Origin of the sequence: Candidatus Nitrosocosmicus oleophilus, from assembly GCF_000802205.1 — an archaeon.
Taxonomy (GTDB): Archaea; Thermoproteota; Nitrososphaeria; order Nitrososphaerales; family Nitrososphaeraceae; genus Nitrosocosmicus; species Nitrosocosmicus oleophilus.
Genome location: NZ_CP012850.1, coordinates 1,326,443 through 2,249,188 on the forward strand (window position 1 = coordinate 1,326,443; position 922,746 = coordinate 2,249,188).

Here is a 922,746-nt window from a genome sequence, read left to right on the forward strand (position 1 = left end):
TTATCTAACCTATTTTCTATCAAATGGATGTCCTATATTAAATTTAGTTTTTTACTTTTTTGCGCGAAATTAAATAATCACCTATAGTTGTAGTCAGTTATCAAGGCCAAAATTTTTTCTATTACCTGCGAAAGCATTTTCTTTCCTTCTGTGGCATTGGCCTTAAAGGGATCTCCCCATATACCATTTTTAGTAAATTTCATAAACCCTGCCGGATTGTTAATCGACATGTTTGTACCTAATTTGTATAATGATCCGACCTCTTGACCTTTTGCATCCAATCCCGCCTTCGCAAGATCCATATTAACAAGATTTGGATGAATGGCCATCATGATCGAAGTTTCTACTTCTCCTGCATGATCAAATCCAGTTTCAAGCATTTGCCAGTAGTTAATAAAGTAGAAAAAGTCTGAATTTATAGCATATTTTGATGATAAATTCTGCCCGACATATTGCAAAAGGCCAATATTTCCGTGATGCCCATTGATAACATACATGCGTTTGATACCGTGTACTGATAGGGACTGGCAAATACAGGAAATAAGATCTACTAATATGTTATAGTCTATTGAGATATTAAAGAGGGGTTCATGCTCATAAGATACGCCATAGAAAAGAGAAGGAAGCAAGAATGCTTCAGATTTAGTTGACACAATATTCGAAATATGTTCTACAATAAGGGTATCTGTCGAAAATGGTAAATGATCTCCGTGTTGTTCTATGGAACCAAGAGGCAAAATGGCCGACTCAAAATTGAAATCTTTTATCAAGCTGGAAAATTTGTTTTGACTTATGTTCTTGATTTCCATTATTAATTTAATTAGGATCGTCGCGCTGAGCTATAAAACATATTTGATTATTTATAGCTGACTTTGCCCCAGTAGACCTCCAATTTATCCTCCAAAAACAGCTTTACTGCTTCAAGCAGTGCAAGAGCTTCAGCAATTTGACCTTTTATCTTGATAGATTCCAATGTGTCTTCTGTTAAGACCTTAAATGATTCTTGAATAATTATAGGACCTTGATCAAGATCTTCTGTCACAAAGTGTGCGGTACATCCAATTATTTTGGCGCCTCTTTCATAAGCTTGTACATAAGCAAAAGCTCCAGGAAAAGCAGGCAACAAAGATGGATGAATGTTGATGATTCTGTTTGGATAACGCCATACAAAATTGGGTGTTAATATCCTCATATACCTTGCTAAGACGATAAGGTCAATATCGAAATTTTCAACAAGTTGTAAAATTTCACTTTCAGCAACACTTTGTTCCAAATGGTTTACAAAATGAAATGGTATCGAAAAGGAATCTGCAATTGATTTTAGCTTTTCATCGGAGCCGATTATCAAAGAGATATTGCAATTTATTTCTCCAGAGGCACGAGAATTTAGAATTTTCAACAAGCAATGGTCTTCCCTGCTTACTAGGATTGCCACGTTCTTGATTTTGTTTTCTTCATGGAAGTGTACTTTTACTTCCATGGCGAGTTTGCTGCCCAACTCATCCAATTCCTTTTGCATTTTTGATTTATCAATTGGTGGAAATGACGCCTCAAGATGCATCCCAAAGAGTCCTTTTACTACATTCTGGTTTATCTTTTCAATGTTTCCACCGTTTCTGAATATGTAATTTGTTATATCTGCAACTATTCCTTCTTTGTCTTTACCTACTATAGTAACTTCAACATATGTTTTAGCATTTTTTGAATCTGTAATATTTGTACCGGTATCTCCCATTTATGATGATGGATATTGATTATCAGAGATAAATATGATGCACCTACGCACATACATATATGTAAGGATAAAGGTTCCTATTACAAATAAAACAGACTGTTCAAATTTTATGCTTTCCTGTCCGTCTTGACTATATTTTTCCTTGTTTACTTGTTTACTTGTTTACTTGTTTACTTGTTTACTTGTTTACTTGTTTACTTGTTTACTTGTTTACTTGTTTACTTGTTTACTTGTTTACTTGCACCTCAAAACTCAAATGATCAAAATAAAGTGGAGAATGTGTGCGGAAGAATCCACGCATATCATAACACATCAGCGGTTTGCTTATCCATTATCGAATCAGTCGATAGATTCAGGATTCGCTTTGACAATAAATATAACAGTTTTTTATTTAGTAAAAATTTGATATAAGATAGTAGTATATTTATTTTAAGAACTATACATATTATACACATTACCTAAACTTATGATGTTTACATTAAACAATAAAAAACCACATATTTTAGCTGTGGTTGCAGTGGTGACTTTTGCTCTATTTTTAAGTCCCACTTTAGCTGTGAATGACGTTATGGCTAAAGACAAGAAAAATAAAGGAAATGATTCAGATCAAGACATCGATCAAGGTCAATCTTCACGACAAAATGCACAATGTGTCTCTGGTGAAGATGTGATAGCATCTTGTAATAATTTGAGCGTTCAAGACCAGGACAACGATGGAAATAACGCAGCAGGACAACAAAATGGAAAAGGTAAAGGAAATGATTCAGATCAAGACATCGGACAAGATCAAGAAAGCAAACAAAATAGTCAGTGTGTAGCAGGTGGTAGTATTGCCGCATCTTGTAATAATTTGAGCGTTCAAGACCAGGACAACGATGGAAATAACGCAGCAGGACAACAAAATGGCGGAGATAACAAGAAAGGTAAAGGAAATGATGGAGATCAAGGCATTGATCAAGATCAAGATAACAAACAAAATGCACAATGTGTTTCTGGTGAAGAGGCGATCGTATCTTGTAACCAATTGAGCTTCCAAGAACAAGTCAACAGCGGAAATAATGCACTAGGTCAAGACTAACCTCTTCCTTCAATTTTTTTCTTTTCATTATTTGATGTAATAGTTTTAATCTTTTTTCTTTTATTCTAGAGGGTTATCGGATTATATCATTAATTTTACCATAAACCAATTGATATTACGTTAACCAATTGATCCCTTGGTCTACTCTCTATCTCTAGTTCAAAGATATTCCTAAATCTAAAAAATTTATTTGAAATTATCTAAGCAAATGTCTGTATACTTTTACAAAAGATCAATTTAATTTATTAAAAGGTTGACTTTATTATTAATTATAAATGGGTAGTAGAAAGAGAAAAACTGCAAGACCAGTACGAAAAACAAAGTCTACTGAAGGACGATGTCCAAAATGTAAGACCATAGTAAGATTCAATGTTTCTGGCCAAGTTGGCAGCGAGATCTACGAATGCATAGGTTGTACTACAAAGTATAAAATTGATGAGCTGTAATTAGAAATAGAACAGTTTGTTGACCGAATACCTAAGGTTATGTCACGGGAATGTTTTTTTATTGCAAAATTTTTAGGTATTCAGTGTCTAATAGAATAGAATATACCGATAAAGTCTATTTATATAGCAGCGGGATGCCTGCAGAATTGATAGATAAAAGTAAAGAAAAATTAAATGAACATGGAGTTAATCTAAATGATTTAATAGTAATTGAATCTCCTGAAAATGTTCCTGAAGGTGCAATTATGATAACTCTCTGGCCACACTATTTGTCTGTGGCAAAAGTAAAGAGAGTCAGAGAAGGGTCTATCTATGCACCTCAATTATTTAATATAGATTTGTAGGTTTACATACATATCATGTTCTTAACCTTTTTTTGTAAAAGAGACAAGCATAAGGAATGTCCTGGTAATTGGCCCATGGATGAGACTTGCGGTCCTGCCGAAGATTGCTCCTTTGACATGAAAATGGAAAGATGCGAATGTGAATGTCATAGTACAAATACAATTAGCTCAAATAAAGTAGATATTAAGAATAAAGTCTAGTATCTGCTTGACTCCAAGTAGTGGTCGAGACAAGATTATGGGATTAACAGTTTTGTGGCAGATTAGCCTCAGGACCCATTGAACAACTCTTGTTCATGATGCTTCATGTCGAATAAAGTCTTAATTTTTTTCTCAGTATTAGAAAAAAAACAAGAAATAATAATGCTTTTTAAAGCTATATAATTACAACTGTATTAACGATGGAAAATAAATATACTAATCATCCAAGTAAATCTGTTTATCATGACAGGTGTGTCGCATTTTTGAATATTTCTGAAAAGATTCGCTATGTTGGAATAATAAACAGATTTGGCAGAACATTATCAGGCAAGCTGCGAAAGAATGTGAAGCCATTGTTATCTCCCGAAAAGGCTAGAGATGAACGCTTTATCGAATCTATGAGACAACAGCTTCGAAATTCCTTTGAGTCATCGATTGGAAAAACTGTTTTCTCTATTACAAAAAATGAATTTGTTACTTTGGTATTGGTTCCGTCCAAAACCAATGACGGCGTTCTCTATTATGTAACTGTAGACAAGGACGTTTCGCTAGACGAAGCCAATGATATCATAAACAAAATAATTGAAATAGATGGTTAAAAAGAAAAAAGATAAGTCTTTACTAATCTAATTAGTTAAAATTTATTCTACTTCTCATTTCTTTATCTTTTATAATAGCCGGATGATTTGTATCTACCAGTATTACTTCAAACCAAGAATACATTCCGTCTTGATAAAGTAAATATGATCCCATGACCCTTAAATTGAGGTATTTTTCATTGACACGTCTTTCGGCTACTCTTTTCATGCTAATACTTTGTTTGATATGCACTACACCAATGTGTTTTGGTCTCCTGCCTGAAACAGGACGTTGTTTTCTCATTCCGCCTCTGCCAACACGAATTCTTACCACAATTATGCCTTGTTTAGCCTTGTAACCCAGTGCTCTAGCTCTATCTATACGACTTGGGTGTTCTATCTTGTGTATTGTAGGTTCTCTTCTCCATACATACGCTTTATTCTTTATTTCTGGAGATCTAGTTTTCAACATTGTCTTCCATGTTTCCGCAATATGGCTGTACATGTTTTTGCTTTGTTTTTACCCATTAATATTTTATTTGGGTAAAAAACAATTGAGAAAAACGATCTTGGTTAAATAAAAAACTCAAATAATATTGGAAAAATTAGAACAAAAAACAGACTAGCAGAGGCAGAGAGCGCTGCTTAACGTCTGTGCATTCTTTCTGGTTTTTTCTGTCCTGGTTGAATCCTTTTTTCAAATCTTTTTACAAAATTATTCTTATTCCTAACTTTAGATGAAGGGCTAGTTCTTTCACGTGCTTGTATTTTGGGAGTTTGACCTCTAACCTTTCCAGCTTTAGTTAATGATCCGTGAGTCGGCATGAGCTATTAATATTGAAACTCATATTTATTATATGCATTTTGAAATTAGAATATTATAGGCAACAATTACCCGCATAGAAAAATTCATGGCAATCAAATACTAAATCACTATTATTTAAATTGAAGAATCTCATAATTTGATTTGCAAGTAATGTCAGTATTGAAACTCGAATACGCGGAAGAAATCCAAAGACTAAAGAAAGAAAAGAACGCAATAATTTTGGCTCATAACTACCAAATTTCTGAAGTTCAAGATATATCTGACTTTATTGGAGATTCTCTTAAATTATCTAGATTAGCTGGGGAAACAGATGCTTCAATTATTGTATTTTGTGGTGTCCATTTCATGGCTGAAACAGCTTCAATAATAAGTCCAAACAAGAAAGTCTTGATACCTGATTTAGAAGCTGGATGTTCACTTGCTTCTTCTATTAATCCACAAGAACTCTTAAAATGGAAAGGTGAAAACCCGGATGCTATGGTTGTAAGCTATGTGAATACATCTGCAGAGATAAAAGCTTTGTCGGATTATTGTTGCACCTCCTCAAATGCAGTAAAGGTAGTACAGAGTATTCCAAAACATACTCCAATCCTGTTCTTGCCCGACATGTTTTTGGGAGCTTATGTTGCAGAAGTGACCAAAAGGGATAATATCCAGATATGGCCAGGTGAATGCCATGTACATGCTGGTATTACTGATAAAGATATCAACCTGATGTTAAAAAAATATTCAAAAGCAGAATTTTTAGTCCACCCTGAATGTAGCTGTACTTCCTCAACACTATACCACGTATCTAAAGGGGATATAAATAGAGATTGTAAAATATTATCTACAGAAGGGATGATGAAAGAGGCTAGCTCGTCAAAAAACGATCAATTCCTAATAGCCACAGAAGTAGGAATACTTCATAGGATGCAGGTAGAAAATCCATTTAAAGAATTTATCCCTGTAAAAAAAGATGCAATATGTAAATATATGAAAAAAATAACCGTAGAAAAAGTATACAATTCACTTCTTAATGATGTTCATGAGGTTAAAGTTCCTGAAAAAATAGCAAAAAGAGCCATAATACCGATAGAAAGAATGCTGGCAATCTCTTGACCTGGTTCTAGGGGGATATGAATCAATCCTGGATTTAATCCAGTGCAAAAAAAAAAACAATACATGTCCAAGATATAAATAATCTTTGGATATTTTGAAAGGTTTAGTCAAGTAATCAATAAAGATATTCTCCATGAAAAAATTCCACTAGGTCATCTTTGTTTAGATTGTATGGTTTATAGTGAGAACAAAGTTCAGAGTGGTAAAAGGGTTCTCATAAATTACTCGTAGTATTTGTAAAAAAAATAGCTAAATACTAGGATAAAAGAGTAAAAAAGTAATTGCAACTTCCATCAGCATGTCTGCTTATTGCAATATTTTTTCAGCTTGTGGAGTTGGTCTTGGTTGTGGTTGTGGTTGTGGTTGTGGTTATTAACGAAACACTGTCTGAATTTTCGTTAACAACATAGATATCGCCATTGCTTGGGTTGTACTTTATGTCGACTGGATTGTCTCCTACATCAACGGTTTGAAGCACCTTGTCAGTGTCGCTGTCTATTACTATGACTTTGCCAGTTCCATCGGAGTTAGAAATTGAGGTACCATACATGTTACCATTGCTCGGATTATATACTAGGTTGTGAATATTATCTCCTCCATCAATAGTCCGTATGACCTTGTTGGTGCTGTTGTCTATTACAAAGACGTTACCACTTCCATCAGAGTCAGAAACAGAGGTACCATACATATCACCATTGCTCGGGTTGTATTTTAAAGCATCAGGACTGGTATCGGAACCGCTACCTACTTGTATTATATGAATGACCTTGTTGGTGTTGCTGTCTATTACGGATATGTCGCCGGATCCACTATTGGACACATACATGTTACCATTGCTCGGGTTGTATTCAACAAAACTTGGACTTTTTCCTACACCTATAGTATGGATCAGCTTATTTGTAGCATTGTCTATTACTAGGACCTTACTATTTACATCTGTATCTGTATCTGAGTTCGGATCAGATACCGCATACATGTTACCATTGTTAGGATTATATTCTAGAAAAGTTGGGCCATGAGGTATGCGCAAAGTGTGAATGACCTTGTTGGTATTGCTATCTACTACTAATACCTCTCCTAAGTTGCCTATATACATGTTACCATTGCTTGGATTATATTTTAGAAATTGAGGGCTATCTCCAGCATCAATAGTGTGAATGACCTTGTTGGTATTGCTATCTATTACTAAAATCTGATCCAAGTTACTAGCGTACATGTTACCATTACTCGGATTATATTCTAAAACATTAGGACTGCCGTTTACTTGTATTGTGTGAATGACCTTGTTGGTGTTGTTATCTATTACGGATATATCACCTGTATAAAAATTAGAAACATACATGTTACCATTACTCGGGTTGTATTCTACATTCTGTGGGTGCTCTCCTACATTGATAGGAATCACTGTAAATTGCGCCCATACCTCCTCGGTATTCAAAAGAGCAGGAGTCAAAGTAATAATTGAGATCACCAAAACAAAGAGATAGCCAAAATGATATCTAGAAATTGTATTTCTGTTCGTCAACTTTTTTTGTCTTTCAAGATATAATGTATACAGATTGATAAATTTTATTATACCTATTTATGAATTTTCTGTTCTTTGTATAGACCTTGCAAGCTTTGGGGATCCTATACGCAAGTTTATACAACTTCAAAAGTACACATAGTATTACACGGGAATTTCTAGACTGAAATCTATGGCTTGAACTGAATGAGTTAATGATCCAATAGAGATAACATCTGGTTTAGCAATGGCATAATCATAAATATTATCCAAATTTATGCCCCCAGAAACTTCAATAATGATTTTATCGCGTAAACCTAGTTTCCTGATTTTATCTAATGAGTCTTTGACATCTTCTGGTTTAAAATTGTCTAGCATTACTATGTCGGCCCCTGATTTTATCGCTTCAACTATGCCGCCAAAATCATTTACCTCGCATTCTATTTTTCTTTTATCTCCATACACAGACTTTGCCTTCTCAATCGCTTTTTTCACAGATCCAACAACTGCGATATGATTATCCTTTATTAATATCAGTTGATCAAGTCTTACTCTGTGGGAGATCCCACCCCCGATGACTACGGCCTTTTTATCAAAATACCTTAATCCAGGAACAGTTTTTCTTGTTGAAGAAATTCTTACAGTTTTCGACAATTCCCCTAATTTTTCAATAAAATGGTTGGTATGGGTAGATATTCCGCTCATGCGCATCAAAAGATTGAGTGCAGTCCTTTCTCCTTTTAAAATCGATCTGGATGATCCTTCTACTGCTAGGACATCCATCCCTTTTGCAATTTTTGATCCGTCTTCAACTAACAGGGTTGCTTCGCAGCCGCAAATATCAAAAATAATTTTTGCTTCTGAAAGTCCGCTAACTATTATGTTATTTCCGGTATTCTTACAAACTATAGTTCCTTTGGAGGTGGCATCCTCTGGAATCAGTAAATTACTTGTAATGTCTCCAGTGCCAATATCCTCATTTAAAAAACCGGCCAGTGTGGCTCTTTTTTCTACCTCTGACTGGAATGGATAACTAAATTCCTCATGATCCTCATCGTGCTTCTCCTCTGGCCCTTGTCCATTCCTTCGATTTAAATGAGTTGAGTTTGAATTATAAAAATTGTTATAATTTTTCAATTCAAAAAATTTATGTAACTTTTAAAGCATATTTATGAGGAACAGTTATTTCCAATGTAGCTGCGACCTTTGATTTTTCTGGATGAAGTATCAACATTATTCCAAACCAGTCTTTGGATAATTCAGTAGACTTACAAACCGGACACATTTTCCCGGTGGTTAGTGCCTTACATTTCTTACAGGCGTATTCTCTTGCCAACACTATCACTACTCGGTATAATTTTTATCTCTTGTCTTTTTTTGCAGCTCTTGCTTGTGGACTTTCTGCGTTCTTATCTTTGCTGTTGGGATTTTCACCACTAGTCCCCCCTTGGGCACGTCGTATCTCTTTTTCAACCCATTCTAATGCACCTAGAAATGGTTGTCTACATGTGATTCCTATCTTACCCATTGATGCACTCTTTCCTAAGCTAATTGCTGTGATTCTCGCACGTATTTTAGAGCTTATTCGTAAAGTTTTTTCAGATTGATTTGATAATATCAAACCTTGTTTAACATCACTTTTTAAATAATCATCTGTGATCTGAGATAAGTGTAAAAGAGCGTCAGTTGGACCTATTCTAACAAATGCACCAAAATCGGTGATTTCTACTACCTCGCCCTCTACGACCTCGTGAAGTTTGGGATAAAACGTTAATGCTGTAAAATTTACTTTGTGATATGTAGCCCCATCCCCAGCAATAACCTTGCCTACAGCGTTAGTTTCTGCATCTATAATCAAAATAACATAACCTAAATCTGAACTGACCATACTTTCATACTTTTCCTTTAGGATACCAATTGCAGTTAATTTTAGAGAGTTAGTTAGCTTACTAGGTGGAATTCTTACTACATCGGACATATGTGCTATAGCAAACATAATAAAGATAAAAGATATCCAGAACTATCAGTTTATGAACTTTATGTTTAATTTTGATTAATTATGTGAGACGACCTATCCTTACTTACTGTTTTGTCTATTTTCATTCTTGCTTTTGAGAATGAATGATTTAAATAGAATAATGACTCGATTTTTATATCGTCATGGTTACTGTAGATAAAGTCATTAGTGCCTTAAAAACTGTTAAAGATCCTGAATTACACAAAGATATAGTTTCTATGGGTATGATAAAAGATATTACCATTAATGAAGATAAACTTGCTTTTACATTGGAATTAACAACACCTGCCTGTCCATTTAATAGCGAAATTGAACAAGATGTGCGAAATACCATATCAAATTTGGGAATCAAAGATTTGGAACTTAAAGTCACGGCTAGAGTCATGGAGGGCAGGACAATAACTATGGATCAGATTTTGCCTGGAGTAAAAAACATAATAGCAGTAGCGAGTGGGAAAGGGGGAGTAGGAAAAACCACTGTTTCGGTGAATTTGGCACTAGCCCTTGCAAAGTCGGGTGCTAGAGTTGGTATATTGGATGCAGATGTTTATGGGCCCAGTGTACCTTTAATGTTGGGACTAAAAGAAGTCCCAGAGGTTTTAGAAGGTAAAATTCAACCTCCCATTACTGAAAATGTTAAAGTAATGTCTATGGGATTCTTTTATGAACAGTCTCAGCAAGCAGGGATATACCGTGGACCTATTATTGCAGGCATAGTAAAACAGTTCATAACAGACGTAAACTGGGGTGAGCTTGATTATCTTATTATAGATTTACCACCTGGTACTGGTGATGCTCCCCTTACAATGGCACAAACGATACCAATTACTGGAATCCTTATTGTGACAACCCCTCAAGAGGTTGCAATGAATGTAGCGGTTAAATCAATTGGTATGTTCAACAAACTAAACATACCAATAATAGGCGTGATAGAAAATATGAGCTATCTAAAGTGTCCTAATTGTGATGACAAAATACATATTTTTGGAGAAGGAGGAGGAATCAAGATTAGCGAACAGTTCAAAGTTCCTTTTATAGGCGAAATACCTTTGACAACCCAAATTATGAAAGGAAGTGATAGTGGAGTATCTGTTATAATTTCTGAACCTACGTCTGAATATGCGCAGGCTTTTAATAAAATCTCAAAAATAACCGCTGGAAGAATAAGCGTTATTGCCTCTGAATTAATGGACCAAGAAAAAGAACAAGAAAAAGAGCAACAAAAAGAACAAGAAAAAGAGCAACAAAAATCATAGAGTTCTGGTTCTTTTAATAATTCTTTGAGCCAAATCTATAAAGATAAAAAAACTTTAAGAATTTTAAAAGGGAAACAAGAATTTGAAAATCGATCCATCCCAATTGAATCTTTTGAAGGAGCCCTTTGGCGTGCTAATTAAGGATGAGAACATTAATAAAGAATCTTTAGACCGAGAAATTGAAAGCGCACACAAGATAATAACAGTAGGAGATACTACTACTGAAAAATTAGTGCGTCTAGGTTATGTCCCCGACATCTCGGTTGTGGATGGAAAAGAAAAAAGGATAAAAAAAGATAGGATATTTGAATATTCCGCTGACGAAATTTTACATTTTGAGAATAAACCAGGAGAACTTGATGAACATATAATTACACAAATACAACAATTAACTCAAAGCAAATTAAAAGACAAAATAAAATTCATTATTGAAGGCGAGGAAGATTTGGTTGCACTTCCGTTTCTAATGTTTTCGCCAGACAATTGGGTTATTTGTTATGGACAACCACAACCATATCACGGTATGGTAATAGTACATGTGAACGAGGATTCTAGAAGACGGGCCAAGTTAATATTTAATAAAGTCTTTAACATTGAGTTCAATAATCCAGGGTATGATGATACGGTGGCTGTATGAAAATACAATAAAAGAGATGATTTGATTTTACCATTTACTGACCCTGAATTTGCTTTTTGTTTTTTTATTTTCTCTAGGTTTGTACTTTTCTCCAACTTAATAATGACCTAGACCTTTTTCTTTACCTTCTTATCAGCAATCGCATCCGCAACCATCTCTGCTATTATCAAAGGTACCTATGCCATATTTCTTCATGCATGCATTGCAAACACTCTCAGATTCGTTAATTGTGGCAATATTACAAAACGAACATACTTTCGTCATATGTGTACTCTATGGAGATCAAAAATAAATCCTTATCTAAAATTGAAATTTTCCTCTTTTATCGATGTATATATTCTAGACGTGAACCACGTAGTTACTTATGCGCGGTTCAAGAAAAGTTTGTATATGGATCCTGTCTCGTCACTGATATAGTTCCAGTTTTCAGGATTGATATCTACAACAGAGAAATATTCTTGTTCCTCTTTTGATAGTACATCATAAATCAACTGGCCTACTACTATATGGTTAACCTTGGCAAAAGTGGTCATTTTGGTTGCAATACTTATGGTGTACCCTAGAATATCGTAAGACGGTTCCTTATTTGATATCAATTCGCTAGTTTTTTGAATAGTTTTATATTCATACTGTGTTAAGTCGTTTACATTATCTACATATGGATAGTATTTTACAATTACATTTTCACCGTAATCAATACCAATTCTAACGCCGATCTCTGGATAATCATATTGACTAAATACCGGATTGAATCCTTGATTGATAACCTTAATCATGGTACGGGCGCAATTTATTGCATTAATACAAAGGGTATACAAATGGTCAGAGCTAACATTAAAAAAACCAATTATTCCATCGCCAATGTACTTTAGAACATATCCTCCATATAGGCGGATAATCTTGGTCATCTCCTGACTAAAAGTTTGGATTATTTTAGACACCCTTTCTATTGGGAGGTTCATTGACATTTTCGTAGACCCTACTATATCGATATTTAGAATTATCAGTTTGATTTTTTCATTATAATAACTGCTGAGAACTTTCTGTGTTTCTTCAAAAGGAGCTGTAAAAATGGGATCTGAGCGTAAAGCCTTCCACATACTTGATTGGGAAGAGGAAATAATTTTTTGGATATCTATGAGAGCATCTACGTAAAAAACAGAGGCATTATCCACCAAATTGTTGCCTATCAGCCTGCTATTTTCATGATCTTTTTTTTCAATTAAGTTCTTGATGACATTATCAACTTCTTCTAAATCTACATCTAACTGCAATGCGATTATTTCTGGAGGAATTCCTGATTCGAAGAGATTTACAATCGTTTGGTGTTGCTCATATTTGGCAATTTTCCTTATTGTTTGATCCTTTTCTAAATTGTTCTCATCTGATTGCGAAATTCTCTTTTCACCTACAATGATATCAAATCATGGTTAAAAATCTATAGTAGATTATCATTTATAATTTTTGCCAATATCGTATCTATCAACCCAAAAATTGAGTCTAGAATTTTTTGGTTGTATCAAAAAATCAACTTCTGCCTGACTTTAGTCAATATTTTTCCCCTTTCTGTCGGACTTTTTTGCAGTTTGGTATATGACATCTTCTCTATTGCTATCGCCATAGCCATAACCATAATTATCATTACTACCACCTAGTCTTTTGAGGGCTGTTAGAATTTCTCTCTCAATTTTATCTATTTCTGGGTTTGTATTTTTTTCATAGGGGGAATCAGTATGATCAATGTTTTTGGAATCTATGGATACCTTGCTGTCATCCACAAAGTCCGCTATTGTGTCCTTAGCTGCAGTATCACTACGTTTGTTGTTTGTCGATATTTCTGAAAATGAATTATTATTAGAAAGAGGGTTTGACCCTGTGGTCATAATCGGAGGTACTGATTCTGGCTGGGAAATAGACGAAGTTTCTATTGTTGGTATAGGATTAGTTTCCGAATCTTTTGATTTGATCGCATATGTATTTGCAGTCTGTCCTGTTTCTGATATTCTAGCGTCCCTTGAATTTTGGCCATATAGAATGGTATCTTTTAACAGACTTTGAGAAACAGATTCCTCATGAGTGGTAACCCCGGTTCGACGAAAAGTCGAAGGATCAAGAGAAGACCTCGGGTATTTGAATTTATCCTCATTAGCGGAAATTACCAAAACTTGGTTGTATAGATAGGATAATTTTGATTCTACTCTATCCAATTTTTCATCTATTTTTTCATTTAAATCAATATTTTTATACTGAATTTTTCTTATTTTAAGGTAAATAGTCAATATTATTAGTGAAATAACAATTGTTTGAACAAAAATTGCAACTATCATTAAATCAGAGGTACTTTCAAAACCAAACATTTCAATAAGAAATGGTAATTTTTTTCTCGCTTTTAAGTCTAATTATTCAATTAACTGTAGGGAAAGGTGTTGATGAGTTGGGTCGATCCAATCCACAGTGTTTTTGTCCTTTCATTATGCGCAGAGAATGCCATCTTAAAAGAACATCGAAAGAGGATGACCATGGTGGAAATGGTGGAGTAAGAAAGCAAGCAAGACCTATGCATTCCATCGAATTGAATCTGTATTTCGAATAAGGTAGGAAATTCGTTTAATAACACTTTTTGTATCATCCCCACAACCATAACGAGAATAAAAATTGTTTCCAATGTAACAGGCTTTGGAGAATTTCTGATCCACTAATTGCACATTCTCGTATCTTATGAGGCCTAAGTTAATTCCTATCAGGTCCATGATTACTTGTACCAGACCTTTCCTTGATGCGTATGCTCTATCTCTTTTCACATACCAAAACATCCTGGTTGGATCGTTGGGATAATTACTAAATACCAATTCTTTTAGTTCGGTAGATCTTTCAATATCAAAGTGTCCCAAAATTTCTATCTTTTTTTTCGATAGCTGGTAAATGACATTGGCAAATTTGGAGCAAGACGAGCAATAATTATCATAAATTAAAACCGGAAAATGAAACTTATCGTTTTCTTTTTCCATGTTTATTATTGCACATCCTGACTTTTATTTTATTAACTAACAAGAAAATTTGAAAATGCTGTCAAAACACTCCAGAATATGTCGAAAAATACAAAAGCGACAAATATGTACTTCCATTCGTCATTTCAAAGCTCTGGGAAATGAAAATTCAGCCTATTATTCAGAATGAAATTGCCTCTGTATTCGAGGTTTGATACCGATGCCTTAATGAATTAATAGGATAAACCAAGGCGGGTTTGCAAAACATGCTTGTCCCAGGCGCATCAAATCCTCGTCTCTGGTCCTGGCCTATCTGAGTGGCCGTCATTCTGCCGTCACTTACCCATCATTCTGCCGTCACTTACCCATCATTCTGCCGTCACTTACCCGTCATTTAGGTCAACTCTTATTTTATGAGGGATTTGCAGGTTGATTTCTTTATATATAAACTTTTTGTATATAATATATTTGTATAAACATGGTCAAAAGAATTCCTCGATCAATCAGGGTCGAGGTACTAAAACAATGGCTAGAAGGGGTCTCCCGGGACCAAATTGCCAAAAATAACGACATTGCCTTCGGGACTGTATCCAACATACTTTTAGAGATAAAAGAAAACGTTATTCCAGACATTGATTTGCTTAGGGAAATAGCTTCAGCATTAAAGAGGGAGGATTTGGAATTAAAGCAGTTCGCTCGTGCTATGAGATTAAATAAGTTACTAGACAACCTGGGAATGACAGAAGAGCAAATTGAAAATTTTTTGGAACATTTAAATGTATTCTTTTACAGGAACGATGTTGGAGACATCAAGAATTTTCTGATGCAACTCGAGTCAGTTTCTGATATGGTTAGGAATCTTGATCTTTCCATTTATGATATCGAAGAATATATCATTGATAAGCAGGCCGAACTATATTCGTTAATACTTGATATAGTTCAAATCAAAAAAAATATTGAAGAGGAGAAAGCTGAATTCGTTAGGGTTGTAAAGAATACTGAAAGATATCGAGCGGCACGTATGTTTGGAGGATGAGCTTCTAGCCAAGTCTAGTTTTGTGATGCTTGGATTACAGATTCAATTGTTAATAATGAACTTGCATTAATCTGAAATGACAATTGGAATAAGATCTATGATTTTCAAAAATTTACTCTTTATGACTGATCAGGGGTTGTAATATCGATTTTGACCCCAGAGAAGGGATAAGTGAGGGTGTTGCTAATCAGTCTTGATAACTGTAAAAAGAATAATGTGATTTCTGCAAATTTATAATGTGAGTATCCAGATATCAGAAGAAAATATTTAAATTGAAAAAAACATTTCAGGGTAATGTGTGGAAGATTTTAATTCCAAAAAAAATCGCATATGGCGAAAATGCCGCAAAGGAATTTGATTACCCTGAAAATGCATTAATAATAACAACAACAGAGCCCAAGATTTATGAAAAATGGATAGAGTATATGGGAATAAAAAATTATCACATTTATGATAAAGTTACTCCTGATCCAGCTGTTGAAACAATTGAAACCATAAAAAATGAGTTTGATGGAAAAAATGTATCTTGTTACATAGGGTTAGGCGGTGGTAGCTCGCTTGATGTGTGTAAATACTTGAGCAAAATGACTGGTGTCCCAAAAATTCTAATACCTACTACATTTGGAACTGGTGCCGAAATGACTACTTACGCTGTAATCAGTTTTGATCACAAAAAGAAACTATTGCAGGATGAGGCTTTCTTGGCCGACGCCGCTATTATCGATCCATACTTTTTGCCTGGGACTCCATTTAATATCATGCGTAATTCTGCATGTGATGCTGCAGCACAGGCTTCTGAGGGATATGATAGCAAGTTGGCAAATCCTCTAACAAAACTATTTTGTAAGGAGGCATTTGATATTCTGGAAGACGCTATAATCAACGACAAGCCCGACTTATTGCCTTATGGGGCAATGCTTTCAGGAATAGGTTTCGGCAACTCATCAACTACCCTTGGGCACGCCTTATCTTACGTTTTTTCCAATGAGGGAGTGCCACACGGATATTCTTTATCTTCATGCACAACCGTAGCACACAAGTTTAACAATTCTATCTATTCTGATAGATTCAAGAAAATATGTCAAAAACTAAAATTTGAGCCCTTAAAGCTTAATCAACCTCTGGATGCCGCAGCGGATGTTATCATGCCTGATAGGGGGCATTTAGATAACAATCCGAAAGAAGTTACAAAACAGGACATTATAAAATGTCTAGATGAGATTGTAAATAGTAATCCACTTGCTTAAAAACTCTATTTTTTTGTTTTTGCTAGGAAAAACTATAAATTCATATTAATTATTTATCAAGTTATCTTATGACTACCATTAGTAAGAGTATGGATATTGCTGCTCCATTGAGCGAAGTTTTCACTTATTTTGCAAGGCCTGAACATATGGCAGATCAATTTCCAGAAAATATGGGTCTAAACGTAATTCCATTAGAAGTTAAAAACGGGTTTGGAGTAGGTACAATTTTTAGAATTAGCGGTGATTTTGATGGCAAAAAATTGGAATGGGATTGTGAAACAATTGATTACATTCCACATAAAAAAATAGTCGCAAAAATGATTGAGGGGCCATTTAAACACTGGCAGATTACTGTTGATTTTGATGAATTAGGAGAGAAAAAAACAAAGACAACATTGACAGTAGAGTATGATATGCCCATGGGACCTCTTGGAGGCCTAATTGATAAGGTTAAACTAAAGAAAATAGCTGAAAGGGGTATGGAAAATGGCTTGTACAGAGTTAAAGCATTGTTGGAGGGCACAGGTTCTATTCCGGTCTATATCACTCTAGAAGCCTATAGAAAGGTATTAAAGGAGAAAGAGAGGCTGAAATGCTCAGTTTCTGAGGCAATTGTTGATATAATCAATCAAAATCAACAACAAGCTACAGCCGCCAAACCAATACCATAATTTTTGAATCCATTATATAATAAAACAGATAATTTCCTTAGCTTAGTTTAAATAGTGTTCAGTTAATTTCATTTAAACGTAGGGTTCGTAGCTCAGCCAGGTAGAGCGTCTGGCTCTTAACCAGATCGAAAGAGGTTAAAATGTCGTGGGTCCGAATCCCACCGAACCCGCTACCATTTATAGTAACTATAACGATAACAATACATTAGATCGATTCTTAAGAAATGAGGATTATACATAATCGGCTAGTTGGTAGTTCAAAACAATTCTTGGATCATTTGACTTGTCGCTGTTAATTTGTATAGGTATATGAAGATGCACTTAGGTTTTGTTACTATTGCTGCTGATGTTGGCTTAGAAAAACTACTTGTTTTCTTCGGTTAACATAATTGATAAGATCAAAGTCACGTTGTGGATTTTCGTATACTTTGAAATTGGATTCGCGTGTTGGAACTTTGATACAATATTTGACCATATTTCATAATAGTGAATGTATTGAACTACATAAGTACAATTTTCAAGTTTGATGATCCTTCGCAGGAGATTATTATTGATACAGGTTCTGAAAAGTATTGGATAGGTGCAGATAAAGTTTCTTCCTACTGGAGACACAAAGAAGGATTTAGTAAGGAATAATTCTATTTATTTTTATCCAATTTTTCTTAATAACTGCTATACGATGTTATAAAAGAATATTGTAAGGTCGACCTAGTCAGCCTAGGTCTCTAATCCCATGAATTTTCGGCATCACCATGACCCATCATATTACCTTGACCCATCATGCCCATCTCTGGACCCATCATATTACCTTGACCCATCATGCCCATCTCTGGACCCATCATATTACCTTGACCCATCATGCCCATCTCTGGACCCATCATATTACCTTGACCCATCATGCCACCTTTACCGCCGTGGACTAACATCATCAATTTCATAAATGATGTTTTCTCGTCCTTCAACAAATTGCCGTTACCTGGATCGACTAAGACCTTGTGTGGTGTTCCACTAGAGTCAAGTACAATCACTGTATAAACTATGTAATGTTTTTCTGGATGTAAGAATGCAGCTATTGTAGTAGCGTTATCGCCAACTGCTCCTCGAGCGGTTGTGATCGCATCATTGATATCTACCTTAATCATGGATTTGAATGCATTAATTATTGGCTGAAAAATAGATATAGAGCTCGTTAAGTTGTTATCCTGTTGTTTAGCCTCATAGGATCCCATAGACATATCGTCATTCATTGGCATCCCAATAGGGTTGTGAGATGTCTGACCATTTGTCGTATTACTTGAAGTTTGTGCATAGACGCCTGCTATTGTGGAAAAAAGTAAAAGTAAACTAAACAGCGCAGCGAATGGCGCTACAAATAATGAATTATTCTGATTCATTAAGACTAAATACAAATAAAAGTATATAAATATACAAAAATGTCCATAATATAACTAAAATTAGATACCTTTTTCAATTTTCCAGCGACTGTATTGCAGGCATTTTGATCATAGTAATTACTTGACTCTTCAGAAAACTAAATTTATATCTTAACCATGAAATGATTAGTTACGGCCTGCATATTATAACAAAGTTTCAAGTAAACTGTAATAGGATTAAAATCTGATTGATTTAAAAATAAGGATAACAAAGGAATATGATTTAATTGAATTATTCTCCTTTAAAGGATTTTTCTGATGAACCTATTTTATCGGAATAAACATTCCTGTAATCTCTCCAATCGATATTTGAATATGAACAAGGTACTGTAAGTAACAGCAAAAAATATCCGATATTCCTTTTTGATCGAGTAACTACAATGTAGGTTCCCATCTATCTCTAGTGGGATTTTTAGTCTAAGTCATGGCTGATGGCAATTACTATCTGAATGAACTTATCAAACCCATGTGGAATTTCACACGATTTCCACCGAACCCGCTACCTAATGTAGTAACGAAATTACTTACAACAGTGCTCTAAAATAATTAATAATCATTCAAAATTAGTATATTACAAGGTTTTTTCTAAATCACAATGTATTGAATAAAGACAAAAGAATCATACAGTGAATATCCCAAAGAATGGATTAAGACATAGAATGAGTAAAGTTTGGGATAAAATATATGAATCCGATAGCGCATTTTTTGGTGATGAACCTAGCCATTTTGCAACCCTTTGTTTAAGAGAAATGAAAACAAATAATGTAAAAAAATTGTTAGAATTAGGTGCAGGTCAAGGTAGAGATTCAATATTTTTCGCCTCAAATGGGATTCAGGTCGCGGCATTAGATTATTCAAACGCTGGGATTGAAATAATACTCAATAAGACAAAAAAAGAAAAAAAAGGATTGCAAGTTAATTCAAAAACGTTTGATATAAGGAATGCACTTCCATTTCCAAATAATTATTTTGATGCAGTATACTCTCATATGTTCCTTAATATGAAGTTCTCACAGGATGAACTCAATTTTATTATTTCAGAAATAAGAAGAGTATTAAAAGATGGAGGGTTTAACTTTTTTTCAGTCAGAAATAATCATGACAATTTTTACAGGAAGGGGATGGAAATTGAAAAAGGTATTTATGATATAAACGGTTTTGAAATTCGTTTCTTTACGGAAAAGGATATTCAGGATTTACTCGGAGGACATTTTCAATTACTTTGGATAAAGGAAATGTCTGAAGATCCAGTTACCCTTTATCTAATATGTTATAAGAAGAATCTCTAATGAGGAATAATTTTCACAAAGGAATCTATCAGGGTACTAGTCAATTTCCAGTTATCTTGTAATGCTTTTCCACATCATTGGCTATTGTTAATAATAGGATAACAGAATGGTTGAATAAATTCAAATTTGTTTCACATACCACCGAACCCGCATAGTATACGGGTCTATATACGGGTTATTCGTTAATATATTCGTCATAAGGATATGAATCTTGATGATTTTCGTATTAACTTGAGGTTTAGTGGATGCCAGTAAAATTAGAAACCACACTAAGTATTAAAAATAAAATATTGAATGGGGTACACAAAAGCCATAGATTGTTCATTTTCTTGTAGGTAACTTGTAGGAGTAATTGACTTTCTACCTTTCAATATTGGTATTATCATAGGCGGTTGCAAGGGCCTGACTATTTCGCAGATCCCCTTGATTTAGATTTTGACTTGGACTTCCAACCACAGATGGCAATGTAGCAATTTGTGATTGATTAGTTAGAACACTGCCTGGAGGAACCAATGTGTTGTCGGGGATTTCAACTCCTGTTATGATACTGCCGACCCTGATGACCACGTTGTTACCTATCTTTGAATCAAGCACAGCACTCTTGACTCCGATTAACGTATTGTTTCCAATCCACACTGGCCCATGGATAAGCGAGTCATGTGCCAAGCTCACATTTCCACTGAGGTATATTGCATATCCCTCATCAAATCGTGTGTCATTGCCTAGTAGTCTATCTCCTTCTTGTGAAAACCTTTTGTTATCAACATTGGTACCGTCTCTAACAGCATCAAGAGCATGTAGAATTACTCCATCCTGAATGTTTGAATAATCACCAATGTGAATCGGAATGCCTTCATCCGCTCTACAAACAGCAGTGGGGGCTACTAATACCTTCTTTCCAATTGAACAATCGCCGATTATTATTGCAAATGGATGTATGTATGCCGTATCATCTATTCTGGGGGATGTAACATTTTCAACGACAAATGTATTTACATTAGACATTATGTTTGGCCATTGTTTAGATATTATCGATGTATCGTTAATAGTATCTTGACCCATGGCGAAAGGATTTTGATATCCTAAACTAATAGTTAATACCAGAATCAAAGATAATGTCATTACTACGACAGAGTATGTAGCACAGCTATTTTTCATTAGATTTGTTATAGATTGCAAAATATAAACAATTACCTTATGTAGTATAAGGAAAATGGTATTTAATAATTAATTTTAACCTATGCGTTTAATTTTTTGTAATTTTAATACATATCTACTAGCCCCGAGCCGCGCTGAGCGCGGCGTTATAATATCCAATACCTGTCTGGACTGCAGGTCAATTACTATCTTTTATCTGCATGAAATGTGAAGACTTTGGTTCGCAAAAGACGACTGAATTAGTAGATTTGCTGTCGTCCTAAACATAGAATGATTTACAGGTAGTAGTAATCTTGGCAACAATATTATTGTGATGTTAAGTATGTGAACCATATTCAGGAGTTGAACAGGGTTGCCAGTTTAACATATTTTTTTGATTAGTCAATACTATTCTGCCCCGCTTTCTGAGCGGCCCAATGTCATTTCACCTACCAAATTTATTCATATATTTGAGGATCTTCTTTATCTGGGTTCATATTTTCTTCATAAAGAATCAAAGCCGCATAATTCTCAACATCATTTTGACTATTGGCGATAAACTTAACATCAATCAACCTTCTTACTTCTTCCTTTTTTAGAAATTCATTGATATTTTTTTCAAGGTCTGACAGCTGCTGGTTATGATAGATCTTTACTCTTGTCATATTCATAGTTATGTACGATTGGTTTTAACATGTTCATATAAACCAAAAATTGAATTACAATCGTTGTTGAAATTGTTCAATGCATCTGAATACCTTAGTTAAACCGCATATATCGTATTGAAGCGTTTTCACTGAGCCACTTTATTCATTCGTTACATAATCATTATTATTTTAAGAGTAAACATATTGAAAGATTTATGATTTGATATGTGTGTGGTTTTAAGTTAATTTATAGTCACACGCCGTCCTCAAGGGCGGCGTTATACTATTGACATAGAAATTGGCCACTTTGGCATCTCAAATTCAGATCATCTTAGGTATCAGCCGCTCCTAGGGGACAGCCTATCAGTGTAAGGAACCCGAGCTTTTAATTACCCTAAAATCTCCAATATTCAAATGAATAGTATAAATAAAAATTCAAGTATTCATCTATTTTTAGCAATAGTTGGTACACTGGGATTGTTAATTCCCGCATCTTACTCATTGAATAATGAGGTTAATGCTCAACTAAATATATCCAGTAGTGATGATGGCGGCAATCTCCAGCCAAATATTAGTGCAGAAAGCATTTTCAACACAAAGACAATGACTTTGGGTAATAATATAAAAAACCTTGTTATCCTTATTCCTAATGAAGGTCATCATGCTGCTGGCGAAGATAGTGAAGCAAGGTTTTTGGACCAACATTTTGTAGCCGAAAATGCAGTAGTTAACACAGGTACTACCGTTCAATGGTTTAACGGCGATGCAGGTCATGAACGCACTATAGATGTTAAAGATGATACTGGTAATAGTGTATTTAATACCGGAGAAATCGTTGATAGTCAAGCATCTACTCCATTTACTTTTAGTAATCCAGGTGTGTATAACTATGAAGCAGAAGGTGACCCAGGTGTAACAATGACAGGTTCCGTAACAGTTGGAAATATTCAATCATCAGTAACACCGTCTAGCGCATCTACCTCAAATTCAAATTCAAGTGGTATTGATACCGTAGGAATTTTAATGGTTCCAACACAAAATATTGATGATTATATTCAACAAATAACTAGTGCAGGAATTACAGTCGATAATACCTATGACTTTAAAGACCTGAGAGGTGGGCAAGAAGGAACAGGAGATATACAAACATTAATTGTATGGACTACAGGTGGCAAAGATTTAATCCAAACACTTTCATTCTTAAGCGGGCTCTCATCTGATTTGCCATATAGTTGATAACAAACTATTTTTTATTTTATTGATGACATCTAAGTTGAATTAAAAACCGATTTAAGCTATCTTACTGAAAAGTTTTATCTGCATACCAAGAAAGGTAACAAGGACAAAAATTTACTCCAAGATATTAAATAATAAGATACATCATATTTTGGGTGCAAAGTATCTTAAATACAGATTTGTTATCTTTAATCAATTATTCTATCAATTTCCTTACCAAGCCTAGATTGACAATATTATATTACATCTAGAGAAGTATTTTTCAACTCTTCCAGATGTAAACATCAAGCCTAAATGATGCATTATAAATTAAATTGTATTGTTTATAAAATATAACTAATTAATTAGGTGTAAATGCTTTGAATCGCTAGTCATTACGCTCCATCTAAGTGTAGAATGGAATTTACTAAAATGAATTATTGTATATTTTATCGGATTCACATAACGAGTTAAATTTTAACGGTAATATATCAAAATAGTTTCAACTTTTTATGTTACGCCGCCCTCAAGGCGGCGTTACTATTCATATAAAAACAAATTATAGCTGTTGGATTATGCCATGTTTAACTAACAAACTATACAATTCGGGTTGTTCTTTTTTCAAGGCTTCTTTTGAAGATGGTAAGAATGATTTGACATTCTTTAATCGAATATTAGATTCTCTTTGAGGACTATCTTCTAATTATCATTGTGAGTGGCTACTATGACAACATGCTTCTTGTTGTCATAACGGAGGTACGGACTAGTGCCCATCAGTAACAGGAGACTGAATTAATGTTTTATTTTGCTATCGCATTCTTATCTGTAATGGCAACAGACACAGCTTTTTCTATCATCCGTTGAGCATTCTCAAGTATAGGTGTTGACTGGTGCGCTAACAACAATTTTTCAACCTTGAGATTCAAAAGTCTCCTTGCAGATACAATGGAAGTTTCCCAATCCTTTGTTACTGCAGATGGAGGAACAAATAGTCCGTCAGTATTTAAAATAGAATTAAAAAGAACATCTCCACCAATGAGAATTCGACGTTCTCGGTCATACAGGGATATATGACCTGGAGTATGTCCAGGTGTATGGATAACTTGCAGGGTGTTTGCTATCATGTCGCCATCTTTCAAAAGTTCATTAGTGACAATTGGGCCGATGTTTATGTTTCCAAATTTTTTTGTTACTTTATCAATACTAGTTCCCATCAACTTCAAAACATGTTCAAAGGCATCCTTATCAGGTGGACCATTATATTGCAGTTCATGTGACAAGTATGTGGACTCTATCCAATGTGAATAAATTTTGGCACCCGTCTTTCTCTTTACTTCATTGGCGGCCTCAATATGGTCCGGATGCAAATGTGTTAGAACAATGCGATTTATGTCTTTGATATCAATACCTGCATTCGACAAATAGGACTCAAACGTTGGAATACTACAAGTAAAACATGTGTCTATAAGGGTATAGTCTCTTGGACCCTCTTCAATAAGATATGACACCATACCTACAGTTGGTATCGGATGGTCCAATCCGTCTATTGAATGCACCTTTGCCACAATCTCTACCATGTAATATTATAGTTCGCTCCTAGCAATAAGGATTTTGTTGATTAGACCAAAGTCATTACAATTACGCATATTACCTCATGATTGGAGTAATAGAAGTAGTTCGTGTGTATAGGTGATAACGTTTGGGTCAGAAAGGTTAGTTTTTGACGCTCCGTCTCTAATTCCTTAAATGCATGCCCCTAACATTACATCACATGTTTAGATACCTTGACGCTCCTGATGACTCTTTTTTGCAAAAGGACAATGACTATAATAGATTACTGAAGAAGTTGCGTAATTTTACAGAATATTTATCATCTGAGGACAAGGAATTATTGTTAAAAATGATTAATGAAGTTTATTATAAATATCATAGATCCATCTTAATGAACTCGGAAAGTGACACCGAACTAATGCTTTCAACGTTGATAGGGTTATTGACAAAACAGAATTTAGAAATTGAAAGATTAAGGAAGTAACATTCTCTTATGTTACATTCCTTCCAGCAGTAAAAAGGGTTCACTACTCGTTGTGCCAACTGGATGACTTTCATGCGCCGCCTTACCGGGGCCTGCTGCCATGTCATTATCTTATTAAGTCAGGCTAGATGATATTTCACGCCGTCCGATAAAGGTGGCGGCGTTGGACCACGCCTTGGTATCTATAATGTCAAATGGGATATTATCAAACATGATTCTTATGTGATTATTAACATAGCAGAGGCCGCTGTAAGTAGTATAGTTCCAGACAAGTTTATTGGAGATGCCAAGCCGATGGTAGTGGGTAATATTTGTCCTCATGATGGTTATGTAGAGTTCACAGTGTGGCGGTGGGGGGATTTTCCTTATCTTGACTTTTGGACAGATATTCTTGTATTTAATTCCTACGACCCAAGATAGGATAGGCAAAGGTTTCCATCCATTTTTGCCTCTGTAAATACTATTGACGATAACTAATGGGAAAATGATAAATAATTTACATTTTAGGAATTTCATTTATTATATTGAGTCAGAAACTAGTTTTTGTTCTATTGATTCATATTAAACTGTCAATCATATGATAACGGCAAATTAATTTTTTGTTGGATAAAATATATATTTTTGAAACTATTTATTGGTATCCAAATTAATGGCACGCACAACTCAGTAACTATAGTATATCAACATGTAAGCCACAAATATTAGAGTTAATTTCTATTGGCACATGTTATCAATGAAATCGACGTCCGCCCTGTTTGACTAAACATCATCAGTTTGGGCTCAAGATCGGAATATTCACAGATCTGTGACTTTCCATCGAACCCGATGAAAATAATAATTACTACAAACATATGACTAGTCTGGATATATTGTTTTAATAATTTGTTATATGTGTCAAAAGAAATGTATGAAGATCATAGAATAAAGTGTTCGTCTTGTGGGAGATTATTTCACTCAAAGGAAAATGAGATAATTTGTGAAGAGTGCTATAAAGAACTTGAAAATATAAAATAATTATCTTCAATTTTACAGTCATTTTTGATAATATAATTTTATGGATATATGTGATTTCAGATTACAAACTAGTGTGAAATTTCACACTCGTCCCACCGAACCAGCTACCCTTTCTAGTAACGATATTAGATATTTTATGCAGGTTTTGACATACAGATAGTTATCATATTTCGGATATTGATAATCAAAATGATAAGTGATTATTGACTTGGTCATTAGTCCCATTCAAATAAAAATCTCTGGATATTACGCCACAATCCTGCTCAGTAGTTTGTCCTGGAATTACACATCAATATCCGGAATGTGAAAGGGGTAAGTCGAAATCACATCCTTAAATCTGATGCATAGTTGATGTTAAATTAGTATACCTTTTTTAAAAGTCTAATGAATAATAAAAATCATAATCGATACCATATAGACCCACTTCCTTGAAAGATTCTTTAGCGCCAACTCTGATGTAATTAGAGTTTAAGCCTTTGACAAATCACACACTTTGCCATTGACTAAATCTTATCTTTTAAAGATCAAAGGATTGACAATAACTAAAAATGAAAGATTTAATTCATTGACGTGTCAACAGTGCAGTTTCTCCCTAATAATCTTTGGTTGATCCAAGCCACCGAATTTGGTCAGTATATCGCAATAGCTATTATTATCATTCTGGTCCCTGAAAGAAACTTCATATGTAGCAGTGACGGTGCTACCTGAAGAGGGTATATGACACGTAACCTTTAATGGTCCCTGATTTGGTGCACCGCTGCAAGTATTTTTCCCACTGATGGGATTACTAAAACTAAAAGATACCGGTCCAACATCCTGTCCATTTAATCTTGCAACCTTTGCAAAAACGGTACCTTGTTCCAGACCACCAAATAAACCTGTGCTATCTGTTCTCCAAAGCACTGCAGCTCCATTCAAAATTTCAGTTGGCAATTGAGTAAACTTTCCAGAGGCCATATTCCAAGTTACTTGAGTGAAGAATGTCCCTGGTGGAGCAAAAGCTTGACCTATGATTACGGCATTTGCTTCTTGAGATAATGCTGGAATCACAAATACCATCACCATGAGAACAAACACAACTGAGAAAACCGCCAATTGTGTAGTTTTAGTCTGCAGAATTTCTTCCATATACGCCTTAGTCATATTTTGATACTCCAAATTCTTTATATAACAATGTCTGTGAAGTATACTTCAAGATATTACTGGTTCATCATACTTGTCCACATTTGGATGTGAAAACTTGAAATATTCGGAGGTAAAATACAGTTTAGACTTCAAACTAATATTTTAGCAAATTCTATCATTTAGCAAAACCATAGACTCATGTGGATATCCTCATGATTTCCACCGAACCTGCATAGTATACGGAATTTAATCCCCAAAATCATTTTGTTGGTAGAGAACAAATCACCAAAAATCTTTCCTCAAATATCAAATTTGTATCTGTCATGATAGATAGTCTATTATTTGATTGTAGAAAAGATGATGTAATTAATGAAGAAAATACAATTCGGATAATGACCCCAAATGTAATATAGAGGGTTAATTGACACTGCCACTAAATTAAGTAACTATTTACTTACTGATTTCCCAAGTAATTTTATACAAAATCTAGATAATTAGATGGGTTCTTTTTATATTCGATTTGACAATTAAATATGCTGTCAATAGAATCCTAAATAAAGAATATATTAATACATCTACATTTTATTCTCATGTTTTACCTTATCGAATAATTAAAGCCATTTATCCATCGCATAAAATAGACACAGTTAGAATTTATGATGGAAAACATTCATTACAATTAGATCCAACAGATGCCTTGAATTTGGCATGGTATAGAATTTATGAACCATTTGAAACTCAAACGATGTTAAACTCTATTGATGAAGGCGATACGGTCCTTGACTTGGGCGCATTTATTGGATATTATTCAGTCCAATTCAGTTATAAAGTAGGTCCGAAGGGGAGTGTCTACTCGGTTGAAGCAAGTCCTAATAACTTTGATATATTGAAAGAGAATACAAGGAAATATGACAATATTCATATAGAAAATAGAGCAGTTGCAAAGGAACATAATTCTACAGTTTCAATCTACGAATGCAATTCTAATAATGGAATGAATAGAATTTATCCATCTAAATACAGCAGCTCTAAAACAAGTAATCAAAAGGTGAAAACTATGAGACTAGATTCATACTTTGCAGGTAGACAGCCAATTAATTTCATAAAGATGGATTTGGAAGGCTCTGAATTCGGAGCATTAGAAGGAATGGAGGAGATATTTCAAAACAACAAAGGGGTAAAGTTAATGATGGAATTTCACCCGGATAGCATCAAAGAATATGGAAAAAACCCTAGAGATTTGATTGAATTATTATATTCATACGGTCTTAAACCATATCATCTAAACAAGAAAACAAAACAAAAGGAACTAATCAAATTAACTATTACTTCAACGGGTTCAAATATAGACGATTTTGTTGAATATTCAAATAACGAAACAACAAATTTGATTTGTGAATAATTAAACTACAAAATAAATTCAAATGTGGGTTATATGGCATGATTTAAATGCAAAACACCTTTTAAAAGGCCTTTGGAGATGTCGAAGGTATGATACTCTCTATATTGCCTTAAAAATACATTGTAACTACAGTGCCATTCACTAATTGTAACTAATTGTAACTAATTGTAACTAATTGATAAATAAATACAAAAACTCATATGCGTAAGTTTCTGTATTATAATAATAATCGCCATCCAATTCAAAGTTTAGAACAGATTACTCACAGATCTGTAACTCTTTCCACCGAATCCGCAACAATATTGGTCTTTTTATTCCACCCAGTTCATTATATTAGTATACATCATCATGAGCGACCGCGACCCCAACAAACAACCCGAGAACCTTGAATTACAAGCTAGACAAATTGCCATGATACTAGACAAATGACCATAACTAAAACCCAACAAATAGAGCTAACCAGAAAAATTTTTAAAATACTTGGGGGTGAAAAGAACGTATATAATTTACACTTTTACTGGAATAAGGGCGACGGGTTAGAGTTTTACACTGGTAGTATATCAAAGGTTCAAAAGAAACAAATCAAAAAATTGTTTGATAGAAATAGATTCTACATATTGGTAGAGAATTCAAAACCTAACCCATTAGAATTATATCATCCTAACAATGGTTTACACTTTTGGATATACGAAAAGCCCACGTATAAAAACCCCCCAACATCATGAGCCTTAACATACAAGCGCCACATCTTTTAACACTTCATTATATTATAGACCCACCATCTCTGTCTTTTATCTTTTCTAAGGAAAAAGAATCTGCGTAAATCAATTTCTAACCTAAATAATGTGTATTTATCAACAAATAATAATTTTGTTATGTATTCCTTCTGTAATAAAACTAAATCCTACTTTACCTGATGTTAAAACAAATTCTTATTCGACTTAAACTAATACCTAGAGATTTTGGATTTATCTAAATCATTAATGGTTTCAATAATATTGGAGAAAGATTTTAATTTTAAATCTCAACCGAACCCTTATACCATACGGAACTTAATCCCCCCGAACCCGATACTATTTATAGTATCGATGTGGGGCTGTATAAGATGTAGGGAAATTCCTAATCTTCATCTTATAAAACAAATCTTTTTCTGTTTTCATATTCACAATTGAGATCCTATGATTAACGATCCTTGACTGTTGAGGGTAAAGTTGGGGCCAGGTACGCAGCGAGTGCCTTGAAGATGTCGGTGGCGATGCTCGTGCCCTCCGTGGCGTTCGGGCCGTGCGTGTTGTCGATCACGATCGAGAGCTGCTGCGACGGCAGGTACGCGGCAATCCCCTCGTATCCGTTGAAGACCGGGTTCTGCAACACCCACCCATTGCCGACGGCGACCCCAAGTCCGTAGCCGATCTGCCCAGGCGCACCCGGCAGGCCCTTCGACAGATCCTCGACCTGCTCGCTCGCTGACTCCTTCGAGAGCAGCTTCCCTGTGCCGACCGCCTTGATGAGCGTGGTCATGTCGCGCAGCGTCGACGTCATGATGAGTCCGTCGCCAAGGCCCCACGACGGGCTCCATCCCGTCGACTCCTCGTAGACACCGCGCTCCGACGTGTACGCGTGGAGTGCGGGTGAAGGGATGGCCGGGAGCTTCGTGATATTCGTTTCGGTGAGCCCGAGCGGACCGAGGAACTTCTGCTGCAAGAGCTCGGTGATCGACTTCCCGGTGATCTTCTCGACAACGTTGCCGAGGATGATGAAGTTGGAGTGCGCGTAGTGGAAGCATGCGCCCGGGTCGCAGACGATTGGCTGCGCGAACGCATACTGCAGCAGCTCATCGTCCGTCCAGTGGCGGAACGGCTCCGCGAGCTGCGCCGCCTGGAAGGGCGGGTTCTCCTGGATGTAGTCGGGGTAGCCGGAGGTGACGCTCGAGAGCATCCGCAGCGTCACCTTGTCGGCGTTGGGGTACTGCGGGAACCACTTCGACAGGGTGTCGTCGAGGCTGAGCTTGCCCTGCTCCTGCAGCTGCAGCACCAGAGTCGTGAGCATGGGGATCGCCATCGAGCCGGGACGGAACTTCATGTCCGGCGTCGCCGGCACTCCCTCCTGGGAATCCCCGAGACCAGTCTTGACGACGGTGCCGTTGTCGACGTCGACGCGCAGGAGCACCCCCTTGGCGTCCTCCTTCTGTATGACGCCCTGGGTGATCGAGATGATCTGCTTCGACACCTCGGCCTTGCTCGTGCACGTGCCGCCGATGTTGATCTGGTTCGACGAGCACTTCGAGTTGGTCGTCGTTGTATTGATACCCATAGTAGAATTCGCAAGCGTATTGTTTACTGCAGACATGTTCACAACTTGTCCCATTGCTGTAGTTGGAACGAGTATGAACGCTGCCAGCACTAAGCCTAAGCAAAAGGGTTTCATTTATAGATACTCCAGTTTCGTCACGAACATACCCACGGCTTTCATTGAACTAACACTAAATTGATTCACTTCAAGTTCTTTAGGAATCCCACCAATTACAACAGATCGATCCGTGGGTTCAATGACCGTTCCATTATTATCTTTTGTAGAAGAAGGATTCCACACAAAATTACCTCCACCACCATCTCCTATGGAGGTATGACCTTTTACAATAGCTGTCACATTTAATTTAAATGAATCTTGATTTATTTTTCCACTTATAGCACGTAATTCACTTATGCTATCTACTGTTATTACGGACCCGATCATATTTTCAAATATGTAGATTAATATTTAAATTTGGTGTTAATAGACAAAATCAAGAATTAACGGAAAATGACTATCAATAACGGGTCTAAACTGCTAAAACTAGCTAATTCATGGAGCAATTTCTGCATTGAGTTTATATTAAAATATCCATTCAAGAACTTATCCATGCTTGGAAGATTCGAAAGTCACTGATGAATATTAAGATATTAACTGGTGCATAAGATAGAAAGATTTGTGAATCATTTATGGATATAGAAATGCACCTGTAATCCAAACTTCAGAAATGTCGTGTTTTATGAAGATATAAAATTTTTATAGAAATTAGGACATTCTTTCTTACGGTTATCGATCTATCACGCATATTTTGTTTGTATCCATATTAACTTTGCGTTAGGATTGGGCCATTTAAATAGTCAAATTTGTTATTAGTCCCATTGAGACCGTATTAAAAATTTATTACTTCTTATTACAAATAGATTACAAACTGATTATGATATCAAAATAAAAAAATCCTTAAACCCATGTGGATATCCTCAAGAGTTCCACCGAACCCTTATACCATACGGAACTTAATCCCCCCGAACCCGCTACCCGCTACCTAATATAGTAACGATTTATCATATAATCTAGTTAAAGTAATTCTAAACTGTCGACATATTAAAAAACATTATAAAAAAATCGGCTGATTGCAAAGAAAACCTTACCATTATCTCCTCTTAAACGTATTTATAGTATTCTGAGAATCACTATCTGAATAAAATTGGCTAATAAACCCATTTTCCTGATCGCCACTCTATTTGCATTAATAACTTCCATGGCCACTGCTGCGTTATTATCTTATTCGATGGATCTAGAAAATACAGTTTATGGTTCTGCTATTCCTAAACAAGGTGAAGAATCCACAGGTGAAGAATCCACAGGTGAAGAATCCACAGGTGAAGAATCCACAGGTGAAGTACAAAACAATTCGAGTATCTCAGACAATTCATCTATAGGAAATAAGTTACCTGTAGTCAACAGCAATTCGACATTAATAACCATAGGTTGTACGCTTGGGTATGGATACGACCCCAATAGCCCTAACCCTATTTGTGTACCACTTGATGGAAGCGAAAAACCAGGAGTTATCACCTGTTCAGCTTTAGGTTGCCCTTATAATCCACCTAATCCAAATGCTAACCAACCTATAGGAAGTGGTAATAGTCTAACCAAGTAGTAGCAATCAAACTACTGTTTTAGTAAGCTCTTTTTTGATGATCAATAGGCCTACTTAAAGCAATACTCACGGATTGTCATATTATTTATTATAAAAATAGTGATAAAATCGAGTCAAAAATGTTGACGAAATTCAACAAACAAGACCTGGATTCTTTAGGATGGATATAAAATTTACACTCGTTCCTTTTAGATAACTGGATTAATATTTATCTTACTTTTGATTTATTTAACTTTATAATTTTATCCCAAATCCTACCAACTTGTATGCATATAGAATCAAGCCTTGTTGTAATTCTTAAAACTATTATTATTCTTAGTCAAATAGTAAGTCAAACTTGACCTTTTAAAAAGCTCCGCGTCGGAGAGAAGAATTATAGAGTATCCAATCAGAGATTGTTAAAAGAATTTATCTCCCAATTCGGGCACTTGATGCTTGAAGCAGTATAAATTAATCTTGTAATACACCTTGCAATTTCTGAGATTATAAGGTTTTAAGAATGTTACAATTTAAGATAAATGCTCAAATACTTCTTCCTTAGATATTACTTATCATTGAATAATTTTAAAAATTTGCAAAATTACTCAAAATCAATCTCTGCAGTGGTCGTTTCTGCAATGATTCTTTCAATAATCATATCAATATCAATACCGAATGGATATGCTGCACCAAAGGATCCTCGGAATGATGAAAACGCGAAGTGTAGCACGGTATATGATAAGAAAGAAAAAAAGAACAAAGAAACTTGTTGCTGGAGAGAAATGGTGCCTGGTAAAATATTAGGAAACACATATTGTCAAACATGTGATAGCTACTCAAATAATTGTGGAGATAAAGTACTTCAAAACCGTCTTGCAGAGCAAACTAAACCGTTGGATCCCCTCATAAATAATGATATAGTAACAGAGAATCCAACTACATTAGAACCGTCTTCTCCAACATCCAGCTCAGGGATGATTGTAACAGAGCCTTTGCAACAAATGGAAACTAACGATGATAGCAACAAGGTAGACGGGGGCTTATCAGAAGATTCACAATCAAACTCTGATGATGTAAGTGACACAGATACCCAGCAAGAAAGTGATGTTTCAGAGAACTCTGAAGAATTTACAAATTCAAATTCAAAGGACACCGGAGCGGTCGATAATGAGGCTCCTCAATAGTTGGAATACCGCAATAAAAAAAGATTCATTTTTCTTTAATCCTATTTTTGAAAATTTGTTGATTATTCATTTATTTAATGATATTTTTCCTTTCTTCAACATATACGTTGATACAGAACTTCATATGGTCAATAATCTCAATAAGCGAACCTCATTCTCAACTAGTAATTTCTCCTTTATCAATTGAAATAAAATCTATATATTAATCCTTATTATATGAAAGATCCTTTGCAATTTCACAGCATTAGATAATCTATAAACGGTAGCCAAAAAATTGGAATCCATATATGGGACTGATACCATCCTAAAGTTTAAGAAGATAGTTTGATTTGTCTACTGTTTTTGTAAACCAGGTGAATACTAATTTAGCAATTAAAACGGTATACCCACCTTTTCTCATGTTACATTATCGTCTTTGAATATAGTATCCTATGCCAATATGCATATTGCGATTCAAACGGATTAACTCGGTTATCAAACCCCTGTGGATATCCTCATGATTTCCACCGAATCCGCAACAATATTGGTCTTTTTATTCCACCCATCGTATTATATTAGTATAATAAATGACGGAATCTGTCTATGAAGCCAATCATTCTGGTCTAGAGTCTGAGCAAAATTCCCATCTAAATACCAATAGAAGCCCCTATCTACCTTCTTGTACGCTCTAAAATCTTCCGAAGCGAAGAGACAATATCCTGCAAGATTAAAGAAATTTTTTGATTATACTGGAATTAAAATCGATTCTATGACTATTTTTGAGTCAAAAGACAGGTATAAAAATTGACGATAGTGAAAATATAAAAATCAATGGAAACGGTATAATCAAGAATTTTCAAAATGGCTTATTGACTAATTCTGATAATCAAATCAATATTTCTTCGATAAATCTTCAGAATAATGAAATGGGCGTATTTCTGACAGAGTCAAGAAATTTCATTATTCAGGATTCATACTTCAAATTCAATGATGTGTCAATTGCGCTACATACCGACTTCAATATTGAATTAGTCAATAACACCTTGGATTCCGATCATCTTGCAGGTATAACTTTAGTAGGTACAAGCGAATCCACGATTTCAGGGAATAAGGTAAAAGGATCGGTTAATGGCATTTTTTTGGATGGACATAGCAATAGTAACCTAATTGATAGCAATGTAACCTAATTGATAGCAATAGTGCATTTGACAATAGAAGGGTAGATTTGAATAACGGAAATGGCCTTTCAACAGAAATAAACGAAAATGAGTTTATAGGTAACAAATGTGATACTTCTGTCCCCAATGGCCTGTGCATCAATAAATAATATAGGATTCCATATTCTTAGACCTTTCATATAATTTTCCAACCCCATTTAGTTTTTATCGAAATAATGTTTAAAAAGTTGGATTAGAGTTATTCTTGGATTCTATTTAGGAACATGCGGTAATTCTTAACTCATATGTTCAAATACAATTTATCAATACGTTTCGTATCTGAATAAATGATTATCATTCTGGAAATCAAATATTGGACAGTAAAAGTTTTTAGCAATACAGTTGTTTGAACTATGACCATGAATACCAAACTTAATGCCATCTTCACTTTGTCAGTGCTGATGTCTTTCTTTTCAGGGTTGATTGCATCAAATGTTCCAATCAACCAAGATGTCTTGGCTCAAGGATTGAATACCCATAATACCGGACCCCTAAACGTAAATGTTCAGGTTTCTAACACAGGGAATGCCGAATTGATAGGATCCATACATGTTATCTCCGATATCACAGGTGTTTCTAAAAACGCTAATGGTATTATTTTCCCCTCTGGGCAAACGGTCATCAAAACATTTGATTTTAATCAAACTGAAATTCCAAACGGTGCAGACTTTAACGTAGAGATAGTATATGGAGACGACTTTTCTAAAATAGCACATGGTGTCAATAACCAAACAGATATGCCAGTCTTTTTCAATATTAAAATACCATGACGGCCATTTTCTTCTTTTTCTAAAAAGAAACGATAAAATCCTTTAATCTAAAATTGGAAAATAACTGCAGAAAATAAAAGAATATATTCGCCAGATGGATAGAACTAATTTAGAGAATTATTCAATTTAGGCTATTAACAAAATAATGTTTTATTAGTAAGATAAGTATAATGTTTCTGTATATTTTTTGAATCTACCTTCACCAGTGGGGATACCGGTTGGCTTCGTAAAGATCTTATCTATACTGTTTATCATTGTCTTATTTAATCATCCTTGTCAAGCCTTTTCTTTAATTGCAAATACGTCAGTTGTCAAGAATAATTATTGGATAAGTGAACGAGATAATTTGAACATAAGTCTTAGACTTGAACCGCAAGTGCCAATTATCGATCAAGTTACTAGACTAACCTTTGAGTTAAGAAACCTTAATGATTCTACACTAGTTAATAATCTAAATACAAAGGTTACTCTAACAGATCATGATGGGAGATTGTATAAGTTCGAAAATAAATCAATTCCCATATCTGGGGGTCACTTTTCAGTTGATTATATTTTTCCAGATGATGGCGAACATAGAATAATTTTGCAGATATATAAGAATACTACCCCGTTTACTGTAAGTTCATTTGATTTGGCAATACCTCATTCGGTAGCCCCATCTGAAAATGAAAAATTATTAAATCCATTTATTGACTTTTTTGATTCCCTTTTCTAGAAAATTGATTGACATTGTTAGTATAGGATAACTTTGCCAATTGAATAATTTATTAAACAAGTAAAACTGTCGTTTGAATATCTGAAAACTAACACTTGATTTAAGGCATCTTTTAGTATGTAGACTACATTCAATCTTGAATTGTATCCACACGGGCCCGGACCTTATGTGAATAAAGCGTTAGATGATTATGATGAGTGATAGAATCGAGTCATAATTCTTTCACATACTACCTGGCCACCTGACTTCTTCCGGCATTCTGAAAACGGACAAAAAGAGTAGACCTATCTTATTCAAAATCATCTTTCCTACTGCTATTTCGCCATTTTCCTGCTCTACTCTGCTTGATACCCCAAGAGGCCCAAGTGGCCGCCATTACAGCGATGAATCCTAAGAAGATCACAACTACTATTGCAACGTTCTGATAAATAGTGTAATCTTCTGCATAAAAGAATAACCAGATAATTACTCCTATTATGGAAGCGAAAAAGGTGAGAATAGATATGGTAACCCTCCACCCCATGCCGTCATCAGAGAGTGAATTGGACATCTTTACTTCCACTTACATATATGTGCAAAATTAATAAGGTTTTTCACATTGCTTATGGTTGCTCTATATATGGGCCCAGACAAATTTTAGTCCAAATACCATGAGGACGCTATTGCACTTAATTACATATCCTCTGAAAAAACACATTTCGAATACAAATTAAAATAGTCAAAATAATGCACAATTGTTACTGTATTTAGAGCAGTAATTCACACAACTTGCTATTCTTATACTGTAAAGTATATTGAATTTTGATGGTGGGAGTTCGTTCTTTAATATAATAAATATATTTTTCAGATTATAAAAAACCATCATATTTGGATATAATAGTATTGTACAACTTTGTAAAAAGGTGTAATTTACCTCTTGAGTATAGATATTAGTAAAAATCAAGACTTAATTGTCAATAATACTTTGGATTATCAATGGTTTGTGAAGATCATGAGGTAGTTGCAGAATTTAATATAGTCCAATTAGGAAAACATTATTCAAGTGATCAATTACCTCCAAGCATGAGAGACGAACTAGCCATTGCTACCTATGCTATTAAAAAAGTTAAAGGAATCAATGTTTTGGGAACGGGCATGAGCATTCATATGAAAGCCAAATCAATTCAAGATATTTTAAAAGCAATAGAGTATACCCATCTATCTCTTATGGATATAGGAATATCACGAATAATTTCATCAATACATATAGACGAAAGATATGATAAATCACAAGCGGTAGAAGAGAGATAGTTGATTCAGTATAAGAAAAGTTACAAATTATACAACATAAGACTATAGTGCTGTCGATAGAAAGGTCTCCATTATCTTGGAGCGTATAGTGGGCGAATTGATAAATTATCCCATACCAACATTCTCTGATTGTTCATATCCTAATTTCTGACTGCTGCTAGATGAATCCTATCAAAGCGTGAGAGTGAAGAGTAGTAGAAATAAAAGAATGATAGTTTGAATTATAGTTTTAATTTATTGTGATTTGCAATTTCCTATTACTTTAATATGCTTACTAAACTTATCCGCATCTCTCCATCCAGACTTAATCATAAGGCGATCCGAGATGGTGGTTTCAAAATATATCTGACTTTATTTTATTCAAAAGGAAGATTCCATTGATTTTATGATAATCGCAAGGTAAGTAGTATAAGGCATTAATGTGTATTTTATATAATGACTTTAACATCTGTTATTAATATAAAAAGTATATGTATCTGCGCTTTTTTAGCAATTTCGGTGGTATCCGTTCTTAGTTTTGGAAGTAATACTAAGGATAATTTGATTTCCATATATGCACAAGAGGTTACTTCTAATGTTACTACAAATTATTCTAATATTCCTTCGGCAGAATCTGTCCATACAACTGAGATATTGAAACTACCTGCTAACGTAGACACCTTTGTAATGCTAATTGTAAACGAGGCACATGAAAGTTGGAAAGAGGAACAACATAAATTAATTACAGATAAGAACGCATATTTTATTCCGACAAATCTTGTTATCTACGAAGGTACAAAGTTAATATTCTTGGATGCCGATGCACCTTGGGATACATCTCATCCACATGATTTAGAATTAGTCAATGTTAATAATAGAGAAAATAGCGGTGCTTCATCATTTTCAACTGGTACCTTAGATTATACAAATACTTCAGAACCTTTTACACTTCCTGTTGGGAATTATTCAATAACTGATAAGGACTATGAAATAAAAGGAGGAACAATTAACGTGCTTGAAAACAATCAAGGAAATAGTAATATCAGTGGGAACAACAAACTAATTGTTGGAGGATTTTATACTCCTACAAATCAAGTCAAAGACACAAAGGACAATGATGGTAACTCTCATCCTGGTTCTTTAGCATATTATAGACAAGCGTTTAATGAAAATGGAATTGAAATATTAAGCGAATATAACTTATTCTAAATGTGATTATTGTCCGGAAGGATATTGGCCTGATAACAAAAGCGGAAATCATACTTTAATCATGTTTAGTTCTGAACGACCACTGGAGCAGACTTTAGAAATCTTAAAAACTTTTGTAAAAGAGAATGTGTACATATAATCATATTTCTATCATGTATTGAGACACAATGGCAAATGTATATCGACATATTCGTCGTCATGGGTAAATGACAGCCATTAGAATCCACCTTTAAGGACCGATATCGTTCTGAAGCCTACCGGGCCCCATGTAATCTTTTCTCTTATTAGCAAAGGATCAATATGTTTCCTTGAAATAAGATTTTATTTAATTAATAGTTCCCATGTACCTCATGGACTCGAACCCCACTGAATCTAGAATGGGTTGTTGACATTTTGTTATAATTGACTAATTTAATACTTTTTATTAATACAGAATAAATATCATGCAGCTATGTAAAACTCAACTGTAAAGATTATCAATCAATACCTATTAAAGAACAAACAAATGAATTTATTATCATTTGGAGAAATCCTTACCCTGTGTCTGAAGAGATCTCTAAAATAATGGTCGGTATAGATGGGTCTGAAGCTTCAATCAAAGCCGTAAGAAAGGTTTTAGACATGGCAAAAAAATACAGCGCAGAAGTTATTGCAATTCATATTTCATTGATTCCATATTATTTAAGACGGTTGCCTCAAAGTGGATGGGAAGAACTACGCGCTTATGATGATGAGCAGATGAAAATATGGTTAAAGAATATTATGATAGAGGCCAATGAAAAGAATATTCATTTTAAGGCATTGGTAAAAGAGACTACATCATCAATTGTGAATGAAATTATTAGAAGTGCCGATGCAGAAAATATTGACTTGATTGTTTTAGGTAGTACTGGTAAGTCAAGGCTTGATAGAATGTTGGTCGGTAGCGTAGCCCAAGGCGTGATGACCAATGCAAAGTGTTCTGTTTTAGTAGTAAGATAATTTCAAGTCCAACTGGAATTAAAAAAAAATAAACGCTTCTAATAAAAGATCAAATAGTTTTAGGAACTTGATTTGTTGTATTTTTTATCTACAGGTTCTATGTGTCTAGCACTAGCATCTACCGTTCTCTTTCTATCAATAAAATTATTTCATCATAGATAAATTCATATGACATTTTCTAAATTATTAAGAAAAGATGACCTTAATTTGTCTACATTATGCTAGGGACATCCCAACTGACATAAAAATAAAAGTAAATAATTCCTTATTCGTAAATAATTTAAGATCCCAGTATTAGACTCATTATATTTTCGAGGCTATTGCCTATTCTGCCTGGAATTAGAGAGGTCCAAATTATTTTTTGACCTTTGTCTGTAAATATATCTTCCCAAAATTTTGGGTCTTGAGAATTTGAATGAATAAAAATCCCATAATTACTATTTGTAGTTGAAAGATAACTTCTCATCTGGTGTAAATTGGGTGTTAGGTTTTTTGGCGAATAATAACTATTTTTTGCGTCCAAGACAAAACAAGTTCCATCATTTTTCTCTATTACGATATCCGGATTATCTTCGAGAAATTTGTCTTTGTATTTCCAAGGCGTCGCATAGGTAGCCTGATAAGTTATCCTTAGAGTTATCCAATGTGATAAATGTCACTAAGCCTTTTGATGCTCTAATCTGTTTTAATTTGACATTTTTTTTCTTTGAAATTTCATAAAGGATCTTGGTGAATACCCAACATTCATACAAGTCATTGGTATTATCTAGATTCATAAAGTGATAATATAGTACATCTTTTGCTATCTCTTTTTCATTATACGTTAGCCAAATAAAATATTTCCAATAATAAAATAGTTTTATTATGTTTGCAAACTTTTTAGGTATTTTTTGGTTATAGAGTCTAGTTAGAGTAAGTTGCAATAATTCATTTAACTTATAGGTCGATTCAATCGCACTGGGAACGATTTGTTCTATTATTCTAGTTGCAAGGATTTTTGATACATACATCTGTATAGTCATTAATTCGTGAATTGTAAGATTGAGTCGGTTGGACTCAACTAGTCCCTCCAATTTGATATATTTAGTGCAGTAAAAAACGATAGACAATAATATGATGACGAAAAATATTCTCGGGAGTATTGAAATTCTTATGTATTTCAGAACAGATAATACTATGGTCACCTATTCTTTGTCGCATAGTAATTGTTTTTCTGATGATCAATAGGTCTACTTAAAGCAATACTCACAGATTGTCATATTATTTTTTATTAAAATAGTGATAAAATCGAGTCAAATTTGTTTCACATACCACCGAACCAGATACTAATGATAGTAACGATATACTATGTACTCAGTTTAGTTTCTCTTCCAACCAGTTATCATAGATCCAATTTCCAGATAAGTTTCTTAAAATTCTTTGAGATTTGAGGTTTACAAGAGTTATTTTATATTGAACGTACCCATCGGCAGTCATTTGATTCAACATATTAGTCAAACTGGATGAATTGCAAAGTGTGATTGGAATCCAACATTATTTTACTATTAGGTTATAAATTGACTGAGTTGCAAAGTTCATGTTACTAGCAACGGTTAGATCTCCAGCTTGACCTCCGAATTTTATCTCGTGTTTGCCGGCGCTCAATGGATTAATAAAAATCCAGTAACCTTCCGCAATGGAAGAAGTCGTTTGAGGACTAACTCCCATTATGTTATTCGCAGGCAACGTAATGTTGTATAATTGAGACTGAGCTCTGTAGTCTGCTAAATTTTCCATCTTTTTTCCATCAATTGTAAGATCCGTGCTGATTGCTCTATCGATATTTGCCTTCGCACAGGTTTTAAGCTCCTCTTCAGTCTTTCCATCGCCACCTGCGATAGAGCATTCAGTGTTTAAAAGAGGGAAGAATAAAGACGTATTTGACGGAATCGTACACTCTCTTGTTATTGACCCGCCAAATGTACCTACCAAAAACCACACAGAGCCGACTTGTTTCACTGCACATTTTGCCCCTGTTTCATCATACAACGGGTTTTCATCTTGCGGGATTGAATACACCCATTGCCACCATTTAGAGGCCCATTCGCCATAAGATGATCCTTGCGGATTTGTATCCGGTGCTGCTATTTGTTCAACTAACTGGGCGGATACCATCGGGTAGCAACTACAGACTATTATAGAACCTATGAGGATTAAACTGATTTTTGGAGAAGAGATAATTTTCATAATCGATATCTTTATTACAATATGAACATAAAGTATTTTTGTGTTTTGCCCAACCAAACGCAAAGGACAGAATTTGGATTTGAGTCATCACCCATTTTCAAACAGAAATAAATCTAGAGGATCATATAGGAGTTAGAGACTTACCTATGATGCTAGTGCTATCTTATCTTAAAGAGAAAATTTATGTTCTTTTTGTCGTCATGGTTTTAGCAATGATCCTGGATCTCTTTTTTGGGAGGATTTCTGAATTAGTAGGAAAACAGTATTATTTTAGCTGGGGAATCATGTTTTTTCTTTTTATTTCGATATTAGCCATAGCCGGGCAGTATCTTATCCTGCAATTTGTAAAAAAAAATATCTCAACATTAGAACAAACAAAGGTATTGCGATTCAAGAGAATTCATACTCTGGTAACGATTGTACAGATTTTTTTGACTACTGTTTTCATCTTCCTTACTTTTCAGTTAATATATTATAATCACTACAATACAATACTTATTATCATTACTGTTACCACTGGATATGCAATGGCCATTGCAATATTCGGATTTGTTGCCTTTAGTTTATTTCTTTGGTATAATCAGTATAGAAATAACATCATTGTATTACTTTATGCAGTAGCGATTTCCATAATTTGTGTAAATTCGATATCATCCGTCATCTATTTAGATAAGGCATTGCTTGAAAGACCTCCAGAAATTTGGAATAGGTCGTATAATAATTTTGAACAGTTCGTTCCGGGCTCCATAAATTACTACCTGAATAATTTCTACACCTATTCATTGATATTGTCTTTCGTATCGATCTGGATAAGCACTTTTTATATGTTACGTCATTTTATGGATAGAATTGGCAGAACTAAGTTTTTAATACTAATAACCGTACCATTAATTTATTTCTTGAGTCAATTTTTTACTTTGTCTTTCAATTTTATCAAGCCAATGATCTTATCTGATCCTTTTTTTTATAGTATTCTTTTTACTCAAATATTCACGGTTAGTAAATTGATTGGAGGGATTTTATTTGGAATTGCGTTCTGGACAATCATAAAAACTATTCCCAAGTCTTATTCTATAAGAAATTATTTGATAATTTCAGCCTTCGGTATGACTTTTATTTTTGTTATAGGAGAAACTTCGATCATCCAGGCACCATATCCGCCTTTTGGAATTGCTACTATTTCATTTGTCGGTTTGACAAGTTATCTTGTTTTCATTGGGATATATTTTTCGGCCATTTCTATAACTTTCGATACACAATTGAGAGAGGAGATAAGAAAACACATTGAGGGACAATTCTCATTGTTGGATAGCATTGGGACAGCTAAAAGAAACCTAGAAATTCAAAAAACAACCTTGAAAGTCGTAGAAAAACAAGCTAAATTGTTAGAAGAAGAAGTAGGGCTCAAAGTAACGGATAATGAATTATCGGAATATATGGAAGAAGTTATGAAAGAACTTAAACAATATAAGGCAAGCCAAAAGGGTTGATACCTCAAATACAATTGTAGAGTTTTGTCGAGTTGATTTTCCTTGAGCGATGACTCTTATAGCCATTTCAAATTATTGACCCTGGGTAATTTAGGTGTAGGGTCACTTGATCTTTATCAGACTAATATTATGTATTGCTTGTACTTGAAACTATAAAAAGAAAAACAAACGATTTTGCCAATCACTCTTATACATCCGAGAACATGGCAATTTCTTGGTTAAGGACTTGGATTTATACGAAAGTACCTAAACATTTGGTAATACAATGCGAAACGACTAATACCTTCTGCGCGTGTTACGGTTAAAATCAGTTTTATTTCATTAATTTGAACGTGGATTAACGGTTTATAATTCTGTTGTAGGACTCACAATTTATTTTTTTATGTTCATGTTTCTAAATTAATGAAATATTCTATAAACCCATATGGATATCCTCATGATTTCCAACGAACTAGATACCAATGTTAGCAACGATATCCTAGAACTTTTTCATCTCCGTCCACCATTCCATTTAGGGAATTTAGGATACTAGTCGTTAGAATCCGTTCATCTCGTGGACTTAATTCTTCCATGTATTAATTTAGAAAATCATAAATTAGATAAGGCTTGCGCTAGGTTGAGTTTGAAAAATCTGAAAACTCCCACCTACGAGTATTGTCTAGGTCTATATTGGAGCATTACAAGGCTTTTTATGATTTCATTAGATCATAATTCATAGAAATTAGATTGGATAGACTGGCTGCAATACTATCGGATTTTGATGGAACTCTATGTCCTACCTCTGGTATAAAATACAATGACAATAGTTCCGATTTTATTCCACGCTCAATTGAAGAAATACTCTGTGAGATTTCTTTAACTATCCCAATAGGCATTATAACAAGTAAAGACTTTGATTTCATTTATCCAAAAACTAGAAAATTTGCAAAAATATTGTCTTGTATTTTAGGATTAGAAACCTTTGTTTTGAATGATAAAGAACGAACCAATTATAATGAAAATATTCTAAATGAAAATAATAAAGTATCTACGGAAGATATCGCTATTAAAGATAGGATTTCACTTTTTGACCATGAAATGCTATCAATCAATTCTCATATGTTAAATGAAATTACCGCCTATCTTGAAAATAACTATCACACGATGAATGTTGAAAAGAAGTTTCTAAAGGGTGAAGAAAATCTCCTAGGCGGAATTACGGTGGATTGGAGACATAATTCTAATTGGATGGTCAATAAAGAGAAATATAAAGAGATTGTCAAAGAATCAGTATATAATATATTAAATAGGACTCAACAAAAAGAGGAAGGCAATAGATCCAAAGAAAAATCAAGTTCTCTTACTCAACATCTTTTTATCCAAGAATATTCTACTCATCCTTTCATTGATGTTTATGTTACCAAATTAAACAAGGGCAGTGCATTTGACTCCGTTGTTTCCAAACTATATGAAATATTAAATATCAAGGGCAAAATAATATACCTGGGTGATTCTGAAAACGATAACCCTGCATTTAAAAAAGCGAATATTTCAATTGGAGTGAATTCAGACAATAGACTAAACCCTACCTTGGATTGCACCTATTCTATAAAGTTTGAGAATTTATCTATTTTCTTAAGAAGACTGGTTGATAATGACTTTGATTTCTCGGAATCATTGTTAAATTTTTGAATGTCAGAGATGAGAAAAGGTAAAGTATGATATGAAAACTATTAACAATCGTGAAAGGGATAGAGTTTGTTTTATTGGCAGCCGGAGCAATTCTAGGTGCTTATATTAGATACAAAATTACGTCCTTTCCATTAATACTAGGAATAATAGGTTCAAATGTATTGATTGTAAATATCGTGGGTAGTTTTATCCTGGGTATTTTCTCTGTTTTATTGGTTAACTGGAACCTAGATCAACGATATTCTTTTCTAATCGCTATTGGATTCTGTGGTTCTCTCACTACTATGTCTTCATTTGCCTTAGAAAATATTGTAATGATAGAAAATAAACAAATTCTAAATATGATGATTAATACAATAGCCAATGTGGGCTTATCCTTTTTGGCATTATATGGTGGCAGAATCTTAATAATTCAATTATTACAATAATAATTTTAGAATAATGACTCTGAAACAAATGATCTGCTTAAACATCCGCATAAAGAAAAATGACAATGTAAATGGAAAAAGACTGGAGAAAACTATTATTGAATTTTTGATGAAGGCGAACGTTTTAGGGGCTATAGTATGGCTAGGTGTTGACGGATTTGGAAGAAGAGGCAAGTCAACAGTTCATTTGGAGGGTTTAATGATAAATCAACCTATGATGATAGAAACAATAGATGAGGAAGAAAAGATACAACCATTGTTATTACCTTTAAAACAATTGATAGGTGATAACGGCTTTATTACTATTCATAGAGTACAGGTAGTCTAATTGTTATTCTTAATGGTCAAAATTGAAGGCAAGCGCTAAACAAATAAACTAATGGATACTATTCAATTTGAAATTGCCTTCTATAATATATTATTTGGGTTAAAAAATAGGGTCAAATTTGTTTCACATACCACCGAACCTGCATAGTATACGGAACTTAATCCCACCGCAGCCATTATGAATAGATTTTCAGTATGGATGTTGAGATTATCTTCTTTCGTTTAATTTATAATTTCAGATCTTCTTTTCATGCAAATAGAATAGGCTATAAAATTAATGAAATAAAACATAAGGAATTGATAATTGTTGTCAAAAAGAGCAGAAAAACTGTTTTTTATAGCTTAGTTGTCATCTCCTCCACTGTCATCTTCTTATAGTATCTCATCCGTTTCTTCTATCGACAAATTCTTACTAGTGTCATCATCTTGCCAGTCTATTGAGTCATATTTAGGATCATTATTTGGATCGCTTTGAGGTTCGACGAGACTAGTGGTAATTGTAATACGACGCTCGCGGTTACCATTATTATCATTATCGTTCGCTCCGGCTTGTTCTCCTGTTATTTGAATCGTATGCTGATCAAAATCATTGTCATTCCATCAAATACTGAATTAATATCTTTCAGTATCATCTTCTGGAGTATCACTTGTAATCAGAATATCAAAACCTGCTTTGCCTCAAGAGGGGATAGAGGAGGGTTGAGTTACACCAGAAGCCGAACCAAGGAAGCCGTGCTTAACACATTCCAATTTTCTTTATAGCAGTCGTATCATTTTATAGTCATAGTATTTTGCAGTTTTAATTTATCTAAATAAAAAATTTACAAGTCTATAAGTTAAGACAAAAATAGTGATTGCAAAGCCTTTATCATTTCGGGATTCCTGTTGGTCAGAATATATTTAATACCTGCAGGCTTATTGTTGTCACTAATATCAATAAATACTGAATCTCCAAGAGAAATAGTACTTACTATTTTCTGATCAGTCAGTTTAACATATAATGTATTATTCTCAATATCATATTCAACTACTGAATCTATAATTCTAAAACCCCCTTCCTATCTGTTCTTAATATTGTTATTATTTCCATCGTACTGCTGTAATTATTAAATAGTAGAATCAAGTATTTAGGTTCTTATTAACACGGGATAATAAACTGTAGAATGAATTTATATCAGTTACAGAAATGAGCTATAAAATTAAACAAAAATTAAATTATATTTTACTGTTTATACAAAATTAAGTATCGTGGTTCCAAAGCCTCCAAGGGTCCGGCACTTAATTGCAAAATTAGTTCATTCTTAACTTATCGATAATAGTCAGTTTACTTGCAGTTTATATTATACGCAAATAGCAAAACCGGAGGCTCGGAGCCACTAGAACGTGTTTTACCTGTTTTACGTAAACCAAGAGTAACATTTTTGAATCTATTTTTTTTTTGGATCGACTACAATTTCTCTGTGAACCTTGGATTCCTATAGATGCTTACTACCATTAAAATCACCGATTATAATTTTATTCATAATTTGATCCATTTGAAAATCGAAGGTCATCCTTTCTATATCTGGAATTATTTAATCAATTTAACTTTACCATTTACGCTGGAATATCTTATATAGAACCAATATCTGTATTTTGAAATTTGAATTATAATGATTTTATTATATGTGCTTTGTCGCCTAACTCAACATATTTAGCTGGAATGAACAGATTGATTATTTGTGATAGACTGGCCCTCTTACAATCGCTCATTAGTTCAACGCGGTGAGATCCTCTTCTCGTATGATTTCCTTGATGGTTGGGGTTCAGAGATAGAGAATATGAATATAAACAAAAAGGGTAAACCATTTGTATTTCCAGATTCTTTCATCTTGGCCATTGGTTACATTCGCTATTTATTTCACCTACCATACAGACAAACCCAAGGTATAATTAAGGCCACAGGAAAAAGGTTACCTGCTAATCCACCAAGTTATGGTCACATCTGTAAACGAATCAACAAGCTAAACATCGATATTAAAAGAGACAAGATGGATGACGATGATGACCTAATAATATCAATAGACAGTACAGGTATCAAGATTACTAACAGAGGTCAGTGGATGGATGAGAAATGGAATACACAAAATAGAAAAGGATATCTCAAGATCCACGTTGCTGTAGACATAAAGACCAGGAAAATCATTGCTTTGGAAGTGACAGATGAGAAGGTACATGATGGGAAAATGCTAAAGAAACTAGTCAATCATGTTTTGGATTCGAGAGAACCAAACACTGTAAAGATAAAATCGGTACTAGCTGATGGAGCCTATGATTCAAATCCAAACTTTGTGTATCTTGAGGACAAAAAGATCAATCCAGGTATAAAGGTAAGAAGGAACTCTATTGTTTCTCCTAAAAACAATAGGTTAAGGAACAACGAAGTAAAGTTACAAGCAAAGGATCTGTTGAAATGGAAGACAAAAAGAAAATACGGACAGAGATGGATATCTGAAACTGTGTTCTCAGCTATAAAGAGAATGTTTGGTGAATACACATCAGCAAACAGGTTTCAAAACATGGTAAAGGAGATCATGATAAAAGTATCATTGTATAACATTTTTAGAAGAATATAACATGATGATCATGATGATAACCGGAGAATAAGGAATTATGCAACAAAGCATATTATATGCATTAAATATTTAAAGAAACTGTGAGATATTATGCATTAGTGTCAAAATTATTAAAACACGATACATTTATCTTATTTGTCATTTGCCTTTTGATGGTTACATTGAATTTTCAGTTTAATCAAGTTAGTTTTGGACAGACTCAAGATGCACTGAATCAAAATAGCATAGTAGAATTAACAGCTGAAAGAGTAGGGAAATATGTATGGAAAAGTAATGAACTTGGATTTAATCCATTATTGAATCTCAAATCAAATGAAAATTATACATTTTTAATTACCAGTATTCAAAATGACACTGCAGAACATCAATTAAAGATAGAGCCAAGAGAGGGGGGAGAGCATTTGGCAGAAAGTGAAGTAATAGAACATGGTTCATCCTCACAATTTGCATTTAATACCGGAATTCCACAAGTACTAAAATATTATTGCGAATATCATCCTCGGAGCATGACTGGAATGATTAATGTTACTTCTGTAATATGAGAGGGATGGAATTTAACCAATCTGTGACAAACCGAAACGACTATTCTGGGTTCATGGACATTTATCCATCTAATAAATCGAAATCCCACGTCTTTCATTATCGACTCTTATCCTAACCTTGTAATATGGAATCGAACGGTTTTGGATTATGTGATAATTTTGATTAATTGGGTAATGATATTATTTCCTGCACCAGGAAACCTCTTTTTCTACACAGGTGGATGTCCTCATGATTTCCGCCGAACCCTTATACCATAGGGGACTTAATCCCACCGAACCAGCTACCAATTATAGTAACGGTATAATATATTATTGAGATAAAAAAATGATAAAAAAACTCAATTTTTGATACATTCAGAATTTTTTTACTTCGAACTATCCTTTAAAAAATGACTTTCTATGTAATGTCCGGACAACGGCTTTATATATAATGTCATGGCAATGGCAACTATGAATCGAATTAATATTTCATTAATATTTTTAATAATGATTTCTATGGTTTCGCCGACTTCAGCAATCATATATGCTAGTGGGTCTACTGATAATAGCGAGGGGACATCAGATACTGGGTCTACTGATGATAACAGCGACTCATCATCAGATACTGGATCTAGCGAGGATAATAGTAACTCACCACCGACTGACTTACTTCCCCCTAACGTCGACTCAACATCATCAGCAACGTCTACAGATGATAATGGTGATTCATCAGCAACGTCTACAGATGATAATGGTGATTCATCAGCAACGTCTACAGAGAATAATACCACTTTACCGAGTGAATCTCCTTTGGGTAACAATACTGCTAATGTGCAAGGGGAGGATTTGGTCAACATCATCCTGACCTTGCACAACCAAGAGCGTGCTGCCGTTGGGGTTCCACCGCTTACATGGAGTGACTCACTAGCCGCCCATGCACAGCCTTGGGCCGATAAAGTATATGAGACAAGTGATTCGTCCCATTCGAGTGGGGTTGCTGACTTTGGTAATTATGGTGAGAACATGGCATGGGGAGGAGGTCCGTCATTTGCAACTCCAACCTGGTTAGCTCAGACGTGGGCTAACGAAAAGAGTAATTATGTACCGGGTACTCCCGCGTCCGATAGCACTGGTCATTACACCCAGATGGTTGACAAGCAATCAACCGAGGTTGGTTGCGGGTTTACCAGTGGACCCGCTGGTCAATATGCTGAATATGGTGGAACGAATGTATTGGTTTGTCAATACACTCCTCCTGGTAACTGGAATAACCAACCACCATATTAGAATGGTCTCTCCTGTAACGGTAAATATCTATCCTTCACCCTGAACCAAGGTCCCATACAGAGTTACTCTAAGCAATATCATCAATGGTATAGAGGAAAACCCCCTACTTATTTTAGTGCCTAAATTAGTAAAGTTTGAGAATATTTAATACTACATAAGCTACGTATTCGAATCATTGAACTTTTGAACCCATGTGGAATTTCAGACGATTTCCACCGAACTAGATACCAATTATAGTGATAATCTATCTAATGATTATTAATGTTCCGCAGTTATTATTTGAATCTACCGAGATACCGTCTCCACCTCCACCTCCGCCAGGCCCAAATGTATTAGGTTGATTGGGTGTTTGACTTGAGGAATTCTTTGTAATTATACAACTACCGTCTCCACCTCCACCTCCACCTCCGCCAGCCCCAAATGTATTAGGTTGATTGGGTGTTTGACTTGAGGAAATGTTAGGTTGTCCCACAACAAAAGAATCAAACCCTATTGCTCCCAAACCTAATACTGAAGTAACAAATATCATCGTGATTGATAGTTGTTTAACCATTGAAAACGATTTAACATTCAAAGATATAACTATTCGACGTTTAATTAAAGGAATCTTAAAATTGAAATTTCGGAATAATGGATACTCTACGGACCTTACACGTCGCCCTCCGTCTCTGTTTAGTGCAGAAACCCCCTGTTTAGATACATATTAAAATAATATTGATTATTTCTATCTCTTTTGATATTCTCATGACTATCAACCGAACCATTATACCATAGGGGACTTAATCCCACCGAACAAGATACCAATTATAGTAACGAAATAAGTTATAATCAAGTAAATTTGTGTACTAAATTCATGTTTTTGAAAAGGAAACAAGCGGGTTTGTGTCCAGTTGCTATGGATATTTGTCATCATTTCTTTGACTGCAATAAATAATAGTCATGGCAGGACATAATGGAGATAAAGACCATTTCCAAGGAGATTAACAAATTATGATTTCTTTTATTAATGATTATTCTCATTTCAAACGCCAAAAAGATACCCAATACTAAGAAAAACAATCCTTTTGAGCTCACTTTGAGCTCATTATGAGAGTATAAGATAATAACATACTTTTACTCTCTTTATCTAGTAATGAAAATACTTCCGCATGTTATGAGAAATATTAATGAATTTAACATACCCGCTGGAAATTCCCATGGCTATGAAATATTGTATTTTGGTGTAAATCTCATACTTATGTTTAAGTATAGGCTTTCTTTTGACATAAAAGTACAGAATTCAGCTAAGGAAATAGAAATTCTAATCCTTGGCAGAAATGATATTCCAGCATGGAAAGAAAATAAGGATAATTCTGAAATTAAACCATATTATAACAAGAATGGTCTGAAAATTAATGATGTATTTAAACCTACTATAAGCGATGCATATGCATTTGTAATAAATAATCGAAAGTCTTCCATTAGTCATGAAGTAAAAACTGTTGAGGTTATTTTGACTCATAATTGGAAGCAGGAGGTCAAGGAGTCTCAATTGAAAGAACATATCAAAACACAAGGCTAGGATTTTTTGGATAAACAATTACTAGGATTTATGAAATCCATAATCCTACTGGTATGGAAATTTCATACTTGTCCCACCGAACCCCTATACCATATGGGGCTTAATCCCACGGAATCAAATACATATGTTTAGTAACGAAGTTTAATACGGTTAGAGATAAAGTAATTCTAAACTGTCGATATAATTAGAATGGTATAAAAAAATTTTGACCAAAAAAAAGACTAATTATTATTACTTACAGCTGCCCTTGGCCCACCCGACTTTATATCCACTGGCATATTCTCCACTTCCTGGACTGTATTTCTTGCAATGGTCGTGGTCATACCAGCCATCCTTGCACCCCTGGTTCCATGACCCCGAATCGGTGCGGTCTTCACACCAATGTGAAGCTGCGTTAACAGATTGAGTTGTTAAAAGAGATGGTAACAATGCCATTGAGACGAATGCCAGTACAACAGTCAATAATCCTATTTTATTGTTCAATTCAAATTTCATTAAATAAAGTAATATAAAAGTATTTTAATGAAAATAAATGCTTAGAAATCCAATCGAGAACATGATTATTAGTATTCTCTATTTGATAAAGACTTTTAACTAATCCTTCCAAGCTATTGTCAATTGATGTATGTAAAATTATGAAAACTCTAGCAAAAATTGAAGGATTTCATTCATTATTGAATTATATTCCTCCGGTACTAAACCATTGAAGATCTCATTTTAACATTATGAGGTATCAAAATACAAATGATGTCTCTAAAGCAAGTAATTATTAAATTCTGATAGGTTTGCAGATTCATGTGGATATCCTCATGATATTAACCAACCAAAAAGACATAATTTTATTGTTGTTTAGATTCTAATCTTAAAAATCAACGTCCACTAGTTCATTGTGAATATTTCATCTTTACTGAATAGACCAATAGTAGTATTTTACTGCGTTACCCTACTCTACTTTTACTTCACCAACCATTGAAGGGTGATAAATGCAATAGTACTGGTATTCACCGGAATCATCAAATTTAAAGCTGAAATATTGGTTGGGTATTATTGCACCTGAATCAAAGACTTCTCCTGCATCCTTGTCATTATCTTGTCCTGAGGTTACTGTATGGGATATAGTATCGCCGTTATACCATGTAATTGTTTGACCTTTTTCTATTGAAATAGGATTAGGAGAGTAGGAACTATCACCATTTATTCCTACTATGACTGCCGGAACAGAATTGTCATTCTGAGGATTGATTTGATCATTATTATACAACAGTTCCTGTTGATTTTGATCATTAGTTGTGGTATTTACATTAGGGGTGTTGCCACTGGTTGTTATATTACCAGAAGAAGGCAAGATTCTAAATAGAGAACCAGTATAACTTAAAACATACAGGTATCCATCTGGACCTGTTTGTAGGTCTGTTATACCGCCAAAACCTTGACCAAATACTATGGGTTGATTTTCTTTGGGGTCGTTAACTTCTCTATCTGCAAGTGGTCCTGTATTTTCTGCATATCCATTATCAAAGGATAGGTCATTTCGTGCTTCATTAAGAACAAATCGATACAAAAGACCATTATTTATGTCGCCTACAAACATGTTATTCTGATATCCTGTTCCTAACTTACTGGAATTCAAGAATTCCAATGCTGTAACGCCTATTGGTGTAACCCAAGAGAATTTTGGCTCAGAATATGATCCTTTCCCAAAATATACCAAGTCATCAGGTGTTGCTCCAGTAACCATAAAATCATTCTTTGAAAATCCTTGAATCAATGACCAACCGCTATTAAAGCCGGGATAGACTAAATTGATTTCATCGCCCGCCGTCGGACCATTCTCAGTATCCCATAGATTACTGGTCACGGGATCAAAGTCCATACCAAAACTGTTGCGAATACCCATTGCATAGTACAAATTAAGAGGGGATTCATCGCCAAATATGACATCGCCCTTTACGATATCGCCATCCTGAGTAACTCTGAGTACACCGCCAAGTCCATTTGGCTCTGGACCATCTTCAATATTCTGTGCTTGGGTCCTATGTCCTCCCACTTCTCCTACTATGTAGTAGACGTTATTATCCGGACCAATTCGGATTTTGCCTCCATTGTGCTCTCCTCTACCATTATCTGGAATTGCAGTAAGATCTAGTAGCAGAGTAGGATTTTCCAGTTGCCCGTCAACGTATTCATAACGATATAATCTATTACCTGATGGGTCAACATTGTCTTCAAAATCGCTACCATCTGCATCGTTGCCTGATTCAGTATAAGATAGGAAAACATAGATTTTTCCATCTGGTTGTTTTGCTAAAGCAATACCTAGTAAACCTCTTTCTATGTCAGTAGCCACAGATACATCAATTGCTGGAGTATCCTGTATCTGACCATCTATAACATGCATTACCTTCCCGGTTTCTTTTTCAGTGACCAGAATATCGTTAGGTCCTAAAAATGCCATACTCGTAGGCTTTTCTAATCCGTCGGTTACTTTTTCCACCTTGAGCACTTTATCTTTTACAGTGGGTCCATTGGGCGCTACAGGAGCTTTAGCATATGCTCCATAGGATAAATTAATCGTAGAATAATTTGAATAAAATAATAAAAATATGCAAAGAGCAGATAAAATAAGGGGCAGATTAGTTGGTTTCTCCATCAATTACCGATTAACCACCCTTTTTTATTTAATCTATCTATGCTCGTAGTGTGTGTATTGACTTTTGAATCTTGTACAATCCAGCAAAGGACAATGCAATAGCCACACTTTGCAGAATTTTTGAAATCACGTCTAGTTTTCCAACATAGAGTTCTACACCTACAATTGGCACACCCACTGTTCTTGAAGCGGCATACGTTATTATCAAAGCAACTGAAACAACTATAGCTGCTATGTATGGCGATTTTTTCATAAACCTTGTTTTTATCAACCATAAAACAAGACCCAAATAGATTAAACCTGAAGTAATGAATAGCGTAATTTCAACCTGCTTTTCAGTAGTTTCATCATGGATACCAAAGTTTAGTAATTCCACCCAATCGGTATACTCACCATATGCAACAAGAAAATAAACTATTCCTGTGGCTACAAGAATGCCACATAAAGCATAAACTATCAATAAATTTCTATTCATTTTTATCACAAATTATTTTTTGCTAGTACCAAACAAAAAAATAAGATTAGGCTAAACCTTTCTTTGCTTCTTCAGCATGAGTTAACGCTCCGTTTGTATCATTATCTTTTAAGGCTTTTAGTGAAGCCTCGATGTGTTTTTCTGCACCGCTTACATTTGGTTTGTCCTCTAAACCTGATTCAGCTTGCAACAATGATTTCTTTGCGCCCTCATTGTCACCACTCTTTATCATTAAGATACCAGAATCAATCAATTTTATTAGTCCGCTATTTGGACCACCAGAGGTACTTGTTTGATTTGTAGCATTTGTTGTGTTGGTTTGTCCATAAGATATAACGCTATTTGAAATTAAAAGCAGCGGTACAATGGCCAGAATTGAAAATAAGGCAACCCTCCTATAGTTTTGTAATATGTTAGTCATTTAGGGACATCTATTATTTTAGGAATAATAAACTACTTATCATTCCCAGTGATTGAGAATGGTCAAGAAGGTTAATTATAAGCCGAATTTGGATCTTCATAGTATTTAAACCCCTGCCATAATTGAACTATTTTATAGTGATTTTCTTTATTCATAACCTTGCAAATAATTTTATTATTCTTATACGTCATTTGAATTTCATCGATCGAAAAAGTAAAAAATGATTCATCCGTTTCAGGTTTTGTGAACTTTTTTTGGTTTTTTATTATGTTAAACTGTTCTAACTTGTTTACCTTTCTACATGTTAGAGATAAGGGTAGACCTAGTTTGGATGCAATACGTTGAGTACTGTATTCTTTTCCATCAAGCAGTTTCAAAATGGTAAGACTGGATTTATATGTTAAAATGGATAAAACGTCTTCTGGAGATAGTGATGCAGTTTGCGAACATTCAACTCTTCAACACGGCTATTATTACCAATACAAAACCACATATTTCTGCTATTTCTTCAACCATATCTTTGATTTTTTCATCTGACAAACCCAATGAGTCGCCAATTATTGTGTCACCTATTGTTATCAAGGTAAAACCAACTGCGAGAAATATCATCGGAACATATCTACTTCTTTTATAGGCTCGAATAGCAAAATAGACTAGTACGAGCCCTAATACTATGTGAATCAGTACTATCAGATTCAATACTTCCATGACTTTACTGTTAGATGGAAAATATGATTATGATTTAAATGTTATACTAAATAATGAACGCAGTTTTTCTATGTAGGAATATTAAAAATTATCACTGTAACTAATAGTAATGTTTAACGTGATGCTTATCGGTATCATCTCAGAATTGTATATCTCTTGATTTAGCCATCACATGTATTTCCTCTCAGATCACATCTGACTTCTGTCTAATTATTTGTTACTCCTTAAACCTTATAATCAGGCCAGTAAGGAAACCAGTTAACATCTTTTGCATCCAGACAAGCGGTTATACTTATCTGGATTTAAGCCTCAAAGCCTAAATGATGAAAATATTTATCATATCATTAGTCTTACGGATTTGCAAAATAAGCTCCGTTTACCTCTATACTTCTAAAATTGATCACGACCTTTTTATGTTGATGCTGTTTTTTTTAGTAAAATGATTTCGTTAATGCTTTGTCCAGCCCTCTTAATAATATATTATATATCTGTCTACAGTTCTCATTGACCGAGAATAGTCAAACCTTTTATCTAGTATCAATCAATTGAAATTATTGTTAGTACTGTGAAGAAATCAAATCTTAATCTATTTTATTTGCTAGGTGGAACGATGGGATTATTGTTCCTTCTGTCGTCATTTACAAACAATATATCAGCTCAGCAAAATTTAACAGGCAACAGTAATGGTACTCCTATTAGTTTACAGCCGGACATAAATGCTGAAAATATGTTCAATACCAAAACAATGACCATGGGTAACAATGTAAAAACTTTAGTCATCCTCATTCCCGATGAAGGTCATCATGCTGCCGGTGAAAAAAATGAAGCTCGCTTTTTAGATCAGCATTTTATTCCAGACAATGTGGCTATTAACACAGGAACTACTTTACTCTGGTTTAATGGTGACGTAGGTCATGATCGAACGATTGATGTCAAGGATAACAAAGGAAATTCCGTATTTAATACGGGAAAAATTATCGATAGCCAACCTTCCCAGTCATTCACCTTTAATACTCCAGGAGAGTTCAACTATGAAGCAGAAGGTGACCCAGGTGTGACTATGAACGGTACTATTATGGTTGGAAACATAGGATCTCCAGTCGCTCCTTCTAGTTCGGCTGCTATTACTATAAACTCAAACCTAAGCATCATTGACACTGTAGGATTACTAATGGTACCGACACAAGATATTGACAGTTATATTCAACAGATAACAGATGCTGGAATAACGGTAGATAATACATATGACTTTAAAGATTTGAGAGGAGGTCAAAAAGGCACAGGAGATACACAAACGCTTATCGTTTGGACAACTTTAAACAAAGACTTGAATGAGACACTTTCATCATTAAGTGGACTCTCGGCAAGTTTGCCTTATAGTTAGATTCTTATCTATTTTTATGCTCAACTTATCCCTAATCATTTACAATTAGACTCGTACTTCATCTCCGTAATTTTATGCTGAGACATACTTTCGTTAAACTTTTAATAGATATTTTCAATTCAAATTGATAGTTTCTATCTCCATGGAATATCCTAAATATCCATGCGATTAGATTTACTTGTGAATTTTTATACAACAATTAACCTAACAAATTGTGAAACAAAAACTAAGGAAGGCCGTATCATTCATAATAGCACTAACCGCTCTCACCGGGGTTACATCCTTTACCACAATTCATGTATATGCTCATGGTAGTCATTCAGAGGCTGATTCCACCTCCATTGCTGCAGTTGTAATGATGACTACTGATTCTCAGGAAATGCTGTATTCAGCCCTATGAAAACTACTATTAAACAAGGTGAAGAATTGCTAGTTTTGAATAATTTGACAGAAAAACACAAGTTTACAAATGGTAATGATACTGTAGATTCAATGGATGGCAAGATATTTTCAGTTGACATATCTCCAGGGAGTTTTTCAGAATACTTGGCTTCAAATATTTCGCCTGGTAATTATTCATTCTATTCCAAAAACGATCCCAATTTGAAAGGTGAATTAGTAATACTGCCTCCATAGGCAATTTCTTATTTTTTTCTTTGTTACAATAAATTCAACACTACAATCAATTGAATTTTATAATGCTGATAAAAGATAAATGACAGACATTTAGACTTGAGAATCTAAGGATTGATAATTTATTGAAAAGCACTTCTCTATCTGGTAAACATTAGATAAGACAATAGATTTACTTCCAATAATATGACTACCATCATTACAAACATTAATTCAAATATGAATAAAAATGTTGTAAATACTCTAGAACTATAGATCGAAAATAATCTATATTCCATATATTGACCAATGGAAAGATTATTAATTATAGTACGCATTATCAATGAGAACAATCTACATTCTATCAATAATTCATCTTCTAAAAAGGTTAAATCAAAGTAAAAATAAGAAAATTTTGAATAATTGCAAAGAATATGTTGGATGATTTCGTGCTAAATAAGGATACTGTGATTTGGATTTATCACAAGGGTAGACTATCTCTATCACTTAGTAAAAGATATCCAATACCCATATTTGCAATTATCGGATTATTGTTTGGGGTAATCACTCATTATGGATTTAATAATGCAGAATTGGGACATTTGATTTGGTTCATCGTATTGGTAATAGGAGGATTACCAATAATATTTGAAACGATAAAAGGACTCGTGAATGGTCGTTTTGTTTCTGACATTGTTGCAACGCTTGCAATAATCACTGCCATAGTGACAAATGAAGCATTTCCTGGTGTAATTATTGTTATAATGCAATCTGGAGGAAAGGCTTTGGAAGATTATGCCTTTAGAAAGGCAACAAACTCCCTTGACGAATTAATGGCAAGATCGCCTAAGATAGCACACAAGAAAATCAATGATCAAAATATAGAAGACATTGATGTCGAGAATATTATAATCGGAGATCATTTAATAATACGACCTGGAGATCTTGTTCCCGTTGATGGCATTATTATTTCAGGTAATGCAGAAATCGATGAATCTTCTATTACTGGTGAGCCCTTGTCTAAAATTAGACAAAGTGGAGAAGAAGTATTTAGTGGAACTATTAACATAGGTAACGTCTTTGAAATAAAAGCAATACGCGTTAGCGAAGAAAGTCAATATTCAAAGATAGTAAAACTCGTAAAAAACGCACGAGAAGAGAAACCGCCCATACAAAGAATCGCAGACAAATATGCTTTATTGTTTACACCAATCACACTAGCTATGTGCGGTTTGGGGTGGATTTTAACTCAAAATCCTCAAACTATTCTAGCAGTACTTGTAGTAGCAACTCCATGTCCTCTCATATTTGCAACACCCGTTGCCATAATAAGTGGAATAAACAAGGCGTCAAAACAAAGTATAATAGTAAAGAGCGGTGCAGCCATTGAAAATATAGAACGGGCACAGGTAGTCGTATTTGACAAAACAGGTACTATAACGTATGGAGTTCCTATTGTAGAAGATGTTATATTGTCCAATAACTTTGGAATAAACAATAAGGGCAAAAAGATAGGATTTACTGCAGATGATATTTTATTTAAATCTGCTTCTTTAGAACAAATGTCTTCTCATCCATCTGCACAAGCCATAACCAACGCAGGAAGGAAAAAATTCCATAATTTACCGTTACCCGTAAACTTCTGTGAAGAATCTGGTCTAGGAGTTAAAGGTTTTATTAATGGAGAACATGTGATGGTTGGATCTCCATCTTTTATTCAATCCCAATCCAATATGACTCATACGAGTAATCTTCCAAATCTGAATGATGATCTCTTAAAAACTATTTCATATTGGCAAAACAATGGAAAGATGGTAATACTTGTAAATATCGATGGAACAAATTTGGGCTTAATAATGCTTAGTGATAAGATCAGGGAAGGGGTTGTCACTATGATCCAAAGTTTGAAAAAATCCGGCATAAAAAAAACCATTATGCTTACTGGAGACAGCTTGATTAATGCAAAATCCATAGCAAACCAAGTTGTTGTGGATGAATTCAAGTATGATCTACTACCAGAGGATAAAGTTAACGAAGTAAAAAAATTAAATGAAAAATATAAAAGTGTTATAATGGTGGGAGATGGAATTAATGATGCTCCTGCTTTAACAACTGCGACTGTGGGCATTGCAATGGGAGCCAAAGGTACGGCTATTTCTGCAGAAGCAGCAGATGTAGTTTTATTAGTCGACGATATAACCAGAGTATCGGATATAATACGAATTAGTAAACGGACAATACACATAGTAAAACAAAGTATTCTCGTTGGAATGGGATTAAGTTTTCTTTTAATGGTTTTTGCTAGTTTTGGATTAATTCCACCCTCAGTAGGCGCTTTGCTTCAGGAAGCATTAGATATTGGTGTAATATTGAATGCTCTAAGAGCCAGATAACATGTCAAATATATCGCTATGATTGCTTATTATAGGTCAAGTTTGTAATTAAATTTCTTTGCTAAATTATGCTTATAATTTGAATCATCACTTTCATTTGTTGTAAAGATATTCTTATATTATAATTTCTGATAAACAGAAAAAGTGAGTCAAAAAGGAGTAAAGCCTGATAGAAAGAACAATGTATTACATGAAGGACAAGACAGAATTCTAAGATGATTATATTTTCTGCAGACTAGAAAATTGTAACCTATGGCATGTATGGGATAGGTTGAATCTATTCACTGAATACCACACCTAGAAGTTAGGAACAGATAGTTGAACATAGCAATAAACTTATTATTGTTCTCTACTTCTGTAATTGCATTAATGCTCTGTGTAGATTTTGAATATAAATTAGATTCTTTGGTGTGTTTGCTGAAAAGAAAAAGATTTGCTAAAACAAAGAAAATCTATTTGATCTGGATAATACAATTAAGCAGTCAGAGTAAGTAAATAGAAGTTCAATTCTAATTTGAGTCCAATTGGCTCAATTATTCATATTTATTTAACCTGTGAATAGGATATATATATGAAAGTGAAAAATCTATTATTATCGATCATTTTAGCCACGTTTATCGCAGGATTTAGTCTATTTGAATCCTCAAACACTAATGCGCAAAATAACACTACAGCATTGCCATTGTCAAATTCCACCTCAAATTCAAATAGTGAGGAAAAATCATACATCTTGATTTTTGAACAACGAAATATAGGAAACATTGACAACTCTACAAAAATTGTGTCATCAATTGTAGGCCATAATATTGTAAAGATAGCAGAAGAATTTGTTGAAGAGATCAGCTTAGCCCCGTCTCAGCAATTAGAACAACAGGTAGAAGAAATAATCTACAATGGTACAAATGGTTTACCATGTAATACGTCGTTGACAACTCAAGAAGGTGAAAGTGTTTCTGTTGAGTGTATTTCATCTGAAAATGTTGTTATATGGTATATTCATTTATAACTATAATTGAGCTGTTGATAGGAATATTTTGACAACTGTTCAATTATTAAAATTCAAAATTATTTTTTTATAAAATCAAATCAAATCCTAATTTCAAAGCGATTACACCCCAATTAAAAATCAAACATTTTGGTTGAAAAAACTGATAAAATTTGTTTCACATCTCACCGAACCCTTATACCATACGGGACTTAATCCCACCGCACCGGCTACTAATTATAGTAACGATATAGGAAGATGTAAGATGTAGGATAATTCTTAATTTTCATCTTTTTAAAATAAATCTCTTTTGGAATCTGTTATGTTATATTCTTTTTTGCACAGGAGTCACAGTATTTTTCTATAATGCTGGCTCCTTCTACAGCGAATATTGCTTCCTGAGTAGCCGTATTACCGCAAATTACACAGGGTTTTGTATTTCCGCCAACATCAACAAATGCCCTTATCGACGAAAATTTCTTTTCCATTCTATGTCCATCTTATTATTATTATGTAATTACACTTATAGTATCTGTTTGCTTTATGCGAGCCAAATTTATATAAAACATACTTAGCAAAATGAATGTTTTATGCTCATTGGTGAATTTAATTTATTTTCCCTGCAGTAGTTGTACTCTAAATAAAATACGTATTCTAATCATTGAACTTTTGAACCCATGTGAATATCCTCATGATTTCCACCAAAGCCGATACCTATTGTAGTAACGATATTGATATATAAAAATTATAACAATTGAGTAATATAATTGAAAAAGAGATGGCTTGTCATGGATTAGATATAAATCTTAGTCATGTTTCAGAATTTTTTAATCATTTCACCAATTGTGGTCATGTTTTGTCAATTTTAGGCATTAAAAACCGTTTAATACCAGTGTTTATATAGTATGGTACCTAATAGATAGTATGTCAAAGAAAACAGAAACCAACCAAAATTATTCAAATAATAACAATGATTTCCAAGAATCCGTTAACCAATCATTTGATGAAACTAAAGACAATATCAAAAAATCAATAGACGAATCAAGAAAACAGATTCCAAGAATTAATGACAGTGTAAATAGTTATCAAGAGCAATCACTACAAACTGCAAAAGAGATTTCAGAACAATATCTTGATTCTCAAAAAGAAGTTGTCAATTCACTCCAATCAGCATGGAGGCCATATAATGAGATATACACCGGATTAGTCACCAACTATTATTCTCCTAATGCAGCAGTTAATGCATATACAAGATTTGTCAGTAACGTTGCAGACAACACCGTATCAGCCATCAGACTTTCAAACAACGTTATTTTCTCAACCCTTGATGCATGGAAACCATTACTACAACAAGCAAAGGACGTTTCAAGACACATATCAAACACAGGAGTAAACACAGCAAGAGTATTTGAACAAAATTCAAGACAATTTGCAGCAGAAGTTCAAGATGTAGCAGCAGCCAGTTCAAACGTAAACACATCTACCAACACTACCACAAAGTCCACAACTCATTAACAGCGAAATAAGAAAAACCAAAGACTAGAAAAAATTTAACTCATTGGTTTTTCCTTTTAGAGCTAAATAAACTCAAAATTTTTAAATTAATCAATACTAAAATTAAATTCAGTTTTCTGACCTTTGTCTTTTTTATCCATGTAAGAAATTTATCTAAAAAAACAAACCCATTTTCAAAAGGTAACTCATGAGGATATCCTCATGATTTCCAGCGAACCAGCTACATATATAGTAACAATACGTTAAGCCCGTCAAATATTTTTTGATGTTATCGCGACAGCCCCTATTTGAAAGTGTTCTTCTATTCCTTCTTCCTCTGTAATCATTGTATATTTCATTGATTCAGGTGGTAAAGAAACCAATCCGTCATAGACTTTTTTGGTTGCCCTTTTTTATCTTCCTAATTTATTGTCGTGTTGTTTGTACCTATTTTACATTCAGACTGCTTTTTTTAATGATATAAATACATTCTGGAGAACATTAATACAAAAATACACATAGGTATTATAATCGTGGAACAAGTGTGTCCATATTTGGTGGAGAATTGGGTATTCGCTCTGACCATGTTATTCGCTGGACACTCTCCATTTGTGTGATACCATCTAAGACATCAGAGAGATCGCTGCTCAGCTTATATACTACACCGACTAGAATATGTGAATCACCAATATGGTTTTCAATTGAGGTGATTCCTTTAAGTTTAGATATTGCCTTAACAGTTTCGTTTGAGTTACCTTTCATTTTAAATACATGAATGAGTCCGGTTCTATACCCAATCTTTTCATAATCAACATGAAATTTGGATACTAATACTCTTTTTTGGATCAAATTTCTTAGACGTCTCTGAACAGTTGAAAGGGATATCCCCAACTTTGTTGACATTTGCCTGTTGTTCTTGATAGCAGGGTTTGAGATCATCAATTCGATAAGTTTTAGATCGGTTTCGTCAATTACAATAAATGATCCAATCTTCGACATTTACTGAACCTTGCTGATACATAGTTCAGTTATTCGCGGCCCTAGCTCTTTGAATTTAAATGGCTTTTCAATTACATCCGAGATAAAGGCTTCTCGGTAAACCTCGTCCTTAAACGACTCGTCAGTACAAAATGCAGTTATTAGAAGAATATTCACAGTATCATTGTATTCCCTAATCTTTTTAGCAAGCTGTATTCCATCAAGATTAGGCATTTTCCAATCCGTAATTACTAAAGAGTATTTATCATAATTTTGGCGGTAATGTTCAAAGGCTGACAGGGGATCGGTGAAAGAAACAGAATTAAAACCAGACCTCTCAAGAAATATTCTATAAAGATTTGCTAGTTCCTCCTCATCGTCCACTACCATCACAGATGGTCGTGTGGACATACTTGATAAAGGATACCAAAGCATATAAACATTCAAACGTAAAAGCATCTATGTCACAAATTATGACCTAATTTCTCAAAAATATCTATTTTGTCACAAACTAGAGTCAAATTTTTCATTATTTTTACAGAATTATGTCATAGGCTTTGAGTCCATGCTGTCCCTAGTATTTCTATTTATATTTGCAAGGGATCTCTAGATATAGTAAGATTAGCTGAATTGCTAGAATAGGCCAAGATTTGCTTTTGGTCTAAACAAAGTGTGAGTCACTATTGTAGGATTCATCGCAACTAAATTATTCTAATGGTAACAATATGAATGCTAATGAGAATGAAGATAAGGTTGTCCATCAGAACTCGTCATCTTGTTTTTTCTTAATAACGAGGGAGCCGTGGTCTTTGAGAGGTCCATAAAGTCAGACAAAGCTGCATATATCATCAAAAATGACAACATGATGTTTGATAATGATCCTTTAACCTCTTTCTTATATGCACTCAAATAATCTGAAGCTAAAAGACAATATCCTGCTAGTTTGATGAAATTTTTTGATTATTTGGAAGATAATACTGTTGTATATCCAAAAAATAAAAATGACGTAAAGATTAAACTGGAAAAGCAAGCCAGATTTTTTGTTAGACGATTCTAAACCGTTAGTGATCAATAGAAAGACTTGGCATTGGATGTCTCATTTTAAGGATGGAATGTATCACTTGAATGTCATTGTATTTTAGGAAACAAGTCATATACCATAAGATTTATTTCTAAATCAAATGAGCATACAAAACACCTGCCAATATCGTAACCAATGATAAATTCCTCTGAATTTATATATTCTTTAGGATCCGACTTAACAGGCAATTCCGATTTACAAGGTAAGAATATCAAAGGTGATTTTATAGAATTTAATGATTCTAGTCTTCGGTTCAAGATGGACTACCCTGTCGTATGGATAATTAAGAGAGAACTTAATGGAAAGAACGTTGTATATTTTCAAAGTCTACTTCCATTGACATAATTGCCAAATTCATCATTTCTGTGGTTGATCTAGTCGTTAAAATTTCACATTCAAATGATACTCCCGCTGAAATAAGGAGAAAATTATTCAAGGATCTTCGCATTAAAGGAGAGATATCCACTACTTTGGATGGTCTTCCAGCATCTCAAATTGAATTCAAGGTAAATGGAATCAATTATTTATAGATAATTTGTATGAATTCTTCACGAGCGTATCTTCTCTCGTATTTGGCATTTCCAGAATACCATATTGAAAACTTTATGACGACAGAACAAATGATTTGTTCATTCGAGTTCTTGTAAGATCTATATTCAGAGCTAATTGAGTAAGATCCTAAACCAGATTAGTTAACGTAAAGCACTAAAATTCATAATTCAATTCGTTTTTTTATATAATTATAGATCGCATTAATTCTTGGATCCACACTTAGATAGAATGCATATATCACTTATTGAACAATATTATTTCCACAATGATACAGAATATTGCGTCATTTGGATTTGCATGATTGAATATTCTGCATTAATTTGAGATTGGTAATGATTAACCACAATGATTATAGAATATTGAATTTGGAATACTGTTCTTCTACACCGTCCTTAAAGGTGGCGTTACAACAATTTGTCCAAAATTTTTTTATCTTCTTCTCAAGTTCAAAAGCTTGTCAATTAACATCCGAGCCTCATTAGTAACTAAATATGACGCTATCCATCTTCTTATGTGCATAGTCTGACCTCCTCTACTCCACATAGAGAATGTGCAAGTAAATTTGCCCACTCATTTCCCTTTTTGTCGCATTAATCTATTTATCATTAATCTTTTTCCCTCAATTACTGTGACTTGAAGTATGAAGCATCTGAGCGATATGATTTAAACTCGGTCCATTCCATATCAAGGACTAGATTATTATTAACTTCCCTGGCTTTTGATATTGGGACATCAAATCTTTGATCATAATCACCAAATATAGTTATCTCGGTATCTGTTATTCCCATCATAAAGCCTACAAAGTCTTCATTCAATAAACTTACTTTTTTGTTAAAAAGAGAACTAGGAAATTTATCTATAGCAGATTCGCCTGTTTCATTGTTAAATATTTCCTCTTCATTACTTAATTTTGTAGATACTAAAATATCATTTCTATCTAACAAGTACCTTCTTAATTCGTCATTGCCGGTTAATTGCATTGTTTAATTATCAATTACCTTATTGAATTTTTGAATCAAGACTTCAGAAATTTTAATACTTACTAAAATATCCACTTGTTTATTTGACATTTTTCTTAGCTGCAATAGCCTTATGGAGAGAATGTATAGACATCATTATACGATTAGAATTTTTTTCGCTTGTCATATCATATATATACATTTAGTATCTATTAAATATGTCACGAAGCATTTCGCTAATAGTTTGCTCTATTCGTTACTATAAATCGAAATATAGAGATTTCAACTGGTTCTAAATGATAATACACACACAAATATTAGTCAGGCTACTAAAAATGGAAATTATACGAATAGGCATGATTATAACAAGCATTAGAATGCAAATATTCATTTAGAAACAATTTATTTAGGATAAATACATTTGTCGATGCTGATCACATTTATTAAATTCGAGAATTGATTGAAAATAAATGAAGACGGAAAATTTGACATTATATATCAAGGGTCTTGAAAAAATTGGTAATAATGAAGAAAGATTTACTGCATCTTTCTCGTCCATTGGTTCGTCAGATCATGAAGATCCTAAGAATTTAAATCAGGTTATAGGTGTGATTCAGAACGATTTGATTGATACTATTATCATTGATCCTTTGCGAGTCTCGGGTAAATCACTTGGTATCATACTAAATGTGTTATCCCAAAGGAACTATCAACTTAAGAAAGTCGAAAGTAAACAAATAAAATCAGATAGAACACTAATCGATGCAACTCTGGATAACCCATCAGCATTATTTGATCATAAAATAAAATTAGGGAATCAAGATGAACAGTTTTTTTAGTAATGTTTGGTATCATCATCCAACATGAATAAAGATCATACACAAGATGGCATTTGAGCACTTCCTCCCAACCCACTGAACCATGTATCTGAAAATAAACGATATGATGGTAGTCCCATAATTCGAGTTTAATCGATGACTATACTAACTATCAAAAGCGATAAAATGTCAACTATTTAGTGAAAACAAAAACTAAATTTTTTTAATCTTGTTATATAGACAGTATGGTGCAATTTCCTTCAACCAAATTGATCCATTAAGAATAGAATCTTAAAGAACCTGATTGTATTTATGTAACTGTTTTTGTTATTTTCATGGGATTCTTTGATATTCTGGTGTCTATACATCGCTAATTGGGTTATAATTACGGAGATGACTCCACATTTTTTTATGTTTGGATTTATTTGTTTAGCAAGCGCAGCAAATACTATCCTCCTATCGGTGAAATTGCATTATAATCGATAAAACTTACAACCGATTCTATAATTGTTCAAGAAAAGCATTCCTAATTTGTCGCGATCATGAAAAGGATATATCAACAAAGAGAAAATCTAGACAAATAATTCAATATCCATCAATAATTTAAGGTCTATTCACGTATTAAATTATACTTTTATAAAAGATTGTAGACATTGATGCAAGCCAATAAAGGTCTTGAGATGGCATAGCAGATCTAAATACCAAGACCCAATACCTACAAATAGCAAATTGTGAATGCTGACTACTTTTGTTTTTAATTAATTGATATGAATCAGTCGACGATTTGTTTAGATTTTTATTTCTTAATAGGCACCAACTAGCTAACATTGATTACTAGTTGATTTTAGAATATGATACCGCCATCGCTAAACTCCTTAGATAATATACTAAATGGACTTTCCAAAATAAATTGCCAGTAGAGAAAATATGAATGTCATAAGCAATTACTAACAAATGTAGTCCTAACTTATTCGACAGTTGATAACTAGTTATTGCTATATGCTTCTAAGATTTGATTAAATGTAGATGACCACTTCTTTTTATTAGAATTCATGAAGTACTTGATCTAATTCTTTATCGAAGATGATTAATGACAATTTTATGATTCTATAGAAGGAATCATTCAAAATTTATGATATAATAGTGATTAAATCGCATTAATAACGAGATATTGGTTGATAACCTTAATAGATTCAATAGAGGTATATAGTTATGACATTTATTAAATATTTAATCGAGGTGTAATGAGTTTGGTTTCTCCTTATTTAGGGTATGAAAACAAAGAGACCATTGATACTTTGGTCATATATGAAGAACAAAATGGGAGAAATAATATACATTTTTCTGAGATTAAAACAACTCCCAGAAATCTGTTAACGGATCTAACAATTAAAAAAATGTCAAGAAAGAATCTAGCAAAAAGAAATGGTCTGTCATATGTTGATGCTGAAATTAATGCACGATATCGTCCCACAAACATTGACCATGGCTTACCAAGCAAGTACCCTAATTCATTGTTCAGCAAAGGTGTCAAAATATTAAATGAAGACTTTGTAGGCTTTATAATGAAGGAAACCACGGATAAGATCGTTGTATTTGGGAATTATGTACAAAGATATGATATTCCAAAATCAAAAACATATGAAGTTGGAGATAATATCATCCTAAACATGAATATCAAAGAATTTGAATCTTATGAAGTGGATAATTATGCTTCCTTACCAAAATAGTAAAATGTTGTATACAAACAATTTTGAAAACCTGACAAAAAATGATGATGATTCAATCATTTTGGTATATCTGACAATTAGCACCCTTACCGAAAGACAAGTATTTGAATCCTTGTTCTTTAATTGAAGATATCCAAATAAATTGATCGTCTCTACCTCGATAGAATAAATCTATAGATTTCTGTAACTACCACTCTTTCCTTTTATAAGCATCAAATTACTGATTAAATTCAATATGGATTAGATAATTCATTATTGATTGTGTCTAAAGATATGTACATTGGAGCCCCTGTATTGTCACCTATACCTCTAGAAGAATTTGAAACGAATCCATTCGGAGAATTAAAGACACTCCACATTAGTTAATGTGATACAATTTTCTTGTGGTGAATGTCGTCAACAATTGGATTGATTCCTGTATAATCCATTTTTTTTAGATCCAATCGAGGATGGATAGAGTAACACAATATCTGTAAAGGTATTATAATAATGAGAATTTATATAATGAAAAGATTGGCCATGAGAGGCTGGTCTATATCTGGTGAGGATAGACTGATAGAACAAATCTATTGAAAAATCATATAAAGATCTCTAAGATTTCTGCCCATCAGAAGGAAGATGGCTTTCAGTAAATTTTTTCCACATGATAAATACCAAGTCTGTTGCATCTGCCAATTTATGGATTTCATGGATAAGTTTATTTCTTGAGAATCCATCGAAGTAAATGAAATTAGCTAGATTAATGGATTCTAATTTCTCAAAACTAGGATATATTTCCGTCGAAACTTCCATTTGCATTAGATGGACTTTTAACTCATTCAAGAATTTGGATTTATTGGGAGATAATTCATAGATGATTTTAATGTCTGGAGGTAGTGGGAGAGTATTTTGAATAGTTATCCGGTCTACTGATTTTTCTAACCCTAAATAAATTTCCTTCCCGCTGGAGAGAATTATTTTATAAGCCAATTGAAAATTGGCATCGCTAAATTCAGAAAGTTTCCATTTTTCTGCTATTAACCATTCACGAATTTTACTAAACTACTTCCTCCCGAGTAAACAATATCCATCAATGTTTATGAAAATACGATATAAATTTTCATGTCATCATTATCGTCTGGCCATTTAAGGGAATTTGGAATCTCAAACTATTGATAGGCAATTATTCTGGGATTATTCCTTGTCATACTATCTATTCTGGTATGGGAAGTAAATAGACTGATACACTATATGCGTGTATTCCGTTAGGCATTCTAGCTACTCTTGGAAATAGCGATGCTTCACCAGATCTTGAATGACAAATACATTTCGAAATTGGGTTGTCTTCAAGTCTATGTATTCTTATACTAACTGCCCTATTTTATACATCTCCGTGTTATTCATTTACAATTAGCAATTCGATAAAAGATCACAAAAACCGATACTTGTTTTAGGAAATACATTAAATCAAAGAGTGCGTGGACAGTATGTTAAAGCATTTCCTGTTGTTCCTTAGAGACGTACACCAGCAGAATACCAATTTCCATGAGTTGCTTCTGTAAACAATACTATAACTTCTTCTTTACTTACGTTTAATATTTTAACTACATCCGCCGTAATTGCTTCTGCCAATCTGTCTTTTTCTCTTTGACTTTTCCCACTATACATTTGTACACTAACTATAGGCATGATAATCATTCATTACGGACACTATTAAGATTTCAACAAAATAGATTCTTAATTAGTTATCACCGGTAGAATATTCTTATAGTTAATCATATTTTGAAACCATAACCCAACTTCCTGTAGTTTTATCTAGTTGAAAATCGCTCTTTAATAACTTTATTATGAAATCCTACCAACCTAGGTAGGTTACAAATCAAACAAAAACTGTAAAATATTAAGCCTCTAAACATTGAGAATCTGTGATTATTATGGAAAAGCAGGGAAAGGGAAACAATAACACCAACAACAATGAATAGCGAAACATGAACTATCCCAATCAGTTTAGATCGATTATGCATTGGTGACAACAAAACTCACCTATCGCTTGGAGCGAAATGTGTGATGAATATATTACTTATGTTACATCCATGACTGAAATATACCAAGAATACATTAAACGCTCAGAAAAAATGAGAGTTGTATAGAGAATTGGTCTTAAATACTGAAATAATGAGTGACCTGTATGAGTCTGTTAAGAGTACCGAATGACTGACCAATCATTGGTTAAATAAATTTCCTAATTCTCCATCTTCAAAGGAACAAAGAAAAGAAAAACAGGTTAATAGACTAAAAGATAAAAAATGACTATGATTAGAAATTATTTACAAGTAAACTTGAAAATATATACGTTATCCTCATGATTTTACCAAACCCCTACAATGAGAAACTTAATCCCCCGTACCATCTTTTTTATTGTATCCGAGGAGGTATGCAATGACAAGGTCATTACTCATACGAGTAGCTTTATCGTAACTTAGAACTCCTCTCATTCTCGGAGAGAATAAAACTCAAAATTACCGGTTAACTTATATCAACTTTGTTAACAACATATAGATATGCCAATAGATCCAGAATTTCCAAAAAATCACAAAGCAGTAGGAAAACATTCAACTTCAGATGGAGATTATACTCATCTGGTTTGGGGTCCAGGAAGGGCAGATGCAGAATCCTCTACCAACAAGGATGTTCAAGATGCATACAAATCAAGAGGAGAAGAATATGTCCCCTTGGGGGTACATGGAACTTTTGTAGCGGTAGACTGGGATTCTTGTATTTCTGACGGAGCATGTATAGAGGCTTGTCCTGTTCAAGTATATCAGTGGTATAGATCAGAACAGGATGTTCCCGCAATAGAAATGGTGAATGCAATAAGTGAAGGGACCGGAGATGATAATAATAGAGAAGGCAGAAGAGATTATACTGACAAACCAGATCCCATCAGGGAAAAAGCGTGTATTTGGTGTATGGCATGTGTAACAGTGTGTCCTACTCAATCAATTAAGGTCGACGAGGGTAATTTATCAGTTCATGAAGAAATATTAAAATCATTTGATTAAACACTGAGATAATAATTCTAAGTTATATCGACTATGAAAAAGTCTTTTTTATTATAAGCCATGAAAATTTTTCACGCGTTACTGTCTCTTAATGATAATTTAGTGGAAGAGAACAACAGTTATTGATGATAATTCAATTAGTATAACTTCATGGCATGGCTGAAACTGTGTAAGGAAACTATATTAAATAAATCACTGAGTCTATTCTATCCTTTTACCTTTCTCAATTTATCCAAATCAACTAATCCTTAATTCATCAATCATAAATCAGATTACCTCAAAAAAATCATAACATATCTTGATCTATCTAGATTTTATCCTCTTACAAAGTGTCTATTTCATTTGATGTCGTGTAAATAGGAGATCAGATGTTAGATTCGCAGTAACTGCAATATCGCTTGTCTTTCTTCTTTTGGTTTTGACAAGGATTTGTTCAATAATTTTGTTATCATGTTGAATATGCTGTTTTGCTGTTTTTTTTGGATTCTGATCTTTTTTATATTGTTCTACATTACAATTTCAGATTTTCTTGGCAATATCATGTTTACTTAATTTCCATTACAGTACTACCGATGCGATCTGTATTTTGCTGTTTTAGAGGAATTTTAATAACAAAGAGATTTCTACTATAGGCATGATTGCAGAAATAGTTTCTGTTACGTTGATTGATTTATTTTCCCTTTTAAATATTTTCGGAGACGATCTATTAAGATCCACTATTGCTCTATTTGTTGTAATCAATCCAATCGGTACTATCCCCTTATTTGCAAGCATTACTCAAAAAATGCAAAAAAAAGAACGGAATACGGTACTAAAAACAACCGTTATTACTGCAGGTGCTTTATTGATGATCTTTGCAGCTGTAGGAACACAAATTCTGTCAATCTTTGGGATTACTATTTCTAGCTTTATGATTGCAGGCGGAATATTGCTATTTGTAGTCTCAATAGAATTGTTAACACATGGTGGTTGGAGTTTTGGTGGAACTGTTTCTGATGAATCGGGAGTAGTTCCATTGGCATTTCCTTTGTTGGCAGGGCCCGGCGCCATTACTGCTGTAATACTTTCCTATCAGACTGCGGGATTGGTCGTAACGATGCTATCAATCGTGATTGTGATAGGAATCACCTATCTTGTATTTTATTTAACTGGGACAATCTACAAAATACTGGGTAGGAGGGGTTCTCTAATCGTTACTAGGATATTTGCAGTTCTAGTTGCAGCAATCGCTGTCCAATATATAGTAGACGGTTTAAAAACAATTTAAACTCAATAAATAAAAGTTATTGAATTGATAAGGTTATTGACAACGAGGTTTGTTAAGTAATTAGAGAATAGTAGATCGAATCGAGGATTTAGAGGCATATTTGTTTGTGTGTTTGTATTTTGAATTCTTATAGCCCGTTTTATCTTTTCTAATTATCCCATAGAATAAAACAAACTTTCGATAAAATCAAATGATGGGGATGATAAAAGAATGGAAAAAAGAATGATTGACCAATGCCGATAAGTATTTTCAATCATTTCATTTAAATTTGGGTCATATCATATAGTAAATGGGTCGTCTTACAGAACGATATCATTACTAGAACTACCAAATTCGCTACTAATTGATAGTAACGAAATAAGTTATAATCAAGTAAATTTGTGTACTAAATTCATGTTTTTGAAAAGGAAACAAGCGGGTTTGTGTCCAGTTGCTATGGATATTTGTCATCATTTCTTTGACTGCAATAAATAATAGTCATGGCAGGACATAATGGAGATAAAGACCATTTCCAAGGAGATTAACAAATTATGATTTCTTTTATTAATGATTATTCTCATTTCAAACGCCAAAAAGATACCCAATACTAAGAAAAACAATCCTTTTGAGCTCACTTTGAGCTCATTATGAGAGTATAAGATAATAACATACTTTTACTCTCTTTATCTAGTAATGAAAATACTTCCGCATGTTATGAGAAATATTAATGAATTTAACATACCCGCTGGAAATTCCCATGGCTATGAAATATTGTATTTTGGTGTAAATCTCATACTTATGTTTAAGTATAGGCTTTCTTTTGACATAAAAGTACAGAATTCAGCTAAGGAAATAGAAATTCTAATCCTTGGCAGAAATGATATTCCAGCATGGAAAGAAAATAAGGATAATTCTGAAATTAAACCATATTATAACAAGAATGGTCTGAAAATTAATGATGTATTTAAACCTACTATAAGCGATGCATATGCATTTGTAATAAATAATCGAAAGTCTTCCATTAGTCATGAAGTAAAAACTGTTGAGGTTATTTTGACTCATAATTGGAAGCAGGAGGTCAAGGAGTCTCAATTGAAAGAACATATCAAAACACAAGGCTAGGATTTTTTGGATAAACAATTGATGAAGACTACCTTTCCAATATGAAAAATCGCAAACTAAAGCATATCCGGAACTGGTTGAATATGTTTATCAATAGCACTATAAGGAGATGATCCGTGCTAAAGTTAACATCCTGAACTTTTGGATAAATGAATAAATGGATAAATACTCTCGTAACATCTCTTGTCCTATGTCAAACCATAACCTTACATTTCTAGCAATATTTGGAGTTCTGTTATTAGTTGCAGCAGCCGTATCATCATCTCTACTACTAATGCCTGCTGCGAAGATTGTATCAGCCACTACAACGCCTTCTGGAGCAAATGAAACTGATAGCAGCAACAATATGACTGGAGCAACGTTCCTGTTTATCCAGAGTGCTCAATCCGGCTCTTTATCCGAAGTAAATGCTACAACTTCTACACTAGAGTTAAACGATGTATCTAATAAGACAATAATGTTTTCAGACAGACCTGACAGAATAGTATCAGCTACTAACACAACCGATTTTATCGGCAATTGGAGTATAGGGACAAACAGTTTTGATATAGATCCACCTAATGCCGTCCTAGTTTTAGATGATGAACAACAGAAACAAGAGTTAGCCGTGATTGAACTCTTTAATCCAGTGTATGATTCTGAAGCAAACACATTAAGATATGATATAGTTTCAGAAAATGGAACATCTATTGATGGTCTACCAGGTGAATTCGGACAATACACTTTGGTGATTGACAATGCTGGCGGAGATAGCAACACCGCCACTACAGAGGGCGATAGCAACACCCCCCATGCTGGCGGAGATAGCAACACCGCCACTACAGAGGGCGATAGCAACACCCCCCATGCTGGCGGAGATAGCAACACCGCCACTACAGAGGGCGATAGCAACACCGCCACCGCCCGCGGGAACTAAGTCTAAATGAAGCTGTCGGTTGCAGCTTCGAATTCTGTTACATTTAACCTTGGCGACATGGATTAATCCGTAGTATTAGTGACAATGTAGTGAGTACGTTAGCAGAGGAAAGTTAATGGTAATATCTAGGCAGGATGATAGAGAGCATCGTCGCTTGCGATATTCAATAGTTAATGCATATCATTACATCAGGGCCCTGCAATAATGCCGTCGAACCCGCAGACTCATGAGGATATCCTCATGATTTCTACCGAACCCGCTACTAATTATAGAAACGAAATAATTAGAGTCACTGTTCGATCAAGAATCTATCTTAATTAATTTTACTCTGGTACTGAATTTATTATCTTAGTGATGATGAGGAAGGTGAGAAACCAGAGGATGATCGATCAGAGGATGATGAAGGTGGGAAGTGGCCACTTTGTAATCCAAATCTATTTAAATCACTATATTTCACAGAACCTATTTGAATAGGATGATGAAGTCGTTATTACCTTTAACTTTGTTGATAGTCTCCACTGTAGGCGTTTTATCCCATTTTGACACCGATTTATTTGCACAGATTCCTGTCATTACAACCTGTGATCCTAATGCTCAAACACTTAAGAAAGGTAACACAGGTGAGATTGTTGTTACACTACAAAATCTATTAGTAGAAAAAGGGTATATAGATAGAGGTTATGTAGATGGAGATTTTGGACCCGGTACAGATACAGCAGTTAAACAATTTCAAACAGATAATAGTTTGACTGCGGATGGAATCGTTGGTCCTACTACATGGCAAGTATTATGTTCAACCGCAGTACCACTTTCTGATGAAACACCAGAAATGATTAGATGTCTTGATGGTAGTGAAGGTACTTCATGTCCGACAGAAACTTCTCCGCATCATCAGCCAAGTGTTAATAGACAGATTACCGTACCTTTGGATACAGCCGATTCAATTTATAGCGCTAATAAAACTGTGTTTTTGGGTTCAAAAAATATATCATTAACTCCTTATCTAGTGACAGAGGAACATTCCTCTGACCACGGAATCCTAAAAGGTGTAGGGAATGTTACTAATAATCAGACTTATATAAGCACTCACCTATCAGATGAATTAATCCAGAGTACAGGTAATGGAACAATCAAGACTCGGGATGGAGAAAGTATTGCTTGGATTACTTCTGCTATAGGCAGACCGGCTGATGATGGTAATTGGGTTTTCCATGAAATAATATTATTCAACAATACGCAAAGCCAATCATTGGCTCTTCTAAATAATAGCATCGGTTTAGTCAAGTCTACTGTTGGCAATGAACCAGATTACATCTGGCTTCTAGAGTAGAGATCTTTTTCGTTGTCTAGCTTGATTATATCTATTGATAATCCGTCTCGTGGAGAGATATCCGCACTCTCCCTTCGGATTCGAAGTCTCCAATCCATATTGCATTAATTAAAGTAAAACAAATCAAATTAAGCAAACCCTTATACCATACGGGACTTAATCCCACCGAACCAGCACCCTATTTTAGTAACAATATTTCCAGTTCTATATTCGTGACCATGATCGGATTAGTTGGCTTTCTTGTAACCGCATCCGGTTCATTAGCATATGGACAATCGCATATCCCACATGTATTTGATCCCGTTGATCCAATTGATATGAAAAGAATGACATCAGGAATTATGTCATCCATCCAATACAAACAAGGGGTTTTAGCTATACCAATAAAGTGTACTACATCAGCTGAAATAATTGATTCAATAGTAAATATGGCAATTCTGAGCAGTGGAACTAACAGTAATACTCATACCAATACAACGAAGGCTGTTAAAGAATTGACAACAGGGCAGGTTGGCATAAGTGACAACATGACCGGACAAGTATTCGATGATGCCATGAATACAATAGTTTGTATTCCTTATATGACAAATGAAATGAGTAATATGGGATTAGCACAAGATAATGTCACAAATATGCAAAATGGAACGTTTATACCGTAACAAACTGATCAATTGACTAATCGATCCACCCAACCTTAATTTTATCTTCAATACTACAAACATCAATATTAAAACTTTTAGCAATAATGGGCTCCTATCTATGATTAGATAGTACATGTATCCTAATATTGTTAATCTGACATGATTGAACCCTTATACCATACGGGATTTAATCCCTCGGAACATGTTTTGAGGTAATCCAAAGATGACGCGGTCAAAAAAATTTGTGCCGCAAGATATATGTCAAACAACAGAATAGCAAATCATGCAAGCAAAATGTCAGACATATATCTGAATGAGGTCACTTCCGTAATATGTAGGAATATAAAACCCGGGCATGAGAAAGATTACGACAATTGGCTTAAGCGTTATTTGGCACTTCAGAGGAGCGCGCCGGGATATCGTAGCATTACAATAATCATTCCTGGTGGGGGTAAATCATCTTATCGATATATAATCCGCAAATTTGATAACAAAGCGGATATGGAAAAATGGGACAATTCTAAAGAAACATTAAAACTAATAGACGAAGCAAACAAATACTCTACCCGGCATTACGAGACATCAACCGGTTTGGAAACTTGGTTTACACTTCCAGGTTTGAAAACCCTTAGCCAATCTCCACCACCAAAATGGAAAATGGCTATTGTTATCTTCTTTGCAGCCTATGTTATTAGCATTGCGTCACGAAATCTCTTGAGTCCATTTATCGGAGAATGGTCCCTCTTTGCAAACACTGCAATTTTTAGTGCAATACTGGTAGTTTTGCTTACCTATTTTGCACTGCCTATTTTGAGTCGTGTGTTCAGACGTTGGTTATATCCCGGAAACATCTAGCATCAAAAAGTGATGAGTAAACTTGCTTTATTTGACGAAACGAAACATGATCAATGTAGATAAACATTTGCAATATCTTCTAATTAGACCATACGATACTAGTTCAACAAGTATTATTTGAAAAACATTGGAATGCTATATGGCCTTACAACCTTATACAAGAACTAATTAATTCATTTAAATAGTAATTGTGGTTCAAATTTGTTTCACATACCATCGAAGAACTTCACAAATTTCTAAAAATCGTTTATTTGAGGATTATGCCTCGCAGTATGACTATTACTAAATCCTTGGATCCACTAATGACAATTGTTAAACACCAGTTCTATTTATGTCGGACGAAAAAAGGCATGATATGTAAAAAATATTTCTCACGGGCATTAATAGGTCATCAAGATAGATTACTGTCAAAAAATCATATATTTTAAAAACATATCGGTAGTTTAATAACTCACATCCTTGGAAGCACCAATCAAATATTCATAGATTTTTTTATTAGAATTTTCAATTTTAATTCAAAATTTTTATTAATTTGTTAAATCTAATATTTAAAATTCAAAAAATTTTAATATGATGTTATTGTGAAATTTTTAATGAAAACTAAACTCATTGCCACAATCGTAATAATTACAATAATGGCCGGCTTTGTGTCTCTTGTCACTCAAATATCGCAAGAGGCCTCTGCTACTGCTATTTTTTGTCCTAACAAAGGTTCGAAACAACAGGGTGCTGCAGTATGCAGCGATGGGGACTGCAAGAGAATATTTACACCGAGTGGAAAAATAAATACAAATGGTAAATGCTAGAGCTCAATTAAAAAAAACTCATATAATGATTAATCATTATATGAACAATCACTTTTTATTGCATTACGAGACTAATCCCATTGAAATGGATTAATTGTTGTTATAATTGGTATTCATATCTTTTGTGTTATTATCTTGGAAGATTATAATTCTGTTCTTTAATCCTCAATAGTTCGCATGAAATAAACTAATCAGTAAAATAGTTGCAACGTTTTCTAATCTTGACGATAGGGTGATTGGAAGCGAAAAAAGTTCAATGCATTACCCACTGAGAATTTAAATTCCAATAATGAATGACCGGGTCCCTCCTCTAAAGATTTTCCAAGTCTTTAGACACTGACACCATTGAAAATAAATATCATAAAAATTATCAGTTTACGCACAAAAAAATCCAATTTTTACATCAAATTTGTATTACATACATTTCGGTTAATTCCCAATTCTTTTGATTTTCTGATATTTTTGACTGTGGCTTTTGTAGGTCCCAAAGAAACCGCTATAAGCCCTGGTCTATAAAAAAGATGAATTGTCCATTCACATACCATAATGTCTAACAAGAACATTTTTCACTTTGATATATTTTGTAATAGCATTTCTTTTTGTTTATCGTTTTCCATTATACTATTATTGGTTATTGCATAATTGCTGGATGATACAACAGAATTGCCATTATTTGGTTGAATTAACAGAACTGCCCAATTGTTGGAAAGAGCTTTGACTGGATAGTACGAGACTAGCATTTCCGTGCCGTTAACTATTTCTTTAACGGTGCCTGACTTCCCATTAATGGCATTTTTGAATCCCTGCAAATTGGCAAATGATTCGTTTCGGTTAGATGATTGTATGTCTGAGTCAGCAACCACCTTGCCAAGATTGTCAACATATACAATGCGTTCATTATTGGTCAGATTCAATGATTGAAGGCTTTTGTTAAATTCACTCATATCCAAGCCACCAGCCCATATTCCTGTTAATGAACCTTTTACCTCTGAATAGATAGGTACTGCCATCACGGCCTGATTCTGGCCAGAGGATGCAGATACTATTACATTACCCAGGAAAGTATCATTATTAGTTATCACTCCCTTGTAGTAATCCCTGAACGCAAAATTAGATTTGGAGAGATTCTGCTGAAGAGCATATGGTTCCTCAATATATATATCACCATTCGGCATCAAAAAGAACACCAACTGAAACTCTCCATATTTTTCCAAAATGTCTTTTGCTACTTGTCTTTTAGGGATATCCGCGTTTTGGGGGATTCCTTTTTGCTGTCCTATTGTTTCCTCAAGCATGTTTACAGAGGTTACATTTTTAACTTCTGGCAACATACCAGTGAGTTCAAGTATTGCCGCAGCTTTTTCAAGTCGGTTCTCCATGTTTTGTGCTAAAAGTTTAACATAATTATGGGCTTGATATGCATTGTTTTCAAAAATTGTTGTGTTATTGTTATTTCCATTCATTGCAGGAGGAATCTGTGCACTAGAAGGTGTTTGTGTTCCTAAAGATATTGCTAAAATGAGTAAAGTCAAACCCGTGATTCCATAGATTACTTTTTTAGTTACAATGTTTTTGTTTTGCATAGATGATCTCCTATACACAAGGACGATGTTATAGAAAGGTCTTTCTTTTACATGAAGGCTGATTTAATTATATATCCCATGTAACCCATAAAGCGTTTTGTCTTTATCTGGATATTGGTTGATTATTTGACTACTATGAATTGTAATTGATTAAATAAAATACCTATTTTAAATTAAATGGATTTCCATTTACAGGGAGTTGGCGATGAAGGCTTAACCGAATACCGTTATGGTTGCTCTATCCGATTCACTTTTTAATAAATCCTCATTTCTAACATCCAATTCAAAAACAAAATGGGCATTCCTTATATAATGTGGCCTTAAACTGTTATTGATGAATGATCGATTCTTCAGCCTTTACCTATACTTGCAATAGTGTTATTATCTTCATTATTGATTCCTACTGATTCTCTACATACAGCATATTCAAAGAATCTGACCAATCCTACGGATGATGCAATAAGGGGTTCCATTACTAGCACCAATAACAATGGCACCTCAGCCGATCCAGCATGAATACTGGGTGGCGCATTCAAGTTCTCTAACATCAATTCAACTACAGTGTCACCTGCATTCAACTCAACATTTTACATTGCTTTGTCGCCTAACTCAACATATTTAGCTGGAATGAACAGATTGATTATTTGTGATAGACTGGCCCTCTTACAATCGCTCATTAGTTCAACGCGGTGAGATCCTCTTCTCGTATGATTTCCTTGATGGTTGGGGTTCAGAGATAGAGAATATGAATATAAACAAAAAGGGTAAACCATTTGTATTTCCAGATTCTTTCATCTTGGCCATTGGTTACATTCGCTATTTATTTCACCTACCATACAGACAAACCCAAGGTATAATTAAGGCCACAGGAAAAAGGTTACCTGCTAATCCACCAAGTTATGGTCACATCTGTAAACGAATCAACAAGCTAAACATCGATATTAAAAGAGACAAGATGGATGACGATGATGACCTAATAATATCAATAGACAGTACAGGTATCAAGATTACTAACAGAGGTCAGTGGATGGATGAGAAATGGAATACACAAAATAGAAAAGGATATCTCAAGATCCACGTTGCTGTAGACATAAAGACCAGGAAAATCATTGCTTTGGAAGTGACAGATGAGAAGGTACATGATGGGAAAATGCTAAAGAAACTAGTCAATCATGTTTTGGATTCGAGAGAACCAAACACTGTAAAGATAAAATCGGTACTAGCTGATGGAGCCTATGATTCAAATCCAAACTTTGTGTATCTTGAGGACAAAAAGATCAATCCAGGTATAAAGGTAAGAAGGAACTCTATTGTTTCTCCTAAAAACAATAGGTTAAGGAACAACGAAGTAAAGTTACAAGCAAAGGATCTGTTGAAATGGAAGACAAAAAGAAAATACGGACAGAGATGGATATCTGAAACTGTGTTCTCAGCTATAAAGAGAATGTTTGGTGAATACACATCAGCAAACAGGTTTCAAAACATGGTAAAGGGGATCATGATAAAAGTATCATTGTATAACATTTTTAGAAGAATATAACATGATGATCATGATGATAACCGGAGAATAAGGAATTATGCAACAAAGCATTTTACATGGTAAAAGTTGACGGTACTGCAAACCATACTCATTCGATTTATGATTTTAAATTAGCCGGGCAACCAGCAGTAGACAACACCATTAACTCCACATTGTATAATGACACATCAACTGTGACTATGAGAGAAGGACTGGCAAAGAATGTTCCAACGGAAATTAATATTTTGGGTGACTATGCAATTAGTATAAAATTGGATGGGTCTGTAATAGATAACCATTTTGGAAGCGAGCCAATATTTGGCACTCAGCATAAGAAATTGTGCCTATCCGCTATTTACTATTTAGACACATTTGATCTGTGTTGAACAGTCTTCCTAGTACCAATAGAATCTTTGATCCAACGCGATTTTGTTTTCTTTTCCTTTATTTTTTAAAACCACTTTTAATCAAATAAAACTTAACCCGAAAGACGGCTTTTCATAATGCAATACGAATATGAGAGGTTTCTGCAGTTTTAGGGATTAGTATTTTGTCCTTCCGTGGAACAGACATAAAACATGATATGGTGCATCATTATAGATTAATCAAAAATTACTTGATACACATGATTTCTTGAATGAAATATCAACTATATTAAAGCGTAGAGAAAAGATTTGAGTATTGATCAACGGGCTAGATGGCGATTTTGCTAACAAACTTAACTTTATTAACAATATAAAGTTTGGTGATACGATTGATTACAAGGAGTCTATCCAACTAAATGGTTAGATGAGTTAATGGTTTTATGCGATGGTAAGTTAGTTTTTCAAATTACTCCTGATGGCCATTCCAATCATACTGCGTATTAGTCTACGGAAGATTCTGATAGTGCAGTTCAACGGATCCTATTTGAAAGTATTGAAATGAAGTTAAGTGTCTGGAAATCACAAATAATTAAAGTTATTTGTTTTTAGATTACTCATAGATCTGTTAATATTTCAATCGAACCCGCACAGTATACGGGGCTTATTCTATGTGGTCTAGTCCTTTGGAAAGTAGTAACCTGTGTGTCATTAGGCAAAATTAGTCTTGAGGATTAAAGGGTCGATTTTTATTTATATATTGATAACCGCCCCCTAATCCATTTAATTCATCTCTAGGATTGGTTAAGGACATTAACCGCCTAATAGATATCAAGATAAATCTTGAGGGGAAACCAAAATTCTCAACCAAAAGAGAAACCAATTAGTAAATAACAGAAGGAGTATGAATCAATATAGATTGTTATTACAAGATGTTAAAAGATAAATCAAACTTTTGTCGGATTGATATTTATCTCAGTACACAAATGAATTCATAGTTGAATGATAGCAAAGATGCGGTCAAAGAGATTTGGAGTTTAGGAGATTGGAGAAGCAGGGGTCAATTTATTCCACCAGTATCAGCCAGTTTGACAAGACTTGCAAATTTACAAGCAAGCGATTCCGTTCTAGATGTAGCCTGCGGATTTGGTAACACTGCGATAACTGCTAGGATGCTGGGCGCAAAAGTAACTGGGATTGATATTACTCCAAAGCTTTTAACATTGGCTAAAGAAGAAGAAAAAATTGCTGGAATTAGTGGAATAGAATGGAAAGAAGGCGATGCAGAAAACCTTCCATATGAAGATGAATCCTTTGATGTTGTATTGTCAACCTTTGGTCATATTTTTGCGCCAAATCAAGAATTAGCAGGCAAGGAAATGATTCGAGTATTAAAGAAAGGCGGTCGTTTGGGTTTTACAAGTTGGCCACCTGAATTAGCTGTAGGAAAACTGTCTGAAGTTGTTTCTAAATATAACCCGTTACCTCATAATGAAGCATTTTCACCTTATAATTGGGGAGTGCCAGAAAAGATAAAGCAACTTTTGCCAGGCACTATTGACATATTCTTTGAAAGAGGTACTATTAATGTTCCAATTTTAAGTCCCAACCACTACTGGCAAGATACGATTACCAAAGCTGGCTTTATGATTCAAGTTATAAACACCTTAAAGAAACAACAAGATTATGGGAGAATTGAATTATTTAGAAAAGACTACATCAAGACTTTGAAACAATACATTACGGATAATATATTGAGAATGGGGTACCTAATTACAGTAGCAACTAAATGATATTTCTTTCCTTCATAGTATATGGTTGGCTAAATAATGCTATATAACGCAATACCTTATACTGTCAACATAGGTTAGAACATATCTTACTTTGCATCGTTCAGGCTTGATACTTCACCTAAGTTGGTCTGAAAAGGCTAGTCGGGGTGAAATTATTCATAAATTGACTCATTTTTTCCCATTCTCATTTGATATTGTCTCATCTATTGCCCTTTTTAACAAGGAAAGTTTTATTGGTTTTTGCTGTATTCTATCAATTCATTTTTCACATTAATCCCAAATTTTCCTCCGAAAGAGCAGTCATTAATAAAATGACCATTAAATTAGTTGAAAATGGAAAATGGAAATCTCAAGACACGATTTATTTAGTGTACAGTGATAGTTATCAAGAGACTCGCTGAAGAGGTTTAGAATCAATCATTCGCCAACTATATCAAATATGCACTGGAGATAAGAATTCAAGCAGACTTAGACGATTTTGTAACTATATGAGAATCATTTGAGTCTGCTGAGAAATTGATGGAGTGGATTTAAGGAAAATACTGAGATACAGTATGATCATTTTTAAAACAGCAATCTACAATAATTTATTTGAAGAAGAGGGGAATCAAAGAGAATGGTGACAGAGAAGAAACACTATGAAAATATAGAATTAGGCATAACATTTGATTATCCATCAAATTGGGTCGAGATAACTGACGAGAGCATAAAGAATTCTGGTGCAGATGTGTTGATGCACAGCGATTCGGTAATTTTTGGGTTTAAAAGAGTGAATGTAAAAATAAACTCCGAGGGTCCAATTGAAATGGCTATTGAAAAAGTATTAAAGGATACAATTTACTTAGGAGAGACAGTACTCGAAGAATCAAAGTTAGATAAATATCCTATTAGAAATGGCCGCTCGGGAACTGTAATCGTAAAGCGATGGTACGATGATGAAAATATAGTTATACATGAAAGAACGTTTATCATAAATGACAAAAAAGATCTTTGTTTTATAACCTTATTTGAACAGGATCAACAAAATACCAAAAGCATAGATTCTGTGAATGTTCAGAATCAAGTAGAAGAAATATTTGAATCGTTTAGGTTTTTGTAGCAATTCACTAGAAATAGTTATTTGATAAATTCAAATGAGATTGAAAAAGATGCAGCATTCCCAAACTCCAATCCATCTGATGTTCTTCAATTTTATAACATAAAAGGTTGCATTAATTGATTTATTTGTTTTACTAGTAAAATAATTATTGATTTGGTTAATTACTTGAGTCAAATTTGTTTCACAGACCACCTAATAAGATACTATTTATAGTAACTATCTTGGAAGGGTTAAGATATAGGGTAATTCTTAAATTTCATCTTTTTAAAACAAATGTTTTTCTGTTTTCGTCTTCAAAACCGAGATCCTAGGAATAGTGACCCTTGCTTATTTTGACAGTAAAGGTCAGATAAACGATCTTTGGAATCTGTTATGGTATATTCTTTTTTGCGCAGGAGTCACAGTATTTTTCTAAAATGGTAGCTCCATCTGCAGTGAATATTACTTCTTGAGTAGCTGTGTTACTGCAACTTACACAGTATTTTGTCTTTCCGCTAACATCAACGTATGCCCTTATTGACGAAAATTTCTTATAAGAAGAGGGCAAAGACATTATCATAGGATTAGAATTATTTTCACTTGTCATATGCTATATATACATTTCGCATCTATTAAGTATGTCATGACGCATATCGTTGATGGGCCACTCTAATCGTTACTACGAACGTAAATACAGAGGTTTCAACTGGTTCTAAACAATAATGCACAAATATTAATCAGCATAATAATAAAAATGGAAATCATATTACTTTTTGGACAACTATTTCTAAATACCTAGTCAATTGAATAAGATCTACCTATTAGAATCAACGCGATACCAAATAGATGACGTTTTGAAACTTGTTTCATTGTGAGTTACGTGAGAGCACATCATGAATTTTATTCTAAAGTGAGAATCGGTACAAAAGAGTATGAATCTTTTGAGACTAGCAGGAATCTGAGAATAGAAGAGATTGAAATATCAAACTTGGAAATAACGGACAGACTAGTTTTATACTAAAAGAAAATAACAAGTGAGAAAAGATAAAGATAAAGATAAAGATATAGTTTCTAAATGTAGTACCCAATATTATAAGGTATGCTATGCATGTACATTCAGAGAAAATTTTGGATTCATTGTTAAAAAATACCCTAAAACGTCCCATTCCCTATCTCATTGGTGGTACCATAACTGGAACATTTATTGCATATTATTATGGTTTTCTATTTTCCATAATAGTAAATACCATTATTTGGTTTGTAATATCAACCACTGTAAACAAATACTACTGGCATTACACTGGTTTTAGAGCTAAGAGGAGTCTTATTTCTATCTACCTCCTACATAGAAAAGATACAAAAACTAAATCAATAATTTAAATGGTTACAGCAGCATGGAGGAAAACTCCCATGTGATATCGACCAATAGTATTACTAATTCTATTCCTGACAAATTAGGAGTCAATAATCTAACTAATATTAAAAGTCCTTTTAAATAATGTTAGGATGAGCCGAAGGTATCAGATCTTCAATAGGGAAAAAAATGGTCATAGTTGACTGTGCACAACTACAGAAAGTAACCGATCCACCTTAATTAGATCTAAATGTACTAATACAAAGTCGCAGTATTGATTCTCCGAGTGAAAATTCTAAATGATTCCGCAGACTTGAAGTCTCTTCCTCATCAAGGGGGATAGTTTTTACTACTTTCTCATATATTTGAAATTATTTTTAATATTAAGTTTGCAATATTATGGAATTAATCAACAATTTTTAAATATCTCGTAACTATTATCCATAATTATGAATATATGCAATAAGCCTAAATTTTTAGTTAATTCCAAAGACAAAATAATTAATGGTAAAAGAAGAAAAAGTTCAAAAAGCTATAATCTGCTAAATCCTTGTATCAGAATCTTCTATGAGACCAAGCATACATCCAAAAGACTTGAGAATATTTTGAAAAAGAAGTTAAACCAAAAGGACAATACCCATGTAATGCAAAAAATAATCAAGTTAGATTTTACTACAAATGAAATAACAAATATTAACTTGTTAAAATTAGATGAATAATAAGATAACTTTGTATATTAAGACCATAGTTATGCTTGCTTTTATCATGTTTGGAGTGTTTGTCATTTTCTCTTCTAGTATATATCCAATAAGTGCCGACAATACGAAAAAATTAGAAAAATCAATATCAGCACCCTCACAAAACCATCCCGCATCAGAATTTGAAAAAAAACTGAAAATAGCTTTCCTGACGGATGGCTTATTTAGTGATGCAGGGTGGGGAGCATTCGGATACAACGCAGCACAGGCATTAGAGGGAAAATATTCCTATATGGTTGATTATAAAGAGAACGTACCAATTCCAAAAATAGAAGAAACATTAAGAGATTATGCCAATTCAGGCTATGACATAATAATATCTCATGGCTTTGAGTGGGGAAAACCCGCAGTTAAGGTAGGTAAAGATTATCCCGAAACAAAGTTTGTAATTTTTACAGGACTTGTTAACTCTAGTAATGTGGCTTCTATCTATCCGATGCAACAAGAAGGAACATATGTATTGGGCGCACTCGCAGCAACAATGTCAAAAACAGGGATAATCGGTTTTGTGGGTGGAGAAAGGTATCCTAACCTGATTAATATTTATGAAGGATATAAACAAGGCGCACAGGATGTTAATCCTGCCGTGAAGATACTTGTTACTTATTTAGATGATTGGGATAATTCCACCAAAGGAAAAAAAGCGGCCATTTCTCAAATAGACAGGGGGGCAGATTTTTTATTACAAGTGGCTGATACCTCTGGCCACGGTGTTATTGAAGCTGCTAAAGAAAGAGGAATATACGCCTTTGGTGCAATCTCTGACCAAAATAAACTAGCTCCTAATACTGTACTTACATCCTTTGTATTAGATGCCGAAAAGGCCTTTGATCGAATTATTACTCTAGTTAAAACCAGTAATTTCAGTGGGCAAATATTTAAACCGGGGCTAGAAGCAGAAAAGGGTGCATCAGGGGATGGAATTGTGTATATAGCACCATTCCATAGCCTTGAACATACGGTTTCAGATAATGTTAAGTTAAGGCTTGAAAAGTTAAAAGAAGATATCATCAACGGTAATATCAAAGTACCTGAGAGATATTCAAATAACATTGGAAACTATCTTAATAACACGGGGTAAGTTCTTTGACAAATATCTTTTTTTTAATCCTTCTAAAAACATTCAAACAGTGAAGCAAATTGGGGAAGGGTTTTCTATTTGTCAGAAGAAAAAAAATAGCTATTGTTTCGATTATACTCTTAATTGCTGGATCTTATTCTTTATTATTCTTCCAACAAAATATTTCGGAACAAAATATTAGAGACAGCCTTTTTCTAGCACATAAAAATAATCAGATCGAAATTACAAAAGCTCTGTCAGAGCATGTTAGTGCCGATCTTCAATTGGTAGCAGCGATTCTTCAAGGATTATCTGATTCTATTTATTTACAACAGGGAGAATTATATGGTGACAGAGTTGGTAACCTAGTGGGAGAACGATTTAATCAAATTAACAACATTACTAAAATCGATGGGCTTTTTGTTGCAGATAACAATAACATAATAACGCATAACAAGGTATCAGAAGGACAAAGAAGTTTTGTCAACATAGATATTTCACTCCGAGATTACGTTAATGAAACAAGGAGTACTTTAAATCCTGTATTTTCAAATGGCTTTAAAGGTATTGATGGCACTCATAAAATAGCATTAACCTCTCCAATAATAAATAGAGACAATGGAGAATATATCGGAATGGTTGGAGTAGAAATACCATCTGTAGATTTCTTTGCACGATATGGAAATGTATATAACATCGATTCAAGATTTTTGGTATCTTATGATCGAGATTCAAATTATATATCCACTCCTAGAACAAACTTTTTAGGCATGAGCTTGTTTAGTGATGAAGTTCAACGCTTTTTCAATCATAACGATATCCAAAACAAATATTATCAAGATGTTTTTAATGGTCGACTATTTGGCGGTTTTGCAGTATATGATTTTGGAACCGGAGAAAGATTAAATACTGGACATCCTGTTTCTGTTGATGGAAAATCCAAATATTTTGTTTTCTTAATTACACCAACTGCATCGGTTTACTCTGATATTGATAAAACTTTACTTGAAGAGAGATCAAAGTTTTACATGCTGATTGCGGGAATCACTACTGCAATTGTAATTTTGGTTCTATTTTTGATAAAATTGAATAGTATATTGAATGAACAAATCAATAGAAGAACAAAAGATTTAGAAGAGTCGAACAAGCGTCTTAACATAGCCAACGAACAACTTAATATTAATGACACAATGCAGAAAGAATTTATCAATATAGCTGCCCACGAGTTGAGGACACCTACACAGGCGATCTCAGGGAATCTGGAATTAATCAAAATGACTTATATTCCTTCTATTTTCGAAACGTCGTTAATAGGCCGTGTTGACATCAGAAAAGAATTAGAGAGACTAGCCAAAGATGAAGATAGGTTGCATGATTTTGCATATGGACTTGTATCAACTTATAGAAACGCACAAAGACTTGAGAAATTGGTTAACGATATTTTGGATACTTCACGAATAGAAGGTAATCGCCTGGAGTTGCATAAAGAATCCTTCGATATGAACGAAGAAATACAAAATGTAATTAAAGATATTCACAATAGAAATAGTCTTAGTTCACTTCATGGTAACTCTTCTGATCCAATTGATATAGTTTTTGAACCACAAGAATATCCAGTTATCGTTTCTGCAGATAAAGTAAGGATTTTTGAAGCTCTTTCAAATCTAATAAATAATGCAATAAAATTTTCAAATAACAAACCAATCACTATCTCAGCTAAAAGGCTTCAAAAAAATGAAATTGGTTCTATAAAAAGTAATCATAGTGCTGAATCAATGGACCGCGAGAATATAAGAGATAATACCGATGAAGAGGTGGTGATGGTATCAATTAAGGATAGTGGAATAGGCATAGACTCTGAAATTTTACCAAGGTTGTTTACAAAGTTTGCTACGAAATCATATCAAGGAACTGGACTAGGATTGTATATAGTGAAAAATATAATTGAAACACACGGAGGACAGATATGGGCTGAAAATAATAAAGATGGAAAAGGGGCTACATTCTACTTCACATTGCCGTTAACGAAATGATCATAATATGCCTTATTGCCAATTTTCTATATCTATCGTTTTTATTTTATTTCATTTAGATGTATTATGGAAACCAAACAAACAAACCCATGTGGATGTCCTCATGATTTGCATCGAATCAACTACTAATCATAGTAATCAATTTTATTTAAAATCGCGACCTACCAAAACTCGCTATCAAACAATATTTTGTATTTCTAAATTTATTGATCCTGCTACAACAGTATTCTATAACGTTTAGTATGTCTATTGTAGATATTAAAATGGACTTTGCTAACTACCACCAAACAAATAACTTGTAATACTGAAGTTAAACTAATGAATTGAGATGTCTATGTATCATTTAACATCATTTTTTCTATCGTACTGGTAGCAAAAGGCCTATTTTGCATTGTGGCGCCTTGTTAATTTTGTTAGATAAAGAGGATTCATACGTCCAGTAATTTGTTTTACTATTCGCATAGAAAAATGAATCAACGGAAATGCGACATCTTTTACAACGATTACAGGACATCTAACCTGATATATTAAAAGATTAGCAAATTTTGATTTGGACAGCAGACTATATTTTCCTAAACTTGACTCTGTAATAATCAAATCAGGATTATACACAAGAACAGATTCTAACAAGAGCTTTCCAAATTGCATGGCATCTTTCTCAATCTCCCCAGAAACATAAATTTCATTAAAATCAACTCCAGCCTGTTTGAAATATTCCTTTCGTGCTAAATAATCCGATTTGTATTCCTTCCTTTCTGCAGTATTATTGAATTCAGTTTTTTTCTCATTAATCATTTTAGTATTTCTGTTTAGCGCTACAACAATAAGGTTAAAGTTTCCACTATTTGCAAAATAATCAGTTACTCGTAATATTTCGTTAGAGTTGTCTCCATCATCATAAAGAATTACCATGTTTTTTCTAATACCTAAAGATTGTTGGATTTTATAGAATTCTTCCCGCTCTACAGCAAGTAAGGCATCATCCCTACGTGCTCGGATTGCCAAGTAATCGCACGTTATTAAATTTTGTAATTTATTACTGGCTCTAATATATTCATAGTCACCTATCAATAAATTGATTTTTTGTTCTGCTATTGTGGATAATATTGCTTCAGTGGTATCATGAGAAACTCTTAAGAGGAAATGGTAAACAACATTTTCTTTATTAAGCAAATCTCTTAATGGCTCAAATGCGTTTCTCGCTGAGTCAATAAATGCCACTCCTGCGGACAGTGGAGTCTGATGAGGAATAGTTATTGTTCTTACAATATTAATTTCTGCATCTTTTTCTCGAGCTATCCTAATTGCATATTTAATTAATCTGTCAGGGTCATCAGCAGTATAGGGTATTAAAATTCTAAAATCCTTTCTTGAAAGATTACCTTCAGTTGTAACGATTGGACAATAATTCGCTATCTCTTTGGTAAAAGTCAATATCCTATAGACTGCAAAACCAACTAAAGCCCACAAGACAGTAATTAACCAACTAAAAGGAGCTATAACTAAAAGATAAAGTGCTAATCCCATCATTAATACAATGCCAGTTACAGGTATGATTGGGAAAAATGGAGTTCTAAATCCGTAGTCTAGTGTGTTGTCATACATTCTACGTATTTTAATAACTGAGGCATTTACCTGTGTGAACAAAAGTAGAAAAATTACAGCAGAAGCTTGAGCTATGGCTTCAAGTGGCAGTGCATAAGCCATTATCGCCATTATCAATGTTGATAAAAGAACAGCCATGAACGGCGTTTTGAATTTTGGATGTATCTCACTTAATTTATGGGGTAAATTATAGTGCCTCCCCATAGCAAAAGCAACTCGAGCAGAAGAAAATGTTGTAGCATTCAAAGCGGCTAATGTAGAAACTATGCCGCCAATTAAAACGACAAAAAATCCATACGGCATAAATAGTTCTGCGGCCTTTGAGATTCCCAATTCCCCATTTAATCCTATGAACTGCCAAGCGGGTGCAGCATCAGGAAAAATTGCACCAATAGAAACGAAAGCAACAAGACAATACATCAAAACTACAAGAGCAAGGGAAATGAAAATTGCCCTTGGAATATTTCTTTTGGGATTCTTAACTTCTTCGCCCGACTGAACGATAACTTCGTAGCCTTCAAAAGCAATAAATGTCAAACCCATCGCAGCGGCCAAGCCGCCTAGGCCCATTGGCATAAAATCAGAAAAATTAGCAGGCCAGCTAGGATTATTGGCCATTGTCCACAAACCCGCGACTATGATAGAAACAATTGCTACTAATTGAAACATCGTTACGACTGTTCCAATTTTACCTGTTTCCGAAGTTCCCCTAATATTCACAAATGCAAATATCGCCACAGCAATAACTGCAAATAATTTATCAATAGGAATAATTCCAAATAGACTATCTATAGAAAGTATACCGGTTGATTGTAAGAAACTTGCAAAGAAAGAACCAAAGCCAACAGCATACAAACTCCCAGCGATTATGTGAGCAAGCCAAGACATCCATCCACTAAAAAAAGCATTGGGCCTGGGAAGGCCTTCTCGAACCCACAGGTAACCTCCTCCAGCTTCAGGTAATGCAGAGCCTAACTCGGCATAACCCATAGCAGTAAAAAGGGTAATAATGGCGTTTATGATAAAGGCAATAATTACTGCGCTTCCGGCTAAACCAATAGCAGGGCCAGTTAACACAAAAATGGCACCTCCAATCATGGCGGCTATTCCAACCATGACAATATCTAATAGATTTAGAGAACGAACTAGATTATGCTGGTGTGGGTGGATTGGGGTGAAAGAATGGTTGTCTTTGGTAGACATAAATTTTAATCAGACCCTAAACATCTAGGATATGGGATAATTCTCATTGAATTATAACATCAAAATACTTGTTGGAAAATATATACTTATTTATACCAAGATATTATTCATCTAATGAAAATGATGGCCTTGATTTCAGATATTAAAGAGTCTTATATGAAGATAAAAAATGATAATGTAATCTGTTATTCTATACCAGTCGGAGGTATTTGGTCTCCTTTGGAAATGATAAATTAATAGACAATTGCTATCTACGATATTAATTGGGAATATAGTATTACATGTTGTCAGATTACTCAAAGATCTGTGAGTGTTTCCACCGAACCCGCATAGTATCCAGATATTAATCCCCATGCATGTATCCGCCAACGTCAAAACATTTGGAAAGATCTTGAACTATAAAAAACTATTACAAACGTGATATTTTTAACATAATAATCACTGGGTTTCTTACACAATATTGTCTACTTTTGATTTTTGTATATATCAAACAGATATTAAATACCAAAGTTGCGGAAAAATTTAACATTTATTCGCAGCAACCATAAATCTAATCAAATCATAATATAATATAATGAAATCAATTCAAATCAGCAAGTACGGTGGTAGCGACGTTGTCGACATAAATAATGATGCCCCTATACCAAGAGTGTCTACCGACAAGGTTCTTGTTGAGGTAAAGGCATCCGGGGTTAATCCGGTTGACTGGAAAATTCGTGAAGGATACTTTCAACAAATGGTTCCACTTCAATTCCCAGCTACATTAGGAACGGACTTTTCAGGCGTTATCAAAGAATTAGAACAGAATGTGTCAACTAATTTCAACATAGGTGATGAAGTCTACGGACAAGCTTCTCTATTATCTGGCGGTTCAGGGTCTTTTGCTGAATTGGCTTTGACCAATATTAAAAGTATAGCGGTTAAACCTAAAACTTTGAATCATATAGAAGCCTCTAGTTTGCCACTTGTTGGTGCTAGCACCTGGCAGGGGCTTGTCGATAACATTGGATTATCAAAAAATCAAAAAATCCTAATACACGGAGGAGCGGGAGGTATTGGTACAATAGCAATACAGCTCGCAAAGCATTTGGGAGCTTATGTGGGAACAACTGTAAAGTCAGAAGATAAGGAGTTTGTTAAACAGTTAGGCGCAGACGAGATAGTTGACTATACGACACAAAATTTCGATGATATTCTACATGACTATGATGCAGCATTTGATACTGTGGGCGGTGAGACCTACAAGAAATCCTTTAAAGTATTAAAAAATAATGGAACTATTGTTTCCATGTTAGAGCAACCAGATTCGAATTTGATGAATCAATATGGAGTCAAAGCGATATTTCAATTTACTGAAACAACGAGTGAACGATTGACTAAATTGGTACAATGGATAGACCAAAATAATGTCAAAGTAAATGTTGAAAAGACATTTCCATTATCTGAAACTGCCAAAGCTCTAGATTACCAAAAAGATAACCATCCTAGAGGAAAAGTGGTCATTACAATATGATATAATGTGATCAAAAAACTACACCTTAGTTTGCAAATATCCTATAGAATGTTTTGAACTTGTATGAAATTTCACACCCTTCCCACCGAACACGCTACCTATTATAGTAACGATATAGATATATAAAAATTATAACAATTGTGTAATATAATTGAAAAAGAGCTAGTTTGTCATTGATTAGATATATATCTTAGTCATGTATCAGCATTTATTAATCATTTCACCAATTGTGGTCGTATTTTGCCAATTTTAGACTTTAAAAACCATTTGATACCGGTGTTTATATAGTATGGTACCTAATAGATAGTATGTCAAAGAAAACAGAAACTAACCAACATTATTCAACTAATACCAATGATTTCCAAGAATCAGTTAACCAATCATTTGATGAAACTAAAGACAATATCAAAAAATCAATAGATGAATCAAAAAAACAGATTCCAAGAATTAATGACATTGTAAATAGCTATCAGGAGCAATCACTACAAACTACTAAAGAGATTTCAGAAGAATATATTGATTCTCAAAAACAAGTTGTTAATTCACTCCAATCAGTATGGAGGCCATATAATGAGATATACACTGGATTAGTCACCAACTTCTTTTCTCCTGAGGCAGCAGTTAGTGCATATACAAGATTTGTCAGTAACGTTGCAGACAACACCGTATCCACCATAAGGCTTTCGAACAACGTTATTTTCTCAACCCTTGATACATGGAAACCATTACTACAACAAACAAAAGACGTTTCAAGACACATTTCAAACATGGGAGTAAACACAGCAAGAGTATTTGAACAAAATTCAAGACAATTAGCAGCAGAAGTTAAAGATGCAGCAGCAGCTAGTTCAAACGTAAATGCATCTACCAACACTACCACAAAGTCCACAAATCATTAACAATGAAATAAGAAAAACCAAAAACTAGAAAAAATTTAGCTCATTGGTTTTTCCTTTTAAAGTTAAACAAACTCAAAATTTTTAAATTAATCAATACTAAAATTAAATTCAGTTTTCTGACCTTTGTCTTTTTTATCTATGTAAGAAACTTATCTAAAAAAACAAACTTATTTTTGGGCTTGACTCATGTGAATATCATCATGATTTCCACCGAACTAGCTATCATATATAGTAACGCTATATGGGATAAACATGATTTTCTCCTAAATACACTTACACCTGAATCTAATGGTGAAAGAAACCAGTTACTCGTCTATGCAAGGATAAAAAGAGCGAAAAGAAAAAACGTAACAAAGGCTACAATCATGTGATAAGTTTCTTGGGTTCGACATATTTGTTTAAGGGGCATAATACCACTATGAAAACTATGATGATTGTAGCGGAAAGAAGTAGACGGATCGAATAACTTTGATTTACTCGTTTAACTTTTTACCAATTGCTATAATTTCCTTTTTTCCGTTGCATTTGATAGAAAAATAAACATAATTTAAAATACTTTTGATATGGATCTTACTTTTTCTTAATTCTTGATATTCTCTGTCGTGAGAATGATCAACATGTTAAAAGAAGAATATGGAAAGGACAAATAAGAAAATAAACAAGAGTGAAAACTTTAAACACTTGAATGACTTGTTAATAATTATAGCAAGCCGGTTGTTTTCGTTCTTATTAAAATCAATCATTTTGATATAGATTTGAATTACACGGTCTTCAAATTCTTTCTCGTCCTTATTCTCAAATTTTGATATTGAGAGATTATCAAGTTCACCAGTGGGGGAGTCAATAAACTTGTTAATATCCACTATATTTGGAAATGAGGTCGGTTTTATGAGATTTATTGCATACCGTATTGACATCATTCCAAAAAAAATAACTGATAGTAGAAAAAATATTTGAACAACATCAAGACTTCTGTCGCTAATCAATACCAAGCCAAAGAATATCGGGATTATTATCCCGCTTGTCAAGATTAATTTAGACGCGTTATCTTCAAGACTTTTCTTAATATCCCAATCCATTTCATGTGCTTTAATCAGATAGTGCAATAACTGATTCATATTATAATATTATACATGGTAACAATGTCTTATTTATCTATTTATTTTTGTGGTTAGAATTACGGGTTTTACTTGTAGACCCACACTCCTATCCCAAACTGTCTTCCTTGCTTTTAGAATGTATTATATCCTTTAATTTAATTGGATTCTAATAAATCGTATTATATTTCCGGGAGCGGGAATCCATTCAATGCTATGGAACCTCTAGATTCATCCTCATCCATTAGCATCTAAATAGTTTTTTCCAATTCTCCAAAGGCTTCAAAGTGTGCAATATTATAGAATAGTTGTTTGAATGCTTCATCTATATTTTATCTATAACTTTGTTTTCAAATGGCAAAAAAGCAGGAACATGACCATTATAATTACAGCTGCAGTATGATCTTCAATCCATCGTCACAAATCAAAATTGGTGTTTTAAGAAGCTGGAACCCCAATTTCATTTTTTCTTCGCAACGGTCCCCTACTTCAGTGAGTATTATGGTGAGTCTACTTAACCGTTACGTTTACGCATTAATGTTTTACATATCGCCAAATCCAATTCGATACTATACACAGTAACGAGATAAGATATAATCAAGTAATCTTGTACATTATATTTATACTTTTGAATAGGAAATGAGTTGGCTAATGTCATGACATTTGACATAAATACTAACTAGATTATTTGTATTTCATCACCGGCTACTTTCAATATACTACACTACTATCCTGATTTGCATACTGTCCTTGGTGTATGGGTGAGTCAGAATAAGTTCCTCCAAGATCAGATTGTCCTCCTATATCATTTCCGAAATTCTCCTGAACTTGAATATTTATATTGTTACCCGAACCTTTAATACCATTTATTGGTAAAGACGTTTCGCCAATCACAAACACGGCGTCTAAACCAGCGCTAGCCACATACATGTTTCCATTGCCCTCACTAAAGGCTATTCCAGATGGAAATATCCCAACTGGTATGATATCAACCACCACATTATTTTGGTCGATGATAGGGACAGAGCTTGAAGCTTCGTTTGTCACATACATGTAGTTGTTTTTTGGGTTGTATTTGCTTTGTCGCCTAACTCAACATATTTAGCTGGAATGAACAGATTGATTATTTGTGATAGACTGGCCCTCTTACAATCGCTCATTAGTTCAACGCGGTGAGATCCTCTTCTCGTATGATTTCCTTGATGGTTGGGGTTCAGAGATAGAGAATATGAATATAAACAAAAAGGGTAAACCATTTGTATTTCCAGATTCTTTCATCTTGGCCATTGGTTACATTCGCTATTTATTTCACCTACCATACAGACAAACCCAAGGTATAATTAAGGCCACAGGAAAAAGGTTACCTGCTAATCCACCAAGTTATGGTCACATCTGTAAACGAATCAACAAGCTAAACATCGATATTAAAAGAGACAAGATGGATGACGATGATGACCTAATAATATCAATAGACAGTACAGGTATCAAGATTACTAACAGAGGTCAGTGGATGGATGAGAAATGGAATACACAAAATAGAAAAGGATATCTCAAGATCCACGTTGCTGTAGACATAAAGACCAGGAAAATCATTGCTTTGGAAGTGACAGATGAGAAGGTACATGATGGGAAAATGCTAAAGAAACTAGTCAATCATGTTTTGGATTCGAGAGAACCAAACACTGTAAAGATAAAATCGGTACTAGCTGATGGAGCCTATGATTCAAATCCAAACTTTGTGTATCTTGAGGACAAAAAGATCAATCCAGGTATAAAGGTAAGAAGGAACTCTATTGTTTCTCCTAAAAACAATAGGTTAAGGAACAACGAAGTAAAGTTACAAGCAAAGGATCTGTTGAAATGGAAGACAAAAAGAAAATACGGACAGAGATGGATATCTGAAACTGTGTTCTCAGCTATAAAGAGAATGTTTGGTGAATACACATCAGCAAACAGGTTTCAAAACATGGTAAAGGAGATCATGATAAAAGTATCATTGTATAACATTTTTAGAAGAATATAACATGATGATCATGATGATAACCGGAGAATAAGGAATTATGCAACAAAGCAGTTGTATTCAATAAAAAATGGGCTAAATCCTACCACTATCGTATCAACCACGACGTTATCTTCATTTAAAACTAATACAGATTCTGAGCTAAAAAGTGTTACATACATGTTGTTATAGCTAGGGTTGTACTCTACTCCACTCGGCAAACCCCTGACCACTATCGTATCAACCACAACATTGTTTTCATCTGAAACCGACAAGCTTCTTGAAATAAAGTTTGTTACGTACATGTTACCATTGCCTTCGTTATGTGCTACACCAATTGGACCATTGCCAACTGGTATGGTATCAACCACCACATTACTATCATCTATTACAGACACTGTATCTGAAAAGAGATTTGTTACGTACATGTTACCGTTATCCGCATTATATGCTATACCAAAAGGACTATCCCCAACTGGTATGGTATCAACCACCACATTGTTTTCATTTATAACAGAGACTGTGTTTGAACCATGATTTGCTACATACACATTGTTATAGCTAGGGTTGTACGCTACTCCAACAGGATTATCTTCTACAGGTATAATGGATATTACTCTTTCTTGAGCAAATACCTTGTAAATGTCTGAAATTGGAATTATCATTACTCCCACCAGTAGAATCATCAGTATATAGTGGGTTTTTTTTTGATGAACAAGAGAATGAATGTCTTACCTTATTCACAAATCTTTACTTTCAAATAACAATATAACAAAGATTATTAATTATACCTCTAGAAATTTCTGTTTTAGGAAACTTGGCTTTATTTGATTATCCATCTACTCGGGATAGTTATTTTCTCTATCTACTTACCCGTATTTCATCTACTTACAATCATGTCACTTACCAATTTATATACTTACTTTTCTATAGTAACTATTACAAAGTGATTTATTGATGACAGGAAATCAATGTGATTCAAATTGCGAATTTCATTATGGAAGAGAAGGAAGAGGGTCATCCTACCATGGCTATAACAAGTATTCAGATATTTATGAATGCAATAGTTGTGGATGTGAAACTATGCATCATGGTAGCAGCGGTAGTTGTTCAGGCTGCAACGTTGATCCAATTGAAGGTGCAAAAAAATTATTGGAAAGCGCCTTCTTTGAAGCTTTAAAAGAAGTTCATGTAGAAAAGATAAAGAAAATAATTGAAAGAGATTGGGGAAGTAATATAGACAAAGCGACTGAATTAGCGGTTAGAACAATTGAAAAACAATGGCAAACATCCTTATCCACTTCATCTCCAAGTAAGGAATTCTATGAAGAACTAAAAAAGATAATGACATCAGGCAATAAATAAATATTAAAGGGTTCACACAATGAATCAAACATAATATTTTTTTTGATATTTAAAACATTATTTTGATTAAGGATTTGATTTGGCATGGATTAATGAAGTATCTCATCGCTCGATCCACATTCCACTATGGTTCATAAACACATGAAATCAATTTCGGGATAATAATATAGATAATACATTTCAGATTACAAATATTTTAAAAAATATTGCAAACTAGTGCGAAATTTCATACTCGTCTCACCGAACCTGCATCGGATATGTAATGAATCTTTAATAAGGGCCAAAGGGAATGGCAGCAATCAGAAGTCTGATGTGGAGCCCTCTAATAATGAACAATTTTTTAGATTATAGTTTAGGAGATCAATCACCATATGTCGCATTTCGAGTATTGACTGGAGTAGCATCCCCCTAATACTAGAAAGTACAATATGTTTTCCTTCTTAGTAGCTGTGCATGTTAGAACTTAATTTCCTTAAAGCTTAAATTCTAAATTAACATTGCTTTAATTGGAGAATTTGAACCAATGTCTCTAACCTATGAGAAGTTAATCCATAACCTCTTCTCATGGGAAATTTCAAAGAATATTAAACGATAAGGTCTTACAGGGAGGCTTATCCTATCATACAAATTAGTAACATAACAAACGTATTTGATATGACCTGACCCTTATACTATGCGGGATCTAATCCCACCTAACCAACATAGCATAACAATTCTTTTAAACAAGTTTTACAAACAGATAAATAAAAAAATGATAAATTTACTCATTTTATCATTTTGGAAACTTCTACCTAACTTCTTAGAATACGTTTTTTCTTCCTCCAAAGCCTCTGAGTCTCCTGATGTGCATGGCAGTTTTTGCCTCCTTCAATACATCATTTACGTATTCTTTCATCGACTCGAGAGATTCCTCTATTTCCTTTCTTCTTTTTTCAGCCTCAAATAGTTCTCTCGTTTTTTTTTCAACTTCTTTGATGAGAGTGTTGTTCCACTTAGCTAGAAGTATTATCAATACTACTACGGCAGCAAAGGTTGAAGTAAATAAGGTTATCATCTTTATATTCTCGTCGGAAATTACGTGTCGAATTTGTGAGTGAATTTGGTCCGTCGGTGTTACAATCTGTATAAAAAATTCAGGTCTATCTCCGATGATGATAGGAGATTGAGTAGTCAGTCTTTCTCCTCTTCCATAGTCATAAATAGCGTAGCCCGAGTTGCCCATCAAGAGAGCGTGCGTAAGATTGTTCAATATTGTATTGCGATTTATAAAATCCTGTACATAGTCCCCAAAATAGTTCTGCCCCATCAATTTCTTGTCCGCACCATTGGCTAAGATGGTCCCAGATCGATCAAAAGCGACCAGAAATTGTCTGTCCCCGAGTTCCACATTTCCATATTTTGCAAAAAAGGGCTCGGTGGGAATAGCGGCTCCTACCATTCCTATATATTCGTTCGATTCTCTATTGACTATCGGATATGTTATGAATTCCCTATAGATACCCTGTCTTTCAAATCCGCCAGATAGTGTTAGACTGAGGTTGGTCTTGGTGTCTTTGACCCAGTTTCTTAGCGAGAAGTCTTGTCCCAGGAAGGTTTCAGTTCCTCTAGGTGCTAAGCTCATGCGTACTACTCCGTCCTTGTCAATCACAAAGAGCCGATTTACAATATCGCTGTAGCCGAAGTACTTTTCTTTTAGTAACGTTTCTGGTTCTGTTCCCATTAAATCACCTTCTTGAAAGTATTTAGATGTAGCTAATCCATCTAACATAGTAATTACAAGATTAAGATCTGACTGGATATGATTGGAAATGCTCTTTGTGGACTCAAGTTGCCTCTCCTTCTCCTCCTCAATGAACCTGTCTCTAACCGATTCCTCAGTGATGCTCTGATTGTAGATAAGTAATCCTACGGATAGAGATAAAATCAAGATTACTGATATTATACCAATTTTCTTAACTTTGTCCAATCAGACCCACTATTATTACCATCCTAGTTCTTATTAACCAGTTCTGAGATAAGTGCGAATTTGAATTTAGGCTTATATATTTGGCTATGTATGTCACTATAAGATTGCTAAGATCCGCGCTTATTACCGCTATAGGGGTACTAGCAGTTTCCATTTTAGCGAATTATTCATTAAGTTTTGGAAGTAATTTACAACAGATAGATAACTCGTCGAACAAAGAGAATGTCACACTTTCCGCAATCCTTGAAGACCAAGGCGATCCAGCAAGGTGGAATTCGCTGATTGGACCAGCTCTGGATAGGCTTAGAGAGGGACATCCTGATATTACCATCAACATCGACTACAGAACTTTTCCTTATAATGAAACAAGAGAGAAGTTATTGTCGACTCTTTCGGACCACATCCCAATTGATCTTATTACGCTTGACCAGATCTGGCTTGGAGAGTTTGCTGAGGACCGATTAATTGCGGATCTTACAAACTACACACAAACCTGGGGTCGTCAGAAAGATTGGTATGAAGTAAATTGGGATGGCGGTGCAGTAGATAAGAATATCTATGGCATATGGGCATGGACTGATGTAAGAGGAATTTGGTACTGGAAGGATTTACTAGACGAGGCCTCTGTTGATCCTAACTCACTAAAGACATGGGACGGATATATCGCTGCGGCAAAGCAATTAAATTCAGTGCTTCGGCCTAAAGGGATAGAAGGGGTTCATCTTACAGGAGCTGGGCATTCCCCGGATCTATGGTATCCATATCTTTGGATGCTCGGTGGAAATATCTTGCAGGAGAGAGAAGGACATCCCACAAAAGGTACTTACTGGTTTCCTGCTTTTAACAATAGCGAAGGAGTAAGGGCGATGAAGTTTATAAAGGATCAGGTGGATGCGGGCATAAAACCTCAAAAGAATCATTTCTGGGGAGAGGAGTTTCTTGATCGAAAATTTGCTGTAATGATAGAGGCCCTACAGCATCACATACCTATAACGACTGCCGACAGCCGAACTGCATTTGAAGAGAGGGTCGGATTTATACCCATGTTTCCTGTTCCACATGAAGACAATCAGACTTCTACCTTAATGGGAGGTTGGTTGTTCAGTATACCTTCAACTTCAACTCACAAGGATCTCGCATGGGAGCTTATTACAATTATGCTAGAACCAGATATTCTTGGTCCGTATCTCGTAAACCATGCAAATTTGCCGACTCAGATCCAAATTGGCGAGGGTCCTTTTTCGGAAGAACCAATGAGGGTTATACCATATTATAATGATTTGATTTCAATGATTCCCTCTGGTCATGAGAGACCCAACATCAGGGAGTATCCTCAGATAGCTGAGTTTGTGAAGGAGGCACTAGATAGCGTTCTCTATAAGGGGGCGGACCCTAAACGATCTCTAGATGATGCTGCCTCTGCTTCTGCAAAAGTGCTTGGTTGGTTGTAATTCACGAATATCAATTATATCAAATGATGTTCACTAAACATATTTTACTGGTATTATCGACTTTAGAAATGAGAAATTTATTACTTTTCCGTTTTACGGTAGTATTTGTTTGTCTCAGTTTTATCTACATCATTGAATCTATAAATGATATTTAAGAAAGGAAGTATTAAAAACATAAAAGTGCCCGCTGGGTTTTATTCTATTTACAATTATTAAAAGAAATAATCTATGTAATTAATAACGCTATAGAAACTGTATGTATAATAGGTAGCTATTCAAATAATGTGTTGGATGCCGTTAAAGTAGGCAAAGACCATGAGATATTATTTACAATCCTACAAACAAATATGTCTATAATATTGCTAATAAAGAGGGAGGGATATATCTGTATCAAGTCCGTTGGATATAATATCAAATCCAGATTTAGATGACATATTAAAATCTACTTTCAAAAAGAATCTTCGTTGATCCTGTAATCTTGGATTGTAAAAAAATAAGTAATATTCGATTAAAAGAGTGGATGTATTGTAATGGATATATGCTATTCTTAAAATCGTGTTTTGTTTCATCGAAATTCTCATGTTTCTACTCCATAGAATGAATTACTATGTAATACTTAATCTACTTTTACTTCACCAACCATTGAAGGGTGATAAATGCAATAGTACTGGTATTCACCGGAATCATCAAATTTAAAGCTGAAATATTGGTTGGATATTATTGCACCTGAATCAAAGACTTCTCCTGCATCCTTGTCATTATCTTGTCCTGAGGTTACTGTATGGGATATAGTATCGCCGTTATACCATGTAATTGTTTGACCTTTTTCTATTGAAATAGGATTAGGAGAGTAGGAACTATCACCATTTATTCCTACTATGACTGCAGGAACAGAATTGTCATTCTGAGAATTGATTTGATCATTATTGTCCAACTGTTCTTGTTGCTGACCTTTAGTTGTTGTACCGATGGAGGCTGTGCTAGTCCAATTTGTTATATTACCAGAAGAAGGCAAGATTCTAAATAGAGAACCAGTATAACTTAAAACATACAGGTATCCATCTGGACCTGTTTGTAGGTCTGTTATACCGCCAAAACCTTGACCAAATACTATGGGTTGATTTTCTTTGGGGTCGTTAACTTCTCTATCTGCAAGTGGTCCTGTATTTTCTGCATATCCATTATCAAAGGATAGGTCATTTCGTGCTTCATTAAGAACAAATCGATACAAAAGACCATTATTTATGTCGCCTACAAACATGTTATTCTGATATCCTGTTCCTAACTTACTGGAATTCAAGAATTCCAATGCTGTAACGCCTATTGGTGTAACCCAAGAGAATTTTGGCTCAGAATATGATCCTTTCCCAAAATATACCAAGTCATCAGGTGTTGCTCCAGTAACCATAAAATCATTCTTTGAAAATCCTTGAATCAATGACCAACCGCTATTAAAGCCGGGATAGACTAAATTGATTTCATCGCCCGCCGTCGGACCATTCTCAGTATCCCATAGATTACTGGTCACGGGATCAAAGTCCATACCAAAACTGTTGCGAATACCCATTGCATAGTACAAATTAAGAGGGGATTCATCGCCAAATATGACATCGCCCTTTACGATATCGCCATCCTGAGTAACTCTGAGTACACCGCCAAGTCCATTTGGCTCTGGACCATCTTCAATATTCTGTGCTTGGGTCCTATGTCCTCCCACTTCTCCTACTATGTAGTAGACGTTATTATCCGGACCAATTCGGATTTTGCCTCCATTGTGCTCTCCTCTACCATTATCTGGAATTGCAGTAAGATCTAGTAGCAGAGTAGGATTTTCCAGTTGCCCGTCAACGTATTCATAACGATATAATCTATTACCTGATGGGTCAACATTGTCTTCAAAATCGCTACCATCTGCATCGTTGCCTGATTCAGTATAAGATAGGAAAACATAGATTTTTCCATCTGGTTGTTTTGCTAAAGCAATACCTAGTAAACCTCTTTCTATGTCAGTAGCCACAGATACATCAATTGCTGGAGTATCCTGTATCTGACCATCTATAACATGCATTACCTTCCCGGTTTCTTTTTCAGTGACCAGAATATCGTTAGGTCCTAAAAATGCCATACTCGTAGGCTTTTCTAATCCGTCGGTTACTTTTTCCACCTTGAGCACTTTATCTTTTACAGTGGGTCCATTGGGCGCTACAGGAGCTTTAGCATATGCTCCATAGGATAAATTAATCGTAGAATAATTTGAATAAAATAATAAAAATATGCAAAGAGCAGATAAAACAAATAATTTACTACTTGTTTTTTTTAGCAATGACTACTGATCATGAATTGGCGTATTAAAGAGTATTTATGAATTTCCTAGTATATCTGCCACTACTTAAAATTTTTGTATCTTGCGTATTGAATCAAAATGACCTAAGTATAATATTTGAGTTATAGTAAAATATCATTAAATAGATAATTAATATTTGATTCTTAAAACTTCAAGTATCCCTTTTCTAAACAAAATGCAAACTGAGATTGATAAAAATAATGTCCATAGACTTGCCACGGTAAATTCTGAATACTCTATCATTTTCTATCCAATATACTAGTATCGCTATATACTTTATTGTCACGTTTAGAGTCATTCACATTAAATCAAACATAATTTAAGGTTTAGAACCTCCAATTAAGGAAATTTATGAAGAACTAAAAAAGATAATGACATCAGGCAATAAATAAATATTAAAGGGTTCACAAAATGAGCCAAACATAATATATTTTTTGACAAATTTAATGCATTTAAGCTAGTGTTATTTATTCTTAATAACATAAAACTCGATATTTTTTTGAACTTTACTATTTTAAAAAGACCTAGTTATTATCTGAGTTGGAATAAAAGATTAAAGATTTTTTTCTTTTAGCCAGGTAGATTCAATGTGGTAAAACTTATAGAGTCAGTATTAATATCGCGAGTATTATGCGTAATGAACTTGTTTAGACATGTTATCTCAGTGACCATGAAAAAATTATTTCGAAAATTACATTCCATTGTATTTTTTCGGTAGTAACACTTTCTAGAACTTAAGTAGTTAGTGCAGATAAACTCTGTAAATTTATAGTTAACTTTACAGAGGCTGCGTTAGACATTGATATTTCAGATTGTAATTTCAGGTAATGCAAGCCGGGCTAAGCGAACACTGTGCCTCAACTTCTGCTTGAGAGCTACCGAATTGTCCGGTAAGATTACTACTGGTATTATTCTGAGCATCGGCCGTTGGGGTAACAGAGATGGCTGGAATTGTTAATACAAGAATAGTCAAAGCCATTATGCAGAGGCCTGTGATCTTTTTAATATTCATACTTACAACCAATGAAAGGATCGATTTAAGGGTATTGGGTATTTTGTGAATATATTCATTTCAAAACACCCCTGAATATTCTTCCTGTTGTGGGTCTAGTAAGAAGGCTATTGTATCAAAGAATAGACAATGGCAGAGTTTGTAAAGAACTTTAAGAATGATATGACAAAGGATAGTCAGCATCTGCGTAACCCAAATGATTTTACATTAAGTATTGTATTGTGGAGATCCTAGACATTTTACGGATTGCCTTGAATAGTGCATTTTACAGGATCTCATTGTAGAGGAATTGATAAAAACGTTACAAATTGTATATCGTAGAGCCGATGATACTCATGACGCCAAAATGGGGACTACGGATTAGTAGTCCTTCAACTCAAAGGCAATAGAGTTTCTGAATGACAGTCAGGCAGTCTGTTACTCGTTGGTCAGCATCATCTTTTCAGGAATGATATGGTTTGTAATATTAGGTGATCTAGCGTTTCATCCATAACATGAACCGATTTGATCCAAACAAGATAGCGACCCTTTCTATGGATTTAGATCGGCATCATAAAGAGAGCGAATTCTAATACTCAAAGGTTTTGAATTCTTAGAATTATGGATTCATCTTAGTATAAGAAACATAATAGAAAATTCAATTCTCAATTAAATGATTAGGATTAGAATAGTTATCCGACAAGATACCCTCAAATCAGGCACCAATCTTGTAACTATTACTCTACGGAATATGGCTTTATATGGCAGAAAAAACTCATCAGACCCACGTGGATATCCTCATGATTTCTACAGAATCCGCTACTTATTTGTAGTAATGATTTATGTAAAATAATGTTTTGGAACTAGAAATCAAAGGTTTTCTTAATAATCTGACCAGTAATAAATTCTTATTTTTATGAAAATGGCAGGGTTTATCAATAATATCGACATAGAATTGACGAAATGAAAACATGTGAGATTTGTGGTGGTACAGTATCCTCTGGAACTACCGGCATTGTATGTTCCGCTTGTACTAGTATTAGAGAATTCACAACAGCTTCAAAAGGCTCTCTTCCTGAACATATATGTGGTTGTATTAATACAGATAGAAAGAATTGTCCTTTGTGTAAGAAACCATGTCATCATGATACATCCTTAAACCCTAAGATATTAATTTCACCAATGTAATATGAAGGGGAAGTAATTGATATGCAATTTATTTTATTTTACAAAAGAATATGGGAGATTCAATTATCAGTTACGAGATATTCTGAATGTTAAATGCGTTCAAAAAAATTACAAAACATCTTTTCAAACTCTGATAGGATGCTATGGTTTACCCTAAATTCTATACCTTAAAGTATCCACATATTATGTGAGAGCGTTAATAATAAAATAAATATAAAAAACCTAAAGTGAAGAGTTTGATAATCTAATATTTTGGCCCTGATTCTTGACCCTAACGTCTCTAGGATTTCGCTATCATTCAACTCCCCATGAAAATGGTTATATTCCAAAAGTAATGAACATAATAATTGTAGAAATAGACATTATAACAAAGGTGGTCCAACCAATAATATTTGTAAGACGTCCATTTGTGTTTTCCTTAAGAATCTCTTTATCATTAGATAGTTTCATAACTACAAAAATAATGGGCACTGATACAACTCCATTAATAACTGAGGCATATATTAGTGCTGTAATGGGGTTAATACCAAGAAAATTCATACCTAAACCGATTATTCCACATATGATTATAACTAAATAAAACGCCTTTGCCTGTCCAAACTTTTGACTTAACCCTTGTTTCCAACCGAAAGTATCCGATAATCCATATGCAGTAGAAGTGGCCAGTACAGGTATAGATAAAAGACCAGTTCCAATAATACCTATCGCAAAAATTGATTTGGCAATTTCTCCAGAGTTAGGGAAAGACTGTACCAGAGGTTCGAGTGATTTTGCGGCTTGTTCGGCACTTTGTATTTCTGTAATACCATTGTCATGGAGACTTCCTGCTGTAGTAACAATTATTGCCCATGTGATCAAATGTGCAAAACCAATTCCAACCATGGTATCTGTTCCCATTGATTTTATTTCTTTTTTTGAAACCTTGGGTTTTCCTTTACCTATTTCCTTTATCTTGTGGTGTACAACTTCTTCTTCAGCTTCTTCAGAAGCTTGCCAAAAAAACAAGTAAGGAGAAATAGTGGTTCCAAGAATAGCTACAAGCATGGTTGCAAAGTCAGCGGTGAATTCAACATGGGGAACTATAGTAGCGATTAAAATTTGATACCAATTACCTCCTACAATCAATGCTGTTACTATATATGTTAAAAGTGAAAGAGTCAAATATTTTAATATTTTAATATATCTTTTATAAGGTATCATAATAATTGCAATTATAATAAATGCAGTAAAAAATATGCTAAAAATATTCAAAGATATTTGAGGGAACATAAGGCTAGCCGATGCAGCCATTGCACCAATGTCAGCTCCAACATTTATTGTATTTGCAACTAAAAGGAGAGAAATGAGGGGTAAGACAATTTTTCTAGAATACTTTTTTTTGATGATTGTTCCAAGGCCACTCCCAGTTAACAAACCGATTCTAGCACATATTTCTTGAATTACTATTATCAAAGGAATTAGATAAATCACTGTCCATAGCATTCCCAGTCCAAACTTTGCTCCAGCCTGAGCAAATGTTGCAATACTTGATGGATCGTCATCGGCTGTCCCTGTAATTAAGCCAGGTCCCAAAGACTTGAGAAAGGACTTTATTGACATTTCCTCTGAATTGCTATATTTACGAGTAATATATAAGAATAGAAAAAAAGGTGAACTGACTTGTTTATGTAGTCATAGAGAAACTCTTAACCTACAGTATGTTAGTACGTCAGAATAATGTAAATAAATCTTAATTAATACCATAGCTTTGATAACTCATCAAATTAAAATTGAGATTGAAAAGCAATAGAAGGAAGTGTAAATTATCAAGAAATTAAGTAGATGGTAAACTCCATTTTATCCTTACCAAATCTATTTAGTACGGAAATTTTATTTTCTCCACACAGCTAAATTGCACATATAAGAAACTAATTCTAAAATAGGATTCTTAACAATGTCAATGTCCAAATAATTTATTTCATCACTGATTATCTCTGTCAATTATCTATAGTTGCAAGAAAATCTGATGTTGTTTTAGTTTGTGAGGTTACTAATATTGGAGTGTTAATGTTTCTCTGCCGAAAATTTCAGTTGTAATTATAGCGAACAATAGTATCTAATACCTACTTTCCTTGCGAAGTAAATGAAGAATTAGAATGTATAGGATGTTTAATGTAATTGAATTTCCTAATCTTCTGCTGTCCTCTCATTTACCAAAAGATGTCTTACTAACGACTAACTATGTTTTTCCTAGCATTATTTTTGGTTTTAGCTTGTTGGTTATCATTATTGTATTACGTGCATTCATAGGATGGTAGTCAAAAATGTACCTATCAGTAACATAAAAAATCTTTATCATACATGTCATTCTTTTCACAACTATAAAAAAAGTAACGGGGCTTTTTCTCACCATAAATACTTGCCTACATATCATAAATGAACCAAAGCATCTACCGGCTGAATTGATAAAACCCCAATCTTTCTGTCACTCTTATCATTCAGATGTTTAATTTTTTCTACTAAATCCTCTAACACACTAGCTTCTGCTATTGTTACTACAGTTTTTCTATCTGATGGAATTATTCTATTCTGACCACCTGATTTCCCAGCCCTTAGTGTTTGTTTAGATTTTCCTAGGCCTTGGGAATTGTATAAAGTTGCTTCAAGTTTCAATTCGTCTAATACAAGTATTACGTCGTTTACTTGTCCCGGGCTTACATAGATTTCTATTTTCTTTAGTCCAGACAACACTTTTATTTCATTTCCCTCTGATTTTGAAATTTCAAAAGGAAGTGTATTTTCGTTCATTAAAGTGATCTAAGCTATTATTATTTAAACTTCAGTAAAATACAATCTATCTAGCAGAAATGGACTACAATGGTTCTGTTAACAGTTGTGTAAATGGTAAGATACATCCATCCATCTGTAAAATGATTATATACTTGTTTAGGTATGATACCGCAACACATTTAGCTAACAATCCCGGATTATCAATACTATGAGGGATACATTCTATCAGAACTATTCCCAAATGAATTAGTCTTTATTCTATATTGTAACCCATGATACTCGATCTTTTTCTTTAGGATTAATGATTTCATTTTGTCTAGTTCGATTTGCAAAGTTCGTAATTCTTTTTTCTTTTGTTCAACATAATCATAGACTTGGTGAATAGAAATTCCAAGTCCCGATGCGAATCTATGAATTTCATGCACTTTTTTAACAAAATCCGAAAAAGTCTTGTTTGTTTTGAAGGAATGAATATCTATATCCGTGAGTAATCTTTCCATCTCTATCTCTGAAGATCCCATTTGTTCTAAAAAATTTTTTACCCTGATACCTGATGCCACGTCATTTAGACTCAAGCCTTCTTGTTTTATCATTACATCAACTGCTCTTAACACATCTATGTCTGGAATTTTGGATTTAAAAGACTCGATAATTCTAAATACACTACCATAATCTATTCCATTACATGTAGCGATCATATTAATCGGTATGCCAAAAAGCCAACTGTCAAGCACCTTGTTTTTAATTCCACTTGGTGTTCTTTTTCCCAAATTTATTGCGTACTTGTATATATACTTTACTGTATATAAATAAAATAAATATCTCAAAAAGTTTGTCGGGTAACTATGCATAAACTCTGAAGGGATGAGATTTTGACAGGTTTGGATGAGAGATAAAATGCGGTTTGAGGGGATTCTGATTGGGTTTGGATTTGGACAAGTAGAATAGAGATGTAGGGGATTCTGATTGGTTTAGGTCATGTAAACAAATCGATGCTTCCTTCCTGTAAACTGATCATGATTGCTTTGAATCTATGTTTTTTGGTATAATAGCATGTCCAGTCAGATACTACTTTACCTATTTCTGACTCATCTTCAAAAGTGATTTTCGTGGCCTGTCTGTCTGTGGACCCATAACTAAGGAGACAATATCCTGCAAGATCGATGAAATTTTTTGATCATGTTGTAATTAGAATTGATTCGGTGACAGTCCTATAGTCAAAAGAATAAATAAACAAACAACCGATCATTTTTCTAGAAACCGCCCTAAGAAATAAAAATGGGCACTGAATTCTATTCTGGCTTTTATGGAATATCTGAAATCAAGACAACGAGAAGGCGAAATCACTCCAGGGACCACAATGAATTACTATGGATCCATATAACTATTCTGGGAAATGAATGATCTAGATTTATGAAGGAAAAAAATAGGATTGGTCACTTTACACTATGTCATTGGTTCATCCACTCTGCCGCCACTTTGTCCCAGAATGCATAGGGCCCAGGATAAGGGTGGATTAATAATGTTTAACTATTTTACAGTATTAATGAAATAAATATGATTTATCTACTAATATGAATAGATTTTTTAAACCATTTCGATATCTTCAAATACAAAAAATATATTATTGCATAAATGAGCTGTATTGAAGAATTAGAAAAAAAATATATGGAATTTGAAAGTCTAATGAAAACCTGTCTTCCCAAGGTGGATACTCAGCTAATTGTGGACATGCTTCACCGTTTGGCTGGAGACAGAAACCCTATGTATACACTAGAAATCTTCCTCAATAAAAAACCAGTGCTTGAGGAGATAAGAAATAAGATAGCCACTGATTTACAAGTTGAGCCCGCATTTTTTGACGGAGGAACACATGTAGTAATTGCACATAGAATTGATCTAAAAATGCTTGAATACTTTTCTTCAGATGAGAATGTTTACCGGATTCGAGGAACATATACAGGACATGGACAAGGTGCTTCCATCGGTCCAGTATTTGAAAGAGATGATCCAGAGGAAACATGGGATGATTATGACAAAGCGCATTCCCAAAAAGATAAAACATAATTTGGTAGAATTCCGGGGAAAAATGCGCTTACCGCAGGTGCAAGCTTTCAATTAGATATATTTTAGTTTATATCCCCTAATCATCTGCGACAAATCTAAAGAAGGTATCCCTCACAATAATCCTAGATGGTAAGCTAAAGGTGCAGTGCTATAGAATCTTAACAATCACAATTAGTTTACAGATGAATATAGATATTATTTTAGATAGTTGTCAAAATAACAGTCCAAATTGTAGTAAACTGCATTAAGTAAAATGAATCAACGTCAACATTTTTAAACTTAATGAACTTCCGTTAAAAGTCGACACTAAGGTATCAATAGTCCTCAAAACCGAATATTTTCAACTATTAGTGATTCTAAGAATGAAATAATTCAGTCTCAGGTAATCATAATTATTATAGATAGTGGATATGTTTTAGCTATTGAATCAAAATATATTTCCTTTGACTCTAATGATAATTTTAATGACGAAAATAGTGACACATGAATTGCAATTTATTCTAATATCAAATATACCGTAATGTCTTGTGATTCTATTTTTGAAACACTTTGGACTAAAGGTGAGATAAAGAAAGGACAATATTAGAATAGGAATTAAAGTACGAAACAAATTTAATTTTCCTTCCCCTTAAAACTAATAGATAAGAGTAAAGTCAACCGAACCCTAATACCATACGGAACTTAATCCTACTGAAGTAGATACCGATTCATAGTAACACTTTATATAACAGGATACTGCGTTTTACTCTGAATCCTTTGCATTTTGAATAGGGTGGGAAAATTTACTTCTGATTCAGCAACATCTTTTTTTATCAAACCCTTTGATACAACATTGGTAAATTGGGTTACAGATTGGTCTCAAAAGATACTTTTGTCAGAGTAAAAGTAATCTAATTGTCTCCCAATAATATTTGTTGAATTTGCCTAAACCTGGAAGTTTATGGCGCTATCTAAGCCTATAGTATCTTTCGATGTTAGTGGTATCATTCCAACTACTTTGACTATGTCTGAACCTAAGTATGTAACATATGTATCCTCATCAGTTGGATTGTGCCTCAATCATACTGGATGACTCTCAGCCATATGGTTATTTTGACCATCCTGTGCAAATATGCTGATCAAATAGGAGGTTAGGAGAACCAGGTACCTATTTTAGTTCCTAAATTAGTAAAGTTTGAGAATATTTAATAATGCATAAACTACGCATTCTAATCGTTGAACTTTTGAACAGATGGGGATAACCTCTTGATTTCCCCAGAACCCCGTAGTATACGTGTCTATATACTAGTTATTTTTTATTATACTCGCCATCAGAACCTGAATTTTGCCAATATTAGTAACAACAGGGGGTCTTGGCTATTCCAGTAATATTGGAGACCACTAGACAATATCATGAAATATCTAAAATAAAGAATTCAAAGACTTAATTAATTATCGATAATAGTGTTAAATATATTTACAAAAATAACTCTTTTATAGGAAATTTTTTTGTATTTATTTGTAAGTTTTTCAAATTTAGCAATAATAAATATGGTTTTTACAAAAGTTTATTAATATATTTTAGCCTGATTGTACATGGGAAATGTTGTAACTCCTTTAATTATATCTTGCTTTGTAATTCTTGTCTATATAGCATCAGTATTAACATACAGCATTGTATTTATTGGTTGAAAAAATCCATTCGATCAATCTTTGCAATTAGATTCTGAACGATATAACCAGATGGCTACAGGAATTAATTGTATATATCAAACTGATGTTGGTAAATCTACCCAAACCGTTTTGCTTAATGGAATGAATTTTAGTCAAAATCAATTTTTATTATTCTATGATACTACACCATTTGCAAGTAAAGGCCATGTAGCAGTGACTTTCCCATGTAATGAAGAAGATCCTTCTAAACCATCATTTCAGATTCTGTCAGGTAGGGCTCCTGACCTGTTTACAGTACCATTAGGATATATTCAGAATATTTCATCAGTACCATCAATGTGTGTATTTCACGGTCAATTTGGATTCGGAGATCCGATTACAGATTTGGCACTAAAATATGTTGGTGAAGGAAGCATAGCCCTCAAGGGTCCATACTCTGTTGTGGTATCCGGATTGGAATCCTTTATTCCAAAAGAAAAATCATTCGAAGAATTACAACATGCTCAATTAGCAACTAACCAATAATAACTGCCATTTCCTCTCATTTATCAAAAAATCAGAGTTTATCATTTATGACTATTCTTATTTTTTTATCTTCAAATTCCAACCAATCGTCTGATAACCTGTTTTCAAAAGTTGATTGGCAATACCTACGTCATATATAGCAAGGTATACAAGAAAGCTATTGTTAAATCCTCTACGGGATCTAAAAAACTTGGATTACTATGACCTTTCTTAACCCTAAATTTATCTTCTATGAATGTTGTTTGCATCAAATAATTATGATTCCTATACAAATCTCAATTAAGAAATCTATTTCTGATAGCTATTCGAGTTCTATTGATAAACACCAGATTCTGTTATTCTATCTTATTCATGGATGGAAAACTACTTTAACACAAGATTTTGTACATAATTATTACTTATTTATGAATACAAGTCTATTTTTGTGCCCGATTGATGTCTGGATGGTCCTCATTTAGATCCAAAAACCATTTACTTGTTATCCTGTATGTTGGATATTATTGACAGAACTGACTCCTATCACCATAGGGAACTTAATCCCACCGAATCAGCTACCTATTCATAGTAACTGTATGAAATATTACATTGATATTGGCACAGGTGACTAACATAATTTTGTACAGACAAATTCAATCAAAATCGTAAATTTTCTGGCGGTCTTCTTTTCTCAAGAGCTATCATAGCCAGTAGGTATTTTGTTTTAACCTACAATCTATGAGATTTGATAAATGCGTAAAATATTTTATTAAATCGCTATCTTAAGAATTACTGTATTATCTGTCATCTCTGCTTCTGCATTTTTTAGGTCAAACTGTCTAAATACAAGTTGCATCTGTGTTTTAAAGTAGAGCGAAAAATTTTTTCCCAAATCAAATTGGATTACATATACATCCATACCATTGGATATATCATATCTAAAGTTATAACCCGAAGAGTCGAGCCATGAACGAAGTGCACTCATAAATGACGAGAAAGTATTAGAGGTTCCAAGCATATTGGAAATATCTTTTAGGTGATGGTTACAAAACTCTTCTGTTATTTGTATTACCTGTTCTTCGGTAAGGTGATTCATAGATTCGGCTAGTAGGACTTTAGAGAAATAACCTAAACCAGCTTTTTTAGCAGGTTTATGCCATTGTATATATGATTTTATTATTTGGTTTACCAAAGTATTAACACTTTCCATTTTTTGATCAGCTTCCGATCTTAATTCATCTAAAATAGGTTTTTCAATTCTAAAAGTTATACTCTCACTTTTTATGTTGCCTTTGACATCTTTTTTAACTTTAGGCATTCTTCATTGTAATGATAACAACACTTGCACTTAAATAATTGCATAAAACTTATTTAAATTATTTTGAGAAATCTATTGTAAAATATTCCCAAAAAATTAAATATATGATCAATATTTTAATATATTATGCCTATTATGAATTGCAAAAACAGTCAAAATCCTAAACCCCGTTACAAGGTGATATTTGGTGCAAGAATTATCAAGAATTAATCTGATTGGACATCAATCTAAGGACGAATTTGAAAATAAAATCGGAAAAATGATTGGACTCGAAAATGCTGCAATTAAGACACTGAAAACGATTGCAACCCTCAATAGAAAGGACCTAAAAACAAATATGAAGAAAAACGCTGATATGAAAGCCCGTTCGAAATTTAATAGAATAAAGACCAAAAAACTTTCTAAAGTGTTTGACAATATTGGGAATAGCGAAATTAACCAAAGCATGGTTGAGGAAATAGCAATGGAGACTGAACAAAAGGCCCTTGCAACTTTACATTACTACCTATTGGATACAAATATCAATGAGCAGGATTGCGATGCTTATAGATCATCAAAATTCCTTTGTCTTTCTCAAGAAGGAAACTCTATAGAGCATACTTGTTGTTATTTTTATTGAATTAACTTGCAATTATCAATCTAGGAGAAATGTTGCTGTTAACCGCTAAAAATATTATGTTGTTAAAACACACAATTTGAGACCGGCAAAGAGCAGTCAATTTCAAATATCTCAGAATTATAGATGTTTTGTGTTCAAATCGTTACTCCCGTTAAATTCAAATGGACCATTCGAACTGTTCTTTATTGAAGTAATAGATTTCAAATTGAGATGGGCCAAGTAGTGTAAGTTTTTCCTTTATCGACAAAATATTGAAATCATACAGTAGGCCATAACATGATATCAAAAAAAATTACAGGATAATTCTGGTCATCTGTCCACTTTATCCACCGATAGTTCCGTTCGTCGCCAATTTCAAAATTGGTCCAAAAGTTTGACCGCTATCTGTGCTTATCCTAGCTACTGGCTCAGCCTCTCCACCTCCAGGTATAGTCATCATTGTCATCGGTAGTGTAGATTGTGTTCCTGTTGTGTCGGTCTGATTTCTCCATTCCCACCATGTGACGATTACTACATTATCTCCAACAGCAGCCAACTCTGCATCTATGGAATCGGAATCAGTGCTGTTGCTGAGGTTTATCTTATCTCCGAATGTCACCCCACCGTCTGCTGAAGCCCTAAACATTACTTCATCATTACCCGTTCTGTTAGTCCACCAAACAATGTAAACGTTCTCACCCGAATCTGATGAAGCTATGGGCGCATTTCTCATTGGATCGGTAACCCAAACTCTGCCATTTACAACTCCTGGTGTTTCGAAAGACAAAGCTATACTCGTTATCAATACCGCTGTCACGACTGTGATAATGACCCCTGTAATAATATGAGTTCTTATATTGAATACTCAATAAATTGTAGTATAAAAATAAACTACTCAATAGCCGATCTCAATGGGTGCTCCAAACGGATCCACCGGGTCATCATGACTATCCATATAGCAAACTTAGTTACATCGATTTGTTTTTCTTGGTTCATGAATTGAAAGCGAAAGAAATAGATGGCAAGCAGAAGCGACTATAGAGAAAATGGTTGTTTTCCAATCAATATTTTTATACAAAGTTTATAAAAGTAATATGTAAATATCTTAAGATATCATTCATTTTTGAATTACACACCACCTAACCAACTACCTATTTACAGTAACAATATAAGATTCAATCGTGTTGATGCTTCCTTTAGGTAGATTATTTTATTTTGTATGTTACTCAGCAAAAAGAATATGTGATTGTTTCCTTTGGCTATCTATCTCAAGCAGTTAGAATTTTTAGGACACTACATTGCTTCACTGCTATCCTGTTCAGTTGAGTTTCCTTCTATTGAGAGACAGTCATGATGAGTTTTCTCCGAAACTAGATTGTGTTCCAGCGCTATTTCTAGTTTTTAATGATTACCATTTAGAAATAATTGGAAAAAGTATTCTATATCGCTTAGTTACCATCTCCACCACTGTCATCTCCACCACTGTCATCTCCACCACTGTCATCTCCACCACTGTCATCTCCACCACTGTCATCTCCACCACTGTCATCTCCACCACTGTCATCTGCTATCTCTCCTCCTGTCAAACTCGCAAAATAGTCTATTGAGTTTACATCCTTCCATTTGATGGTAAATTCATAACTCTCAGGATTATTATTAATGATTTCAACTTCTGGTTGTATAGTGAACACCGATCTATCCCCGGAGTTGATAGTGGTATGATCAAGGCGACCTTTTTCGGAACCTATAATTCCACTATCATTATAAAAAACTGCAGATATTTCGACTGATTTTGCAGTGTCTGTTCCATTATTTAAAATCTCACCAACAATTTCATTGGCAAATCCTATGCTATTGTAATTTTGACTTGGTAATACCATGTCATACTTTTTCTTGTTTTCCTGACTGAAAGCATCAGAATGAAGATTGATTCCTAAAACCAATATTGTTATCATCACAAATGATAACCCGAAAATTTCGTTAATTGACATTGCTTTCATTATGGGTCATTAATAGGGAGCTTACAAATAAAACTTTTATTGTATATTTTTCTGTTCTATAATACTGCTCGCTCACATATGGTAAAAATCAAAATTTCTCTGTTCATCTCTTAGGATAGATTAGTTCGTATGATTTACCATAAAGCAGCGCAGGGAAAGAAAAGTAACCAGATCAACAAACCATTTAGTTCTTAAATTTGATTGGATTGTTTTTATACAAATAGAGTGATAAGATGGAGTCAAATCTGTTTCACATATTACAGAACTCGTTTGTAGAAGGGACTTGGTCCACAATTGTGAGAAGTGTTACTAATAATTAAGCGTCATCTCACAAATAGAGACTACTAAATAGCTAACCAGATAAAACAGACTGAATATAGAATTTAATATCAAATAATTTGTCTGTTGCACTATTAATGCAAAGTAAAGAATATGATTAGATCATTTTTTTGAATTATCACTCAAAATATCTTTGAATTATCCTTGAACCAATAATAAATATCTGTCATTTGTTTGTACTGTCGAACAAACAGCTTTCCTAACCTTGAACCCCAAATTGGGATAATTGTAAACATGTTGATATATTTCCTGTCACAGATTTTGAAAAGTAAGTATTTTATCCTGTGTGATCATAATAGTACAATACCATGCTACATCCTTGGTAAAGATATGACAGAACTCCAATAATTCTGATTTTAAAAAACTAAGTGTTATCTCATACCAGTATGTTAAAGTGGCGATTTGAAGTAATTTTTGCATGTCGGGTTTATGATTAAAGCTCAAAAGGATAGGAAATTTTATAATATAGGCTTAGATGAATAATGTATGTCAAATAATAGATTTGCTTATGTTTTATATCTGATGCCGTTATTTGTAACAACTGTTCTTCTAATCCTTCCAATTCAGACACAAGCACAAACTACATCAGCTGAAGGTTCATGCTTTCCTGTTGAACCCGGTGCGGTGACAGAGATGTGTACAGAAGGCCCAGAAAGTGGTTATCAGGAGACAAACGCAACATCGATTAAAAAGGGGACTACTAGCACATCTGGAGTTTCATGCTTTCCTGTTGAACCCGGTGCGGTGACAGAGATGTGTACAGAAGGCCCAGAAAGTGGTTATCAGGAGACAAACTCAACATAGGTTAGAGACTAGCCAAACATGTTTCGATTTAATTTTGTACAAGGACTAATCGATAGATAAATCCTGAAGCATTAATTATTATAGGTTGTTTGAATTTTTTTTAGAAATTTGAAATTATGAGATATAATGTTTCAACATTTTTCACTGCTATTTGAAAGCCTAAACCAGATATTCCAGTTACAAACTCTTAATTTTAGGATGTCATCAGACTGAGCTATATACAGGATTAATATCCTCAATTCATACAAATTACATATTCATAAATTTAAGTCCTGACTTCCAAGCAAAACAAACTCAGGCTATTCTCATACGCAAGAAGCAGTTATCTACTCAATGGAATATTTATACAAATGGTTTGTATATACTAAATTTTCAATCGTAGAAGGTAACCAATCAGATGATTCGAAGTTTGTCTTTGGTAGATATATATTAATAGCCCATGACTGGCAGCAGTCTTAATCATGATTCATTTTTAACATTCATTCATACCCATAGGGGGGATAATTATTATCCAATTTTATTTCAAGAGTTCTTTTGATGTCTAGGTTATTAAAATATCATTTTAGCTTATCATAATCGAATCATTTGAACCAAATGATTATTAAGAATATTATTTGATTGTTAACTGGATACATTATTTCTTACTAATTTCATAAAAAAAAGAAAATATTTACTCTTTTGAACGGCTTATTATTTAAATTTCTAAGAACCCTTCCAGCATTATGTCGAAGATTTTAGATCGTATCATACTTTTTGTTACCTACTTGTGTGATCCAGGGTTTATGATATCTCTTATGATTCAGATTCAGATTCCGAAAAATTTTGAATTGGTTTATTCAAGTTTTGAGGTGCCTCTACTAGATCTGCAGGTTGATCATCATTTGATTTTGGAGGTACTTCTTTGCAATTGTATTTTTGGTCATTTTGAAAGTCTACATCACATTCTAGGCATTTTAAAGTGTCATTTGCACTATCACAACATGTCTCTTTATTTTTATCATTGTCATAAGTACAATCAAAACGGGGTTTTTCACCCGGAAATGCAGCAAATATCTCAGATTGGACTAAGGCACTTGACAAAAGTATAACCACAATACCTATTACACCCAAAGTCACAAATATTTTTGAATTTAAATAATTTAGTTTATTCATAAAATGACTTATAAAGCAAAAATATAAACATTTGTCAAATACAACGTCGAATGAATGGGAGTGGAAATTCAAGATAATCCTTTAGCAGTATTTTGATAATGCTGCTACTATGATAACTTGCTGTCCATAAAACAAAAAGTATTGATATGTGTAGATTATTTTATACCTTGGTCATACGTTCTCGAAGGTAACTGTTGATTTTCATTAAACTCTAGGAAGTGGCAATCTGAAGAAATACAGTACATTATCCATTAGAACCATTTATTAGGAATCTAATTGATTAAAAAACACAAATAGTCTAAAGGTATAAGTTCTAAGGAAGATCTATTCTCAAATTGTCTCATGAGAATGAAAGCAAATAAAATAATCTAATCATTTTACTTGCTGTTCAAAATGTAACTTACATCTATCTTCAATAATTATTGATATCCAATTATTATTTGATTAGTACCTAATAAGGAATCATTAAAGTATTCTACTCTACATTTTCTCTTCTGTAAATACTAGTTCATATAATATTCTCTCTACCTTAGCCACACTCGCAAGATCGTTCATTTGTATTATTGCTCTTGGATCGTTAAGCATTTTTTCAATTGCATCTTTATTTTCCCATTGTACATAACTCATTACCTTTTTTCCATCTAAACTTTTGTGAATTCTTGTTGAAATGAAACCATCATGTTTACTTAGTATTTGTTTAGAAGCATCCTCAAGCATATCAGCTACTTTTTGCTGCTTGTAAGGATCATCAACCACAAAGTTGTTTATTAATATGATATTATTTTTTTCCATAAATTTAGTATGTATATTATTGGTCTTTAAGCTAATCCATCAAGAGATAGTTAAATATTGATAAATAATAGGACAAGACATATTGGCGTTTGCATCCCCTTATCTATTATGAAAAATCGTCCTACTTATACATAATAATAAACTTATGCCAAGTTAAAGACTAACAATTTGAAGTGAAGAAATAATATCACAACAATCCCAAAAACCTATTCAATTTACGCAATTTCATTATCCTTCAAGCTACTTTTACTTCATGAATGGTCATAAAGCCATTGTCCCTGTTGTTCTTTTTTAGGAAATCAATAATGGTTCAATATCTTTTTCTCTCTCATCTATTGTTCAATCATCAACATGGGTTGATTCATCATAAATCCTTGTAAATGCACACTAGATCCACCTTATCTCGGCACATGATCTAAGTGGATGACTATGCTCTTTACTTATGATTGAACCTATTAAAAATGGAGATGCTACAAATAATGATACGGCAATCGTAAATATGATCGGATCTGAATTCACATAAGCTTATTCAATCATCTTGGAAAATTTTATTTGTTAATGGAATAGGCCCTACTTTATTATTCTTAATTTTTTGTTCACAATGACGTTCATTCAATTTTATCTTACGGATGTTAGATGCATTTCATATTTCTAAATTTTGATATTTGAATTGTTTGTTCCTCATTTCTAAAAGCCCCTTCCATTACTATTTCACTTAATTCTTTCCTATGGTTAGGAAACTCTTTTTCCTGTAGATTAGGTGGTAGATTCTCTCGAGGTCCTTTAATACCGATAGCAATCATTGCCATTATGTTAAAGTTAGAAGGTATTCTTAGTTGTTCTCTTGCCTTTTCATAATCAAAGCCTTGCATTCCATGTGTACCAATTCCACGGGTACTCGCTTCTAATGCTAAATTCTCCCATGCCGCCCCTGCATCAAACTGATGAGTAATTGAAGGTTTTTCATTGTGTTCAAAATTCTTTCGAGATATGACTACAACTAATACGGCAGCATCTTTTGCCCAGACTTTATTTCCTTCTAACAATAGGTTAAAGAAAACATTCCAACTAGAAGTATCCTTTTTAGCATAAAGAAATCTCCAAGGTTGATTGTTGTAAGAAGAAGGTGCCCATCTAGCAGCTTCAAAGAGACTCATCAATGTTTCATCATTTATTATCTCTCCTGTCATTGATCTAGGTGACCATCTATCAACAAAAATAGGGTTTATTTTATTTTGAGGAAGACGACCATTTTCAACTTTTTTGTTAACCACTAACGATTTTAAAGAATATAATATTTAACAACTGCTTTGTCGCCTAACTCAACATATTTAGCTGGAATGAACAGATTGATTATTTGTGATAGACTGGCCCTCTTACAATCGCTCATTAGTTCAACGCGGTGAGATCCTCTTCTCGTATGATTTCCTTGATGGTTGGGGTTCAGAGATAGAGAATATGAATATAAACAAAAAGGGTAAACCATTTGTATTTCCAGATTCTTTCATCTTGGCCATTGGTTACATTCGCTATTTATTTCACCTACCATACAGACAAACCCAAGGTATAATTAAGGCCACAGGAAAAAGGTTACCTGCTAATCCACCAAGTTATGGTCACATCTGTAAACGAATCAACAAGCTAAACATCGATATTAAAAGAGACAAGATGGATGACGATGATGACCTAATAATATCAATAGACAGTACAGGTATCAAGATTACTAACAGAGGTCAGTAGATGGATGAGAAATGGAATACACAAAATAGAAAAGGATATCTCAAGATCCACGTTGCTGTAGACATAAAGACCAGGAAAATCATTGCTTTGGAAGTGACAGATGAGAAGGTACATGATGGGAAAATGCTAAAGAAACTAGTCAATCATGTTTTGGATTCGAGAGAACCAAACACTGTAAAGATAAAATCGGTACTAGCTGATGGAGCCTATGATTCAAATCCAAACTTTGTGTATCTTGAGGACAAAAAGATCAATCCAGGTATAAAGGTAAGAAGGAACTCTATTGTTTCTCCTAAAAACAATAGGTTAAGGAACAACGAAGTAAAGTTACAAGCAAAGGATCTGTTGAAATGGAAGACAAAAAGAAAATACGGACAGAGATGGATATCTGAAACTGTGTTCTCAGCTATAAAGAGAATGTTTGGTGAATACACATCAGCAAACAGGTTTCAAAACATGGTAAAGGAGATCATGATAAAAGTATCATTGTATAACATTTTTAGAAGAATATAACATGATGATCATGATGATAACCGGAGAATAAGGAATTATGCAACAAAGCATTTAACAACAACAAATTTTGTTGTAAAGAAGGACAGTTTGATTCGATAATCATGATTTACAAATTGATGCGAACCACAAGAAATACTCCTTTTATACCTATTACATATTCAAATTAAATGGATGAACCAGAAATTGAGCAGAAGAGTTCGAGTACCTCTTATCAATAGACTAAAAGTTGTTAAAAGCAAATTTGCGCATTGGGTCAATATTAGTTTGGGTTGAAATCTCTTATACCTAGTTATATTATTCCATTAGTAATATGATATCGTTACTTTTCTAATGATGCACTTGACTTGAGTGTATTGGATATCTTTTCTGCGTGAAAAGCATCTGTCAGAGCTACTTCTGTATTAACATCTCTTATGGTTTGATCCGCAAATGATGTTGCAAATTGAATCACGCCTGACTCACCTAACACAAATCCTTTTTGAATAGTTGATGTTTTCAAAAGGGTTCCTTCAGGATTATACACTTTCATGACCCCATCCATATGGGTGTTTACTAGTGCAGGATCATTTGTTTTATAATCTGCAAGAACTTTTAGTTGGTTATTATCACTATTTGTCAATGGGGCAAATTTTATAGAGTTTAGTTGAATTGTTATCTTATCCTGTGAGTTTGAGGTATCATTCCGTTGTTGGGCCTGTGGGAATTGTGCATATACATCGTTATTAATCCCAAAATTCTCGTTATTAATGACGACAGATAGCGAAATTATCAATGTAATTGTAATAATGACGGTCGCTATTTTTGAGTTAGTAGTGAATGCTAACCTTCCGCATTTATAGTATGTAGTATGTATGTTTCTTGGTAACACATTTGTTATATCTTTTATATTTACAGGCATTAACTAAAGAGTGATACCATATTATATAACTAATAATGCAAATATTTAATTAAACATGATTAGATTAAAAAGAGGATGTCCTGTTTTCTCTCATTTTCTTCTCTTATAGTATTATGGTTTAAAATAATCAATAATCAATTAAAAAAGCGTAATTGTACTGTTGCTTAGATTTCAATCTTAAAAATATCCTATTTTATCTCATTTAAACAAATAATAACAAAATTACAACTGCTCTGTATTAAGAACTAAGGACCAAGGATTACTAGAAATAAGGAATTAGAAAGGTGTCAAGATAAATATGACTAGAAATTTCTTGTTTTTAAAAGTAGAAAAGATGTAGATATTGTTTTTAGATCAAATCCAACAGCCTTATCACAATAAAGTCATTATCATGGAGATACTTCATTTCCGCCTTGAATAGTTCAATGCTTGTAGTGTAAAAGCCACTCTCCTTATCAATATCATGGTATATTAATACAGGTATAGATCGTATCTCATTACCTTTATTGTATTTATTCTGGCTTTCAACAACCTGGATAAACTTTTGTAGCATCTGGCTATCGTCATATCCTTTTGCTTCTCTATCCGCATCATGGCTCCAACCAATAATTGAATATCTGCCATCCTTATTGATGTCATTACCCAAAGAAGAACAACTTATCTTATTCATCATTGTGTATGAACTACCTATTTGACATTGAAGGAATTCCAGTGGATCGTTACCCGTTCTTGCCAAATCATAGTGTTTGGAAACCTCCTTCAGTATAAAAGGATCATCCGATCCTCCATTTTTTGGATATGTGAATACTCTGACCTCTTTGACGCCATTATCCAATAGACATTCTTTTGACTCGCTTATTTCGTATTCTGAGACGTTATTGGGTACATCTTCCAGTTTAATATGATTCATAGAATGAGAGCCTATATCATATCCTTCTTTTTCTAACTGCACTATGTCATTCCAGTTTAATTCATCACTCTTTGAAACATTATTACATATAATAGCAAAAGTTGCAGTATAGTTGTATCCGTCAAGTATTGGTTTTGCATTAGTTATTTGCCCCTTCTTTCCATCATCAAATGTAATAATGGCTAGTTTTTTTTCATCTCTTTCAGGTGCGTTCTCGGGCGTATTTATTGCTGCTTGATTGCTTTTATTGTCTAGAGTGCCATTTGCGTTTAGAACTATACTTTTATCCAACGTATTATCGAATAAGGAATTAATACCAATTGGAATTAAGAATAGAAGTATTACCGTTATCAACATATTTCTAAAAACTATCAATCCACTTTAGAATTATTAATTTACCTTATAAGTTCATCTTTTAGTAGTGAGAAACAATGAAACAGGGTATCAAATCACCCACTTTTCTTTAGAAATAAATGGACAACTAGAAATATTGCTCTAGTATTAAGATGAACTTTGAAAAAATTTTTTAAAATATGGCTAATTTAGAAAGTTATAGATTATCAAGGATTGTACTATGATCTAGAATAGAATCTTATTCCAATGACATAGAAAATCATTTTTGATTATAACACCCTATTCAATTGTAATTATTTCTGAAAAGGTCATACTTTACATTTGATACTTTTGGACACTCTTTCCCCAAATAACAAACCAATCGAGAATGATATGATATATATCACAAGAAAATTAAAGTTATTGTGAATACTTTATCCTTTATTAAATTGTCTTATTAACGACTAATGATGTTTTTCTTAGCATTACGAGTTAACATTTAACGTTATAGTAATAAAGATAATAAATAAAACTGACACCATAATAAATTCTCTAATTTGCTTTAACTCCAGGCAAGTTTTCAAAAGAACTTTGAACTGCTTCCATATCATTTGCTACACTGTGACTCAACTCCACATCGTCTATCACCTTTTGATTACAAACTAATTGTATTGTAGTATTACTAGGTACTGGATTTTTGTCAATTTGCTGAGTATAACAATTGTTAAAGACCAACGATGTCAAGCCTTGATCTGTAGGATCAGCGTAGTTTGGAACTAATAGTGGCTCTCCGTAAGCGATTGAATAAGCAGAAAAGAGGAATACAAAACATGCTATGAATATGAGTTGATAGTTTCTTATTTCTCTATTCATTTGATAGTGGTTTTTTCTTAAAAAGTTATTAATCTTTAGATCCGGAAATCGTAGAGTACGGAAGATCAACCGATGATGATTTCAATGCTTTTATGACTTTTAATCACATGATGAAGCAAGGTATTACAACTCTGTGTAGTGCTGAAACTTCAAGTAAGTGCACTAAGGTGACCATCCCTATTATTCATAAATCAAGACATAATTCAATTATTAGGATGATTAAAGATGATACTCTCGTATTAAAAAACCAAAGGATAAGTTGAGTATGGTTTAGGACATCTAACTCATTCTATCCTGTGTCTGATAAAGTAATATGAAAATATACCAAAAAATCTGAATGTTCTAACGATTTAACTATGGTAAGACTATTGTATATCAAATGATTATCGGTAGTTTGGAAAGGTATGTCTGTGTCGTCAAATCTATTTGTTTCTAATGTTGAGACGTTATCTCTGTACGGATCTACTAATTACGTAATCGTAATATGGTTTTATCTATCACGTTCCAAACCTCTTCTTGCTAATCACCTTTACAAGACTAACTATCTTGGCAAAATCATTCTATCTTGAGTGTAAGATCACTGTATTCGACTATTTTCCTCTCAACCTGGACGTATATAATCTCCAACAGTTCCAAGCCAGCCGGCTCAATGAAATATTTTTTTTCGATCCCGTTATACGATATGAACGAACTATTTAACAAATAGTAAATGTATTCTCTCAGAACCAATTCGGATGTTAGGACCACCCTCTGTAGGCACCGATCAATTTCAGAGAATGATGAACCATCAATGCATGTCAGTAATATTGGTTCTATAATAACTACCTTGAGGTAAACTGGATCAGGATTATTATTATTATTATTTGTGCATTCGTGATTCATTATGGTATTTACCACATTTTGTCTCATCTACACAATAGTGTTATTTGATATTTCATTGGTCCCTTGTGAATCATCGCTTTCTTCGATTCCTTCTGTAGCATTGGTTAAGGTGTTGTTATAGACTTTATTTCCGATAGAGTTATGATATAGATAGATTCCTTGACTCTCACAATTACTGATGTCATTATCATAAACTTCGTTGTTTGGCGATTGAGATAAGAATATACACTTTTCCTCGTCGTGAACATCGTTATTTCTAGCAACAGAATCAGACATATTTCTACTAAACATGATTCCAGACCCTGCACTGTTATATACTTCATTACCTTCGATTGTAATATTGTAACAATCAAGTGAGCATATTATGCCCATTGCACCATGGTCATGCACTGTGTTGTTCCTGATAATCATATCATGAGTTGCAGTATGGGGGTCAAAACCATACATAAAGTTATCATGAACATTATTATCTTCTAAAACTACACCACCTACACCAACGGAATAAAATCCAAACCGGTCATGGTGAATCTCATTATTCTTTACTATACTTGTTCCATTGTTTCCGTAGTAACTAATACCAGAACAACCGCTACCGCATTCATAACCTAGATAAGCAATTTCAGAATTGGTAATATTCATTGTTCCAGAAGTTTCATCTTCTGTTTTTATGTAAGGTCTTGGTATAGCATCGATACCGGTATGCTCAAATTCTCTGCTAGGGAGTATGTCAACTTCAAACTTTATAACATCATTGTTCTTAGGATCCCATGAAGTAATTTTTACCGAATCTATAATTAAATTACCAAAAACCGTAATAGAGTTCACAATATCTCGGTCACCATCACCGTTCTTATCTCCAGCTAATATCTTGAGCCATTTGGTATCACTCGAATTAATCACAAGTGTTGAATCTTTTTCGACTATTATGGTTGCATCTAATATCCAAGTACTTTGATTGGAATTATTTTCTCTATTTAGAATCTCTTGATTTTGAATACTATTGTATATATCGGTAAGAGTTGTAGGATGTGAGCAGGACACAGTAATCGTGTTTTTACCATTTTCCTCGTCAGTATTATAACCAATACAGTCAGTATTACTACTTTTATCACTACTATCACTATTTTGATCAGGCTCCTGAGCGAACGACGCGATATTTATTAAACCAAGTCCGCTGAATGTTAATATGATAACGAAAACCGATACAAAACACGTTGCTGAAATGAAACTCGCTAGCCGTTTCAATTTATCTGATTGATGATTATTCTACCCGATTATAAGATTTATCTTTACAATTTTTTAAAAATGACAATCTTGAAAAATATTGAGAATTATTTTCAATACTCAAAATAATTTCAAACGATTTTATATAAAATGGATTAGTCCGTACTTATTTATTGACCATACCCAATTCTGTATCTTTATTTATGGCAATAAAAGTACAAGGTTTTAGGCATCCAAACACGCAAATAGTCTGGTGCCTAGATAACATTAGTAATCGATAAATTTTCTAACCAATGAGTTTCTACTCCAATTAATGAACTAAATCCTTGTTCTAACGACATTACTCCAGATATACTAAAGATGAGTGTGGTCACAACAGGAGACTAAAAAAACTGTCCTTTTCTATGCCCAAAAGGGTGTTATCAGAAACTCGCTTTTTGTTAGTTCTAACTCCTATCAAAAATAATACTTGATTAAAAGTGTCTGCGAATGAATGATAAGTCTATGCCCGCATTGAAGTAATACCGGTTAGGGTTGCAGCTACAAGCTTGGACATTGCAATTCCTAAATTTCCCAATAAAACGGCATAAATTACTCTTTTTGAACCTCCACCTCCACCTATCATTAATATTTACAAATAATCCTTAACTTGGATTTGATACATGCTGTTAAAATATTAATGCAAAAACCTGGACTTTTTGATTTTTCCTTCTTCTTTATTAGCAGCACAGAGTGTAAATCAAAAACTAAAATAAAATTAACTGCCAGCGTTAACTACAAACAAAAATTTTTACCAGGAATTCAAACACCAGCAACTATTCTAAACTACTGATGGACAAATTTAAGAATCTAACCAGTTTTTTCAATCTCTTTTTTTAGTAATTATTATTAGTGTTAACATCATACTAAGAATCGTAAGCGTTTTTAACTTATCAAAAAATAAATAATAAAATTGAGGTTTATTTTTCTGCTTAAAGCAACACAATTGATAATATACTTTGATATCTATTAATACATGACTCATGAGTTTGGTAATAACGGTATGTCTATTGGTAATAGTTGGGCTCATGACCGTATACGGTTTATCAGTATCAGATTTAGTTTTTTGCGTTGACAAAACTTTTTATGATGATGAAGAAAAATCAATGACATCCCTTCTTAAAGGACCGACCATGAAACACATGACAGACAAGACTCTTGTAGAAATAGTAAAAAGCTTTAAGAATTCTTCAGGATTTTACAAAATTAATGGAACTTTAGAAAATGAGGATTCGATTATACTTACAGATATTAAGGTGATAAAATATTACAAGATTCCTTCGGTAAATGATACAACGTTATTATGCTATGAGGAAAGTGGTGTTAGGTGCGAATATAAGTCAATTAATCAATTACATTCAGATAGTTTTTTATTAAACATTCCTGATCCAAACATGAATGCTAAATAATGGTATTATATTCTCATACAGTAAAATAGAGTTACATCGAGAAGTAACATGCATTTATGCGTAGTTCTAAGATGGTTTTTGGTTTAAAACCTAGGACTAATTAATAATATAGGAGTTGAGCGAAATTAGTGCTACCAATAACATTTGAGATATAAGGATAAATAGTAAAACAATAAGATGAAACAAGATTATATCATATAACTTTATTCCTCTTAATCCTAAATCGATAAAGTCAACTTCATTTGGTAGGCACTTGACCACAAAATGGGCTCATGATGAGCATGCTTTATGAATTATTCAATCAATCAATTGATGAAATGAAAATAAATAAAATCACAATTGATTGCAATTAATTACAACAAAAACGTGGACATTATTAGGTGCCGATATTCAATCATTCTTATGAATTTTCGAAATATCAATTCACAACAAAATACTCATCAAATGACGAAACTAGCATCAATATTTTCAATTCTTTTTGTTTCCATGTTTTCTATGGCAATCATTTCGGCAGAGGATAAAACGGTAGTAAATGTGAAATCAAAACCAAGAGCACAAGTGGAAGCGATTGAATCATCATCGACAATGGGATCTGAAGTCGATTCAAAGGATCTTACAACCAAGTCACATGAATCTTTGAATGAATATGAAATCACAAAGCAGTCAGGAACAGGTTCTTTTGTATCAAACTATATCAATGCATGGAAACTGAGCAAAGCAAGTTCGGTATTTCAAATAACTTTATAAATTAATAATAAATTACAAAATCTTAAAACTAGCTCGTTGATCACATAAAAGTTTGGTTAATTTGCTTGCAAATTAAGACATTGATAAATAAATTTTCTTTTTCAAAATTTGTTTATACATAATTCTTTCAGAGATTAATGGATTTGAATGCGAAATGAATTTAACATGAAATCATAATTATATTGTCTGATTACAATAGGTTTATTAATTTAGCACAAACATTCAAGTTATGAGATTTTTCCCCAAAACCGTCATTGTAGTTACAGGGATATGCCTTTTAATGATAACTCACTCTTCTCTTGTCTTTGAGGTCTTAGGTCAGCCTAATGCTATTAACATTAGTGATTATGACTTGGAATTTACCCCGCATACTTTGCAAAACAGCACTATAGCGGGTGACAATAATACATCTCATTCTGATGCCAACTGACAAGAAAGTTCTTGAAATTTATGGCGGCTCAAGAATGGCAACGATATGCTGTGCAATTATCCTCTATCATGCTCGAATAGTCTTATTTTTCTAGCAGATATATCATTCTTAAGTTTAGAACTTTGATTAGAGATGCCTTCATCAAATTACTAAAAAAGGGACGGTCAATCAAGATTGTCGGATTATGAAAATAGTGTCTGAACTAGTATATAACGTATATGTTCAATGTCTAAATGATTTCAACATAGTCTTTTGGTATGTTGATGTCAACTATTTTTAGAATAACTTAAATAGTCATGAATTCAAAAAATAGACTTTATCTCCTATTTACCTACTTATTAATTTCATTGTATAAAACTAGTTAACAATGTAATTATGAATTTTGTATGACCTCATATATTTACATTAATTTTATCTTGAATGTGAAGGCCCTGACAAACTTTGTGATATTGCAGTTGATGCTTCAGCAAAATTTCTCAAACACAGATAAGTCGAATATTTATGGAGTAGATTTTTTCTATTCAGGATTACATTTTCCAAGGATTGATGAAAGTAATTGTATTAGCTGCATTCTCTTACCCAGCAATAAATTTGATCAAGTTAATGATTATCTCACTATGATTGACAACCTTTTGGATCAATTAGATATGATGATTAATAAACTAAAATAAGAATTGCCAAATGCTTTGTCGCCTAACTCAACATATTTAGCTGGAATGAACAGATTGATTATTTGTGATAGACTGGCCCTCTTACAATCGCTCATTAGTTCAACGCGGTGAGATCCTCTTCTCGTATGATTTCCTTGATGGTTGGGGTTCAGAGATAGAGAATATGAATATAAACAAAAAGGGTAAACCATTTGTATTTCCAGATTCTTTCATCTTGGCCATTGGTTACATTCGCTATTTATTTCACCTACCATACAGACAAACCCAAGGTATAATTAAGGCCACAGGAAAAAGGTTACCTGCTAATCCACCAAGTTATGGTCACATCTGTAAACGAATCAACAAGCTAAACATCGATATTAAAAGAGACAAGATGGATGACGATGATGACCTAATAATATCAATAGACAGTACAGGTATCAAGATTACTAACAGAGGTCAGTGGATGGATGAGAAATGGAATACACAAAATAGAAAAGGATATCTCAAGATCCACGTTGCTGTAGACATAAAGACCAGGAAAATCATTGCTTTGGAAGTGACAGATGAGAAGGTACATGATGGGAAAATGCTAAAGAAACTAGTCAATCATGTTTTGGATTCGAGAGAACCAAACACTGTAAAGATAAAATCGGTACTAGCTGATGGAGCCTATGATTCAAATCCAAACTTTGTGTATCTTGAGGACAAAAAGATCAATCCAGGTATAAAGGTAAGAAGGAACTCTATTGTTTCTCCTAAAAACAATAGGTTAAGGAACAACGAAGTAAAGTTACAAGCAAAGGATCTGTTGAAATGGAAGACAAAAAGAAAATACGGACAGAGATGGATATCTGAAACTGTGTTCTCAGCTATAAAGAGAATGTTTGGTGAATACACATCAGCAAACAGGTTTCAAAACATGGTAAAGGAGATCATGATAAAAGTATCATTGTATAACATTTTTAGAAGAATATAACATGATGATCATGATGATAACCGGAGAATAAGGAATTATGCAACAAAGCATTGCCAAATAAAGAATAAGAAAGAAGTTTGTTCAGTATTTAAACCGGTTTTAGAAACAATTAGAAGGACGATGTATCATCTGGTGGGTTCACTGATGATAACGCCGGATCACCCTATTGTATCTGCGGAGAGTGACAATTCGAGAATACACAAGGGGTGGGTTCCAATAGTATTCTAACCGTGCACAACCAAGAGCATGCTGAATTGGGAGTTACAACGCTCACCTGGAGCAATACACACGCTGCTGATGCTCTGACCTGGGCTGATCATCTGGTTACTCTCCAAGTGATCGGTGGTTCAAATGCTCACGATCCTAACCAAACTCCAACACGGGTGAAAACTTCGGAGTAAGAAGGTATAATGTAATGAACCATGCAACCCCAGATCAGATGCAGAAAATGTGGCTCCGGGAAAAGAACAAACATGACGGCACATTACCGCCAAGGTCTGGACATTATGGACAGATGGTTTCTCCGGTCACGACCGAGGTTGGTTGCGCTACCACAAGTACACTCGGTGGTCCTTTCGCTCAATCTGGCGGAACAGACGGTTGAGTGTGCCGCTATACTCCGCGGGCATAGTCATGACCTGCGTGAATTGAGCCTGTAGGCATGTAACTTCCATTATGGCCAAAAATTTCATTTTGATCTTTATAAAGGAAGTTATCATATTATGATATGCAAATTACTGTAAGGATTAATGGAGTAGATCCAAAGATCTCTGAGTTGGGAGAAGAAGGAAACTCTGAACGAATCTTTGAAGTAAAGAAGCAGAATATCATATCAAATACATCTTGTTCTATATTTTCAAAAAATGAACACGATCAAAATGCCTCTCATGTACTTGTGGATGTTGGCAATGGAGTTATCTCAAGCATCGAGCGAGGATTCCCTAGTCTTAGAGATGGAACATCATATTTATCAGACTCCCACCTTCCAAATGCACTTTTGATAACTCATTCACATGATGATCATATTGCAGAACTTCCATCTTTAATAGAAAAAATTACTAATAGTTCCAAGAATTTACAAATTTTCTGCACAGAACAATGCTATGAACAAATTGTTCAAAAGTTTCCTCACCTCTCATCCATTATTTCATCAAATTCAACTTCTGTAATAAATAATAATACTATTTCCGTGAATGTAATATATCCAAATAATAACTTTAAAGTTGATAATCTTTCAATAACTCCTATTTTGGCAGACCATGGCAGTAATACCCCTGCTGGTTCGGTCATTTATGTAGTAGATATAGATAATATAAAAATAGTATTTGGATGGGATTTTCTTTCTCTTGTAGGCGTAGATGAAAATATACTCTGGAATCCTGATCTTCTTATACTGGGTACTAATAGTTATAATCCGCATCCAGAAACAGGAATGATCTCTGTTTCCGATGCATACTCATTAATAAGACAATGGAATGCTAAAGAAAGCTATATAGTACATTATAGTGGGTTAGCAGATCTTGTAGATGCTAAAAATCAATGGTTTAGAGGACCAACAAAACCTATGACCTCAGAAGAACTACAAAAAGTAGTAGACTCTAGTGGTCCTATATCAGGTGCAGAAAATCTTTATTCTTTTAAAATAACCGTAGCCAAGGAAGGAATGTTGTGGCACTCAAAAACGCAATTTGAAGAACCTTTGGAAAAATATAATGGTAGTGATAAAATAGGAAACGAACTTTTAATTGAAGGTCTTGAAAAATATGTGTTGAAATTTGAACATAATTCTATAGAAGATAATTTAAGAATCATGGTTGAGGATCGCATCAATAGACGTGATTTATCCTTCGTTAGGCCACACAAAGATAGTAATAATGATAATATAGTTTATGCCGAGGCAGTGAAAGGGGGAATGAGGACTTGTGGTCCAGAATTGAGAATGGAGGTACTCAATACAATTCCACAATCCGCACAATCACGGGAAGATTCTGCTGTTGTTAGAATGCATGCCTACAAAGGCAAAAAGGATGTTTACAAAAACGATATACGAATCAATAATTTAGATGCGGTAAGGTTGAAAAGATATCTTCAAGAAAATTTAACATAACATCTACGTGCTTAATCTATTGATATGACATAATCGGAGTTTTTCCTTTTTATATATGTCTTTAGATGGGAAAGTTCTTTTAGGTTAGAGCAAAATAGGATTTGAGAAAATATTGTTACTGTGTAATGGAGAAGACAGATAAATCATGTTTGTACCAAACTAGATATGTATTATAGTCACGCAATCAGATAGGATTAAGTTAGATTGTTTATTAAACACCTAGACTTTTGGAAGAAAAAAAGTAGGTTTACGTCCTGATATTGGGCACTGACCTATACTACGCATAGTTTGTATTTCAACAACTACTTCCTTTAGGACACTACGTTACTATCCTCTTCTGCTGATTGACCTTGATAAATTGGAGATTCGGAATACCTATTTCCATCACTTGACTGTCAACATACGTTATTCCCTGAGGTAAGTAAGCCTTCTAATATAGGGATTGGTGAAATAATTCCTATAACCCTGACCGTGTATGAAGGTGAATTTGACACATTCATATTACCACAGCCGGCGTAAAAGGTCATTCCAGCTGGAACGCTTCCGGCTGCAATGGTATCTATCACAACATTCTTTTTATCTATGACAGTGATTGTGGCTGAAAATGCGTTTGTTACATACATATTATTATAACTACCTGGGTTGAACGTTACTCTAGCTGGGCTGTCTCTTCCTTTTATGGTATCTATAGCTCCATCTTTTTGGGCAAAGGCTTTAGATATTCCAGTCGAATCAGTATAAATTACAAACTATAACGAAATTATAAGCACACGCCTAGACCAATGTTATCAAGGAATTTGATTGGTAAGATGAACTTACATATATAGAAAATTAGTTTATAACAACCGATTATCAATCAATTTGTTTATTAATCTAATCTTCTCTCAAAATGCTTAGAAATGATGCATTATATTTCCAGAAAGTCTGAGAATTATTGTTATTGAAATTATGATAATAGGTCTCAGATAATTAATCGTGATGTATAATAAAGGTGTTCTTAGTATTTTAGGAAGAGTATATTTGAATACTAAATTGTTTATAGGAACATCTGCAATCATCTTGTTATATGGACTCACCACTGTCTCTACAGACACTTTATTAAGCTCAGCAACCCCAAATTTGGATCAAACCAAAGTTAATTCGTATAATGAGCCAATCAATAATCATCTTTTAAGCTTGAATGTACTAACTAATAGTCTAGAAAACAGACTTTATGGAGTAGCTTCTATATTGGAATTTGCAAGCAACCTACCGGAAATGAAAAGTGTGCCTAATGTGAGCTTGTTGAATACTACTCTGGAAACCCTCCATGGAATTCCACAAGACTCAGATTTACAAAAAAGAAACATTGCACAGGAAATCTTATCCCACTATCATGAAATTGCTGGAATAGCATTCATTATGCCTAATGGTGATACCTACTTCATGGAACCTTATGCCTTGCAAAGCAATCAGACTAAAAATAATCTTGCTTACAGAGACTACTTTAAAGGATCTATTGCTACTAACGACACCTATCTTGGAGACATAATTACTTCCACATCTTCGGGCGTTAAACGTGCTATTGTAGCAGTACCCGTATTTACCGAAAAGAATAACGGAGTTTTAACAGGGGTTTTGGTTGGATCTATAGAATTAGGCCTTTTGAACAAAGAACTTCAATCATTAGATTTATCTCAAGGTCAACGAATTGTATATGTTGACTCCAACGATACTAAGTTAGCAGATTCTGATAGGAGACTTTTTACAAATAGTAGTGAAACATTTTCTAATCTAAAGAGTTTCCAGAATGCCAATGAAGGAAAGTTCGGTTCCATTGTGGAGAAAGTAGGCCAAGATAACATGCTAGTAACATACTATCCAATGGAGGCGCTCCAAAATAGGTGGATAGTACTTTGGATACAGCCCATTAGTTAGCAATATGGGCTACAATAGTAACAAGTTTTTGACTGAACAAATAGATCCAATCGGGTGCTCTTTTACATCATCCTTACTACGGACGATTCATTAATACATCTCTCTATAATCAAATAATAATTTAACAACGGATATTAATTGTGCCCAATGTAGTACTACGCTAAAGTCATTGACTATTGGAAATGAAATCTTATATACCAAATAAAAGAAAATTCCCAAGTTGTCAATCCAATACCCACAATGACTCCGATAAGTTAAACCCGTTGTGAAACCTAAGTGAATGTCCTTTTGATTTCCGTCAAAGCCCCCAACCATATTAGTCTCTTTATTCTCCTCGCTGCATTACATTGGTAGAATAAATGCGGAATCTGTTTATGACTTGAATCACTACATACAGAACTAGAGTAAAAAATGGATTCAATTAATAGGTCTACTCTACTGACTTCGTTTCATTATTCCAAATCTTGAGAATCAATAATATTTAGATCAAGAATAACAAGATGACAGCATGTCTCTTTCCGAAGCATTTACAAACCAACACATGAAAAAATGGATTGAGGGCTGGAATACCCATGATATAAAAACAGTATTGTCTATGTATTCGGAAAATATGAATTCTCCAGTCCCAAAATCAAAATTGTATTTCCAGATCGTAATGTATCTAAAATAAAAAACAAAAAAGACACGAGGAAGTATTGGTCATACGCGTTAAAATAGTATAACTTTCCCAGCCTAAAGTTAGGTTAAGGAAGTAATAGCGAATAATGATAAGATTATCTTAGAATATTACGCTACCTTGGATGACAAGCACAAAACTTCTGTTATTGAGAAGTTTGAGCTTAATAACGGATTGATAGCAAAATCAGATGTGTTTTATGGTGTAGAAGAAATGATTTGACAATACTGTTAGCTGATTCTTGATGTTTTCTTCCACGACATAAATTCTTTGACTCTTGTGCAATTTATCCATTGTCAAATTCGTTTCAATATTTTTGCCAAACCAATACTCCAAGAAATCACATAGAAATCCACAAATGAGAATTAGCGTCGTGATGATCAATTGAAAACATCAATCCCAATATACAAAGTCTCATCAAATTTATATCTGGGTAGGTCGATCATCGTTGCAACTGGCCCGACTGTAAGCCCGTTTGGTAATCCTAGACTTGCTGACAGGGCATTAATTTGGAAATATCATTTATTACGCTCTCTATTTTGTTATGGAGATAATGCAATAAAGCATCATATGAATCTCTTTTTCTATTTGCGACTTTAGTAATAATTGGTAGTCTATTCACTCTGCCTTATGTTTTTTTGATGCTGACCTTTTCTAACCCACTAATTACAATTGTTTTGGTAAGAGGCAGATATGTATTGCAGAGTGTTCTGACACCTTCTAGTTTAAGGTCGATGCTGGATGCAAAGACCAAGTCACTGGATTGTCAAAATAGTAAATCAAGTCTAATTAGTGAAGGTATGAGTCCTATCAAACACATTTCTCTAATATTCTTCCTAATCGTTTATTGGCAGGGTATTATTTGTAAAATCAACTAGGGAGAAATATTGTCTATTATAGTAATACCATCATTAGTTTTCATAATGCTTCTATCTAATATTCTAGTGAATATAGATCTTGTCTCAGCTGATACATTAGTCGCTAGTATAGATGTTGGAGATCACCCTTTGCTATTCGAATATGATCCTAATAGTGGAAAGGTCGATATATCGAGTCGTGATTCTAATGCTCTGAATTCTACTGTTGCGCCGTGGGGTTGCACGCCTGAATTAACAAAGGGCTGCATTGATATGACAAATGCTTCTAGCACTTATCTTAGTATTGCTATAGGTGCCGTAGTTGGTGCGTTCATAAGCTGGTTGGTATACGCCTTACAGAAAAAGTCTACTATTAAACAGGAAGAAAACCTCAAGAGGCTAAAAGAGTTAGATGAAAGACATGACACCATCTTAGAATTAATACAACAATTCCAAAAACATCAAGAAAAACTTCTTGATCAAATACTCAGTTTGGATAAGAAAATTGACGCTGCAGTTGAAAAGAAAGGGAGTACCACATGATATCATGCGATCAATTTCCATCTTAATCTGATACAGTGAGTTATTCGAGAATCACTCATCAAATTATGATGTGTATTTATTGAAAGAACAGTTGATAAATAAATTGTTATAGAAAATTAAGAATAGCCTACAAGAACGTTATAGGTTTTCCTCTACATCACCACCAGTTTCTGATCACCGCACATCTTCAATACGAAGCACAGAAACATATACCATGACTTGGACACCTTATCCAAATGGTGTCTGCCCCAGAATGTTGCCCGGAGGGCTGTAGCGGCACACTAGAAAGTCCATTCCACCGGCGCTGGAGAACCCGCAGCCGACCTCATGGGTGTTCTGCCATACCATCGCAGTATAATGACCAATACCTGGCCCAGAACGTTGGCCGTCGTCATACTTCGACTTTTCGTCGGCCCACAATTGGGCTAGTTCCACAGGAGAATTGAGGCCAGCGACCCCCGAAGCAATGTTCTCGTTTTTAGCACCGTGGGGAGTAGCATCGCATCGTTGGTCATCGCATACAAGCCCAAGTGTCGTCAAATGATTAGCCCAACTCTGGGAGTCGGTCGCGAGGCTGTTGCTCCAAGTCAGTGGCTGAACTCCAACGGCTGCGCGCTCTTGGTTATGGATATTTAGCATGGTATTTTCGAGATCTGTCTTTGATTGGGCTTGTGAGATCTGCACCATATACGATAACACTGTCAAAAATATCGTAATATACAAAATTAATGCTAATCCTTTAGGTACTTTTTTATACATAATTTATAACTAATCGATTTTGATAGTTTCTTATTTATTTTTCGATCAGGTCATGTATAATGAAGAAATTTTGCAGAGGATCCCAATTGTTATTTTAGTTACGATATAAGAAATAAATGAAATCATACTCAAGTATTAAAATCTAAGAAATACCCACGAAATCTAAATATTTTGGTGAACGTCGTTCTTAGAATAACTGAGCTTAGCCCGTGTAATTTTGCTTCTCACTACACTTTAAATTGGCCACGCGGAGGTAATTCCTGAAGGGCCCAAGCGTTGCCATCCGGATCATTAAAATAAATGAACTTTCCCCAGACTTGTATATCGACATCTGTAACATTCACTCCACGCTTTTTAAGTTCATCATGAGCGGCCTGAGCATCCTTGACTACCATCTGTAAACCCTTAATGCTACCAGGTTTCATGCTGTCTGCAATACCAATCCCAAAGCAAATTGAACATGCAGAACCCGGTGGTGTCATTTGAATAAAACGTAGATTCTCGTTCACCGTATGGTCATGGTCTAAATTAAAACCTACTTTATCTTTATAAAAATCACGTGCACGATCCACGTCTGTTACCGGAATTGCAACCAATTCAAGTTTCATTTCCATCAGATAATCCCACCAGTGCTATAGGTAAACAAGACAATATTTAAAAACGAGTGTTTGGTCTGATAAGTATCTAGATAGATATCCATTAATACCTATTATAAATCCATGAATAAAAAGATAGGGCGGAATTGATTGTCACAGAAGTAATCATCTTCTACGCATGCTGATCTCTTTAAGTCTATTTGCGATATAACTGAGATTTCGAAACCTTATATCGAAAATACTATCCACAACATCTTTTGCTCCCAAATCATTCCGCAAGGTCAGCCCTGACTATTAGTCACGGGTCTAAATCTCCTTTCAACTAAGATAGTCGGCATTGATGCTATAGGAATTTAATATATTCAAATCATGAATCCGTCAAGACAGCTAAAGGTTATTGATTCATTGAAATTATTTTGGTATTCCCATGATAGCAATGTTCTTATCTAAATTCATTTCTGATAGTATATTTTTTTCACGTAACACCTCTCAACCAACAACAGAATAAAAAGGAGATTCAAATGATATAAGAAATGAAGGGTGGTCAAAGAATAATAGAAATAAATCCCACATTTTAAGAATTAATGAGCCAAGATGGTAGCCATCATCAAATATAAGCAAAAAGATTTTCGACCATATATCTGCCTATATTACACTCTTCTTAACAGTATCTAATGAGAATCTTAATTCTCATTAATACCCTGGAAATAATTAATGTGATGCTCAAAGCATATCTATCAAGATTCATATTATTATCTATTCTCATAGTCGGATCAATTATGATTCTATTTGTATCATCATCTACAAAACGTATTTTCGCAAGTTACTGAATCCTCATCTAAGAGTACTACGTTTATTAATTCCAATACTACAGGATTAGAACTGCTAAATGATACAAATATAAAACTTTTAGACAGCCTTGGGCTCGCCACGGTTTACCAACCACTGGAAAGAGAAATTGTAAAAATAATGGATATTGCCTATCAATCGATGAATTTAACTAATTCTTTTGGGACATTTCCTTTATCAAATCTCACTGCCGATATGCAACAAAAGTATCGCGGGATACCGAGCGATCAGGATATAGACAAAAGAAATGAAGCCAAAAGTCTTCTTGAAGCCAATCCCTACTTATCATTCATCGGAATGACTTTTCCGAATGGAGATACTTATTTTAGTGAACCTTACTATCCGTCTCACGCAAATAGTTCTGCTTACAATTACGGGTATAGAGATCACATTATAGGTGCATTAGAATCTAAACATCCATATTTTAACAACGTTATCACTGCAGCTTCAACTGGTAAACCGCTAGTTGTACTAGCTAGTCCCATTTTTTCAGGAGAGACAGTGAATAATACTATGATAGGATTACTAGCACTAGGATTCAACTTGAAGCAATTTGATAATTTGATAAAATCAGAATCCTTAGATCTGAATGATACTAGGCTATTACTTATGGATAATAACGGTACTGAAATATCTGATTCAGAATTTAATACAAGTAAACTAGAAACATTCAAGGGCCTTCAGAGCATTGATAAAGCCAGAAGCGGCCCAGTAGGATCCATTGTGGAATTCATTAATGGCAGAAATATTTCTGTTTCTTATGCGCCAATTGACATAACTCAATCTAAATGGATATTGCTATCCATCACGCCTAACTAATAAATTATCAGAAAATTTAGTAGTTCTTATGACTTTTGGCTATTAGGACTAAATCATTATACCAATGATCATTCTCATTAACTGTATTCAAACTCATGTGGATATCCACATAATTTCCATCGAAGCCTGCATCAAACCTTAATAAATCTCTAATAAACATGGTAAAGCCTTATTTACATGTGAAATAATTTGCAATATGTAGGAAGTTAATCACAGGATTTGCAAACTATGAAAAAAACCTTTTCAATATTTGGTCCTTGTAGTTTTACTTTTGCTATGCTACTGTTATTTTTTTATATGCCTTCCACTTATTTTCCCACTACTTTTGCCTTGTCGCCTGCTTTTGAACCCCAGGCTATCAATGATCAGAGAAATGATTGGATTCAAACTTTTGGCAATGAAAGTATCAATCTAAAATCCAATTATAGCGATCTATTGGAGATAGATTATCTTAGCGATGGAAAAACTTTGAAAGCCACACTTTGGTTAGGATCAGATTCGGAAAATGCTTCCATATATAACCAATCTTCAAAAAGGATTAGTTATGGTATGCTTATTAAAATCGCTAGTTATAACATAAACACTGGATTTAGTGGAGCAGATTACAATTATTATATTGAATGGGTTAACGGAAAATGGAATGAATACCTTTATCAATTATCCTCAACGGGCAGTCAAATACTTTCATATTCTAAAACAAATTATACCGAATTCTTTGGTGGTCCCACAATAGGACCAGGATATGTTAAACTTAATTTGAATCTGAGCTATATTGAAAATCCGAGTGAATATGGCATATTATTCTACACTACGGATTCTTTTAATAACAATGAAGTTAGTGATTTTACAGATTGGGTCGGGGTTCCTCCATCTGCTATGACTATGGTAACATCTCCAAAGGACATTGTGGTTACACAAGGGGAACAACTACTAGTTCCTGCTAATATCTTATCAACATTCTCTAACAATGTTACCGACATCACTTTTAATAAAGCCAGCAATGATGACGGCTCCGAGTTTAACTCTAGTGGTTTATATGCATCTATTGAAAGAATCCAACCTTCATTATTTAAGATAAATGTATCTCCACAAACACCCCTAGGTTTCTATACTATTCCTTTTTCAGCTTCATTATTCATAGATACAACGATTGAATCTAAGGAGTCTGCACCTTCTTATAATGAGAGTGGAATTATGAAATCTGGTCTTCAAACATCCAAAAAATATCCCACATTTGGCTATGTAACTAATCCATCAATGAATTTGACAATTACTGTGACGCCTCCGATTAGTTTTGATGAACAGTTTAAAGAGTTCTGGAGCGTATATGGCCAACCCATAAGTATTATTGCGGGAGGATTTGCAGGCGGCTTTGCCTCACTAGTCTTTGCAAAATTTAGAAAAACAGATAAACAATCTAAAGATACTAAGAGTTAAATAAACTTGCGTAATGAGAGTTGAAGACTGTGTTCGTATCAATTGATGATGCTAGTCTCCTCTTATTGGACCTTCTAAAATATCAAAAATTAAGTGAGTCTTTAGTTATTGCTAATATGATTTTATGCTTTAACTTTGATAAATAAGAATTTGAAACAGATGCCTACTTGAGACTATTTGAAGATATCAAAGTTGAGTTACAGTATCAGATCAAATCTGTTTTACATAACACCAAAACCCATCTCTATTTGAGTAACTATTTGAATAAGAATCTGAGGCAATACAATTCTTAATCGTTAATCTCTAATAAATAAAATAAGGGTAAGTATTTATCCTCATGTCATAGTTATTTGAAATTATAATTTGTTCTCCGTTTTTCATTATTCGCAATGCAAGGGCACAACACTTTTATCCTGAATTGTCAACTGTGCCTGTAAGATATTTTAATTAGGGTAAGAATGCCACAAATCATTAAGGAGTAACAGTACTTTTAGATACTTCGGTAAAGTTCATTTTGCCTTGATAGGATCAACATGCTGAATTCTCTCATCTTACTACAACATTGAGTATTACAAGTTATCTGCTCTTATGACTAAAAGAAAATTCTGTAAATACCTATACTAGTAACCAGATTTCTGTCCTCCTCTGTGTTCAAGAAAGTCGAGAATTTAAGTAATATATCTATGCTAACAAAGCAATGATCGAGATCACACTGAAGCAGATCTAACAATTACTTTTAATTGCTTGATATGGATGTAAAAGTTATGGTTACATCTAAACCTCAGAATATTGTATTTGTTCATGGTTCATGTCACGGGGGCTGGTGTTGGAAGAAAATATTACCCTATTTTGATTCTAATGAATTCAATATCTATTCACCAACCCTTACCGGGTTAGGTGAAAGAAGCCACCTTGCAAATGAAACGACTGATCTCTATACCCATATAGAAGACATTTTACAAGTATTCAAGTATGAAGATCTTTTTGATGTGATTCTAGTGGGCCATAGTTATGCAGGAATGGTAATAAGTGGAGTTGCAGAAATGATTCCTGACAAAATTAAACTATTGATATATCTCGATGCTTATATTCCTCAAGATGGAAAAACAGCTTTTGATCTTGTTCCTGGACTATTGGATCTATACAAAGGAAGAATTATGCAGGATCAAGATAAACCTTGGCTTGTAAGGTCTTATACACCTGTTGAATTTGGTCTCTCAGACAAAAAGGACATTGAATGGGTGGAACCAAAACTCGTTCCTATGCCATGGCATACACATACCCAACCTCTTGTAGTTCATAACAAACAAACAATGAAAATCCCAAAGGCATTCATTACTTCAGCGGAGTTCGGAGAAGGCATGTTTCAAAGACAAAATGAGGAAGAAAAGTGCAAATGGGATTGTTATGAACTCAAAAGGGGTCACGATGTTATGATCACAGCTCCAGAAGAACTGTCAAGGATAATATTGAACATAGTATCTAAAGAAAAATAGGCAATTCTAGCGGTTATATTCAAATTTCATTTTTTTACTCCAGACAACTCTGTCTGGTCTTTATCAGGTCGTAAATTGTTTCATATTTGACGGTGTTGTCGATTTTTCTACTAGTAAGTAAAACTAGATCCTAAAACTAGGTATGCAAACGGTCATACGCTACTTTTATTTTACCTGAATCGATATTCGATCCATCTAATATGTATTCAAGTTGAGAGATAGTCTCACCTGGTACGAAATTTTAGTATCTACAAAAACCTAAGAATTTGTGGATACATAAATACTACGATTGAAGATTAGCTCAAATTTGTTTCACATACTCCCAAACCCGTATCAGATCTGCAACAAATCTTCATATAACCTATCGACAATGAGAGTTTTCGTAATTTGTTTGTTCTGCACACATCTCTAATTGAACCTTTTCTTATACTACATTATATTCTAGTTAAAGATCAAATCAAAAATCATTCCGCAACCATTGAAGCATGCAGTTTTCCTTTAGTATTCACTTTTTGCCGAAAACAATTAATGCGATTTTTCAGATGCAGCATTGGCTAGCAAGGATTAATTTACCGATGCGATTGAGTCCATGAAAGGTATAATGAAATGAGATGCGAGAACCCCGTCATGAATCAGATTCTCGATGCTTATAAACCAATTTGGTCGCTAAAACATGCCATATCTCTAATGGGCTGGGACTTTGAGACATACATGCCTGGAGGAGGAACAGAGGAAAGAGGAGTGGCAGATTCTCAGCTTAGCATGTTGCACAAGGATCTACTGCTAAATAAAGATTTTATCGGGCTTGTTGAGTCAGCAAAGAAGCAGGGTAGCCTTGATGACTTAGAGAGGGGCGTTGTAAGAGTTCTTGATAGGGAAATAACTAAGCAGATCAAGATACCCAAAGAATTGACTGAAGCAGAGTCTTTGGTGAGGATAAGGGGAAACATGGCATGGAGGGAAGCGAGGACCAAGTCTGATTTTAAGCTATATGAACCTCACTTGAAGGAAATGATCGAAATAAAAAAACAAATTATTGCAAAGAGAGGTTATGAAAAACATCCGTATGATGCACTTTTGGATACATTCGAAGAACAGCTTACTGTCAATGACTTGGATAAAATATTTGGTGAATTGACCCCTCGTATTCAAAAACTTGTAAAAAAACTCGTAGATTCAAACAGCCCGTTCTGCAAAGAGAACAAACTTGTAAAATCAAAGTATGATATTACAAAAGTGGATGAACTCAATCGTGATATTTTGACTCTTCTACAATACGACATGAAACGATTCAGAATGGATGTTTCCACTCACCCTTTCACTGAGACTATGGGCCTCAACGATATCAGAATAACTACTCGCTATGAAGGAACTGATTTCAAAAAGTCAATATTCAGTACCATTCACGAAGCAGGTCATGCCCTATATAACCTACAATGTGATCAGTCGTTGTCCTTTACTCCTATTGAAGGCGGGTCTTCGCTTGGACTCCATGAATCTCAGTCAAGGTTTTGGGAGAACATTGTGTGCAGAAGTTTACCCTTTGTTCAATTGATAGGTCCATTGATTAGAAAACAAGTAAATTTTGCAAACCAAACCACAAATGATGAATTGTACCTTTATTTTAACAATGTCAAGGCTGATTTCATACGGGTTGATGCCGATGAAGTGACTTACAATTTACATATAGCAATAAGATATGAGATCGAAAAAAAAATATTTGGAGATGAGCTAGGTGTCTCCGAGATTCCTGAATTCTGGAACGATAGAATGGAACAGCTGCTTGGGGTGAGACCAACAACAGATTCACAGGGAATGTTGCAAGATACACATTGGAGCAGTGGCCTCTTTGGTTATTTCCCAACCTATACTCTAGGAAACTTGGTTTCAGCGATCATTGCTTCAAAGATGCGCAAAGATGTGGAAAATTATGAGGAAGATATCAAGAGGGGTAATTTTAATCCCATCAGAAAATGGCTAAAATTGAAAATACACCAATATGGATCTGCTTATGCCCCCAAAGTGCTTCTTGATAGGAGCCTGAATGAAGGCTATAACCCGGATTACTTTGTTAACTACCTTGAGACTAAATATCTTGGCTCCTAAACCCATACCTGTTCGATTAGATCTAAATCTTGATTCTTGCAATCCTAACGGAAATTTCTCACCTATGATACTAAGATTTGAAGAACAATTGAATTTTAAAATAGAAAAACTATTAGTCCCTGCACCCTGCAGTACTTTATTCCAACGAACAGACACATTGTTTGGGTAACGATAGTGTTTAAGAGTTGGAGCCAAATTTAAGTAACTTCATCATCAAGAAAAGTGTCAAAATCCAATTTAACAAAATCAAACATTTTTCCCGAATTTTTTAATAAAGCAGCAATGGTGATAATTCTTGAAAGTTATCTATAACTTAAATCCATTTGGGCCGTAGGTTCTTTAGTTAGTTCTTTTATCTAAATGCATCAAACATATTCATTCCATCCAACTGTTCTTAATGAAGTATGCCATCATGCTAATAAAGATCATGATTATATAGCTGCATGTTTTATGATGAAACATAAAATTGAGAAAAATAATAATACCGATGATATTTCTTGCGATTTTGATTCTAGGTTTCAATGATTTAGATGTGAGGGCTCAAGAAAGTAACTCTACAATAGTGTTGAACCCTGGTGCAACTAACAGCGACAGCCAGAATCCTATCTCGTCAGCCAATGTTACTGTTCCCGCAGGAACTAATGTTACTTGGGTCAATAAAGACTCTTCTCCTCACATGTTAGTCTCTGGATCCCCAGAAGAAGGTCCAGATAACATATTTTATGGCGACTTCTTTGGTACAAATGAAAATTATACTGTAACCTTTGATAAACCAGGATTGTATTCTTACTATGATCCGGCATGGAGTCATATTAGGGGAGAAATAACTGTAGAGAATCCTGAATTTTCCCCCAATCTAGGATCGAGCCTGAATACATCCAGTCTAGGCGGTATTAAGGAAAACCTCGTACCAGATTCTAATACAAATGTTGATGTAACTAATTCTGATGGGAATAGGACAAACACGGAGAATGATTCATTCTCAATCCCGACCTCGTCTTTTCTATCATCATTTCCTAGCTCTGCCACAAATGATACAAGTGATCAATCTTTCCCACCATCCTCGTTAGCCTCTGATCAGGCCCTTTCAGACATATTCAATAAGGTAGGTCCCTTGCTGGGCCTTTTGATGAGTGGGGCTAATTCTTCCTCCTCCTCCTCTTCACCCCTCTCCTCTTTCTCGCAATCAAACGAATCCTTTGGTGCAGGTAGCTTTGATAACCAATCCTCATTTCCGTCTTCCACCATCCAATCCGCAAGCCCTGATCAGGCCCTTTCAGACATATTCAATAAGGTAGGTCCCTTGCTGGGCCTTTTGATGAGTGGAGGTGGTTTGCCCTCTTCTTCCTCCTCTTCACCCCTCTCCTCTTTCTCGCAATCAAACGAATCCTTTGGTGCAGGTAGCTTTGATAACCAATCCTCATTTCCGTCTTCCACCATCCAATCCGCAAGCCCTGATCAGGCCCTTTCAGACATATTCAATAAGGTAGGTCCCTTGCTGGGCCTTTTGATGAGTGGGGCTAATTCTTCCTCTTCTTCCTCTTCTTCACCCCTCTCCTCTTTCTCGCAATCAGATGGAGTGTTTGGACAAGGGTTGATGGATACTGCCAATTTCAGTAACAGTGAATCTGGAGATGTACTGTTATCGGATCAAAACTCTAGTTCACTTCTAAATGATACTTTTACTTTACAAAATAAATCCATCACTTTATTAGATGAAGAAAGGGTAGCAGTTCAGAAAGAATTGATAAATATTCTTAAGAAGGCCTATAGTGTTGGAGCTGAATTACCAGAACTCCCTTCATTTTTAGATGAGGGTGACAATGCCACCATTTTCATCAAAGTTAACGTCATTAACCCAATTGATAAGATAGCAAATGCGTCAGATTTTCCAATCAAAATAAATTATGAATATGGGGATGGTATACCATCAGTGAGCTACACTTACGCCAATGATGCTGGGCGGATCGAAGCCGTACCTGCAAGTATTTATGCAATACTTGCGGATCCATCTCAGACTAGTGATCAGGGCAAAGATACCTTCTTGAATTCTTATACGACTTCATACTCGAAAGGGTGCTCTGGTCATATAGACTATTCAGAAACCCAAGACTGCGTAATTACCAAAAAATATACTGATATGACAAACAATATCAATATAACTTCAGGAAGTTAATCAAGCAGAGATAGATCCCATGTTCTTATTTTTTTTGCCACATCTTTGACCTTTTAGAAATGGGGATAAATTTTGTAATGTTATTTCAAACGCAAATAACAATTTTCGTATAAAATCTCTAGTTCGTTACTTGTAAAAGAATAATAAGAAAAAAGTTTAATGAATTAGATCACTTGATTATCATACCTTAGAGCCTTCAATAACCCCAATCATACTAGATTTGGGGTATCGAGTTTGAATATGTTTCCATCCGGATTGGGCTAAAATTGATTTATACTCTTCCATCGTTCTTTCTCTTCCGGTTGTAGCACACATCATATGAATATCGAATAATTTGGAAAAATGTGATGTAATTGGGTCAGGTACTATATGTTCAACAATCAATATTTTGGATTTGTCAGATGCAGACTTGTGAATTTTTGAAAGTATTTTTATACACTCGTCATCATTCCAATCATGGAGGATCATCTTCATTATATATAGATCTGCTGAGGGGACGTGTTCAAACATGTTTCCTTTAATATATTTACAACGATCCTGTAACCCCATTTTATTAGGCCATGATGAGTCTTGATTGTTGACGACAGGTTCCAATTCTAAAATCGTTCCATTGAGGTGATTATATTTTGATAGCAAATGACTTAAAAGATGTCCTTGACCACCACCAATTTCACAAATATTAGAAATATTGGAAAAGTCATATCCGGCTAGTGCCTCTATTACCATGGCAGTATGCATTGCCGAATAACTGCTCATTGCATAATTGAAGATTTTAGAATATTCTGAATTATTGCCTGCATATTCAAAAATGTTATTTCCATATTCGGAATTAAATGCATTTTGTTGTCCATCTTTAATTATTCTTGATAAATGTTTCCATATTTGGTAATGTTCTGGTCCTTCCTCTAAAAGCAGAACTCCTTGAAGAGTGTGAGGATGATCTTTCCTTAGTAGTTCTCCTAAAGTGGTGATTGAGAATCTATGGCCGTCCTTATCTTCCTTTAAAAAACCCAAAGATGCTATTGATCTAAGAATACGATATGCCATTGGCTCGTTCAGATTCAAATCCTGTGCAATTTGACCTGTTTCTTTAGGATTTGTTGATAAGTAATCAAATATGCCCAATTTGGCTCCTGTATATAGTATTTGGCTTTTCCATCTACCAAAAATGATATCCATTGTTTTATCAAATTCAGACATATGCTTATTCTATCAAACTTTTTATTATATGTTAATCAAAAATGATGAATTTCATCCAATTGCATTTCTGCTATCCAAGCCATTTTTTCATTTCTTTAACTTCGGCACAGAAAATATAGGATTATATTCTGTTGAGATGAGCCATATGATTAATTATCTGATTATCAACGAAAAATTAGGCGGTCAGTCAACCTTCAAATGTTTTATTAATCTCGAAGTCCAGGGCAAATATCTAATAGCCTTGGTTCAAATATATCTCCTATCTCCTATTTATCCAATATTGTTTCGTCAACTATAATTATCTCCAATGCCACATAAGAAATGTACCTGTGCCATTTTTGTCGACTTGATCCTTATAGATCCCTACCGAATTACTCAGAAAAGAGAGTTCACCTGTACCACCATCATCAAAAATTGCTATTCCGTTGCTATCAAAACTACCATCTGGGTTGTAATTACCAATCGCATAAAAGTTATACGTTGCTATATCTCTATTCTCAGTAACATACTTTGATTTTCCTTGGATATAGGATGTGTCATTATTTCTGAAGGTTTCACTGCCATTTCCCTGGGCAGTTATGTTTACTGTATCGTTAATTATTCCCTCGCCTGTAAAATCTGCGGAAATACTACTGTTTGCAGTTTCTGGTTCCTCTGGCGTAGTCTCATAGTGTTGTACAAGAAATGGCTTGCCCAAATTTACAACTTGAGAGGGATTGGTGTTATCAAGAGCCTGGGTGTATTGAGAGATCGTAGCCAAAGAAGAGAGTTACCAATCCAACAATTAATGTTAAAACATAAATGTTTATCATGATAAATTTCATTTCGATCTCTTTGATATCATTTGATTAATAAGTTTGTGTAATATTTCATGAACGAATTTTGATGATGATATGGATCATGATTTTGTAAATATTACTTACTTTATGGTTTGATGATCCTTTTGACATAGATACTAATCATGGTGACCCCACCTAAATTGCTCGGTCATCAAACTCCTATAAAAACCGTGATTTCCACCTAATCCGCATAACCTAGGCCTCTATATACTAGACAATCTTTACAATAATCGTTAAAAAAATAATGAATATTGATGATTTTCTTTTTAACTTGAAATTATGTATACCCATAAAGTTTGATCATATAGGAAATATTGACCTGGTGAATAACCATCTTCATAAAAACTGATTAAATCCTGTACAGCTTAGTCGAGTTGCAATTAGGCCAATAACTGTAAAATATTAGAGCTCTGAATAATGAGTATCTGTGATTATTATGGAACATCAAGGAAATGGAAAAAACCCCAACAAGAACGATTTAATGCCAAACATGAATTATCCTAATCAATTTAGATCGATTATGGATTGGTGGCAGCAAAACTCACCTATCGCTTGGAGCGAAATGTATACTGAATATATTACTTATGTTACATCCATGACTGAAATATACAAAGAATACATTAAACGCTCAGAAAAAATGACGGAGTTGTATAGAGAATTGGCAGTAAATACCGAAAAAATGACTGACCTGTATAAAGAGTCAGTTAAGAGTACCGAAAGACTGACCAATCATTGGTTAAATAAATTTCCTAATCCTCCATCTTCAAAAGAACAAAGAAAAGAAAAACAAATTAATAAACTAAAAACTAAAAAATAAAAAATGACTATTATTAGAAATTATTCACAAACAAACTTGAAAATATTATGCATTTTCCACATAATTTTATCAGAATAAGATCTCTATTTTAAGGACATTGAGCTAATAAAGTAGAGTGAAATTTCTTTCACATATCGCTCAACCCTCTCTACCTATTAGTAACCACATTCCAAATTGAAATTATCTTAAATTAGGTCAACTAGTAACTCTTTTGTTTTGAAAGCAACTTATGAGAAAGGGAATTGTCAAAAATGCATAGTAGTCCGTGATCAAATTGACAAAAATCAAGTCTTTTAGATAACTTTTTGTCCATTGGAAACAAATAATACCTTGTTACAAATTGATATACTCATACTATAAACCAATATTGAAACTGTTGCTAATCCAAAAAAACCGTACGTAAATTCTCATCCAATGAATCTAAAATATCCATATCTTTTTGATTGATGTGGAAATCAAACACCTGACTATTTTCTAAGATTCTTTCCTCATGGTTAGATTTTGGAATTACAACCAAGTCATGTTGTAAACTCCAACGTACAAGTATTTGTGCAGGAGTTTTTTCATAAGCCATTGCAATTCTAACTATACTAGGATCATCTAGTCTTTTGCCCCTTGTTAATGGACTATAAGCTTCCGGATGAATTGAATTGCTCTTGCAGAACAGTAACAGATCTTTCTGATACAAAAATGGATGAAATTCCACTTGATTAATGGCAGGTACGACATCGGAGCTTTGTATCGTTTCTCTCAAGTCATTGATAGAATAGTTACTTACTCCAATTGCATTCACTTTTCCATTTCTTAATAGCTTAATCAGAGCCTTCCACGTTTCATTAGTCTTTCCCTGAATTGGCCAATGTATGAGGTAGAGATCCACATAAGATAGTCCAAGTCGTTTAAGGCTAGATTCAAATGCCTCCAGAGTTGAATCATAGCCTTGGTCGCTGTTCCAGACCTTTGTAGTGATAAAAATGTCTTCTCTTTTTACATCACTATCCTTCAATGCCTTACCAACATCTGATTCATTACCATATATCATAGCGGTATCAATGTGCTTATAGCCAATTTTCAATGCATATTTGACTGCTTTGACGGTTGATTTTCCAGAGGGTACTTGATAAACACCTAGTCCAAGCCTTGGGATTTGAATCCCATTATTTAATTTAGCCGTTGAATTCAAGGTAAATGACATACAAAAAGTACATCTTTAGATCCGACTTAACTCTATCTATAACAGTCTACCATGATTACTGAATTTACCTACTAGCTCTTCTAACACTGGGGAAATCTAATACCTGCCAATCCCTTAAGCCCGGTGGAAGTTAATTTTCCCTATCAATCATTAAATCTCTTCAAAATTTTCATTTTAATACCATTTTTTGGCCTGAGTGTTACTAGTGGGTGTAGTTTTATATTTGCTATATCTTTTTCTTCAAGTGTAATCTTCCAATTATTGATAATATTCGCTAGCACTATAATACCTTCAATCCAAGCTAACGGTTCTCCTATGCATGATCTGGGACCACCACCAAACGGAAAATAGCTAAATCGTGGCATTGATGCTCTAAATTTTAATGACCATCTTTCAGGATCAAACTTTTCAGGATCTGAAAAGTACCTGACATCATGATGCATTAGATACTGACTCATAATAATAACTGAGCCAGAAGGTACTGAATACTTTTCATTTAGATTATAATTCTGGATAGTCTGACGACCTATAGCCCAAGAAGGGGGGTAGAGTCTCATTGACTCCATCAAAACTTTTTCTGTAAATTTTAGTCGTGATAAATCTTTAACGGTGATAATTTTTCTGTTGTTCTTATCGTCTTCTTTCTCTTTAGGTATAGCGTCAATTTCAGCTAGAATTTTAGATTCAATCTTAGGATGACATGATAAAAGATATAAAGTCCATGTCAGAGCATTAGCAGTCGTCTCATGCCCTGCTAAAAATATCGTCATTACTTCATCCCTAATCTGTTTATCAGTCATTTTTGAAATCTCTTTGGTTTGTTCTTCATCTTTATCAGATAATAATTGTTCATTATGATCCGTCATTCTTTTGTCTGTTGAATCGATAAGAACAGAAAGTATGTCTAATTCGTTTTGATATTTTTGAAAATTATTATGTTCACTTAATTGAGTATCATTGGCTTTAGATCTACCTATTTTCTTGTTTTCTTTAACAGGTGATTTTTGACGTTGAAGATCAATTTTACTATAAATTATATTATCTAGTTGTTTTAGAGCATCCTTGTATTCCAAGGTTAGAGGAATTGGGAGTCTTTCAATAAACCTTAAGAATGGAAGTCTAAGTTTGTTAATATACTCAATAATTAGTGTTATCTGATCACTAATTTTATCGATCTCATTTAATGTTATAGCATTATTTCCAAATAGTAATTTACTAATTATGGAGAGTGTTAACTTGGTCATTTCTTTATGAATATCTACAATTGTCCCATCTCTCCAATTTGTATCTGTATATTCTATACAATGTTCTGTTATTATATTTCCATAAATCGTTATCTTGTCTTTGGTAAATGCTTGCTGGACCCTTCTCCTCTGTTTCGAATGACTTTCCCCTTCATTTGTTATTAATCCATTACCAATCACTCGTTTTGCTAACTTCAAACCTGGACTTTTAACAAAATATTGATTATGTTTTACCAGAATATTCTCAATTAGATAAGGGTCATTTATGAGATATACATGTAACTTTGGTCCAAATTTAAAATGAGAAATATCGCCGTAACTTTCGAAAATTTCTTTCAATATCGGTAAAGGATTTGATATGAACTTGAAAGCCAAACTGTAAGGAAATATCTCGCGCGGTCCTGGTGGATACACGTGATTTCTATCTTTATTAATATTTGATTTCACTTTCATGAATTCTATCAATGTTCCAACGTGCCAAAGTATAATTATTTTTGCGTGATTTAGATATCCATTAGTAATTATTCAAATGATTGATAACTTTTGGCCTCATGCATCCAACATTCATTTTTTAGAGGATTTGTATTCTCCTAGTTAAGAAAATGTCTCAATAGTCATCTTTAAATCATCTTTATCTTTACTCAATTCACGTACTCCGCTATCCCTTTCGACACTAGTAGCACTGCATCCATACCTTATCAATTAAAGATATTTTTCACATTCTCCTCAGCTTTAATGTGCATGTTCGGGAGGATTATTACTATGAATGTTCAAAGTTCCTGTACCATTATTATATATATAAAACGATGCCACCGGTCCAGGATAAACCTCATCATTTACAGTTATTGGCGTATATTTGCTAATTCCTTGATATAGTTGACCACTACTGTCTTTGGTAATGTTAGTTATACTGAAAACTCGACTTATTTCTTCCATGTCTTGTGAATTACTTTTTTGTAAATCAGACATACTAAATGAAAATGATGGAAAAATACTGATATTTGAAATGGTCACTTTGTTATTTTCTGAGTTGATCAACGGATGTTGGTCTACCCTATGTTTTCCATTTTCATTCACTAGAACCGTTACACTTCCGTCTTCAGGAATGTATCGGTCTCCAGTAGAACTATAACCTCCAGGATCCTTGATTGTTTGCATGGTAATAGATAGGTAGGGTTTGGTTGCTGTATTTCCATGAGGAAGTTTGGTTGCTTGTTCATCCAAAGGTATTGTCGTATTTCGTTGTTGCGAATATGATTTGTGAATAATAGTGACACCACCGTGCATCACACAAACAATTGTTAGAAATATTGAGACAAAACAAATGCATAATGAACTATTAAAGGTTCTTTCCATTGTTAATATGATGATTACTCAGTAAAATACTTTAAAGGTCATTTATTAATATAATGATCAAATATTTTGATAACATAGCCGATTATGTTAATAAAAATGACTTTCAACAAATGTTATGTGCATTGCAGTTGAAGCATATTTTTCTATCATCAATTTTATTTTTTCTCTACCATATTGAATTGACTCTTTTAAATAGTCTCACGATTTCTATATTACCTGCTTTAGAATACGCAATACACGGTAGATATGGAGTCAGTCAATATCGCGATGTTAAACTATGAGGTAAACCCATAAAGGTTTTCAGGGACAGGTTATTGTTTTACACCCACAATACATATAGCTTCATTATCTAAAACTACGGAACCTGTATTATTTTTGACATATTTTGTTGCTTCTTCTGTAACTGCTTCCCATATCTTCTCTTTGCGATCTATAGTTTGATCATTTAACATTTTAAGAACCGGTGCGGCTATATCTTTAGTAAAATTTGTGTATTCTAGAGCAGAATCGAATTCAAAGCCTATATTAATCCGTTCAATTTCGATAACTTTGAATCCACACCTTACAAAAGACTCATTAAGAATATTTTCATCAGATAGACTGAATGGTCCCGGTGTTCCAAGCGGAGGGGGCGACGAAATATTAAGTTCCTTTCTTACAGTATTCATAGCCAGGGCAAGTTGAGGAACTTTCTCTGATGTTGCCCAAACACTAGCCGCAAAACGTCCTCCATTAACCAATGATTTATTGATATTAACTAGTCCTGAGTCGAGATCATCTAAAAACATTAATCCCAATCTACATAATGCAGAGTCAAAACGTAATTCGGGTAAGTCGATCGTTGCTGCATCTCCTTCTTTAAAGTCAATTATTCCTTCCAAGTGCTCTGCGATGGCCCTATTTCTCGCTATTGATAACATTTGTGATGATATGTCCGTAGCCAATACATGACCACTGGTGCCTACGCGTTTAGCTACAGTAATTGCAGGTTCTCCTATACCAGTCGCTATATCAAGAACTTTATTACCTGGTTTTATTTTTGCCAATTCTATTAGTCTGTCACTCATTTTATAAGCACCCTTTTCAAATGTCCTAAACCACTTTTGCCACCCTGCGGCTACGCTTTCCCAATCTTGACGTTGATCTTGTCTTAAATGACCAGCACCTGAATTAGGCATATTGTCTTAATCTATCATTCATATTATTATTTCTTAACTGCGATGACCATTAAAGATCAGTGTGACCTCAAAAAAACCATAAAACTACGTTTGAGACGGGCGAAATTGAAACAATTCTTTAACTTCTAATGAATACTCTGTTGGATCATGATAAGGTTTTGACAGCAGGAGGCGACCAATTTTTTAAGACTGCATTTTTTTATAGGGGAAGAGAAAATGATGAAATTGCAATTGTTGATAGACATAATTAGAGAACTAGATCAAGACTTTAAGAAAAACAAGAACAGATTTTTACTGGGATCCAAGATTTAACAGATGCCTCTCAGCGTACATCATCTCATTGTAATATCTCATTTGGATGGGTATACCTTAACCCAAAACCTTGTATTCTCCTTGATAGAATACATTTAGATACAAACAAATCTTTTGTTTACAAAAATAATGTACGGGATCGACCAGCAGAAATATCTGAGATCTGCTGAATTTAACCACAAATTGCACTCAGATCCACAACTGGAAAATGTTCTAGTAGGATATGTTTTATGATAAATCAAAAAATATGTAATGATCCAACGGAAACTTATGACACATAAAATGTTCAAATATTTCTTTGATTTTTTAAAACCATACATCGAAGAAACCGTCTTTGAATAAAAACCTGGGGCTAATGACAAAGTACCTCATTTTGTTTTAATTTAAACCTATCCAGATCTTATGCAAAAGAAAAACATGTCGACTGACACTATTTACTGTGATTGTTGCGAGTTTGAAAAAAAATAGAAAAGCTCACAGAATTGGAACACATGAATCATTCCTGAACGAAAAGAATTGATATAGTACCTCTATTTGAAGGGACAATTTTAGAAAGAAGACTGGAATACAAAAATGAAAATATATGCAAAATTTCTACTTAAATTAATAATTCTATACATGACTTTATATACCTATATTCGTAATAAGTGCTGAATGAGTAGCATTATTAATGTAAATGCTCTGTCTTTAGTTATAGTTTCAATATCATTCATTTTGCTTTTAGGTCCAACTTCAATGACCATGAATGTATTAGCTACAACCAATACAGCTAACCAAGGCATAGGCCAATCACAATCTGCAATCCAACTTGGTGTTTGTGTATCGGGGAACGGCACCCTTTTTTCGTGTAACAACGCAAATACTCAAAACCAAGCAAATAGTGGAAGCAATGCTTTAGCACAACAAGGTGGCAGTGGTAGTGGTGGCAATTCAGCCAACCAAGGAATTGGACAATCACAAAGCTCAAACCAAGGTAGTGGTGTAGCCTCTGGTGGCAATACAACTGATTCTGGAAACAACTCCAATAATCAAAGCCAAACTAACACCGGAAACAACGCAGCAGCACAAAGTGGTGGCAGTGGTAGTGGTGGCAATTCAGCCAACCAAGGAATTGGACAATCACAAACTTCCAACCAAGGTAGTGGTGTAGCCTCTGGTGGCAACACTGCAGGTTCAGGAAACAACGCAAACACTCAGACTCAAAACAACACTGGGAGTAACGCTGTAGGACAACAAGGTGGCAGTGGTGGTGGTGCCAACTCAGCCAACCAAGGAATTGGACAATCACAAACTTCCAACCAAGGTAGTGGTGTAGCCTCTGGTGGCAATACAACTGATTCTGGAAACAACTCCAATACTCAAAGTCAAACTAACACCGGAAACAACGCAGCAGCTCAGCAAGGTGGCAGTGGTAGTGGTGGCAATTCAGCCAACCAAGGAATTGGACAATCACAAACTTCCAACCAAGGTAGTGGTGTAGCCTCTGGTGGCAACACTGCAGGTTCAGGAAACAACGCAAACACTCAGACTCAAAACAACACTGGGAGTAACGCTGTAGGACAACAAGGTGGCAGTGGTAGTGGTGGCAATTCAGCCAACCAAGGAATTGGACAATCACAAACCTCAAACCAAAACGCACAATGTGTTGCTGGTGGAAATACCGCAAATTCATGTAACAACACAAATACTCAAAACCAAGCCAATAGCGGAAATAACGCAGCTGCTCAAAGTGGCGGCAGTGGTAGTGGTGGCAATTCAGCCAACCAAGGAATTGGACAATCACAAACCTCCAATCAAAATGCACAATGTGTAGGTGGCAGTAACGTAGCTGATTCATGTAATAATACAAGCACTCAAAACCAAGCAAATAGTGGCAGTAACGCTGTAGGACAACAAGGTGGCAGTGGTAGTGGTGGCAATTCAGCCAACCAAGGAATTGGACAATCACAAACCTCAAACCAAAACGCACAATGTGTAGCAGGCGGCTCGTTAAGCAATTCATGTAGCAACAAAAATACTCAAAGTCAAACTAACACCGGAAATAACGCAGCTGCTCAAAGTGGCGGCAGTGGTAGTGGTGGCAATTCAGCCAACCAAGGAATTGGACAATCACAAACTTCCAACCAAAACGCACAATGTGTTTCTGGTAAAGACCTTATAGTATCTTGTGACAATGAAAACTTCCAAAAACAAGTAAACAGTGGAAGCAATGCTTTAGCACAACAAGGTGGCAGTGGTGGTGGTGCCAACTCAGCCAACCAAGGAATTGGACAATCACAAGCCTCCAACCAAGGTAGCAGTGTAGTCTCTGGTCCCAGCACTGTTGATTCTGGAAACAACGCAAACTCACAAAGCCAAGACAACAGTGGAAACAATGCAGCAGCACAAGAAGGAGGTAGCGGTGATAGCGGTGATAGCGGTGATAGCGGTGATAGCGGTGATAGCGGTGATAGCGGTGATAGCGGTGATAGCGGTGATAGCGGTGATAGCGGTGATAGCGGTGATAGCGGTGACGATGGAGGAAGTTCATCTGACTGAGGCCTCTTTTTTTATTTGAATTCATCAACTGAGTCATTTCTTTGTGACCCTAGTCTAATACCTCCTTATTGATTCAAAACAATAAAATTCTCTATTAGAATAAATTAAAATTCTCTATTAGAATAAATTACTTGTCATATAGTATAGAGAAATATCGCAGTACCAAGTGTCTAAACTGTGATATTGGTAATTTCACTTATACAATGTAATTACCATGAGTAACATAACAAAAAACTATAAGGTTGGACTTTTTGCAATGTTTATTGCAGCTGCCCTAATTGGATCCGTAGTAGCATTTGGCGATAACATGGCATATGCAGGCGGAAAACACAAAAAATCAAATGATGCAGAGCAAGCAATTGAACAAGATCAAGAGAACGAGCAAAATGCACAATGTGTATCTGGAGTATTTACAATAGCAGGATGCAACAACTTAGGCTTTATGTTCCAAACCAACGAAGGTAACTTAGCCTTAGGTCAAAGATAGACCTCTTTTTTTTCTTTAAACATTTATTTAAATAATTTCTTAACTGAATACCTTAAAATTAGTAAGCACCTGTGCAGATAATTCTCATTGATGGGACCTACATTAGTCAAATTAAATCTTGGTCTATTGAGAAATATGTCTTCGATAAATAATTTGTATTGTAAAGGTTTCAAAATAATTCTCGAGTATCAAAATCTTAATAATTAGGTTTCGAATTCTTTTTTTCCAGAATCGATCTCAGATTTGATTTTGTTAAGTACATCAACTATTCTTATTTTTTTACATATTGGATCTTTAAATGCCACATGATCGGGGATAGAAATATGATATATATCAGTAAATTTGATTATTTATTAAAAATTTAAAATTGGCATAAAATTTCATCTTTGTCCTACCAAATATGTTAATCAAAAAATAGGGCGAGATTCAACCGTCAAATTTGCTTCCCACCAAAGATTTGACTCTGGTGAATTTCCTTGTGATTTCCAATATGCTTACATTAGATCTATAGCGAATCTTTTTTCATCTAATTACAATTTAGTCGTAAGTACACCAATTTGCTAATATTCAATTTTATTGACATGATCCATTAAGAAGTTACTGTTGCCATTTTATTTGTCATTAGGAGAATTACGGTATAAAGTCACTTTGTTCTAGATACTAGGTAGGGTCTTTGTATAAGAAAATAATGGTATGCTACAGAATAAACAGTATTTCTCTCATATTTAGAAACCAACCGTCAAATGACAGTAGGACATAATATAAAATCTATAATTAAAGGAGGGTAACAACTACCCTTGTGTAAGTTCATTAACTTTGAGTGTTTTTGTTGCTGATGCTGAAATATGAGTTTCGTCTCCAGCAAAGTATGCTTGAAGTGCATATTCTCCTGGGCCCAATCGGACCTGTAAACTATATTTACCCATTTCATTTGTTATAACATCGTTACTATTTTCATCTATACCTGTAATTATTACGGTAGCTCCACTTATACCGGAGTCCCCGCATTTCAGCTCACCCAACAAATTTACAGGGAGGGTACCATCAGAACCGACAGTTCCTGTTCTTGGAAATGAAGCTAAACTTAAAGTTGGTTGACAGTCAACCATTTGAGCTGATACCGGATTGCTTGACAACGATGCCATTACAATTATTGAGAATGTCAGGAAACCAGCAATAGCTACAATCATGGTCATTTTGTTAAAGTTATTCATAATTTACATGAAATTACGTCAATTAATATTTAAGCTTTCTAACATATCGAGTGGCCCTGTCAACTTACCGTGATCCTTTAGTTTGAAATGTCCTATGTCTATTAAGAACGCTAGAAGAGGTGTACATCAGAGTATGTAGCATATCGTATACTTCAGTTTGTTAACGCTTTTCAGGATTGTCACTGAGGAAGGCCACGGAAATACTGTCTTGATAAGTTAGTAGAAACCATGTTACTTTTGCTAATATGGATTATCTCTTTTATATCTTGATTAAATGTCAATAAATCGAGGATATTGCTAACACATGGATTATAACAGTAGGGGGCTGGCTATCCAAATTTTATCTTGTATCATTTTTGTATCGGACTTAACGAGCCTGTAAATTGAATCGGGTTTTGTAAATCTTGCAATTCAATAGTAGTACGGATGAAATTTGTTTCAACCATTAATGAACGAGAGATTCAATTTGGTAACGATATTAATACCGGTTAATGCATAAAACTGTAGATGGAATTATCCAAATTGATATTATCTCCCTTTTTTCCGGCTTGATGTGTTGTTAAATACTAAATTATTCTAATTAAGCAAGAAACCTAGTGAAGTACAATGGTTGAGGTTATACAGGGTTTAGTCAGAGCTGTTATAAATATACATAAAAATAATTAATGAGATCCTTGAATACTAACGACCAAAAGTACATGAACTAAGTAGTTTTTTAATATACCATTAATTAAAAGAAGATGTATGAATCATGATACTAAATTAAATGAAAATAACCTTATTACAAATACCAATGACAATAATTATTATAAACGCCAATTAGTGGAAACTTATGTTGATGCTTTTGCTTCTTCGATCAAATTTTATTCTAGAGTTTATGGCGCGTTTATTGAGGCCTTTTCTGTGCCATTTACTGATGCGAGAGAAGATCTAAAAGAAATAAAAAAGGAAGCTATAGTTGGTAATGCCTTGATGTTTACTAGCTATGATAAACAACAAGAAATCTACGATATATCTGAAAAAATAATACTTTCTAAAATACGTAATAAATTTGATACAAACTTTAGAGATAAAGCATTTGTGGCATCTCTTTCAGAATTTATTAAAAGCTATTGCGACATTGCGAAAATTACAGGAGCTGGATTGATATATCAATACTTCTCCAATGTAAACTCCTTTTGGAACAATGAATTTATCGAGCCTTTGAGAGATGTAATATATAGAACCCCATGTCACAAGATCCACTCTGAAAACAAATATTCTCTGTTTCATTATGATTTGCCTCAAGAAAATAATCATAGACAAAAAAATGATGAACATGAGATTGTCAAAAAGGGGATGTCAAGTACAAAACTAGCATCTGGTGGATTTACTACTCCTGTTTCTACACCTCTACTGATTATCTATGCGTTTATTAACAGAAATTACATTCTCGACCTTCTTCCCGATTCGAGTATCGTTAGAAATTTTCAAAAACAAGGCTTTGATGTCTATACTACAGATTGGGGAACTCCAAGTGCATATGATAAGGAACTAACTGTGGGGCATTATGTGAACCACTATCTTACCGACGCAATAGATCACATATTGGAGCATTCAAATTCTGAAAAGGTTTCATTATTGGGTTATTGTTGGGGAGGTGACCTGGCTCTTATGTTGGCAGCACTACATCCTGAAAAAATAAAGAACATAGTGACTTTTGCAACACCAGGTGATTTTAGTGTTGATAATAATCTCTTAAGCGTGTGGACAAAAAGCATAAACGCCAATTCTATTGTAGATACATTCGGTAATACTCCTAGTTGGTTTATTAATAGTTCATTTTTGCTCAGGAGCCCAATAGATTTTCTGCACAAATATCCTCACTTTTTCTTTGAGGGAAAACCTAAAGACATAGATTCCCTGATCCAATTCTTCGCTACAGAGACTTGGCTTTATGATAGTCCTCCTATAATAGGTGAGATATACAAGCAATTTGTAAATGACTGTTACAAGAAAAATCTGCTAATAAAAAATGAAATGATAATAGGGAAAAATGATAAGATTGATTTGAGTAAAATTAAACAACCTTACTTAAATGTAATTGCGAAGAGGGATGATTTGGTTGATCCCTCATCAAGTAGGGCGATTAATAATGCAATAGGAAGTGTAGACAAATCAACCATAGAATTCAATTCAGGTCATGTTGGTGCTTGTATAAGTTCTAGAGCACATGAACAGTTGTGGCCTAAGGTAGGCGACTGGTTAAAAAGCAGATAATGACAAACAATTACCATTTTCTTAGTTCCTGCTTGCGATAAACTTAGAGATTTCAATTCAAGGGGATATTTTAGCATATTTTAGAATTATTGCTATCCCTATTCAATGCATTATAACTTGTTCTACAAAACAGTCAAAAAGCAGTTATATATATTATCATTTATTGTTATTGATATGCAATTTATAATATTATCTATTATAATACTATTTGGCGCAGGTGTTTTATTACAAAATGACAAAGAGGTACTGAGTCAGCCTTATCAAATTGTAAATGAAATTGCGGATCACAACCTCAATAAGTTAGTAACGAATTCTTTAAATTTATCCGCTCCAGTATATCAGGCATACTCTGGGATCTTCCTGGGAACTAAAAATTTATCATCCGGCCCTTCTTTAATAAGTGAAGATCATGCAATTGAAAAAGCAGTTCTGAAAAACGTAGGCAATGTAACCAATAATATGACCTTTATAAATACTCATTTACCAGATGGTACAATTCAGAGCGCAGCCAAGGGGGTGATTACATCTGAAGATGGACAAAGCATTAGTTGGATTTCCTCAGACATTGGAATTATTAATGACCAAGGTGAGTTGTTCCATGGAATTGTCCAATTTGAAATTACAAATAGTTCAAGTTTCTCATTTCTAAATAATGCTACAGGTATAGACACACAGACTCCAGACATTAAGAGGACAATTTGGTTAGTTGAGAAGTAAAATAAAGCGGAGTGGAGGATGAATACATTAGTAAATGTTAATTGGAATGGCCTTTAGACCCATGGATATCATATGATGTCATCTCTATTGGAATGATTGTTTGTTTTAAGGCTGTGGGATCCGTATATAATGGGGAGAGGTTTTTGACAAAATAATATCAAAATTTGTTTTACATCCCATCGAGCACGTATCTATTTAGGTCTGTTAGGGAACTGTATCTAAGAATATATAAAGTTCCTAAAATCTCACAAAAAAATAATAGCTCATTTGTCAGAAAGTAAAAAAAAATTATGTCGTAAAATCACTCGCAATATCCAATTACCCTTTGTTTATGAAATTGTATCTCTATATGCCATTTATTCGAACTGCATTACCAGGTGTGCAAGAGGTATCAAGGAAATGCTTTCTATGACATTCATAATTCATAAGAACATTTGAACACATTGAAAACTGGATAATAGGATTCCGGTTTATTTACATATAGGTTTCAAGAAATTCCCAACGAATCACATTAATGTCAGGGATTTTTGTAACTAGTGCAATAGCTCTAGCATTCATATCTCTTATTCTGGGTAATATTGTTCCAGTTTATTCGATTGAAACCCCTGCCAAACATGGTTCCCACATACCAATAACAGAATCAACCAAATTCTGACATAGAAAAGTATGGCTTCTCAGTCAATAATTTATCTAAATCATATACAGAACAAATCATAACATCATGCTACGATAATGATGATCACTGTCCTAGGATGGCTCTAGATGAGCTCAATAAAACAACAGGTGTGCAAACTGTTTTAGGAACTTTTTCGGATCTTATTAGGCTTTATGATGAAAACAATTACTCTTGTCATCATGAGGGTCATCATCTTGGGATGCGGTTGTATGATTATACAAGCAATTTGGAAGAGGCACTCAATCATGCTACAATACTCTGTGGAGGTTCAGTATACCATGGAATCTTTCAAAGCTTTTTTGGTGGAGAGCAATTTGTTCATAATACAGATAAAAATCAGATCGTGATTACACAGCTTTGCACTATGGGCCAAGAAAACGTCACCTAGTTACATGAACGAGACTGTATTCATGGAACAGGACATGGTTTAGTGAAATTATACAATTTCAACACTACAGATGCTGTTGATCGTTGTAATGAGTTTATACCACTATGGGCACAGAGCGCATGCTCAAGAGGTGTATTTATGGAGAACATCGATTATTTCTTAGAAACCGGCAAAGGTAATTTTGACAAAAATGACATTTATTATCCTTGCAACAGGACCGTTGAAAATTTTGCACCTCAGTGCTATTACTATTACCCAGAGTATAATTCGGAAAGAAATAATTTCACTCTAGGATACAATCTTACAGACATATTTGCTCAATGCGATAATATATCTCTAGGCAAATTTGTCAAATATTGCTATCAAGGTATTGGAAGGATGTTAGCACCATTTGCATATACAAATCCGGAACCATCAATTGCGGCTTGTGATTTTGGAAATCAGACTACCTATCATAATGATTGTTTGATAGGAATCCTGAAAACAATACTAAAGTCAGATGCAAAGACAGATGTTGGAGTCCAGTTCTGCAGTCTCTCAAAAGAAGATTTTAAAGCGACGCGTTACGAAATAGTAGGAATGTGGATTAAAACATTCCTATATCCTGACAAACAAGAATTAGAAAGCGAATGTGCTAAGGCACCTGATGTTAATTATGTTATCAAATGCATAAATGCAAATCCCAAGACTAGCTTAATTCTTCCTATGTTTGAACCAGTATAATTGATAGTAAACGACAATGCAGGCGACGGCTGACAACTTTGTTAGTGTGGATACGTTTGTGATTGCTCAAACCTTTGTTTCACTAGGAATTCAATTCTCAATACCAATGAGATATTTTAGTAAGATTGTAATCAAATCAATAATAAAAGTGATAATTTATGATATTATAAAAAATTATTTAAATATCCATACAATCGTCTTTAGATATGGGAAGGTTGGATATACAGTACATATTCTTTTATCTGATTTATCCTCTTAACGATCCCATGGTAAATCCTTTTATCATTTGTCTTTGGAAAGCCACGATGAGAATAATCACTGGCAATAGCGCTATAGTGATCCCTGCAGCCAGGTATCCCCATTCGATCCTGTACAAAGAGATGAATTGATATAAAGCCACCTGAAATAGAGTGGAATTTGGAGAATTTGCAAGTACTATCGGTAGAACAAATTCGTTCCAGGAAAAAATAAAAGAAAAAATCGACGCAACTGCGAAGCCGGGCATAGATAGTGGAATTGTAATTCTTCTCAATACCCCTATCCTTGAACAACCATCGATTAGTGCAGATTCTTCTAATTCTTTTGGTATAGTTTCAAAATAGTTTTTTAATAATATCACGTTTAACGGAATAATGAGTATTTGAAAGGTTAGAATCAGAGAAACGAGGGAATTAAGTAGTCCTAGATTTGCAAGAATACTATATAGAGGTATTATGTTTATTACTACCGGTATCATAAATAAACCCAGTATAAGAGAAAACAATATCCTTTTAGCTTTAAACTCAAATCGAGCCAGAGCGTACCCAGCTAAAGCACATATAGTAACATTTAGAATCATACTCCCAAAGCTAACAATTAAGCTATTGTATAGACTTTTTACAATGGTCGAATCTGTAAAGACAAAAGCATAATTTTCAAGAGTAACATGTTCTGGAATCAATTTTGGAGGAAAACTCATAGTTTCATCATTCGGTTTTAAAGACGTAGTAAAAACCCAAATCAATGGAAATAAAGTGAGCCCAATGAACGTAAATATCGCAATGTAAACAAAGGATTTTTCAATCTTTTCAATTGTATGACTGGAAAGTTTACCCAAGTTGTATATTATCCTCTCCGTTTCAATGCAATGATATAGATAAAAGCAACTACTATGTTGATTGATAACAATATTATTCCTGAGGCCGAACCTTTAGACAACAGTCCAAATTCAAATGCCTGCCTATACATGTATAGCGATGCGGGAGTACTTGCAAATAATGGATTACCTCCAGTCATTATTAAGGGTATTTCAAAAAAATTTATCGACCAGATAGTGATCAATATGATGTCAATTATTATGAATGATCTTATCATGGGAAGCGTTAGATAGAAAAACGACTTGATTTTAGAAGCGCCATCTACCTTAGCAGATTCATAAATAGATGGATTTATTGATAATAATCCTGCAGTGAGGAATAAGATAGTAAATGGTGTTCCATACCAGACATTTGCTATGATAATTGACCATACAACTATCTTGGGATCGGACAGCCATGCAATGGACGAAAATCCCAGATACTCTAAAATGTAGTTTATAATCCCAAAACTGTTATCAAAAATGAATTTGAATGAAAAAGCAGCAATCAATCCAGATGTAATCCAGGGGATCATGATTAAAGCGATCAAAATTTGTTTTCCTTTAATATTTTGATTCAGCAGAGATGCAATAACTAAACCAATCAAAAACTGAAATACCACAGATCCTCCGACAAATATTATTGAAATTTTAATGGAAGTATGAAAATTTGGATCATTTAAAACTTGTATAAAATTATCAAGCCATACAAATTCCCATTCTTTTAAGATTGTAGTTATCGAAACTCCATGCGTGGAGATATAAATATTCCAAGCGAATGGAAACAATAGAAATACGCACAAAATTGAAATGGCAGGTAATAGATAAAGATAGGGCTCATATCTTGCTATAGAATGCATTTGTATGAAAAAAAATAGGTGGATTTAGAATTTGTTACCAGCCTAGTATTTCAGCGGTCTTTTTGGCAGCATCATCCAGAGCTTGTTTAGGTGCTTTTATGTTGAAATAGACTTCATCGATAGCCTGTTTCAAGTTCTCAGCTATTTGAGGGTATTCTGGGATGTTTGGTCTACTATGAGCCTCCGGAATCATAGATATAAGCTTAGAGTAATAGGGTATAGTACTATTTAGTTGGGATGAATAGTTACCCTCGCCTATTGGTTTTTGAGTTGGAAGATAGCCTTCTTGTAGTAACATGGGGGTTAAAATCTCAGGATCCACCATTAGAGTCAGCAACTCCCATGCCAAATCCTTGTTCGGAGATGATTGAGGGATACTCAATATCCATCCACCCATCATTGTGGTGGTATTAACGTTTGAAGAAGGAGTAGGGAACAACGGAAGCATTCCAATCCTTTCATCCAGTGAGGTCCATTCATTTTTAGGGAAAGTACCTAACAACCATGATCCTTCTAGCATGACTGCAAACTTTTTATCTGCAAATTCCTGTCCCCAAAAGTGGTTAGGTTGAGGAGAAATACCTGCGTCTACTTGTTGTTTTAAGAATTCCAATGCCTTTACCCCCTCAGAGCTGTTGAATACTGGATACCAGTACGAACCCTTAGTAGGATGATTGTCTCTTTGTTCAAGGATTTGACCGCCTAGCATCCATAAATATGGATACCACATATCAGGAGAATGAGCAGCTCCAACTAGATGTACTCCCTGTATTCCACGGTCTTTTAAAAAATCATTTAACTTCTTGGCTGATTCGATATACCCATTCCATGTAGTCAAATTCTCTGGATCAACCCCTGCTTCTTTGAGAAGATCTTTCCAATACCACATTGCTCGAACATCAGTCCAAGACCAAATACCATAGGTTTTATTTTCATATTTTCCTCCTTCCCAATTGGTTGGATACCATTCATTTGCTCTTCCCCAATCGTTTGCTTTATCAGTAATATCGGTAAGAAAACCGCCCTGTGCAAATTCTCCAAGCCAAATTTGATCAACAGATATCAAATCTAAGGGAGTTTGTCCTGCCATAGAGGTCAAGATCTGTGTTCTGGTTGCGTCATATGGCAATACACGATAATCAACCTTAATGTCTAATTCTGGATGGTTTTGCTTTAATTTGTCCAATGCCTTTTCAAATAGAATATCCCATCTTTCCTTAGGTTCTGCTACAATCGCTGTAAGTGTAACTTGTTTTTGGGCCTGCCCATACACCTCCAGGTAATTGTTTTGTAGAAAAAAAGTTACAAAGACTAATAAAACTAGTATAGAAATTGAATGCACATATATTTTCATTAGCCTTATAAGTACCTCAACTTTTTTAAGTATTACTCAATTTCTAAGACTCATCTTATCAACCGACCTCAAAGTTTGATATTGCCTCCCCTGTATTTCTGAGTCGGATTATATCATATTAGGAAAACTGCTTTTGATGTTTCAGTCTATTCTAGTTCCTTCGTCGTCAAAAAAATGCATCTTTGAATATTCAATACCTATTTCTATTTTATCGCCCACATGAAAAGGATTCAAAATTTTATTGATAGTAACCAGTAAACTATCTGATCCAATTTTTACTTCAACTGTTATGTCATCGCCAAGCATTTCAATAAAGACAACAATTCCATCCAACCTGATTCCAGTAAAAACGTCCGTTTCCTTGATAATAATTACATCTCTTGGTCTTATCCCAACAATGAATTTTGTAGTTAGCTTTTTTTCAAGTAGTGTTTTATCAACAGGCTGGATAATGATTGGCTGTGAGAACAAAAATAAGGATTTATCTTTGATAGACCCATTGATCAAATTCATCTGAGGATTACCAATAAATTGTCCAACAAATGTATTCGTAGGGTGATGATAGACTTCCGTAGGAGTTCCAATCTGCTGGATATTACCATTTTTCATGATAGCTATTCTGTCTGCCATACTCATGGCTTCAACTTGGTCATGTGTAATATACAGAGTAGTTATTCCAATTTTCTTTTGTAGTTTTTTTATCTCAGTTCTCATGTGCGTTCGAAGCTTTGCATCCAAATTGCTTAGCGGTTCATCCATAAGAAATAGTTTGGGTTCTCTTACCAAAGCTCTACCAAGTGCAACTCTTTGCATTTGTCCACCACTCAATTCCTTTGGTTTTCTGTCAAGGAGATCTTTTATTCCTAATAGCTCAGCCATTTTGATGACCTTTTCTTCTATATCAGATTTGGATTTCTTTCTCATTTTTAGTGGAAATGCAATGTTATCATGAATAGACATATGTGGATACAATGCATAGTTTTGAAAAACCATTGCTACGTCTCTATCCTTTGGAGATAATTCATTTACCTTTTTATTTCCCAAATAAATTTGTCCATTTGAGGGATCTATTAACCCTGCGATGCACCTAATAGCCGTAGTCTTCCCACAACCTGATGGCCCCAACAACACCATCAATTCACCTGACTTTATATAGATACTAAATTTATCTAATGCTGTCGTCTCTCCGTACTTTTTAGTAAGGTTTTCTATTTTGAGATCGACCATGTCTTATTTATCCTTGTGTATATCACAATTTACCCTACATAAAGAATTACATGGGAAAAAACATGATAAAGGACTTGTTTCCTTTGTATATACACGTCATATATAACTAATAAAACAAGAAAAACCCTATAAAGCCAGTCCTTATATCTCATGATTTTCATCGAATTAGATACATACTTTAGTAATCACTGCCATGTTACATTGTTTGGGCTCATGATATCATCTTTCAAATATTTCATAGATTTGAAAACAAATACTTTTACGTTAAATTAATTACCGAATTAATTATTATTCATAATTTTTTTTCTGTCTATGATACCCTGATGTTTGTACTTGTTGAATAACCATAAACATGCTAAAGAGAAAAATTCAAAACACCCAGTGATTTGAAGAGGTAGAATTCATCTTAAAAAATCGCTAGAGATTCATCTCTACTTTATTGTTCTTATTTTCACATTACAGTGTTTTTTCTTTGTTGTACTCTTCGCCCAGGTCTTTGTCAGTATCTTTGACTTTATTAACAACGGCTTTTGTTCCAGCCTTTACCTTATCAACTGCTTCATCTAGAATACTTTCAGATTCATCCTGAGGCCTTTCGTTTTTATTATAATCGTCTGTTATATCCACAAGGTTTTCACCCCGATTCTCTACCTTTTTGTTATTCTGATTTTCAGACATTTCACAATAGATTGTATAACACAGTATAAATAATCAATACAATTGTTATCTATTTTCTCAGATCATTTGTATTCCAGCTATCCATCCAAACCTTGAAGAAATTGGTAACCCTGATTTGTAAAATAGTACTAAACTATGTCATCTATTTAATGGGTGTACATCAAAAAAAGTTCTATGAGCAAATACTCACAACCGTTCCTATTTGAAAGGGACAATAAAACAGGTATATTTATGCTAAGGTAGCTGATTTTGCCTTACTTGCTGATTGGGAATTATCCCTTCGGATCTTTTATATCGATAATTATTTAAAATAATAAGTTCAAATTCACGCTATTTTACTAATCACATTTCACACTTGTCTATACCTGCGGATTTCATTGATTGAATTTAATTGTAACCTAACGAGCGGTTATCACGATAAAAGAGACTCATCTCAGACCGAGTGATCGATTTGTATTTGATCTTACATGTAATAAATAAAAGAAAATTAAATATGATAGTTAGGTTTGTTTTTCTATTTTTGTTAATAGTATATCAGATTTAGTTATGGGCTTGAGCCATTAACTACGTCTTGAATCCCTTCTAACACATTTCCTGTAGCATTGGAGAGGGCTTCTCCTGTTTCATTCACTGCCTTTCCTAATCCTTCAGTTACATTGCCTGCAGCTTCACCGGTTTCATTCACTGCACCTTGTGCGTATTCTCCAGTTTCATTAGCGTCTTCAGTGACATTTTGTGCAAAGGCGTTGACACCTGCAGTTCCAACTAAAAGAGTTAGAGCACCAATTATAGTGAACAATATATTATTATTCATTGATTAAGACTGATTAACATACCATTTAAGCTTTACATATTTAGAACGCACATTTTAGATGGAAATTTTTTGATCAACTATGTTTGCGTTAAACCCTTCTAACCGTCTATCAAATCGATTATCCTGTAAATAATAATTTTGCACAAATTGAACTATCCTATTCTTATGGATTCCGTGTTGATATTTGAATAGTAATATGTCCAATACTATATCCACCGATCTCACTTCATTTTTAATATTTAGAAGTTAAGATATAAGGAAATGTAAATTTCTATATAAAATTTAAAAATGTTTGTAATACTTTGGTGAACTTTCGGGATACTGATACATCAATCCATGTCCTGCATCCTTAATTTGTATAATCGATATCAAAGGGATTTTTTCAACCAGTGAAAAAGCAGCTTTAGGTGTAGTAATTATGTCCTCTGTACCGATCAAAACTAAAGTTGGCTGAGTAATCAATGAAGGTGAACTGTAAATTCCATCCCATCCAACAATTGCTTGTGCTTGTTTTTGCGTAGTTTCAATAGATACAGTGCTCTTGAGAAGAGGAAATTGATTTATAAAGTTAGGATTGTCCAGGAGCCATGGAGAAGGAAAAAAAACGAAAGTATTTGTCTGGCTTGTTCTTCAGGAGTGCCAGAAACTCCTCCCAATGTTTGCATTAATTCCGCACTTGAAGGAACAGCTTTGTCTCCACCAGGTCCTGAGCCATACAGTACAAGACTATTAACTTTATCTGGATATGAGAGGGCCATTTCCGTTGCGATATATGCACCCATTGACCACCCGATAACATTTGCTTTCTCTATATCAATTGAATTTAGCAAAACTGCAGCGTCCTTGGCTAGCTGCTTAATTGAGTAGTCTTTGGTCCCGGTTGAAGAGTTACCCGTACCCCTATTATTGTAAATTATAACGCTACTATTAGACTGAGCAAGCTCGTTTAGCATTTTAGGCGGCCACATGTCCATAGTTATTCGTAGTCCAGCAATGAAAAGGAGGGGAGTATTCTCATTACTACCGTTAATGTTCTTGGACTTGAGAATTTTGTATTCTATTTCTATATCATCTACTGTGGACTTTTTTATAGGAAAACTGTCTATTATTTCCCTCGCTTGAGATTCATTAGACAAGTCTTTGTCCTCCAAATATTGTATATATGTTGTGTAAAATCATAGATAATATAGAAAGTAACACAAATTTTAGTGAAAATAGTATACTCTTGTTAGTTTTATTAATTATTTGATTCAATGTAAGCATAGTGCTGTGAGTATAAGAACATTATGGGGTTGCTTATCTCCATTCAGATAAAGTGATCGTCTCTAACCAGCAAGAGAACGAACCAAAGATCTCCATTCTTTATTTTGCACTTTTTCATATTTTGTTGTTTCCTAGGGATTGTAAACGATGGAATGATTGTAGCCCTAATACATCTCATACAGAATACAAGCCATTAATTAGAGTCGATGTTCTCATAATGTAGCATTTTGTCTATATCTAAATATCTAATCGCAATTTTTTTCAGTATCCGAGAGAATGCATAATTGAAATTTAAAGTCTTGAAAAATACTAAATAAATGGTAACATATAATTCAAATACTTTATTATTTGTATATTACATACATATGCATCAAGCCTTCGTGTAAAATGATATTAAAACTTTCATCAGCTAAGTGGTATTGCCTCTTTCTTTCTAAACTCTAATTCATTGATACCATCTGGTGTAATTTGGTAATTTTCCCCATCTTCAGAATGTATAAGACTTTGAGCAATCAAATCTTCGATTGCCTGATCTAGTAAGGGAAACATACTATTGTCTATGGAATCCATTAATTCTCCAATACTAGTTGAAGAATTTTCAGGGTCTAACTTTGTTGATAATTTCTCTAAGACAAACCCCTCAACATTGTGAAGAGAGTTTGCCTCATCATTAGAACTGGATGTTTTATCCATGATCATAAGTGCGTGCTACGCTTAAATTCTTATCTTTGTTGTTTGAGTAAGATATTATGATCAAGAAGAATAATAGGCTAAAATAAGATATACATCTCGTTTAAGAAGATCACGGTATGATTTCTATCAATGAAATATTATTAGTAATAATGTAGATGTAATGTGGCGCTTAATATCTCAAATTAAACCAAAACAGTTTTTAACCACATTCTAGAAATTCGTTGAATATTCCTGATCAAATTCCAATAATAATTCTTGTCATTAAGCTTGGGTTTAGACAAATAATATATATTGTTAAACTCTCCCTGCCCATTACGATAAAAGCACTTTTAAAAGGGTCCTACCAATGATGAAGAAAAAATTGGTAGAATCTTAATCTTCATTCAAAATAATAAAAGGAAATTTGTACATGGTCGCTCTATTTGTATACTATAGTCTTTAATAACAAGGGAAAATTGTACAAAAAGACTTGGATTTTTTTTGATTTTTTACAGATCAAAAGAAAAGCAGCAGAACGAAAAAAAACAGAGAATTTGTCAATTTCTCGATTAAAGTGGGAGATATATGGACTCTAACGCTGTTTTAAAATTATGCGGAATCCTCTCTCTATGGGTATCAAAAAAGATAGAACAGGATTTACGATTAAAAACTAACTATCTGTGCCCCATATTCGTCTGAGTTTTCTTATCGCATTTGCTTGGTCTTACGCTGAATCAATACATGTGTATATCTTGTCGTTAAATTGATGAATTTTCGTTCTAACCTATATATGAAACCTGACATTCGGAGAAAAAAATGCAATTTTGCCAGTGATTTAGGTCAGATTTTTTGTAGTTTCAACTAAGGCTTATATTGTAGTAGAATCCATAATACGGCATCTTGAATTGATATTTTGTAACTTTTTTATTATTAGAAATTTATTAACCTATTAATTTACATGGAGTAAAGAAGATTCATGAGCAATCGTCAGATGATTCCTACTACGCAAAAATGATTCTTATGTCAACCATTTTCTATATTAATGGACCCTGTAATCAGTGTTACAAAACTTATTTGTCATTTGTTAGTTATTATTTTCATTATTGTCTAAAGTGGGTTCTGTTTTTCTGTATCCAAATATTGTTATTTTTCAAAACCATCCTTACAAAGCTGCCTTGATTAATTTAAGAATGGTGTATTCGTGATAACTGTTCTGACCTCTAACAACCTCTTTCGTAAAGTCATGATATTTATATTCGCAGCAGTAGCAATTTTTGCCTGTGATATCTTCTGTCTATGCTTTCTGCAGGTAATATAAAGAATGGCTGCAGCCAAGGATAGTGAATTTTTCCCTGAGAATAGGCTTTCATTTTGAATTGCCAATAGCATATCAATAGACTCTCTTACTGTTCTCTCATGGATGTTAGCAACATCAGCAATTTTCCGAATAAAAATCGAAGGCTTAAATTGGACTTGGATTATTTTCAACTCTCTTATAAGGAGCCTATAGCATCTTCCAGCAAAGATCTCGTTTGCTTCTACTATTTGCGAAATTTCTGTCAACGTTCGGGGAATACTGGAACTTTTACATACTACATAAACACATGCAACTATCAATTCCTTGATAGACCTTCCTTTTATCAGTCCCCGATCAAGAGCCTTTTTGTAATACAAAAGTGCTTCCTCTATACAGGCTGAGGTTAAGGACAATTTGTCTTTTATCCGGTCTAACAGATCTAAAACTATTTTTAGATTTCTCTTTCTATTGGAACAACTTACTATTTTATGAAGGAATTCGATCTTATTGTGTTCCTTTCTGCTAGAAAAGCTTTTCGGGCTTTTAGTACTATAATCTGCAATAGCAGTTGACATTCCATTGACATTTAGGATTATGGAACGTGGAGATCCCGTATTAGTATCACTTTTATATTTACAAAAATTGATATCTAATTCCGTATCATATAGTTTGTCCTGGACGACTATACCACAGAGCTTACAGATCTTTTCACCATTCTCATAGTCATAAATAACAGAATGTTGATGCGACTGAATCTGTGATTGTAAATCTCTAACATTTTTAACAAATAAAATATTAGACAATATCTACCTTTAAGCAATATTCTATAACTAGTGGTTGTTTACAAATTTGAGATTTAATGCTCATCAATTACAAATGGATACGGATAGTTACATGTGCTATCCAGCGATTATTTGGATGTCTTTAGTGGCCCAAAAGGATCATTTAGCATCTCCAGGTAAGGTAGCTCATTATAATATTGTACAATCTGCCTGTGCCATAGGTATAGTACCTGTCTCAAGGTGGCATTCTATCCGTACTTAATGATTGTAACTTTAGTCACTTCTATCTTTCAGAAGAATAAACGTTATTCTCCCAAAATTGGTCTTGAATCAACATTCTCTAAATCAACCATTGGTGACCACTCGAAGAAGGAATAGTTAAGATCCTAGTACGGATAATAATTTATCCCTTGTCATAGGTTTAAATTTAGTTACCTTTTTTGTGATATTCAATCTAGCGGTAAGCTGGATGGAGAGGTAGCACCCTTACCTTCATCATAATTATTTTGCGCCCATATCTGTCCGCCGTGTGCATCAATGATGCTCTGCAATATACAGCCCTAACCCAGTGTCCCGATCTGATTTAGTGGTAAATTTTGTAACTAGTCGTGGGAGAATATCTGAACCTATACCTTTACCTCTGTCTCTTACGGATACCACTACCATCATCTTCATAATATCTTCATCCTTGTTTTCCGGCTTTGTTATATTGCCTTCTTTGTGCTGATGTCGAAGATGTATATGTGTTTCCCCATTATCACATGTAACTGTATCTTGTGTTTCTTTGCTTACCGAGGTCAATCAATGATGTCATACTTGATAAATATTATGGTATGTCTATTTAAATTATGATAATTAATATTGGTCATGAGTAACAACAATATTGACTGGAACGATGTTATTAAAAAAGAGGCAAGAGGTATAAACGACGCTGACCTCGGAGAAGTACAGGAAATTCGACTGGATAATGTTATTACTAAAGCTGGTGTAGTGGACAAAGAAGTATATTCAATTCCTAAAAACCTAGTCGATAGATATGATGGACATAATTTGTGGTTTAGGGTAACAAAGGAAGACGCTGAGAACATCTACAAGATAAAAGATTAGATAATAAATAAATTACAGTTTCTTCTTTGGGTAATTAAAAAATATTATTGGAAGATAAATTAATTATCCATTGTAGGGATTTGAAATGTATTAATTTTCGATTTCACATCTTTATATTTAAACAAAACTTACACCTAACTTATTTTCTCTTGCGTGACTGTTTGTCATATGATGATCGTAGGGGAAATTGGAATCGAATTGGTCCATGTGACATGATCGTATAAAATTTCATAATGTAGTTATTGAGAAGATAATAAAGTAACAAAACTCAGTCAAATTTATTTCAGATTTCACCGAACTCGATAACTATTCTGGAAACCATACAGATACAGTAAAATACAAATTCTTGATATTCAAATTGTATTGAAAAAAATGGGAAGTTATAGGTTAAGAGTTTAGTAACTAGTTTGCTTTTATTGTATTAGCCATGCAGTCTCCTAGTTGTGGGTTGAGATTACTAGGTAACTTTATCCATCCTTCAGGACAATCCCTTTCTTTCTGTTTGAATATTGTTGCATCAACTTCACTAATAGTTATAAAAGTACTCATCATCAGGGCCAATGCAACTACTATTGCTATCGAGGCAACTACTATTCTTTTGTTTTTGTTCTTGTTTTTGAGAGTTGTTATTCTCATATAATTCAAACATACAAATAATTATATTGAAATTGCTAACTAATTGCAATACTCTAATACTCTAGCAACATTAGAAAATGATTTAGATATTTCTAACAAGAAAGATTACTGGGGATCAAAATTAGATTCTACATGCATTTCTTTATCTACATACATATATGTAGTCTGATATTTGGTAAATGTAAGTGGTTAGTTCTTTTGCATAGTTAAATCATTAATAAATTTATAAAGGAATATTCAGCTTAATCGTAATCTTTATTGACAAATCAATAATTGTATTTATCATATTTGGCTACGCAGAATACAAATTCTATAAAACTTTAAATGAATAACAAATATGATTTAATTATTTGATATGGATATCAAACCACAGAATGTATTAGATTATCACGGTGACAACGCCATATTTATGGTTTGGAATTTGAAGAAAGATCTAGACGTCAAAGATTGTTTTAAGAGGATTAGTAAACTTGTTATTAATCTTAATAATTCAGCAGATAACCGCTTTCCTGATTCCGGGGCAAGCTGCGTAATGGGGATCGGATATGATGCGTGGCTTCGACTAAATCTCCCTGCTCCACTTCCTAAAGAATTAGAGAACTTTATGCCTATTGTAGGTGAAAAGCACACGGCGGTTGCTTCCAAAGGAGATTTGCATTTTCATATCAGAGGTATTGGTAGCAGTATGTGTTATGATATGGCACATGCATTATCCGACGTTCTGGGAACGGTGGCTTCAAGCACAGAAGAAATCCATGGTTTCAGATATTGGGACGCTCGTTCCATTTTAGGTTTTGTTGATGGTACAGAAAATCCTCATGAACAGGAACGGGCAATCTTTGGTTTGGTTGGGAATGATGATCCTGTCTATAAAGGGGGAAGTTATCTTTTTGTTCAAAAATACATTCACGACTTGAATGCATTTGAAAAATTATCTACTGAGGAACAGGAAAGGGTAATTGGCAGGTATAAAATGAACGATATCGAAATGCCAGATAATATTAAACCCTCAAATTCTCATATTGCTTTGACCAATGTTGGCGACGAATTCAAGATTATTCGAGATAACATGCCTTTTGGGAACATATCCACCAATGAAATGGGCACATATTTTATCGCATATGCCAGCACATTCAGCACTGTAAAGAAAATGCTTAACAATATGTTTATTGGTTCTCCAAAAGGAAATCATGATAGGTTATTGGATTTCAGCACACCTAAAACAGGGACTCTATTTTTTGTTCCAACATTCGATATGTTAGATGACTTTTCATCGAGTTAAATCATAGTTTTTAGTCCCAAGACTTTGTTTTAACTTGAGTTCAATAAATGATAGAGAAATTGGTATGGTGATATGTATTTGGGTTTTTTTTAAGTGAATTAAGGATATAAACAATCTTTTCTTGTAGAGTCTTTTTGTTTGTTTATTGATTATGTAATTCTACAAACTTTTGTCATTTTTCTAGTACACCAATAATGGTGGGATTGTCATTTGATGAGAATATGTAAATACATGTCCACATCTTTGACTCAACCGAATAGGATCTGATAGCAACCATTACCATATTAGCTCCCTGAAAGGCGACATACTAGAATATCATAGTGGGAATTTGGAAATCGATCCTGCCACGCTTATCATATTCATCAGTACTCTTAGAACAGCATGAGAAAATGAAGGGCATAGTGGATAAGAAACCAACTAACCCAGATAATTTTTTAGTTTGCTGCATCGCTGCTATCTCTTCAGTTTTGACAGGAGACTGTTGTCCCACTTCAGTTGGGTTTCTCGACCCACTTGGATCTCCACTCTGGTGGTTCGAATGGATCTCCAAAGTAGAGTGTTTCATGTGCGATTTTTTCATCAATGAACTCCATGATGCAGGCTACATTAACTGGACGTCCATCATAAGTAATAATATATTCAGTTACCCATAGAGTTCCTTCTCCACGTGTTCTCAGGACCTTAAATCCAAGTTTAGCAGGATAATGTTTTCTGAGTTCGTATAAGTTTTTTTTACCAGAGATTCGTTCGCCAGACTGAGGAAATTCAACTATGACGTCGTCACGATAAATCTCGTGTGACTTGTCTATATCTATACCTGTGAACTCCCAGTGGCGATCCAGTGCTGTACGTATTTCTAGATTGCCCAATCTACTCTTAAATTATTTGAAAAGCCTAGATTATTAGGTTTCTCATCCATTCCAAACGCCGATGAAGAATGGAAAATTCGACCTAGTGTTGGAAGTAGCGAGCATTTAGTCCTGCCTTTGAGGTAGCGTCTCTTTAAGTAAGCATCGTCTAAAAATCATAAGAATCATATGTGTACCTAAATTATTCTACCCTCACCGAAATAGTTATTGCACTTTGTGTCTCTCTTCTGTTTTACAAACGACCTGCTAACCATTATTGTTATTACATATCACCATATTTTTGAAATGAGAGTTCCCATAGCCTTGGCTGTTAAATCCAGAAGAATGTAAACCCAAACCATTATCATAAATATCTAACCAGTTTGTTCATACTGGTGATTTGATACGTTTTATTTTTTCGATTAAATCAAACTAAATTGGTGTTGCTCTATGCTGTCATAAAATTGATTTCAGCAAATATAATTAAAAATTATACTCTGATTCATCATATTTAGATACCTGTCCACAGCTAGGACAACTTTCAAGATTTGAGAAATGTCTATGAAAATGATGTTCTTCCAATCGATATATGTTAGAAATATGATTAAAATCACACTGTTTGCATTTTATCCTAAGTGTCATAATACATATGAGAAGGCATAGTACTTTAGTCTTTTTTGTGAGAAGACTTTTGAGAATTGTTTCTCCAGGTTTTCTGATTTAACATTTAGAAAAACACCTCATAAACTCATTTGATATTAATTATTATTTTGGGATCTTACAAGGGGTGACTCGTGTTAGAGTCTAATATTAAATAAAACTATCGAGGTTATTGAAATCGACTAATTCATTATGAGGAATTCATAGATCTGTAAATCCTCCTAGCGAACACGATCTTAATTTGGATTTTTATTTGTATCTCTCAAATATAATGGGGTAGATGAGAATATACGGAGCCTTTAGGTTGGTTTTCCAAGTTTGTTAGTTACATAATTAGGGTTTTAGCTTCAAGATTTCCTTTTCTTATCTCATTTCTTAACGCATGTTTTACTATCCATTGAGTGTCAGCATTTTGAGACTCTGACCATTTTTTTAATACCTCAAATCCAATGTTATAGTTATCTTTTAGAATATCGTTGAGGTTATTGGCTACCGATTTCTTGACAAACAATGATTCGTCCTGTTTTAGATTCTCGAGTATGGGTAGGATTGGTTTCGGATCTAAGATAAATTGGTCCATCTTTTTTGCCCATGGAAGTCTTGGTCTGATACCTTCAGAAGATAACCTTCTTACATGAACGTTTTTACTTTGTGACCATTTAAACATTAACGATGTCATTTTTTCTGGATATTTTACAAGAAAAGGACGTACTGCATATTCTCCAGTATGTCGTTGTGTTATTTGATAGATTGCATTAGTTGATATCTCAAATTCGTCAGTACCATACTTTTCTATAAGAAATGCTAATGGCATGATCCAGTAACCATCTCTAAACATTCCAGTCTCATTTTGATTCGGAGGTCCAAGAATGCTCATAATTAGATTTACCGCTTCTTTGTAATCCATGGGAAGAAATTCATGTAATGTGTCAGCAATTACCTCAACACGACCCTTTAGTTCCAAATTTGTTATCTTTTTATCCACTGTATCGATAAATTTTTGTTTTTGAAACTTTGGATATTTTTTGTAAACTTTATCTGCAAGAAGTTTCGCTAGGTCTCTACCATAGTAAGATTTTAATTTAGTATATTCTGTCATATATTTTCATTTCGCCTTTCTAGTTGAATTCCCATTTTCCATAACCAATAACACAATTTATGAGTATTGCGAAAATGACGACAAATTTGCTTCATATAGAATCTCAGATGCCACTATTTATGATAATGAGGTTAGCACAAGTTAAGACAAGAATGGCGATAAATGGTTCACGATTCTCTGACCTGAATCAAAAAAAGAAGAAAGTGGTAGTCAGTTTAGGCAGAGTTAAGAACTTATCAAAAAAGAGATCACGATAAACTTAAAGATAGATACCCACTTTATTGTTTAAATTATCCTTTAATGTTCAAGATATCCTTGATATTGTAGAAAATTAGCAATATATTTAAATACATCTGATATACTAATGAAACAGTTTAATATTATATGAAATTCATGGGAGATTATATTCTCAATTGAGAATTCACACAATATGAAGTTAAACTCAGAAAAGTTTGAAATAGCACATTCTCGATTAAAGTCATTATTTTTTATTCTTATTGTTGCTTCTATTCCTATTATTACACCTCTGATTACAGAGCCGATGCCGTCTATGGTGTCTGCGTTTGAAGCACCTTTACAACAAAACTACCCGGGCTATAGTGGGATACAACAGACACAGTTTGAGTTAACGCCAGGAGCGGCGCAATTTACCCTAGCAAGCACCAGTACAGAACCAGGTCCTAGAATTAATCAAGCTGATAAACCTGTCAATCTAGTGAATCCTTCTGAGACTAACTCTCCTCAATCCTCTTCCCCATCCACCTCCACCTCCTCTCCCTCCTCTACTGCACCTAAATTTTTTAATATCAAAATTGGTAACCAAGTATTTCCTATATCATATACTATAGAGGGAGGCCAGCTAACAAACATAACTGTCATACCGGCTAGTTCCACTTTACTAGTAGACTTGGATACAACTGGAAACTCCTTTGGTGGCAAGTTGACAATTAATCTTCCAAGGAGTGTTATTGACGCTATAAATCCTACAAACAAAGGAGATATACCCTTTCTTGTTTTTGACGATGGACGCCCAATAACTCAATCAGTCCTGGAGCAGGGCCAGAACCAACAAACAAGGCCTCTAACTTTGATGTTTGACGGGGGGCCAAGTAAGATACAGATTAAGGGAACAAAGACTGTTGTGTTACCATCGTCGTCAACTACCTCAGGAGCCACGCCAGGTTCGATCGGAAAATCACCCTCCCTAACATCTTCCTCCTCTTCCTCCTCATCGTCAGGTAATCCCGCCGCTAAAAACCCAGGTGGAGGTGGAAAAGCAGGTGGTGGATCTGGCGGTACTGGATCTGGTGGTGGATCTGGCGGTGCATCTGGTGGAACTGGAACCAATCCGGGAACAGGAAGCAAAGGCACAGGCACTGGTGGTGGAACTGGAACAGGCACTGGTGGTGGAACTGGAACAGGCACTGGTGGTGGAACTGGAACAGGCACTGGTGGTGGAACTGGAACAGGCACTGGTGGTGGAACTGGAACAGGCACTGGTGGTGGAACTGGAACAGGCACTGGTGGTGGAACTGGAACAGGCACTGGTGGTGGAACTGGAACAGGAACTAACCCCAACTCTAATGATAAACTCGTTATAGCAGATAAGGACAAAGATCATATTGGTGATAACACGGATAATTGTCCAGATACTTCAAACCCAAATCAACAAGACACAAACAAGGATGGAATAGGTGACGCATGCCAGTCCCCAGATGTAGATGGCGATGGAATAGGTAATGCGGTTGACAATTGCAAATTTGACCCAGACATTACTCAGAAAGACACGGATGGTGACAAGATAGGTGACGCATGTGATCCTGACACTGTCGATACTGATAAAGACAATATTATAGATTCAAAGGATAATTGTCCTCAAAATCCAAACCCTGCTCAGAAAGACACGGATGGTGACAAGATAGGTGACGCATGTGATCCTGACACTGTCGATACTGATCATGATGGTATATTGGATGCTAAAGACAATTGTGCGGAAAATGTAAATCCTGGTCAAAAAGACACTGATGGCGATAAGATAGGAGATGAGTGCGATCCCGATGTTGCTGATACAGATAGAGACGGTATATTGAATACAAAGGACAACTGTCCAACAGCGAAAAACCTTACTCAAAAGGATACTGACGGTGATGGAATAGGTGATGAATGCGATAAGAGTACATTTGATCCTAATGGAGATAAGGACAAGGACAGCATACTTGATACTACAGATAACTGTGTTTTTGACCGCAACAAAGACCAGAAAGACACAGATGGCGATAAAATAGGTGACGCATGTGATTCAGATGCATTAGATTTTGATAGAGAGGGTATACTGGATTCAAAGGACAACTGTCCTTTTGAAACCAACGCATATCAAAAAGACTCTGATGGTGACGGTCTAGGCGACGCGTGCGACAAGGAAGTTGATACAGAAGAAGATAAAGATGGCGTTCTTGTTCCAAATGACAATTGCCCAACTACCTCAAATCCCGACCAAAAAGACTCTGACGGTGACGGTCTGGGCGACGCTTGTGATATTGATTCGCGAGATGGTGACAAAGATGGAATAGTTGATGCTAAGGACAATTGTAGTTCTAGAAAGAACACTGACCAAAAAGACTCTGATGGTGACGGTCTAGGCGACGCGTGCGACAAGGAAGTTGATACAGAAGAAGATAAAGATGGCGTTCTTGTTCCAAATGACAATTGCCCAACTACCTCAAATCCCGACCAAAAAGACTCTGACGGTGACGGTCTGGGCGACGCTTGTGATATTGATTCGCGAGATGGTGACAAAGATGGAATAGTTGATGCTAAGGACAATTGTAGTTCTAGAAAGAACACTGACCAAAAAGACTCTGATGGTGACGGTCTGGGCGATGTATGCGATCCTGATGTACAAGATCTAGATAAAGACGGCATAGCAGATTCAAAGGACAATTGTAAATTTCAATCAAATCCCGACCAAAAAGACTCTAATAAAGACGGAGAAGGAGATATTTGTGATAACGATAATCTTGACGTTGATAAAGACGGCACAGTTAATTCAAAGGACAATTGTACGGGAGTCTTAAACCCAGACCAAAATGACTCTGATGGTGACGGTCTGGGCGACGCTTGCGATAACGATAATAGTGATTTCGATAAAGACGGCATCTTTGATTCAAAGGACAATTGTTTCGAAAAACCTAACTCTGATCAGAAGGACTGACGGTAATGGCATAGGGGATGCATGCGAGAAGGATTCAACCGACTTTGATAAAGATGGCATAGCAGATTCAAAGGACAATTGTGAATTTACATCAAACCCAGACCAGAAAGATACTGATAATGACAAGATTGGCGATGCCTGCGATAAAACAGTTGGTAGCCAATTTGCTGGAACAACAGGACTAAAGGATTCTGATAAAGATGGTAAACTTGACAACGAAGACAACTGTCCTTCTACTGCCAATGCTGATCAAAAAGATACAGATGGTGATGGACAAGGCGATGTATGTCAAACTCTTCCTTCAACTTCACAACCTTCATCTGCAGGAACAACAACAACTACTACCCCACCTGCAGGATCCACATCTACATCAACAGAAGGAATGGTTGACAAAGACGCAGACGGAGTAGACGACTCCAAAGACAACTGTTTCCAACCCAACTCCGACCAAAAAGACTCTGATGGTGACGGAATAGGTGACGTATGCGACCTTACAGCAAATGGTCCTGTAACCGGAACAACATCTTCAACTACAACCTCTACTACAACACCTCCAACCACAACAACCACCACTCCACCATCTACATCAACAGAAGGAATGGTTGACAAAGACGCAGACGGAGTAGACGACTCCAAAGACAACTGTTTCCAACCCAACTCCGACCAAAAAGACTCTGATGGTGACGGAATAGGTGACGTATGCGACCTTACAGCAAATGGTCCTGTAACCGGAACAACAACTCCTGGTACAACTACAGGGGTCCCACCTGCATCATTACTCCTACCATATTTTGAAACAGATTTGGATAAAGGCGAAACACTTTCCTCAATTAATAATCCCGTTTGTCAATCTAATCCCACCGATCCTGCTTGTCAGTCACCAACTACAGGAACACCCCCAGCAACTCTGGCCTCTACGGAAGAACAGACTAATGATTCGGATGGTGACGGAGTATTAGACAATGATGATAACTGTACATCCTATGCCAACTCAGACCAATCAGATTATGATGGTGACGGAATAGGTGATGCCTGTGATAACGAAGATAATAGTGTTAACGAATCTGAGCAGCCATTTGCAGAAGAAGGAGAGAACATGGAAAGCACTAACACAGAGCAATCAGTAGGTGAAGGAGGAAATGAAGAGGATGGTAGCAGCAGTGATGGTGGCAGTGCCGGTGGCGGCGGCAATGGTTAAGGCCCATGATGGACTAGCCAATTCACAAAGAGAAAATAAAACAAGACTTACTGATCTGCAGATACTCACTCTAGAGATATTTTTTGTCTGAAGCAACCAACCTGCAGTTTACCATGGTGGACTCAATTAGGTATCCTCATGATTTCCGCTGAGTTAGTTCTATTTCAGTAATCTTGGGTGATAAAAATGGACCATCTAGTTTCCCATATCATCAATCCAGTTTCTATGAGTCTTTTATTCTATGAATGGTTATATTCGTATAATAATTGTTGTGTTTTTAAATGTAAATGATCTAATATTTGTAAGAATGTTCCGTTTGACCCAAATTTATTTCAATAAGATTCAAAGGTCATACCTTGTCGGTCAATTTGTAATATTATTCATTTGCAAATTCTGCATAAAATTTTTTGGAATTATTGTTTATCTTTGATATTTTGTCTCATCTAATCTACTAATCTCTGCAAATAAGGCTATAATTGATATAACTTAGTAGATCTGGGTACTATCAGCGTAACTTCAAATGCAGTGCGCAATTTGAAAATGCATATATGGATAAGAAAAGTTCTATAAAATTAATTTGTATAAATTTAATATAATTTGATCGAGTATTTATATAATAGTAAATTTAACTTTACATGCATATGAATAAATTAAATTTATTCCTTATTATGAGCATAGGCGCAGTATTTGCCACAGCATCGATTTTTGGATCAACCATGACAACTGCTTTTGCACAAGGAAATGACACAGGTGAAGTTCAGGTAGGACCACCATTGGTATTTACAGCAGAAAATGCAACATTGGCTGGCAATGCGACCAATGCTACTACAGCAGCAGCAGGTGATTCGGTTGTAGGCCAAACACCCCAAGTTGATGCTACTCAAAACCAAGCAACCTCTGATGGTGAAACCTCTGATGGTGAAACCTCTGATGGTGAAACCTCTGATGGTGAAACCTCTGATGGTGAAACCTCTGATAATGGAAACGACGGCTCTGATAATGGAAACGACGGCTCTGATAATGGAAACGACGGCTCTGATAATGGAAACGACGGCTCTGATAACGAAGACGAAAGCAATAACTAAAACAAGTTAACCAAATTTTTTCCTCCTTTTTTTTTGTTTAATATTTTAGCTGACTTTTGTTAACCCATAATTGATTAAAATACCATAGAATAATTATACTCGGCAAACGCCCAAAGTCTATTAAATTCGGTCTATAGTAATCAAATGCTCTTTTAGTAGGGCAAAATGGAACGGGAACTTTAAGACTTGTTCTACTTTACTATCTCATTAGGTATTGAAATCATATCTTTACTAATTTTAGATTTAACGATACCTGTTTTGTCTAATAGAAATTAGTTATCAATTCTTTGTGCCAACTTACTATTTTATAAATAAACTAGTCCAATTAATTATTATGCAAAGCGTTCGTATCGCAAGCGATTTTAATTAATAAATAAGAAATACTTTATGATCATAACACTTTCAATTTCTTTAGATTCTTTTAAAAAAAGAAAAATGATTGAGACTTGCGCCTCTCACTATACCAATGCTCATCTTGCTTGGGGTAACTGCATCTGAGGTCTTGATTCAGAGTGAAAGGGAGGTAATCATTGTGGAAGTATCGTGTCAGGAACGATGTTCTCCTAATTCGGTGATTGCCCCAAGAAGTTGCCCGGTGGGCTGTAGCGGCATACCAGAATGTCAAAAGGATGACCAGAGCCACTGGCGATCCCACAACCGACTTCTTGCGTGTTCTTCCATATCATCTGCGTGTAATGACCGGTCGGATACCAATTCTCCGCTGTCAAAACGCCGCCATGCCAATCCTTCTTTTCATCGACCCATAGAGACTGTCCCTCTCCTGGAGCGGACACCCCCAAGGACGGATTAAAGCCTGCAATATTCTCACCCACACCACTAGGCCTATTGGGGTCGTGGGCAAACTCGCCTGTCGTAGCAAGATTCTGAGCCCAAGTCTGTGCGCCGGAGGCTAGATCGTTGCTCCACACAAGTGGCGGAACTCCAACGGCAGCACGCTCATCGTTGTGCACAGTCAGAATGCTGTTGACCAGATCCCCTCCTTGCACATTTCCAGTATTGTTACTCAAAGTAGATTCACTTGATAAAGTGGGATTATTTTCCGTAAAGGTTGTTGTTACATCAGCGTTACCATCAGTAGAGCCACTACCATCTGATGAGGAGCCGTCATCACTAGTATCAGTAGACCCATTATCTGATGAGGAGCCGTCATCACTAGTATCAGTAGACCCGCCGGATGCTTCATCACTACCCTGTGTAGACCCGCTAGCATACATGATTGCTGAAGCAGGTAATATCATTGAAATCATCATTAAAAATATCAATGAAATAGTTATTCTATTCATAGTTGCCAATGAATTACCATATATATAAAGACATCGTTATGATTCTTTAAAGAGAATTTAGAGTATTGAGAACAAGATCATTAATTTCATGATTTTAAGCTCTTGAAAGAAAAACAAATTGACATGGTAACTGCTGTGGGTATTGAGAGTGATGATGCATACTACGTATAATCTATAAAGGCATTAGTAACTGGTCTAGGACGTCCATGTTTCGAGTTTCCATGACAACATATTGTTTCGCTTTATATGCCAGAAGAATTTTCAAAGGCCGTAAGGAGTACAACAAAGAGAAGGGATTAGAAATTTAAGATACTAGTTTATTTGATGAGATTATATCGCTACTATAATTAGGTATCGAATTTGGGGGTGAGATAAATTTGGCTTTATTTTTTTAAGAATTGAATTAGGTAATAGTTATCGGCCCAGAAGATATTTTATGGTTACAAAAAAAGATACCTTGGCATATAGTACCTATATGTCAATATTTTGCCTTGTGAATATTATTATTTGACTTCTGTAAATCTTCTGATCTATACGTTTATTGATCTAGCAAATTTTCGCCTCGTAAAATCATCCAAAAAACTAGGTAATTAATTATTACTCAAAAGTTTTGTATCTCAAGGTATGTTCGTTGAATGTATAAGAATATCGATTATTCAATACGGTTTTTTGAATACTTCAAACTCTCCTAAAAAATAAAAGATGATTAGGACTCTACCACAGCCTTCTCATTATCTTATTGCTATATTTCCTAGAACAACTCTATCTGCGGCCGGTTCAGAGTGAAGGGCGAGCACTTACGGCGATAGGGAGGAGATTCCTCTAAAATGGTGGTTGGCCATTGAAGTTGCCAGGGGGACTATATTGACAAACCAATACATTCGTTCCACCATATTGAGCGTATTCACCACCGGGTCCACTAGCTAACGCACAACCAACCTCAGTTGAACGCTGGTCAACCATCTGAGTGTAGTGACTATTGCCGGGTGTGCCTGGTACATAGCTATTCTTTTCGTCGACCCAAGACTGCTGCAGGACGTCCACAGTTGCGTAATCCGGACCTCCTCCACTTGCCAAGTTCTCACCAAAACCTGTGCCAGTCGAATGGACCAAACTGCCTGTTGAAAGCAAATTATCGGCCCAATTCTGTGCACTGGCGGCGATGCTGTCGCTCCAAGTCAGCGGTGCAACTCCAACTGCAGCGCGTTCTTGGTTGTGGGTATTTAAGATGGTATTTTGTAAATCCCCTTGTGCATACGATAATTGAAGAACTGCTGACGGTACTGCTAGAGTTGCCGTCATAATCAAGATCATAGTAATTTTTACTGATACTTTATTATACATGATTTGTATCAGTATTAGAAACAATTTAGTTTATTAATGAATCGATTTATTTAAATACTAGTGTCTGAATGAGAAATTTTTGATTTGTCGTTCATAATTGCTATTTTTGATTATTCTTTTCAACAAATCTATCAAATTATTATGGTAAAAGACCAGAACTTTTTTTTCAATTATCAGGACTCAAAAGGGATGTATTCCGTGACAAGGGTATTAACAATAATAGCAAAGGATAGAATGGTTTCCTGTTTTAGACCATTTAGATAATATTTCGCGTGGTCAATTCTGTTATTACTAATCAAGGTCGAAATATTCTTATGTAAAACAGGTGCTATTCTAAGCGAGGGTTATCATCACGATTTCTTCACTGCTTCCAACTTTTGATTCACAAAAGTTTCGCTAAAATGATAATCCGCCAAATTCGAAAACCTAAATTTAAATGAGGATTTTTCATATAACTGCCCCAACAAGTATTAGGACTGTCCAAAAGTAATATGCAATGCGCATATCAATGAAGGAAAACAATTGTCGATAATAGAAATATAAGATGAGTAAGAACTGATTCATTTTTTATATCCCATATTTCCTTATGAGTAAGAGTTTAGTCATCAATTATTCTTTGTCGTCTACATCCATGTTATCGTCACTAGTGTTCTTGCCATCGTCAAAACGAGTGCCTATATTGCAAATACACTTGGGAAAGAAACATTGCTTATTTGGTGGTTAGTCGAAAGTGGGATGCGGGTAATAAAAACAAGAATACTAAAATTATCCACGTAGTGAGAAAGTGAGGGCAATATATATGATTAAAAATTCGATGATATACAACCAATAAATATCAATTACTAAGATTCTATTATCATGAGTCTCAAATTCGGAAGCCTGCCCTAGTATTTTGTGAATAATTTGTTACTTTGTGAGATACTGTTTTAAAGTATCTAGGCGAATTGAAATTATTAAAATCAGTATGGAAAATACAAAAATGCCATCGGAAAATGACGCTATTTGCTCTAGTTTTATCAGACGTCTAATCAATCTATAAAAACACAAGCACCTAAAGCAGTATCATTAATAGGTAATTTAATTACGTATTTGGTATATCTTGGAGAGAGTGAATGGATTTTGTTACTACATTAGTCACAATCTACTAACCTTCTAACTCACTACATTTCACAAATATTACTACTAATTCACTTTTTTGGTTTGCATTTGAAAGGTTTCACCTAACCAGTCAAATATTCTTTGATTGACAAGTCCAGTCGCACCTGTTTGACAGTGTTCCTCTCCACCTTCCTCCTCAGTAAATACTATATACTTTTTGGACGATGATGGAACCGACACGAGTCCATCGTAAACCTTTTTTGGCTGCCCCGGAAATGAATCGTCTTTCTCACCCTCTAATACGAGAGTAGGGCATGTAATTTTTTTTAAAGTATCCTTGACTGAATATTTCTTTGCTCCTGTTATAAGTTCATAGGGAGAGTTTGCCCCGGTGGTCCACATCCCATGTTTCATGTTAAATTTTATGTTAGAATCTGATTGCATTAATTCATTTAATGTTTTATTTACAAATTCTACATCGCCTCTATCTATTGCATCTAGCATTTGTGAAGGAAAGCTTGCAGTGACGCCCTCATAACCGTCATATACTCCATCATAAAGAACCATCGCAGCAAAACGATGCTCAAAGGAGACAGCTCTGGCAGCCAATAGTGCTCCCATACTAATCCCCATTAGGGCTATTTTTTCTGGATCGATATCATATTCACTTTTTTTTGATAATGCAAAATCTAATACAGGAGTGACGACTTTTTCCCAGTCATACCTGAAAGGTAGTTTATGTTTAACAATTACGTTACCTTGGCCAGGACCTTCAAATGTTAGACAGTTATACCCTCTGTCTAATGAGGGTGCTGCTCCAAAAAAATAAAGCTCCTCCAATGTGGAATCAAATCCGCCATGCACCACAAGTGTTGGGTAAGAGGAACTTGTAGCAATTGATATATTATGGTTATCATTTTCAAGACCATTTTCTCGTTGGTCAGCTAGATTACTCTCTTTCCCAAATTCGCTTTTATAGTGATTGTTGTGATTTCTTGGTGCATGATAGAAATATCCAGGCAAGAGTATTCCTTCATAGGGTATCTCAATCGGTTCAACAAAAAAGGGAAATAGGGAAATAGCCTTCCTAAAACTTTCCTTACTCAGATCTATGGCGGAGGGCAATCTTTGATCTTTTGAGTCAACTAGGAAGAACGCTGCTGTACGGTAATAGTTTGTCGCTCTAAGATATGCCTCTCTGGCACTGGTCGCATGACCGTTAGTTGCACTATCCTCGGCATAAGACTGAACTCTTTTTGCTGTCTTTATCCATTCTTCATACCAACTTTCAAAATCCCCTTCTTTAATGCGATAAGCAGTAGATAGACATTCTCCGATGTCAGCTCCTTTGTAATATGTATCGGCAAGGGTTCTCAACAATAAAGCCGAAAAAGTGGGATCTCTGAACACAATTTTCATTCTGACTCATGGTTACATGTCTCCTACCCATTTTTATGTATTCCTTTGAAATCGGTTTAGCACATAATCAGAGATATTGGATATAATGATCCTGAATTTCCATACGCAATACCTTATAAATGACAATACTCTAGATACGTTACAATGAAACAAGATCGCAATAAATTTGTGAAAATACCGAGTACCAAGTTTGTAGTTGCAGTTACATTGTGTTTTAGTCTTTTAGTTATCATAACTGTAACAAATATGATGTCGCCATCATCTATCAAATTTCCAACTTTTGCATTAGCACAAGGGCAACAAAATTTTACCGCAAACCTTACCGGACAGGATGTGGTTCCACCATCAAATTCTAAAGCTTCTGGTACTTCTGAGTTTACTCTTAATAGCGATGGAATGAGCATGAATTACGAAGTTTACGTTAAGGATATAGATGGTGTCACGCTTGCTCAAATATATCAAGGTCAAGAAGATGGAAATGGTCCCGCTTTATCAACGCTCATACGATTCAAAGATATAACGCCCAGTGGTCCAGTGAATGGACTATTAACACAAGGAATGATAACAGCCGATAATCTTCAAGGACCACTAATTGGAAAACAAGTCTCTGATCTGGCTGAACTTATGGAAAATAACAATACATACGTAGAAATCCAGACCACAGAGAATCCTAATGGAGAAATTAGAGGACAAATAGGAAAATAATATAATTGACTGTGCATATCGGTCGTGCTCCAAGCGGACCGATATGATTGATTGGTTTCTGATGATATCATACGAATTTTGATAAATAACAAGTGTTGCCTAGTCAAATATTGAAACGTTACGCCTAGTACAATACCAACAAAATTTGTTATCTAACTAAACGTGTTATGAAATATGTAAAAAGTTCAGTTGAAATATTTGAATTCAGCCGACCAGTTATATTTAAAAGAAAAGAAATACAATTAAAGAATACTAATTTAGTTAAAAATTTACTTCGATATACTACCCTTATCCATACTGATATCCTCACTATCCCAGTCAACTGTGCTAGTTATTTGAATAGGACTACAAAGACTGAATTAATAGTAATATGTTCAAACTTTATAGAACTAGAATTACATTAATAAATGATTACTAGAAAACATTCAGATATCATTTATTTAAAGTTCTGAAAAGCTAACCATTGAGTAGTGACGATTTAAAAAAGGACGAATCAACTGAGGAAGTATTAATTGTAAAAAAAACACTTGCTCAAGAATTTTTTCATTTTCTAAAAACATTTGGCATAATTGGGTTAGCAATAGCTTTTGTTATAGGTCAGGCTGCTTCTGGGCTAGTGACTTCCTTCGTAGATGACATCATAAATCCACTTATTGGATTATTTATACCTGCAGGAAATCTCGATGCAGTGTCTATACAGGTACCAAATATATCAGGTGGGACTACAGAGTTTAGAATTGGACATCTTATATCCAGTATTATTGACTTTGCGATAATCGCTCTGGTGGTATTTCTTGCATATAAACAACTATTGCGATTCAAACTGGTTGATGATAAAGATATACCCGTGAAAAAATAATCTCTTATATCTTTTCTTGATTTCCTGTATTCTTAATTTGATTAATACAACTATCAATCTGATTCTCGCCATTTTCATTTTACAATGCTTTAGTTTATCTAGCCCAACATACATCAGGTATTAATCTAGGTGACAAAAGTGAATTAATTATGTCCTTGGATGTAATTTGATGACGGTCAGATTAATTAACTGTTTGTAGGATCTGACGCTGAAACAACTGGGAATCTTTTTATACTCATAAAGAAAATAATTACAAAGCAGATGGACTACTATTATCGTATTACGTTAATTGTGTTAGTCTCTATTGCAGTAACAGGCTTAATTGCAATTCCATTTGGGAATCCCAAGTTTATTGATAGGGCAATTATTTTGGAATTAACATTTATTGCACTATCTGTTCTGATATGGAAAGGGTACCATAAGGCACTGTATGCGTGTATCCCATTAGCTGCATTAATTATTATTGGCAATAGCCTTGCTCCACCCCATGTTAATTTGATGATGACTTTTTCTAAACCACTAAATGCAATTGTTCTGATTTTGGGGGGATATGTATTACAAATTGTTCTTATATATAGCAGCTTGAGGGCGATACTGAATATAAGGTCAAAGAGATTGACCACCTCTGCATAAGTTTATTTGATTTGTCATGCAGGTTTACAATGATTTTATAAACTAACTTTTATGGGTATTTATCTTATGGAAGTTTCAATTGGAACATAAAGGAAGTCAATCCAATGAGTATTTCCCATTCCTAAAAATGGATTACTGACAGATCTATAAACCTTCGGCTGAATCACACTGGGTCAGATGAACTGGAGACTACTTAAAGTTTCTAACAGGGTCTGAAATCCATTCAAAGAGATCTTCCAGAACCTTTTTTTCTACTGGTCCTCCGACATTGGTAACCCATTGCGAGGATGGATAAAATAGATGTCCAAGGTTTGGATATGTAATCAATGCATGATCAGGATGTCTAAGTTCTGCAAGTTTTTGTTGTAATAGCAATGCTTGTTGTATAGGTGTGTCTGAATCATTCTCTCCCTGAAGAATCAAAATAGAAACATTAGATGGAACTTTGCTTATGATATATAAGTTAGATTCCAAAGCGAATTGTGAATTAAGCCAAATAGGACAGGGGCCAGTTAAGCCGTCGCATTTTTCACCTGGGATCACAGACGAAAAAGAGTTGAGTTTGTCTATTTGCATTGGTTTGAGCTCATCTTTTATACTTATTAGAGTATCGTTATTCTTATCATATTGGCGACCCATCTGTTCCCCTGTTGCTCCTGTTCCATTTGCCAATGGAAGATTTTGAGCAAGAACTGAGGTAAGGTTTCCAACTAGGGAACTGAAAACATGATCCTCAGAAGCCTCTTTTAATGAAATCAAACCATTATGGTCATGATCTAAAACCTGTTGAGCGTACAGCACAGGGACCATCACCTGGTCGTGCCCTATTTCTTTCAAATTTTGGGCTAAGGTGCCCATAAGTACAATTGCACCCACTTTATCTGAATTGTTGATTGCTATTCTTGGTACAATTGTAGTACCCTCACTATGTCCAATCAAAACCACTTTGCTAGGGTCAACTTCTGGTTGATTTAGGAGGATATCCAATGCTTTCTGAGCATCTTGTGCTAGATCATCAAATGTTGTGTTTCCCCATACATTGTCATCTAAAATTGTCGCATTCGCACCTATACCTCTCTTGTCATATTGCAAAACTGCGAAACCTCTTTCTGAAAGAAATTCAGCTATATCGTAGAATGGCCTAGCAGATGGGTAAACTAAAGAGCCTGTGCTGTTGTCTATACGAATGTAACCACCTGTTTCATTCATATCTGTCCTCCCAGAGCCCGGTACTAAAAGAACAGCAGGGTATGGACCGTCACCAATAACTGGTAGATTTAATCTTGCATTAGTCTCTAATCCATTACCCAAATCTATTATCATATTTCTATATTTTGTTGTCTGTAGTTCTGATTGACCATTAATTGTGAGAGCTAGACTACTAGACAAGAAACATAAAGTTACAGCAGAAAACATTATTGATACCAAATTTAATGACAAGACATATGTAATTATTGGAGCTATGATTTAAGCATTATTTGGATGCCTTATTAAAAGTGGTATTTATGCCCTACACTCTGGTTATGGTTCACTAACTATGTAGTAGATCATATTAAATGAGCATCGCTACAATTTGAAAAAACCAGATGTATTTGCAGGATTAACAACAACAAGTATACTGGACAAAATGTAAGTTAGCGGCAGTTTTAAATGGTGTATCGTCCTGCAATGATGCATATTTTGACTTTGAAGAAACATCATCACGGTTTTATCACCATCGTTTAGGACAAACAAGTGACAAGGAATAAAGAAGGGTAGAATTAAACTTAATTTCACCTATATTATAGGTGGATACTTTGATACCACACTAATGACCGATTACCCGATGAAAGAAAAAGAAAATATAAAGATTCAATATGTAAATTTCTTCTTCATGACTTCATTAAGGTAGAACAGAATCAATAAGGTGATTCACGCCGATCTAACCAAAATATACGAAAAACGATCTATTAAAGATAAAATATCTATAAACATTGAGAGCGATACTTAATTTGTATTCAATGCTTAATGTAAGACCCATTGCTATAATGAATACCATGAAACTTACGAACATTTTCTTTGTTAGGTGGAACCTGTTCGTTTATCTTGATATTCTAAATCATAGTTATTTGATTCAACCTTGATAATAAGGTCAGCATAATCTGATACCAAACTCTCCCGTTGTGAATAAATACTATATAATAGGTCCCAACCGTTCGCCTCAATCAAATACACTTTTCTGATTCGATTGTAAGATATGAATGAATTATTTATCAAATGATGCATGTATTTTCTCAAAACTGCTTTTGAAGTAGGAATTATTCTAGGAATATGAAATTCAATCTCTGAGAATGAGGACCCTTTTATGCAGGCTAACAAAATTGATTCTGTAATTGCAACATTTAGATAAATCGGGTTTATGTCTTCATTGATGGGTTCCCGATTCATCTAATCTTTGTCACCTTTTATCTCGTAAATAGGAAATGTTGAATAATCGTCCATTCTAAATGGTCTCAAATCCTTTGAATTCATAGGGATTGTAATTAAAAAACATTTAGGAATTGTTGGCATTAAAGATTGATTAGTGATAATTTTTGTTGCGATACTATTGATATGGATAAATGCTACCTTAGTACTCTCAGAGTAGATTTCTAATAAATCAAAACATAACTCCTTGGCAGTTGTATGGCGATAAACAATGTTCTCCAATCCAAAAATTTGCGGTTAAACTGGGTATGATTTAGAAATGCTATCTTTATATGTTTTGTAATAGAGTTGAGTAATGCAAAGTCATGGTGAATAATAAAATTTTTCTATCGATTCTACAAGGTTAATCCAATAATTGTTAGACACAAATACGGGGATTTTAAAAAATCGTGACGAAAGCAAATTCAGGCTAATCTAAAAATAAAACATATAGTCATTTGTAACTTAATAACAATATTACTAAATTCAAATGTATAAACAAGAGAACAATAAAAAAAAGGATTAGTTGTTTATTTGTCCTAAGGCATTATTGCCTCTATTGAATTGATCTTGGAAGTTAAAGTTATTACCTGATAAGAATGTACTTTCACCGGAAACTACTTGGCTATTTTGTTTCGATTTTTGAGATTGTGCGATTATTTGCTTTGCTTTGTTACTCTTCTTTGCTAGTGCATCATCTGAGATTGCTAATGGGGCTAAGACCAAAGCAAGTGCGAGAACAACTGCTGTTGATAACAGTAATGTTTTACTTGTGTTCATACTTGTAAATTTTATTCTCAAAATTCGATATATATTGGATATTATAGAATTTCATATGAACAAGTTTCAGTTAGTTTGAACAGAAAAATGTTCTAATATCCTATAAATATTGAATGATCTACTTACCAATGCTATAGCCGAACTATATAATTGAATGAAAATTGAACTATGTATTGCTTTGGTTATATATAGTCTCGAAAAGGCATTTGTTAGTGTCTCCAAGTTAGCTTTTACAATATTTGAATAAAAAATTATTAGCTATATAAATAATATTAAATAACAATTAGTAATGACTGATAACATTGTTGATGACGCTGCAAAGAAGATGAAAAACGCAGCTCAAGACGCTGAAGCAAAGGCAGAAACAGCCCAAGATCATGCAGAGGGGAAGCCTAGTTCAGAGACTTTGAACAAGGCCAAAGTAAAGATAAAAGACGCATTAGATTAGAAAATTGTTTGGACACCTAAACAATATTTTTTTTACCAAATATTTAGAATCCTTGTCATCAATTTTTAGCGCATCCCCTGTTCTGAATCTTGATATTTCATAAAATCTCTGAGTATGTTGCTTACTTTATTATTCTTTATTGTAATTGATAATACAAAATCATTGTAAACCTGTCTGATATCGTATCCGAATCAATCCTTTTTCTATTCATAATAAACACACGCCTAGAACAAAAAAAGAGTGAAGAAAGACTCAAACAATATGGGGAGAATCATACAATCTATTGCCGTGCCGCCCTGTTATCAGGATCCCATTAACAAAGTCAATCAAATCTCAAAGAATAATAATGATAATGGCCGCTGCAATAATAACATCAATAACAAGAAAATACCGCATAAACCGCATAAACTGGTTATTTCATTTCTGGGCTATAAACATGATGTACCTTGGGAGTAAAATAAGTCAAAGATTCATCACCTTAAGATGTTTGGGGTAATGAATAATTCGATTTTAACCCCTTTGTATTATTTAATAACATATCTTAACGCAAAATTAGAAATCGAAACATTAGGAATGGTACAAAGTTGCATACTGCTAAGAAAAAATATAGTAGGCTAGATGAATTTTTTTATATTTACCGAATGTATCTAAAATTAATAACATAGAAAGAATTTCTGTCGTGAAATAAAAAGGTAAAGGTGAGTTATATTTACCGTCCAGAATGAGCTTCCAACCATGAATACAAATCCTTCAAAACATATTCAGGTATGGGTCCACTTTCTGTTGTCCATCGACTTGAAGGATAGAAATGATGTCCTAGGTCTGGATAAGTTATCAGAATGTGGATCAGGGTGATTCAATTCAGATAACTTTTGTTCTAGAAGAAATGCTAGTTGAACCCGACTTCCTGGATCGTTTTGTCCATGGAGAATTAGAATGTCAGTAGATGAGGATACATTATCTAAGATACTTAAGGTTGAACTTAAATTAACAATCGAACCTAAATAAATGGGACAGGGTCCTGCCATGGGATTTTCGTATTTTGTTCCTTCAAATGACTTTTCCATTCTCTTCTCAAGAACCGGTTTAAATTCGGTAAGGATATTTACATATCGATCTTTACTAATATTGGATACCGATTTTGAAAGTTCAGTACTGGTATTATCTGTGATAGTCGGAGAGAGAATTAAACTGGTATTTCCGCCAACCATACTTTGGAATATTTGATCTTGTAATACTTCCTGCAACGAAAAAGATCCATTATGATTCTTATCTAATACTATCTTAGCGTATTCAACTGGGAATCCAACAAACCCATAGTATATCTGATCCCTTGGGTTCTCAATTCTTGGAGCCATAAGGATAATGTTGTCAAATTTAGTAGTTGGATTATCTGCCGCAAGTCTTGTAACAATTTCACCTCCCTCACTATGTCCAATTAAGCTTATCTTAGTGCTATTAACTTCGGGTTGTTGCATTAGCACATTTACAGCTTTCTTTGCATCTTGCTTTGGATCATTGTATGTTAATTTTCCCCATAAATTATTGTTAATAATTGTGTTATTTTCGCCTATACCCCTCTTATCGTATTTAAGAACGACAAACCCCCTTTCTGATAAAAATTGTCCAATTTGCCAAAATAGTTTAGCGTTCTCGCCTGCAGTGTAGTTCATATCCGCTGGTCCTCCCCCAGGAACAAGGAGAACGGCCGGATTTGGTCCTTTACCTATTGCGGGATAAGATAGCTGAGCATTTGTGAAGATTCCATTGTCAAGATCCAGAGTTAGATTTCTATTTTTCACAACTTGAAGATCTGATTGAGCTCAGATGTTTGAAAACAGAGGCTCATTAAACGATAATGAACATATAGATAAAATCAATAACATACCAAAAAATGTCCATAAAACTATGAGAGTTGATAACATAAACTTTTTCAGAATCACTAACAATAGCAATAATCACTTGTATATAAGTAGATAGGATTCTAGCGACAATCTCTTGGTATTTTCTCAATAAGGTGGATCTTTTTATTCTCTTTCATTAAAGTTGTATTCTTTGAATTTCAGCTTAATTGAAATAGAATTTCCTGTCATCATGAAATCTTGTTGATTCGTACTAGTAATGCTTATTGCAATGCAACGCAGTTTGTATTGTCCAGCTTTACTTTTTTTTATTATCTGAAATAATCTCTGAATCTTACTAAACTAAAATCTTTTTCTACTTCTAAACTGCGATGGCTACGAAACGGTGTATTTCTTTTTCTTTTCCAAGCTTCTGCCTTATCATGTCTCATGCGCCCCGTTTACAAATGAGGATCTGCTGAAACTAAGAAAAAAATATCACCAGACATATTGCTACCTCAATGAAAATATATTCAGTTTTCAAAAATTTCTAATAACTTAAAGACTTGATATGTAGAGTACCAGAACCATATGGTGCGTACACATTCTAATACCAGAGCTAGTTACAAGAAAAAAGCCGTTTAAGAAGTATTATTGATTTAATGTTTCTGGCGGCTCGATAACTACATTGCCCTGTACAATGACTAAATATATGGGATCACCATGGAGATCAAATTTTGATGTTTTAGACACCTTTGTTACCATTGGCTGTACTTTAATATTTGCTCCATCATCGGTAATGTATTCATTCCAATCCTGAGTTATTATAGTATAACGAACATCATGTGTTATCGATTGTTGCAATTCGGATGGAGAATAAACTTTGGCATCTGGTTGACCTCTCTCATTTGATAATACCACAATTATATTTTGAACATCAATTTTGTAATCAGAATTTTTTTTCCGAATTTTAGTGGCAATTAATTTAATCTTTAATATCGAGCTATCCGATAAATTGTATCTACTCCAGTCTTCTTTTAAAACAGTAAAGTCCAATGGAGGTCTTAAGAAACTGTCCATTTAATTTTATGCTCATTTGGTTGTTATTAAATTCAGTGCTATACCGGATTATTTGAGATATTGTTGGATATTTCCATCAAAAGTAAGATTATCAAGTTTTGTTTTTACCCCGTTATTTTGATTCTTCTATACAATTTATTTTGATTTAGTTTGCTGAGGGAAAGCCAATTTATTAAGATGGACTGATTAGTAGTTTCAACCTAGATGTCTTTAATTGCTATTGGCAGATTTATTTCCGTATGTGATACCAAAAATAGGTATACTTCAATAAGATTTAAATTAAAGAATTCTCTGAATCCGAGGAACATTACAAAAGAAAAAGACTTGAAAATTTGATCATTCTATGTTGTTCATCAAATCTAATGAGGTATTTGACATTTAGATGGACAGGTTGGTAAGTTTGTATGGGTCCATATTGGAGTTAAGACCATTAGATATGGATTTTGAAAAGTTAGTTAATAAGATAAAAAAGTCACTAATGACTAACTATTAGATTACCGCCCATAGGAATTTTCATGATTTTTAGGGTAGGGAAATGGTGCAGTCACCATTAATTTCTTGTTTAACTATTAATCCCTGATGTTCGAGTGAGTCAATCATTTGAATTAATGGTATTACTCCTAATCTATTACTATATCGTTTTTTGAGACTATTGAAAGTTATGTGATCTGTATGGAGTGTCAGATCCGTTATCATGGATAGAAATGATTGCGAATACTTCTCCAAATCATTTCTTGATAAAATCCCAAAGGTTTCTGGGGACACCCTATAGTGTTCTGAAACTCTATATATCCCATCATAGCTGATGTTTATTTCGTCTTTTTCAATCCAACCCGTCAATTTCTCTTGAACAAGAATAGGTAGGATGTTATCCTTAAACGCTATCTCTGTAATAGGAAAATCAGTATCATCGTCTTCAAATTCCATCCAAACTTTCATAAATTTGACTTTTTTTCGGACATCGCCGTTGACTGTTTCAGCTAACTTTTTAAGGAAACTAAAAACTTGGAATTGTTCCGCATAATCAAGTTCTGAAACCTTCATTATTTAAAATTCCTTGAATATCATTACTTTTAAAGATGAGTGATATGATGCTTGGGCTAGAAATATCCCCTCTACCATTAAGGCCCTAGTAACTGTTGTCGGCCAAATTTTCCTTTGAAATTCTAGATCCGGTTCTGCAAGTCTGTTACCTAAGGCTACGCCACCTATGAAACCCATTATTGCGACAAGCGGCACTATGACATTAAGAAGATTTCCATTACAAATTGCAAGTCCAAGAAGAACAGTATTACCTGTTAACACAGATGCGAAAACATTGAGTTCTATGAAACTTATAGCATCCATGAACCCTGACATAGATGCATGAGCAACTAACCGTATATTTCGCAAATACAAAGTTTGGGTTTTAGCATAAGGGACATCTGCTGGCAACTTAGATGAATTCTTTGCAGGTATCTTATCTGAAGGGTTATTCATTATCGACTTTGATAATATTAAGTACTGAGATAAAAGAATTAAGAACGCTAGTCTATTCCTTTTCAAAGATAGATATCAAACTATCATTTGATATCTATCTTTGAATCACTAATTTTCAAAACAAAAACCGCTTACCTAACCTATGGAGGTATCTCAGGATTACTACGGACCTTGCTAAATATTGTGAAATCTTTTTTAGCAGGATAAATTCTTAAGCAAACGATTATCTTAATTCACCATTATTGTTTGGACAAGAATGATCAAGTGATGGATTGCAGCTCCTAAAATTGTAAGGTAATTTTAAAGATAGTGAGAAGATTTACTATACTGATGAACTAAATTCATATTTTGACTAGGCCGCCCTGCTGATATAAACAATCCACTCTTTCAATCATATATTGGACTATTCTAGCCATTTCACTCTGTCGATTTGAAGAATCTAAGTAGAAAACAAGCTAGGTTAGAATTCGTGCAGCTGTTCGACACTAGAATCAAACACATATCCGTCTGACTATATTATATTATTTAATAAATCTATGTTATTTTTATGAATTTTATAATAAATAAATATTTTATTCATATTGTCATAAGATAGTGATACGTTTATTTACTTTTTTGGATAAATATGAATAACCTAGAAAATAGAAATAAGGCTACATTCATGTCATAAATAATGCCGCAGTAAGAACTATGGCAACGAAGGGTACGTCGCAAACTACTTTCTATCGTTGAAGCTATGGTTCCCTGCGAAAATTTATGGAAAACATGAGGTTAGGCAGAACAAGATGATGATGGCGCGGTCACAAGTCTAATGACGCCTTTTTACTATTTTCTAGGATTGTATAAAGAATCACAATAGATAGGCTATTTGTACTTTATATTTGTAGCATGAAATGTATGGTAAATATAGAGAATGAATACCGATACGAGTGAAATAGAACGTCATTATCCTCTGACTCCTGATTTGATAATACATAGGATAATCAATGGTATGTGGCAAGTCGCAGGAGGACACGGGTATATCGATCAGGAGTCGGCAATTGAAGACATGATAAAATATCATGAAGCTGGATTCACAAGTTGGGATCTTGCAGATATCTATGGCCCTGCGGAAGATTTTGTTGGACAGTTCCGCAGGAGATTGTCAGAGATAAAAGGAGGGGGAGAACTCGATAGAATTCAGGCATTGACAAAATGGGTACCGCATCCAGGAAGAATAGAATATTCTAACGTTAAAGAAAATATTCAAAAATCACTCTCAAGAATGCGGGTTGACTCTCTTGATTTGCTTCAATTTCATTGGTGGGATTATAATAATCCGTATTATATGGATGCTCTCAAATATCTGTCAGACCTACGTGATGAAGGACTAATCAAGCATATAGGCCTTACAAATTTTGATACCGAACGTATGCAAATCATGATGGATTCAGGATTGCAAATTGTATCAAACCAAATTCAATATTCGATCATAGATCGTAGACCTGAGGTAAAAATGGTACAATTTTGCAACGAACATAATATCAAGCTACTAGCCTACGGAAGCCTGTGCGGAGGGCTGTTGTCAGAACGATATCTTGGAAAAATACAAGAACCATCTGCTTTTGATCTAGATACATTGAGCCTGAAAAAATACAAGAAGATGATAGATACATGGGGCGGATGGGGTTTATTTCAGAAACTTTTATCCACCTTGAACGAAGTATCACAAAAACACAATGTGAGTATTGCTAATGTAGCAACTCGATATATCCTGCAGAAACCTGCAGTGGCCGGTGCCATTATCGGTGTTAGGCTTGGGATATCTGATCATAGAAATAGTAATGCTCAGGTATTCAACTTCAGTTTGGACAAGTCTGACATTGATATTATAGATACCGTATGCACAAAGTCAAATAACCTATCTGACATGGTAGGAGATTGTGGTGACGAGTATAGATATCCATTTTAGAGAATCCTGTTCCTCTCAATCATTATAGACCTATTAGCCATTTGAGAATAGAATACTGGGAACACTGATTTAATTTAAGTACCAGATTATCAATAATGATAAATGGGCGGGGAGGGGATTTTTTTTAATTGATTAGATTTTTAATCCTATTTTATTATGTCAAATAGATATTATAATGGATATTGGATATTAAGATATCAGCCGGTTTCACTTTCTTATTGAAAATCAAAAACAATGGGAAAAAATATGATTAATAAATGATATTCGCATAGTAGTCTTTATCCTTCGTACCTGTGATAAACCTTGGTTATTATGTACCATGTCCCATCAAGTTTTATGAGCGTGTGAAAGTCTGTATAATTTGCTCCAACAGCGTCATTCTCCATGTCGACACGCAATATTGCTGTGGTTGGTGTAATAGATAGCACGTCGATTCGAGTCTTGATGTTTGGGGCAGGGCCGTTTTTTTCAACAAAGTCATAGAAATTCTTGATCGGCCCATGGAGTAACTTGTCATCGTCGAACCCGGATATCGTGGCATCCCTGTGGAAGGCCTGGGTAAGTATAGGAACGCTGCCGACGCGCAACCCTTCTACGTATAAAGCAACAGTAACGAGTGCATCCTCATATTCTTGAGTAGACACATTTTTTATATTCTTTGACATTGGAATTCTTTTTCAGTGAAAATAAAGTATTTTCCGTAATAAAACTTACTATATATATAGTAAGAAATGAGAACGCGAGAAAATAGTAGATTAGTTGATTACGATGCACAAGGTGGTCCGCCGAGAATACTCAAATAATAAAGTCTTTGATTGTGTTGAATATTATTAAATAGGACGACTTACTATATTATTCATATTCCAAGATCAAAAAAATGATGATAGCAATAAGTCAGGCGAAGCATATGCGCAATCCAATAGAAAAGGGAAATATGCAACTTCCACTGAAAATCGTAGATTAGTATGGGAATATATAATCTGGCCCCTAATTTTAAAAATTAACAGAAATTATTTTACTCCAAATGAATACCACATAATCAGAGACAAAGTTTCGAAAGAAAAAAAAATTCCTACATCAAAGGTATCCGGAGGACTGGTATCACTATTGCTTAAAGGAATTATAACTCAAGACAAGAAATACTATTCAATCCATTACAAATTAATTCCCTATATGAGAATAAAATCAAAACTGGATTACGGAACTGTTTTAAGGGAAACTTGTTCTAAAAAATAAGTATAAATAGTATTGTATTGATGATTCTCCAAACCTTGCAAATAATCCTTGCTCCTTCTCGTTCTCCTTTTCTGTTTGTTCATTAATCCATAGTCGTCATAACAAACTGGTAATCCGTTCACTTTGAGAAAAGGCCAGAGCTTGGTTGTCTTAAAATAAAGATGATTTTGTAAACACGGTTTATCCATTCTCGGCTGACATAATAACTACTGCACGTGATTTTATACCATTTTTCTATCTTACTACAAACCCCAAGTTTCATTCTACGTTATTCGAAATGAAAAGATATGGCGAAACTAAAGATCATTTAAACAAGTATATAGTTTTCACTTGATAACATTTTTTCACAATAATCTATAGGAAAAATCTTTTTATAGATTTATAGTGATAATAATATGATTGAATATGGTCATGGTGGGTAATTATATTCAAAAATATATACCTAAAAGAACTGAGATAGCCCTGTCCCCCAATAAAGACAAAATTAGTCAGCAATTACCTTCTTGCTGTATACCTAATTGTCATTCTTATCCCTTATCGAGGTGCACCAAGTGTTCAAGCTATTGCTGCTATGCGCATGTGTACGGTCACGATCATTCAATAGAGAATTTTGAAATACTTAAATAATTTCACCTTAATTTTATTACAAAAATACTTCATTTATTGATCAAAAAAAGATAGATAGAGATAAAAGATCTATAACAAACAATCTACAAGAATCAGGGTTTGTATAGCTACCGGTTGGGGTATCTATGAACATAGAAAAGGACATAATTTTATATCTTTTCTATAATTCTAGGATTCATTGGTTTTGAGTCCTAATTGTAAATATTTTGAGTATATTTAACTTGGGAATGTTTTCTGTTCTGTTGGTCCACTAGATTTTAGACCAGATGTCTCCTTTCTACTAAATATTGGATATTGCGCTCTTCTAATCAGTATGGGTAAATGTTTTTTGTCGAAGGGAAAAACCGGCAGCACTTTTGGAAAGTTTCAATGACAAACCAATCCATGATGTTTGAAATTATAGATGAGGGGAGAAAAAAAGATAGAACCTTTGATATAGACTCAAACCGATAACAGAATATATGACCATATCACTATTCATCTTTTTAGGTGTTATTACATTTATAGATCTGAATTTAAATATCTTGGTATGCAATGCAAAGTGCAAATGGCAAAAGACCCAGTTTGTAGTATGAACGTGGATGAAAAGACTGCAAAAACATGTATCGAAAATTGGCGGAAACAAGATATATTTATGTTCTTCTACATGCAAACAACAATTCGATAAGAATCCTTCAAAATATGGATATTGATACAAATCATGGATAAACAATTCTAAGACTAGTCAATTTCGGATATACCGTCATATTTTCTTTTTATCGATTCTATTCTGCCTCGATATTTTTCAGCATATCCTGATTTGCATGATATACAACAGAAGAATCGTTCAATATCTGCGAATTTTAGAATCTTAGGTTTACCATAGACAGGTCCATCACAGAAATCACAAGTAACGCTTATTGTTAGGCCACTTTCAATTTTTTTCTGAATTTCGCCTATCTCTTTTTTTAGTATCTTGTTCTGCGTTTTGTAACCGATGTTCTTTTTTCTTTTCACATTTTCATCAAGGTCCTGCAATTGGATGAAATTCTTTTCTTTTGACTCTACCTTATCAAAGTCAAAAATTGGTAGGATCCCCTTGATAAAACCTATGTTAACCAATCTTTCATAACGTGACTTTACGGTTGGAGTTGTTATTCTCGTCTCCCTTGATATCTTTCTAAATGACTTTCTGCCGTCCTCTAGTAGTGACCTTATGATAGATACATCAATTTCATCAAGGCTAAGTGGCATATGAAGTTGTCAATTTACTTGCTTTGTAATAATATTCTTTACATTTGTAAAAAGTAATAGCCGAAAATGTTATTAGATTTACTCAGTATTGTGGTACTCTAACAAATTTGTATCCTGATTCTTCTAATCTTTCTTTAATGTCGTGTTGAGTTATTTCCAAGGGATCAAATTCTACGATCACTGTATCTGTTATATTGTTAATATTTATTTTTTTGATTCCTTTTTTATCTTTTAATTGCTTTTCCACAATAGGTTTGCATGTAGTACAATACATTCCGACAACTTTAAAGTAGACTTTTTCCATAATATGTCAATAATTCTTTTCTTGTAATTTATTTAATTGATAGCGCTGTTAAAAAGGATGTAGACAGAGGGTCTTAGACCCAGGCATTAAAAAAGATGTAACCAAAATAAACTAATTTTACATTTGTAAAGCCTTGTTGTTATATATCTATTAATCACTACTCATTGTATGGCAAAGGACCCCATATGTGGAATGTTTGTTGAAGAAAATGAAAGTTCCATTCATCATACTAAAGACGGAATATCCTACTATTTTTGCTCGTCTCAATGTTTAGACGAATTTCTTGAACCCGAGAAGGCCCTCAAAAAATTAAAAATACATGTCCTAATAAGCATAGTATTAACCATCCCAATCGTATTGTTTAGCTTACCACATATGATTCCACAATTGGAACACCTCTATCCAATGGAAATGATGGAATATATCAATTACATACTTTTGGCTTTGGCTACTCCAATACAATTTTGGATTGGTTGGCGTTTTTACAGAGGATTCTGGGATGGTATCAAATCAAAAGCGTCAAATATGGATACGTTAATTGCTATCGGAACAACAGCCGCTTATATTTACAGCGCCATAGTTACCATCTTTCCTGGATACTTCCCTTTTACAGCGGTATACTTTGAAACAAGTGCAATCATAATTACTCTTATCCTGATAGGAAGGCTGCTTGAAACTAAGACAAAAGAAAAAGCATCAGGTGCGGTTAGAAAGCTTTTAGATCTAAAACCTAGGACTGCACATGTATTGAGACCTGAAATCAGAGAAAAAAATACTGCAGGTTCCGATGCTAATAAGAATAGTAATAATCCTTTGGATGGTTCTAGACTAAAGCTAGTTTCAAAAGAATTTAGAGAACTTGAAATTCCAGTGGAAGAAATCATACAAGGCGACTTGATGATCATACGCCCAGGAGAAAGGGTTCCCACTGATGGAATGATAGTAGACGGTTCATCTTCGATAGATGAATCTGCGATAACAGGTGAAAGTATACCTGTTGACAAAGTAAAAGGCGACGAAGTAATTGGGGCAACAATTAACAAAAATGGCCTCTTAAAAGTCAAAGCAACTAAGATTGGTCAAGATACAGTATTATCTCAAATCATAACCCTGGTAGAAGAGGCCAAAACAGGTAAATCCAAACTTGAAAGAATGGTGGACCAGGTAGCAAAATATTTTGTTCCGGCTATTGTAATAATAGCAATCGGGGTATTCCTTGGTTGGTATTTTATTGGGAATGCGGGATTAACTTATTCCGTACTAGCATTTGTTTCTGTCATGATAATAGCATGTCCATGTGCTTTAGGATTGGCGACGCCAGCAGCATTAATGATGGGTGCCGCAAAGGGAGCTGAAAATGGTATTTTGTATAAAGGCGGCGAGCATATAGAAATAGCAAGTAAAGTCAATTTAGTGGTATTTGATAAAACTGGAACATTAACAGAAGGAAAACCATCTGTTACTGACATAGTAACATTTGATAATATAGATGACAACGAGTTGTTAAGACTAGCAGCGATAGGAGAATCAGGGTCTGAGCACCCTTTGGCCAAAGCTGTTATCACAAAAGCCAACGAAAAAGGAATTCATGCAGTTTCGCCTGATTCATTTGAAGCGGTAGCAGGTCATGGTCTTATAGCTAAATACTCTGATCATGACATAACGGTAGGAAATAGAAAGATAATGCTTGACAATGATATTTCAATTCCTGAAAACATTGAAAAAAGACTTTCGGAATTGGAAAAAGATGGTAAAACAACAGTACTAGTCTCACTAGACAATCATTTGTATGGATTAATTGCAATATCTGATACCATAAAGGAAGGTGCCAAAGAAGCGATTCTTGATCTAAAAAACTTGGGAGTTGAATCAATAATGCTCACTGGAGATAATGAACGGACAGCAAAGGCTGTCGCTTCCAGAATTGGTATTACCCGAGTAATATCTCAGGTGTTGCCACATCAAAAAGAAGAGATCGTAAGCAGTATACAGACAAAAGAAAAAAGAGTTGTAGCAATGGTAGGTGACGGAATTAATGATGCTCCAGCTTTAGCCCGAGCAGATTTGGGAATTGCAATAGGGTCCGGAACAGATATTGCCAAAGAAACTGGTGGTATAATATTAATTAGCAACAATATTGGAGACGTTGTAACCGCATTAGAATTAGGAAAGAAAACTGTCTCAAAAATAAAGCAGAATTTGTTCTGGGCTTTTGCTTATAATACGGGGTTAATACCTGTAGCAGCAGGTGCATTGGTTCCTATTTTGGGACTATCAGTATTTGGGTGGCTCCCAATTCTTGCTGGATTGGCAATGGCCATGAGCTCTGTCACTGTTGTTACTAATTCTCTTTTTTTGGGAAGATATAAACCAAGAACAATAAATAGACCAAAAACAAAATCAGTTTAGATGACCATTATATTATTCTTTTTTATTTATAGGATTTAAAAACAAGCATTCTTGACTTATCTGGATCTGGAGTTTAAGCCGTTGTAGACCTTTATCGGCTACTAAACCTTTAACCCTTCATATCTTTTAGTTCTCAACTTGATTATATGAAAAAAATTTGATTATACAACCCTCATCTACAGATGATATAATCCCTTTTTTAGCATATCAGTCAATTATCAATATTGGATTATACAATAATACGATAGATACTTTCTTCTATCCATACCTTGATGTCATTATTGTCAATCCTTGCATTGTCAATCCTTGCATTGTCAATATTCATCGCATGGATGATACCTTTTAGTTAGAGTCTTGATAAATCTAATAACTTTTCAGGTTAAATAAAATCTATTGAAAGCTTAAATTTGAATTCTAAAAAGTAATGTGAAATAAGTGAACAACAAAAAAAAAAAGGATTAGTTGTTTATTTGTCCTAATGCATTATTTCCTGTGTTAGCTTGGAATTGGAAGTTCAAGTTATTGCCAGAGAGTACAGAGCTTCCACCAGAAACTACTTGACTATTCTGTTTTGATTTTTGAGATTGGCTAATGATTTGTTTTGCTTTGTTACTCTTTTTTGCCAATGCATCTTCTGAAATTGCCAATGGGGCTAGGACCAAGGCAAGTGCGAGAACAACAGCTGTTGATACTAGTAATGTTTTATTTGTGTTCATACTTGTAAACTATAACATGATAATTCAACTTATATTAGATATTTTAGATATTTCTATGAATCTTTAGAGGTAAAATTAAACAGAATTAATTTCTAGGTTACGGTCTAGAGGTCTGGTAAGCATATAATAAAAGTACAGGGAATATTTTTTTGGAAATAGATTTAATCTAATTAATAGTCTTTATTTGTCACTCTACAGGTGTTTTTCATTTACCCGTTTTCTATCAATTTATATTTGACTAATTTTTTTTCAAATATCTAAAATCTTGTCCGATAATTTTATCAATTCTCCCAATTTTAGATTGATTTATGATCAATCGCATATAGCATATCCAAATCCAATCCCATTACGCAGGCTATCCACCAATGAGATGCAGAACCTAAACTAATGAATCTGTTTCGTAATTAAATTAACTGTATAGTATCGGAATTTCTAAAGATATTTGGATTGATGATGGTATATACTCATTGAGAACACTCGAATTACAGACCTTTTTTATGTAGCCCTCTGCTGATCTCTATTCTCTTAAAGTGTTAGTGGTACAAGTATAGATAGGATATTCTGATTGTTAATATTGTTGTTGTTGGTTTTGTTAGTAGTATATAGTATTTGAAGTTCAAAAAAGAAGAGATTAACGAAAAAAGCTCTCCCAAAGAGTATAGTAGTTGGGGGGAGATAGGACTACTAATTCAGATTGTTGCAGCTAAAATAAAGACTTCGAACAAAAAGTATGACATAATATTAGGAATAACAAATGGAGGAATCATCCCAGCAAGGCTAATGGCCCAAGAACTAGACATTGATCATATACAGTTCATACCCGTTAGAAATAAGAAACTACATATCGAAGAAATGCCTCAATTAACGACCGATAAAAAGTATCTTGTAGTGGATGAAATATACGATACTGGTCAGACATTTTCTAAAGTCAAACATGCAATAAAAGATTTTGATTGTGATTACGCATTTCTTATGAGAAGATTCAACGAAACTAATCGGAATGAAACAGACGATGAAATAACCTTTATCGGAAAAATATTAAACCATGACAAATGGGTCGTCTTTCCATGGGAACTAAAATCATTACCATAGGATAGAATTTTGCTTGGAAATTTTTGATTGTTGAATCAAATTAAATGTGTGCTCGACATGTCCATAAAACTATAAAAATGCTTTGTTGCATAATTCCTTATTCTCCGGTTATCATCATGATCATCATGTTATATTCTTCTAAAAATGTTATACAATGATACTTTTATCATGATCTCCTTTACCATGTTTTGAAACCTGTTTGCTGATGTGTATTCACCAAACATTCTCTTTATAGCTGAGAACACAGTTTCAGATATCCATCTCTGTCCGTATTTTCTTTTTGTCTTCCATTTCAACAGATCCTTTGCTTGTAACTTTACTTCGTTGTTCCTTAACCTATTGTTTTTAGGAGAAACAATAGAGTTCCTTCTTACCTTTATACCTGGATTGATCTTTTTGTCCTCAAGATACACAAAGTTTGGATTTGAATCATAGGCTCCATCAGCTAGTACCGATTTTATCTTTACAGTGTTTGGTTCTCTCGAATCCAAAACATGATTGACTAGTTTCTTTAGCATTTTCCCATCATGTACCTTCTCATCTGTCACTTCCAAAGCAATGATTTTCCTGGTCTTTATGTCTACAGCAACGTGGATCTTGAGATATCCTTTTCTATTTTGTGTATTCCATTTCTCATCCATCCACTGACCTCTGTTAGTAATCTTGATACCTGTACTGTCTATTGATATTATTAGGTCATCATCGTCATCCATCTTGTCTCTTTTAATATCGATGTTTAGCTTGTTGATTCGTTTACAGATGTGACCATAACTTGGTGGATTAGCAGGTAACCTTTTTCCTGTGGCCTTAATTATACCTTGGGTTTGTCTGTATGGTAGGTGAAATAAATAGCGAATGTAACCAATGGCCAAGATGAAAGAATCTGGAAATACAAATGGTTTACCCTTTTTGTTTATATTCATATTCTCTATCTCTGAACCCCAACCATCAAGGAAATCATACGAGAAGAGGATCTCACCGCGTTGAACTAATGAGCGATTGTAAGAGGGCCAGTCTATCACAAATAATCAATCTGTTCATTCCAGCTAAATATGTTGAGTTAGGCGACAAAGCATATAAAAACCATAATACTCTAAGAAACCAAGATATATGATTCAAAAGTATGAATACAGTCATTTGCACTAAATACAATTTGTGTTTCCAAATCATATATTCGATTTAGTAACGATTGATGTTTACTTGACTTTGACTGGAACGTCAAAAAATAGATGAATAATTCGAGAAGATCAAGTATAATAAATATGTTGACTATATGGGGAGTATAATGAGTAGTAGAGATTTTAACCCATTTGACTGGTATAGAAATTTCTTTGGAAGGCACACAAACAAGAATAGAGGGGGATTCTTCGATGATTACTTTGCTGGATTTGAAGAGATGCAAGAGGAGATGGAGAGAATATTTAAACAATTTAATAATATTCAATCCAATGCACCAAAGGAATTGGTAAGAGAATATCAAGCACCAGATGGTACAAAAGTAAGAGAAGTTGGGCCAATAGTTTATGGATATTCGATGACAATTGGACCTGACGGAAAGCCGCATATAAGACAATTTGGAAACGTTAAGAATTTGGCCGGAGGATCAAACAAGCAAGAAATTAATATCACTGGTTTGGCCGCAGGACCAACATTAACGGCTGAGAGAGAACCTCTGGCAGATCTAAATACTACCGAAAAGGAAATCAAAGTCATAGTAGAAATGCCAGGTATAAAAAAAGAGGATATTAAAATAAATGCGACTGAAGGTATGGTGGAAATTGCAACTACAGGTTCTCAAAGAAAATATCATAAAACTGTTGAAATTCCCTTAGAAGCTGATATAGATTCAGCTAGATCTAACTATACTAATGGTATATTAGAAGTCGTTTTCAATAAAAAAGAAAATGTAAAACCAAAAGGTAAGGAGGTAAAGGTAGAATAACGCTGAATAATACAACTTGTTTAATACTATACTATTAAGTAGTTAGCCATCTTTCCTGTTGTTTACCTCTCTTCCTTTTCATACCATTTTATTATTATCATTAAATAGTATTTTTAAATATGGATCTTTACCAACCCCCTATCTAGGAAGCAGATAAATATTACTCCTAGAGATGAAGAATAAGATCTACGTGCACCTTGTATCATCTTTTCTCTATTCCCATCTCTAGTTAAAACACCATCTACTCATTTCTTAAACTTCTTATTCCTTTTTTGATGATTCTCTGTATTTTATTTCTAGGGACTTTATAGTATTAAATATCGGTCATCCAGGAACAGATGATAGTTACGAGTCCAATAACGATGATAAAGTTAAGAGTATCTTTAATGGTCTGATTTAGACTTCACTAATACAATTGATAATGATTAGAAATTTTAACATAATAAATTAATCCAGTTTGATCAATTATGTATGATAGAAAAGAATGACTACTAATGAGGAAACCTCTCACGGCTAAACCTGTTACATATTCTTCCAGTCATGGTACAATCTAACTTTCAAGAGGCAAGAAACACTAGACTAGTGTAGGTTATTAAACTATTATCACTAAATAATGATAGGTGTTACTAAATTCCCCTTGAGACAGATATTAATGAAATGCTTGTGGAAAGCGCATCAAATACTATATCTGAATCAGAGTATGGGACTCATGCATTAGTTATTTACGAGAATTTAGAGACACTAAGAGAATTTTACTCGCAATATATAAAAAAAAGAATTGAAGAGAAAAATGAATTTATTCAACTAGCATCGTTTTACGAAACTGAAGATTCTGTCAGAAAAACTCTGTCGGCAGGACATGTATCAATAGATGTCGATAAGTGGGAGAAGACTGAAAATTCATTGATGATTATGGATTCTTTAAAGAAATATTTAGGTAATGAATCTCAACAATCTGAAAATAATTCTGATAAGGATTTAGTAGGATACGCCAAAGAGAAGGGAAAAGCGGGTGTATCATTCTTGGGAGATATGGGCCCTTTTCGTTATGAGCACCGCATACAGGATCTCCTAGCATACGAATCATCTCTACCTACTAGATACGATATCGATTTAAAGAGATTATGCCTATACCATCAAAAGGACTTTAATACACTTTCAAAGGAGCAAAAGCAAAAGTTATTAAGTCACCATGCATTTGCTATAAAAATATGATACTTTTAGACGGGCTTTTTCAAATCTTTCAGGCTAATTTTGATCAAAATTAGCATATAAGTAAATAACCTACATGGTATCATTTTTTCCAAGCATCATTTATCATCTCCCGGAGATCAGGAAAACGAATTGGTTTTTGAATTATCCTATCAATTCTTGCAATCTTAAAGTTCTCATGATCTTTCAAATCTTTGGCATCAAAAGCAGTCATTAAAAAAATCTTTATTTCATTATTAATCTCTCTAATGTTCTTTGCAAGGTCTATACCATTTATGTCTGGCATTCTCATGTCCGTAATTATCAAGGAATGTTTACCAGAAGTTTCCCTAAAATATTCAAGTGCCATTATAGGATCAGTGAAAGAGATTGCATTGAATCCTTCTTTTTTCAAAAATTCTTTGAAAAGATCTGCAAGTTCTATTTCATCGTCCACTATAATGATAGACTTATCAGATGACGATGACAATTAGTGCTGATTTTTTTCTAAATTATTTAAATTTATCCATAAAATTATAGACCCTAAGGAATTGTACTACTTTGTAAGCCCGTTCTCATGGTTCAAGTGAGTGATCAATCTAATTCTTTATCGTAATTCAGTGTTGTTTGTCGCTTTATGACATCATAATGAGTGAAGGGGTCAAATCCTTTTGGTGTACGGGTTGTACTGAGATCCCATTTTTTGGGTCATCTGCGTCGTAATTATTATGAAGAGTTGGTGGGCTGCATAAATGTAAAGTATTGATTTACAATAGAAATCTTATAAAAAAAGTACCATAATCTATTTAAATAATTTATGAGATTTCAGATCTGCGACATCATTTACTTCCTCAAAGGTCTGGTGCGTTGGAGTGCCAGACCTTGTGAGTAGCTGAAATTTTTATCTTTTGTATTAGAACCCGCTCTCAATTTAAAGCGATAGCATGTCCATTCTCTTAACAAAATTGTTAGTATCGTTTTTGACTACAAATGGTGCTCGGATACTAATTTACTGAAATTTGAATCAACGGCGTCGTCAAATTCTATGTGTGAAAGCCAAAAGGGTTTTTCAAAGTAAATCAAAAAATGGGTTGATATTTAGTCCGCCTAAATTTATCGCAACAAGACAGGTCGGGCATTTACTTGAATACGGAACATAACATAAGGCTTAACTCGGCGATCCTTCCCATTGTTATAACGAGCTTGACGATGCAATTGATTAGCGGTAACATAGAGATATCCATCTGTAGCTAGTGAAAGGGTATCGGGCCATAGGAGGCGTGAATCATATGCCAATGTTTCCCATATCTTGTCAGAATGTCTAAGACGAAGAATGGCATTATGCTCATAGTTAGTTGAGTAGATATTACCAGAGGCATCTGATTCAAGACCATCCGATGCACCACCCCTGTCACCATGATCTTTTATGGTAGCAACAACATCCGATTCTGGTGTATCACGATTAATAAGGGCATCTATATCTACACTGTATAACTTACGACTCCCAAGTGGACAGTAGTATAAACGAGACCCATCAGAGCTAATTGCGATGCCGTCAGCGCCCATGCTGGCTCCATGTTTCACCGACCCATTTTGTTGTTCTTCTAGGAATGGCTTACCTTCTACTAGAGGAAGAAAGGCTTGCAGATCCTCCGGTTTGGTCGATTTGTGATCATTAAGTCGACGCCAGCTTTCACCAGATCCAAGGTCAACCACAATAAATCCATTCGATCCCTTTTGAGATGAATCTGTGATGAAGGCCATACCCTCATCGCCTCTTCGTAAGTCGAATCGAATATCGTTTAGATAGGTTGTAGGTAATGCCACTGTTTGGGAAAACAAAATCTTTTTAGTTACTTTGTTTGTTTCCAAATCAACACAAATCAACTTTGGCCCTCCGTATTTTGTGGGTTGAAATAAGGGGCTACCAGTGTCAAGAATCCATAACCTGTCACGAGGGTCAACAACAACAGACTGTACTGATACTAAAGTTGAAGCTTGATCATCTTCATTTGTTTTGTTTAATGACTCATCCGGATAAGCAACCATGTTCCCATCTTTAAGTATTTCAGCAACAGAGTATTTGACATCGTCACCCCACTTTGGAAAGTTTACAAATATTCTACCCTTATGGGATACTGTCACTCCTGTTGGCATAGCATCATTAAAAAAAGCTACGGTTTCTAATGCTCCTACTGGATCAGCAGATGGCAACTTGTGTAGATGAGTATTTTTTGGATTATTTGACATACTATGATATCAAAAACATAGCTCATATACTTGAGATCTCTTTCGTTGCCTTTAAGCGCGGCGCCTCTTACATTGTATTCACATAATACATATCTCTCTTACAATACCTGCCGAATATGAGATCAATCTTTTCGGTAAATTTCACTCAACAATTGACTCTATCTTTATAATTATAGAATTGAGATCAAGGCATAAATCTCTGTTAGAGTAATATAATTTCAATGAATAAATATTCATTTATCTTTTTAACAGTAATAACTACAGCCTTATTATCAACTGGTAGCGTCGTAACAAATGCTTTTTCTAGTACATCAGCTAGTGTATCTTATTGTCCCCCAATATGCTTAGATGAAGTACAACAGCATGTAAACGATGCAAAAGATGCACTAAACGATGGAAAACTCGTTGAAGCAGCATCTGAATTAGATATAGTTAGTAGTCTATTAGACCAACTAGACGATATGACTAGTAAATCAGAGTAATATTAGACTAATACTCTGGTTAGGATATATTTCTGAAACCGATCTAAATTATTTTATCCATAAGATAATAGTTCACTACCTTCATACTCCCCATGGTAACTGCTTACTAAATTAATTAGGGTATTAGCGGTAGAATAAAGCATCTGAATGGGTCAAACGGCTATTCTGTTTGAAAACCATGATTGTCATCTATGACTCGTACGATGGGCAAGGGTCTTGTTTACATGTCAGACGTCATGGTTTGGGTAGTTACTAGAACAATGACATTTAAACTGCCCGATATTCTATTGTTGTTTTTCCTCTTTAAAATGAGGTAACACTTTTTTGCAGAATTGTTGTACAAAATCAAGTTCATCAGGACTAGTGCTGTGTATATAAATCTGGGTGAAACCACATTTAAAATATTCTTCAAGTGGTTTTATCAAATCTTCCACAGACGTTACTATTAGGGTTGACTTTTCTAGCTCTTCGTCTGATACTTCTTCTAGTGCTTTTTGCTGTAATTTTCTTGGATCATTAATGGCAGTATCAAATACATTCCTTATTTCGCTTGCTCTCCAAAAATTTATGGATTTGAATGCCTCATCGTAATCCTCGGAATAGGATATTCTGGGTTTGCTTATTTTTTCAAGTTTATTTGGATCTTTACCTGCGGCAACAGCGGCCTCATCGAATTTATCAAATACTTCTTTTGAATTATTAGGCTTTGATACCGTGATCAATCCATCTGTAAGAGTAGCAGCAGCTGCAGTAGCCTTGGGTCCTGAGGCAGCCATATACAAAGGAATTGGATATGAAGGAAGTGAATAGAGTTTAGCCGATTTTGTCTTGAAATATTGACCATTATAGTTCAAAAATCCATCTTTGTCGATAAACTTCTTGTCCGATGTAAAACTAGTTTCCCTATTTGATTGAGGTTGTCGCTCTTTTTCCCAGAGAATCTTTATAATTTCAATGGCTTCTATCGTCCTTTCCAATCTAGTTCTTGAGGAGGGCCATTCAAATCCAACGGAAACTTCATTCATGGCTTCTCCTGAACCTAATCCCAAGCTAATTCTGCGTGGATATAATATGGCAAGAGATGCAAATGCTTGCGCTATTATTGCAGGATTGTACCTATAAATCGGAGAAGTGACTCCAGTAACAAATCGCATCTTCTTTGTTCTTTCTGCAGCTGCTGCAAGCCATATCCAGGTAAAATTTCCAAATCCTCCGTCATTCCACCAAGGGTGAAAATGATCACTAGTCATAGTTGAAGTAAAGCCGCCTTTCTCTGCTTCAATTGTGAACTTGATTAAATCTTGCATAGAATATTGTTCTTGGGAGGCCCAATACCCAACTGTCCTCATGTCTTGTTATTTCTACTAAAGTATTTATTCCATATACCTACATTAAGCGATGTAATTTCAGAATTAAACAATCTCATTGAAAAGTTTACTATTGTTTGGAATAGGTAGGATGCCAGAATTTGTAGAGTTGTTTGTTAATGATGAAGATTGGTTGGAAATGTTGAGACCATAGGTCAACGGAAAGAACAAATGAGACCAAATCTACACCTTTCCAGCAGAGTCTTGTCAATCGAACGAAATCATTATCTATATACGGGAAAAATTGATGATTTACAATTAGTAGCCAATCCATGAGGACAAATAGATCACATAATAAAACTAATAACCAATGAATCAACCGCAAATCAGAATAATATCTGTCATAATAGTTCATTTTCAACACAAATATTAAAAACTTAATCTTTGTTGGTTAGTAAAATTCCAAAGTAATTGTATTTGGAAATCTTCGACCACTATAATTATGCCGGTTCTATGACAATATTTGTTATACAATTAGACATCTTCTTCTGGCTGGTATACTTTGTATGATTCCATTAGGTCAATTACAAAAGTACCAAAACTATTACATGTTGCAAATTTGCACATTTTCAATTTTCCATTGGTAAGCATAATTCTTCCAGCCAGAAATGAAGAAAATTATATCGAAGAATGTCTAAAAAGTCTACTAAGTCAGGATTATCTAACTATGAAATAATTGCTATTAATGATTCATCTTCAGATGATACAGGAAGAGTAATCAAAAAGTATAGTTTTAGTCATAGTAAAGTAACCTATGTTGAAAATCCTCCATTACCACAGGGATGGACAGGTAAGAATTGGGCGTGTTACCAAGGCTACTTTATGCTGGTCGCTTTTATCTAATCATTAGTTAAATCAAAACAAGGGCATGTGATCAGCTGGAGAGATAGGAAATATTCACTCAGAATAAAAAACAAAAACAAATATCAATAGTGGATGATTTTGAAATGTTACGTATTCTACATATTGCATGTCTAACTGATTATTTTTCTATTTGTTTTAGAATTACGAAATAAAAAAAGTCAAAGAATAATCTGGCTACTAGGAGTTTGATATCTATTTTGATTCACAAAGTTGGACAAGAAACAAATGTATCTTTATTATCTTTTCCAGTTTCATGATAATTCTTTACAATTCATTTTCCATTCTCGGTAAAATATTCTCATTTATCCTAGGCCTTTTTGTTCAAATCATTAAAAAAGCCCACATTCGAAATTATAAAGTCATTCCATATTTTGTTGAAAGCCATAGCACTTTCTATGTAAGTGCTAATCATCCCTGAATACATGTCTGGTATTTTTTTAAAGAATTCTTGGTTGTTCCACAATTGCTTCTGGAAATTTTCAAAGTATTGAGCGTATACTGATTGAAATGAATTTATAGCCTGTTTTTGATATTCAAGATAGTTATCTGCTAGCGCGTTGGTGACTTTAACTGTTTGTTCCTGTGTATCAGTAATAGCCTGAGTATAGCGGGGAACTTGATTCCTTGCTTCTTCTGTACTTGTCTCCATGGTTCTTTTAGAATCTGCTGATGCGTTGATGACAGCTTGGGCGGATTCTTCTTCATTATAATCCTCAACAAATGATTGTAAATTGTTGTTATTGTTTGGATTGATGGATTTATCGTTGTAATCTGTATTCTTACCTGGAATAATTTCTTCAATTATATCAGGAGATTCTGCGTCATTCTTATCATTATTAGCCATGTAGTAAAACATTTTAATTAACAAGTTATAAAAGACTAATAGATACCAATTCTGTTCAAAAAACAATTTTTCAATTCTTATTATGAGGCATTTTTATTTTAGTCGTAATCCTCATTGATATTGATCCAAGTCAATATTTCTTGAGATCCATTTCATGCATATTTCAAGAATTAATTAACTTTATTGTAGAAACAGGTGAGGATGAAAAAAATGCAGTTATATAACATAAGAAGGTATGGTGGATAAAACATGGACTATATTGACAATGTAGCGATCTTGGATGAAGATCTTATTTCACTTGAACTTGAAATCTCTACAGTAAATGCACATAATGCTGGCTCCGGTGATCTTCATTATGTTAATATTGTCTTCTCCGACGGTACACGCCTTTATGAGCCTTTTAATCTTAAGCTATATAATGAGATCGGATTATCTGAAATACCGATTAGTATTGGAACTTTGCCCCCTCGTGGAAAGACAAAGAGGTTTGCCCTCCCCGTCCCACCTGCACTTAACCGCAAACTAATTGATATTTCCGAGGTATTCCTTCGCAAGGATGGTACTGATGGATGGTTTGTAGGTAGCATACTTTTGTTTGCTAATGGCCACTCAATGCCCTTAATTGGAAATAGTAACGCTAATCAATTCCTTGACAACGATAATGCTGTACTGATGCTTCGAGATTGGTCTACAGGGTCATTCTGTGTCGCCCCAGCCTCCAATGCTAAAGATCCTCTACCACGATCTGGGTATCGGGTCCTGGGTCCTGTGGTGGGCCAAGTCTCAGACACTTCTGCAGTTATACTTTATCGCGTGGATCGAGTGGGCTACTATCGCTTTCGAGCATTTGATACTATTACCAATCTCAAGGTTCATGATGAAACTCAAAAATTAGAGCCCACTTATCGATTCAATCTAACCGGTCTTCTACCGAATCGGCGTTATGAATTTAACCTCAGTTTTTTGCGCGCTGGTTTTGAAACTCCAGTGCCTGATGGCTCGGGCTCAATTCTTACATATCCTCCTGAAGGGTCTCATGGGCAATTTACCTTTGCATTTGGTTCTTGTGTTAAATCTAAAAAGCAGATAGCACAGGGATCATGGACAGCCATTAAAGCATTAACGGAATCATCGGCAAGTGGTATCAGCCCTGTGCGCTTGTTTGTTCATCTTGGTGATACGTTCTATTTTTATGATCACGTGACTGAGGAGATACCCCGCAATGTAGAATCAATGCATGCTGCTCATGTCTCAATGCGACGCCATTTAGAATTTCTCGATATGGCTAAAGTGGTACCATCTTGCGGAATCTGGGACGATCATGACTTTGCTGGAAACGACAAAGATAGTAAAGCTATTAACAGCGAGTTACGTATGCAGGCTGTATGGACTTGGTTACAGTACTGGGGAAATCAACCCATTTCCCTCGAAGAAATTGGTAAAACAGGACTAACTACCAGGATCTCTTATGGACTAGTTGATATTTATTTACTTGATGGCCGCTTTAGGCGTGATAAGGACAGAGGCATATTCTTTGGTAATGACATAATTGATAAAGTACTTGATACGATCAATAAACGTGGAACCATAGATCCGCGGGTTGTAATACTAGGTACTGGTATCAGCTGGAATCATCATGCAGAAGATGGAGAGGGTTACGGTCAAAGTAAATACGATGATGAGCGAGAGAGACTGTATAGAGAATTGGCAATTCGGATGGGTAAGACCATTAATGGTCTTTTGTTTATCTCAGGCGACATTCATATCAATGAAATCTATCATATTGATCTGGGAGGAGGTCGTATGGCCCCAGAATTTGTCTCATCGCCGCTTACACGGAACACTGGTCTTAGGGGGCCACGTGACATTCAAGGTGAGCGCGTCGCTAGTTTCTCTTCAAAGGAGAAACGAGGTTTTGCCACCTTGACAATTGATACGCTAAAAGGTACTAGAGATAAATGGAGGGCGACCATTCGTTATTTTCAAGAGGCTACTGGTGCCCAGTATGAGAGGCGTTCATATACTCTGTCTAATGGTCAATTCAATCCTGACCCGGTTTAAATCATTAGCTCAACATAGATGCGACATGATCACCAAAAAATTTCTTTCTCTACATTTGAATTTATTAATCAAATGATTTTGTAACATGACATGTTACAAATCTAGTTCGCAACATCGTTACATATTAGAATGTTAATAAAAATATGGGACATCTTTACTGATATGGCTCAGGCTCTGGATTTGGTTCTGGAGATGGTTCAGGGACAGGCTCTGGATTAGGTTGTGGTTGTGGTTGTGGTTCTGGAGTAGGATAAGGCTCAGGAGCTGGCGGTGGCGGTTCGGACAATTTCCTGGATAAGATGGAACCAACAAATTCACTGATTAAGAAGTTTTCCATCATTTTATCAATAGTAGCTGATATTTTTGCTTTATGACACGCTATGAAATGAATCTTTTTTACGAGCTACTAGTAGCCGGTGTCACGTTGATAGAACTGGAGTTGGATTGTGATTATCTTGATATATTTCCAAATGTGTTACTCATCGAATTTTCAGCCCCGTCTGCACTGTTATTTCTTGGCAGGGTCAAATCTTCGCTATCATTAGTATCAGTAAATGATAAATGTTTATTATCTGATGATCTGTTATCAAATAAAACTCCAAGGCCACTGCTAGCATATGCTTGCATTGAAGACCCTGCTGCAGTTAACACTATTATAGCCAAGACAAGAATTTTAAGCATGCTGTATATAGTACATCAATCATTAAATAGTTCATATTTCTATCCGCAAACTATGGTATTTGATTAGGCCTTTCATTTTATACTTTAACATTATGACAGCTACTGCAATAATGGTCGGCATTCGATATTCTGTAGATACCATATATCACAACGATTAAGAGGATCCACAAGAATGAAATATTATTCATTCCTATTGTACGGCCGCGCTTGAGGACAGCCCGGCCCGATGAATAACGACCTAAACGATTAAGCGTAAACCAAAACTAAAAAGAATGAATACTACTCTATGTAGGTATATACGTAATTGCAATTTATTAACCTGATTTAACAAAAACCTTCCAGTAGAAATAATATTGTGCTTCACCTCCTTGTGGACCATGAGTTTTGTCATGTTCATCCCTATCTATTTGTGGTCCTATAGATGCCCGTGCACCTCCCGCTCTAGAGCCTCTAATATATTCAATATCATGCATATTACTTAGGTAAGAAAGAGTTTTGAAGTTAACTCTGTGCTCTACGGCCGCATGACCGCCATATTTTTGTCTTTATGAAAAGCAGGTACGATGCCCGAGTCGCGAATAATTGATTCCCTAAAATTATTTTCATTAAAACCATCTACCAATTTTAATTGAAGATTGTACCCAGGATATTCATCTTCTTTGGTCATCAAGCAATTCAATGATCAATTTTTTGTCTACCTTAGGCAGACAATTTGCCATTGCCTCTTCAAATTCTCGAAACTTATTTTTTATATTATCGGTACAATGGAAAATAAGAATAATACTTTAAATAATAAAGACATTTTCAACCCTTACATAGTAAATCCGAACCAAGAAAATAGTAGTCTCAAAGAAATAACTATTCTTGATATAACTGTCAACGTAAAGATCTTTTGTCATCTATTTTGATGACAATACCAGAAAAAGTATTCTAAAAACTGATAAATTCAAGGACAATACTTGAAATTTTTATTCAGTAATTTTTGATTTATTTCGTGAAGACCAAAAGGTTTGTTTAGAATTTTTCCATTCTATGTAATCTTTCAGTACGTTCTTATGGTCAAAACCAAAATCCTCTTTATCAATATCTTTGATATCCACCCATTTAATCGAGGAAGCACCATCGCCTGCTATAGGTTCTTTGTTTTGACTATTTGGAGAGATCTTTCCTATAAACACTGTGGACATAATATGACCTCTGGGGTCTCTATTAGGATCAGAATATACTCCCAATATATGATCCAAGTCTACTTCTACAGATGTTTCCTCCATTACTTCACGTATAGCTGCCTCTTCTACTGTTTCTCCTATTTTAATGAAGCCACCTGGAAATACCATTTTACCTTCAAAGGGCTCTTTGACTCTTTTAATAAATAACACTCGAGAATTATTATCAATTATCGTGTCAACAGTAGGAATAGGGTTCTTATATTCATCTTGTTTTGACATATCCATTAAAAATTATACAACAAACAACTTAAACATCGCACTTGGATTCTCATTATCCAATATTTTTATCCACCAATTAAACCTTGAACATCTTACTCAGTTGAACAAGTATTTAGAAAAAGTTGTTCATAAAGTGATATGATTTCCATTTTTATTATATTGATTAATATTTGTGTACTATCATTTAGAACCAGTTGAAAAGATTAAATTTCGATTAATAGTAACGATTAGAGCAATCTATCAGCGATATTCATCATGACACACTTAACAGATAAAAAAGGTATATTTATAAAATGACAAGGGAAAATAAATCTAATCCTATGATAATGTCTTTGCAATCTCCTTATAAGAAATTTTCGTCAATAGGGGCATACGTTGATGTTAGCGGAAAGACAAAATACTGTGTAAGTTGCAGTAACACAGCTGCTCAAGAAGTAATATTCACTGCAGATGGATCTACCATTTTAGAAAAATACTGTGACTCCTGCGCAAAAAAGAATATACCATAATAGATTCCAAAAGATCGTTTATCTGATCTTCACTGTCAAAATAAGCAAGGCTCACTATTCCTAGGATCTCACTTGTGAAGATGAAAACAGAAAAACATTTGTTTTAAAGAGATGAAATTTAAGAATTACCCCACTCCTTATACGGTCCTATATCGTTACTAAATTAGGTAGCACATTCTGTTGTATGTGAAACAAATTTGGCTCTAACCCTATTTTTTTTAAATGTAAATGGAATTTATGATCCTAGTTCTAAAATAATAGTACAATGATCTTGGATCATCTTTCAAGCATGATGAAGATAATCTGGAGAGGCCGTTTGATTCTAAACGGAGAAACTCTTATTGTTCCATGATTACAATTCCTTGGAATATTGGAAATACTGGAAATAATAATGATGCTTCTAGTATGGGCAATCATCTCAACAATTAGTGTTGCCATTCTCATTCAAGGAATGTTTGAAAGAAAGTAGGATTTCCAAAAATAATATTGGTACCTTGAGAATCTAAATTTGATGTAAAATATAGTAGGTGATACAGTTGTCCTTTATTGTCACAAATTTATTGAAAAAATTGTTCAAGGAGCAGATAGATCCACGTCATCAAGTTTCATTTTCATAGCACTGACATATTAGTAAATAATCATTTCTCCTCCGATATCCACGATCTATAGAACAAAGAATACATAAACGGTTACTATGATTATTAGCGCATAACATTTGACAATTAAATATTAATTTATCAAGATTTAGGGAATTGAAATTCAAACATTCATTTCCCCCGTCTCTGGATCTCCTATATTTGGAACTTTAAAACTAGACCTGAAAAACAGTGAAAATTAGAGTATTGTAAGAATGAGAATTAAGATAGAAATGAGGTAGTATATGCCATCATTACATACCTCACTCCTATTTAATGACGCTTTAAGACTCCTTCAAATAGTTGCTTGAAGTAGATTGATGTGTATAATATAGTATATAATGATAATAAATCGATAAAAATGAGGAAAAATCAGATGCATGCGAGGCTAGAGATAACAGCATCCTATTTCCTCATTAATGAAGTTGTTTCGTTACTCTTTAACTGGTGCTAGAGTAACCTCGTATGTATAAGATACTATTTAACGATAATAAAAATATCTGGAAATGGGAGGAATAAGATAATGGGGAGCATGAAATTAGCATCTTATCCTCCTCATTCCATGACTTGACAAATTACCTTTGTAAGTATATCTAGGCCAAAGAATGTGAATAATATAGTATTTAACGATAATAAAAATAGATAGGAGGAGAGGAGACGAGATTAATTATGTTAAAAAAAATGAATGTTCCTTGCGGTATTAAGTTCTAATACAGTTTAGTGGTCGTCGATTTACGCTTGATGCGAGTTTGAGTTTGATTCATTGGCAAAATAATCTAGTAATATACGTACAAGTCTAATTCTGGTAAATGAGAAATATCTTGCCAAGCAAGTCTAAATACATCGATTGAGTCACCTAAAAAATCTGTTTTGTTGTATGTAAAGCATTGAATTATTTGAAAATCAATTGTTTCTTTGATAATCTATCATAAGATACCAAAACAAGGATGAATGTATTGGTATTAATTATGACCAATAAGGTTGTTCATAATCATATGATATTTATGGATTGTTTATGACATCATATATCTTTGTTAGAATATCTACAAATTTCTTTCTGTCAGGACTAGAATTGGTAAATACAATTTCAGTAAATCCAATATTTACATATTGTTGTAGTTTTTTGATTCCTTCTTCCAAATCAGATATAACAAATAATTTTTTTTGCAAAGAATCATCGTCAATAACCTGACCATTTTCTTCAATCTTGGATAATGTACATCAACATCAAAGAATGCTTTAATCATAGATCCTCTCCAAAATCTAATTGATTCTAATGCCTTTTGTTTATTTTCATCATATGAAGCAGGAATAAATAATATCCTTTCTAGTTTCTCATAGTCTTTTCCTGCCTTAATAGATCCTTTTTTTACGGCAGGGATCAAAATATCTTTAATTTTTATCTATGTCCAATTCATTAGTTACAAATCCATTTCCCTCCTCGCCGGCTAATTGAGCAGATTGTATGCCCAGACCAGCGATATATATCGGAATTGGGTAAGGGGGTTTAGTATATAAATTGGAATCTTTGATTGAATAAAATTCTCCACTAAAAGTAACCCCATCTTGTGACCATAATTTTTTTATTAACTTAATGGATTCTCTTAAACGTCTAAATTTTTCTATGTTAGGTGGCCAAATATTTCCAGAAGGTACTTCATTTAATGCTTCTCCTCTCCCTAGTCCTAAAAAAACTCTTTTTGGAAACATATAAGCCAAAGTAGCAATACTTGTGCTACTATCGCAGGATGATATCTTAGGATAGGAGCTGTTACCCCAGTACCGATAACCAATTTGGTTGTCTTTGCTAAGGCAGCTCCCATCCATGGCCATGCAGCCCCTCCGGAAGCTCCTGTATCCCACCAAGGCATATAATGATCACTGGTCCCACAACGTTCTATCCCCTTCTTGTCCAAATATATCACATCATCTAACAAATCAATAGGATTAATTTGTTCATGAGCTGCTTGAATACTTAATCTTGTTTTAACCTCTGCTGATTTTGACACAGATATTCTGGTATATCATATTTTATTAGGTTAACAAGGCTAGTTGAGTAGATATACACATGATGCCTTCTCCGGTTTAGACTCCTAATAACTAACAAGAAAATTTTTAATTCGAATTTCTTAGTTATTCTTTATTTAAATTAACTATTATTATCAAAATAAATGCTAATCTACTAATCAAAACCATGTTACTAGATTGCCTATTTAATATATATTCCTTAATGTGATGCATGACACATGTAGCAAAAATAACAGAAATAGTAGGCTCATCGGGCAAGAGTTGGGAGGATGCTGTTCAGGTAGCATTAACTGAAGCGACAAAAACAATTCGCGGTATAACTGGAATTGAGTTAACCGATATGACAGCTAGAGTAGATCCAAATACGGGAAAAATATCTGAATATCATTCTACTGTAAAGATAGCCTTCGGGGTAGAACATTCCTAAGAAGGCGATTTCCAAACTCTACCCATTTCCCTAATTTTTGAACATCAACACTTGAACTATTGCACTAGGATCTTCTTTTGAGAAATTGGCAACTTATTACTATTCTAGTTAAATCGAATATTTGTTAAATCAAATTCTTATAATCATAGTCGGGGGTTTAAAATTCATAAATTCTTTTTCCTTAGTACCGATCGATTCTGTTCAGGTAGTTTTTCTCTCCAATACGTACAATAAGTGTTCTATGAGCGCAGGATTTACATTTTTTTAGTTTAATTTTTTCCACATCAAATATTGTCCACCCCTTTTAGCTTGTTTGGTAATGTAGTTAATTCACAATCCGAGATCCTTGATCGTTGAAATTTCCATAATTCAATTGGAATCAGTTCGACGCTTTTTAAACCAATTGCACTAAGTATTATTGTACAATAAATAATACGTTCTTTTATTTATCTATTTGATCTTAATTTTTCAAAGTAATGCGTGTCCCTTGAGGCACAAAACTATCCATAATTAACCAAATATATTCTATGTATGTAAAAATATCTTACAAAGAATCAATAGAATTTATCCTGAAAAAATTGTTTTCATTCAAAGATCATAATCCATTGAAAAAATGAAAAATGAAATCTACTAATCCATTAGACAGATTTACCATGAATAGTTTCATACCTGTCTGAAAGCTTGGTCCTAAACTCAAACTCAAATCGTAGGATATTTTCTTATCAATATCCTGTAAACTCTTCAATCTTTATCCTATCTTTTGGGATTTCCAATTCTTTCTCTAGTAATGATTGCATCGATTTTAACATATCTGGAGGGCCACAAATATAGAATATTGCTTCGTTTAAAGTATTAGTGTCAACATGTTTTAAAATCATTTTTTTATCTATTCTGCCTTTTTCTCCATTCCATTCCTCTTCTGTGCCGAAATTGTTATTCCCCTCGGATTTATCATCACTAAGAGTATAGACTATCTTCATGTTTTCATTTAAAGCCGTCCAATCATCAAACTCTTTCTTAAAGAGTATGTTTTGTTGATTCTTGTTTGAGTCAAACATTATTATTTTTAATGGTAGTTGTTTTTCTGTCGCGTAATTTAACATACTTCTAAACGGAGTCACTCCTATACCCCCGGACAGAAATATCAAAGGTTTTGAATAATCCGCTGGTAAAATAAATTCGCCCTCTGGAGCACTGACGTCAATCTTATCTCCCTCTTCTAAGTTTGACAGTCTCTGTTTGTATGGGGAGTCTCTTATTTTGGTGCTTAACATTATAAAATTCTCTGCTGGTGATGAAGAGATAGTAAAATGCCTAGTTGAGTCATTTGGGTCACCATGTACATCATCTAAGTTAAAATAGGCATATTGACCTGCAGTATATTCAAACAAGGATGGCGTTTTGTTTACCTCTAATTTATCAAGTTCCTGATTAAACCTAAAAGATATGACATCGGTCCCCTCGATTTTTATTTTTTCAAATAATACAAGTCGAAAATCAAAAGATGGATTCATTATTTTTTTTCTTCTCCTTGTTAGTATGCTATCAACATTATATTTTAACTTCATAAGATGTAATTGCTGATCTCATAATGATTATAGACATTGTTATACGGGCAGTTTGTGAAAATCAGATCATAGCGCCGCCCTCTATGGGATACCGTTGAATATAGAGGTCAACCATACGGCAGAGCTGTTGTTGCTATGTTAACCATAACCTAATGCAATTATAATTTCATATAGCACCGGTACCATTCTTCAAACCTTCCATCTTATCTACTAATAATGTTGACAGAAGTAGTAAATTAGTTGAGATCTTATTTAATTATCATCCATAAAACAAGGATTTAAAAGTTACATAAAACTATTATCATTATCGATAATGAGAATCGTATTGTAGTTTATTAAATATGGCCTATTTAAGGTATGTTTTACATCTATGCTCATGAGTGCATCTTCTGATTTTACATCTACACAAAAGATACCACAAGACGCAACTAAACTTAATAAACTGACAAAGGCTTGTTCAGGATATATGGAGTTGATTAATTTTAAAAATTCCGATACACATACAGGTTATTTCTGTTATAACTGTATATATTTCATTAAACCAAACCATTGTGCGATTGTTACTGACGAAGGGCAGGATATTAATGGGAACGTGTCAAACGAAATAGCACCACATGGTATATGCTCTGTGTGGACACCGAATGCAAAGGAGATCAAATAGAATTCAGATAAGAGTATTATTGAAAATGCAAACTTAAGGGAATCACCTCGATTGAAAACGATATTGGTGAATCACATATTCTAGTCAGTGTAGTATATAAGTTGAGCAGCGATCTCTCTGATATCATAGATGGTATCACACAAATGGAGGGGTTACAGGGAATAACATGCTCAGAACGAATACCTACTTCTCCACCTAATATGTACACACTTGTTCCACAATTATAGTACCTAGGTGTATTATTGTATTAATGTTCTAAAGAATGTATTCACATCTTTAGGAAAAAGAAATCTGAAGATAAAAAGGAGGTATAGAAGAATACTTTCAAGCAGGTGCTGTCGCTATAAAATATCAAAAAAATAGAATTGGACTGACGTAATATTGAAGTAAGTTTCTTATCTTTTAAGATAATTTCTCCTTTTAAATCCAAGAAATCTGATTCGAAGTAAACTAAATTGACTAGTACTATTTTGACCAAACATAATATGCAATCTATTTTAGAAATTAGTGTATGAATACTTTTTATTTGTATATCTGATTAGAAACTAATTTTTCTTTTTTACTAATCCTGTAGCCAGGCCTATATCATATACATCCTGATATTCTGATTTTTGATTCAAATTATTTTGTATAGCCTCCAATACATCATTGATTCTATTTCCCATCGCCGGTGATTTTTTGTTCACATGATCTTTTATCTCATCCGTCGTAGCTGGAAATTGGAGTCCCTCCAATAGATTTGCCATCTTGGATAATGTTTCTCTATCTGTGGCTTCATTATCAGACGGGGTATTTGTTTTATCACCTTGTCTCAAATATGTAGAAAATTCCCCAGTTTTGGCTGGATCGGTATAATTTATGTCGCTATTGGATTCTGACATATTAATAATTATCGATCAAAGTAGTTAAACATAACAAATTCAAAGATCTTTCTTTTTTTTAACTCAATTAATTAGGCAATTTCATCTTCAAAAACTAAAGTGAATAATAAAAATAATTGGACCTTTTAGAATTGTATGTCACACATTTTTCATTTTATTGAATTTACCGTAACTGTATATTCCCTTTTTATCCGTGTGAGGTGTAGCACACGATGTTTTGTATTCTCTCCCTTGAAAAAGCAGTTCCTTTGCTACTGGACATCTGTCGCGCCAGCAATATATAACCTTTTTTAGCATGAAACCAGTTCTCAATATCTGGTATATTGAATATATGCTTGTGTTCGTTAGATTTTCATCAATTTATGACCGACGAAATAAAATAATTAAAAAAGTTGTCCAAAAAAAACCACCATCACTAGTTACTAAACAGATCAGTTTGTCTCTACGTCATCACGTAGTACCCTTTTACAGTATACAATACCTTAGTAGGAAGGCCTTCGGAAGGGGTTGACAACCCTCTTTACTTCTTTATGTTCGCATTCCAAAGTTGTTCTCTCTCTCCAGTAAGAAGTTATAGAAACTATGTTATTTTATCCTCATCCTCATCAGACAAATCATTAAAAATTTTGTATGATGTTTGAATACAGACAAGAATTTTTACCATTGAGTGAGAATACCTTTATCTAAGATCTTCCAAGATCAACTTGTCTATTTTTCCTCTTGCTGATTCCTTCAAAACTTGTAACGCCAATCCAATAGATATCCCTCCCATTATCATGCTGCCTATGCCGATCGATAGTTCAGGAAATATAAATCCTATACTTGTGAACATTACTGTGCTAGATATTAAACCCACTGTTATTAATTTTTTGTTCATATCTCTAACAAAATAGATTTAATATATAAACTAGTGCTAAAATAACAAAATAGTGCTAACTTTTCGTATTTTATGGTCCATGTCTTATGGGTTTGATGTATAATTTTTCAGTGATAGGAAGTCAGTCCAACAAGTAAAAATTAGTCAGCATTTAATAATTAGTATTAACTGAAACTGAATATTGTGCTAAACAATTAATTGTATACACAATCGGGCGCCGCCCTTAAAGGCGAGATTAATAATAACCATTAATTAGCAACACCTGGGAACCAAACTATCCAAACTATCCAAACTCTAATGTGTTGTGTTTTAGCAAATATCTGTTGTACCATTAATAATAGATTAACCAAACTTATTCCTATGTTGCCATTTCTTGTAAAAATGAAACACGATGGATAAACTCTATAACAAAGTGATTATTATCCTAGTCGTAGTAATTACAATCACAAACAATGGTACCTTTAATTTTAGCATTGATATATTGATTAATACAAATTAGAATAGATATTTAAGAAATATTTAAGAAATATAACACATTTAATTTAGGTATGTCTCAAGGTGAATGGTTTACTACTTACCTCCAGTATGAAAATCTAAGGGATTTATTAAATGTAGTACTTTATACGTCGCAGTCTTTTATGGCTATAACACCGATGCTCTATTGTATAAGATATAAAGAGAAAGAAATCTTATTTGTCCACACAGGGATAGTTGGAGGAGTCGTTGCTCACTATTTTATCTCGGAAGAAAAACCTTCTACAAAGTTTATTGAATTAAATAAAATGACATCAAATTACAAATTTACAAATGCCATTGGAGACAATAGTCAGTCTATCTACATTCCCATTGTAAATCTAGTTCGTTCTACTTTAGCATTTCCACTAACTGATATTAACATGTAAATTTGAAACTGCTAAAATTAAATTATTGAAATTAACAAATAGGATGGTTAGAATCCATGAGTAATCCCTTAAGACAATATGTTTGCATTACTGAACCGATACCAGTGATCGGTACTAATATATTTTTTAATTCTTGTTGTGAGCCAAAGTTCTGTCCGCATTTATCACATGAAAATGTTGTCTCGTTATTAGTAAAACTTTCGTCTGAATTTTTTCCGCTATCTACTTCGAATTTGTTTATATTATGTACTGGACTACAAATCATATTAAAACCTAATTTCTAAAAAGTTCGAGCTCTTTGGGAAAGAAGTCAAACTAAAATAGTAATTTGAAACAGTTAAGAAAGTTAGGAAATACGAGAGTCAAATAGCTCTGAAAGTTTTGGTCCCACAAGATTAATAGAGTTATATCCATCAACCAAAATAACTGCTCCTTTTCCCTCTAGACTTTTAAGTTCATTTCTTAACCCTTCAAGAGTAAATGATTTTTCTTCTGAGGAAGGGTTACATACATGCTCGTATAATTCATCAATCGACCATGTCGCCTTTTCAGGCATCTCTACTGAACAGAGCTTGTATAGTTCATAAGCAATATTATTTTTTAAAGTAGAATTCATAATTTTTATATCCTATTATTTGGAAATTGATTCTTTTCTCTGTTAACAAACTTCACGATGATGGATCAGTTAATGTTCTGCGTCTATTAGGACGTTATCGTCTTTGTTTTTATTTTTGTGTCCATCACCGTATTTTTGTGTCCCACCTTCATCAATTAACCTTTGTCTTTCTATATAACTAGTAGGAATAGACTTGTTGTCTTTGTTTTTTTTTCCTCTTGCATTAGCGTATATGTAAATTTATACCATATTATTTAACAGTAGATAAATTATATTTGGAACAAAAAAAGTATAATACATTACTGATATTATTTCAAAAAAGGCAGGTAACGTTTTTTGCTCTCATAAATCAGTATTAAAGATAGATCGATCATGATTAAATAAACTATAATAGATTATGATTTGATTAATCCCGCATAATATCATCATACATGTTCCAACATTATCATTACTGCCTATCTATCAATCAAAATGAAGAATGATAAAAATCAGTTCAAATGGATTGGATTAACATGCATGCTACCGCGGTGTAGTATTCTATTGTTGTTATGCTAATGACTAGAGGAGTTTGTAGTAGACGTATTTATGTTTGAATTGGATCCATCTTTAACATTTGCTGCTAATTGTCTTGAATTTTGTTCAAATACCCTTGCAGCGTTTACTCCAGTGTTTGACACGTGTCTTGAAACATCTTTTGCTTGTTGTAGTAATGGCTTCCATGCATCAAGGGTTGAGAAAATTACGTTGTTTGATAATCTAATTGTTGACACCGTGTTGTCTGCAACATTACTTACAAATCTTGTGTATGCATTAACTGCTGCATCAGGAGAAAAGAAGTTAGTGACTAATCCAGTGTATATCTCATTGTAAGGTCTCCATGCTGATTGGAGTGAATTAACGACTTCTTTTTGAGAATCAAGATATTCTTCTGAAATCTCTTTTGCGGTTTGTAGTGATTGCTCTTGATAACTATTTACACTGTCATTGATTCGTGGAATCTGTTTTTTTGATTCATCTATTGATTTTTTGATATTGTCTTTAGTTTCATCAAATGATTGGTTAACGGATTCTTGGAAATCATTGTTATTGTTATTATTTTGTTGATTGGTATTATTCGAATTATTTTGGTTTGTTTCTGTTTTCTTTGACATAGTTTCTATTGGTGACCGAGGTATATAAACATGGGTATCTAATGGTTTTTAATACCAAATATTGACAGAATAGTCCTATTATTGGATCCCTTAGTGAACCTCAAAGGAATAATACGGCCTAATTTTACCCAAAGCCATTGAAGTCAACATCAAGGGTATTGAATTGACCTCTTTCACGCTTGGGTTCAAGCCAAAAATGTAATAACCTTGTAAATGTTTATTTAACAAAAGATCTGGCCGTGCATGTATAATTTGATCTGTTGTCAAAGTTCCCCTATCAATTAGCCTTGGATTTATTACACATATTAAAGATAATGGTCAACAGTATTTTTGAAAGTAAAACAATATCACATCGGGTATTGATCTATGGCTTTTTGTGTTAAATACACCAGTTTTATATTTCCTGGACTGATAAATATTAATTCATTTTTGAGCAGATGGTCTATTACAGATTGGCGTATCTGTTTATTTGATTTACCAAATTTACTCTCACAAGAGCTGTGATTTATAAAATGTCCTTGATCATAGGAAAAGAGAAAAGGTATTGGACTCCTTAAATCACCATTTGTTTTTTCTACCAGCAGGTTGACGATTCTATTGGCCAGGCGGGTAATATTTTTAGAAATATCTGAATCCATGTTATATTAGTATAATATCCTTTATATCTTAGACAACATTCCATACTAAACTGATTTCGAAAATAACAATTTTACCCTGGTGCTTGTTATACTATCTTATTATTCCCCCATGAATTTGTTATTTGGTGTATTTGACTTTTATGACTAAAACGAAACTTGATTCTGCAAATCAGTAGTTGCCTTACGAAAGGCAGCTCTTCATCATTTACGTACGTAAATTCGTGCTACATAATACAGTGTGCATTTGATTTTACTTTGTGGGGTTATGATCCGAGATTAAATAAAATATATCATTGACTAAACTAATGGTAGCAAGTAAAAAGATATTTTATGTTCACGCCAGACTGTATCCCACCGGGTTGAATTAGATCTATTTAATAAGATTTCCAAAATTATTTGGTCTATTTTTTTAATTAGTCAGAAATGGGATTATTAATATCATTACTTTGTCATATGATAGTAGTCTTCTTTGATATTGTTGTAACCAGATGCACTATTTGATTTGGTATTTATATCCTTTTTTGTGTAGAAGGTATTTCGAAATGAGACGCATTTCATCCTTAAAACCCGTGTAGTGCCAATAGTATTTGTTAACAACGGTCGAAATTACGAACCAGAGTATGCTATTTACTATAATAGAGAATAGAAATCCATAATAATATGCAATAAATGTTCCAGTTATTGTACCGCCTATGAGATAAGGAATTTGACGTTTTAATGTATTTTTTAATAAGGAATCCATAATTTTGGCTACAAGTATATGTATAGCATACTTTATATAACATGATACTATATTTTAGAAACTTTTACTCTAGATGATAGGTGGTTCATATACAACATACTAGATCATGTGCACATTACAAGCTATAAATCTAAATTTAGATCTACCTCAAAGGGGTAAGAGTGAAATCTTACATCAAGGTATAATTCCATTTTATTTGATTGTATGTATAATTTGTTAATTCATTTTAGGATACAACGCATCTTAATGAGTATAGTTCTGGTCGCTGTGGCTATACCCAATTTGGCTAATTTTCAAGGATCAAATTATGTCGCAGTATGATGTGAAACATGAACTTGCTATAGCGAAGATACTGCCTCATTATCTAGTCCATAAAGGGATGTGAAAGAAATATAACTTTATGAATATTCATCATTATCTATTAGAAAATTTGCAATATTATGATATTATGTTAAAAACACATTCTCATGTTTCCATCATAAATATTGCAACAATCTGTGTCTCTAAGGAAATTGATAACATGCAATACAACCCTAAAGAACTGAATTAACTCTTTTGAATCACCTGACCCTTAAAAATCAACAATGTAATCACTAGTCCTAATATTATTCCAAATATGATATGTGCAATAAAACCAAACCCGTAAATGGGAATGAGATTTTGTTCAACAGTTTGGCGATCTTCAAAATTACTTTGGGTGGGATTAGATTGGTTCATTAAATCAAAGAGATTTGGTAGAACCATACCCAAAGTAGTGGGAATAAACAAAACTATGAAAATGATTATCGAATAAATGACTCCTTCTGTTATTCCTCTTTTAAGATTTATGGTTGCAAGTTTCTTCACTGTAGATACTATAATGGCAAATATTACACCTGCAATTGCCCCAGTAAGCAAATGCATTACAATACCCAATGTCAAATTAAGATAATAATTATCATTGATATTGCTTATTGCCATACCTCTGGCTATGGACAAGTCATCCAGAGGAAGCCCCATCATACTTGTAGTAAGAAAAAGAAATGGATACATGGCTATGCTTGCAATGATTCCTCCTAATGCTCCAAACAAAACTATTTTGACCGCTTTTTGATTTGTCATATAAATATCGCTTCACTCTAAATGTGCATAAAGGTATATGAAATAGTCATAAATAAGAGAAACAAATAAAGACTATGTAATTTTATTGTCATCCCAAAGAAAGATCGGAGAATCATGAACTAAGATTTATCCTTGACTTCATGTGAGAATTATTGTAATTTATAACACACTAACATAGAGGGGTGAACTAGTTATTGTGAAGAGTAACGTTGTATTGACCATTATCATTTCTTAACCGCATTTGATATCGTTGAGAGCTTTCCATAGCAACTATCGCTTTACCTATAAGGATCTAATTGATTTCGATTTTATAAATTGGTATATTATGATATCCATTTGGTGCGTTTGACTATATTTATTACGTTTAGATCTTTTTTTTGATGGTGGATACGAGCGACAAATAGAAGGTGTCGATAGGCGATACAATATCATATGGTGATACACTTGTTTTTTAATAACAATTGTGGCCTTGTCAAATCAATTTCCTGACGGTCAAACGCATAATCTCATCCAAATAAGATCATTTCTAAACTGTTAGAATTGAGACCGCAGGCAACCACAATATTCCAAAAAGAAAACCAAGCGGTTGATATAGTTCAGCAAGCGAAGTTGATAAGACAAAATTGTTAACGCTTCAAAATATATTTTACAAAAAGCAAACTGCCTTACTAATTACTTTATAAATTCTGGAACTATAAATTGTTTGTAGTACATGATATACCGTGAATAATTATAAAGCAGGTAGCGGAAAAAATTCAGACGAAAGTTTTACTAATAACGAGACAACATTTTCATGTGATAAATGCGGACAGAACTTTGGCTCACAACAAGAATTAAAAAAACATGGTACAAGCGCACACCAATTACTCTGATTTCATATGCAAATCATTTTTGTCTGCATCTTGAATAATTCATTATCAATCTGCAGATACCCGACTGAAAGTTTTCTTTAGTCCATTCTCAAGGTGATATGTTGTATCCTATTAAATGAAACATTAACCTCGGTTTATAGAATTATATTTAATTAACTTAATAATGGAACAAAGACAACATTACAGTCTAAACTTCAACAAACGAACATAGTGTATTGGTTTCTTTCAATTTCAGTTGCAATTCTGAATATTCTGAATTCTCGAGAAGAGATAGAACGACCCTTACGTATTGCATTAGCACACTATTTAGTTAATTTTGGCACTAGGAGACAATATTTACTATCGTTAAATACTTTATTATACATCATTTTCATCTATGGTTCATTATCTTAAGGAAAGATTAAACCGGTCTAGAAATGTATCTGCAAAAATAGAAGTTACTAAGGGCTGTATTATTGCATTTGTTTTGGCTATAACATTCAGTAGCATAGAAATGTTAAATCCGAATATTATTCAGGCACAAGTAACTATGTATAAGTGTTCACCTGATATGGGAACAAATGTGTCAATGGTAAATTGTCTGACTAATTCCACTTCCGATACTTATAATAATTCAATGGTTGCTGAAATGAGGCAAAACCAAACTGAGGAAATGGATCAAGAAGCAATGAATGGGACTAGTCAAACAGCAACTCAAGGAATGAAAGATGCAATGAATGAAACTGGCGAAGCACTATCAAATGTTACTGGTGGCGTGATGGAAGGAATTAAGGACTTAGTTAATGGCTCAAGCTAATAATATAAATATGATACTGGAATAGCCAATGTAACTATCCTATTTTTATTACGAAACTTTAAATAAGATAATAATCAATCTGTCAAAGTTTCGTATAAGGCTATTCAAATTTTTTTTTGTGATTACAGTTACTATTTTTGCAAGCAAATTAAAATACAAGACTTCGTATGGCCTCTATATCGCATACTTTAGCATTTTCACATCAAGTTGCTTAGTGGTACATACTTATCCTATTAACGAAAGGAGCGGTTCACGAAATTCTGAATTAGAATATTGTATTAACAATCCACTTTCAGAATTCAAAGTTTATCTGTAATCGTCTCGAATTGTAATATATGAGTGAGGTAACTAAACCCGAAAATGATTCATCGGAAAATGACAAGTTAAATAAAGAACTCTTAAAACCCGTAACGAAATCTGATTCTAAGATAGAAGATGAATTAAAGGAGTTAGAAGTGGAGAATTCCGGAGGGGGCAAGGATGGAGGAGGAGGTTGAAATAGTCTTTTTTATGATGAATTATTTATGGCTCTAATCATGATGTTTAAAGTGGTTATGGATTACAACTAGTGTGAAATTTCATACTTCCCACCTATTGTTCTACTGTAATATTTAGAAGTCTGTATAGTGTAATTCACGAAAATTGTAATTGTTAGATTAATCCTAAGTTACTGTCTGACTCATTAGAATTATTTCCTTGCATGTTCGTTCCGTTAAGCATTTCACCTAATGTTACACTGGGATTATTACGAGAAGTTAAATTTGAAGAGTTCTCTATGGACGATTGTGCTGTAACCACATGAAGACTCCCGGTATTAAAAAATACCACGGTGATAAGAATTCCGACAAATATTAACAGGATAGATCTAGTCATGCAATAATTATGTTAATAAAATATAAATAACTCCACACTTTTGAATTATTATATTCTGGCGAGCCATTGAAATGTTTTCTTGAATTTCAAAGACGTATTTCTCCAGAACTGCAGAATAATACACAATTACTCACAAATCTGCAATTTAATATCTATGTTGAGACTTATAGATTGAATTTTAATTCATTGATAACCTCAATAAAGTATTTAGAAAGATTAAATTGGAATTCTTTTTTCAATGGGTGTTGTGTTATCTTCTCTATATGAATTTGATGTATGTTCAAAACCACAATGTTTAGATTTTACTAAAGATCAATAATATGTTTCTGACTAGAGAATATTTCAATATCTTTAATCGAAGGACTAAAAAATAGCTTTCAGTATCCCAAATCGTTTAGTAGCTTCTATTTATGTCATCATAACCAATAATTAGGGACGATGTCAAATTCAAAAACTGTAGTTATACAAGAAAATAAAAAAAATTTAGAGAAAAAACTAGGTGAGGTCTTAGGCCTTGAAAGAGCTGCACAAAAAGCAGTCGATGAATTAATTTCAATGAAGTTAATAAAATCAGATTCTAAAGACGAAGCAAAGGATATCCAAAAAGAAGCAACATCACATGAAGAGCAAATCCAAGAAGTACTGTTGGAGCTTTCCGAAGATAAAAATATTAAATTAGATGTTCAGCAAGTAGAGCAGACAGCAGAGGAAACCGAACAAAAGGTCACTCAAATAATGAAAACATATTTAGGAAAAGAACCCGATACATCTGAAGCACTCGAATTTCTCTGTCTGGCCGAAGGTGGAGAAGTAACTCATTATGAGGTTTTAAATTCCATTAGCACTAATTTTGATAACAAAAAATTATCTTCTACTGTAAAATCTATCCTAAAAGAAGAACAAGATCACCTAAAAAGATGTTTAGCCTTAGCAAAAGAGGAAGTATCATCTAAATAAATTGCTGCCTGATCCAGTAGACTGGATCGGGAAATGTTATTTTATTTTATCTGGACTTGATATTAATCTTATTAGCCAGTCTCTTGCCCGTTCTATAGTAATATACTTGTTATAGGAAGATGGTTTCTACAAAGAAAACTTATTTGAACTAATACTAACACAGATGCTTGATCCTGAAATTAATTAAATCACTATTGCTGGATATTAAATACTATACTATATTATGGTCATACATGAGAGATTTAAACATCAAATCAGAACTGCTTAACGAACATTTTCACAAATTATCCGTAAAATTCGTTCTAATAATTGTAGTATCAGGATTTTTAGGGGTATCGTCCTTTGATTTGACACAAATTGATATAACTGCACAGACTATTCAAGAAAAATGCACTCCGGATATGGGAACAAACATATCAAAGTCTAACTGTTTGTCAAACATTCCCACCAATCCAGTATATAATGTTCCAAATACCGATAATGTGAGACCGCCGTCTTAAATACACCCCTCTACTCCAATTATTCCACCTCTGATACCATTACATTTCTGAGGAATCTGTAACATGTTAAACAACTTATCACCCTGATCGTATTATTTTTCTTGGGATCCTCATAGACTACATACTGCTTTGTCGCCTAACTCAACATATTTAGCTGGAATGAACAGATTGATTATTTGTGATAGACTGGCCCTCTTACAATCGCTCATTAGTTCAACGCGGTGAGATCCTCTTCTCGTATGATTTCCTTGATGGTTGGGGTTCAGAGATAGAGAATATGAATATAAACAAAAAGGGTAAACCATTTGTATTTCCAGATTCTTTCATCTTGGCCATTGGTTACATTCGCTATTTATTTCACCTACCATACAGACAAACCCAAGGTATAATTAAGGCCACAGGAAAAAGGTTACCTGCTAATCCACCAAGTTATGGTCACATCTGTAAACGAATCAACAAGCTAAACATCGATATTAAAAGAGACAAGATGGATGACGATGATGACCTAATAATATCAATAGACAGTACAGGTATCAAGATTACTACCAGAGGTCAGTGGATGGATGAGAAATGGAATACACAAAATAGAAAAGGATATCTCAAGATCCACGTTGCTGTAGACATAAAGACCAGGAAAATCATTGCTTTGGAAGTGACAGATGAGAAGGTACATGATGGGAAAATGCTAAAGAAACTAGTCAATCATGTTTTGGATTCGAGAGAACCAAACACTGTAAAGATAAAATCGGTACTAGCTGATGGAGCCTATGATTCAAATCCAAACTTTGTGTATCTTGAGGACAAAAAGATCAATCCAGGTATAAAGGTAAGAAGGAACTCTATTGTTTCTCCTAAAAACAATAGGTTAAGGAACAACGAAGTAAAGTTACAAGCAAAGGATCTGTTGAAATGGAAGACAAAAAGAAAATACGGACAGAGATGGATATCTGAAACTGTGTTCTCAGCTATAAAGAGAATGTTTGGTGAATACACATCAGCAAACAGGTTTCAAAACATGGTAAAGGAGATCATGATAAAAGTATCATTGTATAACATTTTTAGAAGAATATAACATGATGATCATGATGATAACCGGAGAATAAGGAATTATGCAACAAAGCACTACATACCTTAAAAAAATATTCCGATTAATATTGAGGATTATATAGTTTTGTATACTCTGTAGAGTATGTGGGGAATAACCATGCTATTAATTCGGCTAGCAGACTACATACAAGGGCGTAAGGATAAAAGGACTTGCACAATATGTAACTACGTTGCTACCAATGAGAAAGATTTAGATAAACACGTACATCAATTACATGCTGATGTTATTTAATTTTAGCTAGTACATGTAGTATACCGCCCCACAACTGCAATCAATGATCCTTTATCATTTGTACATTGCTTGCCGGCGATTTAGCTAAAGCATAGGTCAGAGTGTGAAAACAGCATTAGTATTCTTTTAGACTTTGACCCTTAACTATAGACAATCAAAAATCACTATTATATGATATATTTTCTATATTGATCGTTACTTAAATGAATGAAATGGCAAAATGTACAAAATGTGGAATGGATTTTTAAATATATGAGTAGCATTTGCGGAAGAAAATTACTTGAAAAATGCTCAGTCGAAGGGCTCCACAACTGAAAAAAGATGCTCTAATTGTGCTCTAATTGTGGTAATATTGCTACATATGGCCTAAAAGAATTAGTGCGGGATAATAAATAATTTTTAACTTATCTCAAACAGCCGAGGTTAGAGAAAAATTCAATTATCTTGTCCTAATTATTACAAATGTCTAAAGTAAAAGATAGTCCCCATTATGGTACTATAAAAACGATTACAGGGCGCATTATCAGATGTTACCTGCCCATGGCATCTTGATATCCTTCTTTGATTAACCTGTCTATAGTTTCAGATGTAAAGTCAGCAAGTTTTCCTGAAACACTATTATCATCATCTTTGCGTTGTATTTGAACTATTTTAGTTATTTTAAAAGTATTCTTAAGTATATCGATATTCCTTTTAGCTTCTTCGGTAAGAAATCGTCTGGGCGTATATTCATCTAATATTCTATCAATTTTCTCCCCTAGTAATTCATCATTCTGTCCAAGAGCTATCAACTTTTCAATTAAATTAACATAGTCTGCATGGAGGCCATCTATTTTTGGGTCATATGCTTTACCAAGTTTTATATCAATATGCCTACCTTTGACTCCATCAAAATCTTGTGGGACCTTGTTTTCAACAGAATTACTACTGTTTTGTTTAGGGTCTAACAAATTCACAATATATATTTCCAAATCAGGAATTCTTTGGATCGGTTGTTGCTCTGGCGATTTACTTCTGTAATTATCCATCTCTGTACGCATTAGTTTTACTCGAAACGAATTTTCAAGATTTTGAGAACCTATTTTTTTTTCCCAAAATCTCTGATGTGCATATACCACTTCTTTAATTGGAGTATTACTTAAGAGTCCTCCATCCCAGAACTTACGTTGCTCTACATCTTCATAAGCATAGGCTTCAGGTACGGTTGAACTTGCTATAAGATGTTTGATGTCTATACCCTTGTCGTAATGTACGGTTATGGACTTTCCTAAATGAGAATCACCATATTCTGATTCTCTTTTTCCTTGCTCATTCTCATAGCTGTCAAATGTAACTGTGGTTCCTTCGGCAACGTCAACACTCACAACAAGTAATCTTGGTTCTCCTTTTTCAAAGCTTGTGGCGATAGGAAATCTACCAAACTTCTCTATGCTATTTCTTAATGGTTGGTTATCATATACAAGCCATTGGTTTTGAGAATCACAAAATTTATTATCTTGTTTTGGAGGATAAATGGGTTTGAATACTTTTTCCACACCTGTTTTAGAAAATTCTTTTACTGAATAGTATCTTCGTGCAGATTCTTCTGATGCTATTGAGGGATTTCCTTTTTCGTGCTCTATTTTCCATTGTTTTGACGCCTCTTTTATGTTTGGCGTAGAAGTTGACAAATACTTCCAAAATTTCTCAAGCTTTTCTGAAGCACCATCCCACGTTTTATTTTCAACAAAATAACTGACAAGGATGGCACCATTGATGGCTCCAATCGAGGTTCCTGCAATAATGTCAAATAATGGAACATCTTTTTTATTACTAACATCTTGAATTTCTTTGATTTTTTCATAGAGGCTTTTAAAAACACCGACTTGGTAAGCACCTAAAGCTCCACCCCCTTGCAAAACTAATGCTCTTTGAACTCGAGGAATATGATATTTGTTTAAGTTTGACATGAATAACCTCTACCTAATGACAGATTCTAATGGACTCAAAATTACCGGGTTTGTTATTATCTTTACTGGCTATGGAAGAGTAATAATCTATATTATCTTTTTCTGTGTGATTATCAGCTCTGTTAGTGATATTTATTTTAGATTTATTCTTTCTTATACGGCCCATATATTTTAGAATAAGTTGAAACTCTTCTTTAAATCCAGTATAGTTCCAATAGTGTTTGTTAACAAGAGTCGAGATAACAAACCAACTAATACTATTTACTATGATAGTAAATAAAAACCCATAATAATAAGCCATTATTGACCCAGTTATTGTACCTCCTATAAGGTAAGGCATTTGACGTTTTAAAACTGATTTTAATAAATTATCCAAAACAACTTCTACTCATTGTTTATTGTATAACATAGTATATAGACAGGTACAAGATAATTGATACTCTAGTTAGGTTATACTATAATCTAGATATAATCTATATTATCATTGTTAGTAATACTGGTAAAAATATTTACATTACAACATACTACGTGTTCAGACTTATAGATCAGGTTAGTTAGATAATTTTTTGTAATTGAGTAATAATGTTTTTTAGTTCACAGGCCTAAATATAGAATGCATCATTTAGGCTTGATGTTTACATCTGGAGGAGTTGAAACATCACACAATTCTACACTACAACAGGCCGTTTCCAAGTGGAAGGGCCATAATGACCATACACGGCCTCCCGTTGATCGCATATCCTAAAGGTGCATCCAGTGCTTTGACTAAAACATCACCTATGTTTGACAGTAGAAGATTAAAATTGGTAGGGTTAACGAGATCCTTTATCATACCTCTACACTTGATAGATAATTACATTTCAAGTTATTAATATCTATTAGATTCATTATACATTAATTAGCACCTGGGAGTTCCTATAAGGGTAATCCCCTAGGAGGAAGTTCTATTTGCCTTTACCATTTAAAGTAAAATAGATAATCCCAATATATTACTGTGTTAATCATTCTTGCAGTCTGTTTTATTTCGTGGACATAAATTATCTTATTGTGAGACAGATTCGTCAGAAAATGAAAGGGAGTCAGTATATTTTGAGTTTAAGAGGATAGAATAAAAAGAGCCTACAATATTGATATATAAAGATCTAACAGTAAAATCATTAAGAATTATTTAGATCACTATAAGTTAAACCTATAATGAAAGGGATTCTTTTAGTGTGCGGTGCCAAATACTTTTTTTATTCTTGTCATGAGTTAAAAGTCAGTCCACATTCTTCATTCTAGAATAATGCCTTAGCATTTGTCGATCTCTAATCTGAATACTTTTCACTACTATATTGCAAAACTTGATGATTTTCTTAATTGTGGAATGTTAAATACTTTATTATCTAATTTAGAGTATGAGCAATATCACTAATTCAAGTAATTTTAACTGGAAAGACAATAGCATTGAATGGAAAGACATTATTAAAAAAGAAGCAAGAGGATATGTGAAAGGGGATGATCTGGGTGAGGTACAAGAAATCGGACAAGACTTTGTTGTAACAGAAAGAGGTCGAGTCAAAAAAAACAAATTTTATCTACCTAAACCCTTAGTTGCAGGCTACGATGGAGAAGTTCTTTGGTTTAACATAACAGAACAAGAAGCTGAAGACAATTTCAAAAAAGATGAACCACCACCGACCGGTGAGTATTCAAGATACGAGTCAGCATCTGTAACAGAACAGCCAGATACCCAAACGTATGGTAAGTCGGCATCTTCGATAGATCTTCAAAAGTATATTCCCCTTATTCAGAAAAGACAAATAGACGGCGTTGGGACTGATGCTTCCTATACTAAGTCTCAAGCAGGCATACGGGATTGGGACAATATCCTCAAAAAAGGTGCAAGAACAGCAGATGACACGGCAGTAGGAATTGTCACGGCAGTAAATGATGAAAATGTAATAATAACTTCTGATGGTGCTAGAGATGAATTTAGCATACCAAAAAACGAAATTCAAAGTTATAATGGACAAGAGATAGTTCTGAATATGACTTACGATAGAATGGACCAGTTTAAGGTAAAAGTTCCAAGATAGTGAGGAACTACAAAAACCATCATTTTTGTTGCACTGGCTATAATACTTTTTTTGTATATCATAATCTAGGTTAATTATTTGATAGACTTGAATGATTCAGATCATGTGACAATAAATTCAATTTCCTCTTTATTTGATTTAGTAAAGTTTACAAATATAGATTTATCATGTTGTGCTTTAAGGTGAATTTAGGATCCTAAAAACTATGTTTAGTATCAATAAATATAAATGGACACTATTTTAAAAGCGACCCTAAAACGTCAAATGCCATTTTTGATCGGAGGCACAATAACTGGTATTATAATGAAATATTATTACGGTTTCCTGTTTGCTATAGTAGTAAATAGTATTATTTGGTTTATTATTTCGGTGATTGTCAATAAGTACTATTGGCATTATACTGGTTTTAGAGACGAACTATTTCTTTTTAGAAAATATGTAACTGATAGAAACAAAACTAACACCAGATGACTGATTTAAGTTTAGTATTATATGTCAAATGAACACTAGTACGTTTTATATTTTATATTTTATATTTTACATCTTATTAGTTTATTGTTTATCATCCAGTATGCAAAGCCCTCACTGTACAATTACATTTCAGCCTCAAATGGAAAAAAGATGGCGATGGAACAAAAAAACAAGAATCCATTTGACATTTATCATCAATTCTGTCCAGGATGCCATAGACTCATCATAGGTGTTTATGAATACTCTGACGAAATTCCAGCACCAACAGAGAAAGAGGTATTGGATTAACTGATTATTTTAAAATTCTAATAGTTATTTTTATGCACTGTCTTTCAATTATAAACCTATTCACTCCCATATGGTGTCCATAATCAAACGTATGTCATATATTTTGGATGAAAATAATGCTAGTCTGACTCTGCTGTATTTGAATAATCTTGCCAATTCATAGGACTATTAGACTTAAAATGGAACGTTGCTATGTTATTGGTTATTAATCTTGGTAAATTAAATAAATCAGTAATGGCAAAAGAATCAGGCATAGCGAAATCGATTGGAGATCAGAAAGAACAAGATATACAATTTGCGGATACAATACTGATAAACTTTTTATCGACGGGCAATAAAAAATCAAAGATTGAGGCTGGTTATAGAGAACGACATCGAAAACAACAGAATATGGGCTATGCAAAACAACAAGAATCATGTGACAAGTGTAAATTTAATCTCCCAGCGGAGCAGCTCTGTCATATTGTGGAGGGACAGGTAAATAACAAGGAAGGAATATCAAAATTTTTTTCCCCCAAGGGACACGGAATGTTACCAGGTGATATTCTTTGGCACTATGTTAATCAAAAGGGTGAAAAATTAGATAATAAAATAGGCCGGGTGATAAATGAAGCTACAGAGGGATTTCAATGCAAAGATTGTAAATATTATCTGACATCCCATGAATGTTTATTGCTAAAAGGTAGGCTGGAACCCGAGATGAGTTGTGCTTTTATTGTAAAAATTGGAAATGGAATTAAACTGTAGGTTTACTCGTTTAAGTATGAGGGCACATATTTATAACATATTAAAATGATTTGGTATTGATATGCATTCCTGGAATGATGAACATGTGCTATCCGATGCTAGTTCGTTAAATACTTTTATCGATAGTACACATTGATATGTTTTTATCAGTAAAAAGAATACCTCATCCAATACCTCCAGCAGATAAGCCTGATCCAAAAGCTGCTCAAGCCTTACAGGAAGGCTTAGGAGGTCAGTTCGGAGAGATGCGTACAATGATGCAATACTTCTTTCAAAATATGAATTTCAGAGGAGATGCTAAACCTTATCAAGATTTACTAAGAAGTATAGCTACTGAAGAGATGGGACATGTTGAACAAATAACAAATACTATAAACATTCTTTTGGAAGGAGCTTCGACTAACACAAATAATCCAAATGAACTTCCTTTATCAGTAGCATTGGAATCGCCAAACATTCACCACTTTTTAGTTGCAGCTCAAAGTGCTCGCCCTGTAGACGCAGCTGGAAATCCTTGGTCTGCTTCTTATGTATATGATAGTGGAAATCTTGTGCTTAACATGTTGTATAATTTGATGCTTGAGGCTACAGGAAGATTACAAAAGTGTCGATTGTATGAAATGTGTGATAATAAAGCTTTTAGATCAACAGTCTCCTATTTAATCGTAAGAGATTTAGTTCACGAAAAGGTTTTTGCTAAAGCATTGGAAACTCTTGGAGTAGATTGGGGCAAGTCATTACCTGTTCCAAGAATAGATACATCTAAGATGCCAGAAGTTAGAGATTTAGAAAACAAGAATTTGCATAATCAGATGTGGACATTTACAAATAAGGGAGAAAAATCTCTATTAGAAAAAATATTCAAGGGTGATTCACCATTTGATGATGGTGGTACTCTTGAGGTAATAGAGGGATTCCCTGCAGGTGTCGAAATACCTAGCATGCCAGAAGCTCCTCAGGAATTTTCTCCAGGGTTGGATGCAGCTCTAATGAAATTGGCAAAGAAATTATAAGAATCAGTAAATAAGGGGAAAGCATTCAATTTCATTAATGTCACAAATTACGCTCCTTATTACAATATTTTGAAAAAATAATTTTTAGAAATTCATATTTTATGGCCAGTTCTTATTTGCTGGAATTAGATTCCTGTTGAAGGAGGATATTATTACTAGGTTATACATTATGAAATGGTTGTAGTGTTTTAATGTCAAATATTATTGTGGTCACTAAATACTTTTATGATATACTTTATTATATATGGATGAATACGAGAACTTTAAAACAGCTGATATCGTGGCTGAGGCCCTCATCGATTGGGGTGTAGAGGTTGTCTTCGGGTTGCCGGGTGATGGTATCAATGGTTTTATTGAGGCACTTAGACAGAGACAAGATAAAATAAAGTTTGTTTTGGTAAGGCATGAAGAATCTGCAGCGTTTATGGCTTGCGCTTATGCTAAATATACAAAAAAGTTAGGAGTATGTGTTGCTACATCCGGGCCAGGTGCCATCCATCTTTTAAATGGACTCTATGATGCCAAACTTGACAGCGCTCCTGTCTTGGCCATTACTGGTTCAACTTATTCTGATCTCATAGGCTCAAACTATCAACAAGATGTCAATCTTTTGCAGTTGTTTTCTGATGTAGCTATATATAATAACATGATAAATTCGCCAGAACATGCCGAAATGGCAGTAGATATTGCATGCAGAAATGCTTTAGGCCGTAAAAGTGTGAGTCATTTGACCATTCCCATAGATGTTCAGGAGCAAAAACTAAAAGGCAAATATTCACCCCATAAGGTAAAAGGCCATACGTCAGACATCTTTAATCATGATGTTATTCCAAGTCCAGAATTACTAAGAAAGGCCGCAAATATCCTTAATGAGGGAAAGAAGATTGTGATCTTGGTTGGACAAGGAGCTTTAGATGCAGGCAACGAGGTTACTGCTATTTCTGAACGGCTAGGCGCCCCAGTAGTCAAAGCCCTTTTAGGCAAGGCTGTAATTTCAGATTATAGCCCATACAGTCTTGGAGGTATCGGTATGTTAGGAACGAGTCCTGCAAGTGACGCAATGAATGAAGCAGATACGATATTAATGATAGGAACCTCTTTTCCTTATATTGATTATCTTCCAAAGCCAGGTCAAGCAAAAGGAATTCAAATTGACATTGTACCAGAGAGAATTGGATTGCGATATCCGGTGGATATAGGGTTAGTTGGAGACGCCAAACAAACCCTGAGTTGTATGATTCCTATGTTAAACAAAAGACAGAATAAAAAAGAAAATGAATTTTTAGTATCAAAAAAAAAACAATGAAAAAATGGGATAGCCTTTTAAAAGAACAAGGCAGCCGTACTGACAAGCCGATTAAACCCCAAGTCATAGCCACAGCCGTTTCCAATGAATTGGATGATGACGCGATAATATCTGTAGATAGCGGAACTAATACGATTTGGGCGGCACGCTATATCTTTGTTCATGATAAAATGAAATTTTCATTATCTGGTACCCTTGCAACAATGGGATGCGGGTTGCCGTATGCAATATCAGCCAAAGTAGCGTTTCCTGACCGACAATCAGTAGCTTTCGTCGGGGATGGGGGTTTTACTATGTTAATGGGGGAGTTTGCTACAGCAGTTCAATATGATTTGCCAATCAAGGTTGTAATAATAAAAAACAATACTTTGGGAATGATAAGATGGGAACAAATGGCTTTTCTGGGAAATCCAGAATATGCTGTAGAATTTACACCTATCAATTTCGCAAAGTTTGCTGACGAATGTGGTGGAAAAGGTTATTCTATTACAGAGCCCGAAGATGTAGGACCAATAATTCATCAAGCTATGAAGGAAAAAAAACCTACAATTATAGAAGCACACGTAGATCCATTTGATCCTCCCATGCCTCCAAAAGTAGAACCTGAGTTTGTAAAGAATATTGCGGAATCATTTGCAAGGGGACAACCCTATGCCTCTAGGATTGGGCTAACACTCTATAGAAATCAGATCCACGAAAGATTAAGAGGTCTCCATCATCACAATTCATTAAAAAATCATGATCACAAGCGTTCTTATAATGAAGATAAAAAGTGAATTCTCTACTCTTATGTCTTAATCAAGTCGTTTATAATTCGGATATGACTCCTATTCCGTGTAGGTTGAATGCCATGCCATATGACAGTAGGGTTCCAAAACCTATAAAAAATATAATTGTTTACTCTAGAGAAGCAAGTTCACAAAAATCAAACTACAGAATGCGAACCCTATATCATCAAACATGGAAATTCATAAAGGGTTAATTATTGTGAAGTGTTTGCAACGTTTCAATGCTTAATTAGCATTGATAAATTGACTCCTCATTGAAGAGTGTTACTTGTTCTAATTGTTATTCAATTCTCTAGATTATCTTTGTAGAAGAAATTCTTGCTGATCTATCGTAAGATGTGACTAATAAGAAACAAGGTAAGGCAAACTCCGAAATTATAAATATTATGATCGACAATAGAGCTATTTACACATTCCTCGATATTGAACTCTATGGAGAATAGATTCCAACAAGATGTATTCTATTTCAAAATCTCCCTTTTCCTAACCCAATTCTAGGTTGGTTCATCAATTCATCTTTAAAACTAGAATAAAAAATAAAAGTAATTGTGGTGATTGCATTGAATTTTCTGTCGTCGTTTTTTTATTATTATGAATTTATCATCATTAAATTATTCTCTTTTTATCAATATGAAATGAGGGATATTAGATATTATTGCAGGATGCGATGTTTTGTATTCCCATCCTTGTAAAAGCAGTTTCTTTGCTTCTTGGACATCCGTCACAGCAGTAATATCTACAACTTTTTTTCGTAGGAAAGTAGTTCTCTTTGTCTCTGGTGTATTGAATTTATGCTTGTGTTCGTTACCATTTTCATCAACTGGCTTTCAAATGGTTTTTTGTGTGATTGGATCCTCAACCCATATTTTGGAATGTGATACACTGTTCTTAAAAACCAGCGCTTTTACATATAGTACATTCTCGCATCTTTTTTTGATAAAGCGGGATTGATGCATCCGCTTGATTTAATAAATTGGACATTTTGGGTATAATCAGATCGCCTTTTGTATTTATAAATTTATGATGAAGTCCATGTCCATCTTAGTGCCAATTTTTTTAATTTTTAAGTTTTCTCCTATCATTTTGATATGGGCATGGATCAAACAGTAATATTTTGGGCATGCATAGATACGTCCATATTAACATAAGGCATTGGTTAGACTTTAATCAATATGTCACCTGTTTCCTATGAGAACAGCTTTTGCTAAACCATACTCGTATTCACTTAATAAATTAGAGTGACAACTTTTACTGTGTCCAAGACTATCTGAATATTCTAATGATTCTACACTGGATATTGGGACCATGCCATCATTAGGTTTTGGAAGACTGTCATATCCACCTTGTTGGATAGGTGCCAATAGATCGCAGTTTCCAGCATCAGGATTCCATTCACCTGCAATAGTATAATATTTTGTATTTGGATTCTCTTTTACTTTTGTAACTTGAGCCCCTGGTTTTAGATCGTATATTGCAGGTGCACATACATCATTATTTACTGCTAATGGAGATCCCGCATTAGGAGTTCCTATCATTATTAAATTAGCCACATCCTGAGTACTATTTCCCAAATACATCCTAGCATCTAAACCGCCTTTGCTATGACCAACTATATTGACTTTATTTTGACCAGTTTGATCTTTGACATTAGCAATTTGACTGGATAATTCTTTCGCATGTTCGGCAGCTGAACCACATTTATCATCGGATTGGGTAAAAGTTATGGGGAAAACTGGAATATTGTCTTTTTTTAACAAATCTTCCCACTTTTTCCATGTGGATGCATCTGATAAATAACCATGTATCAAGAGAACAGGTAATGGTTTAGTTGCATTACTATTTGTAGAAGTGGGGGTAGCTGAAACTTCAAAATAAATTTGTTGAAGTGATATAAAACAAACAAACAAACCTAAAGCAACTAAAATAAAAGAGGCCACAACTATAATTTTATCATTGTTTTTAATCTTCAAATCAGTACCAATTGTATATAATAGCTTAAATAACACACATTATAAGCTCCCTGAGTACTAGGAAAAATTCAAGATATATCTGTTGTACATCGATTTGCTTCTTATCATTTTATACTTGGTTACGTTACGTTAACGCCCAGTTTACAAACCATGTTATCTTATAAAGATGCATCTTTACAGATTATTTGTTTAATCTATTGTAAATATCATCAATTGAATGAATCCCTCCAAATGATAGTCTATAGTATTACAATCAGAGAATAAAATACTGTCTATTGCTTTATCACTACTCTTGTTTATGGGGATCTATGTTATCGCATTTCCCATAGAACAGTACAGTAACGTCAAAGCACAAACACAATCTAAAAACACTACCACTTCTCCTCCTTCTATTACACCTATGAACGCTACTCAACTAAATGCTGCTTCCGCTAATGTTTCAAAACCGGTTGATGGTTATGGCAGCCCTCCCACTGGTCCATTAACGGCTGTACGGCACGTGTTTGTCGATCCTACTCTCCGAGTATATCATTTTTGTAAACTTGATGATAAAATCATGATGGTGTGTCAACTATATGACAGCAGTTCTCCAAATGCAACATTAATTGGAGTAGAGTATATGATCGATTCTAAAACATATCAAGCATTACCGGATAGAGAAAAAGCAAACTGGCATTATCATAAAGATGAGCTTTCTCCAGACAGAGCAAATCAAAAGTCCCCATTACTAAATGATTTACAACAAAAAGAATGGCTAGTGAAATTATCAGAGTCATATGGGAAGGTTATACTGAACTGGAATCCTCTTGATACATTACCTGTTTTCCCATCACAAATTGAACAAATACAACATCCTTTAATGGTTAATCAAACAGTCAATAATAATACTGAAAAATATGTTGGAAGCTTTAACCAAACATTAGACTACTGATCTATGGTATGGGATATTGATAACGAACAAACTAAGTCAAATAGTCTATCCAATCCTGTTCTAAATTAGCATGCCTGCGATACATATGAACCTTCAGATCAAATCATCCTGACCAAAGTAAAAAAAATACTTACATCTAGGAATTACAATCATCCTTCATTTTGGTTACCATAAAATGAAAAGATAGAGTATAGAATCAAACGAGAAAAAATGTAGTTAATAAAAAATCGGATCTCTAGTAGAGTTATTTAAATTTTTATACATAAGAAATTCCAATGCCAAATAAAAAAGAAAACATAGAAAATTTACAAAAGAAATTGGGTGAAGTTTTAGGTTTAGAACGAGCAGCTCAAAAAGCAGTGGATGAGCTAATATCGATGAAATTATTAAAGTCTAATTCGAAGGATGAATCTAGGGAAATCCAAGAAGAGGCAAGTAATCATGAGGAAAAAATCCAAGAAGTTGCAAGTATCTTCTCTGAAGATAAAGATGTGCAATTGGACATAAACAAAGTAGAAGAGTCTGCCAAAGAAACAGAGGAAAAAGCAACTAACATTATGAAAATATATCTTGGAGAGAAACCGGATACGTCAGAAGCTTTAGAATTCCTATGTTTAGCTGAAGGTGGTGAGGTAGCTCATTATGAAGTTTTACAGACTATTTGTTCAAACTTTGATAATAAAAAAGCATTATCAACAGTAAAATCTATACTAAAAGAAGAGCAAAGACATCTTACTCGATGTATTGATATGGCGAAATCGGTAGTTTCATAATGAAATACTTTGAAGATCTTTCATCAGAAAATTCCTATTTTATATGTCTGAGATAACGTGATTCTGTCTTTTACTTTGAAGTCCTGGAAACAATTAAGGAAAGAGGGATGAAATTAGAACATGCGATTAAAAATATATGAATTTGACCCTAGACCTAACGATCAAAGTCCATTCACCCTTCTCTTAACCAAGGGAACCAAGGTGCTCGGATACAATTTCAGTATAGATCAACATGATACGCTAGTTTGCACCGAAGATGATTCTATAAGTGAAAAAGAAAAAAGAACTTTTCAATGGATCATGGATGGCGACATAATAGAGAATCTAGAAAATTATAAGTATCTGGGAACACGGAATGGTCATCGCTATTTATCTGAAATTGCTGGAAAAGAGGTGGAGTAATCATGACAATACACTTTCTTCCCTTTCCTTAATGAAGATCCATTGTTTATGTTTAAAGAATAGCAGTAACAGTAAGACAATAACCCCCATAGTTAAAATAACAATGACAAAACCTGACGGTATATTATTTAGATGTGATAAATCCAGTCCATTCATTCTATAAATACCCACTATCAATGTCAATGGCAATAATATCACACTAAAAATAGTCAAAATTCTCATAGTATCGCTTAATTGTAGGGAAACGTTTGCAATATACAAATCTCGTGTTGAATTTATGGTATCTCTATATGATTCTATTAGTTCAATTAGCTGATTTATGTCATCGTAAGCCATACGTAAATATTTAATTTCATCCTTATCTGCTTGAGTATGTGAAAGAAAATTCATTATATCGTGTGTATACCAAAAATGCCTCCTTAAAATAATAATTTGCTTTGCCACAGTATCTAAATAACTGAACATGCTTTTTGAAGGCTTTTTATACAAAAACTTTTGCTCAAGATCAGTAATAGTATGTTCTATTGAAGTTAACAGATGTTCATATTTTCCTATAACCTCGCTAATTATTGTATAATATAAAGCATCGATATTTGGATCTTTTAATTTTTTGTTTTTCGGTTCAAATATATGTTTTATAGGACTTATCAAATCAACATTGGGAGAATGGATAGTTATTAGCCAATCTTTTTCCTATAAACATGTAGAGTCCCTCAATAGTTAATTGTTTGAGGGTTTTGTATTGAATGTCCAAAATTATGGTAAAAAGATAATTATCTAAAATACGTGACTGGGGTCTTTTTACTTTCTGCTTTATAAGATTGATTGCATTAATATCCCAGGTTAAACTCTTTCTGAATATCAAGCAATTCCACATTGGTTGGATCAACTATATCAATCCACAATCTAAAACCCTTTGCAAGTTCAACTTTGCTATCATTTTCTTTTAGACCTGTGGAATTATAACAAATAGTTTTTTTGGTGGTACTTGCTTGCAATGACAGTTTGATTAGTGGTGGAATTAAAAATACTTTAGCTAAAATGATTAACTTCATTCTTAAGGTAGAATAATCTGAAAGTTTGTGGCAACTTTGATCTTATCAAGAGATCCAAAGAATAGGTTTCGGTGCTCTTACTGCATTTGGTTCTGACTTAAAACCTTATTATGATTTACCAATAATAAGGCCAATAATATATTATATTTAGCAATTTGAAGATCATAATGATAATTTGACTTTTGTTATTGCTACCTACTGGATATTTTAATTCTATCGGGTAAAATGTCTCTTTACTTGTGGGCCTATTATAGTATGTTGTTCATAAGAAAATCTTTTAATAATGGGTGAAATAATTGATAAAGTCAAGGAAAAATCAAAAGATGTAAAAGATGCAATTGTGGACTCTACGAAAGATGTTGCAGACAACGCAAAGGATACTTTAGACCAAACCGAAAACATATCGGTAAATTCAACTGATAAAGAATAGGAAGAAGGAATTGCTGCGACAAACAAGAATAGAAAAAGTGATCCCTTAACAGAGTATTCAGATTAGGAACCCATGACTCCTGCTAAATTACTTACAGGAGAACCTACGGCAGTCGAGACCCAAGCGATCAGAAAATTACTTCAGAAGGTCAGACAGGTACGAATACTGAACAGGTACGAATACTGAACAGGCAAGCGAAATGTACCGAAAACGGGGAATGACTAAGATAGAAAAGAATTAATCAAGATGAAGCAAATAGTTACTAAGGACAAATATCTAGAATTTACTTTCATGAATAACCTTAGTCACCTGGTCTCCCTTTTTGGAATGGCAAAATATTAAGGATAATTGGGATCTCATTTATTAACAAGTATCACGAAACCAGCAGTTTTACGGATGGATAATGGATTGTATCATTTCAGATGAAATATTTCTATGGAAAATTGATTAAAACAGTAGAATTCTTTTATAGTCTTAGATTCTTCGAAGCCAATCACTCAATATCGGAACTACATACTTACAATTTGCTTTAATCAAATAATTAGCCTGCTTCTAATTAACAATACAAATAATCACGGAAGTTATAGAGGGATTCCGGGTCTGTTTTTTTCTATTGCTTCACTGTCATACTTAATCTCTTCTTTTGTTATTTCTTCTGCTATTGTTTTAGTTTCAGTTCTCGGTTTTTTCTTTACTATTACTTCCTCTCTAACAAAGGATTTTTTTGTAATTACAGGCTCTTCTTTCTTGATTGGAATCAAAAATTCTTTCTTTGAATACATTGAATCTTCGCTCTCGGCTTCCTGAGGGGGTTCTTGATTGGAAGTATCATTCTTGTTTGAATTAATATTTGTTCCTTTGTCAAATGAATTATCATTCATTATGATATCTCTTCTTTCAATTGTTACATTTTCATGCATTAACTCGATCTCTACATTCTTACTTTCCCTTATAGGTTCTTTTGTAATTTTTATATTATCTTCAGTAATGTTCTTGGTTACATTTAGATCTTGACTTATCAATGGGATTGACATTTCTTCTCTCCTTATCTTATCCGGTGATCCTGAGGAAGAACTATCATTAAAGACACTTCCCCCAATCTTTTGTTCATAAGTTTGGAGATCTGACTCATTTAGCGAGAAGTTTAGGAAAACTCCATTAAAGTGTTTCACAGAAGTTTTCGGTAGATGGTATATTTTCTTATTAAACATACCCACTTCGGTAACGATATAGTCGCCTGATATTACTTTAATCGTACCAAAGTCTATGCCATTCTCACCTAGTGCTTCCTTTCCTATAACTTCATCCCATTTGATCTCATTGTTATTTTCAGATGACATATACATGATACTTATTTAACAAATTATATATGGTTGATAGGATTTTATTTCCACGTATCTATTTCTCTTGTATTGCACAACCATTTCGATACTTTCGAAATTTTTTTTAGAAAGGTGGATAAATTATTTATCTTTACTTTTTAGGTTCAAAAAATAAGTATTATTTAATTTTGTAACTTTAAATCTTTTTTAATACTGTCATTAACAAACACTTTGCATTTTTCAATTGAAATGCTACTACAAATGGCTATCCTATTAAATTACTTTTGTGCAGATAATTAATTTTATTTTGATCCGAATGAGTATGAATGATGAAATCCTTCTAGGAACAATATTAGATAAAAGAGCAAATAAACAAAAAACTAATTTTTTTATAGAGAAAAGAAAAGCAATGGAAAAAAGTAAGGATATTGAAGGTAATTACTCCATCAAAGAAAACAAAATGATAGGTGACTCTGTGGTATCCTGGCAATAGGAATTAATTGCCGACCACATAAATATGGACGTTACACAAGTCAAAACCTTCAAAACAGATCAGACTTCAATGTCTATCTCCTCATTTAAGGCTATCAACCTACGATTCACATTAGTTGAAACCTCTTGTTTTCTAGTTTAATGTCTGCTCCTCTTTTACTCTTGTAGGTTCGATATCGTTTGATTTCATGTGCTCTTGAATCAATTCCTCTGTTATTGTCTTTTTTTCAAACAAAGTTTCTTTCTTTACTACTACTTCTCCTTTAACTCGAGATCTTTTCACTATAAGGGGTTCTTCTCTTTCAAGCGTCATGCTTATTTCCATAGTTTCATCCTGTCTTCTCCACTCCTCTTTCTCCTCGTTTTTCTCTATTTGAGTAACCGATAAATCACCATCTGATTCATAAGAAATGGGCTCATCTTTCTTTCTAACAGTATTTTCCTTAAAAGGCCTTTTTGTTATTGTTAATTTATCATATATTAACTCAATCTCTACTTTGTTAGTTTCCTTAATTGGTTCTTTTATTATCTGCATATTCTCCTCTATCGTCTTTTTAGTTACTTCTAAATTCTCATCAATCAGTGGAATAATTGTCTGTACCTCTTGTGACATGTCTGATGCTTTAAAAGATGAGTATCCTTCGAATAAATTATCCTCTATTTGTTCGTAACTTTTTAGATCAGATTCATTGATCTTCAATTTCAAAATTTCTCCATCAAAACTTTCTATTGATGAAACTGGGAGATGATATTTTTTCTTATCTATTAAACCTCTTTGGGTGACAACAAATGTATTCCCTATCTCTATAACTTTTCCTAAATCGAGTCCGTCAATTCCTATAACTTCTTTCTTTATGACCCCGTCAAGATTAATATTCTTAGACTTTATTGATTCATCCTTACCAGACACAAATTTTTTTGTATAACATAATATTTAATCATGTTCTATATATTAGGTAAATTCTTCCTTCTTGCCATCAGGATATTTGACAGTAACTTTTTCCTTTCTAACTTCTACGTTAACGTGACGCTTTTCAACAATTCGAGATTTTTTAATTGTTATTTCTCCAAGCTTTACCATTTTTTTATCTATTATTACTTGTTCTCCCCAAATAGGAATAATTTGTTCCTCTTCTTCAAAGCTATTATTGTTATTGATATTGTCAGAAAGTTGGATCTGACTATTAACTGTACTATCTTCAGAATTAGACAGTAATGGCTTTTTTTCACTCTGACTAGACTCCTTCTCAGTAGGAAGCAATGTTGTTTTTGTTGTATCTTCATCCTTTTGTAGCTGTATGTCCAAATCATTTGGGTAATGGCGATTATATCCACTCCTTCTCTTATCGTGTTGATTCGCATCTACTTCAGTTTGGTTAGGATTAAACACTTCTGAAATTTTTTCCTTAACTTTTGAATAAATCTCAACTAATTCATTGTGACTGTAAGAGTCAAATTCTTTTCCATTTATGAACATCTCCTCATAATTTATAGGGACTTCAATTTTTTTTGTTGATTTTATCCACCTTTTTTCCAAATATAGTTTCGTCTCTGTAACCTCTTTCGTAACCTCAAATTCTTCCGCATGGATCGGAATTCTTTCTACAATTACTTCTTTTAGTTGCGAATTAATGTCCCGGGAAGGAAGACTATCTTTAATCGGGGTAATTATATTGTCATGCGGGACTATAGAATTGTTATTCATAAATAATATATATTATTAATATTTATAATAGTGTGCAAAATACTTTGAGTATTACTTTTGATTCTTGTATTCATCCATTTAGATCATGCATACATACTAATATTGAATTATTTTGAACAGGCATTCATTAATAACTCACTTATAACAGATACCGTTCATAGTTTAGGTAAGGTAGTTGTGTTTTTTACTATGCTTATTAACGATGATATATACTTTATTTATTGATTAAAATTAAAGAAGTTAACACTGACCAAGTAAAAAAAGGAATAGGTAAGATTGAGGTCAGGCTGGAAAATAGAGAGGTAGTCACGTTTGAAAGTTATCCCGTTGTGGTTAACTCGAAAGACCTGAAATACATTCATTATGAAATACAAAAAAAGCAAGATGATCTTAAAGATCGTGGTAATGAGAAACATGGGATAATTGACAAGGCAAAACAGAAAGCTTTAGAACTTAAGGATACCGTTGCAGACACCGCTAAAGAGTTATCAAGTCCACAAAAGAATGAATAATATGTTATATACTAGTTTCCTTCGACTTAGTCATATATTTACTAAATAGATAAAAACTACGAAGACCTCTCGTGCCTCTACCCGATGGAAATCACTATAAACATCACTTCGCTCATTAGAGCCAAGTGTGCAGTCAAGATGCAAAAGAACACTCATAACATCTTGCCGAGATTGGAAAAAGAAATAATGGTTATTCACGGGATAAAAAAAATAATGCCAATACCCCGTTATCCTATTTATTTTCAGTGAATCTCATTGGATATTATGGCCACCTAAAAGGTATGTATTAGCCATTCATTTTTAATAATTTTTATAACAATTACAACTGAACATGAAAAGATCATAGGTTAATAATTATTAATACAAATCCCCCGTACGAGATTTAGCTAGTCAAATAATAAGATTTGGTTTAGCAATTATTTCATTTAGTATCGATATTTAATATGACCTTCCTGCAGTTCAAACAATCATATAATAAATTTATCACCACTAAAAGAATTGGGCCAAAAATATGACATTATAAACCATGTTAAATAAAACCCCATACCAGTCTAGGAGCAATAGACATTTTCTGACAGGAGAACAGATCATGAAAAAAGTAATAGAGACTACTTCAGTCCGTCTGGTCTTTTTTTGATGCGTAGATAGAGGAATAAATTTCCTCACACCGAATCTTCTCCCTTATTACGCATTTATAAATGATTAAACAGACGTTTGAAGATTTATTCATGCGAAGTTTACTTGCCTTTTTCTCAGGCCTGTTCTTGATACTATACCTTCATTTTTTGAAAAATCCAAGTGTTTTACAACTTTGTCTTGAGAATGTTAAGTTTATGATAATGATTGTATCTTTTATCTTATACCTATGATAGGTAATGCTCATCTTTTCTTTTTTTACGAGGAGCTGGAACCTTTGCTTTGTTAATATCTGAAGTAACTGGGACTATACGGGAATCTTCGGTGTTAATTGACTACAAGATTTAGAAGTATTAAGACTTTCCACCTGAGGTTAATTTAGAATATCATCTCTATGTTCTCAAGGACACTCGCAGCATAGTAAAAACGAATATGTTTCAATTTGGAAAAAGTATGGACGAATCTTTATTATTTTGTTTCTTAAATATTTTTACAATTTATTAAAAAAAATGATGAACCAAGAACTATCAATATAGATCTTGTATTATTACTCTATTTTTTTATTGGTTATTGTGGAGTGAAAGGGTTGTTGAAGAGATAGATTATGAATTTGTCATATTGCCCATTTCAATTGTAGTTTGGTTAAATGGCACTGTGGTCTTATTGGCGATAGTGGTCATAGCAGGCCCCGTGGGTTGAATTAGTGTTTTATTTTCAAGATTTGATAAATTTCCAGGTTGCTGTGTCAATGTTTGGTTTCCGAGTGGTTGAATTTGGGATTGATCTATCGGCTTTGTTGTTTGATTAACAGTAACTGTCGTTTGTTCGGCTGGTATGGTAGTCTGATTTGCTATTGTTGTTTGTGGCTTTTCTGTAATAGTTGCCATTGTCTCGTTTTGAGAAGTTGCATTTGTTTGATTTTGATTTTGAGCGTATACTGTTCCAGTGTATGCCAAAGTAAAAAGCAAAGCGGCAGTGCACACCAGAATGATGAAAGTGTTTTTCATTAGTACAATTTAGATTCTATACTTTAAATAGATCTTATCAAACCTTTCCCTCATATTCTACCCTGCTATCCGTATTATGACTTTAATGCCTAAATCCGAATTTTAGTAACGAGGGATTCGAAATAAGAATTTGGTAAAAGACTGAAATAAAAAAATGTCATTATGAAAGCCAGAATTGGAAAAAAGAGAAATGTGAATAATTTATTCGATTGGCTGGAATAAAAACTGCGTATCTGACAGAAATATCACGCCTGGAAATAAATGTCTAGATTAGTTTCATAATAATAGAAAAAATGATAATCCAAAATATGGTGACATTTTAGATGATATTGACATTTGAATTTCACCCGCCCATTTACTCGATTATGTGGTTATAGTTGTGTTGTTGTTATTTTGGTCTCTGTTTATCATGTCCTATTGGTTGGACAAATCAGAACATCGGTAAAAAATTCATCCTTTTATGACTTTGGTTCCCAAACCCCTATTATGTTTTGTTGAGGGTCCTTCAATATAGCAAAGTACCCCTCTGAGACCTGCTGCTTATCCAAAACAATTTCGGCTCCAGCAGTTTTTGCTTTACCGACACACTCGTCTAATGAATTAACTTCCACATACATTGTAGGTTTTTGTTCCGCATTACGTCTTTTTAGTATGGCTCCTTTTATTCCAGCGTTTTCCACGTACCAGTAGTCAGAAGTGTCATTACCTTTTTCAAATTCCCAATTAAAAATTGATGAATAAAATCCTTTTAATTGTTCAATATTGTCTGATGGTAATTCAAAATAGTTGATTGTGTTTAAGGAATTGTTTGACATTTTGGATCTCAATAAGGTGACTAACTTGATTCTAGCTTTTGTTTTACTGTTTGTGCTGCTTGCTGTATTCCTTGTCTAATTTTATTTTCTGCTTGACTTCCAGTCAGGAAGTTAGCAATCTTTCCTGTTGTTGGTAATTCGTAGTTTATAGTATGATTTACTGTCGTAGTGTTACCACCATTACTTTGAAAATCTTGTATACTTTCCCAGCTTTGAAACGGACCTTCTGTTTGTCTAGTGACAAGTCTTTTATTTTGTTCTTTTTGAGCAACTTCGAGGATCATTTCATCTTTTTTGCCCATATATTCTCCTTTTACTTTCATTTCAGAACCTTCTTCAGTTTTTTGCCCTGAAAGATTTTCTGATTCTTTAACTATATCACGTGGCAATGAATCCTTAATATTGTCAGGATTTGTATAAAACTCAAAAACCTGTTCTACAGGTGCTTGGATGTCGACATTTGTTGTTATTGTCGTCATTAAAAATCTTTTGAAGGCAAACCTTATATTCAACCAAACCTTGCAAAATGATAGTTAGCACTAGTAAAGAACCATATTCACAATTTTCAAAAGTCAAAATCATTAATCATCTTCTTTGCAGTATGCCGATGGGTGTATCCTATACAAATCGATATCACCTATAATAATAACGAATATTATGGTCGTATAAATTGTTATTTTGTAATAATAACTTACTAGTGTAGACAAACTATGACTATTACCATGGATAGTAATATTGTATCTATCTATATAAACAATGTTATATAACTTAGTTTATGAGTTCAACTATTAATTGGAATGACGCAATAAAAAAAGAAGCCAGAGGTTCGAATGATGAGGATTTTGGTGAGGTTCAAGATTTTTCAAATGGTTATGTTTTTGTACAAAAAGGTATTATCAATAAAGAAAAATTCTTCATACCTCAAGAAAAGGTTGAAAGTTTTGATGGCGATATAGTTCGTTTTAGTATTTCTGCAGAAGAAGCAGCAAGCAAATATCAGGGTGAAGTCTTTCTAGAACCATCTCAGAGTATGGAAGAGCAAACGTCACATTCAGAAGTAAAAGATGAAGTGACAGTACCACTCACTGAAGAAAGATTAGACGTAAACAAAAGAGTTGAGGAAAGCCATACTACTATTACAAAGGAACCAGTTACAGAAACAAAAACTATCGAAGTGCCAGTAACACATGAAGAAGTGTCAATCGAACGAAGGCAACCAACCGGAGACACATCGACCACACAAGAACCAATTACTTCAAGAGAAGATATCGAAATACCCTTAAAGAGTGAAGAAGTAGAAGTTTCAAAGACTCCTTATGTAAAAGAGGAAGTGGTGATAAAGAAAAAACCAGTAACAGAAACCAGACAAGTTACAGAAGAGATCACATCTGAGCAAGTTAATACAGCAAGTATGTAGTATGCAAGAATAGTGAGATTTGATATAGGTATTTCTAAAATACCTAAAAATTTTAGAAACGATTATTCTATTTTGTAATCATCCTTAGTATTATACAAATTAATATAATAAATAATGCAACTTATACTATTATATAGTATCATAATCATTTGACCACAACTACAGAAAATGTAATCTGTACAAACTAGTGGTTATTACAAGCATACAGATGCTCAATGAATTGTAAAAAGGAAATGATGACGTGGCTATTAATAATGTATTCTAAGAATTCAGTCACGCATATTCTCCTTTTAATATAGAAAGTAAGAAAATGAATATTTTTCTAGATTCATTTTATATTGGTGATAAATATATGCCTGAATTAATTAGCGGTTAAAAATAATATAACTATCAGATGCATTCTAAGTCTTTACTATAATTAGTAATTATATTTCTAATCTTAATTTTTCTGACTAAATAAATGAATATATTTTGCAATTAAATTTATTATTCCGTATGAAAGAAGTGATGCAATGAGTGATGAAATAGTAGCCGCTTCAACAGCCGAATAATCCAATTTTAATAATTGTATTATAAGAAAAAACCTCGTTAGGTTATTAACAATATCAAATACGGAGCTAGCAAAAATCATTTTAATTAGAATCTTTCTTAAGGCATGAAAATTGATTTTTCCACTATATATCTTTGTGTATTTTTGTTTGTTGTCTAGGTGAAAAAGAATCGAAAATACTATTTTATACGTCAGAAATCCTGTAATAACAGTCAATGCAGAATTAAGCACATAATTAAGGGAATATTGAGCAGAAAAGTGTGCAATAATTACACTTGACAGAAAGCCTATCGTACCTGAAATGAGTAGATTTTTATTTAAAGAAATAATGTAGTAATATTTTTGATAGGACTGCTGGAGGAACTCACTTATTTTATGCGTTATTGCCGTCACAGTATGTGTCTTGAATTGTTTAATATGTTATTTAACCATCAACAATTCACACTTCTGGATATTACTACTAAAAATAAGAGAAAAATAATTTACTAAATTATAAATTCGGGCGTTATTCTCTAGGATAAAAAATATGTTCAAAGTTGAGGACGACATGCAGGCATGCGATAAGTTGCCAAATTTACAATGTCTTCAGATATTAAATGTATACGGCTATATTCTACATTTGATATTCAGATATCACGAGCGTTCAGCCGAGACTTTTCCACAGAATGACTAGAATACCGAATTATTCGAAAAATTGAATAATTTAATCTAGGGTTAGTCACCTGCAGACGACAGATGTTGCTATAAATGATTTACACAGTTTATTACAAATACCATGAATCAGTAAGTAAAATAGGGAGTGGGGGTAAACTTATTTTTTTGATGTAATAGGCGTTATTGATAATATAAATTAAAAAATTAAATAAATTCAGCGGGCAGCTCCAAATGTAAAGTTTAGGATTAGTTACATAAGAGGTTGTTCAGGAGACTGGTTCAAATGTTACTCAAATATAAGCGTAGCCTGCTTATCGAAAAAAAGTTTAATATTTAGACTATAATATTTTTAGTATGGGTTCAGATCCAGGTACTGATATACCCCAAGCCCAAGGGTTAGATAAGGAAAACGTGGGCCAACATAGTATAGATGATAAAAAACCAGGCGGAGAACAGTGCAGTATTTGTGGATTAGTTGCACGCAATAATATTGAACTAGACGAACATATCAAACATGCTCATAGCCAGAGAGATCCTAACAATTCAGATGATGTGTATTCAGACGAACAAAAAATAGATCCATTCGTGAAAACTGAAGATTAGTTTTTTGAATGGCAATTTTAAATAAGAAAAGTAATAGAGACGTGATCATAAATCCAGGTTTAAAGAGTTTTAGCCATCAACATCACCCAATGATTCTTTTTTACAAACCATCAAAGACGGTGAATAGAAAACGATCATAGTCAAAATATTATTTGATTCATCATTATCCCGTTTTTGTAACCACTTTAAAACTATTTTGTAAATTAAAAAAAGGAATAGATGTTGAGATCCAACTTTTTAAGAGGATCACGAGTTCCTATCTTTTGATATGAATAGTGCGAGAATTCCCTTGTTTTCTGGATCAATAGCGAAGTGATTAAATCAACAGGTGCAGCACAGACCTTTCGAATATGAACCTCGTAGATTGATTCAATTTTTTATATAGTATCTGACCCGTTTCAAAGTGCATTAAGAGTGTCATTTCTTGACGCCTCGTTATATGATTAACAATTCAGGCATTGTAATATTATATGGCGATAATTGTATGTCATTACATTTTCTGCTATAACAAATCCACAGCAGCCACAAATATGTGATTCCAGTTCGACCCCTTTGACTATCTTATTCTTATCAACACCGCTAAAGATAATTCTTTTCTCTGCGTTAGATGGTGATATGACCTGAAGTTTAATTATTTTAGTCTTTTGACATTTATTTGCAGGAACAGATAAAGTGTACTCTTTTTTCTTATAACAAAAGTAATTAAATAATCTGGCTTCATCATAAGTACGTCAATTTGAATTTTTACAGTTGGATACTGACTTTTACCATCATCTCTATCGAATCATATGACGACACTCCCGTCAAGACTGGTTTACATAATATTTCTAAAATTTTTAATCTCTATTGTTTCAAAATCTGTCCAAATATTATAGCCTGTAAAAATAAATACTTGAAAGTGTAGATGTGGAATATAGGTATACCCCGTCATTCCAACTTTGGATATCTCTTCACCGACATGAACCACTTGATTTAATTTGACCTTGGAGCTTTTGTAATCAAGGTGGTCATATCTGGAATATTCTCCATTTGAATGTTTGATAGTAATAAAATTAGTGTAAAACCAATATGATGCATCAGGTCCTCCAACGTTAGAGTCATCCTTGAGGTGACTAACTACACCGTCTGCTGCCGCAAGAACGGGTGTACCTATAGGAGCGATAAAATCCACTGCATTTCGAAGCTTACCAACATGAGCAGGAGAAGATCTATCTATCCTTTGTAACAATTCTCTTGGGATGGGTAATGCGTATATGTTTTTTGTTCTCATATAAAAAAAATATTCACTTTATGTTGATCATAATTTAATAAACTATAATAAGACCATCTCTACATCATGTAGGCATATTAGATATTTGACGATTGGACTATCTGACTATTCTTTCCGGTATCCGATTCTACTACTTTTTATATTTTTGTTTATTTTGTTAAATTACTACCATGTAGTGAGAATGTTTTCTTGACAGGTTCATAAATATAAAAGGGATGTTAAATGTATTAGATCAGTGTCAAGAATATCATCCAAATCAAAATCCCCTTTTGATATATTTGGAGATTTTAGGAAACTGGAATTGATATCCTCTGAGCACAAATTATTAATAACTTCTTTTCCTGGTTTTAATAGAATAAATAAAGATGAAATAAAACCCAGATACATTCTTGAAGTAACTAAAGAAAACATTGACTATTGCAAGAATTTAATGAAGGTACTTGATCTTCGTCATTTAGACAACCTTCAAGGGAACTTTCTACTCTATAAAAACAAGTATTGGTTTCTTTATAGCGCCAATAATTCCCACCCAAAGGGTAATAAAGAGAAAATAGAAAGGAACAAAAATATGGATCTCTTACTTGGTAACAATTCCACTCCGGAATTTGTAGACCAACAACAAAAATTCTTTGATACAATTTGGGATAATTCCATCCCTGCATCTGTTAAAGTTAAAGAATTAGAAAATTCCGAAAAAGGATTATCCAATTTTGATAATATCCTCAACAGCAATTTTCGCGATGAGGTTTTTGACCCACGAAGTAACAGTAATATTGATGATTTGAAGAATACAGTGAGGATAATTAGACATAAACAGCAAAGTGAACATTTATTATTGTCTAGTGTTTATAATGCAAGTTCTGAGGTTCTTTTAACTACTAGTTCGGTTAAATATTTAGAACATCTCTGCAAAATAGGCCTAGTAGCAAGTTTAAGACATGCCATAGGTCAAAAAGCAAGAATAATCCTTCTTTATTCTGATTATAAAAACAAGGAAATATTTGATAAAGATATCTTGAATTTAATCTCTGATATTAAAGATCATGTTAAACTTGAACATATCACAGGTACCGTGGGTAACGTATTGATTGTTGATAGTTCTAAAATACTATTGTTAAATGGTGAAGGAAAAGAAGAAGATGATAAAGATGAGGTAGAAGCATCAGCTGAACTCAAGAACAGCGATATTTGCGGAGTCTATAGCAATAATAAATCAATTGTAAACAACTATGGGGCATTATTCGATACTCTTTTGAATGAAAAGGAAGTCCTTGGATATGTAGCTAAGGTAAAGGACCAACTTGAAATTTCCAATAAGGAGTTGATAGAGTCTAATAAAAAATTAAAGATAAACTCAGAGTTACAGTTAGAGTTTATCAATTTGGCTGCTCATGAGCTTAGAACACCCACTCAAGCTATCGTAGGATATATTGATATGATTGAAAATTATCCTGATGACAGCAGTGATAATCAGAATTATCTAAAGTCTATTATGAGAAATGCAAACAGGTTGGTAAGATTAGTAGATGATTTGTTAGATGTTGCACGAATAGAATCACGCACGATGATCTTAGCTAAGGAGATAACAAATCTGGAACATTTAGTTAATACAATTGTTCAAGATTTTAGAGTTGATTTAGAAAGTAAAAAGCGGATAGAAGATAATAAGAACGATAATAACAATCGTGATGATGATGAAGTTGAGCATCGTAAGAAGAAGAACTTAGAAATTATTTCGACTTTAGATTTAGATCAAGTAAACAACAAGACAGGATTTGATGTAATGATAGACCGAAGTAAAATAAGTCAAGCCCTATCAAACATTATTGGTAATTCCTTAAACTCTATCTACAGAAATAAGAAAAATAGTGATATTGACAGTAATTATGTTAGTATAATTATATCAAAGAGTATGAACCACGAGAACAAGAAAAGAGACGATGACCGTATTCCTAAAGAAAACAAAAAAATGAAATATTAGTGACCATTAAAGATACTGGTAAAGGCATAGATTCTGAAATTCTTCCAAGACTGTTTACAAAATTTGCCACTAACAGATATTCAGGAACAGGGCTGGGATTGTATATTACTAAAGCTATTATCGAAGCTCATGGAGGGAGAATCTGGGCAGAAAACAATCAGAATGAAAGGGGTGCTACTTTTAGATTTACACTACCACTAGTACGAACAGGAAATTGAACCCATTCATTTTTATGTGTTAAAGTCTGGATGTGTATCCTATTCCTTTTTTTCAAACAATTTTTTTGCCTCAAGTATTTTTTCTTCAAAGTTGGTGCTAATGACAAAATTCGGTTCGATTCCCATCTTTTCATAAAGTATGCGAAGGATTCTTCTCTGAATGACTCTTGTCCCCCCATCTATAGTAGCTATTAAAGCATTAGTAAGCTCATGAGGATTATTGTAAGTATCTGTCAGCCGGATAGAGTATTTTTCTTGGACATGAATTTTAATAATTCTGGCAATATGTGGTCCCATCACAGATAGAGCTTCATTCACAGATTCTCCATATATTTTTACAAAATCTTTTTCTCTTTGCAAATGGATTCAATCCTTATTTTAGAATGGTTGTAGTCTCTTAATTTCCGGTTTATACATGTTTGATAGCCCCTGCATATCATGTTGGAATCATTTATCGTAGTTGTCATATTCTGCACTCTTCCTCTACTTTCTAGCAATACCTGAGAAAATTCCGGTATAGTCGTCCCCAATAGGACCCACTATTTCCAAGCCCTTGTCTTTTGTAATTACAAACTCTAGTATGGCCCCATCCTGATGTGACATGCTTACTTTTAAAATCATCATTATGCGTTTCATACGTCCATATAATTCTACAAATCTAAGCAGGATTACATTATTAAAAAGAGGGGATAAATTCAGCTCAGTAACCTGGAAAATATTTTTCTGAGCCCCAAGTAGAGTAACGAGCGTTGTAACCTGATATCTGCGCACAAGACTAGAAATACGCTCTGTTATGTCATGCAAATCATCTTTATACCTATGTTCATAGATTGAGAGGCCGTCTATAACAAGTCTTTTTGGTTTCTTTGTCTTGATATTCTCTTCTAGACTTGCGATAAAAGCATCAGGGTTATAATCGACATGATTATACGATAGAATAGATAATCTAGCACTTTGTTCTCCTTCTCTATCTCCTAGAACAACTCCTTTTTTGTCTTCCTCTTGACTTTGCACATTTGACACCAGATCATTCATATTATAACCAAATCCTTTACCCATTCTTTTTATTTCTCCTTCAGAATCTTCTAGTGAACAAAATATTCCAGATTCATTGTGTTTTCTTACACCTTCTGCAATAAATTGAAAAGCAAACGTGGATTTTCCAGAACCACTGGCTCCTATAATTGCAGATAATGTACCTTCAACAAGCCCTTTCCCATCAATTTTCTCATCAAGGTTAACAATTCCACTTGAAACTCTTTTCTCTGAAGTAGGAAAGTCCATTTCTATTCGCTGTTTCGGATACAATGTCAACCCCTTGCTAGTAATGCTGCATACATGTTTTTCTCTATTAATGGCAGTTCCTCTCATCTTTAACACCTTGAGAAAAATTGGAGATGCATTATCTGGTCCGTGTTCTAGTTTTATAACCGCATCAGCTACAGATTCTTCTATACCATTGCCTAAATCGTTACTTCCGTATGGGATTTCTGAAATAATTAAAGTAGTAATTCCCTCTGCTCTCATAATTTTCCCCAAAAATACTTGTACTGTAATTCTAGATTCAATTCGATTTGTAAATGACATGGATAGAGCTGAAAATGAATCAAGTACTATTCGTTTAGCATTAATCGACCTTATAGCAGCCAAGATTTCCTCAAAAGCATCTTGTATCCCATCATTGGCAAGGGAGACAAAATCGAGATAACTAAAGCTTGCTTGATCTTCAAATTTTTGAAAATCCATTCCTAACTTCTTAGAGGTAGCATAAAATTGTGATTTTGATTCACTAAAGGAGATATAAACACCAGGTTCGTCTGGTTCGGAAGTTAAACCATTGTATAGAAATTGTGATCCAAGTATAGTTTTACCAGTGCCTGAATTACCTGCAACCATTATGGTGAATCCCCTAGGTATTCCGCCCTCTACTAGAGAATCAAGATTTGGAACCCCTGTTGATATTCTCTGATCCAAATCCAAAATTAATCTACGGCTTATTGATAATGATGATATATAAATTTATAATATCATTAGTATATCGATAAGAAGAATTGAAATTAATCATATAAGTTTAGTTATTCGTGTAAATTGGATAAGTCTCACAAAGGCTCGGGTCCGGTGGACTTCAGTACGATATCGTTCCTATACCTGGTTTCTATTGAAAGCTGTAGATGTTTCTCTAAAAATAAGAAAAATTAGTTAAATCATACCTTATTTTGACGCACATCATAAAAATATTCTTATACTTTTATTTGTGATTAAGGTGATATTTCTTAATTTATATGGACATTTTTCATTTGATTTATTTCTAAATTTGTTTATTCAAAATCCAGTATTTGAGCATGCAAAACAACATGAGTAAATGAGAAAATATCATTGATATCAAGAAAATTTTTATGGTATCGAGAATAACTGATATTTTGATTTATTTATAAACATACAACCAAAATATAATTTATTTATGTATTCAAAAAAAAAAGAAAAATATGACATGTTACTATCTTAAATGGGCGAGAATAATTTAATACTAAAATTTATTCATCTATTGCAATTCCATGACCGACGGATTTCTGTATTTTATTTAAAGGGATTTCAAAGGGCTCTGTCAACTTATCGTCAGATATTTGCACTAATTAGCGTTGTAAAAAAGCGTCAGATAACTTGTATAATAAATAAATTATAATATGAATTATTGAATTGTATTTGGAAGTACAAATATTATTAGTAGTGTTCCTAGCGAAGAACTAAAGTATAAGATGTATTGGGGAGATGAACATCTGAAAAAATTCCCTTCGCATAGGAATTATACACCGATGAAAAAGTGATTAGTTAGTATCTATTCCAATTCTGGAAATACCTCGCTGGTTTATACCAATAAAGCCGATTATCTCGATTACATTTAGAGCATTTGACATTCATTCTTACGTTATTATACCAATCAAACCAATTACCAACAGTTCTAATTTTCCTGTTTGCTTCTATATGCACTACATCAGGTGTTCTAGTTTGAATATTACTACCACAATGGACGCAACCAAACTCGAATGAAGTAGACATGATCAATATTTCTTATTCATATATCTAAGGATTTCTTACGATCGCGTCTAATCATTAGCCATGAGAAGATGCTAAGAACTACTTCTCGTAGGTGAGAGACACTGTTGAAATTCTCAAATAAAGCAATGTTGATCTAGAATGTAATCTTTAGGGGAATAAAGTTCTAACATAAATAATTCTTAAGAAGGAGAACGTATTATACACTCAGAGTATCGTGGGGGAAATTAGTCCTCGTAATATTCTGAGGATGATATAAAGTCCAAAACCAGCATCTAAAAACAAAGCACTTTCCAAATTAGTTCGGCGACTAATTCTTCGAGGGGATGAGTGATTGACAGTTGACGTCCATACCTGCTATGGAATGATGAGTCCAACATCATCATTCTTTACTTTATAGAACTACATTATTCTTTTTATTAGTAACGAAATTTATTTATTGGGGAAGTTATTTTTTATCAAATTAATATGATTGTCTTTATCTTCTAACTCAATTTCATCCCCATCTTACATGTTCAACATGTCCATTAGAGGCTTGCAGATCTACCACTACTCTTAATACTTCAGAGTACAGGAGACCTCCAGTTCGCTTAATGTATCAGAGAATTAGGTGAAGATAGAAACGCCGCCTTTATGGTATAGTGAGATACAACTAGAATAGATATCTAAGAAATATTACACATTTTAGTTCAGGTCAGTCTCAAGGCGGATGGCTACTACTTACCTCCAACATGAAAATCTAATAGATTTATTAAATTTAGTACTTTACACATCGCCGCCTTTTATGGCTATAACACTGATGCTGTATTGTATAGGATCTCAGAGAAAGAAACTCTAGATAGATAGAGTTGCCGGGAGGTTTTTATCTAACTCTAGTAATATTGTAGGTTGATCAGTATGAGCTGATTAGCGATGTATGAACCCACTGGTTGGTATTAAAAACCATTTGATACCTGCATTTATATTGTACATATACTATAATAATATGATGTCCAAAAATGACAAAATAGAAAATAATGACCAAAATTCATCTTTAGATAACAATAATGTCAATATTCAAGAAAGTATTTTTCAAAGTAACCAAAGATTGTATAATAGAATTGTAGAACAAAACACCGCATCAATCGAACAATCTTTCGATGAGTCAAAACAAAGGATAGATGAAAGTATAAGAGAAGCAAGAAATCAGATTCCACGTTATACTGAAACTGTCAATCAACTTCAAGAACAAACACTTCAGGCTACTAAGAATATTGCAGAAAGCTACCTTGAATATCAAAAACAAACGATCGATTCTCTTCAGTCAATATCTACACCATGTCTATACAATGTAAATTCCCAATTATTGAATAATCAAGAATACTTTAGAAGAATACCAGAAATATACTCAAAAATAGTAAATAATTTTGCAGAAAATACTATATCTATGAGTAGAATTTTTAATGATATGGCATTTAGTAATATTGAATTATTCAAAAATGTAATCGATAACACAAAGAAACAATCCAAACATCTTGCGGAAATAGGAAAAAGAAATATATCAGCATATGAGAGAATCGAAAGAGAAAACAACGATGTATTATTATCAACTCAAAAATATCATCAGTCTAAAAATCAAACGAGAAAGATAAATTAATACTTTCTTCTCTATTTCTGTCAATATTTCATTTATAGTTTATAGAAAACCTACTAGATCTCGAGAAATTGGATAAAGCGATTATCAAAGTCTGCTATCCATTTGGGGATTACTATATGATATCCACTGAATAGAGATCGAATTTAATCAAAATAGACATTCATTATAGTGGAACAAAATAATAGACTCTCAATAATGAATACACTTTCATAATAAGAGATGTATAATTAAAGTTAAAATATAAAAAAAATTAGCCCGAATCTCCGTCTTCGCCATCATCAGATGATGAGGATGGTGATACAGCTGGAGCTGGAACTACTACTACTTGTTTTCCACTTGCGTTGATCAATGCGTTTTGAATCTGAACTAGATTATCTTGTGCTGCACTAGTGTTATCATCGTTTAAAGCTAAGATTGCTGCATTTGTGTAATTAAGCAATTTTTCATTCATTTCTGGGTCTTGTTGCTTAGATTGATTAGTTTGTGACTGAGTTTGATTTGCTTGAGCTAATTGTTGTTGTGCTTGATCTTTTTGTTGCTGAGCTTGTTGCATTTGTTGATCGGCCTGCTGTAATTGTTGTTGAGCTTGTTCTGTAGAATTTTGTCCGCTTGTTTGATTGGTCTGATTTGTCTGTCCTATTATTTGTCCATAGATATTGGAGCTTCCCGTATTTAGTAATAATACCAAGCTAATGGCTAGTATTACTGGGACGCTAACATTCATGAAAGTCTTCATTGTAATATCCTATGAAACAAAGTTTTTATAGTGTGATTGGTGCGAGAATAACCTTATTTTAGACAATTTTCTAGGATGCTATACTCTATTAGTAAAATCATTAAATGAATAATTTCATTACTATAAATAAAATTTTAATCATTAATGTAGTCTTAGCGATTTCTTTACTACTCCCCGTAAGTCCAACTTCAACTACCATGAATACATTACTACAACTAACACGCTAATCAAGGCACAGGTCGATCCCAGTCATCTAAACAAAATGTTTGGCTCGGGACCTTTTGTTTCTTGTAATAATTTGCATGCACAAAGTAAAAGTAAACAAAACAGGGCATTAATCTATTGGCCCAAAGTGGAGGTAGTGATAAAGGTAAAAGACTGGTGACAATACAACTAGTTCAGGGGACAATGTAAACACACAAAGTAAAAATAATACCTATAGTACCGCTGTCGGCCAACAATAACATATTTTTTTCTTAAGTCGCTGTAGCCTACCATTATTCACTTAGAGTGATTGCACTAATAATGAAAACCGATAATATGCGTAGGATGAGTAGAGTCAGTTGTGTAGATTAAGGACATTAATTACTTGTAGAGAACAATCCGTCGTCAAGGTTGATGAATGGTTTTTCTGGATGATCTCCTTTTTGGTTTGTGAATTGTTGACAACTTTCTGCTGTATTAAAACCGGATTCTAGAGGCAAGAAAGGGGAAGAAGTAACGCATACAGAATATGGGGCACCATCCTTAAATAAACCAGCTGGGGTTTGAATCGGCTCCATCTCATATGTATTGATACCATCGTTTACCAAAGATTGCATATTTTCAAAAGGCGTATCGGAAGTAGGAACGATGCAGAATGCTTCTGGATCATTTACCGAATCAAGTGTGACGGTCCCTTCGTATACACAATAACTGAAAGTCCCTTCTACATCCTCACTCCATTGAACGCTAGGGGTGATCTCAAGACCTTCTCCAGATTGGGCATTAACAAAAGAATTAAGAGCGATAGTATTCATAAATAATATAGATACTAACGATATAACACAAACCAATAAGAAAATTTTATTCATTAATATAAAGTTATTAACAAAATATTTAAAAACTGAACATTCTAGTCAATAATATCTAGATAGAAAAAGAAGATCTAGTCTTTAGTAATAACAAGATAGATGAAAATGCCTTGCCATTCATAAAATAGAATTAAGAAGATCGACTGATATTACCAAAACACGAACCATGCAAGGCAACTGATTGTACATGTATATAAACTATTATTGACATTACTTTTTGAAGATATGCTCGGAACTCTTTGGACAATAATTTTGATTATAATAGCAATTATCGTAATAGTAGTATTACTACGGTTTCTTTTTGGAATATTAGTTATAGCTCCTGTGGGGATGGAATTCGTTAAACCTGGCACAACTACTGATATAGCGTTGTCAATAGTTAATAGCATCTAGTTAGTTGGTGAAATAGCATATGCTCCCTGAACACGTATTGTAGAGTGCTACGTTGATCAAAGTGTATGTCATACCATAATAATTTTTCTACTTGATATTAATTTCTTTATCCTTAAATAGGTATCATTCTTTTAATCATCTTTTTCCTTCGCATCATGGTGAACGAATTCAAATAGTGTTAGAACAATATTGATCACAGAAAGAATGGAAAAAAATTCACGTATTCTTACCGCCTAGCAATATCTTTTTTAATGGTTACACTTGTGAACTTTCTACTAACAACATGTTTTATTTATTCTGCTTTAATCGACTGCTGATGAAGAGCGAAAAGAAATAACCGTAACAGTTTCCAAATGTCCTCTTATACGATGTTAACTAGAAGTTTTGAGTGTTCTTTTTAACCATGCCTACTTATTCTCAAGAAATCCAGTAGAGAAATGTATTATTCGAGCTTAACTTGGCGGGCTTGATAATACATAAACAGATTAATTCGTAGGATTTAGTTTTCTACTATTTCTCGATGTTCGTTAAAAAAATGTATAAGCAAATTTCTGGAGAATCCATCTATATTCAACTTATCATCGTCAAAAGAGATTAAGCCGTGACCTATAACCCAATTCATATCCTCCGTAAAACGTTCAAAGGTTAACATATTATGATTTAGTGTTGGGTTATCAAATAGATTTTCATATAATTGTTCCATTGTCCAGAGTGTTTTATTAGAATCGTAAATACCCTGTAAGTGCCTGCATAAAACGAGTATCTCTTTTGTTGGTGTGTTACCCTCAAGACTCATGTTTATTTCTTTATTCACAGTTCAAAGATTTTCTTATTCTATGATATGTTTAATTACTAAAAAAAATATTAACCCTTCGATAATATCTAATCTTTTATCTTGTAGATGTTCTCAGCGTCTTCCTTTGTTACCCTAAACCACAAATTATGCCCATCATATCTATCGACTAGGTTTTTAGGAATTGAATATACTTCTTTGTCCACTACACCAGCTTTAGTAATAACATTATCCAGTCGAATTTCCTGTACTTCTCCGAGGTCAGCGTCGTTTATACCTCTTGCCTCTTTTTTAATAACATCGTTCCAGTCAATATTGTTGTTACTCATGACCAATATTAATTATCATAATTTAAATAGATATACCGTAATTTTCATAAAGTATGAGATAAAGATGTCCTTGGTAAATGATTAAAGACAAGAAAGAGTCACAAGAGAAAAGTATACGGTCTTTCGTATTGAGGTTATAAGCGCTGATGAACCCCTAAGATTAGCACATGAAGGTGGATTGCTTCATAATGCCATTGCCAGTCATTATTTCTTAATAACGTGGAGCTTAGATTCGTAATACGGAGTAAATCCTTTGTTGTCCCATTACTTGCACCGTTAACTCTTCTCCAATAGTAAACCTCAGCAAGAAACAAGCCTTGTGCATAAATTGCCGAATCAGAAATATTTTTATATTTTTATTTATATTTTATTGGTCAACATGAACAGAAATGTTCCCGATAATTTGTCTAATCAGATAACAAAGGCAAATAAACCAACAACATCAACTCATGTCAATAAAAAAGCCATATCATGTCACCGGCTGTATTGTTTATCTAAAGTGGTTTGCAGATGTACAGAGTGCTCGTTCTATTATTGTTATGAACATGTCCAAACACATCCGCATCCAAGAGAAAAACTTGAGATTATAGAGGACACAATAAGCAATTAATAAGGATGTTGTCTTCTCTCCATCCAGTCTACTAGTATCCATTTTTTTCCTATTTATTATGACAGTTAATTGTTCGTATTTCTCTTGCAATTCTCCCTCACTTCTCATTTCAAAGCTATTGGTTTATTGTTGGAAAGTTGGGAAAATTATATTGTTGATCGATATTCACATTATAAATCAACTTACTTATGAGTAGTTGAAATTGTCTCTTATAGTTTATTTCTGAAAATCGTTTAACAGAATCACTAATCCTCTGTCTTTCCTCATCAGCCACGTCTAGTGCGGATGCTACTACTTGAGATGCTTGTTCTAACGAATCATATTGATAAATTGTTGGGACGAACTCTGTTTGTCCTCCAGTAATAGGTACAACAGCAATCAAACCAGCACTCATTGCCTCTACTATGGAAATTCCAAAATGTTCTCCCTCTCGTGAATGGAAATATACTTTACTTTTCTTCATTATCCCGATTAACTCCTCAGAGCTAGTGACAAATTCAAAGAAAAAGCAAAGGATGTAAAGGACGCAGTTCTAGATGCTACAAAAGACGTTGAAGAAGAGACCAAGATTACCACAGATCCATCGTCAAAAGCATCGTCGTCAAATTCTAGTGATAGAGAATACGAAGAAGGTACTGCTGGAACAAATAGGAATAGGCAAAGTGATCCCTTAACAGAGTATTCAGATAAAGAACCAAATACTCCTGCTAAGATTAACGCAGGCGAACCAACAGCAGTCAAAAGAGACCCAAGCGATCAGAAGATTACATCAGAAGGTCAAAGTGGGACAAGTACCGCTGAAGCACAAGAAGAATATCGTAAATGTGAGATGACAAAGGTGGATTCGCATAGTCATTCCCATGAGTATTCGTCATGCTAATATGGTCATTAATCCGCACCGATCAAAAATTATTCTGAAAATAAAGCAAGATGTTCTTTTAATTTTTATAATCTTTTAACAATTACACTGAAAGTCCGATTTTCTCTAAATTATTTATCTTAGACCTAAACGAAAAAATCACACACTATTAAAATTATTTTATATTTTCAAGTTCTTTGGAACATTCATTACAGACGGTCTCATCTTCTTTTGAAGTAAATAATTTGCCACAGGATGAACATTTTATTGTATGTTCTTTATACAATCCTTTCTAACATTTGCAACAAATTATTAAAACAATTACTATCTTGTATTTGTCCTTATTCTATCTCAAATCGCTAGTGAAAAGAATAGGCGAAAATTATCTTAACTGCTTCCCTGGACAAGCAATAGAGGAGTGGAAACAGTACCTACATGAAGTTAGTTTACCATGAGAAAAGATAAAAGGTCGCACTGGTTCATTGATGGCATAAGAAATTAATAAATTATGAATATTTTTCGTGGCGTTAACCAAACTCCTAAAGCTTTGATTACAATATTAAGACGTAAATCTAAATGGATTTTTTGAACTTCACAATAATCAACGATGTTTTATTAGGAAATAAGTCAAGTTAATTTTCTAACACATTTACCTCAGGATCTCGATTACCTTTTTGGCTGCTAGAAAAGCAGATGCAGGATTCTGTCCAGTTATTATCCTTCCGTCACTAACTACAAAAGGTTTAAAGTTTTCACTTTTTTCAAAATTGCTTCCCACTTCTTTGAGACGATCTTCCAAAGAAAAAGGAACAGTCTTTTCTAGTTTTACAGTTTCTTCCTCATCATTTGTAAAACCAGTTACTCTTTTGTTTTTTAGTATAGAATTTCCATTTTTGTCTTTCGCCTGCAATAGTCCAGCTGGTCCATGACAAACGGCAGAAATAACTTTATCATCGTTGTAAAAATCTTCTACTATTTTCTTTAAATCTTTGTCTTCAGATAAATCCCACATTGGTCCATGGCCACCAGGTAGAAATAAGGTATCATAGTCACCAGAATAAATATCAGATAGAAGTTTGGTATTTTCTAATTTCTCTTTGGCATCTTTGTCATTTTGAAGGCGCTTAGTATATTCAGTTTGATTTTCAGGTTGTAAACTCTTTGGATCAACAGGTGGTTTTCCACCATTTGGGGATGCGATTGTAACTTCATATTCATTGTCTGTAAATTCATAGTAAGGACTAGCAAATTCTTCAAGCCAATATCCGGTTTTATGTCCGCTGTTTCCTAATTGATCATGAGAGGGTAAAACAAAAAGGACCTTTTTCATATCTTTTGATCTCCAACAAACTATAAAATGCTCATGGTAAAATAGTAATAGTTTAGCTAACTTAATTTAATGTCTCTAATTAAGGATTATTTAGATTCTAGATATTTTTATCAATTTAGCTTGTAATTTTATTATTTTCTTCAACAGTGTATGACTGAGACAAAGTCCTGTAATACTTGATACTGACGCGAAATCAATCCAGAGATTAGATTAAAATCATGAATGTGCTTGCAAAGAAATCTTTTATCATATGATTGTTCAAACGGTAATTCACGATTTTATTTTACGCTGCCAAATGTATAGGAATTCCTAATATGCGTATGCTCCGTCAGCAGGCCTACATTGATTACACAGAGTAGTTTTTTCACCTTTATCGTTCTTTGTTATGCTCATTACCTCTACATTTTCCATACCACATTCATCACATCTACCTTTCATAATCATTCATAATCATGAAACTTTAAAAGACCAATCTATCCTAGCCAAATACTCTATCCACGTTGATACCTTTATTTCTTGTCTAAATAATTATTAATATGATTACGCCTTTAACTCATCATCTTGGGTTTCTAAAATACTATTGGCATCATCCTCTGAGCCTACTTCTGAAGCAGAATTTTGTTGGTTTTCCAAAGATGTAGATGATTGTTCAACCTTTGATAATTTTTTCTTACTTGATCTCTTTGCAGTCTCTATTTTTTCATCTATCCTCTGTTGTTCAGGCATAACCTGTCTAGTTGATCAAATATTATAAAGCCTAACCAGATTTGAGCTAGTATTATTGATTCACCACCAGAATCACAGAGTATGGTTAGTTTTGATATGCTGACTTAAGGATGGATCATCATGTCTTAACGCTATATTCAAAATTGAACTTCCTCTAAAGTTATTGAAGAATAGTAGGATTGGAATAACAGAATTAATTTATTACGCATAACTTGTGCACTGAATATGATGGGTGACACATGGTTTTTGACAATAGTTCTTATCTATAGGAACTCGTAATAAATTTGACTAAATACGTGGATTCAACGCAACATTCTTCTGCTGCTTTGATGAATTCCCAAAGAACCTTCTGATATTACAATGCATATTGCCTATGTTATTATCTATACAATGATATCTGCAGAATGAGCCTTAGTACTGTTATTGTTTTGTTGTTGAGCCAGCTGGGAGTCTTATCCTCATGATTTAATATCATTGAATCATTTGGATTTCCATAGGACCGAATTCTATAGACCATACTTTGGGTTAGTATACGTGAGTTTATTCATTAATCCTCTATCTCAAAATTTATTGTGATTAAATACTTTTATTATACAATATCATTTGCTGACACACACAACCACAAAAAGTAAAACCATTGGGAATTTTCCCTACCGATGAGGTATTAGGTCATTACTGAATTTATGTTTGTGGCCTATTTGTATGCCTCATTTCTAGTATTCATATCTGAAATCAATGATGCATTTTTTTGTCATGCAAATAATCTTATTCATCCTATTAAAATTTTAACTATTTTTTGCGATCTTTTAATAAAAATAATCAAAAAAACGCAAATAGATTGAGCATATGAGATCCCGATAGACAATGTAACAATACTGGGATTTTTTGATTGTAGTCAACCTTGCGATTCATTTAGATTTAGCAGGACAAGATAATTGTTAACCCCATATCATAATAGTGTAAATTAATTCCAAGATTTTATGACGTTTTGGAATTGAATCAATTGAGTTAATTACTAACTCATCATGTACAGAAGAATTGAAGATGACCATCAAATATAATAGTTGACCATATGTATTAGTCAATTTGCAATTCTCAATTTTAGTAGAAGGATTGAAAGATAAAAACATAAGTCTAGTGTAATCAGATCATTGCAGCATCCTAAAAAAAAAATTAATCTGGCCATGTCAGTTCTCGACTTGGTAATGGTAAATACTGGCGGTTCTCCAAGTCAGTCAATGCGAAATAGTTTGGATTTAGCTCGACATGTGGAACGCTGGGGATATAACCGATATTGGTTAGCAGAACATCATAATATCAAAGGCATTGCTAGTGCGGCTACTTCGGTGCTAATCGGATTTATTGCAGGAGGTACATCCACCATTCGAGTTGGCTCCGGCGGGATAATGCTTCCAAACCACAGCCCACTTGTCATAGCCGAACAATTCGGAACACTAGAGAGTTTGTACCCTGGCAGGATTGAGCTAGGTTTAGGACGTGCCCCGGGAACTGATAGACTGACTGCTATGGCCTTGAGACGTGGTGGTCTTGATGAATCAGAGGAAGATTTTCCTAATAGCGTAGAGGAATTGATGAGCTATTTGACACCCCAAACCACTGGTACAGATGTAAGGGCTACACCCGGAGAGGGATTGAACATACCTATCTGGCTTCTTGGTTCTAGTATTTTTAGTGCTCAACTAGCTGCAGAATGGGGTTTACCATTTGCCTTTGCTAGCCATTTTGCTCCTGCACACTTGGAATCTGCTATAAACATTTATCGAGAACGGTTCCAACCTTCTAAAACCCTACAAGAACCTTATATCATGGCTGCTGTTAATGTGTTTGCAGCTGATACCGATGAGGAAGCAAACCGTCTATTCACTTCCGTACAACTGATGGCGTTAGGAATGATTAGAAGAAATCATGGACTGCTGCAACCCCCCGTAAGTAATATGGATGACTTATGGGATCAGCTTGAAAAATATGCAGTGGGAGAACGGCTCAAATATTCTTTTGTCGGTGGCCCTGCCAAGATTAAAAATGGCTTGGAATCCTTTTTGAATCAAACCCAGGTAGATGAAATCATGGGTGTTTCCCATATTTATGACCATACTGCGAGACTGCGCTCTTTTGAGATTTTATCTTTAATCTGACAATAGCAAACCATCATAGACTACATTATCCAAAGACTGTAGAACAAAATATCCATCTACCTCCTTACCACTATTTGTCACATACATCTTGACGTTTTATTTATTTTTAACACATTAGCTTCGATATTGGTTATCTTGTGTAACAAGGATAACCCAACCTATTGCCCTAGCGATAATACCTTGTTGACGTTGTGGTAGAGTCACGATGTTTATAAAACCGGAAACATAACAACCAAGCATTACAACAGCAATCTAAAATGTACCGCAAATTGCTTAGCATTGAAGCTATTACCTTACATTACTTCGTTTATCCATCAACAACCACCTGCTTTTTTTTAACTTTTATGGATGTTCTCCATGTGATCACCATGTTATGCAGGATCAAATCGCGCTAACTGTTTCCTCTATGTTATCCATGATTGTGATATTTTATGTCTTGGGTCTAAATCGGGATTGAATTATTTTTGTTACTAATTCTAAGTATTATAAACTAGGATCTTCAAGCATGATAACTCATTATTACTTTCTAAATCATTGGAAAACAGGAACCGTATTTCTATGAATATTGATCTAAAAATCTTGTCAGTTTTAGACAATCTTTTTATAATTACTAATTCATCACCAGTACATGGAAAAAATTTCTAATATCGGCAAACAATATAGAAAAACTGTTTCTCTGTTAACTTTTTTTGTAATATGGACTTCTATTTTTTCTGTGATTATGTCGATTAACGCTGGAGATTTTACTTCTAATTTATTCCAAGCAGTTTATGCTCAAAATAATCAAACAGAAGCCGAAGACGTTCAAAAAGAGTCATTAGTGAAAGATGAATCATTGCAAAAACAAGACACGAACAATAATGATAATAAACTTCAACCCCGGGTAATTACCAATCCTGGACCTCAGAACTGTGGAATAAATCCCAATGCACCGCCATGCTGTACACCTGGAGAGGATAAAGGATGTATCGGCGAAGTACCTCAGAACTGTGGAATAAATCCCAATGCACCGCCATGCTGTACACCTGGAGAGGATAAAGGATGTATCGGCGAAGTACCTCAGAACTGTGGAATAAATCCCAATGCACCGCCATGCTGTACACCTGGAGAGGATAAAGGATGTATCGGCGAAGTACCTCAGAACTGTGGAATAAATCCCAATGCACCGCCATGCTGTACACCTGGAGAGGATAAAGGATGTATCGGCGAAGTACCTCAGAACTGTGGAATAAATCCCAATGCACCGCCATGCTGTACACCTGGAGAGGATAAAGGATGTATCGGCGAAGTACCTCAGAACTGTGGAATAAATCCCAATGCACCGCCATGCTGTACACCTGGAGAGGATAAAGGATGTATCGGTAATGATAATAATGTAAGTATATTGCAATTAGGGATAAATCCACAAAATCTAAAAACAGGAGACGAATTTAAGGTACAGGCGAACGTGATAAATAATCTGGATGTCCCAATAAAATACACTGGATCTCAATGTGGAGGCTCACCATTAGATATCCAATTTGACAAAAATGTAAATATAAACTACGCAATGGCATGCCAGGCAATATCTACAGATACACTAGGTACTCATGAAACAGCAACCGTGCAGGGTAAAGGATATGAAATATTAACGGCAGAAAACCGTGGTAACGTGAATGCACGGGTCACCTTCCACTATGGAATAGAAGGAGACAACAGTAATCAGAAACAAGTAACAGAATCATTTTCATTCGATATAACAAGCTAAGGGCCAACATTTATCACATTTCATCTTTCCTCAAAATCTTTATCAAACAACTTTCTCTTATTTTTCTCCAAATGCACCTTTTCACCTAACTGCTAAATCTATATAGAGGCCTTCTTCATAGTTTCCACCAATCATCTTTATATTTTAGTATATGAACTGGTAAGTTTTTTATCCTCGCTCGTTTCTAGCCGCACATAAGCTTAATAGTTGATCTCATCCTATTATCTGACAAAGCTATGAAAAAGTCAATATTGTCGATTACCATATTTGTCTTTTTATTTATCTTATTTTCATTTAGTTATTCATCGTCTACTATTTTTTTGTCATACGGTGCGTATTTCAAAGCCCCAGTATCACCCTTTGGTCCAGTTATAAATGACCCTAACCTCATGGTCGAAAAAGTCAACGACAAACCCTTAAACATAACTACTTCCTTAGCCTTCTTGGGACCTAACGATATACTTGTAACTGAAAAAGAGACGGGGAAAGTAATTAGAGTAATTGATGGACAGGTAAAAGAGAATGTTCCTCTTCTAGACGTTGAAGTGGCTACTGGAATGGAGAGAGGGTTGTTGGGATTGACTTTATCAAAAAGTATGAACGACACCACGACGTATGTTTTTTTATATTACACAGAATCAGGAAGTGGAAAAGATGGCGATGATGTTATTGCAGGTGTGGAACCTGTGGGTAACAGATTGTACAAATATGAATATCATGACGGAAAATTGATAAATCCCACCCTCCTTTTAGACCTACCTGCTACCCCTGTAAACAATAAAGGTGAACACAATGGGGGCAAGGTGATAATTGGCCCAGATAACAACATTTACACTGTAATCGGAGATGTAGGTGCTCACAGAACACAATCTCAAAATGTTGCTAAAGGCTCTGCTGCTGATGGTACAAGCGGCATAATAAGAATAACTCCAACCGGTGAATCTGCCGGAGAGCCTATTTTTGGAGCTGAGGGTCCATTAAAGTACTATTATGCAATGGGTATCCGCAACAGCTTTGGTATAGACTTTGACCCTCTAACAGGGATCTTATGGGCGACCGAAAACGGACCAGCCGCTGGGGACGAAATAAATATGGTTGAACCTGGATTTAACAGTGGGTGGGCTCAAATCCAAGGATTTGTTGATAGTGATGTTCTCAATCGAGGTAAATCTGTCAAGGATTTGTTAATCTTAGGAGATGCCAAATACAGTGACCCGGAATTTTCTTGGAATACTACTGTTGGAGTAACTGATGCCAAATTTTTCTCATCTGACAAATTAGGAAAAGAGTATGAAAACAACCTCTTTGTGGGTGATATTAATAATGGCTATATCTACCGATTCACTCTAAACTCAGAAAGAAATTCAATCGAAATAAACAATAGTTCCTATGACGGAAATTTGGAAACTTTGGCTGATAAAGAGGTAAATAATCCAAAAGAGGTTATTCCCCTCATATTTGGTAGTGGTTTTGGAGGCATTACAGATTTAGAGGTTGGACCAGATGGTTATCTATATGTTTTGACTTATTTCGGAGAAATTTATAGAATCATTCCAAAATTAAACCTTATCAATTCAGATAACATATTACATACAAGTAAGTTACCACCACCTCTAACCCAATCCACCACCTCTATTTCTAATTCAACCCTAGTACAAATAAAAGGCATTGAGGGTAACAAGTCTTACAATCCTAATCCAGTCATGGTCAAAGAAGGTCAACAAATTCTGTGGGTAAACGGTGATGCAATTTCTCATACGGTAACCTCAAATTCTCCTGAAAATGAATCTAGAAGTGACTCCGGAAAGTTGTTTGACTCTACTGCAATATTGCCGGGGCATTCCTATAGTAAGGCCTTTGATATCCCTGGCACTTACTCGTATTATTGTTTCTACCATCCTAATATGATTGGAAAAGTATTAGTAGAGTCTAAGTGACCGTTTAGTTTCGATGAACTAATAAATAAAATCCAAAAAAATGGTTACCATTGTAATATCTACTCGTATTATATCCTGTTGTTTATTAGCAATATCTATCGAATTTCCAATCATGGATCCAGTTTTAAAACTCTGTTCTCATGACTTTGGATCAATATCTAATTATGATTTAGCACTTGTCTAGTGGAAGTTATTTTCAAAATCTTATCCCGTGCAATTTACATATACCATTTGTTACCACCGGTATATAATTGGTACTTGCATTGAGAAATTAGTAACGTGCCTTTGACTAAAATTCTTGTGTTGATTGACTGATATTTTTTTATCACCTAATTACAAAAGGACTTAGTTCGGGAATTGATAGTAAGGAAAAATCTATGATAAAAACTAAAACAATAATAGAAAATTTTACAAACCAGAAATAATAAGGTATAACGATTAGAATAATGTCAAATTATGGCTAAGTTGTCTTTTTAGTTTTTTTAGGAGTACTTATCATACTAAATCTAAATCATCAAACAAAATTTAGAAATATTTTGTTATAGTTCATTCAATATGCCTGACTCCGTCTGAGATACGTTTACTTTCACCTCAAAACAATCTTTTATTATAATTATAATGTGGTTTATTATACTACTTTTAATGAAATGTTCTATATGGTTTGTTTGTAATCATTGTCTATTAAATGGTATCTAAGAAAGTTACACCAAAGGATGATAAGAAAGGATTAGCATCTGCTGATCAAGAAACAAAAAAGAAGGTCGCAAGTAAAGGCGGAAAGGCAAAAGCCAAGGCCACTAGCACAAAAGCCACTAGCACAAAAGCCACTAGCACAAAAGCCACTAGCACAAAAGCCAAGGCCACTAGCACAAAAGCCACTACTCCTAAGAAGACCAGTGGCAGTGCTAAGAAAAAATAATATCTGATTTATAACCACTTATTTTTAGTAATTTTTATTTCTTTTTTAATTGTGTAATCATTTGAAATAATCACATGATTGAATAGTAAAACTGTGTTTTTTGAAAAATCCATTTTTGCAAGTAAGTATATTTCTTGATTTTAAATTATGCTGATTAGTCTGTAAACAACTGTTTAAGTGATTCGTATCTTTTTATATATTCAATTCCTTTTGGAGATATCGTATAATGGGGAACGTCTGTATACTCGCTATTTAATATGAGATTCTTATTGGTAACTGGCTTTATGAATTGATTAGATAATAAAGATGTTAGAGTGTGTTTATTTGTTGAAATTCTATATTTAGTCAACGGGATGGGCTGGTTTTTTAAATAAAGTAGGGCATCGTATACGCAATCATAATGGGTCCTGTAGCCTTTTGCTTTTACCTTTGATTCTGATCTTTGACTTCGAATTACCGCTGCCATGCCTGCTTATAACATCATAAGATAAACACAAATCTTAATACATCCATCGATTAAAAATACCCAACTTTTATTATAGGTAGATAAGGTAGTAAAATCATTGATAAAATAGTCAACATGTCTAAGAATAATATTATCAAAGTAAACCAGGACTTTCCAAATGATATTTCATAATTTATTTTCAGTGTTATTTATAGATAGTAACTTTAAAAAGTATGATTACCAGGAGAACTTGCGGGAGTTGATTGTATCATACACCATTGGAATGATGACTTCATAATATTAATACCGCAGCACTAACTACCGTTGTCCACATGCCATCTTTATTTCCAGCAGCAGACTGGGTAAAATTTTGTGTTTTGTATATCTTTCCTGAAAGTTTCCATTGTTCTTCATTCTGATCCCATGTAAGTGTAGGATCGGTGGGGAGTCCAATTGTAGTTGCAAGCATTTCCATGGCCAAATCCTCTGCATAATCTCCAGCCTTTGAAGCTGTTTCTCCAGTTGAATGGTGTTCTGACAAATACCCATATTGAGCATCATCCGCTGGTCTAGCTAACCCAATGGAAGCAGCAATTAGTCTGTTTGGCTCATTCGTAGCTGATCTAGCCATTACCGTAAAAACAATTTGTCCTGGTTTCAGATATTTTCTTCCTTCTTCCTTATTTACTATCTTGCACTGTGGTGGTTTGATACTAGATACGGATACCAGATTCAGATCGCTTATTGAAGCATCACGTAAGGCAAGTTCAAAGCTAGTGAGATAATCTTTGTGGGTGCCTCTACCCTTAGTAAAAAACATAATTTTCGGAATATAAGCCATAGGATCTGACAAGGGTATTTTCTTGCATAGTTCATTTTCTCCGTCCATCTCTACACAAGTTGTGTAAAGGATAGGTTAAAAACATGATTTTTGAAGTGACCGATTGGTCAATTGATTTAGCGTTTCTAAAATGTATGTATTTTTTGCCTAAGAAATACCATGATTTGCCAATTACAGATGTAGTCGAGATCCAAGAAATTGTTACACTGCAATATAAATTCGGTTTTTAGACTAGAACGGGCCCTGAATTGGTGATCCTTTAAGAAACCCGGTATGATGATATTTTTATATCGGCTTGATCATCTTTGACTTTGTATTTTGTCTGTAATGAATTTTCTTATGCAATTATCACTGCATTCATATACAACATTAGGGGAAATATGATATCTTTTCTCTTCTCAATTATCATTACTTTTACCAATCACCTTAGACATTGAGAAATAGAACCGAATACCTTTCCTAGGATTTTTGTCGAGAGTCTGAATTTGATAATTTACACGCCTGATATTCGTACATTTCTATATCAATGACAATAAATGCTAATTTTTCTAAGATAACACCAAGCAAGAGTAATGTATCAATTACTACTACCACTAATAAGCTTAAAATATACAGTAATGAATTTTGATTTAGTGGCAAAAGTCATAGCATTTCATTCATACAAGGGAGGAACAGGTAAAACCACTCTAGCAGTAAATCTTTCTGCAAACCTGGCCTCAAAGGGATACAATGTTTTGCTTGTTGATATGGATGTCTATGCTCCAAGCTTGTACGTTTACTTTAATATTCAACCCAAGAAATGGATTAATGATTACTTAAATGATAAAATTGCCTTTTGTGATTCTGTTTATGATTTTTCTCATCTAATGAAAGAATTTAATCCAAATACGCAGACCGAAGACAAAGGTGGCTCCTTTCATGCTGTTTTTTCTAACCCTTCAAAGAAAGAAATAACTGATTTAGATTCAGTCATGAGGAAGGACTCATCAAAGTCTCACATGCTTAAAAAGATGTTATATTTAAAAGAAACAAGTATTACTGTAACTGACTATGATTATATCATTTTGGATACGAGTCCTGGTATTCGATATTGGTCAATTAATTCATTGGCCATTTCGGATACTATCTTTTTGTCATTAAAGATGGATAATATAGACGTAGAGGGCACTAAGCATATGGCTTTGGATGTGTATGGTTCTTTCACAAGCTATGGAACTAGATCCTACTTGTTGTTAAATCGAGTTGCAGGCTATTGCGAACCGCCTTTAACCATGGAATCAGGCAACCCTATTTCTAATGAAAATACTTCCTCATTTAAATCCCTGCTACTTGAACAAAATGAAACAATTAAGAATTTAGAAAAGCTAATAAAAATGAATGTTATTTCGATGATTCCTTGTTATTGTGATATGCAATTTGAAAGACAGGAGTATTTAACTGTCTTAAGAAATCCAAATCATCCTTTTTCAAAGAAAGTCGATGAATTATCAAATAAAATGGGCTAGTCTATATCGACTTTGATTGTTAAGGATGTTTAATCCTCAAAAAACATAACCTCTTTAATAGAAAAAAAGAAATATCTACATAACATAATAATCTAGAATGAAACATTTCCCAGGTAGTGACATCATAGGTAGAAACTTGAAACCACCCGATCTTGGGGTGTACCTAATTTCTGGACCAAAACTATCGGGAAAATTACATTATTGCAATAATTTTATTTTGAATGGCTTAACAGACGGTGTTTTTTGTATTTGTATCAGCTCTTCATTCATTGAAAAACAATATAAGAGTATTTTCTTTTCTGGATTGGAAGACCTGTGTCTTAATTTGAAGGTATTAAATCCATATACATTGAAAGGAGACGATAGAGTAGGGTTTGAAAATAGTCACGCGCTAACACATCTTTTTGAAGAAGTCAGACAATTGATTGACTCCAACTCAAATCGACCTGTTTACTTTGTGTTAAGTTCATTGACTAACTTTCTAGAAAATTTTAGCGATCAAGATGTAACCAAATTTGTTACTAGTTTAGTCTTTCTGCTCAAAAACCATGAGGTAAATTCAATATTTACTATTGATAACGCAGACCCAACTTCATCCATATTTGTTAACAAGATAGCACATCTTTTTGACGGACTGTTTGAAACTAAATTACCTTCAGATTCTTCCCAGTTACAAAGATACATAAAACTAGTATCCATGTTTGGGAATAATAATCTTAAATCAGATTGGATAAATTATACGCTAGACGATAACAATATCATTACTTCTATTAGTAATCAAAGCAGATTAATCTGTAATTTATGTAAGGAACAAATTAATGAATCTCCTGTATTCTATCAAGAACTTTCTTTTCATCAGGAGCATTTACCCGTATATATGAAATTATTTAATTTTTATGGAAATTCGAAAATTGCAGAATTTGGTTCGTCTGGAATTTTATATACTAATTTCTTTTTTATTGATATCGTTGGATTGTCAGATCCTTCCTTATCAGTTAAGAATCAAATAGAAAAGATCCAGATACTAAATAATTTGATCAATTCATGTAATTCTTATAAAAAGGACCGCGAAAAAAAGATCCTTCCTACTGGCGACGGCATGGCGATTGGATTCTTGACTGACCCTAAACTGCCTGTAGAATTAAGCTTGGAACTTCACAAAAAACTGGGAATACATAATTCAAATTCGCCAAACCAATCAATAATACAAGTACGTATTGGAATTGGTTCGGGCCATGTTTTTATTGTCAATGACTTAAATGACAATCAAAATTTATGGGGTCCAGGCATAATACTTGCTAGAAGAGTTATGGATTTAGGAGATCAAGGCCACATATTGATCGAGGGGAGTTTTGCTGTTAACCTGTTTAATATTGACAGTGAATTAAAGAAAGACATACATTATCTTGGCAATTACTTTATAAAACATAACCAAAAAATTGATGTTTATTCCCTGCACAATCAATATGCGGGCAACGTAGAAATTCCGCAAAAATTTTTAGACTTACATAAATCCATTTGATACATTCTATATGATCAACGATTAATCTAGACTATAAAATGATGATTAACCAATTTCATTATTATGGAGTTCATTTGCTATTGCTGGTTTTATTTTATGCTAACCAAGTTTAGTAATACTATTTCTTCTTAAAACTCTGGCTATAGTCCATCACAATTATTGACGATCATCCAATTTTAATTGCTCAATTGTACCAATATTTGCATAACTTAAGAATATTCGCTATATCTTTTTGTAAGGGGAGGGTATTAACAGCTTATTAGGGTATGTTAATCATTTTTGAGAATGTTTTTATATCTTTATCCAGTAAAAAGCCCGTATGGCTGTTTTTCTCGATGTTCATAAAGTGCCATTTAAAGAAGAGAATCTCCAAGAGCTTGTCAATGCTCCTGCAGATGAATACGGAGTTACACATGTCAACTTATTTTATAACATGGAAGCGGGTGTATGTTTTTGTTTATTAAACGCTCCTGATAAAGAGGCAGTCATAAAGCATCATGATAAGGTTAATATAGAATGCGAATGGATCACAGAAGTTAGCATGGCAACAGGTAATGAATCTCTAAAATATGGTAGCCGCTGAGTATATTGGAAGCCAAAAACTTAACTCAGATAAAATTCATTGTATTGCAGTAAATCTCACCCTGTGAAAAGAACGGAACTCGGTAATTTACAATTTATTACCATTATTATATGGAGAATCAAAAGAGCAAAGATAATCTTATATCTGTTGGTTGATTAATAACCTAAAGTTATCAGAAATGCCCCATGATATTGGCATACAGGAAGTCAATGTAAATCATACTCTTGAGGAAGCCCTAAACCTAATATCTAAAATATTTTCCAATACTCAGCGATATTTAGAAATAATTGTAAGTCAAGATTGGTTATGCCATTTAGTGGAGAATCCATCAATTTTTACACTTATGAAGAAATTGAAATCCCGCAGTATTGATGCTAAGATCGTAGTCGAAATAAGCAAGATGAATGTTAATTGTTCGAAGCGACTAATGAAGTATTCTGATATAAAACATTCACAAGGATTAGTAGGTTGCAGCTTTAGGAATGAACAATCATACTGTTCCTGTCATATCTCAGAAAATAAATTGATTGATCCGGGGCAGGAGATAGAATCGTTCGAGAAATTGACCCATTTTTTCTATGTTGATAACGTGCATTTTGTCAGACAACAAGAAATTTTATTTAAACCTTTATGGCGGGAATCCATCTCAGCAAGGGAAAAAATAACTGAAATTGAAAAAGGGGTAATGGAAGTCATATTAAACCACAAATCCCAATCAGAAATGGACGTCGATTCAAATAAAATACTTTTTCGCATAATGGAATCTTGCGTAGATCAAATACTAATATTAATTCCCACAACTGATCTCTTTTGGAGTTTTTATTGTAGCAAAATGTTTGATTCAATTTCAAAGATGTTGGTCAAAGATGTGACAGTGAAGATACTAATTCATTTAGAAGAGGGACAAACGACTTTAAAAGACGAAATACGACATAAACTCAAGGAATTCTCTCGGGATTTGGATATTAATACTAATTTTTTCTCAAAAAAAATTCCCCAATCTCATTTATCACTAATAGTAGATAACGTTGTTCTAATAGATATTGATTACAGCAGAGAAAAATCTATTCTTTCTATTGACCCTATAAATCCCGTAGTGTCCTTTTCCATTAATGATACTCGAGTATCATCCTCATCGTCAGTTTTTGATATATTGTGGATACAATCTGATTTTGAAAGACAAAAAAAGATAAAACAAACATATTTTGATATTTTTAAAGGATTCAATATGAAAAGCGAAAATTATAGTAGGGATTGGAATTTTAAAAAGAAGGACAGTAAGTAATTTTACATCCATTCCCTCATTCTCTCTGAAATAAAAAAAGCTTTGCTCAAGTCAATCAATCGATTTGGCCCATTGAATTGATTCTAGAATAGATAAATATTTATAATTAGTAACTATATATGTTAGGTTTATTCACCATTAGTATTCTATAGTTTCATTGATTCTATTATTATTCATTATGTATCATGGTATCGAAATAAATCAGAAAGCATCACAAAAAAATGAACTGTATTTTTATTCCATCTTGATCGTAAACATAAAATGATGATTCCTGGCGATATTCTAATTCTAGTAGGTTTTCATCAATAGATATACCATTACTAAGGAGTTGGTTTTTCAATGAGTTTTTCTCTTTATTATCATCAGGTATTTGTATTGCAAAATGGTCTAGCCCTACGTTGTTCAAGTTATTTGCACTATTAGGTAGGATATTTGTCCCAATCCAACTATTTGTAGCAACGTGATGATGATATCTATCTGCGGCAAAAAAATTGGCCCCAGGGTAGGATGCAGTATGGTAAAGACCAATCATATCTTGATAAAACTTCTTGGCTTTAGGAAGGTTTGATACGTGTAAATGAACGTGACCTATCGACGTTTTTTTGGGAAAACCCTTCCACGTTCCATAACTTTCACTATTTAGCAAATTTTTGACATCTAATGGTTCTGTAACCATGTGTATTTTGTTTTGGCCAGTCCAGATCCATTCAGATGGGTGCCTATCGTGGTAAACCTCGATTCCATTATTATCAGGGTCGTGGAGATATAGAGACTCTGAGACCGCGTGGTCAGCCATACCCTCATAGTATTGTGGTCTGAGATTTTCCTGAATGTGTTGCAGAAATGACGCTAAAAATTTTCTTTCAGGCAGTAATATAGCAAAATGATAAAGTCCCGCCTCTCTTTTTATTATGCTGGGATTACTTGTTATATTACTATCAACGCTATCTATCTGACTTAAGACCAGCAGCGATGAAACCCCGTCTTGTCCAGGTTCGTATGTGCCAAGATATGATGTGTTATTCTCTGAACTTTTTTGTACCATCCTAAATCCTAAAATGGATTCGTAAAAATCTATGGAATTCTGTAAGTTGGAGACTTTTAGATGCACATGATCTATCTTTAAAGACGGATTAGCGATAAACCTATTATCTTTCTTATTACTATTATTACTATTATTATGATCCACGTGTATATTTCGCCTCTGATCTATTTAATACCAAATGTCAGTTCAAAAGATCAAACTAAAAAAATAACTAGATATTAAGACTGAAATAGTATGTTATATTATTTTGGATAGTAACCTTCTTTTCCTGTGTTTATTTGCTGAAATCAATTTGAAATTGGGCTCTATGCATTTGGTTATGTATGTTAAACGGGATATACTTGATAAAGCCCATAATAACTCAAGAATTGTCTTTTTAAACTCTCCTAAAAAGTAACGACATATATTCTGTCGAAAACCTTACTAAGGTTGATAGTGATATCTCTTATACAGGAAAGTAATTATGAATCAACTCTTTTCCTATAATCAGTTCTCATCAAGCGGTTTCATATTTTTATATTTGGAAAAAAGCGTAAAAACCTACCCTATGATTTTCCATTAATTGTGTTGTCTTCTGCGCTGTATTGTTAACTTGACTCAGTTCGAAAGTGTACCTCCTGACAATTTTGATGTATTTATGGGCATAACAGGAATGACTATTTCTAGACCAATCGATTCTTTCAGTAGTATCTTCTTTAATTTGACCGTCAATGAATCATTATGAGTCAAAGATAGAATCATTATGAGTCAAAGATAGCCTTATCAGTAACATTGAAAATTTGCCTGGTCATAGTATACAAAAAGATACCAAGGATTGACTGCTCATCAATAGGTTATCGTGAGTGTAAAAAAAATTAAGATTTTTCGTGCAGTTTCGAGCACAAATAAATCATTTAGATTTATGAAGCTTGAAGCAATGTTACAAAGTTAAGGTGTACGGCTTGTTTCTAACATTCCTCCTTCCATTACATTCTCTCTTTCTGAAGCTGATGGCATTTCTAGACCAAGTTCCCCATATCCTTCAGCAAGTTTTTCATTCACATGGACTACTGCAGTATTGATGTTCTCATAGGCGCTGCCCACTCTTTCTGGAAGAGCATCTGCTTCTTCCTGGGTTGTAATAACACTACCAGGAGGGACAAATTTGTCGTCTGCAACTTCTACTCCACCTGTTATAGTGCTAGAAACTCCAACTGCTACATCATTTCCTAGTTTTGCATCAAATACCAAGCTTTCCATTCCAACAAATGTGTTATTTCCTACATAGGCGGGTCCATGTATCAAAACACCATGTGCTAAGCTTACATTTTCACCGACATACACAGAATACCCGTCATCAAACCTTGTGTCATTCCCCAACAAACGGTCTCCATTACTTGCAAATCTTCTATCATCTAGGTTGTTGTCATCTACTGTAGTTTCCAACCCATGGATTACAACACCATCTTGCATGTTAGAAAATGGTCCGATATAGAGTGGTGTTCCCTCATCACCCCTGCATACTGCAGTGGGTGCAACTAGGACATTTTGTCCTATGTAACAATTTCCAATAACTACTGCGAATGGATGGATGAATGCAGATCCTTGTATAGACGGAGAAGTTACATTAGAATTAAAGTCGGTTATAACATTTTCGTGAATATTTGGCCATTGCTGACTACTGTTTGGAGCAACTTGTTCACCTTGTTGCGGTTGTGATACATTCCCTTGTCCATAACTTTGAGGTATTATTGTCATCAAGATAGCGATACCTGCTATCGCAATTATTCCAGTTAATAATTGGTAGTTTTTTCTATCCATTGCTAATTCCTTGACGTATCATATTTAACGGCCAGAGTGAAATGTTATTGATCCTTTGTCTAAATTTTTTCTAAAAATAGGATTTCTAAACATACGCTGATGGAGGCAGTATGTTTTAAGGTACAAAGTTAGTTTCCCCTTGTAAGGCAAAAATGAAACTAGACAAAAAGCACTCTGAAATTATAAAAGGACCATTAAGTAACATAAGTGGATGAAAAATTCAAGAATGATTTTCATATTTACTTGTTGTCTTGATGTCTATCAGAATTAGTCTTAATTGATCATATAAAATCTCTCAATTTACTAAAACTTGTATTCATATTAGTTTGGTAATTCAGACAAAAAAAGAATAGGTTTGTTTACTGCTTGAGAATCTGCAAGAAATTAATTTGCTCTTACTTTGTACTGCTTAATTGTCCCCTTATTTCACCATCTGGATGTTGAACTGTGTGAACGTTAACATAAGTACTATTACCCTTAATTGCAGTTATTAAATCAGAGATTGCTTTTCCTTGTAAAGGTCCCTCCAAATTAATTGCCGCTAGAGTACCGTTTATGGTAAGCCCATTCTGATTTGGATTCTGTGTAGGATCGAATGTGAATAGAGTCACTGCAATTGGTCCGTTTTCTCCTAGAATTCCACTATGGATATGGGCGGCGGTTACATTCTGGATATTAGAAGCATTAACGTTGAAGTCTAATGTATCATTGTTAGGGAGAATCGGGGTAAATCTTGCATCTCCTGTTGCTTGAGTATCTACTGCTGGAACTTCCTCTTGACCAGTAAGGTTAGCAACAAAATCGTGGTTTGCGTATGCTGTTGACGTACTTGAAATTGCCGATACTGCAAATACACTTCCTAGTGCTAGCGCAATTGCTAGAAATAACATTCTGTTATTTTTGATTGTCATCCACTTAATGTCAATAATGTGATATATAACCACTTTGTTGGACTTCTCAGTTTTCTAGAAATCCTCATGACACAAATTATCACAGGATATATGGGATAATTTGAGCAATAATTATCAAATGACTGTGATTGGATAATTTTAATTCCAACTGAAAGACTTTCATATTTTTCCAAGGGTAGATGACATGCTTTGTAATTCTATATTATTGTCGAATTTTGATTTTATGATCCATGATCAATTTCTTTTCAAAGCCAAAACAAGCTATTTCAATATCAAAATCTCTGCAGATTATAAATGTGGTAATAATGGTCTGCAATTGTTAATTGATATTTGTTGACCATGGAATTTTGTAAATCAGTATATCTAGATGACCTTAACTTTAGTAAGGACTGTTCTCATAGAAACTGGATGAAGAGGTAGCGTGGTTATCAATCTCATATTAGGATGATGTTGCATTATCTATACTTTGTCGCTTGAGTTCTTGATAACTGGCCATTTTTCCTTACGTAGTGAATCCATCACAGTGTGATTCAGATTGAGATGAGCCTGAACGAGTTCTTTGGGAGTCAAAGCCATCCACTGATTTAGTGAAATATCTTGGAAACGAGAACTTTTAAACATCTCCAGAAACCGCAATGGTTTATCACCAATATTTTCAATGTAGTGTCCCATCGCAAATGGGACATATCCAACATCCCCTGCTTGGTAGTCGAAGGTCCGTGCTTTTCCTTCTGATGCAAATACTCCCATTCTGGCATATCCCTCAATATAGTATTGCCATTCATCAGTGTTCGGATGCCAATGCATCTCTCGCATCCCGCCTGGTTTGACCTCCACAAGTCCTGCCGCAATGTTGGTTGCTACGGGAAAATTAGACGAATCTACCATACGAACCGTCCCACCACTGGTCTCCAACGGCTTTTGATTCAGGAAATGATAGCTAAAAGATCTTTGTCCTTGATTACTGAGAATCTTATCAGCAGCTAACGGCCCTGGAATCTCGGTAGGAAACATATAATACTTGTGATCAAGTTCGTGCATCGGAATATTGGCAAATTCGATAACTGGCAAGCCAAAATTCTTTGCCAGTACTTCTTTGGGAGTATGGGCAAACCAATCGGTAATGAGGAACGTTGAATCTTCAGAAAAGTTACCATCATCAAAAACGAGAAGAAACTCACAGCCTCCTTCTAATCCTTGGATCGAATGAGGAATACCTGGAGGAAAATACCATAGATCTCCAGTACTCACATCGTCTAGAAAGTTACATCCGTCTTGGTCTACTGCGCTGATTCGTGCTTGTCCGTTGAGCATATAAGCCCATTCCGCCTCCTTGTGCCAGTGTAATTCGCGTACTCCACCGGCATTTAACCGCATGTTAACCCCAGCGAGTGTAGTAGCTATGGGTAACTCTCGGGCTGTTACTTGTCGTGTCCATCCACCCTTCTGGAGTCGATTGTGTGCCAAAGCAAATGAAAACTTCATGTTTGGTAACGTACCTGAGTCAGTGCTAGGAGGTGTAAGAATGTCAGGGTTCTGGCGGTCTAATTCTTTATTGCGTGGACCAGGATCAGTACCGCCTGCATCATGTCCAATGGGTTTTGGTATGGATCTTTCTGAGACCATTTCATAACACTACTACTTGATTGCAGATAATAACGGTGGTACTATTTATCCCATTTTTGAATGACATTGAACTACTAAAGATGTTCCGATCTTGTTTTACCTTATTCGTTCTACAATATTTCCAAATATCTGCCACCTTTTGCATCATATAGGTAAACCCTAACTAAGGAATGATTTATACTTAATGGAAGATTTGATGTGGTCAAACATCAAAATAATACTGTCAAGCCCAATCTAATATTTTGAAAATTACAATTCAAAGGGCAAAAGATTTTTCAAAATTGTGTTGGCCTATTTAATTCATATTTCCTGAAGCTGTCAAAATGGCATTATAGTGTATGTCATAAGAATCAACTAATAGTAACGAGATAAATTGAAAATAAAATATTTTTCCTAATTGTTCTTTTGAAGTTTCCTATAAATAATCTAAGTTTATCAATGCCCATTGTTTTTGTGCCATATCAATTACTTCCACACGTGATTACTCTAGGAGGAAAGGGTGAATATTTGTCGAATATGTTCTATATTCTTGATCTTTCTGGTAGAATTTGATTATATACTTTTGCATTATTTTGTAATGTGTATGGATATGCATAGTACACAACCAAAGATACATTTGAAATCTACTGATAAAAAATGTTGTGAATATCGAACAAAATAGGACAAAGGGATCTTATAAAGGTAGAAGTATTCGAATAGATTATTCTTTTAAATGGTGGATGGGAATTTGTAGGATAAATTAAGAAAGGATGACCTCCGCAATTAATCTAATGAGTGACGTATATGCAATTTCAGCAATAACTTTAATCATAAAAGACATGAAAAGGTCTTGTAACTTTTATTCTAAAATACCTGGTTTTAGATTGATTTATGGCGGATCTCTCGATGATGCATTTACTACTTTTCAGATTGGAAAACGCAAGTCACCTATGTATTTGAATCTAGAACTTGAAACCTCTGAAAGTAGTACTCGTCTTAGTAATTACAAACCTAGATTTTTTGGTAGAATAATTTTTTATACTACCGATGTAGACAAATTATATTCGTATTTTATCAGTAATTCATCTCTTTCAGGTTTAATGTTGCTTGTTCACGAACCGGTGGATGCCCCTTGGGGTGAAAGATATTTCTATGTAAGAGAACCAGATGGGTATGAACTTTCATTCGCTCACCCTCTGAAAAGAAAATCTGTCCAGCAGAATTAAGGTGATCTGTAGTATTAATGATTCGAAATTGTGATTGTTAATAAGCGGGATTCCATATTGGGTCCATGTTGGTAGTCTGGTTATTTATATTGTTTGGAGAATGTTTTTCGGTATCGAAGCAAAAAAATATCCCCCTATAATTTGAAACCAAAAACTAACTTTAATGTTTGAATTAGTGATCAACTCTGGCCTCAAAATACAAAATATTGTCGTCCATAATTTTAGGAAAATGAATGATATATTACAATATTTTCTTCAAAACGTTACGTTTTTTATAGTATGATAAAAATGTAAAGAGAGTATGTATGCTTTTAGATCAATACTATTGGGTTGTGTACTTGCAACCATGGCTTTCATCTCTGGATTGACAGGTCTCTCACCACAAATAAATGCTAATACGCCAACAACGGCCGAGCTTCCTGCAACCATTGGAAATGGATCAGCCTCTGATTTGGGATTAACAAATAGTACAGTGCCAGCAGAAAATACTACAACAGTAGCTCCAGTGTCTCCTCTATGAAATTTTTGATACGGGTTTCATTCCCTAATTCACTTGGCAACGAAATGGTAAATGATCCAAGCTTTCTAAAAAAAATAGAAGAATATATAAGAAATACAAGATCAGAATCGGCATTTTTTACACTTTATGATGGAGAAAGAACCGCAATGTTTGTAATGGATATATCCTCCCCTGGTCAAATGTATGATGCTTGTGAACCATTGTTATTGCTAGGTGGAAAAGTTCACCGTGAGATGATAATGACCCTTGATGATATAAGAAAAGGCTAGTAACTTTTCTTAGTCCATTTAACTATTTATCATTCTTTTAATAAATATTCGCTCCTCTTAAAAGCTAGATTGGGTTGTATTGAAGCCTTCATTACCTGCTCGATATGTGATAATCTGTTCCTTGGATATGATCATTATTTGAAAAAAAGGAATTTGGAGATCGTTTTATTCTATGCTCAGCACAAGCATTTTAGAGTTGATGATTTAAGAATGAGAAGTAAACAAGAGTTTTCTAATTATTGTAATGACCATAGCAGCACCACTTTTTCTGATTGCATTAGATCCTAATCTATCTCATTCATTGCAAGCACACGCACAAATAAACAACACTGATAATATTATTTCTAGTAAATATTATATCAGATATAGCCAATAAAGTTATATCTGAACAGCCGGTTGTCCTTAGGGGAATTATATCGTCTGAAGATTTTAATAATGTAACTTTGAAAACAGGGTAAGATCCTCCAGGTGCGGCGATACTGCCTAATAGGGACGACGGAATTATAAATACGGGTATAGTAACGTTTATCGCAACTAAACCAGGGGAAGTGGGTATTAGCCATAGGCTATATATTGACAATAACACTTTTTCTAAGATTGATACAGATAGATTTGGAGCATTGTATTCACGATATCAAAATGATACAGGAGAACGCAGAACCCCAGGTGACTTGGGTACCCCTTCAGTTATCGTGCCAGATTATAGTCTGCGCCTCCATATTTCTCTGCATCCATTCCTTTCATAGGTGATTCAGTATGACTGAGAACTGTGCAGGTAAACCTATTATCGCAGTAAATAGTTCGATCTAAAGGAGTTGCCGACCTGTAAACTGCTATGATAAATTAATTCCTACAAATATGAACCTCAAAAGGTTTTTTCTAATAATTGCCCTTTGCGACTTGTTTTTGGATTGTGGGCAAAACAAGGAGGGTTATTCTCGCTTGGAAAAATAATCTTAATTTGAAGATTATGGTCACTTTCTTACTCTAGTTTTCTGATTTCATCATTTGCAACTTTGATCATATTCTCCTTTTCTTGGTTTAATTCGTCATCGGTCAAGTTAATGGCAGATATTATTGTAGGATTGGCTCCATTAGGAGGGTCATCAGTAAAAATGATTACGTGTGTAGATGTCTTTAATATTTCAATTACTGATTCATCATCCGGTGGTAGGTTCAATTCAAGATCTTTTACTGGAACCACAGATCCAAGATCGTCAATATCTAGTAAAGTAACATTTATCTTGTGTTCTACCTGGCTAATTTTGTTAATCTTAACTAGCACTAACATGTTACATCACCATCTTTAATACATTTTTCGACTAAAGAGAGGTAGGATACGTAAGAATCATAAAAATGTTGTATGTAGAGAATAGATATAACTTGTAGATGATTTTTTAAACACCTGTTCTACACACTTTTCACCATTTTCTGTAGGGACAAAAAAATAAGAATTAATATTTATATATGTTATGAACTTCCTAGATAAATCGAATCAATAAGGATAACGAAAACATCAGAATAACCGGTTGCATTTTATCATATCAATCATAAAAATATTTGAAATCACCAAATTCGCTGGGGTGTGTTCATAAACATTAGATATCAATTTTTTTATCATAGGTATCTTTGAGATTAAAAAAATACTTACCAAACTTGTAACCCTGTAATATTTCCGCAAATTTGGACTAATTACATAGTGTAAGAAAACTTTATATAATGTAATGTATATTACATATATTAGGTGTATATGACATATGAGTAATAAAGATATAATACCAAGCGATTGGATTAGCAGATTCTTTGAGACAGATTTAGGAAAAGGTAGAGCAAGAGGGTTAGAATTGTTCAATAGAGAAGTATTCAGCGATTTTGACGATATTCATAAGGAAATGAACAGAATGTTTGATGTATTCAACGATATCTCTAATAATGCCCCAAAAGAGCTTGTAAGGGAATATGAAACAAAGGAAGGTGGGAAAGTTAGAGAAGTAGGGCCAATCGTATACGGATATTCGATGACTATCGGACCCGACGGCAAACCTCACGTAAGGGAATTTGGAAATGTCAAATCTTTGAATAACAATGCTGTAAAAAAAATAGGAACAAAACCAGATACTGTCTCCCAAATATCCGCAGAAAGGGAGCCATTAGTTGATGTGAATATGACGGATAAAGAGGTCAAAGTAGTGGTCGAAATGCCCGGTATTAGAAAAGAAGACATAAAAATAAAAGCATATGACTCGCAAGTTGAGGTTACATCATCAAAGGATGCCCAAAGAAAATATCATAAGAATATAGAACTTCCAGAGCTAGCAGAAGTTGAGACCGCAAGGTCAGCATATAACAATGGCATACTGGAAATAACCTTCGACAAAAAGAAAGTTACTAAACCTGCAGGTAAGGAAATTAAAATAGAGTAGAATCTAAATCTCACTCTAGGCATTCATTAATTTTTTTTAAATCTTTTAAAATAGCAATCACATTTTAGTTTTGTTTTGTTTGGAATTATTTGATAATATCAACATTTTGTATAAAGACTTGTATTTATTTACTGTAATAGACAATTAGACCGACCTGAATCGCAAGGATATAGAACTACCAATCCTTTATTTTTTCTAAATAACCTTTCAGCCTCGTTTGGATTCCATCTTAATTAAAGAATGTCCATGAGATGGCTTTTATAGTGCATCAGAATATAATAAGGAACTGGTACATTCAATAAATGGATACGCTGGAATTTGATATTTCCGAGATGAATGCACCTCTTAGATATAATTTATTAATTTCTCTAGTAACTCCCAGACCTATTGCCTTCATTTCAACCTTGAGTGATAAAGGAATCCCAAATGCTGCTCCTTTTTCATTTTTTAATTTGATGGGTAATGACCCCCCAATTGTGGCCATAGGTATTGGAAAAGATGAAACTCGAAAGAATGACTTGAAAGATTCTGGATATAATATCCAAAAAACAAAGGAGTTTGTAATCAATATTGTAAACGAGAGTATTTTGGAGCAAGTGAACATTACATCAGTTGATTTTCCACCAGAAGTCGACGAATCCGAAATTGCCGGGCTAACTAAGTTGCCATCTATAAAGGTGAAACCTCCAAGGATTGCAGAGTCACCTGCTAACCTAGAATGCCGCCTAGCCGGTACAATAGAAATTGGAAACACTCGTATAATATTAGGGGAAATTATCTACTTGCATATAAAGAAAGAATTTTTAGATCATGAAAATCAAACGATTCATACCGATTTAATTTCACCAGTCGGGAGGATGCACAAAAACGGTGTTTATACTCGAACTACTGATTTGTTTAATTTACCTCGCCTATCTTTTAAAGAATGGGAAGCACAGGAAAGAAATAACGATAAGATGTGAAAAGAAATATTTTCGAAATACATCACATTATTGCCATAATTAGTGATTTCAAAGTATTGATTCATTTTCTTACGGTTTGAGATTTCGCCTTCTAAAGCTAACGGTAAACCTAGATCATTCAACATTGGATCACCATTTAATCGGTGATAAATAAGGTCGTCCAAGGAAAATATTTACGTTATTCCATTACCATGAAATACCTAATGGGCGGCGTCGAGCATTGGAGAAGTTATTACTACTTTGTATCACATTTGCCAGATTCTATAGACTATTGGATTGAGCGACTTAAAGATATAGAAAATAAGTTTTTGTGATTTGTAAAGCTGATTTGACGATGGACGCAGTCTTTCTATCAAATATTCGGCTGGATTGGGGATAGATTGGAACTAGAGCTCAAGACACCAGAATCATGTTTCCTTGAAATAATCTCCTATCTACTTCTAGTAAAGAGAATGAAATCTATTAGGTAATTATATTATTCGTTAATATATCAATCAAATTCTATAAAGTAAAAGTATCGTCATAGCAACGAGCGTATGAATTAAGCTTGTTGTTGGAATTTGATACTTCAAAAAGTGAAGATAATTATTTCCTAATATGGATTTAAACAAATCCACATAATTTGCATCCAGATGAGCGTATTTCATCTCACCTGGATGTAAGCATCAAGCCTAAATGATGCATATCATGATGATACTTCATGAATATTAAATATTTGTATGACCTTTATTTGGGCAATGCTCTAGTAAATTAATCAAATCTATTGAAAGCAAATGAATGAATTATTTCGGATTAAAATAGAAATCAAAATAAACTATATCTTACCGAGTCAAGTTATCTTATTGTCAATAAAAATTAATTTTACTAAAAAATAAATTAATTAACTGGATCTCCAGTTGCAGTTATGTTAGTAGTTGCCAATCTATTATGATTAACGACCTCAAACAAGTTAAAAGTATGCTTTTCATTTGGCTTTAGTACGAAAGATGGCTGAGTAACATATTCATTGAATTTGCCCAAACTTTTTCCATCCTTATCAAAGAATTCGCCAGTGATTTCAATATCGTGCAATTCAATCGTGTTGTTATTCCTTACTGCTCCGTCCACTTCGACCATACCTTGTGAAGTCTTAGAGGTAACCAGATCCTCTACAGGAATAAACAACTTTCCAGATTGTTGGTTGTTGTTATTCTGATTATCAACAGTACCATTTACCTGTCCTCTTGCACTATTTTTAAATTCATTAAAAGGGTCCGCAAATGAGGCAACCATTAACAATGAAAAGATGACCGTAATTTCTTTTAGCATTATGAATTAATAGACGGCGTTCCATAATAAATTTTCTTATTAAATGATCGTAATTCATGTATAATCAAATTAATATAGTTACGTATGTGATAGTTTATACCATCGATTAATGGAATTCTAAATTAAATGATTTGATTGGATAATTGAAGGTAAAAAAGAAAAAATTGAGTACTCTTGAATATTCGACTGGAATTCATAAAAAATAACAGACAACTTTGGAACCCTTGATTGACTAATTCCTGTTATTACTGATGCAGCTTCCAGCATATATATCTGTAAAGAAAGGGTTTGAGTTAATACAGACAATGACTCGAATTCTTAATACCGGATTTAGGTATGTACTTGAGGTTAGGCATTCTGCATGGTTTGAGGATGAGATATATGATTTTCCAAAAGAGCAAACCGTGTCGGTACCTAATATGGAGTTTAAGAGATGATTTAACTCCTCTCATAGTAATAGCGGCCGATCAAATTCATCAGATTTATTGGAGATAGAAGCATAAATGAAATAGATTTTGGTAGAGATGTAAAGGATCGAAAGATAGAAATGCTCGAATTAACGAGAAATTTCAAGAAAATACAAAATGCTGATACTAAAATCAAGATGCATTGATAGCTTTCAATAATCACTTTGCGGGATTTGGTCCTCATTCTGTAAATGATTTCTTGAAGATCTTGAAATAGAGAAGAAATCTTGGAAGAGCAAACTAGCTAGTCGACATCAAGGAAAATCAAATAATGATGATGGTAGCTACCAATCATGTTTGTCAAGTAATAGCAAATTTCATTATTAATTTTAAATTCTGAAGTAATTTATTGCATTCTAGTATACTTGAAATAACTGAGATATGTCATTTAGAATTTCTTTGATTAATACTCGACTATTCATCCAGATTGTTATATATTTCAACTTACCCTTTATGATATATTGCCTTTAACCCGACTCAAACAACTACCCCTTCACGTAACTAGAGGAAAACATCGAGCGAAACTATTAGTATGATTTTACAATAATCATAGCGTATTAGATAGATATTTCCTTGCTTTTTCTAATATCTTTTTTTCATTTTCTGATAAAGGCTGATTGTTTATTAATTCTTTGAATTGTAGTGAATTTACGATTGCCTTTCCACCATAGTGATTATTAAAATAAACAAAAATCGTTTCAACATTTTCCTTTATTCTGTTGATCTTGTTTACCCATGGAATAAGTTCCTCTTCAGAATAAAGATAATCATACCAGTAATGATCTCTAGTTGTATTCCTTCCATGGAGTCTAACTACTGCCAATTTATTAGATGCCAAATTATTTTCATTTGATAAAAATCCCAGATTCTCTTGCGCAGGAGAATCAGTCAAGACGGATGCTATACCAAAGTGATGGAGTAATTCTAGTACACCCTCCGTATTCCATGAATTATGCCTGAATTCTAGGGCAATATTATCATGATTTTTAAGATCAGATCGATTTCTCAGAGCAACCAAAAACTCCTCTAATCTATTGTACTCATTAATGGTATAGCTAGGTGGGAGTTGGATTATTATCGATCCTAATTTCCTATTAATTTCAAGTGGTGATATTTTTTTTAAAAATTCATTCAAATCAGTTACTACATTCTTGTTAATATCTAATCTCTTTTCATGTGTAATTATTTCGGGAACTTTGACTGATATTTTGAATTCATTAGGAGTTGCATTTGCCATTCCCATAAATAACCTTTCATTCATGTGTTTATAGAATCTCTTGTAGAAAGTAGCATCCATCTCGACTGTATTAAAGAACTGAGAATAATAACTCAATTTTCTCGTTTTATTATCTGGGTAAAATACGTTTAACCACCCACCCTTATCTGGTATATCACCATAGTTCCATCCAGAACATCCTAGATAAAATTGAGAACACATGATTAGATTGGATAGGATTCCTCAATAATTAAGAAAATCGGTTCCTTATTCTTTCATGCAGATGGGTTAATTAAAATCTAGACGAGTGGTTTTTTAAAGTTTTAATCACTTTAATGTGTATTTGTCATTATGAAGATAGGTATACTAGGCTCAGGTGAAGTAGGTCGAAGACTCGCGGATGGCTGTATAGATCTTGGCCACCACGTTATGATCGGGACAAGAAATCCTGAAAAAGAAGAAATACAGAAATGGATAGACAACCCCAAACATAAGGAAACTGCTTTTGTTGGATCCTTTGCTGAAGCGGCATCTTTTGGTGAATTAATTGTCCTTTCTACTTTATGGAGGGGCACTGAGAACGCAATTAATATGGCTATTTCATCTAATTTTAATAATAAAATAGTCGTTGATACAACAAATCCATTGGAATTTGCTAAAGATTCACCACCAAAGTTATCGCTCGGGTATGATAAATCTGCAGGTGAGGTAATTCAATCCTTACTACCAAATTCAAAAGTTGTAAAAGCCTTTAACATTGTAGGTAATCCCCATATGATTCATCCAGACTTCCCAGGGGGTCCACCAACCATGTTTATTTGTGGCAATTTTAAGGACGCCAAGGACATAATCATTGAAGAATTATTAACTCCATTTGGTTGGGATACAATAGACATTGGGGGAATTGAACAATCTAGATTGTTAGAACCCCTTGCGATGTTATGGATAACTTATTACATTCAAACCGGTCTGGGAAACCATGCATTCAAGCTGCTAAAAAAATAATAATTTCCTTTTGAACATTTGTACATTTTCGGTATTTTGACTACTTATCATACTGCCATCACATGATTATCGTTTATTAAAAAATCGTCTAATGACATATATCATGAGTATTCCAATCGTTTCCATATTATAGATCGATATTACTCGCTATAAACATAGAAATATTATGGATAAACAAAACAACAAACTAAAAATTCTTTATTTAAAAATGAGCATAGTTCATTCTGTACTCTATTCAAAGAATTCATTTACCCCTTATATCTATACCAATATTGATATTCAAATGGTCGTCGCGTTAGTCCAAAGAAAATCTATGGTTCTTGCCGTGAGCGCCTTAACTTTTCTTAAACTTCTAATTACAAATAATAAGTGATTATTTTTACTCTTGGAACTTATCTGAGATTCCGCCATGATGACTACTAATAGAGAATACCCAACCAAATATTGTCAACGAAAATAATGACTCACCTTTACCGTCCTAACAATCTGTTGATATTATCTATTAATTTGTTGATATTCTCCACATGGGTTCCTTCCCAGTATACTTTTGAACATTTTGAACATTCATAAATTGCATTTATTTTTTCATAAACTTTCTTTGGAATTGGGTTAGATAACCTTGTCTTGTCAAGTTTTTTAATATTGCCGTTACAAATTGTACATCGGGTATTTAGATTCGGAACCGGATTGATATGTTTGATATCACATCTCTCTAATATGAAAACCAAATTTTTGACTTCATCTTCATCCGGGAGTAGCAATCCCTTCGTGCTCGATTTTGAGACTCTTAAATATAGCCCTCTGTCCCTAGTTACCAATAACATATGTTCATGATAACTTCTCTCGATGAGAAAAGCATCACTAGCGTCTAACCAGAATTCTGTGTCAAATCCCATTATTCTTAATTTCTTTGCAATATTTCCTCCCATACAATCAACAATAAATTTTGGCCGATTCACATTAAATATAGTAGGTGTCTGTTACTTTTAGATATTCTATGAATCAAAATGTGAATCTAAATTCTAATCACTATGGTGGAAAACCACGAGCATTTATCTCTCCTTTTTCTATGATTGTTCTGTTCTCTATTGAATCGGAGTCCTGAATTTGCTGCCTTACTTTATCTTGATTTGGACGTTCCTATTGACATTTTAGTCAAATCATTCTTAAGGTCATTTCTCTTCTCACTAGCCATTAATTGTGACTTGCAGAGGGAGAATAGGCCGAAAATATTTGATTAAATAAGAATTATCAAAGAATTAGGATTTCCAAATCAACATTCGAGGTTTTAGGAAATTTTAACCATAAAAGTAAGATTATAAGGGTTGATATTTAATTATTTTAGAATGTCTGGTAATGATGATATTCGAAATAATCTATCAAAGTATGAGAAATTCAAGGGCGGAGAACCTGAGAAAGTAATGCTATACCATAAGCTCAAACTAGAAAACCTGAAGATAATAAGTGATAAGACAAACTATTTGGATATGGACACAGCCAAGATTCCGATTGTAGATTTTGTATGTGATATATGTAATCTTCCAATGGAGAATCAGCAACATCCATCCAAAGTAGATCTCGTTTGCATAAATTGTAATCAGACATATCCATAGTACTCTCACTTTTGTTTTTTATCATTGTAATTAACTTTGAAATATCAAGATTTAGTTTGAGACAAATCCCGAATTTAGTTTCTGATTGCTAATATTATTATGTTTTTGATTTCATACTAAATGAGACATTCTTGAATGGATGTGAGTCAAACTCTCGACTAAAAGATTTCATGAAGCAGCATTCCAGTACATTTTAGGGAATAATTGAAAGTTACATAAGAGATCGAAATGACGTTTTTGAAAAACTCATGCCTGGGTTTTTTTAGGATAACCTCCTTCTATTTTAACATAATTAAACCCATTCAAAACCAATCAAACATAATATTTTTGTCAATCAGTTTTCTATATGGTTGACGATGTCCTGTGTATTCCGACATTTCTACAAGTAATACTGACTTTACAAAATTCAAAAAGTTAAAAGATAATTTTAGTTGGTTTTATTCAAATTATGATATGCTTGAAAAGGATATTCGTAATCAGTACGTAGCGGTTAAAGATAGAAAACACATTGAAAATGATGTCAGCCTTGAGGCTATTATAAAAAGACTCAATTTGAAAAACTACGACGATTCAATTGCTATAGAGTTTATAAATTCTAAAAGTTGATATTATCAACCAATTGCTTGTTTGCAGTACATTTTCCACCCTTCTCTGTTTTGATTGGCCAGCAGTAGCGTTATTATTAATAAGAACTCATAATTAGTGAAACATGTTATTTAGGGTTCAAATCTAGGAGGCTTACTTTTAAAAATATTTTATATATTTGGAATTATCAATGTTGATTTGATGGTAAGATATGTAAAAAAAGAGGGAAAAGGACCTATGGAAGTGAAGGTTGGCAATGATAGTAAATGGATTTGCATGTGTGGATTAAGTCAAAACCAGCCGTTTTGTGATGGTGCACATAAAAAAACACTAAATGAGGAGGATGGAAAAGTCTACAAGTACAACACTGACGGTACTAGGACTGAGATACAAATTTGAATGAGTAATCTATTTTCTGTTATAATTCATTTTTTTAAGTTAAAACAATAGAATTGATGCTTTTTTTCATTCTGGAGAGATCTTCTATGGTTGCATTAATTTCAATTAATAGCCCTTTATCTAATAATGAATGAATAGACATGACCTTATCAAAACTCATCTAATTTAGATACTGAAATCATAAACCAATACGAACTTGTGAATAAATTAGGTAGATGGTAATATAGTTATGTACACATTAAACTATACAATGGAATCCGATTATAAGTTTAGGTACGTGAATGATTACATCACAAATTTACTAGATGGAAACATTACACTTCAGTATGAAGACACAGATTTGAAGAGTGTAAAAAAACCAATCGAATATCTAGACAAAATTGAAAAATGGCTAGAGTTTAGAAATAGAGTTAGAGATGAGGATCCAGATGAATTTGCCAAAATTACAGGCGAATTATTTACCCATCTATTAGCTATCCGATTGGGTGGTGTAATAGTAGATCACACCTGCGAATACTGTGACATGGCTGGGAACGAAGAGATCTCAGATCCCGAACCACTATCGCCGTCGACTTCAATTCAAGAATCAAATAAGGACGAGTTCTAAATCTTGACCTTACTTATTCTGTCTGAAATAGTTCTCTAAAGTCACTACCTCTCCATAAAAATTCAATAATTATTCCTGTGATGTTTATCTAATAAATAGACAATTCGTTAGGTCTGTTAATTCATCATTATGGCTTAAAAAACAAAAGATTCTAATTTAACAATTTTTATTGAGATATGCGGAAGGTTTCTTTATGAACCTGCTAATAGAAGCGGCTTCAAGAAGTTTAGAAAAAGCATACAATCCTTACTCTGGGTTATCTGTAGGTTGTGCGTTAAAAACTTCTTCTGGCAAAATCTATGATGGAGTCAACATTGAAAATTCAGTATTTGGACTGACCATGTGTGCTGAAAGGGTTGCAGTATTTAAGGCTGTTTCGGAAGGGAACGTCGATATAGAGCAAATTGCACTAGTGGCTTCTACAGGAAAGCCAGTCTATCCCTGCGGCGCCTGCAGACAAGTCTTATTTGAATTCAATCCCAATACAAAAATACATTTGAGTAATGGAAAAACGCTTGTTTTAATGGAAATTCTCCCTTTTGCATTTTCGAGGGATGCTTTAAGTTAAATTGGATACTTTCGTTGATCTCTTCTCTCCTAGGCACGCTTTTTTATTTAAAGAGTAACACATACTGTTACTTATAGTCGGTTGAGAAACTTTTTTATAACATGATATCGAGATTTTCAACAGTAAGATACGTATCGTTACCCTTTTTAGAAATGCTATTATACATAAGTAAAGTAGCTATACTAATTGTAACATTACCGGATGTATGCCTTGTTATAACATTAGACTAAGTTACTTTTTACATTCCTTAAAAGCCAAAGCATCGTATTCAAGAGAAAATATCACATGAATTTCGGATTCTATCTATTTCCAATGTTTATTAAATCTTAAAATTAATACCTTCTAATACTGATTGATGAGGACAAGAAAAGAGAAAATAATCATGTTGACCCATTCTGCTAATAATAGATAGATTATTACTTCAATGCCTGCACTTATCTTGACCGAACAGCTGAAATTCAAGGTGTCTTGCACAATAATAACTATATGTCCTGCTCCTATTGTTGGTGATCACTACTTGAAAAAGATATTAGTGTAGAAAGCAAGACAAACATACAAAGTCATTATGGTTATTCGAAAATGTTTCCTGGTACTTTTTTTTATTGACTGCATATTTCCGTTTAACAACATTTCAAGTGAAATTAAATATTATTCTGTTTTGGAGCTATCTGTTATTTACTATTATTTAATACTGTTACGGCAGTTGGTACAACATTATTAATTTCTAGACTTTGATTCTAATTATCAAGCAGTTTTTGATCGCCTTAGTGATAAGTAACCAAACATATATACTTAATTTCAGTTACTATTGTTTGCAGAATGTCTAATATTGGCAATAGTGGGGTGGCGCTTGTAACAGGTAGTTCAACCGGTATTGGATATGAGACATGTTTGGCACTAGCCCGCAACTGTTTTGTGACATGTGCTACAATGAGGGATAATAAAAAATCTGGCGATTTGGAGAAAATCGCAAGGAAGGAAAATCTACGAATTAAAATATTTGAGATGGATGTAGACAAAGACAATTCTGTTTGTAGTGCTGTTGAACAGATAACTACGGAATTCGGTAAAATAAATATTCTTGTAAATAATGCTGGATATGGTCTTTTTGGAGCCTTTGAAGACTTTTCAATGCATGAAATAAAGAATCAATTTGAAACTAATGTTTTCGGTGTGATCAGAGTAATTCGTGAAGTACTTCCAACAATGAGGCAGCAAAAAAGTGGAATTATTGTTAATATTAGTTCCATTTCCGGACTGGCTGGAGTTCCTACCCAATCTGCCTACTGTGCTACAAAATTTGCGGTTGAGGGGTTGACTGAGGCTCTTTCATTCGAGCTAGAGTCCTTCGGAATCAAATTAATTTTAGTTGAGCCTGGTATAATAAATACAGAATTCGTTAAGGATCTAGTTGTACCTTCAAATAAATATGGGATAGATAAGAATATGGAACTTGTAAATTCATACTATGAAAGCGAAAAGAAAAAATCTTTGTCCATATATAGCAACATGGTGGACAAGTTCTTGTCCTTTTATTATAATGCTATGAGCCATGCTCCTCATCCATCTCTCGTAGCTGACGAAATAATTCAAGCAATTGTTAATTCTTCCAAGAGTGAAAATGAAGCAACTCCAATAAGAATTGCCGTTGGAAAGGATTCCAAAGAATATTCGAAACTCAAAAAGGAGTTATCTGATAAAGACTTTCACGAATTATTGAGAAAGAACTTATTGAGATGAGTAGCATTCGGTGGTAGGGAAATTATTTAATGATATATATCTGTATTTTTTTTATACTTGATTGCTAAAATGTTAAATGCCTCGCACAGATATCCTAACTTGGTTTCAATAAGAAAACACCAAATTTAGTCAGAGCATCGATTTTTATGTTCAACAATTAATATCGAACTGTTACTTTTTTTGCTTGGAATCAATCAAATGATTTGCCAGTAAGACTGTTAAAAAATTTTCTCAACTTGCCGAATAAGTAAAAAAAACAGACTCTATCTATAATTCTATTTGCTTAGACCAGTCCAAGATATCACTGCTATCTTGCCATTCTTATACGACCACTCAAAATCGCCATGCTAGATATGAAATACGGATATGAAATATTCTCCAATGAGTGCTATTTCATTATGGTAGATATCAGTATTACCCAAAGCAATTCGGTAGAAAAAGACTTGATCTTCAAAGTTTAACCTTGATATATAGAGTCAATTAAAATAGGGCCCTTAACAAATATCATACATGCAGAATAATTGATAAAAGATGATCTGTGTGTCGTTATAGACACTGTTCATATTGACGTTTCAGAATATCTCTGATTCCTTCGTTTAGTCGGCAAAGGTCAATTTTACCAGTTTAGTAACGAGTAAATCCGAATTCGACTACTTGTCTTGACATTAAGACAAACTTGCTTTCACGAGTTAAGAAACCCGTCGCAACTTTACCTATGCTTATAGAGGATGTCATCAATTTATGATTTATAAATATCAATTTGCAATCTAGAGATATGATTATGCCAATGGCAAATGACGATAATAATAGTAATAACAAGAATAGTTTAGTGATAAAACCAACTGAGTTAAAGAGAAAGATGGACAAAGGCGATGATATTTTTATTTTAGATGTCAGAAGTAGATACGAACATGATCTGTGGACTATTTCCTATGATAATTATCCGGATTCGCTTGTAATCCCAGTAGATACACTAGCTTCTAATGAATCTCTAAAACAGATTCCAAAGAATAAAGAAGTAATCACGTTTTGTGCTCATGGGCAAAGGTCATCTATGGCAGCAAGAACTCTGGCATCTTTGGGTTATAATGTTAGAACTGTTGAAGGCGGGATGGTTGGATGGAGTAGGCTATATGATGTTGCTGAAGTAAATTTAGATTCAAACATAACATTGAAAATTTGGCAGGTAAGACGCATCTCAAAGGGGTGCATGAGCTATGTTATTGCATCCACAAAAGATAAGAAAGCAACAATTATTGATGCAACATGCGATATTGATACTGTTATCAACACCCTGCTTCAAGAAAATGAACTTACACTTAGCAGAGTACTTGATACTCATATGCATGCAGATCACCTTTCAGGCTCAATCAGAGTTGCTAGAAAATATCGATCAGAGGTAGCAATTAGTGGGTTTGAAAACTACGACACACACCAGGTATCATCTGAAAAGGATCCAAAATATAGACTAATTTCAGCAGGACAAAAATTTGAATTAGGAGATGGATTTTATTTAGAGGCGATTCACACCCCCGGACATACAGATGGCAGCATGAGTTTCTTGTTGAAAATAAATAATGATACTAGAAATAGGAACAGCAACATACAGAAAAATAGTGCTGATGATTTTGCCAGAAATAATGATAATAATGGGAATCCAGATTATTACCTTTTTACAGGTGATACCATTTTTGTAAATGGGGTAGGGAGACCGGATCTTCGTAGTAAATCACAGGAGTATACCAATAAACTTTTCCACACTTACAATCGTGTGATTTTTGATTTGCCTGATAAAACAATCATACTTCCAGCTCACTACAGCTCCGGTTTTGAACATGAAAAGCCCGTGCTAGATTCACTGGGATCAATTAAACAAAAACTGGCATCCATACTCGATTCTAAAGAAAAATTCATCGACTTTGTAACTTCAAATATCCCACCTCATCCTATGAATTATGAAAAAATAGTCTACTTGAACAAGAACTTGACCTCGTGTGATATGGTAAATCAAACAGATCTAGACTCTGGCCCAAATTCTTGCGGTATCAGGGCATAGGGGTTTAATCATCTGGGTTGGTAATGACTGTTACCTCATATTCATATAGACTCATGCGTTTTAGTTACATGCTTAGTCGATAAATCAAATGACTTTTTTGACATTTATCAAATAATTTGTATGATTTTTGTTCTTAATTTAACGTCTCATCAAGAAGAAATAGCAGTAACACATTTTACCAAATCTAAAGATCCGTCTCATTTAATTTTTAGTCACTAGACCAAATCGATTAAGGCATTCTCTTATTGTTCGACAATGAACATCATTTATCTTTATGAAAAGAATGTGTCAGTATTAGTAATAATTTGTTTAGGATATGGTCAGCATTAGAATATACCAACCATGAATATTTAACCAACACCTAACTATGTTGGCTAACTGACATATTATTTACATATACAAAATCTCCATGATATACCAAAACAGGGTCATTAGAAGGAAAATCTTAAGAGAAAGGAATATGTATTCTATTTGTGACCACAACTGAGCCTTTAAGGCAAAATGTTCAAAAATTGGCTGAAACTTTTAACGATCCTCAAAATAGAGAAACGGCTTATTTTGACTTTTATGATGATTCTCTAATAATACACGGTTTCCCTCCTAATTTACCAGGTAATAAAGAAGGTTTTAAGCAATTTATCTATATGCTTTGGAACGCGTTCCCAGATATAAGAATCATATTTGATGACATTATTATCGAGGAAAATAAGGTTGTTTGCAGATACGTTTTATTTGGAACTCATAGGGGAAAGTTTTTGGAGATATCTCCAACCAATAAGACTTTTAGAGTGAATGGAATGACAATATTTTACTTTAAGGATAGAAAATGTGTTCAGCGTTGGAACCTGGTAGATATGATATCTTTAATGGAACAGTTAAAGCCATAGACGCCCAAACTTGATACCTGTCAAATTACTAGGAATGTTGTTGAAAAGTCAATCATAACGTTCAAGGGATTTGTCTGTTTAATTTTTTCAAATTAGTTCGCGATTTCTGTCATGGTCTGTTGATGGACTGTAGGTCTTTAAATCTCATTTAATATCATTCTGATGAGTTTAGATTAAGTAGAAACATTTGATTGACATTCTACTGTTATGTTGTTAAATATATTTTTGCATTTTAATTACGATGATTCTTGAGCGGATCGTTCCTCTATGACCTGAAGAAAGTTCATAAAGAACTGATCTAAATTTTCTTGATAAAAAATATTCTAAAAATGAAACTATTGTCCTTCCATGCATATCAGCTGTAAAAATGGTTATCATCTCTGGTTTTAGTTCATTAACGAACTTCAATAATTCTTCGATCTTAAATGAGCCTGAATGTATATTATTGCCCCTAAAGTGATGACTCAACACCATGTACTCTTGAGCCTTGGTTTGATTTGAGCTGGGAGCTGCCGAAACTATGGTTATTCCGTCATTCATTTAAGTGTACATCATTTATTAACATGATTCAAATAAATTTGTTAATAAGAATTACTTTTGGTGTTTGATTGAGTATGTATCAACAAAGAATTTGGAAATCTAAGTTACCTGGTGGTTTTGCTAGTCAATGTTGTCTGGCTGAGTGAGCGAACTATCGACTATATCTATACTTTACACTCCTACCTTATCGCTCTCATTCTTTAATCCATATAATCATCGTTTACAAAATATGGATGCATATCCCCTAAACAAATAGGTAGAACAAAAAGATCGACCAGCAATTTCGTTTTCGGATTAATTTGCCAGAAGACTGATCATCCATAGGGATAATACTATCGGTACCAATAGAAGGATAAATATATGTTCATAAACATAATATTATCAATCTTGAATTAATTATCTGACAATAAGTCGATGCATGCACACATAGATAAAGGGGGTAGGAAGTACGCTATTTCCAGAATTGAGGGACAACCTCTAATACAAAATATTTCTAATCATGGATAGTGTATATGAAGGGGCAATAACTAAATCAAATGATTTTTGTTATTTTGTGAACTAACATATATTAACCTTATTTTATGCTTTATTAACTATGTTATCTAATTTAGAGTATATAGGGGTGATATTGTGTCAATTGACTATTTGCATTACGTAGCATCTTATAAGAAAGATATAAAAAATCCGCATAGTAACAGTGATAAACATATATCGTTACCAAGGAGAGCACATGTACTTACGCATTCTACAAACAATAAGAACCTGACAAAGATTCATCCCGGCCCTTATGTAAAGAAAAATAAGAAATACCGAGTGCTGTTAGCTGAATCAAACTCTGGTGTCCGGGCAGTGATCAAACTATATTTAGAATCTTTAAATTTTGATTACATCACTGCGGATAGGGGTGATGAAGCTTTACGTCTCTTTTCTGATACCGTTGCCAATAGGAGAAAAAATTATGATGTTGTATTACTGGATTCCCATTTAGATGGGCTTTCTGGATTAGAAGTCGCAATCGAGATTCATAAACAGTGTCCATACCAAAGAATTATGATCATGAGCGCTTCTCCGAGAGAACACCTGCCTAATAAATTACTAAAGTCGGCCAAAATTCACGAGAGCGACATTTTTACAAGACCATTTAGACTTGCAGAATTGATTTGTTCAATAGAGCCAATACGCTAACTTCGAATTATTTACAATTAGTGTTTAAAGTGATTTTTCTTAATTACTCATTTGGTTTTCCACTTTATTAGTACCCAATTTCCTTGCGGGAAGAGGTTTTGACACTACCTTTATTTTATTTGTAGTATTGATATATTCCTGATTCATAGGAAACAAAAAAATACCTTTACTTATTTTAGATTTTTATGTTATGAAATCGGCATAGGATAACCTAACATATGTCCTAGAAAGACCCTACTAATTTGCTGTATTATACCAATTTACTATCATCAAAAACGTTCTTCCTCTAATACTATATATGAATTACCGGAATTCAGAATAGACCATTTAATCTTATCTTCCGTATCGGTTGTTTTTTGAACCTTAATAGAAATGATTTTATCACAACATAAGAACCTGCAATGTTTGGATTAAAAGAATCCATGTTAACATGGATACTATAAGAATCAGACTAGAAGGGTTAGGGTCACAATTTGAGTCCATTTATCTACGCAACAAACTCTTGTTTATGATTAGGCCAATTCCAATTGGTAGGGGTTTACATATCCACTAATTTCGGATATATTAGCGATCTCCCTATTTTTCGCCCGATTATCCAATAGGTTGGAAAAATAATGAATTATCTAATTGAGATGCCTTAAAATGTTATAAGCAATGAATTCACGAAAATCTAACGGAGTTGAGAAATGGGTGATTTTTTCTGATATTGAAAAAGCAGGAGAATTGGCAGACCAAGTAGCACTGCAATTAAGAAATTCCAATGGCAATCTCAGAGTAGTCTATTATAAACTTGAAGAAATTTTGATTAATTACAGGAAAAATAACGTTGATGTAGATTTAATTATGCCGGCTATCTATGAAGTTGATTTTGAATTTAACAAGACGAGTCCTGATGGTAGATCTGTATGGATAGCATATGCAGACGCGTTACATGAAGAGTTGTGTAATACAAATGGCAGTCTTCACAAAAAAGTAAAATTTGAAAACAACATAAAGGGTGCATCCCTAGTCAATCACATAATTGACCAACTAAATTTACCACCGAGTTCAGCTCTGTTGATAGGTCCAATAGCTGCAAGTATTTTGGGGCTCGGAGTAACGGCATTTTGCAAACATGAAAATAAAAATTGTGACTGATCGGCTTAAATCACCATAGCACAAGCCAATTTCGACCAAATACAATAACATGACTGATCACACCAAAACTATTGGTTTGATCACTGCCACTCTTAAAGGGACAATAATTGATTCTATCATTTGCATACTAATTAGTATTGTTTGTCGGACTAATATTACTATGTAAAAATATCATGCAAATAATGGTCTTCACTTTCCGGAAAGAAAAAATATAAAGAAATGTTAATTAAAAATATACTTTATAGTAGATTTCAAAACATCTGGGCTGGTATCATATTTCATAGCATTCCTCCATTTGTTTTAATATCCTGCAGCCAGCTATTTTTCATATTATTAAATTCAATGCATCTTTTAGCCATTTTCTGCCCGGTAAATCATTATGATTCGGTCTGAAGAACAGGTCTGACTCTCCTCTGGGTACTCGTGGGTGGAGAGCATTAGTGGGTATAAAAATAGGTTCGCTAGTCCCTCCGTAATAAAAAATGATGTAGGTATCAAAAGTGATAGAGCAAATTAATTATAACGTGCTATCACAAAATAAAACATTGCGTTTAGCAGATTATGGTAAAACCTTTGTTATCTTACCCATATTACTCGTGTCTTCAGTAATCTTGGGGATCTTATCTTTTAACTATTTTACTCAAACAGCAAATCAAATTCAGGAACTAGCATTGGATGATTTGCAAACAAATTCAGAGATTGAAGTCTACAGCATTTCAAACATCCTTCAAAATTCTATATATTTTGTAAATTCAAATTTGGAAAGAATTGTTAATTCCCCATCGATCACAAACTGGAATATTACTGGAATTCAAAGATTACTTGACCTAGCCCTGAACTCTACTAACTATGTAGCGGATGGATATTATCTATTAGATCGCAATGGGACGTTAGTAACCTTTACCGGTATAAATAAAGAACAATATGCACCTTTCAAAGGTATCAATCTAAGCCACAGAGATTATTTTCAAATTCCAAAACTGAATGGAACCCTTTATACAAGCACTGTGATTGAATCCAACGACAGCGTACCAAGAATCTATATTTCATTCCCGATTACTAGGAGTAATAATACCGAGTTACTCGATCCTGCTGTAGATCTACAACAATCCAGAAGCAATTCTACCTCTTTCAAAGGGGTGGTAGTGGCTTCGATAGCAGCAAAAACCCTTGGGAATTTCCTTGAAAGTCAATTGCATCCAAAATTTAATGGCGAAATAGGGTTTCTTGACCGAGATGGTACCATAATATATTCACCAAATCAAACCTTTATAGGTAAAGATTATTTTGGACCCGAATTTCAATCTTTCATGAAAACTTCTCTAAAGGATAATGAGGAGAGATTTAATAACATCATACATAAAGCGCTTGCTGCTGAAAGTGGTGTAGATGAATTCAGCTTTGAGAATTCTACCACCACAATAGCTTACCAGGCAGTGTTAGTTCCAGGCAGCCAGGGACAGGAGAACAGAATTGGTACTTTGTTTATAACTATTCCACATACTCTTGCTGGAGATGTAATAGGTTTGATTAATGCACAAAATCTGGTTAATTTTACGATAATCCTAGGAATTGCCTCAATAGCAATCATAGTGACAATTATCTTGCTACGCTGGAACCAAATTTTAAAGAATGTGGTGGATGTGAAGACCTCTCAATTAACAGATTCGATTGCAAAATTAGAAAAAGCCAACGAAGACTTGCAATCACATGACAAATTACAAAAAGAATTTATCAACGTTGCTGCGCATGAACTCCGGACTCCAACTCAGGCAATATCGGGAAATTTGGAATTAGTTGAGATGACATATCTTCCATCGATGCTACAAGAAACATCCATAAATCAAGATGAAATCGCTAGAGAATTTCGAGATTTGGTCGAAAACAAAGAAAAGTTGGTCGAATTTAGAAAGGCCCTTATTTCCACGTATAGGAATTCACAAAGACTTGAGAAATTAGTGAATGATATTCTAGATACTTCAAGAATTGAAGGTAATAGATTAGAGTTGCATAAAGAATTTTTTAATCTAAATGAGAAAATCGAAAATGTAATCAAAGATATAAGCAACAAATCCAGTAACTATAGAGAGCCAAATAATCCCAATAATCCGATAAAGATAGTATTTGAACCTCAACAAAGTCCAATTAACGTATTTGCTGATAAGCTAAGAATTTTTGAGGTTCTCTCAAATCTGTTAAATAATGCAATAAAATTTTCAAATGGTAACCCAATTATTATTTCAGCTATTAAGTCAAAGAAAAATAAGGGGATTTCCCCTGGGTTTGATAAGGAAAAGGTAGAAGTTCCATATGATCAAGATGTGGAAATAGTGATAGTATCTGTCATAGATAGAGGGAAGGGCATTGACAGGGAAATTTTGCCTCGGTTATTTACAAAATTTGCAACAAAGTCAACCCAAGGCACAGGACTAGGTTTGTACATAGCCAAAAATATAATCGAAGCACACGGCGGACAGATATGGGCTCAAGATAATGCTGATGGGAATGGTGCCACGTTCTCATTTAGTTTACCTTTAGATCTATAAAGCTTTTGAATGCAAATGACAACTACCACAACCTCTTTAAATATGATGTTTGGTTGTTGCGTAGTTTATGGTGAGGTTTTTATTTATACATTTTATGATGCCAAAATCTTTTGATTTTCATAATTAATGTATTGCGATATATGCTTCATAAAATTACTGCTGAAAGTTGATATGATCGAAGAAGAGCGTCATATACACAGATACTTACTATGATGTCAAGATTTTGCTATATCCTTTCCAGATGTATTCATATACCTTCCATCCACATTCTTTGGGACAATAGATTGAAAGTGTTTTCAAGATCTCCTTCTTTCCTGCACTAGATTATCACAAATCCAATTCCATTTACGAGAATATTTCTTCGTACCATACATTCGTAGGACGATGTCTACCAATTTCCGGGATTTTGTTTGAAGTACAAACGGGTTGTCTTTGTTCTTATTTTCACTGTGATTTTCTAATCTGCAAAAGGCGGTCGTTTGATTTCTAGTCTATCATTGCGACTATCTGCTTATTCTTAGTTGAATATTTATGTCGTACATGGTCCAGGATACAGATCTCTACTACTTTGCAACTACAGATTCAATGTGTCGTTTGCCAGATGATCGCAGGCTTCCAGAATTGATCAAGGTAATAATATCAAGATATTCAGATTTTATCGATCCTAGTTGATATTAGTAGTGTGCACATATAGTAGGACCTTACTTACTATGATTTCAGTATGACCACCTGGCGGTGTAGAGGAATTTACGAGTTTTTTTGAGATTCTGATTCTCAAGCGAGTGACTTTTTTCTAAAATAGCATGATATGTCGCCGTAATTTTTCACCAATCAATAGAGAATATCTATTTATCCTTTATGATGCAAGACATGATGCGTGCTAATCATCTGTGGTTTAGATAAGCCATATCATTTTTGATACGGCTTGAGTCACTGTAATGATATTAATGGTATCATTAGAAGTCTTATAAGCAAATTGTTTGGATAAACGATCAGCTATAAAATATGCAACTTAACTCAAATATTAATTCATACCAATAAAATAACAGGATTTTATCAAAAGATGAAAAGAAAAAAAGAGTAATTGAGCTTTACCTAGAAGGTGTACCTTATAATCAAATTGCCAAGATTGTAAGAATCAGTATTAGAGACATTTCTTCAATCATTAACGAATACCTAGGAATTCAAAAAACTAATTCAGAAAAATCAAATAGGTCAAACGCATTTCTCATGTTTAAGGAAATAAACCTTTAGTAGATGTAGTCATAGAATTGGATATCCTTCCAAGTGAGGCTGAGCAAATACATGCAGACTTTGTGAGACTTGAAGGTAGAGATTTTGTCAATAATAATTTTGCTCAGGTCGAAAAAGATATCCCAGGTTTTGTAAAGTATCATAATGTAATGAAAAAATATGACCATCCTGAAAAACATAAGATCAAACTTATAGTTGATAATAATTTTGTACTAGAAAAACAAAAGGAAGAATATTTTAAAATAAAAATTAACACTGAAAAATTATCAGATATCAAATATCAATTGGAAATTGATATTCAAAAAATGAAAACTCAATATGAGTTCTACATGAGTCAGAATAGCAACATGAATTAGGGTTCAATAGAACACTTAACTTTTCGTAAATCCGTCCAGCCCGAAAAGGTTAATCGTGACATTTATCGGATTAAGTTCCCCTGCTCCTATATAACCACTAGAAGTTTGATCGGTTTTCTAAAAAGGCATCAAATTTTCAAAATAAATGATAATAATGCTATCTCATCAAAAATTTAATCTAATCACTGTGAATAATTCCTTTGATCTTCTCTTTCATTTCATCAGTTATATCTTCTTCTTTCATATTGTGATGACTCTTGGCATGCTCTATACCATTATTCAAAACTTCTTCTTCTGTTTCACCTTTTACGACATAATCACAATCAAATCCAGCTTCTCTACAACTAATCGTTTTCATAAGTTATCTTCGGGCTTGTTTCCTATAAATAATTTTTGTACCCTATCCGGGTTTCCGTTGGCTCAAAAGTATTTTGGTCTAAACCTAGTTCACAATTAAGTTAATTGTATTTTGACTAATTGTTTTCGAATTTGTCTCATTATTGTATATATGGGCATTTACCTAAATAATTAATTTCAAGTTGTTTTCGATCGCACTGTGAAAGTCACCATGACTCAGACCACTCTTTTGATCAGCTTTTTCTACTGGTTTTATCTAATTATTACTATTGTTGTAGAGTTAGGTTCACTTGTGGTACACTAGTTTTGACCTGAGAGTTTGCTTGGAATTGAGGTAATTCTGTGAATCCCCATGGTTTTAGCCCTATCAATCCGTTATTATTGAAAATTACGTTCGGGAAAACTTTCAGGAAAGTGTTATAATCTCTAACGCCGTCATTATAATAAGTTCTTGCAACCGTTATTCTATTCTCGGTTCCTGCTAATTCGTCCATTAATCTAGTCACGACCTGATCTGATTTCAAGGAAGGGTATGCCTCATAAGTTAATACAATCCTACCAAGCGCACTTTCAATCAAATTGCTTATCTGATTTTTTTGAGAGATATCACTGCTTGGAGTGGACATCCATTGTGTTCTTAAGTTGGTTATTTCATTGAGAGTTTGCTGCTCAAATTGCATGTATCCCTTTACAGATTGAACCAAGTTAGGTATTAAGTCATAGCGTCTTTGCAATTGTGTATCAGTATCTGCTGCCAACCTCTTTACATTTTCATTTTTTGCCAAGGCTGTATTAAATCCCGAATAGTAGGTAACAATGATTATAACAATGATGGTCACAATAGCTATTACTATACCTAAAGATACTGCTATACTCTTGCTTACCACACTATTTTCCTCTGTTGTCTAAAATGACATGACTCTGCTATAAATAAACATTATCGTCCAGCGCCACCACCACCAGAGTGACCTCCACCACCGCTGCTGCCTCCACCGCTAAATCCACTTCCACTTCCACTTCCACTTCCACTCAACCCACTCCCACTACTTCCTCCGTACCACCCTGCTCCTCCGTAACTCCCCCATCTTCTCCAGTTTCGTCCGCCTCTTCTAAAGGATAGAAGTAAGACACCCAAAAAAATTATTACAATGATTATTATTCCAAAATAATCTATTTGAGACTGTTGTTGAGGTTCGTTTGTCAATTCATAGTTCGGATCATTGTTAGAATATCCAATATATTGTCCCAACGAAACTACAGTGTCTAAGAACCCCTGATCGAGTAAGGTACTATTCCCATTTTTAGTATAGAGAGCCTTTGCGGGCACCAGGTAGGTGTCCAATATTTCTCCTGCAATTCCATCTGTAATGTTGCCTTCGAGTCCTCTACCAACTTCAATTCGCATGGAACCCCCAGACAAGTCAGGATTAGAGGAAAATAATAATAGTATCCCATTGTCCTTCCCAGTCTTACCAATTCCCTTTATTCCGTCAAGATTTAATTCATTGAATATGTAATTTGAAAGAGTATCTCTATCTTGAATTTCTTGACCGTCTTTTGTAATACCGTGTCCAAAAAAAACCGGGAATAGTATAGACAATAATTTCAACTGTAGTCGAGTCATCCAATTGACGAAGATAATTGTCCAACAAATTCTCATACTGCTCATTTATGACTCCAGCTCTATCGTAGACATAATGCGTACGAGATCCGATGGGAGATGCTTCGCTTTGCATTGTTTGCAATGGCGATTCTATTGTTAATGAGATAAAAATAATAATAGACGCAAAGACCACATATTTGGATAAGTGGTTACCACTAGTCATTCTGTTTAAAAATGCTAAACCAAACGGATTTCTTTTCAAAGAGATCTCTATTGATATTTGGTGGAATTAATCTGTTAAGAAAGTAAAAAACTAAACAAAGGGCTTAATTACTAAAGAATTTAACAAAGGTGCATGATCGAACTTGATACAAAATTTACTGCTTTGATCGTATTTCTCATATAAAACTACTTGAAGAATTCACAAAATTTTTCTTTGGTTATCGATGTTAGTTAATAGTCATCAACATGAAATATGATTTATCAGTATTTGTAGAATCAGGACTCGCTGTGTTATTGATATTTAAGGTGGTAGCGAAAGTAATGCTGTTGTTCAGACCCTGCCTACCCTTTTTTTGAACCAGATTCACCGCTGTTAATGCATCAGTGGTAGAATCAACTGCATTTCTTAGATTTTCACTTTTTAGCTCATTTATTGTATTAAATGCATATTATGCCTTGACTAATCATAAAGTTCATAAAAACAGAAGAACAATATTTCATGCTCATCTGATGACGTACCGGTTCTCTAGTTTTTGAAATAGTCGTGATGATAGGCTCTGAATCTGATAGTTTAGTAACCACTTGAAAATGACATCCACTATAACAGTCATTTAAGATTCGATGATTCCATCTCTAATACAACCTTGTCTACTAGTTTTTTGTTTCTTTCTAAATAGGTAGGTGATTCTATATCTATCCAATCTGTTCCATTAAGAAACACATCGTAACAATAGATACTATTATTATCACTAATTCTTATTTTAGATAAAATATCTGAAGATAGATCAAAACTTTTTCCGTCCTTCTCATTTGATTTTATTCTTAAAAAATTCATTATTCTATTGTTGAAAAGATAAATTCCTGATGCTTCTGGGTATTCAAGCTTGACAATTGGTTTTTCACTAAATTCCTTAATTAGGTAGGTATTTTTTGTACATTTCTTGTCCAGGATCAGCCTGCCTGTTTCCTCTTTACGGTGCGATCTGGATATTATTATTCCTATTAGTCCATCATCCGATTCGGAATTGATTTTAATATAATCCTTAACAAGACTGTTTATATCCACAGCACACAAGTTGTCAGCATACCATACCATGAAGAAAGATTCTTTCTCCAATTTTTTCATACACTCTAGGAGTGCACCACCAGTCCCCTTTTTTCTATCTTCAATAAAAATGATTTTCTTGCCAATAATCGCTTCCTTACCATCTAGATAATTAATGATTTGTTTTCCGTATGAGTCAAATTCACAAACTATAATGATTTCAGTAACATGAGAGGATTTAGAAATATATCTTATTATGTAGTCAATCAAGGGCTTTCCATTAATCGGAATTAACGCCTTTGGACTATAATCGCTGTATGGTCTTGCTCTAGAGCCTACGCCACCTGCCAGTAATACTATCTTCATCTAATCTAATTCTATTCATGAATTTATAAAATAGTATCTGAAAAAATGCTGAAAGTGAAATAAATACACCAAATCTTATTGCTATCCATGATTAATCTGGTCGATCATTAATATTTTGTCCTCTTTTTTGATCCTTTTGGCTCAATAAAGTCATTTGGCTGGAGAATAGGCCCTAAAAAATCAGTTATGGATATGTCATTCTCAAAGAACATTCTCCTGGGTAAAAAATTTGTACTAGGTTTAATAACTTTAATTTATATTGTTAATTCATGCTTGAAAAACAAATCAATGAAATGAAAGAGAATATAGATATTGGGATCGAAGCAGAAAACAGGAAAGAAGTTGTAGGTATTCTTAATATCTTGTTAGCAGATGAATACCTGCTATTTACAAAAACACGTAATTACCACTGGAATGTAGTAGGTAAGGACTTTAAAGAGCGTCATGAATTTTTTCAGCAACAATATGAAAAATTAGATGTAATGATAGACGAAATAGCTGAACGAACAAGACAATTGGGTGGAGCCACAGTCGCTACAATGAATGAATTTATGCGTATAACCAATCTGAAGGAAAAGCCTGGTGAATATCCATCTGATTTGAAAATGATATCAAATTTATTAACCGATCATGAGAGTACCATAAAATACCTCAGAAAAAGTGCCGATAAATGTGATCAGGAATACAATGACATGGGGACTAATGATTTTTTGATAGGCCTAATGGAAACCCATGAAAAAATGGCTTGGATGTTAAGAACCCATTTAGACTAGAAGGTCATAATTAGGTCATATCTATAAGAAACTAAAAAGTATCTAGTCTCCTTTCTATTAATTTTGTCCAATAGGTGTTCAAAAGATACCATTGTGAAATACTTCAAAACCCTCTTTCCAAAGAAGATACTTAATCATAAATGAATGACATCAATAATTGAATCCTATCTAAATAGTTTGAGAATAATAATATCCAAATGACTTGTTGGGTTTGATATCATCATTACTTCCATCAATATCCGCCAGGTAATATCTTAGCACAATGGACAAAATAATATTCTATACAACTATGCTATTTTCTTGAATCAGTAAATTATCGAGAACTTTAGATAGTTTGAATAGTAACTGTACTTAACCTTTAGAGTATCATCCTGCGCGGGCTTATTCTATGTGACTTTTATTCAAGTATGCGCTTGCAGATCTTCTAACTGATCTATATGGGTAATCCTTTATTATTTTATATCTAAAGTTTCCTTATGAATTGGATAAATAATAATTACTTTGAGATAGTCGATTTTCATTCGACGTCCAAAACTCGTTCCTTTTCATATGAATGGTCAGTTGAAGAAAGAGGGTGGTTAAAGCTGTGAATATTGTAGAAATCCCTTTCATAGTGGAAGCTAAAACCATGGGTAACCTACAGACAAAAAATGTCATATTATTTTAGTGAATCGACTCACAGTCTTTATCTAGATAAAGAAGCTATAATGTTGGCCCAAGTACACGCTTGTGAGAGACTTTTGGATTTATCTAGAGATCAAACAGACACCGCAGTTCTTGAAAAAGAAATTTCTAAATTAATATTAGCCATCGAAATGATGAAAAGTTAAGTATTCTTTTGATCTTTGGATCACGATGACAGATGACAAAGTACAACTTTTCACCACTAAATTTACTTATTCAAAAGATTAGATCACGATTCCTACAAAAACTCAATTCCAAGATGGTTACAATAATGAGATTTACTTTTCTGCGAAAATTTTCGATTTTCGCTATTTGATGATCTAATATGCAATATCAACTATTTTCAATGATCGGTACCCATCATTGATCTGAAAATTATACAGACAAACTAAAATAATGTAGATGCATAAATCCCATGATAGGTACAACATGGATACAAAATGGAAGATCATAAATGGTGTGGCCGTAGCAATTTTCATAGCAGCCGTGTTTTATTGGCTTGCGAATTCTTGAAAAATTTCAGAATAGTATATCACTGAATTGTCTATATCATTTTATTAATGTCATTAGGTGCAGAAATATGGATGCAATGAACAATCTCTTAATCGGATATTTAAATGTAAATGGCCAACTTTTGCAGTCTTGGACTTAGAGTACTAATCTGACTTGATGTATTCTATGCTCTTTAACTATCTCCAGCTCCCAAGATTGTTAATGGAAGTGTAATTCCAAATCTCAGGTAAAGTCATCCAGTTCGTAGACGGCTTGTAAAATCAACAACAACCTTTCGATCATAAAGGTCTCAAAAATTCAATATGTTATTCCAATATTTCATGAACTTGATTCACATCCAAGGATTGATTTGAAGAACAAAAATAAATTTTAAGCTGAATACAGTTGTATAATTTTTTCTACGCGATTCCTTGGCTATTTGATTACATGCGAAATATTCCATACCTTGTCCCACGATACATCCTGAAATGAATCCTTCGTTATATGCTCTATCATTGGCTCCACATTGACTATATGCAGTTTGGTTGTACTGTTTATTTTGGTCTCCATTATATCCAAACCTTTAACATGCTTCAGTCAATGGGTCTCTTTTATTTTCGTCATCGTCACTGCTGGTATATATAACCATTGCATCGGTAATACCCATAGTTCCAATTATACCTAGGATTGCTATGATCGTTTAAATCCTTGACATGAGTTAGTTTCCTCTCCAATTATTTTCTGAAAATTGACTAATACAATTAAATTTGTCATCATGGTTCCTATTACGAATAGCTAGTCAAGCATTTCTATCTGGTACGGTCCGAAGGTGTAGTTAGTTTCAAAATAGTCCCAAGTCTTTACATGTGCTTACTACATTATAGGTACATGTCCTATTTTTGATTGACGCAAGGTGTGATGATAGTCTTCAAAATATGATTCATGAAATTCTTAATACAATAATATGACCTCTATTCCAAACCTTAGGTCCTAGACTGTTCTGTTCATATAATCAATACACTATAATGTGTCCTACTATCTTTTTTGGTTTGATTCTCAATTAATGAAGGGATACAAGATCAACAACATTTGTGGTCATCCTACAATACAATAATACTATTTTACAATCCCTATGCTATTGATTGCTAGGCATTATGATTTATGATTTATAGCTGGGGCTGAATACCATCAAAGTCATTACACTTTTAGCGGTATCAGGATCATTGAGTCAAAACTTAATAATTAGAAAATTAACTAAGGATTGATGCAATCTTCTAATTCGGTTGTCCGGAATAGAAAGGTGGTAATGATTTGTGAAGACGAACAGGAATTACTTGACCTTTACTCCAGGGTGTTGGGATTGAAATATGATGTCATAAAGGTTTGTTCAGGAGCTGAATGCATACATGAATACCTAGAGAAAAAGGCAAAAGGATCACCAGTCGATCTCCTTTTCCTAGATTACAAATTAGGTGATATGTTAGGTGATGATGTAGCGAAGAAGATAAAGAAAATGAATGGAATTAAGATAATTCTAATTTCCGCGTATAATTTGGATGAACCAACTAAAAATGAACTTATTGAAAATAAATACATCGAAAAATATCTACAAAAACCGATTCGAATGAAACAAATAATTCAGGTAGCAGCGGAAGCGATCTGAAATAGTTAAAAAAATCTTATTTCTATCTATTAACAAATTGCCTTTAGATTAAAGACAAGCTTTGAGAGTTTTCTAATATTAGATATCGTTTTGAGATAATGGATATTCCAAATGACGGCTAACTGTATCAGGTTAAGGTCTAGTAAGGTTTTGTTAATATCAAGTATTTCATCATAGTTCATTGTGGCCGATCTTCAGCTCATACTTATCGATATTATGACTATCTGTTTTGCGATATTAAACGCCTTCCCTCAGCAAACGAAAACATGAGAGATCACTAATCTGATGACTTGTCTAGTTCACTCTCATCACGATTCTGCGTCTCTGATGGTTGATGATATTAGGATTGGGAAAGCCGATATTGTCTTGATCTTGGTTAATTATGCTTCTATGGGTTGGAATATTTGTCTATTGTTCATGGTAGTAAAATATTCTAAAAGCCATCAAAAGTATCTGCGATTTTGGTATATTAACTTCGATCACTGGGATGATTGAGAGGACTCGTTCTCAAAACTAATCGAACAGTCACATCTATGATTTCATTTAGGTCAGCTTGTGTGGATTTTTACAGGAAGGGTGAAAATTACTTGATGGTTAGTAACGGAATTATCAGTAAAAACAGCCCTGCCGAGTACTTTGCATATAATGTAAAGATGAGTTAATGAAGGGAAAATATTGTGAGCAGGTGTTCCATTTTTATAGAGTACCATCCAATTCTGTGTTCTTGTAAAAAGAATAATTCTAAAAAGATTGGACTAAATCGCCTACTAAAGATATCCTATAATAAAAAGAGCCATAGCAGCTGCCATAGCAGCACCCCAAACTAATTTATTCCAATCAAAAATCTTTTGTCCATCTAAGACTCCCATAGGTATAAGATTAAACATGGCGATCCAACCATTAAACGAGGCACCAACTGCAAAGTAAGGATTATAGGAATTGTAAGTCAAAGTTAAAATCAAAAATGAAAAACCCATGGCCAAATTAGTAAGCGGTCCAATAAGAGCAACTCTGCCAAATTTGGAGCGATCATTTAGTCTGATCATCACTGCTCCAGGAGCTATGAACTTGAATGGCATAATTGGGAGAGCCGAAATTGCCGTCAGAATCAGACCATAGATTTCTGCTCTAAATTCTGCCCAGCTACCATAATATTGGGCCAGGAACTTATGAGCTAATTCATGAACTAGAAACGCACTTGTAAAAATTGCAAGGAATTGCCAGGAGAAATATCTATAATTATTCAGTGAAAGTCCAACACAAATTACTAGCGCAGTAGCTAGTGAGAGATGAATGAGTTCAGTCTTTGAAGTTTTTATACTCAATAAATTACCTATCGATCTTAAACCTGGGTGAGTGGATTTCTTATGCTGTTTGTCATTAAAGAGCGTATCTTGCTTTCGCTTATTGTATGAATACAAAAAAGCACATGAATGCTGTATTGGATTTCTATGATTGCTACAAAAGTATTCTTTACAATAATTACATCGAAAGGGAAAACCATCCAACAATCCACAGGTATAACACTGAATAGGATTTTCTTTTCTTTCCGTAGTCATATTGAATAATTAATGGATTCCAATGAGCATGAAATAGAAACCAAATATCCAGACCTAGTCAATAGTACCCTATCGCCATAATTAAGACACAATGGGAAATCTAGTTCGTTCCTGCTTAGATAATTGGACCTCACAATCCTCATATAATATATTAGTAGGTTCAATTATATCAAATTACCTTAAAAATTACAATCAGATTCGTTTTGGATAACATATCGATGACCGCCATTTGGCCAAACTGAGTTTTTTTTACTATTGTTCGTATATATTTGGAATTCATAGAACGTCAATTTGAGTTCTTGATTTTGAGGAAATTTCAAAATAGTTAATTATTTGATATTTGTTGGACATAGATTTCAATTTCAACAAAGCAGCATAATTACATCCTATCACTGGGAAAACACCAGGGACATGTTATGAGTATCTACGGTACCTTCCGCTGTTTTATTTGATGAGCTACTTTCATTGATTGTGGTCATCGGTAAATCTGGTGTTGGATCTTGTGCTTGCAAACTCGGAATTACAGGTATTACAAAAAGAATCAAGGATGCTGAGACTGTATAGATAAAGAATACACATAATTTATTCATTTCCCCGTTACATTAGTCTCAAAGTATTTAACAGCCATCAAAAATATTTACTTACATTAAGACTATTTGAAGTTGCCATTGTAATATAAGAATTAGACAACTCCCTCTTTTGAAATTCCTCTGCATTTTTGTTTGGTTTTATTCATTAGGTGCAAAACGAATTTTCCATAATATTTCCCAAACACAATAGAGCTTGATCAGATGTGATAAATGAAAAATTAGTAGAGATATCACGGGTGTTACCCCTCTAACAACCTGTACTTTTTATGAAATCCAATCAATTACCTGCACTCAATGCTTCGAACTCGTTAAATGAGTTAAATTTATTGAATCACAAAACAAAAAACAAATTAATCGCAATTCAAATAATCCAGGTAGGACGATCGGGATCACTTGGATAACAATGTCTAAATAAATTGGAGAATCTTATCCCAATTAGTTAAGAATATGCTAAAAACCTAACCTATTGAATCAAATTTGGAGAATGATTTCCACAAATACCAAGTAGCGATACTTCTATAAGGTTTCCATCTAGAAAATACTTCCAACATATATTGATGAGTAGGTAGTTCAGATAAATTATATAATTTTTGGATTGCCTTTTTTACTCCCAAATCACCCAAGGGAATTACATCTTCTCGTTGCAGGCAAAAGATAAGAAACATTTCTGCAGTCAATCTTCCAATACCCTTTACTTTAACCAATTCAGCTATGGCTTCTTCATCTTGCGGATCGGGTAATCCTTGAATATTTAATTCACCGGAGAGGATCTTCGTCGACAAATTCTTAATATATTCTATTTTCTTAAATGACAGTCCTATCGTAAATCTCAAGACAGTATTTGAAGTAGAAATAATCTGCTCTGGGGTTGGTAAATTATCGCCATAGTCCTGCAGAAATCTGAAGTATATCGCTTTTGCAGCACTACCTGCAAGCTGCTGATAAATTATGGATTTTAACAAAGATTCAAACAGATTATCGTGGATCTGAATTGAATGATTTCCTATAGATTTGATTAGGCTTCCAAGTAAAACGTCTTGCTTTGAAAGTAATTCTAATGGATCCTGATCCGGCATTCCTACACTAGGAATACTTCTGATCACGTTTAAAGAGTTACTTTTTTACCAACTTTCGTTCAATTCAGGACAAACAATATTTTAGTCTCTTCATAGTAGTAGCTGGCGACCAAATTTGGATCGTATAATTTTGTTGAATCGGAATCCTCACTAGGCTCTTTTTTTTCTATGCCGTACCAGATATTAGGAACTTAAATGTTTGAACATAGGAGAGCTTTATTAGTAAGATGGGTGGGAACAAAAATTATTAATGAATATGTTTTTTTATCCCTCACTATCCTACAACTAACAAATACTTAATAGATAAATCAAAATCAAGAATAAAAAAACATCATCAGATCCCCACAACATAAATCGTTTCATAAAATTCTTACTGCCATTGTTATTATCTTATAATCCAGAACAATCGATTTTTTGTTCCTATACAACCATCTAGAAATTAATAGATTTGAGCATCATAAACGGGTCTAAATTGATTGCGCAAACTATTCGTTCCTTTGGACCCATCGGTTGATAACGTTATGAAGGTAATGTAAGGTGATCTAAACTTTTCACTTTTTTATTTCAGTAAGCATAATCTGCAACACTTTTCATGGCGATAGCATCATAAGAAACTAATAACCGTACGTTCAAAAGAAGACAAATGTATCCATTTAGAGAAATTTTATCCAAGTAAAACTTCTATGAGAAAAGTTCTACAAGCAGATGGTGACTATTTGTATGGTAGCAGGAAAATAAGTAATACTTGTGCCACATCTCTTGTTATTTTTATTGGCGATTTGTATTCAATTTTAGAAAAAGTCATTCCTTCTAGGGTTGATTCAACAATTAATAGGGTCCAAAATTTTCTATTCCATGATAAACCAAGAGTAATACCAAAAGATTACATTGATGATATCTGACTGAATGTATATAAGACTAAGGTCATGCTGCAAATAGAAAAGAATCGAGGCATTTCTGATTCTGTGGTAGACTGTGAACTAGATTGAATGAATGAATAGTTTAGCAGGTCTGCAAATACGATTGTATTAAATATTAATTCGACTACTTTATGTAATTGTAACATAAGAATACATTACTATCTTGTTGTATTACCAACCACTGCAATCCAAATTCCGTCTCATCTAATACTGAAGGTGCTTTACTAAGATCCATGAAGGGGGCAAATTTCTTTTTCATGGGAGTTAGTCAAATGCCTACAGATAATCCATAAATTATCTTCGAGCTTATTTGGGGTAACCGAATCCGGATTAAAGGTCAATGCTTTCGCAATTTATATTGGAAGTTCCACTACGATAAATTATTCTAATTTCTATGATTGACTAGGTCCTCATCATTTAGCATGCGGGTCAGTGGATTCGATATTAATAAATTGCAAATTCTTAATAACAATATTGATAATATAGTTTCTATGAAATATAATAAATTTTTTTCAATTCTGTTTATCTCGATGATGGCGACAATTTTTGGCAGCATCTTAACAAACCCAGGTGTAAATACTCCTTCTTACGCAACATCTTCTTTAGGAGAATCAATTCAGCAAAGCCAACAAGATCTTCAATCGACCATAAATAACCAAGTCCAACAATCGATTACAGATACCATTAACAACATAAGCGGTAGTAATGATTCAACTGCTAACTCCATTACAAACAATCAAACACAAAATTCTGGTTCCTCAAATGACATGATCAAGGGAGGTATTACGAGCTTGCAAAATGATCCATCGGATAATGCTACCACTTGGATATTGGGCGGTGTATATAGGATGGAAAACCTTAGTTCAGAAGCTCCAACATTTAATGCATCTTTTTATATGGTAAAAACAGATGGTAATTCTTCTCATTCTCATGACATCTATGACCTGGTCTTGAACACTCCAATAATTGATAATACAACAAGTAATTCGACACATCTTAATGGTACGACAACTGTGACCATGAAAGACGGACCGATAACTGATGTACCTACAAATATTACCATACTAGGTGACAAAGCTATTAATATTTGGATAGACCCATCTAAAGTCAATAATCATTTTGGCGATTCGCCAATTTATGGAACCCAGGAGTTGAAATGTGTCGATAAACCTGCACTTTGTAAATGAGTTGATAGCGGTCAAAATGCCGCAACTCGACACTAGATTGTACAATACTACATAGAGAGAACCTAAGGACTATTGGATGTCCAAACATAGATCGAGATTAAAGATAACTATGAACTCATTTTATAACCAAACCTTCTTTTAGATTCTTATTTTTTCATAATGGAGAAATATAGTCAAAGTATGTGTCAATACCAAAAAATACAATAGTTCTAATATGACAAGCTCTATTTATCGCATATTCTTAATCGCTTCGGCACGAATAAGGACAATTTTGTAGTTTTAACTGTATCCATTTCTGTTCGATGGGGATGAGTATATCTTAATGTTTACAAATTAACCTTTGATGGGGTGAGGTTATTCTCCCAATACATTATATACTAAATTAACTATTGTATATCGATTTGAATTGGATTTTCCTAATTATGTTAATGGTTTGGAAACAATCAATAATCAAAAACTCTCCTGGGTTTACCTGGAAAGACCTACCCGGGAAAAAATGGATATAGTATCCAAAAATTTTCCTATTCATGAGCTGAATATCGAAGACTGTTTATCGAAGAATCAACTCCCTAAAATCGATCGATATGACGATCATATATTCGTCATACTTCAGTTTCCAGCTTCTCTCAGAGGAAGAGCTGCCCCCAACTTTACTCAACTCTCCATGTTTATAGGAAAGGATTATCTAATTTCAATTACCCAGGGAGATCTTTATCCATTGAATGATCTATTTAGAACTTGTAATAGCGGCGACCAGAAAATCAGGAATAATTTCATGGGAGGATCTCCAGGATATCTATTACATTCAATTTTAGACGCACTTGTTGATAATCTACTTCACATATTAATGAAAATTATTGGAAACTTAGACGACATTGAAGATGAAGTATTTGATGATAAAGTGGCAAATGCGAAGGAAATATCTATCCTCAGAAGGGAAATTACTACACTTCGTAGAATAGTCTTACCGTTAAAACGAATCATGTTAGAAATCACTTCCAGAGATGTTAAGAGATTCTCCAGTAGCGCAGCCGAGGAAGATCTAATTGATTATTTTGATGATATTAATGATCATATATCAAAGGTATTAGAGGCCCTTGATGAGTCAAAAGAAACAATTGAAATTTACAAAGATACCGATAACATGTTGAATTCGGAAAAAACAAACAAGATCCTCAGCTTTCTAACAATATTGTTCACGCTATCAATTCCAATTACTGTGGCAGGCACTTTTTATGGTATGAACATTGTAATACCTGGCAGCGTCAATGAGGGGGGTACAATTATCGATTACTTTCCACTCATTTTGACCGCATCGCTTTCGTCACTGGCTGCAGGAGTTATGGTGTTATACTTCAGAAAACTAGGCTGGTTCAATTCATAGGATTATGTTGGGGTGTGTCATTTCATTAACATCAATTTTGAGTCGATCTGAACCAAATCATTTCAGAAGTTATCCGATGTAGTAGAGGTAAACCGGGACTTCTCTTTTCTACTTCCACACTTGCATAATCCAACTAATTACTTAATTATTCTAATTCATTCTCTTTTGATTTCATGATTACAGAATAGAGATATTTTACACATTCAGTGGCAGAAAACAAAGTGCAATAATTGTGAATGTGTTTTAGCGGTTGAATTCAATTTCACTTGAGTAAATCGTTTTACAATCAACTAAGTAATAAAGCCTATTTGACCTAGTGGCATGTATTTTACTATTGCTATTTCTTGTTCCGATAAAGGAGAATTCTTGAACAGGAATATATCTCAAATGGTAAAGTAAACAATACCACTAATGTATACGATCCGATCAAAAATGATCCCTCAATATCATGTTATTTATAACTTTCAATATTAGGCAGTCCTTGTTTGTAATAAATTGTAAAGTTTTGACCTTGAGAATAAGGACAATTTTCGACTGACCTGGGTATACCGTCTGAAGCCTCGACTACGCAGGTACCATTCTGTTTTATCTTGACTACCACAAGCTCTTGAATACTTGGGCTAAAAAGTTGCTGTAAGGATCCACCCAGCAAGATGAAAACTAAAACTACCCCTGCAATTATAAATAAAATAGCTAACATTTTTGGTGAAAGATCAAAATCCATTTTTTTATTCCCAATATACTAAAATTCCGCCTTGTTATAATGCTATGTTTTTGTTTCTTATTGAAATCTAATTGGATCCTACAAATCCGATATGATATCTTTATATGATATCGATACCAAAATCGTTTATTTTACTAATTTTGTAGTCCCAGAAAGATTGTGGTATGAAGCTTAGACGCTTACATTTATGGTAATTATTTCTGAGGAAACAGTTAACAATATTAGTCAAAATTAGATTTTGACAACTTATCATTACATCATGTGTTATCCAACAATTTTCGTATAACGCAAATTGCTTTAAAAGTTAATGTATTCTAACCAACTAGATATCACCTAGTTACATAACAACTTAATAACCGTTCATGTCATTAATATCGAGAATTGGTAGGCAAAATAAACACCATTCGCCACAACGACTTTTTCTTCTCGATATGGATTGTCTTACTTTGCACGATGTAATGTCAGAACCGCGATGATTGATCTTTCTCCATCACCATTCTTAAAGAATCCTTAAAAGATATCCTGATTTTAGATATTCATAGAAAAAAGAATTGATGTCTCCTTATTTTTTATTCATACCAATCAGATTAACATAGTCATAGTTTGTGATCCCATTCTGACTAGAGCGTTACTGCAGTGATTTTCATCATCTATGATCTTGTGTCACTTATCAATTTTCTAATAGTCTCAATTTTCGAGCAAAAGAAATAATGATTCAATAAATCTCTTGAGATAGTTGACTAATAATTTATTTCCATGGGATAATCAATAACCCGCATAAAACAGTTAGATTCATAGGCTTGTACTTAGAATTGAGATTATTTCAACTAAGGATCAAGGATGTAATTTATGAATGAAAAAAATACTCAAAAAGCTGCATGGATTGCCCTTGCGATTCTCAGTTGCCTGGCACTAATAGCTATGTACGGAGAGACCATGCTAATTCCCGCGATCCCCTATTTAATAAATGACTTTGAAATCTCCTATAATACCTCATCATGGATTTTGACAGCCTATTTAGTTGCTGGGGCAGTAATGACTCCAATTATAGGTAAACTTTCGGATATCTATGGGAAAAAAAAAATATTGCTGACTCTAATAGTGATATATTCTGTGGGTAGTTTGTTGGGCGGATTGTCTAGTGATATCTTTATGATGATAATATCGAGGATAATTCAAGGCACTGGCCTAGCGATGTTTCCTGTTGCCTTCGCAATTATTAGAGAGAAATTTTCCAATGCAAATCTCGCTATCGGTCAAGGAATTTTTACAGCTGTTTTTTCAGCAGGTGCCGTAATCGGTCTTGGATTAGGGGCCACCATTGTCGAACATTTTAGTTGGCATATGACATTTCTCTCAATCGTACCTTTAATGGTAATATTACTAGTGGTGGTACTAAGGTGGGTTCGAATTGATTCGGAAAAATTCCTTTCGAAAATACGAGGTAGTATAGATATAAGCGGAACCTTGGCATTGATAAGTATAGTTTCAACATTCCTTGTGGGATTGACCTTACTACCGAATTCTATTTCTGATCCAAACAACAATTATTTGTTTTTAACCCTATCTCTCTTGATGATTTCGGTAGCCCTTTTACCGATCTTCTTTTTCACACAGAGACGGGCTCAATATCCTATTATGGATCTTAATCTTATGAAGGATTCGGTTCTCCTACCTGTCAATATATTAATAATGACCATTGGTATTGCATTTTTCATAATATATCAAACTTTGCCAATCTTGATACAAAGTCCTATCCCCGTAGGATTTGGAGGAGGTCCGGTAGCCACTGCAGGTGTTCAGCTTCCTTTTATGATTCTGTCATTCTTAATTTCTGTCTTATCAGGATTGCTAATTTCCAGAATAGGTAACATAAAACCGACTTTGATTGGAAGTATTCTAAGTACTTTGGGATTCTTTCTGCTCTACATCTATCACCCAACGGAGCTGATGATATCATTAGAACTCTGTATCATCGCTATAGGATTGGCTTTCGCAGAAATTGGTGCTTTTAATATATCATTGGTGTCTGCACCGGTAAGCAAAAGCGGCTCTGCATTAGGAATCACTATGTTGTTATTTTTGATTGGAATGTCATTAGGGCCAGCGATTTCTGGTATCTATTTAGAGAGCTTTAGATCCACCATTGACGATACCAATGAGTCATTTCCAGCCGAAGTCGCGTACGATTTGATCTTTTTAACCGCCCTATTGATCTCAATCTTGTCTGTAATACTTACTCTATTCATAACCAAAAAACTAGTAAGTAAAGCAACCTAGTTTACTGGACTAACCCTGCTTGATCCAACTAATTAGGATTGAAAATACTGGAATAGTAGTGTTCTTATTTTTCACTAGTAATGATATCTTGATGGCCTAATAAGTCAAGTATTATGATAGAAATTTGAATACTAATAATGTTACTATCATAGATTGCATAATTTGATGAATATCGTATAAACATTTTTAGAATCTTGAATGACCCTTTTGAGAAACCAATGTATCTTGATTATACTAGATCATTAAATAAGATAAAACGTATATTAGTTCCCTCGAATAATTAGAAATTGCCTCTTGAAAAGAGAACTCAATGATATTTTTAAAGCATATATTGTACAATTAATTATAGACAAGAAAACAGAAAAGGCGATAGAAAGTTTAAGTCAATTTTATGAAATTAGGCCCCCAGATATCGTTGTAGGTACGATCAAAGGAAAGAGAAGGACCGTATATGCAGTTTACGTTCATAGAGAAAGTAGAATTTATTGCATAAATTCGGAAATTTTTTACAATCCCTTCATAATAATGCATGAATTCTATCATCATTTGCGTACTACCGCTGGAGTTCATAAGGGTTCAGAAAAACATGCCAATATGTATGCTAGGGACTTTATTGATGCATATAAAACTATTATTAACGTTGGGCAAAAGCATGAGGATGCGTAGCCAATTTCAATGCTTTTATGAAAAATTAATTAAAAACTTCCCAAACTACCTTCTATCTTAAATTAATACATTGTTGTTATCTGCTTGTTAATTTGGAATACATTACTCCTTTTTTAGGATTGATAATTGACACCTCCTTTTCAATAATTCATAAAAACTAGAAATAATTAATTAAAGTAAGTAACTGACTTTTTTGTATGTTATATTCCTTGAAACACCAATCCTTCAGGGCTCATCCGCTCATGCCTTTGATCTTTTTCCTTTATCAGATGATTTTATTCTAACAATTTTTAACCCACTTCTTTGATGGCATACCATATTTATTGCCTTTATGACTTACTGATTGTTATGAATCAAAAGATTATTGATCGTTAACGTTTAATCATAACTTAATTGTTGAATCCATTGCGTCTGCTTGAGAGCTTTGATTATGATATCTAAATTTTAATTGGAAATATCCAAAATATTATGATAATCTTCGATATCTTTTTGCACTTGATGAATTCTTATTGGATCTAGATGATGGATATTCCATTACCAAATGACCATGACTATAGGGGATATGTTTTCAGTCATTAGAAAACCGCTCTTTTCACAAATGACCTATTAGAGTTTAATGACTTCAATAATCGTTTTCTTTCATTAGGTTTGAAGACTAAATGGTTGGTTGTTAATCAATTAGATTCAAGTTTGATGATTGTAACTAGTTTCATACATATGAAATACTATTTATTAAAGCCTTTAGGTTCCTGTGTTGGTCACACACTATTTACGATGATTATTTTTCGTGAACAAGTCTAGGTGATTCTCTGCGCATGCAATAGAAGTCATTAATTTCTTACTGAACCATCTAAATTCGATACTTTGTCAGTCAGAAAATCTATGTAATTTTAAACAAATAAGATTTGGTGATGCTGCAAAAATGATTTCACTCAAACTATTCATCTAATAATGGTAGCGTATGGCAGATATGCTTTATCTGTGGTAATATTATTGATTTAAGCTTAGTAGGTAAAGGACATCCTATTTATTTGCTACAATTTGGCATCTGTGTGTAATTTAAGGGATCCAACCACTCTCATGTTTTATTAATAAGACTAGATGATTTACAAGAGTCAATTCATGCGATTGGGTAGATGACTAATCTTTGGGTAAATATTGTCTGATAATGGTACTGAAATTGTAGCGAAATACAGCTAAGTTAGAACTATGATTTTCTTGGGGCTATTTGATTGAATTTTTTGTCATCGTATCATTCTTACTATAAAAAATATTGTACATTTTTTTAAGTAATGAGTTATCAAACTCCTTTATTATATAATGCTATTACTTCTTGAATGATAAAGATTTTATCATTGAGTGTGCTACTAATATTGATAGTACTAATTATAAGTGGACCGACTTCACAAACGGTTTTTTATCAAAGCGTTACTGCCCAAGGATCAAATAGTTACGAAAGTAGTAGCTCCAATTTTGATATTAATAGCATATTTAATGGCCTTCAAAACAGTTTTCTAAATCCAATAAATGGATTGAATTCCCACAAAGCTCCAGTTCAAGGATCAAATAGTTACGAAAGTAGTAGCTCCAATTTTGATATTAATAGCATATTTAATGGCCTTCAAAACAGTTTTACCGATCCACTGGGTCAAGTTGACATAACTTTTCCTCCTAAACTCTCTGACTCTATGACTCCTGTAAATCAACCAAGCTCCACCGACTCTATGACTCCTGTAAATCAACCAAGCTCCACCGACTCTATGACTCCTGTAAATCAACCAAGCTCCACCGACTCTATGACTCCTGTAAATCAACCAAGCTCCACCGACTCTATGACTCCTGTAAATCAACCAAGCTCCACCGACTCTATGACTCCTGTAAATCAACCAAGCTCCACCGACTCTATGACTCCTGTAAATCAACCAAGCTCCACCGACTCTATGACTCCTGTAAATCAACCAAGCTCCACCGACTCTATGACTCCTGTAAATCAACCAAGCTCCACCGACTCTATGACTCCTGTAAATCAACCAAGCTCCACCGACTCTATGACTCCTGTAAATCAACCAAGCTCCACCGACTCTATGACTCCTGTAAATCAACCAAGCTCCACCGACTCCATAGCACCTCAGAGCGATAAATCCAAGGACGAATCAAGCTCCACGGACAAACCCTCTACAACAGAAGAATCAAGCTCCACCGACTCCATAGCACCTCAGAGCGATAAATCCAAGGACGAATCAAGCTCCACGGACAAACCCTCTACAACAGAAGAACCAAGCTCCACGGACAAACCCTCTACAACAGAAGAATCAAGCTCCACCGACTCCATAGCACCTCAGAGCGATAAATCCAAGGACGAATCAAGCTCCACGGACAAACCCTCTACAACAGAAGAATCAAGCTCCACCGACTCCATAGCACCTCAGAGCGATAAATCCAAGGACGAATCAAGCTCCACGGACAAACCCTCTACAACAGAAGAATCAAGCTCCACCGACTCCATAGCACCTCAGAGCGATAAATCCAAGGACGAATCAAGCTCCACGGACAAACCCTCTACAACAGAAGAATCAAGCTCCACCGACTCCATAGCACCTCAGAGCGATAAATCCAAGGACGAATCAAGCTCCACGGACAAACCCTCTACAACAGAAGAATCAAGCTCCACCGACTCCATAGCACCTCAGAGCGATAAATCCAAGGACGAATCAAGCTCCACGGACAAACCCTCTACAACAGAAGAATCAAGCTCCACCGACTCCATAGCACCTCAGAGCGATAAATCCAAGGACGAATCAAGCTCCACGGACAAACCCTCTACAACAGAAGAATCAAGCTCCACCGACTCCATAGCACCTCAGAGCGATAAATCCAAGGACGAATCAAGCTCCACGGACAAACCCTCTACAACAGAAGAATCAAGCTCCACCGACTCCATAGCACCTCAGAGCGATAAATCCAAGGACGAATCAAGCTCCACGGACAAACCCTCGAATGCGGCCATTGAGAAACCCGTGGGGATTACCAAGGTGATATCTCCTACCAATACAAATCCTTCAATTGAAAGCTAAATTCTTATATCAGCAGGTCATGATATCCTAAAATTTCAATTTTTTCTCTTCCATCAATTGAGTTAAGACCTTCAACGAAAAGAAGATCCAAAATATTGTCAAGTCCCACTTTTTTTAAGGATTGAATGATTAGTACAAACTGCCGATAGCCAAATTATCAAGTGGTAGTCTTATGAATGCACATTTTTCTAAAGTCTTTTTTGTTTACCCTGTCATCATAATTCATTTTATAAACGTGTAAGACTTGAGCCTTGCAACTAGGTAATGACATGGCATGGGTTGATAAGAATTTTGATATCTTTTTGATAAGTTAGGCTAAATGACTTTCTAATTGTAAGAGCACAGCTATCCTTCAAATGGGTACTAGACTGATGTTTAATAAAGACCACCAAGTTTAGAGAATATGTCTAAAAATGATCAGCAGGGCCAGTGTGAGCATATTGTTCAGGCCGATTTGAAAAGGTCAGGGAATACCCAGGGTTGCGAAGAATGTGAAAAAACCGGTTCCGAATGGGTGCATTTGAGACTTTGTCTGACATGTGGTCATGTAGGTTGTTGCGACGCTTCGAGAAATAAACACGGAACAAAGCACTTTAAGGATACTATGCATCCTGTAATTAAATCATATGAACCGGGAGAATCATGGAAGTGGTGCTTTGTAGATGAAATATTTGCAGAATGAACTTTTCAATAAAAGGCAGACTAGTTGATATAACTCGATAACTTGTTCAAAATTCAACAGTAAAGTCTAATCAAATGATGACTTATTCATTTACAAATAAGCCTCCTCCATAAACCAACCTTTAACTACAAGTGTATTTTTAGAGAAAAGAGTAACCTTCTTGATCTTGTTATCGAGATTGAGCATTTGGGTGTAGACAATTTATGAAAGTTTTATATAAAATTCGAAAAACTTCAAAAATACCTTCTAAAAATATCTTTAAACAAGTAACGAATAGAATTCTCAAGGTCTTAAAATGAGTAATCTTTACGATTAATTAACTCATAATATTATTCGCATCTTATAAACAATACATAGAAATATTATAATAAAAAAATTCTCCGTAACTAGATTAAGGTGACCAATCCATTTTTCTCTCAGTCCATTACAAACACACAATAGAGTATTATTATTACCTGCAATTTATCCAAATCCTGCTCCTCTCTCTAATCATGCATTAGCATAAGGCTTGTATCGCTTATATATGCCTCTATTACTGTAGTTTTGACCACATAAGATTTACTCAGTTTTGCTTGTTACGTAACACCGTTAATCAGGTTCTGCTGATTTTGATTCGTTTGGAGACTTTGACTCCGAATTGACATTATTATTTCTATCAGCCAACTTTAATCCTAACTTTATCAAATACGGCGCCAAGAATGTAGAAATTAAGGTTATAGTTCCAATAATAGGTAATATAAAAGAACTCACTACTCCAATGTCTATTCCTCCCTTCGCTACAATTAGGGACATCTCTCCACCTCGTGATGCTGAAAGATCGATACCGGTCTGTATCGCAGTGATTTTACTAAATCCTTGATACCTTGAAGTCAAGAAAACAATAGCGAATTTTACGACTGAGGTAACGCCCACTAGTATTAGTGCGGGAATTATGAATACGGGAATCAAATTGATGTCCATTAATGCTCCTACGGAAACGAAAAATAAAGCTACAAACATATCTCTGATGGGTGTCGTTAGGATGCTTGTAACAGCGTGAGATTTTGATTCAGCTATTAATACACCTGCAAAAAAAGCCCCAACCGCTACTGAAATCCCAAGTAAGTTTGAAACATATGCAAAGCCAAAGGCAAGACCAAGCACAGCCACTACCAAAACGTCACTCTGATTTGTCCTAGCAACAAAATCAACTAAGCGTGGAATTGTTCTCGAACCTATAATCAAAACTCCAGCAATAAATGCTATCGTTATACCTATAGGGATTAGGATTTCCACTATGGATATATTTCCCGTTACGGTGGTGGAATGTAACAAGGCAAATATAGATAGTATTATTATGTCTTCAATTATTAGAATTCCCAGAGTAAGGTATGAAGCCTCTTCTCTTAGGATCTTTAATTCTTCTAAAACCTTCATTATTACCACTGTGCTAGAAACCGATAATGCAACTGCCATAAACAGGCTATCATAAAACGACATATTCAGTGCCTGACCCACAAAAAACCCTGCAATCATTGTTCCAGTTTGTTCAGCTAAAGTGATGATCGTAGCCCTTTTACCAATCTTCCTTAAATTTCTAATAGGGAATTCCATTCCGACTGTAAAGAGCAGCAAAATTATTCCAATTTCTGCAAATAAATTTAAGACTTCTACATTACTGATGAAACTGAAAGGAGGGGTATGTGGGCCAATTATTATGCCAGCTCCTATGTATCCCAAAATAAGTGGCTGCTTCAATTTATATGAAATAATCGTCATTACTGCTGCGATTATCATTATTGTCGCAAAATCTTGTAAAATTTGAGTTATTTCTATAGCCACATTAAAAATTAATATATATATTATATAAATAATTGTAATTGTTTATTCGATTTTATATTGAATGATCCTTGCTAACTAGAATGTGAAAATCGAAATCTGATAATAATACAGAGTCTTATTTCAAATCAAAATTATTTTGAAATTGTATCAACAAATTGTTTCACAGAAGTATATGATACAACCTCATTTATTGTAACTTTATTCCTGGTTAAAGGATCTTTTCGCCTTCCGCGGTTATTTTATAATGGTCGACATTATTTGCGCTAACAAAAAAATAGAAATCTCTCTCATACCCTGGTTTAAATGTTGACGAAGGAGGAGTTATGAATCTACTAGTTTCTGAGACCGTGGTATTTTTGTGATCAAATAATTCCACAAGAACCTTTACATCTCTCACATCGAAAGTCGAATTATTTATGGCAGTGCCTTTAACAGATATTAATCCTGTTGGGCTCTCTCCTACTTCAATTTCTTTAAGTTCAAGATTAACTATTGTGCTAGATAGTGAATATATCATTCCTTGTTCTTGGGAGTTTATTTGATTCGCTGTTAGATCTAATAGAAATATGAAGACTAATAGAACGCTTGGTATTAATATGAAGGATTTTCTTATTATATTCACCCTTTTTCCTCTCCCTACTTAATATTTCATACCGTAACCTAGATATGAATTGTTCTTCGGAAGGTAAAGGTACTTTAACTTGACAAAAATTTATAGATTTTGCTCTTGAATCTAAGATTAAGCTAATTGCGCAGTAACAGCATCATAAGATTGTGAAAAATACTACAAAGATAATTGAAAATGAATGTCTTGATTTATTCAATAAATGAGCAATTATCTTGACGTAGTAAGTAAATGTCTGAATTGAATTTTCATATTTTATAAAGACATCGTTATACAGAATAGATCCTAAGAATTGTACTTAATTTGCTCTGTTTCCATCTTCTACTTCAATAATTTGGTCGTCTGGATATTTGACCACCTTAATATTACAATGCTTGCACTCGTAGTATTGAATGTCGTGCCTATGACTAATAGATCCATTAAGCCAGATCATCATATTTCCACATCTTAAACAAGACATAGTCATAAACATGTGTGACAAATCTGTGATATTAAATTCTTTTGATCACTTATAAATTTAGATAAAAAATCAATTAGAAAAAAGTTTGCAGGTCATAAACCCATCAACTTTCCTCAACCGGAATTTACACAATCATTTATATAATAAAGACAAATGGTAAAATTATGAGTTTGTACCCCGAGCTTAGAGTTATGAACAATGACAGTGTACCAAAACTAGCAATTGGTATCTTAGCCGTCATAGCAATTTTTAGTATTTATATAGTAGGATATGACCAAGGACAGCTTTTTAGTTTGGTGCAAGGAAGCGAAGCTTTTGACACAATGTGGCTTCATGAATTTACTCATGATATTAGACATGCTGCAGGTTTTCCATGTCACTAGAATCATCAAATCTTTTCTTTTTAGCCTGATATTCTTAAAGATAAACAATATTTCACATTTTTTAATCCATTCATTAGAATCACCTCTGAATAAAATCATTTTCCATTAAATACAGTAAATCATGACATTGTCTTTTAATCAGAATTTCTAAGTTGTAAAATTTATATTAAAATTGTATATGATAGAGATCGTAGCCATGGGTAAAAAAATAAATGTCGCAATTGCCGGCGTAGGAAATTGCGCTTCTGCTCTCGTTCAAGGAATTCATTATTATAATTCTAATTCTTCGTCTAAGGATTCTGTCGGTCTTACTTCCTTTGACCTTGGTGGCTATGAGCCAGGTGATATTAATTTTGTTGCTGCGTTTGATATTGCAGAAGCAAAAGTAGGAAAGGACTTGTCTGAAGCTGTCCTCTCACCACCAAATAATGCCATTCAAATTGTTGATGTTCCCCATACTGGAATTAAAGTTCAAAAAGGTAACGTGCTAGATGGAGCAGGAAGGCATTTTTCCGAGGTAGTAAAGCTTTCTGATAAGACACATGTCGAGGTTTACGATGTACTTAGAGAAACACATACTGATATCTTGATTAATTATTTGCCTGTGGGTAGTAGAGAGGCTAGCAGATATTACGCAGAAAAATGCCTAGAAGCAGGTGTTTGTTTCATTAATGCAATCCCTGTTTTCATATCGTCAGATTCTAATTGGCAAAAACGCTTCGTTGAAAAAAATGTTCCATGTGCAGGAGATGATGTAATGAGCCAATTGGGAGCTACTGTAGTTCACAAGACCTTGGCTAAGTTGTGGGTGGACAGAGGAGTATTGATAGATGAGACATATCAATTGAATATTGGCGGGGACATGGATTTTTACAATATGCTAGATGAAGAACGATTGGAAGACAAGCGAGTTAGCAAGACTTCAGCTGTACAGGCTATGATACCATATGACGTGCCGATGCGGATAGGTCCATCTGATTACGTTAATTTTCTTCATAACGATAAGGTTTGCTATATTTACATGAAAGGTAGATTTTTTGGAAAGGTGCCATTAGAATTAGATGTGAAACTCCGTGTCCCGGATGCCTATAACAGTTCAGGTGTGATGATTGATGCAATTAGAGGCGCGAAAATCGCACTTGATAGAAATATTTCTGGACCATTAGAAAGTATCTCTGCATATTGTTTTAAACACCCTCCAGTCCAAATGTCATACTCAAACGCCAAATCAAATTTCATTGATTTCATTGACGGAAAGAAGGAACGATAGACTGAATTTGGTTTATTTTCAGCAGGCCAAAACCCATCATTGATTTTCAAACTTATTTTAGCATATATGTTGGTTTTGCCAAATCAGTAATATCTATCCAACATTTAGCTATCTTGTCTAGGCAGGAAATACTGTTTATCATTGCAATAGAATACTTATCGTTAATCACGATCTCCTTATCAGATGTTATATGCTTTTTTAATTCAGAAATTAATTCTTTAAATTCTTCATAGTTTTCATTTACCTTAAATGCCTTATCCCTGCTTGTACTTGTAAAAGCTTCGATGGAATAGTGCTGCATTTCTTCCAATGAATACCCGGTTTTTCTAATCAAGTCGGCAATCTGTTTTTTTTCCCTAAGTTCAGATAGGTAGGATACCAATTCTGCTATTAAATCTCCTGCATTTTCAAGATAATTGGCTGCTATTCTATAGTCAAGCATATCGATATTGCTTAAATTCAGGTTGCTCGCAAGTTTCTTGTTCATAATAGCTGTTCTTATTACTCTGACGAGAAGGAAATATTGTCTGTCTATTTCATCATCTCTACTGTCAATTTTTTTCTTTAGATCTCTTCCAAAGCCTTCACTAAGGGAACGAATCGTTTCCTTGAACATACCTGTTATGATCGAGTTCATCATACTCAATATTTTTTCAATGTTTAAGGTTTTAGCATCAATTAGGAATTGAAGATGTATGTTATAGCTATTCTCATCAACAATTTCTAGTCCAATCAATTTTCTGGTGGCCTTCTTTATTGTTTCACTGTCTTCAAATGATATCTGATTCTTCGAATGAATGTTTATCCTATTATATCCCAGCAGGTAAGCACCAAAAATTTTATTTAAGAGTATTTTGATTACCTTATCTTTGATTTCTACCTGTTCAATTATGTCATTTTGTGATTGTTGGTTACTATCCTCCTGCCCATACTCAAATTCTATTTTTATTTCTTCTTCTTGGTAATCATTATAAATTGAAACGGTGTTGTCAATATTAGTTTCTACAGTTAGGTTGTTTCCCTTGCCTAGGGAATTCTTCTTAATCCAGTCATTTGGAAGCGATATAAGAATACTACTTCCAATTTGCTGTAATATTCGAGTATATATTGTCATAATTTATATATATGAATATAAATAAATTATACTATATTTTTATATTTACTTTTGATGTTTATGGAGTGTAGTGGTTTTAGTTACTCAAGTGCCTGTGGCAGTGGCAAAGGCGTATAGTCCTGGTCACATTACTGGCTTCTTTTCCACACCGGACCCGCATATTTCCACGACAGATCCAAAATTTCTTGGATCGATGGGTGCTGGTTTTAGTATTAATAAAGGAATTACATCTACTGTTAAAGTATTTTCTTCGAATGAAAAGAACTACGAAATAAGACTAAACGGGATCCCTAATTTTGAGCTAAAGGTATCAAATTTTGTCGTGGCCTCTTACATGCAGTTAATCCGGGAGCCTGTTTATCTTTCAATTGAACATGAATCTGAATTACCTATTGGGTATGGGTTGGGGTCCAGTGGTTCGGCCGCGCTAAGTCTTTCTTATGCACTTAATGAGGCGTTAAAAACTAACTTAACCAAAGTCCAAGCAGCACAAATAGCACACAACGGTGATATAGCTTGCAGAACTGGGCTGGGAACAGTCATATCGGAATTTACTGGTGGTTTTGAGCTGAGATTGAAGGTTGGCGGACCGGGCATTGGTCAAGTTATTAAGTCTGAATTGTCAACAGACTGGTGTGTTATCGTTTTATGTCTTGAACCCATTAAAACAGAACTATGGCTTGATAAGTCCGTTACGAATGAGAATAAACATTCCTTGAATCTTTTGGGTAGAAAAATGGTGCATGATTTGTATCAAAATCAAAATGTAGGATCATTTCTCGAAATGTCTTATCAATTTGCTCGTGAATATCATTTGGATGAGGGCAAATGTCAAAACCCAATAAACCTTTTGCAGGCGGAGGGCATTAAGGCTAGCGTGGCACTCTTTGGACATACTTTGTTTACTCTAACCGAACGAGATAAGGTACGTAGAATTGTGAAGTTATTAGAACAATTTAAGGGACAATTACTTGTCTGTGGCGTTGATAATTTGGGCGCCAGACTGATTAGAAGAAATGACTAAGCATGGAGAGGAAAATAGAATTACATGAGAGTCATCCAAGATATTTATCGTTGTTAGCCAGAGAAAAACTGGTTACAGGTTTCAAACGAGGTTTAGTGGCATCAGAGGGTCTAATCGCACATGGAAGAGGGGAATGCTTTGACTATTTAATTGGGGAATGTACCATCGAATCCGCAAAAGCTGCCGTAAATGCTGCTTCCGCCACATTATTACTTGCCAGATACCCAGTAATATCTATAAATGGTAACGTAACAGCGTTATGCGTAGACCAGGTATGCCAGTTAAATCGATCACTAGAAAACTCAGCTGTTGAAATAAATCTTTTTTACTATACAAAAGAGAGGGAAAGGTTGATATCAGAAGAATTCAAAAAATATGGATTACTAAAAATATTTGGTATTGACCCAAAAAATCTTGTAAGCATCCCGGAACTAGAGAGCAACAGAAGATTTGTTGACAGGAATGGCATATCTAAAGCTGACGTTGTGTTTGTACCTCTAGAGGATGGTGATAGAACCATAGCCTTAAAACGAATGAATAAGAAAGTTATCACAGTAGATCTGAATCCACTTTCAAGAACAGCATTGTCATCGGATATAACAATTGTCGATAATATTGTTAGGGTAATTCCACAACTTATCGAATGCATAAAATATCATAAAAAACATTCTAGTGAAAATGACTTGAAGGAGCTTATAGAGGGTTTTGATAATATGGATGGCCTAAAAAAGGCTCTTGAAGTAATGAAATCTAAACAGGTTCCCATTCAATAAAAATGAACACGGTATCAATTTTACAGGGTTTTTCAGACTTTTACATTGGGAGTTATGACTTATTCTGATTCCAAACATTAGCGATTTACAACAAAAAAAGAAAAAATGTGAAAAAATCACCGTAGTAACTGCATATGATTACACAACTTCAAAAATATGTGATGAATCCGGAGTTGATATATTACTTGTTGGTGACAGTGCTGGTATGGTTATGCTGGGCTACCCAAGTACAATTTCTGTTACTATGGAAGAAATGATGGTCTATTGTAGAGGTGTTATTAATGGATCAAAGAACGCTTTAATCATTGCCGATATGCCATTTGGGTCCTACCAATTTGATCAGTCATTGGCTTGTCTAAATGCTACAAAATTTATTAAACTAGGTTGTCACGCTGTAAAACTCGAAGGTGGTGTTGAAGTTGTTCCTCTTATAAAGAAACTTACAGAATACGGAATCCCAGTTATGGGGCATATTGGATTAAAGCCTCAGACTTCATTACTATGGGAGGGATACAGGGTGCAAGGGAGGACTACTGATTCCGCAATCTCATTACACCAACAAGCAAAAGAATTAGAAAAGGCCGGAGCTTTTAGTTTAGTACTAGAACTAGTCACAAGCCAAGTAGCTGAACAAATCTCAAAATCTCTCACTATTCCAACGATTGGGATAGGTTCAGGTAGCGGATGTGATGGTCAAGTTTTGGTATTTCATGATCTTGTTGGATCCTTTAATAACTTCAAACCAAAATTTGTAAGACGATATTTGGAATCTTTTCCTCTAATATTGGGTGCGATGAAAAATTATGTTTCAGATGTAAAAAATGGTAAATTTCCCGATGAAGATCATTCATTTTTTATTAAAGAAGAAGAATTATTAAAATTCAATAAATATCTTAATACAAAAGCGAATATTCGCAAGTTGAACCCAGAATGATTAGGATCGATTTAAAATGGTAGAAGATAAATCACTTAGTAGAAAATCCGTTGATAGTAACGACGATGATAACTATGGTTTACATCCATCAAAGGATATCAAATGCACCCTAGGAAATGAATTGTTTGGAAAAAGAGTTGTAATTTGTGTAACCGCTAGTGTAGCTTGTTACAAGACGATTGACTTGATCAGATTAATGATGAGACATGGTGCTGAAGTATTTGTGGTAATCTCAAAAGCAGTTGAAAAATTCATGAATAGGGAATATTTTTTGTGGGCCAGTGGGAATTCTGTTATATCAGAACTTTCTGGAAAATTAGAACATGTAAGAATAGCTAATTTCAAAACATCTGATTTGATAGTAGTATATCCGTGTACAGCTAATACAATAGGCAAATTTGCAAATGGGATTGACGATACATCAGTAACTTCAGTGTTATCGATAGCACTTGGAGCTCGAATTCCTATAATAATCGCCCCTGCGATGCATGATGCTATGTACCAAAACATAATCATTAAACAAAATATACAATATTTAGAAAAAATTGGGATAGTGTTTGTGAATCCGATCCTTGAAGAGGATAAAGCCAAAGTAGCAACCGTTGAATCCGTTTATTTGCAAAGTGTTGATCTAGTCAGGAATCAAATTTCAAATATCGCGAAGAATAATGTTATCCCAGACGATCATTTAGACTGGTTTTTCTGTAAATATTCAATTAAAAATTCGATACCATTAGGTAAAGAACAAATGCGATCATTTATGAAAAATAAAAAGATTTTGATATCTACAGGCAGTACCGTTGAACACATAGATCCGATTCGTGTCATTTCTAATACTAGTTCCGGTAAAATGGGTTATTTTCTGCTAAAGGAGGCTATTGACTTGGGATTAGATGTTACTCTTGTTAAGGGATTAACAATGATTGATTTGGAATACTCTAAATTGAAGGACCAGTTCGATTTTAAGATAATCGATGTTAGAACAAGTCAACAAATGCTGGATAGTGTAATGGGGGAGTTAGCTTCAAAACCTTATGACATAACCATACTTGCTGCAGCAGTTTCCGATTTCAAACCAGAATTTTCTTCGAGTAGTAAAATCGCTACCGACTGCGATTCCCTTGTACTTAAACTTGTGCCAACTAGCAAAATCGTTAATCAAGTCAAATACGTCCAAAGTAAAACATTCTTAGTTGGTTTTAAAGCTGAATACCACGTTTCAGATCGAATTCTATTGGAAAGATCATATCGGAAACTTCTAGATTCTGATGCCGATATGGTAGTCGCCAATGACGTGGGCACTGAAGGTGCATTTATTGGCTCAGATTCCAATAAGATCGTTATTGTGGATAAATACAAGAATTATTACGATTTTCCCATTCAAAATAAAGAATCTGTTGCAGAAAACATTCTAAAATTAATATACGTAAATTTATCTAAACAAAGAAATGATGACTCCTAGGTTAGAGTCTAATACCAAATAAGCACGGTCTAATAATATCTATACATTTGGAGTTAATCCTTCTGTTTAATACAAATAAAATTATATAAAGAGGTCAAAAGTAACACAATCATTTGTCATTAAGTAAGTTATTGAGTCGTCAGAATGATATTTTAGTTATGCCCGGTGTGTACGATGCTTTGACTGCCAAGATTGCTGAGCAAGTAGGTTTCGAGGCCATTTTTCAAACAGGATACGGAACATCGGCATCTTTGTTAGCATTGCCCGATTTTGGATTCTTAAGCATTACCGAAACTGTTGAAAATGCACGAAGGATAACTAGGGCAGTTGATATACCATTAATTGTAGATGTAGATACTGGATACGGTAACCCATTGACCGTATCTAAATTAGTAAATGATTTACAACGAATAGGGGCTTCGGGGATCTTTCTTGAAGATCAAGTTTGGCCAAAAAGGTGTGGCCATATGATGGGTAAGGAAGTTATCGATTCTCAGGAATACATCCAAAAACTAAGGTCTGCTATTGACGCTAAGAAACAAAACTCAGATTTCATAATAGTGGCCAGAACTGATGCTATGGCCCCACTGGGGATTGAAGAGGCTATAAAAAGGGGAAAATTATATAGAGAAATTGGTGCTGACGTCGTTTTTGTTGAGGCTCCGCGCTCTCTCGAAGATATGAAAAAAATCGCAGATCAAATTGATGGTCCATTAGTAGCTAACATGATAGAGGAAGGCATGACACCTAATTTGACCTCGGCCGAACTTTTAGAATTGGGCTACAAAATTGCTCTGTTTCCGCTTTCTGGATTATATTCCTCCGCCTTTGCGATATTTGAAACGTTTAAGACTTTGAAAGAGACTGGTACTACAAAGACGCTGAAAGATAAAATGATGAAGTTTAAGGAATTTAATAAGCTAGTTAGCTTAGATAAATACATGACCATGGAAAACAAATATGTTTGATCTTATTTCAATAGCCTAAACTTGACTATTGTTGAATTCATATCTTGTTTTTGCTATTCTAATAGTTTTTGGCATTGGCTGTTTAATTGGGATAATTCCAGTAATCCAAAACTTTCCATTTCCTGTAGGCTATGATTCTATAAATTATTACTTGCCTGCCTTATATGATCTAAATTCTAATCCAGTAATCGGGGGAACATTATTTCCAGTTTATGTATTTTTAGTATATTCCTTTCATTTGGTCTCTTTCTCCGATCTATACCTTGCCTTTAACGTTGTAAACATTGTATTATATGGATCTCTCAGCATTACTACGTTCCTTTTGTTTACCGCTGTACTTAGACAATCAGTTAATAAAAGTATATTGTTTACCATTTTTGTTATACTACAGCTAAGTGCCCTGCGAATGGCATGGGATCTACATAGAGATATTTTAGCTCTTGTTTGTCTTAACCTTAGTTTAGTTACCCTGAATCATTTCAGGTCAAATCATTTCAACAAATCCGCAGTCCTACAATACGTTACTATTAGCGTCCTTTATCTGGCTACACTATTTTCTGATAGAATGATGGGAGTTTTATTAATCATATCATCAATCTTCTTCTCTATTAGATTCAAACTCCTTCTTCTAATTACTATTAATTTATTATTACTAACATTGTTTCTAACTTACTTCTTTTTGTTAGATGATATTACTTTTGTTTCTGTTGGGTTGAATCCTGTAGATACATTAGTGAATCCTGTATACAACAAAAATAGTCTTTCTCCTTACGATTTACTTGTTTTGCAACTTTCACTATATGGGATCCTCATTCCATTTTTCATTGTAGGTTTTCTTAAAAAGTCAAATTCGTTAATCCTCAAGATTCCCACTCTTGTGACAATTTTACTATCATTTAGTTGGCTCCTCATCCCTAATCATAGTTATTTGGTACCTGAGCGTTGGATTATTCTTTCAGGATTTTTTGTTTCCATCTTCAGCATATATGGGTTCTTCCTTGTCGCTGATAGATTAGTAAATTCAAAACTTAGAAACTTGGTTTCGGTCTTATTTGTTTCATCTTTTATGGCTTATGGAATTTTGTTTATAGTTCTTCCTTATGGAATTGTTTTTACCATCCCTTCTATATTTCAAACCCAAACTGGATTGACAATCCCGCTTTCTATGTCTTTTAATTCACTAGAGATATTCAAGAATCAAGACTTGGTGAATTCTATAGATTGGATTAATACCCATACTAGGAATAATGCAGAAATTATTGGAACCATGCATTGGCGAGGTTGGTTTCATTTGTTCTTAGAAAAACCCCGTCAGTATATTTTTTCTGAGACTGTATCGTTACCGAGTAATTATTCTAAAATTGACAAAAATGGTACTACCTTGGACGATAACCTTAAAACCAAAATAGATCTTAAGTGTGGCAAAGCGGAGGATGACACAAACACTAACTCCATTTCTGAAAATGAAAGAAATATTTACTTGATTGATTCTAAATCGGCTTACTATGATAATTATTCATCTTACCCGATAGTTTATGATTCAGAATATATTCTTATTTATGAACTTCCTGATTTAATTTGTGGGCGATCTCTGTTTAATTAATGATTTGATTTTATCTACTTGGGTCTTCCTGGTAAATTTTCTTATATCATCTGGGTACATGCTGTCATATCCTTCAATCTTCGGTTTATAAGATATGTAATGATACAACATATACAAGGCTCCAGCCCTTCCTATGGGTTTACTGGTACCAAAATATAGGAAAAATCTCCCAAATGCGAATAATGGATGATAACCTAGGGTTCTCATGCTAGCACCAAATTCATAGAAATGATGATTCTGCCCAAGGGGTCGAGTGTGCTCAAATTTTGCTTCTTTTAGAATAGTTTCTTTATAACCATTTTTTCTTGAAGCGATTAAAACAGCAGATTCGTATCCCATTTTTTCAGGGTATTGAGCATATTCTTTATAAAAAAAGGAGTTCCTGACAAATCTACCTGCTCCACGAGGAGTTTTATAGCTACCGTCATCAATATTCCCAGATACGATAGCATAATCTGTGTTATTATCCATAAATTCAATTATTTTTTCAGCGTAATCGTTATAATATATGGTATCATCTGTACCTATCATATGATAATCTGTATCCTCCAACATTTTTTCAGCTTTTAGAGCCAAAGCTTTGTTCCAGTTTTTGACAATTCTAGAAATATCATATCCCAGATCAGGATTACTGATTATAAATAAATTATGGATTTCATCAGATAACCTTTTTAAAATTTCTCCAGTATTATCCTTAGAGCCGTCATCTATTACAATTATATATGAAGGTTTAATTGTTTGGTCAGATAGTGATTTTATGGCTTTTTCAATGTCGTTTTCAGAATTCCTACATGTTACAATTGTAAAATAAGTTCCCATAGCTTAAGATGACCATGGTACATATACCAATCACTGAGCATATAAGTTTTAAATTCATCAAGAAATTGCTTTGGTTAACTTCTCTGGCCTGGCTAATAAGAATATATGCAATTGATGAAATATTTGGATGATAAACTCGCAACAAAATCCCAATTATACTAATAAATAACAAATTCGTTACAAAAATCATTAATAAGTCTTAATTATGTAGGCCGTAAGAAATCAATAGGAATTTTTAGGCCAGGACCTAGGTAGATTTATCTAATTTCTTATACTCCATACTCTATTTGCATTATGTCTAGACAAATGGTTTATAATTTGATTTTGGTATACTCTGTTGTAAATTGCGAATTCTACATGTAGAAGATGCAGCAGCAGTAGCATGTATACTGGCTAAATACCAAAATCAAATCCCGGGGTGTGAATCACGAGTTATTAAATTTGATAAGTATGACAAATTTGGATTTTACGAATTTTACCGGGAATATGTGACTCGGGTACCTTCTGAAGAACAATTTCTGAACTATGTTTTGGAAGAAGCCAAATCCGTTGATGTAATTCACGTTCATAGCAGAGTAGAACTTATTCCCAAACTTCGAGAAACATTTGGGAAATCAAAAAAAATAGTGTTACACTATCATGGTACTGATATTAGGGGAATAAATAAACAAAAACTCCCTCATCGATCTAGACAGTCTGATGCGGCTATAAGATTAATATTTATGTATAGGCGAGCGAAAGGCATAGTTTTATTAAAAAAAAGAATACATCCTAAAGCTCAATCACTATCGGATTTAATAGTAGTTTCTACTCAGGATTTGCTTCCGCACATAACTGCGAAGGAAGGTATTAGAAAAATATATCTTCCAAATCCAATTGATTCCGATCTCTTTAATCAGAATGATCCAAGGTCTATTGAAGATGGTAACAACTCTAATGGGAAAGCCGTTACCATGGATACTGAGGTTACCAACATACCTTGGATACTTGAACACCTGAGAAAACATAATTTAAATCTTGACGTCGAAGTTTATAATCGAATAAAAAACCCCTTAAAATATTCCGAGTTGCCATCTTTCTTACGACGGTATAAGACATATGTCGATATCAAGTATGTAAATGGTAAGATCATACCTGCTTTAAGTAAAACTGGTTTGGAGGCATTGGCATGCGGTCTTGATGTGTTGGATTTTGACCTAAGATTTAGACATGGTTTGCCATCTGAACATTGTCCATTAAATGTGATTTCAAAGCTTTCTAAGGAATACATTCTATTAAAATGAGTTATTCATAGTTATTGTTATCTTTCATATTACTGTATTTTGTTCTCCTAAAATGGTATAGTCTCTGGTTAAATGTAAGATATGTAATCATACTACTATGCGTCTATTCAATGTAGGAGAGAAAGCATAATATCCACACTATATTCATGCTTGTTCTTTGCGTTTTAATCTCTAGCAACAAGTATCTTGAAATGGTGATTTTGAACATAATGGGTTTAGAGCATTTATTTATATTATCTTTTATCGAAATATTCAAAGTTGAAGATTTTGCATTTATCTACCGAGGGACTGCCAGATTGGAGGATTGAAAAATCTGCGTTAACAGCTTTGAATAAAGGACATGAGGTAGTATTTGCTGGATCTAAAAGCCCATTCATATATAACAGAAATACTTTTTCTAAAATCTATGAAGTTATTTGGACTGCGAAAGCCAGATATGGGTTTCCTTATTATTGGCATATGGTCAAAAAGCAAATATATCAAATTATTAAAGAAGTCCTGCCCGACATAGTTCATGCCCATAATATCTTTTCTGCTAAGATGATGCTTGAGTTTGATATACCATTCGTATATGATGATCATGAGTTTTGGTCTAGACATTCTCAATTGTTACTGGAAATGGATAAACTAAATGAAATCCAGGCTGAGAAAGTAAGCCTAAACGAAACCATAAGGGGGGTGCGAAGAAGAGTGAAAAGGAAAATAATAAACCGTCATGTCAATCGCTTATGGGCTAAATGGGAAAGAGAATTGGTTTCATCTGTTCCTACAATAACTGTATCCAATGAAATAGCAAACAAATTGAGAGTAATAGGCAACAGTAACAAAATATTTGTTGTACATAATTTTCCAATGAAGTTTGAAGTAGGCGGTTTAGGTAATCCCCGCCAACACGACCAGTTGTCAAGCGTTTATGCAGGATCAGATGGACACAATAAAAAGAAATATCCTAGTAGGAACATAGATGGATTAACAGATATATTTACTAATAATAATGTTGGAGATCTTACAATCATTGGTTGGAACGGAGAATTTTCTGAAAAAATCAAATATACTGGTTTCCTAGATAGAAACGATATGTATGAAGTAATGTCAAATAATTCGATTGGATTGATACCATTTAAGAAGCATTGGTCCCATGAGTATATTAATCCAAATAAGGCGTATGAATATGCTCATGCAGGCCTTCTTGTAATGTGTACAAACTCATTTAAAGAAATAAAGTCTGTCCTAAAGGAGCATTGTGTAACCTTCGATGATTATGAGGAGATGAAGGAAGAATTATTATATTTCAAAAATAATATGGATGAATTGTATTATAAGAGAATTAATTTGTTCGAATATGCACGTAATAATTTGATCTGGGAACTTAATGAAAAACAAATCTTGGAAGCGTACAAAATTTGCTAGTACTTAAGACTAAGTTGTTTTGTTATGGTCACAGCTGAAAACGTTTTACTTGGTCTAATTTATTTTTCATCTTTTCATATTTGAACTGTAAATTTGATCATCATTATTACTTTACAATGGATTTTTGAGTGAATTTTAGTAACCAAAATAAATATATCTTGGGAATGAAGTAGGTAGGCATGTCATATATTCCGAATGAATACTGGACACAGCGGGGAAAAGACTATAAGAAGAATTTCAAATATGACGATAAATTTGAATTACAGGAGCAAATTTTGATCGAGTACTTGAAAAAATATTCATTTGATTCTGTATTGGAAGTTGGGTGCGGGTTTGGTAGGATAACAAAATTATTACTTAACAATTTTCCAGGAATCAAAGAATACTTTGCATTCGATCTCTCTGCACATCAAGTTGAAAACGCCAAATTAAACATCAATGGGGTGAAAAATAATGAGATTGTCCAATTCGCGGTATCGGATATACAATCACTTCAAATAACCAAGAAATATGATTTGGTAATTGCTTCAGAAGTACTAATGCATGTTCTCCCTTCTGAAATCGAGCAGATTATTCAAAAGTTAGTAGGTTTTTCAACAAAGTATGTTTGTAATATAGATTGGTTCGAAGAAAAAATTCCTAAAAAGGCCGAATCGTTTAATTTTATACATCAATATGAAAGGATTTATAATGATTTACCCTCGATCAAAAGAGTAGATCGCATTCCAATACTCAAAAAGAAGGGGTTCTTGTCCAAGGTTGATGTAAAGCAGTCTATCTTTTTCTCAGAATTAGGGGATTGATGAATTTTAGTAACAATGATTTCTTGTACCAAGATTCCTATCTCTAAACCTGATCATAATCATTCTAGAAATATCATGTTATTCTAAATAATATTTATTCACATTAGTTATGGCATTTTCTATGGCATGATTTTTTCTAACATATTCGTATCCCTCATTGCTTAATCTATTGATCTCATCATCATCTTCCATCAACCTTATCACATCCTCTTTCAAAGTCTCTCTGGTGGTCCTGTAAATTGGGGGCCTGTACTTTTCATACAAATGATCCGATACATAGGCAAGTACAGGTTTCCTTAAAGCCATACCTTCAAGTTCAAATTTTCCAAACCAACCTACATTGGACATTATTTTTCCAATTACGATATCTGAGCTTTGGATCATTTGTAAAGTTTGGGTATGCGAAAAATTTAGTATTTCGACTATTTCATATCTATTCTCCTTTCTTAGTTCATTTAAACCCGTAGAATAATTCTCAGAGGTTTTTGAGGAATGAATTCTGTAATAAGGATAATGTGCAATGCGTTTTTTCCGTTTACTGCTTGTAGTAGGCTGTACATTGTTTAAGTTAATGTTCTTGTTTAATTCGTCGAAATCAATTGGGTTTGGTAACCATTTTCCATTTGGTGCGTAATCTAATAGATCAGGGGTAGAAACTAGGCAAAAATCCGTATCCTTCTTTCCCCGAATATCATCTCCATGGTAGTGCTTCAGATACGTTTTACCTTTATTTCTCCCTTCCAAACTTCTCTTCAGAGAACCATAGGGATAATGATAATGCCAAATGTCATATTCACTTTGTAATTTTCTAAATAGCCTCCATCTAGCTAACGGGGAATTGTAATTTATCATAGTACCACCGAATTGATTTAAAATTAGCTTGTTAAAAATAAATACATCTACTTGATGACCTTGTTTTTTTTGGAATGCAGATAATATTGAGGCTATTCCTGAAATATTATTTATGTGGGCTATTTTCATATAACAAAATCAAATTAATTAGCACCCATAAATAGGAATCTTCTTGCATTGTAAGGATGACAATTAAAATCTTATAATGCCCTTCTCAATCATGAGGGACGAGAAACCTGGGATGATTCCTAGGCATTGAAGTCTTATCTTCTCTCGATTAAATAGTAGTGTTTGTAGATTTTGTTAGTATTGTTTAATTCCGACAGCACCAATGAAAATTCATGATGCTAGTATACCTTTGCGAACTAAATCCTCCTACTCTTATCCTACAATGACAATGGTGGATATTAGACATGATTCTAATGAAATGAGAAATGAGCCCAAAAACAAAATTAGATGCCTAGCGAATTTAAAGTCATTCCTGTTCATTCCTGTTTGTCACGTAATAGCTATTTTGATAAGAAAACCTTAATCTTAAGCAATTCATTAAATTTATTAAATTAATTATGTATATGCAATCCAAATATGTCCCTGGTTCTTAATGATATTAATATAGTGAATTTCTTAACCCTAAGGTATGATCCTACATTTACTAATTTACACGCTCCTCTGAAAAGTGACTATTTTGTCGAAAAAGAAATCGGAAACCTTGATTCGGAAATAGAGAATATTGTACGGGTGGACCTCGAATCAAAATTGTCGCAAAAAAAGGTCTCAAAGGTTTCCCTAGCCTTAAGCGGTGGAATAGATTCAAGATTTACAATTGCGATGATCAGGAAACATTTCCCTGAAATATACATTGATTCTATATGCGTTGGGTTTGGGGACGACGACGACGAGATTTCAGAAGCAAGAAAGGTTGCTCAACAATATGATTCTGATTTCCACGAACTAATTGTCGATAATGCATTGAGGGATCTTCCAAAGTTGATATCCATAACAGGAATGCCTAAATGGAATTTGTATCAATTCTATTTTTTAGATCAAGCTACTAAATACTCGAGAGTATTTTTTTCCGGAGATGGCGGTGATGAAATATTTGGGGGTTATATTTTCCGTTATAAAAAATTTTTACAAGAAGTAGAAAAAATCAAAAACCCTTCATGGTTAGATAAATCCAAAATCTATCTATCATGCCACAACCGTGATTGGGTTCCAAACCAAGAAGACATATTTAATAAGAACGTAGGGTTTTCATGGTTTCAAATCTATGAAAATTTTAGACCTTATTTTGACAACCACCTCTACCCTTTAAATCAACTATTCCTTGCGGATTTCAATGGAAAATTGTTACATGATTGGATCCCAACAAATGATAATTTTGGAAAACATTTCGGCCTGGAAATTAATTCTCTATTCTTAAATCCTAGGATGATAACCTTGGCTGCAAGCCTGCCATGGCATGTTAAATATGATTATTCTCAAAATATAGGAAAACTTCCGTTATTATCTTTATTAAATAAGGGTTCTGGTTCAAGTAAATTTGAAGGATTCAAAAAAGGGTTTTCATTGAATCTATTGAATTTGTGGAAAAATTATGGCAGAGAAATCGTATTATTATATCTTAATGAAAATTCTGATTCGGTCAAGAATAACATCATTAATCTCAAATGGATAGAAGATTCAATAAGACTAGTTGATAGTACAAATCATTCTGATATGAAAATTCGGTATGTAAGCAAATTATTATCCATATTATCTTTTGAGATTTGGTATCGACTATTTGTATCATCTACATTAAAAGCAAACATACGATTATGATTCCTCATATTTTAGACCATAGGTAATTAATAGTGAATACTCGATAACCTGTTCGTTTTGGTGGATCATATAGTAATAACCCTTGATACAAATCCATCATTCTATTGTTGTCTATCTTAACATCATGAGATAGACAAGAAATACTCAATTTCAAGGGAATTACATATTCTTATTTTATTCAATGGACTGAGCCTTTGAATCGATTTGAATAATAAATCTAAATTAGAGACCTTTTCAATATGTCCTATGAAACTAAAGATATCGCGAGGCTTTTTAAGGCGACGATGGTTAGATTTTAGAAACGGACATAGTATTTATCTGGCGTTTTTTCTTACTTTTATTAACTTTATCTTAATCGCATACAACTTTTTAATAAAGCAATTACCATTCGGAATCGGTGATTACATGACACTTCCAATGTTCATACTGTTGTTCGCTTTGATCTACGTTCCTACCGCCATTACCCTAGGTGTTTGGCATCGAAAGCATCAATATTCTGTTGAAAATGAAGCATTGCTAAGACAAAATTGGATGTGGGCTTGGATTAGCCAATACCAAATTAGATTGATTAAGGGTAAAACAAGTCCAAAGGAAGATGAATATATCATAAATTATCTAAACGAAATATTGGTAAGAACAAACAAGAAGGATTTGATAGGACAAGGTGATGACATACCTGAACTACCAAAAGAAAAGAAGCATGAGGATGACAAATAATTAAGTCCCAAATTTTTAAAGGGCATTTACCAATCTCCTCATTTTTTCAAAGTCGACTTCAAACCCAAACCTCTTTTCATCCTTCTTCATGTTCTTGTACATACTCAATAGCAAATTAAAATGCTTAACAGTACTTAATTTCCCGTCCATTTTGAGCCTTACAATTCGGTAAACATCATAGTAATAGTTGAACTTCTTTAGAATTTTTTCTCTGTATCGTTTATGGTCAAACTTCACCTTATTGTTTTTGTTTTCCTCCATAACCTGCAAAAATATTTCACAACTTAACAATGATGGGATGATGCCTTCACCCAGCATCGGGAAGACCGTGCCTATAGATTCTCCTACTCCTATAATCTTTCCGTCGTAAAAAGGTTCCATCAGTTTAGGCGGTGAAAGTCGTATGGGTCTGCCTATTTTTTTGATGATTCGCGCATCCGGGTGAGTTTCTAAGAATTCTTTTACCCCGTGATATTTCCTGTCAATATCACCTGCCCCCATAAAACCAGAGCCCTTACTTAAAGGGAAGTACCAAAAGTACCCCCTCGCACCCTTATATCCTACAACTTGGAATTCATCGATATCTTGAATGTTCTCAACCAGATACTCATACGCGGGAATCACAAAATCTTCTTGAGGTTTAGGCAGAAATTTCCTATGGAAACCTGTACAATCTAAAATATAATCATATTTATCACTTGGAAATGTCTTTTTATCACAATTAACTCCATATTCTACTGTGATACCCGCGAGCAAATCGCTCTCCCATTGTTTCTTATTGTAGGTAACCAAGCCATCTAAATCGAGAAACTCCTCCTTTTGATTTGGTAATCCCATTCTTAGTCTTTTCCCTACATGAAAAACATAATTATCAAAATCGAGCCCTGCCTTTTTAGAAAAATACTCTAACATATGCCTTGACGCTCCCCATGCACATACCGGCCAGTGCATTTCTTTCTTATTTGATTCAAAGATAGTTATTTCGTGGCCAATTTTATGTAACATTCCGCCCAGATAACTTCCGGCTACGCCGGCTCCAATCACAGCTATCTTCAATTGATATGGTTAGGCTCGTAACAATATTAATATTTGTATACTTTTGGATGAAATATGTACTCGGGTGATTGATTATATATAACGATTTATTACAAAAAAAGTTCTTAATAATCTGATTATTAATTATTTATATCTGATAGAAAGTAATCTTGAGTTACGTAAAAACAACAGTTTCCCATATATATTATACAATTGATTGTTTGTTTGAATGAATAACAAAATATATCTCATGGCGGCATTAATTGCATTTGCATCTGTTGGTGCTTTGTTAATACAACCAACTGTAGCATCAGCACAAAGCAGCATGATAGACAATATTTTGAACAGTGCTCTCCCCTCCTCTAATACTAATGATAATAATCAACCATCACAAGAAAATGGCAGCAGCAGCAGCAGCAGCGCAGTCCCATTAAGCACCAGCTTATCTTGTGGTCAAGTTATTAAACAAAGTGTAAAACTGACAGCCAACCTTGATTGCAAGACTGATGGCATTATTGTAGGAGCTGACGGCATTACAATCGATTTGAATGGATTTACATTAAGTGGTCCAGGAGAAAAGAGTTCTAAGGTTGGAATCATGTTTGCAGACAACGATGGTGTAACTGTTCAAGGTCCAGGAACAATTAAGAGCTTCCAAGCAGGCGCATTGTTCTCCGGTGGAGAAGACAACAAAATTTCAAGAGTCACATTCACAGAAAATGAAATCGCAGTATTTGAAACAGGATCAAAGAACGTAGCAATTGAAGACAATCTAATGTTCGGAAACAGCATTGGTGTAGCAGCTCACTCCTCATCAGGCTCAAAGTTGACCACAAACCTATTCAAATCAAATGACTTGGCAGGTGTAACACTGGTTAACTCCGCAAACAATGAGCTATCAATGAATACAATCCAAGGGTCTGTTAATGGTATATTCCTAGATGGTCAAAGCACAAAGAACAACGTAAATTCAAATAACGTATTGCAGAACCGTGGTGTAGATTTGAATAACGGTAACGGTCTACCAACAAACATTAATGACAATGTGTTCGGTGACAATAACTGTAATACATCTGTCCCAGACGGTCTATGTTTGGGTAGATAAACCTCCATTTTTCTTTTGAAAAGCACAAATCCTAAATCTTCATTTTAATTTTCAATTTAAAATTCGATCAATATTTTAGCAATATATTTATTTTATCACAGATTAACAGACTTGTTATGAATATTAACACTCCCCTTGACAGACTGACTCTTGTTTCCATATCATTTATGATCATCCCAATCTTTATTCTGGCATATTCGAGTCCCCAATGGACTTCAGAAATTTACATATATGGCCAAGAAACTAATTCTTCTAACAATGATGAATTTTTATTAAATATCAATCAAACTTATTTGTCTTTAATTCCTCTAATGATTGAGGAAGTTCAAAACACCAATGCTAGTGATATCCCTATCAAACAAATAATGGAGGCAACTCCTTCCAATGCAACAGCCCTCCAAGATATTGTCAAAAATAATTCTAATAAAGCAGCTCAAAACAAAGACAATGCTACTTTAAACAACAGCAATTCCTCTAGACCTCAGGATCTCATTCCAGTCGTTGTTAATATGACTCAAAACACCAATGCTAGTGATATCCCTATCAAAAATATAATTAATACTGTTCCTTCCAATGCAACAGCCCTCCAAGATATTGTCAAAAATAATTCTAATAAAGCAGCTCAAAACAAAGACAATGCTACTTTAAACAACAGCAATTCCTCTAGACCTCAGGATCTCATTCCAGTCGTTGTTAATATGACTCAAAACACCAATGCTAGTGATATCCCTATCAAAAATATAATTAATACTGTTCCTTCCAATGCAACAGCCCTCCAAGATATTGTCAAAAATAATTCTAATAAAGCAGCTCAAAACAAAGACAATGCTACTTTAAACAACAGCAATTCCTCTAGACCTCAGGATCTCATTCCAGTCGTTGTTAATATGACTCAAAACACCAATGCTAGTGAATTGGGATTCATGCGAATTATTAATGCATTGCCAGGATACGATAACTCTGAATCCAATAGTGAGAATTTCCTAAAATAATCTTACGTATGAGAATTTGAGATAATGACATAATAATATTATTATATTCATCCTTTTTCCGAATTGTCCACGTAGGCATCCATAATCCGATACCTTATATATTTGTCATCAAGGGAAAATTTTGGCGGGTGTGGGTCATTGGTTTCAGCCTTGCAAATAGGACATTTATCTTTCAACGTATATTGCTTGCACAATCTACAAATTCGAATCCGGTGCTTCATTGCTATTCAAGAAGTTAAATATTTGTATGGGTTTTCTTTGATTCTTCCCTAGTGAATCTAAAAGTTCCGGCATTTTTTTCTATATTAGTCTTTATTTTTTCTATAGCATGATTCAATGCTTTCTCGGCAATTTTGAAATTTTCTGCTGTGACTGTGATTCTGTATTTTGGGGCACCTATGTACGTAATGTCTATTTTAGAATTATTTTTGGATCCATCTACAGATCCTAAAATATTCTTTATTGTGTCGATCCCATCTCCCTTTCTTACAGTAATATCCAGTACTGCCCTAACTTCAATATGAGGAATCTGAATCTTCTTACTTTCTAGTTCTATTGCTTCAATCACTTCTGGTTTTAGATCAAGAGTAGATAATACTTCAGGTCCCTTGATGGCTACAGTTTCAAAAGCATCATAGATAAAATCATATTTCTGACTTATTTTTTCTTCAATCTCTTTAATACTACTTTGATCATAGCCAAGATTAGTCTTTATAACATCCATAAAATTTGCACCCTTTTCATCTTTTTTTACCTCCATGACTTTCGCTTTCTTTTCTTCGCCGGTAACCTGCTTTAGTGAAAGATCTACTTCTGACCTTGTGGGGTTAACTCTGATTACCTTGAGGACTGTTTTCTGCTTAGCCTTTACATACCGCTCTATATTTCTGATCCAGCCAGTAGCAATTTCTGAAATATGTAAAAACGCAGTAAGATTGTCATATTCGTCAAGGGTTACATAAGCTCCATGACCCGTAACTTCTTTGACTGTAACTATAACTATTTCTCCCAAATCGGGGAGTTTTTTGGTTTCTGAAATACTCACTATGTTTAAACCAATTTGTTAGATTAATTAATTTTGCTTTTATGAACCTCTAATAATCTATACCTTTTTTTGCCTTTACACCTTTTTTATACGGATGTTTGATTTCCCTCATTTCCGTAACCAGATCAGCAATCTGAAATATTTTGTCCGTCAACAGATTCCCAGTCAATATTACGGTTACCTCAGGCGGTTTTGAAGCTAAGAGTGAAATAATTTCTCCTTCTTCAATTAGCCCAAGCTTCAAAGCATAATTAATTTCGTCTAGTATAACAATGCTGTATTTTCCAGAGTCTATTTTCTCCTTAGCAATTGCCAAAGCATTTTTTGATGACTCTACATGCTCTATGAAATCATGATCATCATCAATTATACCCACAAATCCTTTTCCTGTTATTACTAATTCAAAATTTGGTTTTAGTCTATTTGAACTATATATTTCTCCGTAATTCCACTCTCCCTTTATGAATTGAATCATACAGACATTCAATTCGTATCCAATAGCTCTTAATGCTACACCTAAAGCTGCGGTGGTTTTACCTTTTCCATTGCCATAATACACAATAATTAATCCTTTGTCCACAGTCATCTCCCATATTGCTGATTCAAGTTTACTAGATCTCTCTATTTATTATGTTCATCCAACGCAAATAATAGCCAATGGGCCACAGTTTGGCAGGCTGTCCTATGTGTTTCACCATACTAATAATTAAGCTATTTTCAATTCATGTATTCTCATTTTGTACGTGGGTCAGTCATAGGCTTGAAGAATCAAATTCAAAAAGATTGACCGATCGCAATTAGTTTAAATTAACTCGACAGCTTTTAGTTTATATAACTATAGCCTATGTTCCAGTTAAGCCCAAATGAGATTAAATTTATAATAGAAAATGAGGTTTGTAGGTTAGCAACTTCTTTTAGAGATAAACCTCACGTAGTACCAGTTTCATACATCTACAAGGACAATTTTTTTTATGTTTCAACTGATTACAATACAAAAAAATTATTTAACATAGGGAAGAATCCTAAAGTCAGCTTGACTGTAGATATTTACAAACCAAGTTTGAATAAGGGGATCACCGTAAACGGCATAGTAAGAATAATTGAAAATGGTCAATTATACGACAGAATTTACCTGCTTTATTATGACAAGTTTGAGTGGGTTAGAAGTAATCCATGGAAAGAAGGGGAATCTCCTTTTTTAGAAATAAAACCATGTACTAAGGCTAGTTGGGGAATCAACTAATTTGAACATCAAATTTCAATTGGAACAAGCAGCCGGTGTAGTCTGTAAAGTTATGTATCCCATCCCTATTTCTTCGTTTAGTGGGAGAGGTACAGAGATTGCGGTTTGTACGCTTTCGAGTATAGCCCTTTTGAAGAAGATTTCTAACGATGATATTATGGATAAGCTTTTAATTATAGGCCGTTTATTTTCTGAAAACAAAGGAATCGATCAGCTAATTCATTATTGTACAACATCCCACACTATGAAATATTTGATTTTATGCGGAAAGGATACTAACGGTCATTACCCGGGGGATGCGTTGATTAATTTAATGCAATTTGGATTGGATGACCATCACAAAATAATAGGAACTAGGGCCCCATATCCATTCATTAGATGCCATCCAAACTTAGTTAACAAATTTAGGCAACAAATAAAACTTGTAGATATGCGCGGATGTCATAATTTGAATAAAATAATTGAGACTGTTAACAGTCTCAATTGATTTTCTTACTATAAAGCAGTTGGTTCGGTTCTACCTCTTGGGTTTTTTTGTCTTTAGTAATTGCTACAGAGCCCATACTCCCTTTTTTCTCTCTACTTTGGATATATTCTCTATAGTCCTCATCAATCTCCACGGCTGCTTGAAGTATCTTGCTTCTTATTGTGTTAGATGAATTGATAAACATCTTTGTATCTTTTGGAAGACAGTGACCTCCTATTCCATCTCTTGGTTCTAGTACTTCTACATTCCATTTTGTATTGAGTGATTCACGTAATTCTGAAAAACTAATGCTATTAGACTTACAATAAAGATAAAGCTCTTCTGCAAATGCTATTTGAAGATATCTATGAGCATTTTCTACTATTTTTGTTAGTTCTGCTACTTCAACTGATGATACTGGGTGCATTGGAATTGATAGAGTTTTTAGCCCTGTGGTTCTTGCCATTGATGTTGTTGTTGAGGGAATGGTTACACGACCATGATTTGTTGATTGTTGTTGTTGAAAATGTACATGGTTATTTGAATTGGTGGTAGCGTTTGTATTGCTGTTGTCTATTAGAGATGTTTCTGATAATTTATCATTAGCTGTTTCTGTTGTTTGAGGCACTACCTCACGTCCATCATAAAAGTTAAGACCATGTTGCAAACAGCAGTTGCTTACACCACCTACAATACGTAATTGATTAACACCGTGAACTTCTTCTTCTAATGCATACCATCTATGTGGTGCATGTACAACATGTAGTCTATGGTCTACTTTTTCAAATACTCTTTTTGATGTACCCTTTGGTATAGTACTTTCAATTGATATTAATGCACCTGCTTTAGCTTCTCTAGATATCTTTTCAACAACAGACATCAAACCATCTACTTGTGGTGTAAACATATCGTCTGGTCTATGTGTAGATACGCAAATAATTAGTACGTCAAAATCACCAAAGTTGGTTGCTTGTTTTATTCCATAATTGGCTTCAGCTGACTGCATGGTTTTTTGATTTATATCATATCCAAAAGTATCAAAACCATGTTCTTTAACATACTTTGCAACTGGAAGACCAAGCTGGCCAAGTCCTATAATAACTACTTTGTTGTAGTTGTTTTTATAATTATAATTATACATTGTTTTGGTTTCTTCTTTCAACTACTGTAAAAGAATACATAATGATTTCTTATGATTCTATCATTCTTTAAATCTATTACTTTTTACTATAATAATTTCCACTATGTTTTAAATCCAATAGCGTTAAGATCTGTCCAAGTTAATTATTAGTCTTGAATCGATTAGAAGTTTGGGATGAATAAATTCACATTCGATCGTATTTTGGTTTCTTTTTTTGATATTTGCTTTGATATGAACATACCTTATGACATCGTGATAAAAAAGTTCATAGTTTAGACTTTCAAAACTATTTTCCTCAAATTTCTCAATTAAGGTACTTGTAAAAACTATGGTAATATTTTTGACAATTGCAATCATAGCTATTTCTCTAATAAATCTTCTTACCTCTTGTCTAATGTCTTTATTCTGATTGTAAAGAAACAAGGGCATCATATCATCAAAAATTATGCAATCTATCTCTAATACCTTAATTTTCTTCAAAAGAAGGACTAGTTTATCTGCTTCATAGATTCTTTGATACGTTATCTTCTTCAAATATTTTTTTAGTTCCTCATCGTTAGCGTTTGCTATTTTTAGAAGATATTCTTTAATTAATTCGGGTCGAAAATTTCCCGATCCATCGAGATATAATGTCTTCTTATTTCTTATGCTATTTAATGAGCATATCAAATAAACCAAGTGGGTTCTTCCAGCACCTTTCTTACCAACCAACTCGATCAAAGTGCCTTTTTGGGCCAATCTGAGCAGGAGGCTATCTAATTTTGTTACTTCTGAATCTATGAGGTTAGATATTCTTTCATGGATAAAAATATTGATTTGTTAGGCATCATATCGTAGAGGAAGCTTTTTATTGTAGCCTAGGGTCTTTTCACAATTGAATAACAATATGGCCGCATCACCTTCACAACAACCTACTAAGAGACCATTAAATGTTTTACAGCGTTCTTTGAACAGAAAAGTTGCTGTAAGGTTAAAAAGCGAAATCGAATATAGAGGCAAAATGTCGAATGTAGATTCTTATATGAATCTTATTCTAGTTGATGCAGAAGAATTTGATGGATCTGATCTGTTAGCAAATTATGGTAAAGTCGTTATAAGAGGTAATAACGTGCTTTTCATTAAGTTAGAGAAAGAATTCTAATAATTAGTACAATTTCCGAATTCTTGATTAATGATAATAATGCAACCACGAAAATATATATTTACATCTGAAAGTGTAACAGAAGGACATCCTGATAAGATATGCGATAGAATTTCTGATTCTATTCTTGATTCATTTCTGAGTAATGATCCTGATGCTAGGGTAGCAGTAGAAACCATGACTACTACTGGAGTCGTCATAGTAGCAGGGGAGGTAACTTCTACACATAGGATGGATGTCCAGGATATTGTAAGAAATGAAATAAACGATATTGGTTATAATAAACCTGAATTTGGATTTGATGGAAATACTTGTTCGGTCTTAGTTTCACTTCATGAACAAAGCCCAGATATTTCTATTGGAGTTACATCAAATGAATTGAGAGAGCAGGGAGCAGGTGACCAAGGGCTCATGTTTGGGTTTGCGATAAACGAAACTCCGGAGTTTATGCCTTTGCCAATAATGCTTGCTCATAATTTATCATTGCGCTTGTCCGAAGTAAGGAAGAAAAAAGAATTGGATTGGGTTAGACCAGACGGAAAATCACAAGTTTCAATTTTGTATGAGGATAACAAACCAAAGTCGATTGATACTATTGTGTTGTCAACCCAGCATTCTCCTGAAATCTCTCAAGAACAAATTAATGAGGAAATTACTAAATTTGTAATAAGTCCCGTTTGCTCAGATTGGATTACTTCTGAAACGAAGGTATTTGTCAATCCTACAGGTAGATTTGTAATTGGGGGACCTCCCGGCGATACGGGATTGACAGGAAGAAAAATCATAGCTGATACCTATGGAGGGATGGGAAGGCATGGGGGAGGAGCCTTCTCAGGCAAAGACCCAACCAAAGTTGATAGATCTGCATGCTACATGGCCAGATACATATCTAAAAATATCGTGGCAGCAGAATTGGCTACTAAATGTGAAGTTCAAATTGCTTATGCAATAGGTGTAGCAAAACCCGTGTCAATTATGGTTGATACGTTTAAGACATCAAAGGTAGACGAAGAAAAAATAGAGGCTAAGGTTAAAGAACTATTCGATACTAGCCCAGCTGGGATCATTAGAACCCTTAATCTGAAAAGACCAATTTATAAAAAAACATCTGCATATGGACATTTTGGGCGAAGAGATGTTGACTTTAGTTGGGAAAAAACAGATAAAGCAGAGGCTTTGAAAAACCTACGTGTCAATTAAATAATCATAAGGATTTTTTTGATATGTTTGCATGGTAAGTATAATCGATGAATGGTTTTGAGCGAGTCGGATGAGAAAATTTCTAATGATTTGTCTATCGCGGAAAGTGAACAGGATCTTCCTTCAGAAGTTAGAGAGAAAAAACTAAGAGGCCAACTTAAAACTGGTTATACGACCGGAACCTCAGCTGCTGCTGCGTCCAAATCTGCACTTATTACATTCTTAACTGGAAAGAGTGTTGAAAAAGTACAGGTTACACTCCCAAAAGGTAAGGTGGTCCAACTCAAAGTTGCATGGACTAGAATGAATGAAAAGTCGATTACCTCTGCAGTGATTAAGGATGCTGGAGATGATCCTGATGTAACTCATGGTGCTGAAATTTGCTCGACCGTTGAATCTACGAGCAATAAGGGTGAAGTGAAAATCATTGGAGGAGCTGGGGTGGGTAAAGTCACCAAACCAGGCCTTGGATTGTTATTAGGAGATGCTGCAATAAATCCAATACCGATGAAAATGATAACCGAAGCTATACATGAAGTATTGAATCTTTACCCAGAAGTAATTAAAAAACAAGGCTTGAAAGTAATAATCTCTGTTCCAGGTGGGGAAGAAATAGCAAAAAAAACTGACAACCCTAGACTAGGTATACTTGGTGGGATTTCAATTCTGGGGACTACTGGCATAGTACTCCCATATTCAACTGCTTCCTTTGCTGCCGCAATAAGGCAGAGTTTGGATGTTGGAATAGCACTAAAAGCAGACACTTTTATTCTTACTACAGGAGGCAGAAGTGAGGATTTTTGTAAAGGCCTGTTCGGGGATACATACGTTGATCATTGTTATGTTCAAATGGGCGACTTTGCAGGTTATAGTGTAAAGCAATGCCATGACAAGAGAGTTAAAAGAGTGTTTATCGCGGGGTTCATCGGAAAATTAACAAAAATAGCAATGGGTGTCAAACAAACACATGTAAGAGGATCTCATGTTAATATGGAATTTATGGCAAAACTAGCAGAGACAGTCGGTGCTTCTGAAGAAGTTCTGAAACTAATCCTAGACGCCAATACTGCACGGCATGTTTCGGAAATAATTGACGCTCACAATATTAAAGGGTTTTATGATCTCATATGTAGCAATGCTGCTAGCCAGCTAAGCAACTATTCAAAAAACGAGTTATCTATAGAAGTCATTATGTTTGACTTTAAAGGATACGTCATTGGTAGATTCCCAAAGAATTAAAAGCACTAGTTTTCTGAAACAATATATTTAATCATGATATTTAAAATCCGTAAAAACAAAGTGGTGAAAAACTCTTGATTCATCACATTTCATATTTTCCCAAAGACTACATCTCTAACTTAAGTCCAGGTATGCTTTTTGTTCCAATAGACGTTATACACCATAATTTCAAATCCCAAGACGCAAACTTATAATAAAATAGTTAGTATAATAAAGTGGTAAAGTATAGGAGATTTATTTTAAGAATTGAATGAGGATATAAACAAAAAGAATATCGCTATTGTTGCTATAACTAAAAAAGGCATTGAAATCGCCAAGCGAATTCGAAATGCATTGAGCGAATCGGAAATCCAGGTACCAGAAAAATTTAGGGACTCGGATCCATCGATAATTTACTTCTCAGAATCCGTAACGAACCGGATAGAGCCTCTCTTTTATAAATACCATTCGTTAATTTGTATATTTTCATTAGGAGCAGTAATAAGGCTAATCTCGCCTCATCTAAAAGACAAAAAACATGATCCGGCTGTAATTGTAATAGATGATACTGCAAAATTTGTTATAAGCACACTGTCTGGGCATTTAGGTGGGGCCAACGAATTAACGCTCAAAGTGTCTGAGATCTTACATTCAATTCCAGTAATTACTACCGCAGCTGATGTGAACAAGACCATTGCGATCGATCTATTGGGAAAAAAATTCGGTTGGGTTATAGATAATTTTGAAAATGTAACAAAGGTCAGCGCCATGATGGTTAATGAAGAAAAAATTGGAGTTTATCAAGATACCGGAGAAAAGAATTGGTGGAACATGGATCAACTACCCAAGAATGTCGAGCTGGTCCCAATCATTACAGATTTGCTATCTGAAGAGTATAAGGGCTCCATAATTATTACGGATAAGATGGTTTCAAACAGATCATTGACTGCTAAATCAGTAGTATATAGACCAAAATCACTTTATGTAGGTATAGGGTTGCATTGGAATACCTCCAAGCAAACAATCCAACAGGGTATAATAAGAGTTCTTGAAGAAAATGGGTTGAGTACAAATAGTATAAAAGCGATTACATCCCTGGATAAAGGCAAACACGTAGTTGGATTAGATGAATATTGCACTGAAAATAATTTTCCTTTGCTCCTCTTTTCAAAAACTGAATTAAATAAGGTAGTAGTTCCAAACCCATCTGATTTGGTTGGAAAATATGAAGGAACCTCAAGCGTTTCCGAGGCCGCCTCATTAGCATCGTCGAAGGGTATTTTAATAGTACCTAAACAAAAATTTCCACCAGATTTGACTGTCGCAATAAGCAGGGAGAATTTTCAATGAAAAAAGCATTGTTAATTATAGATCGAGGAAGCAAAATGAAGGAAGTTCAGGAGGAGTTGCATGATACTTGTGATTTGATTAAGAATAAAACCGACTATTCTTACGTTGATTATTGCTTTCTCGAAGTTATTCCACCTTACATTGATGAAGGAATTAGAAAATGTATTGAGCAAGGCGTCGATTCCATAACTATTGTTCCCTACTTCTTATACCCTGGAATGAAACTTAAAGATGCTGTTACCAAAACTGCCTATATTATACACCAAGAAAATAAGAAAATGGTAATAACAAAACCATTGTCTTATCAACCTGTAATATCTGAAATAGTACTAAAACGAGTAAACTCACTGATCTTCGAAAAGGGAATCGATAGAGATAAAACGGACTTGTGCTTATTATTAATCGGCCATGGCAGTAGCGATAAACGTGCTAGAGAAGCTTTCCTATATACTGTTAGTAGCTTGAAAAAAACATATAAGGATGTTAAATTTTGTTTCCTCGAATTAGAACCACCAAATATTGAAGAAGGTATAAGGGAATGTTTAACTTCTAATCCCAATACAATAGTGGTAGTTCCATACTTTTTACATAAGGGGATCCATATACAAAAGGACATCTTGGTTGATTTAGCTAAGGCACAGGAAAAATATAGTTTTAAGAGCGTGTTCATATCTGGACATATTGGAGTAGACCCTTCAGTAATAGATCTGGTAATCACATTAGCTAAGGAGGCTGAAGTTAAGAGTGGAGTTTTCTGACGCTAAAACTGGCGATTACAGCATAGGTAATCCTCAATCTCGAGACATGTCAACTAGGGCTTTTGGAATTGAGAAACAGAGCTTTGACATAATAGAATCCGAGATCGGTAACCATGGTTATGTTGACAATGAATGGGCTGTGGTAAGACGAGTTATCCACGCTACAGCTGACTTTGATTTTGCAAGGAAAGACAGAATTATTTTCCATAAAAAAGCAATAGAATCTGCTTTCTTAGCTTTTGCAAAGAAATCTTTTGTCGTAACCGACGTTGAGATGGTATTACATGGAATAAATAAGAAATCATTATTGGATCTAAATTTGACTGGCATTTGTCTTATAAATGATCCTCAATTAAAAGAGATGTCAAAAAAATCCAACAAAACCAGATCTGAGCTTGCAATGCAGAAGGCTGCTGACAGGATAAACGGCGGTATTGTCGTCATCGGGAACGCGCCAACCGCGCTTTATGAATTACTTTCAATGATCGAGGAAAAAAAAACTTTACCATTACTCGTGATTGGAATCCCAGTTGGATTCGTTTCAGCCGTTGAATCTAAAATTGATTTGTCAAAAGTAGAAGTTCCTTATATTACAAATATAGGAAGAAAGGGTGGTAGTTCCGCAGCCTCATCTATTATTAATTCGCTGATGCTGTTGTATTTAACAAAAAGATCTAGATCTCAGACTAAGACATAATGATTATGTCAATTTTAGTTTAGACCTTTAAACCTTTAAATCGAAATTTGGTACTTGTCAATATCATAAAGTCTATTTGTATTATTTTCTTGAATACCGAACACAGCGTTCTACAAACCTATCTGAGAAAGTTGAATTCATAAAATGTGTATGCATATAAGATGCTATGCAGTCATGAACATAGAAACCGTCTCTCCCATCCATTATGCCTTTCCCCTTTTTTAAATCATAAATCAAATCTAGATCGTTCTTATTAATAACTACATTTGAATAATGAAATTCATGACCTCTCACCTTTCGTGTCCTTCCGAGATAAGTTTGATCATTATTTAATAAAGCCTCTGTATAACCTAGGGTAACTTTACCCGTCATCAATGTATCTGCATCAAATAATCCCACCATTTTGTACTTCTTCTTGTTGTTTTTATAGCCTGAAATTGTCTTTGTTAAGTACATTAATCCTCCGCATTCAGCATAAATTGGTATGTCCTTCTGTGCCAAATCCAAGATTGACCTCCGCATGCTAGAATTGTTTTGTAGTTTATCTGCAATTACTTCTGGAAATCCGCCACCTAATATTATACCTGTTGTATCTTCTGAGATACCAATATCATCTAGAGGACTGAAAAACTCTATTTTAGCCCTCTTGTGTAACATGTCCAGGTTATCTTGGTAGTAAAAATTAAAAGACTTATCTAATGCAACTAATATCTTTACTTTTGAATTATGTAACTTTTTAGATTCTTGATGTCTGGATTTTCTTTTTACCAAGTCCATTGAAAACTTTTCAAATTTTGATTTATCTAGATAATTTATTTTCTTAGCTATCTGAATAATCATTTCAAAATCCAGATGTTCAGCAACAATCTTGGAATTGTCTACGATACTGTTCTGTAATGTGGCACTTAGTTCCATGCGTGGAATCAAGCCTAGATGTCTTTCATAATAGATTAGTTTCTTATCATTAAATATTTTTCCTACAATAGGTATCTTAATTTTTGATTCAAACGCCTCAACAATATATCTCAAATGTCTTTCACTTGCAATGTTATTTAAGATCACTCCTGCAATCCTTATCTTGCGTTCAAATTTAATAAACCCCAGGGTAATTGCAGCTAATGATCGGGCTGCTTTTTTTGCATCCACAACTAAAAGAATCGGAAGGTCTAGGATCCTTGATACATGTGCAGTGCTTGCAAAATTGTTCTTCCCCGACATCCCGTCATATAACCCCATTACGCCTTCTAAAACCGTAATATCAGAGTCTATAGAATTTTTCAAATATGATTCCTTTAATCCGTTTATCCCCATTAGCCATACATCAAGATTTCTTGATCGGCGTTTTGAAATCATGTTGTGATAAGATGGATCAATATAATCGGGTCCAATCTTGAATGGCTGAACCTTATATCCTTTTTTCAAAAGCCCTTGAATTACAGCTGTTGATATTGTAGTTTTTCCAACCCCGCTACTGATTCCTGCTATAACAATTCCAGGGGTTTTCATGATAGGACGTTGTCATTAACTACTTAAAAATATTATTTCCACCAAGTTTTTTCGGTTTTCTAACTTGTATTAATAATATTCATTTAATAGGCGATGAGTACTTTTAAATGATTATTTATTCTGGTTAAAGTCATGTTACTTACGGGTTTAACATTTTTCTTCTTAAATATCTGTTATATGTTAAACCAAATCTATGTGATTCATCTCTTATGTGTTGCAAAATTTTTAAGGATTTCTTGTTTCTTGGAATTAGGATAGGCATGGCAGATGACGGAGTGTGGACTTCTTCATTCTCTTTGGCTAGAGAAATGCAGTCGATTTCTCCTATGCCTAACTTCTTCAATGTTGCAATTGCCGTGTTTAAGTGGCCTTTCCCACCATCAATTACAATCAAGTCGGGAAATCTATCAGTTCGTTTGTCCTCTGGAACATCTTCGCCAAATTTGTCGGATGAATATCTTCTCCTTATAATCTCTTCCATCATTAAAAAGTCATTTTGGTATGATACCTTTTTTATCTTGAATTTTCTATACCCTTGCTTTTCTGGGATACCATTCATGAATCGGGTACAAGCTCCCACAGCAAAATCATTTCCGAAGTTTGAAATATCAAAACAATCTATAATGTATGGTAATCTTTTCAATCCTAGTAATTTCTGCAGATCATCAAGTGCAGGTTCATGATTCTTTTCAATATATGTTAATAGATTGTTTAGTATCAGTTGCATGATATTAAACTTGTTTATATCATTGGATTTATATTGATGTTCCTCTAACAAGTAATTGGAATCTAGAGGAATTATTTTAACTTCTGCCCCCGTCATCTTGTACAAGACTTTTTGTAAATTTATTTCTTCTCCGATACTTTTACTAAGGTAGATGACATTTGGTACTTTCGCACTAGAATGATAGTATTGGCAAATAAAATTTTCTATCGAATTATCCCCTAACATATCAAACTGGTATTTTTTCATGTCATTGATGATCCCATTCTTGCTCACTAGTGTCATTACATGCATATTATTTTGGTTTTCATCTTCCAAGAATCCAATATATTCCTCAGATTTGTAACCTTCGATAGAATTATTTTCCATTTTTTGATGGTGTAACAAATTTTGCAGTCTGGTAAGAGTATCTCTGATAAAAATAGCTCTTTCATAATCTCGGTTATCAGAAGCAATCTTCATTTCTGTCTCAAGTTTTTTGTTAAAATTACCTAGGGCTTCGTTGTCATCTAATATTTTTTTTAAGGATACTATATTTTCCTTGTATTGCTCCTCGCTAATTTTATTAATACATGGTGCATCACAGTTTCCAATATGATACTCTAAACATTCTTTTTTAGGTAGTTTTGTACAGATTCTGATCTTAAACATTTTCCTCAGTAAACCGACAGACAGGTATCTCGAACTCCCTTTTACAAATGGACCTATTATCTCGCCTTTTGTACCTGTAAAATGTCCGTTTCTGTTTCTCCTTGTTACTAGTAACCTTGGAAATGTTTCATCTGTAATTTTCAGGTATGTGTATCTCTGTTGATCTTTGAGTTCAATATTAAAAATTGGTCTATGTTTTTTGATCAAATTTGATTCCAACAGGTATGCTTCAATTTCGTTATCTGTGATAATGTAATCTATGCTTTTGATTTTAGTTACAAGTACTCTAGTTTTCCAATTATTATCCTGCAAATTCTGAATGTTTTTGGAAAAATAACTTTTGATTCTTCTATCGAGATATTTTGCTTTGCCAATATAAATAATGTTTCCATTTTCATCCTTCATTATGTATACACCGGGATTATGCGGGTAAGGATATTTGATATGGTTGATCTCTTTTGATTTCAATTTAATTTTTTTTACCCTTGAAAAAGAACAATCCTTTCCTCCAATACCATATATCCATTCACCTGTTTTTCTTTACGACCAATTCTTTCTCACTTAATGTTCTCATCTTTTCCTTTAGATACTGTCCGGTGTAACTCGAGTTATTCTCTGAAATCTCTTCAGGAGTACCAGTTGCTATGATTTGTCCTCCTTTATTTCCGCCCTCAGGACCCAAATCGATAATCCAGTCAGCGGAGGCGATGATATCAAGATTATGTTCAATTACAATGATCGTATTTCCAAGTTCTCTTAACCTAAACAGTATTTTTAATAATTTCTTTACATCTGCAAAATGTAATCCTGTGGTAGGCTCATCCAAAATGTACATCGTGTTACCTGAATCCCTTTTTGATAGTTCGGTTGCTAATTTTATCCTTTGTGCTTCCCCTCCTGAAAGTGTAGTAGCAGCTTGACCTAGATGTAAATAACCCAAACCTACCTCATCCAACAGCTTTAACTTGTTTCGTATAGGGGTATTGTTTTTAAAGAACTCTAGCGCTTCTTCCACAGTCATATTTAGAACATCTGATATGTTTTTTCCTTTATATTTGACTGCCAAAGTTTCACTATTATATCGGCATCCTTTACATTGATCACATGTAATATATACATCGGGCAAGAATTGCATTTCTATTTTTCTAACCCCAGCTCCATCACACATATCGCATCTGCCTCCAGGCACATTGAATGAAAATCTACCCATCTTATATCCTCGCTCTTTTGATAATTGTGTTCTTGAAAACAAATCTCTTATGAAGGTAAAAGCATTTACATATGTAACAGCATTAGACCGTGGGGTTCTACCAATTGGAGATTGATCTATCCCTATAACTTTGTCAATCTGTTCTGTCCCCACAATACTCTGGTGCTTTCCGATTCTTGATTTGGATTTATAAAAATGATTGGTTAAATAGTTAAATAATATATCATTAACGAGTGTAGATTTACCAGATCCAGAAACACCTGTGACTACCGTAATTACACCTAATGGAAAAATGGGATTAATATCTTTAAGATTGTTCTCATTTGCACCAAAAACTTTGATAAATCGGTCTCCGATATTTTTGCGTTGAAGAGTTTCATTTACCACCGTTCTTCCAATTAAATAATCTGCGGTAAGAGAATCCTTACTTCTTAATATATCGTGAAGTTCTCCTTGCGCGACGACCTGTCCACCGTGTATTCCTGCCCTTGGGCCAATATCAACGATCCAGTCAGCATTTTTAATGACCTCCTCGTCATGCTCTACAACAATAACAGTGTTTCCAATTTCTCTCAATTTGAAGAGGGTGTTTATCAATAGCTTATTATCTCTTTGATGCAGTCCAATAGTTGGTTCGTCTAATACATATAGTACACCGGTCAAATTAGTTCCGATCTGGGTAGCTAATCTGATTCTTTGTGATTCGCCACCTGAGAGTGTACCTGCATTCCTATTCAGGTTCAAATAATTCAAACCAACATTTGATAGAAACTTTAACCTGCTATTTATCTCTTTTAATATTTGTTTTGAAATTATTAAATCATTATTATCGAGAGTAATGTTACTAAAGAATTCAATAGTTTTTTCTACAGGAAGGTTACAAATGTCCATAATCGATTTTCCACCTATCCTAACAGAGAGTACTTCTTTTTTCAACCTTTGACCACTGCATAGTTCACAGGGTTTTTCAATCATAAATTTTCTAATTTCTTCGCGTTTTGATTCCGAATCAGTTTCATTGAATATTCTTTGTAGATTGGAAATTACTCCTTCAAACCTACCCGAATACTCCCATGAACTATCACTCGACCTTGATGTATAATTATACTTTATCTTTGAATCTGTTCCATTTAGGATAACATTAATTTGTTCTTTGGTCATTCTGTCAATTGGAGTATTGAGGTTAAAACCGAATCTTTTACCCACGTCCTTTAGCATTGAGGTCCTAAAACTTGCAAAATGGCCCGCTGACCATGGTTTAATTGCACCATCTAAGATCGTTTTGGTCTTGTCGGGTATGATCAAGTCAACATCAAACTCTGTTTCAACTCCCAATCCATGGCAACTTGGGCAAGCGCCAAATGGAGAATTGAAGGAAAAAAATCTAGGTTCCATTTCTCCAATACTTATATTACAGAGAGGACATGAATTTCTTTGAGAAAATAAATATTCTTTCCCGTTGATCAAAGCCATGACGATACCGCCACCTTTTTCAATTGCGTTTTGTACTGCTTCGAAAACTCTATCTTTTTCTTCCAATGTTTTGTTATTCGATATTCTGTCGATAACAATCTCAATTGAATGCCTTAAATGTTTCTCCTTTGCCGAAATGATATCTAATTGCTTGCTATTAGCAATATCTATTATTTCCTTATCTACTCTGATCCGAGAATAGCCTTGTTCCTTTAGAGCTTCCATGGTCTTCTCGTATGTCCCTTTTTTTTCTCTAACAATAGGAGCCAAAACTAATAACATTCCATCAGGGATGTTACTATTAGTAAGATCAAGTATTGACGTAACTATCGACTCTACGGATTGGTAGGATATTTCTGTTCCGCATTTGGGACAATAAGGGATCCCAATTTTTGAAAACAACAATCTAAGGTAGTCATAAATCTCGGTAATTGTTCCAACGGTCGAGCGTGGATTTTTGTTGGTTGTTTTCTGTTGAATTGCTATTGCTGGCGACAGCCCATCGATCACATCTACATCAGGTTTGTCCATGATTTGCAAGAACTGTCTTGCATATGCCGATAGTGATTCTACGTATCTCCTCTGTCCCTCAGCGAAAATGGTATCAAACGCTAAGGTAGATTTCCCAGAACCGGACAAGCCTGTAATAACTACTAATTTATTCTTTGGAATTTCTAAGTTAAGATTTTTTAGATTGTGTTCCTTTGCTCCCTTAATTACAATTTTATTTTCCATTTTGGCTTAACTAGATTTCAGTTTTAACAAAATTTCATTTACCTTTTTGAGATGTTGTCTGTGTTCAATTGCTTTTTCAAACTCCAATTCCTCTGCAAATTTGTTCATCTGAGTCTCTATTTTGGTCGATAACTCTATTAAATCATTTCTAGTCATTGCTTTCAAATTAACCTCCAAGTTTGAGATATTTGAATTCTTTTGAGGGATCGGTTTTGTGATACTTTTAGGCTCAATTTTGTTTTCTAGATTAAATTCAATCTGTTTTTTGCGCCTTCTATTAGTTTCTATTACAGCTTCCTTTATGGATTTGGTCACCGAATTTGAATACATGATTACCTTCCCATCAATGTTCCTAGCAGCCCTTCCAAAGGTTTGAATAAGACTAGTATAATTTCTTAAGAACCCTTCTTTGTCAGCATCCAAAATAGCCACAAGCGAAACTTCAGGCAAGTCTAATCCTTCTCTTAACAGATTTATCCCAACTAACACATCAAACTCTCCTATCCTAAGCTGTCTAAGTAATTCAGTCCGTTCCAGCCCACTAATTTCCGAATGAATATACCTTACCTTAATCCCGTTTCTAGAGAGGTAGTCTGCCATATCTTCGGCCATCTTCTTAGTCAATGTCGTCACTAACGTTCTCTGCTTCTTTGAGACCCTTTCTTGAATCTGATAGATTAGATCTGAAATCTGACCTTGGGTTTTTTTTATTTCTATTTGAGGATCGACTAATCCTGTTGGCCTAACTAATTGCTCAACAAGATTATCATGGTTATTTATCTCATATTTTCCGGGCGTTGCGGATACATATATTACATGATTAAGATATTTTTCAAACTCTTCAAACTTTAGAGGTCGGTTATCAAATGCACTTGGTAATCGGAACCCATAATCTATCAATGTTTTTTTCCTTGAATAATCTCCTTTGTACATTCCCATAATTTGAGGTAAAGTTACATGAGATTCATCTATGACTAACAGGAAATCTTTATCAAAAAAATCTAATAGACAATAAGCCGGTTGACCCCTCTTTCTCCCATCAAAGTGCCTTGAATAATTCTCTATTCCGCTGCAATATCCTAGTTCCGATAGCATTTCGAGATCATAATTTGTCCTAGATAGCAACCTTTGCCTTTCAAGTTCGGAGGGCAATTTGGGGTACCATTCTTCCAATTCTTTCTTTATTGATACGAGTGCCCTTTTCTGACTATCTTGATCTACAATATAGTGTTTGGCAGGAAAAATGATTATCGAATCTAATTCTTTTTTTATATCTTTAGTCAGTTTATCGATCATTGTAATTTTTTCTATATGATGTCCGAAAAGACTAATCCTTATTATATCATCAGAATATCCTGGAATAATATCTATTATGTCTCCTTTGGTACTAAAAGATCCGCTTGTCAAATTCATATCATTTCTTTCATATCTTATTTTTATTAAATTCCTGATAATACTTCTTCTATCTATCTCCATCTCCTTCTTAAGTGTAAGAGATTGCTCTCTCCATTCATGGGGTGAACCCAATGAATAGATACATGAAACAGTGGCGATGATAATTGTCGGTTCCCCTGACAATAACATTGATGTTGATTCGAGACGCATTTGTTCGATTTTTTCATTTATTTCAGTATCCTTTTCTATATAGGTATCAGTTTGAGGCAAATAACTTTCTGGTTGGTAATAATCATAAAAGCTCACAAAGTACCCTACATTGTTATTTGGGAAAAATTCCTTAAACTCAGTATATAGTTGAGCGGACAAAGTTTTGTTGTGTGATATTACCAATGTATTTTTATTGTATTTGGCTATTACATTGGCAACTGTATACGTTTTACCACTGCCAGTAACTCCTAGAAGTATCTGTCTTTTTTTCTTTTTTTCTAATCCATCTATCAATCCTCTAATTGCATTTGGCTGATCTCCACTGGGCACTAGATTGTTTGATAATTGAAAATTGCCCAAGACTTACTACCTCAAATATAACTCATAAACCATGTCACTTACCAATAAGAATCTGTTAAACAATTTTATCTAAATCTATATATTCTAGCGGCTAGATAATATTTTGCATTCTCATAACTTAAGAAAATTTTGACAAGGCATGAACTGGAGAAATCTTGGAACCTTTGTAAGCCGGATACAGTCCAGAAAAAATACTCAAAACTATAACGGTTATACCAATTTTTGATATTTCTATGATATTAAAAACTGGATAAATATCTAGGGGTAGATTGAGAAAGTAAAGAAAGCCACTAAGAAGAATGTGAGAACCTAAAAACCCAAATACAATTCCTACCATTGCTCCAATTATCCCCAGAAATACAGATTCCATTAAGAACATTCCAAGTATAACACGATTTGTTCCACCTAATGCCTTAATTATCCCGATTTCCCTGGTTCTTTCGACTACTGAGGTGTAAATGGTGATGATTATCCCAATGGAGCCTACTATCAGAGAAAATATAGCAATACTTGAAATAAATGTGCTAATTCCAATGATGAATTTAGTCAGACTTTTTATAATTTCAAGTGAATTAAGAATGGTTACCTGATTATTAAAGTACTTTTGAACAACTTTTACAATGTTGTCTACTTTGTCAATATTGTCATATGTTAAAAATAACAGATCATAGTCATCTGATTTTTCCAGAATTTCTTTTCCTTTTTGAACGTCAATGAAGATGGAGTTGTCTAGGAGAGGATTTCCTGTGGAGTTTATTATTCCTAATACTGCAAAAGTGCTATTAATAGATAAGTCTGATTTGCCGCTAGTAAGCCCTTTTAAATTACTTAATGTTACCTCATTTTTATTATCTATGAATTGGTTCCTTTCTTGGTTTTCTGCAGCGTTGTTGATTATTTGATCAGAAGTATTCATGAATATTTTTTCACTTATTTTCTGAGGGATTACGACATAATTTTGAGATGCTAAATCTAGACCATCAAGTCCTTTGTTTAAATCAGGGATTATGTTAGTCAAGTTATTAAAGTCTACGGCCAAAACATTAGTTACTTGGGAATGATTTTGATAATTTAACATTACTACACCCTGAAAAGCCGGATTTATCATTTGAACGCCGGGAATCTCATTCAAGTATTGCATGGCTTTATCATCAAAAGGGATATTTTTTCCAACCAAGGTCATGTTTTGGTCGAAAAGCACTTGCAGTTTATTTCGTATGCCATCTATACTTGACCCTTGTATTTTATCAGTATTTGATATAACTATCTGATTAGGAAGAATTTTCTTAAAATTTTGTTCTACAAAGTATATTAAACCTTGAGATAGGCTATTAAGAGAAACTAATAATCCGCAACCCATTATGATCATAAGGATAGTAAGAGCATTCCTTGTTTTTCTCTCCTTAATGGAGCTGTATGTCAGGAATAGAATCTCTTTAAAATCCATGTCGTCTAGTCATGAGGAGTTGGACTCTTAGTTATATAATGTTTTTAAATATGAATTGAATACCAACTGTTAATTTGGGTCATACTAACCAAATTCTTTGCATAAAGAATATTTCCATCGAGACTTTAGGCAACATGAAAAGTTATTTTTTATCAGACGGATTCAAGGTCAAAGAAATCCTTGCCACCACAAAGGCAATAAGATCTCAAAACTTACCAGAATACGATGCGGTTTTTATTCTTGGTGGACCAATGTCCGTTAATGATAACCTTGATTATCTCCTAGAAGAAAAAAAATTAATCCATTCTTCTTTCGATCTGGGGATCCCGATTTTTGGAATTTGCCTTGGTTCACAACTAATCGCTTCTAGCTGTGGAGGAAATGTATACCCAGGACCAAAAAAAGAGATCGGGTGGGGCGAAGTACGAATAACAAGTAAAGGCCAATCGAGTATATTTGATAGTATACGAGGAAATGAAATCCGGGTGTTCCACTGGCATGGTGATACGTTTACCTTGCCCAATGAAGCCGAAATTTTGTCTGAATCGGACTTATATATCCAAGCATTTAGATTCAAAAATGCCATTGGGATTCAGTTTCATTTGGAGGTAACAAAAAATATGATTCAAAATTGGATTCGCAAGTATCATAAAGAGTTGAAAAATGAAAATCTAAGTAGCGATGGACTTGTTAAAGATATCGATAGAAACGTATCGGAGGTGCAAAAGTTATCAAAGATAGTATATACTAATTTTAAGTCTATGATTGAATAGTTACACGTTAGTTGTCTTGTCAGCTCAGCGGGGGTCACCCGACAATTGTGCAAATACGACGCTACTTAGATTTTTCCCACCAATTCGACAATTTTTTTCCAATAGGATATACTCACTATGAATCTAAACCCCTATTGAATCAAACTAGATATGGGTTGAATCCATATTTATTTGGCTTCATAGATAATATTAAACGGCGTTTGAGTAGCACGTCTGAATTTTGTAAATCCTGCCTCGAGAGCCAAATTCCTAACCATATTTTCACCTGCCTGTGCACCAAGGGCAATTCCTTTATCTGCAAGGGAATTGGGGACACAAATTATGGAAGAGGCTGCGTAGTATATCCTTCCTACCATGTTCAGGTTGTCTTCTATTTTGTCATTGGCCATAGGTTCTACTATCATACACGATCCATCGGGTTTTAGGGACTGTTTAGCAAATTTCAAGGCTCCTAGAGGGTCTCCCATGTCATGAAGACAATCAAAAAAAGTCACAAAGTCGTAGTCGTTACCAATGGGTTCATTTGCAGAAACTTGTGAAAATTTTACGTTTTTGTCTAACTTTTCGTTTTTGGCATTAGCAGTTGCAGCCTCAATAGAAGGTAGGTGGTTATCAAATCCAAAGAATCGAGAATTTGGATATTGTTGTGCCATTATGGTTGTTGATATACCATACCCACAACCTATGTCTGCAACTTTCCCCCCTTTTCTCAGTATCTGTTCGATTCCATCAAGAGCGGGGATCCAGAATTGAACTAGGTTACTCATATAATTAGGCCTGAAAAATTTTGCAGTCCCTTCATAAAGATCGTGATGATGATCACCCCATCTCAGTCCCTCCCCAGTTTGAAAAATTTTTACAAACTTATCTTCATCTTTAAATATGGATCTTAAAACTTGGTAACCACCAAGGAGATATGCTGGACTATTTTCATCTGCCAAGACCATCGCATTCTCTGCTGACAAAGTAAATTTCTTATTTTCGGGATCATAAGTTAGATATCCTGCTGCTGCCTGACTTGCGAGCCATTCTCTGATATAACGTTCCGCTGTGTTCGTATTATGAGCTAACTCCTCTGACGTCATGGGTCCAAATCGACTTAGGGCCTTATAAAGACCAAGTCTGTCACCTAGAATAATCATCATGGATCCTAAACTGCAGCCTAGATCGCTGATTGCCTGAGTTACAAATTCTTCTAGTTTTTTGCTATCAAAAGCATTTGAACTGTTTGAATTCATATCCATATTATATGACTTTAAGATATTAATTTTTCAGGAAAATAATAATAAATTCCCTGTTCTGAAATAACCTTGTTAATTAAGTCCTGTTGCCGGTCCTAACATAGACTTTGCGTTATGTTATTTTGGCCACACATCATATTGATTGGGGAAAAATTGTGTTGTAGATTTCACCAGTATTATTTCTTAACTACATGAAAAACTATTTCGGATTGTTTTCTTATCAACATTTGTTCATTCATCAGCTCGATCTTAATGTGTAGATTATGTTGTTCATTTGACGTTTTTTAACTTCCGGTGGTATATTAAACCTGACATTCAGTGGAAAAAATGCAATTTCAATATACATTCAACAAATTTTTTTTCTTGTTTTAATAATGCATATATCGTAGTAGTATCCGAAATAACGGAATAGATTATTTTGATTTATTTTTATTTTTTATATTATTATTAATTTATCATACAACTTATTGACATGGAGAAATAAAAACTCACGAGCAATTGTTATATGATTCCGACTTGGCAAAACATTAATTATAATGATAACCACATTCTAAGAATTCCTAAGATCGATTAAAATGTTATTTCAAACAGCGGGGTCAGGGCTTGGCTTGAGTACAAATTATGATGGATTAGATGATCTTACATACGTCGATCCCAACAGAGATGCCAAAGGCGAATTCGATAGTGAAAGTGAAAATGGACCTAGTAGTTCAATCGATTCAGACATTATTGATCAAGACAAGATTACTAGCGGAGGTCTTTTTTTAACTATAGACAAAAGATCTGAGGTACCAAACAAAATAAAATAACTCATATTTTTATTGGAATTTTGGAAAGTAATGTCGATATAACTATTCAAACTTTCATGAAAGTTCTACTATAATTGACAAGGATATTGCGAAGGGGTGACCGATTATGATGTAGATCTAGTTTATCAAATTAGAGTGAAGTGCCAGGAAAGTCACCGCCGTAGGACATATTTTTCCGCGAGAATTTGTTTATAGACCTGAGGGGCCTTCGGAGGGATTTGAACCCTCCTCAAGCGGTTTCCGTATTCTTTAAGAAACTAAGTGAAATCCACAGCCGCCTATACTAACCAGGCTATACTACGAAGGCCACTAATTGAATCAAAATTTTATATTGATTATTAATATATAATTGTTTTAACTTTACATACATAGCAAAAATTTGTCTTAAACTTCTGCTACTGTATAAAACTTATATTTCTATATTCATCCACTAAAGGGATGAGCTGTTCTGGTGAAATATATTCTCACAGCAATACTGATGCTGATCTTATCCAAATTACACCTGCTGCTAAACAAAAATTAAAGAAGGCCAAATATGGAGTATTTAATCATTCAGCCGTAGAATTATGTCATTGGACAAAAAAATCTTTTTCTGATGGCGGGTCATGCTATAAGCACAAATTTTATGGAATATCTACTCATAGATGCATGGAAATGACTCCTACAGCTCTAAATTGTGAGAATCGTTGCATTTATTGTTGGAGACCGACCGAATTTTACGATACAATGGAAATGCCAGCCCATTTGGTTGATGATCCAGAAATAATTGTTCAAAACCTTTTAGAAGAACGACGAAAATTGGTCGTTGGATATTATGGGAAGACCGGAGTTAACTTCTCTAAATTAGATGAATCTCTTTTCCCAGAACATTACGCAGTTTCTCTTTCAGGGGAACCGACTATGTATCCTAAATTGCCTGAGCTAATAAAATACTTGTCCAGACTCAAGGCCACAAAGTCTATATTTTTGGTGACTAACGGACAAGAACCTGAAATGTTGTATCGACTAGCCAATGAAAATGCTTTACCAACTCAAATCTACTTGTCCACCAACGCATCAAACAAGAATCTGTTCTATAAAATAAATGGACCAAGGCATAGAAATGCATGGGAGAGATGGCTTCAGAGTCTTGATTTTATTTCCCAAGTTAATACCCGCACGGTCTTACGGTTTACTTTAATTCGAAATTTCAACGATAATCCTATATTTCTTGAGGATTTTGCTAAATTAGTTGAAATAGGAAATCCACATTTTATTGAATTGAAATCATACATGCATATCGGAATGTCTACAAATAGACTAGAAGAATCAAATATGTTAGAGATGGATGAGGTGAGGGCGTTTTCCAGTGGATTAAAAACCCATTTGGATGATTACTCTATAATGGATGAGAGTATAGTATCTAGAATTGTTGTTTTGCAGAACAAAGCTAGATTTATTTCAAGATGGATAGATTCTTATCCGCAGTAAAAGACTTATGCTCATTTTAGCCTTGAGATTGATACCATTTTAGAAACCTATCTAAAGCAACCTTTCTATGCGATATTTGATTCTTTGTTTTCATATCCATTTGGCCGAATGTCAAGTCAGAATTTTCAGGTATGAAAATCGGATCAAAACCCCAACCTCCGGTTGTAAGTTCAAATCCTATTTTACCTTTTATTTCACCGGTAAATAATTCGATTTTATTACCATCATGGAATGCAATTATCGACTTGAAACTCGCGTTTCTATTTACCTTATTGCCTAGCAGGTCTAGAATACCTACGTTTCCAATTGTTTTATTTACATATGAAGAATAAACACCAGGAAAATCTTTTAGGGCTTCTATGAAAAGACCGTCATCTTCGACAAATATTTCTTTTTTATTGATCCTAAATGCTTGCAGGACTTTATTTTCTGCTACTTCCAACAAACTATCGGATTGTATTTCTTTCAATTCCATCATTCTGAAAGTGACCTCAAATGAATTCTTCCTGGCTGAAACCAAGTGGTTTATTTCATTGTATTTATTAATATTGCTGCTAGCAAAATCCATATCATTCTTTAATGTACTGTTTAATTTGATTTTACTGGACTATTTGTCCTTTCAATTATCAAATTATTTAAGACAAAATATTAAATTTATATGCTGTTTTGCGATAAATTTAACTGTTTTTGAATATTGAGAATTTTCTACTAATGTTGGCTTGGCTGGGAGGGCTCATCTTGGCAAGCTGGGTTTTATCATACGGTGCAGAACATTTGTCTACAAGATTTGGAGCTAAATTTGTCGGTAGAACCTTGCTAAGTGTTGCAACAACGCTTCCAGAAATAGCAATTGTCATTTATGCGGCATCAGTAGGCCTCTATGAAGTTGCAATAGGTGCAGGGCTTGGAAGTAATATTTTGATGATGACTCTCGGTCTAGCATTAATGTTAATAATTGCAACTACTAGGTTATCAAAAGCACCGATTAAAAGAATTGATGTGAGCACATTCAAAATTGATAAAGTGTTCCTATTGGTCTCTGCTTTAGTCAGTGCAATTCTCTTGCTTGACGGATATAATTTCATAGATGGATTCGTTTTTGTTGGAATGTTCGTAGCTTATGTATTGATAGCGTATATAGAGATGAAGAGAGAACAAAAGATCAGTGAACCAGCCGTTGTAAAGACCATAGAAGGTAAATCAGTTGCTACTCCGGTTCATATTTTAACAAACAAGAATGATATGACAAAAGCTATTTTGGCTTTCGTAGCAGGAACCATTGGTATTTTGGTAGCTGCTGGTCCATTTATTGATTCTCTTCAGACCTTTTCTGAAGATATTGGAGTATCCACTATTGTTTTAGCAGTCATAATCAGTCCTATTGCAGGAGAAATGCCAGAAAAAATTTCTATGATGATATTAGCCAGGAAGGGGGCTGCAGGGACTGCAATCGCTATAGCAAATGTCCTTGGGTCCAAAATACTAAATAATTCTCTACTATTGGGTGTGGCAATCATAGCTGCCATGTATCATGGTGGGTTCTTTACTACCATTCCTAACAGTGAGCTATTGTGGTTTCAGATGATGCTAGCTACATCAATTACTGTTGTAGCGTTGATTCCGTTGTTTAAAAAATACATCGGCATCCGCGTCGGGATATTTCTTGTGGGGCTTTATATACTTAGCATAGTGATCCAATTTTTTGCTCCTGTAGAGATCAAACCACATTAACTTTTTTTCAAAATTAATTTATCTACGTATTATTTTCAATAATCTCAGGTTAATATCAAAAATGTAGTAAAAAATTCGATATGATTGAGATATAATTTATGAATTGTTAATTTTTCTATAAAAATATTATATGTAAATTTTAAAAACAACCCCATACTAATACTTTCTAATGAATTTTATTAAATATGCAGTAGGGATGTTCGTTTTTGCAGGAATTATCTCTTTAATAGCCGGTAGTGGTGGAAATTATTTCACCCAATCAGTAAATGCTCAATCTTTAGGGGAACAAGTTGGCAATAGTATAGGAGGAGCATTGGATCAAGCTGGTGAGGCAGCTGGTAATGTAACAGAGACCTTAAGTAGTGCAGCAAACGAAACTGGTGAGGCAGCTGGAAATGCAACAGAAGGCGCAAGCCAAGCAGCAAACAACACCGCAAGTGAAGTTGGACAAGCAGCAGACAATGCAACAGAAGGCGCAAGCCAAGCAGCAAACAACACCGCAAGTGAAGTTGGACAAGCAGCAGACAATGCAACAAGCGGAAACAGTACAAATGCAACAGAATCCAAGAATCCATTGGAAATGTTAATGAATTTGTTCAAAGGAAATAAGTAGGAATCTATCCTTAACTCTTTTTTATACTTTCATTTTTGATTTGTAAAACATTTTTTAAGATAAAACAATTGCTATCTAATAACATGAAAGTGACGATACATTATTAATTTAAGAACAAAATGACTAATTCCGTTATGATACAGGTCAAGCATAAGGTATTGAGGCCTTTTTCAAATAAATGCTATAGATTTTATATTATTTTATTCTTTTTGTAAGTAGAGTCTGAGATATCTGCTTTCTCGAAAATAAGTAAAAAATTGGTCTAAAGATTTGATCGAACAAGTTATTTATTGTGGTTCATTCCATTTTACCTTATGGAACTGGTTTATGATTATCCTTTATATCGTCCACCATCTGAATCACAATCTTTGATTTTTCAAGTTACACTAGGATGTTCATTCAACAAATGCTCGTTTTGTAATATGTATAGAACAAAAGAGTATTCCGAAAGATCTAGTGACGAAATCGATAGAGAAATTGATTTGATGGCTAGTTATTTTCCAGATACCAAACGGATCTTTTTGGCAGACGGTGACGCGCTAAATTTGGAAACAACTAAACTGATTCATATTCTCTCAAAGATACGAAAAGAATTCAAAAACTTAGAGAGGATATCTAGCTACTCGATGCCTAAGAATTTACTGGAAAAATCATACGATGAATTGGAATCCTTAAAAAAAGCAGGGTTGGATATGGTTTATCTGGGCATAGAAAGCGGCAATAATACGGTACTTAAAAAGGTAACAAAAGGAGCAACATCTAAGATGATAGTAGACAGTTGTAAAAAAGCTAAAGACACCGGATTCATTCTGTCATGTATGATAATACTGGGCTTGGGTGGTAAGAATTATTCCAAGGTTCATGCAGAAGATACATCCAAAGTAATAAACGAGATAGAACCAGATTATATAGGAGCATTAACTCTTTATATGGAACCTGATATCGAGCAAGAGTTTTATACAAAATTCAAAGAACCTTTCATTCCACTTGATGATCTAGGTGTATTGGATGAATTGAACAATTTGATCAACGGTATCACTGTTACTGGTAACGTTATTTTTAGAGCAAATCATGCGTCTAATGTATACTCCATAGGCGGCACTCTCCCTAAAAACAAAACAGATATTTTACAGAAAATTGGATACTTAAAAGAGCATCCAGAATTGCTGAAACCAAAGATGCTGAGAAGATTCTAAATAAAAGAGTAACTCTGAGTAACTCATGTTATGATATTTCTTGACTTTATGTGTTGATTCCAAAGCAAAAAATCCCCATATTCATTTCTTGTGAGAACCACTGCAATTTTCCCTTCATGGACTTTGAGTAGCAAGATAGGGAGTTAAACCTATCGCAGAAATGGTGATGACAAAGCCGGTTAAATTTTATTTTCGAACATGGTCGGGCGGAGATTTATCTCCCAATGATTATGTCAAGATGCTGCTTTCATTTGGTAGATGTGAGTCGGTTACTATAATCATATTAAGATAGTTCTTGGCCCCTTTAAATCAGTTTATTATATCAAGGTGTATGATGCTGAACCTTTTGTGTTTGTTTTTAATTAGATCGATTGGGTCAGTTCGTCGCAGGGTCATCATTGTAATACTCAGACTGGAGCAGCTAATTACTTCATCCCCAAATACATCTCTTTTCTGTTGGTATTTAGTCATCTTTATTCGTTTTTATTACTTTCCTGAAAATCAATTCATAGAATAATCAACTCTTTGTCAAAGGAATTAAGATTAAGCGAATCAAAATGTTGTCCAATTTGTCCTTTCTTCTTTTTAGTTATGCATAAACTATCTTCAATTCTTACACCGAATTTATTTTCCAAGTATATACCAGGCTCTATGGTTATGGTCATATTTTCTTGGATATGACTAGTTATTTTGGGTCTTATCCAAGGGGATTCATGTACCTCTAATCCAATGCCGTGACCAGTCGAGTGAATAAAATATTCTCCATAACCTTCCTTCTGAATTGTATCTCTGCAGCTCGCATCAACCAATGCGAAATTATCAGTTTCTGATAATCGTCTGATTCCGTTTTCCTGAGAAGTTTTTACTATTTCATAAACACTTTTCATCTTATTTGATATCCTTCCTATTCCAAAGGTTCTGGTCGCATCAGAAACATAATGATCATAACTTAAAGTAATGTCTATTACAATAAATTCATCCTTTCTAATTATCCTTCTGGATGTCTCAGCATGTGGAAATGACGATTGGGACCCACTTGCAATTATTAACGGGTTAGAGGTAAATTCATAAAAAGGAAATTTGGCACCCATCTTCATGGCTTCATATACAAGTATGGCCTGAATTTCCTCCTCGGTCCTATTTACTCTAATTTCATTGGTAGCAACTTCAAAAAGTTTATCAATTATTTTGGATGCTTTCCTTATCTTGTCAATTTCTTGTGCATCTTTTATTTCCCTTAGTTTTTCGACTGGGTTATAATCGACTACAAGATCCTTTTTGCCTATTTTTTTGCCAAGTTCTTTGACGATATGATAATTACTATTACTATAGTAAACTACAGATTTAACATTCAATTGATTAAATAAAGAATCAGTTAAGGATTTGCCTCTTTCTGACGAAACAATATCACAATCCTTGGACGTTCTTAAAGCGCGTGAATACTCTAGTTTCGGGACTATTAATTTTGAAAAAGTTTCTGATATGACCAAAATACCTTCCCCCCAAAAACCCGTAAGATAGAATATGTCTTCGGGCTTATCAAGAACCATAGCCACGTTAGTAGTATTCTTTTGGTTTTCTCTCCTAGTATTCATGAGATCGATTAGTTTCTTTCGTCTATTCTGAAACTGATTCAAATGCCTCTCCTCATATAAGACCAAAACAAATGAATTACTTATAAATAACGGGTAGGCTCCCTCTAATTTTGAAAGTTGCCATGGAATATCTAGTAATGTTGCCAGGACCGACAAATGTTCCCAACAGAGTAATGAATGCTATGTTAGCTCCCATAATTAATCATAGAAGTGAAGATTTTAGAATATTGTATAGATCGATCATAGAAAAAACCCAAAGACTATTTCAGACACAAGGTGACATTGTATTATTATCTTCCTCTGGAACTGGTGCAGTAGAGGCATCAGTAGTAAACCTAATAAAAAAAGGTGATAAGGTGGTAATACCAGTAAATGGTGAATTTAGTACAAGATTAGCAGATCTGATAGATAGCTGGGGAGGGCAATCTATAAGGATCGAATCGCCATTCGGTGAGAATCCCCCATTCGAAAAATTCGAAGAAGTTTTTGACAAACATAAGGATATCAAAGCATTGTATGCAGTTTACAATGAAACTTCAACAGGAACGACAATTAGGTATATGGACAAGTTAGGTGACTTGTGCTCCAGAAATGATTGTTTCTTTATCGCAGATTCAGTATCTATATTAGGTGGGGATGAATTACCAGTGGATAAATGGAATATCGATTTATGTCTCACAGCGTCTCAAAAGGCTATAGCTGCTCCTCCCGGAGTTTCCCCAATCTCTATAAGTTCAAAGGCTAAGAAGTACATACAAGAGAATTCTGCACCGATTCTCTATTTTAACCTCAAGAGATATTTTAAATATTATCAGGAACATTATGAAACACCTTTTACACCTGCATTACCTTTGTGTTATGCTTATGATGAAGCCCTTAATCTAATATTTGAGGAGGGATTAGCAAATAGAATTGAACGACACAGAAGGTGTGCGGATGCCTTCTACGAAGGTTTGGGAGCAATGGGATTGACTCCTTACGCGAAACCCGATGCACGCAGCAATGTCGTTATCGCTGTCAATTATTTGCCTGGAGTAGACGACAAGAAATTTAGGGATCTCTTGTCTAATGAATTTAAGATCCTAATCGCAGGAGGGTTTGGGAACCTTAAGGGTAAAGTTTTCAGAATCGGATCAATGGGAGAAGTTAACAAATATCATGTAGTGAGGACATTGTCTGCCATAGAGTCTGCATTGAGAATGATGAACATCGAGGTACCATCCGGGGCCATAAACAAAGCTATTACAAAATTATAAAACAATCCTTTTTGTTTTATTGTCAAACTTAATATAGGGAAAATTAATAGCGAATTTTATGACATTGGAAAAAGGTTCACTTATTCTACTTGATTATACTGCTAAGATTAAAGATACTAATGAGATTTTTGAGACAACTAGAGAGGATGATGTTAAAAATAACCCCGACTATGATCCAAATAAGAAATATGAACCGCGTTTATTGGGTGTAGGAGAAGGCTGGGTATTAAAAGGCTTGGACGAAGCCTTACTAGAGTCTAGTATCGATACCCCGCTAAATATTGAAATTCCTCCTGCAAAGGCATTTGGGGAACGAGATCCATCTAAAGTCCGCATGATCCCGTTACTCAAACTCGGTGAAAAAGCAAATGAAGTAAGTATTGGAGATGTAATAGAATTAGATGATAGAATCGGAATCATCCGTTTTATTGGATCTGGACGGGTTCAAGTTGATTTTAACCACAAGTATGCAGGAAGGACTCTTGTATATTCCGCAAATATTGTAAAAAAACTGGAAGATGACAGTGAAAAAATTTCGAACCTGATTAGGCGACGGTTGCCCATAGACCTGACAGATGTTAAATATGAAAATAAAGATTCTGAACTAGAAATATCTCTCCCTGAAAATACATTCTTGATAGAGGGTATTCAAATTATCAAAAGAGGAATATCCACCGATATTTTCAAATTTATACCTTCCTTAAAATCCATAGTATTTTTGGAGAAATACACTAATTCCGTTTCAACCGTTGAGAAACCCTCGGAAACAGAAAATATTGATTCTACTTTGGAAAACGATACTAGTAATGATAAGGATGATAAGGATATAAAAGAAAATACAGAGATCGATGACAAATCCACAGAGGTCGGTACTAAATCTAAAAAGGAAAAATCCTAACTTTATTATTGTCATTTATCCGAAGTTTAGATCGTTTTTCAATCTAAAATCCCTAATTCATCTAGAATGTCTTGATATTTTGACGAACTAATATCAAGCCTGTTCAAGATGGTGTACCTTTCAGGTCGGATTTTCTTTGCAAGCAATAAAGCTTCTACTATTTGATCTTTATCTACATTTATTCCCTTAGAAGTTGTGGGAGCACCAATTCTTTTCAGGGAGTCTTTAATCTCCAACCAATCTAGATTATGCAATCTGGCCATAATAATAGTTCCAATTCCTACCCTTTCACCATGTAATCCACATTTGTTTTCAGTAATGTATTCTAGTGCATGGCTGAAGAGATGCTCTGACCCTGAACATGGCCTACTGCTTCCGGCTATACCGGCCGCTACTCCAGAACTTATTAATCCTTCAACTATAGTCCTTGTTAATTGAGCAGTAATTTCGTTTTTAATAATTTTCTTAGAAATATCTATAACCATTCTAGATCCTAATTGGGCCAACTTTGCTGCATATTCGCCATAGTACTCGTTATTATGATCTCTCGCTAGTTCCCAGTCCTTTATGGCGGTTGTCTTTGCTATTAAATCTCCGCACCCACTGGCAATTAGTCTATAGGGGGCGTTTGAAATAACATCTAAATCTCCTATTATCTCAATAGGCGTATCCGCCTTAATAGAATAAGGTCTATCATTTCCCTTAAGCGAAACAAAAGGACTAGATATTCCATCATGTGAGGCTGACGTGGGAATACTTACAAATGAGACTCTCAACCTTGTGGCTATCATTTTTCCTAGATCTATACATCTGCCTCCTCCCAAACCTACAATGAGGGAGATGTTTCGATCATTTAGTAGACTCGTAACCGAGTCGACTTGTTGGAATGATGCTTCTTTTGCAATTACCCATTCAAATTGGAGATTACTTTCGGATAAGCTCTCTTCTATAATCCCTGCTATCTTGTTTTTAACATTTTTACCACTTATGATTGCAATTTTATTAATACTCTGCTCACTGTTTTTGATGAACTCTCCCGAATTCTTTAAAATACTGTTCCCTATTATTACCTTCCTAGGTAACTGCATTACATGAGTCAAGCGCTAACTCATTTATTCATAAATAATTGAGAAAATTTGTGAAAAAAACTAGAAAAGTTTTTTAAGGTTATTCTTCAGGTTTAGCTTCTACCAAATCTGCTGTAGCATAACCTCTTCCTACTCGAGTAATCTTAACTTTGACTTTGTCTCCTACTTTCGTATTCGGAACGAAAATTACTAATCCTTGAATCCTTCCTACACCTGCATCCCCTCTTTTACTCATCGATTCTATATCTATCTCGTGTTCTTCTCCTGCATTTACTGGGGATGGCTTAAAAAATCTGTTGTAGCTACCGCCTCCATTGCCATTGCTGCCTCCATTGCCATTGCTCCTATTATTGGGGTATCTTCTTTGACTATTGTCACCCTGTGAAATTTGTTCTATTCCTGATGGTTGTGATTCACTGTTTTCCAAACTATATCAGTACACTACTATAATATTATTGGATATTTCAACTTTGATATTTTGAGATCACAGAAATAGGTAAATTATGTTAAAATACTTTTTTATTTATTAAAATACAGTATGCAAACCTCATTGCAAATTGAAGGGTTGATCAAAGAGTTCATGGATGTGAGAAATACGACCTTGGAATTATTTTCTCCTCTGGATATTGAGGATGCAGTGATGCAGTCGAGCGATTTTGGAAGCCCACCTAATTGGCACATAGCACATGTAACTTGGTTTTTTCACAAGATTTTAGAGAAATACTCTAAAAGCTATAACAACTATGATGACGATTTTAACCTCTCCTATTTGAATTCCTATTATCAGAAATACGGGTCAATTCTCAAGAAAAGTGACAGAGGGAGATATCCTAGACCCACTGTAATGCAAACTATCAAGTATAGAAAGGAAATAGAGAAACTATTTGTAGACTTTATAAAATTGAGGACCAAAGATCCAAAAGACTATACAGATGGGTTAATCTTGGATATCTATACCGCAATTAATCACGAAAGACAACATCAGGAGTTGATGATTTATGATTTTCAGTACTACTATAATCGATTTCTTGACGATTCTGATAACTATGTGCCAAGAAAGGCTAATGTCCCTCTTGTCTTGGAACAAGTTCCAAAGGAAATGATACACATTGACAGCGGTATATTCTTACTGGGCTACAACGGTAAAGAATTTTGTTATGATAATGAGTTACCAGAAAACAAAGTATATTTGAATAAATATAAGATTGATAACAAATTAGTTACAAACAGGGAATTCATAGAATTTGTTGAAGCAGGAGGATATCAAAATTACCGATATTGGTTGGCAGATGGCTGGGAGATGGTATTGTCTGAAAATTGGGACTCGCCACTTTATTGGGTATTTGACAAAGACGATAACAAATGGAAAAAAAAGGATTTTCGAGGTACTCAGGAAATTAGAATAGATGAACCAATCGTAAACTTGAGCTATTATGAAGCTGACGCTTTTTGTAAATGGGCTAAAAAGAGGTTGCCAACAGAAGCCGAATGGGAAAAAGCTGCTTCATGGGATAGCAAATCTAATTCCAAAACAATTTATCCTTGGGGTAATACCCCAATGACAAATGAGCACGCCAATCTGCTAGATTCTTACATATGGCATCCGGCTGAAGCAGGTTGTTACCCAAAGGGTAAGAGTCACTGCGGGTGCTATCAAATGCTCGGGGACGTTTGGGAATGGACTTCGTCTGAATATGTGTTGTATCCAGGCTTTCAATCCAGATTTGAGGAGTATACAGACAAATGGGCAATTAATCAAAAGGTACTTCGTGGAGGGAGCTTTGCTACTCCAAAAGAGCAAATACGAAGTAGCTACAGAAACTATTTCAAGCCTCATGAGCGGATACTTTTTTCAGGTTTTAGATGTGCATCTGACGCATAAATTCTCAATTGAGAAAATTGGGACATGTTGTCAACCTGAGATATTTAATTTTACTTTCTTTAGAATAGAAAAATCTTGGCCTTCTAAACCTATCATCAAAGAATAGTTTCCTGGGGGTACATATTGCGTCCCACCTAGAGTGACATTAACCCTCCCTAGATATGATGTTTCATTTTCTATTAAATCCTGAGATTTAATTTCTAAAATTTCAGGATAAAAAGAAACACGCATACCCATTAGGTCTCCATTAGGTACAAATGTCCCTGCGATTATTGGCTTAAAGAAGAATGTGTCGTTGTGGGTTAATGGTGGTATGTGTTTTTGAAAATCTAAAATTGGGTCACTTTTGTTTACGGTTATTTCAATATTTTCGATACTATTGTTACTGTTGCGCAGGCTTATTACTTTAGGACTAATGGACAAAGATATGGGGATACCTTTATCTAAATCAATAAAACCTATCTTATTTTCTGATTGTTCTGTAAACCAGATACGTGGTCCAATGTCCGCCGAAGCATTGGAGGACTCTGCTGATACGTCAAATTGCAATACATTAGAATAGCCGCATTGCTTGCTACTATTAACTGGATCACATACGGAAAAATGAATATTTTGTGTTGGGATCCAATATTCTATCAAGGTATCTTTGTCTGGGACAAATCTTGCAATTTTATTTCCGACGTGCTCATTAGTCCAAATCGAATTATCATTGGTGGTCTTTATCCAATAGGGTAAGGTATTTTTGAATAAATTCACAGATTTGTTTGAAATGTCATAATAATCAATTCCAATGATTCTTGATGAAAGTGGTGATGTTACAACATGTTCTATATTTGTACTTGTCAAGTTTTTTGAGTTATCTGGTGGAGATATTTTGTAAAAAGAACTAGTAGCGTGGTCTGTTATCCAGACTTTACCGTGGGAATCCACTGCTATGCCAGTTGGAGATTTAATGCTGGTAGGTAATTCAAAAATATCAAATTTATTATCCGTTATGTTGTACCTGATTAAGACACCTTTTTTTTCAAACGCTAGAGCTGTAATCCAAATTATTTTGTTTTCCTTATCAATTGCCAACGATCCCAACCCTACTTCGTAGTTTGGAATAGTTTGAAATGCATTCTTAAGCGGAATTGGTATTTCTTCCAGTCCTTGTGAGGTTCCATTTGTCATCTTATCAATTTGACCGTGCCACAAAGAGAGAGATCTTATTCCTACAAAATACATACTATTATTATTTTCAAATCCCAATGATATTGGATAAGAGGTAGAAAAAAACTCTGATCTAAAGGGGATGGGGTAATTATAGAATTTCTTTTCTATTTTGTCAAATTTCCATAACGAATTTAATTTTTCATCCGTGAACCAGAGACTATTCATCGTATTATCTAGTTTTACGTCCCAACTCCAAGAATTGCCCGCAGGAAGATCTCTTGAATACCAGAAAGGTATTCTGTAGGATTCAAATGTCAGTTTAGTCGGATCAAATCCAAATAAAGTTCCATTCCTAGTGGAAATAAACCATACCTTATTCTCTGCATTATCATATGTAATGGCTATGGGGATACTACATGTCTCTGGGACCTGAAATTCTGTTACGAAATAGTTGGAATTTGGTGTACTTTCTATTCCACAATTCCACTTCTCATATTCCAAAATTTGATTGGTCACTTGTTGGTCCATAGTAGATGCTAATGCGTTAGGATAAGCAATGATCATTGAAAAACCAACAATTGACAGTAGGATAATTGAAAGGATTACAACAATCATCTTTTTAATCCTAGTATCGTACCCTATACTTGGGATCTGAGACATGAAATTTCTTCATTTATATTTTCTATAATGTTTATTAATTTGTTTGTGAGGTCGGGGCAATTTCTCAGTTCGTAATTTTTAGCAGCTGCAAGACTTTCAGGTAATCAAAGAATAATTTTTGTTAGATAAACGGAGATTGGAAAGCGATGCTTGAGTTTTAATTCATTGAAAAAAGCGCTAAAGTGAATCTTAGTCCGAAATATGAGTTAGTATAACTTATATTTTGGATTCAAGGATTGCCTGCATATGGCAAAAGGTTCCAGACGAGGGGGCAGGGTACGTGATAAATGGAGAGATAAACAATGGATTATAGTAAATGCTCCGCCCGCATTTGACAGAGTCCCTCTAAATTATATCCCAATTTCCGATGTTAGCAATGCAAAAGGAAGGGTAATTGAAAATACATTGTATGATGTGCTAAAGCAAGATCCAACCCAACATCAAACTAAGATTTTTGTTCAGATTGATAAAATTAATTCTGGAATGGCTTCAACAATATTTAAAGGACATGAATATGCTAAAGAGTTTCTACGAAGTCTCATCCGACGAGGAAGTTCTATGATAAATTATGTTGATGAATACACCACGTCAGATGGTTATGTTTTTAGGGTATCTGCCACAGCCTTTAGTCAACGAAGAATAAATTCCGCAAAAAAACATGAAATCCGACTGTCTATGGCCAAATTACTTGCTGAAAAAATTCCTATACTCTCTCTTGATGAATTTGTAAAAGAAGTGACTATGGGAAAAATGAGTTCTGAAATGATGGATGTTGCAAAGAAAATTGCCATTATCCGTCATGTGGGTGTAAAGAAAACTAAGCTTCTCTCCTCTCCTCTAGCGGGTAATGAGGATAATGCCAATTCTGAAGTTTCTACAGAAGCCAATTCTGAAGTTTCTACAGAAGCCAATTCTGAAGTTTCTACAGAAGCCAATTCTGAAGTTTCTACAGAAGCCAATTCTGAAGTTTCTACAGAAGAGGATGTTGTAACTTCATCCAAAGAAGAATTAGGCAAAGAAGCAGGTACTTAGTATACCTTCATTTTTGAATTGTTTTCATCCTTAGATATCTCTATTTTAGTTCATGCAACGGAGGATGAAAACAAGATATTAAATCATATTTTAGAAAATTTTAGACTCCCTACCAATGTAGTGACAATTGATTGTGTAAAAACTGAGGGGCATTGGAAGAATCCAATAATGCGGTTAATTGTATCAACATCATCCGATATCGAACGGCTCTATACAGACCTTTGTAATCAGTTAAGAATTAACTATGGATCTGAGGACCTTGATAAATATTTGAAAAACAACCTTGATGAAAGAGGCTCTTTATATATTCGTCTAGACAAACAAAAACTTTGTGCAAGGACTATTTTACTTTCTGATACAGATGCTGTTAGAATGATTTTCAAAAAGAAAGGAAAATTTGAAAAATAGACTGATTACTGTTGGCCAAAAATAGAAATATTATAGACCTCTCAATTGGTTTTTCTTTAACTCAAGAAACACTATCGTTCATAAAAAAATTTTTTTCCATAGATGTAATGGGAATCTACTACAGTAGCGCGCTAAGTACAGACAAGGATTCTATAGTGTTGAGGATAGAAAATACCAAACAAGATATCACTACCATCAAACAGAACTATTTTTATCTGTATTATCAAGATTTCAAAGAAAATCTTGATAATATATATAGCAATACAGATATCTTTACAATAAATGATTTTTTTAATCCTAAAAATCTTTTGAGGAAATTAACAGGCAAGAATATTGGATTTGAATTTATGGTCTCAAAATTAAGATACTTATCTACATCGCAAGTAGGTAGATGGTTTTCATATATGAAATATTTTTATGGTCTCTGTAAAAGATACGGGCATCAATTAATAGTATCCAGTGGCGCAAAAAATATCTTTGAACTCACTTCTTCACGAGTAATTAACTCTATCCTTGATAGATTGGAGGTTTCTTCTACCGAATATTGGGCAGACCTAAACCAATGGTTATCGCGTAAAAAAAGGGGTATGATTTATGACTCTCTCTAAAAAAAAATATCGTTATGTTGGCATTTTCCTATCTGATCGCTTATCTTTAAATAAATCTACGATTATAGAAGAAATTTCTGGAAGATACTTGGGATTATTTGGATCAATTGATTATAATAAAGCCCACATCCGAATTATCAAGATAAATGATACTCCTAATACAATTGTCATATTAAAATGCCGATTGGAGTCTTTGACTAATACCTTGATATCTCTGAGCCTTATTAATTTGGAATTGATGGTTGTCTCTATATCAGGTACGCTAAAGCAACTCAAGAAAAAAATATTGATATTCTTGAGCTATGTTTCTGAGAATCAAGAAGGTCTGACGTCTAACTTCAGAGACAGCTAAGTATAAAGATGTCAGTAAGCAACCATATACAATTCGAAAAATAATGTCCAAATTAACTTCAATGAAATCAACATCGGAAGAAAAAAAAGAACTGTTCAACCATGATGCAAAGGATACAAGTGATAAGGTAAAAACTAAGGCAGTAGCGTTATTATCGGGAGGTCTAGACAGCCACTTGGCAGTTAGGATGATGAAGGAACAAGGTATTGAGGTAGAGGCAGTTGCAATTAAGACGCCATTCTGCGATTTTGATTGTGGGAAGGGGTGTGGACACAAGGTTCTGGAAGTTGCCTCTGAACTTGATATAAAGTTAAAAACAGTTTACTTAGGTAAGGAATATCTCACCATGCTAAAGAATCCTAAACATGGGTATGGTTCTGGGATGAATCCTTGCATAGACTGTCGGATGATGATGTACGATGAAGCTAAGAAACATATGGACGAGATTGGAGCCGATTTTATCATTACGGGTGAAGTCCTACATCAGAGGCCAATGAGTCAAAATTCAAACGCTCTGTCTATCATTGAAAAAGGCACCGAAACAGAAGGTAAGGTACTTAGACCTTTATCCGCACGGTTGTTGCCATTAACCAATCCGGAAAATAATGGATTGATAAATCGTTCAATGCTTGGAGCGATACGAGGACGTTCCAGAAAGGGCCAACTAGATTTAGCCGATAAATATGGAATCGCAGATCCACCCAATTCTGCCGGCGGATGTCTTTTAACGGATCCTCAATTTTCAAAAAGAGTTAAAGATTTATACAAATTTTCAGTTTTGGAGCCAAGTATCAATGATGTAGAACTCTTGAAAATAGGCAGGCATTTTAGACTGAATTCCTTCTCAAAACTAATTGTAGGGCGCAACCATGCGGAGAATGAGATGATTAAATCCTTGTGCAATGATACTGATTATATAGTACAGCCTGTGACTATCCCAGGTCCAACTTCTATATTGAGACTAAATGTTCGTCCAGATCTACGAAAGCATAAGAGCCTATTGCAATTAACTATACAAATTACGTTGCGTTATTCTGACACTGAGGCGGAATCTGAATACGAAGTTTCAGTAATTAATAAGGGAAAAAAATTAGTTAGGACAGTTTCATCTATGCCATGTACAGAAAATATAGTAGAAGGTTACAGAATTTGAATGTGCTGTTACATATTGCCTTTGGAATCTTTCAATCTTCTTATTAATCGAGTAAGTATTTCACTAATTATATAACTGATAATATGCAAACAAAGAAAATTGGGGAAAGGCCCATTTATTTAAAGACTTTTACGCTTCGTAATTCAAAGGATATTATTGAAATTAAAAGAGATATTGAAAAAAATATGATAATTATAATCAGAATAACACCGTTAGCACAGAGAGATGTTGAAGAGCTGAAGATGGTCGTAGAAGATCTGTATAAATCCGTTACAATCTTGGGGGGAGATATTGCAAGGCTGGGTGAAGAACGTATCATAATCACGCCTCCCGAGGTAAAAATATGGCAGAGCAGTCAAGATGCATCATAATACCCAGGTCTAACAAATATGTTACATTACAAAAATTTTATGGCTTCTTGATTTTGTAAGTACTGTGTGGAAATGTTATGAACTTTACTAGAATAACCAGAAAAGTTTTGGACTTTGGATTTCTCGCCGTGATTTACAAGTATTTTTCTGAGTTTTGGTCTAAGTCTAGAAATATATGCATTTAGTTGATTAAAATCGGAATGCGAATTAAATGTGTACATTGTTTCAATAGTGCATTTTATCTCAAAGTCCTCGTCATTTAAAGAAAATTTTCTTTGCCCATCTACAATCTCTTTCCCTAAAGTCACACCAGTTGGTTTAGTTGTGAAAATTATTAGATTGCCTGGATCAGCGGATACCTTTTTTAAGTAATCATTTGAGTAGATGCAACTAAACATTGAAGAAGGATAAATGATGATCCCCGGGTCCAATTCTTGCGTATTTATGTCTGAAATTGATGTAATATTTCTTGACCGGAAGGGATTATAATCATTTGAGATAATAGATTGTTGTAACTCTCGATTTAAGAATTCGAAGTTGAATTCGTGTATAGAATTAATTTCGGTTACCAACTTATCAATATATAGTTTGCATTTCTTTATTTTTTTCTGTTTTATGAGCATATCCAACGTAATTAGTAATTCTTGAGATGTTCCAATCAACTGAGAGGGCATCAAAACCAATTTTTGATTTCTGATTACCTTATTGATTTCTTCTATTAATCTTTCTTGCGCATCTTCTCGAGATAAATATGAGTCTTCTCTTCCACCGTTTGTTCCTTCAATTAGTAGTGTTTCTACTCTGGGGTAATTCCATACTGCATTTTCCAGATATGAACTTTTTCCAAATTTTATATCACCAGTATACACAAAATTGTGGTCCCCATTACCTAAATGGAGATGAAACGAGGCAGAACCAAGAACATGTCCAGCATTGTAAAATGTGACCTTGATATCAGGAGCAACGTCCGTAACGATATTGTAATTAAGATGAATTAGGTGCGAAAAAATCTTTTCAAATTCCTTGTCTGTATAATGTGCATCCGATCCATAACGTTTGATATATTCTCTATACAGAACATACATTAGGTATGAAGTGGGCTCTGTACAATACACAGGACCATCGTAACCGTACTTGAATAACATAGGCAAAAATCCCGTATGGTCAAAATGGGCATGTGTTAATAAAACAGCGTCAATTTCAGAGAGCTTGATTCCGGTAGAGTCAAATCGTGGAAACCTAGACAAAGGATCTTTCGTATATAAGTTCATACCACAGTCCAACAAAACGTTACTTTCATTGGTGCTTAATATCATAGAGGATCTTCCAATTTCTGCAAATCCTCCCAGGGAGGTTAAATTGGCTTCAATATTTGGATCCAGCTTTTCCCGAAATATTTTTTCACCTATTCTCTTGTAAAACTGAATGCGATATTCTGAAGCATTCCTGATAATCTTGTTAATATTCTTGATTGTGACCATGCTTTTTGGGGTCTTATTAAAAGATATTTTCCAACCAGATTCTAGTATGATATTGTTTGCGATCTTTTCATCCTTCATTATTTCAGATATTTTTCTTACAAATATGGTGGCTTCTCCTAACGCAGGATCAAACAATATGTCAGTTATCCCTGATTCCTGAGGAACATGCTTTTCAGCTACCTTTTGAACTTCTCTCTCGTCAATTCTGATGGATTCGTCTATCCTTAATACTATTCGTTTTTTTATTTGGCCAACTATGTTAGACAGGATTTTGTTATTCTCGAGCAAAAACTGAGGTTTGTTAGTGTGAAGTGCGATCCTAGGCCCTTCATATTCTATTTTCGTAAGAGAACATTCTTTAGGAAGATTCTGCAAAATTGTTGCCATTACCGATTGACTCTCTTGCAAGTTTTGGCTCGATTCAAAGGACCTCGAGTACATTTGAATCACAGTTTTTGATTAAAACCAAATAGTAAAACAATTAACAAGGAACTTTTGAATATAAAAACCTATTTCTTTATATTTCTATTGATGTTGAACGTATTTATAAGATGATTTCCAATATCTAATAGTTCAAACTATGGCAGATTCTTTTGACAATTTGGTTTTTTCATCATCAATTATTATATTTGTAGTCGCTTTGATTTGCATATTTGCTTATGAGTTTATCTTTAGGAGTCAAGGCAATATTGTAGAAAAAATAAATAAAAAGGGTTCTAAACTTAAGCAAAACCAACAGCCTGATAGAGTTGAAAAGTAGTTACGCTCAGTTAGAACAACATATATTAAACAAATTTTCAAAAGAATCCTTTGCAAAATTAACTTCCATCCAGGACCAGTCATATAGAGTTTTGGCACGAAGGCGGGATTCTCTATTGGTAGCTCCTACAGGTTCGGGAAAAACTGAATCTGCGATAATTCCTGTAATTACTATGTTGGCTGATGACAAAGGTGAGGCATCAGCGGATGGGGACGGTATAAGGTGTTTGTATGTTACACCACAACGCTCACTCAATAACGATGTTTTCAGAAGAATTATAAAGTATGCTACTTCCGAAAATCTAAAAGTCGAAATAAGGCATGGTGACACGTCATATACCAAGCGTAAAAAAATCTATCAAAATCCGCCTGACATATTGATAACAACTCCAGAATCCTTGTCAATTATTTTAGTTAATGAAAAGATGGGTCATTTGTTGAAGACTGTAAGATGGATTATCATCGATGAAATTCACGAGATAATATCATCCAAACGAGGGTCATACCTATCATTATGCCTGGAACGCCTAACTTTTTTTTCTACTTGTTTTTGTAGAATCGGTATTTCAGCTACTGTTGGAAATCATTCTGAGGCAGCTCGTTTTTTGGTAGGTAGAAATAAAAAATGTGCAATATTAGTAGACAAGACACTTAGAAAATATGATATTGAACTTAAGCATATAGATGGTTCAATCAAAGAAGTTTCTACATATATTTTAGACCACGTGTCTAAAACTCATTCAGACTCTTCTGTTTTGTTATTTACCAATACTCGGGATGAATCTGAATTTATGGGTACTGTGTTGAAAAATCATTGTAATTTACAAGTTCAGGTACACCATGGTTCGCTATCAAGAGACGCTCGAGAAGAAACTGAAAAATTTTTGAGGGCTGGTACCCCTGGAATTGTCGTATGTACGTCTTCCCTTGAATTAGGTATAGATATCGGATCGATTGATCTTGTAATACATTACGGATCCCCAAGACAAGTTTCAAAATTAATACAAAGGATTGGACGTAGTAGGCATACTCGGAGATCATCAGCTAAGGGGTTGATAATTACAAATAACTATGATGATTTTTTAGAATCATTGAGCATAATCCAAAGAGTTAGAAAAGGATCCATTGAAGATCAATTTCCACATGATTGCCCACTTGATGTGTTGGCACATAATATTGTCGGAATGACATTGCAAACTAGAGAAAAGTTGAATTTGGAAAAACTATATGGGATCTTTTCCTCTGCTCACTTGTTCAGATCTTTATCATTTTTTGATTTCATGGATTGCATAAACATACTTCTAAATAGCTTTCTTATCCGATTAGACATGGAAAAAAAACATATTACGAGAACTGGAAAGTCTTATAGATACTATTATGAAAATGTTTCTACAATACCACACATTGTGAAATTCGATGTAATTGATTCGATATCAAAAAAGAGAATTGGTACATTGGATCAACAATTTGTGGGAGATTACGGTGAAAAAGGTAATGTCTTTGTATTAAAAGGCTCACAGTGGAGAATACTAGTAATAGATGAGGGAAAATTTCAAGTTCACGTTGAACCGCTAAGCGGTGCTCCAATCAATGTCCCATATTGGGTAGGGGAGATGATACCGGTTGATTATGAAACTGCTATGATTGTAGGCAAATTAAGAAAAAAAATTAGGGAAGGACATTCTAAAAAAATTGATATTAGCTCCTGTAATACGGATCCAAAAATAATAGCCAATATGTCTAGAAATATGAAATCGTTGGATGTAATTCCGGATTCATCAAATCTAGTCTTTGAGACAATACCTACCGAAAGTATTATAGTAATCCACAGTACCCTTGGCTCAAAAATCAATAACACCTTAGGTTCATTATTATCTACATTTCTTTCATCAAAGACCGGTTACATAATTGAAACCCGATCGGATCCATATAGAATATTATTAAGTTCTACAAGTATTAGATTGAGACAGAATCATGTTTTCTCTTTGTTTGATGATGAATTTGATGTGGAATCGGTACTAATAGCTTCTTTTAGTGGCACATATAACATCAATTGGAAAGTGTGGGGTGTAGCAAAGCGATTTGGAATCATAAAAAAAGAATCCATTTACGATAAGAGGATGGCACGAATGCTTTACGATAGATATTATAAGACTTCTCTTAGTAAGGAATCAATTAGAGAATTAATTCACGATAAGTATGATATAAAAAAGACATCACAGATAATTAAGGACATAAAATCTGGAACCATCAATTTGCACTGGGTAGACACCCGTGAATTTTCCGGACTCGCCCAACCGATATTGTCACGTTCTAAGAAATCAATTTCGGCCCCACTTGGCATAGAAAATGGGGTATTGGAATTAGTAAAGGAACGTTTGACCACAACAAAACATAAGCTAATTTGCATGAGATGTGGTAAATGGGAAAGGATATTTGAAACCAAGGATATCCCGATAAAAGTGGGTTGTCCATTCTGCAAATCCAGATTGGTTTCGGCTACTTTTTGGAAGGATGACAATCTTGGTATTATCATAGGTAGGAAAATTACAGGCGCTCCGCTCTCAAAAGATGAAGAACATAAGTTTGATAGAGCCTGGAAAATAGCTTCTTTAATAAATAATTTTGGTAAAATGGCCGTTTTTGTGTTATCGGGTCATGGGATAGGAGCTGATACTTGTGCTAGGATCTTACGTAACTATACTGATGATGAGAACTTGTTGAAAACAATCTATGAAGCTGAAAAACAATATGTAATGACTAGAGGATTTTGGGACAATTGATAAATTGTGTCCTTTTCTAAAATCATTATGTAATTATTATCCAACTTGCCTGCCTTAACTTATTTTCATAATATTTGAATAAGGTTTGAGGGATAACTCGATATTACCTTCTTTGCCACTTGCAGCATTTACCGCTAGAATTCTTACTCTTTCACCTATCTTGAGATCACTTACTAAACCACTATTCTCTCTCCAACCAACTAGTCTAATTTCTCCAGTGTCGTCACCCACTATGGTATCAGCTACTGACACGGTTTCTCCACTCTTGGTGTTTACTTCCATCTTATTTGGATTCTGAAGAACTATGACCTCGACTACATATGGCTTGTTCAGGCTATCTACATCCATTATTTTGCTTTCAAACTGTCCAGTTTTGGGTATATTTTTGTCCTCCTTCAAGATCTGTAAGTATGAATCTTGATCAGTTATTTCGATAGTATTTCCGAGAACCCTACTAGGGTAACATTCGATTATGTCATCAGTTTCGACTTGAACATCAAATAATTTAGTATCTATTAATAACAAATATGACTTACTATCTTTGTCAATTGCCATACAATGCGTTTTCCTCTCTGTTGGATCGAGCCTTGCAGAGATAATCCTCAATGTATAGCTCTCCACAGGATCTATTTGTTCCACAAATTCAAATCCCGTCCCCTCGTCACCGTGTATTTCTAAATCACCGTTACTAAAATTAGGGTTACCTATTTTTGTCTTTACACCAATCAATTTAATTTTTGAGCCAGCCATTAAAGACTTTGGTATCTTCTCATCATTAATATTCCAAATAATAGATCTGACCTTTCTTGTGTTGCTATCATTTGACAACTCCATGTGTAATGATTTTGCACGTTCTCCTCTACTATTTGTGAATGAAGATATTCTCGGATCTGAAGTGATTCTTCCAGAAATAACCATGTTTTCCTTTGGAATATCAAGATCATCGATCGTTTGAGTTATATCAGAGAGTAAAGGAATTTCATATTTTCTATCTTCTAGAACTATTTCAATTGACCCATTGCCGCTCAAGTTGATAATGGGTTTATTATCCATCCCAGCTTTGACTTGTCCCTTTGAAACTTTAATCAAATCTCCCAACTTTAAGTCAAGCTGTTCAGGGAGATCTACAAAATCATCCCAGAGCTTTATTTTGATATTTGAGTCCTTATCGTAAATATGGATAATTCTATTCTTTGATTCCTGGTTTGAATCCCTTTTTAGAAAAGTTTTGATTGGATTAATGGTCATGATTCTACCGACGGTAGTTACATCTCTGGCTCCTACGAATATATCTTTGAGGCTATATTCTGAATTTGGATTTTTTTCCAGGGAAATACCTAAATCTGCGGCGACTAGGAACAAAGCTCCTTGGTCTGTCAAATATCCTGCACCTACATTGGTCTTTTTTTCTTCAATCATTGTCTTTAATTTCTCAAAATTTAGATCCTGTTTTTCTTCCAATATTATTTCAATCATTTTATTATAGTCCAGTGCCAATTATGATGATCTAATTCACATTAGATATTTTAATTTAAAAAAATTTTCGTAGTATGTTAACTGATACGTATGTATATAATTCTTATCTTAAATTCAAGCTTCATGTGAATTTGTTAGAATTTGCTTATCTAATAATATGAATTTGTTAAAAAACCAATTTGACAGATGAATATTGAGGAATTTGAAACGATAAAGTTGATTATTTTATGAATCATAAGAGGTATTTCTGCGCAACCGGTTATGGACTAATAAATATTCCTAGATAGGAATGTAGAGTAAGTTCTAGGTTTGTGCAATTATTTTTTAAAAATATTAATATCCAAAGGGAAAATCCGCTGATTGATAGGCAACATTTAGTGATTTAATGTAACATAATTTCAGTCCCTTGCTCAATCAAGTAAAATAGCTATATTAAGAGCATCGGGACATATCTTTGATTTTTCAACTATAATAGTTTCTGAGTGTTAAAGGCACATAATGTTGTTATCATTGTACTAGATACACTGCCAAAGTACGCAAATTGGCCCGTGTTTCTATTTACTCGATTTAACCTTACTCTTGCGATACTTCAGATATACAACAACTATAATTATACCGAGAAAGATTGAAATACTAGGTACCAAGAAAGAGGGGTTTTGATCGCCACCTGGGATATCATTAGATTTAGAAATACCAAACCCGGACTGATTTTGACTGGTCATGTTATTAAGTTCCGTACCGATGATTTTGATTACTCTAGCATCTTTTCCAAATTCTATTATTAATTTTCTAATATCATTATCTAAAGTATATTCTCCAGATGATGTATTGCTCCCTACACTGGGAGATGTTATATTTGAATTATTCTTGTCAATTATCTCCTGATATTTTGCTGGTTGGTTATTGACAAGTACTGTAAAGTTCTTATCTTCATCGTATATCCTCGAATCTATTATGTTTCGAGGCAGATCAATTGATAGTTCGCCATTTTCGTTATACGATATAATATCAAGAATTAAAGTCTTGATTTTTGAATTTGATTCTAATTGGAGATCATTTAGGCTTCCGCCTTTTAGCTGGACGCTTGTGTAATGAATTTTATTATTAACTATTATGGGAATAATTTGTCGTAATATCTTGTCTAACCCGGACTGATTTTGACTGGTCATGTTATTAAGTTCCGTACCGATGATTTTGATTACTCTAGCATCTTTTCCAAATTCTATTATTAATTTTCTAATATCATTATCTAAAGTATATTCTCCAGATGATGTATTGCTCCCTACACTGGGAGATGTTATATTTGAATTATTCTTGTCAATTATCTCCTGATATTTTGCTGGTTGGTTATTGACAAGTACTGTAAAGTTCTTATCTTCATCGTATATCCTCGAATCTATTATGTTTCGAGGCAGATCAATTTCTAGAATACCTGACTTGTTTTGACTTGGGGTCAATACAAGAATGATGGTCCTTTGATCATTATCATAAAGAATGTTATTAATTCTGTCTCCTGCATTAGAGATTGATAATGCATTCAAAATGCTACCAGTTTTGACCTGATAATAAATATAGTTCTTGAAAGATTGATAACCATATTGATTTCCATTCATGATGTTTCCAAAGATTTGGTCATGATTGTTAGAAGTGCCAGTAGTAGTGTTATTTCCATTATTCACACTAGCCAATGCATCTCCAAAATCAAAGTTAATTGAACTAAATATTCCTACTAATATTGACATCGTGAGTAGGCCTATTCCAATCAACACCGAACTTCCACACTTCCACAATAGTTTAGTATAGATTCAGTCATATGATATAAGAATTCTGCAGAGTGATTTACTATAGCAGTCAAAGTGCGTTATTCATTGTCGCTATTATTGATAACGGTGTGATGTACGAGGTATATTTTTTTCAGATAGACTATTATGAAATTGTTATTTGAATAGCAACATCGCAATTTCATTTCTAACAACGAGATACAATTGAATTTCGGGATTATTTTACCATCTTTTGTATATCCTGATGGAATATTATATATATTCGATTACAGCTTTATTCGATACTTGACATTTATTTTGTTATTATGTGATTCAGTAATTGGTATGGAGGATTTGTACATTGTCAGCTGAAAAGAAAGAAATAAGAATAGTTGATCATATTTACCAGCCTAAACATGAAATTCTAACAAAAGATGAAGCTGAACTTGTTTTTAAGAAATTCAATTCTAAACCTAGTCAATTTCCTTATATGATGTCTTCTGATAAAGGCATCCAAGGGTTAGAAGCTCAACCAGGTGATGTTATTAAAATAACCCGAAAGAGTTCTACTGCAGGTGAAAGTGTATATTACCGATATGTAGTAGAAGGTTGATCTAGGGAATGACAGTCAGTATTAGCAACAATTCTATAGATATGTGGCCTATAATAAACGATATTTTAAGACGAGAGGGAGTCGCAAGACAACATCTTAATTCTTACAATGAATTCATTGAAAGGGGGCTTCAAAGCATAATTGACGAAGTTAATGAGATAGAAATCGAAACGGCTGAATATCCATATAAGATTAAGTTGGGAAAAATTAAAATGCAGCAACCTAGAATCATGGAGTTAGACGGTTCGATTACACACGTGGCTCCAGTTGAAGCTAGGCTACGCAACTTAACTTATGCATCTCCGATTATGTTGGAATGCAGCATAGTTGAAGAGGGCAAAACATTGGAATCCAGATTTATACATATTGGTGATATGCCGGTAATGGTGAAGTCAAACGCTTGTATGCTTCATAATTATTCTGAATCAAAATTAGTCGATGTAGGGGAAGACCCAAAGGATCCTGGTGGATATTTCATCATAAACGGTTCAGAAAGGGTAATAGTTGGATTGGAGGATCTTTCGTATAATAAGATCATCGTTGATATCGAGGAAACATCAGGTACCATGTTATACAAGGCAAAAGTATATTCTTCGATTGTTGGATATCGTGCAAAACTAGAGTTGATAATGAGGCCTGATGGTTCCATTGTTTCAAAGATTCCAGGCTCTCCAGTTGATATCCCACTTATCATATTAGTACGTGCTTTGGGCTTGGAGTCTGATAAAGATATTGCAAATGCAGTTTCCTTGAATGATACTATCCAAGACGAGCTGGAACCCTCTTTTGAAAAATCTGGCGAAGTTGCAACCAGCAGAGATGCCATAATCTACATAAGCAAAAGAATCGCACCAGGCATGCTAGAGGAGTTTCAAATAAAACGAGCGGAAACATTATTGGACTGGGGACTATTGCCTCATCTTGGTAAGAATCCTGATAACCGATACGAAAAGGCATTATTCCTAGGCGAATCAGCATGCAAGTTGGTTGAATTAAACCTTAATTGGATAGAACCAGATGATAAGGATCATTATGGGAATAAAGTCATAAAATTCGCAGGTCAGATGCTAGCAGACTTGTTCAGGACCGCTTTTAGGAATTTAATTAGAGACATGAAGTATCAATTAGAAAGATCTGGTCAGAAGCGAGGAATCAACGCAGTTGCAGCTGCTGTCAGACCTGGAATTATCTCTGACAAATTAAATAATGCTATAGCTACAGGAAATTGGGGTAGAGGTAGGGTAGGTGTTACCCAACTTCTGGATCGAACAAATTATATGTCCACAGTTAGCCACTTAAGAAGAATCCAGTCACCACTAAGCCGAAGCCAACCCAATTTTGAGGCTAGGGATTTACATGCAACTCATTTTGGGCGTATATGTCCATCCGAAACTCCAGAAGGTTCAAATTGTGGTTTGGTTAAAAACTTGGCACTATCTGCAGTAATATCAGTCAGCGTCTTGTCTTCAGATGTAATTGAAAAGTTATACGAATTGGGTGTCCAAAATGTAAACGAGACAAATGATGATTTAAAACAGAAAGGTGCTAGGATATTTGTCGATGGTCGGTTAATTGGATACATAGAGGATGGTCGTAATTTATCAAATAGGTTGCGCACTATGAGGCGTTCTGGCAGAATGCACCCCCACATGGGAATCTATTTCTATTCTTCCTTAAATGACAATGCAACAAAAAGGTTGTATATCAGCTGTAACTCGGGCAGGGTTTTGCGACCACTAGCAATTGTGAAAGATGGGAATATACTACTGACAAAGGAAGTTATCGAAAAAATTTCAAAGAAATTTTTATCATGGACTGATCTTTTATACATGGGGATTATAGAACTGGTAGATGCCAATGAGGAAGAAAATTGTTATATTGCAAGTGAATTAAGAAACATAACAAACGATCACACTCATGTTGAGATTTTTTTGTCTTCGATTTTGGGTGTAGGTGCCTCTATTATTCCATACCCAGAACATAATCAATCACCTAGAAATACATACGAGAGTGCGATGGCAAAACAAAGTTTGGGGTTTTCAACTCCATTAATGAATGCAAGTACATATGTGAGACAACATTTCATGTTATATCCGCAGATGCCTGTTGTAAGTACTAAAGCAATAAACTTATTGGGATTAGATGAACGGCCAACAGGTCAAAATTGTGTGGTAGCGGTTTTGCCATTTGAAGGGTACAATATTGAAGATGCTGTGGTATTTAGTAAATCATCTGTAGATAGAGGGTTAGCGCGTACTTTTTTCTACCGTGTTTATGAGGCTGAAGCTAAACAATATCCTGGTGGAATGAAAGATACTTTTGAGATCCCATCTTCTGAAGCCAACATTCGGGGTTATCGTGGTGAAAAATCTTATCGTTTGTTAGAACAAGATGGTGCGATAATGCATGAATCAGTAGTTAATGGTGGTGATATTTTGATTGGCCGAACCTCTCCACCCAGATTCATGGAGGAATACAAAGAGTTTGAAGTAAAGGGTCCATATCGACGCGATACATCAATCGGTGTTAGACCATCGGAAAACGGTGTGGTCGATACTGTTATCATGACGCAGTCAGTAGAAGGAGGTAAGATGTATAAGATTCGAGTCAGGGATATGCGAATTCCTGAGATAGGGGATAAATTTGCCTCGCGTCATGGTCAAAAAGGAGTTGTTGGAATGCTTGTAAACCAAGAGGACTTACCATATACGGAAGATGGCGTAGTCCCAGATGTAATGATCAACCCTCACGCTTTTCCTTCTAGAATGACTGTTGGGATGTTCATGGAATCATTGGGTGGTAAAGCTGCTTCTTTGAGAGGCAAAATTGTTGACGGTTCTGCATTTTTGGGAGAAAAGTTGAATGATATTAAGGATGTAATGGAGTCATACGGATTCAAGCATAGTGGAAAGGAAGTAATGTATGACGGGAGGACTGGAAAGAGATTCCCTGTTGACGTATATGTTGGAGTAGTATATTACCAAAAACTACATCATATGGTAGCCGATAAGATCCATAGCAGGGCTAGAGGTCAAGTTCAAATGTTAACAAAGCAACCCACAGAAGGTAGAGCACGCGGAGGTGGGTTGAGGTTTGGAGAAATGGAAAGAGACTGTTTAATCGCTTATGGCGCGTCTATGATGCTAAAGGATAGATTGTTAGAAGAATCTGACAAGGCAGAGATAAACGTGTGCGAGAGATGTGGTTTGCTATCATATTTTGATACGAAACAAAGAAAATATGTATGTAGGGTCTGCGGTGACAAGGCAAAAATTTCCAGTGTCATAATTGCATATGCCTTTAAATTGTTATTGCAAGAAATGATGAGTTTAAATGTCGCTCCACGCTTATTGGTAAAGGAGAAGGTTTAATCTTTTTGTTTTTGTACAATGGAGGTCTTTTTGAATGAATGATGAATCTGTAAAGATATTAGATGGTATTAGATTTAGCATATGGTCGCCTGTCGAGGTAAGGAAGTTTAGTGTTACTGAGGTGACCGCACCCGAAACTTACGATGAAGATGGAATGCCTGTTCAAGGGGGATTAATGGACAACAGACTGGGAACGCTGGAGCCTGGTCAAAAATGTGCTACCTGCGGAAATACATCTGCTAGATGTCCTGGGCATTTTGGTCATATTGAACTTGCCGAACCCGTTCTACACATCGCCTTTATCGATGATATTCATAAACTGCTTTTGATTACTTGCAGATCGTGTAATCGTATTAAACTTAGTAACGAAGATTTAGAAAAATACAAAAATTTACGCGATAGCAAGGCCGCTTATGCCGTAATTACTCTTGAAAACGTTAAAGATGAGATAATTGAGAAAGCAAAGAAAGTTAAAGTTTGTCCACATTGCCAAAAAGAACAATATGATCTCATTTTTACAAAACCTACAATCTTTGTTGAAAAAACTGATGTAGGGGAGAATAGGTTATTACCCATTACCATTAGGGAGAGGCTGTTAAATGTTTCAAATGATGACTTGATACTATTAGGATATGACCCAAAGACTGCTCGACCAGAATGGTTCATTCTCCAAGTATTGCCCGTACCACCAGTAACAGTTAGACCCTCTATTATTCTAGAAACAGGTATCCGATCAGAGGACGACTTGACTCACAAACTAGTGGATATAATCCGAGTAAACCAGAGACTCAAAGAGAGCAAAGAAGCTGGAACACCACCTTTAATTGTTCAAGATTTGGTAGATTTATTACAGTATCATGTTACGACTTACTTTGACAATGAAGTTTCGGGCATTCCTCAGGCCCATCACAGGTCTGGAAGACCATTAAAAACCATAACCCAAAGGCTAAAGGGTAAAGAGGGTCGATTTAGAGGATCACTATCAGGCAAGCGCGTTGATTTTTCAAGCAGAACCGTAATTTCGCCTGATCCAAATCTTACCATATCAGACGTGGGTGTACCAAGTGATGTCGCAAAAAAGCTCACAATACCAGAAACTGTTTCTACATGGAATATTGATAAACTGAAAAGTCTTGTTCTAAATGGGCCTAACAATTATCCCGGAGCTAATTACATTATTCGGCCGGACGGAGTAAAAATAAGATTGGACTATGTCACGGATAGAGCTGCTATTGCTGATTCAATAATGAATGGCTATACTGTGGAGCGACACCTGATGAATGGGGATGTTGTAATATTTAATCGACAACCATCTTTGCACAGGATGTCTATTATGGCTCACAATGTAAGAGTACTTCCATATCGTACTTTTAGGCTTCATCCGGCGGTATGTCCACCTTATAACGCAGACTTTGATGGTGACGAGATGAATTTACACGTACCACAAAGCCAGGAGGCAAGGGCTGAGGCGGCCTTGTTAATGCGTGTTCAGGACCAGTTGATATCACCAAGATATGGAGGACCCATTATCGGTGGTATACGTGATTTCATAACTGGAGCATTCTTATTAACAAAAGATGAAACCATACTAACTGCTGATGAAATAGCTAATTTTGCATATTTGGGTGGATTTAGTGGACCTTTACCTAAGCCTCATTTAGAGAAAGACGGAAAGGCATTTTTTACTGGCAAACAGTTATTTTCACTTTTCTTACCAAAGGATTTCAACTTTGTAATCACTTCAAAATGGAATAAAGCTTCAAAGTTGCAAGGGAAGGATGTAGTCATTAAAAACGGTCAATTGATCTCAGGTGTAATCGATAAAGCTTCAATAGGCGCAGAAGAACCTGATAGCGTACTTCACCGAATTGCAAAAGACTATGGTAACGACGAGGCAAAAAAATTCCTTGACGCTATACTTGTTATGTTAAAGACCTACATTACTCACAAGGGATTTAGTTATGGGTACTCTGATTTGTGGCTGAGTGACGAAACTCGAAAAGAGATTCAAGATGTAATTCAAAAAACTTACAATAAAATCGACGAATTGATCAAACAATATCATGATGGTACATTACCTTTAACCAGAGGTTTATCCCCAGAGGAGGCCTTGGAGCTATATGTTGTTAATGAACTCTCAAGAGCAAGAGACAGAGCCGGAAAAATTGCCGACCGATCGTTTCCTGATGACAACTCTGGCGTAATCATGGCTTCAACCGGGGCAAGAGGTTCAACTTTAAATATTGGACAGATGACTGCAGCTTTGGGTCAACAATCAATCCGTGGAAAAAGGATTATCAAAGGGTACAGGAACAGAGCGTTACCACATTTTAGGCCCGGTGACCAAAATCCAGATTCTAAGGGTTTTGTTAAATCCAATTATAGAGATGGACTTAATCCAATCGAATTTTTCTTTCATGCCATGGGAGGAAGAGAAGGTCTAGTTGATACCGCAGTTCGTACTCAACAATCAGGATATATGCAGCGTAGACTCATAAATGCTTTAGAACATCTCAAAATTGAATATGATTTAACTGTTCGTGACCCACATGGAAATATCATTCAATATGTTTATGGGGATGATGGGATTGATCCAGCCAAAAGCGATCACGGTGATGCCGTAAATATCACTAGGCTGGTAGAGAGTGAATCCGTTATTGATGAAGGAGTTAAAACCAGCGAGTCTGAAGTGAAGGATTTGTTGCTAAAATTCAAGGAGAAGATGAATCCTAAGTTGACTCAGGAAATTGAAGCAGCATTGTTATCCTATCCACTGAGCAAGACTGGGATTAAGAAAGTAGTGCACAAAATAATGGATTTGTTCGAAAAAGCCATGATAGAGCCAGGAGAAGCAGCGGGAGTTGTTACAGCTCAGTCTATTGGTGAACCAGGTACACAGATGACCCTGAGAACTTTTCATTTTGCAGGAGTAAAAGAAAGAAATGTAACGCTAGGCCTACCAAGGCTTATTGAGCTAGTAGATGCAAGAAAGAAACCCGTTACTCCTACTATGGATATTTATCTTGACGATGAACACAAATTATCCAGGGAAAAAGCCCTGGAAGTTGCAAAAAGGATTATTTTTACGCGGATATCCGATCTAGTAAACAAAGTGGATACTGATTACAGTGGAAATTTGTCATTTTTCTTTTCTGAAAAGAAGATAGCCGACAGAGGAACGTCTATACAAGAAATCCATGAAGTGTTGAAAAGTTCTAAGAAGAGATACGAAGTTACCATAAATGAAGATATTCTAGTCATAAAAGTTTCCCTATCCCAAGAACCAGATGCTCAAACTTTACTAACATTACGTAATAAATTATTGAACGCGCGTGTTAAGGGAGTCCCTGATATCGAAAGAGTAACAATTGTAAAACAAAATGATGAATGGGTGATTCAGACAGCTGGATCAAATTTGGCGAAAGTGGTACTAGTAGAAGGAATAGATGTATCAAGAATCACCACAAACAATGTGTTCGAAATATGGCAAACTCTTGGGATTGAAGCCGCAAGAACTGCACTAGTCAAAGAAGTCACTAATACTTTGGAGGAACAGGGTTTGGAAGTTGATATCCGACATATTATGTTAGTAGCAGATTTAATGACATCAAAGGGATACTTACAACAAATTGGCCGTCACGGTATAGCAGGGACAAAGACTTCAGTATTAGCAAGGGCAGCTTTTGAAATTACTGTCCCTACAATCGCTAGAGCTGCACTAGAGGGGCAAGTGGAACCGTTAAAAGGAGTTACTGAAAATGTAATAGTCGGAGCAACTGTACCAGTTGGCACTGGAATGATTGATCTATATATGAGTGTCAAGGAATAGAGAATTATATGAATGAAAAGAAATTGGCAAAAATCCTGAAGGAAGGTGTAAAAAATAACAAAATAAAAACCGGGTATAAAGAAGTATCGCAGTACATCAAAGGCACAAAGTTAATAGTACTTTCAAAGACCTTGACCCCCGAAAAAGAAGAAAAAATAAAGAAGTCTGCTGAAGAAAGCGCTATTTCTGTGATATCATATCCCGGAAATGCCGTTCTACTTGGAAGGCTTTGCAGCTTATCATATGGAGCCAGTGTGGTTTCATTAAAAAATGTCTCTGATGATGATGTTAAAGAGTTAATGAGTAGCTAATTATCTCTTATAATAGAAATTCTGGTAAAAAAAATACGGCGGTTCCATATTTTATTATTATTCACATACCCTAAATTTCAATCTTAAAATAGACTTAAATTGGGATAACTTTGAGAGAGTTATTTATACTTGGATGAATTATTCTTTTGTTATTGGGTGCACATTAAATGAGTGAAAAAATTAAGTTATCTCCAGATGAATTTCGATTATTATCATTATTTCAGACTGTCACTGCCGCTGATGCCAGGGACTGCATAATTGATGAAAAAATGGAACGTGTAATTTTTGTTGTAAATAAAGGACAAATGGGAATGGCAATAGGCAAGGGGGGATCCAATATTAAGCAGCTACAAAACGTGATTAATAAGAAAATAGAGTTGGTTGAACATTCTGAGAATCCAACTGATTTTGTCAAGAATATATTCAATTCAAATATTATTCAAGAAATTCGCATAAACGATCGTATGGATGGAACCAAAATAGCCCTAGTGGTCGCAGACGCAAAGAAAAAGGGACTAGTCGTAGGTAAGGATGGAAGGAATGTAGACAAAGCGCGGCTTCTTGCGAAGAGATATTTTAATATTACAAACGTCCTGGTCATTAGTCCGGAACAATTAATTAAAAGTGAAAAGATGTGATATTTATTGAGTAAATCACCGTTAGGATTATTCTCGGGTAGAGTTTTGAAAACCAAACGAAAACGCTCCCGATGGTCAAACAAGTATTATAAACGTAGAATGTTGATGTTGGATAAGAAGGCTAATCCGTTGGAGGGTGCTCCACAGGCCAGAGGTATTGTTTTAGAGAAGGTTGGTATTGAATCAAAACAGCCTAATTCTGCAGTCCGAAAATGTGTACGGGTCCAATTAATAAAAAATGGAAAATCAATTACTGCCTTTTTACCAAGAGATGGTGCATTAAACTTCGTAGATGAACATGATGAAGTAGTCTTAGAAGGGATAGGAGGCTCAATGGGAGGAGCAATGGGTGATATACCAGGGGTTAGATGGCAAGTATTCAAAGTTAATGGTGTATCCCTTAATCAATTAGTAAGAGGAAAGAAGGAGAAACCAAGGCGATAACAATGAGTGGAAAAGAACAAGTAAATATGCTTCTGTTTAACAAGTGGGATACAAGAGATATTGAAATTGTCGATGAAGGGCTGAAAAACGTAATCCATTTACATCCCTCAATGACAATACCTGTAACCTTTGGACGTCATGAGCATCAACGATTGAAAAAAGCAGAGGTCAATATTATTGAACGACTGGTCAACAAACTTATGCATTTTGGAAAAAGATATGCCAAAAATACTGGACGAATGGGTGGTAAAAAGACAAAGGTTATGAACGTAGTAAAAACTGCACTTGAAATCATATCCATAGAAACCGGTAAGAATCCTGTAGAATTACTTATAAGGGCGATAGAAAATGCCGCTCCAAATGAAGATACTACCAGAATAGTTTATGGTGGTGTGGTGTATCATGTTTCAGTTGATGTTTCACCTTTAAGAAGGGTAGATCTAGCTTTGCGATTCGTTGCCGAAGGAGTACGCGAGTCGACCTATTCTTCACCTCAAGCCATGGAAGAGGTACTTGCCAGAGAAATAATGTTGGCTTCTGAGAACGACATGAACAGTTATGCGATAAAAAAGAAAAATGAGCAGGAAAGGATTGCAATGTCATCTAGATGATTACAAACTATCAATTTTTATCATTTATTTAGTGACATTCAATGAGTGGAAAGGATGACTATATTTTTAAGAAACAGAATTTATTGACGACCCAATCCGGTAGAAAAATTTTTAAAAGTGGTTTGATCAGGGACAAAAAATATAATTCATTTAAATTTTATCTTGATAAATCAAAAAAAGAGTATGATGGCTTTGTACAAAGATACAGAGATGGGATATATGCATTAATAAAGTCCGATTCTTCTCCAATGCAGACACACAGGGATTTTATAAAAGAGATTGGTGGTACTCCCGAATTAGAGATTACCCCTAAAGAACTTGAATCGCTAAAGTTAAAGTTAGAAGATCCAGCCAATTTATTTGACAGGATAAATAGAATACTTAATTCTAATTTTATAAAAATGACTTTTCCCGTATTCTATGCTCTTTTTGACGGCTATGCCGAGAGTATTGGCTTAAATGATTACAAAATGAGAGACAATGTGATAGATGGACACCTCATTGCCATTGATTTGAGCGAGCCTATGGATAGGATTTTAGATAAAGATGAAGACCTTGAATATCTTGAAGACTACAAATTCATTAATCCATACATACTATTATTGGCAAAGCAAAAGATAAGTGCTACAGCACCTGAGGTACTAGAAGAATTTCAATCCGGTTTTGATGATGCCCTGTTAGGTCAACAAATTGATTATGAATTGAAAACCAAAAAGCTTGAACTCACTTACGATAATTTAGAACGAAGTTACAAGAAATACCGATCTGTGCTTGGAACTGCCGGTAGAAATATGAGTCTTAATCAGAGGCCTTTGTCAGAAATTTATTATATAGGCATGGCAAAAGCTGCAGAGTGCGTTGGATGCGGAAATGAGATCCAAGATGCAATTATTACTAAGGGAATCAAGTCACCATCGTGGCCTCTTTTTTATTCAAACCTTACTCATGATGTAAAATTAGGGTTCAGGTTGACTTTGGAAAAGAGTAAGTCATATTTATCTGAGGCATCATTAGCTTTAGAAATGCTGGATAATGATATGAAGATCAAACCCTTCCTCGAATTTTTGTTCTTAACAGTTAGTCATTATAACGAATTCTGGTATAGAGAGCTTGTAACTAAAAGAGCAGATCTTCTTAATACATTTCAGAAAGAACTAGATAAAAAATAGCTTTTAGTTTAATGAGAAGGATTGTAAGAAATAATGTGGGTAGAAAAATATCGAATAAGTGAATTTGACAATTTTTTTGGGAATGAAAAATCACGACTTCTAGTAATAAACTGGTTAAGAAACTGGATTAAGGGCGCAAAACCTCTTCTAATTGTAGGTCCTCCAGGGACTGGAAAGACTTCGTTTGTAAAGTCATTGGCTAAATTACTAGATTTAGATTTGATCGAACTTAATGCCAGTGACCTCCGTAACAAGATTAACCTAGAGATTATCATCAATCCAATACTACTAAACAAAAGTATTTTTGGAAAGCAGATGTTGTTGTTCTTAGATGAGGTAGATGGCATCTCTGGGAGGGATGACTATGGTGGAATGCCGTTCTTGTCAAACATATTAAAGAATGCTGATGTTCCGATCATTATGGCCTCAAATTCAAAGAGTTACAAAATGAAAGACTTAATAAAAAATAGCAAGCTTGTTGAATTTAGACCCTTGTCGTCATTTGCAAGTTATATGTTGCTCCAAAATGTCATGAGGCGGGAGAGAAAGAATTTAAAAAGTTCGGAGCAGTTTAAGATTATTAGTCAATGTCGTGGCGATGCCAGGACCCTTTTGAATACTTTGCAAGCAAAGCTGGAAGGAGAAGTTAATTCCGATGGTAACACCGGTACTGAATCGTCAATAGAAGAGTGTATTAACAACTTTTTTTCTCTAACTGACATTTCACAAGCAAAAAAGTTGTTGATAACATCCTCAATTCGTTATACAACGCCAAAATACGGCTATACCTCGGAAGAACGTAGCAAAGATTTCTTAAATGCTTTGTATACTAGCATTGTTAGCAGTGAGAGAAAGTTGAAATCAGATGATTTGGCTAATTTACTAGAAAAGCTTTCGGAGATTGATTTATTTGTAGACAGGATTTATGAAAAACGGAATTGGAGCTTACTCAGATACGCAAACGACTTGTTCCTCAACAAATTATTTAGGATTAGTAGAGATAAGGCAATAGAATATAATCAATATTCTGTTCCATTCTCGGCGATGGGTCCAATATTTATGAGGGGGCAATCATTAAGACCTCTTAGAACGGAACTGTCAAAGATTTTTCACACAAGCGTATCTAAAATTGGTCTTTTCTATTATTCCAACTTCATTATGATAATGAAAAATCTAGCGATTAAAGATCTTGGTTTCGATAATCCTGACAACTTAAAGTTTAATGAACTCATTAACAAGGAAATTGAAAAACAATCAAGCAAAACAAAACTTTAAACAATGGATCTCGTTCTCATACGTAAATAGATTCTACTATGGATAAGGCTCCATTACTATCCCGTGATTGGATAAAGATGACTATGAAATATCCAGGGTTTTGCTTAATTTGTAAACAGAAGATCAACTCAGCAGAAGTAGGTTATTGGTCAAGGGCAGCTAAGTCCATCCTTCATGAGAATTGTTATAATCTTTCTGAACTTCATGATAACAAGAATCAGGATTTATTAAACAACAAAACGGACCAGAGCAAAAATAAAGAGGACAACCTGTTAGCCAACTTTATTACACAACGACAAAATAAGGAAAAATGTTTCATTTGCGGTAGTCAGGTAGACTTTCGTGATACTCTGATACTGGCCCTTCTAAAACTTGAAAGAAATATCGGTACTTTAGAAACATTCTTTTGTTCCGAGTGTTTATCTATCTCAGACCTTAATGTATTTGAAGAATACAAACATGCCTTTTCAAAAAATCTATAATCCTGTTAGTATAACCTAGTTAACACTTTAAAAAGATTAAAATGTATAATCCTATACGATATGATGTAGTGATATATGTTGTCAAGTGAATATGAATATAATGTTAGTAAGCTCTTGGCAGAAAAAGTAAGAAGATTACAAGAATTGCAAAATTCAGATAAATCCTCTAACTATGAAAAGGATTTCTTAAGAATGGAAATCGAAACCCTTGAATCCTTATATGAAAATTATAACCTTGGTTTGAATTATTTTAGAAGGGCTAAGGGAGGCAGGAATGGGTTACGTGAACTTCGAGAAAAGGACTAAATAAATCCGCTTGGTTCAAAAGATGAATCAGCAATTATTCATAACAAAATCTATATTTAATACGGTTAAGGATTAAAAACATAATATATGCGTGAGGAAAAACTAAAACAATATTATGACCGAAAACACAGTGCTGAAGCAGGTGGAGGTCCAGATAAAGTTGAAGCTCAGCATTCGAAGGGGAAGCTAACTGCGAGAGAGCGCATAAATCTTTTATTAGATCCAAATACGTTTACGGAAATTGACAAATTTGTAACTCATAGAGGTGATGACCCTGAAGTAAAAAAATATTATGGTGATGGTTTGATTACTGGTTTTGGCACTATTAGCGGTAGACAAGTGTTTATCTACGTATATGATTTTACTGTTTTGGGTGGTTCGTTAGGAGAAATGGCTGGAAAAAAGGTATCTAAAGTAATGACACTCGCACTGAAGGTGGGATGTCCAATTATTGGTATACTTGATTCAGGCGGGGCAAGGATCCAAGAGGGTGTATCAAGTCTAGATGGGTATGGTGATATTTTTCTCAAGAATGCTCTTGCTTCGGGTGTTATCCCTCAAATAACTGCCAGTATTGGACCGTGTGCTGGTGGAGCTGTGTATTCTCCTGCTATGACAGATTTTGTCATAATGGTTGATAATGTAGGACAAATGTTTGTGACAGGACCGGAAGTTGTAAAAGAAGTTCTGAGTCAAGAAGTTACATTTGAGGATTTGGGAGGTGCTAGGACTCATGCTACAAAATCAGGAGTTGCACATTTCGTGGCGAAGGACGAGGTTGATTGTATGGATAAAATTAAAACATTGCTCTCTTACCTTCCTCAAAATAATAAAGAGGAACCAGAAATTTTAGCAGCTGATGTTGACGACCCTAACCGTTTAGATACTAATTTGATAAGTGTATTGCCGGACAATCCATATCAGTCTTACGATATGAAGGAAATCATTACTTCTATTGTTGATAGTGGTAATTTCTTCGAAGTTCACGAACTATTTGCGGAAAACATAGTGGTTGGATTTGCAAGGATGGGCGGTAGATCTGTAGGTATCATTGCAAATCAGCCTTTATTTTTAGCTGGTGCATTAGACATACACTCTTCTAATAAAGCTGCAAGATTTGTTAGATTTTGTGATTCGTTTAATATTCCCATAATTACGCTTGTAGATACTCCTGGATATTTACCAGGAGCTGATCAAGAACACAATGGGATTATCAGACATGGGAGTAAGCTTTTATTCGCATATTGCGAGGCGACTGTTCCAAAAATTACGTGTATTATCGGTAAAGCATATGGAGGAGCTTATATTGCGATGGGAAGTAAGAATCTTGGTACCGATTTGAACATTGCATGGCCAACAGCTGAAATCGCAGTACTAGGACCGGAAGCAGCAATCACTATTATACATAGGAAAAGTCTAAAAGATTCTTCTGATGCAGCAAGCAAAAAGAAAAGTTTGGCAAAAGAGTATCGAAACAAGTTTGCAAACCCATACATAGCTGCCGAAAGAGGAACAATTGACTCTGTCGTTGATCCCATGGAGACCAGACCATTAATCATAAGCGCTCTCAATGCCCTTTCTAGCAAAAAAGAGAATAGACCATGGAAAAAGCATGGGAATATTAATTTGTAAATAGGTGATTGGATGTCAAAACAAATAAGTAGTATATTGATTGCAAACCGCGGAGAGATTGCCCTAAGAATCATTAGGGCCTGTAAGGAGCTGGAAATAAAGTCAGTTTCAGTATATTCTGATGAAGATAAGACTTCTATCCACGTTAAAAGGGCTGATGAGGCGTATCATATTGGACCCGCGGCTCCTGCTCAAAGCTATTTGAACATGAGCCGCATTATGGAAGTTGCTACAAAAGCAGGGGTGGATGCGATCCATCCAGGATATGGATTTCTTTCAGAAAATGAGACTTTTGCTGAATTATGTGAGAAGAACAATATTATTTTCATCGGGCCTAAGAGTCTAGCTATGGAACTGACCGGAGATAAAATGAAGTGTAAACGCATAATGAAACAGGCTGAAGTTCCCACAGTTCCGGGTAGTGAAGGAGTTATTGATGACGTTGATAAAGCAGTGGAAATTGCAAACGAAGCCGGATACCCTGTTTTACTAAAATCAGCGTACGGTGGGGGGGGACGCGGTATCAGACTTGCAAAGGACGAAAAAGAGTTGAGGCAAGAATTTGAAATGGCCTCTGCAGAGTCGAAAGCTGCGTTCGGCAAGGCTGCTCTATTTGTGGAAAAGTTCTTGGAGAAAATTCGCCACATAGAATTTCAATTGGTAAGGGATTCACACGGTAACACCAGACATTTGTTTGAGCGGGAATGTTCCATTCAAAGAAGGCATCAAAAATTAATTGAGATGTCTCCTTCACCTATAATGACCGCCGAAAAGAGAAATGAAATTGGAGAAATAGCAAAGAGAGCTGCTGATGCAGTTGACTATCTTAATGCAGGAACAGCTGAATTTCTGTGCGATCCACAAGGTAATTATTATTTTATAGAGATTAATTCTAGGTTACAGGTTGAACATCCTGTAACCGAGCTTGTTACGGGTCTTGATTTGGTAAAGTTGCAAATATCAATTGCAAATGGCGAACCAATCCCCTTTAAGCAACAGGATCTAACGTTTAATGGTGCTGCAATGGAATGTCGTATTAATGCGGAAGATCCATTCTATGATTTTGCACCCTCAGTAGGTAAAGTACCTTATTGCAATTTACCATATGGTCCAGGCATACGTGTGGATACTTATTTGTACCCTGGATGCACTGTCTCAGGTTTTTATGACTCTTTAACCGCCAAGCTAATATCTTGGGGATCATCATTTGATGAATCGCGTCGAAGGATGAGAAATGCTTTGGATGAGTTCATAATTGAGGGAATAAATACTACTATCCCATTGTACAAAACCATAATGAATGATGAACACTTTATTAAGGGTGATTTGTCAACAGATTACCTTGATAGGTATTCTATCATAGAGAAAATGAGAAAAGAATTAAAAACCAGGAATTCTGATAGGCAAAAAAGACTTTTACCTGCAGTAGCATCTGCGATCATCCAAACTGAAAATGTGAAACGTCACTCAAAGAGAGATCACTCTGTTCAGAATAACTGGAAATTTGGTGGAGTTGCTTGAAATAGAATGGAAATAAAGGTTGATGATATACAAGAAGAATTTGAAGGTAAAGTTATAGGTTTTGATAAGGATAGTAATTTAGTTGTCCAAATTAATGGATCAGATCATCTTATAAAAGTATTAGATATGAAATCGGATAAATTTGAATTCTTGTTTGATAATGCTTTTCATGAAATCAAGATTCTTGAAGTCACAAGCACAGAATTAAAGATATTGTTAGATGGGCAATCAATGGCTCTCAAGAAACATGCAAAACTAACTGAAATAATAGAAAAATCAAGAGCCAATTCAGGAGGTGTCGCCTCCATGAATACGATCTCCAGTCAGATACCTGGAAGGGTAATATCAATATCGGTAAATAAGGGTGATGCTGTCAAACAGGGGGATAACATCGTAGTTTTGGAATCCATGAAAATGCAAGTTGCCATAAAATCACCTAGAGATGGGACAGTAAGAGATCTCAAAGTTAAAGAAGGTCAGAGTATTTCAAGAAATGATGTTGTAGCAATTCTTGATTGATTTAGCAATAAATTGCCAATCATTGCTGCAAAAGATCAGTCATTTAAACAACTAAAAGAAAATCAGAGTTTCACGAGATTATGGTCTTGATTTCTTCATAGTTTGGTTCTAGGAGCGGATTATCTGATACCCATTTATATATTATCTTATCGTTGTTATTGTCCACAATGAATATAGATCTTTTAGCTACTTTGAAATCTCTTAATTTACCTAAACTAGGCATTACAACATTGTACTTTTCGATCACTTCTCTATTATAGTCACTCAGAACTGGAAAGTTTAGGTTATGGTGCTCAGCAAAAACTTTATTTGCAAAAGGACTGTCTACCGATATACCCAAGATACTTATGTTTTCTTTTTTCAAACTACTAAGGGTATCTCTAAAATTACACATCTCCACCGTACAAACTGGAGAACCTGCGGCAGGGAAGAACGCCAAGATTGTCAATCCTTCTTTATTGTCCGATAATCTATGAACTTCCTGATTCGTGTCTAAGAGCTCAAAATCTGGCGCCTTATCGCCTACATTCATATTCTTACTAGTAGTCTCACTATTCAAATTGTTTTTCTGGTTCGAAGCCATATTATGATAATATGCGATCAGCATTAAAAAGAATCTTTCTATATTACCCTCAGAATTTTCTTCAAGGTATACCTATTATTATGAATGCTAGATAATGGTGTAGTAGTTAACCTTTGCTTCACGCAAAACTATTCCCGTTTATTTTTCTAAATTCTTTAATTAGGTTTTTTAAAGCGTCAATAGCAATTTTCAACTCCTCTTGAGTGTTTTGGTAACCTATGGAAAACCTTATTGAACCACTAATTTGATCATACGTCAGTCCTAAAGCTTTTAGAACATGAGATGCTTTTTGTTTTTTGTTTGAAGAACAAGCAGAACCAGTAGAAGCCTCAATACCATATTCATCTAGTTTTATCAACAAGTCTTCTCCATTTATTCCAGAAAAAGAAAAGTTAACATTGTTGAAAATTCGATTCTCCATTGATCCATTTAGTACAGAGCCTGGTATTTCATTAATTATTCTATCTATCATGTACTTTTGAAGTCCCTTAATCTTAATTTGGACGGATGCGAGCTTCTCCTTCCAAATTTCACATGCTTTGCCAAATCCAACAATGGCAATTACATTCTCTGTTCCTGATCTTAGATTCATTTCTTGTCCGCCGCCAAATATTATCGGCTTTATGTGTATTCCTTGTTTTATGAACAGTGCTCCAATTCCTTTTGGTCCGTTTATCTTATGGGATGAAATCGTCATCATGTCTATTTTCAGGTCATTAACATTTATCGGAATCTTCCCAAGAGCTTGAACGGCGTCTGAATGAAAAATAGTTTCATTATTTTTTGCTTTTGCGATTTCAACCATATCTCTGATGGGTTGTATAGTTCCTATTTCGTTATTTGCTAGCATAATACTAATCAAACCGGTTTTTGTTGATACCATTTCCCTAAAAATATCTAAATCAATTGATCCATCTTTCTCTATAGGTACATAATCTATCTCAAATCCCATGTCCTTCTCTATGAATTTGATAGTCTCTATTATGGAATCATGTTCTATCTTGGAAATCAATATTCTTTTACAAGTCGGTTTTAAATTACAGATCAGTCTTGCACTTCCAATCAGGGCTAAGTTATTAGATTCAGTACCTCCAGAGGTAAAATAAATTTCGTTAGATCTAGAGCCGATTAATTTGGATATCTGTCTCCTAGCCTTAGAAACGGCGAGATTAGATTTTCTACCCAAACCGTGAAGTGATGAAGGATTACCATAAAAATCGGTTAAAAATGGTAACATTTCATTTATTACACTAATGTCAATCGGAGAGGAAGATGCATTATCCAAATAAATGGGTTCCTTGGTTTTAGTAAGACTATTTTTTGACATATTTATCTATTGTTATTATCTCATCCTCATTGAGTTTTCCGATTTCTTTTTTTCCATATCCTTCTAGATCTAACGTTACATGTTTAAAGCCTAATTCTCTAATCTCAAATACTATTTTGTCAATTTTGTCTAGGTTGCATAACTTGCTGATTTCACTCCTCTCAATCTCAATTCTCGCTATTGTGTCATGATCCCTTACTCTTACTTGTCTAACACCAGACAATTTTTTTATTATCATCTCACATCTTTCAATGCGTCTTAATTTGACCGAATTAATTTCCGTTCCATGAGGAACACGTGACGCTAAGCATGAATTCGAAGGTTTATCATGAACAGACAAATTGTTAATCTTAGCAAAGTGGCGGACTTCTTTCTTACCCAATCCAATATCTAATAGAGGACTCTTAATTCCCATAGAATGTAATGCGATCATACCTGGCCTATCATCATCTACATCATCAAGGTTGGTACCATCTACAATTAGTGAGATGTTTTTCTCCTTTGCCACCTTCAGTAAATTGATGGCCAACTCATTTCTGCAGTGAAAACAACGAAGGCTGTCGTTCTTGGTGAAATTCGGATTATCTAATTCGTTATATTCTAACAAATGATGAATTACATCAATCTCTTTGGCCACTTTTTTAGCTGTTTCTAATTCTTCATTTGCCAAAGTCTGATAATTTGCTGTGATCGCTAGAACATTTTCTTTTCCTAGTGCTTGCCTTGCTGCGAGAGTCACTAATGCGCTATCTACTCCTCCAGACAGGGCGACTATAACCTTACAATTTCTGGATTTAAACCAGTTAATTAGTAAGGGATATCTGCTTTGTTTTGAATCTTCCATACGTTTAGTTGAATTGGTCGACATCCTAGATCAGCTATATGTCGTATAGATTCCTTTGAAATATTAAATTATTGACTGTTTCCATTGTCTTCTTAAAAGGGAGACCTAGCTTGTTTGCAATTTCTCTTATATTTTCAAACTCTGGTTTTACGTTAACTATTCTTCCTTGCTGATCCTTTGATATTTTTACACTTATGACATATTCATGGTTTTCTATTATGATGGGGAGCATTATGCTAAACCGCTCTAGTTTATATCTTTCATTAATTGTTTTTCTAATCCCTAGTGTTCCTGTCTCATTGAATATTAATTCGATGATCCTTTTTTCAATGTCCTCAGAGCAAATAACCTTCAGAATATGTACTGGTCTGTTCTTCTTTGTTATTCCGCTAACCAATGTAACATCCTTTACTCCTACATCCTGTTTTGATATCTTTTCTACCAAATCACCTATCATCTCACCGGTCATGTCATCAATATTTGTCTCAAGAACCGATACTGTGTCTGATTGAATGGAGTTATGAATATTTGATTTTCCAATAGAAATTCTCAATATATTAGGGATGCCCTCAAATTTCTTAAATCCAGTACCATAGCCTATTTTATGAGGTATAAATTCAGGATACGTACTAATAATTCTAGGATTCAATCCAGCCAAGATGGCGGCTCCAGTAGGAGTGGTTATTTCAGAGTGGATTGGACCCCCAGTTATTGGTATCTCCAAAAGCTTAAAAATTTCCAACACCGCGTTAGTAGGATTTGGAATCGTCCCGTGTGAGAATTGGGTTATTCCACCACCAACGGCAACTTTGGTAGAATAAAAAGTTGTATTAAAGAAAAGATCCAAATCATCTAGAGCAGTTGCACTGCCAATTATGTCTGCAGCTGTGTCGATGCTAGAGGACTCGTGAAGATGTAGGTCTCCAACTTCTTTATTATGAATTCTTGATTCTATTCTAATTATGGTTTTTATCGTCTCCATTGCAAATTTTTTTGCCGTATCGGAAAGATTAGTAACGTTGCAGCAATTTGCCAGAATTCTTAACATCTCGGAAGCATTTCGTTCTAGTGAATTCTCTTCAATCTCAAAATGAAATTTAGTTGCTCTTATCCCATTTGATTCAGAATTTATGAATTCTACCTTTTTTATTCTGGTATTGGAAAATAGTTTCTCTATCATCTTTATGTTATTTATGATTCTATTCTTATCGGCACCACAATCCACCAAAGCAGATAAGAACATATCCCCTGAAATTCCTGCGACCTGTGAGTCAATTACAACTATCTTTCTCAACTATATTTTTATTATATGGCTCCTCTATAATGGGTTTTAAGGTCCAGATCAAATGTCAATGGGTAATGCTCTGTTAGTACATCCGTATGAATATTAGATCTGAATTTTAGAAAGAATTTAAAACTATAAATAAAAAAAATAATGTCACATTTGTATGACAATATCTATAATTGGTTCTGGTAGAGTAGGGGCCTCAGTCGCCTTAAATTGCGGTATAAGAGAATTAGATCCTCAAATAAATCTGATTGACATAATCGAGGGATTGCCACAGGGGGAAGCAATGGATATCAATCATCAATTGTCTGAACAAGGTATAGATAGTTTTGTCCAGGGCACCAATGACTTTAGTATTTTGAGGGATTCGGAGATAGTAATTTTAGTTGCAGGGATCGGGCGTAAACCTGGAATGACGAGAATGGATCTCCTAAAGACGAATGCTTCTATTGTTAAGGATGTTTCAACAAAAATAGCTCAACATCGTCAAACATGCAAATTAATTATAGTAACCAATCCTTTGGATCCTATGACATATCTTGCACTAAAGACTACCAAATTTCCTAAGAATAATATAATGGGAATGGGAGGAATGCTGGACTTGTCAAGATTCTCTAGCTTCATCAATGAATATACTCGTTTGTCCCGAACTTCAATTTCAGCAATGGTGATTAGTGAACATGGAGAAAGAATGTTACCTTTAATTAGATTTTCTTCGATTTCTGGAATACCTTTAAGTCATTTCATAGATGAAAGGCAATCAAAAGAAATCTATGAAAAAACCAAACAAGTGGCTGCGGAAGTCATCAAATACAAAGGTGCTACAGTATATGCACCAGGTAATGCGGTGGCAACTATGGTTGAATCCATAGTAAAAGACAAAAGAACTGTTATTCCATTATCTACATATCTTGATGGTGAATATGGAGTAAGTGATGTGTGTATAGGGGTTCCTGCAGTCCTTGGGAAAAACGGAGTAGAAAATATTATCGAATTGCCCCTTAACGAATTTGAACACCAAGAATTCACAAACGGAGTTAAAAATGTAAAAGAGGCAATCTCTCTTCTGCCGCTTTAACTTGTTTGCATGGTTTATGGATCTAAGAAATATTCTATTAGACTATTACAATAACAAGAAAAGCCTTGATGAAGTGATCAAATCTATTTCACTTTTTTCTGTTGAATACATCGAGAATGATGTAGCTCAAATTGATATTAACCGCGATTTTAGAAAATCTATTCCAGAGATTATTCTGGCGTCAAGCAAAAAATCTAGCGAATTAGTGATCATTATTAATCGAATCCTCGAGAAGAAAGGCTATGTCCTTGTGAGTAAAATTAAGCCTTTGGTAGTAGGCAAGTTAGAAGATTATTATGGCAAAAAGGGTCTTATAGTAGACAGAAGCCGCAATGGAACTTCATTATTAATCTATGACTCGATATCTTCTCTTCCTGTAAGTAGAGGTGGTAAAGTGGGAATCATCTGTGCTGGGACTTCTGATGTGGGGATTGCTGAAGAGGCACGCTTGGCAACTTTGGCAATGGGTTGCACGTCTTATCTTGCTTATGATGTGGGAATAGCTGGGATTCACAGATTGCTCAATTCATTGAAGCAAATGATGTCAAGTGATATTGATGTGATAGTAGCAGTTGCCGGAATGGAGGGGGCACTTCCAGCTGTAGTAACCTCTTTGGTATCAGTTCCGGTAATAGGAGTGCCTTGTTCTGTTGGATATGGTTATGGGGATAATGGTACAGGTGCTTTGGCGTCTATGCTTCAGACCTGTTCATTTGGTCTTTCTGTTGTAAATATAGACAACGGAATAGGGGGAGGCATTTTTGCAAGTATAATCGCTAACAAGGGCCGGTAGAGAGTAAAAATACATTCATGATGTCTATGCAAAATGTATTTTAACCTTAGAATTTTTTGAGTCATTTGTAAGGTTTTTGATGTTGACAGCAGGTAAATTATTTGTTAAAACCTTTCGTATTTTCGATACGAGGAAAGATGACAATTTAACTAATGTTCAACTAATTGCCATGATGCAGACATGTGAAGATCTAATGGACTTTCCTTCCGATTGGGTTATCAGCATTTCAAAACTTTAACAGGATCTTCAAGTAACCATTTGCGAAAACTTAGGTTCACTGCTTTGTATAATCATACTTTTTTTCATGACTGAAAGTTTAACGATGATTAGAGTTGGAATCCAAATTGTACCAGGGCTTTTGGACTTGGTATAAAGTCTATCCTTCAAAACAAACTCAAAATGATTCAAATATTTTGGTTGATTGGCGGATTTAAAATGAATCTTATTTCAAGTTTGATGATAGGTGTGATCACTTAATTGGTCAGCATTATTTATTTTGTCTACTGTTTTAAAACGTTTATAAGAGATTTAAGAGAGTTTTTTTGATTGTTAGTATAAAGGAGAAGAGGTAATGAATGTCTTACATTAAAACGCTTAAAAGAATAAGAAATAATAAAACAAATTATAGAAAAAGAAAGGCTGTGTTAATTAGCAAAAGAAATTTCATAACGGTAAGAATAAGTAATCAAAATATTCACTGTCAATTAATCAAACCGGCAATAAAAGGTGATATCGTCCTCTCGTTTTCCAGTAGTAAGGAACTGACTAAATTTGAGTGGAAAGGCTCTACCAACAATTTATCAGCTTGTTATCTGGTCGGATTGATGCTTGGAAAAAAAATGCTTGCCAAAAAAATTGATTCTGCAATTTTATATACCGGTCAAGCATCATTCACAAGCAAGATAGCAGCTTGTCTTAAAGGCATTGCTGCTGCTGGGGTCAATATTCCATTATCTGAAGAAACTTTGCCTGATGAGAATCGAATAAATGGTTCACACATATCTCAATATGCCACCATTCTGAAGGAGGATAAAAATAAATATGAGAAACAATTTTCTGGGTTATTTAGTAAGAACATTAATCCAGAAGAATATCCAAAACATTTTGAAGAAGTGAAAACACGAATTTCTGCTGGAAATTTCAATTAAGGTGAAACTATGACCACGAAAGTATTCACCGAAAGAATAATAAACAAAAAAATAATTGATTTTGATAAGGTACTGATGTGTTGAGAATGAAAGTTATTATGATTAATAGATTGCTAATGCCTTATGGATCGGGTGTAATTAATGAGTAGGATGTCTAGACCTAGTGAACCTGAAGTAGAATGGAAGCCAAGAACTGCACTAGGTATTATGGTAGCCAATGGGAAAATAAACTCCATGGAGCAAATTTTTGAAAATGGTATGAGGATTCAAGAATCTGAGATTGTGAAACACCTTTTACCTGATATCAAGACTCAAGTAGTAAGTGTTGAAATAGTACAAAAACAAACCGATGCAGGCGAACTCACTAGATTTAATGCTCTTGTGGCAATAGGCAATGAGTCTGGGTGGTTTGGAATTGGAAAAGGTAAAGCCTCACAAATGAGGAATGCTATCGACAAGGCCACCAATGCTTCTTACCTAAACGTCATCCCAGTAAAATTGGGATGTGGAAGTTGGGAATGTCGATGTCACCAAGCTCATTCAGTACCATTTAAGGTACAGGGTAGAGGTGGCAGTGTAACGATTGAATTGATCCCTGGCCCTCGTGGATTAGGTATAGTGGCCGGTGAGAATATCAGAAACTTGTTGAAATTAGCAGGATTAAAGGACTGCTGGAGTAGGTCATTTGGATCTACCAACACAATGTCGTCTACCGCAAAAGCAATTTTTAGTGCATTGAGAAGTACGTTTATCACAGGATAGGAATTGAAATGGTGTATTTAGTAGTTAGAATGAAAGGGACTGTTAACATTCCCAATTGGGCAAATGTAACACTTGAAGGTTTACATCTTAACAAGAAATTTCGAGCAACCCTGATTCCAGAAAATGACCAAACGTTAGGTATGCTCAGGAAAATAAAAGAAATAGTTTCTTGGACATCTGTTGAGGAAAACTTTATCAGAGAATTTATCGAACAAAAAGGCCGTGCATCATCATCTAAGCTGTTATCCAACCAAAGGCATGAGGAATCTGGAAAAACATCCAATCCTGACATTGATAAGGTTGTCTCTGATATCTCTAAGAATGAAACATATCTTTCAAAATTAGATGGAATAAAACCATGGTTTGCGTTGAATCCTCCTAGAGGCGGATTTAAGAAAAAATCAAAGCTTTTGCACTCTCAAAACGGAATATTGGGGGAGAATAAAGATTTGTTAGAAATCGTAAAGAGGATGATGTAGATAATGAATAATAATTGTTTGTCTGATAGCAAAGAATTGCAAACTTTAATATTTACACCCAAAGTTGCTTATCCACTAAGGGAAAATTGGTGATAACTGATGGCTACTCGACTAAGAAAAAGTAGAAAACAACGTGGAAGTCGCTTCTGCGGATGGGGCCAAATTGGTCAACATAGAGCTTCGGGCAGTAGAGGAGGCGTTGGAGGCGCTGGAAAGCACAAACACTTCTTCATAAGAACAATTAAAGAGGAACCAAATCACTTTGGGCATGAGCAATTTCATGCATTAAGACCAAGTGATTCTTTAAAATGGATAAATCTTAGAGACCTGAATGAATTGGTAAAATATTCAGAAACTAGTGAAGATGGTAAGGTCATACTTGATCTAGAAAAGTTAGGGTATGACAAGATCTTAGGTGGCGGAGCTATAAACTCTGCCCTTACAGTTCGGGTAAAAAGAATCTCAGACTCTGCCAAAAACAAAATCACAGCAGCTGGAGGAGAGGTGCTAATTTTAGATGAGCTCAGTACAGAATGATGGTATATTTAGAACAATCGTAAAGACAATCTCCCCTGTTATCCCTCAAGTTGAGAAACCTAAAAAGAAAATTACTCTAACTAATAAACTAATATGGACGGGTATTGCAATGCTTATATACCTAGTAATGGGGCAGGTTCCATTATTTGGAGTAAATGTTGATCCTGCCGCCGATCCATTGGCATTTGCCAGAGTAATCTTTGCTGCCCAACAGAGAACCTTGTTGGAGCTTGGTATTGGTCCTATTGTTACTGCTGGATTGTTAATGCAGTTATTGAAAGGTTCGGATATTTTAAAACTAAACTTCAAGGATCCCAATGATAGATCCCTTTTTACATCTGCTACAAAAATAGTAACAATAATTGTAATCGTTGCAGAAACACTACTGTATGGTGTAAGTGTATATGGCGGTGCCACTCCATCGGGCTACCATCTGGCCGTATTAATAGCGCAGTTGATGGCCGCGTCCATCGTGGTCATGTACTTGGATGAACTGGTTCAGAAGGGATGGGGACTTGGCTCTGGGATCAGTATATTCATCATGGCCGGGGTGGCACAAGGGATAATGTGGAGTATGTTTAATCCCTTACCGGTACCAGGTGGCACTGAGCCTAGTGGCTTGATACCCTTCATGATCACAAGCGGAATGGAGGGTAATATAGGAGACGCTGTACTCCGTTCGTCACCACCTGCACCTGTTCCAAATATGCCCAGTCTCTTTGGATTTGGGATGACCGCGGGGATATTGCTGCTATTGGTATACGTACAGGGTATACATGTGGACATACCAATAGTGTCGACGCGGTACCGTGGGTTTACAGCGACGTATCCAATCAAACTGCTTTATACGTCAAACATCCCTGTGATTTTGGCGTCTGCGCTGTTGGCGAACGCGCTTTTCATAGGGCAAATGCTCTGGGTAAATTACAATCCCAACAACGATAATCCTGCCTTCAACTACATAGCGCAATATGATGCACAATCTCAGAAGCCGACTGGAGGTCTATTCTATTACATAACTGCACCTAGATCCTTTGAGGCTGTCGTAGCGGATCCCGTCAGAGCGGTTGTATATGTACTGTTCTTGACCACTATTGTTACCATCTTTGGCCGGCTTTGGGTAGAGCTAGGTGGACTCTCTGCGAAGGCAGCGGCAAAGAACCTATTGGATGCGGATGTCCAAGTACCTGGGTTTAGACGGTCGGAAAGTTCGGTGGAATCCCTACTGAACAGATATATCCCGTCTGTGACAATAATAGGAGGAGTAATAATCGGGTTATTGGCTTCGGTATCAGATTTATTCAACGTTTTCGGAACTGGAATAGGTTTGTTACTGATGGTAGATATACTTGTGAACTACTATAACTTGTTGGTCAGAGAACAAGTCGATGTTCATATGCCAAAATTGGCTTCCTTGTTAGGACGCACTTAGAGAATCAAGTCACATGATAATGATTTCAAATCAAAATCATTATCATACCATTTATTTTCAAATTTTAATACAATGCACTTTATTCAAACTGGTATTGTCAATTATAAAGCTAAAAATAAAGGATTTATTTTCTAAATAGAATTATATGACTAAACGCGTTATGATAGTTGGTATTCCAGGTGTAGGAAAATCTACTGTTATAACAAATGTATTTAATTTACTCTCTCAAGAGGGTATCGACACAAAAATCGCCGAATTTGGAAAGATTATGTTCGAACAAGCAAAACTCTTATCGATAAACAATCGCGACCAGCTGAGGAAGTTATCGATCGAACAGCAAAGGTCTTTACAAGAAATGACTGCGAACTATATTAATTCGCTAGGTAATGATGTTGTAATTATCGACACTCACTTATTTATCAGGACTGAACAAGGCTATTATCCGGGTATTCCGCTAAAACTATTAACCATAATAAATCCGTCCCACTTGATTCTAATCACAGCAAAATCCGAAGAGATTCATAAAAGAAGGACTGATGATAATAGCCGACAGAGAGACTTGATTTCCATTGACCGTATTAGCGATGATTTAAGACTATCTGAGAGTATGATATCTTCAAGTTCGATAATATCCGGTTGCCCTTTCTATATTATACAAAATAATACAGATGAGATTGAAAAGGCTACTGATGATATTCGTAAGGTCATATTAGGCAAATGATAGAAGAAAAATCATTGATAGCTTTATATATACATAGGTCACTATTGACCAAAATCTAGTTCTAGTGTTAAAAATGGGATCGAATCAAATTAAGGATATTAAGAAAGGTGAAGACCATGCGGATCGCAGGATGAGTATTGTAATTTCTGGATGGCCCGCCGTAGGAAAGACTACGATTGCTGAAAATCTAGCAAAGGATTTTAATCTAAAACTGTGGAACGGTGGAGACATATTAAAGATGATGGCCTATGAACGTGGCTACTCATCATCACTCAATCATGATTGGTGGGATACAGAAGAGGCAGCTAGATTTATGAATGAGCGTAACAATAATCCAAACTTTGACAGAGAGGTGGATGATCGTTTGATAGAGCTTGTCAAAGAGGGAAACGTCGTCATTACTAGTTATACGTTACCATGGATCTCAGACGCAACAATAAATTTTTGGCTGCAGGGTTCTGTAGATAATAGATCAAAACGGATGTCAATGAGAGACAAAATAGATATCAATATAGCCAAGAAAATAGTACAACGACGCGATGTTGAAAATAAGTTAATTTACCAAAAACTTTATCAGTTCGAATTTGGGGAAAAGCTTGATGTATTCGACTTTGCCATGAATACTGATATATTGTCATTAGAATCTTTAATTATTATTTCAAAAAACATAGTAGAGAATGTAATAAGTTCATCTTGAATAGCATGGAATTTAAAGGTAACGAAAATTCATGGAATTTAACCTCCCTCAATTAAATAAACTAGTAAAAATAAATGATGGGACGTCCGATGAGAAATTTGGATACTATCCTAATAATAGACCTATTGCACAATTATTAAGTTATGGTCTGATTTTGTTGGATAAACCACCAGGCACTACAAGTCACGAAATTGTTTCATACGTTAAGAAAATACTTGGATTGGAAAAAGCTGGTCATAGCGGTACTTTGGATCCAGGGACAACCGGATTACTACCTATCGGTTTAGATGAAGGAACAAAAATAGTTCCAGTACTACTCATGGGGCCAAAGGAATATGTTGCCCTGGCTAGACTTCATAGCCACGTTTCCAGTGAAAAACTGGTTCAAGTATTGAAGGAATTTACTGGTCCTATCTATCAAAAGCCACCCCAAAGATCTTCTGTAAAACGTCAAACGCGTATTAGGACTATTTACGAATTGGAATTAGAAGATCAATTTGATCGATTGTTATTGTTAAGAACATTATGTGAGTCTGGAACATACATTCGTAAGCTGATATATGATATAGGAGAAGTTCTTGAAGTTGGTGCCTCAATGATAGAGTTACGGAGGACTAAGGTTTGCAATTTTGTAGATGAAACCGACTTTGTTAGACTACATGATCTGGTAGATGCATTTCAGTTGCATAAAGAATCTGGCAATGAAGAGAAACTTCGAAGAATAATACTTCCAATTGAAATGGCTATGACTCATATTCCAGCAATAACTATTAGAGATACTGCAATTGATGCTCTATGCCATGGCGCACAGTTAGCGCTTCCAGGCATAGTGTCTATTCCTCAAAATCTAAAAAAGGGCGATTTAGTAGGTATCTATTCACTAAAAGGAGAAATCGTTGGACTGGGTATTTCTGTATTAGACTTTGATGAATTTCTTAGTAAAAAGAAGGGGATTTGCTTCCAAATAAAGAGGATCGTTATGAAACCAAACACGTATCCCAAATTTTGGTCAACATCCGACACTAATGCGAGCTCAACCACCTCTAATGACACAAGTAGTGATGAATCGATCTTCACTTAATTTTGAATTTCTGACCTGACTATAGCCTGTGATTGTCAAGCAATTTTAGCCTAGGCACATCGGTCAGAATCTATATATTTTTAAATAGTCTCTCCGAATCCTGGATTTGTTTTATCTAGCATTGATATCTTTCTTGCGAGATTTTCCATAGTACCGGGCAGATGACAATTACACATGCATTCATCACATTCTATGTGTTTTAAATTCTTGCAAGAGTTTGAAAGTTGTAATTTTTCCATATACCTATCTTTTGATAACGTGTTCTAAATTTAATTGTTTAATCCATAGAAAATTTTATTTAATTTTGATGTGTTATATCACTAAGTACAATTTGGTGGTGAAATTTGGTAATAAGGATCTGGCTAAATATCCTTTCTTAAAAGAAGCATTTTCGTATATCACTAAATATGATTTTAAACTCGAGGATCTGAATAATAGAGATTATCTCCATCTCATAGAGAAGGCTAATAAAAAAATAGAGCAATATTTGTTTTTTGGAAGGAATGAATATCAAATTAATTACAGCAAAACACATGAAACGATAGTACAGGAAGAGGTTATCTTATTCCTTATCTCATTGTTATTTGTCAAATCTATTTCAATCGACGCAGTGACTAAAAAATTTGCTTTATTGGAATCAATGAGATTTGAAAAGTATCTTATTTCTGATTTGAATACATCGAACCGAGATGACAAAACTATCAAACTGATACTTTACAAGATTTTTGAGGATTTATTTAATACTAAAATCTTGTTAGAAGAAAATGTTTATAACTTTTACAAAATCCGAATATCTGATTATTTGGATCACCCAATTGCATTCCAGGAGAAAGAATGGAATCTAGTTAATAGAACTATTCACAATGGATTTGTGTATTTGGACGGAAATGAAATAGTAAGGTTATTCAGAAATGAACTTTATTTACTAATAATTGACAGGATCAAGAAGATGAATATTGACAAGGTCCCAGATACCATAATGGCGATTTCAAAATCTATCAAAATTCAGTGGGAACAAATGCACCCGTTACCCAATCCCACTGTTTATAAAGCGGTTACTCCTCCTTGCATTCAGCATATATATGATCAAATCCGTAAAGGTGAGAATTTGCCACATCCTGCAAGATTGCTTTTGGGCACATTTCTAATTTATTCCAATAAGACTCTGGAGGAGATGTTAGAACTTTTCAAACGATTACCCGATTTCGATGAAAAAATTACAAGATATCAATTGGAACATCTTGCAGGAAAAAAAGGTGGTTCTAAAAAATATTATGTTCCCTCTTGTGAAAAGATCAAACTAGAAAATTTATGCTATGAGACAAAAGTATGTCATGGAATTAGCAATCCTATTCAGCTTGTAAGAAAGAAATCGAAAATCTAGAATGTCAGATGCGCTATCTTTTGATTCAAATGATTCCATCAAAAAGGACAAGAATAAACCCAAATACCAAAATGCCGAGCCGGACGATAAGAACAAGAATTGGCTTGAAGAAATATTTAGGAGATATTACTTTTATCATTACTCACAACTTGAAGTGGGTGAGTTGATAAATGAACATGAATTTGGATTTAGACTTTTTGACGGAAAAATCCATAGACATTTATCCTTTAACGATAAGAAAGAGTTGTACGCATATATTATAAAATTTTCTCCTTCCGACATCTTTATTTCCTCTGCCAGGTATCAAAATCCGAAGGCGGAAATCGATCAAAAAGGTTGGAATGGGTCTGACCTTATATTTGATATTGATGGAAAGGATCTTCATTTAGAGTGTGCTCAAAGTCATAACTTAGTTTTATGTAAGGATTGTAACCTTATTTCTAAAGGCATCGTCTCCACATGTGAAGGCTGCAAAAGTAGTCGATTGCAAATTATCGATATGCCGTGCACCAGGTGTATCAAATCTTTAAACGGGGAAGTCAAAAAGATAACAGAGATACTTTGTGATGATTTTGGCATTGATAAAGAATATATATTTGTATACTTTTCGGGTAACAACGGATATCACATTCACGTTGTCGATAAGATTTTTTATGGTGCATCTGCTCAGAAAAGAAACGCTTTTGCACAATATTTGATGTGCAAAGGTTATATGATTGAGAATTTGGGTATTAGAAAAAACACCGAAGGCGTACTTATTCCGATGCAAAATAAGATTCTATATAACCAGGGCTGGAGGAAAAGAATTTTTGAATCCATGCATTTACCCATTCAGAATCATAGGATTGATGATAAGTTTGTCAAGAAATACCATCGCATGCAGGATGTAAATAGTAACAATATAAGTGACATTATTAGTACTCATATTTTTGACCTATCTGCAAAAATCGATCCTAATGTCACTATGGACATTCATCGAATATTCAGACTCGCCGGCTCCATTAACAGTAAGAGTGGGTTGATCAAAGCTTTTTGCAAAGACTTGGATTCATTCAATCCATTTGCGGATGCATGCTTAATCGGAGATTCTAGCGTTGAAATAGAATCTAAATTAAATGTCAAAATATCGTTGAAAGGTAAGCAATTTAGCATAAAAACTGGAACAAATAGTCTTCCAGAGTACGCAGCTGCTTATGTGGTTTGTAAAGGCATTGGAGATATTCAATAATAGGCAGAGTATTAAATCTTAAAGCACATGTTATGAGTGATGGACCAAGGATCAGACGTTGAACCTCCTGAAGAATACTGGGTCATTGCATTTTTTAAATCATATTCAAAAAATAAAACATATTACAGGCAATTCATGGCTGCTGGCTTTTATGAAGCTTTTGATACTGTGATGACTTTTTCTGAAAAAACATCTTGCCAAATTCTATGGTACAAAGAGAAACGAAAGTGTGATTCAAAATTCACAAAACTAGGCATACCTTTATTGGAGAGCTTTTGTACTTTTTGCAATAAAGAATTTAATAATATTGAGCCAATAAAGTGTAATTATGAAAAAAATGATTTCAGTTGCAAGTCTGAATTTTGTTCTCTAGATTGTAAGCAGGAACATTTTTACTTTAAACACATTAGATGACTATTTTGATTTTTTTTATGATCGGGTTGCTTTTCTTACAATTTCTAAGTATCTATTGACCATATCCGGATCAATTACCCCTTGAACCACAGAGGGAACGCCAGATTCCAAAACTATATCCATTGCTACTGCACTGTATGGGATATCAAATTCCTCAATCTCTTGTGAATCTTGAGTTTCATAAATTTGTTCATCGATTTTTCCAATCATCTTGAATGCCAAAATCTTGTCAATCTTACGCATACCGGATCCTCCCCCCCTGCCTCCAGCTGATCCGCTCGATTCTTTAACCATCAAAACAAATATTGTATTTTCTCTCCTATTACTATCATCTGTGATGTTCAAATTAATTTCCTGAGATGAAACTATTAATTTCCGCCTTGGATTTTGCAGTATGGGTGATATTTTAAAGATCATGCGATTAAGAGAATGCATTGTCATAAAAATATTTATTGTATCTTTTATGCTGGTAGAAATAAATAATGAATAGAAATGTAATTTATCAATTATGGCTAAGCCTAACGACGGGAAATATCTTACTACAATCGCTTGGGAAAATGATGGTGTGAAATTGATTGACCAAACTAAATTACCTGAATCGCTAGAGTACATAATCTGTAAGAACCATCTGGACATCGCTGATGCAATAAAGAAGTTGGCAATCCGGGGCGCACCTGCTATTGGCGTTGCTGCTGCTATGGGGCTGGCCCTATGTGCTAACAATAGCACCTGCAGTAATAAGGTCAAGATGATGGAAGAGTTAGAACTTGCCTACGATGTTTTGCTCAAAACCAGACCCACTGCGATTAACCTAAAATGGGGATTAGACAGAGTATTTGAGGAAGCAAAGAAATACGATGAAGTGGACGATATCAGGAAACATGTAATTCTTCAAGCAATCAAAATGTCTCATGATGATGTTACAACCAACAAGCTGTTGGGGAGATTTGGCTCAGATTTGATCAATGATGGGGAAGTAGTAATGACTCATTGTAACGCTGGAGCATTGGCTACTGTTTCATATGGAACAGCCCTAGGTGTAATAAGGTCAGTAATGGAGTCAGGGAAAAAGATCAGTGTTATTGCAACAGAGACCCGGCCTGTAATGCAAGGATCAAGACTTACTGCATTTGAGCTTGTACATGATGGTATCGACGTTAGTTTAATTCCAGATACCGCGGTTGGTTATCTAATGGCAAATAAGATGATTGATAAAGTGGTGGTGGGAGCTGATCGAATACTAAAATCGGGCCATGTTTTTAATAAGATAGGTACTTATCAGGTGGCTTTACTTGCAAAAGCTCATAATATCCCGTTTTATGTTGCCGCACCATTGTCAACTTTTGATATGCATAATAACGAAGAAGATATCGTTATTGAAGAGCGTTCCGTCGATGAAGTAGTAAGAATAGGCGAAAAAAGAATAGCACCAACAGGGGTAAGGATTTTTAATCCTGCTTTTGATGTAACCTCTCCAGAGCTGATTGCTGGGATAATCACGGAGAAGGGTGTGATATATCCACCATTTGAATCAAACCTGAAGCCACTGTTTGAGTCGACAAATAATAAGGTCTGACCTTAAAGGACCAATCAAAAAAATTTAAAAAGCGGTTGACTACACATTGAATAGTGCATACAGAGCAAATAACTAAGGACAGGGTCTTTTCTGAATTAAGAAAATGTATGGATCCAGAAATTCCAGTTAATGTAGTAGATCTTGGTTTGATTTATAATGTGGATGTTTCTGAAAAAAATAATATTGATATTAAAATGACTATGACTACTCGTGGGTGTCCCTTGCACGATACTTTAGTGAGTGACGTAAAAAAATATGTTAATACCATAGAGGGTGTTGGGGATATTAATGTACAAATAGTGTGGGATCCTCCCTGGTCTATTGAAAAAATGAATCCAGCGGTTAGGGATAAACTCGGATTCGGCAAACCAACATTGAGATTTAAGATTGACTACGAAAAGTATATGCCCATGAAGGCCGGCCAAGTGACTAAACAGGAGGATGGATCATTAGCATTGGTCAATGAAAAAGGCCAAGGATTCATGGTAAATGAAAATATCATCGAGTTTTGGGAAAATTGTACTGGAGATAAAACCATAAACCAATTAGCTGACAATTTCTCAGAAAAATTAAGTCTCCCACGACAACAGGTAGAACAGGAGGTAGTTCAGTTAATTCAGCAACTGATGGAAGCAGAGTTGTTAATGGCTACTAATGAGAACTAATGAGAACTAATAAGGTTAAGTTAGGTAGGTAGGTAGGTCTAACCATCTCAGTCTGCTCAAGGCATGATGAGGCTTTAATTTAGTATCAATTCGGTTCTTTATTGCGAGTTTCTTTCAATTTCAATGAGATTAAATTTCTTAAATCATCGTCTACCATGTCTTCCGAATTTATGTTCAATGATTTGGCAATAATTTCTAGTTTTTCCCGTTCAGATGATATCGGCCCTTGAATCTGTGGTCCTTTGTAAACGTGGTCATCGTCAGTCATTGAAGTATCTGAAACAAACATATTTTTTTGATCCATAATTTTCCCCTTGGCTTTTTCGTATTCGCCTACAAATTTACCCATAGTTTTAGAAATACTTCCAATCTTCTTTGGAAATATGAAAATAATTATGACAATAAAAATGATAAACCATTCAGAACCTGCGATATTTAACGCATAGCTTGGAAAAAACATTGCCTAATATAATTGGGCAAAAGCAGTAATTTTTCTTTTACTAGTGTAATAATTTCCAAAAGAACTTGTCTTAGACTCGAGCGTTTCTTAGGGGAAAAATGAGCATATTTGTCAAAATATAATAACAAGATGATAAAATATTCAAATTGTGAAATCAGGCGGAAACAAGGATAAGCCTAATAATCCTTTACAAGGCGATGTAATCTTAGAACCTTTCGACACTCTAATTAGAAAATTCAAATCAGGTGAATACATCGTATCAGTTTACGGCTTAGGTCATGTGGGAGCGCCAATTGCTTCTGCTTGGTTGAGGTCAGGTGTGACTGTAATCGGCGTTGATAAATCAGCAAAAGTCTTAGAAAATGCTCGCAAAGGGTTAACACATATTCCGGAACCAATGGTTAATGAAACTTTTACCAATGGCTTAAACAATAACAAATTTTTGGTTTATGATGACCCAATTCAAGCATCCCGTACTTCAAAATTGAAGATGATATGCGTTCCTGTCTTAATAAGAAAAAACAAAGCTGATTTGGATGCTGTAAAAGAGGTGACCTTGGCGATAGGAACTGGTTTGAAGAGAAACGACATCGTGTCTGTACACCCATCAATCCCACCTGGAACTACTGAAAAGTTTTTGATACCTATTTTAGAGAAATCAAGTGGAATGAGAGCTGCATCGGATTTCTTTGTGATTTATAATCCTGAAAGAATTTACGAAGGTCGTGCCATTTTTGACATCGAAGAGGGTCATCCTGGAATAGTGTCTTCCAATGATAATTATAGCCTAGATCTTGCGGAAAAATTGTTTGGTCTTATCTATAAGAAAGGATTAGTAAAAATCTTGGGAATTAAAACCGCTGAAGCGGAAAAGTTATTTGAAGGTGTCTACAGGGATGTGAATATAGCTCTAGCAAATGAGCTTGCACGGTTAAGTGATAGATTAAATATTGATTTTTGGCAAGCCAAGAAGGCAGCCAACTCACAGAATTTCTGTCATATCCATGATCCAGGGATTGGGGTAGGCGGTGCATGTATCCCAATCTATCCTCAATTCATTCTTGATGTTGCGATAAAAAATAAGATAAATTGTAGAATTACTAAAACAGCCAGAACAATTAACAATGATATGCCTTCGTACTCTTTAACCAACGCATTAAAAATGCTTCCAAGAAAGGTAATGAGGAAATCAAAAGTAACAATTTTAGGTCTTGCCTTTCGTGGAGGAGTTTCTGATACAAGACTTTCACCTACTTACGATATCCTAAAAGAATTGACCAGATTAAAAATTAAGGACGTTATAGTTCATGATCCGCTGGTAAAACAAGACAATCTAATTTTAAAATATAAAAATGTAGAACTAGTGAATAATTTGGATTATGCTGTTACCAATCGCGATCTAATAGTCTTGGCCACCAATCATCAAGAATATTTGAAGCTTAATGCCTCCATAATCGGTCAAACTCCCATTTACGATGGTAGAGGTTTGCTTAACCCCGACGAATTTGAAAAAAAACTTTATAGAGGAATAGGGAGACCAATTCAGCCATGATTCGTGACTCTGCGGCAATTTGATATCTGATAACATTTTTATTTATTTTCATAACCAACAATCTAATGGTCAAGACACAGTCTTCACAAAAACTGATAGCTGGATCTCAGGCACCTGATTTCTCACTAAAAGGGGTTGACAGTAAAAAATACTCTTTAAATGATATTAATTCGCGTGCCCTTTTGATAGTGTTTATTTGTAATCATTGTCCTTACGTTAAAGCAAGAATAAGTGATTTGATTTCATTGCAAGCTAAATTTGATAGCTCTGATCTACAGATAATTGGAATAAATAGTAACGACCCAAGTTATGATGGAGAGGGATTTGATAACATGGTGAAATTTGCTCGAGAATATTCTCTCAATTTCCCATATCTTATTGATGAAACCCAAATGGTGGCCAAAAATTTTGGAGCAGTGTGTACCCCAGATCCATTTTTATTTGATGAATCTAAGAAACTTGCTTTTCATGGTAAAATAAATGACGCCATAGAACCTAGCTCTAATGCCACAGTCAACATTATGGAAAACAATATTCAAAAAATTCTGGATGGAAAGAAATCTAGCATCGAAAAGGATTTTGATCCTTCGATTGGTTGTTCAATCAAATGGAGTAGCTAGAACGTTAAAAATAAAAATTTAAAGGGAAAAGCCTTTTTTTTATAATCAGTTAAGTAATTATAAAATGTGAATTCAATAAATCTATGGTAAAAATATCAATAGAGAGTGTTGATAATGTAAATATTTTTGAAGGATTATTTGTCATCGGACTGGATGAAAGTAATAAAGATCTAAATTACCTCAAGAAAAATACTAAATTGATGGATGCTTTGAATACTCACAAATTCATCCATGAGGGACATTTAGAAAATATAGGAAAATTTGGAAAAAATATAATTCTTTACATGAATGATGATGATAAGATAATAAAGATCATGTTATTAGGTATTGGAGATGGTAAAAAACTCAATGAAGATAAATTTAGACAACTTGGTGGAATAATCTCCCTTAAATCAAAGGAGTTAAATTTTCACAATGTTATAATATCTAATTTCTATTCGAGTCCTACCAATGTGGAATCAATAATCGAGGGCTTAGTCTTGTCATTGTACGAATTTAATAAATTTAAGGAAGATAGAGCAGATAAATCTCCACCAACCTTTTATGAAAATTATTCTGTGAGCATTATCACCACAGACGATTCTAATCTTAAGAATGAGATTGAAATTGGCAAGATAGTAAATATATGTGAAGCAGTCTTTTATGCCAGAGACTTAGCAAATTCTCCACCAAATGTGATAGATCCAAATGCTTTAGCGAATTCCGCAAAAACTCTAGAAAAAATGAAAAACATTCATGTTGACATATTAAATCAAAATCAAATAAAGGACTTGGGTATGAATGGCATTATCTCGGTTGGAAAAGGAAGTGAAAATGAACCTAAGTTGATCATAGTAGAATACAATAATTCAACCGCATCCAAAGGCAAACCAATAGTTCTTGTGGGAAAAGCAGTAACGTTTGATACTGGCGGTATATCGATCAAACCCAGCGACAGGATGGATGAAATGAAATTCGATAAGAGCGGGGGTTGTACAGTTTTAGGCATAATGAAGGCATTGGGAAATTTGGACGTCCCAATCAATGTGGTAGCGATTATCCCGGCAGTAGAAAATATGCCTTCGGGATCTTCGTACAGACCAGGGGATATTATTAGAATGTACAATGGTAAGACTGTCGAAGTTTTGAACACGGATGCTGAGGGCAGGTTGATCTTGGCTGATGCACTGGCTTATGGTATTGCCAAATATTCTCCAAAATATATTCTTGATTTTGCTACATTAACAGGTGCATGCATAATTGCCCTTGGAACAAACATAGCAGGAATTATAGGGAATGACGATAAATTGGTTAGTAAATTAGTATCACTATCCCGTATTACTGGTGAGAAGATCTGGCAATTGCCATTATCAGAGGAGTTTTCAGATCTAATAAAGAGTAATGTTGCTACTATTAAGAACATTGGGGGCAGAACTGGTGGGACGATTACAGCTGCAGCATTTTTGTCACATTTTGTAAGTGATGTTCCATGGGCTCATTTTGATATCGCTGGAACTGCGTGGACTCAAGATGGAACTGCAGATAAGAGTTATAATCCTAAAGGCTCTACTGGATTTGGAATTCGTACTATTGTAAAATTCCTCGAAGAGAATCAAGACCAGTAACATATTTCTATTTTTGTCATGATTTCTATTGTAATTGTTTTACTCTGGGTGAAAATGATTAAATTAAAGGTGCCAGCACTGCTGTTTCCCAACGGCTCACGCACGTCAGTATCCAGCAGCGACATCAGGTTTGACTTCCGGGTTCGGAATGGGACCGGGTCGGGCCCTAACGCTATGGCCGGCTATCTTTTATTATGTTTCCATCAATTTAATCCTTCCTATGTGTTCTACCTGTGAATCAAGAATTCCAAAACCTAGGTGGCATAATAAATTTATGAATCAGGTATATTACATATGTGATTACTGACCCAGTTTTTAAGAATGGGGATAACAATCATTACTTAGCATATCAAATTATACAATTTTCATTATAGATTTGCAAACAACAATATCTGTATGAGGATGTTTCCCAATGTAAGAAACCTATGAGATATTTAAGACATTGTTTATTTACAACCGTGATAGTTTCATTATATGCAAGGCTTGTAGTTTTGCTAAGTGAAAGATTGGTGGATAGTCAGCTGGAGGATAAAGACCCTGGTGTACACACTATGATTGTAAGAACCTGCATGTAGCAAATTTATTGCATCAATTTTGATAGAAATTCATTGATTTCTGCTTATATTATAATCTCTTTGGTCTTTGGTAGTTTGTTTAATTCTTCTAGTTAAAGACAATATTTGCTTTCAAGATTAACAAAATATTTTAGATGCTGCCTTTTGACTATTTTCCTCACTCTAATTCACGATTTATATAAAAGATTTGTGAATATTATACTAAGCAATTGGATAAACATGGAAATTTGACTCATAGAGTTGCTGTTTTAGACCAGGAATTGTGCCAACCAAGAAAGTGTGGTCTTGAGTGCATCATCTATTGTCCTGTAAACAAGACTGGTGGGGAATGTATTATTCAAAGGCCAGATGATGGGAAGGCTGTTATTTCTGAGGAATTGTGTACTGGATGTACTATTTGTATTAAAAAGTGTCCTTTTGATGCTATTGTAATAGTAAATCTGGCTCAGGAAATTGGTGTAGACAAAATACATCAATATGGAGTCAATAGCTTTAGGTTATATAAAATTCCTATACCAAAGGAAGGGACTGTAACAGGTATTGTGGGTAGGAACGGTATGGGAAAGTCTACAATAATAAATCTGCTTTCAGGAAATATAAAACCTAATTTTGGTAACTATGATAAGGAATTAGGTTGGGATGAAATTTTAACAAAGTTATCAAACATCGAGCTTCGGAAACACTTTGAGAAAATTCAATCCAAATCATTACGTACATCAATAAAACCTCAGCTTGTATATCTAATTCCTAAGGTTTTCAAAGGTACAGTATCTGAATTACTGAAAAAATATGATGAGCGGGGGGTTTCGGATTTATTGATAGAAGAGTTAAGTCTAAAATATTCCCTGGATAGGGACCTTTCTACCCTAAGTGGTGGAGAATTACAAAGGGTAGCAGTTGCCGTTGCTGCTGCCAAGGATGCAGAATATTACTTTTTTGATGAACCTTCTTCTTTTAATGATATTTATCAGCGATTGGCTGTGGGACGGGTTATTAATAATTTGGCTAAAGAGGGTAAAACTGTAATGATTGTAGAACATGATATGTCTTTACTTGATTACTTATCAGATAACATCTACATCACTTATGGAGAACCTGGTGCCTATGGTATCGTATCGTCACTTCAAAGCACTAAAGTTGGCATAAATAATTTCTTAGAAGGGTATATTCCTACTGAAAATGTTAGGTTCAGAGATAAAGCGTATAAATTTGATATATCCAGTATTACCGAGACTGTTCTCTCATCTTCACCTATAGTGGAATATACTGCTCTAACGAAAACCCTTGGTCAATTCTCTCTGACTGTTGATAAGGGGGAAATTCATGAAGGGGAGGTAGTTGGAATTGTTGGGGCAAATGCCTTGGGTAAGACTACCTTTATGCGAATGCTGGCTGGCATTGAAAAAATTGATAAAGGTAGCCTCGACACTACCGTAAGAATATCCTACAAACCTCAATATCTCAACCAAGATATAGATGGCGATGTTCGTTCGCTAATCTATTCTACAAACGGTGGGCCATTCGAAGGCACTACGGTAGAAGAGCATGTCTTTTCTCCACTAGGAATCAAAAAGTTGTATGACAAATCCATAAAGGGGCTCAGTGGGGGTGAATTGCAAAAGGTGGCTATATCACTATCCCTGATAAGGCCGGCTGATGTGTACGCGCTAGATGAACCCTCTGCATTTCTCGATATTGAAGATAGAATAACATTTGCGAAATTCATACAAAGATTTACTAAATCAAATGGCAAGTCTGCACTAATTATAGACCATGACATTCAATTAATAGATCTGGTTTCGGATAGGTTGGTTATGTTTGAAGGCATCCCTGGTATAAATGGGACCGGCACGTCTCCCACTACCAAGGAAATTGGGATGAACAATTTTCTTCAATCCCTTTCGATTTCATTTAGAAGAGATGAGACAACTGGTAGACCTAGAGTTAACAAAGATAGCAGCAGGCTGGACAGACAGCAAAAAACAGATGGTAATTACTACTACTTGAAAAACAAATAGGTCTACTAGTTGTAATTCTAGATGAGTAAATTTTTAAAAAAACTTCTCAAAGGGGTATTGGCAGAAGAAGACCTCGAAAAAGTTTATTCTTCATTTGATATGATAGGCGATATAGCCATCATCAAAATACCCGATTCTTTATTAACAAAAAAAAATATCATTGGAGAAGTCATACTTGAAAGTATAAAAAACCTAAAAACCGTTTTTTTACAGAGGTCTTCAGTTTCTGGTGAATACAGGCTACGAGGGCTAGAAGTTATTGCTGGAAATGAGAAATACGTTACTTACTATCGGGAGTATGGTTGCAAATTTTTAGTTAATGTAGCCACTACATATTTCTCACCTAGATTGTCCACCGAACGACTCCGAATTTCAAACTTGGTTTCTCCTGGAGAAATAGTAGTAAATATGTTTGCAGGAGTCGGAACATTTTCAGTAATAATGGCAAAAAAGCATCAAATCAAGGTTTATAATATTGATTCTAACTTGGATGCTTATATCTTGAGCATTATGAATTCAAGAATAAACAGATTAACGGATCGCATCTTTTCAATACATGGAGATTCTCAGTATGTACTAAGTTCAAACAGCTTCAAAAACCGCATTGATAGAGTGCTACTTCCATTACCTGAAAGGGCTCATGAGTTTGTAGATGTTTCCATAAATTGCCTAAGACCCACTGGAGGGCGTTTACATTTCTTCTCGCATATAAAAAGTGATACCAAAGCTGGGGTTGTCCCAACTTCTGAGGCCCATATTCACAACCTCTTCTCAAAGTACGATTTTGAAATAGAACATACCCAAATAGTTAGAGATGTAGCTCCACGACTCTATCAAACAGTTACGGACCTTTTTATTTCCAAATGAACCGATTTATTTAGCAAGGGAATCTTACTTTGCATTAGTATTTTTTTCATTGACTGTAAGTGTAACCCCAATCCACCCTACTATAAAGAATATTACGCCTACTATCACAACAATAGTTAACTTTAGTAATAAAATACCCAAATCCGTTGCAAAGAGAGTATAAGTATAAGCAGCGAAAAAAGAGATTGCTATCAAGATTAATACGATGCCCTTGATTCTTTCGATTCCATTCATAGTTTTCTCATTCTAAAACTCTTGTATTTAAACTATCGAATTGTTAATAAATTAAAAGTTTGGCATACTATTTGTTTGTATAGACCAACCGAGGCTTTTCAATTGTTCTGACGTAGTTCTCCTCTAACTTGTGTAAGAATTGTTCTCTGGTTAAATTGTGATTATTAAGAAAGGCAGCAATGGATGTACCGCCCGCACCCGCACCTTCCTTTACAAAACCTTCCGAATAAGATCTTAATCCTTTTTTAGTTGAATTTTCTAAAAGGAGATCGATGTAGAAAATAGGTACTTCATCTGAAATGGTATTCATCAATCCCAAAATATCTGATTTTTTATCATTAATTATGTAAGAAGTTGTTCCAATACAGATGTTATCTCTTAAACTTACATTTAATGATTTTAATAAAGCTAGAATACAACACATTTGAGTTCCTCCTGCTAAGATAATTTTATGCTTACGGGAAATGATTTCTTCAGCTAACCCTACAATTGTGGGCATTAGGGGATCGCCAAAATTTGCTATAGCCCTAAAGGGGTCGTTTGAACAATCTCCAGATCTCATTTTTGATCTCAGGAGAGCTTTCTCTACTACCATGTTTTTCAATTCATTAGGGTTGTCAGGCATGCTACTGCTGACCTTGTTATATCCATCAAATCCCAGAGCCTGCATGACACCCAAAGCGGTTGTTGTACCACCCGGAATACTTTCTCCTATAATTATAGTTTCATTTATTTTGGTCAATTCCTTCCCAAGCAATTTGCCCATATCATAGTTTTTTATTACATTGTCTATTTCTAGAGCCGGCTCTTGAAGAATGTTCTTGCCAGAATCTGAATCAATATTAACATAAGGTAAAATGGGTTTGATTTTGGACCCCGAGTCAACTATTGATATTGGGATATTTGATAAATCAAGTGCAGTTTTTGAAATTATTGCAGGCGTTGGTTTTCCATCCGGTGTCGCGGGAATTGTATCAATGCATTTACATTTACCATAATAAATATACTCTGCATCAGCAGCGGGTGTATATTTCAATAGTTCTGTATTAGCTCCTGCAACTGTTAGCCCGGGAATAGTAGATGTCTCCGTGTAGGATATTGCCAAAATAAAAGAAGTTCTATTTGATTTAAAAGACAATAAATCATTACTGCCTCCTTTAGAAGGGAGACTTTGGATAACGTCAGTAATCAACAAAATTCTGTCAAAGTCTATTAATAATAACCTTTGCTGGTTGGAAGCCCGCCTAAAGGAAGAGAAGGAATACAAAATGGTAGTTGTTTATGCCATTAAACGGTTCTCCAACCACGCATTGTCTTTTGCATTCCATAAGGAAGGTTGGGTAGGACACTGCAGAAGCGGCAGTTGAAACAAGAGCCGCAGCTGCTAATGGAGCAAAATGGAGTGAATGGGAAGGTGGGAGTGAAAGGGAGGAGAGTGGGAAGGTGAGTTATGAGTTGATGTTGTTGATGTTGTTGAGGAAGATAATAAAAATGATGATGAGGCAGAGGGTGGGGTTTCTGTCCTTACGATCTCATGAATTTAAGGAACTCGCCCTCATTCTTGAACTTGAAAACAAAATTAGATTCAAATTCTTTTTGTAATGTTGACGTTTTACTTGAACCATAATGATGACCGGGCAGGATTGTCAAATTTCCATCCAAGTTTACTAGTTTACCATATATTGAGTCAAACATTTCGTGTGGATTACCTCCGGGTAGATCAAGTCTTCCACAACTACCCACGAAAACGGTATCTCCTGTAAGCATGACTTTGTCATCAATTATTAGACAAATACTATCCTTAGAGTGTCCCGGAGTGTGGATTATTTTGATTTTTGAATCACCGAATTCAATAATTTCTCCATCATCTACCTCAATGTCTTTCTCTAATGGTGATGACTTATGCTGTATCACCTTTGCACCTGTGGTACTCTTTACTTTTTCATTACCAAATATGTGATCAAAATGTGAATGTGTGTTTAGTATATACCTATTACTGAGTGAATTATTTTTCAAATATTCAAAGATAATTTCCAAGTTCCAGGAGGGATCTACGATTATCGAATCCTTATTTTTTTCATCCACGATGACGTAAGTGAAATTTGCCATGTCTCCTACCAGAAATTGCTCTATCTTCAAGCTCTGTCACACTACCCCTTTTTCTGTCTCAAATGGAATACCAATCTTTTTAACTATTAACCTTCCAACGTTCTCCGGATTCTTGAGTAAACCATGTTTTGGTCGATGAAAAGTTATCGTGGCGTCTGCACTAATCGCTTTATCAATAATTTTTCCACTGTCTGGATCTAATCCTGAAGGGATATCAACTGCCAAAATAAAAGTAGTTCCTTTGTTATCATTTATTGTTTCTATGATTTTTGAATAGGGTTCTTTTATTTCTCCTTTAATTCCTGTTCCAAAAATCCCATCCAAAATAATATTTGCCTTTTTGATCTCATCTTCAATTTCAGCGATATTGTTTGAGTCTAAAATAAGTCTTCTAATAGAACCCATTTTGCTTATGATTTGCCAATTTAGAATGGATTCTTCGGTTTTAAAGTCCTCAGGGGAACATAAGATGATCACTGATAAGTTGATTTTATTTTTAGCTTTATTTCGTGCTAGAATGTATCCTGATAGATGACGTATTGCAACCATCGAATCACCACCGTTATTACCCTTCCCACAAACGGCTACAATAGAATTCTCTAGTATGTTTTCTTTGAATTCATCAATCAAGAAATCTGCAATTCTAGATCCAGCATTTTCCATCATCAAAGTTTTCTTCATAGAATAAATGGATTCTCCGTTGTTTTCTATCTCGTACATTTGACCCGAAGATATCGACTCATATCCTTTCTCTATAGCATGATTGCTTTTCATATCCATAAATTTACTTATCTTAAAGACTGTATTAATAAATTTTTTACAAAAAAATGAATGACAGTCTTTTACTGATATGAGTGTAATCTCTTTTCTTCATGAGTTTTTATTTTCTTATCAAGGGAGTCTTTATGATTTTTTGTGATATGTATTTTATGACATTCATCATGAAGGATCCCTATTTCGCAGAATTCACATGATGTTACAAATTCTAAATCTTTGAAATCATTCTTGCAAAAACTGCATTTTTCATTGGGTAATGACTCAGTTGACAATGGTTTTAGCCATCCTTCTCTCCATAAGACGTTGACCAATAAACAAATGATAATCTAATCCCTTAAATATCTGTTATACATTAAAAGGCATCAAATAATTTTTTAACTTAACTTTCTTTATTTTAGAATTATATATTGCATAAGTATCCCCGTTGTAATTACATTTGATGATTGGAAATATTGTAGGTTTTTTCTTAAATCTTACTATTTTGTAGTATTCTTTAGTTTTTCTTGGTAGGTATTTTATTTCCCCCTTAACTATTAGTCTTTGTTTTCTCATAAACTTAAAAGCCAAAATTATATATCTTTCTTGGTAAGCCTCAAACATTTCTGTAATGAGATAACATCTGTAAATTTGATCTTGGGGAACATAAATGCTATTGCTTGTAGCGGTTTTTGCCTCGATTGATAATAATATGGAATCTGGGTTATTTACTGCTACAATGTCAGGTAAGCCCGTACTCGATCCTCCCAATCTTCGCGCAATCCATTCTCCAGAATTTAGTTGCTTTACCAAACGATACTCAAAATTATAACCTCTGCTTCTGCGAATATTGGTCATCCATCTCAACGTTTGATTTAGATGCCATAAATTTTTTTTTATACACTCATAGCAACTATTTATAACGAGCCGCGAAACTCTAATTATGACTTTTGATATTGATTCTGCCAAATTACAGGATTCGCTGAATGAGTTTTCTTCTTATCTAAAACAAGTGGAATCAAGTAGGGAGAAACTAATAAAGGAAAATAGGGAGATTATTGCTTTGAGTAGCAAGGCTATTATATTGCTGCACAGCGGAAAAACTGTTGAAGCAACTGAATTAATTAATGATGCTTTTTCTTTGCTTTCTGAACTCAAAAAATATGTTATTTCTGATTTAGAACGTTATTTGTGGCCTGCGGAACAAGAATACGTTGAAGCTGCTATTTTAAAAGAGATTGTTGAAAGGAAGGAGCATTTTAGCGGACATGTCGAGCTGCAGGTTTCATTAAACGCATATGTTACAGGACTGCTAGACTGCATAGGTGAAATCAAGCGTATGATCTATGATAATCTTAGGAAGGATGATTTTGAATCAGCATTGTCTTTATTTACTATAATGCAATCCCTTTATGATTTAATATACCCATTTTCTTTCTACGACAATATTGTTTCTGGGGTCAGAAAGAAACTAGATGTTGGCAAGAGGATAATTGATGACGTTCGTATCTCCATAACCGAGGAATACAGGCGAAAGAGCTTTCTTGATCGGATTGACCAAGTGTCCCTAGTTAGATGATGTGCTTATTTGGTTCTGATAAATACCTAAAGGCACGGAGCATTCTTTTTTGGTGCTTAATTCAAAATATAGAGCTTAGGTGAATTTGGCAAAAGCTTCAGATAGATGCCCATTAAGCTTTTTAGACCATTCGGGGAATCCTTCTGATGTATCGGGATAGTTTCTATAATGCTTGACCAGCTCCTCATTCATTTGAGAAGTAAATTTCAAGTCCTCTGCAAGTTTCTTGTTTAGTGCTCCTCTTATCATCATACCTAATTTGCTAACAGTGCTAAATTCTGGATGTTCTCCATTAGTTATCTTATCAATGTCCATTTTTGACAAAAAGTGCTTCATTCCATAATTGATCTGCTCGTTGGTGAGTTGTTGGAGCATTCTTCTGAATACTTCTAGACCTGCGGTCTTATAGCCATATTCGTTAATGAAATTCTTATTGTATTTCCAAAGCCCATTTTCTGAAACGTCTCCTGATTCTATTGCTTCAACTATATCTTTTCCAGCTATTGTGGCTGCAATTATTGCAGGTCCTATGCCACCAGCATCCAGCGGCTTTGGCATCCATGCCGAGTCCCCAACCATGATATACCCATTGGCAACCATGCAATCGTTCTGTCTCCTTACAGATACCTGCCATGTGCCCCATTCATTGCCTAGGTCCTCCTCTCCTATTGATAACCTTGGATTTGATATAACTGGATTAACACTGACATAATCGTCTATTAACTTCTTCAAATCCCTCTTTTTTCCAATTTCCTTGTTTGCTTTGTCAAACAGCTTTTGTTGAACACCCAAACCAATATTCACTTTATTTTCTCCTTTCGGAAACACCCATCCATAACCCCCGGGAGCCAAATTTTGATCCAGGTGAATTATACAATATTCTGGGTCAAAAAACGTCTTGTCTTCATTACCTTTTTTATCAAAATCGTAAATATATCTGCCAGTAGATTCTAGATCATTCCTATCTATCCTTCTTTGTATGTGTGAATTAATAGGCAGATTTGTTCGTAGTACTGAAGTAACACCAGTGCAATCAACTACTACTTTAGCAGTTTTCTTAAATATTTCCTTAGTTTTTGTATTTTCGCCTTCAACACCTACAATAAAGTTATTCTCAGTTGTTAGTTGTCTAATCATGATATTGCTAGCTATTTCAACGCCCATTTTGGTTGCCTCACTAACTTGCTTTTGAGGTAACCGTTTTCGATTTAAAATATATCCTTCTCCATCAAATGACACTCGGGTTTCGTGATCCGGTGAAAAGGCTACTACTCCCTTCACTGGATGTTCGATTTCTGGGTAACCCCATGATATTTTAATTCTATCGGTCATGTAATCAACAGTGTTTTTGCCAACTGCATCACCACAAATCCAACCAGAAATGGTTTTCCTTCCTTGAATGTCGATGGAGTTCCTATCTAGTACTAAAACCTTCATTCTTTGTTTAGAATAGTAAGCTGCAGATGAGGCTACTATTAGTCCAGCTAACCCTCCACCTGCTACTATGATGTCATAATCTGTTTTTGACAGGCTCATCTTTTCCTGATATTTGGTACAGGCAAGGATAATTAAAGCTATGTTGTCAATAACTGCTGTCAAAATTGTCCTTCCAGGTCTAGAATGATCGATAAGCACAAAATGCATATTATGAGCGGGAATTGATATCAAAAAACCGCCATTTTAGGCATGAAACATTTCCTTATCTGAAAAGCATTAAAAATAACCGACCCTGTTACAATTGGAGAATATCACACCAAAAAAAGGGAAATTATAGTGATTTAAAATCTGTTTTCAAATAGACGAGTAAAAAGTGACAAAATTTATATATAAAGTTATTTCTGGCTTTTAGTTGGTTTGCCTTATTATTATTTCTGGCCGAATTTGAGTAAAATGCTAATTTGGTTTTTTGTTTCAGAAAGTATTGGTAACATAGACAAATGTTGTATGACGATTGCTACAAAAGAGCTATCTGGCAATAAATGAGTCCTTATTATATTTGTATGAGATGACTTTAAGTATCTAAAAGCTCAAGTATCATGGGTAGATTATTAATAGAGTGACGACAGAAATCGATCAATTTTTTCGAAATATCAAGTGTGATCACTGTAATAAAATAATCGAAAAAAAGGTAAAGTATTATTTTGATCAACCAAATGTTGTTTTGCTATCAGTTGATGTGTGTACCGATTGTAGCTACCGCATAAGTTTGAAATAACTCTGGATCGGCGTATCTAAACATATAGCAAATAACATAAGTTTTCCGATTCATACATTCTTTACTTTACCTGGGATTTTAGAATATTCTGTATACTTTTCTAATTTCACTATTTCCGTCCTTATTATTAATTCATAGCAATAATAGACTCTGGATGGATGGGTGGATGGGCTATGAATGAATGAATGAATCAGGATCCTCGCCCTTAATTTGATTACATCTCATGATACAAGAAAAACCGTTTCTAAAAACAGGTTATATCTGTTATTGCTCTTGATTAGGATAAATGATCACCGCAAGTTAATCTTAACCAAGAAACGTATTTCTTAATTCTGTACAATTATTGCATAAGTTGGTTTAAGATTCAAAGTATGTCAATACTTATGGAAACCCGATGATTACACAAAAATATAAAACGAGTTAGTCCCTTAACTATATTATAAAAAATTGGAGCGAGAAATAGACACCATAAAACCTAACCAAAAAAGAACAAAAATGGAGTGTATTAGGTGTGGTTCGATAATGGGGGAAATTACAGTATGTCATCTAAAATGCCTAAACTGTGGCGCCGAATTGACTTGTTCAGATAAAGGAAATTTTTGGTAACCACCATTTAAGCATTATATATCCATTAGAAATCTAAGATACTGGAATTAGGATAACTAAATCTACACAATTTATCATTTATCCTCAAATGTTCTATCTGAATTTGGCATTAAACAGTAACTTGTTGCCAATTTCATTCTCGTGAGCATGTATTGCTTCTTGTAATTGCATCTACATAGGTATTCTTCTCTAAGCTCCCAAGTAACAACCTCTTAATCACCTAAATACCTAATCGCCTCTCTCGAACACAGCTTCTGATCCCGAATCTCTAAATCAGTTAGAATAAATTCTAGATTTCTTAACAATGAATGTGAATAAGAAAAATCTTTACAATTCAAGTGAAAAAAAAGTTAATCCTTATTATTTTGATGGCGAAGTAACAATTAGAGAAATCTATAACGAATCTAGTAGTAATGATCAGGAAGTATATTTTGTAGAATTTTCTAGAGGCGCATTGACCACAATTCATTTCCATGAGACCGAACAATTCCTAGTCCCTTTGTACGGAAATGGCGTAATAGGCGAAATCGATATTAACACATCCGGTTCCTTGTTGGAATTTACTTTTGAGAATCTGATCATAAAATCACTCAATGTTGGCGAAATTGTATCGATTAAACCAAACATTCTACATTTTCATGGCGCTTGTCCCGGTCAAAATTTTTCACATATGGCATTTAGAAAGATGTATGAAACTGTACCAGGTCCTGAAATGACAGAACAAGTTCATACACAAACTATCTGGGGTTATGAAATGATATCTAAAGCACTAGGCTCTGAAGATCGATCTCAAATATTAAGTGAATTGAATCGAATTTCTGAAAAAATTCGCGATGCTGTTACTACATGGGCAAAGGACAATAATCTCTGAGCCAATAAAACATAATAAAAAGTGTAGCCTGGATCAAAAAATATGATGATTAATTACTTTGGTTTTCGTTAATTGAAAGACTGTCCTCTAGATCATTTGCTGGATTGCTGATGGTTGTATCGTTATCTAAAACTGCAGTGTCATTTCCTTCTATTACTTCAAAATCTCCGACTGTTTCGGTGTTGTTAGGATACATTTCAGTTGTATTTTGTGCAAATGCATTACCCAAGCTAAAGCTCACCAGAATGGCTGCAAAAGCAAAAACTGCGATAATGCCTGTCTTATTTTCCATTAGATAAAAAAGTATTAATGTATTATAAAAGTATATTGAAGGTTAATATCATATTTCAAACTGGCCTTATCACTAAATGAATACGGAAGTAACTGGATTGATTCTTGTATTATTTTGTAAGGTTGTTAAGCCATCCTAATTTCCTGAAATAGTAAAGCATTATGATTACCGATCCAACTGAAAAACACACGGTAACGATTAAGGGCATAAAATCTATTAGGCTGTAGCTATAATTCGTACTTCCTGGGATATTAATATTCATTCCATAAAATGTTCCGACTACTGTTACTGGAATTGATAACGTAAATAAGATTGTCAAGAAACTCAATATCTTGTTAGTTTTCTCACTGCTTAACATATGATCTGTATCTTTGTAAATCTCGATGGTTTCCTTTGACTCGTCTAACGCTTCGAGTACCTTGGAAACATGATCATTTATATCATTAAAATACGAAATAAGGTCTTCTTCTTCTACGTCGGTAGAGAATTTTCTTACGTCCCTTGAAATAACTTCAAGCATAATTCTCTTTAGAGGCAGTACTATTCGCCGAAGAGTGGTTATTTCTCGCCTCAGCATGGAAATTTCTTTTGCGACAGCCACCTTGTCATCAAAAACTGCATCCTCAATATCATCCAAGTTGCCGATCACCTTCATCAATATGTGAAGCAAATCATCCACCAGAGCGTCCAATATAGAATGTAAGAGATATCCTGGGGAATTTCCCATTATGTTTTGTTTGTTCTTTCCATTATCCATTTTGCAAGCCTGAAATAGTTCAGAAAGTGGCCTCAAGTCACCGTGCTGAATGGATATTAGAAAGTCTTTTCCAATGAATAACGAGAGTTGACTAAATCCGGGTGAAGTCTTTTGCTTCTGGGTCGTCGGGAATTGTAAGATAATAAAAACATGATCCTCGTACCTATCTATTTTAGGTAATTGATTTTTGGACAAACAATCTTCTATGTTTAACTCATGGAGAGAATACTCCTTGGAAACCAAATCCATTTTTTCCCTTGTAGGCTGTTCGATATACACCCATTCCAATCCTCTACTACCCAGTGAATCCAACCCTTGAAATCGATTAGATAACTTCATCCTACATAACCTTTGTTAGTCTCAATTAACTTCAATAACTCCCTACTAATTAATCTACTACGGACCAAATCTCTACTTCTTAAATATATAACTACTTTCTAGGTGGAAAGTCCTTCAAATTATCTGACTTACACCTGTGGCAATTCATTGACTCCGATGAGGAGAGGTAATTAATATAATAACAGTTTGAACATTGTTTTCGTACAAACCTGGATTTTAAGATGATTTTACCAGTATCTTTTTTGACGATCAAAACATTCCTATCATGGAGATCATATATAACAGTATTAAATAATTTGGTTATTTCTTCCACTTTCCAATCCCTATATTTGAGGTAGTTTTCTTTCATATAACTGCAGATTTCGTTATTATCAAATATGCTCTCAAAATCCTCACCATTTCTATTGTTTACCCGAAAGAAATAATCTCGCAAATACCATTCAAATTCAAATGACAGAATTTCAGTATTCAAGTTCTTTTTTAATAAATACCATTATTTTTTAATTCTTTCGGTTTGAATGTTCAAAGTAATAATGACTTTTTATTTGATCAACCGGTTGATGGATTATAGAGTTCATGAAGTTGAAGGCAAATCTGCAACTTGCATGGAAATTAGCTTCTTTAATCTCGGCAGATTGTAACCCAAATGAGCAGAAATAGGTATAATATGATCTATGTTTTCAGTTACATTCAACTCGTTCATCTTGTTCATTATTTCATTATTTTTTACCATGTCTATCTTGTTTAAGACTAGTATGCATTTTTGAAATGGAATTTGCAATTTTGATAAGATTTCTAGTGAACTCATCAATTTTTTCTTTATAATTGGAACATCGTCGGTAAAATCAATTATCAATAAGATCACGTTAGCATAATTCAGTTCAGATAGCGTAGACTTGAATGCTTCGATCATGTATGGTGGTAGCTTACTAATGAACCCAATTGTATCTGATACAAGAACTTTCCTTCCTTCAATCTGCGAAGAACGAGTAAATGTTGTCAATGTTGTAAACAGCTTCGTACTGGTCTCCTTATTCTCGTTGGTAAGGATGTTAAACAATGATGTTTTACCAGCAGAAGTATAGCCAGTTAACGATATCAATGGAATGCTGCTTGAGAGTCTTTGGATCCTGTGGAGGGCCCTTTTTCTCTCCTCAGCTTGTAGTTTTTTCTTTAACAACGTGGTTCTCCTTTTAATATCTAAAATGTGCACGTCTGCATCGTATTTTCCTAAGCCATAAAATCCGGGCTGCTCACCTAGCTTTGCCAGCCTTGCCTTCTCTTTTACTCTGACAATATCATATTTTAGCTGCGCTAACTTTACTTGAATCTTTGATTCATTTGTTACTGCTCTATTTAGGAAAATTTCTAGAATCAGTTTTTCCCTATCCACAATTTCTATCTTGCACAATCTTGCAAGATTGTATTGTTGACTTGGTTTTAGAATTTCATCATATATGATTACGTCAGGTTTCAATGCCGCAACTCTCTCCTTGATCTCTTCTGCCTTGCCCTTTCCGACACCGAATCTAGAACGGGTAATGTTTTTCTGGCTAATCACTTCTAGGATAGAATATCCAACTGATTCAGCAAGGCCTCTCGCCTCGGATAGGGCAAATTGGTTTGGATATGTGATTAATATCGCTTTCCTACCCTCTGAATACATTAATTTTAAATTTTCTATTCAAAGTATCCAATTTAAACCATCGACTCATTTGACCACCATCACTCTGGGGTTTTGATAATAAATATTTGGTAAAGTTAAATAATTTGTCTTAAATATTATATATTGTTTGCAACTAGCATTAAGGAGAGTTAACGGCTATATAATCCGAAGATGTGCTTATGAAGATTTAAATTCGGTAATCAGCATTAATTTAAAGACTCTTCCGGAACACTATACCGAGTATTTTTTCGAGTCTCTTTTACGCGAAATTCCAGAAGCATTTATCATTGCTGAAATTAATAATGTGGTGGTAGGCTATATAATGTGCAAATTAGAATTTGGTTTCTCGAATTTTAGGAAACTCGGGTTCGTGAAAAAGGGCCATGTCGTATCAATAGCATTGTTGCAAGAGCACAGAGGAAAAAGTATAGGTGAGGCATTGATGATGGAAGGAATTAACGGGGTATCAACAAGAAAGGGTGACGAAATATATCTAGAAGTTCGTACTAGTAACGGTCCTGCAATCTCATTATACCAAAAACTTGGATTTCAAATCAAATCCGTATTGAAATCTTATTATAGAGATGGGGAAGATGCCAACTTGATGGCTTTGGAAATAGCGTAAAACAAACAAATTCAAAGATTATCTTTGTGCCAAAATATGAATTAAATATCTGATATTTTGCTATATCAGTATGAATATCTTTGAGCCCTCCACCTTATTGGCTATTTTCCCATATGTTTTCATCTCTGCTTTTCCAATATTTGGGATAATATTGGTTACATATTGGTTGGTAAAGGACTGGAGATTAAAAATCAAAAAAAATTGATTTAAAAGTAGTTTTTGGTTTCAACTTCCTTTATCATCATAATACCGTTAATTGGTATAGGGATTGAATTTCTTGTCATTTTATGCACTGCCTATGATCGATGGATTTTTTATCTTACCACGTAAAATGGAAGTCTCAACATCATATTTGTACCACGCCCTTTAGAACCATTACTATGGTTCATCTTAGAAAAACCACGTGCAGATCAGAGTCAAAATCTTGTGTTAAAGGATGTCAGGATAAACGCGCAATGAAAAAACTACTTGTCTATACTTTTAATTTCAAATTTTGTTCTTTGGAGAAAAAAAATTCTATCAAAACCAACTGATAAGATTCTTCTATTGTAGACAATAAACGATTATTATTTAACCAATGAGTACATTTTTTTTTATCCTGTATTTAATCTAACTAGACTATTAGGGTCATTGAAATCAGTTTGCTGATAAAGGGGAGAGAAAGGGGTAAAACAAAGTATCGGGACAAGTGTCAAATCTTTTACTTAATTGTAAAGAGTTGTATAGGCAAGTATCAAACCAAAAATAAGCTTAGTTACTACAGTTCATATAAAAGATTGAATGAATATTTGGCAGACTTGATACGTTTGAATATGCTACTCTTTGACGAAAAAAAGCAAAGATTCATAGCGACTCCCAAGGGAAATGATTTTGTACGAAAATATGATAATATTATAGAGTACATCCCATCTTTCAAAACAGATTATGAGATCTAGTTACAACCATTAGTGAAGGTGGACATCCTCTTTATTTAATACCAAACCTGTTCAAATATTCTATTTATAAAGGTCAATCTGAAGGCCACTATCATTCATTCACGTAATTAAAGCTCATAGCCCCATCCTTCATATTCTATAAGGTTATTGTATTTCTCTATAACGATTCTATTAGTTTTATTGACTGACTGGTCAGTAATACTTATATGATCATGTTTGCTAGATAGATATATGGAACCAATCCTTTCTGCTTCTACCAATGCTTTTAAGTTTTCCATGATTGTGCTGATATTTGCATCCATTGGTTCCATAATGCAAATAAGTGGAGGCAATTGGGATGTAACCTCACATTTATTGCTAACCCCGGAATCGTTTTTTACACCTTCTCATGCCCTACTTTACACCGGGATAGGTATTTTGTCACTTTCTTCTATCATTGGTGGGATCCTTATGCTAAAATATAGAGAATTAAAGAAGAGCGGTTTAGCACTATCATTCAAATTACTTATTATCGGATCAATAATATCAATAATATCTGGCCCAAGCGATTTTATTTGGCACCAAACTTTCGGAGTAGATGGATTTTTGAGTCCGACGCATCTGATGCTAATTACAGGAATGCTGATTAATACTTTAGCTGTAGCAATCGGACTGGTTCGATTAAATACATTTGTCAAGAGCGGTATCTTTTCTCAACTTGGGAGGATTTTTGCCGTTATATCCTTAATCGCATTATGGCTAATTTTGATATCCTATGTTTACATGTTTGCTCTGCCAATTTCTGATGGTGAATTATTTAACTTTAATCTGAACCCAATAGCAGAATCGTTAATAGCATTGGTATTCTTACCCTTGATTAATTCAGGAATGTTCCTGTTTGTGTTAAAGAAAACTCGCACTTTCGGATTCGCTAGCGCTGTAGCTACAGGTGTTATCTTATTAACAGCATTTACTAGTATACTTCCGTCTCAAGCGCTTTCGAATTTTCTCCCTTTTTACCTTTTAGCGATTATTCCATTTGTATTAGTTGACATGCTAATTTATGGCAAATTACCAATAGGCAATAATAGAAAAATCAGCAATAAACAAAAATTCGCAATAGCTGGTGCTATTTCTGGTTCGCTTTTTTATGTAATAGGGTATCCTCTTCTTCCTCTGGCCCTTTCAAGTTACTTGATGCCTGTGAATTTGGAAGAGACAGGATTTGTAACAATTGTTGACATAATTCCAAGCTTTGTTAATTCTTTACACTTGGTATTGCCAATAACCATTATTATTGGTGCTATCATAGGAGTTTTGTCTGCCAGGATTTACGAAAGAATCGATGGTTTTAAGGAAAAAAATTCAAAATCTGATAAAGTGATTTATGAATAATGTGTGCAAAGGTTACTTTACAACACAAGGTAGAAATTCAAGATCGTATAATCGCTGCTGCACTAGTATCTTTTTCTAAAAAAGGATACGATAAAACAAGAATGGATGATATAGCGCTAGAGTCTAAGGTGGGCAAGGGTACAATCTACATCTATTTTAAAAGCAAAGAGGATCTTTTCTATGCATTATGTGAAAAGAACTTGATTGAACTAAGAAAACAGCTATTTTCATTATTTGTTACCAGCAATAAAAACGATGAATTAAATAATCAAAAACTGATTTCCGATACGAAGGGATACTACAATAACTTTAGTCATTTCGAAAATAGTTACATAATTTTTCTAGAAATTCTGTCAAAATCGACCCGAGATGAAAAATTAAAATCAGCAATGTATTCTCAACACAAGAAGGTGACCGAGATTATGAAAGGATATATCCTAAGTTACCTCAAAGGTGACGAGAAAGCAATTATTCCGGATGATCGTGACATTGATTGCATTGTTATGAGTTTAATTGCAGTTTACAACGGACTAATGATAAACAGACTACTTGGAGTAGAAGAGGAAGCAAACAAAAAGACATGGGTTGACATCGTTAGCAGAATTCTTGGGACCACCATGACTACCATGACTACCATGACTACCCCGAAGGTAGAATAGCATATCTGTGGTAAGTCTTTTGTTTGTACTTTGTTCCCTATACTAATTTCTCTTCACTACTCTAAAAATAATGCTTTTAGGTATTTGTTCGGCATCTTAATCATGTATGGCTTGTGATAATAACACTAAATGGGATATCATTAAAATAAAAAACTTGTTCAAGTGATGGGTTGTTGGAAATCTAAATTCATATTGCTTACAATTATTCTATCGGAATAAACATCTCTTCTTGAATTAATTGGGAATATTGTTAATTGTTTGAGATAAGATCATGAAGTGTTCCATCTATATCTTTTTAACGAAGAATGTATATTACTGCGAACAAGGTTCTTATAAAAGCATATTTGCTGACAAGCCAAGATAGGTGTCTACTTATTACTTTCTATATTGACATTGATTCTATGATACCTGTAAGGATCCTTCCACTCAGTCATTGATATTTCGATCGTCATAATTAACTTCAGATTTAGGTTCTAGTGCGGGTTAGCATAAAAGAAAAGTAAAATAAAGGCTGTTAAGTAAAAAATGTCCTTTGGACATTATGGCTTTATTTCTCGCAAGCCATCAGGATAAATGATATTGAGAAAGAATCATAACAAAAACAATCGCCTATTTCGCCTTTTTATTCCCTATAGGGTTTATAGTATGAATGAAAGATCGTGTTCTCAGAGATTGACGAGGTTCGTTAAACATAAAATTGTAAATTTAGATATTTTTTGTTTTTTCTAGTAGACACTAAATGGTAGTTTGAGGCTTAACATTTAGCTAATTAGTATTAGTTCCTTCTAGTGGGAATTTAAGTAAGTTCAATATCGTACCAATTAGACAATTTGAAATAAATTTTGACCATGGTGACAAATACAGTCGGTAAAGATTTGACAAGAAGGTTTCCTAAAAGGACCAAAAATCTTTCAATTCATATTTCAACAGAAAAATCTCTACGCGAGCCTATTTTATTAATCCTATCTTTTTATAAAAAAATGGTTTAAAGTTAATTGTTTACATATTCAATTGCAATTGATTCATCACAGTTTGATAAATTCAATCTCTTTATCAATATTTCAAGGTTGCAATCATTATCTATTTGGTTTTTATCTTTAACTGCAACATACTGATTGCCATAGTCTCTCCTCAATCCATCATAATTTGAATAAAACCATTCAAAATTGTCTCTTAATTTTTCAAACTTTCTGAATGCCTCATCATTTAAAGAAGATTCAAGACTCATCTTTCATGACTAACAATTAAATAGTAAATTCTTTCATAAAAATGTTATGATATTTTTTATTGGTAACCTTGTAGCTTCCCAAGTAAACAATTATTGCGGCAAAAATCAGCTAGCTAGTTTGAAAATTACAGCTTTAATACCATTGAAACGCGGTCTAAGGATGGGAATTCAGGTTACGATTACCTGTGCATTTTGACTACGATAACTTGGATTATCCTAAACAATATTTGATGGTCGCAAAAAAGACTTTTATAAATATGTTAAACAATAAATCCTCTTGAATATCCTTTTGAGAACCTTTTGATGCCTATCACTTAATTAGAAAAACATTTTTGCCGATTTCCACATAGATTTGCGATTATTTGATGTACCCCAGATAGTTATGTTCTGATGACAGGAAAATTAGTAATTTCAGATGTAATGTTATTATTAGAATGGAGATTATCTTGATTCATTGAAGGGATTCCTATCTGTAGAAAGATTAGAAGGCCTGAGTGATTCTGTTCTTTTGGTCGCTTTAACGATACTAGCGTATAATCTTATCCCTCCTACCTTAATAAATGGTCAGGCCGATCCAACGGAAGTTGACAGTTTCTTTGATAATCTTTTTGGTATGGTGTCAAGTTTTTTTGTAATTTTTGTATTCTGGATACTATATATGAAGATACTTGATCATCTCACTGTACCAGATGACGTTGTAATACTTACATCCTTATTATTCTTTATACTTATACTAGTAACACCCGTATTTACACTGGCACAGGTACAGTATGAAAGTACTTCATCAGTAATTTTTCTTTCTATACTAATGATTATTACTGACTTTATCTTAGTTTTCATATGGAAATATATACACAAGAAACCATTGAGCGTTGACCGTGGACAAAGAGAAGTAAAAAGCATTCATAATATATTTCTTGTAATACCCACTCTATACACTCTTTCCATCCTATTGGCATTTTATAATATCAAACTTTCGATAATATTTCCTGTTGTGATGATTCCAGCCTTATTATTAATGAACATTCTCTTTCGGAAGAATGATAGCGGATATGGTTAAGACCGTTTTCAGGGTATGAATTTACAATTCCGATATTATCATATTATGTTCGATAAATTGGGCCGATAAGTCCATAACATGTTTTAAAGATCTTTGTAAAGAATTGCAAATAGGAGAATAATGGACAATTAGGCGCAGCATCATAAACGGGGATTGATGTACTCCTATATTAGAAATAACCAATTCAGTCCAAATAACAAAGTGCAAGTACTTTAGAAAATTATCCTGATGTTTTGTTTTTTAATGAAATCATAAGGGGAAAGGGTAGTCACGAAATAAATGAAAAATATTATGAATATGACAGTGATTTATTCGAGAAGTTGATATCCTCTTTATGTGTTTTAAGAATATTACTCCCTTTTGATTCAACCTTTTAGTCACCATGTTAATTGTCAACACTGCTACCATTCATTTAAGAACACATCAAAAAGGGGATTGATACTTTGATTTATAGTAATTTAATACCCGATCTATTTAATTATCTACGCCCTCCAAAGCCACCGTGTTCACCCCCACCGAATTGAGGTGAAAAGCCTCCGCCATTCTGTGGTGAAAAGCCTCCGCCATTCTGTGGTGAAAAGCCTCCGCCATGATGTTCATGTGTAACTCCAGCATGATGAACATACGTACCACTGCCACTTGGTTGAACATGGTTACCATTACTGTATATAGTATAGTGAGCATGAGTACCGCTAGAGTGATTATCATAAGCGGCCCTGCTATCTCCCCTGTCATCATGAATCACCTTGTTACCATTATCATCATAATGGAATTTCTGGTTATGATTGTTATTTACATAATAGTACTTGTGACCATCATTGTCGTACCAGTAGTGGTGACCTTGAGCATTGGTATAATAATTATTACCATTTTCATCCTTGTAATAATTATTACCATTTTCATCCTTGTAATAATTATTACCATTTTCATCCTTGTAGTAGGAATTCCCACTTTCATCAGTGTAATAATAGTTGTCACCTCCATCGGAGTTGTCATTATCTTCATCGTAGTAAATTGGTTGACCATAATAATCATAATCATCCACAATGGTCTCATTGACAACGTTTGGCACTGTAGCATTTTGTCCCAAAACACTTGTTTCTGTAGCATTTTGTCCCAAAACACTTGTTTCTGTAGCATTTTGTCCCAAAACACTTGTTTCTGTAGCATTTTGTCCCAAAACACTTGTTTCTGTAGCATTTTGTCCCAAAACACTTGTTTCTAATCCCAACATAGGTACTGTTACAAGAAAAATTGCAACAATGCATGAAACTCCAAACCGGTTACCCAAAATAGATCTTTTATCACTCATCACCGTCTTATGCTACAAATTATATATAAAGATATTGAGACGCAATTCACAGAGAACAGAAACGGTTTTTAACCTCAAAAAATCATCTTATTCCACTAAATTCTATTGATACACCTGATCCCCGATGGTGGAGTTATATGTTAGAAATCTTCATTTGATATTATTGAAACAAATTATATGAAGAGAATCAACACTATCATCTCTAGTAGAAGAATAAGGAGAGGACAAGAAGAATTAAACCATAATATTATTAAATGGTAACATTGAATTTATTTATATATCTCATGGTCGAACGCTTTCTGCTATCATAAACTAATAACAGGTAATTGACAAGCAGTTTGTTGATACCCATCATAGTTAAAATATAGAACAATTTTGCTAAACAGGCTATTTAAGTTGATTTAGAATAGATGTTTACTAGAGGAACATTATATATTCGTTCCTTTGTTGGATATACTCAATGATTCGATACAACCACAGAAGGGTGCTTGTATACTTGTTATTTTTAGTTTATTGAAAAAGCTTCAAATGAATCTTAAGATTGAACATGTTCTTCCGTGTGTACTGGGCTCTATGACGCACCTCAACGTCACTTCTGCCAAATTCAACACTTTACTGAATATATTAGCAGTTCAAAAACAAAAACCATCATCCTGATGATTTCCGTATCACTATGGGTTTCTGCTGTACATTTCTCAACCCAAATAAAAGTAGGTAAAGTAATTCTGCACAATAGCGGGATTTACCATCGGTTTAACCAAAGTCAACATCACTAAGATCCATGGTATTTTTATATCCACTTTCCTTCAAGTGCGTAATCGTCCTGAGTGAAAAATCATATATCTTATTTGATATCGTATTCTCATCATTTTTGCGGTTTATTCGAACAACTTTATCTATTTCAAATTGTCCTACTAACATGTCCGAATATTTTCTAGGTTTGATTGTCATACCGTGGTTCATTGAATTTTTGTTTAACAAATTATTTATGACATCATCTTTTGCACCAGCGTCTTTTGCGATCTTGATCAATTCCCTTGCAAGATCCACATAGTCTGATACTAGTAACAAAGCTTGTTGCTCTCGGCTTGTTCTGTCCGAATAAGTTATATCATTGCTTCTGTTTATTACACCATCATGATCCCAAGGAATTGTCTCTTGTTCAACTGGGTGAACATTCACGATTCCTATGCCTAGCTTTGGAACTGTGTCCCTTAACCCCTTTACTTTTAGCCAATAAAGCCGGTGCAGTATAACAAGCTGCGTTAATGGAGTGTTACTCATTATTCCTCCATCCCAAAAGTAGCGCAAATTCTTCTCATATTTAGCGGTATGGCCATCATAACTTTCTACTTCTAAGCGAGTGTAACTATAATTGATAGGCACCGAAGCGCTTGCAATAACATGATCTGACGTAATCCCGTCGTTATACCTTATAACATGTTCATGTCCAACTTCTTTTCCATTGTGGGTAATATATTTTCCATACTCGGATTTCCTTGAACCATCTTCCGTTTCGTAACTATCAAATGTTACAGCAGCTCCTTCTGCCACGTCAACACTCACAAGGATGAGTCTTGGTTGGGGCAATGATGATTTCTCATCGTAACTTGTTGCGATAGGAAATTTTGCAAATCTCTCTAAACTTCTCTTTAATGGCTCACTGTCAAAGCGATACCATATATTTTGAGGATCAAAATATTTAGTATCAAGTAGTGGGAATAAAGGTGAGAAGACTGTGGGTACACCTGTAATCGCGAATTGTTTTGATGAATAATATCTTCTTGCGGCTTCACCGGAGGCAAAACCCGGGTGAATGTGGTCATGCAAGTAATCCCACCAAGCCGTAAAACCCGGAATGTGGTCTAATGGAGATTCCTTTGACAAATACTCCCAGAACTCATTTAGTCTTTCTGAAGATCCCTCCCATGTCTTATTCTCTGTTACATAACTTACAATTATTGCAGCATTAATCGCACCTATCGAGGTTCCAGCGACAATATCTAAAAATGGTCTACCTTTTTCTCCTTTTTCTATATCTGTTTTGGTAACCTTTTCATATAGTGCTTGGTAGGCACCTGCTTCATAGGCGCCAAGAGAGCCTCCACCCTGTAAGACCAATGCTCTTTGGTTATTCTGAAATTTTCCCATATAATCTGAATTTGGGAAGGACATTATTATGTTCAACTATTTTTGATCGATTTTGAGATAGTCTGTGGAAATATCATGTCTTTTAGCATCGAGGATTATGGAAAGTTTCATGTATCATGGGGTAATTGTTAGGGCATTCTAGTCTACAGGTGAAATTTCTCTATATCTATAACCAAGAAAATTGTCGATGAAATAATTTATTCAGGTATACTAAAGGAAAAAATAGGTGTAATTCAATGGTTGTAACATCTCGTTATTTTACACGTGAGAATAAGATGGATATAAGTTATAATCGATAAGGTACTTTTAATGACCATAATTGGAGATGTTTACAGATGGATATATGGTAGACTATTACTAAAGCCATCAAATTTTTCATGGATTATACCTGGTCGACTGGCCTGTTCTGGCCTAATCAAGACTCACAAGGAATTTGAATGGGTTGCAAAACAGGGAGTTAGAAGCATTATAACTATCAGAGAAATTCCTTTACCACGAAAATATTTCAAAACTTCAAAAAAGGAAAAAAACGAGAAGGGTAACATAGTCATGGACTATCTGCACATAAAAGTTGATGACCATGATGCTCCTGATCTTGATGTTCTAATCAAAACAATTGATTATTTGGATGAGCATATTGAACAAGGCAAACCAGTTCTAATTCATTGTAATGGGGGCCACGGAAGGACAGGAGTTCTAGTAACTGGATACTTAATGAAAAAGGAAAAAATCCCCATGGAGACAGCTTTGAAAAAAGTCAAACAGTTACGTAAAAGGATCCCTCATAAATATAGACAACAAGAAGTCTTGAAACAATATGGGGCTTATCTTAAAGATAAAAACTATCTCGTGTAAACGTAGTAGCGTATCATGTGATTGTTCTTTTAGATGCTACAAATATGATGAGAACTTTGCCATCATTTTTTGTCCATATCATTAGAAAAGTAGGGGAGGCAACGAAATAAGACTAAAATCAATCTCAAGAATTGGGCACTGCCATCTCGATAATCAATAATCTTCATACACTTTTTGAGATTGTTTGAACCAAGACTTACCGTTTGGTTATCCAGTCATCTCAACAACATCCAATTTAATTCCGCAAAAAGGGCAAAACCTTATCTGTTCAACAATTGGTTTTGGACTATCTTCAAAATAGTAGAAAAGTTTTCCCATAACCTCAATCACTCTTGGATTTTCATCAATTTGTAATTCTTGTTCCAAAAACCCTTTAAAACCTTCACAACAAAACATCTGTTTGTTCTCTGCAACCGGCGTGACCCCTACCGTCTTTCTCTCATTTACACCGCAATTTTCACAACTAATCAAATATACTTGCTCTTTTTTATCAAGCCATAAATAGGCCTTGTCATAACCACACTTGTCACATGTGACAAGCCTGTCTGAATAAAACTCATAATCATCCATGACTTCCCAATTATTGTAATGACTTCATGGTTAATAGCCTTGACCAATACTCTAGCAAATTGTCTTCGTCAACAATCTTGAATCTGGATATCTGGATCATTCGTTATTAAATTATGTAAATTTTAGAAGATTGGAAATAATTGGCAATATTTTGATATTTATCCAGCCTCCAATGAAATATGAGTTACAGGTCAGTTTGTCAACAATACATTGGTGCTCATCGTAATCTGTACTGTTGCATTAATATCGGGGCCTGCTAGGACTTTCGTGTTTGCAGCACCACCAAGTAATGGTTTTTAAAATGCCAGTGATTGTAGTGATAAGCTAGTAGGAAGCAAACTGCAGACCACCTGTTGTTGGAGACACGCTACTGAGATTTTTTCACCAAATACCGGTAGATGTCAAACATGTGAGAATCGCGATGGCACATACTCAAATTGCACTGAAGTATTTGTTCCTCGCAATTCTGATTCAACAATTCCAGGAAATACTGGTAGTGGAGTAGTATTGAGTAACGATGAGGGATCAAGTGAATCAGAAAACACTAACACCAAGAATATTGGAGATAATGTTCTTAATGATGGTATCTCTAACGGTTCAAATGAATCATTGGGTATTGATCCAGATAAGGTTGTTGGAAGGTGCTTTAATCAATATGATAGCAAGCAAATATGTTTCTATGAAAAAGTTCTCCACAATTTTACAACTTAGGTGCCTTTTGACTAAAGAAGGAAGTCGCATACTTTCGAAATTATTTCAAATGTTTTAATGACGGAGATGAAATATTTAGTTGTCCATAGTCAATGATCTGTATGGGCACAGGAAAGAATTGACTGTTTGAAAAGTGGCCCAATCCATAACATATGAAAATACCAGACTCCTTTAGCTAGAGTTAATGGATAAAGTCTAACAGATTAACATCATCTTTGATTTTTTTATCTGAAGACTCTTTAATCCTGTTTATCAGTTTTTGATTCTGCAAGACAAGACTAAAAAGGAAAAGAACAGAAATAGAGTTTTCTGAAACTTTGTCTATTAGCATTTTAGCCACCCCTTCATCCAAACTATGGCAGCAATCTGTTAACATTCTTAGTAAATGTTCTCTATCGTCTCTATGAACAGAATATAGTAGGCCGCTCCACCTTTCGCAAGTTTTATCAAACAACATTTTCGCTAGGGGTTTCTCTCTTTCCAACTCTGCTATTTTCCGCTCTATTGAATCTTCGCTTAACTTGTTCTCACTGTTCAAATTCAATAGTGTTTTAAAATTATGGAACAAAGCACCCATCATAATAGGCTCTATTGGCAGTGGTCTGTTGGCATTAGATAGATATTGTGTATATAACTTTGCATTTTCAAATATGGTGTTAAATGCTTCTTTATCATTCTTAGTTAATAGTTCTATCTTAAATTCAGACCAGTTCAACTTCTCAATCTCAATTAAGTGTCTAAACGAAGGAATACTTCGACCCATTTGATTTGCATATGTCATACTATGATTTATCTATTACGCAGTGTAAATATGCGTATATGATAATTGTTTAACTTTCCAATCAACCGAGCCACCTCTAAACCCTTCTTGTATCACCATTTAGATTAGCAAGATTTGTCAAATAAGCCTCTACATACGAAAAAGCCTGATTCTCGATCTCCCATGAACTGGGAATACCATGATATCAAATTATGATTTCAAAAGCAAAGATTCTATATCTTCGAGGTCTAAAATAGGCTTCAAATTCAAATGAAAGAAAGTCAAAATGCTTAATCATATAGAGAAATTGGAATATTTATATTCAATACTTTGTGACATCAAATGCAAATAAAATAGATCTGATCTTGTATTATTCCAATATATTCGTGGCATTCGCAGAATCTAATCAAATTGGCAGGAAAAAAATGGGGTGAACGAGGAGTGATTGCAGAAACTATTTGTAGAGAAAACTAGGAGCGTTTATCTTGCCACTGGGAAAAACCAAGATATGATGATCAATTAAAAGGTAGGTTAGATGTTAATATCGTGGATCGTTTAGAGAGAAAAACACCAGTCATGCTGTTTCAAACAAAACATTTGATTTTTCAGAAACTACAATTAGACAGCTAATACAAGATGGATACAAAGAGGCTAAGGAACAGATGTATGGGGTTTTATAAAGGGTCAATACAGAACTCCGGTAAGATATTTTGTACTTTAAGGATATCGATCACTAGGATAGAATAGAATTCAACTTGTCTAAAATTGTTTGAGCTTTTAACCCTTTTCACTCTCTTTTGCGGTCGATTTTACTCGTCCATATGCTTTTGCAAAATCTGTGTCCTGGCTACTTTTACAAGAGGGTAGAGCTGTACTTTCATAAAGATCGATATGGACGGAGTGGGATATGCGCCAAGAATGACTTGGAATTATCATAACTTACTGATGGTTCGGGATTGATCTCTAGTTGCCAGTCTGTTTAATTATCAAGAGGTCAGCTAAATAAGAAAGAAAGAAAAGGAAAAATTTGTGACTTTTGTTTAGCCTGATTAAAAAAAGAGAGGATGTATAGATCTAATAGTTAAGTGTGGGGCCCAAAGAATTGAGCTCTGTAGTAATACATAAACTCAGTTGGTCATTCTGCAATATGGTAAAGCCCGGTTTGGCTTCTGTCAATAGAATATTAACTTGGTCCAAAACCAACTGTCTGTCATATCGAGTCATATTTTGATTCATCAATAGATCCCAAACCCCATCCATGTCTTTTACTGGTTGGCTACTTTCTGCTGCTGCTGTGTTTATTAATGCTATATCATTGTTAGTTGGTATTAGGGAGTTAAAGTTTTGCACACTTTTTGTATAGTTTTCAGTCTGGGCAGTTCCTGAGACAGTTTCTTCAATCTTTTTAAAGCAGTCTACTATGTCAGTTTGATTTTGGCTATTTGAGTGTGAGTGTGTGGGACAAGTAGCTTGTGTTACATTTGAACCAAAGCAGATATTTGGGTCATATGGGTTAGACTGTGGGCTTTGAGCAGTAACATATTGCTCCAAATGAAGTGTTACTGCTGCCGCTAGTCCGGCTATGGCAAAGGAAAGTACAGCAAACAATGCCAGCACTTTTCCTTTTTGGGACATTTTTGTATTAAACATTTTCCTATTTTCCAAATCACATCTTCACCTATTTAACGATATTAAGCAATCCCATCATGCCAAAGTCTCCATGGAACATCAGGTGGCAGTGATAGACAGTTTTTCCTACGAAATCATCAAATGGGATTCTAATTACTACTTCTGATTCTATTGGAAGATCAACAGTGTCTTGGCGTCCGTGAGCGTCATATGGTTTTCCGTTAATAGACATTACCTGAAAATCATTTACATGAATATGGAATGGATGAAGATACATCGTTGAGTTGTTATCCAGGTTAACTAACTTCCACTCCTCTACAGTTCCAAGTTTTGCTGTAATGTCGACTCTATTTGGATCAAATGTCTTATTATTAATATAGTACTTCCAATCTCGGTCGTTTGATGAGAAGTTAAGGACCCTATGTTCAGCGACGGTAGCATTACTGAGGTCTCGGTTTGGAATCAAGGCTGTTCCTAATATATCTGAAGCAGATGTTCCATTTGTTTGATTACCTTGTTGTATATTTATGGTTGCGATGTGTCTATCATATGGCGCAGTAAACATGTTATTAGCTGAAACTAATTCAACTGGTCCGCTACCATTGGCAGTTACCAATACGTCATATCTCTTTCCTGAAGACATGAAAAGAGTATCATTTTTCCACACACTCCAAACTGGACTTCCATCTTCTGCTATAATGTAGAACATGTTGCCAGGCAGTTGTACTGTGAGTTCGTTTTCAGGACCAATATTTGCAAGACGCCAAAGCTGGGTTTCACCTGGTTTAATGTTGATAGTAGGATTAACATCCCCATTAACAGTTAGGCGTTCATGCATTGTCATTGTATTACTCAATTTATAGGTCTTAGCAAAAAGTTGGTCAAATGGAAAATCTTTCATGGCAAAGGTATGTTGTGTTACATTTTGCAAGGACTCTGGCAGTAGCTTTTCTAACCCTTCAACAATAAACATCCCAGATAGGCCGGATGCAACTTGTGCATAAGAGAGTTTATGCAAATGTGAATGATACCATAAAGTTCCTGGGTCATGATCTTTAGGAATATCGAGAACATAATGCTGTGTCGCACCTGGAGGAACATCAAGAAGTACGTTGTCTGATACATTTGCAGGAGATACATGAAGTCCATGATAATGAAGATTAGTAGACTCATTGAGATTATTTACCAGATCAATTTCAACCCTATCTCCTGGATAGACGTGGAATGTGGGTCCTAGAAGCGAACCATTATAGACCATTGCAGTGGTTGTCTGGTTATCAACTTTACCTATCTTGTATTCTGCAACAATTGTAGTGTTTAAGACTCCATCTTTACTCCATACATCTACAGGCTTTGAAAAGTTCATCCCAGCCAGAGGCGAAGTTTTATTTTGGGCAAAAGCCGTTTGACTTGATTGATCAAACGCAAACATTGCCAATGCAAACATCGAGATTGTAAGGGTACAAAGTAAGGTACAGGCCTTGATTTGTGGTCTAATGTGTAGGATCAATGGATTGATATCTCCTCCATCAATTGACCATTCCAAACAATTCCTGGTAGGTTAAAAAACACCTTAAATTTATTATTAATATTATATTTTAGAGTGCTCATAGTCATGAGTAACGCAATCTTGTAGCAATCGCTATATAAGGTTTGTGTTATTTTGCAAATATTTGACGATAGATACAAAATGCCCGAGTATATTCTAATTATATATATTATTTGAAAAGTCTATCATTATGACGTTATTGTTACAACTATCAAACAAAATATTTTCACTGTGAAGAACCAGCTAGCGGCCAGTAGACTGGTTTTCACAATCCTATATGAGAGTGTTGGCTGCTAATATTCTATTTCAAAAGCCACATATAGAAATCCCCGCCCCCGTCGGCATCAATCTTGACCTTATAAAGTGCAACTGAATTCTCTAAGAATGCTAGTTTTCCAGTAGCATTTTCATCAAAAACTGCCACACCATTACTTTCGTAAGATTTATCTGGACCATATTGGCCTATTGCTTGGAAGTTATAACTTGCATCATCCATATTGTGAGTCGTTATGGTGTAGTTACCTTGGAGATAAACTGTGTTGTTATTTCTCAAAGTTTCGGTGTTGTTTCCTATCGAATCAACTTTTAAAGTTCCATTGATAAGTCCATCGTTTGTATGATTCACGTAAAGATTTGGTTCCGATTCGGATTTTGGTGAGCTAACATTATGCTGATAGTGCTGCATATAAAAGGGAGTACCTAAATCAAGAGTTTCTGACAGGTCACTTAATGATCCAGTATCATTGACAGCAAATGCATTTGGAACAAAAAATCCTGTTTGACTTGATTGATCAAACGCAAACATTGCCAATGCAAACATCGAGATTGTAAGGGTACAAAGTAAGGTACAGGCCTTGATTTGTGGTCTAATGTGTAGGATCAATGGATTGATATCTCCTCCATCAATTGACCATTCCAAACAATTCCTGGTAGGTTAAAAAACACCTTAAATTTATTATTAATATTATATTCTTTAGTGCTCATAGTCATGAGTAACGCAATCTTGTAGCAATCGCTATATAAGGTTTGTGTTATTTTGCAAATATTTGACGATAGATACAAAATGCCCGAGTATATTCTAATTATGAACAGAATAATCGGAAAATTCCTGAACTATGAGGAGTTACTCTCAGGACATTAAGATAAGAAATGTTTCACAGTGAAGTGCACGACAGTGGTATGCAGGAAATTCGATATATATGATAATACTTTCATCTGAGGTGGATTCAAGTAATTTGAGTAGAGCATAATGGGATATGGCACAAAAATGGCATCGAACTTTGTAATATGAATGATCTAACCTGCTTATCCACATCAAAGGAATGTATTATGCCTAGGAGAGTCCGGAGGATTGTGATTCAAAAAATGAATAAAATCCTTCATGCTTCGAGAATGTTCATTTGTAAATTTATTATCAAATTCTCTGTGTGAAATGATTCGGTGAGAAAGTCCCATAATGTAAAGTATTTGATTCATTCGCAATCTCTGAATGTATATGAGAGTACTACAATATCGCCAGCTATGTGACACCCAACGTATTCGTTGTACCTACGATACTAAAAGTATAGAATAAACATGCTTTTCAATATTGCAAGACACTTACCACATATTTAGTAATTGGGCGTAACGTAATAATCTGTTTTAAGAGAGGTTCTTATTTTTGTTCTCTTTTGCTTTTCAAATGATCCACAAGAAATGTTGCAAAGGCACCTACTGCCCCAGCGACTATTAGCGCAATTGCGTCACCCCATATATCCCAAAAGCCGATAAATGTTTCACTTACAGTTAGGGGTGGGAGTACAGTAATGGTCAAGTTAGCTTTACTAGTTATGTATCCAGTTGTAGGATATTCCTTAGATATTTGAAACTCGGGATCTGAACCTCCGGTTACTGTATCATTAAACATAGGCAATTTTGATGATGTGGTTTGTATCGACATTGAAGCTAAAATTGGTATATCATAAACGCCTACTGGTGTTTGTGGAGATGCTTGTACCCTAAATAATGGGGGATGAACTCTTTCGGCAGATACATTTAAGCCATCAAAACTGTAAGATGGGTCGTTATCAAATGTTATACTAGTAACATTATCAGAGAGGGGTGTTTCAAATTCAGCAGGAACCAACTCCTCCTCTCCCTGTCTGATAACTGAATCCTTTGGATCTGTCATGATGTTTATAATACCAGGCGGTACAGCGATCCAATTTGTAAAATCCCTAACTTCATTTGATTTGAAGGATTCTGCCGTATAAAAAGACAAACCATAATTGCTTGGAGAATGTATGGCATCTAGATCCAGTCGAAGGTTCACGTGTCCCGGACCTATAGTAGAACCACCAAAGGGTAAAGTGTAATTTTCCTTAGAGTAAACTAGCGCACGGGAACCTGTGGAAGACAATTGGTAAAGATATTCGCTCCATTTTCATTCCTTTGCTTCGACAAAAAAATCGTAGTTCGCTCCATTATAGCCTGAATTCTCAGGCAGTGCAACAATAGCAATAAGCATACCATACCTCATACTTTTATCAGGCTGACTAAATACCGACCCATTTTCGGAATTTGATGCTAACCAAAAGGTAGTATTCAAATTCTTTCCATCACTAACGTAATTTACTGCCAGTATGTTTGCATAATCAGACCCTAATTGAGTACTGGCATTACCATACGTTTGAATAAAATCATTCTTCTGATAAATAATTTCCTTGTCAGAGATTAAAGATTTATCAAAAGAAGGTGATACAGCAAAAGCCTGGGAACATAAAGTGAAGAGAATAATGAATGTCATAAAAAATACTGATGATAACAATACATCTTTAAATACAGTAACCGAGGAAATCAAAATCAGAAAACGTTTTTTCATAGTTTGGAAAACCTGCAAGTATATTCCTATGTTTTAAAATTTGAACACATGTAATTAAGCCTTTACTACGCTGTAAATTAACTAAATAAAGACAGAGTTATTTCTGTCAGATAAGTTAGAAACGATCTCAGGAAGACTTTTATTTTTTTGCCTTTTCTTTGATACACACAAGGCTCAAGGTTTGTAATATTCTGTTAGTTTATCTTAGTGCCCTGTGAATGCTTAACTCGCCAACAAACTATTGTCGAGCACGCGGTATCTAAACTTCAGAAAGTAAATGAGATATCCAAGTACCAACTAAGAAATTGGAAAAGATTTAAGCTTTGAACCAACAAAATCCATATCTTGTTGCAAGTTAGAATTGGTGAGTAATTGTGATTGTGATTTAATAATCGATATCGCTGTCATGATTTAAATCAAATATTAGATCCTAGATACAATGTCATTACTGTGAAAAAAGATCTTAATATTACTATTTAATCTCTTTTGGGAATAGTAATCACATTAATCTCAAGGTAATTTTCACACATATATTCTATATTTGCTCAATCCGGTAATACTTTTGGTCGAGGTGGAGGAGGAGACATTGGAGCTCAGGGTTCACAAGGTGAAAGACGTCTCTTGGAAGGGGTTGTCCTAGAATGAGCAAATTACGCACTGCACCTTTTTTGGCAGGAATTTTACCAGTTAATCCAACCAGCGATGCACATGGAGTCTGTACACCAAAATTTAGCACACCAAAATCATTTTTTTAAAATCTATTAGTTTGGTTATCAGACGCTATGAACGCAATTAGCAACCTTGGCAAGTTAATACAGGAAGTGATTTGGTTTGAACATAGCTTCAAGGATCACCTTATTGCATCAACTGGTCGACCATTTTCTCATCCATTGTAGCAAGTTGATAATTGATTCAACAAGATCTTGACCTTTAGGAGTTAGCCGATATTCTACTCTGGGAGGGATCTCATTAAAAGATTGCCTGTTTAAGATACCGCTTTTTTCTAATTCCTTTAATCGAATAGTGAGAGTTTTACTGCTGAAACCCTTCATTGACTTTCTAAATGTTAAGTATCTGACTGGGTCATTTGAACAGCAAAGGGGAATCAATATTTCTAGCGTCCCCCTTTTAGTGATTATCTTTCTTAATTCAGATGTTTCTTTCATTAGATTTTCCACATCATAACCATAGAAATTACAAGAATTATTTTCCTTGAGTATTGGTAATTTACCTGATTCTAATGCAGTTTTATTCTGTCTTATTCCTTTAGTTTCCATGACTTCACTTACTTTACCATTTTACTCTTGCCAATTTAAATAGTTTCTTTAGTAAACCTATATCTATGGATAAACAATTACAGTTAAAGGAAAAGATTAAAGAACAATATGGAAATATTGCACTAGACGGAAATTCTAATTCTTGTTGTATGCCCTCTAGCGACTGCTGCGGTACATCAGGAATTATCTTTTCTCCTTTTACTTCATCAAAAGAAGTTGGGTATGAGTCTGACAAGTTAAACTCTATACCGGAATCATCAGTATTGGGAGTAGGATGTGGAAATCCCACAAGATTTGCTGATTTAAAAGAAGGTAATATCGTTGTTGATTTAGGCTCAGGGGCAGGTATTGATGTTTTTCTGGCTGCTAATATTGTAAAAGAAAGTGGGAGGGTCATTGGAATAGACATGACTGAAAACATGCTTTACAAGGCTAGAGAAAATGCAGAAAAACATGGCTACAAAAATGTTGAATTTAGACAAGGAGATATTGAACAAAGAATACCAGTTGAGGATAATTCTGTTGATGTGGTTATTAGCAACTGTGTTATTAATCTGACAACCAACAAGGAAAATACATTCAAAGAAATTCACAGAATTCTTAAATCAGAAGGAAAAGGAAGAATGATTATATCAGATCTGGTTACATCTAGGGAAATGGATCTCGATTCTATTAATACTGATAATTGGTGCAGTTGTATTGATGGTGCATTAACCAAAAAAAACTACATTGATAGTATTGCAAAAGCTGGATTTACCCGCATTGAGATACTAGATGAGAAATTATACATGGAGTTGGATGAAGATAAAGACAAAGTAAATCAACAAAAGAGACAAATTACTAGTATTTCCGTCAAGGCCGTTAAAGTATAAGATTAGATGGGGAGAAAAGTGATTTGGATGAAATTTTCATTTGGCAAAAAAGATCATAATGATGCAAAAAAAACCGTCCTGTTTGTATGTGTTCAAAACGCTGGAAGAAGTCAGATGGCAGAAGGTTTCTTCAGAAAATATGCTCAAAAAGACTACGCACCGGTTAGTGCAGGTACAGTTCCTACTTCTCAAATTAATCCGATTGCAGTTGAGGTTATGAAAGAAGTTGGAATAGACATCAGAAGTCAAAAGCCTAAAGATTTAACTGAAGATATGATGCGAAATTCAACAATCATAGTCAATATGGGGTGTATGGACGATAAGTACTGTCCTGCATTATTTTTGCCAAAAGTTATAGACTGGGGTATTGAAGATCCTAAAGACAAACCAATAGAGAAAGTGAGAGAAATAAGAGATGAAATTGAAAAAAGGGTTTCAGAAATAATTGAGTCTACCAAAGACAATAAAATTCCAATTTAAGGGAACTCTATTTAGTTCAGTTAATTAGACATCCAAGTAACTATTGAAAAATCATGTCAAAGGAATCGACTTTTGAGTCTGCAGTTGGCAAACTTTCCACCAATCAAAAGAGGTTTATCGCTGAAGTCATAGGTACGTTTATTGCTGTTGTTTTAGCTACGGGTTCAGTAGTTATTGATGCAAAGTTAAATGGCATTCTTGGCTTACCATTTATCGCATTTGCTCCTGTTGTAGGTGTTGCAATAGCTGTATACCTTTTTGGAAAAATCTCGATGGCTCATTTTAATCCTGCTGTATCTGTTGGATTTTTGATTACAAAGCATATTACAGGAAAGCTATTCGCTTTGTACTTGTTAGCAGAAATTGTAGGTGCTTTTTTAGCAAGTCTTTTTGTAAGTATTGTAGTAGGTAGGGAAGCAAACCTAGGAGCTAATGCACCTAATTATTCATATCCTTTACCTTTGATATTTGGAATTGAAGTTTTAGCATCAGCTCTTTTGATGGCGGTGATATTGACAGTAGTTTATACAAAAGGCCTGAAAGGATTTGGAGGTATAGTCATCGGAGGTATCGTTGGATTGGATATCTTATTCTTGGCTGTCATATCTGGGGCATCAATGAATCCTGCCCGTTCATTAGCTCCAGCAGTGTTATCGGGAGTATGGACAAATCTATGGTTGTACTGGACAGCAACGTTTGTTGGTACCTCATTGATCGCTTTGATATATAAAAAGAAGTTTGAATGAATGACAAATATTGATCTGTTGGTTACGTCCTGATTCTTGTACAAATTGAATTGAGGCTCTATCTAGGAATTTTATCATCATGAATTAACATGGCATCAATTTTGACTCTTAATACTTGCAAAGCTACTTTTTCCAGAGAAATCCTCTCATTGGTAAACTCACCACTATCTTGATAGATTTACCCCCTGTAGGAAATCCCTTATACGCTTTTTACCATTATGCTTCTTGGAGAAATCTCTATTATTACAGAATTTTTTATTTCATTTACGATTCGGTGTTAGGAAAAGAGGGAGGGAATCGTGGAACCCGGGTATGACTAGAATCCTTATATTTATTAATTACATAAATGATTAAATGAATTTTTTGCAAAAATTCAGATTCACTATCATATTTAAAATCGCCTCCTAGTTCAATTAAATCATTTATAGGATTGGTAAAGGATTTTAATTGTACAAGAAAAATTAAAAAACCCTAGAGGAGAAAATGTCATCGTTAAACCATACAACAATTCAATTGTTAAATAGCAAAAGAAGAATGAATCCGTTTAGTTACTAAATACATATCAGACGTTGAAATATCTATCGTATCAAATCGTCAAAATTAGAAATAATTCCTATTTTTTAATTCCCCAAGGGCTATCTATAACACGGAGCCAGGTGTTATCAGTTTGTTTTCGAAGTACGTCTATTGCTGTTCCACCTAGGTTGATTGGAGTTCCATCAGGACCTGAAGCTTTGTAATTCCAATCCCTAAAAGCAAGTACTATGTCACCTGCATGGATAACTTTTATTATAAAACTTTCCGATTTTCCATCCATATCCATATAACCTTTTATTTTTTCTCCAATTTTCTCCCTTCCATTGATACTTTCTCCTGATTCATCAATAAAACTAGCTTCTGGTTCATATAGGGAAATAAAAGAGTCCACGTCCTTACTGTTAATGCATTCCGTAACACGGTTTAGTAATTCCTCTGGTGTATTATTAGCCATTTAAATAGTCATTCACCTACCTCCATTAATCCTTTAAGTATTTAGTTTTGCCAGAATTGAATTCTAAATATAATAGCTATTGTTAATTATGACTTTTAGATTTAATAGTATTTAATTAAAGTAGTTTTGACTGTCTGGATTTGTTTGGTTCTAAACCCTTCCTGGTTTTGACTTCGTATCATCAATAAATATGGCCTCTATTCTAGCCTTTAGTATTCTGAGGTTTTCTTCATCTATAGCAAATCCTTCGTTGTATATCTCTCCATTATCTTGGTATATCTCTTTACCAATAGAAAATAGCCCTTTGTATTCTGGCAGTCCTTTATACTTGAATAAATTTCGGACGTAAAGTGATAATGCTTTAGACTGTAGTCTTGGTTGCATGTTTATATTTTGATTCGGCCGCTACATAGAAAAAAAATAATTAACTCTAGCAAGAACCCTACCTGGATTGACGCAATCATTCGATGTGTCATATGAGGGCCTATATGTCCTCTAATCCGAAGCCGGTTTTCACAATTGTGAAAATGAATTTATCATTTGTTCATAGACTCTATGTTTTAGATTATATAGAAGTTAAGAGTAACATATTCTTTTGAATATCGTCTTAAAGGACTAATTAATCTTATAAACACGATTAGGTTGATTATGGATCCATAACAACGATTAGTTGCTGGGGATTATGGGTCATTGTTAATTACATTGACCTATTATTGTTTAAAAATGGGCAATAAGATTTTTGATTTACATACGCTAGAGGTTAAGCTATTTAATAAAGCCGCTGAAACGGCAATGAATATTTCGAATAATAATTTTGATTGGAAAAGAGATATCCGATATACTACATACAATAGGCTTTCTTCTGTTATTCGTTTTGCAAAGCTATCCGTGATATTCAGAGATCAATGTTTAGAGAAAGACGATTGGTGGAATCCTAACTACGACATTTATTTTTCATATCTGGATCCATATGATGACAGCAACGTTTACGATAAAGCAACAATGAGATTTTTACGCCGTCAAACAATATCCAATGATTTTATCAAGACTATGATCGTAGGATTATATGCATCATCCTTCTCAATTTTGGATAGTCGGGTCAGGGTATTTTATAACTATTTACTAAATCCCTCTGAAAAGGGAGAATTAATAGAGGGTAACATTAGTAAACTTATTGAAAAAATATTAGATTTCTTGAATTTAAACTCCAAGAGTGGGTGTATCGAATTGTTTCGTAATGTCAGAAATACTATACACAATAATGGAGTATATACTCAAGATGATGATACTGTCGATTGCGGTGGAATATCATACAAATTTGAGAAAGGAAATCCACCAAATTATGGTGATTCTTTAGACCTATTGATACTTACAATATTGCCTGAAGTTGTAGAAATATTGGATAAGATAATCTCTCGGTTGTTGGTTGAAAGGATCATTGTAGACCCCTTCGCGACAGAAAATTAGTAAATAGGATAGCTACATAGAATAGCTTTACTATTATATGATAACTATAATAATATGTTAAGGGGATTCTCAAATTTCTTCATCCAGATCGAATCCATAATAGTAAATTTCCGGTCATCTAGGTAGATATTTTTATCTATGGCATGGCGAAATAGCCTTTGTATGCTCCTAGACCATTATGCTTACTGTATAAATCAACAAGTATCCGAAACTCTTTCTTCGGGTGTCCAAGAACGCGTATGTTAGTGTCATAAACAATGATATATTACAAATTGCTAGTGGATCTGAACCAATTACTTCATATAATCAAATTAGAAAAAGATTCGGAGACTATTTTGTATCGATGAATATGTACTATTGTCGCAAAGTCTTTGCTACCTTCCTAAGGAACGAAGGGATTGAACCAGAGATAATTGATCTGCTTCAAGGGCGTATTCCTAACTCCGTATTTGTCAGACACTATTACCGACCAGATCCCTCAAATTTTGATATGATTAGAGAGAAGTTAAGGAAATTGCATAATTTGATTGATGCATAGTATGACAATGATGATATTGGTCAGATATCAGACCTTTTTCGAGTGCAGTTAAAGAAGTATTTAGATATCATTTGTCAATGTGTATCTATAAAAATCACTTTGTTTATGTAACAATGACAATTCTTTAATATCAAATTACAAAACTTCATTTCATGGAACAGAAATCTGTATTTGATAATGCCAAAGCTGAAGCATTTGCTGGAAAGTTGTTGGAGATCCTAAATGGTGGCTGTCTCTCACTTTTGATAAGTATTGGCCATAAAACAGGACTATTTGATACATTATCCGGATTACAGAATCCGAGTACATCAGAGGAAATAGCAAAAAAAGCAAATCTCAATGAAAGATATGTTCGAGAATGGTTAGGTGGGATGGTAGTAGGCGGCATTGTTGAATATTTTCCTAACGAAAAAACATACCAATTACCTCAAGAACATTCGGCGTTTACTACAAGAGCTGCGGGAATTGATAACTTGGCTCTTTTTTCTCAGTATGTTTCTTTAATGGGCTTGGTGGAAGACAAGATTGTAAATTGCTTTAGAAATGGGGGAGGAGTTCCTTATTCAGAGTATCCAGATTTTCAATCTCTCCAAGCGGAAGAAACTTCTAGAGTATTTGATTTCAGATTGATAGATCAAATATTACCTTTGGCAGGTAAAGATATGATTGACAAGCTTCGCAGTGGTGCATTTGTACTGGAAGTAGGTTGTGGGCGCGGCCATGCGTTAAACCTTATGGCAAAAGCATACCCTAATAGCAAGTTCTTCGGATATGACTTTTCAGAGGAAGGAGTGGAAGCTGGAATAAAAGAGTCTAAAGAAATGAATCTCACAAATGTTGAATTTGAAGTTAAAGATGTCAACACTCTAACTGATACTAACAAATATGACCTAGCCATGGCCTTTGATACTATTCACGATCAAGCTCATCCTACAACAGTATTATCAAAAATTTATGAAGCCTTAAAACTTGATGGAACCTTTCTAATGCAAGATATTGCTGCTTCCAGTAATATTGAAGAAAACATTCAAAATCCATTGGCCCCCACCCTTTACACGTTCTCAACAATGCACTGTATGACTGTATCGTTGGCTCAAGACGGAGATGGCTTGGGTACAGTTTGGGGGCGACAAATGGCAGAACAAAAGTTAAGAGAGGTCGGCTTTTCAGGACCAATTGATGTAAAACAGATTGAAGGAGATATTTTGAATTACTACTATGTGGTCAAAAAGACCTGAGGACACAAGACTTTAATCGATTAGCGAGAATGTAGTACGATTACGGGATTTAATTCATAAGGCCTTATGACTCCAGCGACGCTATTTTTTAATCGCTAGATCAATATATTGTCAGGTTCGATGCTAAAATAATTTGAACAAAAGAACGAAAATCCTTTTCTATTACCTTGGCGAAAGATTTGCATGAATTATGAAGAAACTGTAAAGGAGATTGAGGATACATTTGGAATAATACCTGGGTTCATGAAGGATGCTCCACAAGATATTCTTATCCAAATGTGGCCATTGTTTAAGAAATACCAGATGGGAGAATCTATAATTCCTCAAAAGTACAGGGAAATGATGATGTTGGCAGCCGCAGCGGCAACTAAATGTCCGTATTGTCAAACATATCATAAGGAAGTCTGCAAGATGCTGGGCGCCACTGACGAGGAATTAAATGAGCTAGCTGCAATTATCGGAATGACATCATTTTGGAGTAACGTATTACATGTCCAAAACTATGACTATAACAAATTTGTGCAGGAGCTAAAGCAAATGGGAGAACACGTTTCGAAAAAAGGTAATCCTTGACATCTATTGAAATAGTGACTATTAATATATGGCGCTAGTGACAGGAATGACAGTAATCTCGAGCCCCTTCCCATTCATTTACCATTCATAGTTCGAAGGGAGGAAGGGAGTGTTCTTCCATTAAATGCTAAAGTTATTCATGAAATGGAAGGTTTGTTTTTCTATATAAGTTAGGTTGTTCTAACAGAGGAGATAATACTATCAATGGACACAAAATACCGTAAAAGAGGAAGTATTACCCTAACATTCATTTCAAAAAAATTGCTTCATCATACTGATAAACTCGTCATCTGACATTTTTCTTTTGGCTTCCATCCATTGTTCAACGTCTTTACCTGCAACATATCGTAATTTGTGGTCTGGACTAGTAATTGCCTCAAGTATAACTTCAGCCACATATTGTGGTGTTGAACCGTTGGCAATCATCTTCTTTACGTTAGATTCCATTGCTTTCATTAATGGAGCGTAAGGAGAATTAGGATCCTGAGATTTCTTTGCAATTTTAGAAGCATGATGAAAGTCAGTATCAATCACACCTGGTTCTATTATCACTGTTCTTATACCAAATTGTTCTAACTCATATGACATTGATTCACTTAAACCCTCGACTGCAAATTTTGTACTCACATAAGCAGAGCCGGTAGGGTAACCAAACCTTCCTACACCAGAGCTTATGTTAACAACCACACCTGATCTTTGTCTTCTCATAATTGGCAAAACAGCCTGAGTCGTTATTATAAGTCCGTACACATTCGTTTCATACTGTTCCTTTATTTCATCAATAGTAAGGTCTTCAAAGGCACCAGATAACGCATAACCAGCGTTGTTAACCAATATATCTATTCGGCCAGCTTCGTCATAGACATTTTGAACTGCATTTTTTATCGAATAATCATCGGTAACATCAAGTTGAACAAAGTGCATGTCAAGTTTTTCTTTCTCTGCAATGGATTTTATTTCTGAACTTTTTTGCAAGTCCCTCATCGATGCATAGGTTTTAAAGTTATTTCTTGCAAGTAAAAGTGCAGTTTCACGGCCTATTCCAGCTGAGCCTCCAGTGATAATTACTACCTTTGAATCTGATGATGATGACATGCTAATATGTAATTAAAAGATTTGATGTTTTATTTCTTTACCTGCCTGTAGAGTAAAATAAGTCTAAATCAAAATATAATATGCTTTATAGACAATTCCAATTTTAATATAGATCTGTAAAACAGATTTAAAAATACATACAAATTAAAAAAGTATTCATATAATTGAAAATGGGAACTGTCGTGTTTCCTGCCGTATTTAAAATGACGTTGGCTATAATAATGACTATTTTATCAGTTGTTGATTTAGACCTATCTTTTATTTAATTTTTATATAAATCATCTTGCCCTGTTAAAATAAATTAATTCAAATAGCCTAAATAATTCACCTCTTGACAAATAGAGTGGACCATCTTTGACTATGAATCAGATATTTGCAACAAGAGGAATTCGCGGCAAAAAAAACATGGAACTAAGAGAATAGAGTGATCATCATTCATCATTCATCATAACTTCCTCGGTCGGGGTTTTAATAGATGAAGTATTTTCATACGTAAACCCAACCTGATGGCAGATTTAATTTCTCATCGTAAGTAGGGTATTTCGGATTCTTTGGATCATAATTCGGCTTAAATATTAAAATATTTAGTATTCCTAAGAATTGTTTAAGTATAATAATTACTCTCGGTATTTTGGCTACAATTGACTAGATATTGATACGCAAAGATTATTTGACTCATACCTCGTCGCATGGTATTGCATTTGCTTGTTAATTTCTTATAATGCTTATAATTTATTTAGGGCTATTATTGAACCAAAATTTTTTTAAATATTAATCGTACTTTATTCAAAGCTAATGCCCAGTGAATATACAAGGCGACAGTTTACTAGTTGGTTTAAGGAAACTTACCCTCAAGAATATTATTTTTTTAATAAAATTGAATCTAATCTTGGCAAATTATATTCCAATGATTATCTGGTTCTTAATGACGGTGAATTCGCAGAGATCTCAATACAAATTCGAAAACTTGAAGGCGACAAATACCACTTAGCCACTAATCAATATGGAGCGATTTTCCTTGGTTCATTATTCAAAACGATTTTGGAAGAATTCAATAGCAACATGGAGTCTATAGTCTCAAAGAAGATAAAAGATGAATTTGAAAGTAAACTCGCCATCAAGTGTTCAAATTGCGAAAACTTGAATTTATCGGGATCAAGGTATTGCAATAATTGCGGAACAGGTTTGGATGATGTCAGCACTAACCACAGAAAATCAGAACGCTAATAATATCGACCTAATTTTTCAATATCTCGTTAAGAGAATTCATCTTGCGGCTCTGATAGATATAATACGAATATCTGTTCAAGTAACGTATCTGAATAGAGGTAAAGGAGACTAACACAAATATCAAATTCTATCAGAAGATGCTTTTTAATTCAAGGTATATGACCACAATAGAAAAGCAGCCTGAATAGACTGAGATTTTTGATTGCGCCTATTATTCAAAGATCCAGTGCAATCTCGCTCACTATTTTACTCGCTCCTTTCCTAACAACCACGTCATATACAAAACACTTATTTCCGATCCCTGTGAATAATCAAGTACTTTTTATCAAATAGAAAAGATTAACTTCGAATTCTATAAAATTTATAAGCACATATACTAATGAACAATTAATGAATAACAAGATTTTCAAGAACACCTCTTTTTGCATCCTTTTGAGTGCATTCGCGATGTTAATTTTTACTTCCATTATATCTGGTTCGCATATGATGGTATTCCACAGTTCGTATGCACAAGTAGGGAGTATGTCTACTCTTCAGAATACTCCTGCAACTTTTGCTGTAAGCATAATCCCAGGCGCAGCTCAGAAAGACAGTGCATATCACTATTTCCCGCCTGCGATTAATGTACCTATTGGAACTACTGTCGCCTGGTTTAACAATGATTTTGGTCAGCCTCACACAGTTACAAGCGGGGAACCAGACTCATCTCATACTGGATCCGTCTTTAACTCGGGAATAATGCCAGCCACAGCCAATTCATTCTTTCAATATACTTTTGACAAGCCTGGAAATTATGTCTATCATTGTATAATTCATCCTTGGAGGACCGCAATAGTAACTGCTAATGATGCTTATGAGAAAGGTCATTATTTACAAATGTCCTCGGGAGTTGGATCGGTGCTTAACCTTACGAAGGACTTTAGAACATTGCTTAATTTTGAACCTTTAACCGTTGCGCTTGACAAGACTACCCCATTAACATATAACATCACGATACAAAATAAAGATCAAAATAGCACCGAATTCACAGAAACATTTGTTACTTCTGGGGAATCTCTACCTCTTGAATTAATACAGAGCAATGAAAACCAAACTAGCGTTTATGGTCCTGACTTTAGCAGTACTGGAGCTTACCATGTCAACGCACCTTTTCTTAAAGGTGAGCAAAACTACATCATAAGAGCAGAATTGACCGCAATAGATTCGCAAACTCCTGAAACTCCTTTAGTCGATGAGTTTACCTTCCGAACAGTTGAGTAATAAACCCACGAATAGCCCATTTTATTTTTTTGTGCTGGTAAATTGATTGATTAGTCTTTATGGATCTTTGTTTGACCAAGCCAGGTAGTTTGTGCTAGACTTATAATGTATTCAAGGCGAACTAAATTAACTAGAGTGTTTGGCTACGGTTTTAATCCCAGTTAATCGTAATTTCATTACCACACATAGTATCATTTAGTCTGGGCGCGTGGGGGATTGTCCCCTATGGTGGTGGGGTTCTAATACATTGCTGTTGTTTCACTAGACATCAGAAAGCGGTGACCCAGTTGACATCAATTCGATATCGTATCTTTATATGCATTGGCTCAAATAACAGAACGATAATGGTGCAAAAGCAGCGAAATGAAACTGAGGATATAATCAGACTCAAGCATTATGAAAAGTTAAATAATGATTTAGAATTGGAAACATCATGGAAAAATCGGTAATAATTGTATTGTTTATTGTACTTTTGATTGCAGTATTACCCACTAACGCCTTGTTTGCATCTAAAGGAAATAAGAGTCTTGTAAATCAAGATATGGTTAGTGCGGATTCTAATAATTCTAGTATAGTTTACGATTCGAATTCAAGCCCATTTAATATTTCCTATGCTGACTGGACTGAAAAGTGGTGGCAATGGACGTATTCCATACCTTGGAACAAGAATCCATCATATGATGATACTGGAGAGCACTGCGATGAAAATCAAAATGGTCCAGTATGGTTTTTGACTCAAGCATTTGAACATCCAGTTGAACGTACTTGTAACATACCTCAAAATACTGCGTTGCTAATTACAATATTAAATTCTGAATGTTCTTATGCGGAGTTTAAAGAACTGAAAACTGAAGAAGAACTAAGAGAATGTGCCAAAAATATACAGGATTTTGTTACTGGAGCAAAAGCTTCCCTAAATAATATCACTATACCTAATATAGATGAGTATCGTATTCAAACAGATTTGTTTAACTTTACATTGCCTCAAGATAACATATTGAATTTAACTGCTCAGACAACACAAGCCGTAGCGGATGGAAATTGGCTTTTTCTAAAGCCACTGCCTCCAGGTAACTACGAGTTGAAGGTAAAAGGAGAAATAGATTCTAAAGCATCTGCAAATGAAACAGGTGGTAATGAATACAATGGACCAATTGGTTGGAATCAAACTACTATATATAATTTATTGGTAAATTAACAGATTTCTACTTTAATTTAACCCTGCTTCTACATCTTATATGTTCTTTTAACATCGATGCAATGGTAAATTTAAATATCCTTTAATGGTAATAGTCCTACTCCGATGGGATTAAGTTCCCTGTGGTAATAGGGTTCTAATGCAAATACAGATTTTCCTAAGACAAGAGGATTGTAAAGGATTTGAGGGTATTGAAATTAAGTCAAGTTCACAGCGTTCTTAGAGCATATTTCATCCCCATCAATAATCACATTGATATTAATTAACGATAAGATTTATTGAAATCAAATATAACCAATAATATCAAAGATCTGCACGTCACTGGTATGAGAAAGAAAAATATCTGACACTAAAAGTATTAGCTTTGTGGGAAAAACTTGGCTAGATATGCAATTTTAGTATTGAATATGTTAAATGACTTTATTGAAGGTAGTTTAAAATATGAAAGGGCATTAGAGATTATTCCAAATATTCGCACTTTGTTAGATATAGCCAGGAATAATCAAATTCCTATTTTTTATTGTGTAGATGAACACCTTCCGACTGACAGTTATGAATTAGAGCTATAGGCACCACATGCAATGAAAGGTACAATTGGACAACAAATTAATGATGAATTGAAACCACAAAAAAATGACACAGTTATTACAAAAAGAACGTATAGTGCATTTGATCGAACTAACTTGGATAGATATTTAGCCAGAGTATATGATGGAAAAGGTGCAGACTCAATAATAATTACAGGAGTACACACAGACATTTGCGGAAAACATACATCATACGACGCTTTTACAAGAGGTTTGAAAATCATAATAGCAGAGGATGGAGTACAAGCCTTTTCAGAAGCAGATCATATATCCGGTCTTGAATATATTAAAAAAATTTATGGCGCTGATATAAAAAAAATAGACAAGATTATCGAACTTCTCGTTGCCAATAAACTATAACTAAATCAGTATAACAAAAGAAGACGTGTAAAGTCATTATATGGATCAGAACTATAAATTATTCGAATTTCAGTTAACTACATTAAGTGCCAATTTAAAAGATGTTTCAATATTTGAAGTTATAAAAAGTATTTAATTTATTACTCTAACTAATACAGTTCTCATCTATTTTAACAGATCACCTTTTAACAATGTATGAAATTCATTATCAGTTAGTTCTTTTTTAAGCCTCGAGTATTTTTTTGAATCGTTTCCAACTGTCATTCTTAAGATAGGGCTAGAAGTATTCGATTCATCAGAGACTATTCCAATACTAGTGATTATTTCGTCCGCAACAACCCTCGGATGAGGAGCTTTACTCATGGCATTGAAGTAAAATGTCAAGAATCTTTGCATGGTGTCATTGTAGAAGGATAATGAAGTACCCTTCTTATCATCGCCAAACTGGTTAATCTGAATCCCTTTTTTATCTACGCCATATTTATTTGACGGCAAAACTAAATCTTGTGCAAATTCGGTATTTATTACTCCAGGTTCAATTAATACCATTTTGATTCCAAATGGTTCTAATTCGTAAGATAAAGCTTCACTCATTCCATCTACTGCAAACTTTGTAGCAGAATAAACAGATTGAGAAGGTATTCCAGCCAATCCCGACATAGAACTAACATTAATTATTATACCACTTTTTTGTTGCCTCATGGTTGGAAGAACATTTTGAATTACTCTCATGATACCAAAAACATTCGTCTCAAATTGCTTTCTAATTTCATCCATTGTAAAGTCCTCCATTGCTCCAAACAAACCATAGCCAGCGTTATTAACTAGGATGTCAAGTCGACCATATTCATTTACTATTTTTGTTATTGCTTTATCTACCGAATCATTATCATCAACATTCATTTCGAATAAATTTATTGGGATATTTTCTTTCCGTGCTATACTTTCTATTTCAACCGACTTTTTTAAATCTCTTATGGTTGCACAAGTTAGGAAACCATTTCGAGCAAGTGCTAAAGATGTCTCAAGGCCTATGCCTGTTGAGCTTCCGGTCACTACTGCTACTTTTTTGTATTCGCCAGACATAACATAAAACATGAGATGGAACAGGACTAAAATGTTTTATTATATGTGTAGTCGCTGTTAACTTAGGCGTTTATCATCTCCTTGTTATGATAATCTGCAAATAAGATTTAACCAATTCCGTACGTGTTTTAGTTTACAATTTTTTACATTACAAGGAAAGTAGTCATCAAAGCTTTCAGTCCTGTCTTTGATATACTGTATAGTTCTTTCGATAAGGCTTTTCTCTAGAGGAGAATGAATATGATACCTATATCGGTATTTTAAATAGGATTCTAGTATGAAATTAGAGAATAGCATTTCTTAAAAACTTTGTTAAGTTCCTATTCATCAAGATTTAGATCACTTTTCTTCGGAAGCATATTAATGGATCGGGCCCGGTGGGCTTCAGGACGAATTCGGTCCTATAGTGTGGGTTCTGCAGATAAATGACTCACCGAGAATACTATTCATTTAAGTTAATTTAAGATAGTATTATTCTACGCTCCTCTCATTGCTATTTGGCAGGTCCATTACACTACCTTTATTTGGCTTGTCTGGCTGTTCTAGAACTCTATCATCTTGTATAGGTGCCGAAGGACCTCTTGGTGAAGGTGTATCAATATAGGCTTCAGTGCAACTGCTTGGTGGAACTGTGTTTAAGCACGTTTGACACCAATTGATGGTTTTTCCAGGATTCAGTATATCGGGCTCATCCCAGCAACACGTAATATATACATCTTCCTTACCATCAGGGGGCATCATTAATAGAGCATTCATTTTTGCTACCAAAATTTGGATCTGGTGGTAGAGCAAATACCACAGGCGCGCTAAAAGCCAAACATATCAAAACAGATGCTAAAGCAATATCGCTTTTGGCTTTCATTAGGATAAAAACTCTCTTTTAATCCTAATTTCTAGACTATAATTATGATGAATAAGTTTTTCACGTACTTGGCTATAATTGATTGTATACATAAATCTCGATAAATGTCAGAAATATTTGAGAATGTCTAACTAATTCTAAGAATTTTAGACTAACTACAACATCTAACTAATTCTAAAATTTTTTAACTAACAAAACAATAACCTAACTTGAAATCATTAGACTAGTTAAAGACAACTGGCCCGGTGGTATGTGAAACAAATTTGACTCGATTTTATCACTATTTTATAATAAATAACATGACAATTCGTGAGTATTGCTTTAAGTAGACCTATTGATCATCAAAAAAACAAAAAAGAGATTTAGTAAAACAGTAGTTTGATTGCTACTACTTAGTTAGACTATTACCACTTCCTATAGGTTGGTTAGCATTTGGGTTAGGTGGATTATAAGGACAACCTAAAGCTGAACAGGTGATAACTCCTTCTGGTTTTTCGCTTCCATCAAGTGGTACACAAATAGGGTTAGGGCTATTGGGGTCGTATCCATACCCAGGCGTACAACCTATGGTTATTAATGTCGAATTGCTGTTGACTACAGGTAACTTATTTCCTATAATTGAATTGTCTGAGATACTCGAATTGTTTTGTACTTCACCTGTGGATTCTTCACCTGTGGATTCTTCACCTGTGGATTCTTCACCTGTGGATTCTTCACCTGTGGATTCTTCACCTGTGGATTCTTCACCTGTGGATTCTTCACCTTGTTGAGGAATAGCAGAACCATAAACTGTATTTTCAATATCCATCGAATAAGAAGATAATAACGCGACAGTGACCATGGAAGTTATTAATGCAAATAGCATGGCGATTAGGAAAATGGGTTTATTAGCCAATTTTATTCAGATATTGATTCTCAGAGTATTATAAATACGTTTAAGCGTAAATAATGATAAGGTTTTCTTTGTTATCAACTGAATTTTTTTATAATCTTTTTTAATAATATCGACAGTTTAGAATTACTATATCTCTAATTTTAAAATTAAGTTGTTACTAAATTAAATCGGCAGCGCAGTCGGATTATGTGACCTAGGATATAAGGGATCGATAAATGTCATGAGACCATCGTCAACTACCGATTAGAACTTTGGAATTATCTAAATTTGAAGGGGAGACTTGCTATCTAATGCATTGTTAGACTTGTCCATTGACCAGGTACCGGATTCGTCGTCATTATTGTCCATGGAGCCACCATCATCTGAATCGTCGTTGTTACCTGATGATGATGATGATGAGGAGGGGCCACCATCATCGCCATCCTGTGGTGACCCGCTAGCATACATGATGGCTGAAGTAGGTAACACAAACAATAAAGTTACTATCAAAACTAATAGCAAATTAGTTATTCTATACATGTTTCTCTTATAGGGCACATACATAAAAAGACATTGCCATGTGTGATTAGTCAAAGTGAATGATTGTGAACGAGAAAAAGTCTATTCTCATTAACACATCATATGCTGACACTTTTTATTTTTGCTTTCTGAATATTGATATCTTCATATTTCTGATTTATTCAAAGTATTTGCAGATGATGACTTTATAGTGATTATAATGATTGGGAGTCTTCTAGTTTGTTTGTCATATGATCCATGAAATGGGGTGTGTATATGACAAACTGAAGTTAATGCACTGTCTCAATTACTTGGTCAATACTACCACCATCAGAAGATGCCATAGGTTTTAGTAACAATATTAACATCCAGGTTCAAGGAAACTCGGGTAATAACGTAGGTGGCCTATCAGGCGGTAATAATGTATTGTATTCGGCTTGACCCATATTCCAAGAACAGTCAATTATACAGAATAGTACTTTTGAATCCTAAAGATAGCGATCGCAAATTATACAAGATAAGTGGATTATCCATATCAATGAAAAAAACCGACTCTTTTCTTTTCTAAAGTGAATAGTTACGAGACAGGCTGACTTGATTATATCAGATAGTTACTATAAATAGGTAGCTGGTTCGGTGGAAATCATGATGATATCCACATGAGTTGAATGTATCACAAAATTAAATTATCCCACATGGAAATACGGATACCAAATTTGGAATGTTAATGTTTTCTCTTTGATATCTCGAGGAAAAAATATACTATTGCAATGATTTCAAATCTACCCGCAATCATATTAAAAATAAGAGATATTTGAGAAATATTACTCATAGTTGGAGAGGTTATCCCTGTGGTAATCCCAGTTGTTGTCAATGCAGAAACCGATTCAAAAAGCGAATTCAAAAAGCCCTTTTGCTCAACAACCCATAATATAATCGCGGTGGCAAAAGATACAACAATAAATAAAGCTATAATTAGTAGGGCCTCTCTAAATGTTTTTTCTTCCTTTATCTTTTCAGATTTTGACTCATACTTGTTATGGGCTTGATTATTATACCGCGATGAAACTCCAGAGATGGACTTTGTCGAATCATCTGCGATAAATCTTTTTTTTGTTATTTTCTGCACAATTTGGAGAATTCTTCCTACCTTAATACCGCCAGCCATCGAAAAAGCCGTACCACCAATTAACATTATTATTATCAATAAAATCTTGCCTTCATCTGATAACACAGACATTTCAATAAACTGAAAGCCAGTGTTAGTAGAGGCGCTTATGACCTGAAACATGGCAAACATCGGCTTCGATGAAAAGTCTGTAGATGCAATCAAAAAGTAAAAAACAACAATTGAAATGGCGGTGATGGCCAAAAATGTGTAAATTTCAGGTCGCATCTTTGTTGTGTGCATTTCTTTACTAAAAATAGCGTAGTGAAATGCGAATGGAAGAGCAGAGATAATCATTGCGGACATGAGAATAAACATCTGGGCAGTGTCCTGAATGTTGAGCGCGGTGGAACTTGGAACGAAACCTCCTCCAGTGATGGCACTAAATATTAGCGAAAGGTTGTAGATAGTGCTCTCATACCCAAATAAATAGAGCAGAGTGGTCAACAATACCGTATATATCGTGAATATGACGGCTATTGTCAAAAGCAACTGCTTTAGTCTTAGGGCCACTCCACCAATCATACTCTTCATGTGGGCAAGTTTTTTCTCAGGGTAAAAGAAGGCCATAATTAGGTAAACGAAACTTAAGCCCCCAATCCACTGGGTAAAAGAGCGATAAAAGTCAAAGCTTTTTGGCAAGTCTTCAGGATGCATAATCTCACTAAGGCCCGTTGTGGTAAACCCCGATGCACTTTCAAAGAAGCTCTTAACAACTAGAGAAAAAGGATCAAGGTTCTTGTAAAATGGGTTGACATACATATATGGTATACTTCCAAAAAAACTCAAAAGGATAAAACTTGAAACCATTAGAACTGATGCCTGCCGCAGATTCATTGGTGTTTTTTCACCATACGCGTTTAATACAAAACCCGTTACAAACATGAATGTGATGCACAAAAATATACCAGCCGCGGATTCTAGCTCTCCCATCGCGATTGCGAGCATGGCCGGGCCAATAAACAAAAGACCCGCAAACTGCAGTATAAAACCAAGGTTGCCCCATATCGGTTTATAATGTTCCCTAATTACTACTCTATATGGTCTAAATGTTTTCTCCAATACAGAAGTCCTAATAGCGTGAGCAAGGCCTTCCTGGGTCACAATACCCAAGATATGTATGTTATCAGTGACTGGGATTCTTTTTATTACATTTAACCTCATAAGCTCAAGGGCTTGTCTTGCATTAGCCCTTGCAGATATTGTTATGATGGGTGAAGACATAATACTCTTTAAAGAAACCTGGTCTGAATCTTCGCCTTTCATAACAATTTTGTCTAAAATATCGCTGTCGGTAATAATACCGACATATTCATCTTTTTTATTCTTGACAATGATTGTTTCAGCTTTTTTATCATGCATCAGTTTGACAGCGGAAGCTGCGTCTGTTTCTTCATCCAATATAACAAGCTGATGATGCATGTATGAGATGACGGAGCGATCGAGGGGTTCTGTGACCATTATTGTTTCAGATTAAAGATCGACTTTATTCAGCGATGTTTAAACTTTACTTGTTGTATGGTGATAATGATGCAGGCAAGCAATGACAAACTCACGTTTATTTACTAGATGTAAATGATTTATTTTGGGCTGTGACTGAATATCACTAATGACTATTTGATTCTTGTTTTCTTAGGTACAATATTTGTTGCCTCTTTTTTGGAATCAAGGACCAGAATTCCATATACTATGATGTTGGTGGGATTGGGAATTATAATCAGCCTTGCAACTTTGCTCGTTAATGGATTTGACCAAATAAAAATTGACTCTAACTTAATAATAAATTTTGTAATTCCTCCACTCATTTTTGAAGCAATGATGAGAATCGACTACAAAGACTTTACGAGGGTAAAGATTTCTGTTCTCTTGCTATCTACCATAGGAGTGGCCATCACAACTATTGTTGTGGGATTATTATTAATGTACTTTCTACATCTACCGTTCCAATTGGCATTCTTATTTGCAGCATTAATTTCGCCTACAGATGCTGCCATAGTCATCAAGACTTTTAAAATGATAAAGGTACCTCGATTGCTTTCAACAATTGTTGAAATGGAGTCTTCTTTTAATGATGCGACAGGTATAATTATTTTTACAGCAGTTGCTGGAATAGTGTTTGGTGCAGTGCCGACATTTACCAATGACGCCATTGGAGATTTTTTTGCAACGGGTATCAATGAAAAAACACAAATGAACTTGGATATATTGCGTGAAATTGGCCTATTTCTTCTAGTGTCCCTTGGGGGAGTAGCAGTTGGTTTGGCAATCGCAATAATAACTAACAGGCTTCACAGTCTGATGAATAATCCTTTTTCAGAGATATCATTAACTATAACTACAGTATTCGGTTCAGCAATGGTTGCAAATGCTTTTGGACTTTCGGGTTTAATTGCTGTTGCAACGGCTGGGCTTTATTTCGGTAATGTAACTATGAGAAAGGAATCCTCGATGAGCAAAGAAGTAAGAGACACGGTATCTAACTTTTGGGATATTGCAGCTTTTTTTGCCAACTCTTTGGCTTTTCTTTACCTTGGAGTAACCATGAACATAGTAAGCATTGGCCAGGAAATGCCCCTTATAATCCTGGTTTTTGTGGTGGTGTTAATAGGTAGGGCATTGTTTACATATCCCATTCTTGCATTGGTAAACAAATTTACTACGGAAAGTGTTCCTTTGTTTTGGCAAAACATTATAATGATTGGAGGGATGAGGGGAGCGATATCTGTAGCCTTAGTAACGTCTCTTCCACAAAGTGAAATGAAAACCAGTCTTGAAACAATAACTTTTGGAGTTGTATTACTATCCTTGGTTATACAGTATATCGTCTTGTCAAAATACATTAAGCGAGTAAATGCAAAGTTTGACGATAGTATCAAAGTATAAAGTAACAAAAAAGTATAGAACCAATAGAAAAGGTCTAAAATAAATCATTTCCTTTAATCTAAATGAAATATTATTTCTCAGAATACAGCGATATTCTCTTTTTTTTTAGAACTAAAACAATTATACGTAATTCATTGTAATTCGGATACTTTATTCCTAAAGTAGTAAAATGTAATATTAGATAAATGTAATTTTAATGGCTTTCATATAAGACAGTAGTCATCCATTATTAAGTTGTAAAACATATTTTTGGAAACAAGATTATCACATATCGAGAGAATTTCGAATCAAACTATATCATTATTAAACTATTATATACAAAAAAACGAGGTGGGGTGTTGGTTTTATCACAACTCAAAATGCTATAATGCCCATGCATCCAGAAGATGAAGCAAAGACCATATCAGAATATGATTATGGTTTACATTGTTTGGTTATCTACTCTGATTTATCTATGTTAAGGCAATTTTACTCACATTATATACCTAAACAAATCAAGCACAAAAAAAAATTTATTCAAATCATGCCTTTCTATGAAACAGAAGAATCTGTTAGACAAGTTCTCTATGAAGGATACAAAAGATTTAACACTGATAAAATTAGAGAAGGAGAGGTAGAAGAGAAAAAATATTGTAAATTTAACAAGAAGAGAAAATTTATCTAACCCAGAGATAATCAAGGAAATACATCAGGAAATAGTATTAACTTTTCAAATAAAATCTAAGTGGGAAATTCAGAGAAACGCTAATCTGTCTAAATATGATGTAATCACTGTTTGGGTAAAATGCAAGAATTGTTCTCAAATTTATCCAATTCCGATAGAAATCGAGAAAGAAAAATTAGATCAGATGGAATGTTACCATTGTAAAAATAATACTATGGAGTTTTATAATTTTGAACAAGAAATGAACAAATTGTTTCGAAATAGATATCTAGATAGGTATTAATTACGAACTTTATCTGATGGAAATGCACACTCCTTCCACCGGTGCTCTAGATATATTTATTTCATGTAGATATCTATCTAACTTGAGGATACTTGTTCAATGAAATTCATATTGCACGTAGAAAAATTGCTTGCCTTCCATTGTAAGAGCCTACCCATCTATGAGATGGATCTTCATCTGATGGTTTACGTGGGGAATTTAGATACCTTTAATGTTGAATTCCGTCTGTTCTACTAAAATATAATCACAAACTAACTTTGTATTGATCGGATTGATTTTTGCTAACCTCTTTAATGCAGTATTGAAATAAGGTCGTGACAAAGATTTAGTTATTAGTTTAATATTTCTATCGAGATCTAAATCACTATAAAAATCAGGGGTGTTATTCCCTATCAAATTACTATCCCCCAGATTAGCCAAGAATAATTAAAATTTTCAAACTTGGTATATAACATTTGATGAAGAACCCACATTTAAGGCGCCGGGAGAGGGATTTGAACCCTCGAGGCCCTCACGGGCCACAAGCTATATAGTTTCCTAATTTCCAGGCTTGCGCCCTTCCAGGCTAGGCGACCCCGGCTTTTGATTAGATGATAATTGTCCTCTTTTTATGTATATCTAATATTAATTTATTTTTTAAAACTAGCTCATTTCTATCCTGTCGATCATACGGCCGGACAGCAAATCAAATTTATATATCTTTGAATGGCCCGTGCTAGCTTTATGATCTTGAACATCGGAATAAAATAGAAAATTTTGATTACATTGAGTACATACCCAAACAATATTTAGATCTTTGTCATTCATCTCTTTGTCTAAGCATACGATTCAAACATACGATATAAGCAGTTTGAAAACAAATAATGTTAATTTATTTTGATTATTCTTTAGTAAAAATAACTCCAATTATTATAACGAGAAAGTGTAAATAACTATTTTAATACAGCGCTGTTTAGATTGTTTATTACATGATATTTCTATGTATTAATCAAACTCTCTTGACATCGTTAATAAACGGTTGCCATAATTCATAAAGTACTTTTTTTGGATAAGTTTATAGTTGGTTAATTTCCCAGGATTGTTCTTTTTCAAACCGTGAAAAACACAGAAAATGTCCGTCCTGAATTAGTAATTGATCAACTTTTATACTCTGTGATACAAAAACAAATCCAATCATTACTAAACGATATAATCATTCCTTCATTAAAACATGTGTTAAGAATAATTTATTGCAAATCTATTTTATTCAATTATTCATGATCTTGTAAAAGTCACTAGGGATACATGTGTAGAGGATTTAAGGAACATGTATTTGAATTCTCCTGAACTTTCCAACACCAAAAAAAGTAGAAGCCAAATACGTCATAAAGGACTAGAACCCTAAAATCGACTTTGGTATTCTGTCTTTCAAACAAAAGGATTTCCCCGAATCTAGATAGATAACTTCAAAGGATTTATTCTATATTCTTTTAGCAGAAAAAATAACAATACGTCATAAATATCAAATAAATTAATTTAGTACGCTAGAAATAGCATACTTTTAGATGAACGTATTTCATCGGACATTATAAGAGTATGAATAGGGTTAACGAACCAATTGTGGCGTTGCTTCCTCATGTGTTCTTACCCCTAGGATTATGTCCGCAATTAGGTTATAGCGAGTATAGCTGCGTTAGAAGTTATTCTTGATTTAGACTTGTCATAATTATAAATTTATCCTTCACGATAATCGTATCATCAGTCTAGTACAACTTAGAATGTGGTTTTTTTAATTTCCAATATGTGATAATTCTGAATCGACTCTCACTTTATAGTTTATTTGTCCACTAATCATGAAGTTTAACGTGGGGCTGTAAATGATCAACTTATAAATTTAATACTTACAAGATTATCCACATTGGTCTTAAAATTAGGAGTACATGTGTCTATTAGTGGCGGTATTTCAAATTCAGTTGATAACGCTATGAAAATTGGCTGTACCGCATTTCAGGTATTTACCAGAAGTCCAAGACAATGGAAGACTAAAGAATTGACTTCACATGAAACCGAGATCTTTAAAGAAAAATTAGGCAACAGCCCCATTGATCCTGAATCCGTTGTTGTACATATGCCATACTTGCCTAATCTTTCGGCACCTACAAGTGAAATGTATGAAAAATCAATATCAGTATTGACAGATGAAATAACAAGGTGTAATTTGTTGGGTATTCCTCACTTAGTTATACATCTGGGGAGTCATCTAGGTCATGGACCAAAAAATGGGATAAACCAACTTGTAAAAGCTTGTACTAAATCATTATATGCTTACAACGATCTAGGTCAATCAAGGAACAAAGTTAAAATCTTATTGGAAAATAGTGCAGGGCAAAAAAATAGTATTGGAAGTCAGATCGGTGAAATGCAAAGCATATTCGATATCCTTGGGAAAAAAGATTATGGTTTGTGTATAGACACATGTCATTTATTTGCCGCGGGGTATGATTTATCTACTGAAAGTGGTGTATCAGCCCTTGTTGACAATATAGATAGTCATCTTGGCTTGGCAAACATAAAAATAATTCATTTAAACGACTCAAAAGGAGAATTAGGATCGAACCTTGATAGGCACTATCACATTGGTTTAGGAAAAATTGGAGAAAACGGTATTAGATGTTTGGTAAATTACAAGAAACTAAGCCACGTTCCAATTATTATGGAAACTCCTATTGACTCTGTTAGAAATGATATTGATAACATCGAATTCGTAAGAAATGTTCTATGCAAGTGATCACCATTGACAATCATGATTGCCTTACTTTTGTTCTTACACTATTAAGAAAAAGTAGGCAATAAATGATGACTCTACTTTGTTAAATATGATATCAAATTATCACTTTGTTTGATTAAATTAAATAGTTCGAGGTAATTCAAAGATGACAAACGATCAATAGGTTGTGAATTTTTGGATTATTTATCAGCTAAATCTCATTCTTATTCGATTCGGAGTTGCAATCGATCTCTAGATTTCTAATAAAGCTTTATTTTTGGAATAGATCCTATGTTGTTTAATATTGTAATTATCGATACAATTTTGGATTGCAATATAAAAATATTACATAATTGGTGCGAAGAAAACATAGTTTAAATACTATGATACCGCTACTATTTATACCAGACCCATTAACAAGCTCCACTGAAAAAGGTAGTAAAGGCAAAGTGTATTGGTATGCATACTAGGTAAATCCAGTTGTGCTAATGTTCATGCCTTGTAAGAAATGATCAACCATTTAAGGAACTGTTACCCTTTGAAAGGCCTTTATTACCTTTCCTAAATAATATTGGGTGAATGCCCCATTACAAAATTAGCTAGAAAATTTCCAAATAATTTTTCCCTACCCAATCTCAAGCTATTTCTTTATTGTGATTTTACTGGTTCTATTCTCAACTCAGTTGATGGGGATTTTCACATTTCTTAATCAAAAATTACTCCTAGAGTAGAAGAAAGATGTCCAGCTTCGCCTATCCTGTATTAATATGGGGTTTAGGTATTAAGGCAGTTTATGCTCTTTATTATTAAACTTATTAATCAAGATGGTTTACCATATTTGTGATTCGAATAAGGGAGGGAAAACCTGACACGGACCAATCTGAGAAAGTTTTTCTTACACTTGACAATCAGAAAGAAATAGCTTACGATTCTTATCCTGTTGTTATTAGACCACCTGATATGGACCATATAATTTACAAGGCATCTGTTCTGGAAAAACAAATGAGGCACCGGTAGTGATTTCACTTGGTGGTTTCTAAAAGATGTATATACCATTTATGTCATCATAGGATAGGGTAGATGCATGGTCTCTCAATCTTATGAGAATAAATTCGGAATAAAATTATCGGATGATCAACGAATCAGCAATCTTGATAGCAATGGGTTGATCAAAACTGAAGAGTTGGTTCAAAAAATTCCATTATACAACGAAAAGCTTGACGTTACCAAAAGAAGTGAGAATGGGAATTTGAAAATTGAAAAGAAGTGGATTACGGTTAAGAAGGAAATTGAGATTCCTCTAAAATATGAGGAGATTTTCATTAACGACAAAGTTTTCGATTCTTATAGCGATAAGGAGAAAGGTGAAATCTTCTTTCATATAAAAAGCAAGATATCTGACGCATTTTTACGAGAAAAGACCGATGAGAAGGACATCAAACAACCTGAACCAACTGGTAGCGAGGTAGAGATTGTTTGTTGGGATCCAGAAGGATTTGAATCGAATAAGAATGTGGTAAGTGAGATACCGATTTCACTTTCATATGTTACAATAGCCGACCAAACCGGTATCCAACAGGCCGACCAAACCGGTATCCAACAGGCCGACCAAACCGGTATCCAACAGGCCGACCAAACCGGTATCCAACAGGCCGACCAAACCGGTATCCAACAGGCCGACCAAACCGGTATCCAACAGGCCGACCAAACCGGTATCCAACAGGCCGACCAAACCGGTATCCAACAGGCCGACCAAACCGGTATCCAACAGGCCGACCAAACCGGTATCCAACAGGCCGACCAAACCGGTATCCAACAGGCCGACCAAACCGGTATCCAACAGGCCGACCAAACCGGTATCCAACAGGCCGACCAAACCGGTATCCAACAGGCCGACCAAACCGGTATCCAACAGGCCGACCAAACCGATACTCAAGAAACCTTCGAACTCTGGGGTGAAGAAATTATTATCGACAAGAAAATGGTTAAGCTAGCCGAGATTGTTATCAAGAAATATCAAGTCAATGAAAAACGAAAAATCGATGTTGAGGTTAATCGAGAAAAACTTACTTTAAAATTTCCTGGTAATTTCAAGGAAGAAATTTCTTGATTCAGAAGTATTGTATTGGTAATGGATAAATCTTAATCCATATTATTTTATATATCTTGTTATCAATATAATTTGTGCGTGTTAGTAACAATAAGGATAATATAGATTGGAAAAATGTTATTAAAAAAGAAGTAATTGGCACCGACGGTTTAGATTTGGGAGAAGTGGTAGAAATTGGCGATAATTTCATTGTCATACAGAAGGGGCTATTTAACAAGAAAAGGTACGTAATACCAAATTCAACCGCTGAAAGTTTTGATGGGGATATACTCCGCGTTAAAGTAAACGAAAAAGAGTTATTGGGATACGAGGAAACTAACGACCCTGCCTTCAAGGATTATTCTAAATTTAAATCATCAGATATGTCTAAAGAAATGGAAACCAGAATTCCAGTTATAGGCGAAAATCTACAGGTTTCAAAAAAAGTTGTCGAGGATAAGGTTGATATCATAAAAGAACCTGTTAAAGAAACAAAAACCGTTGAGATAGATTTGACTTATGAAAAAGTTACCATTGAACGTATACCCATTAACAATGAAGAAACAGGAATAGAAAAATCTTCTGACCAAACCCAAGGGTTAGGAGGATCAGATGTTGAAAAGCCAGTATCTTCTCAAACCCCTCCTAGTCAAACCCTTGCTGACCAAACCCAAGGGTTAGGAGGTTCAGATGTTGAAAAGCCAGTATCTTCTCAAACCCCTCCTAGTCAAACCCTTGCTGACCAAACCCAAGGGTTAGGAGGTTCAGATGTTGAAAAGCCAGTATCTTCTCAAACCCCTCCAAGTCAAACCCCTCCAAGTCAAACCCCTCCTGGTCAAACCCCTCCTGGTCAAACCCTTACCTACCAAACCCAAGGGTTAGGAGGTTCAGATATTGAAAGGCCAGTATCTTCGAGAACTCAAATTTCAATTCCGCTGAAAAGAGAGGTCCCGGTAATAATCAAGAATCCATATGTTCGCGAAGAGGTAGTTATAAGAAAAAAACCAGTGAAGGAAACCAAAATAATTACTTCAGACGTGACTAACGAAGAAGTTACGTTTGAGGACAAATCAAAATACGATGAGACGTGAAAATTAGATAAAACATTTTTATTGAGATAAGGCGTCCGAGTTTTTCAAGATTTGATCTTGATTAAAACTGTGTTAATTAGAACCTGTGGGAGCCAACGTGTCAGACACTCCTAGGACTGAAAAGTAATCATACCTTCCGCTGATTAAGAGTATTATCCGCTTTTATTGTTAACTTTCGTTTTGATATGATTTCATACCGTGTCTTAATTACTCAATATCATTAAAATCTCATTATTGAATAATTTTTAGTGTAATATGCCTTATTTTGTATTACTTTTTTCATGAAAAAATTGCTAATAAAACATTTTTTTCCCACAAATAGATTTAAGGATCTGAATTTTCATATATGATTAATTATCGATGAATACATATGATGAAATAATACAGCTAGCGCTAGAACGAGGATTTTATTTTCCAAGTAGTGAATTATATTCTGATGCAAATGCTGGATTTTGGGAGTACGGACCCAATGGCGTAAGAATGAAAAATAAATTCTTAGACTTATGGAGAAGAGAATTGGTTAGGAGAGACAACATGCTTGAGATAGATGGATCACAAATAATGAGCAAAAATGTATTCATGGCTTCAGGGCACTTGACCAATTTTACCGACCCAATAGTCAAATGTAAAAAATGTTCTAGCTCCTTTAGGGCAGACAAACTAATACAAGAAGTGGCAAAAATAGATGTGCCTGAAAGGATGGAAAATGAAGGCGTTGACGATTTAATTCTACAAAACAATATTAAATGTCCACTTTGTAAAGGAGAAATTTCTAAATCTGAAAGATTCAATATGATGTTTAAGATAGAGATTGGACCAAATCGAGATGAGGCATACCTTAGACCCGAGACATGTCAATCCATTTTTGTCGATTTCTCTAGATTATTTAAAGTTAGCAGAGGAAAGTTACCTTTAGGTATAGCACAAGTAGGCAAGAGTTTTAGGAATGAAATATCACCAAGACAGGGACTTCTGCGTCTAAGAGAATTTTATCAGGCTGAGATTGAGATATTTTGCAATCCAGCTAAACTAAATGACTTGAATAAGTATGATGAAATAAAGAACACTCTTTTGAGGTTTTATGATACTCGTATAGTAGAACTGTCCGTAGAAGAAGCACTGGAGCAAGAGATCCTGCCAAATAAGTTAGTTGGGTATTATTTAGCATTGCTTGTTGAATTCTTTGATAAGACTGGAATAGACAAGAAGAGGACTCGACTCAGACGTTTGTCAGATCAAGAGAAGGCGTTCTACTCTACTGTTGCGTTTGATTTCGAAGTGGATACATCGATCGGATGGTTAGAACTAGTTGCCTGCAACTATCGCTCCGATTATGACCTAAAGTCACATTCGGCTACGAGCAAAACTAATCTTGAAGTAATGGATGAGGATACTAAAGTATTACCGCATGTATTTGAACTCTCATTGGGAGTGGATCGGTGTATTTACTCCATACTAGAGCATTCGTACTTCATAGATAGGCAAAATGACGACCGAGTTGTCTTGAAACTAAAACCATATCTTTCCCCCATTCACGCAGGTATACTTCCATTAATAAAAAAACAAGAGTTTAAGGATAAGGCTTCTAAACTCTTATCCAATATTAGGCGGGATTTTGATGTTTTCTACGATGAATCTGGCTCAATCGGGCGTCGTTATCGTCGTCTTGAAGAAATCGGAACCCCTTTCGCCTTTACGATCGATCATCAAACCCTCGCAGATGACACCATTACCGTTAGATTCCGTGATTCTATGAATCAGGAGCGAATCAAAATAGATGAGGTACACTCGTTTCTGTCCAAACAAATATTATTTTAACCTGGTTTGAAATGATTGCGCATCGCTTACCAGTATGCGCTGTCTGTTTCATCTATGTGATTTTTCTGTAAGCTTTTATCTTTCCCGACTTCCAAATCTTCTTTAACTTTTTTTTCCTTCATGTATTCTATATAGTACAAGATCAGTGACTCTTCCTTAAAGATCCCTTCGGCTGCTATAACTGAGGGGGTCTTTGTAGTTGGTAACTCTCCACAGCAACTATCCTCAAATTTCTTAATATGATATTTTACAAAATCTATTTCATTATCCTCGAATAGTTCTACAATCTTTTGTGATTGGGGTGAATCATCAATTAGTATGATAGGCTTTCTGGCTCTCATTTAAATCCCTTGTATTATCATCATAAGAGAACAATCAAATTAATATTTTATTGATTACGTTTTAGCAAATATTTATCTCTACTTTGGACCTTTTCAAAACGGTAATAGTAAACTAAAAATAATTTCAATACATATAATAAATTAAAACACTCTTGAAAACGCTTTTAATAAACAATTTTTCACCTTTCATAGGAAACATTGTAGAACTATTGAATGAGCTTGAGAATAGTTTTGAATGTTACGATTGTAATCAAATTCACGCTCTTGATACACATTTAGATCTGCTACAGAGATTTGATAACGTCATCTTGTCAGGCCGTCAACAAAATTCCTCACTTATTAATAAGATTAATTCTCGTATTGTAAAAGGGTGTTTAGTATTGGATAAACCATTGTTGGGAATTTGTTATGGGGGGCAGATTCTAGGCCTGACTCTGGGGTGCACATTAAGAAAGATTCAAAAAATTAAGGATACAATCGATATTGATCTAATAGAACCTACACCTATACTTGACGGTTATAAATCGGTTAAGATGTATGAGAGCCACAATTTCTGTATTTCAACCTTGTCAGATGATTTTAGGCTGTTAGGAACTTCTTCTCATTGCGATAATGAATTATTCTGCCTCAACAAGAAACCATTATTTGGAACACAATTTCATCCCGAAAAGAGTGGCAAACCCGGAAGAGACCTTATGGAGAACTTTCTTAATATACATTAGAACTACCAAATGAAATTTCTCAATAAAGATACTTGTTAGCATTATGATTTTTATTTACTATCTAGTATACTTACGCTGTGTATAAGAATGAAAAAGACAATAATATAGAGATAACACTTCCCCTTGTTAATAAAAATGAAGATAACGTTGTCTTTCCGCTCGTAATAAATGTTTTAACAAAATTCTGGGGTGAAATAACGCCAGATGAAGAAATATCTCAGAGAACTACACTTTACCCTAATCATAAAGGTACAATTTTTATAGAGGGCTTAGAAATTATTGAGAAGAAATTCAATTTATTATCCAAAGTATATCGTGGCTCTTTAGATGATTTGAAGAAACGACTTGGTCAAGGAATCCCTCTAATCGTTATCCTACCTGGGATAAATGAGACTATTCAATTTGCTACTATTGTGACTGGCTATGATCCTGAGGAAAAACGATTAATAACTTATGTTCCTGAACCAGATTCTTTTGGAGCAATTCCAGAAGAAAGATTTCTTAGCGAATGGGCTCAGGAGGATTTTTTGACCTTGATGATATACCCAGAAGATGCCAAAGATATATTAAAAAACAGTTTATTTATGTTTGATAAAACTAATCGAATTTCTCTAGAAGCCGAAAGACTAAAAATCCAAGGTAAAGCCAAAGATGCCTTAGAGTTGCTTACAAAGACACTTGCCAGTAACGAGGAAGAGAAAGACAATCCACAATTGCTGCTGATGATTGCAGGAATTCTTAACGAGCAAGATGATGAAAAATGCGTAGAACTTTATGAAAAGATTATAGAATTAAATCCAAAATTTTACCTGGCACATAGAGGATTAGGTAATTATTACCTTAAGAAGAAGAATTATTCAAAATCTAAACAGTATTATCTAAATGCGATAGATATCAGTCCATCAAGATACGGACCAATTTACAAGAATCTGGGTATTACATACTTAAATCTTGGTAATGATGTCTCTGCAAAAGAATCGTTTAAGGAATATCTTCAACGTGTCCCCAATGCTTCTGATGAAAAAAATATTCTCGAGTTCATAAATTCATAAATGTTACTCTAAAAAATGAACGTTATTGTGATCAGCCTACGTTGCATGACTTTGAAATGAGTAACATGAATTCTCCATTGTCTACAGAGAATAGTCGTGCTATTGTGATGGAACCTACGATAAAGTCTATTTCATTCTTGAAATTCTTAAAAAAATCAGCCAACGATTTGCTAAAATCAAATGAATATAAACCAAAGTCTATCAAAACGGAAGGATTCTACGTGATAATATTCTTACGTGATGATTCACAACTAGTTCAAGCTACCGAGTTATTGCGAAAGATTTCTGGTGTATCTTATGTTTTCATAGCAGCCGTTTTAAAGCTTGAATACGATACTTTATCTAGGAGCATTTTATCAATCGCAACCAAGTTAGTTATGAATGGTGAAAAATACTTGATCAAGATAGAAACTTCAAAACTGACCAAGTCCAAAGATGACGAATTTACATATTTTAAACATGATCTAGAGTTTTTTATTCAAACTGAATTATCTAGCCAGGTAAAAGGTCTTATTCCGGTACAAGATGAATCTCATGCCGATAAAATTTTGTATATACTCATCGGTAACGATATTGCGTTAATAAGCTTATTGGTGCTTAAAGGTTCTGATTGCATCCCGTTTAATTTCTTACAAACTGATGTTGCATGCCCAATTTATGATGATTGTTCTCTGCTGTCGCTAGTACAGGTTTTAGATTCAGGATATATGCCCATGCCAGTTCTTTTCTTTGACAATCAACTTGACTTGATACAAAAAATAAGAAAATTTGATGAAATAATTAGAAATTATCCAATTGAGTTTGTAACATTTTATTTGATCTCTATGCAAGATACACAGCAGTCGTCGGTCCGACCTACAAATAGGGCGTCTAGGGGGCATCATATCTCAAAGGAAAAAGGTAACCCGATTCAAAGCTTGATTTATGAGCAAGTTATTATCCAGATCTTACTCCGTAATGATTTTGATTCCTTTTTTGTAAGCTTTCCATTTGTTCCTTTTATTCATCCTAACTGGTTTATTCAAAAAAACATTAAACTGTTCAATCAATCAAAAAAAATACTTCTCACGCCTCTTCTTTTTGGTTGTCCTCCACAAGCATTTGAGAAGAACCTGACAAAATTAGTTGGCTTAAACTCTACTATCAATCAAGGCATTCTTATCCGAAATTATCTAGATGACAGTGAACCAAAGGATTTTGCAGAGGCTACAGATAGGTATACAAAATCAATTAACACCGGTGACTTTGAGAAATTTTCATTAAACGTACGAAAGAACGATATCTTTGACATTTTGGATTCCGTCTAGTTTGTTACTTAATTTCATCAGATCTGACATTTTATCTCTATAAGAATTATCATAAATCAAATCGTTTACCGCATCGATAAGCATGGTCTGATTCATTTTTTTAGAATCAATTGCCTTGCCTATACCAAGTCTCTCAATCTTGGAAGAATTTGACATTTGTTCTCCGTGGCTTTGAATAGGAATGGAGATAATCGGTTTTCCGTATTGAATGGCTTGTGATATAGCTGTGTGTCCTCCACGCATAATTATGACATCCGATAGAAAATAAATTTCGTCTTTGTACGGGCACCACTCAAAATACCACATATTACTAGATATTTTTGTGGGGATCGTATTGCCGTTTGACTTTCCTTCGGAGAATACAAATTGAACAGATGGTAGATTCTTAAAAACATCTATGAGCTTCTTTATTATAGGTATCCTGGTGCCTGTAGGACCACTTATGTGGACAAAAATGAGTGGTTTTGTACTGTCAATTTGTAGGACCTCTTTTGCCTTTGAAAGACTAATTTCAGTAATTTTAGCCCTTGGGGTTATGAACCCAACATAGTCTAATTTAGACTTGATTGATTTTACGGAATTTATTGTACTCTCTGAAATGGTGTATGGTGGAGGTAAGTCTGGTATTAGAATTCTGTCTGACATGTTCCACATGCCTCCCATAAGCTCACCATTGCAAGTTTCAAAAAATCTAACGGCTTTGAACTCTTGTAGTCTGGGAGTTAGTAGAAGCTTAACTTGATTGATTACCAAGATATTTGGTAGATTCAATATTCTCGCGGCTATGAGGGGAGATAACCGGGAATCAGATATTATGATCTGGGGTTTGAAATTCTTCAAGTATTTTATTTCTTTGTTTATTTGAACAGGTAAATTGACTAGCCATTGAGGTATCTTATTTATATTACTCATAACTGAAAATTCGCCATCTTTTCCCCACATAAATTCCACTGGAGGAACTTTTTCACACTCATATCCTTGGCTTTCAACGTAATTGCGGGCTTCTCCAAATGAAGAAAATCGCATTTCAATGCCGGGCCTTTTTATATTTTCGGCTAAGATTAATAGTCTGCTGGCGTGACCCAAACCCACGCCATATGGTGCCAAATAAACCCTTTGCATCATAAACACGATTTTTGAAGGGACTAAAAAGTGTTCAGTTAGACCATCCAGCCCGCGAGCCAAATGCTTCCATGACCGTGAATAAGATTTCTAAAATTGATCTTGGATGTACAATTATTGCTTTCTAAACTAGAGCAACGTAATTTTACTGATGATCCAGTAAAATTATGGGGGATCATTCGTTAATTTTTTGACCGTTTGTTTTGATTTTAGAGATTTCAGGAATCATCCAGATAAATTTTGTATGAATGCAGTTATTCGATTGATCTGTCTCACATTGCAACTCTCCATTTACATAAAACACATCAACTAGTATTTTTTTCTTGACGTCTTTTAGAGTTATTCTGTTTCCTTGATAGGAATCTACCGATAAAGAAGGAGCAACCCTTGCCAGGAACTCCTCTTTCTCCAAATATCCTTGTAAAAATTCATTTACATATTCCTTAATATTTAGGCGTTTTTGAATTGCTCTCTGTTTCATCTTCTCATAATTCTCTACAAAGATCTCCACCGTGACCACGCTTCTTCCTCCTCTCTTAACGGGCATCAATAACAATAGCATGTGCTCCCGTTTAATAATTTCTATTAACATGTAAAAGCATAATAGAAGATATGTTTATATATTATAACATATTATAACATGTTATAATATGTTAATGAAATTGATATTTTTGGTGCATCTGACATTTTCTCTGCAAGGAGATAAAACAAGGAAAACAAAGCTCATTAGGGATTCTGCCGGTCATACTAAAAGGAAGAAAAAACTACATAGGCTCAAGAATGATGGATTAAACAAATTATCTAGAAACCTATCATGGAGGTTAAGATTATTAGGATTCTTACCACAGGTCATAACCTTCTACGGACTCACAAAATTTGATACATTGGTTCTGTTTAAAGCTCTTCTGTTTGTACTGAAAAAGTTACTCCTATTATCAAAGCTAGTTATTTGTAGAATGTTAGATAGGCTTTTGAGTGATGATATTAATGGAGATTGATATCAAACCTTTCTTGAGTAGACCACGTTGACAATTTTCTGGACATCTCACGACTTGTGCCTATTTCACTAATAAGCCACTTCGATTTCTATTGCCAAATGCCTGAGTTAACAATCTTGAGAGATATATAGATATAATCAATAGGAATAGGTCATGGCTTGTTGCACTGCTGTTAACTAAATTTATCATGGGCTAATTGAATAGCATTCAAAATTACGTAATCCTTTAAGCAATTGTTTAAAATATTAACAGGATTTGTACCTTTGTATTAAATTATTATCAACAATCTTGAATTATTTAGGATTCATACAAGTGGATAACCCCATTTTACTACAATCTAATTGTAGGTGCCCGATCTTATTTGTTTGACGAATTTGACTATGCTTTATAAAGAGAATTGGTTATATGTCAGATATATATTGGAAAATTATGACAGTGTGTGTATACCTGTGTATATTTTTTTGTATACATGGTGTCGCTTTTTTGTATCCAATTTAAATAGTCGAGTCTAAGGTAGATACAACCCTTCCTCTATACCATATAGATTGTCAAAAACCTTTAAAAGGATCTTTGAAACTGCACAATTCATCATTCTTCGTCTGCGAGCATAGTTTCACAATACTCACTCTATGAGGGAGTAGTGCCAACAAGGCCTTGACCAGGTGATTGAGGTCCAGACCCTGATAGCCAGAATCATTAGCAGGCGCTTAATTTTGTTTTTCTGGTCCTACCTTTCTATTTAGATCAGCTTTTTATCTTCCGCAATGAAAAACCATTGTATCGATTTTCCTCACGACAACATTATGGTTGCTGATCCTCTACTTATTTGACAGATTAATAGGTTGATTAAAAATCAGGACTATTTGCTTTTTGATAATGATGATTTATGTAAACACACCATAAATTATCTTCTTATCTATCTACTAGATTGAGTAGAGGGTAATTTGAGGTACGGACTGAAGAGGCTAATAGTGAATCATTGAATCTACTAATGTGATGAAAATTTGGAATTACTCATTAGTCTAAAAAATAGATAAGATCTAAAAGAATAGATGCCTAAAATAGCACTGGCTGTCTTCCAAACATTTAATTGGTATGAGCGTAAAAAATTAAAAGTGATTTACCTTGACTAATCACTATTAGTCAGATTCTTCAGCATAAATCAATTTCATTTCATCGAAAGTGAGTTTTTCTCCGCTGGACATTTTCTTCATAGCGACCTCCTTTAACGAATTCCATAATTCTTGATTTTCTCTGTTCTTGCGCATCTTGTCTTGAGGTATTTCGTGCCTGATCTTTCTTTCTGGACTATAACGTCTTTGTCTCTCCGAAGAATGCTGTAACCTATTTCTCTTAAACTCTATAGCATTAAGTTGGGTATCTACCATTTCTATCTTAGCCCCGGCTTCTCTTACTCTGTGAATCACACCCCGTCTTTCCTCATAAAGTTCTTCTCTTCTGTTCAACAACTCATCCAAACTTGCCTTTATTTTACCAATTCCCTTTCCTACATCTGCTTTTTGGTCAAATATTTCATTCATTTTTCCTTTAATATCGTCAAACTTTGTTGCCAGTGATTTGTAAGTGTCTTCTTTCTTATGAATAACTTTTAGTGCATGTAACCTAGTAGCTATCTCTTTTGATTTTAAGACCAGACGCCTTTCTTCATCCTTTGATAATTTCTTTGTTTGAATATCTCTCTCTATTTGTTCTAGTGCTTTTGTCAAATTTGATAGATTATACCTGTCTCTTCTTGACCTTGGACCTCCGCCGCCGCCGCCGCTAGATGCTTTGGTATCCAGAGTTCTCATCCTTTTTCTTTCTTCAATCAAGTTGCTCTTTAACTCTGTAAATTTTGCATAATCTGCATCCTTTACTTCATTAATTTGTTTTAGTTTTAGTCTCTCAGCTTCTAACTTTACTCTTTCTTCGTCAATAATCTTCTTTGTCTCTTCAATACTTTCGTTAATTTTCTCTATCTGGGTTTCCCCTAGTTTTTGCTCTTCTATTAATGATTTTTTGAAATCTAACAGAGTTTTTTGATTTGAATCTATTGAATTTTCCGATCTATTGTCTTTTTTTGTCGTAGATCCTGATGCTGCAGCAGAAGGAGCTGTAGCTGGATTTCCACTGTTCTGTTCTTGAACCACGCCGCTTACAACCTGTTAATATATGGAAAGATATATTTTTTCTGATTTCGTTTCGGTTAACTGATTTTCAATTGAACGAAGGGATATGATTTCAAAGTCCAAATTCGAGATTATTTACTAATAAATCAGTTCTAAAGGCAATGGTACCTCAAATGTCCTGGTGACAATTGATCCTTATGATTATTGAGACACTAGAAATCATATCAACTTGATCTCAATATTATCCTGATTTACTAATGATGATAAACAAATTTCAGGTGATTGTGAATTTCTTGCAAACATATATTTATATTCTATCTTGTGGATTAATAGGTGAGTAATAATGGATGATTTTGATAAAGATTTTCCAGGATTTGATTGGAAAAATACTCCCGCTTATAAACATCCAGGAGGAAAAGACTGTCCTTGTCCAAAGCATGAGTATATTCGAGAGCAAATTAATGTTGCCAAGACTTTAAATACAAATAGCAAAAATGTAGATACTGATAAAAAACCTACTTCAAATGTTACCCTTAAATTTTGCCCTGATCATTATAATGTTTATTTCAAGGAGGTAATTCCCGCTATGCCTTTAAAATACAGAATAATTACCAAGATTGCACTAAAATTGGGAGCTGTTGTGATCCAACAAATTCCATATATGATGTCGGATAAGTGCTTTTACTGCAAATTTGGTTCAGGCGGATTTGATAAAAAGGTGGAATTACCACCAATTTAGCCTTATTTGATGTCTGATTTTTTTAATAGATTTTTTGCTAGGTTATAATAATTAGATACTAACACGAGAGCAGCAATATTTCTTACTATCACCGATAGATAAGGCAGTTTATCAGTTGAATCGTTTTTATATCCATCCAAAAAGGATTTTTCTATAATTTTATATTTTTCGTTATCTAAGTCCAATAGACTAGCCAAGAAAATACCAATGTCGACGCTTTTCGTATATTCTGTAGCGTGGTTTTGTATCAAACCCAAGTCGGTTCGTATTATTTCTAAATCCTTGACTAAATAGTTCTGAGCCTTATTATCAATAAAGCATGATCCACTATTATGCAGATTTCTGGTTATTGTGCCAACTTTGTAAACAATTTCCAAGTTATTGCTCTTTTGCAAAAATCTATAAAGATTGCCCCCATCGATATATTCTTCGATGATGACGTCCTTGTTGATTTCTATTAACCTAGGTGTTTGAATTCCCAGATCCTTTAATTTCTGTCTACTAAATGAACCTTCATTTTCTAGAATTGATTTTCCAGTCTTCAAAGGAGCTGTAGGATGCAATAGCACAATTGAAATAAATGTAAAGACGAAAACTAAGAGATATTCGTTAATAGTCTTGACCGTTTTATTTCTTTTGATTACAACCATTTTACCATCAATTTTTGAAAGTGCAATATCTCTCTGCCAATTCACAAAATGCAAAATAATTAGTTCTCTATACTAAAGGTAGTCTATTTTAAATACTTTTAAGCATCAGCATGAAAGTAGGACAGTTAGTATTAAAAAACCTGATTCCCATTAGTCAAACCGTAGATTTCATCCGACAATGATTTGGACATTTACAAATGTTATTATACAAAACTTAATAGACGGTGTACTATAAAATATTCCTGTGTTTACGTACACTAACTTTTTTAGAATTTTAAGCATTTTTGTAATTGCTGGAGCATTACTATCTCTAACAGGCACAAATGCACAGGCACTATCGGGATCTATTACTGATTATAAATTTGGTTATGGTCCTATTGCAAGCATAAATAATGACTGGATCTTGGCAGGTCATTGGATGGGTTATCATAATCCATCAAACCTTACTGACTCAGGTTTTCATTCAACATTTGATATGGTAATGAAAAATGGATCAGCTCCTCATATGCATCAGATATCTAATGCAACCATTAGCGATGTGAAAATGGATGGAAATAATACAGTCATTCAAGGCCTTGTAACAATAACAATGAAAGATGGACCTGTGGTAGATGTACCAACTACTTGGACAATTTCTAATAATAATACACTTGCCATCAAATTGGACCCTTCAATGATTAACAATCACTTTGGTGAATCCCCAATTTATGGACTCGTACTAACACCTGAGAAGGAGATGAACATAATGAATAAAATGATGGAGGATTCAAAATTCATGGATCAATGGATTCCATTGATGATGCAAAATATGATGAGTACACTGAATATGAATGGCGAAAATATGTCTGCAATGCCTCAAATAATGGACCCCTCAGCTTCAAATAGTTCTATGGGAATGAACATGAGTAATAACATGGTGATTCAATAGACTGAATTTGTTGGCTAGAAGACTAACTAATTCTCTTATTTTTATCTAAATTACATTTTTCAATTTCAAAAGATTTTATGTTAATCAGAGTGTACAAAGATGTTGATATGTTAATCGCTACCCTTGTATTTGTTACCTGCCTATGCATAAGCCTGAGGGGAGACTAGTCAGACAATTGTTGTTAGTATAATGATTATTGTTAATATTTATCGGGAGATTATTTGCGTTGTTAATATCCAGTACGTTATTAAATACATTGTTAAAGTCCACATAATTTAGGGAACTTTGTGTATCAAGGAAAATTCCATTCGTTGTGTTCAATATGTTATTCCCATTTATCAAATTGTTTGCAGAATTGATTAAGGTGACTCCTGACAGCTTATTTTGGCTTAGTTGATTGAATTTAATATCTGCACCTTCTGAAGAATGCAGGGCTACTCCAATGGTGTTTTTATTTATCATGTTATTGGTTATTTCGGAGTTTTGAGACCCAGTTACATAAAATGCAACCTTGTTGTTGTTTGTATTTATATCGTGTACGAACACATCATTACTTCCAGAAAGGTAAATACCCGATTGGAAACCTGTGACTATACCATTTCCTGAAATTGTTACATTATGCTGTCCAGCGATCATTATTCCGACCTTGTTGCTGTCAAGTCCTGGACCTTTTAATGAGAATCCATTCATATCTATGTTGGTATTATTTGCCCCAACTATCAGTCCATCGCCTTTACAAATCAAATTTGAAATTAATTTCACGTTACCCTGTACATTTTGACCACAAGCAGGATGTATTTCCACGATAGATTGTTGCTGACCTCCGGACGATTGACTAGCTCCTTCTTGATTTGCTTGGGGAATTTCAGATGTTTCTTCATTGGTTTGTTCATCTTTTAGCGATACATTGCTTGCTTGTTCTTGTTCTATCTGATTTTGACTCTCATCGTTAGTATTGCTTTTAGAATTTCCCGTGTTTTGACTTGTAATAATATTTCTGTCAGGGTCAAGTTGTGGCAGCTTGACATCGGCAGAATCATTAACCGTAGAACTAAATACCATATTATTTGTTGACAAGGGGGATTGAAACAGGATAGAGAAGAAAAGAATTGTCAATGACGAATTTAATAATAAATTCTTACAGCTTGGCATAACTACTTTCATCACAGATAAAATTCTACACGGTGTATATTATATCAATTTTACCTTTATCCTATTTTAATAATGCTCTATTCAAAGCGTGAACTGAAGAACGATAAACCCTAGCGACGACGGGTGAAAGTTTACTTGATAGTTCTATCCTTCATGCCAGGCGCCATTTTTACGTAATGTCTCTTGGGGTTGACCTCATAGCAAATCTAACAAACCAAATAATTTTTCAGATTAGATATTGTATAACGGTAACAAAGGCAGAAAAACGACAGACTCCTATCTTGGTTTATTATCAATTTTTTCTAGGTTAAGTTTACGTCATCATTTTTTCAAAAACCGATTATCTATTCTGATAATTCTCTTCTAGCTCAAAATACTTTTTTTTCAAACTCTCATATTCAGTGGGTTGTATGTCTGGAGCATTCATATACAAGTAATTTTTCACAGATTGATTGTTCCTAAGATTTTTCCAGTTTGAAAGGAATTTCTTTATAAAATCATCAATAACCTCCTTGTTGGTTAATCCAGTTGAATCAATTTTAAGACTCTCATTGATAAAACATATCTCTTCTTTATTGTCGCCGCTTATGTATTCGATAGGGATAGGTTTAAATTTTTTTCCTTCGACCTTATTTGGAATTATTACTGCGATGTAAGGTTTTTTTTCAAATTCTAATCTCTTTTTTTCACCCATTATGCATATTAGTGCATAAAAATTAAAAATTAATTGGAACAAAAAAAATAATAGACAATTTATGCAAGTTTTGCCGTTTGATTCATACCGTTTTCCGATATTAGTGAAAACTATTTCAGAAATTCATCAACGGAAATGACTCTCATCTCAACAAATATTAATGCGTCACAAAAATTAATGTAAATAGTAGGGGCCGATCGTCTAGCCTGGTAGGATACGGCATTGGCATTGCCGAGGTCGTGGGTTCGAATCCCACTCGGTCCATATCATTTCTGTATGGATTTATGGTTCCTTCTCCATTACAATGGTATCCTCAATGCAGATATCACCAATTGAAAATCAGCAAAATTTTCACGTACATATAGATCCATATTCAAAGTTTATGTAGTCTTAAATACTTGCACGTGATGATAATGCCAATTGTCTGCAACTGCTGATCCCGGATCTCCTCCTACAGAACAAATATCATTTAATGCGTGGAAAACGCTTTTATTATTGGCCAGTACTATTGTGATGTTTCTCTTTCTCAATACTGCCATGGCACCGGCTATTCCGGTTATAGCTGAGGATTTTCAAATTTCCGAAGCTCTTTCATCCTGGGTGATGACAGCATACATGGTGTCAGGAGCTGTTATGACAGTGGTAATGGGAAGGTTGTCAGACCTTGTTGGAGCCAAGAAAATGCTAATGATTATGATGACATGTTTTACTGTAGGAACTATCTTGGCACCATTTGCTAATGACATATCAACCCTCATTGCCATTAGAGCACTTCAGGGAATAGCAATAGCTAGTACTCCGATTTCAACTAAATTAATAAGAGACCAGTTCCCTAAGAGCAAATTTCCAATCGGCATGAGTATATATCTTGCCGCCTATTCTGGTGGCATGGCGCTAGGGGCCGTGTTAGGACCCGTAGTAGCTGCAAACGCAGGTTGGCAGGCTAATTTCTACTTCTGCGCTCCTATTGCAGTAGTTTTGTTACTTGCATGCTGGAAGTTCATTCACGTCGATGAAAGTAAGAAGATACACGAGCATGATCATGTTGACACAGCTTCAAATGATATTCCTACTAAGGCTCAGAAGCAGACTGGAAAACAACGTATAGACTTTATAGGTATTATAACTATGGCTGTGACACTCGTCAGTTTTCTCATAGCAATAACATATAGTGGATCAATGGCCACTAATCCAATAGCGTTTGTAGTTCCTCTCGCCATAGGTGCTATCTTTCTTATGCTTTTCCTAATTGTGGAAAAGCGAGTAAAATATCCGTTGGTTAACTTGAAATTAGTTTTTCATCCAGTTATTTTTGTTGGAAACATCACAATGTTAATGTTCGGTATTTTACAGTATTTCGTTATTACAGGCATACCGGCGTTGGGATCTGCTCCTTCCCCATCAGGGTTAGGTCTAGAACCAGAAAATGTGGGATTTCTACAGTTGGCTTTTGGTCTATCAATGATGATCTTTGGGCCAATTTTCGGGTTGATTATAGCAAAAAGAAGAGGACTCAATACGAAGTTATTGGTACCTGGTATTGTAATTGCCGCTGTTTCATTTTTGTTGCTTTTGTTATTCCATTCCTCATCACAAGCTATTAATGGTGCACTCTTCATATTTGGTATCGCTGGAGCACTATTACCAACCACATTTATTAACACGATTATAGCATTTTCACCTAAAGAATTTACTGGAATTTCCTCAGCTGTTACTAATATGATGAGAATTGTAGGAGGTGCAATAGGTCCAGTGATCACAACTGTAATTCTAACATCTGTTACGGTCTCTATTACCGTTGATAATGTTGAGGGAAGTTATCCAAGTCCAGTTGCATTTAACATTGTCTTTGGGATTGGGCTTGTAATGGCAATTGTATCTGTGGTCCTAGCTCTCAGGATGAAACACCTTGCTACTAAGATGACGCCGTTAACAACCAAAGACATCACGTGAAGTCTCTGGAGTCTCACAACAATCTCCAATGCCATTAAAGATTCAGATAGCTAATAGGCGTGTTACAAACTTTAGGCGTACACCAACTTCCTGTTTAAGATGAAGAGATAGTTCTTGTAAATCGTTCTTTACCAGATATTCCCGATACCATCATCTCTATTCCGCTTATTAGAAATGCAATAGAGATCATAATAGCGAATAGAACCAACCCAAAAGACACTGGTTGTGCTATCACCAGAATAGACACTGTAACACAGAGAACTCCTACGCCTATACTAAAAGCTCTCGACGAACCTAAAGACTTGAATGTTATACCCTGTATTATCCTCGCAATACCATTTATGAGTAAGGCGATTGCAGCCAAAACAACTAAAACCGCTGATGTGAATACGGGGAATTGCATAAGTACAACAGAAAAGGCTATCACCAGCAGACCAATTCCAATATTAGCGTAGCGTGATCCTTTGGAAGATGTAGGCATAGCAATCCCAACAGCTATCCTTTCAATTCCGATGATCAGCAAAACCACCGAAAGAATCAAAATAATTGTCAATATTGCAGGACCAATGTATGCTAAAATAACGAGGGATAACAATATGCATATTCCGCCTAATACGATCTGAAGCATTCTAAGCCAAGGCTGAGACTCGGAAGTTTGCAATATATTAACTGTTTTTAGGCGACCTTTATAAGGTTACACTTAGTTGTTCAATATATGGTTTGATGCAAAAATAACAAAATTGCATAAGCAAAATGGGAATAAAAATTGTAAAGATGATTGTATCTTTAATGACTCCACGTTCTTCTAATGTGATCTCCAAGGCTAGACTAATGAATTATGCAGCACAAGACAACACTTTCTAATGGAAGTCTTTATGTAACGTGCTCTTGAAGCCCGCGCTTGATGCAGTCGCCGGCGACCACTGCAACATCAACCTCTGAGGACTGGGTTGTCATGGAAACCCCTTTGCGCTCAACCAGTTACTGCACTGGGCAACTATCCGCTATGTCATAATATTCATTACAATTCTTCCAGAGCAGTGTATCTGAATTTACAACAACGTAAGCGGGTACGACGTGTGTCTAACAAAGATGGTTCCTTTAAAATTGACGAATATAAATATGGATACGTTGTAAGCATTAAGAAGATGGACTGCTCTAGGATTTCAAACTAAGTTTTGTTAATTTCTCATATCGAGTATTCGTTTATCGTAATATTCTGGTAGAGGTTATTAGTAAAGGATAGAGAAGTATGTGATATAGAGCGATTAAAATTGCATTCGTGTATCATCTAAGTAAATTACCATTAGAGAGATTTATATTTCAGGTATTTCTGAAGAGTTGGAGTAGATGGGGGATGGTTCCTTCAGATTAAATTCTTGTTATTCTTAATCACCTTCGCAAATTTTTTCATTAATCTACTAACCTATCAAAATCTACTTTTTTAACCAAAAAATATATCAAATCTAAGAAAAATTGTGAAATTCTGGTTGAATTAAAGATTAATCAAAAAAGGGCTTATAGTTCGAGAGCTGTTATCACCTACTTTCCTATTGTTGCATTTAGAATGAAAATAGTTATCTCGTTTGGATGTGATACATGACGTATGGTAAGACTGACGTAGTGATAGAGGGGTTATATTCATTCGTTCTGCATACGTCTGTTGAACATCTGGGGAATCATTGATCGGACTCAGATATCTGATACTGTGTTGGTATTTCTTTCAAGATGTGGGGGCTGATTCCTAAATATCTTTGATTTGACCCCATTGCAAGAATGGTTAGAATTATCAAAATAATTTAAACATGGACATCGAAATTTATCAAACAGCACAAAAAAAAGAGTGGTGAGAACGTACCACCATTATGAGGTTGTTTGAAGTAGTGGATTGGTCAGTGTAGATATGGCAATATTGTATTGTTGAGTGGTGGCATCAGACCAATTTGTTGTAACAAGGTCATTCTGTCGTAAAAGATCTTACCTGCCTTTACCTTTCCTGCGCTGTCCCAGTCAAGAACTTCAACTGCATCAAGTTAGAATTTGTTACCAGTAGCAGGAGTGCCTTCATAAGACTGATCATTTGTGCCATATATGGTAACCTTTGAGAAGGTTTGGTCGCCGGATAGGTAATACTGGTAGTTGGCTATCTTTGCATCACTAGACATATTTGATGGCTTGGTAACTCCTCTGGTGTTATCAGGATTTGGCCTGTTGCTTGATCTGCATATTGAATTTTAGGTATTATGTATGGTAATACTGCAGATAAGTCTAGCTCACTCCATTTCTAATGTAACCAATTATGACGTTGTCTGAGATCGTCTGATGGGGCTGCTGTTGGGCCCGGAGGTAGAGTCTCAGGTGGAGCTGATGCCATACGTGTTGGTACTGGGGTATCAGGGACTGTCCGGTTGGCCTTACCAAGTTGATCTAGGAAACCCAACCTATCATAATATATATCCCCACCAATGACTCTCTCACTATCATCCCATAGGATGAACTCGGCAAGTGGTACTTCAAACGTGTTGCCGGTAGCCGGGCCGACAATTGAAACGTCGTTTGTGGCATTCATTATACCATTCATTAGAATCATATCGTTGGTATTTTCTTTGATGTATTGACGGTCTACCAACTTTGCATCGCTAGAGAAATTCCAAACAGAACTTGCATAGGTTTTCATCTGTGGTATGGTGTAGACATGATGTCCCGTAGGATGATCTACATAGTAGAATATTGACTCAAAGAACGGAAGAAACGCGGAAATATTCTGGGCATTCTACAATTCGTGTGACCAATTGTAAATTCCAATAAGACTACCTGGGGCCTCCATATCTGTTACGTTAGGCATATAGGTAGTAGGCGGAGAGGTTGTTGCGTAAACTGTCATAGTTTGCAATAATAATAAACTTGCAATGACTGTACTAACAATAACTTTGGATAAGATCATGAGTAGTTGACAATAGCCATTGTATATAAAGGGACCTAAAGGAATCTATATTAAAATCATCTCCAAAAATATACAAACCTCATATTTACTAATATTCTCAGCTTGACAACCTAATCCATTTGAACCTGATCCTGTTCTACGGAACTAAATAAATGACTAGTGAATCGGCGTTCTATACCAAACTTTCCATGATTTACTTTGATCTGAGCCGTGCGATTTGACTTATTCTTTTTTTATAAGATCGAGGCTACTGATTTGGGCGCCCTTAAAAGCAGTTTTAAGCAAGATAAACACCATTTTGACTCTTTTTGGCCTAACGGATACAGGTCAAGGAAACCAAAGATTGAGGCTTCTCATTAAAACTTTTTTCTAAAATAGGAGGCTTTAAGACAAGTTATAGAACCGATATCGACACTCCTCCCTCCGGTCCCGTACCTAGAATAATCATTTAGTTCCAGGTCACTTTTACAGTGAAATATTTCTTTTTTTAACGCCCGGATTGTAATACTTGTCATAATTCTGGGATTTTCCAAAGATTCTGGTCATGATTTAACATTTACTTTGGTCTTTTGTATCTATGGTCAAAAAATGGCAAAATCACACAACCGTTATATATCCATTACTATAAATGAGTATTAGTAATGAGACAGATTAGAAAAACCTACTTTATTCATAAACAGAACAATGTAGAATTTGAACTTATAAGAAATAATTCGGAAATATCAAAACAAGGTGGATGTAATTAAATGATCCACCGAATAGGATCCTCCGTTAATACCTTTGGATTGTTATCCACCTTTTCCATCTCCATGTTTGTTTTGATAATGATGTTTGCATTTGATCATTCGAATCTTAATGCTTTCGCTCAAAATCAATCCTTGCCTTTTTCTGATATTTATAGCGACCAAGTGTTAGGAAAAATAAATGATAAAGATCATTTGGCTGAAATGAACTTTTCAAAGCCTGTAGACGTATACAGTAAAGACGGAGTTTTGAAAACTACACTGGTTGCAGATTATAAGATAGGTAAAGTGGACAACAAGACAACCACTGCAATGGTATACAATGGTTCTCTCGTGGGGCCCGCTTTCCATGTTTATCCTGGAGACAGAGTGGAGATTGATTTGGTAAACAATCTCAGAGAGTCTACCAACCTCCATTTCCATGGACTTCATGTGTCTCCTGGAAATACATCTGATAATATATTTCTGGATGTTCAGCCTGGCAAAACGCTGCACTATATTCTAGATATTCCAAAAGATCATGAACCGGGCACGAATTGGTATCATTCACATTTGCATATGCTTTCTTATGGACAAGTTTCGGGAGGCCTGTCTGGGTTGTTCATTATTGAAGGTTTAGAAGAGTTATTGCCAGAGCCATTACAGAATATCACACATCAAACCATTGCCATAAAGGATTTTCCATTTGACAATCTATGGGTAACTACGCATGATTTGAGTAACACAATGTCAGGCCATGAAAGCCTAACCGTTAACGGGGAAGTCAATCCTACCATCAACATTACATCAGGCGAGACCCAGTTATGGCGCCTGGCCAACATCGGTTCTGAGAATGAATATATAATTAAACTCCCAGGCAATACATTCCATGTTATCGCAGAAGATGGAAGCCCGGTTTGGGAGGTGTGGAATAATGATAGTCTTTTCTTTCCCTCTGGTAAACGGTTTGATGTATTGGTGACTGCCAACGGTAGCGGGTTTCTTCCATTAGGAGTTCCTCCTAACCCCTTTACTGCACCGTATGATTCACATGTTGCGACTGTGAATATACAAGGTAACCAAACCAATGAAAAACCTGCCGATATCCTTCCAACAAGCTTAATTCCAAGGAGTGACCTCAGTAATGCCACCATCGCTGAACATAGAGTCCTTAATTTCTCATCAAACGATAGAGATTATATCTACAAGATAAATAACAAAACATTTGATGTCAACAGAACAGACTTTAAACCTAAACTTGGAACTGTAGAGGAGTGGAAGTTAGTAAACCTTGATAAAATCTCATCTGGCAACATTCATCCGTTTCATATTCATATAAATGATTTTCAGGTAATGTCAGTTAATGGTCAGCCTTATAACGCACACGGATTACAAGATACAGTTATGATTCCAACTGAAGGCGATGTGGTCATTCGAATCCCATTTGATGATTTTGTGGGAAAATCTGTCTTTCACTGCCACCTGATGTTTCATGGAGACTTTGGCATGATGGGGATCTTTGAGGTCGTTAAATAGGTGATGATGTGATTTGGAGATAAGTAAAATGTTAAAGACAGATATATCCCAAAAAGGAAAAACAGTGGCTTTGTTCGTAATGCTAGTCTTCGCCATAGCTGGACTCACAGCAGTAACATCTCTTTCAAATTCGTCTGTGGCAGCACAAGGCCCAGTAAATCTTTCAGATCCGTCTGTGGTAGCGGAATTATCTGGATTGAACAAACATCCCAATTTAACCCCCGGTAATGTTTCAAAATCGTCTGTGGAAGCACAAACCCAAGATTCCGACCCAAATGATTGTTTCAGGACAAACAATAACTTAGATACTTGTCCTATGCATTCACACTTCAAAGGCCTCAGTAACTCCACAACGGATTGTTTCAAGATAGTTGGAGAAGGGAAGGTAAGCACCGGCGATGCTCAAAACTACACAAACAGTGTACAGAGCTTTTTCTCCTTACTAGCTGCAAACAATAAACTAACATCAATAAATGAAAATATAGCTGAAGGCAGCGGTCCAATTACTAATATGAAGGGTATATGGGATTTAATGGGAAATGAGGTCATGACTCGAAATGACAGACAAATGGTATTGGACGAAATTGATAGCATCTTGGCAGCCGCCCAACCCGGGTTTACCCAAATACAACAGGATGGGCTAAATTTCTGTTTCACAGATGAAACCGATGCTTTAGGCGCTTCACCTAACTATTAGGTCCATAATCTTTTTCTTTAGGCAAGAAAATAGTCTGTAAGATTATCCCTTTTCATTTATTCATTTTTGTTTAGCAAACCTCTAGACACTTAGAGAGACTGACCACAGAACTTTCCTGAACTATTAATATACCTTATAATTCCATGTCATTTTTGCCGCGAATCCCACTCGGTCCATAATAGTAACAATACTGAAATACGGTAGTTTCAATATTAATACTAAAAAAGAACAGTAAATAGATAGTCTCGGATAATCTGGCAAACTTAGACTTTGTATGATGCTAGTCCCCATCGTCTTGACCTTTTTCTTTGAAGGAATACTCCTTTTTTTACCCAATTTTTAAGTTAAATTACTTAGATTTTTGTAATTTTTTTAAATACATATCTAATAAACAATGAATTTTTTAATCTATGGGAAAAAGTATAAAAGGATTGTAGTCGGTATTTAATTATTAATTTGACTGGTGCTGACCTTGATTCTTCCTTGGTAAGATCCTCTAATCATATCCTAGCTATATATCTTAATAGTGGAGAGAAATTAGATGCTGCATTCAGATTCTTACACGATGGGCTCTTGAATAATGAAGCCGTTTTGTTGATAACTGACGAGATAACAAAGGAGGATGCAATTACACGCATGGAAAAGGATTACGCCGGGTTCGATGTCTTAGATCTATTAGAGAGGGGGGTAATTTCCATAAAATCAACTGGTCAATGTCATCTTATAGATGATTATTTTGATGGTAACAGGACTCAGATCAAATGGAAAAAGGATGCGGTAGGATCACTATTAAATAGTTTCTTTATAGAAAATTCATCAAGAAAAGGAAAAGTTAGTGGACTGAGGGCATTTGGCGACACCAAATCTTTCTTTAATAAGGATAAAAGATCAAGCAATGAAAAGACTCCTTTTAGTTTTATTGATAATCTTGTAGAATATGAATGCTCTTTGAAAAAGCGTTTTCCGTTTCCATTGAAAGTTATTTGTGCATATGAGGAAGCAGACATAGTTCAGCTTAGCAATCTGGAATTTAAATCACTCTTAAAACATCATGGAGTATTTCATAAAGATAGTATCAAGGAACTCGCTTACCCTTTACAAAATGCGCATATCATGTTATTATATAATAATCAACAGGACTTGAATGATGCCTACATCACATATATCAATGAAGGTTTGGCTCAAGGTCAGCTATGTGTTTTTGCCTCTGTTCTTCTACAAAACAATGATTTCTTAAAAGATATTTCCTCGAGAATAATAAATTTTGAAGAAAATGTACAGAATGAGAATCTGATGCTGGTCGATATGGCCAAATACTACATTCAAGCGATGATGGATAACCTACAGGAGTTTGACAATCTTAAGAATAAGTTGATGGATAAAGTTAGAAACGATATAAAGAGAAATGATAAACATGTTCGACTTATCGATGATTGCAGTGAGTTTCTCTTCAAAAACAAACACTTTGAAGAATGTATTAACTTAGAAAATTGGATACACCAAAAACGATTTGAAGGTTCGGTCCTTTGCCCTTATTCAAAATCTTTGTTTGATCAGTTTCCTTATTGCTATTATCTTTTTAGGGTTTTCCACAGCGATGATATAGTTATTGATTCACGTGGTAATTTTCTCCTTGACTATGTAAGGAATTCTGAGCATCAATCTAAACTTATTTCCTATATGATGAAAAGAATGGATATCTTTAATGTGGGGTTGAATGGAGAGTGAGTACGCCAACACAGGATCCAAAAAAATACCCATTTAATGAAAATAAAGTCGAGCATGACATAAAAATAACCAATTTATACGCTGCAAATAAGAAAAAGATCAGTATCCTTGTCTTTGATACGGATCCTGATATTCAATATCTTTACCAAGAATATATGAAGGTCATATCACCTCATGTTTCATGTACTATTGCAGACGATATTGAGAAAATGATTTTTGGTAATGATAGTTTAAATGTCAACAAATTCAACCCTCCTCAAAAATCTAACTTCGACACTATCATTGTTGATGTTAATGTTGGTGACTATGATATAATTAGAGCTGTCAAGAAAATACTTCAGAATATACCTAAACAAAAAATAGTCTTTACAACAACGGCAGACCTTCATATAATAAAAAATGAAATGATTTGTCAAGGTTTAGTATCTGGTGTAGTTATACTACGAAAGCCATTTAGTTTTTCAGATTTACTCGCAGTTATATCTCCTACTAAGGACAAATTTGCTAAACTGAAATTGACAGACCATGTCTTGGCTTCTTATAACTCTATGCAGGAAGAATTAACGGATGCGGTAGATTTCATTAAGAAAGGCGTTGATTCAGACGAATTAAATCTGCTTTTGATAAGAAATGATATGGACATTGAAAATACTATTTGTACCTTACGATCAAAAGGATTATCAAACGTTGATACTTTGATAGAAGATGAATCTCTTATTATTATTAGGAATTCAAAGTGGTATATTCCAGATGGCAGAGTCGACGTACCTAGAATAATGAATCAGTGGGATGCTTTAGTAAACCGATCAATACAGCAAAAGAAAATAGGCCTAAGGGCATTTTGTATGATGGATTGTTTTTTCGAAAATGGGTTTTCATCAGAGCTTGTAGATTATGAGTGTAATTTGCCTTCACAATTTCAGATACCTATTATTCCGTTATGTGCATATCGACAGATGGATTTAGACTGTTTAACGGAGAAAGATAAAAAGAGATTGATTGAATGTCATAATCATATGATCATTTGCGAATAAAATTTACCATTAATTTTAAAGTGTTACAATATTACTATGGATGAAAACATTTACTGTATCAAAGGATACTGTCTTGTTTTTCATAATTATATCTGCTTTGTCGCCTAACTCAACATATTTAGCTGGAATGAACAGATTGATTATTTGTGATAGACTGGCCCTCTTACAATCGCTCATTAGTTCAACGCGGTGAGATCCTCTTCTCGTATGATTTCCTTGATGGTTGGGGTTCAGAGATAGAGAATATGAATATAAACAAAAAGGGTAAACCATTTGTATTTCCAGATTCTTTCATCTTGGCCATTGGTTACATTCGCTATTTATTTCACCTACCATACAGACAAACCCAAGGTATAATTAAGGCCACAGGAAAAAGGTTACCTGCTAATCCACCAAGTTATGGTCACATCTGTAAACGAATCAACAAGCTAAACATCGATATTAAAAGAGACAAGATGGATGACGATGATGACCTAATAATATCAATAGACAGTACAGGTATCAAGATTACTACCAGAGGTCAGTGGATGGATGAGAAATGGAATACACAAAATAGAAAAGGATATCTCAAGATCCACGTTGCTGTAGACATAAAGACCAGGAAAATCATTGCTTTGGAAGTGACAGATGAGAAGGTACATGATGGGAAAATGCTAAAGAAACTAGTCAATCATGTTTTGGATTCGAGAGAACCAAACACTGTAAAGATAAAATCGGTACTAGCTGATGGAGCCTATGATTCAAATCCAAACTTTGTGTATCTTGAGGACAAAAAGATCAATCCAGGTATAAAGGTAAGAAGGAACTCTATTGTTTCTCCTAAAAACAATAGGTTAAGGAACAACGAAGTAAAGTTACAAGCAAAGGATCTGTTGAAATGGAAGACAAAAAGAAAATACGGACAGAGATGGATATCTGAAACTGTGTTCTCAGCTATAAAGAGAATGTTTGGTGAATACACATCAGCAAACAGGTTTCAAAACATGGTAAAGGAGATCATGATAAAAGTATCATTGTATAACATTTTTAGAAGAATATAACATGATGATCATGATGATAACCGGAGAATAAGGAATTATGCAACAAAGCAATTATATCGGTAAATTCCTCCAAAGTACGTGGTTTACGGTCTAACTAAGAAATTATTTGCAGTTCGGTCTACCTAGGAAATATTTTTTGACTCAATCCTTTTACCATGGATTATTCTATTATGTAACTAAAGTACTGTTCTTTAGGTTTTAAATTGATAATAGACTTTTACTATCTGGCTATACCTTGGTATATGTAAAAATATTCCTATAGGAGAAATTAAAATACAAGAAACTAGTCTTGGGAATATTTAGTTAAGAGTGAACGTTTCTGTAATTGTCCTAAGTACGGAACGCCAGAAATATTAGATATTCAATCAAATGATCTGAAGTAAGATACATGTAGGCAGGATATTTGGAAATTCCTAAATACAATATAAGAAAAAAGCGATTTTGAAACGGGTAAAACAATAACCTACAGGGATGAGTTAAACCGCATGTTGGACTTACAAAAGTAATAAGGATTCAAAATCATAATGATGATTATGAGGATGGTTTATCTTGCAAGGTGCAGACGTTAACAATAAGACAATTAAGGGTCTATAAGAAAGGGAAACAGAGGATTCATAATGCTTGTTGGACAGAATGGGGGAAGGTTTATAGACCACCCACCCATCTTTTTGGATTTGCTTATTGATATGGAAAACGTAGACGATTTAAATCCCATAATTCAATACAGATTTCAATAGGTTGAGAACCCATAATAGATGCGTAATCTATCCTGTCATTAATATACTTAAAGCACAACAAATCTTACCGGAGTTCTGTTTGGACCCTTTGTGTAACCCCTTTCATCTGCTCCTTAGCCTCTTTGTACCCATCTTGTATTAACTGTCTTATTGTGGTTTCGGAAAAATCAAATGTCTTGTTTGAAACAGTATGGCTATCGTTTTTTCTCTCTAGACGAACGACGAAATCAACATCTACCCTACCCTTCAGTAAATCCTCGTATTTTAGTTTTTTTCCAGTTGCAAGATAAACGCCCTTAGTTTTCTCTGCAAAGAGAAGCTTTAGTTCCTCATCGCTTACTCCTTTTTTTTCTGCTAATTTGATTAGAGATTCTGCGAACGCCGCAAAATCAGAGAGGAGAATTGCGATATTTTCATCAAACAATGTTCTGTCGTGATAGATAATGTCATTCTTTCTGTCAACAACCCCATCATAGTCGGTGGGAAGATATTCTTGTTTTGCTGGATGAAGATTTATTATACCATATCTAAGCGTGGGAATTCCATATTCTAATTTCTTCACCTTGTACCAATATTCCCTATGAGAAACTATCGTCTGCCTTAATGGTGTATTAGCTAAAAGCCCACCATCCCAAAAAGAGTGCAAGCTAATATTATTGTTTTTTAAGGCGGATTTTCCGTCGTTTTCAGGATCTATAATGTCGTCACGTCCCTCGAATATCAACGGACGAGTTTCAACGCTGATCTTAGTGTAATCATAATTTACAGGCACTGAACAGCTAGCCAGTACAAAGTCTGATGTAATGCCGTCATTATATCTTATGATATGTTCAAACCCTTCATTTTCTGGATTCTTTTCCGAACCTCCATATTTCAGTCTACCGTATCTACCATATTCGGATTTTCTTGTTCCATCTTCCTTTTCATAACTATCAAAGATTACCGGAGATCCCTCTTGAACATCCACAGCAACCAGCAAGAGCCTTGGTTCTCCATTCTCAAGGCTCGTGGAAATAGGAAATTTGGCAAACTTTTCGAGGCTCTCTCTTAACGGCTTATTATCATAGGTATACCATGTATTTGAAGGGTCAAAAAATCGATTGTCATGTATAGGCTTGTTGGGAACAAACACTTTAGGAACACCATTAAAAATAAATTGCTTTGTGCTAAAATATCTTCTAGCGGACTCACCTGATGCGACTCGACTATTCACCTTATGCCAAGAATCCCAATAGTCTACAAAATTTGGAATATTATCTACCCAGGATCGCGTAGAAAGATACTCCCAAAATTCAACTAACCTTTCACCAGATCCTTCCCATGTTTTATTTTCCTTTACATAGCTTACCAAAATCGCAGCGTTTATCGAACCTATCGAAGTTCCAGATACGATATGAAAATGTGGTTCGTTTTCCCTACCTTCAATTTTAAATAATTTTGACAGAGACTCCTTGATGGCAGTATAAACTCCAGCTTCGTATGCTCCAAGTGAACCTCCCCCCTGAAATATCAGTGCTCTATTGACATTGGACTTCACAGATCGTGATGTGGGCTAGTCTGTTATAATGATTATCCCCCATGCATGATTCCAGTATCAACCCTAATATTGAAATCAGTAACTTGGATCAACTTTATGAATTGCAATCTGAATAACCCATAACTATATCTTGTGAAAAATTATATGATATCCTTGTTGAATATGGATATTGAAGCTCGGCAAAAAGCTAAGCCCAACCCATGGAAGGCTGAGAATACCATCATAATTTTAAGTGGAATATCATTGGAGGATGGATGGACAAATTATTATTTTGGGGTGATATGATTTTAGTATGAGGGACTATAGACTAAGATGAAAATGAGATTAGTAAAGATTAATGGGATATCCCTAGTTAATTAGACGTAACATTCCATGAGCTTAAATGAAATTGGCCTGAAGTGTATTTCTTTTATCAGCACTATGCCATGACGAAATTATTGCAATATATAATAACCAAAGTTTAGATACATTCATAATTCAAATCTCTATCTTTATGATTTGAACAAAAAAGCAAACTTGAAATTTGAAGGTTGTTTCTTGTTGATTCAACCTGATTGCGATTAGATTTAGTGACTTCTAAATATAGGTAATGGGTAAGGGTCTACAGGCTGGAGATACAATTTCTCTATAATAATCCTTGTTTATCTCACCTTACTGTTATACTTCCGGTCATCCAAGGATGCAGTATGCAGAGATAGTTGTAAGTTCCAGGTTTCTCAAATGTTACTGTAAATGTGTTTCCTGCACCTGGAAATTGTTGCTCCATGCCTTTTGGAAGGAACCACCCTGAATTGACATATTTTTCGGTACCGTCCATGGTATAGTTTGCATTGGGGTTCATGAATTCAACATTCCCGGAGGAGTCAATTGCAACTGGGTTGAATGTTCTTGCATTTACGGCAATCACTGTATTGGTTCCATTTTGACCTGGTATTATTATTGGCTCGTTATTGGAGTTTGGGGGTAGAGCTGCAAATGTTGTGACATTTGAAACGGCTAAGGGGGAAACTACTCCTGCCATTGTGCTGTTATCCATTACAAATGTTACTGTATGCGGTTCGCCTACATCTGTGGGATTATACCAATTCACGGTTTGACCTACATTCACTTCGACCTTTTCAGGTATAAACATGGTATATGGGGCACTATAGTTGCCTCCACCAGCTGCAATCTCAATTATGTTCTTTTCTTGTTGTTGTTGTTGCTGTGAGGTTGCAAACACATAGACATCGTTGCCCCATGATTCAGTTCCATATAAAAGCGATAGAGATGAAATGAGTACCATTGAAGTCATGATCCCAAATCCTACTGTAAAGATAGGTAAAGATGATTTATTGGTCATAGTAATATTTTTGATGCTATTGTATCGCTTATTTAATTTTTATTTTTTCAGACCTTTTTGTTGGAGAATGGTAAATCCAATGTTATGATTGATGATATAAGCCTGATTCCATTACTCTGGTTAAAAGTCGTAATTTCATTCTAACAAGGTCTAAAGATAATTCAATTCCAGATCTGCTTTACCCGATATCTTGTCATGCTTACTATTGAAAAAGTACTCTTAAAATTTTTGTAGACCTGATAAGTAAGGAACTACGATTGGTAAGGAAATATGATACCAATGTACAGCTGAAATTATCAATTGATCTCACACTCACGACTAAAAATTTTCTAATACCGAATTAACTAGCAGAGTTAGGAGGATTAAATTTAACCGTGAGGTTTATTTCATGTACTAAACTCGTTCCCTTTTAACGTTAATTTCAAATTCCAAGTTCGTAAGTAATAAAACTAAAAAATGATTACAGAATTTTTTTAGTTCTAGCTAGATGTACTATCAATCAATTTAATAACGTTTGATCTAGCAAGGGACAAGGAATAATTTGATGTCCGACTATGCTATTTAATTTCAAGTATAAGGTTTAGAAATCCAAAAAATAGATCTAATGAAGGTCTTACAAAGACCAACACCAGATCAAATTAGAGTTTGCCTAAAAAATCAGAATCAAGGATAATCTGAGAGGTACTTAATACTGATCAAGTCATGAATTGGCTTATCGGGTGTCAAATCGGGTGGAAATATCTTGCCACAAAATATACCAAAGATATGATCTCTGAAAATGAAAATGCATCCGTTGTTGAGGTATGGATATTTACCCAACATTTGGATTGTTTGACATTATTGCTTTGGCTTGGTTTGCTCTGATTCTGCTCCCATTTTGATTGCGGTTCGCCTCATCATTATACAGAGGACTATGGTAACAAATGAAAGGATTGCACCGGTCAAGAATACCAAGTTAAAGGCCATTGCACTAGGCGTTGGATCAGTTGTACCTGGGAGATCCGAAGCAGGGACAATAAAAAGGGATAAGAATACGCCTGAGATCACAGGGCCAATTGCTCCACCTATAATTCTCATGGTTGCGTTTGTTGCAGAAACCATTCCTGTTGACTCCTTTGGTGTAAAACTTAGCATTATGTTTGGTACGAGTGTGATAAAGATTCCTCCCAATGCGAAGCCTAGAAGAACAATTGCTGTTTGCAAGGGTGTATCGTGAAAAGCGAGTAGAGCAAACATTCCGATCGTAAGGATTATGGCTCCTGGTACGATAAATCTAAGATTACCACGTTTGACTGCCATAAAACCCACTATAGGGCCAAGAACTACGAATAACAAAGCCTGTGGCAATTGTAGCAATCCAACACTAGCTGTACTCATTCCTAATCCATACGGTTCGGGTGTTTGACCTAAAGTAGGAATTGTAGTGAAAATCAAGTACTGAATAATTCCCAGCATTAGAAAAGTCATATTGGCGATCAAGACGATCTTACCAAACGCTAACTTTAGGTTAACAAGGGGGATCTTACTTCTCTTTTCAATTATCAAGAATGCTGCAAGTGAAGCTACAGCTAATACCAAAAATGTCCAGAACTTTGTAGCTCCCTCTGCCCCCATCCCTAAGAATGTAAAAGTCAGCATGAAGGATGAAATAGTTAGAACAAGGGTAATCAGTCCTGGTATGTCTACTAGTTCTGTAAATTTTTGTTTCTTGACTTTGCCATTTGAAGCTCCATTTGCATTATTACTAACTGTAGGAGTTCCAATATTGGGGATAAATTTCCAAAGTAGGAACAATAAGATTAGGGAGAACGGAATAGCAGAAAGAAATACTCCTTCCCAACCTCCAATAGCAACAACTACAGCTCCTAATACCAGCCCAACTGCACTACCGCCTTGATACATAGATAAGATTACGCCCTGAGCCATGGGTATTTTCTTTACTCCAAAAACTTCTCTTGCGATTCTTATACTGACTGGTACAAGCGCTACAGCTATCCCTTGTAATATTCTAAGCGCAATGAGGGAATAGAACTCTTGAGCTAGAGGAGCAAGCATTACCCCAACCGTATAACATATAAAAACTATAAGTAGCATTTTTTTGGCACCATAGAGGTCGGCCAGCCTTCCAATTACAATAGTTACGGCAGCTCCTGAAACAAGATAGGCAGTAAGTGTCCAAGTGACTAAACTATAATCTACATTAAATTCTGTAGCCATCGAGGGTAAGGCAGGGGTTAAAGATGTATGAACATACAATACTAAAACTATGCTAAATCCCATTGTCCATAAAATCAAGTTTGGATGTTTATATTTGGTGTTACCACTGTCAACATCCTTGGTATCGCCTACTTTGGCCATTAATAAAATTTACATGCTTGGTCGTGTATATAAATATTGGTTCAGGGATTCAGATGGTAATTAAAAGAAATCCAAGTCTTTTCGAATCATCCATATCCAAAAAGTATCTTAATTGAAAGGACCTTTGTAATGTGAGATACTCTGACTTAAGTGTCTTTCATCTCTTAAATTGCAGAGAAGTATTTGAAAAATTATCTATTATTATCGGTATACTCCCACTTTATTTGCCAATAATTATCCAAATTCTAGTAACGTTAGCTAGCACTTTGCAAATCAAGGACAAGAGTCCTGGATACCTCAAGGTAATATGATCTTAAAGGGGTATTTAACATGGTATGCTTATTTGGATCAACCCGTTTTAATCTAGATCCAAGTATTTTGAAAGTATATATGCAGAACAAGACTTCTTTGATACCAAATCAATATTAGTTTCAAAAGCTAGGAATTTCCGTCTGTTGTTGCATCCACATTTAACTTTGATTTTCTTAAATATCTACTCAACAGTATTGGATTTACAAGTAGATTAACTAGGATTAGGGAAAACACCAAAGTAACAAAAAGAGCCTTGTATTCATAGTCAGTTGGGAGAGAAAGCACTAAAGCCACACATATTCCGCCTCTCAATCCCCCATATATGAGAACTTTTTGCCATTTAGTAGGTATTCTAACGTGTGCTATACGCAATAATGCGTCTCCTCCAAGAACCAGGACTACTCTTGCCAGTATTACTATACCAATTGGGGCAAGGGTGATAAGAATCCATGACCAGATATCAGTTAGGTGTAAATAATAAATCGCCATGGATACTCCCATTAGATAGAATAAAAGTGCATTTAGCATAAAAGCCAGGTAATCCCAATACAAGTGAAATGATTGCATCATTTCTGAAAGTAGATCCTTATGTGTTTTTATCAAAACCAAAGCAAGAAAAACTATTGTTACTACACCTGAGACGTGCAAAAAGTGATCCGCTATTACATATCCTCCAATGACCATTGCTATTGACAATGTAAAACTTACAAATTCAGTTCCTTTCCAACGATTCAGCACTTTACCACCTGCATACCCTATAGCGCTCCCAAGGATAACAGAACCAACCATGGACCAAACGAAAGAAATGGATGTATTTACAAATGAGAAAGCAAGACTTGAAAATACGATACCAGATATGACACTAAAAGAAATCAAGGAGGTGGCATCATTCAAAAGTGATTCCCACTCTATAAGTACATTAAGTCTGTAAGGAATGGGAAACTTCTTAAAGATTGTTGACACAGCTACAGGATCGGTGGATGCAACTATGGCTCCAAAGAGTAATGCATGGATAAGCGGAATACCAAAAATTACACTAATACCTATTCCTATCAGGAACAATGTAATGATCACCCCAGCTACAGCATAAAATCCAATTGGGATTATTTCTTTTCTAAGATCCTGCAATTTCAAACTTCTGGCAGATTCAAAAACCAAAAGTGGAATGAAAATTAACAAAATGATTTCCGGTAGGCTGTGTTCAACAAAACTATAAATCTCTTGCGTCTCAGCAAGATCTTGTGGTGCTGCAATTATGATCAGCCCAGCTATCATCATGATGGTTACCCATGGAATAATAAAATTCCGAGTATAATAATAAACAACGCTAGCTATTAGCAAATAACCAGATACTATGAGAAGATAATTAATGAAAACATCAACCATTAAGATCCAGTATAATAACTTAGTGTTAATATGTATTTTATAATGCTTACACCACATGAATAATTTTTTATTTACTGTTACATGACTCTGAAAATTTGCTTGACAACAGCAAGATAGACTCCGTATACAAAAACTCTGGAAGCAACCCTTTTTAGTATGAATGTACCTCACAAAGGTATCTTGATTTTTTTTTGGTCATATTGGTCTGCTATCTAGTGTTAAAAACTAATTTGTAGGAATTGACTGTGCACCAGAGGTTATGTAAAATTTAAACTCATCCAAGTTTGATCTTATAGGGGTCTTGAATCCTATTTTAAATCACTGGGCTTTTAATTTGCCTCATATCAGTGATTATTCCATGGAGGGTTTGGGGAAAATATCAAGAAAAACTCTTTTTTATAGCCTTAGTAGAGTGAATATATACGGAGACTTATCTGCTCCTTTGAATTGACCATATCATTTGTCATTTTGATTCTCTTTTATTATGTCAAATCTTAAGAGATGAAGTGAATATGTACTCACCAACATATAGTGAGATTGTAATCCTCAGACTGCGGGGTATGGAAATTAAGAATAATAATATCTCTCAATTGTTTCTTGTATCAAATTGATATGTTCTCCTGCCAGAAAATCTTGAAGCAATTAGGAGTTTTCATGTATCATAAGTCTAAACAAGAACTAATTCTCAAGTTGGAGAGTTCATAATTTAGCTGGTCTAAATTCTTGTTCCATAGTCATATTCATTTGGGCTATCTATTCGAGTCTGGGTACAAGTATCTAGGGTGGTGATGTGAACATAGGATCTTACCCTTAGATTAGACAAATTAAACCATGACGATCTAATATTAACCATAATGTGTAACTTTCCTCAGTCATGAAGGAGGTGACCTGATTGTATCATGTCTGACCTTTACTCCCATCAATATATATGAAGCCGTTATTGGGATTATAAGTAAAAACGCGACAACAAGTAATGGATCATTTAGTTGTCCCGCAATCAACTGTGTTACAATGAATCTTACTAATATTACCGTAACTGGAACAATTAGGGAAAAATATGCAAGCAGATAAAGGCGCTTTGTAAAAAGGGAAAGCTTGTGCTCTTGCCCTATGTATAAACCAAATATCACAAAAGCCAATCCTGTCATAAATACAATTATGGTAATGTAAAGTGCAAAGGTACTCCCACGTCTTGACTGTTCTAAAAGCTCTATAATTCTATCGAGCTGCGCTGCAGTTTGATTAGCTGTTTTATCTGATGCACTAGGATTTTCAGACGATTGGGCAAGAATTACTGGAGTTAAAAAGAAAGTTGGAGCTAGTACCAATAATATTAGCGGAAGGAAATAAATAGATAATATTAGCAGCCTTTGTACCACAAAAGGATTTGTAACTAGTCTTTATTAAGTGGTATCTAGTGAGGAGCAAGATATTTTTGGATATTCAATTCCTTATTGCCAAAAGCAAGATACTTCCATGATCATAACAAAAAATGATATTGCGTTACATATCAATAGATAAAAAGTACAAACTCCACTTTGGCTTAGAGGTTCACAATTAAATCAGCTTTATGTCTATTGTACAACCATGTTTTGACAATGCTTAGATATGTTGAATAATTATGTATTTTTTACAAAGAAAAAGATTATTTAGGAGGTTCAGGCACCACTGCCTCCACTAGACCCATCTTCATTGCGGGTGTAAGTGCATCAAATACTGTCCATACTTCTTTGATTTTATTACCATCAAAATGAAAAATCTCCATACCATAGGTATCAAACTTCTCATGACTGGCTGGGATTCCCATGAATTCTCCTTCCTGTGTTGCTGCTACAATCCATCTAATAACGACCTTGTTTTCTTCTGCAAATGAATCTTGGATCTTGAATTTTATATCGGGCCATGTTTCTCTTGTTTCCTTAATAGATTGTTTAAAATCGATAATCCCAGTAACATATTCTCCACCATGCCAAATTATGTCTTCAGTAAATAATTCATCAATTTCGTTCAATTCTCCTTTATTGCAGACATTTTCTATAAATCTCGTGACAGCATTCAAATTGTCGGTTTCAGACATATCGTTGTTTTAATACATGTTGCATTTAAGGTTTCTGTTTAGCAGTACATTGAGTAATTATTCAGAAACAAATGTAGAAAATACTTCTACCTAAACCTGACGACGATGTAAAGCTAAAAGATAAAAAAATCTTTTACACTCATTTGCTCTATTTTTTGAATGCTTTTTACTCTGCCCTCTTTGATAAATAATTTTACAAGCGCTAAAGTAAGCTTGTATTCTCGTTGCACAAATTAGCTAGATTTGAACCTCATTTTACCTTACCAAAATACTTGCTGACATAATCTAACCTGGTTTAGTAAAAGTTTGTTTTAACCGGTCAAATTCGCTGATTGCATCGTCATAACCACGCTGTAGCAACAAATCTATCGTCTTTTTTGAAAAATCGAATATCTTATTTGAAATGGTGTGTTCATCATTTTTGCGGTTTACTCGAATAAGCTCATCTATTTGAAATCTTCCTGCAAGAAGATCTGAATATTTCTTAAGTCTTGGAAAAAAACTAGGATTTGCTGTCTTTTCATCTAAAAGCTGATCGATAATCTCTTTCTTTACTCCGTTCTCTGTTGATACTTTGATTAATCTCCTAACTAAATTTACGTAATCTGATATTATTAATAATGTTTGTTCTTCTTGGGAGCTCCGATCAGAAAATGTAATATCATTATTTCTGTTGATGGCTGCATCCCTATCCTGTGGAATTTCATCTTGTCTTGTTGGGTGTAGATTAACAATACAAACACCCAATCTTGGTACATTTTCTTTCAGTCCTCTGGTTTTGTACCAGTACCATCTATGTTTTAATACTAATTGCATTAATGGCGTATTTGTCATAAGGCCTCCATCCCAGAAATATCGAATATCTTTTCTGGGTTTATTTTGAGGTGAAGAAGATGTCAATCCAGTGTGATTATCTTCTACGAGGATTTTGCAATAATCAAAATTTACAGGAAATGACCCACTAGCAATGACATGATCAGCAGTAATTCCATCATCATATCTTATTGTATACTTAAAAACTGGTTCTTTTTCATCTCTCATTAAAAATTCCCCATATTCAGATTTTCTTGAACCGTCCTCAGTCGCATGACTATCAAACGTTACCGGAATTCCTTCAGCAACATCAACCGCAACAAGTAGTAGCCTAGGTTGATCGGCCTCTTCCGATGTAGCTATGGGAAATTTCACAAATCGCTCCAGGCTCTTTTTTAATGGTTCGTTACTATATCTATACCACACGTTATCTGAATCAAAGAACTTATGATCATAGGTAGGGGTATGAAGATAAAAAGCATTGGGTACTCCATAAAGGGCAAATTCCTTTGCTGAGTAATATCTCCGGGCAGCTTCGGAAGTAGCAGTATTCTTATTGAACTTGTGGAAATAATCCCACCACATTTCAAAGAACGGATTTTTATCTACTTTTGATTCTTTAGAAAGATAATGCCAAAATTCTATGAGCCGTTCTGCTGACCCCTCATAGGTTTGATTTTCTATAACATAACTTACCAATACTGCAGAATTTATCGCACCAATTGATGTCCCTGCAACAATATCAAATGTGGATTTTTTCTCATTCCCGTGATCTCTATCCCACTTGGACAAGAATTCATAAATGCCTCTGTATGCCCCAGCTTCATAAGCACCCAACGAACCCCCACCCTGAAGTACCAATGCTCTCTCTTTTGTTGGAATAGTATTGATTTTATTACTCATATGATCTATCTTGAATATGATATCCTTTGGATTAAACTTTTAGACATTAAAGTAACCTTCAAATCCTCATAACTGACCGATTTCAATATGAAACCTCATTTAATTTCTACATTATGGTGACAGGGGAAGCCTAATGTAAAAAATTGTAGGGTTTGCACATGACCGCATGGGGATATTCAAACAACAAGGGAGCACGTTTGTTTTGAACATAATATGAATATCTACAAATCTATAAATTGATGACTGTACTATTTATGGTAACTAAATATCTTGGCGAGTTTCCAAACCAACAATGGTTGGCAGGATATGAAACTTAAAATCATTTATTATCACAAATTGCAAAGCGATGATAAATTTAATACGAGCGTACCTAAGGAATTGGTGCATATCAAAATACTCAAGAATTAATTTAAAGCGGTTATTTTGACATAATAATTTTTTTTTACCAAAGTCTATTCGTGGTCTGAGTGAAGAAAAAAAGATGTAATGCTACTATCGGTTTAAAAAAGATAATTATATCATTTAAAATTAAATGTCGTAAAGGTGACATTATTGGCCATTTCGCTTATCTTTTTAGGCAAATTTTTCATATCCAGTTGATCAATTTTTCCTTTTGCAACTATCAGGTAATTAAACTGAAGGTCGTTTGATGGTTGCCAATACAAAAGCTGATTATCTTTATCCCATTTTATCTCATTACTAGAGGTGGCCCAGACTGTGAACTCTGGGGTATAATGAGTATCAAACGGTATAAAAATGACAGTTGGCTTTTCGGAAACAACTTTCCCTTTTAGAACAATGGCTGCATATTTTGAATCAACGTCAAAAAATAAAGCGTATGGCTTTGCCGAACTCCTCATTGGGTATGGACGTGCCACTACGTCCATATTCCGTGGTCTTCTTTCTGGTCCAAGGAGTGAGTAATTTTCTAGGTTCCAATTATCTTTTAACTCTTCGGTATTATACAGATCATAATTCCAAATTGTTGAATTTAGCAAGAGCGCGTCTATTTGATCATATTGTAGATTCAGATACTCTCTGACTTGTTCTCCTTCTTGAAACGCTCCAAATTCTGTTAGAAAAGGAATAAATCCTCTTTCGATAGCAGCATTGTGTAGCTGTCTAAACATTTCAGGAAATTGTTTCTTGTACGTGTATATACTTTCAGGAATCGGTACAAAAGAGCTAGCAACTGCCATCGGATCATAAAAATGAAACGACAAGACACCGTTAGAATCAAAATTAGAAATCGATGATGGATCTTTGGGAAGATATGTAAGCAATTTCATTTCTACTGTCTTCTTATCAGCCATCACCTTTTTTATAAAATTCATGTTAAATGATTGTTTAATCTCAAGTGGTGCTGCCCCATAGGCCATAGGCGATCCTTCCGCAGGGAAAGTCCAGTCTACCCGAGGTTCAATAAATATAAAGAGATTCTGGTCAACTTTTCCGATGTTAGAATTTACATCTCGATAAAAGTCCATAAGATACTTTTGCTCAAATTCTTCTTTTGGTATCAGCCCTGGATGGGGTTCATTAAAAGGCTCGACTCCTAATATAGCGGGGTGGGTATTTCCGTTGTTTAACCACTGTAAATGCTTGACAGTTAGTTCAATTGTCTTTTCTAGGTGCGTACGTACTGGGTAATGTACTAAACCTTCATCTTTGTTTGTCAAGTCATTTTCCCAAAAGGATTTGAAAGTATGTTTTAGGGATTTATTTGTCATGTACTTTATTTGCCATTTCTTGTCAGGGGGTGGTGGGATCTGAGTCAGCGCTGGTTTGGGATGTTCTTCATCTACCGCTATTGTCCAGTCAGGAAACCCATCTCCTCCATATATCTCGTTTGCAACGTCTTGATGAAAATCAAGGATAACGTAGATATTTCTTTTATAAAGCTCTTTTATTATTCTATTTAAGAATGACAGATATTCTTTACCTTCTTCGGAGAGGTCATTTAGGTCTGAATTTGGCTTGGACTCTAATGCTTTCCACGATACAAGAAGACGTGCTACATTAAAACCACTAGTCTTTAGAAGGTCCAGTCCAGGCTTGACCGAATGAATTTCATCATCTAAATCTAGCTTTGATAATTCCTTTACCTCAAGCGGCGAAATGGGAAGGTATGGTGGCAGTTTACTCCGGCCTCCAAAATTTACTCCCCGAAATATGGTGTACCTTCCATGCTCATCTCTAAACCATGAGCCATCTTTCCAAAATCCCTTAACGTCCTTTGGTAAAGGCATGACACTCTCATTGTCGCTAGCCTCTTTTGTAACTAAATTGTCAGAATTAGTCTGAGACTTAGCTGCCTGCTTTCTAGATCTAATTCCAGCCAAAATTACTTGTATGCCACTTACTGCCAGTGCTATTGCCGTCATTATGAGAAGAAGTGCTAACCCAAATTTTTCAGAAACTATTACCAAAATAGATAGGGAAGTTATTAATATTCCCAAAAGCATGGCTTCATAATCATAACCCTCTTCTTTTTTCTTCTTTAGACTTTTTACTATCCTTATAGCCCCATTGGCAAGTAAGCCAAACCCAAGAAATAATATTAGGTATTTAGTCGCGAATTCTGGAAAGAAAAAACCTGAGCCAATGTAGATGATAAGCCCAAGACCAATGCCAATATTGATTAACCGAGATCTTTTCTTGACACCCTTGGAGGTCAAACCGCTTATCAGCCTTTCTGCCCCGAGCATCATAAGACCTATCCCAGCCAAGAATAGCCAGATATATGCGCCCGCCGCAGTGTGGGTTCCATAAAACACAACTACTCCTGAAAGGATCAAACAAATGGTCCCTACAATAATCTGGAAAATCCAAAAGAATGAATGTCTTAAAGCGGGTGTCGGTCGGTGCATTTAGAAGGGGAGTACAATGTATCATAAATAGTTTTAGAACAATCATGGATTCTGATCAAAGTAGCGAGATAAATCTCAGGTGTATTATTTTTCATATTCTTAAAAGAAACAGACTGGCTTCAGAACATAGAGTTTGGGTCGAATTTGTAGATGATACGTTATATTTAGTAACACATCAAAGGCCGTATCTCCATCTTATAAGCTAGGTCACATATCAAATGTGAAAATTTACAGTGTTACAAATCCAAGAAGAAGATTAAAAAGGAAACATAATTTCAATTCAGATTTGAAAAGATTACTCACAATCAAATCTAATAGCTAGCCCACTAAATCTTGATGACCGAATCTGTGATATTTCATATCCCTCATTGACAATTTCAAATCTCAGTGAATTACTAATTCCTTTTGGTTATAGCCACTAAAGTATCATGAAGATCTCTCTGAATACATGGTTGGAACATCCAATTAATTGGATCGAAATCTTGTGATCTTCCGATAATTTAACATATCGAATACATCATTTTCGTAAAAAAATTATATTCGTCCAACTAATATGATATTAATTTTTGACCGTTCTAGCTTAATTCTTTAATAATTTCCTTTTTGATACATTGACCTATTGAAAATGATTATTCTAAAGTAAATGTCTTGTTGTGCAAGAAAAAGTAATTGAAATATCTTACATATACTTAATACCTGATTTCTAGACTGATAAAAAAGAGGGTGGACGTTAAGATAATCCAAACATTAAGGGATCTTATCAAATTTGATACCTAATATGCTTTTGTCCAATAGAACTACAACCTAGTCTTTGATTAGTGGATTGTTTTTCAATTCTACTGGAAATTTTGACTAATTTGTGATTCACAATTTTTGATGTATACTAATCTTTATTATTTATAAAACTTTATATTTCCAGCAACCTATTACTACCAAGTAGTATTATGAAGTATTTGAATACATATGCAATAAATGCATTTCATATCCAACAATGCTGGGTTCTAATGTCTGGCATTCCAAAGTTTAGTTCCAACCTTTCTCAAATGGGGGTTTCCATTTGAATATTGATAAATCACCTGGCTGGATACGTATGGCCCAGATCGGTCTGGGAGCAGTTATCTTAATCCTGTCTATACTGGTCTTGCTCAATCCAATTATGGGAGGTATCTCAGTAATCTTCATCTTAGCACTTTTATTGTTCTTTGCCGGAATCGAAAAAGTCGTTTCTGGTATCATTGGAAGGGGAAGGGCTCGCTTAGCCAGCATAGGGTTAGGGATTATCGTAATCGTCATTTCCCTGTTAGCTATGACATACCCACAAGGAGCAACCGCTATCATAGTAATATTGCTTGGTATTGCACTGCTAGTTGATGGTATATCAAGAATATTTCACGCATTCCAGGGCAGAAAAGAAACTGGAAAGTCAAATATATTTGGCATTGGTGTAGGTGTTCTAGAAATAATCTTTGCAATTGCAGTGATTGTTTACCCGAATATTGGGATCGCCCTAGCAGGAATCTTGATAGGTATAGCTCTACTTATAACAAGCATCCAAATAATCGCAGCTGGGCTTACTGGTCATTCCAGAAGGAGAAATACATTGACAAAGTAGCAGGGATATTTTTATACCCCAAAATGTTTTTTCCATTTTTTTAAGACTATTGCCTAGTTTGATCCATTCTATTGGTAGAAGATCGATTTCGCTTTTTCAAAAATACATCTAAATATTACTATTCTTACTTACATTATGATAGTTACTTTTTTCCTTTGATTGACTAGAACCCAAGGGGGGAAATAACCATCTTTGGTAATCAACCAAATATCATAAAACACCAGCGAATATACGAGTATGATAATTTGTACCCACACCGATAGCTGTGAATCAACCATTTGACTAATTGATAAACTTGATTGCTTTGTTCACTGATAACAAGAAAAGCAAAGGTATTACGTAATTAAGGAAATCCTTTTTTATATGATAATGTGGTGGATTGATTGGGGCCACAAATTAAAAATTCGAATGTTAGTATTATGACTAGGTTGATGCGAATTTTATTGTAGAAAATTCAATATATGGGTATGAAAATATATACTACCATACTGACTTAAAACCAAAGCAGATATTTCTTTAATACATTGTCATATGGATCAAACCTACCGTGGCAGAGTATCAGTAAGAAAAAGTAGAGTGTATTTGTAGGAGTGAGCATCGGATTTTCTGAATTAATGGAATTTGCATTGTTTGCAAATGAGGTTAATATTGCAGATTAGGTTTTATTAATTTTATCCGTATTTTGGAGGATAAAGATACTAGGATCAGTTATATTTTTTTATGTCTGATTTTAAAAGTATTTGTGTTGGATCCTGGTGAAGGCAGCTTAGCGGAACTTATAACACATCTAATGGAGTATGTTGTTCTTGCGCTAGAAGTGGTAATCGCGATATTTATCATAGTGATCGTTTCCCGAACATTATTTGACCTATTCAAAAAATATGTTACAGGATTTGGAAAGAAGCAAGTATTGCAACAGCAGCAATTGTATAACAGTCAAATAGTAACACGAATGCTAAGGGGGTTACTGTATTCATTGGATTTCTTAATAGCTGTAGATATCTTAAAAACCATTATGACTCCATCACAAAGCGAACTCTTGTACTTTTTGGCTATAGTGGTGATAAGAATACTACTCAGCTGGGCAATGTCAAAAGAATTAGAAAAAAGTGATCCAGTAAATTACAATACTGATTAATTAGAATTCAACCGTGTCTATTAATAATAGGCCTAAATGATCAATAACATAAACATGGTCAATTTGCAAAATTTTGACCTGATGCGAACACTTTCAAATTCAATATTTGTTGAATCAGCTAATGATGCCAGTTTTAATCAAGATTTGAAGCTGAGATACCTTGAATGAGCATCACACACATAAAAATTTAAAGACAAATATCGAAAACTTTATCCAAATAAACACTTTTCAAATATCTCCATTTCCACAGAAAATTGTATCAAAATTGAGATTTCATTACAGGAATACTGTAAAAGCAATAGTTATAAAATAAAAAAATTAAACGATTTTTCTGCTATATGACAATTCGCAGATCAATTTGACTACCCTAAAGTCAGGATTGTACTATATTCTAAATCCGCTTTTCAATGATCACATTACATTTGTGATAGCAATTGCATCTTCATCTTTGCAAACTCTTCGTCAGTCAACAAACCTTTTTGATGAAGATCTCCAAGTTTTTGAATCTTTTCGGTCACATCCCCTTGGGAACTAGATGATTGTACATTTTGAGTCTGTTGTGATTGTTGTGCTCTCAATCTATCTATTTCGGCTTGTTGTGCTTGTGCTTGTTGCTGTGCTAACTGTTGTTGTTGTTGCATTGCCATGTCTGCTTGTTGTTGTTGTTGTTGCATTGCGGCTTGACTTCTGCTATTAGCTGCAGCTCTTCCAACTGCAAATGCTGCCCATCTTCCTCTCATATCTATATCAAAGTGTTCGTAACTAAAATAGTTATCTGGATATTCTAATTCATTCCTTTGGATAATATCTTGTTGAAACTCCAAGGATTACGATATTTGTATTGAAATTATTTTTGCCTATCTTTATGAGAATCTTAACATCCAAAATTTCTCGTTTTTTTGAAGATGTCTTTGATGGTGTATGATTACTTGTAAAGAGGCAGTATATACATTTCTAGATAGTAATGAAATATAAGAGAAAATCATAGGTGGGATATAGCGTTGGTCTTTAACCAATCACTATTTTTATGCACTAATTATTTTCTTACCAGATCTTGATTTTGATGAATTAATTTATTCAGCGTTATGCTTCATGTCTCCTATCGTGTACCCAAATATAAATTCCAATTATCATGGCCAACAGCCCATTAATCAAAAGTACAATACCCGAGACTATGGCAAAGAACAATATTCCTGCATCAATCATTAATTTTTGTTTAATATTTTGAGTAGACACATCTTCGGTATCAGTGGATGTATTCAGGAAAGCATTAACACTAGCAGTAACCCTGTCAGCTAATCTATCAGGAATTTTGGCTGAAGCATTAATTCTATCAGTTACCTTGCCTGCTAATTTTTCAGTAGCCTTGTCTGCTAATCCTTTGGCTGATATATCGGGGAAATTTTCGATCATTAAAATAGCTTTATATGCTGATAATCCAAATATAATCGCGCTTGATACAAGAATGATTATACCTGCTAGCAGTATTTTATTGCCACGTTGCATTTACATTAGTTAGTAAAAGGTGTTAATAAACAATGTATATAAAAAGGAAAATTATTAGTGTTGCAAATTCAAATTGTGGTTTTATGAGGTACCTAGACGGGGAAACTCAAAAGCCAGAATTGGTTAAATCCTGTAATTAGTTATTCTAAATACCCCAAAAGATGGGTCTAATGATAATCCAGGTTTCTAAAGCCCTTTTCCAATGCTGGTGTTATAGTGCTTGAATCTAGCGTTATCCTTAAAACCTAAACTCGGTTTCATCATGATGTTAGAGAAACTCCAACGCCGTGAAAACCTGAACTTAGCTGGTTAAATTTTGCTTTAGTTCATTGAACTTTTGTGCAAGCATTGATAGGTCGCCAGCATATTTTTCCTTCAGTCCTTGAGTTGTATTTGCAACGCCTGCTTCTTCAAGGGCTTGATTGTATGCATCCGATACTGCTGCAACTACTTTGGCTGCAACTATCTTTTGTAATTCTTGAGAAATATCTGAGCTGTTAGACACTGTTAGAGATGTAATGTTAATTCCATTATTTCCAACTATCTCTTTAAATTTTGATATAACCTTATCCAGATTATCGGTAGGTTCTTGAACTGAAGTTGAGTTTACCCCTTGGGCAAATACTTTGTTAGTGTATAATCCATCACTATTCAATAGTACCACTGAGACTGCAAAAACAAGTATACCAAGAGCAATCCCGATTCCTTCTTTTTTATAAATGATTTTCATGATTTGACTTATAGAAACAAGTATAAAGGTTTAATTCTTATTCACGCCAAAAAAACATCCATACAATTAATTCATACAGACTTACCTTATTTATGCGAGTCAATTAGAATGATTGCGAAATATTGAATAGATTACATATTATCGTTGAAAATATTATTTTCAACTCTAAAATTCAATTGGATTGAATTGAACTAAAGATTTAGAATTTCAAAGGCAAGAGTTCTTCTATCTTTATATATTAGATCTATTTAATAAACCGTAATGTTATCTCTAAAAATATCTATCGTTTTTACATCTTTGATAGTTTTAATAGGATCAGTATACGTATCTAATGCTTACAGTCAGGTAAGTGACTCAAGTGGCATTATTGTTGGGCGAGAGGGAAGTGTCTTTGGATTAGTTGATATTGATTCTGATGGCCACTCGTTAAACATTGCTGGGGTTGCAAATTATATCCCACCAACTGACAAAGTATTTGAAGTTTGGCTATATGATGGAAACTATCGTGCATCAGGATATCCATTAAGTGTTGGGATGATAAAGGCTGATGGATCTTTTAGTATGGAATCCACCCAGGTTTATCCATACACATACACTGACTTATTTGTGACCATGGAACCCAAAGATGATAAAGATCCAAAGCCATCCTATTCCAACCAAGTAGGCATTTACGTCTTACCAGCACCATTTGGACAATAATTTCTTTTTTTTCTATCTTTTTGAGTAGACATTTTTTTTCAGTTTATCAGGCCCTAGTATCCTACGTTTTGAATTTTTGATTACTCAGCCTGCTTTAGAGTAGAAGGGTAGAAAGATAAAATTCTCTAGACTGAAAATAGACACCAAAAAATAGCCTGAATGCACCATTTGGATATATTCACTAATGTTAAAAGCAAAACAAGATTACATGAATTTTTCGACGTCGAAAAATTTGAGTGATTCTTATGGCATTTTATATTTCAATTTTTGATTAAATCTTTTTTGCTCTCTTATCATGATGTCTATTTGATTATTTATCAGATTCTTGTGATGCATTAGTGTCTCATAGATGATCCAGTTATCGTCGACTTCTTCAATAATCGTTCCAATTCTATTTTGAGTAATCTTAAGAGTTGTAAGAATTTTGTCAAAACACCTGTTTATTTTTAAATCTCTATTTTCTTTTGAATCCATTAGTGAATTATACTCAAGGCTTTCAGTAGCATCAGCGATAGATAGTGCATTTGCAAGTTTCCTAACTTCTTTTACTGTCAAATCCTTGTTTACTATTTCGATAGCCATTTCATGTCGAGTTGCATGATTCTTTACATAAACTAATTCTTCGGCCACACTCGGGCTTATTTTAGATTTTGAAATCTCATCAACTATCTCTACTGCTAATTCTAAGAGTGAAAGCCTTTTTGATACATATGATGGACTTTTGGAGATCTTATGGGCTAGTTCGGATACGCCTCCCCATCCAAAATCGGTGATATAGACTTTGAACGCTCTTGCTTCTTCTATAGGATTGAGATTTTTTCTTTGAATATTTTCAGCCAAGGATATTTCAAAACTGTCTTTATCGTCTACCTCTATCACATGACAGGGTATTTTTTTCCATCTCAGTTTCTTGCAAGCAAGGTATCGACGGATTCCAGAAATGATTTCAAACTGGCTTTCTTTGATTCTTATAATAATTGGGTGTAGCAAACCATGTTGTAAGATTGATAGGGCTAATTCATCTGTTGACTCCTTCCCCCTTTCATGAATCGTGTAATTGGGTAAAATCAAATTACTAATCTCAACTTCCTCCACTATTCCTTTCATCATAGGGCTAGCAGAGAAATTTTTCATCATATTTTATCCAGTCATCTGAGGTATTTAACGGTTTAATAAAATTTTCACATTTAGACAAATTAAGTTATAAAATTTCCACTTAATTTCAAATTAGACCAAATATATGGATGCCCGTACTATGCTTAAATCTGACTGGAGCAGTTCTTCGTTGGGCCTATTTAAGGAAATCCTTTGAAAAAATCATCAGAAACTTACAAAAAATCAAAAAAGTAGGGCATATGCCTATCTATAAAAATGAATTGAAGAATTTGTGAATAGCACAGACAGGACTGACTATAATTTTTTCATAAAGTACTCTTCAACCCTGAATTGATAAAGATAATTTCTGTTACCAGTTTAATTATTTTACTATTTGTGATTTAAGTCCATGGAGTTCTTTTGAGTAAGTACATCTTTATTTTCCTACCTGAAGTCTGTATTTTGAAGTAACCTCTTTGTTTATTATGTATCCTATATTGGGTAATATTTAAAACAAAAAGAAGTTTATCGAAAGTCTGTATATATGATAGTTAGGTAACGTTTTTCTATAATAAGCTCTACTGATTTCGAAGAATAGATCCTCTTAAATATTTTGTTTCAGGAATATGTTTAGTACTTATTTCACATCGGATACTTTTTGTCAGTACATCTATGAGATCTGATTTAGAGATAAGTGGATTTAATGACAAGTGTAACCACCTTGCCTGTGACCTCAACATATGGGATCGGATAAGTTGAGAATCCAGATGATAAAATAGCAACCAACTCATCTGAAGAAAAGCATGGAGTGCTGAGCTCCGAACTATTCAATCTTATCACATTTTTATGGATGAAAAGAATTTACGAATTTATCTGTTTTTTTAGTAAGAGATATGTGGAGAATAGCGTAATCTAAAGTACATCGCAAATTATACCTTTTCAAATCTTAAAAGGCGTAGTAAGTCCTAAAAAAAGTTTTCGATCGCTCAAAATTCTATAATGAGTCCTCTACTATCTTACTTGAGGGATTAAAATTTGTTTTATCAATCTCAAAATTTGTGAAACATTACCAGAATTGGATTTCCAAATAACTCAGATAGAAAATTGGTTTCATCTATTGTTTCTAAATTTGTCTCGAGTCCCCGAATTTATTGAAAGGACCTAGTGATTTTACAAAAAATTTTGTTTGTGCATCATTTACTATGCATCGGTATATTTACTGTGCTAATGTTGACTCAAAAAATGTACCTTTTTTAGGAGCATTAGTCAGATGATATTCTTGCTTGCTTTTTCGAACCTTATTTCCCATAAAAATATGCTTTACGGGCCAGTTTTAGGATTTTTCGGTATAGGTGTCTCTGTTACTAACATTCTAGTCATTTGTTAACTTCGATAAAATGTTGCTGACCCCTTTACTCTTACCTAATTTTTCTTCAGCCAAATGTTTGTTATTTTTAGCCTGAACATTTTTAGGATCCAACTTTAACGCCTTGTCATACCATTCTATAGCCTCATTGTACTTACCTAGGTTAAACAGGGATGCGCCTTTATTGAATGTGGCATTAACATGTTCCGGATATATTTTTAACGCCTTGTCATACCATTCTATAGCCTCATTGTATTTACCTAGTTCGTCAAGAGCTGAGCCCTTGTTGTTTAAAGCGTTTACATGTTTAGGATCTATCGCTAACGCCTTGTCATACCACTCCATAGCCTCATTGTATTTACCTAATTCGTCTAATGCTACACCCTTGTTGTTTAAAACATTAGCATTTTGTGGTTTTAGCTTTAGTGCCTCATCAAAGTACTCTATAGCCTTACTGTGTCTTCCTAAAGTATAATACACCCATCCTTTGTTATTTAGAGCGTTTACATGTCTAGGATCTATTTTTAACGCCTTGTCATACCAGTCTATAGCCTCAATGTACTTTCCGAGACTTTGTAAGGCCCTGCCCTTGTTATTTAAAGAATCAGGATCATTGGGTTCCAACTTTAACGCCTTGTCATACCACTCTATAGCCTCACTGTACCTACCAAGGCTGTAGAATGCTGCGCCCTTGTTGTTTAGAGATATTGTATATGTTGATTTTATCTCCAAAGCCTTGTCATACCATTCTATAGCCTCGATGTATTTACCTAGCTCATCATATGCCGCACCCTTGTTATTCAGAGCGTTAACATTTTTAGGATCTATTTTTAACGACTTGTCATACCACTCTATAGCCTCACTATACTTTCCGAGACTATGTAGGGCCCTGCCCTTGTTATTTAGAGCGTTAGCATTTTTAGGATCTACATCTAAAGCTTTGTCATACCACTCTATAGCTTCTATGTATCTACCTAATTTATCAAATGCCGCACCCTTATTGTTTAAAGCGTTTACATTCTTAGGATCTACCTCCAAAGCCTTGTCATACCACTCTATAGCTTCATTATATCGTCCGAGACTATATCGAGCCTTTCCTTGGTTGTTTAAGGAAATCGCATCATCTGGTTCTATTTTTAACGCCTCATCATACCACTCTATAGCCTCATCATATCTTCCTAAAGTATAGTAAACCCAACCCTTGTTGTTTAAAGCATTTGCATGGTTAGGATATATTTTTAGTGTCCTGTCAAAGTACTCTATTGCATCACTATATCTTTCATGCTTATAAAGTCCAGTACCTTTGTTATTCAAAGCGTTTACATAATTAGGATTTACCTGCAATGCCCGGTCAAAGTACTCTATTGCATCACCGTATCTTTCAAGGGTATAGAGTACTTCACCTTTGTTATTTAGTGCGTTTACATGGTTGGGATGTATTTTAAGCGCCTTGTCATACCAGTCTATTGCTTCACTGTATCTTCCTACCTTATTCAATGTAAATGCCTTATTGAGTATCGCCTCAAAATAACGGACATCAATGTGTAGAATCCTGTCGTAGCATTCAAGGGCGTAATCATACTTGCCCAGATAGAAATATTGGTTACCCATTAATATTAAATGCTTTAGCTCGAGGTCGTGTTTTGAAATTTGTAATTCCCCTATCTTAATATCGATTATCCTGGTTTTGCATTCGGCCTCAATTTTTTCGACTTCATCTAATATGTCTTGACATGGTTTGACCAACGCAATAGAAGAGTCCTGTAATTCTTGAGCCTTATTTTCATTTTTTTGATAGTTATCCGCTAATAATTGGTACAACAGGTTAGATTTATGGGATAATCTTTGAAATAGATCTAAAACCTTTACTGAAGCATCTCCTTTGTCATCAAAAATAATTGTGTTTTCAACTATTGTATAATTTAGCGATTGATTATCGAAAGTTGCTGTTCCAGAAGAAGGAGTATTATTTATATCATTTATAGATTCTGAGGAGGAGATATTACCTGCTTCATTTGTGCTGTTCTGATCATTAGAAGGTCTCAGATCGATTCCACAGCCGGGGCATATGGTCTCATTATCCGATTCAAGAGAATAACCACATTGATGACAGAATGACATTAATATCCTTATGGTCTCTCTATATAAAAGATAATTGCAAAAGTTTACTATTAAAAATTCAGAATTAGAGCTCCTAAAATGAAAATACAAGAAAAAAGCTTCTAAATTAGTTACACAATGGATCACAGCATCGACAAGATCAGACAGCTTTACATTAACCGTAAATCCAACTAATTCACCTTCGGCCTTCCAATGTACTTACTAGAGTTTACTTGTACACTACCATTGGCCTTGTAATGGTTGATAAGAATTTGTTTCATTATTATAAATTAGATCAACTTGGTCACAAACACGATTTTTTGAACCTATCAATATTTGAAAAAACTTTGTACATCAAATAAATGACATTCATTGTTTCAGTTTAAAAGTCTTCAAAAAGTGTTCTAATACAATCAAATGAATGTTAACCACCAATTACAAAAACCCAAAAGCATTCAAAAATCAAAATCATCTGAATCTAATTTATTAACCATCCAAGTGAAACAAGGGAGTGACAGGCGGAGGTGAATCAAAGAAGGCAGTCTATGCTGCATTATTTGGTAATTTGGCAATTGCCATTTCGAAGCTCTTTGCAGCGTTATTTACTGGCAGTACATCTATGTGGGCTGAAACCTACCATTCATTCTCAGATACCTTCAATCAGGTACTACTTTTGGTGGGTGTGAAGACAAGCAAGAGGGAGGCAAATGAAAAGTATCCTTTTGGATTTGGCAAGGAACAATTTTTTTGGTCGTTTGTTGTAGCCATACTTATTTTTGGTATATCAGGAGTGTTATCTTTGGAACATGGGATAAGTTATTTTTTAAGCGATCACGCTACTCATGAGGTAAAAGATTACATAGTAAATTATGTGATTTTGGCAATAGCTCTAGTATTTGAAGTCTATTCGCTTAGGGTAGCATTTAGAATATTTAGCAAGATGATAGAAGATAGGGGTGAAAAATTAACTCTACCCGTATTGTTTGCGGAACTGAAAGAAAATAAAGATACTATTATCATAACAGTACTTGTAGAAGATTCCGCTGCTCTTTTGGGAATATTGATCGCTATAGTAGCGTTGGCCCTTTCTGAAATTACTGGAAATCTTGCTTATGATGCAATAGGTTCTCTCCTGATTGGAGTAGTATTAATGGGTTTTGCTTTATTTTTGGCCAGGGAGAACCGAGGCATGCTTATTGGTGAAGCAATGTCTAAAGGAGATCTAAAAAAGATAAATAACGTAATTTCTAGCATCCCTGAAGTTGAAAAAATAAAATCAATACGGACTATGCACCTTGCGGCCGAAGATGTTCTGATAGCAATTGAAGTTAGTTTGATTGAGAATTTAAGTACCGATGCGATCGAATCTATCATTGATAATATTGAAAATAAAATCAAAGAGGCCATACCCTATACTGACCGTTCAAAAATATACGTTGAGCTATCGCAATAGAATAAATAAAAATCTGTACTTTAACTTGAATCGGGACATATTCCCATCTGAACCAAAATATACTTGTCCCAATTAATTGGTAACAAAAAATTATGAAATCACTATATTTTAGTTGCTAAATAAACAATGTGCCCTCGGTATCATGTGTATACTTTTCGTGCGGAATTATCGACAATTTTCTTTTAGGTATATTCTATCAGCTAACCAGTATATTGTTAAAGTGTTAATTAACAATCTCACAATATATTTTGACCGGATTACCTTATTTAGATCAAATAGATGGGAAATCTCTGAGTGGATTAAACGATAAGAAAGCTAGTGAATTTTTGAGTTTGTATTGAGTATTGCTCAAATATCGTTCACATGAGATTCATAACCAATTATATGGAAATTTTTTATAAGAAGACAGATTATTAGAAAAGTTAAGCCACTCCAAGCGATTGAATTAATGGGATATAACATATGGAACCCTTGATTGAATACTCTGTCAATAAATTAACTGAAAATTAATTAGAATAATCATTTTTTCTTTATGATACACCCCATGTAACAAATAACTATTCTATTCTTAATGTTTGAATTGTATCATCTAGAATTGGTTGGAATTTAGATAGATACGCCTCATTTACGATCTTATCTGAAGAATATTCGCTAGACAACACTAATTGTAGAACATAAATTTTGGTCAAAGTATCAAATTTGTAAGACTTTGTTATTTCATTGTGACCAAAGTCAATACCTCCTGGGACAGGCTCTTTATCTGCTGTCAAGCATTTCATCGTTGAGATTTGAAATTGCTTACCATTTATTGTGGAGGTCGAATTTGGATTTAGCTCTGTACACTTTGTAGAAAGAGATGATGGTCCAGAATCAGCGAACGCTTCACTTTGTCGTTCCTTGAGATCCTCTTTATCTTGTACTACCAAATTAATTATAGGAAGGGTATCATTGTTTGAGAGAGAATTTAGGTCAGTAAAAAACTCTTGTGTTGTGGAAGGAAGTATGGTAAGGATAATGCCATTATCGCCATTCATGCTATCTGTTGCATACCAGCCTGTTGGAATCTCAAATTCCGATATACCATATTTGGGATTTGTATATTTTCCACTAAGATCTTGTCTAAAGTCTGGGGTGCCTGAACCATTACTAGCCGTGTTGTTAGAATTGCTTCCGACATTTGGATTGGCAAAAGAATTTTTAGAAAAAGATTCTTCGTCCTGGTTATTAGTTGAAATAATTTCTGGCTGATAGAAATTTTCTTGTTCTATTTGAGAAATTGAATTCGTAGAGTCATATTGTGCAAAGGTAGCGATACTTTCAACATCGTATCCAATAGAAATGATCACGAAAATTCCAATCAACATTAAAAAAGTATAATAAAATTTGATTGATATCTTATGTGAAACTTCAATGTCTATTGCCATTGGATTGTTTAAAACATTCAAATATATATGAATGTCTGCAAAACTAATGACCTTTAGTGATAAAACCTGGATTCATAGATTTACTGCATTAAGGGATCAATAATTCCGGGTTTGTAAAATACTTCAATGGGCCGGAAATAAATAAAATTATTACAAGCAAGACAAAACCGGTGTTGACTGCGTTGATAAAGACTTAAAGTCCAGACAAATACTTGTAAAATCTTGCATTCATTGCATGATACTGAGCCTTGAAAAGATCATTATTATCAAGGGCGTGATTCACTTGGTCAATTTCATGTCTCAGATTATTTAAATTCTTTTCTTTCATTTTGTCCATATTTTGTTTAAATTCAGAAGAAACCTTATCATTGACTTTACGCATTGTTTCTTCATAACTTTTATTTAAATCGTCCAAATTGTTATTGCTTGCCATGGTGATCATGAATATGTCAATTATAAAAAGCATTTTCTCATCCCAACATAATTAATATTTTATCAAAATTGTATCTTATTGTCATTTTTTGGCTTATATTGGCATATTTACTGAATGGTATTAAATCATTAATGTACCCTATAAAGTAACTCATTCTTTTGTCAATAATTTTTATGCCAGGCAATCTATTCTTTAAAAAAAGATATGCTATCGATATTTTCAACTCTCGAGCTGGCTCCTTAATGTTAATATTGCTTGTTAAGAATTATATACAGTTTAATAATTAGGTAACAGTTAAGAGGACCAAAGATACTAGTGTCTTTTCGTTGAATACCAAAGCAATAATTTTTTCATTTTTCTCTAATCTAGTAGTGGTCATACTCATTTGATGATAATTTCAAAATAAATAGAAAATGTTATAAAATAGGTTTGAATCAATAATGTGTGACAATAAAAAAACAGGCCTCGAAGAAAAATGAGAAGGTGGCAATTAACCGCAAATTTGGACAAATTATCATAATACCGTTAGGGGCAATACTACTTATTTCCGCTCTCCTCGTTATTCCATTAGGCCAAGATCATAACGCATATTCCCAATCTTTCAACACTAGTTCCACAGTGAATTCAGCAAGTTCTGGAGTCGACCTATTAAATATTCATCCCACACCATCAAATGTAAAAACGGGCAACACTTTTGAACTATTGGCAACAGTAATTAACAATTCCACAGGGTCAATAATGTTACCTGCTGGGGTTTGCGATTCACCGTTAACAGCGTTCTTTATGGCAAATGTGGTTATAAGACCGGATCAATTCCAAGGTTGTACCGCTCCTTCATCCCCATTTGAATTAAAGCAGGGAGAAAAGGTTACGGTTGCCGGTCCAGTTCCTGGAACATTATACCAAGCAATCAAAGCCGGGAAAACTCCAGCGACTGCCACTGTATATTACCTAACAGAGAATATGCAGCCCAGTAACGTTACAAAACCATTTGTATTTACCATTAGTTAGAGCCAAGATGACACTACTATGATATAAGATGGCTAAAGATCGTTCCTTTCTAAAGTATATATGTGGTGGGATTTCATAGAATAGTCAAATTGAAGTTTCGGATGTCCACTATTTTGGACTCTTAATGTAAAGAAAATCTCTAAGGCACTCGGGTAAGTATCTGTCGTTATGGCAGATCTCATTCATTTTAAATATAAGGAATCTGCATTTTATTACTCTTCATTTTTTATGTCTTCCCTATTTTTATTTTAAAGCACATTTAGAGTTCGTTTTTTCTTTTGAGCCTTTGGTATCTTTGACTTGTAAAACCATGAGGTGCCTTCTTAAGTGGTATGATCTTGACATGTAATCCAGATTCTTTACCCTCATCTTGCGACATAGCGTACAGAATGTTTCTTTTATCATCAGAAATCAACCTGAGGATTGTATACCTCGTGATGATATCCAAAATGGTTAGATAAAGGTGTTTTGGTGTCTAATTGAAAAGTATGGGTTTACACAACTGTCGGTAAATGTCCTAAGACATGGGAAGTGTTGGGAGATATTGCATATGCAATTGCGCCAAAGTATTTCATTTGTCTTAATTCAGATTTAGTTGCCTAAAAGATTTGTATGTTGTAAGATTTCTTAATGTGCGGATTACTCGTTGTTTGTCTGTTTTTAACTCCTCCCCTAACATGCTGAATTCTAGTACTGCAACATGGTTCATTCGGTCATATCTGCCGTTAGCGGAATTCAGAAGTTGCGTTTGATCGTGTTGGACTTGTGGTGAAATGCGCCAGGATAAGTATAGTATACGTCGGCAAAGATCTCGTCTTGGCCTCCCCAGTCCTCGTTCAAGTTCGCACCGATAGCACTATCAGTGAAGAATACCGTCCCATCTGGGCCTACAACGCCGCCTCCACTAGGTGCACTGATAAAATCTTCATGCCCTAGGTCTTCGCCCCGTAAACGCCAATACACAGTCTGATTTGGTATGAAGCCAGAACCCCTAACTTCCACCTTGTAGACCCCGGGAGACCCTCCAATCGGAGTAATGGAAAGCTCTACTACTTCTGCCATAATGTTACCTCCTTTATAAATTCCATTTTTCTGTCATAAATGTTCTTACTCAATGAACTGTGAAAACGGACGATAGAATATAAGTTTATATTAACAGCGAAGAACTTTTACAGGACACGGATATTTTTTAGTTGATTTCTGACTAATATGGGAATTAGGTAACCGCTTATTAAAATAGAGTTTAGTTTAGTTTAGTCCTGCTGTTTCATAACCTCATAATTTTCTTGCGCGGAAGGCATAAACTCTTCAATTTTCATAGTTTTGATCTTGTACTTTCATTCGTTTTGGGCAGGAACATTCCGAGGTAATCGGATCTAAATCTATTTTCAAGAATTTACTTTATAGAATCTTTCTGACGTAAATCGTTTATTTTTCAAAAATGGAGTTACATGTCTGGTTATTTTTAGCTTAACCAATTGTCAAAATATTTGAAATTTGATCCAAGGTATTGATTTGAAAAGTATTTGTTATTTGACATACATGGGTAGCTGTACTTTCATTTTCTTTGTTGAACTTGTTCTGTAACCAAAATTCATCATTCATGTTCATTTAAGGTAGTATCTTATTTTTGCAATTCGATCAAGTTTAAATCCTATCTCCATTCATTTTTCTTAAGTTCATAATCATAATGATAGTAGTTAGGTAATGAGTCAAATGAAAGAGGTTATTATCCAGGTCTTATCTTCACCACTTTCTTGGTTTCGGAATTTCAATTTAGTTCCCATATTTTGGGAGAATTGCCAAATACTATTTGAAACGTCTTCCCTTTGTTTGTAATCGACTATTTCCACATAAAAAATTTGAGACCGTCTTATTAATATAATAGTTCTGCGTATAATACTTATTCAGCAACAAATGAATATGAAATTGCAAGATTTTATATGCTTTCTTTACAATAACAAAATGATAAATGTACCCAATCTATTGAAAGACGATGAAAACGGCTTCATAAATCGACTAAAATTACAGAAATATGTATTTTTAGCGCAAACCTCTTTACAAAATGACTTTGGCTATGAGTATAATATTTATAGAAATGGTCCATATTCGCCAGACTTGACAAATTATTGTTATGAAGGATTAGATCTTGATAGGATATCTTCTGACACAAACGAGAAGAAGTGGACTAATTACTCGGCCTTTACCGACAGATTTTTGACCCTGTTTAAAGACAAGGAACCCGAGTGGTTGGAGGTAGCATCAACTCTAGTAGACAGCACTAATTATTGTGAAGATGAACAAGAATCTCTAAACAAGGTCTACGCAATTAAATCGATGTATAGTAGAGAATACATTGATAATATTTGGAATGAATTAAAGGACAAAAGTCTAGTTCATTACGAATCTGGTCTCAAATCAAAAAACTTTCTATCCATATTCTGATTATTATTTATCTGTATAGCAGGTTTATTACTATAGGATTTTGAATCGATTATCAAAGTACACCGCTTAAGAACATCGACCCTATTCTCTTCTTATGTGATTATAAATAGCATTAATAGTATTAAATAGATCTTATGCTTGGAAATATGCTATAATTATTTTTTTAAACAAGTGGTCACCTTAGACCTTATTTATCATATTTGTACATCCGGCCACCTTTGTTAGTTTCAAATCTAAAATCTATAGCGTAATCCTATTGATTGTCAATTGCTGGAAAACAATACCTTGAGTAATAAAGTAGCGTTGAGGAATGTCATTATGGGTTTAAGAATACCTAGGTGGGTCTGTGCAATGGATATGTAAATTATTCTATCTTATTTTTTCGTATAAATTCTCTTAAGGCATTTGACTCTTCCTTATATGCTTTAATTGTGTAAACTTTTCCATCCGGGCATTTTACCGATACCCTTACTATAGTGGTTTCAATGTCTGAAGCATACACTGGTGGTTCAACCTTTTCTATTTTGCAGCCTGCATCAAGTAATTTCTTTAATTCGGAAATACTCTTAAATTCTGACAAGAGAAATCAATTATTAGTATTAGTTACTAGTTCATAAAAAGGATTTAGGATGCCATGATTCTATCCATCAATACAGGCAGGTTGTGATCGTAGTAATTTGCGATGGTTACTAAAAGGAATCAAATCCTCCGGTATCCATCCCTCCAACGTCCATATCGCTATAATCACCTGTATCGCCTGTATCAGAAGCCGCTCCTGAATCTTCAGCACCTGATCCTCCTGATTCAGATGCTTGTGCTTCACTCTGAACATTTTCAGCTGGATTCATTGACATTCCCATAAAAGACATCATAGAAGTAAACATTACTGCATTTATCAATCCAGAAAATAACATCATCGGCATCCACATCCTGTTATCGTTCATATAACTTTGCATTTGACCTCTGTTACCAGTTTCATAGAGTTGTTGAAGATATTTGGATTTGTTGACTAGTTCTTGTTTTTTTGATTCTAGTATTTTGAATCCTGTGTCAGCAACATAAACTTCAATTTTCTTATTACCAAAAAAGCCTTTTTTTGTCTGTTTAATGACTAGTTTTTGGGTTTGTAGATCATTTATGATCAATTCTACCTCATCTTTAGATAACTTTGTAACCTTGGCAATGTCTTCTATCTTTTTCATACCTCTAGAGATTGCGTCTAATACCATGAAATGATTGGGACTTTCATTAAAATTATTATTTGATGACATGTATGTGTATAACTAGGAAATTATTTAAGTTTTGAATGAGCAATAGGTAATTTCTCAAGATACTGACAAATCAATTCATTTGTCAAATTAGAATATAAGGAATCTAAAGTAGTAACTTTATGTATTTTCTACATTGAAACTCGGTACATTTGTAGTTTTGTTACCCAAGCGAGGTTCTATCGGGTTTTGGGATGTAGCTTCGAGCATTATTTGATATGACTCAAAAGAAAAGCATACTGGTTTTATCTATTTGAACAAATTCATAGCAAAGCCCAAAATGTATTGAATCATTCTTCTGTTTAGGCCTCCTTTTTTTGTCATTTCTATGCCACAAAAAAAAGGGGTAGGCAATGGGTGATCTTTTCTCAAATCCGATCATTGTAGTATTTACATTTATTTTCAAATACAGTAGTCTTTGAACTCAGGTTTTAATTTATCAAAAAATAAACATGGCAACCTGACAAAGTTCCAACCTGTACAAAATAAATTAAAGCTCAGATGAGTTTTTGTGATGCCCTACAAGAAATAGAGATTGAGAACTGCTCCTGCTAACAATGATTGAAGTATACAAGAGTTTTGTAACGTCTGACTTTCTTTTTAATAATGAGGTTACCAATCAATTTCCAACTGCCACTTCACAAAGTAAGTTACCTCAAAATGCAATATGTTAACCCCGAAGGGGAATGATCGTTTATTAAATACTTGTAAGATTTCACGGCCAGTAAAAGCACTGGTTACGAGTGATTGGGGCAATATAAATTTCATTTTTTACAATGTATGTTAATAAATTACCTATTCTTGTTAGATAAGGTTAATTGTAAATTAATAGCCATAATAAAAAAGCGTAATTTTGTTATTTGATATTATTCTGGTAGAAGGATTTAGTATCATGTATCTAAGCTATAATATAGTTAATTCTAACTAAATAGAATGATTATATTGAGTAACATAACAAGAATACATAAGAAAAGAATTGTATTTGCAACACTTTTGGCTGTTTCTATGATTACCGCGCTTGCTACATTTGATCATAAAATGGTTCAAGCAACTAGTGAGAAAAACGAAAATGCAGGACAGCAAGTTGATAAGCAAGGCCAATGGGTTAGTCAAGGAGCACAATGTGTATCTGGAGAGGCTGTTTTGTTTTCATGTAACAATGTTGGAATACAATCGCAAGATCAACACGGTCACCTGGCTGCAGGTCAACAGTGACCTTTTTTTTAATACTATTTCATCCTTGATAAAGTGTTCTAACATCATGAAAGGTTTTTGATTCTAATACTGAGTTGTTAGTAATTCAATGTCTTGATTTATTCAAAATTGATCTAGCTGATGTTCCTTGAATCATAATTTATCTTTCGATCATCAAAGCAAATAGCAGAAACATCGAAAATGTGAACTAAATCAGCAAATTCTTATCTTCTTTAGTGTGGTTTAATACTTTGTAGTGGATCCATTTATTTCAAGGGGCAATCGCTTCTGGTATACTAGATGTAGTAAAAATACCTTATAATCTCTTTTAGGACGATGGGCTTATCTTATGTAAGGAATTACTTTAACAGTTATGATTTAGTAACGAACAGTGTCATATATCATCTTCATAAGCTATGCATAACAATATTTGCCTTCCGCATGTTACTTAAGATGGTTCTAATCCATTATATAAAAAAATTTGTTTTTTGGTCGATATAAATAAAAAATCGTATTTGAATTATCATTCTAGAATGAATCAAATCCCCCCGTATCCATTCCACCATCAGCACCCATATCGCTGAACCCGCCAGTATCGCCCGTGTCCGAAGCACCCGTGTCCGAAGCACCCGTATCCGATGCTGCCCCTGAATCTTCAGCACCTGATCCTCCTGATTCATCCACCTGACCCTCAGTCTGAGCACTTTCGGCTGGATTCATAGCCATTCCCATAAAAGCCATCATAGATCCAAACATTACCATGCTCATTATGCCCGAAAACAGCATCATCGGCATCCACATCCTGTTATCGTCCATATAACTTTGCATTTGACCTCTGTTACCAGTTTCATAGAGTTGTTGAAGTCGCTGTGATTTATGTGATAATTCCTGTTTTTTTGAATCCAACAATTTCAGGCCCGTTTCTGAAATATGAAACTCCGTTTTCTTATTACCAAAAAACCCCTTCTTGACAACCGCGTTTATTAATTTCTGATTTCTTAAGTCATTTATGATCAATTCTACTTCATCTTTAGATAACTTTGTAACCTTGGCAATGCTGTCTATCTTTTTCATACCCCTAGAGATTGCGTCTAATACCATGAAATGATTGGGACTTTCATTAAAATTATTATTTGAAGACATACTTATTTATGGACAGATAATTATTTAAACTATAGATGCTTTTGTGTGTGCATGCTGTAAATATGATGATGAAAATTTAAAGAAATAATATCATATTACCTGTGTGAGGCTGGACTAGTTTCATTGGTATTGTTCGAACCTAGACTTAATGTCATATTCCCTCCTAGTAACGATTCAAGAGTTGGTTGTGTTTGATTACTGTCAAGAGGTTGTGCCAGTGCTGGGATCATAACCCCACTTATCGCAGTGATGGATACTAAAAGACCGATTAAAGCAATAAGATTAAAAATCTTCATATAAATAAGAGGGAAATGTAGTATAAAAGTATTGTTATTGAATCCATTTTTCTTGCAATACCATCTTGTAATGAAAAATAGATGAATAGATACGGCCATTCATATTAGACACTAACCCTTTGAAGCCTCATGCTTACAACTGATCTTTATTATCATAAATATTGAAAGTTCTGTCTGCTCCTATCTCATCTGTTGATGACTTGTGTTTGCAAATAATTGCATTTGAAGCTTAAAGTTTAATTCTCATCAGCTGAGCTTGTTTTGTATTGGGTTGTAAAGGACTATGCATAAGATACGATAGAGTAGGCGGAGGAAAAGAATCTGTTTATGCTTTGGGATATAAGCGGTGCTCAGGATGCAGTTTATATATTAAATTTAGTGGTACGCGCTGTCCATGTTGTAATTACCCTTTGCGAACTAAAAAAAGAAATTAATAAGCCAAGTTCAAATTTAAACAAACAAAGGATATTATTATATTACCAGGAAAAATTCTATTGGATGCATGACATTGGTAATCCAAGTTCGGGCGAATCCAAAAAAACTGCTACCATGACATTTAGGATTGATGAAAACGTCTTAAATGTGCTGAGAACAGAATCGGATAGGGGTCAAATAACCTTAAACAGTCTGGTAAATCAGCTCCTCAAACGCTATGTTGATTGGGATATGTTCGAACCTAAAGTTGGCATGATACCAATAGCAAAACCAATTGTTGTTGAATTATTTAAAAAGATGAGTAAAGAGGAAATCACGAACATGGCTGTAAATATCGGTAAGGACGTAGTTCATGATATCGCATTATTTATGAAGAATCGGATGGACCTTGAATCATTTCTTTCTTGGTTTGAGACAAGAATGGCTAGTTCATTGACTGAAACTAATCACACGTTGCAAGATGGTTATCAAGTCTACGTATTAAAGCATGAACTCGGTGAAAATTGGTCATTATATCATAAAATCATATTAGAATTAATGTTTAATGAAATATTCAATATGAAAGTAGATATTACGATAAGCAGTACAACAATCAGGTTCAAGTATAGAAGTTGAATTCCAAAAACAGATAATCCTTTTGATGTCGATTTATGCTACTCATAAAGATTTCTTCACCTTACAAATTTATATTATGTCGTTTATAGAAAGATCTTGGTTACACTTATCTAAGGATTTTAGAGAAAAAAGGCAAATATTAAACCAGCATTAGCTTCCAGTAATGACATGATGACATTGGAGGTGGACCTAAAGTTTGTGATATTCATATAAGGTTATTCTACTTCATAAAAAATGTGCAACTAGATCTTGGAATTGCCTTCCAATTTCTTTTTGTTTAGTGTATCATTATTACTTATCAAGGCTACGTTACTAAATTACAAAATAATATTCTATAACTTTTTTACTATATAATTTTCTATAAATGTCTTTATATAGTTTTTTATGTAGTATAATTAGATGAATAACAGATCATTAGCAAATAAAGCTATAATTACAACAACAGCGCTCGCAATCTCATTCATTCTTTTGATGGGACCTACATCGATGACACTGGGTGTTTTCGCACAAGGCAACTCACTTAATCAAGGAATCGGACAATCACAGGCTTCAACCCAACTAGGAATTTGTGTATCAGGCGATGGGACTTTAATTTCATGTAATAACCTTAGCGTGCAAAACCAAGAAAATGAAGGTAACAATGCAGCAGCACAAAGTGGAGGAAGTGGTGATGATGACGATGACGGCGGCAACAGCGCCAACCAAGGAATCGGCCAATCACAAGAATCAGAACAAAGTGCATTATGTGTTTCTGGAGAAGGGACATTCATATCTTGTAACAACTTGAACTTCCAAAACCAAGAAAATAGTGGAAGCAATGCACTATTACAAAGTGGAGGAAATGGTGGTGATGATGACGATTATAACGGCGGCAACAGCGCCAACCAAGGAATCGGCCAATCACAATCATCCAGTCAAAAAAGTGGAGTAGTCTCTGGTGACGATTCAGTATTATCAGGTAACAACATAAACGTACAAAACCAAGAAAATAGTGGAAACAATGCAGCAGCACAAAGTGGAGGAAGTGGTGATGATGACGGTGACGATAACGGCGGCAACAGCGCCAACCAAGGAATCGGCCAATCACAAGACTCTGATCAAAAAAGTGGAGTAGTCTCTGGTGACGATTCAGAAGGATCAGGGAACAACATAAACGTACAAAACCAAGAAAATGAAGGTAACAATGCAGCAGGACAACAAGATTAGACTAAAATAAACTTCGTTTTTTATTCTTTCATTTTTTTTGAATTTTTCACCGTATATTACAAATCATAATTTCATACCTTCTTTATACAATTTCTTGTACAATTAGAAAGTGGAGGTATCATCTATGTGGAAATCCGATTGAAATGTTACTAATTAGTTAAACAATATTTGCTTATTAAAAAGTTGGTCCGATAGATCTCTAAATGTAGGACTGCATCCTGATGTCCTATTGTTATTATCAAATTGAAAAAAAGGCTGTGATGGTAATGTGTTCAAATAGAATAGCTAAATTCCCATCAAGTCTGGTGAAAACTCATGATTTTTTGCTCAGTTTTCAGTCAAATTGATAATCAATTTTAAAAAAAAGAGGTGTTCTTTTGTCTTGTTTTCATCTACTCTGTGAATTGTTTATACTGTGTTGTGAAGCATTTGTATATGATGGTTTTGCTAAAATACTTAAAGAATTTTGAATTACAAATGGCTAGCATTAAGTAATACAACTATCGGCACCCTAATGGCGTCTCTTGATAGAAATATCGTCATAATCGCTCTTCCATCAATTGCTAACGAATTGCACACTTCACTGATTACACTTGTCTGGATAGCAATTGGGTACTGGGTAGTAACGGCTTCAATGTTATTGACATTTGGAAGACTTGCTGATATGTTTGGGCGAGTCAAATTGTATAATCTCGGATTTGCATTATTTACGATCGGATCTGGACTTTGTTGTGTATCTCAAACCGGAGAACAATTAATTGTTTTTCGAATTATCCAAGCACTTGGGGCCGCTTTCATTTTTTCAAACAGCTCTGCCATTTTATCGGACTCATTTCCAGAATCTGAGAGAGGAAAAGCTTTGGGAATAAATCAAATATCCATTGTCGTGGGGTCGGTCATGGGTTTAGTGATTGGTGGGGCTTTAACCTCATATTTTGGATGGAGGTCTATATTCTGGATTAATATTCCGATTGGAATTTTTGCTACAGTATGGGCATTCTCAAAACTAAAAGAATTGGGAACGATAAAAAAGGAAAAAATTGATTGGCTCGGAAATTTGTTATTTGCTGGGGGATTAATTTCCATCTTACTCGGAATAACATTTGGGTCTTTTCATCTATTAAACATATTCGAAATAACTCTGTTTATACTGGTAGGAATCTCCTTGTTGGTACTATTTTACAAGAATGAGAAAAAAGTTAGTTTTCCAATGATGGATCTTAGCTTATTCAAACTTAGACTATTTACTAGTAGTAATATTGCGATTTTTTTTAACTCTCTTGCTCGTGGAGCCTTTACCTTCGTGATGGTGTTTTTTCTTCAAGGTCCAACAATGCTTTTAAACCCATTGGAATCGGGTATTTATTTAATTCCAGTCTCTCTAGCATTGGCCATAGTAGCTCCGATAACTGGTTGGTTTTATGATAAATACAGGTCTCAGATTATCTCTCAGACTGGATTGATAATATCTGCGATAGGTTTTATCTTACTGGCTACCCTGGGGTCAAGGATTTCATATGCAGATGCTATACTGCCACTAGCACTCATAGGAGCAGGATTGGGAATATTTACATCGCCTAACAGAGCCACCATAATGAACTCTGTACCACCCAACAGGAGAGGGGTTGCTGCCGGTATCAGCACTACCTTGGTTATGGCTGGAAGCGCATTTAGTATCGGGTTGGTTTTTTTGATATTCTCTGCTTTATTACCAGCCGAAGTAGTCGTTGTGCTCTTCTCAGGATCGACAAACAGCACTCATCAAGATTCAATTCAATTCAATGACGCCGACCTTGATAGATTTATTTTATCTATTCACGGGATATTCATTATTTCTGCTGTTTTGATGGTAATTTCAGTTTTGATTCAGCGCAAAATGAAATGAGCGGATTTTGAATCGAGCCTTTCTTTTGTAATATTGGGTTTGGAAAGGAAATGAACAAATACAATCGTTCTCCTTTTTTTTAGTAGGGGTTTTGTAGAAAATTGGTCATTAGATTTAACTATACTATTTATATTAGACGACTTCCATTAATCTTACTAGTGATAAAAAAATTATCATCGATAACAAATGAGCATTCGCTAGTATATTTGTTAAATCCATTATGCTTTTCTGATGTACTGGGTATCAGCCTCCGGTTATCATTAAAGGAGGGGTTTTCTAAATAATACCATTTGATTATGAGAATGAAAACATAATCATAAATGCAGTTGAAAAAGTTAACAAAGATGTAGTAAATATAGCCAGCGTAAGAATGGTCAAGGATCAATTATTAAGAATTTTTCCAGTAGAAGGGGTAGGCTCTGGAGTAATAATAGACAAGAAGGGGTACATATTGACAAATAATCATGTCATTGAGAAGGCAAACAAGTTAAAAGTTACAACCACAGATGGAAACGTTTATGACGGAACCGTGGTTGGAACAGACAGTATTACTGATTTAGCTATAATAAAGATCGAATCCAAAGACGCATTATCTTATGCCGAACTAGGTAATTCGGATGAATTGAAAATAGGACAAATAGTAATTGCGATTGGAAATCCCTTTGGGTTGGATGGGGGTCCATCTGTTACCGCGGGAATCATAAGCTCATTAAGCAGAAAATTACAATTTGAACGAGGTATCATGGAACTTGTTCAAACTGATGCATCGATCAACCCTGGTAATTCAGGGGGGCCACTCATAAATACCAGAGGGCAGGTAATTGGCATAAATACTGCAAAAATGCCTTATGCGCAAGGTATAGGATTTGCAGTGCCAATAAATGTTGCAAAGTTGATAATAAATGATCTAATTGTTAATGGACGCGTTACCAATAGACCATGGATAGGCATATCCACAATAAAGATTACAAGTGAATTAGCACATTCTTATGGACTACCGACCAACCAGGGATCTTTAATTGCAGAGGTACAAAGTGATGGTCCAGCCTACATTGCTGATCTGCGTAAAGGAGATATCATAGAATCAGTGGATGGAATTAAGATAACTGATCCATATCAGATTTCTAATCATATACGAAAGAGGAACATTAAAGACCGAATATTTATTCAAATCAATAGATATGGAAAAAAAATGAATAAGGAAATCCAATTGATGCCTCATCCCACGAATTTTAATTAAGTAATTCCTAGAGTAGCATTTTCTAGCTTGACTTTAATAAGAAAAGAACATTTCTTTTTTTGGATACATACATACCCATAATTTTGATCTATTCTTTAGACGAATTTGTGCGGTACGTTACTGATATGAGTATCTTATTCAGATAAAATTGCAAAATTAGTGTGGACTCCAAAATTTTCTCTAAAATAGAACACAAAATTTTTCTTGTTTATTACTGGTCTATGGTATCTTGTAAACCGTGTTCCAAGTCTTCTGAGAATGCTATTTGAGAAAGTGGTTTTCTCTGCCTGGGTTTTGTATTCTTGATTTTTAATTTTTCTGGTAAGCTATCATTAGTACCTTGGTAACCTATCGCGATCATAATTCCGACTTCAAATTCATCAGGTATTTTAAATACCTCTTTAGCCAAAGATACATTAAATCCGCCCATCTCATGCATAATTAAACCTTGGTTAAAACTTTCTAAGAACATATTTTCATTCGCGGCTCCCAGGTCATGAAAATAAAGTCTATTTGGGTCTTGACTTTCTGTATAGGACTTTTTTGTGATGGCACAAATCAAAATAGGTGCTTGTTTTGCAAAGGAATTTGATTCTAGAAGGACAGACTGGGCCTCAGATAATTTACTGGGATTATTGCTAGTAAAAACAATATAACGCCAAGGTTGTTCGTTTCTGGATGATGGTGTCCATCTCGCTGCCTCTAATATCGAAAAAAGCTTTGTTTTTTCCACCTTTCTGGTCGAAAATGCACGAGCACTCCATCTTTTTCTTAAAAGATCATGAATAGGATAGTCGTTTACCGCATGATTGTCTATGACGCTCTTCTCCAAATTCGATCAATAAGTAAATCCATGAATAACTAATTAAAGTTCTTGATGGCTCCACTAATTTGAAAAATCCTGTGATTGGACCCTGATAAACCCAACACCACATTATTCAGTATCATTTTCTTGAAATTGTGGATTTCCTTCTCTTATTGTTTGTTAATTTCCTTACTTGTTGTCCATCTACTTCAATTTCTTGATCGGCTTGTTGGTTTCTTATGTTCAATTTTGCAACACGGGGGGTGGCCATGGCAAATTGAACGTGAAAACAAGTAGATGACTGACAGAGTGAGCACCGCAATTTTTCTTCATTAAAATGGATTTCCGTAACCTTATTTTCTTTAGAGTCTTTAATGTAGAGAGTATCCCTAGTGCAACCCTCCTCTGACAAGAAAGGGGCATAGTGTTTCAAAAATTCATCCTTTTCTAGTATCTCATGTAGTAACTCGTTTACAAATCCTCCAAAGTGTTCATTAATATAGGGATTTCTCTCTCTTTCCCTCTTCCATTTACTTCTTAACTCTTTTACAATGTTAACTCTTAAAGTAATTAATTCAGCAGAATTTGATCTAGGCATCTTTCTTTCTAGTCATTTTACATTATAGTGATATATAACTTTAATAATCAATGAAGTACAGCAAATATAGTACGTTATGCAGCGTAAAATGAGTTGATTTTATTCCTATTTCCTTATGTTCTATTCTCCGAACAGATGATATTAAATACCTAGTGATTCTTTTGTTAATAATGCATATTAAGCTCGTTATTTTTGCTATACTCCTTCCTTCATCTTTATTGCTATTATTGATGGGAACAACGAATTTTCAACAAGGTTATGTCGAAGCACAAACAAATTCGACCCAAGTATTCACCTCACCAAATCATACATTCAGTCTAAATTATCCTTTAGACTGGGAAATAGCCCCAAGAAATTCAACTTTCCCATATTATGGAGAGACTACAGCCTTAGTCCTTCGACCAATAATGAACGAGACTGTCACTCCATTAAATGAAATATTTTTTAGCATTTCTGTTAGCGATGTAAAAAGGTTGCTAGAAGACAATAAGTCGTTACCAGCAGAGTTCCTAGACAAGTTAGTCGCTGATAAGATAAGTTCTTTTGAAGATCCATCATCGATTTATGGAAACTTGAATGTCAAGCTACTCGGAAATAATTACACCAGACTTGGTGATCACCCTGCCAAAGAGTTGACCTTTCTTACCCAAAATCTTGGAACATTCGAAGTGGATACATATACAATCTATAATGACCAATTGTATCACGTCAATTTCATGGGTCCACAGTCAAAGGTGTCCCAACTGTACGAAGAGTTTCAACAAATCAAAGATTCATTTAGATTCTTGCCAAAGGATTTTGTCTCTGAGTAAGTTAAGATCGAATGATTAGCTACTCATATTCTTTATCATATTGTGAAAATCTTCATCTGACATCTTATTTTTTATTTCCATAATTTGTTCAACATCTTTGCCTGCAAGATATCTCAACTTTGGATTGCTGTCGTTTATAGCATCTAATACAACCCTAGCAACATATTCAGGGCTTTCGCTATTCTCAATTAACTTTTTCATCCCTTCATCCATATTATTCATAAATTGAAAATATGGTGAATTAGGGTCTTTGGATTTTTGTGCCAGTACTGCAGCCTTAATGAAGTTGGTTTTGATTATCCCGGGCTCTACAAGTATAGTTTTAATCCCAAATGGCTCAAGCTCATAAGACATGGATTCAGTCAATCCCTCTACGGCAAATTTTGAACTTGCATAGGCTGAACTAGTTGCGATACCAAAACGGCCTAAACCAGAGCTTATGTTGACAATTATCCCAGATCCATGATTTCTCATTATTGGTAACACTGCCTGTGTAGCTCTTATCAATCCAAAAAAATTTGTGTCAAATTGTAACTTTATTTCATCTATCAAAAGATCTTCGAGAGCTCCACTCAATCCATATCCTGCATTGTTAATCAGAATGTCTATATTATGAGATTCATTTACTATAGTTTCGATAGCCTGCTTAACTGACATATCGTCTGTAACATCAAGTTGAACACATCTCAAGGGAATTTTCTCTTTGTCTGCAATAGATGTCAGCATTGAACTTTTATGTAAATCCCTCATCGTTGCATATGTTGTCAATCCGTTTCTTGCTAGCATCAAAGATATTTCAAAACCTATTCCACTCGAACTTCCAGTCACAATTGCAACTCTCTTCTCATTCATGGTTTTATTTAAAAATCCCAAATTAATAAATTATTCAAAAGCAAAGAGGTTGACTCAAGTCAAATTTCTTATCTTGTTTAACTTCTGTATAGTGTTCTTTTGGTCATACTGATGGAAATGTCTAATATTAGGAAAAAGTCTTATCCAATATTCCTAATAGACAGCTCTTTACGTCACCAAGCCTCAAAAATACTCTGAACAAAGAGCCAATTTATTGAGGTTTTTGTGTCAAGATTTACTCCACAGATATGAGTTTTCAGAATTCCTTTATCTCTACCTCATTACCAATTGATCAAAGAAATAAAGATTCTTAAATTAACCAAAAAGATGGAATATTTAGAACGTATCTAGTCAAAGGTACATAATCAACAAAATTAATACGGAGTCATAGGTTGTGAATCTATCAGTTGCAGAATCTATTAAGATAAATATTCGATCATTTAATTGTTACTATTGTAAGGGACTGTTATGATGACCGATGACAGTGTCTTCTTTGATAATGATACAACAATGACAACGAGAATCCAGACAAATCTTTGATTTTGTGTGATTACAGATAGAACACATACATATCTTGGCCGGATCTGTTTTTGTCCTCATCTTTTGGAATGAAGGGTAACGGCTATACAACGTCATTAAGATTCCTAATATGATTACAACAGAGCCAGGGAGAAAGGTTCTACCTACCATAAGAAGTATGCCTAGCCCCATCATGATTATGCTTCCAATCATTAAAACATTCATGAATTACTCATGCTCCCATATTGTCCCATTAATTATCACACAGTTCTTATTAATTAGTAATCTCATTCTCATTCTCAGGATTCACTTTCTTTTTTCTAATTTTCCTGACTTTTTCAAGAATCTGTGCTAACTGTTCTTCAGAAATTTTTGATATCCTTGAGTCACATTCAATACCTTCTGCATCCAAAACGTGTTCAGTAATATCAACAATCTCGTTCTTATGTGCTATTTCCTCTTCTGTTAACAGGTTCAAACTTGCAAATCTGAAAAAGGCGAAATCGCTCATGAAATAATACTATGTGTAGTACTAGTTATATTTATGGACTCTATGATGCCTCCTTCAGTTCACTATACCCCACAATTGATATTAGACGGTCTAGTCCATTTCCCAGAAACCCCTTTGGGTTAAACCCTATAGCATACTATTAGCAGGCTAGATACCAATATCCAATTCTTATTGCCAAAATGGACCTTAAAGAACAGCTTTGATTTTATCCAAAACAGTAGACATTGCAATTGCCACCCCGTAATGCAATCAGATCTCTTCTGAACGCCTTTAAATCAATCTATTTTGTCTTTTTGGTTGTAATACCTTAAGGATTAGGTGTGAATCAATTTCATGGTTTGAAATTCATCCAAACTAAAATATGCTTGAGAGCAATATGGTTAAAGTAGAAATTAGTCATGAGTTTTCTGTAGTTTCATAATGTTTATTTATTGCGAGAATTCCAACTTAGATGGTGAACGGGATAAGGTGGCTGATAAAATTAAATGTTATCATATTTTAGTAAAGAAACAAAGTGAAGCATTGTTGATATTAGAGAAATTGAAAAAAGGGGAAGGATTTTCAAATCTGGCTAAGGAATTTTCTATTGACAAAGGGAGTGGCAAGAAAGGAGGAGACCTAGGTTTCTTTGGAAAAGGGATGATGGTCAAACCCTTTGAAGAAGCAGCATTCAAGTTAAAAAAAGGAGAAGTTACCGCTGAGCCTGTAAAGACAGAATTCGGATATCATATAATAAAACGATCTGGATAATAGTAAAATAATATTTGGCTTGAGTCTAGATGGATTGAGATTGAATAATTTTAAACAAGCTAACAAGTCTTTGAAATTGTAAATAACTACTCAAATAATGTTATATTCCTGCAAGCAGGTGAAATTGACTAATTATCAACAAGCTTGTCTTGCCAATTAAAGTTTCTTTTTTTATCGTTTCTTCTGCAATGGCAAGAAAATAGTTAAGAGGTTTCATTTTATCTAATTGGTTGTTGGATCCCAAATGATCCAAGAGGGTTATCGATCATACGGCTTAATTATATTTTAGATTCAGACCCTGGATACAGTCCATACGTCATGCTCAAGCTGACATTCAAATTTCTATCAAAAAAATATTATTTGCATTATGACAGCAGTCCTGTCTGAATAACAATTTTACACGGGAACACGAGTACACTTGCTATCCAGCAGGGATCATAATGCAAACACGATTTATAACACTACAGGTAATATAAACTGAAATATCGTTGAAAGATTAGGAGCAGATTTCAACAGATTTGCGATGATTAAACCATGAAACATGAACGCTTCAATATGGGCGGATCTTTACAATATTGACAGGGGCAAATGAAATGCTAATCATAAAATCAGAGGATTATCAATTCCTATAACTTACGTACAAATATCGAGATTCTATTTAACTCTAGGAAAAGAAAGCCCTGGGACAGGATTCATGTTTCTGATATACTCTCTGGTTCGCGCTTACTTAAAGCATTATATGCTCACACCGCTAAAGACTACGAATTAACTGTTGAAGATATCGACTATTTTGTGAGAGGTGAACCTTCTGAATATATACTAGTGGGGCTTGCAGACATTGGTATAAGTCAAAATGAATTCTCGTTTGAAGGTAATCTTATCGCAAGACTTGACCTAATGACAGGAGTCCAATCTCAAAAGACAGAGTATCAAGACATGGTTTCAACAAATAAAGGTAAATAGGCCGAATTTATCGTTGAATTTAATATACAATGAGCTTTGAGAAATTAAAACCAGATAGCAAGCGATTCAAATCCTATCTTCGTCAATTACTGTATTATTAGGTCATTTATGGATATGATACAGGGATACTTCGTATTCGTTGTGCAATTTACCAAAGAATGGTTTGGATAATAAGGGACAGTCATGGAGACTATTATGTTTGTCCAAGAACAAAAAATCAAGATGGTGAGAGGTTTGACAGAGATCGAATCGTGAACAGTGATATTAGAAAATGGATCTCCTATCCGTGATTTTTTAATAGAAGAAATTCGAAGCAAGATTTCATTACTACAATCTGCCTTCGATGCCATTAACGACGCTCTCTTGCCCAAGGTGGCCGAAGAATGGAAATGTATCAAATGCTCATTTAAACATATTTGTAAACCCTCAAGTGTAATCAGGCAGGATTCAGAGATAGCCGTCTTACATGAAAAAGGGTTGGTAATAACAATAGAATCCCCTTAGCTCAATTACCATTTAAGGGTAGATATTAGTCAACAAAATAATTGTCAGCCGATTTATGTGCAATGAGCACTTCTAAATATGGTTTTATTTTAGTCACATATTCAGACTTGCTATATAAGCAAATTTCCGAAATCAAATTAATTTGCCTTGATACCTGACATTCTAATAGATTCTCTTAAATGCCCATACCAATCTTCCATTTGTACCTGTAAAGTTAAATTGGTATTTTGGGAAATAGATTTTCTCGGCCAACGACTTTGTTGTCTTAAATAAAACCAGCTTGATTTGTTTATCCTTGTTTATTGTTTGGGCCAGGCCGCTACAGAATAGCATTATGTATTTACCAATCCCAAAACACCTGTATCGTTGATCAATACCTATTTTCTTTATTAAAAGTGCGCAAGTTGGTTCTTGGTAATCTTTTTCGCTGTTCCCTTTATCATCGCATCGAGGAATCGATTCAGATTGTTCAGCATACAACCGTGTCAGATCAATAGAAAAAAAACCGATCCAATCATCAAAGTACTTTATCACATATTTTACTTCATTAGTGTCAGATTTACCGCTAAAGATGCAATTCTCAAAATATTCTTGAACTGATAGCGGGTCCTCACCATTTGTTTGTCTGAAATCTATTTTTGGAAGTTGATGTCTCTTGGGATTAAAAACCTTAAATTTTAATCCGTTTGGATTAAATTGAGTCGTCTGTGTCATGTCTATGCTTCTCATAAAACTCGATAGCTTCAGTTAAGAATTCTTGCTCTTTGGGATTAATTTGATTTTTCAAATATTCATTAATTTGATGGTATTCATCGCATTCCAGGAAAATATCAGAACGTAAATTAAACAATTTTGACATGATTATATATCGATAAAGCACTATTAAAATATCGTTAGTCAACGTTTATTGTCTCTAATTTTTAGTGATTTGATACAAGCAGGTTAAGATGGTATTCTATCATCAAAATATTGCAATATTATTCCATTATCCCTAGAATCAATATTGCCTCTCTGATTTCTTAGCAAAGTATTATTTTATCTTTTAAAGTTATATCGATCTTAGCCAATGTCTATTAAATCTGAAAAAATATAGTCTCAATGCAATTGGGACTCATATCTTTTTTGTTCCTCATCCATTTTTTGTCCTGATTTAGGCCCACTTTGAAGATTCGATTTTCGTTTGACATTGTGTTTAAAAACCATGGTGAAAAATAATCTATGTACTATGAGTCAACATCAACCCGATATTAATGAGCCACTTGTCAAAAATCTTTTAGAAGACAAAAACCTAGCGTTTGTTTCTACCTTAATGAAAGATGGATCTCCTCAAATAACTCCTACCTGGATCGATATCCAAGGCAATGAAATCCTGATTAATACTGCTATAGGTAGAGTAAAACAAAAGAATGTAACTAGGGATCCAAGGATAGCGGTATCAATAGCAGATCGCAATAATCCTTATCATATGGTAACCTTGAGAGGACAAGTGATTGACCAGATTACAGGCGAATTGGCTGACAGTCACATCGATAAAATGGCAAAAAAATATCTAAACAAGGACAAATATCCCTTCAGAGCACCAGGTGAAAAAAGAGTCATTTTAAAGGTAAAACCTACACGAGTGGCGTACATATAAAATCCGTTCAAAATCTGCACAGAAAAGAACAGAAAAAGTTAAAATGGATTCGATCAAAAGAGGAACAGCTACGCTGATTTTTAACACGTCAAATTCAAGTATTAGGCTTACAAATCAACAGCCTTTGAAGCAGATGCGAGATATTCAGAATTATTTACAATGAGTGCCACGAATTTGTCCGCCTAGAATATTAAGGACAATTTGGAAATGTTTGATTTTCTGTCCATACCTAATTTCATGTCATAGGTCTTAATTGCCAAAATTTTTGTTATTTTTTACATTTTTCCTTGTCTCCTAATTATCACAAATGCTCTATCGTTCTTTGAGAAAATCAAAAATGTTAGATAGGTAACATATCTACAACATATAGAATACGTCTGATGCATGGGTTGGATAGGCATACAGGATGGGATCATTGAGATCTTTGACGGTCAGCCCTAGTCTGATAGCTATAGAAAATATGTTTATGACCTCCTCTGCATGAGGTCCAATCAAATGCGCACCCAAAATTCTGTCGCTCCCTTGCTCAATTAAGATCTTGAATCCAGAATGAGTTTCACCTAAACGTCTAGAAGAAGACCATTTAGAAGTGTTCTCATGATTGGTCCTAAATTGTAGTCCTTGTTCTTTTGCATCTTTTTCTGTTAATCCTACCGTAGCAAGGGGTGGGATGGTAAAAACAACACTTGGGAGTCCGGCATAATTAGACTTAATACTGTTTCCCTTTAGAATATTAGTTGATACAATATTTCCTTCATAGGTTGCTACCGGCGTTAACGGCGTACCTCCACTCGATGCAGCATCTCCGGCTGCATAAACAATAGGATTAGAAACACTTTGGAGATATTCATTAACCTTTATCCCTTTGGAGGTGTGTTCAATGTAAGCTGCCTTCAGATCAAGTTCTTCAATATTTGGCACTCTACCAGCACCATGTACTACCAGATCAACTTCCAGTGTTTTTGGCAATTTGTAGTCTGTTGGGGAATTTGCTACTGAAGAATAGTGTACGACTAATTTACCTTTTCTTTCTGCTGAAGGAGAAGTTATTTTATCTATTTTCTCAACCTTGGTTTCCAATCGGACATCTATACCAATATTTTTGCTCTTCTGCACCAGTAGACTAACGAGGTCGGAGTCAAAGTGCTCTAAGGGTTGTTTTCCACGATGAAAAATTGTGATCTTTTTGACACCGGAGCGAGCTGCAATGTGTGCAAACTCAAAAGATATGTACCCGCCACCAATGAATGCAATATTATCAGGTAGTCTATAACTTTCAAGATCCAAAAATTGATCACTTGTGATTACATTCTCTAAACCTGGGAAACCTAAATTAACGGGACTTGCTCCAGTTGCTATTAAGATGTATTTTCCTTTTATAATATCATTACCTGTATCTTCATCCGTCTCATTGAATCTTACTTTAATTGCATCTTTATCAATAAATTTGGCTTTTCCATGAATAGGGACAATTCCAGCTTTGACGTAACTGTCTTCCCTTTGTTTTGGAAAAGGCTCAGTAAACGTTCTCTTAAAGTTTATCAAGTCACGCCAATTCAAATGAACTTTATCTATATCGCTTATGCTTTTGTTTTCAAGTCTATGATTTGCATCAATTGTTTTTGCTGCCTCAACAAGAACTTTTTTAGGCTCACAACCACGCAAAGCACAAGTACCACCAAATGGTTTGGAATCTATAATGGCAACTTTTAGTCCCTTAGAGCGGCAATTTGTTGCTACGGTAGTGCCTGCTGTTCCTGTTCCTATTACAACTAAATCATATGTGGTTCTATTGTCCAATTATTACTCAATCCTAAATAAATCAAAAAAAGCAAACTCCTTTAAAAGTTTGAGGTTTGACCGATGTTGCTACTCATGTTATCAATTTGCATCACCTGAGTTGATATGCAATTTTTCTTTTGGATTTAATAGAACCTCTATCATTGAATTTTTATCAAATAATCATATCATATTATGGTGTGTTATCCAGACTCCGATACTTTAGCTGAACCTTTCCTTGCCATAATCCTAAGAAGATCGAAGAGAATTGAAAAGATTGTTCCAAGCACTCCATTACATGTTAGAATGGGTTAATAGCAAAAACCCTGTCCAATTTGGATTAGTAGGACCCAATAATTATGTAAATATGAAAAAATAAAGTCCTTTTGATATATGGTTTCCTAACCTATCATTATTACCTTTACAAAAGTGACAGGAATACCATTCTGCAAAAAATGGAGAAAAGGAACAACAAAAGTGCAACAGTGGATTCTATAGCGTCAAAAACTTTTGAAATAAAATCTGAAATCAAAAAGTTATTAATTTTTTTTGGCTTCCTTCTGGCAATTATTGTCCTTATCCACCAAATGGACGTGATCTGGCTTCATATGTGTTATGCATGGTTGAATATGAAGCCTATAAAACACCCTGCAAAAGTTTTTATCTACTAATGATAAGATCATGTTATCAGGTCATACTATTCCTTATTTAGGCACATACAAAAGGAAATTATTAAGATTAATTTTACTACGATTATATTTTATTTAATTTTGTTTATATCTGTGGGTGCCTTCTCAGCCACCTCTAATCATAAATCAGTCAATGCATTATCTTCTCCTTCATTTGAATTGCAGGAAATGATAAACGAAAATCATGATTGGTTTCAAACTTATGGTAATAGCGATCTTAATTTAAAAAACAACTACACCGACATATTAGCTGTAAATTATCTTAGCGACGGTGAAACCCTAAATGCCACTCTTTGGTTGAACGCCGGCATTAGTAATTATACGGACTTTAGCTACAAAAAACCCCTTAACAAAGTGAGTTATGGAATGCTTATAGATGCTGATTCTAATTCCGAGACAGGATATAGAGGGGCAGATTATGATTTCTATGTGGAATTAACGGGTGGTCATCTAAGTGCCTATATATACCAACTTTCATCAACAGGCGGTTACAAATTGATCGGGTCAAATACAAATTTTACGGAAGTTTATGATGAGTCTGGTGCATACCTGGGTTCTGTTGACTTTACATTAGATCTAGATACGATAAATAATCCTGGCAATTATAATCTACTATTCTATTCTGCAGAGTCATTAGGGTCTAACGAAGTGAGACAATTTACGAATTGGGTTAGTATTCCGCCACCTACATTACAGGTAACAACATCTCCAGAGGATATTTCGATCAGACAGGGAGAAAATATGATGGTTCCTGCTAGAATAAAATCTAGCACTGGATTTTCAAACGACGTGGTTAACATTACTCTATCAGGAGATAAAAATAGTGAATATGCCATAGCCTCTGGGTTTAACTCTAGTGAAATAGTTGTAAATGTAGAAAGAATTCAACCTCCATTGTTTAAAATTGATATTCCTAAAGAGACTCCATTGGGCATTTACTCGATTCCCTTGATTGTTACTATAAGAGAACCTTCTGAGGCCGTAATAACAAAACCAATAAGCGTGGATTCGTATGGGGGAAAGGTGGACCCAGAAGTTGAAATCTCGAAGAAGTATCCTACTGTAGGTTATTTGACTAAACCAATAAACTTGACCGTCACTGTAATAGCTCCAAAGACCATTAACGATCATTTTAAGGAGTTTTGGGGGACATATGGGTCATTTATAGGGATTTTTGCCGGCGCTTTCATAGGTGCTTTTGCTAAGGTGTTGTTTGACAAAAGAAAAAAAGAAAGTTAGATCGTTATGAGCATTATCTATACTTTATTTTCTTCTATTATGTATGAAATGGAGATACAGGTTCTACTTACCGATTTGTCTTAAAGAAAAATGAGAAATGGGAGAATTTGTGCAATAGCGATCGAATACTCCCTAATTACAAAATGATTCCTAGAAAGTTCGGGTTCTACGTAAGTAACAGATGGGTCCATTCCAAACCTACTTTTTTAGTTTGTTTAATAAATTCTCCTTTACGTTGGGCCATTCTTCTTTAATAATACTATAACAGGCCGTATCTCTTATCCTCCCATTTCTCATTATCTTATGATTACGTAAGATCCCATCTTGTTTTCCACCAATTCTTTCGATTGCTTTTCTTGATACTTGATTTAGAACATCAGTTCTTATTTCTACTGCGATGCAGTGTAGCTTTTCAAATGCATATTGCAGCATCAAAAATTTGGCCTCAGTATTTACGGAAGACCTGCGATAAGATTTTGCAATCCAAGTGTGGCCTATTTCTACCCTATAATTTTGGTGATCAATATTAAAAAATCGGGTTGTCCCCACTATGATTTTCAAATCCTTGTCGACTATAATGAATGGCAAACTACTATTATCATGTTTAATCATATTCTGCAAATAAATGGACATTTCTTCAATGCTGGGAAATGATGTGAATGGGTTTTTCCAAATTTCTCCGTCAGCAGCTGCACTACATAAACCATTCAAATCATCAGGCGTGGGCGGGCGGAGTACTATATGACTGTACTCCATAGTTATTTCATGGATTTCAAGCATATATCAAACAAGATGAGTAATCCATCACTGCTTAATTAAATCGGAGGTTTTTAACCTTATGATCTATTTCATAACAATTATCTCTCTGTAGGTCTTGTATTGTAAGTTAGTAACATCAGATATTTGATGAATCGCAAAGTCTGAAGAACGTCTAACTCACTTGGGCTATTCAGAGTATTTTATGACCATGTCGTGAATTTTTTGGGCGAAAACGAGGTTTTATTTTGAATGATATCGATGTGTCCGTATAGAAAGGTTATGAATCTCAATCGAAATGAAGATATGAAACCAATAATGAATTTTATGATATTGGTCTATGATAGGTAGAAGGTTGATTCTCGAATTGCTATTTCTTATATGAATCTTCATAGAGTGCGCGGATAGATACATGCTATGGATATTGTGTGTGTGCTAATTTGGCCATGTCTTAGTATATCTGGACTCTGAAAAAGGACTCTGGTAGTGTATCTTTGTAAAGAGACTTAGTGACGGAATAAAGCGTTCAAGATTTTTTGTTTGCGGACTTAATCCTACTAGATCTTTCATTTATCATTAACAGTGCTGTATCGCGCCTCTATCTAACAAATACATCCAATTATTTTCGTAGGCTGAACAAAATCCATAGAAACAGTATTATATTTATTACTTTACAGTCTACGTAATTGGGATAGAGAAGAGTGACGATAGAGCTATCAGTGGGTGCAATAATAAGATATCAATCTGTTGAATTCAATAGAGATCATTCAGAATTTCTACTGTTAAGAAATAAACGTGGATTTTGGGGATTTCCTCAAGGCCACAAAGAAAGAGGGGAAAATGAAATTCAGACATTACAGAGAGAAGTACAGGAAGAAACCGGAATTATTGATCTAGACATACACCAGTACATCGGCAAGATTCAGTACAAATATTTTAGAGCTGATGGAATTCGATCAGAGAAGGAAGTTAAATTTTATTTTGCAACTACTCCAGTTAGAGAAGTTGTCATATCAAACGAGCACGAAGGTTTCAAATGGACAACATATCAAGATGCGCTTTCTCTTTTAGATCACCGTCAACTGAAATCCATAATACTAAAAGGTAGAAGACGAGGCCTTTATTGATGGACTTATTTACAAAGTTGCAGTCCTACTCTGCATACTCTAAATGCTATGAAAATAATTTTATACCTACGTTTTATTAATAGAAGCGGATATAGATTAAAAAATGGTTGCTGGAAAAAGAATTGTGCTAACTGCCGATCGTAGTTTGATGACCAACTATAGAGGTAATTTTCTTTATGGGTTCATTGCATGTGGGCCATACGAACTTGTTCCTGAATTTGTTTTTGATAAACTTTTTTGCCCAAGTGTTGAAACTGATAAGAATACTGGCGAAATCAAAGTTGCCCAATGTGGCTTACGTCGTATCGAAAGTGCACTAATTCGAGAATACGATAAAAGTGAGGTATTTCTAGCCCATCCGGAAATGTTAGAAAAATGTATTGGACCACAAACCAAAGTTGTAGGAATAAATGTCATGGACCCGTTAGGAATGGCTCCGGTTACCACGACGATGTCACCTGAAAAATTATCTTATGTGGCAATGAAATTTAAAAAAATGTGCGCTTCAATCATTCAATTAAAAAAGAAATATGATTTTAAAGTTGTTGTTGGAGGTAATGGGTCTTGGGAATTAGCCAAACCTGAAAGGATGAAAATTCACGGAATTGATACCGTAGTTATAGGTGAGGCAGATGAGTTAGCATTGGATTTGTTCCATGACTTAGAAGCTGGGGACGCACCCGAACTCCTTCATACATTTGTGCGCAATATAGAAAATATTCCCGTTATCCGTGGACCCACTATCAACTCATTAATTGAAGCGATGAGAGGTTGTGGACGCGGTTGTGATTTTTGTGACGTCAATAAAAGATCTAAAAAAGACATTCCATTAGAGAGATTGCAAGAAGAAGCTAAAATAAACATAAAATATGGTTTCGATTCAATCTGGCTGCAGTCCGATGAGATGTTACTTTATGGTTGCGATAACAAAGATTTTGTTCCAAACCAAGATGCGATTCTAGGAGTCTGGAAGGGTCTCAAATCGATAGGAGCCAATTTCGTCGGTACTACACACATGACTTTGTCCGCCGTTGCTTCATCACCAGATCTGATAAAAAATATATCGCAGGTTAATGATATGGAAAACAATGGTCGCTGGCTTGCAACCAACCTCGGAGTTGAAACTGTTGCCCCGCGAATGGTAAAAAAACACCTTGGAGTAAAAACGAGACCTTTCCAACCAGAAGAATGGGGATCAGTTGTAAGAGAGGGATGCAAAATACTCAATCAGAATCATTGGTTTCCAGCATTAACATTAATAATTGGATGGCCTGATGAAACACCCGATGAGACTCAATATACTATTGATTTGATCCAGGATTTCAGACAAATGAATATGAGGGGATTGGTCGCTCCATTGTTGTATCAGGATTTCTCTGAGAAAAATTCAATGCACTTTGGAAATTTAAACGAATCACAATTTGCACTCTTTTGGACATGTTGGCAACATAATCTTAGGGTAATAAGCGATATTATACCCATAATTATTCGTAACAAATCTTACGGACCTGCGATGAAGGTATTCATGGCAATGCTTATAAAATTTGGAACATGGGCCATCATGAGATATTTACGTGGGCTTTCTAAAGGCTTATTTGAAGGCAGACCTGCTGAAGATATTGTTGCAAAGTATGTGAGACCGCGTTCTGTCACCGCTCCCATGCCTCCAAAATTATGAAAAAGTACGAGTTTATTTTACAACTATAATCTTATGCTTCGATCATAGCTAGGGTTTTAATGAAAAATATGAGTAGTGGTTAATAGAATTGAACCGAGAGGGGGCACCAAGTCTATTGTGATGAGCTAATTTGATTTAGGGCTGCATCAGCAATGGTGTCTCTCTTAGGTGTAATGACGATAAAATAGTTCTTATCAGCTCTTTCCATGACATTGACCAATTTGTGTTTTTTTACCGATATATCAAATTCGTACATTCCATGCTCAAGATTCCCTTTTGTATAAATCATGAGTAATGTTTCTCCCGATAAAGGGGTAATCGGGACCATCGAAAAAACGTATCCCTTGTAAGAACTAATTGGTAGGATTTGTTTCATATAGGGGGCCACAGAAACCAAATATATTAAAACATCTTCGATGGTTTCGAACTCTTCAAATTCAAATTTCATTTAAATTAACTATCTGAAAGTAGGTTAAATAAACTTTATAAAAAAGTTTATCCATATGATTCGAATTTGACGTCAAATGTGCCATCCTTTCTCTTGTTCCTTTCAGTTACAAAACCCTTTGGTACTAGGGAATCCAAAACACCATCTACGGTGCCCTGCCACCCGCACACATAGAATGATGTATTTTGCGGCGTGATTTTCTCACCCACGAGTTCTTCCAACGGTGATTTATCCTTTCCTGGCTTGGGGCGTAGGAATGTTTCTACTCTGCCCTTATGTCCGTTCCATGATCTATTGAACCATTCCTGGGGTCTGCTGATACTTGCCCGATATCTAAAGTTCCATTCATTACTTCCACTTTCTAAACTCTGTTCTTCCAGCTCGGTTAATAACTCCCTATAACTCAGCTCATCGACATAGCTAGCTCCGTGAAGTACTACGATTTGCCTCTTAGTCCCCTTTGATTTCAGGTGCAGCGAGTATGATATAAAAGGGGCTAAACCAGTTCCACCTCCAATCAAGACTAATCTCCTATCATCTGGACTGCCATCGGGCATTTTTTCATTAATTGTAAAAATACCCGTAGGCTTTACCCAATTAATCTCATCACCTTCCCTCTTATCAAATAACTGAGTTGTGAGCCTTCCGGGCAGTGGTTTTTTAACCCATCGTACCACAAGCTCAAAGTGTTTTTTTTGTTCTGGAGGTGAGGCGATTGAATATGCTCTCCTTATTATCTTACCTTCATTAGGAACATTCAAACCCAAGGTAACAAACTGACCTGGTTTAAAGTCTGGGACTTGGCCCTCGTTTGGTTTAATATGAAATATCGCAAGGTCTTCCTTTAAAACCCTGATATATGAAACTGTTGCCTTATTGTCTACTACCATAATATTCTCTGTTTTGAGCCAAGTTAGTTAAATATTTTGTTCTAATTATTTTTAAAGCAATATTGCCTTCTCTTCCGATTTAGTGATTATGATGCCCAAAATGATTTTGTTATGACAACATTTGAATCAGATTGAATTTTGTAGTTTACGAACCAATGAAATTCCGTCTAACGCATACCCAAGCAGAGTTAGTTGAACTTTTTAATTATATTATAGTAAGGAGAACCTTTGTGCCTCTCAATGCATTTTTGACAAATGGATTTATCGCCGTATTTCTTGTGACAAGGGCAATCGCAAATCAAATTCATGTTGGATGCCAAATAATACTGTATGAGGGTTTGATGAAACATATAAATCGTTTTATATTATTTATGCGAAAGCATAAAAATCAAAAATGACGGATATAACACCTCGATAGTATTTTATACTTATTTCTTGACAATTCTTTTATTCAAAAGTAATAGACACGGTATAAAAATTAGATTGATGGGCTACTCGATCTCTTTTTTTATTAAGGAGCCTATCAGAATTACTATATAGTATAAGTACTTTTTGAATATGACCGAAAGTTTGACCGAATCTATGCGCTCGTTTATTTCAAAGTCTGTTATTTCTCCAGCGTCCTGTAAGAAATTTTTGGCTTCTGATGGTATATCGTCTAACAATCTGTTGCTCAAGGATCAAACAGGAAAAGTATTACTTAATTGCAAGAATGTTAATGCCTTAAAAGACAAAATAGACGGGATAGGTATTTCTTTTGCCATAACTAAGAATCTAGATGAGTATCAGTTTCTGCTATGCAATTACATTCCCGTTCTGCCTGATCACGATGTCTTCAAGCTAAAATTTCAAAAAATGCGCTTACTAATTACTATGTTCATAAATAAATTGGTCGATGTCCTACTTCAACCTAATATAAGGGCCAAAGACTTGATTGACTTGAACAAACACGGCAATGCTATACTGTTAGAGGTTTCTGAATTAACGCATGAATACCGTGAAAGGGATAAAGACGACACGGTCAAATACGTTCTTAATCAGAAAAACATCGATACAATAAATCTCAATATGGATTATTTCACAAAATTTAACACTACTGAAATCCAAATTAATAAGATCCTGTTGTCTATTTATGGATATGAGACAGATGAACCAGCCGTTGAGTGAACTCGTCATAAATCTTTAAAAAATTCAAGAACTTCCTTGCTGTGACCTCTTGGTTTAACACTCGAATATATTTTGGCAATTCTTCCGCTTTGATCAATCAAAAAAGTTGACCTATTAACTCCATAGTATTCCTTTCCCATGAATTTTTTGAGCCCGTACACCCCGTAAGCCTTTGAAATTTCATTGTTGGGATCAGATGCAAGCATATAAGGGATATTCATCTTTTCTCTGAATTTTGTATGAGAATCGTTAGAATCCGAACTGATTCCAATTATTTCGATCCCCTGTTGTTCAAATAAAGCATTATCTCGAGTAAATTCCTCGGCCTCTATGGTACAACCAGGTGTAAAATCCTTTGGATAAAAGTAAATAACTATCTTTTTGTGCCCTAACATGTTTGAGAGTTTGAATTTATTACCCTTTGAATCCTGATACTCAAAGTCGAAAGGTTTGTCACCCTCTTTAACTTGGATTTCATAGTCTTTTTGATTTGTCATATTGTACTGTTAGCACACTAAAAAATACATGTTTGTTTTCATTCTGGCTCTTTGTTAACCATGCATCTCAACCTTGTGCTTATCATGGTATATGTTTTTGTTTATTAACCAAATACAAACGTGTAAAAATAGAAATTATCAGTCTTTGGCAATATTTCTAGGGTATGGATTTCAGGACTAGGAGTCTTGACTATATTCATCATATGTGGCCATGTGATTTCAAAAAAACTCGATCTACTATCTTTTTTTCCATGATAGCCTATTTGTTTATCAGTTAAGTATTTGCCATCTAACTTCATATCAGCTATTGCAGGCTTATCATCGGTGCTACCAACAATCACGTTTACATTTGATGCCATATTGTACTTGAAGATTATTGCGGGGTGAATTTCTTTGTTGTCAAATGATGCTACTATACCCTCTTTATCCCATCTCCACTTGCCCCTTAAATATACGGTATTATCCATCACTGTTTGGGGCTCGGTAAATACATTATATTCATTAATTTTAGCTTTTTGATTATTTCCAAACCTTCTGATACGTGAGTACCCTACACAGATCTCAGGGGCCATGCCGTCAAAATGCATTCCGTATATCTTAGTCACTTCATTTTGTTCCTTATTGTTCTGTTGTTCTTTGTCATTTTGAGTGAGATCATTGTCTAGTTCTGATTTTCCGTCTTTCTTGTCCTGCAGCAACTCTGGATCAGAGAATGGGAGATCAAGTAAATCGGTCAAGGCTTCTTCAAAATCATCAAAGGTTCCATACCCAGGATGTTCGTACCTAACAAACCCATCCCTATCTATTAATATGTGCTTGGGCCAGTACGAATTCCCATATGCTTCCCAAGTCTTGTTGTTGTTATCATATCCGGTTACATCCTCATCCACTCCAAACTCCTTTAGTGCCCTTCCGATATTAGCGATATTTTTGGCAAACTCATATTCAGCCGAATGAATCCCAAATACCACCAAACCCTTATCCGCATATTTCTCCTTAATCTTTTTTATTGTTGGAATGGTTCTTAAGCAAAAAATGCAAGTATATGTCCAAAAATCTAAAAGTACTACCTTACCTTTTAGGTCCTTTATGCTATGCATTGCGTTATCGTTCCAATTCTTGATGTCTTTGAACTCTGGCGCTAATACGGCAGGTATAATATTCATCTAAAGACTATTTTATCCAATGTAATTTATGTCTGTTTTCTAGTCATTACGCTATTTTTTTAAAGTCATATCAAATGCGGGAGATGGGATTTGAACCCACGAACCCCTGAGGGATAAGGCCCTCAACCTTACGCCTTTGGCCAAGCTGGGCGACTCCCGCTTTTGACTTTTTATTATTTGAGGGATAATTTGAATATTCCCACTGAGATAGTCATGCTATTTGAATGATTTTTATTATGGAGATCATTTTTTTATATCATGCTTGTTCCAGTAAGATGCTTTACATGTGGAAAACTGATAGCTAATATATATAATGAATATTTAACCCAATTAAAACAAGGAGAAGAACCAAATAAGGTTATGGATTCTTTGAAAATTACACGATACTGTTGTAGAAGAATGTTCGTTTCTAGCGTAGAGACTATATATCAGGTCATTCCCTATTATGAAGCTTTGAGGAAACGACGGGCGGAGATACAATCTGAAATGGAATGATAAAGATTGCCTAAAATCACTTTAATTGAGGAAAGGCTAGTTTTCAATAGCCGAGGAGATAAAACGATCGAAATCGATGTACTATCTGACAACAAATATCGAGGTCGGGCCTGTGCTCCATCGGGTGCTAGTGTTGGTATGTATGAGGCACAAAGCTTTGTCAAAAATGATCCGGAATTAACCCTTGAAAATTTTAGAAATTTAAAGAGTAAGTTTATTGATGTTGACAGCGCAGACCTGAAAAGTCTGCATGATGCAATTAAAACACTGGATCCTTCTGATAATTATTCAAATATTGGGGGTGCGGTGGCTTACGCTCTTACTTTAGCAAGCGTAGATTCGGCTGCAAAAGCCATGAATGTTCCATTCTACAAAGTCTTGAACCCCAAATTGGATAAGATTAGTTTCCCGTACCCTTTAGGAAATGTCCTAGGGGGAGGTGCTCATGCTGGGCCGGGAACCCCAGACTTGCAGGAGTTCTTGATTTGTCCTGTAAAGTCACAATCGATCATCGAAGCAATATCTTTGAATTCGAGTATTCATAAAGAAGTAAAAAAAAGTATCGAAAAAATCGATAGTAGATTTACTTATGGAAAAGGAGACGAAGGAGGATGGGCACCTTCTATTGTAAATGATCGTGCCATTGAGTTAGTGGAAAACGCAATTATCAGCTGTGGTTATGATCCAAAAAAGGAGATTAGAATGGGCATAGACTTTGCAAGCTCCTCATTATGGGATAATAATAAGAAGGTATATGACTACAAGCGTGAGGGCGTCACAAGAACAACAGAGGAGCAGATAGAGTACGTTAACAGATTGATCCGTGACTACAACCTCATATATGCCGAAGATCCATTACATGAAGAGGATTTTGAGAATATGTCAATCGTAACTCAAGGTAATCCTAGGTGTCTTGTTACAGGCGATGACTTGCTGGTTACTAATACAAATAGAGCAAAAGTTGCTGCTAAAAAAAAGGCATGTTCTGGAGCAATTCTGAAGGTAAATCAAGCAGGTACTTTATATGATGCAATGTTATTTGCGGAAGAATGCAACAACAATAACATCAAAATCATTACTTCTCATAGATCGGGTGAATCAGTTGACAGTCATATTTCTCATATTTCTATCGCTACAAATTCACTAATGATAAAAACTGGTGTTGTAGGGGGAGAAAGAATTTCCAAATTAAATGAATTATTAAGAGTTTCAGAGTATGGTTTAATAGAAGGAATGGCTAAATGGAGCAATATATCATGAATATGAATACTGATGAATTGGATTCTCCTAATAATTCTGATAATGAACAATTAGATAAAACTGTTAATGATGCTACCCCTAAAACTGAGGAAGAAGATTCAAACAATACCACTGGCATCGCAGATGAATCTCCTGAAGATTACGGGAATTCCGAACAAATTGAACAAACTAGTATAAGCGATGAGGATTCGAACAGTTCGTCAGATATGGTAGAACAATCAGAATCATTGGAGGATCCTAATAACTTAGAGAAAATGATATTGTCAACTGGGATCAGGGTTGGAACCCCAATCAAAACTAAATTTATGACATCATTCATAACTCGTGCTAATCCAGAAGGATTGTATATCCTAGATATTAGTAAAACGCTGGCCCGAATTGACGTTGCAGCCAAATTTATAGGTAGAACGAATATCGCAAATGTTGCAGTAACATCTGCAAGGGAGTACGGGAAAACACCAATAGAAAAATTTTGTGAATTAACAGGTGCTCGTGGTATATTTGGGAGATTTATGCCTGGTACATTTACGAATCCTTCGTTACCAAAATATCTGGAGCCCGAAATAGTAATAGTCACAGATCCGCAGGCTGACGAGCAGGCAGTATTGGAAGCAACAAGAGCTGGGGTCCCTGTAATCGCATTATCAAATAGTGACAATATTACCTCTAAAGTTGATCTTGTAATTCCATCAAATAATAGGGGTAGAAAAGCACTAGCTACTGTTTATTGGCTCTTAACAAAAGAAGTCCTCAAAAAGCAAGGAAAGATAAAATCTGATTCTGAGATGCCATTGACAATAGATGATTTCGAGGCTAAACTGGTTGAAGAATTGATTTAATTAAATATTGACACGTGAACATAACTTTAGTGGAGTTTTTTATCCTAAAGATTATGGGCAATTAAATGCTTCAATTCAGAGCTTTTTTTCGCTTTTGAATTCCTCTTCTGTAGATAGCAAATTCTTACAAATGGTAAATGAATACATTCGAGATAAGAAAATTCTGAGTTTCATAGTCCCACATGGTTCTTACGATTACTCTGGATATGTGTCTGCGTTCACTTATTACCTGATAGACAAGATAGAATGCCAAAATTTCATAATACTATCATCCGATCATCGTGGAACGAGTCCAGGCATCTCCGTGTTGGAGCAAGGTACTTGGAATACTCCTTTGGGGCCAGCACAAATCAACAAGACCATGGCACATAATTTGATAAAGAAAAGTGATGCCGGTTTTGTAGAAATAGATTCTTTATCATTTGAAATTGATTACACAATTGAAACACAGCTACCATTTATCCAAGTGCTAAAGAAGGATAATTTCACATTCTTGCCTATACTTCAAAGAAAACAGGACAAAAAGACATGCGTACAGTTGGCAAAGGTATTGGCAAGCATCATACCCCAAGATGAAAAAGTTATACTATTATCTAGCACTAACTTTACTCACTATCTAGGTTATGAGGAATGCTATGCTATTGATAAGAAACTGATATCGGAGATTTCGAAGATGGACCTCGACTCATTTTATGATAACTTAAAGAACTATTTTCGATATGTTTGTGGATATGGCTGTGTAGCTACTGCTATAGAATTTTCAAAATTATTCGGAAATCTTGATGTTATTTTGTTAAAACATCTAACAAGTGGTGATATTGATGACAAAAAGGATTCAGTCGTGGGTTATTCGTCGATTCTGATACTTTAGAGGGCTTGAGGATGAGTATGAGGATAAGCAGAAGGAGGGGAGTTTGATTGAATTCAAATACTACCACTTTTGGACGCCAAATAGAAGCAATAGCACCAGGGAAGGTGATCCTCTTTGGAGAGCACTTTGTGGTTTATGGATATCCATCTTTAATCGCGTCAATAGATAAGTTATTCAAGGTAAAAGTAGATTTCTCTCCATCTACAACCGATGAAATCAAAATTGAATCAAATCTAGGTTTTAGAGCCACTATTAAAAACTCGGTGCTATACTTTCCAGTTGGTCAAGATAGTGTGCATAATGAAATTATCAAAAAGCTTTATGGGGTTATCCAATATCTTGTCACACAGATAAACCTTGATTATAGATCAAAGTATAGTATTATGATTAGTTTAGATTCTGAAATTCCACTAGGAGGAGGACTTGGATCTTCTTCAGCTTTTTGTGTTGCATTAACAGGTGCTCTTTACCATTATTTAGATAACATGGTCAACAAGGATAAGGTTTGTTATGAGTCTATTAACGCGGAGAAGGTACTCAATAGGGATACTTCGGGAGCAGATTGTAGTATTTGCACATTTGGAGGGTTGGGTCATTTCGACAAATTAAATGGTTTTAAAAGGATCTCAATAGATTTTAGTGATTATCGGTTTCTGATAATCGATAGTGGGGTTTCCCATGATACATTTTCTATGGTTAAGAAGGTAGCCAAAATCAGAAATAACTTTCCTAATGATTTTGATAACTTATGTAATAAGTATGGAGATATTTATAATCAAGCCCTCAATTTCCTTGAGCAAAAAAAGGTTGGTGATATCGGTGTACTCTTAAATAGAAATCACGAATTGTTAGTCAGTCTTTCGTTGTCTAATCCAATACTAGATAAGATAATTAATATTTGTAATTCAGGGGGTTCATTGGGAACAAAAATTACTGGGTCTGGGGGTGGCGGCTCTGTCTTGTCTCTCCTACATAAGGATGATATTTCAGTTATCAAAAATATCTTGAAAAGATTAGATTTGTTAAATCTAAAATATTTTTTTGCAAAAATTGATCAAGAGGGGCTGAGGATCGTTTGTGATGACTAGATACCATAGCACATTTGTCGATAGAATCTATATCCTAAAACATTTTATTTAATCACATAATTAATAATATCTTGAGATTTCACTAGTGTAATACGTCTTGATATCTAGTAATTTAATAATCATAAAGTTAGGCGGATCCGTAGTTACATTCAAAGAAAAACCTTTAACCCCAAACTACGAGGGGATCGATAATATATTAAAAGTAATAGGTGAGATAAAGAAAAATTTTAAGATTATTATTGTACATGGTGGCGGCTCTTTTGGTCACTTTTGGTCTGTAAAATATGATATGCATACCAAGTCATACCCATATTCCGATCAAGGTGTATCTGTGGTCCATGAATCTATGATAAAACTAAATCATATAATTATCAAAAAATTCATAGAATCCAATCTTAAACCTTATTCGATCCAACCATCCGCATTCGTATTTAACGGTGCAGCGGACCCTACTAGGATACATAATATCCTTGATATGACCACTGGGAATGAGCTTATACCAATTACGTTTGGAGATGTGATACATACCTCTGGAAATAATTTTTCAATTCTTTCTGGGGATACAATAATGTCCATGTTGTGCACAGAATTACATCCACAGTTTTCTATTTTCACCACTAATGTAGATGGATTATACGACGATATGAGTAAAGGGGAAATAGTTAGGGAGATTCGAGTGGGCAAAACAGATATCAACAATATTTTCTTGAAAGGTGAGACAGAAAAAGAAAACCCTGAGACTTCTTTTGATGTTACAGGAGGCATGAAACGAAAGATAACTGAATCTATTCAAATTGCAAAATCAGGTACTTCAACATATTTAATCAATGGTTTCCATCCAGAAAGGATTTTAGATATAATTCATGATCGTAAATACATTGGCACATGTATAAGAATGGGGTCTGGGAGTTAACAATAAAATGAAATATTCAAGTCTAGGAGGGAATTAGGTATGACCGAAGAAAATCCTTCCATCTCAGAGAAACAAATTGAATTGATAAAGAAAAGGAAGAAAGAAGGAATAGACATTCCTTTAAAAGAAGAGGTTCAGGGCAAGGAAAATACAACCCTTTTGGAGGATGTTTATTTGGTCCATAATGCACTACCTGAAATTGATTTCGAGAATATAAGGTTAAATACAGTTTTCCTTGGTAGGAACTTTTCTGCTCCAATTATCATTGACTCTATGACTGGTGGTACTGATGAAGCACTAGTCATAAACAAGAGACTAGGCCAAATAGCTGAGAAATACGGATTGGCAATGGGGCTTGGAAGCCAGAGGGCTGGACTAAAAAGTGACAAACTTGTTAAGAGTTATGCTGTTGCTCGGACCGTTGCCCCAAATGCTTTTTTGATTGCAAACATAGGTGGAGCCCAACTTGCTGAAGGATTGTCAATAGATGACGTCAAAAAAATCATAAAAATGATTGATGCTGATGCATTGGCCATACACTTAAACCCACTTCAAGAACTAATTCAGCCAGAGGGGGAACCACATTTTAAGGGCGTTCTACAAAAAATAACTACTCTAGTACAAGAAATAGATATTCCTGTCATAGTCAAAGAAGTAGGCTCTGGAGTTTCTCCTGAGGTTGCCCTCAAACTTCAAGGTGCTGGGGTAAAGGCCATTAACGTGGCAGGATCTGGAGGTACGAGCTGGGCCGGAATTGAAAAAATAAGAGCGGATAATGTCAACAGTTACATAAAATCTAATTTGGGTAATCTTTTTTGGGACTGGGGTATTCCAACTGCTCTATGCGTATTATTGGCTTCAAGATCAATAGAAATCCCCGTGATTGCTTCAGGCGGACTCCGCAATGGCCTAGAAATTGCCAAGTGCTTGATGCTTGGAGCTAAAATGTGTGCAATGGCATTTCCTTTTTTAAGGAAGGCCGCAGAATCTGAATATGAGTTAGACCAATTTACGCAGCTGATATTGGCACAGCTGAGAGGCACGATGTTCTTACTAGGGTCACCTGATATTGATTCCTTGGTGAATACAAGATATATATTGAAAGATAAATTAGCAAGTATGTTGAATAGTTATGAGTTCAGAGGACATAAAAACTGAAATCAATTTTGTTGCTTCTAAAATAAATCAATTTATTCTCAATAATATTTCCGGTGAGCCTTTTGGTTTGTATACGGCCTCCCTGCATTACATTAAGAGCGGGGGGAAGAGGCTGAGACCTTTTATGACCATTAAATCAAGCGAACTTCTAAATGGGAGTCTAGAATCTTCACTTCCAGCTGCCACCTCTGTGGAATTGGTTCATAATTTTACATTAGTTCACGACGACATAATGGATAATGATAACGTTAGGCATAATGTAACAACAGTACATCGACAATTTGGAATTCCTTTGGCAATTTTAGCAGGAGATGTCCTTTTTTCAAAAGCATTTCAAGTAATATCTATTTATGGAAAGAAGGTTGGACTCAATCAATCTGTCCTTTTAAGGATGGTTGATTTGCTATCAACCTCGTGTATAGATGTTTGCGAAGGACAGGCTTTGGATATACAAATGGCTCAAGACGATGAATTTTCATCTACAGATTTATACATCAAAATGATTGAAAAAAAAACCGCCGCACTATTTAGAGTCTCATGCGAATTAGGTACTCTATCCTCACCCGACTTTACCGAAAAAGACTTGGAAAATATGTCTGGCTACGGGAAAAAAATCGGCATTGCATTTCAACTCATTGATGATCTAATTGGAATTCATGGCGATTCCAAAGTAACTGGCAAATTTGTAGGAAATGATATACGAGAGGGAAAAAAAACTCTACCCATTTTATTAGCTTTTCAGAATTTGAAATCTACAGATAAGGATTTATTAAGACACCTGTTTGGAAGTAAGAATGCGAAAGATTCTGAAATTGCAGAGATGGTAAATAAGATTGCTGAAATTAGGGTAGATAGGGAAGTTCGTGACATTGCAAACAGTTATGCTAAGGAAGCATTCGAGACATTGAAAAGTTATGACCGATCTCCTGCATTAATTTCGTTAGAAAATTCTGCAAAATACATTGTAGAGCGGAGTTTATAGTTCAAAATGATTACTGATCAGAAATTTGTCAACACTGTTAAATTAATAGCTTTGAAAAATGCGCTGGAGTTTAACAACACGATAAGAATCGACGTTGTAATTTCAAAGATTTTTTCAATTTCTAAAGAAATGGGAGCAAGTATTAACATAAAAGATTTGGTTCCAGAAATAAAAGAAATTACTAGTGAACTAGGATCTCTGCCAGTTAATGAAAAAAAGACTCTATACGACTCTATAACTTTGGAAAATAATCATTATTTAAAGGACCACAAAGATGATACGGGAACAACCAATAATATCCAAAAGGATCTGGAAAACAAAAAGAAATCAACCTCGGCCGGTAATGATATCGAATTTGAACTCCCAAATCTGGAAGGGGCTGTCCAAGGTAAAGTAATAACAAGATTTCCTCCTGAGCCAAATGGCTACCCTCATATAGGTCATGCTAAAGCTGCGGTAATTGATGAAGAATATGCTAGAAAATATGGGGGAAAGCTGATTTTGCGATATGATGATACTAACCCTCAAAAAGAAAAAATTGAATATTACAGTGCTATAAAAGATGGTCTCGATTGGCTTCAAGTAAAGCCAGATGAGATAAAGAATACATCTGATGATATTGTTAAAATTTATGAATATGGTAAGGAGCTAATTAGAAAAAATTTTGCATATGTTTGCTCGTGTTCACCAGAAGTTATAAAGCGTAACCGCCTAAATGCGATTGCGTGTAAATGTACGAATAATTCGATCGAAAATACCTTGTCAGAATTTGAAAATATGATCTCAGGAAAATACAACCAAAACCAAGCAATCCTGAGGTACAGAGGAGATATGACCAGTCTAAATACCGCGATGCGGGATCCGACTCTTTTTAGGGTTATAAAAGATGGTCATCACCCTAAGGTTGGTTCCAAATATTCGTTATGGCCCACTTATGATTTTGCTGCTCCTATAGAAGATAGCCTGGACGGCGTTACTCATGCATTTAGGACTAAAGAATACGAATTACGAAATGAATTATATTTTTCCATATTGGATAATTTATCTTTAAGGAAACCAAGGCTGATTGAATTCTCTAGGTTGGAATTTGAAGGGATTCCAGTTTCCAAAAGAAAAATTACACCCTTAATTGAACAGGGGATAATAAAGAATTGGGATGATCCTAGATTGCCTACACTGATGGGATTAAGGAGACGTGGTATCCTACCAGAAGCTATAAGAAAATTCGTTCTGTCACTCAGTATTACACTGTCAGAAACGAAACCCTCAATGGAAATACTGGAATCATTCAATAGGAAAATGCTGGACTCCAAAGCCCAAAGGCTCTTTTTTGTCAAGAGTCCAGTCATAGTGAACATAGATGGTCTTAATGTCGATACAGTTGAGATTAGAAATCATCCTACTCTTGATATGGGCAAAAGAAAGGTGCGGGTAGGAAATATAATTTATATATCTAACGATGATGCAATTAAACTAAAAATCGGAGATACATTAAGATTAATGGACTTATGCAACATAGAAATCTTGTCAATTGAAAAAAATCTCATTAAGGATGAAACCAACGAAAATGAGCCTAATATTGTTATTAATGCAAAAAATAAGGGAAATGAAATTTCTCATCATATGCCAAAGATTCAGTGGGTTTCTAAATCCAACTCCCAAAATTATAAGATTTTGAGACCATTACCCCTATACAATGGGGACAATTACAATGAAAATAATTTGATAGTGGATTGCGGATTATCTGAATCCTATATATCAAAACTTGAGCTAGGAACTGTCATTCAATTTGTTAGATATGGATTTTGTAAGATTGATGATAAATCTACTGCAATATTTACACATAGGTGAACTAAAAAAATGAAAATAGCAAGGATTAGGTTGAAAAATTCAGTAGAAACATATGGAATTGTCTCTGAAGATGGTACGAAAATAATTACCAAGGAACAGATACAGGAAAAGACTGGAGTCCCTATCCCACCTCGAATCAAAGAATTCTTGTTTGGTGGTTGGCTGGAAGAAGTAAATTCTGTTGGAGCTAACCTTACTTTTGATTTACCATTAAACGAAGTTGATCTGTTGGCCCCACTTCCAAATCCACCTAAAATTATTTGTTTAGCTTTTAATTACTACGATCATGCTCGGGATGCAGGATTGACTCCTTCTGAAGAACCTGTGATATTCTTAAAACCAAGAACAGCATTAAATTCACCTCATGGAAATGTCATCTCCCCTTCGTATGTAAAGCGACTAGATTATGAAGCCGAAATAGCCGTCATTATTGGAAAACAAGTCAAAAAAGTTTCTGAAGAAAACTCTCTAGATGCTGTATTTGGTTACATGATATTCCATGATGTTTCTGCTCGAGATATCCAGTTTAGAGATAAACAATTCACACGAGGAAAAAGCATTGATACATTTGCTCCATGTGGTCCTTGGATAACTACTAGGGATGAAATTCAAGATCCTCAAAAACTACGCATTACAACCAAAGTAAATGGTGAAATAAGGCAAAATTCGTCAAGTAGTAATATGGTTATCCCAATTAGGAAAATAATATCTTCTTTGAGTGAACTTATAACAATCGAACCTGGGGACATCATTTCTACAGGTACTCCAGCCGGAGTAGCCATGTCAATGAAAGAACCTAGGTATTTGAAACATGATGACACGGTAGAGATTACTATAGAGGGATTGGGAACGATCAGGAATCGGATCTTGTTTAATTAGTATTAGTATAGATAATAGCTGATTTTATGGATGATATGCGACGCAATCTGGTGTGATTATGTGTCGCTATAGCCCGTTGCATTAGGATCTAAGGTTTTTTGTGTAAAGCCCTTTTTAATTCATTTTCCAATAACTGGCAATATTGTTTGTAGGTTTCTACCAATTGTTCTCTGATATTTGCTAATTGCATTGACTGGTTGAGAGTTTGTACGCAACTCTCAAGTGTTCTCTCAGAAGCGAATAGTTCCATATCCAGTTTAAATTTCTTTACTAGATCTCTCTGCTCATCACTGATTTCTTCAATTGACCTGATAATTGACTCAATATTATCATTTAATCGCCCTGTCTCCATTTGGTCATCCTCATTGGGGTTTTTTCGCAAGAATATCAAACTAAACACTGGTTGTGCGCATATTTGTTATTTATTTGTTAGAATGTCGGCCTCAAGAAGCAATTAGCGATAAAATCAAGAGTCCTTTGGTACTTTTAGAGTTATACAAAAGAGGTTCTAGCTGAGCGCAAACTTATAATGCTTGCTATACACTGAGCCCTATGCTAATATTATTGGAATACCTGCATTTTAGGGATAACGACCCACTGGTTGATTTCCGATGATGGAAGAAACACGTTGTATGGTCTGGTAAAAGATAAGGAGGGCAATGATTCTGGAAACTCTGCCAGGAGCAGTATCAAACAGATATTTTTGGTACTGGATAACGTATCAATACACAAGTCAAACAAGGTAAAAGAAAAGATAGCCAAATACCATCCAAGAATACAATTAGTAATTCTTCCAACAAGATCTCCTGAACTAAATCTGATAGGGTAGGATGGTTATGTTTAGCAGACAGGCAATAAACAATTCTACATTTGAAGATGATTCAGAAATAGGCAATGTCGTATTTCTGACTGGACATGCTTTTATACCAAAGCATAGATTCAAAGCTACCATAATCGGTTTACAGGTAGAAAGCATCAATTTGTTTACATGACCTAAACACCATCAGAATCTCCTCCATCTCTATTCTACTAGTCCAAACACCATCAGAATCCTCTCAAACCATAATTTATCTCTCATCCAAACCTGTCAGAATCTCATCCCTTCAGAGTCCATGCATAGTTACCCGACAAACTTTATGGAAAAGAGTTTATTTTCTTTATAAGTAGAATTCCATATGAAAAAATGTAATAAATGTGGGAAAAAGAATACCAAGCGAAATTAAAAACAAGGTCCTTGACAGTTGGCTTTTTGACATACCGAGTAATATGATCGCTACCTGTAATGGAATAGGTATGGTAGTGTATTTAGAATTTTTGAGTCTTTTAAATCCAAAATTCCAGACATAGATGTGTTAAGAGCAGTTGCTGTAATGATAAAACAAGAAGGCTTGAGTCTAAATGACGTGGCAACAGTGCCTGGTTTTCCAATTTTTGGGTCCTGCTAACTTGAGTGTCTGACCATCGACAATGTAGAATTAATTCTGTATATTACGGACAGACTCTGCCTAACTGCCGCAATTTGAGTACACTTTCTGACCCCATTTTTCCAAATTCCTTGTTGCATGCTCTTTAAGTGAAAAAGAGGAAGAAAATTTCGTCAAGTTAACAGTGCTCATTTTCGATGATGCTCGCAAACATAACTTAGTAATATAAAAGCAGCCTAGAAATTTATTCGATACCAGCATAGTCAAATATGTCGACATTATTGTAAAGTCGCATAGAACAACCAAGTTATGACAATTTATTAACAACCAAGAGATCTTAAGAAATACTACCTAAGACAGGGAAATGTGTATAATACCCCTCTGAGACAAAGTAATTTAGTTATTGAAATTTGACATAGCTATTGTAGGAGGAGGACCAGCAGGATTGTCTGCTGCATATTCTGCATCTAAACATGGTGCTAAGGTAATCCTCATTGAAAAGGATCCTTCGTTTGGACATAATGTTAGGACCAGCGGTGTCACTTGGATAAAGGAGATTGAAAAATTCGAAATCTCAAGGGAATACTATAATCCTATCAAGAATTTTTCCTTTGTCTCTCCAACCAATCAAATTATGATTTCTGGCAATTTTAATTCTGCATGTGTTCTGGATGTCAGAAAGACCTATCAATATTTAGCATCTAGAGCAGCCAGCGAAGGTAGTACTTTGCTGGTAAAAAGTCAAGTCATTGACGTTAAGAAAAATTTACAGGGACATTCAAGTATTTTGAAAGTCAACTCTCCCAGTGGGCCATTGGATGTGGAGGCAACTTTAATTATAGATGCATCGGGCTTTACCAGTTTTGTATCCCGGAAATTAGGCTACGTTGAATCGTGGAAAAGATACGGCATAGGTGCAGAATATGAGTGCTATTGTGATAATGTGGATAACGAAACTTTATGCCTAATGGTCGGGCAGATTTATTCTGAGGCTGGTTATGCATGGGTTTTTCCATTATCTAAAAATCGCCTACGAATAGGAGTAGGCATTGGGAAACCAAATTCAAGCACCGATCCACTTGTTAAATTAAACCAAATCATGAAAAATCGCTTACCTCCATTAGATACCCTAGGAAAAATTCAGCCCTTGGAGCTTCATTACGGTATGATTCCAAATGAAGGATTGCGTACAACCAGTGTTTTCGATGGCTTAATCATGGTTGGAGATACTGTGGGTCAGGCAAATCCGTTAGTACTGGAAGGAATAAGATATGCTATAGAATTTGGACGTTTGGCTGGGAGGGTAGGAGCCGAATCATTGCAATATAATTCATCTAGAGATTCACTATTGCCTTATGAAGTAGCAAACAAGAATCTCCTCGAAAAGAAAATAAAATCAGCATTAAAAGTTCAGTCAAGGTGGCTTGGTTTATCTGACTCCGAATGGCATAAAGAAATTGAAATAATAAAGGAATTATCAATAGATGAGTTTTTGGATTTTATCAAGTCAGATTTTACTTATAGCAAAATGGCTAAATTGGCTTTCAACCATCCTAAAATGATGGTTAAGCAATTGTTTAACCTAGTATTAAAAAAATAGGTTCTTTTGAGAATATCAAATAAGAAGATATAAATATCTTAAATTGTCAGCCACATTTAATTTGGCAGGAGAAACCGCTACACAATTTCTTCCAATATTATATTTATTTGGATTTGGAATTTTAGCTGGGGTACCCGCAATAATCATGTCTCGGTTGTTTATGACTAGAAGGAGGTATAATCCAGTAAAATTCCTTCCAATGGAATGTGGTCAAGTCCCTTCAGGCGAAGGACGATCTCATTTCATGATGCAGTATTATTCTTATATCCTGATGTTTGTCGTCTTCGATGTAATGTCTATTTTTCTGTACGCGTGGGGTGTTACCTTTTTTTCAATCCCTAAGGAAGCGACTTTGCCGATGATAGGATTTCTGGGTGTGATGTTTGCTGCGATGGGGTACGCATTATTTTTGGCAGGGAGAAAAGGAATTTGGTAGTCATATTAAACCCAATAGATATTAATAACTTGGATTGTAATTATCTAACAAGTGTAGAGGTATGATAAAGGATCTCGTTAACCCTACCAATTTTAATCTTCTAGTGTCAAACATAGGTGATGTTTTGGTCAAAGCTTTGGATGCACCTTTAGGATATGTAATTAACTGGGGTCGCGTCTGGTCATTATGGCCCGTTCACTTGGAAACGGCTTGTTGTAGTGTAGAATTCGGCGCTGTTTCAAGTCCGCGCTATGACGCCGAACGATTTGGGATACTGGAAGCTTTTGGTTCATTAAGACAATGTGATCTAATAGTAGTTCAGGGTACCGTAACTAGGAAAATGGCACCTAGGCTTAGGATGGTTTATGATCAGATGCCAGAGCCAAAATATGTTATCGCCATGGGAGCTTGTGCAATAACAGGTGGTCTATATCTGGATTCATACAATGTTTTGCCTGGGATTGATAGCATTGTGCCAGTAGATGTTTATGTTCCAGGATGTCCTCCTAGACCTGAAACGTTAATTCAAGGTACCATGTTGTTGCAAGAAAAAATCAAAAGGTCGAAAGTTAAATAATGGAAAAAAACAATACCGAAAATAATCAAACGAACCTGATCGAGGTAAAAGAAGAAAAGAGTAATTTACTATCTAGTAGTCTTATTAATTCTATTACTACTAATTTTGGAGATCAAGTTAAACTCGTATATAAAAAAGAAAACAGATCCAAGATATTGGTGAGTCCAGAAAATCTTGTAGAAACAGCATTATATTTAAGAAATAATCATGGATTTGATCATGCTGAATCAGCTTCGGGCACTGACTATCCAGCTGACAATCAAATTGAAATTAATTATCATTTAGGTTCGTATAGCAATACCGATTATTATCCCTACATTTTAGTGCTATCAACTAGAGTTGATCGAACCGATCCTAAATCAAACAGCTTGATAAATATATTTCCGAGTGTTGAATACCATGAACGTGAAACATATGAAATGCTGGGTGTGTTTTTTTTGGGACATCCACGTAATGAACGCTTTATTTTACCCGAAGATTGGGCAGATATGCCACCTCTCAGAAAGGATTTTCGCATAAAGGGGAGATGATAGTGGAATGAGCAGTCTGCAAGAAAAAATCGACGAGGCAAAGAAATTATCACTTCAAATAACAAAGGAAACTGAAGATGATAGATTGATGACTCTGAGTGTTGGTCCACAGCATCCAGGGTCCGGCCATTTCAGATTTACTATTAAGGTTGATGGAGACTATATCGTATTCGTAGATCCTGACCCTGGATATGTTCACAGGGGACATGAAAAGATGTGCGAATATCGAAATCACTTTCAAAATATACCTCATTTGGAGCGTCCCGTGATTCATGATTCTTGTAACATTACTTATGCATACAGTTTGGCCGTGGAGGATCTTGTGGGCATTACCGTTCCTAGAAGGGGTCAATTTATTAGGGCACTTGCATCTGAACTTAGTAGACTTTCATATACATTGTATTGGTTAGCAATTTATGGAATATTTCTAGGACATTCTACGATGTTCATGTGGCCTGCTGGAGATAGAGAATTACTTATCGATCTATTGGAGCGTTTAAGTGGTGCAAGAGTAACTAATGCATTCAATATTCCAGGTGGAGTCAGAAATGATATTCCTTATAATTTTAAAGAAAAATGTCTAGCCCAGGTCAATTATTTTGAGACTAGGCTCAAAGAATATGAGGATATTTTTTATAACAATCCTTTGCTAAGACAGAGGACTGAGGGTGTTGGAATATTGACTAAAGAAGATGCGATCAAACTGGGGGTAACTGGATCTGTCTTGAGGGCATCAGGAGTACCATTTGATGTTAGGAAAGTGGAACCTTATGACGTCTATGATGAAATTGAATTTAAGGTTCAATACATGAAAACATGTGACTCTTTTGCTAGAGCTTATGTACCTGTACTTGATATGAGAGAGTCATGTCACATTATTAGACAATTGTTAGATAAGATGCCGGATTCAGGAGATGTAAGAGAAAAACTGCAATTTAATATTAAAAGCTCCCCGGGCGAAACGTACAAACGGGTGGAATCAGGAAGAGGCGCGTTGGGATATCACGTAGTGAGTGATGGGACACCCAGACCATATAGAGTAAAGGCATCGGTAGGTTCCTTTAGGAATTTACTCGCTTTACCTTTCTTGTTAACTGGTTCGAAATTAGGGGATATGCCTGCAATATATTGGTCTTTGAATTATTGGCCGGTGGAGGCTGACAGATAATGGCTTCTCTGACTCCAGATTTTAGATTCGGGAATTTCGTAGCTAGTATTGTTTGGGTTTTATTTGTAGTCTTAGCTTTAGTTACCGTACTTATTCTCCCAATAATCTTTTTTACTCTATTCTATATTCCTCTGCCCGTAGTTGACGGGCAAGTCTTGACACCGTACCTGTTCTTCTCGATGATGGTCGATCCGTCTAGGACACTTCCTATTCTTCAATTTTTTATGCATACGACTCTCTTTAAGGCAGCAGTTTTTCCGGGCTTTGTATTTGCAGCTCTGATAGCAGCGGTCACGATATTTGTAGAGCGGAAATTGCTGGCTAAGATGCAGCTACGTGTAGGGCCACTATATGCTGGCAAAGTTGAAGGTATATTCCAATTACTGGCTGATGGACTGAAGCTTCTGACCAAGGAGATTATAGTACCATCGGGAGCTGATAAGCCCATATTCTGGTTAGCTCCAATAATGTTCGTAGCTACTGCAGCTGCGGTAGTTGCACTGATTCCGGTAGCTCCAGGTTGGGTAGTCGCTGATGTTGACGTAGGGCTAATCGCTGTCTTTGCAATACTCGGCTTTTTCCCGTTGATTGCGTTATTATTTTCATGGGCAAGTAACAGTAAATACCCGTTCATTGGTGGACTGAGGGCCCTCCATCAAATGATTGCCTTTGAAATACCATTTTTCTTGTCGGCATTGCCGGTCGTTTTACTATCATCGTCTCTTAATCTCACCGAGATTGCGAGATCGCAGTATATGATCTGGAATATATTTTTGCTGCCGATTAACGCTTTTGTTTTCTTTATATCTTCTCTGGCTGAATTAGAAAGGATTCCATTTGATTTGCCCGAGGCTGAAAGTGAAATAGTTGCAGGCTGGTTAACTGAGACTACTGGGATGATTTATGGACTCATCCAGCTTGGTAGTTATTTGAAACTATACGCCCTTGCAGGTTTGTTTGTAATTCTCTTTTTAGGTGGATGGTATGGACCACAAATATTTCCTCCTGAATTAATTCCTGGAGCTCATGAATCTAACTTACCATTGTTGCAAATGCTAGCCTTAGATGGAGTATACAATGCTATTACGGTAAACAGCGTATTCTGGTTTTTGATAAAAACAATTTTCATCATCTTTCTGATGTTAGTTATTAGAGGTATCAATCCGAGAATTAGAATTGATATTTTACTTCACACAGGATGGTACAAGCTAATAGTTTTAACATTCATAAATCTGTTTGTTGTTTTGATGTTGATTTACGGTGGAATTATTGGACCGGAGGGAGTGATTTCGATAAGGTGAACACTGCAACAGGATTCATAAAAGCGCTGGAGTCTGGAACTAAGCATTTAGTTTTAAAAAGATTTACATTTCGTTATCCCCAGGAAAAGTTGAAATTTGTGGGTGACGGGTACCAATTTGACCCTAAGAAAGGAGTCGGGATTGCGGGGACCAGAGGTAGACATATTTTATTTCATGACAAATGTACCGGTTGTCAACTTTGCGCTATAGCTTGCGAGGGGATAGCAGAAGCAATCACTATGGTAAAAGTCGATGAACAGTGGAAGCAAAATAAGAAATCCATAATGCCTCAAATAGATTATGGAAAATGTGTTTTCTGTGGTTTGTGTGTCGATGCGTGCCCCTTTTATGCTTTATATATGACAAATGACTATGAGTTGTCTTCTTTCACCAAATCTCATTTGATATACACACCGTCCCAGTTGGCTGTAAAACCAAAATATGATGGCGAGGTCGAAATAAAAATAGGCTCACGAGGTGCATATCATGGTAGATAGTATTTTCATAGGTCTATCTGTTATCACCATTGGATCAGCTATCTTATCTCTTGAAAGCCGCGAGTTATTGTACGGAGGTATAGCATTGGCAGTTTCGATGCTTGGGATCGCAGGCTACTTCATCATTTTAGACGCACCATTTGTTGCAATGTTCCAAATCGCAGTATACGTAGGTGCAGTTGCGGTTCTTATCATATTTACAGTAATGCTAGTACGGGCTCCAAATACTATAACCAAAAAAGAAACCAGGAAAAGAAAGATAGCTGGTATTCTGCTTGGGCTGGCCTTCCTTATTTTAGCTGGATCCATATTAGGAAACTCTGCTGCAACCCAGCTGAAATTTAATGATACGGTTCCAATATTTGATGTACAGGCAATAGGAAAAGAATTATTAACGTACTACTCACCGGTATTGTTAGTATTGGCATTAACGCTGGCTGCAGCTGTAATAGGCGCTCTGGCCTTGGCACGCAGAGAGGATATTGAGGAAAGAAATGAACCAACCAACTGATTTTCTATATATAGCTGTAATCCTCATATCTATTGGAATTTATGGATTAGTTGTAAAAAGAAATGCACTGCGGTTGATATTTTCTATTGAGTTAATTGCAAATGCTGTAAATCTGGTACTTATTGCATTTTCAAGAATGCTGCCTAGTCCTCAGGGACAAGTCTTTGTACTATTCTCAATAGCAATATCTGCAGCAGAGGTTGCAGTAGGCTTGGGAATTATTATCATAGCATATAGGTTCTACAAAGATATAGATATTACTGAATATAAGAACCTAAAGAATTAATTTTACTCAACAACTATTTTTTTGAAAATTCAACCGTATAATATATAAAGGAAGTCAATGTCGTTGAGGTAGGGGTATTCGGAGCAAGAGATGTAGATGGTGGATTCTTCCTATTATCTTATGGTGGCAACATTTATGCCCTTGATATTATCTCCGGTAGTGTATTTTTTGGGAAAACGAAAGGGAATAAACATTACAACGTGGTTGACTTTTGGAACTTTAGCTATCTCAACTGTGCTAGTGATTATTCCATGTATAGGTCTCGGTTCTGGAGGATCGTATCAAGAAGTCTTTGATTGGAGTCAATTAGGTCATTTCGGGTTAAAATTAGATGGTTTGAGCATTCCTTTTGCTATTACGATTTATTTGTTATCAACTATTATTGTGATTTATTCAAAGCCATATATGATCAGAAAAATTCTTCTTCAGTATGAACAGCTAAAGAGTTCCTCTAATCTGGAAATGAATGATGCTGAAAGCGAATTGTATTCTAATAAGGACGGGAAATCTTTCTCTTCTTTGGTCTTATCGACCGATCAAAAGTCCTATCTAAATAGTCAGCTGGGCCTGTATTATTCTCTTTATCTTGTGTTTGCAATGGGTATGCTTGGTACTGTTTTGGCTACCAATTTGTTTGAATTTTATGTATTTTTTGAACTGATGTTAGTTCCTTCATTCTTTTTGATTGCATTTTTTGGATACGGAAACAAAAAAAGAACTTCATTAATGTTCTTTTTCTGGGCCCATGTCGGCGCCGTTATCTTATTGTTGGGATTAATGGCAATGGGATTTCTGACTGGTGGATTTGATTATGATACAGTTAGGGCAAACGCATCCCAAATTCCACAAGCATGGATTGCTGTAATTGTTGCGGCGCTTATTATTGGATTTGGTGTAAAACTAGCTGCTTTTCTTGTCCACGTTTGGTTACCAGATACATACACTGACGCACCCACTCCAATTTCAGTGCTAATATCATCAGCAATGACTGGAATAGGAGCCTATGGTTTGATTAGAATATGGATTGAACTGTTATCAGGTCCTGGAAACTATACTGATTATAGTATTTACATAACCATTTGGGGAGTTGCTACAATGATATATGGAGGTGCCATGGCTCTAATGCAAAAAGATATCAAAAGAGTTTTGGCATATTCTAGCATAAGTTCAATGGGGTATCTTCTTTTTGGTATAGGCTCAGAAAGTGTCCTTGGCCTTAGTGGTGCAATCTTTATGTATGTTACCCATGCTTTAGGTAAGGGTCTGTTGTTCATGATGGCAGGTTCAGTTATCTTGCAAACAGGAACAAGAAATATGGATAAATTAGGTGGATTGGGAGGAAAAATGCCGTATACTGCTGTATTTGCAATGATCGGTGGATTAACTATCATAGGTGTACCAATAACAAGTGGTTTTATGTCTGAGTGGGTCCTCTTTAATGGAGCCTTACAAGATGCGGTAGTTAACTGGAGCGCTGTAAAGGCTGTCTCATTTGCTTTGGCTATTACTACCACGATATTGACCTCTGCTTATATATTGTGGATGTACAAAAGAATCTTCTATGGCATTACTCCAGAAACATTAAAAAACGTACGTGATTCGAGTAAGTATGTTTTAGTAACCATGGGAATTTTGGCTTCATTAACGTTGGTTCTGGGATTATATCCCGATTTATTTTATAAACCCATTATAGGGTATGTTGAAAGTTTGTATCCTGATTCCGATGTGCTTATACCAGTAAAGATCACCCCTGGAACAGGACAAGTAAATGATGAACCTACAAACACTACGCAGGCTAGTAATGTTGCTTTTTCAGGCGGAACTGACTACCCGAGGACATATCCTTTAGCTAAAAGCCAAGTGGATCATCCAACCACTTTTTAGGTGAATAGCGGTGGTTGAAGTTATAGGTTTTGAAGGAATAGGTGTAAATGCATGGTTAATCTGGATGACTCCATTTATAGGAGCTGCACTAATTCCAATTCTAAGAAAAAAGAGTGAAAAAATCAAAGGCTACGTTGCTGTCGCTTTTTCAGTTATTAGTGCCCTTTTGGCTTTGAGTATACTTCCATTAGGCTTATCAAATGGCGAGATTCATAGCCAAATTCCTTGGTTTTCTGCCCTAAATATAGACGCAGGTGTATTAGCTGATCCCCTTGCCATAATCATGAGTAATTTGGTTGCTTGGATTTCGGTGGCAATTTTTGTTTATTCTGTTTCCTATATGCACGGACAAAAATCACTTATAAGATATTGGTTCTTTATGTTGTTTTTCATCGGATCGATGCAACTAATTGTGTTATCTGACAATTTGTTGATGGTATTTTTCGGCTGGGAAGGTGTGGGACTTGCATCTTATGCCCTAATAGGATTTTGGTATACCGATAGAAAGAAAGATTATGTTGGCAGAGAGGGACATACTGCTTGGGGAATACCTCAGTGGACATCACCAACACATGCGGGGATAAAAGCATTCTTACTTAACAGGGCAGGGGATGTCATGATGCTGTCTGGAATGTTTATGATCTTTATGTATTCTGGTACTTTTGGCTTTAGAGAGTTGTTAGCCGATCAAACTTGGGCTCATGTGATGATGCAACAAAATCTGTTGGTGCCGGCGGCGGTTTTAATATTTGGCGGAGCCATTGGCAAATCAGCTCAGTTTCCACTGAATGAATGGTTATTGGAGGCTATGACAGGACCTACATCTGTATCTGCTCTTATTCATGCAGCTACAATGGTAAAGGCAGGAGTATTTCTTGTTGCTAGGATAGGTCCTCTATTTTTTGCCCTATCTGTATTTAATATGAATCAGTTCTTTGAAATTGTTACCTGGGTTGGAGCGATAACTGCTTTGTTGCTAGCTACTCAAGCGATAGTCAATCCTGAAATAAAAAAAGTCCTGGCTTATTCTACCGGGTCTCAGATTGGATACATGATGATGGCTTTGGGAATTGCAGGGCTATCAACAAACTTTGTTGATGGATATACTGCAGGATTCTTTCATCTAATTAGCCATGCACTGTTTAAAGCTTCATTGTTCATGGCGGCGGGTGCAATATTACATACCGTACATTCTAGATTCATGAACGATATGGGCGGGCTAAAAAAGAATATGAGAAAAACCTATATTTTCTTCTTGTTGGCGAGCTTGTCTTTAGCTAGTGCTCCTTTAATCACGCTTGGTTTCTGGAGTAAAGACGCAATTTTTGCTTCCATTCTTGAATCTAACTATGAATTCTCATCTTACGTCTTCTTGATTGCTGTTACAGTGGCTATCATGACATCCTTTTACACCTTCAGGATGGTCGGCCTTGTATTTTTCGGAAAACCCAGCCAAAATGTTGTCAATATCGAAAACAAAGGTCATCGTATACGTGAAGTGGATAAGATGATGTGGCTGCCATTTGCCGCTTTAGCAATAGCATCAATTGGATTCGGTGTTGTGGGCTTTGCATTTGAGGGTCAACTACATGATATCTTTTCAACCTATCTTGCAAGTTACTTTGGAATTAATGAGGGTGGAGTGGTACCATTAGGAGGAACAGAAGCCGTACAGAGCTCACCCGAATTAGCCGAATCAGGCGCAGCTACTGTTGAAGGGTCAAAACAAGATGCTTTAGAACTCAATCCACTTGCTGTTGTTTCCTCAGTAGCAGCATTTGGTGTAGGCGGATTTCTAGGATACTTGTTTTACATCAAGAGAATCGGGGACCCGGAGAAAATCAGCGACAACGTCGTCTCCAAGGCATTATGGAAGTTCCTATACAACCGATGGTATCTTAATTCAATCCTTTATTGGATAGGCGTAGTGATACCATTGGCGGCCTACAGACGAATTTATAAGTATTTTGAAAACATCTTAATGTATGGAATTAATCCTTCCGTTCAACAATCAATGGTGATGATGTCAAAAGTGGCAAAGGTAGTGCAAACAGGTAACGTACAGACTTATCTTTATGTATTTGCAGCTGGTATAATTATAATTACCATGCTGTTATTGAGTTAAGGAGAGAATGAGTAACGATGATTGATATAATGTCTACCCCTGCTTTAGTAACCATCATCTTGGGGAGCGTAGCTCTGTTAATTCCAATAATAGATGCCTTAAATAAAGAGCGAGGCTCAAAGAATAAAGTTTATAGTGCAATAGCCTTCGGAGCTCTAGCCCTGGCTCTTATTGTTGTGATATACAGGATATTTTCCGGGGAGAATCTTCCCGCGATGTCCTTAGCAAACAGTGGAGCCATAGGGGACGATATTTTTGGTGCATTCTTTTCTATTGCGTTTCTTATAGTTTCCATTATGGTTACCGTTTCTTCATGGAGTTACATGAAAAAACGAAGCAATCATGCTGCATACTATTCTTTGATATTATTATCAAGCATTGGTATGATCCTCATAGGCTATTCAACTGATTTTGTAATGTTACTAGTTGCTTGGGAACTAATGTCTATCCCTACCTATGCATTGGCTGCTTTTAATAAAAAAGATCCAATATCAAACGAGGCTTCAATCAAATACTTTTTGTTTGGAGCTTTATCGTCGGCAATCATTGTTTTAGCAATGGGAATTGTATATGGATTAACTGGCACTACAAACATTTACGATTCTATTGTTGCAATGTCGCATTTGAACGCAGATTTGGTCCCGTTTGCGTTGCTGGCAGTAGGACTTTTTATTGCTGGATTTGGATTCAAAATGGGACTAGTTCCATTTCACATGTGGTTGCCTGATACATATTCTGGGGCTCCAACTACGATTGCTACCCTTCTTGCTGCTGGAACAAAAAAAGCTGGATTTGCGGCTGCCATCAGGGTCATAGTTATCGGTATGATAGCGCTTAATGTCCACTGGACATTTACCCTTGCAATAATAGCCATTTTTACTATGACGCTCGGAAATCTGGGAGCTCTGACTCAAAAAAGTATACCAAGAATCCTTGCGTACTCCAGTATTGCTCAGGCCGGGTATATTCTGATCGGACTTGCAGTTGCTCCATACTCTGACTATGGTTTAGATGCCTCTTTGTTACAAATCATGAATCATGCAGTAATGAAATCTGCTGCATTTATTGCAGCGGCAGGTGTAATTATAACTCTGGCGGCGTATACAATCGAAAAGTATAAAGGACTAGGATATAGGATGCCTATCACAGCCTTTGTGTTTGCAATATCGCTGCTTGCACTTGCCGGAGTCCCTCCACTGAGTGGTTTTTGGGGTAAATATTTGATATTCGGAGCTGCTATAGATAGTGGTCAAGTAGTATGGTGGGGACCTTATCTTGCAATAGCTGGTATTCTAAACAGTGCATTATCTTTGGGGTATTACGCTTGGATCATAAGGAAAATGTACATGGAAGAGGGCGAAAATAGGGTAAGACAGAAGGAACCAAAACCGATAGTTGCTGTATTGTTATTTGCATTAGGATTCATGATCATCTTTGGTATCTGGTACGGACCATTACTTGACTTAGCGTCAATGGCTGTACCTAATGATTTGATTCATCTGTTAGGTGCAAACTAACATCTCTATTTTTCTATCCCTATCATTTTCTATTCTAGACCATATTTACTCTCTCCCTGATCCCTAATCTTGAATTCTCCCAAAATCCAGATTTTATTATGTTACACTCTCTGGAACTGTTAATATAGGCAGAATTTCTTGAATTATCAAACTCGATTTAAATATTGATTAGAGTACAATTTCTAATAAAAATCTAGTTACCATTGGTAGAAAAAATACTTTAAAGACTCAATTATCGATATGATTAAGAACTCAAATGCTAATCTCCAGGGTACGTTGGAGTATTGGTTTTTAAGCTATAATTAGTCTTTTTTTAAGCTAGGTTGGAAAAAATTTATCTATTCCCTGATCTTGAGTGTTGACTATTTTTGCAAGTTTTTGGATGTCTTCAAAGAAGATTTCTTTTAATTTGTTATTGTATATAGTAGCCGCTGGATGATATGTTATGAAGTATCTCAATGGTGGGCGATTAACTATTTGCCCCCTATACGGTGTCATGTGTTTTAGTCCAAGTAGTGACTTTAACGCTGTAGCACCTAATATACAAATGATTTTGGGTGAAATTATATCAATTTCTTTTTTAAGATATTCTCTAGTGCATATTCCAATTTCTTCATCTGTCGGAACCCTATTGCTAGGAGGCCTGCATTTGACTACATTAGTGATGTAAATTTCTTTTCTTTCTATTCGTGCGTTGATTAGTGCTTGATCAAGAATTTTGCCCGCACTCCCCACAAAGGGACTACCGGTTTCATCTTCGTTTTTCCCTGGAGCTTCGCCTATCACTATTATTTTTTTGCTAATATTGCCATTACCTGGAACTGCATTCTTCCTTGTTAATGACAGTCCGCACAAGACACAACGGATGATGTCATTCTTTATTGATTCTAATGATTCATTCTGAGAACTCAAGGTGGGAAAAAGTATTTAAGAAGAAGGAATTTTTCTAGAATCAATACTTTGATTCAGTTACTGATTCAGAGGATAATCCGCCAGTGCTATTTTGAGTATCTTCTCCCGGAGATGAGGAATTAACTATCAAGTTTGCAGGACTCGATGTAGAGTTTGTAATTGCTGCACTTACTGATTCAGAGGATAATCCACCAGTGCTATTAGTTATGTTGGTATTGTTAGATTGAGCAAACACCGGCGGTAGTCCAATGATTAATATCGGCAAAATAAGAATAACCAATCTAGAATTTTTCATATCATTTTCTATAATTTTGTAATATAAAATAATTTCGTAAGATTTGTTTAGGACCATGTAAATTCTAAACCACTCAAACATCATATAAAATCCACTATCTTTTTTGATAAACTTGTGTAGTCATTAGAATATTTTTTCTGTTTATCGCAATTGGAAATATTTATCATATTTGCATCAAACAAATAAACGAAACCAGCCAATCTGTAGATCGATTCCCTTCATAGATAGGATTATGCGACTATAAATGTAGGTATGGGTTAAAATAGTAATACAAAGAATTAACTTGTGGTCTGTGAATATTAAAAAACAATATGACTTTGATCTGATATATTTTGTGATAATTTTAGGTTTTAACGACCAATTTAATCAATATTTTATATCCTAAAGTTTAAAACATGTATATCCATGCTTATCATATCGTTAACTTAGTGATTATTACATTAGAAACGATAAAATGAAGGTCACGCATTATAATAAGAACTAAAATGTGGTGGAAAAAAACAAATTGAATCAAAAATTAATTAATTCGTATTTATCAGTATTATGTCCTTTATGTAGTAAGCACACTAATATGATTACCGATCAGAATTCTGGTGAATTGATTTGTACTGCCTGTGGAAGTGTCATAATTGATAATACTGAAACAACAAGGTCTGGATGGACTTCTTCAAACATTCAGGAATTGGATTTCAGGGACCGAACCGGAGCACCAACTTCTCTGGCCAAATACGATCGTGGACTCTCTACTGTTATAGGTAAGATAGATAAAGATGCATCTGGCCGTCAAATTGACCTAGCAATGAAAAGTAGAGTAGGTCGCTGGAGAACTTGGGATGCTAGATCACAAACAAACGATTCTTCAAAGAGGAATCTTCAATCTGCGTTTATTCAGTTGTACACGCTGAAAGACCTACTGGGTTTGCCCGAATCAGCAATAGAAAAAATTGCTTATCTATATAGGAAAATACAGGAACGGAAATTAATTAAAGGAAGGACGATAAAGGGTGCCTTGGCTGTCGCTTCTTACATTGCATGCAGAGAATTAGGGATTCCAAGAACCCTAAAGGAAATTGCAAGAATCTCTAATCTCAAGGAAAAAGAAATAGCAAGAATTTACAGGAAGGTAATGTTTGAACTAGATCTCAAAATCCCTCAAGTCGACGCACTGAAAGAAATCATCAAGATAGGAAATATTTGCGGTATTTCGGAGAGATCGAAAAGACGTGCGATAAAAATGATGATGACTGTAATGAAAACAGAGATTTCTGCAGGGAAAAATCCGAGGGGTTTAGCTGGGGCTGTTCTTTACCTGTCATGTAAGGAATACGATGAGGAAATTACTCAAAACAAGATTGCAGAGATTGCAGGAGTAACTGAAGTTACTTTAAGGCATGACTTGGACATAATATCAGAGCTGATTAAGACTTTCCCAAGTAAAACGAATACCTAACTATATCTAGTCTTTTTTTACAAATCTGTAATCTCTTCCATAATCAATAAAATTATAAAATTTTTCTTCTGATACTTTATTTAATACCGTAATCTTGTCATGATTATCTAGTATTATTCTTATTGAGAGTAAACCCGCATAGATTTTTTCGTCTTGAAAGATAAATATGGAATTGAGTAACATGTGTAGAATTTCTAAGACAAATAGGTACTTTTTAAAATAAATAATTTTCAGATAAACTACCATATTCTTCATGTTACAACCGGGGACATTTGATGGTTTATTATTTCTTTGATTTTTTAAACTACTAGATCAAAATCAAATCATTTCTTGAGTAGTGTTTTTTATCAAAAGATAGGGGAGCTATTATCAGCCAATTCCGTGTTTGGCCTTTCTCCCCTACCACAATAATGAACCGGTGAACGGAATAGAAACCCGGAACATCCTTTTGTATATTATGATGTCTAACATTTTATTTAACCTATATGTAATTTTAACAAACTGGGGTTTAGCTTCGTGCACATTGGGGGAATATATTCTATCTCTAGAAATCCAATTATCAGGGACATATCATCTAATATTGGTTTTGAAGTAGTTACCATCGAAAGATGTATCTCCTATTTATTGATTATGTTCTACAATATATTCAAGTAAATTAAAAGAGATATAGATTAAATAGGGAACTATTGTTAGATCAAAACATCACTTTTAGAACAACAAAACGATAAAGTCATTTTATTCAATAGCGTTGTAATCATTACTTAAAAAATGTTGTATGAAGTAATTTAGACTTAAGTCCATAGTTATACTCTTGGAAATAAAACTATCTGTTCCGCGAATCAATCTTGAATGGGGATGATTTTCATTCCCCTCAAACGCATTATATGATTGTGCTACGGAAGGATCTAAACTCCATTGTGAGACTAGCTATACGAACCAAACAGTTCTTAATTTGTTTGTAAATTAGATATCTTGTCTTATTTGTCTCCTAAGGTATTATATTGAGGCAGTCCATTGACCAATTCTTTCGCATTTAGGGCACTGTCTTCTTTTAATAAATTGCTCTACGGTTTCGTTATTTTCTGGTTCAATTATAATCTGTTCCCCACAATAACATTTCATCATCTCAAGCATATACATAGCCAAGCTTCCTTAGTATTATAGGTTTATTTCAAGATTATCATCTTTTAGATTAAAAATATAAGTGATATACTACATAGACACCAAGTAATAAAGAGGTTGTAGGAATATGAACCAACTACTCTAACAATCCGAGATCATCATATTTTGAAGACGATGCAATAATTTGACAACTTAGGAAACCATATGTATTCCTGAATCGGCTTATGCCATTTTGGATTTAAAATGCATGTTTTGTAATAATGCGTGAATCACGATAGGGTTAATAAAGTAATTATATATCTTATTATATTTTGTTGATCTTCTATATATGAACAGCAGATTGTCAAACGAATATAATGAAAATCTCGAGGAATCTCAAGAGAACCAAAAAAATTGGTTCTGCAGAGAAAGATCCAAAAACAACTGGTCCGTCTGAAAACCTTCGAGAAGAAGCACTCGAAGAAACCGATGCAGAAAATACAGATAAGGAACCAGCTTAATCTTTTTTTTCTTAAAACACTACGATATTATTCTTCCCTATCGATAATTGGCAAATATAACCTTGAATTGTAAAGTAGCGATACCAATATAAATTGCTTCATTGAATGACCTTTCTCAATAGATAAAACTACGTTGATTGACGAGGCTTTAATATACTTTATTTGTCAAGAACATAACTTGACTAGATGAACTGTGGATTTAAACCGGGATTTGATAGCCGGACTAAATTCTCTAAAATGTTATTTGTTATTTGTTATTCGGTTCAAGTAATATAATAGTATGAATTTTCAATTGGAGACCGATGGCGCAAATTTGCTATGTTTTTTATTTATTATGCAGTTACAATGCAAAATCGTGATACTATTACATGTATCAAATATAAACAGTGCAAGGTCAAATGTTCAAACAAGAAAGGTTAAACACAACAGATTTAAATTAACCGCTTATGCTCTTTTTAAAGATAAGAAATTTTTAACTTAGACTTGAATAAGATTAAAGAGGCACAGGAGCTACTAACAAGATATGACATCAGAAGGACAGATCTGATAAAATCTGCAACGTTTTCCAAGTTAAATGGTAACAATGTATATCTGAAACTTGAATGCCTTCAGAAAACAGGGTCCTTTAAAGTTAGAGGAGCGATGGTAAAAATTCATAACTTGTCAGATGATTTAAAAAAGAATGGGGTAATAGCCGCTTCGGCAGGAAATCATGCTCAAGCAGTTGCTTTTGCTTCTAAAATTCACGATATTCCATGTACTATTGTTATGCCCAAAAATGCATCCCCTAGTAAAATTGTTGCTACAAAGTCATATGACGCCAAAGTAATTTTGGAGGGAGACAGTTATGATGAGTCTGCTAGTTACGTCAAAGATTTTGCAGAAAAGGAAAATAAAACTATTATTCCTGCTTTTGAAGATTCAGACATAATTTCGGGTCAGGGAACAATTGGATTGGAAATTATGGAAGAATTAGAAGAAGTAGATGAGGTGTATGTTCCTATAGGAGGAGGTGGTTTGATTGCTGGAATATCGATTGCGATAAAGTCAATCAACCAGAAAGTCAAAATTATTGGTGTTGAATCTACTGCCTTTCCGACTATGAAAAAATCAATTACTGCAAATAAGATAACAAAGGCAAAAGAAGGCTATACAATTGCTGATGGGATATCTATCAAAACTCCTGGTAAACTTACTTTTGAAATTGTAAAAAAGCACGTTGATAGTATTGTATTGATAAATGATAATGAAATCGTAAAGACGATGTTTTTATTGATGGAACGATCAAAAATCGTATCGGAACCTGCTGGCGCAGCTGCTCTTGCATACCTTAATTCAAAGAAGAAAAGTAAGGAACAAGGTAAGAATTTGGTCTCCATCATTTCTGGTGGAAATGTAGACATGTATCTATTGGGACAAATTGTTGCAAAAGGGTTGATGCAAACAGGCAGATTATTGAAAATATTTGTAGATCTTAACGACAAACCTGGAGCCTTGAAAAAAATTGTTGACGAAATATCAAAGGCTAGTGTGAATATCGTCGAAGTAGAACATGATCGGCTTAGTTCAAATGTTCCTGCTGGTACTGCAGGTGTATACTTGAGCTTAGAGTTAGAGAACAAAAACCAAGCCAATACACTATTAGATTTATTTAGGAAAGAAAAAATAAATTTTGAAATAGTACACTAGAGCTAATCATCCTGCACTTGTTACGCTTACTTTGTCTACTCAAAAAAAGAAAATATTAGACGCACCTAAATTAATACCGTTCCTCCATCTATGACAATGGTATTTCCAGTAGCATAGGAGAAATTATCATCGGCGAGGCTTGCAGCAATACTTGCGACTTCGCTAGCTTTACCCCATCTTTTCATCGGTGATCCCAGAGCGGCCTTTATAATTATTTGTTCTGTCACTGAATCTAGTGTAGCGGGTGTAGCAATATTACCTAAAGCAAGGGTATAGGCTCTGATACCAAATCTGCTATATTCCTTGGCGATGCATTTTGTCAATGTTATATTTCCCGATTTGGCAATGGAATATGGAAAACCCCCCACACGACCGGAAATAGCCGGGGTTGAGGAAATATTGATAATTACTCCACCACCCTCTCTACCTCCTATTATGTTACTACCATGATTCATATTTGATGAATTTTGCATCATAATTGGTAGGACAGCCCGGCAAAGTCTCATCGAGCCAAACAAATCTACCTCAATTATCTTTTCCAACTCCTCATCCGATCCCTCATGTATTTGCTTGTTCCATATTTTAGCGTCATATGCATACCCCGCATTATTTATCAGGATGTCAATTTTCTGATATCTGTTTAAAACGGCTTTGATAAATGTTTCTACACTTGATCCATCAGTGATATCTACTTCGAGGGCTAGAGTTGTACCTTTTAACCTTGTAGCAGCTGCCTTCGATTGGCCTAAATTACGAGAACAAACTATGACTATAGCCCCTCTCTGAAAATTCCTTTGCTATTTCAAAACCAATCCCTTTACTCGAACCAGTAACTATGACTACTCTATCTAAAAGTGACATTCCATTACTATTAGCAAATATAATATTTATATTCGATACCCTACCAGTTTCTCAAATAACAAAAACCATAGTCTCTGATAAATAAGAATAAAGTCTATTAAAATAAAACGACTTCAGAATAAAAACAATCATGTTCAATTATACGGTTTTACTACAATCCATTGTGAACCTTTGTTTTAGGGAGGCAATGATGAGCTTGTAGTCTAGAATCCAAAGAAATAAGATTTGGGAAGATCTTTCAACCAACTAATCTTTTGAAGGGGACTCGATATCTGAATTATTAAATATGTCCTCTTTGTTAAAAATCCATTCTTTACGCTTAAAAAAAATCAATAACAAAATCGAAATTAATGCCATAGTGACTAGCACGACGAACATACCTTGTGGGATATCACCTAATTTTGTCAAGTCCAATCCGTTCATTCCATATATTCCTGTTAAAAGTGTCAATGGTAAGAGTATTACACTAAAAACGGTTAGAATTCGCATTGTATCGTTAAGTTGTAACGATATATTCGCAATGTATAGATCTCGCGTTGAATTTATTGTGTCTCTATACGATTCTACTAATTCTATAAGTTGCCCTATGTCATCATATGCTATTTGTAGATACTTTATATCACTATCTTGGTCTTGCATGTGTGTTAGAAAATTTATGACGTCTCTTGTATACCAAAAATGCCTCCTTATTATGATGGTTTGCTTTGCCACCATATCCAAATAACTAAGCGTATTTTTAGAAGGTTTTTTGTATAAGGATTTTTGTTCAAAATCTGTAATAGTAAGCTCAATTGAAGTTAATAGTTGTTCATACCTTGATATTATTTCATCTATAAGAGTATAGTAAAGTGCACTAATATTTGATGTTAACAATTTTTGGTTCTTCTTTTCAAGGGTATCTTTGATGGTTGAAAATATATTAACTTCAGATGAATGCAGAGTAATTATCCAATTCTGACCGACATAAATATAGATGCCCTCTATTAGCAATTGTTTGATGGTCTTAAATCGAATATCTAAAATAATGCTAAAGATGTAATTATCAAGCATTCTTATTTGAGGCCTTTTGGTTTTTTGACCAATCAGTCTTATACTGTCTTCATCTAGATCATATTCTTTTGCAATAGATTGAAGATCATCGGCCGAAGGATCACTAATATCGATCCATAATTTGTTTGATTGTAGATCTGATTCCCCTTCCTGCTCAGTTCTTATTCCATTAGAATTATAGTATATTTGTTGCTTAGTTTTCAATTAATTAGTTTCTGATTATAAAGGGATATAAACATCTGATATTAGTATGTCGTCTCTTTATTTGATTCTGCGAACTTAATGATTAATTATTACTCAAAGATACATTTTTCAGTCATAATTATCAAAAGAAGTCGAAATTCTTTATTATTAGATATTGGTCATTCACTTTATTATTATTTACTGAGGCTCTAATAGATGTAATGTCAAAACAATGTTCCTTTTAGAATAAAATAGGTTACTTTGCAAGCTGGAGTGTTTTCACAAGAGACATCCCAAAAACGTACCACCACAAGGAAAGAGGATTTCAAAGATCATATCGCTTACGATCCGAATAAAGGCTGGATCAGAAACCCCGTGTGTTAGGTAGCACTAGAGCCAAAAAACAGCCAGATTCTAATAGTATTACTATTAGAAGAAAGGAAAAAGTTTGTAGGAAGAAAGTTCACACATTTGTATTCATATCCTACTATAACGTTACTTGTGTTGAACTTGTGAAAAGGATATTGCTTTGGTGGTACTCCCGGGATATAAACCTCGAAGAAAAAAAAGTAAATACCAAATTTCAAATCCCAATGTCATTAATAATTAATAAAATCTAAATAGCTGGAACAGTCACTATTATCTATTTATAGTTTTTGGCATAACAAACTATCAGTGAACAAAATAAATTTTATCATGATGTTATGTTTAGGGATAGGGATAGGGGTTATCGCATCAACTGATTTAATGATGACATTTGTGTTAGCACAACAGAACATGTCAATGGAAATGCCTAATGCTCCAAATGGAATGAAGAATATGTCGATGTCATTAAACGATTTAAGAAATACAACTATCGGTATGGACAATACACCTTTTAGTTAAGAGATCTGTATATAGTAAACGTAGTCTCACAATTAGGTACAATTGTATTAGTTAGTTCATGAATGCATTCTCAGTTTGTTAATATTCGTTACTACTACAAAAAGATAGATTAGGTAGATGGTGTTCGATTTTTAACAAATAAATATTACTTAATGCATTAGCCCATAACGCAGAATTTTGTGCCTTTTTAGATATTTCTATTAAATTTTACTTGAAAATTACAGTTGCTCTCCTTTAAATTGCATCTTAGAATGATCTAGAATTTTTGCTTTGTTGCATAATTCCTTATTCTCCGGTTATCATCATGATCATCATGTTATATTCTTCTAAAAATGTTATACAATGATACTTTTATCATGATCTCCTTTACCATGTTTTGAAACCTGTTTGCTGATGTGTATTCACCAAACATTCTCTTTATAGCTGAGAACACAGTTTCAGATATCCATCTCTGTCCGTATTTTCTTTTTGTCTTCCATTTCAACAGATCCTTTGCTTGTAACTTTACTTCGTTGTTCCTTAACCTATTGTTTTTAGGAGAAACAATAGAGTTCCTTCTTACCTTTATACCTGGATTGATCTTTTTGTCCTCAAGATACACAAAGTTTGGATTTGAATCATAGGCTCCATCAGCTAGTACCGATTTTATCTTTACAGTGTTTGGTTCTCTCGAATCCAAAACATGATTGACTAGTTTCTTTAGCATTTTCCCATCATGTACCTTCTCATCTGTCACTTCCAAAGCAATGATTTTCCTGGTCTTTATGTCTACAGCAACGTGGATCTTGAGATATCCTTTTCTATTTTGTGTATTCCATTTCTCATCCATCTACTGACCTCTGTTAGTAATCTTGATACCTGTACTGTCTATTGATATTATTAGGTCATCATCGTCATCCATCTTGTCTCTTTTAATATCGATGTTTAGCTTGTTGATTCGTTTACAGATGTGACCATAACTTGGTGGATTAGCAGGTAACCTTTTTCCTGTGGCCTTAATTATACCTTGGGTTTGTCTGTATGGTAGGTGAAATAAATAGCGAATGTAACCAATGGCCAAGATGAAAGAATCTGGAAATACAAATGGTTTACCCTTTTTGTTTATATTCATATTCTCTATCTCTGAACCCCAACCATCAAGGAAATCATACGAGAAGAGGATCTCACCGCGTTGAACTAATGAGCGATTGTAAGAGGGCCAGTCTATCACAAATAATCAATCTGTTCATTCCAGCTAAATATGTTGAGTTAGGCGACAAAGCAAGAATTTTCATAAACGTTAAATTTCTGATTTGAGGGATATCTGATTACCGAATAAACATAGTAATACAAATCAATTCATTTTCGCATACTCCATCAAAAAAAGGGAAATTAATACCTAATTGCATCTTTGGACTTAATTCAAAAATACTACTAGGAGGTTAATTGAATTTATCCAACCGCTTTGATCAGAAATGAGATTATCTTGAAATATAGTCTTGAAATATAGTCTTGAAATATAGTAATAAAAAAACCGTCTAATCCAAAACCAACCGATTAAATAAGAATCAGGATGAGAAGGGAATTCTACTTGGTTGCATATTCCCTCATTTCAGAGATCATTGAATGATTATAAATATCCGATGTGGAATTGGTCAGGCAGTTTACCATTGATACATTTATACCCATATCTGGAGTACATTTGTACATCGTCGTTTGTGCTTCAACTGGATTCTGATGCGAAAGTTCGATGATACTAAATGTTAGGAATACAAAAAATAGCATCAGACCTAATTTACAAATTGGAGGATTCGTCAATACAATTATTGGAAAAGGCCCATCCTCTTGATTTCTACCCTTAAATATAAGATGCATAACAAACTATGTTAATTAGGACAGATTCATTGACAAATCTAACGAGCCGTCAAGGTGTGATCTTGATATACACAACTCGAACTAATTTGAAACTTGTGTCTATTTTGAACAGTCATATCAGGGGGAACAGATAAAGTTCGATATGTAAACCCGTTGGCAGTTGGATGACATGGTTGGTATGAAGGACAGAAAATATTTACTCTTGCATTTAACTAAGAAACTATTTGCAAAGAATCGATTCAACAAATATAGACAAGATTTATCTGATATAGTGTAACTATTCAAAAAAATTGGTCCTAGGACATATCGAATCAATGAGTTGCCTTTGCTTAAAAAGAATCTTTCTTGTTTTGGATTTTTATAGTGCACACATAAATATAGATTACATTTGTCCTGTACAAACCTATCTTTCTCAATTTATTTATCGGAATACTTTTCTTTCAAATTTTTAATAAATTGATGGTAATCCTCCTTGGACATTTCTACCCCCAAAAGTTTCTCAAGGATTTTCTCTTTTCTTTCTTCACCTATTCTGTCTTGAGGAAAAGCCACGGCAAACAAAATCATCAGGCCACCAATCTGCCTTGACAATTACAAGAATTCAGATTGCCAGTTCTCCATAGTTTGCCTAATGAATTAATTCCAAAAAAGATTCATAGCAACCGGTTGATCATGTTCATTCTGTTCTGATACAAATTGATTAAATGTAGTAATTCCCTGTATTAGCCATGTTACGGCAAGAAACATATTAGTAACATACAGATAGCCTCGCTTTTTGAATTCTCTCATGTAAAATAATTATCAACTTTATTAAAATACCATATTATGAAAATTTATATAGACGCGATAATTCCTTTTTTAAAAATACTTAATTGGATTAATATATCAATTGAACAACAAAAAAATCAAAAAAAATCATTGACATACAAAAAGTATTTATGATTGTCCCTCTGGAGTCTATCGTTATCTCAATCCTAAAGCATCCTTCAAATCTATCTCATGATCTTGTTCTTGAGCAATAATTCCTCTTAATACTTCTGATAAAGCATATTCACCTGCTTCCTCAGCCTGTCGGATTCTTTCCCTATAGTTTCTGATGGTTTCTTGTTCTGCACGAAGGTCAATTTCCAACATTTCTTTTGGATTTTCAGAAGGTTTTGCTTCTTCACTCTTCATTGTGGGAGTCCCACCCAAATAATCGATTTGTTTTGCAACCTTCAATGCATGTTCTAATTCATCAGATGCATGCTTCTCTAATTGTTCTGCAATATTTCCATATTCTGCACCCTTTAGGGTAGAACTAAATACTACGTACTGAATAATTGCTTTGTATTCTCTGGCTAGATCCTGATTTAATCCGTTAATAATTGACTCTTTTCCTGGAGATGGAATATTTTCGCTATTCACGAATCACTATGGATTACAAATAATATAAACATCATATGACTCAAAAGTAAATAATATGACCTTTTTATTTTTTCTGCATTATTTGAATGGATTTTCTATATCTAAATGGAGGAGTCAATGACTGAATTTAAAGTTACTTAATGGCGTGGATAAGCAACCTGGCCGTTATATTTTATTTGTTTTTATCTAATAAAAAGCAAAATCCGCAAACAAGGTTTATAAAAAAATAAGGCTAAACAATTCAATTTAGCTAAATTTAGGATCATACAGTTTGTAGACCGTCATAATTTTCTCCATTTATTCACATTGTTCATATGAAGATGAGTCATTTTTAAAAGTTATCCAAAAATACCATTTTCAGTCTTAGGATTTTCGAGACCATCAGAATTAAGACTATTAAACATGAATTGAATATGTCCCTTTCTAACCCCTTGGTGGTTGGATAAAAAGAAATCTCCGTCGTATGCATACTTAGTGTCAATGGCAATAGTAACATATATGCTAGACGAAATGTATGACCTTTTCTGACTCCTAACGTTCATGTTTTGTCTTTAATAGTATATAATCGACCTCCATCACTTTTTCGAGTCAAAAATCAACGATAGTGCGACATATTATCAATTATCTGATCTTGTATAGTTAAATTTTCAGTTCTTTGAATAAATCGATATGATTGTACATGCTCTTACTAATTTTCGTGGGGGTGACTGTAACAATCAGAAGCAGATGCAGATATCAGAGAGGATTAATAAATCAATAACTCTTAGATTAATGCGATCTTAATACCAAACAATGTAACCGTACTAATCATTCGTTCCTCTTGACTTCTAGTCAAGCTAAATAGCCTTATTAAAATAATTGATTTTTTGGTTTCACAAATGGTAAATTTTTAAGATGAATTTCTGGGTGATCTTCGTTTGGAATATTTTAAAGTAGTTCTGTAGATCTGGAGTGAATTTCTATACTAGTTTAATCATAGCATAAATTTTATCTGTCAAAGAGGAAGGAATAAGATTAATCAGTCTATAAAGCTGAACTAATATCTTAATAGTATATATTAAATCTAGATGAATGATCCAGTGTAAAAATTAATGGTAGGTGGAGGTTCGAAAAGAGCAGTATACGCTGCTTTATTTGGAAACTTGGGAATTGCAATATCCAAGCTTATTGCTGCACTCCTAACTGGTAGTACTTCCATGTGGGCAGAGACCTATCATTCATTCTCAGACACTTTTAATCAAGTATTGTTATTGATAGGAATTAGAACTAGTAAAAAGCAAGTTTCTGAAAAACATCCTTTTGGACATGGAAAAGAACAGTTTTTTTGGTCTTTTGTTGTAGCCACGCTTATCTTTGGTATATCTGGAGTAATGTCATTAGAGCAAGGATTTAGTTCATTATTTGGCGGAGTACCTCACCAGTTAGAAAATTTATCGATTACTTATGTAATTTTGGCAATATCATTTGTTTTTGAAGCAAATGCTCTCCGAATAGCATTTGGAATATTCAAGAAAGGAATAGAAGAGAGAGGTGAAAAATTGAATTTTTCCACAGTTATCATAGAATTCAAAGAAAGTAAGGATACATCTGTCTTGACGGTTATGGTGGAAGATTCGGCAGCCATCTTAGGTATAATTATTGCTGGTACAGCCGTATATCTTTCAGATATCACCGGAAATACCGCATACGATGCAATAGGCTCTCTCTTAATTGGAGTAGTGTTAATGATTTTTGCATTCTTTTTGGCTAGAGAAAACAAGGATTTGCTTATAGGAGAAGCAATGTCTAGAAGAGATTATACGGCTATCTACAAGGTAGTTTCGAAAATTCCTCAAGTAAACAAAATAATTTCAGTTCGAACTATGCATTTTGCGCCTGAGGATGTACTCATAGCACTAGAGGTAAGTTTGGTCGATGATTTGAATACGGATGCGATTGAATTAGTAATTGATGATATCGAAAATAAAGTTAAACAAGTAATTCCTTATGCCATATCTTCAAAGATATATGTGGAAGTCGAAAGAGCCAAGTAATGTACGCAAAGATGGAGATATAGTGGATAATTTTGATCAAAGTATAAGGAAAAGAACAAAAAGATTCGACATTCTTATTTTCGCTATTAGTTTACGGACCCTTATTATTATGCTCTATTTACTTTGATTTAGTAACAAATATTAAATGATTTGGAAACTCGGCTGGTGAAATTATGAATTGTAAATCATAACCTTCATAAAAGATTGGAATTAGTGAAGCAAATCAGATGGAGATATCAAAATAGATTAAAAATTATGGCCAATCTTAAAATTATCTTAGAATGGTTAAATCTGAAGTATCGTTGGCTAGTCGGAATCGTGTGACGGCTGTTCCTGAAATTTCAATACCTTGTCGATGACTTGTTTAATTAATATATTAAATTCGCAATTAATCTTTCAATCTAAAAAACCGAGACAGATACTTTCTAAAATACTATATTATTTAAGTATAGTTAAACGCATAAAATTTAATACCGGTTGATTTCTAAAATTGACACATGTTATTCAAATTTTGAGCATACGTACATAGGTTTTTACTTCCATGGAATATTCAACACATCCAAAAATAACAGAGAATCGATCCAACTAAAGATTAGAAATAAAGTGATTAATTGAATATGATATAAGTAATAGTTGAACTAGCAAAAAATCTGACCTAAATTATGTCGAATTGTATTTTGTTCTCCGAGTGTTAGGTTTTACATATAGGAAATAACGAAAAATCGTTTTCTATCATCGTAAAAATATTTATGTTTAGCATAAACAATTCATTATAGAATTGAAGCCACAATTATCAGAAAGAAAAAAAATAAAAAGTAACTGTTTGGATCACTTTAACGAACCTTGATCGTTAGTACTCTGATAGATTAACACAGAAATAATTGCTTTCTAAATAATTCATTGCGTTATTTACAACACGATAGTTCTTCTTGAGCTGGCCGTATCGTCATATTTGAAGAATTGCATAGTTTAATACTTCTTAGCCCCCAGGACTGAAAATGCAATAAGTATCATAAAATCTATTTAATCAGTCCAAATTCAAATCGCGCTATAAGTTGCAGGATCAATCAATTGTGTGAGACATACAATTGAAGTGCCAACTTGAATCATCGAGCAAAATGCTATGTATTTTATACTATCTTTTACACAGTTAAAGTAGTAAATGGACGGAAGAGATGATTTTCTTAAGGCAACAAATGATTTAGTTGACCAAGAATCATTTTCGTCCCAACCGTCAGATAGGCGAAATGACGAAGTAGGAATAGAAGAACAACAAGAAAAGAAAACGATAGCAACTAGAATTGTTTATGGCGAAGAGATAGTACTAATAGCTGAAAAATTTGTTAGGACCTGTAAAAGGGATCTCAATATATGTATTAATAAAAACATGCCCTCTGTAATTGTCAATTTCCCTGCAATTACAAGATTTTATGAAGTATTGCACCGAAACTCCGTAAAGATAAGAATAGTTACAGAAATAACTTCAGACAACTTGGGATATTGGAATCAGAACAACTACAAATATGGAATTGAAATAAAACATTTATCAGACATCAACGGTAACTTTGCAATCTCTGATGATAGCGAGTATCTTGCATCGACAGTAATACATGAAAGTAAACCGCTATCAGAAATGATACACAGCAACGTAAAAGAGATTGTAGAGCAAAATAAATTGGTATTTGAAACCTTTTGGAAAAACGCAATACCCGTAGAACAGAAGATAAAAGAAATCGAAAGGAGAAGATTACCAATTCAAACCTACCTCATAGAGGATAGTGCTGAAGCTCTTGCTTATGCACAAAATTTTATTGAGAACGCTGATACAGGTTTTTCAAATTCAACGTCTATAGGGTATTTCAAATTACTTGCACAAAACCAAACTCTTCTTCAAGCATATTTGAATCACCTTTCAAAGAATAAAGAAGGAAAAGTAAAAGGCGGTATACGTTGGGTTACTTATATAGACAACAAAAAGGACGATTTAAAATTAATAAAAAAATTTCTTGATATGAATATTGAAATAAAACATGTCAGAAGCCTGCCACCGTTGTACTTCTCAGTGTCGCGTAAACAATGTGTTACCACTATAGAAGATTTAAAAAATGGAGAGATGTTTCAGAGAATTGTTCATAGCTCGGAGCCACTTTACATAACGCATTATCAGAAAGTATTTGATGAACTGTGGGAAACAGGTATAGATGCTAGAGAAAGAATAAGACAGGTAGAAACTGGTGCTACCGTACAGGCTACAAGAATCATTGAAAATCCGTTAATAACAAAACAATACTTTATAGATTTGGTACGATATGCGAAAGAAGAAATTCTGATACTCTTCCCTTCATTAAACGCAGTAAAAAGAGAAGTTACAATGGGTATTATTGATTTACTGAAAAAAAGGATCACTGAAAATATTCGAATTAGAATTCTATCTCCTGTAAACGAAAATATCAGAGAATTATTATTTTCAAAGAATATAAAAGGCAAATATGAATTTAAGGAAAACATTCTTAGTAGAGAGATTAGAAAGCAGGAGAATTTGATATCTACAATTGTAATCGTAGATCGAAAATATGTCTTAGCCACAGAACTAAAGGATGATTCTCAAGAATTATTTGAAGAGGCTATAGGAGTCTCAACATATTCAACAAGTAAGCCTACTGTCTTATCCTACATATCAATATTTGAAAGCCTCTGGGATCAAACGGAAATGTTTGATAATCTGAAATTAGCCAATGAAAAACTTATACAGAGTGAACAATTAGAAAGAGAATTCATTAACACAGCAGCTCATGAGCTAAGAACCCCCACCCAAGCCGTGATGGGATATGCGGAATTATACAAGGAAGTATTTGACAACCTGTTAGAAAATACAAAAGTGACATCCGATGATGAATTAAGAAGGATTATTAATCATCTCAAAGAACACTTTGATGCTATATCTCGAAATTCCAATAGATTAGACGAATTAATAAATAATCTATTGGATGTAGCAAGAATTGAGTCAAATAGAATAAACAGTTTACAGATACGTAAAGAAAATTTAGACATAGTTAAGGTAATAAATGATATAATTAACACAGAACTTGAACAAAAAATCAAAAATAAGAATATTGAAATTAACTTTATAAAAGAATACATCAATGAGCATTGTTGGACATATGCCGATAAATCAAGACTAAATCAGATAACTAATAACATAGTGGGTAATGCAATAAATTTTACAGGTCAAAATGGTAAGATTGACATCATAATCACAGAAAATGTATGTCATATGAATAAATTAGATGTAGAAAATAAGAATACTATTGTAGATAATATGAGAGGTAACAATGAATTGAACATAGAAGGGAATAAATTAAGGGAACAAATCCTTGTTGGTATATCTGATAATGGTAAAGGAATTTCCCCACATATCATGCCTAAATTATTTGAAAAATTTATTACAAGTTCTGACACAGGAACAGGTCTTGGACTATACATTACTCGGAATTTAATTGAAGCCATGGGTGGTCGAATATGGGCATTTAACAATAATGACGGAATAGGTTCTACGTTTGTATTTAGTTTACCTAAGGCAGATACAAAATAATAATTAGAAATAAAAAGACTTACTAAGATATTCGATTATTCCTATTTATATTGTTTTTATCTTAAAACTTTTTTCTTGGCAAATGATGTAATATCCAAGTACTTAAGCCCCCATACTGTCTCTACGATAAAATGAAATCCTAATTTGTTATTCTTTCTTGAGATATTTTCTTAGAGGCATTCTGTTTTTCTAATATGTTTTCGTAAATCAAATAATGTTGTCTTGCAATAGTATTCCAATCGAGATTCCGTTTAAATTCCTTGACATTAGTTTCAAATTTTTTATAGTTTTTTTCGAGTTTAACAAATGCTTTCTGAAAAGAATAAGGTGTTCTACTGGATACTATGCCTAGACCAAATTGTGTAAACTCCTTGAAAAAATCTAAGTTTGAAGAGATAAAGGGCTTCCCGTGACCTAAACCATCAAACATTATACCAGATCCAGAAGATACCTTATAGGGTAGGAATGTGGCATCACTCGAAATGAATAGTAGTGACAATTCTTCCTCTGTAAGATATTGTTTGCCTAAGTTAATAATTTGATCATTAATTTTGCTATTCTTTAGATCTAAGTCAGCACCTTCTGTATTGTAAAAGTTTTTTGAGTAATTAACAACTAATTTCCAGTTCAGTGGCATCCTCATATTCTTTATTATGTCCCATCCCTTTGTAGATGTAAAGAAGCCTTGCGCCAAAGCCAATCTACCCGTTTGAGGTAATCCTAATTTTTTCCTTGCCTCTTTCTGTGTTGTGTCAATAGTTGTTGGCCAAGGAGTAGAACCATGATATACAATGTTAGTTCCGGGGATCAAAGATTTCATATGATTAGAAAAAACTATTCCGTACGCACTTTTCGACATTATTTGTTTGTTAATTCGATGCAATGATGAGTAATTGATTAGTTGCTTCCAATATTTGTATAATAAATTCAGCCTCATCCAATCCTTGCTGTTACCATTCTTTGTATCTATTAGCTGCATCCATTGTTTGAAACACATGGATGTATGAAACGTAGTAACAATTGGAACAGTACATTTATCATAAAATTTATCTAGTCCAGTATTTGTTAGGAAAGGCAATAATGGGTTTAAATTAAACCCATATAGTCCATGTTCATGTTGAATATGTACTATATCCGGCTTGTACTCTTGTGTTATACTTTGTAATATTTCTGAATTTTGTTTATTAAATGGTGATATGCCATGGTAATCTCCTGTTCCGTGAAGATCCGATACAACTCTAACTTCTAAGTTAATTAACCGTAAAGACTTAACTAAGTTATATGTGAAGCGACCAACACCGCCATGCATTGGAGGGTATTCAGTGCTTACCATCATAATTTTCAAATTTGGATGCAAAATTTAACGCGATAGATATTGTATATAATAGTTAAAATATATCTAGGATTGTCATTTTCCAACGATTTTACAGTATTACAATCATTGTATTGCAAGCATCAAATCATAGATATCGTTATAAACCTGGCTCTATGAATATCATTTTTGTGAAAACTATTAAATAGTCATAAACAACGTTACTTATTTTTCTGAATATAGTATTTGATTGTTTATCAAAAAATATTATTGAGAAAGAAATACATAACCATGGCCGATTAGTTTACAGACTGCGCCTATGTAAAAAGACGAGATGCTTTTATTTTTAACATACAGTTTTACCTTATAGACTTATCCATATTTCTTAATAATCTATAATAGATTATTAAATAGTAAAAGTTATGCAAAACTATGATGATGATATGACCAAAGAAATAGAGAGAGATGCAAAAACAACTGCTGACGAAGCAAAAGAAACACTTGACGAAGCAGGAGATAAAATTAAAGCGGAAGCAATAGCTGTCGGAAACAATTTAAAAGATCCCGATAGAGATTTAGACACGGAATATGACAAGGAAAAGATAAAGAAAGATTTTACATAATTGCATACTTTTTCCTCCGTAGTTAAATCGCTTTTTTTACTAATTACTAAGCCATTCGTCTATATCATATACAAAAATATTTCGATTCAACAATGAAAATGTGCGTTTCCTCTGGTTAGATGATCAACATCGCTGCGTTTCAACAATTAAAGCAGTCACAATACCAACCTAACCATAGAGCCCACTAAAGAATATTTGAGTTTTAAGAATGGAATTCGAAATACTCCGTTAATTAAATCAGAATTCTATTGGTCAGGTTGCCATCAAAAGGCCCCAATTGGTGGTCATAACCTCTATATCCCAATTCATCACAAAATTATTTCTATCGAACGGAATTGGCAGCCAGCCTTTTTGTCTAAACATAATCAGGTTCTTTAATATGTGATCTATTTATAGTTTGCACAATAAATTTGTACAATGTCAAAAACAAACATGTCGCTATTTGGAATAGTTCTAGCAACTATATTTTCAATGACTCTAGCATTACAACCGGTCAATGCCGAACCCCTGACTATGGATATTAATAAAGCTAAAGATCCGGGTCCTGGATTTGGTACTGATAAATTAGGTACACTTACCGTTGATGCTAAAAACAATACCTTAGATGTTTCTGCAAATCTAACTGTTACTCCGAAACAAGACAAGGTTTTTGAAGGTTGGTTAGTTGATGGCGATGGTTCCAATTATAAATTGAGTTTGGGTGTAGTAGATGGAAACAATTTAAAGTTTTCTGAGAATATGGTCAACCCTTACACATATACACAATTTATCATAACTGAGGAGCCAATCAGTGATGCCGATCCAAATGCTGCCGGAACATTCGGGGGAGCTGAATTACAGCCTCCTTTCGGACAATAATCTCTTTTTTTTCTTTTAGAAACTATTAATTAACCTGTCCACAGCAAGGCACTTTAACGATTGTATGTCGTATCTTGCTGAATGTTGACGATGAAACAACTACTCGTATATCCTTGTATTAATAAATCGAACAAACCACAGAATATTGCGTAAACTATTGTAGATGACATAACTTAGTATTTGAAAATTTGACTAGAATTTTTTGAGAAATAAAGATATAAGCGATCCTTTGATGAGTGTTGTTCTATTCATGGTAATTTTATTGATACCTTATCTACGCTAGTAAGATCATCAATGATCAATGAATCGATATCATATATTGAGTTAATGAATTATTGTTTATTTTATATATCAAGAGAAATATTGGAGTCGAATACCCCGGTTTTTTAAGTTATGGTCATCTCGCTAGATTAATAATAAGAACTTATAACAGCTCCATAATTTTCTGTATAACTAGCCGCTCAGAGTCCCGTTATTTGTTGCTATTTTATCTGCACCGGGGATTTCAGACCATATTGCAGGATCTACTAGATTAATAATGTTTAGTATACCTATGAACATCATAAATAAGATTATGGATATGAAACCCATTTTAGAGAATAATATTCCATTCTTGTCATCATTATTAAGATAATTAAAGCAAGCTAATGAAAATATTATTACGATTACTACTGCAATGGTTACAAACAATGAACGATTGGGAAATTCGACTGGAGAGAACGATGAAATTGTAAGTAGTATCAAGAATCCACCAATGATAGTGGCATTGATCATTAGCGAATCTTTTGGATTAATATTCAAGTAGACATGACCTTTGGAGAGTCTCATACAACATTCCATCTAAATACCGAGAAATTTGTATATCAGTTTTGTATAATGATAAAATGATAGGCAAATATTTATCGGAAGTTAATGATTAAAAGCTGCATCGATGTTTACTCAATATCATTTCTTCATAAAAGCAACAGTAGAAAGGAGTTACGCAGATACGGCTGTTTTTGCCATACCAACACACTGAGAGAGATGCCTTTGTTCTTCTTTTAGGATGGATTTTACCGAACTTTGTGCCTTTTTATTGTCGAAGTTTGAGCAAATGGCTTGGAGGACCTCATAATGTGCTACCTCCCCTCCTTCTGCCAAACATAAGAATTCTAATGCTTCTGAGGTATCAGGTTTCTCTCCTAGGTATACTTTCATAATTTTGGCTGCTTTCTCCTCCGTTTCTTTGGCAGATTCTTCTACTTTGGCTATATCCAGTCTTACTTCTTTGTCTTCAGAAAAAATACGAGCAACTTCTTGAATTTTTTCCTCATGAGTGCTTGCTTCTCCTTGAATTTCCTTTGCTTCATTTTTGGTCACAGATTTTAATAATTTCATTTCTATCAATTCGTCCACTGCTTTTTGAGCTGCTCTCTCTAAGCCTAATACTTCACCCAATTCTTTTGCAAGTTTTCTATATTTTCTTTTTTATTTGGCACTTGTAACATATATGCATAATAACATAAATAACTCGGTAAAAGGTCAAGCATTCAATCTATTTAGTTAATGAATTATTGTTTACATTTTGTACGTTTCCTGGTTTCAAAATTTGGAACGAAATTAAGTATCACAAATTATCTCGGTAAACTCATACAAGCAGTTTTGAATCATAATTGATTTGTATCTTAATCTTACGGGAGCTAAATAATAGAAAAATAAATGTTATAGTTAGGTTTCTTTTTCTATTTTTGTTAATAGTATCAAAAAAGGTAACTAGGTTGAGCCATTAACTACACGTTTAGTCCCTTATACTAGATTTCTAGCAGCATTTGGAAGGCTTGGTTGGTTTCATTCAGTGCCTTTCCTAATCATTCAGTTACATAGTTCGTGGCTTCGCCTGTTTCATTTATTGCACTTTGTATGAATTCTCCTTTTTATTATTCATCTTAAGTGACATTTTATACAAAGGGTTTGACGCCGACAGTTCCATCTAAAAAAGTTAGAACTTTAACTAGATGAACTATATAATATGATTCATTCATTAAAACATTAACAGACCATCTAAGATTTTTACACTTTTAAAGCAAAATTGAGATAGGATTTAATTCATCGATCATATACGAAATAAATCTTTCCAATCTTATATAATATTTGATTGTTCTGTTGACAATAATGTTCCATAGATCAGACTTAAATCTTTGTAAATTTCGGACCTATATTTGGATAATGAATGCACATATTACTAAACTTAACGACTACTCAGATCTGGAATATCAAGTGAGTGGTATGATCTATATAGTTCCTAACTATAGTTTGAATATTATTTTTGTTGCATCCTGTTCTTTGTTATCAAAAATCTCATAAGCTTTCGGGGCTTCATCAAGCTTCATCGTATGACTTATTATCTTTGTAGTATCTATTATGCCAGTTTCAATTAAATGTAGTAATTGTTCATTGTATTTCTTGACGGGACATTGGCCCATTTTTATGGAGAGTTCTTTGTTCCACATCTGTCCAATAGGAAATTTGTCATAGGCTCAGGAGTAAGCTCATGGAACTGATACCGTGGAGAATTTTCTCGCACTTTGATACATCCACTCAAACACTTGTATCGGATTAACAGGTTCATAAACAGGGTTTGAAACTGTTGAGTGATCATGGATGCCGCTGGAAGAACCTTTATTAATCGATCCGGGTGTATGTCCAACAGCTTCAAACCCGACCGCATCAATGCACAGCACTCCCTTTCCTTTAGATTCTGTATGCAGTATTTCAACTGGATTGTCCTTATCAAAATTTATTATCTCAGCTCCTAGATCCTTTGTTTTTGAGAGGCGCTCATCAAGATGATCAATTGAAAATACTCGGGCAGCACCCCTTAGAAATGAACTCATAACCGCAGAATAACCTACAGGTCCGGCCCCAAAAACAGCTACATCATCACCCGGTTGTACATTTGCCATGTCGGCTCCAAAATACCCAGTTGGAAGTATATCGCTAAGAAATAATACTTGTTCATCTTTGGATATGCTATCAGGGACTTTGAGCGATGCAATAGTGTTTGCGAATGGAACCCTAACGTACTCAGCTTGGCCTCCATCATAGCCACCTAACAACTGAGTATAACCAAAGGCAGCTCCCACTTCTTCTTTAGGGTTTGATCTGTCACATTGGGACCAAAAACCCCGAGTACAAAACCATCACTGACCACAACTAATATTAAACGGGATTACAACTCTGTCTCCTTCTTTAATCTCATACACGGCCGGACCGACTTCCTAACTACTCCCATAAATTCGTGACCCAAAGTTTGTCCTGGTTCCATTCCTGGAGTCACTCCATGATAAAGATGTAAATCAGAGCCACAAATCGCGGAAGATGTTACCCTCAATATTATGTCTTCCCTATCTGTTATTCGAGGTTTGGGTTTGTCATCGATTCGGATATCCTTAGTGCCATGATATACTAGTGATTTCACATTTCAAAAAGATTAACATAATATAAATTCGTAATTGATCTGGATATAATTTATTTGTGTTAAGCATATAAAAAGATAATATCACCGGTTTAATGACAGTCTATGGTAGTTTCAGAACATCTGTTGGAATAGAATCGGGCTTTGTGATTGCGACGTTAATCATTCAATATTAGTCGGCTGACAAGTCAGTTAAATCTATCTGTAATTTTTTTTATTGCATAGATTGATACAAAATTAAGCCAATACGAAATATTTCAATAATCCTTCTGGCATCAGTTGATCCCACTTCATCACCCAGCGATGAATCAATAACATGGAATAACTTTGAAACTTAATTTCTAATCTTAGTGGGACAAACCTTCTTAGAACTAGTGGAATAAAAGAATTCATAAGCCTCGATCTGCATTTTCATTTCACTGTTTAAAAAGTCGTCATTTCTTATCAATCAAAATGTTAGTTCTGAAACGTCCCATTATGGATTTAGTGGATTTAACCTTTTCAAAATAATAATCGGACCATAATATCACGATTTGTTAAAAAACGGTGAAATTTACGCTTAATCTTTTATATAATAAATATTATGAAAGGGATAATAATGCTGTAAAAATAGTTAATTTCCGTTCCATGGCTTTGTTGCACGCAAAAAATTGTAACTTACAACCATAAGTAAAATGCGGCTCATTATCGCAATTTTGAGAAACTCGAATTTGGCTGAGATGTTATGGATTGAATCTGACATTAAATAAATACAATTTGATTCAAACATACTTGAATTTTAGAACTGACTTTTGAAATTTCAGAGATATATTATTTCTAATTATCTAGAATAAAATGCTAGTCATTTCTCAACAAGTTTCTAACGAATCTAACAAATATTTTTTGGATTATTTTTCAAATGTCATTCGCTGGAATTTATGTGACTTTTTTTATTTTCGTGCTATTTGGTTACTTTGGAGGACGGTATCATAATAATATCAAATAGCATTTTCAATTTTGATATCAAATTTATTGTGTAATGTGGTGAGTCAATAATTGGTTTGTACTTTGCTACTTAACGGGACCACGTTCATCTGGATAAATGTTTTAGATTTAGAGATTAAGCTTAGATTCGGATTAGTTCCCTTTGTTTTTCACAGGCTACCTTTTTGCTACGAATCTGAGAATGTACATCTGCATAGCTCTAACAACACCATAACTACTCTTAGGCAGATTTATGGATTCGAAGAGAAGTAATATCAATAAATTTACTATATACATATCCTACGGAGAGTTTCTTTATAGGGACTATACAATTTTTAAGAGCAGCATATTTTCTGTTTAAAGATGCTCAAAAAAAGATAGTGGTCAGACCTTTTCGTTGGACCAATCTAAAAGATACTTGATTCAATACGAAATATTCAAGTGATATTCGCCTCTTTCCTTCATATCATAATAAAATAGAAATGTGAATATCAAGAAACAGTCCTTTTCTGTCAGATATGAGATCCAAGGTGCATTAATAGCTGCGTCAGGAATGCCAATGTGACTGCATAAGTTGTCAATCCCTCTTGGAAAACAACTAATAAACCTGGACCTAATTTGTACTAGATATTAATAACCTTTTTTGTATAATGTGAAGATATGAGTTTAGTTGGAGGAATAATTGTTTTGATAATAGGAATCATATTGTATGCAATAGCCGGAATGTTACCGCCCGTTGCTACAAGAATTGCCAGGATTCTGGGAATTGTTTTGGCAATCATAGGTGTAATCCTAATTGTACTTGCAGCTGTAGGAGTTGCATTTGGCATGACCATACCTATGTAACCTTTTTTAAATCAATTACATTCAATGATTTATTGGTTCAAATTTTCATTTTCTCGTGTAATCATGTAATCACCTACACCATGGTCATAGAAGTAGCTCCTGGAATAGAGGGCTTGATCCTATTAGTGTAACGATACTCGATTATAGAACATAGAAACATCTAGTCTAAGAATTTATTGTTTCTTTGAGCCGAAAACATGAATATATCTCATGATGATATTTATGATGACATATGATAATACTGAAGCGACTATAGAAGAAATTGTTGTCGCTTCTACTGCTGTATATTCCCATTTTAGAAGCTGAATCATGAGAATGAATCTTGTAATATTATTTACAATATCAAAAACAGAACTAGCAAACAGCATTTTGATCAGAATTTGTTTAAATTTTTGGAAATTTAGTTTTCCAGTCAATCTCCTTGTATATTTTTGTTTGTTGTCTATGTGAAAGAGAATCGCAAAAACTGTTTTGTAAGTGAGATATCCAGCTATGACTGTCAATGCTGAATTTAATACAAAATCGACGGAATATTCAGCAGAAATGTGTGCAACGACTATACTAACCAGGAACCCGATTATCCCTGAAACTAATAAATTCTTGTTTAAGGAAAAGGTATTGTAATATTTCAGATAAGTATCTTTGAGGAACCTATTAATTTTATCAACTCTCCATTTCACTTATTATCAAACGTATGTAAAATAATATATAAGGACATAGAATAATTATTTCATCAGTATAGATTGATTGCACCTTTTTTTAACATCATTAAATAGTAAACCCGCAATTTTTTTGGTATGAAGAAAATAGTATTCTGTACTCGGTATTGAACCTTAATCTGGTTAGATACTGTTATCAAAATGCCCGTTCTTGATAGCGCACTGAAATTAATATTTTCTTTCCATTACCTTAGGAATTGTAGAATATTGGCCGTTCTTTTACTTAATAAATGCCACTCTTTTGCCTCGGGTAATAAACCAGAACACACCATTATCAGAAAATTCATAAATATACTCAAATTTAAAAGGACTCATCAGTGATACGGGCGATATTGTTGGGCTTGTGGTGACACGAGATATTATTTTCTACTCCGTATAATTCTATTGCATGTTGTATAAGAACACATCTTGGTTGATTCTGAGATAAACCTAAATCTTTGCTTTGTTGCATAATTCCTTATTCTCCGGTTATCATCATGATCATCATGTTATATTCTTCTAAAAATGTTATACAATGATACTTTTATCATGATCTCCTTTACCATGTTTTGAAACCTGTTTGCTGATGTGTATTCACCAAACATTCTCTTTATAGCTGAGAACACAGTTTCAGATATCCATCTCTGTCCGTATTTTCTTTTTGTCTTCCATTTCAACAGATCCTTTGCTTGTAACTTTACTTCGTTGTTCCTTAACCTATTGTTTTTAGGAGAAACAATAGAGTTCCTTCTTACCTTTATACCTGGATTGATCTTTTTGTCCTCAAGATACACAAAGTTTGGATTTGAATCATAGGCTCCATCAGCTAGTACCGATTTTATCTTTACAGTGTTTGGTTCTCTCGAATCCAAAACATGATTGACTAGTTTCTTTAGCATTTTCCCATCATGTACCTTCTCATCTGTCACTTCCAAAGCAATGATTTTCCTGGTCTTTATGTCTACAGCAACGTGGATCTTGAGATATCCTTTTCTATTTTGTGTATTCCATTTCTCATCCATCCACTGACCTCTGTTAGTAATCTTGATACCTGTACTGTCTATTGATATTATTAGGTCATCATCGTCATCCATCTTGTCTCTTTTAATATCGATGTTTAGCTTGTTGATTCGTTTACAGATGTGACCATAACTTGGTGGATTAGCAGGTAACCTTTTTCCTGTGGCCTTAATTATACCTTGGGTTTGTCTGTATGGTAGGTGAAATAAATAGCGAATGTAACCAATGGCCAAGATGAAAGAATCTGGAAATACAAATGGTTTACCCTTTTTGTTTATATTCATATTCTCTATCTCTGAACCCCAACCATCAAGGAAATCATACGAGAAGAGGATCTCACCGCGTTGAACTAATGAGCGATTGTAAGAGGGCCAGTCTATCACAAATAATCAATCTGTTCATTCCAGCTAAATATGTTGAGTTAGGCGACAAAGCATAAATCTTAATAAAAAAATAGCAGAAAAATAAAAAAGGTATATCACTCCGGCCAAAAAAATTAGATAACCTAACTGCTTATTTATAATAAATTAGAAAATGTATTATGACCAAAAATTCAAAAGGGTTTAAAGTACAAAAACTAAAAAATTCTATAAAATTTTACTTACCTCGAAAGGAGGGATATCTTGAAGTTGTAAAAAAGTTATCAAACGAGTTTGAAGGGATGACTCTAATAGAATTTGATGGATATTTTGAAAATAAAATCGAACCCACTAAATATGTTCGGGTAGAAGTACATAAGAATAAGCTAACCGAGAAGGACTTGATAAAACAGGCAAACGATCTCAGAAAAATTTTAAAGCAAAAAAGTATCGCTATAGAGATAAACAATGAAATGATTTTGGTGGAGGCTGATAATGGGTGATCTTCTTAAACATCCAGTCCTTTTGAGTGGTTAGTCCGGTATTATTTACTCCCAATCCAATTAATATGTAAAGTCAGTTTTGTGCATATACTTACCTTAACTTGACTATTTACATTCTTTATCATTTATCATCATGTTCGCTATGATAAATTATTACGATAATGGTCAATAAATCTAAATAATTCTCGATATTTTACAAGTTAATTGATCTAAATAGTAGTTGAAAAAGGTTCTTATGTTGTAGTACGTATTTCTATCTGGGTATTTCTTGAGATCATCACAAAAAAAGGAGGATCATGAAAGAATAAAATAATTATGTTACTTTAGTTTAAATTTGCATCTTGGGATTGGCAACTCATGTTTGTGTCTATTGCTCTTTATCCACTCAATAACGATACTAACGTCTTTCTGATCCACGCCTATTATTTCAGGGAAAGAGGAATTTTTCAATGTCTTGTCAAAATTTATTTGACTTAGAATTTTATCAATGGTTTCATAAGATAATCCGATTTCGCCTTCGGCTGTCTGTCCCTTCCATAACCTTGCACTACTTTGTTTTTCAATAATATGCTGTGGAACCTCCATGTATCTGGCAATTTTTCTAACCTCTGTTTTATAGAGATCTGCAATTGGAAAAATATCAGCTCCTCCATCTCCGTATTTTGTAAAGTAACCAAGTTGCAATTCACTTTTGTCAGCAGTTCCCACCACTATGCCTCCACTAGCAGCAGCATAGTAGTACAGAATTGCCATCCTTAGCCTGACTAGGAAGTTGGCTCTTGCTAGCTTATTTCGGGGGAAGTTCTTTATTATATGATGTTTACCCTTACCGATATCAATCAACTCATAACCAATTTCCAATTTTTTTGAAATTTCTAAGCCATGTTTTACGTCAACCTTTGGAGTAACAGAATAGTCCGGGAGTAACAGACCTAAAACCTTTTCAGGTCCCAATGCTTGTGCTGAGAGATATGCTGTAACGGTCGAATCTATTCCGCCGCTAATCCCAATTACAACACATTTAGCGTTTCTTGAACTAGTCTCTTTGGTTAAGAATCTTGAGATTTTTTTTATTACTTTTCTTTCATCCAAGTTTCCTCATACCGCTTCTAAATGCAACATGTTGCATATGACTCAAAGGGTAAATATCTTTCATAATTTAAGTTAATAGCTCGAAAACCAAATCAAAAATTGCACAATGGTAATTGTGTTCATGTTCAAAGCACATATTCTCAATAATTGAATAATTTAAGTTTTCCTTGACTTTGCACAATCTACTACGCAGATTTTATCAATAAAATTTCATAATGGATGGACAATTGTTTTATCTTTGATACCTTATAACAGTCCAAGCCTTGTTTACGTGTTTGATTTTCTAAGATGTCACAAATTAAGAAACATTAAAAGGTCAGACAGAAGTTTAACAACCTCTTTTAAAACAAAAAATATGAGTTGCAGGGGCAATCATTTGATAACTGTCCCCATGTGAATAAAATATGGACTACCTATCAATAAATCAATAGATACTTATTATACTACGCACCAGTCGGGTTTCTAAGTATTATATGGTAATTATCATCTTCTAATAATAGTTCTAGAATCACGCTTCTTCACATGTAGTGGGATATGAAAACTTCTCTAAAAATTCTTGTTCGTAATTCACGTCATATTGTCTGAACATCACGACAGCACCAATCAATTAGAAATTTTGCCGCTGATTGAGTATCTTCATACACATTTTTAGTTGCAAAATCATTATCATTTAGGACACGAAAATCTGAGAGTTCTAGTGGGGTATTATTCAGTGTAACAATGTACTCAATATTGGCCTTTACAGCTGATTCAACGCCTAGAGGCGCATTTTCGACAACTAATGCTTCAGAAGGATTCAATTTGAGTTTAGATAACGCCATGATAAACGGCTGAGGATTCGGTTTGCCTTCTTCTAGATCCTCGCTAGATATGATTAGGTCAAATTTGGAAAGGTTGTTTTGTTCTAACAGCGACTCGACCTCTTTCCTAGATGCTCCACTTACTACTGCTGTTAAACAATTCTTACAATTGAGCGATTCAATTAATTCTTTTACCCCCGGAAAAGCTCCTGCTCTTTGAAGCTCTTCAAATAATCCTTTTTTCCGGTTACTAATATTTTCTACAAGTTTCTCATCAGGCGATTCGAGATTACTTCGTTTGAAAATTTCCCGTATTAGTAAGGGGCCAGGCATTCCCTCAAGTAAAAACACATTTCTTTTGTCTATATCAATTTTAACGATTTCTCTAAATGCCTTTTGAAAAGCTTCTGCATGAAATGGCATCGCATCTATGAGTACGCCATCCATGTCAAACAAAATTCCTTTCAACTTTGATTAACAAGTCACTTTTCAACAATATAAAGTGTGATAATAGATTCTCCTCTGATTCTGCCATTTCGGAACAGAAAAAGCACTACTCGTAAAAGAGGATCGTATAAAGTTTGTTGAATAAATATTTTCCCAATAACATACTAAGATTTGACATTTGTCTTAATATAAGTAGATATAATTCCAGTTAACATATGATGATAAAAAAATGAAAGAAATATGTTTCATCATTGCAATAAATAGACTGTTTACCAACATCAGTAACATAGTAAATAGTAAATAGATATATCATGATTAGTTCAAGGTGGACTTGAGTCATATATGAACCAAATATCCATTAAATCAAAGATTGAATTATAACCCTTGAAATAATCGCAATATCAAAATATTAACGCACCATAATTAATCCCTCTGCAATACATTTTCGATGATTTCTTTTAAGGCTGAAATCTTGACTGGTTTTTGCACTATGTCGTCTATCTTGGCGATCTTATAAGTCTCACTTATCATTAGATCCTCAACCATAAATGCTGTTATCAAAATGATCTTAATTTTTTCATTAATTTTTCTGATTTCAGCAGCAAGATCTAGTCCTGACATCTCTGGCATCCTTAGATCAGTAAGTATTAGTGAAAATTCCTTCGTACCTTGTTTAAAGAATTCAAGTGCCATAATTGGATCAGTGAAAGTGATAGGCTCATAACCCATTCTTTCTAGAAATGCTTTAAATAATGAAGCCAGTTCCTTTTCGTCTTCAACCACCATTACAGACGCAGGTTCCGACATATCGAATACTTTAGTGCATGCGTGAATATTTAACCGTTTTCAATACTAATTTTAACCAATACATTACATCAATTGACGCAAATTGCATTAAATGTACTATACACTGAAATGTTCTTTAATTCTAAAAGGATCAAATATTTGTCTTAATTATGGACCTTCTAATTTTTACTTGACTACAATTTTGACATACAGTAAATATGTTGAGAATATATCAAGTTCGGATAAAGTTACTCCAAATATAAAAGAATTTCACTAGTTGTAATCTTTTCTGTTAGCTTTTTACGTTCTATCTTAAATAATAAATTTACTCCCGCGTTGCTGGTATAAAACGAGTGATTAGTACCATTATAATTTATCAATCTATATTCAATGAGGTAAAAGAGATATTTTTTTATTAATTCTTCAGAGATAGGTAACAATCTTTGAATTTTCCAATAAATATGCTGGATCGGAGTACCTTTCACACACATTAGCAAAATAGGCTGAAATATAACGGCCTGCATAACTAAAATGTTTTGAGTTTTCTCTTCATCCTTAATAAGTTTCATTACAATATCCCGCCGATTTCACTCATATTATTCAGACCAATCTTTGTCCTCAGAATAATGGAACTATAATTAAAAGGAACTTTAACGGTGTTCAAACCTAAACATTTGTTTAAGGTCTTGCATCTCCGATCCGTTTCCCCTACAAACTCTAGATGCATTTTAGACAAATTGATTTCATCTAAACTGATCTTGACCATGTTTGAAAATTTTAGCGCAACATTCTATATAAGGAGTGATCCGTCTAGTTTCCTAGTGACTACTTTGCTATGCACATAGAAATTAGACCACACAAGCTGTCTTTGAAAATAATCGACCGACTTTTCACATTTTGTCAATTAAGTATACATGTCAATTCCATTAACAAGTAACAAAACAAAGTATCATAGCAAAACTAATCTGTAACGTAGTCTGAATTCGGACAAGTCTGGTTTGTTTTGTAACTTAGTCTATGAAGTAAAAATGATTTTGCTTGTATTATACATAACGTAGGGACGGGTCATCTAATCGAGGCGTCACCATTTTGTTAATATACAAATATACAAATCCGAATAGTTTAATGATTCGATGAACCTTTCACAGTATGTCGCACTCAATGTTATTTTAGCTTTCGGGGTTAATATCTCCAATAAGTTTTGAGGATTCAATTACACTTACAACTTGTAAATCATCGCTACCTGAAATAATTTTCGACAAAGTAGGTTTTGCCTCCTTCCCCAATATCATTGCCTCCTTTCCTCTTCGCATTAATACTAAAGTCATGTTATTTTCTGTCAATGTATGTGCAAAATTCTTGGCTAAATCTAACTGCTGTTGGAAAGAAGATTCTTTATCAGTCATGGAGTGAATGAATTCCTTAGCACCATCCAGTTTATCTAATATTTTATTTACCGAACTTTCGTTTTCCTTGCCATTTGGCAAACCTTTATCCTCGTGACTATCGCTGATACCTCCTTTAAGGAAATCAAACAAATCAGGTTCTATTATGTCGATATTGATCCTATTTGCATTGTTTCCTGAGGTTGCAACAATATCTATAGCTGATTTGTCCTGGATCTCAATATGTAATTTTCCACTCTTTATCGCTTTAACCGATTTTACTAACTTATCAATCAATGAATTACTAGACTTCTCCATTTTTTTGTGTTCAATGTTTGTCAATCCAACCAAATCTCAATTATTTATTGGGAAGCCTCCAAAGGCCAGGTTGTCATAGGGTTCAGATTCATTATTATCATCGGTTGACATCATTGTTACTATCATAACCTTGAATATTCTCTTCTATCGTGGTCTCATTACCTTTTGTCTCTTTAACGCTACCTTTGTTTTTCTTGTGAACTTCGGCGGAAATTCTAATTGAACCGTTCACAGTAAGGTTGCCACTGCAAATCTGACACCCTTCATGACCTTCAGCTTTAGGCATCTCTATTTTGAGGTTATCAAATGAATATGTAATAACTGCACCCTTTCCAGTTAACTTTTCAACTAATTGTTCTAAAATGGGCACACCCTCTTCGGATATTTTATGGGTTATCTTATTTAGATTATTATTTAATTGATTCATTCTGTATACGGTTATATTATAACATGAAACGTTATAAATCGTATATGTTTTGTTTTCTATTATCTAGGTTTATCTTCATGCATTTTCTTCCCCTATCAGGGAATAAGTCTATATCAACAAGTCGCATAGATGATAAGGTTGCTCCATGGAACTTTATACAGAATTAACATTTGGGCTTTGATATACGGTTCTAATTTAACAATTAATCCTCATCTTTCATACTCCGCGATACTTATCTGGAAAGTCCCAAGGGTTAACCAGAGAAACAGAGAACTTTAAATTGATATGATGGATTATTTTAATAGTTGATCCCTGAACATTGCTCTTTTGTATCAGACGGCCTTGCATGCCGTCTTCCTCCTGAATTTATTATTGAAGTAGAAGATAAAACTGACCACAACGGTAAATTTATGATAGGAGTGACCTGTTCAGATCACAGGGCTTTATTAGAAGATAGGTTTCATTTACTGCAAAAAAAGAATGTTATTCCTTCGGGTAAGATAAGTTTGACGAACATACGAATAATCCATACGGATTGTGTTAAGGGCAACCGAGAAGATGAGGAAGAGGTTCGGATCAAGAGACTAGATGTATAGCTGGTAGAGATATTATCTTAGTAGTAATGCCTTGGCTTGACGACCTTTCAACACGTCAATAATATTAGAAGCAGCAATTACTGACATTTTGTTTCGCGTTTCAATGCTTGCGCTACCTATATGTGGTAATAGAACTACATTTTGCATTTTGATTAGCGGATTGTTACTCTTGATTGGTTCATCTTCAAAGACATCTAAGCCGGCTCCTGCGATCAACCTCTCCTTTAAACCACGAATCAAATCACGCTCATTAATAATTTTGCCCCTTGAAATATTTATTATAAAAGTATTCCTTTTCATCATTTTTATCTTATCATAATCTATTAAATGATAACTATCTTTATTGAGGGTACAACTAATTACAACATAATCTGATTCTGAGACAAGTTTTTGTAAATTGCAATATTCTAACTTGTCAGACGATTTATTTCTATTAAAATCATTCTGATCAAAATTCCTTTTTGTAAATAATATTTTCATTCCAAATCCTGTTGCCCGTCTACAAATTGCGCTGCCTATTTTTCCCAAGCCAATGACTCCTAGAGTTTTATGATGCAAATCACTCCCAATCATAAGGTCTGGATTCCAGCCATATTTCCATTTACCTTTTCTGAGGTAGTTGTCAGCTGCAACCATTCTTCTTCCAAGACAAAGCATGAGCCCAATTGCTAAATCAGCAGTAGTATCAGTAAGGATGTCTCCGGTATAACCTACCCTTATTCCTCTCCTCTTAGCTTCTGATATATCGATGTGTTCATATCCTGTACTGAATGTGCTAATTACCTTGAGTGATGGACCAGCAGCTTCCATGATTTGTTTATCAATCTTATCGTTAAGAAAACACAAAATCGCATTTACACCCTTCACTTTCTTTAATAATTCCGGATACTGAAGAGGAGCATTTCTTCGATTTATGATTAAGTCACAATGAGGCTCTAAGATGTTTAAACCTGCTTCTGGAATCGGTCTCGTTACCAACACAATCGGTCTAATTTTCTTTGACAAATGTTGTCTATTGAGCTTCCGTTATATTATTTGTTAATTTTGTAGGAATGATTTATTCAAAAATTTATGTCTGCAGCATTGTTGGAGCAAAAGGTTATGGTTTATGTAATGATGACCATCTTTTCAATCTCTAAATTGAATCAAGTGTACTTTTCTAGACCATCAAGATTCTATATTCGTCACTACAAGTGCATGGGGACATGATAATCCACCAGCTCAATATCGCATATTATTTTAAGTAATACAAATGAATTGTTTTGTATATTTAAGGCTCTGAACGCTACTTGATATTTTTAAAGAAAGTCCGTTGAGGCCCAACAAAAGATAGGGAATGTAGTTGCGATCTTAAATATATAAAAGTAAAAGCAGCAACCGTATGTTTATTTTTACAAGTATATTTTTATAGACTACTGATTATTAGAATTCATGCAAGACCATTCTACGAATGTGCAGGAGAATGGAATTAGTAACCGTAAGAAGGTTGGAATCCGAAAAAAGACTGAGTATGAGGATGAAGATGATCAAGATAATTTAGAGTCCTTGATGATTGAAAAAAATTCTAAAGAATCATCAGAAACCTTATTTGCAAACATAGTGGGGTATGATGATGTTAAGAAAATTTTTAATTATGCATTTAATTCATCGTTACCAGTTCATATATTGCTTGTAGGTCCTCCTGGTTCTGCTAAGACGCTATTTTTGATGGAATGTATGAAACTTTCTCGTTCCTATTTTACGTTGGGTAGTCATAGCACGAAAGCAGGAATGTTAGATTACTTATTCAATAACAGACCAAAAAATCTAATCGTCGATGAAATTGAATATATGGCAATAAAGGATCAGGCAGCACTTCTTAGCTTGATGGAAACAGGAATATTAAGCGAAACTAAATATGAAAAAACTCGTAATTCGATCATGAGGACATGGGTTTTTGCATCTTGTAATGATGAAAAAAAACTTCTAACCCCACTCTTGTCGCGCTTCTTTGTACTTTATTTTAAGAAATATGACTATCCTACTTTTGAGAAGATAGCAAACCACATTTTAGCAAGTGAGTGTAATATGGATTTTGAAGTCTCAACTCTGATTGCGAGATTGGTTTGGAATAAACTGAAATCTAGGGATATAAGAGATTGTATCAAAATAGGTCGAATTTGTAATAATAAAGAAGATGTTTACACGATAATAAAGACCCTTATTAGGTATGATAGTACAAACGCTGGTAACAGTAAAAATATTTAGTTGCAAGTAAAAGCGACATATAATTGAATTTCATGGCCCGGTTTTTCCTTTTACAAACAAAGTAGAATAATCTAGTGTTCCATTTTTGAGTAAAGAACATGAAAAATTGAAAATTTTTATCTGTGGTCCAACCTTGTATGAAAAAAGCCACTTGGGGCATGCCCGAATTTTTATTTTTTTTAACTTTTTGATCAATTATTACAAATTTCTGGGAAAATCTCCAATTGCTGTAGTACAACTGACTGATGTCGATCCCAAAATATTTGCCAGAATCAAGGCAGATGCAGGTGCTAGTGGTAATCTCTCACTTGAAAATATAACAAAGAATTATCTTACCCAATTGATCAAAGACTTACAAAAATTACAAGTTATCAACAATTTCACATTCACCAGAGTATCTAGTTTCCAAGTTCAAATGTTAAACCAAATAATAAACTTGCTTGAACTTAAGAAAGCTTACTCCTATGGGGGTAATATTTATCTTAAAATAGACCCAGATACTCAGAGTCCTTTTGGTTTTACAACCAAACAATTGGATAACATGCCAATTGATATCGCGCCAGGTAAACAGGATCAAAAAGACATTATGCTTTGGAATGCTGAGAATTTCTATGATTTATCTATGAGGGGCGACGAACGCTTCGAATTCTATTTTAGGAATTTAGTTAGCGGGATTCCTGGATGGCATTTTCAAGATTATCAAATAATTAAGTCTGTTTTTAATCTTGACTATGACATACACGGGGGGGCAGACGAACTAGTTTATCCTCACCATGAATTCATTTATAGAATTTCTCATCAAATCCAAAAGATTAACCATCAAAATGAAAAAAAACCAAAATGGATTCACATAGGTATTTTGAAAATCAAATCTGAAAAGATGTCTAATTCTAGAGGTAATACTATTACTATAAGCGATTTCCTTAACAAATATTCTCCAAATTCTTTAAAGATACTTTTTCTAAGCGAATGTTACGACAAAGACTTTAGTCTTAATAAAAGGAAATTGTCGGATGCTGTTCTTGTAGATAATGAAATTTCATCATTTTTCATGTTGGAAAATGTCAAGAACGGAAAATCTACGGAAACATTAAATGATTCTGAGTCACAAAAATTTTCCGAGTTTTTGAGAATAATTAATAATAATTATGACACCAAATCCGCGATCAACTACATAAGAAAGTGTATAAGAGATCTAGAAAATGCTAATTATGTAAAGAAGATGACTGATTTACTTGGATTGCGATATTATTGATATCTTAAAATCAAATGAAATTGAATTTTGCAAGAGTTGGAGTAATAAGACAATTACCCTTACCGACTCTTTTCAAATCTTAGCCTATCGAGCGTTAAAAGGCGACTATTTCCTCAACAGGGTCATTCTACTTCAGGGGATTGAGGAGTCTAAAAGGGGAGAAGAGCTTATTTTATCAATCGTATCACAACTTAAAGAAATTTCCAAAGTACAAGAAATAGATGTTTACATCCATATCGATGATAACCTTTCATTTATTAAATCAATCCTTGAGAAGAACGGCTTTAGAAGTATCGATAAATTGACAGGATTGATCAATGTAGTTAGAGACCAAAAATACTTTTCAAAGAATGATTATGAAAAACAAGAACAGGTCGTTGATATCGAATCTTGTAAGGTGGTCAGCTCCGTCGAAGAATTCGATGATTGGCTAGATATTTATTTAAATTCATTTGGAATCGACATACAAAAAAGAACCACTATTCGAACTAGTCTCCAAAAAGAGAATTTTAGTCAAAGTAAACTAATTTTGTATGAACAAGAACTCGATGATAAAAAAAATAACCATAATAGTTTAAGAGCTTTGGGCTGTTGCTTGCTTTTCCCTTCAAATGGTGTCTTAGGTCTGTACTGCTTAGGTACCGATAAAAAGTTCCGAAATACTGGTATTGCTTCAAGCATTATAGACTTCGCAATATCTTATGCTAATACGAAAGGATATGATTTTCTAGGCCTTCAAGCTTTGCATAGCGATAATACAACAGGATTTTATCAAAGACGAGGTTTCAAAAAAGTTTACATCAAAACTATCTTTTCTCTTTCTATCAGTTAGATTTAATATATCATTTGGTCCACTTATTTAAAATCTATTGACATTTCTTGAAGGTATACAGGGGGATCTAATTTTTCCTATATTCGTATATGAGGACGAGCAGGCTTACAAGCAAAGCTTAGATTCTGGATACATGAATAATTCAAAAGTATTTTCGAAAAATTTGGTCAATAGGTTTGAGGAGTTGGCTCAACTTAAAATATCAAACATGTTGCTATTTGGCATTCCAAAAAAAAGAGACCGCTCAGGAAGTGAAGCTTTCAAAAAGAATGGAGTTATTCAAATTGCAATTCAAACAATAAGAAAAAATTTTGACAAAAAATTTAACATTCTCTCAGACGTTTGCATATGCCAGTATAATACAAGCGGCCATTGTGGTGTTACAAATGGCTCTAGAGAAGGTAACAGCCAGCCTAAGTATGGAATGCGAATAGACAACGACAAGACCATAAATATTCTTGGAAAAATTTCATTAAGTCTTTGCGAAAGCGGAACCGATTTCATTGCTCCATCGTCAATGATGGACGGTCAAATCTTGTACCTTTCTAATTTGTTAGAGAAGAGTGGGTTTAAAAAAGTAAAGATCATGAGTTACTCTGCTAAACATAATTCTTGTCTATACTCCCCATTTCGTAATTATAATTATCATAGTCCTAACTTTATTGATAAATCAAGTTATCAATGTAACTTTAACAATCCTAGGGAATCAATGCGAGAAATTTTATATGATATAAAAGAGGGTTCGGATTGGGTAATGATTAAACCATCATTTTGGTATATGGATTTAGTGAGATTAGCTAAGGATTTAGTGGACGTTCCTCTAGTAGTTCAGAATGTCTCAGGTGAGTATGCTTTACTAAAGGCAGGCTCAAAAATAGACCCTATTGACCAAATGGAATGGACAGTTCAATATCTCAAAAGTTTAAGAAGGGCTGGTGCCGATAAAATAATTTCTTACTTAATATTTGATTTGCTTGTAGACTTTGAGAATGAATCTACATTATCAGTTTGAATTCTCATTTGATCTTGCTGGGTTTAAGATCATTTGACCACTTGTAGAATCGATGTAATATTTTGTATTATTTGCAGTAATTTCCCAACCATAGTGATTACCGCCAGTTAGAGGTTCAACCGTACTGCCTAATACCTTCCCTGTATCGTGAGTATCTTTATCTGCTTGGTATATTGTCCCATTAGCATCTACCATTACATATTGAGATGTAAATTTTCCATCAAGATCAGCAAATGTAATCTTGCTTAATTGATCCAAGGATTGATTGTATACGTCATGTAGAATTATTAGATAAGCTTCCTCTGGTATGAGTCTAGGAGAAGAAGAATTGGTTTGACTTAATGAGTAACTCAGTACCCAATACATTGCCAAAGTAAATCCAATGGATAAAAGAACAATGAATATTACTTTATTGCGGGCATTATCAAGCTTCATTAAGGTATTTTATTGACAGAAAAACACTATATAATCATTGATTTATGCCGTTACGATTAGAATATATATCATTTCTTTTAAATCCTAAATATCCCGCGGTAGCTCAGCCTGGTAGAGCTTTCGGCTGTAGTTGTTGGCAAAATATTGCTAATCGTACATCAGCCTATCAGGCTTACATTCAACAGTAACCGAAGAGTCGCAGGCTCAATCAAGAAATAAGAGATTATTTTTTGGAGTAAATCCTGCTCGCGGGATACAAACAGATAAAAATTTTGTTTATTGGTTGGGATTTATTATGGCACGTCCAATGATTTTACCATTCTTTAAATCATGTAGAGCTTCATTGACCTGGTCGAGCGCAAATGTTCTATCTAAAACTGTACGTACCTTTCCATCTGATGCAAGTTCCACTAATTCAGTCAAATCCTGAAATGTTCCAGTATAAGCTCCTGTCAATGTATACCCTCTCAAGGGGATCATTGGCAGGTTCAACTCCATTGATCCGCCAAATAATCCAACCATAATTAGCTTACCTCTTTTTCGTAACATATTAAATGAATTTACCGATGTAACGTTGTTATTTACAAAGTCTATAACAACGTCAGTTCCAAAACCATTGGTAAGATCTTTGACCTCTTTTACAACGTCTTGTTTCTCTTTTGTATTGATAATGTTATCTGCACCAAGCTTTCTTGCTTCTGCCAGTTTTTGATCATTGACATCTATTATTGTTATTTTTGATTTGAATATGGCTTTAGCGACCTGTACTGCCATAAGCCCTAATCCACCAGCTCCTACGATTACGATATTATGTCTATCTTCTAAACCTGGTATTGACTTTGCCTTTTTTACAGCGTTATATGCTGTCAATCCCGAACAGGCCAATGAAGAGGCAGAATCAAATTCAAGATGGTCGAGTCTTATCAAAAATTTTGAATCTGGGATTAGAACATATTGTGCATACCCTCCATTTTGATAAATCCCAAGGGTTCTTGGATTATCGCATAGATTCTGTTCACCAGACAAGCAAGCGGGACATTTGCCTTCACCTAGCCACGGATATACAAGCACCTTATCACCTACGTTGAAATTTCTTACGCCGTTACCTACCTCTTCTATTGTTCCAGATATTTCATGGCCGGGTATAAGAGGAAATTTAACACCTCTATCTTCAACCTTCATAAAGACGCCTTTGGGTCCTGCATAACCGCCTTCCCATAAATGAAGATCACTATGACACACACCCGTTGCTGCAACTCTAACTAGAACCTGATTTCCTTCAGGTTTAGGTTTTTCTACTTCGTTAATTACTAATGGTTCATTTGTCTTAATAATTTGAGCCCCTTTCATATCAAAGTCATGGTCTCCTAGTTTAATTATCTTTACTGACGATTCTGTTTTCAAAAGAATATATTAATTCATATTCCTAAAATATTGATGTCAATGATGACGACGAAGAGCCGTCTGAAATTATATGGTGACGAAGATTATGAGTACTGAGACATCAAACTTTTCAACCGATATATTTTGTAGACTTGTTCCACTCATTTATTAGATCAAACTAACCTCAAAAGCACACTCTACTATGATAATACTCTCCTTGCTAGTGGGAAATGAGGTAGGTACTCAATTCAAGTATAGTACTGCCATTTTGATTTCTTTAGCAGTACCGGAATTGACATTATTTGGTAAAATGTATTGTAACCTATCTTTAAGGATATTTGTATTTGTGAGATGTAAAATTATATACGGTGAAAGTTCATGGTAAATCAAATTTAATGAATTCGATACAACGGTTCCTATTATGTTCGATATATAGCAACAATTTGATTGATAGCCGAATTCCTAGTCCAATATTGCCATATTTGATGAAAAAATTGGAACTCGAAGTGACCTTTTATAATAATCAATTAGCTAGTCTTGAAGACCTAGGCTTAATTGTTATAAAGCAAAATGAACAAGATTCTGGGACAGGTTCAGCGAATACAACGTGTACACTTACTAACTTGGGTCGTGAACAAATTAAAGTTGTGCTAGTGGGCGGGGTATTTGACCTACTTCATGTTGGTCATATTCATACATTAAAATCTGCAAAATCATTAGGCGATGTCCTGATAATTGTAGTCGCAACTGATTCCACCGTTAGCAACTTGAAAAAAAATCGCAAGATTTATCATGATGAAAAAAGTCGTTTAGAGCTAGTTTCATCTATAAAATTTGTAGACAAAGCAGTAATAGGGAGAAAAAAATCGATATATGATACAGTAGAATTTGTTAGGCCAGATATCATCGCTTTGGGATACGACCAAACCCATGATGAAATAGCTATGAAAAAGAACTGTCTTGATCGAGGTTTGAACCTTGATGTTGTCAGACTTTCTTCACCAATTCCAGAACTCAAAAGTTCTTTAATTAAAAGCGAATTGGGAAATTCCTTTTATGATCTTTGAGTGTTTCTCACAGATTCTTTAATTCTTATTACAACACTATCTCCATTTTTTAGATTGGAAGACTCTTTTAAGTTCAGAGGACCAATGACCTCTATCAGGTTGTTGTTATGATGGGTCCTTTCTAATAAAAGAACATGAACATCATTTAAAATATCAGGCTGCTGTGATTCAATCATCTCTCTAGGAAGCTTTGGCTCTTGAGTTATCGTAGCTGGATAGCATCTAACCCAGCCAAAAGTTCTATCAGAATTTTTGAACCCATCAATGTAAATAGAGGGGTAATTTATCAAATCTTTTCTTGAATTCATATAGTTCTTATCTTCAATCTTTACATTAAGCGTTCCAGGGAATGGCTCATACCCTAGTTTATTTTGGAACTGTTTCTTGTATCCTTCTAATGACATATAGTAAGCTCCTTCTCCCATCCCAGTAACGATCTTTCCCTTAAAAAGCACAGGTTTGATGCGAGATTCCTCCATAGATATTTTTAACAAATCATAAATATTCTGTAATATTTCAAAACCTGATTCTGTAAGCTTCATTCCAAATTTCTTTTTGTTTTTTACCCTCTCTATTAGGTCTTCTTTCTCTAGGTCGATTAATATCTTTGAAGCTGTTTGTTGTGACCTATTTATTAGACTACTTATTTGAGTACTGGTTATTTCCAAATAACTATCCTTACCCCCATTTGACAGTAAATGAATCATAACTAAAAAATGATAATAGTTGAAGTGGGAATGATCCCTAACCATCATAAGCAATTATCTGCTACTAATAGGTTGACTAATTAACCCCATATCCGAAAATGTTTGAACACGAACATCTGGGTTTGTCCTTTTCAAATTACTGGTTCTATGGCCTATAATGTACCTTATACCTGATTTATTAGCGGCTTCAACGAGCCTTGGAGTTACTATGCCGTCAAGTATCAACAAATTTCCGTCTTTTAATTCAGATATTTTTTTCATTATTTCAGAAATAGGAATTTTGACTATTCTTTTCATTGACTTGTCAAAAACCATTGCTTCTAAAGTTTCATTTATCTCTTGAAACACTTTCTTCACAATGGAGATGACTTCTTCGTCTTCTTTAGAAATCATGTTATCTGGACTTTGTTTTTGGTCGCTATTGTCATAATTATTGTGTTTGTTTAAACTTTGATTAGTTAAATTTCTATTATATGTAATCGAGCTATTTTGGTCTTGATTGTTTGATTGATTTTGGCTATGATCAATTCTGTGATGATTCCTAATTTGTTGTACGTTAGATGGGATGGTGTTGGTATCGTTGATTTTATCATTAATAAATTGTTCAACGTCCTTTAATATTTCTGAAATCTCCAGTGGAGTACACTCTTCTACCTCTCTGCCCGGAGGAGCTCTGTATACTTTTTCTATATCTACTAACCCTTGCAATTCCTTTAGTATCAAATCTCCCGCCCGATCGCCGTCTATAAATGCGATAGTTCTCTTACCCTGGGTCAATTTTAATATGGTTTCATCAATTTTTGCACCTTCTATCGCTATTGAATTATCGTATCCTGCTCTTAGGAGATTAATAACATCTGCCCGACCTTCAACGAGTATTATCCAATCGCTGTCAAAAACGCCAACACCACATGCTAATTGCGCCTTTCCAAATGTTGTCAGTCTGCCTGGTTTGCTCGCATCGTAGACATCCTTCAGCATTTCTTCTCCTTCACTAATCGTTTTAGTAGCCCATTCTTGAACAATTTTCTTGGCCCTGTCTACTATTACTTTTTTCTTTATTGCTCTAATATCATCAATCCCCACCAATGAAAATTTTGCCTGGAAAGGTCCCACTTTATCGATACTTTCAATAGCCGCCGCTATTAACGCTGCAGTAGATATATCAGTACTCATAGGAATCAACGCATCTCCACGTGCTGAGTTGGATTTTGTATCAACGTTTACCTCAATTCTGCCGACTTTCGAAACCTTTTGTAATTCATTCAAGTTCATCTCTGGACCTAAAAGACCCTCAGTTTGGCCAAATATTGCTCCAATAATATCTGCCTTCTCCACTAGCCCATCGACATCAAATTTTAGCTTGACATGATATTTTACAATACCAGTATTTGGCATTTTTATAACTTCATTATTAATTTTATTTATCATATTTCACTGATTATCATAACTATAATGTCTTACCTTGATTAAGTTTTTTGTTTTAAAATTTTTCAGCCTTTGTTTACACCTTTAAACGGTTATATAATAAATATCTGGTAGACCTTGAAATTATTCAAAAATCTCTTAACTTTTTTTTAATTTCATAGCATACTATTATAAAATGATCTTAACTCTTCAATTGTCCTTATTTTCCCTTGTGTGATTCTAATTATCTTATTTCTGTAATAATTATCAATATATCTTTGATTTAATAAATAAGAAATTTTTCTCGTCATTATTCTACCAGTATCGTCCAAATCTAAAAGCAAAATTAACTTCTTGTATTTAACTCTAAAATTGTCCGCCAAATCGACAATATTTTTGTAATTATGATATGCTTGTATGTTCCCAGAACAGCCCAAATATGATAATGCCTCCAAATCTCTTTTACCTTCTACCAAAATTAACGAATTTTTGGTAGATTCATTGTTAATCTGATCCACAAATTCTTTTAATTCTCTAATTTTCTCTAGTCGTTGGATCTTATCCATTACTTTATTCTGTTCTAATTACGAGCCTACTCTCTTCATTTTTGATCCGCATTTTGGACATGAAGACTGATTATGTTTTGTTCCGCAACTCATACAATAATAGCTAACGGAGCTGCCATTTCCTCCAAATACAGAGCCTGCCATCCCCATCTTCTTCATGGCTCTATTTCTAATGTAATAACTAAGCAAAATGAAAACTACTATTATTACCGGTAAAGATAACGGAAACGGGAGCAAGAACGAGATTGCAAGACTTATTCCTAAGGATATACCAATCCACAATAATTGTTGAGACAAGAATTGTTTGTTATTATCTATCACTATCTCTCAGTGTTATATTTAAGAAACATTATATATAAAATGTTTCCCATGCTGACTAAAGTCACAATTTAACTATATTCTGCGTAATATTTGTATCTCTTCTCTACTTCTTTATTCTTCCCTTCGCGAACTTTATCGATTTCAATCTTCAATAGACTCTTGGCATATTCTTTAAACTTAATTCCCTCTTCTGTATTTGGGAATTTGCCAAGTGAAAAATCGAATTGACTCATAAACTCGATAACCAGATCTCTAAATTCCTCTTTCGAGGGTTTCTTGTTATTGTTAACCTTTAACCATGAGACAGCTAATTGTGAGGCATAAATTTTGGCTACATCTTCAGCTAGCCTGTCAACTTCAAAGTAATCAGCCACTAAATAACCGCAATCGGATAATTTATAAATTTTATGAGGGGATTCAAGTTCGCAGAATAGAAAGATAAAAATGTGAATAGGTTATAAAAAAATTATTATGCCAATTACCGATGTAACGAAAAGAAGTATTGCACAAAAGCGCCGATTGTTTTTCAAAATCTGTTTTGATTGCGGAGCAAAAAATCCAATAGGCGGAACTAGATGTAGAAAGTGTCATGGCAGCCAAATGCGATTAAAGAATAGAACCCTAGGTGCAAAGAAATAATCTAGTATTTGGTATATAGTTGACAATTTTTTGATTTTTAAATAAGAAAACTTTAATTATCTTTTTTGTTTCCTACACTTTGAGATAACAAATAATATGAAGTACCCAAAGGTTGTTCTTACTGCTGATAGAACATTAATGTCTCCATATCGAGGAATTTCACTCGCATCATTTTTTGGATGTGCTCCTGCACTGGATCCAAATCGTAGTCATGATTCTATTTGGTATAAAATATTAGGAAATCAAGTAACTCCTAAATTGCTTTTTGATTTTATTTGTAATCCTATTGCTAATTCAAACGGATTGGCTGACTTCGCTCCCTATGGCTTGAGAAAACTTGAAGCCGCCTTACTGAGGGACGGGTATTCTAGAGATGATGTAGTTGTTGCTCATCCCGATCATATTGATAAGTTTATTGGGCCACAAACTGAATTCGTAGGTACTTATGAAATGGACCCCCTGGGAATGGGCCCTGTTACAATGACATTTACTTATGGCAGAAAACAAATGTCATACGCTGAATTTTATAATCGTGATCTCCATCATCGAATTAATGCTGCCAAACAAAAGAATGGAAGCAAGGCCAAAGTTGTGGTAGGGGCCTCCGGAACTTGGCAGTATAATTATGACCCAGCCAAAATTGAAGAGTATGGATTATACGCAATCGTAGAGGGAGATTTAGGAGGTATTGGACCTGAACTCGATGGAGTAGGAGGAAGGTTTTTTGATGCTGTAATCAATAACGAGTTAGAAACCGCTAATCCATTCAAGAAATCTGAGTTTAAAGTTGAAGTTAAAGAATTTGATAGAAACGGCAGGAAATATCATGGTAGGTTTCTTCATTATTCTAGAGAACCAAAAGTGGATGAAATTCCTGACATAGTCAACCCAAGTATGCACGGGATGGTTGAGGTAATGAGGGGATGTGGTAGAGGGTGCAAATTTTGCGATGTTACACTTCGACCCTTACGTTATTATCCAGTAGAAAAAGTACAGAATGAAATCCGAGTAAATATGAAATATGGTGGATTAAAAAATGCTTGGATTCATAGCGATGATATTTTTGTTTATGGGCTAAATCCCAGGACAACCAAGAATATGCAACCCAATAGGGAAGCAATAGAAGAACTCTTCAAAGGAATTATGGAAACAGGAGTAGAACATACTAACCCTACACACGGGACTTTAGCTGGAGCCATTGCAGACGAAAAACTAATCCCTAATCTTTCGCGGATAATAAAATCGGGTCCTACTAATCATATTGGTGTGCAGTGTGGATTCGAAACGGGGAGCATAAGACTAATTGGTAAATACGCTGATAGAAAGTTAGCCCCATTTAGGCCATCTGAATGGCATTGGGTAGTAAAAGAAGGTGTAAAAACCTTGAACGAAAACTACTGGGTACCTGCATTCACTCTGATCATGGGATTAGATAACAACGAGACTGCTGATGATAGCTGGGAAACTATCCAGCTAATCCATCAATTAGAGAAAGAACAACCTGATTCCAAATTTACCGTAACACCATTGACTTTTGTCCCGATTGGTCTATTAGAAAAGTCCGACTTCTTTGACATAGGAAACACAATGGATCCAGCAAAATTGGGAGTAATGTATAAAACGTGGCAACACAACTTTAAATATGCCATTCATAAATTCATGCATAAAGTAGGTCAAAATGACCCCATCAAGAAATTCTTTTTTGCATCACTCGCTAGGACACTAGGTGGTGTACCTCTAAATGCTATGGAAAGATATGCTCGTAGGAAGAGTCCTGAACACGAGAAAGTAATTGAAAAAATTAAGGCGCAGTATGCATAAAGATATCTAAATAGTGTTAATCATTTCTAGCTCGCTTAAGAATTGTTCAATGTCTGAATAAATCGGACTAGATACCGATTTTTCTAATTTTTCCTTCATTAACTTATTAGAGAATACAATGATTTGATATTTTTGCTTGACATCCATATTAACAAGAGCCGAGTGTAAAAATCTAATGGCCGTTTCGTTATGTGAAACAACTATGATACTAGTTTTCCCCTTCGCTCTTTTAGATAATTTGTTGATATAACGCTGAAAATCAATATCAAAAAAGGGATCAATTAAATTTTCAACATTCCCTATCACTGTAGGATTCAGTCCCTCTCGCCTAGTCAGTATGTCAATCATGATGCAGATCGGTAAAGATTCGTCATCTCCTGATACTATTGCAAGTAAGGCGTTACTGACCTTTCGTTCATGACTATTATTTGTATTGATAGTGTTTCTCAATAATCTAAATGAGTCTGTAAGATTGGTAAGTAAATGAATTTTTTCGGTTTTACCTATTTTTCCTCTGTTAAACAACTCGAGGATGGTATTCAAAACCGGAAAACTAACATCTGTAAAAATTTTTCTCAAATTGATATTACGGTTGATCAGACTAAGAATTATGTTGTCTGTGATTTCCTTTTGACCATTGATTAGAGATTCAATGAGCTTTTGCTGAATCTCAAGGAAATTTTCATCTTTTAAATCTAAATTGATTATCCCGGGGTCTAAAAACCAGAAGTTTACGGAGCCGATTTTTTTTTTGTTTAGGATTTTTTGGAAATATAAAATATCAAGATATTTAGACATTGTAATACGATTAGTTCCAAGTTTATGCGAAATTTCACTACTAGACATAGGATTATTATTTTGTAAGAGATCTATTACTCTTTTCTGGATATCCGATAAGTCGTACTTCTTATACATTGGTCACAATGTTTTGGCTAGAATCATTTAAAAAGAATTTTTTTGTCGTGAGAATATTACTTTCAAAATTGTGATGCCAATTCATTAATTTTTTCGTACCAATTTTTTGACTTTACCACGCTACTAGCTGCGAGGATCCCTTTTGAGCCCAATTTGATTGCAATTCTTATGTCTTCAGAAGAATTAATTCCGGCTCCGCAAATCAATTTGGACTGACTTGCAACCAATTTTAAGTGTTGAAAAGAATCAGAAATTAAGGAAGGTTTTTCTGTAGCAATAGATTTTGTAGTTCCGATCAGTTCTGGGGGCTCTATAGCTACATAATCTGGACACATAGAAGTAATGTTTTTTAGCTCAGGCAAGTTTTTGGCACAAACGATGCTTAAGAGACCCAACGAACGCAATCTGGGAACTAAATCTTTTATGATCTCTTGGTTTACTGGATGCTCGCTATGATTAATTAGTGACCCAACTCCTCCTGCACCTTTAACAATCTCTGGAATTGAAAAGCCAGTACTTGGCCCTGGTTGTTGTGTATCTACATGCTGTGCAATTACACTTAATTTTGTATTTTTTGTAATCCATGCTAAAAGGGGTAGAGGTGGCGAAAGGATTATTTCAATATCCGTCCGCTCGCTAACCCTTTCAGCTTCTCTTGTAAGGGATAATGCCTTGTCGCCAGAAATCTCCAAGTAGTTTTTCAAATTGATTATGAGTGGCCCCTTTCTTTCGGACATTGCGCCTGTCGTAGGTTTATTTGAATTTTTCATTCAATTTAGCCATTCTAGCCTCATATCCTTTATTATATTCTAATTCATCAGGTACAAGAGTCGCTGGGTGGATAAATCCCTGAACTCTTAATACCGTTGCCCGCTCAGATGCCAATCTGCGTTGATATTCCCAATCTGCTGTCCCGAATCCATCATGAGGACCAGTAAGCTTGCCGTTATGCATGCTAAACAACAAGCAGGAAACTATGGGAATGGAGTAATTCAAACTAGCTGCGGAATTTAACGCAACCGGCATGAATGGCATGTGATGGCTACCCCTAGTGTTGCCTGCTACTATGTGAGGATCATTAAAAGCACTACCTGCTTCTTCTGTGGCGGGAAAATTCTTTTGGGTTCTTACGATTGCTATAGGATCATCTTTTCCCACATAAGTTCCTGCTATATTGTGAAGCCTGTCGGTAGAACAAGAGACAATCTGTTCGCGCTGGTGAGTTAGCACAGAATGAACTACGAATCTGCCTGGATACATCAAAGCGGCCTCTAACTCTGGTTTATCGTTCCATAGTTTAAGATCGGCAATTTTGCCTGACATTACATCCATGATCCTAAATATTACACCCTCGGCCAGCTCCTCGTTAATAATCAGTCCTGTATTGCTTCTTGCGTCGACAAACATTCTCCAAAAGGGAAAATTATAGGCCCCTGGTTCAGTCTTGTCTGCAGCAAATACACAAAATACTTCGCTAGGTCTTTCTTCCATTTCTATTTCAGCAACTCCCGGACCCATTCCTTTTACATTTCCAGAGAAAGAGTCTTTAAGTAAATCCTGCCCTGCGCCGTATAATCCCTGTTCCTTAGCAATTTTTGTCCCCTCGGTAAATGCTTCCCAGGCGAGTTTGTGAATTTCTTTGTTGTCAGTCCCAAGCGTATGAGTCATCACAATGTGGATATCATCGCCTGTGTAGCCTATATAACTATCAATCAAAATTCCTTTTCCATTTTTAATCACAAAATCTTTAACAGTCTGAACCAATCTATCACTCGGTCTGGTGTGTCCTCCGATTCCTCCAATGTCTGCTTTTATTGCTGAAACAGTGATCTTCATACTCAACTTGAATTCTACGAGGGTTAAAAATTTTTGTTTCCCATTATTTCCTGCTAATACCTCTACGACCTCAAGATTCTGAGCTGCAGTCTTGTTTTCTCTGGTAAAAAGAGTTGGATCTCCTGTTTTGTTACTGTTATTTTTTTCCAATGATCATACTATTCTGTGATTAATATCGATATTTGTTGCCAAAAAAAGTAACCAATAAATAACCTTAATATCACTTTACTGTCATGCGTGACGCAAATTTAATAAAAATAATGATCGAAGAAAGAGCTTTAGTGAAATTGATAAAAACTATAGGGGAAAAAGAGTATTCAACAAGAGACTTATTAAAGAAATTGGGCGCTTATGGGTATGGTCATAAATTACTCATAAAAGCAGAGGAAAAGGGACTAGTTGAACGAAGTAACGTTAAAAACAAAACTTACAATAAATTGACAAAAGAAGGAAAGAAAATAATAAGATTAGCCAAGGAAATAGGAGTATAACTTATTTTAATGGATTAACAAATCTTTTGATAAACCTTTTCTCCTTTTTTGTTTCACAAAGATTAAATTATTAATTATACTACGGACCCGTGTTTAATGAGTAAAGTAATTCTGGCTTTTTCTGGCGGATTAGATACATCTGTTTGTGTAAAATATTTGCAGAATCTTCATAAACTCGATGTTATTACGCTTACTGTTGACGTAGGTCAAAATGATGACTTTGACGAAATCAAAAAAATTTCATCAGAATTGGGTGCTATAGAACACATTTATGTAGACTCAAAAAAAGAATTCATCCAAAACTACGTTACTCCAGCAATTAAGGCAAACGCCCTATATCAACAAAAATATCCACTTGCAACCGCGTTAGCTCGACCGCTAATTGCTAGTAAAGCTGTCGATATGGCAAAAAAATTTAATGCAACGTCTATTTCCCATGGGTGCACAGGTAAGGGTAACGATCAAGTGAGATTTGATCTTACAATTAGATCTTTGGATCCTAGTTTGAATATAATTGCTCCAATTAGAGATATGAACCTTACAAGGGATAAGGAATTAAAATATGCAAATGAGAATGGAATTAAAATAAGCGAAATAGCAAAGAAATATAGTATTGATGAAAATCTTTGGGGTCGGGCCATTGAAGGAGGCCTCTTGGAGAATTTGGAGAACGAACCTTCTAGTGATTCTCTAAAGTACGTTCAGCAGGACAATACCTCTACTGAATATATAACGATCGGATTCGAAAAAGGGATACCTATTTCTTTGAACAGTCAAAAAATGGATCTCGAAAAGCTAATCGATGACCTCAATAGTATTGCTGGATCACATGGAGTTGGCATAATTGACCATATTGAGGATAGAGTAGTGGGCATAAAATCACGTGAAGTATATGAGGCTCCTGCTGCACTGGTATTAATAGAAGCCCATAAGGACCTTGAAAAATTGGTGTTGACTAACTCCGAACTCCGTTTCAAACTATTAGTCGATGAACAGTGGGCATGGTTATCATATTCAGGATTATGGTTGGACCCGCTATTATCTGATTTGAATGCGTTTGTCGAGAAAACACAACAAAGAGTAAACGGTGAAATAAAGGTTAAAATGCATAACGGATCCTATCGTGTTGTAGGAAGAAAATCAATGTTTTCGCTATATAGCAATGACACAGTAACTTATTTGTCTAATTCTAATTATGATCAAACGTTGGCGAAAGGTTTTGTCGCACTTTGGGGCTTACAATCTACTGCTGCTAATTCAAAAATCATGGAAAATAAGGAGTAAAAATGGCAAAATTAGATATCCTTTTTGATAAATTAAGATTTGAAGAAAAGGCTCTCTATAATACTGCAGTTAAAAAGGGAATTGACGTGAGGTTAGTCGATTCAAGAAATATCATTATTGATACTGATGATTTGGATTCAAATGAATTTGAATTCGGAGATGTACTTTTGCAGCGTAGCATAAGTCACTTTCGGGGACAATTTCTAACCTATTGCTTAGAGCTGTGTGGCTATAATGTAATAAATAGTTCAAGAATCGGGGAGATATGTGGTAACAAATTATTAACCTCAATGATCCTAAAGAAAAACGACATCCCTACTCCTAAATCTTATTTCTCATTTAATTCTGATTCTGCATTTAACTTTATAAGTACAATAGACCTTGAACAGAATCCATTAGTATTCAAACCAGTCATTGGCTCTTGGGGACGAGGTGTATTCCCTGTGCGGAATAAAGAAATAGGAAAGATAATTGTAGAAATGAGACAAGAAAGTACTAGTCCGTTCTCAAGTATTTTCTATTTTCAGGAATTGATTCATAGGCCACCAAGAGATATTCGTTGTATAGTAGTGGGTGAAAAATTGATTGCAGCAGTATATAGATATTCATCTGATGATGAATGGCGGACCAATGTAGCCAAAGGTGGTAAGGCTGAATTAATTGAAGTAACATCCGAGTTAGAGGAGTTAGCTCTAAAGGCTGCTAGGGCGGTAGGGGCAGGAGTTCTAGGCATAGACATGATGGAGGATGAAAAACGGGGACTAGTAGTGCATGAAATAAATAATACCGTCGAGTTTAGGGGAGCAAGCCTGGCTACTGGAATTGATATTGCCGATATGATAATTGAATATGTAAAAGATCGTGGTAAGAAATAGAAAAAACTATAATCGACAAAAAATTTAAATGAGGATTATTGAACGATTTATTATTTATGAAATTCATTATCGATACATACTTTTTATCTGAAAGAGAGGTAAATGGATATACATTGAGGAATTCTAAATGAAAATTGGAGTTATAGGCGCTTCCGGTTTCGTGGGTGGAGAGTTGCTTAGGCTACTGGTAACTCACCCCAAAGTCGATGTATCGATGGTTACATCAAGACAGAGAGTAGGTGAATATGTTCACAGGATTCATCCAAGTTTAAAAAGTTTTATTAATTTAACATTTTCAGAGCTTAATATTGACAAATTAACTGACACATGTGACTTAGTTTTTGTTTCTGTTCCTCATGGGAAATCTAATAAAATTGTTGTTGAACTATTTAAGAGAGGTATTAAGATAATTGACCTTTCTGCAGATTTTAGATTAAAGAGTCCAGAGGATTATGTCAAATGGTATGGGTGGGAACATCCATATCCTGAAATGTTGGCAAATTCTGTTTATGGAGTTCCCGAATTTCATCGCGAACAAATAAAAAATGCAAAGTTAGTCTCTTGTCCTGGATGCATGGCCGTTACTTCTCTACTTGCATTAAAACCGTTAGTTGAGAACGATGTGATAGATACCGACCACCTTGTAGTAGATAGTAAGATCGGTTCATCAGGTGCAGGGGGGCAAGCCAACTCTGCTACACATCATGCCATGCGCTATGGCGTTATTCGTCCTTACAAACCTGCTAAACATCGTCACACTGGAGAAATAGAGCAAGAATTAAGTTTGCTCGGTGGGAAGAAAATTCATGTAAGCATGACTCCTCATGCTGTTAATATGGTTAGGGGGATATTGACTACAAACCATGCATTTTTGAAGAAGGATCTAAGTGAGTTGGAACTTTGGAAAATGTATAGAAATTCATATAATAATGAGTCATTCGTGAGATTGATAAGAGACAAGAATGGAATATACAAATTCCCAGATCCGAAATTTGTAATAGCATCTAATTTTTGCGATGTCGGGTTCGACTTGGACGAGGACAATAAACGAATCGTAGCAATGTCTGCTTCTGACAATTTAATGAAAGGTGCAGCCGGCTCTGCAATTCAAAACCTTAACGTAATGTCAGGGTTTGATGAAATGACAGGGCTAAAATTCACTCCAGTTACTCCAGTATGATTGTAATCAAAATAGGAGGTAGTATAGTGGAGGGATTGAACCCTACTATCTTTGAAGACTTTAATGATTTGGTAAAAAAACAAAAAGTTGTAATAGTTCATGGGGGCGGAAAAGACGTTACTAGTATAGCAAACAGCATGGGGAAGGAACAGAAATTCATAATGTCCCCCGCAGGTAAGCGTAGTAGGTATACCGATAAAGAGACTGCAATGATTTACACTATGGTTATGTCGGGTAAGATCAGTAAGAACATTACTGGGATGCTGCAAAGTAAAGGTATATCTTCTGTAGGGATAACTGGTATTGACGGGGAAATGATTAAGGCAGATCGAAAAAAGAAATTGATGATACTTAATGAAAAAGGTAGAAAAATGTTAATAGAAGGGGGATACACTGGTAAAGTTTCAACAGTAAATCCTAAGTTGATTAATTGCTTGTTAGAAAACGATTACGTGCCTGTCATTTCCCCTATAGCCATTAGCGATGAGTTTGAATTTCTGAACGTAGACGGCGATCGGGCAGCGGCTAATGTAGCTGGAGCCCTCCAATCTGATGTGGTAATCTTCATTACCAACGTAAATGGGCTATTGATGGATGATCATTTGATACCTAGTCTTTCTCTGGAGGAGGCAAAAAGCATGATGCCACAAATTGGGCCAGGGATGGAAAAAAAAGTGCTTGCTTGTACAGAGGCCTTGGCTATGGGCGTAAAAAAAGCTATAATAGCCTCTGGTTCAGTACAAAATCCTATAATGTCTGCTCTTGAAAGCAAGAATTGCACAGTGATCTCATGATGCAAGGTGTAGAGAGTGAAGAGTCCTTTGTCGGGGATTTGTATCAGAGATTCCCTGTTACTATCTCAAAAGGAAAAGGATGCAAAGTTTGGGATACCAATAACAAAGAATACCTTGACTGTATGGGTGGCTATGGAGTAGCCCTGGTAGGCCATTGTAATGATCGGGTCATTAAGGCAATTACTACTCAGGCTCGGGAATTAATTACATGTCACATGTCTGTTTATAATAACGTCCGACTTAACTTTCTTGAGAAATTCTCCAAAATAGCTCCAATAAATCTGCAAAAAACCTTTTTCACAAATAGTGGGACTGAATCTGTAGAGGCTGCTTTAAAATTTTCTAGGAAATATACTGGTAAGCCTGGCGTTTTGGCTTTGAATGGCAGTTACCATGGAAAGACTTTTGGATCTTTATCTGTAACTTATAATGAGAAATATAGAAAGTCGTTTTTGCCCTTGTTGGACAATATACAATTCATTCCATACTCTGAATCAAACACAATTTCAGAGATTGTGACAAAGACAAATAACAAGATAGGGACTGTAATAGTGGAACCTATTCAAGGCGAAACTGGTATCATTATGCCTCCACCCGATTTTCTAAAGGATATTAGAAATATTTGTAATGAAAATGACTTGGTCCTTATTTTTGATGAAATCCAGTCTGGATTAGGGAGAACTGGCAAAATGTGGGCGGGGCAACATTGGAATGTTGAACCAGATATAATGTGCTTGGCGAAAGGTATTGCAGGTGGTGTTCCGATGGGACTTACGGTCATGCGTTCTGAAATTTTAGACTGTCTAAAGGTTGGAGAACATTCCTCTACATTTGCTGGAAACCCTTTAGCCTGCGCGGCAGGCTCTGCAACTATAGATTCTTTAACTGAGGATAATCTCGTCTCAAATTCAGAATCAATGGGTCGTATTTTTAAGTCCGGCTTATTAAAAATCAAAGAAAAATATAAGATTGTTCGAGAGGTCAGAGGACTAGGAATGATGCTTGGGGTAGAAATGAGGTTTGATGTAAAGGACATTCTTCTTGATGGTATCAAAAACGGTATATTGTTGCTTTATTCAGGTAGAAACATTTTAAGATTGCTACCTCCAATAGTCATGAAAGAAGAAGAAGTGAACAAGTCTCTGGAACTAATTGAAAAGCTAATATATAACGAGGAGAAGAGACGATTTGGTTGATAATCTGAATAGTATAGATGAAAAAATAATAGGAATACTGAAAAGTGATTCACGAAAGTCGTTTGTTGAGATCGCGAATTCTATAGGAATGTCTGAATCTGCGGTTCGTCGTAGGGTAAAAAACTTACAGGATACCGGTATAATCCGAAAATTTACAATCGATATGGGCCCTTCCAATAAGACCAGTGCCATAACGCTAATTTCTGTAAGTTCTGTAGCTGATACGTCTAAGGTGTCTGATCAATTATTAAAACTCAAAGGTGTGGAAATCGTATACGAGATAACAGGTCAATATGATATAGCAACCATAATAGTAGCACCTACTATATTAGAAATAAACTCATATATCGATGAAATTCGGAAAATTGATGGCGTATCTGATACTAATACGGTAATAATCTTGAGAACTTTGGGAAGTTTGAACTAAATTTAAGTTTCCAACCTTGTATCAACGCCGTTGTTGGTTACTTGTTTATTCAATGAAATGAATGGTAAATCCTAATCACTGTATTGCTTTAGAAGGAGCCAATATATAGTTGATTTGATCTAATTTTTAACGAAAACATACATTAAATAATCGATTATAGTAGTATTATACATCTAATGTCACTAAAAACAGATGACCCTAACTACTTTGCTCATCAGTATAATAATTCTGAGAAGGATAAGAAAAAAATTAGAATTCTGGACTCTACACTTAGAGAAGGTGAACAGCATCCAGGTGTATCCTTTTCCAATAAACAAAGAATCCAAATAGCCTGGATGTTGGACTCCTTTGGGGTAGACCAGATTGAAATTAGTCCAATAGTTTCACCTGATCATCATGAAGCAACAAAAATTATCATGAAACAAGGTTTAAGAGCTGACATTGTAGCGCATGTAAGAGCTATAAAATCTGATGTAGATAGAGCATTAGATTGTGATACTAATTGGGTTGCAACCTACATGGGTATTTCGGATATTCACTTGTTAGCAAAGCTCCGGATATCGAGAGAAGAGGCAAAACAGAGGGCACTCGAAGTGGTGGATCATATCAAGTCTCATGGCCTAAAATCTCGCTTTACTATGGAAGATGCGAGCAGAACGGATCCTGAATTTTTATTGGAAATGTGTAAAGAAATGAATCAGAGAGGAATAGAAAGAATTAGTATTCCAGATACGGTCGGAATTATGAGACCACAAGGAATGTATAACTTAGTTAAAATGGTGTACGATAATATTGACAGTTCTAAAACTTCTTTAGATGTGCATTGTCATAATGACGTCGGTTTGGCACTTTCCAATGCGTTATCCGGGTGTGACGGAGGAGCTGACCAGATCCACACAACCATAGATGGGCTTGGTGAACGGACCGGAATTCCTACGTTAGCTGAAACTGCCGTTGCATTAAACTTGATTTATAAATCCAATAACAGTTTCAGGCTGCACTTATTAAAGGACCTGTCTAGAACCATATCAGACTACACTGGAATTCCAATCCATGAATCAAAACCTTTGGTTGGAGATAGCGCCTATAAACATAAGGCTGGAACCCACTTGGCAGCAATATTGAGAAATCCCTCAGCTTATGAAATTATTGAACCTAAACAAGTAGGGAATCGCCGTAAAATAGTATTTGGGGAGTTATCAGGAAAGAATGGTTCTGCTTACTTGTTGTCACTTTTAGGTTTGGATTCGAACAAAGAAAATGCAGAGTCTTTGGCCAAAGGATTGAAAGAGTTAAGGATGGGTGATATATTGGAATTATTTTTGGACGAAAAATTGGAGAGAAAAATACTTAATGAGGATTATGTCAAAAATAATAAGGATTAAAAAAATGGCAAAAGTTAATTGTAAGGAATGTGATGCGGAAATTCCAATACCCTCTGACTCGATGCAAGGTGAAATCGTTACCTGTCCTGATTGCGGAGAAAGTTTTGAACTGGTAAAATCTGGTGACGAATTTAGTATAAAACCTGCACAAGTAGTTGGAGAAGATTGGGGACAATAAATATAGAGGAAGATGCATCTTCTCTCTATATCCTTTTTGACAATATCCGTTGGGAAGAGAAATCTATTATTGAAAAAGCAAAACAGACAGGAATAAACGTAAAATCCATTGATTGCAAAGACCTTGTACTTTTTCTAAATGAAGATACAAAAAAATTTAAGGATAAAGTGATTTTACAACGATGCATAAGCTATTTTAGAAGTTTGCATTCAACTGGAGGACTAGAAGGATTAGGTGCTAGAATGATTAATTCGTTGTATACATCTTTCATGTGCGGAAATAAGTTGATTTCACATATAGAACTTCAGAGAAATGGAATACAGACACCAAACGCTATGTGCGCTTTTAATGCTGGTTCCGCTATTGAGGGCATCAAAAAATTTGGGTATCCCGTAGTCATAAAGCCCACTGTGGGAAGTTGGGGCCGATTAATCGGACTATTAAACGATGAGGAAGCGGCTAAGGCGGTGCTGGAAGATAGAGAACATATGTTTCCTATTTACCACATTAATTATTTCGAAGAATTCATTAAGAGACCACCTAGGGATATTCGTGCTATCGTAATTGGTGATGAAGTTGTGGCCGCAATCTACCGTTATTCTGGAACTAATGAATGGAAGACAAATATGGCCTTAGGGGGTCACGCTTCGCCTTGTCCCATTACTACAGAGTTAGAAGAAATTTGTATGAAGTCTTCAAAAATTTTTAAGGGTGACATAGTAGGAGTAGACCTGATGGAAAGCGAAAAATATGGATTAGTTGTTCACGAAGTTAATAATACCACGGAATTCAAGAATACTGTGAGAGTAACCGGAGTTGACATACCCGGGTTAATTGTGGACTATATGACTAATATTCTCAAGAAATAAGTATCTATAAAATGGTCTCCCCAAATTTTGCTATAGAATTACTAAAAAATACTTTAGAAATTTATACTCCATCACGATCAGAATCCCAGTTGGCCAATTTCTTGAAAGATATTTGTATGGATTTAGGATTTGAAACGGCAAATATTGATAGCGTTGGAAACATGGTTGCAGTCAGAGGTAACGGAGAACCGATAATTCTCTTGTGTGGTCACATGGATACTGTCCCTGGGATTGTACCTGTAAGACTCGAGGGTGATTATTTGTATGGACGTGGTGCTTCCGATGCAAAGGCTCCTTTAGTTTCAATGTTATTAGCAGCTGCGGACATTCCAAAACAAGCTGGGACAATTATTTTCGCTGCTGTAGTAGACGAAGAAGGCAATGCTACCGGAATAAAAAATTTGGTAAAAGACACTACATTAAATCCTGACTATGCCATATTTGGGGAACCAAGCGGAATAGAAAATATCACTATATCGTACAAAGGTCGCTTAGAAATTCGCCTTATGTGTGATGTTGATAACAGTGCACACGCGAGTGCTCCTTGGTTATCACTAAACGCAATTGATGAATTATACAATGTATGGAATGAATTGAAAAGTGTATTTCTGAAGCCGGAAATTGCAAACGCAAAAAATAAGGCAGACCAAATAAGCTATAGCGTTACGGAAATAAACGGAGGCACAAGTCATAATGTAACTCCGCAAAAATGTAGGATAACCATAGATATACGTATTCCACCGAATTTATCTTGTGACAAAGTATTAGAACTGATTGATGTACGTATAAACGAGATTAAAGATTTCATTCATGGAGTAAAGATCAAATACCGGGTTGAGGATAAAACCGAACCCTTTCAAGCAAAAGTGTCTTCTCCGTTAGTACGGGCACTGGTTTTATCTATCTTGGATCAAAGAAAAAAAAGACCGTTGTTGTTAAAGAAAACTGGTACAGGTGACATGAATATTCTGGGAAATATTTTAAATATTCCTGTTGTTACTTATGGTCCTGGTGACCCTCATTCATCTCACACAGTTGATGAAAAACTCTTTGTTCCCGACTACTTGACTGGTATAGAAATATACAAAGGGGCGTTATTACACATGGCAAGGCTTCACAAAAATCTTCAAGAAAAATCTAATACAGTAAACTCATAGGATGATTCACAATGTGCATCATATATTGATATAAATTAGAATAATTACTAAGATGAATTAATATCATAAAATGTTGTATATAATTGGCATCGGTATCAATGAGTTCGAATCCTTACCACTAGGATCAATCGAAATACTAAGAAATAGTGATATTGTATATGTTGAGAGATTTACAGGATTTATTTCAGATGAATTTATTGAGAGTCTACCTGATAAATTACAAAATACAAACGCATCAAAATCGATAATCAATACCAAAATTAAGTTCATTAAGAGATGGTTTATTGAAGACGGAAGAGAGATCCTTGATAATGCTCGAAAATCCCAGGTTTGTGTTCTAGTCTACGGTGACCCTTTAGTAGCAACCACATACAACGAGCTACTTGTAAGGGCCAGAAAATTATCCATAGATTTTAAAGTTGTTCATTCTTCCTCTGGAATCTTGTCACTAATGGGAGAATCTGGTCTTCAACCTTACAAATTTGGGAAAATGGTCACCATGATGGACGATCCAATGTCTTCAATTACTGTCTATAACACAATCTATGAAAACATGTGCCTTGGGCTGCATACCTTGATTCTTACCGAATATAACAATGATGATGGAATAAACAATTTTCAATCAAGTTCTGATCCATTTTTTTTGCCTCCCGGTAGGGTAATAGAACTCTTACTAGAAAGAGAAAAAGAAATGAAACTACTGAATTTTTCTGATGATTCATATGGAATGGTAGCAAGCAAAATAGGACAAAAGGAATCAACTTTTAATTCCGGCACAATAAAGTCACTATTAAAGTTGGATTATAGAGGTGGACCCAATTCGATTATTATTCCAGGAAGACTACATTTTACCGAAATAGATTCAATCAAATATCTTACTACAATGTTTGATGAGCCAACTGATAATACCATGCGTCTCTCCCGGTTAGCATACCGTATGTTGGACAAATACATCCCAAATACAAAAATCGCCGTTGATAACATGTATCAGCTTATAAGAACAGCTACGTCCGGGCTTTCAAAGGACTTTGCCCCAGTCATTGAAAATGCCGAAAACTACTTACTCGACGCACAAGATTTTTACAACCAAGGAAAACTTGAACTAGCTATATTGAGCGTGGGGTACGCTGAAGGACTGATCGATTCTATTCGATTTCAAAAAAATATGAACCCTTGGTAAGTATTTATATACTAATTTTTTATAGTTGATAGTTTAGAATTGTTAATAGAATATCTTAGTTTAAATCTATCAAGGAATGTCCGAGAGCAACAGAAATTCTGCCAATGATGATAACAATAACATCAATAATACGGACGTCGAAAAACCCAGACGGAGAAAGAGAAATCCAGTGGGTCATTTTCCAAGGGAGCTCCTTAAATTTGTCAAAAACGATTCCTATTCGTTACTCATCAAAGGCAACCCTGGAACTGGTAAAACTACCCTTGCACTAACTTTATTAGATAATCTTAACGATGATAGTAACTACTTTTATATTTCAACTCGTTTGTCTTTGAAACAATTATTATTGTACTATCCTTGGGTCGAAAAATTTTTCTCCAAGGATGAGAACAAATCTGGCTATAGATTTGAAGATGCCCGGCTAGATGAACCTGAATCATTATTTGAAAGAATCACTAATCAATTAATGGATGTAAAATCTCCGGTCATAATAATCGATACATGGGACACTATTGCATCTTTTATGGACCGAGAATCTCGATTAAATAATGAGAGAGTGTTGCAGATCTGGAGGGAGCGAGCAGGTGCTAAATTAATCTTTCTAAGCGAAACATTCGATCTAGGAATATTAGATTCGATTGTTGATGGAGTTATTACTTTGAATAATAGTATATCTGAATCTACTAACAACAGACTAATGACAATCAATAAACTCAGGGGGCTACCAATTAGGTGTAGTAGTTACTCATATTCGTTGTATGAAGGAGTATTTTATACATCTGACCTAGTTAGGGATCTAAACTTGTTTTCATCATTTGAAAAAATAAAACCATTTCATGAGAGGTCAAATCTATCTACTGAGGGGTCAAAACAGTCAAAGGCCAGGAAAGTTGACAAATTTGAATTAAGGGAACTTTTTATGAAGAATAGTTTTATTATAATTTTTGTAGAAAATGAGATTAGTAATGAACTGTTGATATCATTGTTATTAAAACCGCTCTGTTTTTGGATGGACAAGACCGATCACAAAATGATGTTAAATAATTTCGGCCTGGGTTTCAGGTATTCTTGTGCGCGGATATTGAATTATCACTTGTCTAAGGATAAAGTTACCAACAAACTAATAACCCAAGAAATTGATTTTTCAAGCTCTTACGGAATCCATAGGGACCAATCTGATATGGAAAATTTTCATGGCCGTGAGAACGGGATTGTTTTTGAAAAAATAAAACAATTAAGTGTAAACTCAAAGACAAGCAATGATCCAAAACTTTACAATTCTTTACCCAAACAAGACGAAACAAAAATCCTTAATATCTTAAATGCGGCTAATTTGTGGTCTCTTATAGAAAATGAATCTATCTTAAAAATATTGCAAGATAACTTTGCCAAGAATGTGATCATTGTCAATAACTCCAAACAGAACTTAAATCACCAACTCATGGTGAAAGGTATTATTGTAAAAATGAACTTGGTTGGAAAAAACGTTTTGATAAGACTTTTGGATGATGATATTACACTGTTTGAAACTATAGTCGAAAGATCACAATTGTTTGTCGAATGGCGTCCTGTTCTTTGATCATATATGGTCCTCGTGCGTCAATAAATTTAATTTTATCAGTGATGAAATTAACAAATGGATAGTTTGCTAACATCTTTCGATTATACATTTGAGGAGAGCAGAAAGTTATTCGAAAAGATAACTTTAATTCACAATGATCAAAATCTTCAAGGATTCATTTCAGACATTGGTATGAGTTCAGGTGACTATCTCAATTTTCAAATACCAGATAATTTAGTTGTGATTGGAGACTTGCACGGTGATTTTACTTCTTTGAAAAAAATAATGAATAAGATTACCTATAAAGAGTATCTAGAGACCGAGTCAAACATCCTAATTTTCTTGGGTGATTATGTAGATAGAGGAAAATATTCCCTGGAAGTTCTGCTTTCCCTGTGTAGTATAAAATCTCAATTTCCTAATAATATGTTCATGTTAAGAGGTAATCATGAAGCTTATCATCGATTCCCATTTTCGGCCTTTGATTTTCTCAGTGATCTCCATAAAAAATTTGGTAGTTCTGCCCAAACTCTTTATTCTAATACAATAATACCATTTTTTGATTCCCTCTCTAGTATTTGCGAAATAAATGGATTTGGACTTTTAGTGCATGGAGGGTTACCAATCATAGAAGATGTGGAATTTTTTAAAAACTATAAATTCAGATTGTCTGACATGAAATCAGACGAAGAATTGTTAGAAGAGTTCCTTTGGAATGATCCTAGGGAATTTACCGATAGAAATTGGCAGGCCTCAAATAGGGGCCTAGGTAAATACTTTGGAATCAATATCACAAAGAATTGGCTCAATCATACTAATACCAAGTTGATAATAAGAGGTCATGAACCATGTATGGGTTACAAATTCAATCACGAGAATAAGGTGCTGACACTTTTTTCATCCAAAGATCCATATCCTAAATTTGAATCCGCTTATTTGCAAATTTCAAAAAAACAAATAGAATCTCTGAACTTAACTGCCGATATTAAAAAATTTGTTCATGGGGTTGAGGATGTATTTTAATTATTTCTATACCCGTTTAGAGCTCCGTCTTCGACTTTATTTCTTTACATCGTTTTCTTAATGATACAGTTGAAATCTCTGCAACTTGGCATATTTCGACTTGTCTTAAAAATTCATTACAATTCTGGGAAGCAAGATAAATTATGGATCCTGCCAGAGCCCTAGGATTTTTACCTATTGAAATTCTGTTTTGCTGTACTAGTGAGAATATCCGAAGAGCTTCTCTCTTGGTCTTTTCGCTTAGTTGCAGGCGGTTACATATCAGCGTAACATAATCAGGTCCATGCAAAACTGGCATCTGCAGAGAAAGTTCCTTTAAAATTAATTTATAATGAGACATGATATCTTTGGTGGTTATATTACAAGCTGTTGCGATATCTGTAATGGTTTTAGGAGTAGCTGTTTCTCTGCATGCTGCATATAAAGCTGCCCCTACTAACCCCAGTGTTGAACGTCCCTTGGCTAATTTCTTGATTGCTGCCTTTCTGTATATGTAGGCAGCTCCTTCTATGACCGCTTGACTTAAGTATAATTTATCTCCAAAATTATTCAAGAGTTTTAACGCTTTTTCTAAATTCCTAGAAACAGAGTCATTAAGTTGAGCTCTGTTATTCCAAGTTCTTAATCTTTGGATATTATTTTTTTGAGAAGAATCTAAGGCTTTCCCTCTTGCATCAGTGTCCCCGATTCCAATTAATGTAGAAAGCCCCTTGTTATGAATTGCAAGTGATTCAGGCATGCCTGTTCTAGTTCTGTCGTTATACCCTGAATTATTCCTAAAGCTTGCCATAGAGTCAGAATTCGGGTCCTGACTAGATACACAACCGCACGATGAGCATACATATTCAAAAGATACATTATCAAAAATAACAGAATCACTTTTACAAAATTCACATACTAGTGGCTTTGAATTCTCTACCTTGCCTTCTGGATGCATAAAACTATATTCAATCCTTTATCACTTATAACAGTTATTATTTATGTCTTTTCAAATAATTAAGTATAGCTATGTTAGCGTTAATAGTACCATGTCTAAGTTTTCCTTGGGAAAATATTGAGTTAATAAACGATTAAATTATTAAATAATAATGATATTAATTATTTAATTGATTGACAATCCTGCTTTATTGATAGCTATGATTCTATGGATATTCTTTATTCCCAATGCCGTTAAATTATTTTATAGGTTTGTCAGAAACAATAAACAATTTATAGAGAAAGATCTTAGGAGAATTCCCAATGATCCAAAGATTATTTTCCAAATTACTACAAAATCCGCTACTAAGACAAGTGTTGTAGAACGCGGAATTCAATCGATTATTGATTCTTGCAAATCTACAAAGTACGGTAAGTATGAGATTCTAATTGTAACTGAAGATCCTAAAGATATTAAAACATTGGAATCAATGCCTTGTAAAGTTCTTTGCGTGGAAAAGAGTTTTTCACCTAACGCCATTAAGAAAGCTAGAGCACTCCAGTTCGCCATAGAGTCAAGAAGAAAACTAAAAAAGCAGAATTCTGACCATTGGATTTTTCATATGGACGATGAGAGTTATGTGGTGCCTCAGACTATCCTCTCTATTTTGAAATTTATACGGGAAAAGAAGGGGATAGCAAGCGAGGGTCCGATATTTTACCCTCTTAAATTTGAAAAAGCTAATAGGATTACTGCTTTGGCAGAATCTATGAGAGCTTTCGGTTGTTTTGAATGTGTTACACATATGCATAATCCTCCTCCAATACATATGCACGGGAGTAATCTTCTTGTCCGATCAGATGTGGAGGACAAAATTGGTTGGGAATTTGGACCTATCTTGGCGGAGGATCAAAGATTTGGATATGAATTGTTTAAGAAATATGGAAGGAATTCCATGGGTTGGCATGGAGGAATTCTATTAGAACAACCTCCACTTGACATCAAAGATCATTTTATGCAGAGGAGACGCTGGGTGATAGGTAACTTACAAAATATAGAGAATTTTTCAAGGCTTTTTAAGGCTCGTTTAATTTATAAATGTACATCATTTTTTCTTGGGTTTGTGTCTGGAGTAATCTCTTTAGCCTTGGCCTTCTATATCAATATCCCTAAAATAATGAGTGTGTTTTCATATGCGAGTTTTGATTGGAACAATAACATTAATTTTGATTTGTATCTTTGGTTTGATAGAATAGTACATATCAACAGTTCATATAACGAGATTTTTAGACCACTTTTTGATATCCAGGTTTTTGATAGCACACTTGCATTGATCTTGCTTTTTTCAAGTACAGTTTGGCTATTGGGTTATCAAGTGGGACTCTTTCTTAATCTCAAGTATACCAGAATTGGACGCTCAAAGCGAATATCTTTACATATTCAGACTTTTCTACTGGCCCCATTTTTGGGATTAATGGAATCGTTTCCTGCGTTTTATTCAATTATCGAATTTTATTTCTTTAAGTTAATAAGGCATAATAAATTAAAATCTTATGATTTTTACGTTGTAAAAAAGTAACACTCTATTTATCGAGGTTACAGGTCACTTAGAATTGCAATCCTTAGTGATCGTATTATTTTGGATATTCTTAAAACAGCGCAAATCTTGAAAAGCGATGGAGGAGGTGGGATTCGAACCCACGAACCCCTAAAGGACGGGATTTCTTAATTTAATCTTGAGTCCTGCGCGTTTGACCAGGCTACGCGACTCCTCCTTTGTAAAACTAATGAATAAAACTCTGTATATAATCTTTTGACCTTGGAATAGTGCCGAAACCCCGTATGCAGTTAAGAAAGTTGATAATTAGAATGATAAAATTTTATATTAATTAGAACTAAACATAATGAAAAGATGGCAATGAAGATAAATGAACTAACGAATGATATGAGACATGTTACAATTGAAGGTAAGATAGAAAAAATAAGTGAACCTAGGACAGTGAATTTACGCGCAGGAGGCTCGGCGCTTGTAGCTGATGCTATGATATCCGATGATACAGGTAGCATAAAGCTATCGCTATGGGATGATCAAATAAAGATGGTTAAAGAAGGTGACAAGATATCGATTGAGAATGGCTATACCCAAGCTTTTAGAGGGGAAAATAGTCTAAACATTGGACGATACGGAAAAATTGCAGTTTTGGATGAATAAATAAATTCTTTTAACCTATCTTTATATATATTTTTATTAGGCCGAACGACAAGAAACACTTTGGATTGTTTTACTTACGATCCTTTCAATCTTGATAATTGTTAATTAGATCCGACGGTTTGGAACTATTTGGATTCTGATAATTTATTCAAATAAAACACTAAAGTCCCTGCAGAAACTCAACATAATCTAATGATAAATCTCCCTCAAAATTCCATAGATTTACATGCAGATATGTCTGTACACATTGATTATTGATCCTGGACCTCTATTTAGGTGGCTTTGGTTTCAAAAATTCATCGTTCCCAGTTTCTGAAGTTATTACTATCATATTTTTATTGAGTGGCTTCAGAATGAAAATTTGATTATTCTTGAAATAATCTTAATCTGATTTGCTATTTGCTATTACGGTTAATATTCTTCTTTTACTGCTACAAAATCACACTATAATTTTATTTTATATCATAACGAAATCATTTTGTTATGCAATTATTATAAACCCCTATATTTTATAGATTGTTTTTCATAATAATGCATTATCTTAAATGTTGTTCTATTCTTTTTCTAATTATTCCAACTCTTTTCTTGGCAAGTTCTTATAGTTCGGTTTCTTTTGGGGCAACTGATAAAGCCCATGTTATAACCCCATCAAAAATCATTTGTTGCAAGGATGATACTAGTGCAGGTTCAGATTCTACTTCCACTTCTCTTGCAAGCCCATTAAAGAAAGTAAGTACTAAACCTATCCAATCAGATGAGGCAGTTGAAACAGAGAAAACTGATTCTACTTCCACTTCTCTTGCAAGCCCATTAAAGAAAGTAAACACAGATGAGAAAAAAATCATAACCCCATCAAAAATCATTTGTTGCAAGGATGATACTAGTGCAGGTTCAGATTCTACTTCCACTTCTCTTGCAAGCCCATTAAAGAAAGTAAGTACTAAACCTATCCAATCAGATGAGGCAGTTGAAACAGAGAAAACTGATTCTACTTCCACTTCTCTTGCAAGCCCATTAAAGAAAGTAAGTACTAAACCTATCCAATCAGATGAGGCAGTTGAAACAGAGAAAACTGATTCTACTTCCACTTCTCTTGCAAGCCCATTAAAGAAAGTAAACACAGATGAGAAAAAAATCATAACCCCATCAAAAATCATTTGTTGCAAGGATGATACTAGTGCAGGTTCAGATTCTACTTCCACTTCTCTTGCAAGCCCATTAAAGAAAGTAAGTACTAAACCTATCCAATCAGATGAGGCAGTTGAAACAGAGAAAACTGATTCTACTTCCACTTCTCTTGCAAGCCCATTAAAGAAAGTAAGTACTAAACCTATCCAATCAGATGAGGCAGTTGAAACAGAACAGTTGAATCATGAATCTTCCAAGGAAGATAATGAGAAAGGAAACCTTTCTGACCTAATTCAAACTAACCTAGGCAAATTGCGTAATGTAAATCCAAATGAGATTGAAGATAACGACATAGATGCAAAAGACAACAACAATGATGATAACACCAATGATAACGACATAGATGCAAAAGACAACAACAATGATGATAACACCAATGATAACGACATAGATGCAAAAGACAACAACAATGATGATAACACCAATGATAACGACATAGATGCAAAAGACAACAACAATGATGATAACACCAATGATAACGACATAGATGCAAAAGACAACAACAATGATGATAACACCAATGATAACGACATAGATGCAAAAGACAACAACAATGATGATAACACCAATGATAGATTAGATGAATTGAGAACGATTGTAAGCTCAGTTTTCTCTTAATTCATAATTAATTTAGTTATTTTGAATTAATCAGACATTCTAGAATCTTGAACATGTTTTTTACTTCTTTTGAAGGCCCTTTGATGTCTAGCTTAATCCCACCATTAATTGATATCTTTGCCAAATTTAGTAATCCACCTTTTTCCTTGTATTCTAAACCTTGCAATCTCTCAATTTTTTCGCAAATAACATCCTCTGATTTGTTTATAAATCCGCTTTCTCTGTAAAGTAAAATCCTCTTATTTGTAATGAACAAGTCATACTTTTTGTTGGCATATCTAATGTCCCTTCGACAAACAAATTTCACTTTTTCTTCAGGTACTAAGAAATCTTTAAGAGGCATTTTAGAATGATTTCTATTTAGCTATATATTGAATGTAGTCTATGGATTTAATCTGTTTAGTAATTATATTTTAGCTTCTTTTGGACAAGAACTTGCTTGGTTGATATTGCAAACTATGATGATCTTGATTTAGCATTATAAATCTCCATTTTTTTTCAATTCCTGTTGAGATGCCAATTCTGGTAGTTTGATCTACTATGAATTTGTGAAATTGAGAACTACTCTCGTTTTCCTCAAAATAAAAATAATTATTTACTGCAATATCGGTTGTATCAAGATTGTTATGTTTGATGGTAATCTTAAAGGCCTGGGTTAATCTTCCTGGTCCCGTAGTCAAATTATATATATTTTCTGATTTCCTTAACAACTTCATGAGGCTTATTCCTTCGATAGGCTCCATGGACCGAATTAAGACTGCTCCTGCCGTTTGATTGTGATTCCTTGCTACGATATTGAGACAATAATGGTTTCCATAAACAAAGTAGACATATAGTCTTCCTACTTCTCCAAACATTGAGGCATTTCTAAGAGTCAATTTTTTATATGCATGGCTTGCAGGGTCATCTGTATACCCATAAGCCTCTGTTTCTGTAATTATCCCAGTGGTCTTGAAATAATTGCCCATAAAATTTGTGTACTTGACTAACACCTTGCCAATAAGAGAATAAGCTACCTTGACCGTATCATTCTCAAAAAAAGATTTTTTGAGCCTCACCAAATGTGTTAAAGTAATATAAGGTTTCTATATTTTTTTACCTATGGAATATAGAATAAAGGATATTTCCTTGGCTGATAAAGGTAAAAAAAAAATTGAATGGGCTGAAGCAAATATGCCCGTATTACTATCTTTAAAGAATAAGTTCAAAGAATCAAAACCACTAAAGGATCTTGTAGTTGGTGGCTGTTTGCACGTAACGAAGGAAACAGCGGTTTTAACCAAAACACTTGCCGCTGCAGGAGCCACAATAGCATGGTCAGGGTGTAATCCGTTAAGCACCAGTGATGATATTGCTGCCTCACTAGTAAAAGATGAAGAATTGTCAGTTTTCGCTAGCAGGGGAGTATCAACTAGCGAATATTATGAAGATATATACTCAGTCCTTAAGTTCAATCCTGACATTACCATTGATGACGGAGCAGACCTTACAATCGAATTTCATAAAACATTTGATAAATACGGAAAGAATATCATTGGTGGAACTGAGGAAACTACCACAGGAGTCTTAAGATTGAAGGCACTTGAAAAAACATCAAAACTTAGTTATCCTATAGTAGCCGTTAATGATGCTGAAACCAAGCATGACTTCGATAATGTTTATGGTACAGGCCAATCTGCTTTAGATGGTATTATTCGGGCAACTAATGTTTTGATTGCTGGTAAATCCGTAGTCGTTGCAGGGTATGGGCATGTGGGCAAGGGTATAGCTAGCAGGGCCAGGGGATTAGGAGCATCAGTAATTGTAACTGAAATTGATCCCATAAATGCCCTAAAAGCAAGAATGGATGGATTCATAGTTGCTACTATGGATGAAGCAGCCTTAATTGGTGATTTATTTATTACATCAACTGGTTGCAAGGATGTTATTGTTGGTTCTCATATAGAAAAAATGAAGAATGGTGTGATCCTTGCTAACGCAGGACACTTCAATGTAGAAATTTCTATTGAAGAAATCAATGGTATGGCCAAAAGTTCGAAACATGTTAATGAAAATGTGGAACAATTTGTTTTAAAAAATGATGCAAAAGTAAATGTAATTGGAGAGGGAAGACTAGTAAACCTGGTCGCTGCAGAAGGTCACCCATCAGAAGTTATGGACATGAGTTTTGCTAATCAATTCCTATCTGTAATTAACCTTGTTAATAATAAGGGTAAATTTGAAAACAAAATTTACGAGATTGACAGAGACCAAGACTTGCTTATTGCAGGTCTAAAGTTAGAGGCAATGGGGATAAAGATTGATAAATTATCTGAAGTACAAAATAAATATCTTAGCGAATACGGTGAGGGGACTTAATCATCCAATTACAATCTTTCACCACTTATCATTTTAGCGAAGGCTTGGTAGCCAAAAGTTAATTAATCTTCATATTTTATCTCTAGAAGAGCATTCGGTGCTGGATGGGTGGTCTAGTCTGGTTAGGATACCTGTCTCACACACAGGTGGTCGAGAGTTCAAATCTCTCCTCATCCACCTAGATTTATGCCTTAGTTCAAAATCACGTAAAGAGTAGCATTAATATATAAACAACAAAAGTAATTGCCAGAAAAATCTTAGTTACTAGAAATGATTTCTCTAGTGCGTTTGAATAATCGTCAAACTGGTCGTTTCCCATAACCATAACTTGACTTTCTATCTTGAAAACATCAAATGTAGAAATATCAAGAGAATTCTTTGCTCTTGTAGCCAAGGATTTGAATACGTTCAATATTTTAGACTCTGGAGTCACATCACCTAATGTGTAATAACCTTTGATATTTCTCTTTCCAGATGTGGAATGTGTATCAGAGGTACATACTTCAATAACCTTCAAATTTTCTGCTTCAAGGGCGTCCACAATTTTTTCTCTAAATCCATTCTTCATATTATTAGAATCGATCCAACAGAGTGAATAATCTATCTTGTTGATTGAGATAATCAATAATCCAAATTGGCCATGTCCGAGGTCAGGCTGTTTCAATAAATCTTTATTGGTCTGTTCTTCTATTTGATAGCTGTTTGCATATCCTATTTTGAAGGGAAATTGTTCTGATTCTCTTAGCTTTATCAAGCATTCCTTGCCAATTTTAATTAGTACTTCGATATTTTCTTGTTCGATTTTTTCCCCAAGAGAATTATGAGCATCGATAATCAATATTTGTTCAAAACCGATCTGCTTCGCATACATTTCAAGTTCTGTTTTAACATCAGGAGGTATGTCCTCCATCCCTGAGGGAGATTTTGAAAACATGATTATTACATTTTTCCCCAGGGCCAATCCACTACAATTACAATCCTGATTGCGGATTGTCAGCGGAATTGAGCATTTGTCACCTGCCTCTAGATGGTTGTGCTGGTCTAATGACATTAGGTATTTTTCAACCTCTTTTTTAGAGGGTATGTTCAAAGAATGATCAGAGACGCTGTGCATGACCATAGCAGAATTTGAATAAAATTTAAAAATATCGTAAGGCAAATTGCTACCACCTATTGGATTAAATGGGCCCGGATGAAGTTCTGGCAGTACAATTGAAATTTCTTTTTGATTCTTAGGTCTTAATTTTACGATTAGGGTATTAACCATTTTAGGACTTGCCTTAGCTTCTGCAATCTTTTCCATTTCATCAGACTTGTTCTCGGTCCATGCAATAAGAAAAGCTTGTAATATCTTAAAGGCACTAGTAAAATTGGGTCTACCAATTCTGTCTATTACTATCGTCCATAATACACCAATAAAGAGGATCACCGACCCGAAAACATAAACCGTGAAGTTTGTGTAAAATATATGGTTAAAGTAAAAAAAGGAAAATAAAATGAAAATGATCAATGGTTGAATGAATGATATCGGAATAGATCTCTTTAACGATGCGCCAAATACTGATACGAAAATACCTATTCTTAGACCTATGGCCATAAACATTCCTTGCAAAACGAAGTTAATGTTTGGTGTATTGGTGTTAATAATAAATTCTGAAATATATCCACCGATTACGGTCAGAGTCCAAAGTAGATTTGCAAATGCAGCTACATGTAAGACTTTGGAGAATCTATTTAGAGGCGTACCACGCAAAGAAAGATAGTCGAAAACAAGTGTCACTGAAAATACAGATGCAATAATTGGTAAGCTTATTAAGAAATCAGCAATGGAGTGCGGAGTTATTACGAAATTAATTAGCGCTATATTTGTAATTAAACTTAAGATTGCTATTAGAAAAGAAAATTTTTCTGAAGATGGGTTTATGTTTGTAAAAAGCCATCTTTTATGAAGGCTGGAAACACTATCAGACTCAAAATTACTCATTAATAGTCAAAAAAAATTAGACTGGAATCAAAATTTTTATTGCTATTGAAATGGCAATTAAAGCACCTGCAATTCCTAATATTATTTCTGGTTTTACTTTAATACCTTTAGTTTCATCTTCAAAAAACCTTAAAAGCCCAGCACTTGATGCAGGTAAAGGTGCATTCTTCTTCGCCTTCTTACTCATATTTAAAAATTTGTACAATGGAAATAAAAGCATTTCTGTATTAAAAAAAGAAAAAACATCTAATCAGATTCTAAATTATATTTAAATTACTTGTCTTTTACATTAACTAGATTGAAACGAGTGCAAATCGGTGTTATAGGATACAACAGCGGCTCTCTTCCAATCAAATCGAAAACACTTGATTTGGCCTATGAGGTGGGTAGTTTTATAGCGAGAAAAAATGCTATTTTGGTTTGCGGGGGTTTAGGAGGCGTGATGGAATATTCGTGTAAAGGCGCTAAGGATAATAATGGTTTTACAATTGGAATAGTTCCACAAGAAGACTATTCCAGTGCCAACAAATACTGTGATGCGGTAATATGTACAGGCGTTGGATTGTCCAGGGATTTTATCGTGGCGTATTCTTCGGACGGTCTTATCTCAGTAGGAGGCGGTGTGGGGACCCTAATTGAGCTGTGCGTTGGATATATTGCAAAAAAACCAATGATCTCAATCTCTGATAGTGGTGGGATTTCTGATATTTACGGGGGGAAATATTTAGATGAACGCAATAGAATGATGATCGAGAAAACAGAGTCTCCGATGGAGGCAGTGGAATACATATTAAAAAGGAATGAACTACGATAAACGTAGGATTGATTGTACCTGATTAGAGTAAGAGTAAATATTGCCTTAAAAAAAATATCTTTAGTGGATCAAAATTACTCTATTTTATGGAGTACAGATATTGATTAGGATGATAGAAGGACCCATATTTTGATTCCAATTCTAGTAATTTACCTATGACGTGACTGGGCCCAATCTTTTTGAATATATCAAATATATCCATTTTTAAGCCCATGCCCAACCTCAATGCAACGTTCAGATCTTCAATACTACAAACCTGGTTTTCAATTAGCCATGAGGCATTGTTAGCTGCGACTCCTATAATCGAATAAGGATCGTATTCAGATGCCTTTTCCATGGTAAGATCTATTCTTTCATAATTGTCGCCCTTGTATTCATAAAAGCCACTACCGGATTTTTGACCCAAGTTTTGATTATCATACTTCTCTTTTATTTTTGGATGAGGCAGAAGGACTGATTTGTCCCTTAGATTCATTTCATAAGAGGCCTTATGGATAACGTCAAGGCCTGTATAATCGGCAAGTTCAAAAATTCCCATTGGAAATTCCAATTTGAATTTAACTGCGGAATCAATTACCTCCTTAGAGACATGGTCTCTCTCCATCGAGAATAGTGCTTCATGTACCAAAGGTATAAAAACCCTATTGACGATAAATCCAGATACATCCTTATTACAAACTACTGGACGTTTGTTGATTTTATTGATATAATTTGTGACTTCTTGTGTTACTTTAGCATCGGTTCTGGTTCCTGGTATCACTTCAACTAATTTCATCAATTGGGGAGGATTAAAAAAATGAACACCAATGAATTTGTCCGGTCGGTCGGTTAGACTGCTCAATTCTGTTATGGGTAACGTACTAGTATTTGATGCAAAAATGATGTTCTTTTCTGCTAAACTATTCAATTCTTGATATACTTTTTTCTTTAAATTAAAATCTTCGGGTACCGCTTCAATTATCAGATCCGCTTCGTGTATTGCTGTCTGAAGGTCAACGAGAGGGGTAATATTATTATAAAAAATATCAACTTCTTCTACAGTAATCTTATTTTTCTCTGCAAGCTTTTGTAAAGACCATCTTATCTTTTCCATTGCCTTATCCAAGAATTTTTGTTCAATGTCACGTAATACTACTTTGTAGTCTGCCATTGCCGAGACTTGAGCAATTCCGTGACCCATAATTCCTGAACCTAAAACCGTTATATTTTTTATTGACATACTCAGCGGTTAGATAGAATCAAAATATAACTTTTGTTTTCTCCCGGCTAACTTGATCTAAAATTCATCTGTAATTCGAGTTTGTTTCGTTCCCCTTCGTATGATTTTACTGCTTTTCTTTCCCACAGCCTTGTCTACCATTCTCAGGATATTATTATCTCTTGTCTCTTTAGCATGTATCAAATATATCCATGCACTGTCCTTTTCTTTTGTTTTCCTGATGACTCTACCAATCCTTTGAGCAATCTGATTAATGTTAGAAGTATTAGAAAGAATTATGGCTATTCTGACCTGCGGAATATCAAAACCTATCTCCAGCGTGTGGACGGACAATAGAGGATAAAAATCTACACCCCATTTTTCAAGGATCATTTTACGGTCCTTTGTCTTTATTTTTGAATGGATTATCTCTGATTTGATATTTTTCTTTTCAAGGGTTTCCTGCAAAGTTTTGATTGAATCTATAGTTTCACTGAAAACCATTATCTTTTCATTATTGTGTTTTTCAATTATGGAAACCGCTTTTTCTAATTTATGTTTAGATGAATTAAGTAAATCCTTTCTTAATCTTACTTGGTTAAACCATTCTTTCGCATACTTTGAGCGCATTCCCCCTTGGTAGAGGATCTTTGAGATAACGCCTGGATCATAAGCGTTTAGCTTGTATGAAATATTTCTTATGGATTCACTGGTTTTTTTGTATCTGTCTTTCTCTTCGCTTGTAAGGCTCACCTCCATGGAAACTACTTCAGGTTTTGCCAATCTGCCATCATCCACGGCTTCTTTGATAAGGTATTTTTTCACTGGCGGAATTATGTCAATAATTTCCTTATACTTTGGGTCTAACTCATTAATGGTAGCTGTTAGACCTAAAATTTTTCTTTTCGGATCAGCAGTAATTATTTTAAATAGTCTCTTGAAAGAAAAGGCGGTGTTACTTAATAAATGAACTTCATCGAGAATGACCAATTTTGCATTTTCAATTAAAGGAAAATTATTTATTGCACTTTGATAAGTAGAAATAGTGATCTCTTTTTGATCTTTTTTTTCTCCATAGTATGTTCCTACATGTTCTTTTGAAATGTTGTATCTCAAGAGTCTGTTAACATTTTGTTCAATAAGGACGATCCGAGGAACAAGGAATAAAATGTTAAAAGAATTTGTTAAATCGTCTTTGATTTGCGCATTCCTCATTACTTCAAGACATGCTCTCTTAGCGCTCTCGTATGCAATTTCCGTCTTACCGGTACCGGTTGAATAAATAATGGATCCTCGATAGCCGTTCTTAATCCATGAATCGACTGCCGCTACTTGATCTGGCTTTAACGCAAAGGGAAATCTAAGTGAGGATATGGCAGGAGACATATCATTATTTACGTCCTTTTTTATATAATCCTTCCACAATTAAGAGTGTACTAGATTAAATTTACTATTTATCAAATAGAACACCGGTTTTCAAAATTCGTAGTAGATTTGAGCAAATCCTTGGAATTCAACAAAGAAAACATAGCCAAAACTCGTTATGGTTTGGACCTTTTGAAATCTTGAGGTATCCGCGAAATTCTAATATTGATTTCGAAATAATGTGATATTTGTTAAATCCACTTCTATTCCAGATTCAATTGTCCTTTTCGTAAAGATCGTTGACAGGCTAAAAAATTAATGGCTAAGGAAGGCTTAATAAGAGGAATTAGGTATATGAAGCAATAATAGATGGCTGTAATATGCAAAAAATGTGGCCTACCTGACGATTTATGTGCATGCGGAGAATTAGATAAAGAAGATACACGAATTGTAGTAAGATTGGAAACCAGACGATTTTCTAAAACAACTACAATGATTGAGGGTTTAGATCCAAAAATTAATGACATTCATACAATTGTTAAAGAACTAAAAAGCAGGTTGGCATGCGGCGGTACAGCAAAAGATGGCTTTATCCTTTTACAAGGTGATCATAGGGATATTGTTAAAAATTATTTAGTAGTAAAGGGTTTTAACGAATCTTCTATAGAAGTAATGTAGGATAATAAAATTAAGAAAATACCTTTGTTAAATAAATTATCTTTGAATAAAGTTTTAAGTGTTGTAGATGACATGTTAGTCGTTATCATTATTTTGGTAACGACTTTTTCTTTTTTTATAGGAGTCTTTTTGGTTTTTTTTACTAACGTTGGTGATGTAGTTCAATGGCATAGCGATGTTCCTCTGGATTTTTTGATATTGGGCCTTTTTGGACTTAGTTCAATAAATTTCAACTTAGGAATTTCCTTCGTGTTTTTTTTGATTGTTTACTTGGCATGTTATATAATTTGTTTCTTAAAACCTATTCCAATCTTTCAGTTATCTTCTGTGAAAAAGCCATTTCGCATGTTGGGACTTGAAAGAATCAATATCCAGCGAGATAATTATCTAGCCATAACTATTTCTTGGTTTTCGGGTTATTTCGTACTCTCAATTTTGATTGATGTTATACAACAGTTATTTGGTGTAACGTTGGGAAATCCTTTAACGGCTAACCCGTTATTGTCTTTTTTTTATCTGACTGCGGCTCCTCTTAATGAAGAAATATTCTTTAGGGTGATCCTTTTAGGATTACCTTTATTCATATTATTCGTTCCATTTGGTAAAGGTTTATTCCTTTCAACACTCTATCATCCATACAAGAATGTTCCGTATGAGAAAGGAAAATACACCACCTTAGCAGTAGCAATTATTATTGTATTGAATTCACTGGCTTTTGGATTATCTCACGTACTATTTGGAGGAGGCTATGAATTAGGAAAAATAACTCAAGCTGCTTTGGGTGGCGTTATAATAGCTTGGTTATACTATAGATACAGTCTTTCTTCAGCAATAACTTTCCACTGGATTTCTAATTTTGTATTTTTTGCTTACAGTATTTTTGGATTTTTCTTGTTCAAGAGTCCATGGAATACTGAATCGGACAATATATTCCTGGCTATAGTTTCAGTAGTTTTCATAGTAATGGGTATCATTTTTTTGTATGGGCTTACAGAACGGTTAATTAAAAAATATTTGAAAAAATCAAAAATATAAATTTTTTCACAATTTCAAGTGTGTTTTAAGTCCTTTGTACCTATTTCGAATAGTAACTTCAGTGACACCGGCTGCTTCCGCTACATCTTTTTGTGTCTTATTTTCACCGTTCATTACACATGCCACGTACAGGGCTGCTGCGGCTAACCCCATCGGATCCTTACCAGCTGATATCTTACCTTCTTCTGCTTTCTTTAGAATTTCTAGAGCCTTTCTCTTGGTTTTTTCTGTAAGGCCGGCCTTGCTTGCTATTCTTGCAACACATTTTACTGGATCAACCACTGGCATTTTAAGATCCAACTCTCTAATCAGTAATCTATAACATCTTGCAACGTCTTTCTTTTTTATATTACTGGCATTTGCTACATCTTTTAGTGTTCTAGGTGTTTCTGTATCCCTGCATGCAGCATATAGTGCAGCTGCAACTAGTGCTGAGATAGATCTGCCTCTGACCAAACCCTTTTCTAACGCCTTTCTATAAACATAAGCAGCTTTTTCAATCACTGCATCGCCCACTGCCAATTTGTCTTTTAGTCTGTCCAATTCACTGAATGCTTGTCTAAAGTTCCTGTCAACCGGTTCATGGACTTGACTCCTGCTATCCCATGTTCTTAATCTTTCGATCGTGCTTTTCATAGACGCAGATAAAGGTTTGCCAGAAGCATCCTTATCCACCGGCCCAATAATCGTCGCCAAGCCCATATCATGCATTGCCAAAGAAGTAGGTACACCTGCTCTGCTTCTATCCTCGTGTTCTTCTTTGGAAAAGGCTCTCCATTCTGGTCCAGTTTCTTCTATCCTTTCTGTAACAACAAAACCACAGTTACCGCAGAACATTTCCCCAGTCGAATTATCTGTAACCATTGGACCTTTGCCACACCGTGGACACCGGTCACCAAACATAGAAATATCTTTTACCAATATTTATCACCATAAAACTTATAAACTAATTCCACATGTATTTATATCTTTCCTTACATATAAAGATATCGGAAATTATCGAAATAAATAAGTTAATACTTTGCTTTAGTTCTTTTTCTCCTCTCTACTTTAGCGTATTTTTTGCTCTCGCTCCTTTGTGAACTGTAAGCATGAGTTCTTTTTTCACTTTTGTTGCTCATGGATCAAAATGATAGGCGATTATTTATATACTATAGTTTTTCCCAGCTGAAATGACAAAGCTAAAATAATGAATTTATACTGCATTATTCCTTCAATACTTTATTCATGAGGAATATCTTGCATGTGCTGGCTTTTTTGACAGCACTTTTCGCTCTAATTCTTTTCACTTCCAATAATTATGCCTTTTCTCAATTGAATCAGACAGGCGGATATGCTGACCAGGTTAAATTCATAAGATATTCTAACGAAAATGTCGCATACCAGGAAGTGAGCAATGGTCATCTTGACAGCTACTTTTTTCAAATTCCTTTGCAACTTGTTGAATCAGCTAAAAAAAACCCAAACTTAGAAGTTTTTGAGAAAGAAGGGCTTTCTTATGGGCTGTTATTAAATCCATATGACGGAAACCAAACATTCAATCCTTTGTCGATCAAAGAAATTCGTTTTGCATTGAATTTTTTAATAGACAGGAGCTTTATTGTAAATAATATTTTAAAGGGGTTCAGTGATCCTATTGTAGAGCCGTATGGGCCCACTTCACCAGAATATCATAATGTGTTACCTGTGGTTGATCCCCTGAAAATCCGGTATGATGTAAATTTTGCTACTAAAAGTATCAATGATTCCATGACAAAAGCAGGAGCGGTAATGGACCAAACAGGTAAGTATGTCATAGACGGAAAGCCAGTAATAGTTAAGATTTTGATCAGAAATGACGATTTAATAAGAAAATCATTTGGTGATTTTGTTGCCTCTGAAATTGAAAAAGCAGGATTTACAGTCGTTAAAGAATATGGTGACCTGACAAAAGCCAATCGAGTTGTTTACGGATCAAACCCTGCGGATCTAGAATGGAATGTGTACACGGAATCATACATATCCAGTTCGTTCTCAAGGTACAATCCAACAACTGTCAGCCAAATGTATGCCCCTTGGTTTGGAAATATGCCTGGCTCTCAGAATCCAGGCTTTTGGCAATACTCTAATTCGACAATTGATGATATTACACAAGATCTCGTTTTTAACAATTTTACATCTGAAACTGAAAGAAATAACTTGTTGCAGCAAGCGGAGTCTGTGGGTTTGCAAGAAGCAGTGCGTCTCTTTTTTGCGAGATCCTTTGATCCCTACATTGCTTCATCAAAAATTAGTGGCCTAATCAATGATTATTCTGCTGGTATCGCTAATAAATTGTCTTTAATAAACGCTATTAAACACGATGTCGATAATTCTACACTCAATATAGGAATGAAGGAGGTATACCAAGGTGCCTGGAACAATGTTAAGGGATGCACAGACTTTTATTGTAGGATTATTTATTCACTTGTCACTGACACCCCGACGATATCTAACCCATATTCTGGGGACCCTGAACCATCTAGAAACAAATGGACCAATCTATTCTCAAAAAGTCCCAATGATACTATCGTAGTTCCAAGCGATGCTGTTATTTGGAACCCTTACAATCAAAGCTGGGATAAAAATCAGAATCAGAGTACTTCTGCATTAACCAAAGTAACGATGGAGCCATTATTTTCAAAATGGCATAACGGGAAATTTATGGACAAGTACGATCTTCTGTACACTTATTATTTTCCATTCGAATGGTCAACTGATACTAAAAACAACGATAAGACTTTCGATGCCGAATATTCAAGTTTGATTCTTCCTTCCCTATCTTTGATCAAAGGTGTAAAGTTCTATGACAATAGTACTTTTGATACATATGTTGATCTCTGGCATTACGACAAGAATTTAGTTCCCTCTTACGGGACATTGTGGCCATCTGAACCTTGGGAAATTACGGCTGCAACAGAACGATTAGTTGCTGGAAATAAATTATCTTACTCAAAATCTGACGCTAACATTAAACATATAGATCAGTTATCTCTGAATCTTCCTGTGCAAGCTGAAATGATAAAACAAGAGCTGATTGATATGTTTAATGAAAAATATATACCCAATCCTTTGAAAGGATTGGTAAGTTTGGAATATGCACTTGAGCGCTACAAGTCATCTATAGATTGGATTACCACTCACCACAATGCGGTAATTGGAAATGGACCTTATTATTTGGAAACTTTCAATCCTACAGGAGGGGTTATAACCCTACAAGCTTTTAGAGATAGTACCTATCCTTTTAAAACAGGTATATACTCGGAATACGAAAATCCTCCTGAGATACAAATAGTTAGTCTGAATATTCCAAAGTTTCTAAAGATAGGAGAACCTTTTGATTTTGACGTGCAGGTAGATGTTAAAAATCAATCTAATGGTACAAATAATTTAAAGGGAAGCATCGATTATTTTGTCTTTGATCGAAATAATAAGATCGTAATTGAAGGTTCTTCTTTGATAGATAGTCCCTTTATTAATCAATCTAACAGTAGAGGTCAACCTCAAACTCAGATGGATGAACCAGGAACAGCTGCTATCTCCTTGAACGCGAGTCAGACACAGGAACTAATTCCTGGTCCTGCAAAAATAAAACTTATCATTACCTCTGCAGAATCGCCGAAACCATTAATCCAGGAAAAAACCTTGATTGCCAGACCTTGAGTACGGTTCAATAATACAATACAGATGAATTTGCCTTGATGAGCATTATCATTTATCTGGTAAAAAAAATTTCAATTTTGGTATTAGTCTTAATTATCACACTATTAGTTACAATATCCCTTTTGGGTTCGACTATTGACAAAATAATGGTTGATAATATCCGAATACAGGTGACTAATTCTCTATCAGACTCCATATCTGAAAATCAAAGACTAAACCAGCTACAAGATCCACAGGAAAGGCAGTCAATCATAGAAGAACAAATTAATATCCAAACAAAAAGTTTGGGGTTAGACGAGCCTTGGTATTCTCCCAAAAAAATTAGTAATAGTCTCATTCAAATTGCTACCTTGAACCTAGGTAATTCTAGATTTTTTACAACCAATGATGGTTCAAGCAGTGTCAATGAGCTAATAATTGAAAAACTGCCAAATACAATTTTATTATTTACCACCTCTTCAATAACTGTCATAGTCATTGGGATAATATTAGGATCTTATTTAGCAAAAAGGGAAGGAAAAATTTCGGATAAATTGGTAGCCGGCCTTGCTTCTGCAAGCCTAAGTGTACCCCCATGGTGGTTTTCAATGATAATGATAGTCTTGTTTTCATATTTGTTGCAAATTTTTCCTGCAAGATCTACACCTTTAATTTCTCCAGGTACTCCAGGTTACATCGTTGATTTATTATACCATATGGCTCTGCCTTTTATTACAATGGTTATCATAGGTTTTGCCTCATCCGTTTATTATACTAAATATATTGTTTTGAGAGTAATTGAAGAGGATTACATAAAAACCTTGGGAATTATTGGTTTGCCTCCTAGAAAAATTTTGCTCAAACACGCATTGAAAAATGCTGGACCCCAATTGATGACAATGTTGGGAATAGGGCTTACAGCAACTTTAGGAGGTTCTATATTGATAGAAGAAATATTTGATTGGCCTGGAATGGGAAATCTGTTTTATAATGCGGTTATTCAAAATGATTCTCCCTTAATTATAGGCCTTGTATACTTCTTTACACTGCTTTATTTATTGACAAGATTGGTACTGGATCTTACACTGTCATTTTTAGATCCCAGGATTAGAACCGGAGAAGAATGAGATAATGGACGTGCTTTACCTGATTTGATGAATATAATGAAAGATCGCCTAAAAAACTACAAAGGTGGTATCTTGGGCTTTTCCCTACTCTTGTTCTTGATTGGGATCACTACTTATACCATTTTATATATCCCTGCAAAGGAACGAGCAGAATGGAATAATCCTTTTTTTTGGATTAACTATCCTAAAAATGCTGCACCTGCTTGGGTTAACTATTTCTTAATCCCATTTCAGCAGCAATTACCAGAGCATAAGATATATTCCAAGAACGAAGCTGTAACTTCCTCGTTTTCAGAAATCGACTTTAAAGAGGATAACCATACGTTTTTTTACGATTTTGTTTATGGGCAATTTCCATCTGGGTTTAGCATTCCATTTTCTTTAGAATTTGGTGAAATTCCTCCCGCGGTAGAAATTTCGGTTAAAAGGCCCGATGGATTGGAATTTGTTATATACTACAATTCTTTAGATTCTGTACCTAGCATTAGTAACGATGTTGGGGGTCAATTATCTAATGCTAGCAATCAACAACACGAAGTGTCTCAACGAGTTTTTTCCTCATCAAAAGAAGTGACTGATTCCTTGATGGAATATGCAGATTTATTTAACTTCACGATAAGCGATTTACCAGCGGAAAAAATAATATTTTCTGAAACTGATTCGAATAAACCTATGAAAGGAATATACCAGTTCATATTTACTACTTATTCTTTTGATAGTGATACTATTTTAAAGGAAATCAACCTTATCATAGAAGGCAAAGTGTTTGGATTGATGGGAACAGATGAATTTAGACGAGATATAACCTTTGGAATCATGATTGGAACTCCAGTAGCCCTCCTAATTGGCGTCGCAGTTGCTTCAACCGCTACAACTATTGGTCTTTTCTACGGATTGATTGCTGGATATAAAGGAGGGAAAACAGGAACTCTCATGGTAATAATGATTGATCTTTTTCTTTCGATTCCAACAATGGTATTATTCATAGTATTATCACTTAATTTTGGAAGCAGTTTGTTATTTTTGATTGGACTCTTTGTACTATTTGGCTGGCCCGGATTAGCCTTGATAAATCGAACATTCAGTGTTCAAATTAAGAATTATCCATACGTTGAAGCTTCTAAATTGATGGGTGAATCTGACTTTAAAGTCGTGTTAAGACATATCATACCTCAGTTGGTCCCTTTTACCCTTGCCAATTTTGCCCTCGCGGTGCCAGCAGCAATATTAGCTGAAGCAGCATTAAGTTTTTTGGGATTTGGAGATCCATCTTTTCCCACGTGGGGTCAAATGTTGCAGGATGCTCACTTCTCATCAGCTGAAATTTTAGGATATTGGTGGTGGATTTTGGCTCCTGGACTTATGATCTCCATCACAAGCTTGGCGTTTATTCTGATAGGAAGATCATTGGAGCATAGAGCAAAGTTGGGCAAAAAACAATAATTAATATTAATTCCTTCTTTCAAATAGCACCTCCCTTCCTTGGCTATCGTATGCATGGATATCTTCCTCCTCGTAAGGATGGCATATAATAATAGAGATTATACCGTAAAAATGATTCAGATCTTCAAGGGAAGGTTGGCTTGAACCACTAGGATGGGAATGAGCTGTCCCAAGATAATTTAGGTCAAATGGTAATTCGTTTATTGGAAACCCGGAATAGAAGGGCCCATGTACCGAGAAAGGAGGGATAACTAAATTGTTTATGAATATCTCTGTTTTTTTTCTCTCACCCCCTAAAATAAGTATTCCCTCAAAGGGATGATGCATTTTTGCATACGAAATTAGCCCGTTTATAACATTCTGGGTGATTGCGATAGTTTTCTTTTTGCGTCTATTTTGGTCTGGATCTTTATTTTTTTTCCCACCAAGAAACCCAAAATCCATATTAGATTTTAGAACTTACTAACTTAAAAATAATATTTGAATCTTATTTATCTCCTACTTAATCTTTATACGAAAAACACTACCTGAATTTTTATGTTATATTAAACGTGGTGATAAAATAACAAACTTTTAATATTTTTGGAAAGCATTATTTTTAGTTTGATTTATCAGATTTCCATCGTTCTTATTTTTTCTACTTTTATATTTCTTGGGGGGCTTTTGTCCGGTGCAAGCGCACAAATTCTTCCACAATCCAAAAGTCAAAATTCAGATGCTGCAACTATTACTGCTCCTTCATCTACACCTTCTTTGGTAAAGAACCCTTACGGGATCAGAATTACAAATCCCACAACTGGTGACCAGGTTCTTATTAACGGTACAGATTACTTTGATAGTACAGGTAAGAGGCTTTCCGTTGAGGGTTTTTCCATATCAAACAATGGTAATTTGACTAACTGTGATGTTTCGATAGTGACTAATAGCATTTTTCCCTATCAAAGTGCAAATGGGTCCGGTCCGCTCGGTGTAAAGGACTATTCGAAATGGAACTACAAATTCAATTCCAAGTACGCAAACCTTCATGAGGGTTCAAATAAAATCACTTCAAAATTAGCTTGTGAAGGGGGTACTGCAAAGGCTTATTATAGTGTCAATGTGACAGGAACAAACTTTACTGGGACGTTTCCGAAATCAGCCACAAATTTGGCCTTAGCTAGCGAAAATCTTAAAAGTACATCTCAGAATAATTTAAGTTCTAGTGTTACCGATTTGGCTAGTGAAGATTTGGCACTTCCTGTGACTGGGATCGAAATCGATTCTCCATCTAATGGTGAAGTAATTAATATTGATAAACCTATTCATATTAACGGCAGTTCGGAATATCCAAACAATTATGATTGTGAAGTACTCTTAGCAGATGGGAATACTGCGGGTGTAATTGCACCAACTAGCGCGAACCAATCAAATTTTAAGAAAACAAACCCTGGAGGTATTAACGGAACTAGTGATTATAGAAGTTGGAGTATCGTGCTTGAACCTGGTTTAAATAACCTCAAAAATGGTTCACAGTCAATAACCGCAAAATTACAATGCTATTCTCCACTGTCTTCTGTGAAATTTGCCAAAGTAAATGTTATTACAAATACTTCAAAACCCTTAGAACTCAAAACAATGGATGTCAGTATTGACAAAACTGGTCAAGGTGCAAACCAAAAAATCGTTATTGGAGTAAATGACGCAATTACAAATGATCCTTTGGCAAATAGTGAAATTACTGGTTCAATTAACGACAATCCTTTCTCCGGTACTACAGATTCTCTTGGGAAATATAGTGTAACTATACCGTCTAGTGTCATAGATTCTGGTGCTACCATTGACGTATCTGTTTCGACATCTGTTGATGGTTACAAGATTAAGAAAACGAGTACTACTTTTGAAGGTTCACCTGCAGTAACTGACGAAACAACACCACGCACGTCCGATACCGATAATCGAGATATACCAAATAATGAAGAGGATCTTGCAGATAAAATATTTGATGATGTGCAAAAGCAACTAAGTGAACAGGGAATCAATATTCCTCTTCCATTTGGATAAAATGCGTAATGGTTAATTAGTTGTAAATTGTTTGGAATTGATCAAAAAACACATCAACACTCGCATAGGCTACAAAACGTGATTACATTTATTAGAATTTTTTAACTACTATTCCTTTTCTTAATCAGATTAGCATTAAGAAATGACAAGGTTATTATTCTTTATCTCTTAAGTTAACTTGAATTTAGATTTATGACTGACAATGTATACAAATTTTTGATTCTTGAATTAGGCATTGCTATTGTAGATGAAAAGAATCAAACTCAATCCTTCAAGAAATTTCTTGATCCTGTAAAATCCCACCTTAGAATCAAGAATAGGGACTATGAAGAAATTTCAGAAAGCTTGGAGTTTTTTAAAGTTAAACCAGAATTATTGAAAACAAATTATCCGGAGTTGATAGAATTCCTAAAAAATAATACATTTAATGCTGAAAAAATTGCTGAAGTAGAGGAAAAGCAATTTCAGATCGATAAGATTAGTTCATACAAACAAATGTTTGATTCATATCAACAGAACCATTCAGAATTAGCGGATGATATATCCGGTGATTTGAGAGAGTTTGCTCTTAAATGGTCTTCCATAAGGGTTCGGGAAGCATCAGAACAATTGGATCTGCATATCAGTCAATCCATAAATGCGTTGGATGAAATCGATAAGATATTAAATACGGTGGGAACTCGTATGAGAGAATGGTATGGCCTGCACTTTCCTGAACTAGATAATCTGCTTCAAAATATTACGACCTACGCAAACATTGTTTCTAAGGTTGGAAAGCGGGAAGAAATAACTGTAGAATTCTTACAAACTTTGGAAATCCCGAACAATAAAATTGAGATTATTCAAATGACAGCGAATAGGAGCAAGGGAGGTAAGATTACAGAAGAAAATTTATTAATATTGCAGAGTCTAGCCAATGAAGTCATTTCATTAGCACAAATTAGGAAGACATTAGAGGATCATATCGACATTACCATGGAAATAATAGCACCAAACTTGAAGGAATTACTAACTGCCACTGTTGGAGCACGATTAATAGCCAAAGCAGGGAACTTAAAAAGGCTTGCGTCTTTGTCATCTAGCACTATCCAGATTCTTGGAGCAGAGAAGGCATTATTTAGAACTTTGAAAACTGGCGCTAATCCCCCAAAACACGGTTTGCTTTTTCAGCATCCGGTTATTCATTCAGCACCAAAGTGGCAAAGGGGAAAATTGGCAAGGGCCATTTCTTCAAAAGCTGCTATTGCTGCAAGAGTAGATCTTTATAGTCGGAATCCAGAATCAAACAATGCATTGGCAAGTAAGTTGAATGATCGGATAACAGAAATTCAAGAAAAGTATAAGGAACCTTCCGAAATTCAACAGAGACAACAACAGCAGAATTTCAAGCGAAGCGAAAGGGATTCATATACTAGAAATAAAGGAAAGAAATACGGGAGAGATAGAGATAGAGATGGAGACAAAGATTTTAAATTCAAGAAGAATAAATTCAAAAAACGATTCCACAAATCAAATAAAAAGTAATGGATCTTGTATACATTTGGAGGCGTGTTAGATGAATCAATTATCTTTGTATAAATCATACGATAATGGGTCATTTGTTATTTTGGTAGACCAAGCAAAAGAGAAATATTTGGCAACCCAAAATCTGGACACAGGAAAAAGCGTTTATGGAGAAAAAATAATAAAAATTGATGATCTTGAATATAGAATTTGGGAACCTTATAGAAGTAAGTTGGCCGGAGCCCTACTCAAGAATCTTAAGGAGAATCCAATCAAAGAAACTTCTTCAGTCCTCTATTTGGGAGCCTCAACGGGAACGACCGTAAGTCATGTATCAGATATAGTAGGAAATAAAGGATTGATATTTGCTGTCGAACCATCTGTCCGGGTTGCTAGGGAATTTTTGGAAAATGTGGCTTCAAGAAGAAAAAATATCATTCCTATTTTGATGGACGCAAGAAGATTTTTGCATTATTATTCGTACTATGGATTGGTAGATGTGGTGTACTCAGATATTGCGCAGCCAGATCAGACTGATATTGCAATCAATAATTGCAAATGTTACCTAAAACCCGGGGGCGATTTGATAATAGTCATTAAGACTAGAAGTATCGATGTATTGACAGATCCAAAGTTGGTAACTCAAAAAGAAGCTAAGAAACTGGAGAATAATCAATTCCAGATTTTGCAGATTATTAACTTAGAGCCTTTTGATAAGGATCATTCATTGATTCATGCCAAATATTTGGTTTAGGTAGTTTGATAAGCGAAACTTATTATTAAAAAAGCTTGGTTTGCGCGCCTTCGTCTATTAGCTTCTTTACAGGGCTCCACGAAAATCTAATATAATTTTTATTATCGTTATCAAAAAGATGATTTCTCAGGAATAATTTTGTTGATGGATCAGAGGGGTACCCTGACCCTATTTTTTTACATAAGATCTTCTCTATTTTCCTTATCTCTCTGTCCCTGGTTACCTTTGCCATAATAGATGCTGCAGAGACAATCAAATTGTCTGTGTCAGCCTTGTGAAAGCAGTATATCTTGACTGACTTGTTTGTCAAGTTTTTTAATATAGACTGTTTGAACCGATCGGGTTTTACATCACATGCATCAATAATAATCTTGTCTGCTCTAATGTTATCTGCGATGATAGTCATGTATCTTGATTCTAAAACGTTCAATTTTTTGCGGTTCACATAATTGTCAATTGTTACAGGACTAATCCTACATACGAAAATAGAAACAGCAGTTTGTAAAATCTTGGTATACAAAGTTTCCCTCTTTAGTGTTGTAAGTTTCTTAGAATCTGTAATGCCATTGTCTCTAAGACTATCTATTCCAGTTGGGTCGAAAGAGATACCCGCGATTACTAGGGGGCCAATCACAGAACCTCGACCGGCTTCATCAATTCCGCCCAACAACAATGTTATCCACTCTTGTTGAATTCACTAAGCCTATATTAATGAAAAACTCAATTACTTTAATAAATTAGATAGTTTAACATGTCAAAATAGAAAATATTCATAAATTTGACATAGATTTTTAACCTCATTCAAGTAACTCAAAATAATAAAACTATTTGCCAACGCTAGCAATCTACTTGTGGTTAGTTAGACTCCAAACCCTTTGCTTTGAGAGCTTACAGAAAAAAGTATCCCTGGGGACTTTCTACAATCACAATATGTGATAACATGTGCTTAATCTGAAGAATATACTTGCATCAAGAAATGTTTGATTTGAGAAAATAAGAAAATTCTATATTTAAATTTTACAATCCGCTATAATTTAATCTTCGCTTAGGTGCGTATTTTTCTATCTTAAAAAAAATTCAGTTCAATAAATTTCAATTCCCATAAAAATGAGTGTAACTAGATTTAAAAAAAATGATATTGTTGAACTTGTCAAAGTAATGAAATGTTATTTTGATAATATCTTATTCACAAAGGGTGAAAATTGAGATTGAATAAATATGGGACTGACCTCCTCATACTATTTGGAAAGAGAGAACACCATATATGATTGGTCAGAGATCAAAGAAGGGGAGGTCACACTTTTGGTTCCAGCACAAGCCGTAACCCAAATGGAGCCTCCAAAATTTCCTGCTTTCTTTAATCCAGCTGCAAAATTTAATAGAGATATTTCTATTTTGATATACCGACACTTTATTGATCAGTCAAGGAAAAATATTTGCTTTGTTGATTCCATGTGTGGGTTGGGAGCTAGAGGAGTAAGAGTCGGGAAAGAAATCCCACAGATTCAGAAAGTGGTTTTTAATGACTTTAATTTATTGTCAGCTCAAACTGCGAAGGTTAATGCCATGATCAACAATATCTACCACAAGTCTGATTTCTATACTTCTGAGACCTGTAATTTCCTTTCCTGTAGTGCCAATTTTGATAACCGTGCGACCGTAATTGATTTGGATCCTTTCGGAACACCTGCGCCTTTTTTGGATTGCATCTTGCGTGGGGTAGAAAATAACGGTATGATTTCAATTACTGCGACCGACACCGCGGTTTTGCAGGGTGTTTATCCTAGAGTTTGTTATAGAAAATATTATGGAATTCCTTTGAGAACTAGCTATTCCTTGGAAATAGGTACGAGATTGTTATTATCCAGCACTGCTTTAGTAGCATCCAGGCTTGATCTATATATTAATCCAATATTTGCACATTCATACAGAAATTATGTTCGAATTTATTGCAAGGTATCAAAAAGTAATTATTTAGCTAATAAAATATCTGACAAATTAGGATATATTCTTCACTGTTTTGAATGTGGATATCGAGGATTGATGAACAAAAGTCCATCTGATGTCGAATGTCCATTGTGCCAAAAAAAGATGAGGATGGGTGGTCCATTATGGATATCTCACATGTTCGATAAGAATGTAATTTTAAAAATACTAGCTGAAATAGTTCAGTCAGAAGCAAAAATGACAAATATAGTAAGATATGTTAAACAAAATAAGAATCCAATCAAAAAGTTTTTCGAGATTGCATCAAAAGAATTAGATCATATTCCGTATCATTACAATAGCGACGAATTTGGGAAAATAATGAAAAATAGTACACATCCCCTTCCTAAAATTGTTGATAAATTAATCTATGATGGATATGACACCAGTCCGACCATTTTCTCATCAACAGGATTTAAGACTGAAGCGAGTATACAAGAAATCAAGTCCAGCCTTTCTAAACTCTAAAAACTATCTCCTTTCTAGATTTGTCGATTTCACCAAAGTAATACTTAAAATACGACTGTTCGTTACTCAAGTATTCATTCTAAATCTATGAACTAACCAGTGTAATTTCCGAATTTGGAATTATGATGGATTTTGAATACTTACCATTCTTTTCAATTACTAGATCTAACCCATCCTTTATTCTTTGTAGCGATTTTAATCCTAATTTGTCGGTATATATTCGAGGAAGACTTGAAATTAAATAAATCTCATACTTTTCTCTTAGCATTTTTAGAAAATTAATATGCTCCAGATCTTTTGAATATTGATATTTATTCAGTCCAGCTAAATCCAGTCTGTTTTCAATGAGTTTAAGTAAAGTACCATTCCCTACTCCACCTCTACTTTCCGATAATAATATTATTATGCCATTGTCGCTTATTACATGGTAATTATTCCATAAGAGGTTTAAACTATTTCCAAGCGTCGTTTGGTAGGAATAGTTTGTGTTCCCGGAGATGAATGCAGATTTTGAAGGTACAGCGGATGGCTGAGTTATCGATTTAAATCTTTGAATAGCTTCATTAAATGAATATGAAAGGTCTCCTATGAAAAGAGAGTCAATTCCTTCGTTATTAGAAATTACATTTATTGACTGACAGCTCATCTTGGACATAACTTCGATAGCCAACTTGAGGGGTTCGTTGTATGTACCAGGTTGGGGTAACGAATTAAATATGAACGTATATACCTGGTTCATTTCGTCTGGATAGCATTCCCTCAAAAGTCTGACGGGGGATCCAGCATAGCCAAAGACTGGATCATATTCAATTCTATCGATTAAGATGATATTGTCAAATTTTTTTATTTTTTCTAATACATCCTCGCTGGCTAATCTACCGATGGTGATACTGTTCTCACTCAGCTGTTGTTTTACTCTTTGGGGAAGAGATTTTGAAAGTATACAGTACTCAATTTTTTCAATATTCAATTCTTTAGACATGTTTTGGAGAACTGATAATATTGGTAGGATAAAGAAAAATGGGCTAGTAATCAGAATCAGAGTTGATTCTTGAATCACTATTTTGCTCTTAATTTCATTTTCTAATGTTATTAGATCTAACTTATTCATGGAGGGTCTCAGTACTTGGGAAATATTTTCATATTTGATATCCAATATGATTTCTGTATCGCCATAACCTAACCATATTTCCGGCATATTAAACTATTTAATAATAAGTAACATATAAAATCCAAGATCATCTAATTAGGAGAAGTTGAACGAAAATGATAAAATTCAATTGGAGGAAGATCTCATACTCTTTTTATTCGATAAAAATGCTATCAAGATTGGTAATTTTACGTTATCAAGTGGCAGGAAGAGCCGTTTCTATTTGGATTTGCGAATTCTGCAGAGTTATCCATTGTATTTCAGAAAGACCATATCCCTACTGAAGACTCTTATCCATTCCCAAATTGGACTTGAAAGTTTTGATTATTTATGCTCTGTTCCAACTTCAGGGACCGTTTTTGGCTCAGCTCTTTCCTACGAACTCTTTAAACCTCATATATACGTAAGGAAAGATCTAAAGAACTATGGTACTCAAAAAAAAATAGAAGGAGCATTAGAACCCAATTCAAAAATATTATTTGTGGATGATGTAATTACTACTGGGCAATCAATATTAACGGCTGTAGAATCGTTGTCCAATAATTCGGTCGTAAGTGGAGTTGTTGTACTAATCGACAGACAGCAAGGTTCTCAAAATTTATTTGATCAGTTCACATTAAAGATAAAAAGTGCAATTACAATTCATCGGATTATCGATATTTTGAATGACAACGCTAGGATCAACAAGAACGAATACGATAGAATAAAAGAAGAGTTAGTAGAATCTTAGCTTTCGTAAATCATTAAATTCTTTTCTTCCAAGAGGGTATGCAAATTGGTTACTGCCCTATAAACTTCTGTTTCTTTTTTTGCTCCAGTGCATACAAGTTTGCCACTGGCAAATAACAAAATTACCGTTTTTGGATCTAACATCCTATGTATCAATCCTGGAAATTGCTCGGGCTCGTACATACTTCTTGGCAATATTCTAGCTGCTAACTCAAGATGGATTTTACCCCCTAAGCTTGCTGAAGCAACGATATTCTGAATCTCAATGATCGGATCATTTTCTACAGGAATTCCACCTTTCCGCAATTTTTGAACCACACTTCTTACTGCTTTGATGGCCTGCTCCTCTGATTTTGCCCCGGTACAAACCATCTTTCCTGAACTAAAAATTAATGTAGCAGTTTTGGGAGCTTTTAATCTAAATACTAAACCCGGAAATTGGTCTGGATGATATTCTACATCGGGAAATATCTGAGTTATCAAGTTTAAATTTATAGTTTGATTGACCGTTGCAGATGCCACAACGTTTTCTATACTTACCATTGGCTTTGTTTGGGGCATTATTCGTTTCCTTGGGGTATATAAATACTCGATATAAATATACCTTTATGTGATATTGTCAAGTTTGATCAATACCAAACTTTTTTATTTTCTTTTAGAAATTATTCCAGTATTTTCATGAATAACCAAAATAAAAATAAATAATGAAAGTATTATCTTATTAATTTCATTAAAAAATTCGTAACATGTAATAATTATATATAAATATCGAAAATCGATATTAACATTTTATTTTCAAAAAGAAATCAAAGACATACTCTAACCAAAAATATTTCATCGGAAACGAAACTTACGTTATACATTTTAAATACCCATATTAAAAATGAATTCTATGTCTCAAAACATTAGAATTGATAAGGATTCGTTAGGCGAGGTGACAGTCCCAGAAAATGCATATTATGGCCCATTCACTGCAAGAGCTAAGAAACAGTATCAAATAACAAAACTCCCTCCACATAGGAATTTTGTCAAGTCATTCATTATGATAAAGAAAGCAGCTGCCATGGCAAATGAAAACCTTGGAGTGTTACCGTCACAAATTGCCAACGCAATAATAAGTAGCTGTGATGAAATCTTGGCAGGAAAATTGTCTGATCAATTTGTAATCGAGACACTCAATTCGGGAGCAAGTACAGCTTTTAATATGAATTGTAATGAGGTAATTGCAAACCGGGCACTGGAGATCCTTGGCAAACCAAAGGGTTCTTACGAAATAATCAGCCCGAACGACCATGTGAATATGTCTCAGTCAAGTAACGATACCTCTCCTACAGCCATTCACATTTCCATAATCCTGAACTGTCAAGAGTTATTAAAATCGCTGAACCAATTGATCTGTTCAATCGAAAAAAAGGCAATTGACTTTAAAGATGATATTAAAATTGGTAGAACTCACTTGATGGATGCAATTCCCGTCACTATGGGGGACGAATTTAGTTCATACTTGTTTGCACTAACAAAATCGAAAGAATTTATCAGCAGGTCTTTGGAACAACTCTACTATGTCGCCCTTGGGGGCACAGCAGTGGGAACAGGTGCAAATACCCCAAAAGGTTATCAACCTCTTGTGGTGAAAAATCTATCTTATATATCTGATCTTCCGTTGAAACCATCTCCTAACTTATTCTATTCCCTACAAAGTAGGCTTGATGTTGCGAATTGTTCCTCTGCAATAAAAAATCTTGCCGTCGAATTGACAAAAATGTCAAATGATTTTAGGTTAATGGCATCAGGCCCTACAGCAGGATTTGCAGAAATCACTATTCCGGCCGTTCATGCAGGCTCCTCCATAATGCCTGGAAAAGTCAATCCATCTCTTTCTGAAACTTTGAACATGATTTGTTACATAGTAATTGGAAATGATCTTTCAGTAACTCTGGCATCTCAGGCTGGCCAGTTTGAATTAAACGTCATGCTTGGAGGGATGGTTAAATCAGTATTAGAATCTACAGACATGCTCACTAATTTTCTGCCCATATTCTCAAAGAATATGGTAGATGGAATACAAATAAACAAGCAAAAACTTAAATCAAACGTACAGAAGAGCCCTGTGTTGGTAACACTATTGAATCCCATAATAGGGTATTTAAAAGCAGCTGAAGTTTACAAGGAAGCCATGTCAAGCAATAGAACCATTAAGGAAGTAATAATTGAGAGGAAATTAATGAGTGAAGAAGAATTCGATAACGCATTGTCCAGGGAAAAACTTCTATCATAATTAATCACTAATTTTAGTTGTTAACTGAAGCATTATATCCACAGATATTGCAATGCTTGAATTGTTCACCGTCCAGATGGTTAAAGTGTACTCCGCAGGTATTACAAGTATGATGAGAATCCTCATATCCGTCAGAAGCTACAAAATCGTTACTAGTTAAGATTGGACTTTTGCAATTTATGCATCTGCAATTGCACTCCACATATTTATTCAGCCATCTCATCATAAAAAATGTATTGTTTAAATTATACAACGGATAAGTACCTTGATACAATTGAAGAAAATTATCTCCCCTTGGTTTTCTTGTCTAGTTCTTTTCTTGGTGTTATTATCCTCGATAGCTTATATAGAAATTGAAAGTGTCCAAGCACAACAACAAGAACAAAATAAAACAGCGCTAGTTTCGTTAGGGGGTGTGAATGTAACAGCTAGTCTTTCAACGACTCCTGATTCTCAGTCTAAAGGATTATCAATTAAAGATTCCCTTAACGAAAACGAAGGAATGCTATTCATTTTTGAGTCGCCGCAAAAATATTCTTTTTGGATGAAGGATATGAAATTTCCAATAGACATTATTTGGATTAACTCAACTGGGAAGATAGTTCATATTGAAAAAAATCTTTCGCCCTGTTATCTATTACTTCCATGTCCTTCCTATGCTCCAAATAATGATTCATTGTATGTTCTAGAAGTAGTCTCAAATTTTACAAATAAATTTGGTGTAAGTGTTGGAGACTCAGTCGAATCTGAAATCATAAAACGGGGTCAGCATTAGCATTTTTATGCTATGATTTGAAGCCGTCAACAAGCTTGCTGTGGTAGGTACAGAGACATTGCAATCCTAGGTCTTGGTTTTTTGGTATTACTCGGATTTTTTTTAATTGCTTCGCCGAATAAATTGATTTCAGAAAATTAAAGCACGTTTCACAGACATACATGCCTAACAAACATAACAATAGGCAATTAAATTTTTATTTTAGCTTATTGAATTCAGACGTTACGCGAAAATTTTTTGTTATCTTTGTGCCAACAGTTCGATTTGTAGTGGTAATGAGCCCCCGATAAATAACAGTTCTACTACCAGATATCTTGGAATTTAAGCCGTCTATGTATCATTATTCTTCAGTCTATTCTATTTTAGGCAATCAGTATCTTATTTCTACTGTCATTGTATAGGATTATTATATCCAAAGTATCTGCGTTCTATATACCTTATTAAGACCTACAATGATAACAATGATAACACTTTTTTTACTACTCACTACTAGTAGGCAAAGACTTTTCAAAAATAATAGTTTACAAATACAACAATTTATCACGAGCACAATGGAAATTCGGATTATTGTCTTTATAGTATGTTAACACTTAAAAATAGGTAATATCGTAAGAGAAGATATTATGGCTGCCCGCAAAAGTACGACTAGGAAAATAAGATTATTGAAGAAAATCAAGCAAAATAGACCGGTGCCAGCCTGGATTATTATTCGGACGCACCGACATGTTAGAACAAATCCAAAAAGAAGGTCATGGCGTAGATCAGATGTAAATATAGGATGAAAAGGAGGTAATGTAAAATGTCAACAGTTGAGGATACACTCGCAAGAATTTATACAATAAATTTCAGTAAAGCATGGCTAACCCCAAAGCATAAGAGGACAGATAGAGTAATTAACATGATTAAAGAATTCGCTATAAAACATATGAAAAGCTCACAAATAAAGATCGATCAAGAACTGAATCGATATATTTGGGAAAGAGGCAAAACTAATCCCCCAAGAAAGGTAAGGGTTAGAATTGTGAAGGATGAAGATGATCAGGTTATAGTTTCTCTTTATGAAGACATCGTCATTGAATCAGATTCTCAAACTAAAACCGAACCATTAGAAAAGGTCGAAGTGAAAGATGACATCGATGAAATTGAAGAGGGCGGAGCAGAAAAAAAGGAATTGAAATGACTTAGCTTAATCTTGACTAATGTCCAAATAATTTCTTATTTTTAGAACTGGCAACAATTTCAGAAATAAAAAATACATGACAATGGTTTTAGAGTTAGATTTTATTTCCTTTTCAAGGATCAAATCATTCAATCCATTTTTTGTTAGCTATAGTAAATCCAGATTCTATATCTTTAAAATAAGGTATATGAATATCATCCATTGCTATTTCAGGTTCAAAATCTAGAATATTCTTCCTGGGAATCAAGAAGTTCAGTGGATCGTATTCTGATATAATGTCTTTATTTGTTTTCACCAAAATATGACATTTGGTAATATCATTCCCTTCTTCGAGGATGTTTATTTCTTGTTCAGCTTCCGAAAACATATTGTTGGCTGTTTCTATTACATTTTTCACAATTGAAATTTTTTCAGAAGGCTGATACAAATAGAGAGAACATTTTTGTATACTATTGATATCGATTTTTTGCGTTAGTTGAGCCATTGTTTCTATAAAGGCATTTTTTATACCATTTGTAGATATATTAGAATTAACAAAATTTAATTTTTCTGGAAAACTCTTAATCAGTGATTGAACTATTATATCGACAATTGCTGTATTTGTAATCTTATAGCACTGGTCAATGGAAATGTCAGTATCATTTCTTATTATTGCATTGTTATCAATTACTATAACACTGCTAACAAGTTTACATAAAAAAGAAAGAGATACTCCACAACGAAATAACTTTTCCTTCTCAAACCCAAAAGGGAGTATAGTCAAGCAAATTATCTCTCTATTTATCTTGTCCCTTAGCATTTGAGATAAAACTGGCAATACTGCTGATCCAAACTTGGAAGCTAAGTTTCCAACAATGATGATGGATTGGTATTGGTTAACCTTTGATAAAATATCCTTTGATGAATCCAATAATGCTTTTCTAATATGGTCTAATGAAGGATTAATTCTGGTCGGAATAGTTATTTCAATCTTATTATCAAAATCCGAGCCTGTAGAGGAACGATTTTCCAATAAAAGATAGTCTAAATTTACTCTTTCCAATACTTCTTTTGTTATCTTTATCCCTGCATTCCCAACACCTATGATGCATGTATTCAAAGTATTAGCATTTTTCAATTGTCATTAACAAACCTTAGTCGATAGATAAAAGTGTTGTGTGACCGCGTATGATTGCTATCTAAACTGGAATTGCTTTTAAGACATGATTTGAATAGGCTATTACTTTGACTTTGATTTTTTTGCCCATGAAAGGATTGTTAGAATATGAAATATTATTCTTATATGGGCCAGTTTTGATGACAATATTTTCTAGCTTTTGATCTGTATAGTTGGACAAGCCCAATGAATCTTGTATTCCTGACTGCAAGTTGGTTTGGGTCTTACTTTTCAAGTATGACTCATCATGATCATGGTCTAGAATTATTGATTTGTAATAATCATTCCTACCCTTCAGCTTTCCGTGTTCAATTTCGTTAATGAGGATCTCTCCTTCCCAATCTATCCACTTGGAATTTCTCCTCTTTGCTATTGCTTTAATTAAGTCATGCAACCTTTCCGATCGAGATGAAATTATGTTGTCATCGACCCTTTTTAATTTCGAAGCTGCAGTTCCAGGTCTAGAGCTGAATTTCGATGAATTAACAACATCGGGATCCATAAATGTTATAAGATCTAGGGTTTGTTCAAAATCCTCATCAGTTTCTGTTGGAAATCCAGTAATAACGTCAGTTGCAATTGTGATTTCTGGAATCTTGTCTTTCAATCTCGTGATAAGGTCTTTGGTGGTTTTAACCGTGTGTCCTCTTTTCATTTTCCTTAAGATCCTTTCGCTTCCGCTCTGAATGGGGATGTGGATAAACTTAAAAAGCTTGTTACCTTCTGAGTATATTAAGGATAAATCGTTTATAATTCTGTTCAGATACATTGGGTTCATCATGCCGAGTCTTATCTTAAACTCTTGTTCTATTTTTTCGCAGCTCCTTAATAAATTTATTAAGTTGGTCCCAATGTCCAATCCATAGCAACCATTATCTGTCGACGTAAGCCAAATTTCTTTACTCCCGTGGTCCAGATCGTTCCTTATTTGCTTTACTATTTCACCAATCCTAAAACTCCTAAGGTCACCCTTTGCAAGCTTTGTTTGGCAAAAGGTACATTCGCTTAGACACCCGGTTGAGATTTCAATAATACTAATTATAGGACTGATCTGGAATTTGGGTATATTTATTTTTTCAGTATTTGAAGACCTTAAATTTGTCACAGTTTGTCCACTCATTGCTGCTTGAGCCACCTCGACTACCTTATCTATAGAATTTGGTCCAATTATGCTAGCATGAGAATTGGCAGATCTTACTAAACTCTCATCGGCCGCTGGCAAGCAACCAGCTATAATTAAAGGTATTTTGGTATTAGTCAAATACTTTATCCGATGAATCATTTTATGTTCGGTTGAATTTTTTACTGAGCAAGTGACTATCAAATTAATACTAGAATTCTCTGGATTCTCGGCCAACCTGAATCCTCGCAGTCTAAGCTGTCCAGCCATCATTTCTAAATCAGCAAAGTTAGCGGAACAGCCGTACCCTTCAATCCAGAAACTTGGTTTGTGTTGATAATCATTGTTATTGGGTTTTTTGTCTATTCCATATCCCGCATTTTTTCTAATCATTTTTTCTGGAGGCATTTCTGTCCTTTTTAAGAGTTTAATATGGTCAATTAATTGTGGTTTTAAGGAAATGGAAATTGATGCGCCATCTATTGTTCTGTTGGTAGTAATAGATCTCAATCTCACTCTTTAGTTGAACCGAATTGAGAAATATACCTTTTCCCTCACATCCTAACTAAAACTATCATTAGTTTTCATTTGTTAATATATATCTCTCTAAACCGAAACCGTATTTTAGTCATGAATCTTCTTAATAATAGCTATGTAGTGACCAAACAAATCTTTATCATCGCATATATGACAGGATTTCTTTGGCTAAGAAGAAATCCACTTTCACTAATATTTACGGCTATTTCCCCGTTTTCATTGTTGTTTATATTATTTGTAGTAAGTAGTGGTGAGTATGTTCAATTTGCCGTAGCTGGGAGTCTTGTTATGGCACTAGTAGGCTACGGATTGGCTTTAGGTCAGGATATTTCATTTTACAAAATTGAATATAAGATGCAAGATGTATTTGTTGCCTCTCCTGTTTCTTCATTAACATATATGCTGGGATTGGCTTTGTCACAATTACTGTACGGGCTGCCAGCACTGATGGTTTTGCTGTCACTTGCCGTATATTTTTCAGTTTCTTTAAATTTCCTCCCTTTGCTATTGTTAAATGTATTTCTGATTTGGGGGACTATGTCATCCATAGGATTTTTTTTGTCTTCTCATATGTTACATATGCGGAATGCCACTCAGCTAATTTCTTTCGTAAATGTTGTTATTGCTATTATACCTCCAGTTTTTTATTCGATAGAAAAACTACCTATAGATCTACAATTCATCGCATATCTAGTCCCCACCACTCATGCCTCATTGCTGCTGCAATATTCAATGGGTTTCCCGGTACCTCAAGGTTGGACCATTTCTTTAGGACTATTTGTTCAAACCGTATATTTTATTTTTTTCATATTGGTGGCAAAGAAAAAAGCTTTGTGGCGAGAAAATTAAGCGAAGAATTGGTGGTTAAAATTACAGAATCTTGTTTTGGCCTATCTATTGTTTGTTTTGTTCAAAGATCCTTCTGGTTGATTCAACCAATTTAGTTACGTCTTTTTTATCATTTGCGTTTGAAAAAGCTCCCATCTTCCCGGGCAAGAAAAATATGTCATATTTAGCCATAAGTGCCATATTATAGTTAATTAAAAGTTTTTTGTCACCTAATGCTGCGTCAACAGCATTTTCTATCGCGTCTGTCTTTTCGTTTAGGAAATGAATCATAAATAAAGAACCAATTCCCGTAACTTGGACTCTTATTCCAAGTTCAACAAATAGTTTTGATAATTCTCTTCTTGCGGTTTCTCCTAGACTATTGATTTTCTCATAGATTCCTGGATTTTTTCTCAGCTCTTTTAAAGTATGATAACCTGCCTTCATGGTCAATGGGTTTGCTGAAAATGTACCTCCGCCAATCGAACAATATGAAGACTTATTATTGTCAACAGTTGCGTCAGCCAATTTCATTATCTCTTTCTTTCCACAAACTGCTCCAATGGGAAGCCCTCCACCAATAATTTTCCCCAAGGTAAAAAGGTCAGGGTCTAGTTTGAATAAGTTCATTGCACCATCGAAGGCAAATCTGAAACCTGTAACTATTTCGTCTAGTATGAAGAGACTTTCGTTCCTTTTTGCGAATTCTTGTAATCCGAGTAGATACCCATCCTGAGGAGTAATACAACCTGCTCCACCCAAAACCGGCTCGACAATAATAGCTGCAAGGTCATCCTTAATAGACTCTAACACCTTGATGGATCTTTCTAAATCGTTAAATTGTAATGATTCAATAAAATGACCTTCGTCTTCAATTAGTCCAATACCTTCATCCCCCTCAAAGGGATAATTCACAGATTGTAGGAGATTTGTATTAAAACCATGCCATCCACCCTCTACCTTCGCAATCACTCTCTTGCCAGTCGAAGCCCGAGCTAAACGAATTGCATACATGGTCGCTTCTGACCCAGTGCTACAGAATCTTAAATTTTCTGCTAGCGGTATGGCCTTATGAATTTCATTACCCAATTTCCAACTTGCTTTATTTGCGGTTCCATAAAGAGTACCTTTGCCAACTTGCTTCTTTAATTTTGATGTCACTACCTCTGGGGAATGTCCTAGGATAAGAGCCCAGTGTCCATTCCAAAAATCCAAATACCTGTTTCCATCAATGTCAAACAAATATTTGCCACGTGATTTGACGGTAAAAAAAGGATAAGGTTTAAAATATCGAATATTATGATTTATTCCTCCGGGAAAAATGTCTCTGGATTTGAAATACAAATTCATGGATTCAAATGTTCGATTCTTGTACAAATCCGCATAGTCTTCATATTTCATATGTAATTTATTGTCCCTTCTCAGAATCTTTTATATGTTTTTAAATTGTGTAATGAGATAAAATATTATTCAAAGTTATTCTATCTTGGTTTATTTGGGTGAGGATACATTTTACCTTCGAGTATCCTTACCATATGCCAATTTGGTTGATCTCAAAAAAAATATATTTTTTGTTAATTTAAGAACAAGATTTATATTAATACTTTTTTGACTTTAAGTAGAACGTATTCAAGACATAAGGCGGTGTCGGTAATGAAGTTGGCTAGGGCCATAATGTGATTTACTGACCTCCAGAAGCGCTCATGACATTGTAAATTTGCAAAATTTAACAAATAGGGAGATTCGATAAAAAAAATCAGTGCTGACCTGATAGATCGAATCTGACATGGGAAGGATCAGATAGACTAGAATCTTATATTACGATACTAATAAAAGTACACAATACATTTTAGTTATGATTTAGGTAAATTACTAAATCATAGTTTTCTAAAAATAAAGCTTCAAATCAGAAGCATAAAAGACGTTTTCTCAAGGTGATGCTATTTAACTTGAAGAACCATTTTCATATCTAATGAAAAGCGCTCTTACGTAAAAACAACATACAAATCTAGTTTTTCGATCGTACTCTTTCTCTTTATTGTAATCAAATCAAATTGATATACAATAAAGAAAGAAACTCAATAAACGTCCTTTCAATTTTTCAATTTTTCAATTTTCCTTTCCTTTCCTTCCTTCCTTCCTTCCTTCCTTCCTTCCTTCCTTCCTTCCTTCCTTCCTTCCTTCCTTCATTTCTTTCCTTTCCTTTTCTTTGCTATTTCTCCTATCCTAATAAGATAGAAGAACAAGAATAGAGGAGGAGAAAGGAAAGGAAAGGAAAGGAAAGGAAAGGAAAAGTTAGGAAAAAAAGAAATGAAATGGACGATAAAAGTTCAACCGACGATTTATAATAAAGTAAATAATAATTCTACAGCCATTATTTACTTTATTTGACTCCGGTTGATCCTGCCGGACCCGACTGCTATCAGAGTGGGACTAAGCCATGCGAGTCAACATAGCAATATGTGGCATACGGCTCAGTAACACGTAGTCAACATGCCCAGGGGACGTGGATAACCTCGGGAAACTGAGGATAAACCGCGATAGGTCATCACTTCTGGAATGGGTAATGACTTAAATCTATATGGCCCCTGGATTGGACTGCGGCCGATCAGGCTGTTGGTGAGGTAATGGCCCACCAAACCTGTAACCGGTACGGGCTCTGAGAGGAGGAGCCCGGAGATGGGCACTGAGACAAGGGCCCAGGCCCTATGGGGCGCAGCAGGCGCGAAACCTCTGCAATAGGCGAAAGCTTGACAGGGTTACTCTGAGTGATTTCCGTTAAGGAGATCTTTTGGCACCTCTAAAAATGGTGCAGAATAAGGGGTGGGCAAGTCTGGTGTCAGCCGCCGCGGTAATACCAGCACCCCGAGTGGTCGGGACGTTTATTGGGCCTAAAGCATCCGTAGCCGGTTCTACAAGTCTTCCGTTAAATCCACCTGCTTAACAGATGGGCTGCGGAAGATACTATAGAGCTAGGAGGCGGGAGAGGCAAGCGGTACTCGATGGGTAGGGGTAAAATCCGTTGATCCATTGAAGACCACCAGTGGCGAAGGCGGCTTGCCAGAACGCGCTCGACGGTGAGGGATGAAAGCTGGGGGAGCAAACCGGATTAGATACCCGGGTAGTCCCAGCTGTAAACGATGCAGACTCGGTGATGAGTTGGCTTATTGCTAACTCAGTGCCGCAGGGAAGCCGTTAAGTTTGCCGCCTGGGGAGTACGGTCGCAAGACTGAAACTTAAAGGAATTGGCGGGGGAGCACCACAAGGGGTGAAGCCTGCGGTTCAATTGGAGTCAACGCCGGAAATCTTACCGGGGGCGACAGCAGAGTGAAGGTCAAGCTGAAGACTTTACCAGACAAGCTGAGAGGAGGTGCATGGCCGTCGCCAGCTCGTGCCGTGAGGTGTCCTGTTAAGTCAGGTAACGAGCGAGATCCCTGCCTCTAGTTGCTACCATTATTCTCAGGAGTAGTGGAGCTAATTAGAGGGACCGCCGTCGCTGAGACGGAGGAAGGTGGGGGCTACGGCAGGTCAGTATGCCCCGAAACCCTCGGGCCACACGCGGGCTGCAATGGTAAGGACAATGAGTTTCGATTCCGAAAGGAGGAGGCAATCTCTAAACCTTACCACAGTTATGATTGAGGGCTGAAACTCGCCCTCATGAATATGGAATCCCTAGTAACCGCGTGTCACTATCGCGCGGTGAATACGTCCCTGCTCCTTGCACACACCGCCCGTCGCTTCATCGAAGTTGGTTCTTGGCGAGGTGGTGCCTAATTGGTACTATCGAACCTGGGGTCAGCAACGAGGGAGAAGTCGTAACAAGGTGGCCGTAGGGGAACCTGCGGCCGGATCACCTCCTTAGTTATTATATTGTAGTAGTGGTAGTGGGTTAGAAGGGGCCTAGTGCTCTTTCTAATCTGCGAGACTTTACAATAAAATTATACTAATAAAATAAAATCCCTAAATCTATCATATTATCATAATCATCATCTTCATCTTAATACATGAATGATGTAAGATAAAAAAGAGAGGGAGTGCAATCAAATCAATCTGATCAATCAATTCCTTCATTTTTCATTCATACGGTTCGAAAAACTGACTAGTATGTTGTATTTTTGACAAATTGATACAAAGAGAAAGGTTAGAAAGAAAAACTCTCTACTAATAGACTCCGGAATGATTTTAAGCAAATACCAATCCGTCTATGCAAATTCTTGATCGGCTATCTTCTTGTGGAAATTAAAGTAGCTTTGATAATTGATATATTAGAAAATAATCAGTCTATCTGATCATTCCAAACAAAATCAGCATATGTAGTATCGGATGCAATTCTTTGTCTCATAAAAAAATGAGGAGTAGAAGATGAAGAATGAAGTTGATGTAGTAAACGTTGTTTACAATGATCATCATGTAAAGGAAAACTCCAATTGAAAAAAGGTATCCACAACGTGTAGTAACACATTATCACAGATTTCAAAATAGACTAAATTCGCGTAATAACAATGTGGTCATCATGAACAACAGAATTTATTTTGATTGTTATAGTGCAATATGTGTGTTATAGTTGTAGGTAAACAGCAAATTATCTTTATACATACGAAATACCAAATACCGACCAAATCAAATCAAATCAAATCAAATCAAATTAGACTTTTCTACCACAAGTGGAACTAACTAACTAACTAACTAAAAGACTAGACTAGATAACTAATCTAATAACTAGATCCAAAGGACAAAGAAAGAAAGAAACTCCAACAAAAAATAAAAAATAGAAAGTAAGTAAGTAAATTTATTTATTTATTTATAACTACTGGACTGGTGCAAAGACGCCGATTGGTGGATGACTCGGCTTGATAAGCGATGAAGGACGTGGCAAGCTGCGATAAGCCTGGGTTAGGTGCATGCGACCGACGACCCCGGGATTTCCGAATGAGGTCTCTCTATACACTCCCATGCTTTAGCTAGGGAGAGCAAACCGTCCGAAGTGAAGCATCTGAGTAGGACGAGGAAGAGAAATCAATTGAGATTCCGTTAGTAGCGGCGAGCGAAAGCGGAACAGCCCAAACTGAATCTGTTATGGTAACATGATAGAGATGTGGTGTTACGGATATGGCGTATAGGATCCTGTAATCGAAGCTAAAGTGTACTGGAAAGTACCGGAATAGAGGGTGATACCCCCGTAGGCGAATGAGAGCAGGATTCTGTCATATTCAGAGTAACTGGCCTTGGCAGTGGCCAGTGAAGATGGGTGAAAGTAGCATCCAAGGCTAAATATTCATCAAGACCGATAGAATACTAGTACCGTGAGGGAAAGTTGAAAAGTACCCCGGAAGGGGGGTTAAAAGCGCCTGAAACCAATCGGTTACAGACGTGTATGGCTCGAAAGGATTTCTAGAGTCATACGTTCCGTCTAGAAACACGGGCCAGGGAGATTGCTGTCATGGCAAGCTTAACCTTTAACAGAGGGAAGGCGAAGGGAAACCGAATTTGCGCATTTTTTCATTTGAAAAAAGAGGCAATGGATCTGAAAGGGTCTTGAGTCATGGCAGTAAGGCTAGAAACCGGACGATCTAGTCCTGGATAAGACGAAGGTGAGCGAAAGCTCGCTGGAGGTCTGCAAGGGTCCTGACGTGCAAATCGGTCCCCTGATCTGGGATTAGGGGTCAAAAACCAATCTAGTCCGGTGATCGCTAGTTCCCACCGAAGTGGATCGCAGTCCTGCCTTAGCTGAGATTGCTTGTACTGTAGAGCACCGATCGGGCGGTAAGGGCTCGAAAGAGCTCGCCATCCATTCGAACTCCGAATGTGCAAGCGTCGTAGAAGCTAGGAGGCGGGTTTATGTGGGGTAAGCCTCATAACCGAGAGGGGGACAACCCAGACTAAAGTTAAGGTCCCCAAATGTCTACTAAGTGTCAAACCAAAGGGTGTTTTCGAGCAAAGACAGCAGGAAGGTAGGCTCAGAAGCAGCCATCCTTCAAAGAGTGCGTAACAGCTCACCTGCCGAGCTCGAAAGCCCCGAAAATGTACGGGGCTCAAGTAGACTACCGATACTTTAGACCACCGACGATGTCGGTGCGTGGTAGGTGGGCGTAGTGTTTGGGTAGAAGCTGGGCTGTAAAGTCCAGTGGACCGAACTACTAGTGCAGATCCTGGTGGTAGTAACAGCATAGCCGAGTGAGAATCTCGGCGACCGCATGGGCAAGGGTTTCCCGGCAATGCGTCATCAGCCGGGAGTTAGCCGGTCCTAAAAACAACCTCAACAGAATTGTTTGAATGGGAAACTGGTTAATATTCCAGTGCCTTGAAAGTTCGTTATTACCTCTTCTGTCGCTTCCGGATAGGGTAAGCAGAACCGTCGTTCTGTCTAAGTATTCTAGCTTTGAGGAGTGCCGTAATGGCGAGAATTAAAGCGAGATACCAATGGCCTTCTGCAAGGAGGGTTTACTTGATTCCAGGAGACAATGAAAGCAGAAATAGGAAGATACTTTCAAGACCGTACCGAGATCCGACACTGGTGCCCTGGATGAGAAGTCTAAGGTCTATCGGGTATACCGTATGGCAAGGGAACTCGGCAAAATAGCTCCGTACCTATGGTATAAGGAGTGCCTGCAGTTTTTACGAGGAGTAGGGACTGCAGGTCGCAGTGACTAGGGGGTCCCGACTGTTTAATAAAAACACAGGTGGTCGCTAGTCCGAAAGGATGTGTATGGCCTCTGTATCCTGGCCAGTGGCGGTACCTAAAACCTGGGTTCAACTGGGCTAAGGGCCGCTAAACGCCGGGAGTAACTCTGACTCTCTTAAGGTAGCCAAATGCCTTGTCGGGTAAGTTCCGACGTGCATGAATGGAACAACGAGGGCCCCGCTGTCCCTGCCTACAACCCGGTGAAGCCACATAACGGGGACGAACAGTCCCCGAACCTCTGTCGGGGAGAGAAGACCCTGTGGAGCTTTACTGCAGCCTGTTGTTGCGATATGGTGTCAAATGCAGAGAGTAGCTGGGAGCCGTTATGGTCAGTTCTCCGGGACTGATTTAGGCAAAAGTGTAACACCAGCCATTTGTTACCGTATCGCTAACCTGTTTAACAGGGACATCGGCAGGTGGGCAGTTCGGCTGGGGCGGCACCCCCTTGAAAATGTATCGAGGGGGCCCAAAGATTGGCTCAGGCGGGACAGAACTCCGCCGGTGAGGGCAAAGCCAAAAGCCAGTCTGACTGGATTCCCAATGATACGGGATTCAGAGGCGAAAGCCGGGCTTAGCGATCCATCATGTCCTCACTATTGGGGGCTGGTGGTGACAGAAAAGTTACCCTAGGGATAACAGGCTCGTCGCGGGCGAGAGCTCCCATCGACCCCGCGGTTTGGTACCTCGATGTCGGCTCTTCCCATCCTGGTTCTGCAGCAGGAGCCAAGGGTGGGGCTGCTCGCCCATTAAAGGGGAACGTGAGCTGGGTTTAGACCGTCGTGAGACAGGTCGGTCTCTGCCTGACAGGGGCGTGGTTGTCTGAGGGGAAGTTGCCCCTAGTACGAGAGGAACAGGGCAGCGCAGCCTCTGGTTTATCAGTTGTCCGACAGGGCAAGCTGAGCAGCTAAGCTGTTTAGGATAACTCCTGAAAGCATCTAAGGAGGAAGCCTTTCCCGAGAAAAGACAACCTTCCGTAAGGAGGAGGGCGGCCATAGAAGATGGCGTTGATGGAATGGAGGTGTAATTATCAAGCCTTCGGGCGAGATATTCAGCCTGCCATCACCAATAGCCCAACGCACCTGATCTGTAATTAAAAAATTACAACCGACAAGGAGACAATTGAATTTATACACTATAGCACGTTTATCAGGTACTATCAACAAAACTTTTAACATTTTGTTTTTGACTATATTGTGCGTAAGGAGTAGCGTCATATTTTTGAATAAATTATTTGAGGTTCTTTAGTTGTTGATACCTTTTTTCAATTGGAGTTTTCCTAATGAAATGCCTATGTGTATTCACATCATATACTGGATTTTATCATAAATTCGATAATATTTAGGAGGGTTTCTACTAGGGAGATTTTATTATTGTTAGATATGATATAAACATCTAAATATCAATCTTATACTAAATTCTCGTTATATTGAAAAGCATTTGTATATCCCATAAGGAAGATGTTGATGGGATAGTTTCTGCAGCGTTATTACAAAACGCCCTGAAAATTAGGAACATATTTTTGGTAGATTATCCAAATTTATTGAATTCCTTAGACTATACGATATCTCTTTGTCATAAGAATAGAAAGTTCTCAAGAGTTTTTATTTGTGATGTTGGTCTTAACAAAAAGAATCAAAACTTATTTATAGATAAGTTGAAGATACTATTACTTAGAAATATTGAAGTTATCTATATAGATCATCATTATCTTGAGACAGAGATAAGGAGAGAGTTGGAATCGATTGGGGTGAAATTAATTCATGATATTAATGATTGCACTTCTGTTCAAATTTATCATCTACTTAGAAGAAAATTAAGTGTTAAATTTGCATTCTACGCTGCTGCCGCGGCGTTAACAGATTATATGGAGTCAAATCCAAAGGCAAGTTTATTGGTTAGCAAATATGACCGAACGTTCTTGATGCTGGAATCATGTTTTTTATCATATATTATATCTTCTTCTCAAAAAAACATTGAGTTTCTGAAGTTTATCTCCAGGTCTGTATCCAAAGGGAAAATGCCACATGAGATTAAAAATGGATTCAAATTGGTCAGGGAGTTTTGTGAGAAGATTAATAAAGCAATTACTATAGTAGAAGAACAATCTAAGCACTTGAATAATATTTCATACTTTGAACATAATCTAGAATTATCTTCAAGCATGATTGTAAATTTCGTGTTGGGTATTACTGGTAAGAAAGTCGGAATAGCATTTAAATTAAAATCAAATATTAATTCTTATATACTTTCTATCCGAGGATCTAAGGAATGCAATACTCATCTTGGAATGTTAGTAAACAATCTATCTGCAGAATTAAATGGTAGCGGCGGTGGACACGACAAGGCATGCGGAGCCGTAATACCTATGGAAAATTTCAAGAAATTTTTGGATAAGTTGGATCAAGAAATAGTCTAAGTAAATTCAAAAAACTATTTAATTAATATTTCATTTATAACATAGATTCTAATATGACCAGAATAGGAGAGATTTACCGTAGAGTTCATGGAAGAATAGTTGAACGACCAACTAATTTTAGCTGGGTGATTCCTCAGAAATTGGCAGGCAGCGGGTTGCCATCGTCTTACGATCAACTCACATGGCTTGCTTCTAATAATATAAAAAGTTTAGTTACTGTCAGAGAGATTCCTTTACCAGAAATCTGGATTCAAAAAGTGAAATCTCAAAACTATGAACTAGAAAACTATTTTTTGAAAACGGATGATTATAATGCTCCAACTATCGATGAAATTCATGAAGTTGTGGATTATATCGAAAAAAAAATAGAGGGAAATAAACCAGTTTTGGTTCACTGTGCAGCAGGAAAGGGAAGGACAGGAACCATTCTGGCGGCCTATTTGATAAAAAAGCATAGGTTGACTCCACATGAAGCAGTTAAGAAATTGAGACTTATGAGACCTGGATCGGTTCAATCAGAACGACAATCCATGGCCATCGAACATTATCACAAATTCCTTAACCAATAAATTTACTACTGTTCTTGATACTGTAAAATTTAAATTGACTCAAAGAGTTCTATATCTACTGACGACTGAAATAATGTTCAATTCCTTACAAGATTATCAACTTAAAAAGAAAAAAAAATTCAAAGTGATTTTGGTAATTCTAGCATCATTTTTTGTTGTCGCTTGTCTATTTTCTATTGGTGTTTTTCATTCTATCCAACTGGCAAGCGGATCTGGACCTAACTTGACTTTCGAGGCCGATCAAATGACCCTGGGAGATAGTCACAACTATACCACCAGAGATTACGACAATTCGCTCCCTGATCTCTTTGATAGAGTCGAAAAATCTGTGGTTCAAATAACTGAACCGGGGAGTACTCAAGCCATAGAGCCTAAGCCCTCAAGATTGGGCTCAGGATTTGTATATGATAAATTAGGACATATTGTTACTAACTTTCATGTAGTAGATGGTTCAAAGAATAATAAAGTCTACATAACATTTCTAGATGGGGTATCATATGAAGGTGACATTATAGGGACTGATCCTTACTCTGACCTTGCTGTAGTAAAACTTTCCGAAGTAGATAAGAATGTCAGTTCGAAATTGATCCCATTAGAATTGGGTAATTCTTCTAATGTTAGGATTGGACAAAAAGTTGTAGCTGTTGGGAACCCCTTTGGATTATCGGGATCCCTGTCTGAAGGCATTATAAGTGGTTTAGGAAGGCTGATGCCCGCAGGGAATAACGGTGATTCTCCACAAAATCCATTTGACAAGCCTCAAATAATCAAACCTAGCCCATCATTTTCAATACCTGACATCATTCAAACAGATGCCGCCATAAATCCAGGTAACTCGGGAGGACCGTTAATTGATATGAGTGCTAATGTTATTGGGATTAATACGGCTATTTTCTCTAATACTGGTGTTTATTCAGGGATTGGATTTGCCATTCCTTCTAATTTTCTAACCAAAATAATACCCCACTTAATAAAAAACGGGGAATACGATCATCCATACATTGGGGTAAACGGATTTGATATAACTCCAGAAATATCAAAATTATTGAATTTACCTGAAGCTGTGGGCTTTTTGGTGATAAACGTTACGGATGATAGTCCTGCCAAACTTGCTGGGATACTGGGAGGCAATAAGAGCATGCTAATAAACGGATTGCCGATTAAACTTGGTGGTGATATAGTTACCGAAATAGATAGTAAGTCTGTTAGAAAAGTGGATGACATTTTATCGTATTTGGAGAATTACAAGCAAGTAGGTGATAACGTTACTCTAACAGTGTTAAGAGGTCCAGATCTAGTAAAACAGACCATAACGATCCCATTAACTGCTCGACCGGCTTTGGAAACGAATTTGACTCATCCATCTTTGGGCGTAATAGGTTTGGATGTAACCCCTGAAATTGCCAAATTAATGAATATCTCACGTGAAAATGGCTTCTTGATTACCAGCATAATCGATAATAGTTCCGCTTCTAAAGCAAATCTGAGGGGTAGCTATGTAGTTACCGAAGTTAATGGGACAGTTTTGGAGTTGGGAGGAGACATAATAGTAAAGATGGACAATGTCGATGTAAAGAACCAAATGGACATAAAGAATTATTTAAAGACAAAGAGTATTGGCGATTCTATTGTTATTACCCTGTTTAGAGATGAACACTATTTAACAAAATCCCTGGTTCTTGAACCGATAACCGAAAATCAACGAATTCTGGAGGATTCCAAAAAAACTACAAATGATATGTCTCATCCGCTTTCACAGGATGACCTTAAAGAATTCTTAGAGTCATGCGCAAAGGTGTTGCCTAGAGAGGCATGTGAATCGATGATAATCATAAAATAGCATTTTCGTAATAGATGATATATATCGGCCTTAAAATATAGCTATAGGGAACATGATTTCAAGGAATGAAGATGAATTCCACCTGTTTTGTAGACGCGTAGTGGATTTGGATCCAAGTATACGCTTTGCGGGTATAGCGGATGAGGATGGAAAATTGGAATCCATAGCTGAAAGAATCGGATTAGTGCCTCTCTTAACTCCTGAGGAGAGGGCTCAGTATGCCATTACGGCTGCTACCAGGCAGTATACACGTCTTAGGTGGGAATACATGCTTGGTAAGATACAATATGCTAGCTCGAAATACGAACGCCTGATTAGGGCTACCATACCAATTACTGACGAAAATAGTACTTTATCATATGTCTTACTATTGTCTTTCGATCCTGAGATTACAAATGTTCATCAAATTATTACGGAAAAGATAATTCCATTCGTAAACGATAACAAGACCAACCTGACGAAATTACATGATAAATAATAGTATAGCAACGTGATTGGACCTTTTTATTGAAAAAGCTTTTTATATTGTAATATTTTTTTAGTAAAATTTACTAATACTAAACGAAGATATTATATACCCGAAAAATCTACTTAATGATGCATGAATAAGTTCAATGTATTCGTAGTTTTAAGTATCGTAGCTGCAGCATCTTTGTTTGGAGCAATGGTAACACCAGCTCTCGCACAAGACAACATGTCAATGACCATGGACAACTCCTCAATGCCAATGGATCAAATGGGTAATATGACCATGACGATGGATAATTCTACCGACATGGGCAATAGTACAATGACTGCAAACTAGATTAAGATATTAACCAATAATATTTTTTTCTAGAATTGATTTTCTAATTTCTTAAATAATTTATTTTTTTGAAATCGAAGATTTGTAATTGATGATTAAATAAGACTAAATATAATTATTTTTAATGACTTTTGACAATCTATCTGAATATTTGTACGCTTTAGAATCTGCAGGCGAATTAAAAAGGATCCAGACGGAAGTAAGTTCCGAATTAGAAGTCGCTGAGATTATGAGACGATTGATGTATACAAAGAAAAGCCCAGCTATTTTATTTGAAAACATAAAGGATTTTGAAATCCCCATCCTTGGCAATGCATTCGGATCGATTAAGAGGCTGCAGATAGCTTTAAACTTAGATGATTTTTCAGAAATAGGTAACAGAATTGTTGAAATGACCCGCATGAAAATGCCATCAGGAGTTTTAAATAAACTAAAGATGCTTCCAAAGTTATCGGAAATCTCTGAGTACGGTCCTAAGATTGTGGATAAAGGTCAAGTCCAAGAAGTTATTGAAACACATAATCCTTCCTTCAAGAAATTCCCCATCCTTAAATCATTCAAACAGGATGCAGGAAGATTTATTACCTTTGGAATGACTGTTACCAACCATCCGGAAACCGGAATTCGAAATATAGGAGTTTATCGCATTCAAATTTTGAGTGACAATCAAGCGATTATGCACTGGCAGATTCACAAACGAGGTGCCCAACATTCTGATATCTCGAAGGAATCTAAAAAACCAATTGAAGCGGCAATAGTAATTGGGGCTGACCCCGGTACTATTTTTAGCAGCATAGCCCCAGTTCCAGAAGGTATGGACAAATTTCTATTTGCGGGAATTTCTCGAAAGAAAGGGGTCAAAATGGTGAAATGTGAAACAGTAGATTTGGAAGTTCCAGCTAATTCAGAAATCGTATTTGAGGGCATTATCAACCCAGACCACCTTGAGACAGAAGGGCCATTTGGAGATCATACTGGATATTATACTCCGCCTGACAAATTCCCTGTTTTTACATTAACCGGGGTTATGCATAGAAAAAAGCCGATATATTTAACCACTGTAGTTGGAAAACCTGTTCTAGAGGATGCTTACTTTGGAAAGGTAATAGAAAGATCATTTTTGCCTCTGATACAGATGTTTCAGCCCGAAGTAATAGATTTCTCGATGCCGGCAGCTGGATGGTTTCAAGGATTGGGAATAATCTCAATCAAAAAGAGATACCCTGGACAAGCAAAAAAGGTGATGATGGGCCTATGGGGGTTAGGGCAACTATCCTTAACTAAGATTTTTGTTGTTGTTGATCATGATGTTGATGTTCATGATATGGATAAGATTATTTGGGCTGTAACTACTAAAGCGGATCCGAAACGGGATATACTAATAATAGAGAATGTACCCACAGACACTTTAGATCCCTCATCACCTTTAGTAAATTTTGGATCGAAAATGGGAGTTGACGCCACAACCAAATGGAGAGAAGAAGGCTTTTTTAGAGAGATTCAGGAGGAAGTTCAAGTTGATGAAGAAACCAAATTTTTGGTTGATAAGAAGTGGTCAATGTACGGATTACCTCCAGAAAATAACAATTCTAATATCGACTAAAAGAATTTTTTGACTACGTTCGTCCTTGTCTGTAATCAAATTAAAGCCTTATATTTAGGAATTGAGTATAGTAGGTTACTAAGATAGATAATGTCTAGTAAAGACAAAAAGACAAACAGCATCCAGTTGAAAAAGGCCACAAAATGCGAAAGTTTGGATGAAGGAACTTTTGCATTCTTAAATTGGATGAATTGCAAGTCATTTGATAATGCAGGTTATGAACAGAACCCACCATTAATCTTGAAATATGTTGATTTTCCTAATTTAAGCGAGGTAAAATTATTTGATAGATTCTTGAACCAAGACATTTTTGTCAGTGTAGTTGATTGCGTCCCATCATGCAGGGCATGTTTTGCAGATGATTGCTCACACGTCGGTTTTACTATTTGCTTACTCCAATTAATTGAGCGAGGGGGCCTTGAATCGATGGATGATATTTTGAAACAAATGAATGCCTAAATTAGATATTTGAATTGTCTGAATACTATACACGACGATTTTATAATAAAATTTTTATATTCATTTATCTAAGGTTTGATAATGACTGAGAATAATGAATATGTTCCGAACGTTGTAGCTTTGGAGGTATTAGAAAAAAATGGTGTTAATATTGAAAGACTAAAAGAATTGATAACCAAAGGCGTAGGTGCGGAATTTACAACCTATTATTATTATACTATTTTAAGGATGCACTGTACAGGCCTTGACGGAGAGGGAATCAAGGAAATCGTTGAAGATGCAAGAATTGAAGATCGAAACCACTTCGAGGCCATGGTTCCAAGACTCTATGAATTGGGGGGTAGTTTACCACGAGATATCAGAGATTTTGCAACTCAAGCTGGTTGTCCAGACGCTTATCTGCCAGAAAATTGGAAGGATTTGACCTCTATCATAAAGGTACTTCTGGAAGCAGAACAATGCGCTATCAGATCCTGGGGAGAAGTATGTGACATGACAGGGGGAAAAGATCCCAGAACGTTCGATATTGCACAGAGGATAATGCAAGAAGAAATTGAGCATGAAGCTTGGTTCATAGAGCTGTTATCGAAACGACCATCGGGGCACTTTAGGAGAAACTTTCCAGGTCAATCACCTTATACTTCTGGTGCAGGTGGACTCAGCCACCTTTAATTTTTGTCCATCAGATTGCTTTTATCCAGTTTTGAGGATTTCTTGAAAAATTATTTGTATTACTAAATCAGGACTTAGCAATTATTGTGGGGTGATCTAAAATTGTCACTTAAATCAGCCTAACAAGTTTTTTTATTAATAGAGAAATATTTTATAAGCCCATTGTAAGATAAGAGTATGGTATTGCACTTAACAAATAGAAGGAAAGGGGAATTTCTAATGGCTATAGCCGGAATTGGCCTGGCCATAGGTGCTATGAGTATCAGCGTGCCACAAGTCGCATATGCAGGTCTGTGTATAACCGGTTTGGGTATAGTGTCGATGTTGTGGAGATAGATTAAAGATTTGTATTCTACCTTTATGTCATCTGTTCATGGTGTGAAATGAAAAACTTCACTAGAAATAATCCGAATTAATAACCAACGTTATAATCCGATCAAAGTTGTCAAAGTATTCAGTAAGGCTATTTCGTCCCCATTATTTGTACAGTTGAAAACCGAACCAAAATTTGATTTTAATAATAATCAGTATGCGCTGAGTAATAACAGGCCATAAAAAATTTAAACTCGAATTGTGCGGATAAATTATCAAATTTTTTGGGAGATGATCTACTACTTATTCTTAATTCATTTTTAGCCCCACAGTTTTTATTTCTTGAAGGTAGAATTCTTTAAATCCCAACAAGCTCTGCATAATTGGCCATTAACACCCCACAAAGGTTTGGGATTATACCTAATAAATCCCAGTCTCTTGTTACATTCATTGCAATAATTAATGATTTTTTCATATTCTTTGGATTTTCTTTCATAGCATACAATGCACATAGGTTGAATAGTGTTTAGATTCCACTTCCATTCGGGTTTCTTGATTTCACTGGAGATTTTCTCCTTACACATAAAGCAAATCAGATAATTTGTTTCGGAATTTATGGGATTTGAATTATCCACCGTATTGTTAATATTTGATTCCACCTGCACATTGTCCTTTAAATGTTCTTTGTTTAAGTTTAAGGCTTTTCCGTCGTTAGAAGGGGCCAATTTTCTCTTAAATGGAATCTTCACGTCTAAATATATTCGAAATTGTCTTATTTTAGAGTTCTAACTTTCATTTGTCCAAAGCAAAATACTTAATTTTTAGAACTCCTCATTAAGTGTTATTGTCTCAGTCTTACTATGACATACTCGAGATAGACCACCATGCAACTAGTGCAGATATCAAAAAATCATTTAGACTTCTTGCCCTCAAGCACCATCCTGACAAAAACAAAAGTACGGAGTCTCATCAAAAGTTCTTGCAAATAGTAGAGGCCTACGAAGTTCTTTCTGATGATAATTCAAGAAGGAAATACGATTTGATCAATTCTTCATCAAGCCAATCATCCAATTTTACTCCTAGTTGGACACCATCAGCTGACCTGTCAAAATTTTACAGTTACGAAATTATAAAAAATTGGTATGTCCCCAACAAATCTACCGGAGGCATATGGGACATAGGAGAAAAGGAAAATCTTGGCATGTGGAAGACTACATTAGCACTATTTGGATCATTAGCATGCGTTGCAGTTTTTATTATTGTACTATCAAATTAGTTATTGCACTAATCAATTTCACTTTATTCTAAAAATAGTCTTAAATTCCTAAGCATATTTAATTCCCATTTTCTTATTATTTTTGAAGTATTTCTAGCATGAATTTCTTCACGAGTATCATTTTCATATCACCAGAGTATTATTCGGCTATAAACCTGAACACATCATTCGATGTTAATTTTTGGTGCTATTAGCAGGTTCCCAAATATGGGAGACTCGCTCTCTATCCTTAAAGTAGCTAACCGGCAATTGAAGATAACACAATAAGAGACATAACGAACCTCTTGGATATTTTATCGAATTTTTGAAAAATTCCTTTATCGTTAGAGACGCGGGAGCATCAAAATCAAATTTTCTTGTCAATTCTTTTATCTGTCTATGCCCAATTAATGCTCTCACTATCTGACTGAAAAAATCATTTTTGTTTATGGGTGGGTTAAAATAGACTACTGCATCATCATCATAGATTACCTTTTTGGCCTTTTCAAGCACTTTACACTGAAGATAAAGATCTATTGCGATTATTTCTTGGGGAATTTCTATCCCTCTAGCCAATTCCGTATCCAATGAAAGTGCTCTACCCATAGTGGTGTATTGAGAAAGACCGTTGATTCTTATTGATCTTAACCAATAACCGATAAAAACTGATGCACATGCATATAGGCCCATATTATTGATTTTGGGGACAGTATTAGAAGCACACAATCCTACGTTATCTGTGATCTTATTCGATAATCGTGAGATACAGTTTTCCCCAATCTCGATGTCTGCGTCCAATAATACTATAATATTACCTTTCGCGTTTCTGAATATAGTATTCCATCCTTGGCTTGCTCCTTTTCTCTTTTCATTGTGAATTAGACGAATATTGTATTCTGGATTTTCAGACCTGATTTTGTTGATAAGAATTGGAGTTTCATCATTCGAATCATCCACGAAAATTACCTCGCTGATAACCAACTTGTCTCCGAGCCGCTGAGACTTGAGTGAATCAAAAAATTTTAAAATATTATTCTGTTCGTTATAAGTAATTATTCCTATCGTGATAGCATTTTTATTCATGATACTTCGATATTCTCTCTGATTTTTTGAGCTACACTCTCGAGCTCATTTATTTGTGCAATCTTGCGCATTGGCCATTGACCTTTGACCCTCTCAATCGAATATCTGGGAACTATGTGTACGTGCACATGTGGTACAATCTGATTAGCAGATTTCCCATTATTCTGGTTAATGTTAAATCCGTCACTTCCCAAAACACTAGTAATTGCCTTTGCTAATCGTGGGACTAGCGAATGCATTTCGCCTACTTCCTTTATCGGCATTTCTAATATATTACTAAAGTGCTGTTTAGGTACTAGCAACGAATGTCCATGATTGATTGGGTACTTATCCATAAAAGCCAAAAATTTTTCATCTTCATAAATTATTGCATTAGGCAAATTTTTCGTTACAATTTGACAAAAAATACAGTTGTGATTTAAGGTCTGCATCATAATCAAGATAATAATAATGAAATATCTAATTTAATATTTAACAGTTAATATGTTTTGCCTTAATTTGGTGTTTATTTTTAGTTCATTTTAAATAGGTCGAAAATTTTTTACAAAGTATGAGTGAATCAATTGAGTTAGAAAGTTTCACACTGAATTTTTCTTTCCCATGCCCAAAATGCGAATACCTTAATGAGATTTCTTCAAATGAATTGCATAACAATAGCATAGAATGCGGAATGTGTGAGACAATATTCAAGTTCGAAGGTTTGGATTCTGTAAAAATAATAGCTACTTTGGAGTAGTGTGATAGTATTACAAGAAAGAATTAAGTTTTTATTTTGTGATTTTAATCTAGATATTTGTAATGATTTTACCTAGCAGAAAAACAGTTGAGGGTGCTTCCCGTGCTCCTCATAGGGCAATGTACAAATCAATGGGTCTCTCAGACGAAGATCTTGGTAGGCCTCTAGTGGCAGTTTGTAGTACATGTAATGAGGCGACCCCATGCAATATTCATTTGGGAAAACTTGCTCAAAAGTCAAAGGAAGGTGTTAGGGATTCTGGAAACACCCCTCGGGAATTTACTACCATCGCTGTTTCTGATGGCATTGCAATGGGACACGAGGGGATGAAATCCTCTCTTGTTAGCCGGGAAATCATTGCGGATTCGATCGAGATAATGGTCAGAGCACATCAATATGACGCTATAGTGGGAATTTCTGGATGTGATAAAAGCTTGCCTGGAACTTTGATGGCAATGGCCCGACTCAATTTGCCTTCTATATTTGTTTACGGGGGCACAATTCTGCCTGGTTATTGGAATGGTAGTCCGGTTACTATTCAAGATGTGTATGAGGCGGTTGGAACATATGATGCTGGCAAAATGAGTTTGGAAGAATTGACAAGTCTTGAAAATGTTGCTTGCCCGTCGGCTGGATCATGTGCAGGAATGTATACCGCTAATACCATGGCATCTATAAGCGAGGCATTAGGGATGGCGTTACCAGGTAGCGCTACACCGCCTGCGGAAAGCGAAGAAAGGCACAAAATTTGCTTTGAGACTGGTAAATCTATTGATCATCTAATACTAAATGATTTGAAACCAAGGGATATCTTGAATTATGAGGCATTCGAAAATGCGATTATGATGGCAAATGCGATAGGAGGTTCGACTAATGCGATACTTCACCTATTAGCACTGTCCCGTGAAGCAGGAATCGAATTGGATATAAAAGATTTTGAATATATTAGAAAAAAGACACCTCATATCGCAAATATGAGACCAGGTGGGAGTTATGTAATGTTGAACTTGGATAATATTGGGGGCATCCCTGTAATTTTAAAATCATTGCTTGATAAAGGTATTCTTAATGGAAATGTAGAGACCGTTACCGGTAACACAATGAAAAAGAATCTCGAGTCTTATGACTTTAGGAAATCCAAGTCTTATTATAAAGAACAAAAAACTGAATTTCGAAATATCCTTCGGACTGTCGATGATCCAATACACAAAGAAGGAACGTTAAAAATTTTGTTTGGAAATTTGGCTCCAGAGGGAGCTGTAATCAAAATTGCAGGATTGAAAGAAGATAAATTTGAGGGGGTTGCCAAAGTTTATCAATCAGAAGAGTCTGCATTTGATGCTGTTTCGAAAAGAGAAATCGGCGAAGGTGATGTTGTCGTTATAAGATATGAGGGTCCAAAGGGTGGTCCAGGAATGAGGGAAATGCTTTCTGTGACAGCGGCCATAGTGGGTCAGGGGTTAGGTGAAAAAGTTGCTATGCTCACTGATGGTAGATTCTCTGGTGCAACCCGTGGATTTATGATAGGGCATGTTTCTCCAGAGGCAATGGTAGGTGGACCCATATCAATAATCAAAAATGGTGATAAGATCAAGATCGATTTAATCAAAGAAACTATTGACCTCAAGATTTCAAAGAAAGAGTTCGCAAATAGGACCAAGAAATTTAAGCCTATAAAGATTAGGTATCGGTCGGGAGCATTAGCAAAATATGCAACATTGGTAAGATCAGCATCAGAGGGGGCTATTACTTCTGCAATACCAAAGTATATGAAAAGGAACTTTACCTAATTTCTTATTTCAATAGAATCTAAGATCCCGTAAAGTGGAAAATCATGAAAATGATCTGCTACTTTATCATCTAAGAAAATAATTTGAAGGACCTCAAAATTATTGAGCATTAGTACAACCTTGCTATTCTCAGATACAAGTTTACCATCTGTAAAAAAGTCTACTGTCCCATCGAAGAATATGGTATCATCTGTACCAAAAAACACATTTTCATCCCCTTTAAAATTAGTAATTGTATGCCAGTGAAATCCTTTAGCATCTGAGGTGATCATTACGAATTTCGAATCAAAAAATTCAACTTTCGAAGAATTAACAATTATCTTCCAATTGCCGGAAACTATCGTTGAAATATTCTTATTAATGAGGCTACCAGAATCGCTAGTATTTAAATCGTTATTAATGGTTGGATTTCCTTTTTCAATGGATTGAATAATGATACCTGAAAGCATTGAAACCAGATTATTAGACAAGTTATCGGTCTGATTCAATTGACCTGTTCCCGTGATATCTCCGAGTGAGCCCTGATTTGAGTTCAAGATTAATGATGAATTACCACTGCTGTTTACACCACCAATGGGTTGCCCAGGCGAAAGGGCTTTAACTGAATGTTCGAGGCTTGTACTATCAGATGATGACGAAACTAATTGATTGTCTTGACCGGATCCGATATTTGACGTTAGGGATGCATTCAAAGTGGAAACCAGAAATCCCGAAAGTGCGAACGTGTTGTTGACATCTAATCTGTTGCTCTTTAAATCCTGTGGGTTTTCCTTATTTTCAGTATTTTCTGTTTCAGCAAAACTGGCATGGAAGGTGCACTGAGTTAAATAAATTATGAATACTAACATGAGCAGTGGTATAAATCTTGTCAAATCCAATAATTGTATTATTGCCTATTTTTTTTAATAAATTTCTTTCCTTATTAATCTTAGTCCAAAAATTTATGAACCTTAAAGTACTATAAACTTGAAATGCTAAACAAAGACCAATTTTTTAGTTTCTTAAAAATAAATAACAGTATGGAATTCTCTAAAGAGGAGATTATTAATCGCTTCGCAGAATCAAAAAATGAAGAACAAAGCATAGATTCGTTGTTATCTGAACTTGAAGTTGAATCTACTTATATGAATTCAAATTTGACTGCGTCATGTAAAGCTGGAACAGTTTACTACAAGTGGAAAAGCTCTTAATTCCACTAATTGACTTTTAATTTTATCGAGTTCAGTATTCGGAAACCGCAATATCACCAAATTCTGAATGGATTAGTTCCAGCACTTCGGAAAGGGTATTAAGATAAACAATTTCATCAGAACTACAATTTCTACCCTCCTCATGAAAAATTCTAGAATTCGACAAAGTTTGCATATTTTTAAGAGGTTTGTAACTCAAGAGTAATACGTAACTTCCTAGCAAATTCTTATTAATGAAAATTTTTTTCCAGTTCGATTTATATGTGATTCTAATACCTTCGTCAGACTCCAGAAACGATAACAATTGCAAAAGGATTTTGTCAGTTGGATTAATGATCAAATGATTACATCATAAATTGCGAGCCTATAAATTTAAAACTTATAATTAACATGTGGAAAGTTTATCAAGTTGAAACTAATTAGGAAAGGCAAAGTAAAGGACATCTATGAAACCAATAACAACACACTAATTTTTTCTTTTTCTAATAGGATATCTGCGTTTGACGTTATACTAAATGATGAAATTCCTTATAAGGGAAAAGTCCTCTGTGATTTTGCACTTTATTGGTTTAAAATATTAAAAGGGAAAAACCATTTTAGGAGAAGAGTAGATACCGATAAGATTGAGGTAGGAAAGTTGAATATGATTCCAATAGAGTGTGTAGTTCGATCATACCTATATGGAAGCTTATATACTAGGTATCTTCAGAATTCTATAGAGATTTCTGGGACGGAGGAATATTTTGCAAATAATGATTTGCAATTGGCTTCAAAATTGCCCGGTCTTGTGTTTGATCCAACTACTAAATCTGACCAACATGATAAACCTCTCTCGGAAACACAAATTCTTAAAAATAGGTTATTAAATGAAACGGAACTAATGCAACTAAAAAAACAATCTCTTGACTTGTTTGAGCAAGTAAATACAATCGTTTCGGATTCGGGCTTTATTCTTTCTGATATCAAATTTGAATTCGGAAAAGATCCAATTACAGGAGAAATAATCCTGGGTGATTCAATTGGACCTGATGAATTTAGAATCTGGAATAAAGGCGATTACCAAGTAGGACACATTCAGGATAGTTATGACAAACAAATTTTAAGAGACTGGTTAGAGGGGATAGGCTTCAGAAAAGAGGTAGAAAAATGCAATAATAATCGTTTAGAACCAAATATTCCAAAATTACCAAAAGAGATTATTGAAAAAATATCTCAAAGATATGTCGATGCTTATGAACGCATAACAAGATCTACTTTTAGCAGGCTTGACTAATAAGGTAAACGAATGGGTGGTCATAGTTATTTATTCTACACCTATGACCAAAAGACCTTGTTTGGAAGGGTCTTTTAATAAATCTATCATCTTTCTAGGAATTTGTATGGCACTAACATTACAGCTTAGACACAGAGTCCTATCACAAATAAAATTGCTTTTTCTTAATACGATATCATGAAGATGTGTTAGGAGGAGATTATCATTTCCAATCCCATGTATTTTGATAGAAAAGGGCTCAACTATCAAATCTATTTCTACTATTGATCGATTTCTCCTGATTTTATTCTTCATAGCACTTGTAAGATCGGAACATGATTTGGTTGCGCTAACTCCTATTATACAATCGCCATTAAGGGTTAGGTTAGGATCTTTGGTAATCTCTATTGTTCGTGTATGTAATGAACGAATATTTTTGTGGCCACAAAATTGAATTTCTTCGGTTAACAACTAGCCAACTATATTCATGTTATTGGGTAAATAATCCTTTATTTTTTAAATAAGGTAACTATAAATAAAGATTTAGAAGTAATCTAGTTGATTTGTTACCAGCAGCAGCAGGTTATGATAGAGGAATTACTGTTTTCTCACCTGATGGGCGATTATATCAGGTTGAATATGCAATCGAAACCGTTAGGAGAGGCACGCTAGCTTTAGGGATCAAAAGCACTGATGGTGTAATCCTTGCAGTAGAAGAAAAAACGAGAAAATTGCAAATATCTAATGTAACTCAAAAAATATTTCAGATAGATGATCACATAGGTCTTGCCGCAGCAGGGTATATTCCAGACGCTCGCACACAGGTTGACCATGCACGATTTTTTGCCCAGAGTAACCGCCTTATTTATGATGAAGTAGTAGACGTTGAAGGCGTTGCAAAAAATTTAGCTGATATGGCCCAACAGTACACTCAATATGCTGGAGCCAGGCCTTTCGGCGTTGCATTGATATTGGCTGGTGTAGACAAGAATGGAATAGGCTTGTATCTAACTGACCCAAGCGGTACATACATCGGATACGATGCTGTGGCAATTGGTGCAGGAAGCGAACAAGTAACTGAACACCTAGAAAAGAATTATAGGAATGATATTAGTCTTGACAAAGCATGTGTACTTGCTATTGAATCTATCTTCATGGTTAGTGAAGAAAAGACCGGTACTAAACACATCAGATTGGCAGTAATTGATTCAAAATCAAAAACTTTGCGAATGATGCCGTTAGAAGAAATAGAGAATTATTCAAAACAAGTTCAAGATAAAGAAAGTCAATCTTGACCTACTTTGATTTAGATTGTCATAATAATATAGTTTATTTGATCATACGACCATTTAAATAATTCCTGTTTAATTGAAAAAATGATTATTAATGGCAATTGAAATTGGTTCCAAAGCACCTAATTTGCAAATTTCTAAATGGGTACAAGGTACACCAACTAATATAGATCAATTGGCGGGAAATGTTGTCGTTATAGAAGTCTTTCAAGTTAATTGTCCAGGGTGTTTTTTATATGGAATTCCTCATGCGATTTCTCTCTATGAAAAATTTAAGAATAAAAATGTCAAAATATTAGGAGTAGCAACTGCATTCGAAGATTATGACAAAAATACTTTACAAAACCTTGAACTTTTACTTTCAGATAATCAAGTAATTGGAGAGACATTTAAGGCGTTAAAACAACATGGCAAATTGGTTGACGGAAATAAGTTATATTATAAGATACCATTTCCTGTAGCATTTGATAATGTTATTAAAATGCCATTCGATGTTTCAGACAAGATGATTTTTGATTTTATTGATATATATTTTCCTGATTTTTCTACGTTCTCTGACAAAGATAAAGCAGATCTTATCGACAAAGTGCGAAATTATTTGCAAAATAAGGAATTTTCGGCATCGACATTTGAGACTTATAGATTGAGGGGAACACCCTCCTCCGTAGTTATAGATAAAGAGGGAATATTGAGATACAGTTTTTTTGGATCTGAGGGTTATTTGGAAGGAGCAGTGAACGAGTTGCTAAATCAACGGTGAGCTACATTTCAACTATTGAGATTTGATGTTTCCATTCCAGACTCGTTCTTGTATGACGTTTCAACTGAAATTGATAAGACATTAAAAATTTTCCAATTAGCAAGAGCGTTGTCGATTTTTAGAGTTAATAACGTATTCATATATCATGATAAGTTACTAAGTACAAGCAAATATGATCTCCAATTCATGGTAACTATCCTTGAATATCTTGATACGCCTCAATACTTACGAAAGAAAATCTATCCGAAAATCGATATATTGAAACATGCTGGGAAGCTTCATCCAATAAGGTCACATCATCATAAAGATAAGATAGAAATAAATGACATCAAAGCTGGCGAAATTAGGGTTGGGGTTGTTGAGAAAAGAGGTGACGCCTATGTTGTAGATGTTGGACTTAAAATACCTATCAAATACGAAGGGAAATTTAAGCAAGGTGGTAGGAAGGTCAACGTAAAATTACTAAAGCATAAAAATTACATTAATGCTGTTGATATCGAAAAAAATGAAATAACAGAGAAATATTGGGGTTACAATGTGTATCAAATAAGAGAATTAAAAAATATTTTGGAAAAGTTTCCTATCTCTAACATTATCCTTACGTCTAAATATTCAAAATACTTTAACCCGTCTGAGAATGAGTTATCTAAGGCCAATAGACAATTAAGCAATAATTCAATCTTAGTTGTTTTCGGATCACCAAAATTTGGATTGAACTCTATTTTATCAAAAGAGAAAATGGACATTTCCAAGTACTATTCTTATAATTTCTTTCCAAATCAAGGTACTCAAACAGTCAGATTAGAGGAATCAATTTATGGAGTTTTGTCTATTCTTAATATTTGTCTTCCATCTTCCTAATCGACTAATAGCGATAATAAACTTATTAAAGGGATCAGAAAAATTTTTGTATCTATGGGTCACCGAAAATATAGCACACCACGAAGAGGTAGCATTGCATTTCGACCACGGGCCAGAGCACAAAGCTTAGAAGCTAGAATCAGAACTTGGCCCGAAAATTCTAGTCGTGATAATGTTGGCTTGGTTGGTTTTGCCGGATTTAAAGTAGGTCAAATTCAGGTTATGACAATTGATGATAAGGAGAAGACTCCAAATTATGGTAAACCGCTAATGAATCATTCTACAGTGATATCTTTACCCCCTCTAAAAATAGTTGGAATTAGAGGTTATTCTGAAGATGGATATGGTAGGCACGCAGTATTCGACGTTTATGCTAAGGAAAGCATTAAAGATTTATCTTCAAAGTACAAGACCAAGTATTCTGAGGATGGGCTAAAAAAAGCCCAAGGAATGATCGGATCTGTCAAGCACTTAAACGCAGTAGTCGCAGTTTTTCCCAATAAGATTGGAATATCGCAAAAGGTTCCATTTATTTACGAAATCCCAGTATCCGGAGGTGATAATCAGGTCAAGTTTGAATTCCTAAAATCTAAACTAGGTCAAGAAGTGAGAGTAGCTGATGTATTTAAGACAGGACAGAATATCGATGTCCATGGTATTACTAGAGGAAAGGGTGTTGAGGGTCCAATTACGAGATTTGGAGTTAAAAGAAAACAGCACAAATCACGGAAAAGTGTTAGAGCTGTTGGAACGTTAGGGCCTATCTCACCCGCAGTGGTAATGTATACTGTGGCTAGACAAGGACAAAGAGGGTTTCACCAGCGTACTGAATATAATAAGAGGATTCTGGTAATGTCAAGTTCAGATAATACTGAAGTGGTAAATATTAATCCAAAAGGAGGGTTCAAACATTTTGGTTTAGTAGATGGAGATTATATGATAGTTAGAGGAACCATACCTGGGGTTCCAAAGAGATTAGTAAAGTTGAGACAACCAATAAGGAGCAAACAAACAAAAATAAGCGAACCCAAGGTATTGGAGGTAATTGTATAAATGAAAACTAAGCTATTCGATCTAAAAGGTAATCAAACCGAAGATATAGATCTACCAAAAATATTTGATTTTCCATATCGTCCCGAAATTATCAAAAAAGCCTTCGTTAATCTGTATTCTCACCGTTTCCAGAGACAGGGTAGGTATCCGGCTGCCGGGGAAATCGTCAGCGCTGAATCTAGGAATACCGGTTTAGGTATCGCTCGACTGGCAAGAGCTAAAGGTGAAGGATTTTCTCGTGCAGGGCAGGCTGCCGGAGTAGCAGGTGTTAGAAAAGGCAGACTTGCACATCCACCAGAAGCTTGGAAGGTAACACATAAGAAACTAAACAAGAAGGAGAATAATATTGCTCTTCTCTCTGCTATATCATCAACCCGTCAAAGTGAATTAATAATCGGAAGAGGTCATTCAATAGAAGGGATAAAATCTTTTCCCCTTGTAGTTACTAGCGATATTGAGAATGTGGGTAAAACCAAAAGCTTACTTGACATTTTACGGCTATTAGGTTTAGAAGAAGATATTAAAAGAGTTGAACAATCTATCAAGAAACGTTCGGGGAAGCCCAAGAGAAGGGGTCGTCCAAACCGTATTGGAAAAAGTGCATTAATAGTTGTTGGAAATACCGAGTGTGAATTGTTGAAATTGGATAAATCTATACCTGGGATTGGTGTAAAAAGTGTAAAGGACTTGAGTGTACTGGACCTTGCACCTGGTGCAAGACCAATAAGGCTAGTGGTGTTTTCGCAAAATTCATTGAACGAATTGGGTGCTTTGAAAATCCCAAAAAATATTATTTTGGAGAGCTTGGCATGAATAAGTTTCTATATAACAAGAAATTAGAAATTAGTGCTGATATTGCAAGTAAGATAATCCTTGAGCCTTATGTGACCGAAAAGACCTTCAATATTATAGAAAAAGAGAACAAACTTAGTTTTATAGTCCATAATAAGGCAACCAAAGGTCAGATCATTAAATCTATGAAGATAATTTATGAAGCAGATATTAGCGAAGTAAATACTTTTAATACCATTAGAGGTAAGAAAGCAATTATGAAATTCAAGAATGTGGATGGCGCAAGACAGTTAGCAACTAATTTAGGTTTGGTTTAAAATATGGAAAATTTTTCTAAAAAGACTAAATTAATAATTATGTATAGGAGGATGTAAAAAAATGGTACGTGAATTTAAATTCAAAGGATATTCAGGAGAGCAAATCCAAAAGCTTTCAATTGAAACACTCATGCCGCTCTTAAATTCAAGACAAAGAAGATCTCTGGACAAAAGGCTCTCCACTTATATGAATGATGAAAAGAGAAAATTCAGAGAAGATTTGAAATTAGCTAGAGATGGTAAACTCAAAGGCCAGTTAAAAACTCATCTAAGGGATATGATTATTTTGCCCGACATGATCGGGTTAACTGTCTTAGTTCATAACGGAAAGGAATTTGTCTCCTACGTTATAAAACCAGAAATGGTGGGTCATTATCTGGGTGAATACGCTATTACGAATAAACGAGTTCAACATGGAGCACCTGGAGTTGGTTCATCGCGTTCAAGTTTGTATGTCCCATTAAAGTGATATAAATGCCAGATTATTCTTATTCATTTCAAAAGTATGAAAAGTCAAGACATGTAAGGGCCGCAATAAGGGACAAATCTATCTCACACAAGCATTCCAGAGAAATTGCCATATCTATAAACAATAAAACCATAGAAAAAGCAAGAGAGTTCTTGGAGGATGTCTTGATAAGAAAAATAGCGGTTCCCTATCGGCGATACAACAATGAAGTAGCCCATCGATCTAATATCCAAGATGGTTTTTGCTCAGGTAGATATCCGCACAAATCAACTTCCGAATTCCTGAAGTTGTTAGATAACCTAGAATCTAATGCAGAGTATAAGGGAATGGATTTGGATAGACTCAAAATCATTTCGGTCGTTGTACATAAGGGAACAAAGTTGAAAAGATTCACCCCTAGAGCTATGGGAAGAGCAAGTCCAAAATATGATACCCTGGTTCATGTCGAAATTGTAGCTATGGAAGGAAGGTCATCCTAATTGAATGCAATCAAAAACGTGTTAAAAAACAATTATCGCAATACTGAATTAGATGAATTTCTAAAAGAGGAATTAAAAGATGCCGGATTTGGAGGAGCTGATATTCAGAAATCACCTTTGGGTACTAGACTCACCTTGTACGTCACACGACCAGGACTTGTTATTGGAAGAAAGGGAAGTGGCATTAGAGATCTTACATCAAAGTTAGAGGTAAAATTTGGTTTAACCAATCCACAAATTTCAGTTGTTGAGGTAGAAGTACCAGAATTAAATCCGAAGATAATGTGCAACAGGTTGGCACAACTCATTGAAAGAGGCACTGCTTTCAGGCGAGCTGCTTTGTGGACGGTGAATACCATAAAGAACGCTGGCGCACTCGGCGTTGAAGTGACCATTTCCGGAAAGTTACGTAGTGAAAGGGCCCATTTTGAGAAACATTCTTCTGGGATTATTCCAAAAAGTGGCAATATGGCTGATAGAGTCGTGCGAGAAGGGATTACACATGTCCTAACAAAAATGGGAATAATGGGAATTAGACTGAAAATTGCGATAAAAAATGCTACACCACCAGAGTTTGAACTCATAACTAACTTTAAGGATCATAGCAATCAAAAAAACCAACAAGATACTAGTAATTTGTCAGTTTCAAATGAAAATGAACTGCCTGAACCTGGTGAAACAAAACCGCAGAAAGAAATATTAGAAAATAAGGGAGAGATAAATAAATAATTGTCAAGAAATCGAACTAAGACATTAAGACAATTTAACGATCAAGATCTTAAAGACAAATTAAGTGATTTGAAGGTAGATTTAGCTAAACTTCGTTCTGAATCGATCAAAGGGACTCTAAAGAAAGAAGCTGGAGTTATTAGGTGGAAAAGAAGAGACATAGCGAGAATTCTTACCCTCATGAATGAAAGAACTGGAGCTAAGAGATAAAAAATGAAAACAGGGGATCTTATTTATTTGGACGAATATCTCGGTAGATTTATTAATATTACTAAATCCAGAAATACAAAGAATTCAAACAGGTCAGGAACTATTGTAAATGAAACTAAGAACATGTTATTCTTGATTAGCCATCAAAACAAAAGCATTATAAGGATTCCAAAAAATGAAATCTGTGAATATGTAATTTGTCATGCAGGTGAAACATATACACTTGATGGCAAGCGATTATTAGGCAGACCAGAGGAACTAGTTAACATATTAAAGTGATTATTATGGCTAAGAATATTGGTATCCAGGTAAAAGCTCCAAAGAAAACATGCACTAATAGATATTGTCCATTTTGCGGGTCACTTTCACTAAGAGGAAAATTGATAGTAGGGACGGTAGTTAGTCATAAAGGAAAAAACATGGTGGTAGTAGAGCGAGAATATTCCAGATTTGTAGACAAGTATAAAAGATATGAGCGAAGCAAATCAAAAATTCACGCATTCATATCTGACTGCATGGATGTATCTGACGGAAACAAAGTTAAAATTGCAGAATGTCGACCCTTGTCAAAAACCATTTCTTTTGCTGTTGTGGAGGTAAGTGAATAACTTTGTCAACTAAATCAAGAGCCGTATCTTCAAGAGGAGTAGAAGAATTTAGACCATATGTTACTAGAGCACTCCCACTATATGCTAATCTTGTTTGTGCAGACAATACTGGTGCAAAAATATTACAAATTGCTCAAGTAACTCGATATAAAGGAAGACATTCAAGGCTACCTGCAGCCGCTGTCGGTGATTTCGTCACAGTTACTGTAAAAAAAGGACCTGCCGAACTCAGAAAACAAATTTTTGGAGCTGTCATAGTCAGACAGAAATATCCAATTAGGAGGTTGAATGGCGTCCGAGTATCTTTTGAGGATAATGCTGCTGTTTTGGTTACAACAGAGGGCGAAATTAAAGGAACAGATTTGAAAGGGCCAGTAGCTGCTGAAGCTGCTGAAAAGTGGCCACGAATTGCTAACTTAGCGTCTATGATTATATAAGTGAAAGAAATGAAAAGAAAATCAAATAATATATGTTCAAATTTGTCAAATAATTTGAAGAAGGAATACAATACAAAGAGTTTGAGAATCGTTAAAGGCGATACCGTCAAAATCATGCGAGGAGAATACAAGGGGGTAGAGGGAAAGGTAGAGAAACTTAATACCGTAAAGGGAAGACTTAGTATAGAAGGTGTTCAAAGAGAAAAAATCAAAGGTGGACAAGTTAAAGTTCAAATTCATGCCTCCAATGTTCGTATTACCTCATTACACCTAGATGATAAATATCGAAAGAATAAGATCGGAAATCAGGAACAAATTAATAAATCGTCAAGAAAACAAACAGTGATTACACCTGAAAAAAATGAGGAAAAAAGTGAAAATTAAATGGTAAAAAAAAGTGGTAGTACCAAATTAAAAAGACAAATGGCACCTAAATTCTGGGATATTAAGCGTAAAGAATCACCTTTCATTCTGGCACCCAGACCTGGCCCATATGCAAAAACAAAATGCTATTCCATCGGCGTATTAATTCGCGATGTTTTGCATTTGTGTTCAAATTTAACTGAGGCTAAGAGAATATTAAACTCGGGACAGATTAAGGTTGATGGCAGAATTAGGAGAGATGAGCGTTTCGGCGTGGGAATTATGGATATTATAGAGATAGTACCGAGTGGTATCACATATAGATTGGTGCCAAAAGGTTCAAAATTACTAGTCCCTACTCAAACTGCAGAAAAGACAATCAAACTGTTAAAAATCACCAGTAAAGTGAGTTATCGAGGAAACAAAATCCAATACGGGTTTCACGATGGTAAAACCTTGATATCGGATAATAGAGATATGAATGTTGGTGATTCTTGTTTAGTAACGATTCCTTTAATAAAAATAGAACAACATATAAAATTCGAGAATGGATGTAATATACTTGTGGTTCAGGGTGAAAACGCAGGCAAAATTGGAAAGGTAGAAGAGATTAAGGATGGTATGTTTTCGTTACCTAAAAGAGTTGTATTAACACTTGATGAAAAAACCGTGGAATTGCCAGTTGACATAGTAATGCCTATTGGTTTTGAAAAGCCTGTATTAGAGGTGCTGGATAATGAGTGAAGATAAAATAAACCCAATGAAAGAAATTCACGTATCTAAGGTGGTAATTAATATTGGTGTAGGTAAATCTGGAGATCCTGTTGAGAAAGCTAAGAATGCTTTATCTGAGCTAACTGGAAAAACTCCAAGTGTGAGGGGGGCAAAAAAAAGCGTTAGAGATTTTGGGATTCACAAAGGTGAGCCAATAGGTGCAATGGTTACCTTGAGACGAACAGATGCCACAAACTTTTTAAGACGAATAATGGAATCTAAGAGGAATGTGATAAAGAATTCATCATTTGATAATAATGGTAATATATCTTTTGGAATCCATGAACATATTGATATTCCTGGTACAAAGTATAATCCTGATATTGGTATATTTGGAATGGATGTATGTGCCGCTTTGACTAGACCCGGTTACAGAATTTCAAAAAGGAGAAATCCCAGTAAGATCGGCAAAAATCACAAAATTACAAAAGACGAGTCAATTGAATTCTTCAAGGCTCACTTCGGAGTTGAAGTCAATTGAAAATTAAAATAAGAGATTATGCCCTCACCGGAAGGAAGAAGTTAGCTCACGGCAAGGGTACTCGATGGTGTAAAAGGTGTGGATCCTTTAGTGGTATGATCTGTTCCTATGATCTTATGCTATGTCGAAGATGTTTTAGGGAAGTTGCCTTCTCATTAGGGTTTAGGAAATACGAATAGGTGATTGTTGAGTGCCAGCATTAAACATTTTATCTAATCTATTCACTACTCTGTATAATAATGAGATGCGGAGAAAACGAGAATGTATAGTTTTGCCCGCGTCAAAATTCTCAAGTGAAGTTTTAAGGGTGATGCAAAAACAACGATATATCGGAGAATTCGAACAAGTCGATGACGGGAGATTGGGTAAGTTTAGAATACAACTTTTGGCTAAAATTAATAAATGTGGGATTATTACTCCCAGATTTAGTGTGAAGAAAGATCGATACTTAGATTGGGAACGCCAGTTTCTTCCATCATATAATATGGGTATATTAATAGTGTCTACCAGTAAAGGAATTATGTCTCACCATGATGCCCAAAATGAAGGTCTAGGAGGTGCACTTATAGGTTATGTCTACTAAGCCTGAATTTTACACAAATGAGATCGTTATCCCAGAAGGGGTAACGATTAATAAGGATCAGAACCTCATTACCGCAACCGGTACAAATGGAAAAGTTCAAAAGGATTTTACGAAAATTCCAGCGGTGATAGATATTAGTAATGAAAAAATTACAATAAGATCTTATGGGAATAGAAAAAGCGATTTTGCGTTGGTCAATACGGTGCATAGTCTTATTAGAAACATGATAAAGGGATCTACAACAGGATTCACATATAAATTAAAAATAGTATTTGCACACTTCCCCATATCCGTCAAGATAAAGGGCCATGAGGTCTTTATTGAAAACTTTTTTGGAGAACGATCCGCGAGGGTATCTAAGATACTTGGGAAGGAAACTAAGGTTACTGTTCAAGGCGATGATATTTTGATTACAGGACCAAATATCGAACATGTATCTCAAACAGCTGCAAATATAGAATCTTCTACTAGGATAAAAAATAAAGACTCTAGGGTGTTTCTTGATGGAGTATACATATACTCCAAAGCCTAGAACATTATGAAATAATCTATTTATCATTGTTATAATGAGTCAGATTTGATCATAACGTTTAGTTTCTGAATAGAAGAACAAGGTAGCAAACATAACATTTATTTATTCTTTACATTTTTTATTAGCATAGTGCCGCTGTAGCTCAGCTTGGTAGAGCAAATTCATAATGAATGCATTGTGAAGCTTAACTGGCTGTTAACCAGTAGGTCATCAGTCCGAGTCTGATCAGCGGCGCTTCGATTTGATTAAAACGAAACTATATCTAATGCTATTGCATCAGATAATAAATAAATGTGTCTGTTCCCTGAAACAAAATTATTTTTAATATCTATCCTAGGAACCCATCTATTTGAGGATGTGAATAGTCTCTCTTTCTTCATTCTGTTTTCAAGCGCTTCTATATCTAGTTCTATCTCTTCTATCTCTTCAGTTTCCAGATTTTGAATTATCAATAATATTTTCTTTATCAATACCCTGTCCCCATTTTTGGAGAAGTCGCGACTTCTTTCATCTTCTTCTATGATTTTTATTTTGATCTGTTTTCGATTTAGTGCATCTCTACTCATAAGCATTCTATCACTCAGATACCCTTCATAACCCATTGCGAATCAATGTACATAAGTTGTTAATAATTATTTTAATCTTTTAACTTCAATTTTGGAGAATTCTAAGTCTAATTTGTTATTTTTGACGCCAACTTGCGAAATTCTAATTCTGTCATAAGGTAATACACTTTGATCAACGCTCCCAATTAATCGTATACCTGAAAATTCGCCTATGCCGTAATATCCTACTAAATCTGGAAGATTAGAGAATGATTTTTCAAGCAAAATACCTTTTCTATTGATTTTTCTAAAACCAGTTTTATTGAAACAGAATTTGCAATAACGATTTGGAGGCCAGATATGGATTTTACAACTGAAGCAAAAAGTCGTAAGCAGGATACCTTTCTCAGCATAGTTTATAATAATATCAAATAATATCATCCTAAGTTATTTTTCAAGAATTATTACTGTAGTGGAGGTACCTGCGGCGGCCATATTGTGAACCAGACCATGCTTACAGCCTTCTTTTTGTCTTAAACCTGCCCTTCCTTGTAATTGTAGCACTATTTCGTTGGTCTGATCAATCCCAGTCGCACCGATGGGATGGCCGCATCCAAGTAGCCCTCCCCTCACGTTAGTATAAAGTGTGTTTTCTTTTATTATTTTTCTTCCCTGACCCTTTTCGACAAACCCCAAGTCTTCGTAGGCCAAGAGCTCAAGAATTGTAAACGCATCGTGTATCTCCACGATATCAATGTGTTTGGGTGTCAATTTCGATTGTTCAAAAGCCTCTCTTGCAGCTATTCTCGTAGATATTATGGAATCAAGGTCATTTGAAATAGATCCAAAGCTAGCGCCTTGGTTATTCTGGGAAATACCTCTGATCCAAACCGGTACTTCAGTCCTCTTTGCCTTCGCTTCTGATAAGAGGAGTATTGACGAAGATCCCTCGCAGGGATAACAACAGTCAAACTTTTTTAAGGGTTCTACCATCATTTTTGAATTAATTATTGATGAATAAGTAAATTGTTTGTCATAGAATAACGCATTTTTGTTCTTATTTGCACTGGCATGATTTTTCAAAGAAACAATGGCTAGATCTTCCTCAGTTGTTCCATACTTTCGAAAGTGGTTTTGGGCATATAGTGATGCCCAGTGAATTGGCATGTCGTATTGTCCTCTTGAGGTATCCCAAGTTAGCTTGTTACCTTGACTGTCTTGCTTTTCTGCGCCTGTTACTAATACTGCGTTACATAATTCCGATTTTATCAATGAGTAGGCTAACATAATACCACTGGTCCCTGAATTACATAGATTTTCGACCTTGGTAGAAAATTTTGGTCTGATGCCTATCATTTCCGATACAATGTTACCCAAATATAAATCGTTTGAGCTACTAGATACAATTAGACCATCTATTTCATCCTTTTGAATTTGTGTTTTCTCAAGTAGATCCACTATGGATTTACTAGCTAACTCAGCAGGAGTAAAATCTGAAGCCTTAGTAAATTTTTGAGTATTGGTAGAATCAATTGCTATTTCCATAACTCTGTAAAATCCTTGTAGTTTAGATTGCCATTAGTATCTTTTACAGGATTCAATTGTAATATCGGTAAATCGATACCGATTTTTTTCCAACGTTTGATCTGACTATTGCAATCATTTATGGAACCTGCAATAACAAAGTCATCAAGCATCTCATCTGTAATGTTTCTAATTGACTCTGCTAGACCATATTTGTTGTAATCACTGTAGATTCTTTCAACTACTGACTTGTATTTTGTTTTCATCAACGATTCGTAGTAGATCCTGCTCACTGATATATAGAAGGCTAAAGTTCTGGCTGCTCTCAGAGCAGCTTTCGTAGGATCTTTATTTGAAACGGATGTTATGATTACAAAAGCCTTCATAAATTCTTGATTTTGATTAACAATTTTGATGCTCTTAATAGCCCTCTTTAATTCATCTTTTGGTTTCAGGTAGAGGATAATTCCATCGGCATACTTTGTAGCTACCTTGATCATTCCAGGATTTACAGCAGCAACATAGATAGGAATATCGTCCCTTGAGTGTTCAAGCAATTTAAAATTCCTAATAACAACGGTATGTCCATGATAGTTAACTTTTTTTGATTTTAACAACAATTTTATCGATTGAACGTATTCTTTCATTCTGATTAACGGCTTATCAAATTTGATACCATGAAGGTTTTCCACCAAGACAAAAGTGCTGGTGCCAAGGCCTAAAATAACTCGTTTATCAGATAAGTTATCTAATGAAATTCCACCCATACCGATTGTCGCTGGGGATCTAGAATAGATATTTACAATAGAAGTTCCTAATTTTACTCTCTTAGTAACTTGAGATAAGGCCCCAAGGGTTGAAAACGCCTCTTTCCCCCACGACTCTGGAGCCCATATGGAATGAATGTTTTCATTTTTATCTACTATAGAAGCAAATTCAAGGATTTCTCTTGACTTTAACAATGATCCAATACTATAACCAATTTTTTCCTTCATATTTATTTTGAATTTATCCTTGATAGTTCTTTAGCTGATTCTTCTATATCTTTGTGAGAATCAATTGATTTCCAAAATGATTTTTCAAATTTCTTTGCTTTCAGTTTTTGTTCATTTGCCAAGGCAGGCAGTGCTGTTGTTTCGATATTTCCCTTATCGGGTAAGAAGTCAAAAATTTCTTGGTTAAAAAAATAGATACCCGCGTTAATCCACTTATCTATTATGTTCGGTTTTTCCTTAAATCCAGTTACAAATTGCTGGTCATTAAAATCAACAATCCCATATGGGCTTCTGAGCGGAACAACTGCAATAGAGTTATAATCGTTCTTATGAGACAAGATATTAAAATCTATATTGGTTAATATATCGCCATTAATCATAAAGAAGCCATTTTTTTCATCCTTTAGAAGAGCTTGTGTATTTTTTAGAGCACCACCGGTACCTAATGGTTCCTCTTCTACCATATAAGCAACCTTTACCTTGAACTTGTTTCCACTTGCGATATGATTTATTATTTGTTCTTTCAAATAGCCAACACAAATGATGATTTCCGTTATATTATTTTTGGATAATAGTTTTATTTGCCACTCAATAATAGGTTTTCCTAAGATTTCTATCATTGGTTTCGGGCGGTTATCTGTGATTGGTTTAAGTCTCTTACCAAACCCTCCAGCTAATATTACTCCTTTCAAAACAAACTTACTGATTTGATTTAAAATATATTTTTTCCTATTACCTCCATGAAAAAGGTTACCTATAATAGGAATTTATATCATATTTACTACAATAAGAATAATGTAGTCTATGTTAATAGTGTTATAACTATGTTAATAGTGTTATAACTATGTTAATAGTGTTATAACTATGTTAATAGTGTTATAACTATGTTAATAGTGTTATAACTCAATAAATAAGAAATATTTCATAATTCGAATTATGAAATAAGATTAAAAAAACCTTAATCTCTGAGTAGCTTTGCAATATTCTCTAATAAGGTATAGATCTGTTCTGGATTATGATTTGTATTTAACGATATTCTTAATCGTGCCTCATTTCTCTTGACAGTTGGATATCGTATTGCATGAACAAAGAAATGCCGTCTTAATAATTTTTTAGAAACTTCTAAGGCTTTTTTTTCAGAACCAATCAAAAGTGGTATTATCGGACTTTTTTCGATATTTCGGCTGTTGATTTTTTGTTCATTGGCTATTTTGTGAAAATACTCAATATTTCTATATAACTTTGTCTGGAGATTTCCAATCTTTGCAATTTGCAAAGACATCGTAGCTATTTCGGCCAAGGAATCTGGAAGTGCAGAGGTAAAAATAAATGGTCTTGATTTATTAATTAAGTAGTCTCTTACTAACTTTGAACAGCTAACATAACCTCCGAAGCAACCTAGTCCCTTGCTCAGACTACTTATATGAATATCAATTGCTTTATTAACTCCGAAATAGCTTGGTGTTCCGCCATAATCCTTTAACCTGCTGTTACCTATAATAAAGTCTCCATGTGAGTCGTCAACTATGAGTATGCAATTATGTTCATTTGAAATCCGTGTAATTTCAGTTAAGTTGGCCATATCGCCGTCCATACTGAATATACCTTCAGTTACTATTATTTTTCGTTTGTTACCATGTTTTTTTATACTCTTTTCTAGTTCATCTATATTATTATGAGGGAAGGGATGAATTTTGCTTGGGGTCAACTTGCATCCGTCTATTATGCTCGCATGATTCAATTCATCACTATAAATAATAGTTTCTTTATCCGAGACACATCCTATGACTCCTAAATTTGCCATGAATCCTGTTGGATAGAGCAAAGATGATTGGGTTTTCCTATGCTTTGATAGGGCTTTCTCCAGGTTTTCTAAACTTTCCGTATTTCCGCTAATTAATCTTGAGCTACATTGTGAAACTCTTGAAATATGTAATTTTCTTAAATTTCTTCTTAAGAAGGTATTCATAGATAAACCCAAATAATCGTTAGAAGAAAAATTATTTACGCCCAGTACTCTAGCTCCTTTTCCTATGTTTGAGAATTCTTCAATAACTCGGAGCTCTCTGTATAGATCCTCCTTTCGTAACTCTCTTAACTTCTTTTGAAAATAAAGTGTATTAGTTTTGTTTGAGCCCAATCTCTTTTAGCATTCTAATATCCTCCTGATGTTTATTTCCTTTTGTAGTCAAGTATCCCCCACTGATTATTCCATTAGCACCTGCTTTTAAGACCTTCTTATCATTCTTTTTCAGATGAACTTCCCTCCCCCCTGCAATTTTTAAAATGGCCCTGGGCATAAGAAAGCGAAATGTAGCAATGGTCCTAATTATTTCCTCTTCCGTCAGGGAAAATTTGTTAAAGAGTGGAGTGCCTTCTCTACCTATTAACATGTTTACAGGGACTTCATCAGGATTTAGAGATTGTAAAGAAATACCCAATTCTACCCTCTGTTCGATTGTCTCTCCCATCCCGATGATACCACCACTACATAACTCCAATCCTGCTTCTTTCACAATTTTAGCAGTATTGATTCTATCTTCATAAGAATGGGTAGTACAAATCTTATCAAACATGCTCTTGGCCGTTTCTAAATTATGGTTGTATCTTTTAACACCTAGCTTTTTTAACATAAGAGCCCTATCTCTCGTCATAAAACCCAAAGATGTATTGACATCTATATCAAGACTTTCCTTTATTAACTTGATAGTATTACAAATTTGAATGAAGTCCTGTTCTGGAGGAGACCTGTAAGCACAAACTATACAAAAACTATTAGCCCCATTATTCTTAGCTTCCTCTGCTTGCGCCAAAATCCTCTCTGGAGTCAATAGAGGATATTTTTCAATTTTGGTTGTATTAAACGTTGATTGAGAGCAAAACGAACAATCTTCTGGACATCTACCAGATTTCGCATTAACTAAGGTTTCAACATCAACTTTGTCACCTCCGAATTTTACGGTAATTTGATTTGCACAATCTGCGAGGAAATCCAGATCAGCAGAATTAATTAATTTCATTGCTTCCTGAAAATTGATTTTCTTATTTGAAAACACATCAATCATTTTTTGGTAGACAAAGTTATTCGTCAAACTACTCATTTGATAATACCTTTTTTGTATGGACTTACTTATATTAGTATTTTAGTCTACCTATAATTACTCGTCAAAAACGAATTTCGTCCAAAGTACCATAATCTTAATTCGTCTAAAAAAGGACCGATTTTCATACTGTCTAAGAACTAGACCAATTTTTTTACTCTAATTTTGGAATAACGTTGAAATTTTTTCTTTTTTTACTCGTATTTTTTTGACTACCTTTATTTTACTCTCAAATTTAAATGGTTGTTATGAAGTACGCGTTTGCTTACCTGCGAGTGAGTACAGAAGAACAGACAGTCTTAAATCAAAAGTTGGCGATGCAAGGTTGGGCTCATTCGCATGATTTTCAGATCTTGGATTATTTCGAAGACTCTTCAATTAGTGGAAAAACAGCTGCAATTGGTCGAAAGGGATTCCAAGAACTCTTGCGGATAATAGCATTAGAATCTGTCGATGCAGTTTTGGTCTATGAACTTTCAAGGGTTGGTCGTACTTTTTGGGATACTCTGGAAGCTATTAAGGCAATTGAACATTATACACCATTAATCTCCTGCTCTCCACGGGAAACTTTTCTTCAAACAACTGAACCAAGTATCAGAAAGCTTATGCTAGGCATCCTGACATGGGTCGCAGAACGTGAAAGGGAGTTGCTAGTTCAGAGAACCAAAGACGGCATTATTAGGGCCAAATCCGTGGGAAAACATATAGGAAGACCTAGAAAAATATTAAACACTACAGACTTAATTAATCACCTTTCTCAGAATAAATCTAAATTAAAGATTGCGAAGGAATTGGGAGTTTCAAAAGCAACCTTGTACAAGAATTTAAGAAATCTGGCTCCCTAGCCAACATACCTTTTATTAATTTCTAAGACAATCTCCAATTGAGTGTCCATTATCTTATTAAGAGAAAATGAGTCTATGGCTAAAGGGGGTATGATAATCATCGTGTCTCCTAGAGACCTGATAAGGACACCTCTTTTGAGGGACTCTCTCATAACAAAATAGTTAATGGGTATGTTGTCTACCATGGTAATGGGTTTACCATTAACTGCAAGATCGAATCCTGCTAGCAATCCCTTCGCTCTGATATTTTTTACAATTGGAATTTGTTGAAAATCTTGTAACCTCTTTTTAAGTTGTTTGCTATTTGATCTTATCTTGTCCAGAAGATGATTCTCTTTGTACATTTTCAGGTTTTCAATTACAGCTGTGCAACCAATTGGGTGTCCAGCATATGTGTGACCGTGAAATAAGTGTTTTTGATCTCCTAAATTACCAGAGAATTGTTGATATATTTTTTTGGAAGTTAATGTAAGGGCTAGGGGAAAATAGCCTCCTGTAATAGCTTTGCCAAAACATACAATGTCTGGAACGCTTTCTTGGGATATGTATTCTATCATGTTTCCGAGCCTTCCAAACCCTGTGGCGATTTCGTCTAAGATCAACAAAATGTCATGCTTTTTACACATTTCATTTATTCTCTTTTGATAACCAGTTGGGTAAATATTAACTCCTCCGGCCAATTGGGCACCGCTTTCCATTATTAACGCCGCTGTTTTATGTGCATTTTTTTCAATTATCTTTTCTGTCCTTTCAACTATTACATTTAATTTTTCCAAATTAACTATCCCATCTAGGGTTACCTTCTTAGGATTCGGAATAACATGACAATTCAATAACAACCTCTTGTAACTCTTAAAGTATTTGTCAACATACCCTACTGACATCGCACCAATAGTGTCACCGTGGTAACCATCGGCCAATGATAAGAATGAGGTTTTCTTCAAATTACCCTGATTACTCCAATATTGTAGAGCAATCTTTAAGGCAACTTCAATAGCCGAAGAACCATTATCCGTGAAAAACATCTTGTTCATGCCCTTAGTTAATTTTAAGAATTTATTTGATAACTCAATTGATTTATTATTTCCAATTCCAAAAATAGTTGAGTGAGGGATTTGTCTGATTTGGTTGATCATTGCATCCGTAATTCGATTACTGCTAAACCCCCAAACATTGCACCACATATTAGAGACTCCGTCAAGATACCTGTTACCTTCATTATCACAAAAATAAAAACCAGTTCCAGATCTCATAATCCTCCTATTGAGATATTTGGTGTAATCATGCATTTGCGTATAAGGATACCAAATGTTGTCACTTTTAGGCAAATATAGATAATATAATCTTGTCTTGATTAATAAATTCTTTATCGTTCTATTCTTGAAATATATATTGATAGCTATTAATGTAAACTGCTAACCAAATGGATTTAAAGGAATTATTGTACTCGAAGATCGATCAACTTGGCGTAGATTATATCAAAACGAAAATTAAAGGTAACATTCAGAATTCGGAGTACATAATCAAACGATTACTTGAAGAATGTGCTAGTTCAAGCGAACTTCGGAATTTAACTAATTCTGATTATCTCGAATTGGCTGAGGGCCTACTGCATTATTTACTAGCAATTACTATAACGCCATCACAGAGGAAAATTAATATTAATAATATTGAAGTCAGCATTCTTGTTCCGGGTGCACGAGATTTGAGAATAAACACAGATAAAGTGATAATTATTCAATTTTTAAAAGCGGATAAGATAGAATATGACCAGACCATTAGGGAGTTATTGAAAATACAACCAACTCTCAATAACATTTGGTTGGTCTCATACTATCCTATGGTAACTATGGTTCCACTTAAAAATTTTGTAATAGATGGTGAGTCAATTAAAAATAAGGATATTGTCCAGCCATTTTCAAAAGTGCTGATTGAAATAAATGATTTTCTAGATCGGACTAATTATACCGGTTTTCGAATTATCTAGGATTTTGACTAAATGTTTCATAATTCGAGTTTTGAAATATAATACTGGTGAAATGTTTATGAAGAAATACAAAATTGAATTTTATGCATTAAGTACTGAATATAATGAAATAAGAAATTATTTTCAAGATATACCCATTGAAGTAATAATATCCGGACTCCGATTTTCAATTAACAGGTACAGAGCAAATGAAGGTGGTTACTTAAATCCAGGACGCAAGAGCCTAGTCAAGAAAGAGACTGCATTACTAACGAAAAAACAAGCTAAAGTTAGACTAAAAAACTGGAAGATCATGATAAAAAAATATCGAGAAAGTGGATATAGCTACCCTACCATTTACCGAATAAAATTAAGGTTGAACGCTATTATCAGCGATACAAAACCCCTAAAATAGTAATGATTGATTGTAGGTCAATAAAGAGAGTTACTTTCCGAGATCTTAGAATCTAATCCTGTATTTGGTAAATCAGGGAATTTGTCCTTCATGTTTTGTTCTACAATAGCACTAGCTTCTTCAATTATTTTCAAAGCGTCTTCACTTACAGCGCTAGTGTTTCCGTTAATATCAGAAGTTGTTGGAATTTGCCCAGAATCATTCATAATGCCGTTTAATATGTCTGTGATCTTTCCAAATGACTGTCCTGCTTCTGGTATCATTGAATTTAATCCGCCTTGAATATTCTTTATTACTGACATTGCGGGGCTTAGAGTAACAACGACATCGCCCAGTTCGGTAATGGTATTCAATCTAAGTTGTATCTGTTCCAATGCCAATTTTGCTGATGTAATCATCTTATTCATTTTCCTGATCTGCGATAATTCGTTTGATAGGATTTTAGCATATTGACTATCATGATTCTGCATCGCGCTAATAATTCTTTTAAATATTATTTGATCTTTCTCGTCCATCTTAGCTGACATACTTTCCAACTTTGCGATCTGAGAGTGAAGTCTCTTTTGTGCCTCCTCTATTCTAGGTTTCAATGGTGATGGGGGTTTGATGTTCTCTAATAATTTCATACCTACATTGCTTATCTCATTTTGTGGTTTGATCCATTTGTTGCTGAAAGACATTTAATTTTATACCCTTTCCCAATCTAAAATCTTGTTTATAAAGGTGTATTTTACTCCAAGCATGTAACCGAAGTGACATTATTCCGAGGTTACATTCCATATCCTCCAAATTTATACTGGATAAGCACCGCAAGTCTTGCAAAAACTTCCATTCCAAATAAATATTATATTACAGGAGGGACATCTCTTAGATTTTTCAGGTTGGTCCCCGGTTTGATGAATGGGTGGGTCAAAAAATTTTCTGTATTTTTGATAATAATACATATGTTCTTTAGATCTAATCATGACCCCCTCGTTCTGTGCCTTTCTATATCCTTCGATGTAGTCTGTATCCGTAATACAATTTTCTAAATAAGTTCCTATCTTGCTTATTCCTGAGCCACTTTCTAGTGCCTCCTTTCTTCTCCAGGCAATCTCGTATCCCAATATTTCTTTAAAACAACTTCTCAAAAAAAATTTTCCGTATATCATGTTTTTATGTATGGCGATTTTTTCATTCACCGATAAAGTCTGACTAAACTTAATGATGTTATCATCAAGAAACGGGGTTGTTGTACAGAGATCATACTTTTTAGCTAATGCAAATGATACAAACTCCATATTTTGAACTATTTTGTTTAATCTTGATTGCAAAATCTCAGGAGTCTTAAGGTATTTACCCAGAAAATTATAGCCTCCAAAAAGTTCATCTGCCCCATCCCCTAGAATAATCGAATTCGCTTTTAACCGTCTAGCCTCTTTAAATCCTAAAAGTTGAACTACGCTATTTCTTAGAAATATTGGGTCAAATGTCTTAAAGTCCATTATCAGCTCCTCCAAGTTTTCTAAGATTGCTTTAATACTTGGCATTACAATGTTATGATTGATTTCATATTTCTCTGCTATTTTGCTAGAATATCGATAATCGGAAGAATATTGATCGATGGATATTGTTATGGCTTCTCTGGGATGCATATAATTCAGAAGGATACTACTATCTAATCCTCCAGAAAGCAGTATAGATTCACCAGGGGAATTAGTGCATACACATTGCAGAAGTTCCCGGAATTCTCTACATAAGTCTAACAAACATAATGATGTTGATTTTACGTTTATAAATCTAAAACATTAAACCTTAAACTTGAATGGAATTTAGAGCAAAAAAAAAGTGTATTAATCCATCCTGCGGAATAGAATATTCCATAGATAATGATATTTATCGTTGCTCTTGCGGTTTTCTTTTAGATATAAAGTATCCAGATGTCCCAAATAGAGACTTAATTGAAATATTTTACCAACGACGTAACTTTGGAGGGAATATATTTAATGAAAGTGGGGTATGGCGATATAGAGAATTATTAAATTTTATTGATGTTGATACTGAGAGCTTGCAAGAATGTTCCAAATTTTTGGTTTCATTGGATGGTTCGGAAGGCAGATCATCAAGACCTTACCAAATGAGTAAGGTTGCAAAGTACGTTGATTTACCTAATGACAATTTACTTCTTCAACCTGAGGGTTATAACCCGAGTGGGTCCTTTAAGGATAATGGAATGGCAGCTGCAGTCACACATGCAAAATTGTTGAAGGTTAAGAAAATAGTTTGCGCCTCTACTGGAAATACTTCAGCATCTGCAGCAATGTACGCCTCAAATGAAGGATTTGAGTGTGATGTTTACATCCCCAGGGGTGAAATAGCTCCAGGGAAGCTTGGTCAAGCTTTTCAATTTGGCGCTCAAGTACTTCAAGTGGATGGTAATTTTGATGATGCTCTGACATTATCTTTAGAATTGGCCTCGAAGGAAGGCGGATATACCGTCAATTCATTGAATCCTTTTAGAATTGAAGGTCAAAAAACCATAATATTTCGGATAATGGAACATCTAAATTGGAACCCGCCTGATTGGATCGTATATCCCGGAGGAGCTCTAGGTAATATATCCAGTTGTGGTAAGGCGCTTATGGAGCTCTACGAATGGGGCTGGATAAAAAAGATACCTCGCGTTTTAGTAGTCAATGCTGTGGGTGCAAATACTTTCTATCAACTAGTAAATGGATTGTTTGAGGATACAGCGTTAAAATGGAATGAAGGTAGAGTTAATACCGATCTCATTGACCGATTTTACTTAAATCAACAAGAAAATAATATTGTACCTAAGACTCAAGCGACGGCAATTCAGATCGGGAAACCTGCTAACATAATTAAAGCATTGAGAACAATCGAGTTTACAAATGGCATTGTAGAACAAGTTCAGGATATAGATATGATGGACGGAATGGCCATAGTGGGGTTGAATGGATTTGACTGTGAAATGGCATCAGGATCTGTTCCAGCAGGAATAATGAAGTTACGCGAAAAGGAATTAATAAAGAAAGATGAGATCGTTGTAGGAGTACTAACAGGCAGGCAAAAGGATCCATCGATCGCAATTCAATATCATCTGTCTAAATCCAATAAATATTCTCGACCGCCTCGTGAACTAGTTAATTGAGGTCTTGTTACCGGTTTTTTTAATCGTCTTTAACGTTGAGAGTATAGCATTGGATTTATCTTCTGTCTCTTGATATTCTTTGGCAGGCACTGAATCTATAACAATTCCTGCACCAGACTGTGTGAATGCTCTCTCTCCGTTAAAAAAGATCGACCTTATTGTTATCGCAAAATCACATGATTGATTGAAAGAAAAATAGCCAACAGATCCAGCATATGGTCCTCTACTTTCTGGTTCAAGGTCATTTATTATTTCCATTGCTCTTATTTTTGGTGCTCCTGATATCGTGCCAGCCGGAAATACAGCTCTAAATGCGTCGAATGAATCGTATTTTTTATCCAAGATGCCCTCTACATGAGATACAAGGTGTTGTATGTGACTAAACTTTTTAACTTTCATTAATTCTGAAGTAACAACCGAACCAAATCGACAAACTTTTCCAAGATCGTTTCGGGCTAGATCAACCAACATAGTATGTTCGGCGATTTCTTTTCGATCCTTTAGTAATTCTCTTCGGAGACGTTCTGTAATACCCTTGTCTACTGAAACCGGTCTTGAACCAGCAATGGGATAAGTTTCAACCTGATCCCCGGTTATTCTTAGTAACATTTCGGGGCTGGATCCAAGCAAAATCCTAGAACCGGTCTTATAATAAAACATGTAAGGTGAAGGATTAATTTTTCTGAGGTCCTCGTATAATTCCAGGTGGTTTCCTTTAAAAGTAAATTTTATTTTCTTTGATAAAACTGTTTGAAATATATCTCCAGCAGATAAGTGCTCCTTAATCTGGTTCACTTTATTCTCAAATGCCTTTTTTTTTATACTTCTCTTTGGCAATGAGAATGTTGAGTCATACTTTCTTTGCGTCTTGGTTTTCCTTTTGATAATTTTTTTAATAGTTTCGATTCTAGATTTTTCATAAGAAAAATATTCTAGTCTCTTTTTCGTATGATCGTACACTAAGCCATCATCAAAAAACCCGAATTCAAGAATGGGAAATGATGTATTACTTTTGACATTGATTTTCTCCCAGTATTTTATTGCCTCATAACAAAAATAACCTACAAGTCCTCCAACATATCTGTAATCTTTATTACTAACTATTGGAAAACAATTTTTCAGTGTGTCGAGAGGGTCTGTGAAGGAAATTTTCCTTAAAATCCTCTCTTTTTTATATACTATTAATGTTTTATTGTAACATTTTATTTTGTATTTAGGACCAAAGCCAATAATGGATGATTCGACCAATTCCTCAGGTCCTTCCAATGATTCAAAAATGAAAAGGTCATTGAATACTTCACTTAAACTCTTGAATATTTCAAATGGATGGATGCGTGTATTCAAATCAACAAAAGTTGGTTCAATATCAATTTTGAACAACCTATCTAGATCACTTGACACTGGAAATCCCTTTCTAACGTAAGTCTTCTAAGACATCGCTATCATAAGTGCCCTCAATTGAAAGTGGCTTTCTACCTACAAAACCTTCATTTTTCCCATGCCAAAACTTAATTTTATCCTCCCCCATCTTCCAGCATAACCATACCTCCTCGTTAAAACGTTTCGAAGGGAAATCTAATAGACCTTCATCAAAACTCTTGATTAGGATACCTAATCCCTCAAGTTCCTCAATATCTTTATACATCTCAGTAATTGCCTTGTTCACTTGAACCTTCTTTATGAAAAATGACTCGTGTGACACTTCTTGGCTTGCAACTGACTCTAATTCAGTCTGCAGATCCATTATATTATTCCTTTGCATCAGGATATCGGCAAATTTGACCTTTACCTCTGGTAATATACTGTTAGCTTCTACGGGGGTGAAGAAATTAAACATGAAATGGAGTGGGGTCAATAAATATTTATTTTTATTTAGTATATTAGCATTGATCGCTTCATTATAGAACAATTATGAATTAATATTACCATAACACAACTGAATTGAAATGAGTATTATTAGAAACAAAGATACTATTATTAGATATCATAATTGTAAATCATTAAGTGATTCCTTAACAGCTTTAGATTATGCTTTCAAATATTCTGATCCTGAAAGGCTTGTTGGTGAATCTATTAACATAGCTTCAAACTTACAACTTTCTGGCATAAATAATAGAATACACCAATTCGACTTACCTGATAGGGCATCTACTCTTGTTGTTAGTGTCGGCAAAGCTTCCGAGAAAATGCTAGTTGGATTCATTAATAAAATGAAGGATAGAATTAAGAAAAGTATATTGATTATTCCTATTGGATACTCGATAGAAAAAATTAACTTTGAATTATTGGATAATACAATAGTAATTCAGTCATCTCATCCAATTCCAAATGTCCAAAGTACTTTGGCTGCTAGAAAAGTAGTTAAGGAATTACAAAATAGTAAAAGTATACAATTAATAGTCTTCTTAATATCTGGAGGATCATCTTCTCTTATGGTTTCACCTATTGAGGGGATTAACCTTACGAACAAAAAAATTATTAATAAGATGCTGATAACTTCTGGAGCTAATATAGAGGAGATAAATATAGTTAGAAAGCATCTATCACAAATCAAGGGAGGCAAGATATTGCGTCGTATACCTCCAAGTACTCCAGTCATTGCTTTAATTCTCTCTGATGTAGTCGGTGATCATCTCGATACCATAGGGTCGGGATTAACATCCTCAGATAGATCTACATTTAAAGATGCACTTTCTATTTTGAACAACTACATCACCTTAAATAGTAAATCCGAATCTATTAGAAAAGCAAAAGTCGTGCTAGAATCAGGGGTTAGGTCCCAAATACCGGAGACTATGAAACCAAAAGAATTTAGTTCAAGACAAGTAACTAATATCATTATTGGAAACAATTCAAATTTTTGCAGACTAATTCAGGAATGTTTCAAAAAGTGGGGTTACTTCACAAATTATATGGGATCAAATTACGGGATTTCTATGAATGATTTCATTAAAGTCGCATCCGGGATAATTAATACTAAACATGAACCGAAAACTTGCATCATTTTGGGGGGAGAAGTCACCAATACGCTATCAGGTCGCAAGATGGGAATTGGGGGTAGAAATCAAGAGGCAATTTGTCAACTGCTGCAAATAATTAGAAATAACGATCTTCATGATTTTTCCGTTATTTGCATAGGCACTGATGGTATTGACGGAAACTCTCCTTCAGCGGGTGGCTTTATCGCACCCAGGACTATCGAACTATTGAAAAGTAAAAAATTAGACGTAAATTATTTTATCAAAAGCAATAACTCTAATGTGTTGCTCACAAAATTACGTTCAAGAATAGACACGGGCTATACAGGTGCGAATTTCAACGACGTTTATCTTTTCGTCAAAAACAAATAACGACGTCTTTTATTTAGTTTCTCTAAATGGTCCATTCTATAGGAATATCTTGGTATAGCCCATTGGGAAGTATTCTCCTTATAGAAATTGGCAAAGTTTTCTTTTCCAGTTCATATTTAGCTATCATAATGGTATCTGTAAATTCTGGCGGGATCTTTGTTAGAATGGGTGCCCCCAATGACAATTGCAATGAACGGGCACCTGTTATCCTAGCTTTTTCAAATCTAGTTAATCGGACAGGACCGATAAGGATTTCATTATTCTTAGATGGAATTTCCTTAAGCTTAAATTCTACATCAGCATCATAGGTTTTATAAACTATAACCACACTTGATTCTTTTTTCCCCACCTCACCTAACTTACTATCTGAATCTTCCGATTGCAAGTTATCTTTTCCAACGTCGCCAATCTTATCCGTGTCTAAATCATCATCCTTCACTGCGCTTGACTTCTTTTTTGCTCGCTTAACAGCCACTACTATGCAAAAAGATTAAATTATATAATTAAATGTTGCTGAAAGTTCATATTTATAAACCTTTTATTGATATTTGTGTCAGCTGAGTTTCAAAGCGTTTCGACTATACCAATAAAAATAGGCTTAAATCAGGCACTTGAAGTAGAAGGAGAATTAAAGAGACATCTCTCACCATTAACAGTAAAGAAATTACTTGAGGTATTCCCCATTTATGGCAGAATTAATAGTTACGAAGGTAGATTTATCTATATTCAGGTGGGTCTTCAGATCGGATCCGAAAAACCTGTTCACACATTCAAAAAAGGAGATTTAGCGTTTTCTCCATTGGGAAATTTCATTTGCATTTTCTTAGATGATGCTTTATTAAGTCAAAAAATGAACTTGTTGGGGAGAATTACCTCAGGTAACATCGATATATTACAATCTTTTAGAGTCGGAGATCATTTGAGCATCGAAAAGTCACTGAACTAGGATTAAACTACTTTAACTTTTGGTATATTCTATGTCCACTATATCCGCCTATCGATTTTATGATGCTTTTGTTCTCTAGATTTTTCAAGAAATTATTAGCAACCGAAATTTTCACACCTAGAGCCCTTGCATACGAATGAACAGTGATAGCCTTCATCGAGTCTAGTGTCTTTAATCCCTGCCCTTCTTCAATCAACACTGATAGCTTTTGCTTTTGCTGAGTTTTAGAAGCTGGCGTCTTTTTTACCTCCTCTTTTTTACCTCCCTTATTATCTTGAGATTTGGAAGCATTGGACTGACTTGGTTTTTTCTTATTACCGCCCATTATTAAACAAAATTTCTTTATTCGCAGATTATTTATATCTTTAAAATTGGTTTTACTTTGAGTGTTATTCTAAAACAAGTAAGAATATCTTTGCATCTATTGCGTATGGTTACTTCTGTTACCCCTGCTAACCGAGATATATCCATCTGTAAAATATTAATTCCAAGAAGGACCGATGCAAGATATAGATATGCCGCTGCTATACCGTTAGGAGATTTGCCATCTGACAGAAGATGATTTTCCGTTTTTTTGGCTATTTCAATGGCCAGTCTTTCGATTTTAACATCGAATTTTGCAGTATTAGCCAATTTCGAAATATACTGATTAATATTGATTGACTGCATATTTATTATTGTAAAACTCTGCTTGTTTTTGTTTCCGGTCTTTGGATCGTGTCGCAGAAAATCGGTAATTTTGTTTTGGCCTTGAATTACCATACTGGTATCATCATTTTCACAAATCAATACCATAGAACGATAGTATTTTGAAGCCAATTTCAGATTTTCACTAGTGTCTTCGGTGTTACCATTATGATGTACTATTTCATTAAGAGACCTAAGGATTTTACAAATTTTGCAAGCATAGTATATAGCCGCTGCAGCCATGGATGCCGAAGATTTTCCCTTGGTATCGTTCCTATTCTCGTAATTTCTGTAAATTAATGCTGCTGTTTCACATACAACTTTAGGAAATGACATGAGCGAACAAATTTCGTTAATTTTTGATAACACGTTTGAAAGTCTCCTATCTTTCGAATTTGAGATTCTTATGATATTGTTCCATTTCCTTAGATTGACAACTGACTTTCTGATATCATCATTGAAATGTCGACCAGAATAGTCTTTGCACTGATTATCAATCTCGGTATGAAGACCATAATCATGATACGCAATACTGTTTACACCACTAGCCCTCAAGGTATTTGATTTTTGTCCGGGGTCGCTAACATAGGCATCCGGACCTTGATATACCAAATTTTCTTCAACCACATAACCACATATACTACATACAAATTCCCCTTTTACTGCATCCTGCACCAGGTTTGCATGACATTCAGGGCATTCATTCACAAGATCTACATCATTCGAAACCATTTGCTTCACCTATTTTTTATTGTTCTTAATTTTCTTTTTATTTTTGGATTTTGAAAAAAAGTCTTTTTTTCCCATAACGGTAAAATATACTTTCAAACCTGCCATCTTATTCTTGGCTTGAACAAAGGGGATTATAGATGCATAGGGAGAGTTCACTGAACCAATTAATTCAGCGATCTTGCCTATCCTCTTCTCCTTATTGTCTAAAACCATCAACCCCGATTTCACCTGTGAACCGTTATTCTCGACTCTTACTATCAAGCGTCCGCTTTTCGAAAAATGAAGTATTTCTCCCAGCAATTCCATAGTCAAAATTCGATAATCACTATTACTTACATATTCTTCTGTCAATTAAAGCTATCAAATCTATCAATTATTATTATTGAATCATACATGCAGGTCATGACGGGATTTGAACCCGCGACCTAAGGTTTACAAAACCTTCGCTCTGCCAGGCTGAGCTACATGACCATGATTTTAATATCAATTAAATTCTGTAATTAAAAGCTTTTGTATATATAGTGACCTCCTTTTTTGATAAATATATGACGGAACCCAAAAAAAAGAAAATATTTGACGTTATCGTGAGTATCGAAAACAAGCCATTCCTCAACGATCCTGAAGGTGAAACAGTGCTTAACGATCTTATTCTCAAAGAAAATTATTCCGATGTAGTTTCGGTCAGATCAGGAAAATCTTTGTTAGTCAAAATATTATCCTTGGACGAGAGAGAAGCATTGTTCAAAGTAAAGAAAATGTGTGATGATCTACGAATATACAATCCAATAGTAAGTAACTGTGAACTTTCTATCAAAAAAATACAAAACAATTGATTATTCTTATATCAATTAGTTAATACAAAAAAACTTAAAGGTTAGAAAGAGCTTTTTTATTACAAGCCAGTTGAAGGATTATGAAAATGTTATCATATGGGTGGATTACTATAATAAGAGCTTGTCCAGGGGAAAGGGTAGACGTATATCAAAATCTATGGCAGTATATGATCCGATGATAACGGAGTTGATTGGTGCCGCAGAATCTTTAGGGTATCAAGTTGAAAAAGATCAGATAAATGATGGTGCGAGATTTCCTAAACGACCACATATCAAATCAGGATATATCATGATATCTAAGAATGAATCACTAAAGAATAAAATATTGAAAGACATCGCCGAAAAAATGGTGATAAATAGGACAAAATCAAAAGGCAAGTAGTCTGTACCTGGTAACAATAATTTATTAAAAACATAAATAATCAATAGTAGATAGAAAATATGTCTGAATTTTTGCGACATGTTAAATAATTTAAGGAAATACATAATAAATTGACCCGTGATAATACTGAAAAAATCACTTTTCGTGAAAGATCAATACCTTTGAGAGAACCCAATGTGGTAATAAAAGGCGATAAAGGTAATTCACTATTATCATCTCCAGTAAATTTTGAAGAAAAATTGGAATATCAAGTAATGCAATCCATTCCAAAAGAGGCTCAGGTAACGGTTGTTAGGTGTGAATCGGCTAATATTGCAATTTATACTAAGAATCCATCATTCGCACTGACAGAGTTAACTCTTCATCTTTCGGCCCTTTCAAAATCAATGAAGAAAAGATTCATAATTAGAACAGACCCATCCATAAGGCTTTCTGAAGATGATGCTCGTAATGCCATCAGCAAAATATTGCCAAAAGAAATCCTGATAACCGTACTATTTTGTGATGAAGCTACAGGAGAGGTTGTTTTAGAGGTAAACAATCCCGAGGGGATTACTGCTGAAATATTTTTGCAAATTGCAAAGGAAACAGGTTGGATTGCACACACAAGACGATCCCCTCATATCCCATCAAATAGCATAAAAAATATACATTCTATATTAAAAAATTCCTCCAAAGAACGCATTGCCTTTTATCAAAGTTTAGGAAAAAGAATTTTTAGACCTCCTTTGTTGTCTAATTCATTACTTTATAATGATGATACCAATTGTGAAGCTAACCTAACCCCTACCAATAAAGTCAGCAATTCTAGATATTTATCAAGGAAATCTGTTGATGATGGAGCAATATATCAATACAGCAATTTGAAAGAGGTCACTATTTACTGCTTAGGTGGTGTTAAACAAGTAGGTCGATCCTGTTTTATTGTTGTGACTCCAGAGAGTAAAATAATGCTTGATTGTGGTATTAATCCTGGTGAAAATATGAACTATAATGCTTACCCTAGACTGGATTGGTTTAATTTCAATTTAGAGGAATTAGATGCAGTTGTGATTAGTCATGCCCATATAGATCATCAAGGGTTCTTACCGGCAATATTCAAGTATGGATACAAGGGGCCGATTTATTGTACAGAACCCACTTTGCCTTTGATGACTCTATTGCAAATGGATTCGGTAAAGATTGCGCAAAGCAATGGGTCGTACTTGCCATATGAGATCAGAGATGTCAATGAGGTCATCAAACATTGTATACCACTTCCTTACGGAAAACCAACTGATATATCCCCAGATGTTACAATAACTCTAAATAACGCAGGGCACATCATGGGTAGCGCAACAGTCCATATTAATATTTCAGGAGCTCACAATATCTTATATACTGGTGATTATAAATACGCGAAAACCCAATTACTAGATGGAGCTTTGGCAAATTATCCACGGGTTGAGACTATTATTACTGAGAGTACCTATGGTGCGAGTTCAGATATTATGCCCGATCAATCTGTTGTTTATAACACATTTACGAACAGCATCAATCATACATTAATGAGTGGTGGCAAGGTGCTGATACCTGTTCCTGCTGTAGGTAGGGCACAGGAAATAATGTTAGTCCTAGATAAAGAGATGAGAGAAGGTCGATTGGTGGAATCTCCAATATTCATTGAAGGAATGATATCTGAGGCAAGTGCCATTCATATGTCTTACGCGCACTACCTTGGATATGAAGTGAGAAAATCTGTATCTGAAGGTACTAATCCATTTTTGTCCTCTTACTTCACCGTAATAAACGGAATTGGTAAAAGAGAAGAAGTCTTTAACGATGATTCTCCTTCCATAATTATGGCAACTTCTGGAATGTTAGAAGGAGGGCCGTCGGTTGAATATTTCAAACAAATTTCTCCTAATCCTAAAAACAAAATAATATTCGTTTCTTACCAGATTAACGGCACGCTGGGTCGTAGGGTGCTAGATGGGACTATATCAGAAGCTAGTATGATAGATAAGAATGGAAAGGTTAAAGTCATTCCGGTAAGATGTTCAAAACAAAAAATTGACGGTTTTAGCGGTCACAGTGATTTTAATCAAATACTAAATTTTGTTTCAAAAGTGAGACCCAAGAGGGTCTTGGTTAATCATGGGGAAAAATCTAAATCAGAGAATATCGCAAGTGTAATTTACTCCAGAATGAAAATAAGATCTAGCGTCCCTGACAACAGAGAAATCATAAAGTTAAGGTAAATTTCGATAGGTTTTTTCGTATGTATGATGTTCTTAATGTTGAACTGATTTGGCCATAAGATATAGATGTATTAATTGTAATATTGTGTTGAGCGGAGAGGGTGCCTCGCGACATTATTTAGCAAATCCTAATCATAAATTAGAGAAGTTACCACCACCACCTAAGCCTGGCAAGCCGACTACTTAAAAATCTGTAAGAGTAATTACTCTCTTATACTTTCTAACGCTGATACAACTTGCCATAAGCTAGTCCTGATATGTGATTGCATTTGAGGATTTTGGGTGACACCGTCTAACATACTAATAGCATTAGCAGCTCGCACTGATATACTTCCTCCTTTCTCATCCTTAAGAATGGCTAAGACCTCCCTTATCATATTTCTAATATTTCTTTGAATGTTGACGTTTTTTATTAGAGAATCTAACGTAGATATTGCATTATTTAATCTCTCAATATTTTCTTTTTGTTTTAATTCTTTCTTTGTAACTGTCAATTTGAATCACACAAGTTAAATTTTACCTATTTCATATTAATAGCTTTATTTATTTGATCTCTTGATCCCAAGATGTGAAAAATTTTAATATGAATCTCATCAATAGTTTATGTTTGAAAATGGGACTAATCGATGAATAGGTCAGTTATGATTATATCATTTTGGATAATAGGGTTTATTGGAGGAATTTTCATTTATTCAATTTTACCATCAATATTAAATTTTTTTAATTCTTTCATACCAAATTTGTTCTCACGGTATTTCTTTGAAGCCCTGATCGCAGGAATAATAGGATCAGGGTTAAGCACTATCGCTGTACTCTATTGGGCTAACAAATCCTCTAAAGAAGAATTTTGAAAAAATGATCCTCATTATATAGCCGAAAATAAGTTATATCATTTATATATGCTCATCGATGTTCTAGTAGCCTTTGCTGTTTCTCTAGTTGCAGGTCTGATTGGCTCGATGGTAGGTATAGGTGGCGGCATAATTAACGCCCCGTATCTTAGTTATCTTAATTATACCCCATCGCAAATATCTTCAACAAGTCTTATTGCAGTTTTTTTTACGAGTTTATCTTCTTCGTTTCAATATATTAGAAAAGGGTTGACCGAAAAAAAGATCGGAATGATTTTAGCCTTCTCATCAATCCCGGGAACATTCATCGGTGTTTACATTTCAAATTCCTTTACTTTGGATGAATTTCGATATTATTTCGCGCTCATTTTGATGGCTACATCTCTCTACTTATTATTTCGATCAAAAATACTGGGCCAAGATAAAAAAATGCCTGATCTCACACAAAAAGGAGCTAATTGGAAATCCTCTCGAATATTGATCTTGATTATTTTCTCATTGATGGCCGGTACATTGTCTAGTAGTTTTGGGATAGGAGGTGGTATCATTTTTGTTCCGTGTTTGATTATTCTGTTGGGATTTAGTATGAAAAAGGCTTCTGCTACTTCACAATTCGCCCTCATATTTACATCACTTTCAGGCTTAACATTGTTTATCATTGACGGTAAACCCAACTACTATATGGGATTCATCTTGTCCATAGGGTCAATCATTGGTGGTACTTTGGGTAGTATGCTAACTAGTAGGATGAAATCCAATTTATTATTAAAAATATTTAGTATCTTGTTACTAATTGTGTCTTTTAAATTGATTTATGATGGTTCAGGATAATTTGACAGCTAGATATAACCCAAAGCCAAAAAACATCCAGAATAATATATAGTATAGAATTTATTGAAATGTTAAGATGGATCCCTGTCATAACCGTGAATAGGTCATACTGTTCTTCAACATAGAGTGAACATACGTTCACCTAGAATTCTTGATGTCTTACCAAAGAATCAATTATTTAATAAACATTAATTTTAATACTAAATGTTTGTTGAGTTGATAAATCTAGCTATAATGATATCTGGACGTGGTAGTAATATGAAAGCTATTCTTGAATCAATTAAGAGGGGAAATGTCGCAGGGATTGGCAATGTATTAGTTATTTCAAATAAACAAGACGCTTTGGGATTGGAAATTGCCGAAAATGAATATGGAGTTAAGACTACTACTTTATTATCAAATAAAAATGACAAACCATTTGAAAGCAGACTAATAAATGAATTAAAAAAGGATAATATTGGTCCTCATAACGGACTAATTTGTCTGGCTGGATTCATGAAAATTTTGAGCCCTTCCTTTGTGGAATTGTACAAACACAGGATAATGAATGTTCACCCGTCTTTGCTTCCATCATTTAAAGGCCTACATGCACAAAAACAAGCATTATTGGCTGGTGTGAAGGTTACTGGCTGCACTGTTCATTTTGTAGATAATGGTGTGGATACTGGACCGATAATATTACAACATCCTGTTCGAGTATACGATAACGATGATGAATTGTCTCTTTCAGAACGAATTCTTCTCAAAGAGCACGAAATCTATATCAAAGCCATAAAGCTGTTTACTCAAAAACAACTTTTAGTTGTTGAGAACCGTGTTATTCAAATATAAAGGTAATTTAGCCTCTTATTTTTTTATCCAAATCAAGCATGAATTTGGAAATCTCTTCTTTATTCAAGTTCAAGTATTCCTGACCCCTTTCTCGTAATCTGCTATTAAAAAGTCGTAACTCCCTGTGATCTTCAAAAAAGTTATCTAGAATTAAGGTACCGTGTAGGATTGGGTTTAATAATTTGTCAATATCTTGTACAAGTGAGTTCAAGTCGCCTCTCTCTGCAGATTCTGAAGCTTCATACAGTATTGCACTAATATCTTTCAATTGTTGGGTAGAGAAGAAAACTTCTTTTTTGTCCTCATGGGGTTTAGATTGCGTATTTCGTTTTTCAACCCCAATTTTTGATATCAATTCCTTAGTAAGTTCATATTGTTCATCTTGTCCAGTAAATGTTTTTTTGACGTGCTTAATCAGTAGGCCCTTATTGGCTAATCTGGTTGTAGCATCCTTAATTTCTTCCCGATCCAATCCAGTAACCCATATTATCTTCCCCAAATGATCATTTCCCTGTCTAACGGATTCTAATATTACAACCTCGATAATCCTTTTATAATCTTCCTCCATTCTCGCATTAATAAAATCTCTGTCTTTTACCGCTTTTTTTGCGTTCGCAATATCAAGTTCAATGGACTTTTTTAATGCTTCCATGCCTTTAGTTGCCTTTCCATCCAGCGTCATATAACAGGCATAGTTGTACCAAGCCATGGCGTCGTTAGGATTAAAGTCAATGGCCTTTTCACAGCATTCTATAGCCTTTTCATAATTTTTTGATTTGTAAAATACTAATCCCTTCATGTTCCAAACTTCAGGATTATTGATATCTATCTCTAAAACCCGATCAAAAATGGTGATAGCAAGATTATATTGATTCAAATGGAAATGTGAATAACCCTTTTTTATCAGGGAATCCACGAAAAAGGGATCTATCCTAAGGGAGAGATCAAAACATCTAATAGCGTCTTCAAATTTTTCCTCAGCCATCTTGTTTACTCCTTTGTTATATAGATTGACTTTTTTGATGTCATCTTGAGTTATTACATATCCGCTAGGAGTACGGGAAGAATTATCGTCTTTTTTTTCCGATAAAAGTTTCCTCCCAAAAATCTTTTCCATTATGATTAATAATACTTACCAAGAATAAATATATTTATTTTTCAAAAGAAGGTGCCAACATCCTTACGGATGTTCAAACTAGAATGTGGGAATGCTAGTATTGGTGACCTTTGCAATGATTCCGCTAAATGCAAAGTTAACTAGCAAGAACCACCCCCAGAGAAATACCTGACCAGGGACCTTACATGGCCCTTGTTTTATCTCAGTACTCGTACTATTCGTAGTTTGAATAGGTGTATCATTTTTCACATTATCGGCAGAACATGTCAAATAAGGTATTACAATGGGTGAGAGAGCTACAGTTTGACCAAATATCGCTGGAAATACAAAAATCCATAGCATAAAAGATGGTATCATATATAACATCATGGGTCTCATTTGTTGTTGCTGCATCTCCATGCTCATCTTTTGCATTTGTGATTGTTTCTTTTTTAGCTCTTCAATTAGTTGCTTGTCTTTTTTCTTAATGGCTTCAGTATATTTTTTTCTCCATTCTCCTGTTTCCTTCATGACAGTTTTCATTTTTTCTATATTGGTGGTCTTTCTTCTCAAAAGTGCCATTGCTAAATTTAAGCCAATAGCAATTATGGCCGCGACGACGGCAGATGCAAACATATCGGGAAAAATAGGGTGTTGAGTATAATGGGGTGTCAATCCTGGAAACTGTAATACCAACTTTTCAGACCAATTGAAAAGATCTATCAATACAAGTGAAAATGATTTTCTGAGAGTTATTAATCTTTTTACTTGTTTTCAGATTACATTCTCATCAAAGGAGTTATTCCTATTAAGTTCATGCAGATCTTTAAAATTTCTAGGGTACTACTTAGTATCAGTGCCCTATAAGTTGCCAGCATCTCATTTTTCTCCTTTAAAATGGGTGATTTTTCATAAAAATTGTTAAACATTGTAGCAAGTTGAAACAGATATTTTGATAGCACCTTTGGATCTATGTTATTTGCCGCCTGTTTTAGTTCCATGTCATATCTACATATGTGTTTAATCAAATCGATTTCATTTAAAGAAAAATCCATCTCCATTATATTGTCGATTTTATCTTGTTTCCTTAAGAAACTTGTTTCATTATTCTTATCCTCAATTCGCTTACCTCTGGCATAGGCATATTGTATATAGGAAGCTGTATCCCCTTCAAGGCTCAGGGACTCGTTTATATCAAAAGTTATCATTTTTCCAAGATCAATCTTTATGAAAAAATATCTTATTGCTGAAATGGATATCTCTTTGGATATTAATGTGATTTCTTCTTCTGAAAGTTCTGGATTCCTGTTCTTTGTTTCTACCTTTGCTCTTTCTTGAAGAATGCTCAATGCCATATCCGCTTCGATGTAGATACCTTTCCTTCCAGACATATGTAACGAATTCTTATCTTCTCCGGATATGCCCAGGCTATCTAGAGAACTCTGGCTTAAGGTGACGGGTTCATAACCTAGATATTTATATTTTGAATCCATCCCTAATTTTCCTAATATTTCTACCAGCAAATTTTGAAGCCTCTCTTGCCTCGAATCGATAATTGTAATAACCTTGTTTACTCTGTCAAAGTCAATAATCGGTTCTTTGCCAAAACTAGAATCGGCTCTTAATTTTTCTTCTTGTATTTTCTCAATATTCGTTTTATATAAAATTGAAGCGTCCCATTGATTTGCGTAAAAGACGTAATCAAAGGGATTTCGCAAATAGCCCAACTTCCAAACCGCAAATGGAATGTCTTTGGCGAAATAAGTTAAAGTCAAATCACTACGTACTACTACTTTATCACCTTCATTGGCTGATTTATACACCCAGCAACCTGCATTCTTTCCAACTTTTTCATATTTTATTAATTGTTTGTCTCTCAAGATTGAAAAAATATCGGTCCAAAGGTCTGATTGAACTATCTGTGACTCAAAACTTAATAGATCATAACGACATCTCATATTCCAACATGTTTCAAGCTGGTCCTTAAGGACTCTATCGACTATGGTCTTGGTAAATTGCGAAGTCTCCGATTCGGGATCCTCTAATTCCTTTAGGATCTTCTTCCTTTTAAGTTCTAAGTCAGGCCTACTTTTGTATAGATCATTAGTTTTTACGTATATCTCACTACCACAATAATGGTCAAATTTTGTTTTCTCTTTAGATGATTCTTGATCATGCATACTTATAGGGAGTCCCGCATGTTTGAACCCTACAATGATATCAGCAACTTGAACTCCCGAATCGTCGATGTAATTTATGACCCTGACATCTTTTCCTGCTTTTTTAAGTATCCTATACAAACAATCCCCAATTACCGCATTTCTGAGATGGCCTACGTGCAAAGCTTTGTTAGGATTCACACTCGTATGTTCTATTAGTATCAATTCTTTCGAACTTGAAACGGTCCCATTTGCAGGTTCAAATTTTGGATTGTTACCTACCGCTTTAAAGAACTCCCTCACGAACACTTTATTATTGATTCTAAAATTGATAAAACCTGGATTTACAAATGAAACCGACTCGATCAAACCATTTCTATTCGTCAAAGTGTTACTAACAGGTAAAATAGTATTTACAATATGATCAGCTATCTCATATGGGGACTTTTTTAATTTCTTGGTTAACAAGAAGCAAATGTTTGTAGAAAAGTCTCCAAAATCCTTAACATGTGGCTCAGATATTTCAAAATTGACCTCAGACTTTGTTAAGTTGTAAAACTCTAGTACTCCCCCAAGAAATCGGTCGATTTCATAGATAACATTTTCAACAATCATTTAAATCACTAAAATACTTTTCCTCTCATTATCAGATCTATCGCATTTATCAACCCTTCTCCATTCATGCCTACAACCAAATGGGTTGCACTTTTTCGCACATTTTCACTAGAACTTTCAAATGTAAAGCTAAATTTTGATTGCTCAAACATGGGGATATCAGTTTCACTATCACCTATTGCAACCACCTCATCAAAATCAATATTAAGCTTCTTTAGGAGTATTCCTAGCCCAAATCCTTTATTGATTTTTGCTTCGTTGATATGAAAGGCGTAATTGCTGTCTACTAATTTCAAATCCAGATTATTTTCCCTGAAGATTTTGTTTCCCTCATTTATGTCGAATGTCCTTTCAAGTACTATTTCAGTCGATCTTGGAAAAACGGGTTTCTGGTTAACATCTTTAATACTCTTAGCTAATAGATTGAACCCCTTCAAACAATTATCCTTGTTTGCTAATAATTTGTGGTCGACAGGGGAAGTAGTTATGACTCCTCCGTTTTCACCTATGGCAATTTGAGTCGTACCACCATATATGGATAAAATGTAAGCTTCCAGTGATGATCTTCCAGTTACAAAAATGACTTTATAGCCTAATTTTACTAGATACCGAAGTTTGGCTAATGCATCAAGATTTAAAGCTCCATTCCCGTTTATTGTTAGTGTTCCATCAATATCAATGGCAAAGAATTTTATGGACCTCAAATGAATTCAAGCTAATAGCAAGCTTACATAAAAATCTAGATTTAGTAATACATATATTGAATATACCATGACAGTTAGTAGAATAGTTTGAGCTTAGAAGTCGTTTTGCTAGAAGATAATAATAATATATTATTAAAAAGACGTGAGATTAAGTCACTAATAAGAAATGCCACCGGATCAATTCCGAGGGATGAAGCCGCAAATTTAATAGCAGGAAAGATCGGTGTGAATAAGAAGAATCTATTGCCAATTTCATTAAAAAGTGAATTTGGTAACCCTGATGTGTTAGCTTTGATGTATTATTATGAGGATATAGAAGAAGCAAAAAAACAGTTACCTCGTTATCGAATCCTCAGAACAATGACAAAAGATGAAAGAAAAAAAATAATAGATGAGGAGAAGTCAGTTAAATTAAAAGCTAAACAGGCAGCAGCAGCAGCAGCAAAATCTAAAAAGAAGTAATTTGTTAACTCAATAGAGAGAGAAGATTACAATGAGTAAAGAGAAAAAAGGAGGAGAAGGTGTGTCAAAATTTTATCAAGTTACTGACAGCAAAGTTGAGAGAATGAGAAGAGAGTGCCCCAGGTGTGGAAGAGGGGTTTTCATGGCTGCTCATAAAGATAGACTAACATGTGGAAAATGTAGCTATACTGAATTTCAAAAAGAACAAACTAAGAAATCGAAGCAATAATGCGTTAATCATACAAATTTCGAGATTTCATTTTTTAAGGAATCATCCACTACAGTGTTGGCCAAAGCAGAAAATGGAAGTTTTATGAAATTATCTCCAATCATGATTTTCTGTATAGGTAGTTTTTTCTTAATCCAAAAAGATTCGGCTTTTTTGTCCAAATTTGAATCATTGAACCCATTTACAAACTTCTTATTAACCACATTCTGAAGATAAATATCCCTTCTGAACACTTTAGTAAGATCAAGAGTTCTTTCATTATCAGAAAACGAATTTTCATAAAGTGTATCCGAAATATTATCTGATGTTACCTCTAGATTTATTATGTTTTTCAATATATTCAAATAGTGTAAAAATTCATGCGCAAGCACAGCATGAAGAGTTCCTTTCAAGCCATACATTACCAATGGAGCAGAAAGTTGGATGACTATTTTTATTCTATTTTCAGTAGTACAAAATGGAATTGTTCTTGCGTATAATATAGAGTATTGTTGATACTCGATATCTGATGTTGCTACCAATAGATTAGGTTCTATAAAATAATTAGGGTAATCTATTGATGTTTTCCTCTCAATCCTCTTAATTCCCTCTTCAACTACTCTCATCTTATCTATAATTAGCTCGTAGGTTCTTTCATCTATCTTCTTGTCTAGTAAATATTGTTTGACTAATGCTAATGGGTCAATATCATTCATCTTATTTCATTGATCATTTATTTAAGATTACATCATTAATATCAAAATATATACATTCGCACTTTGTGTTGAGTATGTTGGAAAGACAAGGTTTAATAGGTTCGTTACCACCAATCAACTGTTTTATAGGAATCCCATTATCCATGTCTAATGAAATTTCTAACTTGTCATCTCTTGTGTTTACTAATTTCGCAAAGTAGATATTTCTTTTAGTTTTCCGGTTCTTGACCTTAAAAGTTACTTCACCGACTAATGACTTAATGAGATATTGAAAATGATCAATATTGTTAACTTTCTCATCTAATCCAACGAGTACTGTTACCATTACTCTGTATTTTCCATAGTAATCAATCTGATCTTGTTTAATCTTCCTAAACTGCAAATCAACACCATCATCCGAAACCTTTTTTCCATCTGTTCCTTTTACTTTAGGATTAATCACTTTTACAAAAAATGGCCTGCCACTACCGAGAACCAAGCTATGTTTATCTTCGCTTCCAGTCCAAGTTATTTTCATTTCCTCTGGATGATATTCTGACATAACAGATTTTCTAATTGAATGTTCTATCGATTTCTCATTCTTATCTATCAGTTCAAAAAAAGTTTGAGAATCATTTTTCATCCAACTTTTATCCCTTTGAGGTATATTTCGGGCAAACTTTACATATCTTCCTAGAAGATAAAATTCTTTGGCCTTGCAATTTACGCTAAAGTCTAATTCATTGTTAATAACAACGTCAAATTTCAATTCTGGATTAATGTGATCAATAAAACATTTCTTATTTTTTCGTAGTTTTTCTCTAATCAATAAATTAATTTGGGTTTTTATTCCAATAGTACCCTTAATTTGGAACATAGATCGTAAATAATCTTCGTTCTCATAAAATAAGAAGGGAATCTTTGTTCCTATATCGACAGTGGGAATACATTTTTCTGATCCAAACATTTCTGAATTTAATATTCCTCTAACTATCAAAGGTAATGTTCCAAGAAAAAAGTTTCTACAAATATAACAAACTTGAATACGAGTCTTTACGATCGAGACCGAAACTGAATATTTCACCAATGATATCTTTTTCTTAGAAAAATTTCTATCATAGCAAAATTTACAGAGATGTATCTGTAATTGATTTGAATTTACCAAATTGAATATTCAGGTTCTCCAAGGTTTCTAGCCAAGACCAAATCTTCTTAGCAGTCCTTGCATCTGACGGCCCTTTGCTTGCTTCATCATGGTCTTTGAATTGTTATATTGTTTGATAAGATCCTTGACATCATGCTCCATCACTCCAGAACCTCTAGCAATTCTTTTTCGCCTAGCCTCGTTAATAATGTCTGGATTCTTCTTTTCGTCATTAGTGAAGGATTGAATTATGAATCTCCATTTCTCCATTTTTTGTTGCAAAACATCAAGATGGTCATCTTTTACGAAATTCGAAAGCCCTGGTAAATTCTCAATTACATTTCGGAATCCCATTTTGCCCATGTTTTCCATTTGAGCATAGAAATCTTCTATTGTCATCTTCCCACTCATTAGTCTCTTTGCTTGATTCTCGTCGGATTGAATTTCTAAGTTACGTGCCATTTCAAGAAGGGCTTTTATGTCTCCCATGCCTAATAACCTACCCACAAAGCTTGTAGGGGAAAATTGCTCCAAATCATCAATTCTTTCACCAGTTCCTATAAAAAGGACTTTTGCACCAGTGGCAGAAGAGGCAGCTATTGCCCCACCTCCCTTGGCAGTACCATCCAATTTTGTAATAATAATGCCACTTATTTTTGCATTCTCATGGAAGATCTTTGCCTGATTATATGCCTGCTGTCCAATTGTTCCATCGATAACAAGGAATACCTGATCTGGTATAACGATTGAATACATCGTTCGCATTTCTTCAAGTAACCCTTGTTCTTCTTTGTGTCGTCCGGCAGTATCTATAATGATAATATCCACCGGCTGATCTTTGAAAAATCCCATTCCATTTTTTACTATTTCAAGGGCATCCTTGTTGCCCTCCTCACCATAGACTTGAGCATTGATCTTACTACAGTTCATTTTTAGTTGGGTCAGCGCACCAGGTCGCCAGGTGTCTGCTCCGATTACTCCGATCCTATAACCATGCTTTGAAAGCCACCTCGCTAATTTGGCGATCACGGTAGTTTTCCCACTACCCTGTATCCCGAGCATTAAAATAGTGTTCTTTTTATCCGAATTGAAATTTATTAAATTTTCATCAGTTTTTTTCCTATCAATGGTCTTTATAGCTTCACCGCTGTAACCCAGCAATTTCGATAGCTCCCCGTATAGAATAGTTATGATGTGGTCTTTTTTTGACAGACCCTTGGGAGGAGTTTCCTTTAATGATCTTTCTTTAAGATTTTTTGTTATTTCTAACACCAATCGAACATTTACATCAGCAGCCAACAACGCTCGTTGGAGATCTTTGCACAATTCGTTGATTAATTCTTCATTGATGTCCGAGGCCCCAACAATCTTCTTTAAAGCCAACCTCAAATTATCTTTTAAACTATCAAGCATGGTTGTCTACTTTTCTATTAAATCAACATCTAATATTTCAAACATTCCCCTGATTCCATCCCATGTAGTTGTGTGGTCTTTGATGCTGATCCTTTTCTTATATAGAGGACAATCTATTACAAGAGTTTCAGCTTCTCCGCCCTCAAATGTAATATTAAATTGATATTTAAGACTTAATTTCTTTAGAGTAGCATAATTATCTTTTGTAATTGTCTTCCCAAGCCAACTACTATCCAGTCCAAGTGCTGCTACTCGAGTAATCATGATTTCGAATCCCTGACCAAGCAGCTGTTCGTAGTAATAATCACTATTAATGTTCCAAAGAGGTGAAACTAACTTTATTTTCAGTTTGTCGCAAATATCCTGAAAAATGTCTAGTTGAAATCTGCTAGAAATGCATCCATTTATTAATCCGTCAATTGAAAATTCGTCAACAGCCTTTTTAATTAAATGGGTTAATTCATTAACTTCATGGTTTTTCTCAGAGACATTGGAAGAGTGTTCTATTACAGGTACACCTATTGCATTTGAAATTTTATCTAACAAATTAGTGGTTGGATAATGAAATAATAGGCTATCATCGCTACTTGGATGCATCATCATGATGCAACATAAATCATGTTTTTGTAAAGTGGTCTTAAAAATCGCATAGGTGCTATCTTTACCTCCGGAAAATAACCCTGCCATTCTCAATAATTAAAAGTAATTACCATTAAATATAATCTAATAGTTTTTATAATAGAATGCAATTTTTAGAATTATGCAAATGCTAAATTCTGAAATTATAGCAGGTGTGTCTATATTCTTATTGGGATTTCTCTTCTTTATAGCCGGACTTTTAAATTCAATTTGGGCAACTATATTCGTAGTAGATTTTCTTATAATGGCCATTGGCATCGCGACCATCGGGGTTGGGTTTTGGACTGCGATGTATGAAAAGAAGAATAACCTCCATCATACTGAGCATCATCATTAGTTTAAAAAAAGAATTTATTCGTCTATATAATGAATCAAGTTATTTTTCTGAGCGTCTTGAGAGCTTAAACCCATCAATGATTGTTCCAGTTTGTCATAGTCAGGTAAATCACCATTTATGTTACCTGGCAAAACCAGGGTCAGGTTTATATCCGAATTTAATACATCATGGAGTTCTTGGTTTGCAGTTGTGACATATGGTCTTAACGCTCCCCTAAATACTTCTGACCTTGCACGGACATTACCGCTTATTTTCTTACCAACCGGTGAATCCGGGCCTACGATTACGATGTTTCCTTTAGATCCCTTAAACAACGAAGGGTCATCTAACGCATGGTTTGTAGCCATTGATAATACTGATTGGCTAGTTACCAGGTGTGGGATATTAACGAATTTATCCACCATGTTGTCCCATTGTTTACGCTCGAGCGAAGTTAGGTTGTTGTGATAGTCATAACTACCGGTAAAGTGTATGACCGAATCTGTTCTACCGTATCGAGAATTTATTGTATTGAAAATTTTCTTGACTGTATTCTCATCACCTAAATCAAGGGCATGATGGTGAAATCCTTCAAACATTTTGCTCACCTCTGGTGATTGTTCAATATTGTGTGTAAGGACAATTAGTTGCTTTACATTTAAGTTATTAATCTTCGTTGCAATTTTTTTAATAAAGTTCAACAATTTTTCTTCAGTAGTTGTCGTGGTAATCAATATTGTTTTATTTTCTAGGGCTTTGTCCAGCTCTACCTGTAAAGTCCTTTCAACAATTGGCTTTACGGGGTAGAAGACCCGGTCATTTGGAATAACTTTACCATTTAATAACTTGCTCATTTCATCGCTCGATAAGTTATATACCATTTCAGCAACATCCTCCTGAGATAAGAATTCATTATCAACTATCATTTTCTTGGTATTATTCTGTACCTTTTCAGCGATCTCTTGAATCTTGGCCAAAAGCTCCTTTGCTAAATGTTGAGTCTTGGCAAGATCTAGATCTTTGTATTTTTCAGCCAAGGATGTTGCGATTTTTTTTGATTCAATGTCGATCGTTCCGGGTTCATCCCCTAGATATGGTAATAAAGCAACAGAAATCTCTTCGATTTGCTTGCTACTTAAACCTGGGAAACCTCCTACCCTCAAAAATTCAGCTGCTGCTTTAGGGTATACGGTTTTGTATATTCTATCAGAGTGAACAGGTCCCGGATTTGTTGCAACAGCTTTGATACCTTTCTCAACAAGCTCCCATGAAAGACACTCGGATAGTCTGTTCTTTGCACCCTGTGCTGCTGTATAAGGTGTTCTAAACCTATATGGCCTCTGCTCATACTTATTCTCCTCAGTGAAAAAAGTTGAAATTGTAATTATCTTCCCGATATCATTGAGTACTTCTAGAGCCTTAACGCTTGTCCAAAAAGTACCAGTAAGGTGTATTGAAACGCAATCTTTAAACTCTTGATAACTCGAATTAGTAAAAATCTTTACTGGACCAGAAACTCCAGCATTATTTACTATAATATCTATTCGACCGAAGTCGGCAGCAATTTTCTCAAACATCGTATTAATTGCTTCAAAATCGGAAACATCCACCCCTGAATAATACGTGACGGACGATTCAAATTTTTCGTCCGTGATTATTTGTTTTAATATGTTCGATGCATCGATTAGTGGTTCTTTCCTCCTACCAAGAATTATGATATTGTAACCTGCCTTAGCAAATTTTCTTGCCACAGCTTGACCTATCCCTGTTCCACTACCAGTAACAAGTATTGTTTTGTCACTCCTTTTCATTCTAACATTTAATGAGACTTAAATCTCTTATATTAATTATTTATTGCTAAATGGTTTATTGAACGAATAATTCATATATTTTGTAAATCATGTCTTGCTTCTCTATTATTATAATAAAACTTTATAAAATAAGTATCATTTCAGAGATAATATAGAAATGGAGAATTATGAAATTGTCAGAGAATTTATGGTATCGGGGGTAAATAATTAAGTGAAAATAAAATTTGGTTTGACATTTGGCTTAAACGTCGCTAGATTGGGACTGGATGAAATGCAGGTAATAACCGCAGCACAAATAGCAGATAGAACTAATTTTGACTCCGTATGGGCAATGGATCACACAAATGTGCCTCAATGGAAAAACGCTGTGGTAAATGATGCCTGGTTAATGTTAGCAGCAATTGGGTCGGTGACTAACAACGTGGAGTTAGGGACATGCGTAACAGACGCCATAAGGAGACACCCTTCAACTATCGCTCTGTCGACGGTGACTCTTGACAGGATAACTAGGGGTAGGGGAATACTGGGAATTGGCGCCGGAGAGGCTCAGAATGTTGTTGACTTTGGGATTGAATTCAGTAAGCCAGTGTCAAAATTTAAGGAGCAATTGGAAGTAATTGAAAAGCTGTTTGAATCCGATCCAGACAATCATGTAAATTATCAGGGTAAATATTATAGCCTTGTTGAAGCTTGTTTACAAGCGAAACCTATCAGAAAACCCCGACCACCGGTATATATCGCAGCTGGAGCCCCAAAAACACTAGAATTGTGTGCAACTTATGGTGATGGATGGATACCTATAGGATATACTCCAGCCTTATTTGAACATCATGCAAATGTCATTAAGGATCACGCAAAGAGATTAGGAAGGGACATATCCAATTTTGAGTTTGCAAATGATGTGGATGTTTATTTTGCCCCAGACGGAGAAGCAGCTTGGGAAAAAATGAAAAAAGCGGTTAAGGTCAGTCTCTACAAACCTGAATTATTGAAGGTTCACAACATACAACAAGATTCTGAGTTTGATTTTAGGAGATATTTTACTGAATATGCCATGAATAAACCTGAATTGATGGAACAAATGAAAAAAGCATCTTTACAAATTCCTGATGATGTGGCAAGAACTGCCATAGGAGTTGGTAGCCCAGATGATGTAATAGAAATGCTGGAACGATTTATAAAAGCCGGTACAAATCATTTTATAATTCGCTTCTGGGGTGAGGGGCTTTATCAAAACATAGAGACCTTTGGAAATAAGGTTGTTCCATATTTTAATGACATCCAAAAATAACTTTTTTTCTTTCTTAGAGATAAATATCTAGAGATTTGGTTTTCGGAGGTTGTTTTGGTTCTTTATTGAATGTCCTACTTTCCCTCTTTATAGATTCTGCATCATATCCCAATTTGACTAGATGATTAGCAAACTCTTCTTGAAATCCATGGAATGTGTATATCTTGCGGGGATTGCATTGTCTTACGACTTCCAGTAACTCGCTATGATCACAATGATCGCTAAAAGGGATCACATAATCTAAGTTCATCATGTTTCTGTAATTTCTATTTATTGCCCATCCGCTGAAGCCTATAGTAACTGCGCCATACTTTTCCCTGTAATGGGATATTTTGGGATGCTTGCCATTTGTTAAAGGATACATCATTATCCATGGTCCTTTATCTAATAAACCCAATTCTATTGCATCAGACAATGGTGTAGAATCTTCTAAAGAAACTCCAAATTGCTTGTACATTTGATTGAACTTAAATATTTCATCATGAATTATAAGCGGTTTCCAAGCGCCAAATAATGAGGTGAGAACCTGCGCCTTCCCCAACGAATATCCCATTAAGATGACTGGAATCCCTCTGCCGTACATTTCTGAAATTAAAGAATTTACAGAATGGATAACATGTTCTATTGGAGGGAAAATATATTCTGGCTTTCCAAAGGTTGTTTCGATAATCAGGATATCGGCTTTTGGAATGGTTGTCTTTCTAAGAAATGCTCTGTCCCTCATAGATAAATCGCCAGTATAGAAAATCTCGTTTGCAACTAAAAGCCCTCTTGAGCCTAGTATATGTCCTGTATCTACTAATGTCAAGTCGTGCTGAGAGCATATTTCTTTTTCAAAGACGTAACCACGGAGGCTCGCAATCGCAACCGTCTCAGGCGAACATATAATCCTATTTCTTAAATTGTATTTCTTGATGGCAGTCTTATTTAGCATGTGATCGATATGTGCATGCGAAATGAAAACATAATTTTCATCTAATATTTGCCTCGGATCTAAATAAATTTTTTTCTTATTGCTTGTAAGTATTATTTGATGCTTTGTATCCGAGGTGATTTGGTATTGCACTATTAGACTATCCTAATTGAACTTATTTATTTAGTATTATTTCACTAATTTGAATACATTAAAATTAAATTTATATTGGATCAAATTTAAGAAATTGAATCAATCCAAAATTATTTATGTCTTGCTTGATGGGATAGGCGACCTTCCACACCCAGATTTAAATTACTTGACCCCGTTGGAAGCGGCGTATACTCCTTATCTCGATAGGATTGCTAGAATGGGAGTTTCGGGGCAAGTCGTGAGCGTTGGAGATGGGATAGCTCCCCAGTCTGATATTGCAGTTTTTAATATGTTAGGATACAACTTTAGAGAAATCGAGTATTTCGGAAGGGGGGTCGTAGAATGCATAGGTTGCGGGATTGATTTTAGAGAGGGAGATCTAGCATTAAGAGGCAATTTCGCAACCATCGACACAACTAATAAGAAAATTCTAGACAGACGCGCCGGTCGAATTGTGACAGAGGCAGACTCTGCTGAAATTTGCAATCTCATCAGAAATAATGTAATGATAGATGGGGTCGAGTTCTCGATAGAACCAACTATCGGGCATCGAGTTGTATTACGTTTCAGGAAGGTAGGTACGACATTAGGTGAGAAAGTTACAAATACTGATCCTGCATATGATAAGAAAAATGGAATTGGTATTGCATTGGATACTTCCGGAGGGGAATTGTATGTTTCAAGATCAAAAGCAGAGGATGCAAATTCTCGACTATCGGCCACTATCATAAATCAGTTTTCTGATCAAGTAATAGAATTACTAGATAATTGTTCGACAAATTTAGATAGGAAGGAAAAGAATTTGTTGCCAATAAATTGTATATTATTGAGAGATGCTGGGAATCGGTATCCTCACTTACAGAGTATTAATGATAAATATAGTCTAAATTTCGCTTCTCTTGTGGATATGCCTGTGGAAATCGGAATTTCCCAAATTCTGGGAATGAGGTCATACAATGCTGGTTCGCCAAATGAATATGAATTGAAGGCTAATGAATTGCTTAAGATTATTAGAAACCATGATGTAGTCTATGTCCATATTAAGGGTCCTGATGAATTTGGACATGATGGAAATGCCAAGGGTAAGAAAAGAAACATAGATGAAATTGATAAACGTTTTTTTAAAAAAATTTCAGAAGGAATTAGCACAATCGCAGGGACAGAAATCTATTTCATTATTTCGGGAGATCACTCGACACCATGCATAAAAAAAGCCCATACTGACGATCCCATACCTATAATCATTTCTGGTCAAGGTATTGTGAAAGATTCTACAACTAGATTTACAGAATCAAATTCAAAAAGGGGATCATTAGGTAAAATTTACGGTTACCAAGTATTAGATACTGCCGTCAAGCAACTAGAACGCCGCAAAAGCTAACCTCACGTATCATACGGTAGGTTTGAATCTCAATAGTGCTCCAATTTTTCCAAGGCTTTGAATCTGGGCCCCTTCTTCGGTCTTTGAAGAAATTATGTCAAGTTTTGTCCCAGCTAGTGAAGCATATTCCTCCAAATAGTCTATGAAATCCTTTTCATTAATTGTGTAGTCCTGTCCACCACATTTAGAACAAGGGCTAGAAATTATATTTTGTTTTGTCTCAACAAGCTGGTCTCTTTCAACTATTTTTTCATATCTGAAATCACATTTATTGCAAATTACTTCAAGGTATATCAAATCAATGCTATCGGTAGCGATTATAGAATCGGTTATTCCAGCCTTTAGGTGGTTTACAACATCAGTCAAGCCATATATTCCTAAGCCCTTCCCAGAAAAAACTTCCCCCATGAATTTTTTCACTATTTTCTTCTCCTCCATGGATCGGAATTCAGACATTATTCCTTGATCATTTACCTTGTCTATGATTTCCCTTACCCCTTCGTCGCCAGAATAAGAGGTATCAAGGGTAGCAACGATATTATTTTGGAGCCTATAGTCAAGATATTCCTCTCTAACAAAAGTCTCTTTTGTAGGTCCTGGGCCCCCTACTATGAGACCCTTGACTGTATATTGATCAATAAAGATTTTTTGAGCATAATTAGCAACACGATGATAATATTCATTAAGCTCATTATCTCTGAGGCGTTCAAACCTTCTAGCAGATTGTCCACCCTGTCTGTGTTTACCTGAAACTCCAGATGTCAAGGTCTCAATTGTTTCCCATCTATCACCTGTCAAAATTCCTAATCCTGCCTCTTGAGTGTCTATGGAAATAATGGCAATAGTACGATCATCTTTTAGCATTTCTTTGATATGATCTATCCAAAAATGATCATCGCATCTATACAGGTTTATCTGTACTGGTTTTGGAGGGACAACGGTGAATATTTCTATTTTTTCGGTTCCCAATCCTTTTCCAGTGGGAATAGCACCGCAAAAAATGACTAGTCCGTTTTCAGGAGGTTCCTTATATAATTTTAGTTGCTCCATCGTCTTGTTGAGGGCATCCTGAACATGGTTTCTGGTTAAATCTGATTTTATGTTTGACGCAGTACCAGCTTCATTTCTTAGTTGCGCTAGAACATCATAGATTGGCCTTTTTGGGGGAATATATACAGTAACTAGTTCAGTACCGTGACCAGATATTTTAGACAGGTCATTCAACATTTTAGTTAATTTATATTTTTTTACCGAATCCCATTTATCGTCGCTACTTGACTGAGGCACAAATGTTATTTGCTTTTACTTAATTTAATTTTTGACAATTGTGCTTCATGAGAAAACTCTGACTAAAATAAAAATTACAGGAAACCACATTTTTCAACATATTCTTCAAAAACGTGATTTTGTCTAATTATCAAGACCGTTTATCTGATTTTTTATATTAAGAATCCATCCTTTTGCAATAAAAGGATACATAATACTTATTTAAAGCAACTTGGTGAACTTTTTAGGTAGAAAAATTGTCAGAATTAAGAAAGGATTATTACGTTCAAGATAAGTTTGTCTTAATACCTAATAATATTGATCACATAAACAAAAAACCTGAAATGGTTTACAATAAAAAGCAATCTGATCCTATCACTACCATTGAAACATGCCCATATTGCCCTGGATCTACTGGGGATTGCGACAATCTTGTATTATCTTTTGTAGTCAAGGAAGGGATATTACAGAGATTATATGATACAACTGATGATGAGAATGAGAATTGGTCAATCCGAGTTTTTGAATGCACAAATCCCATAGTGACTGCGCACTCAAATCAACAATATTCGGACAGACCATTTTATAGGGAACCAGCATGTGGATATGACCTCATAGTTGTTCCAACACCAAAACACAATATTGCTCTTTCAGAATTGTCTATAGATGAGTGGACCAATTTGTTATTGGTACTCCAGGATAGGGTGAGATGGTTATACAGCCAACGAGGTGTGACATATGTTGCCATATATGCCAGCCGTGGGACAAATGGCGGCAGTAAAATAAAACACCCTCATTTCCATATCACAACATTTTCGTCAATCCCTCCGATTATTGAAAAAGAAGCTAAAACTTTTCACCAATCCATGAATGAAAGTGGAAGTTGTCCTGCATGTAATATGATAGAGTCTGAAATTAACGGCCCAAGACAATTATTCTCTACCAATGGTTTCATAACCTTAGTTCCTTGGGCGCCAACCTATAATTACGAATTTTGGATTTGTCCGCGAAAACATTCTACCTTTTTTTCAAAGGCAAGTCAAAAGGAGATAAATGACCTAGCCTTAGTAATTTGTTCATCTTTGCGAGGGATGGATAAAATACTGGGCAAAACTGATTTCAGCATGGCTTTTCATATTTCACCTGAGAAAAAAAATAGTCGACAATTACACTGGCACATAGAAGTGTATCCCTTAATTTCATCATGGTCTGGATTGGAAAGAGGATTTGGAATATACGTTAATACACCGAATCCTGAGGATTCAGCCAAAATATTGGGAGAAGCTTCAAGAAAGGAATTGGCAAATTTGATTGGAGTACATTAACAGTTTCGGAGACAATATTAAAATATTGTATCTCTTAAAATGAAATTATAGAAATGTTAAGAGCAGGCGAATGGTTATCGATTGCAGTTTTGGGTCTCGTTGTTTTGTTCATATTTAACTCCATAGCCTTCTTCAATTTTCTGATTGGCCCAGAAGGGACAGGTCCAACAACCACTGTCGAACCATCCACTGCCTATCTTCAATTCATTTTCATCTCACTAGCACCGGCAATTGGACTTTCATTTTTTACAAATGTGTTATCTGAAGGATCACGATTATCCTCATTACTAGTATTAGTATCTGGAATTTGCTTGATATTCGGGATGATTTATATAACAACATTGATCCCTATGATAACTGAAATTGATTTGCCATCATGGGTTATCTATGCACCTTGGGTATTTTCAATTTTCGGCATAATAATGGTCTCTATGGGGTATATTAACTATAGAAAGAGAATGTACATGTCCACCAAAAATAGTGAGATCTAACTATTAGAAAATGGCGATATTTTCGTAATGGGACATAGAAAACAATCCTCTAGTAAAGTTATTGAGTCAAACCAGAAAAATATTAGCAGAAAGTTTGATTCTCTGAAGGTAGACAAGGAGTTTCTCCCAATTAAGATCAACTGTGGTAATTTAGAAACGATTTTTTCAAAAGATAATGATTTTAATAAAGCTTTAGCTATCGTAATAGGTACTAAGCCCGATTTCTATAAGCAGGCTCCGCTCCTAATTGAATCAATTAAAGAAGGTTTGCCTTCATTTATAATTTCCACAGGACAGCATTACGATGAATTACTAGGTTATGGGATAAAGGAATTTGACTTGGAAAATTCAATAGTTTGCGATTTGCAGATTCGTGGGGATCTGATGGAAAAATCTAGCGATTTAATCATGAAATTTGGATACTTTGGTAGATTTTTGAAAAAAAAATATTCAAGCAACCGAATTTTACCGATTGTTCACGGAGATACTTTGGTAGCAGGAATCGCAACATTGTCTTGGGTTTTCGGGTTGGGACAAAAAGTCGGACAAAATGAGGCTGGACTTAGGTCAATGAGTCCGACTATTATCAAAGATATAAAGATGAATGTATATCCTAACCGTTCTGATATAGAAAAATTTATTACTAATCAATTGTCCTCATCATGGTTCCTAACTAGGGAGGAACCATTCCCAGAACAAATTGATACTTGGGTATGTTCTGCAGGAACAAAGTTTTTCTTTGTTCCCACCAAACTAAATAAGGAGCACTTACTTAGAGAAGGGTATCCCGACGAAGATATCCACATAGTTGGGAATTCTGTAGTAGATGCTATTGGTATCAAAAGAATGAAAAAACCTGAAAAAAGCATTTTTGAATTATATCCTAAATTAGAATCCGGAAATTGGATCAGAATGGATATTCATCGTAGAGAAAATCTAACCAACCACAGATTTAATGCTATTATAGGGGGGTTGACTGATTTAATAAAGGATTCGGAATTTAGAGTAGTTTTAGTCCTTTTAAATGCTACCATATCCGCATTAAATAGGTTTGATCTTTACAACAAGCTTAAAGATCTAGAAATGGCATACCCTGATAAGTTTATGATGACTGATTTGTGGAAAGAGTATGGTCATGTGGTCGAATTTCTAGACAGTGGGAAATGCTGGGCAGAGATTACTGACTCAGGTTCACTGCAAGAAGAATTATTATACTTCCCAAAGGTTAGCTCCTTTACAGTTAGATTTAATACCGATAGGCCGGAAACAGTCTTCGATGCTAAGGGGAATCTCTTGGTCCCTCCAATAAACCGAATGTGGTTACCTAAAATGGTATCTACTATATATGATAAAGGGGTGGATTATGGATTTAATTTTAAGAAGAAAAAACAAATTTATGGAAACCCTGGGGAAGTATCCAAAAAAATCGTAAAAATAATGAAAAAGGAATTTGAGAATAGAGAAACCAACTTTTTCCCCTGGTTACATCAAAGGTTTAACTATTGGCACGAGAAGGATGATTTTGACTATCTTTAATTCATTCAAATGCAAATAGTTATATAATTATGAATTAGAAAATTTTTATTGGCCTCCGATACGAAGTTCAGGATTAATCTAAAAGAGGGTGTTTTTGAACTGGAAGGAAATGAAACTTTTGTAGATAAACATTTAGAAAAGTTTGAAGAAATTTTCAAGGTTGCTATTAAGGAGGTCATCATAAATAATAAGGATAATGTTCTGAATTACACATCTGCACCATCTAACACACAAGTAAACAATGTTCCAATCCCATTGGAAAATTTTTCTTCTCAAGAATCTGGAACACTTTCATCGAAACGTAAAGATTTTCAAAATTCCGTGATTAGTGATGTTCAAAGGGAATTACCTCTTTCAGGCAAACCTACAAAACATTCTATTCCAAAAATCTCTATTAATATACCTCCACTGCCCGTGGATTTGAAAGAAAATAATGAAAAAATTGGCCTCCGAGATTTTTATGCAGAGAAAAAACCTGCAAATCACTACGAAAAAACTACTTTGTTCGTCTTTTATTTAACCAAATATAATAAACTAACGGAGATTAAATACGGAGAGATACTCTCGTGCTATGAAGAAATTAATGAAAAGAAACCTAGTATAATTGACATTGTTAAAAATTCTATAAGGTACAAAGGATGGCTTGAACCTGGTATTGAAAAATTATCAACCCGATTGACAATTTCTGGCGAGAATTTTATAAAATTTGATTTACCGAAGATCTAACTAGATTCTGAATCGATATCTTTTTGACCAAGATTCATGCAATAGATCAAGCTCTCCACCAGTCAAAACCTACGAATTTGATAGAATTGTCCAGGAGATCAACAATTGCCAAAATGAATTGTTTCTTAACAGTGGTGGCAAGTCTTCCTGCAAGCACTATGTCCATGCTTGTAATATGGTCATTTTGTTTCAATACCTTCACAAGGAACGGCGCATGATCTATGCCAGGTCCATGAATATAAACAGCAAAGTCGCAACCAAATTTTATCCCAGGGGTTACAATATAGCCCTTATCTCTCAAGTTTTCAAATACCACATATTTTACTTCAAAGTTTACATACTGTTTTGTACAAATTCTTAGGATTTCTTTCGGTTCAACATCTGTAGCCGAATCTTTGAATATTTTGAGGCGATTTCTATTACAAAGATAATATCCCTCAATTAGGTCGAGTACTATTGGCGCATCAAATTCGGCATTTTTAGGTTTAGATATGCCTAATGGCTTACCAAAATATCCACTACCAAACAATGTCCGTGATTCCAGAATATCATGAATGAATATTCTGTTTTCTACTAGTTGACCGGTAAAGGTGGTTATCAAATGCTTAAAGCTAGTATTGTAAATGAGTTAGAAGCCTGTTGACATTTGTCGACTATCCCCTCGATACCCTCTATAGCATCCTTGAACAAAATCAAGTCTTTTTGAGAAGTTATCTTATCTAATGCCTTGATTGTCAATTCCCTGTACTTTTTATCTACGTCCATCTCTATCATTTGGACCTCAATTGCCAATTCAATTGTATTTTCAGGTTTAATTGTAAGAGTCCTTGACATCTCGTTAATTCTGAACATAACGTCTATTATCATGTCGATCATCCCTTTCAACTCAATTTCAAAATTTAGTTTAATCACTTTTGGTTCTATATTTGACAACCTAAAGGAGACCCCTTTAATATAACCTGAAATTTCATCAATAAAATATGCAGTTCTTAAAAGGTCTTCCCTATATGTCATTAAACTTCCAGTGGCTATTACTTCTCTAGTAATTTGTTTTCTCAGCACCATTATATCATCTTCTATGGTACTCATCCTCTCAGAAGATTCTCTAATTCCATCCTTGTTTTCATGGATAATAGCAGTCGTCATTCTTGCCAATTCTCGAGATAAATTTAGAATCTTATTTGACTCTTCTTGTAGTATTGCCATTGTTTTCCTTTTTGCTTGGACCTCTAGCTCACCGCTATACATTTATTGGTTACAAAAGCTTGCCTGTTCATATAATTCTTTATTATAATTAGTCTGAATACTGTGGCGAGGTCAAAACTTTAATTTAGCTGATAGTTGGTAAAGTTTTCTTTAATTTCTATGAGATCTCGTAAAATTGAACTAGCAGTTTCCATCCCTCCAGCTCCTTTACCTATTATCGTTTGTGCTCCAGAATGCTCCGATCTAAATGTAACAGCGTTCAGCGTCCCGTTGACACAAATTGGATCATCTTTTGATATTGGAATTGGTCTAACGAAAAGACTATCCTTGTCACAATTAGCAATTAATTTTAGTGATTTTCTTTCACTAGCTGCCTGAATTATTTGCTCTTGATCTACCTTAGTAATTCCAGTTTTATCGACATCTTTCAATGTTACTTTATGTCCCATTATCCAGTTAGCCATGATGACTAATTTAGCAGCCGCGTCATCTCCATCAATATCCAATGAAGGATTAGCCTCTGCATATCCTTTCTCCTTAGCATCATCAAGTGCTGCACTAAAATCCAACCCTTCACCCATTTTAGTCAAAATATAATTTGTCGTCCCATTTAATATCCCTGTAAAGGATGTAATTCTGTCTCCTTTTAGACAATGTTTTGCAAAATCCAATACCGGTGTGCCTCCTCCTACTGTTCCGCTGAATCTTAACATAACGTTATTATGTTCGGATAGTTCTACCAAAGAGGAAAAAGACAAGGCTAATGGTCCCTTATTTACAGTAATAACATTCTTTTTAGTTCTTAAACCTGAGATGACATGAGACAATCCCGGTTCAGCTGTAGTTAAATTGGTAGGGGTAAGTTCTAACAAGACTTCTGCGTCAATATTTTCAATATAATTATCAGCATTAAAGACTGATTCAGAATATTTGCTTATGTTCCCATATTTTTGCTTAACCATTAAAACTCTCTCCAAATCTAAGCCGGTTTGAGAATATGCAATTCCCCTACTGTCTATACAGGCTACTACCCTTGGTTTTATTCCGTAATTCTTATATAATAGGTTAGAACTAGAAATAAGCAATCTTAGAAAACTTTGGCCTACAACCCCCAGTCCGCATACTATTATTCTCATTAAAATTATCCTTTTATCATTATAATAGGAGAATATAATAAAATTTGTATTGCTAATTTATCATATTAACCGGGATACGATCGACATGGTAATAAAATATGCCCTAATACATTAATAAATGAAATTCTAGGTCTATTAATTATGACCATATCTGTGGACGGATCTGATAATGAAAAATATGAAGGTAGAGAAAATCATACCTCAAGTAACGCAGACGAAAATCACTTCGATGTTGTTATAATCGGTTCTGGACCAGCCGGATACACAGCGTCTATATATACATCCAGAGCAAAATTAAAGACAATTGTAATCTCAGGAAGTTTACCTGGTGGACAATTGATGACCACCACCGAAGTTGAAAATTATCCAGGATTTCCACATGGGATAGATGGACCTGAGTTAATGACGTTTATGCAACAACAATCAGAAAGGTTTGGAACTGCTATGCTTATCGATGAAGTCACAAGGGTGGACTTTAAGTCTAGGCCATTCAGAATTTTTACTGGCTCCTCTAGTTACACTTCTGATTCAGTATTAATTAGCACTGGTGCTACTCCCAGGAAGTTGGGCATAGAAAGCGAACAAGAGTTCTCAGGAAAGGGATTGTCTTACTGTGCGACCTGTGATGGACCGTTTTTTAAGAATCAAGACATCGTAGTTGTGGGAGGCGGGGATACCGCTTTAGAAGAAGCAACATTTTTAACCAAATTTGGTAAAACAGTAAAAGTTGTTCATAGACGTGACAATCTACGAGCAAGTAAAATTTTACAGGAACGTGCATTTGAAAATCCAAAAATAGAATTTATTTGGAATTCATCCATTGTTAACGTCAAAGGGGACAAGAAAGTCTCCGCAGTAGTTGTTAGGGACCTAAATACTACTGAAGAAAAAAATTTAGAGGCAGGTGGTGTTTTTGTCGCAATAGGTCATGAACCAAATACATCTATCTTTAAGGGGCAAGTGGACCTAGACGAAAGGGGATACGTAAAAGTTCAGAATGGTACTAGGACAAATATCGACGGTGTTTTTGCAGCCGGAGATGTTCATGACTTCAAATATAGACAAGCGATAACAGCTGCTGGATTTGGCTGTATGGCTGCTTTAGACATTGAAAAATGGCTGTCTGAAAAAAGGACCAATTAAGAAAATCATCCTATTTTATTTTTTTTGACTATCGTAGCTGTATTTGGATTGATGTTATCATGTTGTTACTACTGGTACGCTAGTTTTGGCAAAAAGCTATTGTCCTTCAAGTAATTTTCAAATTCATTGTCTGTAAATACCGACTGTTCCTTGTACAAACTTTTGAACTTGCGTCCATCATCAGCGAATATCCCCACAAAAACCTGGTCCTTGTTTGTATTCTCTTGAGCTCTTTCCATCATACTGGCTAGAACAGAGCCAGAAGAGGGTCCCACCAACATATTTTCATTCAGCGCGATCTGTTTTACCATTTTAAATGATTTTTCGTTTGTTGCCGTATACCAAGCATCCACCACTTCTTCTCGCCTCAAGAACAGCTCTGGCTTTGCGGATTCCTCAAAGTTTCTTAATCCTTGAAGCAGATGATTTCTCTGTGCTTGAATAGCAACTACTTGGATTTGATTGTTCTTTTCTTTTAAGAATTTTCCAGTTCCAGTAATAGTACCTCCAGTTCCAGCCCCAGTGAAAAAATGAGTTATTTTTCCATTGGTTTGTTCCCAAATTTCTGGTCCAGTGCTTTGAAAATGAGAAAGATAATTTGAATCGTTTTCGTACTGATTTGGCATATAATAAACGTCTGGCCGAGGTTTGGAAATAGCGTACGCAAGGGCGATGCTCTGATCCGTACCAGCACCTACTCGAGGGCATAAATCATCTGAAGTCTCATGCAAAATAGCTCCCAATTTTCTCAGAATATCCTTAGTTTCTTTACTTACTTTTTCAGGAATTACGATCTCGACTTTGTAACCCAAATAAGATGCGATTCCTGCTAAAGCGATGCCAGTGTTTCCTGACGTGGGTTCAATGATTATGCTTTTATCTTTTCTCAGAATTTTTTTTTCTTCAGCATTTTTTATCATCCAATAGGCAGCCCTATCTTTTACTGATCCAAAGGGATTATACCATTCAAGTTTAGCATAGATTTTCACATTATCAGTTGAAAAGCTTTTCAATTGTACTAAGGGTGTATTTCCGATTCTTTCAGTTACATTGTTAGGATCTGAATAAGTGGTCGAAGTCGTCATCCTACTTTGCCTTTTTAATTGTAAATTCTAAATCCTTATTTGACTTATTTAACGATAACAATTCATGACCGTTCCTGTTAACCCATCTAGAAATGTCTTCCTCTGAATCTGGATCATCAGAAACAACTTTTAATAAATCACCTTTGGTCATACGTTCAATTTCAATCTTTGTTCTAAAAACGGGTTCAGGACAATATAGGCCCCTTACGTCAATAGTTTTCATACTAGACTTCATGTTATCGTCAGGATTAGAAGACATAGATAAATAAAGGCATTATAACTTAATTAAATGTTTTTGCGAAATATACTAGGGACTATTTATTGATTTCAGTCTCATACAGGCATGGACATCTCTTAATAATCCCAAACTTGAGTGATCATACAACACTATCGTAGTGAATATTACACTTATTTTAATCGACTAACTTCCTAAAGCAATATTTTACTTAAAGTCATAATGCGAAGGATCGAATTAAATAGACTATTACCTTCAATATCTTAATATTATGTATGGACAAGGAGAATGATTTGTGCAATGCTTGTTATATTTGACGTAGAAGGCGTACTGCTTAACGCAGAATATCTCCCAGTCTTGGCAAATTTGCTTGGTCCGGAGAAGGAAAAGGAAGTTTGGGACATAACTAACAAGGGTATCCGTGGGGAAATTAATTGGGAGGAGGGATTAAAAGAAAGAGTTCATGCCTTAAGAGGTATAGGATATGATCAAGCCTCCACTATAGCGCAAAATTTGGAGATTATGCCCGGTGCAAGAGAATTATGTTCCTTCTTAAAAGGTCTTGGTTGGAAGTTGGTGGCCGTTTCAGGAGGATTTAACATCATCACTGATAGACTATATTCAGAACTAAATATTGATAAAATATTTTCTAATGACCTTATCTTTGAAGATAACAAGCTATTGGACGTTACCATAAAGGTTACCTCTGATAAATCTGCATCAGTAAGATCTTATATAGAAGAAAATGGTTTTTCGAGTGATGAGATCGTAGTGGTCGTAGATGGCGCGAACGATTTGAAGTTGTTTGATTTATCTTCTTTCACGGTAGGGTTTTGTGCAGTGGACGTAGTTCGTGACAAAGCAGATATAGTTATTGATAAGAAGGATTTGTCCTTGCTAATCCCAGTAATAAAAGAGAAATTCAAAATAAAGATTAATTCATAAAAAGAAAAGAATACGTGATTCTTTTTTTTGATTTCTATCATCCCGATACGCATTAATAAGAATATTGAACCAAACGACGACTTGTCAAAGGTAATTTTTGAGTCTGTACAATTGAACCAAATGCAGATCTGTGAAAATGACATTATCGTGGTGGCTCAAAAAATCGTTTCGAAATCAGAGAATAGGTTTAGGGATTTAAGGTACGTTGCCCCTTCTCCAAAATCAATCCGATTGGCCAAATTGCACAATAAAGATCCACGATTGATTGAATTGATTTTAGGTGAAACTTCTAGAATTATAAGAATCACAAAAAAACATTTGATCGTTGAGACCAAACATGGATTTATTTGTGCTAATGCAGGGATAGATCAAAGTAATGTTTCTGGCGATTCTCAAATGGCACTTTTACTACCGGAGAATCCTGATACTTCAGCAAGAAACCTGAGAAAATCAATGCACAATATTTCTGGAAAAAAAGTATGTATAATTATAGCCGATACATTTGGCAGACCTTTCAGAACGGGTCAAACTAATGTTGCAATAGGGGTAGCGGGCATTGCCCCATTAAAAAGTTACATTGGAATGAATGATGAGTACGGTAAAAAATTATTAGTAACAGAAATTGCCATAGCAGACGAACTTGCGGCAGCCGCTGAACTTGTAATGGGTAAAACTTTAAAGAATCCTGTGGCTATAATACGTGGCTATGACCATCAAAATCTTTTGATAGAAGGTGACGACGATACTGGCATCAAGTCACTATTGCGCAGTGAACATGATGATTTATTTAGAAATCCAGAAAATATGATGAATTACTCTGATTGAATCAATAAAGGATTGCAAAATAATTTATTTCCAATTCTATCATCTCATCCCAATGGATGATATTGTTGAAGGTATACTAAATAAAAACAAAAGAATTATTGCACAATCCAATTCAATGATAGATGTTAAGGACCAATTATCCCCTGAAATACTAAGGAAAATATATCCAAAAACTGGGAAAGAGGTGACAATCGGATTCACAAGTCCTGCCGGTACAGGGAAGGGTACTCTTATTGGAAAACTGATTACTTATTTTGAAAATTTTGGTTTCAAGATATCTATACTGGCAGTAGATCCTACAAGTGCTATCTCGGGAGGTGCTATTCTTGGCGACAGGGTCCGTATGCCTTCAACAATGGATGATGACAATATTTTCATGAGGAGTTTAGGTTCAAGGGGTGCATCTGGTGGCATCTCTAAATCTTAAGAAATGTAATTGGCATATTGGATTTTGCAGGAAATGATCTTATTTTGGTGGAAAGCGTAGGAGCAGGGGAGTAAGAGGTAAAAATTTCATCCACTCAATTCCAGATCTTCCTAATATATCTTTTAGTTCTATTCGGTTTACATATTTGTATAAAATATTATGAATCTTGTTTGCTAGTTTTGTCTTAGTTCGAGATAATATACTATTCTATAACTAAACTTCCTTTTTCTCTTAATTCTTTTATGGGTAAACGCCTCGGATATCAAACCTGTGCTCAGCAGATAGGATAGTATACAGACACCATGTTAATCAGCCTTAATCTTTGCTTGTACTACTATATTTGTCTTTACTGTATTTGCTAGTCTGTATATTTTCTCCAATAACTTCTAATGTATAATATGTATTCTCATACACAAGTTGTCCCTAGATTCCATTAATGCATTACATTTTTTCATTCTATGATAGGGTATTCATTTAATTGGTTCTAGTATTCCATTCGAATTGTTACCAAAGTAGAACGCATCCAATTTCTTTCCTCTATCATCTTTTAGTGCTGGGCTAAAATTTTTCTTCTTAACATTTATTATAAGATGAATCAATTTTTTCATTCATCTTCTTTCTTACTTCATGGTGGCAAAAAGAGGGTGGCAAACATCCATGCACTCACTCATTCACTCACCCGCCTACTATAGGAGTATTATGATAGCGCTTCAAGAGATCTGGTTCAATCCGAGCCTTGATCCTAAACGGAGAACTTTGAACGTAGCCAACATACGACAAAAGACAAACTCTTAATGACGTTCCTAATTTAGTAGATCAGTACCATGGCAAAAAAATTCGACTAGTAATAAAAAACAGGACCACCGATCTTCTTTTTCCAATCTGAGTAAATACTTGAATTCCCTTTCAATTTTTCAACATAATTAGAAGCAGATGGACTACCAGCTGCACCATTTCCACATACAGTAACAATTTGTTTGTATGGTATACTTATTGGTTTCATTGATAGATTTTATAGCAATATTAGGAGCTAACACCATATTTTCTTTTCTTTCAATAGAAGATATTATACCTATCTCCTCCAAGGTTTATTCTCCTCTAGAAATTAGATAAACCTCCGATGCCCTCCTAGATTATGAAATTCCGGATATTAAAAGAAACACACGTACTCCCACAGTTGCTGTTATCCGTCGAATAAAAGGGACATATATTTATCTACAATATTGCAATTCTTATTTGTAAATTGTTTTTCATTATCTACACCTAAATTGTTTGGTATCTTTTATGGTGTTTATACAACAGATACAGCAAAATATCCACAACGAAATGTTTTTACCTTTAACCACGATTCATCTTCTGAATTTTTTCGACTGTACCGTAAACCATTTCACCTTTTAATGTCAGAAATTGATCTTTGTAGAGTTTTGGTCAGCAGAGGACTACTAGACATTCTTGTTCGTGGATAATTTTCTAATTTTGGAATCAAATTCGACTGGTCACCCAGATCTTTTATTTTTATTAATCATGATATTTATTATGGGGCGATAAATATTACTACAGAGGCCAGCTGGTCCTGTTTCAATAACTATTACCTCATATTCTTCAAACACTGCTTAAAGACGCGAAAATTATAGTTGTTAGATTACACATCCTTTTGATTTTGGATAGATTGATATCGATAGTAATTTCTAACTAGAGATTATCTGACTCTAGTATAATTCGGATATCAGTGTGCGAGGGTGATGCGCTCGGGCGAATAAGAGCGGTAAAAGTCGTTTCGTATCGCGGGAGGTGCATGATGGCTGGGGCCGACGTTGCATGTCAATGTGCGATCGACGCGGCGATCGGACACGGTCGTTCTGAGCATAGCGAAACAGTTCGTACTAGAGGGTATCCAGTTTGCGTCTTCGTCGCGCAGCTGAAGTTCAATCACTAATGGAGGCGACACCAATAGCGATTGAGAGGGAGGTAGTCTGGATCTTTATGGTCAGTCACATTGAGTCGAACTAATGGCGTGACAGAACGCGGAACGATTTGGCCCGTGTCCAACACCGAACAAGCTCAGATCTGTTCCCGGCTGAAGATCGCTAGCAACTCATCCGCGGCAGCGCTCGATGTGGTCGTTCCGGCCTTCACAGCCTGCTCTAGGCGGGGAAGGGTCGCAGCAACGTCAGGGTGCTGGCGAAATGCATCCTCTAGGCGCTCGCGGATCAGTGTCCACATCCACGTGGACTGCTGGGCCGCTCGCAACGAGGCAAGCTCCCCGGTGGACTCAAGTAACTGTCGGTGCTCGTCGATCGTGGTCCATAACTCATCGATACCCAGACCTGTAAGGCCCGACGCCGCAAGGCAGCGCGGCTGCCAGATTGCGCGCTTACGAGGTAGATAGCGCAGTGCGGACTTTAGATCCGCCAGTGCGACCTTCGCCCTATGCTCGCCATCTCCGTCGGCCTTGTTGACGACGAGTGCATCCGCGAGCTCAAAAACACCCTTCTTGATCCCTTGCAACTCATCGCCAGCACCCGGCAAGACAAGCACAAGAAAGAAGTCGACCATGTCGGCGACGGCCGTCTCGCCCTGTCCGACGCCGACAGTCTCGACGAGCACGACATTATAGCCGGCCGCCTCACAGAGTAACATCGTCTCGCGTGTACGGCGCGCCACGCCGCCGGGCGACAACCCACTCGGTGATGGCCTTACAAACGCGCGCGGATCAAGCGCGAGCCGCTGCATGCGTGTCTTGTCGCCGAGAATTGACCCACCCGAGAGCTGGCTCGTCGGATCGATCGCGAGCACCGCAACGCGATAACCAGCATCGAGAAGGCGCATTCCTAGATTGTCAATGAACGTGCTTTTCCCAACGCCTGGCACGCCAGTGATGCCAATGCGGTGCGCTCGGCCCGTACGCGGCAATACCTGCTGCAGGAGGTTGCGGGCAATCCGTCGATCCTCTTCAGAACGACTCTCGACGAGCGTGACAGCACGCGCTAACGTCCCTAGGTCACCTTCGATGATGCCGCGCTCGTACGAGTCGACCGAAAGTCGAGACGCACGAAAAGTCATGGTGGTAGCTCGAGACGGTCGAGCAATCGCACCGCGGCGTCGGCAATCACAGTGCCGGGTCCGAAGATCTCAACGGCGCCGGCCTCTCGCAGTGCATCATAATCGTCGGGCGGGATCACGCCTCCGACAACGACGAGTATATCGGGGCGACCAAGCGTTGAGAGCGCAGTGCGCAATGCAGGCACCAGAGTCAGGTGGCCGGCGGCAAGCGAACTCACGCCAATTACGTGCACGTCATTCTCAACGGCGGCGCGCGCGGTTTCCTCCGGAGTCTGGAACAACGGACCGATGTCAACATCGAAGCCGAAGTCCGCGAACGCCGATGCAATAACCTTTTGGCCTCGATCATGCCCGTCCTGTCCCATCTTCGAGATTAAAATACGCGGCCGGCGCCCCTTATGATCTAGGAACGTCTGTGTGCGAGCGCGCACGTGAGCGATCGCTTCGGATGACTCTCCAACCTCTCCACTGTACACGCCGGATATGGCTTGGATGTTCGCGCGATGGCGACCCCATACTTTCTCGAGCGCCCATGAGATTTCCCCGACCGTGGCCCTAGCGCGTGCCGCGTCGATCGCCAAGGCAAGCAGGTTGCCGGTGCCGGTCTCGGCGCACTTTGTCAGCGCTCCGAGGGCACGTGCCGTTGCTTCGTTGTCACGCTCCGAGCGCAGCTTCATAAGGCGTTCGATCTGCGTCTTTCGAACGGCCGCATTGTCAACTTTCAGCACCGGGATCGATTCCTTGTGCATAAGTTTGTAGCAGTTCACACCTATGATCTTCTGACGGCCGCTGTCGATGCGAGCCTGAGTACGTGCAGCCGCTTCTTCGATGCGCAGCTTCGGGATGCCCGCCTCAAGGGCCTTCACCATGCCGCCGAGCTGTTCGATCTCGGTGATGTGAGCTCTTGCACGCCGTGCGAGTTGGTCTGTCAGCCACTCCACGTAATAGCTCCCGCCCCACGGATCAACCGGCCTCGTCGTGTTCGACTCGAGTTGCAGCTGGAGTTGGGTATTGCGCGCTATACGTGCTGAGAAGTCCGTCGGCAGAGCGAGCGCTTCGTCAAGCGAGTTCGTGTGTAGGCTTTGAGTGTGGCCTTGAGTCGCGGCCATCGCCTCTATGCAGGTGCGTACGACGTTATTATAAACGTCCTGCGCAGTCAGTGACCAGCCCGACGTCTGGCAGTGTGTACGCAGCGCGAGGCTCTTCGTGCTCTTTGGGGCGAATGTCGAAACGATCTCAGACCAGAGAAGGCGAGCGGCCCTGAGCTTGGCAACCTCCATGAAGAAGTTCATGCCGATGGCAAAGAAGAACGACAGACGCGGCGCGAATGTGTCTATGCTCATGCCGGCTGCGATACCAGTGCGGAGGTATTCGAGGCCGTCGGCGAGCGTATAGCCGAGCTCGAGGTCCGCAGTCGCCCCTGCCTCCTGTAAGTGATACCCGGAGATCGATATTGAGTTGAACTTCGGCATCCGCTGGGACGTGAACTCGAAGATGTCCGCAATTATCTTCATAGAAGGTGCGGGTGGATAGATGTACGTGTTCCGTACCATGTACTCTTTTAGGATGTCGTTCTGGATCGTACCGGATAACTTCTCCGGGGGTACTCCTTGCTCCTCCGCGGCGACGACGTAGAGCGCGAGCACCGGCAGGACGGCACCATTCATCGTCATCGACACGCTCATCTTGTCGAGTGGGATTCCATCGAATAGGATACGCATGTCGAGGATCGAGTCTATAGCCACGCCTGCCATACCGACGTCACCAACGACGCGCGGATGATCACTGTCGTAGCCGCGGTGGGTAGCGAGGTCGAACGCGATTGACAAACCCATCTGTCCAGCGGCGAGGTTCCGGCGGTAGAAGGCATTCGAGTCTTCAGCCGTCGAAAAACCGGCATACTGGCGCACGGTCCACGGCTTTTGTACGTACATGGTTGGGTACGGACCGCGTACGAACGGCGGAATGCCAGGCAACGAGCCGAGGTGCGCGACCTCCGTGAGGTCTGAAGAGGTATAGACTGCGTGATGTGGGATGTCCTCAGGTGTGTCCCAGATGCTGTCGGAACTGGCAGGCGCGGTTTTTCGCACTGCAGGCTCAATCTCGTCAAAGTCAATCTCATCAAATTTGGGCAGCGTCATAACAACAGCTCCTCCATGGTGGCGAGCACATCGCAGCCAACAAACACAAACGCTTCAACGCCAGCTGCACGAAGCTCGGTTTCGAGAGCGCCCGGACGCCCTGCGAGCACAACCTTCCTCACGCCGGCTGACTTCAGCGCGCGTGCGACTCCGGCGGCTTCAGCCGTGTAGCGCTCGTCGCTGCCACAAATCACGGCAACGTCGGCGCGTTGGGGCGAGGTCGCTTCGCGAGTGCGAATGCCAACGATGCCAAACAGACCTGCTGAATAACTAATGCGAGCGCGATGCTCAGCCGGTGGCCCGAGCGCGAGCAGCATTACATCGAACGGCAGGGCTTCGATGCGAGCTCGCATCGCCTCAAACATCTCGGCATCACGATGCTCGACGAGCGCTGATGAAACCAGCAAGGGTGCGGTCGGGATCGGAGCCGCCGGCAGCTTCTCGCCGACGTGCGCGAACTCCGAGACACCGAGGACAGGTTCCTTGCGTTTCGCAAGATGGGCCGCTCGCCTGGTCCATGCCGCGTCAAGCCGCGCGCGCAGTGCGCCCGAACCGACGAGCTCGGTAATACCACCATCCTTCTCGATCGCGGTAAAACGCTTCCACGCCTCACGGGCGAGCGCATCGGTACGCGTCTCGATGTAATAGCTGCCGCCGGCGGCATCGACGACTCGTCCGAGGTGGCTCTCGTCGCGCAATATGAGGACCGTGTTTCGGGCAACGCGGCGCCCGAGCGCGGACACTGCAGCGAGCTGGTCGTCGAACGGACGTGGGGTCACGATCTGCGCTCCACCAATGATCGCAGCGAACATCTCCGTTGTTACACGTAGCATGTTGACCCAAGGGTCGCGTTGTGTCTGCGTGCGTGAGGACGCGACGGCGTGGATCGGAGGTGGAGGCTCGTTTGGCGCGCCGGCAACCGCGAGCACTTTGTGCCAGAGCACGCGGGCCGCACGTATCTTGCATATTTCCCCGAAAGTGTCGCGACCGACAGGCAGCTGCAGCCACAGCGTGCGCGCGGCTTCTGTGATCGGCAGTCCTCCTGCAATGAGCGCGCGCAGATAAGCAACACCGGCCGAAAGGCCGAGTGCGAGCTCGTCGGCGGCATCGGCACCCGCGCTGTGTAAGATTGTCGTGGACACGCGCAGCGGCCGGGCGTTCGGCAGCCGCTCACGTGTATCAGAGACTAAGTTTGGAAGGTGAGACAATCGTTTTACGAGCGTGTTGCCCGGCGTCACTCCCTGGGCAACGGCCATAATCGGATCGATGTCAATCCAGATCCGCTTATCTACACCGCGTTGCGCGAGCCATTCGATAGCCTGCGCTGGGATGCTCTTTGCTATATCGACGACTAGATCAGCGTGCGCGACAGCCGCGGCCTCGAGCGCGCTGTCGTTGCCCACATCAATCCACAGCGCCGTCGCACCTCCATCGAGTTCCTCGGTAGCTACCGTGCGATCACCGTCTATACGTATGCACAGCCCAAACGCTGTGTTCTGTGCGTTGGCGCCCCGCACGTATGGTGCCATGCCTGGCATTGGCAGCTCGGCCGGCCGTTCGGTGTAGAGCGGGTCTATCGTTATGTCCTCAGGAGTGCGGTACACCAATTTGTCGAACGACGCTCCAGCGAGCTCTTTGTCGACGAGCGAGCGCCATGCTGCAAAATCTGACACGGACGACTCACCTATCGCGACGGCATTGACCGCCAACTTCATAGAGTGTGTGCGACAGCTGATAGGGAGTGTTGATTTTGCTCGCCCCCGTCAACTGGGTGAGCAGGTTTTCGCAGTCGAAAGCATCATGGCGCACGTCGCTGGGAGCCGCTGCAGGGGTCTCCTCGTTGCTCTTCCAGAACTGGTCGCATGATGAGATTGTGTATTCCTTCTCGTCCATCATCGAACTCATCACCTAAGAAGGGGTTGCATATTCAGCATGTCCTTGGGATTGAGGAACGTTCTGAGGCCAATGACGGGCATCGTCCCCTCGTTTTTGAAGGCCTCGCAGTACTGCGACTGTTCTTGGATCTCCGAGCACTATTACTTGCACTCCGTCGAACTGAGCATGGCTGACTCTAGAGATTTGGCCGTTTCAACAAAAGAACACTTTTTTTCTTCCTCGGGTATCCTTTGTTGGTTTTTGCAATTTACATTTAACAAAATACAAGTTTCAGTCATTTAAAATTCTCCTTAATTCCGTTTGTTTCAACATATCTATTGTTATTGTACGAGATGCCGTGACTAACGGTTATTACACTAAATAAATTACGTGTGTTATCCTTAGATATTATTTGACTACATGATTCGCAAAATTGCATAATCAGATATATGTTAAGAATATATTTATATATTGATATGCTTTGCTATTTTATAGGATAACTTTTATCATTTTCTTCCAATTATTTTCCAATTATTCTAACGTATATTTCAATAGAAAATTATGGCATGATTATAATGAAATTTTGAGAGAACGGGAGTGTGTTCTAATCCATTTAGCTTTCTCCTGTAAGATTCATAATTTATCATAACTAAAAGTTCCTGACGCTCCCAAATCTCATTTTCCATACTAGATTTATTCGGTTAGTTTTCTTAGGGTTTATTTCACAAAAATCTGATGTAACCCAATAATCATTGTTATCATCATTACTATTCATCATACTGTTTTTATGATTGTTATGTAACCGTCTCATAAGCAATTTAATCTTAATGAGAAAATGATTAAAGTGGTAGTCCGCCTTTTGTCTGCATCATTATCAGATCTCGTTATTTTGTGTTTAGAAAATATATTATCTGTTTTTTTCTGTTTGTATTGATAGCAGAAGTAGCAGACCAACAAAATTAGAAATGTCTATGCAGCATAAATTAACATACTAAGAATAAACAAATTAGAAATTATTAGGGCTTCAAGTTAACAAATTTGATTAGATATTAATTCAAAATTGAAAATTTGCTATGAGACAAAACAATGTACAAAAAGTTACTCTGAGTATCTCTTTTATCTTTTCATTGTAATCTTAGTTATGAAAAAGAATTTTTACAAATGCAACGGCTGTGAACGCAAATTTGGACGAAAATGGAATGCACTACGTCATAGTAGGTCAATTCATAGTTCTGCTTCTGAAATCATTAGCAATAATATCAAGCCCAAAACTTCGTACATATCAAATAACAAATACAATAGGTTTCAAAAGAAATTCGATATTCTCAATAAAGCCGGTATAGAGATATACAATGAATACGATGAAAACATGTCAGACATTTTTGATATAGATGAAAAAGACTTTAAAATTATTAAAATTATTGATCAATTGATCAAACCGTTTACTGAATTAGAGGATTTATTGAGTAGAACTGATCCTAAGACAAGAGCATTTGTTCTTACAAGAAGTTTCGATCAAAGCTTACGATCTCTCAATCCAGTGGAAGCCATGAATGAGATGGTCGAGTTGTTATGTTCAATAAAAGGCATCAAAAAGATTGCAAAGTATAGGTCAATGATTGCCACAACCTCCTCTTTGGATCCGATACTCGAAACAAAAGAAAAAATCAAGAATTCATATTTATTTGGAAGATAGAATAATTAGAAAATGAAGACTAAACCCCAATCTGCTTTCCAGAATTCAGCACTGGGTTAGGATTTAATCTTGAAAAACTGATAGAATTGATAATTTTTTGTATTTATAATGACAAAATTTCCTTCAGGAAATATAAGAATGGGGATTGGATTCCAGACAGATTACTAATTCTGAAATCGAAAAATTTGACCCTGACAAAATAATTATCGCACCTTGCGGATATGATCTAGATTGAAAACAGAAAGATTACAAACGTCTAACTGTGCCCTAGTGGAAATCGGTTAAGGGTTTCAAAAATAAGCAGATTTATTTGGTTGATTCCAATTCTTATTTTTGTAAGCCTAGTCCAAGAATCATAACGGGGATGGAAATTTTGCCCTCAATAATACATCCCGATATATTTCGACGTATGAACATTCATGAAAGGTCCTTTATAATTGTCGATAAATGAATTAATCTTTGGAGTAAGTTGTCCGTCATAAAACAATGTGGGAAGATGAAAAAATTCCTACTTCTTGATTAACTAATGCGATAAAAATCAATTGTATATAGATTCTACCCATCTCTAACTATCATCTAATTGATCCTTCAATTAAATTTGGATAGTTTATCTAAAGATTTCATAAATTCACATGATCAAATATTCTATTCAATGAAAATTAAGATTAATTCATGGAGATATATTAATCATATGTTATTTTTAGCTATGGTCATTTCACATCATATCGTTGAGAGCAAACATTCTATAATTCAGTTTGGTGATGACAAGACGGATGGTTTGTTGTTACCTAATTCAGTATTTAACATTCCATTGCGTACCAAAATCTTATTCCTGAGTTCATGGCCCATTCTTTTTTTTAATATAGTTAGAATCTTGTTTGGATTTCATTGACCAACTCACCTTTTTCTTCAATGCATTTTCAGGAAGGTAGTCCGAGCCAGCGGTGAAAGGAATATGGTGTAGACAGTATGACAATTTCATGAGGGATTGCGTTTATGTCCCACATTAATGAAATGATGACTTTGTTCCTTGTATGCAGTTCATGCTGGATAAGAATAAATATTTCGTCACGATTCCATCTTTCGTCCTTATTATCGGCAGCTGAAAAACAAGATGTTAATTTGATACCTTATCTAATATCCTGTGTTAAAAACAAGGTGACCCTTGGCGAAATTAAAGACACATTCAAAGAGATTTTTGGGATCTATGTACCAAAAATCTCCTTTTGAATGTTCATCTCTTATTCATCTTTACTCTCATATAGTTTCAGAGAATCTTGATTGTTACTCATAATTGTGTTGAATACTTTTCTTCCGACTTCTGACTTTTTGTCTAATTTTAATTTGGCTTTCTGTCCAATTTGATTGCTTACTAGTGCCTCATCTCCTAAAAATAGATTAACCTTTTTTCCTATATGCATTTCATCAACTAACAAGTAAATCCTTGATCCAGATTCGGCGATACTAAATGCAACTTCATTACCAATGAGAGGAACCTTCGCTTCAACATCGATCTTAACTCCCAGCATTTTTTCTATTTCTGATATGGTCGAACCTCCTCTTCCGATTATTCTGGGAATTACATCTTTACTAACTAGTATTCTTATCTTATCACTGGAAATAATCTTTACTTCAGCCTTAGGGTCAAATTTGCCTATAACTTCTCTTATTTTGGATTCTGCTAATTTATTGATCTTATTGTTTCTTTCTTTATCGGTCTTTTTTTCGATATTTTTCAGAGGGATTATGATGTTTTCTTCTCCATAAGAGTAAATTTCATACTCAGTTTCTTTTGAAAAAAAGTCTCTGATTTCCACCACTGGCCTAGCAAGGTCCTGTTCAACCATTCCTGCTGGGACTTTAACTGTCAAGTTTAATTCATATATTTTTTCAATCTTGCCTCCATGAATAAATATTACTGTGTCTATTACATGAGGTATCATACCTAATTCTATCTTGCCTATAAATCGTTGAATTGCATCCAACGCTTCGTTAGCATGGATTACTCCTATCATGCCGATACCCGTAAGTCTCAGGTCTGCGAATAATTCAAAATCCTTTATCCGCCTCACCTCATCAAAGATGGTAAAGTCTGGTCTAACAAGTAATAGAAGGTCTGCAACCCTTTCATACCCGTTTTTAAAAGAACCATATTGTACTACATTCTCTGGCACTTGCAGATCTCTTGGCGATTCAAGAGTCTTGACGAGTTTATTATTTTGCACGTAATGTTCGGCGATACTGCTTGCAAATGTACTCTTGCCCGAACCCGGTCTCCCAGCTATCAAAATTCCCTCTGCCTCTTCTGATAGCCTATTTATTAATGATAAATCTAATTGGTATTCTTGCAATGTCAATTTCTTTATCGGTCTGACTGCAGTAATTTCTATTTTGTTTGATACAGGTGGTTGAGTTATGACAATTCTCAAGTTCTTGTACATTATTACATAACATCCATCAAATGAAATTTCTATATTTGATATTTTCTTGTTGTTTTCAGTAGAAAATAGGAAATTCATGATTTCATTTAAAGTCTGTTTATCCAATTTAGTGTCAGATATTTTCTCCAATGTAAATTCTCCAGGAGTACCCTTCTTTGCTAAGGGTTCTACCCCTTCTATCAAATGAACGCTCATTGATTTATCGTCAAAGTAATTTTCGATATTAAAAGATGCTGAGACCTGGGAGCGGATGTGAACGCTTGATATTCCAGTTGCGCTAGCTGCTAAATGTTGTATGTAATCAGCGGTAAATAAAGTCGCATCCTCTTTTTCAGCTATTTCGTTAATATTTGAATCAATTCTGCCATTCTTGGCTAGTTTTATGTCCTCAAGATTGGGCTTTTCCCCGTAAATTCTGAGCGAAATATTATTCTCGCTAGATTTTTCTCTAATCTTTCTTAGTTCTTCAAGCCCTATGAACCCTTGTTCTCTCTGCTTACATGCCTGTGATTGCAGCTCATCAATTGCAGCACGAGGAATTATTATCTCAAAATTATCATCAATATCCTTTTCATCAATTTTATGACTTATATGGCCATCTATTATGATACTCGTATCTAAAACAATTTTTTTCTTCAAATTGACTATGATCAGATCAATCACCAGATTCTTAAAAAAGGTTACTAAGTGGAAGATATAACAAATAACATTGATCACCTAAAATTGTTAAGAAAATATAACTAGCATTCTTCGACCAAAAACCCTTAATCATTACCGCACTAAACATGAGTTGATAATTCCTGTAGGTCAAATCATTCTATGGAATCATTTTTCAATATAACTGTCTTTATGAAATTTCCATGAAATTAATATTACCTATGTTTATGCTTATAGTACTTGCACATCTATTTCTTCTATATTTACACGATATTTGTTCCTACACAATATTCCTTGAATTATCCTTGAATTCTGGGCATAATGAACGGGTTTTTTTGATGTTCAGGGGAAGTTGGTAAGGTAATATCGTTCGAATTTAATCCTCCGTTGCGACATTATCATCTATACGATATGAAGCCAACTCATCAATTTTTCGTATTCTACAATTAATTTGAATAAATAAATTCCATCATCAATATTTGGCATCATGGGGAAACTAGGATTCATAAATATGAAATAATCCAAGAATATCGTTGTAATATTTTCGGATCCAATCTGCTTTGTCGCCTAACTCAACATATTTAGCTGGAATGAACAGATTGATTATTTGTGATAGACTGGCCCTCTTACAATCGCTCATTAGTTCAACGCGGTGAGATCCTCTTCTCGTATGATTTCCTTGATGGTTGGGGTTCAGAGATAGAGAATATGAATATAAACAAAAAGGGTAAACCATTTGTATTTCCAGATTCTTTCATCTTGGCCATTGGTTACATTCGCTATTTATTTCACCTACCATACAGACAAACCCAAGGTATAATTAAGGCCACAGGAAAAAGGTTACCTGCTAATCCACCAAGTTATGGTCACATCTGTAAACGAATCAACAAGCTAAACATCGATATTAAAAGAGACAAGATGGATGACGATGATGACCTAATAATATCAATAGACAGTACAGGTATCAAGATTACTACCAGAGGTCAGTGGATGGATGAGAAATGGAATACACAAAATAGAAAAGGATATCTCAAGATCCACGTTGCTGTAGACATAAAGACCAGGAAAATCATTGCTTTGGAAGTGACAGATGAGAAGGTACATGATGGGAAAATGCTAAAGAAACTAGTCAATCATGTTTTGGATTCGAGAGAACCAAACACTGTAAAGATAAAATCGGTACTAGCTGATGGAGCCTATGATTCAAATCCAAACTTTGTGTATCTTGAGGACAAAAAGATCAATCCAGGTATAAAGGTAAGAAGGAACTCTATTGTTTCTCCTAAAAACAATAGGTTAAGGAACAACGAAGTAAAGTTACAAGCAAAGGATCTGTTGAAATGGAAGACAAAAAGAAAATACGGACAGAGATGGATATCTGAAACTGTGTTCTCAGCTATAAAGAGAATGTTTGGTGAATACACATCAGCAAACAGGTTTCAAAACATGGTAAAGGAGATCATGATAAAAGTATCATTGTATAACATTTTTAGAAGAATATAACATGATGATCATGATGATAACCGGAGAATAAGGAATTATGCAACAAAGCAGATCCAATCTAATCATATGGTGGTTTCATACGTTTTAATCAGCCAGATAAATATCTAAATCGTCATAATCTTGGCCACCATCTTTGGAAAATACAAATATTTCCCATGGTTGAAGGATCAAATTATTAGGGTGTCAAAAACTATGATAATACTCCTCAATGCTATTGGTATTGTCATTTCCAATAACTTTATAATCAAAATCGAAATTAATCTCTTTATCACTGTCTGATTAGATGACTGTGCAAAGGGCTTATTCATTAATTCCTATAGAATTTGAACTAATCCCATCTATAGTAGTACAACGGATACCCGAGAGTTTATTTGTAATGTTACCAATGGTAAAATTGTAAGCCAATTTGTCAAGGAATGGAGAATCGACTTGTAAATCCCCTTGATTTTGAATTAACGGTAGAATTGAAATAATCTTTTTATTTTGAGTCTTAAGTGAATTACTCGAAGTCCAAGCTTTAAATTATATTATTGAGAGTCCAAAGTACTTTAGTTTAATTGAGTAAATTGGAATTGAAAAATATAACAAAGTCTTTTTCAGTGAACTCATCTTCGGGTGAAAGGAGAAGAGTTTTAGCTGTAGATAATGTAAATTTATCAATTGAAGAGGGACAATTTGTGTGTTTTGTGGGTCCATCCGGATGTGGAAAATCTACCTTACTAAACATTATCGCAGGCTTAGATACACCATCTGAAGGAGAATTGGTACTTAACGGACAATCGGTAATTGGAACTGGCCCTGATCGAATTATGGTTTTTCAAGAGAACGCTTTATTCCCCTGGTTAACGGTTATCGACAATGTTGAATTTGGATTAAAAATGGTTGGAGTTGAAAAAGAAAAACGAAACAAAATCGCGTTACACTATCTTGAAATGATGGATTTAAGCAAATTCTCTAAATCTTATACTTATCAACTCTCGGGTGGGATGAAACAGAGGGTGGCAATTGCTCGTGCTTTAGTAATGGATCCTGACATACTGCTCATGGACGAACCCTTTGCTGCACTTGACTCCCAAACTCGTGATCTTCTATTAGTTGAACTTCAATTGATATGGGCCAAAACCAGAAAGACAATAATTTTTGTAACTCATAATATTTCTGAATCAATATGTCTGGGTGACAAGGTTGTGGTCTTCACAAAGAGACCGGCTCGAGTAAAGAAAGAGATCGAAATTGATTATCGGAGACCAAGGTTAACTGAAGATTCTAATTTATTTGAGTATAATAGACTAGTCCTAGATGAACTAAAGGGTGAAATAAGCCAACACAAAAGAACAATATGATAGACTTTTGCATTCCTAAGTCCAATTCTTCAAAACTTCGATCCCTTCATCAAAACTATTAGGCGAGGTTATTAGAATATGATCAGTTTCTTTATGAACTTCCTTTAAGAACCCAAGAAAGTTACCTTGATATTCACTCCAATCCAAACCTATCATGGCAGCTGCTCTTTCATTCTTTACCGAAGGGACCATGATGCAAGGGATAAGCTTGATGTGGTTGGGTTTCATTAGTTCTTTTAAATCTCTGATCTCTTGGATTGAACCTATTGATTGGGTGATAAACCTGCGTGGTTTTGAATTTATCTTTTTCTGGAATAGTCTCTGATTTGAAACCTTATTTGGTAGAGACAAATCGAGATCTATCAATTTGTCAAATCCTATGGAATTTAGGAGATTGACTGCATCTGTTGGATTTGATAGTGAATATCCTTTTTCTGATTCTTCAAATGCAGGTTTGTCACCTTGTATAAACAAAAGTCCACTAATTTTCAAAATAATGGCATCCGTTACCATTTGTATTATAGAATTCATATTCCTATCTCTTGTCCTCACGCTACAAGTGACATTCAAGCTTGTATTGGTTAGATTATTCATTATTACCTGTGCTCCATGGATACTCGAAAACCTAGGGATACCAAGTACCGAATCGGTTATATGGATGTAATTTGTGAAATTAGTTATAATTTTAGCCCTATTCAGGAATTTAATTAACTCTTGATTTAAAAGTGTAATGTCTATCCTATGATTATTTAATATTTTTGGAGGGTTTAACTCATAAATTAGATTCATTTTTTAGTTTAGTTAAATGAGCATGGTTACAGTAAAAAAAGGTTTTTTAGATAATATTATTATTTAGCTCCTAGTTTTGATTTCTGAAAAAGAATTCATTGAACTTGTCTTGGAGAAAAGCAACTCCTTAGAATATTTCAAAAATATTGATTTAACTGCAAAAGGTGAGTTCAAATCGGAACAATCTAGCGTCCTAGTCATAATTCATTTTAATCATGAATATAATCCAACCGTAATATTCACAAAACGAAGTTCAAATCTAAGGAATCATGCAGGTGAAATTTCCTTTCCTGGGGGTAGGGTTTCCAACCAGGACAGTTCTATAATAGAGACGGCAATAAGAGAGACTTATGAAGAAATAGGCCTCTCAATTCAAAAAGAAAAGATCTTTGGATCTCTTGCCCCCACAAATACATATACAACTAAGATACTCATCTATCCGTTTATTGTGATACTTGGTAAAATATCATTTCCACTGGAACCCAATGAAGAAGTAGAACAAGTAATTGAAATACCACTTGAAATTTTGCGTGATAGTATGACTATAGATGAGGACCATTCAAGCAGAGAAAATAAGATGTTTAAATTTAACGTCGATGGTTACTTAATCTGGGGGGCTACCGCCAGAATATTGAAAAATTTATTAGACATGATTTATGCTCATTAAGTAATTAATATCGGGTCTTAGTCATATCCAATATCAGTCAATAGATTGATGAATCTCTTGCTAAATTCTTTTGTTGACAACTTACCGCCTATATCAATAGTCTTGACATTCTTAATAAACAAATCATCAACTGCTTTCTCTATTTTGTTTGATTGAACAGTCAGATTATTATCCTTGTATTTTTCACCCAACCAGTCAAACATCATCTTGAGTGCAAGTATAAAAGAAGTCGGGTTGGCTACGTTCTTTCCTGCTATGTCAAAAGCTGCACCATGCACCGGTTCAAACATTGCAAAGTCCTTTCCAATATTTGCAGCAGGTGCTAATCCAATGCTTCCTGTAATTTGTGCAGCTTCATCTGATATGATATCTCCAAATAAATTTGTGGTTAAGATGGTGTCAAAACGATTTGGATTCCTAATTAATTCCATAGCACAAGCGTCAATGTACATTTGTTCAAATTCAATATTGGGATATTCTTTAGCTACCTCTCTTGAAGTATCTATGAAAAGTCTATCACTTAGTCTTAACACATTTGATTTGTGAACAATCGTTACCTTTTTTCCTTCTCTTGAATCTGCAATTTTAAATGCATGCTCTGCAATACGTTTAGATGCCTCTCTACTAATTTTCCTTAGGGAGATAACAGTATCGTCATCTGAATAAAATTCCCATCCCAAGTACAAATCCTCTGTGTTCTCTCTGACGGTAATTAGGTCAACATCCTTTGAGAATGATGGGATATTGGGGTAGTTTTTGGATGGTCTAACATTAGCATATAAATTAAAATATCTCCTTAGTACAAGGACAACGTCTGCGGCTGATTCCCCAACGGGAGATTTTAGACACGCTTGCGAGTTTTTAATCTCATTAAAGGTTTCATCAGGAAGGGGTTTGTTATATTTTAATTTTGCATTATCACCTGCTTCTACTCTTGAAATATTGAACTTTAGATTTGATGATTTGTCATGTATATTCACCAAAATGCTGTATACACATTCTGACAACTCAGGACCAATACCATCACCCTCAAGAAGGGATACATCATATGTAGTCATTCATATGTCTCTCATAATCAGCAAGGAGTTACTTGGTAGGCTCTCCACTTTGAATCATCTTTTTAAGCATTGTTTTATTTATAGCATCAATCATTGCCTGAACAGATGCCACGACTATATCTTCTCCAGATTTCCTAGCAGAAATAATGTTACCTTCCTTATCTTCTACTTTTACGGATACCTCGGCCAATGCATCTGAGCCTCCAGTAATTGAATCAAGCTTATATTCTCTTATTTTGATATTTGCAATACCGTGTGCAATAGTCTGTATGGCCTTTAACGCTGAATCAACTGGTCCGACACCAGTTTCAGAGGCGATAAAATCCTTGCCATGTATATTTAGTTTAACTACCGCGGTTGGGATAATATGCAGTCCAGTGACTATATGAAAATCATTAAGTTTAAAATTCTCATCGAATTTCTTGTTCTTTAAGACTTCTGATGCTATGGATAATAAATCAGAAGTAGTTATAGATTTTCCACCATCCGCGATCGATTTCTGTTTTTCTACAATTTCTTTGAGTTGCAAATCCGAAGCTGTAATTCCAAATTCATCGAGGATTGCTTTGATACCATGGGCACCAGCATGCTTGCCGGCTTGCATCCACCTCTTTCTGCCTACCAATTCAGGGCTAATGGGTTCGTAGGTCAAAGGATTATTGATTATTCCATGTGTATGTATGCCTGATTCATGCCCAAAGGCATTCTCCCCTATAATGGCCTTATTAGGCTGTACTATAATCCCCATAGCACTTGAAACAAATTTTGAAACATCATACAATTGTTCGGTTATGATATTATGAGGTATTTGATAAAGACACTGACATGCCATGACCAATTCTTCTAATGCCGCATTACCTGCTCTCTCCCCTAGCCCGTTAATTGTAACGTGTGCACAAGATGCACCCGCCTGAAATCCAGCTATGGAATTTGCAACAGCCAATCCAAAATCATTATGACAATGTACACTAACAGGTAATCCGGTTACGTCTGCAACTTCCGATACTAGTCTTGACATATACTGTGGTGTTGAATAACCTACGGTGTCAGGAATATCGATCCTATCAGCACCAGTTTCTGCAACTGATTTGAATATTTTGTTCAAAAATTGTATATCAGATCTAGTGGCATCTTCGGCGGAAAATTCTACGACTAATCCATGTTTTTTGGCATATTCTACTGCATAAATAGCTTTTTCCAAAACTTGTTCTCTAGTCATCTTTAATTTGTATTGTAAATGTATATCAGAAGTTGCTATGAATGTGTGAATATATTTCAAATCACTTTTGAGTGCGACATCAATATCATTTTGTGTGGTGCGTGCTAAACCACAGATTTCGGCTTTCAATCCTTGCTTCATGATTTTCCTTATAGCCTCCACCTCTCCGGGTGAGACTACAGGAAATCCAGCTTCAATTGTGTCCACTCCTAATTCGTCCAATTTCATTGCTATTTCTAATTTTTGATCTGGAGATACTGTTACTCCTGGGGTCTGCTCACCATCCCTTAAGGTAGTATCAAAAATTCTAATTTTCTTTTTGATATCAGAGGTGGTCATTTACAGCTCCCCTCGGTAATGCAGAAACACCCGTTCTGGCCACTTGGATTATCCCATAAGTTGATACAAGATTTTTGAATGCATCAATCTTGTCTGGGGTCCCGATTATTTCTACGGTAATAGTTTCGTTACTAATGTCCATTATGTTACCCCTGTATATGGAAGCAAAATTTGCAATTTCTATCCTAGTAGTGGGATCCTTGGCATTCATCTTGATCAGAGCTAATTCCCTGTATACAGCGTTCTCCTTGTTTAATACATTGATCTGGATAACATCAATCAACTTTTGTAACTGCTTAACCAATTGTTCTAGTGTCTTAACATCCGATACCGTGGTAATAGTCATCCTTGACAAATCAGGTTTTTCAGTAATTCCCACAGTAATACTTTCGATATTAAAATTCCTGGACCTAAATAAATTGGTGATTCTAAAGAGGACTCCGGGTTTATTTTCAACGATGACAGATAGAATATACAATTTGTTTTCATTGTCATCATCAAAAATTGCGTTCTTATTTTTTTGCATACTATATCATGCTCCAATAATCATATCCTTGAGCCCAGTTCCTGGAGCCACAAACGGGTATACGTCTTCATCCGGATCTATTGGAATATCGATTACGGTAGCGACGTCCGATTTAACGGCAACCTTAAGCGCCTTGTCTAATTCAGCCATTGAGCCTATTCTATACGCTTGCGCACCATATGATTCTGCCAGTTTGCAGTAGTCAGGACAATTCTTTTGATGCACCCCACTATATCTCCTATTATAAAAGGTTCTCTGCCACTGGGCAACCATGCCTAACATTTGATTATTTAGTAAAAATACAATAACTGGCAATTCTTCTAAGACAGAAACTGCAAGTGAATTTTCGGTCATATTAAACGATCCATCCCCTGCTATATCCACCACTGGTACGTTATTTCTTGCTGCTTTGGCTCCGATGGAGGCCGGAAATCCAAATCCCATTGTCCCCAATCCAGTGGAGCTGAAAAATGTCCCAGGCGAGATTACGTCAAAGTGCAACGATGCCCACATTTGGCACTGACCGACCTCGGTGGTTACAATTCCATCAGCAGGCAAGATCTCACGTAGTTTTTTTAACGCTTTCTTGGCAGTAATATCTCGAGAATAATCTTTGATACTATCTTCATAATAATTAACCAATTCCCTTTTTCTACCTAACCATAATTTTGAAATTTCGTCGTTGGTCTTGAAATTTTTTGGGATTAGCTTTATGAGACTCCTTAATGAAGATTTAACATCTCCAATTACCGCCGCATTCACAGATTTATTCTTACCAATTTCAGCCGGATCTACGTCAAAATGAATAACGTTGATATCCTTACCAAATTCATCAAATCTTCCCACAGTCCTGTCAGAAAATCTAGCTCCTATCGCAAGAATGCAATCTGCTTCTTGTACCATTTTATTAGCTTCAGCATGTCCATGCATACCTATGGGCCCAAGTGCCAGCGGGTGATTCTCAGGAAATGCTCCCTTTCCCTTGAAAGTAGTTACTACAGGTATTGAAAGCAATTCTGCTAACGTCTGTAATTCAGAGAAAGCGCCAGAAAGAATTACTCCTCCGCCAGCCATTATCATTGGTTTTTCAGCCTTAAGTATCATTTCACAGGCCTTGTTTATCTCGGACAAATCAGCATCAACTATAGGATTATAACCTCTAACTTTGATATATTCAGGAAAATCCATCCTTGTTACCTGTTGCTGTACATCTTTTGGAATGTCTATTAGTACCGGACCAGGTCTACCGCTCTCAGCTATATAAAATGATTTTTTAACCATTTCAGGTATCTCGTTTGCCACTCTTGGCTGAAATGCATATTTAGTAACCGGATTGGTAACGCCTATAATATCTGTCTCCTGGAAAGCATCCTTGCCAATCATAGGTAAAGCGACTTGACCCGTCACTGCAATAATTGGAGATGAATCTGCATATGCTGTAGCTATACCGGTAACAAGATTTGTGGCGCCAGGACCTGATGTTGCGAAACACACACCTGCCTTCCTCTTAATACGAGCATAACCATCAGCCATATGTGCAGCAGATTGCTCATGTCTGACCAAAATGTGTCTTATTTTAGAATCTACCAAAGCATCGTATATTGGTAGATTTGCTCCGCCAGGAAGGCCAAATATATAATCTACCTTTTCTTTTTCCAACGCGGCCATTAAGGCCGCCGCACCAGACATTTCATTCATCATTAATACAACTCATATTAATCAAATCTAAAATTATAATAGTAAAAAACCTTTAACATGTAATATTTTTCTATTTGCTATATCACAATTTATTGTTTTAATTAATCCCATTCACTATTTATAAACAAAGTTAATTTATAAATTTTGTTAGGTCAATAGGAGCTATATTTGATTGTTGACCGGGTTATAATTTACTAAATCGATACTGATTTATTCCTTGATTTTTTTCTAATTTCTTCTGTCATGGTGGACGTGTTGACATACTGATCATAAGCTTCTTTTACCGTAGAATTTTCATGCACAATGGCTCTGACTGCCTTTAACATTGCAACTGGATTGTCCGATTGCCAAATGTTTCTACCCATATCAACCCCAGAAGCTCCATCTTCGAGTGCGTCAAAGGTCAGTTGAAGTGCTTCCCTTTCTGCCAATTTTTTACCACCTGCAATAATTACTGGGACTGGACACCCTTCAACGACTTTATTAAAATCGGGACAGTGATATGTCTTTACAACATGAGCACCGAGTTCAGCGGCGATCCTACATGCTAAAGCTAAATAACGGGAATCTCTAGCCATTTCTTTACCTACGGCTGTAACCGCCAAAACTGGTATACCATATTTCTCGCCCTCATTAACTAATTTTGAAAGATTCTTTAAAGTTTGAAATTCATATTTGCTCCCTACAAATATAGATAATGCAAGACATGATGCATTTAGTTTAATAGCCTCTTCTATAGAGGTAACTATGGTTTCCTTTGACAGGTCCTCTCCTATTATGCTAGAACCCCCTGATACCCTAAGTACTATCGGAGTATTACTTTCAGGAATTACAGATGTTCTCAGAACACCACGCGTGAGCATTAATGAGTCGGCATAGTTTAATAATGGACCGATGGTTTCTCTTGGATTTTCTAGTTTCTCGGTGGGACCCAAAAAGTAGCCGTGATCTACAGCCAACATTACACAGCGACTATTGCTGGGCTTTATTATTTTAGAAAGCCTGTTTTTCATTCCCCAATCCATTTTTTATACTGCTTGTAGTTTATTGAAATGCTATAAAAATATTGGTAAAGATTAACCAGCAGTAATAATGATCTTCATCGAGTCTTTGGCTTGGTGTGCATGCAATAATGCTTTGTGAGAATCTTGTAATGGAAACCTATGAGTAATTAACGGTTCAAAATTAATGATCTTGGCTTCCATTAGACCAATCGTTTGGTGTATTTCCTTTTCAGATGCAGCATAGCTTGGCAATATTTTTAATTCCTTCGAATAAATCAAATTCAAATCAATATTAACTTCGGTATCTTTCGGGGGTACACCAAAAAGAGAAATTGTGCCACCCCTACGTGTTATACTTAAGGATTGAATGAATGCATTGATGTTGCTAGTAGAGACAACGGATACATCTGATCCATTATTACCAAGAAATTTTATTGATTTCCTTTTGAATTCATCTTCTTTCATAATAGCCACGTTCATGACTTCAACATGTTGATCAATTTTCTTGGCAAATTCTAGTCGGAAATTATTAACATCGATTAGTAATATCTTTGAAGCGCCAAAAAACCTTGCCAATATCATATGCATTAGACCAGTTGGCCCAGCCCCATATATTGCAACAGTAGATGCCTTCTTTAATTTTATTTTATCCAAAGATCGCAAGCAACATGCAATTGGTTCAATCAAAGCAGCTTGGTCAAAATTAATATTGTCAGGAAGTCTAATAAGTCCTCCTTTTGAGAGATTCCAATGAGGTACAAGTATAAACTCAGAAAGCCCACATGGATCAATATTACTTTTTTGATACTTTTCACACATCGTAAAATCGTCGTTATAACAAAAATGACATGAATAACAAGGTACATGATGGTGAACAAAAACTCGGTCGCCTTTTTTAAAGTCTTTAATATTCGAGCCTAATTTAACAATTTCACCTGCAGGTTCGTGTCCAATTCTTGAAGATTTCATCCCATATTTACCAAAAACCTTTTCCAAGTCAGATCCACAAATGCCGCATGCCCTCATACGTACTAGAACTTCGTTCTTACCAACTTTGGGTAAATCAATATTCCTTAATTCTACCTTGTTTTTAACAAGCACTGCCGCCTTCATACAATATTAATGAATGGGAATGTTCAATAAAATTTTATTATTTTGAATACTTTTTTGGCTTTTTTTGAAATATTTTTTTACACCCTTCACAACAAAAATATATTTTTTTATCCTTATAATCAAGGATCGTTGCTAAATCTTCACTTAGTTCAATTCCACATACAGGGTCTACTTGCACAGTTAAAAAAAAAATATCTAGGTATTTATTATTTCCTAACTTACCTTATCTATATCTATATTTTTCATTTATTTTATCATTAAGTCAACGTTAGTTAACCACCTCTGAATTTATAATCTCAAAATTTAATGAAATTGATGTCTTGTCCGATTATTGAGATATTTTGCTATCAGTGCGGAAGCAAAATAAAACATATGATAAACGTAAAGCCTATTAAAGATATTTTGAGAAATACGAGAAATAGATGCTCAACTTGTGGTATAGAACTTAACCCAACAGATTTCACGATAGATTTAGAAAAACAATAAATTAATCATTTCAAATAGCAAAGATTAATTCATGAAACATAGATAATTTTAAATTCGTATCTATTTCAACCTAGGATGTGTCATTTCAAAGGAAATTCTACTCAGGTTTTGCAACATCCAAAGGCACAACAAGGTATATGGATAACGCATTAAAAAAGGGCGTAAGCAGATTTCATTTCAAAAACGTAGAAAATTTGAAACTTTCATCTGTAGGTATGGGTACCTATCTTGGGAACCTATCGGCACGAGACGATGCTGACCTTGAAAACTCTCTACATTATAGCATAAAGGAAGGAGGGATAAATGTGATCGATTCATCCATAAATTATCGCTCAATGCTATCTGAAAAATGTATAGGCAGAGCTATATCTAACTTGATTGAAGAAGAGGTCATTGACAGGGAAAGTGTATTTATTTGTACTAAGAATGGATATGTAACTAATGATGGGGATTTGAGTAAAGTGGATATCGATTCATATTTAGAGCTAATGTTTCTCAATAATAAAATCATATCTCGTTCCGACATAAGTCCTTCGTATCACATCATGAATCCAAATTATATTTCTAAATGCATAGACAAGTCATTGTGTAATATGGGGCTCAAGACTATTGATTTGATTTACATTCATAATTCATTCGAAAGTTGGTGTAACATAGTTGATAAGTCTACTTACTATGAAATGTTGTCTCGAGTTTTTCAGTTATATGAAGATTTCAGGCAAAAAGGCAAAATTAATTTTTATGGAATGGCTACTTGGAATTGCTTTACCTCAAAAGAAAACAGTAAGGGTTACTTATCCTTAAAGGAGGTTATAAAAATAGCAAACGATGTAGGTGGCAGTAACAACGGTTTCAAATTTATTCAATTGCCCTTCAATATGTATCTTAACGAACCCTATACATTTAAGAATCAACCTACGGAAACCTCCAGCAAAGCAACTTTACTGGAATCATCCCAAAAATATGGAATCCATGTTTTTACTAGTGTACCACTGTACCAGGGCAAGTTACTTGGTGCAGTACTGGACAAATCTCCTTTAGACAATCTCCCGGCAATGTCTCTAAAATTATTACAATTTGTTCGGTCTACACCGGGGATTGTCGCCCCCCTAATCGGACAAAAGAAAACATCGCACACAATAGAGAACACAATGATATCTAAATACCCCACTCTAAATGAGATTGAATATAATTCAGTGACTAGTATTCTAAGAAAATCAGATCAATGAATTTATCAACTTTCTAATTGGCACCAGAGGATGATTTTTAAACTAGATATATGGTTGAGGGCAATAAGGTTCAGATTTCTTGCTGCCTCAGCCATAGCCGTCACTTGTGGGTTAGCACTGACAATATGGTATCAACCACAGAATTTTAGTTTAATTTATGCTATCCTAACATATATCGGAATTTTTTGTCTACACTCTAGTGTTGATTTGCTAAATGACTATTGGGATTTTAAGAGAGGCATAGACTTGAAAACCAGAAAAACAAAATTTAGTGGTGGAACCGGGGTTTTGCCAGAAGGTCTCTTAAAACCACGTCACGTTTATCTGGCAGGCATAGGCTTTCTCATTTTAGGATTGATGATAGGAGGTATTTTTGTTTATTTTAAAGGATTTGTTATTGCCCTCATACTCTTATTCGCTGCATTGTCAATAGTTCTCTATTCGAGTAAATTGGTTAATTGGGGATTGGGGGAATTATTTGTAGCGGCTAAAGGAGCATTAATTGTGGTTGGGACCTTTTATGTTCAAAATTTCAGTATTACTTTAGAATCCGTAGTACTTGGGATCATAACTGGTTTGTTATCTTCATTGGTTCTATTCATAAATTCAGTGCCCGACATTGTTCCCGACAGGCAAATGGGACGTAAGACTCTGGCCATAATGATAGACAAAAGGAGCAATCGATTCATTCTCATGTTTGTCGTTGGAACAATTGTTGGGATATACCTCTTGACCATGGTTTTTTTTTCAACTTTGATAAATAGTTATTATTCAGTAATTCCTTGCATTTTGCTTATACCATATGTAGTGCTAATGTTGTATAGATTCAAATATTTTCTCTACAATTTTAAGCGGCTTAATAATGACTATTACATAAGAATAATGGCTAATACCGTGCTCTTTTCCAGGTTTTTTGGGATTTCTCTAATTATAGGGATTACCTTTGCCTTTTTATATCAAACATAGGACAGTCCAGAGTAAATTGATAAAGATTTTGTGCTCTGACATGGATAAATTCAGGTTCATATCCAAACTGATAAATTCCATGGACAAATCTACAATTTTTAACCAATTCTTTTACTTTGATAGTCTCAAATCAACTCAAGATTTCGCACATGAATTATTAAAAAGTCATAGTAATTTCTATCCATCAGTAATAATTAGCGATATTCAGATTGGAGGTAAAGGTAGAAAGGGTCCGAATTGGGCATCTCCCAAAGGTGGAATTTGGATGTCTTTGGCACTGGAGACTGATTTGAAAACCCAAGAGTTATTTCGAATTCTAATGTTGGTGACTAGATTGCTTTGTCAGACCTTGGAAAATAATACCAGATTAATATCGATGGTGAAATGGCCCAATGACATTATGATTAATGGTAAGAAAGTTGCAGGCATATTGTTGGATGCCGAAGTCGAGAGTAATAGTATATGCCAAATAATTATTGGAATAGGGGTGAATTCCAACAATGATTTGGATTTTACCAAGCAAATGGTAAAAGACAGGAATAGCGGAATTTATGATTATGACATTACAACCGTCAAATATGAAAACCAAAATATAGGAATTTCAAATCATGATTTTATCCAGTATTTCTTAAAAAGCTTTGATGATGAATTTCAAAAATTGGCCTCAAGCGAATTCATAGAGGAACTAACAATTTATTATAAAAACAAAATAATGGAATCACAGAAGCATTTAAGATATAGGTTTTCGATAGGTGGCAATAAATTTAGTGGGGAAATAAGAAAGATATACAATGACGGGTCATTGCTTGTAAAGAATCTAGAGTTCGGCCACAACGATGATTTGGTTAGAATTAATTCGGTTTATGATTTAAGCCAGTCTTAAAGCCAGAATTTTTGTACCGGGTTTAGACTCAGGATCTCAAAATCCTATGATCCTATCATGCCTGGCATCTTGATGGGTGACCTAAACGCTTTATCGATGCTTATCCCTTCTCCTGTAAATACTGAAACAGTGTTTAAAGGAGCGCCCTGGGGAGGAGATAAGATAACGGTTTGACCAGGTTCAATCCTCAACAAATTCTCAGTCAAATTCTTGTTGTTATCATATACTACGTATATGTCATTTAATGCCAACTTTCCAGTATTTTTTAAGACCACTCGGGAATTGACCAACAGAGACTCCGGGTCCTTTAACGCATCTACGTCTAGAGAATAATCTTTAAACGGTACAAAAATCAAAACATTGTAAATAACGACTACTAAAACAACTACAATCAATGCAATCAGTATTAGTTCCACTTTTTTGATCTTCAATACCATAATTCTACTTGATATATTTTATAAAAAAGTATTCCTTTTTGATTATTTATTAGCCCTGTTAATAATAGATCAATTTTTTCTGAGTTAAATTAATCATAATTATGCAAATTTAATATAACATGGCGTGTTGATATTTATCACACTAGAAAATAGAAGTGGCGTTCAAATTATTTACGCATTTTAAATATGAAAGTCAAATCAGTTTTTTCAACCTGTTTCATATCCTAATACACCCTGGGTAATAGACCTTATCTTAAAGCATGATGTAGGGTCCGAATATTTGCAAGATTCTATAGACAACCTCATAAATGATTTACGTGGGTGGTCCCATTGGGCTTGATGAGATCAAATTGGGAATTAGATTTGTATTCGGGACTTCTCACCTTCCAAAAGGGACCGGTTAAAGTCCAAGGAATTTTACACAGGGCACTAGAGTGCAAAATTGATAACTTTAAATATGAATTACTTTTATTAGTAGTTACATCGACCAAACCGAAGGGGAACATGTTTAGCGCATTGATAAAAGCAATGCGCTAAACAATTATTTGATTATTATCCAGGTAAGAATTTAAATGACTTTATCATATCGTTTGCCGTATTTTCAAAGGTATTGTATTTATCCAATGAAGCTTTGTATGTGATAATGTAAATATTCTCATAATTGGAAACTACAATTTGCATTGCCTTGCGATTTTGTAATTTACTGTCCGTTGCTGTAAAAACTACTTTCGCAGCCTTCTTTCCGTCCACTGTAAAAGTATCAGAAGTTTCCAATTTGAAATCTTTATGTTCTTTTTGAATTTGGGATATAATGCCTTTTGATGCAGAATCGGCAGATATGTTTTTTCCTGGAGTGGGAACTACTTTGACCACGATTCCAGCCGGACTACTTACCGAATCTTTGTCCTTAGGGGCAATCAGTATTATTTCATTGTTTAGCTTTACAGATTTTTCCCAGTTATTAGGATAGTCAATTGCAAAATGAAACTTATTGTCTGTATGAGTTAACATTGGCTGATTTTGAGTTTCGAAAAATAAACCAAAAATCAAAAGATCCTTACCAGATAACTGATTTAAATGAAACAAAAATACAAGTATAACCACAGAAATCAAGATATTTCCGATGGATTTTTGTAAATATTTGTGGGACATCGTCATATTATCATACTTTTCAAGTAATTATTAAATATTCGAAAAATTATACGATTAGACTGTTGAAAAAGTAACAATAATTTACTTTGATCTTGAAATTGATACCTCTATTGTAGAGACATTTCTAGGTTTATCATCTTCAGTGCCAGTAAGAACATCCGACCCTAACTTTACTTTTTCTACCCTATAACCTAGTGTATTCATTCTTTTCACTATTATTTGAGCCACATCTACTGCCCTTGTGATGCTTTTCCCTCTTGCTTTTATGACGACAGTTGGCTCATTAGCTAGTTGGACTAGAGTTGCAGTAACATACGTCATTAGTGGTTTTTTCCCGATAAAAATTTCATTGCTTTTTCTATTTCCAGATTCGTATTTGCTATGAGACATTAAATATCATGCAAAATTCAATAATATAATAGTATATCACTTATCTAGCTCTTCCAAAATTTCAATTATTTTATCAGGATTTAGCATTGCCTTTTCTACAGTGCTCTTGTCGGTAATTTCATAACAATTAATTAACTCATTTTCATCCTTGTAGAATAGGAAAATTGAATTATCATAAATAATCGGGTATAGCTTTTCAATGATCATAATTTCAGGATTAATCTTTATCTTGTTTTCTACATCAATTTCTACGGGGTTTTTACTCATCTTAGCTCACAAAAACAAATCATAGCGACAAATCTATTATTCTAGCTTTCAATTGCATAAAATGTAAAAGATTCGTGCTACTTGTTTACAAATAGTAGCTCGCCGACTAACTTTATTATAAATCCAATCCCACCTACAGCTCCTATAGCCAATAGTACCAATCTTAGATGAGTGAAATAATCGTCCTTGCTTGTTTTTTTTGCTAATTTAAGAGTCTGAAAAATCTCTCCTATTCTTTTTTGGATTTTATCGAGTATTTTTTGGAACGAGAACAATTGATTTCTAAGATTCTAAATATTTCATTATAATTTTAATATTTCTAATTTCAAAACCCGATTCATCATGACCACAACTCATCCAAAATTTTGATTACTAGTTTGTATCGAATAAACTGGTTCCTTATCTGTTCTTTGCATCTCCACGAAGGTCTCTGTAGCTTGTATGCCTTCTATTTTCCCGATTCTCTCTATTACTACCTTGTGAAGTTCTTCTAGAGTTCTTGTATTTACCGACAGTATTATGTCGAAACGACCAGTAACTTCTATGAGTGACCTTATTTCTGGGATTTTGATAAGTTCATTATGGATGGGTTCTTTTAATTTTGGATCACGATTTATGCCGACTGTTGCCTTAATATTAATACCCAGCTGTGATTCATTTATGATAACAGTAAATTTTCTGATAAGTTCTCGTTTAGTAAGCCTTTTGATTCTGCTGTACAAAACTGAGGAGTTAATGTTTAATTTCTTACTTAGCTGGGGGATTGAAATACTTGCATCTTTTGTCAATTCTGACAAAATTTTCATATCTAAATCATCGAATCTTTGCAAGATTGACTCTATCATATAATTATTGGTTACATTAATAAATGTAATTAAATAATTTGCTTAAAATCATAAATATATTTAAAAAATCTAGTATCTTTTTTTATCAGATCATTAGTAAATATTATATTATTAGATCGATAACTTTTCAACATGTTTGGAAAGTCTAAGTTAAAGCCCGGTAATTTTGTTTTTGTAGTAAGAAGAGATGAAAATTCAAATTATGTGATAATAGGCAAGATTATTTCTGATCATGATAAAGTAATAAGAATTAAGGGTACTTTCCTAAAACCAGTTGGCCTGCTTGAAAGAATTAGGTCGGGAAGGGCTCAAGGAAAACCAATTGAAGCAATAAACAATCCGGAGCCTAATAATTGCATTTTCTTTATTATTGATAGGCTGGATACTGGAGATTTCGAAGACATTATTGACCCGAAGATCGATAAGGTAATCCCAATAAATGAGAATAGATATTTTGTACTGGATGGTTGGATTAAAGAAAGCTTGGCAGAATTGTTTAGTAATTACTTTAGTTCAGCATCAGAGGAAGAGAGGTCACAAGCAAGAACAATGTTGATAAAAAAAATGAATTCTTTGATGTCTCAGGAATTAAAGGAGCATGTTTATGCGGTTGCACGTAGTTCACGAATTTTATAAAGTTTTATATTATGGACTCGTGAAATTTTCTTTTATCATGGAATATGTATATGCTGCTTTATTATTACATAAATTAAAGCAAGATGTCAATGAAGATAATGTAAAAAATGTAATTAAATCAACAGGTGTAGAACCAGATGAAGTTAGAGTTAAATCATTGGTTGCTGCCTTAAGTGAAGTTAACATTGAGGATGCACTAAAGGCTGCTCCAATAGCTGCCGCTGCCCCAGCAAGCGCACAAGCTACTCCAGCTGCTTCAGGCTCAGGAGCCCCAGCAAAAGAGGAAGAAAAGAAGGACGAGAAGAAAGAAGAAGAAGCATTAGAAGGCTTATCTTCACTTTTCGGCTAACCTTTATTCTTTTCTCTATTTTAGTATTATTATTTTATCCTATCATTTTGTACATGTCTAATCTAGTATCCTAATCTCTAAGGCTTACAAGTGATAAATGAACCAAAAAGATAACTGATATCCTAGCCTTCGTATTTGTGATATCCTAAATGTAAAATCTAGGACCTAAAAAGAGACCAGATCTAGATTTAGAAAAATAAATAAACAGTTTTGAACTCTAGCAAGATTTGTAATATAAAAAAATATGGATCAGTTAGTGGAAGAAAAGCCCTTGGAATCTAACTGGCGAGCCAAACTTGAAGCAATTGCATTAGCTTTGAGCATTACCAGTTCAATCGTGTCAGGCGAAGTATACCCAGATTCTGAAGCTAGGGACAATGCATGTTGTTTTGCCTTTGAGAGTATTAATGGCATTGATTCCTCTGTAAAGTATACTGCTTCTACTGATAGGGACAAAGCCTCCTGGAAGGATTTTACTAACTCTTGAACATAATCTGATACTACTATCTTTAGATCCTTTTCCTTAAACTCAAGCCCTTCAGAAATCGCAAAATTAACTGAAACTCCTGCTTCGATTGGTTTTACATCCAATTTACTTAACAAAGCTGCTAACTTTTGGGGGATAACATCACCGGCTCTAGCGACAACCGTGTCCTTAGAAACCCATATCGTGCCTTGATCAATTTTGGTGGGGACATTAGATTCTTTGAATTCCGATAATACTGGACCTGGATTTATTCCTGTATTACCAGCAGGAATGACAAGTTCGTTGGGAGCAATATCACCGCCTTTGGCTGCCATGAATATCTTGTTTTTATCAAATGTTAAATTCATTTTAAATGGGCTAAGGTTGGTAAACATCAATGCGCACTGGCCTTCTAACTCTTTATTGAGGAATTCCAATCCTTTAACATCCTTAAAAATCTCTTCAAAGGCCCTCTGAGCAACCTTGTTTTTTATGGTAATTATCTTTATCTCACTTCTGAATTTTTTTCTAATTGCCATAAGCTGAGCAGATCTCACTTTTGTCATCCTCGAAAGTGCGATTACGTTATAAGATTTTGCTAAATCTTGCAAAGTTTGATATAAATTGACTTTCCTTTCTGGATATGATGTTCTTCCTAACTTATTGATGATGGCTGTTTGACTCATTATGATAATCCCTGTCGTTTATTTTCCAAGGGTACTTGCTTTTAATGCTTTACCCATAGTAAATTTAATTATAGCGTTCCTAATGTTCTTGTCTCCTTGCGGTAGTTTCTTTTCAACTGAAGCAATGACCGCACTAGCATTTGCTACAAGCTGCTCATCAGTCATTGATTCATCTCCTATTTTTGTTGACATGTTTAATTGATTTTTGGATCTTATCCTTGTCGATGATCTCAACCTTGATGCTATGTTTTCAATAGGGGCACCATAGGGAACAGGGGTGGGCATTTTACCTTTTGGACCCAAAAATTGACCTAACGATCGACCAACAGATGACATCAAAGTAGCATCTGCGAGGAAAAAGTCATAAGAGCGAACGATTTTTCTAGCTTCTCTCCGATTTGTCCCAATCCTATCTAAAGTATCAGGTTCCATCACCTGATCAACACCAGCTTTCTTTGCTCTTAACCCCATGTCTCCAGTAGCAAGCATACAAAGTGAAGATCCTTTCTTAGTTGGATTAGGCAATACTACTATTTCGTTGACACTAAATCCTTTTTTGACATCAATATCTTTTAATACTAAAGTTATTTCAGCCGATTGAGCAAAATTTCTTTTTGGAGTGGCCTCTCTTGCCTTTTTTACAAGCTCCTTTAATTGATCATTGTTAAACATGAATATATAATGTAGACGTGCAAAGGCCATTTAAAATCGTTTTTACGACAATTGAAATGTAATGTTATTGTCACTCACCTACCTTTACTGTATACAGCCTTTTTTCAACCTTTTCAAGTTAACCTCCTTCCCCATAATTACTCTCAACGTCGCATACACGACCAATCCTATGGGTTCGACAATACCATATTCTATCTACTAATGGAAATGGCAACCGACCAATCAACTCAAGGGATACTGACCACTCTGTTATTTACTCATGTAAATAGAAATATTGGTACGTTATTCCTTGCAATTAAATAACTACAACTTTTATGAGATAAGGGCCTTCCTATCTAATCTTTATGTTAGGCATAAACAAATGAGAACAAGTTAAGTAACCATACCTGTAGTTTTTCATTCTATTTTTAATAATAGGATAAGGTTGAATGCCATCCTTCCCCGAACTCTAATTTTTTAGACCCAAAACATTCTTTATTTATAGATTAACACTCAACAAATATCAAACTATATTTTTTTGATTAAATATCACTCGTGCATCAGACAAGGAAGTTTTGATCTCCAAATAGCCTCGACCATTATAGGTTACTAATTTTATTTATGTAATTGATCAGTCTTTTATCAAGAAAATCAAATTGAAAATCGGTAAGCGAGCCCCGTCTGTATGTATTAAATATGTCTCTCCTAAGGTTTTCTAATTTGATAATGCTTTGGGTTTTGTCACCTACGTCAGCATCTTGTATGGCTTTATTAGTTATCTGAATTAATTTGTTAAACTTTCTTCTTTGTCCACCCTTAAAAAACCATCCAAGTAAGACAGAAGCCATGCCTGTTATGCCTCCTATTAGGAAGATATATTGTTCAGTCGAAAGTGTTGGTCTAAAATTTGCAACAATGTTGCCATATTCGCTTGAATTGAATTTTAACGGGTTTTCAGTGCTGAGTGTGAGTCCTGACCAAGAATCAAATGTGTATCCTCTTTCAGGCACTGCCGTGCAGGTTGCCTCATTGTCTGTTGTAATAATTGTAGAATTTTGATTCAAATTTTTTATACCATTGCACTCTATGAACCCAGAATTTTCGGGATTAGTCTGAAATCCTATCCTTACTATCCTTTCATCTTCTTTTCCGTCAATTACTGAAAGGGTATTGGAAGCAGTGTTTGTGACGTAGACTAGGTTCGTTAGGGGGTCTATTGCCACGAAACTTGCAATCAATGGGAATTTTATGTTAGTGGGAATCGTAGAAGGATATCCTTCTCTTTTGGTAATAGAGGAAGGGTTTACTGGGATGTCTTTTATTTTCTCTAGGGATGTTTCGTTTATTACGCTTACAGTATTGGATCCTATATTGCTTACATATACCTTGTTTGAAACCGGGTTTATTTTTACACCGACTGGAAACTGACCAGTCTCAATGGTCTTTATCACAGTACCATCAGTTCCATTTATCACAGAAAGCGAGTTTGAAGCGTAATTTGTAACATAAACAAGGTTTCCTTTCTCATTAATGTCAATTCCTACCGGGGAATTACCTGCTGGGATGTTTTTAACAAAATTATACCTATCTTCATCCATTAACGTGATAGTCGAATTAGCAATATTTGAGACGTACAGTTTATCTGATATGGGTTCAATACCAATACCATACGGAGTACTTATCCCGCTTATTGTTCTGATGACCTTATTGGTTATTCCGTCAATGACAGAAATTGAGCTTGAATCAATATTTGTAACATATACCCAATTGCTTGATTGATCCACAGCAACTTGGACTGGGGATTTGCCTACTGCAATATTGTCAATAACTGAATCTGTAGAACCATCGATCACCGTAACGTCGTCAGATCCTCTGTTTGTCACATAAATTCTATTATTAAATTGATTTGCGTCTATACTATATGGAAATATGCCCGTCTGTACAGTACTAATGAGTTTATCCGTTTTTGCGTCAAATACCGAAACTGTATTGGAATACTGATTTGCTACATAGATTTTACTAGTAAATGGATTCAAGGTTATTCCTACTGGGTAGCTTCCTGTGCTGAATCCCGAAATGAAATTCTTGTCTACCCCTTGAGCTAATGCCATATTGTTTGCGAATATTTTGCCTTGGTCAATATTCATCCGTTCAGACAAAATCTGTCTGTCTACAGCAGAGGGAGGATCAAAGTAAATTTGTAGATTTACCAAGGTTAAAAAAATAAATGAGATGAAAATAAGCAAGCAAGAGTTCATGTATTGACTTTGACGCAATCAATTATAATTTTTTGTATCCTCTAATAATATCGAAAATAGGTGAATATGTAAAATGTTATTGATAAATCATACTTAACAATTATATCTTCATTATCCATATTAAATTCAAAGGGATCCAAAAGGCGTGGTACAAGTAAGAACCAATAGTTTATCGTTAGCTGTACTATTATGTTTTTATGTCATTTTTGCTTTTTCAATTAATCCTTTAATGGATAATTTCCTTGGGATGTCAATTGAGGTGACAGATCAAAACAATGAGGGTGTGTTCAGTTCTTTAAGCAGAAATTTTGAACAAACAATCGAGGAAATAAACAGTGCTGATGAAAAGAGCTCCTCCTCCTCCGACTCCTCCTCTAATAGTGCTGATGAAAAGAGCTCCTCCTCCTCCTCATCATCATCATCATCCGACTCCTCCTCTAATAGTGCTGATGAAAAGAGCACTGCTTCGAAAGCCCCAATTGCCGCATCCGAATCTTCTAATCTCGCTAGCAACAATTCTACAAAAGTTAACGACTTTGTGAAAAAAAATCAAACTGATCCCAATAAGTAAGATTGGCTGACATTCCCCACTCTAATATAGGGAATTTTTGTTCCAAAAAGTAATTCAAAGTAACCTTGTCTAATAAAATCCGAGTAACTAACTGAGATTTAGCTCATTCAATATCGAAATTTTAAGATACTCTATTGAAAAACAAAAACTCAGTTGTAACCAGTTAGTACGTTAACGAATTAGAAGGTTGTCTACTTGTTTTAGCCAATTAAAGGATAGTGAATTAATCTATATCTTGTTAATGGAGAAGGCGTGTTTGAATAACGTTATAAAAATTGGCAACATGTCTAATAATTATTTTATGTTGAGCAAACATGTATGGATTTCAAAAGGATACAAAAAAGGTTAGGTATATACCGATTTGTATGGTTGGACTGTCCTACGATACTATATCTGCTATTGCCTCACCACTCGAAGTGCTGTTTGTGGCATTGCTTATTACCCCTGTATCATCAATTGACTGCAGACCCTTTTCGGCGAGTACTTCATTCAACAATGTCGTATCATAGATGCCTGAAAGATTCGGTCGATCTTTACCTTTCTCTATAAATCCTAGGTCATATGCGTCATTTGCACTCTTAAACAGTGTTAACTTCAATGGATCATATGTGAGTTCTAGATTACTAAAGGCCTTATCTAGGACATTTTCTGATATCTCTTGACCAGTTAGTTTCTTCAACTGAGTATTAAATTCCTTTGCTGCTGCTGCTGTATCGTTGTTTATCTTTAGTGTTTCATCTACGTGAGCTTCAAGTAATTTCTTTATGACATCGGGATTCTTTTCAAGGTAGTCGGTTCTGACTATTAAATTGGCTGTCACGAATTTACCGTCTGGCCATAAACTTTTTTCATCTACTAATACTTTACCACCTGCTTCTTGTACTAATCTTGTTGCCCAAGGTTCAGGTACCCATGCTCCGTCTATTTCTTTTTTCAGAAATGCTGTCAATATATCCGCATTTGCAATCGGTAACACCGTTACGTTTCCACCATTTTCAATAGTATTATAACCATTATCTATCAAGTATTTTCTCAAGGCCACATCTTGTGTGTTACCTAATTGAGGGGATGCAAATTTCTTTCTGCCTAGGTCATTGACTGTTTCTATTCCTGAATCATTTCTAACCACAAATGATGCGCCACCGCTAGATGCACCAGAAATTACCCTAAGATCTTTGCCGTCTGTAAGAAGATAACCATTAATTGCTGGATTGGGGCCAATGTATGTAGCATCAATTCTATCTGCTAATAACGATTCTATTGCAGATGGTCCAGCATTAAATTTAACTGTTTCAACAGTAACATTATCACCTAATACTTTCTGAAAATCTCCATCATTTAATCCAATTACGGCTTGTGCATGAGTGATATTTGGAAAGTACCCAATTCTCAAAGTTTTCTTCTCATTACCTAATGATTGTGCGCTGGCAATCGATATGGGTGCTGATATCAATGCAACTGTGGTAATAATCATTGTAAAGACTATGATAATTTGTCTTCCTCTATTATCAAGATTCTTTGGAATCTTGAAACCTACTTTTTCTGACTTATTAATCATCAGTCGTATATCGTTTAACGTTACTTATTATTCATTTTCAATGTGCCATTTTTTTTAATATTGTGCAGTTTAAGCATATATTCTGCGCCGACCGAAAAGTTATAATATTATGTCATCTACACCTAAAGGCCTAATTGGTTAAACCACTATGTTGATTATTTGATATGTCGTCTAGTGCAGGCAAGTGATATGATCCCTACTTCGTTCAAATTTGAAAGTATCGTGATCCAAAATCAAAAATCTAAGGAGTGCGATTTTGAATAGTGATGGTTAACTTGTTAGCCATGATAGTATCAATGGCCACAAAATATATGTATTTGATTTTACGAAATTATCCTACCTGTTCCTATTTATCCCAATATATCGGATAGAACCTGCCTCCGTTTATTAACAATATTATAATTTACTAATTAGTAGTAAATTAAATATCAAAATATTATTACTGCTTATGGAATGGGGCTAAGGCCTTTGCTCTTTAGTACTTCGTTTAAGAGCCCAAGATCATAAATACTTGATAGATCTATTTCACGCCCGCTTCCAAGATTAATGTATCCCAAGTCGTTAGCATCCTCAGCAATCTTGTTAAGCGAGGACGATAGGGGATCGTATGTAAATTCTATTCGTGATAATGCGTCTTTTATTTGGTTCTCTGGATAAGTTTTACCAGTAATTTTTTTTAGCCCTTCATTGAATGCAACCGCTAATTCTTGAATATTTTTTTCATCCGTTTCAGAATTATTAGTATTTGATAACTTTTGATTTATCCATAGTGTTTCATTGACATGTGCTTCGAGTAGTTTCTTTATGATTTCTGGATTCTTTTCAAGGTAATCTGCTCTGGCTAAAATATTAGCTGTCACGAATTTACCTTCTGGTGGCCAGAGATCCCTTTCGTCGACCAAGATAAATCCATCTCCTTGCTCTTTTAGAATGGCGACCAAAGGTTCGGGAACCCATGCTCCATCAATCTCTTTATTTACAAACATATTGATTAAATCTGCAGGTTTTGCTGCTACCACTGTTACGTTTCCACCATTTTCAATAGTATTATAACCATTATCTATCAAGTATTTTCTCAAGGCCACATCTTGTGTGTTACCTAATTGAGGGGATGCAAATTTCTTTCTGCCTAGGTCATTGACTGTTTCTATTCCTGAATCATTTCTAACCACAAATGATGCGCCACCGCTAGATGCACCAGAAATTACGCGTAAACCATCTCCTCCCGAAACAATGTAACCATTAATAGTAGGGTTAGGACCAACGTAAGCTACATCAATCTGACCTGCATATAGAGCTTCAATCGCAGAGGGACCAGAGGTAAAAACAATCCCTTTTAGAGAGATGTTACCTAAATTCTTGTCATTTTCTATTATTTGCCTAAAATCTCCGTTATTTAAGCCAATAATGGCTTGAGCATGATTTAGGTTTGGAAAATACCCAATTTTCAAGGCATCAGCCTTCGCGTTTACGGTTTGACTGCTGGATCCAGTTGTACTGTTATCCTGACCAAGCAATAAAGACCAATAGAAGTTATAATTAGAAGATATAATAACTGCGATAATTATGGCAAATGAAATACCCAATTTTAATTTTGAATCCATGTTATTTTTTTTGTAAATGGTATGTATTAATAATCAGAAATAGGCAAAAAATGTACAATACATGTGGTTTTTGCAATATATGTGTGATTCTGACTCACAGATGATTATTGTCAATATTCTAATGCCCCCTATATTAACTTGTCACGCTTCAATAGAATGATGTGTGATGTGTGATGTGTGTATTACTAAAAATGTCGTTAACTCAATGTCAAGTCATTTATTCTCGATATCATGCTCCTGTCTTAATCCCCATTTCTCTCTTACCTTATCTTCTAGTTTTGCAAAGATTACTTTGTCAAATAGCATTCCTAATGCGAAAATAGTAATCATAGATGCTATTATGTTATCCATCAGCTGAAATTCTCTACCCACTAACAGTATATGTCCTATCCCTACCGCAGCAGCCATTAGTATTTCCGCTCCAATCAAAGCGTGCCAAGCAAATGACCACGCTTGTTTTATTCCTATTATTAATGCAGGTGTGGCTGCTGGTATCATTAAATATCTAAATAATGAGAAACCCTTGGCTCCCATATTTCTTGCAGCCTTTAGATATATGGGCGGTATGTTTCTTATTCCACTATATGCTGAGATCATTACTGAAAATACTGAACTCATTATAACTACAAATAATATTCCAATATCATTTAGACCGATAAGCAGGATAGCAAATGGCACCCAAGCAACACTAGGAAAAGACTGCAATCCTACCGCAAAGGAACTCATTGTTTTTCCAAAACCGCCAAATCTTACCATTGCAAGTCCCACACAAACTCCAATTCCTATTGAAGCAGCAAAACCAATCAAAAGCCTGTAAAGGGTCATTCCGATGCTTACCCACAACGTGTTATCTAGAATTAGGTCATAAAACGATCCTACTACCATGATAGGAGAAGGTAGTGAAACTTTTGGCCAAATACCACTTAAATATGCCAGTTGCCATAGGCCGATAAAAACTGCAATAAATAAAACAGTATTAGCTAATTCATCCAACTTAATTTTCTTTTTAAAGGGATTCTTACTTTCATTAGGCCTTTTTTCTTCTAAAGATAAGATTTCTGATTCCTCGATGGATTGTGATTCATCAATGTTAATCATTACATCTTCTTTATTTTTCCGTCTAGTTTTATCGTCTTCCGGCCCCTCGTACAAAGAAATCCTGTTTATTATTAGACCTCCCGTATATCAATTTTCTTTCTCAGGTTTTTTGAATTTTGTCCTTATCAACTATATCATAACATCTGTTTTGTCATGACCAGCTGCTATGTGGAATAAATGGTCACAGGTAAACAACATACGTACTTTTGGCTCTGACATAATATAATTAACCTTTTTGGCATTATGGTAATGTTGGATAATTAATTAAAAATATCTTGTCGTAGTATTGGAAATTTTATTCAAATTTTGATAAAACTGAAAAATATAAGAGATAATCATAATTTTATGTAACCAAAACACCTTAGAAAGGATGGGTAATCATGAAATTCTAGTCCGTATGAACTTGTCAGTATTTCTTAGATCCATTCGGCCTTAACTAAATTGTAGACTTTTTTTCTCGTGTCGTCCAAGCTATTCTTTTCTACTATCAGCCCTTGCTCTTTGAGTTCTTCGACTGAAGCTTGAACAGTTCTTCGTGGTAGATTTGTAATATAGATGAGTTCGCTTTGATCAATGGGGTGTTTACTCCTAATTATATAATGAATAAATTTTGTAGCCGGACTACCTTCAGGTCCTTTCTTGACTGGAGTAATACTAAAACTTGCCTTTGATAGGAAACCCCTCCTTTGGGATTCTATAGATAAAACATTATTGAGTTTAATCTCACCCATGCTGACTCGCTGTCCAAATTCTGCAACCAGTACTGCCTGCTGAATCTCTAAGGGAGCTTCAAAAATTATGCTGTTGGGAGAAATTTTTGAAGTAATAGCAGAAAGCAAATTCCATTTAATATCGCCCTTTTCATCATAGATGCCTACATTGTATCCCAAATTTGCCTCCAGAACTATTTTCTCTTGGCTTATTTCTAGAACTTCGTTCATCTTCTTTACGGTTTCATCAACTGAAAGTTGCCTTCTGGGATCTTTGTGTCCTATTTTCCATTGAGCCCTCATGTCATACGAATCAACTATTTTTAAAATCTTCTTTTTTTCCTCAAAGGTAAGATGAATGCTGTTTTCACTTATTTCAATAATATCAAACCCAATTGTTTTTGCACTGTCCATAAATTTATCAAACACTTGTTCACGAATGGCGTATTCAGTTAGAGTACTCCCAGTAGAGACTAGAACATTTGACTGATGGTAAAAATCGATTCTATTAATAAGACTCTGTTGTTTCAGAAGGAGAGGAAATGCCCCATATATCTTGACCATATCAATATAGGGAGAAATAGTTTCAAAATTCTCTTTATCAAGACCTTGAAATTTATCTATAATGTATGTAATACCATCATGGCGGGGCTTTTTATGATCTATTCTGTCCTCAATGAGGGTTTCTAGCATGAATAGATGTATGCAGAATTTACATATAATTAAATTGATATATGCATTTTTGTAAGTACACAGTAGGCAAGGAGCACTAATTTTCGCATAAGACGTTAATTTGACGCATTATAAGTCTCATACCTTTTACGACTTTACTCTCCTAAATTTGTCCACTTTTATTCATGACAACCAAATCTACTGTATACGGTTTAGCGTAAAAAATGGTTTAAACCTGATGAAATATTTTGTTTCGAATTGCCAGGAAATGTTTACTGATATTTAGTAATCGCATAACTACTGTAACATTTATTTTTTCCAAACGTATTATCCGGAATTCTGATTGAACCCTTAATTGATAGTATGGCTTTTGAATAGTCTAATAATCATGCCATGAAAATGCAGACTTTGAGGATAACATTAGAGGCCGTTTTGATTTTAAAACAAAATAACCGGTGAAGAAATAATATCAAGACAAATGGATATTTCTAGTGCCTTTGAATATCTTCTTGGTTTATCATCACCCTTTCCTGATCTTGAACTTGTGGAACACTTGATTAATTTACAGTAGAAATAATTGTACGATTTAGCTCTTCACTAGCAATTTCAGATTCTTTAACAGGATCATTCACAAATAAATCGTTTGATTCAGAAATTATTTCTCGGGTTATTGATTCAACTAGTGGATGGTCAATACTGCGTGGTCGCGGTATATTCACAATTATTTGTTTCTTAATATTCGCCAATTTAGGAGACATAACAATAACTCTGTCACCCAACGCCACTGCCTCATGAATGTTATGGGTAACAAACAAAATGGTTTTTTTGGTTTCTTGATGAATTCTCAACAAATGTGAATACAGCATTTTCCTAGTCTGAACATCTAAAGCGGCAAATGGCTCATCCATTAACAAAATTTTAGGATCTAATGCCAATGCTCTGGCTATCGCAACTCTTTGCTTCATTCCTCCTGATAGCTGATGAATATAGGCGTGAGTAAAATTAGTCAATTGAACCATTTCGATTAATTTCATGACTTTTTCTTTTCTTTTTTCTTTTGGAATCCTTGCAATTTTTAAACCAAATTCAATGTTTTCACAAACTGTTAGCCAGGGAAACAATGCTCCTTCCTGAAAAACTATAACCCTATCCGTTCTTGGCGAGAGAGCAACAGGTTTATCATCAACGAGAATCTCTCCATCACATACCTCGTCTAAACCAGCAACCAAATTAAGTAACGTACTTTTTCCACATCCAGAAGGACCCACAATAGTAACGAACTCTCCATTTTTGATACTTAAATTAAGTTTGTTGATAACTGTATGTTTGGAATTAATCTTGTTCTTTTTATCAGTAAATCCTTTAGAAATGTTTTCAAGTTTTAGAATTAAACCATCAGTAGATTGAATGGGACTTGCTAAGCTAGACATATTTATTGTATAAATGAGAAATTATATAATTAAAGCCCTATACGCAACATTCGCCGATCTATGCCATACCTGCACACTTCCTGAAATTTATGCGTCTTTTATGACTAATAATTTAGAACTTTTAAAGTCGTTATTTGGAAAATATATTGGTTTATTCCTACTTAAACGGAATTGATCCTATATTAATCCCATATTTACTGCACAAAAAGGTATTAGTAGTAAGGGAATCTAGAATCTCTAATACTAAATTAATTTAGGCTAAGACTAAATTTACCAGTTGCTATCTTTTCTTGTTAACGCGTAATTCCAAATTGCCTGGTAACTCCTAATAATTCAATAATAGTTTTGGAATTCACTACTCCAAATATATGATCTTTAATAGGACGATCCAAAACGTCAAGGACTCTAGTGTATTAGCGAATTTGTATAATGTAATTGGAAATAAGTAATCTTTAGATAAGTTCCTATGTGCAAGATCTGCATCCATTAGCTAAATTTGGCATATTATTATACCTATCTAAATGGTTCAATCGTATTATCTTTTATTGGGGATTGATACTTCATGTGGATTTACTAATCGAAATTAAATAGTTTTTTGTATTTTTTTTATAAAGAGCGTTTAATAACTATGAAATACCCTATACTCATGATTGGCAGTCCCATCCAATCAAGTAGTTATGCCTTGCAGAAACACAAGAACGGTACGTATTCATTATAGTATGTGATTCAGGTAATAACTGAACCCATGCCATCACATGGTTAAGGTCAGCAACCTGAATCACAATCTCTGTTATATAAAAAGCAGAATACAAAACAAGTTTATGAGCACTATGATTTCATAAGGTTGACGTAAATATCTAGAAGAATAATAAATGATGCATTCTCTATTTGGTTCATTAGAAAATATAGCGTTCAAACTGGAGAAATTTTAATCAAATTGGCCAAAAAATCTCAATATCTACTTTTGTATCCAACATAACTGTACCTGTTTAATTTCTCTAACATTTAGCGAATCCAAGATTCAACTAAATAATTTGCATGCTAATTGCCGTTACTAGACTTCTTTATTCATTTTGGACGTGCTATTATCACAAGCATGGACCAAACTTTTAGTAAAATGCTACTGAGGAATTAAGTGTATTCCTTATCATTCTAAATAAGAGAAACACTTTAAATTTCATTTATGCATTTGATCCAGTCTAATTATTATTTGCACTAGCTTTGATAGGAGTCTAAACTGTTTCAATCTTAATAGCCTTTCTTCTTGTACTTAATTTCCTTAACAGGTGACTAAATATGCCTCATGAATCAAGGTAATATCTCATACAATAGACCAGTTTTCCTTCAGTTTCCCCAAACAACAAATCAAAAATGCGATGTAGACTACTTAATACATGTTCTGTACAGATTATTGTCCCATCCATTCTATAATGAAATGGCATCTTAAGCTTTTGTCCATGGCAAGAGCCTACCAAGCCAATAAGCAAATTGGTGCAAGCTAAAAAAAACAATATTGTTAAATTCAAAAAAAAATTTATTTAGCACCATAATAGAATTTACTAAGCATCTATTTGTGATCAATAGTGGTATTTCTTCTCTAATGGTTCTTATTTATTTTAATAGATTTTGCTGGTACCCCTGCAACAATATCTTCATCTACAATGTCATAGATAACGGAACTGCCTGAACCCACAATAACTTGATCGCCTATTTTTATCTTGTTTTTTATAGTACTATTTAATCCTAACCAACAATTATTGCCAATGGTTGTACTACCGCCTACTATAGTTCCAGCTCTTAGTTCAGTATCTTTTCCGATGGTAACATTATGGGCTATATGACATGATGTCTCAATTTTGGTTCCTTGTCCTATAATCGTGTCAGAGAGTGATCCTCGTGCTATAGAACAATTTGCGAATATTTCTACATCGTTTTCAATCACCACTTTACCATGGTGGGGAAATTTTTCTAGTTCTAAAGTATTATTTGCTCTTTCAAATGCAAATCCATCAGAACCAATAGTAGTATTGTGTTGAATAGAACAGTTATCCCCTACCATACAATTTTGCAAATTCGCTTTTGATTCTATTATGGTATTATTACCAATAGTACAATTATCACCTATAACTACGTAATCGCCAATATGACAATCTCTTCCTATCTTAGCTGAATCGGCTATAACCGAATTTTTGGATATACCAACCTTAGGCAGAGCATAAGTAATGCGCTTTGCAAGTCTTGTATATTCAAGTCTAGGATTATCAACAAATTTCAATAGTTGTCCTTCTTTTTGAAATTGGTATAGCAGACCCTCCATGCTTTTTTTACAAAGAATCACACCAGTATTTGATTGGGGAATAGAGAGCATACCTTTGTATTCCTCATATGAACAAAATGAATCCCGATTAGATTTTCCATAATAAAAGGAGGGAAATATTTTTATTGATTTAGAATTTTTTTCTAATTCCTGGCCTTGAAATGAATAACCTGGGTCGGAAAGGTGTTGAAATAATGATTCAACGGTTGGCAATTATGAAATTCAGCCTCATTTTCGTTCCCTCTATTTGAATCGAACTAAACCTGGAACTTGAATAAACTAAAAAGTAAATCTTATCCATCTAATTTCTTTTTGTTTGCAGAGAGGGCAGATCATTTTATGATTGTCTAAGTGGATACTTCCCGATGCTTCAGAGAATGATACTTTCCAAGAGCATTGGTTGCATCTTAGAGCATATTTGAAAGTCGAAATCTTCAAACGCATACCCAGGTCATCCTTTTCAATCCTTGAATCAATTGAATGATTTAGTTGCAAAGTCATAATTAGTTATTACAAAAATTGTAATAAAAGGAATGTTGTATATGATATATTGGAGTAGTATGCGCAAATAATTCACATTCTACTAGTTTTAGTTTAGCAAGGTCCTACCAAATTTACAATAAAAACAAGAATGGTTAACCGGTGCATCTGCTATTTTAGATCGATCCTTTCACAATTCCTACAAATGACTGAATGATTGTTGGTAATTAATTAATTAATTAATTAATAAGAATAAGAAATCATAAAAATTTGAACGAGAAGTAGAACGAGAATGAGAATAAAAAGAGTTACTTATCTCATCATGTTTCTACATTCTTGGGCACATTTCTTACACATTTCAGCACATTCTTTACATGCTTCCATTTTGTTACCCATTTTTTCACATTCCATTGCACATGCATCACATATTGTAGCACACATTTCACACATTTGCTTTGAGTATTCGCTACCTCGAGCCATCATCATTGCTGTCATTGTACACATCAGAGCACAGTCTCTGCACATCATCATACATCGACCCATCATTCCGGCCATTTCGGTGTTAGACATACATTCAGTACAACAGGCTTCGCACATCATTGCGCATTCATTGCAAGTATCAATACAAGTTTGGTTTTTTTGATTAATAAGAGAAGTGTTCATGCATTTAATATCTTAAAATTATTATATAAATCTTTCTAAAAAATACGTCATTTATGTAAAATATGTGCAAATATTGCGCATATATTGACAAAAAATGTAATATTTATAACAAATATACGCAGGATGTGCGTATATCTATTATGTTACTTCAATAAATAGATTGTCAGATATTTAGCGCATATTCAAAATCATCAAAATAGAAGACATTCGTTGAATCGGAGTTAAAAATGAAATCCTATTAATTGTAATGTGGTGTAAAAAAAAGAAAAGATGATTTTTTGTCCCGTTTTGGACCTCTAGTGGTATATTTATTGCTGCCCTAAGGCGTTATTTCCATCGTTTAGATTTAGCAATAAACCTACATTATTCCCTGAGGCTAGATTGTCATTTCCAGAACTTACACTAGATCCTTGTTCCAATCCTTGAAGTTGTGATATCCCTTGTTCTGCTTCATTAGATTTTTTGTGTTTTCCACCTGCGAATGCTAAATTGTCCTGACTCGTTACTATTGATCCTATCAAGACGGTTGTGACAAGTATTGCAACTAACCACGTTTTCTTTATGTTGTTTGATTTAATCATATTGTAGAATTCATAGGTAAAATAAGGAATTTCAGTGTTGTGACATATGTTACTGCAATTCAAATCTAAATATATATTTGGTAACATATAACATGAAAGAAAAGGATTATGTATGAAAATATTACATAATAACGGCGTCAATTACCCCAATTGTAGAGTTCCTACCGAAATTGTGTTTCAACTGCGCATATGATACACAAATTGTGTATTTAAGGTCATGTATATACAATGATACTGTATAATATGGTATGTCTACTAGAGAATCTTTGGAATTTTGGCCTAAATCAGAATTAGTTAGTTCTCAATGGGTTAATGAACATTTACAAGACAGGAGCGTAAGACTTGTTGAAGTGATTTATGACGCAAAGAACAGTCGTCCGCACCCTGCAGTGCCAGGAGCATCTGTTTTAGACTGGAATGAGGATATTGATCAAGCTGAGGATGTGGATACCCACAAACAAAATGAAAAACATAATAAACTACTAAAAAAAATTGGTGTAAACGATGAAAATACTACAATAGTGCTATGCAGCGATTTTAATAATTGGTTTGCATCTATTACTTATTGGATTTTTAAGCATATTGGTCATGATAACGTAAGGTTACTAGAAGGCGGAAGGCAAGGGTGGTTGCTAACGAATTAAGCAAAATGACTGGTACCTTGAACGTCGACAAAATAGACTATCAAAAAAATATTGATGAAATTCACAGGTCAAAAACAATATCTCGTGAACCTGGCCGCAATTAGTCTCATGGTCAATACCCATAAGCATTTCACAAATCTTGATCTGTTGCAGGTATTGATCAATCAGATGGTGTTTTAACGTTATCTTTGGATATTTTTCTCAGTAAATCAATACATATTTGAAACCTGAGCTGATCCTTTTCATGAAAATATTAATTGTCTAATACTAATAATTAGATAATTGCTTAAACCTTATTTTGGACCTTATTTTATTTATCAACTTACGATGAGAAGTAAAATCCCCTTTTTTGGATCATATTAACAACTTGAAGTAGCGAAACTTGTACAATATGTTTTAGTCAATCTAATTGAACATTAGGGAGATTTTTTTCTAAATGACAATTGTCTCTGATTTTCGTTATTGAAATTGATAGCGATACTCAATCAATGCATTTACGCAACATAAACTGAATGCAGAGATAATTTTACAGAGGAAATAGACATCAGAAGGCGTTTACCTAATACCTTACTTTTGTTTTGCATGATGGATAAAACGACGTATGGGTGTGTCAGCGGTCAGAAGGATTAACATGGATACCATTATTATGCTGCAAAAATGTTTATGACATAGATGTACTCTACTTTTATTTTTCTCCTCATTCCTAATGTAGACGATACTCAGACAAGAGTTTTTTTATAGGTTTATGTTTATTTAGATTGGTTTCTAAATATTGTGGATAGACAGAACATGATGCCGTCGCCCAGAGTGTTACTACCCACAATATTTCGTAAAAGGAACTAGATTGGAACTGCAATGTTTTGTTACATACAAATCTATATAGCAATTTCTAAAAGTGCAGATTTATAGTAAATAGATAAAAATATTCACATATCCTCAACTTATAGATACTAAATTTATCTAATTTAGAATACAGAATCCTATAAACATTAACCTATAAATAATTATGAAACAAGAGTTAGGCTAGGATACTCTTTTCAATACTTTATGGTAAGAATCAGGGCAAATATAAATCCTTTTTATAGTTACATCGAAATCAAATCTCATGTAATACGATTTACCCAATCATTATTAGTGCCATAAGCAAAGATGATTGGTAATATTCTTCTTGTATCGAAAGAAAGTATTTATAAATGGTTTTGAAATAAAGTGGGAAGAGATTTGTTTCAGTAGTGATTATAATGAGCCAAATCTCTCATGAGTAATCCCACAATATTTCCTTTGTTTTAAGGTGGGTGTCTATATGGTCATGAAATGTTGGTATGTGATATATAGCAGAATGGATATTTAGAATTTGTCAAATATGCAGTTTTTCTAAAAATGATAAGTAAATGGCGTCTAATTTTTGCAATTATCTACAGGCATAGTTGTTTATGTGTTTAATTCCAATTTTCAGTCATAAGAAGAGGATAAATGTATTCTTTTTCACGTGATTTGGTGTTACCTGCTTCAAAAAGAGAAGGTTAATCTTATTCATATGATCACCTTTTTTCTATTTATATTGTCTCAAAAAAATAACATATTCGATTGAAACCAATGTTAGTCCTAGATGGATACTGTTTTCAACATTCTTTCTGAATTAAAACATAGTGAAGTCGGTAACTACAAGAGAAGTGGATGCCGTTCTCCTCAATTTGAATAAGTCAATGATATGAGTGTATTTGAGGAATAGAAAGAAGGTAAATCGGAATCAAAATAGACCGTGATGATTCTGCAATAATCAATAACTGCTGTCTGCCAACTATGAAGTTGGTAATTTTTAGTTTTGTCAAAAGCTAAAAAAACCTTTGATAATACTAGAACAAATCTTAAGCACATCTTGTAATTGTAATGTAAACCTGACAGAAAATGAGAACCCTTCATTGCTAACTTTAAAAGCATAGATCCTTTATTATGGAAGTATGCTTCAAAACTGGAACCTTTTATACAGCCTATTTTGAAAAAACAATGTCTGCAGGTATAATAGAATCCGGAGATATCCATCTTCCTGGCATAATGATCACCGACGCACCTATCGAACAATTAGTTGAAACCACTGCTCCAAAGTGGTTCTTGCCCGTGTCTATAAGTTTGTCTTTTATCTTGTAGTGGATATTTTTTCTTGTAAGTAGTACATTTGCCGTACCTGAATAGCCTCCAAACCAGACGTTCTTTCCTATGATGCTATCAAGGATCACGTTGTGATGGGATATTTTTGTATTTCATGCAAAATAGGATTTTCCTATTTCACAATTAAAGCCTATATTGGTCTTATGGCCAAGCATGCTATTCCTTATTAGTGAACCCATCCCGATAAAACTGCCTTCGCCTATGTATACTGGACCTTTTATTTTTGCAAAGTCATCGATAACTACATGGTCCTCAATTACACATGGTCCCTCAATAATAGCTGTTTTTGCAAACGTGGCCTTGTTTGATATGGTGGTGGCCTTTATTTCAAACTTTAGTAACTCCTGAGTAATATCTAGGAATTCCCATGGATGTTGAAACTTAAAGGATTCAAGCGTTGACTTGGTTGAATTACTTCCTACTATTGTGTTGTAAGGGTTCATCGACATGAGTTCTTTATTATAAACCGGTGTTATCTGATAATATTGCGATTTTGAAAAATCAGGTTCTGTGCATCGAGACTTGGTTGTACTAGTTGTGGCTATTTCTGATGAAGTAAAAGAACCAGCCGCAGACGATGAAAAAATTTCAAATTGGCTATGGGATGTCTATTGATCTTGTTTTTATTGATCATACTTCCAGTATTATCATCAATAGTGTCATTCAAATTCGAATCAGATTTGCTGTTCCCCTCGTCTACTTCGATAACAGGCAAATTTTTGAACTCAGTCTGTATTATTGATTTTAGAAAACTCATATTCTTTGGAATTACAACAGAATCTATGCCATAGAGTGAATTTATTATTGGCATGTTGCGAAGTATGATAGATTTTCCAAACAAGTGTAATGATCTGTTAGAGGGCATCTTGTTCATAATTTCGTCATCTTCATGATCAATAAATGAATAATTATTTGATTGGGTATTTGTAAAGATTATCTTCATTATGTTTACTCTCGATGAATATGACTAGTATATATTAAAAAAAAGAAAAATTTCTTTCCTTTGTTAAATCGAATCTTTCTCTATAGGATTTCCTATCAGGTTTCCCCATTCTGTCCAAGATCCGTCATAGTTTTTCACATCGGGGTAGCCTAACAAATACTTTAAGACAAACCATGTATGCGAAGAACGTTCTCCAATTCTGCAGTATGTAATTACTTCGTTATCTGGATGGATACCTTTTGCTTCATACAGTTTAGACAATTCCTCAAATGTTTTGAATGTTCCATCGTCATTCAATACTTGTGCCCATGGAATGTTACTTGCTCCGGGGATGTGGCCAGCCCTTTGTGCATGTTCAGTGGGATACTCCGGCGGTGCCGTTATTCTTCCGTGGTATTCATCAGGACTCCTTACATCTACTAATCTAATTTGAAATCTTCTTCTGCTTACCAGAGAATCTTTTATGTCAGATAGAAATATCCTTATACTGCTGTCTGGTGCAAAAGATTCACCAAGATTAAACATGCCTTTTGGATAATTAGGTATTTCTTTTGTAATTTCTTTATCCTCTTCTAACCATTTTTTTCTTCCACCATTTAACAAGCGAACATCTTTATATCCATAGTATTTAAAAACCCAAAACGCAAATGCGGCAAACCAATTGTTAAAATCGCCATATAATACAAGAGTTTTTGAGTCATCATCTAATCCAAATCTTTGGAGTAAATTCTCATAGTTTTCTTTAGTCAAAATATCTCTCGACAAAGAATGGTTAATGTCCTTTTTCCAATCCGCCAAAACTGCGCCGCGTATGTGTCCAAGAAGATAATTGGCTTTAGAGTCGTAGTCCACCTCAATGATTCTGACATTGGGGTCGCTTAGGTGCTTATCAAGCCATTGGGTTTCTACCAATACTTCAGGATGTTTGTATTCTATTTTTGTTGATTGAGCCATACTTATGTTGGATTACGCTCTGCTTATTTTTGAACCGGTCCACGTAATTTTGGATTAAAATATGCAATTTATGCGTAAATAGTAGTTACATTGTTGGTCTTAAAATAATGGCTGTTTCAATTACGAATGATATTACATATTCATACAAACACCATCAAATAAGATCTTTCAATATTTTTTATTCCATTCTAAACTTGAACAAACTATTAAAGTTAAAAGGTTGATATCACAAAGAACGAATTTTTTTAGTGGTTTTTAATTTTTAATAATGTATACTTTGATATGACTATGAAGATATCTCGCGTAAATAGAAAATTTTTCGTGTATAAAAACAATATTATTACTTTTTGGTCGTAGAATAGGTAGCGCAGTGCTACGACTGTGTAAGAATACTTGTTCATGCAAATTACAGATTAGGGCGATTAGGTAAGTTGATTTTCTTCTTCCAAACGTCCTAGTCTGTAATTATGAAAAATTAATGTTAAATTTGATTCCATTTGTCTTACATAAGACAAACGATCATAAACTCATTCTCTATAACAAAATCGTTTAGTTAATGCAGGGCATTAATAACCCTCTGCAATTCATAAAAAAGAACATTATGTAATGGATATTGCTTTATTTATTCTCGATATCATGCTCCTGTCTTAATCCCCATTTCTCTCTTACCTTATCTTCTAGTTTTGCAAAGATTACTTTGTCAAATAGCATTCCTAATGCGAAAATAGTAATCATAGATGCTATTATGTTATCCATCAGCTGAAATTCTCTACCCACTAACAGTATATGTCCTATCCCTACCGCAGCAGCCATTAGTATTTCCGCTCCAATCAAAGCGTGCCAAGCAAATGACCACGCTTGTTTTATTCCTATTATTAATGCAGGTGTGGCTGCTGGTATCATTAAATATCTAAATAATGAGAAACCCTTGGCTCCCATATTTCTTGCAGCCTTTAGATATATGGGCGGTATGTTTCTTATTCCACTATATGCTGAGATCATTACTGAAAATACTGAACTCATTATAACTACAAATAATATTCCAATATCATTTAGACCGATAAGCAGGATAGCAAATGGCACCCAAGCAACACTAGGAAAAGACTGCAATCCTACCGCAAAGGAACTCATTGTTTTTCCAAAACCGCCAAATCTTACCATTGCAAGTCCCACACAAACTCCAATTCCTATTGAAGCAGCAAAACCAATCAAAAGCCTGTAAAGGGTCATTCCGATGCTTATAGTCAAAGTGCTATCTAGAATTAGGTCATAAAACGATCCTACTACCATGATAGGAGAAGGTAGTGAAACTTTTGGCCAAATACCACTTAAATATGCCAGTTGCCATAGGCCAATAAAAACTGCAATAAATAAAACAGTATTAGCGAAAACTTCCAGATCTACTTTAGTCTTTAAGGGAGATTTTTTTTGTAGCTCTAACATGATTAATTCGGGCTTAAAAGCGAAATAATTTGTTCATCATCTGCAAGTTTTAGACCTAATTCACAATGGTTAATAAAGAACCATTCAGATTCCAATAGTGTTTCTCTTGAAATTGATTCGACTAAGAGATGATCGATTTTGCGCTGAGAAGGGACACTTAGGTCAGGTTCTATATTTAGTAATGCACTTTTTTCATATCCAAAAGGATCTCCAATAGCAACAAATCCTCCTTTTTTTACCTTTGAACTTAATTTGTCAATGACAGCAAGTCTAGTGGTATCATTATTATTGGGAACAAATAATTCCTTTGACATATTTTGAAGATCTAAAAAAGGATTGTTAATAGATTGTAGATGATTCACTAAGTTCGACATTTAATTTATAACAAAGTGTTATAATATAATTGAAATCTTATGTGCAGTATTAGCAGTTTAATGCAAGATCTACCAGTATCGACTGCATACCTCGTCTATAACTTCGAAAAAGGTAATTAAAACCTTATATCCTCTACAGGGAAAAATAAATATTCTTCACTCTGAAAAATCAAAAATCTTTTGACCCGTCATCATACTGAAAATGGACATTGCGGAAAAATATTTTAACTCACTGATTTAGTAACTACATTTCTGACTCTCTTGTATTGGTTAACTCTGATTAGATTATGGCAATTGAATAAAGAAATATCCTTTGCTGGTTAAAGCTAGCCAAATTAAAAAGGATAATAAATAAGATAAATTATGAGTGTCTTTTATTTGAAAAAGTTTGATCCTCAACAGGGTTTTGAAGTAACTATCATTCATTATACAGTATAAGAGATAACTGTACCAAATCAGTATTGAATAACTAACACAACAATTCATGCTATTTATGCATCCTTATGACCAAAATGTCACAGATCCTAGAATAAATATACAATTTCCATGCTTTATTTCATATGAAAAAGGCATCAAAATCTCAAATGATAGAAGCCGTATATTCCCATTACACGAATCCTGGTAACCTAGGTAATGAAAAAACTGAGAAAGAATTTGAAAAAATGGAGATAGCAGCAGCTTTGGCTCATATTTACGGATATGGTTAGTACTGAGATGAATTACTGATCCAGCCACTAAAGTCTCAATATTTACTCCGTACCTAAAATTGTGGATCTTTATTCAAACTGAATTATCTTATACTACACGTAACAAAGGTACCAATTTTTAAAAGGAGGAATTAACATGCCTCCAAAAGTCTGCATGAATCAACATTCGGGTGTTAAAATTGCACTCATTTTAAGGTTATATTAAGATCTACAGATTAAGTGATTTAATTTATTGAAACAATAATATTGGATTCTTAGAGAATCAGTCCATCAAAAAAGAACTAATCCAAAGTATTTGATTGGATAACACAAAAAAGGTTCAGATGTTTTATGAAAAAATTATCTCATCATGTTTCTACATTCTTGGGCACATTTCTTACACATTTCAGCACATTCTTTACATGCTTCCATTTTGTTACCCATTTTTTCACATTCCATTGCACATGCATCACATATTGTAGCACACATTTCACACATTTGCTTTGAGTATTCGCTACCTCGAGCCATCATCATTGCTGTCATTGTACACATCAGAGCACAGTCTCTGCACATCATCATACATCGACCCATCATTCCGGCCATTTCGGTGTTAGACATACATTCAGTACAACAGGCTTCGCACATCATTGCGCATTCATTGCAAGTATCAATACAAGTTTGGTTTTTTTGATTAATAAGAGAAGTGTTCATGCATTTAATATCTTAAAATTATTATATAAATCTTTCTAAAAAATACGTCATTTATGTAAAAGATATGCGAGAATAGCGTATAAATGACAAAAAAATAAAATATTTATAAAAAATGTATGTGATTTAAACGCATAGCGATATACATATTAGGCAGATTTTGTCTGTCTATCGATTCATTAATCTTGGACTTTATAATATACCGGCTATCCCAAGAAAATATCAACTTAATACTGTTTGGATCATTGTCTGATTTTTTAGGGATAATTTGTCTAGACAGATCATACTTTCTAACCAATATAATAAAGGGTAACGACTCATCTTTTAAAAGTTCAAATTCAAAAATGTAAAGTTATATTCTAGGGAGCTAATATCTAACAAAAAAAATTAAATGAACTATGGACTATTTATCTTTCTGTCCCATTAATTTTATGAAAATATGAGTATGAGAAACTCAAAGACCAAAACTATTAAGTTATTTCCTTTATTCGGCCAGTTTTTACATCATACACGAACCCATTTACAGAAACAGTGTCAGCGAGGAATGGAGTTTTACGAATTTTTTCGACCTATCTTTTTACATTTTCCTCTAAATTGTCAAAAGTATGAAATACTATGCCTGAAGCGTTTGATTTGTATTTCTCTGAGATTTTCTTTTGCAGGTCTTCGTCACTAAAGGTCAACATACCACAGTCTGTGTGGTTTATTACAATGAATTCTTCTGTCCCGAGTAATTCATGGGATATGATCAAAGAGCGTATAGCATCATCTGTAGCAATTCCGCCGGCATTCCTAATGATATGAGCTTCGCCGATCCCCAATCCTAATAATTCATTTACATTCAATCGTGCGTCCATACAAGACAGGACGGCAATTTTTTTTGATGGAGGTATGGACAAATCTCCATCCTTGAAACTTTCAGCATATTTCTTATTCTGAGATTTTATCGACTCCAATTGTGTCATATAATAAAGCAATTACCAAATGCTTTGTCGCCTAACTCAACATATTTAGCTGGAATGAACAGATTGATTATTTGTGATAGACTGGCCCTCTTACAATCGCTCATTAGTTCAACGCGGTGAGATCCTCTTCTCGTATGATTTCCTTGATGGTTGGGGTTCAGAGATAGAGAATATGAATATAAACAAAAAGGGTAAACCATTTGTATTTCCAGATTCTTTCATCTTGGCCATTGGTTACATTCGCTATTTATTTCACCTACCATACAGACAAACCCAAGGTATAATTAAGGCCACAGGAAAAAGGTTACCTGCTAATCCACCAAGTTATGGTCACATCTGTAAACGAATCAACAAGCTAAACATCGATATTAAAAGAGACAAGATGGATGACGATGATGACCTAATAATATCAATAGACAGTACAGGTATCAAGATTACTAACAGAGGTCAGTGGATGGATGAGAAATGGAATACACAAAATAGAAAAGGATATCTCAAGATCCACGTTGCTGTAGACATAAAGACCAGGAAAATCATTGCTTTGGAAGTGACAGATGAGAAGGTACATGATGGGAAAATGCTAAAGAAACTAGTCAATCATGTTTTGGATTCGAGAGAACCAAACACTGTAAAGATAAAATCGGTACTAGCTGATGGAGCCTATGATTCAAATCCAAACTTTGTGTATCTTGAGGACAAAAAGATCAATCCAGGTATAAAGGTAAGAAGGAACTCTATTGTTTCTCCTAAAAACAATAGGTTAAGGAACAACGAAGTAAAGTTACAAGCAAAGGATCTGTTGAAATGGAAGACAAAAAGAAAATACGGACAGAGATGGATATCTGAAACTGTGTTCTCAGCTATAAAGAGAATGTTTGGTGAATACACATCAGCAAACAGGTTTCAAAACATGGTAAAGGAGATCATGATAAAAGTATCATTGTATAACATTTTTAGAAGAATATAACATGATGATCATGATGATAACCGGAGAATAAGGAATTATGCAACAAAGCAATTACCAAACATAAAATTACCTTCCGAAATAGGTCATTTAGGTCTTTTTTATGTGATAATTTCATCTTGGTCTTTAAATTAGCGTATGTCATGCTTGTTTCATGCAGGGTCTCCTTTAGCAAATCATGTTTCCTACGGCCAAAAAATTTGGGGTCATGATGTTATGGTTATACGAGATGGTAGGCAAGCCAAACGCTTGATATACCAAATCACACTTTAGCTCACAATCAAGGCTGAGTAGGAAAATGGATTGGAAGTCTAGGAAACAATGGGTAAATAAATCCACATTTTCTCAATGAATAACCGAATTTTGCGTTATTTATGTATTACAATCAAATCATGAAACTGATTTGCTATTCTCAGACCTTAACTAATCTTCTCATCATACCAGAATCGTACCAATGCTTGGAAATTCTCAATTCTTCGCAAACTAATCGTATTTTAAAATTACTTCAAGTAGGTCCTGTTCCTGTCAAGGACAGACAATATTTATTTCCAAATCGTGATTTCAAATTGTATGATTAGTTATTATCTGACTCCATTTAAGACCCTATATAGAAATTATGGTGTTTGAAGGCTTAGCGTAATTTGTAATTGAGAAATCTCTTTGTCTATGATTTGTGTGTCTTCGTTGGATCTTATGTATTTTGAAAGATTCCTGCAAGATTGGATTTGAGCTCGATAGATTTCTGTCTTTTCCAAATAAAGGCTATTAAGAGGTTCTATGAATGAATATAGGATTTCTCTCCTTTTGGAATTACCGCCAATTTTTGCATCTAATTGAAATAAGGTTTCTACTTCTGTTTCCTTCATCATTCTTACCTTCTATGTCTATTGTATTTTATCGATTTGTGAACTGGTTTGTCAGCTTTACTTTCTAAACAGGGAGTCATTGAAACGTAAAAAAGACTGTTTTTTTTCTTGGCTAACATTATTTTAGGCATGTATATGAATATAAGAAACGTATACATAAAAAGGATTTTAAATATGCAAAAAAAGACAAAACCAAACAGACTACAATCTTGATTTGCATTAATTTCTCTTTTCTGCTTAATTTCACATAAATCTAAATTCAAAAATAATAGATAAGTATAAACAAAATTCGTTCCAATCATGTTACTTTTTCCTAATTAGTATGGACGTAATTACAATACCAAATTCTAATCAGGTTAAAACGCTATGACAGTTATTTAAAAAAAGGAAGCTCACTTCATCTATGATATATCAACGAAGTAAATTGGTAATGAAAAAGAAACTATGGAAATAAAAATATTAAAAATCATCAAAAGTACTGTATCTATTCTCTGTTCTATATTACTCAATATTTATTATGTTATCTTCTATATCAGACTATTTCAGAGACATTTATATTTCAAATAAATTAACAACAAATAATACTCGTTATTGATGCTATGAATTAGCGACGTACATAATTTGCATATAACAACAGAATTTTTCATATATCAGAATGATATTAAGTATCAGTAGTATTATTAATCTAGTGATAATTAATGTCATTCGGAATTTTCAAAGAAATTGAAAGACTAGTCGAATATATTCCAATCGAGACGGATATGGATGGGATTGGCAAATTATCAAGTGATATAGATATTGATTCTCCATTTTATTTTGAAGATCTTGACAGAATAGCGGTAAGACTAGGAGTCTTGGAAATTGGAAAAAACACCATAAGTCTACGAGACATTATCAGGCTATTAAACAAGTTTTTGAAAGATGCAAGAGTTGAGGAGTTTGTTGAAAGTCCAAGAAAATATAAAATATTGTTGACTAGTGGTTCTGGTTTGCCGCTAAAAAATTTATTGTTTGAATTTAGTCTCTCAGCTTTAGCTGGGGATAAGTTAGATGCAAAAATATATTTAACTCACACATATCATATTTTGGGACTCAGAAGAAGCTTTGTTCTACTCCTCTCGATAATTGTAAATGAAATTGAGAACATAAAATATGATACTGACGTAAGAGTATTATTCACACTTTTAGCGCTGATGTCGGAACCGAATAATGTTGATATTCATTTTAGTATAGATGAAGATGGGTTTAGCAAAAGATATAGCGAATACTTACAGGAACTCCAAAAATTAACATTACCTACAAAAGGTAAAGATCCAATTAATCTTCATTCCATAAAATCATATTAGAACGATAATAATTTTTTGATCTCATATTAATATTTTTTATCTCATTTTATTCCAGTTAAATTAGTCTAAATTGTAATCATAAATTATATAATAAACGAAATAGGTTCAGATCTTACGGGGTTATATAATGAATGTGAAAATTTCACACCATTCTAAATTATTTTGCATATTTAACATTAGTAATATACAGGTTAAATCAATTAATCATAATGGAAAATAAAGAAATTTCATATAAAAAATATTTAGGACTGGCAGCTGTTATTTTTGCAGTAGTACTAGTAACTAGTAACTTCGGTGTTGCTTTCTCACAAAACAATACCGATGAGTTCGTAAATCTAAATTTGACGGGTGGTGACGTCCTCACAAGCCCTAATTCAACTGAGACAGATGCTAGCTCTAACGGGACCGGTTCTAATTCAACATATGCCCCATAATAGACAATTGTTCTAAACAATCACCTTTTTTTTAATACTAATAATTTTTGCGTTACTAATCCCTGTACTTCCTGAGAAAGCGGTAACAAATAATACTGACTATTATGATCACAATACATAAAACCTGCAATCTATGAAGTTCGATTTATTTGCTAAATATGAGATCAATTTACCCATAAACCGATAAACCTACACATATCACAAGTATATTATTACCAAATTACTATTATTACTTTATCGCATTCTAGCAGATGCGGTACAAGAACTTAAATCATGCATATTGCAGGCAAGGTAGGCGCAAAAAATGATGAAAAATAAAAATCTCTCATGGTAGTAACATCGTAGTCAAGTGCTGTAAGCTTGCCTCTACTTTCCTGCAATATTTTATTCTTTAAAAGTTGTTAACATTATTTAGTATGGATAGTTAAACAATTGAAATCCTAAGGAGTGATTAAATATGACACTTGGATTTTTCTCAAAAATAGATTGTAGTAATATGGTGCACTTAAACAAAACAGTACAATTAGCCGTCTATCTCATAACTGTATTTATTACTTCTACGACAAAAGATAATAAATATACACTTTTGATTCGAAAGCAATCTAGAAAGATATCGTACACAAGACAATAAACTTGAAATGGTTTATTTCATTCGGGTTGTATGACTTTAGTGAATCTAGATTGGATCCATCAAAGTCAGATTCAGAGCATGGTCATGCGTTAACTAAGTTTTTTTACCGGTTAACCCCTAAAATTGAACCTGACTATGTGAGAACTCTTGTTTATTCCCAGGGTTTATGTTAACCATTTAGAAACTGACCAAGTAGTTGCTTCAACATAGCCATTTTCAAAAAGACTATTCAATAGGCATAATCAAAAGTTGGTTAGTGTCGTATGAAATAGTAAAGGCGTCAATTGGAAGTTCACGTTGGGAACTTTCTCATGCTTTTGTATCTTTCTTATGGTAGCAGCTGTTTTATCAATCAAAAACTTGGTTAGGAGAACCCTCGCTTCAGTCATTTGATTTGAATATGTGAGCAACACGAATTAATTTTTCTTTTATAGACACTTATTACACGATTGTAGCCTCTACCATTTCATTACAGTATCAGGCTTTTGAGACCTGATAATTTTCGCCTATTTCTAAGAGTCTGAGTCTGAGTGCAAGTATAGTAAGCACATTTGTTATTTATTTCAGATCTAAATTATCATTTTGTATTCTCAGGATTGAAACTAACAAATGATTTGCTCTCGTAGTTACTCAACGTATAACTTGTCTACCTGCTACTCATATCCCTCATTCATAAAAACCTGTAAGATACTAGCACTGTTTAGGAAATGAGTTACCGGTTTTTGAAATATGAAACTGACTCTTAATAACCACATTGACGGATTTCTGTACTAGGCATTTAAAGTATGTTGCACTTATATCATTACATGACATCTGACGAATTTGAAAATAAAAAAAGAGACACTAAGAATGCTCTAGATGAAGCAGGAGATAAACTAGAAGCAGGTGCAAAAGCAGTAGCAAATAAGCTCGGTGATACTGACAAAGACATCGGAACAGAGTATAAAAAAGAAAAGTTAAAAGAAGATTTGAAATAAGAAATTTATTTCAAATTTATAGTTTATAGTCTTTATCAATCAGAGATAAGCCACTCATTAGAGTCATTTTTGATAGTTATACGATTAATTACTAGAATATTTCCATATTAATTGTCAAAAATAAAAAATTACAAAAATAGTATTAGTTAATGTTGTTTAATATATATTCCATTAATCTGTTACTAGACGCCGAATAGTAATCAAGGTTTTCACTCATGCACTCGGGACATTTATAGGAAAGAATCAGTCTACTATGGCTAATCACACCAATTGAAGAATGATAATAGCAAGTTTTGCAGCGAATAATTTGTGTCTGTCCTTGTCCATTTATGATCTTTTCATATGGTGACTGATTGTTGGACTGTGTTCTTCGTTCACCTCTTACAACTTTTTTTTGTATTTTTTGTATCCTCTTATTCCTGTCTGACTTTGTGAGTACGGATTTTGTCAAATACATAGGTAATATAACAGATAATTATGATTTAATTAGATCTCTACGAGCAATGAAAAACACATATGTGAAAATTATGCCATAAAATATTCTATTTACTTCTAGGCGAGTATTCTTCAAAGAAGAAGATAAAAACCGATGCATAATTCTCACATATCTGCAACAAAATACTCCAACCAAAGCAAAGATATCATATGAACACTCAATTTAGATATGACACAAACAACTAAAATGGAATATTCCCATCCGGAAGTACTGGTTGACACACAATGGGTTGAGGAACATTTAAACGATCCTAATATAAGAATAGTAGAAGTCGACTATGATTCTCTTACTAATTACCATCTAGGTCATATTCCAGGAGCAATTCTACTTGAATGGAAAAAAGACATTAACCATCCACTCTCAAGGGACATTCTCACTGCAGAAAGTTACAAAAATATCATTCGTAAGCTTTGCCTTGACGATGATAAATCCACCGCGATTATCTTGTACGGAGACTTCAACAATTGGTTCGCAACATTCGCTTTCTGGGTCTTTAAGTATTATGGATATGAAAACTTAAAACTGTTAAATGGTGGAAGAAAAAAATGGCTTGATGAAGACAGACCTATTTCAAAGAAAACAGTCGCTTTTTCTAAGGGTAAGTTCGACCTCTCTGAATCTTTCAAGCCTATTTCAAAAATCAGGGTTTATGTTTCAGACATCAGATTCTCTGGTAAGCAGAAGGAGGTTTCAGATTAGAATAGTAGATGTGAGGAGTCCACAGGAATATACTGATGAGATAACTTCACCTCCCGAATACCCTACTGAACATGCGCAAAGGCCAGGTCATATCCCTGGAGCTCAGAATATAACCTTGGGCACAGGTTCTAAACGAGGATGGCACATTCAAATCTGCTAAGGAGTTATCCGATATTTATCGTTCAAGGGATATTTTGCCATCTAATGAGGTGATTACTTATTGCAGAATCGGAGAGCGATCATCTCATTCATGGTCTGTTTTAAAATATCTTCTAGGGTATCCGGACGTTAAGAATTACGATGGCTCATGGACATAGTGGGGAAATCTAATTGGAAATCCAATCGAAAAGGAAATATTATTGGAAGCAAAAACACCAATATCACAAACAAGATGAAGCAAATAACAAAAAGAACCTTGCTGGATACCAAAGAATATTTTTTTTGATTTGTCATGAAATCCAACTTTATATTTATTTAAAACGATGCAACATTATGTTACTAATAAAGGTATTACTGTGACATCGTATTGACTAAACCAATTTGGTCTAACCCGTTTATAGCACTCTACGTTTTTCGAATTGGTGAGAAATTCGCAACAATTAATATCATTTTCTTGTTTGATTCAGCTCAGTACCACGTATACAGGGGCTTACTAACTAAGTTGTTATGAATTGGTATCTTGAATGAAATTGGCAGAGTTATTCAAAACATAATATGTTTTCAAATTGAGAAAATTATACTTCAAATGATATATGAGAAAATTAAACCAAAGGAACTTTGGGTAAGAATGATCCGAGTCATAGATTCTATATTCATCGGTATGTTATACACTTGGGTTGATGGAAAAACTCATTTTCAAATAATGTTTCTGCTCTCAACATAACCGATGAATTCATCCGTTCTAAGATATTACTAATGACGCTAGTCAATACCGACGTAAGTAGATTTATTAATTTCGCCAAGGTTCTAGTCCCTAAATTAGTAGGTTAACAGGATTGCGAATAGGAAAATTATATAATAAATACAAGGATTATGTCTTATTTAACAAAAACATACTAATTTCAGGGATTTTTGCATTCTTTGCGGGGGCTATCTTTACACAATTTTTTTCTGAATTCAGTTCTGATAGTCTTTCAAACTCAATTGTTACTCTAATATTGGAGTATTGTGTTTACATTCCGATTTTTTCATATTTATTCTATTTGGACAATAAGTCTCGCTATGTTGACAAAGAGACTGGTAAAAAAAATTACAATGAAATTAGGACAGATATCAAGAAGCTAATTGCAGCTTTTGCGATTTCTGAAACTATATATTCAGTTTCGAAAGTAGTGCTGCATTATCAATTATTGAGCCTCGGATTTATTGAACCTTATCAGACTTCGATGATAGCTTCCATTATTGCCTGGATCATTTTCCTCTTGGTCATTAATCTTAGTATAAAAGCAGTACACCTCTTTAAATCAAAATAGATCATTGAAATTAGAACAATACTCTAATTTAGGAGAACTTGTCTAAATTAGACGAATTATTGTCAAACCTCCCTGTTATTAATATTACCCATCGATATTAAATAAAGGCATGAGAATTGGTGCGGGGATTGTATTTTTTGATGACGCTAAAGGCTTGCAAAGATGCCTACACTCAATTGCATCCAACGTTGATTTAGTCATAACAATTGATGGAAAGTTTAAAGAATTTGAAGAAGACTATGACATTAGCATTGATGGTTCTAGAGAGGTTGTAGAGTCATTTCCTAATGCTATGTATTATTGTTATCCTAATATTACAGAGATAGAAAAAAGAAACAAGTATCTAGAGATCGCTGCTAAACTGGGAATTGATTTTTTGATTGTAATAGATTCAGATGAGTATGCTGTAATCGATAAAGAGGAACTGAGGAGAAATTTACATTTCATAAAAGCAGGGAAAGAACTATCGGAAGCTTGCAACGAATTTATTCCTGAAGTCTATGGGATAAAGATGTATGATGAGCAATATGAAAAACAGAACTTGATTATAGAAAGATATAACGAAAGGTTGCTTTACAAACCAGGATATCTTCGATATTCTGCAATTCACAGTAATTTAATAGATATCAATAACAGGAATAGGAATTTTACTACGTCAAAATACACTGGAGAAATCGATGGTATCACACTATATAATGATGATCGTCTTAGAAGTTCAAGTTATATTAACAAAAGTTTAAAGTATCAAACCTATCTGTTTGATTCTGAGAGACTAGAACGAAAAAGAATAGTGGGATATGAGACATTAAGATATAAATAAAACCCTGGCTTTTCCCTAAAAATTATTTTGGGAGAAAACCTCTACCTTGAATCCAAATTTAACAATTCTTTGTGAATTTGTTGTGCTCTTGCAGCACTCTTTTCCTTGTCTTTTATTTCAAGCATCAAGTCGTAACTAAAATCTATTGTAGAATATAAAAAATTCTTGAACTTGGTTTCATCCAGAGTACTGGCGTGTTTTCCTTTCCTAGAATTTGGTTCCTGATTACTATAGTCCATCATTATTATACCATCTTTGTTTTTGTTCCAAGTCTTTCCCGCAGACGTTATGGCATTTTGAACTGATTGACCATCATTGAAACATTCGTGGTGAAATACATCCAGCAACACAGGGACATTTGTTTTGTCATATATTTTTAGACAATCATTTAAGCTAAAACGAAAATCATCATTTTCTATGACCAGTCTTGACTTTACAGCATCAGTCAAGAGTGTATTGTAGTTTTTGATGAACCTATCCGAAGAGGCTATTTTGTCATTATAAGTCCCTCCAACGTGGATCTGAATTTTTGCAGTATTGTCTAGATTCATTGTGTTGAGAAAGGCAATTTGGTAATTGATTTCTCTTAATCCGGCTTTTACAACTTCCTTATTAGGTGAATTCAATATGACAAATTGGTCTGGGTGCATCGATATTCTAATTTTATTTTCTTTAACAATTTGACCTATACTAATCAAATCTTTCTCGAAATAATTTTCCCAATCAAATTTGCATATTGGATGTGAAGCAAATGGTATTATGTCAGAACTGATTCTAAAAAACAGGAAGTTATGGTGAATATTATATCTCAGGATTTCTCTCAATACATCCAGATTATAACTAACCGCCTTGACTAAGTTTTCTTCAGAATAAGATGATAATCTAAAGGTGGATATGGTTTTTTTTCCTAATGATTGGTTAATGCATGGATATCCTATTTTCATATCCTCAGACTTTATCTTCGAAATAATGTTGGAGATTTGTTCTGACAACGAATGATTCGCCCTTTGTATCAACTTAGAAAATCATTTTGGCTATTATTACCAGGGACCTTTTGATATTTGATGTTTTGTTTTTCGGGTCAGTTATAGGGTATAGTCTCAGGGTTATTTTGTCTGACTTTTTTATCAACTGAATAAAGTAATTTTGGGAAAATCCCGATTCGATTGTAATTGTGTTTATGAGTATAGTATCTTTGGAAGTATTTTGAAATGATTCCTTAAAATTATAAATGCATCCACCATCGAAGTTGCTTCTAATAATACGACCCTTAAAGTTTGTATGAATTAGGTCAAAGTTGACTCGACTACTTATAATAATGTGAGGCATATCCAAGAATGTGCTATTTTATTGTTGACCTTTGAACAACACTAAAATTGGACAAACAAAAATCTTGTTGACATTTTTCTCAAAACTTTATACTTTGTCGTAAAACGGGAAAAAAGATGATTTAATGCCACTAATACCACTGAGAATAAATCTAATCCTAATGAAAACATGATGCAATGAAGATATATTTTCTAGTCAATAGTTCATTCTCACAGCTGAGGAGGTTTTGAGTTCCATTAGTCTACCCGAAATGTATCCCAAAAGTACGCCGTAAATTATATGAAAAGCTAGGGAACCCATTATGATTACCGGGTAAAGGCCTTCAAAGTTTGTAACTAGAGAATATACATACTGATTAGGTGTCATAGAATTTCTAAACGAAACGATCATCGGCTGGATAATAAATGTCGCTACTGGTACAAATAACAATGTCCATAATATTACTCCTACAATAATGCCAGTTACCATCCCATGCTTTGCATTATAAGGAGAGATACGTCGCCAAAATATAGACACTTGACCAAATATGTTACCAGCAATGGTACCTGTTAATATATGTAAAGTAAAACCAATCAAAGCAGCCGTAGCCGGATCATAGAAACCCAATGAAACTCCTATCATTCCAAAAAATGAGCCAGGTGGGGTTTGAGAGATAACATCTATTGAAACCAACAATCCTGATATTCCCCACGATGCAATGAAACCTGCTAGGGAACAGTAAAGTATAAATAATTTTGGAGATTCCTCAATTTTGGATTTTAGCATAGCCTGATATGGTTAATCTATTATTTAAGAAATAGCAAAAACGATACCATAATGCCTAACTCTTTCAAATAATTTTATTATCTCATGAGTTTCTAAGGAAAGGTTCTCATATCGACCATTACATGTGAAAGTCTTTTTTTATTTTTGAAAAATTACTTGAATTTATCGACTCTCCAGGATTCCACGCTCCGTTTTAGTATTGATCTGGCGCCCCAAAAGTAGTCTAACCGCATCTTCTAAACAGGGACTCATGAAGGGATAACCAGCCGACAATAGCTTTTGAGGTTTAACAACTCCATTGGATTCACTAATCGTGTCGGCGAAGTCTCCAAGTGCTAGTTCCATGAATCTGGGCCCAAATCTCAAAAAAATCTGATTTTCTTGTATTTTTGAAATTATTTTAAAAAAATCTGAGGATTTTGCAGGGTTGGGAGACACCATGTTAATGGGACCACGCATGGTAGTGTTATCAATTGCATACATGATTCCTCCTATGACATCTTCAATAGAAACCCAATTAAAAATGTTACTTCCGTTACCAAACGTAATACCAGTTTTTAAGCAGGAAGCAAGATCAAGTATTTTCAAGATTCCACCTTTTGGAGACAATATGAGACCAAACCGTGCATTTACTACTCTGATACCTATAGATTCTACAGATTTGGCACGGTCTTCCCAGTCGACACACAGGTTTGCTAGGAACCCGTGTCCTGGCATGGATTCCTCCGTGACAACTTCTTCACCTCGACTTCCATAATATCCAATTGCCGAAGCACACAACAGCGTTGAAGGGGGTTTTTTAAGGTTCTTAATACCATCGCAGAGTAGTTCGGTCGTCTTGACACGGCTATCGTGTATTCGTTTTTTCTTTTTCTTTGACCATCTACCTCCTATACTTTCTCCAGATAAATGGATTATAGTGTCAAATCCTTCTAGGTCATTATGGGCCACTATTCCAGTTTCAGGATCCCAAACCCTGAAATTTGAACTGTTACCATTATCGGAGTATTTAGAAGAAGGTCTTATTAATCTTGAAATTTTGTGTTCTCCGGCAGCCTCCAGCAAAGGGATTAGGGCAGACCCAATCAAACCGGTAGATCCGGTAATTAAGATTCTTTTTCCCTTATTCTCTTTTAGCAGCTCCCATAATTTCATATCATTTTGAAGTATTCGGTGACGGTAACTGAACATTTCTTTTAGGGTTTTATTGAGTTGTTTCCTTAAAATATTGAATCTATTAAATCCGTAAGGTAGGGAATACTCTATTTTGTCCTCCAACATACATCCGCCTAATGCATTAGGAGTAAATGAGTGGGTATGTCTCCAAGATTTTAGAGGTCCTCTAATCATTTCATCTTGAAATACTTGATCTTGAACATATCCAAAGTGCTTTGCGATCCATCTTAATTTAAAAGGCCCACATTGGAGCTCTAGGATGCAAGTTTCCCCAATTCCAAGTCCATTGTTCCGTTTAATGATTTTTAGCAAGCCCCATGGGGGAATCAGTCTATCTATGGCTTTATTTCTAGCATGGTAGTTGAAAACATCATGTACCGGGAAAGGAATTTCAACCCGTTTAATAAAAATTGAGGTATTGCTTGAGTTATCCGCTAAATGTTTCAATAAGACAATATAATATGATACCCACGTTAATCTATTTTTTTGTGACGAAATTCTGTTGTTAGCAGCAGAGAATTGTACATTTTTAAAATTATTTACATGTATTAGCCAAACTGAGTCTTTACCCTTGAGCTGTTTTTTTTTTGCAAAAATTGATAATATTTCTGATTTAATACTCCACCGGCAATAATGACCTTCTCAAAGAGAAGTAGGAAACCATTGCGTATTTTGAGGCGATTTTGAGGTATCATGAAACACAAAGACTAAGGGAGGATATGGTACCGTCAATTCAGGTTGAGTTGGTTAAATAACTAATTATTAGAAACAAAGAAAGAAGTTGAATTGGTTAATGAACCGACCAGTACTTTGGTTTTTATGTCACCATTACCGACCCACAATCCAGATCTAAAATATTATTTCTAGAGGAAAAGCTGCATCATCACAAATTATTTTGAGATTGAACCGTGCATGGTGTTCTAAGTAAGTTCCATCCTTTTTTAAAGTTAAATCCATCGACTTATTATTGGATTTTATCTTTGGAGACGAAACAGATCACATTATTCCCATTACTTTTTTCCAATTTCGTAGGAACATTGGGATTTAGTATCGTATTACCCTTCCTCGTATTTCTTGTAGTGGATTTCGGTGGCAATTCTATAATTTATGGGATTCTCTCATCTGTATATCCTGCTTTTCAATTGATTGGAGCTCCCATACTTGGGAGATGGTCCGACTCTTTTGGTCGAAAGAAAGTTCTTCTAATCAGCACAGCTGGTACGTTGATAGGTTGGATCATATTCCTCTTGGCTTTATTCGTCCCAAAAATTGCTCTTATCGATATTAATACTGCGTTTATTGGAGCTTTTACGCTTTCTTTGCCCTTGGTTGTGTTATTTATAGCTCGTGCGATAGACGGAATAACTGGGGGAAATGTCTCTGTTGCCAATGCCTATATTGCAGACTTGTCGGACGAAAAGACTAGAAGCAAGAATTTTGGAAAAATGGCCATTTCTTCTAATTTGGGATTCATAGTAGGGCCCGCTCTCGCAGGCATTCTGGGAGGAACCATTTATGGGAATACTTTACCAGTAATCGTTGCCATTTTTGTTTCATTTGTTGCATTTATTGCAATCTGGGTATTTTTGAAGGAATCAAAAATTGGTACAAGAGTAATTCAACCGATTCAAAAAAATAGTGTTCAAAGGGCGTATTCTTATGAATGCAAAGATTGCTTTAAGCCTCCAAATCCTGACAAGCTCAAGTTTAAGGACATTTTCAAATTAAAGAATATACCAATTTTAATGATATTGAACTTTTTCATTTTTTTAGGATTTAATATTTTTTATACATCATTTCCAATTCACGCAGTATCGAGTCTAAAATGGACGATAACAGAAATGGGTATCTTTTACGCTGTCTTGAGTGGCTTAATGATACTTGTACAGGGTCCAATCCTGCGAAAGGCGTCTCAAATACTTTCGGAGGGTAATTTGATAATCATAGGGAGCCTTATTTTGGGAGTAAATTTTGTATTATTTTATTCGAACAACATCATATTGATTTATATTGCTGCGATCCTTTTTGCAGTGGGCAATGGATTGATGTGGCCGTCATTCATGTCCATACTTTCAAAGTTTGCCGGGAAGTTACACCAAGGCGCTGTTCAAGGAGTGGCAAGCAGTATCGGGAGTTTGGCCAGTATTATTGGATTAATTATTGGTGGATTCTTGTATAATTCTATAGGGTCACCTACTTTTTTGATCGCTGCATCCATCATCTTTGTCGTATTTGCATTGTCCTTTAAAATATTAAAGATTCAAAGAACCTTCGAACCCAATCAAGATCATGATCTATAGATATTTGATGGCTAAGACTTGGGAGACAATAATCTAGAATTTTTAAACCATTTCTGTTGCGTTCTTATCATTTTAGATGAAGGTATAATTGAGATATTGTCTACTGGTTAATAGTTTCCGAAGTATTTTTCAACTCATTAGGAAACTGATTTCGACAAAGTTTTGAACTTAAATGGCACTTTTGTAGACAAAGAATGTAAAATTGGGTTAGGGAGATATATTATTGGTACTTGGATTGTAATAATATTGATTTAAGAATCTTCTTTAGCGTTATCAATATACAATTTCATTTAATTAGAACCTGAGATATAGGAAGTTATGAAAATTATTACCTATCGATTATCGGAGGTTTCCTGCTACAGACTTACTATTAGCATGGGAAGTATGAATCACGGTCAACTAATCAATGATTATGGGGATTCAGATGTAAGGGGAGCTTATAATATGATACCAACATTAAGCCAAGTAGAATATTTGAGTAATCCTTTGAATTTTGGAGAATGAGATTAAAATGAAGAATGATGAGATGTGGCCAAAACTCCCTGTTGCTAGTTGGAAGGGAACTTATGAAACATTGCATATGTTAACTCAAATCGTAGGCAAGATTCGACTCGCAACAACCCCAATGGAAAATCATTGGTGGAATTCTACTCTATACGTAACACCGGCTGGGTTAACAACCTCAGTTATGTACTACAATGACGTTCCTTTTAAGATAGAATTTGATTTGAACAAACATTTCTTAATTATTGAAAAAGCTTTTGGCTACGAAAAGAAAATCCCACTAGAATCACGTCCCATTGCAGATTATTATAAGGATTTGATGTCAACACTTGAATCACTTGGGATATCCCTACAGATCTGGAGTACACCAGTTGAGGTTGAAAATGGAATTCCATTTGAGAAAGATTATACCCACTCAACATACGACGGTGATTCGGCCAACAAGTTTTGGCGGATACTTACACAGTCCTCTCGAGTATTCACTGAATTTCGATCAAGTTTTATAGGCAAAGTCAGTCCAGTTCATTTTTTTTGGGGGGCTTTTGATTTGGCTGTAACCCGTTTTTCAGGACGAAAAGCCCCAGATCATCCGGGAGTCCCGAATTGTCCGCAGCATGTTATGGTTGAAGCTTATTCTCATGAAGTTAGCAGTTGTGGATTGTGGTTCGGAGGCGGACCATTTGAAAATCCTGTGTATTATTCGTACTCATATCCTGAACCTCAGGGATTCAAGGATGCTCAGGTCAAACCTGCAGGAGCCTATTACGAAAACAGTATGGGTGAATTTATTTTGCCATATGAGAATGTGCGGACAAACGAGTCACCTGATCAATCATTACTTAGTTTCCTTCAAAGTACTTATGAAGCTGCGGCCGTGTCGGCAAAGTGGGAACGGGACATATTGGAACGAACATGAAAGTCATATTTTAAAGCATAGGCCGAATTGACAGAATATCAAATTTGGGGAGGGTTATGCCCAATTGCAAACTTTTTGAAACAATCAATAGCAATTTTTTGCATAAGTTCACTGCCACAGACACGCTCTTTGAATCACATATATCCATAAACAAGTACTCATCCATCCTAGAATCTAGATTAATACTTGCTAAAAAAGCTTGAATTGTAATATTGATTGAGAATTAGAACGACTGTTTTCTAAAATCTTGCCAATTCTTGATATCTCCTTGAGAAGCAGCGGATCTAGGCCGCGTAGTCATATTATGCTGATTCTTAATTCCTGAGGTTTGATTTTTATTTCATATTTGGATTGAAGAATATCCAATCCGACTAATGACATATGAATAATCGTGTTTACTTTATAATTAAACCGTATTTATCCAATCATCCTAGTTTGGCGTTAATAATCTAATTGTCTTTACATTTTGGCAATGAAAACAACAATTCCCTGATTATGATAAGCCTTTTTTCATACGATCTTCTTGATAGTTGGATGAGGTTCTGAGCTGCTTTGGTGCTCGATTGTCTTATTTCCTAAAAAATTCAGCTAACTTTTCATACCATATGAAATGGTAAAAGTATAACGAATCATTCCACCTTCATAATATTTTTTTTCCTAGAGTTAGATTCTAATAAATATTTTCTATGATGGAGATGTTGGCGTGAATAAGGTTTTTTTAATGATAACTACTAGTGGGTGTTCTACATACTGCTGTCCTTTAGACATGATATAAGGGTACTGCACGGAAATCTATCACTCAGTTATAACATAGTGTGATACTCTAACGAATTTTGAGTCTCAAAGTACCGATTATTCATTGTCTCATGATGTATTTCTTAAATCACATACAAATTCTTGTTATCCTTCGTTGTTTAAACGCAATAGTCATGTTAAGTTAGCTAACATACATATTCGATGGCGATCGATTCATCACAGTTTGATAAATTTAATCTCTTTATCAATAATTCAAAGTTGTAATCATTATCTATTTGCATTTTGTCCCAAACTGCAACATACTGATCACTAAAATCTCTTTTCAATTCTTCATAATTAGAATGAAACCACTCAAAATTATCCTTCAACTTTACATATTTTTCAAAATCTCGATCGGATTCTGACATGTTTATGCTCACATCACATACCTGATTTCCTTGTAGTATTTTGTTCTGTAAAAGAGTACTCTTTATAGATATTTGATGAAGAAATCTGAGAGGATCTCAAATCTAGTCGTACCCATTCTATCTCAGAACTCTTAAATTCATTTATCACATCCGTTCCAGTATTTTTAAGAATTTTTTCTACTTGCATTAGTATATGACAACAATAAAAAAGATAAACTTGTCTGCAATTTTTCTTTACAATTGATATGTAAATGAGATATTTATTTATCACATGTTAAATAATAGTTCAAAATTTGTTTTGACTGATGGAGCCTATGATTCAAATACTAACTTTATATATCTCCGAGAGAGCACGATCACTCCCACAATAGAGGAAAGACGGAACCTCATCATTTCCACCAAAGAATGTCGGGTTAAGGAACAAGGAAGATTTGTTGCATTCAACGGATTCTCTCAGGTGAAAAAGGTAAGAAAGTACGGAGGTAGATGGATGGCTAAGACTGTGCTCTCATCTATCAAGAGAATGTTTGGCGAGTACATATCTGCCACACGAATTCATAATGTGGTAAAAGAGATGATGAAGGTATCCTTTTACAACCTGTTTAAAAGAAGTTAATACGATGTTTATTGCTATAATCGGAGAATAAGGAATTATGCACCAGAGCATCTTACAGCATTTATTATTTGGATTGTTCCTAAAATAAAATCGAGTCAGGATTAATGGAAGGTTGATTGATATGTAGGTTAATTGATGAGTAAAAACGTAAAGTGTAGTGTAATATTCAATATAAGACGCCAAGAACATCTTAGACTACCAACCAACAACCATAGAGTGATCAATCCAGTGATAGGAAGGAAAGGTCTATGAGTCTGTGCTTGTCAGGCTAAGAAGTTCATTATATGAGTAAGACGGGTCAGCGGGTCGATCTAGTCCGCTTATAATTTTCATAAGATTGATTTAGTTCGTAAGCAGCTGACACTATACGATTCGATATATTTGTCAGAACTTGTGGATCAAACTTTGAGGTATCCCGTTCTATCTCCTGCGAATATGTCTTGAGTTCTTGTAATTTTTCTTCCAACATGATAATGCCTATGCCCAACCTTCTGAAATCATCTTCTGAACTCATATAGAGTTCTATATTATAGAAGTATTAAAACTCGCCGTCCTTAAAGACTAACAAGATCTAGACCCCTAACTTGGTGTTAATGACGAGTCTGAGTTTGGTTTTGATCCTGGTTTCCTACTACTATTTTTCTTACGCCTTTTTATTAGTAGAATCCATTTATAAGGGATAATATTATCACGGGCCCGAAGGGCTTCGAATCCATGAGGTATATGGGAACTGTTAATTAAATAAATTTTTTTAGACATCAAGTCCTATTGGAGTCATTTCAAAAGAGAGCGTAGTTGGAGTAACGATTCTAGTATGTATTCATTAGATAAAGTAAATATTCCTAAAGTAGTCCGAGAAAAAATAAATTTGAAAATAGAGAGTAATGGAGGCGAATCATTGATTGATAGGACAAGATCGAGAAATAGAAATAAAGCGTAAAATAATTAATACATTGAAAACATTTAGGTCGATTGGAATTTTAGGTGACTCGGATGTAAAGATAAACGGCTTAGACGAAGAAAACGATTACCTTAAGATAACAGGTGAATATCAATATAAGAATTTATTCGATAAATTTTCGCTTGAAGATTGAACCTTTGACATTAGTTTAAGCGAATCTACTATACATCCTACAAATGCAAATATCACCCCAATCAAGAAAGCATTTAAAATGAGTTAAATATTGACAATGGACGGCGTATTTGATTACAAAGTAATCCTTGTTGCTAGAGGCTATATTTTTGCCAAACTTAATAAAAAGTATACTCCTCAAATCACTTGCATCTGAGTGATTGTTTGAAATATTTGTATTTGTAGGGCTTGAGGTGTCTGGACTTGGTCTTAATTTATCTATGACTATAGGGCTTAACGTCTTTCCATACGTTGATATTGCTTTTTTTGCATATGATGTCCTACAACAACGGCTCCAGCGACTGAAGTTCCTCCTGCGATCATTCCACCAACGACAAGTCTTCTTCCTACCATAATTTGAATATACCGTGGATTATTATTTAAATTTTACCTAGCTATGGGTATGAAGTGTGTACGCATCTTTGTCTGTCGCTAAAGAAATACTTACTACTGAATGCGATACCTCACAAAATACCACAAACATGTTCTTATCGGGCAGTTGAATTTGCTGACAAGAGAGAGTAGTTGTACTTAGTTGCTTTAATCATCGATTATAATCGACCGAATTTCTGTAGAACAACCATATTATATAATTGCATCAATTCTATCTTCACCGATAAGTTAAACTAAAACTTCCCACAAATATTCATATGTCTTCTACAGAACACAAACGGATTGTTCACGAATTCATTGATGAAACATACAACAAAGGGAATCTAAAAAATACAGATAGATACGTAACTTCTGATTTCATATACCATGCTCGTGGTGTGAGCATCGAAGGGATCGAAGCCTATAATGAATGGGTTTCCTCAGATCGTAGCATATTTCCCAATATTCATGTTACAATCGTAGATAGCATAGAAGAGTCAGAGTCCGGTAGAGTTGCTTCAGCTTTTATCGTAGAAGGTACTCAAGGAAAGGAAATTCCTGGCATCCCAACTACCAATAAGGATTTTGAAACAGTAGGAATGAACATGTTCCATTTTCAAGATAACAAGATAAAAGAGGGATGGGTTGTAGTTGATGCGCTTACTGCGGCAATACAGCTTGGTGCGATCAACTTATCAACTTCTGAGGCCGACTAGAAATTTATTTGTCTATCCAAAATGCTATATTTTATGAATTGGCAAAGGTCTAAATGAAGTAGTATCTGCTCTGAACGAGATTAGCACCCACACTGCATCATAGATAATTTTTGGTTTTGAATTTATCAATAAATTGTTATATTTGCCATACTTACCATATTGAATGACCAAACCGTATAATATCCCAAATTAAAACTCAGATGCAAAAAACATTATAGGGTCCATTATCGAATCAGGTTTAGTGTTACTATTCTATAGTGCTGGTAATTATGTCAAACATAAAGAAATGTTTTGCAGTGCTTCAGAGAAATTTAATGAAAATTCATTTGCACTAGTTCAGTGTGGATATTTATTAGTAAATAAAAAGATTGTCAGAAAAGAACCAAAACAAGAATTAGACATAGTAGAAGCGAACAAGCATTTTGGAGATGTAATTAACCTAATTGATAAAAAAGACCATTTTATCCTCTTCGTAAATTGGCGTAAAGTCACCCCATTTGAGGTAATTCCATGAGCTCACTCTTATTCCAGAAGAAATCATTACCAAAACGATTGATTTGACCCTACGGTCAGGGTATTGAATTAACTTTTTAATTTCTTCTATGGTTGGTGGTCGATCGTTGGAATATCTAACTCCTTTCTTTATACCCTTTGATATTATTTTTCAATTAACAGTAATTCTATTCATTTCACAAAATCTTTTAATAGGTTCAAAATATTTCCTTATAGTTTCTGTAGATATCTCTCCTCGTTCTACCATTTTATTCTGTACCGTAAAGAATCTGAATAATTCATTCCCAAGCCAAGAGATATCATCTCCTTTTTCTATTATCATTTTATGGAATGCGGCAATTTTCTTCTATGGACTTGGATCTTATATTTAAGAAATCAAGAACCACTTGTAATCTTTTCGGATGATGACGCTTTGATTCATTGGAACTTAATACAAACATAAATTTTTCATGAGAAGTGAAACTGAGAGGACCCTTCTGAATTTCCGAATCTTCAGAGGAGTCGTAAATTGAATTCATGAATGTTACATATAGTATTGATTTGGGCCATAAAAAAGAAAGAGATATCAAACGGGCCCGAAGGGCTTCGATCCCTCGACTTCCGGCTTTCTTCTTAATTATCTTAGATAGAAGGCAGGCGCTCTATCCATGCTGAGCTACGGACCCTCAAAAAATGGTGATTGGTATTTCCATATAAAATTGTTGGGCTTTAAATTGACTTTGTCCGCCTGAGGGACATGGGTTTTTTGCTGTAATGAATTTCAATCAAGTTCATCCCATCCTTACTTGCTTAACGGTCGTAAGAGACTGTGATCCTCGTAAAATCATGGTGTTTCCTTGGATACCTTAACTTATTAATTATTTTAACACTTCATCTGAGAGCTACCCTCATTATTTCTTGTCCTACTGTGTTCTGGTGATTAAGGGCATCGGGCTAAGAATTTTCATTTTAATAAATATTGACCTATTATAGTATTTTCTATAATTTTCATAATATATTGAGGAAAAGGTACAAGTTATGGACAATCACAGTTCCTTTCTAAGAATATCTATGCGCAGGCGAGTAGTCTAAGAATACAAGAGTTAATTAGATGCTAGGAGTTTTCTTGCTCTCTGCATATGGTATATATGGTTCACAGATACGAATGTTATATAAGCAGATTCGTATATAGTCAGATATATATTGGATAATTATGACAATAGTTGTATACCCCAGTATACTTTTTATGTCTCTGTGTCTCATTTTATTAACCAGCGAGGTTAACTGAAACTATTAAAACGTCAGTACCTGGTTTGCAAATATGACTTTTCAAAAAAGGCCAAAGTGGCATAAGGCTAGTTTTGACATCGTCGTGTCTAATTAATCATTATGTCTATATGAAAACCCGTTTATATATAAAAATAGAATGACCAGGCGTCAGATGGGCTCGGCACTAAAACAAGTGAGCCTCCGGTTTCATCTCATTCAATCGGCTAGTATGTTCATAGAAAATATATTGGCATAACCCTTATCAGACAATGAAACCATTGAGTTTCATCACGCATCTTAGTTCCTTTCGTCAATTGTGATTATGATAAAGTTAATATCCGCAATAGACATACAAATTCATATCAACTGCAAAACAACTCTTAATAAATACGGAAAATATGTTAACAAAAATGGGGTGAATAGAATCATTGCAAAGTGACCAAAAGGACCAAAATAATGAGAATATTGATTCGGCTAAGCTACCCTTTGTTAATGAAAAATTCGTTGATTTATTTGAGAATTTCTTTAAGCAGCTTACGGAATTGAATAAAATTTCTACAGTTGGTCCTTTTATTTCGTTGATTAATGATCCTCAAATTAATATGAATAACATGAGGGAATACGGAAATGTCCTGATTAACTATCAAAGATATCTCAATAAATATCTGACCCAAATGATTAATTCATATTATCAAGCTTTAGACAAAGTTTCTGCTGGGATACAAGGTAAAGATGCCCATGAAGCCCGCATGTTAATTATTAATTCATTTGAAGATGTTTTCTCCGCTATGTTTGAATCCAAGGATTTTTCTGTTAACTATAACAATTTAATTAATATATATATCGATTTAAACAAGAGCTATCAAAAATTTTTTGATGCGTCAGTTCCATTTATGGGAAGACAGTCATTGAGCAAAGAAGAAAAAGATTTATTATTCAAAGACCTATATGAAATAAAGAAGATTACTTTAGAAATCAAAAACTGGATGAAAGAGAGAAAAAATGAATAAAACAATTCTGGACCACTATTTGAATGAGTATGTTAATTTTGTAAACGAACCAGAAAATTTTAGAAAATTAACCGAGATGAAAAAATTATTATCAAATATTGAAAAAATTGAAACAGGACAGACCGAGTATGAGGTCATAAAGGAGACAGGTCTTTTTCGATTATTACATTATAAACCAACTAAAGAACGTGTTTACAAACACCCGTTGCTTATAGTATATGCTCTAATCAACAAGTCATACATTCTAGATTTGCAACCAAACAAGAGTTGGATAAAAAATATTCTAGATCAAGGCATTAACGTTTATCTTCTTGACTGGAAGTCACCTGGCAAATTTGACAAATTTACAACTCTTGATGATTACGTTAATCTTTTCATTTATGATTGCGTGGAGATAATCAAAAGCATCGAAAATATAGACAAGGTATCGCTTCAGGGCTATTGTATGGGTGCTACAATGTCGCTAATCTATACGTCACTATACCAGAAAAATGTAAAGAATTTGATAACTGTAGCCCCGGTTGTTGATACCGAAAAAGACAAGACTGTCATAAAGAATATGTCTCAGAATATGGATATTGACAAAGTTTTATCCCATTATGAAAACTTTCCTTATGAGTTATTATATAGCCTTTACGCATCTTTAAAACCATTTAAACAGGGGGTTAACAAGTACTTGAATTTGTTTGATAATCTTAAAGACGAAAGTTTTGTTCAAAATTTCTTGAGGGTTGAAAAATGGTTGTATGATACCCCACCTATTGCAGGAGAGACATTTAGGCAGTGGATTAAAGATATTTATCAAAAGAACCTTTTTTCAAAAAATAAACTGGTTGTGGGTGAACATCGGATAAATCTAGCTAATATCAGAGTTCCTCTTTTAAATGTAGTAGCCGATCAAGACCATCTTGTTTCCCCGGAATGTAGTGTCTCTCTGAATAATCTTGTTTCAAGCACAGATAAGAATTTGATGAGATTTTCGACAGGCCACGTAGGATTGATAGCTAGTGGGTATTCTCAAAACGTGGTGTTGCCCAAGTTGGGCAATTGGATAAAAATTCATTGAATCCGTTTTAGCTCTTTTGTGAATTCTTTTGTTTGCGAGCCAGAGGTATGATAATTACTTGCACGAGATCACCTTCTTCAATGCCTAAGGCTTGTCGCTCTGCTTCTGGAATTGATATTCTGCCACCACTCTGGACGTTTGTCTTAAACATGGCATTATAATTAGTAAAGCCTTGAAGCGAAGAGAACATGTTTTGGAAAGCGTTATATTGAAAATTTGAAAACTGTCTTACTAGGTCTTGTTGAAATTCTGCAGTTTTTTCAATAGTCTTTTTTAAGTCAGTAGGCTTATCGCCATTTTCATTTTCATTACTCATAGAAATTTAGATATCTTATCAATATTTTAATGTTGTAAAGGTTTTATAAAAAAAGTTCAAGAGTCTATAAATTTTTCAATTATTTCATAAAATTCAAATGGCTTTTCTACATACGGCGTGTGACCGCATTCCTCCATTATCAATGTTTTCCCATTCGGCATTTGCTTAAAATATTCTATATTTTCTACTGGTATGGTAGTATCATTTCTTCCCCAGATGACCAACGTGGGGATATCTATTTCCGCCAATCTTTTTCGTAAAGATTGATCTTTGCGCATTGCTAGCAAAGTGGAAATGAGTGAATATTTGGCGTTGGGAAGTCTCATTCTATTTACATAATCTTTAACTGTTGCTAAATCGACGACATATTCTTTGTTATTAGCCATCATCTCAAACGCCCTGTGGACATTCTCAGTCGTTGGATATAAACCCGAAAAAATATACTGACTAAGAACATATGTTGGCTTTTCCAATGTCCCGGCAGGAGATACAAGTATGATTTTTTCAAAGAAATCTTTATGAGTTAAACTGTACTCGAGAGCTAACTGCCCCCCAAATGACGAGCCGATTATTATGGGTTTATGAATTTGCATTTCCTTAAAGAATTCCTCTAGGGATCTAATAAAAAATTCAACTGTATATTCTATTAAGGGTTTTTCACTATATCCAAATCCTATAAGATCAGGAATTACTACATTGTATTTTGTAAGTAAAGGCCACAATTCAGACCATCTTTCTGCAGAGGCGCCTAACCCATGCAACAATACAATAGTTTTCTTTGATTCTGGACGATCAAACTTAATATATCTTATATTGTAACCTAGGATTTTAATAAAATCCATAGTTTGATTACTTTTTTTGTGTTGATTGAATACCAGGCTCAATTGTTGAATAATGTTGTATATTTGTTATGTTTAATATACATAATTTTTAATAGAAATATTATTTTTTATAAGGAAAATACAGGATAAGACTCCATCAAATCATTTTCTGTATAATTTTAGAAATTCATACTAATAGCTATTCTTTACGCATGAAATAGAAATGTAGTTCATATTTTTGTGCTTTTGGTTCACGCTACATTACTGTAGTAGTGATGATGATGATGATGCAGTGCAATCAAGAAGAAGATAAAACATGTATTTGCATACATACTCAGATACTCAGATACCTTCCTACTTACTAGTTAGCTATCTATATACACTTACACATATATCCACATACTTACTTGTCGGTTGTAATTTTTTAATTACAGATCAGGTGCGTTGGGCTATTGGTGATGGCAGGCTGAATATCTCGCCCGAAGGCTTGATAATTACACCTCCATTCCATCAACGCCATCTTCTATGGCCGCCCTCCTCCTTACGGAAGGTTGTCTTTTCTCGGGAAAGGCTTCCTCCTTAGATGCTTTCAGGAGTTATCCTAAACAGCTTAGCTGCTCAGCTTGCCCTGTCGGACAACTGATAAACCAGAGGCTGCGCTGCCCTGTTCCTCTCGTACTAGGGGCAACTTCCCCTCAGACAACCACGCCCCTGTCAGGCAGAGACCGACCTGTCTCACGACGGTCTAAACCCAGCTCACGTTCCCCTTTAATGGGCGAGCAGCCCCACCCTTGGCTCCTGCTGCAGAACCAGGATGGGAAGAGCCGACATCGAGGTACCAAACCGCGGGGTCGATGGGAGCTCTCGCCCGCGACGAGCCTGTTATCCCTAGGGTAACTTTTCTGTCACCACCAGCCCCCAATAGTGAGGACATGATGGATCGCTAAGCCCGGCTTTCGCCTCTGAATCCCGTATCATTGGGAATCCAGTCAGACTGGCTTTTGGCTTTGCCCTCACCGGCGGAGTTCTGTCCCGCCTGAGCCAATCTTTGGGCCCCCTCGATACATTTTCAAGGGGGTGCCGCCCCAGCCGAACTGCCCACCTGCCGATGTCCCTGTTAAACAGGTTAGCGATACGGTAACAAATGGCTGGTGTTACACTTTTGCCTAAATCAGTCCCGGAGAACTGACCATAACGGCTCCCAGCTACTCTCTGCATTTGACACCATATCGCAACAACAGGCTGCAGTAAAGCTCCACAGGGTCTTCTCTCCCCGACAGAGGTTCGGGGACTGTTCGTCCCCGTTATGTGGCTTCACCGGGTTGTAGGCAGGGACAGCGGGGCCCTCGTTGTTCCATTCATGCACGTCGGAACTTACCCGACAAGGCATTTGGCTACCTTAAGAGAGTCAGAGTTACTCCCGGCGTTTAGCGGCCCTTAGCCCAGTTGAACCCAGGTTTTAGGTACCGCCACTGGCCAGGATACAGAGGCCATACACATCCTTTCGGACTAGCGACCACCTGTGTTTTTATTAAACAGTCGGGACCCCCTAGTCACTGCGACCTGCAGTCCCTACTCCTCGTAAAAACTGCAGGCACTCCTTATACCATAGGTACGGAGCTATTTTGCCGAGTTCCCTTGCCATACGGTATACCCGATAGACCTTAGACTTCTCATCCAGGGCACCAGTGTCGGATCTCGGTACGGTCTTGAAAGTATCTTCCTATTTCTGCTTTCATTGTCTCCTGGAATCAAGTAAACCCTCCTTGCAGAAGGCCATTGGTATCTCGCTTTAATTCTCGCCATTACGGCACTCCTCAAAGCTAGAATACTTAGACAGAACGACGGTTCTGCTTACCCTATCCGGAAGCGACAGAAGAGGTAATAACGAACTTTCAAGGCACTGGAATATTAACCAGTTTCCCATTCAAACAATTCTGTTGAGGTTGTTTTTAGGACCGGCTAACTCCCGGCTGATGACGCATTGCCGGGAAACCCTTGCCCATGCGGTCGCCGAGATTCTCACTCGGCTATGCTGTTACTACCACCAGGATCTGCACTAGTAGTTCGGTCCACTGGACTTTACAGCCCAGCTTCTACCCAAACACTACGCCCACCTACCACGCACCGACATCGTCGGTGGTCTAAAGTATCGGTAGTCTACTTGAGCCCCGTACATTTTCGGGGCTTTCGAGCTCGGCAGGTGAGCTGTTACGCACTCTTTGAAGGATGGCTGCTTCTGAGCCTACCTTCCTGCTGTCTTTGCTCGAAAACACCCTTTGGTTTGACACTTAGTAGACATTTGGGGACCTTAACTTTAGTCTGGGTTGTCCCCCTCTCGGTTATGAGGCTTACCCCACATAAACCCGCCTCCTAGCTTCTACGACGCTTGCACATTCGGAGTTCGAATGGATGGCGAGCTCTTTCGAGCCCTTACCGCCCGATCGGTGCTCTACAGTACAAGCAATCTCAGCTAAGGCAGGACTGCGATCCACTTCGGTGGGAACTAGCGATCACCGGACTAGATTGGTTTTTGACCCCTAATCCCAGATCAGGGGACCGATTTGCACGTCAGGACCCTTGCAGACCTCCAGCGAGCTTTCGCTCACCTTCGTCTTATCCAGGACTAGATCGTCCGGTTTCTAGCCTTACTGCCATGACTCAAGACCCTTTCAGATCCATTGCCTCTTTTTTCAAATGAAAAAATGCGCAAATTCGGTTTCCCTTCGCCTTCCCTCTGTTAAAGGTTAAGCTTGCCATGACAGCAATCTCCCTGGCCCGTGTTTCTAGACGGAACGTATGACTCTAGAAATCCTTTCGAGCCATACACGTCTGTAACCGATTGGTTTCAGGCGCTTTTAACCCCCCTTCCGGGGTACTTTTCAACTTTCCCTCACGGTACTAGTATTCTATCGGTCTTGATGAATATTTAGCCTTGGATGCTACTTTCACCCATCTTCACTGGCCACTGCCAAGGCCAGTTACTCTGAATATGACAGAATCCTGCTCTCATTCGCCTACGGGGGTATCACCCTCTATTCCGGTACTTTCCAGTACACTTTAGCTTCGATTACAGGATCCTATACGCCATATCCGTAACACCACATCTCTATCATGTTACCATAACAGATTCAGTTTGGGCTGTTCCGCTTTCGCTCGCCGCTACTAACGGAATCTCAATTGATTTCTCTTCCTCGTCCTACTCAGATGCTTCACTTCGGACGGTTTGCTCTCCCTAGCTAAAGCATGGGAGTGTATAGAGAGACCTCATTCGGAAATCCCGGGGTCGTCGGTCGCATGCACCTAACCCAGGCTTATCGCAGCTTGCCACGTCCTTCATCGCTTATCAAGCCGAGTCATCCACCAATCGGCGTCTTTGCACCAGTCCAGTAGTTATAAATAAATAAATAAATTTACTTACTTACTTTCTATTTTTTATTTTTTGTTGGAGTTTCTTTCTTTCTTTGTCCTTTGGATCTAGTTATTAGATTAGTTATCTAGTCTAGTCTTTTAGTTAGTTAGTTAGTTAGTTCCACTTGTGGTAGAAAAGTCTAATTTGATTTGATTTGATTTGATTTGGTCGGTATTTGGTATTTCGTATGTATGTTTATATATTAATCTCTGTTTGCACTACAACCAGTTACACATAATATTTTACTACAATTCACTATTCCATTATTACGCGAATAGTTATTGTTGTTATTTCTTCAACTATATGTAATCGATAATTTGACGGAGTTTTCCTTTACATGATGATCATTGTAAACAACGTTTACTACATCAACTTCATTCTTTATCTTCTACTCCTCATTTTTTTATGAGACAAAGAATTGCATCCGATACTACATATGCTGATTTTGTTTGGAATGATCAGATAGATGATTTTAGATTGTTTTTATGGTATGTATTATAATATTTACACAGACTACGCCAATAGAACTGTCCAGCAACTATGAATATTTTTTATACTAAATACAACATACTAGTCAGTTTTTCGAACCGTATGAATGAAAAATGAAGGAATTGATTGATCAGATTGATTTGATTGCACTCCCTCTCTTTTTTATCTTACATCATTCATGTATTAAGATGAAGATGATGATTATGATAATATGATAGATTTAGGGATTTTATTTTATTAGTATAATTTTATTGTAAAGTCTCGCAGATTAGAAAGAGCACTAGGCCCCTTCTAACCCACTACCACTACTACAATATAATAACTAAGGAGGTGATCCGGCCGCAGGTTCCCCTACGGCCACCTTGTTACGACTTCTCCCTCGTTGCTGACCCCAGGTTCGATAGTACCAATTAGGCACCACCTCGCCAAGAACCAACTTCGATGAAGCGACGGGCGGTGTGTGCAAGGAGCAGGGACGTATTCACCGCGCGATAGTGACACGCGGTTACTAGGGATTCCATATTCATGAGGGCGAGTTTCAGCCCTCAATCATAACTGTGGTAAGGTTTAGAGATTGCCTCCTCCTTTCGGAATCGAAACTCATTGTCCTTACCATTGCAGCCCGCGTGTGGCCCGAGGGTTTCGGGGCATACTGACCTGCCGTAGCCCCCACCTTCCTCCGTCTCAGCGACGGCGGTCCCTCTAATTAGCTCCACTACTCCTGAGAATAATGGTAGCAACTAGAGGCAGGGATCTCGCTCGTTACCTGACTTAACAGGACACCTCACGGCACGAGCTGGCGACGGCCATGCACCTCCTCTCAGCTTGTCTGGTAAAGTCTTCAGCTTGACCTTCACTCTGCTGTCGCCCCCGGTAAGATTTCCGGCGTTGACTCCAATTGAACCGCAGGCTTCACCCCTTGTGGTGCTCCCCCGCCAATTCCTTTAAGTTTCAGTCTTGCGACCGTACTCCCCAGGCGGCAAACTTAACGGCTTCCCTGCGGCACTGAGTTAGCAATAAGCCAACTCATCACCGAGTCTGCATCGTTTACAGCTGGGACTACCCGGGTATCTAATCCGGTTTGCTCCCCCAGCTTTCATCCCTCACCGTCGAGCGCGTTCTGGCAAGCCGCCTTCGCCACTGGTGGTCTTCAATGGATCAACGGATTTTACCCCTACCCATCGAGTACCGCTTGCCTCTCCCGCCTCCTAGCTCTATAGTATCTTCCGCAGCCCATCTGTTAAGCAGGTGGATTTAACGGAAGACTTGTAGAACCGGCTACGGATGCTTTAGGCCCAATAAACGTCCCGACCACTCGGGGTGCTGGTATTACCGCGGCGGCTGACACCAGACTTGCCCACCCCTTATTCTGCACCATTTTTAGAGGTGCCAAAAGATCTCCTTAACGGAAATCACTCAGAGTAACCCTGTCAAGCTTTCGCCTATTGCAGAGGTTTCGCGCCTGCTGCGCCCCATAGGGCCTGGGCCCTTGTCTCAGTGCCCATCTCCGGGCTCCTCCTCTCAGAGCCCGTACCGGTTACAGGTTTGGTGGGCCATTACCTCACCAACAGCCTGATCGGCCGCAGTCCAATCCAGGGGCCATATAGATTTAAGTCATTACCCATTCCAGAAGTGATGACCTATCGCGGTTTATCCTCAGTTTCCCGAGGTTATCCACGTCCCCTGGGCATGTTGACTACGTGTTACTGAGCCGTATGCCACATATTGCTATGTTGACTCGCATGGCTTAGTCCCACTCTGATAGCAGTCGGGTCCGGCAGGATCAACCGGAGTCAAATAAAGTAAATAATGGCTGTAGAATTATTATTTACTTTATTATAAATCGTCGGTTGAACTTTTATCGTCCATTTCATTTCTTTTTTTCCTAACTTTTCCTTTCCTTTCCTTTCTCCTCCTCTATTCTTGTTCTTCTATCTTATTAGGATAGGAGAAATAGCAAAGAAAAGTTAAGTTAAAAAATTGAAAGGACGTTTATTGAGTTTCTTTCTTTATTGTATATCAATTTGATTTGATTACAATAAAGAGAAAGAGTACGATCGAAAAACTAGATTTGTATGTTGTTTTTTAGTACAAATAAATAAATCACACATTAGCTAGATTTGTTCTATAGGATCATCTTTAATGCAATTATAATAGCATTATAGTGATCTATACTTCGATATCATCTATCTGATCATTCCCATGTCAGATTCAATCTATCAGGTCAGCACTGATTTTTTTGATCGAATCTCCAATACGTTGTGATGAATCTATTTACATGTATTTTAATGTTCGATCCATATAGGCTCGATCTCATACCGAAATACTCATGATTCTATGATTATTGTAAAGAGCGCACCTGGAGGTCTGTAAATCACATTGTGGCATTAGCCAACTTCATTACCGACGCCGCCTTTTGTCTTGGATGCGTTCACAAGTGTTTAGTTAAATGATAATATTAACTTTAGGGTTACAAAAAATATCAAAAATATTTCCACCATACAGTTCAATCCTAATCCCAATCCCTATGAAATTACATAAAAAACGATTGGCCTAACAACTGCACACCATCTACATATATCAGGGACGATTATAATTAAAAACCAAAGTGTACGGTTTAACGTAGTCTTCATTTAGTATAACTTGTAAAAAACACGAATCAGATTTAACAGTGGAACCTCACTGTTATTGAAAATGTATATGTGAGTAAGGTAATCGCCTAAAGATCTGGATTCGTCATAGACGTCTGATTTATCCTCTCGAAATGTTTGAGAATATCTTATTAATCGGGACTAATTCTTAATTACATCAATCAGAGTATGATAACCCTTTACATATTACTGTAACATACCAGACTTGCTAAATCTATACCAAACTAATTAATTTTTAAAAGGAAGAATAAAATAAACAATAGTGCAGCAAGTAAATTTGACATCAGAGAAGAAAGATGAATATTATTTAAAAAAACTACCTGAGGATATACCGTCCTTGCTACTTTCATCTTTTTATGTCGGGGAAAAAAAATCTGTTTTCCTCAAGTTTTATAATCCTTCTGACTCACAAATTTATTTTTGGAGCGAGTATTTTATAGGAAATTCTACTTCAAAAAAACATCAACCATATTGTTTTGTCAAAAAAAAATTTGAAGGTGAAGCAAAGAGTGCAGTGGAACAGGATCCAACTAAATTCCAAATTCAACAAGTGAAAAAAGTGGATGATATTGTAGATGAAGAAATAGAGATACTCAAAATATTGGCACCTGACCCATTGTCAATTGGGGGTACGGATACTAGTTTTAGGGAGAAAGTTACTTCTTGGGAAGCAGACATAAAGTATCATGAGAGCTATCTCTATGATTTAGGTCTAATTCCAGGGGCTTTTTATAAAAGAATAGGCAACAACCTGATATTTCATGAATTCCCAATACCAAAAAAGGTAAATCAATATTTAGAGAACCTGTTTACCTCTAACAAATTCCAGAATAATTTCAATAGCAATGAGTATGACAAGTTTTTGCTGAAATGGTCTCGATTGTTGAATCAGCCTATACCTGACATAAAGAGAATTGCTATAGACATAGAAGTTGATTCTGAAGAGGGAAGAATGCCCACTGCACGAGACCATGATCGATTAATAACGGCTATTGGCCTATCATCATCTGATGGGTTTAAGAAAGTTTATGTTCTCAAAAGAGATGAGAACATAGATTCCAAAACATTAGACCCAAGTATAGTGCTTTGTAATTCAGAAAAGGAGATGCTATTGTTAGCTTTCGATGTGTTGGGGAAGTATCCAGTCGTGCTAACATACAACGGTGATGATTTCGACTTGCCTTATTTATATGCAAGATCTCAGGATCCCGCGATTGATCCTGTAGAAGGAAAATCAATAGATAAAGATCAGGTACCCATACTTGTAAAAAGAGAGTCATTCATAAAAAGAGGAATACAGGCAGACCCAGTCACCATTAAATCAGGAATTCATATCGATCTATTTAGGACATTTCAGAATAAATCCGTGCAAAACTATGCTTTTAGCCATAAATACTCTGAATTCACTTTGAGAGCCATATGTGAGGCACTATTGGAGGACACAAAAATTGAATTTGAGGGAAGCATTAGCGATCTTTCTTTAGAAAAACTAGCAGAATATTGTCTTAAAGATGCTGATCTAACTTACAGGTTGAGCTCGTTTAACGACAGCTTGCTCATGAAACTAATAATAATAATTTCGAGAATCTCGAGAATGTCTATTGAGGATATTACAAGATTCGGAGTCAATCAATGGATTCGTTCCTTGATGTTTTTTGAGCATCGACAACAGAATATTCTTATACCTAGAAGAGATGAGTTACTTCAAAAAGGATCTTCATCAACTACTGCAATAATTAAAGAGAAAAAATATCGGGGTGGATTGGTCGTTGAACCTGAACTTGGAATCCACTTTAATGTAGTTGTGGTAGATTTTGCAAGTTTGTATCCTAGCATAATCAAGGTACACAATTTGTCATATGAAACCGTGAATTGTCCTCACAAGGAGTGCAAAGATAATCAGTTAAATCATATCGAAGGAACTACCCATTGGATTTGTAGAAAAAAAAGGGGTATGACTTCAATATTAATTGGAACGTTACGAGATTTACGTGTAAATTATTATAAGCATTTGTCTAAAGACCCTAGCCTAGGCAAAGATGACAAACAGCTTTATGGCGTTGTAAGTCAGGCAATTAAGGTAATTTTGAATGCCACATATGGAGTAATGGGAGCCGAGATATTTCCACTCTACTGCCTGCCTGTCGCAGAGGCTACTGCCGCCATCGGTAGAACAACGACGACCAGAACGATCAACAAATGCGATGAAAATCAAATCAAGGTAATATATGGGGATACCGACTCGCTATTTCTGAAAAATCCAAGTCCTGATAGCTTGAATACTATATCTAATTGGGCTAAATCAGAACTAGGGGTTGATTTAGAAATTGATAAGCGCTATAGGTATGTAGTTTTTAGTGATCTAAAGAAAAATTATTTGGGCGTACTTGAAGATGGTACTGTCGATGTCAAGGGGCTAACTGGAAAAAAGTCTCATACTCCTCCGTTTATTAGAAACGCATTTTACGAGATATTAAATGTGCTAAAAGATATTTTCACAGAGAAAGATTTTGCTAATGCTAAAACAAGAATAAAAAAAATAGTGCATTCCCTTGCAGAAGACCTTGAGAAGAAAAACATTCCTTTACCAGATTTAAGTTTTAATGTGATGATAAATAAGTCTCCAGAAAAATACGGGATCAAATTTCAAGGAAATAAAAACCACCGCGCCATTTCTTTAGATGGTAAAGATAAAAGTATGGAAAACATAAAGGGAATCCCTCAGCATATAAAGGCAGCAAAACAACTTGTAGAACTAGGACGACAACTCAAAGCTGGAGACATCATTTCTTACGTTAAAACAAGAACTATTGAAGGAGTAAAACCAGTTGAATTGGCCAACAAAATGGACATAGATACTGAGAAATATCTTGATACGATGGAGTCTACCTTTGATCAAATCTTGTCATCACTAAACTTGAATTTTAAATCTATAATTGGAAAACCCAGGCAATCCAACCTTGATGAACTGTTTTGGACTTAAATATCCTTCAAAATAATTCTTTGATTATAATAGAATAAACATGGATAAAATCTCTTATTTGGAAAGCTTATTTACACCTCCAGAGAACACAGCCGCAGGACATACTTTTTGTGATATTCCTATTCCTATTACTTTTGAAAACTCAAAAATATGTATCGTTGGAATCCCTACAGACATTACAACCACATTTGGAAAAACTACCTCTTTTGGGCCCGAAGCAATTCGAATCGCTTCAGCAAAACAAATCGAAACACTTGTTTTTGAAGAGAATATTGAGATTTATGAAAAGGCATTGATTTATGATATTGGGGATGTTAATTTTGTGAAACCTAGAGAGGATAAGATAATCGATATTTATGAAATTGACAAATTTTGGATAGACTTTGACAACAAGTTGTCGTCAGTGTTGAGAACATTAGTAGATTCAAACAAAATACCTGTTATCCTAGGAGGCGAACACACGATTACATATTCCATTTATAAGGAGCTTTCTAAAAATCATCCTTTACTGATCCATTTTGACGCTCATCGTGATATGAAATCGATCTACCAGGGTATGTCAATGTGTCATACAACTCCATTTTATCATCTGATTAGGGAAGGTTATCTTAGAGGGAATGATTTGATCCAAATTGGTATAAGGCAAGGAGATAGGGAAGAGAATAAATTCGCATTCGACAACGGTGTTACTACTTTTGACGCATGGAATTGCCACAGTTCCCTAGAGAAGGTTTCACAGTGGTTAAAATCGCATACTTATAATCGGGATATTTATATTTCATTTGATATCGATGTTTATGATATATCCTATTTACCTTGCACAGGCACACCAGAACCATTTGGATTAAATCCGTTCCAAATATTAGACATTGTCAACAGTATAAGCGATACAGCAAGATTGGTTGGGCTGGATTTTGTTGAAACAGGATTAAAAAACAATGATTATAGAGAAGGAGCTTTGGCTACCCAAACTCTACTTAGGATTTTGTCTAGACCATACATGGCCAATCAATAAATACTCTCTTTTTGTTTAAACCAACACCCTAAGAAGCAATTCTTGGTCTCTTTGAGAGGTACTCAGGTAAATTGATAGGAAGGTTAGGCTTGCCCTTCATGGGTTCTTTGATTAAATTTATCAATTCATCTATGCTTGTAGGATAGCTTGATTTTTTTAACCTATCTCGAACTGAAATAGAATTAGTGGCAACTTCCTTCTCGCCGATTATTAGTGTATAATGAATCCATTCAGTTTCGGTCTCTCTAATCTTTTTGGATAGGGTATCCTCCCTATCATCAATGTCGGCGCGGATAGAATTAGTTTTCAGTTGCTCTAACAGTTCAACACATTTAGGGATAAATTCATCCCTAACAGGAATTATTCTTACTTGGGTATTCATTAGCCAAATTGGTAAATATGGTGTTTTACCTTCCTTCATCATTTTGGCAGATTTTTCAAGCAAAGCAAAAATGACGCGCTCAATCGCCCCGCTAGGTGAGTTATGTAAAATTATGGGATTTTTCTTATTACCAGACTCATCTATGAAGGTAATGCCATATCGTTCCCCATTTTCAATATCAATTTGATCTGTAGCCAGCGCAGATGCCTTGCCAGAGTTATCTAGAAAATTAAACTCCCATTTTAGGACAAAATAAAAGAATCTATCGTCCCACATTTCTACGAGAACTGGTTTACCAATCTTTGATACCAAATTTTGAACAAACTCTTTGTTATTGGTATAGAATTCTTTAGTAAATCTTATGGCCATTTCTAAATCCTTTTCAGGAGTGATTCCAATTTCTTCCATTACTGAAACTGATAGATCAAGTCGTTTCAAAAATTCGATTTTTGCTTGCTCAATATCTTGACAAAATGCATGACAATCAGGCATACTAAAAGCACGCAATCGCCGTAATCCGACCAATTCGCCGCTCTTTTCTCTCCTGAAACTATATCTGGTCAGCTCGTAAAGTTTGAGTGGTAAATTCTTGTATGATATTTGAAAATCTTTGGTCATTAGGAACTGGCCAAAACAGGCGGCAAATCTTAAAAACAAATCTTTCTGATCAGATTTAATATTGTACTGTCTTGCAGGAAAGCGATTGAAGTAACTCTCCATCGATGGATGGTGAGAATCATACATGATGGGTGTTTCTACTTCCAGTCCCCCATACTGCGAAACTTTCTTGGTTACAAATTGTTCTAGTAACGATTTTATCAGCCGGCCTTTTGGATAAAATCGCATGTTTCCAGAATCAGATGCAGGTTCATAATCGGCTATACCTAATTTTCGCATTAGCTTTACATGTGGGGGTTGGTCTTCCACCGTCCTTTTTCGAAGTATTTCATATTTGAACAAATTCTCTAGATTTGTTTCAGATTTCTTGAACTTGTAATCATCGTAAGGGATCAAAGTCCCTTCGACAGTTAGCACATACCAATTCGATTTTAGATCTTTCTCAACAGTCAAAGCATTGGAAATTGAGCCTTCATTTTCAATTGCGTCTGATTTTGAAGAAACAACTTCAATCAAAGCTCCTGGCTGTCTCTCAGTACTTTTTTTTACAATAGCTCTTGAATTTTCCGCCAATGGATGTCCTTTTACCTTTATCCCTAGTTCCTTTGTCCATCCAAAGGGAGCTCTTTTAACCACAATTGTATCGGTACTTGCCCTTAAAGCATTTTCTAGTTGGATCATTAGTTTAAATGCACTCTTTGGGGCCTCTAGACTAGAACTAAGATGTGCATATGGATAAATTAGAACAGAGTTACATTTGATTTTCTTAAGGTAATCTAAAGTTTCCTTTATAAAGTCTTCTATTAGAGTTTCATCGTCTCCATGTTCTATAGATGTTAGTATGACGACGGTATCTTCAATGCGCTCTTTCTCATTCTTTAACAAAGGTTCAGCATCATCTATCTCCTTTTTGACAGGCAAATATTCTACAAAATCTACATGTAACTGTAATATTCGCATATTTACTAACTAGAATATTTAGTTTGATATATTCCATACCTATTTGCTAACAAATGAAATGTTTTTTTCTCAGAATTGTTGCTGATAAGATGTGGGAATAGTGGATTTCACCCTGGCCTGTTCATATGATGATTCTCAAGAATATTGTACATACGATAATCCGATTGCTGAATCCAATGAGGAAATGGGTTACTCGCTGATGTTTGTAGTCTCTAAAACTTCTGAATTATCCAATGCTAAAAGCTTCACAAATATCGAAGATCTCATAGAAAGGGTAATTGCTCATGAAACAATCCACGTTGTTATTTTAGGATTGGAGGGAAGAGATTCATCGGATAAACTGGATGATCTTGAAATATCTATTACCTTTGGAGCTGGAAGGACTCATTTGATACGGATGAATTTTTTGGGCTACGCAAGTGATAATACCGGCTTAGTAACTGCTACTCTGTAAAATCTGTAATTTTATAGTTCTTATGCTGCTGGATTGTCTTGATAATCTCCTTTTTAACATTAATTTTTAGATTCAATGATGAAAGTTCTTTCATGAATATTACTTCGTCTTCTAGGAGATTTTGTCCACTCTGAAATATCTGATTATAAATTAACCTTTGATGAATCGATTGTATTCTCCTTAAATTATTATACAATTTGGTAACATTAATCTGATAATCTGTTTTTTCCAGCGTTCTTATCAGATGCATCTTGTTCACGTTTAACAAACTATCTGAATACACCCGGTCGTGTCTATTTATGACCGCGAATTCATCAGTTTCACCAAAATATCCTATCAAAGTCGAAGGTAATATCCTTGATAACCCATTTTTTATTATTTTTGAAGAATGCTTACTGTCTAGGATTACTATTGATCGACCAAATGAGAGAATGGCTTCAATTACTTGATTGGCCAGTCTCTCATCAAGCTTATCTTTATCTGACTTAATTTCTATAGGAAATAGAGCAATTTTTTCAATATTTATTTTGTAACTCTCAGAAATTGTCTTTAGTAAAGTTGATCGAACAAAAATATTCTTTAAATCATCATCCATCTCAATTATACTATTCCTAATATCCTTTTTTTTGATATTTTTTGTTTTACATACTGCCAATACTAAATCAAATTTTCTACTTAAAGCTTCATTTTTGATTTCAATATATTTTTCGTAGTGCTTTGACGAATTCCCAAAAAAGTCGTTTCCCGGGTTTAGGTTTAGAAAATTCAAGAACCTATTTTTTAGTTGAATTTCATTCATATTGTAAAGTTACAATTCAAAAATAATTCTCAATTTGAGACCTTGCAAATAGTTTTCAATTCTTTGACAAAAATGTCTAATTCTGACAGCATCTTACTTTGATCGTGCTCATTTTTGGTAATAATGCTAACTAACGAGCTCCCAACAATAATTCCATCTGCACCAGACTCTATCATTCTCTGTCCATCTTTAGGAGTGCTAATCCCAAAGCCTACTGCTAAATGTTTCCCATACGAGGAAACAATTCCTTTTGAACGGGATATAGAATCGAAGGTGTATTTTTCGAACTTATTTCTAGATCCCGTTATTCCAAAGACTGATACCATATAAACAAAACCGGTGGATAGGGAGGCTATCATCCTTAATCTCTGGATACTAGTGTTAGGTGAAGTCAGGAAAACCGTAGATAGATCCAATTTGGTAGTAATATTTAGATAATCATCAGCTTCTTCAAAATTCAGATCTGGCACTATGAAACCATCTATATCACAGTTTTTAGACTGGATTAAGAATTTTTCTAATCCGTTAGAATAAAGTATATTTGAATATGTCATCAACAATAACGGAGTTTCCTTATGTTTTTCCCGAATTGACTTTACCAAATTTAGGCAGTCTTTTGGAGTTACTCCGGAATTGAGAGCCTTCACAAATGCATCTTGGATCATAGGTCCATCTGCCATCGGATCAGAAAATGGCACTCCTATCTCAATAATATCTACTCCAGAGCGAATCAATTGTTCAATAATTTTCCTAGAAAGCTCCAGTGTAGGGTAACCTCCCACAACATAACCAATCAATGCCTTCTCATTCTTTTGTTTTAAATTATTAAAAGTTCGGGTAACGTTATTTTCAACCTTCAAGAATGTATGACTCCTTTAGTTTGTATGTTCCTTTGAAGGCCTGCATCTGATCCTGAGAGATAATCTCTTACTATTTGCAAATCTTTATCTCCTCTACCAGATACGGTCACTACGACAGTTTCATCCTTCTTGAAATTTTTAGCATTTTTAATGATATACGCGACTGCGTGTGCAGACTCCAATGCAGGAATTATTCCTTCAAGTTTTGACAATTGCATAAATGCTTTAACTGCTTCTTTGTCGGTAACATGAGGATAAGTGGCTCTCGCGGTATCCATTAAGTTTGCATGCTCAGGGCCGATTCCAGGGTAATCAAGTCCAGCAGAAATGCTGTGCGCCTCGCTAATCTGTCCATTTTCATCCTGCAAAAAATAACTTTTCATTCCGTGGAAGATACCCATTCTTCCCTTTGACAATGTCGCCGCATGGAAACCAGTTCGTATGCCCTCTCCTCCAGCTTCTACACCTATCAGATTAACTTTCTTGTCGTTTATAAAGGGGTAAAATGATCCAATAGCGTTACTCCCACCACCGACACATGCTATCACTGCATCTGGCAATTTCCCAGTTAGTTTACGTATTTGTTCCTTGATCTCCTTACCTATGACACTTTGAAAATCCCTTACCATTGTAGGAAATGGATGGGGTCCCATAACAGATCCAATCAAATAATGCGTATCTTGAACATTAGCTATCCAATCTCTCAATGCTTCATTTATTGCATCCTTCAATGTTTTTGACCCAGATTGTACGGAGTGCACTTTCGAATTCAATAAATTCATCCTAAAAACATTAAGTTGCTGTCTTTCTACATCCTTTGCGCCCATATAAATTTCTGATTTGAGATCAAAAACTGCTGAGGCAATTGAAGTAGCTACCCCATGTTGACCAGCCCCAGTTTCGGCAATGATCCTGGTTTTGCCCATTTTTTTAGCTATTAGAGCCTGTCCCAAAGTGTTATTTATCTTATGAGCTCCGCTATGGAGCAGATCTTCTCTCTTTAAATAAATCCTTGGGCCACCAAGACTTTTAGTCAAATTATTAGCATAATAAAGTGGAGTTGATCTGCCTGCGAAGTTTGTTAATAGCCCTCCTAGTTCGCGTTGAAAAGACTTGTCCACTTTCAATCTCTGGTACCATTTATCCAGATCTTCTAAGGCTGGAATCAATGTCTCTGGAACATATCTTCCGCCATAGGTTCCAAATTTTCCTAAATCTGTATTCCTTTTCAAATATGTAGAAATGAAATTAAGTAGTTGCTACATAATACTTTATCGATTTAATCTAACTCTCGACTAATTCTTTGATTTTTTGGTCCATTTCTTTAAATTTCTCCATTAATGTTGTCCCAATCAAAAATGCGTCTGCTCCTGCACTCTTTAACTTGATGATATCCTTTGGGTCTTTTATACCACTTTCTGAAATCACAATATTATTGCCTTTGGAAGCTTCAGATAATATCTGAACCGTTGTGTTCAAATCTACTTCAAGTGTATTTAGGTTCCTGTTATTAATACCGATTAGGCTAAAGGGTCTTTTTGATTTACTGTTACTCTTTACAGCTTCATTAAACTCAACTTCATCATGGGTTTCTAAAATCACTTCTAGTCCGATTTTACTTGCATACTCAGACAATGTTTCTAAGCCACCCTCAGACAAGTTGCTGTCAAAGACTGTTTTTATTAACAAAATACAATCAGCACCGGCTTTTTTTGCAGCCTTGATTTGAACATCACTTACCACTATATCTTTCATTAAAATGGGAACAGTAACATACTTTCTAGCTTTTAGAATATTGTCTATTGATCCATTAAACAGGTATGGTTGAGCTAATATCGAAATACCGATCGCCCCAGCCCTTTCCATTGTCATTGCGATTTCCTCAACTTTCATCTCATTATACTCCACCAAGGTTCCATTTGATGGAGATGCATATTTTATCTCAGTTAAGAGCGGATTCAGCCTGCATTGTAAAATATTATTCCGTAAACTTAGACAAGTGTGATTGCTATATTCGCGGTCTCCATTAATTTCGTACATCCCGTCGTCAATAGCTTTAAAAGAGTTCTTCACAAGTGTTTTTAGGATCGATTTAGAACCTGGAAATCTAAGATTATTTGTTGTCATATTAATCGATTAGTTAGATGTTAGAAATAGCTTTACAGTCTTCTAACTAACTATAAAAGTTAATGTATCTATCTTTTACTCTAGTCTCTTTCTGATTCTTCATTACACTAATCAAAATATCAATGCAGGTATTTTCAGTAATTTCACCAAAGGCAACCTGGGTGGACAGAGTTTTCAAATCAAGGTTGCTATCGATAAATGCACTCATACCTGACAATATTTCAGATTTTTGTATCATTTTTTTCAATCTCAAATTATGATAGTTTATGTGAATTTCGTTAGCCTCCTCATAGTCCACACCATAAATATCTGAAATCTTTAAGCTGAGGTTTTTTTCTTTCTCCTTAACTATATCCTCATGCAAAGCATCTAGGGCACTTTTCCCTTTAAATGGCAACTTATTATCAATATCATTTTTGTCATTATCTTTGCCAAAAATATTGTCATTATTTTCATAAGAATTCATGATGATATACTTATTATATGTAGAATACCATAATAAAACTTTTCATTTTAGTAACATTAATTCCGATTGAAATAATAATAAACACTTAATTATCATTGACCCAATCTACATTTTCTATAAAGCAATTATGACCAATACTCCAAAATTTATATTTGTAACTGGGGGAGTAATGTCTGGCTTAGGGAAAGGAATCGTAGCTTCATCTATCGCCAAATTATTACAACTTTGTGGGTTGAAAGTGACTTGCATCAAAATAGATCCTTATCTGAATTATGATGCAGGAACAATGAATCCACTCACTCATGGGGAGGTATTCGTTACAGATGATGGTGGTGAATGTGACATGGACATAGGAAACTACGAACGTTTTCTTAATACCAGCTTAAAATCAAGCCACAATTTGACTGCGGGACGAATTTTTTCGAATGTGATAGGACTAGAAAGGGAAGGCAAATACCTTGGCCAGTGTGTGCAAATAATCCCACACATAACAGATGAAATTAAAAAACAGTTGAGAAAGATATCCTTAGAGGAGAATTTAGAAATTATGGTAGTGGAATGTGGCGGAACAGTTGGAGATATAGAAAGCTTACCTTTTTTAGAAGCGTTAAGACAGATGGAACTAGAAGATGGATATACAAATACCTTCTTTGTTCATGTAACCTTGGCTCCAGTACTAGATGCAGTAGGAGAACAAAAAACAAAGCCTACCCAACATAGCGTACAGGAATTGCGTAGGATAGGCATCCAGCCTGACCTATTGGCGGTCAGATGTAGAACTCCGTTAACGAGAGAAACGATTAGAAAAATTTCACTGTTTGCTAGTATTCCAACGGAGTGCGTCATGTCTAGCCATGATGCACCCTCAATCTATTCTGTCCCTAAAATTCTATTCGATCAGGGGATTACGAAAGTAATTTCAAAGAGTTTGAATTTGGACTTGACCCCACGAATTCTGAAATGGAATAAGATTGCCAGTTCTTTCCTAAAATTCGATGGGAGTGTGAAAATAGCTATAATAGGCAAATACGTAGATTTGAAAGATAGCTACGTGAGTGTATCTCAAGCAGTACTACATTCTGGTGCTAAATTCTCAAAGGAAATAATTATAGATTGGATAGATTCTGAAAGATTAGAATTCTCAGGTTCCAACAAATCTGGTATTTACGATAATCCTAAGCTTCTTGAATGTTTGAGGAAATTTGATGGTATTTTGGTTCCGGGAGGATTCGGAAGTAGGGGTAGCGAAGGCATAATCAATTCGTGCAATTTTGCAAGGGTAAATGATATTCCTTTTTTGGGGATTTGTTTTGGATTTCAACTTGCAATTGTTGAGTATGCGAGAAATGTATGTAAACTAGCCGATGCAAATTCAACAGAAATTAATTCAAAGACTAACAACCCAGTGGTCTTATATATGCCCGAACAAAAACAAATCAAAACGATGGGAGGAACGATGAGATTGGGCCTTCACAATATTCAGATTAAACCTGGTTCTATCGCTTCAAAAATATATCGAAAACATGTGGTTCAAAAACGTCATAGGCACAGGTATGAATTTAACCAAGAATATAGAGATCTGATTGAGAGTAACGGAATGAGATTTACTGGATCATCAGATGCAGGAAAAAGGATCGAAATTCTAGAAATACCGGGTCACAAATTCTTTCTGGGTATCCAGTATCATGGTGAATTTCATAGCCGACCGGGGTTCCCAGAACCTGCATTTGAAAATTTCATAAAAGCAGCGGTTGAAAATAAGAAGGTAACCAGAAAGCTTACCTAGATGTTAGATTTTTAACTCATAGATTTTTTGTCTGGCATCTCTGAGAGAAATTTTCTTTTTTACATAGCCCCTATTTAACAAGTGAGATAAAGATAACCTAATCGTTCTCTCAGGCAGCATAGTCTTATTAATCAAATCTTTTTGCGTCATGGCGCCCTCATATTCTAGTGTTTTGAGAATTAATTTTGCACTTGGTGGCATACGTAAAAGATCTTCAGCGTACTTTACTTTTTTCTCTATTATTCTGGTGGCAGAATAATTGTTGTTAAGCGTTACTAACCTGGCAGGAAATTCATGTTTGTTACATTGCAATTTATCTGTAATCTTTACACGAGATGTTCCGTCCAAGATTACTTCACAATGGTGACTTGACGTTATATCTACTATCTCTACAAAACATTCATCAGAAACGATGAGAGGGCGTCTAGTATTGTCCAATGAGTTGACTGAAACTACTACAACAACGTGTGAATTTTGGAGTATAATTGGCCCACCCGCTGACATTGCGTACGCAGTGGAACCAATTGGAGTAGCAATAATTACCCCATCACTGTTATCATGCCAAATATCTTTATTGTTTATTCTGAGAAAATGTTCCATCAGGATAGCACTCTTGTTAGAAAATATTGCAACGTCATTAAGGACCGGCTCTATTTCTTTTCCATCTACCTTAACAGCCAACCTTTCTTCTTCCCTTATTTCGTAGTTACCGGACTTTAGTGATTCCTTTATCAGATCAATGCCTTTAACATCAATCTGAGCCAGAAACCCGGTAGAATTCGATTCATACAAGCCCAAAACAGGAGCTGACTGGACCGATGTTTTGTGAAAGTAATTGAGAATACCCCTGTCGCCGCCAGGTACTAATACCATGTCAACATCTTTAGCCACATCTTGGTTCGAAGTATTCATGATCTGTGTCTGAATGTGTGATTCTTCTAGTGTTTTTACCACTTGGTTCAATATGGTTGAATCTTTACCGGTAAATCCTGACAAAGCAATTCGCATTATAATGAATCTTTGTTTGATTAAGGTAATTTAATAAAGTTTGTTTTTATTTCCATTTTTCTGCCCTAATCAACTACCTTAAATTTTATAGTATTATAGAAGTAAGAAGCAAATCTTTCGATTAAATTCATTCTTTCTGGAACTTTTTGAACTCCCTTTTTTTTTGATTCCAGCGAAGAAATTACGGATCCAGCTCCAAAACATATTGCCCAAAGCGGGTCTCGTTCTTTTAGATAAGCGCATGTGAATCCGGTCGCGAGAATGTCGCCCAGGCCTGTATGATCGGGACTATCGATTTTTTTGAACTTTATTGTATAGACAATATTTTTATGTAAAAAAATAATGCTATTACTACCTGTTGATATTACAAATTGAAGATTAAACTTGTCTCGTAGCATTAACATTCCTTCTATGGATGTAGTTCCTCCGGTAAGAGCCGATAATTCCTCCGGGTCGGCTTTAATGGCCGTCACTCCATTAAGATCTAAATCCATGCTCTTCCTGTTTGAGATTAACCCCTCATTGTTTTTATATCGGAGAAACCCTTGAGGATCAATCATTATGAAACTATCTCTGTAATTATCCACCACTTTCCGGAGCGTGTTTTGAGAAATTTCTTCAAATATTGGACTCAACAAGTAGGCATCACTATCCTCAAAATCACTAGCGTTAATCTCTGAACAACTCGATAAGAGAAAAAGCTGGCGCTCGGTATCTTTATTAAGAACTAGTCTAAATTTGGTTGTAGGATTCAACTTGTCAATTTGATTTTCTCTCAAAAATATGTTGCAATCTCTTAACAATTGTGATTTATCAACTATATCGTTACCAACCTTAGTAGCAGCAAAAGTATCAAAGCTGAATGTTTTTGCTAATCGGGATCCATAGCAAACTGGCCCTCCAAGACTTTGAGTCTTTTCGCCATCTAGGGCTATTATCTCATCTAGGGCCACATGCGACGCAATACAGACTTTCATGAACTTTATCTTTCTTACTTCAAAATTTTAAAGCAACATAATAAGGTTATCATAAGATTTAAAGGATAGGAATAGTTTCAAAATTAATGGATGCCTAAGAAAAGAACCAGCAGGGGAAGAACTAAAGGTGGAAAAGGGAGTTCAGGAACTGTTCATTGCAGTCAATGCGGTGCAATGGTCCCCAGAGATAAAGCAAAGAAAATTACAGGAAGGATCACCCTGGTAGAGCCTCAGTTAGCAAAAGAATTGAAGGCACAAGGTGCGTATATTGCCCCTTCAACAGATGTCAAATTTTATTGTGTTTCTTGTGCAGTACACCGAGGTATAGTAAAAGTAAGATCGGAAAACGATAGACGAAACTCAGGAAAATTAGGCTAGTAATTTTCAAGACGCTAAAGTCTTGAACTTTTAAACTTTCATGAAGTATATTTACCATCAAGCAAAGAATATTGCTTGGGAAATATTACTTGATTTTTAATTTAAAAAAATTTTTTGTTGTTAAGAGTTATTCTCTGGTTTCTTATCTTCATTAGTTGCAGGCTTTGTGTCGTTGTGATTGTCACCTTCTGTATTACTTGATGTATTTGATGCTGTATTACTAGTGTCACCTTCTGTATTACTTGATGTATTTGATGCTGTATTACTAGTGTCACCTTCTGTATTACTTGATGTATTTGATGCTGTATTACTCTTTGTAAACTTCTTATAAACCTCATCCTCGCCCTCTTGGTCAAAAATAATATGAGCAACATTTCTTCCAGTTTCGTTTGGATCAGTACCGTCCAAAAATTCCGCCTTCTTTGTTGTAGTTGAAGATGGTTGTGGTGGTGGTGTCTTTGTTGTAGTTGAAGATGGTTGTGGTGGTGGTGTCTTTGTTGTAGTTGAAGATGGTTGTGGTGGTGGTGGTGGTGGTGTTTTTGTTGTAGTTGTTGTGGTTGTTGTTGAAGATGGTTTAGAATATGTATTCGAAGTTGTCATTTTCTTATCATTTGGTTTGTCTAAATAATCATTGACATTCTTTGTAATTTTTGATAAAGATGTTGGCGGTTCGTTAAGTCTGGATGTAACGGTACCTGATGATGACTCATATTCGTGGTTTCTGCTAGACATGTCTCTAAACGTTTGGAGTGAAAAGAGTGGAGTCCCAAATTTAGCAGAAACTACTTTTAGTCTCTCAAGAACTGTAATAGCTGCAAGGATTGAGATTATCCAAAGGGCTACAGATATGTTATCTTGGAATGGTATGAATCCAAGAATGACAATGATGAGTATCCTTTCGGCTCTTTCTGCAATGCCCTTTCCTTTTAAGTCTACGCCTAAACCTTCACCGCGAGCTCTTGTGTAGCTAACTAGCATTGATAGTGACAGGGCAACTAAAACGAGTACTGGGTTTGTAAAACTGCCAATAAGGATACCAATAAATATAATTATTTCAGACACTTTGTCCAATACTGAATCAAGGTATCCACCCAATGCAGAGGTTCTCTTTGTAACGCGGGCCACCGCTCCATCTACGATATCAAAGAAGCCTGCAAAGAGAAGGAATAAACTACCTAAGAATGTAGCAGTGTAATAGTCCACTCCAATCGCAGGTGAATGTAAAGAAAACATAATAGCTGATATTATTGAAAGACCTAATCCTACCCATGTCCAGAAGCTCGGTCCAAAGCCTAAACTTGCAAATCCTCTTCCTACCTTTTCAATTATAGGATCAAATCTATTTCTTAAGTTGTTAAGCACGTAATAATTTGACCCGTTTCGTAGTATATAACCTTTTACTATTTTATATTTCAACACATATTTTAGTCATCTAATTTCTATGGATTCCAGAATTTAAATAATATAATAATATTGAGAAATTTATTTCGTGCTGATTGTATCTTAATTCTTTAATAATTTATGATTTGACTATGACTATATTTGTCCAACGAAAATAAGTCAAAAAATTTATCATTTACGCGCAACAAAGTAGTTATCATAGGACTTGGCCAGCTTGGTCTTCCAGTTGCAAAGTATGTTAAAGAACATGGTTTTGATACTTTTGGATATGATATAAATCAAAAAACCATGCAGTCAGCTGAAGCCAATTATGGAATAAAACAAGCAACCAACTTTGGTGATTTTGACGTACTAATTATTTGCGTATCTACACATAGACCAGACGATATGTTTACACCACAAGTAGATGGTTTGATGTCTGTTGTTGAAAAGATATCTAGAGAAGCTAAAGCAGGTGCATTAATATCAATTGAAAGTACTATACCAAAGGGTACATCAAAAAGAGTATTTGAAAAAGTAGACCATAGACTACATGTTGTACATGCACCACATAGATGGTATGCATTAGAAGAAGAAGTTCACGGTGTTAATCAATTACGTATTGTAGGTGGTGTAAGCAACTGCTGTTTGCAACATGGTCTTAACTTTTATGATGGACGTGAGGTAGTGCCTCAAACAACAGAAACAGCTACATCTACAGCTGGCATAAAAAGTCTATCAATTCCAATGCACCCAGTATCATCAGTTGAAGTAGCAGAACTAACAAAAATAGTAGAAAATGCTCATAGATATCTTCAAATAGCATTTGCAGAAGAGCTTTATCTTTATTGTAAGTCTAATAGCATTAGTTTTTCAGAATTACGTGAATCACTCAATACAAAATGGAATGTAGAAGTACTAGAACCAAGAGATGGAATAGGAGGTCACTGTCTTCCAAAAGATACAAAGATGTTTATCAATTCATCTAACACAATAAGAAGCAAGATACTTCAAGCAGCCATGGAGATTGATGAGGACTATAGAGAATATTTCCAAAATGCTAAGGAACTTAATAAATCCTGTGAAGAAAAAGATTGTGAAATCATAAAAGCCCTAAGATGAATTAACCAATGTCTAATGCTGTCAAAAGTGAAAATATTCTAGTTTTCGGTGCTCATCCTGATGATTTGGAAATAGGTATGGGAGGAACCATATCAAAGCTATCTAGACTTGGTTATAATGTGAAATTAGTAATCGCCACTTTACCTAATTTTACCCAGAGTGATAAAAAGGATGAGAGGAGAATGGAGGCAGTTAGATCATCAAAGGTTATGGGATGTCCAGAACCAGACTTTCTAGACCTTCCTCCTGAAGAGATGACACATAGCAGAAAACTAATTGGATTGATGGACAAATACATGGTTGATTATAAACCGGTAGCAGTCTTTACTCAATGGATAGGAGATTCACATCAAGACCACCAAGCACTTACCAAATCTGTCATTTCAGGGAGCAGAGATACTACCGACTTGTATATGTATGAAACAACCATTCCAGGGGGCATAACAGAACAAGCGTTTAGACCACAGCTATTCATAGATATATCTGACTATATGGAGCCAAAAAAATCAGCTCTAGAGTGTTTTGAATCTCAACAACTAAGATGTGGGCCGATTTGGATTGGCGCAATAGAAGGTCGAGCTGCCTTTAGGGGATACCAATTGAATTGCAAATACGCTGAGGCATTTGAGGTAATCCGAATTTCAAAGTGGTAATTTTTTTAACTTTTAACCTTTTTAATCCTTAATTTACAGTCAGAAATAGTCTATAATTGAAGAATTTAGAGTCTTTACATATCTTTTTTGGATCATTACTTTTTCATATTTTTCCTTATCAATGTAAGTTTCGTTCCAATATCTGAAGCAAACAAGTGATTTATGATCCTGAATTTTTACATTTTCATTAAACAAAACGTTCCTGACCATTATGTCAGGTTCATTCACGCCTGCTACTGTTCTCATAGGACCTGAGGCTGAAAAACGAGGGTTTATTTCTATAATTTTAACCTGATTGTCGTCCCCATCTATTCTAGATTGAATATTCAGGGGGCCAAAGGTTTTTAATTTCTTGGCTATTTGATTACACACTTTTGTAACTTTGGGATACTTGTCTATAAACGCCTTATAGGTCTGACCGTGTTTTAGTATTTTCTTTAGAGTTATAGTTGACATGATCTGATTATTCTCCTTACCTAGAGTCAACCCAGTTGTATACTCGTTAGCATCACCTTTAAGATATTTTTGGATCATAGGTTTCCAACCTGTCTGTGTTATTGCCTTACTGGCAAAATCTAACTCTTCGATAGAGTTTACAATCTGAAATAGCTTTGAGCCAAATCCTTCACGTGGTTTTACCACAAGTGGAAATTTATGATCCTTCAAAAAGCCGTCTATTTCATGGTTCAAACAAGTTGGAATGGAGTTCAGCTTATTTTCTTGTAAAAATTCATTTGTCTTGTATTTATCCCTGCACATTTCTACTATGTGAGGCTGGCTTGTTATGACGATTGAGCCGGTTTTATCCTCTATGAATTCTTTATTTTTACATAATATGGGAAGTTCTACATCTGACCCTATAAACAGAATCTGAATCTTATTTCTGTTACAGACTTTCACAACTGAATTAAGATACTCTTTAGCCGTTGGCTTCGGGATAAGTGAGAATTTATGCGCCCTATATAAGCCGGCTGCCTCATAGCTTATATCTGTGGCAAAGATTTTGTATTCATGACTCTTATGCCTTGAATATTTATTGTGATATTTTAGTGACTTGATTATACCTTGTGCTACAATTCCACCGGCTGAGGTTACGACAACGTTAATGCTTTTCATTGAACTATAATATTCAGAAGATTACTCAGTTTAGTACCACAGGTTTGGTTAAATCATTATTTTCAACTAATTTGTGAGACCATTCATGCTCTACATGTTCAATCCCCATGTTAACAGCATAATCGATAATACATGATCTTAGTTTCAATGCATTTTTAGATTTTTGGACATTCTTTATTATATCCTTTACTTTCCTTTGTTCCTGTTTATAGTAAAATAAATCGCTTAATAGATCCTGTAATTGAGCTTTATTTTCGTATATTTCATTTCGCTTTAATATTAAGGGTTCAATTTTTTTCCTCAGTTCATCATTCTTTTGATTGATTTGAAT

At 34.9% G+C, this 922,746-nt stretch carries 892 protein-coding genes, 10 tRNA genes, 5 rRNA genes and 10 pseudogenes (1 of these 917 running past the window's edge); 487 read left to right on the forward strand and 430 right to left on the reverse strand.

Annotation, left to right across the window (positions count from 1 at the left end):
- Positions 1 to 77: 77 nt before the first annotated feature.
- Entirely contained in the window at positions 78 to 809 is a 732-nt protein-coding gene (locus NMY3_RS06415; RefSeq protein ID WP_196818087.1) for a creatininase family protein, read from the reverse strand.
- Between the two features lie 47 nt (positions 810 to 856).
- Positions 857 to 1,735 (reverse strand): formyltetrahydrofolate deformylase, encoded by an 879-nt coding sequence (locus NMY3_RS06420; protein ID WP_196818088.1) that lies wholly within the window; start codon positions 1,733 to 1,735, stop codon positions 857 to 859.
- A gap of 466 nt (positions 1,736 to 2,201) precedes the next feature.
- Here NMY3_RS06420 and NMY3_RS06425 point away from each other — a divergent pair, with 466 nt between their 5' ends.
- From NMY3_RS06425 to NMY3_RS06440, 4 genes are all read left to right on the forward strand, one after another.
- Complete coding sequence (locus tag NMY3_RS06425; protein WP_196818089.1) at positions 2,202 to 2,813, forward strand: hypothetical protein; 612 nt, start codon at positions 2,202 to 2,204, stop codon at positions 2,811 to 2,813.
- Positions 2,814 to 3,088: 275 nt separating this feature from the next.
- Positions 3,089 to 3,259 carry a hypothetical protein gene (locus tag NMY3_RS06430; protein ID WP_196818090.1) on the forward strand — a complete coding sequence of 57 codons (171 nt, stop codon included), beginning with the start codon at positions 3,089 to 3,091 and terminating at the stop codon, positions 3,257 to 3,259.
- Positions 3,260 to 3,342: 83 nt separating this feature from the next.
- Complete coding sequence (locus NMY3_RS06435) at positions 3,343 to 3,603, forward strand: hypothetical protein (protein ID WP_196818091.1); 261 nt, start codon at positions 3,343 to 3,345, stop codon at positions 3,601 to 3,603.
- A gap of 401 nt (positions 3,604 to 4,004) precedes the next feature.
- Positions 4,005 to 4,403, forward strand: a complete 399-nt coding sequence (locus NMY3_RS06440; protein ID WP_196818092.1) for a hypothetical protein — start codon at positions 4,005 to 4,007, stop codon at positions 4,401 to 4,403.
- A 31-nt stretch (positions 4,404 to 4,434) separates the two neighbouring features.
- Here NMY3_RS06440 and NMY3_RS06445 read toward each other — a convergent pair whose 3' ends face one another.
- Both NMY3_RS06445 and NMY3_RS06450 read right to left on the reverse strand, forming a co-directional pair.
- On the reverse strand, positions 4,435 to 4,887 hold the full coding sequence (locus NMY3_RS06445) for a 50S ribosomal protein L15e (RefSeq protein WP_196818093.1): 453 nt from the start codon (positions 4,885 to 4,887) through the stop codon (positions 4,435 to 4,437).
- Between the two features lie 140 nt (positions 4,888 to 5,027).
- A complete protein-coding gene (locus tag NMY3_RS06450) occupies positions 5,028 to 5,207 on the reverse strand; it encodes a 30S ribosomal protein S30e (RefSeq protein ID WP_148687371.1) in 180 nt (59 codons plus the stop codon).
- 151 nt (positions 5,208 to 5,358) lie between these two features.
- On the opposite strand from NMY3_RS06450, the gene nadA reads away from it, so the two are divergent.
- Positions 5,359 to 6,309 (forward strand): quinolinate synthase NadA, encoded by a 951-nt coding sequence (nadA, locus tag NMY3_RS06455; protein ID WP_196818094.1) that lies wholly within the window; start codon positions 5,359 to 5,361, stop codon positions 6,307 to 6,309.
- A 322-nt stretch (positions 6,310 to 6,631) separates the two neighbouring features.
- Here nadA and NMY3_RS06460 read toward each other — a convergent pair whose 3' ends face one another.
- From NMY3_RS06460 to NMY3_RS06475, 4 genes are all read right to left on the reverse strand, one after another.
- Entirely contained in the window at positions 6,632 to 7,834 is a 1,203-nt protein-coding gene (locus NMY3_RS06460; RefSeq protein WP_196818095.1) for a hypothetical protein, read from the reverse strand.
- 144 nt (positions 7,835 to 7,978) lie between these two features.
- Positions 7,979 to 8,950, reverse strand: a complete 972-nt coding sequence (nadC, locus tag NMY3_RS06465) for a carboxylating nicotinate-nucleotide diphosphorylase (protein WP_196818096.1) — start codon at positions 8,948 to 8,950, stop codon at positions 7,979 to 7,981.
- A gap of 10 nt (positions 8,951 to 8,960) precedes the next feature.
- Positions 8,961 to 9,152 (reverse strand): transcription elongation factor subunit Spt4, encoded by a 192-nt coding sequence (gene spt4, locus NMY3_RS06470; RefSeq protein WP_231100366.1) that lies wholly within the window; start codon positions 9,150 to 9,152, stop codon positions 8,961 to 8,963.
- 21 nt (positions 9,153 to 9,173) lie between these two features.
- Positions 9,174 to 9,809, reverse strand: a complete 636-nt coding sequence (locus NMY3_RS06475; RefSeq protein ID WP_196818097.1) for a DNA-directed RNA polymerase — start codon at positions 9,807 to 9,809, stop codon at positions 9,174 to 9,176.
- 164 nt (positions 9,810 to 9,973) lie between these two features.
- Here NMY3_RS06475 and NMY3_RS06480 point away from each other — a divergent pair, with 164 nt between their 5' ends.
- Positions 9,974 to 11,086 (forward strand): Mrp/NBP35 family ATP-binding protein, encoded by a 1,113-nt coding sequence (locus NMY3_RS06480; RefSeq protein ID WP_196818098.1) that lies wholly within the window; start codon positions 9,974 to 9,976, stop codon positions 11,084 to 11,086.
- 82 nt (positions 11,087 to 11,168) lie between these two features.
- Positions 11,169 to 11,723, forward strand: coding sequence for a GTP-dependent dephospho-CoA kinase family protein (locus tag NMY3_RS06485; RefSeq protein WP_196818099.1), 555 nt, complete (start codon positions 11,169 to 11,171; stop codon positions 11,721 to 11,723).
- Positions 11,724 to 12,085: 362 nt separating this feature from the next.
- Here the strand turns inward: NMY3_RS06485 and NMY3_RS06490 are convergent, their stop codons facing one another.
- From NMY3_RS06490 to NMY3_RS06500, 3 genes are all read right to left on the reverse strand, one after another.
- On the reverse strand, positions 12,086 to 12,997 hold the full coding sequence (locus NMY3_RS06490) for an adenylate/guanylate cyclase domain-containing protein (RefSeq protein ID WP_196818100.1): 912 nt from the start codon (positions 12,995 to 12,997) through the stop codon (positions 12,086 to 12,088).
- Between the two features lie 270 nt (positions 12,998 to 13,267).
- Complete coding sequence (locus NMY3_RS06495) at positions 13,268 to 14,050, reverse strand: hypothetical protein (protein WP_196818101.1); 783 nt, start codon at positions 14,048 to 14,050, stop codon at positions 13,268 to 13,270.
- Between the two features lie 228 nt (positions 14,051 to 14,278).
- Entirely contained in the window at positions 14,279 to 14,731 is a 453-nt protein-coding gene (locus tag NMY3_RS06500) for a hypothetical protein (RefSeq protein ID WP_196818102.1), read from the reverse strand.
- 457 nt (positions 14,732 to 15,188) lie between these two features.
- Between NMY3_RS06500 and NMY3_RS06505 the strand changes: the two genes are divergently transcribed.
- The 5 genes from NMY3_RS06505 to NMY3_RS06525 all read left to right on the forward strand — a co-directional run bounded on the left by NMY3_RS06505 (position 15,189) and on the right by NMY3_RS06525 (position 18,300).
- On the forward strand, positions 15,189 to 15,746 hold the full coding sequence (locus tag NMY3_RS06505; RefSeq protein ID WP_196818103.1) for a hypothetical protein: 558 nt from the start codon (positions 15,189 to 15,191) through the stop codon (positions 15,744 to 15,746).
- 272 nt (positions 15,747 to 16,018) lie between these two features.
- Positions 16,019 to 16,993 (forward strand): iron-containing alcohol dehydrogenase, encoded by a 975-nt coding sequence (locus NMY3_RS06510; protein WP_231100368.1) that lies wholly within the window; start codon positions 16,019 to 16,021, stop codon positions 16,991 to 16,993.
- Positions 16,994 to 17,061: 68 nt separating this feature from the next.
- Positions 17,062 to 17,664: an SRPBCC family protein gene (locus NMY3_RS06515; protein WP_196818104.1), complete on the forward strand. Its 603-nt coding sequence runs from the start codon at positions 17,062 to 17,064 to the stop codon at positions 17,662 to 17,664.
- An 81-nt stretch (positions 17,665 to 17,745) separates the two neighbouring features.
- A tRNA-Lys gene (locus NMY3_RS06520) sits at positions 17,746 to 17,834 on the forward strand.
- A 325-nt stretch (positions 17,835 to 18,159) separates the two neighbouring features.
- A complete protein-coding gene (locus NMY3_RS06525) occupies positions 18,160 to 18,300 on the forward strand; it encodes a hypothetical protein (RefSeq protein ID WP_196818105.1) in 141 nt (46 codons plus the stop codon).
- Positions 18,301 to 18,389: 89 nt separating this feature from the next.
- On the opposite strand, the gene NMY3_RS06530 is transcribed toward NMY3_RS06525, so the two are convergent.
- Entirely contained in the window at positions 18,390 to 19,058 is a 669-nt protein-coding gene (locus NMY3_RS06530; RefSeq protein ID WP_196818106.1) for a PepSY domain-containing protein, read from the reverse strand.
- Positions 19,059 to 19,756: 698 nt separating this feature from the next.
- On the opposite strand from NMY3_RS06530, the gene NMY3_RS06535 reads away from it, so the two are divergent.
- Positions 19,757 to 20,386 (forward strand): class I SAM-dependent methyltransferase, encoded by a 630-nt coding sequence (locus tag NMY3_RS06535; protein WP_196818107.1) that lies wholly within the window; start codon positions 19,757 to 19,759, stop codon positions 20,384 to 20,386.
- Positions 20,387 to 20,746: 360 nt separating this feature from the next.
- On the opposite strand, the gene NMY3_RS06540 is transcribed toward NMY3_RS06535, so the two are convergent.
- Positions 20,747 to 21,544: a hypothetical protein gene (locus NMY3_RS06540; RefSeq protein ID WP_231100369.1), complete on the reverse strand. Its 798-nt coding sequence runs from the start codon at positions 21,542 to 21,544 to the stop codon at positions 20,747 to 20,749.
- A 437-nt stretch (positions 21,545 to 21,981) separates the two neighbouring features.
- Entirely contained in the window at positions 21,982 to 22,188 is a 207-nt protein-coding gene (locus NMY3_RS06545; protein ID WP_196818109.1) for a sporulation protein Cse60, read from the reverse strand.
- 396 nt (positions 22,189 to 22,584) lie between these two features.
- Between NMY3_RS06545 and NMY3_RS06550 the strand changes: the two genes are divergently transcribed.
- The gene (locus NMY3_RS06550) at positions 22,585 to 23,406 is read left to right on the forward strand and encodes a cupredoxin domain-containing protein (RefSeq protein ID WP_196818110.1); all 822 of its coding nucleotides are present in this window, start codon (positions 22,585 to 22,587) and stop codon (positions 23,404 to 23,406) included.
- A gap of 779 nt (positions 23,407 to 24,185) precedes the next feature.
- Here NMY3_RS06550 and NMY3_RS06555 read toward each other — a convergent pair.
- The gene (locus NMY3_RS06555; RefSeq protein ID WP_196818111.1) at positions 24,186 to 24,941 is read right to left on the reverse strand and encodes an MBL fold metallo-hydrolase; all 756 of its coding nucleotides are present in this window, start codon (positions 24,939 to 24,941) and stop codon (positions 24,186 to 24,188) included.
- A gap of 194 nt (positions 24,942 to 25,135) precedes the next feature.
- Here NMY3_RS06555 and NMY3_RS06560 point away from each other — a divergent pair, with 194 nt between their 5' ends.
- Both NMY3_RS06560 and NMY3_RS06565 read left to right on the forward strand, forming a co-directional pair.
- Positions 25,136 to 25,420, forward strand: coding sequence for a hypothetical protein (locus NMY3_RS06560; protein WP_196818112.1), 285 nt, complete (start codon positions 25,136 to 25,138; stop codon positions 25,418 to 25,420).
- Between the two features lie 222 nt (positions 25,421 to 25,642).
- Entirely contained in the window at positions 25,643 to 25,840 is a 198-nt protein-coding gene (locus NMY3_RS06565) for a hypothetical protein (RefSeq protein ID WP_196818113.1), read from the forward strand.
- 1,167 nt (positions 25,841 to 27,007) lie between these two features.
- Here the strand turns inward: NMY3_RS06565 and NMY3_RS06570 are convergent.
- Positions 27,008 to 27,577 (reverse strand): hypothetical protein, encoded by a 570-nt coding sequence (locus NMY3_RS06570; protein ID WP_196818114.1) that lies wholly within the window; start codon positions 27,575 to 27,577, stop codon positions 27,008 to 27,010.
- 502 nt (positions 27,578 to 28,079) lie between these two features.
- Between NMY3_RS06570 and NMY3_RS06575 the strand changes: the two genes are divergently transcribed.
- Together NMY3_RS06575 and NMY3_RS06580 are read left to right on the forward strand one after the other, a co-directional pair.
- Positions 28,080 to 28,961: an FkbM family methyltransferase gene (locus tag NMY3_RS06575; protein WP_196818115.1), complete on the forward strand. Its 882-nt coding sequence runs from the start codon at positions 28,080 to 28,082 to the stop codon at positions 28,959 to 28,961.
- A gap of 425 nt (positions 28,962 to 29,386) precedes the next feature.
- Complete coding sequence (locus NMY3_RS06580; protein WP_196818116.1) at positions 29,387 to 29,686, forward strand: hypothetical protein; 300 nt, start codon at positions 29,387 to 29,389, stop codon at positions 29,684 to 29,686.
- Positions 29,687 to 30,143: 457 nt separating this feature from the next.
- On the opposite strand, the gene NMY3_RS06585 is transcribed toward NMY3_RS06580, so the two are convergent.
- Together NMY3_RS06585 and NMY3_RS06590 are read right to left on the reverse strand one after the other, a co-directional pair.
- A complete protein-coding gene (locus NMY3_RS06585; RefSeq protein ID WP_196818117.1) occupies positions 30,144 to 31,274 on the reverse strand; it encodes a serine hydrolase domain-containing protein in 1,131 nt (376 codons plus the stop codon).
- Between the two features lie 114 nt (positions 31,275 to 31,388).
- A complete protein-coding gene (locus tag NMY3_RS06590) occupies positions 31,389 to 31,697 on the reverse strand; it encodes a hypothetical protein (RefSeq protein ID WP_196818118.1) in 309 nt (102 codons plus the stop codon).
- A 760-nt stretch (positions 31,698 to 32,457) separates the two neighbouring features.
- On the opposite strand from NMY3_RS06590, the gene NMY3_RS06595 reads away from it, so the two are divergent.
- The 5 genes from NMY3_RS06595 (at position 32,458) to NMY3_RS06615 (ending at position 36,757) form a co-directional block, all read left to right on the forward strand.
- Positions 32,458 to 32,913: a hypothetical protein gene (locus tag NMY3_RS06595; RefSeq protein ID WP_196818119.1), complete on the forward strand. Its 456-nt coding sequence runs from the start codon at positions 32,458 to 32,460 to the stop codon at positions 32,911 to 32,913.
- A 572-nt stretch (positions 32,914 to 33,485) separates the two neighbouring features.
- Positions 33,486 to 34,076 (forward strand): hypothetical protein, encoded by a 591-nt coding sequence (locus NMY3_RS06600; protein WP_231100370.1) that lies wholly within the window; start codon positions 33,486 to 33,488, stop codon positions 34,074 to 34,076.
- A gap of 758 nt (positions 34,077 to 34,834) precedes the next feature.
- The gene (locus NMY3_RS06605; protein ID WP_196818121.1) at positions 34,835 to 35,242 is read left to right on the forward strand and encodes a NosD domain-containing protein; all 408 of its coding nucleotides are present in this window, start codon (positions 34,835 to 34,837) and stop codon (positions 35,240 to 35,242) included.
- 389 nt (positions 35,243 to 35,631) lie between these two features.
- The gene (locus NMY3_RS06610; protein ID WP_196818122.1) at positions 35,632 to 36,042 is read left to right on the forward strand and encodes a hypothetical protein; all 411 of its coding nucleotides are present in this window, start codon (positions 35,632 to 35,634) and stop codon (positions 36,040 to 36,042) included.
- A 187-nt stretch (positions 36,043 to 36,229) separates the two neighbouring features.
- Positions 36,230 to 36,757, forward strand: coding sequence for a hypothetical protein (locus tag NMY3_RS06615; RefSeq protein ID WP_196818123.1), 528 nt, complete (start codon positions 36,230 to 36,232; stop codon positions 36,755 to 36,757).
- 289 nt (positions 36,758 to 37,046) lie between these two features.
- Here NMY3_RS06615 and NMY3_RS06620 read toward each other — a convergent pair whose 3' ends face one another.
- A complete protein-coding gene (locus tag NMY3_RS06620; RefSeq protein ID WP_196818124.1) occupies positions 37,047 to 37,307 on the reverse strand; it encodes a hypothetical protein in 261 nt (86 codons plus the stop codon).
- A gap of 425 nt (positions 37,308 to 37,732) precedes the next feature.
- On the opposite strand from NMY3_RS06620, the gene NMY3_RS06625 reads away from it, so the two are divergent.
- The 3 genes from NMY3_RS06625 to NMY3_RS06635 all read left to right on the forward strand — a co-directional run bounded on the left by NMY3_RS06625 (position 37,733) and on the right by NMY3_RS06635 (position 40,216).
- Positions 37,733 to 38,047, forward strand: coding sequence for a thiamine-binding protein (locus NMY3_RS06625; protein WP_196818125.1), 315 nt, complete (start codon positions 37,733 to 37,735; stop codon positions 38,045 to 38,047).
- Between the two features lie 435 nt (positions 38,048 to 38,482).
- Positions 38,483 to 39,235, forward strand: a complete 753-nt coding sequence (locus NMY3_RS06630) for a hypothetical protein (protein WP_196818126.1) — start codon at positions 38,483 to 38,485, stop codon at positions 39,233 to 39,235.
- Between the two features lie 540 nt (positions 39,236 to 39,775).
- Positions 39,776 to 40,216 carry a universal stress protein gene (locus NMY3_RS06635; RefSeq protein WP_196817832.1) on the forward strand — a complete coding sequence of 147 codons (441 nt, stop codon included), beginning with the start codon at positions 39,776 to 39,778 and terminating at the stop codon, positions 40,214 to 40,216.
- 566 nt (positions 40,217 to 40,782) lie between these two features.
- Here NMY3_RS06635 and NMY3_RS06640 read toward each other — a convergent pair.
- Complete coding sequence (locus tag NMY3_RS06640) at positions 40,783 to 41,289, reverse strand: hypothetical protein (protein ID WP_231100371.1); 507 nt, start codon at positions 41,287 to 41,289, stop codon at positions 40,783 to 40,785.
- A gap of 460 nt (positions 41,290 to 41,749) precedes the next feature.
- A complete protein-coding gene (locus NMY3_RS06645; protein ID WP_196818128.1) occupies positions 41,750 to 42,370 on the reverse strand; it encodes a hypothetical protein in 621 nt (206 codons plus the stop codon).
- A gap of 221 nt (positions 42,371 to 42,591) precedes the next feature.
- Between NMY3_RS06645 and NMY3_RS06650 the strand changes: the two genes are divergently transcribed.
- The 4 genes from NMY3_RS06650 (at position 42,592) to NMY3_RS06665 (ending at position 46,359) form a co-directional block, all read left to right on the forward strand.
- On the forward strand, positions 42,592 to 43,932 hold the full coding sequence (locus NMY3_RS06650) for a hypothetical protein (RefSeq protein ID WP_196818129.1): 1,341 nt from the start codon (positions 42,592 to 42,594) through the stop codon (positions 43,930 to 43,932).
- A gap of 726 nt (positions 43,933 to 44,658) precedes the next feature.
- On the forward strand, positions 44,659 to 45,603 hold the full coding sequence (locus NMY3_RS06655; protein WP_196818130.1) for an HAD-IIB family hydrolase: 945 nt from the start codon (positions 44,659 to 44,661) through the stop codon (positions 45,601 to 45,603).
- Between the two features lie 50 nt (positions 45,604 to 45,653).
- Positions 45,654 to 46,031 carry a fluoride efflux transporter FluC gene (locus NMY3_RS06660; RefSeq protein WP_196818131.1) on the forward strand — a complete coding sequence of 126 codons (378 nt, stop codon included), beginning with the start codon at positions 45,654 to 45,656 and terminating at the stop codon, positions 46,029 to 46,031.
- Between the two features lie 28 nt (positions 46,032 to 46,059).
- A complete protein-coding gene (locus NMY3_RS06665; RefSeq protein WP_196818132.1) occupies positions 46,060 to 46,359 on the forward strand; it encodes a DUF190 domain-containing protein in 300 nt (99 codons plus the stop codon).
- Positions 46,360 to 47,194: 835 nt separating this feature from the next.
- On the opposite strand, the gene NMY3_RS17055 is transcribed toward NMY3_RS06665, so the two are convergent.
- Entirely contained in the window at positions 47,195 to 47,401 is a 207-nt protein-coding gene (locus tag NMY3_RS17055; protein WP_196818491.1) for a DUF2283 domain-containing protein, read from the reverse strand.
- 678 nt (positions 47,402 to 48,079) lie between these two features.
- On the opposite strand from NMY3_RS17055, the gene NMY3_RS06675 reads away from it, so the two are divergent.
- The 3 genes from NMY3_RS06675 (at position 48,080) to NMY3_RS06685 (ending at position 50,781) form a co-directional block, all read left to right on the forward strand.
- Positions 48,080 to 48,973, forward strand: coding sequence for an IS5-like element ISThar1 family transposase (locus NMY3_RS06675; protein WP_196815659.1), 894 nt, complete (start codon positions 48,080 to 48,082; stop codon positions 48,971 to 48,973).
- A gap of 152 nt (positions 48,974 to 49,125) precedes the next feature.
- Positions 49,126 to 49,515: a cupredoxin domain-containing protein gene (locus NMY3_RS06680; protein ID WP_196818133.1), complete on the forward strand. Its 390-nt coding sequence runs from the start codon at positions 49,126 to 49,128 to the stop codon at positions 49,513 to 49,515.
- Positions 49,516 to 50,010: 495 nt separating this feature from the next.
- Entirely contained in the window at positions 50,011 to 50,781 is a 771-nt protein-coding gene (locus NMY3_RS06685; RefSeq protein ID WP_196818134.1) for a CAP domain-containing protein, read from the forward strand.
- A 244-nt stretch (positions 50,782 to 51,025) separates the two neighbouring features.
- Here the strand turns inward: NMY3_RS06685 and NMY3_RS06690 are convergent, their stop codons facing one another.
- Positions 51,026 to 51,355: a hypothetical protein gene (locus NMY3_RS06690; RefSeq protein WP_196818135.1), complete on the reverse strand. Its 330-nt coding sequence runs from the start codon at positions 51,353 to 51,355 to the stop codon at positions 51,026 to 51,028.
- A gap of 558 nt (positions 51,356 to 51,913) precedes the next feature.
- Here NMY3_RS06690 and NMY3_RS06695 point away from each other — a divergent pair.
- Positions 51,914 to 52,342, forward strand: a complete 429-nt coding sequence (locus tag NMY3_RS06695) for a hypothetical protein (protein WP_231100372.1) — start codon at positions 51,914 to 51,916, stop codon at positions 52,340 to 52,342.
- A gap of 231 nt (positions 52,343 to 52,573) precedes the next feature.
- Here NMY3_RS06695 and NMY3_RS06700 read toward each other — a convergent pair whose 3' ends face one another.
- From NMY3_RS06700 to NMY3_RS06725, 6 genes are all read right to left on the reverse strand, one after another.
- Complete coding sequence (locus NMY3_RS06700; protein WP_231100373.1) at positions 52,574 to 52,837, reverse strand: hypothetical protein; 264 nt, start codon at positions 52,835 to 52,837, stop codon at positions 52,574 to 52,576.
- A gap of 448 nt (positions 52,838 to 53,285) precedes the next feature.
- A complete protein-coding gene (locus tag NMY3_RS06705) occupies positions 53,286 to 54,992 on the reverse strand; it encodes a PQQ-dependent sugar dehydrogenase (RefSeq protein WP_196818138.1) in 1,707 nt (568 codons plus the stop codon).
- A gap of 37 nt (positions 54,993 to 55,029) precedes the next feature.
- On the reverse strand, positions 55,030 to 55,476 hold the full coding sequence (locus tag NMY3_RS06710; RefSeq protein ID WP_231100374.1) for a hypothetical protein: 447 nt from the start codon (positions 55,474 to 55,476) through the stop codon (positions 55,030 to 55,032).
- Positions 55,477 to 55,513: 37 nt separating this feature from the next.
- Positions 55,514 to 55,888, reverse strand: coding sequence for a hypothetical protein (locus NMY3_RS06715; RefSeq protein WP_196818140.1), 375 nt, complete (start codon positions 55,886 to 55,888; stop codon positions 55,514 to 55,516).
- Positions 55,889 to 55,959: 71 nt separating this feature from the next.
- Positions 55,960 to 56,265 carry a hypothetical protein gene (locus tag NMY3_RS06720; protein WP_196818141.1) on the reverse strand — a complete coding sequence of 102 codons (306 nt, stop codon included), beginning with the start codon at positions 56,263 to 56,265 and terminating at the stop codon, positions 55,960 to 55,962.
- Between the two features lie 73 nt (positions 56,266 to 56,338).
- The gene (locus NMY3_RS06725) at positions 56,339 to 56,596 is read right to left on the reverse strand and encodes a DUF7521 family protein (RefSeq protein ID WP_196818142.1); all 258 of its coding nucleotides are present in this window, start codon (positions 56,594 to 56,596) and stop codon (positions 56,339 to 56,341) included.
- A 565-nt stretch (positions 56,597 to 57,161) separates the two neighbouring features.
- Here NMY3_RS06725 and NMY3_RS06730 point away from each other — a divergent pair.
- The 5 genes from NMY3_RS06730 to NMY3_RS06750 all read left to right on the forward strand — a co-directional run bounded on the left by NMY3_RS06730 (position 57,162) and on the right by NMY3_RS06750 (position 61,991).
- Positions 57,162 to 57,980, forward strand: a complete 819-nt coding sequence (locus NMY3_RS06730; RefSeq protein ID WP_231100375.1) for a cupredoxin domain-containing protein — start codon at positions 57,162 to 57,164, stop codon at positions 57,978 to 57,980.
- Positions 57,981 to 58,194: 214 nt separating this feature from the next.
- Positions 58,195 to 58,380 (forward strand): hypothetical protein, encoded by a 186-nt coding sequence (locus NMY3_RS06735; protein ID WP_196818144.1) that lies wholly within the window; start codon positions 58,195 to 58,197, stop codon positions 58,378 to 58,380.
- A complete protein-coding gene (locus tag NMY3_RS06740; protein WP_196818145.1) occupies positions 58,377 to 58,616 on the forward strand; it encodes a hypothetical protein in 240 nt (79 codons plus the stop codon). The genes NMY3_RS06735 and NMY3_RS06740 overlap by 4 nt, the downstream gene beginning before the upstream one ends.
- A 425-nt stretch (positions 58,617 to 59,041) precedes the next feature.
- Entirely contained in the window at positions 59,042 to 60,985 is a 1,944-nt protein-coding gene (locus tag NMY3_RS06745; RefSeq protein WP_196818146.1) for a heavy metal translocating P-type ATPase, read from the forward strand.
- Positions 60,986 to 61,556: 571 nt separating this feature from the next.
- Complete coding sequence (locus NMY3_RS06750) at positions 61,557 to 61,991, forward strand: hypothetical protein (RefSeq protein ID WP_196818147.1); 435 nt, start codon at positions 61,557 to 61,559, stop codon at positions 61,989 to 61,991.
- A 299-nt stretch (positions 61,992 to 62,290) separates the two neighbouring features.
- Here NMY3_RS06750 and NMY3_RS06755 read toward each other — a convergent pair whose 3' ends face one another.
- Positions 62,291 to 62,458, reverse strand: a complete 168-nt coding sequence (locus NMY3_RS06755) for a hypothetical protein (protein WP_196818148.1) — start codon at positions 62,456 to 62,458, stop codon at positions 62,291 to 62,293.
- 436 nt (positions 62,459 to 62,894) lie between these two features.
- Here NMY3_RS06755 and NMY3_RS06760 point away from each other — a divergent pair, with 436 nt between their 5' ends.
- Positions 62,895 to 63,485: a hypothetical protein gene (locus NMY3_RS06760; RefSeq protein ID WP_196818149.1), complete on the forward strand. Its 591-nt coding sequence runs from the start codon at positions 62,895 to 62,897 to the stop codon at positions 63,483 to 63,485.
- A gap of 504 nt (positions 63,486 to 63,989) precedes the next feature.
- Here NMY3_RS06760 and NMY3_RS06765 read toward each other — a convergent pair.
- From NMY3_RS06765 to NMY3_RS16670, 3 genes are all read right to left on the reverse strand, one after another.
- Positions 63,990 to 64,463: an Lrp/AsnC family transcriptional regulator gene (locus tag NMY3_RS06765; protein WP_196818150.1), complete on the reverse strand. Its 474-nt coding sequence runs from the start codon at positions 64,461 to 64,463 to the stop codon at positions 63,990 to 63,992.
- Positions 64,464 to 64,853, reverse strand: a complete 390-nt coding sequence (locus NMY3_RS06770) for a response regulator (RefSeq protein WP_196818151.1) — start codon at positions 64,851 to 64,853, stop codon at positions 64,464 to 64,466.
- A 321-nt stretch (positions 64,854 to 65,174) separates the two neighbouring features.
- Positions 65,175 to 65,351, reverse strand: coding sequence for a hypothetical protein (locus tag NMY3_RS16670; protein WP_231100376.1), 177 nt, complete (start codon positions 65,349 to 65,351; stop codon positions 65,175 to 65,177).
- Between the two features lie 307 nt (positions 65,352 to 65,658).
- Between NMY3_RS16670 and NMY3_RS06775 the strand changes: the two genes are divergently transcribed.
- Together NMY3_RS06775 and NMY3_RS06780 are read left to right on the forward strand one after the other, a co-directional pair.
- Positions 65,659 to 65,868, forward strand: coding sequence for a hypothetical protein (locus NMY3_RS06775; protein ID WP_196818152.1), 210 nt, complete (start codon positions 65,659 to 65,661; stop codon positions 65,866 to 65,868).
- A gap of 20 nt (positions 65,869 to 65,888) precedes the next feature.
- The gene (locus NMY3_RS06780) at positions 65,889 to 66,053 is read left to right on the forward strand and encodes a hypothetical protein (protein WP_196818153.1); all 165 of its coding nucleotides are present in this window, start codon (positions 65,889 to 65,891) and stop codon (positions 66,051 to 66,053) included.
- A 645-nt stretch (positions 66,054 to 66,698) separates the two neighbouring features.
- On the opposite strand, the gene NMY3_RS06785 is transcribed toward NMY3_RS06780, so the two are convergent.
- Positions 66,699 to 67,055 (reverse strand): hypothetical protein, encoded by a 357-nt coding sequence (locus NMY3_RS06785; RefSeq protein WP_196818154.1) that lies wholly within the window; start codon positions 67,053 to 67,055, stop codon positions 66,699 to 66,701.
- Between the two features lie 449 nt (positions 67,056 to 67,504).
- Between NMY3_RS06785 and NMY3_RS06790 the strand changes: the two genes are divergently transcribed.
- Both NMY3_RS06790 and NMY3_RS06795 read left to right on the forward strand, forming a co-directional pair.
- On the forward strand, positions 67,505 to 67,873 hold the full coding sequence (locus NMY3_RS06790) for a hypothetical protein (protein ID WP_196818155.1): 369 nt from the start codon (positions 67,505 to 67,507) through the stop codon (positions 67,871 to 67,873).
- Positions 67,874 to 69,096: 1,223 nt separating this feature from the next.
- Complete coding sequence (locus NMY3_RS06795; protein WP_196818156.1) at positions 69,097 to 69,582, forward strand: hypothetical protein; 486 nt, start codon at positions 69,097 to 69,099, stop codon at positions 69,580 to 69,582.
- A gap of 591 nt (positions 69,583 to 70,173) precedes the next feature.
- Here the strand turns inward: NMY3_RS06795 and NMY3_RS06800 are convergent.
- Complete coding sequence (locus NMY3_RS06800) at positions 70,174 to 70,614, reverse strand: DUF2299 family protein (RefSeq protein ID WP_196818492.1); 441 nt, start codon at positions 70,612 to 70,614, stop codon at positions 70,174 to 70,176.
- Positions 70,615 to 71,073: 459 nt separating this feature from the next.
- Positions 71,074 to 71,250: a tautomerase family protein gene (locus tag NMY3_RS06805; RefSeq protein WP_196818157.1), complete on the reverse strand. Its 177-nt coding sequence runs from the start codon at positions 71,248 to 71,250 to the stop codon at positions 71,074 to 71,076.
- A gap of 872 nt (positions 71,251 to 72,122) precedes the next feature.
- Here NMY3_RS06805 and NMY3_RS06810 point away from each other — a divergent pair.
- From NMY3_RS06810 to NMY3_RS06845, 8 genes are all read left to right on the forward strand, one after another.
- Entirely contained in the window at positions 72,123 to 72,623 is a 501-nt protein-coding gene (locus NMY3_RS06810) for a 4Fe-4S dicluster domain-containing protein (protein ID WP_196818158.1), read from the forward strand.
- Between the two features lie 634 nt (positions 72,624 to 73,257).
- Positions 73,258 to 73,890: a MarC family protein gene (locus NMY3_RS06815; protein WP_196818159.1), complete on the forward strand. Its 633-nt coding sequence runs from the start codon at positions 73,258 to 73,260 to the stop codon at positions 73,888 to 73,890.
- Between the two features lie 672 nt (positions 73,891 to 74,562).
- A complete protein-coding gene (locus tag NMY3_RS06820; RefSeq protein WP_231100372.1) occupies positions 74,563 to 74,991 on the forward strand; it encodes a hypothetical protein in 429 nt (142 codons plus the stop codon).
- A 190-nt stretch (positions 74,992 to 75,181) separates the two neighbouring features.
- Positions 75,182 to 75,907, forward strand: a complete 726-nt coding sequence (locus NMY3_RS06825; RefSeq protein ID WP_196818160.1) for a hypothetical protein — start codon at positions 75,182 to 75,184, stop codon at positions 75,905 to 75,907.
- A gap of 478 nt (positions 75,908 to 76,385) precedes the next feature.
- Positions 76,386 to 77,237, forward strand: a complete 852-nt coding sequence (locus tag NMY3_RS16970; protein ID WP_196818161.1) for a peptidoglycan-binding domain-containing protein — start codon at positions 76,386 to 76,388, stop codon at positions 77,235 to 77,237.
- Positions 77,238 to 77,455: 218 nt separating this feature from the next.
- Positions 77,456 to 77,896, forward strand: a complete 441-nt coding sequence (locus tag NMY3_RS06835; protein ID WP_196818162.1) for a hypothetical protein — start codon at positions 77,456 to 77,458, stop codon at positions 77,894 to 77,896.
- Positions 77,897 to 78,136: 240 nt separating this feature from the next.
- Complete coding sequence (locus tag NMY3_RS06840) at positions 78,137 to 78,733, forward strand: hypothetical protein (RefSeq protein WP_196818163.1); 597 nt, start codon at positions 78,137 to 78,139, stop codon at positions 78,731 to 78,733.
- Positions 78,734 to 79,326: 593 nt separating this feature from the next.
- Entirely contained in the window at positions 79,327 to 79,539 is a 213-nt protein-coding gene (locus tag NMY3_RS06845) for a hypothetical protein (RefSeq protein ID WP_196818164.1), read from the forward strand.
- Positions 79,540 to 80,105: 566 nt separating this feature from the next.
- Here NMY3_RS06845 and NMY3_RS06850 read toward each other — a convergent pair.
- Both NMY3_RS06850 and NMY3_RS06855 read right to left on the reverse strand, forming a co-directional pair.
- Positions 80,106 to 81,122, reverse strand: coding sequence for a cache domain-containing protein (locus tag NMY3_RS06850; protein ID WP_196818165.1), 1,017 nt, complete (start codon positions 81,120 to 81,122; stop codon positions 80,106 to 80,108).
- Between the two features lie 350 nt (positions 81,123 to 81,472).
- Positions 81,473 to 81,658 (reverse strand): hypothetical protein, encoded by a 186-nt coding sequence (locus tag NMY3_RS06855; protein ID WP_196818166.1) that lies wholly within the window; start codon positions 81,656 to 81,658, stop codon positions 81,473 to 81,475.
- Between the two features lie 110 nt (positions 81,659 to 81,768).
- On the opposite strand from NMY3_RS06855, the gene NMY3_RS06860 reads away from it, so the two are divergent.
- The 4 genes from NMY3_RS06860 (at position 81,769) to NMY3_RS06875 (ending at position 85,895) form a co-directional block, all read left to right on the forward strand.
- On the forward strand, positions 81,769 to 82,662 hold the full coding sequence (locus NMY3_RS06860) for an IS5-like element ISThar1 family transposase (RefSeq protein WP_196818167.1): 894 nt from the start codon (positions 81,769 to 81,771) through the stop codon (positions 82,660 to 82,662).
- 56 nt (positions 82,663 to 82,718) lie between these two features.
- Complete coding sequence (locus NMY3_RS06865) at positions 82,719 to 83,027, forward strand: hypothetical protein (RefSeq protein WP_196818168.1); 309 nt, start codon at positions 82,719 to 82,721, stop codon at positions 83,025 to 83,027.
- 974 nt (positions 83,028 to 84,001) lie between these two features.
- Positions 84,002 to 84,796 (forward strand): class I SAM-dependent methyltransferase, encoded by a 795-nt coding sequence (locus NMY3_RS06870; protein WP_196818169.1) that lies wholly within the window; start codon positions 84,002 to 84,004, stop codon positions 84,794 to 84,796.
- 616 nt (positions 84,797 to 85,412) lie between these two features.
- Positions 85,413 to 85,895 (forward strand): hypothetical protein, encoded by a 483-nt coding sequence (locus NMY3_RS06875; protein WP_196818170.1) that lies wholly within the window; start codon positions 85,413 to 85,415, stop codon positions 85,893 to 85,895.
- A gap of 370 nt (positions 85,896 to 86,265) precedes the next feature.
- Here the strand turns inward: NMY3_RS06875 and NMY3_RS06880 are convergent, their stop codons facing one another.
- A complete protein-coding gene (locus NMY3_RS06880; RefSeq protein ID WP_196818621.1) occupies positions 86,266 to 86,481 on the reverse strand; it encodes a hypothetical protein in 216 nt (71 codons plus the stop codon).
- 1,196 nt (positions 86,482 to 87,677) lie between these two features.
- On the opposite strand from NMY3_RS06880, the gene NMY3_RS06890 reads away from it, so the two are divergent.
- The 3 genes from NMY3_RS06890 to NMY3_RS06900 are packed head-to-tail and all read left to right on the forward strand — an operon-like array spanning position 87,678 to position 91,079.
- A complete protein-coding gene (locus tag NMY3_RS06890) occupies positions 87,678 to 87,947 on the forward strand; it encodes a hypothetical protein (RefSeq protein WP_196818172.1) in 270 nt (89 codons plus the stop codon).
- On the forward strand, positions 87,940 to 89,067 hold the full coding sequence (locus tag NMY3_RS06895) for a BMP family lipoprotein (RefSeq protein ID WP_196818173.1): 1,128 nt from the start codon (positions 87,940 to 87,942) through the stop codon (positions 89,065 to 89,067). The genes NMY3_RS06890 and NMY3_RS06895 overlap by 8 nt, the downstream gene beginning before the upstream one ends.
- 59 nt (positions 89,068 to 89,126) lie before the next feature.
- Positions 89,127 to 91,079: an ATP-binding protein gene (locus tag NMY3_RS06900; protein ID WP_196818174.1), complete on the forward strand. Its 1,953-nt coding sequence runs from the start codon at positions 89,127 to 89,129 to the stop codon at positions 91,077 to 91,079.
- 381 nt (positions 91,080 to 91,460) lie between these two features.
- Here the strand turns inward: NMY3_RS06900 and NMY3_RS06905 are convergent, their stop codons facing one another.
- Positions 91,461 to 93,887: an amino acid permease gene (locus NMY3_RS06905; protein ID WP_196818175.1), complete on the reverse strand. Its 2,427-nt coding sequence runs from the start codon at positions 93,885 to 93,887 to the stop codon at positions 91,461 to 91,463.
- Between the two features lie 574 nt (positions 93,888 to 94,461).
- Between NMY3_RS06905 and NMY3_RS06910 the strand changes: the two genes are divergently transcribed.
- From NMY3_RS06910 to NMY3_RS06920, 3 genes are all read left to right on the forward strand, one after another.
- Positions 94,462 to 95,400, forward strand: coding sequence for an NADP-dependent oxidoreductase (locus NMY3_RS06910; RefSeq protein ID WP_196818176.1), 939 nt, complete (start codon positions 94,462 to 94,464; stop codon positions 95,398 to 95,400).
- Positions 95,401 to 95,708: 308 nt separating this feature from the next.
- Positions 95,709 to 96,299: a hypothetical protein gene (locus NMY3_RS06915; RefSeq protein WP_196818177.1), complete on the forward strand. Its 591-nt coding sequence runs from the start codon at positions 95,709 to 95,711 to the stop codon at positions 96,297 to 96,299.
- A 200-nt stretch (positions 96,300 to 96,499) separates the two neighbouring features.
- Positions 96,500 to 96,670 (forward strand): hypothetical protein, encoded by a 171-nt coding sequence (locus NMY3_RS06920; RefSeq protein ID WP_196818178.1) that lies wholly within the window; start codon positions 96,500 to 96,502, stop codon positions 96,668 to 96,670.
- A 249-nt stretch (positions 96,671 to 96,919) separates the two neighbouring features.
- Here the strand turns inward: NMY3_RS06920 and NMY3_RS06925 are convergent, their stop codons facing one another.
- Both NMY3_RS06925 and NMY3_RS06930 read right to left on the reverse strand, forming a co-directional pair.
- Positions 96,920 to 97,378 carry a hypothetical protein gene (locus NMY3_RS06925; protein WP_196818179.1) on the reverse strand — a complete coding sequence of 153 codons (459 nt, stop codon included), beginning with the start codon at positions 97,376 to 97,378 and terminating at the stop codon, positions 96,920 to 96,922.
- A 729-nt stretch (positions 97,379 to 98,107) separates the two neighbouring features.
- Positions 98,108 to 98,452, reverse strand: a pseudogene (locus NMY3_RS06930) (YncE family protein); the annotation flags it as partial.
- 73 nt (positions 98,453 to 98,525) lie between these two features.
- Here NMY3_RS06930 and NMY3_RS06935 point away from each other — a divergent pair.
- Entirely contained in the window at positions 98,526 to 99,419 is an 894-nt protein-coding gene (locus NMY3_RS06935) for an IS5-like element ISThar1 family transposase (RefSeq protein ID WP_196815659.1), read from the forward strand.
- A 35-nt stretch (positions 99,420 to 99,454) separates the two neighbouring features.
- Here the strand turns inward: NMY3_RS06935 and NMY3_RS06940 are convergent, their stop codons facing one another.
- A complete protein-coding gene (locus NMY3_RS06940; RefSeq protein WP_196818181.1) occupies positions 99,455 to 100,060 on the reverse strand; it encodes a YncE family protein in 606 nt (201 codons plus the stop codon).
- A 292-nt stretch (positions 100,061 to 100,352) separates the two neighbouring features.
- Here NMY3_RS06940 and NMY3_RS06945 point away from each other — a divergent pair, with 292 nt between their 5' ends.
- Positions 100,353 to 100,760 (forward strand): hypothetical protein, encoded by a 408-nt coding sequence (locus NMY3_RS06945; protein ID WP_196818182.1) that lies wholly within the window; start codon positions 100,353 to 100,355, stop codon positions 100,758 to 100,760.
- Positions 100,761 to 101,559: 799 nt separating this feature from the next.
- On the opposite strand, the gene NMY3_RS06950 is transcribed toward NMY3_RS06945, so the two are convergent.
- Positions 101,560 to 102,726: a cache domain-containing protein gene (locus NMY3_RS06950; RefSeq protein WP_196818183.1), complete on the reverse strand. Its 1,167-nt coding sequence runs from the start codon at positions 102,724 to 102,726 to the stop codon at positions 101,560 to 101,562.
- 104 nt (positions 102,727 to 102,830) lie between these two features.
- On the opposite strand from NMY3_RS06950, the gene NMY3_RS06955 reads away from it, so the two are divergent.
- Positions 102,831 to 104,177: an extracellular solute-binding protein gene (locus NMY3_RS06955; protein WP_196818184.1), complete on the forward strand. Its 1,347-nt coding sequence runs from the start codon at positions 102,831 to 102,833 to the stop codon at positions 104,175 to 104,177.
- Positions 104,178 to 104,793: 616 nt separating this feature from the next.
- On the opposite strand, the gene NMY3_RS06960 is transcribed toward NMY3_RS06955, so the two are convergent.
- Together NMY3_RS06960 and NMY3_RS06965 are read right to left on the reverse strand one after the other, a co-directional pair.
- Positions 104,794 to 106,500 carry a PQQ-dependent sugar dehydrogenase gene (locus tag NMY3_RS06960; RefSeq protein WP_196818185.1) on the reverse strand — a complete coding sequence of 569 codons (1,707 nt, stop codon included), beginning with the start codon at positions 106,498 to 106,500 and terminating at the stop codon, positions 104,794 to 104,796.
- Between the two features lie 841 nt (positions 106,501 to 107,341).
- Positions 107,342 to 107,533: a hypothetical protein gene (locus NMY3_RS06965; protein ID WP_196818186.1), complete on the reverse strand. Its 192-nt coding sequence runs from the start codon at positions 107,531 to 107,533 to the stop codon at positions 107,342 to 107,344.
- A gap of 942 nt (positions 107,534 to 108,475) precedes the next feature.
- Between NMY3_RS06965 and NMY3_RS06970 the strand changes: the two genes are divergently transcribed.
- Positions 108,476 to 108,700 carry a hypothetical protein gene (locus NMY3_RS06970; protein WP_196818187.1) on the forward strand — a complete coding sequence of 75 codons (225 nt, stop codon included), beginning with the start codon at positions 108,476 to 108,478 and terminating at the stop codon, positions 108,698 to 108,700.
- Between the two features lie 318 nt (positions 108,701 to 109,018).
- On the opposite strand, the gene NMY3_RS06975 is transcribed toward NMY3_RS06970, so the two are convergent.
- The 3 genes from NMY3_RS06975 to NMY3_RS06985 all read right to left on the reverse strand — a co-directional run bounded on the left by NMY3_RS06975 (position 109,019) and on the right by NMY3_RS06985 (position 112,239).
- Entirely contained in the window at positions 109,019 to 110,299 is a 1,281-nt protein-coding gene (locus NMY3_RS06975; protein WP_196818188.1) for an NRAMP family divalent metal transporter, read from the reverse strand.
- Between the two features lie 810 nt (positions 110,300 to 111,109).
- Positions 111,110 to 111,487, reverse strand: coding sequence for a hypothetical protein (locus NMY3_RS06980; protein WP_196818189.1), 378 nt, complete (start codon positions 111,485 to 111,487; stop codon positions 111,110 to 111,112).
- Positions 111,488 to 111,675: 188 nt separating this feature from the next.
- Positions 111,676 to 112,239 carry a hypothetical protein gene (locus NMY3_RS06985; RefSeq protein ID WP_196818190.1) on the reverse strand — a complete coding sequence of 188 codons (564 nt, stop codon included), beginning with the start codon at positions 112,237 to 112,239 and terminating at the stop codon, positions 111,676 to 111,678.
- Between the two features lie 865 nt (positions 112,240 to 113,104).
- Between NMY3_RS06985 and NMY3_RS06990 the strand changes: the two genes are divergently transcribed.
- Both NMY3_RS06990 and NMY3_RS06995 read left to right on the forward strand, forming a co-directional pair.
- Positions 113,105 to 113,536, forward strand: a complete 432-nt coding sequence (locus NMY3_RS06990) for a hypothetical protein (protein WP_196818191.1) — start codon at positions 113,105 to 113,107, stop codon at positions 113,534 to 113,536.
- A gap of 1,692 nt (positions 113,537 to 115,228) precedes the next feature.
- On the forward strand, positions 115,229 to 115,714 hold the full coding sequence (locus NMY3_RS06995; RefSeq protein WP_196818192.1) for a hypothetical protein: 486 nt from the start codon (positions 115,229 to 115,231) through the stop codon (positions 115,712 to 115,714).
- Between the two features lie 745 nt (positions 115,715 to 116,459).
- On the opposite strand, the gene NMY3_RS07000 is transcribed toward NMY3_RS06995, so the two are convergent.
- Positions 116,460 to 117,008, reverse strand: a complete 549-nt coding sequence (locus NMY3_RS07000) for a hypothetical protein (RefSeq protein ID WP_196818193.1) — start codon at positions 117,006 to 117,008, stop codon at positions 116,460 to 116,462.
- 187 nt (positions 117,009 to 117,195) lie between these two features.
- On the opposite strand from NMY3_RS07000, the gene NMY3_RS07005 reads away from it, so the two are divergent.
- Complete coding sequence (locus NMY3_RS07005) at positions 117,196 to 117,627, forward strand: hypothetical protein (protein WP_196818194.1); 432 nt, start codon at positions 117,196 to 117,198, stop codon at positions 117,625 to 117,627.
- A 322-nt stretch (positions 117,628 to 117,949) separates the two neighbouring features.
- Here the strand turns inward: NMY3_RS07005 and NMY3_RS07010 are convergent, their stop codons facing one another.
- Positions 117,950 to 118,423 carry a hypothetical protein gene (locus tag NMY3_RS07010; RefSeq protein ID WP_196818195.1) on the reverse strand — a complete coding sequence of 158 codons (474 nt, stop codon included), beginning with the start codon at positions 118,421 to 118,423 and terminating at the stop codon, positions 117,950 to 117,952.
- Between the two features lie 624 nt (positions 118,424 to 119,047).
- Between NMY3_RS07010 and NMY3_RS17060 the strand changes: the two genes are divergently transcribed.
- Together NMY3_RS17060 and NMY3_RS07020 are read left to right on the forward strand one after the other, a co-directional pair.
- Positions 119,048 to 119,233 carry a pentapeptide repeat-containing protein gene (locus NMY3_RS17060; protein WP_196818493.1) on the forward strand — a complete coding sequence of 62 codons (186 nt, stop codon included), beginning with the start codon at positions 119,048 to 119,050 and terminating at the stop codon, positions 119,231 to 119,233.
- A 1,198-nt stretch (positions 119,234 to 120,431) separates the two neighbouring features.
- A complete protein-coding gene (locus NMY3_RS07020; protein ID WP_196818196.1) occupies positions 120,432 to 120,749 on the forward strand; it encodes a hypothetical protein in 318 nt (105 codons plus the stop codon).
- Between the two features lie 792 nt (positions 120,750 to 121,541).
- Here the strand turns inward: NMY3_RS07020 and NMY3_RS07025 are convergent.
- From NMY3_RS07025 to NMY3_RS07035, 3 genes are all read right to left on the reverse strand, one after another.
- Positions 121,542 to 121,901 carry a hypothetical protein gene (locus NMY3_RS07025; RefSeq protein WP_196818197.1) on the reverse strand — a complete coding sequence of 120 codons (360 nt, stop codon included), beginning with the start codon at positions 121,899 to 121,901 and terminating at the stop codon, positions 121,542 to 121,544.
- Positions 121,902 to 122,381: 480 nt separating this feature from the next.
- Entirely contained in the window at positions 122,382 to 122,693 is a 312-nt protein-coding gene (locus NMY3_RS07030; RefSeq protein ID WP_196818198.1) for an antibiotic biosynthesis monooxygenase, read from the reverse strand.
- A 632-nt stretch (positions 122,694 to 123,325) separates the two neighbouring features.
- The gene (locus NMY3_RS07035) at positions 123,326 to 123,967 is read right to left on the reverse strand and encodes a nitroreductase family protein (protein ID WP_196818199.1); all 642 of its coding nucleotides are present in this window, start codon (positions 123,965 to 123,967) and stop codon (positions 123,326 to 123,328) included.
- 85 nt (positions 123,968 to 124,052) lie between these two features.
- Between NMY3_RS07035 and NMY3_RS07040 the strand changes: the two are divergent.
- Positions 124,053 to 124,946 (forward strand): annotated as a pseudogene (locus tag NMY3_RS07040) (IS5-like element ISThar1 family transposase).
- A 319-nt stretch (positions 124,947 to 125,265) separates the two neighbouring features.
- On the opposite strand, the gene NMY3_RS07045 reads toward NMY3_RS07040, so the two are convergent.
- From NMY3_RS07045 to NMY3_RS16885, 6 genes are all read right to left on the reverse strand, one after another.
- Positions 125,266 to 125,844: a hypothetical protein gene (locus NMY3_RS07045; protein ID WP_196818200.1), complete on the reverse strand. Its 579-nt coding sequence runs from the start codon at positions 125,842 to 125,844 to the stop codon at positions 125,266 to 125,268.
- A gap of 349 nt (positions 125,845 to 126,193) precedes the next feature.
- The gene (locus tag NMY3_RS07050; protein WP_196818201.1) at positions 126,194 to 127,045 is read right to left on the reverse strand and encodes a polysaccharide deacetylase family protein; all 852 of its coding nucleotides are present in this window, start codon (positions 127,043 to 127,045) and stop codon (positions 126,194 to 126,196) included.
- Between the two features lie 594 nt (positions 127,046 to 127,639).
- Positions 127,640 to 127,960 carry a hypothetical protein gene (locus NMY3_RS07055; RefSeq protein WP_196818202.1) on the reverse strand — a complete coding sequence of 107 codons (321 nt, stop codon included), beginning with the start codon at positions 127,958 to 127,960 and terminating at the stop codon, positions 127,640 to 127,642.
- A gap of 555 nt (positions 127,961 to 128,515) precedes the next feature.
- Entirely contained in the window at positions 128,516 to 128,842 is a 327-nt protein-coding gene (locus NMY3_RS07060; protein WP_196818203.1) for a hypothetical protein, read from the reverse strand.
- A 27-nt stretch (positions 128,843 to 128,869) separates the two neighbouring features.
- A complete protein-coding gene (locus tag NMY3_RS07065) occupies positions 128,870 to 130,087 on the reverse strand; it encodes a right-handed parallel beta-helix repeat-containing protein (protein WP_196818204.1) in 1,218 nt (405 codons plus the stop codon).
- Positions 130,088 to 130,568: 481 nt separating this feature from the next.
- Positions 130,569 to 130,691, reverse strand: coding sequence for a hypothetical protein (locus tag NMY3_RS16885; protein WP_257720013.1), 123 nt, complete (start codon positions 130,689 to 130,691; stop codon positions 130,569 to 130,571).
- A gap of 397 nt (positions 130,692 to 131,088) precedes the next feature.
- Here NMY3_RS16885 and NMY3_RS07070 point away from each other — a divergent pair, with 397 nt between their 5' ends.
- From NMY3_RS07070 to NMY3_RS07095, 6 genes and pseudogenes are all read left to right on the forward strand, one after another.
- A complete protein-coding gene (locus NMY3_RS07070; protein ID WP_196818205.1) occupies positions 131,089 to 131,514 on the forward strand; it encodes a hypothetical protein in 426 nt (141 codons plus the stop codon).
- A 495-nt stretch (positions 131,515 to 132,009) separates the two neighbouring features.
- Complete coding sequence (locus NMY3_RS07075) at positions 132,010 to 132,261, forward strand: hypothetical protein (RefSeq protein WP_231100378.1); 252 nt, start codon at positions 132,010 to 132,012, stop codon at positions 132,259 to 132,261.
- Between the two features lie 229 nt (positions 132,262 to 132,490).
- The gene (locus NMY3_RS07080) at positions 132,491 to 132,691 is read left to right on the forward strand and encodes a hypothetical protein (RefSeq protein WP_196818207.1); all 201 of its coding nucleotides are present in this window, start codon (positions 132,491 to 132,493) and stop codon (positions 132,689 to 132,691) included.
- A 735-nt stretch (positions 132,692 to 133,426) separates the two neighbouring features.
- Positions 133,427 to 134,320, forward strand: a complete 894-nt coding sequence (locus NMY3_RS07085) for an IS5-like element ISThar1 family transposase (protein WP_196815659.1) — start codon at positions 133,427 to 133,429, stop codon at positions 134,318 to 134,320.
- Between the two features lie 409 nt (positions 134,321 to 134,729).
- Positions 134,730 to 134,924: pseudogene (locus NMY3_RS07090) on the forward strand (CAP domain-containing protein); the annotation flags it as partial.
- Between the two features lie 123 nt (positions 134,925 to 135,047).
- Positions 135,048 to 136,427, forward strand: a complete 1,380-nt coding sequence (locus NMY3_RS07095) for an MBL fold metallo-hydrolase (protein ID WP_196818209.1) — start codon at positions 135,048 to 135,050, stop codon at positions 136,425 to 136,427.
- 395 nt (positions 136,428 to 136,822) lie between these two features.
- On the opposite strand, the gene NMY3_RS07100 is transcribed toward NMY3_RS07095, so the two are convergent.
- The gene (locus NMY3_RS07100) at positions 136,823 to 137,050 is read right to left on the reverse strand and encodes a hypothetical protein (protein ID WP_196818210.1); all 228 of its coding nucleotides are present in this window, start codon (positions 137,048 to 137,050) and stop codon (positions 136,823 to 136,825) included.
- A 397-nt stretch (positions 137,051 to 137,447) separates the two neighbouring features.
- Between NMY3_RS07100 and NMY3_RS07105 the strand changes: the two genes are divergently transcribed.
- The 3 genes from NMY3_RS07105 to NMY3_RS07110 all read left to right on the forward strand — a co-directional run bounded on the left by NMY3_RS07105 (position 137,448) and on the right by NMY3_RS07110 (position 140,420).
- Complete coding sequence (locus NMY3_RS07105; RefSeq protein WP_231100379.1) at positions 137,448 to 138,344, forward strand: cache domain-containing protein; 897 nt, start codon at positions 137,448 to 137,450, stop codon at positions 138,342 to 138,344.
- 508 nt (positions 138,345 to 138,852) lie between these two features.
- A complete protein-coding gene (locus tag NMY3_RS16685; RefSeq protein ID WP_231100380.1) occupies positions 138,853 to 139,014 on the forward strand; it encodes a hypothetical protein in 162 nt (53 codons plus the stop codon).
- A gap of 893 nt (positions 139,015 to 139,907) precedes the next feature.
- Positions 139,908 to 140,420 carry a hypothetical protein gene (locus tag NMY3_RS07110; RefSeq protein WP_196818212.1) on the forward strand — a complete coding sequence of 171 codons (513 nt, stop codon included), beginning with the start codon at positions 139,908 to 139,910 and terminating at the stop codon, positions 140,418 to 140,420.
- A 228-nt stretch (positions 140,421 to 140,648) separates the two neighbouring features.
- Here NMY3_RS07110 and NMY3_RS07115 read toward each other — a convergent pair whose 3' ends face one another.
- Positions 140,649 to 141,179 carry a CAP domain-containing protein gene (locus tag NMY3_RS07115; protein ID WP_196818213.1) on the reverse strand — a complete coding sequence of 177 codons (531 nt, stop codon included), beginning with the start codon at positions 141,177 to 141,179 and terminating at the stop codon, positions 140,649 to 140,651.
- Positions 141,180 to 141,406: 227 nt separating this feature from the next.
- Positions 141,407 to 141,793 (reverse strand): VOC family protein, encoded by a 387-nt coding sequence (locus NMY3_RS07120; protein WP_196818214.1) that lies wholly within the window; start codon positions 141,791 to 141,793, stop codon positions 141,407 to 141,409.
- Between the two features lie 771 nt (positions 141,794 to 142,564).
- On the opposite strand from NMY3_RS07120, the gene NMY3_RS07125 reads away from it, so the two are divergent.
- The 5 genes from NMY3_RS07125 (at position 142,565) to NMY3_RS07145 (ending at position 150,658) form a co-directional block, all read left to right on the forward strand.
- Positions 142,565 to 143,443, forward strand: a complete 879-nt coding sequence (locus tag NMY3_RS07125) for a cache domain-containing protein (protein WP_196818215.1) — start codon at positions 142,565 to 142,567, stop codon at positions 143,441 to 143,443.
- A 228-nt stretch (positions 143,444 to 143,671) separates the two neighbouring features.
- A complete protein-coding gene (locus NMY3_RS07130; protein WP_196818216.1) occupies positions 143,672 to 144,880 on the forward strand; it encodes a hypothetical protein in 1,209 nt (402 codons plus the stop codon).
- A 764-nt stretch (positions 144,881 to 145,644) separates the two neighbouring features.
- Positions 145,645 to 146,376, forward strand: a complete 732-nt coding sequence (locus NMY3_RS07135; RefSeq protein WP_196818217.1) for an alpha/beta fold hydrolase — start codon at positions 145,645 to 145,647, stop codon at positions 146,374 to 146,376.
- A gap of 606 nt (positions 146,377 to 146,982) precedes the next feature.
- Entirely contained in the window at positions 146,983 to 148,482 is a 1,500-nt protein-coding gene (locus NMY3_RS07140) for a carboxypeptidase M32 (protein ID WP_196818218.1), read from the forward strand.
- Between the two features lie 466 nt (positions 148,483 to 148,948).
- Complete coding sequence (locus tag NMY3_RS07145) at positions 148,949 to 150,658, forward strand: cupredoxin domain-containing protein (protein WP_196818219.1); 1,710 nt, start codon at positions 148,949 to 148,951, stop codon at positions 150,656 to 150,658.
- 180 nt (positions 150,659 to 150,838) lie between these two features.
- On the opposite strand, the gene NMY3_RS07150 is transcribed toward NMY3_RS07145, so the two are convergent.
- On the reverse strand, positions 150,839 to 151,858 hold the full coding sequence (locus tag NMY3_RS07150) for a methyltransferase (protein ID WP_196818220.1): 1,020 nt from the start codon (positions 151,856 to 151,858) through the stop codon (positions 150,839 to 150,841).
- A gap of 298 nt (positions 151,859 to 152,156) precedes the next feature.
- On the reverse strand, positions 152,157 to 152,618 hold the full coding sequence (locus tag NMY3_RS07155) for a hypothetical protein (protein WP_196818221.1): 462 nt from the start codon (positions 152,616 to 152,618) through the stop codon (positions 152,157 to 152,159).
- A gap of 515 nt (positions 152,619 to 153,133) precedes the next feature.
- On the opposite strand from NMY3_RS07155, the gene NMY3_RS07160 reads away from it, so the two are divergent.
- Complete coding sequence (locus tag NMY3_RS07160) at positions 153,134 to 153,514, forward strand: hypothetical protein (RefSeq protein ID WP_196818222.1); 381 nt, start codon at positions 153,134 to 153,136, stop codon at positions 153,512 to 153,514.
- 379 nt (positions 153,515 to 153,893) lie between these two features.
- On the opposite strand, the gene NMY3_RS07165 is transcribed toward NMY3_RS07160, so the two are convergent.
- The 4 genes from NMY3_RS07165 to NMY3_RS07180 form a co-directional block, all read right to left on the reverse strand.
- Complete coding sequence (locus tag NMY3_RS07165; RefSeq protein ID WP_196818223.1) at positions 153,894 to 154,709, reverse strand: aldo/keto reductase; 816 nt, start codon at positions 154,707 to 154,709, stop codon at positions 153,894 to 153,896.
- Positions 154,710 to 154,852: 143 nt separating this feature from the next.
- Positions 154,853 to 156,406 (reverse strand): cytochrome P450, encoded by a 1,554-nt coding sequence (locus tag NMY3_RS07170; RefSeq protein WP_196818224.1) that lies wholly within the window; start codon positions 156,404 to 156,406, stop codon positions 154,853 to 154,855.
- 279 nt (positions 156,407 to 156,685) lie between these two features.
- Complete coding sequence (locus tag NMY3_RS07175; RefSeq protein WP_196818225.1) at positions 156,686 to 157,309, reverse strand: hypothetical protein; 624 nt, start codon at positions 157,307 to 157,309, stop codon at positions 156,686 to 156,688.
- Positions 157,310 to 157,620: 311 nt separating this feature from the next.
- Entirely contained in the window at positions 157,621 to 158,487 is an 867-nt protein-coding gene (locus tag NMY3_RS07180; RefSeq protein ID WP_196818226.1) for a class I SAM-dependent methyltransferase, read from the reverse strand.
- A 966-nt stretch (positions 158,488 to 159,453) separates the two neighbouring features.
- Here NMY3_RS07180 and NMY3_RS07185 point away from each other — a divergent pair.
- Both NMY3_RS07185 and NMY3_RS07190 read left to right on the forward strand, forming a co-directional pair.
- Positions 159,454 to 161,337, forward strand: a complete 1,884-nt coding sequence (locus NMY3_RS07185; protein ID WP_196818227.1) for a hypothetical protein — start codon at positions 159,454 to 159,456, stop codon at positions 161,335 to 161,337.
- Between the two features lie 214 nt (positions 161,338 to 161,551).
- Entirely contained in the window at positions 161,552 to 161,824 is a 273-nt protein-coding gene (locus NMY3_RS07190; protein WP_196818228.1) for a hypothetical protein, read from the forward strand.
- A 791-nt stretch (positions 161,825 to 162,615) separates the two neighbouring features.
- Here the strand turns inward: NMY3_RS07190 and NMY3_RS07195 are convergent.
- Positions 162,616 to 163,038 (reverse strand): hypothetical protein, encoded by a 423-nt coding sequence (locus NMY3_RS07195; protein ID WP_196818229.1) that lies wholly within the window; start codon positions 163,036 to 163,038, stop codon positions 162,616 to 162,618.
- A 744-nt stretch (positions 163,039 to 163,782) separates the two neighbouring features.
- Between NMY3_RS07195 and NMY3_RS07200 the strand changes: the two genes are divergently transcribed.
- The 4 genes from NMY3_RS07200 to NMY3_RS07215 all read left to right on the forward strand — a co-directional run bounded on the left by NMY3_RS07200 (position 163,783) and on the right by NMY3_RS07215 (position 167,801).
- A complete protein-coding gene (locus NMY3_RS07200) occupies positions 163,783 to 165,297 on the forward strand; it encodes an alpha/beta fold hydrolase (protein ID WP_196818230.1) in 1,515 nt (504 codons plus the stop codon).
- Between the two features lie 174 nt (positions 165,298 to 165,471).
- Positions 165,472 to 166,014 (forward strand): hypothetical protein, encoded by a 543-nt coding sequence (locus NMY3_RS07205; protein ID WP_196818231.1) that lies wholly within the window; start codon positions 165,472 to 165,474, stop codon positions 166,012 to 166,014.
- A 752-nt stretch (positions 166,015 to 166,766) separates the two neighbouring features.
- A complete protein-coding gene (locus NMY3_RS07210; protein WP_196818232.1) occupies positions 166,767 to 167,078 on the forward strand; it encodes a hypothetical protein in 312 nt (103 codons plus the stop codon).
- A gap of 138 nt (positions 167,079 to 167,216) precedes the next feature.
- Complete coding sequence (locus tag NMY3_RS07215; RefSeq protein WP_196818233.1) at positions 167,217 to 167,801, forward strand: hypothetical protein; 585 nt, start codon at positions 167,217 to 167,219, stop codon at positions 167,799 to 167,801.
- Between the two features lie 247 nt (positions 167,802 to 168,048).
- Here the strand turns inward: NMY3_RS07215 and NMY3_RS07220 are convergent, their stop codons facing one another.
- The 11 genes from NMY3_RS07220 to NMY3_RS07270 all read right to left on the reverse strand — a co-directional run bounded on the left by NMY3_RS07220 (position 168,049) and on the right by NMY3_RS07270 (position 178,663).
- Positions 168,049 to 168,897, reverse strand: coding sequence for a carbohydrate ABC transporter permease (locus NMY3_RS07220; RefSeq protein WP_196818234.1), 849 nt, complete (start codon positions 168,895 to 168,897; stop codon positions 168,049 to 168,051).
- An 8-nt stretch (positions 168,898 to 168,905) separates the two neighbouring features.
- Entirely contained in the window at positions 168,906 to 169,775 is an 870-nt protein-coding gene (locus NMY3_RS07225; RefSeq protein ID WP_231100382.1) for a carbohydrate ABC transporter permease, read from the reverse strand.
- Between the two features lie 34 nt (positions 169,776 to 169,809).
- Positions 169,810 to 171,129, reverse strand: coding sequence for an extracellular solute-binding protein (locus tag NMY3_RS07230; protein ID WP_196818236.1), 1,320 nt, complete (start codon positions 171,127 to 171,129; stop codon positions 169,810 to 169,812).
- Positions 171,130 to 171,270: 141 nt separating this feature from the next.
- Positions 171,271 to 172,356, reverse strand: coding sequence for an ABC transporter ATP-binding protein (locus NMY3_RS07235; protein ID WP_196818237.1), 1,086 nt, complete (start codon positions 172,354 to 172,356; stop codon positions 171,271 to 171,273).
- A 456-nt stretch (positions 172,357 to 172,812) separates the two neighbouring features.
- Positions 172,813 to 173,034: a hypothetical protein gene (locus NMY3_RS07240; protein WP_196818238.1), complete on the reverse strand. Its 222-nt coding sequence runs from the start codon at positions 173,032 to 173,034 to the stop codon at positions 172,813 to 172,815.
- Between the two features lie 544 nt (positions 173,035 to 173,578).
- The gene (locus NMY3_RS07245) at positions 173,579 to 173,848 is read right to left on the reverse strand and encodes a hypothetical protein (RefSeq protein ID WP_196818239.1); all 270 of its coding nucleotides are present in this window, start codon (positions 173,846 to 173,848) and stop codon (positions 173,579 to 173,581) included.
- A gap of 282 nt (positions 173,849 to 174,130) precedes the next feature.
- Positions 174,131 to 174,310, reverse strand: a complete 180-nt coding sequence (locus tag NMY3_RS07250) for an alpha/beta fold hydrolase (protein ID WP_196818240.1) — start codon at positions 174,308 to 174,310, stop codon at positions 174,131 to 174,133.
- Positions 174,311 to 174,408: 98 nt separating this feature from the next.
- The gene (locus NMY3_RS07255; RefSeq protein WP_196818241.1) at positions 174,409 to 174,984 is read right to left on the reverse strand and encodes an alpha/beta fold hydrolase; all 576 of its coding nucleotides are present in this window, start codon (positions 174,982 to 174,984) and stop codon (positions 174,409 to 174,411) included.
- Positions 174,985 to 175,516: 532 nt separating this feature from the next.
- Positions 175,517 to 175,804 (reverse strand): hypothetical protein, encoded by a 288-nt coding sequence (locus NMY3_RS07260; protein WP_196818242.1) that lies wholly within the window; start codon positions 175,802 to 175,804, stop codon positions 175,517 to 175,519.
- Positions 175,805 to 176,962: 1,158 nt separating this feature from the next.
- Positions 176,963 to 177,883, reverse strand: a complete 921-nt coding sequence (locus tag NMY3_RS07265) for a transcription initiation factor IIB (RefSeq protein WP_196818243.1) — start codon at positions 177,881 to 177,883, stop codon at positions 176,963 to 176,965.
- A gap of 513 nt (positions 177,884 to 178,396) precedes the next feature.
- Positions 178,397 to 178,663 carry an ATP-binding protein gene (locus tag NMY3_RS07270; RefSeq protein WP_196818244.1) on the reverse strand — a complete coding sequence of 89 codons (267 nt, stop codon included), beginning with the start codon at positions 178,661 to 178,663 and terminating at the stop codon, positions 178,397 to 178,399.
- A gap of 66 nt (positions 178,664 to 178,729) precedes the next feature.
- Here NMY3_RS07270 and NMY3_RS07275 point away from each other — a divergent pair, with 66 nt between their 5' ends.
- Entirely contained in the window at positions 178,730 to 178,969 is a 240-nt protein-coding gene (locus NMY3_RS07275; RefSeq protein ID WP_196818245.1) for a hypothetical protein, read from the forward strand.
- 402 nt (positions 178,970 to 179,371) lie between these two features.
- Here the strand turns inward: NMY3_RS07275 and NMY3_RS07280 are convergent, their stop codons facing one another.
- Positions 179,372 to 179,605, reverse strand: coding sequence for a hypothetical protein (locus NMY3_RS07280; protein ID WP_196818246.1), 234 nt, complete (start codon positions 179,603 to 179,605; stop codon positions 179,372 to 179,374).
- 355 nt (positions 179,606 to 179,960) lie between these two features.
- On the opposite strand from NMY3_RS07280, the gene NMY3_RS07285 reads away from it, so the two are divergent.
- Positions 179,961 to 180,887 carry a Dyp-type peroxidase gene (locus NMY3_RS07285; RefSeq protein WP_196818247.1) on the forward strand — a complete coding sequence of 309 codons (927 nt, stop codon included), beginning with the start codon at positions 179,961 to 179,963 and terminating at the stop codon, positions 180,885 to 180,887.
- Between the two features lie 307 nt (positions 180,888 to 181,194).
- Here NMY3_RS07285 and NMY3_RS07290 read toward each other — a convergent pair whose 3' ends face one another.
- Together NMY3_RS07290 and NMY3_RS07295 are read right to left on the reverse strand one after the other, a co-directional pair.
- Positions 181,195 to 181,452 (reverse strand): hypothetical protein, encoded by a 258-nt coding sequence (locus NMY3_RS07290; RefSeq protein WP_196818248.1) that lies wholly within the window; start codon positions 181,450 to 181,452, stop codon positions 181,195 to 181,197.
- Positions 181,453 to 182,720: 1,268 nt separating this feature from the next.
- Entirely contained in the window at positions 182,721 to 183,494 is a 774-nt protein-coding gene (locus NMY3_RS07295; RefSeq protein ID WP_196818249.1) for a DNA alkylation repair protein, read from the reverse strand.
- 430 nt (positions 183,495 to 183,924) lie between these two features.
- Between NMY3_RS07295 and NMY3_RS17065 the strand changes: the two genes are divergently transcribed.
- The 3 genes from NMY3_RS17065 (at position 183,925) to NMY3_RS07310 (ending at position 188,988) form a co-directional block, all read left to right on the forward strand.
- Entirely contained in the window at positions 183,925 to 186,705 is a 2,781-nt protein-coding gene (locus NMY3_RS17065; RefSeq protein WP_196818250.1) for a thrombospondin type 3 repeat-containing protein, read from the forward strand.
- A complete protein-coding gene (locus NMY3_RS07305) occupies positions 186,629 to 187,903 on the forward strand; it encodes a thrombospondin type 3 repeat-containing protein (protein ID WP_196818251.1) in 1,275 nt (424 codons plus the stop codon). The genes NMY3_RS17065 and NMY3_RS07305 overlap by 77 nt, the downstream gene beginning before the upstream one ends.
- 641 nt (positions 187,904 to 188,544) lie before the next feature.
- Positions 188,545 to 188,988: a hypothetical protein gene (locus NMY3_RS07310; protein WP_196818252.1), complete on the forward strand. Its 444-nt coding sequence runs from the start codon at positions 188,545 to 188,547 to the stop codon at positions 188,986 to 188,988.
- Positions 188,989 to 189,551: 563 nt separating this feature from the next.
- Here the strand turns inward: NMY3_RS07310 and NMY3_RS07315 are convergent.
- From NMY3_RS07315 to NMY3_RS07325, 3 genes are all read right to left on the reverse strand, one after another.
- Positions 189,552 to 190,292, reverse strand: coding sequence for a CAP family protein (locus NMY3_RS07315; protein WP_196818253.1), 741 nt, complete (start codon positions 190,290 to 190,292; stop codon positions 189,552 to 189,554).
- Positions 190,293 to 191,114: 822 nt separating this feature from the next.
- Positions 191,115 to 191,636, reverse strand: a complete 522-nt coding sequence (locus NMY3_RS07320; protein ID WP_320410460.1) for a CAP domain-containing protein — start codon at positions 191,634 to 191,636, stop codon at positions 191,115 to 191,117.
- Positions 191,637 to 192,818: 1,182 nt separating this feature from the next.
- Entirely contained in the window at positions 192,819 to 194,153 is a 1,335-nt protein-coding gene (locus tag NMY3_RS07325) for an alpha/beta hydrolase family protein (protein ID WP_196818255.1), read from the reverse strand.
- 144 nt (positions 194,154 to 194,297) lie between these two features.
- On the opposite strand from NMY3_RS07325, the gene NMY3_RS07330 reads away from it, so the two are divergent.
- The 3 genes from NMY3_RS07330 to NMY3_RS07340 all read left to right on the forward strand — a co-directional run bounded on the left by NMY3_RS07330 (position 194,298) and on the right by NMY3_RS07340 (position 196,350).
- Positions 194,298 to 194,858 (forward strand): CHRD domain-containing protein, encoded by a 561-nt coding sequence (locus NMY3_RS07330; RefSeq protein ID WP_196818256.1) that lies wholly within the window; start codon positions 194,298 to 194,300, stop codon positions 194,856 to 194,858.
- 463 nt (positions 194,859 to 195,321) lie between these two features.
- A complete protein-coding gene (locus tag NMY3_RS07335) occupies positions 195,322 to 195,717 on the forward strand; it encodes an MscL family protein (protein WP_231100383.1) in 396 nt (131 codons plus the stop codon).
- Positions 195,718 to 196,008: 291 nt separating this feature from the next.
- Complete coding sequence (locus NMY3_RS07340; RefSeq protein ID WP_196818257.1) at positions 196,009 to 196,350, forward strand: hypothetical protein; 342 nt, start codon at positions 196,009 to 196,011, stop codon at positions 196,348 to 196,350.
- A 189-nt stretch (positions 196,351 to 196,539) separates the two neighbouring features.
- Here NMY3_RS07340 and NMY3_RS07345 read toward each other — a convergent pair whose 3' ends face one another.
- The 3 genes from NMY3_RS07345 to NMY3_RS07355 all read right to left on the reverse strand — a co-directional run bounded on the left by NMY3_RS07345 (position 196,540) and on the right by NMY3_RS07355 (position 199,575).
- Complete coding sequence (locus NMY3_RS07345) at positions 196,540 to 197,766, reverse strand: alpha/beta hydrolase family protein (protein ID WP_196818258.1); 1,227 nt, start codon at positions 197,764 to 197,766, stop codon at positions 196,540 to 196,542.
- Positions 197,767 to 198,411: 645 nt separating this feature from the next.
- Positions 198,412 to 198,777 (reverse strand): hypothetical protein, encoded by a 366-nt coding sequence (locus NMY3_RS07350; RefSeq protein ID WP_196818259.1) that lies wholly within the window; start codon positions 198,775 to 198,777, stop codon positions 198,412 to 198,414.
- A gap of 540 nt (positions 198,778 to 199,317) precedes the next feature.
- Positions 199,318 to 199,575 (reverse strand): hypothetical protein, encoded by a 258-nt coding sequence (locus tag NMY3_RS07355; RefSeq protein ID WP_196818260.1) that lies wholly within the window; start codon positions 199,573 to 199,575, stop codon positions 199,318 to 199,320.
- 289 nt (positions 199,576 to 199,864) lie between these two features.
- On the opposite strand from NMY3_RS07355, the gene NMY3_RS07360 reads away from it, so the two are divergent.
- Together NMY3_RS07360 and NMY3_RS07365 are read left to right on the forward strand one after the other, a co-directional pair.
- Positions 199,865 to 200,023, forward strand: a complete 159-nt coding sequence (locus NMY3_RS07360) for a hypothetical protein (protein ID WP_196818261.1) — start codon at positions 199,865 to 199,867, stop codon at positions 200,021 to 200,023.
- Between the two features lie 240 nt (positions 200,024 to 200,263).
- Complete coding sequence (locus tag NMY3_RS07365; protein ID WP_196818262.1) at positions 200,264 to 200,479, forward strand: hypothetical protein; 216 nt, start codon at positions 200,264 to 200,266, stop codon at positions 200,477 to 200,479.
- A gap of 305 nt (positions 200,480 to 200,784) precedes the next feature.
- Here NMY3_RS07365 and NMY3_RS07370 read toward each other — a convergent pair whose 3' ends face one another.
- The 4 genes from NMY3_RS07370 to NMY3_RS07385 all read right to left on the reverse strand — a co-directional run bounded on the left by NMY3_RS07370 (position 200,785) and on the right by NMY3_RS07385 (position 204,489).
- On the reverse strand, positions 200,785 to 201,825 hold the full coding sequence (locus tag NMY3_RS07370) for an alpha/beta hydrolase family protein (RefSeq protein WP_196818263.1): 1,041 nt from the start codon (positions 201,823 to 201,825) through the stop codon (positions 200,785 to 200,787).
- Positions 201,826 to 202,515: 690 nt separating this feature from the next.
- Positions 202,516 to 202,944 (reverse strand): hypothetical protein, encoded by a 429-nt coding sequence (locus NMY3_RS07375; RefSeq protein WP_196818264.1) that lies wholly within the window; start codon positions 202,942 to 202,944, stop codon positions 202,516 to 202,518.
- 522 nt (positions 202,945 to 203,466) lie between these two features.
- On the reverse strand, positions 203,467 to 203,988 hold the full coding sequence (locus NMY3_RS07380; RefSeq protein ID WP_196818265.1) for a hypothetical protein: 522 nt from the start codon (positions 203,986 to 203,988) through the stop codon (positions 203,467 to 203,469).
- 3 nt (positions 203,989 to 203,991) lie between these two features.
- Positions 203,992 to 204,489, reverse strand: coding sequence for a YoaK family protein (locus NMY3_RS07385; protein WP_196818266.1), 498 nt, complete (start codon positions 204,487 to 204,489; stop codon positions 203,992 to 203,994).
- Between the two features lie 847 nt (positions 204,490 to 205,336).
- Here NMY3_RS07385 and NMY3_RS07390 point away from each other — a divergent pair.
- Positions 205,337 to 206,374 carry an aldo/keto reductase gene (locus NMY3_RS07390; RefSeq protein WP_196818267.1) on the forward strand — a complete coding sequence of 346 codons (1,038 nt, stop codon included), beginning with the start codon at positions 205,337 to 205,339 and terminating at the stop codon, positions 206,372 to 206,374.
- A 278-nt stretch (positions 206,375 to 206,652) separates the two neighbouring features.
- Here the strand turns inward: NMY3_RS07390 and NMY3_RS07395 are convergent, their stop codons facing one another.
- The 3 genes from NMY3_RS07395 to NMY3_RS07405 form a co-directional block, all read right to left on the reverse strand.
- A complete protein-coding gene (locus NMY3_RS07395; RefSeq protein WP_196818268.1) occupies positions 206,653 to 207,039 on the reverse strand; it encodes a nuclear transport factor 2 family protein in 387 nt (128 codons plus the stop codon).
- Positions 207,040 to 208,957: 1,918 nt separating this feature from the next.
- Positions 208,958 to 209,470 carry an AsnC family transcriptional regulator gene (locus tag NMY3_RS07400; protein ID WP_196818269.1) on the reverse strand — a complete coding sequence of 171 codons (513 nt, stop codon included), beginning with the start codon at positions 209,468 to 209,470 and terminating at the stop codon, positions 208,958 to 208,960.
- Between the two features lie 82 nt (positions 209,471 to 209,552).
- Complete coding sequence (locus NMY3_RS07405) at positions 209,553 to 209,774, reverse strand: heavy-metal-associated domain-containing protein (protein WP_196818270.1); 222 nt, start codon at positions 209,772 to 209,774, stop codon at positions 209,553 to 209,555.
- 168 nt (positions 209,775 to 209,942) lie between these two features.
- Here NMY3_RS07405 and NMY3_RS07410 point away from each other — a divergent pair, with 168 nt between their 5' ends.
- Complete coding sequence (locus NMY3_RS07410) at positions 209,943 to 212,183, forward strand: heavy metal translocating P-type ATPase (protein ID WP_196818271.1); 2,241 nt, start codon at positions 209,943 to 209,945, stop codon at positions 212,181 to 212,183.
- 458 nt (positions 212,184 to 212,641) lie between these two features.
- Here NMY3_RS07410 and NMY3_RS07415 read toward each other — a convergent pair whose 3' ends face one another.
- Positions 212,642 to 212,899: a hypothetical protein gene (locus tag NMY3_RS07415; protein ID WP_196818272.1), complete on the reverse strand. Its 258-nt coding sequence runs from the start codon at positions 212,897 to 212,899 to the stop codon at positions 212,642 to 212,644.
- A 609-nt stretch (positions 212,900 to 213,508) separates the two neighbouring features.
- Here NMY3_RS07415 and NMY3_RS07420 point away from each other — a divergent pair.
- On the forward strand, positions 213,509 to 213,991 hold the full coding sequence (locus NMY3_RS07420; RefSeq protein WP_196818273.1) for a phosphoribosyltransferase: 483 nt from the start codon (positions 213,509 to 213,511) through the stop codon (positions 213,989 to 213,991).
- A 128-nt stretch (positions 213,992 to 214,119) separates the two neighbouring features.
- Here the strand turns inward: NMY3_RS07420 and NMY3_RS07425 are convergent, their stop codons facing one another.
- Complete coding sequence (locus NMY3_RS07425) at positions 214,120 to 215,013, reverse strand: IS5-like element ISThar1 family transposase (RefSeq protein ID WP_196815659.1); 894 nt, start codon at positions 215,011 to 215,013, stop codon at positions 214,120 to 214,122.
- 263 nt (positions 215,014 to 215,276) lie between these two features.
- On the opposite strand from NMY3_RS07425, the gene hsp20 (NMY3_RS07430) reads away from it, so the two are divergent.
- Together hsp20 (NMY3_RS07430) and NMY3_RS07435 are read left to right on the forward strand one after the other, a co-directional pair.
- Positions 215,277 to 215,933, forward strand: coding sequence for an archaeal heat shock protein Hsp20 (gene hsp20 / locus NMY3_RS07430; RefSeq protein ID WP_196818274.1), 657 nt, complete (start codon positions 215,277 to 215,279; stop codon positions 215,931 to 215,933).
- A gap of 663 nt (positions 215,934 to 216,596) precedes the next feature.
- Positions 216,597 to 217,148, forward strand: a complete 552-nt coding sequence (locus NMY3_RS07435) for an MEDS domain-containing protein (protein ID WP_196818275.1) — start codon at positions 216,597 to 216,599, stop codon at positions 217,146 to 217,148.
- Between the two features lie 79 nt (positions 217,149 to 217,227).
- On the opposite strand, the gene NMY3_RS07440 is transcribed toward NMY3_RS07435, so the two are convergent.
- Complete coding sequence (locus NMY3_RS07440; protein ID WP_196818276.1) at positions 217,228 to 217,614, reverse strand: response regulator; 387 nt, start codon at positions 217,612 to 217,614, stop codon at positions 217,228 to 217,230.
- Positions 217,615 to 218,237: 623 nt separating this feature from the next.
- Complete coding sequence (locus tag NMY3_RS07445) at positions 218,238 to 219,374, reverse strand: L-dopachrome tautomerase-related protein (protein WP_196818277.1); 1,137 nt, start codon at positions 219,372 to 219,374, stop codon at positions 218,238 to 218,240.
- A 221-nt stretch (positions 219,375 to 219,595) separates the two neighbouring features.
- Between NMY3_RS07445 and NMY3_RS07450 the strand changes: the two genes are divergently transcribed.
- Positions 219,596 to 219,856, forward strand: coding sequence for a hypothetical protein (locus tag NMY3_RS07450; RefSeq protein WP_196818278.1), 261 nt, complete (start codon positions 219,596 to 219,598; stop codon positions 219,854 to 219,856).
- A gap of 284 nt (positions 219,857 to 220,140) precedes the next feature.
- On the opposite strand, the gene NMY3_RS07455 is transcribed toward NMY3_RS07450, so the two are convergent.
- Complete coding sequence (locus NMY3_RS07455; RefSeq protein ID WP_196818279.1) at positions 220,141 to 221,205, reverse strand: LLM class flavin-dependent oxidoreductase; 1,065 nt, start codon at positions 221,203 to 221,205, stop codon at positions 220,141 to 220,143.
- A gap of 598 nt (positions 221,206 to 221,803) precedes the next feature.
- On the opposite strand from NMY3_RS07455, the pseudogene NMY3_RS07460 reads away from it, so the two are divergent.
- Positions 221,804 to 222,066 (forward strand): annotated as a pseudogene (locus NMY3_RS07460) (glycosyltransferase family 2 protein).
- A 328-nt stretch (positions 222,067 to 222,394) separates the two neighbouring features.
- Here NMY3_RS07460 and NMY3_RS07465 read toward each other — a convergent pair.
- Positions 222,395 to 222,931 (reverse strand): hypothetical protein, encoded by a 537-nt coding sequence (locus NMY3_RS07465; protein ID WP_196818281.1) that lies wholly within the window; start codon positions 222,929 to 222,931, stop codon positions 222,395 to 222,397.
- Positions 222,932 to 223,180: 249 nt separating this feature from the next.
- Between NMY3_RS07465 and NMY3_RS07470 the strand changes: the two genes are divergently transcribed.
- Entirely contained in the window at positions 223,181 to 224,992 is a 1,812-nt protein-coding gene (locus tag NMY3_RS07470; protein WP_196818282.1) for a hypothetical protein, read from the forward strand.
- Between the two features lie 154 nt (positions 224,993 to 225,146).
- Here NMY3_RS07470 and NMY3_RS07475 read toward each other — a convergent pair whose 3' ends face one another.
- From NMY3_RS07475 to NMY3_RS07495, 5 genes are all read right to left on the reverse strand, one after another.
- A complete protein-coding gene (locus NMY3_RS07475) occupies positions 225,147 to 225,329 on the reverse strand; it encodes a hypothetical protein (RefSeq protein ID WP_196818283.1) in 183 nt (60 codons plus the stop codon).
- A 113-nt stretch (positions 225,330 to 225,442) separates the two neighbouring features.
- Positions 225,443 to 225,673 (reverse strand): hypothetical protein, encoded by a 231-nt coding sequence (locus tag NMY3_RS07480; protein ID WP_196818284.1) that lies wholly within the window; start codon positions 225,671 to 225,673, stop codon positions 225,443 to 225,445.
- Positions 225,674 to 225,987: 314 nt separating this feature from the next.
- Positions 225,988 to 226,146, reverse strand: a complete 159-nt coding sequence (locus NMY3_RS07485; RefSeq protein WP_196818285.1) for a hypothetical protein — start codon at positions 226,144 to 226,146, stop codon at positions 225,988 to 225,990.
- A 41-nt stretch (positions 226,147 to 226,187) separates the two neighbouring features.
- On the reverse strand, positions 226,188 to 226,340 hold the full coding sequence (locus NMY3_RS07490; protein ID WP_196818286.1) for a hypothetical protein: 153 nt from the start codon (positions 226,338 to 226,340) through the stop codon (positions 226,188 to 226,190).
- 301 nt (positions 226,341 to 226,641) lie between these two features.
- Complete coding sequence (locus NMY3_RS07495; RefSeq protein ID WP_231100384.1) at positions 226,642 to 227,121, reverse strand: NUDIX domain-containing protein; 480 nt, start codon at positions 227,119 to 227,121, stop codon at positions 226,642 to 226,644.
- 293 nt (positions 227,122 to 227,414) lie between these two features.
- Here NMY3_RS07495 and NMY3_RS07500 point away from each other — a divergent pair, with 293 nt between their 5' ends.
- Positions 227,415 to 227,630 (forward strand): hypothetical protein, encoded by a 216-nt coding sequence (locus NMY3_RS07500; RefSeq protein ID WP_196818622.1) that lies wholly within the window; start codon positions 227,415 to 227,417, stop codon positions 227,628 to 227,630.
- A 1,637-nt stretch (positions 227,631 to 229,267) separates the two neighbouring features.
- On the opposite strand, the gene NMY3_RS07505 is transcribed toward NMY3_RS07500, so the two are convergent.
- Together NMY3_RS07505 and NMY3_RS16690 are read right to left on the reverse strand one after the other, a co-directional pair.
- A complete protein-coding gene (locus tag NMY3_RS07505; protein WP_196818288.1) occupies positions 229,268 to 229,435 on the reverse strand; it encodes a hypothetical protein in 168 nt (55 codons plus the stop codon).
- 222 nt (positions 229,436 to 229,657) lie between these two features.
- Positions 229,658 to 230,274: pseudogene (locus NMY3_RS16690) on the reverse strand (LLM class flavin-dependent oxidoreductase).
- Between the two features lie 230 nt (positions 230,275 to 230,504).
- Between NMY3_RS16690 and NMY3_RS07520 the strand changes: the two are divergent.
- Positions 230,505 to 230,720, forward strand: a complete 216-nt coding sequence (locus tag NMY3_RS07520; RefSeq protein WP_196818291.1) for a dodecin family protein — start codon at positions 230,505 to 230,507, stop codon at positions 230,718 to 230,720.
- 722 nt (positions 230,721 to 231,442) lie between these two features.
- On the opposite strand, the gene NMY3_RS07525 is transcribed toward NMY3_RS07520, so the two are convergent.
- Positions 231,443 to 232,288, reverse strand: a complete 846-nt coding sequence (locus NMY3_RS07525) for an FAD-dependent oxidoreductase (protein ID WP_231100385.1) — start codon at positions 232,286 to 232,288, stop codon at positions 231,443 to 231,445.
- Positions 232,289 to 232,664: 376 nt separating this feature from the next.
- Between NMY3_RS07525 and NMY3_RS07530 the strand changes: the two genes are divergently transcribed.
- Positions 232,665 to 232,949 carry a hypothetical protein gene (locus tag NMY3_RS07530; protein ID WP_196818293.1) on the forward strand — a complete coding sequence of 95 codons (285 nt, stop codon included), beginning with the start codon at positions 232,665 to 232,667 and terminating at the stop codon, positions 232,947 to 232,949.
- A gap of 101 nt (positions 232,950 to 233,050) precedes the next feature.
- Positions 233,051 to 233,176: a hypothetical protein gene (locus tag NMY3_RS16890; protein WP_257720014.1), complete on the forward strand. Its 126-nt coding sequence runs from the start codon at positions 233,051 to 233,053 to the stop codon at positions 233,174 to 233,176.
- A gap of 318 nt (positions 233,177 to 233,494) precedes the next feature.
- Here NMY3_RS16890 and NMY3_RS07535 read toward each other — a convergent pair whose 3' ends face one another.
- Both NMY3_RS07535 and NMY3_RS07540 read right to left on the reverse strand, forming a co-directional pair.
- Positions 233,495 to 233,830: a hypothetical protein gene (locus tag NMY3_RS07535; protein ID WP_196818294.1), complete on the reverse strand. Its 336-nt coding sequence runs from the start codon at positions 233,828 to 233,830 to the stop codon at positions 233,495 to 233,497.
- A gap of 679 nt (positions 233,831 to 234,509) precedes the next feature.
- Positions 234,510 to 234,707, reverse strand: coding sequence for a hypothetical protein (locus NMY3_RS07540; RefSeq protein ID WP_196818295.1), 198 nt, complete (start codon positions 234,705 to 234,707; stop codon positions 234,510 to 234,512).
- Between the two features lie 548 nt (positions 234,708 to 235,255).
- On the opposite strand from NMY3_RS07540, the gene NMY3_RS07545 reads away from it, so the two are divergent.
- Positions 235,256 to 235,609: a hypothetical protein gene (locus NMY3_RS07545; RefSeq protein WP_196818296.1), complete on the forward strand. Its 354-nt coding sequence runs from the start codon at positions 235,256 to 235,258 to the stop codon at positions 235,607 to 235,609.
- A gap of 31 nt (positions 235,610 to 235,640) precedes the next feature.
- Here NMY3_RS07545 and NMY3_RS07550 read toward each other — a convergent pair whose 3' ends face one another.
- The 5 genes from NMY3_RS07550 to NMY3_RS07570 form a co-directional block, all read right to left on the reverse strand.
- Complete coding sequence (locus tag NMY3_RS07550; RefSeq protein ID WP_196818297.1) at positions 235,641 to 235,874, reverse strand: hypothetical protein; 234 nt, start codon at positions 235,872 to 235,874, stop codon at positions 235,641 to 235,643.
- Between the two features lie 81 nt (positions 235,875 to 235,955).
- Entirely contained in the window at positions 235,956 to 236,225 is a 270-nt protein-coding gene (locus NMY3_RS07555) for a hypothetical protein (RefSeq protein WP_196818298.1), read from the reverse strand.
- 551 nt (positions 236,226 to 236,776) lie between these two features.
- Positions 236,777 to 237,376, reverse strand: a complete 600-nt coding sequence (locus tag NMY3_RS07560; RefSeq protein WP_196818299.1) for a hypothetical protein — start codon at positions 237,374 to 237,376, stop codon at positions 236,777 to 236,779.
- 347 nt (positions 237,377 to 237,723) lie between these two features.
- Positions 237,724 to 238,014 (reverse strand): hypothetical protein, encoded by a 291-nt coding sequence (locus NMY3_RS07565; protein WP_196818300.1) that lies wholly within the window; start codon positions 238,012 to 238,014, stop codon positions 237,724 to 237,726.
- A 1,288-nt stretch (positions 238,015 to 239,302) separates the two neighbouring features.
- Complete coding sequence (locus NMY3_RS07570; RefSeq protein ID WP_196818301.1) at positions 239,303 to 239,857, reverse strand: DUF6789 family protein; 555 nt, start codon at positions 239,855 to 239,857, stop codon at positions 239,303 to 239,305.
- A gap of 722 nt (positions 239,858 to 240,579) precedes the next feature.
- On the opposite strand from NMY3_RS07570, the gene NMY3_RS07575 reads away from it, so the two are divergent.
- From NMY3_RS07575 to NMY3_RS07585, 3 genes are all read left to right on the forward strand, one after another.
- Complete coding sequence (locus NMY3_RS07575; RefSeq protein ID WP_196818302.1) at positions 240,580 to 240,729, forward strand: hypothetical protein; 150 nt, start codon at positions 240,580 to 240,582, stop codon at positions 240,727 to 240,729.
- A 376-nt stretch (positions 240,730 to 241,105) separates the two neighbouring features.
- The gene (locus NMY3_RS07580) at positions 241,106 to 241,525 is read left to right on the forward strand and encodes a hypothetical protein (RefSeq protein ID WP_196818303.1); all 420 of its coding nucleotides are present in this window, start codon (positions 241,106 to 241,108) and stop codon (positions 241,523 to 241,525) included.
- Positions 241,526 to 241,860: 335 nt separating this feature from the next.
- Complete coding sequence (locus tag NMY3_RS07585) at positions 241,861 to 242,022, forward strand: hypothetical protein (RefSeq protein ID WP_196818304.1); 162 nt, start codon at positions 241,861 to 241,863, stop codon at positions 242,020 to 242,022.
- 154 nt (positions 242,023 to 242,176) lie between these two features.
- Here the strand turns inward: NMY3_RS07585 and NMY3_RS07590 are convergent, their stop codons facing one another.
- Positions 242,177 to 242,398, reverse strand: a complete 222-nt coding sequence (locus NMY3_RS07590; RefSeq protein WP_196818305.1) for a hypothetical protein — start codon at positions 242,396 to 242,398, stop codon at positions 242,177 to 242,179.
- 438 nt (positions 242,399 to 242,836) lie between these two features.
- On the opposite strand from NMY3_RS07590, the gene NMY3_RS07595 reads away from it, so the two are divergent.
- The 3 genes from NMY3_RS07595 (at position 242,837) to NMY3_RS07605 (ending at position 244,927) form a co-directional block, all read left to right on the forward strand.
- Complete coding sequence (locus tag NMY3_RS07595; protein WP_196818306.1) at positions 242,837 to 243,355, forward strand: hypothetical protein; 519 nt, start codon at positions 242,837 to 242,839, stop codon at positions 243,353 to 243,355.
- Between the two features lie 233 nt (positions 243,356 to 243,588).
- Entirely contained in the window at positions 243,589 to 243,855 is a 267-nt protein-coding gene (locus NMY3_RS07600; protein ID WP_196818307.1) for a hypothetical protein, read from the forward strand.
- Between the two features lie 178 nt (positions 243,856 to 244,033).
- Positions 244,034 to 244,927, forward strand: a complete 894-nt coding sequence (locus NMY3_RS07605; RefSeq protein ID WP_196815565.1) for an IS5-like element ISThar1 family transposase — start codon at positions 244,034 to 244,036, stop codon at positions 244,925 to 244,927.
- A 797-nt stretch (positions 244,928 to 245,724) separates the two neighbouring features.
- Here NMY3_RS07605 and NMY3_RS07610 read toward each other — a convergent pair.
- The 3 genes from NMY3_RS07610 to NMY3_RS07620 form a co-directional block, all read right to left on the reverse strand.
- Positions 245,725 to 247,143, reverse strand: coding sequence for a patatin-like phospholipase family protein (locus NMY3_RS07610; RefSeq protein WP_196818308.1), 1,419 nt, complete (start codon positions 247,141 to 247,143; stop codon positions 245,725 to 245,727).
- Positions 247,144 to 247,156: 13 nt separating this feature from the next.
- Positions 247,157 to 247,519: a hypothetical protein gene (locus tag NMY3_RS07615; protein ID WP_196818309.1), complete on the reverse strand. Its 363-nt coding sequence runs from the start codon at positions 247,517 to 247,519 to the stop codon at positions 247,157 to 247,159.
- Between the two features lie 297 nt (positions 247,520 to 247,816).
- Entirely contained in the window at positions 247,817 to 247,975 is a 159-nt protein-coding gene (locus NMY3_RS07620; RefSeq protein WP_231100386.1) for a hypothetical protein, read from the reverse strand.
- 565 nt (positions 247,976 to 248,540) lie between these two features.
- On the opposite strand from NMY3_RS07620, the gene NMY3_RS07625 reads away from it, so the two are divergent.
- The 7 genes from NMY3_RS07625 to NMY3_RS07655 all read left to right on the forward strand — a co-directional run bounded on the left by NMY3_RS07625 (position 248,541) and on the right by NMY3_RS07655 (position 253,822).
- Positions 248,541 to 249,221 carry a hypothetical protein gene (locus NMY3_RS07625; protein ID WP_196818310.1) on the forward strand — a complete coding sequence of 227 codons (681 nt, stop codon included), beginning with the start codon at positions 248,541 to 248,543 and terminating at the stop codon, positions 249,219 to 249,221.
- Between the two features lie 228 nt (positions 249,222 to 249,449).
- Positions 249,450 to 249,692 carry a hypothetical protein gene (locus NMY3_RS07630; RefSeq protein WP_196818311.1) on the forward strand — a complete coding sequence of 81 codons (243 nt, stop codon included), beginning with the start codon at positions 249,450 to 249,452 and terminating at the stop codon, positions 249,690 to 249,692.
- An 84-nt stretch (positions 249,693 to 249,776) separates the two neighbouring features.
- A complete protein-coding gene (locus tag NMY3_RS07635) occupies positions 249,777 to 249,980 on the forward strand; it encodes a hypothetical protein (protein ID WP_196818312.1) in 204 nt (67 codons plus the stop codon).
- Positions 249,981 to 250,214: 234 nt separating this feature from the next.
- Positions 250,215 to 250,727: a hypothetical protein gene (locus NMY3_RS07640; protein WP_196818313.1), complete on the forward strand. Its 513-nt coding sequence runs from the start codon at positions 250,215 to 250,217 to the stop codon at positions 250,725 to 250,727.
- A gap of 137 nt (positions 250,728 to 250,864) precedes the next feature.
- Positions 250,865 to 251,740, forward strand: a complete 876-nt coding sequence (locus NMY3_RS07645; protein WP_196818314.1) for a manganese catalase family protein — start codon at positions 250,865 to 250,867, stop codon at positions 251,738 to 251,740.
- Positions 251,741 to 251,984: 244 nt separating this feature from the next.
- Entirely contained in the window at positions 251,985 to 253,046 is a 1,062-nt protein-coding gene (locus NMY3_RS07650) for a thiamine pyrophosphate-binding protein (protein ID WP_196818315.1), read from the forward strand.
- A complete protein-coding gene (locus NMY3_RS07655; protein WP_196818316.1) occupies positions 253,043 to 253,822 on the forward strand; it encodes a thiamine pyrophosphate-dependent enzyme in 780 nt (259 codons plus the stop codon). The genes NMY3_RS07650 and NMY3_RS07655 overlap by 4 nt, the downstream gene beginning before the upstream one ends.
- A gap of 1,187 nt (positions 253,823 to 255,009) precedes the next feature.
- On the opposite strand, the gene NMY3_RS07660 is transcribed toward NMY3_RS07655, so the two are convergent.
- Positions 255,010 to 255,804 carry an alpha/beta fold hydrolase gene (locus NMY3_RS07660; RefSeq protein ID WP_196818317.1) on the reverse strand — a complete coding sequence of 265 codons (795 nt, stop codon included), beginning with the start codon at positions 255,802 to 255,804 and terminating at the stop codon, positions 255,010 to 255,012.
- A 298-nt stretch (positions 255,805 to 256,102) separates the two neighbouring features.
- On the opposite strand from NMY3_RS07660, the gene NMY3_RS07665 reads away from it, so the two are divergent.
- From NMY3_RS07665 to NMY3_RS07675, 3 genes are all read left to right on the forward strand, one after another.
- Positions 256,103 to 256,735 carry a DUF1264 domain-containing protein gene (locus NMY3_RS07665; protein ID WP_196818318.1) on the forward strand — a complete coding sequence of 211 codons (633 nt, stop codon included), beginning with the start codon at positions 256,103 to 256,105 and terminating at the stop codon, positions 256,733 to 256,735.
- Positions 256,736 to 257,010: 275 nt separating this feature from the next.
- The gene (locus NMY3_RS07670; protein WP_196818319.1) at positions 257,011 to 257,508 is read left to right on the forward strand and encodes a hypothetical protein; all 498 of its coding nucleotides are present in this window, start codon (positions 257,011 to 257,013) and stop codon (positions 257,506 to 257,508) included.
- A gap of 120 nt (positions 257,509 to 257,628) precedes the next feature.
- Entirely contained in the window at positions 257,629 to 257,910 is a 282-nt protein-coding gene (locus NMY3_RS07675; RefSeq protein ID WP_196818320.1) for a hypothetical protein, read from the forward strand.
- Here NMY3_RS07675 and NMY3_RS07680 read toward each other — a convergent pair whose 3' ends face one another.
- Positions 257,911 to 258,588, reverse strand: coding sequence for a magnesium transporter CorA family protein (locus NMY3_RS07680; protein WP_257720021.1), 678 nt, complete (start codon positions 258,586 to 258,588; stop codon positions 257,911 to 257,913). It abuts the gene before it with no gap.
- Between the two features lie 152 nt (positions 258,589 to 258,740).
- Positions 258,741 to 258,965, reverse strand: a complete 225-nt coding sequence (locus NMY3_RS07685) for a hypothetical protein (protein ID WP_196818322.1) — start codon at positions 258,963 to 258,965, stop codon at positions 258,741 to 258,743.
- A gap of 283 nt (positions 258,966 to 259,248) precedes the next feature.
- On the opposite strand from NMY3_RS07685, the gene NMY3_RS07690 reads away from it, so the two are divergent.
- Entirely contained in the window at positions 259,249 to 259,395 is a 147-nt protein-coding gene (locus NMY3_RS07690; RefSeq protein ID WP_196818323.1) for a hypothetical protein, read from the forward strand.
- 581 nt (positions 259,396 to 259,976) lie between these two features.
- Here NMY3_RS07690 and NMY3_RS07695 read toward each other — a convergent pair.
- On the reverse strand, positions 259,977 to 260,735 hold the full coding sequence (locus NMY3_RS07695; protein ID WP_196818324.1) for a YsnF/AvaK domain-containing protein: 759 nt from the start codon (positions 260,733 to 260,735) through the stop codon (positions 259,977 to 259,979).
- A gap of 304 nt (positions 260,736 to 261,039) precedes the next feature.
- On the opposite strand from NMY3_RS07695, the gene NMY3_RS07700 reads away from it, so the two are divergent.
- Positions 261,040 to 261,210 carry a hypothetical protein gene (locus tag NMY3_RS07700; protein ID WP_196818325.1) on the forward strand — a complete coding sequence of 57 codons (171 nt, stop codon included), beginning with the start codon at positions 261,040 to 261,042 and terminating at the stop codon, positions 261,208 to 261,210.
- 132 nt (positions 261,211 to 261,342) lie between these two features.
- On the opposite strand, the gene NMY3_RS07705 is transcribed toward NMY3_RS07700, so the two are convergent.
- Both NMY3_RS07705 and NMY3_RS07710 read right to left on the reverse strand, forming a co-directional pair.
- On the reverse strand, positions 261,343 to 262,119 hold the full coding sequence (locus tag NMY3_RS07705) for a DUF2382 domain-containing protein (RefSeq protein WP_196818326.1): 777 nt from the start codon (positions 262,117 to 262,119) through the stop codon (positions 261,343 to 261,345).
- Positions 262,120 to 262,161: 42 nt separating this feature from the next.
- Entirely contained in the window at positions 262,162 to 262,914 is a 753-nt protein-coding gene (locus NMY3_RS07710; RefSeq protein WP_196818327.1) for a DUF2382 domain-containing protein, read from the reverse strand.
- A 221-nt stretch (positions 262,915 to 263,135) separates the two neighbouring features.
- Here NMY3_RS07710 and NMY3_RS07715 point away from each other — a divergent pair, with 221 nt between their 5' ends.
- Entirely contained in the window at positions 263,136 to 263,426 is a 291-nt protein-coding gene (locus NMY3_RS07715) for a hypothetical protein (RefSeq protein ID WP_196818328.1), read from the forward strand.
- 1,238 nt (positions 263,427 to 264,664) lie between these two features.
- Here the strand turns inward: NMY3_RS07715 and NMY3_RS07720 are convergent.
- From NMY3_RS07720 to NMY3_RS07730, 3 genes are all read right to left on the reverse strand, one after another.
- On the reverse strand, positions 264,665 to 265,069 hold the full coding sequence (locus NMY3_RS07720; RefSeq protein ID WP_196818329.1) for a hypothetical protein: 405 nt from the start codon (positions 265,067 to 265,069) through the stop codon (positions 264,665 to 264,667).
- Between the two features lie 458 nt (positions 265,070 to 265,527).
- Positions 265,528 to 265,884, reverse strand: coding sequence for a VOC family protein (locus tag NMY3_RS07725; protein WP_196818330.1), 357 nt, complete (start codon positions 265,882 to 265,884; stop codon positions 265,528 to 265,530).
- Between the two features lie 20 nt (positions 265,885 to 265,904).
- Positions 265,905 to 266,363, reverse strand: a complete 459-nt coding sequence (locus NMY3_RS07730; RefSeq protein WP_196818331.1) for an SRPBCC family protein — start codon at positions 266,361 to 266,363, stop codon at positions 265,905 to 265,907.
- Positions 266,364 to 266,659: 296 nt separating this feature from the next.
- On the opposite strand from NMY3_RS07730, the gene NMY3_RS07735 reads away from it, so the two are divergent.
- Entirely contained in the window at positions 266,660 to 267,301 is a 642-nt protein-coding gene (locus tag NMY3_RS07735) for a YsnF/AvaK domain-containing protein (RefSeq protein ID WP_196818332.1), read from the forward strand.
- Between the two features lie 439 nt (positions 267,302 to 267,740).
- Here NMY3_RS07735 and NMY3_RS07740 read toward each other — a convergent pair whose 3' ends face one another.
- Positions 267,741 to 268,244, reverse strand: coding sequence for a hypothetical protein (locus NMY3_RS07740; RefSeq protein ID WP_196818333.1), 504 nt, complete (start codon positions 268,242 to 268,244; stop codon positions 267,741 to 267,743).
- Between the two features lie 615 nt (positions 268,245 to 268,859).
- On the opposite strand from NMY3_RS07740, the gene NMY3_RS07745 reads away from it, so the two are divergent.
- The gene (locus tag NMY3_RS07745; RefSeq protein ID WP_196818334.1) at positions 268,860 to 269,108 is read left to right on the forward strand and encodes a hypothetical protein; all 249 of its coding nucleotides are present in this window, start codon (positions 268,860 to 268,862) and stop codon (positions 269,106 to 269,108) included.
- Positions 269,109 to 269,922: 814 nt separating this feature from the next.
- On the opposite strand, the gene NMY3_RS07750 is transcribed toward NMY3_RS07745, so the two are convergent.
- Positions 269,923 to 270,378, reverse strand: a complete 456-nt coding sequence (locus NMY3_RS07750) for a M23 family metallopeptidase (RefSeq protein ID WP_196818335.1) — start codon at positions 270,376 to 270,378, stop codon at positions 269,923 to 269,925.
- Between the two features lie 235 nt (positions 270,379 to 270,613).
- Between NMY3_RS07750 and NMY3_RS07755 the strand changes: the two genes are divergently transcribed.
- Together NMY3_RS07755 and NMY3_RS07760 are read left to right on the forward strand one after the other, a co-directional pair.
- Positions 270,614 to 272,359 (forward strand): sensor histidine kinase, encoded by a 1,746-nt coding sequence (locus tag NMY3_RS07755; RefSeq protein ID WP_196818336.1) that lies wholly within the window; start codon positions 270,614 to 270,616, stop codon positions 272,357 to 272,359.
- Positions 272,359 to 272,577, forward strand: a complete 219-nt coding sequence (locus tag NMY3_RS07760) for a sensor histidine kinase (protein ID WP_196818337.1) — start codon at positions 272,359 to 272,361, stop codon at positions 272,575 to 272,577. Before NMY3_RS07755 ends, NMY3_RS07760 begins: the two co-directional genes overlap by 1 nt.
- A gap of 39 nt (positions 272,578 to 272,616) precedes the next feature.
- On the opposite strand, the gene NMY3_RS07765 is transcribed toward NMY3_RS07760, so the two are convergent.
- Positions 272,617 to 272,937 carry a hypothetical protein gene (locus NMY3_RS07765; protein WP_196818338.1) on the reverse strand — a complete coding sequence of 107 codons (321 nt, stop codon included), beginning with the start codon at positions 272,935 to 272,937 and terminating at the stop codon, positions 272,617 to 272,619.
- Between the two features lie 123 nt (positions 272,938 to 273,060).
- Positions 273,061 to 274,551, reverse strand: a complete 1,491-nt coding sequence (locus tag NMY3_RS07770) for an ATPase domain-containing protein (protein WP_196818339.1) — start codon at positions 274,549 to 274,551, stop codon at positions 273,061 to 273,063.
- A 1,996-nt stretch (positions 274,552 to 276,547) separates the two neighbouring features.
- Between NMY3_RS07770 and NMY3_RS07775 the strand changes: the two genes are divergently transcribed.
- On the forward strand, positions 276,548 to 277,267 hold the full coding sequence (locus tag NMY3_RS07775) for a hypothetical protein (protein WP_196818340.1): 720 nt from the start codon (positions 276,548 to 276,550) through the stop codon (positions 277,265 to 277,267).
- Between the two features lie 250 nt (positions 277,268 to 277,517).
- Here NMY3_RS07775 and NMY3_RS07780 read toward each other — a convergent pair whose 3' ends face one another.
- Both NMY3_RS07780 and NMY3_RS07785 read right to left on the reverse strand, forming a co-directional pair.
- Positions 277,518 to 278,003 carry a hypothetical protein gene (locus NMY3_RS07780; RefSeq protein WP_196818341.1) on the reverse strand — a complete coding sequence of 162 codons (486 nt, stop codon included), beginning with the start codon at positions 278,001 to 278,003 and terminating at the stop codon, positions 277,518 to 277,520.
- Positions 278,004 to 278,584: 581 nt separating this feature from the next.
- The gene (locus NMY3_RS07785) at positions 278,585 to 279,076 is read right to left on the reverse strand and encodes a hypothetical protein (RefSeq protein ID WP_196818342.1); all 492 of its coding nucleotides are present in this window, start codon (positions 279,074 to 279,076) and stop codon (positions 278,585 to 278,587) included.
- A 204-nt stretch (positions 279,077 to 279,280) separates the two neighbouring features.
- Here NMY3_RS07785 and NMY3_RS07790 point away from each other — a divergent pair, with 204 nt between their 5' ends.
- On the forward strand, positions 279,281 to 279,469 hold the full coding sequence (locus tag NMY3_RS07790) for a hypothetical protein (protein WP_196818343.1): 189 nt from the start codon (positions 279,281 to 279,283) through the stop codon (positions 279,467 to 279,469).
- 499 nt (positions 279,470 to 279,968) lie between these two features.
- Here NMY3_RS07790 and NMY3_RS07795 read toward each other — a convergent pair whose 3' ends face one another.
- From NMY3_RS07795 to NMY3_RS07820, 7 genes are all read right to left on the reverse strand, one after another.
- Entirely contained in the window at positions 279,969 to 280,283 is a 315-nt protein-coding gene (locus NMY3_RS07795) for a hypothetical protein (protein ID WP_231100387.1), read from the reverse strand.
- Between the two features lie 68 nt (positions 280,284 to 280,351).
- Positions 280,352 to 280,591 (reverse strand): hypothetical protein, encoded by a 240-nt coding sequence (locus NMY3_RS07800; RefSeq protein ID WP_196818245.1) that lies wholly within the window; start codon positions 280,589 to 280,591, stop codon positions 280,352 to 280,354.
- Between the two features lie 725 nt (positions 280,592 to 281,316).
- On the reverse strand, positions 281,317 to 281,664 hold the full coding sequence (locus NMY3_RS07805; protein WP_196818495.1) for a glycosyltransferase: 348 nt from the start codon (positions 281,662 to 281,664) through the stop codon (positions 281,317 to 281,319).
- A gap of 8 nt (positions 281,665 to 281,672) precedes the next feature.
- Positions 281,673 to 281,942 carry a hypothetical protein gene (locus NMY3_RS07810; protein ID WP_196818345.1) on the reverse strand — a complete coding sequence of 90 codons (270 nt, stop codon included), beginning with the start codon at positions 281,940 to 281,942 and terminating at the stop codon, positions 281,673 to 281,675.
- A gap of 767 nt (positions 281,943 to 282,709) precedes the next feature.
- Positions 282,710 to 283,390 carry a type 1 glutamine amidotransferase domain-containing protein gene (locus NMY3_RS07815; RefSeq protein WP_196818346.1) on the reverse strand — a complete coding sequence of 227 codons (681 nt, stop codon included), beginning with the start codon at positions 283,388 to 283,390 and terminating at the stop codon, positions 282,710 to 282,712.
- A 309-nt stretch (positions 283,391 to 283,699) separates the two neighbouring features.
- Positions 283,700 to 283,828 (reverse strand): hypothetical protein, encoded by a 129-nt coding sequence (locus NMY3_RS16895; protein WP_257720015.1) that lies wholly within the window; start codon positions 283,826 to 283,828, stop codon positions 283,700 to 283,702.
- Positions 283,829 to 283,930: 102 nt separating this feature from the next.
- Complete coding sequence (locus NMY3_RS07820) at positions 283,931 to 284,116, reverse strand: hypothetical protein (protein WP_196818347.1); 186 nt, start codon at positions 284,114 to 284,116, stop codon at positions 283,931 to 283,933.
- A gap of 1,184 nt (positions 284,117 to 285,300) precedes the next feature.
- On the opposite strand from NMY3_RS07820, the gene NMY3_RS07825 reads away from it, so the two are divergent.
- From NMY3_RS07825 to NMY3_RS07840, 4 genes are all read left to right on the forward strand, one after another.
- The gene (locus NMY3_RS07825; protein WP_196818348.1) at positions 285,301 to 286,272 is read left to right on the forward strand and encodes an LLM class flavin-dependent oxidoreductase; all 972 of its coding nucleotides are present in this window, start codon (positions 285,301 to 285,303) and stop codon (positions 286,270 to 286,272) included.
- A 628-nt stretch (positions 286,273 to 286,900) separates the two neighbouring features.
- Entirely contained in the window at positions 286,901 to 288,019 is a 1,119-nt protein-coding gene (locus NMY3_RS07830; RefSeq protein ID WP_196818349.1) for a hypothetical protein, read from the forward strand.
- A 320-nt stretch (positions 288,020 to 288,339) separates the two neighbouring features.
- Positions 288,340 to 289,956, forward strand: coding sequence for a PQQ-dependent sugar dehydrogenase (locus NMY3_RS07835; RefSeq protein ID WP_196818350.1), 1,617 nt, complete (start codon positions 288,340 to 288,342; stop codon positions 289,954 to 289,956).
- 685 nt (positions 289,957 to 290,641) lie between these two features.
- The gene (locus NMY3_RS07840) at positions 290,642 to 290,875 is read left to right on the forward strand and encodes a hypothetical protein (RefSeq protein WP_196818351.1); all 234 of its coding nucleotides are present in this window, start codon (positions 290,642 to 290,644) and stop codon (positions 290,873 to 290,875) included.
- 154 nt (positions 290,876 to 291,029) lie between these two features.
- On the opposite strand, the gene NMY3_RS07845 is transcribed toward NMY3_RS07840, so the two are convergent.
- A complete protein-coding gene (locus NMY3_RS07845; RefSeq protein WP_196818352.1) occupies positions 291,030 to 291,341 on the reverse strand; it encodes a hypothetical protein in 312 nt (103 codons plus the stop codon).
- A 271-nt stretch (positions 291,342 to 291,612) separates the two neighbouring features.
- Positions 291,613 to 292,161, reverse strand: a complete 549-nt coding sequence (locus tag NMY3_RS07850) for a pyruvoyl-dependent arginine decarboxylase (RefSeq protein WP_425319399.1) — start codon at positions 292,159 to 292,161, stop codon at positions 291,613 to 291,615.
- A 632-nt stretch (positions 292,162 to 292,793) separates the two neighbouring features.
- On the opposite strand from NMY3_RS07850, the gene NMY3_RS07855 reads away from it, so the two are divergent.
- The 4 genes from NMY3_RS07855 (at position 292,794) to NMY3_RS07870 (ending at position 297,056) form a co-directional block, all read left to right on the forward strand.
- Complete coding sequence (locus NMY3_RS07855) at positions 292,794 to 293,666, forward strand: ParA family protein (protein WP_231100389.1); 873 nt, start codon at positions 292,794 to 292,796, stop codon at positions 293,664 to 293,666.
- Positions 293,667 to 293,802: 136 nt separating this feature from the next.
- On the forward strand, positions 293,803 to 295,188 hold the full coding sequence (locus NMY3_RS07860) for an ATPase domain-containing protein (RefSeq protein WP_196818354.1): 1,386 nt from the start codon (positions 293,803 to 293,805) through the stop codon (positions 295,186 to 295,188).
- Between the two features lie 319 nt (positions 295,189 to 295,507).
- A complete protein-coding gene (locus NMY3_RS07865; protein WP_196818355.1) occupies positions 295,508 to 295,771 on the forward strand; it encodes a nickel-binding protein in 264 nt (87 codons plus the stop codon).
- 178 nt (positions 295,772 to 295,949) lie between these two features.
- Entirely contained in the window at positions 295,950 to 297,056 is a 1,107-nt protein-coding gene (locus tag NMY3_RS07870; protein WP_196818356.1) for a hypothetical protein, read from the forward strand.
- Between the two features lie 211 nt (positions 297,057 to 297,267).
- Here NMY3_RS07870 and NMY3_RS07875 read toward each other — a convergent pair whose 3' ends face one another.
- From NMY3_RS07875 to NMY3_RS07890, 4 genes are all read right to left on the reverse strand, one after another.
- Complete coding sequence (locus NMY3_RS07875) at positions 297,268 to 298,245, reverse strand: VOC family protein (RefSeq protein ID WP_196818357.1); 978 nt, start codon at positions 298,243 to 298,245, stop codon at positions 297,268 to 297,270.
- A 783-nt stretch (positions 298,246 to 299,028) separates the two neighbouring features.
- A complete protein-coding gene (locus NMY3_RS07880) occupies positions 299,029 to 299,901 on the reverse strand; it encodes a hypothetical protein (protein WP_196818358.1) in 873 nt (290 codons plus the stop codon).
- A gap of 395 nt (positions 299,902 to 300,296) precedes the next feature.
- Entirely contained in the window at positions 300,297 to 300,812 is a 516-nt protein-coding gene (locus NMY3_RS07885; RefSeq protein ID WP_196818359.1) for a CHRD domain-containing protein, read from the reverse strand.
- Between the two features lie 459 nt (positions 300,813 to 301,271).
- Entirely contained in the window at positions 301,272 to 302,438 is a 1,167-nt protein-coding gene (locus NMY3_RS07890) for an oxalate decarboxylase family bicupin (RefSeq protein ID WP_196818360.1), read from the reverse strand.
- A gap of 749 nt (positions 302,439 to 303,187) precedes the next feature.
- Here NMY3_RS07890 and NMY3_RS07895 point away from each other — a divergent pair.
- From NMY3_RS07895 to NMY3_RS07905, 3 genes are all read left to right on the forward strand, one after another.
- Positions 303,188 to 303,643, forward strand: coding sequence for a VOC family protein (locus NMY3_RS07895; protein ID WP_231100390.1), 456 nt, complete (start codon positions 303,188 to 303,190; stop codon positions 303,641 to 303,643).
- A gap of 301 nt (positions 303,644 to 303,944) precedes the next feature.
- Positions 303,945 to 304,163 carry a hypothetical protein gene (locus NMY3_RS07900; protein ID WP_196818362.1) on the forward strand — a complete coding sequence of 73 codons (219 nt, stop codon included), beginning with the start codon at positions 303,945 to 303,947 and terminating at the stop codon, positions 304,161 to 304,163.
- Positions 304,160 to 304,432: a hypothetical protein gene (locus tag NMY3_RS07905; RefSeq protein WP_196818363.1), complete on the forward strand. Its 273-nt coding sequence runs from the start codon at positions 304,160 to 304,162 to the stop codon at positions 304,430 to 304,432. The genes NMY3_RS07900 and NMY3_RS07905 overlap by 4 nt, the downstream gene beginning before the upstream one ends.
- Before the next feature lie 298 nt (positions 304,433 to 304,730).
- Here NMY3_RS07905 and NMY3_RS07910 read toward each other — a convergent pair whose 3' ends face one another.
- Both NMY3_RS07910 and NMY3_RS07915 read right to left on the reverse strand, forming a co-directional pair.
- Entirely contained in the window at positions 304,731 to 305,012 is a 282-nt protein-coding gene (locus NMY3_RS07910) for a hypothetical protein (protein WP_196818364.1), read from the reverse strand.
- A gap of 402 nt (positions 305,013 to 305,414) precedes the next feature.
- Entirely contained in the window at positions 305,415 to 305,723 is a 309-nt protein-coding gene (locus NMY3_RS07915; RefSeq protein WP_196818365.1) for a hypothetical protein, read from the reverse strand.
- Between the two features lie 466 nt (positions 305,724 to 306,189).
- On the opposite strand from NMY3_RS07915, the gene hsp20 (NMY3_RS07920) reads away from it, so the two are divergent.
- On the forward strand, positions 306,190 to 306,855 hold the full coding sequence (gene hsp20 / locus NMY3_RS07920; RefSeq protein ID WP_196818366.1) for an archaeal heat shock protein Hsp20: 666 nt from the start codon (positions 306,190 to 306,192) through the stop codon (positions 306,853 to 306,855).
- A 302-nt stretch (positions 306,856 to 307,157) separates the two neighbouring features.
- Positions 307,158 to 307,817, forward strand: a complete 660-nt coding sequence (locus NMY3_RS07925) for a flavin reductase family protein (RefSeq protein WP_196818367.1) — start codon at positions 307,158 to 307,160, stop codon at positions 307,815 to 307,817.
- Positions 307,818 to 308,693: 876 nt separating this feature from the next.
- Here NMY3_RS07925 and NMY3_RS07930 read toward each other — a convergent pair.
- On the reverse strand, positions 308,694 to 309,125 hold the full coding sequence (locus NMY3_RS07930) for an FxLYD domain-containing protein (protein WP_196818368.1): 432 nt from the start codon (positions 309,123 to 309,125) through the stop codon (positions 308,694 to 308,696).
- A gap of 251 nt (positions 309,126 to 309,376) precedes the next feature.
- Here NMY3_RS07930 and NMY3_RS16695 point away from each other — a divergent pair, with 251 nt between their 5' ends.
- Positions 309,377 to 309,562: a hypothetical protein gene (locus tag NMY3_RS16695; RefSeq protein ID WP_338140371.1), complete on the forward strand. Its 186-nt coding sequence runs from the start codon at positions 309,377 to 309,379 to the stop codon at positions 309,560 to 309,562.
- A 577-nt stretch (positions 309,563 to 310,139) separates the two neighbouring features.
- On the opposite strand, the gene NMY3_RS07935 is transcribed toward NMY3_RS16695, so the two are convergent.
- Complete coding sequence (locus NMY3_RS07935) at positions 310,140 to 311,030, reverse strand: DUF72 domain-containing protein (protein WP_196818369.1); 891 nt, start codon at positions 311,028 to 311,030, stop codon at positions 310,140 to 310,142.
- Positions 311,031 to 311,159: 129 nt separating this feature from the next.
- On the opposite strand from NMY3_RS07935, the gene NMY3_RS07940 reads away from it, so the two are divergent.
- Positions 311,160 to 311,813 (forward strand): NADPH-dependent F420 reductase, encoded by a 654-nt coding sequence (locus NMY3_RS07940; protein ID WP_196818370.1) that lies wholly within the window; start codon positions 311,160 to 311,162, stop codon positions 311,811 to 311,813.
- Positions 311,814 to 312,283: 470 nt separating this feature from the next.
- Here NMY3_RS07940 and NMY3_RS07945 read toward each other — a convergent pair whose 3' ends face one another.
- Positions 312,284 to 312,772, reverse strand: a complete 489-nt coding sequence (locus NMY3_RS07945) for a Mut7-C RNAse domain-containing protein (protein WP_257720016.1) — start codon at positions 312,770 to 312,772, stop codon at positions 312,284 to 312,286.
- Positions 312,773 to 313,159: 387 nt separating this feature from the next.
- Here NMY3_RS07945 and NMY3_RS07950 point away from each other — a divergent pair, with 387 nt between their 5' ends.
- From NMY3_RS07950 to NMY3_RS07985, 8 genes are all read left to right on the forward strand, one after another.
- Entirely contained in the window at positions 313,160 to 313,426 is a 267-nt protein-coding gene (locus NMY3_RS07950; protein WP_196818372.1) for a hypothetical protein, read from the forward strand.
- Between the two features lie 363 nt (positions 313,427 to 313,789).
- Complete coding sequence (locus NMY3_RS07955) at positions 313,790 to 314,032, forward strand: hypothetical protein (protein ID WP_196818373.1); 243 nt, start codon at positions 313,790 to 313,792, stop codon at positions 314,030 to 314,032.
- A gap of 216 nt (positions 314,033 to 314,248) precedes the next feature.
- Entirely contained in the window at positions 314,249 to 314,410 is a 162-nt protein-coding gene (locus NMY3_RS07960; RefSeq protein ID WP_231100392.1) for a CDGSH iron-sulfur domain-containing protein, read from the forward strand.
- Positions 314,411 to 314,687: 277 nt separating this feature from the next.
- Positions 314,688 to 315,017, forward strand: coding sequence for a hypothetical protein (locus tag NMY3_RS07965; protein WP_196818374.1), 330 nt, complete (start codon positions 314,688 to 314,690; stop codon positions 315,015 to 315,017).
- A 193-nt stretch (positions 315,018 to 315,210) separates the two neighbouring features.
- On the forward strand, positions 315,211 to 315,585 hold the full coding sequence (locus tag NMY3_RS07970; protein WP_196818375.1) for a cytidine deaminase: 375 nt from the start codon (positions 315,211 to 315,213) through the stop codon (positions 315,583 to 315,585).
- 819 nt (positions 315,586 to 316,404) lie between these two features.
- Positions 316,405 to 317,325 carry an SDR family oxidoreductase gene (locus tag NMY3_RS07975; protein ID WP_196818376.1) on the forward strand — a complete coding sequence of 307 codons (921 nt, stop codon included), beginning with the start codon at positions 316,405 to 316,407 and terminating at the stop codon, positions 317,323 to 317,325.
- Positions 317,326 to 318,112: 787 nt separating this feature from the next.
- Complete coding sequence (locus NMY3_RS07980) at positions 318,113 to 319,381, forward strand: MBL fold metallo-hydrolase (RefSeq protein WP_196818377.1); 1,269 nt, start codon at positions 318,113 to 318,115, stop codon at positions 319,379 to 319,381.
- 473 nt (positions 319,382 to 319,854) lie between these two features.
- Positions 319,855 to 320,268 (forward strand): ester cyclase, encoded by a 414-nt coding sequence (locus NMY3_RS07985; RefSeq protein WP_196818378.1) that lies wholly within the window; start codon positions 319,855 to 319,857, stop codon positions 320,266 to 320,268.
- A 213-nt stretch (positions 320,269 to 320,481) separates the two neighbouring features.
- Here the strand turns inward: NMY3_RS07985 and NMY3_RS07990 are convergent, their stop codons facing one another.
- Positions 320,482 to 320,808 (reverse strand): hypothetical protein, encoded by a 327-nt coding sequence (locus NMY3_RS07990; RefSeq protein WP_196818379.1) that lies wholly within the window; start codon positions 320,806 to 320,808, stop codon positions 320,482 to 320,484.
- Between the two features lie 630 nt (positions 320,809 to 321,438).
- Between NMY3_RS07990 and NMY3_RS07995 the strand changes: the two genes are divergently transcribed.
- The 4 genes from NMY3_RS07995 to NMY3_RS08010 all read left to right on the forward strand — a co-directional run bounded on the left by NMY3_RS07995 (position 321,439) and on the right by NMY3_RS08010 (position 327,286).
- Positions 321,439 to 321,993, forward strand: coding sequence for a response regulator (locus NMY3_RS07995; protein WP_196818380.1), 555 nt, complete (start codon positions 321,439 to 321,441; stop codon positions 321,991 to 321,993).
- Between the two features lie 654 nt (positions 321,994 to 322,647).
- A complete protein-coding gene (locus tag NMY3_RS08000) occupies positions 322,648 to 323,130 on the forward strand; it encodes a hypothetical protein (protein WP_196818381.1) in 483 nt (160 codons plus the stop codon).
- A gap of 500 nt (positions 323,131 to 323,630) precedes the next feature.
- Positions 323,631 to 325,676, forward strand: a complete 2,046-nt coding sequence (locus tag NMY3_RS08005) for a sensor histidine kinase (RefSeq protein WP_196818382.1) — start codon at positions 323,631 to 323,633, stop codon at positions 325,674 to 325,676.
- Positions 325,677 to 326,947: 1,271 nt separating this feature from the next.
- Positions 326,948 to 327,286: a hypothetical protein gene (locus tag NMY3_RS08010; RefSeq protein ID WP_196818383.1), complete on the forward strand. Its 339-nt coding sequence runs from the start codon at positions 326,948 to 326,950 to the stop codon at positions 327,284 to 327,286.
- Between the two features lie 178 nt (positions 327,287 to 327,464).
- Here NMY3_RS08010 and NMY3_RS08015 read toward each other — a convergent pair whose 3' ends face one another.
- From NMY3_RS08015 to NMY3_RS17070, 4 genes are all read right to left on the reverse strand, one after another.
- Positions 327,465 to 327,644, reverse strand: a complete 180-nt coding sequence (locus NMY3_RS08015; protein WP_196818384.1) for a DUF1059 domain-containing protein — start codon at positions 327,642 to 327,644, stop codon at positions 327,465 to 327,467.
- A 265-nt stretch (positions 327,645 to 327,909) separates the two neighbouring features.
- Positions 327,910 to 328,530: a LemA family protein gene (locus tag NMY3_RS08020; RefSeq protein WP_196818385.1), complete on the reverse strand. Its 621-nt coding sequence runs from the start codon at positions 328,528 to 328,530 to the stop codon at positions 327,910 to 327,912.
- 50 nt (positions 328,531 to 328,580) lie between these two features.
- Complete coding sequence (locus NMY3_RS08025; protein WP_196818386.1) at positions 328,581 to 329,243, reverse strand: TPM domain-containing protein; 663 nt, start codon at positions 329,241 to 329,243, stop codon at positions 328,581 to 328,583.
- A complete protein-coding gene (locus NMY3_RS17070) occupies positions 329,176 to 329,379 on the reverse strand; it encodes a TPM domain-containing protein (protein WP_425319400.1) in 204 nt (67 codons plus the stop codon). The genes NMY3_RS08025 and NMY3_RS17070 overlap by 68 nt, the downstream gene beginning before the upstream one ends.
- On the opposite strand from NMY3_RS17070, the gene NMY3_RS08030 reads away from it, so the two are divergent.
- Positions 329,357 to 329,539, forward strand: a complete 183-nt coding sequence (locus NMY3_RS08030) for a hypothetical protein (RefSeq protein WP_196818387.1) — start codon at positions 329,357 to 329,359, stop codon at positions 329,537 to 329,539. The two genes, NMY3_RS17070 and NMY3_RS08030, sit on opposite strands and share 23 nt — an antisense overlap.
- A 536-nt stretch (positions 329,540 to 330,075) precedes the next feature.
- Here NMY3_RS08030 and NMY3_RS08035 read toward each other — a convergent pair.
- A complete protein-coding gene (locus tag NMY3_RS08035; protein WP_196818388.1) occupies positions 330,076 to 330,879 on the reverse strand; it encodes a nucleotidyltransferase family protein in 804 nt (267 codons plus the stop codon).
- 293 nt (positions 330,880 to 331,172) lie between these two features.
- Here NMY3_RS08035 and NMY3_RS08040 point away from each other — a divergent pair, with 293 nt between their 5' ends.
- The 3 genes from NMY3_RS08040 (at position 331,173) to NMY3_RS08050 (ending at position 334,491) form a co-directional block, all read left to right on the forward strand.
- Positions 331,173 to 331,652, forward strand: a complete 480-nt coding sequence (locus NMY3_RS08040; protein ID WP_196818389.1) for a Dps family protein — start codon at positions 331,173 to 331,175, stop codon at positions 331,650 to 331,652.
- Positions 331,653 to 332,302: 650 nt separating this feature from the next.
- Complete coding sequence (locus NMY3_RS08045; protein WP_196818390.1) at positions 332,303 to 332,482, forward strand: hypothetical protein; 180 nt, start codon at positions 332,303 to 332,305, stop codon at positions 332,480 to 332,482.
- Between the two features lie 1,610 nt (positions 332,483 to 334,092).
- Entirely contained in the window at positions 334,093 to 334,491 is a 399-nt protein-coding gene (locus NMY3_RS08050) for a response regulator (RefSeq protein ID WP_231100393.1), read from the forward strand.
- 767 nt (positions 334,492 to 335,258) lie between these two features.
- Here the strand turns inward: NMY3_RS08050 and NMY3_RS08055 are convergent.
- The 4 genes and pseudogenes from NMY3_RS08055 to NMY3_RS08065 form a co-directional block, all read right to left on the reverse strand.
- Positions 335,259 to 335,912, reverse strand: a complete 654-nt coding sequence (locus NMY3_RS08055) for a hypothetical protein (protein WP_231100394.1) — start codon at positions 335,910 to 335,912, stop codon at positions 335,259 to 335,261.
- A gap of 6 nt (positions 335,913 to 335,918) precedes the next feature.
- A pseudogene (locus NMY3_RS17075) lies at positions 335,919 to 336,050 on the reverse strand (AN1-type zinc finger domain-containing protein); the annotation flags it as partial.
- A 389-nt stretch (positions 336,051 to 336,439) separates the two neighbouring features.
- Positions 336,440 to 336,640, reverse strand: a complete 201-nt coding sequence (locus tag NMY3_RS08060; protein ID WP_196818393.1) for a hypothetical protein — start codon at positions 336,638 to 336,640, stop codon at positions 336,440 to 336,442.
- Positions 336,641 to 337,098: 458 nt separating this feature from the next.
- On the reverse strand, positions 337,099 to 337,743 hold the full coding sequence (locus NMY3_RS08065) for a DNA-3-methyladenine glycosylase family protein (RefSeq protein ID WP_231100395.1): 645 nt from the start codon (positions 337,741 to 337,743) through the stop codon (positions 337,099 to 337,101).
- A gap of 656 nt (positions 337,744 to 338,399) precedes the next feature.
- Between NMY3_RS08065 and NMY3_RS08070 the strand changes: the two genes are divergently transcribed.
- From NMY3_RS08070 to NMY3_RS08080, 3 genes are all read left to right on the forward strand, one after another.
- Entirely contained in the window at positions 338,400 to 338,618 is a 219-nt protein-coding gene (locus NMY3_RS08070; RefSeq protein WP_196818394.1) for a hypothetical protein, read from the forward strand.
- 509 nt (positions 338,619 to 339,127) lie between these two features.
- Entirely contained in the window at positions 339,128 to 339,823 is a 696-nt protein-coding gene (locus tag NMY3_RS08075) for a hypothetical protein (RefSeq protein ID WP_196818395.1), read from the forward strand.
- A 433-nt stretch (positions 339,824 to 340,256) separates the two neighbouring features.
- Positions 340,257 to 341,207 carry a magnesium transporter CorA family protein gene (locus NMY3_RS08080; protein WP_257720022.1) on the forward strand — a complete coding sequence of 317 codons (951 nt, stop codon included), beginning with the start codon at positions 340,257 to 340,259 and terminating at the stop codon, positions 341,205 to 341,207.
- A gap of 451 nt (positions 341,208 to 341,658) precedes the next feature.
- Here NMY3_RS08080 and NMY3_RS08085 read toward each other — a convergent pair whose 3' ends face one another.
- A complete protein-coding gene (locus NMY3_RS08085) occupies positions 341,659 to 341,907 on the reverse strand; it encodes a hypothetical protein (protein ID WP_231100396.1) in 249 nt (82 codons plus the stop codon).
- Between the two features lie 873 nt (positions 341,908 to 342,780).
- Between NMY3_RS08085 and NMY3_RS08090 the strand changes: the two genes are divergently transcribed.
- The 4 genes from NMY3_RS08090 (at position 342,781) to NMY3_RS08105 (ending at position 348,633) form a co-directional block, all read left to right on the forward strand.
- Entirely contained in the window at positions 342,781 to 344,211 is a 1,431-nt protein-coding gene (locus NMY3_RS08090) for an MFS transporter (RefSeq protein WP_196818398.1), read from the forward strand.
- A gap of 294 nt (positions 344,212 to 344,505) precedes the next feature.
- Positions 344,506 to 344,877 carry a hypothetical protein gene (locus NMY3_RS08095; RefSeq protein WP_196818399.1) on the forward strand — a complete coding sequence of 124 codons (372 nt, stop codon included), beginning with the start codon at positions 344,506 to 344,508 and terminating at the stop codon, positions 344,875 to 344,877.
- Between the two features lie 1,373 nt (positions 344,878 to 346,250).
- Positions 346,251 to 347,951 carry a hypothetical protein gene (locus tag NMY3_RS08100; RefSeq protein ID WP_196818400.1) on the forward strand — a complete coding sequence of 567 codons (1,701 nt, stop codon included), beginning with the start codon at positions 346,251 to 346,253 and terminating at the stop codon, positions 347,949 to 347,951.
- Between the two features lie 403 nt (positions 347,952 to 348,354).
- Positions 348,355 to 348,633, forward strand: a complete 279-nt coding sequence (locus tag NMY3_RS08105; RefSeq protein WP_196818401.1) for a UBP-type zinc finger domain-containing protein — start codon at positions 348,355 to 348,357, stop codon at positions 348,631 to 348,633.
- A 588-nt stretch (positions 348,634 to 349,221) separates the two neighbouring features.
- Here the strand turns inward: NMY3_RS08105 and NMY3_RS08110 are convergent.
- The 3 genes from NMY3_RS08110 to NMY3_RS08120 all read right to left on the reverse strand — a co-directional run bounded on the left by NMY3_RS08110 (position 349,222) and on the right by NMY3_RS08120 (position 351,515).
- On the reverse strand, positions 349,222 to 350,454 hold the full coding sequence (locus NMY3_RS08110; RefSeq protein ID WP_231100397.1) for a cation:proton antiporter: 1,233 nt from the start codon (positions 350,452 to 350,454) through the stop codon (positions 349,222 to 349,224).
- A gap of 208 nt (positions 350,455 to 350,662) precedes the next feature.
- On the reverse strand, positions 350,663 to 351,076 hold the full coding sequence (locus NMY3_RS08115; RefSeq protein WP_196818402.1) for a hypothetical protein: 414 nt from the start codon (positions 351,074 to 351,076) through the stop codon (positions 350,663 to 350,665).
- Positions 351,077 to 351,377: 301 nt separating this feature from the next.
- A complete protein-coding gene (locus NMY3_RS08120; RefSeq protein ID WP_196818403.1) occupies positions 351,378 to 351,515 on the reverse strand; it encodes a hypothetical protein in 138 nt (45 codons plus the stop codon).
- 215 nt (positions 351,516 to 351,730) lie between these two features.
- Between NMY3_RS08120 and NMY3_RS08125 the strand changes: the two genes are divergently transcribed.
- Positions 351,731 to 351,922: a CbtB domain-containing protein gene (locus NMY3_RS08125; RefSeq protein WP_196818404.1), complete on the forward strand. Its 192-nt coding sequence runs from the start codon at positions 351,731 to 351,733 to the stop codon at positions 351,920 to 351,922.
- 196 nt (positions 351,923 to 352,118) lie between these two features.
- The gene (locus tag NMY3_RS08130) at positions 352,119 to 353,192 is read left to right on the forward strand and encodes an inositol-3-phosphate synthase (RefSeq protein ID WP_196818405.1); all 1,074 of its coding nucleotides are present in this window, start codon (positions 352,119 to 352,121) and stop codon (positions 353,190 to 353,192) included.
- Between the two features lie 52 nt (positions 353,193 to 353,244).
- On the opposite strand, the gene NMY3_RS08135 is transcribed toward NMY3_RS08130, so the two are convergent.
- Positions 353,245 to 354,306 (reverse strand): phosphate signaling complex PhoU family protein, encoded by a 1,062-nt coding sequence (locus tag NMY3_RS08135; RefSeq protein ID WP_196818406.1) that lies wholly within the window; start codon positions 354,304 to 354,306, stop codon positions 353,245 to 353,247.
- Positions 354,307 to 354,376: 70 nt separating this feature from the next.
- Here NMY3_RS08135 and NMY3_RS08140 point away from each other — a divergent pair, with 70 nt between their 5' ends.
- The 6 genes from NMY3_RS08140 to NMY3_RS08165 all read left to right on the forward strand — a co-directional run bounded on the left by NMY3_RS08140 (position 354,377) and on the right by NMY3_RS08165 (position 361,070).
- Entirely contained in the window at positions 354,377 to 355,330 is a 954-nt protein-coding gene (locus tag NMY3_RS08140) for a pantoate kinase (RefSeq protein WP_196818407.1), read from the forward strand.
- Between the two features lie 2 nt (positions 355,331 to 355,332).
- Positions 355,333 to 356,103 (forward strand): phosphopantothenate/pantothenate synthetase, encoded by a 771-nt coding sequence (locus tag NMY3_RS08145; protein WP_196818408.1) that lies wholly within the window; start codon positions 355,333 to 355,335, stop codon positions 356,101 to 356,103.
- 64 nt (positions 356,104 to 356,167) lie between these two features.
- A complete protein-coding gene (gene panB / locus NMY3_RS08150; RefSeq protein ID WP_425319401.1) occupies positions 356,168 to 357,037 on the forward strand; it encodes a 3-methyl-2-oxobutanoate hydroxymethyltransferase in 870 nt (289 codons plus the stop codon).
- Positions 357,038 to 357,053: 16 nt separating this feature from the next.
- On the forward strand, positions 357,054 to 358,499 hold the full coding sequence (locus NMY3_RS08155) for a phosphopantothenoylcysteine decarboxylase (RefSeq protein WP_196818409.1): 1,446 nt from the start codon (positions 357,054 to 357,056) through the stop codon (positions 358,497 to 358,499).
- 113 nt (positions 358,500 to 358,612) lie between these two features.
- Positions 358,613 to 359,467 carry an isocitrate lyase/PEP mutase family protein gene (locus tag NMY3_RS08160; protein WP_231100398.1) on the forward strand — a complete coding sequence of 285 codons (855 nt, stop codon included), beginning with the start codon at positions 358,613 to 358,615 and terminating at the stop codon, positions 359,465 to 359,467.
- Between the two features lie 31 nt (positions 359,468 to 359,498).
- Complete coding sequence (locus tag NMY3_RS08165) at positions 359,499 to 361,070, forward strand: hypothetical protein (protein ID WP_196818410.1); 1,572 nt, start codon at positions 359,499 to 359,501, stop codon at positions 361,068 to 361,070.
- Here NMY3_RS08165 and NMY3_RS08170 read toward each other — a convergent pair.
- Positions 361,041 to 361,889, reverse strand: coding sequence for a glycosyltransferase family A protein (locus NMY3_RS08170; RefSeq protein ID WP_196818411.1), 849 nt, complete (start codon positions 361,887 to 361,889; stop codon positions 361,041 to 361,043). The two genes, NMY3_RS08165 and NMY3_RS08170, sit on opposite strands and share 30 nt — an antisense overlap.
- Before the next feature lie 344 nt (positions 361,890 to 362,233).
- Here NMY3_RS08170 and NMY3_RS08175 point away from each other — a divergent pair, with 344 nt between their 5' ends.
- The 3 genes from NMY3_RS08175 to NMY3_RS08185 all read left to right on the forward strand — a co-directional run bounded on the left by NMY3_RS08175 (position 362,234) and on the right by NMY3_RS08185 (position 365,385).
- Positions 362,234 to 363,172 carry a hypothetical protein gene (locus NMY3_RS08175; protein ID WP_196818412.1) on the forward strand — a complete coding sequence of 313 codons (939 nt, stop codon included), beginning with the start codon at positions 362,234 to 362,236 and terminating at the stop codon, positions 363,170 to 363,172.
- 267 nt (positions 363,173 to 363,439) lie between these two features.
- Positions 363,440 to 364,582, forward strand: a complete 1,143-nt coding sequence (locus tag NMY3_RS08180; protein WP_196818413.1) for a glycosyltransferase — start codon at positions 363,440 to 363,442, stop codon at positions 364,580 to 364,582.
- A 179-nt stretch (positions 364,583 to 364,761) separates the two neighbouring features.
- Complete coding sequence (locus tag NMY3_RS08185) at positions 364,762 to 365,385, forward strand: class I SAM-dependent methyltransferase (protein ID WP_196818414.1); 624 nt, start codon at positions 364,762 to 364,764, stop codon at positions 365,383 to 365,385.
- 78 nt (positions 365,386 to 365,463) lie between these two features.
- Here NMY3_RS08185 and NMY3_RS08190 read toward each other — a convergent pair whose 3' ends face one another.
- Positions 365,464 to 366,366, reverse strand: a complete 903-nt coding sequence (locus tag NMY3_RS08190) for a glycosyltransferase (RefSeq protein ID WP_196818415.1) — start codon at positions 366,364 to 366,366, stop codon at positions 365,464 to 365,466.
- Positions 366,367 to 366,822: 456 nt separating this feature from the next.
- Between NMY3_RS08190 and NMY3_RS08195 the strand changes: the two genes are divergently transcribed.
- Together NMY3_RS08195 and NMY3_RS08200 are read left to right on the forward strand one after the other, a co-directional pair.
- The gene (locus NMY3_RS08195) at positions 366,823 to 368,058 is read left to right on the forward strand and encodes an asparagine synthase C-terminal domain-containing protein (protein ID WP_196818416.1); all 1,236 of its coding nucleotides are present in this window, start codon (positions 366,823 to 366,825) and stop codon (positions 368,056 to 368,058) included.
- Between the two features lie 204 nt (positions 368,059 to 368,262).
- Complete coding sequence (locus tag NMY3_RS08200; protein ID WP_196818417.1) at positions 368,263 to 368,775, forward strand: hypothetical protein; 513 nt, start codon at positions 368,263 to 368,265, stop codon at positions 368,773 to 368,775.
- A 15-nt stretch (positions 368,776 to 368,790) separates the two neighbouring features.
- On the opposite strand, the gene NMY3_RS08205 is transcribed toward NMY3_RS08200, so the two are convergent.
- Entirely contained in the window at positions 368,791 to 369,831 is a 1,041-nt protein-coding gene (locus NMY3_RS08205; protein WP_196818418.1) for an NAD(P)/FAD-dependent oxidoreductase, read from the reverse strand.
- Between the two features lie 208 nt (positions 369,832 to 370,039).
- On the opposite strand from NMY3_RS08205, the gene NMY3_RS08210 reads away from it, so the two are divergent.
- Positions 370,040 to 370,915, forward strand: a complete 876-nt coding sequence (locus tag NMY3_RS08210; RefSeq protein ID WP_196818419.1) for a right-handed parallel beta-helix repeat-containing protein — start codon at positions 370,040 to 370,042, stop codon at positions 370,913 to 370,915.
- A gap of 116 nt (positions 370,916 to 371,031) precedes the next feature.
- On the forward strand, positions 371,032 to 371,907 hold the full coding sequence (locus NMY3_RS08215) for a hypothetical protein (RefSeq protein ID WP_196818420.1): 876 nt from the start codon (positions 371,032 to 371,034) through the stop codon (positions 371,905 to 371,907).
- Positions 371,908 to 371,954: 47 nt separating this feature from the next.
- Here the strand turns inward: NMY3_RS08215 and NMY3_RS08220 are convergent, their stop codons facing one another.
- From NMY3_RS08220 to cobO, 3 genes are read right to left on the reverse strand one after another with little or no spacing between them, the layout of a single operon-like run.
- A complete protein-coding gene (locus tag NMY3_RS08220) occupies positions 371,955 to 372,128 on the reverse strand; it encodes an RNA-protein complex protein Nop10 (RefSeq protein ID WP_196818421.1) in 174 nt (57 codons plus the stop codon).
- Between the two features lie 14 nt (positions 372,129 to 372,142).
- Positions 372,143 to 372,952, reverse strand: coding sequence for a translation initiation factor IF-2 subunit alpha (locus NMY3_RS08225; protein WP_231100399.1), 810 nt, complete (start codon positions 372,950 to 372,952; stop codon positions 372,143 to 372,145).
- A gap of 49 nt (positions 372,953 to 373,001) precedes the next feature.
- Complete coding sequence (gene cobO, locus NMY3_RS08230) at positions 373,002 to 373,532, reverse strand: cob(I)yrinic acid a,c-diamide adenosyltransferase (protein WP_231100400.1); 531 nt, start codon at positions 373,530 to 373,532, stop codon at positions 373,002 to 373,004.
- Positions 373,533 to 373,796: 264 nt separating this feature from the next.
- Between cobO and NMY3_RS08235 the strand changes: the two genes are divergently transcribed.
- Positions 373,797 to 374,195 carry a pyridoxamine 5'-phosphate oxidase family protein gene (locus tag NMY3_RS08235; protein ID WP_196818423.1) on the forward strand — a complete coding sequence of 133 codons (399 nt, stop codon included), beginning with the start codon at positions 373,797 to 373,799 and terminating at the stop codon, positions 374,193 to 374,195.
- 1 nt (position 374,196) lies between these two features.
- Positions 374,197 to 374,682 carry a hypothetical protein gene (locus NMY3_RS08240; protein ID WP_196818424.1) on the forward strand — a complete coding sequence of 162 codons (486 nt, stop codon included), beginning with the start codon at positions 374,197 to 374,199 and terminating at the stop codon, positions 374,680 to 374,682.
- On the opposite strand, the gene NMY3_RS08245 is transcribed toward NMY3_RS08240, so the two are convergent.
- Together NMY3_RS08245 and NMY3_RS08250 are read right to left on the reverse strand one after the other, a co-directional pair.
- Positions 374,675 to 375,802: an NAD(P)-binding domain-containing protein gene (locus tag NMY3_RS08245; RefSeq protein ID WP_196818425.1), complete on the reverse strand. Its 1,128-nt coding sequence runs from the start codon at positions 375,800 to 375,802 to the stop codon at positions 374,675 to 374,677. The two genes, NMY3_RS08240 and NMY3_RS08245, sit on opposite strands and share 8 nt — an antisense overlap.
- 123 nt (positions 375,803 to 375,925) lie before the next feature.
- Entirely contained in the window at positions 375,926 to 376,618 is a 693-nt protein-coding gene (locus tag NMY3_RS08250) for a hypothetical protein (protein ID WP_320410466.1), read from the reverse strand.
- Positions 376,619 to 376,676: 58 nt separating this feature from the next.
- Here NMY3_RS08250 and NMY3_RS08255 point away from each other — a divergent pair, with 58 nt between their 5' ends.
- The 6 genes from NMY3_RS08255 to NMY3_RS08280 all read left to right on the forward strand — a co-directional run bounded on the left by NMY3_RS08255 (position 376,677) and on the right by NMY3_RS08280 (position 382,166).
- Positions 376,677 to 376,943: an LSM domain-containing protein gene (locus tag NMY3_RS08255; RefSeq protein WP_196818427.1), complete on the forward strand. Its 267-nt coding sequence runs from the start codon at positions 376,677 to 376,679 to the stop codon at positions 376,941 to 376,943.
- A gap of 39 nt (positions 376,944 to 376,982) precedes the next feature.
- Positions 376,983 to 378,143 (forward strand): methionine adenosyltransferase, encoded by a 1,161-nt coding sequence (metK, locus tag NMY3_RS08260; protein ID WP_196818428.1) that lies wholly within the window; start codon positions 376,983 to 376,985, stop codon positions 378,141 to 378,143.
- A 57-nt stretch (positions 378,144 to 378,200) separates the two neighbouring features.
- Entirely contained in the window at positions 378,201 to 379,382 is a 1,182-nt protein-coding gene (locus NMY3_RS08265; protein ID WP_231100401.1) for a cobalt-precorrin-5B (C(1))-methyltransferase, read from the forward strand.
- Between the two features lie 246 nt (positions 379,383 to 379,628).
- A complete protein-coding gene (locus NMY3_RS08270) occupies positions 379,629 to 380,711 on the forward strand; it encodes a cobalt-precorrin 5A hydrolase (RefSeq protein WP_231100402.1) in 1,083 nt (360 codons plus the stop codon).
- A 35-nt stretch (positions 380,712 to 380,746) separates the two neighbouring features.
- Positions 380,747 to 381,469 (forward strand): sirohydrochlorin chelatase, encoded by a 723-nt coding sequence (locus NMY3_RS08275; RefSeq protein WP_196818430.1) that lies wholly within the window; start codon positions 380,747 to 380,749, stop codon positions 381,467 to 381,469.
- Complete coding sequence (locus NMY3_RS08280; protein ID WP_231100403.1) at positions 381,456 to 382,166, forward strand: precorrin-8X methylmutase; 711 nt, start codon at positions 381,456 to 381,458, stop codon at positions 382,164 to 382,166. Before NMY3_RS08275 ends, NMY3_RS08280 begins: the two co-directional genes overlap by 14 nt.
- Before the next feature lie 81 nt (positions 382,167 to 382,247).
- On the opposite strand, the gene NMY3_RS08285 is transcribed toward NMY3_RS08280, so the two are convergent.
- From NMY3_RS08285 to NMY3_RS08305, 5 genes are all read right to left on the reverse strand, one after another.
- Positions 382,248 to 383,672, reverse strand: a complete 1,425-nt coding sequence (locus tag NMY3_RS08285; protein WP_196818431.1) for a cobyrinate a,c-diamide synthase — start codon at positions 383,670 to 383,672, stop codon at positions 382,248 to 382,250.
- Positions 383,673 to 383,811: 139 nt separating this feature from the next.
- Entirely contained in the window at positions 383,812 to 385,515 is a 1,704-nt protein-coding gene (uvrC, locus tag NMY3_RS08290) for an excinuclease ABC subunit UvrC (protein WP_231100404.1), read from the reverse strand.
- Positions 385,516 to 385,573: 58 nt separating this feature from the next.
- On the reverse strand, positions 385,574 to 388,465 hold the full coding sequence (gene uvrA, locus NMY3_RS08295) for an excinuclease ABC subunit UvrA (RefSeq protein ID WP_196818432.1): 2,892 nt from the start codon (positions 388,463 to 388,465) through the stop codon (positions 385,574 to 385,576).
- Positions 388,466 to 388,471: 6 nt separating this feature from the next.
- Positions 388,472 to 390,430 (reverse strand): excinuclease ABC subunit UvrB, encoded by a 1,959-nt coding sequence (gene uvrB, locus NMY3_RS08300; protein WP_196818433.1) that lies wholly within the window; start codon positions 390,428 to 390,430, stop codon positions 388,472 to 388,474.
- A 118-nt stretch (positions 390,431 to 390,548) separates the two neighbouring features.
- Positions 390,549 to 391,877 carry an ABC transporter permease gene (locus tag NMY3_RS08305; RefSeq protein ID WP_196815435.1) on the reverse strand — a complete coding sequence of 443 codons (1,329 nt, stop codon included), beginning with the start codon at positions 391,875 to 391,877 and terminating at the stop codon, positions 390,549 to 390,551.
- Between the two features lie 134 nt (positions 391,878 to 392,011).
- On the opposite strand from NMY3_RS08305, the gene NMY3_RS08310 reads away from it, so the two are divergent.
- Positions 392,012 to 392,650 (forward strand): type 1 glutamine amidotransferase, encoded by a 639-nt coding sequence (locus NMY3_RS08310; protein ID WP_231099958.1) that lies wholly within the window; start codon positions 392,012 to 392,014, stop codon positions 392,648 to 392,650.
- Positions 392,651 to 392,817: 167 nt separating this feature from the next.
- Here the strand turns inward: NMY3_RS08310 and NMY3_RS08315 are convergent, their stop codons facing one another.
- Positions 392,818 to 393,888: a class I SAM-dependent methyltransferase gene (locus NMY3_RS08315; RefSeq protein ID WP_196815437.1), complete on the reverse strand. Its 1,071-nt coding sequence runs from the start codon at positions 393,886 to 393,888 to the stop codon at positions 392,818 to 392,820.
- A gap of 611 nt (positions 393,889 to 394,499) precedes the next feature.
- On the opposite strand from NMY3_RS08315, the gene NMY3_RS08320 reads away from it, so the two are divergent.
- Positions 394,500 to 394,700 carry a hypothetical protein gene (locus NMY3_RS08320; protein WP_196815438.1) on the forward strand — a complete coding sequence of 67 codons (201 nt, stop codon included), beginning with the start codon at positions 394,500 to 394,502 and terminating at the stop codon, positions 394,698 to 394,700.
- Between the two features lie 203 nt (positions 394,701 to 394,903).
- On the opposite strand, the gene NMY3_RS08325 is transcribed toward NMY3_RS08320, so the two are convergent.
- Positions 394,904 to 395,007, reverse strand: a tRNA-His gene (locus NMY3_RS08325).
- Positions 395,008 to 395,138: 131 nt separating this feature from the next.
- Here NMY3_RS08325 and twy1 point away from each other — a divergent pair.
- Positions 395,139 to 396,170, forward strand: a complete 1,032-nt coding sequence (gene twy1, locus NMY3_RS08330; protein ID WP_196815439.1) for a 4-demethylwyosine synthase TYW1 — start codon at positions 395,139 to 395,141, stop codon at positions 396,168 to 396,170.
- A 16-nt stretch (positions 396,171 to 396,186) separates the two neighbouring features.
- Here the strand turns inward: twy1 and rdgB are convergent, their stop codons facing one another.
- Positions 396,187 to 396,738, reverse strand: a complete 552-nt coding sequence (gene rdgB / locus NMY3_RS08335; protein WP_196815440.1) for an RdgB/HAM1 family non-canonical purine NTP pyrophosphatase — start codon at positions 396,736 to 396,738, stop codon at positions 396,187 to 396,189.
- Positions 396,739 to 396,881: 143 nt separating this feature from the next.
- Between rdgB and NMY3_RS08340 the strand changes: the two genes are divergently transcribed.
- The 3 genes from NMY3_RS08340 (at position 396,882) to NMY3_RS08350 (ending at position 399,710) form a co-directional block, all read left to right on the forward strand.
- Complete coding sequence (locus tag NMY3_RS08340; protein WP_257719973.1) at positions 396,882 to 397,901, forward strand: sodium:calcium antiporter; 1,020 nt, start codon at positions 396,882 to 396,884, stop codon at positions 397,899 to 397,901.
- A 169-nt stretch (positions 397,902 to 398,070) separates the two neighbouring features.
- Positions 398,071 to 398,514 (forward strand): hypothetical protein, encoded by a 444-nt coding sequence (locus NMY3_RS08345; protein ID WP_196815442.1) that lies wholly within the window; start codon positions 398,071 to 398,073, stop codon positions 398,512 to 398,514.
- Between the two features lie 314 nt (positions 398,515 to 398,828).
- Positions 398,829 to 399,710, forward strand: a complete 882-nt coding sequence (locus NMY3_RS08350; protein WP_196815443.1) for a radical SAM protein — start codon at positions 398,829 to 398,831, stop codon at positions 399,708 to 399,710.
- A gap of 506 nt (positions 399,711 to 400,216) precedes the next feature.
- Here the strand turns inward: NMY3_RS08350 and NMY3_RS08355 are convergent.
- A complete protein-coding gene (locus tag NMY3_RS08355; protein ID WP_196815444.1) occupies positions 400,217 to 401,347 on the reverse strand; it encodes an aminopeptidase P family protein in 1,131 nt (376 codons plus the stop codon).
- Between the two features lie 95 nt (positions 401,348 to 401,442).
- On the opposite strand from NMY3_RS08355, the gene NMY3_RS08360 reads away from it, so the two are divergent.
- Positions 401,443 to 402,561, forward strand: coding sequence for a pyridoxal-phosphate-dependent aminotransferase family protein (locus tag NMY3_RS08360; RefSeq protein WP_196818506.1), 1,119 nt, complete (start codon positions 401,443 to 401,445; stop codon positions 402,559 to 402,561).
- 58 nt (positions 402,562 to 402,619) lie between these two features.
- Complete coding sequence (locus NMY3_RS08365; RefSeq protein ID WP_231099959.1) at positions 402,620 to 403,459, forward strand: peptidylprolyl isomerase; 840 nt, start codon at positions 402,620 to 402,622, stop codon at positions 403,457 to 403,459.
- Positions 403,460 to 403,497: 38 nt separating this feature from the next.
- Here NMY3_RS08365 and NMY3_RS08370 read toward each other — a convergent pair whose 3' ends face one another.
- Together NMY3_RS08370 and NMY3_RS08375 are read right to left on the reverse strand one after the other, a co-directional pair.
- Positions 403,498 to 404,547, reverse strand: a complete 1,050-nt coding sequence (locus NMY3_RS08370) for a sn-glycerol-1-phosphate dehydrogenase (RefSeq protein ID WP_196815445.1) — start codon at positions 404,545 to 404,547, stop codon at positions 403,498 to 403,500.
- 79 nt (positions 404,548 to 404,626) lie between these two features.
- Positions 404,627 to 404,974 carry a TRAM domain-containing protein gene (locus NMY3_RS08375; RefSeq protein ID WP_196815446.1) on the reverse strand — a complete coding sequence of 116 codons (348 nt, stop codon included), beginning with the start codon at positions 404,972 to 404,974 and terminating at the stop codon, positions 404,627 to 404,629.
- 123 nt (positions 404,975 to 405,097) lie between these two features.
- Here NMY3_RS08375 and egtB point away from each other — a divergent pair, with 123 nt between their 5' ends.
- Positions 405,098 to 406,429: an ergothioneine biosynthesis protein EgtB gene (egtB, locus tag NMY3_RS08380; protein WP_196815447.1), complete on the forward strand. Its 1,332-nt coding sequence runs from the start codon at positions 405,098 to 405,100 to the stop codon at positions 406,427 to 406,429.
- Between the two features lie 30 nt (positions 406,430 to 406,459).
- On the opposite strand, the gene NMY3_RS08385 is transcribed toward egtB, so the two are convergent.
- On the reverse strand, positions 406,460 to 408,244 hold the full coding sequence (locus NMY3_RS08385) for a hypothetical protein (RefSeq protein WP_196815448.1): 1,785 nt from the start codon (positions 408,242 to 408,244) through the stop codon (positions 406,460 to 406,462).
- A 246-nt stretch (positions 408,245 to 408,490) separates the two neighbouring features.
- Between NMY3_RS08385 and NMY3_RS08390 the strand changes: the two genes are divergently transcribed.
- The 6 genes from NMY3_RS08390 to sepF all read left to right on the forward strand — a co-directional run bounded on the left by NMY3_RS08390 (position 408,491) and on the right by sepF (position 412,168).
- Positions 408,491 to 409,276, forward strand: coding sequence for a 30S ribosomal protein S3ae (locus NMY3_RS08390; RefSeq protein WP_196815449.1), 786 nt, complete (start codon positions 408,491 to 408,493; stop codon positions 409,274 to 409,276).
- 18 nt (positions 409,277 to 409,294) lie between these two features.
- The gene (locus NMY3_RS08395) at positions 409,295 to 409,684 is read left to right on the forward strand and encodes an RNA-binding domain-containing protein (RefSeq protein WP_196815450.1); all 390 of its coding nucleotides are present in this window, start codon (positions 409,295 to 409,297) and stop codon (positions 409,682 to 409,684) included.
- Positions 409,685 to 409,695: 11 nt separating this feature from the next.
- The gene (locus tag NMY3_RS08400; RefSeq protein WP_196815451.1) at positions 409,696 to 410,292 is read left to right on the forward strand and encodes a hypothetical protein; all 597 of its coding nucleotides are present in this window, start codon (positions 409,696 to 409,698) and stop codon (positions 410,290 to 410,292) included.
- Positions 410,279 to 410,644, forward strand: a complete 366-nt coding sequence (locus tag NMY3_RS08405) for an Rpp14/Pop5 family protein (protein WP_196815452.1) — start codon at positions 410,279 to 410,281, stop codon at positions 410,642 to 410,644. The genes NMY3_RS08400 and NMY3_RS08405 overlap by 14 nt, the downstream gene beginning before the upstream one ends.
- A gap of 61 nt (positions 410,645 to 410,705) precedes the next feature.
- Positions 410,706 to 411,797, forward strand: a complete 1,092-nt coding sequence (locus tag NMY3_RS08410; RefSeq protein ID WP_196818508.1) for a tRNA (5-methylaminomethyl-2-thiouridylate)-methyltransferase — start codon at positions 410,706 to 410,708, stop codon at positions 411,795 to 411,797.
- 83 nt (positions 411,798 to 411,880) lie between these two features.
- Positions 411,881 to 412,168 carry a cell division protein SepF gene (gene sepF / locus NMY3_RS08415; RefSeq protein ID WP_196815453.1) on the forward strand — a complete coding sequence of 96 codons (288 nt, stop codon included), beginning with the start codon at positions 411,881 to 411,883 and terminating at the stop codon, positions 412,166 to 412,168.
- A gap of 26 nt (positions 412,169 to 412,194) precedes the next feature.
- Here the strand turns inward: sepF and NMY3_RS08420 are convergent, their stop codons facing one another.
- On the reverse strand, positions 412,195 to 414,036 hold the full coding sequence (locus NMY3_RS08420; protein WP_196815454.1) for a beta-CASP ribonuclease aCPSF1: 1,842 nt from the start codon (positions 414,034 to 414,036) through the stop codon (positions 412,195 to 412,197).
- Positions 414,037 to 414,398: 362 nt separating this feature from the next.
- Between NMY3_RS08420 and NMY3_RS08425 the strand changes: the two genes are divergently transcribed.
- The gene (locus NMY3_RS08425; protein ID WP_231099960.1) at positions 414,399 to 417,191 is read left to right on the forward strand and encodes a DEAD/DEAH box helicase; all 2,793 of its coding nucleotides are present in this window, start codon (positions 414,399 to 414,401) and stop codon (positions 417,189 to 417,191) included.
- A gap of 54 nt (positions 417,192 to 417,245) precedes the next feature.
- Here the strand turns inward: NMY3_RS08425 and NMY3_RS08430 are convergent, their stop codons facing one another.
- Both NMY3_RS08430 and NMY3_RS08435 read right to left on the reverse strand, forming a co-directional pair.
- Positions 417,246 to 418,667: a hypothetical protein gene (locus NMY3_RS08430; protein ID WP_231099961.1), complete on the reverse strand. Its 1,422-nt coding sequence runs from the start codon at positions 418,665 to 418,667 to the stop codon at positions 417,246 to 417,248.
- Positions 418,668 to 419,221: 554 nt separating this feature from the next.
- Entirely contained in the window at positions 419,222 to 420,409 is a 1,188-nt protein-coding gene (locus NMY3_RS08435; protein WP_196815456.1) for a hypothetical protein, read from the reverse strand.
- A 379-nt stretch (positions 420,410 to 420,788) separates the two neighbouring features.
- Here NMY3_RS08435 and NMY3_RS08440 point away from each other — a divergent pair, with 379 nt between their 5' ends.
- The 14 genes from NMY3_RS08440 (at position 420,789) to NMY3_RS08505 (ending at position 437,148) form a co-directional block, all read left to right on the forward strand.
- Entirely contained in the window at positions 420,789 to 421,040 is a 252-nt protein-coding gene (locus NMY3_RS08440; RefSeq protein WP_196815457.1) for a DNA-directed RNA polymerase subunit H, read from the forward strand.
- A gap of 8 nt (positions 421,041 to 421,048) precedes the next feature.
- Positions 421,049 to 424,411 (forward strand): DNA-directed RNA polymerase subunit B, encoded by a 3,363-nt coding sequence (locus tag NMY3_RS08445; RefSeq protein WP_231099962.1) that lies wholly within the window; start codon positions 421,049 to 421,051, stop codon positions 424,409 to 424,411.
- A gap of 34 nt (positions 424,412 to 424,445) precedes the next feature.
- Positions 424,446 to 428,240: a DNA-directed RNA polymerase subunit A' gene (locus NMY3_RS08450; RefSeq protein ID WP_196815458.1), complete on the forward strand. Its 3,795-nt coding sequence runs from the start codon at positions 424,446 to 424,448 to the stop codon at positions 428,238 to 428,240.
- A gap of 8 nt (positions 428,241 to 428,248) precedes the next feature.
- On the forward strand, positions 428,249 to 428,551 hold the full coding sequence (locus tag NMY3_RS08455) for a ribosomal L7Ae/L30e/S12e/Gadd45 family protein (protein WP_196815459.1): 303 nt from the start codon (positions 428,249 to 428,251) through the stop codon (positions 428,549 to 428,551).
- A 167-nt stretch (positions 428,552 to 428,718) separates the two neighbouring features.
- A complete protein-coding gene (locus NMY3_RS08460) occupies positions 428,719 to 429,189 on the forward strand; it encodes a NusA-like transcription termination signal-binding factor (protein ID WP_196815460.1) in 471 nt (156 codons plus the stop codon).
- Positions 429,190 to 429,195: 6 nt separating this feature from the next.
- Positions 429,196 to 429,633, forward strand: coding sequence for a 30S ribosomal protein S12 (locus NMY3_RS08465; RefSeq protein ID WP_144733459.1), 438 nt, complete (start codon positions 429,196 to 429,198; stop codon positions 429,631 to 429,633).
- Between the two features lie 2 nt (positions 429,634 to 429,635).
- Positions 429,636 to 430,244 carry a 30S ribosomal protein S7 gene (locus NMY3_RS08470; RefSeq protein ID WP_196815461.1) on the forward strand — a complete coding sequence of 203 codons (609 nt, stop codon included), beginning with the start codon at positions 429,636 to 429,638 and terminating at the stop codon, positions 430,242 to 430,244.
- A gap of 41 nt (positions 430,245 to 430,285) precedes the next feature.
- On the forward strand, positions 430,286 to 431,413 hold the full coding sequence (locus NMY3_RS08475) for a hypothetical protein (protein ID WP_196815462.1): 1,128 nt from the start codon (positions 430,286 to 430,288) through the stop codon (positions 431,411 to 431,413).
- 33 nt (positions 431,414 to 431,446) lie between these two features.
- A complete protein-coding gene (locus NMY3_RS08480) occupies positions 431,447 to 432,688 on the forward strand; it encodes an AAA family ATPase (protein ID WP_196815463.1) in 1,242 nt (413 codons plus the stop codon).
- A 38-nt stretch (positions 432,689 to 432,726) separates the two neighbouring features.
- The gene (locus tag NMY3_RS08485) at positions 432,727 to 433,170 is read left to right on the forward strand and encodes a hypothetical protein (protein ID WP_196815464.1); all 444 of its coding nucleotides are present in this window, start codon (positions 432,727 to 432,729) and stop codon (positions 433,168 to 433,170) included.
- A gap of 75 nt (positions 433,171 to 433,245) precedes the next feature.
- Positions 433,246 to 433,476: a hypothetical protein gene (locus tag NMY3_RS08490; protein ID WP_196815465.1), complete on the forward strand. Its 231-nt coding sequence runs from the start codon at positions 433,246 to 433,248 to the stop codon at positions 433,474 to 433,476.
- Between the two features lie 87 nt (positions 433,477 to 433,563).
- Entirely contained in the window at positions 433,564 to 435,108 is a 1,545-nt protein-coding gene (locus NMY3_RS08495) for an acyl-CoA carboxylase subunit beta (RefSeq protein WP_196815466.1), read from the forward strand.
- 12 nt (positions 435,109 to 435,120) lie between these two features.
- Positions 435,121 to 436,629, forward strand: coding sequence for an acetyl-CoA carboxylase biotin carboxylase subunit (locus NMY3_RS08500; protein ID WP_196815467.1), 1,509 nt, complete (start codon positions 435,121 to 435,123; stop codon positions 436,627 to 436,629).
- A 6-nt stretch (positions 436,630 to 436,635) separates the two neighbouring features.
- Positions 436,636 to 437,148: an acetyl-CoA carboxylase biotin carboxyl carrier protein subunit gene (locus NMY3_RS08505; RefSeq protein WP_196815468.1), complete on the forward strand. Its 513-nt coding sequence runs from the start codon at positions 436,636 to 436,638 to the stop codon at positions 437,146 to 437,148.
- A gap of 70 nt (positions 437,149 to 437,218) precedes the next feature.
- Here NMY3_RS08505 and NMY3_RS08510 read toward each other — a convergent pair whose 3' ends face one another.
- The 4 genes from NMY3_RS08510 to larC all read right to left on the reverse strand — a co-directional run bounded on the left by NMY3_RS08510 (position 437,219) and on the right by larC (position 441,196).
- Positions 437,219 to 437,731, reverse strand: a complete 513-nt coding sequence (locus NMY3_RS08510; protein WP_231099963.1) for a redoxin domain-containing protein — start codon at positions 437,729 to 437,731, stop codon at positions 437,219 to 437,221.
- A 118-nt stretch (positions 437,732 to 437,849) separates the two neighbouring features.
- Entirely contained in the window at positions 437,850 to 439,058 is a 1,209-nt protein-coding gene (locus NMY3_RS08515; protein WP_196815469.1) for a cysteine desulfurase family protein, read from the reverse strand.
- Complete coding sequence (gene larE, locus NMY3_RS08520) at positions 439,045 to 439,926, reverse strand: ATP-dependent sacrificial sulfur transferase LarE (RefSeq protein WP_231099964.1); 882 nt, start codon at positions 439,924 to 439,926, stop codon at positions 439,045 to 439,047. The genes NMY3_RS08515 and larE overlap by 14 nt, the downstream gene beginning before the upstream one ends.
- A 10-nt stretch (positions 439,927 to 439,936) precedes the next feature.
- A complete protein-coding gene (gene larC, locus NMY3_RS08525; protein WP_196815470.1) occupies positions 439,937 to 441,196 on the reverse strand; it encodes a nickel pincer cofactor biosynthesis protein LarC in 1,260 nt (419 codons plus the stop codon).
- 154 nt (positions 441,197 to 441,350) lie between these two features.
- Here larC and NMY3_RS08530 point away from each other — a divergent pair, with 154 nt between their 5' ends.
- The 13 genes from NMY3_RS08530 (at position 441,351) to NMY3_RS08590 (ending at position 452,944) form a co-directional block, all read left to right on the forward strand.
- Entirely contained in the window at positions 441,351 to 442,268 is a 918-nt protein-coding gene (locus NMY3_RS08530; RefSeq protein WP_196815471.1) for a malate dehydrogenase, read from the forward strand.
- A 16-nt stretch (positions 442,269 to 442,284) separates the two neighbouring features.
- Positions 442,285 to 443,061, forward strand: a complete 777-nt coding sequence (gene larB, locus NMY3_RS08535; RefSeq protein WP_196815472.1) for a nickel pincer cofactor biosynthesis protein LarB — start codon at positions 442,285 to 442,287, stop codon at positions 443,059 to 443,061.
- Positions 443,062 to 443,636: 575 nt separating this feature from the next.
- On the forward strand, positions 443,637 to 444,209 hold the full coding sequence (locus NMY3_RS08540) for a 50S ribosomal protein L18 (protein WP_196815473.1): 573 nt from the start codon (positions 443,637 to 443,639) through the stop codon (positions 444,207 to 444,209).
- Positions 444,210 to 444,350: 141 nt separating this feature from the next.
- The gene (locus NMY3_RS08545; RefSeq protein WP_425319342.1) at positions 444,351 to 444,971 is read left to right on the forward strand and encodes a 30S ribosomal protein S5; all 621 of its coding nucleotides are present in this window, start codon (positions 444,351 to 444,353) and stop codon (positions 444,969 to 444,971) included.
- Positions 444,972 to 444,979: 8 nt separating this feature from the next.
- Complete coding sequence (locus NMY3_RS08550; RefSeq protein ID WP_196815475.1) at positions 444,980 to 445,450, forward strand: uL30 family ribosomal protein; 471 nt, start codon at positions 444,980 to 444,982, stop codon at positions 445,448 to 445,450.
- Between the two features lie 99 nt (positions 445,451 to 445,549).
- The gene (locus tag NMY3_RS08555) at positions 445,550 to 445,987 is read left to right on the forward strand and encodes an uL15 family ribosomal protein (RefSeq protein WP_196815476.1); all 438 of its coding nucleotides are present in this window, start codon (positions 445,550 to 445,552) and stop codon (positions 445,985 to 445,987) included.
- Positions 445,968 to 447,419, forward strand: a complete 1,452-nt coding sequence (gene secY / locus NMY3_RS08560; RefSeq protein ID WP_196815477.1) for a preprotein translocase subunit SecY — start codon at positions 445,968 to 445,970, stop codon at positions 447,417 to 447,419. Before NMY3_RS08555 ends, secY begins: the two co-directional genes overlap by 20 nt.
- Before the next feature lie 145 nt (positions 447,420 to 447,564).
- The gene (locus NMY3_RS08565; RefSeq protein ID WP_196815478.1) at positions 447,565 to 448,140 is read left to right on the forward strand and encodes an adenylate kinase; all 576 of its coding nucleotides are present in this window, start codon (positions 447,565 to 447,567) and stop codon (positions 448,138 to 448,140) included.
- 73 nt (positions 448,141 to 448,213) lie between these two features.
- Entirely contained in the window at positions 448,214 to 448,837 is a 624-nt protein-coding gene (locus NMY3_RS08570) for an AAA family ATPase (protein ID WP_196815479.1), read from the forward strand.
- 31 nt (positions 448,838 to 448,868) lie between these two features.
- Complete coding sequence (locus tag NMY3_RS08575; RefSeq protein ID WP_196815480.1) at positions 448,869 to 449,918, forward strand: RNA-guided pseudouridylation complex pseudouridine synthase subunit Cbf5; 1,050 nt, start codon at positions 448,869 to 448,871, stop codon at positions 449,916 to 449,918.
- 334 nt (positions 449,919 to 450,252) lie between these two features.
- On the forward strand, positions 450,253 to 451,302 hold the full coding sequence (locus tag NMY3_RS08580) for a hypothetical protein (protein ID WP_231100414.1): 1,050 nt from the start codon (positions 450,253 to 450,255) through the stop codon (positions 451,300 to 451,302).
- A gap of 1 nt (position 451,303) precedes the next feature.
- Positions 451,304 to 452,530 (forward strand): DNA primase small subunit domain-containing protein, encoded by a 1,227-nt coding sequence (locus NMY3_RS08585; protein ID WP_196815482.1) that lies wholly within the window; start codon positions 451,304 to 451,306, stop codon positions 452,528 to 452,530.
- Positions 452,531 to 452,566: 36 nt separating this feature from the next.
- Positions 452,567 to 452,944 carry a hypothetical protein gene (locus NMY3_RS08590; protein ID WP_231099965.1) on the forward strand — a complete coding sequence of 126 codons (378 nt, stop codon included), beginning with the start codon at positions 452,567 to 452,569 and terminating at the stop codon, positions 452,942 to 452,944.
- Positions 452,945 to 452,959: 15 nt separating this feature from the next.
- On the opposite strand, the gene NMY3_RS08595 is transcribed toward NMY3_RS08590, so the two are convergent.
- Positions 452,960 to 453,289, reverse strand: a complete 330-nt coding sequence (locus tag NMY3_RS08595; RefSeq protein ID WP_196815484.1) for a hypothetical protein — start codon at positions 453,287 to 453,289, stop codon at positions 452,960 to 452,962.
- Between the two features lie 163 nt (positions 453,290 to 453,452).
- Here NMY3_RS08595 and mtnA point away from each other — a divergent pair, with 163 nt between their 5' ends.
- Together mtnA and NMY3_RS08605 are read left to right on the forward strand one after the other, a co-directional pair.
- On the forward strand, positions 453,453 to 454,520 hold the full coding sequence (mtnA, locus tag NMY3_RS08600) for an S-methyl-5-thioribose-1-phosphate isomerase (protein ID WP_196815485.1): 1,068 nt from the start codon (positions 453,453 to 453,455) through the stop codon (positions 454,518 to 454,520).
- A gap of 53 nt (positions 454,521 to 454,573) precedes the next feature.
- Positions 454,574 to 455,185, forward strand: a complete 612-nt coding sequence (locus tag NMY3_RS08605; RefSeq protein WP_231099966.1) for a PqqD family peptide modification chaperone — start codon at positions 454,574 to 454,576, stop codon at positions 455,183 to 455,185.
- Between the two features lie 85 nt (positions 455,186 to 455,270).
- On the opposite strand, the gene NMY3_RS08610 is transcribed toward NMY3_RS08605, so the two are convergent.
- The gene (locus tag NMY3_RS08610; RefSeq protein ID WP_196815486.1) at positions 455,271 to 455,645 is read right to left on the reverse strand and encodes a hypothetical protein; all 375 of its coding nucleotides are present in this window, start codon (positions 455,643 to 455,645) and stop codon (positions 455,271 to 455,273) included.
- A 148-nt stretch (positions 455,646 to 455,793) separates the two neighbouring features.
- On the opposite strand from NMY3_RS08610, the gene NMY3_RS08615 reads away from it, so the two are divergent.
- The 3 genes from NMY3_RS08615 (at position 455,794) to NMY3_RS08625 (ending at position 459,421) form a co-directional block, all read left to right on the forward strand.
- Positions 455,794 to 457,197, forward strand: coding sequence for a nucleotide sugar dehydrogenase (locus NMY3_RS08615; protein WP_231099967.1), 1,404 nt, complete (start codon positions 455,794 to 455,796; stop codon positions 457,195 to 457,197).
- 65 nt (positions 457,198 to 457,262) lie between these two features.
- Positions 457,263 to 457,817 carry a thioredoxin family protein gene (locus NMY3_RS08620; RefSeq protein WP_196815487.1) on the forward strand — a complete coding sequence of 185 codons (555 nt, stop codon included), beginning with the start codon at positions 457,263 to 457,265 and terminating at the stop codon, positions 457,815 to 457,817.
- Between the two features lie 83 nt (positions 457,818 to 457,900).
- Entirely contained in the window at positions 457,901 to 459,421 is a 1,521-nt protein-coding gene (locus NMY3_RS08625; RefSeq protein ID WP_196815488.1) for a leucyl aminopeptidase, read from the forward strand.
- A 67-nt stretch (positions 459,422 to 459,488) separates the two neighbouring features.
- Here NMY3_RS08625 and rrf read toward each other — a convergent pair.
- Positions 459,489 to 459,607, reverse strand: a 5S ribosomal RNA gene (rrf, locus tag NMY3_RS08630).
- Positions 459,608 to 460,223: 616 nt separating this feature from the next.
- On the opposite strand from rrf, the gene NMY3_RS08635 reads away from it, so the two are divergent.
- Both NMY3_RS08635 and NMY3_RS08640 read left to right on the forward strand, forming a co-directional pair.
- Positions 460,224 to 462,014: a ribosome biogenesis/translation initiation ATPase RLI gene (locus NMY3_RS08635; RefSeq protein WP_425319402.1), complete on the forward strand. Its 1,791-nt coding sequence runs from the start codon at positions 460,224 to 460,226 to the stop codon at positions 462,012 to 462,014.
- Between the two features lie 21 nt (positions 462,015 to 462,035).
- Entirely contained in the window at positions 462,036 to 462,881 is an 846-nt protein-coding gene (locus NMY3_RS08640; protein WP_196815490.1) for a class I SAM-dependent methyltransferase, read from the forward strand.
- Between the two features lie 24 nt (positions 462,882 to 462,905).
- Here the strand turns inward: NMY3_RS08640 and NMY3_RS08645 are convergent, their stop codons facing one another.
- From NMY3_RS08645 to NMY3_RS08665, 5 genes are all read right to left on the reverse strand, one after another.
- On the reverse strand, positions 462,906 to 463,115 hold the full coding sequence (locus NMY3_RS08645) for a hypothetical protein (RefSeq protein WP_196815491.1): 210 nt from the start codon (positions 463,113 to 463,115) through the stop codon (positions 462,906 to 462,908).
- Between the two features lie 67 nt (positions 463,116 to 463,182).
- Positions 463,183 to 464,253 (reverse strand): nicotinate mononucleotide-dependent phosphoribosyltransferase CobT, encoded by a 1,071-nt coding sequence (gene cobT / locus NMY3_RS08650; RefSeq protein ID WP_196815492.1) that lies wholly within the window; start codon positions 464,251 to 464,253, stop codon positions 463,183 to 463,185.
- A 386-nt stretch (positions 464,254 to 464,639) separates the two neighbouring features.
- Entirely contained in the window at positions 464,640 to 465,224 is a 585-nt protein-coding gene (locus tag NMY3_RS08655; RefSeq protein ID WP_196815493.1) for an MBL fold metallo-hydrolase, read from the reverse strand.
- Between the two features lie 36 nt (positions 465,225 to 465,260).
- A complete protein-coding gene (locus NMY3_RS08660; RefSeq protein ID WP_196815494.1) occupies positions 465,261 to 465,998 on the reverse strand; it encodes an NAD(P)H-hydrate epimerase in 738 nt (245 codons plus the stop codon).
- A 348-nt stretch (positions 465,999 to 466,346) separates the two neighbouring features.
- A complete protein-coding gene (locus NMY3_RS08665; RefSeq protein ID WP_196815495.1) occupies positions 466,347 to 466,835 on the reverse strand; it encodes a hypothetical protein in 489 nt (162 codons plus the stop codon).
- 85 nt (positions 466,836 to 466,920) lie between these two features.
- On the opposite strand from NMY3_RS08665, the gene NMY3_RS08670 reads away from it, so the two are divergent.
- Positions 466,921 to 467,556, forward strand: coding sequence for a translin family protein (locus tag NMY3_RS08670; RefSeq protein ID WP_196815496.1), 636 nt, complete (start codon positions 466,921 to 466,923; stop codon positions 467,554 to 467,556).
- A 75-nt stretch (positions 467,557 to 467,631) separates the two neighbouring features.
- Here the strand turns inward: NMY3_RS08670 and NMY3_RS08675 are convergent, their stop codons facing one another.
- Entirely contained in the window at positions 467,632 to 469,092 is a 1,461-nt protein-coding gene (locus tag NMY3_RS08675; RefSeq protein ID WP_196818515.1) for an NAD(P)/FAD-dependent oxidoreductase, read from the reverse strand.
- 1,595 nt (positions 469,093 to 470,687) lie between these two features.
- On the opposite strand from NMY3_RS08675, the gene NMY3_RS08680 reads away from it, so the two are divergent.
- The gene (locus tag NMY3_RS08680) at positions 470,688 to 471,248 is read left to right on the forward strand and encodes a hypothetical protein (protein WP_196815497.1); all 561 of its coding nucleotides are present in this window, start codon (positions 470,688 to 470,690) and stop codon (positions 471,246 to 471,248) included.
- A gap of 49 nt (positions 471,249 to 471,297) precedes the next feature.
- Here the strand turns inward: NMY3_RS08680 and NMY3_RS08685 are convergent, their stop codons facing one another.
- The 3 genes from NMY3_RS08685 to hflX form a co-directional block, all read right to left on the reverse strand.
- Positions 471,298 to 471,540 carry a hypothetical protein gene (locus NMY3_RS08685; RefSeq protein ID WP_196815498.1) on the reverse strand — a complete coding sequence of 81 codons (243 nt, stop codon included), beginning with the start codon at positions 471,538 to 471,540 and terminating at the stop codon, positions 471,298 to 471,300.
- Positions 471,541 to 471,649: 109 nt separating this feature from the next.
- Positions 471,650 to 472,636 (reverse strand): magnesium transporter CorA family protein, encoded by a 987-nt coding sequence (locus NMY3_RS08690; protein WP_196815499.1) that lies wholly within the window; start codon positions 472,634 to 472,636, stop codon positions 471,650 to 471,652.
- 574 nt (positions 472,637 to 473,210) lie between these two features.
- Positions 473,211 to 474,302, reverse strand: coding sequence for a GTPase HflX (gene hflX, locus NMY3_RS08695; RefSeq protein WP_196815500.1), 1,092 nt, complete (start codon positions 474,300 to 474,302; stop codon positions 473,211 to 473,213).
- Positions 474,303 to 474,429: 127 nt separating this feature from the next.
- On the opposite strand from hflX, the gene NMY3_RS08700 reads away from it, so the two are divergent.
- From NMY3_RS08700 to NMY3_RS08715, 4 genes are all read left to right on the forward strand, one after another.
- Positions 474,430 to 474,927 carry a GNAT family N-acetyltransferase gene (locus NMY3_RS08700; RefSeq protein ID WP_231099969.1) on the forward strand — a complete coding sequence of 166 codons (498 nt, stop codon included), beginning with the start codon at positions 474,430 to 474,432 and terminating at the stop codon, positions 474,925 to 474,927.
- A gap of 641 nt (positions 474,928 to 475,568) precedes the next feature.
- Complete coding sequence (locus NMY3_RS17080) at positions 475,569 to 475,862, forward strand: winged helix-turn-helix domain-containing protein (protein WP_196815501.1); 294 nt, start codon at positions 475,569 to 475,571, stop codon at positions 475,860 to 475,862.
- A 216-nt stretch (positions 475,863 to 476,078) separates the two neighbouring features.
- Complete coding sequence (locus NMY3_RS08710) at positions 476,079 to 477,236, forward strand: hypothetical protein (protein ID WP_196815502.1); 1,158 nt, start codon at positions 476,079 to 476,081, stop codon at positions 477,234 to 477,236.
- Positions 477,236 to 477,895, forward strand: coding sequence for a TetR/AcrR family transcriptional regulator (locus tag NMY3_RS08715; RefSeq protein ID WP_196815503.1), 660 nt, complete (start codon positions 477,236 to 477,238; stop codon positions 477,893 to 477,895). Before NMY3_RS08710 ends, NMY3_RS08715 begins: the two co-directional genes overlap by 1 nt.
- A gap of 991 nt (positions 477,896 to 478,886) precedes the next feature.
- Here the strand turns inward: NMY3_RS08715 and NMY3_RS08720 are convergent.
- Positions 478,887 to 479,123 carry a hypothetical protein gene (locus NMY3_RS08720; protein WP_196815504.1) on the reverse strand — a complete coding sequence of 79 codons (237 nt, stop codon included), beginning with the start codon at positions 479,121 to 479,123 and terminating at the stop codon, positions 478,887 to 478,889.
- Between the two features lie 454 nt (positions 479,124 to 479,577).
- On the opposite strand from NMY3_RS08720, the gene NMY3_RS08725 reads away from it, so the two are divergent.
- Complete coding sequence (locus NMY3_RS08725; RefSeq protein WP_196815505.1) at positions 479,578 to 480,183, forward strand: TMEM175 family protein; 606 nt, start codon at positions 479,578 to 479,580, stop codon at positions 480,181 to 480,183.
- Between the two features lie 478 nt (positions 480,184 to 480,661).
- Here NMY3_RS08725 and NMY3_RS08730 read toward each other — a convergent pair whose 3' ends face one another.
- Both NMY3_RS08730 and NMY3_RS08735 read right to left on the reverse strand, forming a co-directional pair.
- Positions 480,662 to 481,495: a hypothetical protein gene (locus tag NMY3_RS08730; RefSeq protein WP_196815506.1), complete on the reverse strand. Its 834-nt coding sequence runs from the start codon at positions 481,493 to 481,495 to the stop codon at positions 480,662 to 480,664.
- Between the two features lie 753 nt (positions 481,496 to 482,248).
- Positions 482,249 to 483,670 (reverse strand): patatin-like phospholipase family protein, encoded by a 1,422-nt coding sequence (locus tag NMY3_RS08735; RefSeq protein WP_196815507.1) that lies wholly within the window; start codon positions 483,668 to 483,670, stop codon positions 482,249 to 482,251.
- Between the two features lie 285 nt (positions 483,671 to 483,955).
- Between NMY3_RS08735 and NMY3_RS08740 the strand changes: the two genes are divergently transcribed.
- The gene (locus NMY3_RS08740; RefSeq protein WP_196815508.1) at positions 483,956 to 484,501 is read left to right on the forward strand and encodes a protein-tyrosine phosphatase family protein; all 546 of its coding nucleotides are present in this window, start codon (positions 483,956 to 483,958) and stop codon (positions 484,499 to 484,501) included.
- Positions 484,502 to 484,708: 207 nt separating this feature from the next.
- Here NMY3_RS08740 and NMY3_RS08745 read toward each other — a convergent pair whose 3' ends face one another.
- Positions 484,709 to 485,071, reverse strand: a complete 363-nt coding sequence (locus tag NMY3_RS08745) for a hypothetical protein (protein WP_196815509.1) — start codon at positions 485,069 to 485,071, stop codon at positions 484,709 to 484,711.
- Positions 485,072 to 485,578: 507 nt separating this feature from the next.
- On the opposite strand from NMY3_RS08745, the gene NMY3_RS08750 reads away from it, so the two are divergent.
- The gene (locus NMY3_RS08750) at positions 485,579 to 485,782 is read left to right on the forward strand and encodes a hypothetical protein (protein ID WP_196815510.1); all 204 of its coding nucleotides are present in this window, start codon (positions 485,579 to 485,581) and stop codon (positions 485,780 to 485,782) included.
- A gap of 181 nt (positions 485,783 to 485,963) precedes the next feature.
- Here NMY3_RS08750 and NMY3_RS08755 read toward each other — a convergent pair whose 3' ends face one another.
- The 7 genes from NMY3_RS08755 to NMY3_RS08785 all read right to left on the reverse strand — a co-directional run bounded on the left by NMY3_RS08755 (position 485,964) and on the right by NMY3_RS08785 (position 493,857).
- The gene (locus NMY3_RS08755) at positions 485,964 to 486,563 is read right to left on the reverse strand and encodes a hypothetical protein (RefSeq protein ID WP_196815511.1); all 600 of its coding nucleotides are present in this window, start codon (positions 486,561 to 486,563) and stop codon (positions 485,964 to 485,966) included.
- Positions 486,564 to 487,616: 1,053 nt separating this feature from the next.
- Positions 487,617 to 488,207, reverse strand: a complete 591-nt coding sequence (locus NMY3_RS08760) for a hypothetical protein (RefSeq protein ID WP_196815512.1) — start codon at positions 488,205 to 488,207, stop codon at positions 487,617 to 487,619.
- A gap of 13 nt (positions 488,208 to 488,220) precedes the next feature.
- Positions 488,221 to 489,717: a multicopper oxidase family protein gene (locus NMY3_RS08765; RefSeq protein ID WP_196815513.1), complete on the reverse strand. Its 1,497-nt coding sequence runs from the start codon at positions 489,715 to 489,717 to the stop codon at positions 488,221 to 488,223.
- 304 nt (positions 489,718 to 490,021) lie between these two features.
- Entirely contained in the window at positions 490,022 to 490,639 is a 618-nt protein-coding gene (locus NMY3_RS08770; protein WP_196815514.1) for a hypothetical protein, read from the reverse strand.
- 735 nt (positions 490,640 to 491,374) lie between these two features.
- Positions 491,375 to 492,118 (reverse strand): hypothetical protein, encoded by a 744-nt coding sequence (locus NMY3_RS08775; RefSeq protein ID WP_196815515.1) that lies wholly within the window; start codon positions 492,116 to 492,118, stop codon positions 491,375 to 491,377.
- A 24-nt stretch (positions 492,119 to 492,142) separates the two neighbouring features.
- Positions 492,143 to 492,580 (reverse strand): hypothetical protein, encoded by a 438-nt coding sequence (locus NMY3_RS08780; RefSeq protein WP_196815516.1) that lies wholly within the window; start codon positions 492,578 to 492,580, stop codon positions 492,143 to 492,145.
- 863 nt (positions 492,581 to 493,443) lie between these two features.
- The gene (locus tag NMY3_RS08785; protein WP_196815517.1) at positions 493,444 to 493,857 is read right to left on the reverse strand and encodes a winged helix-turn-helix transcriptional regulator; all 414 of its coding nucleotides are present in this window, start codon (positions 493,855 to 493,857) and stop codon (positions 493,444 to 493,446) included.
- A gap of 65 nt (positions 493,858 to 493,922) precedes the next feature.
- Between NMY3_RS08785 and arsM the strand changes: the two genes are divergently transcribed.
- Genes arsM through NMY3_RS08800 form a run of 3 tightly spaced genes read left to right on the forward strand, consistent with a single transcriptional unit; the run spans position 493,923 to position 495,955 of the window.
- Positions 493,923 to 494,729 carry an arsenite methyltransferase gene (arsM, locus tag NMY3_RS08790; RefSeq protein ID WP_196815518.1) on the forward strand — a complete coding sequence of 269 codons (807 nt, stop codon included), beginning with the start codon at positions 493,923 to 493,925 and terminating at the stop codon, positions 494,727 to 494,729.
- Between the two features lie 27 nt (positions 494,730 to 494,756).
- On the forward strand, positions 494,757 to 495,209 hold the full coding sequence (locus NMY3_RS08795) for an arsenate reductase ArsC (protein WP_196815519.1): 453 nt from the start codon (positions 494,757 to 494,759) through the stop codon (positions 495,207 to 495,209).
- Positions 495,210 to 495,262: 53 nt separating this feature from the next.
- Positions 495,263 to 495,955: an MIP/aquaporin family protein gene (locus NMY3_RS08800; protein ID WP_196815520.1), complete on the forward strand. Its 693-nt coding sequence runs from the start codon at positions 495,263 to 495,265 to the stop codon at positions 495,953 to 495,955.
- Between the two features lie 613 nt (positions 495,956 to 496,568).
- Here NMY3_RS08800 and NMY3_RS08805 read toward each other — a convergent pair.
- Together NMY3_RS08805 and NMY3_RS08810 are read right to left on the reverse strand one after the other, a co-directional pair.
- Positions 496,569 to 496,946 carry a YybH family protein gene (locus NMY3_RS08805; RefSeq protein WP_196815521.1) on the reverse strand — a complete coding sequence of 126 codons (378 nt, stop codon included), beginning with the start codon at positions 496,944 to 496,946 and terminating at the stop codon, positions 496,569 to 496,571.
- A 150-nt stretch (positions 496,947 to 497,096) separates the two neighbouring features.
- Positions 497,097 to 497,330, reverse strand: coding sequence for a hypothetical protein (locus NMY3_RS08810; protein ID WP_196815522.1), 234 nt, complete (start codon positions 497,328 to 497,330; stop codon positions 497,097 to 497,099).
- A 339-nt stretch (positions 497,331 to 497,669) separates the two neighbouring features.
- Here NMY3_RS08810 and NMY3_RS08815 point away from each other — a divergent pair, with 339 nt between their 5' ends.
- The 4 genes from NMY3_RS08815 to NMY3_RS08830 all read left to right on the forward strand — a co-directional run bounded on the left by NMY3_RS08815 (position 497,670) and on the right by NMY3_RS08830 (position 500,762).
- A complete protein-coding gene (locus tag NMY3_RS08815) occupies positions 497,670 to 498,413 on the forward strand; it encodes a hypothetical protein (protein WP_196815523.1) in 744 nt (247 codons plus the stop codon).
- Between the two features lie 223 nt (positions 498,414 to 498,636).
- Positions 498,637 to 498,951, forward strand: coding sequence for an integrase (locus tag NMY3_RS08820; protein ID WP_196815524.1), 315 nt, complete (start codon positions 498,637 to 498,639; stop codon positions 498,949 to 498,951).
- A 152-nt stretch (positions 498,952 to 499,103) separates the two neighbouring features.
- Positions 499,104 to 500,189, forward strand: coding sequence for a class I SAM-dependent methyltransferase (locus NMY3_RS08825; RefSeq protein ID WP_196815525.1), 1,086 nt, complete (start codon positions 499,104 to 499,106; stop codon positions 500,187 to 500,189).
- A 183-nt stretch (positions 500,190 to 500,372) separates the two neighbouring features.
- Complete coding sequence (locus NMY3_RS08830) at positions 500,373 to 500,762, forward strand: carboxymuconolactone decarboxylase family protein (RefSeq protein WP_196815526.1); 390 nt, start codon at positions 500,373 to 500,375, stop codon at positions 500,760 to 500,762.
- A gap of 252 nt (positions 500,763 to 501,014) precedes the next feature.
- Here the strand turns inward: NMY3_RS08830 and NMY3_RS08835 are convergent, their stop codons facing one another.
- A complete protein-coding gene (locus NMY3_RS08835) occupies positions 501,015 to 501,857 on the reverse strand; it encodes an SDR family oxidoreductase (RefSeq protein ID WP_196815527.1) in 843 nt (280 codons plus the stop codon).
- A 795-nt stretch (positions 501,858 to 502,652) separates the two neighbouring features.
- On the opposite strand from NMY3_RS08835, the gene NMY3_RS08840 reads away from it, so the two are divergent.
- The 4 genes and pseudogenes from NMY3_RS08840 (at position 502,653) to NMY3_RS08860 (ending at position 506,492) form a co-directional block, all read left to right on the forward strand.
- Entirely contained in the window at positions 502,653 to 503,084 is a 432-nt protein-coding gene (locus NMY3_RS08840) for a zinc ribbon domain-containing protein (protein WP_196815528.1), read from the forward strand.
- A 393-nt stretch (positions 503,085 to 503,477) separates the two neighbouring features.
- The gene (locus NMY3_RS08845) at positions 503,478 to 504,347 is read left to right on the forward strand and encodes a cupredoxin domain-containing protein (protein ID WP_196815529.1); all 870 of its coding nucleotides are present in this window, start codon (positions 503,478 to 503,480) and stop codon (positions 504,345 to 504,347) included.
- Between the two features lie 433 nt (positions 504,348 to 504,780).
- A complete protein-coding gene (locus NMY3_RS08850) occupies positions 504,781 to 505,545 on the forward strand; it encodes a hypothetical protein (protein WP_196815530.1) in 765 nt (254 codons plus the stop codon).
- Between the two features lie 401 nt (positions 505,546 to 505,946).
- Positions 505,947 to 506,492, forward strand: a pseudogene (locus NMY3_RS08860) (isochorismatase family protein).
- Between the two features lie 165 nt (positions 506,493 to 506,657).
- Here NMY3_RS08860 and NMY3_RS08865 read toward each other — a convergent pair.
- Entirely contained in the window at positions 506,658 to 507,578 is a 921-nt protein-coding gene (locus tag NMY3_RS08865) for an SDR family oxidoreductase (protein WP_196815533.1), read from the reverse strand.
- A 471-nt stretch (positions 507,579 to 508,049) separates the two neighbouring features.
- A complete protein-coding gene (locus NMY3_RS08870) occupies positions 508,050 to 508,334 on the reverse strand; it encodes a hypothetical protein (RefSeq protein WP_196815534.1) in 285 nt (94 codons plus the stop codon).
- Positions 508,335 to 508,336: 2 nt separating this feature from the next.
- Here NMY3_RS08870 and NMY3_RS16900 point away from each other — a divergent pair, with 2 nt between their 5' ends.
- Positions 508,337 to 508,462 (forward strand): hypothetical protein, encoded by a 126-nt coding sequence (locus NMY3_RS16900; protein WP_257719974.1) that lies wholly within the window; start codon positions 508,337 to 508,339, stop codon positions 508,460 to 508,462.
- 366 nt (positions 508,463 to 508,828) lie between these two features.
- Here the strand turns inward: NMY3_RS16900 and NMY3_RS08875 are convergent, their stop codons facing one another.
- The 3 genes from NMY3_RS08875 to NMY3_RS08885 all read right to left on the reverse strand — a co-directional run bounded on the left by NMY3_RS08875 (position 508,829) and on the right by NMY3_RS08885 (position 512,462).
- Positions 508,829 to 509,335, reverse strand: a complete 507-nt coding sequence (locus NMY3_RS08875) for a hypothetical protein (protein WP_196815535.1) — start codon at positions 509,333 to 509,335, stop codon at positions 508,829 to 508,831.
- A 261-nt stretch (positions 509,336 to 509,596) separates the two neighbouring features.
- Positions 509,597 to 509,878 (reverse strand): hypothetical protein, encoded by a 282-nt coding sequence (locus NMY3_RS08880; RefSeq protein ID WP_196815536.1) that lies wholly within the window; start codon positions 509,876 to 509,878, stop codon positions 509,597 to 509,599.
- Between the two features lie 679 nt (positions 509,879 to 510,557).
- On the reverse strand, positions 510,558 to 512,462 hold the full coding sequence (locus NMY3_RS08885) for a potassium transporter TrkG (protein ID WP_196815537.1): 1,905 nt from the start codon (positions 512,460 to 512,462) through the stop codon (positions 510,558 to 510,560).
- 156 nt (positions 512,463 to 512,618) lie between these two features.
- On the opposite strand from NMY3_RS08885, the gene NMY3_RS08890 reads away from it, so the two are divergent.
- A complete protein-coding gene (locus NMY3_RS08890; RefSeq protein WP_257719975.1) occupies positions 512,619 to 513,884 on the forward strand; it encodes a cation:proton antiporter in 1,266 nt (421 codons plus the stop codon).
- A 373-nt stretch (positions 513,885 to 514,257) separates the two neighbouring features.
- Positions 514,258 to 514,548: a hypothetical protein gene (locus NMY3_RS08895; protein ID WP_196815539.1), complete on the forward strand. Its 291-nt coding sequence runs from the start codon at positions 514,258 to 514,260 to the stop codon at positions 514,546 to 514,548.
- 481 nt (positions 514,549 to 515,029) lie between these two features.
- On the opposite strand, the gene NMY3_RS08900 is transcribed toward NMY3_RS08895, so the two are convergent.
- Together NMY3_RS08900 and NMY3_RS08905 are read right to left on the reverse strand one after the other, a co-directional pair.
- Positions 515,030 to 515,251 (reverse strand): hypothetical protein, encoded by a 222-nt coding sequence (locus NMY3_RS08900; RefSeq protein WP_196815540.1) that lies wholly within the window; start codon positions 515,249 to 515,251, stop codon positions 515,030 to 515,032.
- Positions 515,252 to 515,310: 59 nt separating this feature from the next.
- Positions 515,311 to 515,411: transfer RNA gene (locus NMY3_RS08905), tRNA-Ser, on the reverse strand.
- A 1,317-nt stretch (positions 515,412 to 516,728) separates the two neighbouring features.
- Between NMY3_RS08905 and NMY3_RS08910 the strand changes: the two genes are divergently transcribed.
- The 4 genes from NMY3_RS08910 to glyS all read left to right on the forward strand — a co-directional run bounded on the left by NMY3_RS08910 (position 516,729) and on the right by glyS (position 522,575).
- Positions 516,729 to 517,598, forward strand: a complete 870-nt coding sequence (locus NMY3_RS08910; RefSeq protein ID WP_196815541.1) for a deoxyribonuclease IV — start codon at positions 516,729 to 516,731, stop codon at positions 517,596 to 517,598.
- Positions 517,599 to 518,661: 1,063 nt separating this feature from the next.
- Positions 518,662 to 519,687, forward strand: a complete 1,026-nt coding sequence (locus tag NMY3_RS08915; RefSeq protein ID WP_196815542.1) for a DUF2382 domain-containing protein — start codon at positions 518,662 to 518,664, stop codon at positions 519,685 to 519,687.
- Positions 519,688 to 519,761: 74 nt separating this feature from the next.
- Positions 519,762 to 520,757, forward strand: a complete 996-nt coding sequence (locus tag NMY3_RS08920; protein ID WP_196815543.1) for a DUF2382 domain-containing protein — start codon at positions 519,762 to 519,764, stop codon at positions 520,755 to 520,757.
- Between the two features lie 360 nt (positions 520,758 to 521,117).
- Complete coding sequence (gene glyS / locus NMY3_RS08925; RefSeq protein WP_196815544.1) at positions 521,118 to 522,575, forward strand: glycine--tRNA ligase; 1,458 nt, start codon at positions 521,118 to 521,120, stop codon at positions 522,573 to 522,575.
- A 26-nt stretch (positions 522,576 to 522,601) separates the two neighbouring features.
- Here the strand turns inward: glyS and NMY3_RS08930 are convergent, their stop codons facing one another.
- Positions 522,602 to 522,916 carry a hypothetical protein gene (locus tag NMY3_RS08930; protein ID WP_196815545.1) on the reverse strand — a complete coding sequence of 105 codons (315 nt, stop codon included), beginning with the start codon at positions 522,914 to 522,916 and terminating at the stop codon, positions 522,602 to 522,604.
- A 152-nt stretch (positions 522,917 to 523,068) separates the two neighbouring features.
- On the opposite strand from NMY3_RS08930, the gene NMY3_RS08935 reads away from it, so the two are divergent.
- The 3 genes from NMY3_RS08935 (at position 523,069) to NMY3_RS08945 (ending at position 525,997) form a co-directional block, all read left to right on the forward strand.
- Positions 523,069 to 523,638 carry a type 1 glutamine amidotransferase gene (locus tag NMY3_RS08935; RefSeq protein WP_196815546.1) on the forward strand — a complete coding sequence of 190 codons (570 nt, stop codon included), beginning with the start codon at positions 523,069 to 523,071 and terminating at the stop codon, positions 523,636 to 523,638.
- A gap of 77 nt (positions 523,639 to 523,715) precedes the next feature.
- Positions 523,716 to 524,690, forward strand: coding sequence for a tetratricopeptide repeat protein (locus tag NMY3_RS08940; protein WP_196815547.1), 975 nt, complete (start codon positions 523,716 to 523,718; stop codon positions 524,688 to 524,690).
- A gap of 56 nt (positions 524,691 to 524,746) precedes the next feature.
- On the forward strand, positions 524,747 to 525,997 hold the full coding sequence (locus NMY3_RS08945) for a hypothetical protein (protein WP_196815548.1): 1,251 nt from the start codon (positions 524,747 to 524,749) through the stop codon (positions 525,995 to 525,997).
- Here NMY3_RS08945 and NMY3_RS08950 read toward each other — a convergent pair.
- Together NMY3_RS08950 and NMY3_RS08955 are read right to left on the reverse strand one after the other, a co-directional pair.
- Positions 525,950 to 527,182, reverse strand: a complete 1,233-nt coding sequence (locus NMY3_RS08950) for a glycosyltransferase (protein WP_196815549.1) — start codon at positions 527,180 to 527,182, stop codon at positions 525,950 to 525,952. The two genes, NMY3_RS08945 and NMY3_RS08950, sit on opposite strands and share 48 nt — an antisense overlap.
- Positions 527,183 to 527,294: 112 nt before the next feature.
- Positions 527,295 to 527,711, reverse strand: coding sequence for a hypothetical protein (locus tag NMY3_RS08955; RefSeq protein ID WP_196815550.1), 417 nt, complete (start codon positions 527,709 to 527,711; stop codon positions 527,295 to 527,297).
- 64 nt (positions 527,712 to 527,775) lie between these two features.
- Between NMY3_RS08955 and NMY3_RS08960 the strand changes: the two genes are divergently transcribed.
- Complete coding sequence (locus tag NMY3_RS08960) at positions 527,776 to 528,117, forward strand: hypothetical protein (protein ID WP_196815551.1); 342 nt, start codon at positions 527,776 to 527,778, stop codon at positions 528,115 to 528,117.
- A 1,139-nt stretch (positions 528,118 to 529,256) separates the two neighbouring features.
- Here the strand turns inward: NMY3_RS08960 and NMY3_RS08965 are convergent.
- Positions 529,257 to 530,267, reverse strand: a complete 1,011-nt coding sequence (locus tag NMY3_RS08965; protein WP_196815552.1) for a coiled-coil protein — start codon at positions 530,265 to 530,267, stop codon at positions 529,257 to 529,259.
- Between the two features lie 322 nt (positions 530,268 to 530,589).
- Between NMY3_RS08965 and NMY3_RS08970 the strand changes: the two genes are divergently transcribed.
- A complete protein-coding gene (locus NMY3_RS08970; protein ID WP_144730414.1) occupies positions 530,590 to 530,985 on the forward strand; it encodes a hypothetical protein in 396 nt (131 codons plus the stop codon).
- A gap of 2 nt (positions 530,986 to 530,987) precedes the next feature.
- On the opposite strand, the gene NMY3_RS08975 is transcribed toward NMY3_RS08970, so the two are convergent.
- Positions 530,988 to 531,689, reverse strand: coding sequence for a hypothetical protein (locus NMY3_RS08975; protein ID WP_196815553.1), 702 nt, complete (start codon positions 531,687 to 531,689; stop codon positions 530,988 to 530,990).
- Between the two features lie 190 nt (positions 531,690 to 531,879).
- On the opposite strand from NMY3_RS08975, the gene NMY3_RS08980 reads away from it, so the two are divergent.
- Positions 531,880 to 532,563 carry a hypothetical protein gene (locus NMY3_RS08980; protein ID WP_196815554.1) on the forward strand — a complete coding sequence of 228 codons (684 nt, stop codon included), beginning with the start codon at positions 531,880 to 531,882 and terminating at the stop codon, positions 532,561 to 532,563.
- A gap of 132 nt (positions 532,564 to 532,695) precedes the next feature.
- Here NMY3_RS08980 and NMY3_RS08985 read toward each other — a convergent pair whose 3' ends face one another.
- Together NMY3_RS08985 and NMY3_RS08990 are read right to left on the reverse strand one after the other, a co-directional pair.
- Entirely contained in the window at positions 532,696 to 533,715 is a 1,020-nt protein-coding gene (locus NMY3_RS08985) for a NosD domain-containing protein (RefSeq protein WP_196815555.1), read from the reverse strand.
- Between the two features lie 340 nt (positions 533,716 to 534,055).
- Positions 534,056 to 534,409 (reverse strand): hypothetical protein, encoded by a 354-nt coding sequence (locus NMY3_RS08990; RefSeq protein ID WP_196815556.1) that lies wholly within the window; start codon positions 534,407 to 534,409, stop codon positions 534,056 to 534,058.
- A gap of 190 nt (positions 534,410 to 534,599) precedes the next feature.
- On the opposite strand from NMY3_RS08990, the gene NMY3_RS08995 reads away from it, so the two are divergent.
- A tRNA-Ala gene (locus NMY3_RS08995) sits at positions 534,600 to 534,673 on the forward strand.
- A gap of 156 nt (positions 534,674 to 534,829) precedes the next feature.
- The gene (locus NMY3_RS09000) at positions 534,830 to 536,362 is read left to right on the forward strand and encodes an MFS transporter (protein ID WP_196815557.1); all 1,533 of its coding nucleotides are present in this window, start codon (positions 534,830 to 534,832) and stop codon (positions 536,360 to 536,362) included.
- Between the two features lie 94 nt (positions 536,363 to 536,456).
- Here NMY3_RS09000 and NMY3_RS09005 read toward each other — a convergent pair whose 3' ends face one another.
- Positions 536,457 to 537,023, reverse strand: coding sequence for an HdeD family acid-resistance protein (locus tag NMY3_RS09005; protein WP_196815558.1), 567 nt, complete (start codon positions 537,021 to 537,023; stop codon positions 536,457 to 536,459).
- Between the two features lie 289 nt (positions 537,024 to 537,312).
- Here NMY3_RS09005 and NMY3_RS09010 point away from each other — a divergent pair, with 289 nt between their 5' ends.
- Positions 537,313 to 537,537, forward strand: coding sequence for a hypothetical protein (locus NMY3_RS09010; RefSeq protein WP_196815559.1), 225 nt, complete (start codon positions 537,313 to 537,315; stop codon positions 537,535 to 537,537).
- Between the two features lie 858 nt (positions 537,538 to 538,395).
- Here NMY3_RS09010 and NMY3_RS16905 read toward each other — a convergent pair.
- Together NMY3_RS16905 and NMY3_RS09015 are read right to left on the reverse strand one after the other, a co-directional pair.
- Positions 538,396 to 538,527: a hypothetical protein gene (locus NMY3_RS16905; RefSeq protein ID WP_257719976.1), complete on the reverse strand. Its 132-nt coding sequence runs from the start codon at positions 538,525 to 538,527 to the stop codon at positions 538,396 to 538,398.
- A gap of 119 nt (positions 538,528 to 538,646) precedes the next feature.
- Complete coding sequence (locus tag NMY3_RS09015; protein ID WP_196815560.1) at positions 538,647 to 538,991, reverse strand: hypothetical protein; 345 nt, start codon at positions 538,989 to 538,991, stop codon at positions 538,647 to 538,649.
- A 1,061-nt stretch (positions 538,992 to 540,052) separates the two neighbouring features.
- On the opposite strand from NMY3_RS09015, the gene NMY3_RS09020 reads away from it, so the two are divergent.
- The 5 genes from NMY3_RS09020 to NMY3_RS09040 all read left to right on the forward strand — a co-directional run bounded on the left by NMY3_RS09020 (position 540,053) and on the right by NMY3_RS09040 (position 546,063).
- Complete coding sequence (locus NMY3_RS09020) at positions 540,053 to 541,564, forward strand: multicopper oxidase family protein (protein WP_196815561.1); 1,512 nt, start codon at positions 540,053 to 540,055, stop codon at positions 541,562 to 541,564.
- Positions 541,565 to 541,577: 13 nt separating this feature from the next.
- Positions 541,578 to 542,261 carry a hypothetical protein gene (locus NMY3_RS09025; RefSeq protein ID WP_196815562.1) on the forward strand — a complete coding sequence of 228 codons (684 nt, stop codon included), beginning with the start codon at positions 541,578 to 541,580 and terminating at the stop codon, positions 542,259 to 542,261.
- Positions 542,262 to 542,717: 456 nt separating this feature from the next.
- Positions 542,718 to 543,989: an MEDS domain-containing protein gene (locus tag NMY3_RS09030; protein ID WP_196815563.1), complete on the forward strand. Its 1,272-nt coding sequence runs from the start codon at positions 542,718 to 542,720 to the stop codon at positions 543,987 to 543,989.
- Positions 543,986 to 545,023: an MEDS domain-containing protein gene (locus tag NMY3_RS09035; RefSeq protein WP_196815564.1), complete on the forward strand. Its 1,038-nt coding sequence runs from the start codon at positions 543,986 to 543,988 to the stop codon at positions 545,021 to 545,023. The genes NMY3_RS09030 and NMY3_RS09035 overlap by 4 nt, the downstream gene beginning before the upstream one ends.
- A 146-nt stretch (positions 545,024 to 545,169) precedes the next feature.
- Complete coding sequence (locus tag NMY3_RS09040; RefSeq protein ID WP_196815565.1) at positions 545,170 to 546,063, forward strand: IS5-like element ISThar1 family transposase; 894 nt, start codon at positions 545,170 to 545,172, stop codon at positions 546,061 to 546,063.
- A gap of 801 nt (positions 546,064 to 546,864) precedes the next feature.
- Here NMY3_RS09040 and NMY3_RS09045 read toward each other — a convergent pair.
- From NMY3_RS09045 to NMY3_RS09080, 8 genes are all read right to left on the reverse strand, one after another.
- Positions 546,865 to 548,337 (reverse strand): patatin-like phospholipase family protein, encoded by a 1,473-nt coding sequence (locus NMY3_RS09045; protein ID WP_196815566.1) that lies wholly within the window; start codon positions 548,335 to 548,337, stop codon positions 546,865 to 546,867.
- 646 nt (positions 548,338 to 548,983) lie between these two features.
- Positions 548,984 to 549,679 carry a plastocyanin/azurin family copper-binding protein gene (locus tag NMY3_RS09050; protein ID WP_196815567.1) on the reverse strand — a complete coding sequence of 232 codons (696 nt, stop codon included), beginning with the start codon at positions 549,677 to 549,679 and terminating at the stop codon, positions 548,984 to 548,986.
- A gap of 837 nt (positions 549,680 to 550,516) precedes the next feature.
- A complete protein-coding gene (locus NMY3_RS09055; protein WP_196815568.1) occupies positions 550,517 to 552,037 on the reverse strand; it encodes an MFS transporter in 1,521 nt (506 codons plus the stop codon).
- Between the two features lie 438 nt (positions 552,038 to 552,475).
- Entirely contained in the window at positions 552,476 to 553,735 is a 1,260-nt protein-coding gene (locus NMY3_RS09060) for a cation:proton antiporter (RefSeq protein WP_196815569.1), read from the reverse strand.
- A gap of 872 nt (positions 553,736 to 554,607) precedes the next feature.
- The gene (locus tag NMY3_RS09065; RefSeq protein ID WP_196815570.1) at positions 554,608 to 555,114 is read right to left on the reverse strand and encodes a hypothetical protein; all 507 of its coding nucleotides are present in this window, start codon (positions 555,112 to 555,114) and stop codon (positions 554,608 to 554,610) included.
- Between the two features lie 266 nt (positions 555,115 to 555,380).
- Positions 555,381 to 555,812: an ester cyclase gene (locus NMY3_RS09070; RefSeq protein ID WP_196815571.1), complete on the reverse strand. Its 432-nt coding sequence runs from the start codon at positions 555,810 to 555,812 to the stop codon at positions 555,381 to 555,383.
- A gap of 285 nt (positions 555,813 to 556,097) precedes the next feature.
- Positions 556,098 to 557,528 (reverse strand): patatin-like phospholipase family protein, encoded by a 1,431-nt coding sequence (locus NMY3_RS09075; protein WP_196815572.1) that lies wholly within the window; start codon positions 557,526 to 557,528, stop codon positions 556,098 to 556,100.
- A gap of 518 nt (positions 557,529 to 558,046) precedes the next feature.
- Positions 558,047 to 560,305: a cellulase family glycosylhydrolase gene (locus tag NMY3_RS09080; protein ID WP_196815573.1), complete on the reverse strand. Its 2,259-nt coding sequence runs from the start codon at positions 560,303 to 560,305 to the stop codon at positions 558,047 to 558,049.
- A 1,183-nt stretch (positions 560,306 to 561,488) separates the two neighbouring features.
- On the opposite strand from NMY3_RS09080, the gene NMY3_RS09085 reads away from it, so the two are divergent.
- Both NMY3_RS09085 and NMY3_RS09090 read left to right on the forward strand, forming a co-directional pair.
- Complete coding sequence (locus NMY3_RS09085) at positions 561,489 to 562,010, forward strand: DUF308 domain-containing protein (RefSeq protein WP_196815574.1); 522 nt, start codon at positions 561,489 to 561,491, stop codon at positions 562,008 to 562,010.
- Positions 562,011 to 562,752: 742 nt separating this feature from the next.
- On the forward strand, positions 562,753 to 563,148 hold the full coding sequence (locus NMY3_RS09090; RefSeq protein ID WP_231099971.1) for a DUF1622 domain-containing protein: 396 nt from the start codon (positions 562,753 to 562,755) through the stop codon (positions 563,146 to 563,148).
- A gap of 416 nt (positions 563,149 to 563,564) precedes the next feature.
- On the opposite strand, the gene NMY3_RS09095 is transcribed toward NMY3_RS09090, so the two are convergent.
- From NMY3_RS09095 to NMY3_RS09105, 3 genes are all read right to left on the reverse strand, one after another.
- On the reverse strand, positions 563,565 to 563,972 hold the full coding sequence (locus NMY3_RS09095) for an SHOCT domain-containing protein (protein WP_196815576.1): 408 nt from the start codon (positions 563,970 to 563,972) through the stop codon (positions 563,565 to 563,567).
- 259 nt (positions 563,973 to 564,231) lie between these two features.
- On the reverse strand, positions 564,232 to 564,654 hold the full coding sequence (locus NMY3_RS09100; protein WP_231099972.1) for a hypothetical protein: 423 nt from the start codon (positions 564,652 to 564,654) through the stop codon (positions 564,232 to 564,234).
- A gap of 301 nt (positions 564,655 to 564,955) precedes the next feature.
- On the reverse strand, positions 564,956 to 565,384 hold the full coding sequence (locus NMY3_RS09105) for a hypothetical protein (RefSeq protein WP_196815578.1): 429 nt from the start codon (positions 565,382 to 565,384) through the stop codon (positions 564,956 to 564,958).
- 297 nt (positions 565,385 to 565,681) lie between these two features.
- Between NMY3_RS09105 and NMY3_RS09110 the strand changes: the two genes are divergently transcribed.
- The gene (locus NMY3_RS09110; protein ID WP_196815579.1) at positions 565,682 to 566,083 is read left to right on the forward strand and encodes an anti-sigma factor; all 402 of its coding nucleotides are present in this window, start codon (positions 565,682 to 565,684) and stop codon (positions 566,081 to 566,083) included.
- A gap of 243 nt (positions 566,084 to 566,326) precedes the next feature.
- Here the strand turns inward: NMY3_RS09110 and NMY3_RS09115 are convergent, their stop codons facing one another.
- Positions 566,327 to 567,217 (reverse strand): ParB/RepB/Spo0J family partition protein, encoded by an 891-nt coding sequence (locus tag NMY3_RS09115; protein WP_196815580.1) that lies wholly within the window; start codon positions 567,215 to 567,217, stop codon positions 566,327 to 566,329.
- A gap of 1,333 nt (positions 567,218 to 568,550) precedes the next feature.
- Positions 568,551 to 570,665 (reverse strand): tetratricopeptide repeat protein, encoded by a 2,115-nt coding sequence (locus NMY3_RS09120; protein ID WP_196815581.1) that lies wholly within the window; start codon positions 570,663 to 570,665, stop codon positions 568,551 to 568,553.
- A gap of 490 nt (positions 570,666 to 571,155) precedes the next feature.
- On the opposite strand from NMY3_RS09120, the gene NMY3_RS09125 reads away from it, so the two are divergent.
- Positions 571,156 to 572,097: a cation diffusion facilitator family transporter gene (locus NMY3_RS09125; protein WP_196815582.1), complete on the forward strand. Its 942-nt coding sequence runs from the start codon at positions 571,156 to 571,158 to the stop codon at positions 572,095 to 572,097.
- Between the two features lie 557 nt (positions 572,098 to 572,654).
- Here the strand turns inward: NMY3_RS09125 and NMY3_RS09130 are convergent.
- The gene (locus tag NMY3_RS09130) at positions 572,655 to 573,521 is read right to left on the reverse strand and encodes a hypothetical protein (protein ID WP_196815583.1); all 867 of its coding nucleotides are present in this window, start codon (positions 573,519 to 573,521) and stop codon (positions 572,655 to 572,657) included.
- A gap of 193 nt (positions 573,522 to 573,714) precedes the next feature.
- Positions 573,715 to 573,987, reverse strand: a complete 273-nt coding sequence (locus NMY3_RS09135; protein WP_196815584.1) for a hypothetical protein — start codon at positions 573,985 to 573,987, stop codon at positions 573,715 to 573,717.
- A 411-nt stretch (positions 573,988 to 574,398) separates the two neighbouring features.
- On the opposite strand from NMY3_RS09135, the gene NMY3_RS09140 reads away from it, so the two are divergent.
- Entirely contained in the window at positions 574,399 to 574,965 is a 567-nt protein-coding gene (locus NMY3_RS09140; RefSeq protein WP_196815585.1) for a hypothetical protein, read from the forward strand.
- A gap of 259 nt (positions 574,966 to 575,224) precedes the next feature.
- Here NMY3_RS09140 and NMY3_RS09145 read toward each other — a convergent pair whose 3' ends face one another.
- Positions 575,225 to 575,380 (reverse strand): hypothetical protein, encoded by a 156-nt coding sequence (locus tag NMY3_RS09145; RefSeq protein ID WP_196815586.1) that lies wholly within the window; start codon positions 575,378 to 575,380, stop codon positions 575,225 to 575,227.
- A gap of 320 nt (positions 575,381 to 575,700) precedes the next feature.
- Positions 575,701 to 576,027, reverse strand: a complete 327-nt coding sequence (locus tag NMY3_RS09150; protein WP_196815587.1) for a hypothetical protein — start codon at positions 576,025 to 576,027, stop codon at positions 575,701 to 575,703.
- Between the two features lie 903 nt (positions 576,028 to 576,930).
- Here NMY3_RS09150 and NMY3_RS09155 point away from each other — a divergent pair.
- Positions 576,931 to 577,410 carry a hypothetical protein gene (locus NMY3_RS09155; RefSeq protein ID WP_231099973.1) on the forward strand — a complete coding sequence of 160 codons (480 nt, stop codon included), beginning with the start codon at positions 576,931 to 576,933 and terminating at the stop codon, positions 577,408 to 577,410.
- Between the two features lie 364 nt (positions 577,411 to 577,774).
- Here NMY3_RS09155 and NMY3_RS09160 read toward each other — a convergent pair whose 3' ends face one another.
- Positions 577,775 to 577,990 carry a hypothetical protein gene (locus NMY3_RS09160; RefSeq protein WP_196815589.1) on the reverse strand — a complete coding sequence of 72 codons (216 nt, stop codon included), beginning with the start codon at positions 577,988 to 577,990 and terminating at the stop codon, positions 577,775 to 577,777.
- Between the two features lie 109 nt (positions 577,991 to 578,099).
- Complete coding sequence (locus tag NMY3_RS09165; protein WP_196815590.1) at positions 578,100 to 578,681, reverse strand: MarR family transcriptional regulator; 582 nt, start codon at positions 578,679 to 578,681, stop codon at positions 578,100 to 578,102.
- Positions 578,682 to 579,620: 939 nt separating this feature from the next.
- Between NMY3_RS09165 and NMY3_RS09170 the strand changes: the two genes are divergently transcribed.
- Positions 579,621 to 579,893: a hypothetical protein gene (locus NMY3_RS09170; RefSeq protein ID WP_196815591.1), complete on the forward strand. Its 273-nt coding sequence runs from the start codon at positions 579,621 to 579,623 to the stop codon at positions 579,891 to 579,893.
- 507 nt (positions 579,894 to 580,400) lie between these two features.
- Here the strand turns inward: NMY3_RS09170 and NMY3_RS09175 are convergent.
- Together NMY3_RS09175 and NMY3_RS09180 are read right to left on the reverse strand one after the other, a co-directional pair.
- A complete protein-coding gene (locus NMY3_RS09175; protein WP_196815592.1) occupies positions 580,401 to 581,015 on the reverse strand; it encodes a MarR family transcriptional regulator in 615 nt (204 codons plus the stop codon).
- Positions 581,016 to 581,110: 95 nt separating this feature from the next.
- Entirely contained in the window at positions 581,111 to 581,311 is a 201-nt protein-coding gene (locus NMY3_RS09180; RefSeq protein ID WP_196815593.1) for a hypothetical protein, read from the reverse strand.
- 327 nt (positions 581,312 to 581,638) lie between these two features.
- On the opposite strand from NMY3_RS09180, the gene NMY3_RS09185 reads away from it, so the two are divergent.
- The 4 genes from NMY3_RS09185 to NMY3_RS09200 all read left to right on the forward strand — a co-directional run bounded on the left by NMY3_RS09185 (position 581,639) and on the right by NMY3_RS09200 (position 586,692).
- Positions 581,639 to 582,361 (forward strand): hypothetical protein, encoded by a 723-nt coding sequence (locus NMY3_RS09185; RefSeq protein WP_231099974.1) that lies wholly within the window; start codon positions 581,639 to 581,641, stop codon positions 582,359 to 582,361.
- Between the two features lie 399 nt (positions 582,362 to 582,760).
- Complete coding sequence (locus NMY3_RS09190; protein ID WP_196815594.1) at positions 582,761 to 583,567, forward strand: hypothetical protein; 807 nt, start codon at positions 582,761 to 582,763, stop codon at positions 583,565 to 583,567.
- Positions 583,568 to 584,033: 466 nt separating this feature from the next.
- Entirely contained in the window at positions 584,034 to 585,452 is a 1,419-nt protein-coding gene (locus tag NMY3_RS09195) for an MFS transporter (RefSeq protein WP_196815595.1), read from the forward strand.
- 370 nt (positions 585,453 to 585,822) lie between these two features.
- Entirely contained in the window at positions 585,823 to 586,692 is an 870-nt protein-coding gene (locus tag NMY3_RS09200) for a S1C family serine protease (protein ID WP_196815596.1), read from the forward strand.
- Between the two features lie 211 nt (positions 586,693 to 586,903).
- Here NMY3_RS09200 and NMY3_RS09205 read toward each other — a convergent pair whose 3' ends face one another.
- A complete protein-coding gene (locus NMY3_RS09205; RefSeq protein ID WP_196815597.1) occupies positions 586,904 to 587,524 on the reverse strand; it encodes a nitroreductase family protein in 621 nt (206 codons plus the stop codon).
- Between the two features lie 112 nt (positions 587,525 to 587,636).
- A complete protein-coding gene (locus tag NMY3_RS09210; protein WP_196815598.1) occupies positions 587,637 to 588,095 on the reverse strand; it encodes a hypothetical protein in 459 nt (152 codons plus the stop codon).
- A 170-nt stretch (positions 588,096 to 588,265) separates the two neighbouring features.
- On the opposite strand from NMY3_RS09210, the gene NMY3_RS09215 reads away from it, so the two are divergent.
- Complete coding sequence (locus NMY3_RS09215) at positions 588,266 to 588,907, forward strand: PsbP-related protein (protein WP_196815599.1); 642 nt, start codon at positions 588,266 to 588,268, stop codon at positions 588,905 to 588,907.
- A 15-nt stretch (positions 588,908 to 588,922) separates the two neighbouring features.
- Here NMY3_RS09215 and NMY3_RS09220 read toward each other — a convergent pair whose 3' ends face one another.
- Both NMY3_RS09220 and NMY3_RS09225 read right to left on the reverse strand, forming a co-directional pair.
- Complete coding sequence (locus tag NMY3_RS09220; RefSeq protein WP_196815600.1) at positions 588,923 to 589,759, reverse strand: SDR family oxidoreductase; 837 nt, start codon at positions 589,757 to 589,759, stop codon at positions 588,923 to 588,925.
- A 793-nt stretch (positions 589,760 to 590,552) separates the two neighbouring features.
- Positions 590,553 to 590,789: a hypothetical protein gene (locus NMY3_RS09225; protein ID WP_196815601.1), complete on the reverse strand. Its 237-nt coding sequence runs from the start codon at positions 590,787 to 590,789 to the stop codon at positions 590,553 to 590,555.
- A gap of 468 nt (positions 590,790 to 591,257) precedes the next feature.
- Here NMY3_RS09225 and NMY3_RS09230 point away from each other — a divergent pair, with 468 nt between their 5' ends.
- Positions 591,258 to 591,539 (forward strand): peptidylprolyl isomerase, encoded by a 282-nt coding sequence (locus NMY3_RS09230; RefSeq protein WP_231099975.1) that lies wholly within the window; start codon positions 591,258 to 591,260, stop codon positions 591,537 to 591,539.
- 100 nt (positions 591,540 to 591,639) lie between these two features.
- On the opposite strand, the gene NMY3_RS16700 is transcribed toward NMY3_RS09230, so the two are convergent.
- On the reverse strand, positions 591,640 to 591,792 hold the full coding sequence (locus NMY3_RS16700) for a hypothetical protein (RefSeq protein WP_231099976.1): 153 nt from the start codon (positions 591,790 to 591,792) through the stop codon (positions 591,640 to 591,642).
- Between the two features lie 539 nt (positions 591,793 to 592,331).
- Between NMY3_RS16700 and NMY3_RS09235 the strand changes: the two genes are divergently transcribed.
- Together NMY3_RS09235 and NMY3_RS09240 are read left to right on the forward strand one after the other, a co-directional pair.
- Entirely contained in the window at positions 592,332 to 592,502 is a 171-nt protein-coding gene (locus NMY3_RS09235) for a hypothetical protein (RefSeq protein WP_196815603.1), read from the forward strand.
- A 258-nt stretch (positions 592,503 to 592,760) separates the two neighbouring features.
- A complete protein-coding gene (locus tag NMY3_RS09240) occupies positions 592,761 to 593,006 on the forward strand; it encodes a hypothetical protein (RefSeq protein WP_196815604.1) in 246 nt (81 codons plus the stop codon).
- 162 nt (positions 593,007 to 593,168) lie between these two features.
- Here the strand turns inward: NMY3_RS09240 and NMY3_RS09245 are convergent, their stop codons facing one another.
- Both NMY3_RS09245 and NMY3_RS09250 read right to left on the reverse strand, forming a co-directional pair.
- On the reverse strand, positions 593,169 to 593,720 hold the full coding sequence (locus NMY3_RS09245; RefSeq protein WP_196815605.1) for a hypothetical protein: 552 nt from the start codon (positions 593,718 to 593,720) through the stop codon (positions 593,169 to 593,171).
- Entirely contained in the window at positions 593,698 to 593,865 is a 168-nt protein-coding gene (locus NMY3_RS09250) for a hypothetical protein (RefSeq protein ID WP_196815606.1), read from the reverse strand. The genes NMY3_RS09245 and NMY3_RS09250 overlap by 23 nt, the downstream gene beginning before the upstream one ends.
- Positions 593,866 to 594,231: 366 nt before the next feature.
- Here NMY3_RS09250 and NMY3_RS09255 point away from each other — a divergent pair, with 366 nt between their 5' ends.
- The gene (locus NMY3_RS09255; RefSeq protein WP_196815607.1) at positions 594,232 to 594,642 is read left to right on the forward strand and encodes a PPOX class F420-dependent oxidoreductase; all 411 of its coding nucleotides are present in this window, start codon (positions 594,232 to 594,234) and stop codon (positions 594,640 to 594,642) included.
- A 357-nt stretch (positions 594,643 to 594,999) separates the two neighbouring features.
- On the opposite strand, the gene NMY3_RS09260 is transcribed toward NMY3_RS09255, so the two are convergent.
- Entirely contained in the window at positions 595,000 to 596,442 is a 1,443-nt protein-coding gene (locus NMY3_RS09260; protein ID WP_196815608.1) for a dihydrolipoyl dehydrogenase family protein, read from the reverse strand.
- Positions 596,443 to 597,203: 761 nt separating this feature from the next.
- Here NMY3_RS09260 and NMY3_RS09265 point away from each other — a divergent pair.
- Entirely contained in the window at positions 597,204 to 598,349 is a 1,146-nt protein-coding gene (locus NMY3_RS09265; RefSeq protein ID WP_196815609.1) for a hypothetical protein, read from the forward strand.
- A 198-nt stretch (positions 598,350 to 598,547) separates the two neighbouring features.
- Here NMY3_RS09265 and NMY3_RS09270 read toward each other — a convergent pair whose 3' ends face one another.
- Positions 598,548 to 599,105, reverse strand: coding sequence for a GNAT family N-acetyltransferase (locus NMY3_RS09270; protein WP_196815610.1), 558 nt, complete (start codon positions 599,103 to 599,105; stop codon positions 598,548 to 598,550).
- 701 nt (positions 599,106 to 599,806) lie between these two features.
- Here NMY3_RS09270 and NMY3_RS09275 point away from each other — a divergent pair.
- Together NMY3_RS09275 and NMY3_RS09280 are read left to right on the forward strand one after the other, a co-directional pair.
- Entirely contained in the window at positions 599,807 to 600,232 is a 426-nt protein-coding gene (locus NMY3_RS09275; protein WP_196815611.1) for an NUDIX domain-containing protein, read from the forward strand.
- A gap of 148 nt (positions 600,233 to 600,380) precedes the next feature.
- The gene (locus tag NMY3_RS09280; protein WP_196818518.1) at positions 600,381 to 601,910 is read left to right on the forward strand and encodes a B12-binding domain-containing radical SAM protein; all 1,530 of its coding nucleotides are present in this window, start codon (positions 600,381 to 600,383) and stop codon (positions 601,908 to 601,910) included.
- A gap of 112 nt (positions 601,911 to 602,022) precedes the next feature.
- Here the strand turns inward: NMY3_RS09280 and NMY3_RS09285 are convergent, their stop codons facing one another.
- A complete protein-coding gene (locus NMY3_RS09285; RefSeq protein WP_196815612.1) occupies positions 602,023 to 602,358 on the reverse strand; it encodes a hypothetical protein in 336 nt (111 codons plus the stop codon).
- Positions 602,359 to 602,405: 47 nt separating this feature from the next.
- A complete protein-coding gene (locus NMY3_RS09290) occupies positions 602,406 to 603,248 on the reverse strand; it encodes a ferredoxin--NADP reductase (protein WP_196815613.1) in 843 nt (280 codons plus the stop codon).
- A gap of 558 nt (positions 603,249 to 603,806) precedes the next feature.
- On the opposite strand from NMY3_RS09290, the gene NMY3_RS09295 reads away from it, so the two are divergent.
- Positions 603,807 to 604,415 (forward strand): hypothetical protein, encoded by a 609-nt coding sequence (locus NMY3_RS09295; RefSeq protein WP_196815614.1) that lies wholly within the window; start codon positions 603,807 to 603,809, stop codon positions 604,413 to 604,415.
- 5 nt (positions 604,416 to 604,420) lie between these two features.
- On the opposite strand, the gene bcp is transcribed toward NMY3_RS09295, so the two are convergent.
- From bcp to NMY3_RS09310, 3 genes are all read right to left on the reverse strand, one after another.
- Positions 604,421 to 604,912 carry a thioredoxin-dependent thiol peroxidase gene (bcp, locus tag NMY3_RS09300; RefSeq protein WP_196815615.1) on the reverse strand — a complete coding sequence of 164 codons (492 nt, stop codon included), beginning with the start codon at positions 604,910 to 604,912 and terminating at the stop codon, positions 604,421 to 604,423.
- A gap of 104 nt (positions 604,913 to 605,016) precedes the next feature.
- Positions 605,017 to 606,078: a redoxin family protein gene (locus NMY3_RS09305; protein WP_196815616.1), complete on the reverse strand. Its 1,062-nt coding sequence runs from the start codon at positions 606,076 to 606,078 to the stop codon at positions 605,017 to 605,019.
- Between the two features lie 75 nt (positions 606,079 to 606,153).
- A tRNA-Leu gene (locus NMY3_RS09310) sits at positions 606,154 to 606,238 on the reverse strand.
- A 98-nt stretch (positions 606,239 to 606,336) separates the two neighbouring features.
- On the opposite strand from NMY3_RS09310, the gene NMY3_RS09315 reads away from it, so the two are divergent.
- From NMY3_RS09315 to NMY3_RS09360, 10 genes are all read left to right on the forward strand, one after another.
- Positions 606,337 to 606,573, forward strand: coding sequence for a DNA-directed RNA polymerase subunit N (locus NMY3_RS09315; RefSeq protein ID WP_196815617.1), 237 nt, complete (start codon positions 606,337 to 606,339; stop codon positions 606,571 to 606,573).
- 6 nt (positions 606,574 to 606,579) lie between these two features.
- Entirely contained in the window at positions 606,580 to 607,833 is a 1,254-nt protein-coding gene (eno, locus tag NMY3_RS09320) for a phosphopyruvate hydratase (protein ID WP_196815618.1), read from the forward strand.
- Between the two features lie 206 nt (positions 607,834 to 608,039).
- A complete protein-coding gene (gene rpsB / locus NMY3_RS09325; protein ID WP_144730488.1) occupies positions 608,040 to 608,672 on the forward strand; it encodes a 30S ribosomal protein S2 in 633 nt (210 codons plus the stop codon).
- Between the two features lie 7 nt (positions 608,673 to 608,679).
- Positions 608,680 to 609,543 carry an AmmeMemoRadiSam system protein B gene (gene amrB, locus NMY3_RS09330; RefSeq protein ID WP_196815620.1) on the forward strand — a complete coding sequence of 288 codons (864 nt, stop codon included), beginning with the start codon at positions 608,680 to 608,682 and terminating at the stop codon, positions 609,541 to 609,543.
- Between the two features lie 47 nt (positions 609,544 to 609,590).
- Positions 609,591 to 610,631: a mevalonate kinase gene (gene mvk, locus NMY3_RS09335; RefSeq protein WP_196815621.1), complete on the forward strand. Its 1,041-nt coding sequence runs from the start codon at positions 609,591 to 609,593 to the stop codon at positions 610,629 to 610,631.
- 97 nt (positions 610,632 to 610,728) lie between these two features.
- The gene (locus NMY3_RS09340) at positions 610,729 to 611,544 is read left to right on the forward strand and encodes an isopentenyl phosphate kinase (protein WP_196815622.1); all 816 of its coding nucleotides are present in this window, start codon (positions 610,729 to 610,731) and stop codon (positions 611,542 to 611,544) included.
- 39 nt (positions 611,545 to 611,583) lie between these two features.
- A complete protein-coding gene (gene fni, locus NMY3_RS09345; protein WP_196815623.1) occupies positions 611,584 to 612,702 on the forward strand; it encodes a type 2 isopentenyl-diphosphate Delta-isomerase in 1,119 nt (372 codons plus the stop codon).
- Entirely contained in the window at positions 612,677 to 613,684 is a 1,008-nt protein-coding gene (locus NMY3_RS09350) for a polyprenyl synthetase family protein (protein ID WP_196815624.1), read from the forward strand. Before fni ends, NMY3_RS09350 begins: the two co-directional genes overlap by 26 nt.
- A 6-nt stretch (positions 613,685 to 613,690) precedes the next feature.
- Positions 613,691 to 615,535, forward strand: a complete 1,845-nt coding sequence (gene gltX / locus NMY3_RS09355) for a glutamate--tRNA ligase (protein ID WP_196815625.1) — start codon at positions 613,691 to 613,693, stop codon at positions 615,533 to 615,535.
- A gap of 9 nt (positions 615,536 to 615,544) precedes the next feature.
- Positions 615,545 to 616,414: a fumarylacetoacetate hydrolase family protein gene (locus tag NMY3_RS09360; RefSeq protein ID WP_231099979.1), complete on the forward strand. Its 870-nt coding sequence runs from the start codon at positions 615,545 to 615,547 to the stop codon at positions 616,412 to 616,414.
- 88 nt (positions 616,415 to 616,502) lie between these two features.
- On the opposite strand, the gene NMY3_RS09365 is transcribed toward NMY3_RS09360, so the two are convergent.
- A complete protein-coding gene (locus NMY3_RS09365) occupies positions 616,503 to 616,766 on the reverse strand; it encodes a hypothetical protein (protein WP_196815626.1) in 264 nt (87 codons plus the stop codon).
- 249 nt (positions 616,767 to 617,015) lie between these two features.
- On the opposite strand from NMY3_RS09365, the gene NMY3_RS09370 reads away from it, so the two are divergent.
- The 14 genes from NMY3_RS09370 (at position 617,016) to NMY3_RS09435 (ending at position 630,270) form a co-directional block, all read left to right on the forward strand.
- Complete coding sequence (locus NMY3_RS09370; RefSeq protein WP_196815627.1) at positions 617,016 to 617,243, forward strand: transposase; 228 nt, start codon at positions 617,016 to 617,018, stop codon at positions 617,241 to 617,243.
- A gap of 7 nt (positions 617,244 to 617,250) precedes the next feature.
- Positions 617,251 to 617,406, forward strand: a complete 156-nt coding sequence (locus NMY3_RS09375) for a hypothetical protein (RefSeq protein ID WP_196815628.1) — start codon at positions 617,251 to 617,253, stop codon at positions 617,404 to 617,406.
- An 835-nt stretch (positions 617,407 to 618,241) separates the two neighbouring features.
- Positions 618,242 to 619,438, forward strand: coding sequence for an NAD(P)/FAD-dependent oxidoreductase (locus NMY3_RS09380; RefSeq protein ID WP_196815629.1), 1,197 nt, complete (start codon positions 618,242 to 618,244; stop codon positions 619,436 to 619,438).
- A 61-nt stretch (positions 619,439 to 619,499) separates the two neighbouring features.
- Entirely contained in the window at positions 619,500 to 619,874 is a 375-nt protein-coding gene (locus NMY3_RS09385; RefSeq protein ID WP_196818520.1) for an NADH-quinone oxidoreductase subunit A, read from the forward strand.
- A gap of 61 nt (positions 619,875 to 619,935) precedes the next feature.
- Positions 619,936 to 620,451 (forward strand): NADH-quinone oxidoreductase subunit B, encoded by a 516-nt coding sequence (locus tag NMY3_RS09390; protein ID WP_196815630.1) that lies wholly within the window; start codon positions 619,936 to 619,938, stop codon positions 620,449 to 620,451.
- Positions 620,451 to 620,981 (forward strand): NADH-quinone oxidoreductase subunit C, encoded by a 531-nt coding sequence (locus NMY3_RS09395; RefSeq protein ID WP_196815631.1) that lies wholly within the window; start codon positions 620,451 to 620,453, stop codon positions 620,979 to 620,981. Before NMY3_RS09390 ends, NMY3_RS09395 begins: the two co-directional genes overlap by 1 nt.
- Positions 620,982 to 621,069: 88 nt before the next feature.
- Entirely contained in the window at positions 621,070 to 622,149 is a 1,080-nt protein-coding gene (locus NMY3_RS09400; protein ID WP_425319403.1) for an NADH-quinone oxidoreductase subunit D, read from the forward strand.
- A gap of 224 nt (positions 622,150 to 622,373) precedes the next feature.
- Positions 622,374 to 623,450, forward strand: coding sequence for a complex I subunit 1/NuoH family protein (locus NMY3_RS09405; protein ID WP_231100415.1), 1,077 nt, complete (start codon positions 622,374 to 622,376; stop codon positions 623,448 to 623,450).
- The gene (locus NMY3_RS09410; RefSeq protein ID WP_196815634.1) at positions 623,447 to 623,947 is read left to right on the forward strand and encodes an NADH-quinone oxidoreductase subunit I; all 501 of its coding nucleotides are present in this window, start codon (positions 623,447 to 623,449) and stop codon (positions 623,945 to 623,947) included. Before NMY3_RS09405 ends, NMY3_RS09410 begins: the two co-directional genes overlap by 4 nt.
- A complete protein-coding gene (locus NMY3_RS09415; protein WP_196818521.1) occupies positions 623,937 to 624,458 on the forward strand; it encodes an NADH-quinone oxidoreductase subunit J family protein in 522 nt (173 codons plus the stop codon). Before NMY3_RS09410 ends, NMY3_RS09415 begins: the two co-directional genes overlap by 11 nt.
- Positions 624,442 to 624,744, forward strand: a complete 303-nt coding sequence (gene nuoK / locus NMY3_RS09420; protein ID WP_196815635.1) for an NADH-quinone oxidoreductase subunit NuoK — start codon at positions 624,442 to 624,444, stop codon at positions 624,742 to 624,744. The genes NMY3_RS09415 and nuoK overlap by 17 nt, the downstream gene beginning before the upstream one ends.
- Positions 624,745 to 624,840: 96 nt before the next feature.
- Positions 624,841 to 626,628: a complex I subunit 4 family protein gene (locus tag NMY3_RS09425; RefSeq protein WP_231099981.1), complete on the forward strand. Its 1,788-nt coding sequence runs from the start codon at positions 624,841 to 624,843 to the stop codon at positions 626,626 to 626,628.
- A 64-nt stretch (positions 626,629 to 626,692) separates the two neighbouring features.
- Positions 626,693 to 628,753, forward strand: coding sequence for an NADH-quinone oxidoreductase subunit L (locus tag NMY3_RS09430; protein WP_196818523.1), 2,061 nt, complete (start codon positions 626,693 to 626,695; stop codon positions 628,751 to 628,753).
- Between the two features lie 17 nt (positions 628,754 to 628,770).
- Positions 628,771 to 630,270 (forward strand): NADH-quinone oxidoreductase subunit N, encoded by a 1,500-nt coding sequence (locus tag NMY3_RS09435; protein ID WP_196815636.1) that lies wholly within the window; start codon positions 628,771 to 628,773, stop codon positions 630,268 to 630,270.
- Between the two features lie 318 nt (positions 630,271 to 630,588).
- Here the strand turns inward: NMY3_RS09435 and NMY3_RS09440 are convergent, their stop codons facing one another.
- Both NMY3_RS09440 and NMY3_RS09445 read right to left on the reverse strand, forming a co-directional pair.
- On the reverse strand, positions 630,589 to 631,125 hold the full coding sequence (locus NMY3_RS09440; RefSeq protein WP_196815637.1) for a uracil-DNA glycosylase: 537 nt from the start codon (positions 631,123 to 631,125) through the stop codon (positions 630,589 to 630,591).
- Positions 631,126 to 631,222: 97 nt separating this feature from the next.
- The gene (locus NMY3_RS09445; protein ID WP_196815638.1) at positions 631,223 to 631,534 is read right to left on the reverse strand and encodes a hypothetical protein; all 312 of its coding nucleotides are present in this window, start codon (positions 631,532 to 631,534) and stop codon (positions 631,223 to 631,225) included.
- 433 nt (positions 631,535 to 631,967) lie between these two features.
- Here NMY3_RS09445 and NMY3_RS09450 point away from each other — a divergent pair, with 433 nt between their 5' ends.
- The 3 genes from NMY3_RS09450 to ilvA all read left to right on the forward strand — a co-directional run bounded on the left by NMY3_RS09450 (position 631,968) and on the right by ilvA (position 636,238).
- Positions 631,968 to 632,927 (forward strand): transcription initiation factor IIB, encoded by a 960-nt coding sequence (locus tag NMY3_RS09450; protein ID WP_338140373.1) that lies wholly within the window; start codon positions 631,968 to 631,970, stop codon positions 632,925 to 632,927.
- A 1,478-nt stretch (positions 632,928 to 634,405) separates the two neighbouring features.
- The gene (locus NMY3_RS09455) at positions 634,406 to 634,549 is read left to right on the forward strand and encodes a hypothetical protein (protein ID WP_196815640.1); all 144 of its coding nucleotides are present in this window, start codon (positions 634,406 to 634,408) and stop codon (positions 634,547 to 634,549) included.
- Between the two features lie 483 nt (positions 634,550 to 635,032).
- A complete protein-coding gene (ilvA, locus tag NMY3_RS09460) occupies positions 635,033 to 636,238 on the forward strand; it encodes a threonine ammonia-lyase (protein WP_231099983.1) in 1,206 nt (401 codons plus the stop codon).
- Positions 636,239 to 636,303: 65 nt separating this feature from the next.
- On the opposite strand, the gene NMY3_RS09465 is transcribed toward ilvA, so the two are convergent.
- The 3 genes from NMY3_RS09465 to NMY3_RS09475 all read right to left on the reverse strand — a co-directional run bounded on the left by NMY3_RS09465 (position 636,304) and on the right by NMY3_RS09475 (position 638,353).
- Positions 636,304 to 637,011, reverse strand: a complete 708-nt coding sequence (locus tag NMY3_RS09465) for an SDR family oxidoreductase (protein ID WP_196818525.1) — start codon at positions 637,009 to 637,011, stop codon at positions 636,304 to 636,306.
- Complete coding sequence (locus tag NMY3_RS09470; RefSeq protein ID WP_196815641.1) at positions 636,989 to 637,099, reverse strand: SDR family NAD(P)-dependent oxidoreductase; 111 nt, start codon at positions 637,097 to 637,099, stop codon at positions 636,989 to 636,991. Before NMY3_RS09470 ends, NMY3_RS09465 begins: the two co-directional genes overlap by 23 nt.
- Positions 637,100 to 637,345: 246 nt before the next feature.
- Complete coding sequence (locus NMY3_RS09475; RefSeq protein ID WP_196815642.1) at positions 637,346 to 638,353, reverse strand: magnesium transporter CorA family protein; 1,008 nt, start codon at positions 638,351 to 638,353, stop codon at positions 637,346 to 637,348.
- 654 nt (positions 638,354 to 639,007) lie between these two features.
- Here NMY3_RS09475 and NMY3_RS09480 point away from each other — a divergent pair.
- Positions 639,008 to 639,217 carry a hypothetical protein gene (locus tag NMY3_RS09480; protein ID WP_196815643.1) on the forward strand — a complete coding sequence of 70 codons (210 nt, stop codon included), beginning with the start codon at positions 639,008 to 639,010 and terminating at the stop codon, positions 639,215 to 639,217.
- Positions 639,218 to 639,533: 316 nt separating this feature from the next.
- Here NMY3_RS09480 and NMY3_RS09485 read toward each other — a convergent pair.
- From NMY3_RS09485 to NMY3_RS09500, 4 genes and pseudogenes are all read right to left on the reverse strand, one after another.
- A pseudogene (locus NMY3_RS09485) lies at positions 639,534 to 640,427 on the reverse strand (IS5-like element ISThar1 family transposase).
- 356 nt (positions 640,428 to 640,783) lie between these two features.
- The gene (locus tag NMY3_RS09490; protein WP_196815644.1) at positions 640,784 to 641,071 is read right to left on the reverse strand and encodes a hypothetical protein; all 288 of its coding nucleotides are present in this window, start codon (positions 641,069 to 641,071) and stop codon (positions 640,784 to 640,786) included.
- Positions 641,072 to 641,488: 417 nt separating this feature from the next.
- On the reverse strand, positions 641,489 to 641,638 hold the full coding sequence (locus tag NMY3_RS09495; protein ID WP_196815645.1) for a hypothetical protein: 150 nt from the start codon (positions 641,636 to 641,638) through the stop codon (positions 641,489 to 641,491).
- Between the two features lie 396 nt (positions 641,639 to 642,034).
- Positions 642,035 to 642,478 (reverse strand): ferritin-like domain-containing protein, encoded by a 444-nt coding sequence (locus NMY3_RS09500; RefSeq protein WP_196815646.1) that lies wholly within the window; start codon positions 642,476 to 642,478, stop codon positions 642,035 to 642,037.
- A 1,091-nt stretch (positions 642,479 to 643,569) separates the two neighbouring features.
- On the opposite strand from NMY3_RS09500, the gene NMY3_RS09505 reads away from it, so the two are divergent.
- Together NMY3_RS09505 and NMY3_RS09510 are read left to right on the forward strand one after the other, a co-directional pair.
- Positions 643,570 to 644,511 (forward strand): cation diffusion facilitator family transporter, encoded by a 942-nt coding sequence (locus NMY3_RS09505; protein ID WP_196815647.1) that lies wholly within the window; start codon positions 643,570 to 643,572, stop codon positions 644,509 to 644,511.
- Between the two features lie 1,162 nt (positions 644,512 to 645,673).
- Positions 645,674 to 648,103, forward strand: a complete 2,430-nt coding sequence (locus tag NMY3_RS09510; protein ID WP_196815648.1) for a sensor histidine kinase — start codon at positions 645,674 to 645,676, stop codon at positions 648,101 to 648,103.
- A 139-nt stretch (positions 648,104 to 648,242) separates the two neighbouring features.
- Here NMY3_RS09510 and NMY3_RS09515 read toward each other — a convergent pair whose 3' ends face one another.
- Positions 648,243 to 649,439, reverse strand: a complete 1,197-nt coding sequence (locus tag NMY3_RS09515; protein ID WP_231099984.1) for a hypothetical protein — start codon at positions 649,437 to 649,439, stop codon at positions 648,243 to 648,245.
- A 398-nt stretch (positions 649,440 to 649,837) separates the two neighbouring features.
- Here NMY3_RS09515 and NMY3_RS09520 point away from each other — a divergent pair, with 398 nt between their 5' ends.
- Both NMY3_RS09520 and NMY3_RS09525 read left to right on the forward strand, forming a co-directional pair.
- Positions 649,838 to 650,038 (forward strand): hypothetical protein, encoded by a 201-nt coding sequence (locus NMY3_RS09520; protein ID WP_196815650.1) that lies wholly within the window; start codon positions 649,838 to 649,840, stop codon positions 650,036 to 650,038.
- 417 nt (positions 650,039 to 650,455) lie between these two features.
- A complete protein-coding gene (locus tag NMY3_RS09525; RefSeq protein WP_196815651.1) occupies positions 650,456 to 650,896 on the forward strand; it encodes an anti-sigma factor in 441 nt (146 codons plus the stop codon).
- A gap of 453 nt (positions 650,897 to 651,349) precedes the next feature.
- Here NMY3_RS09525 and NMY3_RS09530 read toward each other — a convergent pair whose 3' ends face one another.
- The 5 genes from NMY3_RS09530 to NMY3_RS09550 form a co-directional block, all read right to left on the reverse strand.
- Positions 651,350 to 651,724, reverse strand: a complete 375-nt coding sequence (locus tag NMY3_RS09530) for a hypothetical protein (protein ID WP_196815652.1) — start codon at positions 651,722 to 651,724, stop codon at positions 651,350 to 651,352.
- A 150-nt stretch (positions 651,725 to 651,874) separates the two neighbouring features.
- Positions 651,875 to 652,333, reverse strand: coding sequence for a hypothetical protein (locus NMY3_RS09535; RefSeq protein WP_196815653.1), 459 nt, complete (start codon positions 652,331 to 652,333; stop codon positions 651,875 to 651,877).
- Positions 652,334 to 653,181: 848 nt separating this feature from the next.
- Complete coding sequence (locus NMY3_RS09540; RefSeq protein ID WP_196815654.1) at positions 653,182 to 653,385, reverse strand: hypothetical protein; 204 nt, start codon at positions 653,383 to 653,385, stop codon at positions 653,182 to 653,184.
- Between the two features lie 39 nt (positions 653,386 to 653,424).
- Entirely contained in the window at positions 653,425 to 654,018 is a 594-nt protein-coding gene (locus NMY3_RS09545; RefSeq protein ID WP_196815655.1) for a hypothetical protein, read from the reverse strand.
- An 86-nt stretch (positions 654,019 to 654,104) separates the two neighbouring features.
- Positions 654,105 to 654,353 (reverse strand): alcohol dehydrogenase catalytic domain-containing protein, encoded by a 249-nt coding sequence (locus tag NMY3_RS09550; RefSeq protein WP_196815656.1) that lies wholly within the window; start codon positions 654,351 to 654,353, stop codon positions 654,105 to 654,107.
- Positions 654,354 to 655,973: 1,620 nt separating this feature from the next.
- Here NMY3_RS09550 and NMY3_RS09555 point away from each other — a divergent pair.
- A complete protein-coding gene (locus NMY3_RS09555; RefSeq protein WP_196815657.1) occupies positions 655,974 to 656,159 on the forward strand; it encodes a hypothetical protein in 186 nt (61 codons plus the stop codon).
- 173 nt (positions 656,160 to 656,332) lie between these two features.
- Here NMY3_RS09555 and NMY3_RS09560 read toward each other — a convergent pair whose 3' ends face one another.
- Both NMY3_RS09560 and NMY3_RS09565 read right to left on the reverse strand, forming a co-directional pair.
- Positions 656,333 to 656,839, reverse strand: coding sequence for a hypothetical protein (locus tag NMY3_RS09560; protein ID WP_196815658.1), 507 nt, complete (start codon positions 656,837 to 656,839; stop codon positions 656,333 to 656,335).
- Positions 656,840 to 657,366: 527 nt separating this feature from the next.
- Positions 657,367 to 658,260 (reverse strand): IS5-like element ISThar1 family transposase, encoded by an 894-nt coding sequence (locus NMY3_RS09565; protein WP_196815659.1) that lies wholly within the window; start codon positions 658,258 to 658,260, stop codon positions 657,367 to 657,369.
- 158 nt (positions 658,261 to 658,418) lie between these two features.
- Between NMY3_RS09565 and NMY3_RS09570 the strand changes: the two genes are divergently transcribed.
- A complete protein-coding gene (locus NMY3_RS09570; RefSeq protein WP_196815660.1) occupies positions 658,419 to 658,739 on the forward strand; it encodes a hypothetical protein in 321 nt (106 codons plus the stop codon).
- A 318-nt stretch (positions 658,740 to 659,057) separates the two neighbouring features.
- Here the strand turns inward: NMY3_RS09570 and NMY3_RS09575 are convergent, their stop codons facing one another.
- The 7 genes from NMY3_RS09575 to NMY3_RS09600 form a co-directional block, all read right to left on the reverse strand.
- Positions 659,058 to 659,831 carry an NAD+ synthase gene (locus NMY3_RS09575; protein WP_196815661.1) on the reverse strand — a complete coding sequence of 258 codons (774 nt, stop codon included), beginning with the start codon at positions 659,829 to 659,831 and terminating at the stop codon, positions 659,058 to 659,060.
- A gap of 572 nt (positions 659,832 to 660,403) precedes the next feature.
- Positions 660,404 to 661,099, reverse strand: coding sequence for an HAD family phosphatase (locus NMY3_RS09580; RefSeq protein ID WP_320410450.1), 696 nt, complete (start codon positions 661,097 to 661,099; stop codon positions 660,404 to 660,406).
- A gap of 402 nt (positions 661,100 to 661,501) precedes the next feature.
- Positions 661,502 to 661,885: a response regulator gene (locus tag NMY3_RS09585; protein WP_196815663.1), complete on the reverse strand. Its 384-nt coding sequence runs from the start codon at positions 661,883 to 661,885 to the stop codon at positions 661,502 to 661,504.
- Positions 661,886 to 662,112: 227 nt separating this feature from the next.
- Positions 662,113 to 662,433 (reverse strand): hypothetical protein, encoded by a 321-nt coding sequence (locus NMY3_RS09590; RefSeq protein WP_196815664.1) that lies wholly within the window; start codon positions 662,431 to 662,433, stop codon positions 662,113 to 662,115.
- Entirely contained in the window at positions 662,433 to 662,630 is a 198-nt protein-coding gene (locus NMY3_RS16705; RefSeq protein ID WP_231099985.1) for a hypothetical protein, read from the reverse strand. Before NMY3_RS16705 ends, NMY3_RS09590 begins: the two co-directional genes overlap by 1 nt.
- Before the next feature lie 403 nt (positions 662,631 to 663,033).
- Positions 663,034 to 663,591: a hypothetical protein gene (locus NMY3_RS09595; RefSeq protein ID WP_196815665.1), complete on the reverse strand. Its 558-nt coding sequence runs from the start codon at positions 663,589 to 663,591 to the stop codon at positions 663,034 to 663,036.
- A 73-nt stretch (positions 663,592 to 663,664) separates the two neighbouring features.
- A complete protein-coding gene (locus tag NMY3_RS09600) occupies positions 663,665 to 663,994 on the reverse strand; it encodes a hypothetical protein (protein WP_196815666.1) in 330 nt (109 codons plus the stop codon).
- 305 nt (positions 663,995 to 664,299) lie between these two features.
- On the opposite strand from NMY3_RS09600, the gene NMY3_RS09605 reads away from it, so the two are divergent.
- Positions 664,300 to 664,590 (forward strand): hypothetical protein, encoded by a 291-nt coding sequence (locus NMY3_RS09605; RefSeq protein ID WP_196815667.1) that lies wholly within the window; start codon positions 664,300 to 664,302, stop codon positions 664,588 to 664,590.
- Positions 664,591 to 664,602: 12 nt separating this feature from the next.
- On the opposite strand, the gene NMY3_RS09610 is transcribed toward NMY3_RS09605, so the two are convergent.
- The gene (locus NMY3_RS09610; RefSeq protein WP_231099986.1) at positions 664,603 to 665,595 is read right to left on the reverse strand and encodes a 2-hydroxyacid dehydrogenase; all 993 of its coding nucleotides are present in this window, start codon (positions 665,593 to 665,595) and stop codon (positions 664,603 to 664,605) included.
- Between the two features lie 426 nt (positions 665,596 to 666,021).
- Between NMY3_RS09610 and NMY3_RS09615 the strand changes: the two genes are divergently transcribed.
- The 4 genes from NMY3_RS09615 (at position 666,022) to NMY3_RS09630 (ending at position 669,936) form a co-directional block, all read left to right on the forward strand.
- Positions 666,022 to 666,837 (forward strand): AAA family ATPase, encoded by an 816-nt coding sequence (locus NMY3_RS09615; protein WP_196815668.1) that lies wholly within the window; start codon positions 666,022 to 666,024, stop codon positions 666,835 to 666,837.
- Positions 666,838 to 666,922: 85 nt separating this feature from the next.
- Positions 666,923 to 668,092: a hypothetical protein gene (locus NMY3_RS09620; RefSeq protein WP_196815669.1), complete on the forward strand. Its 1,170-nt coding sequence runs from the start codon at positions 666,923 to 666,925 to the stop codon at positions 668,090 to 668,092.
- Positions 668,073 to 668,924 carry a GNAT family N-acetyltransferase gene (locus tag NMY3_RS09625; RefSeq protein WP_196815670.1) on the forward strand — a complete coding sequence of 284 codons (852 nt, stop codon included), beginning with the start codon at positions 668,073 to 668,075 and terminating at the stop codon, positions 668,922 to 668,924. Before NMY3_RS09620 ends, NMY3_RS09625 begins: the two co-directional genes overlap by 20 nt.
- 37 nt (positions 668,925 to 668,961) lie before the next feature.
- Complete coding sequence (locus NMY3_RS09630; protein WP_196815671.1) at positions 668,962 to 669,936, forward strand: porphobilinogen synthase; 975 nt, start codon at positions 668,962 to 668,964, stop codon at positions 669,934 to 669,936.
- Here NMY3_RS09630 and NMY3_RS09635 read toward each other — a convergent pair.
- A complete protein-coding gene (locus NMY3_RS09635) occupies positions 669,928 to 670,371 on the reverse strand; it encodes a hypothetical protein (protein WP_196815672.1) in 444 nt (147 codons plus the stop codon). The two genes, NMY3_RS09630 and NMY3_RS09635, sit on opposite strands and share 9 nt — an antisense overlap.
- 92 nt (positions 670,372 to 670,463) lie before the next feature.
- Between NMY3_RS09635 and NMY3_RS09640 the strand changes: the two genes are divergently transcribed.
- Positions 670,464 to 670,625, forward strand: a tRNA-Tyr gene (locus NMY3_RS09640).
- A gap of 22 nt (positions 670,626 to 670,647) precedes the next feature.
- Here NMY3_RS09640 and NMY3_RS09645 read toward each other — a convergent pair.
- Positions 670,648 to 671,775, reverse strand: a complete 1,128-nt coding sequence (locus tag NMY3_RS09645) for an alcohol dehydrogenase (protein WP_231099987.1) — start codon at positions 671,773 to 671,775, stop codon at positions 670,648 to 670,650.
- A gap of 374 nt (positions 671,776 to 672,149) precedes the next feature.
- On the opposite strand from NMY3_RS09645, the gene NMY3_RS09650 reads away from it, so the two are divergent.
- On the forward strand, positions 672,150 to 672,821 hold the full coding sequence (locus NMY3_RS09650) for an adenylyltransferase/cytidyltransferase family protein (RefSeq protein ID WP_196815673.1): 672 nt from the start codon (positions 672,150 to 672,152) through the stop codon (positions 672,819 to 672,821).
- On the opposite strand, the gene NMY3_RS09655 is transcribed toward NMY3_RS09650, so the two are convergent.
- From NMY3_RS09655 to NMY3_RS09675, 5 genes are all read right to left on the reverse strand, one after another.
- The gene (locus NMY3_RS09655) at positions 672,809 to 673,489 is read right to left on the reverse strand and encodes a DUF120 domain-containing protein (RefSeq protein ID WP_196815674.1); all 681 of its coding nucleotides are present in this window, start codon (positions 673,487 to 673,489) and stop codon (positions 672,809 to 672,811) included. The genes NMY3_RS09650 and NMY3_RS09655 overlap by 13 nt on opposite strands.
- Before the next feature lie 93 nt (positions 673,490 to 673,582).
- Entirely contained in the window at positions 673,583 to 674,926 is a 1,344-nt protein-coding gene (dnaG, locus tag NMY3_RS09660) for a DNA primase DnaG (protein WP_196818528.1), read from the reverse strand.
- A gap of 185 nt (positions 674,927 to 675,111) precedes the next feature.
- Entirely contained in the window at positions 675,112 to 675,501 is a 390-nt protein-coding gene (locus NMY3_RS09665) for a toprim domain-containing protein (protein ID WP_196815675.1), read from the reverse strand.
- Between the two features lie 18 nt (positions 675,502 to 675,519).
- Positions 675,520 to 675,822 carry a hypothetical protein gene (locus NMY3_RS09670; protein ID WP_144730046.1) on the reverse strand — a complete coding sequence of 101 codons (303 nt, stop codon included), beginning with the start codon at positions 675,820 to 675,822 and terminating at the stop codon, positions 675,520 to 675,522.
- A 68-nt stretch (positions 675,823 to 675,890) separates the two neighbouring features.
- The gene (locus NMY3_RS09675; RefSeq protein ID WP_196815676.1) at positions 675,891 to 676,196 is read right to left on the reverse strand and encodes a hypothetical protein; all 306 of its coding nucleotides are present in this window, start codon (positions 676,194 to 676,196) and stop codon (positions 675,891 to 675,893) included.
- Between the two features lie 97 nt (positions 676,197 to 676,293).
- Between NMY3_RS09675 and NMY3_RS09680 the strand changes: the two genes are divergently transcribed.
- Positions 676,294 to 676,461, forward strand: a complete 168-nt coding sequence (locus NMY3_RS09680) for a 50S ribosomal protein L40e (protein WP_196815677.1) — start codon at positions 676,294 to 676,296, stop codon at positions 676,459 to 676,461.
- Between the two features lie 96 nt (positions 676,462 to 676,557).
- On the forward strand, positions 676,558 to 678,282 hold the full coding sequence (locus tag NMY3_RS09685; RefSeq protein ID WP_196815678.1) for a B12-binding domain-containing radical SAM protein: 1,725 nt from the start codon (positions 676,558 to 676,560) through the stop codon (positions 678,280 to 678,282).
- A gap of 6 nt (positions 678,283 to 678,288) precedes the next feature.
- Here NMY3_RS09685 and NMY3_RS09690 read toward each other — a convergent pair whose 3' ends face one another.
- The 3 genes from NMY3_RS09690 to NMY3_RS09700 all read right to left on the reverse strand — a co-directional run bounded on the left by NMY3_RS09690 (position 678,289) and on the right by NMY3_RS09700 (position 681,033).
- On the reverse strand, positions 678,289 to 679,197 hold the full coding sequence (locus NMY3_RS09690) for a hypothetical protein (RefSeq protein WP_196815679.1): 909 nt from the start codon (positions 679,195 to 679,197) through the stop codon (positions 678,289 to 678,291).
- Positions 679,198 to 679,259: 62 nt separating this feature from the next.
- On the reverse strand, positions 679,260 to 679,967 hold the full coding sequence (locus NMY3_RS09695; protein ID WP_231099989.1) for a triose-phosphate isomerase: 708 nt from the start codon (positions 679,965 to 679,967) through the stop codon (positions 679,260 to 679,262).
- On the reverse strand, positions 679,951 to 681,033 hold the full coding sequence (locus NMY3_RS09700; protein WP_196818530.1) for a fructose-1,6-bisphosphatase: 1,083 nt from the start codon (positions 681,031 to 681,033) through the stop codon (positions 679,951 to 679,953). Before NMY3_RS09700 ends, NMY3_RS09695 begins: the two co-directional genes overlap by 17 nt.
- 233 nt (positions 681,034 to 681,266) lie before the next feature.
- Between NMY3_RS09700 and NMY3_RS09705 the strand changes: the two genes are divergently transcribed.
- The 14 genes from NMY3_RS09705 to NMY3_RS09770 all read left to right on the forward strand — a co-directional run bounded on the left by NMY3_RS09705 (position 681,267) and on the right by NMY3_RS09770 (position 694,633).
- Positions 681,267 to 681,524, forward strand: a complete 258-nt coding sequence (locus NMY3_RS09705) for a hypothetical protein (RefSeq protein WP_196815680.1) — start codon at positions 681,267 to 681,269, stop codon at positions 681,522 to 681,524.
- A 96-nt stretch (positions 681,525 to 681,620) separates the two neighbouring features.
- The gene (locus NMY3_RS09710) at positions 681,621 to 682,808 is read left to right on the forward strand and encodes an argininosuccinate synthase (RefSeq protein WP_196815681.1); all 1,188 of its coding nucleotides are present in this window, start codon (positions 681,621 to 681,623) and stop codon (positions 682,806 to 682,808) included.
- A gap of 2 nt (positions 682,809 to 682,810) precedes the next feature.
- On the forward strand, positions 682,811 to 683,683 hold the full coding sequence (lysX, locus tag NMY3_RS09715; RefSeq protein ID WP_196815682.1) for a lysine biosynthesis protein LysX: 873 nt from the start codon (positions 682,811 to 682,813) through the stop codon (positions 683,681 to 683,683).
- 127 nt (positions 683,684 to 683,810) lie between these two features.
- Positions 683,811 to 684,863, forward strand: a complete 1,053-nt coding sequence (gene argC / locus NMY3_RS09720) for an N-acetyl-gamma-glutamyl-phosphate reductase (protein ID WP_196815683.1) — start codon at positions 683,811 to 683,813, stop codon at positions 684,861 to 684,863.
- Positions 684,860 to 685,657, forward strand: a complete 798-nt coding sequence (locus NMY3_RS09725) for a [LysW]-aminoadipate/[LysW]-glutamate kinase (RefSeq protein ID WP_196815684.1) — start codon at positions 684,860 to 684,862, stop codon at positions 685,655 to 685,657. The genes argC and NMY3_RS09725 overlap by 4 nt, the downstream gene beginning before the upstream one ends.
- Positions 685,657 to 686,853, forward strand: a complete 1,197-nt coding sequence (locus NMY3_RS09730; protein WP_196818531.1) for an aminotransferase class III-fold pyridoxal phosphate-dependent enzyme — start codon at positions 685,657 to 685,659, stop codon at positions 686,851 to 686,853. Before NMY3_RS09725 ends, NMY3_RS09730 begins: the two co-directional genes overlap by 1 nt.
- Entirely contained in the window at positions 686,846 to 687,280 is a 435-nt protein-coding gene (locus tag NMY3_RS09735; RefSeq protein ID WP_231099993.1) for an Lrp/AsnC family transcriptional regulator, read from the forward strand. The genes NMY3_RS09730 and NMY3_RS09735 overlap by 8 nt, the downstream gene beginning before the upstream one ends.
- A 176-nt stretch (positions 687,281 to 687,456) precedes the next feature.
- Positions 687,457 to 688,665 carry a LeuA family protein gene (locus NMY3_RS09740; protein WP_196815685.1) on the forward strand — a complete coding sequence of 403 codons (1,209 nt, stop codon included), beginning with the start codon at positions 687,457 to 687,459 and terminating at the stop codon, positions 688,663 to 688,665.
- A gap of 4 nt (positions 688,666 to 688,669) precedes the next feature.
- Positions 688,670 to 688,843: an alpha-aminoadipate/glutamate carrier protein LysW gene (lysW/argW, locus tag NMY3_RS09745; protein ID WP_196815686.1), complete on the forward strand. Its 174-nt coding sequence runs from the start codon at positions 688,670 to 688,672 to the stop codon at positions 688,841 to 688,843.
- Complete coding sequence (lysX, locus tag NMY3_RS09750; protein WP_196815687.1) at positions 688,831 to 689,712, forward strand: lysine biosynthesis protein LysX; 882 nt, start codon at positions 688,831 to 688,833, stop codon at positions 689,710 to 689,712. The genes lysW/argW and lysX (NMY3_RS09750) overlap by 13 nt, the downstream gene beginning before the upstream one ends.
- Before the next feature lie 11 nt (positions 689,713 to 689,723).
- A complete protein-coding gene (locus NMY3_RS09755; protein ID WP_196815688.1) occupies positions 689,724 to 690,869 on the forward strand; it encodes a M20/M25/M40 family metallo-hydrolase in 1,146 nt (381 codons plus the stop codon).
- A 70-nt stretch (positions 690,870 to 690,939) separates the two neighbouring features.
- On the forward strand, positions 690,940 to 692,049 hold the full coding sequence (dph5, locus tag NMY3_RS09760) for a diphthine synthase (RefSeq protein ID WP_196815689.1): 1,110 nt from the start codon (positions 690,940 to 690,942) through the stop codon (positions 692,047 to 692,049).
- A gap of 76 nt (positions 692,050 to 692,125) precedes the next feature.
- Positions 692,126 to 693,628 carry an RAD55 family ATPase gene (locus NMY3_RS09765; protein WP_196815690.1) on the forward strand — a complete coding sequence of 501 codons (1,503 nt, stop codon included), beginning with the start codon at positions 692,126 to 692,128 and terminating at the stop codon, positions 693,626 to 693,628.
- 57 nt (positions 693,629 to 693,685) lie between these two features.
- Positions 693,686 to 694,633 carry a metallophosphoesterase family protein gene (locus NMY3_RS09770; protein ID WP_196815691.1) on the forward strand — a complete coding sequence of 316 codons (948 nt, stop codon included), beginning with the start codon at positions 693,686 to 693,688 and terminating at the stop codon, positions 694,631 to 694,633.
- A gap of 16 nt (positions 694,634 to 694,649) precedes the next feature.
- Here the strand turns inward: NMY3_RS09770 and NMY3_RS09775 are convergent, their stop codons facing one another.
- On the reverse strand, positions 694,650 to 695,570 hold the full coding sequence (locus NMY3_RS09775; protein ID WP_196815692.1) for a transcription initiation factor IIB: 921 nt from the start codon (positions 695,568 to 695,570) through the stop codon (positions 694,650 to 694,652).
- Between the two features lie 199 nt (positions 695,571 to 695,769).
- Between NMY3_RS09775 and NMY3_RS09780 the strand changes: the two genes are divergently transcribed.
- On the forward strand, positions 695,770 to 697,128 hold the full coding sequence (locus tag NMY3_RS09780) for a glycosyltransferase family 2 protein (protein ID WP_231100417.1): 1,359 nt from the start codon (positions 695,770 to 695,772) through the stop codon (positions 697,126 to 697,128).
- Between the two features lie 98 nt (positions 697,129 to 697,226).
- On the opposite strand, the gene NMY3_RS09785 is transcribed toward NMY3_RS09780, so the two are convergent.
- Positions 697,227 to 697,324: transfer RNA gene (locus tag NMY3_RS09785), tRNA-Leu, on the reverse strand.
- Between the two features lie 143 nt (positions 697,325 to 697,467).
- On the opposite strand from NMY3_RS09785, the gene NMY3_RS09790 reads away from it, so the two are divergent.
- The gene (locus NMY3_RS09790) at positions 697,468 to 697,761 is read left to right on the forward strand and encodes an OB-fold nucleic acid binding domain-containing protein (RefSeq protein WP_196815694.1); all 294 of its coding nucleotides are present in this window, start codon (positions 697,468 to 697,470) and stop codon (positions 697,759 to 697,761) included.
- Between the two features lie 585 nt (positions 697,762 to 698,346).
- Positions 698,347 to 699,567, forward strand: a complete 1,221-nt coding sequence (locus NMY3_RS09795; RefSeq protein WP_231099994.1) for a hypothetical protein — start codon at positions 698,347 to 698,349, stop codon at positions 699,565 to 699,567.
- 16 nt (positions 699,568 to 699,583) lie between these two features.
- Here NMY3_RS09795 and NMY3_RS09800 read toward each other — a convergent pair whose 3' ends face one another.
- Both NMY3_RS09800 and NMY3_RS09805 read right to left on the reverse strand, forming a co-directional pair.
- The gene (locus NMY3_RS09800; RefSeq protein WP_196815696.1) at positions 699,584 to 699,910 is read right to left on the reverse strand and encodes a hypothetical protein; all 327 of its coding nucleotides are present in this window, start codon (positions 699,908 to 699,910) and stop codon (positions 699,584 to 699,586) included.
- Between the two features lie 70 nt (positions 699,911 to 699,980).
- The gene (locus NMY3_RS09805; RefSeq protein WP_196815697.1) at positions 699,981 to 700,625 is read right to left on the reverse strand and encodes a DNA-3-methyladenine glycosylase; all 645 of its coding nucleotides are present in this window, start codon (positions 700,623 to 700,625) and stop codon (positions 699,981 to 699,983) included.
- A 43-nt stretch (positions 700,626 to 700,668) separates the two neighbouring features.
- Between NMY3_RS09805 and ahcY the strand changes: the two genes are divergently transcribed.
- Both ahcY and NMY3_RS09815 read left to right on the forward strand, forming a co-directional pair.
- The gene (gene ahcY / locus NMY3_RS09810; RefSeq protein ID WP_196815698.1) at positions 700,669 to 701,925 is read left to right on the forward strand and encodes an adenosylhomocysteinase; all 1,257 of its coding nucleotides are present in this window, start codon (positions 700,669 to 700,671) and stop codon (positions 701,923 to 701,925) included.
- Positions 701,926 to 702,027: 102 nt separating this feature from the next.
- Positions 702,028 to 702,102 (forward strand) — tRNA-Val (locus NMY3_RS09815).
- 25 nt (positions 702,103 to 702,127) lie between these two features.
- Here the strand turns inward: NMY3_RS09815 and NMY3_RS09820 are convergent.
- Positions 702,128 to 703,909 (reverse strand): DUF2070 family protein, encoded by a 1,782-nt coding sequence (locus tag NMY3_RS09820; RefSeq protein WP_196815699.1) that lies wholly within the window; start codon positions 703,907 to 703,909, stop codon positions 702,128 to 702,130.
- A 16-nt stretch (positions 703,910 to 703,925) separates the two neighbouring features.
- The gene (locus tag NMY3_RS09825; RefSeq protein ID WP_196815700.1) at positions 703,926 to 704,096 is read right to left on the reverse strand and encodes a preprotein translocase subunit Sec61beta; all 171 of its coding nucleotides are present in this window, start codon (positions 704,094 to 704,096) and stop codon (positions 703,926 to 703,928) included.
- Between the two features lie 120 nt (positions 704,097 to 704,216).
- Between NMY3_RS09825 and NMY3_RS09830 the strand changes: the two genes are divergently transcribed.
- A complete protein-coding gene (locus NMY3_RS09830; protein WP_231099995.1) occupies positions 704,217 to 704,723 on the forward strand; it encodes a TIGR00725 family protein in 507 nt (168 codons plus the stop codon).
- A 79-nt stretch (positions 704,724 to 704,802) separates the two neighbouring features.
- On the opposite strand, the gene NMY3_RS09835 is transcribed toward NMY3_RS09830, so the two are convergent.
- Positions 704,803 to 705,942: a 3-hydroxyacyl-CoA dehydrogenase family protein gene (locus tag NMY3_RS09835; protein ID WP_231099996.1), complete on the reverse strand. Its 1,140-nt coding sequence runs from the start codon at positions 705,940 to 705,942 to the stop codon at positions 704,803 to 704,805.
- Positions 705,943 to 705,999: 57 nt separating this feature from the next.
- The gene (locus tag NMY3_RS09840; RefSeq protein ID WP_196815701.1) at positions 706,000 to 707,307 is read right to left on the reverse strand and encodes a DEAD/DEAH box helicase; all 1,308 of its coding nucleotides are present in this window, start codon (positions 707,305 to 707,307) and stop codon (positions 706,000 to 706,002) included.
- A 348-nt stretch (positions 707,308 to 707,655) separates the two neighbouring features.
- On the opposite strand from NMY3_RS09840, the gene yciH reads away from it, so the two are divergent.
- Both yciH and NMY3_RS09850 read left to right on the forward strand, forming a co-directional pair.
- Positions 707,656 to 707,964, forward strand: a complete 309-nt coding sequence (yciH, locus tag NMY3_RS09845) for a stress response translation initiation inhibitor YciH (RefSeq protein WP_134485289.1) — start codon at positions 707,656 to 707,658, stop codon at positions 707,962 to 707,964.
- Positions 707,965 to 708,093: 129 nt separating this feature from the next.
- Positions 708,094 to 708,999 carry a CPBP family glutamic-type intramembrane protease gene (locus NMY3_RS09850; RefSeq protein ID WP_196815702.1) on the forward strand — a complete coding sequence of 302 codons (906 nt, stop codon included), beginning with the start codon at positions 708,094 to 708,096 and terminating at the stop codon, positions 708,997 to 708,999.
- A 6-nt stretch (positions 709,000 to 709,005) separates the two neighbouring features.
- On the opposite strand, the gene NMY3_RS09855 is transcribed toward NMY3_RS09850, so the two are convergent.
- Positions 709,006 to 709,902, reverse strand: a complete 897-nt coding sequence (locus tag NMY3_RS09855) for a transcription initiation factor IIB (protein ID WP_134485877.1) — start codon at positions 709,900 to 709,902, stop codon at positions 709,006 to 709,008.
- Positions 709,903 to 710,244: 342 nt separating this feature from the next.
- Here NMY3_RS09855 and NMY3_RS09860 point away from each other — a divergent pair, with 342 nt between their 5' ends.
- Genes NMY3_RS09860 through NMY3_RS09870 form a run of 3 tightly spaced genes read left to right on the forward strand, consistent with a single transcriptional unit; the run spans position 710,245 to position 715,229 of the window.
- Positions 710,245 to 712,680, forward strand: a complete 2,436-nt coding sequence (locus tag NMY3_RS09860; RefSeq protein ID WP_196815703.1) for an ABC transporter substrate-binding protein — start codon at positions 710,245 to 710,247, stop codon at positions 712,678 to 712,680.
- A gap of 38 nt (positions 712,681 to 712,718) precedes the next feature.
- Positions 712,719 to 713,786, forward strand: a complete 1,068-nt coding sequence (locus NMY3_RS09865) for an ABC transporter permease (RefSeq protein ID WP_196815704.1) — start codon at positions 712,719 to 712,721, stop codon at positions 713,784 to 713,786.
- Positions 713,787 to 713,822: 36 nt separating this feature from the next.
- On the forward strand, positions 713,823 to 715,229 hold the full coding sequence (locus tag NMY3_RS09870; protein ID WP_196815705.1) for an ABC transporter permease: 1,407 nt from the start codon (positions 713,823 to 713,825) through the stop codon (positions 715,227 to 715,229).
- A gap of 6 nt (positions 715,230 to 715,235) precedes the next feature.
- Here NMY3_RS09870 and NMY3_RS09875 read toward each other — a convergent pair whose 3' ends face one another.
- Positions 715,236 to 715,673: a Mov34/MPN/PAD-1 family protein gene (locus NMY3_RS09875; protein WP_196815706.1), complete on the reverse strand. Its 438-nt coding sequence runs from the start codon at positions 715,671 to 715,673 to the stop codon at positions 715,236 to 715,238.
- Positions 715,674 to 715,892: 219 nt separating this feature from the next.
- Between NMY3_RS09875 and NMY3_RS09880 the strand changes: the two genes are divergently transcribed.
- The 3 genes from NMY3_RS09880 to NMY3_RS09890 all read left to right on the forward strand — a co-directional run bounded on the left by NMY3_RS09880 (position 715,893) and on the right by NMY3_RS09890 (position 719,526).
- Positions 715,893 to 717,269, forward strand: a complete 1,377-nt coding sequence (locus tag NMY3_RS09880; protein ID WP_196815707.1) for a hypothetical protein — start codon at positions 715,893 to 715,895, stop codon at positions 717,267 to 717,269.
- 192 nt (positions 717,270 to 717,461) lie between these two features.
- On the forward strand, positions 717,462 to 718,793 hold the full coding sequence (locus NMY3_RS09885; protein WP_196815708.1) for an NOP5/NOP56 family protein: 1,332 nt from the start codon (positions 717,462 to 717,464) through the stop codon (positions 718,791 to 718,793).
- A 31-nt stretch (positions 718,794 to 718,824) separates the two neighbouring features.
- Positions 718,825 to 719,526: a fibrillarin-like rRNA/tRNA 2'-O-methyltransferase gene (locus tag NMY3_RS09890; protein ID WP_196815709.1), complete on the forward strand. Its 702-nt coding sequence runs from the start codon at positions 718,825 to 718,827 to the stop codon at positions 719,524 to 719,526.
- A 25-nt stretch (positions 719,527 to 719,551) separates the two neighbouring features.
- On the opposite strand, the gene rnhB is transcribed toward NMY3_RS09890, so the two are convergent.
- Positions 719,552 to 720,196, reverse strand: coding sequence for a ribonuclease HII (gene rnhB / locus NMY3_RS09895; RefSeq protein WP_196815710.1), 645 nt, complete (start codon positions 720,194 to 720,196; stop codon positions 719,552 to 719,554).
- A gap of 548 nt (positions 720,197 to 720,744) precedes the next feature.
- Between rnhB and NMY3_RS09900 the strand changes: the two genes are divergently transcribed.
- Positions 720,745 to 721,980, forward strand: coding sequence for a hypothetical protein (locus NMY3_RS09900; RefSeq protein WP_196815711.1), 1,236 nt, complete (start codon positions 720,745 to 720,747; stop codon positions 721,978 to 721,980).
- Positions 721,981 to 722,065: 85 nt separating this feature from the next.
- Here NMY3_RS09900 and NMY3_RS09905 read toward each other — a convergent pair whose 3' ends face one another.
- Positions 722,066 to 723,178: a hypothetical protein gene (locus tag NMY3_RS09905; RefSeq protein WP_196815712.1), complete on the reverse strand. Its 1,113-nt coding sequence runs from the start codon at positions 723,176 to 723,178 to the stop codon at positions 722,066 to 722,068.
- Between the two features lie 58 nt (positions 723,179 to 723,236).
- Here NMY3_RS09905 and pyrE point away from each other — a divergent pair, with 58 nt between their 5' ends.
- Positions 723,237 to 723,860 (forward strand): orotate phosphoribosyltransferase, encoded by a 624-nt coding sequence (gene pyrE / locus NMY3_RS09910; RefSeq protein ID WP_196815713.1) that lies wholly within the window; start codon positions 723,237 to 723,239, stop codon positions 723,858 to 723,860.
- Here the strand turns inward: pyrE and NMY3_RS09915 are convergent.
- Entirely contained in the window at positions 723,857 to 724,420 is a 564-nt protein-coding gene (locus NMY3_RS09915; protein WP_144734851.1) for a TATA-box-binding protein, read from the reverse strand. The genes pyrE and NMY3_RS09915 overlap by 4 nt on opposite strands.
- 331 nt (positions 724,421 to 724,751) lie before the next feature.
- Here NMY3_RS09915 and NMY3_RS09920 point away from each other — a divergent pair, with 331 nt between their 5' ends.
- The 4 genes from NMY3_RS09920 to NMY3_RS09935 all read left to right on the forward strand — a co-directional run bounded on the left by NMY3_RS09920 (position 724,752) and on the right by NMY3_RS09935 (position 728,092).
- On the forward strand, positions 724,752 to 726,137 hold the full coding sequence (locus NMY3_RS09920; RefSeq protein ID WP_196815714.1) for an aspartate ammonia-lyase: 1,386 nt from the start codon (positions 724,752 to 724,754) through the stop codon (positions 726,135 to 726,137).
- A 274-nt stretch (positions 726,138 to 726,411) separates the two neighbouring features.
- Complete coding sequence (locus NMY3_RS09925; protein ID WP_196815715.1) at positions 726,412 to 726,912, forward strand: DUF192 domain-containing protein; 501 nt, start codon at positions 726,412 to 726,414, stop codon at positions 726,910 to 726,912.
- Positions 726,913 to 727,535: 623 nt separating this feature from the next.
- Positions 727,536 to 727,694, forward strand: coding sequence for a 50S ribosomal protein L39e (locus tag NMY3_RS17085; RefSeq protein ID WP_144734863.1), 159 nt, complete (start codon positions 727,536 to 727,538; stop codon positions 727,692 to 727,694).
- 17 nt (positions 727,695 to 727,711) lie between these two features.
- Positions 727,712 to 728,092, forward strand: a complete 381-nt coding sequence (locus NMY3_RS09935; protein ID WP_196815716.1) for a 50S ribosomal protein L31e — start codon at positions 727,712 to 727,714, stop codon at positions 728,090 to 728,092.
- Positions 728,093 to 728,216: 124 nt separating this feature from the next.
- Here the strand turns inward: NMY3_RS09935 and NMY3_RS09940 are convergent, their stop codons facing one another.
- Both NMY3_RS09940 and NMY3_RS09945 read right to left on the reverse strand, forming a co-directional pair.
- Positions 728,217 to 729,209, reverse strand: a complete 993-nt coding sequence (locus tag NMY3_RS09940) for a hypothetical protein (protein ID WP_196815717.1) — start codon at positions 729,207 to 729,209, stop codon at positions 728,217 to 728,219.
- Positions 729,210 to 729,270: 61 nt separating this feature from the next.
- On the reverse strand, positions 729,271 to 730,878 hold the full coding sequence (locus NMY3_RS09945; RefSeq protein ID WP_196815718.1) for a tRNA (N(6)-L-threonylcarbamoyladenosine(37)-C(2))-methylthiotransferase: 1,608 nt from the start codon (positions 730,876 to 730,878) through the stop codon (positions 729,271 to 729,273).
- A gap of 147 nt (positions 730,879 to 731,025) precedes the next feature.
- Between NMY3_RS09945 and NMY3_RS09950 the strand changes: the two genes are divergently transcribed.
- Entirely contained in the window at positions 731,026 to 731,754 is a 729-nt protein-coding gene (locus tag NMY3_RS09950) for an ABC transporter permease (protein WP_196815719.1), read from the forward strand.
- Between the two features lie 45 nt (positions 731,755 to 731,799).
- Here the strand turns inward: NMY3_RS09950 and NMY3_RS09955 are convergent, their stop codons facing one another.
- Positions 731,800 to 733,134 (reverse strand): aspartate aminotransferase family protein, encoded by a 1,335-nt coding sequence (locus NMY3_RS09955; protein ID WP_196815720.1) that lies wholly within the window; start codon positions 733,132 to 733,134, stop codon positions 731,800 to 731,802.
- A 989-nt stretch (positions 733,135 to 734,123) separates the two neighbouring features.
- Between NMY3_RS09955 and NMY3_RS09960 the strand changes: the two genes are divergently transcribed.
- From NMY3_RS09960 to dps, 10 genes are all read left to right on the forward strand, one after another.
- Positions 734,124 to 735,592, forward strand: a 16S ribosomal RNA gene (locus NMY3_RS09960).
- 953 nt (positions 735,593 to 736,545) lie between these two features.
- A 23S ribosomal RNA gene (locus NMY3_RS09965) occupies positions 736,546 to 739,500 on the forward strand.
- Positions 739,501 to 739,841: 341 nt separating this feature from the next.
- Positions 739,842 to 740,831: a DHHA1 domain-containing protein gene (locus NMY3_RS09970; RefSeq protein ID WP_196815721.1), complete on the forward strand. Its 990-nt coding sequence runs from the start codon at positions 739,842 to 739,844 to the stop codon at positions 740,829 to 740,831.
- 53 nt (positions 740,832 to 740,884) lie between these two features.
- Positions 740,885 to 741,400 (forward strand): dual specificity protein phosphatase family protein, encoded by a 516-nt coding sequence (locus NMY3_RS09975; protein WP_196815722.1) that lies wholly within the window; start codon positions 740,885 to 740,887, stop codon positions 741,398 to 741,400.
- Between the two features lie 73 nt (positions 741,401 to 741,473).
- Positions 741,474 to 743,240 carry a trypsin-like peptidase domain-containing protein gene (locus NMY3_RS09980; protein ID WP_196815723.1) on the forward strand — a complete coding sequence of 589 codons (1,767 nt, stop codon included), beginning with the start codon at positions 741,474 to 741,476 and terminating at the stop codon, positions 743,238 to 743,240.
- 52 nt (positions 743,241 to 743,292) lie between these two features.
- On the forward strand, positions 743,293 to 743,718 hold the full coding sequence (locus tag NMY3_RS09985; protein WP_196815724.1) for a hypothetical protein: 426 nt from the start codon (positions 743,293 to 743,295) through the stop codon (positions 743,716 to 743,718).
- Between the two features lie 123 nt (positions 743,719 to 743,841).
- Positions 743,842 to 744,045, forward strand: a complete 204-nt coding sequence (locus NMY3_RS09990; RefSeq protein ID WP_196815725.1) for a hypothetical protein — start codon at positions 743,842 to 743,844, stop codon at positions 744,043 to 744,045.
- Positions 744,046 to 744,169: 124 nt separating this feature from the next.
- Positions 744,170 to 745,648: a menaquinone biosynthesis decarboxylase gene (locus NMY3_RS09995; RefSeq protein WP_196815726.1), complete on the forward strand. Its 1,479-nt coding sequence runs from the start codon at positions 744,170 to 744,172 to the stop codon at positions 745,646 to 745,648.
- A gap of 90 nt (positions 745,649 to 745,738) precedes the next feature.
- Complete coding sequence (locus NMY3_RS10000) at positions 745,739 to 746,107, forward strand: hypothetical protein (protein WP_196815727.1); 369 nt, start codon at positions 745,739 to 745,741, stop codon at positions 746,105 to 746,107.
- 81 nt (positions 746,108 to 746,188) lie between these two features.
- The gene (gene dps / locus NMY3_RS10005; RefSeq protein ID WP_196815728.1) at positions 746,189 to 746,779 is read left to right on the forward strand and encodes a DNA protection during starvation protein; all 591 of its coding nucleotides are present in this window, start codon (positions 746,189 to 746,191) and stop codon (positions 746,777 to 746,779) included.
- Positions 746,780 to 747,426: 647 nt separating this feature from the next.
- On the opposite strand, the gene NMY3_RS10010 is transcribed toward dps, so the two are convergent.
- Positions 747,427 to 747,840 (reverse strand): hypothetical protein, encoded by a 414-nt coding sequence (locus NMY3_RS10010; RefSeq protein ID WP_196815729.1) that lies wholly within the window; start codon positions 747,838 to 747,840, stop codon positions 747,427 to 747,429.
- Between the two features lie 95 nt (positions 747,841 to 747,935).
- Here NMY3_RS10010 and NMY3_RS10015 point away from each other — a divergent pair, with 95 nt between their 5' ends.
- Positions 747,936 to 748,367 (forward strand): J domain-containing protein, encoded by a 432-nt coding sequence (locus NMY3_RS10015; protein WP_196815730.1) that lies wholly within the window; start codon positions 747,936 to 747,938, stop codon positions 748,365 to 748,367.
- A gap of 174 nt (positions 748,368 to 748,541) precedes the next feature.
- Here NMY3_RS10015 and NMY3_RS10020 read toward each other — a convergent pair whose 3' ends face one another.
- Entirely contained in the window at positions 748,542 to 749,429 is an 888-nt protein-coding gene (locus NMY3_RS10020) for a glycosyltransferase (RefSeq protein ID WP_196815731.1), read from the reverse strand.
- Positions 749,426 to 749,863 (reverse strand): HIT family protein, encoded by a 438-nt coding sequence (locus tag NMY3_RS10025; protein WP_320410451.1) that lies wholly within the window; start codon positions 749,861 to 749,863, stop codon positions 749,426 to 749,428. The genes NMY3_RS10020 and NMY3_RS10025 overlap by 4 nt, the downstream gene beginning before the upstream one ends.
- Positions 749,864 to 749,979: 116 nt before the next feature.
- On the opposite strand from NMY3_RS10025, the gene NMY3_RS10030 reads away from it, so the two are divergent.
- Both NMY3_RS10030 and ilvD read left to right on the forward strand, forming a co-directional pair.
- Complete coding sequence (locus NMY3_RS10030) at positions 749,980 to 750,165, forward strand: hypothetical protein (protein WP_196815732.1); 186 nt, start codon at positions 749,980 to 749,982, stop codon at positions 750,163 to 750,165.
- 62 nt (positions 750,166 to 750,227) lie between these two features.
- Positions 750,228 to 751,955 carry a dihydroxy-acid dehydratase gene (gene ilvD / locus NMY3_RS10035; protein WP_196815733.1) on the forward strand — a complete coding sequence of 576 codons (1,728 nt, stop codon included), beginning with the start codon at positions 750,228 to 750,230 and terminating at the stop codon, positions 751,953 to 751,955.
- On the opposite strand, the gene NMY3_RS10040 is transcribed toward ilvD, so the two are convergent.
- The gene (locus NMY3_RS10040; RefSeq protein WP_196815734.1) at positions 751,952 to 752,827 is read right to left on the reverse strand and encodes a hypothetical protein; all 876 of its coding nucleotides are present in this window, start codon (positions 752,825 to 752,827) and stop codon (positions 751,952 to 751,954) included. The two genes, ilvD and NMY3_RS10040, sit on opposite strands and share 4 nt — an antisense overlap.
- Positions 752,828 to 752,926: 99 nt before the next feature.
- Between NMY3_RS10040 and NMY3_RS10045 the strand changes: the two genes are divergently transcribed.
- Positions 752,927 to 753,145, forward strand: coding sequence for a hypothetical protein (locus NMY3_RS10045; protein ID WP_196815735.1), 219 nt, complete (start codon positions 752,927 to 752,929; stop codon positions 753,143 to 753,145).
- Between the two features lie 31 nt (positions 753,146 to 753,176).
- Here NMY3_RS10045 and NMY3_RS10050 read toward each other — a convergent pair whose 3' ends face one another.
- Positions 753,177 to 753,485: a hypothetical protein gene (locus tag NMY3_RS10050; protein ID WP_196815736.1), complete on the reverse strand. Its 309-nt coding sequence runs from the start codon at positions 753,483 to 753,485 to the stop codon at positions 753,177 to 753,179.
- Positions 753,486 to 753,554: 69 nt separating this feature from the next.
- Here NMY3_RS10050 and purC point away from each other — a divergent pair, with 69 nt between their 5' ends.
- Positions 753,555 to 754,418: a phosphoribosylaminoimidazolesuccinocarboxamide synthase gene (gene purC, locus NMY3_RS10055; RefSeq protein WP_196815737.1), complete on the forward strand. Its 864-nt coding sequence runs from the start codon at positions 753,555 to 753,557 to the stop codon at positions 754,416 to 754,418.
- Positions 754,419 to 754,448: 30 nt separating this feature from the next.
- On the opposite strand, the gene NMY3_RS10060 is transcribed toward purC, so the two are convergent.
- On the reverse strand, positions 754,449 to 754,868 hold the full coding sequence (locus NMY3_RS10060) for a DUF371 domain-containing protein (RefSeq protein ID WP_196815738.1): 420 nt from the start codon (positions 754,866 to 754,868) through the stop codon (positions 754,449 to 754,451).
- Between the two features lie 92 nt (positions 754,869 to 754,960).
- On the opposite strand from NMY3_RS10060, the gene psmA reads away from it, so the two are divergent.
- From psmA to NMY3_RS10160, 20 genes are all read left to right on the forward strand, one after another.
- Complete coding sequence (gene psmA, locus NMY3_RS10065) at positions 754,961 to 755,692, forward strand: archaeal proteasome endopeptidase complex subunit alpha (protein WP_196815739.1); 732 nt, start codon at positions 754,961 to 754,963, stop codon at positions 755,690 to 755,692.
- 91 nt (positions 755,693 to 755,783) lie between these two features.
- Positions 755,784 to 756,449 (forward strand): peroxiredoxin family protein, encoded by a 666-nt coding sequence (locus NMY3_RS10070; protein WP_196815740.1) that lies wholly within the window; start codon positions 755,784 to 755,786, stop codon positions 756,447 to 756,449.
- Between the two features lie 15 nt (positions 756,450 to 756,464).
- Positions 756,465 to 757,310, forward strand: a complete 846-nt coding sequence (locus NMY3_RS10075; RefSeq protein ID WP_196815741.1) for a putative RNA uridine N3 methyltransferase — start codon at positions 756,465 to 756,467, stop codon at positions 757,308 to 757,310.
- Positions 757,311 to 757,364: 54 nt separating this feature from the next.
- Entirely contained in the window at positions 757,365 to 758,363 is a 999-nt protein-coding gene (locus NMY3_RS10080; protein ID WP_196815742.1) for a 50S ribosomal protein L3, read from the forward strand.
- The gene (rplD, locus tag NMY3_RS10085) at positions 758,364 to 759,176 is read left to right on the forward strand and encodes a 50S ribosomal protein L4 (RefSeq protein ID WP_196815743.1); all 813 of its coding nucleotides are present in this window, start codon (positions 758,364 to 758,366) and stop codon (positions 759,174 to 759,176) included. It begins immediately after the preceding gene.
- Positions 759,173 to 759,472, forward strand: coding sequence for a 50S ribosomal protein L23 (locus NMY3_RS10090; RefSeq protein WP_196815744.1), 300 nt, complete (start codon positions 759,173 to 759,175; stop codon positions 759,470 to 759,472). Before rplD ends, NMY3_RS10090 begins: the two co-directional genes overlap by 4 nt.
- Positions 759,473 to 759,533: 61 nt before the next feature.
- The gene (locus NMY3_RS10095; RefSeq protein ID WP_144732838.1) at positions 759,534 to 759,941 is read left to right on the forward strand and encodes a 30S ribosomal protein S19; all 408 of its coding nucleotides are present in this window, start codon (positions 759,534 to 759,536) and stop codon (positions 759,939 to 759,941) included.
- Positions 759,942 to 759,946: 5 nt separating this feature from the next.
- Positions 759,947 to 760,420, forward strand: coding sequence for a 50S ribosomal protein L22 (locus NMY3_RS10100; RefSeq protein WP_196815745.1), 474 nt, complete (start codon positions 759,947 to 759,949; stop codon positions 760,418 to 760,420).
- A complete protein-coding gene (locus NMY3_RS10105; protein ID WP_231099998.1) occupies positions 760,421 to 761,149 on the forward strand; it encodes a 30S ribosomal protein S3 in 729 nt (242 codons plus the stop codon).
- Positions 761,150 to 761,359: a 50S ribosomal protein L29 gene (gene rpmC, locus NMY3_RS10110; RefSeq protein ID WP_196815746.1), complete on the forward strand. Its 210-nt coding sequence runs from the start codon at positions 761,150 to 761,152 to the stop codon at positions 761,357 to 761,359.
- Between the two features lie 27 nt (positions 761,360 to 761,386).
- A complete protein-coding gene (locus NMY3_RS10115) occupies positions 761,387 to 761,638 on the forward strand; it encodes a ribonuclease P protein subunit (protein WP_196815747.1) in 252 nt (83 codons plus the stop codon).
- Positions 761,639 to 761,643: 5 nt separating this feature from the next.
- Positions 761,644 to 761,967, forward strand: coding sequence for a 30S ribosomal protein S17 (locus NMY3_RS10120; protein WP_196815748.1), 324 nt, complete (start codon positions 761,644 to 761,646; stop codon positions 761,965 to 761,967).
- 2 nt (positions 761,968 to 761,969) lie between these two features.
- Complete coding sequence (locus tag NMY3_RS10125; RefSeq protein WP_196815749.1) at positions 761,970 to 762,404, forward strand: 50S ribosomal protein L14; 435 nt, start codon at positions 761,970 to 761,972, stop codon at positions 762,402 to 762,404.
- 9 nt (positions 762,405 to 762,413) lie between these two features.
- A complete protein-coding gene (rplX, locus tag NMY3_RS10130) occupies positions 762,414 to 762,788 on the forward strand; it encodes a 50S ribosomal protein L24 (RefSeq protein WP_196815750.1) in 375 nt (124 codons plus the stop codon).
- Positions 762,789 to 763,511: a 30S ribosomal protein S4e gene (locus NMY3_RS10135; protein WP_196815751.1), complete on the forward strand. Its 723-nt coding sequence runs from the start codon at positions 762,789 to 762,791 to the stop codon at positions 763,509 to 763,511.
- Complete coding sequence (locus NMY3_RS10140; protein ID WP_196815752.1) at positions 763,504 to 764,022, forward strand: 50S ribosomal protein L5; 519 nt, start codon at positions 763,504 to 763,506, stop codon at positions 764,020 to 764,022. Before NMY3_RS10135 ends, NMY3_RS10140 begins: the two co-directional genes overlap by 8 nt.
- 2 nt (positions 764,023 to 764,024) lie before the next feature.
- Positions 764,025 to 764,201, forward strand: a complete 177-nt coding sequence (locus NMY3_RS10145) for a 30S ribosomal protein S14 (protein ID WP_144732956.1) — start codon at positions 764,025 to 764,027, stop codon at positions 764,199 to 764,201.
- Between the two features lie 11 nt (positions 764,202 to 764,212).
- Positions 764,213 to 764,605 carry a 30S ribosomal protein S8 gene (locus NMY3_RS10150; RefSeq protein ID WP_144732809.1) on the forward strand — a complete coding sequence of 131 codons (393 nt, stop codon included), beginning with the start codon at positions 764,213 to 764,215 and terminating at the stop codon, positions 764,603 to 764,605.
- Positions 764,595 to 765,137, forward strand: coding sequence for a 50S ribosomal protein L6 (locus NMY3_RS10155; protein ID WP_196815753.1), 543 nt, complete (start codon positions 764,595 to 764,597; stop codon positions 765,135 to 765,137). Before NMY3_RS10150 ends, NMY3_RS10155 begins: the two co-directional genes overlap by 11 nt.
- Before the next feature lie 131 nt (positions 765,138 to 765,268).
- Positions 765,269 to 765,371 (forward strand) — tRNA-Asn (locus NMY3_RS10160).
- A gap of 11 nt (positions 765,372 to 765,382) precedes the next feature.
- On the opposite strand, the gene NMY3_RS10165 is transcribed toward NMY3_RS10160, so the two are convergent.
- The 7 genes from NMY3_RS10165 to bioB all read right to left on the reverse strand — a co-directional run bounded on the left by NMY3_RS10165 (position 765,383) and on the right by bioB (position 771,302).
- The gene (locus tag NMY3_RS10165; RefSeq protein WP_231099999.1) at positions 765,383 to 765,703 is read right to left on the reverse strand and encodes a hypothetical protein; all 321 of its coding nucleotides are present in this window, start codon (positions 765,701 to 765,703) and stop codon (positions 765,383 to 765,385) included.
- A gap of 66 nt (positions 765,704 to 765,769) precedes the next feature.
- On the reverse strand, positions 765,770 to 765,967 hold the full coding sequence (locus tag NMY3_RS10170; protein WP_196815755.1) for a hypothetical protein: 198 nt from the start codon (positions 765,965 to 765,967) through the stop codon (positions 765,770 to 765,772).
- A gap of 162 nt (positions 765,968 to 766,129) precedes the next feature.
- Positions 766,130 to 767,227, reverse strand: a complete 1,098-nt coding sequence (locus NMY3_RS10175; protein ID WP_196815756.1) for a thiolase family protein — start codon at positions 767,225 to 767,227, stop codon at positions 766,130 to 766,132.
- Positions 767,218 to 768,201, reverse strand: coding sequence for an LLM class flavin-dependent oxidoreductase (locus NMY3_RS10180; protein WP_196815757.1), 984 nt, complete (start codon positions 768,199 to 768,201; stop codon positions 767,218 to 767,220). The genes NMY3_RS10175 and NMY3_RS10180 overlap by 10 nt, the downstream gene beginning before the upstream one ends.
- A 2-nt stretch (positions 768,202 to 768,203) precedes the next feature.
- Complete coding sequence (locus NMY3_RS10185) at positions 768,204 to 768,893, reverse strand: nucleotidyltransferase family protein (protein WP_231100000.1); 690 nt, start codon at positions 768,891 to 768,893, stop codon at positions 768,204 to 768,206.
- Between the two features lie 266 nt (positions 768,894 to 769,159).
- Complete coding sequence (locus NMY3_RS10190) at positions 769,160 to 770,341, reverse strand: aminotransferase class I/II-fold pyridoxal phosphate-dependent enzyme (protein ID WP_196815758.1); 1,182 nt, start codon at positions 770,339 to 770,341, stop codon at positions 769,160 to 769,162.
- Complete coding sequence (bioB, locus tag NMY3_RS10195) at positions 770,322 to 771,302, reverse strand: biotin synthase BioB (protein ID WP_231100001.1); 981 nt, start codon at positions 771,300 to 771,302, stop codon at positions 770,322 to 770,324. Before bioB ends, NMY3_RS10190 begins: the two co-directional genes overlap by 20 nt.
- A 248-nt stretch (positions 771,303 to 771,550) precedes the next feature.
- On the opposite strand from bioB, the gene NMY3_RS10200 reads away from it, so the two are divergent.
- Positions 771,551 to 772,147: a recombinase family protein gene (locus NMY3_RS10200; protein WP_196815759.1), complete on the forward strand. Its 597-nt coding sequence runs from the start codon at positions 771,551 to 771,553 to the stop codon at positions 772,145 to 772,147.
- Here the strand turns inward: NMY3_RS10200 and bioA are convergent.
- Entirely contained in the window at positions 772,144 to 773,475 is a 1,332-nt protein-coding gene (gene bioA, locus NMY3_RS10205; RefSeq protein WP_196815760.1) for an adenosylmethionine--8-amino-7-oxononanoate transaminase, read from the reverse strand. The two genes, NMY3_RS10200 and bioA, sit on opposite strands and share 4 nt — an antisense overlap.
- 95 nt (positions 773,476 to 773,570) lie before the next feature.
- On the opposite strand from bioA, the gene NMY3_RS10210 reads away from it, so the two are divergent.
- The gene (locus NMY3_RS10210; RefSeq protein ID WP_196815761.1) at positions 773,571 to 774,134 is read left to right on the forward strand and encodes a hypothetical protein; all 564 of its coding nucleotides are present in this window, start codon (positions 773,571 to 773,573) and stop codon (positions 774,132 to 774,134) included.
- A 31-nt stretch (positions 774,135 to 774,165) separates the two neighbouring features.
- Complete coding sequence (locus tag NMY3_RS10215) at positions 774,166 to 774,528, forward strand: hypothetical protein (RefSeq protein WP_231100004.1); 363 nt, start codon at positions 774,166 to 774,168, stop codon at positions 774,526 to 774,528.
- A gap of 17 nt (positions 774,529 to 774,545) precedes the next feature.
- Here NMY3_RS10215 and NMY3_RS10220 read toward each other — a convergent pair whose 3' ends face one another.
- Together NMY3_RS10220 and NMY3_RS10225 are read right to left on the reverse strand one after the other, a co-directional pair.
- Positions 774,546 to 775,208, reverse strand: a complete 663-nt coding sequence (locus tag NMY3_RS10220) for a Snf7 family protein (RefSeq protein ID WP_196815762.1) — start codon at positions 775,206 to 775,208, stop codon at positions 774,546 to 774,548.
- A 111-nt stretch (positions 775,209 to 775,319) separates the two neighbouring features.
- Positions 775,320 to 776,276, reverse strand: a complete 957-nt coding sequence (locus NMY3_RS10225) for an asparagine synthase C-terminal domain-containing protein (protein ID WP_196815763.1) — start codon at positions 776,274 to 776,276, stop codon at positions 775,320 to 775,322.
- 56 nt (positions 776,277 to 776,332) lie between these two features.
- Between NMY3_RS10225 and thrC the strand changes: the two genes are divergently transcribed.
- Positions 776,333 to 777,679: a threonine synthase gene (gene thrC / locus NMY3_RS10230; RefSeq protein ID WP_196815764.1), complete on the forward strand. Its 1,347-nt coding sequence runs from the start codon at positions 776,333 to 776,335 to the stop codon at positions 777,677 to 777,679.
- On the opposite strand, the gene NMY3_RS10235 is transcribed toward thrC, so the two are convergent.
- Both NMY3_RS10235 and NMY3_RS10240 read right to left on the reverse strand, forming a co-directional pair.
- Positions 777,668 to 779,080, reverse strand: a complete 1,413-nt coding sequence (locus tag NMY3_RS10235; protein ID WP_196815765.1) for an anthranilate synthase component I family protein — start codon at positions 779,078 to 779,080, stop codon at positions 777,668 to 777,670. The two genes, thrC and NMY3_RS10235, sit on opposite strands and share 12 nt — an antisense overlap.
- A gap of 13 nt (positions 779,081 to 779,093) precedes the next feature.
- Positions 779,094 to 779,516 carry a DUF2203 domain-containing protein gene (locus NMY3_RS10240; RefSeq protein WP_196815766.1) on the reverse strand — a complete coding sequence of 141 codons (423 nt, stop codon included), beginning with the start codon at positions 779,514 to 779,516 and terminating at the stop codon, positions 779,094 to 779,096.
- A gap of 109 nt (positions 779,517 to 779,625) precedes the next feature.
- Between NMY3_RS10240 and NMY3_RS10245 the strand changes: the two genes are divergently transcribed.
- On the forward strand, positions 779,626 to 781,029 hold the full coding sequence (locus NMY3_RS10245; RefSeq protein ID WP_196815767.1) for a glycerate kinase type-2 family protein: 1,404 nt from the start codon (positions 779,626 to 779,628) through the stop codon (positions 781,027 to 781,029).
- 22 nt (positions 781,030 to 781,051) lie between these two features.
- On the opposite strand, the gene NMY3_RS10250 is transcribed toward NMY3_RS10245, so the two are convergent.
- Positions 781,052 to 781,504: a DNA-directed RNA polymerase subunit K gene (locus NMY3_RS10250; RefSeq protein WP_196815768.1), complete on the reverse strand. Its 453-nt coding sequence runs from the start codon at positions 781,502 to 781,504 to the stop codon at positions 781,052 to 781,054.
- A gap of 75 nt (positions 781,505 to 781,579) precedes the next feature.
- Between NMY3_RS10250 and NMY3_RS10255 the strand changes: the two genes are divergently transcribed.
- Positions 781,580 to 781,975 (forward strand): cyclophilin-like family protein, encoded by a 396-nt coding sequence (locus tag NMY3_RS10255; RefSeq protein WP_196815769.1) that lies wholly within the window; start codon positions 781,580 to 781,582, stop codon positions 781,973 to 781,975.
- A 7-nt stretch (positions 781,976 to 781,982) separates the two neighbouring features.
- Here the strand turns inward: NMY3_RS10255 and NMY3_RS10260 are convergent, their stop codons facing one another.
- The 4 genes from NMY3_RS10260 to NMY3_RS10275 all read right to left on the reverse strand — a co-directional run bounded on the left by NMY3_RS10260 (position 781,983) and on the right by NMY3_RS10275 (position 783,865).
- Complete coding sequence (locus tag NMY3_RS10260) at positions 781,983 to 782,300, reverse strand: hypothetical protein (protein WP_196815770.1); 318 nt, start codon at positions 782,298 to 782,300, stop codon at positions 781,983 to 781,985.
- A 32-nt stretch (positions 782,301 to 782,332) separates the two neighbouring features.
- Positions 782,333 to 783,394 carry a transcription initiation factor IIB gene (locus NMY3_RS10265; RefSeq protein ID WP_196815771.1) on the reverse strand — a complete coding sequence of 354 codons (1,062 nt, stop codon included), beginning with the start codon at positions 783,392 to 783,394 and terminating at the stop codon, positions 782,333 to 782,335.
- A gap of 9 nt (positions 783,395 to 783,403) precedes the next feature.
- Positions 783,404 to 783,745, reverse strand: a complete 342-nt coding sequence (locus NMY3_RS10270; protein ID WP_196815772.1) for an H/ACA ribonucleoprotein complex subunit GAR1 — start codon at positions 783,743 to 783,745, stop codon at positions 783,404 to 783,406.
- A 46-nt stretch (positions 783,746 to 783,791) separates the two neighbouring features.
- Positions 783,792 to 783,865 (reverse strand) — tRNA-Thr (locus NMY3_RS10275).
- Positions 783,866 to 783,939: 74 nt separating this feature from the next.
- On the opposite strand from NMY3_RS10275, the gene NMY3_RS10280 reads away from it, so the two are divergent.
- The 3 genes from NMY3_RS10280 to NMY3_RS10290 all read left to right on the forward strand — a co-directional run bounded on the left by NMY3_RS10280 (position 783,940) and on the right by NMY3_RS10290 (position 786,849).
- A complete protein-coding gene (locus tag NMY3_RS10280) occupies positions 783,940 to 784,227 on the forward strand; it encodes a phosphoribosylformylglycinamidine synthase subunit PurS (protein ID WP_196815773.1) in 288 nt (95 codons plus the stop codon).
- 100 nt (positions 784,228 to 784,327) lie between these two features.
- On the forward strand, positions 784,328 to 784,609 hold the full coding sequence (locus NMY3_RS10285) for a signal recognition particle subunit SRP19/SEC65 family protein (protein ID WP_257720025.1): 282 nt from the start codon (positions 784,328 to 784,330) through the stop codon (positions 784,607 to 784,609).
- Between the two features lie 110 nt (positions 784,610 to 784,719).
- Positions 784,720 to 786,849 (forward strand): beta-CASP ribonuclease aCPSF1, encoded by a 2,130-nt coding sequence (locus NMY3_RS10290; RefSeq protein WP_231100005.1) that lies wholly within the window; start codon positions 784,720 to 784,722, stop codon positions 786,847 to 786,849.
- A 203-nt stretch (positions 786,850 to 787,052) separates the two neighbouring features.
- On the opposite strand, the gene NMY3_RS10295 is transcribed toward NMY3_RS10290, so the two are convergent.
- The gene (locus NMY3_RS10295) at positions 787,053 to 787,343 is read right to left on the reverse strand and encodes a UPF0147 family protein (RefSeq protein WP_196815775.1); all 291 of its coding nucleotides are present in this window, start codon (positions 787,341 to 787,343) and stop codon (positions 787,053 to 787,055) included.
- Between the two features lie 132 nt (positions 787,344 to 787,475).
- Between NMY3_RS10295 and NMY3_RS10300 the strand changes: the two genes are divergently transcribed.
- From NMY3_RS10300 to purN, 3 genes are all read left to right on the forward strand, one after another.
- On the forward strand, positions 787,476 to 787,700 hold the full coding sequence (locus NMY3_RS10300) for a hypothetical protein (RefSeq protein WP_196815776.1): 225 nt from the start codon (positions 787,476 to 787,478) through the stop codon (positions 787,698 to 787,700).
- Between the two features lie 48 nt (positions 787,701 to 787,748).
- Positions 787,749 to 788,531 (forward strand): sulfite exporter TauE/SafE family protein, encoded by a 783-nt coding sequence (locus NMY3_RS10305; RefSeq protein ID WP_196815777.1) that lies wholly within the window; start codon positions 787,749 to 787,751, stop codon positions 788,529 to 788,531.
- A 234-nt stretch (positions 788,532 to 788,765) separates the two neighbouring features.
- The gene (gene purN, locus NMY3_RS10310) at positions 788,766 to 789,362 is read left to right on the forward strand and encodes a phosphoribosylglycinamide formyltransferase (RefSeq protein ID WP_257720026.1); all 597 of its coding nucleotides are present in this window, start codon (positions 788,766 to 788,768) and stop codon (positions 789,360 to 789,362) included.
- 7 nt (positions 789,363 to 789,369) lie between these two features.
- On the opposite strand, the gene NMY3_RS10315 is transcribed toward purN, so the two are convergent.
- The 4 genes from NMY3_RS10315 to NMY3_RS10330 all read right to left on the reverse strand — a co-directional run bounded on the left by NMY3_RS10315 (position 789,370) and on the right by NMY3_RS10330 (position 793,936).
- Positions 789,370 to 790,479, reverse strand: coding sequence for a tetratricopeptide repeat protein (locus NMY3_RS10315; protein ID WP_196815779.1), 1,110 nt, complete (start codon positions 790,477 to 790,479; stop codon positions 789,370 to 789,372).
- A gap of 78 nt (positions 790,480 to 790,557) precedes the next feature.
- Positions 790,558 to 791,184 (reverse strand): EMC3/TMCO1 family protein, encoded by a 627-nt coding sequence (locus NMY3_RS10320; RefSeq protein ID WP_231100007.1) that lies wholly within the window; start codon positions 791,182 to 791,184, stop codon positions 790,558 to 790,560.
- 53 nt (positions 791,185 to 791,237) lie between these two features.
- The gene (locus NMY3_RS10325) at positions 791,238 to 793,232 is read right to left on the reverse strand and encodes an arginine--tRNA ligase (RefSeq protein ID WP_196815781.1); all 1,995 of its coding nucleotides are present in this window, start codon (positions 793,230 to 793,232) and stop codon (positions 791,238 to 791,240) included.
- Between the two features lie 8 nt (positions 793,233 to 793,240).
- On the reverse strand, positions 793,241 to 793,936 hold the full coding sequence (locus tag NMY3_RS10330) for a phosphoglycolate phosphatase (RefSeq protein WP_196815782.1): 696 nt from the start codon (positions 793,934 to 793,936) through the stop codon (positions 793,241 to 793,243).
- Between the two features lie 87 nt (positions 793,937 to 794,023).
- On the opposite strand from NMY3_RS10330, the gene NMY3_RS10335 reads away from it, so the two are divergent.
- Both NMY3_RS10335 and NMY3_RS10340 read left to right on the forward strand, forming a co-directional pair.
- Positions 794,024 to 794,398 carry a hypothetical protein gene (locus tag NMY3_RS10335; RefSeq protein WP_196815783.1) on the forward strand — a complete coding sequence of 125 codons (375 nt, stop codon included), beginning with the start codon at positions 794,024 to 794,026 and terminating at the stop codon, positions 794,396 to 794,398.
- Between the two features lie 31 nt (positions 794,399 to 794,429).
- Complete coding sequence (locus NMY3_RS10340) at positions 794,430 to 794,627, forward strand: 30S ribosomal protein S27ae (protein WP_196815784.1); 198 nt, start codon at positions 794,430 to 794,432, stop codon at positions 794,625 to 794,627.
- 8 nt (positions 794,628 to 794,635) lie between these two features.
- On the opposite strand, the gene NMY3_RS10345 is transcribed toward NMY3_RS10340, so the two are convergent.
- The 4 genes from NMY3_RS10345 to NMY3_RS10360 form a co-directional block, all read right to left on the reverse strand.
- Positions 794,636 to 795,322, reverse strand: a complete 687-nt coding sequence (locus NMY3_RS10345; RefSeq protein ID WP_196815785.1) for a hypothetical protein — start codon at positions 795,320 to 795,322, stop codon at positions 794,636 to 794,638.
- Between the two features lie 13 nt (positions 795,323 to 795,335).
- Positions 795,336 to 796,268, reverse strand: a complete 933-nt coding sequence (locus tag NMY3_RS10350; RefSeq protein WP_231100008.1) for a hypothetical protein — start codon at positions 796,266 to 796,268, stop codon at positions 795,336 to 795,338.
- Between the two features lie 225 nt (positions 796,269 to 796,493).
- Entirely contained in the window at positions 796,494 to 797,858 is a 1,365-nt protein-coding gene (locus NMY3_RS10355; RefSeq protein WP_196815787.1) for a signal recognition particle receptor subunit alpha, read from the reverse strand.
- Positions 797,859 to 797,864: 6 nt separating this feature from the next.
- Positions 797,865 to 798,545 (reverse strand): diphthine--ammonia ligase, encoded by a 681-nt coding sequence (locus tag NMY3_RS10360; protein ID WP_196815788.1) that lies wholly within the window; start codon positions 798,543 to 798,545, stop codon positions 797,865 to 797,867.
- Between the two features lie 73 nt (positions 798,546 to 798,618).
- On the opposite strand from NMY3_RS10360, the gene NMY3_RS10365 reads away from it, so the two are divergent.
- Complete coding sequence (locus NMY3_RS10365) at positions 798,619 to 798,834, forward strand: hypothetical protein (RefSeq protein ID WP_196815789.1); 216 nt, start codon at positions 798,619 to 798,621, stop codon at positions 798,832 to 798,834.
- Positions 798,835 to 798,848: 14 nt separating this feature from the next.
- Here NMY3_RS10365 and NMY3_RS10370 read toward each other — a convergent pair whose 3' ends face one another.
- Positions 798,849 to 800,624, reverse strand: coding sequence for an SDR family NAD(P)-dependent oxidoreductase (locus tag NMY3_RS10370; protein WP_196815790.1), 1,776 nt, complete (start codon positions 800,622 to 800,624; stop codon positions 798,849 to 798,851).
- A gap of 211 nt (positions 800,625 to 800,835) precedes the next feature.
- Here NMY3_RS10370 and NMY3_RS10375 point away from each other — a divergent pair, with 211 nt between their 5' ends.
- A complete protein-coding gene (locus NMY3_RS10375) occupies positions 800,836 to 801,915 on the forward strand; it encodes an LLM class flavin-dependent oxidoreductase (protein ID WP_196815791.1) in 1,080 nt (359 codons plus the stop codon).
- Positions 801,916 to 801,928: 13 nt separating this feature from the next.
- Here the strand turns inward: NMY3_RS10375 and NMY3_RS10380 are convergent, their stop codons facing one another.
- Positions 801,929 to 802,981, reverse strand: a complete 1,053-nt coding sequence (locus NMY3_RS10380) for an MBL fold metallo-hydrolase RNA specificity domain-containing protein (RefSeq protein WP_196815792.1) — start codon at positions 802,979 to 802,981, stop codon at positions 801,929 to 801,931.
- A 94-nt stretch (positions 802,982 to 803,075) separates the two neighbouring features.
- On the opposite strand from NMY3_RS10380, the gene NMY3_RS10385 reads away from it, so the two are divergent.
- On the forward strand, positions 803,076 to 804,362 hold the full coding sequence (locus NMY3_RS10385) for an alkaline phosphatase family protein (protein ID WP_231100009.1): 1,287 nt from the start codon (positions 803,076 to 803,078) through the stop codon (positions 804,360 to 804,362).
- 9 nt (positions 804,363 to 804,371) lie between these two features.
- On the opposite strand, the gene prf1 is transcribed toward NMY3_RS10385, so the two are convergent.
- Positions 804,372 to 805,649 (reverse strand): peptide chain release factor aRF-1, encoded by a 1,278-nt coding sequence (prf1, locus tag NMY3_RS10390; RefSeq protein ID WP_231100010.1) that lies wholly within the window; start codon positions 805,647 to 805,649, stop codon positions 804,372 to 804,374.
- A 236-nt stretch (positions 805,650 to 805,885) separates the two neighbouring features.
- Here prf1 and NMY3_RS10395 point away from each other — a divergent pair, with 236 nt between their 5' ends.
- From NMY3_RS10395 to NMY3_RS10410, 4 genes are read left to right on the forward strand one after another with little or no spacing between them, the layout of a single operon-like run.
- Complete coding sequence (locus NMY3_RS10395; protein ID WP_231100011.1) at positions 805,886 to 806,953, forward strand: galactose-1-phosphate uridylyltransferase; 1,068 nt, start codon at positions 805,886 to 805,888, stop codon at positions 806,951 to 806,953.
- A 53-nt stretch (positions 806,954 to 807,006) separates the two neighbouring features.
- Positions 807,007 to 807,444 (forward strand): hypothetical protein, encoded by a 438-nt coding sequence (locus NMY3_RS10400; RefSeq protein ID WP_196815793.1) that lies wholly within the window; start codon positions 807,007 to 807,009, stop codon positions 807,442 to 807,444.
- Positions 807,445 to 807,471: 27 nt separating this feature from the next.
- A complete protein-coding gene (locus NMY3_RS10405; protein WP_196815794.1) occupies positions 807,472 to 808,980 on the forward strand; it encodes a UDP-N-acetyl glucosamine 2-epimerase in 1,509 nt (502 codons plus the stop codon).
- A gap of 48 nt (positions 808,981 to 809,028) precedes the next feature.
- Entirely contained in the window at positions 809,029 to 809,706 is a 678-nt protein-coding gene (locus tag NMY3_RS10410) for a hypothetical protein (protein WP_196815795.1), read from the forward strand.
- Between the two features lie 46 nt (positions 809,707 to 809,752).
- Here NMY3_RS10410 and endA read toward each other — a convergent pair whose 3' ends face one another.
- From endA to NMY3_RS10425, 3 genes are all read right to left on the reverse strand, one after another.
- Complete coding sequence (gene endA / locus NMY3_RS10415; protein WP_196818543.1) at positions 809,753 to 810,304, reverse strand: tRNA-intron lyase; 552 nt, start codon at positions 810,302 to 810,304, stop codon at positions 809,753 to 809,755.
- Positions 810,304 to 810,954 (reverse strand): DUF47 domain-containing protein, encoded by a 651-nt coding sequence (locus tag NMY3_RS10420; protein WP_196815796.1) that lies wholly within the window; start codon positions 810,952 to 810,954, stop codon positions 810,304 to 810,306. The genes endA and NMY3_RS10420 overlap by 1 nt, the downstream gene beginning before the upstream one ends.
- 77 nt (positions 810,955 to 811,031) lie before the next feature.
- Positions 811,032 to 812,048 (reverse strand): homoserine dehydrogenase, encoded by a 1,017-nt coding sequence (locus tag NMY3_RS10425; RefSeq protein WP_196815797.1) that lies wholly within the window; start codon positions 812,046 to 812,048, stop codon positions 811,032 to 811,034.
- Between the two features lie 147 nt (positions 812,049 to 812,195).
- Here NMY3_RS10425 and trxB point away from each other — a divergent pair, with 147 nt between their 5' ends.
- Positions 812,196 to 813,191, forward strand: a complete 996-nt coding sequence (trxB, locus tag NMY3_RS10430; RefSeq protein WP_425319404.1) for a thioredoxin-disulfide reductase — start codon at positions 812,196 to 812,198, stop codon at positions 813,189 to 813,191.
- 68 nt (positions 813,192 to 813,259) lie between these two features.
- Here the strand turns inward: trxB and NMY3_RS10435 are convergent, their stop codons facing one another.
- Both NMY3_RS10435 and NMY3_RS10440 read right to left on the reverse strand, forming a co-directional pair.
- Positions 813,260 to 814,276 carry a PLP-dependent cysteine synthase family protein gene (locus NMY3_RS10435; protein WP_196815799.1) on the reverse strand — a complete coding sequence of 339 codons (1,017 nt, stop codon included), beginning with the start codon at positions 814,274 to 814,276 and terminating at the stop codon, positions 813,260 to 813,262.
- A 1-nt stretch (position 814,277) separates the two neighbouring features.
- A complete protein-coding gene (locus NMY3_RS10440; RefSeq protein ID WP_196815800.1) occupies positions 814,278 to 814,535 on the reverse strand; it encodes a sulfurtransferase TusA family protein in 258 nt (85 codons plus the stop codon).
- 276 nt (positions 814,536 to 814,811) lie between these two features.
- Here NMY3_RS10440 and serB point away from each other — a divergent pair, with 276 nt between their 5' ends.
- Genes serB through NMY3_RS10455 form a run of 3 tightly spaced genes read left to right on the forward strand, consistent with a single transcriptional unit; the run spans position 814,812 to position 816,708 of the window.
- Positions 814,812 to 815,456 carry a phosphoserine phosphatase SerB gene (gene serB / locus NMY3_RS10445; RefSeq protein WP_231100014.1) on the forward strand — a complete coding sequence of 215 codons (645 nt, stop codon included), beginning with the start codon at positions 814,812 to 814,814 and terminating at the stop codon, positions 815,454 to 815,456.
- 27 nt (positions 815,457 to 815,483) lie between these two features.
- A complete protein-coding gene (gene cofE, locus NMY3_RS10450; protein WP_196815802.1) occupies positions 815,484 to 816,281 on the forward strand; it encodes a coenzyme F420-0:L-glutamate ligase in 798 nt (265 codons plus the stop codon).
- 52 nt (positions 816,282 to 816,333) lie between these two features.
- Positions 816,334 to 816,708, forward strand: coding sequence for a hypothetical protein (locus NMY3_RS10455; protein WP_196815803.1), 375 nt, complete (start codon positions 816,334 to 816,336; stop codon positions 816,706 to 816,708).
- 841 nt (positions 816,709 to 817,549) lie between these two features.
- Here the strand turns inward: NMY3_RS10455 and NMY3_RS10460 are convergent.
- From NMY3_RS10460 to NMY3_RS16910, 6 genes are all read right to left on the reverse strand, one after another.
- Entirely contained in the window at positions 817,550 to 817,711 is a 162-nt protein-coding gene (locus tag NMY3_RS10460; protein WP_196815804.1) for a hypothetical protein, read from the reverse strand.
- Positions 817,712 to 818,769: 1,058 nt separating this feature from the next.
- A complete protein-coding gene (meaB, locus tag NMY3_RS10465) occupies positions 818,770 to 819,771 on the reverse strand; it encodes a methylmalonyl Co-A mutase-associated GTPase MeaB (RefSeq protein WP_196815805.1) in 1,002 nt (333 codons plus the stop codon).
- Positions 819,768 to 821,912, reverse strand: a complete 2,145-nt coding sequence (scpA, locus tag NMY3_RS10470; RefSeq protein WP_196815806.1) for a methylmalonyl-CoA mutase — start codon at positions 821,910 to 821,912, stop codon at positions 819,768 to 819,770. Before scpA ends, meaB begins: the two co-directional genes overlap by 4 nt.
- Entirely contained in the window at positions 821,909 to 823,585 is a 1,677-nt protein-coding gene (locus tag NMY3_RS10475; protein ID WP_196815807.1) for a methylmalonyl-CoA mutase family protein, read from the reverse strand. The genes scpA and NMY3_RS10475 overlap by 4 nt, the downstream gene beginning before the upstream one ends.
- Before the next feature lie 7 nt (positions 823,586 to 823,592).
- The gene (locus tag NMY3_RS10480; RefSeq protein WP_196815808.1) at positions 823,593 to 823,805 is read right to left on the reverse strand and encodes a hypothetical protein; all 213 of its coding nucleotides are present in this window, start codon (positions 823,803 to 823,805) and stop codon (positions 823,593 to 823,595) included.
- Positions 823,806 to 823,820: 15 nt separating this feature from the next.
- Positions 823,821 to 823,946 carry a hypothetical protein gene (locus NMY3_RS16910; RefSeq protein ID WP_257719978.1) on the reverse strand — a complete coding sequence of 42 codons (126 nt, stop codon included), beginning with the start codon at positions 823,944 to 823,946 and terminating at the stop codon, positions 823,821 to 823,823.
- Positions 823,947 to 824,928: 982 nt separating this feature from the next.
- Between NMY3_RS16910 and NMY3_RS10485 the strand changes: the two genes are divergently transcribed.
- A complete protein-coding gene (locus NMY3_RS10485) occupies positions 824,929 to 825,483 on the forward strand; it encodes a hypothetical protein (protein WP_196815809.1) in 555 nt (184 codons plus the stop codon).
- Positions 825,484 to 826,479: 996 nt separating this feature from the next.
- Positions 826,480 to 826,713: a hypothetical protein gene (locus NMY3_RS10490; RefSeq protein ID WP_196815810.1), complete on the forward strand. Its 234-nt coding sequence runs from the start codon at positions 826,480 to 826,482 to the stop codon at positions 826,711 to 826,713.
- An 11-nt stretch (positions 826,714 to 826,724) separates the two neighbouring features.
- On the opposite strand, the gene NMY3_RS10495 is transcribed toward NMY3_RS10490, so the two are convergent.
- Positions 826,725 to 828,563: a PINc/VapC family ATPase gene (locus NMY3_RS10495; RefSeq protein WP_196815811.1), complete on the reverse strand. Its 1,839-nt coding sequence runs from the start codon at positions 828,561 to 828,563 to the stop codon at positions 826,725 to 826,727.
- A gap of 627 nt (positions 828,564 to 829,190) precedes the next feature.
- Here NMY3_RS10495 and NMY3_RS10500 point away from each other — a divergent pair.
- Together NMY3_RS10500 and NMY3_RS10505 are read left to right on the forward strand one after the other, a co-directional pair.
- Entirely contained in the window at positions 829,191 to 830,084 is an 894-nt protein-coding gene (locus NMY3_RS10500) for an IS5-like element ISThar1 family transposase (RefSeq protein ID WP_196815565.1), read from the forward strand.
- 557 nt (positions 830,085 to 830,641) lie between these two features.
- Complete coding sequence (locus NMY3_RS10505; RefSeq protein WP_196815812.1) at positions 830,642 to 831,427, forward strand: ABC transporter ATP-binding protein; 786 nt, start codon at positions 830,642 to 830,644, stop codon at positions 831,425 to 831,427.
- A 15-nt stretch (positions 831,428 to 831,442) separates the two neighbouring features.
- Here NMY3_RS10505 and NMY3_RS10510 read toward each other — a convergent pair whose 3' ends face one another.
- Complete coding sequence (locus NMY3_RS10510; RefSeq protein WP_231100016.1) at positions 831,443 to 831,958, reverse strand: hypothetical protein; 516 nt, start codon at positions 831,956 to 831,958, stop codon at positions 831,443 to 831,445.
- 334 nt (positions 831,959 to 832,292) lie between these two features.
- Between NMY3_RS10510 and NMY3_RS10515 the strand changes: the two genes are divergently transcribed.
- Complete coding sequence (locus NMY3_RS10515) at positions 832,293 to 832,883, forward strand: NUDIX hydrolase (RefSeq protein ID WP_196815814.1); 591 nt, start codon at positions 832,293 to 832,295, stop codon at positions 832,881 to 832,883.
- A gap of 17 nt (positions 832,884 to 832,900) precedes the next feature.
- On the opposite strand, the gene NMY3_RS10520 is transcribed toward NMY3_RS10515, so the two are convergent.
- The 7 genes from NMY3_RS10520 to NMY3_RS10550 form a co-directional block, all read right to left on the reverse strand.
- The gene (locus NMY3_RS10520; protein ID WP_196815815.1) at positions 832,901 to 833,941 is read right to left on the reverse strand and encodes an isocitrate/isopropylmalate dehydrogenase family protein; all 1,041 of its coding nucleotides are present in this window, start codon (positions 833,939 to 833,941) and stop codon (positions 832,901 to 832,903) included.
- Between the two features lie 28 nt (positions 833,942 to 833,969).
- On the reverse strand, positions 833,970 to 835,499 hold the full coding sequence (locus tag NMY3_RS10525) for a 2-isopropylmalate synthase (protein ID WP_196815816.1): 1,530 nt from the start codon (positions 835,497 to 835,499) through the stop codon (positions 833,970 to 833,972).
- Positions 835,486 to 836,025, reverse strand: coding sequence for an acetolactate synthase small subunit (ilvN, locus tag NMY3_RS10530; protein ID WP_196815817.1), 540 nt, complete (start codon positions 836,023 to 836,025; stop codon positions 835,486 to 835,488). The genes NMY3_RS10525 and ilvN overlap by 14 nt, the downstream gene beginning before the upstream one ends.
- Positions 836,026 to 836,031: 6 nt before the next feature.
- Complete coding sequence (gene ilvB, locus NMY3_RS10535) at positions 836,032 to 837,723, reverse strand: biosynthetic-type acetolactate synthase large subunit (protein ID WP_196815818.1); 1,692 nt, start codon at positions 837,721 to 837,723, stop codon at positions 836,032 to 836,034.
- 194 nt (positions 837,724 to 837,917) lie between these two features.
- On the reverse strand, positions 837,918 to 838,748 hold the full coding sequence (gene lsrF / locus NMY3_RS10540; RefSeq protein ID WP_425319351.1) for a 3-hydroxy-5-phosphonooxypentane-2,4-dione thiolase: 831 nt from the start codon (positions 838,746 to 838,748) through the stop codon (positions 837,918 to 837,920).
- Between the two features lie 51 nt (positions 838,749 to 838,799).
- Positions 838,800 to 839,828 (reverse strand): alcohol dehydrogenase catalytic domain-containing protein, encoded by a 1,029-nt coding sequence (locus NMY3_RS10545; RefSeq protein ID WP_196815820.1) that lies wholly within the window; start codon positions 839,826 to 839,828, stop codon positions 838,800 to 838,802.
- 49 nt (positions 839,829 to 839,877) lie between these two features.
- Positions 839,878 to 840,018 carry a YHS domain-containing protein gene (locus NMY3_RS10550; RefSeq protein ID WP_196815821.1) on the reverse strand — a complete coding sequence of 47 codons (141 nt, stop codon included), beginning with the start codon at positions 840,016 to 840,018 and terminating at the stop codon, positions 839,878 to 839,880.
- 445 nt (positions 840,019 to 840,463) lie between these two features.
- Between NMY3_RS10550 and NMY3_RS10555 the strand changes: the two genes are divergently transcribed.
- Genes NMY3_RS10555 through NMY3_RS10565 form a run of 3 tightly spaced genes read left to right on the forward strand, consistent with a single transcriptional unit; the run spans position 840,464 to position 843,404 of the window.
- Positions 840,464 to 841,555, forward strand: coding sequence for an aldo/keto reductase (locus NMY3_RS10555; protein WP_196815822.1), 1,092 nt, complete (start codon positions 840,464 to 840,466; stop codon positions 841,553 to 841,555).
- 30 nt (positions 841,556 to 841,585) lie between these two features.
- Positions 841,586 to 842,521, forward strand: a complete 936-nt coding sequence (locus NMY3_RS10560) for a prenyltransferase (protein WP_196815823.1) — start codon at positions 841,586 to 841,588, stop codon at positions 842,519 to 842,521.
- A complete protein-coding gene (locus NMY3_RS10565; protein ID WP_196815824.1) occupies positions 842,499 to 843,404 on the forward strand; it encodes a biotin--[acetyl-CoA-carboxylase] ligase in 906 nt (301 codons plus the stop codon). Before NMY3_RS10560 ends, NMY3_RS10565 begins: the two co-directional genes overlap by 23 nt.
- A 44-nt stretch (positions 843,405 to 843,448) precedes the next feature.
- On the opposite strand, the gene NMY3_RS10570 is transcribed toward NMY3_RS10565, so the two are convergent.
- The 5 genes from NMY3_RS10570 to NMY3_RS10595 form a co-directional block, all read right to left on the reverse strand.
- Positions 843,449 to 843,835: a hypothetical protein gene (locus tag NMY3_RS10570; protein ID WP_196815825.1), complete on the reverse strand. Its 387-nt coding sequence runs from the start codon at positions 843,833 to 843,835 to the stop codon at positions 843,449 to 843,451.
- Positions 843,836 to 844,393: 558 nt separating this feature from the next.
- Positions 844,394 to 844,993: a PsbP-related protein gene (locus NMY3_RS10575; RefSeq protein WP_196815826.1), complete on the reverse strand. Its 600-nt coding sequence runs from the start codon at positions 844,991 to 844,993 to the stop codon at positions 844,394 to 844,396.
- 81 nt (positions 844,994 to 845,074) lie between these two features.
- Entirely contained in the window at positions 845,075 to 845,383 is a 309-nt protein-coding gene (locus tag NMY3_RS10580; protein ID WP_196815827.1) for a DNA-binding protein, read from the reverse strand.
- Between the two features lie 36 nt (positions 845,384 to 845,419).
- Positions 845,420 to 845,650, reverse strand: coding sequence for a hypothetical protein (locus tag NMY3_RS10585; protein WP_196815828.1), 231 nt, complete (start codon positions 845,648 to 845,650; stop codon positions 845,420 to 845,422).
- A 353-nt stretch (positions 845,651 to 846,003) separates the two neighbouring features.
- Positions 846,004 to 846,456, reverse strand: a complete 453-nt coding sequence (locus tag NMY3_RS10595) for an Lrp/AsnC family transcriptional regulator (RefSeq protein WP_196815830.1) — start codon at positions 846,454 to 846,456, stop codon at positions 846,004 to 846,006.
- A gap of 171 nt (positions 846,457 to 846,627) precedes the next feature.
- Here NMY3_RS10595 and NMY3_RS10600 point away from each other — a divergent pair, with 171 nt between their 5' ends.
- Together NMY3_RS10600 and rpl12p are read left to right on the forward strand one after the other, a co-directional pair.
- On the forward strand, positions 846,628 to 847,131 hold the full coding sequence (locus tag NMY3_RS10600; RefSeq protein ID WP_196815831.1) for a hypothetical protein: 504 nt from the start codon (positions 846,628 to 846,630) through the stop codon (positions 847,129 to 847,131).
- A 37-nt stretch (positions 847,132 to 847,168) separates the two neighbouring features.
- Positions 847,169 to 847,480, forward strand: a complete 312-nt coding sequence (gene rpl12p, locus NMY3_RS10605) for a 50S ribosomal protein P1 (RefSeq protein WP_196818544.1) — start codon at positions 847,169 to 847,171, stop codon at positions 847,478 to 847,480.
- A 249-nt stretch (positions 847,481 to 847,729) separates the two neighbouring features.
- Here rpl12p and NMY3_RS10610 read toward each other — a convergent pair whose 3' ends face one another.
- From NMY3_RS10610 to NMY3_RS10620, 3 genes are all read right to left on the reverse strand, one after another.
- Positions 847,730 to 848,632, reverse strand: coding sequence for a 50S ribosomal protein L10 (locus NMY3_RS10610; protein WP_196815832.1), 903 nt, complete (start codon positions 848,630 to 848,632; stop codon positions 847,730 to 847,732).
- Between the two features lie 18 nt (positions 848,633 to 848,650).
- Positions 848,651 to 849,304, reverse strand: a complete 654-nt coding sequence (locus NMY3_RS10615) for a 50S ribosomal protein L1 (RefSeq protein WP_196815833.1) — start codon at positions 849,302 to 849,304, stop codon at positions 848,651 to 848,653.
- 578 nt (positions 849,305 to 849,882) lie between these two features.
- The gene (locus NMY3_RS10620) at positions 849,883 to 851,496 is read right to left on the reverse strand and encodes a YncE family protein (RefSeq protein WP_196815834.1); all 1,614 of its coding nucleotides are present in this window, start codon (positions 851,494 to 851,496) and stop codon (positions 849,883 to 849,885) included.
- Positions 851,497 to 851,686: 190 nt separating this feature from the next.
- Here NMY3_RS10620 and NMY3_RS10625 point away from each other — a divergent pair, with 190 nt between their 5' ends.
- Positions 851,687 to 852,112 carry a hypothetical protein gene (locus tag NMY3_RS10625; RefSeq protein WP_196815835.1) on the forward strand — a complete coding sequence of 142 codons (426 nt, stop codon included), beginning with the start codon at positions 851,687 to 851,689 and terminating at the stop codon, positions 852,110 to 852,112.
- A gap of 379 nt (positions 852,113 to 852,491) precedes the next feature.
- Here NMY3_RS10625 and NMY3_RS10630 read toward each other — a convergent pair whose 3' ends face one another.
- The 8 genes from NMY3_RS10630 to NMY3_RS10665 all read right to left on the reverse strand — a co-directional run bounded on the left by NMY3_RS10630 (position 852,492) and on the right by NMY3_RS10665 (position 863,225).
- Entirely contained in the window at positions 852,492 to 853,670 is a 1,179-nt protein-coding gene (locus NMY3_RS10630) for an ABC transporter substrate-binding protein (protein ID WP_231100018.1), read from the reverse strand.
- 446 nt (positions 853,671 to 854,116) lie between these two features.
- Positions 854,117 to 855,274 carry an ABC transporter substrate-binding protein gene (locus NMY3_RS10635; protein ID WP_196815836.1) on the reverse strand — a complete coding sequence of 386 codons (1,158 nt, stop codon included), beginning with the start codon at positions 855,272 to 855,274 and terminating at the stop codon, positions 854,117 to 854,119.
- 213 nt (positions 855,275 to 855,487) lie between these two features.
- Positions 855,488 to 856,426, reverse strand: a complete 939-nt coding sequence (locus tag NMY3_RS10640) for an ABC transporter permease (RefSeq protein WP_231100019.1) — start codon at positions 856,424 to 856,426, stop codon at positions 855,488 to 855,490.
- Between the two features lie 362 nt (positions 856,427 to 856,788).
- The gene (locus NMY3_RS10645) at positions 856,789 to 857,775 is read right to left on the reverse strand and encodes a phosphosulfolactate synthase (protein ID WP_196815837.1); all 987 of its coding nucleotides are present in this window, start codon (positions 857,773 to 857,775) and stop codon (positions 856,789 to 856,791) included.
- Between the two features lie 536 nt (positions 857,776 to 858,311).
- Positions 858,312 to 859,184 (reverse strand): ABC transporter ATP-binding protein, encoded by an 873-nt coding sequence (locus NMY3_RS10650; RefSeq protein ID WP_196815838.1) that lies wholly within the window; start codon positions 859,182 to 859,184, stop codon positions 858,312 to 858,314.
- 1,597 nt (positions 859,185 to 860,781) lie between these two features.
- On the reverse strand, positions 860,782 to 861,714 hold the full coding sequence (locus NMY3_RS10655) for a DapH/DapD/GlmU-related protein (RefSeq protein WP_196815839.1): 933 nt from the start codon (positions 861,712 to 861,714) through the stop codon (positions 860,782 to 860,784).
- 579 nt (positions 861,715 to 862,293) lie between these two features.
- A complete protein-coding gene (locus tag NMY3_RS10660; protein ID WP_196815840.1) occupies positions 862,294 to 862,551 on the reverse strand; it encodes a four-helix bundle copper-binding protein in 258 nt (85 codons plus the stop codon).
- 401 nt (positions 862,552 to 862,952) lie between these two features.
- The gene (locus NMY3_RS10665; protein ID WP_196815841.1) at positions 862,953 to 863,225 is read right to left on the reverse strand and encodes a hypothetical protein; all 273 of its coding nucleotides are present in this window, start codon (positions 863,223 to 863,225) and stop codon (positions 862,953 to 862,955) included.
- Between the two features lie 248 nt (positions 863,226 to 863,473).
- Between NMY3_RS10665 and NMY3_RS10670 the strand changes: the two genes are divergently transcribed.
- Entirely contained in the window at positions 863,474 to 863,869 is a 396-nt protein-coding gene (locus NMY3_RS10670) for a rhodanese-like domain-containing protein (protein WP_196815842.1), read from the forward strand.
- Between the two features lie 1,991 nt (positions 863,870 to 865,860).
- Here the strand turns inward: NMY3_RS10670 and NMY3_RS10675 are convergent.
- The 6 genes from NMY3_RS10675 to NMY3_RS10700 all read right to left on the reverse strand — a co-directional run bounded on the left by NMY3_RS10675 (position 865,861) and on the right by NMY3_RS10700 (position 869,692).
- Entirely contained in the window at positions 865,861 to 866,106 is a 246-nt protein-coding gene (locus NMY3_RS10675; protein WP_196815843.1) for a hypothetical protein, read from the reverse strand.
- A gap of 24 nt (positions 866,107 to 866,130) precedes the next feature.
- Entirely contained in the window at positions 866,131 to 866,481 is a 351-nt protein-coding gene (locus tag NMY3_RS10680) for a hypothetical protein (RefSeq protein WP_196815844.1), read from the reverse strand.
- Between the two features lie 98 nt (positions 866,482 to 866,579).
- Complete coding sequence (locus NMY3_RS10685; RefSeq protein ID WP_196815845.1) at positions 866,580 to 866,981, reverse strand: hypothetical protein; 402 nt, start codon at positions 866,979 to 866,981, stop codon at positions 866,580 to 866,582.
- A gap of 63 nt (positions 866,982 to 867,044) precedes the next feature.
- On the reverse strand, positions 867,045 to 867,935 hold the full coding sequence (locus tag NMY3_RS10690) for a sulfurtransferase (protein WP_196815846.1): 891 nt from the start codon (positions 867,933 to 867,935) through the stop codon (positions 867,045 to 867,047).
- Between the two features lie 618 nt (positions 867,936 to 868,553).
- A complete protein-coding gene (locus NMY3_RS10695; protein WP_196815847.1) occupies positions 868,554 to 869,378 on the reverse strand; it encodes an ABC transporter permease in 825 nt (274 codons plus the stop codon).
- Positions 869,379 to 869,380: 2 nt separating this feature from the next.
- Positions 869,381 to 869,692 carry a hypothetical protein gene (locus tag NMY3_RS10700; RefSeq protein WP_231100020.1) on the reverse strand — a complete coding sequence of 104 codons (312 nt, stop codon included), beginning with the start codon at positions 869,690 to 869,692 and terminating at the stop codon, positions 869,381 to 869,383.
- A gap of 620 nt (positions 869,693 to 870,312) precedes the next feature.
- Between NMY3_RS10700 and NMY3_RS10705 the strand changes: the two genes are divergently transcribed.
- The gene (locus tag NMY3_RS10705) at positions 870,313 to 870,459 is read left to right on the forward strand and encodes a hypothetical protein (protein WP_196815849.1); all 147 of its coding nucleotides are present in this window, start codon (positions 870,313 to 870,315) and stop codon (positions 870,457 to 870,459) included.
- Positions 870,460 to 870,798: 339 nt separating this feature from the next.
- Here the strand turns inward: NMY3_RS10705 and NMY3_RS10710 are convergent, their stop codons facing one another.
- Together NMY3_RS10710 and NMY3_RS10715 are read right to left on the reverse strand one after the other, a co-directional pair.
- Positions 870,799 to 871,056: a four-helix bundle copper-binding protein gene (locus tag NMY3_RS10710; protein WP_196815840.1), complete on the reverse strand. Its 258-nt coding sequence runs from the start codon at positions 871,054 to 871,056 to the stop codon at positions 870,799 to 870,801.
- Positions 871,057 to 871,715: 659 nt separating this feature from the next.
- A complete protein-coding gene (locus NMY3_RS10715; RefSeq protein WP_196815850.1) occupies positions 871,716 to 872,111 on the reverse strand; it encodes a beta-class carbonic anhydrase in 396 nt (131 codons plus the stop codon).
- Between the two features lie 73 nt (positions 872,112 to 872,184).
- Between NMY3_RS10715 and NMY3_RS10720 the strand changes: the two genes are divergently transcribed.
- Positions 872,185 to 873,078 carry an IS5-like element ISThar1 family transposase gene (locus NMY3_RS10720; protein ID WP_196815659.1) on the forward strand — a complete coding sequence of 298 codons (894 nt, stop codon included), beginning with the start codon at positions 872,185 to 872,187 and terminating at the stop codon, positions 873,076 to 873,078.
- A 611-nt stretch (positions 873,079 to 873,689) separates the two neighbouring features.
- Here NMY3_RS10720 and NMY3_RS10725 read toward each other — a convergent pair.
- A complete protein-coding gene (locus tag NMY3_RS10725) occupies positions 873,690 to 873,941 on the reverse strand; it encodes a hypothetical protein (RefSeq protein ID WP_196815851.1) in 252 nt (83 codons plus the stop codon).
- A 698-nt stretch (positions 873,942 to 874,639) separates the two neighbouring features.
- Here NMY3_RS10725 and NMY3_RS10730 point away from each other — a divergent pair.
- The 6 genes and pseudogenes from NMY3_RS10730 to NMY3_RS10765 all read left to right on the forward strand — a co-directional run bounded on the left by NMY3_RS10730 (position 874,640) and on the right by NMY3_RS10765 (position 880,816).
- Positions 874,640 to 875,287: a hypothetical protein gene (locus tag NMY3_RS10730; RefSeq protein ID WP_196815852.1), complete on the forward strand. Its 648-nt coding sequence runs from the start codon at positions 874,640 to 874,642 to the stop codon at positions 875,285 to 875,287.
- Between the two features lie 209 nt (positions 875,288 to 875,496).
- A complete protein-coding gene (locus NMY3_RS10735) occupies positions 875,497 to 875,721 on the forward strand; it encodes a hypothetical protein (protein ID WP_196815853.1) in 225 nt (74 codons plus the stop codon).
- Between the two features lie 1,437 nt (positions 875,722 to 877,158).
- Positions 877,159 to 877,329, forward strand: a complete 171-nt coding sequence (locus tag NMY3_RS10740; RefSeq protein ID WP_196815854.1) for a hypothetical protein — start codon at positions 877,159 to 877,161, stop codon at positions 877,327 to 877,329.
- 682 nt (positions 877,330 to 878,011) lie between these two features.
- A pseudogene (locus NMY3_RS17090) lies at positions 878,012 to 878,841 on the forward strand (sulfurtransferase).
- A 678-nt stretch (positions 878,842 to 879,519) separates the two neighbouring features.
- Complete coding sequence (locus tag NMY3_RS10760) at positions 879,520 to 879,996, forward strand: hypothetical protein (RefSeq protein ID WP_196815858.1); 477 nt, start codon at positions 879,520 to 879,522, stop codon at positions 879,994 to 879,996.
- Between the two features lie 109 nt (positions 879,997 to 880,105).
- Positions 880,106 to 880,816: a hypothetical protein gene (locus NMY3_RS10765; RefSeq protein WP_196815859.1), complete on the forward strand. Its 711-nt coding sequence runs from the start codon at positions 880,106 to 880,108 to the stop codon at positions 880,814 to 880,816.
- Positions 880,817 to 880,857: 41 nt separating this feature from the next.
- Here the strand turns inward: NMY3_RS10765 and uvsE are convergent, their stop codons facing one another.
- From uvsE to NMY3_RS10785, 4 genes are all read right to left on the reverse strand, one after another.
- Positions 880,858 to 881,808, reverse strand: a complete 951-nt coding sequence (gene uvsE, locus NMY3_RS10770; RefSeq protein WP_196815860.1) for a UV DNA damage repair endonuclease UvsE — start codon at positions 881,806 to 881,808, stop codon at positions 880,858 to 880,860.
- Between the two features lie 25 nt (positions 881,809 to 881,833).
- Positions 881,834 to 882,145 carry a hypothetical protein gene (locus NMY3_RS10775; protein WP_196815861.1) on the reverse strand — a complete coding sequence of 104 codons (312 nt, stop codon included), beginning with the start codon at positions 882,143 to 882,145 and terminating at the stop codon, positions 881,834 to 881,836.
- A gap of 195 nt (positions 882,146 to 882,340) precedes the next feature.
- Complete coding sequence (locus NMY3_RS10780) at positions 882,341 to 882,910, reverse strand: hypothetical protein (protein WP_196815862.1); 570 nt, start codon at positions 882,908 to 882,910, stop codon at positions 882,341 to 882,343.
- Positions 882,911 to 883,072: 162 nt separating this feature from the next.
- Entirely contained in the window at positions 883,073 to 884,533 is a 1,461-nt protein-coding gene (locus NMY3_RS10785) for a TIGR01777 family oxidoreductase (RefSeq protein ID WP_196815863.1), read from the reverse strand.
- A gap of 533 nt (positions 884,534 to 885,066) precedes the next feature.
- Between NMY3_RS10785 and NMY3_RS10790 the strand changes: the two genes are divergently transcribed.
- The 3 genes from NMY3_RS10790 (at position 885,067) to NMY3_RS10800 (ending at position 887,806) form a co-directional block, all read left to right on the forward strand.
- The gene (locus NMY3_RS10790) at positions 885,067 to 886,386 is read left to right on the forward strand and encodes an MFS transporter (RefSeq protein ID WP_196815864.1); all 1,320 of its coding nucleotides are present in this window, start codon (positions 885,067 to 885,069) and stop codon (positions 886,384 to 886,386) included.
- 318 nt (positions 886,387 to 886,704) lie between these two features.
- A complete protein-coding gene (locus tag NMY3_RS10795) occupies positions 886,705 to 886,890 on the forward strand; it encodes a hypothetical protein (protein ID WP_196815865.1) in 186 nt (61 codons plus the stop codon).
- Positions 886,891 to 886,897: 7 nt separating this feature from the next.
- On the forward strand, positions 886,898 to 887,806 hold the full coding sequence (locus NMY3_RS10800; protein WP_196815866.1) for a DUF5996 family protein: 909 nt from the start codon (positions 886,898 to 886,900) through the stop codon (positions 887,804 to 887,806).
- Positions 887,807 to 888,747: 941 nt separating this feature from the next.
- Here NMY3_RS10800 and NMY3_RS10805 read toward each other — a convergent pair.
- Together NMY3_RS10805 and NMY3_RS10810 are read right to left on the reverse strand one after the other, a co-directional pair.
- Entirely contained in the window at positions 888,748 to 888,969 is a 222-nt protein-coding gene (locus tag NMY3_RS10805; RefSeq protein WP_196815867.1) for a hypothetical protein, read from the reverse strand.
- A 13-nt stretch (positions 888,970 to 888,982) separates the two neighbouring features.
- Complete coding sequence (locus tag NMY3_RS10810) at positions 888,983 to 889,156, reverse strand: hypothetical protein (RefSeq protein WP_196815868.1); 174 nt, start codon at positions 889,154 to 889,156, stop codon at positions 888,983 to 888,985.
- A gap of 102 nt (positions 889,157 to 889,258) precedes the next feature.
- Here NMY3_RS10810 and NMY3_RS10815 point away from each other — a divergent pair.
- Positions 889,259 to 889,585: pseudogene (locus NMY3_RS10815) on the forward strand (IS5-like element ISThar1 family transposase); the annotation flags it as partial.
- A 298-nt stretch (positions 889,586 to 889,883) separates the two neighbouring features.
- Here NMY3_RS10815 and NMY3_RS10820 read toward each other — a convergent pair.
- Entirely contained in the window at positions 889,884 to 890,099 is a 216-nt protein-coding gene (locus tag NMY3_RS10820) for a hypothetical protein (RefSeq protein ID WP_196815870.1), read from the reverse strand.
- Between the two features lie 388 nt (positions 890,100 to 890,487).
- Between NMY3_RS10820 and NMY3_RS10825 the strand changes: the two genes are divergently transcribed.
- The 3 genes from NMY3_RS10825 to NMY3_RS10835 all read left to right on the forward strand — a co-directional run bounded on the left by NMY3_RS10825 (position 890,488) and on the right by NMY3_RS10835 (position 892,319).
- Entirely contained in the window at positions 890,488 to 890,679 is a 192-nt protein-coding gene (locus NMY3_RS10825; protein ID WP_196815871.1) for a hypothetical protein, read from the forward strand.
- 688 nt (positions 890,680 to 891,367) lie between these two features.
- Positions 891,368 to 891,805 (forward strand): ester cyclase, encoded by a 438-nt coding sequence (locus NMY3_RS10830; RefSeq protein ID WP_196815872.1) that lies wholly within the window; start codon positions 891,368 to 891,370, stop codon positions 891,803 to 891,805.
- A gap of 241 nt (positions 891,806 to 892,046) precedes the next feature.
- On the forward strand, positions 892,047 to 892,319 hold the full coding sequence (locus NMY3_RS10835) for a hypothetical protein (protein WP_196815873.1): 273 nt from the start codon (positions 892,047 to 892,049) through the stop codon (positions 892,317 to 892,319).
- A gap of 150 nt (positions 892,320 to 892,469) precedes the next feature.
- Here the strand turns inward: NMY3_RS10835 and NMY3_RS10840 are convergent, their stop codons facing one another.
- Positions 892,470 to 892,640 (reverse strand): hypothetical protein, encoded by a 171-nt coding sequence (locus tag NMY3_RS10840; RefSeq protein ID WP_196815874.1) that lies wholly within the window; start codon positions 892,638 to 892,640, stop codon positions 892,470 to 892,472.
- 1,354 nt (positions 892,641 to 893,994) lie between these two features.
- Here NMY3_RS10840 and NMY3_RS10845 point away from each other — a divergent pair.
- Complete coding sequence (locus NMY3_RS10845) at positions 893,995 to 894,576, forward strand: hypothetical protein (protein ID WP_196815875.1); 582 nt, start codon at positions 893,995 to 893,997, stop codon at positions 894,574 to 894,576.
- On the forward strand, positions 894,569 to 895,642 hold the full coding sequence (gene phaC / locus NMY3_RS10850) for a class III poly(R)-hydroxyalkanoic acid synthase subunit PhaC (RefSeq protein WP_196815876.1): 1,074 nt from the start codon (positions 894,569 to 894,571) through the stop codon (positions 895,640 to 895,642). The genes NMY3_RS10845 and phaC overlap by 8 nt, the downstream gene beginning before the upstream one ends.
- A 7-nt stretch (positions 895,643 to 895,649) precedes the next feature.
- On the opposite strand, the gene NMY3_RS10855 is transcribed toward phaC, so the two are convergent.
- The 4 genes from NMY3_RS10855 to NMY3_RS10870 form a co-directional block, all read right to left on the reverse strand.
- Positions 895,650 to 895,958: an AbrB/MazE/SpoVT family DNA-binding domain-containing protein gene (locus NMY3_RS10855; RefSeq protein WP_196815877.1), complete on the reverse strand. Its 309-nt coding sequence runs from the start codon at positions 895,956 to 895,958 to the stop codon at positions 895,650 to 895,652.
- Positions 895,959 to 896,014: 56 nt separating this feature from the next.
- Positions 896,015 to 896,800: an alpha/beta fold hydrolase gene (locus tag NMY3_RS10860; protein WP_196815878.1), complete on the reverse strand. Its 786-nt coding sequence runs from the start codon at positions 896,798 to 896,800 to the stop codon at positions 896,015 to 896,017.
- 412 nt (positions 896,801 to 897,212) lie between these two features.
- Positions 897,213 to 900,167 (reverse strand): 23S ribosomal RNA (locus NMY3_RS10865).
- An 838-nt stretch (positions 900,168 to 901,005) separates the two neighbouring features.
- A 16S ribosomal RNA gene (locus NMY3_RS10870) occupies positions 901,006 to 902,474 on the reverse strand.
- 1,119 nt (positions 902,475 to 903,593) lie between these two features.
- On the opposite strand from NMY3_RS10870, the gene NMY3_RS10875 reads away from it, so the two are divergent.
- A complete protein-coding gene (locus tag NMY3_RS10875; RefSeq protein WP_196815879.1) occupies positions 903,594 to 906,314 on the forward strand; it encodes a DNA-directed DNA polymerase I in 2,721 nt (906 codons plus the stop codon).
- A gap of 40 nt (positions 906,315 to 906,354) precedes the next feature.
- Positions 906,355 to 907,329: an arginase family protein gene (locus tag NMY3_RS10880; RefSeq protein WP_196815880.1), complete on the forward strand. Its 975-nt coding sequence runs from the start codon at positions 906,355 to 906,357 to the stop codon at positions 907,327 to 907,329.
- 28 nt (positions 907,330 to 907,357) lie between these two features.
- On the opposite strand, the gene NMY3_RS10885 is transcribed toward NMY3_RS10880, so the two are convergent.
- Entirely contained in the window at positions 907,358 to 909,289 is a 1,932-nt protein-coding gene (locus tag NMY3_RS10885; RefSeq protein WP_196815881.1) for a threonine--tRNA ligase, read from the reverse strand.
- A 100-nt stretch (positions 909,290 to 909,389) separates the two neighbouring features.
- On the opposite strand from NMY3_RS10885, the gene NMY3_RS10890 reads away from it, so the two are divergent.
- Positions 909,390 to 909,743, forward strand: coding sequence for a hypothetical protein (locus NMY3_RS10890; protein WP_196815882.1), 354 nt, complete (start codon positions 909,390 to 909,392; stop codon positions 909,741 to 909,743).
- Here the strand turns inward: NMY3_RS10890 and NMY3_RS10895 are convergent.
- The 5 genes from NMY3_RS10895 to NMY3_RS10915 are packed head-to-tail and all read right to left on the reverse strand — an operon-like array spanning position 909,733 to position 913,995.
- Complete coding sequence (locus NMY3_RS10895; protein WP_196815883.1) at positions 909,733 to 910,542, reverse strand: hypothetical protein; 810 nt, start codon at positions 910,540 to 910,542, stop codon at positions 909,733 to 909,735. The genes NMY3_RS10890 and NMY3_RS10895 overlap by 11 nt on opposite strands.
- Positions 910,543 to 910,571: 29 nt before the next feature.
- Positions 910,572 to 911,402 carry a tryptophan synthase subunit alpha gene (gene trpA / locus NMY3_RS10900; protein WP_196815884.1) on the reverse strand — a complete coding sequence of 277 codons (831 nt, stop codon included), beginning with the start codon at positions 911,400 to 911,402 and terminating at the stop codon, positions 910,572 to 910,574.
- Entirely contained in the window at positions 911,399 to 912,634 is a 1,236-nt protein-coding gene (gene trpB, locus NMY3_RS10905; RefSeq protein ID WP_196815885.1) for a tryptophan synthase subunit beta, read from the reverse strand. The genes trpA and trpB overlap by 4 nt, the downstream gene beginning before the upstream one ends.
- Positions 912,635 to 912,686: 52 nt before the next feature.
- Positions 912,687 to 913,529 carry an indole-3-glycerol-phosphate synthase gene (locus NMY3_RS10910; protein ID WP_196815886.1) on the reverse strand — a complete coding sequence of 281 codons (843 nt, stop codon included), beginning with the start codon at positions 913,527 to 913,529 and terminating at the stop codon, positions 912,687 to 912,689.
- A 46-nt stretch (positions 913,530 to 913,575) separates the two neighbouring features.
- Positions 913,576 to 913,995, reverse strand: a complete 420-nt coding sequence (locus NMY3_RS10915; protein WP_196815887.1) for a hypothetical protein — start codon at positions 913,993 to 913,995, stop codon at positions 913,576 to 913,578.
- Positions 913,996 to 914,122: 127 nt separating this feature from the next.
- Here NMY3_RS10915 and NMY3_RS10920 point away from each other — a divergent pair, with 127 nt between their 5' ends.
- Entirely contained in the window at positions 914,123 to 915,781 is a 1,659-nt protein-coding gene (locus NMY3_RS10920; protein ID WP_196815888.1) for a CTP synthase, read from the forward strand.
- Positions 915,782 to 915,784: 3 nt separating this feature from the next.
- On the opposite strand, the gene NMY3_RS10925 is transcribed toward NMY3_RS10920, so the two are convergent.
- Together NMY3_RS10925 and NMY3_RS10930 are read right to left on the reverse strand one after the other, a co-directional pair.
- On the reverse strand, positions 915,785 to 916,789 hold the full coding sequence (locus tag NMY3_RS10925; protein ID WP_196815889.1) for an NAD(+)/NADH kinase: 1,005 nt from the start codon (positions 916,787 to 916,789) through the stop codon (positions 915,785 to 915,787).
- 65 nt (positions 916,790 to 916,854) lie between these two features.
- Positions 916,855 to 917,766, reverse strand: coding sequence for a PfkB family carbohydrate kinase (locus NMY3_RS10930; RefSeq protein WP_196815890.1), 912 nt, complete (start codon positions 917,764 to 917,766; stop codon positions 916,855 to 916,857).
- A 90-nt stretch (positions 917,767 to 917,856) separates the two neighbouring features.
- Between NMY3_RS10930 and NMY3_RS10935 the strand changes: the two genes are divergently transcribed.
- Positions 917,857 to 918,144 carry a 30S ribosomal protein S26e gene (locus tag NMY3_RS10935; RefSeq protein ID WP_196815891.1) on the forward strand — a complete coding sequence of 96 codons (288 nt, stop codon included), beginning with the start codon at positions 917,857 to 917,859 and terminating at the stop codon, positions 918,142 to 918,144.
- 120 nt (positions 918,145 to 918,264) lie between these two features.
- On the opposite strand, the gene NMY3_RS10940 is transcribed toward NMY3_RS10935, so the two are convergent.
- Complete coding sequence (locus NMY3_RS10940; protein WP_231100021.1) at positions 918,265 to 919,560, reverse strand: CDP-alcohol phosphatidyltransferase family protein; 1,296 nt, start codon at positions 919,558 to 919,560, stop codon at positions 918,265 to 918,267.
- Between the two features lie 126 nt (positions 919,561 to 919,686).
- On the opposite strand from NMY3_RS10940, the gene NMY3_RS10945 reads away from it, so the two are divergent.
- Positions 919,687 to 920,646 carry an NAD(P)-binding domain-containing protein gene (locus tag NMY3_RS10945; RefSeq protein WP_196815892.1) on the forward strand — a complete coding sequence of 320 codons (960 nt, stop codon included), beginning with the start codon at positions 919,687 to 919,689 and terminating at the stop codon, positions 920,644 to 920,646.
- Between the two features lie 8 nt (positions 920,647 to 920,654).
- Positions 920,655 to 921,299 carry a PIG-L deacetylase family protein gene (locus NMY3_RS10950; protein ID WP_196815893.1) on the forward strand — a complete coding sequence of 215 codons (645 nt, stop codon included), beginning with the start codon at positions 920,655 to 920,657 and terminating at the stop codon, positions 921,297 to 921,299.
- A gap of 39 nt (positions 921,300 to 921,338) precedes the next feature.
- On the opposite strand, the gene NMY3_RS10955 is transcribed toward NMY3_RS10950, so the two are convergent.
- Positions 921,339 to 922,415, reverse strand: coding sequence for an ATP-grasp domain-containing protein (locus NMY3_RS10955; protein WP_196815894.1), 1,077 nt, complete (start codon positions 922,413 to 922,415; stop codon positions 921,339 to 921,341).
- Between the two features lie 25 nt (positions 922,416 to 922,440).
- On the reverse strand, positions 922,441 to 922,746 hold the 3' end of the coding sequence (gene bshC, locus NMY3_RS10960; RefSeq protein WP_196815895.1) for a bacillithiol biosynthesis protein BshC. Its footprint extends 1,353 nt past the window's final position; 306 of the gene's 1,659 nt are visible here — the last part of the coding sequence; the start codon falls outside the window, past its right edge — the gene reads right to left on this strand; its stop codon occupies positions 922,441 to 922,443.

Bases quoted from the DNA above. Each gene is read 5' to 3' on its own strand.
- NMY3_RS06415 (WP_196818087.1), bottom strand. From the start codon at position 809: ATGGAAATCAAGAACATAAGTCAAAACAAATTTTCCAGCTTGATAAAA.
- NMY3_RS06420 (WP_196818088.1), bottom strand. From the start codon at position 1,735: ATGGGAGATACCGGTACAAATATTACAGATTCAAAAAATGCTAAAACA.
- NMY3_RS06425 (WP_196818089.1), top strand. From the start codon at position 2,202: ATGATGTTTACATTAAACAATAAAAAACCACATATTTTAGCTGTGGTT.
- NMY3_RS06430 (WP_196818090.1), top strand. From the start codon at position 3,089: ATGGGTAGTAGAAAGAGAAAAACTGCAAGACCAGTACGAAAAACAAAG.
- NMY3_RS06440 (WP_196818092.1), top strand. From the start codon at position 4,005: ATGGAAAATAAATATACTAATCATCCAAGTAAATCTGTTTATCATGAC.
- NMY3_RS06445 (WP_196818093.1), bottom strand. From the start codon at position 4,887: ATGTACAGCCATATTGCGGAAACATGGAAGACAATGTTGAAAACTAGA.
- NMY3_RS06450 (WP_148687371.1), bottom strand. From the start codon at position 5,207: ATGCCGACTCACGGATCATTAACTAAAGCTGGAAAGGTTAGAGGTCAA.
- nadA (WP_196818094.1), top strand. From the start codon at position 5,359: ATGTCAGTATTGAAACTCGAATACGCGGAAGAAATCCAAAGACTAAAG.
- NMY3_RS06475 (WP_196818097.1), bottom strand. From the start codon at position 9,809: ATGTTTGCTATAGCACATATGTCCGATGTAGTAAGAATTCCACCTAGT.
- NMY3_RS06480 (WP_196818098.1), top strand. From the start codon at position 9,974: ATGGTTACTGTAGATAAAGTCATTAGTGCCTTAAAAACTGTTAAAGAT.
- NMY3_RS06495 (WP_196818101.1), bottom strand. From the start codon at position 14,050: ATGATAGTTGCAATTTTTGTTCAAACAATTGTTATTTCACTAATAATA.
- NMY3_RS06500 (WP_196818102.1), bottom strand. From the start codon at position 14,731: ATGGAAAAAGAAAACGATAAGTTTCATTTTCCGGTTTTAATTTATGAT.
- NMY3_RS06505 (WP_196818103.1), top strand. From the start codon at position 15,189: ATGGTCAAAAGAATTCCTCGATCAATCAGGGTCGAGGTACTAAAACAA.
- NMY3_RS06515 (WP_196818104.1), top strand. From the start codon at position 17,062: ATGACTACCATTAGTAAGAGTATGGATATTGCTGCTCCATTGAGCGAA.
- NMY3_RS06530 (WP_196818106.1), bottom strand. From the start codon at position 19,058: ATGAATCAGAATAATTCATTATTTGTAGCGCCATTCGCTGCGCTGTTT.
- NMY3_RS06535 (WP_196818107.1), top strand. From the start codon at position 19,757: ATGAGTAAAGTTTGGGATAAAATATATGAATCCGATAGCGCATTTTTT.
- NMY3_RS06540 (WP_231100369.1), bottom strand. From the start codon at position 21,544: ATGAAAAATAGCTGTGCTACATACTCTGTCGTAGTAATGACATTATCT.
- NMY3_RS06545 (WP_196818109.1), bottom strand. From the start codon at position 22,188: ATGACAAGAGTAAAGATCTATCATAACCAGCAGCTGTCAGACCTTGAA.
- NMY3_RS06550 (WP_196818110.1), top strand. From the start codon at position 22,585: ATGAATAGTATAAATAAAAATTCAAGTATTCATCTATTTTTAGCAATA.
- NMY3_RS06560 (WP_196818112.1), top strand. From the start codon at position 25,136: ATGCCCCTAACATTACATCACATGTTTAGATACCTTGACGCTCCTGAT.
- NMY3_RS06570 (WP_196818114.1), bottom strand. From the start codon at position 27,577: ATGACTAAGGCGTATATGGAAGAAATTCTGCAGACTAAAACTACACAA.
- NMY3_RS06580 (WP_196818116.1), top strand. From the start codon at position 29,387: ATGACCATAACTAAAACCCAACAAATAGAGCTAACCAGAAAAATTTTT.
- NMY3_RS06585 (WP_196818117.1), bottom strand. From the start codon at position 31,274: ATGGGTATCAATACAACGACGACCAACTCGAAGTGCTCGTCGAACCAG.
- NMY3_RS06590 (WP_196818118.1), bottom strand. From the start codon at position 31,697: ATGATCGGGTCCGTAATAACAGTAGATAGCATAAGTGAATTACGTGCT.
- NMY3_RS06610 (WP_196818122.1), top strand. From the start codon at position 35,632: ATGAATACCAAACTTAATGCCATCTTCACTTTGTCAGTGCTGATGTCT.
- NMY3_RS06620 (WP_196818124.1), bottom strand. From the start codon at position 37,307: ATGTCCAATTCACTCTCTGATGACGGCATGGGGTGGAGGGTTACCATA.
- NMY3_RS06625 (WP_196818125.1), top strand. From the start codon at position 37,733: ATGGTTTGTGAAGATCATGAGGTAGTTGCAGAATTTAATATAGTCCAA.
- NMY3_RS06630 (WP_196818126.1), top strand. From the start codon at position 38,483: ATGACTTTAACATCTGTTATTAATATAAAAAGTATATGTATCTGCGCT.
- NMY3_RS06645 (WP_196818128.1), bottom strand. From the start codon at position 42,370: ATGGTATCCGCCCAGTTAGTTGAACAAATAGCAGCACCGGATACAAAT.
- NMY3_RS06650 (WP_196818129.1), top strand. From the start codon at position 42,592: ATGCTAGTGCTATCTTATCTTAAAGAGAAAATTTATGTTCTTTTTGTC.
- NMY3_RS06665 (WP_196818132.1), top strand. From the start codon at position 46,060: ATGATCTGCTTAAACATCCGCATAAAGAAAAATGACAATGTAAATGGA.
- NMY3_RS06680 (WP_196818133.1), top strand. From the start codon at position 49,126: ATGGTTACATTGAATTTTCAGTTTAATCAAGTTAGTTTTGGACAGACT.
- NMY3_RS06685 (WP_196818134.1), top strand. From the start codon at position 50,011: ATGGTTTCGCCGACTTCAGCAATCATATATGCTAGTGGGTCTACTGAT.
- NMY3_RS06695 (WP_231100372.1), top strand. From the start codon at position 51,914: ATGAAAATACTTCCGCATGTTATGAGAAATATTAATGAATTTAACATA.
- NMY3_RS06700 (WP_231100373.1), bottom strand. From the start codon at position 52,837: ATGAAATTTGAATTGAACAATAAAATAGGATTATTGACTGTTGTACTG.
- NMY3_RS06705 (WP_196818138.1), bottom strand. From the start codon at position 54,992: ATGGAGAAACCAACTAATCTGCCCCTTATTTTATCTGCTCTTTGCATA.
- NMY3_RS06715 (WP_196818140.1), bottom strand. From the start codon at position 55,888: ATGACTAACATATTACAAAACTATAGGAGGGTTGCCTTATTTTCAATT.
- NMY3_RS06725 (WP_196818142.1), bottom strand. From the start codon at position 56,596: ATGGAAGTATTGAATCTGATAGTACTGATTCACATAGTATTAGGGCTC.
- NMY3_RS06740 (WP_196818145.1), top strand. From the start codon at position 58,377: ATGAAAACTACTATTAAACAAGGTGAAGAATTGCTAGTTTTGAATAAT.
- NMY3_RS06750 (WP_196818147.1), top strand. From the start codon at position 61,557: ATGAAAGTGAAAAATCTATTATTATCGATCATTTTAGCCACGTTTATC.
- NMY3_RS06755 (WP_196818148.1), bottom strand. From the start codon at position 62,458: ATGGAAAAGAAATTTTCGTCGATAAGGGCATTTGTTGATGTTGGCGGA.
- NMY3_RS06760 (WP_196818149.1), top strand. From the start codon at position 62,895: ATGTCAAAGAAAACAGAAACCAACCAAAATTATTCAAATAATAACAAT.
- NMY3_RS06765 (WP_196818150.1), bottom strand. From the start codon at position 64,463: ATGTCGAAGATTGGATCATTTATTGTAATTGACGAAACCGATCTAAAA.
- NMY3_RS06770 (WP_196818151.1), bottom strand. From the start codon at position 64,853: ATGTCCACACGACCATCTGTGATGGTAGTGGACGATGAGGAGGAACTA.
- NMY3_RS06775 (WP_196818152.1), top strand. From the start codon at position 65,659: ATGATAAATTCCTCTGAATTTATATATTCTTTAGGATCCGACTTAACA.
- NMY3_RS06785 (WP_196818154.1), bottom strand. From the start codon at position 67,055: ATGCAATTAACCGGCAATGACGAATTAAGAAGGTACTTGTTAGATAGA.
- NMY3_RS06790 (WP_196818155.1), top strand. From the start codon at position 67,505: ATGAAGACGGAAAATTTGACATTATATATCAAGGGTCTTGAAAAAATT.
- NMY3_RS06795 (WP_196818156.1), top strand. From the start codon at position 69,097: ATGAGTTTGGTTTCTCCTTATTTAGGGTATGAAAACAAAGAGACCATT.
- NMY3_RS06805 (WP_196818157.1), bottom strand. From the start codon at position 71,250: ATGCCTATAGTTAGTGTACAAATGTATAGTGGGAAAAGTCAAAGAGAA.
- NMY3_RS06810 (WP_196818158.1), top strand. From the start codon at position 72,123: ATGCCAATAGATCCAGAATTTCCAAAAAATCACAAAGCAGTAGGAAAA.
- NMY3_RS06815 (WP_196818159.1), top strand. From the start codon at position 73,258: ATGATTGCAGAAATAGTTTCTGTTACGTTGATTGATTTATTTTCCCTT.
- NMY3_RS06820 (WP_231100372.1), top strand. From the start codon at position 74,563: ATGAAAATACTTCCGCATGTTATGAGAAATATTAATGAATTTAACATA.
- NMY3_RS06825 (WP_196818160.1), top strand. From the start codon at position 75,182: ATGTCAAACCATAACCTTACATTTCTAGCAATATTTGGAGTTCTGTTA.
- NMY3_RS16970 (WP_196818161.1), top strand. From the start codon at position 76,386: ATGAAGTCGTTATTACCTTTAACTTTGTTGATAGTCTCCACTGTAGGC.
- NMY3_RS06835 (WP_196818162.1), top strand. From the start codon at position 77,456: ATGATCGGATTAGTTGGCTTTCTTGTAACCGCATCCGGTTCATTAGCA.
- NMY3_RS06840 (WP_196818163.1), top strand. From the start codon at position 78,137: ATGTCAAACAACAGAATAGCAAATCATGCAAGCAAAATGTCAGACATA.
- NMY3_RS06845 (WP_196818164.1), top strand. From the start codon at position 79,327: ATGAAAACTAAACTCATTGCCACAATCGTAATAATTACAATAATGGCC.
- NMY3_RS06850 (WP_196818165.1), bottom strand. From the start codon at position 81,122: ATGCAAAACAAAAACATTGTAACTAAAAAAGTAATCTATGGAATCACG.
- NMY3_RS06865 (WP_196818168.1), top strand. From the start codon at position 82,719: ATGGTAAAAGTTGACGGTACTGCAAACCATACTCATTCGATTTATGAT.
- NMY3_RS06875 (WP_196818170.1), top strand. From the start codon at position 85,413: ATGGTGACAGAGAAGAAACACTATGAAAATATAGAATTAGGCATAACA.
- NMY3_RS06880 (WP_196818621.1), bottom strand. From the start codon at position 86,481: ATGACAAGTGAAAATAATTCTAATCCTATGATAATGTCTTTGCCCTCT.
- NMY3_RS06890 (WP_196818172.1), top strand. From the start codon at position 87,678: ATGAATATATGCAATAAGCCTAAATTTTTAGTTAATTCCAAAGACAAA.
- NMY3_RS06895 (WP_196818173.1), top strand. From the start codon at position 87,940: ATGAATAATAAGATAACTTTGTATATTAAGACCATAGTTATGCTTGCT.
- NMY3_RS06905 (WP_196818175.1), bottom strand. From the start codon at position 93,887: ATGTCTACCAAAGACAACCATTCTTTCACCCCAATCCACCCACACCAG.
- NMY3_RS06910 (WP_196818176.1), top strand. From the start codon at position 94,462: ATGAAATCAATTCAAATCAGCAAGTACGGTGGTAGCGACGTTGTCGAC.
- NMY3_RS06915 (WP_196818177.1), top strand. From the start codon at position 95,709: ATGTCAAAGAAAACAGAAACTAACCAACATTATTCAACTAATACCAAT.
- NMY3_RS06920 (WP_196818178.1), top strand. From the start codon at position 96,500: ATGATTTCCACCGAACTAGCTATCATATATAGTAACGCTATATGGGAT.
- NMY3_RS06925 (WP_196818179.1), bottom strand. From the start codon at position 97,378: ATGGATTGGGATATTAAGAAAAGTCTTGAAGATAACGCGTCTAAATTA.
- NMY3_RS06940 (WP_196818181.1), bottom strand. From the start codon at position 100,060: ATGATAATTCCAATTTCAGACATTTACAAGGTATTTGCTCAAGAAAGA.
- NMY3_RS06945 (WP_196818182.1), top strand. From the start codon at position 100,353: ATGACAGGAAATCAATGTGATTCAAATTGCGAATTTCATTATGGAAGA.
- NMY3_RS06965 (WP_196818186.1), bottom strand. From the start codon at position 107,533: ATGAATATTAAAAAGATCACAGGCCTCTGCATAATGGCTTTGACTATT.
- NMY3_RS06970 (WP_196818187.1), top strand. From the start codon at position 108,476: ATGAAAACATGTGAGATTTGTGGTGGTACAGTATCCTCTGGAACTACC.
- NMY3_RS06975 (WP_196818188.1), bottom strand. From the start codon at position 110,299: ATGTCAATAAAGTCCTTTCTCAAGTCTTTGGGACCTGGCTTAATTACA.
- NMY3_RS06980 (WP_196818189.1), bottom strand. From the start codon at position 111,487: ATGAACGAAAATACACTTCCTTTTGAAATTTCAAAATCAGAGGGAAAT.
- NMY3_RS06990 (WP_196818191.1), top strand. From the start codon at position 113,105: ATGAGCTGTATTGAAGAATTAGAAAAAAAATATATGGAATTTGAAAGT.
- NMY3_RS07000 (WP_196818193.1), bottom strand. From the start codon at position 117,008: ATGCCTAAAGTTAAAAAAGATGTCAAAGGCAACATAAAAAGTGAGAGT.
- NMY3_RS07020 (WP_196818196.1), top strand. From the start codon at position 120,432: ATGTCAAATAATAGATTTGCTTATGTTTTATATCTGATGCCGTTATTT.
- NMY3_RS07025 (WP_196818197.1), bottom strand. From the start codon at position 121,901: ATGAATAAACTAAATTATTTAAATTCAAAAATATTTGTGACTTTGGGT.
- NMY3_RS07030 (WP_196818198.1), bottom strand. From the start codon at position 122,693: ATGGAAAAAAATAATATCATATTAATAAACAACTTTGTGGTTGATGAT.
- NMY3_RS07045 (WP_196818200.1), bottom strand. From the start codon at position 125,844: ATGCCTGTAAATATAAAAGATATAACAAATGTGTTACCAAGAAACATA.
- NMY3_RS07055 (WP_196818202.1), bottom strand. From the start codon at position 127,960: ATGAATAGAGAAATAAGAAACTATCAACTCATATTCATAGCATGTTTT.
- NMY3_RS07060 (WP_196818203.1), bottom strand. From the start codon at position 128,842: ATGAATCACGAATGCACAAATAATAATAATAATAATCCTGATCCAGTT.
- NMY3_RS16885 (WP_257720013.1), bottom strand. From the start codon at position 130,691: ATGATAGGTGGAGGTGGAGGTTCAAAAAGAGTAATTTATGCCGTTTTA.
- NMY3_RS07070 (WP_196818205.1), top strand. From the start codon at position 131,089: ATGAGTTTGGTAATAACGGTATGTCTATTGGTAATAGTTGGGCTCATG.
- NMY3_RS07075 (WP_231100378.1), top strand. From the start codon at position 132,010: ATGGCAATCATTTCGGCAGAGGATAAAACGGTAGTAAATGTGAAATCA.
- NMY3_RS07080 (WP_196818207.1), top strand. From the start codon at position 132,491: ATGAGATTTTTCCCCAAAACCGTCATTGTAGTTACAGGGATATGCCTT.
- NMY3_RS07095 (WP_196818209.1), top strand. From the start codon at position 135,048: ATGCAAATTACTGTAAGGATTAATGGAGTAGATCCAAAGATCTCTGAG.
- NMY3_RS07100 (WP_196818210.1), bottom strand. From the start codon at position 137,050: ATGTATGTAACAAACGCATTTTCAGCCACAATCACTGTCATAGATAAA.
- NMY3_RS16685 (WP_231100380.1), top strand. From the start codon at position 138,853: ATGTCTCTTTCCGAAGCATTTACAAACCAACACATGAAAAAATGGATT.
- NMY3_RS07115 (WP_196818213.1), bottom strand. From the start codon at position 141,179: ATGTATAAAAAAGTACCTAAAGGATTAGCATTAATTTTGTATATTACG.
- NMY3_RS07120 (WP_196818214.1), bottom strand. From the start codon at position 141,793: ATGGAAATGAAACTTGAATTGGTTGCAATTCCGGTAACAGACGTGGAT.
- NMY3_RS07130 (WP_196818216.1), top strand. From the start codon at position 143,672: ATGAAAAAAACCTTTTCAATATTTGGTCCTTGTAGTTTTACTTTTGCT.
- NMY3_RS07135 (WP_196818217.1), top strand. From the start codon at position 145,645: ATGGTTACATCTAAACCTCAGAATATTGTATTTGTTCATGGTTCATGT.
- NMY3_RS07140 (WP_196818218.1), top strand. From the start codon at position 146,983: ATGAGATGCGAGAACCCCGTCATGAATCAGATTCTCGATGCTTATAAA.
- NMY3_RS07150 (WP_196818220.1), bottom strand. From the start codon at position 151,858: ATGTCTGAATTTGATAAAACAATGGATATCATTTTTGGTAGATGGAAA.
- NMY3_RS07160 (WP_196818222.1), top strand. From the start codon at position 153,134: ATGGAACATCAAGGAAATGGAAAAAACCCCAACAAGAACGATTTAATG.
- NMY3_RS07165 (WP_196818223.1), bottom strand. From the start codon at position 154,709: ATGTCATTTACCTTGAATTCAACGGCTAAATTAAATAATGGGATTCAA.
- NMY3_RS07170 (WP_196818224.1), bottom strand. From the start codon at position 156,406: ATGAAAGTGAAATCAAATATTAATAAAGATAGAAATCACGTGTATCCA.
- NMY3_RS07175 (WP_196818225.1), bottom strand. From the start codon at position 157,309: ATGGAAAGAACCTTTAATAGTTCATTATGCATTTGTTTTGTCTCAATA.
- NMY3_RS07180 (WP_196818226.1), bottom strand. From the start codon at position 158,487: ATGCCTAATTCAGGTGCTGGTCATTTAAGACAAGATCAACGTCAAGAT.
- NMY3_RS07185 (WP_196818227.1), top strand. From the start codon at position 159,454: ATGAGTAGCATTATTAATGTAAATGCTCTGTCTTTAGTTATAGTTTCA.
- NMY3_RS07190 (WP_196818228.1), top strand. From the start codon at position 161,552: ATGAGTAACATAACAAAAAACTATAAGGTTGGACTTTTTGCAATGTTT.
- NMY3_RS07195 (WP_196818229.1), bottom strand. From the start codon at position 163,038: ATGAATAACTTTAACAAAATGACCATGATTGTAGCTATTGCTGGTTTC.
- NMY3_RS07200 (WP_196818230.1), top strand. From the start codon at position 163,783: ATGAATCATGATACTAAATTAAATGAAAATAACCTTATTACAAATACC.
- NMY3_RS07205 (WP_196818231.1), top strand. From the start codon at position 165,472: ATGCAATTTATAATATTATCTATTATAATACTATTTGGCGCAGGTGTT.
- NMY3_RS07210 (WP_196818232.1), top strand. From the start codon at position 166,767: ATGGCTCTAGATGAGCTCAATAAAACAACAGGTGTGCAAACTGTTTTA.
- NMY3_RS07215 (WP_196818233.1), top strand. From the start codon at position 167,217: ATGGAGAACATCGATTATTTCTTAGAAACCGGCAAAGGTAATTTTGAC.
- NMY3_RS07225 (WP_231100382.1), bottom strand. From the start codon at position 169,775: ATGCATTCTATAGCAAGATATGAGCCCTATCTTTATCTATTACCTGCC.
- NMY3_RS07230 (WP_196818236.1), bottom strand. From the start codon at position 171,129: ATGAAAATATATGTGCATTCAATTTCTATACTAGTTTTATTAGTCTTT.
- NMY3_RS07235 (WP_196818237.1), bottom strand. From the start codon at position 172,356: ATGGTCGATCTCAAAATAGAAAACCTTACTAAAAAGTACGGAGAGACG.
- NMY3_RS07240 (WP_196818238.1), bottom strand. From the start codon at position 173,034: ATGTCTGAAAATCAGAATAACAAAAAGGTAGAGAATCGGGGTGAAAAC.
- NMY3_RS07245 (WP_196818239.1), bottom strand. From the start codon at position 173,848: ATGAATAATAATATATTGTTCACTATAATTGGTGCTCTAACTCTTTTA.
- NMY3_RS07260 (WP_196818242.1), bottom strand. From the start codon at position 175,804: ATGGATAAAACATCCAGTTCTAATGATGAGGCAAACTCTCTTCACAAT.
- NMY3_RS07275 (WP_196818245.1), top strand. From the start codon at position 178,730: ATGAGTAACAACAATATTGACTGGAACGATGTTATTAAAAAAGAGGCA.
- NMY3_RS07280 (WP_196818246.1), bottom strand. From the start codon at position 179,605: ATGAGAATAACAACTCTCAAAAACAAGAACAAAAACAAAAGAATAGTA.
- NMY3_RS07285 (WP_196818247.1), top strand. From the start codon at position 179,961: ATGGATATCAAACCACAGAATGTATTAGATTATCACGGTGACAACGCC.
- NMY3_RS07290 (WP_196818248.1), bottom strand. From the start codon at position 181,452: ATGAAACACTCTACTTTGGAGATCCATTCGAACCACCAGAGTGGAGAT.
- NMY3_RS07295 (WP_196818249.1), bottom strand. From the start codon at position 183,494: ATGACAGAATATACTAAATTAAAATCTTACTATGGTAGAGACCTAGCG.
- NMY3_RS17065 (WP_196818250.1), top strand. From the start codon at position 183,925: ATGAAGTTAAACTCAGAAAAGTTTGAAATAGCACATTCTCGATTAAAG.
- NMY3_RS07310 (WP_196818252.1), top strand. From the start codon at position 188,545: ATGAATAAATTAAATTTATTCCTTATTATGAGCATAGGCGCAGTATTT.
- NMY3_RS07315 (WP_196818253.1), bottom strand. From the start codon at position 190,292: ATGAATAGAATAACTATTTCATTGATATTTTTAATGATGATTTCAATG.
- NMY3_RS07320 (WP_320410460.1), bottom strand. From the start codon at position 191,636: ATGTATAATAAAGTATCAGTAAAAATTACTATGATCTTGATTATGACG.
- NMY3_RS07325 (WP_196818255.1), bottom strand. From the start codon at position 194,153: ATGAAAATTGTGTTCAGAGATCCCACTTTTTCGGCTTTATTGTTGAGA.
- NMY3_RS07330 (WP_196818256.1), top strand. From the start codon at position 194,298: ATGAAACAAGATCGCAATAAATTTGTGAAAATACCGAGTACCAAGTTT.
- NMY3_RS07345 (WP_196818258.1), bottom strand. From the start codon at position 197,766: ATGTTTTCTGCTGTAACTTTATGTTTCTTGTCTAGTAGTCTAGCTCTC.
- NMY3_RS07350 (WP_196818259.1), bottom strand. From the start codon at position 198,777: ATGAATCGGGAACCCATCAATGAAGACATAAACCCGATTTATCTAAAT.
- NMY3_RS07355 (WP_196818260.1), bottom strand. From the start codon at position 199,575: ATGAACACAAGTAAAACATTACTGTTATCAACAGCAGTTGTTCTCGCA.
- NMY3_RS07360 (WP_196818261.1), top strand. From the start codon at position 199,865: ATGACTGATAACATTGTTGATGACGCTGCAAAGAAGATGAAAAACGCA.
- NMY3_RS07375 (WP_196818264.1), bottom strand. From the start codon at position 202,944: ATGGACAGTTTCTTAAGACCTCCATTGGACTTTACTGTTTTAAAAGAA.
- NMY3_RS07380 (WP_196818265.1), bottom strand. From the start codon at position 203,988: ATGAAGGTTTCAGAACTTGATTATGCGGAACAATTCCAAGTTTTTAGT.
- NMY3_RS07390 (WP_196818267.1), top strand. From the start codon at position 205,337: ATGAATACCGATACGAGTGAAATAGAACGTCATTATCCTCTGACTCCT.
- NMY3_RS07395 (WP_196818268.1), bottom strand. From the start codon at position 207,039: ATGTCAAAGAATATAAAAAATGTGTCTACTCAAGAATATGAGGATGCA.
- NMY3_RS07400 (WP_196818269.1), bottom strand. From the start codon at position 209,470: ATGCCACTTAGCCTTGATGAAATTGATGTATCTATCATAAGGTCACTA.
- NMY3_RS07405 (WP_196818270.1), bottom strand. From the start codon at position 209,774: ATGGAAAAAGTCTACTTTAAAGTTGTCGGAATGTATTGTACTACATGC.
- NMY3_RS07410 (WP_196818271.1), top strand. From the start codon at position 209,943: ATGGCAAAGGACCCCATATGTGGAATGTTTGTTGAAGAAAATGAAAGT.
- NMY3_RS07415 (WP_196818272.1), bottom strand. From the start codon at position 212,899: ATGAACACAAATAAAACATTACTAGTATCAACAGCTGTTGTTCTCGCA.
- hsp20 (WP_196818274.1), top strand. From the start codon at position 215,277: ATGAGTAGTAGAGATTTTAACCCATTTGACTGGTATAGAAATTTCTTT.
- NMY3_RS07445 (WP_196818277.1), bottom strand. From the start codon at position 219,374: ATGTCAAATAATCCAAAAAATACTCATCTACACAAGTTGCCATCTGCT.
- NMY3_RS07450 (WP_196818278.1), top strand. From the start codon at position 219,596: ATGAATAAATATTCATTTATCTTTTTAACAGTAATAACTACAGCCTTA.
- NMY3_RS07455 (WP_196818279.1), bottom strand. From the start codon at position 221,205: ATGAGGACAGTTGGGTATTGGGCCTCCCAAGAACAATATTCTATGCAA.
- NMY3_RS07465 (WP_196818281.1), bottom strand. From the start codon at position 222,931: ATGGCTAATAATGATAAGAATGACGCAGAATCTCCTGATATAATTGAA.
- NMY3_RS07470 (WP_196818282.1), top strand. From the start codon at position 223,181: ATGGACTATATTGACAATGTAGCGATCTTGGATGAAGATCTTATTTCA.
- NMY3_RS07475 (WP_196818283.1), bottom strand. From the start codon at position 225,329: ATGGAAAACTTCTTAATCAGTGAATTTGTTGGTTCCATCTTATCCAGG.
- NMY3_RS07480 (WP_196818284.1), bottom strand. From the start codon at position 225,673: ATGCTTAAAATTCTTGTCTTGGCTATAATAGTGTTAACTGCAGCAGGG.
- NMY3_RS07485 (WP_196818285.1), bottom strand. From the start codon at position 226,146: ATGCATGATATTGAATATATTAGAGGCTCTAGAGCGGGAGGTGCACGG.
- NMY3_RS07490 (WP_196818286.1), bottom strand. From the start codon at position 226,340: ATGACCAAAGAAGATGAATATCCTGGGTACAATCTTCAATTAAAATTG.
- NMY3_RS07495 (WP_231100384.1), bottom strand. From the start codon at position 227,121: ATGTCAAAACAAGATGAATATAAGAACCCTATTCCTACTGTTGACACG.
- NMY3_RS07500 (WP_196818622.1), top strand. From the start codon at position 227,415: ATGACAAGGGAAAATAAATCTAATCCTATGATAATGTCTTTGCAATCT.
- NMY3_RS07520 (WP_196818291.1), top strand. From the start codon at position 230,505: ATGACACATGTAGCAAAAATAACAGAAATAGTAGGCTCATCGGGCAAG.
- NMY3_RS07525 (WP_231100385.1), bottom strand. From the start codon at position 232,288: ATGAAGTTAAAATATAATGTTGATAGCATACTAACAAGGAGAAGAAAA.
- NMY3_RS07530 (WP_196818293.1), top strand. From the start codon at position 232,665: ATGAGTGCATCTTCTGATTTTACATCTACACAAAAGATACCACAAGAC.
- NMY3_RS07535 (WP_196818294.1), bottom strand. From the start codon at position 233,830: ATGTCAGAATCCAATAGCGACATAAATTATACCGATCCAGCCAAAACT.
- NMY3_RS07540 (WP_196818295.1), bottom strand. From the start codon at position 234,707: ATGAACAAAAAATTAATAACAGTGGGTTTAATATCTAGCACAGTAATG.
- NMY3_RS07545 (WP_196818296.1), top strand. From the start codon at position 235,256: ATGTCTCAAGGTGAATGGTTTACTACTTACCTCCAGTATGAAAATCTA.
- NMY3_RS07550 (WP_196818297.1), bottom strand. From the start codon at position 235,874: ATGATTTGTAGTCCAGTACATAATATAAACAAATTCGAAGTAGATAGC.
- NMY3_RS07555 (WP_196818298.1), bottom strand. From the start codon at position 236,225: ATGAATTCTACTTTAAAAAATAATATTGCTTATGAACTATACAAGCTC.
- NMY3_RS07560 (WP_196818299.1), bottom strand. From the start codon at position 237,376: ATGTCAAAGAAAACAGAAACAAACCAAAATAATTCGAATAATACCAAT.
- NMY3_RS07565 (WP_196818300.1), bottom strand. From the start codon at position 238,014: ATGGATTCAGATATTTCTAAAAATATTACCCGCCTGGCCAATAGAATC.
- NMY3_RS07570 (WP_196818301.1), bottom strand. From the start codon at position 239,857: ATGACAAATCAAAAAGCGGTCAAAATAGTTTTGTTTGGAGCATTAGGA.
- NMY3_RS07580 (WP_196818303.1), top strand. From the start codon at position 241,106: ATGGTTCATTATCTTAAGGAAAGATTAAACCGGTCTAGAAATGTATCT.
- NMY3_RS07585 (WP_196818304.1), top strand. From the start codon at position 241,861: ATGAGTGAGGTAACTAAACCCGAAAATGATTCATCGGAAAATGACAAG.
- NMY3_RS07590 (WP_196818305.1), bottom strand. From the start codon at position 242,398: ATGACTAGATCTATCCTGTTAATATTTGTCGGAATTCTTATCACCGTG.
- NMY3_RS07595 (WP_196818306.1), top strand. From the start codon at position 242,837: ATGTCAAATTCAAAAACTGTAGTTATACAAGAAAATAAAAAAAATTTA.
- NMY3_RS07600 (WP_196818307.1), top strand. From the start codon at position 243,589: ATGAGAGATTTAAACATCAAATCAGAACTGCTTAACGAACATTTTCAC.
- NMY3_RS07610 (WP_196818308.1), bottom strand. From the start codon at position 247,143: ATGTCAAACTTAAACAAATATCATATTCCTCGAGTTCAAAGAGCATTA.
- NMY3_RS07620 (WP_231100386.1), bottom strand. From the start codon at position 247,975: ATGATAAAGGATCTCGTTAACCCTACCAATTTTAATCTTCTACTGTCA.
- NMY3_RS07625 (WP_196818310.1), top strand. From the start codon at position 248,541: ATGAGCAATATCACTAATTCAAGTAATTTTAACTGGAAAGACAATAGC.
- NMY3_RS07630 (WP_196818311.1), top strand. From the start codon at position 249,450: ATGGACACTATTTTAAAAGCGACCCTAAAACGTCAAATGCCATTTTTG.
- NMY3_RS07640 (WP_196818313.1), top strand. From the start codon at position 250,215: ATGGCAAAAGAATCAGGCATAGCGAAATCGATTGGAGATCAGAAAGAA.
- NMY3_RS07645 (WP_196818314.1), top strand. From the start codon at position 250,865: ATGTTTTTATCAGTAAAAAGAATACCTCATCCAATACCTCCAGCAGAT.
- NMY3_RS07650 (WP_196818315.1), top strand. From the start codon at position 251,985: ATGGATGAATACGAGAACTTTAAAACAGCTGATATCGTGGCTGAGGCC.
- NMY3_RS07655 (WP_196818316.1), top strand. From the start codon at position 253,043: ATGAAAAAATGGGATAGCCTTTTAAAAGAACAAGGCAGCCGTACTGAC.
- NMY3_RS07665 (WP_196818318.1), top strand. From the start codon at position 256,103: ATGGGGATCTATGTTATCGCATTTCCCATAGAACAGTACAGTAACGTC.
- NMY3_RS07670 (WP_196818319.1), top strand. From the start codon at position 257,011: ATGCCAAATAAAAAAGAAAACATAGAAAATTTACAAAAGAAATTGGGT.
- NMY3_RS07675 (WP_196818320.1), top strand. From the start codon at position 257,629: ATGCGATTAAAAATATATGAATTTGACCCTAGACCTAACGATCAAAGT.
- NMY3_RS07685 (WP_196818322.1), bottom strand. From the start codon at position 258,965: ATGAAGTTAATCATTTTAGCTAAAGTATTTTTAATTCCACCACTAATC.
- NMY3_RS07690 (WP_196818323.1), top strand. From the start codon at position 259,249: ATGGGTGAAATAATTGATAAAGTCAAGGAAAAATCAAAAGATGTAAAA.
- NMY3_RS07695 (WP_196818324.1), bottom strand. From the start codon at position 260,735: ATGTCATCTGAAAATAACAATGAGATCAAATGGGATGAAGTTATAGGA.
- NMY3_RS07700 (WP_196818325.1), top strand. From the start codon at position 261,040: ATGAATGATGAAATCCTTCTAGGAACAATATTAGATAAAAGAGCAAAT.
- NMY3_RS07710 (WP_196818327.1), bottom strand. From the start codon at position 262,914: ATGAATAACAATTCTATAGTCCCGCATGACAATATAATTACCCCGATT.
- NMY3_RS07720 (WP_196818329.1), bottom strand. From the start codon at position 265,069: ATGAAAAACACTTTCATCATTCTGGTGTGCACTGCCGCTTTGCTTTTT.
- NMY3_RS07725 (WP_196818330.1), bottom strand. From the start codon at position 265,884: ATGTCAAACAATTCCTTAAACACAATCAACTATTTTGAATTACCATCA.
- NMY3_RS07730 (WP_196818331.1), bottom strand. From the start codon at position 266,363: ATGACGACAATAACAACAAATGTCGACATCCAAGCACCTGTAGAACAG.
- NMY3_RS07735 (WP_196818332.1), top strand. From the start codon at position 266,660: ATGAGTTCAACTATTAATTGGAATGACGCAATAAAAAAAGAAGCCAGA.
- NMY3_RS07745 (WP_196818334.1), top strand. From the start codon at position 268,860: ATGGGTTCAGATCCAGGTACTGATATACCCCAAGCCCAAGGGTTAGAT.
- NMY3_RS07750 (WP_196818335.1), bottom strand. From the start codon at position 270,378: ATGAGAACAAAAAACATATACGCATTACCCATCCCAAGAGAATTGTTA.
- NMY3_RS07775 (WP_196818340.1), top strand. From the start codon at position 276,548: ATGAACCCACTGGTTGGTATTAAAAACCATTTGATACCTGCATTTATA.
- NMY3_RS07780 (WP_196818341.1), bottom strand. From the start codon at position 278,003: ATGAAGACTTTCATGAATGTTAGCGTCCCAGTAATACTAGCCATTAGC.
- NMY3_RS07785 (WP_196818342.1), bottom strand. From the start codon at position 279,076: ATGAATAAAATTTTCTTATTGGTTTGTGTTATATCGTTAGTATCTATA.
- NMY3_RS07800 (WP_196818245.1), bottom strand. From the start codon at position 280,591: ATGAGTAACAACAATATTGACTGGAACGATGTTATTAAAAAAGAGGCA.
- NMY3_RS07805 (WP_196818495.1), bottom strand. From the start codon at position 281,664: ATGAAGAAAAGTAAAGTATATTTCCATTCACGAGAGGGAGAACATTTT.
- NMY3_RS07815 (WP_196818346.1), bottom strand. From the start codon at position 283,390: ATGAAAAAGGTCCTTTTTGTTTTACCCTCTCATGATCAATTAGGAAAC.
- NMY3_RS16895 (WP_257720015.1), bottom strand. From the start codon at position 283,828: ATGAAAGGTAGATGTGATGAATGTGGTATGGAAAATGTAGAGGTAATG.
- NMY3_RS07820 (WP_196818347.1), bottom strand. From the start codon at position 284,116: ATGCCTGAACAACAGAGGATAGATGAAAAAATAGAGACTGCAAAGAGA.
- NMY3_RS07825 (WP_196818348.1), top strand. From the start codon at position 285,301: ATGTCAGTTCTCGACTTGGTAATGGTAAATACTGGCGGTTCTCCAAGT.
- NMY3_RS07830 (WP_196818349.1), top strand. From the start codon at position 286,901: ATGGAAAAAATTTCTAATATCGGCAAACAATATAGAAAAACTGTTTCT.
- NMY3_RS07840 (WP_196818351.1), top strand. From the start codon at position 290,642: ATGGTATCTAAGAAAGTTACACCAAAGGATGATAAGAAAGGATTAGCA.
- NMY3_RS07845 (WP_196818352.1), bottom strand. From the start codon at position 291,341: ATGGCAGCGGTAATTCGAAGTCAAAGATCAGAATCAAAGGTAAAAGCA.
- NMY3_RS07850 (WP_425319399.1), bottom strand. From the start codon at position 292,161: ATGGCTTATATTCCGAAAATTATGTTTTTTACTAAGGGTAGAGGCACC.
- NMY3_RS07865 (WP_196818355.1), top strand. From the start codon at position 295,508: ATGGCTGTTTTTCTCGATGTTCATAAAGTGCCATTTAAAGAAGAGAAT.
- NMY3_RS07870 (WP_196818356.1), top strand. From the start codon at position 295,950: ATGCCCCATGATATTGGCATACAGGAAGTCAATGTAAATCATACTCTT.
- NMY3_RS07880 (WP_196818358.1), bottom strand. From the start codon at position 299,901: ATGGATAGAAAAAACTACCAATTATTAACTGGAATAATTGCGATAGCA.
- NMY3_RS07885 (WP_196818359.1), bottom strand. From the start codon at position 300,812: ATGACAATCAAAAATAACAGAATGTTATTTCTAGCAATTGCGCTAGCA.
- NMY3_RS07890 (WP_196818360.1), bottom strand. From the start codon at position 302,438: ATGGTCTCAGAAAGATCCATACCAAAACCCATTGGACATGATGCAGGC.
- NMY3_RS07895 (WP_231100390.1), top strand. From the start codon at position 303,188: ATGACCTCCGCAATTAATCTAATGAGTGACGTATATGCAATTTCAGCA.
- NMY3_RS07900 (WP_196818362.1), top strand. From the start codon at position 303,945: ATGTATGCTTTTAGATCAATACTATTGGGTTGTGTACTTGCAACCATG.
- NMY3_RS07905 (WP_196818363.1), top strand. From the start codon at position 304,160: ATGAAATTTTTGATACGGGTTTCATTCCCTAATTCACTTGGCAACGAA.
- NMY3_RS07915 (WP_196818365.1), bottom strand. From the start codon at position 305,723: ATGTTAGTGCTAGTTAAGATTAACAAAATTAGCCAGGTAGAACACAAG.
- hsp20 (WP_196818366.1), top strand. From the start codon at position 306,190: ATGAGTAATAAAGATATAATACCAAGCGATTGGATTAGCAGATTCTTT.
- NMY3_RS07925 (WP_196818367.1), top strand. From the start codon at position 307,158: ATGGATACGCTGGAATTTGATATTTCCGAGATGAATGCACCTCTTAGA.
- NMY3_RS07930 (WP_196818368.1), bottom strand. From the start codon at position 309,125: ATGCTAAAAGAAATTACGGTCATCTTTTCATTGTTAATGGTTGCCTCA.
- NMY3_RS16695 (WP_338140371.1), top strand. From the start codon at position 309,377: ATGCAGCTTCCAGCATATATATCTGTAAAGAAAGGGTTTGAGTTAATA.
- NMY3_RS07935 (WP_196818369.1), bottom strand. From the start codon at position 311,030: ATGTGTTCTCAATTTTATCTAGGATGTTCTGGATGGAACTATGGTGAT.
- NMY3_RS07940 (WP_196818370.1), top strand. From the start codon at position 311,160: ATGAAGATAGGTATACTAGGCTCAGGTGAAGTAGGTCGAAGACTCGCG.
- NMY3_RS07950 (WP_196818372.1), top strand. From the start codon at position 313,160: ATGTCTGGTAATGATGATATTCGAAATAATCTATCAAAGTATGAGAAA.
- NMY3_RS07960 (WP_231100392.1), top strand. From the start codon at position 314,249: ATGGAAGTGAAGGTTGGCAATGATAGTAAATGGATTTGCATGTGTGGA.
- NMY3_RS07970 (WP_196818375.1), top strand. From the start codon at position 315,211: ATGAACCTGCTAATAGAAGCGGCTTCAAGAAGTTTAGAAAAAGCATAC.
- NMY3_RS07975 (WP_196818376.1), top strand. From the start codon at position 316,405: ATGTCTAATATTGGCAATAGTGGGGTGGCGCTTGTAACAGGTAGTTCA.
- NMY3_RS07980 (WP_196818377.1), top strand. From the start codon at position 318,113: ATGGCAAATGACGATAATAATAGTAATAACAAGAATAGTTTAGTGATA.
- NMY3_RS07990 (WP_196818379.1), bottom strand. From the start codon at position 320,808: ATGAATGACGGAATAACCATAGTTTCGGCAGCTCCCAGCTCAAATCAA.
- NMY3_RS08000 (WP_196818381.1), top strand. From the start codon at position 322,648: ATGAATTCACGAAAATCTAACGGAGTTGAGAAATGGGTGATTTTTTCT.
- NMY3_RS08015 (WP_196818384.1), bottom strand. From the start codon at position 327,644: ATGAAAACGATTAGTTGTAGAGAAGCTGGATTTGATTGTGATTATGTC.
- NMY3_RS08030 (WP_196818387.1), top strand. From the start codon at position 329,357: ATGGGAGATGCTTCGCTTTGCATTGTTTGCAATGGCGATTCTATTGTT.
- NMY3_RS17070 (WP_425319400.1), bottom strand. From the start codon at position 329,379: ATGCAAAGCGAAGCATCTCCCATCGGATCTCGTACGCATTATGTCTAC.
- NMY3_RS08035 (WP_196818388.1), bottom strand. From the start codon at position 330,879: ATGAAGATAGTATTACTGGCAGGTGGCGTAGGCTCTAGAGCAAGACCA.
- NMY3_RS08040 (WP_196818389.1), top strand. From the start codon at position 331,173: ATGAAAGAGAATATAGATATTGGGATCGAAGCAGAAAACAGGAAAGAA.
- NMY3_RS08045 (WP_196818390.1), top strand. From the start codon at position 332,303: ATGTCATATTATTTTAGTGAATCGACTCACAGTCTTTATCTAGATAAA.
- NMY3_RS08050 (WP_231100393.1), top strand. From the start codon at position 334,093: ATGCAATCTTCTAATTCGGTTGTCCGGAATAGAAAGGTGGTAATGATT.
- NMY3_RS08060 (WP_196818393.1), bottom strand. From the start codon at position 336,640: ATGAATAAATTATGTGTATTCTTTATCTATACAGTCTCAGCATCCTTG.
- NMY3_RS08070 (WP_196818394.1), top strand. From the start codon at position 338,400: ATGAGAAAAGTTCTACAAGCAGATGGTGACTATTTGTATGGTAGCAGG.
- NMY3_RS08075 (WP_196818395.1), top strand. From the start codon at position 339,128: ATGAAATATAATAAATTTTTTTCAATTCTGTTTATCTCGATGATGGCG.
- NMY3_RS08085 (WP_231100396.1), bottom strand. From the start codon at position 341,907: ATGTTAGCTATTTTATTTATAATTGCAGGGGTAGTTTTAGTTTTCATC.
- NMY3_RS08090 (WP_196818398.1), top strand. From the start codon at position 342,781: ATGAATGAAAAAAATACTCAAAAAGCTGCATGGATTGCCCTTGCGATT.
- NMY3_RS08105 (WP_196818401.1), top strand. From the start codon at position 348,355: ATGTCTAAAAATGATCAGCAGGGCCAGTGTGAGCATATTGTTCAGGCC.
- NMY3_RS08120 (WP_196818403.1), bottom strand. From the start codon at position 351,515: ATGATGATCTGGCTTAATGGATCTATTAGTCATAGGCACGACATTCAA.
- NMY3_RS08125 (WP_196818404.1), top strand. From the start codon at position 351,731: ATGAACAATGACAGTGTACCAAAACTAGCAATTGGTATCTTAGCCGTC.
- NMY3_RS08130 (WP_196818405.1), top strand. From the start codon at position 352,119: ATGGGTAAAAAAATAAATGTCGCAATTGCCGGCGTAGGAAATTGCGCT.
- NMY3_RS08135 (WP_196818406.1), bottom strand. From the start codon at position 354,306: ATGACAATATATACTCGAATATTACAGCAAATTGGAAGTAGTATTCTT.
- NMY3_RS08145 (WP_196818408.1), top strand. From the start codon at position 355,333: ATGGAGAGGAAAATAGAATTACATGAGAGTCATCCAAGATATTTATCG.
- NMY3_RS08155 (WP_196818409.1), top strand. From the start codon at position 357,054: ATGGTAGAAGATAAATCACTTAGTAGAAAATCCGTTGATAGTAACGAC.
- NMY3_RS08170 (WP_196818411.1), bottom strand. From the start codon at position 361,889: ATGGGAACTTATTTTACAATTGTAACATGTAGGAATTCTGAAAACGAC.
- NMY3_RS08185 (WP_196818414.1), top strand. From the start codon at position 364,762: ATGTCATATATTCCGAATGAATACTGGACACAGCGGGGAAAAGACTAT.
- NMY3_RS08190 (WP_196818415.1), bottom strand. From the start codon at position 366,366: ATGAAAATAGCCCACATAAATAATATTTCAGGAATAGCCTCAATATTA.
- NMY3_RS08195 (WP_196818416.1), top strand. From the start codon at position 366,823: ATGTCCCTGGTTCTTAATGATATTAATATAGTGAATTTCTTAACCCTA.
- NMY3_RS08210 (WP_196818419.1), top strand. From the start codon at position 370,040: ATGAATAACAAAATATATCTCATGGCGGCATTAATTGCATTTGCATCT.
- NMY3_RS08215 (WP_196818420.1), top strand. From the start codon at position 371,032: ATGAATATTAACACTCCCCTTGACAGACTGACTCTTGTTTCCATATCA.
- NMY3_RS08220 (WP_196818421.1), bottom strand. From the start codon at position 372,128: ATGAAGCACCGGATTCGAATTTGTAGATTGTGCAAGCAATATACGTTG.
- NMY3_RS08235 (WP_196818423.1), top strand. From the start codon at position 373,797: ATGTTCCAGTTAAGCCCAAATGAGATTAAATTTATAATAGAAAATGAG.
- NMY3_RS08245 (WP_196818425.1), bottom strand. From the start codon at position 375,802: ATGTATAATTATAATTATAAAAACAACTACAACAAAGTAGTTATTATA.
- metK (WP_196818428.1), top strand. From the start codon at position 376,983: ATGCAACCACGAAAATATATATTTACATCTGAAAGTGTAACAGAAGGA.
- NMY3_RS08275 (WP_196818430.1), top strand. From the start codon at position 380,747: ATGAAGGAAGTTCAGGAGGAGTTGCATGATACTTGTGATTTGATTAAG.
- NMY3_RS08285 (WP_196818431.1), bottom strand. From the start codon at position 383,672: ATGAAAACCCCTGGAATTGTTATAGCAGGAATCAGTAGCGGGGTTGGA.
- uvrA (WP_196818432.1), bottom strand. From the start codon at position 388,465: ATGGAAAATAAAATTGTAATTAAGGGAGCAAAGGAACACAATCTAAAA.
- NMY3_RS08305 (WP_196815435.1), bottom strand. From the start codon at position 391,877: ATGGATTTTAAAGAGATTCTATTCCTGACATACAGCTCCATTAAGGAG.
- NMY3_RS08310 (WP_231099958.1), top strand. From the start codon at position 392,012: ATGAAAAGTTATTTTTTATCAGACGGATTCAAGGTCAAAGAAATCCTT.
- NMY3_RS08315 (WP_196815437.1), bottom strand. From the start codon at position 393,888: ATGAATTCAAACAGTTCAAATGCTTTTGATAGCAAAAAACTAGAAGAA.
- twy1 (WP_196815439.1), top strand. From the start codon at position 395,139: ATGAGCTGTTCTGGTGAAATATATTCTCACAGCAATACTGATGCTGAT.
- rdgB (WP_196815440.1), bottom strand. From the start codon at position 396,738: ATGGATTTTGCTAGCAGCAATATTAATAAATACAATGAAATAAACCAC.
- NMY3_RS08340 (WP_257719973.1), top strand. From the start codon at position 396,882: ATGTTGGCTTGGCTGGGAGGGCTCATCTTGGCAAGCTGGGTTTTATCA.
- NMY3_RS08345 (WP_196815442.1), top strand. From the start codon at position 398,071: ATGAATTTTATTAAATATGCAGTAGGGATGTTCGTTTTTGCAGGAATT.
- NMY3_RS08350 (WP_196815443.1), top strand. From the start codon at position 398,829: ATGGAACTGGTTTATGATTATCCTTTATATCGTCCACCATCTGAATCA.
- NMY3_RS08360 (WP_196818506.1), top strand. From the start codon at position 401,443: ATGTTGCCAGGACCGACAAATGTTCCCAACAGAGTAATGAATGCTATG.
- NMY3_RS08365 (WP_231099959.1), top strand. From the start codon at position 402,620: ATGACATTGGAAAAAGGTTCACTTATTCTACTTGATTATACTGCTAAG.
- NMY3_RS08370 (WP_196815445.1), bottom strand. From the start codon at position 404,547: ATGCAGTTACCTAGGAAGGTAATAATAGGGAACAGTATTTTAAAGAAT.
- NMY3_RS08385 (WP_196815448.1), bottom strand. From the start codon at position 408,244: ATGTCTCAGATCCCAAGTATAGGGTACGATACTAGGATTAAAAAGATG.
- NMY3_RS08390 (WP_196815449.1), top strand. From the start codon at position 408,491: ATGGCAAAAGGTTCCAGACGAGGGGGCAGGGTACGTGATAAATGGAGA.
- NMY3_RS08405 (WP_196815452.1), top strand. From the start codon at position 410,279: ATGACTCTCTCTAAAAAAAAATATCGTTATGTTGGCATTTTCCTATCT.
- NMY3_RS08410 (WP_196818508.1), top strand. From the start codon at position 410,706: ATGAAATCAACATCGGAAGAAAAAAAAGAACTGTTCAACCATGATGCA.
- sepF (WP_196815453.1), top strand. From the start codon at position 411,881: ATGCAAACAAAGAAAATTGGGGAAAGGCCCATTTATTTAAAGACTTTT.
- NMY3_RS08420 (WP_196815454.1), bottom strand. From the start codon at position 414,036: ATGGCAACAATTTTGCAGAATCTTCCTAAAGAATGTTCTCTTACGAAA.
- NMY3_RS08430 (WP_231099961.1), bottom strand. From the start codon at position 418,667: ATGATTGAAATAATATTGGAAGAAAAACAGGATCTAAATTTTGAGAAA.
- NMY3_RS08435 (WP_196815456.1), bottom strand. From the start codon at position 420,409: ATGTCAATATTAGTAGGAATATTTAGTTCAATTAACTTTGATTTTGGA.
- NMY3_RS08445 (WP_231099962.1), top strand. From the start codon at position 421,049: ATGACAGTCAGTATTAGCAACAATTCTATAGATATGTGGCCTATAATA.
- NMY3_RS08450 (WP_196815458.1), top strand. From the start codon at position 424,446: ATGAATGATGAATCTGTAAAGATATTAGATGGTATTAGATTTAGCATA.
- NMY3_RS08455 (WP_196815459.1), top strand. From the start codon at position 428,249: ATGAATGAAAAGAAATTGGCAAAAATCCTGAAGGAAGGTGTAAAAAAT.
- NMY3_RS08460 (WP_196815460.1), top strand. From the start codon at position 428,719: ATGAGTGAAAAAATTAAGTTATCTCCAGATGAATTTCGATTATTATCA.
- NMY3_RS08470 (WP_196815461.1), top strand. From the start codon at position 429,636: ATGAGTGGAAAAGAACAAGTAAATATGCTTCTGTTTAACAAGTGGGAT.
- NMY3_RS08475 (WP_196815462.1), top strand. From the start codon at position 430,286: ATGAGTGGAAAGGATGACTATATTTTTAAGAAACAGAATTTATTGACG.
- NMY3_RS08480 (WP_196815463.1), top strand. From the start codon at position 431,447: ATGTGGGTAGAAAAATATCGAATAAGTGAATTTGACAATTTTTTTGGG.
- NMY3_RS08485 (WP_196815464.1), top strand. From the start codon at position 432,727: ATGGATAAGGCTCCATTACTATCCCGTGATTGGATAAAGATGACTATG.
- NMY3_RS08490 (WP_196815465.1), top strand. From the start codon at position 433,246: ATGTTGTCAAGTGAATATGAATATAATGTTAGTAAGCTCTTGGCAGAA.
- NMY3_RS08495 (WP_196815466.1), top strand. From the start codon at position 433,564: ATGCGTGAGGAAAAACTAAAACAATATTATGACCGAAAACACAGTGCT.
- NMY3_RS08500 (WP_196815467.1), top strand. From the start codon at position 435,121: ATGTCAAAACAAATAAGTAGTATATTGATTGCAAACCGCGGAGAGATT.
- NMY3_RS08505 (WP_196815468.1), top strand. From the start codon at position 436,636: ATGGAAATAAAGGTTGATGATATACAAGAAGAATTTGAAGGTAAAGTT.
- NMY3_RS08510 (WP_231099963.1), bottom strand. From the start codon at position 437,731: ATGGCTTCGAACCAGAAAAACAATTTGAATAGTGAGACTACTAGTAAG.
- NMY3_RS08515 (WP_196815469.1), bottom strand. From the start codon at position 439,058: ATGTCAAAAAATAGTCTTACTAAAACCAAGGAACCCATTTATTTGGAT.
- larE (WP_231099964.1), bottom strand. From the start codon at position 439,926: ATGTCGACCAATTCAACTAAACGTATGGAAGATTCAAAACAAAGCAGA.
- NMY3_RS08530 (WP_196815471.1), top strand. From the start codon at position 441,351: ATGACAATATCTATAATTGGTTCTGGTAGAGTAGGGGCCTCAGTCGCC.
- larB (WP_196815472.1), top strand. From the start codon at position 442,285: ATGGATCTAAGAAATATTCTATTAGACTATTACAATAACAAGAAAAGC.
- NMY3_RS08540 (WP_196815473.1), top strand. From the start codon at position 443,637: ATGTCTTACATTAAAACGCTTAAAAGAATAAGAAATAATAAAACAAAT.
- NMY3_RS08545 (WP_425319342.1), top strand. From the start codon at position 444,351: ATGAGTAGGATGTCTAGACCTAGTGAACCTGAAGTAGAATGGAAGCCA.
- NMY3_RS08550 (WP_196815475.1), top strand. From the start codon at position 444,980: ATGGTGTATTTAGTAGTTAGAATGAAAGGGACTGTTAACATTCCCAAT.
- NMY3_RS08555 (WP_196815476.1), top strand. From the start codon at position 445,550: ATGGCTACTCGACTAAGAAAAAGTAGAAAACAACGTGGAAGTCGCTTC.
- secY (WP_196815477.1), top strand. From the start codon at position 445,968: ATGAGCTCAGTACAGAATGATGGTATATTTAGAACAATCGTAAAGACA.
- NMY3_RS08565 (WP_196815478.1), top strand. From the start codon at position 447,565: ATGACTAAACGCGTTATGATAGTTGGTATTCCAGGTGTAGGAAAATCT.
- NMY3_RS08570 (WP_196815479.1), top strand. From the start codon at position 448,214: ATGGGATCGAATCAAATTAAGGATATTAAGAAAGGTGAAGACCATGCG.
- NMY3_RS08575 (WP_196815480.1), top strand. From the start codon at position 448,869: ATGGAATTTAACCTCCCTCAATTAAATAAACTAGTAAAAATAAATGAT.
- NMY3_RS08585 (WP_196815482.1), top strand. From the start codon at position 451,304: ATGTCAGATGCGCTATCTTTTGATTCAAATGATTCCATCAAAAAGGAC.
- mtnA (WP_196815485.1), top strand. From the start codon at position 453,453: ATGGCTAAGCCTAACGACGGGAAATATCTTACTACAATCGCTTGGGAA.
- NMY3_RS08610 (WP_196815486.1), bottom strand. From the start codon at position 455,645: ATGTTTTTTCCAAGCTATGCGTTAAATATCGCAGGTTCTGAATGGTTT.
- NMY3_RS08620 (WP_196815487.1), top strand. From the start codon at position 457,263: ATGGTCAAGACACAGTCTTCACAAAAACTGATAGCTGGATCTCAGGCA.
- NMY3_RS08625 (WP_196815488.1), top strand. From the start codon at position 457,901: ATGGTAAAAATATCAATAGAGAGTGTTGATAATGTAAATATTTTTGAA.
- NMY3_RS08640 (WP_196815490.1), top strand. From the start codon at position 462,036: ATGAGTAAATTTTTAAAAAAACTTCTCAAAGGGGTATTGGCAGAAGAA.
- NMY3_RS08645 (WP_196815491.1), bottom strand. From the start codon at position 463,115: ATGAATGGAATCGAAAGAATCAAGGGCATCGTATTAATCTTGATAGCA.
- NMY3_RS08655 (WP_196815493.1), bottom strand. From the start codon at position 465,224: ATGGCAAATTTCACTTACGTCATCGTGGATGAAAAAAATAAGGATTCG.
- NMY3_RS08660 (WP_196815494.1), bottom strand. From the start codon at position 465,998: ATGAAAAGCAATCATGCTATAGAGAAAGGATATGAGTCGATATCTTCG.
- NMY3_RS08665 (WP_196815495.1), bottom strand. From the start codon at position 466,835: ATGACCAATATTCGCAGAAGCAGAGGTTATAATTTTGAGTATCGTTTG.
- NMY3_RS08670 (WP_196815496.1), top strand. From the start codon at position 466,921: ATGACTTTTGATATTGATTCTGCCAAATTACAGGATTCGCTGAATGAG.
- NMY3_RS08675 (WP_196818515.1), bottom strand. From the start codon at position 469,092: ATGAGCCTGTCAAAAACAGATTATGACATCATAGTAGCAGGTGGAGGG.
- NMY3_RS08685 (WP_196815498.1), bottom strand. From the start codon at position 471,540: ATGGAAAATAAGACAGGCATTATCGCAGTTTTTGCTTTTGCAGCCATT.
- NMY3_RS08690 (WP_196815499.1), bottom strand. From the start codon at position 472,636: ATGAAGTTATCTAATCGATTTCAAGGGTTGGATTCACTGGGTAGTAGA.
- hflX (WP_196815500.1), bottom strand. From the start codon at position 474,302: ATGTATTCAGAGGGTAGGAAAGCGATATTAATCACATATCCAAACCAA.
- NMY3_RS08715 (WP_196815503.1), top strand. From the start codon at position 477,236: ATGTGTGCAAAGGTTACTTTACAACACAAGGTAGAAATTCAAGATCGT.
- NMY3_RS08720 (WP_196815504.1), bottom strand. From the start codon at position 479,123: ATGAGTCTTGAATCTTCTTTAAATGATGAGGCATTCAGAAAGTTTGAA.
- NMY3_RS08730 (WP_196815506.1), bottom strand. From the start codon at position 481,495: ATGAGTGATAAAAGATCTATTTTGGGTAACCGGTTTGGAGTTTCATGC.
- NMY3_RS08735 (WP_196815507.1), bottom strand. From the start codon at position 483,670: ATGTCCTTCCCAAATTCAGATTATATGGGAAAATTTCAGAATAACCAA.
- NMY3_RS08740 (WP_196815508.1), top strand. From the start codon at position 483,956: ATGACCATAATTGGAGATGTTTACAGATGGATATATGGTAGACTATTA.
- NMY3_RS08745 (WP_196815509.1), bottom strand. From the start codon at position 485,071: ATGGATGATTATGAGTTTTATTCAGACAGGCTTGTCACATGTGACAAG.
- NMY3_RS08755 (WP_196815511.1), bottom strand. From the start codon at position 486,563: ATGACATATGCAAATCAAATGGGTCGAAGTATTCCTTCGTTTAGACAC.
- NMY3_RS08780 (WP_196815516.1), bottom strand. From the start codon at position 492,580: ATGAAAAAACGTTTTCTGATTTTGATTTCCTCGGTTACTGTATTTAAA.
- NMY3_RS08785 (WP_196815517.1), bottom strand. From the start codon at position 493,857: ATGGAAACTAAAGGAATAAGACAGAATAAAACTGCATTAGAATCAGGT.
- arsM (WP_196815518.1), top strand. From the start codon at position 493,923: ATGGATAAACAATTACAGTTAAAGGAAAAGATTAAAGAACAATATGGA.
- NMY3_RS08795 (WP_196815519.1), top strand. From the start codon at position 494,757: ATGAAATTTTCATTTGGCAAAAAAGATCATAATGATGCAAAAAAAACC.
- NMY3_RS08800 (WP_196815520.1), top strand. From the start codon at position 495,263: ATGTCAAAGGAATCGACTTTTGAGTCTGCAGTTGGCAAACTTTCCACC.
- NMY3_RS08805 (WP_196815521.1), bottom strand. From the start codon at position 496,946: ATGGCTAATAATACACCAGAGGAATTACTAAACCGTGTTACGGAATGC.
- NMY3_RS08810 (WP_196815522.1), bottom strand. From the start codon at position 497,330: ATGCAACCAAGACTACAGTCTAAAGCATTATCACTTTACGTCCGAAAT.
- NMY3_RS08815 (WP_196815523.1), top strand. From the start codon at position 497,670: ATGGGCAATAAGATTTTTGATTTACATACGCTAGAGGTTAAGCTATTT.
- NMY3_RS08825 (WP_196815525.1), top strand. From the start codon at position 499,104: ATGGAACAGAAATCTGTATTTGATAATGCCAAAGCTGAAGCATTTGCT.
- NMY3_RS08830 (WP_196815526.1), top strand. From the start codon at position 500,373: ATGAATTATGAAGAAACTGTAAAGGAGATTGAGGATACATTTGGAATA.
- NMY3_RS08835 (WP_196815527.1), bottom strand. From the start codon at position 501,857: ATGTCATCATCATCAGATTCAAAGGTAGTAATTATCACTGGAGGCTCA.
- NMY3_RS08840 (WP_196815528.1), top strand. From the start codon at position 502,653: ATGCCCAGTGAATATACAAGGCGACAGTTTACTAGTTGGTTTAAGGAA.
- NMY3_RS08845 (WP_196815529.1), top strand. From the start codon at position 503,478: ATGAATAACAAGATTTTCAAGAACACCTCTTTTTGCATCCTTTTGAGT.
- NMY3_RS08850 (WP_196815530.1), top strand. From the start codon at position 504,781: ATGGAAAAATCGGTAATAATTGTATTGTTTATTGTACTTTTGATTGCA.
- NMY3_RS08865 (WP_196815533.1), bottom strand. From the start codon at position 507,578: ATGTCTGGCGAATACAAAAAAGTAGCAGTAGTGACCGGAAGCTCAACA.
- NMY3_RS08870 (WP_196815534.1), bottom strand. From the start codon at position 508,334: ATGAATGCTCTATTAATGATGCCCCCTGATGGTAAGGAAGATGTATAT.
- NMY3_RS08880 (WP_196815536.1), bottom strand. From the start codon at position 509,878: ATGTATGTGCCCTATAAGAGAAACATGTATAGAATAACTAATTTGCTA.
- NMY3_RS08885 (WP_196815537.1), bottom strand. From the start codon at position 512,462: ATGGTCACAGAACCCCTCGATCGCTCCGTCATCTCATACATGCATCAT.
- NMY3_RS08895 (WP_196815539.1), top strand. From the start codon at position 514,258: ATGCATCCAGAAGATGAAGCAAAGACCATATCAGAATATGATTATGGT.
- NMY3_RS08915 (WP_196815542.1), top strand. From the start codon at position 518,662: ATGGTCTCTCAATCTTATGAGAATAAATTCGGAATAAAATTATCGGAT.
- glyS (WP_196815544.1), top strand. From the start codon at position 521,118: ATGAATACATATGATGAAATAATACAGCTAGCGCTAGAACGAGGATTT.
- NMY3_RS08930 (WP_196815545.1), bottom strand. From the start codon at position 522,916: ATGAGAGCCAGAAAGCCTATCATACTAATTGATGATTCACCCCAATCA.
- NMY3_RS08945 (WP_196815548.1), top strand. From the start codon at position 524,747: ATGAGTAACATGAATTCTCCATTGTCTACAGAGAATAGTCGTGCTATT.
- NMY3_RS08955 (WP_196815550.1), bottom strand. From the start codon at position 527,711: ATGTTAATAGAAATTATTAAACGGGAGCACATGCTATTGTTATTGATG.
- NMY3_RS08960 (WP_196815551.1), top strand. From the start codon at position 527,776: ATGAAATTGATATTTTTGGTGCATCTGACATTTTCTCTGCAAGGAGAT.
- NMY3_RS08970 (WP_144730414.1), top strand. From the start codon at position 530,590: ATGGATGATTTTGATAAAGATTTTCCAGGATTTGATTGGAAAAATACT.
- NMY3_RS08985 (WP_196815555.1), bottom strand. From the start codon at position 533,715: ATGCCAAGCTGTAAGAATTTATTATTAAATTCGTCATTGACAATTCTT.
- NMY3_RS08990 (WP_196815556.1), bottom strand. From the start codon at position 534,409: ATGGGTGAAAAAAAGAGATTAGAATTTGAAAAAAAACCTTACATCGCA.
- NMY3_RS16905 (WP_257719976.1), bottom strand. From the start codon at position 538,527: ATGTCTAGTGATGCAAAGATAGCCAACTACCAGTATTACCTATCCGGC.
- NMY3_RS09020 (WP_196815561.1), top strand. From the start codon at position 540,053: ATGATCCACCGAATAGGATCCTCCGTTAATACCTTTGGATTGTTATCC.
- NMY3_RS09050 (WP_196815567.1), bottom strand. From the start codon at position 549,679: ATGACCAATAAATCATCTTTACCTATCTTTACAGTAGGATTTGGGATC.
- NMY3_RS09055 (WP_196815568.1), bottom strand. From the start codon at position 552,037: ATGGCCAAAGTAGGCGATACCAAGGATGTTGACAGTGGTAACACCAAA.
- NMY3_RS09060 (WP_196815569.1), bottom strand. From the start codon at position 553,735: ATGGTTGATGTTTTCATTAATTATCTTCTCATAGTATCTGGTTATTTG.
- NMY3_RS09070 (WP_196815571.1), bottom strand. From the start codon at position 555,812: ATGTCTGAAACCGACAATTTGAATGCTGTCACGAGATTTATAGAAAAT.
- NMY3_RS09075 (WP_196815572.1), bottom strand. From the start codon at position 557,528: ATGAGTAATAAAATCAATACTATTCCAACAAAAGAGAGAGCATTGGTA.
- NMY3_RS09085 (WP_196815574.1), top strand. From the start codon at position 561,489: ATGGCCCAGATCGGTCTGGGAGCAGTTATCTTAATCCTGTCTATACTG.
- NMY3_RS09100 (WP_231099972.1), bottom strand. From the start codon at position 564,654: ATGCAACGTGGCAATAAAATACTGCTAGCAGGTATAATCATTCTTGTA.
- NMY3_RS09105 (WP_196815578.1), bottom strand. From the start codon at position 565,384: ATGAAAATCATTTATAAAAAAGAAGGAATCGGGATTGCTCTTGGTATA.
- NMY3_RS09115 (WP_196815580.1), bottom strand. From the start codon at position 567,217: ATGAAAAATTTCTCTGCTAGCCCTATGATGAAAGGAATAGTGGAGGAA.
- NMY3_RS09120 (WP_196815581.1), bottom strand. From the start codon at position 570,665: ATGTCATTCTGTCATCAATGTGGTTATTCTCTTGAATCGGATAATGAG.
- NMY3_RS09130 (WP_196815583.1), bottom strand. From the start codon at position 573,521: ATGGCAATAGACATTGAAGTTTCACATAAGATATCAATCAAATTTTAT.
- NMY3_RS09135 (WP_196815584.1), bottom strand. From the start codon at position 573,987: ATGCTTTTTATAATTGACATATTCATGATCACCATGGCAAGCAATAAC.
- NMY3_RS09150 (WP_196815587.1), bottom strand. From the start codon at position 576,027: ATGGCAGAAGTAGTAGAGCTTTCCATTACTCCGATTGGAGGGTCTCCC.
- NMY3_RS09155 (WP_231099973.1), top strand. From the start codon at position 576,931: ATGATAAATGTACCCAATCTATTGAAAGACGATGAAAACGGCTTCATA.
- NMY3_RS09165 (WP_196815590.1), bottom strand. From the start codon at position 578,681: ATGTCATCAAATAATAATTTTAATGAAAGTCCCAATCATTTCATGGTA.
- NMY3_RS09175 (WP_196815592.1), bottom strand. From the start codon at position 581,015: ATGTCTTCAAATAATAATTTTAATGAAAGTCCCAATCATTTCATGGTA.
- NMY3_RS09180 (WP_196815593.1), bottom strand. From the start codon at position 581,311: ATGAAGATTTTTAATCTTATTGCTTTAATCGGTCTTTTAGTATCCATC.
- NMY3_RS09185 (WP_231099974.1), top strand. From the start codon at position 581,639: ATGCTTTGGGATATAAGCGGTGCTCAGGATGCAGTTTATATATTAAAT.
- NMY3_RS09190 (WP_196815594.1), top strand. From the start codon at position 582,761: ATGAATAACAGATCATTAGCAAATAAAGCTATAATTACAACAACAGCG.
- NMY3_RS09200 (WP_196815596.1), top strand. From the start codon at position 585,823: ATGGTCAAGGATCAATTATTAAGAATTTTTCCAGTAGAAGGGGTAGGC.
- NMY3_RS09210 (WP_196815598.1), bottom strand. From the start codon at position 588,095: ATGCCTAGATCAAATTCTGCTGAATTAATTACTTTAAGAGTTAACATT.
- NMY3_RS09215 (WP_196815599.1), top strand. From the start codon at position 588,266: ATGCATATTAAGCTCGTTATTTTTGCTATACTCCTTCCTTCATCTTTA.
- NMY3_RS09220 (WP_196815600.1), bottom strand. From the start codon at position 589,759: ATGAATGAGAAGAGAGTTGCAATTGTGACTGGAAGTTCGAGTGGAATA.
- NMY3_RS09225 (WP_196815601.1), bottom strand. From the start codon at position 590,789: ATGAGCGATTTCGCCTTTTTCAGATTTGCAAGTTTGAACCTGTTAACA.
- NMY3_RS09245 (WP_196815605.1), bottom strand. From the start codon at position 593,720: ATGACACAGACGACTCAATTTAATCCAAACGGATTAAAATTTAAGGTT.
- NMY3_RS09250 (WP_196815606.1), bottom strand. From the start codon at position 593,865: ATGTCAAAATTGTTTAATTTACGTTCTGATATTTTCCTGGAATGCGAT.
- NMY3_RS09255 (WP_196815607.1), top strand. From the start codon at position 594,232: ATGAGTCAACATCAACCCGATATTAATGAGCCACTTGTCAAAAATCTT.
- NMY3_RS09270 (WP_196815610.1), bottom strand. From the start codon at position 599,105: ATGGAGTACAGTCATATAGTACTCCGCCCGCCCACGCCTGATGATTTG.
- NMY3_RS09280 (WP_196818518.1), top strand. From the start codon at position 600,381: ATGACCAACTATAGAGGTAATTTTCTTTATGGGTTCATTGCATGTGGG.
- NMY3_RS09285 (WP_196815612.1), bottom strand. From the start codon at position 602,358: ATGAAATTTGAATTTGAAGAGTTCGAAACCATCGAAGATGTTTTAATA.
- NMY3_RS09290 (WP_196815613.1), bottom strand. From the start codon at position 603,248: ATGGTAGTAGACAATAAGGCAACAGTTTCATATATCAGGGTTTTAAAG.
- NMY3_RS09295 (WP_196815614.1), top strand. From the start codon at position 603,807: ATGACCGAAAGTTTGACCGAATCTATGCGCTCGTTTATTTCAAAGTCT.
- bcp (WP_196815615.1), bottom strand. From the start codon at position 604,912: ATGACAAATCAAAAAGACTATGAAATCCAAGTTAAAGAGGGTGACAAA.
- NMY3_RS09305 (WP_196815616.1), bottom strand. From the start codon at position 606,078: ATGAATATTATACCTGCCGTATTAGCGCCAGAGTTCAAAGACATCAAG.
- NMY3_RS09315 (WP_196815617.1), top strand. From the start codon at position 606,337: ATGCTTGTTCCAGTAAGATGCTTTACATGTGGAAAACTGATAGCTAAT.
- rpsB (WP_144730488.1), top strand. From the start codon at position 608,040: ATGGTAGAACAATCAGAATCATTGGAGGATCCTAATAACTTAGAGAAA.
- fni (WP_196815623.1), top strand. From the start codon at position 611,584: ATGACCGAAGAAAATCCTTCCATCTCAGAGAAACAAATTGAATTGATA.
- NMY3_RS09350 (WP_196815624.1), top strand. From the start codon at position 612,677: ATGAGTTCAGAGGACATAAAAACTGAAATCAATTTTGTTGCTTCTAAA.
- gltX (WP_196815625.1), top strand. From the start codon at position 613,691: ATGATTACTGATCAGAAATTTGTCAACACTGTTAAATTAATAGCTTTG.
- NMY3_RS09360 (WP_231099979.1), top strand. From the start codon at position 615,545: ATGAAAATAGCAAGGATTAGGTTGAAAAATTCAGTAGAAACATATGGA.
- NMY3_RS09365 (WP_196815626.1), bottom strand. From the start codon at position 616,766: ATGGAGACAGGGCGATTAAATGATAATATTGAGTCAATTATCAGGTCA.
- NMY3_RS09375 (WP_196815628.1), top strand. From the start codon at position 617,251: ATGTTTAGCAGACAGGCAATAAACAATTCTACATTTGAAGATGATTCA.
- NMY3_RS09390 (WP_196815630.1), top strand. From the start codon at position 619,936: ATGATAAAGGATCTCGTTAACCCTACCAATTTTAATCTTCTAGTGTCA.
- NMY3_RS09395 (WP_196815631.1), top strand. From the start codon at position 620,451: ATGGAAAAAAACAATACCGAAAATAATCAAACGAACCTGATCGAGGTA.
- NMY3_RS09400 (WP_425319403.1), top strand. From the start codon at position 621,070: ATGACTCTGAGTGTTGGTCCACAGCATCCAGGGTCCGGCCATTTCAGA.
- NMY3_RS09405 (WP_231100415.1), top strand. From the start codon at position 622,374: ATGCATACGACTCTCTTTAAGGCAGCAGTTTTTCCGGGCTTTGTATTT.
- NMY3_RS09415 (WP_196818521.1), top strand. From the start codon at position 623,937: ATGGTAGATAGTATTTTCATAGGTCTATCTGTTATCACCATTGGATCA.
- nuoK (WP_196815635.1), top strand. From the start codon at position 624,442: ATGAACCAACCAACTGATTTTCTATATATAGCTGTAATCCTCATATCT.
- NMY3_RS09425 (WP_231099981.1), top strand. From the start codon at position 624,841: ATGGTGGATTCTTCCTATTATCTTATGGTGGCAACATTTATGCCCTTG.
- NMY3_RS09430 (WP_196818523.1), top strand. From the start codon at position 626,693: ATGACTCCATTTATAGGAGCTGCACTAATTCCAATTCTAAGAAAAAAG.
- NMY3_RS09435 (WP_196815636.1), top strand. From the start codon at position 628,771: ATGATTGATATAATGTCTACCCCTGCTTTAGTAACCATCATCTTGGGG.
- NMY3_RS09445 (WP_196815638.1), bottom strand. From the start codon at position 631,534: ATGGTCCTAAACAAATCTTACGAAATTATTTTATATTACAAAATTATA.
- NMY3_RS09455 (WP_196815640.1), top strand. From the start codon at position 634,406: ATGAAAATCTCGAGGAATCTCAAGAGAACCAAAAAAATTGGTTCTGCA.
- NMY3_RS09470 (WP_196815641.1), bottom strand. From the start codon at position 637,099: ATGTCACTTTTAGATAGAGTAGTCATAGTTACTGGTTCGAGTAAAGGG.
- NMY3_RS09490 (WP_196815644.1), bottom strand. From the start codon at position 641,071: ATGCATCTTATATTTAAGGGTAGAAATCAAGAGGATGGGCCTTTTCCA.
- NMY3_RS09495 (WP_196815645.1), bottom strand. From the start codon at position 641,638: ATGATTTTGTTTGCCGTGGCTTTTCCTCAAGACAGAATAGGTGAAGAA.
- NMY3_RS09505 (WP_196815647.1), top strand. From the start codon at position 643,570: ATGGTAGGTGGAGGTTCGAAAAGAGCAGTATACGCTGCTTTATTTGGA.
- NMY3_RS09510 (WP_196815648.1), top strand. From the start codon at position 645,674: ATGGACGGAAGAGATGATTTTCTTAAGGCAACAAATGATTTAGTTGAC.
- NMY3_RS09515 (WP_231099984.1), bottom strand. From the start codon at position 649,439: ATGATGGTAAGCACTGAATACCCTCCAATGCATGGCGGTGTTGGTCGC.
- NMY3_RS09520 (WP_196815650.1), top strand. From the start codon at position 649,838: ATGCAAAACTATGATGATGATATGACCAAAGAAATAGAGAGAGATGCA.
- NMY3_RS09525 (WP_196815651.1), top strand. From the start codon at position 650,456: ATGTCAAAAACAAACATGTCGCTATTTGGAATAGTTCTAGCAACTATA.
- NMY3_RS09530 (WP_196815652.1), bottom strand. From the start codon at position 651,724: ATGAGACTCTCCAAAGGTCATGTCTACTTGAATATTAATCCAAAAGAT.
- NMY3_RS09540 (WP_196815654.1), bottom strand. From the start codon at position 653,385: ATGTGGAACAAAGAACTCTCCATAAAAATGGGCCAATGTCCCGTCAAG.
- NMY3_RS09555 (WP_196815657.1), top strand. From the start codon at position 655,974: ATGAGTTTAGTTGGAGGAATAATTGTTTTGATAATAGGAATCATATTG.
- NMY3_RS09570 (WP_196815660.1), top strand. From the start codon at position 658,419: ATGACCAAAAATTCAAAAGGGTTTAAAGTACAAAAACTAAAAAATTCT.
- NMY3_RS09585 (WP_196815663.1), bottom strand. From the start codon at position 661,885: ATGTCGGAACCTGCGTCTGTAATGGTGGTTGAAGACGAAAAGGAACTG.
- NMY3_RS09590 (WP_196815664.1), bottom strand. From the start codon at position 662,433: ATGAAACTTATTAAGGATGAAGAGAAAACTCAAAACATTTTAGTTATG.
- NMY3_RS16705 (WP_231099985.1), bottom strand. From the start codon at position 662,630: ATGGTCAAGATCAGTTTAGATGAAATCAATTTGTCTAAAATGCATCTA.
- NMY3_RS09600 (WP_196815666.1), bottom strand. From the start codon at position 663,994: ATGAATCAATTAAATAATAATCTAAATAAGATAACCCATAAAATATCC.
- NMY3_RS09615 (WP_196815668.1), top strand. From the start codon at position 666,022: ATGCAAGACCATTCTACGAATGTGCAGGAGAATGGAATTAGTAACCGT.
- NMY3_RS09635 (WP_196815672.1), bottom strand. From the start codon at position 670,371: ATGAAGCTTGATAATGCCCGCAATAAAGTAATATTCATTGTTCTTTTA.
- NMY3_RS09650 (WP_196815673.1), top strand. From the start codon at position 672,150: ATGAATTCGATACAACGGTTCCTATTATGTTCGATATATAGCAACAAT.
- dnaG (WP_196818528.1), bottom strand. From the start codon at position 674,926: ATGCCAAATACTGGTATTGTAAAATATCATGTCAAGCTAAAATTTGAT.
- NMY3_RS09665 (WP_196815675.1), bottom strand. From the start codon at position 675,501: ATGGATAAGATCCAACGACTAGAGAAAATTAGAGAATTAAAAGAATTT.
- NMY3_RS09680 (WP_196815677.1), top strand. From the start codon at position 676,294: ATGCCAATTACCGATGTAACGAAAAGAAGTATTGCACAAAAGCGCCGA.
- NMY3_RS09685 (WP_196815678.1), top strand. From the start codon at position 676,558: ATGAAGTACCCAAAGGTTGTTCTTACTGCTGATAGAACATTAATGTCT.
- NMY3_RS09690 (WP_196815679.1), bottom strand. From the start codon at position 679,197: ATGTATAAGAAGTACGACTTATCGGATATCCAGAAAAGAGTAATAGAT.
- NMY3_RS09695 (WP_231099989.1), bottom strand. From the start codon at position 679,967: ATGAAAAATTCAAATAAACCTACGACAGGCGCAATGTCCGAAAGAAAG.
- NMY3_RS09700 (WP_196818530.1), bottom strand. From the start codon at position 681,033: ATGAAGATCACTGTTTCAGCAATAAAAGCAGACATTGGAGGAATCGGA.
- NMY3_RS09705 (WP_196815680.1), top strand. From the start codon at position 681,267: ATGCGTGACGCAAATTTAATAAAAATAATGATCGAAGAAAGAGCTTTA.
- NMY3_RS09710 (WP_196815681.1), top strand. From the start codon at position 681,621: ATGAGTAAAGTAATTCTGGCTTTTTCTGGCGGATTAGATACATCTGTT.
- lysX (WP_196815682.1), top strand. From the start codon at position 682,811: ATGGCAAAATTAGATATCCTTTTTGATAAATTAAGATTTGAAGAAAAG.
- argC (WP_196815683.1), top strand. From the start codon at position 683,811: ATGAAAATTGGAGTTATAGGCGCTTCCGGTTTCGTGGGTGGAGAGTTG.
- NMY3_RS09725 (WP_196815684.1), top strand. From the start codon at position 684,860: ATGATTGTAATCAAAATAGGAGGTAGTATAGTGGAGGGATTGAACCCT.
- NMY3_RS09730 (WP_196818531.1), top strand. From the start codon at position 685,657: ATGCAAGGTGTAGAGAGTGAAGAGTCCTTTGTCGGGGATTTGTATCAG.
- NMY3_RS09740 (WP_196815685.1), top strand. From the start codon at position 687,457: ATGTCACTAAAAACAGATGACCCTAACTACTTTGCTCATCAGTATAAT.
- lysW/argW (WP_196815686.1), top strand. From the start codon at position 688,670: ATGGCAAAAGTTAATTGTAAGGAATGTGATGCGGAAATTCCAATACCC.
- NMY3_RS09755 (WP_196815688.1), top strand. From the start codon at position 689,724: ATGGTCTCCCCAAATTTTGCTATAGAATTACTAAAAAATACTTTAGAA.
- dph5 (WP_196815689.1), top strand. From the start codon at position 690,940: ATGTTGTATATAATTGGCATCGGTATCAATGAGTTCGAATCCTTACCA.
- NMY3_RS09765 (WP_196815690.1), top strand. From the start codon at position 692,126: ATGTCCGAGAGCAACAGAAATTCTGCCAATGATGATAACAATAACATC.
- NMY3_RS09770 (WP_196815691.1), top strand. From the start codon at position 693,686: ATGGATAGTTTGCTAACATCTTTCGATTATACATTTGAGGAGAGCAGA.
- NMY3_RS09775 (WP_196815692.1), bottom strand. From the start codon at position 695,570: ATGCATCCAGAAGGCAAGGTAGAGAATTCAAAGCCACTAGTATGTGAA.
- NMY3_RS09780 (WP_231100417.1), top strand. From the start codon at position 695,770: ATGATTCTATGGATATTCTTTATTCCCAATGCCGTTAAATTATTTTAT.
- NMY3_RS09790 (WP_196815694.1), top strand. From the start codon at position 697,468: ATGAAGATAAATGAACTAACGAATGATATGAGACATGTTACAATTGAA.
- NMY3_RS09800 (WP_196815696.1), bottom strand. From the start codon at position 699,910: ATGCCTCTTAAAGATTTCTTAGTACCTGAAGAAAAAGTGAAATTTGTT.
- ahcY (WP_196815698.1), top strand. From the start codon at position 700,669: ATGGAATATAGAATAAAGGATATTTCCTTGGCTGATAAAGGTAAAAAA.
- NMY3_RS09820 (WP_196815699.1), bottom strand. From the start codon at position 703,909: ATGAGTAATTTTGAGTCTGATAGTGTTTCCAGCCTTCATAAAAGATGG.
- NMY3_RS09825 (WP_196815700.1), bottom strand. From the start codon at position 704,096: ATGAGTAAGAAGGCGAAGAAGAATGCACCTTTACCTGCATCAAGTGCT.
- NMY3_RS09835 (WP_231099996.1), bottom strand. From the start codon at position 705,942: ATGTCAATAAAAAATATAACGGTTTTAGGTTCAGGAATTATGGGTCAC.
- NMY3_RS09840 (WP_196815701.1), bottom strand. From the start codon at position 707,307: ATGTCTCCTGCCATATCCTCACTTAGATTTCCCTTTGCGTTAAAGCCA.
- yciH (WP_134485289.1), top strand. From the start codon at position 707,656: ATGGCTGTAATATGCAAAAAATGTGGCCTACCTGACGATTTATGTGCA.
- NMY3_RS09855 (WP_134485877.1), bottom strand. From the start codon at position 709,902: ATGTTTGGTGACCGGTGTCCACGGTGTGGCAAAGGTCCAATGGTTACA.
- NMY3_RS09865 (WP_196815704.1), top strand. From the start codon at position 712,719: ATGAGCATTATCATTTATCTGGTAAAAAAAATTTCAATTTTGGTATTA.
- NMY3_RS09870 (WP_196815705.1), top strand. From the start codon at position 713,823: ATGAAAGATCGCCTAAAAAACTACAAAGGTGGTATCTTGGGCTTTTCC.
- NMY3_RS09875 (WP_196815706.1), bottom strand. From the start codon at position 715,673: ATGGATTTTGGGTTTCTTGGTGGGAAAAAAAATAAAGATCCAGACCAA.
- NMY3_RS09885 (WP_196815708.1), top strand. From the start codon at position 717,462: ATGACTGACAATGTATACAAATTTTTGATTCTTGAATTAGGCATTGCT.
- NMY3_RS09890 (WP_196815709.1), top strand. From the start codon at position 718,825: ATGAATCAATTATCTTTGTATAAATCATACGATAATGGGTCATTTGTT.
- NMY3_RS09900 (WP_196815711.1), top strand. From the start codon at position 720,745: ATGGGACTGACCTCCTCATACTATTTGGAAAGAGAGAACACCATATAT.
- NMY3_RS09905 (WP_196815712.1), bottom strand. From the start codon at position 723,178: ATGCCGGAAATATGGTTAGGTTATGGCGATACAGAAATCATATTGGAT.
- NMY3_RS09915 (WP_144734851.1), bottom strand. From the start codon at position 724,420: ATGCCCCAAACAAAGCCAATGGTAAGTATAGAAAACGTTGTGGCATCT.
- NMY3_RS09920 (WP_196815714.1), top strand. From the start codon at position 724,752: ATGTCTCAAAACATTAGAATTGATAAGGATTCGTTAGGCGAGGTGACA.
- NMY3_RS17085 (WP_144734863.1), top strand. From the start codon at position 727,536: ATGGCTGCCCGCAAAAGTACGACTAGGAAAATAAGATTATTGAAGAAA.
- NMY3_RS09935 (WP_196815716.1), top strand. From the start codon at position 727,712: ATGTCAACAGTTGAGGATACACTCGCAAGAATTTATACAATAAATTTC.
- NMY3_RS09955 (WP_196815720.1), bottom strand. From the start codon at position 733,134: ATGAAATATGAAGACTATGCGGATTTGTACAAGAATCGAACATTTGAA.
- NMY3_RS09975 (WP_196815722.1), top strand. From the start codon at position 740,885: ATGACCAGAATAGGAGAGATTTACCGTAGAGTTCATGGAAGAATAGTT.
- NMY3_RS09980 (WP_196815723.1), top strand. From the start codon at position 741,474: ATGTTCAATTCCTTACAAGATTATCAACTTAAAAAGAAAAAAAAATTC.
- NMY3_RS09985 (WP_196815724.1), top strand. From the start codon at position 743,293: ATGATTTCAAGGAATGAAGATGAATTCCACCTGTTTTGTAGACGCGTA.
- NMY3_RS09990 (WP_196815725.1), top strand. From the start codon at position 743,842: ATGAATAAGTTCAATGTATTCGTAGTTTTAAGTATCGTAGCTGCAGCA.
- NMY3_RS09995 (WP_196815726.1), top strand. From the start codon at position 744,170: ATGACTTTTGACAATCTATCTGAATATTTGTACGCTTTAGAATCTGCA.
- NMY3_RS10000 (WP_196815727.1), top strand. From the start codon at position 745,739: ATGTCTAGTAAAGACAAAAAGACAAACAGCATCCAGTTGAAAAAGGCC.
- dps (WP_196815728.1), top strand. From the start codon at position 746,189: ATGACTGAGAATAATGAATATGTTCCGAACGTTGTAGCTTTGGAGGTA.
- NMY3_RS10020 (WP_196815731.1), bottom strand. From the start codon at position 749,429: ATGAATAAAAATGCTATCACGATAGGAATAATTACTTATAACGAACAG.
- NMY3_RS10025 (WP_320410451.1), bottom strand. From the start codon at position 749,863: ATGATGCAGACCTTAAATCACAACTGTATTTTTTGTCAAATTGTAACG.
- NMY3_RS10030 (WP_196815732.1), top strand. From the start codon at position 749,980: ATGAGTGAATCAATTGAGTTAGAAAGTTTCACACTGAATTTTTCTTTC.
- ilvD (WP_196815733.1), top strand. From the start codon at position 750,228: ATGATTTTACCTAGCAGAAAAACAGTTGAGGGTGCTTCCCGTGCTCCT.
- NMY3_RS10045 (WP_196815735.1), top strand. From the start codon at position 752,927: ATGCTAAACAAAGACCAATTTTTTAGTTTCTTAAAAATAAATAACAGT.
- NMY3_RS10070 (WP_196815740.1), top strand. From the start codon at position 755,784: ATGGCAATTGAAATTGGTTCCAAAGCACCTAATTTGCAAATTTCTAAA.
- NMY3_RS10080 (WP_196815742.1), top strand. From the start codon at position 757,365: ATGGGTCACCGAAAATATAGCACACCACGAAGAGGTAGCATTGCATTT.
- rplD (WP_196815743.1), top strand. From the start codon at position 758,364: ATGAAAACTAAGCTATTCGATCTAAAAGGTAATCAAACCGAAGATATA.
- NMY3_RS10090 (WP_196815744.1), top strand. From the start codon at position 759,173: ATGAATAAGTTTCTATATAACAAGAAATTAGAAATTAGTGCTGATATT.
- NMY3_RS10095 (WP_144732838.1), top strand. From the start codon at position 759,534: ATGGTACGTGAATTTAAATTCAAAGGATATTCAGGAGAGCAAATCCAA.
- NMY3_RS10100 (WP_196815745.1), top strand. From the start codon at position 759,947: ATGCCAGATTATTCTTATTCATTTCAAAAGTATGAAAAGTCAAGACAT.
- NMY3_RS10120 (WP_196815748.1), top strand. From the start codon at position 761,644: ATGGCTAAGAATATTGGTATCCAGGTAAAAGCTCCAAAGAAAACATGC.
- rplX (WP_196815750.1), top strand. From the start codon at position 762,414: ATGAAAAGAAAATCAAATAATATATGTTCAAATTTGTCAAATAATTTG.
- NMY3_RS10135 (WP_196815751.1), top strand. From the start codon at position 762,789: ATGGTAAAAAAAAGTGGTAGTACCAAATTAAAAAGACAAATGGCACCT.
- NMY3_RS10140 (WP_196815752.1), top strand. From the start codon at position 763,504: ATGAGTGAAGATAAAATAAACCCAATGAAAGAAATTCACGTATCTAAG.
- NMY3_RS10155 (WP_196815753.1), top strand. From the start codon at position 764,595: ATGTCTACTAAGCCTGAATTTTACACAAATGAGATCGTTATCCCAGAA.
- NMY3_RS10165 (WP_231099999.1), bottom strand. From the start codon at position 765,703: ATGAGTAGAGATGCACTAAATCGAAAACAGATCAAAATAAAAATCATA.
- NMY3_RS10175 (WP_196815756.1), bottom strand. From the start codon at position 767,227: ATGGAAATAGCAATTGATTCTACCAATACTCAAAAATTTACTAAGGCT.
- NMY3_RS10180 (WP_196815757.1), bottom strand. From the start codon at position 768,201: ATGAAGGAAAAAATTGGTTATAGTATTGGATCATTGTTAAAGTCAAGA.
- bioB (WP_231100001.1), bottom strand. From the start codon at position 771,302: ATGAGTAGTTTGACGAATAACTTTGTCTACCAAAAAATGATTGATGTG.
- NMY3_RS10200 (WP_196815759.1), top strand. From the start codon at position 771,551: ATGAAGTACGCGTTTGCTTACCTGCGAGTGAGTACAGAAGAACAGACA.
- NMY3_RS10210 (WP_196815761.1), top strand. From the start codon at position 773,571: ATGGATTTAAAGGAATTATTGTACTCGAAGATCGATCAACTTGGCGTA.
- NMY3_RS10220 (WP_196815762.1), bottom strand. From the start codon at position 775,208: ATGTCTTTCAGCAACAAATGGATCAAACCACAAAATGAGATAAGCAAT.
- thrC (WP_196815764.1), top strand. From the start codon at position 776,333: ATGGAATTTAGAGCAAAAAAAAAGTGTATTAATCCATCCTGCGGAATA.
- NMY3_RS10240 (WP_196815766.1), bottom strand. From the start codon at position 779,516: ATGTTTAATTTCTTCACCCCCGTAGAAGCTAACAGTATATTACCAGAG.
- NMY3_RS10245 (WP_196815767.1), top strand. From the start codon at position 779,626: ATGAGTATTATTAGAAACAAAGATACTATTATTAGATATCATAATTGT.
- NMY3_RS10260 (WP_196815770.1), bottom strand. From the start codon at position 782,300: ATGGGCGGTAATAAGAAAAAACCAAGTCAGTCCAATGCTTCCAAATCT.
- NMY3_RS10265 (WP_196815771.1), bottom strand. From the start codon at position 783,394: ATGGTTTCGAATGATGTAGATCTTGTGAATGAATGCCCTGAATGTCAT.
- NMY3_RS10280 (WP_196815773.1), top strand. From the start codon at position 783,940: ATGACGGAACCCAAAAAAAAGAAAATATTTGACGTTATCGTGAGTATC.
- NMY3_RS10300 (WP_196815776.1), top strand. From the start codon at position 787,476: ATGAATAGGTCAGTTATGATTATATCATTTTGGATAATAGGGTTTATT.
- NMY3_RS10305 (WP_196815777.1), top strand. From the start codon at position 787,749: ATGCTCATCGATGTTCTAGTAGCCTTTGCTGTTTCTCTAGTTGCAGGT.
- purN (WP_257720026.1), top strand. From the start codon at position 788,766: ATGATATCTGGACGTGGTAGTAATATGAAAGCTATTCTTGAATCAATT.
- NMY3_RS10315 (WP_196815779.1), bottom strand. From the start codon at position 790,479: ATGGAAAAGATTTTTGGGAGGAAACTTTTATCGGAAAAAAAAGACGAT.
- NMY3_RS10325 (WP_196815781.1), bottom strand. From the start codon at position 793,232: ATGATTGTTGAAAATGTTATCTATGAAATCGACCGATTTCTTGGGGGA.
- NMY3_RS10340 (WP_196815784.1), top strand. From the start codon at position 794,430: ATGAGTAAAGAGAAAAAAGGAGGAGAAGGTGTGTCAAAATTTTATCAA.
- NMY3_RS10345 (WP_196815785.1), bottom strand. From the start codon at position 795,322: ATGAATGATATTGACCCATTAGCATTAGTCAAACAATATTTACTAGAC.
- NMY3_RS10350 (WP_231100008.1), bottom strand. From the start codon at position 796,268: ATGTTTGGATCAGAAAAATGTATTCCCACTGTCGATATAGGAACAAAG.
- NMY3_RS10355 (WP_196815787.1), bottom strand. From the start codon at position 797,858: ATGCTTGATAGTTTAAAAGATAATTTGAGGTTGGCTTTAAAGAAGATT.
- NMY3_RS10360 (WP_196815788.1), bottom strand. From the start codon at position 798,545: ATGGCAGGGTTATTTTCCGGAGGTAAAGATAGCACCTATGCGATTTTT.
- NMY3_RS10365 (WP_196815789.1), top strand. From the start codon at position 798,619: ATGCAAATGCTAAATTCTGAAATTATAGCAGGTGTGTCTATATTCTTA.
- NMY3_RS10370 (WP_196815790.1), bottom strand. From the start codon at position 800,624: ATGAAAAGGAGTGACAAAACAATACTTGTTACTGGTAGTGGAACAGGG.
- NMY3_RS10400 (WP_196815793.1), top strand. From the start codon at position 807,007: ATGTTAAGAGCAGGCGAATGGTTATCGATTGCAGTTTTGGGTCTCGTT.
- NMY3_RS10405 (WP_196815794.1), top strand. From the start codon at position 807,472: ATGGGACATAGAAAACAATCCTCTAGTAAAGTTATTGAGTCAAACCAG.
- NMY3_RS10420 (WP_196815796.1), bottom strand. From the start codon at position 810,954: ATGTATAGCGGTGAGCTAGAGGTCCAAGCAAAAAGGAAAACAATGGCA.
- NMY3_RS10425 (WP_196815797.1), bottom strand. From the start codon at position 812,048: ATGAGAATAATAGTATGCGGACTGGGGGTTGTAGGCCAAAGTTTTCTA.
- NMY3_RS10435 (WP_196815799.1), bottom strand. From the start codon at position 814,276: ATGACGACTTCGACCACTTATTCAGATCCTAACAATGTAACTGAAAGA.
- NMY3_RS10440 (WP_196815800.1), bottom strand. From the start codon at position 814,535: ATGTCTTCTAATCCTGACGATAACATGAAGTCTAGTATGAAAACTATT.
- serB (WP_231100014.1), top strand. From the start codon at position 814,812: ATGCTTGTTATATTTGACGTAGAAGGCGTACTGCTTAACGCAGAATAT.
- NMY3_RS10455 (WP_196815803.1), top strand. From the start codon at position 816,334: ATGGATGATATTGTTGAAGGTATACTAAATAAAAACAAAAGAATTATT.
- NMY3_RS10460 (WP_196815804.1), bottom strand. From the start codon at position 817,711: ATGAAACCAATAAGTATACCATACAAACAAATTGTTACTGTATGTGGA.
- meaB (WP_196815805.1), bottom strand. From the start codon at position 819,771: ATGACTTTTCGTGCGTCTCGACTTTCGGTCGACTCGTACGAGCGCGGC.
- scpA (WP_196815806.1), bottom strand. From the start codon at position 821,912: ATGACGCTGCCCAAATTTGATGAGATTGACTTTGACGAGATTGAGCCT.
- NMY3_RS10480 (WP_196815808.1), bottom strand. From the start codon at position 823,805: ATGGACGAGAAGGAATACACAATCTCATCATGCGACCAGTTCTGGAAG.
- NMY3_RS10485 (WP_196815809.1), top strand. From the start codon at position 824,929: ATGAAAAAGAATTTTTACAAATGCAACGGCTGTGAACGCAAATTTGGA.
- NMY3_RS10490 (WP_196815810.1), top strand. From the start codon at position 826,480: ATGTCCCACATTAATGAAATGATGACTTTGTTCCTTGTATGCAGTTCA.
- NMY3_RS10510 (WP_231100016.1), bottom strand. From the start codon at position 831,958: ATGAATTCTATAATACAAATGGTAACGGATGCCATTATTTTGAAAATT.
- NMY3_RS10520 (WP_196815815.1), bottom strand. From the start codon at position 833,941: ATGACTACATATGATGTATCCCTTCTTGAGGGTGATGGTATTGGTCCT.
- NMY3_RS10525 (WP_196815816.1), bottom strand. From the start codon at position 835,499: ATGACCACCTCTGATATCAAAAAGAAAATTAGAATTTTTGATACTACC.
- ilvN (WP_196815817.1), bottom strand. From the start codon at position 836,025: ATGCAAAAAAATAAGAACGCAATTTTTGATGATGACAATGAAAACAAA.
- ilvB (WP_196815818.1), bottom strand. From the start codon at position 837,723: ATGAATGAAATGTCTGGTGCGGCGGCCTTAATGGCCGCGTTGGAAAAA.
- lsrF (WP_425319351.1), bottom strand. From the start codon at position 838,748: ATGGATTGGGGAATGAAAAACAGGCTTTCTAAAATAATAAAGCCCAGC.
- NMY3_RS10555 (WP_196815822.1), top strand. From the start codon at position 840,464: ATGGATAACGCATTAAAAAAGGGCGTAAGCAGATTTCATTTCAAAAAC.
- NMY3_RS10560 (WP_196815823.1), top strand. From the start codon at position 841,586: ATGATTTTTAAACTAGATATATGGTTGAGGGCAATAAGGTTCAGATTT.
- NMY3_RS10575 (WP_196815826.1), bottom strand. From the start codon at position 844,993: ATGTCCCACAAATATTTACAAAAATCCATCGGAAATATCTTGATTTCT.
- NMY3_RS10580 (WP_196815827.1), bottom strand. From the start codon at position 845,383: ATGTCTCATAGCAAATACGAATCTGGAAATAGAAAAAGCAATGAAATT.
- NMY3_RS10585 (WP_196815828.1), bottom strand. From the start codon at position 845,650: ATGAGTAAAAACCCCGTAGAAATTGATGTAGAAAACAAGATAAAGATT.
- NMY3_RS10595 (WP_196815830.1), bottom strand. From the start codon at position 846,456: ATGAAAATTTTGTCAGAATTGACAAAAGATGCAAGTATTTCAATCCCC.
- NMY3_RS10600 (WP_196815831.1), top strand. From the start codon at position 846,628: ATGTTTGGAAAGTCTAAGTTAAAGCCCGGTAATTTTGTTTTTGTAGTA.
- rpl12p (WP_196818544.1), top strand. From the start codon at position 847,169: ATGGAATATGTATATGCTGCTTTATTATTACATAAATTAAAGCAAGAT.
- NMY3_RS10610 (WP_196815832.1), bottom strand. From the start codon at position 848,632: ATGAGTCAAACAGCCATCATCAATAAGTTAGGAAGAACATCATATCCA.
- NMY3_RS10615 (WP_196815833.1), bottom strand. From the start codon at position 849,304: ATGTTTAACAATGATCAATTAAAGGAGCTTGTAAAAAAGGCAAGAGAG.
- NMY3_RS10630 (WP_231100018.1), bottom strand. From the start codon at position 853,670: ATGATTAATAAGTCAGAAAAAGTAGGTTTCAAGATTCCAAAGAATCTT.
- NMY3_RS10635 (WP_196815836.1), bottom strand. From the start codon at position 855,274: ATGGATTCAAAATTAAAATTGGGTATTTCATTTGCCATAATTATCGCA.
- NMY3_RS10645 (WP_196815837.1), bottom strand. From the start codon at position 857,775: ATGCTAGAAACCCTCATTGAGGACAGAATAGATCATAAAAAGCCCCGC.
- NMY3_RS10650 (WP_196815838.1), bottom strand. From the start codon at position 859,184: ATGTCTAGCTTAGCAAGTCCCATTCAATCTACTGATGGTTTAATTCTA.
- NMY3_RS10660 (WP_196815840.1), bottom strand. From the start codon at position 862,551: ATGTCTAACACCGAAATGGCCGGAATGATGGGTCGATGTATGATGATG.
- NMY3_RS10665 (WP_196815841.1), bottom strand. From the start codon at position 863,225: ATGATTAAATCAAACAACATAAAGAAAACGTGGTTAGTTGCAATACTT.
- NMY3_RS10670 (WP_196815842.1), top strand. From the start codon at position 863,474: ATGTCTACTAGAGAATCTTTGGAATTTTGGCCTAAATCAGAATTAGTT.
- NMY3_RS10680 (WP_196815844.1), bottom strand. From the start codon at position 866,481: ATGAACCCTTACAACACAATAGTAGGAAGTAATTCAACCAAGTCAACG.
- NMY3_RS10685 (WP_196815845.1), bottom strand. From the start codon at position 866,981: ATGAAGATAATCTTTACAAATACCCAATCAAATAATTATTCATTTATT.
- NMY3_RS10690 (WP_196815846.1), bottom strand. From the start codon at position 867,935: ATGGCTCAATCAACAAAAATAGAATACAAACATCCTGAAGTATTGGTA.
- NMY3_RS10695 (WP_196815847.1), bottom strand. From the start codon at position 869,378: ATGTTAGAGCTACAAAAAAAATCTCCCTTAAAGACTAAAGTAGATCTG.
- NMY3_RS10700 (WP_231100020.1), bottom strand. From the start codon at position 869,692: ATGTCAAAGGAATTATTTGTTCCCAATAATAATGATACCACTAGACTT.
- NMY3_RS10705 (WP_196815849.1), top strand. From the start codon at position 870,313: ATGAAAAAGGCATCAAAATCTCAAATGATAGAAGCCGTATATTCCCAT.
- NMY3_RS10710 (WP_196815840.1), bottom strand. From the start codon at position 871,056: ATGTCTAACACCGAAATGGCCGGAATGATGGGTCGATGTATGATGATG.
- NMY3_RS10715 (WP_196815850.1), bottom strand. From the start codon at position 872,111: ATGACACAATTGGAGTCGATAAAATCTCAGAATAAGAAATATGCTGAA.
- NMY3_RS10725 (WP_196815851.1), bottom strand. From the start codon at position 873,941: ATGAAGGAAACAGAAGTAGAAACCTTATTTCAATTAGATGCAAAAATT.
- NMY3_RS10730 (WP_196815852.1), top strand. From the start codon at position 874,640: ATGTCATTCGGAATTTTCAAAGAAATTGAAAGACTAGTCGAATATATT.
- NMY3_RS10735 (WP_196815853.1), top strand. From the start codon at position 875,497: ATGGAAAATAAAGAAATTTCATATAAAAAATATTTAGGACTGGCAGCT.
- NMY3_RS10740 (WP_196815854.1), top strand. From the start codon at position 877,159: ATGACATCTGACGAATTTGAAAATAAAAAAAGAGACACTAAGAATGCT.
- NMY3_RS10765 (WP_196815859.1), top strand. From the start codon at position 880,106: ATGAGAATTGGTGCGGGGATTGTATTTTTTGATGACGCTAAAGGCTTG.
- NMY3_RS10775 (WP_196815861.1), bottom strand. From the start codon at position 882,145: ATGCCTCACATTATTATAAGTAGTCGAGTCAACTTTGACCTAATTCAT.
- NMY3_RS10780 (WP_196815862.1), bottom strand. From the start codon at position 882,910: ATGCTAAAATCCAAAATTGAGGAATCTCCAAAATTATTTATACTTTAC.
- NMY3_RS10795 (WP_196815865.1), top strand. From the start codon at position 886,705: ATGAAAATTATTACCTATCGATTATCGGAGGTTTCCTGCTACAGACTT.
- NMY3_RS10800 (WP_196815866.1), top strand. From the start codon at position 886,898: ATGAAGAATGATGAGATGTGGCCAAAACTCCCTGTTGCTAGTTGGAAG.
- NMY3_RS10805 (WP_196815867.1), bottom strand. From the start codon at position 888,969: ATGTCAGAATCCGATCGAGATTTTGAAAAATATGTAAAGTTGAAGGAT.
- NMY3_RS10810 (WP_196815868.1), bottom strand. From the start codon at position 889,156: ATGCAAGTAGAAAAAATTCTTAAAAATACTGGAACGGATGTGATAAAT.
- NMY3_RS10820 (WP_196815870.1), bottom strand. From the start codon at position 890,099: ATGAGTTCAGAAGATGATTTCAGAAGGTTGGGCATAGGCATTATCATG.
- NMY3_RS10830 (WP_196815872.1), top strand. From the start codon at position 891,368: ATGTCTTCTACAGAACACAAACGGATTGTTCACGAATTCATTGATGAA.
- NMY3_RS10840 (WP_196815874.1), bottom strand. From the start codon at position 892,640: ATGATAATAGAAAAAGGAGATGATATCTCTTGGCTTGGGAATGAATTA.
- phaC (WP_196815876.1), top strand. From the start codon at position 894,569: ATGAATAAAACAATTCTGGACCACTATTTGAATGAGTATGTTAATTTT.
- NMY3_RS10855 (WP_196815877.1), bottom strand. From the start codon at position 895,958: ATGAGTAATGAAAATGAAAATGGCGATAAGCCTACTGACTTAAAAAAG.
- NMY3_RS10860 (WP_196815878.1), bottom strand. From the start codon at position 896,800: ATGGATTTTATTAAAATCCTAGGTTACAATATAAGATATATTAAGTTT.
- NMY3_RS10880 (WP_196815880.1), top strand. From the start codon at position 906,355: ATGGATAAAATCTCTTATTTGGAAAGCTTATTTACACCTCCAGAGAAC.
- NMY3_RS10885 (WP_196815881.1), bottom strand. From the start codon at position 909,289: ATGCGAATATTACAGTTACATGTAGATTTTGTAGAATATTTGCCTGTC.
- NMY3_RS10895 (WP_196815883.1), bottom strand. From the start codon at position 910,542: ATGAATGAAATTCAACTAAAAAATAGGTTCTTGAATTTTCTAAACCTA.
- NMY3_RS10910 (WP_196815886.1), bottom strand. From the start codon at position 913,529: ATGACAACAAATAATCTTAGATTTCCAGGTTCTAAATCGATCCTAAAA.
- NMY3_RS10915 (WP_196815887.1), bottom strand. From the start codon at position 913,995: ATGAATTCTTATGAAAATAATGACAATATTTTTGGCAAAGATAATGAC.
- NMY3_RS10920 (WP_196815888.1), top strand. From the start codon at position 914,123: ATGACCAATACTCCAAAATTTATATTTGTAACTGGGGGAGTAATGTCT.
- NMY3_RS10925 (WP_196815889.1), bottom strand. From the start codon at position 916,789: ATGCGAATTGCTTTGTCAGGATTTACCGGTAAAGATTCAACCATATTG.
- NMY3_RS10930 (WP_196815890.1), bottom strand. From the start codon at position 917,766: ATGAAAGTCTGTATTGCGTCGCATGTGGCCCTAGATGAGATAATAGCC.
- NMY3_RS10935 (WP_196815891.1), top strand. From the start codon at position 917,857: ATGCCTAAGAAAAGAACCAGCAGGGGAAGAACTAAAGGTGGAAAAGGG.
- NMY3_RS10950 (WP_196815893.1), top strand. From the start codon at position 920,655: ATGTCTAATGCTGTCAAAAGTGAAAATATTCTAGTTTTCGGTGCTCAT.
- NMY3_RS10955 (WP_196815894.1), bottom strand. From the start codon at position 922,415: ATGAAAAGCATTAACGTTGTCGTAACCTCAGCCGGTGGAATTGTAGCA.